This is a genomic window from Pandoraea vervacti (genome assembly GCF_000934605.2).
GTDB classification, from domain to species: domain Bacteria; phylum Pseudomonadota; class Gammaproteobacteria; order Burkholderiales; family Burkholderiaceae; genus Pandoraea; species Pandoraea vervacti.
This window is the reverse complement of the sequence record NZ_CP010897.2, coordinates 747,401-1,670,146: the sequence shown is the minus strand read 5'-3', so window position 1 is coordinate 1,670,146 and position 922,746 is coordinate 747,401. Positions and strand designations below refer to the sequence as shown.

The window sequence follows — 922,746 nt, the reverse complement described above, 5'->3', positions numbered from 1 at the left end:
GCGCTGTTCCATTTCACCGCGTTGTCGATCTGCGAGGAGTTCGCGAGATTGTCGAGGTTGCCCGGGTGATAGGCGTAGAGATTGTGCTGCCAGAAGCCGTTCGAATAGCGAATCGAGACGTCCTGCATGAAGTCCGTCTGATGGCCGATCGACACCGTACCGAGCCGATCGCTCGCCAGCCCGACCCAGGCCTGACGGTTCCACTCCACCCCGCTATTGATCAACGCCCCGGAACTGGTGTTAAAGCCCTGCTCGAGTTGAAACACTGCAGCAAGACCGCCACCGAGGTCTTCACGTCCCTTGAGACCGAAGCGGTCCGGCTGACCGATGCCAGCGTCCATCTTGAACAGCCGTCCGCCGCCTTGATTGCTCACATAAGTCAGGCCGTCGTCGACCGTGCCGTAAATCTGCAACAAATTGCCTGCGGCATGTGCCGCGCCAACGCATGCCAGAAGACAGGCTGCGCCGATACTGCGTCTCTTCACCATCCACTCCTGTTTGCTTCCTGATGCTTTGAGGCTGTGATACGCCCCGTGTCGACATCGTCGCCGTCAACGACGACGTGCCGACTCTCGCATCGATTTTGTCTTACCTATAAAACAATGATTAATAGGTGAGACAATTATGGCGAAGGGGTTTCAGCGAGACAAGCAGAAAATAAGTAAGCGTTTATTGATGTTGCGCAGATGCTAAAGAGAAAGCTGTCGCGCGTGTGCAGAAAAATCCGAGGGAAGGTTCGGCAGAAACCATGGAAAAGCAAAGGGCATATGAGTGGCGTCAACAGCCGGCCCCCTGACGTAGCGACTTAAAGGCAGTGGAGCGGAGTCAGGGGGCTGGGTGTTGATGCTGCCCGGAGGGTTGCGGTGGCGGCGAGGCGCTAGGACCGAAGGGGGTAAGCCGAAACCCGTCCCACATCAGCCGACGACTTCTGCACCGAAAGAGACACACGGGGGGCATATGAGTGGCGTCGACAGCCAGCCCCCTGACGTAGCGACTTAAAGGCAGTGGAGCGGAGTCAGGGGGCTGGCTGTTGATGCTGCCCGGAAGGTGGCGGAGGCGGCGAGGCGCTAGGACCGAAGGGGGTAAGCCGAAACCCGTCCCACATCAGCCGACGACTTCTGCACCGAAAGGGACACACGGGGGCATATGAGTGGCGTCAACAGCCAGCCCCCTGACGTAGCGACTTAAAGGCAGTGGAGCGGAGTCAGGGGGCTGGGTGTTGATGCTGCCCGGAGGGTGGCGGTGGCGGCGAGGCGCTAGGACCGAAGGGGGTAAGTCAAATAAAGGCCAAGTCAGGCCGAAGCCCCAACCCGTTCGGCCCGGTAATTAAGCTTGTGAGACAGCTCGTCGGCAGCCGAGACCACTTTCTCGACGATACCGTTCTCGAGCAGATCGGCTTCCACGCGTGCCTGTGGAATCGTCACGCTGATGACAGCGACGATCTGAGCGCGGTGATTACGCACGGGGGCAGCGATCGTCGAAATGTTTTGCTCGAAGAATGCCTGACTCATGCTGTAACCGCGGGCGATGTCTTCCTGAACCACGCGGTGCAGCGCCTCAACGGTCGTGGGCGTATGTGTCGTATAGGCTTCGAGCTTGCGCTCCGGATAAAGCTGCTTGAGCGAAGGCAACGAGTAATCGCCTAGCAGAATATGACCGACAGCGGTCGCGTGCGCGGGCAGTCGCGTTCCCACCCGTACGGTCCCGAACACCATTTCGCGGCTCGCGGCCTTCGCCACGAACACGGCGTCGCGCTGATCGAGAATCAGAATGTGGCTCGAAAAGCCGGTCGCATCGCGCAGCTTTTCGATGACCGGCGTGCCCAGATCCGTCAGTTCGAGCGAGTTCAGGTACTCGAAGCCGAGGCGCAGGACCGCCACCCCGAGGCGGTAATGACGATCGTCGCCGGCCTTCTCGATGAACCCCTCGGCTTCCAGCGTTTGCAGCAGACGAAACACCGTCGAGCGCGGAATGTCCAGACGTCGCGCCAGATCCGCGCCCGCAAGCACCGGCTCGCGCGCCGAGAACGTCATGAGAATGCGCAGGCCGCGCTCAAGGCCCGGTACCGAGTATTTGTTATCGCTGTCGTTGCTCATGCCGTTTGCGCACAATGGCGCCGACCGGTGTGCGGCGGTGCCGCGCAGCCGATAGACGATATTCATGGAAGGCGCACATTATAGGCTACGGTCCCATCGCACGACCATGACGGAAGACCATGAGGCGACCGGGCCACTTTCTCACCAGACGAGAGCCGGTTGCGCCGCTTCGCTTGATCCGGTTGCGACAGGTTGCGCCCATTCCTGCGCCGTGGTGCCCTATCGGGGCGCAGTCCGGCACTCATCTTGGGCAGACGCATCACCGCCGGGCGTTGATTTTGCGACGTTTTGTGCCCTTTTGCGCATTCTCACGTCCCGATTTCCGCTCACCGCGCATGCACCGCAATGGGGGTAATTCCGAAGCGCGTCGACCCGAGGTTTTTGTCATTATTGCGCCTGCAAGCTTGACAAGCTGGCGCATGTGGAGCGAGACACCCTGGTCTGAGCCGAGAACAACAAACGATCCGGACAGACCAAAAGGCACGTATTCCTTTTCTCCTGACGCTTTTGCGATTGCCTATCCCAATTGCCACTCAGGAGCTGCGCCCACCTGCCAAGTGGGCGTTTTTTTGCTGGTCAAACGCTCCCTTCGCAGTGTGGTTCGACCCGAGCGCGGCGTTCTTCAAAAGAGAACCCGATCTCCTGGCATGCTTGTTGCTTGTATTTCCAGCATCGGGGATCGACGCCGCCTTGGCCGAGTTTTGACGATACGCACGCACCAGATTGCACCGGACGTGCCCGATCGCGAAACCCGGACTCGCCCCCTGCGGCGCCTCCGTTTGTTTTGGGTCGAGGTGTTATGTTTAATGAACTGAGCGACGTTGAATGGCACGCCCTGCGTGATCTGATTTGCGACCGTCCGGTCCGTACGGAACGACGCGGCCGCCCTCAAGTCGAGCAGCGCACGCTGACCAATGCTGTCTTGTGGGTGCTGTTCACTGGCGAGAGCTGGTCCAAGCTGCCCATGCAGTACCCTTCCGTGCCGACCTGCCGTCGCAAACTGAATGAATGGCGCGAATCGGGCATGCTCGATACGATCCTGAAACGCCTGCAACAATCGGGCCGCGATATCAGCGCCTGTGCAGGTCAAATCAGCAAACCGGCCCGCAGCACGCCGTGTGGCGACACCGATCGCCTGCGCGGTGTGTTCTGGACGAATCCGGCGTCGTGGAAGCCGCCGGTCGCTGTGCGCTAAAGCGGCGGGTGTGCTGACCCGCACACCAGCCCGCGCAGTTGCACCGACGCAAGGATTCCCTTCGACAGGAATGCCGCGCAACGCTCGCGGTACCGTCCGGAAGGCATCACGGGGTTAGCCAGATAGCAGTTTGCCGCACGTCTACGCGAGATGTGACCGGGCGGTCCATCTCGCCCATTCGTAGGTTCGTAGGTTCGTAGGATTCGTACGATGCTTGCGATTCGTACCCCTTGCGCGCTACGCAGCCCGGGTCCATCGCTGCATATGCCTCGCGCCGCGCTCGATGTGGCGCGTCAGGAAAGCGCTGCGCTCACCGCTTGCGCAATGGCCAGCGACGCTGTCAGGCCCGGCGACTCGATCCCGAACAGGTTCACGAGTCCCGCCACGCCATGCACCGCAGGCCCGTCGATGCGGAAGTCCGCCGCCGGCTCGCCCGGCCCGCTGATTTTCGGCCGAATGCCCGCATAGCCAGGCTGCAACGCGCCGTCGGCCAACGCCGGCCAATAGCGGCGCACCGCCGCATAAAAACCGTCGCCGTCTGAAGGATTCACCGTGTAGTCGATCTCCTCGACCCACTGCACGTTGGGGCCGAATCGCGCCTGCCCGCCGAGATCGAGCGTCAAATGCACGCCCAGGCCCCCCGGTTCCGGGACCGGATAGATCAGATGGGTGAAGGGCGCACGCTGGGCGCACGAGAAGTAGCTACCCTTCGCGAAATACCGCTGCGGAATGTATTCGGGCGCCAGTCCCTCGAACTTGCGCGCGATATCGACCGCGTAAAGTCCGGCACTATTGATAGCGGTGTCGGCCAGCAACGTCGACGTGACGCCTTCGGTCTCGACATCCAGTTCGATGCCGTTTGCGCCGCCCACACGGGCGCCCGTGACACGTGCGTCGAACGCCAGCATCGCCCCCGCATTCTCGGCGTCGCCCTGCAATGCGAGCATCAGTCCGTGGCTGTCGACGATGCCCGTTGACGGTGAGAGAAGCGCACCAAAGGTGTGCAATTCGGGTTCACGTTGTGCGACCTCGCCAGCGCTCAGCCACTGAAGATCGTCGACACCGCTTGCGTGTGCATTGGCGGCAATGGCTTCGAGTTCGGCGACCTGATGATCGGTGGTCGCCACGATGAGCTTGCCGCACCGACGATGCGCTACGCCATGCGTCTGGCAAAACTCGTACAGCTGATGTTTGCCCTCCACGCATAGCTTCGCCTTGAGCGAGCCGGGCGGATAGTAGATGCCGCCGTGGATAACCTCGCTGTTGCGCGAGCTCGTCCCCGTGCCGATGGCGCGCTCCGACTCCAGAACGATCACCTCGCGCCCGGCCATCGCCATTGCGCGCGCCACAGCCAGTCCCACTACGCCCGCGCCGATGACGACGCAATCGACTTTATCCATCGCTATTCCCTGTTTGCCTGTCGAGAATGCCCGATTCGGATGAGGACGTCCGTCGTCGCCGGTCCTCCTCATGCGAATCGGCTGCGGGCGCAACGCCCGCAGCCTTGCTGCTTCACTTTACCGCTTCACTTCATGGTTGCCGCTTCGGAGCGCGCTGTGAGCGTGCTTACAGCGCGCCCGTCAGTTCCGGCACCACCGTGAACAGATCGCCCACCAAGCCGTAATCCGCCACCGAGAAGATCGGCGCTTCCGGATCCTTGTTGATCGCCACGATCACCTTCGAATCCTTCATGCCTGCCAGATGCTGGATCGCACCCGAAATGCCCACCGCGACATACAACTGCGGCGCCACGATCTTGCCCGTCTGGCCGACCTGATAGTCGTTGGGCACGTAACCGGCATCGACCGCCGCGCGCGATGCACCCAGCGCCGCGCCCAGCTTGTCCGCCAGCGGCTCGAGCACCTTGGTGTAGTTCTCGCCGCTGCCCAGACCGCGACCGCCCGAGACGATGATCTTCGCCGAGGTCAGCTCCGGACGGTCCAGCTTCGTCACCTCGCGGCCAACGAACTGCGACACCCCGGCGTCCGGCGTGGCCGCCACGGTTTGCACCGCAGCGCTGCCGCCCGTGGCCGCTGCCGCGTCGAAGCCCGTCGAGCGCACCGTGATCACCTTGACCTTGTCCGCGCTTTGCACCGTCGCAATCGCGTTGCCCGCATAGATCGGGCGCTCGAACGTGTCGGCGCTCTCGACCTTCGTGATGTCCGAGATCTGCGCGACGTCGAGCAACGCCGCCACGCGCGGCGCGATGTTCTTGCCGTACGCCGTGGCCGGAGCCAGGATGTGCGAGTACGCGCCTGCGAGCGACACCACTTCGTCCGCAATGTTCTCCGCCAGACCGTCGCCGAAGTACGTCGCCTCGGCCAGCAGCACCTGCTTCACACCGGCGATCTGCGCGGCCGCCTCCGCCGCCGCCTTCGCGTTGCTGCCTGCGACCAGCACATGCACGTCCTCGCCGCATTGCAGCGCGGCCGTCACGGTGTTCAGGGTCGCGGCCTTCAGGCTTTGGTTATCGTGTTCTGCAATGACCAGAATGCTCATCTCGTCGTCTCCCCTTAAATGACCTTCGCTTCGCTCTTCAGCTTTTCGACGAGCGTTGCCACGTCCGCCACCTTCACCCCCGCGCTGCGCTTGGGCGGCTCGGCCACTTTGAGCGTCTTCAACCGCGGGCTCACGTCAACGCCCAGATCGGCGGGCTTGACCGTCTCCAGCGGCTTCTTCTTCGCTTTCATGATGTTGGGCAGCGTCACGTAACGCGGCTCGTTCAGACGCAGGTCCGTCGTGATCACCGCCGGCAGCGACAGCGACACCGTCTCCAGTCCGCCATCGACTTCGCGCGTGACCTGCGCGCGGTTGTCCGCCACCGTCACCTTCGAGGCGAACGTCGCCTGCGGCAGCTTCGCCAGCGCCGCGAGCATCTGACCGGTTTGATTCGAATCGTCGTCGATGGCCTGCTTGCCCAGGATCACCAGTTGCGGCTGCTCCTTGTCGACGATCGCCTTGAGCAGCTTAGCCACGGCCAGCGGCTGCAGTTCCTCGCCCGACTCGATGAGGATCGCGCGATCCGCACCGATGGCCAGCGCCGTGCGCAGCGTCTCCTGCGACTGCGACACCCCCGCCGACACGGCGATCACTTCCGTCGCCACGCCCGCTTCCTTCAGCCGAACCGCCTCTTCCACCGCGATTTCGTCGAACGGATTCATCGACATCTTCACGTTCGCAATGTCGACGCCCGTGCCGTCGCTCTTCACGCGAACCTTTACGTTGTAATCCACTACCCGTTTGACCGGTACCAGGATCTTCATGCAGAACTCCCTTGAATCAAAAAACCGGGCGGCGTGCCGTGATGCCGGCGACCGCCGCCCTGGAACATACGAAATTGCCTACGAACCCACTCGCGAACTTACTCTATTTCGCGCCCTTTCGTCTCGGGCAACATGAATGCGGTAATCAAAACCACGAGATAGGCGCCGCCAGCGAACATGCCAATGGCCGTGCCCAGACCGCTCGTCTTGGCCAGATAGCCGACCAGGCTCGGGAACAGCGCGCCGATACCGCGTCCGAAGTTATACGCGAAGCCTTGCCCGTTGGCACGCACCGCCGACGGGAAGAGTTCCGTCAGATAGGCGCCCATGCCACTGAAAATACCCGAGGCCGCGAACCCCAGCGGGAAGCCGAGGATCAGCATCTGATCGTTGCTCAGCTGGATCTGCGTGTAGACGTAGATGCTCACGCCCGAGAGCACGGCGAAAATCAGCAGGTTCGCGCGACGCCCCAGCCGGTCCGTCAGATACGCGCCCGTCAGATAGCCGATGAAAGAACCGAGGATGATCACGAGCAGGTAACCGCCCGTGCCGATCACCGACAGGTGACGCTCCGTTTTCAGGAACGTGGGCAACCACGTCGTCACGGCGTAGTACCCGCCCTGCACGCCCGTACACAGCAGCGCCGAGAGTACGGTCGTCTTGATCAGCGACGGCGAAAAAATTGCCCATGCCGACGTACGCCTGGCCGCCGACTCCTCGCGCTTGCGCGTGCGCTCGAAGAGCTCCGGCTCGGGCACGTTCTTGCGGATGAAGAGCACGAACACCGCAGGGATCACGCCGATCCAGAACAGCACACGCCACGCGTACTCCTCCGGCAGGAACGAAAACGACGCCGTGTAGCACAGCGCCGCCACCGCCCACCCGATGGCCCAGCCGCTTTGCACGGTGCCCACGGCGCGGCCACGATACTCGGTACGCACGATCTCGCCCATGAGCACCGAGCCCACCGCCCATTCACCGCCGAAACCCAGCCCCTGCAACGCACGCAGGACAAAGATCTGCTCGAAGTTCTGCGCAAAACCGATGAGCACGGTGCAGATCGAGAACCAGAGAATCGTCACCTGAAGAATACGCACCCGACCGAAGCGATCGGCCAGCACCCCCGCGAGCCAGCCGCCGATGGCCGAGAACAGCAACGTCACGGTCGCCAGCATGCCCGCCTGTCCCTTGTCGATGCTGAACACGGTAATCAGTGTCGAGATCACAAAGGTGAACACCATGAAGTCGAGCGCATCGAGCGCCCACCCGCCGAACGCGGCAATAAACGTATGCCGCTCGGTCTTGTTCATCTGGCGATACCAATTCATCTTGTCTCCTCCTTGAGCCTCGGACGCTTCTGGGAATCCGTGGGAAAGCAAACGCGCGTCGTGCGCGAACGTCATGCAGATGTCGGCAAATGCTTGATCGGAAAAATGCTTAAACGGTTGTCGGAAAGCCGTACAGACGCGCCGGGTTGTCCACGAGAATGCGACGGCGCGTCTCGGCATCCGGCGCCCACTGCGGCAGCAGGTTGCGCAAGGCGCCGGTATTCGGCATGCGCGTGAGCGACACATGCGGCCAGTCGCTCCCCCACACCATGCGATCGGGCGCGTCTTCGATGAGCGCCTGTGCGAACGGTGTGACGTCGTCGAATGCGGGGAAACGCTCGCTGATGCGATAGGCGCCGGAGAGCTTGACCCAGTACCCGTGATCTCGCACGAGCGAGCGCAACGCGGAAAATCCCGGCGAATGCAGCCCTTGCGCGACGGGGGTATGCCCCATGTGATCGACGATCCCCGGCACCGGCAGCGATGTCATGCGCGGCATCAATTCGGGCAATGCATTCACGTCCATCAGGAACTGCATGTGCCAGCCCAGGTCCTTGATGCGATGCGCGAGCGTTTCCATCGCCGCGAACCCGATGCCGCCGCCGAAGAGCACATTGATGCGCAGACCGCGCACGCCCGCCGCATGCATCGCTTCGAGTTCGGCGTCCGATACCTCCGGCGACACCACGGCAATGCCGCGCAGCCGCTCCGGGTGACGGCGTAGCGTCTCGAGCATGTAGCGGTTGTCGGTGCCATATACGCTGATCTGCACCAGCACGCCGTAAGTCATCCCCGTGGCGTCGAGCATGGCGAGGTACTTGTCTTCGGGCGCAGGCGGCGGCGTGTAGCTGCGCTCGGTCACCATCGGATAGGCGTCGCTCGCGGCAACCACGTGGGCATGGGTGTCGACGGCGCCGAACGGCACCTCGAACGTGGGCGCATCGATCTCCGGCAGCGGCCCAAGGCACAGCGGCGCGCCGGCAGCGGAAGTTGCAGTCATGTCGACTCCTCAGTTAAATCAGTTTCCCGGGATTCATGATGCCGGCCGGATCGAACACGGCCTTGATCTCACGCATCAGGCGCAGTTCCAGCGGTGACTTGTACTTCGCAAAATAGTCGCGCTTGAGTTGTCCGATGCCATGCTCGGCGCTGATGCTGCCGCCGAAACGCGCGACTTCGTCTAGCACTTCGGCCGTGATCGCTTCGCCCTGTTTCGCCATGAAATCCGCCGGCTCGCCGGCAGGACGCGACAGGTTGTAATGCAGATTGCCGTCGCCGAAATGACCGAAGATGAACGCACGCACCTGCGGGCAAACGCGTCGCACACGCGCCTCGGCGCTCGTCATGAACGCCGGGATCGATTCGATCGGCAGCGAGACGTCGTGCTTCAGATGCGGGCCGTCGGCGCGTTGCGCTTCGGAGATTTCCTCGCGCAGCTTCCACATTTCCTCGACTTGCCCGAGCGTGGACGACACCACGGCGTCGGCGCACAGATCGCGCTCGATGGCCGTCTCGATCACGCGCTCGAGCAGTGCCGCCAGCGCCTGCTCGTCCGCCGTGTCGGCCAGCTCGATCAGCACATAGCCTGCATGACGCTCGCCGAACGGCGCACGCACGCCGGGCACGTGCGCCATCACGAGATCCACGCACTCGCCCGTGAAAAACTCGTACGCCTGCATGCGCGGACCGCACTCGGCGAACAGCAATTCATAAAGGTCGAGCGCCTGACGCGGCGACGTCACCGCGGCAATCACCACCTGGCGCACGGGCGTCGGCGCATACAGACGCAGCGCCGCGGCCGTAATGACGCCCAGCGTGCCTTCTGAGCCGATAAGCAACTGCTTGAGGTCGTAACCGGTGTTGTCCTTGCGCAGCGTTCGCAAACCATGAAGGATTTCGCCGTTGGGCAGCACCGCCTCGACCCCGAGCACGAGTTCACGCGTCATGCCATAGCGCACGACGTTCACACCACCGGCGTTCGTCGCCAGATTGCCGCCCAGTTGGCACGAACCTTCCGCCGCAAGACTGAGCGGCAGCAGTCGGTTCGCGTCGCGCGCCGCGCGTTGCAGGTCTTCGAGAATGCACCCGGCTTCGGCGACCAGCGTATTGGCAACGGTGTCCAGACTGCGCACGGCATTCATGCGGTCAAGACTCAGCACTACGTTCTGCTCGGACTTGTCGGGCGTCGCGCCGCCGCACAGGCCCGTGTTGCCACCGCGCGGCACGACCGGCGTGGCCGTGCTCTGGCACAGCGAGAGAATCCTGGCGACGTCTTCGGTCGAGCGCGGACGCACGACAGCCTGCGCGTGGCCGCGATACATGCCGCGCCAGTCGGCGAGCCAGGGGGCGACGTCGTCAGCGGACGTCAATACGCTATCGGCGCCCACGGCATCGATGAGACGTTGAGCAAAAGCGGTGATGGTCATAGGTTCACGCGTCGGGGGATCGGGGGAATTTCGGGCGCAGTTCGGTCGTGGTTCAGTGGCACGTCAATCGACGTTCAGCCGCGGGTCGGCGCAATGGCGCCGGTGATGATGTCGCGCCCGGGCAGCGTCAGCCCGAGCCGCGCCGAGGCACGCAGCAAATGCGAGAGCGATGCCGCCTTCGCGAGCAGCGGATCGCGCGCCTTGATGGCGTTGAAGACCGCCACGTGTTCTTGATGCACCTGCGCGGCGAGGCCTTCATGGCGCAGCGTATTCGTACGCGCCGCCTGTACGACCTGCCGGATTTGCAGGTTCAGGTATTGCAGGAGATCGGCGTAGTAACGGTTGTGCGTGGCGCGGGCAATCGCGGCGTGAAAGGCGGTATCGAACTCGACGCCATTCTCGGGGTGATAGAGGTTCGTCTCCAGCCCCACGAGAATCTCTTCGAGTCGGCGGATGTCCTCGTCGGTATGTCGCACGGCGGCGAGTGCGGCCGCAGTGCTCTCCAGATCGAGCCGCAGTTCGTAGACGCTGGCGAGATCGGCGGCGTCCTGCCCGACCGGCACCTGAAAACCGCTTTGCGGCGTGCGCGCCTTCACCGTGACGCCCGCTCCTTGCCGACTGTCGATCAGCCCCTGCGCGCGCAAACGCTCCGTCACCTCACGAATGACCGCAGGACTCACGCCGTACGTTTCGGCAAGCTGCTTGCCGGTCGGCAACCGGGTGCCGACGGGATAGACACCCTGCCGGATCGCGTCCTGCAACTGCTGCGCGACCTGCTCGGTCAGGGTCTTGGGCTTGGTGGTCATCCTCTCACATCGTCCAATGCTTTTCTGGTTTGCATGTTATCTGAAAACTTTTGATGCACGACACCGCGTTAACCCTTAGCTTGCGTTGCATCCGTCTGGCGCCGTCAGCACGCCGTCAAAAAAAGCGGCGAAAGCGCTCTGGCCTTCACCGCTGTCAGACCTTGCGGGCGCCTGGCCCGCGTCGATCTCAGAAGCCGATCAGGGCTTCGGTCACGTGACCGACGTTCGGCGGCGCCGCGAAGCACTCGCTCACCAGTGCGCGCCATTGCTGGAAGGCATCCGAGTTGCGGAAATGCACGGTGTGGTCTTCCAGCGTTTCCCAGGTCACGACAAGGCTGTAGTGCGTCGGCTGCTCGAGGGACTTGAGCAGACGCATGCCGTGGCAGCCTTTCGAGCCCTTGAACAGAGGCGCAGCCTTTGCAACACCTTGCTCGAACTCGGCCTCTTTGCCGGGCTTCACTTCGATCTGGGCGATTTCAAAAATCATGGTTTTCCTCAGTGATGGGTCGTGGTGAGTGCGCATTGGAGCGTTGCGGGTGCGCATGTCGATGGACGCCCGATTCTATACCGCGGGTTCGCGAGACGCATCGCGCACGGCGCATGCACGAGGATCGATCACGCCGGCCCATCGCAGCACCACAGACGTGCAACGCCCAGCGTCAAACGCCATACCAGCAAACAAAACATCTCGAAAAATCAAAGAACTAACAATATCTGGCATTGCTCTTGCATATCTTCATTTCTCGTCACGTTTGCACCAAAAGAGCACATTCATGCCCAACTCCCATCCCCCCGGCGACGTGCTGTTCCTCTTGCTCGGCGCGATCCTGGTGCTTGCCATGCACGCCGGTTTTGCGTTTCTTGAGCTCGGGACCGTCCGCAAAAAGAATCAGGTCAACGCGCTGGTCAAGATCCTGACGGACTTCGCCGTCTCAGGACTTGCGTATTTCTTCATCGGCTACCCGCTCGCGTACGGCGTCGACTTCTGGTCGAGCGCCACGGTGCTCGCCGAGCACAACGGCTACGCGCTCATCAAGTTCTTCTTCCTGCTGACGTTCGCCGCCGCCATTCCGGCCATCGTGTCCGGCGGCATTGCGGAGCGCGCCAGATTCCACCCCCAGTCTGTTGCGACGTTCTTCCTCGTCGGCGTGATCTACCCGTGCTTCGAAGGCATTGCGTGGAACGGCCATCTCGGCATTCAGGACTGGCTCACTCGCTCGCTCGGTGCGCCGTTCCACGATTTCGCGGGGTCGGTGGTCGTGCACGCCGTGGGCGGATGGATCGGGCTTGCTGCGGTATTGCACCTCGGCGCGCGTCGCGGACGTTACAACGGTCAGGGGCAAGTCTCGGCACATCCGCCGTCGTCGATCCCGTTCCTCGCGCTGGGTGCGTGGATTCTGATCGTCGGCTGGTTCGGCTTTAACGTGATGAGCGCGCAGCGCGTTGGCGGCATTTCGGGACTGGTCGCCGTGAACTCGCTCATGGCGATGGTCGGCGGCACATTGATGGCGATGTGGGTCGGCAAGGACGACCCCGGCTTCATTCACAACGGCCCGCTCGCTGGTCTCGTTGCCGTGTGCGCCGGCTCGGACGTCATGCATCCGCTCGGCGCATTGGTCGTGGGTGCGGTGGCCGGCGGCCTGTTCGTGTGGCTCTTTACCGTGACGCAAAACCGTTTGCGCATCGACGACGTGCTCGGCGTGTGGCCGCTGCATGGGGTATGCGGCATCTGGGGCGGGCTCGCTGCGGGAATCTTCGGGCAAACGTGGCTCGGCGGGATGGGCGGTGTGAGTTTCATCGCCCAGGTCATCGGCACGCTCACGGGCGTGGCCATTGCATTCGTCGGCGGCTACGTCGTGTATGGCGTCATCAAACGGATCACCGGACTACGGCTCGACGACGAGCAGGAGTACTACGGCGCCGACCTCTCGATCCACAAGATCACGGCGACGCCGGAGCGCGAGACGAACTGGTGATCGGCCATCGCGGCCGATCACCGAACCTCTGCCCTTGCCTGCGTCACTGACGACGCGACGCGAGCATCTGCATCTGCCGTCGCTCGGCGCCGCTCAGACTGCGCCAAAGCGTCGGGTCGACCTTGCCGCCGCAAGACACATGACAGTTGGCAGTGCTCGGTATCGGAACCCTGTCGCCGACACCGCACGCCACCTCAAATCCAGGTGGACTCGACCTCGATAGATGGCGTGTCACGGCGCTCGGCGCGGCCGTCCGCCAGCCCGACCGGCATGACGCGCCCGATAGGCACCGACGCTGTGGTGCGCGGCTGCTTTTGCGTCTTCCCTTCCCTCTGCTCTGCGTCGTCCTGCGCCGCCATACAGGGCAATGCACCCACCGCCCGCTCCAGCAGCGCCGCGCTCCAGTGTTGATACAGCAGCAACAGGCGATAGGACGCCCGCACCGGCGTTGTGCTGCCTCCCTCCCAGGCGTCGCCCGTCCATCGCAGGCCCCACGGACTCTCCGCCGGGTGCAGGCTCAGGTAGTTCAGTCCATCGACACTCGATGCATGGCATGGCACATCGAATTCGCCGCAGGCGAGCGCGATCTGACTTGCCGACAAAGGACGGCGGGAAGCGAGTAAGCACTCGCATAAGGTCGGCTGCGAGGCAATCTTCGCAAGCAGCGGTGTATCGCAATGCTGCACGAGTTGTGTCACGCGGGCGACGCGGCCTTGTATCGCCCCCTTGTCTTCGCAGGACACATGCGCCAGCCGTTCGCACAATGCATGCCATCGCTGCGTGAGGCGCGCAGCGTCGCAAGCGAAGGCTTCGTTGCGCGCCCACGTGCCGAGCAGGCTGGTTACCGCGCGACACGAGTCGAGCATCAATCCGGCGACACGCAAAACGCCGCGATAACCGTCAGCCGTCTCCGATGCGCCGGAGAACCACGAAGGCACCCATAGCCCCAGCCGTGCGGGCGGCACCGCCGAATTGGCGAACGTAAACAGCGTGGCGACATCGCGTGCGCGGGTCAGCCTTGCCAGCGTGTTCCGCCATGACGACGCGGGCGCCGCGGATGCCGTCCCAGCCGACGGCAGCAACACGCACGCTTCGAGCAAACGACACCCGGCATCCATTCGCTTGAGAATTTCATCTACCGCGTGGTGGCGAATGAGCGTGGGCGAACCCAACGACTGCGTCAATACGCCCTTGACGCCTTCGAACGCCAGCAGCGACCAGTCCGCCCACGGCACGCCGAACGGGGTGTTGGCCGCGGTCATGCCTCGCACGACACCGGCCGATGCCCAGCCATCCATACCCGTGGGGATATCGGTGGGGACGCCGGTGTGGAGGTCGAGGTGGGGGTCTGGGTGGATTCCGACATCCACTTCCCGCTCACGATAGACGCCCGCTGCGATGACGCCGAGCAACGAGAGGTTGCCCACGAGCGACAGGATGTCGCGTGCAGCACGAAACCCCCAACCACGCTGACCGGTCGCCGCCAGGGTGTCGAGCCAGGCGCTCACGTCGTCACAAAGACGTTCGACGTGCCCTGTCTCGGACGCAGAGGCGATTTCGCCCTGAGTGGGCGCCAACATCGCTTCGACCTGCCGCTGGTTCTGCGCCAGACGCGCGTCGCGTGCATGCGCCAGCGCGAACTCCTTGCGATAGAAGTGCTGGCTGGGCCCGGTCGTCACCCAGAGTCCTGCCCACGCCTTCGCAAACGTCTTCGCCAGTGCCGGATCGGTACGACACAACGTCGTCGCTCCGTTGGCCTGCCTCGTCTCGGCATTCGCCTGAAGTTGCACATTGCGCGCAGCGTTGGCGGCCAAGGTCAGCCTCGTGCCGAAGTCCGCCCGCGCCGCGCGACGGCACGCCGCCGCCTCGCGCGTGCCTGGTGGATCGATCGCCACTTCCGTGCGCTCCTTCATCCCCCAGTCCGGCCCCCGGCCGATTGCACCTGCACACTGTTGGTACCACATCGCATCCTCCCGCCAGAACGTCGCCGGGCCCGCCGGCAAACCGTCGACTATAGGGAGATGACATCGAACGCGCGGCGTCCTTCAGGACGGACACGCGCCCAATCCGCTGTGCGCAGGCATCGACGCGTGTGCGTCTTCCCTCGCCCGCGTCACCCCAGCGAGTGCCCACTTACGCAGCTTGTGCAGACGCTGGCGCGCAATATTGGCCCTGCGGAATCGCGTCCCCTCTCGCCAAGTGCCGATGCGTCGCGGTAGACTTTCGCCACATCTGACGTCTACGGTCGTCTCAGGCGCTCCGGCGAGCGCCCACTTCGCTCAATCGTTATGTCTACCAACACATCTGCTCAACCGCCCGTCGCGACGCCCGCGCTCGCACCGGGCCTCCCGCTCGTCGCCCTGACCCCCGAGGAGATTCCGTTGGGCGGAGCCCTGCCCTGGGCCATCGTCGACCGTAACGGCGAGCCGCTGCTGGCCGCTGGCGACATCGTGCCGACACAGGCGGGACGCGACTGGCTGTTCACCGCATTCGTGCCCCATCGCGTGGCTACGCTCGGTGAGAACGAGACGGCGTTGGCAGACGTCAACGTCGCGACGCAAGCCCCCACTGACTCGGCTCCCCAGACCGCAGGGGGCGCTGCGGCTACGTCGGCGCAGTATGGACTCACAGACCTCAATCTGCGTCCTGGCGACTGGCTGCAAATTCAACTACCGCCCGGCGCGGGTTCGCAGCGCGTGCGCACCCGCGTCATCGGTCATGCACCGAATCAGATGCTGTTTGTCACGGCGCCCAGCGGGCGCGCCGCGCCCCCTACCCTGCAAGCGAGCGAACGGCTCGAACTCTGGACGTTCTCGGGCGAAGACATCTATCACTTCGTCTGCACGGTCGAGCGCGTCGAGCGCCTGCCATTCGATTACGTCGTCCTCTCGGCGCCGGCACAGATCCGTCGCAAGGTGCTGCGTCGCTCCCAGCGCGTGCCCGCCAGGCTCGTGGTCTCGGTGGGCACCGCGGATGCCGGTGCCAGTGCCAACACAACGGCGCCCCCGCGTCATCTGGCCTTGTTGCAGGACATCAGCGCCGAAGGCGTGTCGCTGCTCGCGGACACGCCACTGGGTGCGCCGGGCGAGACCGTGCAGCTGGCCTTCCGTGTGCGCGTGGGCGACATCGACATGCCGATCGACACCGCCGGCACGATTCGCGGCGTGCAGCAAGGCGAGGACGGACATCTGCACGGCATCGAACTATCGGCCCCCGAACCATCGCATTACGTCGCCCTCAAGTGCTATGTCTACGAGCGCCTGCTCGCGCTCGGGAGCGCCTGATGGTCAAGACGACGGCCCCTGACGCCGAACGCCCGCGCACCCTCGCCAGCCAGACACTTTTCCGAGGACTCGATATCGTGGAAGCGGTGGCGGCCGGTATCGATACCGTGCCCGCACTATCCGCACACACGGGCATCACACCGTCGACCACGCACCGCATTGCGTCGGCGCTCGTGCACGCGGGCTACCTGCGCTTCGAGCCGCGTCGCGGCTATCGGCTCGGCAACAAGCTCATCGAACTCGGCTTTCTCGCGTATCGTCAGATTGACCTGCCGCGCGTGGCGCGCCCGACACTGGAGGCGCTCGCCAGCGAAACGCAGGACACCGTGCATCTGGCGATCGCCGACGGCTGGGAAGTGATGTATCTGGATAAGCTCCCCGGTCAACGCGCGATCGAGATCAGCTCGCGCATTGGCGGGCGCAAGCCGATCTGCGTGACGGGCGTGGGCAAAGCCCTGCTGCTCGATCAGGACGAGGCGCAATGGCGCGCGCAGCTTGAGCACTATCAATCGCAGACGACGTCGCATTCCGTCGATGCCGATGCCTGGCTCTCCCGCATGCACGACTACGCGCGCCACGGCTATGCGCTGGATCTGGAGGACGACACGCCGCAGATTCGTTGCGTGGCCGCCCCTATCTATGACGCGAGTCAGCGCATCGTCGCCGCCATCAGCGTGTCGAGCACGACCAAGTACATGAGCCGCGAGCGCATGCAGGAACTCGTGCCGAGCGTGAAACACGCAGCGGCGCAGATCAGCCGTCAACTCGGCTGGTCGGGCAACCTGCGCGGATAAAGAAGCAATAAAAAAAGCCGGCCCGTCTGACGAGGGCCGGCATCGGCACGGAGAGGCCACTTGCTAAATATGACGCTGGGTGACGCCTTGGGTGACATCCGGATGGGCCCGAAGCCCACGGGCGACGCTTCGCACCAGTGCAACGAAGCGACGCCATCGCACAACGTTTTGTCGTGCGTCCTCCTGCCCTTCGATCAGGCTGCGCGACGCTTGAGCAAGTCGAGCGCGACGTCGACGATCATGTCCTCCTGACCGCCCACCATGCGACGCTGGCCCAGTTCGACCAGAATGTCCACGGTCTTCAGTTCGTAGCGCGCGGCCGCTGCTTCCGCATGACGCAGGAAGCTCGAATACACACCTGCATAGCCAAGCGCCAGCGTTTCACGGTCCACACGCACGGCGCGGTCCTGCAACGGGCGCACGATGTCGTCGGCCGCATCCATGAGCGTGTACAGATCGCAGCCGTGGTTCCAGCCCAGACGCGACGCGGCTGCGATGAACACTTCCAGAGGGGCGTTCCCCGCGCCGGCGCCCATGCCGGCCAGACTTGCGTCGATACGATCGCAGCCCTCTTCCACAGCGACGATCGAGTTCGCCACGCCGAGGCTCAGGTTGTGGTGCGCATGCATGCCGGTCAGGGTCTCGGGCTTGAGCACGTCCTTGAATGCACGGAAACGGTCGCGCACATCGTTCATGCCCAGCGCACCGCCGGAATCGACCACGTAGATGCACTCCGCGCCGTACGATTCCATCAGCTTGGCCTGCTCGGCCAGATGCTGCGGCGTGGTCATGTGACTCATCATCAGGAAGCCCACCGTGTCCATGCCGAGTTCGCGGGCATAGGCAATGTGCTGATGGGAGACATCGGCTTCCGTGCAATGCGTGGCAATGCGCACCACGCGCGCACCGGCGTCATAGGCCGCGCGCAGGTCGTGCACCGTGCCGACGCCCGGCAGCAGCAGCGTGGCGACCTTCGCATGGGTGACGGTCTCGGCGACGGCGGCGATCCATTCCAGATCGGTGTGTGCGCCAAAGCCGTAGTTGAAGCTCGAACCGGCAAGGCCGTCGCCGTGCGCCACTTCGATGGAATCGACCTTCGCCTTGTCGAGCGCCGCAGCAATCGCCTTCACGTTGGCGATGCTGTACTGGTGACGAATCGCGTGGCTGCCGTCGCGCAGCGTCACGTCGGAGATATAGAGCTTTTTCTGGGTCATGATGAGGTGTGTCTCCTGTTAGCGCGTGCGACGTTCAGGCCGCGAGCGCCAGGCGGGTGGCGGCGATGCGATCGGCACAGGCCAGCGCGGCGCTGGTCATGATGTCGAGATTGCCCGCGTAGGCCGGCAGGTAGTGCGCGGCGCCTTCCACTTCGAGGAATACCGAGGTCTTCAGACCCGTGAGCTTGCCCAGTCCCGGCACGTTGAGCGGACGCGATGCGTCGAACAGCTCGAACTGCACCTTCTGCTTGAGGCGGTAGCCCGGCACGTACGCGTGCACCTTGTCGACCATCGCCTGAATGCTGGCTTCGATGGCGGCCTGATCGCCCGGCTCGGAGAGCACGAACACCGTGTCGCGCATGATGAGCGGCGGCTCGGCCGGATTGAGCACGATGATCGCCTTGCCACGCGACGCGCCGCCCAGCACTTCAATGGCCTTGGACGTCGTTTCAGTGAATTCGTCGATGTTGGCGCGCGTGCCGGGGCCTGCCGACTTGCTGGAAATCGACGCGACGATTTCCGCGTAATGCACCTTGGCCACTTGCGAAATGGCCGCGACCATCGGAATCGTCGCCTGACCGCCACACGTCACCATGTTGATGTTGCGCGCGTCGAGATGCGCGTCGAGATTGATCGACGGAATCACGTACGGGCCAATGGCCGCTGGCGTCAGATCGATCACCTGCACGCCCCGGGCTTGCAGCAACTCGTTGTGATGCGCATGGGCTTTTGCCGACGTCGCGTCGAAGGCGATGCGGATGTCTTCGAAGCCCGGCATGGCCAGCAAGCCGTCGATGCCGCCGGCCGTCACCGGCACGCCCAGGCGCTGCGCACGCGCCAGACCGTCCGAGGCCGGGTCGATACCGACCATCGCGCCCATTTCCAGATGCTCACTGTTGCGCATCACCTTGATCATCAGGTCGGTGCCAATGTTGCCCGAGCCAATGATCGCCACTTTCTGTTTGCGTCGTTCCGTCACTGTCGTCTCCTGAACGTATCCGTCCACCGGTATGAAGCGCATCGTAATTCCGCCGCATCGACAATGTCAACATGTAAACATTAATCTCATATATTGAGATTATAGAAATCAACGGCTTATCCACATTTTTTGTTCACAAGCCCGTTGATAACTTGCGGAAAAGCATCGCAAGTGCCTGATCCGACAAGGAAGATTTTCCGCGCGCGAAAGTTGGGCCACGTGCTGCAAAACGAGGCGTGGCGCGGGTTTGCAGGGCACTTCGTTATCCACAGAATCTGTTTGCAAGCCGGTGGACAACTCGCGGATAGCTATCGCAAGTGCTTGATCGGAAGGAGAAAAAATATCGAGCGCATTTGCTGCGCCATGATGGCGACCGTCGTCCGTGTCGGTCAGGCGCAGAACTCAACCGAACGCGGCAAAGGCAGGATGTGAACCCAGAAGGGTGTGTTATCCACAGAAAATGTTCACAACCCGGTGAATAACGCGTCGATATCCGCAGTATGTCGTTGACGCCAAAGGACTTCTTTGACGCGCAGCCGCTTCGGTCAATCAGCGCCTGTCCAGAGGGCAGAACCGAGAAATCGTGCTGTTCATCTTCGGGCGCTATACGTTCGGCAATCCAGGCTGATCTCAAGTGGACGTCTCGCCGCAGGCGCGCGTCGCACCGGAGCCAGCGTCGGACACCGGCATGGTGCGCGCGCACCATGCGCCAAAGCCCGCGATATAACAATAGGCGAGCGCCGGCACCAGAAACGACAGCACGATCCCGACCCCATCCGCCAGCGCCCCTTGCAGATAAGGCAGCACCGCGCCCCCGACGATCGCCATGCAGATCAGTCCGCCGCCTTCGCTTACCCGCGCGCCCAGCCCACCCACGGACAACGAGAAAATCGTCGGAAACATGATCGCGTTGCCCAGGCCGCAAGCCAGCAACAGCCACATGGCGAAAGATGCCGGCAGCACCAGCGACACCAGTATCAACATGAGGTTGTAGAGCGCGCAAAGGCTGAGCATTCGCCCGGGCGACACCTTTCGCAGCAGCCACGCGCCGACGAATCGCCCCACCATCGCCCCGCCCCAGTACAGTGCCAGATAACGGCTCGCGTGCGCGTGGTCGGCAATGCCCGTCGGCGTTTGCGTCAGATAGACGATCAGGAAACTTCCGATACTCACTTCCGCGCCGACATAAAGAAATAGCGCCACGATGCCGTAACGCAAGGGACGGTGCGCCAACAGGCTGCGAACGTTGCCGAGCACACCCGGCGGCGATGTGTCGCTCCCGCCCGGCTCCGGCAGCGTCAGACGCCACAGGACAACGCCGCCGAGCAGCAGCACGACGGCGAGCAGCCCGTAGGGAGCGCGCACGGAATCGACCGGGTGCGCGCCACCCGCCGCCACGCCACTCACCTGCGGCGCGAGGATCCAGAGCGCGGCGAGCGGCGGGCCGACGGTCGTGCCCAGCGAGTTGAATGCCTGCACGAGGGTGAGGCGACTGGCTGCCGCCCCTCGCGAGCCGAGCGTCTCGACATAGGCGTTCACTGCGACCTGCAACAATGTGACGCCGCTCGCGAGCACGAAAAGAGCGGCAAGAAAGCACGGGTAGGACACCAGGGCGGCTGCCGGGAAGAACAACGCGCAGCCGAGTCCGGCGAGCCAGAGCGAACTCGCCAGTGCGCGCCGGAAGCCGACCCGGGCGGTGTACTGCCCTGCCGGATACGACACGACGAAGTACGCGGCGAAGAAACTCGACTGAATGAGCGCCGCATCGCGATACGTCAGGTCGAAGGCGGCCTTGAAGTGAGGCACCAGAATGTCGTTGAGCGACGTAATGAGCCCCATCGCGAAAAAAAGCGTCGCCAGCATCGCAAGTACGCGATTCGCAGACGGCGTTGCAACAGGCCGTGGGGAAGACGAAAAAGCGAGGGAAGCGGAAGAAGCCGGAGGACGACGAGAGGACGGAGAGACCGTCTTTGCATCGGAAGAACCAGGGTCACGTGTGCGGTCGACAGGCATGCATGGCTCCAGATAAAGAGACGTATCTGTGAAGTGTAGACCGCACTATCGATGCCGGGATACGAGAGGAATCCGAATTTTGCGTGACATCCTGTGACTCGCCATCGTGTCGGCATCCCTTGAAAAGGGCCCGTTCTCCCTTGATATTCACGGTTTTCGGCTCTTGTCAGCCGATGCCTTTTGATCGACTATCCGCAGCATAGGACATGCCGCAACATTCGGGAAAACATCATGCGGGGTTTCACAACGTTGGGAATGGCGGCGGGTTGGCTCGTCGCAGGCATGCTCGGCTTCGCCGGACACGCTCACGCGCAATCGACGAACGCGGGGCCGTCGCGCGCGCCGGTCGCGGCCTGTAACTGCGCACAGATCGTTGCCGACTGTTCGGCATCGGTGTCGGTGCTGCCTACGCGCGCGCTCGGCGGCGTATTTTCGGCCGATGTCACGATGCAGACCGACGCCCCGTCCTGCGCCAAGATCGATTACCTGCTCGACGACACGCCTTACGTCACGATTCTGCGCGACGGCGCTCAAGGCAGCCAGCGTCTGTACGGCACCCGCCCGCTCACGCGCAACAGTCTTTCGCGCATGTCGTGTCACGTGTGCGCGGCGGCGTTGGCGCCGGTGCCCAATGACGGCCTGCCTGCCGACATGGTGCGCGTGGACGGCGCGCCCGGCACCTTCAGCGTGGCGCCGGCGCCTGCTGCACCCGCCGCACCCGCCGCTGCGACCACCACCTACGCACCGCCTGCGGCTGCGGCACAGAACGCGAGCATCGCCGCGACGGCCGCGCCGAACGCGGATACACCGCTTCCGAGCACCATCGGCGACACGGCCGGGCTCAATGCCGTGAACGCCACAAGTGCGGCCAACGCCCAGTCGCCGGAGGTCGCGCGCGACGTCGCGGCCATCAACGCCCCGGCTCCTGCCGGCGCCACAGTCGTCACGCCGCCCATTCCACCCACGGCACAGATTGCACCGGGGGCCGTCGTGCCGACGAGTGCCCCGAGCGCTTCCCGACTGGTGAATCCGTCGGGACGCTGGCGCGGCATGTGCACGAACGCGCCGCCGTGGTGGGGCTTGTTCGGCAAACCGATGACACGTCTCATGGCGCTCGCGCTCAACGGATCGCAAGTGAGTGGCAGCGTCGACGACGTCGAGCCGAACGTTCACACCACCGTGCAGGGCACGCTCGCGGGCGATCGCCTCCAACTCGCGGGCAGCTATGGCGCCAGACACGACATCACGTTCGGTGCCGACGGCTCGACGCTTACCGACGCCTGGTGCAATAGCGACGGCCGCTGCGAGACCTGCGAAATGCAGCGTTTCTAAGGGTTTTCGGGCGGTGGGCGATCTCGCGGCATGCCACTGCGGCGTCGCGAGAACACATCACCGACGCATAGAATGCGCACAAGAATCGCGCAAAAATCCGCGTCGAAAAATGCGCCCCGGGACGCGCCAGGAATGCGTGCAAAGGCGTCGCGTAATCGCCTCTCGAATTAAGGGACGGAATCGTTGCAGCGACCCGGCGTCATCACGTCGCGTTCGAAACGATTCGAAATACGGCGTGAACGCCGCAGAGCCTTGTGCGGCAAGTGCGCAACATAATGCGCGCACTACTCGCATAAAGCGATTTCTTAGGTAGAATCGTCGGCGCAGCAAGACGTAACATTCGGGTGGCCGTTCTCCGACGGCACTTTCTTATTCTCATCGATTGGATCGATATGGCAACGGCAAAGAAAGCAGCAGCAAAGAAGGCCCCTGTGGCGAAGAAAGCTCCGGCAGCAAAGAAGGCTCCGGCAGCGAAGAAGGCAGCAGCACCGAAGGCAGCCCCGAAGGCTGCTCCGAAGGCAGCCGCCAAGGTCTCGCCGATTAAGGAAGCACTCAACAAGACCCAGCTCGCAGCACACATCGCCGAAACCTCGGCCGTCGCCGTCAAGGACGTCAAGGCTGTGCTCGCCGCGCTCGAAACCACGATCATCAACTCCCTGCACAAGAAGGGCGCCGGCGAATTCACGCTGCATGGCCTGTTCAAGGTCACGTCGCAACAAATCGCTGCCAAGGCAAAGCGTTTCGGCAAGGACCCGTTCACGGGTGAAGAGCGTTGGTTCCCGGCAAAGCCGGCTTCGGTGCGCGTGAAGGTTCGCCCGCTGAAGAAGGTCAAGGACGCCGCTCAGTAACACTCACCGGCGTGCTGCGGTGAGCTTCACGCAGCGCGAACGGTCGGGGTTTCAAAGCCGTACCTGAAGACGGTGCCGATCTTTCGGCACCGTTTTTTTTCGTCCGCACGCGGCTGCTGGTCGCTTGTTGCTCACGACTTGTTGCTCATCGCTCGCCAAGCAGCAACGCGTGACTTCGCGGTCCTCAGCAACGTTTGCGTGCGTCGCTCGCCTTGCGATGCGTTGCCCATCGACTCAGGGTTTCCTCTGGGGGTTTGTGCGGAGTGGACGCCTCCCACACCGGCCGCTACCATCGCTCGGGACATTCCGCGTCACCAGCGCTCACCCAGCGTCGTTGGACCTTTCACGACATGCACGCCACTGACGACGTCTTCGCGAACACAGGAGATTCCGCATGACACGCAAGTCTTCGCGTCACCCGGCTCACGTCGAGTCGTCGTCGAATCACCCCGCCGAACGCTCGATGCCATCAGGTAACGCCAGGGGCCAGTCCCGACGCGATTTCCTCGCCACGCTCGGCGTTGCCGCGATGCCTGCCGGATTCGTCGGCTCATTGGGCGGCACGCTTGGCAGCCTGCTCACGAGCACCGCGTCTCTGTTCGTCACGCCCGCACACGCGCAAACGGTCGCGGACATCAAGAAGAAGGGCACGCTCAATGTCGGCATGCTGATCGACTTTCCGCCGTATGGCACGACCAACGCGCAGGCGCAGCCCGATGGCTATGACGCCGACGTCGCCAGGCTGCTCGCCAGCGATCTGGGTGTGAAGCTCAACCTCGTGCCCGTCACTGGGCCGAACCGTATTCCCTATCTGCTTTCCGGCAAGGTCGACGTGCTCGTCGCGTCGCTTGCGATCACGCCCGAGCGCGCCAAACAGGTGCAATTTTCCAAACCGTATGCGGCCGCGACGATTCTTCTGCTGGGCAAGAAAGGGACTTCCATCAAGTCGGCGGCCGATCTGAAAGGACTTCGCGTGAGCGTCGCGCGTGCGAGCACGCAAGACACCGCCGTCACGAAAACCGCCCCTGAAGGCACCGAAATTCGCCGCTTCGATGACGATGCCGCCGCCATGCAGGCGCTCCTCTCCGGTCAGGTCGATGCCATCGGTTGCTCGGTGACGGTCGCGAACGTCATCAACACACGCGCACCGGGTCAGTTCGAGCCCAAGTTCAACCTGTTGCAACAGGCAATGGGTATTGCGATGCGCCCGAACCAACCCGAACTGCTGGCCAGCGTGAACGACTTCGTCACGCGCAATACCGCCAACGGCGAGTTGAACAAGCGCTATCGCAAGTGGCTTCAGACGGATTTGCCGTCGCTGCAGTAAGCATCGAATCGCCGCGCGAGCCTCTGCGGCGCGCGGCGGGCTTCGCTATCCAGCACCTTCATCGGCCTCCATCATCGGCCACTGCGTTGCCCGGGCTTCCTACGCGATCGTCGCTCGCTTCGCCAACGTCATTCCGCCGGCGGCGGTGCTTCCCGCACTTGCCGCACTTGCCACGCTTCTCCGCGCGCCTGCGCCGCTGCGTGCTTCCTGTCGAATTGCACATTTCGATATAGTTTTTCGACAGTTTCGATATACCAGCCACACGGCGCCAGGCGCGTCGAACCCCTTATCCCACGGTCATTTCCCCTCGACTTTTCGGATCAACGTAAAAATAGTTTTGCTTTCGATGCAATTTAGATATATCGTAAACACGTCTTAACTACATCGATAGGGAGTCGCATCATGCGTGGATCACGTGGCGATTTCATGGGCCGAGGCCCGCTGGACCTCGACAGAATGGATTTTGGCGACGAACGACGCGGAGGGCGTCATGGGCGGCGCGGCGGACATGAAGGGTTCGGAGAAGGTCGGTTCGGACGTGGCGACGAGGGCCCCTCGGAGCGTGCAGAGCGTGGAGAGCGCGGCGGCCGAGGGGGACGGGGTGGTGGTCGACTTTTCAGCCATGGCGGCCTGCGCCTCGTGCTGTTGCATCTGATCGCACAGCAACCGCGCCACGGTTATGAACTCATCAAAGCCATCGAGGAAAGCGTGAACGGAACGTACAGCCCGAGCGCCGGCGTGGTCTATCCCACACTCACGCTGCTCGAAGAAATGGGCTACATCCGTGTGCAGGAAAACACTGGCGACAGCCAGCGCAAGTCGTACGAAATCACCGACGCCGGCCGCGAGTATCTGGCCGAGAACGAGGATGCCGTGACCGAACTGCTGGCACGACTCGCGAGCCGTCGCGAGCGCTCGGAAGACATGCCGCCGCAAGTCATGCGTGCGCTGCATAACTTCAAATACGCGGTGCATTTGCGGCTGGGCGGCGAGCCGCTCACCACCGAACAGGCCAACGCGTTCGCCGCGATTCTCGACGCGGCAGCACAGCAACTGGAGCGACTCTGATGCAAGACAACGCTGCACCGAACGTCACCCCCGATCGCACGCCACAACGCGTACGCCACGAACTTCGCTTGCGTGTGCTGGAAGTGCGCAGCGTCGACGCACTCACGCAGAACATGCTGCGCGTGACCCTTGGCGGCGATGACCTGGAGGGTTTCAACAGTCCCGGCTTCGACGATCACGTCAAACTCTTCTTCCCTAATCCGGAAACCGGCGAGCTGAGCGTGCCGCGTATCGGCCCCGAAGGGATTGCGAAACCAGCGCCGGGCGAAGCCCCGCGACTGATGCGGGACTATACGCCGCGCCGGTTCGACGCCGAGACCAGAACGCTCGTCATCGACTTTGCTATGCACGAATCCGGCCCTGCCACCGCGTGGGCGCGCTCGGCAAAACCGGGTGACAAGCTCGGTGTCGGTGGACCGCGCGGCTCGTTCATCATCCCCATGAACTTCGACGGTTACGTTCTGATCGGTGACGATACGGCGCTGCCCGCCATTTCGCGGCGTCTGGCCGAACTGCCGGCCGGGGCGCTCGTCTTCGTCTTCGCGGAAGTCGATGGCCCGGCGGATCGTCTGCGCTTCGCGAGCGAAGCCGACGTCGTTGTGGAATGGATCTACCGCGAAGGCACCCCGGCCGGACAAAGCACCGCCCTGATCGACGCACTCGAGGTCGCCACTCTGCCCTCCGGCGATCTGCACGCCTGGGTTGCCGCGGAGGCCGGCGTGGCGAAGGCCGTTCGACGTCACCTCATCGAGACGCGCGGACTCAACCCCAAGTGGGTCAAGGCGGCGGCTTACTGGCGTCGTGGCGACGCGGCCGTGCACGAAAATCTGGACGACTGATCTGGACGACTACGCCAGGGGCAGCCCATGTATGCTTTCTGTCCACCCATGAAAGAAGCACGTTTGCACCGTATGGATAAACCGCTGCTGCCCCAAGCGAATCTTTTTGCCGGCTTGCCGCCACGCCCCTATCCGGCGGCCGCCGAGCAGTTCGACACGCTGATTGCGCGCCCGGGCATGCGCGTCGAGCGCATCGTCTCGACGGGACAGGCCTCGCCCTCCGGCTTCTGGTACGACCAACCTCAGCACGAATGGGTCGCGCTGCTGAGCGGCGCGGCCGGGCTGGCCTTCGAGGACACGCCGGGTCAGACGCTTGTCATGCGTCCCGGCGACACCGTCACGATCGACGCGGGCCGACGCCATCGTGTTGCGTGGACCGCGCAGGGCGAAACCACCGTCTGGCTGGCGATTCACTACGACTGACGGGATGTCGCGCGGCACGCCGGTGCGCCCCTTTATCGTCCGAATCACGTCCCGCTTTTTGCCACGCCCGTTGTTCCTTTGGAGAAATTCCCGGCTGTCTTTCGGAATTGCCTGATAGAAATGCCGGGAACAAATTCCGACTATGAAAACGCGCCCGGGGATGTCGAATTTCGGCACCCGGAGGGCGGTTCACCCATAGGGGGTACGACGACATGGAGCAACGCAAACGACACGACGGTTTCGAACGTTGGGCAGCGGGCGCGACGGCGCGTCAAGCCGGACGGGACGATGCCCGCTGGCGCGTTTTTCGCGCGCCGGAGCAAGCCGACTTTCACGGATTCGTCGTCTGGTGTTACACGCAAGGCGTGTTTCTGGGGCAGGAGTTCGATCGGCGCACCGACACCATCACGCACTGTTACGTGCGCAACGGCGCCTGGGCCGTGCAGTTCGATTCCTTCGGAGAGGCCTGCGAGCGCGCCTTCGACATTCACGCGCCCACACTGATCTTGTACGCGCCGGAGCGCAACGGCAGCGTTTTCATTACCAGCACGGAGCAATAAGCGCACGGGCGCGCTGGTCGCACTGGTCGCATCCGTCACATCGGATGCGACAGACAGCGCGACACCGCAGCGTCCGAAAGCGCGGGCACCGGCCGGCGAATACGCCGACCGGTGTTTTTTTACGCGTAATGGCGAATGTCGTCGATTTCGGTCTGGCCGAAGTCGTCACGCTCGGTGAGCGCCAGAATGCGACGGGCGACATCTTCCGGCGACGCGAGCTGGCCACTCGACTTGAGCGCCTGAAACCGCGCCAGCGCCGGGAAACTCTCGACGCTGCTGCTGCGGATCGTCTCCTGCATGCCCGTATCGACCACGCCGGGGGCAAGCGAGACAGCCTGCACGCCGTGCTCGCGATGCTCCGCGTTGACCACGCGCGTATACATATCCAGTGCGGCCTTGGTCGAGCAATAGACCGCCCAGCCCGCATTCGGATTGCGTCCGGCGCCCGACGAGATATTCACGATCTGGCGCTTGGCGGCAAGTCCCTGCGTCGCAGCGAGAAAGCGTGCCGTGAGCAGCATGACGGACGTCACGTTCAGCGCGAAGGCGGCGCCGATGGCCGCCGGGTCCGTCAATGCTGCGGCATTGGCGACCGGGTTGACCGTGCCGGCATTATTGATCAGCAGGTAGCGGGTCGCGCCGCGCGGCAGCGAGGCAAAAATGCGCTCGGCGCTCTGCGCGGCGGCTTGCGTGTCGGCCAGATCGACAGCGACCTGCTCAAGCGTGACGCCCTGTGCGCTGGCGAGCGCGGCAAGCTCGTCGTCCGTGCGGCGCGCCAGCGTCACGAGATGGGTGCCCGGCGTGAGCAATCCGCGCGCGAGCGCTGCGCCGAGGCCACGAGAGGCGCCGGTGAGAATGGCAAGGGTTTGGGACATTGGGAGAAGTGCGGTCGGACAACGCCGCAAAATGGCAAACGGGACCGCCATTATCCGCGCAACACCCGAACCCCGCTATACCGACCAAAAGTCGTTTTTTGGGGTAAAACGCGCGAACCCTGCGGCATCGGGCGGTGGCCCGTGCGCCAAAAACGACGCTGGGCGGCGCGAAAGCGAAATGGTCTATTGCGGAATATAATCGCGAACTCGGAACGCCTATCAACTAGCCTTCAAACAGGGGCAGACGGCGGGGACTTCGGAGCCGTCAGCTCGCAGCGCGGCGCGAGGTTTTCTCGCGCGTCAATGCCCTGAATCACCAAGGTTGTCGCGGTAAAGACAGGTGTTTTAAGTGCACTGCACATTACCGCCTTATGGGTATATATTCCCCCCTCATGGAAACGATACCGAAAGTCATTTCGGCGCCAGTTGCTGCGCCGGCCACTAGCAAAACCGTACGTCCGGCGCCGGCGCGCCCGCGTCAATATGACGCACGCCTCGCCCGTTGGCTCGTTACGCCGCTCGTCAATACGCCGGTCACGCCGAACCACCTCACGACCGTCCGCCTGATCGTCGGACTGGCGTGCACGTGGGCATTCGCGCAGGGCAATTACGCGATGGCCAACCTGGGCGCCATCCTGCTCGTGCTCTCGAACTTCATCGACCATACGGATGGCGAGCTTGCCCGCATCAGCGGCAAGACGAGCCGTATCGGTCACCTGTACGACCTGGCTTCCGACGCCCTCGTGACCGTGCTGCTGTTCGGCGGCATCGGCATGGGCGTTGCCGCTGCCGCGCCCGGTCAATTTCCGCTGCCCGTGCCGTTGTCGGCTTCGACGCTGGGCTGGATCGCCGGTGTCGCCGTCGCGCTGATTTTCTTCCTGCGCATGCGCATCGAGGATCGCGTGGGCAAGGCGGGAACGAAGCAGGCCGCCGTCGGCGGTTTCGAAACGGAAGATGTCCTGTATCTGATGCCGCTTGTCACCCTGTTCGACGGCACGCGCGGGTTCCTGATCGCGGCCGCGATCGGCGCGCCGCTGTTCGCGCTGCTGGTGATCGCGGATTACGTACGCGTGATGCGCCGCCCGCTCCCCACGCTCCCGACGCCTCCCGCGCCCGCCGTCAAGGCCGACGCGGCGGACGCCACGCAGCACGCCAACGCCATCGAGCCGATGGCCCCCGCCGCCTTCGCTGCCGACGCTGAAATCGAACGCGCGCTCGATGCCATCGACGTCGATGGCGTGACGCGCGAATTCAAGTCGCAGGACGCCTTCGTCTATATGGAGAAGTTCCTGCCGGCGTCCGTCACGGCGCAACTGATCGCCGCAGCGCGCGCGGTCACGCCCAACGTGAACCGGAATTATCTGCCCGGGCACAAGCAGGGGGGCAGCGTGAGCCGCCATACGCTCGACGAGCTTGCCCCGTTCGTGGCCGAGTTGTACCGCTCGCCCGCCCTGATGCGATTTCTCGAGCGTCTGGCCGGCGAGAAGCTGCTGCCTTCGCCGCAGGACGACCCGCACGCGTACGCGCTGTATTACTACACGCGCCCGGGCGATCACATCGGCTGGCACTATGACACCTCCTACTACAAGGGGCGCCGCTACACGCTGCTGCTCGGCGTAGTGGATCAATCGAGCTGCAAGCTTGAGTATCGGCTCCACACGCGCAATCCGGGCGTGCCGCAAGTCGATGGCGCCGTGGCCTATCCGCCGGGCGCGCTGGTGTTCTTCGACGGGGACAAACTGCATCATCGGATCACGCCGCTCGGCGACAACGAGGAGCGCATCTCGCTCACGTTCGAGTATGTGACCGACCCGCGCATGGGCGCCTGGCAGCGCTTCATTTCGAATATGAAGGACGCCATCGCCTATTTCGGTTTCCGGCAAGTGTTTCGTCAGGTTCTGGGACGGACGAAACGCTAAATGAACCGGACCGCTATCGTCTCACTCACCCTCGGTTTCGCCCTTTTCGTCGCCCTGCTGATCTGGCAGGGCACGGGCTCGGTGATGTCCACGCTGGCTGTGGCCGGCTGGGGCCTGCTGCCTATCGCCGCCTTCCACCTCGTGCCGCTGGTGCTCGATGCGGCCGCCATTCAGGTCCTGGTGTCGAAGTCATGTACGCTCGGGCGCGCCACGCTCACCCGCTGGGTCGGCGAGTCAGTCAACAGCCTGCTGCCTGCCGGCCAGATCGGCGGGCCGATCGCGATGGTGCGCCAGATGAAGCAGCGCGGCATGGCCGGTCGTGAGGCCGCCGCCGCCATCACTGTGAGCACCACGCTGCAAGCCGTGGCGCAGATCGTCTTTGCGCTGCTCGGTCTGGCCGTGTTCGGCATCGGTGCGTCGCACAGCGCAGGCGACAGCCTGTGGCTGCCGATGCTGCTCGCCACGGCGCTCGTCTCCGTCCTGCTATACGCGTTCTATGTCGCGCAGCGGCGAGGCATTTTCGGCTGGGCGTTTCGCATGCTCTCGAAGATGTCGTCCAAGCGGGACTGGTCGTCGTTGCTCGATCGTGCCGACGCCGTCGATGACATCGTGCAGCGCATGTACGGCCATCGCCGTCAGGTACTGGCCAGCTTCGCGCTGAGTCTCGTGGGCTGGATCGTCGGCACCGCCGAGGTCTGGCTGATCCTGCAATTCATCGGGCATCCGGTGAGCTGGGTCGACGCCCTGCTGCTCGAAAGTCTCGGGCAAGCGATTCGCGGCGCTGCTTTCTTCGTGCCGGGCTCGCTCGGCGTGCAGGAAGGCGGCTATCTGCTGCTCGCCCCGCTCGTGGGTTTGCCGGCCGACGCCGCGCTTGCCCTGTCGCTGGCCAAGCGTACGCGCGAGCTGCTGCTCGGCGTGCCGGGTCTCGTCTATCTGCATTTCTCCGAACGTGGCTGGCGCCGCCAACGCGCCGCGCAACAAAGCGTGTCGCTGCCGACCGCCACGGATACTGCACCGCTCTAAAGAAGGAAATCGACCATGCGGGCCATTATTCTCGCAGCAGGCATGGGCCTGCGTTTGCTCCAGCCCGAAGACCAGCAGTCGCCCAAGTGCCTGTTGAAGTTCGACGGCATGTCGCTGCTCGAGCGCCACCTTCGCATGTTGGCCGCGGCCGGCATCACGGACGTCGTGCTCGCGCTCGGTTTTCATCACGAGCAAGTCAGCCGGGAACTCGACCGTCTTGACTGGACGCCGCGCCCCAAGATCTACCTCAACCCGGAATTCAACCTGGGCAGCGTGCTGACGCTGCATGTCACGGCCGAAGCGATGACCGCCGGGGGCGACGTGCTCGTCATGGACGCCGACGTGCTGTACGACCAGCGCATTTTCAACGCGCTCGTTGCGGGCAAGACCGCGAACCGCCTGCTGATCGACCGCGATTTCGAAGTGGGCGACGAGCCGGTCAAGTTGTGCCTGCGCGATGGCGTGCCCGTCGAGTTGCGCAAACAGGTCATGGTCGGCCTGGAATACGACACCGTAGGGGAATCCGTCGGCTTCTTCCGGTTCAACGAGGCCACGGCCACACGTCTGGCCGAGATCACACGCGATTACGTCGAATCGGGCCGCGCCAAGATGCCGCACGAAGAAGCGGTGCGCGACCTGCTGCTCGAGCGCGGCGCGCAATTCGAAACGGCGGATGTCACGGGTTTCCCGTGGATCGAAATCGACTACCCTGAAGATGTGAAGCGTGCTGCCGAGGAAGTGCTGCCGCAACTTGAACCGCTCACGATGGTGTCCGAATGAACGCTCCCGACGCATTCTCCCTCCCGCCGAGCGCGACACGCGCGGCGCAGCTGCGCGCCATGCTGCGCAGCAACCAGCTCGAATTCCTGATGGAAGCCCACAACGGCATTTCCGCACGCATCGTGCGCGAAGCCGGCTTCAAGGGCATCTGGGCGTCCGGCCTGACCATCTCGGCGCAGTTCGGCGTTCGCGACAACAACGAAGCCAGCTGGACACAGGTCGTCGACAACCTCGAATTCATGGCCGACGCCAGCGATCTGCCGATCCTGCTCGACGGCGACACCGGTTACGGCAACTTCAACAACATGCGACGCCTGGTGCGCAAGCTGGAGCAACGCGGTATTGCCGGCGTGTGTATCGAGGACAAGGTCTTCCCGAAGACGAACAGTTTCATCGGAGGCGAGCGTCAGCCGCTGGCCGACATCGATGAGTTCTGCGGCAAGATCAAGGCGGGCAAGGACTCGCAGGCGGATGACGATTTCTCGATCGTCGCGCGCGTCGAAGCGCTGATCGCCGGGTGGGGCATGGAAGAAGCGCTGCGCCGTGCCGAGGCCTATCGTCAGGCCGGCGCCGACGCAATCCTGATCCACAGCAAGCTCAAGCGTGCCGACGAAATCGTGCAGTTCGCGCGCGAATGGGACAATCGCTGCCCGCTCGTGATCGTGCCGACGAAGTACTACAGCACGCCGACCGACGTGTTCCGCGAAGCCGGCATCAGCCTCGTGATCTGGGCGAACCACCTCCTGCGCGCAGCCACCTCGGCCATGCAGAACGTGGCCGCCGAGATTTATCGCAACGAAACGCTCGTGAACGTCGAAGATCGCATTGCGACCGTCGACGAGATCTTCCGCCTGCAGGACGCGGACGAGTACACCCAGGCCGAAGACCGCTACCTGTCTGCCGCCAACGCGCCGCGCTCGGCCATCGTGCTCGCGGCGAGCCGCGGCAAGAACCTCGAAAGCGTGACGACCGACCGTCCGAAGGTCATGTTGCCGGTCGCCGGCAAACCGCTGCTGCGCTGGCTGGTGGACGGCTTCAAGAAGCAGAATGTGAACGACATCACCGTCGTTGGCGGCTATCGCGCCGACGCCATCGACACGGCCGGCATCACGCTCGCGATCAACGAGCGGCACGCCGAGACGGGTGAGCTGGCCTCGCTCGCTCGCGTGGCCAACGCCTTCACACAAGACACCGTGATTTCATACGGCGACTTGCTGTTCCGCAGCTACATCGTGCGCGATCTGGTCGAGAGCGACGCCGACTTCACCGTTGTGGTCGACTCCACCGCGGCACCAGCGGCCAATGCGGCCAACGCCAGCGTGCGCGACTTTGCGTACTGCTCGTCGGGCGACGATCGCGGCCTGTTCGGCCAGCAAGTGCGGCTCGAGAAGATCAGCGGCGACAGTGCTGACGCCGGACGCGCCCCGAACGGCCGCTGGATCGGCCTGCTGGGCGTACGCGGCGAGGCCGGCCGTGCCCAACTGCAACGTGTTTTCGCCGCCTTGCAGACGCGCGCCGACTTCGACCAGCTTGGCATGCCGGAGCTGATCAACGCGCTGGCGGCCGATGGCGCCAACATCGAAGTGCAGTACGTGCATGGTCACTGGCGCGGTGTGAACGACATGGAAGAGTTCCGCCGTGCGGCGGACTTCGCCCATGGTCAGACGCCGCTGGCCGGTGTTGCTCCGGAGACGCAAGGTGATTGAGGCAGGACAGTTCGTCGAAGCCGCGCGCGAGCACGGCTTCATCTGGTACACCGGCGTGCCGTGCTCGTTTCTCACGCCGTTCATCAACTACGTGCTGCAAGACCCGACCCTGCACTATCTGTCGGCCGCCAACGAGGGCGACGCCGTCGCCATCGCGGCCGGCGTCACGGCAGGCGTTGGCAGTCGCGCACGCGCGGTGACGATGATGCAGAACTCGGGACTCGGCAATGCCGTGAGCCCGCTCACGTCGCTCACGTGGACCTTTCGTCTGCCCCAGTTGCTGATCGTGACGTGGCGCGGCCAGCCGGGCATCACCGATGAGCCGCAACATGCGCTCATGGGACCGATCACCCCGGCGATGCTCGACCTCATGGAAGTGCCGTGGGAGTTGTTCCCGACCGAGCCGGCCGCCATCGGTCCGGCGCTGGCGCGAGCGGTGCGTCACATGGACGAGACCGGTCGCCCCTACGCACTCGTGATGCAAAAAGGCAGCGTGGCGCCGTTCCCGTTGCAACCGGCCGAGCGCCCGACGCGACCGGCGCAGCCCGCGCCGGTATCCCTCATGCGCGGTGTCGCGCCATCGGAGATGCCCACGCGGCGCGACGCCCTTACCCGCGTCATCGCGCATACGCCGCTCGACGGCACCGTGGTGCTGGCCTCCACCGGCTTCTGTGGACGCGAACTCTACGCGCTCGACGACCGCGCCAACCAGCTTTACATGGTGGGCTCGATGGGATGCGTCACGACGCTCGCGCTGGGCCTGGCACTCGCACGTCCCGACCTGCGCGTGGTCGCGCTCGACGGTGACGGCGCTGCGCTCATGCGCATGGGCGCGTTCGCCACCTTGGGCGCTTACGGTCCGTCGAACCTCGTGCACCTGCTGCTCGACAACGCGTCGCATGATTCGACCGGCGCGCAAGCCACGGTTTCACCGACGGTGTCGTTCGCCGGGGTGGCCGCGGCGAGCGGGTATGCCCTTGCGCTCGAAGGCGACACGCTCGATGTCATCGAGCAACTGTTCGACGGCCGCAGCGCCAGCCTGAACGACGGCCCCCGCTTCGCCTGCCTGAGCACGCGTCCAGGCACGCCCGACGGCCTGCCACGTCCGAGCGTCACGCCGGAAGCCGTCAAATCGCGTCTGATGGCCCACATTGCACAACACGCTCAGGCGCAGGCCTGAGCGCCCCCTTTCCCTTTGAACGACATCTGCCGAGGAAGCTTCGCCATGCTGTTATTGAATCCGGGCCCCGTTACGCTGACCGAGCGCGTTCGCAAGAGCCTGCTGCAACCCGATCTCTGCCACCGCGAGCCTGAATTCTTCGACCTGCAAGACGAAGCCCGCGCACGGCTAACCGCCGTCTACGGCCTGGATCCGGCCGTATGGACGCCGGTGCTCATGACCGGTTCGGGCACGGCGGCGGTCGAGAGCATGACCGCCGGCCTCGTGCCGGAGAACGGTCGCCTGCTGATCGTCGAGAACGGCGTGTATGGCGAACGCATCTCGCAGATCGCCAAGCAGTACCGTATCGATCACGACGTCATTCATTTCGAGTGGATGCAAGCGCCCGACCTGGCGCAGATCGTCGCCAAGCTCGACGCGGCGGATGCGGCGGGTAAGCGCCCGTACACCAACGTGGCGATCATCCATCACGAAACCACGACGGGCCGCCTGAACGACCTGACGGGCATTGCCAGCGCCTGCCGCGAACGCGGCATCGACCTGCTGGTCGACGGCGTGAGCAGCTTCGCCGCCGAGGCCATCGATTTCAACGATTCGGGCATCGTGGCGGTCGCCGCGACGGCCAACAAGTGCGTGCACGGCGTGCCGGGCGTATCGTTCGTGCTCGTGCGCAAAGACGCCCTTGCCAAAGCGCACAGCCGCACCTACTACCTCGACATCGCGCGTCTTGCGAAGCTGCAAGCCGAGCGCAACACGCCCTTCACGCCGTCCGTGCAGGCCTACTACGCGCTCGTCGAGGCCCTGCGTGAGCTGGACGACGCCGGCGGCTGGCAAAAGCGTCATGCTCACTACGGCGCACTCGCCGAACAGGCGCGCGCCGGACTGGCTGCGCTGGGCATCGACAGCGTGCTGCCGCCTAACGAATCGTCGGTCGTGCTGCGCGCCTACAAGCTTCCGGCGGGTGTCGACTACCCGCGTCTGCATGACTGGCTCAAGGCCGACGGTTTCGTGATCTACGCCGGCCAGGGCGGTCTGTCGAAGGAACTGTTCCGTATCTCCACGATGGGCAATCTCACCGCCGCCGACATCGATCGCCTGCTGGCCTCCTTCGCCAGACTGGTGAAGTGAGCCTCGGGGACGCACGCCAAGCCATGACCGATTTGCTAGCCAGCCTCTCCTCCCCGACCGAACTGCGCGCACTGTCGCGCACAGAATTGCGACGTGTGGCCGACGAACTGCGCGCCTGCGTGCTCGAGAACGTCTCGCGCACGGGCGGGCATCTGTCGTCGAATCTGGGCACCGTCGAGCTGACGATTGCGCTGCATTACGTCTTCGACACGCCCAACGACCGGATCGTATGGGACGTGGGCCATCAGACCTACCCCCACAAGATTCTGACCGGCCGGCGCGAAGCGATGCCGACGTTGCGTCAGTGGCAAGGGCTTTCCGGCTTCCCGAAGCGCGACGAGTCGCCTTACGACACGTTCGGCACGGCGCATTCGAGCACGTCGATTTCGGCCGCGCTCGGCATGGCGCTGGCCAGCAAGGTCAAGGGCGAGAAGCGTCACGCGATTGCCGTGATCGGCGATGGCGCGATGACGGCAGGCGAAGCATTCGAGGCGCTGAACAACGCGGGCGTCTATGACGATCTGCCGTTCCTCGTTGTGCTCAACGACAACGACATGTCGATTTCGCCGCCCGTGGGCGCGCTCAATCAGTACCTTACGCGCCTGATGTCCGGCCAGTTTTACTCGGCGGGCAAGGAAAGCGTGCGTCAGCTGCTGCGCAATGCGCCCGCGCCGATGCGCGAGCTTGCCCACAAGCTCGAAGAACATGCGAAGGCCATCGTGTCGCCGACCGGCCCGATGTTCGAGGAATTCGGCTTCAATTACCTCGGCCCTATCGACGGTCACGACCTCGACGCCCTTATCCCCGCGCTGGAGAACATCAAGGCGCTCAGAGGCCCGCAATTCCTGCACGTCGTCACGCGCAAAGGTCGCGGCTACAAGCTTGCCGAGGCCGATCCCGTGCTGTATCACGGCCCGGGCAAATTCAACCCGAGCGAAGGCATTCGTCCGGCCGCCCCGGGCACCGTCTCGGCCAAGACTTATACGCAGGTCTTCGGCGAATGGCTGTGTGACGCTGCGGCGGCAGACCCGCGCGTCGTCGGCATTACGCCGGCGATGCGAGAGGGTTCCGGTCTGGTCGAGTTCGAGAAGCGCTTCCCGGATCGTTACTACGATGTCGGCATTGCCGAGCAGCATGCCGTCACTTTCGCCGGCGGATTGGCGACCGAAGGCCTCAGGCCGGTCGTGGCGATTTACTCGACGTTCCTGCAACGCGGCTACGACCAGTTGATACACGACGTGGCCTTGCAGAACCTGCCCGTCGTCTTCGCGATCGACCGCGGCGGTCTGGTTGGTGCGGACGGTGCGACGCACGCGGGCGCCTACGACATGGCTTACTTGCGCTGCGTGCCGAACATGGTGGTCATGGCGCCAGCCGACGAAAACGAGTGCCGTCAGATGTTGGAGACGGCGCTGGGCATCGAGGGGCCGAGCGCCGTGCGCTATCCGCGCGGGACCGGCCCGGGTGTGAAGACCGAGCCCGGCCTTTCCACGCTGCCCGTGGGCCGGGCGCAGACGCGTCGCCAAAGCGCCGCCCCGGCGGGTCGTCGCGTCGCGATTCTGGCATTCGGCTCGATGGTCGCGCTCGCGGAACAGGTCGCGAACGACTTCGACGCCAGCGTGGTCAACATGCGCTTCGTGAAGCCAATCGACGAGACGACGGTGCTCGACATGGCGCGCACGCACGACCTTGTCGTGACGCTGGAAGAAGGCGCCGTGATGGGCGGCGCGGGCACCGCATGCATCGAAGCGCTGAATGCGAACAACGTGCTGGCGCCGGTGCTGCAACTGGGCCTGCCCGACACGTATATCGATCAGGGGACCCCTGCGCAGCAACTCGCCTCCGTGGGCCTCGATGCCCCGGGGATCGCCGCATCGATCCGCCGCGCGCTGGCCGAGCGGCTCGGTGGCAAGGTCGAGGCGGTTTAACGTGTCCTGAGGCGGTCTTCGGGCGGTCCGTCCCCCACCCGCCCGCCATGGGTGCGGCGTCGGACACCGCGCGTCGGGCGCATTACCAGGTGTACTTGACACCCGCGCGCACGGCGAGTTGCCGGTAGTCCTGCTGCCCCCACGATCCCGACACGTTCGCCCATCCGGTCCATCGCTTGCCAAACAAGGCATTGAGCCCCAGTTTCGCCTCGAACCGATCGCGCGGGTACATGGTGCCCAGCGGAAGTGCGTTGAACGAGACCGAACTGTCGGTCGTCGTACGCCACCAATTGAACGTGAAATACGGCTGAAACCGGCGCCCATCGTCACGCACCCAGGTGCGGTGCGTGCGAATGCCGAGTCGCGTCACGAGGCCCGACGAGTTGGCGCCGCCGATTCGCGTGCCGTTGGGCTCAGTGAAATCGTTCTCGTGATAGTCGATGTAAATGATCTGCGCCTGAGGCTCCACGACCCAGTCGTCGCGCAGGGGAATCGCATAGCCCGCTTCGCCCGACACCGCGACGCCGCCGGCGTGATAGCGCGCAGCATCGAGCGTGTCGCCGTCGACCCGATTGTTGAACCACCCGATTTGCGCCCAGGTGTCGACGTACGCGCCAAGTTTGTGTTCGTCGTTCTGGTACCACGTCGCGTAGGCGCCAAGACTCCAGCCCTCCACCTTGCCCTGTGCATGCGCCGGGTTTCCCTGTGCCGTGGCGTTGCTGTTGGCCGTGCCGTAGCTGAGCATGCCACCCACGTGAATCCGGTCGGTCTCGCTGAGCACCGACCAGTCGGCGAACTCGAGACCGCCGTGGAGCAGGAACGCGTTAGTGCGTACATTGAACAGCCCGTTGGCGCTCTGCGAGCGCTCCCACCGCCCGACCATGCGCAACCAGCCGGATTTCGGTTTGTCGGATGCTTCATCGTCCGTGCGCGTCATGTTGAAACCCTGCTCGTTGACGGACTGCGGTTCGCCGAGCCGGTCGTGCAGACTGTGCACGAACATCTGCCCCGCCAGCCGCTGATTGGCCAGATACGCCGCGATTTCCGGCCGGTAGAGCGGCGCGGGATCCGGTTCGCGGTCCGAACGCAGGTACCACACGTTGGTGCCTGAGCCGTCTTCGGCACCACGGAACAGACGATATTCGTACGGGCCCGCCACGACGCGACGGTCCAGGGTAAATGCGCCGCTATCGCTTGCCGATGGCGCCGTGCTCAGGATGTCGACCAGGGCGATGCCGTTTCCCGTCGTCAGCGCGCCATCGCCACCCACGTTGTTCACACGAATTCGTGTCGCACCCCCGTTGCCCGTGGACGCGGCATCGACGACCAGCATGTCCGAATGGCTGTTCGCGCCGCCTTCGTTGAGCACGCTGTTGAGCATCAGACGACCGCCGTTGGAGACATATTGCCCGCCGCCGTAGGTGCCGGCGGTCCGGGCGCCGGAAATCACGAGCACGTTGCCAGCCACGCTGTTGCCGCCACCGCTCACGTCGACGATGCCGCCGTTCGTGAAGGTGCTCACACCCAACAACTGGCCCTGAACGGGACCGCCCGCTGCGGGCATATTGAACTGCTGGCCGAGCGGCAGATACGCCCCAGTCGCGTCGAATGTGGTGACGCCGGTGGCCGGTTGTGCCGCGAGCGACAGGACACCGTTGTTGACGATGGCGTTGCCCGCGCCCGCTCCGAAGTCGTTGGTCGCCACGCGCCAGGTGTCTCTGAGGCCGCCGCCCGTGGTATCGACGTAGTTGCGCAGCACCCACGTGCCGGTGTTGTTGAGCGTCGTCGTTGCGCCGGTGGCCGTGACCAACCCGGTCATCTGCCCGCTGTTGTCGACCGACAGGCGTGTGCCGGCGGTACTTGCGTCGCCACGAATGGCAATGTCGCTCAACGCCCCGATGCTCCCGGCGTTGGCGACCGATTGCGTAGCGCCGCTGACCTGAATCCCGGCGCTCGTTCCCCAACCGGCCGAGATGGCCCCCGCGTTATTGACGCTCACGCTGGCGGTCGTCGTTTGCGCATCGATCCCGGAGGAACCGGTGCCGACGGTGGAAATGGCACCGGCATTGCTCACGGACACCGTGCCGCCGCCCGAGGAATTCGCCCAGATGCCCTGTGCGCCGGATGCCCCTGACGTCTGAATCGGCCCCTCGTTGACGATGAACTGTGCGCCCGTGCCCGTCGTGGTTCGAATGCCCTGTTGCAGATTGCCACGGGCGCGCAGCGTTCCTGTGCTGGTGATGAAAACGTCGCCAAATCCCTGACCGCCGAGATAGGCATTGCTTCCCAGAATCGCCGCACCGCTTCCGTTGACGTCGATCAGCGGGCCTGTGTTCTGAATCACGACGTCGGCCCCCTTGCTCAGCCCCTGGATACCGAAGGATCCTGTGCCGGAGCCATCTCCGCCTCCGGCATCCGAATGCGTGATGATGGTGCCTTGAGAACGAATGGTGACGGTGCCATCCACGGCGCCGGTCGTCGCATAGATGCCGTTGGCGTTCGAGTTGAAAGTCTCGATGCGCGCGCCGGTGTAGGTGATGTCGACGTTGCCCGCCGTCGCGGCGTCGATCCGGATGCCGCCGGCGCCGCTCCCGTGCGCTTCGATGGATCCGCCGTAGTTCACGCTCGTATGCCCGCTTCCCGCGCTCACGATGATCCCGTAGCCGCGCCCCGCCGTGGGACTGCCTCGCACGAGAATGTCGCCATTGCCGGTCACCGAGACCTCGCCGGTGCCCTGCGAGAGCACATTGATGGCCCGGGAGCCCGTGTCGTCGGCGGTCGTGCCCACGGAAATCGCCCCGCGATTGTCGATCGAGACGGCCCCATTGCCTGTCGTGCCGTTGGTGACATAGATGCCGTGCCCGCCGCCGCCGGACGTATCGATGTTTCCCAAGTTGACGATCGTCACACTCCCGCCGGGCGATACGCCGCGAATGCCGAACCCGTTCACACCATTCGTCGTCAGCGAACCGCTGTTTTGTATCGTGACGTCGCCGCTGGTCGTCTCGGCAAACAGGCCGAATGCATTTCGCCCGATCGCCTGAACACGCGCGGCATTGTTGATCTGCGAACTTCCGTTGACCGACCGGGTGTGAACGCCTGCATGGTTGCCCTGCGAGGACGTATCGGTGTTGTCGACCACGAACGTCACGCCGTTGCCCACCTCTGCCAACGCGTTGCCGCTGCCCGTCGCCTTGACCCAGACGCCGTTGCCACCGACAACCGCAATGTTGCCGTTACCGCTGTGTGTGACCTGCGCGTTACCGCCACCACTGGCGTTGATGTCGATGCCGTCATGTTCGTTGCCAAGCACGCGGTTATCGATCGTCAGCGTAGTGCCCTGTGTGACGACAACGGAAGATGAACCGGCCGTTGCGTTGGCAATGGCAACGGCATCCAGTGCGGCGCCGGCGGCCGTGACGGCATTGACGCCGCCGTCGATGACAATGCGTGCGTCTGACGCCGGCGCCGTCCCGCCGGGATTCGTGATTTGCGTGTAAAGGCCGTTTAACGCCGAGGGTGGCGACGTCGATATCGCCGTTCCGGTGACGCTCAACGTTGCATTGGCGCCGACGCCCGTGGCGCGCAAGACATGCCCGGCGGTGGTCGAGAACGAGGTATTGGCTGTCGTGGATAGGCTCGAAGCAACGCCGGTCGCAGGCTGACAGAAATAGCCGGAAGTGTATTGCCCCGCGGGAATCACGCCGCATAACGCAGTCTGCGCATATCCGTCAGGACTGGCGACCAGCAGCGCAGCCGCATTGGTAATGGCAAGCGCAGAGATAGGACTACGAAGCAAGACGTTCGGCACCGTCCGGTGCATCACACGACAGAATCGCATTCGCCCCTCCTTTACCGGCTCACCGAAGCGCGAGCGAGCCGCAAGTTTTCAGGGCGATTATTAATCCAACGTCAAGCAATAAACAACCACTTCCGAAACCATCGAATCACGTAGTAATTTCAATGTTTTTTATAGTTAATCTTTAAACACATTTAACCAGAACATTAAAAATATAGTGATGATTCCTTGAGGGAAGCTACACGCATTGCCGGTGCGGCAGCCTCCTCGTTCAACGCGCGACATGCATCTCACGACACATCCCGGCGACACAGCATTGTGGCGACGATCAGCGTTGTGTCGGCGGCACCGCGCCCGTCTGCCCCGTCTGGCCCTTCGGCTTGCCCATGAGCACCGGCTGGAAGAACACCGCCCCGATGAGCGTGCAGACAAGCGACAGCGCCAACAGCTTGCCCATGCTCGACGTGCCCGGGTGATGCGACAGCCACAGGCTGCCGAATGCAATGCCGGTGGTCGCCGCCGACAGCACGATCGCCTGCGTCAGACCAGAAGCCAGCAACCGGTACTGGCCATGACGCCATGCGATCACGTAGTAAATCTTGAACGCCACGCCCACGCCCAGCAGCAACGGCAGCGCGATGATGTTCGCGAAGTTCAGCGGCAAACCGATCAGCACCGTGACCTCCAGCGTGACGGCCGCGGAGACCAGCAGCGGCACGAGGGTGCGCAGCACGTCCCCGAAATTGCGCAGCGCCAGCCAGAGCAGCAGCGTGATCGACAGCAACGCCCATATCCCCGCCTCGATGAACGCGCGGATGATGGTGTCCGCCGAGCGCAGAATCGAGATCGGGCCACCGACCGCGTCCGGGGTCGTGCGCAGCACGGCCTGCGTGAACTTGCGAAGCATCACGTCGTCGCTCGGATCGGCGCCCTTGGGCACGCGCGGAGAGATGTTCACGAGTGCGCGCCCATCGGCCGCGACCCACTGCGACGCGATGTCCTTGGGCAACGATTCGCGCGTCACAACTTGGGGTTGCAGCGCGTCGCGCAACTGACCGAGCGCCAGCTTCAGCGGTTCGGCAAACGCGCGCTCGGCGCGATCCCGGGTGGCCGAATCGGCTGCCGCGAGTTTGCGCAGCGCAGCCGCCAGACGTTGCGCTGACTTCGCGCCCTCGCCGGGATAATCGAGCGCAGCATCCTCCAACTGGCCCGCCGCCGTTTTCAGCGCGGAGACACGCGTGGCGTCCGGCACGGGCGCCAGCGGCGTCTGCGTGAGCACCGGCAGCAACGACTTCGCAGAAGCGGCAATCATCGCGATCTTGGCCGGCTGGTCAGACGGCAGGAAGGTCGTGAGCGTGACGACACGGCCGATTTCCGGCACGGCGCGCAGCTTCGCAGCTTCGGCGTCCGCCGCCGCCAGATCCGGGGTGAGCAACTGCACATCGTTGACACCTGCCTCAGGCGAGTTCGACAGATCGATGAGCGTTGCCATCGATTCGGTGTGCGGGTCTTTCAGGTGCAACGGGTTGAAATCGAAATGCAGATGCGCCAGAAGCGGCAGCCCGGCAATGACCAACGCCAACGTGCCGTAAAGCAACGGTTTGCGATGCTTCTCGGTGAAGTCGTCCACCGGGCCGAGGCTGCGGAAGCCGGGCGGACTCGCTTCGCCCTTGGGCTTGAAAACGCTGATGAGTGCCGGCAGCAACGTAATCGCCGACGGGAACGCAACACACAAAATCCCCACACCGGCGATCAGCCCCAGCTCCGATACGCCGCGATAATCCGTCGGCAGGAACGAGAAGAAGCTCGCCGCCGTGGCCGCCGCGGCCAGCGACAACGGCATCGCAATCGCCTTGCCCGCGCCAGCGAGCGCACCGCGCAGCACGTCGTCGGTCGACGCCCCGCTCGCATGTTCGAGGCGATGACGCTCCTCGCGATAGCGCACGCCGAACTGAATCCCGAAATCCACTCCGATGCCCACGAACAGCACGGCGAACGCCACGGAAATCATGTTGAGCGCGCCCACCATCATGAGTCCGAGCGCGAAGGTGACGGCCAGGCCCGCGAGCAGGGTGATGAACACCGCGAGAATCATCTTGCCCGAGCGCACTGCCAGCCACAGCACCACGAGCACGGCCAGCAGGGTAATGACGGCGTTCGGTCCGGCGTCCTCGCGCACCGATGCGAATTCCTCGTCCGACAGGGGACGCGGCCCTGTGAGGCGCACCGTCGCGCCGTAACGCTCGGCAAGCTTCAGATCGGCGACGGCGTCACGAATGCGCGTGGCGGCATTGGCGCCCGCCTCCAGTGAGGCGTAATCGAGCACCGGCTGCACCTGCACGTAGCTGCGCGCGACCGTGTCGGGGGCAACCAGCGCACGCCACGACATGCCTGCCGGGCGGTTCGCGAGCACGGCCTCCGAGGTATCGGCCGCATTGTCGAGCAGGCGCGTCATGTCGGAGAGCTTCACCTGCCCCGTGAGCAGAGGCGTCTGCAACGTCACCGACAGCAGGTTCGACAGCCCCGCGAGGCTCGGGTCCTGGGCCAGACGGTTGAGCAGCGGCTTCGCGTCTTCGAGCTTGCCGGTGAGCGACTTCACCTCATCGGTCGAGGCGAACAGCAAGGCGTTATGCGCGAAAAAATCGCCCGCACCGGGACGGCTGACGTTACGGAAAACGTCCGTCTCCGTCTCCAGCTTGCTTGCCAGCGCTGCCGCAGCCTTGTCGGCGAACTCCGCCGAGGGCGCCTGCACGACGGCCAGCGTCAGATCGGTCTTCTGCGGGAAGGCGCGGTCGATCTCGCGTCCGCGCTCGGCCGCCGGGGTATTCAGATCGATCAGGCTCGAGATGTCGGTGTTGATCGCGAAGTGCTTCGCGACGTACACACAACTGGCCACCACGAGCAGCAGCGAAGCGAAGATGACCGGGTACGCGTGCTTCGCCGAAAAACGGACGATGCGCACGACGAGCGAAGTCAGCATGGAGCGATTCCGGAAGAAAGTGGATGTCTCACCGTCGGATCCGACGCGTTTCCTGTCGATCGAGCCATACGGCACGAAAGCGCTGGCGAAAGTGGTAACGAAAGGTTAAACAATCGCGCAAATCAGGAACCAATCGCGGCCGATGACCGTCGATCAGCGCAAGGAAAGCGACAAAAACGATGAAATCGTGAATTTACAAAATCGCAGCAGTATACAGGGGCCGGGTGGGCATCACGTGCACTACACTACGGCCTGCTCCGAATTCAATTGAATAAGACAATCTGGCATGAATAAATTTCTGGTGACGGTTGCCGCCGTGGCACTGAGCGGCATCGGCGGCGCATCGAGCGCCTGGGCACAGGCAAGCGCCAATCCGAACGACATGGTGAAGACGGCCGTCGAGACGGTCGTCAAGGGCGTGAAGGCGGACCCCGCCGCCAAGACGGGCGACGTCAACGCCACCGCGCGCGTCGTCGCGCGCGACTTTCTGCCGTATGCCGACTTCCTGCGCACCACGCGCTACGCCGTCGGCCCGAAAGTCTTCGATGCCGCCACGCCCGAGCAGCAGAAAAAGGTCTTCGACGAGTTCCAGCAACTCCTGGTGAACACCTTCGCATTGCAGCTCTCGCAGGTGCGCGGCAACGACATCTCGTTCAAGTTCGATCCGGCCAAACTCACGGCCAACAGCACCGACGTCGTGGTCGGCGCCACGGTCAGCGGTCCGGGCGACAACCTCTCGGTCGCGTACCGTCTGGCCAAGACCGACAAGGGCTGGAAGATCTACGACATCAACATGATGGGCGAGAACGTGGCCAACGCCTGGCTGATCCAGTTGTATCAGCCCCAATTCAAGGCGCGCATCGCGCAGGGCGGCATCGACAGCCTGATTGCCTACCTGCACGAGAAGAACGCACGTTTCGGCAAATAAAATCAAAGATTTAGCATTTCAGATCGTGCGCCGCCGGGGTGCACTCGGCGCGCGTTCGGCGGCGCGTTACCCTGATCGCGACGGAATCCGCACAGATGGGCGCCAGTTAGCTGCCGTTTCGTCAACATTTTCGCAACAGTTGCCGATGTCTCGCCACAAGGGGTCATCAGCAATATTTGGCGGTGGCGGTTACAATCGCTGCTTGTCAAACGACCGGACGGCGGTCCCCCCGCGGGTGCACGCGATTTGCCATCGAAACTGGCCTTGCGCGCGCCATGAAGTCACCCCCTCGGGATGTGGCGAGCATGGGAGCCCGATAGATACCGCCATCCCGGCCGACCTGAGCCGGAGAGCTGAATGCAAGTCCTACTTGCCCAACCCCGCGGGTTTTGTGCGGGCGTCATACGTGCCATCGAGATCGTGGAACGCGCGCTGGAAAAATACGGCGCTCCGGTCTACGTTCGTCATGAGATCGTCCACAACAAGCATGTGGTCGACTCGCTCAAGGCGAAGGGTGCGCGCTTTATTGCCGAGTTGTCCGAAGCCCCGGCGGGCGCTGTGACCATTTTCAGCGCCCACGGTGTGGCTCGCGTGGTCGAGCAGGAAGCCGAGATTCGCGGGCTGAAGGTACTCAACGCCACCTGCCCGCTCGTGACCAAGGTGCACATTCAGGGCAAAAACTACGTGTCCGCCGGACGTGAAGTCATTCTGATCGGACACGCCGGACACCCTGAAGTCGAGGGCACGATGGGGCAGATCGACGGCCCCGTGCATCTCGTTCAGACCGAAGACGATGTCGACGCCTTGCCGCTCGCCATCGACACGCCGGTCTCCTACGTGACGCAGACGACGCTGTCGGTCGACGAGACTCGCGGTATCATTGCTGCGCTGCAACGTCGCTTTACCAATATCGTCGGCCCGAATACCAAAGACATCTGCTACGCCACGCAGAATCGCCAGACCGCCGTGCGCGAGCTGTGCGAGCGCGTGGACGTACTGCTCGTGGTCGGGGCGACGAACAGCTCGAACTCGAACCGCCTGCGCGAAATCGGCTCCGAAATGGGGCTGCCGAGCTACCTCGTGGCCGATGGCTCCGAGGTAAATCAGGAATGGGTGCGCGGCAAGGCCCGCATCGGCATCACCGCAGGGGCGTCCGCGCCCGAGCGCATGGTCGAAGACGTGATCGAAGCGCTGCGTCGCATCGACACGGTCGAAGTGACTCTCATGGACGGCATCGAGGAAACCATCCAGTTCCGCTTGCCGTCGGAATTGACCAAAGACGAGCCGGTCGCCGCACGCCACGCGGTCGCTGGCTAACGCTATACGAACAGGAGCCGAACTTGGCCATCCCCTTCCTGCAACAGGCGTATGTTGGCGCCTACCTGATGAAGCAACGCCTCAAGGGCGTCAAGCGTTACCCGTTGGTGCTGATGCTCGAACCGCTGTTTCGCTGCAATCTCGCCTGCTCGGGCTGCGGCAAGATCGACTATCCGGATCCCATCCTGAACCAGCGCGTCTCGCTCAAGGACTCGCTCGACGCGGTGGACGAATGCGGCGCACCGGTGGTTTCGATCGCCGGCGGCGAACCGCTGCTTCACAAGGAAATGCCGCAGATCGTCAAGGGCATCATCGAGCGCAAGAAGTTCGTCTATCTCTGCACGAACGCCCTGTTGCTGGAGAAGAAGATCGACGACTACGAGCCCAGCCCGTTCTTCGTGTGGTCGATTCACCTCGACGGCGACCGTGAAATGCACGACGCCGCCGTGTCGCAGGAAGGTGTGTACGACCGCGCCGTGGCCGCCATCAAGCTGGCGAAGTCGCGCGGTTTCCGTGTGAACATCAACTGCACGCTGTTCAACAACGCCGATCCGGAGAAGGTCGCCAAGTTCTTCGATTCGACGAAGGACCTGGGCCTCGACGGCATCACCGTGTCGCCGGGCTACGCCTACGAGCGCGCCCCGGACCAGCAGCACTTCCTGAACCGCTCGAAGACCAAGCAACTGTTCCGCGACATTCTCAAGCGCGGCAACGGCGGCAAAAACTGGACGTTCAGCCAGTCGAGCCTGTTCCTGGACTTCCTCGCCGGCAACCGCTCGTATCACTGCACGCCGTGGGGCAACCCGACGCGTACGGTGTTCGGCTGGCAGCGTCCGTGCTACCTGCTGGGCGAAGGCTATGCCAAGACGTACACGGAACTGATGAACACGACCGACTGGGACAAGTACGGTGTGGGCAACTACGAGAAGTGCGCCGACTGCATGGTGCACAGCGGCTTCGAAGCCACGGCCGTGAACGAAACGATTTCGCATCCGCTGCGTGCACTGGGTGTGGCGATCAAGGGCGTGCGCACCGAAGGCAAGATGGCGGAAGACATCTCGTTCGCCAAGCAGCGTCCGGCCGAGTTCGTGTTCTCGAAGCACGTCGAGATCAAGCTCGACGAGTTGCGCCGGGCCAAGGCGTAAATGCCGTCGCGAGTGCTGGTCACCGGCGCCTCCGGGTTCGTCGGTTCTGCGGTAGCACGTACGGCGCTCGCGCGCGGTCATGAGGTTCGCCTGCTGGTGCGTGGCACCAGTCCACGCGCGAACCTCGCCGACTTGCCCGTCGAAGTCGTGGAAGGCGACATGCGCGACGCGGACTCGATGCAACGCGCGCTCGCCGGCGTGGACGCCCTGCTCCACGTCGCCGCCGACTACCGTCTCTGGGCGAAAGACCCCAACGACATCATGCGGGCCAATATCGACGGCACGCGCACGGTGATGGAAGCCGCGCTGCGTGCGGGCGTCGAGCGCGTGGTCTACACGAGCAGCGTCGCCACGCTGCGCGTGCACGACGCCGTGGGCCCCGTCGACGAAACCTCTCCGAACGACGAAGCCACGACCATTGGCGTGTACAAGCGCAGCAAGGTCGCGGCAGAGCGTCTGGTCGAACGGATGATCGCCAACGACGGCCTGCCCGCCGTGATCGTCAATCCGTCCACGCCCATCGGCCCGCGCGACATCAAGCCCACCCCAACGGGCCGCATCATCGTCGAAGCCGCGCAAGGCAAGATCCCCGCGTTCGTCGATACGGGTCTCAATCTCGTACACGTCGACGACTGCGCGGAAGGTCACTTGCTCGCGCTCGAGCGCGGACGCATCGGTGAGCGCTACATCCTTGGCGGCGACGATGTTCTGCTGCGCGACATGCTGGCCAGCATTGCCGGGATGGTGGGACGCAAGGCGCCCAAGGTCGCGCTGCCTCGCTGGCCGCTTTACCCGCTCGCGATGGCCGCGCAAGGCGTTGCGCGCTTCACCGGCAAGGAGCCGTTCGTGACGGTCGACGGCCTGAAGATGTCGCGCTATCACATGTTCTTCTCTTCGGAGAAGGCCAGGCGCGAGCTGGGCTACACCGCCCGTGCCTATCCCGAAGGTCTGCGCGACGCGCTCACCTGGTTTGGTTCTGCCGGATATCTCTCATGACTGTTTTGGCCTGGATCGCCGCGCTGTCGCTGGCCATCTGGATCTACCTGCTGAGCTCGCAAGGCGGCTTCTGGCGCGCCCGCGAGCGCGACGATCTGGACGAAGATCGCCTGCCTGAACCGGCCGCATGGCCCCCTGTGGCCGTTGTGATCCCCGCACGTAACGAAGCCGAATCGATCGGTCAGGTCGTCGAGTCGCTGTGCCGGCAGGATTACGCCGGACGGCTGCGCATCGTCGTCGTGGACGACCAGAGCAGCGACGGCACGGCAGAACTCGCTCGCGAAGCGGCCGCCCGCGCCGCCGCCGACGGCTTTACGCGTCGTGTGGACGTACTGAGCGGCCAGCCGCTGCCCGGCGGCTGGACCGGCAAGATGTGGGCGGTGCGACAGGGCGTGGCGTTCGCGAGCGACCCGGCGACCAACGATGAGGGCGTCGCGCCCGACTATCTGCTACACACCGATGCGGACATCGCCCACTCGCCCGACAACGTGCGCCGTCTGGTCACACGGGCGACGGGAGATCACCGCGTGCTCGTCTCGCTCATGGCGAAGCTGCGCTGCACGGCATGGTTCGAACGCACGTTGATCCCGGCATTCGTGCTGTTCTTCCAGATGCTCTACCCCTTCTCGTGGGTCAACGATCCGAAGAAGAAGATGGCCGCGGCGGCTGGCGGATGCATGTTGATTCATCGCGCGTCGCTCGAAGCCGGTGGCGGCATCGAAGCGATTCGCGACGAAATCATCGACGACTGCGCGATGGGCCGCCTGCTCAAGAAGCAAGGCCCGATCTGGTTGGGGCTGACCGAGCGCGCGGTGAGCGTTCGCCCTTACGACAATCTCGGCGAGATTCGCAAGATGGTCTCGCGCACGGCGTATGCGCAGTTGCAGTACTCGCCGGTGCTGCTCGCGGGCACGATCGTGTCGCTGCTGCTCACGTTCATCGTGCCGCCGGTCATGACGATCTTCGGGTCGGGCATCGGCCAGTGGCTGGGCTTCTTCGCGTGGGTCGCCATGACGATTTCGTATCTGCCGATGCTGCGCTTCTATCGCCAGCCGTCGAGCTTCGGCCCGCTGTTGCCGCTCGTCGCGGCGCTCTATACCGTCTTCACGTTCGACTCGGCGCTGCAACACTGGCGCGGACGCGGCGGTATGTGGAAAGGCCGCGCACAAGCGCGCGGACAGCAGTCGTCGGACGCCTGATCGCCAACTTGCCTTGCGGTCCGCTCAGATCCCCGCCGCCTTCGCCCCGAACCCTTCGCCGAGCTTGAGCGCCACGACCTGACGACCAAACTTCATCGCCTGCTTCGCACGACCGGCGTCCTGTCCCACACGCAGCAGCGCGGGCAACTGGAACGGATTTCCGACAAGCGAGCGCAATACGCCGAAAATGTCGGTCGAACCGTCGCTGCGCATGCCGGCGAGCGCCGCCGGCGGCAACGAACGCTCTGCCGGATCGATCACGACCCGCGCCACCACGAACGGCAGGCCGTGTGCCTGCGCCACGCGAGCGACGATGTGCGATTCCATGTCCGCTGCCGCCGCGCCGCTCTCACGGAACAACGCCGCCTTGTCCGCGGCACTCACCACGGGGGCCGTCACACCGGCCACATCGGCGCGCAGCGCGCCCGGCATGGCGCGACGCAAGGCTTCTGCCCACGCGATGGACGTCAGAAACGCCCCCCCCTGCTGCGGCATGTCGAGCACCTTATGCGCGATGACCCACTGGCCCGGCTTCACGCCAGGGATCAGGCCGCCCGCCGTGCCGAAACTCACGAGACCGCGCGCCCCGTCGCGCGCAATCGCCGCCTCCAGTGCGTCGCCGAGCGTGTGGTTCTGCGCACAAACGACACGTACGCCATCGCCCCTGGCGATACGCGCCTCGAATGGCATACCGGTCACGACGATGATGGGCTGACTCATGCACTTCCTTTGCAAAATAGCGACAGTGATGCGAGAACGACGCGAGAGCGAAGATGGAGCGTACGACAATGGCCGCGACACGATGACCGGCGCCGGCCCCGAAACGAAACGCCCCGACGATCGACAGGAAAACGGTCGATGCCGGGGCGACGCATGACTGAAACAGGCGACGTACGTCTATCTTACATACCGCACGGCACCGGGCAATCGTTGCGCACCGTCAGATTGCGGTAGCGGGCGAGCGCCCACAGCGGGAAGAACTTGCGATAGCCGTGGTAGCGCAGGTAGAACACGCGCGGGAAGCCCGTGGCCGTGTAAAGTGCCTCGTCCCACAGGCCTTCGTCGTTCTGCGTGTTGAGCAGATAGTCGATACCGCGCTTGACCGCAGGATGGTCAGCCTTGCCCGCCGCCATCAGGCCCAGCAATGCCCACGCGGTCTGCGACGACGTGCTCGGCGCCGCCTCATATCCCTTGTATTCGAGCTTGTAGCTGTCGCCATCCTCCCCCCAACCGCCGTCGGCGTTCTGGATGGAGATGAGCCATTGCGCCGCACGCGCCATGGCCGGATGCTCAGGCAAGATGCCCGCCGCCGCGAGACCGCACATCGCCGACCACGTCCCGTACACGAAATTCATGCCCCAGCGGCCATACCAGCTGCCATCGGCTTCCTGATCGTCGAGAATGTACTTCAACGCCAGATCGGCCGAGGCCTTGCGCTCAGGTGACGGCGGCAGTTGCGCGAGCATCGAGAGGCATCGCGCGGAGACGTCGACGGTGGGCGGATCGAGCAGCGCGCCGTGATCCGAGAACGGAATGCTGTTCAGATAAAGGTGCGTATTTTCCGGCTCGAACGCGCCCCATCCGCCGTTACTGCTCTGCATGCCGATGACCCACTCCGTGCCGCGATCGATCGCATAACGCATCGGGTGTCGGCTCGCGTCGGCGCCATCGACCTTGAGGTTCTCGAACTTCCCGGACAACTTCTCGTAGCGGTCCATCGCCATCGCCACCACCGCCGTGTCGTCCACGTCCGGATAGTGCGGATTGGCGAACTGGAATGCCCACCCGCCCGGGCGCACGTTCGGACGACGCGAAATCCAGTCGCCGCGCACGTCGAGGATCTGCAACGGGATGAGCCATTCCAGCCCCTTGCCCGCCAGTTCGATGGCGCGCTTGTCGCCGGTCTCCAGCAACGCGTGCGCCGAGAGCGCGGTGTCCCACACTGGCGACAGACAGGGTTGGACGTACGTCTCGTGATCGGCCGGGGTCACCAGCTTCTCGACCGACCGGCGCGCGATGGCGCGGCTCGGATGATCTTCGGGATAGCCAAGCACGTCGTACATCATGACGGCATTGGCCATTGCGGGATAAATCGCGCCGAGGCCGTCCTCGCCGTTCAGACGCTCCTCCACGAACTCGACCGCACGCTTGACCGCCTTCTCACGCAGCTTCTTCGGGAAGAAGGGATCGAGTGCGCGCAGCACATGATCGACGCCCGAGAAGAACGTGAACCAGAATCGGCTCTGATGCGGCGCGCGCTTGGGCGGACCGACATCCTTGGGGCTGCCGATGAACAATTCGTCGATGCCCACGCCCTTCGGATTGCGCGCACGCGGACGCTTGGCCTGCAATACGAGCAACGGCACGATCACCGTACGCGCCCAGTAGGAGACCTTCGAGAGATGGAACGGGAACCACTGCGGCAACAGCATGATCTCGACCGGCATCATTGGCACCGCCTTCCACTCCAGTACGCCGTAAAGCGCGAGCAGAATGCGCGTGAAGACGTTCGAATTCTGCGCGCCGCCGCGCGAGAGGATCGCCTCGCGGGCGCGCACCATGTGCGGCGCGTCGAGCGGATCGCCGATCATCTTGAGCGCGAAATACGCCTTCACGCTCGCGCTCATGTCGAACTTGCCGTTGTGGAAAAGCGGCCAGCCACCGTGCTCGCCCTGGATACGACGCAGATACGCCGCCACCTTCGCTTCGAGTTCCGCATCGACCTTCTCGCCGAGATGGTGACGCAGCAGCACGTACTCGGCCGGAATCGTCGCGTCGGCTTCGAGCTCGAAGAGCCAGTGGCCGTCGTCCTGTTGCAGGTCGAGCAACGCAGTGATCGAGCGGTCGATGCCGGTCTCCAGCGTCTGTGTGGCCATTGCCGTACTCACCTTTTGGGCGAGTTCGGTATGCAGCTTGAGGTCCACGGCCGTGGCAGTGGCCGTGCGTCGCGCTTCCTTGTCGGAAGCATCGCGTATCGTATCCATGGCGTTCTTGCCTTCTCAAAGGCGATAGAGCGGCGCGTGGTTCGCGCCGGTTAAACATGTGGAGCAGCCATCACGACGGCATCTGCCGCAGCGTTCACAGCAGGTCGGCCGCCCGATTCCCGCTGCGCAGCGCGCCTTCGATCGTGGCGGGCAGCCCGGTGGCTGTCCAATCTCCTGCGAGCACGAGGTTACGCCAGCGTGTCTTCGCTCCCGGGCGACGCTTGTCCTGCGCGGGCGTCGCCGCAAACGTGGCGCGCTTCTCGCGCACCAGTTGCCACACCGGCATCGGTGTGGCGGGCAGGTTACAGGCCTTCGCGACCTCTTCCCAGATCCGCAGCGCGAGCGATTCGCGCGATTCGTCGAGCAGGTGGTCGGCGCCGCTGATCGTGACCGACAAACGGCCGTCGAACGCGAAAATCCAGTCGCTCACGCCGTTCACCACGCCGATCATCGGCGGACAGCCCGGTGGCGGCGGCACCTGATAGTGTGCGTTGACGATGGCCCGATATTCGTCGGGCGTCGTCAGATCCGGCACCAGCGACGCCGCCACATTCGGCGGCACGGCGAGCACCACGGCGTCATCCGCCGACAGCGCCTCGGGACCGTCGCCGAAATCGATCGCTTCGACACGGCAGCTGTGCGGCGCGTAGTGCAGCGCACGCACACGATGCTGCATCATCACGCGCGCGCCCTTCGCCGCCAGATACGCCAGCGCAGGGGTCACGAACGACACATCCAACCCTTCGCTGGCGATGAGCGGATGGCAAGCCTTGCCGCCCGGCACGAGCGTCTCGCGAATCACCGCCCCGGCCATTTGTGCAGAGCCTTCGGCCGGATCGGCGTTGAGCACCGCAAGGAACAGCGGATGAATCAGCCGCTTGTACAGCACGGGCGGGCAGTTCATCGCCTCGGTCATTGTGGCTTGCGGACCGGCCCGCAGCAACGGCGCGAGCGACAGGTAGTCCGACCACTTCGTGCCCGGCACACGCGCGCCTTTGTCGAAGATCCACCATGGCAGACGCCCTTCCGACAGGCGTACCGTCCAGCGTTCGTCGCTCTCGAGGTCGACGAAGGCGAACTCGGCGCGCCCCGGACCGGTGAGCGTGTGCTCCGAGCCGATGGTGCGCGTGAACTCTCGCATCGTCGAATTGCCCGAGAGCACCAGATGGTTGCCGTTATCGATGACGGCGTTCAGTTGCCGGTCGAAGTACGAGCGGCAGCGTCCGCCCGCCTGGGGGGCCGCTTCGTGCAGGACGACGGCGACGCCGCGCGTGGCGAGCCGGACCGCGGCGGCCAGCCCTGCAAGGCCGGCGCCGATGACGTGAACCGTGCGCGCCATCAGAGAACCATCTGCCGCAGCAGCATCAGCATCAGCCGCCAGCGCGGCACCCGCACGCGCTCGCGCGGCACGGCAAAGCCGCGCGCAATGAGTTTGTCGAGAATCGCCCCGTAGGCCTTGGCCATGACCGCCGGCGCGATGACCACGCGGCGCGGATGACGCGCCATGATCGCGCGTGCCCGGGCGTAATGCTCACGTGCCTGCGCAACGAGCGGCGCGCAGGCGCGATCGAGGTTTGCCGCGACGACCGTCTCCGGCGTCACATTCACGATTCCGGCGTCCGCCAGCGTCTCGCGCGGCAGATACACCCGGTCAATGCCGGCATCTTCGTCGATGTCGCGCAAAATGTTGGTCAACTGGAGCGCACGGCCAAGATGGTGCGACAAATCGATACCGTCCTGCTCGGGCATGCCGAACACCTTGACCGACAGGCGGCCGACGGCGCTCGCGACACGGTCGCAATACAGGTCGAGTGTGGCCAGATCCGGGCCCACGATGGGGCCGCACGCATCCATTTCCATGCCGTCGATGACGGCAATGAAGTCTTCGTGCTTCAGCCCGAACTGCCTGACCACGCGGGCAAGGTTCGCGAGCGTCGGGGCCGGGCGGCCATCGTACAGATCGGCCAGATCGCGCCGCCACACGGCCAGACGGGCCATGCGGTTCGCCGACGTGTCGTCGCCGTCATCGGCGATATCGTCCACGGCACGGCAAAAGGCGTAGATCTCGAACATGCCTTCACGCTGCGCAGGCGGCAGAATGCGCATGGCAGCATAGAAACTGCTGCCCGACGCCACGCGTGCGCGACTCTGCTCAGGCGAAATTTCGATCGGTTCGGCGACGCTCACGAGGCTCCTCGTCGTACAGGGGAACAGGGTGACAATGCAAGAAAGCCAGAAAATTCTGACAAAGGCTGAAGTATACCGGGGATTGACGTGACTTTCCCGACAGGATGCAGGGCGATGACATAGAATCTCGGGGCACTCAGCGCCGCCCCGGGATCGTTTCGCGTCATTCTGCCTGGCGATGCGATATCCGGCGATGCCCTGCAACGTCCCGATATCCGGCATCCGATATTCGAAACGCGGGACCCGGGCGGCATTGTCTTCATTTGCCTCATCCGCTTCATCCGCCTGATGACTTCCGACGCCAAGATCGAGCACTACGAGAACTTCCCGGTTGCCAGTGTCCTGCTGCCGCGCGAGATGCGCGCGCCGGTGGGCGTGATCTACAACTTTGCCCGCACGGCGGACGACATTGCCGACGAAGGCGATGCCACCAACGCCGAGCGTCATGCCGGGCTTGCCGCCTATCAGGCCGAACTGGACAAGATCGCCGCCGGCGTGCCGACCTCGCCCGACAAGCCGCTATTCGCTGCGCTTGCGCGCGTGATCGCCGAGCACGAGCTGTCGGTGCAACCCTTCTCCGACCTGCTGTGCGCCTTCGATCAGGACATCGAGAAAAAGCGCTATGCCACGTTCGAGGAGTTGCGCGACTACACGCGGCGCTCCGCCGACCCGGTCGGTCGCATCATGCTCGGTCTGTTCAAGCTCGACACGCCCGAGAACATTGCCTGCTCCGACGATATCTGCTCGGCGCTGCAACTGATCAATTTCTGGCAGGACGTGGAAGTCGACTGGCGTAAGGCGCGCGTGTATCTGCCGCAAGACGACATGGCGCGCTTCGGCGTGTCCGACGCGGACATCGGCGCGCAAAAGTACGACGACAAGTGGCGCGCACTCATGCGTTACGAAGTCGACTTCGCCCGCAAGATGATGCTGCGCGGCGCGCCGCTCGCCAATCGGGTGCCGGGCCGCTTCGGGCTGGAACTGTGCTGCGTGGTGCACGGCGGCCTGCGTATTCTCGACATGATCGAAGCCGTGGACTACGACGTGTTTCGTCACCGCCCCCAACTGGGCAAGGGCGACGGCGTGCGCGTCTTCCTGCGCGGACTGTGCATGAAGCTTAGCGGCACGCCGCCGAAGGCTTGAGGCGCGCGAGCCCCACGCTTCCCGGCATTCCCGGCATTTCCGCTAGCGCTCAATCACGGCCGGTCACCGCCGGTCCCCCACGTCCCTCGCCGTCGTGGGCGGCCCGGCAGGTGGCGCCGTGACATCGCCGAACGCCCGCCGCCCACCCGACCGCCCGACCGCCTCCCGACAGCTTCCCCACCGCCACGTCCTGGCACCAATTTTTCCCTCACGTCTGGTGCTTTTCGACGCGCCACGCCTGCCTTACTTTGCTGGGGTGATGGCGTGATGCAATGACGTGCGGCGTCTCGCGCTGACGGGTTGACGGCGCGCCTGATCCTGGCTTGATCCGCGCTTGATCCGTACTTCGTCCGTCCTTCACGCCTCGATCCCGCTTCCACCTCGCTTCCATCTCCCTTCAATCTCACTATGGAGCCCCGGCACGTGAACCTGCCGCCCCGTCCGCAACGTCTTGCCCCGAACCGCGCCTCCATGCGCTCGCACGCCGGCCTGCTGTTCACTATCGTCATCGTGGCCTGGGGCGTGAACTGGCCGGTCAGCAAGGCGTTGCTCGCGCACGTCTCGCCGTGGTGGAGCGCCGCCCTGCGCTCGGTCGTCGGCATGGCGACATTGTTCGTGATCTGCGCCCTCACCCGGCGTCTGGTCCTGCCCAAACGAGGCGATTTACCGGTCATCGTCAGCGTGGGGCTGCTGCATATGGCGGTGTTCTCACTGCTCGTTGCGCTCAGCCTGCAATACGTTCAGGCAGGGCGCTCCGCCGTGCTCGCCTACACCACGCCGCTGTGGGTGATGCCTGCCGCCCGGCTGTGGCTCGGTGAAGCCCTCACCCGGCGACGCGTGTTCGGACTGGCGTGCGGACTGCTCGGGCTGGCGGTGATGTTCAACCCGGCGGCGTTCGACTGGCACGACCGCCACGCGGTCTTCGGCAATGCCCTCGTGCTGCTCGCCGCATTCGTGTGGGCCGTCGCCATCGTTCACATGCGAGCCCACCGATGGATCAGCGGTCCATTCGAACTCAGCCCGTGGCAACTGCTGCTCGCCAGCGTCATCCTGTGCACGATCGCGTTCGCCGTCGACGGTGCGCCCCACATCATCGGCTGGGCCGGGTTCGCCGGATTGCTGTCGTATGGCGGCGTCATCGGCGGCGGCATCGCCTACTGGCTCGCGGGCGTCGTCACCCGCCGGTTGCCGGCGGGTGTGACGTCGCTCGGCCTGCTCGGCGTGCCTGTCGTCGGCACGCTGGCCTCGGCGTCGATACTGCGCGAGTCGCTGGGACTGGACGTGTGGATCGCACTCGCGCTCATCGTTGGCGGCATTGCACTGGGCACGGCCCCTCGCACTGCGACGCCATGCCGCAGCGATGAGGCCGCCTGAGCGCGCGCGGGCTTGACCCATCGCAACATCGGTTCCCCGCATGAGTGCGAGACTGCCGTCGCGGTCGGCCTTCGGCCACTGCTTCGCCGCACCTCGGCCACACCTCGGCTGCATACTGGCTGCACGCCCGATGGCAAGCCCGTGTGCGCCGGCACTTCTCGACGAACGGAACTGACATGAACGCGCAATTGACACTGGCGGGCCGCCAACTGGTACCGGTAGTCCAGGGCGGGATGGGCATCGGCATCTCCGCGCACCGGCTCGCGGGCACGGTCGCGAAACATAACGGCATGGGAACGATCGCGAGCATCGACCTGCGCCATCACCATCCCGACCTGCTCGCGCAAGTCGAAGGCACGCGCGACAAGGCCGCGATCGAAGCCGTCAACCTGATCGCGCTGGAGCGCGAAATCCGCGCCGCGAAAGTCATCGCCGACGGCAACGGACTCATCGCCGTGAACGTGATGAAGGCCGTGAGCGCACACGCGGCGCTGGTGCGACAGGCGTGCGAAAGCGGGGCGGACGCCATCGTCATGGGCGCGGGCCTGCCGCTCGATCTGCCGGAACTGACCGCGTCGCATCCCCACGTCGCCCTGATCCCGATCCTCTCGGATGCGCGCGGCGTGAGTCTCGTGTTGCGCAAGTGGATGAAAAAAGGTCGATTGCCGGACGCCATCGTCATCGAGCATCCGGCGCACGCGGGCGGGCATCTGGGCGCCTCGCGCATCGAGGACCTGGGGGATGCGCGATTCTCGTTCGAGCGAGTGCTGGACGAATGCCGCGAGGTATACGCCTCGCTGGGTATCGAATGGACGCGCGTGCCGTTGATCGTGGCGGGCGGCATCCATCGTCACGAGCACGTGCGGCACTGGCTCGACCAAGGCGCGGCGGGCGTGCAACTGGGCACCGCCTTCGCCGTGACCGAAGAATCGGATGCGCATCCCGCGTTCAAGGAAGTGCTCGCCACCGCACGCCCGGAAGACATCGCCGAGTTCACCAGCGTCGCCGGACTTCCCGCGCGCGCGGTGCTCACGCCGTGGCTCAGAAAGTACCTCTCGCGCGAAGCGGCGTTACAGGCAAAGGCCAGGATGCGGCAGTGCCTCGAAGGCTTCGATTGCCTGCAGGCGTGCGGGCTGCGCGACGGCGTCGCGCGCATCGGTCAGTTTTGCATCGACCTCAAGCTCGCGCAGGCCGTGCGCGGCGATGTCGCCCGAGGACTCTTTTTCCGTGGACGCGACCCGCTGCCGTTTGGCGAACGCATTCGCCCCGTGGCGGACCTGATGCGCTACTTGCTCACCGGCGAGTTGCCGGAGGACATGCGCTCGGCAATACGCTTGTCGAAGAATGCGGCGAGCGCCGGATCGTTGACGGTGAGATCGAACTGACGGTCATCGACGGCCTTGAAATAGCCGTCGCACAACTCAGCCTTGGCGGCCGGTGTCGGCTGGTCGTCGATGGTGTTCGCATACACGACGAACTGCCGCTCGACGAGCATGGGAAACTGGCGGGTCAGGAGGTCGTCGAAGCGCTGGCGCGCCTCAGGGTCGGTGTAGACGGCCTTGAGCTCCGCGCGTACGCGCTGCCCCTCGGCCAGATAGTCGCGATGCCGTGCCTGCCACGCCTGCAGCGCACGCGCGCCGTGTGTTCGGGTCGCCTCGTCGTACAGCCCGCATTTCTGCACGAGGCGATCGAGCACCTGCCCGACGCCCTCGGGAGAGGCAATCGCCGCGCCCATCCGTTCGGCGTCGTTCGTGTATTGGGGCGGCTGTGCGAGGGCGGCCACTGCGCTCATGAGCGCCGCAGCGGCGAGTCCGCTGAAAACACAGGTGTGCAGGCGTCGCAATGCCTTGCCAGGTCGCATGGTTGCCGGATCAAGGGAATGGCGGGCTGCTACGGCCTCGCTCTTGGAGATATCGCATCGGCCACGACGTCGATGACAGCATCTTAGCCGAAGTTATCGTCGTGCGATCGGGCCATGATCGTACTGCCGACGGCGCCCGGGTGACCGTCGGATAGGATCGAGCCCTCGCTTATGGCATTTCCGAGTTTTATGCCCGATTCGCTTGTCTGCTCCGTTCCAGTTCTGGCCGAGACATGACGAAGGCGTCCCGGCAAGGACCGCCCCAGCGGCCCCTTTCTTACTGGACGAGAACGCCTCGATGGCGTGTGCGCGACATGTTACCGGCACATATTTCTGCGAAATTTCGTCGTCGAGTCATTTTTTAGTACGATTTCACTATTCCATTAGAAAAATCGGGGCCAGCGGAATGTCATCTCCTATCAAAGTTTTCTGCATCGAGGACGATCCTGATTCGGCCGACCTGATTCGCGAGGATCTGACGGATCGGGGTTATGTCGTGAAAGTGGCGCACGATTTTTCGGCCGCACTGGCAACGCTTGCCGCCTTCATGCCGGACATCATCGTGTGCGACGTGAACGTGCCCGGCATGACGGGCTTCGAGTTTCTGGAGAGCGCCCGCGGCATCATTCAGGGCGAGCGCAAGATTCCGTTCATCTTCCTGACAGGTAACGCCGACAAGGAATCGATCATGCGCGGGCACAGCACCGGCGCCGACGAATACATGCTCAAACCCGTGGACTTCGACGTGCTCCACACGGTGATCCGCAAGTACACCGAGCATGACGAAGCGCCGGAAGGCACGCCACTGCCGTTCGGACTCACCAAGCGCGAGGTGGAAGTGCTGCAATGGTCGGCGCGCGGCAAGACGTCGGCCGAGATTTCGATCATTCTCGATCTGGGTAAGCGCACCGTGGACTTCCACATCGATAACGCCCGCGAAAAGCTGAACGTCGCCACGCGCACGGAAGCTGTGGTTCGCGCCGCCCTGCTCAACATTATTGCGCTCTGAGTGCGTCGCCGCGCCGGGCTTATCTCGCATGTCGAAAGCATCCTCCTCTCCTGCTGCAACGTCCTCCGGTGCGCCGCTCCCGATCCGGGGACGGATGTATCTCCTGCTCGCGCTGTGTCTCGCTGCGATGATCGCCGTCGGTATCGCGGTGCACTATCAGGTCGATTCGGCGCAGCAACGTGCCATCGCCGCCGAGCGCGCGCAGATCGAGAATTTGAGCGTCCTTGAAGAACTCAACGATTACATCTCGGATTTCCGCACGGTCGAGTCCGAAGCGCTTGCGCCGATGTCTCCCGAGGCGTTCGCGGACATTCGTACGGCGGCGGCCGAGTTCGACGAAAAGATCAAGGTCGCCTCGGAGCGTTACCAGAAGGTGCTGGTGCACGACGAATTCCGTCTGGCCTTCTCAAAATTCCAGTCGCAGTGGGCGCAGTACCGCCGGGCGGCAAATCAGGTGTTTCAACTCGCGCAGAGCGGCAAGCTGAACGACGCTGCGAGGTTTTATCGAGGCGAGTCCGGCGCCAAATACGCGCAGGCGAACAGCACGTTCGGCGCCCTGGTGTTTCGTAGCACCGAATCGCTGATCCGGGACGTCGAGGCGAAGAACACCGATGCGCGCAGGCATCTGCTCAAAATCGACGCGCTGATCGCCGCGATGATCGTGGTGACGCTGCTGTGCCTGGTCTATGTGGACGCGGTGATTCTCCGCCCGTTGACGCACCTGATCCGGATGGCCGGAAATGCGGTCGGCGGCAAGGACAAGTTGCGCCTGCCGTGGCTCTCGCGCGGCGACGAGATCGGCACGCTTTCCCGAACGCTGGCGAAGATTCAGGAAAGCACGGCGTCGCTGGTGCGCAACCAGAAGCTTGCCACGGCAAAGAACACGATGTTGCAGCGTGCCTTGGCGAACGAGGAACGTCTGAACAACTTCCAGAAGACGTTCCGTTCGATGGCCACGCATGAGTTTCGCACGCTGCTCAGCGTCATCGACGGTCACGCGCAGCGTCTGCTCAATCCGCGCAACGAAGAGACGGACTCGAGCCCGCGCTATACGAAGATCCGGGAAGCGGTGGCCAAGCTGAACAACCTGATTCAGAACTGGCTGGACGCGGCGCAAAGTGCGTCGCTGGACGATCCGAAGTTCGGCAAACGCACGGAGCTGTCGTTGCTGGCGCTGCTCGAAGACGTGCGCGGCGTCGGCTCGGACATGTTCCCGAACGCGACAATCACCGTGCAGGCTCCGGCAGGCATCGACAGCCGCATGATCGGCGACAGCAACGTGCTGTTCCACGCATTCATCAATCTCGTGAGCAACGCCACGAAGTACACGTTGGCACAGCCTGCCATCGACATGCGTTTGTCGGACAAGGGCGAAGCGTTCGAGGTGACCTTGCGCGACAACGGTACCGGCATCCCTGCCGACGAACTCAAGGATATCTTCCAGATGTCGTTCCGCTCGCGCAGCAACGCGGTGCTGGAAGACGGCTCGGGTGTCGGTCTGGCGGTGGTCTACGCCGCCATCGAATTCCACAAGGGCACGATCGACGTGGCCAGTCAGGTCGGCGTGGGCACAACCTTTACGATTACCCTGCCGAAGGCCCCCGTGGTCGAGGCGGCGACCGCCTGATACATCTGATACGTCTGATACGTCTGATCATCCGATACGGCGGGGGATGCGCCGGCGGCTATCGGTGGAAGTCGCCTGCGGCTTCGGGCTGATAAAGCACCTTCTCGACGCGAATGCGGCGGGTCCGGTGATGAATCCGCCAATCGATCGCATCCCCTTCCCGGTAGCCGAGGATCGCCGAACCGACGTCCGAGAAAACCGATAGCTTATCGGCGCTGCCATCGGCGTCATCCGGATAGACGAGATCCACCTCCATGGCGTCGTCATCCAGCCGCAGCCGGGCTCGTGAGTTCATCGTGACGACGTCGCCATCCACCTGCCGCGAATCCACGACAACGGCGCGCTCGATCTCATGCGCCAGATCGACCGTGTCGGGGCCGGGTTCCAGTGCAACGAGGCGGCGCAGCCGGGTCTGGTCGATTTCGGTGATGTAGATCTCGGACGACGCACCCATGCGCCCCGCTCGCAGACGCTGAAGATATCGCTCAGAGGTCATGGCGAACGACTTCATCGCCGACGTTTCGCGCTCAAGCACGAACCCGCAGCGAAGGAACGTCCCCAGCGAGCGCGCATTCTCCGTGTGGATCCTGGCAATGAGTTTCTCGGCGCGCATGTCGAAGAAGGCGAACTTCATGCCTTCTCGCAGGGCGCTGGCACCGAGCTTGCGGCCCCAGTTATCGCGATTGCCGATGACAAGGACGATCTCGCAGTCCTGTCCCGTCCTGACGAGGCGCACGAACCCGACGGGTTCGTCGTGCCGGTCATAGGCCATGAAGAACCGACCGCCCTGATTGAACACATGGGTGAGAATCGGTAGCTGGACCCGCTGGACGACTTGCTCGATGGACCGGGAAACATGACGCGAATCGCTCAGATAGCGCACGACGCTCTCGTCTTCGAGCCAGTCGATCAAATGGAATGCATTTGCCCGCGTAATCTCGGGGCACAGAGAAATGAAAGGCTCGCTCATCTTCGCCACACTGGGTTGCAAGAATGAAAGCCTTCCATGGCTTCGGCCATGACGGTTCTTTCGAAGGAACGTCGAATTCTAAACCAGCGTTGCCGAAAGGGCTAATATCGTTGGCAAGTCCAACGTGATTTGGCCGCCCGCCCCGCATCGCGCATACGGGCCACCGAACTGGCCGAACCCGTCAAAGCACTACTGACATTTTTTGTCAGGAAAGCAAGCTAAATTGGTCGCCTGTCGATAACTCACCCAAGGATCTCGCCATGCTGACGCTTTTCCACGCCCCCCGCAGCCGCTCCACGCGTGTCGTTGCATTGCTGCACGAGTTGGGCGCACTTGACGAGGTCAAGATCCAGGTCGTCGGTATCGAGCGTATGGACGGCTCCGGCGGTCATGACACTCGCAATCCGCATCCGGAGGGCAAGGTGCCGCTGCTGGTAGACGGCGATGTGCAGGTCTGGGAGTCAGCGGCCATCATCCAGTACCTTGCCGAACGCTTCCCGGCGAACGATCTGGCCCTTGCCCCCGACCATCCAGAGCGCGGCGCCTATCTCAGCTGGTTCGCCTGGTACGCCGGCGTGCTGGAGCCGGTCATCACGGTGGACTTTGCCGGGCTGCAACATCCGCTGCTGGTCCGAACCTTTCGGACCAAAGCGGAGGCCCTTGGCCGACTCCGCGCAGCGCTGACGAACCGCACCTACCTGGTTGGGGAGCGGTTTACGGCTGCCGATCTGCTGTTGCACTCCGCTTTTGCCTGGATGGGCAAGCCGGGGGATCCGGTCATCGATGCCTGGGTCGATCGTTGCATGGCGCGCCCGAGTGCGGCCTTCGCCATCGCGTTCGATAACGAAGCGCTGGCGGCGGCAAGGTAGTGTGATTGCGACATCCGCGCGCTTCCGTCAGTCGTTTCAGGACGTCAGTTCAGGCGAACGTTTCAGCCCGCTGGCGGCGGGGTCACATCCGAGGCGTTCCCCGCGCCACCCAGCGCCTTGTAAAGCGTCATACGGTTGTTCAAACGACTCAGACGGGTCTGTGCATCGGCCGTTTGCGCCGCACGCAACAGTCTGAGTTGTTCCAGCCACGGTTGCACACCAATAGCGCCGGCCTGATAGCGTGAGCGCAGCAGCGTCTCCGCGCGCTGGGCTTGCGTGAGCGACAGGACACGTTGTTCGCTCTCGAGCGTCAATTGCTCACGCGCGGACAACGCATTCTCGACCTCGCTGAGCGCCGTGAAAAGGCTCTTGCGGAAGTTGACCACCGCTTCCTCGTACTGCGTCTGCGACACCTTGATTTGCAACTGCATCGTGTTCCACTGGATGAACGGCAATGCCAGCCCCAGCCCCAGCGAACCGACCGGATTCTGCAACACGCGCTCCAGCGACGCGCTCGTCGTGCCGAGCTGCCCGGTCAGCGTAAAGGTGGGATAGAAACTCGTGCGGGTGATATCGACGTTGGCCAGCGTGCCGCGCAAACGCAACTCCGACGCGCGCAGATCGGGACGGCGCCCCAGCAACGCTGCGGGCAAACCGGCAGGCACATCGGGCAACGCTTGCGTGGGGAGCACCGACGGTTCCGCCGCCGCCTGCTCCGGCGGACGGTCGAACAGAATCGCGAGCGCGTTGCGGTTCTCGGTGCGCTGCTGTACCAGTTGCGTCAGGGTGGCGCGCTGGTCCGCCAGATTTCCCTCCGTTTGCGCGACATCCAGCCCCGACACCGCACCGGCCGCATAACGCGAGCGCACCAGCGCCAGAATGCGCTCGGTGTAGACGATGTTGCTCTGCGTGTTCGCAATCTGCTGGTTCAGGAAACCGATGGTCCAGTAGAGTTGCGCCGTCGTGGCGATCAGGGACAGGCGCGCGGCCTCGCGATCGGCGTCGGTCGCCTCATATTCCCAGCGCGCTGCGTCGCGTTGCGCCGCGAGCTTGCCCCACAAGTCCAGCTCGTAAGACGCCGTCGCCTGCAAGGTGCCCTTGCGCGCCATCGCATGCGTGTCGAGCGTGCGTGACACGGTGCCGGTGCCGCCCACCGTCACCGATGGCGTCAGGTTCGTATCGGCCAATCCGGCCTGCAATTGGGCCCGGTAGACACGAATGCCCGCCGCGGCCAGATCGTTGTTGACGGCCAGGGCGTCGGTGATGAGCGTGTCGAGCACCGGGTCGCCGAAGGCGCGCCAGAACGCGGGCGCGATCGTCGCCACACGGGTCGCACTGGCGGTGTTGCTCGCGCTGGCCGACGCGTCGGACGGCGCACCGGTCATCGGTGCTCCCGCCCATTGCGCGGGCACCGGCACCGCCGGCAGCGGATCGTGACGCACACCGGCGCAGCCCGCCAGCAACGCCGCCGCGCTCGCCAGTGCGAGCGCCGAGCGGCGCAGGCCATGGACCGGCCAGGTCGACGATATCGTCGGCGCCGACAAACCTGACGAATCTGAACAATCCGTCGAGTCCAACGATTCAGACGAATTGCGAGCGGTCGCTGTCATTCTGGTCATCTGGCAATCCCTCAATCACGCGCAAGCGCTTCGACCGGATCGAGCCGCGCGGCATTGCGCGCGGGCATGAAACCGAACACCACGCCGATGAGCGTCGAGCACAGGAACGCCGTGACCACCGACCCCATCGAAAACACCATCTTCCATTTCTCGACGAACAGGGAGAACAGAAAGCTCGCCCCGAAGGACAGCGCGATACCGATGGCGCCGCCCATCAGGCACACCATCACGGCTTCCACCAGAAACTGCTGCATGATGTCGCTCTGACGCGCCCCCACCGCCATGCGAATCCCGATCTCGCGCGTGCGCTCGGTCACCGACACGATCATGATGTTCATCACGCCGATGCCACCCACGACGAGCGAAATCACGGCAATCAGCGAGAGCAGCAGGGTCAGCGACTGGCTCGTCTTCTCCACCGTCTTCACCACGCTGTCCATGTTGTAGGTGAAGAAATCCTTACGCCCGTGACGCTGCGTCATCAGCGTCTCGAGACTCTTCTCCGCGGCCTTGCTCGGCTGGCCGTCGCGCACCCGCACGGTAATGCTGTCGACGTTGCGCTGACCGAACAGCCGCCCGGCTGCCGTCGTGTACGGCACCCAGATGTTCAGGCTCTTGGTCTCGCCGAACGCGCTCTTTTTCTCGACCGTCACGCCGATCACCACGCACGGCAGATTGCCCACGAAAATCACTTCGCCCAGCGGATTCGGGTTCGCCCCGAACAGCTTGCGCCGTGTGTTCTGATCGATGACGGCCACCTGCGCCTGACGCCGCACCTCATCCGCGCCGAAGGCAATGCCCTGTGCGATCTTCAGGCCACGCACCTGGAAGAAGTGCTCGCCCACGCCCGTGACCATCGCGCTCGCGTCCACGTTGCGGTAACGCAGCAGCAGGCTGCGCGCCGTCTCCGGCGTCGCGCTGTCGACATAGATCTGTTCCGAGAGCGCCAGCGCGTCTTCCGGCACGAGCGTCTGAATCGCCGTCGCCCGGTTGTCGCCCCAGTCCTTGCCGGGATAGATGTTGATCGTGTTCGTGCCGATGCTGCCGATCTCGGCAAGCATGTAGCGCTTCGCCCCCTCGCCGATGGCGACGATGGACACGACCGACGTAATGCCGATGATGATGCCGAGCATCGTCAGGAACGTGCGCAGGCGGTGCGAGATCAGCGCGATCCACGCCATGCGGAACGCCTCGGCGAACCGGTCGATGCCGCCCGTCCAGCGGCGCGGGGGGATCGCCCCGCCATGGCTGGCGTTCACCGACGCCGGGTCGCCCGTCCCTGCCGTTGCCGCGCCCGTTGCCGTTGCTGCCGGCGTCGACGCTGTCGCCCCCGCCGACGTCTCGCCCTCGCCCCCTTCCTGCGACGTCTCGTGCGCCGGTGTCAGGTCCGGCGCGATATCGATCGGCGTATTTTCGCGGTCGTCCACGACCTCGCCGTCGCGAATTTCGATGATGCGACGCGCGTGCGCCGCCACCGACTCATCGTGCGTCACGATGATGACGGTGTGGCCCAGCGCGTTGAGTTCCTTGAGGATGCGAATGACTTCCTTGCCGCTGCGCGTGTCGAGTGCACCGGTCGGCTCGTCCGCCAGAATGACCTCGCCCCCGTTCATCAGCGCCCGCGCGATACTCACACGCTGCTGCTGACCGCCGGACAACTGACTGGGACGATGCGCCGTGCGCTCCGCCAGCCCGAGTCGTTCGAGCAGCATGATGGCGCGCGTGCGCCGCGCCGCATGGGGCGTGCCGGTATAGACGGAGGGCATCTCCACGTTGGACGCAGCGTCGAGGTGCGGCAACAGGTGATAGCGCTGGAAGATGAATCCGAAGTGCTCCCGACGCAGTTGGGCCAGCGCATCGGCGTCCAGGTCGTGGGTCTCGCGGCCAAGCACGCGATAGCTACCTTCGCTCGGATGATCGAGGCACCCGAGAATGTTCATCAGCGTCGACTTGCCCGACCCGGACGCCCCCATGATCGCAACGATCTCGCCGCCTTCGATGGTGAGATGCACGTCGCGCAACACGGTGACGTCCCGCTCGCCGGCCGGAAACCGGCGCGTGATGCCCGTGAGTTCGAGCATCGGATGCGCGTTGACGCCCTCGATGCTCGCGACGGCGGGGTCAATGTCCGCCGACGTCTGACCCACTTGTCGGGGCATTCGATGGGAGGCTTGAGTCATGACGCTCGACTTCCTCGGCTGCATTTACCGGGCGGCGCCCGATGACGCGTCGGTCTGCGCCGGTGGCGTATCTCCCGCCTCGCCGATCACGACACGCTCGTGCGCCGAGAGCCCTTCTCGCACTTCGACGCGCACATTGTTGTTCAGGCCGGTGACGATCTGACGCGTCACCGCCCGGCCGTCCTTGGCGTCCTTGTCCAGTACACGCACTTCGTAGCGGTCCGGGCCGATCTTCTTGCCCAGCGCCGCGACCGGCACGCTCAGCGCCTGTTTCGCCGTGCCCAGCAGCACATTGACCTGCGCCGTCATCGAAATGCGCAGACGATGATCGGCATTGGGCACGTCGAACAGCGCGTTGTAGAACACGGCCGTGTTGTTTCGCGTCGCCCCGCCGCCAAGCGTGCTCTGCGTGTCGAGGAAGTTCTGCGGCGCCGGTTCGATCGCGCGCAGCTTGCCGTAGTAGCGCTTGTCGGGGTCGCCGAGGATGGTGAAGTACGCGGTCTGGCCCGGCGAGATGCGAATCACGTCGGCCTCCGAGACCTGCGCCTTCACGGTGATCGTGTCCATATCGGCCAGCTTCAGAATCACCGGCGCCTGTTGCTGTGCAATCACCGTCTGGCCTTCCTGCGTCACGATCGCGACGACCTGCCCGTCGATCGGCGCGACGATGCGCGTGTAGCCGACGTTCGCGCGTGCCGATTCGATGGCCACGCCGGCCTTGCGGATCTGTGCGTCCAGACCGGCAAGTGCGGCGCGCTGCGTGTCGAGCGTGGCTTGCGCCGATTCGAAGTCCTGGCGTGACGTCGCATCGTCGGGCAGCATCTGGCGCTGACGGGCGAAGGCCAGTTCGGCCTGCTTCAATTGCGCTGCGGTCGAGCGCTTTTGCGCCTGGAGGTTCTGTTCGTCGGCCTCCGCCTGACGCAACGCGTTCTGTGCGAGCACCGGATCGATCTGCGCGAGCCACTGGCCCTTCGTCACCTTGTCGCCGAGCTTGACCTTGAGCGACTTCAACTGCCCGCTGACCTGCGCACCCACGTCCACTTGCTGAAACGCCTGTAGCGTGCCGGTGGCGAGCACGGTGTTCTCGAGGTCGCTGCGCTCAACGCTCGCGCTGAGGTACTGAGGTGGCTTCGGGCTCGCGAGACTGCGAAGGCCGAGCGCCACGAGAACGACGAGCACGACGACGCTGGTAATCAGGTAAGGCCTGCGGCGGATGAACTGGATCATGGAACGGGTTTGGCGAGACCTGCAAGATCACAGGAGGTTGAGAGTTTAAGGGGTTTGGGCGGCGTTCGGGGCCGCTTCTGCCCATTTGTCGTTTCTCCGACAGCAGTGTCGCACCGCCAGCGGGTCGCGAGAACTTGCACAAATCACAGTTCTGCGACTGGAAAACGCAGCAAGACGCGGTCAAAAACGCTTGAAGTGGTATATTCGCCCGGCACGGCAAGGGACATCATGAAAACGGAAATCTTCTACGCGCTTTACCTGGTCGCGATCGTCACGGAAGCGATGTCGGGCGCCATCATGGGGATGCAGCGAGGCATGGACCGCTTCGGGTTGGCCTTCGTGGGCATGGTCACGGCGCTGGGCGGCGGCACCGTCCGCGACGTGCTGTTCGGCCACCACCCGCTCGTCTGGATTGCACACCCCGAGTACTTGCTGCTCACGCTGGGCGCGGCCACGCTGGCATCCATCGTCGCGCGCCACGTGCACAAACTGCGCATGACGTTCATCACGGTCGACGCCATCGGCCTGGCCGCGTTCACGATTCTTGGGTGCGATATCGGCATGACCGTGAGCACGAGTCCGGTCATCGTGGTGCTTGCGGGGGTGCTGACGGGCATTGGCGGCGGTATGCTGCGCGATCTGCTGTGCGGACAGGTGCCGCTGGTGCTGCGCCGGGAGATGTATGCGAGCGTGGCCGTCATCGCCGGTGCCATGTATGTCGCGATGCTGCATTTCGGGGTACCGAACGGTGTGGCGACAGGCGTCGGCTTTGTCGTCGGCTTCGTCATCCGAATGCTGGCAGTGTGGTTCGGGTGGCGCTTTCGCACGTTCGAAAACGAAGCCCCGTCCGAGCCGATGCATTGACGCGCTAAGGCGCGTGGCGACGATTCTTACCGCGCGGCCAACGACGACGCCGGCGCCTCAAACGCGCCGAACGTCTCGGCGTCGACCGGCGCGCCGAAGCCATACTTCGCCCGCGGGCGCAGCATGAAGGCCTGGGTGCGTTGTTCCATGACATGCGCGACCCAGCCTGCCGAGCGACCGATGATCCACATCGCGGTCGAGGCGCCGTCGGGCAATCCCAGTGCCCGGGCGAGCGCCACCAGCCCGGTCGCCAGACCGGCGTGGGCGTTCAGTTCGGTGCGCATGCGTTCGAGGAAATCGAGCGTGAGACGCGTGTTCCTGCGCCGATGCTCGTCGATGGTGACGTCGTCGGTCTCACGCATCAATTCGCCCGCGATCTGCATCATCAGGTCGGCCCGTGCATCGCCGCCGGGGTACAACGGGTGATTGAACCCAAGCAGGCTCGCGCCGTACTCGCGCACACGATCGATGCGGGTGTCGAGCGCGTCGTACGGCTCGCAAAACAACAGGGTCTCGATCTTCTCCGTACTCGTGCCCGTCGTGAAGCCGATATGCGACCCGATGGCCGCCGCGACGCAACCGAAGAGATCGGCGTTGGTCGACGCTGCCACACGGGCAGAAAACGTGGCCGGCGCCAATTCGTTGTCCGCCAGCACCACGAGCGCGGCATTCATCGCGCGCAGCCTGGCGTTGGTCACCACGCTTCCTGCCGCGCGCAGCAAATGCGCGGCGATGTTCTCGTTGCGCTCGCGCGCGACGAACCGCTGTTGCGGGCCAAGAAATCCCACGCATCCGACCATGCAATGCAACATCGCCCGGGCCGCCTGCACCGCGGCGCCGTCGGCCAGCTCCCGCGCGCCGCGCCCGTGCATGGCCAGTGCGAACGGCACCATCCCCAGCAAATTGCCGATGTCCGCGCTCGCGACCTGAGCGTCGTAAGTCGAGAGGAAACGCAGCACATCGGTTGGCGTCTCCTGCATCGGCCACTCGGCGATGCTGTCCTGCCAGATGCCGGTCATCAGTAAATGCACGACCGACTCGAACGACGCCCCGCCGCTCGCCAGATCGATGGCCAGCCGGTTGCGATAGCGCGGGCCGTGCGGCGTGATCTGCGTGATGGCCGAGTGCAACACCGGATCGCCGAAACGCATGGTGGATTCGGCGACCGCCCCGGTCGGCGCGCGCCCGCGCTTGCGGGTGGCCAGGCGCTCGACGTCGCGCCGCAGGTACAGGCTCTTGCGGCCATCCTCGTGCGGCCGCGCACGAATCAGTCCCCGGCTCACATAGGCGTAAAGCGTGGCCGGTTTGATGTCGAGCATGGCGAGCACCTCTTCGCGCGTCATCAGGTCGGTTTGCTGCGTCATCGTCTGCCTCATCGGTGTTTTTCAGCGCACTACGACAGTGCCGCAGCACATCTTGCCACATTCATATTGACTTTAAAAATCAATATTGATAAACAAAAAACCGATCAGTAAAGTCGTCTCCGCAAACATCACAAAGACACTGCACCCCGGTTCGGCCGTGGGTCGACAGGTCGCGCCAACGGAGACAACGCATGACACCGGACCTACCCTCGCGAGCGCCTGTACGCATCGACGTTCGAGACGCGCTCCAATCGGCCCCGCTGGGGGCATTCCATTTCCGACTGGCGACGTTGCTCGCATTGATCCTGCTGTTCGACGGCTTCGATCTGTACAACGCCGCTTACATCGTTCACGACGTCACTGCGTTGTGGCGTCTCTCGCCCAGTCAGATCGGCCTGTTGCTGTCCTGCGGGCTGGCAGGCTTTGCCGTCGGATCCGCCGTCTCGGGGCCGTTTAGCGATCGCATCGGACGTCGCCGCGTGCTGCTCGCCGGCATCTGGCTCTCGGGCGTCATGAGTCTGGCCATCGCCCTGTTCGCCCACGATCTGCGCGCCTTCATCGCGCTGCGCTTCGTCATGGGCATTTCACTGGGCCTGCTCATGCCGGTGGCGGTCACCTACATCAACGAAATCGCCCCCAAGCGCAGCGCGAACGTCTTCACCATCGTGTTCTTTTCCTGCGGCTGGATTGGTGGCGCGACGGCGTCCGGCTTCATTGCGGCATGGCTCATCCCGCAATACGGCTGGCAAAGCATGTATTACGTGGGCGCGCTGTCGGTCGTGCTGGCGCTCGCGCTGCAATTCGTGTTGCCGGAGTCGGTCTCGTTTCTCGCGAGCCGCGGACGACAGGACGAAGTGCGTGCCCAGTTGCGCCGTCTATGGCCCGCGCGGGCGAACGAGTTTGCCGACGCGACCTTCACGTCTGCCGACGCCGGCGTGAAGGCCGGTTCGGTCGCCGCCCTCTTCTCGCCCGAATTCCGACGTCAGACGATCTGCCTCTGGTCGATGGGCGCGCTCTCGCTTTTCTCGTCGTACGGTTTGTCGGGCTGGTTGCCCACGATCATGCTCAAGCGCGGCGAGAACCTCTCGACGAGCTTTGCGTACGGCTCGTTGCTGGTCTTCGCCTCGGCGTTCGGCAGCCTGCTCACTGGCGTGGTCGCGGACCGTATCGGCAACCGGCGTCTGGCGATGTCGCTCGCGTGGCTGTGCGGCGCGGCGGCCATCGGGGTGCTGGCAACGATCACCGGGGGCTCGGTGACATTCGTGGGCATCGTGGTCGCAGGCATGTTCGTGATCGGCACGCAGACCGTGCTCAACAACCTCGTGGCCGTGAGCTATCCGACCGAGATTCGGAGCACGGGCGTGGGTCTTTATCTCGGCATCGCCCGTGTGGGCGCCATGTGCGGCCCGGCCATTGCGGGCGTCCTCCAACAGGCCACCGGCGGTGCGGGAACGATGTTCTTCGTCCTGGGCGCCGCCCTCGTCACGGCCGCTGCCCTGGTGTTCCTCGTCGCGCGGCCCGAAAACCTGCCGAAGGCGCCCGCTTTCGGTCACTGAGTCCCGTCGGCTCCCTCCGTCTGGAATTGCTTCGGAACGTTTCATGAACAAACTGACCCTCTCGCTCGCCGTGAACGACTACGATCACGTGCGCGATCTGCTCGACGGGCGCGTCGCGGCGCAAGGCATCGACCTCGTGCCGTCGGTGTTGCCGGTCGAAGAGATCTTCTACCGCACGACGCATTTTCAGGAGTGGGATCTCTCGGAGATGTCGCTCGCGAAGTATGCGTCGCTGCGCTCGCAGGGCGATGACCGTCTGATCGGGCTGCCGGTCTTTCCCTCGCGGGTGTTCCGCCTGTCGTCGCTCTATGTGCGCGCGCACGGCAACGTGTCATCGCCCGCCGCGTTGCGCGGCAAGCGCATCGGCGTTCCCGAGTGGGCGCAGACGGCGTCGGTCTACTCGCGCGGCTGGCTCGCGCACGATCAGGGCGTGGCGCTCTCCGATGTCGAGTGGGTGCAGGCGGGCGTCAATCAGGCGGGACGTCGCGAGAAGGTCGCCGTGCGCATGCCCGAGGGGGTGCGCTACCGCGCGTCGCCGGACAAGTCGCTCACGGCGATGCTGCTCGACGGCGAGATCGACGCGATTCTCAGTGCGCGCCCCCCGGCCCCGCCGCCAGGGCGCGAGCAGGACATCGTGCGACTGTTGCCCGACTTCGAGACGGCCGAGCGCGAGTACTTCGCGCGCACCGGCATTTTCCCGATCATGCATCTGATCGTAATGCGTCGCGAGATCTTCACCGCGAACCGCTGGATCGCCAACCATCTCGTGAAGGCTTTCACACAGGCCAAGGACGCCAGCCTCGCCCGGCTCGACGACATTACCTGTTCGCACTTTCCGTTGCCGTGGATGAGCCAGCGCGCCGCACAGGCAAGGGAAATGTTCGGCAGCGATCCGTGGCCGTACGGCGTCGCGCCCAATCGCGTCACGCTCGACGCTTTCCTGCGCTTTGCCTTCGAGCAAGGCGTCTGCCACCGCGCCATGCAGGCCGACGAACTGTTTCCCCCCGAGGTCGGGGCCGCGGTCCGCGTTTGACGCCGCCTCGACGTTTCAACCTTTTCGACTCCCCGTCGCCAACATCATCATGCAAGCCAACGCCCCCTACACCCCTGCCGCCACCGAACACGACGCGATGACGATCGCGCAGCTGCGCGAAGACCTGGCTGCCGCCAATCACATCCTCGCCAATCACGGCGTGCTCGACGGCTTCGGCCATGTCAGCGTACGCGATCCGCGCAATCCCGCGCACTTCCTCATTGCCCAGTCGATGGCCCCTGAGCTTGTCTCGCCGGACGACATCCTCACGCTGGACTTCGACTGCCAGCCGGTCGATGGCGACACGCGCAAGCGCTATCTGGAAACGTGGATACACAGCGAGATCTATCGGGCCCGCCCCGACGTCAAGGCCATTGTGCATAGCCATTCGCCGTCGGTCATCCCGTTTGCCGCATCGTCCGTGCGGCTGCGCCCGGTGTATCACATGGCGGGCTTTCTCGGCAGCGGCGCGCCGGTGTTCGACATCCGCCACTGCTTCGGTTGTACGGACATGCTCGTGCGTAACAGCGAGCAAGGCAAGGCGCTGGCCGAATCGCTGGGCGACTCGGATGTCGCGCTCATGCGCGGCCACGGTTTCGTGGCGAGCGCACCGTCGCTGCCTGCCGCCGTCTACCGGGCGATCTACACCGAACTGAACGCGGGCATGCAGTCGAAGGCCATCGCGCTCGGCGGTGAAGTGACCTACCTCACCGAAGAGGAAGGCCAGCGCTCCACGCAAACCAATCTCGGTGTCATGGAGCGCCCCTGGACCTTGTGGAAACGTCAGGCGGCAGCATTGCGTGGCGACTGACGGCGCTTGATGGGCGACTGATGGTGACCACGCATGACCGGCGGATGGTAGGTCAGCGTCTGCGCGAGCGCGCGCTACGAACGCTCATCCGCGAAACCAACGATCGGGAGCACATGGGGGTCGAGTGAGCGGCGCGTGAGCCTGCGCGCCGGACACGGGCAACTCACAGCCCGAGCATCAGATCCAGATTCTGAACCGCCGCGCCCGATGCGCCTTTGCCGAGGTTATCGAACACGGCCGCCAGCAGGATCTGACCGTTTTCGTCGTTCGAAAATACGCTCAGTTGCATCAGATTCGTGCCGTTCAGCGCTTCCGGATCGAGCTGTTTGACAACGCCCGGCGCCTGCATCGGCATGACCTTCACGAAGGTCTCGTCGGCATAGTGCGCCGAAAGGCAATCGTGTAGCGCGACGCCATCCACGCCGGGGCTCAGCAAACGGGTCTCCAGGGGAATCGTCAGCACGATCCCTTGCCGATACGCGCCGTACGACGGCACGAACATCGGACGAAACGCGAGTCCCGCGTGCTTCACGATCTCCGGCGGGTGCTTGTGCGCGAGCTCCAGCCCGTAGACGCGAAACTGCGAGCGATTCATTGCCCCCGGCCCCTCGTGCGCCTCGACGCTGGCGCGCCCGCCGCCCGAATAGCCCGATACGGCATTCACGCTGATCGGATAGTCACGCGGAATCAATCCGGCATCGAGCAGCGGGCGCAATAGCGCGATGGCCCCCGTCGGATAACAGCCCGGGTTGGTGACCCGACGGGCCTCGGCCACGCGCGCTGCCTGGCCCTTCACCATCTCGGGAAAGCCGTACACCCAATCGGCATGGGTGCGGTGCGCCGAACTCGCGTCGATCACGCGCACACGGGGATTGACGATGGACGCTGCCGCGTCACGCGCCGCAGCATCCGGCAGGCACAGCATGGCGATATCGCACTCGTTGATGGCCTGCGCGCGCCGCAGCGGATCCTTGCGATGCGCGTCCGGGAGCGTGAGCAGCGCAATGTCGGTGCGCCCACGCAGCTTCTCGTGAATCTGCAAGCCCGTGGTGCCTTGATCGCCATCGATGAAAATCAGCGGAGAAGCCATGTCGAATGCCTCGCGAATCGGTCGTGAACCTTGTGGAAGTGATATCTTCACGCCACGAGCCGAATAAAAAAAGTTGAATTTCATGAAGATGAAATTCAACTTTTCTGAATCAAGGACATTCCATGAGAGAGATCAGTCTCGACCGATTGAAGACCCTTGTCGCCGTGGCCGACAGCGGCTCATTTGCCGACGCGGCGCAGACCCTGCATCTCTCGCCGCCCACCGTCAGCCTTCACATCTCGGATCTGGAAGCGCGCGTGGGCGCCCAGTTGCTCACACGCAAGCGCGGGCATGTGCGGCCCACCTCCGTAGGCGAGGCGCTCGTCGAGCGCGCACGGCGCCTGCTTGCCGACGCGCAGCGCACGCTGGAGGACATCGAACGCCATGCCAAAGGGCTGGCGGGCCGGGTACGGATCGGCGCGTCGACGGGCGCGATTGCGCACATCTTGCCCCAGGCGCTGGAAAGCCTGCGTCTGGATCATCCGGATATCGACGTGCAGGTCGCGATCCTCACGTCGCAGGAGACGTTGAGTCGCCTGCATCGGGGTGCACTGGACCTTGGCCTCGTTGCGCTGCCGCAGCCGCAGGTCAAGGGATTGACGATCAAACAATGGCGTCGCGATCCGGTGATGGCGTTCCTGCCGGCGCATTGGGCAACGCTTAGAAACGTGACGCCCGACTGGCTGGCGGCGCAACCGCTGATTCTGAACGACAGTACGACACGACTGTCGCGGCAGACCGCCGAGTGGTTCGCGGCGGCCGGCCATCACCCGACGCCTCGCATCGAATTGAACTACAACGACGCGATCAAGAGTCTCGTCGCGGCGGGCTACGGCGCCGCCCTGCTGCCTCACGAGGCGACGACGCCGCACAACGACGAGCGCATTGCCATGCGCGCCCTGCGCCCGGCGTTATGGCGTGAACTCGGGATCGCCCATGCAGCCGGGCCGATCGAGCGCTCGACCCGGCACGTGCTCGACGCGCTATGGGGGCTGCGCGTGCGGTAGCGACGCGGGGCCGGGGCGGTGCAGGCAACGTCGCCATCATCGCGCCGGCCCAAAACTCAATTGACAGTGGTGGCCGGATTCCCGCCGAGGTAGGCGTCCTGAACCCGCGGATCGTCGAGCAAGGTCCGCGCGTTGCCATGCAGAACGATGCGGCCTGCCTGGAGGACATAGGCGTCGTGCGCAATCGCAAGCGCCAGATTGGCGTTCTGCTCAACCATGAACACCGTCACGCCGCTTTCGTTGACGGTCTGAATCAATGACAGCACGTGATCGACATAGCGGGGTGAGAGCCCCATCGTCGGCTCGTCCATGCACAGCAGCCGGGGGCGCCCCATCAGGGCACGCGCCATGGCGACCATCTGTTGCTCGCCGCCGGAGAGCGAACCAGCCGAAAACGTCAGGCGCTCCTTCAGGCGAGGAAACAGCGACAGCATGCGTTCGTAGTCGTCCTGAATCGCTGCCTTGCCCCGCCGGGAATACGCGCCCATCAGCAGGTTCTCCCGCACGGTCATCGCGCCGAAGAGCCGTCTGGCTTCGGGGACGGACCCGACCCCGCGACGCACGATCGCGGGCGTCTTCCATCCCGTAATGTCCTCACCGGCAAAGCGCACGGTGCCGCGACGCGGCGCGTGCAGACCCAGAACGATTTTCATCGTCGTCGATTTGCCGCTCGCGTTCCCGCCGAGCAGGCAGACGATCTTGCCTTCGTCAATCGAGAAGCCGAGATCGAAGTGGACCTGCGATGGCCCGTAGTAAGTGTCGATGCCCGACAGTTCCAGCAGACTCATGCAGCCTCCCTCGCCACGTCGCTCCCGACATCTGCACGCGCCGCCGTTGCTGCCCCTTGCGCATAACGCGTGCCGAGGTAAGCCTCGATGACGCGCGGGTCCTGCCGCACTTGCTCGGGTAGGCCTTCGGCGATCTTGTGACCGTCGTCCATGACGATCACCCGGTCGGACAAGGCCATGACCATCTCCAGCTTGTGCTCGATCAACAGGATCGTATGCCCCTCCGACTTCAGTTGCGCGATGAGCGCCTGCATTTGCGCTGTCTCGCTCGGGTTCATCCCTGCGGTGGGCTCGTCGAGCAGCAGAATGCGCGGCTGCGACGCGAGCGCGCGGGCGATCTCGACACGTCGTCGGTTGGCGTACGACAGACTGTGCGTCGGATGATCCACACGAGGTGTCAGACGCTCGCCGAAGCGCGCGATCAGCGCCAACGCCTGCTCACGCATTTGCGCGGCTTCCACGCGAACCGCGCGCGGACGCACGAGCGCCAGCACCAGTTCCGCGACCGGTCCCAGCCAGCGCGCGAACCCCTGCCGCGGAATCACCGCCCGGAGTTTCGTGTGCGCGCCGACAAGCACGTTATCGAGCACCGACAGGTTGGCGAAGACACGCCCATGCTGAAACGTGCGCGCGAGACCTGCACGCGCCACCGCTTCGGGCGCCCAGCCCGTGATGTCCTGTCCGGCAAGCGTCACACGCCCGCCATCCGGGCGATCGGCACCGCTGATTACGTTGAACAAGGTCGTCTTGCCCGCCCCGTTGGGGCCGATCACGCTGACGATTTCGCCCTCGTTCACCTGAAGCGTGAACGGTGCGAGCGCCGTCAGCCCGCCGAAACGGCGCGTCAGGCCGTCGATCTGTAGTAGTGAGGCCATCAGCGGGTTCCCAGCAGACCTTGAGGACGAAAGCGGATCAGCAGCAACAGCGCCAGTCCGTAAATCAGCATGCGGTAGTCCGCCAGCGCGCGGAACCACTCCGGCAGACCGATGAGCACGAGTGCGCCGAGTACGGCGCCGGCGAGATTGCCGAGTCCGCCGAGAATCACCATCGTGATGGCCAGCACGGACACCTGCGACGTGAACGTCTCGTGATTGATGTAGGAAAACACGTGCGCCATGATGGCGCCGCCCATGCCGGCGACCGCCCCGGCAACGCCGAACGCGAGCCCCTTGTAGCGATCGAGCGCAATGCCTTGCGCGCGGGCCGCCACATCGTCGTCGCGCATGGCGCGCCAGGTGCGTCCGAGATGCGAGCCGAGCAATCGCCAGAGCGTGAGCGACAACACCCCCAGAACTGCGAGCGAAATCCAGTACTGGCCGCGAACGTCGAGCACGTCGTAGCCGCCCAGCGACAGCGGCGGAATGCCCGCCACCCCGATAGGACCGCGTGTGAAATTGCCGCCGTTGAGCACGACCAGCGCCACGATTTCGCCAATGCCGAGCGTGGCAATCGAGACGTAATGGCCCCGCAACCGGAAAGCGGGCCACACAAGTAACGCACCGATCACGCCCGTCACGAGACTCGCCACGAGAATGGCCGCGACGACCGGCCATCCGGCGTCGAGCGCCAACAGCGACGAGGCGTACGCGCCAATGGTGAGCAACGCCGCCTGCCCGAGCGATACCTGTCCGGCGGTGCCGGCGACGACCGTGAGCGACAACGCCAGTAAGCCATATAGCCAGGCATTCGTGAGCGTGCGCAGCAAGTAGTCGCCAACGATGGCCCCCGGCGCTAACGGCAGGAGCGCCGCCACGACGAACGCGACCACCCACCAGCGCGCACGAATGACCACCGGGCGGCTTGGTGCGATGAAGGTGCCCGTCAGCGGTTCGGGCGCACGCGACGCCGCGCGCGAGAACAACCCGTTGGGACGCCACACGAGCACGACGATCAGCAACACATAGGCGAACAGATTTCGGTAACTCGACCCGAGCAGGCCCACGCCCCAGCTTTCGATGACACCGAGCAGCAGGCTTCCGGCAATCGCCCCCGGCACGTTGCCGACACCACCGATGACCTGCGCGACCACGCCCTTGAGCGTTGCCTGATAGCTCATCGACGGATCGATGCTGTTGTAGTACATGCCGACGAGCACACCGGCCACGCCGCCCAATGCCCCGGCAATCGCGAACACGGTGCTGTTGACGACGTCGACATCGACGCCCATCTGACGTGCCGCGTCACGATCCTGCGCCGTGGCGCGCACCGCCCAGCCCAGTCGCGTGAACCGCAGAAAACCGAAGAGCACGGCGGCCGTTCCGATGCCGACACCGGCGATCAGCAGATCGAGTGCGCCGATACTGCCGCCGCCGATGGATAGCCGCCAGTCCGGCAATGGATTTGGCAACGCGCGCGGGTCGGCGCCGAAGCCGAGCTGCACACACTGATCGATCACGATAGATACGCCGATGGTGGCTAGCAACGGCGCGATGCGCGGCGCGTTCTGAAGCGGACGCAACGCCAGCCGCTCGATGGCTGCACCCAGCAAGGCGCAGCCGATGGCGACGATGGCGAGGGTTGCCGCGAGCGGCGTGTGCGCGTAAGTGACGGCGACCCATCCGAGAAACGCGCCAACCGAATAGACCGAACCGTGCGCGAAGTTGATCAGATGCGAAACGCCGAAGATCAACGCCAGCCCCACGGCGAGCAGCGCATAGATATTGCCGACGATCAGTCCATTGATCGTGTAGTCGAACCAGGAACCCATGACGTCATCCCGAACGTTGTCACGCGACGGCTTACTTCGCGGCCACCTTGGCCGGGTCGGTCTGCCACACGACGAACTGGCCTTGTTTGACGATCAGATGAACGTTCTTCGCCTGGGCGACCCGGCGCGTTTGCGGATCGAAGGCGACTTTGCCGAAGACCACGCTCGGTGCGTCCTTGATCTGCGCAAAACCCTTGCGGGCGGCCTCACGTGAAGCGCCGTACTCACGCAGCACGGTTGCCGTCACAAGCAGCGCATCGTAGGCGCGGGCGGCGAAGGCGTCCGGTTCCTGCTGATACTTGGCGCGATAGCGGGTCACGAAGCGTTGCACTTCCGGACGCGGATCGTTGGGAAAGAAATTCGAATCCAGGTGAACGCCCTCCGCTGCTGCGCCGCCGAGTTCGAGGAACTTGGGCGAGTACAGGGAACTGGCGCCAACGGTCGGCAGCGTCACGCCGGCCTGCCGGGCCTGACGCACGATCTGCGCGCCGTCGGGGGCATAGGAAATCAGTACAAGGCTGTCCGGTTTGGCGTCGCGCACGCGAACGAGCGTTGAGCGGTAGTCCTTTTCGTCGGGCTGATAGCCTTCGGCCGCCACGACCGTCGCGCCGTACTGCTCGGCGGCCTTCACGAACAGGTCCTTGCTCGTGCGCCCCCAGTCGGTGTTCAGGTAGAGCACGGCCACACGCTTGAGGCCGAGCTGGCGAACGACGAATTCGGCCAGCAGCGGTTGCTCTTCGGCCTGGCTGATCGAGGTACTCCACATGTAGTCGCCGCCCTTCGTGAAGTCCGGATGCGAGTTCGTGAAACCGAACTGAATCAGTTTGCCGCGCTGATAGATCGGCGAGGCCGCCATCGACGCCGGACTGGAGAAGTCACCCAGTTCCACGAGAATGCGCGGGTCGCCCACGAACTTCTGCGCGATGGCGACGGCCTGGCGCGGATCGCTCTGGCTGTCCTGGAAATCCAGACTCAATGGACGCCCCTTGATGCCGCCGTCACCGTTGATGTCGTCGAGCGCGAGGTCGAAACCGCGTTTCCATTGCAGGCCATACTGCGCGTTCTGCCCGGTGACAGGCCCGGACACGCCGACCCATACCGGCTCGCCGGATGCCGGCGCCGCCTGCACCGGACGCAGATGCAGCGCCGCGACCGCCACGGCGAGCGCGGCGCTCAGCGTGAGCAGCTTGCGCGGCAGCCGGCGGGGCAGACGGTGGGAGGCGAAGGGTGAAGCGGACGTCGAAGCCGAGGGTGAAGATACTTGGAAAGAGCCCCGGGAGACGGCCTGCGATGCAGAGGCGAACCACTGCGGGAGTCGGAACGGATTTGCCATGGTGACGGCCTTCACATGCGTGAGAACGTTAGGAACTGAGGGAAAGTTCAGATCCTACGACCGTGGAATGCGTCACCTAAGCAATTGTTTGCGCAAAGCATATTCGCGCGATGCGGGATTGCAATTCGCTTCTGTCGTGCGACACTGCGCAAGCTTCACGCGGTGTCGCAACGACGTTCGATGCGGCCCCCGGCTCCCGGCTCCCGACTCCCTACTCCCTACTCCCTACTCCCTACTCCCTACGCACTGCGCAGCGCCGGGCGTGCGCCCTTGCCGAGCACCACGTTCGCAAGCACGGCCGCGACGATGTTGACCGCCAGCGCAATCAGGCCGGTATACATCGAGTATTTATCGCCGCCCAGCACGAACGTGTGCACGGGCTTGATGCCGTCCGCAAACGCCAGCCAGCTGCCGCAAACGATACCGAACGCCCAGCCCGCGAGCAACGCGCGAGCGCCGAACCAGCCCACGAACAGACCGAACACCAGCGCCGGAAAGGTTTGCAGAATCCAGACACCGCCCAGCAATTGCAGATCGAGGGCGAACTGCGTCGGCAGGAAAAGAATGAACACCAGCGCGCCGAGCTTCACTACCAGCGACACGACCTTGGCGACCTTCGCCTCCCCCTCGTTCGAAATCCCCGGGTTGACGTAAGGCTTCCAGAAGTTGCGCGTGAACAGGTTCGATGCGCCGATGGACATCACGGCGGCCGGCACCAGCGCCCCAATGGCGATGGCGGCGAACGCGAAGCCCGCGAACCAGCTTGGGAACAGGCCATTGAACAGCGCGGGCACGACGTCGTTGTTGGTCTGGACCTTCACGCCGGCGGCGTAAGCCATGAAGCCGAGCAACGCGATCAGGCCGAGCAGCACCGTATAGGCCGGCAGGAATACGGCGTTCTTGCGGATCGTATTGGCGTCGCGAGCGGCGAAGATGCCGGTAAGCGTATGCGGATACATGAACGCCGCCATGGCCGAACCGAGCGCTAGCGTGGCGAACGGCAGATACTGCGCCGGTCCCAGCGTCAGGCCCGTGGCGCCGCCTTTTTTCGCGAAGACATCGCGCGCCGTGTCGAACACGGCGCCATAGCCGCCCAGCTTGGCGGGCACCACGACGACCGCAACCAGCACCACGATGTAGATCATCAGGTCCTTGACGAACGCGATGAGCGCCGGCGCGCGCAGGCCTGCCGAGTACGTGTACAGCGCCAGAATGACGAAGGCGGCGAGCAACGGCAATTCCCCCGTCAGCCCGAGCGCCTTGATCACGACTTCCATTCCGATCAGTTGCAAGGCGATATACGGCATCGTGGCCACCACGCCGGTGATCGCAATCGCGAATTCCAGTGGGCGCGACTGATAACGACCGTACACGACATCGGCGGCCGTCACGTGGCCGGCCTTGTGCGCGGCGTGCCACAGCTTGGGCATGATGAGGAAGACGATCGGGTAGACGAGAATCGTGTACGGCAGTGCAAAGAAGCCGTAAGCGCCAACGGCATACACGAGCGCAGGCACGGCAATCACGGTGTAGGCGGTATAGAAGTCGCCACCGACGAGAAACCAAGTGATCCAGGCGCCGAAGTTGCGCCCGCCCAGTCCCCACTCGTCCAGATGCGCGCCTTTATGCGAAGGTCCCGACATCCAGCGCGATGCCCAGAAACCCATGACGGTCACGAGGACAAAGAAAAACACGAAGACCGCCAACGCGGTCCAGTTGATCCCGGCGCCCATTTACTCGTCCCCTTTCTTCAGACCATCTCGAAACACGATCCAGATCAGTAGCGAGGTCAACGGTACCCACGCGAACTGGTACCAATAAAAGAAAGGAAAGCCCCAGAGTGAAGGCAATTCCCGATTGTAGAACGGCACCCACAACAAGCCGATGAACGGCAGCAATAGCAATAACCGCATTTCAACAGATCTCCTCTTGTTATTCATCCGGCGAAAGCGCATGGCAATCACACGTGAATACACTCTAGCGGAACGATGGAGGATTTGCCGGGGTGCCCGAAAAGCCTGCGAAATCAAGGATCGATGGGGTTTAAGGGGATGTTGCGCTTGCCAAAACGCAAGGCCGAATTCAATTCGCTTTATTCCGGTTTTAATTGGCGAAATCAACGAAATTTATTTTTACATTGCATAGACTTACGCCGCTATGGAGCTTCAATTGAATCGCACATTCCGGGCGTCAAGGAATTTTCATCGTTTATTAATTCGAATGGCGCCGTTGAAAGAATGACATCGAAATAGCCAAAGGAATTTGGGCGTCGGTCTTTTTGCGGTTTGCCCCGGGCTCTGCTGTACGCCACGCAGCCCGGACAAGGTCGGGGCCGCGCACGGCGGCAACGCAGGCGGGTGCGCGGCTCGGGACATCTGCGCCAATCAGGCGCGGCTACGCTGTGTACGACGCCACACGAATTGGGCAATGGCCCCGATCACGAAAATGCCCAGCCACGCCGCGAGCGCCCCCCGGACAAGCGGCGATTGCGGGCCACTGGCCAGTGGATGACTCGTGGGCAATCGCGTGAGCGTCTCATTGATGCCGGGCACCATGAGCAGGAAGAAGCTGAAGGCGAACGCCAACTGCGACAGATAGGGGCGTGCGCGTCCGAGAAACGTCAGGCCCGGAATCACGAGACCGCCCAAGGTCGCAAGCAACGCGAGAATGCCGAGGGCATGGCCGACGTTGAAACCCCCGGTACTCGACAAGCCGAACGATGTCAGCACCGAGATCAGCATTCCGACCAAATACACGCGGCCGGCAGGTGTGCTGCGCTCGATGTTCCGATAGCGAATGAAGCTGTACAACCCGGCAGCAAACGTCACGAGACTGACGACGGTGTGACCCGCGCCCAACGTTGAAATGGGATGAGGCATGGCAAAGGACTCCCTGTGAAGTGGTTGCCCCGTCTCACCATGGCGCTGGCGCATCGCGAGACAGATAGGTGTGGATTCCAAAAACAACCAACTAGTTGGTTGTCTTACAACATCAAAAATAGAGCGCCGTAGCGCCCTTCCTGCTGACTGCGTCGCCGCAACGACCGGATCAGTCGTCTCAGTAAGTTGCACGCAAGCAGCCGATGGCCACCTGCGAAATTGCCTGAAACGCTTCGGCATTCCCCTGTGCGCGCGCCGTGAGCATCGCGCCGTGCACCGTGGACATGAACGTTTGCGCTTCGACCTGCGCGCTGCCGCGCAGCGCGAACTGGCCTTGTGCGGCCCCTGTCTCGAGAACTCGCGCAATCCACCCGGCCAGATCACCGAAATAGCCTCGGACTTCGTCCGCGATTTCCTGCGGGATCATGGGCAGTTCGGCGGCGAGCATCGCGCAGATGCACACCGGCATCGTGCCGTCGCGAATGCAGTCCGACCAGTAATTCGTGTAAGCCGCCAGGCGCGCCGTCGGATCCGGCACGTGGCCGTCGAGTGCGGCAAGCCCCTCCCTCGCCTGCTCGCGATGGCGCCGGACCACCGTCAACACGAGATCCGCCTTGCTCGGGAAATGATGATGAATGCTGGCCTTGCCAATGTTCACACGTGCAGAAAGGTCGGCATAGCTGAACCCGTGGTAACCGCCCGCTGCCAGCAGTTGCTTGGTGTGCTCGGCGATTTCAGTGGCCCGGGGAGACAGCTCGACAGTCATGATCCTGCGCTCGATAGGTTCAGAGGGGCATCGGTCCTGGGGGCGCGCCCAATACCGTGGGGGCCGATCGATGCGTTCAATGCCAGCCAATCTACTAGTTGGTTGGTTCCGTGTCAAGCCATCGGACAAGTGACGATGACGCCAGTCAGCGTCATGGATGCACAAGTGAGAGGCGGCCCCAATTCAGGCAGGATGGGGGCAATGCTGCCCGCCCCCTTTTGCGCTATCAGATTCCTTGGCCGCCGGACACTTCGATGCGCTGCGCGTTGACCCAGCGGTTGTCTTCCGAGAGCAAACTCGAAATCATCGGGCCGACGTCGTCGGCCACGCCGACCCGGCCCAATGCCGTCATCTCGGCGAAAAAACGATTGAACGCTGGCGTGTCGCGCACCGCACCGCCGAAGAAGTCGGTTTCGATGGCCCCCGGCGCCACCACGTTGACGGCAATTTTGCGACGCCCCAGTTCCTTCGCCATATAGACGGTCAGCACCTCGACGGCGCCTTTGACTGCCGCGTACGCGGACCAACCTTCAGCGCTAACTCGGGTGAGGCCAGTCGAGAGGTTGATGATCCGACCACCATCGGCAATCAGCGGCAACAATTGCTGTGTGAGGAAAAACACCCCTTTGAAATGGACGTCGACCAGTTTGTCGAAGGCCGGCACCGTCATCTCGGCAAGTGGCGCGACCTCGCCATGACCGGCATTGTTGACGAGGTGATCGAAGGTGTCGCGTCCCCAAGTGGCGGAAAGCCCGGACTTGAGACGCGCGGCGAAGTCGGCAAACGTGGCGACGTTCCCCACGTCGAGCGGCAACGCAAGCGCCTTGCCGCCCAACGCCTGGATCTCGGCCACGACTGCCTGCGCCTCCGCTTCCCGGCGCTGGTATGTCACGACGACATCGCCGCCGCGTCGGGCAATCGACAGTGCGGTATTACGGCCCAGACCGCGACTGGCACCGGTGACGAGAGAAATCTTGCGCATGGCGAACTCCTTGAGTGATGGAAATGGAGATGCCGATTCTGCGGCGTACCGTCGCCGACACCTTTGCCTGATTCGCTCCGTCCTTGGCCTTTTTCTCCGAAGTTGCGTCACGCGCCGTCGAATCTCGTTACGATGCTGCCTGTGCCATCACGATGAGGCGATGGGGGGCGAGGGACAGGGGGCGAGGGACAGGGGGCGAGGGACAGGAGACATGAACGACACATTGCGCGACGCGGTGCGCAGATACACCGAGACCTATGCAGACCCGGCCGGCGTGGCACGTGCGCCGATTCGCGGGCTGAGCCTCATTCGGGCGACGCGCCCGAGCGGCATCGATTATGCGATCTCCCGACCGGTGGCGTGTCTCGTCCTGCAGGGCGTCAAGCGCGTGTCCATGGGCGCGCAGAATTTTACGTTCAGCGCGGGCGACTCTTTGCTCATTACGTCGGATGTGCCCACGGTCAGCCAGGTGACGCAGGCAAGCGCTACCGAACCGTACCTGTCGCTGATTTTCGATCTCGACCTGGCGACCATCGCGGAACTCGCCATCGAGATGAAGCTCGCGCCAACGCCTCACGACGCGCCGATAGCGAACGAGCCATCCGACGAAGAAGTGGCAGACGCCGCCCTTCGACTGATGCGCCTGATCGAGCGCCCCGCTGCCCTGCCCGTGCTTCAGACACAGGCGCTGCGTGAAATGCACTACTGGCTGCTGGTCGGCAAACATGGGCCGGTGATCCGACAACTCGGCTGGCCCGAGAGCCACGCGCAGCGCATTTCCCGGGCGGTTGCCATGCTTCGCGCAGATTTCGCCCGACCGCTGCCGATGGAGCGTCTGGCCGACGCCGCCGGGATGAGTCTTTCGTCGTTCTACAAGCGGTTTCGTCTGGCGACGTCGCTTTCGCCACTGCAATTCCAAAAGCAGCTACGCCTGATCGAAGCGCGTCGCCTGATGATCTCCGAAGCCATGTCGGCGAGCAGCGCGGCCTTCGCGGTCGGCTATGAGAGCGTTCAGCAATTCACCCGGGAATACCGTCGGATGTTCGGACTGCCGCCCGCGCAGGACGTCGATGCGACGCGCGGCGCCGACGAGCACGCCACATCGGTGTTGACGTCGTGAGGGATGGGGCACGGTCATGGCCATCTCGCGCAGCGCGTGCGCGCCAACTGTCCGGCTCCAATCCAACCAGAATCCTGCCCAAACCCGACCCTAAATGTCACGCAGCCACTGCCGTAGCGTCTCGAGAGAGGACGTTTGCGTGAGCGCCAACATCAGAAAAATTCGCAACTTCTGAGGCGCAAGGTCGCCACCTGCCAGCATGCCGTCTGCACGCAAAAAGGCCTGCTCGGGCACCATGGGGCGCGCCGCACGTGTCGACTGCACCACGACCACCCCGTTGCGCGCGGCTTCTGCCAGTGCGGCCGCCTGTCCACCCGCGGGCCGGCCCGGGGCCAATCCGGCACAAACGATGGCTCGGCACCCTGCATCCACGCAAGCGCGTACGAGCGCGCCATCAGCGCCCGCATATGACAGTACGATGTCCACGCGAGGCATTGCCTGCCCGGTGAGCCGTTCGGCAGTCGGCAGCACGCGCGGCCGCCGCGGCGCTCGCGCAATATGGACCCCGCCATTGGCATCGACCCGACCGAGCGGCCCGAACGGTGGCGCTTCGAAAGCCGACAGATCAAAGCTCGACGCCTTCGTGACATCCCGCGCGTCGTACACCCACCCGTCCATGACGACCAGCACGCCCAGTCCACGCGCCGCCGGGCATTTCGCGACGGCCAGCGCCGCACGCAGGTTGGCAGGGGCGTCGCTGCCCGCGGTGTTGGCCGGACGCTGCGCCCCCGTCAATACGATGGGAATATCCAGATCGAGCGCCAACGACAGAAACCACGCCGTCTCCTCCATCGTGGCCGTGCCATGCGTCACGACGATGCCGTCCAACGCAGGGTGCATGTCGACCGTCTCCCGTACGAGACGAGCCAATGCCATCCAGTCGTCCGCGGAAATTGCAGTGCTTCCGATGGCACGGAAAGGCACTGGCACAAGCTCCACGTTTTCCGAGACGCTGCCAAGGTCGCGCAAGTCCTCCAGCACCTGTGCAATCGGGTGAACGACGCCGCTCTCGCCGTATTCGATCCAATCGAAACGGTGGCGCGCATGCATGGCGAAAGTCCCGCCGGTGCCGATCACGGCCACTCGCTTCAATCGCTCCTGCGGCGCCTGCAAGTCGCGCTCCCGCACTTCCGTTTCGCTCATGCGTCGTCTCCCGCCATTGCCACGAAGACGTCGCCCGCCTCCACCTTGACGGCATAGCATCGCGCCCCGCGCGTGACAGGCGAACACAGCGCGCGCCCATCGCGAACATCGAATGCCCCGGCGTGTAGCGGACACTCGATCTCGTGGCCGTCGATTTCCCCGTCGGACAGCAAGGCATTGCCATGCGTGCAAACGTCGTCGAGCGCGTAGACGTTGCCGTCCACATCGAAAATGCCGATCTTGCGTCCGTGCAGCGTTGCCCCATGGCAAGGGCTGTCGGCGAACAGTTCGGCGCGAGCGCCGACGCGCACCCACTGAATCGCCACCTCGCGCTGCGCGCCGGCCTGTGCGGCAACCGGCGGATTTTCGGTTTCAGTCATGTCTGTCATCCTTTGGTACCAACTGATCGAACGTGCGCGCCAGTGTGCCGGCGACGCCATGTAACGGGGCCATATGCACTTCGTCGAACCGCATGTGTGAGCACAACCACATCCCGGCGGCGTCGCGACGGTATGCCTCTTTGGTCAGTGCACAGAGCAGGACCGCCTCGCCGTTGTCCTCGCGCAGCGCGATCTGCCATAAGCGCCACGTTGCGTTGGCCTGATCGCCGTCCACGCCCACGTCGATGCACGGACTGCCGTAGTAATGCATGGCAAAGCGCCATGGCGAGTTCAGGAACCACTGCCTGAGCGCCTCGCGCCCATGCCGTGAATCACCGAAATCGCCGCCACCGTCCCACACAGCGTCCGCCGTAAAGCATTCCGACTGCGCGCGTGCAATGCTCGCCATCTCGGCGTCGCCGACCCGCGTGTAATCCGGTCGGTACTTGGCGTCCGCAAGCGCGGCGTAGCGCGCTTTGAGGGCCCGGATCGCCTCGATCGATTCGAGCACCGATAGGCGCGCTTCGAGCGTCGTCATACGGACTCCTGTGCCAGTGACTTGAGGCTGACCGACCTGTCGCGAAGCCGTGCGACGTCCAAGGTCGCCTGCGCATCCACCAGCCGCTCCAGATAGCGGCGGTCGCGGCCACAATCGACGAGCGCGCCGCCGGCGAGCCGTCCTTCGCGCAGGAAAAATGTCACTGCGGGTACGTGTGCCTCGCTCTCCCGGATGACCCACTCGTCGCCCGGCGCCGGATGCCCGACAACCTGAATGTTGTGCCCCCATTGATCGGTCCACATCCATGGTGTCTCGACGTAAGGGTCCCGCCGTCCCAGGAGAAATTCGGCGACGGCGCGCGCCTGGTTTTCGGCATTGCGCCAGGTTTCCTGACGGATCGCGGCGCCATATCGGGGATGTGGCGTGAGCGCCACGTCGCCCGCAGCAAGACACCACGGTGCGACGGGACTGCTGCAACGCTCGTCGACGAGCACGCCATCGCGGGTCCCGATACCGCTGTCGAGCAGAAAGTCCACCGAACAGTCGATGCCGACGGCGCACAGCACGACGTCTGCCTGATATTCGGCAGGCTCGCCGGTGGGCATCGTCGTCGCGACGCACCATGGCCATGGCGCGGACGCATCGTGCGAGATCCCCGTTACCTGAACATTCGTGAAGATGCGAACCCCGTTGGCCGCGTGCACCCCGGCGAGCCAGCGGGCGACCGGCGCGGGCAAGCACCGCCCGAGGATCCCGGCGCCGGCTTCGAGCACCGTCACCTTCACCCCCATCGACGCAGCGCTCGCCGCACATTCCATGCCGATGACGCCGGCCCCCACGATCACTGCGCGCCGTGCGCCTTTCAAGGCCTCGCGCAGGCGCTCACTGTCTTCCAGTGTGCGCAGCGTGTGGATACCGGGGGCATCGCCGCCCGGCACGCGCGCTCGGCGGGCACGCCCGCCGGTCGCGACAACCAGACGATCGAACGGCAACGCGGTACCGTCGTCGAGCGTCAATGTGCGGCGCGCCGCATCGAGCCCGCTTGCCCGGGCGCGTACCCGTCGCACGTTGGACGCGGCCCAGAACGTCTGCGGCGCGATCGCCAGGGAGGCCGCATCGGCCTGCCCCAGCAGAAACTCCTTCGACAACGCAGGACGTTCGTACGGATCGCCCGGTTCATCCCCCACCATCGTGATGGCGTGCGGATAGCCGCTCTCGCGCAAATGCTGTGCGACACGGCCACCCGCGTGTCCGGCACCGACGATGACGATGTGCTCTGCCGCCGTCATGACCCCGCTCCCTCGCTCGCGGCATCCACCACGTCGTGACCCGTCGCCCTGAGCGCGGACCGGTTGACGACACGGTACAAGGTTCCGCGCGACGTCTCGCAAGTCCATCGACGCGCCTCGCCCGGCGGGATGATGATGCCCTCTGCTCTCGAGAGTCGATAGCGTTCGTCGGCCGCTTCGATGGTGAACTCGCCATCGACCACCGCCGCCACTTCCTCTCCGGTCGTTCCCGCGTCTCGCCAAAGTTGCTCACCCTGGCGCATGACACGAATCTCGATGTCCAGAGATTCGCCGCTCGCGTGGCTCGCGGGTATGTCGACCGGATTCGGCACGCGCTCGCAATGCGGGTCATCGCGGCGACGGTCGCCAGGGGTCGGGACATGCATGCTCTCGCTCATTTCTCACCCCCACGGCTGGCCAACGGATAGTAGGGGACGGTGTCCTCCGCGCCGTACTCCTTGCGCGGCGGCGTGACCACGTTCAGACGCAGGCTGATGCCCGCCGGCGCGAAGCGATTGCGTCCGTAGTGACGCATGCCCGGAGGAATCAGCAATGCATCGCCCTGATTCATCACGAACGCCGCATCTCCCTCGGCCCCTTCGCCTTCGTATACCGTGCAGCTCCCGCTGACCTGCAATGACGCCTCTTCGCCGTGATCGTGCGACTTCGCCGGCAGATCGGCGCCCGCACGGGCAACGAACTTCACCACCGCGACACTCACCGACTCGCCAAACAGGTGCTTCATGTAAAGGCCATCGTGAACAACTTCCTTGAGGTTGTCGTCAATGGCGAACACGCGACATTTCGGCATGTTGCTAACTCCGTTTGCATTCATCCTGCATTTCTTGCCCGGCTCAAAAGCGCGGCGAGAGCACAAAGTGGTCATCCGCATGAAAGCGTCGCGGGTCAAAACCATCGATAACCGCCTGCTGCCCATAAAACTCCACGGCGGGCGCCACTTCGGCCAGGCTGAGCGTCATGTTCATGAGCGCCCTTGCCGGGGGCGGAAGATTCGCGAGATCGAATTCATCGAGGTACGCAAAAATCGCATCGAGCGACGACAACATGACGTCGACGAAGCTGCGGATTTCCTCCATCGGTGTGGCATGGCGCTTGATGTTGCGTGCAGTCTCGGTATCGAGACTCCATGCGGCGTAGGGCCTCAGATGAGAGAAAGCCTCGGGAAATTCGACCGGACGATGGGCGCCGAGCGCCGAAACATCGATAACTTGTTCTTGCATGGTGGCTATCTCCGGAGTTCAGACGGATTGGGCGGCATTGACCAGACGATCGACCACGTGCGCGCCGTGGCGCACGAGCACCTCGCCGTCCTGCAGCACCATGTGTTGCTTGGCGCCGGTCTGCGCAGCGAGTTGCGTGCGCTCGACGGTACTCATGTCTTCGAGCAACACGTCACGCAGCGCCACTTTCATGTATTCCTGGAAGAAACGGCCTCCGGCCGTCGTCATCTCCGGGTAGTACACGCGCCCTTCGAACAGCGTCTTGTTATGAGCGATGGGCCGGAAGTTGTAGGCCTGACAGTAATTCGGACGCAGCGACAGGTAGAAGTCGGGGAAAACGACGTTGATGTCGAACAACCAATTGGGATGCTTGGTCCAGTTCACGCCTTCGGGCAAGCCGTCGAGCGGAAATTCGTGACGCGCGCTCCCCATGCCGGCGCGTAGCGCAGCCGCCGCGATCGGACGCGACGCCGCAGATTCGGCAAGCGCCTCCTGCGCTGCGGCGCCACCCGAGGTCACGGCCTTCGGGTTCCCGTAGACCGATTTCTGATTGCCTGCCAGCGACAGACGGCGGTGCAGATCGCCGCACACGACGTCGAGCGGTCGCATACTGCCGCCTTCGCTCTTGTCGATAGCGTCGGCAATCGAATTGCCGTGGATGTAGGCCACGTGGTACGCCTCCTGAAAAGCGTCGAGCGCCAGCTTCCAGTTGCAGTTCACCACACTGGTCCACGCAAAACCGCAGGTGAGCTTGTCGAACGGATAACCCTCGACATCGCCATACACGGGGCGCATGAACTCCGCCAGCGTCTGGGCCGGATTCGGGTCCATGTTGACGAAGATGAAGCCCTCCCAGACATCGCAGGACACTTGCGTAAGCCCGTAGTCGGCTTTGTCCAGGTCGAAGAAGCACGCTTCGTCCGGCACGCCGGTGAGCTTGCCGTCGAGGTCATACGCCCAGCCGTGGAACTTGCAGAAGAACTTGCGCGTGTTGCCACACTTCTCGTACACGACCTGATTCAGCCGGTGCGCACAGACGTTGTGCATCGCACGAATCTGTCCGGCCTTGTTGCGCACCACGATGACTTCGGTATCGCATGCCGCCAGTTCCTTGACGAAATAGTCTCCCGCCTTCGGAATCTCCTCCACCCGACCGACCTGAAGCCAGGTCTTCTTGAAGATATGTACCTTCTCGCGCTCGTAGTACTCGGGCGAAACATAGGGCTCGACCGAAACAGGCCCCCGCCCTAACTCCGGATAGCGGTCGGTAAGAAATGCCGCGCTCGGCTCGACTGCAGATTTCATCGCCTTGATCTCCTCAAACGCGGCACGCTGCCGCTGACAAACTAAAATTAAATATCATTATTTTTTGATGGAAATTTGTTGTCAAGGCGTTTTGCCGACGAAGGGCGATTTCTTCGGGAAAACCCCACTGCCATGGGCACTAAGTGAGCTCATGGAGGACCAGGCAGTCCCTTTGGTAGAATATTGAATACAATCCGTCGTTGACTCGAACAACGACTTCAGGAAACCCAGCGCGCCCAGGGCGCGCGATTGCTGACGGGGTACGCATGGCGCAAGTCAAGAAGGCAGAGATGCGCGACGCGATCGAAGCGGCCGCTTTTGATCTGTTCTGCCGCAAAGGCTATACGGCAACGACCATGACCGAGATCGCAAAGGCGTCCGGCATGACAGTAGCCAACCTGTATGTGTATTTCGACTCCAAGTTGCTGATCTATTACGAGATCTACTCGCCGTGGCTCTTGCGCCAACTGACCACGCTTCGCGAAGCTGTCAGAAAATTCCCCACGCCGCGAACGCGCCTGAAGCGCATCATCATCGGGCTATGGGGCGATATTCCAACGGCCGACCAATCGTTTGGCAACGGCATGATCGAGGCGCTCGCCAGCGCACCGAGAGACCTTCACAAGCCGAACGATCTCCTTCGCCGGTGCGAGACCTTTCTCTCGGAGATGATCGCCGAGAGTCTTTCCGGGGAACATGCGCGCATCGCCACCGACACGCTGCTCTCCCACGTGTTGTGGATGGCATACGATGGATTTACGATCAACAGCCGCATTGGCGACACCCGCGACCTCGATGCCATCGCAACGCTGCTCACAGACTTGATTCTGGGTCCGGAGAACGTAAAAACCAGCAAGCCGACCAAGGCCGCAACGGCTCGCGCGCCCCGGCAGCGCGACGCCGCGCAACAACGCAAAACGTCGGCATAAGTCTGCATAGCGCAGACACGCGATCGTCGGCGGCCGCAATCATGCGCGTACGCCGACGAATAGCGCCACCGACTCTCACCCCTACCTCCCCCCTCTGCGAGCCTTCACTCGCCGACACCGCCCCATCCGGTGTCGGCACACGCTCGCCCCAAGACAAGGGTTTACTCCAGCTTCAGATCAATATAATTAAATGCCACTATTTATTGAACGCACGCCAATCGGCGGCATGACCTCTTGCCGAAGCGCGCGTCACTCAATCGTGGAAATGGAGATCCCATATGCATGCCGCCAATGTTCCCGGCGAAGTTCGAACCGGCGCGATCCCTCAGAAAACGACGTTTCTTGTGTTGTTCCTGTGCTGGGCCGCGATCCTGTCGGAGGGTTACGACATCGGCGTGATGGGAACCATCACGCCCGCGCTGCTCGCCGATTCCCGCTGGCAATTGACGCCGCTCGAGCTCGGCCAGATGAGTAGTGCCGCGTTGATCGGCACGCTGTTCGGCGCCTATGTCATCAGCCCTTTGAGTGATCTGGCCGGACGCAAACCCATGCTGATCGGTTGTGTCGCGCTGTTCTCGCTCTCGATGCTCGCCGCCGTCTGGGCGCCCACACCGCTGATTTTCGGCATCGTCCGAGGCATCGGTGGACTGGGTCTTGGCGGCGTCATTTCGGTGGCCGCGGCCCTGACCGTCGAGTATTCGCCGCCGGAAAAGCGCAATCTCAATTTTGCATTGATGTACTCCGGTTATCCGATAGGCGCCCTGGTCTCGGCACTTACCGGCATGGCGTACATGGCCGACTACGGCTGGCATGCCATCGTTGCCATCGGCGCGTTGCCACTATTGTTCATCCCGGCATTGATGCTGTGGTTACCCGAATCGCTGGAGTACCTCGTGCGCAACGGCCAACATGCGCGTGCGAGCGCGCTCGCTTCAAAGCTCGGCATGCAACTCACGGTACAGGCCGCAGCGCCGTCGGACACTCGCGCGTCGTTGCGCGAAATCATGACCGAGGTATTTTCGAAGACCAATGCGTTCGGCACCTGCATGCTATGGGTCGCTCAGTTTGCCGGGGTGATGGTGATTTACGGACTCGGTTCCTGGCTGCCCCAGATCATGCGCAAGAATGGCTACGACCTCGGCTCGAGTCTCGCCTTTTTTGCCGTGTTCAATCTGGCGGCGGCCGTCGGCGGTGTGGTGATCGGCCGCATCGCGGATCGCTTCGGGCCACGCGTGACCATCACGCTCTCGTTCCTGCTTGGCGCCGTCTCCATCACGGCGCTGTCATACAAGAACAGCCTGGCCGTGAACTACGTGCTCGTGGCCTGCGCGGGATTCGGGAGCATTGCTGTCGCGCTCGTGCTGCTCGGCTACATCGCCAACTACTACGCCCCTCATGCACGCGGGTCCGCCACCGGCTGGGCCGTGGGTGTCGGGCGATTCGGCGCGATGACCGGGCCGGTGCTCGGCGGCTACGTCGCCGGGCTGAACGTGGCGCCCACCTGGAATTTCCTCATCTTCTCCATTGCCGCCGCCACGGCCGCAATCGCCGTGTTCCTCGCGCCAACGCCGGCCCACATTGCCGACACGGCAAGACGATGAGCACGGAGGCCACGCGCCAGCGCCGCCGGCCTTCGACAGACAACGTTTGAACGCAGTACATGAGGTGAATTATGAGTTTGGGATTTGGACATCGCGCACGGATCGGACATCTCTACCCTTCCGGAGGGCTATGTGACTTCGAGATCCAGTCGATGGCGCCCGAAGGTGTCCAGTTCGTGACGACGCGGCTTCCCTTCAGGCGCACGGGACTGGAGGACGACAGCGCGCTCGTCGTCGATGTCGAAACGCACGCCGGGTTGTTGGCCGATGCCGCCGTTGACCTGATCGCCATGAATTGCACAGCGGCGAGCATGGCGGTGGGCGCGGCGACGATCAACCAGCGCATCGAAGCGGTCACCGGCATCACGGCGACGACGACCACGGACGCCGTGCTCGATGCCTTGTCTCACGTGGGCGCAAAACGCATCGCGCTGATGACGCCGTATCCCCGGGCCGTCGTCGAGATGGAAATGGCGTTCCTGGGCGCACAGGGGATCGAGGTCGTGGCAGAGCGCGCGTTCGCCTGCACAACCCCTGTCCAGCAGGGCGAGATCGCCCCGGAAGTCTGGCTCGAGCGCGCCTTGCAGCTCGACTTGCAGGGGGCCGACGCGCTGCTCATCAGTTGCGCAGGTATCCAGTTAAGTCCGGTGCTTGGCGAGATCGAGGCACGTCTGGACAGGCCGGTCATCGCCAGCAACGCCGCATTGTTATGGAAATGCCTGCGCGCGCTTGGCCTCGCCGAGCGTCCCACCCGCTACGGGCGACTGCTCGCAGGGGAATTCGATGCGCCCCGCGCACGGTAAACCGACGGCGAGCGTGCTTTCGGACACGTTCGAGATAGAGATCGAGGGCGTCGGCGAGCGATTCCAATGCCATGCGCAGCAAAGTCTGCTACGCGGCATGGAGCGCCTCGGAAAGCGCGGCATCCCAATCGGTTGCCGCAGCGGCGGATGCGGCGTGTGCAAGGTGCGCATCGCCGCCGGCGTCTGTCGGCTGGAGAAAATGAGCCGCGCGTGCGTGAGCGAGCAAGAGGAGCGACAGGGCGTTGTGCTCGCGTGCCGCGCCTATCCGCAAAGCCCCGTGCGCATCACGCTCGACACGACAATGCACCGCTGCGTGACTCGCGCCAGCCAATCTGTCACGGCAGCGACGAACGCCGCTCGTGCGACGACATGCGTCGGCGATGGCGATGATTCACAACAAGACAATCAAGGAGACAAGCAATGGCTTTGACTGGCGTATTGCGCCCCGGACACGTGGCGCTGCGAGTGCTCGACATGCAAGCGGCGCTCACCCATTACACCGAGGTCATCGGATTGATCGAGACGGGGCGTGACGATCAGGGACGCGTATACCTCAAGGCGTGGGACGAGCACGATCATCACAGCGTGATCCTGCGCGAAACGGATCGTGCCGGCATGGACTACATGGGATTTCGCGTCGACTCGGAAGCAACCCTCGAGCGCCTGGCCGGCGAACTCGCGCGTTGCGATCTGGCCCGCGATCTCGAGTGGCGTCCGGCCGGCGAGCTTGCCCATACCGGACGCCGCTTGCGATTCACGATTCCCACGGGTCATTCGATCGAGCTCTTCGCGCACCGTGACAAGCTCGGCTGTGCGACCGGCGACGTCAATCCCGACCCGTGGCCCGACGGGTTGCGCGGTATGGCGCCGGGCCGCTTCGATCATTGTCTGCTCTATGGCGACGATCTGGATGGCACCGTGACCCTGTTTCGCGACGTGCTGGGGTTTGCGCTTTCCGAACAAGTGGTGGCTGGCCCCGAGAACATGATGATCGGCGCTTTCCTGACATGCTCGAACAAGGCGCATGACGTCGCATTCATCCGGCACCCCGAGAAAAACAAGTTCCACCATGCCTCGTTCAGCCTCGACAACTGGGGTGAGGTGCTGCGGGCCGCCGACATCATCTCGAAGCGCGACGTGTCGCTGGACATCGGCCCGACACGACACGGCATATCGCGCGGCGAGACCATCTATTTCTTCGATCCGTCCGGAAACCGGAACGAAGTATTTTCCGGCGGATACATCCACTATCCGGACAAGCCGACGATTACCTGGACGGAATCGGAAATCGGCAAGGCGATCTTCTATCACGATCGCAAACTCAACGAGGCCTTCCTCAACGTGCTCACGTAAGGACATCCCCCTTGAGTGCGCCGGGTGAGCGCACCGTTCTCGTGGCGCCTGTGCCCGTCGCGGCGCCCCGTTACATCGCAGATTTTTTGCCTGACGTCTCACAACGCATTACCAGCAAAAATTGGCATTGAAGATTCGGGGCGCTTATGTAGGGTTCAGCGCGCGCCGGGATGTGAATGCCCACCACCGAGGAGCGATTCCGTGAGCATCATGATGTCCGTTGTCGAGCCACCCGCAGAACGCGCGGGCCCGACATGTTGTGCCTTTCCCGTCGCCGAAAACCGGTGCCGCATCGTGAGTCACGAGCGCGTCAACGATGAATATCGGCATCTCGTCGCCCTGGCGCCCCAGGCAGCCGCGACGGTGCGTCCCGGTCAGTTCTTCCATTTGCGATGCCCGAGTGTCGGCGATGACACGCCGTTCCTGCGTCGCCCGATGAGCCTTTATCGAAGCTGCGCCGACAAGGGCACGATCGAGTTTCTGTACAAGGTCCAGGGCGCCGGTACCCGAGGCCTTGCGTCGCTTTCAATCGGCGACACCCTGGATGCGATGGGCCCGGTAGGCAACGGCTTCTCGTTGCCGCAGAATCTGCGTCACCTGCTGCTGCTCGCGCGCGGTGTCGGGCTCGCCACACTGGCACCGCTCGCGCAGGCCGCCGTCGAGCGCGGCGCGCGAGTGACGGCCATCCTGAGCGCGCGCAACCGCTCGCTCGTCATGTCGGACGCCTATCTGCGCGCCGTGGGGGCAAACGTCATCGTCGTGACGGATGAGGACGGTAACAGCACGCCGGCACACATCGAGGCGATCCTCCGGTCGCAGCACGAGAGCACACCGTTCGACAGGTTCGCGACGTGCGGATCCAACCGTTTGCTCCTGCTGCTGCAAAAACTGGGGGCACAGCTCGGTGTTCGGGGGGAAATCGCGCTGGAACAACATATGGGCTGTGCGCTCGGGGCGTGTTACGCCTGTGTGCGTCCTTTCCGCAAAACGCCGCACAGTGATGAGCTTTCCTATCGCCGGGTGTGTTGGGACGGGCCGGTATTCGATCTTCAGGAGACCGTGACATGGTAGACATGCAGGTCAGCATCGGCGACGTGGTGCTCGCCAATCCCGTGATGCCCGGCTCCGGCACGTTTGCGGAGGGCATGGCCAGCGTCTTCGACCTCAACCGCCTTGGCGCAATCGTCACCAAGACCATTACCGACGATATCCGGGAAGGCAACCCGCCTCCCAGGCTGGCCGAATATCGAGACGCAACGCTCTTCTCCATCGGCATTCCGAGCAAGGGTGTGAGTTACTACCTCGAAGAAACGCTGGCTCACTATCGGGACTACAGCACACCGGTCGTTGCCAGCATTTCCGCCAACACGGTGGAGGGGTTCGGTGCGCTGGCCGCCAAGCTCGCCCGAAGCGGCGTGGTCGCGATCGAAGCCAATGTGTCCTGCCCCAATCTGAAGAAAGACGGCAAGGCGTTCGGCATGGATCCTGACGCGACGTACCAGGTCGTGCGCGCGATGAAGACGGCCGTCGATTTGCCGGTGTGGCCGAAAATGACGCCCAATGCCTGCGATGTCATCGGTGTCGCGCAGGCTGCCGAGGCGGCCGGCGCCGACGCTATCGTCGCGAGCAACGCGCTACTTGCCATGGGCATCGATGTCGAGACGCGGCGCCCGCGTGTCGCCAATCTCATGGGGGGCCTGACGGGGCGCGCCACGAAGCCCGTCATGCTGCGCTTTGCTTACCAATGCGCGAATGCGGTGTCGATTCCGGTGATCGGTTGCGGCGGCATATCGAGCGCCGAGGACGCCATCGAATATCTGCTCGCGGGCGTCTGCGCGGTTCAGGTCGGCACGGCCAACTTCGTCTCGCCCAATGCGATGCCGGACATCATCGACGGCATCGAACAATATTGTCTGCGTCACGGCGTGGCGCGCGTCTCGGATCTCGTTGGCGCCATGATCCCGGCGGCCCCCGTGCCCCTTACCGTAACGCAGTCCGAGTATGCCGAAGCGCCCGTTGCGGGCGCAACGGGCGCATTCGCCGGTTAGATCTGCGGGTGCGCGCACGTACGGGCGCAGTCATTCGACGCGCCCGTCCCGACTCCTTGCCATGCCGAGGCCAGACATGCACTTCTCCTATCTCGTCACTTTCCACCATCCGGATAGCGATGCCCGTATCCGCGTCGAAGATCTCGACTGCGTGCGCACCATCGTGCTCGCCACACGGAACCTGCGGCGAGCCCGGCTGTACACACCCGAATCGGCAACGGACTTCTACACCGACGACGGTCCATCGCCGATATTCGCCTTGCAACTGGACTACGACACAATTGCCGAACTCGAGCAGGCCATCGCGCAGGATGGCCACTTGCAGGCGCTCGCCCGCGCCTCGCTGCCGAGTCTGGCGGGCTGCGATGTCACGCAGCAGGCGATGGCGCGCCGGCCGTTCCCCGTCGACGATCCTTCGTTGCGCACGCGAGATGGGGAACTGCCGTGCAGTTTCCTCGTGCATTACCCTGGGCAGGCCGAGGATTTCGATGCGTGGATCAACTACTACCTGACCCATCATCCGCAGATCATGCAGCACTTCGATGGGGTGCGCGAAATCGAGATCTTCACGCGCGTTGACTGGCTCGACGCCATGCCATGGCGCAGGGTGCATTACATGCAACGGAACAAGCTCGTGTTCGACAGCCCCGAAGCCATTACGGCGGCCATGAACTCGCCGGTGCGCCATGCCATGCGGGCCGATTTCGAAAAATTCCCGCGGTTCTCGGGCAGTAATATTCATCACCCCATGGCGACGCTCACCCTCAGGCCATAACGCCACACCGTGCGTTGGGCGTCGGCGCAACGCGCCCACGACAGCGGTGTCGATGTCAGTGACCCCGCGTTGCACGGCCCAGGCATCCGAGCACGAACAGTGCGACCGTAAAGCTCAGGATAACGACGCACACGCCCGTCCAGCCGAACCACGCCCAGCCGACGCCCGAGAGCATGGCCCCCAGCGCCCCGCCGACGAAAAAGATGCCGACGAAGAGGGCGTTCAGGCGTCCGCGCGCGGCCGGATTGATAAGATTGATCGCACGCCGACCCAGCGTCTGGTCGGCGATTACCCCGGCGTCGAGCGTCGCCGCGCCCGCCACCAGCAGACCGAGTGCCAGCGCCGGATGCGTCCCGGCGGAAAATCCCGCCCACCCCGCGCCGGCGACACCGAGCATGAACACCGCAACGAACATCGCGAGATGGGAGACGAACTGTGTCGTGCGACCTGCGCCACGATCGCCCAGATAACCGGCGAGCGGTGTCACGATCGCACCGGTCGCCCCTGCGAGGGCAAACAGCGCGATGCCCGACGTGCCCAACGAGAACGGGGCTTGTGCGAGCAACAACGCAATTGACGTCCAGAAGGCGCTGAATGCGCCGAGCGCGAGTGCAGCCTGCGCGGCGCGCAGGCGCAGCACCGGTTCGGTACGTATCAGCGTCCAGAGCGAGCGCAGCAGGTCTGGATATCGCGCCCCCGTCTGCGGCGTGTGGTCCGGCAAGCGGAAGAACAGCACCGTCGCGAGCAACGCATCGGCCAACGCCTCGAGACCGTAAAACGCCCGCCATCCGACGGTACCGGCAATCAGGCTGGCCAACGGGCGCGATAGCAGAATGCCAAGCATCAAGCCGCTCATCACGTTGCCGACCGCGCGCCCGCGGTGGCTCTCCGGCGCCATCGACGCGGCCATCGGCACCAGCATCTGGATGACGCTCGACGTCGCGCCGGCCAGCAACACGCATGTCAGGAATACGCCACCGGATTGCGCCAATGCCGCCATCGCGAGAAACGCGGCGCAACAGGTGAGCGTACGGACGATGAGCCGTCGATTCTCGAGCAGATCGCATAGCGGCACGAGCAGTAGCAGACCCGCCGCGTAGCCCAGCTGGGGAAACATCGCAATCAGTCCGGCCAGCGCGTCGGGAAGTCCCAATGCCTGGCGGATCGGACCGGTCAACGGCTGTGGCGCCGAAAGATTCACAACGATGACGCCGACGGCTGCGGCGAAAAAGATCGTCAACGGCGTGGTAAGCACGCGAGGCGCAACGGGTGTCGGCAAGACAGGCGAGGCAGGAGCGCAAGGCGTCGGGGCGACAACGGTATCGCGCGAGCAAGGGGCGGACGGCTGAGTCATGTGGCGTTCCATCAGTTGGCTGAGCATCACCGAAAGGTGACGGTTCGGCAAATTGTAGGAACGCGACCGTTATGCCACAATTGAATTATGTTTATATTGATTATGCGAGTTTGTTTTGAACACTCATGACTTGCAGGCGTTCGTTGCCGTCGTGGAAAGCGAATCGATGGCACAGGCGTCGGAGAAGCTGTTTCTGACCCAGCCTGGGCTCACACGACGAGTGCAAAACCTCGAGAAGATGCTGGGCGTCGCGTTGCTCGATCGGCAAAGCAAGCCGCTCAAGCCGACGCCTGCGGGACGCGAGGTGTACGGGCTGGCTCGCGCAGTGTTGCGTGCGGTCGACGATCTGAAGGCAGTGGCGTCGCCGGATACGGAGCCCGCCGGCGAGTTTCGCATCGGCGTGCCGCCGTTCTTGTCGGAGCTGGCACTGGAACATCCCGTCGATGCGTTGCGCAGCACGTTCCCGAACCTGACACTGCGTGTCACGGCGGGATGGTCTCCCGGGCTGCTCCACAGTCTCGAGCAGGCGAAGGTGGACGCTGCTGTCGTCTTGCTGCCGGAGAGCGTGCCGTTGCCCGACGGTTTGACGTCCACGTTGCTCGGGCACAAACCTTCGGTCGTCGTCGCACCGCGTACGTTTGTGCTGTCCGACACGACTTCGCTTGCCGAACTCGCGACACATCCCTGGGTGCTCAATCAGGACGGCTGCGGCATGCGCTCGGCACTGAGCCGTGCCATGTCGATGGCGGGGCTACCGTTCAACGTGGCCGTCGAAGCCTTCGGGTCCGAGTTGCAACTCTCGCTCGTCGCCCGTGGTCTCGGCGTGGGACTGACGTCACCGGAAATCCTCGCACGAAGCCCGCATGTCGACGCGCTGCAAGTGATCGACGTCCCGGAGTTCCAGGGCGGTCTGAACGTATGGCTCGCGCATGGCATGTTACCGAGCAGGCTCACTCGCCCGGTGGCGCTCGTGCGTGATGCACTCATCGAAAAACTCGCACAGGATGCCGCTTCGGTACCGCCGAAGACAGGCGCGCGCAAGCGGCGAACGAACGCGTGAATTTCGTCAACGCCATCGGAAGAACGGCCCTGGCCAGCGAATGAAACATCGCATCCACCTAGTCCGTCGGGACGATGCGGCAGCGCAGCACGTCTTTACCATCGATGAACGCCTTCACCAGGAGCTCGCCTTGAACACCGACGATTACCGCCAGATTCAGAACCTGCTGTATCGATATGCCCACCTGCTCGACACAGGCCGGTGGGAAGCGCTGGGCGCGCTTTTCGAACACGCGGACGTATACATCGCGGGCGAACTGGCCGCCAGCAAGAACCCTTCTCAACTCACCGCGCTATGGAACAGCTATGTGAGGCGCTACCCTAACGGCACGCCGCGAACGCATCACATCATTACCAACGTCACCATCGAAAACGACGGCGAGGATCGCGCGCGCTCGCACTGCTACGTACTGGTCGTCCAGCAAGGCAGCACCCTGGGGTTGCAGCCCGTCATTGCCGGAGATTATCTGGACAGATTTCAGAGGGTTGAGGGTGTCTGGCGCTTCACGGAGCGCCACATCGGTAACGAACTGTTTGGCAATCTCTCGGAACACCTGCTCCTGCCCATGCAAATGCCTGACGATCGGCTGCCGCAAAGCTGGGATTGAGGACGGACATCGACCTACCCCACAAGCATCGGAAATCGATCCAATGCCAGTGGGGTAGCTGCCGCTCGATCAGGCGAGAAACCCGCCATCCACCGGCAAACAGGCGCCGTTGACATATTGGGACGCCGGACTGCACAGCCATACCATCACGCGAGCGATGTCCTCCGGTGTCGCCGTTCGTCCAAGCGGAATCTTCTCCTCGAGCGCATTGCGCCAGCGTTGGTCCACGAGGATATCGTGCGTCAGCGGCGTATCGACGATGCCAGGGGCAACAGCGTTGCATCGAATTCCTTGCGCACCGTATTCTTTTGCCACTGTCTTGGTCAGTCCCAGCACGCCGTGCTTCGCAGCCGTGTACGCCGCCGTGCGCGGGAAACTGATGTAGCTCTGTAATGAGGCCGTATTGACAATGGCCCCTCCCCCCGTCTCAAGCAACAACGGCAGTTCCGCCTGGAGACAGTAGAAGACGCCGCTCAGATCGATGTCGATCATGCGTCGCCATTGCTCAACAGACACCTCGTGCGTTGGGGGAGGCGTCGGTCCGTCGGCGACACCGGCGTTATTGCATGCGGCGTCCAATCGTCCGTACTGCTTTCGGATATGCCCGACTAATGCGAGGCAAGCCTGCGGGTCCGCCACATCCGTACGAAAAAAACTCGCGTCGGCGCCATTTGAGCGTAAATCCGCCACGACCCGCTCGCCGGCGTCGACCTGCATGTCCGCCACCACGACGGTGGCGCCTTCGTTGGCGAATGCCGCCGAAACCGCCCGTCCAATACCGCTTGCTGCACCCGTTACCAAAACCACCTTTCCAGCGAAGCTGTTGGCATGCGTCACGTCAATCTCCGAATTGAAATCGGCCCCGAAGGGCCGTTGGTTGCGATCGTCCGGATCAGATCAAGTGAGCGATGGTGAACAGCAACGCGCCACCGGCAACGCCGCCGGCAAACGCACACGTCTCAACGTTGGCGTAATGGACCCGCCGCTTGGCCACGAGAGCCGCCCAGCCGCATCCCCCTGCCAGCCCGAGTGTCACCGGCAGACAACACAACATCAACAGCATGACGCGCGGAATCGACTCGACATTGGAAAGGTACAGCCAGATCAGCATTGTGACGCCGCAAACGCCCATGAATGAGAGGCACTTGTACAACCCTGATTTTTCGTCCAGTGGTTCCATCACTCCTCCTTGAGTACCGGCTTGGGGTATTCCCGCCGATTTTTTCGGTGGCCCGCTGAGGCGACGTCTGACTTGTCGCATCGAACAAGCCACCGCGTTCGGCTTGGGGACATTAAAATCCCGCCGCCCCACCCAGCCATCCTCCGAATGGACTAGATGAAGCACGGGGTTTACCCACCCCTTCCGAACCGTACTCAAGGCGTGAAACGGCGTACGGAAACGCCTACAACGACTCCGGCGCGCCGTGTGCTTGCCGTACCGCGCTGGTCGACGACTCGCGCAGCACCATACCCAAGGCAATTGCCAGCGAAAGCACCAGGAATCCGCCGCCAATCCAGACGAACGCACCCTCGATGCCGAACCGACCGCGCAGCGGGGCTACGACCCAGGGATTGAGGAACTGGCCAAAGAAAATCGCACTCAGCAGCAAACCGAGCGCACGCGCGCGCATCTCCTCCGGAATACGCGCAAGGATGATGGTGGCGCAGGCCGCCTCGACGAAACCCGAACCGATCCCCATGAGCGCGCTGGCAGCCCCTATCGATGTCGCCCCCGACAGTTTCGCCATGCCGATGGCGCCGACGCCGAAGCACGCCGCTGTCAGCATCAGCAGTCTGCGCGGACTGATGACGCGGATCAAAAACCCGTAACAGAACGCCGAAATTGCCGCGACAACCGCACTTGCCGCCGCAACGCTGCCCTGGATCTCCGCGCTATGCACGCCGCGCTGATCCAGCAAGAACGGGCCCTGAATGCTGGGCATGAACATGCCGACGGTGAAAATCGCGGCAAGAAGATAAACAGGCCACAAGAGGCGCACCGGTGCAAACAGGTTGTGCTCCCGGCTCACCTGGGAAGCGCGCGGCTTGATGCTGAACAGCGCCAGAATGAAAACCGGAATGCCGCCGAGATAGAGTGCGAACGGCGCCCGCCACCCCCAGGAATCCACCATATGCCCGCCAACGGTCAGAGCGGCAACGGCCATCACGCATGAGCCGGCGACCATGAAGCCGAGCAGCCGCTCGCGCGCCCCACCGGACGGATAGTCGCCCACCAACGAGAGACTGCTGGTTTGTATCGCACCTCCGGCTGCGCCGAGGAGCAGGCGGGACACGATCAGCGCCGTCGGGCTGTCGACAAAGAGACCGGCGCTACCCGCGAGCACAAAGACGGCGAATCCCAGCAGCATGACCGCCCGTCGACCGATTCGCTCCGAAAGAATGCCGGCAAGCGGCGCAGCGAGAATGAGCAGGACCGCCGGGATGGTCATCACCATCTGCGCAAACAGCGCGCCGTCTCCTCCCGCCGCAAAGTGTGTCGCCATCGCCGGCATGGCAGGCGCGGCCGCCATCGGAATCAATACCACCATCGTTGGGCCGGCCACCAGCACCGTACTTTTCAGCACGCCGTTATCCGATTCACTTACGTCCAACGCATTAGCTTGCACCTGAATCCTCCAGAGGAAATGAAAGACGAAATCTCTGCATGAAAAGAGACGCGACCCGGCATGATCGACAGATTCGGGAACCCCCTGGGGAACGGCAGGCGTTTCTCGTCGCGATCCATTCATCGCGATCCATCTATGGAACGCGTGCGCCTGATCGACAAAACTTGGCAGGGAACGAGGCTATCAGCATCGTCCATTTGGATTAACAAGGAGTTTCCCGGTGAGGCGTTCGCTCGCTTCGATTGCGTAGTCTGAACAGACGATGTCATGCGCAACGCCATCGGCAACCATCAATTGTGGCGTTGTCAGTGACGAAACGTCGCTACATTACAAAGCGGGTCGGCAGCGCGGGGGCGAGCTTTCATCGAAGGCGCCCCCCGAAAAACCGGTGCGACCCCAGATGAGAAAAGCGGAGACCCATGACTTCCTATTTCGCGTTCAATGGCGATGCCGACGGACTGTGTGCACTTCAGCAACTTCGCCTCTCGAAACCCGGTGACGCAACGCTGGTCACCGGCGTCAAACGCGACATTCATTTGCTCGAGCGGGTGCCCGCAACGGTCGGGGACTGTGTCTACGCGCTCGACATTTCCATGGCGGCAAACCACGACGCGCTCGTGGCATTGCTGGGTGCGGGGGCGCAGGTTCACTACTTTGATCATCATCTTGCCGGCGATATCCCCGACCACCCCTCCCTACACTCACATATCAATCTCGCACCAAACGTGTGCACGAGCATTCTTGTCAGTGAGCACCTGCGGGATCGCTACCGGTTGTGGGCCATTACCGCCGCGTTCGGCGACGGGCTGCCACACATCGGGGCGTCCATGGCGACCGAAGCCGGACTCTCGGAAGCCACCACCCGCACGCTCGCCTCGTTGGGCGTGAGCCTGAACTACAACGCCTACGGGGAAACGGTGCACGACCTGCACTTCCACCCGGCCGAACTTGCCGAGGCGATGGCCCCCTTCGAAGATCCTCGCGATTTCGCCGAGCACTCCGACGCCTGCGCCAGGCTATTTGCCGGATATGAAGACGACATGGGGCGCGCACGTAGCCTGAGTCCGCTGCGCGCCTGCGATGGGGCGACGATCCTCCTGCTGCCCGCCGAACCCTGGGCTCGCAGGGCGATCGGCGTTCTCGCCAACGAGTTGGTCCAGGCAAATCCCGGTAATGCCTTCGCCCTCCTTTCGCCCAACTCGACAGGCGACTTCACGGTGAGCGTTCGGGTCCCCGAAACCAGAGAAACGGGGGCAGGCGACTTTTGTCAGCGCTTCGAGACGGGCGGCGGACGACGTCTGGCCGGCGGCATCAATCGACTGGCCGAGAACGACATCGACAAATTTGCCGAGCAATTTGAAACGCATTATCGCGTCGGCGCGTGATAGATGATTGCGCGCAATCCCGGTTGCGCGCAAACCCGCAACGTAACGAGCCACAGCGCTGAGAATTTTGCATCTGACAGGCAACGGTTACCGACGTGCCAAAGGGGAGTCGGCATCGGTGGCAACACGGGTTGAATCAGCTTTGGATGCGTGTAGTATCGCTATCGAAGGACAGTCATAACGCCAAGCCAAAGAAGCTCGCAGCGTACGGAGACGTTTCAAATGGGTGCACATAATGAATTGGGCAGCGTCGGTATGCGAGCGCCCGTAAACGGCTGTGCCGCGATGCCGCATGTTCCCGAGTCAGCGCCACTTCCGCGCTCGGCATCCGGTGCAACGTCCTCAGGTTACATGCCCCTCACCCTGGACCAGCTGGACGCTTTGTTGGGCGCCATTTATCAGGGCTGCCTCGAGAAGCTTCCGTGGTCGAGCGCACTCACCGCACTGCGCGACATACTCGATGCGAACTGGGTCACTTTGATTCTGCGTCCCGCATCCGACACATTGAACGCGCTCATCGTCAATGCCGGTCCCGATGGTCCATTCATGGAGAAGGGAAAGTTCGCGACGCATACGGCATTCATGCTCGATCCTTTTAGCGGTTTGCCGCCTGACAAGATCGCCACCGTCGACGAAATCGTCGGCGCGAAGGAATGGCTGAGCAGCGAGTTCTACCGGCAATTCGTAGAGCCGTTCGACATCCGGTACATGATCGGCGCCGATATGGTGACCGCCGACGGTTCAGAATGCCGACTTCGCATTTGTCGCCCGCATGCCAGCAGCCATTTCTCGGAATCCGACAAGAGCATTTGTCAGCGGCTGCTCCCGCATATCAAACGCGCCATCGAACTGCATTCCCGATTGGACCGGATCGAATCGGAACGCACGATGTACGCGACGACCATCGACCGGATGCTGCTGGGCACAGTGGTGTTCGACGAGACGGGCGCCATCATGCGAGTCAACCGTGCGGCGGAAGAAATTCTCCGGCAAAACGACGGGTTGTCGATCGTGGGCGGCCGGCTCGAAGCCAGTTATGCCCCGGAGAACCGACAGCTTCAAAACTTGATTCGCCGCGCACTTGCCGACAATGCCAGCTCCGCATCGGGCATTGGCCAGGCCATCTCGATCGCTCGCCCGTCGGCGCGCGCAAAACTGGGCATTGCCGTTCGCGCCAACCCCTTGAGCGAATGGGCCGAGGGTCGACATCGACCCGCCGTGACGGTTTTCATCCGGGATCCCGAACAGAAGTCGATGGCCTCGCGGGACGTTATTCAGCAACTCTTCGAGCTGACGCCGGCAGAGGCCTCGCTGGCGCTGCTTCTGGCCGACGGGATGACGCTGGATGAAGCGGCCGACCAGTTGGACATCAGAAAGAACACCGCGCGCGCGCATTTGCGCTCGATCTTTGCGAAGACGGGTGTGACACGCCAGACATCACTGGTTCGACTCCTGCTGGGCAGCGTCACGCCACTCGATTAATGCCGGAGCATGTCGGGGCATGGGACAGACAAGACCCGTCAACCGTCACGCCAACGAATACAAAGGGTATCGATTGATCGATACCCTTTGCTTCAGGTCGAACGCAACGCTCAACGGCGGCTTGCCTGGCTTGCCGTGCTCGCCTTGTAGAGGGATTCGGCGTGTGCCTTCAGTCCGCGTGCAATTCCGTCGAAACCGCCCTTCACCCAATCGCCGAACTGGTCCATGATTTTCCCGGCATTCGGGCCGAGAAACTGATCGCTGGTGTGATACGCGCAGCGGCCATCGTCAAGGACTTCGAGAACCTGCTCGCGATAGGCCGCGTCTGCGTTCTCCGGCGTGGGGCGCTGCTCCCACGCGAGAAGCCGCGACGGTTCGAACGCGACGAGATGTTCCAGCACGTGAATGTCGTTGTTCGCATCGGCTGGATTGGCAATGTACAGGTGCACCTCGTCGCCAACCTTCAGGGAGGATTCGACGCGTACCGTGTAAGGATTCCATTCCCGATAGCGCGGCAGGTCAACGAGAATGTCCCAGACAAACGATGCCGGGGCATCGATCTCGACACGTACCGACGTGACTTTATTCTTTGAATCGCCCATTGCAGAGTCTCCCATGCGTCAAGCCGCCATAAATTCGCCACCGTTCGCGTCCAGCCACGCGCCCGTCACTGCATTCGCATAATCGGAAACGAGGAACAGCGCCGCTTTGGCGCAATCGTCGTCCGTTGGAATGCGCCCCAGCGGGATGTTTGCGGCCACCTGCGCCACCTGATCTTCGACGGAAATATGCCGTTCCGCTTCGACCGCGCGCATGTAACCTTCGACCGGGGAACCCCACATCCAGCCCATCGATACCGAGTTGACGCGAATCCCCTTGGGTCCGAGTTCTTTGGCCAGGTACTTCACGGCCACCCCGAGCGCCCCCTTCGAGATCGCGTAACCCGCCTGTCCGACCAGCGGCTTGCGCGTGACCAGCGAATTGATCATCACCATGGCCCCGGACTTCTGTTGACTCATGGGCACCGATGCCTCCAATGCCAGGTTCATCGTCCCGAACACGTTCGTCTCGAAGATGGCATCCCAGCCTTCGGTGCCCGATGATTCGAGCGACCCCATCACGTTGCCCGGGTTGTAGGCGCTGTTGACGAGGCTGTCGATTCTGCCGAAGCGATCCACGGTCTTGCTCACGAGATTCCGGCATTGCTCGCGCTGCGTGATATCGGTCGGAACCTTCAGGATCGCCACGTCGCTACCGGCTTCCCGAATGCGGCGCTCGGCTGCGTCCAGTTTTTCCGCACTACGCGCCGCCAGCACCACCCCGGCGGCACCTTCGCGCGCGGCCTCGATCGCCAGCTTGATGCCGAGACCGGGACCGATGCCTGAAATCACGACCACTTTGTTGTTCAACAACATGTCATATCCTCCTGTTCCTGCGAGACACTTACGGGTTTGCGCCTGCGCTCACCACTTTTCTTGGAAGGATGTAGCGCTGACGGTATTCATCGAAATCGCTCTCCAGTTTCGACCGGGTCAACCCCATTTTTTCGAGCGAATAGTCGTGCGGGGCCCGCTTGTCCCGGCTGCTCTGCCCGATCCATTCGGACATGCTTTTCTCGGCTTCGTCGGTGAGCGTCATCCCGATGAACGGATAAACGGTCCGGGCGACCTCCAGCGGCTTAGCGACCGCATCGAGATACCAGACGTCGAGGAAGCGGTCCGCCGGCAACTTGTCGCGAACCCCGATCGCGTCCCGAAGCCCTTTCGCGAACTTTGCGGACCAAAGCGCCGCCGCCTCACGCGGATCGGCCTGATCGCTATAGACGCGCCAGATCGTGTGCGCAAAGCTGCTCATGGACGGAATCGTCTCGAGCGGGTCCCGATGCGTTTGAATCACCTTCGCGTCGGGGAAGACCTTGAACAGGACGTCCATGGCATGGGTGTGGTGCGGCGCCTTGAGAATCCATCGTTGCGCCGCTTCCCCTCGCCGGCGCTTCTGCCATTGAAGAAACTGAAGCTGTCGCTTGAGGTAGCGGTATGCCGGTGTCTGATCCTGCTTGCCGAGCCATTCCGTATAGGTCGGAATATTGGCGTAGGCGTACATCGCGCTCAGGAACGAATGCTCCATCAGCACGACTTCCTCATCGGGTAGCTCGGCGTCGAGCGGATGCATGGTCAGCAACTCGGGCATCGCTTCGAGCATCATCTTGACCTCGGACTTCGCGAGCGCCACGCGAGGATCTTCCCCTTCCGGAGGCGTCGGTCCCAACGGCGCGGGAAAACGGACCTCCCACCACAGCGGCGTGTAAAAACGTCGATCTCGCGCCAGCACACGGTGCAGCATCGTGGTCCCCGTGCGAGGCAATCCGATAATGAAAACCGGCTGCTTCAGCTCCTCCTGGAGAATTTCCGGATGGCGCTTGAGATGCGACTCCAGCGCAAGACGAGACGCGAGACTCTCGATCAGGCGCTCGGTGAAGATCGCGGCACCGTTTTCCGAGAGCTTTCCTTCCGCATTGATCGAGTGAACGAGTCGCTCGAGCGCAGGCAGGAAGCTCGGGTCTCCAAAGTCATTCAGCCCGTTGCTGCGCTGCACCGCCGCGTCCAGCAGGAAATGAATATCGATAATTGACGACATGGCTCAGGCCTCTTGTTTTTTTAACGTGTTGACCGCAACGACTTCCGTGACCGGATGGACGTGTTCGCTGGCGCCGATCCAGCGAAAGCACATCGTGCCGAGTTCGTGTCCAGCGGTATGGATCCAGTTGGGAACGCCCGGATCGCGCGCTGCGACGACGATCGTCACGCCGCCATCGGCGTCGTACGTCGCAGTCTCTTTGTTCACGCAAACGTTGAAGTATCGGAAGTCGAGCGACTCCATCCAGTAGTTCTGGATGACGAAGTTCCAGTAGTCGCACTCGGGGATGCGCGGCACGCGAATCACGAGGGCTTCGTGCTCACCGAGCTTCCAGTAAGCGTGGTAGTAGAAAATGTTCGGGTCGCCGCCGACCGACTGACACAGCGCCTGGTCGGCAGGGGGAAGCGTATTGACCTTCGCCACATAGCTGTGCGCCCAGTCCCCGAACATGCGGGCGGTGTTTCCGACGAAATTGGCCGCATTGACCAACTGCTTCTCGAACCTGGTCGGGTCAAGCGCCGCCGGACTCGCATGCGTCGGATCGATTCTCGCAATGCTGATGCGTGCGGGGGTCTGCTCACGCCGGCGCGGGAGATATTGCCGGACCAATAGTTGGCTGGTGTCCGCCGTCAGTCGCAGCCAGTTGCCCGGGCGTTCGTGCTTCGAGAGGATGAGCTCGAAGCTCCCGTCCGGCTCGAAGTGCATGTGTTTGGCCTCGATCAGGCCACTCAGCACCAGCTTGCCATTGGTGTCATACCCACCGCGCTTGGTACTGAAGTTGATGTTCTGAATGTCCCCCCGATTCCCGCTCACGCGATACTCGTACTCGCCGCTGATGAGCGCCACCTGGTAAAAGTTGTCGGGGTTATCCGCGCCGATTTTGGCCGTTTCATGCGAAGGCACCATGAACGAGGGAAATTCCGGGCTCCCGGCCTCCACCTGCATCTCCAGGGCGATGCGCGTCAGGCGGCTGAGGTAGCGAAATCCTTCCGCTCGCGTCAACGGATCGTCAGGGGCATCAGCGCGCAATACTTGCTCACCTGCGCGCTTGAGCGCATCACAGAAGTTGTTCCAGACATCGCCGGACAACGCATCAGTTTTCACGAGATGCTCCAAAGCAAACTCCTCTTAGACGCTCACCGCAGGCCTGCGGTGAGCGGAAGTCGGACAAACGCTCGCCCTCGGCTGCGAGCCGGGGCAGTCGCGTTTCACTCGACAAAGGCGACCGACGCCCGTCCGATGCCATCCACCTCGAGATCGAACCGATCTCCGGCCTGAATTGGGATCAGTGGCACGAGCGACCCAGAAAGAATGATCTCGCCCTTGCGAAACGGAATGCCGAACCGTCCAAGGGTATTGGCGAGCCACGCCACGGCTTCGGCAGGATGCCCCTGCACGGCAGCGCCGAATCCCGAGAACGCGGGCTTCCCGTTCACACTCACCCGCATTTGCGCAGCGGCGAGGTCCACTGTCGATGGCGCAACGCGTTCCAGCCCCAGGGTGAAGACCCCGCACGAGGCGTTGTCGGCCACCGTATCCTGGATTCGGATCTTCCAGTCGCGAATGCGCGAGTCGACGATCTCGAAGCAAGCCGCAACGGCGTCAGTCGCGTCGAGGACATCTTCTCGAGTGATGTTCGAGCCCGTGAGGTCTTCTTTCAGGATGAAGGCGATCTCCCCTTCCGCACGGGGTTGAATCAACCCCGACGCACCGAGGCTGATGATTGCGCCGTCGGCATACTGCATGGCATCGGTGAGAAAGCCGAAATCCGGTTGATGGACATCGAGCATCTCTTGCACCGGCTTGCTCGTCACCCCGATCTTCTTCCCGACAATCGTCTCTCCGTCGGCGAGACGACGTTCGAGCAAGTGCAATGAGATGTGATAAGCGTCTTCCACCGAGAGCCCTTGAAATCGGGACGTCAACGGCTCGACCGTGGCGCGAGCGCGCAACGCGGCATAGAGCTCGTCACCGAGGACACGGGTGCGCTCGGACTGCGCAGAGGTTTCAGTCATTTGCGAGAAACTCCAGAGACGTGCGATTAAACAGTTCGCTGTGCTCGACCATGACCCAGTGACCACATTGATTCACGAGAACGAAGCGAGCGTTCGCACACTCGCGCAACACTTTCAGCGCACCGTCGGCAGGACAGAATTTGTCGTTGCTTCCCCAGAAGCCGAGGACCGGGCATTGGATTTCGGACAACCGGTCCGTCAGATCGGGCACGCGCATCGTGGACAGCACGGTTTTCGGCTGCGTGGCGCACACGGGGACTCGCTCCGACAACAACGCTTCGGTGACATGTCGGGGATCGTGGACGAGGATCGACAGAAGGCGTCGCATGCCGTCGCGATCGAGCTTGTCCATCGCGAAGTCATTCATCATTCGCTGAATGCCCTCCATCTCGAAATATCGCTCGCGGGCCTCCAGCCCTCCCGGCCCCATCAACACCAGATGCGTCACGGCATCGGGGCGATCCACGGCATACTTGATGGCGATGGCGCCGCCCAGCGAGTTCCCCACGAGCGCACAACGCCCGATACCGAGCGAGTCGAGCAACGCCTTGAGCGCGTCGACGAAGAAGTCCAGCACGTACTCGGCCTCGGCCGGTTTGGACGACAGACCGTATCCCGGCAAATCAAACACGATGACGCGGTGCCCATGGTCGGCGAATGCCTGATAGTTGCCTTTGAAGTTGCTGTATCCGCTGGCTCCGGGACCACTTCCATGGATGAAAATCACCGGCGATCCACTGCCCACGTCGTAATAGTGGAGGTCAATGCCAGACGGCGTTTTGACGTAACTGCCTCTCGGGATGCTCATGGATAGATTGCGTCGTCGTTAGTGAAACGGCGAATTCAGTCGCCGCGATCCTTGTCGTTTTCCGATGTTCCGCGACGCGCCGCATCCCGTCATCGTCTGGTCGGACTACACGAATTTCGCGATATCCGTGTCACCGAACGCCCCCTCGCCGGCCTCCGCGAGCCGCATCGCCGGTCGTGGCGGTAACGGGGGAGCAATGCCCCAGGTCCGATCCGGTTGGCGAAAGAAGTACAGCCCCACGGTGCCGCCGGAGCGCGATATTTCGATGAGCACAAAGCGAACGCGCCCTGCCGGGGTCCTACCGAATCGCGCCACGTGCACACGCCCCACATCGCCGGGTTGCAGCCAGCGATCAATCAGCTCCCTCAGGTCCGCCCCCCTTGTCGCCATATCCGACCTCGCTCCAGAGATTCGCCCGACGCTTACTACCTTACGACCTTGCATCGCGCATACATGCGCAAGTGTATGAACGCGCGTCGGCCGCGGCGTCGTCTGAGCGGACTACTCGCGTGCCCTGCGTGCCTGGTTAGTCCTATCGGACGATGAGTCGGAAAAGACGCAAACCTAGACTGAACGTCAACGTCAATGCGTCCCGCCACCCACGACGGCGGCTTCGCCGGACATCGACAACAGGAACGACACGTGAGCGCGAAAACAGCCATCGACCCGAAGGCATTCCGGAATGCACTGGGGAGTTTTACGACCGGGGTCACGATCATTACGACGGTCTCCCCCGACGGCGAGCCGGTGGGCATGACAGCGAACAGTTTCAATTCGGTATCGCTCGATCCGCCCATGGTGCTATGGAGCATTGCTCGCTCGGCGCGCAGTCTGGCAGCCTTCGAAGCCAGCGAGTACTGGGCCGTGCATATCCTCTCGGATACGCAGGAGGCGCTCTCCAATCGATTTGCGAAGAGCGGCGAAGACAAGTTCAATGGCCTGTCTGTGCAAGCCGGAACGGGCGGGGTGCCCCTGCTCGATAATTGTTGTGCGCGCTTGCAGTGCAAGACTGCCGTGCGCTACGACGGCGGCGATCACATCATTTTCGTCGGGGAGGTGCTCGCCTTCGAACACACCGACGCCCCGCCGCTCGTTTTTCATGCAGGCAAATACGCGCTGGCGACCCGCAAGCCGCAACCCTTCCGGCTACCGGCAGAGCGCAGCAGTCCGGACAATGTGGCGTTTGGGGAAGACTTCCTCGGCTACCTGCTGGCTCGCGCGCATTTTCAGTTCTATGCGCAAATGCGCGAACACCTCGTGCAAAACGGCATCGACGACACCGAGTACTTCGCACTCACCCTTCTCAGCCTGAAAGGCGGCAGAAGCGTCGAGGAGATCAACCGGCGCTTTTCGTACACCGGCTATCACTTGACGACGGGGATCACGTCGGCGCTGCAGGCGCGCGGCCTGCTGAGCGTTGACGGCGAGGGCACAGCAGCCACATGCGAGCTTACCGACGCCGGACGCAATCTGACGCTACGGCTGATCGCCGCGGCCAAGGCCATTGAGGACGGCATTGTCGAAAAAATCGGTCAGGTCGAGGCCGTTTCCCTGAAACATCTGCTCAAACGCCTGATCTCCGAGACCGATCCCGGGCTCGCGCATCCCTGGGAAAACTGACGGCGAATGCGCTCTGACGTCAGAGCGCAAACCTCACAGGTGCGCCCACACGCCCGCCGGATCACGGCACCTCTCACGCTCGCCCCTCACGTGTCGGCCAGCAACTCGCGCGCGAGCGCCTGCGCGTGCACGCGAAGTTCCGGCACCGCCGTTGCCTCCCAGTACCGCGCCTTGAGAAGCGGTCCCAGATAACGAAGACCGTCGACGGGTGCGAGCGTGTGCCCCAGGCACTGGTAGCGGTCGTCGACTTCGAGCCCCAGGCCGAGCGCATCCGAGCGCAATAAACCATCGCTTCGTAGCTGCGCAAACAGGGGATCGTCGATCGCGCGCAAATCGGATGTCGGTCCCGTGCAGTTCACGACATACTCGACCGAAAGCGCCTCCGGTTCGGCGACGCCTCTGCGTCGGATAGTGACCTGGATCCCTTGTTCGAACGCCTGATAGTCCAGCACCCGCGCCCGAATCAGAGCAATATCGCCTGCGTGCAAAGCACCGTGAAAGTACAGATGCGCTTCGGGAGCGAGCCGATGACGGTGAACGTCCCAGAACGGCTGAACATGACGCAGGAATCGCCGCTTTTCCTTCAGGGAAAGGCACGCCCAAAGGCTCGGCGTGTGCGCACGCAAGGCCCCGAGCACATCGCGCCAGTCGGCTCCCGTTTCGCGGGCATGTCGGATCGTTGCGCGAATTGCCCTGACGTAAGTGCGCACATCGCTGCCCATCGCACGCCTCAGATCGTCACCCGCCTCCGGGGCACGCCCGGGACGAATGCAACGATGGGGCTGGGGCAGCAAGCCCCGCCGGGAAATGGCGTAACACTTCCTGCGACCATCGGCACGCGCCAGCACATTCGCCACGTCGATGGCCGTCAGCCCCGTTCCCAGCAGCAATACCCCCGCGTCGGAGGGAATCGAGTCAAGCGCGCCGGGCGACCACGGATCGCGTATATAGCGCCGACTGTCATAAAACGCCTGATTCGGCACCGGGAAATTGCGTGGCGGGAAATTGCCTACAGCGAGAACCACCTCGTCCGCAAAGACGACACGTGCGCCACCCAGTTGGACGCGCCATCGTGGCGCACCAGCGGCGCTTGCGGTCGGTGTGATGGCGTCGACCTCTGCCTCGATGCGTGTGAGGTAATGCTGCTTGCCCAGCGCAGACTGATCGAGCAGCCACGCCAGATAGCTGCCGTAACGTTCGCGCGAAACGAAAGACTCCGGGCGAACCAGCGGGTCGGTCCGGGCGCAGAATTCGAGAAAGTGCCCCGGGTGATCCGGCAGCGCACTCATATTGCCGGCAGGCACATTCAGAATGTGCTTCGCGCTGCGTGTCCCGTAAGCCACGCCACGCGCCTGCGCCCCTGAGCGGTTGACCAGTACGAGCTGAACGGAACCCGGCGTCGCCATCCTGAGCAAATTCACGGCCAGCGCCGTCCCGCTAAACCCCGCGCCGACGATCACAATGGTCTTCACGGCTGCGTTCCTCTGGCCCTCATTGCTTTGATCAGATGCAACGGAATCGCCCGCCCCACATCGATTCGAGGGCGATCCGGTTCCACCGACGCCAACGGTGTCGTCGCCACGAGGGAGCGCCGACACAACTGCGCCAGATCCTCGTAAAGCGATGTGCCGTCGGTCTTCCAGGCCAACTCCTCATCCGTCAGCGCCCGTACCACGCGAGCGGGCATTCCGGCCACCAGCGTACGTGCTGCCACGTTGGCCCCCTCTTTCACGAGGCTCATGGCCGCGACAATGCTGTGCTCTCCGACGACCGCACCATCCATGACAACGGCATTCATCCCGATCAACGCATTTCGCCCGATTCGGCACGCATGCAGAATCGCCCCGTGGCCAATATGTCCGCCCTCCTCGACGACGGTGTCGGTCTCCGGATAGCCGTGCAGCACACACCCATCCTGCACGTTCGCCCCGTCCTTGATTTCGATACGACCGAAGTCACCGCGCAAACAGGCGGTCGGACCGATGTAGCATCGTCGCCCGATGATCACGTCACCAATCAACACTGCGGACGGATGGACAAATGCGTCGGAGGCCACGACCGGGATCACGCCGTCGAGCGCGTAGACGTTAGCCATAGGAAAAAACGTCCGATCGCTACACGACGTCGACACGCAAGCGCGTGAGCTTTGACGACTGGATCCGCCACTCGCCGTGTACGCGCACATAGGTGTCGTGGTAATGACCGTGTCCGGTCATTCGATGAAACGGCATGGCGAATTCATCGGGCCAACGCAAATGGTCGGTCATGGCCCAAACGGCTGAAGCGGACGTCGGGGAAAGGACATGGATCTCCGGCATGCCACCGAGGTGGACGGTTGTCGCGCCTTCGGTCGCCGCAAGAATGAAGTTTGCGATCTCGGCGGCGCCCTTGACGATGGCGGACTTGTCGGCTTCGCCCCCTGCGGCTTCGCTCATGTCGAGCGTTGCATTCTCGGCAAACAGCGAGGCAAGGCCTTGACGATCCTTCGTGTCCACGTAGCGAAAGTAGCGCGCCTTCAACACGCGAATCGCTTCAATCGCGCATAGCCGATCAAGCGCTGCCACTACATCTGTCTCCGAAGCCCGTTCGTTCATGATGTCTTCACCGGTTTGTCAAAGTCGCCCATCAGACTTTCCTTGATGATGAGCGGATTCAAATACTCTCGCCAATAGGTCACTTTGCCTTGCGCAAATCGCAGAATGCCCAGATAAGCGTTGCTGTAGGGTTTGCCCGTTGGGTGGTACGTGGTATGCGAGGTGTACTCGACGATCAGGGTCGACGGATCCGCCATGTCGTAGTACTGGCTGATCTCGTACGCATAGGGATCGAACGCCTGGGTTCCGGCCTCGATGAATTCGCGGAGTTTCCGATTCCCCACGATTTTGCTGTCCATGTTGGGGATCGGCAGATACGGCCAGTCCTGATACACGTCGTCCGCAAGGTACGACTCAAACTGATCGAATTCCTTGCGGCCCAGGTGCCCGAGCATGGTGGCGAAAATAGCCTTGTTGCTATCGCGCAGACTTGCGCTCGCTTTGTCGTCTGTGGTCATTGTCTGTCCGCCGTTAGATTGCGCGCGCTACGCGATGCCCGTTGCGCACGGCACCTTCGATGTAACCCAACTCGTCGGCATCGCCAACGCAGTGCACTTCGCTGCAGATCGCCTTCATGTGCTCGGTCAGATCCGAACCGCTCGGCTCCGCGCCCAGCGCCATGATCACCGTGTCGGCGCGAATCGTCTGAATCTGTCCGTTGCCGGTTCGATAGGACGCCTTGCCCGGCTTGATCTCGATCAGCTCGCACTCCTTGAGCATCCGAACCCCGAGCTTGCGCAGGGAGTCCATGATCCGCCACCGGCGAACGATCATCAGTTCCTTGCCGAAGGCCGGCCCCGGTTCGATCAGCGTCACTTTCCGATGACGCTCCGCGAGAAACTCCGCGACCTCGACGCCCACGAGGCCACCGCCATAGATCAGGACATGTTCTCCCAGAGGAAGAAACCGCTCGCTGAGCTTGTTGATGACACGATTGTTGTTGAGCAGGCCAATGCGCTTTCCCGTGTTGATCATCAGGCGCCAGCGAAGATTGAGCTTGCGTTTGACCGAGGCGCCAAGCTTGCCTGTGACCATCTCGCGCAGCTCGTCCCCGCTCAGCACATGCGCAAGGTCGTAACCCGGCACCTTCACCGAAGCGCGGCGTGCACCGGTGGCCACCACGATGGCGTCCGGCTTCATGCCGCGAACGAGTTCCGGCGTCACCCGCGTTTGCAGGTGTGTCGGAATCTCCAGTTCGTGCAGTTGTGCTTGCAGATAGTCGATCAGCTTCCCGTTCTCCGGATAGACGATCGAGGAGAAGAATGCGGTCCCTCCGAGACGATCGGATGCCTCGAACAGTTGCACGTCGTGTCCACGCAGCGTCGCGACCCGCGCGACCTCCATGCCTGCCGGCCCACCGCCGATCACCATCACCTTCTTGCGGCTTGCGGCAGGTTCGATACCGGTGCTTTGTTCAAACCCGGTTCGCGCATTGACAGCACATCGCGTGTGCGAACCGAGAAAGATCTGGCTGATGCAGGTGTAGCAATAGATACACGGCCGAATCAGGTCGGGGCGACCGGCCATGAGCTTGTTCGGCAATTCATCGTCCGCCAGGAGCTTGCGGGCCATGGCCAGGAAATCGAACTTCCCTTGCGCGATATAGGCGTCGGCCAACTCCGGCTCCACACGGCCGACCGTGATTACCGGCACGTCGACGTTCGCCTTGATGGCTGCCGCATAGGGGACATATTTGCCGGGTTGCTGGACCGTATGCGCTTCCGTGAAGCTGATGCCCTTGCTGGCGTCCGCATACATCGTGACGTGCACGGCATCGGCGCCGGCCGCGACGCCCAGCTTGGTGGCTGCGATCGCGTCGTCGATCGTAATGCCGTCGTTCTTCAGATGCTCGACGCCATCGATTCGGAACCAAACGGGGTAATCCGGCCCTACCGCGGTGCGGATGCGACGCACGATCTCGACGAGCAATCGGGCGCGGTTCTCGAGCGTGCCGCCCCACCGGTCGGTGCGCTTGTTGCTCGACGGGGACAGGAATGCGGAAAGGATGTAACCGTGACCGGCGTGGATTTCGACCCCATCGATGCCCGCGGCTTTAGCGCGCACCGCCGCTTCGGCGAACGCATCGATCAGCCATTCGATGTCGTCCTCGCTCGCCTCCTGGTACTCAATCTTCACCCCCGGCTGGAAGAACACCTCGAACATGTCCTTGTTTTCCTGCGGCGTGAGATCTACCGGCCAATCGAAGTCTTTTTGCGTCGGTGTCGAAGGCACGAGCAGCGGCATGCCGCGCAGCGGTTCGTTCACCGCGATCGCCCCGGCGTGCTGCAATTGGACAGCGATCTTGCAGCCATGCGCGTGCACCGCCTCGGCGACCTTTGCCAGGCCCGGAATGTATTTGTCGTCGGAGATCGCCACCTGCATCTGATTCCCCGAGCCCCGAGGGTAGGCCACGCCCACGGACCCCATGATGACCATGGCGGCGCCCCCTTTGGCGCGCGCGGCATAGTATTGCGCGAGACGGTCTCCACAAAATCCGTCCGGCTCCGCCAGGTTGGACCCCATCGGCGACATGAAAATGCGGTTCCGGAGCTCCATGCTGCCAATCCGACCGGGCGACAGCAAATGCGAAAACGATTTACTCATACTTGTGTGCATCCCAATTGCGTTATCGTGCGTCGGATTTACGACACCGTCTGGCCACCGTCGATCGAGAAATCAACGCCGGTGACGTATCGCGCCTCATCTGAAGCCAGATACGCAATCGCAGCGGCGATCTCGTGCGGCTCTGCAATCGGAAACAACGGATAGAGCTTTTCCATCATCTTCGCGTCCGCATCTTTCGGGAACTGGATGGTGTGATGGATGTTGGTATTGACGCCCCCCGGGCACACTGCATTGGCACGCACGCCGTTGCCCGCATACTCGACCGCGAGGCAACGCGTAATGGCCACGACCGCGGCTTTGGACGCACAGTACGCGGCGGTGTACGGTTGTCCCTGTTTCGATGAAGCCGAGGCCATATTGACGATGTTGCCTTTCGTCTCGATCAAGTGAGGGATCGCCTCCTGGCAACTGGCAAACACGCCGTCGACGTTGATTGCCATCATGCGTTTGTAATCCGCCTCGGGCATCTCGTGTGTGTGCCATCCGCCGGCGATGCCTGCGATGTTGCAGAGTACGTCGAGGCGTCCGAAATGCGCGGCGGCAGTCTTGACCATTTCGCGCGTGCCGGCCATGTCGGACGCATCGAATACGAAGGTGCCGTATTCCGTTGCGTGTGCCGCCTGAATGGCATCGCCCGCGCGGCGCAGCGCGTCGCCGTTGATATCTGCCAGAAGGAGCTTTCCGCCCTCCTGGGCAATACGTTCAGCCGTCGCATAACCAATGCCCGATCCGGCACCGGTGACGAGCACTACCTTGTCCTTGAAGCGCAGCACGTCTCCTCCTATTTTTTTAATCGATAATCGAATAGCCACCGTCCACCACAAGCGTATGACCGGTGACGAAACTGCTGGCGTCCGAGCAAAGAAACAGAATCGGCGCGGCAATCTCCTCCGGTCTGGCCCAACGCCCCAGCGGCGTTTTGCCGGATACCACCTGTTGCCAGTGCGGATCGTTCGCGTACTCCGCCGTCATTGCCGTCGCAACACTTCCGGCAGCAACGGCATTGACGCGAATACCATCCTTTGCCCAGCCGGCCGCCAGCGTCTTCGTCAGTTGCACCACGCCGGCCTTTGCGGCGCCGTATCCCGGCAAGTGGGGACTGCCGAAGTAAGACATCATCGAAGCAATGTTGACGATCGCCGCGCCGCCCGGCGCCGTACTCTGTTTCAGGCGAGGCCATAAACCCGCGCTGATCTCGTACACGGCGTTCAGGTTGACCTGAACTGCCTGGCCGAACGACGCGTCGGGCATGATCCGGCCGGCATTGTTCACGAGGACATCGACCGCGCCGACACTCTCGACGAATGCCTGAATCGACGCGCTGTCGCCGAGATCCAGTTGCCGGTACTCAAAACCGTCGATCACCTCGCCATAGGCTTGCGCCGTGGCGGAGGTACCGGTCACCAGCACCGACGCGCCAGCGTTCAGTAACGCCCTTGCCGTCGCATTGCCAATGCCGGACGTTCCGCCTGTCACAACCGCTCGCACGTTCTTGAAGTCAAAATTGAGACTTTTGTACATCGCGCTCTCTATCGTTCTTTTGGCTTGCCAATGATGGCAAGCCATCGCCGTTTGCAGGGAGCTCAGGCTACTCCGACGCCCTCGGCCAAACCATAGAGAGTTTTACGCAGTGCTCGCTCGCTCCAGCAACCCACGCGCCTGCAGGAACTGCACGATCTTCTCGGCGGCATCCTCCGGGGCCATCTGCGTGGTGTCCACACGAAGCTCCGGATTCTCCGGCGCCTCATAGGGAGAATCGATACCCGTGAAGTTCTTCAGGTCACCACGTCGGGCTTTCTTGTACAGGCCCTTGGGATCGCGCTGTTCCGCCACGGACAACGGGGTATCGATAAACACCTCGACAAACTCTCCCGGACTCACGAGACTGCGAGCCATCTCGCGTTCGGCCCGGAACGGGGAGATGAACGAAACCAGCGTCAGAAGCCCGGCGTCGACCATGAGGCGGGACACCTCGCCCACGCGGCGGATGTTCTCGACACGATCCGCTTCGGTGAAGCCAAGGTCCTTGTTCAGGCCATGGCGGATATTGTCCCCGTCGAGCAGATAAGTGTGACGACCCAGCGCGTGCAGCTTCTTTTCGACGAGATTGGCGATCGTCGATTTTCCTGCGCCCGAGAGCCCCGTGAACCAGATGACAGCCGGCGTCTGGCCCTTCAACTGCGCGTGGGCGTCCTTGTTGACTTCGATCGCCTGCCAGTGAATGTTTTGTGACCTGCGCAGCGCGAAGTGCAACATGCCCGCACCCACCGTCGCATTGGTGAGCCTGTCGACAATGATGAACCCGCCCATGTCGCGGTTTTCGCGGTACGGATCGAACGCGATGGCCTGATCCAGATGCAGGTTGCACACGCCGATCTCGTTGAGTTCAAGCGTTTTTGCAGCAAGGTGCTCGAGCGTGTTGACGTTGATTTTGTATTTGGGTACGGCGATCGTGACGCCCACCGTGCGCGCACCGATTTTCATCAGATAGGGCCGCCCCGGCAGCATGGCTTCGTCGCTCATCCAGACGACGTTGGCCTCGAACTGATCGGCGACCGGCGCCGGCGACGCACTGACCGTCAGGACATCGCCCCGGCTGATATCGATCTCGTCCTTCAACGTAATCGTCACGGACTGCCCCGCCACCGCCCGTCCAAGGTTGCCGTCGCGGGTGACGATCAGATCGACCGTGCTCTCCCGTCCCGACGGCAGCACCCTCACTCGCGCGCCCGGCTCGATAGCGCCACCCACCACGCGGCCGGAAAAACCACGGAAATCGAGATTGGGTCGGTTGACCCATTGCACGGGCATGCGGAACGGGCCACGTTGCGCCAGATCGTTGTCGACCTCCACCGACTCCAGGAAGTCCATCAGCGTCGGGCCGTGATACCACGGCGTGTGATCGCTGCGCTCGGTGATGTTGTCGCCCTTGAGCGCCGACATCGGAATCGCCAGGAACGTTTCGATGCCGATCTGCTTGCCGAACTCCCGATACTCCGCAACGATTCGGTCGAACACTTCCTGCGAGTAATCCACCATGTCGAGCTTGTTGATCGCCAGCACGACATGCCGGATGCCGATGAGCGAGATCAGATAGCTGTGACGGCGGGTTTGCGTGAGCACGCCCTTGCGCGCGTCGATCATCATGATCGCCACATCGGCCGTGGACGCGCCGGTAATCATGTTGCGCGTGTATTGCTCATGGCCCGGCGTGTCGGCCACGATGAACTTGCGACGATCCGTGGAAAAGAACCGATACGCGACGTCGATGGTGATTCCCTGCTCGCGCTCCGCCGCCAGGCCGTCGACCAAGAGCGCGAAATCGAGGTCGCCACCTTGCGTGCCGACCTTCTTCGAATCGGACTCCAGCGCTGCGAGCTGGTCTTCGAAGAGCATTTTCGACTCGTAGAGCAGTCGGCCGATCAGCGTACTCTTGCCGTCGTCGACGCTGCCGCAGGTAATGAATCGCAAAAGGCTCTTTTGCTGATGCACCTGCAAGTATTTCTCGATGTCTTCTGCAATCAGACCGGATACGTGTGCCATTAGAAATACCCCTCCTGCTTTTTCTTTTCCATCGACCCGCTGGAGTCGTGGTCGATGAGTCGCCCCTGGCGCTCCGATGTCTTCGTGAGCAGCATTTCCTGAATGATCTGCGTCAACGACGTCGCTTCGCTTTCCACGGCACCGGTGAGCGGATAGCAGCCAAGCGTGCGAAAACGAACGCTCTTCATCATCGGCGTCTCGCCCGGGCGCAACGGAAGACGATCGTCGTCGACCATGATCAGCATGCCGTCTCGCTCCACGACCGGACGCTGCGCCGCAAAGTAAAGCGGCACGAGCGGGATGTTTTCGAGATAGATGTACTGCCAGATATCGAGCTCGGTCCAATTCGAGATCGGAAATACGCGCATGCTTTCGCCCTTGCTCTTGCGCGCGTTATACAGTCGCCAGAGTTCCGGACGCTGCATTTTCGGATCCCACCGATGCTGCGCCGTGCGGAAGGAGAAGATCCGCTCCTTTGCCCGCGACTTTTCCTCATCACGGCGAGCGCCGCCGAATGCGGCATCGAAGCCATACTTATCGAGTGCCTGCTTGAGACCCTGCGTCTTCCAGATATCCGTATGAAGCGCCGATCCGTGATCGAACGGATTGATGTTGCGCTCGATCGCCTCCGGGTTCCGGTAAGTCAGCAGTTCAAGCCCGAGCTTTTCCACCATCTGATCGCGAAACTTGTACATGTCGCGAAATTTCCATGTCGTGTCGACATGCAAAAGCTTGAACGGCGGCTTCGAGGGATAGAAGGCTTTCATCGCCAGATGGAGCAGCACCGAACTGTCCTTGCCGATCGAGTAGAGCATGACCGGATTTTCCGATTCGGAGACGGCCTCTCGCATGATGTCGATGCTCTCGGCCTCAAGTCGCTGAAGGTGGGTCAACGAGTAGGTCTGGTCGCCGACGGTCGGCGTAGGTTTCCGCTCTTCGAGCAGGGTTTGACTCTCGATAAGCATTGCATGAGCCTCTGTGCTTAGAAATCGTGATGTGCGTGCGACGCGGCCAGTTGGGCGACGAGAGGTGCACATATCCGCGCCAGTGTCGTGAATCGCGACCGCCGCGGCCGCTACGTAATTTCATTCGCCGACCGCGTACCTCTAAGGTAGAAGACCCTGCATCAGTTCTCATCGTCCGACCGGACTATCGAGCGACAGGGACAAGAAGAATTCGGCGGGATAGGGACAAGACCCGAGGCAGGCGAGTTGAGGCAACACGCGCAAAAAGGCGCATGCCGCGCGCGTCAGTGGCGCGATCCGAGAACGGGGGAAGCGAAAGGAAGACAGGCGGCATGGGTGGCTTCCCGAGGAAGCCCCCCATATCAGACTCAGAAGTAGTAGCGCGACACTGTGTCCGCGACGCACGCAGGGCGCTCACCGCCTTCGATCTCGACCGTGACGCGGATGACCGCATGAACGCCGCCGCCATCGACCGGGGCGACGCTCACGATCTCGCCATGCGCGCGGACTCTCCGGCCGACAGGCACCGGCGCCGGGAAACGGATTTTCTCGCATCCATAGTTCACGCCCATGCGCATGCGCACATCGATGAGGCGAGACAGGAAGTAGCTGCCCGCCAGCGCGAGCGTCAGGTAGCCATGCGCGATGCAGGCCCCGAACGGCCCGGCGCTCGCCCGCTCGGCGTCCACATGAATCCATTGATGATCGCCGGTCGCGTCGGCGAACTGATTGACGCGCGCCTGATCAATCTCGAGCCACTCGGTCGTGCCAAGCGAACTTCCAGCCGCACACAGGAGTGCCTCGGCCGAATTGAAGTGTTTCGCCATCATTTCCTCATGCGCGTTGGCTGCTGGCGGAGATGACTTCCCCGACCAGGTAGGAGGCATAATCGCTTGCAAGGAACACAGCGACGTTCGCCATTTCCCAGACTTCGGCGGGACGTCCGAACGCCTCATTGCCCGCCAATGCCGAGAGCAGCGTCTCGTCGGCCGTCTTCTTGAGGAATTCGTGCATGGCAATACTCGGCGAGATGGCGTTGATGCGAATGCCGTATTCCGCCGCCTCAAGGGCGCTGCACCGCGTGAGCGCCATGACACCGGCTTTCGCAGCCGCGTAGTGCGCCTGCTCCTTTTGCGCGCGCCATCCCAGAACGGACGCATTGTTGACGATGGCCCCACGACGCCGCACTTCCATCTTGCGCAGCATCGCGCGCGTCATACGAAACGTGCCGTTGAGCGAAACGTCGATGACTCGCAGCCATTCCGCGTCCGTCATCTCCGTGATGCGCTTTTGCCCGCCGAGTCCCGCGTTATTGAAAAGAATATCCGTCCCGCCCAGGCGGTCTTCCGCGTCTTCGACCAGCGCCTGCACCTGATCTTCCTGCGTCACGTCGCATACCCGGCTGTAGATTGCATCAAGACCGGTTTCATCCCGTAGCCGGGCCACGGCTTCGCCGAGTCGCCGCTCGTGCACGTCGGAGATAAACAGAGCGCGCACGCCCTCCTCCGCGAACCGCTGCGCTGTCGCATAACCAATTCCGCCACCCGCAGCAGCGGTCACCAGCGCCGATTTGCCGGAAAGCAGGTGATGACCCGATACGTATTGGGGCGTAAGCACGGCATTCATACACGTGTCTCCGTTGTCGGCTTCTGCGGGCGCATTTCCTTGGGCATCCCGAGCGCACGTTCAGCGATGATATTGAGTTGGACTTCGTTGGTCCCGGCTACGATCGTGTCGGAGCGACTGAACAGAAACACCTGCTGCAGTCGTGTCCTGGAGAAATCGTCGATGAAGATGTCGCCCTCCGGTCCCAGCGCGTCGAGCGCGAGTTTGCCGAGATCGCGATGCCAGTTCGACCAGTAGTATTTGATGATGTAGCCCTCGCGCGTGAGGCTGCCATCCTGCCCGCCGGCGAGCGTTCGCAGCGTGTTGTAATGCATGACCTTCAGGCCCATCCACGCATCGGCAATGCGCGCGCGGATCGACGGAATCTTGTCGGTGCCCGCCTCACGCGCAGCCTTGCAAACGAGCTGTAACTGATGCTCGAAGTGCATCTGCATGCCGATCCACGACAGGCCGCGCTCGAAGCCGAGCAGCGCCATCGCGATTTTCCATCCCTCGCCAGGCTCGCCAACGACGTTCTCGGCACTGGTGCGGGCACCATCGAAGAAAACCTCGTTGAATTCGCAGCTTCCGGTGATCTGCCGGATTGGCCGCACTTCCACCCCCGGCTGGTCCAGCGGCACCAGCAGGAAGATGAGTCCCTTGTGTCCTTGCGAGCCCGGTTCGCAGCGAGCGACGACGAATATCCACTGTGACTCGTGCGCCAGAGACGTCCAGACCTTCTGGCCATCGATGACCCACTCGCCCGTCGTCTGGTCGAGACGCGCTCTGGTTTGCACGTTGGCCAGATCGGAACCCGCCCCGGGTTCGGAATACCCCTGGCACCAGTATTCGGTCCCTGCCACGATGCCGGGGAGAAAACGCGCCTTCTGGGACGGCGTGCCGTAGGCGATCAACGTGGGACCCAGCAACGTCTCGCCGAGGTGCCCGATGTGACCCGGACCGCCAGCACGCGCGTACTCTTCATGAAAAATGATCTGCTGCGCCACGGACAACCCACGTCCGCCGTACGCTTGGGGCCACCCGACGCACGTCCACTTCCCTGCCGCCAACTCCTGCTCCCACTCCTTGCGCAGCGCGGGAAAGGCGTCTTCATCGCCAGCACCACCACGGTGGCGCAGGCATTCAAATTTTCCTCTCAGGTGATCGCGCATCCATTGCGCAACCTCCGTGCGAAAAGCTTCGTCTTGTTCGGCGAGATTCATCTGCCCATACTCCTGTTCTTATTGGCAACTCACTGGCCGGGCTGCGTCGAGCAACGAGATGGCGACTTCCTCGCGCAACGTCCCCGGACTTCCGAACCACTGGGACGAGGCCTGCGCGCGCTTGAAATAGAGGTGAGGATCGTATTCCCAGGTGAATCCCACGCCACCGTGCAGTTGAATGGCTTCCTGCGCGCAGAAAAACAGCGCCTCCGATGCGAATGTCTTCGCGCATGCCGCTTCCAGGAGCAGCGACGCCGTGTCGGGTGTCGTGGTCACAAAGCGCGCGGCACCGTATATCGCCGATCGGGTGGCCTCGATCTTCACCATCATTTCGGCACATCGATGCTTGACGGCCTGAAAGCTGTTGATGGGACGACCGAACTGCACGCGCTCGGCGGCATAGGCCAGTGTCATGTCCAGACACTGCTGTGCGGCGCCCAGTTGCTCCGAGGCCAATGCAATGCCTGCCATTGCCCGCACACGCGCCAAGGCATCGTTGAGCGATGTCCCGCGACATATCAGCGACGTCGAATCGACGACGACGCCGTCGAGCGTTACGTGTGCAATGCGCCGGGTGCGATCGAGGTTGGCGTGCTCGCGTGCCGTCAGCCCGTCGGCATTGGCATTGACCGAAAACAATGCAATCTCCCCGTGCAGCCGTGCCACCAGCAGAAGCAGCGCCGCCGTGCTCCCATCGGGCACATGCCGGAAGCCTCCCGACAGTCGGTAGCCTCCCTCCACAGGTTCCGCGACTGCGGTGACGCTGGCAGGGTCCCAATCGACGCCGCGTGCGCCAAAGCCAACGGTGGCCGTCAGCTCGCCCGAGGCGATCTGCGGCAAGAGCCGAGCCTTGGTCTCATGGTCTGCTGCCATCATCAATGTGGTCGCGCCCATGACCACCGTTGCAAAAAACGGCGAGCAGGCGAGGCGTCGCCCCATCTGCTCCAGCAGCAATGTGAGTTCGACAAAGGACAGATCCAGTCCGCCATAGGCCTCGGGGATGTGGGTCCCGGTCCATCCAAGGTCCTGTGACATCGCCGTCCAGAGTGACGCATCGAACCCCGACGCCGATTCCATGGCGGCGCGCACCATTGCCGAGGCGCTTCTGTCGTCGAGAAACTGCGCGGCAGACTCCTGGATCATCAACTGATCGGGTGTCAACGAGAAGTCCTGTGCGCCGATCATGTTCCGTACACCTTTTGCGGCGCGACGCCGCGCGCAATCAACGCATCGACCACCGGTCCCAACTCCTCGGGGAGCCACCGTGCGCCTTTGTCCTGCACCGGCCCGGTGCGCCAGCCGTCCGCGACCGAGATTTTCCCGCCGGACGCCTCGAAAACCCGCCCCGAAACATGTCGTGAAAGCGGGCTTGCGAGCCACACCACCAACGGCGCCACGTTCGCCGGATCCCAGAAATCGAAACTCCCGTCGGCGGGCTTCTTGACGACGTCCGGCATCGCGCCTTCGGTCATCGAGGTTCTTGCCGCCGGCGCAATCGCATTCGACGTAATGCCATATCTGCCCAACTCCGCCGCCTGCACGAGCGTCAGGGCGCAAATTCCCGCCTTTGCCGTTGCATAGTTCGACTGCGCAATGGAGCCCTGCAACCCCGCTCCGGAGCTGGTGTTGATCAGGCGCGCGTCCACCGTGTCGCCTGCCTTGGCTTTATCCCGCCAGTACCGGGCAAGCGTGTTGGCAAGACAAAAATGTCCTCGCAGATGAACCCGTACGACTTCATCCCAATCCTCTTCCGAGAGATTGACGAACATGCGATCTCGCAGATTTCCTGCGTTGTTGACCAGCACGTGCACCTCGCCGAACTGCTCGATCGCCTGCACCACGATGCGACGCGCGCCGTCCAGCGTCGTGATGTCGTCGGCATTGGCCACGGCCTGGCCGCCGAGACGCGTGATTTCGTCCACGACCGCCTGGGCCGCCTCCTGACGAATGTCGTTCACGACGACGCTGGCGCGCTCTGCGGCCAGGGCCAATGCATACGCGCGGCCAAGTCCACCGCCGGCGCCGGTAATAATGACTGTGCGTTGATCACAGATTCCCATTGCTGAAGCTCCTTCAACCGAGTCGTTCGATGATTGTCACGTTGGCCTGACCACCGCCCTCGCACATTGTCTGCATACCGAACCTCCCCCCGGTACGCTCGAGCTCGTGGAGCAGCGTCGTCATCAACTTCGCGCCAGTAGCGCCTAACGGATGCCCCAAGGCGATGGCGCCACCGTTCACATTCGTTTTTTCGTGCGGGAAGCCCGTTTCAATCAGCCAGGCCTGAACCACCGAGGCGAACGCTTCGTTGATTTCCACCAGATCAATGTCCTGGAGGCTCAGATTTGCCTTTTTCAGCGCGGCGGCGGTTGCGGGAATGGGGGCGGTCAAATGCCAGATCGGGTCGTCCGCGAGAACGCTGAGATGATGAACGCGAGCGCGCGGCGTGAGGTTGTACCGCTTGAGCGCCGCCTCGGAGACCACCAGCATCGCGGCGGCGGCGTCGCAGGTCTGACTGGAGACGGCCGCCGTGATTTTCGGGTAGTCCTCGCCGACCGGTGACAACGACGCCATCTTCTCCAGCGTGGTTTCGCGTGGCGTTTCGTCGTGGTTCAAGCCGCCAAAAGGCGTGATTTCGCGATCGAATCGCCCCTCCCTGATCGCCTGAAGCGCCCGACGGTGACTCTCCAGTGCAAACGCTTCCATCGATTCGCGCGAGAGCTTCCATTTGTCCGCAATGATCTGGGCGGCATAGAACTGATTGACCGGTTGGTCGCTAAAGCGAGCGCGCCACCCACGACTTCCGGAAAACGGGTCGGTAAATCCAAGCGGCTCGGCCGCCGTCATTGCATAGGCGATCGGCACCAGGCTCATGTTTTGCACGCCGCCCACGGCGACCACGTCCTGCGTTCCGCTCATGACGGCTTGCGCCGCAAAATGGAGCGCCTGCTGCGAAGACCCGCAAGCGCGATCGATCACGGTCCCCGGCACGTGCGTGGGCAGCCCCGCGGCCAGCCAGGAGGTGCGGCTGATCACCCCCGCATTGGGACCCACCGCGTCGACGCAGCCGAAAATGACGTCGTCATAGTCCTCAGCGGGCACCGAGTTGCGTTCCACGAGTGTCTTGAGCACATGCGCGCCGAGATCCGCCGGGTGAACCGAGGCCAACGATCCACGACGTTTTCCCGTCGGCGTGCGCAATGCGTCGACAATATAGGCTTCTGCCATTGTTTAGTCCGTATGGTTGAATGTGTCGGCCGGGCCGAGCTGCGCATCCGGCGCAAATACGAATGCCCCTACGCGCTGTTTGTGAAAGGCGCGGTCGCCCCACGATGACGTGAGCGCGAGCGCCCGCTTGACGAAAATTTGAAGGTCGAGCTCCCACGTATAGCCCATCGCACCGTGGACCTGAATGCCATGCCGTGCGGCGAGTGCCGCCGTATCCGCAGCCGCGAGCTTGGCGGCCGATACGTAGACGTCGCGATGCGGGTGTTCGGTGGCAAGCGCATAGGCGGCGCGGTACACCACCGGTTTCGCGAACTCCAGCTTCACCGCCACGTCCGCCAGCAGATGCTTGACCGCCTGAAACGATCCGATCGGTTTGCCGAACTGCTTGCGCTCAGCGGTGTAATCGATCGACAGGTCCAGCATTCGTGCTGCCAATCCAAGGAGTTGCCCCGCCGTCGATATCGCGCCGCGATTGACCAGATCACGCAAAATCGGTTGACCTGCCGTCGCATCCGTCAGCCGGGTCTTTGCCGACGGTTGCCAGATCACGTGAAAGAGCCGGCGCGACAGATCCACGCTGGTGTTCGGAATCAGGTCCACGTCCACGCGCGACACGGCGTGAATCTCGCCTTCGTGGGCGAGGAGCATGACATCGGCAAGATGGGCGTCGGCGACCAGAGGATTGACGGGGTAGCCGATAGCCACGCGGGCACTGCCGTCCACCAAGCGAGGAAGCCAATCGCTTTTCGCCGCATTCCCCGCTGGCAGCGCGCCAAGCAGTCCCGCCGCCAGATAGGCAGTGTCAGTCAACGAATCGGGGATCGCGAAGTAACCCAGTTCATGCAAGAGCAACGCCCAATCGACGTCGCCCAGCCCCAATCCGCCGTAGGCGGCGTCGACGGAAAGCCCTGTCAGTCCTTGCGCGGCGAACTTGCTGCGCAGATCCGTCGAGCGTCCGGCGTCCGTCTCCCACAGTGCGCGCAGCAACTCCAGAGAGGCCTCGACCATGAGGAAACTTCGGGTCGCGTCGCGAAATAGCAGTTGATCTTCGGTAAAGGTGAAGTCCATGGTTCTATCCTCACGCACGCGGCATGCCAAGCATGCGCTCGGCGATGATGTTTCTCTGGATTTCGTTGGTCCCGGCGTAGATGGAGCCCGCCTGCGCAAACAGATATCCGTCCAGCCAGTTGCCAACGTCGTGCGCCTGCGGCGACTCGGGCAACAATTCCGCCCGGGATCCCAGAATCTGCATCGCGATCTCGTGCATGCGCAGGTCGAGTTCCGACCAGAAGATCTTGTTGGTGCTCGATTCCGGACCGATATGCCCGCCCTTGCCAAGGCTGCTGGCGGTGCTGTAGGTGGACAGCGCATAGGCTTGCGCATCCATCCATGCCCGGAGTACCGCGTCCCGGATCGACGGATCGGCATCGACGCTCGCCTGATGCTTCAGATAGAGATTCACCAGCGCTTTGGCAGTCGCCTGAAAACGCGCCGGCGAGCGAAGCATGAGACCTCGCTCGAAGCCCGCGGTCGACATCGCCACCTGCCAGCCAGCGCCCTCTTCGCTCAGGCGGTTCTCGACCGGCACGCGAACGTTGTCGAAAAATACCTCGGCAAAACCGGGCAGCCCGTTTAGCTGTCGGATCGGGCGAATCGTGATGCCGGGGCTGTCGAGCGGCACCAACAGGAAGGTCAAACCGTGATGACGCTGCGAATCCGGATCGCTGCGGAACAGGCCAAACAGCCAGTCGGCCCACACCGCACGCGTCGACCAGGTCTTTTGACCGTTGATCACGTAGTGGTCCCCATGGCGAATCGCTTTGGTGCGAATCGCCGCCATGTCCGAGCCCGCCCCCGGTTCCGACCAGCCCTGCGCCCAGATTTCGTCGCCAGACGCCATCCCCGGAAGAAATCGCTGCTTCTGCGCATCGGTGCCGTAATCCATCAGCGTCGGACCGAGGAGGAAAATACCGTTTTGATTGACCCGCATCGGTGCCCCGGCGCGCCAATACTCCTCTTCGAAGATCAACCACTCGATCAGGTCGCACCCTCGCCCGCCCAACTCCCTGGGCCACGTCACCATGCTCCATCGCCCGGAACTGAGCGTCTTCTCCCACTGACGGTGTTGCTCGAATCCTTCGGCGGTGTCGAAGCTCACGAGCGGTGTTTTCGGCACATGAACGCTCAGCCAGTCACGCACTTCCCGGCGAAATTCGCACTGCTCAGCTGTGTAATCAAGTTTCATTCGATCCCCCCAATTCCCCGTTGCGCACGCCTGCCGGTCTAGAACTGCGCGCGGCGCTTTTCAACAAATGCCGCTCGCGTTTCCCCCGAATCCGCCGCGAGATATGCCTCGAGCGTGAACCCCTGCTCCCATCGGTATTTCTTCTCAAGATCACCGTCCTCGACACCGTTCAGCGCCTCTTTGGCCAGACGGACCATGTTCGGGCTCTTCTCCGCAATGCGTCGGGCAATCGCCATCGCGCAATCGCGGAGTTGCTCACGGGGCACCACCTGCCTGATTGCCCCCAGGCGCCATGCCTCCTGCGCATCGATGAAGTCACCCGTGAAGTACATGTGGCGCACCACCTGAACCGGAAAAAGTCGCTGAAGATGTGCTCCGCCGCCCATGGCCCCACGATCGATTTCCGGTACGCCGAAAGTTGCGCACTCGGACGCCACGACGATGTCGGCGGCGCCGGCGACGCCGATGCCGCCGCCAAGGACAAATCCGTGCACAGCGACGATTACGGGGACGGGACTGCGATGCACCGCACGAAACGTCGCGTAGTTGCCCGCATTGACCTTTGCAATGCGCTCCGGGTGTGCCGCAAGCTCTTTGATATCGACGCCCGCGCAAAAGCCGCGGCCATCGGCGCGGATGACCACCACACGTACGTCGTGATTGCCTCCCAGTGCGTCGATCGCCGCCGCGAGTGCGTGCCATCCATCGCTATCCAGCGCGTTGACGGGCGGATGATCGATCACGAGCTCCGCCACGCCGTTGTCCAGACTGAGCGAGAAAGGAGCTTTCTTTTGTACACTCATGCGCACCTCTCGTGCAGATCGCGTTGTTGATGTTCGATAAGTTGGGACAGACGTTGCGTCGCCTGCGCAGCGATCTCTTCGATGACGTCTGCGCATCGCTTGAGCTCGCCGATGCTCGCTGCGACCTGACCGCTCGGCAGCACGCCAAGCTCCGGCTGTCCCGAGACAATGGCCGACTGGATGAGCATCGGCGCGTTGGCCGCCATCAGCGCCTGCGTCAGTGAACCGCCGTTTTGCCGCGCATCGAGCGCCATCGCTCTGAGCGCGCGCAGGGATTGCCAGACGCTCGCGCCGCAGGCACGCTTCCATCGCATCGCACTGCTTGCGCTGAACAGAACGCGTTGCATCCAGCCCGATCGCTCCATGCGAAGCAGCGCCTCGTTCTGGATCAATCGCTGCGGCAACCCGTCGACAACGCTGGTGACCCGGATGCTGCCGGGATCGTTGACCTCGAGGTAGCGCGCGAGGGTCTGGGCCGGGACTGGCGACTCCCGTGTCATCAAAAAGCGCGTGCCCATGGCCACGCCCGCCGCACCGGCGGCCAGCGCCGACGCCAAACCCCGGCCACAGGCGTATCCTCCAGCGGCCACGACCGGAACATCCACCGCATCGAGCAGTGGCAGCAGGATGGTGGTCGGCGTCGCCCCCGTGTGCCCGCCGCCCTCCGCGCCCTGGATCGTGACAATGTCAGCGCCCAGTTCAACCGCTTTGATCGCATGCTTGACGTGCCCGACCGTCGGCATGCAAACGACGCCCGCACGACGCAATTGGTCGATCACCTGCCGGTCCGGCCCACGGCCATAGCTGACCGCCCGGACCTTGTAGCGGATTGCCAGATCGATCACCTGGCGGGCGTTTGGCTGAAACATGTGAAAGTTCAGGCCGAACGGCGCGTCGGTCAGTCGTATGACTTTCTGAATTTCGGCCTCCAGACGCCCGGGCTCGATCGTCGCGCACGCCAGGAAACCGAAACCGCCGGCGTTCGACGTCGCGCCGACCAGATTCGCGTCGGCCACCCACCCCATCGCCGTCTGGACGATGGGATAACGACAGCCGAGCCAATCGCAGACCGGCGTATGCAGCGAGATCGTCATTTCGATTCGGCCACTGCCGGACGTTGCGAGCTGGCCATCGCTTTCGCGTCATACCCGCCCAACTTGTCGCCCGAGACGAGTTCGTTGTGCGCGTGGGCAAAGTGATGCCATCCGAAGGCGGCCTCCATCGCCGTGCGCTTGCCCATCAGATCCTCGGCATGGTTGATGGCCTGCTTGGTCAGCGCGAGCCCCATGCGAGGCATTTTGCCGATGCGCTCGGCGATACTCTGCGCCTCGGCCACCAACTGGTCGCGCGCGACCACGCGATTGACCATCCCCATCTGATAAGCCCGTTGCGCTGGCATGCGTTCGCCAAGGAACAGAAATTCCTTCGCAATGCGCGGGTTCAGCTCGTAAGGGTGCGCGAAATACTCCACGCCGGGGATTCCCATGCGCACAACGGGATCGGCGAAGAACGCGTCGTCGGAGGCCACAATCAGATCGCATACCCAGGCGAGCATCAGACCGCCCGCAATGCAGGCGCCATGCACCACGGCGATCATCGGCTTGGGCAATTCCCGCCAGCGTCGGCACATGCCCAGATAGACTTCCTGCTCGCGAACGTAGAGGAACTCGCCGCCCGGTTTGCCAACGTGGTCGTACCACAGTGATGCGCGCTCGAAACTCTTGTGAATATCGCGCCCCGGGGTGCCGATGTCATGTCCTGCCGAGAAGTGCTTTCCGGCGCCGCGCAACACAATGACCTTGACGTCATCGTCATCCGACGCTCGCCGAAAGGCCGCGTCCAGCGCGTAGGTCATTTCGGAGTTTTGGGCGTTGTGATACTCGGGACGATTCATCGTCACTGTCGCGATACCGTTCGCGACCTCGTACAACACCACATTCTCGATATGCTGTTCGCCCGTCATGGCACTCCCTTCCTCTATGAAATCTGGCCGATGTGCTTATGCACCACGTACGCCAGGGGGATTGTTCTTGATGACCGTTGCGCGCAGGTTGTGCGGATCGAGCCAGCGGATGAGTTCGAGCTGCGCTTGCGTCGGGGCAGCCGTCACCGCGCAGTCGTCTCCAATCTCGAGCTCGAATCCCGTGGCCGCCTGAACCTCGTCGAAGCTCACGCCCGGATGCAGCGAGCGAACGCGGCACGCGCGGTTTTTCCCCTCGAAATCCATGACGCAGAGGTTCGTGACGATGCGCCTCAAGTCGACGAATGCGGCATTTGCGCCCTTCGGCCAGCGCGCCGGCTGGTAGCCGACACCCGACACCATGTCGACTTCGCCCTTCACGAACACGCGCGGACTGTGGTTCGGAACAAAGAACGAGTTGGCGTGGTTGATACTGTTGCCGGGCAGGCCGCGCACGCCCAGCATGGCTGCCTTGGGCCTGGCGTAATCGCCGACGACAGATAGATTGGTCTGGCCATACCTGTCGATCTGGGTCGGCCCGATCATCGCGTGGCGCTTGCCTCCCCACACACACTCGAACACGCGGTCGAACGACATGTAGCCCGAGTAGGCGGGTTTGAAGTCGCCACGCGGCCCGAGCGGGACCGGTGTCTCGACCAGGAAAGTCTCGCTGTCGGTCATGAGCAGCAGCGGCGCGTGCGTCATCTTGGCAAGACTCGCCCCCAATCGGGGCACGACACCAATGCCCGATGCGAGCACTTCGCCGTCGCCGCGCCAGGCTTCCGACGCCGCCACGATCATGAGCTCGGCCAATGAAAAGCCGCTCTCCTGCGACACAACATCCTGTGCAATCTGATTCATTGGATTTCTCGACTAGAAAACGGGCAACGGCAACGTGCGGATGTGTTCTTCCCCGCCCACCTTGCGCAGGTAGTCCGCTTCGGTGCCCGCAATGAACTCGCTCACGTAGTCACGCCAGCCGTCCTCCTCGTTCGCCGACGCGTTGTACCGCTTCAGATGAGAGAGGTCCCATCCATAGTCGGGATTGCTATAGGTGGGGTGAGCGCCGAACGGCGAATGCACCACGCCGGTGACCAGATACCGTTCGAAGTAGTTTTGGCGGGCGGACGCCGCATCCAGGGCGAAGCGCGTCTGCAATCGCTCCGTGCTCACGTAGCACTCGGTCGCCGCGCGCGCAAACAGGTGGTCGAACAACGGATCGGCACTCGTGATGAGCGTATTGCCCAGGCAGTCTGCTTCGTTGACATGCAGCAGCGCTGCGTCGAGCTTCAGCGCCGGCATGGCGACGTACACTTCACCATCGTCATAGGGAGAAGCGATCGTCTTGAGTGCCGGGTTGCGGGCCAGCACGTCCGTCGCCAGTCCACAACGCGTCGGGAGAAACGACATCCGCATGCCGGCCGCGCGCAAGCCCCACTCGAACATCCCCTCGTCATACTCAACGACTTCGATCTCACCGGCCTCGCGCGCTTTCCGGAAGTAGGGTTCGAGGGGAATCGCGTCCATCGTCACGAAGCCGTACACCAGCTTTCTGACCTTGCCGGCCGCGCACAGCATGCCGACCTCCGGCCCGCCGTAGGCCACGATGGTCAGATCCTTGAGGTCCGAGCGAAGTACTTCGCGGATCAGGGCCATGGGCTTGCGCCGCGGCCCCCACCCGCCAATGCCGATCGTCATGCCGCTGCGCAGCCTTGACACCACATCTGCGGCAGTCATTTGTTTGTGCATAGTGAATCCGTCTTAGAAGCTCTAACAAAATGATTTCCTGAGATGGCGCCAGCAGATGATGCAACCAGCCATTTTCAGGAAGGCTTCGTGAATGATTGCGAGGCGCTCGAAGCGGACTCGCAATCGCTTGAAGTTGTGCAGCCACGCGATGGTTCGCTCGACAACCCAACGCGTCTTGCCAAGACCGCTGCCGTGAGGCTCGCCGCGGCGAGCAATCTCGGTGGCGATGCCGACGGCGTGCAGGGGCTTGCGGTACTTGTCGTGGTCGTAGCCGCGATCACCCTGAACGATGTGCGGTTTAGACAAGGGGCGACCGCGCTTGCCTCGAATCGGAGGAATCGCCTCGATCAGTGGCAGCAGTTGGGTAATGTCGTTGCGGTTGGCGCCCGTGAGTATCAGCGACAGTGGAATGCCTTGGGCGTCGGTCAGGACGTGGTGCTTTGAACCTGGTCGCGCGCGATCTGTGGGGTTAGGTCCTGTTTTTGACCCGACCCCACTGCCCGGATAGAAGAGGAATCGACGACTACACGAGACCAGTCGATGCGATCGGCCGCACGGAGCTTGGCCAGAAGTACCTCGTGCAGACGATCCCAGACGCCAGCCTTCTGCCAGGCATGTAGCCGTCGCCAGCAACTCATGCCTGAGCCGCAGCCCATTTCCTGCGGCAGCATTTCCCAAGGGATGCCGGATTGCAGAACGAACAGGATGCCCGTGAGCACGGCACGATCGTCCAGCGGCTTGCGCCCGGGATAGCGGGCGCGCCGAGGCTTCGGTGGCGGCAGCAGTGGCTGGATGATTGCCCACAGTTCGTCGTCGAGTATTGGTTTGGCCATGTCCTTTGCGCAGCGATGACTGCGCAAAGGTTAACAAAAATCACTTTGAGTTAACAGCCCCCGTAAACTCATTTTGTTAGAGATTCTTAGTTGGTATCGCCCGTCGCAAGACCGAGACTCCAGTCATGCCCCCAATGGCTGATGGAAGTGGCCTCGAATACCGAGTGACGCGACCAGTCGACCACCAGCCCTCCGTAGCCGTACTCAAGCGCGAATCCGCCGGGCGTCGCCATGTAGAACGAGGTCACGTCGTCGTTGACGTGTTGGCCCAGGCTGGCCATCACCTTGAATCCGTGGGCCTTGCAGCGATCGAGCGCGCGCCCGACTTCGGTCATCGACGTCACCTCGGCCATCACGTGCACGCAGCCGCTCGGCGGCCTGGGCGACTCGAACAGCGCGAGACTGTGTTGGCGGCCGTTGTTGCAGTGCGTGAAGTAAAGACGCTGAATCGGCGCGTCCGCCGCGGCGCGGTGGTTGTAGATGTCGGAGATGCGAAAGCCCATGACGTCGCGAAAGAACGCCCAGGTCTCGTCAAAGTTCGGCGCCGCAAGTACCGTGTGGCCCATCCCCAGGTCTCCCGTCACGAACGCGGGAACCTTCTGCGGCGAGTCGAAGCGCACGAAATCCGATATCGCGCCCCAGACGATTTCGTGGCGGTTCCCCGACGGATCGTGGAACCACATCATGTTCTGAAAACGGCGGGAAGCCCGCTCCTGGTCGGTCGCCATCGTCACCGGCACACCGGCGCTGCCCAGCGTTTCGCGCGCGGCGTCGAAGGCGTCCTGATCCTTGACCTCCCAACCCGACGCGAAATAGCGGTCCTGGTCGCCGCGCACGATCAGATATCGATACGGGCGGTCGTCAAGCTTCAGATAGACACCGCCCTGCGGCGCATCCGAGGCCATGGCGCCGACGACGCCTTCCCCGAACCGCCGCCAGGCGGTGGGGTCTGCGGCTTCTGCTACGACGTAGGCAAGTGCACGAATATCAATCATCGAAGCTCCCAAGAATGTCCATCGCGTAAGCCTGATTCTCGGGGAATGCCCCCGCCGGAACATCGTCCAATGGGACTACGATCGAACCTCGGCGAGGCACGGCCAACGGCGCTTCACCGGGACCAAGGAAAACGGCCCGACGGCTCGCATCCGAGCCATCGGGCCGCTTTGTTCGCTCTCGGGTCACTGCACGCGAATCCTGTGCGTCGCCACTGAGACCCAACCGGGGTTCGACCGGTCGCCCCTCAAATGCGGTCGAGCTCGCTGACGGCTTCGGGCGGCACGTCGTCACGCTGGCGCCAGCTGCCCTCCTCGCGCCGCCATTCGAATACCTTGCGTTGCTGCTTCTTGACGTCGGCCGCGTCAACGTAGAACTGCGAATACCATTCGCGCAGTTGATAGAGCGGACCATCGCCGTCGCACAGCAGGGGGTTGTCGACCCGTGTTTTGGAATCCCAGATCACCACGTCCTGATGAAACGCATTCTGGGTAAGCGTGATGTAGTTATCCGCAATCGCGTCGTTCTGCTCGTCCGAGAGTTCCGGATTCTTCTCCACGATCACGCCGAAGCGCAGGATGAACCGGTTCTGGTCGATCGGCACGTGGCAGTTCAGCAGAATCGAGTTGAGCGTGTGCCCCGCGACTTTGGCGCTCATTCGGGTGATGTGATACGCAGGGCCAAAGTAGGCGTCGTCGGCAACCAGTTCGCCGTCGGAAAGCGTCTCGTGCCCGCCTCGCGCCATCTGATAGCCGATGTGGCCATCGAACACGTTGGCAAAGTAATCGATCTTCTGGCCGTGGACCGGGCCGAAATGCGCCATATCGGACAGGTTGTCGACCAGCTCGCGTACGTTGGTGTTGATCGTCCATTCCTCGATCTTCCAGCGCGTCCAGCGATCCGAGAAACACGCTTCGATTCGCGGGATGGCGACGAGCGGATCGGGCGGGTTGCCTTCCGGATCGTTCCAGACGAAGAGCAGATGGTTCTGCTCCATGACCGGCCAGCTCTTGATGCGCGCTTTGGGCGGAATCCGCTTCGCGTAAGGTATGTCCTTGCACACGCCGTCGGCGCCCCATTGCCAATGGTGGAATGGGCATGTCACGGTATTGCCTTTGACGCACCCCAGTCCGAGATCCGCGCCCATGTGCGGACAATAGCCATCCAGCACCGCGATGTTTCCGTCTTCCCCGGCGAAGGCCACCAGCTTCGTACCGAATGCGTGGACGGTGTGGGCCTTTCCGTCCTTGTAAGCCTGCGCTAACCCCAGGCAGTGCCAGCCACGGGCATATCGGTCCGGAAGCGGTTCCGCCTTGATCTTCTGGATGGGCAGGGTATTGATAGGCTGAACAGTCGACATCGTTCCAATCTCCCGGAGTCTCGTCCCGATCTGAGCGATCAGAGACCGTATTGTGAGGAGCGCATCGTCGACGCAAAGGAGCGAGTGCGCGCCGACGATGCGCCTGTAGGGGCATTCTCGGCGGGAGATGGCGCCGTCACATCGTCGCTTTGGACTAGACGGCCTCCGGGACGAACGTCAGACGTGGCGAAGGACGCCCCCCTCAGCGCGGAGTGCCGCGCCGTTTGTCGCAGAGGAAAGCGGGGAACACACGTAGGAGATCAGGTTGGCCACTTCGTCGGCCGTTGCCATCCGGTCGATCAGTGATGTGGGACGGGCGGCGCGCACGAAATGCGTTTGCGCAACATCGCGTGCGATGCCGGTGCGTTGCGCATAGTCATCGAAGAATTGCTCGGATCCTTCCACCGCCGTCGGTCCGGGCAGCACCGCATTGACCGTCACGCCGGTGCCTTTGGTCAGTTCGGCAAGTCCGCGCATCAGGGCCAGCTCGCCGGCTTTGCTGACCCCGTAATGCACCATGTCGGGCGGTATGTAGACCCCGGAATCCGAGGCAACGAACACAATGCGCCCCCAGCCGCGGCGCATCATTGCCGGTAGCGCGACACGCGAGAGGCGCACGCCGGCCATGACGTGTGTCGCGAACATGTGGAGCCAGGCCTCGTCCGAGATCGTCTCGAACGGCGCCCAGTCGTAGACTCCCGCGTTATGCACCAGCACATCGACATCGTCGAGTACGGGCAAAATCGACCGGCAGCCCGCTTCGGTCGCTACGTCGCCGACGATGCCGGATACGTCGGTGCTCGGGTACGCCGAGCGCATGGCGTCAACCGCCGACAATACGGATGTCTGCGTACGTCCGTGAAGGATCAGACGCGCCCCGCACTGCGCAAGCTGGCGCGCGCAGGCCGCGCCGATCCCCCGCGTCGAGCCTGTGACCAGCGCGGTCTTCCCGTGCAAATCGATACGCATGCCCGAACCTCCGGATTACGCGTGCTGCGCGGCTTTTTCGACCGACACGGGCCACTCGCGAAGCTCACGCTTGAGCACTTTGCCCGAAGGGTTCGTTGGCAACGACGACACAAAGTCCACATAACGCGGCACTTTGTAGTTCGCCATATTCGCCCGGCACCAGGTAATGAACTGCGCAGCGTCCAACGCTGCGTTGGGCCTCAGGACCACGAAGGCACGCCCCACCTCGCCCATGCGCTCGTCAGGCACGCCGACCACAGCGATCTGCGAGACGGCCGGATGCGCGGCCGCCAGTCTTTCGATCTCGGCGGGATAGCAGTTGAAGCCGCCGACGATGAACATGTCCTTGAGTCGATCCGTGATTTTCAGATATCCCATCTCGTCGATGACGCCAACGTCGCCCGTATGAAGCCAGCCTTGTGCATCGATGGCTTCGCGAGTGGCATCGGGATTATCCAGATATCCCTGCATGACGTTGTAGCCGCGAATCCAGACTTCGCCAGCCACGCCGGCGGGCGCCGCCTCCCCGCGTTCGTCGGCAATACGGAGTTCGACCCCGGGCATGGCCCTGCCGCAGGTATTCGCGACGATCTCCGCCGGGTCGGAGGCTCGCGTCAAGGTCGCAAACCCCGACGACTCGGTCAGCCCATAGCCGGTCAGGACAACCTTGAAGCCCAGTTCGCTGCGCATTCTGTCGATCAACGCCGCCGGAACATTGGTGGATCCGGTGATCGTGGCACGCAGGCTGGACAGATCCGTCGATGCGAGTCTCGGGTCGTTGAGCAGGCTGTGGAATACCGTCGGCGGGCCGGGCAACACCGTGATTTTCTCGCGCTCGATCGCGTCGAAGATGGCTGCCGTGTCGAAAGTGCGATGGGGCAGGATCGTCGCGCCGCGAGTGAGCGCCGCCAGCCAGCCCGCCTTGTACCCCATGGCATGAAAGAACGGATTGACGATCAGATAGCGATCGGTCGGCGCAAGCGCCATGGCGTCGGCCCAGCCATCGATCGCCCTCAGGTTCTGGGCGTGCGTCGTCATCACGCCCTTGGGATGCCCTGTGGTCCCGGAAGTGAACATGATGTCCGAGATAGCCTCGGGCGAGACGCGCAACGCCCGGGCTTCCACCACGTCATCGGTGATGGACCGCCCGCCGATGAGAAAATCGTGCCACGCGATGTCGCCATGCCGGACATCGTGCATGACGACAACCGTCGTCAATGTCGCCGGTCGATACGGGCCCAGAAGGTCGGGATAGTAACTGCCGAGAAACCAGCCAGCGCTCAGCAGAACATTGGCCCCCGTCGTCTCGAGCACATATCCGACTTCCGCGCCCCGCATGCGCGTATTGATCGGAATCAGCGACGCGCCGCAAAAATGGATGCCAAGTGCGCCGATGATCCACTCCGGACCGTTCGGCGCCCAGATGGCGACGCGGTCTCCCGGCTCGACGCCGCGGGAAATTAGCGCCGCCGCGGCACGCAACGCGCGCTGGTAGAGGTCGCGGTATCGCAGACGAACGCCCCCCGCTTCGATCGCGCACTGGTCCCCGTAACGGGCGACGGTCTGTGCGAGCATGCGAGGAATGGTGATGACTGAAGGCAGCATGACGTAACTCACGATAAGCCCGGTGCTCGGGCCAACAGCTACTCTGGAAACCTGACGGCGACCTGGCCGCTCTGCGGGATCGCCTGACAGGCGAGCGTCCAACCTTGCGCCAGATCGTTTTTGTCGAGGACATCGTTGTGCTTCATGCGCACGGCGCCTGCGTCAACGGTGCACATGCATGTCGCACAGGCCCCGGCCCGGCAGGCATACGGTGCATCGACACCACCACGGAGCATGGCGTCGAGCAAGGTCTCCGTCTTGCCGCACGTCAGATGATGGGTTTTGCCGTCGAGCGTGACCTCGAGCGCGACCCCGTCATCCAGCGTGGGAAGGATGTCAGCGCCGCCCAACTCGCTCTCGTCCGGCAATGAGGCGAAACGCTCGACATGGACCTGCCCGGCATCGATCTCCAGCGACTGAAGCGCTTGCACCGCAGCGTCCATAAAGGCCGACGGCCCACAGATGAAGCAGTCCGCATGCCGCCATGCGCGCGCCAGTGCCGCCAGTTGCGCGACCGAGGGGATGCCTTGCACGGTATCGAGCCAATGGACCACTTGCAGCCGGTCCGGATGGGCCGCCGCCAGCGCCTTCAGCGCGTCTTTGAAAATGATCGAACGCTCATCCCGATTGGCATAGACCAGGAGAATCCGGCCGCTTCCGTCGGTCAGCGCCGAGCGCAGGATCGACAAGATAGGCGTGATGCCGCTACCGCCGCCGAGCAGCAGGAAATCGCTGTTCAGATCTTTCGGGCAGAACACACCGGCCGGGGCCTGCACCTCGATCTCGTCGCCCTCTCGCACTGAATCGCAGACCCAGTTGGAACCGACGCCCTGCGCGACACGCTTGACGGTGACCCGCAGCGGTTCGGCGATCGAAGGAGAACTCGCGAGCGAATAGCACCGAGGAATAGGCTTGCCGTCGACGGGAAGCCGCAGCGTCAGGAACTGCCCGGGACGATAGTGGAACGTATCGGCGAGCGCGGGCGGCACGTCGAACACAAGAGATCTCGCGTCGGCCGTCTCTTCAATGACCGAAACGACACGCAACGCATGATATTTGAGGGCGCTCATGACATCGGACTCCGGGTCATGTCAGCCGACGGACGTCAGCATGGCATTGTCGACGCGCAACTCCGCACCACTGATAAAGCGTGACTCGTCCGAGACGAGAAACAAGATCAGATGGGCAACGTCGTGCGGCTCGCAAACGCCCGACTGCGGATTCAGGTCGAAGTTGACGAACTTTTCGTCCACGCCTGCCAGCATCTTTTCCGACATCGCCGTGCGAATGCCGGCGGGATGAATCGAGTTGCAGCGGATGCGATAACCGTGCGCCCGACAGTGCGCAGCCACGTTCCGGGTGAGTGCGCTCACTGCGCCTTTGGACGCCGAATACGCACATAACCCCGTATGCCCCGCAAGCGCTGCGGTCGACGACAGATTCACGATGGATCCGCCGCCGTTGGTCTTCATCTGCGCGATGGCATGCTTGCACCCGAGAAACGTGCCCTCGGCATTGATTCGGGAAACCGTGCGAAAGAGCTCCAGTGAAGTCTCCTCGATGGACTCGCTCCGGCAAATCGCCGCACTGTTGACCAGCGCGTCGAGACGGCCGAAACGCGCCACCACCTTGGAGAGCGCGTCTTGCCAGTCGGCTTCGCTCGACACATCCAGGCGCAAGAAGGTTGCCGATTCACCAATTTGCCGCGCAGCCGATTGGCCCGCGGTTTCGTCAATGTCCGCGAGAACCACTGTCGCGCCTTCCCGGGCCAGCATCGCAGCCGCCTCTTTAGCCACCCCACCGGCTGCCCCGGTCAACAACACCACCTTATTCTGAACACGCCCCATGATCTGCCTTGTCTCCGTACGTTTTCTCGTTACCTGATCGCTGCGCGCCGACGCAATACGTCGACCTTCAGACGACAATCTCGCTGCGATCCGCTCGTCTTCCGCTGACGAACCGTTGACATCACTCGACGACAGCGGCAGAAAAAACCGGCGGGTCGCCGAGCATCGGACGATGCGAAGGCGGCTGCTTGCCGTCGACATCCTTGACATCGTAATCGACAGCAAGCTCCGCCCCGTAAAAGACATTGCCGGAGCGGGTCTTGCGATCTTCCGCGTTGAAAAGCGCGGCGATGACACGGCCCTGAAACTCCGGGGACTCGCCATGTTCGAGCCATGCCCCGTACTTCTCGGGCTCCGCATTGCAAACCGCAAGCGTTCGTTCGGTCTTCACCAGACCGGGCCAGAGCGTCACAACGTGCACTCCATGCGGCGCAAAGTCATACGCCATGTCGAATGACATTTTGTCCGTGGCCGCTTTCGATGCGCCGTACGCCGGGCCGTGCATGTAGCAACGGCCGCCGGCGGACGAGATATTGACGATCAGCCCCCCGCCGCGTGCGATCAGCAGCGGCGCCGCAAAATAGCTGGCCACATAGGTCGAACGCATGCCCACGCCAAACAGGTCCGTCATGCCAAGCGGCTTTTCCCAGAACGGCGCAACATCGGTCAGACCTTCCGGAATGGCAATCGCGCAGTTGACCAGAATGTCGAGTCCGCCATGGGCTTCGTTCACACGCTCGAACAGCCGCCTGACCTCCTCGTCCGACGCATGATCGCAAATGACCGGAATGCCAACGCCACCCGCGGCATTCACCGCGTCTGCCGTTTCATACAACGTTCCCGGCAGCTTCGCGCGACCGGGCTGCGTCGTGCGTCCCGTCACGTAGACGGTGGCGCCCTGCGCCCCCAGACCGATCGCGACACCACGTCCGACACCCCGGCTAGCGCCGGTCACTACACAGACTTTTCCCTTGAGCATCGTAGACTCCGGCAAGATGGTTAGCGGCGATGAAGCCAAAGGTCATTGCGGGCCCCAGGGTCGCGCCTGCCCCGGGGTAGGACGGCCCCGTCACCGAGGCAGAGGTATTGCCTGTGGCGTACAGCCCGGGAATCGGTTCACCGGCTTCGGAAAGCACTCGGGAGAATTCGTCGGTCTGAAGTCCGCCCTTGGTGCCAATGTCGCCGGCGTCCAGACGCAGCGCGTAAAACGGCCCTTGCTCCAGCGGCGCGAGGCACGGATTCGGCTTGACGGAATGGTCGCCATAGAACGTGTCGTAGGCGTTGCTTCCCTTGTGAAAATCGAGATCGACGCCGGTCTTCGCAAAGGCATTGATTCGCTCGACGCTTTGTCGCAATCCATCGGCGTCCACCCCGATCTGCGCGGCCAGCTGCTCGAGTGTCTCCCCCCGGAAGTACACCTTTCCTCGCCATCGCCTGGGGAGCAGAAAGTCCGGCATCAACGACCCCGACACCAGTGGCCCGGCGTTGTACTTGCGACGAAAACGCGCATCGAAGATCATCCAGGCCGGGAGGTTCGCCCCCGTTTTGGCGTGGTCGTCATACATGGCTAACACGAAGTCGAGATAATCCTGCGCCTCGTTGGCAAAACGCCGCCCGAGTCGATTGACCACGAGGCAGCCAGGCAGGGCGCGCTCGGAGAACAGGCCGCGCGGCTTCTCCTCGCCGGGCACCTGAATGGTGGGTGTCCACCACGCATGCTGCATGTTGGCCACGGCGGCGCCGACGTTCATGCCGGCCACAATCCCGTCGCCGGTATTGCAACGCGGCGCGCCGGTCCACTGCGCGAGCGTCGGCTTGGGCAAATAGCGCTCACGCATCGCCTGATTGCTCTCGAATCCTCCTGTGGCGAGGATTACCGCCCGCGTCGCATGCAATTTGACAGTGCGCCCGTTTCGGCGGGCCGTGATGCCTGCCACCCGGTCGCCCTCGAACAGCAACGAGTCCAATGCCGTGTTCAGCCAAAGCGGGATGTTTCGCTCCATGAGCGAGAGCCGCAGCGCCCCGATCAACGCGCTTCCCATGTTCAATCGCCGGTCACGCCGACTACGCAAGCGCCACGGAAAGTCGAGCCAGTATTTGCCGAGTACCGCAATGGCACATTTTCGCCAGCCCGGCGCGCGCGAGAGCAACGTCACCGCCTCGCTCGTGCTCATGGTGACGCGGCCAAAAATGAGCATCGTCGGCGACGTCTCGCGCATTTTCAGGATGTCGTCCCCCAGGCGCCTGCCGTCAAAGGGTTCGGCATCGAGTGAGCGATAGCCAAGCTTGGCGCCGGGAAGCGCCTGGTAATAATCCGCATAGAACGGATTTGCACGATACCTGACGTGCGTTCTCGCCTCCGCGTAACGCAACATTTCGGGCGCGTGCGCCACGTAGGCCCGCAACTTGGTTTCGCTAACCTCACCTTGGGTGGCGGCGCGCAGGTACATCAACGCGTCTTCGGCGCTGTCCTGACCGCCATCGCGCGCGATGTGATCGTTGTTCGGAATCCATACGCCGCCGCCGGACACAGCCGACGTGCCACCGTAGAGGTTCGTCTTCTCGACGATGAGCACGGATTGTCCCAGGTCATGGGCCCGGCATGCCGCGAGCATTGCGCCTGCCCCCGAGCCCACGACGATCACGTCGAACCGATGATGGGGAGAATCGTCGTCGTCCTGCGGCGAGTGATTCGGCGCGCCCGGTCCGTCGTCGAGCAGTCCCCGTTGAAAGAACATTGGCATGGCGGTTTCCGGTCTCAGACGGTGCTGTCCTTGTTTTCCAGCCCGCACAGCACCCCGCCGAAGTTCCGGCCGACCGGGTCGGCATAGTTGGCGACGTGCGCCCGACCGGCGTGAATGTCGAGGAACGTGCGGACGATGGGGTGAGAGGTGTAAATACCCGACCCACCGCAGGACTTCAGCAGCCGGCTCACGTGGTGCGCACAGATCTCCGGCGCCTGCGACGACTGATAGCGATATAGCAGGCGATCCTCGATCGGCGCGGACTCGCCGAGCTCGGCGTGCGTCATCATCTCGTCGAAATTCCGAAACAGCGTCAGCTTGAGCTGATCGACCGCCGAGGCGGCCTCAGCGGCGACCAACTGTGCGGTGGGGTCGTTTGCGGTTGCGCCAAGGAAATTTCGGCTGACCTGCAGCGCCGCAGTGCGACGAAAAGCATTGATCGCCCCCTGCAGGCCACCGATGCATGACGACGACACGGCGCGCGTGAAGACCTGGGCGAACGGCAACCGGAAGAGCGGGCCGCTGTTGATGGAAAGCCCGGGGCGAGCCGCCGGAGAGTCGTCGCGCGTTCGATGCGTGCGATAGGCCGGAACGAAGGCGTCTTCGACGACGATGTCATGACTGCCGGTCCCCTTCAGGCCGAACGTATTCCAATTGTGGATCACGGTGTAGTCGGCTTTCGGCAGCAGGAACGTACGATATTCCGGCGCTGCCCCCTCCTGCTCGGAAGGCACCATCGCGCCGAGGAAAATCCATTCGGCGTGTTCGCAGCCGCTCGAAAAGCTCCAGCGACCGGACAACCGGAAACCTTCCGATACGCGTGTCACCTTGCCGACAGGCATATACGTCGATGCCACGAGGGTCGACGTGTCGCGCGACCAGACCTCTTCCTGCGCCTGCGGGTCGAACAGGGCAAGTTGCCACGGGTGAACGCCCAGCACACCATAGACCCACGCCGTCGACATGCACCCTTCGGCCAGGATCATCTGAATCGAATAAAAGACGCGCGGCGACATCTCGTATCCACCGAAGTGCCGGGGCTGCAATACGCGAAAAAATCCTGCGTCCTTCATTTCCTGAATCGTTTCATCAGGCACCCGCATCTGGCGCTCCGCGGCTTCGGCGCGCTCAAGCAGACGCGGCACCATCTCGCGGGCATTGCGCAGAAGTTCTGCCTCACTGGGAACTGACGCCTTGGGCACCGGCTGGATCGTCATGACTTGTCTCCGTGTTCGCCTATATGTCACTACGGCCTCAATGGCCTGCGCAGTGTTGATCGATCTTTGCATCGGCCTCGTGCGCAGGCATCGTCCAAAAAGACTAACGGCGCGGCCATCCTCGCCTGCCGCGTATGCGCACGATGACTCCCGTGGGCTAGTCCGCTTGGACGATGCCGCGCCGTCCCGTGAATGGATACTGGCCTGCGAACTGCGCCCTCGAACGGGCGCCTGACAGAAACTTCAAGGGGACACCAGGGTGAATACTGAGGCGAATACTCGGGTAGCCGTTGTGACAGGGGCGGCCTCCGGCATTGGGCGTGCGCTGGTTCACGCGCTGGCACTGCGAGGAGACACGGTTGTCGCAGCCGACGTGGACGTGCCAGGGCTGGCCCGGACCATGAAAGACACTCCCGCGTCGGGCGGGCGCGTGGTCAGTGCGCATGTCGACGTTTCCCGTGCGGCCGATGTGGAAAAGCTCGCCGATATCGCTTTTGCGATCGCCGGGCGCGTCGATTTGCTCATCAACAATGCTGGCGTGCTGCGAACGGGCAATTGCTGGACAACCAGCGAAGCCGAATGGCGACGAACGCTGGACGTGAATTTGTGGAGCGTGATTCATGCGGCGCGCGCCTTCGTGCCACGCATGCTCGCGAAGGGGGGCCATATCGTCAATGTCGCGTCGATGGCCGGTCTGACGGCCGGCCCGGAGTTGTCCGCCTATACGGTGTCGAAATTTGGCGTCGTCGCGCACAGTGAGTGTCTCGCCGGTGAACTGGCCGCCATCGATGCGCCGATCAAGGTGTCGGTCGTATGTCCCGGCGCGGTCGACACCGCCATCGCCAACGCGATCCACGAAAGCAACGACAGGCAGGGAAACCTCGCGCAGACAAACGCCGGCCTTCAACAGATCATTCGCAACGGTACGAAGCCCGATGCGTTCGCGTCGGCGCTACTTGCCGACGTCGATGCCGGAAAATTCTGGATCATCCCGCACGCGGAAGTCTTCGCGGCATTCGCACAACGCGCGCGCACCATTCTGCGCGAATCCTCCGATACCGGTCTCTGGGAGCAAGCGACAACATGCCATTGAACCCGCAAGCAGCAAAGATGCTGGAAATTCTCGCGATGATGCCGCCGATCGATTACTCGGCGGACGGCGCCAAAGCACGCGCCGTCATGGCCGCAGCCGCCGCCGCAGGCCCGTCCCCCTTCGGGCCCGGCGATGAGGTGGCCCACATTGAGGACAGGACCATCACGGGTCCCGGTGGCCCCCTGGCTCTGCGCTTGTACTACCCGCGCGCGAACGCATCGAACTTGCCCGTCACCGTCTATTTTCACGGCGGGGGGTTCGTTCTGGGTTGCCCGAAGGAGCATGACAATATCTGCCGAAGCCTGGCCAAAAGGGCCGATACACTCGTGGTATCGGTGGACTACCGCCTCGCCCCGGAGGCAAAATTCCCCGCCCCGATCGACGACGGCTGGGCGGCACTTTGCTGGGTGCGCGACACCGCGAAAACGCTCGGCGCAGACGCCTCGCGAATCGCCGTCGCCGGGGACAGCGCCGGCGGCAATATCGCGGCGGTCGTCGCGCATCGGGCGAGAGACAACGGGTTCACGCTGTGCCACCAATCGCTCATTTACCCTGTCACCGACAGCGCGATGAACACTGCGTCGTATTCGGAAATGGGCACCGGCCACTTCCTCACCACGGAGATGATGCGCTGGTATTGGGAACAGTATCTGCCTCACAAGTCGGCAGGCTCGGATCCGATGGCTTCCCCGCTGCGACAAAAGCGACTGCAACACCTGCCCCCCGCGACGATCGTCACCGCGCAATACGATCCGCTTCGCGACGAAGGCGAGGCGTATGGCCTGGCGCTCATCGAGGCGGGCGTACCCGTTCGTATGCAACGGTGGCCGGGACAGATTCACGGTTTTGCCAGCATGATGGGCATGATCGACGCTGCGGACGAAGCGCTCACGTTCGTGGCAAGCGCGCTACGCGAGAGTTTCGATACGACGTCGCAACGCGCCGCGTGACCGATGGCCGGCACGGTCGACGACCGTGCCGACCGTTCAATGTCACCTTTTACGATATCGACTCGGCGGCTCCCCCGTCCAACCAACGAACGCCCGGCGAAATGCCGCAGCGCCACTAAAGCCGAGGCGACCGGCGATTTCATCGATCGACCAGCTTCCGTTGGTCAGATAGTGCTTCGCACGATCACGCAGGCATTGCTCCCGAATATCCTTGTAGCTCGTACCTTCCGCATGCAGGCGCCTGCGAAGCGTAATGCCGCTGATATTGAGCGCCCGAGCCACCTCCGGAATCCATGGCAGCTCGTCGCCGCTTGCCATTGCGCCCTCGAGCAACGCACGCACATGCTGGGACATCGACGTCGTCGGAGACGGCCCGACGACGAAGCCGAAAGGCAGGTCCGCCAGGAATGACTCGAGTTCGAAGGGTTGTCTGACGGTCTTGCGTTCGAGCAGCGCCGCATCGAACGCAAAGCCCGATGCCGCCGCGCCCACAAACACCGGGGCGCCGAAGACCCCGAGAAACGCGCCGGCATCCTCTCTGTTGGGATGCGTCAGGTAAATCTCGCGCGGCTTTAAGGGCTGCCCGATCAGCCAGCCAAAGAACTGGATAAAACATAGCAGGCCGGTGAGATCCAGGATGCATGCCGCTGACGACGTCTCGCGACGAACCGGACGCATGGTGAACACGACGGCATCATCGCCCTCGCACAGATCCAGACTGGCGGCACGCGGGTGCAGCATCACGCAAAACGCCTTGGCGCACAAAATGGCGTCACGAAGTGTCGAGGCCGTCACCATGCAACGACACATCAGATCGACTTCCTGCTTCGTCATCGGCGGATAGCCGTTATCGCGCGAGACCAACTCGCAAAGCTTGTCCGCCACAGCGCGGTAGAACTTCGGAAACTGACCTTGCGCATCGGGTCCGCTGATGTCGAACGCCCCCAGATCCGAGGATACGCCACGCTTCTCGAGTTCCGAGATCAGATGCTTCTGAAGGGCGGAACGAAGCTGCGTCATCCGGCTCACCTCATTCGCGCCCATGGGTTCTCCTGAACTTGATCGAATCCGCATCTAAATATGATCGCCGACGTATTGGTTTGCATTGCCGGATCGCGATAATTTTAACCTACCCCAAAGCGGGTGATTCAGGGCAAATCACCCTGATATTCCCGGATAAACAATGAATGGAGACAGTGCAGTGAACGTACTTGAACTTAAGGATCACGAATCCCTCCCGATGTTCGCGGTATCGCCTGAACTTGCCGAACGCATTCGCAAGTACAACCTTGAACAGAACATCGAAGACATGCAGACGCTCGGCTTTACCGTCGTCAAGGATGTGGCACAGGACGAATTCATCGCGGGCCTGCGAAGCGCCATCGTTCGGTGCTGCCAGGAGGACAAGGGGCAGTACTTCGGCATCACGAAAAAGGGCATTTCGAGCGACCTCCTGCTCGCGCGAGATCCGCTGATCGCCGAGGCGACGTTGAATCCCAAGATTCTCACCATGATCGAATTCATGTGCGGGCGCGGCGCCCAGATCAGTCAGGTGAGCGGCAGCGTGCGCTTCGCCGGCGCCAATGCCATGCCCCTGCATTGCGATCAGTCCTGGTTGCCCGCGCCCTTCCCCGAACACAACGCGTTGATGACCGCATGCTGGTATTGCGACGACACGACCGACGAAGCCTCCGGCGCCACCAAGGTCGTACCGGGTTCGCACCGCGAACGCCGCCACCCGAATCCCGAGGAGGTCAAGGCCGAAGCCGGCGCTCGACCGCTCGTCGCGCCGCGCGGCTCGGTCGGCATGTGGGACGGTCGCCTCTGGCACGCCAACTACCCGCGCGCCCGCGAAGGCGAACGTGTGTTGCTGCATGCGACCTATTGCCGTCTCGCTTATCGTCCGCTGGAAGATTACGGCCTGGAGTTGCCCCTGTAACTCAGGACAGGCGGACACTGTTAGGTTGATGACACCGCATTACGCCTGAACTCGCGAGGCGAGCGGTATTTCAAGGCTTTGTGCGGGTGGCGCTCATTGTAGTGTTCAAACGCGATTGCCAGACGCGAGAGCGCTGTTGGTGCGTCAGGCTTGTCCATATAGGCGACGTAATCGTGCTTCATGGTCTTCACGAACGATTCGGCCATGCCATTGCTCTGCGGCGAACGGACCGGCGTGGTCAGCGGCTCAAGACCCAGTTCGCGAGCGAAGCTGCGCGTGCGGTAGTCGATGTAGGCCGAGCCGTTGTCCGTCAGCCATTCGATGGGGTGCGCGGCCTGCGTGGTGCCGAAGCGCTGTTCGACGGCGGCCAGCATCACGTCGCGCACCACATCACCGCTATGCCCGCCGGTCGTTGCGGCCCAGCTAATCGCCTCGCGGTCGCAGCAGTCCAACGCAAACGTCACGCGCAGCGGCGTACCATCGTCGCACCGGAACTCGAAGCCATCGGAGCACCAGCGGGTGTTGCTGCGCTCCACGGCAACGCGACCGTCATGCCGCCGCTTGTCTTGCCGCACGCCGGGGCGGCGCAGCAGCAACTGATGCTCCCGCATGACCCGATACACGCGCTTGACGTTGATGCACGGCGCACCGCTCTGCTCCCGACTGCGGCGCAGCAGCGCCCAGACACGCCGGTAGCCATAGGTAGGAAGGTGCGCCACATGGGCCTGAATCTCCTCGACCAGCCCGGCATCGTTGGTCACGCGGGCACGGCGACCATCGCGCCAGTCGGACGAGCGAGCTCGCTTCACCGCCACGGCAGAGCGCGCCACGCCGAGAACTTCGCAGACCGTCTTCATCGGTCGTCCCCCGGCAGCAAGGGCGAGCGCGCAATCAGGTTTTTTGACCGGCCCCATTCCACGGCTTCTTTCAGGATTTCGACCTCCAACGTCTTCTTCCCGAGTAGCCGTTGCAACTCCTTGATTTCCTTGATGGCGGCGGCTAGCTCAGATGCCGGCACAACGGTTTCACCCGCCTTCACCGCCGCCAGACTGCCTTCCTGGTATTGCTTGCGCCAGCCGAACACCTGGTTGGCATTGACGCCGTGCCGACGTGCAACGGCCGACACCGACGCTCCCGGCTCCAATGTTTCCTGCACGATGGCGATTTTTTCCTGCGCCGTGCGCCGACGACGGCGCTCCGGCTCGGTCAGAATTTCGATGCTTTCCACGTAATGACTAGGCTTACTGATAGGCACAAGACTATCCCTTATTTTAAGAGAGTCCTCGTGTCCTCAGATACGTGGGGCCGCTCCACGGCCCCGTGAGCGAGGAACTCATCGCCAAACACGGGCCGGTAATGGCCGATATGCTCGGCCGCAACCATTGGTGGGGCAATCGCAACTGGAATAACGGTGCGGTCGACATGAGCAAGTACATGAACACCGAACGCGATTCCCGTCGCTAACGCGCGATCCATCCTCTTATCCGCTGCGGAAGTGACAATGTCTCGATTTTCCGAACAGGTCGTCATCGTGACCGGGGGCGCGTCCGGCCTCGGTCGCGTTAGTGCAATGCGCTTTGCAAGTGAGGGGGCCAAAGTCGTGGTGGCCGACGTCAGCGTGCGTGAAGGACAACGCACGGCTGACGCCGTCGGCGGCATCTTCGTCGAGACGGACGTCGGCAACCCGGAGGCGGTCAACCGACTGGTCGACACGGCGGTACGTCACCACGGACGCCTCGACGTCATGTTCAATAACGCCGGCGTTCGTGGCCCGGCCGGGCCCATCGAGCACCTCAGCCTTGCGGATTATCACGCGCTGGTTCGCGTCAATCTCGATGGCGTCGTGCATGGTATGCAAGCCGCATTGAAGGTCATGCTGGCGCAGGGTAGCGGTGTCATCGTGAATACGGCGTCCAACGGAGGCATCTCCCCCACCGCCGAGATCGCCGCGTATTGTGCGACGAAGGCGGCGGTCGTCGCCTTGACGAAGGCAAGTGCGATCGAGCTCGCGCCGAAAGGGGTTCGCGTCAATTGCATCTGTCCCGGCGTCATGCTCAGCGGCATGACCGAAGGCCTTTCGGACGAAACGATAAAACTGCTCGACAAACTCCAGCCGATCGGTCGCCCCGGCGACCTGGAGGAGATGGCCGAGGGTGTGTTGTTCCTGGCCTCACCGGGTGCGTCATATGTCGTCGGGCATGCGCTTGTCGTCGACGGCGGCGCGGTCGCGGGAAGGCAATTAGGCATCTGACCCTATCGGGATCGAGCAATGCAAAAGGGGGACGTACCACAAGTACATCCCCCTCAATCGTTGTGCCCTCGTACTGAGACCGCGACGCCTGACTTCAGAAGCGCTGCGATGAAATATTGCCGCCGTCCACGACGATTTCCGCGGCGGTGACGTAACTGGCGTCCTCCGAAAGCAAGAACCGAACCACGCGCGCGACCTCTTCAGGCCGCCCGATTCGCCCGAGCAGGATGCGCTCGCTCCACTTCGCGGCGAGCGCCTCCTGGACTTCGCGTCCTGCACCGCCGGACAGCATCGGCGTATCGATCATGCCGGGCGATACCGTGTTGATACGAATGCCCTCGTTGGCCAGCGAATCTGCAAGCGAGCGGACCAGCGATATCACCCCCCCTTTGGCCGCCGTATAGATGGGGATCAGGCCGTTGCCCAGCGTCGCGTTCATCGAGGCAATGGCCACGACGGCAGAGCCCGGCTGGCTTCGCAGGTCCGGCAGCAATGCCTGCACCAAAAGTGCCAGCGCACGCAGATGGACGTTCAGTCCGTCGTCCCATACCTCCGGCGTCAGTCCTTCGATGCCCGTCGCCTTGACAACCCCCGCCGCGTGCACAAGTCCTCCCAGTGCACCGATGCCTTCCCGGCTGGCACGAATCGCGGGGGCAAGTGCGGCAGGATCGCGCAGGTCGACTTGCACGCCGACCACCGCCACATCAAATGTTTCTCGCAGACGCCGCACGTTTTCCTGCACGGCGGCTTCGTTGATATCCCACAGCGCCACGGGTCTGCCCACGGCCGCGAGTTCGCTTGCCGTCGCCAGTCCGATGCCGGACGCCGCGCCGGTCACAATTACCCCGCTCGTCGGACTCGGGGAACGCATTTCGTTAGGCACGATCTTCACCTCTCGGGTTGAGCGCATCGATACCGACCGGGGCGCCAATCGCTGACGCCCCGGGGCCATCGCCTTCGTAGTTAAGTAGTTAAGTCGTCACGTCGCTACGTCTGTACGACGGTCAACGCCACTCGTAGTCGTCGACTTCGGGCGAGCGTGTCCACTTCCAGTAATCGGAGAGCGCCCATGGGGATGTGTTGACGACCTGGCCTTTGCTGTTCTTGTACCAGTTGTTGACCGACGGATGCGACCAGACCAGCGTACTGAGCTCCTTGGCTAACCGGTCATTGAACTCGCGGTAGACGGCGGGCTTCACATCCATCTGCCGGTACCCGCCCTCGATCAGCGACTTGACGCACGCCACACTGTATCGAACCTGGCACTCCGAGTTGAAGATGATGCTGCCGGCATGCGCGAGGTTGGTGCCGGGCCCATAAAGACAAAACAGATTCGGGAACCCCGGCACGGTGATACCGAGATAGGCCCGCGGCTCGTCGCCCCAGAATTCGTTCAACTTGACGCCCCCGCGACCGACGATCTCCATCGGCCACAGGAACTTGTTCGCATGGAAACCCGTGGCGTACACGATGACGTCGACTGGGTAATGACGGTCGTCTTGCCCGATCACCCCCGTCTCGTCAAATGCCTTCGGGGCTTCCGTGACGAGTTCGACATTCGGTTGCTTGAGCGCACGCAACCAGCTTCCGTTGTCCTGGAGCATTCGCTTGCCGCCCACGGGATACTGCGGAATCACTTTCTTGAGCAACTCGGGATCGTCGCCCACCTGATCGGAGATCCACGCCGTCAGGTGGATGCGCTCCTGGTCGTTGGCCTCGCAGACCGCGCGCTCCGGGTGCGGCCAGGCGGGATCGATACGCCACCGGTTCAACGCAATGCCGCTGCCCGGCCAGAACATCAGGAAGCGATACCAACGGGCGTAGAAAGGAACGTGTTTGAGCATCCACTTTTTGCTCTCACCGACCGTTGCATGGTAGTCCGGGTTGGGGAACATCCAGACGGGCGAGCGTTGAAACACCGTGAGCTCACTCGCGATCTTGGCCAACTCGGGAACGATCTGAAACGCGCTGGCGCCGGTACCGATCACCGCGACCCGCTTGCCCGTGAGATCCAGCCCCTTCGGCCATGCACCGGTATGGACCTGCACGCCCCTGAACGTCTCCTGACCGGGGATCTTCGGCGTCATCGGGCGATTGAGCTGCCCGACGGCGCTTATCACGGCGTTGGCCAGTACCGTGCGGATGGCGCCGCCCGACTCCCTCACGGCGATGCTCCAGATGCCGCTCGCTTCGTCGAACTTTGCCGAGACAACTTCGGTGTTGTAATGAATTTTCTCGGCGAGTCCCTGATCCTGAGCGAATCGCTCGAAATAGGCGGCCAACTCGGGTTGACGCGAGAAATACTCGTTCCAGTCGTGATTCGGGTAAAACGAGTAGGAATAAAAGTGATTCGGGATATCGACCCGGCATCCCGGATACCGGTTTTCGTACCAGGTTCCGCCAACCGAATCGTTTTTCTCGAAAACGGTGAACGAGATTCCGGCTTCCTTCAGGCGCATGGCCGACAGAAGCCCGGACATCCCTGCACCGATCACGACCACGTGATAATCGCGCTTCACCGCATCGGGCACTTCCTTGCGCCAGGCCGGAGCGCGCGAGTCCTTTCCGTCCAGCGCCAGTTCTTCGAGCACCAGCGGCATGTAGTCGGCGGGCACCTCCGTGCCGACGAGAAAATTCATCATTTCTCGCACCACCTCCTCCGACGGCGGCGGCGGCAGTTTGCATCCGTTATCACGAAACGCCTTGAGTACCGTCAGCGCCGTCTTGCGCACCGATGCCTTCTCTTCCTCTGTCAGGCCGCCCTGCACCTCTCCCATCTGCGGCGTCTTCGGGCGAATGCTGCCCCTCAGGAAACTCACGTCGCCGGTGATATGGACGAGCGACATGATCAGGGTGGGAATACTCGCATCCGCGAGCATGCTTTCGATAAAAGCATCGTCCTCGACGATGGGACTCGACGCCGGTTGAAGATGACTGCTCACTCGATTGTCTCCATCAGGATTATGACCGTGCCCATGCGCCCCGAACCGGAGCGCCTGTACGGCTGTTTTTCTGTACACCCCCTCTCCTCATTCTCGGGAGAGGTCCATTCACAGCAACTAGTTTTCGGACGCGCCCAACGCACGACCACGCGAAGCCCGCGCATCGAACCCTCGCCATAGGATGAGCGCGGCGAACCCGACGAGCACCATCCCGACGATCGCGAACGCGCCATGTTCGTCGAACATTGCACGCAGCGGGCTAAGGACCACGGGATTCAGGAATTGTCCGAGAAAGACCGACGCCAGCAGCAGTCCGACACAACGTTGACGAATGCCCGGATGCGAGCGGCTGAGCACGAGCGACATTGTCACGGGCTCAACCAGCCCCGCGCCGATGCCCGTCACGATGCATCCGGCCAGCGCGCCCGGGATGCTGTGAGCGACAGCGAAAATCGCCGCTCCGGCGCCAAGGCAGAATGCTGCCAGGGCCAGCACGCTATTCGCGCTCAAGGCACGCCTGAGCGTGCCGTAAGAGGCCGCAGCACAGGCTGCCGTGAACGAGTATGTCGAAAGCACGGCGCCGATCGTCGTCGCACTCGTTATCCCGTTGGCGCGCAACAGGAACGGCCCCTGAATCCCGGGCATGAACAATCCTATCGTCAGCAGACAGGTCAAACCGAAAATGGGGATCTGTGCCCTGACAGGCATCGTGCCCTCGGCGACCCGGCTATGCACTTGTTTATGGTTATCGATGACGAATATGCTGAGCAACAACACCGGCAAGGCGATCAGGTACAGGACAAATGGACCGCGCCACCCCAACGCGTCGACCAGAAGCCCGCCCAACACCATGCCGACAATCGCGCAAAACGCAGCCCCCGCGCCGGCAAACCCGAGGATTCGCTCCCTTGTGTGGTCGCCGTAATCGCCAGCCATCGAAAAACTGGTCGTCAGAATCACACCCCCCGCGATGCCGAGGATGAGCCGCGACGCAATCAGTCCGCCGGCGTTCGGCGATATCACTGGAAAAATACCTGAAACGAGGAAGAGCAGCAGGGCGATCAAAATAACTTTTCTGCGACCGAACCTCTCCGAGAGCGCGCCCCCCGCCGGGGCGCCCAGCATCACCATGGCCGCAGGCGCCGCCATGACCATCTGGGCGAAAAATGTCCCGTCCGGAACATGTCCGAACGCCGCCGAGAGCGCCGGCAATGCCGGCGTCACCGCCATCGGAATCAACGCGGCTAAGGCTGGGCCGGCGATCACCACGATGGCCTTGCCGATCGCGTTGGCGGGCCTGTGCGGCACCGCGCATCGTTCATCCATGTTTCGCTCCTGCGACGACACCCGGCCTCTGCCGGGATGTCACTGTTATGCGTGATTCACGTTGGCGGCGGACAGGAACGCCGGGCGCTCACCACCGCCATGAACCAGCAGGTCCACACCGCTGATATAAGACGCACCGGCCGACGCCATGAAGACGCACGCGCTGCCGATATCGGCCGGTTGGGCCATGCGCTTGAGCGGAACCGTTTCCGAAACCGCAGCAATCCCCTGTTCATCGCCGTAATGCAGGTGCGATTGCTCGGTTTGCACAAGACCGGGACTGACGCAGACCACGCGAACTTTGGGAGCCCACTCGACGGCGAGCGAACGCGTCAGGCTGAGAATGCCGGCCTTGGCGGCAGCATACGTCGCGCTGCCGGGCCGGGCCGTAGTCGCGCCAATGCTGCCGATGAAGATGATGACGCCGCCGCTTGCCTGCGCCTGCATGATGGCGTTGGCCTTGAGCGCCGCCAGCAACGGTGCGTGAAGATTCAGCTTCAGGATGGCGTCGTGAAATCTTGGCGACCCATCCGCCGCCATCGCGAATGGGGTTCCGCCGGCGTTATTGACGAGCACATCGAGCCGACCGAAGCGCGCTTTGATCGTATCGAATAGCCGATCGACCGCGTCCACGTCGCGCAGATCCGCTTCGATAAACGTTGCGGTGCCGTGCTCGTTCCGAGGCAAGGACGTCGGCGCTTCGCGACCGCAGACGACAACCTCCGCGCCGGACGCCAGAAACTGCTCCGTGATGCCTCGGCCCACGCCCTTCGCGCCGCCCGTCACGAGAACCACCCGCTTTACACCGTCATTTGTCTGCACCTGATCACCCTGTCTCGATTTGCTGTCTTGATTCACTGCTTCAGATCGCTCAGGCGGCCTTCAGCATGTCTTCGACGACCTTCTTGGCGTCGCCGAACACCATCATGGTTTTGTCCATGTAGAAGAGTTCGTTATCCAGGCCGGCATACCCGGACGCCATCGATCGCTTGTTCACGATGACGGTTCGCGCCTTGTAAGCTTCGAGAATCGGCATGCCGGCAATCGGAGAATTCGGGTCCTGCTTCGCAGCCGGGTTGACCACGTCGTTGGCCCCCAGCACGAGCACCACGTCGGTCTGCCCGAATTCGCCGTTGATCTCGTCCATCTCCAGAACACGGTCGTACGGCACTTCCGCTTCGGCCAGCAGCACATTCATATGGCCGGGCATCCGTCCCGCCACGGGGTGGATCGCATACTTCACGTCGATCCCCTTCTCGACCAGTTTGTCGGTCAGCTCCTTGAGCGAGTGCTGGGCGCGAGCCACCGCAAGTCCATATCCCGGAACGATCACGACACTCTCGGCATTGCTGAGCAGGAACGCGGCATCGTCGGCCGAGCCGGCCTTCACCGGCCGTTGCTCCTGCGCCGCGCCGGGCGCAACGCTCGAACTCTCGTTGCCAAAGCCACCGAGAATCACGTTGAAAAACGAACGGTTCATGGCGCGGCACATGATGTACGAGAGGATGGCGCCCGACGATCCCACCAACGAACCGGCAATGATCAGCATGGGGTTGTTCAGCGAAAACCCGATCCCCGCTGCAGCCCATCCCGAATAGGAGTTGAGCATCGACACGACGACCGGCATATCCGCGCCGCCGATGGGAATGATGATGAGCACGCCAAGGGCGAACGCAATGAGCGTCATGGCAATGAACGGCGCCCAGGCCTGGGTGATCACGAAATACACGCCGAAGGCGAGCATCACCACGGCCAGCACCAGATTGATGCCGTGCTGTCCGGCGAACGTGACCGGCGCCCCCTGAAACAGTCGAAACTTGTACTTTCCCGAGAGCTTTCCGAACGCAATGACCGAACCGGAAAATGTGATGGCGCCAACGAACGTCCCGACGAACAACTCGACCCGGTTCCCGTAGGGAATGCTGCCGTCTTGCGTCGCCAGCCCGAACGCGCCTGGCTCAGCGACGACCGCATAGGCAATACTCACCGCAGCAAGCCCGATCAGCGAGTGCATCGCCGCGACGAGTTCGGGCATCTTGGTCATCTCGACTTTAGCGGCGATATACGCGCCAATGCCGCCGCCGATCAGCAGCGCCACAAGCAACAACGCCAGTCCCGATGCGGCGCCGGGGAGTTGCCCACCGGACTTCGACAACACCAGCGCTACGGTCGTGGCAATCGCGACGGCCATGCCCACCATGCCGAAACCGTTCCCGATACGGGCGGTCTTCGGATTTGACAACCCCTTGAGCGCCTGGATGAAACAGACGGACGCGACAAGGTAAAGCAGCGTGACGACGTTCAGACTCATTTATGCCGACTCCTTTTTCGCCACCGTGGCCGGTTGCTTTTTCCTGAACATTTCGAGCATTCGGCGGGTCACCAGGAATCCGCCAAACACATTGACTGCGGCCAGCGCGACAGCCACGAGTCCGAACGCCTGCCCGGTTTTCCCGGAGGTCAGGCCTGCGGCCAGCATGGCGCCGACGATGACGATGGCCGAGATGGCATTCGTCACCGCCATGAGCGGCGTATGGAGCGCCGGCGTGACGTTCCAGACGACGTGGTAGCCGACATAGACGGCAAGAATGAAGATGATCAGATTGATCACGGTGTGGCTGATTACGTCCATTTCCTTTCTCCCGAATGCGAATCAGGCTGCACGAGCCAATGTGCCCTCTCGGCAGAGCAACGTGGCGGCTACGATGTCGTCTCCGAGATCCACGTTGACACCCTCGCCGGTGACGATCAGCTTCAGGAATTCCAAGACGTTGCGCGCGTAAAGCGCCGACGCGTCGTGACTTGCCATTGCTGCCAGATTCGTATGTCCGACGATGACCACGCCGTGACGTGTCACGACGGCGTCAGGCTCGGTCAGCGGACAGTTGCCGCCGCGACGGCCCGTCGCCTTGTCGGCCACGTCTCCTCTGCCTGCGGCCATGTCGACAATGACCGAGCCGGGGCGCATCGCCAGGACCATCGCTTCGGGGACCAGTGTGGGTGCCGCTCGCCCGGGAATCAATGCGGTCGACACGATAATGTCCGCCGTGCGTGCGCGCTCATGCACCAGCGCGCTCTGGCGAGCCAGCCACGTCTGAGGCATCGGCCGGGCATAGCCGCCTACGCCTTTGGCAGCCTCGCGCTCCTCATCGCTCTCATACGCGACGTCAAGGAACTTCGCCCCCAGCGACTCCACTTGCTCCTTGACCGCGGGGCGCACGTCGGAGGCTTCGATCACTGCGCCGAGCCGCTTGGCGGTCGCGATCGCCTGCAGGCCGGCCACGCCCGCGCCGAGAATGAGCACGCGGGCCGCTTTGACGGTGCCTGCCGCCGTCATCAGCATCGGCATAAAGCGCTGATAGTGGTTCGCCGCAACCATGACAGCCTTATAACCGGCGACGTTTGCCTGGGAGCTGAGCACATCGAGACTTTGCGCGCGCGTCGTGCGCGGGGCCAGCTCCAACGCAAAAGCAGTAATTCCGGCGCGCGCCAAAAGGCTGACGCTCTTGTCGTCAAAGGGATTGAGCATGCCGACGAGGACGGCGCCCCGCCGCATGGCGCACACTTCTTCCGCCGTCGGGCTTGCGACTTTGAGCACCACATCGGCTTTGAGCGCTTCGTCCGCCACCCCGAGCACGGCGCCCGCCTCCCCATACGCGGCGTCCGGATAACATGCACGCGCGCCAGCGCCCACCTCGACAACGACCTGGTGGCCCTGTGCAATGAGTTTTTTGACAGTCTCCGGCGTCGCCGCTACGCGCGACTCACATGCCCCGGACTCCATCGGCACTCCAATAATCACCGTTACCTCCCATGAGCCCTGGCAACAGGATCGGCGGGTGCCATCGCACGCACGTTACCGAGGCTGCTGCCTATTCTTCGTGTTTCGAATGTAGCGATAAGGAGGGACTGGCTCATCGTCCAGACAGACTACGCATCCGAAGTCTTTGCGGGCCGCCCCGTGAAAACAAAAAAGCCCCCTCTCGAAAGAGGAGGCGCAAGGGACGACATCGTATGGCGTTTGACTACTGTCCTTTTCGACGCAACGCGTCGGGCGTGAAGTCGGACGGCGACATATCGCCCTGATCGACGACCGGCGCCTTTCGCTGTTGAGCATAGATGGCGTCGACGAGATAGGCGCCCGATTGCAGATCGTGATAGAGCTGCGCGGCCGGCATGATCTTCCCGTTCTTGAACGTGTTGATCCACGGCACCATCGCCACACGCCACAATTGATGATGGTTATCGTATTCGTCAGCCATCAACGGCGCCCAGGTGTCCTCGTCGAGATAGATCACTCGCCGCGCGTATTGATGGCGGTAGCCCTTCTTGAGGGTCACGTCGAGCACCCAGACGCGGTGCAGTTCGTAACGCATGTAGTCCGGGTTCGGCACGCCTTTGGTCTTCAGGAGATCGTCGTACTTGGTCGAAGGCGAGTTGATGATGTAGTTGTTGTACGGAACGTACATCTCCTTCTTGCCGACGATTTTCCAGTCGTATCGCTCGGGCGACCCGTTGAAAAGCTGGTCGTCATCCACCGTACGGAAACCGCCAGGCCCTTGCGGCATATCGAAACCGAACGAGGGGAGCTGACGCACACGTCGCGTTCCCGGGCTGTATTGATAGGCGTCGCGCGGTTGCGTTTCGTAGTTGAAGTAATCGGTCGAGATAATCGCCGTGCCGTTGTCGCGTTCCGGCAACTGCGTTTCGACATAACAATACGAGTTCACGCCGCCGACGGTACTCGCCCGATTTTTCGGATCCGTTCGCGGAGAGAGACACATCATCTTCGTGCGTCCCCAGACGACATTGCCGTTCGGGTAGACCACGGCCTGATCGACCGTCTTGTTCATGGTCCAGGGTCCCCACGGGTTGTTCATATTCCAATAGGCTTCGAGGCCGGACTTCGGAATCGGGAACGGCACGGTGCCCGTCGTCGCATTGATACCTTCGCCGTTATTCACCAGTTCCGAGTTCAGCGCGTTCTTTTTGGCGTTCTCGCAGAACCAGTCGGGATATCCGAAATCCCGGTGCGACGTATAGACAGGCACCTTCATCGTATCCGGATACTTCTTGAGCAGACTCTTCATGCCTTCTGAAAGACGATCCGCATACTGATCCATGTTCTGTGCCGTAATCACGACAATCGGCTTCTCGTGTGCGTACGGATTGGGAAACGGAGAACCGGCCCCCTTGTAGTCGACGCCCGGCGGCACGCCGTTCCACTGACCGCCGAAGGCCGGAATCTGACCGTCCTTGCTGGCCGCCTTTTCTGCGCCGAGACACGTCAGCGAGGTGCCGAGCTTCGCCGCCTCGTCCGCCGAGACCTTGGCCAGCACCGGCTGCGTCACGAGCGCACTACTGAGCGCCAGGGCAGCGCCCGACAATGTCAATCCGAATACTGAGAGTTTCATTCGCTCCTCCTGAAAAACTGTGGGGATTTACTTAGAACGTGTATTTGGCGTGCATCGTGACGTAGCTGCGATCAGCCAGCGGATGGGTACGCGCGTTGACCGAACCCAGGTAAAGATTGACCGCCATACCCAGTTCAAGATTGTTCAGACGCGTGAAGTTGGTCCCGATGCTGAAGATCATGTCGCCCACGCCGTTCAGGCTGCCGAATGCACCGCCAAGCGATGCATTGCCAGCGACGGCGTGCGCAAACGAGATCGGCACGGCCAGATCCCATTGGTCCACCACATTGGGGTACTTCAGCGTCACCAGAAATTCGTAGGCAACGGAGTTCCGGCTGTTGTAGAGGTCCGAGTAACCGGCGCCGCCCATTTGATAGGGATCGACGCTGGTCACGTGCAAATAACCCACTTCAGCCGCCAAATCGACTTCGTTGGCGAGCCAGCTATGCCCGAAGGTTCGGACCATCGAGGCCAGCGCCTGAACCGAGTCGGCGCGTGTCGCCGTTGCGCCGGCAGGCGTGTTGACAAGCACCGGTGCGCCTTGTCGGTACACGACTTCGCCCGAGACCTGCGAATCGCCGACGCGCGTGGAAACGCTCACGCCGGTCAGCTTGATATTGTCGAAATACTTGATCCGATAGCTTGGCGAGGGCGTGTTCTGGAAAACCACGCTCGGGTTCTTGTCGTGATAGTTCAGCCAATAGAACCCGAGGTCGGTGTTCGCCGTGACGAGGTAGTGCATGCCCACGCCACCCTGCCCTGCGTTGCGCGGGCGGATGTCGCTCCCGTTGGGAATCGTCACCCCAGGAGCCGCATAGAGGAATTCCGCGCCGGGCCCGACGATGTCGGACGTCGAAAAATAATCGCCGACCGGAAAGATCTCGTTTTCCTTGTACTTGAACTGGTAGTAGCCCTGAACACTCAGCGCATCGGTCAGTTGAAGCTGCGCGGAAATCTGTGGCACCGGGAGCAGAATGTCTTTCACCTCGGCGCCGGGGACATTGCCCTTGGTGGCATCGGCAGGCCCTTGCGCGGCCGCGACGCCCGAGAAGAACAGGCTTTCCCCCCACGCCACCACCTGATTCCCGAGACGCACGTCCAGCCGTCGGGTATCGCCAAGACTCCAGCCACCGTAAGCGTACGCGTTGAGCAGTCTCACCCGGCGCCCGTCGAAAAAGCTCGCGGCGTCGGTGAAGGAGTCGTGCGGACCGGTCTTGTTGACGGTGCCGGGAGAGTTGTTGCTGTTGCTGCTCCGGTACACCTGATCGTAAAACGCGTCCGCGCTGAAGTTGAAGCCGAAGTCCCGGTGCTTCAGGTTCGACTCGAAGAGCGCCGACAGCCGGTTGTTGACGAGCCCCCACTTCCTGAAGTTTCTGTTGCCGTCGTCGGCATTGATCTGCGCGGGAAGACCGTTGACGCCGATAGGGCCGTTGATGAGCGCGTCGGACTGCCCTGCGATACGCATGCCGAGACCATACGTCGCCGTCACGCGATAGTCGATCGTCGTGTCGTCGGTAATGAAGTACTGTCCTGCATTTGCGATGCCGCTTGCGCCCAGCAGAACACCAACAGCGATGGGCGCCAGACATTTGCGTTTTCCGACGAACGCTTTTCTCTTGCCTGCCTTCATTGCTCCTCCATTCATTGTTCTAAGTTTTTTTCCGCGCCAGCCGTCGACCGCATTGCAAAGCGCGTGCGCAGAATGCGCTACGCACCCCGCTACTCCGTACTTTGGTTGCGTCATTAATTGGGCTCATCGTCCATTGCGACTACGCACAAACCCGCCCGCATTTATTCGTGAACCGATTCGGCTTGCGAATGCCGGGATTTGGGTTGAGCGACGCTTTCATCGTCGGCCGTAAAGCGCATCGGCGCTCTCGACGCAGCGGACGATCGAACCGTTTTCGCGTGGGTGAAACAGGCGCCGAGCGCGGGGAGCAGAAAGACAGCGCCGAGCAAATTGACAAGGAACATGAATGCCAGAAGCACCCCCATATCCGCCTGAAACTTCAGCGACGAGAATGCCCAGGTACCCACACCGCAAGCCATCGTGATGGCGGTAAAGACCGCGGCAGTGCCCCGCTGGCGCATCGCTTCATAGAAGGCATGCTGGAAGTCTTTTCGACCGTGTTCCATTTCATGCTGAACACGTTCGTAGAGATAAATGCCGTAATCGACCCCGACGCCGACACCCAGCGCAATGACCGGCAACGTTGCGACCTTCAGGCCAATGCCGAGCATCGCCATCAACGCATTGCAAAGGATGGAGACGATGGCCAACGGAACGATGATGCAAAGCACCGCTTTCCATGAGCGGAACGTCAGCACGCAAAGCAGGCTGATCGCACCAAAAATCGAGAGCAGCATCGTAACTTCGGCTTCGGTCACCGCTTCATTGGTCGCGGCGATCACCCCCACGTTGCCTGCCGCGAGCTTGAAGGACAGTTGGGGTGTCTGGATGCCCGCCGAGATCCGTTTGATTTCCGAGACGATGTGTTTGAGCGTGGCGCCCTGATGATCCTCGGTGTAGATGAGGATCTGTATCGCCTTGCAGCCGTCGGTGTTCAATCCGCCATCGGGATTCCATCCGTCGGCTCCCTGACTGAGACCGCGACTCGATTTCGGCAATGCCTGCCAGCGCGGATTTCCCTCGTTGTTTGCCGCGATTGCCACCTTCGCCACGTCGGGCACACTGACCACCGATCGCACGCCGTACACGCCGCGCATCTGCATCTCGAACCGGTCGATGGCATGCATGACGGGATAGTGAAGGCAAGCGTCATCCGTATATCCGGAAGTCTCGGCAATCACACTGAGCACATCGACGCCGGTGTAGTAGCTCTTGATGATCCCGGCGTTGTCGAGGTTGTAGCGCGACTGATCTCGCAGCTCGGGCGCACCGCTGCCGATATCGCCAACGGTCAGGTTTCTCGATTCGTAAACACCGACGGCGAGCAACGCCAGGCTAATGACGAAAACCACCATCGCCGCCGGCTGCGATGCCGCCTTCGACATTGCCCACCAAAGGGGGTGCTTCCCGTCCTCGTCAAACGCGCGCGCTTTCCTGGCAGACGCCTCAAGCTTCATATGCGAGAGCACGATCGGCAACAGCATCTTGTTCGTCACAATCATGAGCAACACGCCCAGGCACGCCGTTACGCCAAGCTCACGAACGCTGGGAATATCGATGCGCATGATGACGAGAAAGCCCAGCGCGTTGGTGAGCAACGCAACACTTCCCGGGATGAACAGCGAGGAAAATGCGCCATGTGCCGCGTCAATGGAATTTCGACCGGCCAGAATCTGTTGCTTCCACGCGTTGGTCATTTGCACCGCGTGCGAAACGCCGATAGAAAAGATCAGGAAGGGCACAAGAATGGAGAGCGGATCGATGCCGTATCCGATCAATGGCAGTATGCCCAGCAGCCACACCACGGGTAGCAGCGCGACGAGCAGCGCAAGCAGCGTCATCTTCACCGACCGGCAATACGCGAAAAGCAAGGCGCCCGTGATCAGAAATGCCGCGGCGAAGAACGTCACCACGCCGGCAAGTCCGCTGACGATATCGCCGATCAATGTCGGAAACCCAATGATCTCGACCGAGATGTCCGGCGAACTGAAATGTTGCCGAACCATTTCGAGGCGTTTTGCCACCTCGACATAATCGACCTTCTTGCCGGTCTGCGGATCCGTCTCCTGCAGGTCCGAGCGAATCATCGCGCCTTTCAGGTCGCTTTGTACCAACTGACCGATCTGGCCGGATTTCGCCACATTTCGTCTGACCGTTGCCAACTCGTCCGGCGTGCCACTGAACTTCGACGGTACGACGACGTCGCCATAAAAGCCCTGCTCCGTGACCTCGACGAAACGAACGTTCGGGGTGAAGATCGACGCCACACGCGGACGGTCGACTCCCGGGATGAAGAACACATCGTCGGTGGCGCCACGTAACGCATTCAGGAACTTCGCGTTATAGATGTCGCCTTCACCGTTCCAGCGCAGGTTGACGAGAATTCGGTTCCCCCCCGGAAAGACGTTGGCGTACTTCATGAAGGTCTTCATGTACGGATGATCCAGGGGGATCATCTTGTAGAAGCCCGGATCCAGACTGAGCCTCGATGCGCTGGCGGCCAGAAGCATGGTGACGATGACGAAGATCGTCAGCAGAAGCCGGCGACTGGCGAACAGGCGATCGGCACAGCGCCCGACGAATTTGTAGGATGATGACTGCATCGCTTTTTCCTCAGGGCTGCTTTGCATTCAGGATTGCCTTGTCCACCGCAATCCCTGTCTCGCCGGCCAGCAACAGGCTGCCGTCGTGCATTTCACGAACGTCGGAATAACTTCCTCTTGCGCCGGCGTGAAGCGTCGCGAACGACTGCACGCCCGGATCGGAGAGTGCGATCGCACCTCCCTGTCCGACAAGGACGACGCGGCCGTCGCGCAGTTGCGTGCCGCCGTACAGCGCCGCGTTCAAATGGGTGGGAATTTCCTGCCAGGACAGCATGTCGGCGTCACTGATGTACACGCGCCCGCGCATGCCATAGACCAGCCACTTCCCTTGCGACAGGGCCAGTGCACCGAAGAACGATCCTCCATAGAACTTCGGCACGGTCGTCCAGTGCCGTCCGCCATCGACAGATCGGGCCACCAACCCTTGCTCTCCGGCGATCAGCAGCTTGTCCCCGCGTCCGGCGATCCCATAAAGATGCGCATCTTCCACACCGATCTCGCGTGCGTTCCACGTGCGCCCTGCGTCGCCGGATTCGAGGAATGCGCCAAACGCGCCGACCGCAAACAGCTGGCCGCCCGCCGACGCATAGAGATCGAACAGCGGTTCCGCGCGATCAGACGCCACGTGCACGCGCGTCCAGCTTTTTCCACCGTCCTCCGTCTTCAGAATCGATTGATCCTGCCCCACGGAGAAACCATGGCTTGCGTCGACGAAATGAAGTCGGGTCAATGCCGATTCGACCGATTCGACCGATTCGCCCCCCGGCGAGGTCTTCGCCGGATGCCATGTCCTGCCCTGGTCGGTGCTGACGAGCACCGTCCCGATGTCCCCGGCCGCAGCGGCGCCCGACGCATTGACGTCAATGCCGCTGACCAACAACTTGTCGGACTTGATCTGAGTTGGAGGGAATGCGGGTTCGGGACGCGCCGAAAACGCAACGACAGATGCGACGGCGACAATCGCCGACATCGCGATACCGACAAGCTTGTGCACAGCTCCTCCTTAGGCAACGACGCTGACTGCGAGGCCGCCTCGTGTCTCCGGATGCGCATGTATTGCGCTAATTGTGATGAGGTAACGAATCGCCGGACTCCGGCGATTCCGGAGCGGTGCATTCGATGAGATGGATTGTTGGCGCGATTGAACGGGCAGGCATCGTCCGATGGGACTAGCTGCGATAGATCGGTGCACGGCGAGCGAGAAATGCGTTCACGCCCTCAGCGAAATCAGGCGCTTCGACGCCTCGGACAAACATGTCTTGTTCGGCCGACAATTGTTGCGCAAGCGTGTTGACGGCGCCTTGATGGACGAGCGCCTTTGTCTTTGCCATCGCGCCGGTCGAGCCCCGTGCCAGGCGTTCGACCAACGCGTTCAGTTCGTCGTCCAGTTTGTCCGCGGGCACGACCCAGTTGGCCAGGCCCAAGCGCATTGCAGTGTGCGCATCGACGCGATCGGAGAGCAACGTCAACTCCATCGCGCGTTTGTGTCCCATCGCGCGCGGAAGTGCGTAGGTCGCCCCGCCGTCAGGGCTGGCCCCGATGAGACTGTAGGCGAGCTTGAGGAAGGTGTCGTCCGCGCAAATCGCCAGATCGCACGCGGCCATCAGCCCGACGCCGAATCCGGCGACAGCGCCATGCACACACGCGACAACGGGCTTGCCGGTTTGTTGCAACAGCAAGATGGCGTGATGCGCGTCGTCGATAAGATCGCTGAAGGCCGCTTTGCCATCTTCCGTGGCCAGTTGCAGCAACGCCTGAAACTCGCGCAGATCCCCCCCGGCCATGAAATTCGCACCTGCCCCGCGAATCACGATGACGCGCGCATCGGACGCAGACACAGCACGCTCGACACACTCGCGCAGTCGACGTGCCAACGAACGACTGAGAGCGTTCATCTGTTGCGGGCGATTGAGGGTCAGTGTGACCACGCCGCCGTGTTGCGAGTACAAGACGGGATCCGGCGCAACGGCTGACATGTCACGAGTTTCACGCATCATGGCTGCGCTCAAACCGTACGGCCCCACGCACGTGGGTTCCTCTCGCACTGCGTCCGACCACCGTTATCGATTTTTCCGCACCGGCTTCCGTGTCCTCGCCTTCCCCTGTCAACACGAGTTCATCGCCCGGGAAAATCGGCAGCGCGAGCTTGACGTCGATTGCCGCAATGGTCGACATCGGCGGGCATACGAGAAGGCCAAACCGTTCGACGTAGGCGGTGACGGAGAGAATGTTCAGGAAGATGTCGGGCGACCCTGAGGCACGAGCGTATGCCTGGTCGTGATGAATGGGATGAAAGTCGCGGGTGGCGATCGCCGACGCGACGATGCTGGTCGTCGACACAGGAAGATGCAGCGTGGGGTAGTCCTTCGACACGTTGTCGTCTGACGCACCACCGCGAATATCCGGCATATTCGTCGCTGAAGCCATGGCGTCGGAATGACCGTTGGATGCCCGGGGACAAGCAACGAGCATCGTGAATTCCATTGTGCCGGCGGGCCTCGCGCGCTGATCCGTGAACTGGTAATGCACGGTCACAAAGTGTCCGTCTCCCAGCGCAGTTCGCTTGAGCGCGCTGATCGTGCCGACATGCGAGGAGTATCTGAGTCGGTCGCCTATGCACGGTCGCCGGTAGAAGCGCTGTTGCGAGCGGATCCCCACGGCTTTCGTGAAGCCGTGATTCGCGAGGATGTTCAGCACATCCCAGGCGTCCGTGTCCGATGAACCCGGTGCGTGAACACCGCCATACCCCGGCATCGTCCAGACCTGAAGCATGGCGAGCGGAACGTCTTCGTCGCGTGATGCCGGGTAACCGAACACCTCGCGCCACTGTCGCACCATCGCCGTATTGACCTCGTCCCAAGCGACGATCGGGCCAAACGTCCGGCCGATTCGTTCGGCGCCTGGCACCGGTCTTTCCCCCACGTCATGCATGGTTTCGCCTCAGTCGATTTCGAACAATGCCGCAGCGCCCATGCCACCGCCGATGCACATCGAAACGACCACGTACCGGACACCACGGCGCTTTCCCTCAAGCAGTGCATGGCCGGTCAGTCGGCTCCCCGTCATGCCAAAGGGATGGCCGATGGCGATCGCGCCGCCGTTGACGTTAAGCCGCTCCGAAGGAATTCCCAGTTGGTCGCGGCAATAGATCACCTGGCATGCGAAAGCCTCGTTGAGCTCCCAGAGCCCAATGTCTGCAACGCTCAGACCATGACGTTTCAGAAGCTTCGGGATGGCAAAGACGGGGCCAATGCCCATCTCGTCGGCCCGGCATCCCGCGACCGCAAATCCGCGGTAGGCGCCGAGCGGCTTGAGCCCGCGGCGATTCGCTTCGTCGCGGCTCATCAGCAGGCATGCCGACGCGCCGTCGGAGAGCTGACTTGAATTGCCCGCCGTAATGAATTCGCCTTTGCTGACCCACTCGCCGTCCTTCCACACCGGCTTGAGCAGTGAAAGGGACGCCATCGACGTGTCTGCACGATTACCTTCATCCGCGCCGAGAACCACTCTCGACTTTCCGCTCGGATTGCCTTCCTTGTCGAACAATTGCTTCTCGACGTCGGCAGGGATGATCTCCGGTTCGAACAAACCGTCTCGCTGCGCCGATGCGACGCGCTGCTGACTCGATAGTGCGTATTCGTCCTGCGCCTGACGGGAAATCCCGTAGCGGCTCGCGACGAGTTCAGCCGTTTCGATCATCGGGATATAGGCGGTGGGATCCATCGCCAGCACGGCGGCCGATCGTGCGCGGTAGGCGTTCTTATGCTTGTTCTGCGTGAGCGAAATCGATTCCACGCCACCGGCCACCGCAATATCGAGCTCGCCGCACATGATGCTCTTGGCAACCATCGAGACGGCCATCAGTCCCGAAGAACACATACGATCCACCGACGCTCCCGGAACCGTCTCGGGCAGGCCGGCGGCTCGCGCGACCAGACGACCGAGGTTGTATCCCTGTGTGCCCTGCTGTGCTGCGACCCCAAGGACAACGTCGTCGATAAGTTCGGGCTCCACGCCACTGCGCTCAACGACGGCGCGCGTCACGTGAGCGCCCAGCCATGGGGACTCCGTGTCGTTAAATGCCCCACGGAAGGCCTTTCCGATGGCGGTGCGTGCAGTGGCGACAACGACAGCTTCTCTCATAGCGTTCCTTGCATTCGGCGCTGCAACGACGCAGCAGTTGCCCGAATACTGGAACTGGACGATCCATGCGTCATCGTCCATTGAGACTATCCCCGCGAATGTGTCAAAGATGCCTGCTCCGCCTTAGTCCACAAGGACGATGCTGCACCGCAATGCCCGCCCTAAAGTTCGCTCACCGGGTCTAAGGAGCCCGTTCGTGAACTGGGAGTCGTGGGATGAAAATTTTGGTGCCCGTCAAACGGGTAATTGACCCGAACGTCAAAGCACGCGTCAAACCGGACGGTTCGGGCGTGGACCTCGCCAACGTCAAGATGGCGGTAAACCCTTTCGACGAAATCGCCGTTGAAGCGGCCGTCAGAGCCAAGGAAGCCGGCGTCGCTTCCGAAGTCATCGTGGTGTCGTGCGGTCCGGATCAGGCGCAGGAGACGTTGCGCACCGCCTTGGCCCTGGGGGCCGACCGCGCCATTCTGGTCAGAACCGACGCGGATCTTCAGCCGCTTGCCGTCGCAAAACTACTCAAGCAATTGGTGGACCGGGAAGCGCCGTCCCTTGTCATTTGCGGCAAGCAGGCCATCGACGACGACTCGAATCAAACCGGTCAAATGCTCGCCGCTTTGGCCGACATGCCTCAGGCCACATTCGCATCGGAGATCCGCTTCAGCGACGGCGCGGCGATCGTCAGCCGCGAGGTCGACGGCGGCACCGAAACACTTTGCGTTGAACTGCCCGCTGTTGTGACGACAGACCTTCGTCTGAACGAGCCGCGTTATGTCACCCTGCCGAACATCATGAAGGCGAAGAAGAAGCCGCTGGCGTCGATTACGCCCGACGAGCTTGGCGTGGACGTCACGCCTCGACTCACCATCGTCAGTGTTTCCGAGCCGGCGGCGCGTAGCGCCGGCATCAAGGTCCCTGACGTCGCCGCGTTGCTTCAGAAATTGAAATCGGAAGCCAAAGTCATCCAGGAAATCGGAAAATGACAACACTCGTCATCGCAGAGCATGATCACCAATCGGTAAAGCCCGCAACGCTCAGCGCAATCTCGGCAGCCCAGGCCATCGGCGCGGAAATTCATGTCCTGATCGCGGGCCACGAGACCGCCGCCGTTGCCGAACAGGCCCGTCGCATCGTCGGCGTCAGCAAGGTTCTGGTCGCGGACGCTCAACATCTCTCCGACGGGCTCGCAGAGAATCTGCAGAGCACCGTTCTCGAGATCGCGCATGAGTACACCCACGTGCTGGCTGCGGCAAGCGCGCACGGCAAGAACCTGATGCCGCGTATCGCTGCGCGTCTCGACGTCGCACAGATCAGCGACGTCACCGCAGTGGTGGCGCCCGATACGTTCAAGCGTCCTATCTACGCGGGCAACGCCATCGCTACCGTGAAATCCGCTGACCCGATCAAGGTTCTCACCATTCGCGCGACAGCGTTCGACGTTGCGCACACGGGTGAGAGCGTCGCGGAACTTTCGACGATTTCCGCCGGGACGGCGTGCGCCAAAGTCAAGCTGGTGGGACGCGAAATCGCGCAGCTCACGCGTCCGGAGTTGGCGTCTGCCTCCATCGTGGTTTCGGGCGGACGGGGACTTAACAGCAAGGAAAATTACGAGAACGTCCTCGCGCCGCTGGCCGACAAGCTCAATGCAGCGCTGGGTGCATCTCGCGCCGCAGTGGATTCCGGCTTCGCACCGAACGATTACCAGGTGGGCCAAACCGGCAAGGTGGTCGCGCCGGACCTTTACATCGCGGTCGGTATCTCCGGCGCCATCCAGCATCTGGCCGGCATGAAAGAATCGAAAGTCATCGTCGCCATCAATCAGGACCCCGAAGCACCGATCTTTGGCGTGGCTGACTATGGGCTGGTCGGCGATCTTTTCTCGGCGGTTCCCGAAATGGTGCAAGGACTGGGTGGCTGACCGGGATCGAAATGGATATGTTTGCTGATGAGACAGTGCGCTCGGCACGACGAAAAAGACAACCGTCGATGACTCGCGAAGCGATACTTGACAGCGCGGAATCGCTCTTTGCACTGGAAGGGCGAGCCAAGACGACGCTCGATGACATTGCGAGGAACGCCAACTTGACGCGTGGCGCAATTTACGTGCACTTCCGCAGCAAGGACGACGTTTTCGACGCCATGTTTCGACGCGCATGGGATCCGATTCACGACGCCCTGGACACTTGTGTCGACCGTCGGGATGACACCGTCCTTCGGTCTTTGCGCGACGTTTTGGTGTCTGCATTGCAATCGCTGAGTACCGATGCTCGTCGGCGTCGGATGGCCGAAATCCTGCTCAACAAGAGCGAGTTCATTGGCGACGAAGTCGAAACGGTTGAGCTGGTGCGTGCCAATGCAGAGAAGGCGATTGTGCATATCACGCGCGCCCTGGAGCGCGCCGTGGTTCTGAAGCAACTGGTGGAAACGTTCGACGCGCGGGCGTTTGCACGGCTCATTCACTCCCAGTTCTCCGGCATCGTTTATGACACGCTGCGCCTGCCGAACGTGGCGACGCCTGGTGACGGCATTCATAGCCTGAACACGATATTCACGTTGATCGAGCGCCTTTACTCGAGAGATCCCGTCACTCGAGAGGGCGATCTCACCTCGCCCGCCCCGATCCGGGACAAGCCAGCATTTGGAATCAGGAATATGGACCAACGCGCTACCTCATCCGCAACCGCACCCGCCTACGAAGCGCAACCGACGGCTCCGTCGACTCACGACGCGTCGGCGACGGTACGCCCCCGGCCCTCTCCGGGACGCTCGCCGGTGACGAACTGTTGGGCATGGTCGAACGAGTCCTACGACTGGATGGATTTCCACACGCCATACATGTCGGTGGAGTAAACCCCTTTACAGCCATCTTGCTCATCCGCCGGCGCAGAAAACAAAAAAGCCCTTGAATGATCAAGGGCTTCATTGTGTGCTTGGCGGAGAGGGTGGGATTCGAACCCACGATACGGTATAACCGTATACCGGATTTCGAGTCCGGCGCATTCGACCACTCTGCCACCTCTCCAAGCGTTCTTTCTGCTTTGGTTCGCTGCCTGAGTGGCCTCAAGCAGCGAGAAAGAGATTATAGCCGAATTTCTTTTTTCAGCAACCCCTTTTTCGAAGTTTTTTACTTCGACGTTTGCGCTGCCGGTTCGAGTCGCTCGATGCCGCCCATATACGGGCGCAGCACCTCAGGCACCGTCACCGAACCATCGGCGTTCTGGTAGTTCTCCAGCACCGCGACCAACGCGCGTCCCACCGCCAGCCCCGAGCCATTGAGCGTGTGCACCAGCTCCGGCTTGCCCTGCGCATTGCGATAACGTGCCTGCATCCGACGTGCCTGGAAGCTCTCCATGTTCGAGCACGACGAAATCTCGCGATACGTGTTCTGTGCCGGAATCCAGACTTCCATGTCGTACGTCTTCGCACTGCCGAAACCCATGTCGCCCGTGCAAAGCACCAGCGTGCGGAACGGCAAGCCCAGCTTCTTCAGAATCGTCTCGGCGTGACCGACGAGCGTCTCAAGCGCATCGTAAGACTCCTCCGGACGCACCACGTGCACCAACTCGACCTTGTCGAACTGATGCTGACGAATCATGCCGCGCGTGTCCTTGCCATAGCTGCCCGCCTCCGAGCGGAAGCACGGCGTGTGCGCGACCATCTTCAACGGCAAGGCATCGCCCGGCAGCAACTCGTCACGCACCAGATTCGTCAACGACACTTCCGCCGTCGGAATCAGATAGAAGTTCTCGATGCGCTCACCCTCATCGCCGCCGCCGACCTTGCGCGGCACCTTGAACAGATCGTCCTCGAACTTCGGCAACTGGCCCGTGCCGCGCATCGACGCCGCGTTCACGATGTACGGCACGTACGTCTCCGTGTAGCCGTGCTCGCTCGTGTGCGTGTCGAGCATGAATTGCGCCAGCGCCCGATGCAACCGTGCAATGCCGCCCTTCATTACCGAAAAACGTGCTCCCGCGAGCTTCGCGGCAGCATCGAAATCCAGACCGAGCGCCGCGCCCAGATCGACGTGATCGCGGGGCGTAAAGTCGAATTCACGGGGGGTGCCCCAGCGGCGCACTTCGACGTTCTGCGTCTCGTCCGAGCCGACCGGCACGCTTTCATGCGGAAGATTCGGTACACCCAGCAACAAATCCGACAGCCGTGTCTGAATCTCTTCCAGACGCACCGACGACGCCTTGAGCGTGTCCGCAATACCGCCGACTTCGGCGATCTCGGCAGAGGCGTCCTCGCCCTTGCCCTTCTTCATGCCGACCTGCTTCGACAGCGCATTGCGACGCGCCTGAAGCTCCTCGGTTTGCGTCTGGATCTGCTTGCGCTCCGCTTCGAGCGCGGCAAACGCCGCCACGTCCAGCGAAAAGCCACGCGTCTTGAGTCGCGCGGCAACGCCGTCGAGATCCTTGCGAAGAAGTTGAATGTCGAGCATGGTGGGAAATCTTTGGTGAACGGCCCACGTCAGTGAGCCATGAATTGTGTGTTGGCCGCCGCCGACGCAGTTTCTCGTCGCGCAAAACGGCAATGGCGCGATTTTACCAAACGCGCAGCCCCGTGACGTGATTTGACGCTTATCGAGACTTCGAAGGGGCTTTCGATCGGGCTTTTGAACGGGCTTTCGAACGGGACTCGCCAAGCCGACTGACCGGCGTCTCGCTCAGTACCGTTCAGCACCTTTCAGCCTCTGAGCCAGTCCCCGGGTCAGCACCTGAGTCAGTGTCTCAGGCGGACTCGTCTTCCCCTGTGTCCGCTGGCGGCGTCTTCGTGGCAGCGGATGACGACGACTTGCTCTCGGCGCCCGGCGTCCTGCCCGGCGCATCGCCCGTCTTTCGTCCCTTGGCATCCTTGACGTTCGCCCGACGCCATTCGGCATCGAGCGACTTCAGCCAGTTGAGCTTCTCGCCGATCTTGCCCTCCAGCCCGCGCGGCACCGGACGGTACCAGTTCTGCGCCCGCAGGTCGTCCGGGAAATACGTCTCGCCGGCGGCGTAGGCATCGGGCTCATCGTGCGCATACCGATACTCATGCCCGTAACCGAGTTCTTTCATGAGCTTCGTCGGGGCATTGCGCAGATGAATCGGCACCGCTCGCGTCTTGTCCTTGCCGACGAACGCGCGCGCCTGGTTATACGCGTTGTAGCCCGCATTCGACTTCGGCGCCGACGCGAGATAAAGAATCGCCTGCGCCAGCGCCAGTTCCCCCTCGGGCGTGCCAAGGCGCTCATACGTCTCGGCCGCATCCAGTGCGATACGCGCCGCGCGCGGGTCGGCCAGACCGATGTCCTCCCACGCCATGCGCACGATGCGGCGCGACAGGTAACGCGGGTCGGCGCCGCCGTCGAGCATGCGGCACAACCAGTACAGTGCGCCGTCCGGCGAACTGCCGCGCACCGACTTGTGCAACGCGCTGATCTGGTCGTAAAACGCGTCGCCGCCCTTGTCGAAGCGCCGCAGATTTTCGGCCAGCACGCTGGCGAGCAGCGCCTCGTCGATGATCTCCAGATCCTGCGACATCGCCGCTTGCGCCACGATCTCGACGTTGTTCAACAGCTTGCGGCCATCGCCGTCGGCCGAGTCGATCAGCCCCTGGCGCGCTTCGTCCGTGAAACCGATATCGCCCAACGCGAGCGACGCGCGCGTGACCATCTCGCCGAGTTCTTCGTCATTCAGACTCTTGAGCACGTAGACAGCCGCGCGCGAGAGCAATGCGCCATTGACTTCGAACGACGGGTTCTCCGTCGTCGCGCCAACGAAGATGAAGAGACCGGATTCGACGTGCGGCAGGAAGGCATCCTGCTGGGCCTTGTTGAAGCGATGCACCTCGTCGACGAACACGACCGTCTGCTTGCCCTGCGCGCGCTGGATCTGCGCGGCCTCGACGGCGTCGCGAATGTCCTTGACCCCGGAGAGCACCGCCGATAACGCAATGAAGTACGCCTTGAAGGCGTCCGCCATCAGACGGGCAAGCGTCGTCTTGCCGACGCCCGGCGGCCCCCACAAGATCATCGAATGCGGACGACCGGCCTCGAATGCGACGCGCAAAGGCTTCCCCTTGCCCAGCAAATGACGCTGACCAATCACGTCATCGATGGTATGGGGGCGAAGGCGCTCGGCCAAAGGCACCGAAGCCGACAGTGGGGCGTCGTTTGGCATGTTCTCAAGCAGCGCGGCCGGGGAATCCCCGGCCGCAGTCAGATAATCAGATGTCCCCATTATGCCAGCCCGTCGGCCAACCCGTCGGGGATGCCGGGAATGCCGCCATCACCGCCATCACCGCTATCGCTGGTACCGCCGGTATTGCGCTTCCCGGTAACAACGGGGAATCCGGGGGATCGGGGTGGCGCCAGCTTATCCCTTGATCACGTCGGCGCCCTTAGGCACTGTGAACTTGAAATTGCCCGCCGGCAGCGACGGATTCTTCTGCATATTGCTGAACGTGAGCAAGGTCACGTTGCCGAACGCATCGTAAAGCTCCATCGCAGCCAGATTGCCATCGCGAAAACCGATGCCCACGCGCTGGAACTGCGTGTCCTGCGACTTGGGCTTGAGCTCCACCCAGTCGATGCCGTTCTTCACGCCGGCATCCTTGAGCGAAAAGCTTTTCTCGATGTCGTTGCTGCCGAACAGAATGGCCGCCGGGCTCGCGCCGAGCGAGTCGCCCAGCTTGCGCTCCGTGACCTGGTTCAGATCCTTGTCGTAGACGTAAAGCGTCGTGCCGTCCGCCTGCAACAACTGGTCGTAAGGCTTGGTGTAATGCCAGACGAACTGACCGGGACGCGAGAACTCGAACGTGCCCGAGGCATTGTTCGTCACCTTCATCGCACCGTCCTGCCCCTGTTGCGGCTTCACCTGCTTCTGCTCGAACTCGCCGCGTGCCGACTTCACCTGCGCCGCGAACGCCTTGAGCTGTGCCGTGCCGCTGGCATACACCGGTGCAACCATCGCTGCCAGTGTGACACCCACCGCGCCCACCATGAGCGGCAAACTGCGCTTGAATCCCAGCATGTTCCTTATTCTCCCTCGCGATTCGGCACCAGAATTTCCCGATTGCCGTTGCTCGCCATCGCCGACACGACGCCGGACTGTTCCATCTGTTCGAGCAGACGCGCCGCCCGGTTGTAACCGATGCGCAAATGACGCTGCACCAGCGAGATCGACGCACGCCGCTGCTTGAGCACCACGGCCACCGCCTGATCGTACAGGGGATCGGACTCGCCGCCCCCCTCGCCAGTTCCTGCGCCCGCGCCGTCGATACCGCCGTCTTCGCCGTCGGTCGCGCCGTCCAGGATCCCCTCGACGTAGTTCGCTTCGCCCTGCTCCTTGAGCCGTTCGACCACGCGATGCACTTCGTCATCGGACACGAACGCCCCATGCACACGCAATGGCAGCCCGGTGCCCGGCGGCATGTAAAGCATGTCGCCCATGCCGAGCAACGTCTCGGCGCCCTGCTGGTCCAGAATCGTGCGCGAGTCGATCTTCGACGACACCTGGAACGCCACCCGCGTCGGCACGTTTGCTTTGATGAGGCCCGTAATCACGTCCACCGACGGACGCTGCGTCGCCAGAATCAGGTGAATGCCAGCCGCGCGTGCCTTCTGGGCAATCCGGGCGATCAGCTCTTCGACCTTCTTGCCGACGACCATCATCAGGTCGGCCAGTTCGTCGATCACAACCACGATGTACGGCAACCGCTGCAACGGTTCCGGCTCGTCCGGGGTCAGCGAGAACGGATTCGGAATATGCTCTTCGCGCTTGGCCGCGTCGTCGATCTTGTTGTTGTACCCGGCCAGATTGCGCACGCCGAGTTTGCTCATCAGCTTGTAGCGGCGCTCCATCTCCGCGACCACCCAGTTCAGCGCATGCCCCGCCTGGCGCATATCCGTCACCACCGGACACAACAGATGCTGGATGCCTTCGTACATGCTCATTTCGAGCATCTTCGGATCGATCAGGATCAGGCGCACCTGCTCGGCCGTCGCCTTGTATAGCAGCGACAGGATCATCGCGTTGATCCCCACCGACTTGCCCGAACCGGTGGTACCGGCGACCAGCAAGTGGGGCATCTTGGCCAGATCGGCCACGACCGGCTTGCCGCCGATGTCCTTGCCGAGCGCCAGCGTCAGAAGCGACGACGAACTGTTGTAGACCTCCGAGCCGAGAATCTCCGTCATGCGCACCGTTTGACGACGCGGATTCGGCAACTCCAGCCCCATGTAGTTCTTGCCGGGGATCGTCTCCACCACGCGAATCGACACCAGCGACAGCGAGCGCGCCAGATCCTTCGCCAGATTCACGATCTGGCTGCCCTTCACGCCGGTGGCGGGTTCGATCTCGTAACGTGTGATGACGGGGCCGGGATAGGCGGCCACCACACTCACTTCGACGCCGAAATCCTTGAGCTTCTTCTCGATCAGGCGCGACGTGAATTCCAGCGTCTCCGCCGAGACAGTCTCCTGCGCCACCGGGGCGGCATCGAGCAACGCCAGCGGCGGGAGGATGGAATCGGGCAGATCGGCGAACAGCGGCGCCTGCTTTTCCTTCTCGACCCGTTCGCTCTTGGGGACCACCTTGACCGGCGGCACGATCTGCACCGGTTCATGCACTTCCGCACGCACACGGTTCTGCACGACGGCGCCTTCGCGTGCGATAGCTGCCTCTTCGCCCAGACGACGGTCCTGGCGCGCCTCGCGGCGGCGACGGATCACGGTGCCGGTGTCGAGGATCAGCGCGCCGATCTTCTCAGCGGCCGACAACCAGGAAAAATGGAAAAGGAGCGACAGTCCAAAGGCGAAGATCAGCAACAGCGCCAGCGTGCCGCCGGTAAAGCCGAGCGCGTGCTGGAAGAAGCCGCCGACCGTCTCGCCGATGACACCGCCCGAGCCGCGCGGCAATTGGGCCTTGAGGCGGTAAAGGCGCAGGGATTCGATGCCTGCGCTGGAGAGCAGCACCATCAGGGAGGAGACGATCTCCACCCATCCGCCGCTGGCCAGCCGCTCGCGCAGCGGCGGGGCCTCGCGTCTGGCCGAAATCCGGCGATAGCCCGAGACTACCCGCCGGGCGATAAAGACCACCAGCCAGTAAGCGGACAGGCCGAGCATGAGCAGCAGCATGTCGGCGACCCACGCGCCGACACGCCCTGCCCAGTTGGAGATACGCTCCACGTGCGCCGCATGCGTCCAGCTGGGGTCCAGACGGCTGTAGGAGAACAACGCCATCAACAGGAACACCATCAGCGCAACTTGCGCCATCCAGCGGATTTCATGGAAAAGGTGCGTCACCCGGTTGGGCAACGACGATCCGGCACCAGCAGAGTAGGAAGATTTCGTCGTCATCAAGCCATGCGGTTGGGCGGGCAGACGGGCGGCCTGCCGCGCGGCAAGGCTCCATTGTAAACAACTATTACATTCGTATTTGCACGAAAAGGTGACAAGCAGTAACGCCGCGGCTTTCCGGGCGATGCGCCCCCTCCTGACCTCCACCCGCCACCACCTGTCGCGACCTGATTCCCCCTGGCGCCCCCTGCTGCCCGCTGACGCCCCCTGCCGCCCTGCGTCGCGCAGCTCCCCGGAACGGAAACATCCCAGGGGCTATCGGGGCGATTGCCAAGCTCCATCAACGAAACGACGGCGCCCCCTTATAATGGCGGTTTGCGTCATCTCCCCCCTCGACAGCCCCTTTACGGGCCAACGCAGTGGGCGAGCCGACGCCAGCGCCCATCCCCTTTCCGGTGAGTTCCATGTCTGCTGCCAAGCACGCCAAAGTCCTGATTCTCGGTTCCGGCCCCGCCGGCTATAGCGCCGCCGTGTACGCCGCGCGCGCCAACCTCAACCCCGTGCTGATCACGGGGATCGCCCAGGGCGGTCAGCTGATGACCACCACGGACGTCGAGAACTGGCCCGGCGACCCGACCGGCGTGCAAGGCCCCGAATTGATGGCCCGTATGCAGGCCCACGCCGAGCACTTCAACACCGAGATCATTTTCGATCACATTCATACGGTGCATCTGAACGAGCGTCCGCTGCGTCTGGTCGGCGACTCCGGCGAGTACACGGCCGACGCCCTGATCATCGCCACCGGCGCTTCGGCCCAGTACCTCGGCCTGCCGTCCGAAGAAGCATTCTCCGGCCGTGGCGTGTCGGCCTGCGCCACCTGCGACGGCTTCTTCTATCGCGGCAAGGAAGTGTGCGTGGTCGGCGGCGGCAACACGGCCGTGGAAGAAGCGCTCTATCTCTCGAACATCGCGAGCAAGGTCACCGTGATCCACCGTCGCGACAAGTTCCGCGCCGAGCCGATTCTGATCGACCGTCTGCTGGAAAAAGCCAAGCAAGGCGTGGTCGAGCTGAAGTACGACAGCGTGCTCGACGAAGTGACGGGCGACGACAGCGGCGTGACCGGCGTTCGCATCAAGAACACGAAGACCGGCGCGCACGAAGACATCTCGCTGCACGGCGTGTTCATCGCCATCGGCCACAAGCCGAATACCGACATCTTCGACGGCCAGCTGGAAATGAAGAACGGCTACATCGTCACGCACAGCGGCCTGAACGGTAACGCCACGGCCACCAGCGTGCCGGGCGTGTTCGCCGCCGGCGACGTGCAGGACCATGTCTACCGTCAGGCGATTACCAGCGCCGGCACGGGCTGCATGGCCGCGCTCGACGCCCAGCGTTACCTCGAAAATCTCGACCAGTAAGCGCGCTCGCGTCCTGCGGCGGCGCCCCGGCGGTGTGATCGTCACACGGCCTGGGCGCCGCAGTCATTTGGAACGGGACAGGCTTCGGCATCGCCTGACCCCGCCTGACAGCGCCCGCCGTGCGCGATGATCGGCCATAGGCGTCCATAGGCGTCCATGGGCATCGATAGTCGTCGATGGGCGGCAATATCCCGCTATCATCTGCACTGCCCCTCCACCTTGTTCGCACGACCATGAGCAAGAAGCCACCGAAACTCAGCCTCAGCGATCTGAACGGCTTGCGCGACGCGCTTGCCAGTCAGAGCGCAGCCCGCGAAGCCGAGCGCATTGCCGCCGCGAAGCGCGCCGCCCAGGCCAAGCGCGACGCCAACGTGTTCCGCGACAGCATTGGCGACATTGCGCCGCTCACCCGCAAAGGCTCGGCCAATCGCGTCGAGCATCCGCGCTTCCCGCCGGACCCTGTCGCCCGCCAGACCCAGGAAGACGAAGCGGCCGTGCTGCATGAGTCCCTGTCCGACGAATTCGACCCCGAGGCGCTGCTCGATACGGACGACCGCCTCTCGTACCGTCGGCCCGGCATCAGCCACGATGCCGTGCTCAAGCTGCAACGCGGCGACTGGGTGGTGCAGGCGCAGATCGACCTGCACGGCATGCGTCGCGACGAAGCCCGCGAAGCGCTTTCCGCCTTCCTGCATGACGCGGTCAAGCGCGGCCTGCGCTGCGTTCGCGTCATCCACGGCAAGGGTCTGGGGTCGGTGAACCGCGAGCCGGTGCTCAAGGACAAGGTGCGCGGCTGGCTCGCCCAGAAGAATGAAGTGCTGGCGTGGGCGCAGGCGCAAGGACGCGACGGCGGCGGCGGTGCGCTGGTAGTATTGCTGCAGGCTTCGCAGTCCAGAGCGTCTCGCCCGGGCGACTGACCCCTGCGCCCCGGATGCCGCTACGGGGCGCGCATGGGAGCGATGCCCCACGCCACACCGGAATTTCCGCCACAGATCACGACGTTTTACGAGGGGCCGCGTGACCGTATTCATGCGTAGACGCATGCGTTGGCGCGTGCGGCCCCCTGACAGGATTCGCCGATGATTCACGAGATGAGCGCCCAGCTGCATACGATCCTGGCCATCATGGAGGCCATCGCCGTATTGTCATGCGCCATCTCCGGCTTCGCTGAAGCCCGCAAACAACACCTCGATCCGGTCGGCGCCTTCGTGCTGGCCTTCGCCACCGCCTTTGGCGGCGGCACGTTGCGCGACGTGCTGCTCGACCATCGCCCCTTTTACTGGGTTCAGCATCAGTGGTACTCGGTCATCATCCTGGTGCTGTCGCTGTCCACGTCCGCCGTGCTCAAGCTTGTCTCGCGCGTGGCCACCGAACGCGTGCTGCTCATTACCGACGCCATCGGGCTGGGATTCTTCAGTGCGTCCGGCACGTCGCTGGCGCTACAAACCGACATGTCCGCGTTCATGTCCGTGATGATGGGCGTCATTACCGGCGTGGGCGGCGGCGTGATTCGCGACATTCTCTGCAACGAGGTGCCGCTCGTGTTGCGCGACACGCGCCCCTATGCGGTGTGTGCGTTCATCGGAGGATGGATCTACATTGCACTCACCTACGCCGATCTCGACCCCGTCTACACGCTGTCGATCAGCGCGTTTTCCGTGATCTTCGTACGCCTGATCACCGTGGCGTTCGACGTGCGGCTCAAGTCCTGATTCGGGGCGTCTGCATCCCTCGCCGACAAAACGCCGACAAAACGCCGACAAAACGCCGACAAAACGCCGACAAAACGCCGAAGGGCGACGCCGCTCACGCGGCCGTCGCCCTTCGTTGTTCCAAGGGGGTCCCGGAGCGCCCTTGCAGGCTGCCTCACGGGCCGCCATCACACCGCCTGTTCGCCCTCTTCGCCCGTGCGGATGCGGATCACGCGCTCGACGTCGGTCACGAAGATCTTCCCGTCGCCGATCTTGCCGGTGCGGGCAGCCCCGAGCACCGCGTCGATGACCTGCTCGGCCTGCGCTGCGCTCACCACGACCTCGATCTTGATTTTCGGCAGAAAGTCGACCACGTACTCAGCGCCGCGATACAACTCGGTATGGCCCTTCTGACGGCCGAATCCCTTCACTTCCGTGACGGTCAGGCCGGTCACGCCGACTTCGGCCAGCGCCTCACGAACTTCGTCGAGCTTGAAGGGTTTGATGATGGCAGTTACGCGTTTCATTGTCGCCTCGATATCCTGGTTGGAGTGTTCTGCAATTTCGCCGGGCTATTGTACCGGGCCGGGGCCACGTGCTGATGACGGTCCGCCCCGACATGACTTCAGTGAAATCCCGAACGCTCGGACTCAGGCGTGCGGATCGTCCGGCACGGTGTCCAGATCCGCCAGCCACACCACCGATTCCGAATCGCTCGGCGCCCGCCAGTCGCCGCGCGGCGAGAGCGAGCCGCCCGTGCCGACCTTCGGCGCGTTCGGCACGCACGAGCGCTTGAACTGGCTGGTACGGAAGAACCGGTCCAGGAAGATGCGCAGATTGCGCTTGATCGCCACGAGATCGTAAGCGTTGTGCGCCAGATGCCCTTCGTCCGGCCAACGTCCCTGCGAGGCGTCGTGCCACGCGCTCCACGACAGGAATGCCACCTTGCGCGGCGCATACCCGAAGCGCAACGTGTAGTAGAGGTTGAAGTCCTGCAACTCGTACGGTCCGATGAAATGCTCGGTGCGCTGCTCCGGCGCGCCGTTCGCCTTGCCCGGCACGAGTTCCGGACTGATTTCCGTCTCGAGAATGTCGATCAGCACATTGCGACGCTGACCGACGTCCTTGCCCGGGTCCTTGCCGCCACCCTTTTCCGCCCTTTCCGCCCTTTCCGCCCTTTCCGCCATGCCGCCCTTGCCGGGCCGGGCCGATGCCGCGCCGCCGAGTTGCCCCGTCTCCGCCACCCAGCGCACCAGGTGCATGATGAGCGTCTTGGGCACGCTGGCGTTCACGTTGTAGTGCGACATGTGGTCGCCCACCCCATACGTGCACCAGCCCAGCGCCAGCTCGCTCAGGTCGCCGGTGCCGATCACGATGGCCCCGAGGTGATTGGCCAGACGGAACAGGTGGTTGGTGCGCTCGCCCGCCTGCACGTTCTCGAAGGTGACGTCGTAGACCGCTTCGCCCCTGGCAAACGGATGATCGAGGTCCTTCAGCATCTGCATGCAGCTTGGACGAATGTCGATCTCGCGCGCCGTACATCCGACCGCCTCCATCAACTCGCGCGCCTGACGCAGCGTACGCTCGCTCGTCGCAAACCCCGGCATCGTGTACGCCAGAATATTCGTGCGCGGCAAACCGAGCCGGTCCATGACCTTTGCGCAGACGAGTAGCGCGTGTGTCGAGTCCAGCCCGCCGGACACGCCGATCACGACCTTCTGAAGGTTCGACGACGCCAGCCGCTGCATGAGCGCCTGCACCTGAATGTTGTAGACCTCGTGACAGCGCTCGTCGCGACGTTGCGCGTCGGACGGCACGTACGGGAAGCGTGCGATGGTGCGAGCCAGCGGCAGTTCGACATCGCGCGGCACGCGCACTTCCACCCTGATCGTGCGAAAGCGCTCGACCTCCTGCGCATGCCGACGCACAGACACCCCGAACGTCGTCTGATGCATGCGCTCGCGCGCCAGACGTTCCAGATCGATGTCCGCCACAATCAGATGCGAATCGCTGGCGAAGCGCTCGGACTCCGCCAGCATGTCGCCGTTTTCGTAGATGAGCGCCTGACCGTCCCACGCGAGATCGGTCGTCGACTCGCCCTGGCCGGCGGATGTGTACAGATAGGCAGCCAGACAACGCGCCGACTGCTGAGCGACCAGTTGATGACGATAGGCCGACTTGCCGACGACCACGTTCGACGCTGAAAGATTGACCAGCACGGTCGCGCCGGCGAGCGCAGCGAACGACGACGGGGGCACCGGCACCCAGACATCCTCGCAAATCTCGCAATGAAAGCGCAGCAAGGGCTGATCGGCCGCTTCGAAGATCAACGCACCGAACGGCACGTCGTGCCCCAGCAGCGTCACATGATCGACGCCCGCATCATCGAACGCGTTGAACTGACGCGCTTCGTAGAACTCGCTGTAGTTCGGCAGGTACGTCTTGGGCACCACGCCATGGATGCGTCCGCGCGCGATCACCACCGCGCAGTTGAACAGACGCTGCTGCACGCGCACCGGCATGCCGACAATCAGCGCTGCCCCCAGTTCGCGGCTCGCCGCCACGATCTCGGCCAGCGCGGCGTCGCAGGCGTCCTGCAAGGCGCGTTGCTGGAACAGATCTTCACAGCTATAGGCGGGAATGCCCAGTTCGGGGAAAGCCACGAGCACGGCGCCCTGCGCGTCGGCCTGTCGGGCCAGCGCAATGGTCTGAGCGGCGTTGAAAGCGGGGTCGGCGACGCGGCACTGCGGCACTCCGACGGCCACACGCGCGAAATCGTGATTGTAGAGATTGAGAAATCGGTTGGTCATGTCGGCAGCTACGATGCATCGCCCATGTGCCGTGACACCCCGGGCATGGCAACCGATGCTGGTCCGGCTGTCGCACCCGCGCGGCGGACGGCGGACGTTGGAATCGCCAGTATATTACGCAAGGCCCCGACTTGCCGGGCCGGTGCATTGACTCGCGCGGACTCGCACCGGCGCGCCCGGTTCAGGACGCGCGGCGTTTGAACGGCGTGTGGGCCTCGAGCTCGCCGATATGCTCGTCCATGGCCGACGTCTCGCGCTCGAGAAAGTCCTCGACGGCCTGCGCAAACCGCTCGTCCGCGATCCAGTGGGCGGACCACGTGGGCGTGGGCAGCAGCCCGCGCGACATCTTGTGCACGCCCTGCGCCCCGCCCTCGAAGCTGCGCAGTCCGTTGGCAATGCAGTACTCGATGCCCTGCGCGTAGCACGTCTCGAAGTGCATGCCGGAGACGAAATCGGTCGTTCCCCAATACCGGCCGTACATCGTGTCGCCGCTCACCACGTTGAGCGCGCACGCGAGCGGCGCCCCGTCGCGCTCGGCCATCACGATGAGCAGCGCGTCGGGCATCGTGGCGTGGATCTGCCCGAAGAACTCGCGACTCAGATAGGGCGCGTTCCAATGCTCGCGATAGGTGTTCTCGTAACACCGGTAAAAGAAGTCCAGCGCGGCGGCGTCGATCTGCTCACCGCGCAGCCATCGATACGTCACCCCTGCCTCACGCACGCGACGCCTGTCCTGCCTGAGCTTCTTGCGTTTTTCCTGATTCATCTGCGCAAGGAAGTCGTCGAACGTGGCGAAGCCCGGATTCTCCCAGTGGAACTGCACGCCTTCGCGCAACAGGTAACCCGCCTCGGTCAGCGCGGCGAGGTCGTCGTCGTGCGTGAACAGCACGTGAATGGACGACACCTCCAGTTGCTTCGCGAAGGCAATCGCACCGCGCGCGAGCGCCACGCGATCGGCATGCGTGCGCGCGAGCAGACGCGGCCCGGTCACCGGCGAGAACGGCACGGCGCACAGCAGCTTCGGGTAGTACTCGATGCCATGGCGCGCAAAGGCGTCGGCCCATGCATGGTCGAAGACGTACTCCCCACGGGAGTGCGACTTGACGTAAAGCGGCATGGCGCCCACGAGCAAGTCATCCGCCTGCATGAGCAGATAAGCCGGTTGCCAGCCGGTGCGCCGGGACGCACACCCCGTCTCGTGCATGGCGTGCAGGAACGCGTGCCGCACGAACGGGTTATCGCCCGCGAGCGCGTCCCACGCGTCGACCGGCACGTCTTCAATCGATGGCACTACACGGATGACCACGTCGCTGCTCACTTCTCACCTCGTCTGCAAACCGGCGGCAACGCACGGTGACCCTACGACCGCATGCCCCGTTACTATGTTCGCACCTCGATAATCGAGGTTTTGGCCAGCCAGGCCCGGCATGATTCCCGCCCCCAGTCGTAACCATGATCCGGGGGGTGTTGTCACCGGGTCTGGTGGGTGGCTGGTGATCGCTGATAGGGGTTTGGCACGGATATTCCGACGCCGTCCGTAACGTGGATGCCGAGACTTGCCACCAGGGTTCTTGCAGGCCAATTCACTTTTTGTGCCAACTGCAATGCATAACTTTCCACTTCATGACGCCGTCGATGTCTTCATCGGCGTCGACGTCGGCAAAGGCCACCACCATGCCGTCGCTCTCGATCGCAACGGCCGTCGCCTCTACAACAAGGCCCTGCCTAACGATGAGACCCAACTGCGCGCCCTCATCGATGAGTTGAAAGCCCACGGCCAGCTCCTGTTCGTCGTCGATCAGCCGGCTACCATCGGCGCACTGCCGCTGGCCGTAGCCCGCGACGCCGGTACGCTAGTCGCCTACTTGCCAGGTCTGGCTATGCGTCGCATCGCCGACCTGCACGCAGGCGAAGCCAAGACCGACGCGCGCGACGCCGCCGTCATCGCAGATGCCGCACGCACCATGCCGCATACGCTGCGCTCATTGCGTCTGGCCGATGAGCCGCTCGCCGAGCTCACTATGCTGTGTGGCTTCGACGACGACCTGGCCGCCCAAGCCAACCAAACCAGCAACCGCATTCGCGGCCTGCTCACGCAGATTCATCCCGCGCTTGAGCGCGTGCTCGGACCTCGCCTGGATCATCCCGCCGTGCTCGATCTGCTTGAGCGCTACCCCTCACCCGCAGCACTGGCGGCCGCGGGCCAAAAAACGCTGGCGAATCGCCTGATCAAGCTCGCACCACGCATTGGCAAGAGCTTGGCCGCCGACATCGCGCAGGCGCTTACCGAACAAACCGTAGTCGTGCCGGGTACTCATGCCGCCACGCTGGTGATGCCGCGTCTGGCCCAGCAACTGGCCGCCCTACGCAAGCAACGCGACGAGATCGCCGCCGAGGTCGAGCGCCTGGTGCAAAGCAACCCTCTTTGGCCGGTCCTGAGCAGCATGCCCGGAGTCGGGCTCAGGACCGCAGCGCGACTCCTGACCGAGGTGGCGCACAAGGCCTTTGCCTCGGCCGCCCACCTGGCGGCCTATGCTGGCCTAGCGCCGGTGACCCGGCGCTCTGGCGCCTCGATTCGCGGCGAACACCCCTCTCGACGTGGCAATAAGGTACTCAAACGCGCCCTGTTTCTCTCGGCCTTTGCGGCTTTGCGAGACCCGATCTCAAGGGCTTACTACAGTCGAAAAATCCAGCAGGGCAAGCGCCACAACCAGGCACTTATCGCGCTGGCTCGCCGGCGCTGCGACGTCCTTTTTGCCATGCTACGCGACGGCACTTTTTATCAACCCAAAACGGACCCCAGTGCTTGACGAACTACATAGGGGCACCCCCCTGTACTGCCCGACATTGTCGCCGAACTTGCTCGTGGCTTCAGGCGAACGTTGCATGACAACATAACCTACCAAAAGTAAGTTACCATTGGTAGGTTACTGACTTGTCACGGACCTGACCATGCACGCACTCATCGTCGTCGCTCATCCCGAACGGGATTCCCTGACCCACGCACTTGCTGCGCGCATCGCCGACGGGATAACCGCGTCGTCGGCCCCTGGCGCAGAGCAACCGCGCCACTCGGCCGAGATTGCCGATTTATCAGCGGAAGGCTTCGACCCGCGCTTCACCGCCGACGATCTTGCGGCGTTCCGAAATGCGGGGCCTGTCCCTGCCGACGTGGCCGCGGAGCAAGCGCGGATCGACCGTGCCGACGCGCTGGTCATCGTCTATCCGATCTACTGGTGGTCGTTCCCCGCCTTGCTCAAGGGATGGATCGACCGTGTGTTCACGCAAGGCTGGGCCTACGAAGACGTGGCGCTCGGCAAATCGCTCAAGAAGCTGCAACGTCTGCGCGTGCATCTCGTCGCAAGCGGCGGCGCAGATCAGCGCACCATGGCGCGCCATGGCTACTTCGGCGCGATGAAAACCCAGATCGATCACGGGATTTTCGATTACTGCGGGGCGCAGGTCGTCAGATCCGAGTTGCTTCTTGCCTCGGACAGCGGCTACCCTGAAGCCCATCTCGAAACGGCGCGCGCTTTCGGTCAGAGAGTTTTCGCCCATTCCGACTGAGGCGCTGGCGCGCTTTCGCCTCGACCGAATCAACCGTCTCCAACGTTTCCGAACATGTGTCCTGCCACCGATGACCTCCCGCGCCGCCGCCTGCCCCGTGAAGCACGCACGCGACAGTTGCTCGACGCGGCCTGGGCGCTCATCGGCGAGTCAGGAACCGACGCCCTGACACTTGGGCGCCTGGCGGACGAGGCGGGGGTGACGAAGCCGGTGGTGTATGACCACTTCGGCACACGCGAGGGTCTGCTCACCGCGTTGTACCGGGACTTCGATGAGCGGCAGACGGCGGTGTTCGACGATGCCGTGGCGGCGGCCAGACCGAGTTTGCAGGACAAGGCGCGCGTGATTGCATCGAGCTATGTGACGTGCGTGCTGACACAGGGCCGGGAGATCCCCGGCGTGCTGGCTGCCCTTGGCGGCTCGGCGGAACTCGCGGCGGTGAAGCGGCAGTATCAACACACGTTCATCGCGAAATGTGCCGCAATTCTGGCCCCGTTCTCGGGACCGGCGGGCCTGCCGGCCCCGGCAATGTGGGCCATGCTGGGCGCCGCAGATGCGCTGTCGGATGCGGCCGTCGCCGGCGACATCACGCCGGACGAGGCGCGCGCCGAACTGCAACAGACCATCATCGCAATGGTCAAGCGGCACAAGTCTTAAGCGCCGGGCGCGTGAGCGAATCGGCTGGCCGTTATCGGGTTATCGCGTTATCGGGTTATCGCGCCATCGCGCGGGCAATAAAAAACCCGGCCATCGGCCGGGTTTCTCATGGGCGTCGGGCAGCGACGCCACGGGCAATGCCGCCCGCAGATCGTCGCTCACTTCGTCGCTCACTGCGTCGCTTACTTCTTCGCGTTGGCCACGCCGTCGACGATTTCCTTGTGGGCGGCTTCAATGCCTTCCCAGCCTTCGACCTTGACCCACTTGCCCTTCTCCAGCGCCTTGTACTGCTCGAAGAAGTGCTTGATCTGGTCCTTCAGGTAACCCGGCACGTCGCCGATCGACTTCATGTGCGCCGTCATCGGGCAGATCTTGTCGACCGGCACGACGACCAGCTTGGCGTCAACGCCCGATTCGTCGGTCATGTTGAGCATGCCCAGCGCGCGGCAGCGAACGACCGAGCCGGCCAGCAGCGGGAACGGGGTAACGACCAGCGCGTCGACGGGGTCGCCGTCGCCTGCCAGCGTTTGCGGAATGAAGCCGTAGTTGGCCGGGTAGCGCATGCCCGTGCCGATGAAGCGGTCAACGACCAGCAGGCCCAGATCCTTGTCGGCTTCGTACTTCACCGGGTCGCTTTGCGCCGGGATCTCGATGATGACGTTGAAATCGTTGGGGATGTCCTTGCCGGCAGGCACGTGGTTGAAGCTCATGATGGCATTCCTGTGTATAGAAAATGGCATGCCGCCGCACGACGCTCGCGCCCGCCAACCTGCCGGATGCTGCGCCGCCCGACGGCAATCGGGCGCCGAACATTATAGCGGGTTTGCCTGCTGCCCCGCCCGTGGCAACGGCGCGATACCGGAATGCATATTCATGCAGGGGCATGCAGCGCGCCGAGCGCTAGGCACGAAGCGCCGGCAACCGTGCCAACCGTTGCGGCGTGAGATCGTCCACGCTCGCGCAGCCGAGCAGTTGCATCGTCGTGCGCAGTTCGCCCAGCATCAGTTCCAGCACCCCCGCCACGCCCTGAGCGCCTCGCGCGGCCACGCCGTACAACGGCGCACGTCCGAGCAACACCCCTTTCGCCCCCAGCGCGACGGCCTTGGCCACGTCCGCGCCCCGCCGCACGCCGCCATCGACGAAAACGGACATGGCGGGCGCGCCGTGCCTACCGGCGCCGAGCGCGTCGACGATCATCGGCAACGCCTCGACCGGCGCCAGCGTACTGCCCAACTGTCGGCCGCCATGATTGGAGACGATGATGCCGTCCGCCCCATGAGCCTGCGCCTGGCGCGCGTCGTCGACGCTCAGAATGCCCTTGACCAGCACTTCGCCCGGCCAGTGCCGACGTACCCACGCCAGATCGTCCCAACTCAGCGACAAGTCCATCTGGCGGCTCAACATCGCCGCGTGACGCGCCAGATCCGCCCGCTCGCCCACGCTTCTGGCGATGTTGCGCAACTGCGGCGCGCCGCCCACGAGCATCTGCCAACTCCAGTGCGGATGCCGCATGCAGTCCGCCACGAGACGCGGCGTGAAGCGCAGCGGCAGCCGGAATCCATTGCGCGTGTCGTGGTCTCGCTTGCCATGCACGGGCGTGTCGACCGTGAGCATCAGCGTGCGGAAGCCCGCCTCGCGTGCGCGGCGCATCATGCTCTCGGCAATGCGACGGTCCTGCTGCACGTAGAGCTGAAGCCACAGTTCGCCGTGGGGCACGGCGGCACGCACGTCCTCGAGCAACGACGTGGACGCCGTCGAAAGCACAAACGGCAGCCCGGCATCAGCCGCCGCGCGCGCGAGCAATTCGTCTGCACGCGGCCAGAACAGCCCGTTCAGGCCCGTGGGTCCCACTGCCATCGGTGCGGCGGCGTCGCGGCCCCAGAACGTCGTTTTGCTCGACGTTTGCGAGGTATCCGTCATCACTCGCGGCGCGAATCCCCACTGCCCGAATGCGTCGCGGTTGCGACGCAGCGCATCGCCGTCTTCCGCTCCGCCCTCCAGATAGTCGAACGCCAGCTTCGTCAACCGGCGGCGCGCCGCCAGCCGGTAGTCCTCCACGCAGGAAAACGCGTGCATTGCTCCTCCCTGATCCCGATATTGCCAACCCTTGCCAAGCCGTGCCGACGCTTGTGCCGATGCCGGCCGATGTTCCACGCCTTGCCTTGCCGTGGTCCCCGTGCCGCTCACGACGGCATCAGGGAAAGTTCGCTACTTGCGCATAAACAATTGCATTACAATCAACTTCATTACAATCCGAACATCATCACTCACCTCATGCCGCGCTCCTCCGCCGGATCGTCGCGCGCTCCGCAGAACGCTTTCGCGCAACCTGCCAGCGACACAACGAACGCATCGCCTGAACCGAACACTTCGCGAGCCTCGCGCTCGTCACTCTTTGTCGGCTCGACGGAGAAGACCTTTCAGGTGCTGCACGCCTTCGACGGTCCGGCGCGCTACATGACGCTCGGCGATATCGCCAAAGCCGCCGACCTGGACCGCAGCGCGACCCAGCGACTCGTCCACACGCTCGAAGCGCTGGGCTATCTCTACCGGGTGCCCGAGACACGTACGTACGGCCTCACGACCAAGGTGCTGCAGTTCTCGTACAACTACATCCGCGCGAATGAACTGGTCGACAAGGCCTCGCCCTATCTGCTCGACATCAGCCGCCGCGTCGGCGAGACGACCAACCTTCAGGAGCTCGACGGTCACGAAATCGTGTTCGTCGCGCGCTTTCCCGGCCAGCATCTGGTGAATATCGACATCGTGGTGGGCGCACGCCTGCCCGCCATGTTCACCGCGTCGGGCATTGCCATCCTGTCGCGCCTGCCGGACGCGCGGGTGCGCGAGATCCTCTCGGGCACCGCGCTCGAACCGATGACGCCGTACACGCTCATCGATCAGAAGAAACTGCTCGAACGGATTCAGATCACGGCACGTCGCGGCTATGCCATCGTCGAGAACGAGACGGTGATGGGCGACATCTCGGTCGCCGCGCCGATTACCGATCACGACGGTCATGCGGTGGCCGCCATCAACATCTCGGTGCCGACCTCGCGCTGGACACGCGAGCGTGCGGAAGCCGAACTCGCCCCGCATATTCAGGTGGCCGCGACCTCGATCTCGAAATCGCGACTGTCCACATTCCGGCGATAAGCCGCTCGGCCGCTCCCCAGGTCGGCAGCACTCGGCGCATCGACCGCCAGGCGGTGACGCCGGTCACCGCCCAACTGCCTGACTGTCTCAACGCCCCTCGAAAATCGCGAGCTGACGCTTGAGTTCGTCGCGCAATTCAGCCGACAGCGCGGGCGCCGGCGGCACGAGGGGTGCCAGCATCGCGGGTGCATTCACGCCAATCAGATCCATCACGGACTTCATCGGTCCCGGGTTCGTCTCGGCAAACGCCAGATTCATCAACGGAATCAGCGAACGGTGCAGCGCCAGCGCTTCGGCCGTCTTGCCTTCTGACGCGAGCGAGAAGATGCGTTGCCAGGCGCTCGGCAGCAGCGACGCCGTCACCACGATCCCGCCACGCGCGCCTGCGGCCACATGCAGGGGGAAAAGCGTGTCTTCACCGCTGAGCACGGCAAACGAGTCGTCGACACCGGCCACCGTGCGCAGGAAATGCCACATATCGGTGTTGCACGCCTTCATGCCGATGATGTTGTCGTGGCCCGACAGTTCGTGCAGCACTTCGGGCGCGATCGCGATACGCGTGCGATACGGAATTTCGTAGATGAGGATGGGCAGCGGCGACTCGTCGGCGTAGCGCAGGAAGTAGTCGCGAATCCCCGCTTGCGTCGGATTCGTGTAGTACGGCGTGAGCACCAGCAGGCCGTCGGCACCGGCCGCAGCGAAGTCGCGCCCGGCCTCGATGGCGTCGTGATATCCCGGATCGAGCACGCCGGCGATGACCGGCACATCGCGGCCGTGCGCCTTGACTTCCTGCGCCGTGAGCTCGGCCATGCGCACGCGCTCGGCGCGCGAGAGCGCACCGTATTCGCCGGTGCCGCCAAGCGGCACCACACCGTCGATGCCCTGCGCGAGCAAGTAGCGCATGAGCGCACGTGCGGCGTCGGTGTGAATCGTGTCGTCGGCATTCACCGGCGTGGGGATCGCCGGGAAGATGCCCTTGAGTTGTGCGGAGCGAAGCATGTAATAAACGTCCGTGAATCGTGAGTTCGGTGAAAGCGGATACCGCCTCAGGCGGCGAGGCTGCGCAAGCTACGGCGACGCAGACGCTCGGCCACCCAGATGAGCGCGGCAATGAAAAGGAAGAGGCACGTGGAGACGGCGGCAATCACCGGCGAGATCTGCATCGTGATTTCGTCCCAGAACTGCTTGGGCAACGTGGTCGACAAACCGCCCGACGAGAACAGCGCAATCGTGAGCTCGTCAAAGGACGTGGCGAATGCGAACAGGAACGACGACAGCAGTCCGGCCCCGAGAATCGGGAAGGTCACGCGACGCAGCGTCGCCCAGGGACGCGCACCGAGGCTGTTCGCCGCCAGATCGAGACGCGTGTCGTAGTTGCGCAGCACCGCCATCATCGTGATGACGACGTAGGGCACAGCCACCACCGTGTGCGCAAGCGTGAGCCCCACGCTGGAGCCGACCAGACCGACCTTCGCGAAGAAATAGAACACGCCGACGGCCAGAATCATGCGCGGTACGACAATCGGCGCCAGCACGAAGGCGAGCATCGCCGACTTGCCGCGCATGCCGCCACGAACCAGCAGGAAGGCCGCCGGTGTGCCGATGAGCATCGAGAGCAGGCCCGCCCCGATACCCACGAGCATCGAACGCGTCACGGCCTGCATCCACAACGGCGAATCCCAGATCTGCTGATACCACTGGAGCGAGAAGCCCTTGGGCGGCCAGGCCAGTCCCGAGGCCGAGTCGAACGACATCGGAATCATGAGCAGCGCGGGGGCGGCGAGGAACACCACCAACAGGAAGACGACCACGCGCAGCAGCGGTCCATCCCGCTGCTCGCCCTGATGACGCGGCAGCACGCGCAGCAGCACGTCGGTGGCGCTGCCCAGCGCGCCGAGCACCTTCTCGCCCAGCGTGCGGCTCCAGCCGCCCCGGCGTTTGCCTGTCTTTACGTCGCCCGCACCGCCGGCCATCGTCGACAGGCCGACCATGCGGTCGTAGACGAAGAACACCACCAGCACCACGGCAAGCAGCAGCACCGAAATCGCACCGGCGAAGCCCCAGTTCAGCGCCTGCATCACCTGATCGATGATGAGCTGCGTGATCATGGTCTCGTGACGCCCGCCCAACAGCGTCGGCGTGATAAAGAAGCCGATGGAGGTGACGAATACCATCAGCGCTCCGGCGGCCACGCCCGGCAGCGACAGCGGGAAGTACACGCGCCAGAACACCGTGCCCGGACGCGCCCCCAGAGTCGAGGCCGCACTCGGCAGACGACGGTCGATGTTCTCCATCACGGAGAGCATCGTGAGTACGGCAAGCGGCATGAGCGCATGCACCATGCCGAGCACCACGGCGGGGAAGCTGTAGAGCAGCGAGAGCGGCTGGTCGATCAGCCCCAGATCGAGCAGCGTGCGATTGACGACCCCGTTGCGCCCGAGCAGCACCACCCACGCAAACGTGCGCACGAGGAAGCTCGTCCAGAACGACAGCAGCAGCCAGAACAGCAGACGCTGCTTGCGTGCGCCGGAAAGCGTGGAGAGCCGGTAGGCAATCGGATAGCCCGTGAGCACCGCGAAGAAGGTCGTGTAAAGCGAAACCTTGAGCGTGATGAGCAGCACCTCGACGTAGACCGACGAGGCGAACAGGCGCTGGTATTCGGCGAGCGTGAAGCCGCCTTCGCCGCGAATGCTTAGTAGCAGCAACTGGCCGACCGGGTAGATCAGCATCACCGCCAGCAGGATGACGATGGGCGCGGCCATGAGCAGCGGACGCATGCGCGCACGCCAGTGCAAGCGGCGCGGCGTCGGCGGCACGGGTTGGGAAGACGAGGGACGAACCACGGCAGATGCACTCATGGCTTACCCCGCGATCGCCACGGCGTCGTCCGCGCGCCAGGCGAGGCCCAGCGTCTGACCGATTTCGTAGCGGTTGCCCTGACGGTGCGTGGGGAACGCGGCGACGAGCGACTTGCCGTCTTCAGCGCCATGGCCGCCATTGCCACCGGTCACCGCCGATTGCAGATAAAGCTTCGTCATGCCGCCCGTGACCATGATGTCGGTCAGTTTGGCGGTGATCGTCGCGACGCCCTCGCCCGCAGGCTGGCCGTCGTGAATATGCAGGTTCTGCGGGCGCAACATCAGCTTGACCGGGCGACCACGCTCGACCTGCGGGTCGTAGACCATCGCGAGGGCGCCGTTCGCGGCGTCCACCCCCGGCATCGTCACGCGCACCTGATCGCCGGCGCGTTCGAGCACCGTGGCGTCGAGCAGGTTGGACTCGCCGAGGAAGTCGGCGACGAACACGCTCTTCGGACGGAAGTACAGATCGTCCGGCGTGCCCAGTTGCGCAATCTCTCCGGCGTTCATCAGGCAAATGCGATCGGACATCGTCATCGCCTCTTCCTGATCGTGCGTGACATACACGATGGTGGTGCCGAGCTCCCGGTGGATGCGCTTGATTTCGAGCTGCATGTGATCGCGCAGCTTCTTGTCGAGCGCGCCCAGCGGCTCGTCCATCAGGATGATCGACGGCCGGTAGACCATGCAGCGCGCGAGTGCAATGCGCTGCTGCTGGCCGCCCGAGAGTTCGCGCGGATAACGCTCCGCCACATGCGGCAGATGCACCATTTCCAGCGCGTTCATGACCATCTTGCGAGCCTCGGCGGCATCGGTGCGGCGCATCTGCAACGGGAACGCGATGTTCTCCGCCACGGTCATGTGGGGGAACAGCGCGTAGTTCTGGAACACCATGCCGATGTCGCGCTCGTACGGCGCGCCGTACGTGACATCGGTCCCATTGATACGGATGGCGCCCGCATCGGGCTGCGACAGACCGGCGATGAGCGAGAGCAACGTGGTCTTGCCCGAGCCGCTGGGGCCGAGCAAGGTCAGGAATTCGCCCTGGGCGACATCGAGGTCGGTCGGCGCGAGCGCGACGAAATCGCCGTAACGCTTGGACAGGCCCGAGACTTGAAGATTGGCAACGGTCATGAGATCAGCACCCAAAAAAACGTGAAACGGAACGGCAGGTGAGGATCAGGTCAGGATCCAGCGGTTGAAACGTTCGAGCGCAACGCTCTGGTTCTGCTGCCAGAACTGGGCGTTGATTTGCACGCCGCTCTTGATGTTCTCGGGGAAGGTCGGGCAGTGCTTCGCGACTTCCGGCTTCACGTAGTTGAACGCTTCCGGTTGCGTCATGCCTGCGGGGAAGAACTTGACCAGCTCGGCCTGACGCTTCGGATCGCTCGCGAACTTGATGAATTCGCGGCAAGCGGCAGCATTCGGCGTGCCCTTGAGGATCGACCAGTTGTCCACGCCCCAGATGTTCTGATTCCACACGATCTCCACCGGCACGCCGTTGGCTTGCGCCGACTGCGCGCGCGAGGCCCAGGTGGCAACCAGATCGACTTCGCCCGAGCCGAGCATCTGCTCGACCTGGGCGCCCGTCGTCCACCACACGGCGACCTGCTTGGCGATCTTGTCCAGGCTCTTGAAGGCGCGATCGAAGTCGCACGGATACACCGAACCCGGCGCCACGCCGTCGGCGAGCAGCGCCTGCTCGATGGTGTCGAACGGGTACTTGCGGATCGAGCGGCGGCCCGGGAAGTCCTTCACGTTCCAGAGATCGGCCCAGGATGTCGGCGCCTTGCGGCCCTTGAAGGCATCGGTGCGGTAGGCGAGCACCGTCGAGTAGACGTTGGTGCCCACGCCGAACGGCGACATGTACTGCTTCGGAATCTTGGCGATGGTCGGGTCCGACTCGAGGCCATGACGCTCCAGATACTCCTTGCCGCCCGAGGTCAGCAGCAAGATCGCCGGCTGGCTGATCTTCGCCATGTCCCACGTGTAGCTGCCGGCTTCGACCATGCTCTTGATTTGCGCGGTCGGCTCGGCGTTGGCCTGCACACCGACGACCTCGATGCCCGTCGCCTTGGCGAACGGCTTGTAGTACACGGCGTCGTACGCCTTCGTGTAGATGCCGCCGTCATCGCGCACCACGATGCGCTTGGTGGCGGCGCGCGACGGCGTCCACACGAACGGGAATGCGACGGCAGCCGCCCCGACGATCGCCGTCTTCATGGCCGTGCGACGGCCCGGTTGTGCGAGCGTCGCCGCGTTGTTCTCAGAGGTATCGAGCTGGCCTGCGGAGGTCTTGCGTTTCATCATGGTCTCCGGTCTTGACTGGGAGGGTGGGCGCGGCGACGGACGCGATTTCGGCACAGCCGCCGCGCGCGCAGTTATGGCAAAACAAACAGCAAAAACTTGAAAACGGAATCGTCGTCGATCAGGGAACGAGGCGGCCCGGGTTGAACAACTGGTTCGGATCGAGCGCGGCCTTCACCGTGCGCATCAACGCCAGTTCGGCCGGCGCCTTGTAGCGCTGCATCAACGGCAAGCCGGTCTGACCGACGCCATGCTCGGCACTGAAAGTGCCCGACAAGCGCGCCGCAACGTCGTTGACGCAGGCGCGCATCGCGTCGCCCATGGCCGCGCTGTCGGCGAGCGCCGCCCAGGCGGCGAACGAAAACATCGGGATGAAGTGCACGTTGCCATCGCCCATATGACCGACGATGGCGATATCGAGTCCCGGCACGATCGCATGCACCGCACGCGTGGAAGCTTCGATGAATTCAGGCACGCTCGAGACCGGCACGGCACAGTCGGTCGTCAGGCCGACGGCGGCCTTCTTGTTCGCCTCGCTCACGCTGTGACGCACCTCCCACAGATCGGCGCGCTGCGTTTCGTTCGCGGCAATGACGGCGTCTTCCACCAGCCCCTGCTCGATGGCGGCGCCCAGCGTTTCGGTGAGGACCGCTTCGAGCCCGTCGGCGTCGCGCGTGTCGCCCAGTTCGACAAGCACGTGCCAGTCATGGGCGCCGGTGAGCGGATTACGACGATTCGGCACGTTGGCCAGCACCAGATCGAGCTGGTGGCGGTTCATGATTTCGAAGGCGGACAGACGCGACCCGCAGGCGTTCTGGAACATGCCCAGAATCTGCTGCGCGGCGCCCGGGTCGCGCGGCGCGAACCACGCGAGCGCGTGATGCGTGGGCAACGGATGGAGCTTGAGCGCCGCCGCCGTGATGATGCCGAGGGTGCCTTCCGCCCCGATAAAGAGATGCTTCAGATCGATACCGGTGTTGTCCTTGCGCAAGGCGCGCAGACCGTCCCAGATCGTGCCGTCGGCGAACACCACTTCGAGACCCAGCACGTTCTCCCGGGTGTTGCCGTAGCGCAGCACGCTCGTGCCGCCGGCATTGGTCGAGAGCGTGCCGCCGATCTGGCAGGACCCTTCGGCTCCCAGGCTGACCGGATAGAGACGACCGACGTCGGCCGCTGCGTCCTGAATGGTTTTCAGAATGCACCCGGCTTCGACCACCATCGACCCGTTGGCGGCATCGACCTGACGGATATGGCGCATGCGCGCCAGATTGAGAATGACCGGCGCCGGACCCTGCGTGCGCGGCACCGCGCCGCCACACAGGCTCGTATTACCACCCTGTGGGAGGATCGGCACACCTGCGGCGGTACACAGCTTCACAATCTCGCTGACCTGCTCGGTCGACGACGGCAACACGACACACAGCGCTTCGCCCCGGTAGCGTCCGCGCCAGTCTTCCGTGTAACCGGCGGTGTCGGCCTCGCCCGTGAGCACGGCGTGCGCGCCAAGCGCCTCCTGCAACCGGTTCAACAGCGTGTCGTGCGTGACTGCGTCGTTCATTGCCTGCCTGCTCCTGAATGCTTCGGTTCGACTGCCTCGTTGCGTCCCGGATCGATCGAGCCCCGGATCGGGTTCCAAGATCCTGCTCCGAAGGGTGCAACGAGCGGTATTGCCCAACCAGACGCCCGTCTGGCGATTCGTTGTAATCAAGGATAGGCGAGAAAAAATTGCAATAAAATCTCTTTAATTGCAATGCAATCGTTTTAGGTGTTTATGCGGATGTGACTCATACGACGGTCAACGCTCTCGTCAGTTAAGTGATAATGGCTCCACCCTTCACACGAGGTGCAGTCGACATGCCCGAAGCTACACACTTCATCGGCAATCAGTGGGTCTCACCCGCCCGGCGCGCGGGTCTCTCCGCCACTTCTGCCAACGCTGCGAACACTGTCATTGCCGTCATCGACCCTTCCGACGGTCGCCCCTTCACCGAGATCGCCCGTGGCGACGCAGAGGACATCGATCGTGCCGTGCGCGCGGCGCGCGCCGCCTTCGAGGGCGACTGGGGACACACCGCCGCTGCCGAGCGCGGGCGCATGCTCTACGCCTTTGCCACGATCCTCGCGAAACATCAGGAAGCGCTCGCCCAACTCGAAGCGCGCGACACAGGCAAGCCGCTGAAGCAGGCCCGCGCGGACGCCGCCGCCATCGTGCGATATTTCGAGTTCTACGCCGGGGCAGCCGACAAGCTGCACGGCGAAACGATTCCCTACCAGCAGGGTTTTACCGTCTTCACGGTGCGCGAGCCGCATGGGGTGACCGGTCACATCATTCCGTGGAACTACCCGTTGCAGATTTTCGGGCGCAGCGTGGCCGCTGCACTTGCCACGGGCAACGCCTGCGTGGTCAAGCCCGCCGAGGATGCCTGCCTGTCGCTGCTGCGCGTGGCGGAGCTCTCGCTCGAAGCCGGGCTGCCGCCGGGCGCGCTCAATATCGTGACCGGTTATGGCGCCGAAGCCGGTGCGGCCCTCGCGAAACATCCCGGCATCGATCACATCTCATTTACCGGCTCGCCCGCCACCGGCACCCTCATCACGCAGATGGCGGCCGAAAATCACACGCCAGTCACGCTGGAACTCGGTGGCAAGTCGCCGCAAATCGTCTTCGCCGACGCCGACATGGACGCCGTGCTGCCGGTCGTCGTCAACGCAATCGTGCAGAACGCCGGCCAGACGTGCTCGGCCGGCAGCCGCCTGCTGGTGCAGCGCGACGCCTACGAGTCCGTGCTCGCCCATCTGGCGGAGGCCTTCGCCGGGCTGCGCGTCGGGCCGTCGCATGACGATCTCGACCTGGGCCCGCTCATCAATGCCCGCCAGCAGCAACGCGTATGGGACTTCCTGTCCGAAGCGCAGCACGACGGCATTGCCGTGATGTCGCAAGGCGAAGTCGTTGGCAGCGCCCCGGAAGCCGGGTTCTATCAGGCGCCCACGCTCTTGCGCGACGTGCCCGATACGCATCGCCTCGCTCGCGACGAGGTCTTCGGCCCGGTGCTCGCCGCCATGCCGTTCACGGACGAGGCCGATGCCGTGCGTCTGGCCAACGGCACGCTGTATGGTCTGGCCGCCGGCGTGTGGACGCGCGACGGCGCCAGGCAGATGCGTCTGGCGCGCGACATTCGCGCGGGGCAGGTCTTCATCAACAACTATGGCGCAGGCGGCGGGGTGGAATTGCCGTTCGGCGGCGTGAAGCACTCGGGCCACGGCCGCGAGAAAGGCTTTGAAGCGCTTTACGGTTTCACGACACTCAAGACCGTCGCCATCCGGCACGGTTGATCTGCCGTCGAGGCGCGACTGATCGGCGATTGATCGGCGGCTGAGCGGCGGTTGATTTGCAGCAGCACAGACCTTTGGAGACAAGGCATGCGTTTGCAAGAGAAAGTGGCCATCGTGACAGGCGCCGGATCCGGCTTTGGAGAAGGCATCGCGAAGACCTTCGCGCGAGAAGGCGCTGCGGTCATCGTCAACGACCTGAACCGTGAGGCGGGCGAGCGCGTGGCAGGCGAAATCGTCGAAGCCGGAGGGCGCGCCGCCTTTGTGTATGGCGACGTCTCGCGCGAAGACGATCACGTCACCCTACTCGACGAGGCCGTGACCCGCTTCGGGCAGCTCGACATCGTGGTGAACAATGCGGGCACCACGCACCGCAACAAGCCCTTGCTGGAAGTGACCGAAGCCGAGTTCGACCGGGTCTACGCGGTCAATGTGAAGAGCATCTTCTGGAGCGCGCGCGCGGTCATCCCGTATTTCCAGCAACGCGGCGGCGGGGTGATGATCAATATCGCATCGACGGCGGGCGTGCGCCCGCGCCCCGGCCTCGTCTGGTACAACGGCAGCAAGGGCGCTGTGATCACCGCGAGCAAGGCGATGGCCGCCGAGTTCGGACCCCGGAACATTCGCGTCAACTGCGTCAATCCCGTCATTGGCGACACCGGCCTGACCGCCGAATTCATGGGGGTGCCCAACACGCCCGAGAACCGCGCCAAGTTTCTCGCAGGCATTCCGCTTGGACGCTTCTCCACCGCGCAGGACATCGCGAACGCCTGTCTTTATCTGGCCAGCGACGACGCCGCGTTCATCACCGGCGTATGCCTCGAAGTCGACGGCGGACGCTGCATCTGAGCACTTGCTGTAGGTTTTTCGTCGTCGGTAATACCGTAGTTGTCCCAAACACACCATAACTAGACAACACCACGTCAAACCGGAGGAGATTTCGCATGAACAGCGTTCCGACGCCCCCGTCGTCCCCCACATCCATTGCCGGCGCCCCTTCGGCCGACTTCGAAGCAGCCACCTACCGCAAGGTCGGCTGGCGGCTGATCCCCTTCCTGCTGCTGTGTTACGTGGTCGCCTATCTCGACCGCGTCAACGTCGGCTTCGCCAAGTTGCAGATGGTCGGCGACCTGCAATTTTCCGAGACGGTGTTCGGTCTCGGCGCAGGGATCTTCTTCATCGGGTACTTCCTCTTCGAGGTGCCCAGCAATGTGATCCTGCATCGTGTCGGCGCGCGCGTGTGGATCGCGCGCATCATGATTTCGTGGGGCATCATCTCGGGCGCGACCATGTTCGTGAGCACCCCGTCAATGTTCTACGTCATGCGCTTCCTGCTCGGTGTGGCCGAGGCGGGCTTCTTCCCCGGCATCATTCTCTACATCACCTATTGGTATCCGGCCTCGCGTCGCGGGCGCATGACGGCGTGGTTCATGACCGCGGTTGCCCTCTCCGGCCTGATCGGCGGGCCGATCTCCGGCTGGATCCTGAAGGACATGAGCGGCGTGAACGGCCTGGCCGGCTGGCAATGGATGTTCCTGCTCGAAGCCGTGCCGTCGGTGATCATCGGCATTGCGGTGCTGTTCGTGCTCGATGACAGGATTCGCGACGCCAAATGGCTCAATGAAGACGAAAAATCGCTGCTCGAGCGCAACATCGCCAGCGATGTGCTCACAAAGGAAGACCTGCCGCTGCGACAGGTCTTCGCCAGCGCACGCGTGTGGATGATGAGCCTGATCTACTTCTCGTTCGTGATCGGACTCTACGGGGTCGGTTTCTGGCTGCCGACGATCATCAAGAGCACCGGTGTGACCGATCCGTTGCAGATCGGCCTGCTCACGGCCATCCCCTACTTCTTCGCCGTGATCGCGATGGTGCTCGTGGGACGCCGCTCGGACCTGCGCGGGGAGCGTCGCTGGCATATTGCCATTCCGGCATTCATCGGCGCGATCGGCCTGTTCCTGTCGACGGTGTGGAGCCACAACACGCAACTCGCCATGGTGGCGCTCACGCTCGCCACGATGGGCATCATGATCGTGCTGCCCCTGTTCTGGAGTTTGCCCACGGCGTTTCTCGGCGGCACGGCGGCGGCGGCCGGGATCGCCATGATCAACTCGCTGGGCAATCTCGCGGGCTTCGTCGGGCCGTACCTGATCGGCTTTCTCAAGGACGCGACGCAGAGCACCAACAGCGGGATGTTCCTGCTCACCGTCTTCATGATCCTGGGCGGCTTGCTGACGCTCGCGGTGCCTGCCCGGCTCGTGAATCGCTGAGCGCGTGCATCGTCGGGCGATGCGACACCGGATCGCCTGACGAAACCCTGTCTCGACGCCCGAGACCCCACTGCCACGGGACGGTTGGTCTCGCCGCGAGGGTCGGAGTAACATGCATGCCATGCACGTCAAGCGCGCATGAGGCCGTCCCCGTTCGGGACGGCTTGTTTTTTGGTTCATCGTGGATTGCCGGGGAAAGCTGCGCGGATTTTGAGGAAGAAATATTCCTCGTCACGGTAGCCGTATGCCCGGCGCTTGATGACCTTGATGGTGTTGTTGATGCCTTCAACGACGCTGGTGTTAAGTGGGTGTCGGCAGCGGGCCAGGATGCCGTGCCAATAGCCTTGCAGGCGCTGCGCAAATAGTTTCAGCGCAGCGATACCGCTGTCGTTGGCTTGAGTAATCCACTGCTCCCATGCCTTTTGCGCCCAAGCTGGCTTTCGGTAGAACCACAGTCGCTTGAGTTCGTCTCGTAGCAAATAGACGCACAACAGAGGCTGGTTGGCTTGCAGCAGCTCACTCAGGTGCACGGACTGTTCCGGCCGTAGATTCTTTTGATTGCGTAAGAGCAGCCAGCGGCTTGATTTGAGGACTTTGCGTGCTGGCCGGTCATCTCGGAGTCGGTTGGCCTGATCGACTCGGACCCGGTCGATCACTTCGCGTCCGTATTTGGCAACGACATGGAACAAGTCGTAGACGATTTCGGCTTGCGGGCAGTTCGCCTTGATTTCCAACTCGTAGGCCGTTGTCATATCGATGGCAACAGCCTCGATATGCTCTGCAACGCCCTCGGGAAGCTGGTCAAAGAAGGCTCGGGCAGTTTCACGCGAACGGCCATTCCCAATCCATAGCACCTGCCGACTGAGCGGCTCGACCACCACCGTGGCGTAACGGTGGCCCTTGTGCAGAGCGAATTCGTCCATCGCCAAATATCGAACCTGTGTCCAATCCGGCTCGGCGATGCTTGCTCGCAAACTCGCTTTGTCGATCGCTTTAACGGTATGCCAATCCAAACCGTAGAACGCTGCAACGGCCTGGACATTGGTCGACTTGAGCAGAATTTCACAGGCCTTGGCAAAGCGCGCTGTGACCCGTTGGTAGCGCCCGAGCCAGTCCAATTTCTCCAGCCTCGGGCCACCACAGTGCTCGCACCAAAGCCGACGACGCGGCACATGCAGCACCACTCGATATTCAAACAAGGGAAGATCCCGAACCCGGCGCACCGTCGTCTCGTGGATCTGCGAGCAACGCTTGCCGCATTGCTCGCACAGCATCACTCGGCTTAATGGCTTCAGATACAACGACAGTGTCCGACTGTCCTGCGAAGGCCACTCCACTCGCTCAACTCGGTATCCCGTCCAGCAACCGAGGGCTTCCAGCGCTTTTCGATCTAGCAATTGCTCCTCCGAACACCGTCTCTATTGGCGTCAGATTATCAATTGCCTTGAAAACCTCCACGGTTTTCCACGATGAACCTGTTTTTTGCCCCCTAAAGTCTTGCAGATCCGCATGTCCGCCAACGACTCACGCACGACGCCGGCCGGCGTCTCGCTCACCCCCGCAGAGGTCAAGTCGATCCTCACCGGCCTGCTGCTCATCATGTTTCTCGGCTCGCTCGACCAGACCATCGTCGCGCCCGCACTGCCCACCATTGCGCGAGACCTGGGCAGCTTCGATGCCGTTTCCTGGGTCGTCACCGCCTACCTGCTCTCCTCCACCGCGATCACACCCATTGTCGGCAAACTTTCCGATCTGTTCGGACGCCGCGTCGTCATCGCCGTGAGCGTGGCCGTCTTCCTCGTCGGCTCGGTATTGTGTGCGCTCGCGCCGAGCATGCTGGCGCTGATCGTCGCGCGCGGCGTGCAGGGGCTTGGCGGCGGCGGGCTCATCGCCCTGTCCAACACCGTGATCGCCGACATCGTCTCGCCGCGCGAGCGGGGGCGTTACCAGGGCTACATTTCCGGGATGTTCGCCGTCTCCGGCGTGGCCGGGCCGGTCACCGGCGGCGTATTCGCCCAGTACCTGAACTGGACGCTCATCTTCTGGATCAACCTGCCGCTCGGCCTACTCGCCATTTACCTGAGCGATCGTGCGCTGCGGCGTTTGCCGCGTCGCTCGGGCAAGCCGAGCATCGACTATCTCGGCTCGCTGCTACTCATCGTCGCCACCGTCTGTCTGCTGCTCGCGCTCACCTGGGGTGGGCATCGCTATGCATGGACGTCGCCGCAGATCGGCGGACTCGTGGTCGCCACCCTTGTGATCGGCGCGGTGTTCCTGCGTCATCAGCGCACGGTGCGTGAGCCCTTGCTGCCCGTCGCCCTGCTCGCCAACCCGGTGTTCCGGATGACCTCGACCATGGCCGTGCTCGTGATGATGGTCAACATCAGCATCGGCATCTATGTCCCGCTCTACCTGCAATTGCAGCGCGGCGAGTCCGCCAGCAGTTCGGGACTGATGCTGATTCTGCCGCTGCTGGGGATTGTGGTCGGGGCACTGAGTTCCGGGCACTACATGCGCAAAACGGGGCACTACAAGCGTCCGCCGCAGATCGGCCTGCCCGTGGCATTTGCCGGACTGGCGGTCATCGCCATCGGGGTGGCGTCGCTGCCGCTCGTCGTGATCGGGGTCTGTCTGGCGCTCGTTGGCATTGGGTTCGGCTCCGCCATGCCGGTGATGACGGTGGCCACGCAAAATGCCGTCGCGCCTCGCGACATCGGTATTGCGACCGCGGCGCACGCCTTCTTCCGCGCACTGGGCGGCATGATCGGCGTGGCGATGTTCGGCGCGTTGATCGTCGGCCTGCTCGTCTCGGACGAGGGGAGTGGCGTTCCTCACGAACTCACGGACTTCCTGCGCCCGGGCGGCGCACCGGCGGGCATGGCGGATCACCTTCGGGTGGCCTTCGGAGCGTTTTTCGGCGGGAGCGCGCTGATCGCGGCGCTGGCCATCGTCGCGCTCGCACGATTGCCCGAACTGCCGTTGCGACAGAGTTCGGGCAACGAGGCGACGGCCATCGAGTGATGGCTGCCGGAGGATCGGCGCTGTCGTGATGCGTTCGATGCGTTCGGTGCGTTCGGTGCGCTCGGTGCGCTCGGTGCGCTCGGTGCGCTCGGTGCGTTGGTGCATTCGGTGAGGGCAATGCGCGCGCTGGCGTCTCGCGATTTTTACGATTCGCTCATCCTTGTGCGTTTGCCGCGGTTTTGCCGACTTTCCCCAAACTGCGCAACCGACAGTGACGGCACTGTGACAACTCCTGCAACCTCCCAAGGAGTTCGTCATGAAAGCCGAGCCAATCATGTCGCCGACCACAGCATTGCCAGCGTGCCCGCCTCACGGCGCGCAGGCCGCGCCACAAACCGACCCGCCCTCGCCCGTTGCTGCCATCCCGTCCATCTCCTCGACCATGCGGGGTGATCTCGACCTCGTACGTGCGGCAACGCCAGACACATCGTCGGGCAATGTGCTGAGTCATCTGGCATACCGCTTGTCTTCCATCACCAGGTTGGGCGCCAGGGTCTCTCGCGCGCCCGACGGCGAGATGCAACGCGCGCGAGAACGAGGCGACGCGATCCTCAGATCGCAGGTGCCTAACGCGGCCCTCGACCCCGACGCGAACGGCATCGCCCCGGCGGACGTCATTCGTCACCGTCTTTTGGGATTGGTCGACCTTCCCGATCAAGCGCGCCATGACGCATGGGTTGCCTCGGCGTACCAATCCTGCGACAGCAACGGCGCGATCTCGCCCGACCTGCTCGGTCCATACGTCGACGCCCTTGCCGGGCTGCCCGACGCGCAGCGCGCAAGCGCAGCGAAATTCGCGATCGGCTGTCTCCAGAAGTGGCACCTTGCCAACGGCCAGTCCGCGTGCCTGGGCGACAAGATCGGTACGGTGTTGCGGGGGATGAAAAACGACACAAGCGCAGGCGCTTTTGCTTCGGCACTGCGTGAACACGCCAACCTCTATTTCGAGGGCAAGCAACATCTCGTCGCATGGGGCATCTGCGACGGGGTCGCCCATTTCGCACCGGACGCTGCGGCGCGCATCATCGCCGCGACCACCCTGTGGACGCTCCCTCACCGGCATTTGCGCTACCGGCCGGGTCCGTGGCACAGTGCCCTGAACGCCCTCAAGGACGGGCTGAAGCCTGACGCATTGCCGGGTGCTTCCGAGCTGGTCCCCCACGCGAATGCGATCGTGCATTTGCCGTCGGCGGCGCCGTCGGCGCAGTGGAAGGCGGCCGAGGCATTCGCCGACTACCTGCTCACCGTGGCGAGGTCGGCGGGCGCGTCGCAACCCGCAGATGCGTATTTGCAAAACGTGTTGAGCGCACTGGACGACCTCAACCTTCGAGGATTCGTCACGGCGGCACTCTTCACGCGTTCTCGCGACGCCAGCGACGATATGCACGCACCGGTGCGCACGGCATTCCAGTCGCTGAGGGAACAGTTCAACCCGGCATATGGCCTGTTGTTGGACGATATGCTCAGCCTCGAGAGCAGCCCGCCCTTGTCGATCGAGGGGTAGGCCGTGGCAGGAACGCGAGGTGAAGTGGGGATATGACGTGGCAATGCGGTGCTGCGACGTGAGGCAATGATGTGATGCCGCGATCTGATGCGCCCGGTCTGCAAAGCCCGGACACATGAGGCGAAGTTCCCTACCATCGATCGCGGCAAAGTGCGGACTCCTTTGACCTTTTCGCTACCGGAGTCCGCATTGTTCCCCTCCTCGCGTCACACGCAAACGACTTCACCGGCCAGCACGCCCGCCGCGAGCGCCGGGCCCTCTAGCCCATCAACGACGGCAGCCACCGCCGCGACGGCAACTTCCTCGACTGCCACGACACATTCGAGCACCGAGGATTTCGGGCCGCGCGTGGCGTTCGTCAATGACTTCTGGCAGACGTCGCAAGCCCCGCTCAGTCCGCCCGTCCTGATCCCTGAAGCGGATCCGGCCTCCGCTGACGACGCGCCCCCGACATTGCCGTCGTCGGTCGTCGCGACATCAGCCCTGCACTTCGACTTTTCAGGCGCTTTCACGTTGTTGTCGCCCGCTGGTGCTGGCGCATGTTCGCAAGGCTCGCAAGCGTCTGGCAAGCGCGGCTTCTCGCTGGCATTCGGCGGGGAGGCCCCCGACGTAGCGCGCCGGAAGCGTGCGTCGGCCCTGCATGCCGTGCCGGCGCGCGAACCGACCCCATCGACATCGGAGGTGGCTGCCCCCAGCGCCCCGTCCGTTCCCGACGACGTGCTGCGCAGCGCGTTGCTCACGCTCTGCGATCCTGCGACCCGAGCACCGGGCTGGATCGCCAGACTCGAATCGCGTGCGCTCGATGTCCTTCTCGATAAAGGTCCCTATGCCGATGCGCATCGTCTGCTCGAAGGGTTGCTCCGGCGCCTGGAAGCCGAGCCATCGATGACACACTGGGTCACAGCCTTCGAGCGCGTCATCGCCCTGATGTTGCGATTCGAATCGCGCACGCAGAGCGTCGCCCGTTCGATGCTGCTGACGTGCGACAGGGCGTCGGGCGACGTTGCGCAGGCGTTGGCCCGTGCCTCGACGAAAAGCAGCATCGAGCATCTGATCGGGCATCGGCTCCACGCCATTGCCGATATGCCGGCCGACCGGCGCGCCACGGCCTGGCACGAACTGCTCGCAAGCCTGCGCCGCTTGAGAATCTGCACGAGCACGGAACGTCTCGCATCGCTTGCCCGTTTTATCGGTCTGCTGGCGACGGATGAACAAGTGCCAGCGGCGACGGCGCTCATCGACGCGTCATGCGAATCCGCGGCGCATGAGGGCTGGCGCGAGCTGACGTCGGCGTTGCTCGGCACGGTGCCGTCGCGCGACATGGCGCGAATGGCGCGCGCGATGACACATGCAGGGCGCCGACTGTACGGCGCCGACATGAAGGACATCGTGGAGAGCCTCTCCGGTTGCGTCGACCGGATGCCGGCGCACGACGCGCGCGCGTTGGTCGGACACCTCGTGGACATCGTGATGATGCGCGGCGATTTCGACCACCTCGTGTTCGGCCCGGACGAGTGCGCGCAAATGCTCGATGACCTGCGCTCGACATGCCGACGCCTCGGCTTCGACGATCTGGCCCGCACCCTGGAAGACACGCTCGCCGAGGTCTGCGACGAGTACAAGGCGACGATGATGGACTAACGGGATACGGGGACGTAAACGACGACACCCGCTTGACGCGGGTGTCGTGGGAGTGCGTGAGCGCTTGCGTGCTTATGCCGTGGCACAGGCCCGATAGTGGCGATTGGCCTGCTCCATCTGCCCGAGGCCTTCAAACAACTGGGCCAGCGCCAGGTGCAGGCGTTGTTGCAGGTGACGGTCGTCGGTGTGACGCAGCGCGCCTTCCAGGAAGGTCTGCGCCTTGCCCCACAAACGCTGATGCTGACACAGCTTGCCCAGCGCGTAGAGCAGGTCGGGATCGTTCGGGTGACGCTGTTGCCACGCTTCGGCTTTCTGGATGAGCGGCAGAGCGTCGCCGCCGGCGCAATCGGCATACCGGCGCAGCAAGCGCGCATCCCAGTGCTCGGCGAGCGCGGCTTCGACGATATCCCGAGCTTCGCGCGGACGGTCGAGCGAGATCAGCAATTCGGCGGCGACATCGGCAATGCGCGCCGAGGTCCGTGCGTCGGTCGGCAGTTCGTGCCAGCACTTGAGCAACGCATCGGCGTCGTGACGATGGTCGCGCAGAATGCCTTCGCTGGCGGTCTGCTTGAGCTTCGCGGCCAGCGCGGGATGCAGCGCCTCGCGCTTTTCGAGCATCTTGAGCAGATTGAGCACCTCCGGCCAATGCTTGAGATGCTGGTGCGCACGCAACGCGACAAGCTGCGCCTGCATGCGGCGCGCGCCCTGTGCCCGCATCTCCGTCAGCGCCTCGAGCGCCCCTTCCGCATCGCGCGTGTCGACACGCAACTCCGCCGTCTGCAACAGACGCGCCTCTTCCAGATTGGCCCCTTGCGCCTCGGCGAGCCAGGCATCTCGACGCGCGAACTCGCGCATGCGATGTGCCGCACGCGCGCCGATGATCGCCGCCACGCCACGATTGTCGTCTTGCTCGGCAGCTTCGCGTGCGGCCTTTTCGGCGCGGGTGTAGCGCCCCGCGAAAAGGTTCGCCACGGCGTCGCGCAACGCGATATTCGCGCGCCGGCTGCGCTGGCGGTTGCGATAGGCCGCCACGCGCTCCGGCATCTTGTAGATGTTGCGCAACACGCGAATGATCACGTACAGCGCAACGAACAAGGCCAGCAGCGCCAGCACGAAGAGGTTCAGCGACACGTCCACCCGGTACGGCGGCACCAGCATCACCACCTGCCCGTGATTGAACGTGGCCAGCACGGCGAAGCCGGCCGCCACCGCGAACAGGAGCGTCAACCAGATCAGTCCTCGCATGCCCGGCTCCTTACGGCTTTTCCTTGACGTCCTTGACCTGACCGATGGCGGTCAGGCTGGCGCCAAGGGTCGGCAGTTCGATGGTGCGCGAGCCCGAGTCGACCTGATCGAGCAGCGTTTTGACGGCGGCGATGCGGCGCGACTTGGCGTCGAAATACTTGTCTAGCGCCGCCTGCGCGACTTGCACGTCGCTATGCACTGCCGACGCATTGCGCGCGAGCAACGCCAGACGCGCGTTGAGCAGGCGCAGCTTCAGGTTCGCGCGCAGGAACGCCCCCTGCTCCGGCGCGACGAGCATCACGTCCGGATCGTCCAGTCGGCGCACCTGCACCAGTTGTTTGAGGCTGCCGAGCATTTCCCCGGACAGACGATGCCACGTGGCGCTCCAGCCGGTGTCGCCGGCGCCGCTCGGGCCACTGGCGTCGGCCTTGGGCGCAACACGCTGCTCTTCGGCCTGCAACGGCAGCGTGTCGATCATGGCGATGGCCTGATCCAGCTTGCCGGTGAGTTGCGGCAGATCGGCAGCCGGCACGGCTTTCAGACGATCGATGTCCTTTTTGAGGGCGTCGCGCACCCCAGCGAGTTGGGGCGCACCGGTGCGGGCCAGACGGGCGTCCGCCCCTTCAAGGGCGATCAGCGCGCCGCGCACGTTACCCGTCAACTGCAATTGCTGATTGGCGCTGGTGACGATTTGCTCCGTCTCGGCGAGCACCCACTCGTCGCGATTGTGCGCGAGTTCCTGATAGAGCTGTTCGAGCGCGGCCTGCTGGCTGCGCGAGTCGGACACACGGCCTTCGAGCGCCGTGAGGCGGTTCTGGAGATCGCGCTGATTGTCGAGCGCCTGTGCGGTGCGCACCTGTGCCTGCATGACTTGCGAGTCGCCCGCTTGCTGTCGACGCGCCATTTCCTGCTGCACGCGGTCGAGCTTCTGGTTGAGCGACCAGCCGCCGATGCCGGCCCCGGCCGACACCAGCACGAAGAGCAGCCACGGCAACGCCGCGCCCGAGCCGCGCCGCTTTTGCGGCGGCTCCGGCGGCTGCCACGCGGGCGGAATGCCGGCGGTACCGTATGTCGCACCCCCGGTGGCGCCTGCGCCGGTCGCAGTTGAATTCGCCGTCGGGCCGGTCGACGCCGACGGGTTCTGAGAAGACTCTGGAACGCGATTATCTGTCGTCATGCTTGACTTGAATGGGATCCGCCCATGTTTTGATTGCGGCCAGCAAGTTCTCGTCACCGGGCGCGCATTGCGTAATCCTATCAAACCCCGCGGAGCGCGCGGCATCCGCGATGCGGTGATGCGAAGTAAAGCACTGCGCCGTGAGGATTCTGGCGAGCACTTGCGGCGTGCCCGGGGTATGCACGCCGTCGCGTGTGCCGTAGCGCGCAGCGAGCAATGTCGCGAGATGACGAACCGCCTCGGAACTGGTCAGCACCCATGCGCAACGCTCCGGCGAGGCCAGGCGCGCTTCGAGCGCCGCCCACGCAGCGGTGTCCGGCGTCGGCGCGCGACGCGTGTAGGCGCTCACGATATCCAGATGCGCCCCGCTGGCGCGCAACGTATCGGCCAGCAGTTCGCGACCACCGTCGCCCCGAACCAGCAGCACGCGGCGTCCGGCCAGTGCAGGCAGATCGAGCTGTTCGAGCAGCGCCTCGGAGTCGAAGCGTGCCTGCGGCCCGCCCGGCGGCACGATCACGCGATACGCGGGCGGCGCGACGCCTGCGTCCGCCAGCGCCTGCGCACTGCCCGGACCGACGACGGCCACCGGCAGCGCTGTCGGCCAGCGCGCACCGGCGGCTTGCATGGGGGCATTTTCGTCGCCGGTATGCAAATGCACCAGCCGCGCCAGCGCATAGGCCACGGCATTCGGCGAGACGAACACCGCCATCGCATACGACGGCAACGCACGCAGCGCGTCGTCGAGCGCCGCCAATGCGACAGGATCGGTTTGTGCGGCGATCTCGAGCAAGGGAAATTCGAGCGCGTCGATACCTTCGGCGCTCAGCGCGCGGGCCAGTGCATCGGCCTGCCCGTCCGGGCGCGTGAGGATCGCGCACGGCGCGGCGGGCGCCGCGACCGCGCGCACGCTCGGCACGTGCCCCAGGTCGGCCGACGTCGCACCGGCAGTCCCGCCCGATGGCGACGCCGGTGACACCGGCGACACCGGATCGCCCGACGGACCCGACGAGGGCGACGAGCTTGGCGGCACGGGCGTGCGCGGCGTCAACCGGCGTCCTTCGGCTCGGACGGCGGCACCAGCGCCAGCCCGCCCGCGTCGATCAATTCCTGCGCCACGCGCTGGCCGAGCGCTTCCGCACCGGCCACGTCGCCCGACGCCACCTTGGCAGCGCCTTGCGCGCGCAGTACCGTCGCTCCGTCCGTCGACGCGATGAAAGCGCGCAAGGCAAGCTCACCCTGCGCCGTGAATTCCGCGTAGGCGCCCAACGGCACCTGACAAGAGCCGCCAAGCGCGCGCGACACGGCCCGCTCGGCGCTGACAGCCAGCGTAGTGTTGGCATCGTGCAACGGTGCGAGCCATTGCAGGATTTCGGGACGTCCGGCGCGCACTTCGATACCGAGCGCCCCCTGCCCCGCCGCAGGCAGGCTCGCGTCGGTCGGGATGATGGCGCGAATGCGCTCGCTCAGTCCAAGGCGCTTGAGCCCCGCCGCCGCAAGGATGATGGCGGCAAAGTCGCCGCGATCGAGCTTCCCCAGCCGCGTATCGAGATTGCCGCGCAACGGCGCGACGCGCAGATGCGGGTAGCGGGTGCGCAGGCTCACCTCGCGACGCAGGCTCGACGTGCCGACGACCGCGCCGGCGGGCAGAGCATCCAGGCTGTCGTAGTCATTGCTCACGAAGGCGTCGCACGGGTCTTCCCGCTCGAGCACGGCCGCCAGCGTGAAGCCTTGCGGCAGTTGCATCGGCACGTCTTTGAGGGAGTGGACGGCGAGATCGGCGCGACCGTCCGCCAGCGCCAGTTCGAGTTCCTTGACGAACAGGCCTTTGCCGCCGACCTTGGCGAGCGAGCGATCGAGAATTTGGTCACCGCGAGTGGTCATTCCGAGAATACTGACGTGACACTGCGGATATAATTTGTGCAGCGCGTCACGCACGTGTTCGGCTTGCCACATGGCAAGACGGCTCTCGCGCGACGCGATCACCAGGGTTTCAGGAGCAGCGAAGTTCATTCAGCAACCGCGTGAAGACCAAAAGAAAAAATGGTAACACGCTTGACCGGCCCGAACGGCGGGTCGCGAGAGGAGTGACATGAAGAGCAGCGCAAAGGCAAAAGCCCCGAAAGAGGGCCTGGCCAAGTCGGTCGGCAAGACGTCCCCCGCGAAAGCAGCAGCCGCGGTTTCCTCCCCTGCATCACCGCCGTCGCGCGCCATGCGTCAGTCGCGCCCGGGGACTGCGCTCAATAGCGCGGACAAGTCCTCATCTGCGATCGTGGCGCCGAAGGTCGCCGCATCGAGGGTCGCCGAACCGAAGGTCGCGGGTCTCAAGGCCCGCCGCTCGCGCGAAGACAAGGACGCGCCGCTGCGTGAGGACATCCGCTTCCTCGGCCGTCTGCTTGGCGACGTGCTGCGCGAGCAACAAGGCAGCGACGCCTTCGATCTGGTCGAGACGATTCGTCAGAACGCCGTGCGCTTTCACCGCGAAGGCGATCGCAGCGCCGCCAAAGCGCTGGACAAGCTGCTCAATGGCCTGACCAACGAGCATGCCATTCAGGTCGTGCGGGCCTTTAGCTACTTCTCGCATCTGGCCAACATCGCCGAGGACCGTCACCACAACCGCCGCCGCCGCGTGCATGCGCTCGCAGGCAGCCGCCCGCAGCCTGGCAGCCTGAGCGCCGCCCTGCAAAGCCTGAAGGACGCCGGCCGCGACGATCCCGCCACGCTGCAAGCCTTCTTCGCCAGCGCGCTCATCGTGCCAGTGCTCACCGCCCATCCGACCGAAGTCCAGCGCAAGAGCATTCTCGACGCCGAGCGCGAAATCGCCCGCCTGCTCGAACATCGTGACGATGCCCTGACCGAGCGCGAATCCTCGCGCAACACGGAGTCGATGCGCGCCTACGTCACCACGCTGTGGCAGACACGCATGCTGCGTAGCTCACGTCTGACGGTGGCCGACGAAATCGAAAATGCGCTGTCGTATTACCGCAGCACGTTCCTGTCCGAAATCCCGGCGCTTTACGACGATGTTGCCGCCGAGCTGCACGATGCCGTGCCCAGCGTGCGCGCCGAAGGACTCGGACGTTTCCTGCAAATGGGAAGCTGGATCGGCGGCGATCGCGACGGCAATCCGAACGTCACCGCGCAGACGCTGCAACTGGCGATCACACGTCAGGCCACGGAAATCTTCGCGCACTACCTCGAACAGGTGCATTTGCTGGGCGCCGAGCTATCCGTCTCGCATCTGCTCGCCGGCGCGAGCGACGCCCTGCTCACGCTCGCGCGCCGCTCGCCGGACGACTCGCCGCACCGCACCGACGAGCCCTATCGACGCGCGCTGATCGGCGTGTACGCGCGACTGGCCGCGACCGCGCGCGAATGGGTCGGCCACGTGCCGCATCGCGGTGCGGTGGGCAACGCCAGCGCCTACCTCGACGCCAGCGAGTTCATCTCCGATCTGAATACGGTGGTCGCCTCGCTCATGGCGCATCACGGCGGCGCGCTGATCTCGCAGCGCCTCGGGCCGCTGGTGCGCGCGGCGGAAGTGTTCGGCTTCCATCTCGCGAGCATCGATCTGCGCCAGAGTTCGGACGTTCACGAAGCGGTCATTGCGGAGTTGTTCGCAAAAGCTGGCGTACAGACGAACTACGCCAAGCTCGACGAAAGCGAGAAGCTGGCGCTGCTGCTACGCGAATTGCGCGAGGCGCGTCCGCTCTTCTCCCCGTATCTCGAGTACTCGCAACGCACGCGCGACGAACTCGCCGTGTTTGCCGCAGCCCGCGACATCCGCGCCCGGTTCGGCGCACGTGCGGTGCGCAACTACATCATTTCGCACACGGAAACCGTGAGCGATCTGGTGGAGGTGATGCTGCTGCAAAAGGAGACGGGGCTTTTTCAGGGTGCGCTCGGCCATGGGGCCGATGGCGTCGATGGCGTCGATGGCGTCGATGGCGTCGATGGCGGCGCCAAGCACGTCGAGCCCAAGGTCGGTGCGATGGTCATTCCGTTGTTCGAGACGATCGCCGACTTGCGCAACGCGCCGGTCATCATGCGCGAATTCTTCGATATTCCGGGCATGTCCGGTGTCGTGACGGCGCAAGGCGGCGAGCAGGAAGTCATGCTCGGCTACTCCGACAGCAACAAGGACGGCGGCTTCCTTACCTCTAACTGGGAGCTGTACAAGGCGGAACTCGCATTGGTGCGTCTGTTCGAGGAAAAGGGCATTCGTTTGCGCCTGTTCCACGGGCGCGGCGGCACCGTCGGCCGCGGGGGTGGCCCGACCTATCAGGCCATCCTCTCGCAGCCGCCGGGGACGGTGAACGGCCAGATCCGTCTGACCGAACAAGGCGAAATCATCGCCAGCAAGTTTGCCAATCCGGAAATCGGACGCCGCAATCTGGAGACGATCGTCGCCGCGACGCTCGAAGCGACCCTGCTGCCGAGCCGCAATCAGCCGCCGCGTCTGGCCGCCTATGAGGCGGTCATGCAGCAGCTCTCCGATACGGCGTTCGCGGCCTACCGCGATCTCGTCTATGAGACCCCCGGCTTCACCGATTACTTCTTCTCGGCCACGCCGATTGCGGAAATCGCCGAACTCAACATCGGCTCGCGCCCGGCCTCGCGCAAGTTCTCCGATCCGAAGCATCGCCGCATCGAAGACCTGCGCGCCATCCCGTGGGGCTTCTCATGGGGCCAGTGCCGTCTGCTGCTCACCGGCTGGTACGGCTTCGGCAGTGCCGTGAGCGCGTATCTCGACGGCGACGGCGGCAAGACGAGCGCCGCAGACAAGGCCGGCCGCGACAAGCGTCTCGACACCCTGCGTCAGATGGTCAAGCGCTGGCCGTTCTTTGCCAACCTGCTCTCGAACATGGACATGGTGCTTGCGAAGACGGATCTGGCGGTGGCGTCGCGTTACGCGGAACTGGTGCCGGACGAGAAGCTGCGCAAGCGCGTGTTCAGTCGTATCGTGGCCGAGTGGCAAAGCACGTCGCAAGCGTTGGCGCTGATTACGGGCCATGACGAGCGTCTGGCGGACAACCCGCTGCTCGCCCGCTCGATCAAGAACCGCTTCCCGTATCTCGACCCGCTCAATCACTTGCAGGTCGAGTTGCTGCGCCGGCACCGCGCAGGGGAATCGGACGAGCGTGCACGTCGCGGCATCCACCTGTCCATCAACGGGATTGCAGCGGGCTTGCGCAATACCGGCTGAGCGACCGGCTGCGGGTCTGACCGGCTGACGTAGCGCATGCGGCAGCCCGGTCCCGGCACTGCGCCGCCAAGGGAAGTGACGGGGGAACAGGCGCGTCGCAGGGTGAATTCCCAAGGATCGCCGCATCGATCCTTGGGAATCTCCCCAACGACAGGGGACCGATAGAACGGTATATTTCGACGCATTCGACCCGATGGCTGCCGGGGGGGCCAATCCATCATGCAATCCGACTCGACCGCACGACAGTTACCACGCGCCAAGTCCGCTCAGTCCGCTCCGTTCGCTCAATCAACTCGCTTCACCTCCCATGCTTCATCGGCATGGCAAACCTTTACACGGCGGGCAGCTTTGTTCGTGACTTCTGCCCTTCCAACCCCTTCCATCGTCCCCACGCTTCCCACGCTTCCCTCGCGTCTCACGCATCTCACGCGTCTTGCCCTCCCGACACTTTTCGCCGTTTGCGCGAGCGCCCAGGCCGCCCCGGCGGAAACCGCATTCCCGGAGCAGGACGCAGGGACCACCGTCACGCCTACGCTGGCGGCCGCGCCGCACGGCGTGCGGGGAGTTGCGGTGCGTCTCGTCTCACAGGCGCTGGCCGCTTCGCCCTCGCAAGCAGCGCAACCGGCCAAACCGCGACAGATCGTCGATCCGGTGCTCGATCCGTTGATGAACGGCATCCTCAAGCGTCTGGCCATCAGCGAGGCCGTGGCCCGCAACAAGTACGCGTCCGGCAAGCCGGTGCAGGACACGCCGCGCGAGCAGGCGCTGCTCGACAGCGTGGGCGAGCGCGCACCGCAGTTCGGCCTGACGCCGGCCCAGGCCCGCACCTTCTTCCGGCTTCAGATCGAAGCGGGCAAGCTGGTGCAAACGGCCCTGCTTGCCCGCTGGACCCGCGACGGCCATGCCCCGGGCGAACCGGTCGATCTGGCCACCCGGCTGCGACCGGCGCTCGACAAGCTCGGCACGTCGCTGATGCATGACCTCGGGCGTCTGTGTGCGCTGCCGGACGACCCGTCGCGGCTCGCCCGCATCCATCAGGCGCGCGAGCGCATCGCCAGAACGGCGAAGCTCGAAGCGCTGCAGCGCGCGGCGTTCGACGAGGCGACCTCCGGCCTGTGCCTGTCGGCGCCCCCTCGGGTCTGGACGCTGTCGCTTGTGAATTGAGACGCGACGGGGGCGCGCCCGTGCCGCCCGGGCCTGCGGCCTGCGCCTGTCGTAGCGTGCACGCGGGGGTTGTATAATTGTGGTTTGCCGTGCTTTGCCACGGTTCGCGCCAACGGGCCTGCACGGGCCCCACGACTAGCCACGCTACGACAATGACCTCCCAACTCCACAAGAAAGGCGAAGCCTGGTCGGCACGCTTTTCCGAACCCGTTTCCGATCTCGTCAAGCGCTACACCGCGTCGGTCTTTTTCGACAAGCGACTCGCGCTGTTCGACATCGAGGGCTCGCTCGCTCACGCCGACATGCTGGCCGCGCAAGGCATCATCAGCGCGCAGGATCTGGCTGACATTCAGCGCGGCATGACGCAGATTCGCAGCGAGATCGAGGGCGGACAGTTCGAGTGGCAACTGGATCTCGAGGACGTTCACCTCAACATCGAAGCGCGCCTGACCGCCCTGATCGGCGACGCCGGCAAGCGTCTGCACACTGGCCGTTCGCGCAACGACCAGGTTGCGACCGACATCCGCCTGTGGCTGCGCAGCGAAATCGACACCATTGGCAAGCACCTCGGCGACCTGCGTCGTGCCCTGCTCGATCTGGCCGAACAGCACAGCGCCACGATCCTGCCGGGTTTCACGCATCTGCAGGTTGCGCAGCCGGTGACGTTCGGTCATCACCTGATGGCTTACTTCGAGATGTTCAGCCGCGATGCCGAGCGCATGCTCGACGTGCGCCGCCGCGTGAACCGTCTGCCGCTGGGCGCTGCTGCACTGGCCGGCACGAGCTACCCGATCGACCGTGAGCGCGTGGCCGCGACGCTCGGCTTCGAAGACGTCTGCACGAACTCGCTCGACGCCGTGTCGGATCGCGACTTCGCCATCGAATTCACCGCCGCCGCTGCCCTGGTGATGACGCACGTCTCGCGCTTCTCGGAAGAACTGGTGCTGTGGATGAGCCCGCGTGTGGGCTTCATCGATCTGGCCGACCGTTTCTGCACGGGCAGCTCGATCATGCCGCAGAAGAAGAACCCGGACGTGCCCGAACTGGCTCGCGGCAAGACCGGCCGCGTCAATGGTCACCTGATTGCGTTGCTCACGCTGATGAAGGGCCAGCCGCTCGCGTACAACAAGGACAATCAGGAAGACAAGGAGCCGCTGTTCGATACGGTCGATACCGTGATCGACACGCTGCGTATCTTTGCCGACATGGTGCCGGGCATCAAGGTGCGCGAAGCCAACATGCGCAACGCTGCATTGCAGGGCTTCTCGACGGCCACCGATCTGGCCGACTATCTGGTCAAGAAGGGGCTGCCGTTCCGCGATGCTCACGAGATCGTCGCGCACGCGGTGAAGATCTGTTCGGATCGCGACATCGATCTGGCCGACCTGTCGCTCGCCGAGTTGCAGAAGTTCTCGCCGCTCGTCGGTGAAGACGTCTTCGAATACCTGACGCTCGAAGGCTCGGTCGCCAGCCGCAACCACATTGGCGGCACGGCCCCGGCGCAAGTGCAGCGCGCCATCGCGGCCGCTCGCGCGAAGCTCGCGAAGTAAGCGTCGACGGCTCGACTGCTTTAGCTTCGTCGATAAAAAATGCCACCTTCGGTGGCATTTTTTTTGGCCAGCGTGCCCGACGTCTCAGAACATCGGCAACGACAGGAAGCCTTTGATGACGAGTGCGTTGAGAATGTCGATGAAGAACGCACCGACCATCGGCACGATCAGGAAGGCGATATGCGAGGGGCCGAAGCGCTCGGTCACCGCCTGCATATTGGCAATCGCGGTGGGCGTCGCGCCCAGACCGAAACCGCAATGCCCGGCAGCGAGTACAGCGGCATCGTAATTGCGCCCCATGACGCGAAACGTCACGAAGATGGCGAATGCGGCCATCGCCACGGCCTGCACGACCAGAATCACGACGATCGGCAGGGCAAGCGTCGAGAGATCCCACAAGCGCAGCGCCATGAGGGCCATCGCGAGAAACAGCGAGAGGCTGACGTTGCCCAACACCGAGAGCGAGCGCTCGAACACTTCGTATCCCACGAGCGACAGCACGTTGCGCACCACCACGCCGGTAAACAGCACGCACACGAACGTCGGCAACTCGAAGGCGGTGCCCGACAACGCGCGCGCGAGGATCTCGCCACCGAGCAGACAGATGGCGATCATCGCGACCGTCTCGATCAGCGCCTGGGCGGTGATCAGGCGCACCGTATGCGGCTGTTCGAATCCTTCAGGCGCGGTGTCCTTGGCCGCATCGACACCGGGCGCGCTGCCGCCCGTACGCCCCAGCCGGCTCACCAGATAACGGGCCACCGGCCCGCCGAGCAGGCCACCGAGCACCAGTCCGAAGGTCGCACACGCCATCGCGATTTCGAGCGCCGACTGCACGCCGTAACGCTCGGTGAGCGTTTCGCCCCACGCGGCGCCTGTACCGTGCCCACCGGCCAGCGTGATCGACCCGCCGAGTAGCCCGACGCCCGGCGGCAACCCCATCGCCGTCGCGAGGCTCAACCCAATGGCGTTCTGCATCACCAGCATGGCCGCCACGATCCCCAGAAACAGCACCAGCCGCCTGCCGCCCGCTTTCAGGCTGGCCAGATTCGCCGACAGGCCGATGGTCGCGAAAAACGCCAGCATCAGCGGCGCCTGCAATGCCGTATCGAACTTCAGCTCGATGTCGGCAAATTCGCGCAAGGTCAGCGTGCCGAGCGCGACAAGCAGTCCCGCCGCCACCGGTTCCGGAATGCTGTACGTACGCAACGGACTCAACCATTCGACCAGCTTACGTCCGAGCAACAACACCAACGTGGCGCACACGAGCGTGCCGTACGTACCGAACGCCAACTCTCTGGTGATTTCCATGCCTCTCCCCCGCAACAAAAGTGCGATGAGTGTAGCAACCGTCACCACATGAATTTGCGGGAAAAGTCCCAAACGAGATGAAGTCGAGCCTCCCCACAAAACCTGCGTTTTGCGTTACGTCACATCGAATTGGGGGAATTTGGCGTGCTTTCACTGCGCATTACGCGGCAATTCGGAACCCCCGCGAGTCTACGCGCCACGCGTATGAGCACTCCTTGAAATTCCACCGATCGAAATTCGCGTAGGCGACATTGCGCGGTTCAACGCACATGTCGCACATGCCGCGTACACCGCCATAGCAAAACGGCCTCGTGCTTTCACACGAGGCCGCGTTGTCGGGCATCCGCGCGCGGTGCGCGCGGTTCACTCACCCATTTACTGACGCACGCAATCCACGAAGTACTCGGGGCGCCCGTCCACTTCCTCGACGACCAGACCGTGGATATCGGTATGGAAGCCCGGGAAGCGTTCGTTGAAGTCACGCGCGAAACGCAGATACTCGATGATCGCAGCGTTGAAACGCTCGCCCGGAATGAGCAGCGGAATGCCCGGCGGGTACGGCGTGAGCAACACGCTCGTCACGCGCCCTTCGAGTTCGTCGATGGGCACCCGGTCGATCTGGCGGTGCGCCAGCTTCGCGAAGGCGTCCGTCGGCTTCATGGCCGGTTGCATGTCCGAGAGATACATCTCGGTCGTCACGCGCGCCACGTCGTTCGCCTTGTAGACGCTGTGAATCTGATCGCACAGATCGCGCAGGCCAATGCGTTCATAACGCGGGAACTGCGCCACGAACTCCGGCAGCACGCGCCACAACGGACGGTTGTGATCGTAGTCGTCCTTGAACTGCTGCAACTCGGTCAGCATCGAATTCCATCGGCCCTTGGTGATGCCAATGGTGAACATGATGAAGAACGAATACAGGCCGGTCTTCTCGACGATGATGCCGTGCTCGGCGAGATACTTCGTGACGATGGCCGCCGGGATGCCGCTCTCGCCGAACTCGCCGTCCACGTCGAGCCCCGGCGTGATGATCGTTGCCTTGATCGGGTCGAGCATGTTGAAGCCATCGGCCAGATCGCCAAAGCCGTGCCAGCGTTCGTTCGCACGCAACACCCAGTCTTCGCGCTGAATCGTGCCTTCGTCGCCCAGATGCTCCGGGCCCCAGACCGAGAACCACCAGGAATCGCCATACTCCGCGTCCACCTTGCGCATGGCGCGACGGAAGTCCAGCGCCTCGACGATCGACTCTTCCACCAGCGCCGTGCCGCCCGGCGGCTCCATCATCGCGGCCGCCACGTCGCACGACGCGATGATCGCGTACTGCGGCGAGGTCGACGTATGCATCAGATACGCCTCGTTGAAGCGGTACGTGTCGAACGTGCGCGCGTCCGAATCCTGCACCACGATCTGCGAGGCCTGGGAGATCCCGGCGAGCAGCTTGTGCGTGGAGTGCGTGGCGTAGATCGTGGCTTCCGACGAGCGCGGGCGGCCTTCGCCGATCGCGTGCATGTCGCGATAGAACTCGTGGAACGCGGCGTGCGGGAGCCACGCTTCGTCGAAGTGCAGCGTGTCGATGTTGTTGCCCAGCACGTCCTTGATCATTTCGACGTTGTAGATCACGCCGTCGTACGTGCTCTGCGTAATCGTGAGAATGCGTGGCTTGGCGTTCGGGTCGCGCTCCAGCACTTCGCGGGCGAACGGGTTCGCTTCGATCTTGGCGCGAATGACTTCGGGCTCGAACTCGGACTTCGGGATCGGGCCGATGATGCCGAGATGGTTGCGCGTCGGCGTGAGAAACACCGGCACAGCACCCGTCATGGTGATCGCGTGCAGGATCGACTTGTGGCAGTTGCGATCGACCACGACGATGTCGCCCGGGGCCACGGTCGCATGCCACACGATCTTGTTCGACGTCGAGGTGCCGTTCGTCACGAAAAAGAGATGGTCGGCATTGAAAATGCGCGCGGCATTGCGCTCGGACGCCCCCACCGGACCGTTGTGATCGAGCAACTGCCCCAACTCTTCGACCGCGTTGCAAACGTCGGCACGCAGCATGTTCTCACCGAAGAACTGGTGGAACATCTGCCCCACCGGGCTCTTCAGGAACGCTACGCCCCCCGAGTGCCCCGGGCAGTGCCACGAATACGAACCGTCTGCGGCGTAGTGCGTGAGCGAGCGGAAGAACGGCGGCGGCAACGAGTCGAGGTAGGACTTGGCTTCACGGATGATGTGACGCGCCACGAACTCCGGCGTGTCTTCGAACATGTGAATGAAGCCGTGCAGTTCGCGCAGGATGTCGTTCGGGATGTGACGCGACGTGCGCGTCTCGCCATACAGGAAAATCGGAATGTCCGGATTGCGGCGGCGAACTTCCTGCACGAAGGCCCGCAGGTTGATGATGGCCAGCGCCAGCTCGCCCTCGCCTTCGCCGCCCGCTTCGCTCGAGAACGTGCCGAACTCATCGTCGTCGATGGACAGGATGAAGCTCGACGCGCGGCTTGCCTGCTGCGCGAACGAGGTCAGGTCACCGTAGCTGGTGAGACCGTTGACTTCCATGCCCTCGGCTTCGATAGCCTCCGCCAAAGAGCGAATCCCGGATCCGGAGATGTTTTCGGAGCGGAAGTCCTCGTCGATGATGACGATCGGAAAACGGAATTTCATTGGCGTTCCTTCGACAAAAGAACGAGCCACGGTCCGACATGGCCGTGGCTCTGGGGCATTGCGAAATGTGGGGTGCTCACCGGCGGCGAGTGCGAGCCTGACAGGCTAGGTTTTCGGCAGCGTGACACCACGCTGGCCCTGGTACTTCCCGCCGCGATCCTTGTACGAGGTCTCGCAGACTTCGTCGGATTCGAAAAACAGCACCTGAGCGACGCCTTCGTTGGCGTAGATCTTGGCCGGCAGCGGCGTCGTGTTCGAGAATTCCAGCGTCACGTAGCCCTCCCATTCGGGTTCGAACGGCGTCACGTTCACGATGATGCCGCAGCGGGCATACGTCGACTTGCCCAGACACACGGTGAGTACGCTGCGCGGGATACGGAAGTACTCGACGGTGCGCGCGAGCGCGAACGAGTTCGGCGGAATGATGCACACATCGCTCTCGACGTCGACGAAGGACTTCTCGTCGAAGTTCTTCGGATCGACGATGGTCGAGTTGATGTTGGTGAAGACCTTGAATTCAGGCGCACAGCGAATGTCGTAGCCGTAGCTCGACGTACCGTAGCTGACGATCTTTTGCCCGTCCTGGGAATACCGGATCTGCGACGGCTCGAAGGGCTCGATCATGCCGTGCTCTTCGGCCATACGCCGGATCCATTTGTCGGACTTGATGCTCATGTCTGGGCCTGAATTGGGGTAGTACGTAAAAAGTGGGCGTATTTTACGCGATTGTTGCGGTGCGGTGATGTTTTCACTCGCACCGCCCCGCGCGGGCCCCACGATCCCTGTGCACGGGCCGGCAGCCCCGGTCCTTACGTGTTCTGAACGACGATGGACGGGAACTTGCTGGTCATGTCCTTCTGTCTGGCCGCGATCTTCACCGCGACCTTGCGGGCGATGCCCTTGTACAGCTCGGCCACACGGCCGTCCGGGTCGCCCACCACGCTTGGCATGCCCGCGTCGGCGTGCACGCGAATGCTCATCTCCAGCGGCAGCTTGCCCAGCAGGTCGACGTCGAAATCGTGGCTCATGCGCTCGCCGCCGCCCACGCCGAAGATCGGCTCTTCATGCCCGCAGTTCGAGCAAATGTGCAGGCTCATGTTTTCGATCAGCCCCAGGATCGGCACGCCGACCTTCTCGAACATCTTGAGTCCCTTGCGCGCGTCGAGCAGCGCCAGATCCTGCGGCGTCGTCACGATGACCGCGCCCGTGACCGGCACCTTCTGCGCGAGCGTGAGCTGAATGTCGCCCGTGCCCGGCGGCATGTCGACGATCAGGTAGTCGAGGTCGTGCCAGTTCGTCTGGTTGAGCAGCTGTTCGAGCGCCTGCGTGACCATGGGGCCGCGCCAGACCATGGGATTGTCCGGCTCGATCAGAAAACCGATGGAACTCGCCTGCAGACCATGCCCCTGCATCGGTTCGAGCGTCTTGCCGTCCTTCGATTCGGGTTTGCCGTGAATGCCCAGTAGCGTGGGCAGCGAGGGGCCGTAGATATCGGCATCGAGAATCCCGACATTGGCGCCTTCGGCGGCCAGCGCCAGCGCGAGGTTCACGGCCGTGGTGCTCTTGCCCACGCCGCCCTTGCCGGAGGCCACCGCCACGATGTTCTTGACATTGGGAAGGAGCTTCACCCCGCGTTGAACGGCGTGAGATACGATCTTCTGGCCGATTTCGACGGCCACGCGCTCGACACCGGGCAGCTTGCCGACGGCGTCGGCAATTCGCGTGCGCATCGCTTCGAACTGGCTCTTGGCGGGATAGCCGAATTCGATCTTGATACCGACGTGACCGTGTTCGGCCGCGACTTCCTTGACATACTTCCCGGCGATCAGGTCCAGGCCCGTGTCCGGGTCGACGATGCCACGCAGCACTTCATTGATTTGGGCGACTTCCATGTGGGTCTCTCGCTGTGTCGAGGCGCGCCGGAAATGCCCGGCGTAGCGCTAACAACTTGTAACAACCGTGGCGCACGCTCTCGACTAGCATTCGAGGCGCGCGTGTTATGGGGAACCAGCCGTCGCGGCAATTTGTCCTTGCCTGCGGTTCAAGCTCAGCGCTATTGTAAAAGACGCCGCGCCGTCAGGATCAAAACCCCTGCGGCGCGCGCGTGCTTCGACGAAGTGCTTACGCGTGTTTCATCACAGCTAGCTAATCGATAAGGAGCCTCAAATGAAGAAGAATACTCTGCGCGCCTCCGCGCTCGTACTGGTCGCCGCTGCCATGCTCGCCGGATGCCAGACGCAGCAAGGCACCAACACGGCGGTCGGCACCGGTGTCGGTGCGGCGGTCGGGGCGGGCCTGGGCAACCTCATCGGTGGCAACACCACGGGCACCCTGATCGGTGCAGCGGTCGGCGCAGCCGCCGGCGGCGCCACCGGCTATAACTGGCAGTCGATCAAGAATGCGCTGGGCGGTCATACGGCCGGCACGGGCACCCAGATCTCGGAGCGTCCGGACGGCCAGCTTCAGGTCAACGTGCCGAGCGACGTGACGTTCGATACCAACCAATACGCCATCAAGCCGAATTTCGCGGCGGTGCTCACCGATCTGGCCAATTCGATGAACCAGAATCCGGGCATTACCGCACGTGTCATCGGGCACACGGATAGCACCGGTGGGGACAAGATCAACATTCCCCTGTCGCAAAACCGTGCGAACAGCGTCATCCAGTTCCTGACCAGCCGGGGGGTGGACGCCCGACGTCTGCAAGGTGTCGGCGTCGGTTCGAGCCAGCCGGTTGCCTCGGATGCCACGGCGGAAGGCCGCGCCCAGAACCGTCGCGTGGAAATCCTGCTGCAGGCGCCGCAACAGCAACAGGCGCCGCGCGGCTGATGGCCCCGGCCGGGTTTCCCGTATCACTCGCCTGACCCGTTCGAATGCATGCCCGGCCCGCCGGGCATGCGTTTGTCGGCCTCCCCGCCAAGCGCATGTTGCAACGCAGCATCGAAAGTCGGCACATCGGTTGAACTAATCCCGCACGCGAACGCTCAGACCCTTCGGAAGTGCCTACCGTGGGTGCTTCCATCTCCTCTTTGTTATTGACGTTACGTGTGCCTAGTTATGCCGGAACCTCGTTCCGGCTTTTTTTTTGGCCGCATAGGGAGCGCACCTGGAGCGCACCTGGAGCGCGCGTCGCGCATGCGTCGAAAGACGACAGATTCCCCGGACCCGATGCCCGTTTGGGCGTCGAGCCGCCCCGCCTGCTAGAATCGTCCTTTCCTGCACCCTGCAACTCACCACAGTCAATCCACATGTCCCGCCGCATTCTCGTTACATCCGCACTGCCGTACGCCAATGGCCAGATCCACATCGGTCACCTGGTGGAATACATCCAGACCGACATCTGGGTACGGTTCATGCGAATGCAGGGCCATGAGGTGTATTACGTGGGGGCCGACGACACGCACGGCACGCCGGTCATGCTGCGCGCCGAAAAGGAAGGGCTTACGCCCAAGCAATTGATCGATCGCGTCTGGAAGGAGCACAAGCGCGACTTCGACAGCTTCGGCATCTCGTTCGACAACTACTACTCGACGGATTCCGAAGAAAATCGCGAACTGTCGGAGAACGTTTATCTCGCCCTCAAGGAACAGGGGCTGATCGAAGCGCGCGATATCGAACAGGCGTATGACCCGGTCAAGGAAATGTTCCTGCCGGACCGCTTCATCAAGGGCGAATGCCCGAAGTGCGGCGCCAAGGACCAGTACGGCGACTCCTGCGAAGTCTGCGGCTCGACTTATGCCCCGACCGACCTGCTCAACCCCTACTCGGTCGTCTCGGGCGCCACGCCAATTCGCAAGACCTCGACCCACTACTTCTTCAAGCTCTCGGACAAGCGTTGCGAACAGTTCCTGCGCAAGTGGGTGTCGGGTCTCGCCCAGCCGGAAGCGGCGAACAAAATGAAGGAATGGCTCGGCGAAGACGGCGAATCGACGCTGGCCGACTGGGACATCTCGCGCGATGCACCGTACTTCGGCTTCGAGATTCCGGGCGCGCCGGGCAAGTACTTCTACGTGTGGCTCGACGCACCCGTCGGCTACTACGCCAGCTTCAAGAACCTGTGCGCCAAGCGCGGCCTGAACTTCGACGAATGGGTCAAGCCCGGTTCCACGACTGAGCAGTACCACTTCATCGGGAAGGACATCATGTACTTCCACACGCTGTTCTGGCCGGCGATGCTCGAATTCTCGGGCCATCGCACGCCGACCAACGTGTACGCCCACGGCTTCCTGACCGTGGACGGTCAAAAAATGTCGAAGTCGCGCGGCACGTTCATTACGGCGCAGAGCTTCATCGACACCGGGCTGAATCCGGAATGGCTGCGCTATTACATCGGCGCCAAGCTCGGCAACACGATGGAAGATCTCGACCTGAACCTCGATGACTTCATCGCGCGCGTCAACAGCGATCTGGTCGGCAAGTACGTCAATATCGCCAGCCGTGCCGCCGGTTTCCTCATCAAGCGTTTCGATGGCCGCGTGTCGGCGCACGCCATGCAGGCGCCGCTGCTCAAACAGATCCGCGCCGTGGCACCTCAGATCGCGACTTATTACGAAGGTCGCGAATTCGGCAAGGCGCTGCGCTTGGTCATGGAACAGGCCGACGCCGTCAACGGCTACGTCGACACGGTCAAGCCGTGGGATCTCGCGAAGGACCCGGCGCAGGCGGATGCTCTGCACGACGCGTGCTCTGTGTGTCTGGAAGCGTTCCGCCTGCTCACGCTCTATCTCAAGCCGGTGCTGCCGAGCACAGCGCAAGCCGTGGAACAGTTCCTGAACATTGCCCCGCAAACGTGGCAGGACGTCGAGCGCGCGCTCACCGCCGATACCGCCATCACCGCTTACAAGCACCTGATGACGCGCGTTGAAGGCAAGCAGGTCGAAGCGCTGCTCGCCGCCAATCGCGACTCCTTGCAGGCAAGCGCGCCCCCGGGCGACGCTGCAGCGGCCAGGGCGAAGGGCAAGGACAAGTCGGCCAAGGCGGAAAAGTCCGCTGAGACGGTCGACGACGGCATCATCACCATCGACGACTTCGCCAGGATCGATCTGCGCATTGCGCGCATTGTCGATTGCAAGGCGGTGGAGGGCTCGGACAAGCTGCTGCAACTCACGCTCGACGTGGGCGAAGCGCAAACGCGCAATGTCTTCTCCGGCATCAGGTCAGCCTATCCGCAGCCGGAAGTGCTGGTCGGCAAGTTGACGGTGATGGTCGCCAATCTCGCCCCGCGCAAGATGAAGTTCGGCCTGTCCGAAGGCATGGTGCTCGCCGCGTCGGCTGCCGACGAGAAGGCCGAACCGGGCATTTACATTCTCGAGCCGCACGATGGCGCTAAGCCCGGTATGCGCGTGAAGTGAGTGCCTGAAGTGAATGCATGAGGCAGGTGCGTAGCGTACGGTCGCGCGCCATACGCTGCCTACCCAACACCCCGAGTGCCGGTCTCCCGGACTCGGGGTGTTTTGCATTATGGCGCCCCCTACAACGGTGGCGCGTAGCCCCCGGGTTAGCGCAGGTGATCGACCGGCAATGCCGTGGTGAACTTCACCGTCTCCATCGAGAAGCTGGCGCTGATGTCCTGCAAGTCCGCCACACGAATGAGCTTTTTGTAGAACCGATCGTACGCCGCGATATCCGGTAGATAGACCTTGAGCAGATAGTCGATGTCACCCGCCATGCGGTGGATTTCGACGATTTCGGGCAACTCGCGGGCACCGGCCACGAAACGCACCATCCAGTCTTCACTATGGGTCGCCGCCTTGATGAACACGAAGGCGATCACGCGCAGATCGAGCTGTTGCGGGTCGCAAAGCGTCACCTGCCCGGTGATTACCCCGTTTTCCCGCAAACGCTGCACGCGCCGCCAGCAAGGTGTCGGCGAAAGATGGACCGCCTCCGCAAGCTCGCCCAACGAGCGGGAGGCATCGGTTTGCAGATTTTCGAGGATCGCGAGATCGGTTTTGTCCATGATAGACGTCCGGGAGGAAAATTATTCCAAATCCTACCCGATTCATCAGGATATTTGAAAGCCTTTACCTCGCACTCACCAGTAGACTTCAAAAACATTCTTAAAACAGAGGTCATTATGAAATTTTTCACTCGACACCCTGCCTCTGTCGGCGAAAACTATCTCCAGCACATGGGCTCGGCGTTGTCCTTCGCCTTGCCGCTGCTCGGCGCCTGCCTTGCCTGTCTGGTCCATGCCGTGCTGCCGTTTGCGTTCGAGAAGACCGGCAGCAAGATCATCGTGCGGTTGCATGAACGAATGGTGACGAACCGGCATCGCGAGGCCGCACGGACCGGGCGGACACCGGCACGCTGAGCGCCTCGCCAAACACCGCCTGCGACGTCACGCGTCGGTGACGCGTCGATTGTGTATCGAGTGCGCGTCGATTCGATCAGGGACGCTCCGACGCCGGATCGGGTGACCGGGAGGTCACCGTCACCCGCCCATCCGGCCCGAAGTGAGCGTTGAACATGCCCGGCGAATTCACGCCGTCTTCCAGCCAGCGCCAGCTCCACACCGTCTCCTTCTTGAGACGGTACTCCTCGACACGGGTCGGTTTGCCCAGCAGACGCCGCACGTCGTCCTGCGACATGCCGGGCTGCACCTGCTCGAAATTTTCCGCCGACAGGGCCTGCGTCACGCGTCGCAACGTGCCGTCCGCGCCGATATCGACCATGTACGTCTTCAGGCCACCGGGCGCACGCGGGTATTCCAGCCGACGTGAGCCGTCCGCGTTCTCCCAGACGATCTCCGGCTTGCCCATCTGCTCGCGCACCTGCGCTTCGGTGGTCACACCGGGCTGAAGGTCGCGCAGCAGCATGTCGTCCGGCTTGACGGCGTTAAACGTATCGCGCGCTTTCTCACGCGCCCTGTCGATTTGCTGCTGATCGCAGCCGAACAATCCCAACAGACTCGCAAACAGTCCCATAGCGGCTCCCCAGCGAAGGCCCCGGCGCATGCCATATGCGCCACGTTCCGGATTCGGCGACGTTTCCGTCATTTTCATCGTTCCCTCTCCTTTTCACGTTTGGCGGTATTGCTCACCCGGATCCGGCATGCGCCCGACCAACGCGCCGCCACCGCTTCACCACCGCTTCACCGCCGCTTCATCAACGATCGGCCTGACGTCCACCATCAGTCGAAGCGGCGGTTGAACAACACGTCGAAGCCGGACAGCGAACCGGTACGCAACGCAATCTGCCAGCGACGCGACACCTGCCACGTGATTTTCACGATACTCGCCGCGCTCGTCAGACTCTGCTCGTATCCCAGGGCAAAGTTGTCCGAGATTGCCTTGCCGACCTTCACGACCTGCTGGTCGTCGGGCAGGCCCGAGTCGCTGGTGCCGATGCTGAACTCGTCGATCCCCAGGTCCTTGATGATGCGCTTGCCGCCGGTCGCGCCGAGCAGTGCGGTCGCCGCCCCCGCCATGGCCTGACGCTGGCCGAGACCCGCGCCGTCGGGGCCATGGCCGAACATCAGCCACGAAAGTTTCTCTTCGTCCGACACACTCGGCTCGGACACGAGCGACACGCGCGGTTGACGCACTGTGCCCGTCACGAGCACCCCGGCCGCCACTTCCTGATTGCGACGCATCGCCTGAATGTAGAGATTGGGATTGTCCAGCGGACCGACGAAGTTGATTTCGCCGCGTTCGATTGCCAATTTGCGGTCGAATGCCTCGTACGTGCCTTCCGCCACGGTAATGGTGCCGGTCGCCCGCATGGGGGTGAGCGGATCGCTTTGCACCCGCATGCTGCCGCGCAGAAGCAGGTCGGCGCCCGCACCGACGAAACGGAAATCGCGCCCCAGATTCACCTCGACATTGATGTGCGGCGAGAAGCGGCTCGTCGGTTGCTCGCCGATTCGCGCGGCCTGATCCTTCGGGTCGAGCGGCTTGGTCCGGGCCTGCGCCCCGCCGCGCACGACGATCACATCGTCACTCAGCTTGGGCGCACTCGTCGGGGGCAACGCGAAGCGCGCACGGTCGACGGTGAACTTGCCGTTCAGCGCCATCGCTTCGCCGCTGCCCGTCGCCTTGGCCTCGCCAGTCAGCGACAACTGACGATCGGGCGCTGCGAACAGTTGCAACTTGTCGGCGTTCAGGGTGATGCCGAGCGTCGGCTCCGGCGTGTCGAGACGAATATTGCCCGTCGCACGCGCCGTGCCGCCGCCGCCCCCTGTCACGACGACGTCTCGCAAGACGATTTCGGTCGGAGTGAGATCGATGCGGACCTTGCCGTCCTTCACGCTCACCCCCGTGTCGAACATTTGCACCGAGAGGTCGTCGGCGCTCAGTTGGCCCGTGGGGCGAGGCTTCGCAACCGTGCCTGCCAGCGTCACATTCAGATTTGCCCGACCCTTGAAGTTGAACTGCGCACCGGCAAGGTCTTCGAATTTCGACAGGTTCGGAATCGCGACAGCAATGCGCCCCGTGAGCGGCGCGTCGTCGGGCACGTCAGGGATACCGCCCTGAACGCGCAGGCCGGCTTGCACGTCTGCATCCACGGTTCCGACCAGCGAGGAGACGGCTTTCACCGTCGCGCGGGCGGTCTGCCCGGACAGATCGATGCGCGTACGCAACTCCGAAATGCCCAGCGGCACCCGCGCCCCTACGCCGCCTTTCTCCGCGCTCAGGCCGGGAATGCCCGTGACCGTTACCTTGACGCTATCGTTCACGCCACCGCGACGCAGGGTGACGTCGCCGCTGCGGCGAACGACTTCGACAAAGCCGTCGGCCCGTTGCCCGGCGCTCACGTTCCATTTGCCGTCGAGGATCAGATCGCTCGCGATCGGCGACGGCTCGCCCGTGAACGACTGCACGACACGCAGCACCTGAGCGATGTCCAGGGTGTCGATCGTACCTGCCGTCTTCAGTTGCCCGTCGCCGTAATCGAAGTTCGCGAGCGACAACGCGCCCGCGCCCGTGACGAGCTTCGCCGCCCCCAGGTGCACACGCTCCGCACTCGCCTCTACCTGCCACGGCGAGGCCAGATCGAGCTTCGGCACACCGCGGTTCGCGAGGGTCTGGATCGTACCCTTCCACCCCGGCTTGCCGCGTGCGTTCGTCACGGCGCCTGCGGCATCGAGGTTCATGTCTACCGGCGCCTCACGCAACTTGCCCGTGGCCTTGAGGTGCAGGGTATGTGCGCCGCGCGTGCCGGCCAACGCCAGCGAGAGCTTGTCGAGCCTGGCGATGGCGCTGGTGAAACCTTGACCGTCGAGCGTGACGTTCAGTCGATCGCCCGCCGCACCGGGCAGACCGCCGCTCACGTCCACCTTGCCCGCCAGATGTTCGAGCGTCTGCGCGCCGAAGACCAGCTTGTCGGCCGCGAGCGTGGCCGCCACGGCCGGGCGCTCCATCGTGCCCGACACCTGAGCGTCCAGTTGCAAACGACCGGCGAGGCCGAAGCCCAGTTTGTCGAGTGACGGCGCGTCGACATTGACGGCCATCTTGTCGCCCGGCGCCCCGAAACTGCCGCGCAACAGCACCTTGTTGCCCGCGACAAGCAGGTTCGCATCGCTCGGCAGCAAACGCGTGCCCGCCAGCTTTACGGTGCCCGCGCCGCTCATCGGCAGATCGGCGTAAATGCTGTCGTGCAACGCGAACTTCAGCGCCAGACCGAACTCGGGACGCAACACGCCCTGGGCGTCCAACTGTCCAGTTACGCTAGCTGCGGGGGTCTTCGCACCACGCTTCGGTGGGCCGTAAAGGTCGTACCAGGCAGCGGGATCGAAGCGTGTGAGCTTGATCTGCGCCCGATACGCACCGGTGTCGCCATTCTCCAGAACACCGGTTGCCGCTGCCTTGCCGTTGCCCGCCTCCAGCGATAACGCGTGGATTCGGGTGCCCTTGGCATCCAGGCCGACGTCGGCGAGCACGCGGTGTGCGGCATCACGCCAATCGAGCGCGATGCGTTGTCCGCTGGCGTCGAGCTTGATGTCGAGCGGACCGCCGAGCTTCGTTGCGGGCAGCTTGCCGTATAGCGCACGCAGATCGAGGTTGCGCATCATGAGGGCGAAGCCACCCACGGTGACATCGGCGTCTGCGGTCGTGGGCTTGGTCTCGGTCTCGGCCGTGGTCTTGGTTGAGGTGCCGTCGGCGCTGACCGTTGCGGGCGGCGACGCCGTCGGCGCGCTTGCCGCCGGCGCTGCGCTCGCCGTCGTGCCGTGGGTCCCGGCGCTGACACCGCTCGCACCCGATGCCGCAGCCACCGCAGGCGTGTCCCCAGCCGCAAGCGCTTCGCGGCGCAGTTCGCCGCTGCCGGTCAGCACGGCGCGGCCCGCGAGCTTCAGTTCGATACCGGTCAACGCCTGACGCGTGGCGTCGAGCAACACCTGCGTGCGCAGACTCTCGAGCGGCAAGCGACCTGCATCGATCGCTCCCGCCCCGGCATTGACGACCGACACCGGCCCCAGCACACGGAAGACTTTCGCACCGGGCTCCGGGCGCAAGTCAGCCTGTATCGCCAGGTCCGCTTGCGGCGCACTTGGCGCGAAATCGCGCGGATTGATGTGATCGAACGCGATTTGCGCCCGCGAGAGCGGCACCGCACCGAACGGCGACGCCGCAATGTGCGCGGTGCCGTTGAGCTTCTCGCCGCTCGCCGTCAGATCGACGACGAGCGCGTCGAGCGAGCCGGACAAATCCGCTTTCAATGCGACCGGAATGTCGCCGGCTTTCGCTTGCAGGCCGACATTGCCGCCCAGCGCAAACGGGCGCTCGCCGTTCAACCGAACGTTGGCGACCGCCTCGCCGTACGGCGTACCGAGGTGCTCGATCTGCACCGTATGCTGCGTACCATCGCTTCGCGCATTGACGCGAACGTCCTCCAGCACGAGCGCTGGCGAATGGAGCGTGAGCTTCGCCACACGCACGTCGTTCAGCGTCAGACCGAGCGGCAGATGCAGACGGGTCGGCATCGTCGTGGGCGTGGTCGATGGCGGCGACGGCGCGAAGGCCAGCTCGACCTCGCCTGCGTGCAGTTTGTCGACGGTGAAATGCAGCGGGCGCCAACGCAGCGCCCAGCGACTCTCCAGCCGACTGACGGTGATGCGGGTCGCACCGTCGACATAGCGTACGTCGCCAACGGTGAAGCCATGCAGCACGCTTCCGCTGCGCCACTCGCCGGCGAGCTTGCCGCCCAGCGTGGACACGGCCGTCTGCCAGAGCCAGCGGCTCCCGCGCTCGCTCGACATCGCCCAGAGCAGCGCGCCGAGCGCCAGTATCACCACGAGCACGAGTGTGAGCGCCACGCCGAGCAGGGTGCGGCCCCACCGGCCTCGGCCCGCAGGCGGCGGAGGTGGTGGCGTGCGCTCGTCCCCGGACGGGGGCGACGGCGGGCGGCTGCCGTTGTTGGCGTTGTCAGCGTTCGTGCCGGGCCGCGTCAGGGTCGGTTCGCGTGCGTCGCCGCGCACGTCCCCTGTCATGGCGATGGATGGCGTGGCGTGAGTCAAAGGCATCGTCGTCATCAGAACGCCACCCCCAACGAGATGGCCGGACGGAACCGCTTGTCGTGCACGCCGTAGCCGAGGTCGAGGTTCACCGGGCCGACCGGGCTGCGCCAGCGCACCCCCACGCCCACCCCGTGATACAGCGGTGTGGGGTGACGATAGTCGTCGGTAGCCGTGCCCACATCCCAGAACACGGCCGCGCCCCAATCGCGCGTGAACCAGCGCTGATACTCGAGGCTGGCGGTGCCGAGATATTTCGTGGGGAACGTGGTGCCGTTTTGCTGGCGTCCGATGCTCTGGTACGTATAGCCGCGAATCGATGACGTGCCGCCCGCAAAGAACAGCAGCGACGACGGAATCCGGTTGCTGTTGCCGTTCGTGATCACCGCGCCGATCTCCAGCCGCGCCAGCACGAGGTCGCGCTCGCCGACCGGGAAGTACTGGCGGATACGGCCGTACAGGCGCGCGAAGCTCTGATCGGTCAGCAGCGGCTTGGCCGCAAACCCGATCTGCGTATTGATGATATTGCCCTTGCGCGGAAAGATCAGGTCGTCCACGTCGCGCCGGTTCCATGAAAACGCGGGCACGAGCGCCTTGTTCAGAAAACGCTCGCCGCCGTCGGGGCGCTCATCCGTTCGGTAAAAGTCCAGCGTGTAGGCCCAGTCGTAACGCTCGCGCGACCGGGCGCGCTTGATGCCGACCTGCGTCGAGCGCTGATCGAGACCGTTCAGATACGTGCGATCGAACGAGCCTCGCATGCTGTTGGTATAGGCGCTCGAATCCGGCGGCATGCCGATCTCCGCGTAACCGCCCTGCCGGTACTGCTCCAGGCGCGCCTGCGAATCGAACGTCCACGCTTTGCCGAACAGGTTGTAGTAAGAGTAGCGTCCATTGATGCTCGCGCCGGTGTCGGTCGTGTAACCCACACCGCTTTGCACACGGTGCTCGGGAAATTCGCGCACCTTCACTTCGATGGGCGCGTTTTCCGCCTTCGCCGGATCTTCCGTCACTGAAATGATCACGTTCGAGAAGTACGGCGTGGCCTGAATCTGGCGTTGCAGTTCCTGCAGCCGGTCCGCATCGAACGGCTCCCCCTCGGACAGCGGATTGACGTTGCGGATGATCTGCTCGGGATAGCGGCGCGTGCCGGAGATCACAAGCGCTCCGAGGGTGAATGGCGGGCCGCTTTCGTAGGTGGCCGCAAGCGATGCCCTTTCGTTGTCGGCGTCGACCACCGCGCGCGAGAAGGTCATCTTCGCCGCGTGATAGCGCTTCTGACCGAGTTGAAAGAGCGTGTCGTTCTTGGCCTTGTCCCAGTCGGACTGGCGAAATGGCGCGTCCACCGGCAATTCCCATGCGCTGCGCAACTGCCCGACGCGTTGGGGGTCCTGCTCTGCGACCGGGCCGGTGAACTTCAGATCGACGTCCTTGATATGCGTACGCGGACCGGCGTCGACCTTGATATTGACGTCGCGCTTGCCGTTGATGGTGGCCACGTCGACATGGGTGACCGGAGAGAAGTAACCCTCGGTGGACGTCAGCTCCTGCACCTGCTCGCCGACGGTCGCGATGATGTGCTCGAATTGCGCCTCGCCGATGTCGTCGCGCTCGGCATAGCGCACGGCGTCCAGGTTGTCTTTGAGCAGCTTGGCGATGTCTTTGGGCGCGTCGACGCGCACCCGGTAATCCGCGTGTGCGAAGCCCGTCAGCCCGAGCAGGCCGCAGGTCAGTGCGATCAGCACGACGCGCACTGCGGGTTGGCGGCAAAAAGGGCGGCGCAAGCGGCGCGCGCCGAAGCGACGACTGGCGTCGTGTCCGGATTTGATCTGCGAGACGGTCAAAACCTTCCTTGAAAATATCGCCGCCGGTGGTCCGGCGTGCTGTGAATATTGCGCGAAGCGAGTGCTCGAACGCGCGATGCCCGCCAGCATGGCACAACGGGACAACGCGCGATGCGTATATGAGTCGTATTTGAACATATCCATTCGGGCAGTTCACCGGCGCGGCCTAAAATCCGGGCAATTTGGTCAAAACGCCCAAAACGGGGAATATCGGTGGGTTTGCGGTAGAATCTGCGTCGATTGGCACCGTTGCGACGGTGCCGCTTTTGCCTATTTTTCAAGCAATCGACCATGTACGAGTCCGACATCACCCAATTCATCAAGCAACTCAAGGCCGAAAAGCCGACGCTGGAAGCGGAGCAACGCAAGGGCCGTGCCCTGCTGTGGGACAAGCAGCCGATCGATCTCGACGAACGCAACCGTGCGCAGCAGTCGCGCGTGGCGCAGCAACCGTACGTCTACCAAGGCGAATAATCCGGGCGTTTCCGCACCGAGTGCCGCATTGAACCCGAGTCCCCCTGACGATCCGTCGTTCACGCCCGAGCCGATCCCCGAGATCGTGCCGGCGCCCGAACACGTCGATGCGATGGCGGATGGCGTGGGCGATGGCGATGGCGGCAATCACGGCAACAGTGAGGGTGGCGCGCAGCGCGATGCGTCGGACGGCGTTCCGGGCGACGCAGCGACGCACGCCGCCGCTCAGCCCGCGGCGCATGGATCGGCATCGCGTACAACGCCTGACGGCCCCGCATCGTCGGATGACGCTCACGCGGCGTCCGCTGCCGCCTCGAACGGGCGTGCTGCAAACGCAGGCGGCAGCGCCACGGAACTGCCCGCCCCGCACGACGGGCAGGACTCAACGCCCGACACGGTCGACGGTGTCGCGCGCGCCCGCCTGTATGGCGAGCCGCTCTTTGCCCTGCCGAACGATCTCTACATCCCGCCGGATGCCCTGGAGATCTTCCTCGAAGCCTTCGAAGGCCCGCTCGACTTGTTGCTGTATCTGATCCGCAAGCAGAACTTCAACGTCCTCGACATTCCGATGGCGCAGGTCACGAAGCAGTATCTGCTCTACGTCGAACAGATCCGCCGCACCAATCTCGAACTCGCGTCCGAGTATCTGCTCATGGCCGCGATGCTCATCGAGATCAAGTCGCGCATGCTGCTGCCGGTCAAGAAGGCCGACACCGGCGAGGAAGCCGAGGATCCGCGTGCCGAACTGGTGCGCCGGCTGCTCGAATACGAGCAGATGAAGCTCGCCGCGCAGAAACTCGATACGCTGCCGGTGCTCGGGCGCGATTTCCTGCGCTCGCAGGTCTACATCGAGCAGAGCCTCCAGCCGCGCTTTCCCGATGTTGACGCCGAGGACCTTCGCGCGGCGTGGGCCGAAGTCCTGCGCCGGGCCAAGCTCGTGCAGCATCACAAGATTTCCCGCGAAGAACTGTCGGTGCGCGAGCACATGAGCCAGATTTTGCGCCGCCTGCAAGGTGCGCGATTCATGGAGTTCACCGAACTGTTCGACGTCACGCGCGGCGTGCCGGTGGTCGTGGTCAACTTCATCGCCATGCTCGAGCTCACGCGCGAATCGCTGCTTGAGATCACGCAGGCCGAGCCGTTCGCACCGATCTACGTCCGCCTGACTTACACCCCAAACTGAGCGCCCCATGAAAGTCATTCCCTCGATTCACGAGCTGCGCGATCAATTGCGCGGTCAGAATCGCGTCGCCTTCGTGCCCACGATGGGCAATCTGCACGAAGGCCATCTCTCGCTCATGCGACTGGCGCGCCAGCACGGCGACCCGGTCGTCGCGAGCATCTTCGTGAACCGCCTGCAATTCGGGCCGAACGAGGACTTCGACAAGTATCCGCGTACGATGGCCGACGACGTCGAGAAGCTCACGCGCGAGAACGTCTACGTGCTGTTCGCCCCGGACGAGAAGGAGATGTACCCCGAGCCGCAGGAGTACCGCGTTGAGCCGCCGCACGATCTGGGCGACATCCTCGAAGGGGAATTCCGCCCGGGCTTCTTCAAGGGCGTGTGCACCGTCGTCACCAAGCTGTTCTCGTGTGTGCAACCGCGCGTGGCGGTGTTCGGCAAGAAGGATTATCAGCAGTTGATGATCGTGCGCAGCATGTGTCGTCAGTTTGCGCTGCCGATCGAGATCATTGCCGCGGAGACGGTGCGTGCCGAAGACGGCCTTGCCCTGTCCTCGCGCAATCGCTACCTGTCGGAGGCCGAACGCGCCGAGGCGCCGCAGCTCTACCGCCTGCTCAACGAGATTCGCAACGATGTGAATGCGGGCAAGACGGACTATGCCGCGCTCGAAGCGGCTGCCATGAAGACGCTGATCGAGCGAGGCTGGAAGCCGGATTATGTCTCGATTCGCCAGCGCGCCAATCTGCGTGTGCCTGCGCCCGGCGCGGCGCCGTCAGAGAGTCTGGTGGTGCTTGCCGCCGCCAGGCTGGGTTCGACACGTCTGATCGACAATCTCGAAATCTGAGTGCCGGGCACGCGGCCCCGATCGATCGAAGGCCGCGCGCGACAGGCACCAAGCCGCGCGCAAGTCGGCCCTTTGCCGAATGCGCAAACACTTTTCGTCGCGCCGTGTGCGCGACATCGCAACACTAGAGGCACGCCATGTACCGCACCATGCTCAAGTCGAAGATCCACCGCGCCACCGTTACGCATTGCGAATTGCATTACGAAGGCTCGTGCGCGATCGACGAGAACCTGCTCGAAGCCTCGGGCCTTGTCGAAAATGAGCAAATCGACATCTTCAACGTCAATAACGGCGAACGTTTCACGACCTACGCCATCCGTGGCGAGCGCGGCAGCGGCATGATCTCGCTCAACGGTGCGGCAGCACGTCGCGCGCAACTCGGCGACATCGTGATCATCGTCTCGTACGCGCAGGTCGAGGAAAAGGAAGTGCTCGCCGGCTTCAAGCCCAAGCTGGTGTTCGTCGACGAGAAGAACGTTCAAAAGGGCGAGCGCGATCACGTGCCGCTTCAGGCATGGGAAGAGACCCGCGCCTTCGAAACCGCGGACGCGAAGTAAGAGCGAGGGTCGCAAGGTTCGCCTTGCGCTGCCGCAAACAAGCAAGGGACCCGAACGGGTCCCTTGTTTTTTGGCAAGGCCAGAACCTGGGTCACGTGGGCCGGTGCGGGACGCTCGAACTAACCGCCCTTCGGACCCGACGCCGACTTCGTCACGAACGCCGTAATCCCCTCCCATTGCGGGAGATCGCGTTCCACACGTCCGGGCGCCACATCCCAGAGAGTCAGCCCGTGCGCGGCGAGTTGAACGTAATTCTGGGTGTTGCGCAGCATGCCGAGCACCGGCAGCCCGGCTTCCTCGCAATAGCGCGAGAGCTGATCGGCAGCGCGCGTGCGCGCATCCACGCGCATGCCCACCACACCGATGCGGACCTCCCCCTGCCGCACGGCCTTCTCTTCGCCCAGCTTCTGAAGGAAGTCGCGCGTGGCGAGAATGTCGAATATCGACGGCTGCAACGGCACCAGAATGTGATCCGCGAGCTTGAGGATCGCGTCGAGACGCTTGCCATGCAGGCCGGCCGGTGTGTCCAGAACGGCGTGCGTCGTGCCTTTGGGCGGCCGGGCGACTTCGTTGTGATCGACTTCCCACGTCGCAATCGGGCGCAACGCCGGTGCGCGCAGTCCCAGCCACGCCCGTGACGATTGCTGGCGGTCGGTGTCGCCCAGCATCACGGCATGGCCCTGCGCTGCCAGATAGCCCGCCAGATTCGTCGCCAGCGTGCTTTTGCCCACGCCACCCTTTGGATTCGCCACCACAATCACCGGCATTGCAGACTCCCCGAGGTCGATTTGCCGCTCATCTTACAACGGCTCCATGACGATCCGGATGCACCGGCGGGCACCCGGGCTTCGTCATCGACCTTAGCGCAGACACGCCCACACGCGCGCCAGATCCAGATGCGCGGCAAACGAGTCGGCCAGCCGGTCGAGCGACGCCTCGCGCAGCGCGTTGTAGTCCTGCCGCGCCAGATCGTGGGCGCCGGCCCAGGTCAGCAGCGCATGCAGCGCCTCGGGCGTATCGAACAGGCCGTGCAGATAGGTGCCCATCACCTGATCGTCGTCCGAGCGCGCGCCATCCGCGATTTCGCCCTCCAGCCAGACCGCCGGACGCCCGAGCGCCGCCCCGCGCGTCACGCCCATGTGGATCTCGTACCCATTCACCGGCGCATTTCCAGCCGTGAGGCGCCCCGTCACCACACGCAACTGCTTTTGCGCCTCCATCGTGGTTTCGAGCGCAAGCCAGCCAAGGCCGGGCGTGGTGCCCGCCTCGCCTTCGAGTCCCAACGGATCGTGGATCGCACTGCCCAGCATCTGCAAACCGCCGCAGATGCCCAGCACCTTGCCGCCATAGCGCAAATGCCGGGCAATCGCGGGCTCCCAGCCCTGGGCACGCAGCCATGCCAGATCGGCGCGCACGTGCTTGCTGCCGGGCAGAATCACGAGATCGCACGCTGGCCACGCTTCGCCGGGCCCCACATAGCGGAAGTCGACCTGCGGGTGGGCGCGCAGTGCGTCGAAGTCCGTGTGATTGCTGATGCGCGGCAGCACGGGCACGGCCACTCGCAGGCGCACCGCGTCGCCAGCGCTCGCGTGCCGCTGCGCCGGCAACATGTCCTCGCCATCCAGATGCAGTCCATGCAGATAGGGCAGCACACCGAGCACCGGGATGCCTGTCTTCTCCTCCAGCCATGTCAGCCCGCTGGTCAGCAAGGACGGATCGCCCCGGAATCGGTTGATGATGAAGCCCTTGATGCGCGCGCGTTCGGTGTCCGACAGACACGCCAGGGTGCCGATCATCTGCGCGAACACGCCGCCGCGATCGATGTCCGCGACGAGCAGCACCGGGGCGTCGACCGCTTCCGCGAATCCCATGTTCGCAATGTCGCGCGAGCGCAGATTTACCTCGGCCGGACTGCCCGCGCCTTCGACGAGCACCGCCTCGTAGCCCGTGCGCAGGCGCTCGTAGGCCGCCAGCACTGCCGCCATCGCGCGAGGTTTGTACTGGTGATAGGCGCGCGCATCCAGATCGGCCATGACCTTGCCGCCGATGATGACCTGCACGCCGCGATCGCTGCTCGGCTTGAGCAGCACGGGATTGAAGTCGGTATGGGCGGCCACGCCGGCCGCCTGTGCCTGCAAGGCCTGTGCACGGCCAATCTCGCCGCCATCGGCCGTCACCGCGCTGTTGAGCGCCATGTTCTGCGGCTTGAACGGCGCAACACGCACGCCCTCGCGGTAAAGCAGACGGCACAGGCCGGCCACCACCGTGCTCTTGCCCGCATCGGACGTCGTGCCCTGGATCATCAGGGTGCCGCGATATCGGGGCGCAGCGGCAGGGAATTTGACAGGGATTTCACTCATGACGCGGATTATCGCATCGGTCGCTCGTACAATATCGCCCATGACCGACTTCGTCCCGACCTCCCCCGATCTGACCTTCGTGCTTGGCGGTGCGCGCTCCGGCAAGAGTGCGTTCGCGGAACATCTCGCTGCGCAAAGCGGCCTGCCCGTGACGTATCTCGCCACGGCTGCGGTGAGCGACGAGCCGGAAATGCAAGCGCGCATTGCGCATCATCGGGCCAGCCGTCCCGCGCATTGGGAAACGGTGGAAGTGGGCCGGGATCTCGCCGGCGCGTTGCGAGACGTCGCGCACGACGGGCGCTGCGTGCTCGTGGACTGTTTGCCGCTGTGGCTCGCCGGCTGGCTGTGTCCGCCCGAGGACCATCCCGAGGGCCCCGCGACCGATGCCCAGTGGCAAGGCGTCGTCGATGCGCTCGCCGCCACACTGGCGTCGCGGCCCGGCAAGATCGTCGTCGTCAGCAACGAAATCGGACTCGGCGTGATTCCGATGGGCTCGGTCACGCGGCGGTATGTCGACGAACTCGGACGTCTGAACCAGCGCGTTGCCGCGCTCGCGCCGCACGTGCGCTTTGTGGTCGCCGGCCTGCCGATGGTCGTCAAGGGATAAGCGTCGATGCTCACCGGACTCGCTCCCGAATCACTCTGGCTCGCCGCCTTGATCGGCGTGCTGCTCGACGCGTGGCTCGGTGAACCGCGCCGCTGGCATCCGCTGGTCGGGTTCGGCTACATCGCCAACGGGGTCGAAGCGTGGCTCAACGACCCTGCGGTGCGCGACAAACCGCTCACCGCGATGACGCGCGGGGCGTGGGCCTGGACGATCATGCTCGTGATCCCCGTGCTGATCGCCTGGGCACTGACATTCCTGCCCGGCTGGGGCGGTGTTCTGTGGCAGTCGCTCGCGCTTTACGCCGCGCTCGGCGCGCGCAGTCTGCGTGAACACGTGATGCCGATCGCGCGCGCGTTACGCGACGGCGATCTTGCGCAGGCGCGCGCGCTCACGGGACGCATCGTCTCGCGCGATACCGAAGACGCGAGCGCCTCCGAGCTCGCGCGCGCTGCCGTGGAATCGACGCTCGAGAACGGCAACGACGCCATCTTCGGGGCCCTGTTCTGGTTCGCCATTGCCGGCGCCCCCGGCGTCGTGCTGTTCCGGCTGGCGAACACGCTCGATGCCATGTGGGGATATCGCACCGACAAGTTTCTGTACTTCGGCCGCCCCGCCGCGCGCATCGATGATGTGCTGAACTGGATTCCCGCCCGGCTGACGGCAGCGAGCTATGCGATTTTCGGCGACGTCGCCCGTGCGATTGCGTGTTGGCGAACGCAGGCCGGCGCGTGGTCGAGCCCGAACGCAGGGCCGGTGATGGCGGCCGGCGCCGGCAGCCTCAATGTCCAGTTGGGCGGCCCGGCGCGATACCACGGCGAGTGGGAAGCGCGCCCGCCGCTGGGCTGCGGTACGGAGCCGTCCGCGCAACATATCCGGGCCGCCTGGCGGCTCATCTCGCGCTCCATGTGGATGTGGCTGATTGTGAGCGGCGCGCTGGCGCTGTTCGCCGCCTCGCAGGCCGACACCATGCCCACGACTCTGCTTTGATCGCAATGTCTGCCTCGTCCGCTTCGTCTACTTCATCTACCTCGCGTGACTCACTGGCATCATCGGAAGACGATCTCGCGCCAGCCGCCTGCGGCACGCCCCGCGTTGCGATTCCTTTGGGGGGCGGCGCGCCTGCGCCCTGCGCGCCGCGTCACGGCGGCAATCTCGGCGAGGCCATCCGCCGTTACGCACGCCCGCGGGAGGACTGGCTCGACCTGTCGACCGGCATCAATCCCGTGGGTTACCCCGTGCCGATGCCTCCGCCAAGCGCATGGCGCGACTTGCCGGACGCGTTCGACGCCTTACGCGACGTGGCTGCCCGCTACTACGGCGTGCCGGTCGACACGGTGGTGCCCTGCGCCGGATCGCAGGCGGTCATCCGCGCCATTCCCACATTGCTGCGTCCGGGACGCGTCGCGGTAGCGGCGCTGACCTACAGCGAATACGCGCCGGCCTTCGCGAAGGCCGGGCATACGCTGGTGCCGTGGCTGGGTCCGGAGGTCGAACCGCCCGATGTCGACTATGTCGTGTGGGTCAATCCCGACAATCCGACGACACGGCACGTCGCGCGCCCAACGCTTGAGCACTGGCATGGCCGACTGGCCCGACGCGGCGGAATGCTGATCGTCGATGAAGCGTTCGCGGATGTTTCGCCACGCGAATCCATGACGCCGCACGTCGGCAAGGACGGTCTCGTCGTGCTGCGCTCCGTAGGCAAGTTCTTTGGACTGGCCGGCATCCGGGCAGGATTCGCATTGGCGCCCGAACGGTTCGGTGCACAGTTGGCCGAGCATCTGGGCGCGTGGACGGTCAGCGGTCCGGCACGCTTCGCGGTCCGAACGGCATTGGCCGATACGGCGTGGCAAACCGCCGCACGCGAACGTTTGTTGCGCGACGGTGAACGTTTGTTAGCGCTGTTGCGCACCCATGGGTGGCCAGCGCGGGGCGCCCCGCTCTTCGCGTGGATTCCCCACGTATTAGCGCCTCAGTGGCATGAACGGCTGGCTGCCGAGGGCATATGGACTCGCTTGTTCGACGTGCGCCCTGTCGGCCTGCCCGATGGAGAAACAAGGAGGTTGCCCAGTCTGCGGCTTGGCTTGCCCGGGAGCGAACTGGCGTGGCGGCGATTGGACGCGGCGCTTGCTATCGCTGCGGCATCGTCATATCCGGCAGCGCGGCAAGCCGGAAGGGCGCAGCGGTCCCGATAATCGACGAGGACGTCTCGGATTCCATCCCAAATGCACTTTTCGGGAACCGCTGAATAACGGTGCCGTCCAATTTTCTCGTTATGCTTCTGAACGGGCGCTGACCGCCGGACCGAAGGCTCGGGTTGGGTGCCGTGCATCAGACCTTGTGTCGCTTACGCGGCATTAAAAGACGGGCGTTCCTGCCGTTTTCGTTACAAATTGAAGCATTTCTGCAACAAATGCACACAGTCATCGCCGAAGGGCGCCGCTAGACTGAAGGTTCTTTCGCAAGGGCTTTCCCTAATTAAAAGGACGACCAAATGAAAAAACTGCCGCTGTTGCTCGCCACGCTTCTGACCGCCACCATCGTGACGGTGGGATGCTCCAAGAAGGAAGACCAATCGGCCGCTCCGGCTGCCGACACGACGGCATCGGCCCCTGCGGCCGCTGCTCCGGCCAGCGATGCAGGCGCCACGATGAGCGCCCCGGCATCGGACGCAGGTGCTGCGGCCCCGGCCCCGGCCTCCAACTAACGCAGCGCGGTCGGCGTCAGGCTGACGGGGACTTCGGTCCCCGCAGCCACGCTGCCGACCATGGAATTGCCGACGTAGTGATGCTCCAGTAACGTTGCCATAATGTTCGGCACTGCGTAAAACACCACGCCCCCTGCACTCTCTCGAGTCAGGGGGCGTGGTGTTTTACCGTCTGCTCACTGTGGTCCCGCTGTGAGCCCACTGTCGCCTTACCTGACGACCCTCACGCCGCCGTCGATCACGCCATAGGCTTCCACCTTGCTGCCGCTGGTGCTCGTAGCGCTCGTTCCCGCCCCGCCGTCACTGCTGTTGCCCCCCGGGCCGGCGCATGCACCGAGCAGCGTGACGAGCGCCACGGCCAACACGCCAATCGTTCCAAAGTTTCGTTTCACGACTTCCCCTCCTCGCTCTTCATATGTCCCGTCTATCGGATGAGCGCCGGCGCATCGAACGCCTGCCCTCCGATATCCGATCGCCCTCGACGTGGGTACGACTCGCGCAAACGCGTGCCATCGCTGTCACGTCCTTCGTCACGCATCGTTCGACCGTCATCGTGTAACATCGGTTCGGCGCTTTGTATGCCAAACGCTTGGCGTCATGCCGTCGTCTGCCGGAAATGGCGCATTTGTCCGTATCCACGCGCGTGCGTGCCGAAAGTGCGCTCACGTTGTGAATCGTTCTGAATGTCCGGACGCTTGCGATCCCGGATGCCCGGCACCCCGTCGATACCGCTGACGCCTTCGCGTGTCTGGCATGCGCCCCCCTCTCGGCATCACTCATTTTCGCTTCACCATGCCCGCTCACTTGCGTCGCCGCGTCTTCCTGGTTTTCGCCCTCGCCATACTTGCCTGCGCCGCCTCGCTGGGCGCGTCGCCCGCCTGCGCGGCTGTGACAGTGAAAGACGACACGGGCGCCACCGTCACACTGCCCGCCCCGGCGCAACGTGTCGTGAGCTTGGCGCCCCATGCAACGGAATTGCTCTTTGCCGCCGGCGCGGGCGACAAGGTCGTAGGCGTGGTGAAGTATTCGGATTACCCGCAGGCCGCGCAGCATCTGCCTCGCGTGGGCGACAACAGCGCCCTCGACCTCGAGCGCATTCTCGCGCTCAAGCCCGATGTGCTGGTCGTGTGGATGCACGGCAACTCGCAGCGTCAGATCGAAGCCTTGCGTCAGTTGAAGTTGCCCGTGTTCTATTCGGAGCCAAAGCGCCTGACGGACCTTCCTGCGGCCATCGAAACGCTGGGGACGCTGATGGGTACGCCCGCCCGGGCGCGAGCGTCGGCAGACGCCTTTCGTGCGCGTTACGAAGCACTGCGCCAGCAATATGCGTCGCGCGCCCCGGTCCCCGTCTTCTACCAGGTGTGGACCCAACCGCTCATGACGCTGAACGGCACGCATATGGTGAGCGACGTGATCCGGCTGTGCGGCGGCGTCAACGTGTTCGCCAACGAAACGCCGCTGGTGCCTCGCGTGTCCGTGGAGGCCGTGCTGGCCAAAGCGCCCGAGGCAATGTTTACCGCCACACAGGGCGCCACGACATCGGACAAGCCGCTCGCCACCCTGGACAGTTGGCGCCAATGGCCGCAGTTGCCCGCCGTGGCGCGCGGCAATCTTTTCGGCATCGACGGCGATCTCATCAACCGTCCCAGCCCCCGCATTCTGGATGGCGCACGCGAGATGTGCGAAGACCTCGACCTCGCCCGCTCGCGTCGGGCGACAGCGGCGAAGTGAGCCCTTCGGCAATGCTGCAACGCTGCAACGCTGACGGGGCCCGTCGAGGGCCGACGATTGCCGCTCAGGCGTTCCAGCGAACGAGCCGTGCGCGGCCATCGTCGGCAATGTGGAGATGGCAAAGACGACCGAAGTCGAGCGCCCACGTCAGACACGCCGTCGTCGGCAAACGCAGTGCCGTTGCCGCATGCACACGAATCGGCCCGGCGTGGGCAATGGCGACGTGCAGATCGCCCTGCAACTCGCTCGCCCAGGCGTTCATGCGGACGGCAATGTCGCGGGCGGACTCGCCACCGGGGGGTGAAAAGCCCGAGACGTTGTCCGCCCAGGCGTCGAGATCGTTGCGATCGATCGCATTCCACGGCTGCATCTCCCACGCCCCGAAGTGCATTTCGGACAGACGCGCGTCCTGACGGACCGGTACACCGAGTGAGGCCGCCAGCATGTCTGCGGCACGCCACGCACGTTGCAGCGGACTGCTGTGAATGACGCGAGGGACGCGAGCGTCAAGCAACGTCATGAGTCGGTCCTGCATGGCGGCGACGGCGGCGTCGAACCGTCTCTCATCGACCGGCAGATCCGTACGCCCGTAACAAACCTGCGCATCCACTTCAGGCGGCGGATGGCGCATCAGGATCAGATCCATGCGCACACCGTCAGATACAGCGCAAGTTCGCCAAGTTGCTGCGCGAACCCGAGCGTGTCGCCGGTATAGCCGCCGAGACGTCGGCGCAGATAGCGAATGAGCCCCGCACGCAACGCAACGAGCACCACCGCCGCCGTCACGCCGGCGCGCCAATCCGGCCACACCCACCACGGCGCGCTGCACGCTACGCCGAACATCAGATCGCTCAGGCGCAACCGCTGCGCCACCGGTTTGGCCTTGCCCTGCGCACGAACGTAATCGAGGGCGCGCAGCAAACTGATCGCCATGCAGCGACTCGCGGCGTGTGCGCCCACGAGCACGACAGCGAATCCCCCCCACCCGGCCGACATCTGAATGTCCACGAGCGCCTGCCACTTGATCGCCAGCGCCAGCCATAAGGCGACGGCGCCGTATGTGCCGATGCGCGAGTCATGCATGATCTCAAGCACACGCTCGCGCGCGAAAGCGCCGCCGAATGCGTCGACGGAATCCGCCAGACCATCTTCGTGAAAGGCGCCCGTGAGCAGCACACTCACGCCCAGGCCGAGCGCAATGGCGAGACGCGGCGACCATACGTGCCCCATCGCCACCGTCAGCAACGCGACGAGGACGCCGACGAAGACGCCCACGAGCGGAAAGTAGCGGGTCGCAGCGTTGAGCTGTGCTGGCGAGTAGCCAACCCATTGCGGAATCGGCACACGGGTGAAAAAACCCAGCGCCGTCAGGAAAAGCCACCATTGCCCGTGGAATCCCGCGAACGAGGTCGACGCCGTCGGCTCCATGTCCCGCGGCACGAGATCGCGCGCCTGCGCGGCGGTGTCGGGCGATGGATCCGGCGCGGAAGTCGTCATGCGCCCGTTGCCTCACGCTCGCTGACACCCGCGCCTTCGAAGGTCGCCATTTCACGCAGGAATGCGGCGGCGGCGCCAATCAACGGCATGGCCAGCGCGGCGCCCGTACCCTCGCCCAGGCGCAGCCCCAATTGCAGCATCGGTTCGGCACCGAGCGTGTCGAGCATCGCACGATGTCCGGTTTCGTCGGACGCATGCGCGAATACACAGTAGTCCAGCACCGCAGGCGACACGCGTGAAGCGACCAGCAGCGCCGCCGTGCTGATGAAGCCGTCCACGACGATCACGAGACCCAGCTTTGCCGCCGCCAGATACGCACCGGTCATCATCGCAATCTCGAAGCCACCGAAGGTCGCCAGCGTCTCGAGGGGATCCTCCGTGGCGGGGTGCGCCGCCAGCGCACGCTCGAGAATGGCCGTCTTGCGCGCGAGGCCCGCGTCGTCGACACCCGTGCCGCGCCCCACGCAGGCGGACAGCGGCAACCCCGTCAGACGCTGCATCAGACAGGCGGCGGCCGACGTGTTACCGATGCCCATCTCACCAAAGCCGATCATCCGGGTCCCATGGGAGGCATGCGTCACCACGCGCGCAGCGCCTGCGGTGAGCGCCGTTTCGAGCTGCTCGCGTGACATGGCTGGCGCATCGAGGAAATTCCGCGTGCCACGTGCGACGGGAATGTCGACCAGCAACGCGTGAGACGGGAAGTCGGCCGCCACACCGGCGTTGACGACTTCCATCTCGATACGGTTGGTGCGGCAAAAGACGTTGATGGCGGCGCCGCCTCGCAGGAAGTTGAGCACCATTTGCGCCGTCACCGCCTGCGGATACGGGCTCACACCGGCAGCCACGATACCGTGGTCGCCCGCGAACACGAGCATGGCGGGACGCGTCAGTTCCGGTGTCACGCTCTGCTGAATCCGGCCAACGCGGTGCGCCACGCGCTCGAGCGCGCCGAGGCTGCCGGGCGGCTTCGTCTTGATGTCGATGGCATGCCGCAGCGCGGCGTCCATCGCCGTCGATGGTGAGTGGATGTCGAAGCGTTCTGCCAGCAACGGGGGGAAAGCGGTCATTCGGAAACGTCCTGAAACAGGGGAACGGTGAAACAGTGAAGCGGTGAAGCGCAGCGGGCAACGCCGCGCGACATCGCTGGCCCACGGGGGCGCACACACGAGTGTACGCCTGCCCGCACGCGAGACCGGCATGCCGCAACGATTCGCCTCATGCGCGACGCACCGGCACGAGGGCTTCGTCCTCGCCGTCGCGAATCAGGCGCAGCGGGTAGCCGAATGCCGTGCTGCAATGCTCGGCCGTGAGCACGTCGCGCACCGGACCCGCTCGCCAGCCACCGCTGCCGTCGAGCAACAGGGCATGCGAGGCAAAACGTCGCGCGAGATTCAGGTCGTGGCAGGAGAACATGACGGCGGTCCCTGCGCGCAGTGGTTGGCGCGCGGCACGCCCGGCGAGCCATTCGAGCGCATCGATCTGATGGTGCAGATCGAGATGCGACAAAGGCTCGTCGAGCAGCAGCAACGGCGTGGCCTGCGCAATCACCGCCGCGAGCGAGACCCGCTGACGCTCGCCGCCGGACAGCGTCGTGACGTCGCGCGACGCGAAATCCTCGAGGCCGACCTGTGCCAGAGCGGCACGCGCCATGGCGACATCGTCATCGGACTCCCAGGCGCCCCAACGTCCCTGCGCGAGGTATGGATGACGGCCCGCGAGCACGACCTCCATAGCGGTTGCCCCGAAGGCGTCGCGCGTGTGCTGCGGCATCAGGGCTCTGATGCGGGCGAGCGGTTCGGGACGCCACTGTGCGAGCGCCTTGCCGCCGATCGTCACGCGCCCGCTCGCCGTCATCGCGGCGTCGCGCGGCGGATGCGCCGCCAGCGCGCGCAGGCCCGCGAGCGTATCGAGCAGCGTCGTCTTGCCCGCGCCATTCGGCCCGGCAAGACACCAGCACTCGCCCGGCGCCACGGCCAGGTTCAGACGGTCGACGAGCACGCGCGCTCCCGCACGCAGGGTCAGCGCATGCGTTTGCAGCAAGGGCTCGTCCGTCTGCGCCTGCGTCGATTCGTGCTGTGACTCTCGCCGTGGTTCGTGCTGTGGTTCATTGTGCGACGCATTCACCGGATCACCCTCCGCGACAGCAACCACAGGAAGACGGGCACACCGATCATCGCCGTGATCACGCCCACCGGCAGTTGCGTCGGTGCGATAACGGTGCGCGCGACCAGATCGGCGAGCATCAGCAACGCTCCGCCCCCGAGCGCGGCGGCAGGAAGCAGCATGCGTTGATCGTTGCCGAAGCGCAGGCGCAGGATGTGCGGCACGACCAGACCGACGAAGCCGATACTGCCCGCCGTCGTGACGGCGATCGCCGTTGCGAGCGACGCGGCCAGATAGACGCGCATACGCAAGGGACCGACCGCCACGCCCACGGCTTGCGCGACGGCTTCGCCACGCAGCAGCACGTTCAGGCGATGCGCGACGGGACTCACGATGAGCAGCGTCACGACGAGCGCGATCAGCGGCAGCGAGGCGCGGTCGACGCCATTCAGATCCCCGGTGAGCCAGAACAGCATGCCGCGCAGACTCGCGTCGGGCGCGAGCGTGAGAATCAGCGTCGCGAGCGCGCCGAAACCGGCGGCCATCATCACACCGGTCAGCAACAGCCTGGCGCTGCTGTCCTGCTCGCCGGCGCGCAGGAAACTGCGACGCGACAACCCCATCACGATGGCAATGGCGGCCAGCGCGCCAAGGAAGGCGCTCGTCTGTACCCAGAAAAACGGCAGCATGAGCGCCAGCGAGGCCAGCGCGGCCACGCCCGCGCCGCCGGAGATGCCGAGCACGTAGGGGTCCGCTAGCGGATTGCGTAGCAACGTTTGCATGAGCGTGCCCGCAACGGCCAGCAGGCCGCCGCAGGCGAACGCCGCAAGCGCACGCGGCAGGCGCAGTCGCCAGATCACATCGCCGACGAGGCCGACATCGTGCCCCAGCGCCATCGCCCCGATCTCGCGTAGCGACACCGGAACGCTGCCCAGCATGAGCGATGCGATCAGCACAGCCAGCACGACAGCGGCCAGCCCTGCCCAGATGGTGAGCGCGCGCCGCAACGTCATGCGGCGATGCGTCCTGCCCGGACGCTGTCGAGATTGCCGAGATTGCCGTTAGCGCGCCGCGGCCGGTCAGAACTGCTTCCAGCCGAGCGAGACGTAAATCGCGCGCCCGAGGGTGTTGTAGCCATAAACCGTCTGGTAGTTCTTGTTGAAGACATTATCCAGATGCGCCGAGACGTACCAGGACTTGTCGATGTTGTAGCGGGCCTGGAGATTCACCAGCGTGTAGGCGCCGAGATGCTGACCTCCCGTATCGTAACGCTCGCCGCTGTAGAAGACATCGCCGCCGACGCTGAATTTATCCGTGAGCGTCTGCGTCACGCCGAGCGAACCGTACTGTTTGGCGCGACGCGCGAGTACCTTGTCGGCGTCCAGATCCGTCGGATTTTGTCGCGTGAACGACAAGCGCACGTCCGTGCCGGTCCGCTGGATCTTGCCCAGATACGTCAGTTCCAGCCCTTCGACGCGGGCCTTTGCCACGTTCGCCGCCGTGTACGGAAACACGGTGAGCGACTGGATCAGATTCGTATAGTCGGTGCGGAACAGCGCGAGCTTTGCCAGACCGAAACGCGCGTCATGGAATTGCACGGCGAGTTCCTTCGAGATCGAGCGTTCCGGTTGCAGATTCGGATTGCCGAAGCCCGGAAAGAACAGCTCGTTGAAGGTCGGCGCGCGAAAACCGTCCGAGGCGTTCGCCATCAGCTTCCACTGGTCGGTCAGCCGATAGCCGTAGCCGACCCAGCAGCTGTTGGCGCCCCCGAAGTCCGAATACATGTCGCGGCGCACGCTTGCCTGCACTTCATGCCGGTTCGCGAACACCCCCTCGTAGCCGACGTAAATCGAGTCGAGATGGCGGTTGTTGTGGTCGTAGTTCGTGTTGCTCTCGACCGTTTGCTCCTGACGCGTGTAACCGGCAATCAGCTTGTGATCGGGCATGAACGCGTACTCGTTGGTCCAGTCGATCTGATTGCTCGACGTATGGTAGTTACCGTTGCCCTTGCCGTTCAGATAGTTGTAGTTGTCATCGTCGCCCTGCGTCACGGTGAATCGCGTGTGCCACTTGTCGGTCACATTGCCCTTGGCGTAGGCCGATATCTGGCGCACGCGGGCATCGGTATCGTTCAGGTCGGAAGGCTTGCCGAACGCATTGTCGTAGCTGATGCTGCCATCGCTCTGGAACAGACGCGCGCCCACTTCCCAGGTGTGGCCAAGTTTGCGCGAGAGCGCGGCGCTCACGCTGGTGTTGTCGTCGCCGTTGCGATTCGGGTTGACCTTCGGTGCGAAGCGCGGGTCCTGTGCCGAGATACCGTTGGTGTGAAAGCGCGAGACATCGAGCGAGAAGCGTGTCTTGCCTTCATCGAACGATCCCGCGATGCCCGCGTTCGCTTGGGTGGTGTTATTCGTACCGTAGCCGAGCTCGGCGTAGGCCTTGGGCGGCCCGCCGTCGCCTTTGCGCGTGAATATCTGGATGACGCCGCCCACCGCCTGCGAACCGTACAGTGCGGATACGTTGCCGCGCACGATTTCGATGTGGTCGATTTGCGACACCGGGATCTGCGCGATGTTGGTCGTGCCGGTCGTTGCGGAGTTGACGGGCACGCCGTCGATCAGCACGAGCGACGCATTGGACGCCGCGCCGCGCATGAAAATACTGGCCGACGCGCCGAAGCCCCCGTTCTGGGCGATTTCGACACCGGCCTGCCCACGCAGCAACGAAGGCAGGTCCTGCGCCTGACTTTGCTCGATTTGCGCGCGGGTGATGACCGAGGTGGACGCGAGCGTATCCGCGAGCTTCTGCTCGGTGCGCGAGGCCGTCACGACCGTGGTGTTGAGCGAAGCATCGCTCGCCTGCGCGTGCGCCCCGAGACTGATGGCGAACAGGGTGGCGGCGATCGTCAGGCGATGCACGCCGGGCTTCATGGCCGTATCGAGCGGACCTGGACGCGACGGATACGAGGATGGTGACGCAGGTGACGCGGGAGAAAATGCAGGCGCGTGTGGCGCCATCGCGCGAACGTGGGTGCGCATGATCGGGTGTGACTTCCGTAATTTTCTTATTGCCTTGGCCCGTTCCCCCGCAGGCCGCCGACGAAAGGGGAGCGCCGGTGACACGTCGAAATGCGAACACGATGGGAAGCATCGACACCTGAAAACGACGAGACGCCGCCAGCGGCTTGCGCCACGCGGCATGTGGATCCCCACTCACTTGGGCCGGTATCCGGGCTGGTCATCGTCGCGCCTGACCGGCCTTCCCGTGCACGCGTGGCGCACAGTGGCGATGGGGGTGAGGCGCGTTTTCGGAAACCTTTCGGGTCGAAAGAATGACTTACCGTTGCGGGGGCAGCACAGGTTGGCCAGCCCGTGTGGGGACGCGGCTCCCTGTTTCCCGTTTAACTGCGCATGCCGGGGGGGCGTGCGCGAGCACCGAAGTGCCGCAAGTGTAGGGGCCATTCGAACGAGCGTCAATGCTCGTTCGTCGGGCATTGGCCGCCGATTCCGTTAGAATGTAGGGCAATCAAGAGGACGCAGCCCGATGCTCACCGATCTCGACAATCTCACCGACAAAATGGAACAGTTGGTTGTCATCAGCCAACGCTTTCACCAACACAATCAAGCGCTGCTCGCGGAACTCGACCGTGCGCGCGCAGAATGTGACGAAACCCGCGCCGCCATTGAGCAATTGCGCACCGAACGCGACGCCTTGCGACTGCAACGCGATCAGCTCGCCGCCAAGATCGACGAAGCGCAGGTTCGCCTGAACGCGATCCTTGAAAAGCTCCCGACGCAAAACCCCGCTGAGGGTCAGATGGATCTGCTCGGCACCCCCGGTGGAGAAAACGCATGACGATCAAGCAGCTCGAAGTTAATATTCTCGAACAGTCTTACCGCCTCGCCTGCCCGCCGGAACACGAAGCCGACCTGCTCGCTTCCGTGTCGCGCGTGGACGCGGAAATGAGCAAGGTGCGTGCGCAAAGCAGCGTGCGCGGCACCGACCGGATTGCCGTCATGGCAGCGTTGAGTCTGGCATCCGAATTGCTTGCGCTGGAAAAAAGCATTGCTGCCGGACAAGCATTCCCCGCCGAAGAAATTCAGCGTAGAATGCAAGCCATGGATGAACGACTGAGCGCTGTGATCGATCAGTATCAAAGCTGAATGACCCGGTAGCCGTCCAGTCCAAAAGGTTAGTTTTCCCTGCCTGGTTCGCGAAAGTCATAGATTCCTTGAACCAATGATCTGTTGCAGGTTGCGGAAGTTTGTAGTGCTGGCGTGAGCGTCACTCTGTCTGATGAACCCAAAGCGCTACTAACCGCGACCACCTTGAACCTTCGGTTCAGGATGCCGGCTTAGCGGCTGAGGCGGGGACCCAATACACGGCACTGCGTTCGCGCAGTGCCGTTTTTTTTCGACGAGCATGCAAATGAAAGGCGACCCGAAGGTCGCTTTTTTACCTGCGCAACGGATTCGTCTGAGGGGCCAGACGTATGACCATCAGAACTGCGCTTCGCTCAGGAAAAGCGCCGAATCCGCGCCCTCGGTGATGGTCAGTGCCAGCCCCGGCGCCTGCGTCAGAATGTGATCTGCGTAGAAGCGCGCCGTGCCGATCTTGGCGTCGAAAAACGACGGATCCTGATCGCGCAGCTTTTGCGCCGCGAGCAGCGCTCGCCCCATCTGCCAGCCGCCCAGCACGATACCCGCCAGCTTTAGATACGGCACGCTGCCGGCAAACACCGCGTTGGCATTGTCCTGGGCATTCGCCACCACGTAGTCGACCACGATCGACAGCGCTTCGCGTCCCTTCGCGAGACGATCCGCCACCGACACCGCCACACCGCCCGCGGCCCGCAGTTCGCTTTCCGTCGCCGCGATTTGCTCACACAGCGCGTTGGCGACGGCACCGCGATCGCGCAGCGTCTTGCGCCCGATCAGATCGTTCGCCTGAATCGCCGTCGTTCCTTCATAGATCGGCAGAATGCGCGCGTCGCGATAGTACTGCGCCGCTCCGGTTTCTTCAATGAAACCCATGCCGCCATGCACCTGCACACCGAGACTCGTCACGTCGAGCGACATCTCCGTACTCCAGCCCTTCACGATCGGCACGAGGAACTCGTAGACGGCTTGCGCACGCTTGCGCTCGTCGGCCTCCGGCGCATGATGGGCGATGTCGGCTTGCGCGGCGGCCACATAGGCAAGGGCGCGTGCGCCTTCGGTCAGTGAACGCATCGTCATGAGCATGCGCTTGACGTCGGGGTGATGGATGATGGTCACCGCGTCGCGCGACGAACCATCCACCGGACGGCTTTGCAGACGATCGCGCGCGTAGGCAACGGCATGCTGATACGCACGCTCGGCCACGGCTACCCCCTGCATGCCGACAGCGAAGCGCGCCGCGTTCATCATGATGAACATGTATTCGAGGCCGCGATTTTCCTCGCCGACGAGATACCCCGTCGCACCACCGTTATCGCCGAACTGGAGCACTGCCGTCGGACTCGCCTTAATGCCCAGCTTGTGTTCGATGGATACGCAATGCACGTCGTTACGCGCACCAAGGTTCCCCTCGGCGTCGACGTTGAACTTCGGCACGATAAACAACGAAATGCCCTTCACGCCTGCGGGCGCATCGGGGGTACGGGCGAGCACGAGGTGGACGATGTTCTCCGCCATATCGTGTTCGCCGAACGTGATGAATATCTTCGTGCCGAAGAGGCGATAGGTGCCATCGGCTTCGCGTTCCGCACGCGTGCGCACCATGGCCAGATCGGACCCTGCCTGCGGCTCGGTCAGGTTCATCGTGCCGGTCCACTCGCCCGAGAGCAGCTTCGGCACGTAGAGGGCGCGTTGCGCCTGCGTGCCGGCGGTGAGCAATGCTTCGACGGCGCCGTCCGTCAGCAACGGACACAATGCAAACGAGAGATTCGCTGCGTTGAGCATTTCCGTGCAGGGCGTGGCGACGAGCTTGGGCAGCCCCTGACCGCCGAACTCCTGCGGATGCAGCACTCCCTGCCAGCCCGCCTCGGAGAACTGACGGAAGGCTTCCTTGAAGCCGGGCGTGGTCGTGACGGCACCGTCCTTCCACGTGCTCGGCTGTTGATCGCCGATCACGTTCAGCGGCGCGAGAACTTCCTGATTGAAGCGGGCCGCCTCTTCGAGCACGGCCTGTGCAACGTCGGGCGAGGCATCCTCGTAGCCGGGCAGCGCAGCGATGCGCTTCAGGTCCGCCAGTTCGTTCATGACGAACTGCATGTCCTTGATCGGGGCCTGATAACTCATGTCGTTCCTCCAAGGGGTTCCGATTGCCTTCGGATGGTGGCGAATGCCGGGATTCTTGTTGTTATGTTTTCTTTCGACCGATTCGCATGAAGACGCGCCGCCTCCTCATGCGAATCGGCTGCGGGCCCAACGCCCGCAGCCTTGCTGCTTCACTTTACCGCTTCACTTTACCGCTTCACTTCATGGTTGCCGCTTCGGAGCGCGCGTTGTGCGTGCTTACAGCGCGCCCGTCAGTTCCGGCACCACCGTGAACAGATCGCCCACCAGGCCGTAATCCGCCACCGAGAAGATCGGCGCTTCCGGATCCTTGTTGATCGCCACGATCACCTTCGAATCCTTCATGCCTGCCAGATGCTGGATCGCACCCGAAATGCCCACCGCGACATACAACTGCGGCGCCACGATCTTGCCCGTCTGGCCCACCTGATAGTCGTTGGGCACGTAACCGGCATCGACCGCCGCGCGCGATGCGCCCAGCGCCGCGCCCAGCTTGTCCGCCAGCGGCTCCAGCACCTTGGTGTAGTTCTCGCCGCTGCCCAGACCGCGACCGCCCGAGACGATGATCTTCGCCGAGGTCAGCTCCGGACGGTCCAGCTTCGTCACCTCGCGGCCAACGAACTGCGACACCCCGGCGTCCGGCGTGGTCGCCACGGTTTGCACCGCAGCGCTGCCGCCCGTGGCCGCTGCGGCGTCGAACCCCGTCGAGCGCACCGTGATCACCTTCACCTTATCGGCGCTTTGCACCGTCGCAATCGCGTTGCCCGCATAGATCGGGCGCTCGAACGTGTCGGCGCTCTCGACCTTCGTGATGTCCGAGATCTGCGCGACGTCGAGCAACGCCGCCACGCGCGGCGCGATGTTCTTGCCGTACGCCGTGGCCGGAGCCAGGATGTGCGAGTACGCGCCTGCGAGCGACACCACTTCGTCCGCAATGTTCTCCGCCAGACCGTCGCCGAAGTACGTCGCCTCGGCCAGCAGCACCTGCTTCACACCGGCGATCTGCGCGGCCGCATCCGCCGCCGCTTTCGCGTTGCTGCCTGCGACCAGCACATGCACGTCGTCGCCGCATTGCAGCGCTGCCGTCACGGTGTTCAGGGTCGCGGCCTTCAGGCTTTGGTTATCGTGTTCTGCAATGACCAGAATGCTCATCTCGTCGTCTCCCCTTAAATGACCTTCGCTTCGGTCTTCAGCTTTTCGACGAGCGTTGCCACGTCCGCCACCTTCACCCCCGCGCTGCGCTTGGGCGGCTCGGCCACTTTGAGCGTCTTCAACCGCGGGCTCACGTCAACGCCCAGATCGGCGGGCTTGACCGTCTCCAGCGGCTTCTTCTTCGCTTTCATGATGTTGGGCAGCGTCACGTAACGCGGCTCGTTCAGACGCAGGTCCGTCGTGATCACCGCCGGCAGCGACAGCGACACCGTCTCCAGTCCGCCATCGACTTCGCGCGTGACCTGCGCGCGGTTGTCCGCCACCGTCACCTTCGAGGCGAACGTCGCCTGCGGCAGCTTCGCCAGCGCCGCGAGCATCTGACCGGTTTGATTCGAATCGTCGTCGATGGCCTGCTTGCCCAGGATCACCAGTTGCGGCTGCTCCTTGTCCACGATCGCCTTGAGCAGCTTGGCCACGGCCAGCGGCTGCAGTTCCTCGTCCGACTCGATGAGGATCGCGCGATCCGCACCGATGGCCAGCGCCGTGCGCAGCGTCTCCTGCGACTGCGACACCCCCGCCGACACGGCGATCACTTCCGTCGCCACGCCCGCTTCCTTCAGCCGAACCGCCTCTTCCACCGCGATTTCGTCGAACGGATTCATCGACATCTTCACGTTCGCAATGTCGACGCCCGTGCCGTCGCTCTTCACGCGAACCTTTACGTTGTAATCCACTACCCGTTTGACCGGTACCAGGATCTTCATGAACTCGCTCCAAAGTTACGTTTACGTCAATCCGCTGCCATTATAACCACACGGCAAATGACGCATAAATTGCATATTTGAGGCATTTTGTGGCGAAGTTTCATGAAGCCCTTCTGATTTGCCACAGATGCGCGATCCAGCCCAAAACGGTTTCGGCGCCTACGTGGACAGGCCTGCGGGCCGCCGCGATCATGCCGAACGATCGTGCTATTTTTATGCAAATCGCGATCTACAGCCAGTTTCCTCGTGGTGCGTTTCCTCTAGAGAAAACGCGCCGACGCGCGCACGTCTATGATCGAATAGCGAACCGCAAATTGCAGCGCCGTCACAGAAAAAGCGACCACCGGCTATCGGCGAATGTTGTCGCGGCGTGGTGAAGTCATTACGTCGTCAGGCGAAGACGGCCATCGCACCCGGAGCAGACATGACAACGCATTCCGAATCGAAGCTACGCGCCAGCGACGGTCTCGCCCTCCATGTCCACACGTGGCAGCCGCCGCCGGGGCGCGTGCCACTGCGAGCCGTGGTGGCCATCGTGCACGGCATGGGCGAGCATGGCGGGCGTTACGCGCCACTGGCCGAGCACTTCGCCGCATATGGCATCGCCACCGTGAGCTACGACCTGCGCGGACATGGCCGCTCTGACGGCGCACGCGTCTACGTCAATCGCTTCGACGAGTACCTCAACGACACCGAGATCTTTCTCACCCACGTACGCACCGCGTTCGGGCCGACGCCCCTGTTCCTTCTGGGCCACAGCATGGGCGGCGCGATTGCCGCGCTTTACACGATCACGCGCGCGCCGGCGAACGTTAGCGGACTGATGCTCAGCAGCCCCGCGCTGGGCCCGGGCAAGCCCGTGGCGCCGTGGATGGAAAAGGCCGGACGCTGGGTGTCGCGCTGGTTGCCGAAAGTCCCCGTCTTCAAGATCGATCCCGCCGCCATTGCCCGCGACACGACCGTGGTGGACGCCGCCCGGCGCGACCCGCTCAACGCCTATCGTGGCACCCCGGCACGTACGGCCGCGGAATTGCTCGACGCCATGGCGCGCATCCATGCCAATGCCGACGCCCTGCACCTGCCGCTCTACATCTTCCATGGCACCGCCGACCGACTCACCGCTCCCTGGGCAAGCGAACAGTTTCATGGCAACGCCGGCTCGCAGGACAAGACCCTGCGTCTCTACCCGGGTCATTTTCACGAAACGCTCAACGATCTCGATCGCGAGAAGGTCATCGACGAACTGACACAGTGGCTGGAGCAGCACTTGCCGCAGACCGGCGCCGCGCCGTCGGGCTTCGAGCCCCACCGATTTGCGCCTTCGGCACGACCGGCATTCGGCAGCCATCACAGCGCCTGAACGAGGCCCTTCACGCGGAACCCGCCCCGCGAACAGGGTCTCGCGGCGCGACGCCCCACTGCGCGTTACACTGAAAGCGTGTCGAATTGCGAGGAGCCCCCGGCATGCAAGCGCAGACGAAGTACTCGCCGCAAACCGTTACCGGCATGCATTTCTGGACGCCAACGATCTTCAGCATCAAGACCACTCGCCCGCCCGGCCTGCAATTCACGGCCGGGCAGTTCGTGCGACTCGGCTTGCCGGGCGACGACGGCGAACTGATCTGGCGCGCGTACTCCTTCGTCAACTCGCCTGCAGAAGATACGTTGGAGTTCTATGTAATTACGATCCCGGAGGGGCAACTCACGCCACGACTTGCCACACTCAAGGTCGGCGACGAGCTTTTCGTCGATCACACCGCATACGGCTTTCTCACGCTCGATCGCTTCACCGGCGGCGAGGACCTGTGGCTGCTGGCCACCGGCACCGGACTCGCGCCATTCATTTCGATTTTGCGCGACCCCGCCGTGTGGCAACGCTTCGAGCGCATCTTCGTCGTGCACAGCGTGCGGTGGGAACGCGACCTTGCCTATTACGAAGCGCTCAGGCACTTCTCGCATCCGGACGTCGATCCTGCGCTGGTGCACAAGCTTCGCTTCGCCGTGAGCGTGACGCGCGAGCAAACGCCGGGCGCACTGTACGGACGCATCACGTCGCTACTGTCGTCGGGCGAGCTGGAAAAAGCGATGGGCGCGACGCTCGATCCCGCGACGTCGCGCATCATGGTCTGCGGCAATCCCGACATGATCAAGGAATTGCGCGCCTGGTTCACCGGCAATGGCTATGCGGTGAGCCGCACGGCAACGCCGGGACCGCTGGTGCTCGAAAAGCAGTGGTAGGCGACGTGGGCGGGCGCGGCGGCGCGATGCCTCACCCGGCAGGGTTTGCCCAGTCCGGGGGGCGCTTTTCGATGAACGCCTGCACGCCTTCGAGCGCGCACGCCTGCATCATGTTGCAAGCCATCGTCTGTCCGGCCATCTGATAGGCCGCCTCGATCCCGGTCTCGGCCTGTCGGTAGAACAGCCCCTTGCCCGCGGCGACCGCTGCCGCCGGCTTGGCGAGAATCGCGCGGCACAGTCCGGCCACTTCCGTGTCGACCCGCTCGATCGGCGCCACGCGATTAACGAGCCCGCGCTCGCGGGCGGTTGCCGCATCGATGAACTCCCCTGTGAGCAGCATCTCCATGGCCTGCTTGCGGGTGAGATTGCGCGAGAGCGCAACGCCGGGCGTCGCACAGAACAGACCGACGTTGATGCCGGAGACGGCAAAGCGCGCGGTGGACGCCGCGACCGCGAGATCGCACATTGCCACCAACTGGCAACCCGCCGCGGTGGCGATCCCATGCACTCGCGCGATGACCGGTTGCGGCATGCGCTGCATCGTCAGCATCACGCGCGTGCATTGGTTGAACAACGTACGGTAGTAGTCGAGCGACGGCTCGGCGCGCATCTCCTTGAGATCGTGTCCGGCACAAAACGCCGGCCCTGCGCCTGCAAGCACCACGACACGGGCGCTGTCGTCATGCGAGACGACATCGAGTGCGTCTTGCAGCGCACCCAGCATCGCTTCGGAGAGGGCGTTGAATTGACGCGGACGATTGAGCGTGAGGGTGAGCACACCCGTCAATTCACCTTCGCCGCGCGAGACGAGAACCAGCGGCTCGACGGCCGCCGTCGCTTCCGATGACGTCATGATGTCTCCTGTGCCGCAGCGGTCTTCGGCGCGCGGCATTTCTGATTGGCGATCCGCCCGTCCCTAGCTCATCACTCAATGCCGTACCGTCGAGTACTGTCGGGCACGAGGTGTCACCGCGGCCTCACACGAGACGTCAAACGTCGGCGAGCACCTTCAGATGCGCCACGACACTGCGTCCTAGCGCCGAGAGGTTGTAGCCGCCTTCGAGGCAACTCACGATGCGCCCCTTGGCGTGACGGTCCGCAATGGCCTTCACTTCCTTGGTGATCCAGGCGAAGTCCGCTTCCGTGAGTCCGAGCCCACCGAGATCGTCTTCGCGATGCGCATCGAAACCTGCCGAGAAAAAGATCATCTCGGGACGGAAGGCATTCAGGCGTCCCAGCCAGCCGTACTCGATCGCCTCACGCGCCGCCATGCCGGACGTGCGCGCTTCGAGCGGAATGTTGAGCATGTTCGGGGCCGGATCGTTCGCCCCGGAAAACGGATAAAACGGATGCTGGAAGATGCCGCACATGAGCACGCGCTCGTCGTTGCCGAAGGCCGCTTCCGTGCCGTTGCCGTGATGCACGTCGAAGTCGACGATGGCGACGCGCGAGAGCCCGTGGACTTCGAGCGCGTGCGCGGCCGCAATCGCCACGCTGTTGAACAGACAGAAGCCCATCGCACGCGTGGGCGTGGCGTGGTGCCCCGGCGGGCGCACGCTGCAAAACGCGTTCTCGAGTTCGCCACCGATCACGGCGTCCGTCGCGGCAACGGCAGCGCCGGCGGCTCGCGTGGCGGCACGCCAGGAGTACGGATTGAGCAGCGTATCGGGATCGATCGGGAAATAGCCGGACTCGGGAATATTGTCGCGAACGAAGTCGATGTGGTCCTGCGAATGCACGAGCCGCAGGCTGGCCTCGTCGGCGGCTGGCGCTTCGCGGCGCTCGAGAAGACCGTCGATGCGGCCCGCGATCAGTTGGTCCTCGATGGCTCGCAGCCGCTCGGGGCATTCCGGATGCCACTCGCCCATCTCATGACGGACGCAATCGGGATGTGTATAGAACCCGGTAGCCATTCGTTGTGTCGCCTATCGCTTCGAATCGTTATATTGAGACGGGCGGGGAATGCCCGCCGCGCCGTGGTCTCCACGTCCGGTAGCGGCCGGATGCGGAGCCTGACTCGCATCGCGGCGACATGACTTCGCATACGTTCACATCACTCGCAAATGCGTGCCGATGGCCGGCATCCCCCATGAGCGCTGTCACGGACAGTGCACAGGCCTTAAGGTATCACAGGTGCACTCGGTTATACTGCCAGGCAGTCTCCCAGCAGACCCGTGTCCGCCGGTAAGGGCCAATCTCCCGAAATTCGGGACGGCCGGAACTGGCATGAATGGTTGACGCTCTAGGTAATAGCGCACGTCGAGTGACATGTTGGATCGTCACGCGCGGCAGATGTGCATCGACCCAGGTCGACGAGCGTTTCAACGCGACTAACGTGGTGGTGGTTCCCGAATGGACTGCGCCACATTCGACTTCATACAGGCCTGACAGACAGCATGACTTCACCGGTACGGATGTCCGACGCTTTCCCACCGGCGCAAACGCGCCCCACTCATCGACCGGACCATGGCCGCCATCCCACGATGGCCGCGCACAGTGCCCGCGCCACGTCATCGATCGGGCGCCCCCTCACGACCGGTCGTCGATCGCCGCACCTGAATCCGCTTCGCGCCATCGGCGCATTCGGCATTGCGCTGTGCATCGGTGCGCTCGCCGTGACGAGCGTGGGCGCGCACGCCCAGACGGGCGCCCGGCAAGCCGCGCAGACCGAGTTCGAAGAGGAAGTGATACCGCAACGCTATGCGGCGAATCCGGAAGTCGACGCGTTCATCAATGACATCGTGGCACGCGACGGCTTTAACCGCAGCGAGTTGCAGAAGGTGTTCTCGCGCGTCGTGTTCTCGCAAACGGCAGCGCGACTCGCGGCGCCGCCCGCCACCCCGGGCCAGAAGAACTGGACGAACTACGAAAAGCGGTTCCTCGACAACACGCGCATCAACGGCGGCGTGCGTTTCTGGAATCAGAATGCCGCAGCGCTCGCGCGCGCCGCCAGGGAATATGGCGTGCCGGAGGAGATCATCGTCGCCATCATCGGTGTCGAGACGATCTACGGGCGCAACATGGGCAACTTCCGCACGATCGATGCGCTCACCACCCTCGCGTTCGATTACCCGCCCGCCCGCAACCGCTCGGAGCGCATGGCGCTGTTCCGCAAGGAATTGGAGAACCTGCTGCTTTATGCGCGTGAGCGCGGCGTCGATCCGTTCAGCATCTATGGCTCCTACGCCGGGGCCATCGGCATTCCGCAGTTCATGCCGTCCTCGATTCGCAATTATGCGGTCGATTACAGCGGTGACGGGAAGATCAACCTGACGAGCGATGTGGCCGATGCGATCGGCAGCGTTGCCAACTTTCTCAAGCAGCACGGATGGCAACCGGGTCAGCCCGTGGTCTGGAATATCGCCAATGATCGCGGCAGTCAGGGGCTGGCGGAAGCCGGGGCCGACGGGCAACCCGAACCGCACTGGAAACTCAGCGACTTCATCAAGGCAGGCATGCTGATGAACGAGCCGAGGCTCGATGTCGGCTCGGCGCTCGACACCCCGGTGCTGATCGTCGATCTGCCGACGCCGGGACAAGCCACGCAGTACCGCATGGGCCTCACGAACTTCTATGTGCTCACGCGTTACAACCGCAGTTTCTTCTACGCGATGTCGGTGTACGATCTGGCCGACGCGATCAAGGCTGCAAGGGCGCCCTGACGCCGGGGGACCGATGGGCCCGGCGTGCCCGCGATCCTCGCTGTCATCATGAAAAACGGGACCTCAGGGTCCCGTTTTCGTTGGCGTTGCAGCGCTCGCGATTACGCCGGAAATACGCCCGTCGACAGATACCTGTCGCCACGATCGCAAACGACGAACACGATGGTTGCGTTCTCGACTTCGTGCGCCAGATTCAGCGCAATCTGGCATGCGCCGGCGGCCGAGATGCCGCAGAAAATGCCTTCTTCCGCGGCGAGTCGGCGGGCCATGATTTCCGCGTCGGCCTGAGTCACCGAGACGGTGCGATCGACACGCGCCCGGTCGAAGATCTTCGGCAGATAGGCTTCCGGCCACTTGCGAATGCCGGGAATGCGCGAGCCTTCCGCCGGCTCCGCGCCAATGATCTGGACCGCCTCGCTCTGTTCCTTCAGGTACTGCGACACCCCCATGATCGTGCCCGTGGTGCCCATGGCCGAGACGAAGTGGGTGACACGGCCTTCGGTGTCGCGCCAGATCTCCGGACCGGTGCTCTCGTAATGCGCGAGCGGGTTATCCGGGTTGGCGAATTGATCGAGGATGATGCCGCGTCCATCACGTTGCATCTGCTCGGCGAGGTCACGGGCATATTCCATGCCGCCCTTGACCGGCGTGAGGATGATCTGCGCGCCGTATGCGCCCATGCTCTGACGACGCTCGATGGAGAGGTCTTCCGGCATGATGAGGACCATCTTGTAGCCACGAATGGCCGCTGCCATCGCCAGCGCAATGCCGGTATTGCCGGAGGTCGCCTCGATCAGCGTGTCGCCCGGCTTGATGCGTCCGCGCAACTCCGCGTGCTTGATCATCGACAGCGCCGGACGATCCTTTACCGACCCCGCCGGATTGTTGCCCTCGAGCTTGCCGAGAATCACGTTGTTGCGGCGGCGAATTTCGTCGTCGGGCAAACGCACCAATTGCACCAGCGGCGTGTTGCCGATGGTGTCTTCGATAGTCTTATAGGCCATTGCGCTAAGCTTTTTCGGTCGGGAATCGAAACATTCTAATCCACCGGCCATCCGCGCGCTCAGGCTGCGGTCTGCGGGCCGGGCGACGCATCGGCGCACGCCCGGCGATTTGCCGCTTGTGGGGCGTCAGAGCTTCGGCGCGCTTGCCGCTGCCGGCGCCTTGGCCTTCTTCGATTTGGATGACTTCGACGAGGCGGCATCGGCGGGCGCAGCCGGTGCGGATGCCGTCGCAGGGGCCGCCGCGACCGGTGCGCCGCTCTTGGGAGCGTCGCTCGCCTTGGTGTCCTTCGACTTCCGGGACTTGGACGCCTTGGCGTCAGCCGCGCCCGCCGCTGGGGCTGCCGGTAAGGGCGTCGCAGCCGGTTTCGCCGGAATAGCGGTCGGCCCGGCCGAGGCAGGGGTCGGCGTCGGTGCCGCAGACGGCGTGGGGGTCGGCGTCGTTTGCGTGGCCGTGGCCGGCGCGGGCGCCGATGTCACGGGTGTTGCGGGTGTTGCGGGGGTTGCGGCAGGTGCGGTCGGTGCGGCTTTTGCCGGGTTGGCGGAATTTGCAGCATTGGTTGGCTTGGCCGGCTTGGTCGGCGAAGCCGGTGCTGCTGGCGTTTGAGCCACGGAAGGCGTCGGCTTTTCCGGAACCGGTGCCGGTGTCGGTGCGGGGCTCGCCGCTGGCGTCCTCGTGGAAGCTGCGGGCGTTGCCGGTGCCGCGGCACCGCCCTTCCCGCCGATGGTCATCCCTTCGGCTTGCAGAGACGACACGGACTTGGCGCCGAGCCCCTTGACGCGCTTGGCGACATCGTCGGCGTCCTTGTACGGCCCGTGGGCATTCCGCTCGTCGATGATGGCCTTGGATTTGACCGGCCCGATGCCCTTGAGCGTCTCGAGCTGCGCCTGATCGGCGGTATTGATGTCTACAGCGGCCATGGCCAGACCGCACAGGGCAAAAAAGGTAACAACCGCCAGCAAGAGTTTGCGAAGCATGATCTGTTCCTTGAAAGGTCACTCGGGCCGATACCCTGATACCTTCGATACCGTCGACAGCTTCGATAGCGCCATCGGATATCCCCGATACACCGTTAACGCCTCAGTCTGCCCCAGGATGACATACCGCCGTCCTTATCGTGCGGCGTCTTGCCCCGGCTGTCCTGCGCCCTGCGCATACCCCGTCCCCTTGCCCCGTGCCCAGAAAACAACGCGGGGAGCCGTCTGGCTCCCCGTGTCGTCAGGTATCGATGCCGTGCGAACCTACTGCGCGAGCAGCCACCGCACGTAACGCGAAACGCCTTCGCCCACCGTGAAGAAGGGTTGCGGATACCCACCGGCGGTACGCAGGTGTTCAATGCTCGCCTGCGTGAAGCACTGATACTTGCCGCGAAGCGCGTCCGGGAACGGAATGTACTCGACGATGCCCTGCTTCACCATTTCGTCGAGCGAGAGCGGCGCTTCGCCAGCCTCTTCGCGCAACGTATTGATCACGGCGACGGCAATATCGTTGAACGGCTGCGCGCGCCCCGTGCCGAGGTTGAAGATGCCGCTGCGCTCCGGATGATCGAAGAAATGCAGGTTAACCTTCACGACATCCTCGACCGACACGAAGTCACGGCTTTGCGTACCGGCGGCGTAGCCGTTGTACTCGCCGAAGAGCTTCACACGGCCATTGGCGCGGAATTCGTTGAAGTTATGGAACGCCACCGACGCCATACGGCCCTTGTGCGCCTCGCGCGGCCCGTAGACGTTGAAGTAACGGAAGCCCGCGACCTGACTCGGCAACTTGCCGCCGGCATCGCGCATCGCGCGTCGAACGATCTGGTCGAACAGAAACTTCGAGTAGCCATAGACATTCAGCGGCTTCTCGTACTCACGCGTCTCCACGAACGTCTCCGACGCGCCATAGGTCGCCGCCGACGACGCATAGAGGAACGGCACGGTCTGCGACTGGCACGACTCGAACAACGCGCGCGTGTAGCGGAAGTTGTTCTCCATCATGTAGCGGCCGTCCGTCTCCATCGTGTCGGAGCAGGCGCCCTCATGGAAAATCGCGCGCACGCGACCGAATTCCCGACGCTGGAAACGCGCCACGAAGTCGGTCTTGTCGAGGTAATCGCTGATCTCGCAATCGACGAGATTGCGGAATTTGTCGGCGCGCGTGAGGTTATCGACCGCGACGATGTCGGTCTCTCCGCGCTCATTGAGGGCTTTGACGATGTTGGCGCCGATGAAGCCCGCAGCGCCCGTCACGATGATGGTCATGTCAGGTCGGAAAAGAGTTCGTTGTAGTCGACGGTCGCGGTGCCCAGTTTGCCCACGACGATACTGCCCGCGCGGTTGGCGAGCACGACCGCCTGCGGCAACGGCAGACCGGCCGATAGCGACGCGGCCAGCGTAGCGATCACGGTGTCGCCCGCGCCGGAGACGTCATACACCTCGCGCGCCTGCGCAGGCACGTGCAGTGCGCCGCCCTCCGTGAACAGCGTCATGCCCTCTTCGGAACGCGTGAGCAGCAGCGCTTCGAGTCCCAGCGACTCGCGCAGATTCTGCGCGCGCGAAGTCAGGTCATCCTCCGAGCGCCATACGCCCACGACCTGCTGCAACTCGGCGCGATTCGGCGTGAGGATGGTCGCCCCACGGTAACGCTCGTAATCGCTGCCCTTCGGATCCACCAGCACGGGCTTGCCCGCCGCGCGCGCCGCCTCGATCATGGGCTGCACATGCGTCAGACCGCCCTTGGCGTAGTCCGAGAGCAGCACGACGTCATAGCTCGGGAGCAATTGACGATACTGATCGAGCACAGCGAGCAGCACTTCGCGCGCCGGCTGATTTTCGAAGTCGATGCGCAGCAATTGTTGCTGACGCGACACGATGCGCAGCTTGATGGTGGTAGCCAGATCGGCATCGCGCGTCACGAACGCCGTCACGCCGCTCGCATCGAGCATGTCGACCACGCGCTCGGCCGGTTCGTCCTCGCCGAGCACGCAAAGCAGACCGGCCTGTGCGCCGAGTGACGTCGCGTTGAGCGCCACGTTCGCTGCGCCGCCGAGACGTTCCTCATTGCGCTTGACGTGAACGACCGGCACGGGCGCTTCCGGCGAAATGCGATTGACGTCGCCAAACCAGTAGCGGTCGAGCATCACGTCGCCAACGATCAGCACGCGTGCGTGGCTGAATGCCTCACGGGCCACCTTGGGCACGCCAGGCGCCTGAACCGTGCGGGTGAGCGAAGTTGCCGTCGAAGTCATGCGTCGTTCCCCGAAATTCAAGCGGACTCGCTCAGCCCGCGGCCGATGGCGTGATACTCGATGCCCAGTTCCTGCATGGCTTCCGGCTCGTACAGGTTACGGCCGTCGAAAATCAACGGCAGCGACAACGCGGACTTCACCTTGGCGAAGTCGGGGCTGCGGAAAGCCTTCCATTCGGTGACGATGACCAGAGCGTCTGCGCCGCTCAGCGTGTCGTTCTGCGTTGCACAGAATTCGACGCGGCTGTGCGCCTGCGCATCGTCGGCGAAGTCCAGCGCCACAACACGACGCGCCTCTTCGAGGGCCACGGGATCGTATGCACGCACGCGCGCACCGCGACGCACCAGCTCCGCGATCACGCGGCGGCTCGGCGCTTCGCGCATGTCGTCGGTATTCGGCTTGAACGCCAGCCCCCACAACGCAAACGTCTTGTCCTTGAGATCATCGCCCAGACGCGCGACGATCTTGTCGATCAACACGGTCTTTTGCGTCTCGTTGACGGCTTCCACGGCGTTGAGAATTCGCAGCGGCAAACCGTAGTCTTCGGCGGTGCGCACGAGCGCCTGCACGTCCTTCGGGAAGCAGGAGCCACCATATCCGCAACCGGCGTAGAGGAAGTGGTAACCGATACGCGGATCCGAGCCGATGCCCTGACGTACGTCTTCGATATCGACGCCCACGCGGTCGGCAAGGTTGGCGAGTTCGTTCATGAACGAAATGCGCGTGGCCAGCATGGCATTGGCGGCGTACTTCGTGAATTCCGCCGAGCGAACATCCATGTACAGCGTGCGCTCGTGATTGCGGTTGAACGGCGAGTACAGACGCTTCATCATGGCGCGCGCCTGCTGGCCGTCGGCATCGTCGTCCACACCGATCACGATACGGTCCGGGCGCATGAAGTCGTCCACCGCCGCGCCTTCCTTCAGGAATTCGGGGTTCGAGACCACGGAGAACTTCACGTCTTCGCCGCGCTTGGCGAGTTCCTCGGCCACCGCTGCGCGCACCTTGTCGGCCGTGCCGACGGGGACCGTCGACTTGTCGACGATGACCTTGAAGCTCTTGGCGTAGCGGCCAATGTTGCGAGCGGCGGCGACCACGTATTGCAGGTCTGCCGAGCCGTCTTCGTCGGGAGGCGTGCCCACGGCGATGAATTGCACGTCGCCGTGCGCGACCGAGGCCTCGACGTCCGTCGAGAATTGCAGCCGGCCGGCTTCGCGATTACGTGCGATGACTTCCTGCAGACCCGGTTCGTGGATCGGCACGCCGCCGTTGTTCAGGATCTCGATCTTGCGCGGATCGACGTCGAGGCAGAATACGTCGTTGCCGACGTCTGCGAGACAGGCGCCCGTGACAAGGCCGACGTAGCCGGAACCGATGATGGTGATCTTCATGATTTTGCGATGTTATGAAACTTATGATGCTGCCGGCACGTCGGCACGGCGCGGCGTGTACGTCTCCCAGCCATTACAGCCGGGGCACTGCCAATAGAAAAGCCGGGCGCGGAACCCACACTGGTCGCAAACGTAGCGCGGCAACGATTTGGTCCGCTGCGTAATCAGCTTGCCCATGAGTTGCAGATCGGACTGCATATCGCCGTGCGCGGTCACCGCATTCGCTTCAAGCAAGCGCGCCATGCCCGGTGCGCTCGGCGCGCGATGCATCTGTTCGCGCATCAACTGGAGCGCGGCCTCCGGCCCTTCGAGCGACAACGTCTTCTCGTAGACGATCTCAAGCAGATCGTCCGACGGATTCTTGCGCAGTGCGTCGCGCAACATCGCCAGTCCTTCCGGCGCCCGTCCCAGCGCTTCGTACGCTTTCATCACGCGTTTGGCGGCCAGGCCGAGATACATCGGATTCTGCGCTTCGATCGTGCGCAGCACACGCAGTGCCCCTTCGGCGTCCCCCGCTGCGAGGAGCATATCGCCACGCAGAAGCGGCGCTCGTACATTCGCCGGATTGACGGCGAGTGCGGCGTCCAGCTCGCGCCCGACCGCTTCGACGTCCTTGCGTTGCAGCGCTTCCTGCGCCAGTTCGCAATGGAACTGCGCAATCTCCTTGCGATACGACACGGCAGGGTCGAGATCGCTGAGCATTTCGGCTTCCGCGAGCGCCTTGCGCCATTCCTTCTCGATCTGGTAGATGGTGAGTTTCGCGTGCTGGGCCGCCTTGGCATACGCGCCGGTATGCAACCGGCCAAAGGCGTCTTCTGCACGATCGAGCAACCCGGCCTTCAGGAAGTCGTGGCCGAGTTCATAGAGCGCATGCTCCTGGTCGGCTTGCGGGAGATCGTCGCGCGAGAGCAGATTCTGGTGCACGCGAATGGCGCGCTCCGTCTCGCCGCGACGGCGAAACAGGCTGCCAAGCGCGAAGTGCAGCTCGGTCGTCTCGGGGTCGAGTTTCGCGACCTCGATAAAGGCATCGATTGCCTTGTCCGGCTGCTCGTTGAGCAGGAAATTCAGACCGCGGAAATAGGATGCCGGCAGATTGCGGCTCTCCGAGAGCAGGCTGCGCAAGTCCAGTCGCGCAGCCACCCAGCCACAGCCGAAGATCACGGGGATGGCAAGAAGCCACCAGACCTCGAATTCCATGAATGCGTGTTGTCGTTGAAACAGTCGATGAAGATGGCGAGTGTCGCGCGCCGCGCCGCGTCAGACCGGCGGCAGCATCGGCGGCTGATCGCTCGCCTCGGGGTCGCGCTGGGCGCGCGCAAGGTCGCGGCGCGTACGACGCAGTTCCAGGCGTTGCCGCATCAGGCTGGGTAAGGTGGCAAGTACGCCGATGATGCCGCCGACCACAAAAAACGCCAGGCCAATCATGATGAGCGGCGCCGTCCACGTATGACCCAGGAACAGGTTCAACGTGACCTCGCCAGTGTTGGCGAGCGCAAGGCACAGCAACACCACGAACACGATCAGACGAACGATCCAAACAATCAGCTTCATGCCGAAAGGCTCCTGCGGCAGGATTGCCGTATGTTTTGCAACTTGGGCCGCCCGCACAGGGCATCGAAGCGCCCAACGCACTGGGGCGGCACGTGGGCGTATTGTACCGGATGTACTTCGCGAGGCGTCGTTACTGCAAAGGGCTTCACATTTACGGCGATCCCCCGCACGCGCGATTCACCGCCGATCGCCAGAGACAAAAAAAGCGCCCGAAGGCGCTTTTCTTGCGTAGTAGATCCCAAAGGGCCTTATTGGTCCGACGCCTTGTGATCAACCCGCTCTCGCAATTCCTTGCCGGGCTTGAAGTGCGGCACGAATTTCTCCGGCACCATCACTTTCTCGCCCGACTTCGGATTGCGGCCGACGCGCGGAGGCCGACGGTTGAGCCCGAAGCTGCCGAAACCGCGGATTTCGATTCGATGACCGCGCGCAAGCGCGTCAGCCATCGCGTCGAGAATCGTCTTCACCGCGAAATCGGCATCCTTGAGCACCAACTGGGGAAACCGCGCCGCCAACTGGTTGACCAATTCAGACTTGGTCATAGGCCTTGGACCTTACTGATTCTGGCTGTCCAGCTTGGCCTTGAGCAGGGCACCGAGGTTCGTGGTGCCGCTCGCTGCCGAGCTATCCGACGACATCTTGCTCATCGCTTCCTGTTGTTCGGCCGAATCCTTGGCCTTGATCGACAGGTTGATGTTGCGCGACTTGCGATCGATGTTGACGATCATTGCGTTGACGGCTTCGCCTTCCTTCAGCACGTTACGGGCATCTTCCACACGGTCGTGCGAGATTTCCGAGGCGCGCAGGTAGCCTTCGACGTCATCGCCCAGCGAGACGACAGCACCCTTCGGGTCAACGGCCTTGATGGTGCCGTCAACGATCGAGCCCTTGTCGTGGATCGCCACGAAGGTGTTGAACGGGTCGCCTTCGAGCTGCTTGATACCCAGCGAGATGCGTTCCTTCTCGACGTCGATGCCCAGAACCACGGCTTCGACTTCGTCGCCCTTCTTGTACTTGCGAACAGCTTCTTCGCCGGCTTCGCTCCACGACAGGTCCGAGAGGTGAACCAGGCCGTCGATGCCGCCAGGCAGACCGATGAACACGCCAAAGTCGGTGATCGACTTGATGGCGCCCTTGATCTTGTCGCCCTTCTTGAAGTTGCGCGAGAAGTCATCCCACGGGTTCGGCTTGCACTGCTTCATGCCGAGGCTGATACGACGACGGTCTTCGTCGATCTCGAGCACCATGACTTCGACTTCGTCGCCCAGCTGGACAACCTTGGTCGGCGCAACGTTCTTGTTGGTCCAATCCATTTCCGACACGTGAACCAGACCTTCGATGCCCGATTCCACTTCGACGAACGCGCCGTAGTCGGTGATGTTGGTGACCTTGCCGAACAGGCGGGTGCCTTGGGGGTAACGGCGAGCAATGCCTTCCCACGGATCTTCGCCGAGTTGCTTGACGCCCAGCGAGACACGGCCCTTCTCTTGATCGAACTTGAGGATCTTGGCGGTGACTTCCTGGCCAACCGAGAGAACTTCGCTCGGGTGACGCACGCGACGCCATGCGATGTCGGTGATGTGCAGCAGGCCATCGATGCCGCCGAGGTCGACGAACGCGCCGTAGTCGGTGATGTTCTTGACCACGCCCTTGACGATCGCGCCTTCCTTGAGCGTTTCGAGCAGCTTGGCGCGCTCTTCACCCTGGGTGGCTTCGATCACCGCACGACGCGACAGCACAACGTTGTTGCGCTTGCGATCGAGCTTGATAACCTTGAATTCGAGGGTCTTGCCTTCGTACGGGGTCGTGTCCTTGACCGGACGCGTATCCACCAGCGAACCCGGCAGGAATGCACGGATGCCGTTGACCATCACGGTCAGGCCGCCCTTGACCTTGCCGGTAATCGTACCGGTCACGAGGTCGCCCGATTCGAGGGCCTTTTCCAGTTGCAGCCACGAGGCCAGACGCTTGGCCTTGTCGCGCGACAGCACGGTGTCGCCGTAGCCGTTTTCCAGGGCGTCGATCGCCACGGAAACGAAATCGCCGGCCTGAACTTCGACCTCGCCCTGATCATTCAGGAATTCTTCGATGGGGATGTACGCTTCGGACTTGAGGCCGGCGTTGACGACCACGAAGTTGTGGTCAACCCGAACGACTTCAGCGCTGATGACTTCACCAGCACGCATGTCTTGACGGGAAAGCGACTCTTCGAAAAGCGCCGCGAAAGATTCGTTGGTCGAGGTTTGCAGGTCGGACATAAAAGTGGATTACGCCGCTGACGCTCATCTGCCCGAGGGAGGCTGACGACAACGTGCAACGGTTGGGTTAAAGGTTAAACAAAGCCTTGCCGAATGACTGCATGAAACATCCGGTCAGGCGCCTTGCGGGTACTGCACTTGCGCGAACCATTCGAGCACCTGAGCCACCGCCTGATCGACGTTCAGCCCCGATGTGTCGAGTACCCGCGCACCCTCTGCCGGCCTTAGCGGCGCCTCGGCCCGGGTACGATCCCGTGCATCGCGCGCCTCAAGATCCAGCATGAGACTGTCTATGTTAGCAGAAAATCCTTTTTCTATCAATTGCTTATATCGCCTCTCGGCACGCGCCTGTGGCGTTGCGGTCAAAAACACCTTCAGATCGGCTTCTGGAAAGATCACAGTCCCCATGTCCCGACCGTCTGCGACGAGGCCCGGCGCAGTCTTGAAGCTTCGCTGAAGCGCCACGAGCGCCTGCCGGACCGCCTTGTGCACCGCAATCGCGGAGGCCCGGTTGCCGATGGCTTCGGCACGGATGGCGTCCGTCACGTCCTCGCCCGCCAGCCAGACACGCTGTTCGCGGAAGCGTACGTCCAACGTCTCGGCGAGCACCGACAGCGCGCCGACGTCGTCCGGATCGATGCCGTGGCGAGCGCTGGCCAGCGCGGTCAACCGGTAAAGCGCGCCACTGTCGAGGTAATGGAAACCCAGTTCATCGGCCACACGGTGCGCCACCGTGCCCTTGCCGGATGCTGTCGGGCCGTCCACCGTAATGACCGGAATCGAGTCGTCCACCACCGTCAAATCAGGCATTCCTTCGTCTCTGTCTATCCAACACATTAGAAAATAAATCTTCCCATCCAAATAATAATGATTATCATTTAGATGTAGACGCCACTCGCGTCACCTGAAAATGTAACTGCCATGCAAACCCGCGATTATCCCTTAGTCGGTCCCGAACGGGTGCCGCCCCTCGTCCCGCAAGACCGGTCGCCGCGCCGGGCACATCGCTGGATGGGATTTGCCGGGGTCGGCACCCTCATCGCCGTGGGCTATATGGATCCGGGAAACTGGGCCACGGCCATTGCCGGCGGGGCCCGCTACGGTTACACGCTGCTGAGCGTGGTGCTGCTCTCGAGCGTCATGGCGCTATTGCTGCAATGGTTGGCCGCTCGCGTCGGCCTGGTGACCCGTCGCGATCTCGCACAACTCTCACGTACCCAGTATAGCCGTCGCACTTCATTGGCGTTATGGGGCCTTTGCGAGATCGCCATCATCGCCTGCGACCTCGCCGAGATCATCGGCAGCGCGGTCGCACTGCAACTGCTTTTCGGCCTCTCGTTGCCGGTCGGCGTCGTCCTCGCGGGCGCGCTTGCATTCGCCATGCTGGGACTGCAAGGCTTCGGCCAGCGCCGACTCGAAGGCGCTGTCGCTGCATTGATTCTGCTCACCGCCGGATGTTTCGCGGCGCAACTCGCCCTCGCCAATCCTGACTGGGGCGCCGCCGCCTCGGGGCTGCGTCCGCGCAGCGAAATCGTCGCGCAAGCCGGCATGCTATGGCTCGCGGTGGGCATTCTCGGCGCGACCGTCATGCCCCACAACCTGTATCTGCATTCGGCGCTGCTTCGGATGCGTGGCGAGGCCATGCCGGAGCGCACGCCAGCAGCGATGAAGCGCGCACTGCGGACAACGCAGTGGGACACCACGCTCTCGCTCGGTTTTGCGTTTCTGGTCAATGCGGCCCTGTTGATCCTCGCGGCCGCCGTATTCCATGCCAGCGGAAACACGTCGGTGGAATCGCTGGGCGACGCGCACAAGCTACTCGCGCCCCTGCTCGGCAACCAGTGGGCGGGCATGATGTTCGCGCTCGCCCTGCTCGCCTGCGGCCTGAACTCGACTGTCACAGCCACGCTCGCCGGTCAGGTCACGATGGAGGGTTTCCTCAATCTGCGCATGAAGCCATGGAAGCGCGCCCTCATCACACGCGGGCTCGCACTGATTCCCGCCCTGCTGATCGTCGGTCATGGCGGCGAGGCGCAAACGACGAACCTGCTCATCCTCAGTCAGGTTGTCCTGAGCCTGCAGTTGCCGTTTGCCGTCATTCCGCTGGTTCGTTTTGCAGGCGACGCGACGCTCATGGGGCAATGGCGCGTGCGCGGCGCGTTGCTCGCCGCTGCCTGGCTCATTGCACTCGCCATCGTTGCCCTTAACGGCGTACTGCTCTGGCAGATGATGACGGGGCAAGGCTGACAGGGCGCCGCGAGCGCGATTTACGATGCCACGCGGGCAAACTCCGCGAAGTAGGACGGAAATGTTTTCGCAACACATTTCGGATCGTTGATCGTCACCGGCACGCCCCCCAGACTCACGAGCGAGAAACACATGGCCATGCGGTGATCGTCGTAGGTGTCGATGGACGCGTTCGGCGTCAGCGCTGCGGGCGGCGTCACGCGAAGATAGTCCTCGCCCTCCTCCACGGTCGCACCGACCTTGCGCAGTTCGATCGCCATCGCGGCGAGCCGGTCGGTTTCCTTCACACGCCAACTCGCCACATTGCGAAGCGTCGTCGTGCCATCGGCAAAGAGCGCTGCGACGGCAATCGTCATCGCGGCGTCCGGAATGTGGTTGAAGTCCATGTCCAGTGCACGCAGTTTGCCGGTCGGTGTGTCGATCCCGTTCACTTCGATGGCATCGTCGTGCAGGGTCACGCGCGCGCCCATCGCTGCGAGCGCATCGACGAAACGCACGTCGCCCTGAATGCTGTCGCGGCCCACGCCCTCGACTCGCATCGGACCACCACCGATGGCGCCGGCCGCAAGAAAGTACGACGCTGACGATGCATCGCCTTCGACGCGAATCTCTCCCGGACTGCGGTACTTTGCGCCGTCGGCGCCGGCGGCGGGCAGCGTGAATCGCGACCATCCATCCTGTCGGACATCGATACCGAAGCGACGCAGCAATCGCAGGGTAATGTCGATATACGGCTTCGAAATCAGTTCGCCTTCGACCTCAACGACGATCTCCCCCGTCTCTGACGGCAATAGCGGCAGCGTGAGCAGCAGCGCGGTCAGAAACTGACTCGACACGTCGCCGCGCACGCGAATCGGGGTCGCTGGCGCCGCTACGTTTGCCGGCTTGATGTGAAGCGGGGGATAGCCGGCGTTGCCGAGGTAGTCGATTTGTGCGCCGAGTTGACGCAGGCCGTCGACCAGATCACCGATCGGACGCTCATGCATACGCGCCACGCCCGAGACCTCATAGTCACCATGGCTCAGCGATAGCGCCGCCGTCAACGGGCGGATCGCGGTACCCGCGTTCCCCATGAAAAGCTTCGCCGCCTTCACGGGAAATACCCCGCCACAACCTTCCACGATGAAATCACGCGAGTCGCCGACCTGCGTGCATTTGACGCCGAGCACGGCCAGCGCGTCCAGCATGACCTGCGTGTCGTCCGACGCCAGCAATTCGCGCACGCGCGTCGTGCCGCGCGAAAGCGCCGCGAGCAACAGCACACGGTTCGAGATGCTTTTCGAGCCGGGCAGTCGAAGCGTGCCTTCGGCATGGCCATACGGGCCAAGATCGAGCGTTTCCATTACTTTTCCTGTTGCTTGGCCCAGTCCGTTCGCGCCTGACTGGTGCGAGCGAATACGGCCTCGAGACCGGCGCCGTCCCCGGCATCGATCAATTGACGCAGCGAACCGAGCGTGGCGAGGTAGCCATCGAGTTCGGCGAGCAAGGCGTCTCGATTTGCCACGCAGATGTCGCGCCACATTTCGGGATTGGAGGCCGCGATTCGCGTGAAATCGCGAAACCCTCCCCCGGCAAAACCGAACTTCAACGCGGCGTCCGGCGCATCCAGAATCTGCGCAATCAAGGCGTACGACAACACGTGAGGCAAGTGGCTCACGGACGCGAACACGTGATCATGCTGCGTCGGCGTCATCTCGGAGACCCGCGCACCGGCCGCTTCCCACATCGCCCGCACGCGCGCAACATCGTCGCCGCGATTGCCGGGTTGGGGGCACAGGACGACTCGGCGATCACGATAAAGATCGGCCTTGGCTGCATCGACGCCCGACAACTCCGCACCGGCGATCGGGTGTCCAGGAACAAAACGCCACGCCTCGTCACCGAGCGCGGCGCGAGCGGCAGCAACGGCGTCCGACTTCGTGCTGCCTGCATCGGTCACGATCGTCGTGCCGCCCAGGTGTGGGCGGATCGCGGCGAGCAGCGCGGGCGTTTGCGCCACTGGCGCAGCGAGCAGCACGATGTCCGCGCCGGCAACGGCGTCCGCCATCGACACCGCAGCCCTGTCGATCACACCCAATTCGCAAGCGCGCGCAAGCGACGTCTGTGTGCGCCCCACTCCCACGACTTCCTTCACCGCGCCGGCCGCTTTAAGCGCACGCGCGAGCGATCCGCCGATCAGACCGACGCCACAGATAACGAGTTTGTTCACACGCATGGTGTCCCGCCCGCCGCGCGTCATGCGGAGCGCGGGTAGGACCCGAGCACCTTGCAGTAAGCGGCATTCTGACGAAGCGCTTCGAGCGCCTTGGCGACGTTCGGGTCGTCGCGATGCCCTTCGAAGTCGACGTAGAAATAGTACTCCCAGGCGCCGCTCTTGGCCGGACGCGACTCGAAGCGCGTCATCGACACACCGTTGTTGGCGAGCGGTTCGAGCAATGCGACCACAGCGCCTGCGCGATTCGGCACGGACAGAATCAACGACGTCTGATCGCGACCGCTCGGTGCCGGGTCTTGCGTGCCGACCACGACGAAACGGGTGCGATTGTGCGGATCGTCCTGCACGTGCGCAAACGCAACTTGCAGCCCGTACTGGGTCGCCGCCGCCTCTCCGGCAATGGCCGCAATGGCCGGATCGGCCGCCGCCATGCGTGCGGCTTCGGCATTGCTCGACACCGCCTGACGCTCGATATTCGGGAAGTGAGCCGTAAGCCAGTGCTGGCATTGCGCCAGCGACTGCGCGTGCGAGCAGATGCGCGTCACGCCGTCGAGCGTACCCGCGCGCGACATCAGATTATGGTGAATCGGCAACGCCACTTCGCCGCCGATGGTCAACGGACTTTGCAGCAGCAAATCCAGTGTGCGGGACACCACACCTTCGGTCGAGTTTTCGACGGGCACCACGCCGAAGTCCGCACTGCCTGCCTCAACCGCACGAAACACCTCGTCAAGCGACGGGCATGGCAGGCCCTTCACGCTCTGACCGAAATAAGCCAGCGAAGCCTGCTCGCTGTACGTACCCGCCGGGCCAAGATAGGCCACGGTCATGACCTTTTCCAGCGCGCGACTGGCCGACATGATTTCGCGCCAGATCGACGCCAGATTGTCGCCGTACAATGGGCCGTCGTTGGCTTGTTGCAGCCGGGAAATCACCTGCAACTCACGCTCGGGCCGGAACACCGGCGCGCCGAAACGCTTCTTGACCTCGCCGACTTCAAGGGCAATGGCCGCACGTTGATTGAGCAACTTGAGCAGTTGCGCATCGATTGCATCGATTTTCTCGCGCAACGGGCGCAGCGATGCGTTCAGATCGTCTTCCATGGAGCGTATTGTCTTCTTGCTATGTGACATGATCAGGCAGTTCGCGGCGCGATGTCATCGCAGGATGCAGGGCGTACCCGTCGCGCCGGCCAATCGCCCTCGTCAGCCGTGGCTGCGCTCGAATTCGCGCAGATAGTCGACCAGTGCCTCGACGCCGGCAAGCGGCATTGCGTTATAGATCGAGGCGCGCATACCCCCCACGGACTTGTGGCCCTTGAGTTGCAGCAGGCCGCGCTCGCGAGCGCCGGCCAGGAAAGTTTCGTTCAACGCGTCGTCGTGCAGGAAAAACGGCACGTTCATGCGCGAGCGGCAGTCTGGTGCGACCGCTGTGCGATAGAAGTCGCTGCTGTCGAGAAAGCCGTACAGCAACTCGGCCTTCTGCTTGTTGAGCGCCTCCATCGCGCTCAGCCCTCCCTGGCGCTTGAGCCACTGGAACACCAGCCCCGCAATGTAGATCGCATAGGTTGGCGGCGTGTTGTACATCGAATCGTTGTCCGCCACCGTTTTCCAGTCGAATGCGCTGGGCGTAAACGGCAGCGAGCGCCCGAGCAAATCATCGCGCACAATCACGACCGTCAGCCCCGACGGCCCGATGTTCTTCTGAGCGCCACCATACATCACGCCGAACTTCGACACGTCCATCGGACGCGAAAGGATGTGAGATGAAACGTCGGCCACGAGCGGCACATTCGGCAACCCGGCAGCCGCCAGATCCGGCGTCCAGAAATACTCCACGCCATGAATGGTTTCGTTCGTGCAGATGTGGACGTAGGCCGGGTCGCTCGACAGCTTCCATTCGTCGATCTGCGGCAGCCGCGTGAAATGCTCCGTCTCGGTCGTTGCGGCGATGTTGACGTCGCAATACTTGCGCGCTTCCTTCTGCGACTTGACGGACCACGACCCCGTCACGACATAGTCCGCCGTACGACGCTCACCTGCCGCGGCGCCGCCCAGCAAGTTCATCGGGATAATCGCGTTCTCGGCAAGCGCACCGCCCTGCATGAACAGAATGCGGTAGTTCTCCGGCACGGCCAGCAGCTCGCGCAAGTCGGTCTGCGCCTGCGCCAGAATGCTCATGAACTCGCGACCGCGATGGCTCATTTCCATCACGCCCATGCCGGATCCATGCCAGTCGAGCATTTCCTCGGCCGCCTGACGAAGGACTTCCTCGGGCAATGCCGCCGGACCGGCAGAAAAATTGAAAGCGCGCGTCATATTGGTTTTGCAGCAGTAAAAGTGAAACGCAAGCCGGCGGATATTGACCCGTGCGGCTTGCGTTTCACGTCTTTCGAGGACTCGCGATTGACCGGGCGATCCCGGTTGAGCGGCGGCGGCAAAGACCAACTATACCGCCAGTTCGCCCTGACGTGCGGGCGTTTGGCGTAATTCGGGCATGGGATGGGCACTTCCCGGAAAATTCCGAGCGAAAGCTGCCGCCAGCCCCCATCAATGCAAAATGGCCGTTTGCGATCTCTCGCAAACGGCCATTATCGGTCAATCCCGGTGGGATCGTCCGAAATTTACTTCTTGGCCGGAGCCTTCGGCGCCGACTTGGCAGCCGCAGCGATTTCGGCGTCAGCTTGCTTGCTGGTCGCGTCGATCGATTGCGGCATGTACTTCTGCATCAGACCGCCCACCACTTCCTGGCCAACCTGATCCTGCACCTTGATGTACTTCTGGCCGACCGGGCTCTTGTAGAAAGCGGTCAGACCCTTGATTTCTTCCGTCGTGTAGTTCTTGCCGTAAGCGGCGTACTGAGCCTGGACGGCGTCATTCTTGAATGCGTCGCTCGTGAACACCTTGCCTGCGCCGTCAACCAGCTTCTGCACCGAGTTTTGTTGCAGGGTCGGCACGATCGCTTGCTTCTGAGCATCGCTCAACGTCTTGTTTTCGACCAGTTGGCGTTCGAGCACTTGCGGCGCCAGTTGCTTGGCTTGCTGTTGTGCACCTTCGCCGATCGCCGTCACCAGCCTGTTCGCATCGATGGCGTCCAGCAGCTCCTTGATGGCTGCCTTCTTGTCCGCGTCAAGCGGAGCGCTCTGCTGAGCCATTGCCATTGCCGGTGCTGCGAGCAGCAGCCACATCCACTTCTTGACGTTGCGTTGCATAGTAATAGTCACTCCAAAGTTCGTCGGCTTGCGCCGACGATAAATAGATGCATCCTCGCCTGGGCACTTCACTGCATCGGGCCAGATTTTACTGACTTTTCGGGGCAATGCACCCCTAGATTACATCGAGTTACGCCGGTATTACTCCGTGACATCCGCTTCCGGCGCTTCATCGTCGCCCTGCGCGTCGCCGTTGTCGGCGACTTCCGCGTCGGACTCAACGATGCGCTGCAGACCGGAGAGCGTCGTGCCTTCATCCAGGCTGATCAGCGTCACCCCCTGCGTGGCGCGACCCATTTCGCGGATCTCGGAGACTCGCGTACGAATCAGCACCCCGCCGGTCGTGATCAGCATGATCTCGTCATCCGGCTCGACCAGCGTTGCCGCGACCACACGGCCGTTGCGCTCGCTCGTCTGGATCGCAATCATACCCTTAGTGCCACGGCCGTGGCGGGTATATTCCGTGATCGACGTGCGCTTGCCGTAGCCGTTCAGCGTCGCCGTGAGCACCGACTGCTGCTCGTTCTCGGCCACCAGCAGTGCAATCACCGTCTGACCGTCTTCGAGCTGCATGCCGCGAACGCCCCGCGCCTCGCGACCCATCGGACGCACATCGTTCTCGTCGAAACGCACCGCCTTGCCGGCGTCGGAGAACAGCATGACGTCGTGTGCACCGTCGGTAATGGCAGCACCGATCAGCACGTCGCCGTCATCGAGATTCACGGCGATGATGCCCTTCTTGAGCGGTCGGCTGAAGGCCGCGAGCGGCGTCTTCTTGACCGTGCCCAAGCTCGTTGCCATGAACACGAATCGATCTTCCGTGTACTCCTTGACCGGGAGCACGACGTTGATCTTCTCGCCTTCCTGCAACGGGAACATATTGACGATCGGACGGCCACGCGAGTTCCGCGAACCCTGCGGCACTTCGTAGACCTTGATCCAATAAACACGTCCGCGGTTCGAGAAACACAGGATCGTGTCATGCGTATTCGCGATGAAGAGCGTGTCGATCCAGTCGTCGTCCTTCGTCGCCGCAGCCTGCTTGCCCCGGCCGCCACGCTTCTGCGCACGGTATTCCGAGAGCGGCATCGACTTGATATACCCCGAGTGCGACAACGTCACGACCATGTCCTGCGGCGTGATCAGGTCTTCGGTATCGAGTTCGGTCGCGTTGTGTTCGATGGTCGAGCGGCGGGCGTCGCCGAACTCGGCGCGCACGGCCGTCAACTCTTCGCTGATGATGGCCGTCACGCGCGGCGGGCTTGCCAGGATGTCGAGCAGGTCGGCAATCTGGGCCATCACTTCCTTGTACTCGGAGACGATCTTGTCCTGCTCCAGACCGGTCAGGCGCTGCAGACGCATCTGCAGGATTTCCTGAGCCTGCGTCTCGGACAGGCGGTACAGACCGTCGGCCTGCACGCCGACCGTGAGGTCGAGCCCTTCCGGACGGTAGGCCGCCAGGCCGCCTTGCGTCTCGGTCTCGGCGCGCGCCAGCATCTCGCGCACGACGGACGAATCCCACGACTTTTCCATCAACGCCGCCTTCGCGAGCGGGGGCGTAGGAGCGGCCTTGATGATGGCGATGAAGTCGTCGATGTTAGCGAGCGCTACCGCCAGACCTTCGAGCACGTGACCACGTTCGCGGGCGCGACGCAGTTCATAGATCGTGCGGCGAGTAATCACTTCGCGGCGATGCGCCAGGAAGTGCACCAGCATTTCGCGCAGGTTCAGCAGCTTGGGCTGCCCATCGACCAGCGCAACCATGTTCATGCCAAACGTATCTTGCAGTTGCGTGTGCTTGTAGAGATTGTTCAGGACAACCTCGGGCACTTCGCCGCGCTTGAGTTCGATCACGACACGCATGCCGCTCTTGTCGGACTCGTCGCGAATGTCGGAAATCCCTTCCAGACGCTTTTCGTTGACGAGCTCTGCGATACGTTCAAGCAGTGAGCGCTTGTTAACCTGATAAGGCAATTCGTCGACGATGATCGCCACGCGCTGGCCGCGGTCGATATCCTCGAAGTGCGTCTTGGCGCGCATCACCACACGGCCACGGCCGGTGCGATAGCCTTCGCGCACCCCGGAGATGCCGTAGATGATGCCGGCGGTCGGGAAGTCCGGCGCCGGAATGATCTCGATCAGTTCGTCGACGGTCGCCTCGGGGTTCTTGAGCACATACAGGCACCCTTCGACCACTTCGTTGAGGTTATGCGGCGGAATGTTCGTCGCCATACCGACCGCAATCCCCGACGAACCGTTGAGCAGCAGGTTCGGGATGCGCGCTGGCAGAATCAGCGGTTCCTTTTCGCTGCCGTCGTAGTTCGGACCGAAGTCGACGGTTTCCTTGTCGATGTCCGCGAGCAGTTCGTGACCGATCTTGGCCATACGAACTTCGGTGTATCGCATGGCCGCAGCGTTGTCGCCATCGACCGAACCGAAGTTACCCTGGCCGTCGACCAGCATGTACCGCAGCGAGAACGGCTGCGCCATGCGAACGATGGTGTCGTATACAGAAGCGTCGCCGTGCGGGTGGTACTTACCGATGACGTCACCGACGATACGTGCCGACTTCTTGTAAGCACGGTTCCAGTCGTTGTTCAGCTCGTGCATGGCGAACAACGCGCGGCGGTGAACTGGCTTCAGGCCATCGCGCACATCCGGCAAAGCGCGGCCGACGATCACGCTCATGGCGTAATCGAGGTACGACCGCCGCATTTCTTCTTCGAGCGAAATCGGGAGAGTTTCTTTGGCGAACTGATCCATTATCCGTGTCTATCAAGCCCTAATCGCGATAGGCGGCTGCCGGCGATATGATCTTGCGATTCTAACATGCCCGTCATAGGCATCCGAAACGAGCGTGATGCGATGCACAAGAGATGTCTGGCACGCCAAAACGCCAAACAATGGAAAGAAATGAAACGGTTGGCGAGGGGCCTCAAAAGGTGTTGCGCTCAAACCACAACTGCGCCACGACGGGCCGCAAAGCTAGGGTTTTTCTCGCGACCGTCTGAATCGCTATGGCAAAATGCCGTGGCATAAGTTAGACATTATTCGAAGTGCATGGGCCATGCTTTCGCGCACTTGCCGATGTTATACTTCGAGCGATGTAAGACTTTGGTTCTGTCGTCTAGGCTCGCAGTAAACCTGCGGTAATCTCATTTCGAGAGGAGAAATATGAATAAATTCGCTAAGCTCGCGATCGTTGCAGCTACCGCAGTGATGGCTGCTTCGGCTATGGCCCAAAACTACGTCCAGACCGCTCCGGGCCCGATCGCGGCCTCGAAGCAAGCCGTCAACGACAACTGGGTGAACGGCAGCGGCGAGTGGGTTTGGAAGAACGGCACGGACGAACTGTGCTGGCGCGATGCCTACTGGACCCCGGCGACGGCCAACGCCAAGTGCGACGGCTCGATCATCGCCCAGGCTCCGGCCCCGGCACCGGCACCGGCCCCGGTTTCTCCGGTCTCGCAGAAGGTTACCTACCAAGCTGACGCGCTGTTCGACTTCGACAAGGCCGTTCTGAAGCCGGAAGGCAAGCAGAAGCTGGACGACCTGGCATCCAAGGTTCAGGCGCTGAATCTGGAAGTCGTGGTTGCTACGGGCTACACGGACCGTATCGGTTCGGACAAGTACAACGACCGTCTGTCGCTGCGTCGTGCTCAAGCTGTGAAGGCCTACCTGGTCAGCAAGGGCGTCGAAGCCAACCGCGTGTACACCGAAGGCAAGGGCAAGCGTAACCCGGTTACGACGGGTTGCAACCAGAAGAACCGTGCTCAGCTGATCAAGTGCCTGGCACCGGATCGTCGCGTGGAAGTCGAAGTCGTCGGCACGAACAAGTAATAACGTTCGCCGACTACGAAAAAACCCCGCCTCGGCGGGGTTTTTTTACGTCCGTTTTATGTCCGTTTTATCTCGCTTCACGTCCGCTTCACAGCCGCTTCACACCCGCTTCACACCCGCTTCACGTCCTGCCATATGTCTGTTTGACGTCCATTGCTAGCGGTGCCAAATCGCAACGCCTCGACGGGTCTGGCTGAGCGCGAACCAAGGACGCCCCCCACGGGCGATCCGCCGCACCGTCAGGCTTCGCTCCCGAGCTGGGGATACTGGCGTTTGACCATGAACGACATGAGCGCCTTGACCGGGCGGTCGCGCCACCACGAACCGGTCTCCAGCGGTTTGAACATCATGCGCGTTGCCGCCTCCACCGGCATGTACTGCTTCATGATGTCGCCCGACATTTCGAGAAACGCCTCCCAGGTCATCGTCTCGAACGGCGGCGCGCAGCGCCAGAAGTTATTGAGCGGCTCGAAGGCAAAGGCGATGTCCTCGTCGCGCACCAGTTCGCTACGCGCCACCATCGTGCGCAGCCGGCTGATCACCCCGTGCTGTTCGATCGCGTTGTACCGATCGAACGTCTTGCGAAAATACCGGTAGTGCCCGACCTCTTCGCTGCTCAGCTTATGCATCATCTGCTTGAGTTCCTCGACCGGCATGTACGATTCGAGGCAGCGGTAGATCATGGCGGTCTGCGTCTCCGTCACGCACCGCGATAACGCTTCGAGCGCCAGCGATGGCCGCATGTACTGCACATCGCAGCGGGGCTTGTAGCGGGCCAGAAAGGCATCGTACGCCGGTGTCCAGTCGAACTCCGGCCAGACACGTGCGATATAGTCCCTGGCGAGCCGCCCGTGTTCGACCTCCTCGGGCAGCCAGGTCTCCTGAAGCCACGTGCGCACTTCGTCGTCGTCGCCATACATCTGATTGAGCGTAGAGACGAACTCGGGAACACTGGTCTCGATGAACGACACCGTGGCAAGGGAATAGAAAATGAACGCGTTGCTACGAACAGACGGCTCTGCTGCCATGACTCACTCTCCTATCGGCATAGGCGGTTGAACATGTACATGAAACGTCACGCAAAGGTCACAAAGGCATAGTATAGGAATTGGCCCAATATCGCAGTGCGGCAAACATTCAGCGAGGATTTCAACGCGAATTCATCGCGTTATGGCCGGTCGCACGACGTTCACCGGCCGTTTGCCCGATGCCCGATGCGTCCCCGTCTGACGTCAACCCAACCCTCGAAACCTCATGACGCAACGTTACTGGCTAATGAAGTCCGAACCCGAAGAGGCGAGCATCGACGACCTCGCCAACGCCAAACACCAGACCCTGCCCTGGACCGGTGTGCGCAACTATCAGGCGCGCAATTTCATGCGTGACGACATGCGCGTCGGCGACGGTGTGCTCTTCTACCATTCCAGCTGTGCGGTACCCGGCATCGCCGGACTGGCGAGCGTGGCCTCGACGGCATACCCCGATCCTACGCAGTTCGATCCAAAAAGCCCGTACTTCGATCCCAAATCGACGCCCGACGCGCCGCGCTGGCTACTCGTCGATGTGAAGCTCGATCGCAAGACCCGGCTCGTCCCGCTTACGGAAATGCGCCAGACACCGGCGCTCGAAGGCATGCTGGTACTCGCGCGCGGCAATCGACTTTCAATCACGCCTGTCGCCCCCGAACACTGGAAATACATTAGCAAGCACTTACTTAGAGCCTGACGCGCCGGAAGAATCCGCGGGGAACCAAAATTGTTGCGATAGCGTCTGTATAACGTTGCCGGCTCACGCATAGTGCGTACCCACTAGCGCAGGTCGGCAGCCGGTCAAACGTTCGCCGCAAGATGCGAACTTACATTCGAAAAAGGACAAAACTATGCGCAAGTCTCTCGCCGCAGCGCTGTTGATTGCGACTGCCGCCAACGCCGCCTATGCCCAATCGGGTGACGAGTCGAACCGTCAGGTCTCGGGCGTGCTGGGCCTCGAAGCCCATGCGACGAAGGAGGTCGAGCAGGACACCGTTCACATCACCATGTCGGCGCAGGAGCAAGGTCCGGATGCCGCGACCGTGTCGCGCAACCTCACGCAAAAGGCGAACAAGGCGATGTCCGTCGCCAAGAGCCAGAACGCCGTTGAAGTGCAGACCGGCAACGTCTCGCTCTATCCGACGACCAACCGCGATGGCAAGATCACCGCATGGCGCGGCCGCACCGAGCTGCAAATGAAATCGAAGGATTTCGGCGCCGCATCGCGCCTGGCCAGTCAGATATCGGACCAGATGCAAATGGATGGCGTGTCGTTCTCGCTCTCGCGTGAAGCGCAGGAGAAGACGCAGGCCGAGCTGACCAATCAGGCGATTCAGGCATTTCGCGACCAGGCGCAGAGCAATGTGAAGGCTTTCGGCTACAGCGGATACACGATTCGCCAGGTGCAGGTCGGCACGAACGCCCCTGTCATGCCGCGCCCTTACGCGATGAAGGCGATGGCCATGAGCGCAAGCGCCGATGCCGCGCCGCCGATGCAACTCGAAGGCGGCAAGACGCAAGTGACCGTGACCGTCTCGGGCACCGTGCAGATGAAGTAACGCATGCTGCTCGCCTGACATGTTTCGTCCGCTTCGGACGAAACATGTCAGTGCGCCAACGAAAATGCCGCCCCAAAAAAGGTTCATCGTGGATTGCCGGGGAAAGCTGCGCGGATTTTGAGGAAGAAATATTCCTCGTCACGGTAGCCGTATGCCCGGCGCTTGATGACCTTGATGGTGTTGTTGATGCCTTCAACGACGCTGGTGTTAAGTGGGTGTCGGCAGCGGGCCAGGATGCCGTGCCAATAGCCTTGCAGGCGCTGCGCAAATAGTTTCAGCGCAGCGATACCGCTGTCGTTGGCTTGAGTAATCCACTGCTCCCATGCCTTTTGCGCCCAAGCTGGCTTTCGGTAGAACCACAGTCGCTTGAGTTCGTCTCGTAGCAAATAGACGCACAACAGAGGCTGGTTGGCTTGCAGCAGCTCACTCAGGTGCACGGACTGTTCCGGCCGTAGATTCTTTTGATTGCGTAAGAGCAGCCAGCGGCTTGATTTGAGGACTTTGCGTGCTGGCCGGTCATCTCGGAGTCGGTTGGCCTGATCGACTCGGACCCGGTCGATCACTTCGCGTCCGTATTTGGCAACGACATGGAACAAGTCGTAGACGATTTCGGCTTGCGGGCAGTTCGCCTTGATTTCCAACTCGTAGGCCGTTGTCATATCGATGGCAACAGCCTCGATATGCTCTGCAACGCCCTCGGGAAGCTGGTCAAAGAAGGCTCGGGCAGTTTCACGCGAACGGCCATTCCCAATCCATAGCACCTGCCGACTGAGCGGCTCGACCACCACCGTGGCGTAACGGTGGCCCTTGTGCAGAGCGAATTCGTCCATCGCCAAATATCGAACCTGTGTCCAATCCGGCTCGGCGATGCTTGCTCGCAAACTCGCTTTGTCGATCGCTTTAACGGTATGCCAATCCAAACCGTAGAACGCTGCAACGGCCTGGACATTGGTCGACTTGAGCAGAATTTCACAGGCCTTGGCAAAGCGCGCTGTGACCCGTTGGTAGCGCCCGAGCCAGTCCAATTTCTCCAGCCTCGGGCCACCACAGTGCTCGCACCAAAGCCGACGACGCGGCACATGCAGCACCACTCGATATTCAAACAAGGGAAGATCCCGAACCCGGCGCACCGTCGTCTCGTGGATCTGCGAGCAACGCTTGCCGCATTGCTCGCACAGCATCACTCGGCTTAATGGCTTCAGATACAACGACAGTGTCCGACTGTCCTGCGAAGGCCACTCCACTCGCTCAACTCGGTATCCCGTCCAGCAACCGAGGGCTTCCAGCGCTTTTCGATCTAGCAATTGCTCCTCCGAACACCGTCTCTATTGGCGTCAGATTATCAATTGCCTTGAAAACCTCCACGGTTTTCCACGATGAACCCCAAAAAAGGCGGCATTTTTCATGTCCGGCCCGCGTCTCCCCGATGCCGGACACCTGTGCGGCACATCGTCGCACAGCAGTGCCACGAACCGAACCACGTCATGCACAACGTGTCGCAAGTCCGTCACTTGAACCGGTCGCGCAGCAGATTCTTCTGCACCTTGCCCATCGTATTGCGCGGCAACTCGTTCACGACGTGCACACGTTTGGGCACCTTGAAGTTGGCGATGCGTTGCTTGAGCGCATCGATCACGGCGCGCTCATCGGGCGCCTGCGCACCGTCGCGCGGCACGATCACGGCAACCACCGCCTCTCCGAAGTCCGGATGCGGCACGCCGATCACGGCCGACTCGGCCACCCCGTCCATCTCGTCGATGAAGCCTTCGATTTCCTTCGGGTAGACGTTGTAACCCCCGGAGATGATGAGGTCCTTGGAGCGACCCACGATATGCACGTAGCCGTCTTCATCGATTCGGCCAACGTCGCCGGTTTTGAAGAATCCGTCGTCGGTGAACTCTTCCGCCGTCTTCTCCGGCATGCGCCAATACCCCGCGAACACGTTCGGCCCCTTGACCTGAATGTGTCCGATGTCGCCTTGCGCGCTGGGATGGCCGTCGTCACCGACGATGCGAACGTTCACCTCGGGCAGCGGCACGCCGACCGTGCCCGCGCGGCGCACCGCCGGCGCGTCGCCGTGATACGGATTGGAGACCAGCATGACCGTCTCCGACATGCCATAACGCTCCAGAATCGTGTGTCCCGTACGCTGTCTGAACGCATCGAACGTCTCGCGCAGCAACGGCGCCGAGCCCGAAATGAACAAGCGCACGTGGCGGCACACCTCGCGATCGAGCCCGGCCTCCGCAAGCAGGCGAACGTAATACGTCGGCACCCCCATGAAGACCGTCGCGCGCGGCAACTGATGGAGCACTTCGCGCGCGTCGAACTTCGACAGCCAGATCATCTTGCTGCCCGAGTACAGCGCGGCGTGGCTTGCCACGAACAGTCCGTGGACATGAAAGATCGGCAACGCATGGAGCAACACGTCCCCGCCCTCGCGCTCGCCCCACCCCCAGAACGAATGCAGCACGCGCGCGTTGCTCGCAAGATTGCCGTGCGAGAGCATCGCTCCCTTGCTGCGTCCCGTGGTGCCCGACGTGTAGAGAATCGCCGCCAGATCGTCCGGCGCACGCGGCACCGTCTCGAAGGTATCGCCGAACCATGCCGCGCGCTCGAGCAACGAGCCGGTGCGGTCGTCGCCCAGCGTGTAGACGTGCTTTGCGCCGTTGGTAAAGGCGATCTTCGACACCCAGCCGAAGTTCGACGGACTGCACACCACCACATCGGGCTCGGCGTTCTCGACGAAGTACGCGATCTCGGCTTCGCGATAGGCGGTATTGAGCGGCAGATAGACGAGCCCCGCGCGCAACGTGGCGAGGTACAGCAGCAGTGCCTCGGGCGACTTCTCGACCTGCACGGCAACGCGGGCCCCCGGGCTTAGCGCCAGACTGGCGAGCAGATTCGCAATACGCGCACTCGCGCGCTCGAGATCGTCCCAACTGTAGTAAAGCCCTTCGGGGGTCTCGATGGCGCACGCCGCCTTGTCGGCGGGAAAACGTTCGGCAAAGAGTCGGTAGAGGTTGGCGTCTTGCGTCATAAACAGAACCGGATTCAGAACAATGAAAGCGTCGTCAAGAAATGGTGACGAGGCGCGCTGCGCTCAGCGGCCCCGGAAGTCGGGCGGGCGCTTCTCGAGGAACGCGCTCACGCCTTCGCGGTGATCGTGCGAGTCCCAGTAGGAGAACGCCCTTTGCCATTCGGCCTCGGATAGCGGCGGCACGTTCGCGGCCAGTCGCGCAATGAGCCACTTGTTCAACTGCGCGGCGAGCGGCGCCCCTGCGGCAACGCGCCGGGCGCAAGTGTAGCCTGCTTCCTCCACCCCTTCGTCCTCGACGATGCGGGTAAGCAGCCCCTTCTCCTTCGCCTCCGCTGCGCCGAACACGCGGCCTTCTAGCAGAATTTCCAGGGTGACGGCCCGACCGACGAGCGCCAGCACGCCGCGCAATTCCCCCGGCGCCATCGGGAAACCGAGTTTATTGATCGGCACCCCGAAACGCGCGCCCTGCGCCGCGATGCGAAGATCGCAATGCGCCGCGATCTCGAGCCCGCCGCCGACACACACGCCCTCGATCAATGCCACGCTCGGGTGACGACAGCGCGCGAGCGCCTCCAGCGTCGGTCCGATCACCTCGCCGTGATAGCGGCGCAGCGCGTCGTAACTGTGTCGCTCGGTCGGAAATTCCTCGATATCGGCGCCGGCGGCGAAGTTGCCTTGCGCGCCACGAATGACGATGGCCCGCGCGCGCGAATCGCCGTCGAGCGTCAGCATATGCGTGCGCAGCGCCTGCCACATCGCCACCGAGATGGCATTGAGCTTGCCGGGGTTGGACAGTGTCAGTGTCACCAATCCCTCGTCAAGCAAGCTGTCGTCGCGCAGAACTTCGCTCACACGTGTCTCCATGAGGTTCCTGGCACGCTCACAACAGGCGCGCCACGGCGCGCCCGATGGCAGGCTCGCCGTCGATGAGGCGTTGCAGGTTGGCGTCGAGCTCGTCCGGCGCGTAAAGATAGTTGACCATCATGCCGCATGACTGCCTGACGCCCTTCTTCGAAAGATCGGCGTGCCAGTTGATGCGCTCCACACGCGCCCCATTGCCGAGGTGAAAGCGCGCGACCGGATCACGCGGTTGCCCGCGAACCAGCTCCCGCGCCAGATAGTGCGCCGCGAGCGCCTCGCCCAGCGAACGCTGCAACGTCTGCACGCTCTTGCGCTCGGGCGCTGTCTGCAACCAGGCCAGCACCTGCGCACCGGAGGCCTGCGTGGCCAGCGACGGTTCCTGCGCGAGCCATTTCACCCGCTTGGGACCGAGCACCTGCGCGAGCGCCTGCGCCGTGAGTTGCCTCAACCAGTCGCTGAACCCGGGGATCGGCGAGAGCGTGGCGAAGTTGCGCAGCTTCGGGAAGTCGATCTGCAATTCGTCGATCACGCGCTTGAGCAGGAAGTTGCCGAAGCTCACGCCTCGCAGGCCCGGCTGCGTATTCGAGATGGAATAGAAGATGGCCCACCGCACGCGCCGCAGGTCTTCGAGCGGCGCTTTTTCGTCGAGCAGCGAGTGCACGTCCGCCGCCATATCGGGCACGAACGCCACCTCGACGAAAATCAACGGCTCGCGCGGCATACGCGGGTGGAAGAAGGCATAACAACGACGATCGGAATCGAGCCGGTTACGCAAATCCGCCCACGACGAAATCTCGTGAACGGCTTCGTAGCGCATGAGTTTTTCGAGCAGCGACGCCGGCGAGTCCCAGGTAATGGGATGCAGTTCCAGCAAGCCGACGTCGAACCATGTGGAGAAGAGACTGCCGAGGTCTTCTTCGAGGGCGGCGAGTCCCGGCAGCGCGGCGCGGTGATGCAGCATGTCCGCGCGCCAGCGCACGAGAAACGGCAAGCCATCGGGCAGTGCGTTGAAGCGTTTGAGGAACCGCACGCGCGCACTGCCCAGCGCACCGGCCAATCCGGTCGCGGCACGTCGGGGGGCGTTGGCGTCCTTGCCCTCCTTTCCCTCCGTTCCCGCTTTCGCGTCGCCACCGGCCTCGCCGTCGCTCGCGCAGATGTCGGCGACGACCGTGAGCAGCGCCAACTGCTCTGCGGGCGACGCAGCGCAGTATCGCGTCATGAACTCGCGTGCCGCCTCGTTGGCCGACGAGTCGGTCAGCCGTGCGGACAGGCACTGCGTCAGTTGCCGACGCAACGCGTTCTCGGCACGCGCCGAGAGCGTCGCCGCAACCACCTTGCCGTCCTTCGGCCCGCCGCCCTGCCCGCCCGACTTGCCACCGCGACCGAACCATTGCCCGAGCCGCTCGCCCAGCGACGGCTTCGGCGAAGGCACCGGTGCGCTCACCTCCGCCACAGTGTCGGGCGCGCCGCGCCCGGCGGCGGCAGTGCCGGGTGATGATGACGAACCCGATGACGAACCCGATGACGAACTCATCGACACCGGAGCGGACGTGGCGGACATTGCAGACATGATCGGCTCATCCTTCATGGCTTCCTCTCAAGGCATTGTGACTCGCGCCATCACCCCATCAACTGGTCCGGCAGCCACAGCGACAGGCCGGGCAACAGGCAGATGAGTACGACGGCCACGATCATCAGCACGACAAACGGCATCACGCCCCAGACGATGTCGCGCAACGCGATATCAGGGGCAGTGTTCTTGATCACGAATATGTTGAGACCGACGGGCGGGTGTATCAACCCCAGTTCCATGACGATCGTCATCACGACGCCGAACCACACCAGATCGAATCCCGCCGCGCGCAGCGGCGGCAGAATGATCGGCGCCGTCATGAGAATGATGCTCACCGGCGGCAGGAAGAAGCCCAGCACGACCACCATCAGCAAGATCGCGGCGAGCAGCACCCAGCGCGACAGTTGCAATCCCACGATCCATTGCGCGGCCGACTGGCTGATGTGCAGATAGCTCATCACGTAGGAATAAAGCAGCGACATGCCGATAATGAACATCAACATCGTCGACTCGCGCAACGTGCCGGTCAGAATCGGCGCCAACTGGCGCGGACGCCACATGCGGTAAATCACCGCGATGAGGGCCAAAGCGAGCAATCCTCCGAGCCCGGCCGTCTCCGACGGCGTCGCATAGCCCCCGTAGAGCGCCGCCATCACGCCGATGAGCAGCGTCACGAACGGCAAAACGCGCGGCAGCAATGCCAGCTTTTCGCGGAGCGTGGCAGGCGGCTCGGTCGGGAACGGCGACGGTGTGCCGTGTCTGGCGAGCGCGACCTGCGCACTGGCGTACTCCTTCCGGTAGCGCCAGGCCGCATAGCAGGAAAACAACCCCACCAGCAGCAAGGCTGGCACGATCCCGGCGAGAAAGAGACGCCCCAGCGACTGCTCCGCTGCCACCGCGTAAAGAATCATGGTGATCGACGGCGGCAGCAGAATGCCCAGCGTGCCGCCCGCCGCAATGATGCCGGCGGCAAATCCCGGCGAATAACCGCGCTGACGCATCTCCGGAATTCCCGCGCTGCCGATAGCCGAACACGTCGCCGGACTCGACCCCGCCATCGCCGCGAACAGGCCGCAGGCGAAGACGTTGGCGATGCCCAACCCGCCCGGAATCCGTCGCATCCACGCATGCAGCGCGAGATACAGATCCTGGCCTGCGCGCGACTTGCCGATCGCCGCGCCCTTCAGAATGAAAAGCGGGATCGACAGCAGCGTAATGCTGGCCATCTCCTCGTAGACGTTCTGCGTCACCGTATCGAGCGACGACGCCGGCATGAATCCGAACATGAACGCCACTGCCACCGCACCGAGGGCAAAGGCGATGGGCATGCCCGAGAACATGGCGACCAGCGTGGCGCCCCCATACAGCAATCCGATACCGAGCTCGCTCATGCGTGCCCTCCCGTGCGATCGGGGGTGTGTCCCCCAGCGTCTGCATTCCCCGAATGTCCGGCAACGCCCGCCTTCATCTCGCAAGCCCCGATCGCGACCTGCAGCAACAGTTGCACCGAGAGCAACGTCATGCCGAACGCCATCAGACCGTACGGAATCGAGAGCGGCGGTCCCCACGTCGAGCTGCTCGTCTGGCCGTCGACGTAGGCTTCCCAGAACAGCGTCCACGACTTCCAGGCGAAGAAGCCGCAGAACGCCAGCGTGAAGATGTCGACGACCCAACGCCGCACGCGGTTCACACGGGGCGAGAGCAGCGTCGTAATCGCTTCGATACCGATGTGCCCGCGCAAATGCTGCACGTGCGCGGCCGAGACGAAGGTCGCACCGACCAGCATGAACACGGCGGCCTCGTCCTGCCAGTCGGTCGCGAGCTTGAGCACGTGCCGCGCAAACACGCTGTAGCTCAGCACGAGTGCGGCGCCCACGAGCGCCAGCATGCACACGACCATCAGCAAGCGACTCACAGCCTGCAAGAGCGCGTCGAGCCGCCGCAGCGCACGTGAGCGAGCCGCCACCGGCTCGGCGCTCGCGACGGCGCCACTCATGCAGGCACCTTCTCGGCAAGCGCGAGCAGCTTCGCGCACGTGTCCGACTTGCTCGCGTAGTCCTTCCACGCGGTGCGCCGGGCAATGTCGCGCCACTTCATGACGGTCGCTTCGTCGAGGTCGTACACTTTTGCGCCGGCCTTCGTGTACACGCTGGCGATCTGCGCATCGTCGGCCTTGGCCGCTTCCGTGCCGAACGACTCCAGTTCCGCGCCGACCTGCAAAATGACCTGCTGCTGGTCCTTGGGCAACTTGTCGAAGACCTGCTTCGACATGAGCAGCGGCTCAAGCATGAACCAGTAGGATTTGTTGCGTCCCGTGGTCAAGTGCTTCGACACTTCTTCGAGTCGGAACGACATGAGGCTGGTCGACGAGGTCATGGCCGCATCCATCGCCCCGGTCTGCATTGCCGCGTACAACTCGTTGGACGGCAGCGAAATCACGGCAGCACCGGCCTCCTTGAGCATCATGTCCATCTCGCGGCTGCCGCCGCGCACCTTGAGACCCTTGGCGTCTTCCGGCGCCACGAGCGGTTTCGCCCGACTGGCAACGCCACCGGCCTGCCAGACCCAGCTCACGATGACGATGTTCTTTTCCGCGAGCACATCGGTGAGCACCTTGCCGATCTCCCCGTTACGCCAGGCGGTGCCCTGCGCATAGGACGTCACCAGTCCAGGCATGAGACCGATATTGAGTTCGCGGACTTCGCCGCCCGCGTAGGGCAGTGGATAAAGCGACAGATCGAGCGCGCCGCGCCGCAACGCCGAGAACTGGGCGTTGGTCTTCATGAGCGAGCTACCCGGGTAGACCTGGAATTTCAGCGCACCGTTGGTGCGCTTCTCGACTTCCTGCGCGAATTTGCGACAGAGCCGGTCGCGAAAATCGCCTTCGGTCAGCGTGCCGCCGGGGAATTGATGGGAAATCTTGAGTGGGCCGGATTGCGCGAATGCGCCGCCCCACGGGCTGGCCAGACCACTGGTGACCAACGCCGATGCGGCGCCCAGCATGAGTTGCCGCCGCAGCGGGGAAGGGGTTGTCTCCATGGCGTCTCCTGTCACTTCTGTCAGTGAAGAACCAGCGAAGCCCGGTGCCTGACATCGCCCGTCACGTGCCTCCTGAACCCTGGAGATCGCGCGTCGGGTGCACCACCGGAACGCCGGCACTGCATGTACGGATGACTGCATTGTTTTGATGTTTCGAGTGCGTGAGTTGCCGCTCTCGGAATGAAATCGTATAGTCAATCCATCACGGTGTATACAAATTGACGGACATAAAAATACAATTTTGGTGTTTACCCCGATCTGCAACGCGGGGTTCGCGCGCTACTTTGGCAACATCCCCCTGCGGCCCCGTCTCACGGGATCGAAACCTGACCGAGCGAGAGCGTCATGACCGTAAAACCCAAGCGATCGGAAGCGCTGCGACAGGCGATCGAGGAGCGCATCGCCGTGGGCGAGTACGCGCCGGGTATGCGGCTCGACGAGGTTGAACTGGCGACTGCTTTCGGGGTGTCGCGGACCCCGTTGCGAGAGGCGCTCATTCAGTTGGCGTCATCGGGAGTGATCGAGATCCGGCCGCGCCGCGGCGCAGTCGTCTCGCAGATCGATCCGCAGCGGCTATGCGAGATGTTCGAGGTCATGGCGGAACTGGAATCGATGTGCGGGCGGCTCGCAGCGCGACGCATTACCGACGACGAACTGAAAGCCTTGCGTGAGACCCACGAGGCCAGCCGGGCGGCCGCCGAGGCGCGGGACATCGACACGTATTACGAAGTGAATGCGCATTTCCATGCGCTCATCTATCAGGCCAGTCACAACACCTATCTTCAGGAAACGGCATTGCAACTGCACCGCCGTCTGCGCGTGTACCGGCGCCTGCAACTGCGCGTGCGCGACCGGCCGCATCAGTCGTTCTCGGAACACGACGCCGTGTTTCGCGCCATCGAGGCAGGCGACGCCGACGCAGCATCCGAACACCTGCGCGCCCACGTCACGGTGCAAGGCGAGCGGTTCGCCGACCTGATGGCCTCGTTGCACGCGCTGGCGCGCAAGACCGGATAAACCGGACACCGGCGACGATGTGACGCTGCCACGATGTCGGGTCGCCGGTTCCGTCAGCGCAGCACGCTTGCCGGGTGCACGCCCCGGTCGCCGGGCAGGGGCGCCAGGGTGGCGCGCAGAATCTTTCGGTGCGAAACCCCTCGCGTATTCGGCGCAATGTCATACCTCGTGTGCTCCTCCATCCATTCGTTGATGCACACGGCCGCCTCGATCTTGCCCTCGTCCATGACCGGACTTCCCTCACGGCTGTTGTCGCCGTACCACGCCAGGAACATGTCGTAGAGGCGCGCGCGATAGGTCGGCCCGCCATGTGCCGGGGCGCTCTCGACGACGGACATGACGTCGCAGCCATCGGCGCGTAACGCGTCCATCGCCCACAGCCAGTGTTCCAGTTCGGCGGTGGTTGCCGATCTGTCCGCTTCCAATAGACGTGTCGCCAGCACCTCGGCCAGATGTTCGCCGTTGACCCGACGGCGAACGAGGTCGGTGTCGGTCGAGATCCAGGCGTCACGCGCCGAAATCGCTCGCGCGATGAGGCCTGCACACGGCCCCGGCATTGGGTAGGCCGTGGCGCCGGCCACCGCGACCGGCGTGTACCCGTCGGGCGTCGGGATATCGAGACGGCCCCCGTGCGTCATGAACAATGCCGCCATCGCCTCGCGGCGCCCGGCAAATGCAGCGTGGTGCATGGCGGTTGCGCCAACCCGAAAGTCCCTCGCACACGCGGGCGCTATCGCATCCGCACATGCGAGCGCTTCGTTTGGGTCGGCGCCATGCCGGATCAGCACGTCAAGCACGCAGCGCGGCACCTGCCGGGACAGGGCATAGATGAGCGGCGGCACACCGCCAAACGCCCCCATGTCATCGCCTGCGCCACCTTCGAGCAGTATCGCCAGTGCCGTCGCGACGTTACCCGTTCCCGTCGGACTCAAGTGAGTCCGCCCGCAGAAAAGGTCGAGCAGACCCTGTACGAAGCTGCCCTCGCCATCACTGGTGCGCGGCAACCCGGCGAGCCGGCTTTCCGCGATGGCCTGCCCGATCAACACGGCAACGGCCGCACCGTCTCCGGCGTCGGACTGATACGCGTGCGCATAGTATTTGTCCAGACCGTGCCCGAGGAACAGCAACGCCGACTCGACGTCGATCGTCTCGTCGATGGTCTGAACGAGGAAATCGGAAGACATGAGCGGCGTGTTTCGCAAGTGCGACATCAACACTTGCGCCGTCACTGGCTCGACATCCAGCGATTGCAGATCTTGCGCCGTCCACGCCTGCGGCGGCATTCGCAGCAGGTGCGCAACGTCCGCGGTCCTGCGCGCAATCGATGCCACGTCCTCGGGACGCAGCGTTGTCGGCGCGCAGTTTGGGCGTCGCTCGAACGGATGGGAAAAGCGCGCCGCGATCTGCACCGGCGGGCTCTGGCGCGCATGCGTCAGGTCGCTCGCGAGTCGTGTCATGCGTGCGCCTTCCCCTTCGGCACGCCGCGGCGAAAGTCGCCCCGCTCGCATCGTCGGTCGCATCGTGCAGGATGTCGCTACGGATGCACCGTGCGATGCTCCCGTGAAATCGGGAAGCGCGCCCGGGACATGCGCGGCATCGCCTGCGCCGTGTTGGTTAGCGCGGTCCGGTTGATCCGATCGCCCCGGCCGATCACCGCGGTATTGCGCTACCCGTTCGCTCAGGCCGGCCATCGTGCCGAATCCCTGCCATCTCCCCGTCGGTTCCATGTGAAATCCCGGTGATGTCCAGCGCACCCATCACGCCGTACCGGTTCGCTTCGGCACGTGCGCCCGCGTGCAAAACGCCGACAGCTTATCCACGACACGCACGGGCAGCCTGCAGAAATCGACTCAACGACAACGGGATCATTCCCTGAAAAGACAACGGGCCACCGGAGCATTCTCCGGCGGCCCGCCGACCTTGACAGGACCCTCGATGGCGCATGACCTCGCCAGGGTCGTGTTCGCTGGCGGCTCACCTCATGCTGCCGCCTTATGTCGCCTTATGTCGCCTTATGTCGCCTTATGTCGCCCTATGTCGCCTGATGTCCATTTATGCCGCCGACGTCACATGCCCTCGCCGATACGACCACACGAGCATGATCACGCCCGCCACGATCATCGGCAACGACAGCCATTGCCCCATCGACAGGCCGAACGACAGAAGGCCCAGGAAGGCGTCCGGTTCGCGCGTGAATTCGGCAAGGAAACGGAACAGGCCGTAGCCCACAAGGAACATACCCGAGACCGCGCCCACCGGACGCGCGCGACGCGCGAAGCACCACAGCAGCACGAACAGCGCCACACCTTCGAGGGCAAACTCGAAGAGTTGCGACGGATATCGCGGCAGGCCATGGAACTGCGCGAAGACCATCGCCAATGCGTGATCGGACATCGCCTGCTGGTGGGCAAACACCCACTGCGCGTCTTCGGCAGCGGCTTGCGGGAACAGCATGGCGAAGCGCGAATCGGGCGACGTGACACGCCCCCACAGTTCCCCGTTGATGAAGTTGCCCAGGCGCCCTGCGGCAAGCCCCAGCGGGATCATTGGCGCGATCAGGTCGGTACCTTCGAGCAGGGAGTGACCGCGACGGCGCGTGAACAGCCACATCGCGACGAGCACGCCGAGAAAGCCGCCATGGAACGACATGCCGCCTTCCCACACCTTGAAGATATCGAGCGGATTCGCAAGATAGAACGACAGCTTGTAGAAGACCACATAGCCCAGACGACCGCCAAGAATCACGCCGAGCACACCGTAGAACAGCATGTCGTCGAGATCCTGCGCCTTCCAGCCTTGCGCCGCGATGGACGGTTGGCGCACGCGCAAGCGTCCCACGAGCAGGAAAAGAATGAAGCCGACCAGATACATCAGGCCGTACCAGCGAATCGCGAGCGGGCCGAGGTGAATCGCAACCGGATCGAATTGAGGATGAATCAGCATGGATCAGAAGAATGGAGTCGTGAACAAAAAGTTCCGCCAGAGAGGAGGAGGCCGCCATCGTGCGCACCATCATGTGCGCTGTCGTCATGCGGTTGCCGCCATCGTCCGCCATCGCCCCGGAACGCCTGTGCCGCCGGATAAGACGTAGGCACCGCAAGCGACGGGATGGGCAGCACAATACCACGAGCCCGCGACGATGCGGCACGCAAATGGCCCGTCTTCACGACGGCCTCCTCGCATCGATGCCCTTGCTGCGCTCAGGCAGAGAGCGTTGCCCCTGGCGGCGTATGCGCCACACCTCGTGCCGTCTCGAGAAACCCTTCGAGCACCGGCGTGACCTCCGCCGTACGCCAGAGCAAGCCCGTCTCGATGAGAGCGCTCGTCTCGCGCAGCGCCCGGTACGTCACCCCGGTGCGCCGCAGATGACACAACGACTGCGGCACGAGCGCGACCCCCATGCCGGCCGAGACCAGACTCACGATCGTCTGCATCTGGATCGCTTCCTGGCCCACCCGCGGCGTGAGCCCGAGCGCACCGTAGCATCCCATGATGATGTCGTAGAACGCCGGGGCGACGCGCCTTGGGAAGATGACAAGCGGCTCGTCCGCGAAGTCGGCCAGACTCACTGCGGCGCCGGGCTGTACGTCGACGGCATCGCGTTGCCCGGGCGCTGTCTGCATGGCGTCACCTCGCGCGGCAGGCAGCGCCAGCATCAGCGGCTCCCGAATGATCGGCAGGTAAGACAATTCGTTGGCAAAACGCGCGGGCACCGGCGGAATAAACAGACCGGCGTCGATGCGCCCGTCCATGAGCGCCTCGACCTGCACGTCGCTCGTGGCTTCGAACAGTTGCAGGCGAACGCGCGGGTAACGCTCGCCGAATTCACGCAACAGCGGCGGCAGAATGCCGTAGTCCGCCGTGGAGACGAATCCCAGCGAGAGCGTGCCGACCTCGCCGTGCGCCAGTCCCTGCGCGAGGGCGGGCAGCGCATCGGCGTCCGCGAGAATGCGGCGGACTTCCGGCAATAGTTGCCGCCCTACGGCGGTCAGTTCGACGGAGCGATTGGTGCGCACGAACAAGGGCGCACCGAGCGAGGCCTCCAGCGCCCGAATCTGCTGCGAGAGCGGCGGCTGGGTCATCGAGAGGCGCTGCGCGGCGCGCCCGAAGTGACGTTCCTCGGCCACGGCGACGAAGTAGCGGAACTGACGTAAGTCCATGATATGTTTTTCGACTCAATCCGAGTCAAATAATATATTTGACAAGCATTCAAGGAAAGACGAATCTTGACGTCCGGCCAAATCGAGCCGGGTCCGTCTGCGCAGGGCGCGCTTGTCGCGCCGCGTGGGACGGATCGGCAAATGGCACTCGAAAGTGCCACACGGCCCCGGTTTTCGTTCATCCCACAAGCCAGCGTTTCAGACACGACCATGCCTCAATACCGTTCCCGCACTTCGACCCACGGCCGCAACATGGCCGGCGCCCGCGCCCTGTGGCGCGCCACCGGCATGACCGACGCCGACTTCGGCAAGCCGATCATTGCCGTCGTGAACTCGTTCACGCAATTCGTGCCGGGTCACGTGCACCTGCGCGATCTGGGCGCCATCGTGGCCAAGGAGATCGAAGCGGCCGGCGGCGTGGCCAAGGAATTCAACACGATCGCCGTGGACGACGGCATCGCCATGGGGCACGGCGGCATGCTGTACTCGCTGCCCTCGCGCGAACTGATCGCCGACTCGGTGGAATACATGGTCAATGCGCACTGCGCCGACGCCATGGTCTGCATCTCCAACTGCGACAAGATCACCCCGGGCATGCTCATGGCTGCCATGCGTCTGAACATTCCGGTCGTGTTCGTCTCGGGCGGGCCGATGGAAGCCGGCAAGGTCAAGTCGGGCGATGGACAGGTGATCGCGAAGATCGACCTGATCGACGCCATGATCAAGGCCGCCGATCCGAAGATCAGCGACGCCGAAGTGGCCGAAGTCGAGCGCAGCGCGTGTCCGACGTGCGGTTCGTGCTCGGGCATGTTCACCGCCAACTCGATGAACTGCCTGACCGAAGCCATTGGTCTGGCGCTGCCGGGCAACGGCACCATCGTCGCCACGCACGCCTGGCGTCGCGGCCTGTTCGAACAGGCCGGGCGTCTCGTGGTCGATCTGTGCCGTCGCTACTATCAGGAAGAGGACGCCTCGGTCCTGCCGCGCAACATCGCCACCAAGGCGGCGTTCGAAAACGCCATGGCGCTCGACGTCGCCATGGGCGGCTCGACCAACACCGTGCTGCACCTGCTCGCCGCCGCGCAGGAAGCCGGCGTCGACTTCAAGATGGCCGACATCGACCGCATCTCGCGCAACGTGCCCTGCCTGTGCAAGGCCGCCCCGGCGACCGACAAGTACCACATCGAAGATGTGCACCGCGCCGGCGGCATCATCGGCATTCTGGGCGAACTCGCCCGTGGCGGCCTGCTCGACACGTCGTGCGGCAACGTGCACAGCGGCACGCTCGGTGAGGCCATCGCCAAGTGGGACGTGAAGGACAGCGCCAACGACCGCGCGCAAACCTTCTACAGCGCCGCCCCGGGCGGCGTGCCGACGACCATCGCCTTCAGCCAGTCGTCGACCTACCCGTCGCTCGACCTGAACCGCGAAGTCGGTTGCATCCGCGACAAGGAACACGCCTACACGAAGGACGGCGGTCTGGCCGTGCTGTACGGCAACCTCGCCGAAAAGGGTTGCATCGTGAAGACGGCCGGCGTGGACGAATCGCAGTGGGTCTTCACCGGCCGCGCGCGCGTGTTCGAGAGCCAGGACGATGCCGTCGAAGGCATTCTGGGCGACAAGGTCCAGCCGGGCGACGTGGTCGTGATCCGTTACGAAGGCCCGAAGGGCGGCCCGGGCATGCAGGAAATGCTGTACCCGACGTCGTATCTGAAGTCGAAGGGGCTGGGCAAGACGTGCGCCCTGTTCACGGACGGTCGTTTCTCCGGCGGTTCGTCGGGGCTGGTGATCGGTCACGCTTCGCCCGAAGCGGCCGAAGGCGGCACCATTGGGCTGGTGGAAGACGGCGACGTGATCGAGATCGACATCACCCAGCGCAAGATGCACCTGGCCGTGTCGGACGAAGAACTCGCCCGTCGCCGCGTCGCCATGGAAGCCCGAGGCGACGCGGCATGGCAACCGCTCAACCGTGAGCGCGTGGTATCGCAGGCGCTGCAGGCCTACGCTGCGCTGGCCACCTCGGCCGACCGCGGCGCCGTGCGCGATCTGTCGCAGTTGAAGCTCGGCAAGCGCGGTTGACGCTTCGCTCGCGGTCAACGGTCGTACCGGGAGCGGCGCCTCGCGAAGGGGTCGCTCCCGCGCAGTCGAAAAGCAATGACATGGGGCGGCGCTCCGGATTTTTCGGGGTGCCGCCCGCAAGCCAGCGTGATACAACTTCGCCTGTGTGCGACGCTGCGACAGCCCGTGGCGTGGCCCATCCCCACAAGGAGAGAGACGTCATGGCATTCAACCGTCGTTCGCGCAACGTCACGCAAGGCGTGGCACGCTCGCCCAACCGCTCGATGTACTACGCGCTGGGCTACAAGGAAGAAGACTTCGACAACCCGATGATCGGCGTGGCGAACGGCCATTCGACCATCACCCCGTGCAATGCGGGGCTACAGCGTCTGACCGACGCTGCGGTCGACGCCATCAAGACCCACCAGGCCAATCCACAAACGTTCGGCACCCCCACCATTTCCGACGGCATGTCCATGGGCACCGAGGGCATGAAATACTCGCTCGTCTCGCGCGAGGTGATCGCCGACTGTATCGAGACGGCCGTGCAGGGCCAGTGGATGGACGGCGTGGTCGTCATCGGGGGCTGCGACAAGAACATGCCCGGGGGCATGATTGCGCTCGCGCGTATCAATGTGCCGGGCATCTACGTCTACGGCGGCACCATCAAGCCGGGCAACTGGAAAGGCAAGGACCTCACCATCGTCTCCTCGTTCGAAGCCGTGGGCGAGTTCACCGCCGGGCGCATGACCGAGGCGGACTTCAAGGGCATCGAGAAAAATGCCTGCCCGTCGACCGGCTCCTGCGGCGGCATGTACACGGCCAACACGATGAGTTCGTCGTTCGAGGCGCTGGGCATGTCCCTGCTCTACTCGTCGACGATGGCAAACCCCGATCAGGAGAAAGTCGACTCCGCCGCAGAATCGGCGCGCGTGCTGATCGAAGCCGTGAAGAAAGATCTCAAGCCGCGCGACATCATCACGCGCAAGTCCATCGAGAACGCCGTCGCGCTGATCATGGCCACGGGCGGCTCGACCAACGCCGTGCTGCACTATCTCGCCATTGCGCATGCCGCGGACGTCGAATGGAGCATCGAGGACTTCGAGCGCATTCGTGCGCGCGTGCCGGTCATCTGCGATCTGAAACCGTCGGGCAAATACGTGGCGACGGATCTGCACAAGGCCGGCGGCATTCCGCAAGTGCTCAAGATCCTGCTCGACGCCGGCCTGCTGCACGGCGAGTGCATGACCATCACCGGGCGCACCCTCGCCGAAGCACTCAAGGACGTGCCGTCGGTGCCCCGCGCCGATCAGCAGGTGATCTTTCCCATCGAGAAAGCGCTGTACAAGCAAGGCCATCTCGCCATTCTCAAGGGCAACCTCGCCGAAGACGGCGCGGTGGCGAAGATCACCGGCCTGAAGAACCCGGTGATCACCGGTCCGGCGCGCGTGTTCGACGACGAACAAAGCGCGATGGAGGCCATTCTCAGCGACAAGATTCAGGCAGGCGACATTCTGGTGCTGCGCTATCTCGGCCCGAAGGGCGGCCCCGGCATGCCGGAGATGCTCGCGCCCACCTCGGCGATCATCGGCAAGGGGCTTGGCGAGTCCGTCGGCTTCATTACCGACGGCCGGTTCTCCGGCGGGACGTGGGGCATGGTGGTCGGTCACGTGGCGCCCGAGGCGTTCGTCGGCGGCGCCATCGCGCTGGTTCAGGAAGGCGACTCGATCACCATCGATGCGCACAAGCTGCTGCTGCAACTGAACGTGGCCAACGATGAACTCGCCCGCCGCCGCGCCGCCTGGAAGGCGCCGGCGCCGCGCTACACGCGAGGGGTACTGGCCAAGTACGCCGCCCTTGCGCAACCGGCCAACAGGGGCGGCTCGACGGGTCGAGGACGGGCTGAGATCGGTCGTACAGCCGCGCGGCCGCACGATCAAACGATCAAACGATCACACGACAGTGACCGAACCCAACACGGCACGCGCCGCATCTCCGGCGGGCGTGCCGTTTTTTCATGCGTCGGCATGACGCGGCAGCAAGGCCCGGCGTCGCCGTATAATGGCGCGTCGATGCACCTGCCTGAAGTCGTCGCCTACAGACGTCCGCAGTGCGTCGCGCAGGAATTCCATCAACGGTCGGGGAGTATCGAATGAAGGGATTGGCCGGCGTCCATGCCAGGACGATGCTGAGCGCATGTCTGATGTGTCTGACGTTGACGTCAGGCGCGGTCTTTGCACAATCCGCGCCCGCGTCCGACGTGCCGGACGCACGGGCGATGGAAAAGCTCGCGCGCTCGCGCAACTGCATGACGTGCCACGCCCCCGACCGGACATTGCTCGCGCCGTCGTACCGGGACATCGCGAAGCGCTATGCCGGGCAGCCCGGCGCGGCCGACGAACTGGCGCGCGCCATTACGGACGGCAGCCAGGGCAAATGGGGCAAGATTCCGATGCCCGCGAGCCTGCAACTCGCGCCGGGCGAGGCCAATCGGCTCGCCGAATGGATTCTGGGAATGGCGCGACCCTCGCGCTCCTGAGAAGGCTACCGGCGCCGCACCTCATGCCGTCGCGCCTGATGCTGCCCCCGAAAGGGCATCGCCTCAGCCTCCGTCATCCCTGACTGCGCACCTGCTTCGCGACCTCTTCGATGACCGCCTGACGAATACGGTCGGGCAGTTGGGCCTGCAAGGCATCGGCGACCTGCTTGCCGATCAGTTGCACGAGCCAGGACGTCTGATCGATCAACGCGTCGTGACAACGGCGCTCCACCATCGTCGTGATCTCGTCGGCCAGTTGCAGCGTGAGCCGCGCGCTCACGCGCTCGGCAAAGACTGCGACGTCGGCCGGCACACCGCGCTCGCCCCCATCGGCCGTCGCAGTCTCGTCTGCCAACGCTTCGGGCGGCGCCGCCTCCCCCGTCGCGAGCACTTCGGTCAGCGTGGGAATGCCGGGGTCGTTGCGCTCGGGCTCGTTCGTCACGGTCAACCTCGTTGGTCGTAATTGTTCAGCGTATAGCCACGGTCACGGTAGAAGCGATAACGCTCGCGCGCCCCCGACAAGTCTTCGGGCGAGTCGCCAATGATCTCCACGACCCGTTCGAAGCGCGCAAAGTGCGTCGGCACGCTGCCGGCGAGATTGAGCAGCACCTGATGATGTTGCGCCTCTTCGTCGGGCGCCGCGAGCACGACAGGCGTCTTCGCGGCGAGCGGGTCGCCGGTGAAGCAATGGGGCACGAACTCCAGCGGCGAGAACGTCCACAACGTCTGGTCGAACGCGCGCAGCACGTCGGGCTCGGCCACGACCACGAGCGTCTGGCCGGCCCCGTAGACCTTGCGCGCGAACCGGCACGCATATTCGAGCCGGTTCGCCACATGGGTGTGAAAGTCGACGCGGGTCACCGGGCTTCGCGATCGATCAGGAACTGCGTGAGCAATGGCACCGGACGGCCCGTTGCGCCCTTGGCGGCGCCGCTCTTCCACGCCGTGCCGGCGATGTCCAGGTGCGCCCACTCGTATTTCTCGGTAAAGCGCGCCAGAAAGCATGCCGCCGTCACGCTACCGGCCGGGCGTCCGCCAATGTTCGCCACATCGGCAAAGTTCGACTTGAGCTGTTCCTGATACTCGTCTTCGACCGGCAGACGCCACGCCGTGTCGCCCGTCGTGCGACCGGCCGCCAGCAGTTCGTCGGCCAGTGCATCGCTCTTCGAGAACAGGCCGGAGTTCACGTGGCCGAGCGCGATGATGCAAGCGCCGGTGAGCGTGGCGACGTCGATCACTGCGGCCGGGTGGAAGCGTTCCGCGTACGTGAGCGCGTCGCACAGGATCAGACGGCCTTCGGCATCGGTGTTGAGCACTTCGATCGTCTGGCCGGACATGCTCGTGACCACATCGCCCGGCTTCGTCGCCTGACCGCTCGGCATGTTCTCCGTGGCCGGCACGATCGCGATGACATTGAGCTTGAGGCCCATCTCTGCCACTGCACGGATCGTGCCGAACACCGAACCCGCGCCGCACATGTCGTATTTCATCTCGTCCATGCCCTCGCCCGGCTTGAGCGAGATGCCGCCCGTGTCGAACGTCACACCCTTGCCTACGAGCACGATCGGCGCCTGCTTGGCGCCGCCGCCTTCATATTTGAGGACGATGAACTGCGGCGGCTGTACCGAGCCACGGGCGACCGACAGGAACGACCCCATCTTGAGCGCCTCGATCTGCTTCGGTCCGAGGATTTCCGACTTGAGCTTGAATTCGCGGGCCAGCTTGCGGGCCGTGTCCGCCAGGTAGGTCGGCGTGCATACGTTGCCCGGCAGGTTGCCGAGATCCTTGGTGAGCGCCATGCCGTTGGCAATGGCTTCGCCTTGCTTCGCGGCCAGCTTGGCGGCCTTCAGATCTTCCGGGGAGACAGAGAAGACGACCTTGCGCAGCACCGTGCTGGCGGCGTCGACCTTGCTCTTCATCTGCGTGAAGCGGTAGGTCGCATCGCGCAGGGCCAGCACCGACGCACGCACGGCCCATGCGGGGTCCTGCTTGACGATTTTGGCTTGCGGCAGCGTCCAGAGGGCGTCCGTGGCGCGCGAGGCAAGCACGGCGCGCACGGCGGCACGGGACGCTTCGTTGAATTGCTTCTGCGAGAGCTGGTCTTCGCGCCCGAGACCGACGAACAGCACACGTGCCGGACTCCAGCCGGCGACCTCGTGCAGCATCAGCGTGCTGCCGAGCTTGCCATCGAGTTCGCCACGCTTGACCATGCGTGCGAGCAGGCCCTTGCTCGCCGCATCGAGCGCCTTGGCGAGTCCTGCGAGCGGCTGCTGCTCGAACACCCCCACCACCAGACATTCGGTCTTTGCGTTGGCGAGACCGGCCTGGCCCGCCTTGGTCGAATCGAAGGCTTTTGTGCTAAAGTCCATCGCGCTTTCCTCGGGTAAAATTCGTACGAGCCGCAATTATCCGCTTTTTTCCGCGCTCGCCCAACCGCGAGAGCACCCCAACCGTCATCACATGATTTTTCAGCGTTCCCTGCAGCGCGAGCTGAACTACACCGCCGGGGCCGTCTTCATGGTGCTGATCACCGTCATGCTCACCACCATGATGATCCGCATCCTGGGCTTCGCCGCGTCGGGGAAAGCCGATCCGCGCGACGTGCTCGTGCTCATCGGCCTGGCCGTGATCGGCTACCTCGCCGTCATTCTGATCGTGACGCTTTTCGTCTCGATCCTGTTCGTCCTCACCCGGTGGTACCGCGACTCCGAAATGGTCGTGTGGTTTGCCTCGGGCCTGTCGATCACCGACTTCATCAAGCCGGTGCTGCGCTTTGCCACCCCCTATCTCGCTGTCGTCACGTTCTGCGCCCTGGTCGCGTGGCCGTGGGCGAACCAGCAGATTTCGGCGCTCGAAGCCCGCTTCGCCAAGCGCGACGACGTCTCGATGATCTCTCCCGGCCAGTTCCGCGAGAGCGCAGCGAGCCATCGCGTGTTCTTCGTCGAGACGGTCTCGGGCGACGCCACCCAGGTCCACAACGTCTTCGTCTCCGGCACGGAGAACGGCAAGGTCAACGTCGTCGTCTCGAAAGACGGTCACATCGAGACGGCCAAGGACGGTAACCGTTACATCGTGCTGGAAAAAGGTCGCCGCTACGACGGCGTGCCCGGGCAGCCCGACTACCGTGTGATGGAGTTCGAGCGCTACGGCGTAAAGATCGACAACCCGACGGCCACCGACACCGACAATACGCCGACCAAGGGCGTGCCCACGGCGCGTCTGTTCCGCGAAATCCAGAATCCGATTTTCCGCGGTGAAATCGTCTGGCGCATCGGCCTGCCGCTACTCGCGCTCGCGCTGGTGTTGCTCGCGGTACCGCTGGCCTATCAGAACCCCCGTCACGGACGCACCGTGAACCTTGTGATGGCCGTGCTCATCTACCTCGCCTACACCAACCTGCTGAGCCTGTCGCAGGCTTGGGTGGCCCAGGAGCGTCTGCCGCTTGCCATCGGTATCTGGCTGCTTCACGCGCTCGCCATGGCGATCATCGTGCTGCTTTACGTGCGACGCGTGCGCTTTCGCGGCCTGTTCGGCCGACGTCGCAACAACGGATCCGACGGGATGCGCGCATCGGGAGGGGCTCGCTGATGCGCGTCTACGAGAAATATTTTGCGCGCCAGATCTATCTGGCGTTCCTCTTCGTTCTGCTTGCGTTCGTCGGCCTGTTCGTCTTCTTCGATCTGGTGAGCGAACTCGGCGACGTCGGCCGTGGCGGCTACCGGTTTCAGCATGCGCTGGCCTATGTGTTGCTGTTCGCCCCGCAGCGCATGTATGAAATCATTCCGGTCGCCTCGCTGATTGCCGCGATCTATGTGTGTGCGCAACTGGCCGGTAACTCGGAATTCACGATCTTCCGCGTCTCCGGACTGTCGACGGGTCAGGCGTTGCGCTCGCTGCTCAAGATCGGTCTCCCGGTCGTGCTCATCACCTTCGGGATCGGCGAGTACATTGCGCCGAATGCCGAACAGCTCGCGCAGAAAATCCGCCTCGAAGCGCTGGGCAGTTCAGTCTCGGCTGGCTTTCGTTCCGGCGTTTGGGTCAAGGACACGGTCGATCAGGACGGCCAGCGCGTGACCCGCTTCATTAACGTGGGCACCCTCAATCCGGACAACTCGATCGCCAATGTGCGCATCTACGAGTTCGACGACAAGTTGCGGCTCGACAGTGTGCGTCTGGCCAAGCTGGGACAGTTCGATGCGCCGAATTTCTGGAAGTTGACGGACGTGTCCGAGACGGTCTTCACGGCAACGGCGGACGCGACCACCAGCAGCGATCCGCTGCGTGCGCTCGTGCAGAGCAAACAGGTGCATATCGACTCCGTGCAGATGCGCTCCGAGCTGACGCCGCAAATCCTGTCGGTGCTGATGGTGTCGCCCGACAACATGGCCATCGGCAGCCTGTACCGCTACATCGGCCACCTGAAGGAAAATCAGCAGAACACCGACCGCTACAACCTCGCGCTCTGGCAAAAACTGCTGTATCCGTTCGCCGTGTTCGTGATGATGGCGCTGGCCTTGCCGTTCGCCTACCTGCACGCGCGTGCCGGGGCCATCGGCCTGAAGGTGTTCGGCGGGATCATGCTCGGCATGAGCTTCCAGTTGCTCAACAATCTGTTCTCGCACCTCGGGTTGCTCAACACTTGGCCAGCGTGGTTCACCGCGGCGTTACCGTCGTTGCTCTATCTGGTGCTCGCCATCGGGGCGTTGCGCTGGGTGGACAAGCATTGAGGTCATGTCGATGAGCGGCAAACCCGGCGTCGTTCTCTTCGCCCATGGCTCGCGCGACCCGCGCTGGGCCGAGCCGTTCGAGCGCCTGCGCGACAAGGTGGTCGCGCAGCGCCCCGATGCCATCGTCTGCCTCGCGTTTCTGGAACTGATGACACCCGGTCTGGCCGATGCCGTTGCCGCCCTCGTTTCGCAGGGCTGCGACGACGTGACCGTCGTGCCGGTATTCCTCGGACAGGGCGGACATGTCCGACGCGATCTCCCCGTGCTCGCCGACGCATGCCGCAGCGCGCATCCCGGCATCACGCTGCACCTGAGCGCTGCCGTCGGCGAAGACGACACGGTCCTTCAGGCGCTCGCATCGTACTGCGCCAACGAGGTTGTGCGGGGCTGAAGGCCATTCCGGGCCGCCCGTTCAGCGATCTCGTCTCCATCGCCCCTTCCGCCCCTTCCCTCCCCTCCCCTCCAAGCCCTTTCCCCATCTCCACGCCCAGCGTGATTTGGACACAATCTGCAAGTCGCCACCCCTGCCAGCCACACAGACTTGTGCCTCGCGACCGGCGCGCATTGGCGTTTGATCAGCTCGATCAGCCACGTCGGCCCCGTAACGCTGCACGGTAGTCCCTTTTCCGATGGGGGTCTGGCATGGTGACAAGCGCGACGCAAACGTCCACGACGTGGGAACCGACGTCTCACCTGCGCACTGCGGAGATCGATACGGGGCGGCTCGCCATGCGCGCTGCCGCCGAACACTTCGGCAGCATTGCCACGCACGCCTGCGCGCTTCTCGATGAGTCGCCCGAAGCCGGGCCGGCGCTGGGCCTCATGCTGGCGCTCATTGAAACGGGCGTAGGCGGGCAGGACCTGGAATCGCTCGACGACACGATCATCGCGCGCTTTGCCGAGCGCTTCGACATGGAGCCAAAGCTGGCCGCACCGCTCTTGAGCCTCTTGCCCGCGGCACTCGCTAACCGTTTGCCGTGGCAAAGCGTGCAAGAGGTATGTGACCGGCTTCTGAGCGAGTCCACGTCGAATGACCTGCGGCGCTCGATAGGCCGACTGACCGACGTCGCCCTAAACTCGATGGGATACGGCAGTGCTTGGGGGCGTTACTTTTGCGGCTGGCGTCCATGGCTCATCGAACAATGGAAGGCGTTTCTTCTGCTGGGCAGCGGCGCGTGCCCTTCCGCAGGCGCTCGCCCGGTTCGCCCGGTTCGCTTCCTGCCGGACGGTCACGACGCGCCAGCCCAGGGCCCATCGCTCGACTTCACGCACTGCGGAAAGACCGGGTACCTGCTGGGGCTGCTTTACGGGACAACGCTGGTTCACTCCGGAGCGCCGGAAAGACTTGCGGGGTGGCACCGTACATCACGTCCGGCATTCGACCCCGATCCTGCGTTGCGCGATGACCTCTTGGAGATCGGCTCACTCCCCGTACCCGCCGATTCCCCGGAAGTCACGATCCTCGAACGGCTCACGCAAACCGCCTCCCTGGCATTCGACGAGATCGTCACGGGCGCTGCCGGCGTCCCGGGACGGATGCATGATGCACTGGCGCGTTTACTGTCGTTTTCATCGCTCGGCCTACCCCTTGCGGACGCCGCCTACCTGCCGGCCATCCCGCCGATCGTCATCGCACGGGCAGGCGAGGCGCGCCCCGCGTCCGGCCTGCCCGACATGCGCGCCTCGCCGGAGATGCAAAGTCTGATCGACACGGCGAACGCGTGGCGACATCGTGCGGCAACGCACCGGGAGCTTCACGCGTCGTTTTTGCCCTTGCTGAGTTTCTTCCCGCCCCCCAGCGAGCGCGAACTGCTCGACCGACTCCTCGAGAACGCGACGGAGTTCGCCGATCAGACGCTCTCGCAACTCAGACTGCGGCAGCACAGACCGTTGAACGACGGTCGGCGCACCAAGCTCGTTACCTACTGGACGCTGCCCGAGGCCGCCGGGCAGATCCGCGCCGGGCGTCTGAACATCACCGCACCGGCGCACGGCGACAGTTTCGATGTCTGCACCAGGACCGCCGCCGGTGCAATTTACGAAACACCGACGATCATGGCGGCGGCAAGGTTCGATGAGATCGTCGGCAAATGGCGCATCACGTGCGAGGAACGTGCGACGCGAATGTGGCAAGCGCCACCGGCGCTTATGACCGCGTTGGGCGCCAGCCTCACCGAGGTCCTCAGCAACGCGCTTGCCATCAGCGACCTGACGGTGGCGTACAACAACGGACTGATCTCCAGTAAGGCCTTCTATCTGGGTAACGCCGCGCTCTCGAACCTCTCCTTCTCGAACGATCCCTCAGGCGCGTTATTCGTCGCGCATCGACTCACACTCACGATTGCTGCCGATGGCCGGGATCACGAGGCGACACCCGCGGGCACATGCGTCATTGGCGAGCCGTCCGGCAATGGCGCCACGCTCCTCTATCTTCAGGGCGACACCGCTGCATGGCGTGCCTACGCGTCGCCTCGGGCATTGCTCGACGACATCGAGGGCGACCATCTCGGCGTGCGTACCACGCTGTGTGAACGCCTACCGCTATCGATGCGTCGGCTTGCCGCCAACGGCACATCGACCGCAACCCTCGTGCGTGAAGACAAGCGCCAACCGATCCAGATCGCGTCTCAGGCGACCCTCGCCACCCTGAGCGCCGACGGCACACTGGCGGCGGCGGATCGCGACACGGCGGCGCGCATCGACCAATATCGGGCGTGGCTATCCGGCGCGGGGACCGTCGAAACAGAACAAGGCGTCCATCAATATCGTCAGCGCTGCATGCGCGCCGGCACGACATTGCCGGGACAGCCGATCAGTGTGTCGTTAAGCGACCTTCGCAAGCTCGCGCATGTGGAAACCCTGCGCCTGCGCTTGTCTGCGGCAATCCCGAACGTGCCCGAACTCACTCGCACGCACCTCGTCAGCCGTCTGACACAGGCGGGTCTCGCACCAAGCGATCCCGATCGGATCTACGTGAAGACGGCACGGCGACAGGCCCAGTCGCTCAGCGATCTCGTAATTCGCGAATCGGTGCTCGCACAGGAACTGCAAGACCTGCCGTTGCTCACACAGGACGCGCTCGGCAAGTTCAACTTCGTGCGCGGCAAGCACTCGGCAACCGGTCATGGCGTGCTGCTCAGGGATGTCCTCGACAAGACATCGATGAACGCCTTGCGCCAGCAAATCGACAACGCCCGCACGCAGTTCTGGAACACGTCGCGCGGCAATGTTAGAAAGGTTCTCAAGTCCGAGTTCATCGCGCAGGTCTGGCTCGATCGCGCCCAACGGAAGATGCCCGTGGAGCAGGTCCATATTGCTGCGCGAGTTGCCGGGCCTATCGAATTGGCGCGTCTGAGCACGGAAGAACTGGCGCGCGAAATCGGCTCGCCGGCCGTGGAGCGGGAATGGCTGTGCGTCGGCGGAATGACGACGACGCTCATGCAAGTTTCCGTCGCCGGGCGGCCCGCTTGTCTGTTGATCGCGCCGTTCGCCGAAGGCTTGCGCGTGATCGGCTTCGACAGTCGGGCGCAACTGAGCGACTGGTTCGACGCGCAGATGCGCAACCAAACGACTCGTGCGCGCATCACCTCGACGCTCAGGGACACGCCGCCGAGCGACCCCATGTGGCACGAATCCGCCCGGCTGGACGCGCAGGGGCAACGGGATACCACGCTACCCGATACCTTCACTGCCGTGGCCTCGGCATACGAAATGCGTCAGCACCAGCATCGGTCCGGCGCCGCAGACACGAACGCCTCGCGTCCGTTGCTGGATCTCATGGGCATGTTCTCGAAAGTCGATCTGGCCTTGGGCGTGGCTACGTGGTTCATGCCCTTCGCGCGGCCAATCAGCTTCGTGTACTCCACCGCAGACCTGACGATCGGCACCGCCGGCATGGGCGTCGGCCTGTTGACGAACGATCAGGCCGTATTCCAGCAGAGCTGGCAATCGGTTCTCTCGGCCATCGGTGCGCAAGGGCTTGCGGCGGTGCGGTTCAAGGCATGGCTCTGGGTCACGCGAGACCCTCGCTTCAGGTACTTCGTCTCGGAGGCGCCTCGCGCGCAAGAGCAGTTGATTCTCGGCCTGCACCGGGTCGGCGGGCGATTCTACGCGGGCATCGATTCCGAAACCCGCGCCTATGTGCGGTTGGACCCGGCCACCGGCTTCTTCCGCATGGAGCGACGCGCCCTCGCGGAAAGCGCGAAAGCCGACGCGCCCTTCCTGCGTCTGTCGCCCTCGGGCGAATGGCATGTGGTGACACAGGCCGACCATGCCCCCCCGACATTCGACGATCCCCATGTGGCCTGGCGCATCGACGAGGGGTTCCGGGCGCGCTACGACGCGTTGCGCGACAAGCGCAACCCCGTCTTCGAGCGCGCGCGCAAGGCGGTCACGAGCGTTGCATCGCCGGGAGACGGCATGCCGCTCACCTGGCATTTGCGCCTTCGAAAGCTCGACTTCCTGGATGTGACCATCACGGACCCCGAAACGCTGGGCACCCTCGCGGGGCGCGTCGATTTTCTGCAGAACGGCGCAGACGCCAGCGCCTTGATCGTGCCCAGCCCGCTTGCGGACGACGCGGCGCGACTGGGCGCGGTCTTTCTCGGGATCACCCAGCGCGCGAGAACTTACCTCGCCAACGTGCGAACAGGATTGCTGCGGGGTTGCACGTTGGTCCCGCCGCAGTATCCGGTCGAGGGCATGATCGGCGTCTACAACACACTCGCCCGAGGCGTCACCACCGTATCGGCACGATTCATGTCCGACCTCGGCCAGTTGGGGAGCATGACGATTCGCTACCTGAGTCCACCGTCACTGGCGATGGGCGTACAAACGCTCGATACGCTGTTCGAAGGAGAACAGACCACGCCCCGCGCTTACGAAATGACGGCCGGCGTGCGTACGTTACTGCTCGGCCGACGCTTTCTCACCGTCGGTCCTGCGCAATACTACTTCTTCGACCCGGAGTTCGGCATCGTCGTGCACCACGACTATGCGAGCGTGCTTCACATGCTGCGCTCGCACCTCAATGCCATGTCGCGCGTGTATGCGCTGGTGAGTCAAGGCAGGACCTTGGCGGTCGACACCCGCGAAATCGACATCGTGCGACTGGGTGAAGCCGAGTTGCTGCGCGACCTCAACGAACTCGTACCGGTGCGCGACGCACTCTACCTCTGACTGGCATCGTTGTCGTTCGGGACGAGCAAGACGGGACAAAGCTCGCCTTGCGATCGACGCCCGGTTTCTGGAAGTCCGCCCACCCTCGCCAGACGCAAACTGTGCACAGGGACGCGAAGGGTCATGGCGATGTTTCCATCGGGCGAATGGCGGGCGTCCCCACCGACACGCATGCCTTATCTGAAAAGGGTTCTCATCATGTACATACCTGCGCCCGCCAGTTGGCCAGTCGCCGCTCCGGCATTTGCCACCACGGCTGCAATGCCCCCGGTGGCACACGCCATGTCCCACGCGTTCGAATCGCTGAAAAACATCGATAGCGGTTATTTCGATGGTGCAGCACCCGGATTTTACGGGTGTGCCACTTCTCAAGCGCTCGAAACCAATGAGGAGGAAATACCTCATGTGGCTTACTGGTGCGCGACCGCCAAAATCCACCGTCAGGCGGATGCGCACGCGCTGAACGAACCCGAAGTGTTCGATGAGATTATCGAACACGTGGAGTATCTGTATGGGGCTTCGGCCGACTTCGAAGGCGCATTGAAACGCATGGTACAGGCGATCAATAGCCGGCCCGACGGCCTGAGCGTCAAGGATGTCGCCCTGCCCGCGCTACGCGGAGAGCGACTGCCGCGTCGACCGAGCACGACATCCGCCAGCACGACCAATCCCCCGCCGGTGAGTCGCTCCGTGAGGCAGGCGCCCGACGCCCCCGACAAAATGCCGATGCGGGAAATGCCGGAAATGGAGAGCAACGCGGCGCAAACCGGGTCTGGCACGTTCATTTCCATCGGCAACTTCGCCGGAACGATCGTCAACGTTTTCAACACCGGCCGCGAGCAGCTGGGCAACACCCTGGGCAATGCCTACAACGCGGCAGCCAAGGCGCTCGATACGTTCCGTTGGGCAGGCACGGGGCGCAACGACTGGCGCGGCGTGTCGCCAGACGACCGCGAGCCCCTCGCCGAAAGCCGCGAGTTCCGGTCGTTGCGCGATATCCGATAGATGGGGTTATGCGGCGGCGGGAACCCGCCGCTTTCCTGCCGGGTGCGCGTGATCGGCGTCATGGGCGTGGTGGGCATCCTGTGCGGGCGTCGCGGCGGCCTGCGCAAACGCCTCGCCGACCAGAATCACACTGGGTTGCGAGCCATCGAACCACTGGGCCGCCACGCCGTCGCGCAATTCGCCGAGCGTCATGGCGGTGTGGCGCTCGCGCGGCGTGGTCACCGACTCGACGATAGCCACCGGGGTGGCGGGCGACTTGCCTGCGTCGATCAGCCCGGCAGCGATGGTCGCCGCAGCGTCGCGCCCCATGTAATAGACCAGAGAATCGGCCCGGGCATCGGCCTCGATATCCGGCGAACCGGGCGCACGGCTTTGCGTGACGAACGCCACGCTGCGCGACACGCCGCGCAACGTGAGCGAGCGGCCCAGCGACGCGGCACTGGCGAGCGCCGCCGTGATACCCGGCACCACCTCGACCTCGATACCGGCGGCCTCGAGCGCACGCAACTCCTCGTCCGCGCGACCGAACAGCATCGGGTCACCGCCCTTCAGGCGCACGACCAGCGCGTGCGTGCGCGCATGATCGATCAGTTGCTTGTTGATGAACTGCTGCGCGCTCGAGAGCTTGCCGCAGCGCTTGCCCACGGCAACAAGCTTTGCCTGCGGGCACAATGCGAGCATTTCGGGCTCGACCAGCGCGTCGTGAAGCACCACCTCCGCCTGCGCGAGCAGGCGCGCGCCGCGCACCGTGATCAGATCGGCAGCGCCCGGGCCAGCACCCACGAGATAGACCTTGCCCGGCATGCTCAGGCCGCCAGTGCGCGAATCATGCCGGCGGCGACCGTGTGGTGCGTCGCTTCGTCGATCAGCACGAACGCGCCCGTGGCCGGGTTGGCGTCGTATGTGTCGGCGGCGACCGGCTTCTGAAGGGTCAGTTGCACGCGACCGATATCGTTCATGGCGAGCGTCGTCTTGTCCGTGCCATGCGAGAGCGTGCTCACGTCGAGCACCGTGTCGACGCTACCGACCTTCACGTACACCGTGCTGGTCGCCTGCTTGAGCAGGTACTTGCGCTGGGGCGCGAGCGCATCTTCGTCGAACCAGCACACATCGGCGGCCAGCTTGCGCGATGGCTCCAGTACCGAATCGGCTGCGACGAACGTGTCGCCACGCGAGATGTCCACGTCCTCCGTCAGACGGATCGTGACGCATTGTCCGGCGAACGCTTCTTCGAGCAAGCCGCGCGGACCGACGATTTCCGCAACGCTCGCCGTGCGACCGGCAGGCAGCACGCGCAGCGACTGTCCAACGCGCACCGACCCCGATTCCACGCGGCCCATGTAGCCACGGAAGTCGTCGGCATGCGCACCGTCCTGACGCGCCACCAGTTGCACCGGGAAGCGAAGTTCTCCCCCCGTTTGCGTGACCGGCAGCGATTCGAGCACGTCGAGCAGCGGTTCATCCTGATACCACGGCATACGCTCGCTCGCGTACACGATGTTATCCCCCTTGAGCGCGGAGACCGGCACGAAGCGCACGTCTTGCAGGCCGAGGCGCTGTGCGAGCTCCAGGTAAGCCGCGCGAATATTGTTGAACGCCGTTTCGCTGTAATCGATCAGGTCCATCTTGTTGATCGCGACGATCACGTGCTGCAAACCCAGCAGCTTCACAATGGCGCTGTGGCGCTTGGTCTGCGCGAGCAGTTCGGTGCGGCCGTCCACCTCGGTCACACGCGTGGCGTCGACCAGAATGATGGCGGCATGCGCCGTCGACGCGCCGGTGACCATGTTGCGCGTGTACTGTTCGTGGCCCGGCGTATCGGCAATGATGAACTTGCGACGCGCCGTGGTGAAGTAGCGATAGGCAACGTCGATGGTGATGCCCTGTTCGCGCTCGGCTTCGAGACCGTCGGTGAGCAGCGAGAAATCGATGTCTTCGCCGGCGGTGCGCTTGTGCTTGGCGCGTGCGAGGGCAGACAGCTGGTCGGTCAGCACCGACTTGCTGTCGTACAGCAAACGGCCGATCAGCGTGCTCTTGCCGTCGTCGACGCTGCCTGCCGTGATGAAACGCAGCACGCCGAGGTCTTCCTGATGCGGGGTGAGGCTCATGATCTTTTCAACTCGATTGCGTGGCTCGGGGCGGCGACGTTGCGTCACCCTGCGAGCCGGTGTCTCTGAACGTGGGTCCGATGGCCGCTGCCGTGTGCCGGCGAGCGTCAAATCAGAAGTACCCTTGCTTCTTGCGTTGCTCCATCGCCGCCTCGGACGTCTGGTCGTCCATGCGCGTGGCCCCGCGCTCGGTGATGTCCGTCACCGCCGTCTCGGCAATGATCTCCACCGGGCTCGACGCCACGCTGGCCACCGGGCACGTGCAACTGATGTCGCCCACGGTACGGAAGCGCACCTGCGCCAGTTCGCTCGACTCGCCGTCCTGCTTGGGCGTAAGCGGCGTGACCGGCACGAGCAAGCCGTTGCGACGCACGATTTCCCGCTCGTGCGAGTAATAGATCGACGGCAGATCGAGGTTCTCGCGAGCGATGTACTGCCACACGTCCAGTTCCGTCCAGTTGGAAATCGGGAACACGCGCAGGTGCTCGCCCTTGTGCAGACGGGCGTTGAACAGATGCCACAATTCCGGGCGCTGCGCCTTCGGATCCCACTGACCGAATTCGTCGCGGAACGAGAAGATGCGCTCTTTCGCACGCGCCTTTTCCTCGTCGCGGCGGGCGCCGCCGATCATGGCGTCGTAACCGTATTCGTCGATCGTCTCGAGCAGCGTGACGGCTTGCGCGGCGTTACGCGAATCGTTCTCGCGACGCAGGCGCACCGTGCCGCGGGCAATCGAGTCTTCCACATGCCCCACGACCAGTTCGGCGCCCAGCGCCCTGGCGTGACGGTCGCGGAATTCGATCACTTCCGGGTAGTTATGCCCCGTGTCGATATGCACCAGCGGGAACGGCAGTTGGGTCTTGCGGTTCGGGCCGAGACCGAACGCCTTGAGCGCCAGATGCAGCACCACGACCGAGTCCTTGCCGCCAGAGAACAGCAGCGCGGGCTTGCGGCACTCCGCCACGACCTCACGCAGGATGTACATCGATTCGGCTTCGAGCCAGTCCAGATGATCCATTCGCGAGCCATTGGCCTGCGCGACTTCGTGCATCGCACCCATAATGTTCCCTTCCTTGACGATTCCGAGTTTTTTCGAGATTCGGTCTGCTCCGATGTGCCGCCGCATTCGGTCCGGCGCACACATCGTCTTCCATTCAGTTGCCCTGCGGGCGGTGCTGCGGCGATCAGCTCGACTGCACCGACACCGGGATCTTGCTCAGGTTGCTCGCGTGCAGCCCGCATTCCTTGCTGTCGCGCGACTCCCACCACCAGCGTCCCGCCCGGCTGTCTTCGCCGGGACGAATGGCCCGCGTGCACGGCTCGCAGCCGATGCTCGGATAGCCACGGGCATGCAGCGGGTTGACCGGCACGTCGCGCGCGGTCAGGTAGGCCCAGACCTGCGCTTCCGTCCAGTCGAACAGCGGGTTGTACTTGGCGATGCCGCGCGCGTCGTCCTGCTCCGCGAAGGCGAGCTCGCCACGCGTGATCGACTGCTCGCGACGTTGTCCCGTCAGCCACGCATCGGCATCGGCCAGCGCGCGGCCGAGCGGCTCGACCTTGCGGATCTGACAGCACGCCTTGCGCAGATCGACGCTTTCGTAGAATGCGTTCGCGCCGTGATCGGCAACGTATTGCTCGACGGCGTCGGCCTGCGGTGCGTACTGCACGACGTCGTAGCCATAGCTCGCCTTGATCTTGTCGATCATGCCCACGGTCTCGGCGTGCAGACGTCCGGTATTGAGCGTGAAGACCGTAATCGGCAGTTGCTGGCGCAGGATCACGTGCGTGATCAGCATGTCTTCCGCGGCAAGGCTGCTCGCGAACTTCACGTGACGATGCGACGCGGCAATACGGGCGAGGCGCTCGGCCAGCACGGCTTCCATGTCGTCGAGCAGCGCCATGTCCTGATGCTCGGCATCGGCCACAGTCGACGGCGCGGCGGCCGGGGTGGGTTCCCGGCGGGATTCGTTTCGCATGGCGCGAACTCCTTATCTATGTGTGGCGTCAGCTGACCAGCTTGACTGCCGTGAGCGTCAGCGTCGCCGCCAGCGCCCCGCGCACGATGCGCTCGGGCAAATGACGGGCGAGCTTCGCACCCAGCCAGATCCCGGGCAGGGAGCCGATCAACAGACTGCCGAGCAGTGCCCAGTGCACCGTCTCGAGCCAGATATGGCCCAGCGCGGCAATGGCTGTGAGCGGCACCGCGTAGGCAATATCGGTACCGGCGACTTCCGCCGGTTCCAACTGCGGGTACAGCATCAGGATCAGCGTCGCGCCAACCGCGCCGGCGCCAATCGAGGAAATCGTCACGAGCCCACCGAGGAGCGCCCCCACGACAACGGTGGCAACGGCTTGCGGGCGTCCCGTCAGTTGCCAGTTTGGATGGGCGCGCAGCGTCGCCAGCAGCCGGGCGCGAAACAGCAGCGAGAGCACCGTGAGCAGGACCGAGGCCGCAATCGTCAGCTTGATGACGTGCAGCGCAACCTCGTCGATACCCCCCAGGTGCTTCAGGAAAAGGATGGCGACGAGCGCCGCCGGCACCGCGCCGAGCGCGAGCCGCCGCACGATGTGCCACTTCACGTGACCGTGCGAGCGATGCGCGAGCGTCCCGAAACTCTTCGTGATGGCGGCGAACGCCAGATCGGTGCCCACGGCGACCGGTGCGGCGTAGCCCAGCACGAGTGTGAGCAAAGGCGTCATCAGCGAGCCGCCGCCCACACCGGTCAGGCCGACCAGCAGGCCGACGCCAAGTCCGGAAAGGGGTTCGAGCCACAGCGACATGAATGACGTTCCTGGTAGGTCCTAAATGCCTGTAAGGAATAACGTTATCGAAACAGTGGCCCCCACTGTAATGAAAAGGCTATATACTTCAAACGAATTAAAAATTGTTTGTATATTTTCTAAAGTTATACAAATGAACCTGCACCAGTTCCGCTTCGTGCGCGAGGCCGTCCGCCAGAATTTCAACCTGACGGAGGCCGCCAAGGCACTCTTTACCTCCCAGCCGGGCGTCTCCAAGGCCATCATCGAACTCGAAGAAGAGCTCGGCGTGGACATCTTTGCCCGGCACGGCAAGCGCATCCGCAATCTGACCGAACCCGGGCGGATCATCTTCGAGTCCGTCGAGCGCATATTGATGGAGGTGGAAAGCCTCAAGCGGATCGGCAAGGACTACGCCGCCCAGGATCAGGGCAGCCTGACCATAGCCACGACGCACACGCAGGCGCGCTACTCGCTGCCGCACGCCGTGGCCGAGTTCAAGAAGCGTTATCCGAAGGTGCGCCTGTCGATTCTGCAGGGCAGCCCGACGCAGATCGCCGAGATGGTGCTGCACGATCAGGCGGATCTGGCCATCGCGACGGAAGCCATCGCCGGCTATAAGGATCTGGTGTCGCTGCCTTGCTATCAGTGGCAGCATGTGGCGGTGGTGCCGCCCGATCACCCGCTGCTGCAATTGCCGTCCGTCGGCATCGAGGATCTGGCGAAGTATCCGATGATCACTTACGACCCGCAGTTTGCCGGGCGCGCCAAGATCGATCAGGCGTTTGCGCTGCGCCATATGCAGCCGGACATCGTGCTCGAAGCCATCGACGCCGACGTCATCAAGACGTACGTCGAACTCGGGCTGGGCGTGGGGATTCTGGCGGGCGTGGCGTTCGATCCGGAGCGCGACCGCAATCTCCGGGCCATTCAGGTCGGACATCTCTTCGGCACCAACGTGACACGCGTCGCCCTCAAGCAGGGCGCCTATTTGCGCGGCTACGTTTTCACGATGGTTGAGCTGCTTTCACCGATCCTCACGCGCAAGCTGGTGGAACAGGCCTTGCGCGGCGAGCACGAGAGTTACGAGCTTTGACGGGAGTCGCAGCCGAAGCTGGAGGCGTCTGAGGCGTCGGAGTGGTTTAGACGTCGGTTTCGCGACCCCGGCAGGCCAGGCGTCAAAACGCTTCGTTGATCTGAAAGTAAACGCCGCGCGTCTGACGCCCGAAACCAACGTCGAAGCGCACGTTCACGCGCGGTTTGAATTCAAAGCGGTAGCCAACCCCGCCGTTCGGCAGCCAGTGCGCCGAGGCAAGTTCGCCGGGCCGGTCGGCAATCGCCCCCGCCCCCACCCAGGCGACCACGCCATGTCGGCCGACAATATGCATCCGGTACTCGACTTGCGCCGTGAGCATGTTCCTGTCGCGATACTGGCCCAGAAAATAGCCGCGCATGTGTTTGCCGTCGCCGAATGTCGGCATCATGCTCCACGGCACATCTCCCCAACTGAATTTCCCATAGATGTCGAAGGCCAGCACGTCGCGTTCGCGAAACCTCGTGTAATGGTCATAGGACCATTCGAGCGATTCGAACGACGTGCTGCTGCCGAACGCGCGCCGATAGACGGTGGTCGTGAGCGCTAGCGCCTGACCTTTGTAGGGGTTCGGGATGAAGTCGCGCGTGTCGTAGGAAAAGTTGGCGCTCAGGCCGATGCTGCGCACATACGGACCGATGGGATCGGTGACGAACGCGCTCGCGTCACCCTTGTCGCGGTTGACCGCCGAATCGAAGTGCGCGTCGACGCCAAAGCCCCCATAGGCGCTTGGCCAGAGTCGCCACAGAAACGTCGGCCGTACGAACGCGCTGCGTTTCGTGTACTTCTCCCGGTTGTCGTCGTTGCTCGCACGGTCATAGCCGATGCCCCAGTATTGGGTCGGCATGTTCACGACGGCCCCCGCGATCACGAAGCGAAAACGGTCGTCGGTGAAGAATGTGGTGTTGTCCACGCCAATGCCGAACGCGCCGGTCGTCGTGCCGAAGCCGTGGATCGTCATGGTGGAGAGTTGCGTCGTCGGCAACGCGTCGCGCGTCTTGTATAGACCAACGGCTGCGGCACCGATGCCAAACCCCATCTCCGGGTTGTAGAACGGCCCCGGCATCACGCCCCAGTCCATGCCATGGCTGACGTCCACCTTGTCGGCGGCGCCCAGTTTGGTGAGCAGCCGGTCGATCCAGCCTTGTTGGGCGGCGGGCGCCGTGGCGGCCCTCGCGTCCGTGGTGGCTGTAGCGGCTGCAGGCGCGGCGGACATGGTAGGTGCCGCAGCGGCAGCGCTCGCCTGCGCCTCAGCGCCCTCGCCCGTCGTCGTCTGCGCCATCGACGCGCCACTCCAGACGAGCGCAGCCAGGGACGACGCCACGAGGGCAACGCGCATCGTCCGGCGGGTTTGACGAAGGGGCGACGGTGCGCGCATCAGAATCTCAGGAAGGCCGTGAGAATGACGTCGTTACGGTTGTAGCCGTAACCGAATTCGGCGAGCAGGCCAAAGCGCTTGCTGACCGCCCAGCTCAGCCCCGCGACGCCGCTCCAGCTTCCGGTGACCGACTGGTCGATCTGGTAGTCGAGGCGCTGCGTCTGCCCGCCTGCCGCTTCGATCGGGATATCGAAGTGACCGGTAATGACCGCTTTGGTACGGAACCACGTTGCTCCCACGTACGGCGTGAGGATGCCGGCCGAGCCAAGATGCACGTTCCAACCGATGCGCGGAGAGATGTTCCACGAATGAATGAGCGACTCGGACATGGAGATGTCCGAGACCGTATAGGTCACGGGTAACGAGAAAAAAAGATCGCCGTAGGTGCCGACCAGCGTGAAGCCGCCGCCGTAGGTATGACCGCTGTAGTCCGCATGGGCAGTCGGCAACTTGATCGGGTTGGCGCAATTGGGCGGCGGCCGTCTGCCTGCACAACCGATGTTGAGCCCGAAGAACTGTTCGAGCGCCGTGAGCGAAGAGAAGTTGATATTGATGTCGCCGCCACCACGCACGTTGCCCACGATGGCGTAGACGTTCATGAACGGAAACAGCCATGCGCCCAGTTGAAACTGGTTCGATTCACTGCGAATGCGCGACTGCTCGAATTGCACGAAATCTGCCGAGCGCAGCCCGTTGCCATTCGCGCCGACCATCAGATTGCTGAGCTGGTAGCGTTGCGTGCCGTTGAAGTACGAATAGCCGATGTCATACGGATTGGGCAGTTCGTACCCCCGGTCGATCACGCGCTGCGCAAAGAACGGCAATGCTCGATCCCATTGCTTCGGCGTCGGGGACGTTGGCGATCCGGTCTCCGGCGCAGCGGCCCCGCCGGACGATGCCGACGCGTTGGCCGTGGCGTTGGCCGTGGCCTTGTCGTCGGACGCCCCCGACGATGGCGCGGCGCGCCCCTCGGCAGGTGTGGCGGTCGGCCCGATCACGCCGCGATACCAGCCACGCCGCGTCGTCACGTCCCCGCTGCCGTCCGGCATGGGGGCAACCATGGTAGCCCCCGTCGCCCCGGCGCCCCAGGCGGCGGCATCGCGAGGCGCGCCGCACAGGCCTGCGATCAGGGCCGCTACGAGGCCCCAGTGCGCGCTCCCGCTCGACTGCGATGACCGCTGCCACATCGTCCACATCCGCATGGGCATGCCTTTGTCGGTGAAAACGGTAGAGGCCGGGCGCGATGTCATCAGTGCCATGCGCTGCCGACCTGGATGTAGAAAGCGTTCTCGCCCTTGCTGTGCGCGACGTCCACGCCGACGGCCAGCCCCAGCTTCGCGGCGATCAGATAGCGAAAGCCTGCGCCGACACTGACGACGGCGTCCGCTTCGGAGAAGGACTTCCATTTGCCCCAGGCACGCCCCGCACCACTGAACCCCAGAACGGACCAGCGCGGCGTGACGTTCCAGCGCAATTCGGCTTCCACCATCGCAGCGTTCTGGTCCTGATACCGGCCTTGTTGCACGCCGCGCAGTTTCACGTACGGTTGCGCATAAAAAGGCGTATCGCCTGCCGAGAAGCGACCGTCGAGGCGCAGGCCGAGTACCCACTCGCGCGAGAGCGGCAACCATGTGTAGCCGCGTCCGTTGTACGTCTCGAACGATTGCGAACTGCCCGCCCAGGGGCGCGCCGCCTGAATTTCCAGCTCCAGATAGCTCCCCTTGTTCGGGAAGAACATGTTGTCGCGGCTGTCGTAGTCGATCACGAGCCCGACCTTGCCGATACGACGCTGGGCGTCCGGCACGCCCACCTCCTGCGCAATTTGTCCGGTGAAGTGCGTGTTCGAATCGAAGTAGGTATAGCGCGGGCCAACGAACCAATGCGAATTACCGATGCGAAACAGCACCTGTTGAACGAGCAGCCAGCCGTTGAGTTGATAGGAGCGCGGTGAATTCGACAGTCCGTAGTAGTCCGTCTTCATATTCACTTTGGCGAGCCCGCCGAGATACCGGATCGAATCGCCGCCCCACGTGTGGAAATGCATCAGGCCGGCGCCCCACGTGCCGTTTTCCGTATACATGCCGCCGACTGCCGTAATGTTCGGCGGCGACATCACCCCGGTTTCCTTTGCGTTTCTCGCCGCATCGGCCATCGACTCGGAAAAGAACATCAGCGCCACGCCACCGCCATAACCAATTGCCGGTTCCGTGATGATGGTGGGCACGGGTAACGCGCCGCGATGATTGAGCAGGAAATCGCTGGCATCGAAATCGCCATCCTCCGGCGAATGCCAGGACACTTTGCGTGACGTCGGCGCTGCCGGTTCAATCGGCGCTTCGGACTTTGCGTTCACAACGGCGCGGTCTTGCGGCGCCGCCGTCCCCGCGGCTGCCCCGGTCGCCCCGGTCGCCCCGGTCGTTTGCGCATAGACGGCGCTTACCGGCGCCATGCAGCACAACGCCAGCGTCACCGCCATGCCTTGCCGCGCGGCCCCGCGCGTGGCAGCCCGGCACCAACCGGTCGTGCGATCGAGTGCGTCTCGCCTGACACGTCGCGCCGGTCGCGCCCATTTGCCCGACGTCGTTGCGTCGACGCCCTCCCACGACTGTCTCTGCATTGGCGGCCCGCTCTCCGGAAACGAGAATGAATTCAACGATATTTAAATTCGCATTCACCAACCGCATCCAACGACCAGGTAATTTAAATTATCTTTAAATTACCAATTCATTATTCATTCACAACCAATTACAACAAAACACTAAATCAGCAAACAAGGTTTCGTCAAAATTAATTTGCAATTTATCAAAAGCAGTTGAATTTCGGCACGATGTTCCAGAAATCGGGCATCACGTGCTGACCGAAATGCCCAGGACACCAAGGCAAACGCGGGAGTATTTTTTCCCGCTGGTCTGGCGCAGACGGTGCGGTATGCTTATGCGATTCGACTTAAAGGAGACCCCATGCGCTCACCTCTTCGCGGCATCCGCCTGTCGGGCGTGCTGCTCGCTCTGACGCTGACCGGCGTCGTGACGGCCGCTCGTGCCGATCTGACTGTCGGCATCGATCTGTCCTCGACCGGTCCGGCGGCGGCCATCGGCATCGCCAGCAAGAACGCCATGCAGCTCTGGCCCGACCAGATCGGCGGGCAGAAGGTGCATTACTTGTTTCTGGACGACGCCTCCGATCCCGGCACGGCCGTGAAGAACACGCGCAAGCTCATCAGTGAGAACAAGGTCGACGTGATCGTCGGCCCGAACATTACGCCGAGCGCGCTGGCGATGCTCGACCCGATTTCCGAGGCGGAAACGCCGATGATTACGCTGATCGGTTCTGCCGTGGCTGTCGAGCCGCAGGACGCCAAGCGGCGCTGGGCTTTCAAGATGGCGGCCAACGACTCTGCGATGGCCGACGTGATGACGCGCTACATGGCGAACCATGGCGTGCAGACGGTGGGGTTCATCGGCTTTGCCGACGCTTATGGCGACAGCTGGCTCAAGGAGTTCTCGAAGTTCGCGGCATTGCGCAAGCTGAAGATCGTGGCGCAGGAGCGTTTTAACCGTACGGACACGAGCGTGACCGGGCAGGCGCTCAAGCTGATGGCGGCCAAGCCCGACGCCATTCTTGTGGCCGGTTCCGGCACACCGGCTGCGCTGCCGCAGCGCACGCTTCAGGAGCGCGGTTATACCGGCAAGATTTACCAGACGCATGGCATCGCAACGTACGACTTCGTGCGCGTTGGCGGCAAGGATGTCGAGGGCACGCTCTTCCCCACGCAGCCGGGCGTGGTGGCCAAATCGCTGCCGCAGGGTCATCCGGCGCGCACGGCGGCATTGGCGTTCACGAAGAAGTATGAGGCAAAGTATGGCGCGGACACCGTGACGCAGTTCGCAGCCGACGCTTATGGTGTGTGGGACTTGCTCAACGACGCCGTGCCGCGTGCGGCGAAGATGGCGGCGCCGGGCACCCCTGCATTCCGCGTGGCATTGCGCGACGCGCTCGAATCGACGCGTAACCTGGCCATTCCCAACGGCATCATGAACCTGAGTCCTCAGGATCACGTCGGACTGGACCAACGCGCCGGCGTGATGGGACAGATCAAGAACGGCAAGTTCGTCTACGTCTCCGACTGATCTGCGGCCTCGCTGATTGCCACCGCCGCCTGCGAGTGAACGAAGCACGGGGGCGGTGGCAAAAAGAAGCGAACGCGGCGGGCTTGTGGCCGAGGAAAATTTCGGTCATAATCTCGCCTTCGTCCGGTGAGCCCCAAGGGGATTGTCGAACGACTCACGCTGCGACACCGTTCGGTGCACGCACACCTGCCCAGGTGGTGAAATTGGTAGACGCAGGGGACTCAAAATCCCCCGCCGCAAGGCGTGCCGGTTCGATTCCGGCCCTGGGCACCACAACAGCCTTATCTGGCAAAGTCTCCCCGGTAATTTGGCGTAGTCGCTTGATGCTGGCGCGCCTGCATCACCCATAATATTTCCGTCCAAATACCCGATAGCTGGATGAACTCAGGTCGGAGACCCGTCGTTCGGCGCATCCGCCTGACATTGTCGGTCAAGCACGTTCGCGGCGACTGCCCCGCGTTGAACGCGGTCCTTTGGCAAGCCACGGCGCCTTGCCCTGCACGCAGAACCTGCTCGCGCATCAGCCGCTCGATGCGGTGCAGGCCGCAGCGTAAGCCGAGTGCGAGTACATCGTGCCATACCCGTCTGGCACCATATGTACGGTCACTGCTAAGGAAGCTCTGGCGCACTTGGACACTCAGGACTTCGTCGGTCCGGCGCCGCCGGCATGGCGGGCGAGTCAACCACGAATAGAAGCCGCTTCGCGAAACACCGAGCGCCTCGCACATTATCCCCACCGGCCAGATTTCTCGGTGCTTCGCCATAAAGCCGAACTTCACGCCGACTCCCGCGCGAAGTAGGCCGCCGCTTTTTTTAGCAGGTCGCGCTCTATCTTGAGCTTCGCGCTCTCCTTGCGCAGTCGCTCAATTTCGGCTCGCTCCGACATCATCACGCCGTGCCCAGGGAAAGCACGCTGCGAGGCAGCCTCAGCATCTCGCATCCACTTACGCAAGACATTCTCATGCACGTCGAGCTCGCGCGCCGCCTGCGTGACGGACGCGCCGCGCTCCTTGACCAACTTGACTGACTCGAGCTTGAACTCGCGACTGAACACTCTTCGTGTTCCCAACTGCCATCTCCGGTTTCACCTTCACACTTTAACAAGGTGTCCGCCGGAACGGCAGCAGCCCAAGGTGGCGACTCGTTTCGCAAGGTTTGGCGCTTGATTTGATAACTGTTGATAAACGTGCTAGAGTGACTACTAACCCAGCCAACTCCAATCGGAGGAATACCATGATCAGTGCTGAACTCGGTCGCTCGCTTGAGGACTACATCGCCGAACTGGTGAAGAGGGGCCGTTATGGCTCGAAGAGTGAGGTGTTGCGTGAGGGGGTCCGTCTGATTCAGGACCGTGAGTCACAGCTTGCTGCGCTCGATGCGATGGTTGAGAGGGGCATTTCAGATGCCGCAGCAGGTAAGGGACAACCGGCCGCCGATGTGTTCGACCGCCTTGAGAAGAAGTACCAGGCAAAGGTGGACGACGAGGGATGATCGTTCACTTACTGCCCGAAGCCATCGTAGACCTTGAGACCGTTGGTGATTACATAGCGCTGGACAATCCGCGCCGCGCCGTAACATTCATTCAGGAACTGCGGGACAAGTGTTTGAGCCTCGCAGATATGCCGTACGCTTTCCCCGTCGTGCCGCGCTATGAGCGTTTCGGCATTCGCCATCGCGTCTACGGCAACTACCAAATCTTCTATCGCGTGGTCGAGTCGGACGAGCGCATCGACATCGTCCACATCCTGCACAGCGCACGAAATTACGCGGCGATTCTGTTTCCCTGACGGCATCCGCTGATGGGCTGAGGATGGAAAAGTGGCGCGGCGAATGCCTTCAACATCCCCCTGAACATCCCCCAATAGGCCGCTGAAATTACACCGCGCTGAGCCGCATTCCCGCGTAAATCTGCGCGCGGACGATGACTAGGGCGCTGACGTCCGAGAGCCTGGCCAATCAAGGTTCCGGACCAGATTCCAAACGATGATTTTGGATCAGAGAATCGCCGGGGTGTCGTATTCGCAAGGCGTGCCGGTTCGATTCCGGCCCTGGGCACCACAACAGCCTTATCTGGCAAGACTCACCTGAAAAACTCCCGCGGCAATTTGGCGTAATGCGCGTCATTGCGAATTCGATTCTGCCAAATCCGCACGCGTCGCAGCGGTCGTTTCATGCTTTGCAAATTGCGTCGGCGAAACACCGACCATCCGGGCGAACGCAACGCTGAACGCGCTCGCGGAACGGTAACCGACACGCGCGGCAACGGTCGCGACGTTGAACTCGTTTCGACGCAGCAGGTCTTTTGCGATCGCCATTCGCCACGACGCCAGGTATTCAATCGGCCCCACGCCCACCACGCGGCTGAACCGGTCAAAGAAGGCTGAGCGCGAGAGCGCCGCCGTGCGCGCCAACTGAGCGATCGTCCACGGTGCCTCCGGGCTCGCATGCATCGCACGGATGGCAAGCGCCAGACGCGCATCCGCGAGTCCACCAGCGAGCCCGGGGGCCGCCTGCGTTCGCGACGATCGCAGCGCTTCGATGAAAAGCACCTCGAGCAGACGCGCCAACACAACCTCGCGCGCCGGACGATCCGCCCGCGCTTCATCCCGCATCAGATTCACGAGCGTCGAGAGCCGGCGATCGCCGCGCACGAGCACGCTATCGGGCAGTAGCGATACCAGCATTGCCGCATCCGGCGAGCCAAATGCACAGCGCCCCGCCAGCCATTGCGCATCCGGCGCGGCTGTCGTGTCGCCGAACCGAAAGGTGCCATCGGCCAACGCCGTCGGCGCGAGGTTCGGCATGCCGGTGTCGTCAGGAGGATCCTCGCTGGAGATCGCAAAGTGCGAGGCCTCGGGCACAAGCACAAAATCGTCTGCGTAGAGCGTTTGCGGCGCGCCGCCATTGATGGATACCGACAAGACACCGTCGAGCACAACGCAATAGACCGGCTGCCCCAGCTCGGTGCGCGTCGCCCGCCAGCGCCCAGCGCCGCTCACCACCTTGGAGAACGCGAGGGTCGGTTGAAGCAATGTGACGATCTCGGCCAGGGGATCACTCATGATTGGACGATCTCAAATGAAATGCGGACGCTAGATTGTAGCGAGTCTCGTCGCATCGCCGTATCGTGTAAATACCGCAACGAATACAGGGTTCGACATGAAAACCGTATTGATCACCGGCTGCTCGTCCGGATTTGGACGGGAAACGGCCCGATATTTTCTTGCACGCGATTGGCGCGTCGTCGCCACGATGCGAACCTCGCGCGACGACGTGTTGCCCCCGTCCGATCGGCTTTCCGTCCTGTCGCTTGACGTCAAGGACCCCGAATCGATCCGCTCGGTGGTCGAAGCGGCCGGACCGGTCGATGTGCTCGTGAACAATGCGGGCATCGGCTTTCTCAATGCGCTCGAAGGCACATCGATGGATAACGTGCGCGACATCTTCGAGACCAACACGCTGGGCACGATCGCAATGACGCAGGCCGTGGTGCCCCAATTTCGCGAGCGCAGGCAAGGCGTCATCGTCAACGTCACATCGACCGTCACGTGCCGCCCCTTGCATCTGCTATCCGTCTATACCGCGAGCAAGTCGGCCGTCAACGCGTTCAGTGCATCGCTGGCGCTCGAACTGGAGCCGTTCAATGTACGCGTTCGCGTCGTGCTCCCCGGACGCGCCCCGTCGACGCGATTCGGCGAAAACGCACGAGCCCGCATGAAAGACGGATTCCCGCAAGCTTACGAAGCGCTCGTCGAGCAGGTTTTCTCGCACTGGCAGAAGGAGACGGCCGTGACTCAGGCGTCCGACGTCGCCGAGGCCATATGGCGTGCTGCGACCGACCCTTCGAGTCCATTCAAGATCCCGGCCGGGGAAGATGCCGTGAAAACGTTCAGCGCCGTTGCGAACGGGTGATCTTTTCTCGTGGGTACGTTCCGGGAGCGCGGCATTGTGTTTCGTTGTCTTGCTCTTCTCTGGGAATCTGCCCCATTCGCGACTGCGGCGCATGGGGCTAAAGTCCTCGTCGGGTCGGTCTTCTCGGACCGAACGACTGAGTCCAGCCCCCTCGGGTCACCCGCTGTCTACGGCATCGGGTCCACCTCCCCGTCGTCGACGCAATACGTAAATTCTTAAACGGACTCCCGCAACCCGCCTTATCCCCGCAGACCGGACTGCCCCCGCCCTTTCCCCCCCGCCGCCTTCGAAACGCGCATAGCACATGGATTCGCGCATTCATTCTGTGCGTGCGTCCATTTGTGAAAATCAGCGAAACCTTTCGTCTGCGCGTTTCCCCGTCTTTCGATTCGGACGTTGCTGAACGTCACGTCACTTCACGCCTGACATCATGAATGCACCGCCATGGACCCACATTCATGCACAAACAAGGAGACTTTCCATGAACGACCCGAAGGATGCCCATCGCGCAAAACCCGGCGGCATCGGCAAACGAAAATCGAAGGAAGAGCGAACGCTGAACGTTCCGAAATCGCTGGCAAGACAGGGATATGTGGTCTGGTTTCATGACCACGGGAAGTATCTGGGACTGGCGTGGAATGAGGCTGCCTCGGAAATCGAAAAGGCGCATGTCACGAATGACGATCACGCGATCTACTTCGAGACGTTCGCGCAGGCGGCAGTCGCGTGCGACAAGTTCGTCAGCCCCTGCCGCGTACTGCACTGCCCGGGGCCGGGAAAACCACCGAAGCTGATGGGATAGTCAGATGAGGCGGACCGTCTTTGCGATCGGTCCGCCATGCGTCGTCATTCCCCCCATGGTTACCCGCACATCTCGGAGCGGGTATGGCCGTCGGAGCGCGACGTCAAGCGAGCTTTGCGACGAAGTGTGTTGCCGCGACAAGTGCCGCGCCAACGCTCACCATCGTGCCGATCAGCCGCCAGGTCAGCGCGTGCAGTTCCTTGTGCAACTCCCGGTGCACGGCGGCGAACCCCTGGTGCATTTCAACGCGCACCGCGACAATTTCTCTGGCCAGATCCTCTCGAGTCGCAAGGGTCGGCAGAATTGCCTCGACCTTGGTCATACGCGCTTGCAATCTCCCGTCGCCATGCTTGCGACTCGCAGCACTGGCTCCCGCTTTGAACCGAGCCGCTCGTGAATTAGTTTTCCGGAGTGTTCCCATCTTCATCAACATCTTCTCTCCCGCCTCCACCCTTGCACCGGCAAACCTCAGTGCGTGAAAAATCGATGTGCCGCGCAGGCATCCGGTGAGAACGTCGCGGTAAAACCGGCGGTAATCACGCGTCGGACCCTGAATGCCCTGCACTGCATGACAGCCACTCTATCGCGCGAATCCGCATTGCGGTGCTACGTAGTCCCCGACGTCCTCGCGTCGAGATAAGCCACAATCTCCTGCGCCGTCGCACGCGCGCTTCGCATCACACCGATGAGTGTGGCCGACGCGTATCCCGTCCACTCGCCATACCCGACAAGCCAGAGCCTCGGCTCATCGATCGATCGCGTTCCCGCCACGCGGATTCGCCCATCCGCGTTCACAATCGAGAGCGGCTGCAAGTGGGTCAGGGAGGGCCGAAATCCCGTGCACCAGATGACCGCATCGACGTGCGAGCGTGTGCCGCTCTCCCACACCACGCCGTCCTCGACAAACCGGACAAACGGACGCACCGTGCGCAGCACGCCCCGCTCGCGCGCCGCCAGCACGGACGGCACCATGACGATATGCCCCAACCCGCTGTCGGGATACGGGTCGGGCAAGCCGCGCTGCGCGGCCTGCCACCGCGCCGTGGCCCGCTCGAACAGCACGCGTCCGTCGACATCGTCCGGCAGGTAAGACGGAGGACTCAGCGTGACCCACGTCGCATCGCATAACCGCGATACCTCGGCGTAAATCTGCGCACCGGAGTTTCCACCGCCGACCACCAACACGCGCTGACCCCGCAACGTCTCGGGACCGGCATATTCCGCCGAGTGCATCTGACGCCCGCGAAACACCGCCTGGCCCGGATAAGTCGGCACGTACGGCGAGCGCCATGACCCGGTCGCGCTCACCACGGTTTGTGCCAGCCAATCCCCCCGGTCCGTGCTCACTTTCAGCCCGTCGTCTTGCGCGAACACCCCCGTCACCGTCACGGGACGTTCCACGGGCACTTCATAGCGCGCCTCGTACTCGCGCAGGTACGCAACGGCTTCGTCGCGGGACGGATAATGCGCCTCACCGCCCCGCATCGGCCATCCCGGTAGCGAACTCCACTGCGCGGGAGAGAAGAGTTGCAGCGACGGCCATGCGCGCTGCCACGCGCCGCCCGCCGACGTCTGGTCGTCCAGCACGACGTAATTCACTTTCCAGCGGCGCAGAAAATAGGCGGTCGCCAATGCGGACTGTCCGCCGCCGATGACGAGCGTGTCGATGCGCCGCATGAACGTTTCGGAGGTTTCGGAGGCTTCAGAGACTTCCGACGCTTGGGACGCCTGCTGCGACGCCATTTCGAGCGAACTCATGCGGCGTCCTGTACGTTACGTTCTTCCTTTGCGTCGCGTTCGTCCGGTTCCATCCGCGGCCCGACCTGACGGAAGTAGCGGCCGGGCGACTCGCCAAAGGCGCGGCGAAACATCGCAATGAAATTGCTCGGCGTGGAATACCCCAGCGAATCGGCGATGGCGCCGACAGGCTCCCCGTTGGCCAGTCGCTCGAGCGCACTTACCAGACGCGCCTGCTGTCGCCATTGCGTAAACCCCATCCCTGTCTCCGCAACGAACAGGCGCCGCGCGGTTCGCGACGACACCCCGGCACGCTGCGCCAGCACCTCCAGCGACGTCTGCCCGCCGAGATCGGCAAGCACCGCCCGCGCCACCCGCAACACGCGCGCATCGGTGGGCATGGGCAATCCGAGCGGCTCCGTCGGCGCGAGCGCAATCTCGTCGATCAGCACCTGAGCGAGACGCGCCTCGTCCTCCGTCAGCGCCTCGCGCGACGCCCACGACGCCGCGCGCTTGACGAGCGCCGCCAACAACTCCGAGACCCCCACGACACGAGGCGTCGTCGGCAGCTTCGTCGCAGCGCCCGGCGCGACCAGCACGATCCAGCCGCTGACCACGCCCGACAACGACACGCGATGGGTCACGCCGGGCGGGATCCATCCCGCACGATACGGCGGCAGCACCCATGCGCCGAAGGGCGTATGAACGTGCACCAGTCCCGAATGAACGCAGAACAACTGCCCTCGCACATGGGCGTGCCAATCGAGCTCGCGCGTGCCGATCCTGAACAGGCTGCGTTCATGATCGCTCCCCCCGAACGCCCACACCGGCGGGCCGTCCAGCCGGTCGTTGGGCTTGTAGCGCGCAAACGGCGAATCCTCCAACTTGATCATGGGCACGTCGGTTTTGCGATGCGACAGGCTTAACGGATCGCTACTCATCTCTTTGTCCGATCTGCATTGTTTTATGACCAAACGATGTTATCAGGTCAACACGTGACGCGCAGACAATGAGCGCAGTACCACCCTTGGCCGCCTCGTGCGGCGACTTCAAGATCATGTCTGCCTTGCATGTCAACATCATCGGCGCGGGTCTGGGCGGCCTGTGCCTCGCTCAGGGCCTGCGCCGCGCGGGCATCTCGTTCGATGTCTATGAACGCGACACCGCGCCCGAAGCCCGCTTTCAGGGATACCGTCTTCGCATCGACGCCGACGGCCTCGATGCGCTCGCCCGATGCCTTCCCCCCGGCCAGGTCGAGCGCGTTCGCGAGCGCGCGGCAATCGCGCGCACCGGCGGGCGCTTCGTCACCCCGCAACTCACCGACGCCGACGTCGTTCTGCCGCCGAGCTGGCACGACGCGCATACGGACGAGAGCGTGACCGACCATCGCCGGCGCACCGCGCCGGTGGCCGCACGTCAGACCGCGCAGCCCCCCGACATTCCGGGAGACCTCAGTCTGCACCGCCAGACGCTTCGTGAAATCCTGCTCGACGGCATTCTCGATCACGTCCATTTCGGGAAGTCGTTCTCGCGCACGACCACGACGGCCGACGGCCGCCGCGTGGCGCACTTCGACGATGGCTCCCACAGCGCTCCGGGCCTCGTCGTGGCCGCCGACGGCACGCACTCCCGCGTGCGTGAATATGTGCTGCCGGGCATGACGCCTCGCGACACCGGCGACCTCTGCATCTACGGCCTCACGCCCCTGTCCACGGCGCTGCTCGTGTTGATGGACGCACACGGCGAAGCCACAACGATGGAAGGCAGCACCGTCGTGTTCGCCGATGGCTTCGCCGTCGTCATCGAAGCCATGCTGTTTCGTCGGGCGCACGATGCAAGCGCCTCGCCCCCGGCGGACGGCGCCCCGCACCGAATGCCGCTGTCCCCCGTTGCGGACTACCTCTACTGGGCCTTCATCGGCCCGTCGCAAACGCTGCTGGGCGCCTTCCACCCGGCGGCAGAGGTTGCCGGCATTGCACCGCTCGCGCGCATCGACGCGCTGACCGAAGGATGGCACCCGCACCTCGGCGCGCTGTTCGCACACGCCGTGCCCGAGACCGTCCGCACGATGCCGGTGCGCAGCACCACGAGCCCGCTGCCGTGGCAGGTCGATAACGTCACGGGGCTGGGGGACGCGGTTCACACCATGAGTCCGGCGGGCGGACTGGGAGCCAACAGCGCCTTGCGCGACGCCGCCCGACTCGTCGAGCATCTGCAGCGTGCGGCATCGGGACACACGTCTATCGACCAGGCCATCGCCGCCTATGAGCGCGACATGTGCGAACGCGCAAGAGAGGCCGTTCGCCTGGCGGACGCCGGCGCATCGCTGCTAAGCGCGCGTCGCCAGACGGCCGCCCAGCCGTCGCGCACAATCGACGACGCCATACATCTGTGAACCGGCCGCGCTCCCGTGTTACTTTTACGCCAACGTGACTCAATGTGACCAAGCGCGAGGAGTGACCATGTACACCGTAATGGGTATCACGGGACGCGTCGGCGGCGTCATCGGCCACGACCTGCTGACGGCGGGACTGCCGCTTCGGGCCATCGTTCAGGACCCGGTGAAGTCGAGCCGGTGGGCCACACTCGGCGGTGAAATCGCCGTGGCCGAAAACGGCGACGTCGATGCGCTCACCAATGCGTTTCGCGGCAGCGAAGCCGTGTTCGTCATGCTGCCGCCGAACGCCGACCCCGAGCCGGATTTCTCTCATGCGCGTTACCTGATCGACGCCATCGTGAAAGCGCTGGACGCCACGCGGCCGAAGCGCGTGGTGTGCCTGTCGAGCATCGGCGCGGACAGCGACGTGCCCAGCTTGCTCACGGCGCTGCGCATGTTCGAGACGGCCCTGCTTCCGCTTCACTTGCCGGTCACGTTCCTGCGCCCCGCGTGGCTGATGGAGAACTTCTCATGGGATATCGCGCCCGCGCGCGAGCGCGGTGAGTTCCCGAGTTATCTGGCCCCGGTCGAACGCGCCTTGCCGATGGTGTCGACGAACGACGTTGGCCATTTCGCGGCACGCGCCATGCGGGAAGATTTCGACGATGTCCGGATATGGGAGATCGAGGGTCCCGAGCGCTACTCGCCCGACGACATCGCCGCCGCGCTCGCGCGTGCGCTGGTAAGAGATGTCCGCGCCGAAGCGGTACCCCGCGCAGGCTGGGACCCGTTGTTCCGCGCGCAAGGCATGCGCAATCCCGTGCCGCGCATTCAGATGCTCGATGCGTTCAATGACGGCACGTTCCGGTTCCGCGACGACGGCAGCCACACGTTGCGCGGCGAGGTCACCTTGCTCGAAGCGATTGCCGCACTGGTCCGCGAAACATGACGCGACGCGGCCTGACGCCCGTCAGGTCGTCGAGCAGGCAATCCACCCGCGCTCAACGCGACACGCCGCAAACCGGCGTCTGCACCAGCAGGTCTTTCCACCGAGTCTGCCAGTCGCCATCATGCGCGAGCCCGGTGACCACCACCGTCCGCACGCAATCGCCGCCCACCGCCGCAGCGAAACGTCTGGCGACTGCTGGTGGCACCACCTTGTCCTGCTCGCTGCTGAAGTGAATCTGGGGAATCTGCGCGACCTGGCGTGCCACGTCGACGGGATTGCGTGAGGCGGGCATCGCGGACACATCGTGCAGTCGATTGACGTACTCGACGTCGAGATTGCCGGCCACCGTTCGCAGGGACGCGACGTCATGACGTCGCGCAGCGATCAGCACCGCGATTGCGCCACCGCCTGAAAAGCCGATCAACGCCAGCGACTGCCCCGGCGTGCGCGCCGCCAACTGCGTAATCTCGGCGTCCATCGCGTCGACGATTTCCGGCGCGAAGCGTTTGCCGGTCCAATATGCGATGTCGCAGCGCGGATTGTCTTGCATCGGCGTGAACTGACAAGGCCGGGCGAGGTAGGCCACGTTAGCGGACGGATCCGTCGCGGCCAGTGCGAGCCCCGTGGCCGCCACCGGCGTGGGATCTAGCGACGGCTCCGTGCGCGACACCCATGCCAGTCCGTCGCCTTCGATGTAGATGCGCAGCGGTTTGTCCGCGCGCGTGATGCGCGAGAACACCGTCAGCCGGAAGTCCCCGGCCTTCAGCACTTCGCGTTTGAGCCCGGCCGGCGCCGCCAGCGAATCGGCGTGCGCATTGCGATCCAGGCTCGCACAGCCCGACATCAGCGCGACGATTCCCACGCCGAGAATCCCCGTCACCCGTCGCGTGGCGCGTCGCCCCCGGCAATCACCGCGCATGAGGAGCGCCCCGGGCCACGAACGTCGTCAACTCGTCGGCGACCCGTTCGACGACCGTCGCCCATTGCGAGCGCGCGGGCTGGCGGAAGAGTCGCATGCCCGGATACCACGGCGAATCGTCTCGATCGAGCAGCCAGCGCCAGTCGGGTACAAACGGGAGCAGAACCCACACCGGCCGTCCCAGCGCCCCGGCCAGATGCACCGGCGAGGAGTCCACGGACACCAGCAAATCCGCCAGATGCAGGATGGCTGCGGTGTCTTCGAAATCGCGAATCTCGTCGCTGAGCGACACCATCGTCATGCCTTTGGGCGGTGTGTTCGCCTGCGACGCGGCGGGTCCCTTCTGAATCGACAGGAACGTCGCACCGCTCGCACCCAGCGGTGCGAGCTGATCGAGCGTCATGGAGCGATTGCGATCGTTCACATGTTCGGGCCGCCCCGCCCAGACCAGGGCCACCCACGGCTTCGGCACATCGGCGAGTCGCGCACGCCAATGCGCGACGCGTGCGGGATCGGCGCTCAGGTACGACACGTCGCCCGGCAGGTCGGCGAGCTTGAGCCCCATCGCCATCGGCAGGCTCATCAGCTCGCAATGCTGGTCGAACGACACCGGCAACGTGCCGCGCGCCACAATATCCTCATCGCCCCACATGCGCCGGGCGATGGATAACGTCTCGGGATTCACTTCGAAGATCACGCGTGCCTGACTGCGCTCGCGCGCCCATCGCGCCATGCGCATGAACTGGAACGTGTCGCCGTAGCCCTGCTCGTCATGAATAAGTAGCGTCTGTCCGGGAATTGGCCGGCCGTCCCAGCGCGGACGTTGCACCTTGCGCTCGATGGCCTGGGTATGTTCGAGGCTGTAACGATAGCGATACTCCTGCCATCCCCGCTCGAAGTCTCCCAACAGCAGCAGGGCTTCCGCCAGATCGAAACGATTGGAGAGATCGCCCGGCACCTGCCGAGCGAGCATGGCGAGCACGTCGCGACCCGCTTCGGCCTTGCCTTGTGCGCGCAAGGCCATGGCTAACAAGCGCCACGTCGACATGGGCGCTGCACCACCGGCAACGGCCTCACGCAGCAGCCCCTCGGCCCCCTCGTAATCCTGCACCTCGATGCGTCGGGCGGCCGCCTGGTGAATCGCAGCCAGCGCTTGCGTCGGGCCCGCCTGCGACATGTCGATGCCGGGCGCGACCGGCGGCGGCGTCAAACCCGCGGCGTTTCGTGCCGAGATATCGGCCTCTACGGCGGTGAGTGCGGCCTGCGCGCTGGCGTTTTGCGGCACCTGCTCGATAGCGGCGTGCGCGCTCACGAGCGCCTCGTCCAGACGACCAACGAGCCGAAGAATCGTCGCACGCGCCACGAGCGTCGACGGATGTTGTGCCGCGAACGCCGACATCACTTCGACGACTTGCAAGGCCGATCCCACATTCCCTCGAGAGAGCTCGATATCGGCCAGGTTGCGATAAGCGTCGACAAAATCCGGTGCGAGTTCGATGGCGCGACGGGCTAGCGTCTCGGCCTCGTCGAAACGCCGCAGCGCGCTTAGCATCGACGCCAGATTGCTCAGCGTGTCGACCCGTTGGGCGTCGAGCGCCAGCGCGCGGCGGTAATGCGTTTCGGCCACATCGAAACGCTGCAACAGCCGCGCCGTATTGCCAAGATTGTTTTGCGCATCGACCGAGCCGGGCTGCAACTCGCTTACCCGCATGAGGCACGTCATGCTTTGTTCGAGCTGCCCCGCTTCCTGCAAGGCGATACCGAGATTGTTCCAGCCCGCGGCGAACGCCGGATCGATTTGGACCGCACGTTGCCCTGCATTCACGGCATCCGCCAGACGCCCCGCCTGACGATACATCTCCGCGAGGTCCGACCAGCAGGCCGCGTGCGCGTGCGCCGCCCGACACGTTGTCTCCAGATGTCCGATCGCCATATCGCGCTTGCCATAGGCGTGCGCCATCAGTCCGAGCAAGTAGTGCGCATCCGGGTGATCGGGAGCGACTTCCAGCACGCGCCGGCACAGGCTCTCGGCCTGCGCCGCCTGTCCCGCCTGCCAATGGGCGTTGGCCAGCGTCATGGCCTGTGCGAAGGTCAGCGTCTCGGAGGCTTGCGCCGGTGTGTCGGCGCGCGCGGCCGACGAGGCTGAAGAGGGCGTCGAAGAAGAATGGGTGGAGGACATCGGACGAAGATCGGAGGGGCTCGATAGGTCGTAGGCACCGCGATACTTTCACGGCGGTCACGGCCATGTCAATGGCCGCGACCGCCGACGTTCCTTCCTATTCTCCCCCACGCACTGCGCGCGCCAGACGGCGATCCGACGTACTGCCGCCTTAAGGCATGGCGCCTACGGCCCGAAAACCCTCACTTGCCCGGAATAAACTGATTCGTATAAAGCGACTCCACCGGCTGCGCGGAACGGACGACCTTTTTGTCGACGTATGAGTTCTGCACATGCGACACGATGGCCGGGTCGAACTCGCCCGGGCGCAGACGACTCGGGAACACATACTTCGCGTAGTAGGTCAGCACCTTCGTCACGAAATCGAGCTTGTCGGCATAAGACGGCACCGCGCTCACGTAAGCGTTGGACGCCGCCACCGGATCCGCCTCGATTTCCGTCATGGCTTTCATCGTCGCCCGAACGAATTTGGCGATCGTCTGCGGATCGGAAGCAATCTTCTTGTCCGACGCAATGATTGCCTGCCCCATACCGGGCGTCAGCTGATCGGTCGGCCGGTAATGCACCTTGACGCCTGCCTCCTCCACGCGTGCGCCCCACTCCGGCGTGCCCACCAGTCCATCGGAGCGACCGCTCGCCACGTCCTGCCACACCCCGTTCGGTCCGCCCGCGTAGATCGTCACGTCGCTCTTGCTCAACTTGCCCGCCGCCAGAATGCCAAGCGTGACGTAGTACGACGTGTCCTCATACGACATGACGGACAACGTCTTGCCCTTGAGATCGCTCGCTTGTGCGATGTTGCGATCCGCACGTGTGATGAACTGATGCAGCGGGTGCCCGCCGAGCAATGCCACGCCCTTGACGTTGACGCCGTTGCTGCGCAGCAGGATCGGGGTATCGCCGAGCGCATCGCCGATATCGCCGTTGCCCGCCGCCAATTGCTTGCCGACGGCCGCGCCGCCATGCACGGCGATCCAGCGAATCTTCAACCCCTCCTGAGCGTAGTAGCCCTTGCTCTGCGCAAGCATGAACGGCGCGAAGGCCAATTCGCCCGGCGGCGCCGCCAGCAGGAATGTCACTTCCTTGAGCGGCGCCGTGCCCTGCGCCTGCGCCGACCACGCGCTCAATCCGAGCACGCCGATCACGCCGAACACGCAGGCGTCGCGACACAGCCGCCAGCCGGCTGCCATCCATTCCTTGCCACCCTTCCAAGCCGTCCAATCGTTTCGCTTCATGTTGCGCTTTACGTTCACCTTGTCCTCGCGTTGTTGAAGTTCTGTTTCGGATGAATCCCCGCACTGCCTCACACATCACAGGCGACGCCTCCCCGCTATTTGCCCGCCAGTCGCTCGGCATTCGCCCGTCACTCACATCGGGCAGGCCATGGCCCGCTATGCGTCGCGCTCCTGCTTTCCTTGCGCCTTACCCGCGCCATGCACTGTGAAGAACTTCGCGCCGCGCATCTTCTGGCCGACGGCCTGCTCGTAGGCTTCACGCACGTCATCCGGCTGTCCCGCCTGCCCCAGAAAATCGTGCAGATAGGGCCCGAGCAGCGGATGCGCCGACAACGCCTCGCGTGTAAGCCCAGTGAGCATTTCCTCCCGACACGCGGAGGGCAGAAACACACGCTCGTTTTTCGCGGGATCGGTAATCAGCCCTTTGGGCGTTGCCCCGCCGGCAACGGCTTCCAGTTCCTCGAAGAACCGGCGACGCAGCATCACAACGCCGCGGTCGCTCGCGCCAAGCGTCTCTTTGGTCCTGTCGGTGATCCGCCCCTGACCGACCCACGCCGCGAAGTCCTGATTCGCGACATGCGACGTGATCCAGTCGCCGTTGTCGTCGTAAAGCGGGCCGTACCACGTCGGAATGCGCGACTGGACGTAAGGCTCCTGCTCCTTGGGTACGCGATTGAAGACCCAAAATACCGACAGCGTGTTCTCGTCGTCGATGGGCACGCGCCATTCGAAGTGATGGCCCAGATAAAAGCCGTTCGGCCACAACGTCACGCGCCCGACCGTCCACATCACGTTGTCCTCGGTCTCCGCTGCGCGCAAACGCTTGTAGACGAAGCCATGTTCGAATTCCTCGTACGCAGTCTTCAGATGCGTGGGGACATAACCGGCCTCGGCGTCTTGCTGACGTGCGGTCCAGTTGTTGTGCGTCCATTCGAAATGCACCGGGTCGATCGAGTTTTCCTGGCACTGGAACCAGTTGCAGGGAATCTCGGCCATGACGACCTGCGCAAAGCCATGCTCGTAGCTGAAGGGCTCCCAGTCGGGCAGTTCGGGGGCCGGCAGCGGTCCCATGTAGGCCCACAGCAGGCCGGCCTTCGGGCGCACTTCATAGGCGGTGATGCGTGTCTTCTGACGCAGGCGCGCCGAGGGATCGACGATCTCTTCGAAGGGTTGATGCGTGCAGGCGCCGTCGCGGCCGAACTCCCAGCCGTGGTACGCACAGCGCAACCCGCATTGCTCCACGATGCCGAAGGCCAGATCGGCGTTGCGGTGCGGACAACGCCGCTGCACCAGCCCGTAGTTGCCGGACAGATCCTTGTAGAGCACGAGGTCTTCGCCGAACAGGCGGATCGGGCGCACCGCCTTGTCGTCGAATTCCGAGACGCCGGCAACCGGATGCCAGTAGCGCCGCAAGTAATCGCCCATCGGTGTGCCGGGGCCGACTTCGGTGAGGAGTTTGTTCTTTTCTTGACTGAGCATGATCGGTTCGTCTGGAACTGGGGAATGCGATGATTTTTGATCGCAAGACGCGCGCAAGGAACTACCGCAAAATTCAATTGAGTTGCCGTTCGTCTCAACCGTATGCGTATGCGCACGCGCCGGTTCGATCCCCATGCGGGCGGCAGCCCCCACAAGAACGAGCGAGACGCCATGGATCAACTAAGCGAAGTGCTGGCGGATGTGCACGCCACAGCCGTCGTCACCGGCCATTTCACGCTGCACGCCCCGTGGGCGTTCGATAAGGAAGCCGTACAGGGCATTCCCTTCCGGATCTGCCGCGGGGCGTCGTGCTGGCTGCACGTCGAAGGAGAGGCGCCGGTGCTGGTGCGCGAGGGCGATGTCGTCCTGCTGCCGCACGGCAGTGCGCATCGGATGTCCAGCACACCGGACGTCCCGGCGGTGCCATTCAACGACTTGCTCGCCGAGCGCGGCATCACGCCGCGCTCCGATACGCCGCTCGCCATGGTCGTCGGGGCCGAGGGACCGACGTGCGAGCTGCACACGGCGATCGTGGGTTTCGCGTCAGCGCATCGCCACCCGATCTTTGCGCTCCTTCCCGCAGTGATTCACATTCGACAGGACGACCCGGCTGTGGCCCCGTGGTTGAAAGCGACGTTGCAGAACTTCATCGAAGAGTCGATGGAATGCAAACCCGGCTGGATGATTGCCGCTGCGCGCCTGTCGGACGTGCTGTGTGTCCAGATGGTGCGCGCGCACGTGCTGCAAAACGAACGCGTAGGCGCGCATCGGCTCAAGGGGTTGCTGGACAAGCAAGTGGGCCGCGCGGTGCTCGCGATCCATCGCAACCCGGCCGCCGCCTGGGACGTGCGCCAACTGGCTGAGCTGGCCGGCATGTCCCGCTCGCGTTTCGTCGCGCGCTTCACAGCGCTCGTGGGCACCGCTCCGATGACGCATCTGAGCGGCGTTCGCATGCATCTGGCCGCCGAGGCGCTAACTACGCGTACCCTGCGCGTGGCAGAAGTCGCGGACAAAGTGGGCTACACCTCGGAGAAAGCCTTCTCGCGCGCGTTCAAACGCTGGTGCGGGGACACACCGAGCGCGTTCGGGCAGCGCACCCGCGACCTGCTCGACAGCAGCGTTCACTGACGGCGGGCCGCACGGACCGGCGCAGTGGCGCGGTGGCGGTGGCGACGCCCGGGCCGTCGCGTCATCACATTGTCACGTCGGCGCCGAGCGCGCTCGCCGGCCTTACGCTACACTCGCCGAACGCCCCCCAAAGCGCCTTCAGCTTCTTGAAGGCCATGCCTCCGGCCCATCCCACGACAGGAAAATTTTCATGAGCACCCACATCGAAACCATCGCCGTCAATCGCATCGACGGCACGGCAGCCACGCTCGGCGAGTACGCCGGCAAAGTACGACTGGTCGTGAACGTCGCCTCGAAGTGCGGTCTCACGCCGCAATACGAAGGGCTCGAGCGTCTGTATGAGGACAAGCGCGCTGCCGGGCTCGAAGTGCTGGCGTTCCCCGCGAACAACTTCAAGGGGCAGGAGCCGGGCACGGACGCCGAAATCCTCGACTTCTGCACCACGCAGTACAACGTCACCTTTCCGCTGTTTGCCAAGATTTCCGTACTGGGCGACGATCGTCACCCGCTGTACAGCGCACTCGTCGACGCCAAGCCGGAAGCGACCGGTGAAGGCCCGTTCCGCGAGCGCCTGAAGGGCTTCGGCGTCGAGCGGGACAATCCCGCCGACGTGCTGTGGAATTTCGAGAAGTTCCTGATCGGCCGCAACGGTCAGGTCGTGGGCCGTTTCTCGCCGGACGTGAAGGCCGACGATCCGCGCCTGCTCGCCGCCATCGACGCCGAACTCGCGAAGTAAATACACGACGTCAGTACGCCGCGTGACAGGCAAAAGGGGGCAATGCGCTACGCTCATAACGCATGCCCCCTCGTGCCGCGCCGCTCCCCCCGGAGACGGCGCGCTCGCTACGACGCTTGCGCAGACTCGTGCTGCGACTTTGAATTGCACGGACTCAGCGCTTGGCCGTGTCGGTCATGAACTTGCCGCTCGGCGCTTCTGCCCCCTTCTTCTGACGACGCGTGTTGCCGTCCAGCCCTCCGTCGACCGCCCATTCCGCAAACACCGTCGGCCCCGGCTCGAAGTCGCGCGGCTGCCACTCCGGCGTGAGGATGTCTTCGTCCGCGTAGTACTCGATGAGTGCGCCGCACGGATTCTTGAAGTACCAGAAATACGCCGATGAAATCGGGTGACGGCCCGGCCCCAGTTGCGTTTCCCAGCCGCAGCGGTCGATATGCATGCCGCCGCCGAACACCTCGTGAATGTCGCGTACCGTGAACGCCACATGGTTCAGGCCGCGCTTGCCGTTGGGCAGCGCCAGCAGGAACAGGTCGTGGTGACCGCCGTGCGGCGCGCAGCGCATGAAGGCGCCCCGGTCCGGATAACGATCCGAGAGTTCGAACCCGAGCTTTTCCTCATAGAACGTCTGCGTCGCAGCCAGCGCGTTCGTAAAGAACACGACATGACCGACCTCGATGGGCTGGGCACGCTCGTACACCGGACTCGGGGTGTTCACGCGCTGCGCCGGCAGTCCCCACGGGTTGGTCGGCGCGCCCTGCACGTCCAGCGCGCGTTTGGTCGTGACTTCGACGCGCACCGCCAGGCCGTTCGGATCGATGCAACCCGTCGCGCCGTCCTGGAAGAAGTAGCCCGGCTGCCCTGCCAGGCGGTCGGCAATGGCCGCGACTTCCTCGGCCGTCGTCACGCCCCACGTGACTTCGCGCAGCGTCGGTCCGTCTTCCATGGCAGGCGGCAGCGATGGATCATCGTGACGCACGGCCAGCACGCGGCAACCGTTGAGCGTTTCGAAACGCGCGCCGTTGGCGTCGAGCGCGACTTCGGTCAGGCCCCAGTCGGCGAGAAACCGACGGCAGGTGTCGAGGTCCGTGACCCCGTAAGTGATTTGTTCGATGCCAAGAATCGTCATGACAGTCTCGGGTGTCTCGGGTAATGGGTTCGGGTCGGGCGATCAAAGATCCAGCGTCAGACGGTCGCCTTTGCAACCCGACACACAGATCATCATCACTTTGTTCGACGCACGCTCGGATGCGCTCAGCACCGAGTCGCGATGATCCGGGCAGCCTTCGAGCACGCGTGTCTCGCACGCACCGCACACGCCTTCCATGCAACTGTGTTCGGCGTCGATGCCCGCAGCGATCAGCGTGTCGAGCAACGTCGCACCGGCAGGCACGGCGACCTCCCGGCCCGACTTCGCCAGCGTCACGACATAGCCCTCCGAGGTCGCAGGCGGCGGCGCGTCGGGCGCTGCGGCAAAACGTTCGATGTGAACGTTCGCGATTCCCGCGTCGGCACAAGCCGCTTCGAAGGCGTCGAGCATCACGCCCGGGCCGCAGCAGTACGCATGCGTGCCGGCGGGTTGATCCGCCAGAAACGCCGCGAGCGACGCCGGCTTGTCGTCGTGCTGATCGTCAAAGTGGTAGGTAATGTCGCCACCGAGCGCATTGAGTTCTTCGACGAATGCAGCCTGAGGCGACGTGCGCGCGCAGTACATCAACTTGACGTTGCGTCCCAGCGAACGCAGTCGGCGATACATGCACAGAATCGGCGTGACGCCGATGCCGCCCGCGACCAGCACGGTGTGCTGCGCCGTTTCGTCGAGTTCGAAGTGATTGCGCGGCGCGGAGATGTCCAGCGTCATCCCGACACGGAAGTTGTCGTGAATGAAACGCGAGCCGCCCCGGCTTTTCGGATCGGCCAGAATGCCGAGGACATAGCGATTCGGCTCGCCCGGCGCGTTGACGAGCGAGTAACTGCGCACCAGCCCGCTCGGCAAATGCAGATCGATGTGCGCGCCGGGCGTGAAGTCCGGAAACGGTGCGCTGCCCGCCACAGGCACGAGTTCGATGCTCATGATGCCTGCCGCTTCATAGCGAAGCGTGCGCACCATTGCCGACAGGTTTGACTTGCTCATAACGCCGCTCTCTGATGTTGCTGATTTTCCTGATGTCCGCGCCGCTCACGCCGCGGACAGATCGATGTCGAGACGCGCAAATGCCTCGATCTCCACGCGCAGTTCCGGAAACACCAGACCGCTTACCTGCACGAGCGTGGAGCACGGATACGCACCGCCGTTTGCCGCCACGTCCGCAAAGAATTCGCGGCGTGCACGACCGACTTCGTCCTTGTCGGCAATGTCCGTCACGTACACCACCAGCTTGTAGACGTTGGCGAGGCTACCGCCGCCCGCCTCGACCAGCGCGCGGATCTTGCCCAGCACCACGAGCGTCTGCTCGTAGGTCGTCAGCGGTTTTTGCGCGTCGCGCGTGGCGGGATGCGCGGTCATGCCCGACATCAGGATTTCATTGCCGAAGCGAATGCCGTTGGTCCACGTTGCGGTGCCAAGGTCCGGCACCGCCTGCGCACGGATGCGTTCGGCCTTGATGGGGGATTCGATCTGCATCGCCTGTCCTGTCTCGTGTGTTTGCACGGCTTACGCCTTGCCCTGCTGCATGCGTTCGAGCTCCGCCTTCGCCAGATTCTTCAGATGGCGACGCAGGCGCACGATGCCCATGTCGTGCTGATACAGGTGCTCGTTCTGGTTGGCGTCCGGCTCCATGTCTTCGAGCATCACGCGGTCCTGTTCCAGCACGGCCCAGTGGCGCGCTTCGAGACGGTTGCGATACAGGAAGCGCCACGTGTCGCGCTGCCAGCCGTCGAGCTTGCGGCAGCGCCAGTGGAACACGGCGGCGAGCGTGGGCGAGATCGGCGTGTAGCTGCCCACGATGACGAAGTTGCCGCCAGGACCACCGGTCTTCGGGTACGGGATCTCCAGACGCATCCAGTGCGTGCCGGTGTCCGCCCACTCGGTCCAGTCGAAGTTCACGTCGCGCTGGCCTTCCTTCTCGAAGACGAAGCCACGGTCGGTGTCGCGAATACGGAATGCGGCCGTGTTGTCGCCTTCGGCCATCGAGTGCGACTGCTTGTGCAGGTACGTGCCGTGCATGGGATCCATCACGTTATCGAGCACGTAACGATAGTCGCCCTTCCACTCCGTGTAGCACAGGAACGACGAGAACTCGCCGTCGGCATCGAGCTCCGCCGGCAGCACGAGCGGCGGCGGCGTATCGATGTTCTCGGTCGCGTTGTACAGCCAGACGGCGTCGTTGCGCTCGACGATGTGATACGCCTGCGTCGGACGCGAGCCTTCGAGCTTGCAGCCCGGGCTGCCCGGCACGCGCGTGACCGTGCCGTCGCAGCGCACTTGCACGCCGTGATAGCCGCAGGCGATGCGATCGCCCATCACGATGCCTTTCGACAGCGGCGCGCCACGGTGCGGACAATGGTCGTCGAGCGCGTGCACCTTGTTGTCCTGGTCACGCCAGAACACGAGCTTCTTGCCCAGACGGCGCAGCGAGACAGGCTCACGGCCGATCATGTGCGACGGGCAAATCGGATACCAAAGGTTCTTCAGGCCGCGCTCGAGAATGGCGTCGGCAGTGAGAATGGGCTGTTGCGTTGTCATGGGGGACCTCTCTAACCTCTGTATCGCGTTCGTCGCTCACGCAAGCGGGTGAGCGGCGATCGCGTTAGGTGGTGTTTTACTCTTCGGCCAGCTTGGCGATCTGGGCTTTGTAGACCTCTTCGGTCCACACTTCGCCTTCCTGCGGGCCGGGGCCGGTGCGATTCAGATAGGCGACGAGACCTGCCAGATCGTGCGTGCCGGCCGCGTAGGCGCGCTCGATGGCGTCGCCCAGCAGGCTTTCGTATTGCGTCGGCTCATGGCGACGCGCTTGATGCGGTTCCAGATAACGGTCCATTATTTCCCTCCGTTGCGAACCCGTTCGCGAATGCGCGCGTGCACGGGAACAAAGTCGTAAGTCGGATAGCATTCGGTGCGGAACACGCCCCACGCCGAGCGCTCCAGCTCCACATTCACTACTGGCAGCAGATGCGGCGGCAGTTCCAGCGTGACGATCTGGCCGAAGCCCATCGCCACCGTCCACGACACCACTTTCACGCCGGCGGGCGGGAAGCGCTCCCACCACTCGGCGGCCTTCAGACGCTCCTGAAATTCGTCGAGATTGTTCGACTGATCGTGACGCAGGAACACCGTCAGCAACAGGGTTTCGGGTTGGGCGGCGCCCGGTGTGGTCTCACTCATCACGCCCCCCGCCTTATTGCACGAACTGGTTGGTGAACAGATCGTCCACCTTCGACTTCTCGCGGATGACCTTCTCCTGCGCGTAGAAGTCCTGCAGCTTCGTCACGCGTGCCGGATCGAACGCGCCCAGGCGCTGCTGCCCCGGATACACATTGCGGGCGTAGTACGTGAGAATCTTCTCGATCTCGGCTTCCTTGCCCTTGTACCCCGGCACGGTCGCGCAGTATTCCTTGGCGGCACCTGCCGGATCGCGCATGATTTCCGCCACCGACCTGACCGTGGCACGCACGAACTTGCGGATCATCTCCGGCTTCTCGGCAATGGTCTTGTCGGACGCCAGAATCGCCTGCGCCATGCCCGGGAAGTACTTGTCGGTCGACGTCATGGTGATCTTCACCCCGGCGTCTTCGATGTTCTGCGCCCACTCGGGCGTGCCGACCATCACTTCGGCCTTGCCGGTCGCCACTTGCTGCCACACGCCGGCCGGACCGGCGCCCTGGATACGCGCGTCGTTACGCGTGAGACCGGCCGACGCCAGCAGACCCAGCGTTGCGTAAAAGCCCGTGTCCTGATACGCCAGCACGGTGATCGTCTTGCCCTTCAGATCAGCGGGCGACTTGATGTTCGCGTCATCGCGCACGACAAGCTGGTGCAGCGTGCGACCGCCCAGCAACGCCACCCCCTTGATGGGAATCCCGTTCGGGCGCAGCACGATCGGCGTGTCGCCGAGCCCGCCGCCCAGATCGCCATTGCCCGAGGCAAGCTGCTTGCCCACGTCGGCACCGCCCTGCACCGTCAGCCAACGCACCGACAGGCCTTCGGCAGCGTAGTAGCCCTTCTTCTCGGCCAGCATCAGCGGCGCGAACGCCGGCAGGTTCGCCGGGGCCGGCAGCAGATAGGTGATCTGCTGTTGCGCGGCTGGCTGCGCCATGACCGGCGCCGCCACGCTCGTGAGTCCGGCCACAGCGCACAGGCCAGCCGTCAGGAAGGCGCGACGCGCCAACGATGCACGGAAAATCGACAACATATCTTTGCCTCGCTCAAGTTTCGGATGACCGCGATGCCCCGTGCATCGCGGCTTGCCACATTCGCTTCACATTCGCCCTCACGCCCGCCGCACGCGCGGCAAGGCATGCGCCGGCGTCAGACCTGCCCCGCCCAGGCGAGCGGGCTATCGTTCATGCCCCAGTACAGGCTCTTCTGGTTCGTGTACTCCAGCAGCCCCAGACGTCCCTTCTCGCGCCCCATGCCGCTCTCCTTCCAGCCGCCGAATGGCGTCGAGATCGAGAACTGCTTGTAGGTGTTGATCCAGACGGTGCCGGTCTCCAGCGCACGGCCCATGCGCCAGGCGCGCTTGTAGTCGCGGGTCCAGATCCCGGCTGCGAGTCCATAGACGCTATCGTTGGCCTCGCGCAGCAGATCGTCTTCGTTCTCGAACGGCAGCACGGCAAGCACCGGACCGAAGATTTCCTCCTGCACCATGCGCGCCTGATTCGTCAGGCCTGCGATGATCGTCGGTTGATAGAAGTAGCCCTTCTCGCGACCATCGCCCGCCGGGCGCTCACCGCCGCACAGCAGGCGACCGCCCTCGTCCAGCCCGATGGCGACATAGCGCTCGATGGACTCGCGATGCGCCGACGTCACTAGCGGTCCCATCTGCGTGTCCTCGCGCAGCGGGTCGCCCACCCGCAGTTGCTTCGCGCCCGCAACGAGACGTTCGACGAACGTGTCGAAGATCGCCTTGTGCACGAACAGACGCGAGCCTGCAATGCACGATTCGCCCGACGAACTGAAGATGCCGTACAGCACACCGGCGACGGCGTGGTCGATGTCCGCGTCTTCGAACACGATGGTCGGCGACTTGCCGCCGAGTTCGAGCGAGACCGGCATGAGCTTTTCCGCTGCCAGACGGGCAATGCCGCGACCGACTTCGGTGCCGCCGGTAAATGCCACCTTCTTGACCTTGGGGTGACGCACCAGAATGTCGCCGATCACCGAGCCCTTGCCCGGCAGCACCGAGAGCACGCCGCGCGGCACACCGGCGGCTTCGCAGATGCGACCGAGTTCGAGCGAGGCGAGCGGCGTGACTTCCGCCGGCTTGAGCACCACAGCGTTGCCCGCAGCCAGCGCGGGCGCGAGCTTCTGCGCGTCGGAGGCGATGGGCGAGTTCCACGGCGTGATTGCCGCGATCACACCCAACGGCTCGTGCACGCTCATCGTCAGGTAGTCGCCGCGCGACGGCGTGAGCGTCTGCTCCAGCGTCTCCAGGCACGCGGCGAAATAGCGGAACGTGCCCGCCGCGCTCGCCACGAGGGCGCGCGTCTCGCTGATCGGCTTGCCGTTGTCGCGACGTTGCAGATGCGCGAGCGCTTCGGCGCGCTGCGTAATGCCGTCGGCCACGCGGTGCAGCACGGCCGCGCGCTGATGCGGTTTGAGACCGGCCCAGTCGGCACGACGCCACGCGGCGTCGGCCGCTTCGACAGCCTCGACAGCGTCGTCGGCGCCAGCAGCGGCGATCTCGGCGTTCACGCTCTCGTCCGCCGGGTACAGGCTCTGATAGCGCTTGCCGGTGCCGGCGCGCCATTCGCCGCCGACCAGAATATCGCTCGAAAACCCTTGCAGCAAATCTTGATGGCTCATGAGGCTCTTCCTGCTAGATCACACAGTTCGCGACGCGATTGCGCAACGCGCGAATGGCCGAATACGCGGTCAATGCCGACGTCTTGGGGTTGTCCGGCAACGGCTTGCCGCACATCTCCAGCGACATCTCGCCGAACGCGCCGCGCGCGGCGATGTGGTGCACGTTGCGCGTGGTGGCCGGGTCGGCGATCAGTCGCACGCGTGTTGCGTCGAGTCCGAGGCCCGCAATGGCCACGGTCGCCGCCACGTTGGCGTTTTTGGGGTACAGCCGCGCCGCGTCGCGGGCACTGCCTTCGAAGATCACCGTAGCAGTGGTAAGCGTCGCGAGGTCGCACACCTGCTCGGCGGGCGTGCCCTGCCAGCCCATCGGCGGCTTGCGGCCCGTGTACAGCACTTCGTCGAGGCCGCCTTCGCGGGCGGCGGCAATCGCGTCGATGCCGCCGATCGCGCCCGAGAGCAGCGTGACGGTCGATGCGCCGTCCTTCGCCGCTTGCTCCAGCGCAGCGAGCAACTCGGAATCCGAGAGCGCGCCGATCGACGCCACCGCACAGTCCACGCCCGACTTGAGCAGGGGCACCACGTGGCCCGACAGCGCGCTGTGGCCTGCGCACTCCAGCACGAAGTCCGGACGGCTCGTGAGCGCCTGCGCCGAAGACACCACTTCGGTGCCCGCGCGCACGCTGCTGCGCACCCGCTGCGCAGCGTCTTCCGGCACGATCACGTGGCCGACGCGCAGATACGGATCACTCGCGCATGCCTCGTAGACCTTCGAGCCGATCGCGCCGAAGCCGATCAGCGCGACATCGACGGGACGATGATTCCGTTCATGCATTCGCAGGCTCCCGTACCGGCGGACCGGCGAAATGCGACGCGAAGTTGCCGACCGACAGCATGTCGACTTCAAGCAGCACCGGACCCTCGTGCGCCACGGCGCGGGTCACCGCCCCTTCGGCCTGATCGATGGACGTGATGCGCTCGTGCTTGAGTTGCAAACTTGCGCAGAATGCGGCGAAGTCCGGCTGGTGCAGTTGCACGTAGTGGCGACGCCCGCCGTATTGCGCATCCTGAATATTGCGGATCACGCCGTAGCACTGGTCGTTCATGAGCAGGATCACCACGGGCGCCTTTTCCTGCACAGCCGTGGCGAGTTCGCCAACGTTGACCATCAGGCCACCATCGCCGCACAGTGCAACGGTCTTCTTCGCGTTGCCTGCGAGCGCCGCACCGATGCCCATCTGCATGCCCTGCCCGATGCCGCCCCCCAGCGCGTGCACCCCGGCGCGCGGCGAGAAGATCTTCAGCAGGCGGTTGCCCCACGTGCTGTTCGAGATCGTGACGTCGCGCACCCAGTTGAAGTCGCGCCCCAACGCGCCTTGCAGCGCGGCCACGAGCTGGCGATAGGGGCCGAGTCCTTCGGCCACCTGCTTGACGGCAGCGTCGCGCGCGGCTGCCAGATCGGCGTGGAACGCCGGGTCGACCGACAGACGGCCTTGCAGCTTGTCGGCCAGCGCGTTCAGCACCCGGGCGGCATCGCCCTGAATGAACAGGTCGTTGCGGTAGCCACGGTTGTCGGCCAGACCGTCGGCGTCCACGCGATACAGCGGACGCGGCAGGCCGAGCTTGTACTTGAGCGTTTCGTTGCCGCGCAGGCGCGAGCCGACGACCACGATGGCGTCGCAGGTCTTGTAGAACTTCTCGACGGTCGGATGAATGTTGAACGCGCCCAGCGTTGCGGCATGGTCTTCCGGCACGATGCCGCGACCTTGCACGCTCGTCACCACGCCGAAGCCCATGTCGACCAGACGCTTGACGGCAGCTTCCGCCCCACGTGCGCCGCCGCCCAGCCACAGCAGCGGGCGATGGGCCGATGCCAGCTTGTCGGCCAGCGCCGTCACGCGGGCGTCATCGTGCGTGGGCACCGGAATGTGCGGGGCCGCCAGGTCGGCCGGCCATTCGATTTCGGCGGCCTGAATGTCGATGGGAATCTCGACGCTCACCGGACCGGTCGGCGCAGTCAGTGCCGCACGCACGGCTTCGCGCACGGTCGAGAGTGCCGTGTCGACGCAACGCACACGATACGCCGCCTTCGAGATCGAGTTGAGCATGCTCAGCTGATCCGGCGCTTCGTGGATGTACGCGAGATCGCGATCGAGGAACTCGGTTTCGATCTGGCCCGTGATGTGCAGCACCGGGGTACCGGCCGTGAGGGCTTCGACCATGGCGCCGGCCGCATTGCCCGCAGCCGTGCCCGTGCTCGTGAACGCCACGCCCAGCCCGCCCGAGACGCGCGACAGGCCGTCGGCCATGTTCAGCGCACCGGCCTCGCCGCGCGCGCCGACGTAGCGGATATTGTCGCGACGCGCGATGGCGTCGAGGATCGGCATGTTATGAATCGAGATCACGCCGAATGCGGTCTTCACGCCGCACTGTTCGAGGAACGCCGCGATGACTTCGCCGACGGTGGTTTTGTTAGACATGTCTTGCCAAGCCTCCGGAAACATCGATATGGCTGCCCGTCGTGTAGGACGATTGCGGGCTGGCCAGGAAAAAGATCGCCGCGGCCGCCTCTTCAGGCTTGCCCAGACGTTGCAACTGGATTTGCTTCTTGCGTGCGAGTTCGCCGGTCCATTCCTGCCACGTCTTGCTATCGCCCGCTTCCTGTGCGGCAGCAAAACGACGACGCCACTGGCCCGACTCCACCAGACCGATGAGGATGGAATTGACGCGCACGCCATCGGGCGCAAACTCGCTGGCCATCGAGCGCACGAGGTTCTGGACGCCCGCGCGCGCCGAGGACGTCGCCACCATGTGCGGCTCCGGTTGCAGCGCGAGCAGCGAATTGACGCAGACGATCGCCGCGTCGCCGGTCTCACGAGCGGCCTCGCGCAGCATCGGCAGGCAGGCGCGCGTGGTGCGGATCACGCTGAAGTACTTCAGTTCGAGTTCTTCGCGCCATGCGTCGTCGGTCGTGTCGGCGAACGTCGACACGCGCCCTTGCCCGGCGTTGTTGACGAGCATGTCGAGACGACCGAACTCGCTGCGAATGCGCTCGACCAGCGTGGCGACGTCGCGCTCGTCGAGCACGTTGCATTGCGCGGCGATGAGGCGTGCCTGCGGGTGACGTTCGCGCAGATGGGCTTCGGCTTGCGCCAGACGCTCGGTGTTGCGCCCGCAGATCGCAACGGCGGCGCCGGCGGCCAGCAGGCGCTCGGCGGTGGCAAGCCCGATGCCGGACGTGCCGCCCGTCACCAGTGCTGCGCGTGCGCAAAGGTTGATCGTGATCATTTCAATCCCAGTGACTTCATGTAGGGGGTGGTCTGGCCGTCGGCGCCGGGCCGGTAATTCAGGCGATGCGAGAGCGCATCCGCCGCTTCGCGCACTTGCCCGATCAGACCCGCATCGAGCATCGACGCATCGATGTTCGCGCGCGGAATCGTGACCGTGATCGCGGCGCAGATGCGCCCGGCGTCGTTGCGCACCGGAGCGCTCACGACACTGATGCCACGCTCGAACGACGAGGCCGACACGGCGTAGCCACGCTCGGCGTCCTCGCGCACGCGTTCGAACAATTCGTTGAGCGTTTCCGGCGTTTGCGGCGTGAATTTCTCCAGCGTCTTCTCCGGGTACAGCGCCCGCAGTTCCGCGAGCGTCAAATCGCCCATGAGCACGTGGCCGTGCACAGTGGCGTGTGCCGGCAGGCGCGTGCCGACGTTCACCTTGATCGAGTTGAACACGCCGGCAACGCTCTGCGCCTTGGCGACGAACACGATGTCGCGACCGTCGCGAATCACGATGTGCGAGGTCAGTTGCGTGGCGTCGCGCAGACGCTCGATGATCGGGATACCCAGGTCGGTCAGTTCCAGCGAACTGAGGTATTCGAAGCCCAGACGCAGCACGGCCACGCCCAGACGGAAATTCTTCTCGCTGCCCGCACGCTCCAGAAAACCCATGGCTTCGAGCGTCTGCAACAGACGAAAGACGGTCGTGCGCGGAATGCCCAGACGCTGCGACAACTCCGGCGCGCTGAACACGGGCTCGCGCGGCGAGAACTGCGTCAGGATGCGCAGACCGCGCTCGAGCCCCGGCACCAGGTAGCGCGATTCGGCAGGCGCCGAATCGGCAACGTCGTCGCCTTCGCTCTGCCCGTCCTGGGACAGCAGCGTTTCGTCTTCGATGCGCTCTGCGTCGATACGCACTGCGCGCTTCGGAATCGCCGGCGCCATCTCAACGCTCCCCTGCCGCGACACGGTCGAGCCACGCGCCAAGCGCAGCATTGAGCATGTCCGGCGTTTCGATGTACGACGCATGCCCCGCGCCTTCGATGATTTGCAGCGGCACACCCGCCACTCGGGCAATCGTCTCGCATGCCGCCGGCGGCGTGATGCCGTCCACGGCGCCCACCGCCACCGCGACCGGACCGGCGAGCGCGCTCACGTACTGCGCGAGTTCACCGGCAACGTCGCCGTTCGAGAGCAGATGCGTCGCCTGACGGTAACCGGCGGGCAACACGCGCGCCATGTTCCATTTCACCCACGCACGCGGCAGGTCCGCAGCGTCGGGCGCGACCAGATTGTCGCTGCGCTCGCGCGCCATGCCGTCCGGTCCGAGCTTGTCGAGCATCGCCAGACGGCTGTCGCGCTTCGATGCGCGCGCTTCCGGGTCGGCCTTGCCATACCCATTGGCCGGCGAGCACAGGAAAAGGCCGCGCACGCGTTGCGGCGCGCGGCTGGCAAACTTCGTCGCCATGATCGCGCCAAGCGAATGACCGACCAGGGCAACGCGATCCAGACCCAGAGCGTCGAGCCAGGCTTCGAGCGCATCGGCATAAGCCTCCGCGTGCGGTTCGGCCTCGGCAACGTTGGACGTCTCGCCATAGCCGGGCGCATCCCATGCGTACAGGGCGACGTCAAGGCCCGAGGCATCGAGCTGTGCCACCCACGACGCTGCGCCCGAGCCGATGCCATGCAGCATCACGACCGGGACATGCGCGTCATGCGCGTCATGCGCCTCGCTCGTGATTCCAGCGCAGCGATAGCCCACCGTGCCCACGCGCGTGGCGACGGTACGGTACGGGAAGGCGTCGAGGCGCGCACGCAGCGGCGCGACGACATCGTCGACTGGCACTTCGGACTGAATCGCTTGGGATGACATGGCTTTCCGGCTCTACGGATGGACGGCTTGACGTCTGATTTCGTGAATTCCTGCCGGCGCGGCATGCTGGCATGCCACGCCGGACTTCGGTCCGGCTTACTTCAGGTCGCGCTTGATCTTCGCGAGCGGCGAATCCGGCGGATACGTCGGCGTGACAGGCTTTTGCGAGCCGAGCATCACGCACATCAACGCGTCTTCGTCGCCGATGTTGATTTCGGTGCGGTACACGCCCGGCGGCACCGAGATCAGGTCGCGCTCGCCGAGAATGGCTTCCCACGTCTCACCGTCGCGCTCGCAGATCACCTTCATCTTTCCGCGCATCACGAAGAAGATTTCCTCGACGTCCATGTGGATATGGCTCGGGCCGATGTTGCCGGCGGGAATCACCATCGTGGAGAACGTGAAGTGACCGGCAGGCACTGTGTTGATGTCCTTGGCAACGCCGGTGCCGCCCGTGCCGACGTAGCGCATTTGCGCACGGCGGTATTTCGGGTCGTAGTCGGCCTGGAACTTGAGGGCGTCCCAGTCGTACTTGCGCGTCGAGAAACGGGCGACACGCGTATCCAGCCATTCGGCGAACGTCTGGCCTTCGGCCTGCGTCCAGCTCTCGACGGCCTGCGGTGTCGCGGTGTTTTTAGCTTCGGCTTGCGCCATGGCGTAACTCCTTGAAGGCATGACAAATGAGATGGGAATAGGAGCGGATCGTCAGGGCATGACGAAGCCGCCGTTGACCGGCAGCACCTGACCGGTCACGAAACGGGAAGCGTCGGACAGCAGGAACAGCACCGGGCCGATCACGTCGTCGGGCACCTGTGCGCGCGGCAAGGCGCGTCCTTCCAGGTAATGACGATGACGCTCGGCCGGCACGTAGGCCGTGGCTTCGACCTCGACGAGGCCCGGGGCAATCGCGTTGACGGTGATGCCGTCCGGGCCGAGTTCACGGGCCAGCGAACGCGTCATCGCCATCACGGCGCCTTTGCTCGCCGTGTAGGCGAGCAGGCGCGGCGCGCCCCACAGCGCGGTGTCGGACGCGATGTTCACGACACGGCCCTGCCCGGCAGCGCGCAGAAACGGCAACGCCGCCATCGTCATGAGCCACGTGCCGCGCACGTTGACGTTCATCACGGCGTCCCATGTCTCGAGGCTCAGCTCGGTGGCCATCTTGCCGCCCGAATTGGTGATCGCGCCGTTGTTGACGAGGCCGTCGATGCCGCCCATCTGCGTGCCGGCGGCCTGCGCGGCGGCTTGGACCGATGCCGGGTCCGACAGATCGACACGCACGAACGACACCGCATGGCCGGCGTTGCGCAATTCGGCGGCGAGCGCTTCGCCCGCCTGCGCCGCGATATCGGCAATCGTCACTTGTGCGCCGCGAGCGAGCGCCGCCCGCACGAAGCCTTCGCCGAGGCCGCGGGCGCCGCCGGTGATCAGCAGCTTCTTGCCGTCGAGCGGCGCGAGCGTGCTCGCATCGAGCGGGAGGATGGGCAGTTCGTTCACGATGAATTCCTTCCGACGTCGTATGCTCAGGCGATGTTCATCGAAGCACGCGGCACGTAATGCAGTGCGCGGCGCTCCAGCCAGACCACGGCGGCGTAGGCGGCGATACCGATGGCCGTCAGCCCGGCGATGGCGACGAACACCATCGCGGTATTGCCCTGGCCTTCGCCGTACACGAGCAAATAGCCCAGACCACGGTCGCCGCCGACGAGCTCGCCGACAGTCACACCGATCACGGCGAGCGTCGAGGCGATGCGCAGGCCGGCGAACAGCGCCTGCATGGCCGACGGAAACTCGACGAAGCGGAAGATCTGCCAGCGACGACCGCACAGCGCGCGCACCAGATTGACCATGTCCGGGTCGACCGAGCGCACCGCGCCCAGCACGTTGATCATCACGGGGAAGAACACGATCAGCACCGCGACGAGAATCTTCGGATAGATCGTGTAGCCCATCCACATCACGAACAGCGGCGCGAAGGCGACCTTCGGCGCAATCTGCAACGCGAGGATGTACGGCGAGAGCATGGCTTCGGTCGACGGCGACAAGCCGAGGATCACGCCGATCATCACGCCGAGCGCCGAGCCGATCACGAAACCGGCGACCACTTCGAGCGCAGTCACACCGATGTGCAGCCAGAGATTCTCGACCTCGAACATGCGCGCGCCTTCGACCACGGTCGACGACAACTTCGGCAACACGAACTCGGGCACGCCGAACGCGCTCGGGCCCCACTGCCATACGGCCGCGAAGATCAGCAGCAGCGCAAAGCTGCCGACGGTCAGTTGCGTTTTGGAAAGGGATTTCATAGCGGAGATTCCAGTGTCTTGTGCGTAACTAGCCGTGAGCGGCGATCAGCCGAGATGGTCGTCGCGACCGACCTTGAGCAGTTCCATCAGATGGGCGACGTATTCGTTCATGCCTGCCTGCTTGCGACGCTCGATCGGGTTGTCGCGATGCGGCAGATCGACGGTGATCTCTTCGATGATCGTGCCGGGGCGCTCGCTCATGACGAACACGCGATCCGACAGCGCGATCGCTTCCGCCAGGTCGTGGGTAATCATCAGCGCGGTCTTGCCTTCTGCGGCGAGCATTTGCGCGAGGTCCTGCTGGAGCACCATCTTGGTCTGTGCGTCGAGCGCGGAGAACGGCTCGTCCATGAGCAGGACGTCCGGCTCGATGGCCAGCGTGCGCGCGAGCGCGGCGCGCTGGCGCATGCCGCCCGAGAGCTGGTGCGGATAGTGATTCTCGAAACCCTTCAAATGGCAGCGCGCGAGCAACGCCTTGGCGACCTCGGCGCGCTCGGCCTTGTTGCGCCCGCGAATCTGCATGCCGAGTTCGACGTTCTTCTGAATCGAGCGCCACGGCATGAGCAGATCCTTTTGCAGCATGAACGCGACCTGTTGCGACGGGCCACGCACCGGCTTGCCCGCGAGCGTCACTTGTCCTTCGCTCGGCGCGTACAGCCCCGCGCCCATGTTGAGCAACGTGCTCTTGCCGCAGCCGCTCGGACCGATCAGGGAGACGAACTCACCGGCCTTGATGCCGATGGACACGTTCGTGACGGCCGTCATCTCGCCCTTGCCCTGGCGATTTTTGAACCGACGCGTCACGCCGCGATATTCGATGGCGAACGGCAACGGCGTTGCCGTCGCCTGCGCCTGCCGTGCGTCGGCATAGGCCTCGGCTACGTTTGCGTCCTTCAACTGAATCGACCTGAGCATGGGAAACCACCGAGTTTCTGGATGTTCAACTTGCTTCGGACAACCCGCGACGTCTGTTCACGATCACGGCTTGCCAGCCTGTCTTTCTCTTTCGCGCTTTTCTCGCGTTACGTTTCATTGGTGAAACGTTGATTTACTTATGGATCAATTATAGGGAGTGAAAAGCGGAGTCAAAATTGTTTTTTGCTTAGGGGAAACCCGTATCCAAAGGGTTGTGCGGGCGTTGAGCGGTATGCGACGCGGCTTGAGATCGAGTCCGAAGCCGGATCTGCGAACGAAAGCGAGGACGAAAGCGAGGACGAAAGCGAGGACGAAAGCGAGGACGAAAAAAACGCCGGTGGGCGAATGCCCGACCGGCGCGTCAAGAGAGACCACTGGGTGAAACGGTTGTGGGTCAGAACGAGTGATGCACGCCCGACATGATCACCAGTTGATTTGACGTCGACGACGGGCTGATCGTATTGATCGCCGTGACCGCGCCATTGCCGCTCGCGTGCTGATAAGCGCCGCTCACGTACACCTGCGTGCGCTTGGAGAACGCGTAGACATCGCCGAGGCTGACCTGCGTCCAGCGCTTGCCGGACATGTTGGTCGTGGCGGCGCCGAAGGTGATCGTGTTCGCCACGCTCGTCGCATAGTTCGCGCCAGCGTCGAATGCCTGATAGGTGTCGCTGTAGCCCGGCGACTGGAGCTTCACGCGCGTGTACAGGGCGTGCAGCAGCCACGGCCCAACGCCGTACGACACGCCGGCGCCCATGTTCTCGACGTTCGACGCGGCGTACGTGGCGACGGGCTGCCCCTGGAACGTGGCGCCGCCGAGCACCGCAACGTTCGGCGTGCGGTTGTTCTCGTTCGAGTACACCGCCGACGCCTTGAAGCCGCCGTTCGTGTAGTTCGCCGCCACGCTCCACTTGCGCCCGTTGGCGAAGTTGGCGTTGTTGCCGAACGAGATCATCGCGCCGGCCTTGAAGCCCTTGAAGTCCGGCGTGACGTAGCGCACCGAGTTATCGGTCTGCACGACGGAAGTGTTGGCCAGTTCGTCGAGGTTACCCGGGTGGAACATGTACCAGTTCATGCCCAGGTAGGCGGTGCTGAATGGGCCCAGCCAGTCGAAGTTGAAGCTGGTCATGTGACCGATGGTGACGGTGCCCATCTTGTCCGACTGCAAACCGACCCACGACTGGCGATTGAACATCGCGCCCGCCTTGAGCGTGTTCCCCGTGAGCGTCGAGAAGCCGTTCTCCAGCAGGAAGATCGCGCGATTGCCGCCGCCCAGATCTTCCACGCCGCGCAAGCCCCAGCGATCCGGCTGCGAGCCACCTTGCTGCGCGAGCCAGTTCGCGCTGCCGCCCTGATTGTTCACGAATGCCACGCCGGCATCCATGCTGCCGTACAGCGTCACGTTGCTCTGCGCGTGCGCAGCGACCGGCACGCCCGCGCCCAGCAGCATGGCTGCGGCCAGCGCCGTCATGCCCGGGATCCGCCCCATCGGAAACCGCTTCATCTGTGTACTCCTGTCGTTCGATGATTCGAGAACGATGGATACGTCTCGCGGCGCACGCTTCAATCCGCATTCGTCGGCCAGGCTCGACCAACGACACCCCTGCCCGGCGCCGTCAATGACGTTCCATCTGTGAAACATTGGATTACTTATGAAACCAACTGTGCAGAGCTTAGGCCAGGACACCCGAGACACTCGCAGCGGAGATGCACGAATTGATGGCGGCAAATTGGCGTGCTAACGCGTGCGCGTTGGTCCACTGGTGGACGTGTCAGCTTGGTGCGGCAAGGCACCGAACGTCCTGCCCGCGTTGCCGGAAGTCCCGACGGCTCGACATTTGCGGTGCGGACGACGCAATGTAAGCCGATCAGGATTTACCCGAGGGAGGCTTGCGAACTGCCGAATCAAAAACAATAATATTTGAACATTATGTTCATATTTGAACGTTTTATTTTTTCGATTCATTCCGATTCATCGCCTCTTTCGTCAAAGGATGTCCCCATGCAAGCTCCCCTCATCGGCATTAACGGTGCCGGCATCGGCGGTCTGGCCGCCGCCATCGGTTTGCTGCGCGCCGGATTTCGCGTGCGTGTCTATGAGCAGGCGGCGCAGTTCGCTCGCGTGGGCGCGGACATCAATCTGACGCCGAACGCCGTGCGTGCGCTCGACGGGCTGGGCGTCGGCGATGCGCTTCGCAAGACTGCGGCGCAGCCAAGTCATCGCATCAGCCGCACGTGGGATTCGGGCGAAGAGACCTCGCGTCTCGAAATGGCACAGACCGCGCAGACGAAGTACGGTGCGCCCCAGCTCACCATGCATCGCGCAGACCTGTTGCAGACATTGGAGCAGGCCGTGCCCGCCGAATCGATTGCGCTGGGCAAGAAGCTCGTGTCGTTCGAAGCGCCGGCCGCCGGTCAGACCGGCAGCATCCGACTGGCGTTTGCGGATGGCACCCATGACGAAGTTGACGTGCTCATCGGCGCGGACGGCATCCACTCGGTCGTGCGCACGGGGCTGTTCGGCAAGGAGTCGCCGGAGTTCACCGGCGTGGTGGCGTATCGCGCGGTGGTGCCCGCCGACAAGCTCGAGGGCGTGCCGAACCTGGGCGCCTTTACCAAGTGGTGGGGACCGAATCCGTCGAGCCAGATCGTGACGTTCCCGCTCAATCTCGGTCGCGATATCTTTGTGTTCGCAACAACGCCGCAGGACAGCTGGACGCTCGAATCGTGGACCGCGCCGGGCGATGTCGAAGAGTTGCGCGCCATGTACGCCGACTATCACGCCGAAGCACGGGCGCTGCTTGAAGCGTGCGATAGCGTGCTGAAGTCGGCGCTGTACGTGCGCGATCCGTTGCCGCAGTGGTCACGCGATCGTGTGTCGCTGCTGGGCGACGCCTGCCACCCGATGATGCCGTTCATGGCGCAAGGCGCGGGCATGGCCATCGAGGATGCTGTGGTACTGTCTCGCCACCTGACGCAAGCCGGTCCGGCTGCCAATGCCGCCGCGCTCGCCGATGCCCTCGCCAGGTACGAAGCGGCGCGTCGCGAGCGTACGGCACGCGTGCAGATCGGTTCGCGCGGCAATCAGTGGCTCAAGGAAGGCGGCAACGCCGACTGGGTCTACGAGTACGACGCGTGGCAGGTGCCGCTCGCCGCGTGATCGGGAAAGCGGTGTAGGGGCATGGGGGCGTTGGCGTCACACACTGAATGCCATGAATGCCGCGAATGCCCTGCTCCGGCCCTTCTATTTCAACGAATGGATTCGAACGCATGACCAAAGCAACGCCCGACGCCGCGCCGACCGACGCCACCGACACCACACAAGCGGGTCTCGTGACACCGGTCATGCGAGCGCTCAAGCTGCTGCGCTTCGTGGCAGACGGCGGCTCGACCGCCAACATGAGCGAGGTCGGACGCCGCATCGGCGTGAACCGCGTGACCGTCATGCGTCTGATCGAAACGTTGCAGTTCGAAGGCGTGCTCGAACCCCTGCCGCAGGGGGGCCATCGCCTCGGCCTGGGCTTTCTGAAGCTTGCCGCCAGTGCGCTCGCCAACGAAGACCATCTGGCGACGGCGCGGCGCGTGCTCACGCGCGTGACGAACGAAACCGGCTTGTCGAGCTATCTGACGGTGCTCGATGGCGCGCAGGTCCGTTACCTGTTGTGCGAGACGCCCGCCCTGCCGCTGGTGAGCAACATCCGCGCAGGCAGCCGCGTCACAGCGCATCTCACCGCCCCCGGTCGCTCGTTGCTGGCACATATGAGTCCCGAGCGCCGCCGCGCACTGCTCGGCCCGGAACCGCTGGCGGCCGCAACAGCCCAGAGCGCGCGCACGTATGCGGCGCTCGACGCACAGCTGGCCCGCGACCGCGAAGCCGGATGCGCCTGGAGTCAGGACGGCTTCGAAGCGGGCATCGACGCCTGCGCTGCCGCCGTGCTCGACGCGCATGGCAGACCGCTGGCGGCCATCAGCGTGGCCGGTCCGCGCACCCTGGTCGGCACCGACGCCGCCACGCGCGAGCGCACGTCACGCGTGGTCAAGTCCGGCGCAGCCGATCTTGCCGTGTTGCTGGCCGACGCACCGGCGTTTCTTGCTGCGGCAGAACGCACGTAATACCCGCAAACGCCCATCGCGCGCCGATGACCGCGACAGTCTGTCGCAGCCCTTTTACTTAATATCTTAATTAGAGTCGTCGCTCGACTGGCGTTTCCTGAAAGGTCGCGCCGGAAGCCTTTATTCATGAGGCTTTCGAGGCAGCGCATTCTTCGCAATTCATTGTTGCGCCGCGTGCGGTTACTCCTGCGGCGTGGTCGTCCTACCTTAGAGGCGTAGGCGGTGCCGGACTCGAAAGCGAGCTGGCCGACCACCAAGAAAAAGCAATGACAGGAGAAAAATCATGACCCGCACTCTTTCCCGCCTGATGATCGCCGCAACCCTTGCCGTGGCCGCCGTTCCGGCCGCCTTCGCAGGCACTGGCGGCAACGGTTATCCGAATGAAAACTTCTTCTGGCAATCGAGCGTGTACAGCGAACAGTTGGCAGTGCCGCGCGCTCAGGTGCGTCAGCAACTGATGAACGCGCAAGGCTCGCTCGTGCAGACCGACAGCCAGTATCCGGTCCTGAAGACCTACGGCACCCCGGTTGCCGGGCACGTGCAAGGCTCGACCGTGTTGATGAACTCGACTTATCGAGGCAATTGATCGACACCCGGCGCCCGGTCTTTGCCGGGCGTTGAAGCCTGAAGTGCCCCACACCCCGCATATTTCTGCGGGGTGTTTCTTTTTGGCATCCGGATCCTAACGACTGCTGCAATCGATGCCGTCGACACCATCGATGCCATCACTGAGATCTGCGGCATGTGCATGTCAGACCGCGAAGGCAGCGAGCTTACGCTCACCCAACGGCGTCACGCGCAACGCCCGTGCCTCACGCGTGGGTTCGAGCCATTTGGCGTCGAGGCAAGTCTCGAGCAACGCCGCCCCCAACGCGCCCCCAAGGTGCGGCTTGCGCTCACTCCAGTCGGGACACGTGCAGGCGAAGCGACGGCGACGTGCGCGGGCGGCCGTGAGATCGACACCGAGCGCGCCGAGCCCCCGGTCGCCGGCATCGGTGAGCGCGACCTCGCTGCCGTCGACACGAATCCAGCGACGCGCATGCATTCGCGCGAAGAGTTCGACGGCGATCTCTCCTGCAAGATGGTCGTAGCAGGTGCGCGCGTGGCGCAGCGGCACCGGCGTTGCGCGGCTCACCGGCACCGGGCGCGCACGCAACTCTCGCGTCGCGAGCACGGCGCTGGCAAGCGCCTCGATGGCGGCGGCGGTTTCCGGCGTGGCAATACGAAAATAGCGATGGCGGCCGCGCGATTCCTGCGCGAGCACACCACCGTCGACGAGTCGTGCGAGGTGCCCGCTGGCGCTCGATGGGGAAAGCCCGGCGACCAGCGCCAACTCGCCCGCGGGCCGGGCAGAGCCGTCCATCAATGCCCAAAGCATCGTCATGCGGCCAACGTCGGCCAGAAGTGCGGCGAGCGAACTCACGCCCGGCGTCGGATCGCGTGCGGTGTCCACGGCAGGACTCCTGTGAAGAACATGCAACGCAGTATAGGCCTCGCGATGCGTCCGATACTTCAGCACGCCATGAAACGTGCCGGTCGCCGAACGGCGCATGCTAACGACCATCGACACACGTTTTGAGGCCCTTCATCATGCCGGTCGCCGCTCCCGACTCATTCTCTGCACAGTCCAGTGCCGACGCGCCCCGCCACGCCCTGGATGCGGTCGTGCATCCCGATCCCTATCCGTATTACACGTCGCTCGCCGCGCACCGCCCGTTCGAGTTCGACGCGTCGCTCGGCCTGTGGGTGACGGCGGGCCCGCACGCCGTTGCCGAAGTGCTCCGGCATCCGGCCTGTGGCGTGCGCCCTGCCGGTGCGGTCGTTCCTGCGGCGCTGAGCCACGGACCGGCGGGCGCGTGGTTCGGTGCGCTCGTGCGCATGAACGACGGGGCCGCGCACGCCGCCATGAAGCCGTGGCTCAAGACCCGGCTCGCGGCACTGCCATCGGACCGCGACTCGCTCGCCAAATTGCACGAAGCCACGCAGGCCGCATGCGCCGATGCCTATCTCGCCTGCGGAAAAACGTCCGCCGCGCGTCTGGACGACTTCGTTTTTCGTCAGCCGATGTACGCGCTGGCGGCCTGGCTCGGTGTACCGTCTACCCAATGGACCGAGGTCCATGCAGACGTGCGCGAGCTGGTCGCCGCAATGGCCGAAGCTGCGCGTCCGTCTCCCCGCGAAGACGTGCTCGATGCTGGCCACACCGCGGCCACGGCGATGCGCAGCCGTGCGATTCGCTGGCTCGAAGCAGATGCGGTGCCCGGCACGTGGTTGCAGGAGACAGCCCGCAGCGCAGCGCGCAACGAAAGCGCCGACTTCAGCGCCCTCACGGCAAACATCGTCGGCCTCTTCACACAGACGCACGACGCCTGCGCCGGACTGATCGCCAACAGCGTGAGACGGTTCGCGCGCGGTGCGTCGATGACTGCATCGATGCGTGCGTCGGCGGCTGCCTCGATGGAGCGGTCGATGAGCGCTTCCCCTGCCGATCTTCGCGTCGCCATCAAAACCGTGAGCGACGTCATTCGCTTCGATCCGCCCGTGCAGAACACGCGCCGCTTTTTGCACACGTCGGCAGTCATTCACGGTCGGACGCTGGCCAAAGGGGACGTCATCCTCGTCGTGCTGGCGTCGGCCGTTCGGTCTCCCGACGAAGTGGGCGACATGAACGCGACCGACGACACCGCGTGGACGTTCGGTTTCGGCGCGCACGCGTGCCCGGGACGCACGCCTGCCAGCACGATCGCCGCTATCGGCGTCCACGCGATTCTCGGCGGCGGTGAAGACCTTGCGCCGCTGCGCAATGGCACGGCGTATCACCCACTGCCGAATGCGCGCATCGCCCGGTTTTCCGCGTAGCCACTGGCTTGCCGGGGAAACATCACCGTCAAAACCCACAGTGTTTTGTCTGATGGAACATATATTCCACCAGACAAAACAGAAGCGCCAAATCGAAAACCATGTAAACACAAGGCTTTGCAAGGGGGCGCGCCGCCGTCTCGGGATTTCGGGCAGGATGACGCTTTGCTTCTTTTGCCCGTTTGCCGTGCCTGCCGCGCCCTTAGACGCGCGACGGATGCGCGATCGTCTCTTCGCCGCCCTCATGTCCGACACACTCACCGACGGTATGCCCATGCCCGCAAGGCTGTGGGCCGTTGCCACCGTCATGCTTTCGATCTCGCTCTCGGTGCTCGACAGCGCGATTGCGAATGTCGCGCTGCCCACCATCGCGCGCGATCTGAATGCCAGCCCGGCGACGTCGATCTGGATCGTCAACGCCTATCAGCTCGCCATCACCATTTCGCTGCTGCCGCTCGCCGCGCTTGGCGAGATCGTGAGCTACCGACGCGTCTATACGGTCGGCCTCGCCCTTTTCACGCTCGCGTCGCTCGCGTGCGCGCTCTCCGACTCGCTGATGACGCTGACGCTCGCGCGTGTGGCGCAGGGCTTCGGCGCCGCCGGGATCATGAGTGTGAACACCGCGCTGGTGAAGGCGATCTATCCGTCGCGCTGGCTGGGACGCGGCGTCGCGCTCAATTCGCTCATCGTCGCGGTGTCCTCGGCCGCCGGACCGACGATTGCCGCCGGGATTCTCTCCATCGCCCACTGGCCGTGGCTCTTCGCGATCAACGTGCCGCTGGGCATCGTTGCCTTCGCCATTGCCGTGCGCTCGCTGCCCGACACCACGCGCGCTTCACACCCCTTCGACTGGACGGGGGCCGTGCTCAGTGCGCTGACGTTCGGGTTGCTCATCTCCGGCATCGATGCCTTCGGGCATGGTCAGGACCGTTGGCTCGTGGCCGTCGAACTCGTGGCGGCCGTCGTCATCGGCACGATCTTCGTGCGACGCCAACGTCGCCAGCCAGTGCCGTTGCTGCCCGTCGATCTGCTGCGCATCCCGATTTTCGGACTGTCGATCTGCACCTCGATGGCGTCGTTCTGCGCACAGATGCTGGCCTTCGTCTCACTGCCCTTCTTCCTTCAGGACACGCTCGGCTTCGATCATGTGCAGACCGGTATGCTGATGACGGCGTGGCCGCTCACCATCGTGGTCGTCGCCCCGGTCGCGGGTCGCCTGCTCGAGCATTACAAGCCCGGATTGCTGGGCGCCGTCGGGCTGGCGGCATTTGCCGTCGGTCTGCTCGCCCTGGGCTTGCTTCCCCAACATCCGAGCACGCTGGACATCGTCTGGCGCATGGCGATGTGCGGCTTCGGCTTCGGCCTGTTCCAGTCGCCCAACAATTACGCGATGCTCATGTCTGCGCCGAAGCACCGCAGCGGCGGCGCGAGCGGCATGCTCGGCACGGCGCGCCTGACCGGCCAGACGACGGGCGCCGCGCTCGTGGCGCTGGTATTCAGCGTTGCGCCGGAGGGTTTCGGCACTCGTGCGTCGCTCTACGTGGCGGCGGCGTTCGCGGCAGTTGCTGCCGTGGTCAGCAGCCTTCGTACGTTGCCGTCCGCCCAGCCGGACGCGACGTCGTCTCGCGGATGACCGTGCCCATTGACTACCGGCAAAGGCGACCGCCTTCTTCCGAAACGACCGGGCAATGTCGAGGCCAACGACAAGGCGCGTCGGACGCCCCGTGTGCGTTCATCCGGCCGGCCGTCCGGCCGTGCTACACTGCCGACCTTTTACGGCTCGCCCGCGCAAGCCGCAAATGCCATGAGTTTCTGCGCCATCGATTTCGGCACTTCGAATTCCGCCGTCGCCGTGCAAACCGGCGGCGCCATGCGTCTGGTCGAACTTGAAGCCGGCTACGGCACACTGCCCACGGCCGTGTTTTTCAATGCCGACGAAGGCGGACGCGCGTCATTCGGCCGTCAGGCCGTCGCCGATTACATCGACGGCTACGACGGGCGCCTCATGCGCTCGCTCAAAAGCCTGCTCGGCTCCTCCCTGATCGAAAGCACCACCGACCTCGGCAACGGCTCGGCGATGCGCTATATCGACATCATCGCCACATTCCTGCGTCACCTGCGCACGCATGCCCTGAAGGCCGACGGCGGCGATCTGCGTCAGGTCGTCATGGGCCGTCCGGTGTTCTTCGTCGACGACGACCCGAAAGCGGATGCCGCCGCGCAGCGCTCGCTCGAACAGAGCGCGCGCGACGTCGGTTTCGAGGACGTGCAATTCCAGTTCGAACCCATTGCGGCCGCCTTCGATTACGAGTCGCGGCTCATGCAGGAGCAGCAGGTGCTGGTGGTGGACATCGGCGGCGGCACGTCGGACTTCTCGCTCGTGCGCGTCGGCCCCGAACGTGCGCGCCGCCTGGAGCGCAAGGATGACGTGCTGGCCCACCACGGGGTGCACATCGCGGGGACGGACTTCGATCGCCGCATCGAACTCGCAACGATCCTGCGCGAACTCGGCTACAAGGCGCTCGGGCCGGACGGCAAGGAAGTGCCGAACCGCATTTACTTCGACCTGGCCACCTGGCACCTGATCAACACCGTCTACACACCCAGGCGCGCGGGCGAACTGGCGCTCACCGCGCATCTGTACGCCGATCCGGCGCATCACCGTCGTCTCATGCGCACGGTCGAGCAACGTCTCGGTCATGCACTGGTCGGTCATGCGGAAACGGCCAAGATCGACGTGTCGGCGGGCGGCGAAACGCGCATCGACCTCTCGGTGATCGAGCGCGACCTGAGCATTGCATTCTCGGAGACGGGGCTGGTAGAGGCCGTGAGCGACGAGATCGCGAGCATCACGACGGGTGCGGTGCATACGGCATCGCTCGCGGGCCTGCGAGCCGAAGACGTCGATGCGCTTTACTTCACCGGCGGCTCGACCGGGCTGCGCTGCCTGTCCGGTGCGATGTGCGCCGCGTTCCCGAAGGCGACGCCAGTCTTTGGCGATCGCCTCGCCAGCGTTGCGCTGGGACTTGGGATCCACGCGAAGCGGGTGTTTTCCTGACCCGTGGCATAGCGACGTCAGGCCCCAGGAAAAAAGCGCGCAACCGAAAGGTCAGCGCGCTTTTTTCGTCAGATGACACCGATCAGGCAAGCAGGATCAGCGGCATGCTCAGTCGCCGAAACACTGCTGCCGCCCGGTGAAATCACTGGAATGCGACTTCGTTGAAGCTGCGAAGTTTGCGGCTGTGCAGACGATCCAGACCGTTATCGCGCAACAGCTCCATCGCCTTCACGCCGATCTTCAGATGCTGATCGACACGCTCGCGATAGAAACGGTCGGCCATGCCGGGCAATTTCAGCTCGCCATGCAGCGGCTTGTCGCTCACGCAGAGCAAGGTGCCGTAAGGCACCCGGAACCGAAAGCCGTTTGCGGCAATCGTGGCGCTCTCCATATCGAGGGCAATCGCGCGGCTCTGGCTCATGCGCTGCACCGGCTCGCGGTGATCGCGCAATTCCCAGTTACGGTTATCGACCGTCACCACGGTACCCGTGCGCATCACACGCTTGAGTTCGAAGTCGTCCAGTTGCGTGACGTCCGCCACCGCACGCTCGAGCGCCACCTGCACTTCGGCCAGCGGCGGCACGGGCACCCACAGCGGCAGGTCGTCGTCGAGCACATGGTCCTCGCGCACGTAGCCGTGGGCGAGGCAGTAATCCCCCAATCGCTGAGAATTGCGCAGTCCGGCGCAGTGCCCGAGCATCACCCATGCGTGCGGACGCAGTACGGCGATGTGATCGGTAATGGTCTTGGCGTTGGACGGCCCGACCCCGATATTGACCATTGTGATGCCGGTGTTATCCGGGCGCACGAGGTGATAGGCAGGCATTTGCGGCAGCCGCGAGGGCGACGTCCCCACGGCGGCGCGTGCGGCGAGATTCTGGTTCCAGTGCGTGACGTTGCCCGGCTCCACGAATGCCGTGTACTGGCTGCGGTACTCGCGCAAAGCGGGGTCGTCGGTCGCGCTCATCAGCTCACGCCCCAGCTCGACGAACTCATCGATGTAGAACTGGTAGTTGGTGAACAGCACGTAGTTCTGGAAGTTCTCGGGCGATGTGGCCGTGTAGTGGCGCAGACGGTGCAACGAGTAATCGACACGCGGGGCCGTAAAGAGCGCTAGCGGCAGGATCTCGCCGGGCAGCGGGTCGCGTGTGCCATTGACAATGCTGTCGTCCATCTTGGCAAGGTCGGGCACGTCGAACACGGTGCGCATGGCGCGCAGGTGCGTCTGATCGAGATCGCCCTCGAGATAGACGCCGTCCTGATACGCAAAATGCACGGGAATCGGCTCGTCGGAGACGCCGACTTCGAAGGCCACGCCGTGGTTGTGCGCGAGCCGGCGAAGCTGCTCGATGTAGTAGTTCTCGAACAGATCGGGTCGTGTGACGGTGGTCTGGTAGCTTCCCGGGCCGGACACGAACCCGTACGACAGACGCTTGTCGAGCTGGGTAATGTCCTCGGTGGTGATACGAACGAACGGGTAATGCGCGCTCACGCGGCGCGCCTGATCTTTTTGACGGGAGAATTGCTCGAACGCCGAGCGCAGGTACGCTGTGTTGGCATCGTAAATCGTCTTCAGGTAGGCGACGGCTTCCACCGGATCCGTAATCGATCGGGTGGCATGGACCGGTTCTTGTTCGGACATGCGCAAACCTCTTCTGTCTTTTTCATGATCTCGAGTATGCGCCTATTGTGACACGACTGTACGACAACTGCGGGGCGCCGGAGCGCCCCGTCTGCCTGCCGAATACTTCTGCGACCGCCCGCTGGACTCAGTCTTCGAGCCGCATGCCGACCTTGAGCGTGACTTGCCAGTGAGCGACCTTGCCGTCTTCGATATGACCGCGCGTTTCCGTGATTTCGAACCAGTTCAGATTGCGCAATGTCTTGCTTGCGCGCTCGATGGCGCTCGTGACGGCATCGTCGATGGACTTGGTCGACGAGCCGGTCAGCTCGATTTGCTTGTACACGTGATTCGTCATGTCAGTCTCCGGGGTGGGTTTGGAGACTTCCCATGCTAGGCCCGTCCTACTGAGGCCGCAAGTCGGTGATATCCGACAAGTCGCCGTCGGGTGCGCCGATATAGGAAGCGGGAGGCGACGGCGGCGAGAGCGTGGAAGGGGAAGAGCGCTGAGCGGTCTCGCTCGTGCTTTGCGCACCGTCGAGCGCTTCACGGCGCAGGACCGCCGGGACGACGGTGTCGAGGGGCGTGGGCACGACATTGCTGAGATTGCGCCGCACCTTCTGCAGCAACTGCGTGAGCTGAACCGCTTCGAATGCCGTCAGGCCGTGCAACGCTTCATCGCGCACATCGTCCGACAGTTTGCGAGCGATCTGCAATTGCGCCACCGCCGCGCGCGTGACGAACAGACGCTCGATGCGCGGGTCTCGCGCGTCCAGGCGGCGACGCACCCAGCCGGCCTCCTCCATGCGCTCCAGCATGCGGGCGAGCGTGGGCGGCGGGGTCTCGAGAATGTCCGCAAGCACCGTCTGACTCACGCCTCGATTGACGGACAGATAGGCGAGCAAACGGCATTGGGCGCGCGTCATGGGCAACGTGCGCTGCGCAAACTGCTCGAAGCGGCGCCCGAACAGACGCTGAATGTCTGCTACGAGAAAGCCGAAACGTTGGGCGGAATCGGTCACTTTCATATGCCGCATTATGCTAAACATGTTTAGGGATATCAAGCGACCGAAGATTCGACGTCCGGCACATGCGGCGTCCTGCCTCTCGGGGCGCTCGGCTCGCCCTTGCACCGAATCGCCTGCGCCTGTCCCGGATCCGGCTGTCCGGCTGTGCAGCGAAATACCCCGGCAAGTCAGGCCGCCGCCGGCGTGCCGGAGCCCTGACCGCTGCCGTGACCGAGCCAGTCCAGCGCGCCTTCGCCTGCGGTCTCGGCCCCGGGGCCCGCACGACGGATCGCCACGCCTACGGCCAGTACGTCGATGGCCGCCAGATGCAGAATCCGCGCAATCATCGTGACGTGTGCGCCCATCGTCTCGACATGATCGTTAGGTAAAACGAGCGTCGCCTTGCGTGCGAGCGGCGAATTGCGCGCCGTGAGCGCAATCACTTTCGCGCCGCGCCCGAGCGCAATGTCGACCGCCCGGTTCAGGTCGGTCGAGCGTCCCGACGCGGAGATCGCGACGACCACGTCGTCTTCCCCGAGCAGCCCGGCGGATGCCTGCAACAGATACGGATCCCCATACGCGATGGTCGGCTTGCCGAAGCGGAAGAACTTGTAATGGGCGTCTTGCGCGATCACGCCGGAATTGCCCAGTCCGTAGAACTCGATGCGCCGCGCGCCATCGAGCAACGTCACGGCGGCCTCGACGGTGCGTGCATCGAGATGTTCCCGCATCTGCAGAATCGACGACACGGTGTTGTCGAGCACCTTCGCGCTGAATTCCGCCGCCGTATCGCCGACATGCACCTGTCCGTGACGCACCGGCAGCGTACCGGTCAACGCGCTCGCAAGCTTGAGCTTGAAGTCCGACAGTCCCTGACAGCCGAGCTTGCGGCAAAACCGGATGACCGTGGGCTGGCTGACGCGCGCGAGCCGTGCGATCTCCGCCACCGGCTCGGCGAGCAACGCGCGGGGCTGCTTGAGGGTGAGTTCGGCAACGCGCTGCTCCGCAGGACTCAGGCGGTCGCGCAGACGATGCAGACGATCGATCAACGCGCCCGCGCCGAGCGCATGCGAGCCGAGTTGTTCGGCAAGCATCGCCGACGTTCCGAGGAACGCCGGATGATCGGCGGTAATGACATAGGTGGGGATCTTTTTGAGATACGCCTCGAAGCGCCCTTTCGCCTCGAAGCGCTGACGAAACGGCGAGTCCTCGAACAACTTGCCGAGCTTGGGTATCACGCCACCGCCCAGATAGACGCCCCCCACCGCACCGAGGGATACGGCGACGTTGCCTGCCAGCGTGCCGAGCATCGCGCAGAAACAATCGACGGTCTCGCGCGCGAGCTTGTCGCCCGCTTGCGCCAGTCCGACGATCGCCGGGGTCTCCAGCGCAACGACGCGCGTGCCGTTGCGCTCGGCCAGCGCCTGATAGACCAGCGCCATGCCGGGACCGGCGACGAGGCGCTCGAAAGAGACATGCGCAAAGTGCTTCCACGCGTATCGCAACACGTCGATTTCGCGCTCATCGGCGGGGGCGAACGTGGTGTGTCCGCCTTCGCTGCCCAGTGCAATCCAGCGATCTCCTGCGGGAATCAGGCCGGAGACGCCGACACCGGTGCCCGGCCCCAACAAACCCAACACACCATTCGGGCGCGCCTCACCGCCGCCGACCTGATACTTCTGCGCGGGCGTCAGATAAGGCAACGCCATCGCCAGGGCCGTAAAATCGTTGACGACCAGCAGCGTCTCGAAACGCAGCGCGCGGCGCGTGGCTTCGATGGAGAAATGCCAGTCGCGATTCGTCATGCGAATCTCGTCGCCTTCGATCGGATTGGCGATGGCGATGGCCGCGTGTTGCACCGGTTCCGCGTGATCGGCTTCGTCGAGGTAAGCGCGGATCACTTCGGGCACCCCGGCGTAATCGTCACAGGCGTAGTCACGAATTTCGACGAGATCGCCCGGCGCGATCTCCAGCGCAAACCGGGCGTTGGTGCCGCCAATGTCGGCCAGCAATCGCGGGCCGCTCAGGTGTGGCGGGTTACTCCTCACTCCAGAAGACATCGATCTTGACTCCTTCGAGGTGGATCAGGCGCGAGATGGCGTTGTCCTGCTCGTTGGCCTGCGCCGCTTCGAGCACCGCGCGCTTGGCCGGGCCCTGAATCTGCAGGATGAGCTTGTCGCACGCCGCGAGCGCGGCGAGCGACCACGACACGCGCTGGTATGGCGCGTGCCGGGGCTGCACGAGAACGAACTTGTCGTGGGTCGTGATGGCCTCGCGCCACTGCGGCGCGTCGGCAAAGAGCGACGCCGTGTGACCGTCCTCGCCCATGCCCAGCACGCAGACTTGCGGCACGCCGTGCGTCCACGTGCTGTTGAGCGTGCGCACCTGCAATTCGGCGGACGTCGACGTATCGACAAGCGGCAGCCAGCGCGCCCCAGTGGCGCCGGGCAGCAGTGTCTCGGCAACCAGACGCGCGTTGCTGTCGGCGTGCTCGGCGGGCAACCAGCGGTCGTCGACCAGCGTGATGTCGACGTCACGCCATGCGACCGGCAAGCGGGCGAGCTGCGCCAGGAAGGCTTTGGGACTGGTGCCGCCCGATACCGCCAGCAAGGCGCGGCGTCGAATCGTCAGGACTTCGTCTATGCCGGCCACGACGGCATTGGCCAATGCGTGCGCCTGCGCGTCGCGCGTGGGAAAGGTTCGCCAGTGAATCATGCGTGTCTGCCTCCGTTGCATGGCGGTGGACGGATGCACCGGGCGCGCGTGTGCCGATGCAACGCTGCGTCCCGGCCGTGCTTGTCGGGAACGTTGCGGGGATCGATCAGTTGTCCTCTTCGACCCAGCTTCTGCCGTACTGCGCGAGCAGGGCGCTCGCAGCGGGTGGCCCCCATGTGCCGGCGGCGTAGCGCTTGGGTCCCTTGTGCTGGCGCGACCAGTACGCCTGAACCGGCGCGACCCAGCGCCATGCCTGCTCCTGTTCGTCACGCCGCACGAAGAGCGCAAGGCGACCGTTGATGACGTCGAGCAACAGGCGCTCGTACGCATCCATGCGGTGTCCCTTGAAGAACTGGTCGAACGCGAGATCCAGGTGAACGGATTGCAGTGTCATGCCTTCGCCGGGCTGCTTGGCCAGACAGTACAAACGAATCGACTCGTTCGGTTGCAACCGGATCACCAGGCGATTCACGCCAGGTTGCGCCGTGGCTTCGCCGAGCAACGGATACGGGGTCGCGCGATAGTTGACGACGATCTCCGCCACCCGCTCGCCCAGACGCTTGCCCGTGCGCAGGAAGAACGGCACGCCTGCCCACCGCCAGTTGTCGATGTCGGCCTTGAGCGCGACGAACGTTTCCGTCTGGCTGTCGGACGGCACGCCGGGCTCGTCCGTATAGGCGGGCACGGCCGCCTTGCCGATCGCCCCGCCGCCGTACTGGCCGCGCACCACATTACGCGCGACGCTCTCGTCGTCCAGTTGCCGCAACGAGCGCAACACGCGCATCTTTTCGTCGCGCACGGCGTCGGCATCCATCGACAGCGGCGGCTCCATGGCAACGATCGCGAGCAGTTGCAGCAAGTGGTTCTGCACCATGTCGCGCAGCGCGCCGGTCTGTTCGTAGAACTCGCCGCGGCCTTCGACACCGATCTCCTCGGCAATCGTGATCTGAATGCTGTCGATCAGCTCGCGACGCCACAGCGGCTCGAAGATCGCATTGCCGAAACGAAGTGCGAGCAGGTTCTGCACCGCCTCTTTGCCGAGGTAATGATCGATGCGGTAAATCTGGTCTTCGCGGAAGATCGCGCCTACGGCGTCGTTGATCGCTTCGGATGACGCCAGATCGTGGCCGAGCGGCTTTTCGAGCACGATACGGCTGTTTTCGTTGAGTCTGGCGCTGCGCAGCCCTTCGCAAATGGGAATGAACAGCGACGGACCGGTGGCCAGATAGAAGATGCGCACGCCCGGACGCTTTGCCAGACGCTCGGCCAGCACGCCGAATTCGGCTTCGCGACCGAGATCGAGCGGCATGTAGTCGATGGTCGCGAGAAAGCGCTGCCAGGCGCCCTCGTCCCAGACATCGGGTTTGATGTGCTTGCGCACGTGCTCCTCGCACCACGCGTGATATCCGGCAGCATCCATCGGCTTGCGGGCGATGGCGAGAATGCGGCCAGCGTCCGAGGCGTGTTCCGGGCCCAACTGCCCGGTACGGAATGCGCGGAACAGCGAGGGAAGGACCTTGCGCAACGACAAATCGCCGGTGGCGCCGAACAACACAAAGGTATAGGGTGAAGGCGTGTTCATGAGAAGACGTCCACGTGTCACTGGGAAGGCGCAACTTTGACACTGCATTGTAGTTTAACTACACTGCAAATCAACAAAATCTCGTGCTTTGACTACATCGACGGCGATGCAACCATGACCCAGTTCTCGCACAACGTGTCCCTGCATCCGGTGGTACAACGCGTGACCGAGCGCCTGATCGAGCGCAGCCGGTCGTCCCGTCAGGCATATCTCGAAGGCGTGGCGCGCGCCACACAGGGACAGCCCGGGCGCGAAAAGATCGGCTGCGCCAATCTGGCCCATGCGCTGGCGGCTGCGCCCGCCGACGATCGTCTCAAGATCCGCGCCGAGCGCATTCCCAACATCGGTATCGTCACGGCCTACAACGACATGCTGTCGGCGCACGCGCCGTTTGCCGAATTCCCCGACATCATCAAGTCCGCCGCCCGCGCGCATGGCGCGAGTGCGCAGGTCGCAGGCGGCGTGCCCGCCATGTGCGACGGCGTGACGCAAGGGTATGCGGGCATGGAGCTCTCGCTGTTCTCGCGAGATGTGATTGCAATGGCCTCGGTTGTCGCGCTCTCGCATCAGATGTTCGACGCGGCCATGTTCCTCGGCGTGTGTGACAAGATCGTGCCGGGTCTGGTCATCGCCGCGCAGGCGTTCGGGCATCTGCCCGCCGTATTCAGCCCCGCAGGCCCGATGCCTTCGGGCCTGCCCAACGACGAGAAGTCGCGCATCCGGCAGGAATACGCTGCCGGGCGGGTGACCCGTGCGGCGCTGCTCGACGCCGAACTCTCCGCTTATCACACCGAAGGCACCTGCACCTTTTACGGTACGGCCAACAGCAATCAGATGCTCATGGAATTCATGGGCCTGCACTTGCCGGGGTCGTCGTTCGTCAATCCGCACACCCCGCTGCGTCACGCACTGACGCAGGCCGCCACCGCCCGCGCCGTGGCGCTCGCGAAGTCCGGCATCAACACCTCGCAAATTCTCGACGAGCGGGCCTTCGTCAACGGCGTGGTCGGCCTGCTCGCCACCGGTGGCTCCACCAATCACACGCTGCATCTCGTTGCAATGGCGCACGCGGGCGGCATTCTGCTCGACTGGCAGGACTTCGCCGAACTGTCTGACGTCACGCCGCTGCTCGCACACGTCTACCCGAGCGGCAAGGCCGACGTGAATCAGTTCCACGCAGCAGGTGGCCTGAGCTTCCTCATCCGTGAACTGCTCGACGCGGGATTCCTGCACAACGACGTGACCACCGTCATGGGGCATGGCTTGCGCGCCTACACGCAGGAAGCCTTTCTGCGCGACGACGTACTGTCGTGGCAGGACGCGCCCGCGCAGAGTCTCGACGAGAGCATCGTGCGTCCGGCCTCGCGCCCCTTCGCACCGGAAGGCGGCTTGCGCATGCTGGCCGGCAACCTCGGGCGTGCCGTGATCAAGTCGTCTGCCGTGAAACCCGAACATCAGAAGGTGCGCGCGCCGGCGCGCGTGTTCTCGGACCAGGAATCGGCGCAAGCGGCGTTCAAGGCCGGCGAGCTCACACGCGACGTCGTGGTGGTCGTGCGCTTCCAGGGTCCGCGCGCGAACGGCATGCCTGAACTGCACAAACTCATGCCGATGCTGGGTTTGCTGCAGGACGAAGGCCATCATGTGGCGCTCGTGACCGACGGGCGCATGTCGGGCGCGTCCGGCAAGGTACCCGCAGCCATCCACCTGTCACCGGAAGCGGAACTCGGCGGCATGCTCGCGCGCGTGCAGGATGGCGACATCATCACCATCGACTGCGAGACGAACACGCTGGCCTGCGAAGTCGACGATGCCACGCTCGCCGCGCGAACGCCGGCGCCCGTGCCGCAACGACCCTTCGACCCGTGGCGCAACCTCTTCGCGCTGTTTCGCAACAACGTCGGCGCGGCCCCACACGGCGCGTGCGTGCTGTTCAACGACGCACAGTATCCGAAGCAGGACTGACTTCATCGCATCGATGGCAGGGGCAATGAAGGGCAATGAAGGCGTCGAAATCTTGACGCCTTTTTTACCCGCGCCTCCCTAGACTGGCCTCGTTGTCACTTCCGTCGCCAAACGACACGTTGCCATGCCTGCCATCGCTCAACGCGCCAGCCTCGAACCTCCCGGTGCGAACGCCGCCGCTGCCGCCTTCGCCGATACCGCTGCCCTCCCCTCTGCCTTGCCTGCCTTGCCTGCCTTGCCTGGCGTAACCGCCTTGCCCACCACACGGCAACGCCACCGATTCAACCCGCGCGCGCGCCTCGACGCCACGCTCGACATTACGCTCAGTCGCGCAGCCGTCTCCTCGCTGGCCGTGACGCTGGCGATGAGTCTTCCGCTGCCCTGGCGTGTCGAGACGATTCGGCCGATCCGCCGCGATACGGCCGCCGTGGTGTCGATTGCCTTGCCGCGCGTCGAAGCGTCGCACGCGATGCACGTCGTCATGCAGACGCTGCCCGAAGCCGAATTCGGCGCGCTTCGTCTGCGCCCTGCCGCGTAGGGCGGGCGCATTCGCGGCGCTTCGCGCCAATTCCATAACTCGCTAATTCGCCAACTCGCTGACCGACCTCTGCGACGCACGTCGCGGGATATCGACAGCTACCGCTTCTCCGACAATGAACACTGCCAACTTCGAAGGCGTGTGGGTTCCGCTCGTCACGCCCATGACCGGCGCCAATGGCGCCCAGATCGATCACAACGCCTTTGCCCGTCTGGTCGACTACTATCTCGCGGCCGGCGTGAACGGCCTCGTCGTCGCGGGGACCACGGGCGAAGGCACACTCCTGCACGATGACGAGCGGCGCTGGCTCGTAGAGACAGCCTGCCATCTCGCCCACGGCCACGCCCCCGTGCTCGCCGGTGTGGGCGCCGCAGATACGACCAATGCCGCGCGGCAGATCCGCAGTCTGGACGACTTGCCGCTCGCCGGATATCTCGTACCGCCGCCGTATTACCTTCGCCCATCGCAGGAGGGCATTCTCTGGCACTACCGCACGCTCGCCGCAGGTACGCGCAAGCCGCTCGTGCTCTACAACGTGCCGCTGCGCACCGGCGTCACGCTCGGTGTCGAGACGATTCGCGAACTGGCGTCGCACGAATCGTTCGCCGCGATCAAGGAGTGCGATGCGCATCCCCTCACGCACCTGCCATCGCAAGTGACCATGCGCGTGCTGTGCGGCGACGACATGCAGATCCTGCCCGCGCTGCAAGCGGGCGCAGTCGGCTGCATCTCGGCGGCGGCCCACGTTCGGCCCGACCTGTATCTGAAGCTGGTCCGCTACGTACGCGAAGGCGACATGGAGCATGCGAACACGCTATTCAACGGCATGAAGCCACTGATCCGGCGTCTGTTCGCCGAGCCCAACCCCGTCGCCATCAAAGCGGCCCTCACATCGCTCGGATTGTGCTCGGAGACGGTTCGCCGACCGCTCATGCCGTGCTCGGCCGGGCTTCGCAAGGATATCGACGCGCAACTCGAAGTGACGATGGCGTTCTGAGCGCCACTTTCATGCCGCTGCGCCGACTCCCCCTCATGGCAGGACACTCGTTATGGATGACATCGAACAGCGTCACCGCACCGTCGCCCGTTTGCTGATCAAGCTCTCCGGCACCACACTGGCACGGCTCGCATACGCAACCGGCATCACGGGCAACACGATCTCGCGCTGGGTGCACGGCGACCCGTGCGCGCTCGGCGCGCAAGGACGAGACAAGTTGTTCGCGGCGCTCGGCGCGCACTGCGACGGCGTGAATGTGCACCTCGCGCGCCGCGCCACGGGCGCCGCGCAACCGGTCTTCCAGATCAACGGTCTCGTGCAGGCCGAACGGTTCGCCACCCTCGCCGCGCTGACTTCGACGCAGTTCGTCGCCGCGCGCGAAACGTGTCAGGGTCAGACGCTGGTCAGCCTCATCACGGATATCAGCGCACAGACGACGGCGCTGCTCGTGGGCACGCGCGAAGCGCTCGACGAGCTCTACGCGGAGCTGGGCATCGTCGTCTCGCCCAGACGTCGTATCGAAGCGCATGGGGACGGCCGTGGGGAAGCCCCTTCGGATGCGCGTTTGGAGTGCGGCCTCCGTGGATCGGTGTCGAAGGGGCAATCGATACGACTACACTCGAACTGACCGCGATTCGCGTAGCGACATAAGCAGGTGAAGTGCCGACCCAGTCTCCCCCCGCGGCGCGTCGGCAATCCATTTTTGGCCCCCCGTCAACAATGGAGCGTGTCATGACGACAGATCGCATCAACAAGCGCATGAAGGTCTATGCCACCGAAGGCTGGCAGGACACCGGATACAGGATCGGCGCGCAAAACGCACCGAAAGTGATCTTGCGCGCCGAGGGCGAATGGTGCACGCGCACCGACGACCGCAAGTTCGGGCGGCGCGATGCCAACGGCCGCACGCCGAACTCCGGCGCGACGTATCTGCACAAGGTCTCGGGCGACAAGGCGTATCCGTATCACGGTCACGACGCCCTCATGGGGCAGCTGGTCGGGCGCTTCGGCGAGACCGGCGAGCCCTTCCTCATCGGCAACCAAAAGTCGTTCCGCGTGGACGGCATGCCCAAAGACGTCACGCTCTGGCTATGCTGCAACGACCCCATCGACAGTGCCAGGCGCGATAACGACGGCGCACTTGAGGTCACGCTGGAACTCGACGACGCGCGCGATGTCTTCGCGCCTCGCTCGCAGCATTTCGACCGCCCGTCGGGCCGCTGGGTGGACGACTGATCGCCGCTCGAGCGTTCGTTGAACGTCGCCCCGGGACCGGGGATCGGCAACAAAATGCCAGCGGTGAGCGACTCGCCGCTGGCTTGGCTTTCGCTATTCTCGTGTGACAGTCCCTACGTTACTGCCATCCGAAACGTCGTGCGAATATGCCCTTCATCAACTGGGTAAGCACGGCGTAGGCCAGCAGGATCGCGGCGAGCATCGGGAAATAGGCGAGCGGCAATGCCTGCATCCGGAACGTCTCGGCGAATGGCGACATCGGCAGCATGATGCCGATGAGCATCACCGCGCCCGTCATCAGCAGCAAGGGCCACGCAGCGCGACTCTGGATGAACGGCAGACGGCGCGTGCGGATCAGGTGGACGATGAGCGTCTGCGAGAGCAGCCCCTCCACGAACCAGCCGGACTGGAACAGCGTCTGATGCTCCGCGCTGTTCGCGCCGAAGAGGTGCCACATCGCCACGAACGTCAACACGTCGAAGATCGAGCTGATAGGACCGAAGAACACCATGAAGCGCGACAGGTCCGCAGGGTTCCAGCGCTGCGGATGCGTGAGTTGTTCGCTATCGACGTGATCGAACGGAATCGTCGTCTGCGACAGATCGTAGAGCAGGTTCTGCGTGAGCAACTGCAACGGCAACATCGGCAGGAAGGGCAGGAACGCGCTGGCGATCAGCACCGAGAAGACATTGCCGAAATTCGAGCTGGCCGTCATCTTGATGTACTTGAGCATGTTGGCGAACGTGCGACGCCCCTCGATCACGCCCTGCTCCAGCACCATCAGACTCTTTTCCAGCAGGATCAGGTCGGCCGCTTCCTTGGCAATGTCCACCGCCGTGTCCACGGAGATGCCGATGTCGGCGGCACGCAGCGCCGGGGCGTCGTTGATGCCGTCACCCATGAAGCCCACGACGTGGCCATTTGCACGCAGCATGCGAACGAGGCGTTCCTTGTGTGCCGGGGTGAGCTTCGCGAAGACGTTTGCGCGCTCGACCGTCTGCGCGAGTTCGGCATCGCTCATCGCCTCGATGTCGTCGCCCAGCACGCAGCCGGTCACCGTCAGACCGACTTCGCGGCAGACCTTGGCCGTCACGAGATCGTTGTCCCCGGTCAGCACCTTGACGTGCACGCCCGACGCGGCGAGCGCCGCCAATGCGGGCGACGTCGACTCCTTGGGCGGATCGAGGAAGGCGATGTAGCCCACGAGCACGAGTTCGCTTTCGTCCGCCACGCTGTATCGCTCGCGCACGGGCGGCAGGTGACGCGTGGCGACGGCCACCACGCGCAACCCCTCGGCGTTCAGGTCGGCCGTCACGCGGCGCAGGCGCGCGAGCACGTCGGGCGTGAGCGGCTCGATGTTCGCGCCGTGCTGAACGCGATTGCACGCCGCCATCACCTCTTCCACGGCGCCCTTGCAGATCAGCGCATGGTGATCGCCGTTCTCGCTCACGACCACCGACATGCGGCGACGCTGAAAGTCGAACGGAATTTCGTCGATCTTGCGATAACGATTGACCACGTCCAGGCGCTGGTGCATCTCGGCATGGTCGAGCACGGCCACGTCGAGCAGGTTCTTCAGACCGGTCTGATAGAAGCTGTTGAGGTAGGCGTACTCGAGCACGTACTCGGAGAAATTCCCCCACACGTCGGTGTGACGCTCCAGACAGATCTTGTCCTGCGTGAGCGTGCCCGTCTTGTCGGTGCACAGCACGTCCATCGCGCCGAAGTTCTGGATCGCATCGAGCCGCTTGACGATGACCTTCTTGCGCGAGAGTACGACGGCGCCCTTGGCGAGCGTGGCCGTGACGATCATCGGCAGCATTTCGGGCGTGAGCCCCACGGCAACCGACAAGGCGAAAAGCGACGCTTCGAGCCAGTTGTGCTTCGTGAAACCGTTGATGAGCAGAACGATGGGCGTCATCACGAGCATGAAGCGAATGAGCACCCACGACACGCGATTCACCCCTTGCTGGAAGGAGGTCACCGTGGGCTGCTGCGCCGTCACCCGTTCGGCGAGCGAGCCGAAGAACGTGCGCCCGCCCGTGGTCACCACCACCGCCGTGGCCGAACCACTCACGACGTTCGTCCCCATGAAGGCGAGGTTGTCGTATGCGAGCGGATTGCTCCCACCGCTCTCGCAGGGGTGCGCGAATTTCTCGACGGGCAACGCTTCGCCCGTGAGCGCCGATTGTGAGACGAACAGGTCTTTTGCCGAGAGAATGCGCACGTCGGCCGGAATCATGTCGCCGGCGGCGAGCAGCACGATGTCGCCCGGGACCAGTTCGGCCAACGCGACCTCCCGCCCCATGCGGCCCACCGGCGCGATCTGACGCACCGTGTCCGACTCGGTGGCGGCGTGTGCCGGCGACTCGCGTCGCAACACCGTCGCCGTCGTACTCACCATGGCCTTGAGCTTTTCCGCGGCCTTGTTCGAACGGGCTTCCTGCACAAATCGCAACACCGTGGAAATGATCACCATCGATGCAATGATGATCGTTCCCTCGGTGTCGTCGGTCGCGTAAGACACGGCGGCCAGCGCAGTGAGCAACAGGTTGAACGGGTTGCGGTAGCAGTGAAAGAGATGACGCCACCAGGGCAGCGGCTTTTCATGCTCGACTTCGTTGAGACCGACGTGGGCACGCACCGTGGCGGCTTCGTCATCGGACAGGCCGCTGCGCGTGGTGCGCAGGCGGGCGAGCAAATCCGGCCCGGTGTCGCGGGCCGCCTGAAGCAGACCCGGTGGTGCCTCGTGGCCGTGCGCGGGCGCATCGAGGGTTTCGAGCATGTCGCGGCGACGGAAAAAGCGCAGGCCGAGGCGCGCGCCAAGCACCGCAATCAGTCGCTCGCTGAGCGTGAGAGCTTGTTGCATCGGATACATCCTGAATGGCGGGGGGACGCCGGCGTTGGCGCCGGCGCCCCCGGAATGACGATGAAAACGACGGGGGCGCGGCCTCAGCCGTGCCGGGTCTGCGCGGGGTTGCGCACGAACGCGCGCAGCCACTGCGCGGCACGCCCCACCGCACCGGGACGCGCAGCCATGGCATTGGCCTGTGCGGCGTCGGCATGCGGATCGACGTGATAGTGATGCAGGCACTCGGGCGGCAGCATCAGGGCTTGCGGATTGCCTCCGCGCAGGGTCATGGAGTAACGGAACACGATGAATCTCCCGGCCGCGCGGCATCCGTCCGACGCGGGCGTTGCGATCGCGTTTCCAAGAAAAACCACGCGAACACACGCGCACGACGGGACAGCCCGAGCGGCAGACGTAAAACCAATAAGGGAGCGTGCTACGAAAGACGGACGCTATCGCCAAGGTCCAAAAACGCCTCTCGTCGCGCAGATATTGCGGCGAAAGGGGCAGGACAAACGAACGGTACGTCTGAGGTGCGCGCCAACCCGACGATGCGAGTTAGCGGCTGGGAAGATCCCGGGGGACTAACTCGCGGTGGTGATGTCGACTTCGGTCGACCGGCAACTACCACTAGAACTACTGTCCACGGAAGGACCTCCTGAGAGCTATGACGGCGCGATTCTACCTCCGAGAGCGTCGAAAGAAAAGTGACAATTCAAGGTGTTACAAAATGATGACAGATGGCACTTTCCTCCGCGCGACGGCTCGGCCAGAATCTGTCATCCAATCGTCACAAACCGCCGGCCGGCGGCCGACGGCCCGCTGTCGCGCCGGGACTTCCCCGTGCGCTTACCGGCAGTGTCCCGAACGTCCGGCAGGTATTCGAAAACCCCGGAGTTCATGGATTCACTCAATCGCGCCCTCTTCCTGGCCATCAATGCCTCGCCGACCGTCAGCGAAGGCGAATTGGCCCTCGCCGTCTTTCTGGCCAAATATCTGATCCTGCTGCTGCCGGTCGGACTCGTCACGCTCTGGCTCGCGGGCGGCCGCGACCGTGAGGGCGGCGTTCATGGCCTGCTGGGCATCGGTCTCGTGTTGCTGATCAACTTCGTTATCGGACTGGCGTGGTTCGAACCCCGCCCGTTCGTTGTCGGGCTCGGCACGAATCTGCTGCCGCATGCGCCGACGAGCGCGTTTCCGAGCAACCACGGCGCGATCCTGTTCACGGCCGCGTTCGTCCTCATGGGCACGGCCGCACGCACACCGCGCCTGCTGGGCAAGTTGCTGCTCATTTGTGCGCTGCCGGTGTGTTGGGCGCGCATCTACCTCGGCGTGCATTGGCCGGTCGACATGTTTGGCGCGCTGGTCGTGTCGATCGTGACCGCGCTCATCATGCGCACTGCCAGCGCAAGGGAGACGAGCCGCATCGTCACGGCGATCCTCGAAGGCATTTATCGACGCCTGATGGCGTGGCCGATTGCGCGCGGCTGGTTGCGTCGCTAAGCGCTTAACGCATCAAATTTCCGGGACGGCGCAGGACCGGCACGACTTTGGAACGTTGGAGTGCACGAGCGAAAAGACGAAACGGAAGAAGGCGGAGCGGAAGAAAACAGGAAGGAGGCTTGGGAGACTCGGGAGATCCGAATCTCCCAATGATGCTGCGCAGAGATGAATCAGCGGTGATATTCGCCAGCGGCTTCCGGCTGGTAATCGATGCCGAGCAGTTCGAGCTCGATCAGGTGGCCACCCGGCACCTGCCAATGAATCGACTGGCCGACGCGCAGGCCCAGCAATGCGCTGCCGACCGGCGCCAGCACCGAAATACCGTTTTCGGTGGCGGCAAGATGCTGCGGATACACGAGCGTTACGCGATGCTCCTGATGCGTGGCGAGATCGCGATAGCGCACCACCGAATTCATCGTGGCGACGTCGGCCGGCATTTGCTCCGGATCGACGACGCTCGCACGGGCGAGCTCTGTTTCGAGTGCCTCCACATACGGCAGGGCCGTGCGCGGCGCATTCTCGATGACCGCGTAAAGGCGATCGAGGTCGAGAGACGAGACAGTGATCGGAGGACGTTGCGAGTTGGCGGTGGACATGTCGACGGGCCTTGAATTTCCTTGGCATTGAGTAAAGGTGCCCTCAATCTAACAGAAGCCCCGCGCCGGGAGAAGTCCCTGACTTTGGCGCCATCCGCTAGAATCGACGCATTAAGGTGAATAGGCCGTCGCGCCGCAGAGCTGAACCCATGTCCGAAACCACGACCAATGCCGCACTTTTCGAGCGCGCCCAGCAAACCATTCCCGGCGGTGTGAACTCGCCCGTGCGTGCCTTCCGATCGGTGGGCGGCACACCGCGCTTCATCGCCCGCGCGCAAGGTCCCTACATGTGGGACGCCGAGGGCGTGCGCTACATCGATTACATCGGTTCGTGGGGACCGATGATCGTGGGTCACCTGCATCCGGAAGTCGTCGCTGCCGTGCAGGCGGCCATGTCGCAAGGCTTCAGCTTCGGCGCGCCGACGCAGGCCGAGGTCGTGATGGCCGAGGAAATCTGCCGTCTCGTGCCGTCCATCGAGCAAGTGCGTCTGGTGTCCTCAGGCACGGAAGCGACCATGAGCGCGCTGCGTCTGGCGCGCGGCTTCACGGGCCGCAACAAGATCGTCAAGTTCGAAGGCTGCTATCACGGTCACGCCGACAGCCTGCTGGTCAAGGCCGGCTCGGGCCTGCTCACGTTCGCCGATTCGACGCGCAATGCACCGTCCTCGGCCGGTGTGCCGCAGGAAGTCACCCGCGACACGCTCGTGCTGGAGTACAACAACGTCGATCAGTTGCGTGAACTGTTTGCGGGTCAGGGCAGCGAGATTGCCGCGGTGATTGTCGAGCCGGTTGCCGGGAACATGAACCTCGTGCGCGGCTCGCGCCACTTCCTTCAGACATTGCGCGAGTTGTGCACGGCACACGGCGCCGTGCTGATCTTCGACGAAGTGATGTGCGGATTCCGTGTCGGACTGGGCGGCGCGCAGGCGCTTTACGGCATCACGGCCGACCTCACGTGCCTGGGCAAGGTCATCGGCGGCGGCATGCCTGCCGCGGCCTTCGGCGGACGCCGCGACATCATGTCGCATCTGGCGCCGCTCGGCGGCGTCTATCAGGCCGGCACGCTCTCGGGCAACCCGCTGGCGGTGGCCGCCGGTCTGGCCACGCTCAAGCTGATTCAGGCACCGGGCTTCTATGAAGATCTGGCCAAGCGCACCTCGAAGCTCGTGACCGGACTGGTCGACGCCGCGCAGGCCGCGGGCGTGGCGTTCTCCGGCGACAGCGTCGGCGGCATGTTCGGGCTGTATTTCCGCGCCAGCGTGCCGCAAAGCTTCGCCGAAGTCACGACGTCGGACGTGGCGCGCTTCAACAAGTTTTTCCACGCGATGCTCGATCGGGGCGTCTACCTCGCACCGAGCGCGTTCGAAGCGGGCTTCGTGTCCGCCACGCACGACGACGCGATCATCGATGCGACGCTCGACGCGGCGCGCGACGCCTTTGGGACGATTGCGTAAGTGCCCTGCGGCACCCATCTACCATGGGCTGCGTGGCGCGTGCCACACATTGCGAATTCGTTGAAATTGCCGGAATTGCCGGACCGGTCCGACACCGGCCCGGCCATAACAAGGGGAAACATCATGCAGACGTTGCTGCCGATCAAGCTCCGCCAATCGTTCCTGCGCTGGCTTGCGCTGGGACTGCTCGCGTCGTTGCTGTCCGCCTGCGGATACAACGAAATTCAGGTCAAGGACGAAGCGGTCAAGGCGTCCTGGAGCGAAGTCGTGAACCAGTACCAGCGACGCGCCGACCTGGTGCCGAATCTGGTCAATACCGTGAAGGGCTATGCGTCTCACGAGCAAGCCACGCTCACGGAAGTCATCAATGCGCGCGCCAAGGCGACGAGCATTACGGTCACGCCGGAGACGCTCAACGATCCGGAAGCGTTCAAGCGTTTCCAGCAGGCGCAGGGCGAGCTCTCCGGTGCGCTGTCGCGCTTGATGGCCGTCTCGGAGAACTACCCGAACCTGAAGGCTGACGGGCTGTTCCGGGACCTGCAATCGCAGCTCGAAGGCACGGAAAACCGCATTACGGTGGCACGCAACCGCTACATTCAGGCGGTGCAGGACTACAACGTGTACGTGCGTCAGTTCCCCAACAATCTGACGGCGAAGGTGTTCGGCTACGCCACCAAACCGAATTTCACGGTGGAGAACGAAAAGGCTATCTCCACGGCCCCGGCCGTCAAGTTCTGAGGACCCCGCGATGGCGGCTTTCCTCCAGCCGAAGCGTTTGCTGTGGACCCTGTGGGCGCTTGCGCTGGCGAGTCTGTGCTGGCTGGCGCTGCCGGCCAGCGCCGATGCGCTGGTCGCTGTGCCCGCACTCAGCGCACGCGTGACCGATCTGACCGGCACGCTCACGCCTGAGCAGCGCGGCGCCCTGGAAAACCAGCTCGCGCAGTATGAACAGCAGCGCGGTAGTCAGATCTTCATTCTGATGCTGCCGAGCACGGCGCCCGAGACCATCGATCAGTACAGCATCCGCGTGGCCGACGCATGGAAAGCCGGGCGCAAGGGAATCGATGACGGCGTGATCCTGCTCATCGCGAAGGACAATCCGAACGACCTGCGCAAGATGCGCATCGAAGTCGGTCGCGGCGTACAAGGCTCGCTCACCGACGCCATCTCCGGGCGTATCCTGCGCGATGTCATGGCCCCGTACTTCCGCCAGGGCGACTTCTTCGGCGGACTGGCCGCCGGGGTGGCCGCCGTACAGGCGGCCATGAACAACGAAGCACTGCCCGCACCGAACCTTCCCTCCACGCGCGCGCCGCATTCCGATCTGTCCGATTTCCTGCCGCTGCTCTTTATCGTCTTCATCATTGCGATGGTGGTGCTCATGGAGAGCCGCAGGCGGTTCCGGGGCGCCGGACTCCCGGGCGCGGATCCCAACGACCCTCGCTCGCGGGTGCTCACCGGGCAGCGCGGACGCATCGGCCCCGGTGGCTGGGGCGGCATTGGCGGTGGCATCGGCGGCGGTCTCGGCGGGGGATGGGGACGTAACGACGGGGGCGGCGGCTTCGGCGGCGGTGGTGGTTTCGGCGGCGGTGGTGGTTTCGGCGGCGGTGGCGGCGGTGGATTCGACGGCGGCGGCTCGTCGGGAAATTGGTGAGCACCATGACCACAGCACACGAGAAGGACATCGCGATGCCGCAAAGACAACAAAGGCCACACGACATCTCGCGCTGGTTGCGACACGCCGGCACGTGGCGTGCCCATGCCCGCTGGCTGTTTCCCGAGAACGCCCTCGATACGCTGGAGCGCTCGATCCGGGCGTCCGAGCGCGAACACCGCTGCGAGATCCGTCTGGTGATCGAAGCGGCCATGCCGCTGGCGAACGTCTGGCGTGGGCAAACCTGCCGTCAACGCGCCGTTCAGCTGTTTCATCAACTGGGTGTCGCGCACACGAGCGAGCGCACAGGCATACTGCTGTACATCAACATTGCCGATCACGATATCGAGCTGATCGCCGACAAGGGGGTCAATGCGCTGGTGGCCGCGCGCCGATGGGACGCCGTGGTCGCGCAGATGAGCGCCGGTTTTCGTGACGAACGCTATGTCCAGAGCGTGCTCGACGCGCTGAACACCCTGCGCGGCATTGCGCGCGAATCCCTGCCGGCCCATGCCGGCGCAGCGCCGGACAATGCCCTGACCGACCGGCCGCTGATGCTCTGACGATCCGACGTCTCATGTTTTCCGAACAGGATTTTGCTTACATGCGCCGCGCGCTGGCGCTGGCCGAGCGCGCAATGTTCACCACGACGCCGAACCCTCGCGTCGGCTGTGTGATCGTGCAGGACGGGCGCGTCATCGGCGAAGGCTTCACCCAGCCCGCCGGCCAGGACCACGCCGAAGTGCAGGCGATGAAAGACGCCCGCTCGCGCGGCGAATCGGTGCGTGGCGCGACCGCCTACGTGACGCTGGAGCCGTGCAGCCATTACGGACGCACCCCGCCATGTGCGAAGGGACTCATCGACGCGGGCGTGAAACGCGTGATCGCCGCGATGGAAGATCCGAATCCGCTCGTCGCCGGACGCGGTCTGGGCATGTTGCGCGAGGCTGGAATCGAGGTTCGTTGCGGCTTGCTGGAGAACGAAGCGCGCGAGATGAATATCGGTTTCATCGCCCGCATGACGCGCGGCACGCCGTGGGTGCGCATGAAGGTCGCGGCGAGCCTCGACGGGAAGACCGCACTGCACAACGGTGTGAGCCAGTGGCTCACCGGCCCGGCCGCGCGCGCCGATGGTCATGCGTGGCGCGCGCGGGCCTGCGCAATTCTCACGGGCATCGGCACCGTGCGCGAAGACGATCCTTCGCTCACCGTACGCGAAGTGGAAACGACGCGTCAGCCGCTGCGTATCGTCGTCGACTCGCATCTGGACATCTCGCCGACCGCCAAGGTGCTCGCAGACGGCAACGCGCTGGTGGTCTGCGCCAATGGCGACGCCGCCCGCGCGTCGCGTCTGCGCGACCTAGGCGTGGAAGTGCTCGATCTGCCCAATGCCCACGGCAAGGTCGAACTGCCCGGGCTGATGCGCGCGCTCGGTGAGCGTCAGTTCAACGAAATTCACGTGGAAGCCGGCTACAAGCTCAACGGCTCGATGCTGCGCGAAGGCTGTGTGGACGAAATGCTGGCGTACTTTGCCCCGTCCATCGTCGGCGACGCACAGGGCATGTTCAACCTGCCTGCGCTGACTTCGCTCGACGACACCCTCGCACTTGCGTTCACCGACGTGCGCCTGATCGAAGCGGATCTTCGCGTCATCGCTCGCGTGAAGCGCTGAGATTGCGCGGAGATTGCGACCGCGTGGGAATATTCGCGCCGCGCGATTGCGCCGCCGAGTTGCCGAGTTGCCGAGTTGCCGAGTTGCCGAGCTACTGAGCTATTGAGCGCGACGGGCAAGCCATCGTCAAAACGACAACGGGGGCGCCGCGACTGACGGTGCCCCCGTTGTCGTTGTCCGGACGGCAAACGCTCGCCGTCCGTACGCCGCTCACACGTGGAAGCCCACGCGGCCGAGCGACTCCATTTCGACCGACACGTACTGGCCCGGCTGAATGTATTCGGCCGGCGTGGCGCCACCGGCCATCACGATCCAGCCCGCCTGCAACGGCTCGCCAGCGGCGGCCGACAGACGCGCCGCCGCCACCAGCGAGCGCAGCGGATGCCCCAGCAGCGCCGCCGTCGACCCGACTTGCACGGTGCGGCCGTTGATCGACATCGCCAGCCCGAGATTCGAGAAGTCGACGTGCGGGTCATGCCACGCGCCGATCACAAAACCGCTGGACGATGCGTTGTCGGCAATCACTTCCGGCAGCGTGAACTTGAAGTCCTTGTAACGCGAATCGATGATCTCGATGGCCGGTGCGATCGCCTCGACCGCCGCGAGCGCCTGCGGTCCCGTCACGTTGCCTTCGAGCGGCTTTTTCAGAATGAAGGCGATCTCCGGCTCGACACGCGGATGCACGTAACGCTTGAAATCGATGGACGTCCCCTCCTCGACCTGCATCCCCGAGGTCAGACGGCCCCAGATCACGTCCGAGAGTCCCATCTGAATCATCTTGGCGCGACTCGTGAAGCCCATCTTCACGCCGACTCGGGTCTCGCCACGTTCGGCGCGGCGCGCGAGCGAGGCGGCCTGAATGGCGTAGGCGTCATCGAGCGACAACCGGTTGTCGGTATCGAACTGTTCGACTTCGTGGGCAAAGTGGGCTGCGTCATCCAGCAGCTTGGCGTAATCGTGAATGTGGCTCATCGTGCAGCCTCGCTGGCAGGTTCAAAGACGGCGCGGACCGAGCCCAGGCCGTTGATGCGTGTCTCGAAGATGTCGCCCGGGGTCACGGCGGCCATCGGGCCGAGCGCACCGGAGAGCACCAGATCGCCCGCCTTGAGCGGCGTGCCCACGGCAGCCATGGTGCGGGCAAGCCACACGACGGCGTTGATCGGGCTGCCCAGGCAGGCGGCGCCCGCGCCCACCGACACCGGCTCGCCACGACGCTCCAGCACCATGCCGCACATGCGCACGTCGAACTCGGAGAGTTTTTTCGGCGTATTGCCGAGCACATAAGCGGACGACGATGCGTTATCGGCAATCGTGTCGGTAATGCGAATGTTCCAGTCGGCCACGCGGCTGCCGACGATTTCCAGCGCGGGCAGCGCGTATTCGATGGCGCCAAGCACATCCAGTTGTCCCGGATTATCGACGTTCAGATCGCGGCCGAACACGAAGGCAATCTCGGCTTCGATCTTCGGTTGCGTGAGGATCGACGCCGGAATCGGTTCTCCATCGCCGTAGCCCATGTCGTCGAAAAGCATGCCGAAGTCGGGCTGGTCGACGCCGAGCTGCTTCTGCACGGCAACCGAGGTCAGGCCGATCTTGCAGCCCACGATGCGGCGTCCGGCCGCCAGACGCCGCTCGGTGTTGATGCGCTGAATCGCGTAGGCGTCGTCGATGGTCAGTGGCGCGAACGTCTCGCGCAGCGGGGCGATGAAGCGGTGCGAGCGTTCGGCTTCGAGCAGCGCGTCGGCGGCCTGTTGCAGACGCGCCTGCGTTGCGGCGTCGCGAGGTGTCGTGGTGCTCATCACACGCCTGCCTTGACCGGCGCGGCCGGCTCGTCCTTGGTGCGCTCGCCCACGGCCCAGTGCGCGGCCGGGACCTGCGTGGCGAAAACGCGAATCGATTCGAGCGGTGCGCCGAGGGTCTCGTGCACCGTGCGCGCGACCGCCTTCACACAGGCTTTCACGGTGGCGTCGTCGCGACCTTCCACCAGATTGATATGTACGATCGGCATGTTGGTATCCCCTGAAAAATGCCCAAACGAGTACGAGTGCTGAAATCTTCGTGCGCCCATGATGCGCGCGCAACAAGATACCGTCCAATACCAATTTCCGAGATTCCGATACTATTTCGGTATCAGGCCCGCCATCGGGCAAGGCAACGAATGCCCAGGACGACACATGGATATCAAGCAAATGCGTTACTTCCTCGCCGTTGCGCAGGAAGGCCATTTCGGCCGCGCCGCCGAGCGGCTGAACATGGCGCAGCCCCCGCTCACCCGTCACATCCACGCCCTCGAAGCACAGTTGGGCACGCCGCTGTTTGTGCGCACGCCCAAGGGGACCACGCTCACCGCTGCGGGACATACGCTGCTTGCCGAGGTGCCGAACATCCTGTCGCTCGCGCGCCGGGCCGAGGAGCAGACGAGGCTTGCCGGCCAGGGATACATCGGGCGGCTCGACGTGGGTATTTTCAGTTCGGGCATTCTCAATGTCATTCCGCGCCTGCTGGCGGGCTTTCATACCGAGCGCCCCGAAGTCAAGATCGGCCTGCACAATCTCTCCAAGACGGAACAGATTGCCGCGTTGCGCGAACGACGCATCGCCATCGGTTTTAACCGTCTGATTCCCGACGAACCGGACCTCGTCGTCGACTGGATTCATCGCGAACCGTTTCTCGTCGCGCTCTACGAAGGGCATCCGCTGTGCAAGCGCGCCTCGCTCACGCTCGCCGATCTCGAGAACGAGCGGATGATTCTCTATCCGAACGCGCCGGTGCCGGGCCTTGCCGAGGAAGTGACAGCCGCCTTTCGCGCGGAAGGCGTCACGTTGCGCGTGGAGCAGGAGGTGGAGGACGTGGTGACGTCGATTGCGCTGGTGGCCAGCCGCTTCGGGGTTTGTGTGACCACCGAGTCGGCAGCGAATCTGCGCCTGCCCGGCGTGGTGTATCGCCCGCTGAAATCGAAGCGTCTGCGCTCGATCGAGCTCAATTGCATGTACCGGCGCGACGACGACTCACCGATTCTGGCCGCGTTTCTCGCGTTGATGCGACAGTCGCGCAATCATCGGCACACCTTGCCGATGTAAGCCGCCGCCGTGGGGAACGAACCCGGCGGCTGAATGCAAAACTTCGGAATTGGATTTCAATTCGCGCCGGATTGTATCCAAAATGTCCTGATGCGCGATCTGGCGACGAACATCAACGTGACCCCGATTTGCCGATTTCACGCACGTTCATCGCCGCTTTGATCTGCGTAGTACTACGGAGCATTGCTGTGACGACTCTTATTTTCTTCTTTTGACCCTTTTGAAATCCTTTATCCACGCGGGTTTCGAAGGGGATCAGGATAGCTGTTTCTATTGGGGTGCGTATTACGCTACTATGGCGCATCGTTCGAGCCACCAACGGCAGAATGATCCAATACCGACCAGGTTCAGCAGTCGATCAAGACCACCGCATGCCCGGGTAGTCAAAAAATACAAATCAAGGAGATGTCCACAATGCAGTTCCGTCACAAATCCCTGTTCGTCGCCGCTGCTCTCGCCCTCCTCGGAACGGCCGCCAACGCCGAGACCGTCAAGATCGCCATCGCCGGCCCGTTCAGCGGCTCGGTTGCTCAATACGGCGACATGGTCAAGGCCGGTGCGCTGACCGCGATCGAACAGGTCAACGCCGCCGGCGGCGCCAACGGCAACAAGCTCGAAGCCGTGTTCATGGACGACGCATGCGAGCCGAAGCAGGCTGTCGCCGTCGCCAACAAGATCGTCAGCCAGAAGATCAAGTATGTGATCGGTCACGTGTGCTCGGGCTCGACCATCCCGGCATCGGACATCTACGAAAACGAAGGCGTCGTGATGATCACGCCGTCGGCCACGGCACCGCAGCTGACCGAGGGCAAGAAGCGCCACTTCATCTTCCGTACGATCGGCCGTGACGACCAGCAAGGTCCGGCAGCCGCTCAGTACATCATCAACAAGGTCAAGCCGAAGAAGGTCGCCGTGCTGCACGACAAGCAGTCGTACGGTCAGGGCATCGCCACTTCGGTGAAGAAGGACCTGGACGCCGCCAAGGTGCCGGTCGTGCTGTTCGAAGGTATCAACGCCGGCGACTCGGACTACTCGGCGGTCATCACCAAGCTCAAGTCGCAAGGCGTGGACTTCGTCTACTTCGGCGGCTACCACCCGGAAATGGGTCTGCTGCTGCGTCAGGCGCGTGAGCAAGGCGTGAAGGCCACGTTCATGGGACCGGAAGGCGTGGGCAACAAGGACGTGACGGCCATCGCCGGTCCGGCATCGGAAGGCATGCTCGTGACGCTGCCGGCCGACTTCGCCGCGGACCCGGCCAACGCCAAACTGGTGAAGGCTTTCGCCGACGCCAAGCGTGACCCGAACGGCCCGTTCCAGATGCCGGCTTACACCGGTGTCAAGCTGATCGCCGACAGCATTGCCGGCGCGAAGAGCACGGACTCGGAAAAGGTTGCCAAGTATCTCCACGCCAACACGTTCGACACGCCGATCGGCAAGGTTGCGTATGACGCAGCCGGCGATCTGAAGTCGTTCAAGTTCGTGGTGTTCACGTGGCACAAGGACGCTTCCAAGACCGCCGCCAACTGATTCCCTGACGCTTTACCGGCCAGCGAATCCCCCCCAGCCGCCCGCCGCCCCCGGCGGGCGGCTCGCATTCGCGCTCGGCCCCCGCTAGTCGCGAGGCTTCCCGCATGAACGAATTTTTCCCACAGCTCGCCCAGCAATTGGTCAATGGCCTGACGCTGGGCGCGATCTACGCGTTGATTGCCATCGGCTACACAATGGTCTACGGCATCATCGGCATGATCAACTTTGCCCACGGCGAGATCTACATGATCGGCGCCTATGTCGGGCTTGTCACTCTGACTGCAATCGGAACGGCGGCGGGCTACCCCTTGCCGCTCGTGCTGGGCGCAGCGCTGCTGGTGTCGGTACTGGTCACGGGCCTGTACGGCTTCGCGATCGAGCGGGTGGCGTATCGCCCGCTGCGCGGCGGACCTCGCCTCGGACCGCTGATCTCCGCGATCGGCATGTCCATCTTCCTGCAGAACTACGTGCAGATCGGTCAGGGCGCGCGTGACGTTTCCGTGCCGATGCTGATCTCGGGCGCCATCGACATTCCGATGGGCGACTTCACCGTGACGATTCCCTACGCTCGCATGCTGATCGTGGGGGTGACGGTGGCGCTGATGATTCTGCTCACGCTGTTCATCGCCAACTCGCGCATGGGCCGCGCCTGCCGCGCCTGCGCCGAGGACATGCGCATGGCAAACCTGCTGGGCATCGATACGAATCGCGTGATCTCGTTCACGTTCATTCTCGGCGCCATGCTCGCGGCCGTGGGCGGCGTGCTGATCGGCCTGACCATCGGCAAGCTCAATCCGTACATCGGCTTCATCGCCGGCATCAAGGCCTTTACGGCAGCGGTGCTCGGCGGTATCGGCAGCATTCCCGGCGCCATGCTGGGCGGCGTGCTGCTGGGCCTGGCGGAGACGCTCGCCTCGGGCTACATGCCCTCCGAGTACAAGGACATCGTGGCGTTCTGCCTGCTGGTGCTGGTGCTGCTGTTCCGCCCGACCGGCCTGCTGGGCAAACCCGACGTCGAGAAAGTCTGAGGTCGACCATGACACAACAACTCACCATGAAGTCCGGCGCCGCCAACCGTGCGCCGGCAGGAGAGACGCTCAAGGGTGCGGTCATCGCCGCAATCGTGACGATCATCCTCACGGCCCCCATCCTGGGCCTGCAACTGAAGCTCGATGGCTACAAGGTCGTGCTGGAGCAACATTGGCGTCCGGTCTGGATCGCGACCGCCATCGTGTTCGTCTTCCAGTTGATCAAGCCGTTCCTGCTGCGCACGAAACGCGCGGTAACGTTGCCGACATTGCCCACGATGGGCCGCCGTCAGCAACTCATCGCGATGTGGGTGCTGCTCGCCGTCGGCCTGGTGTGGCCGTTCGTCGGCTCGCGCGGCGCGGTGGACGTTGCCACGCTCGCCCTCATCTACTGCGTGCTCGGCCTCGGCCTGAACATCGTCGTGGGGTTCGCGGGTCTGCTCGATCTGGGTTACGTCGGCTTTTACGCCGTAGGCGGTTATACGTATGCCCTGCTCAACCAGTACTTCGGCCTGACGTTCTGGGAATGCCTGCCGCTCGCTGCGCTCATGTCGGCGACCTTCGGCTTCCTGCTGGGCTTCCCGGTGCTGCGCCTGCGTGGCGACTATCTCGCCATCGTGACGCTGGGCTTCGGTGAAATCATCCGTCTGCTGCTCAACAACCTGACCAGTCTCACCGGCGGCCCCGATGGCGTGTCGGGCATTCCGAAGCCCAGCGTGTTCGGCTTCGAAATGGCGCGTTCGGCCAGTGTGGAAGGCGCGAAAACGTTCCATGATCTGATCGGCCTGCCATACAGCGGCTCGCACATGGTGATTTTCCTCTACCTGCTCGCGTTTGCACTGGTCGGCTTCACGCTGTTCGTGACGAGCCGTCTGATCCGCATGCCGATCGGTCGTGCCTGGGAAGCCCTGCGCGAAGACGAAATCGCTTGCCGCTCGCTCGGCCTGAACCCCACGCGCATCAAGCTCTCCGCGTTCACGCTGGGGGCGTCGTTCGCCGGGCTGGCGGGCGCGTTCTTCGCGGCGCGTCAGGGGCTGGTCACGCCCGAGTCGTTCACGTTCATCGAGTCGGCGCTGATTCTCGCCGTGGTCGTGCTTGGCGGCATGGGCTCGCAGATCGGCGTGATTCTCGCGGCCATTCTGCTCACGATCCTGCCGGAAGTGGCGCGCGACTTCGCCGAGTACCGCATGCTGATCTTCGGTCTGGTGATGGTGCTGATGATGATGTGGCGTCCGCAAGGTCTGCTGCCTGCCACCCGCCCGCATGTGGAGTTGCCGCAATGAGTGCAGAACTGTTGAAACTCTCCGGCCTGCAGATGCGCTTCGGCGGTCTGCTTGCCGTCGACGGCGTCGAGTTCGACGTCCGCAAGAACGAAGTCTTCGCGATCATCGGCCCGAACGGCGCCGGCAAGACGACCGTCTTCAATTGCGTTGGCGGCTTCTATCGCCCGACCGGCGGCTCGATCACCCTCGACGGCGCCGATATCACCGGTCTGCCGAGCCACATGGTCGCGCGGCGCGGTCTGGTGCGTACGTTCCAGAACATCCGTCTCTTCCGTCAGTTGACGGTCGTGGAGAACCTGCTCGTCGCACAGCACATGACCGTGCACACCGGCTTTCTCCAGGGGCTGTTCTCCACGGGCGCATTCCGGCGCGCGGAACGCCAGGCGCTCGAGCGCGCCAAGATGTGGCTCGACCGGCTCGGCCTCACCCCGGTCGCCAACCGGGAAGCGGGCACGCTGTCGTACGGGCATCAACGCCGTCTCGAGATTGCGCGCTGCATGATCACCGAGCCGCGCCTGCTCATGCTCGACGAACCGGCAGCCGGCCTGAATCCGCAGGAGAAGGTCGAGTTGCAGCAACTGGTCGACAAACTGCGCCATGAGTTCGGTATTTCGGTGCTGCTCATCGAACACGACATGAGTCTCGTGATGGGGGTCTCCGACCGGATTCTCGTGATGGAACACGGCAAGCCGATTATGACCGGCAAGCCCGACGAGGTGCGCAACGACCCGCGCGTCATCAAGGCCTACCTCGGGGAGGAATAATGCTCAAGCTGGAACAGATCCATACCCATTACGGGGCCGTCGAGGCGCTTTCCGGCGTGTCGATCGAAGTGAACAAGGGCGAGATCGTCACCCTCATCGGCAGTAACGGCGCGGGCAAGACCACGTTGATGATGACCGTGTGCGGCACGCCGCGCGCGTCGAGCGGTCGTGTGATGTTCGAAGGCAACGACATCACTGCGCGCCCGACGCACGAAATCATGCGCATGGGCCTGGCGATTTCGCCGGAGGGCCGTCGGGTGTTTCCGAGCCTGACCGTCATCGAGAATCTGAAGATGGGCGGCTTCTTCGCGTCCAACGACGACATCGACGCCGGCATGGACCACGTCTTCAAGTTGTTCCCCCGACTGGCACAGCGTGGCAAGCAGCGCGCCGGCACGATGTCCGGCGGCGAGCAGCAGATGCTGGCCATCGGACGCGCCCTGATGAGCCGCCCGCGTTTGCTGCTGCTCGACGAGCCGACGCTCGGTCTCGCACCGCTCGTGATTGCGCAAATCTTCGACATCATCCGCGCCATTCGTGAGGAAGGCGTGACGGTGTTTCTGGTGGAGCAGAATGCCAACAAGGCGCTGCATGTGGCCGATCGAGGCTATGTGCTTGAAACCGGTCGTGTCGTGCTCGCCGATTCGGCCGACAACCTGCTCGCTAACGACGACATCAAGCGCGCTTACCTGGGCGCCTGAGTCGACGCCTGAGTCGACACATGAGTCAGTGCATGAGTGGATGCATGAGCGGCGTGTGATGCGACGCCCCGCCACGCGGCGATGAAAAAAGGGGGACGCGCCTTCGGGCACGTCCCCCTTTTCGTCACACCGACCACGTCGGCCCAACATCACTTCATGAGATCGACCAGTTGATCGAGCGCCTTGCCCCAGCCGTCGTGGAACCCCATCGCTTCATGTTGCGCACGGGTCGCTTCGTTGCCGTGAATCGCAATCGCCGTGTAGCGCGTGCCCTTGCCCTGCGCTTCCATCAGCACCGCTGCGGTGAACTGGAAACCGCCATGCTCGGCCTCGGGTGCGGGCGCCGGGCGATAACCGGGCAGCACCGCGTTCGTCCACACGAGCCGCGCGTTCTCGACCACCTCCAGATAGCAACCGACGTTCGGATACTGTTGCCCCTCCGGCGAGCGCATCACGGTATGAAACCGTCCGCCGGGGCGCAGATCGATCTCGCATTCGACCGTCTGCCACGGCGCTGGCGTGAACCACTTCTTGAGATGTTCCGGTTGCGTCCACGCCGACCAGACACGCTCGCACGGCACATCGACATAGCGCTCAAGCACGAGATCCAGTTTCGGATCGACCGAGAACAGACTGGGTTGGGTGGGTTGATTCGACGGCTTGGCAAGGCTCATGTTCACGTCTCCTTCATCTGCAGCAGATAGTTGTCGAGTTGATCGAGGCGGCGCGTCCATTTGTCGCGCTGCAACTGGAGCCAATCCTGTGCGCCCGCGAGTGTCTGTGTCTCCAACACATACGTACGCACGCGCCCGGTCTTGCGCGAGACGACCAGCCCGCTTTCTTCCAGCACGTTCAGATGCTGCGAGAACGACGGCAGTGCCATGGAAAACGGACGCGCCAGTTCGCTGACCGAGGCCGGTCCCATCGTCAGGCGCTCGACGACCGCCCGACGCGTGGGGTCGGACAACGCCTGGAAGATTCGGTCGAGAGGGATGGATTGGTTAGCCATGTGCCTAACTATAGTTGCCACAATTACTTAGGTCAACACCTTTATATCGATGGATTTCGGTGGTCCGAAGCACGAGATCGGACGCTGGCAGGCATCCGCTTGGCGTAGAATAGAGCCTTTCCAAATTCAGCCCCCGCGTTGCCGCTATGCCGTTGGCCACTACAGAAGAAATCATTGCCGAGCTGAAGGCCGGCCGCATGGTAGTCCTCGTTGACGAGGAAGATCGTGAGAACGAAGGCGACCTGGTCATGGCAGCCGAATTCGCGACCCCCGAAGCCATCAACTTCATGGCGAAATACGGGCGCGGTCTGATCTGCCTCACGCTGACGCAAGCCCGTTGCAAGCAGTTGAATCTGCCGCTCATGACGTACCGCAACGGCACGCAATACGGCACGGCGTTCACGCTGTCGATCGAGGCGGCAGAGGGCGTAACGACGGGCATCTCCGCAGCGGACCGCGCGCATACGGTGCAGACGGCGATCTCGCGCGATGCGCGTCCTGAAGACATCGTCCAGCCGGGTCACGTGTTCCCGATCATGGCGCAGCCCGGCGGTGTGCTGGTGCGCGCCGGTCACACGGAAGCCGGTTGCGACCTCACGGCGATGGCGGGCCTCACGCCTGCGGCCGTCATCTGCGAAATCATGAACGACGACGGCACGATGGCGCGTCTGCCGCAGTTGATGGAATTCGCCGAGCAGCACAACATCAAGATCGGCACGATCGTCGATCTCATTCACTACCGCAGCCGCACCGAGTCGATGATCGAGACGGTGGCGTCGCGCGAGATGCAGACCGCGTGGGGACCGTTCCAGGCAACGTTGTATCGCGACAAGCCGAGCGGCAACCCGCATCTGGCGCTGGTGCGCGGCACGCCCCGCCCGGACGACGAAACGCTGGTGCGTGTGCACGAGCCGCTGTCGGTCATGGATCTGCTCGAGACCGGTGTGTCCACGCATTCGTGGACGCTGGCCGGCGCGATGCAGGCGATCGCCGAGGCCGGCAAGGGCGTGGTCGTGCTGCTGAACTGCGTGGAGACGCCGGAGCATCTGTTCAACCAGTTCGAAGCGCTCGACGAAACCGAGAAGGCTGCACGCGCGAAGCGTCGCCCGGTGGACTTTCGCACGCACGGCGTGGGCGCGCAGATCCTGCGGGAGCTGGGCGTCGGTAAAATGCGGGTGCTGTCGAGTCCGCGTAAGATCCCCAACATGGCGGGGTATGGCCTCGAGGTAACCGGCTTCCAGCCGATGCCCGGCGCCGAAACCGCCTGAGTATCCCCATTACGACGCCCCGCCCCGTACAGGCGGGGCGTCATCTTGCCGAACATCGCCTGTCTCGGGTGTATCGGCATTACGTTGGCCGCACCGCCTGGACGGTACTTTTTTGAGGAAGACCATTATGGAAATCGGACAATACCAGCCGGAACTCGACGGTGAAGGCCTGCGCGTCGGTATCGTGCAAGCCCGCTTCAACGACGCCGTTTGCGCCGCGCTGCGCGAAGCCGCCGTGGCCGAACTCGAACGCCTTGGCGTCGACGGCGAAGACGTATTGCTCGTGACGGTGCCCGGCGCGCTGGAAATTCCGCTGGCATTGCAAAAAATGGCCGAGTGCGGCCAGTTCGACGCGCTCATCGCGCTCGGTGCGGTCATCCGCGGCGAGACGTATCACTTTGAGCTGGTATCGAACGAAAGCGGTGCCGGCATTACGCGCATCGGTCTCGATTTCGGCATCCCCATCGCCAACGCGGTGCTCACGACCGAAAACGACGAACAGGCCGAAGTGCGCGCCGCCGAAAAGGGCCGCGATGCAGCCCGTGTGGCGGTGGAAATGGCCAATCTGCTCGAAGCCATCGATATGCTCAGTGGCGACGACGGATCGGATGAAGACGAAGACGAAGAAGAGGAAGATCGGTAATGAAGAGTGCACGGCGCCGCGCGCGCGAATTTGCGCTGCAAGGAGTGTATCAATGGCTGATTTCGCGCGGCCACGCGAGTGAGATCGATGCTCACCTGCGCTCCACCCCCGGCTATGACAAGGCCGATCAGGTTCTGCTCGAAGCTGTGCTGTACGGCAGCATCCGCGAGGCGGACGCCTTGTCGCAACAACTCCAGCCCTATCTGGATCGGCCGGCAGCCCAGTTGTCGCCCATCGAACATGCCGCACTGATTGCGGGCGCCTACGAACTGATCCACCTTCAGGACGTGCCGTACCGTGTGGTGATCAACGAGGCGGTCGAGGTCGTGAAGACGTTCGGCGGCCCGGACGGTCATCGCTTCGTGAACGGTGTGCTCGACAAGTTCGCCGCAGAAGTGCGTCCGGCCGAAGTTGCCGCGAATCGCAACGGCGGTCGCGGCAAGAACGCCTGAGGTCTCGCCGGCTTCCACCGGCTTCGGCCGATTTACCGATACCCCCGCCCCCCATGGATCGCACGCCCAATCTCGCTCCCGCGCTGACACTCGCGCAACGTGTCGACGATATCGCTCCCTTCCACGTCATGGAATTGGCCAAGCAGGCCGCGCTACGGGAAAAGGCGGGGCACCGGGTCATTCACATGGGGATCGGCGAGCCGGATTTTACGGCGCCCGAGGCGGTCATCGAGGCGGCGGCGAAGGCCATGCGCGATGGTCGGACGCAGTACACCGGCGCGATGGGCATTCCCGCGTTGCGTGAGGCAATTTCCGGCTACTACCGTAGTTTTTACGGCGTGGACGTCGATCCGGCGCGCATCGTCGTGACGGCCGGGGCGTCCGCAGCGCTCGTCCTGGCGTGCGCTGCGCTCGTCGGCGTGGGCGACGAAGTCCTGATGCCGGATCCCTGCTATCCGTGCAACCGTCACTTCGTGTCGACGTTCGATGGCAAGCCCGTGCTGATTCCGTCGGGTCCGGCGGAACGTTTCCAGTTGACCGCGCAGCGCATCGAGGCGCACTGGGGACCGAAAACCAGGGGGGTCTTGCTGGCGTCGCCGTCCAATCCGACGGGAACGTCCATCGAGACGGACGAGTTGTCGCGCATCGTCAAGACGGTGCGCGCGCGTGGCGGCTTCACGCTCGTCGACGAGATCTACCAGGGCCTGTCCTATGACGGCAAGCCAACCACGGCGCTGAGCTTTGGCGACGACGTGCTGGTCGTGAGCAGCTTCTCGAAGTACTTCAACATGACGGGATGGCGTCTGGGCTGGCTGGTGGTGCCCCCATCGATGGTGCCTACGTTCGAGAAACTGGCCCAAAACCTGTTCATCTGTCCGTCGGCCGTCGCACAACATGCGGCAACGGCGTGCTTCCTGCCGCAGACCCTGGCGATTTACGAGGAGCGCAAGGAAGCGTTCCGGCAACGTCGCGATTACGTCGTGCCGGCGCTGGAGCGACTGGGCTTCAAGGTCCCGGTGATGCCGGACGGGGCCTTCTACGTCTACGCCGATTGCACCGGCGTCTCGCATCCGAATGCTGGCGACAGCGACCGGCTCACGCAATCGTTGCTCCAGCAAGCCGACGTCGTACTCGTGCCGGGACTGGATTTCGGCTTTGCCGAACCGCGTCAGTACATTCGTTTGTCGTACGCCACGTCCCTTGCCCAGCTGGAAGAGGCCATGGATCGCATCGGCAAGGTATTCGCAGCGGGCTGAGCCGAACCCGGGAAGCGGCCCCATTGGGCATTTAGGGCATGTTGCGCGTGGCGTCTCACAAAACAAAAACCCATCGAATCGCTTCGATGGGTTTTTTTGTTGGCTGCGCTGACGTCTCTACTATATAGATAGCATCGCGAACCGATGGATGCGCCGGCCGTGGCGCATCGTGCGAGGTCGCAGCCCGTTCAGGCCGCCGTGCTGTCGTCCGCTTCGAGCTTGCCGGCCGAAGCCGCCTTGCCCGTCGAGGTCGATGCTGCCGGCGCAGGCGCCGACTCCGACGTCGTGTCGTCCGACTTGCCCGCAGAAACCGGCTTGGCTATCGGCTTGGTCGAGCTGACGATCACCGGTGCCTGCGGCTCGTTCGGCGAGACCTTGCGTCCCATCGACACGCCGCGCAGGCGATCACGCTCGGCGAGCACCTTGGCGCCGTAGCCGCCGTCACCGGCGCTGGTCGACCCGACATACAGACGCAGACCACCCGCGAGCGACCCGCCGCGTGCGATGCATTCTTTCAGAATCAGTGCACCCACCTTGATATTGGCGAGCGGATGCAGTGCCGCTTCCGGACCGCCGAAGTATTCAAGCTTGTCCTGATGGACCTTCGACATGACCTGCATGAGGCCTTGCGCACCGACCGTGCTCTCCGCATACGGGTTGAAGCCCGATTCGATCGCCATCACGGCGAGCAGCAGCAGCGGATCGAGGCCGACTTCCTTGCCGGTCGAGTAAGCTGCGCGCACGAGGTTGCCCGTGACGTCGCCCGCCACGCGATAGCGACGTGCGAGGTAGTCGGCCACAGCGATCTGCTCACGCGTGTCCAACACCTTGGTGGCACGCGCATCGGCAGCCACACGCTGGTTCGGAATATAAGCGGCCAGCACAGCAGCCGACGGCACGTGTTGCGCAGCTTGCGCCATCATCGTCGCGTTCGACGGGGTACCCTGGGCGACCACACCGCCGTTGGCGCCCTGGCTGGCCGCATTGGCCGAACCGGTGGCTGCCTCGAGCAGCGGACCCACGCGCGATGCCAGATCGGCACGCCACGTCGGTCGAGCCCACAACGCCAGCGTGCCGACCACGGCAACCAGACCCACCGCGCTGGACGCATACAGTCCAGCACGACCGCCGTGCCATGCCAGGCGACGCCAATCGCGGCGAGCCACGGCTACCGTCGCCGCGCCGCGCGCACGCAGCGCACCGAACACGGCCAGTAGCCAGGGTGATAAACCAGACTTCTTCATACTACGTACTCCGGTTACGCCGTCACCACGGGGTGGCCCCGGGGCGTAAGGAAGTAAGCCGGTATGCCCGCCAGGCATCCCGTGAAGCGCTTACTTACGGCATATGGAACGAGGCGGTGCATCGTGTTTGTCATTGACGATGCCGCTACCGCCGCAGCGCGCCGACCTGTTCAGGTCCCCGGCGCTGACGAGCTATCGCTCGCGCTGCTTCCTAAAACACTGGCTTCCCGACCTCGGTGAGAAAACCAGCCACTGAAAATCCACGTCGATGTTGTAGTTGTCGCTAAGCTTGAGCGGGTCGGCCTACCCGTCATCGAAGCCGCCTTTCTGGATTCAACGGGCGGATTGTAGCAGTGATATATAAACCGTCAATACTATGAATTCCAAAAATCATTACCAAAAGTAATTTGTAACAGGTGTTTTGCCGTGACGTTCGGTCGCCTTGGCCGGTAAAATGCCCTGCCTCGCCCCGCGTTTACAAGGGTGTCACTCCGACATTCAACGGATTCAAACGCCCGTTTACTCCGGGCGTATGAATTTCGTAAAATTTTTGGTAACGGTTTGTTTCATGAAATATCTCGATCTTCGTGACTTCACCGCGCAACTGGAGCGATCCGGCCAGCTTCGTCGCGTAGACGTGCCGGTCTCGCCGGTGTTGGAGATGACCGCGCTCGCCGATCGCGTGCTCAAAGCCGGCGGCCCGGCCCTCTGGTTCGAGCGCCCGACCGGCTATGACATGCCGGTGCTCGCCAACTTGTTTGGCACCCCTGAACGTGTGGCGTTGGGTATGGGCGTCGAAGGCGGTGAGAACGCTCTGGGTTCGCTGCGCGACATCGGTCGCCTTCTCTCGACACTCAAGGAGCCCGAACCGCCGCGCGGGCTCAAGGATGCGGGCAAGCTGTTCGGCATGGCCAAAGCCGTGTGGGACATGACGCCGAAGGAGGTCAGCAGTCCTGTATGCCAGGAGATCGTCTGGGAAGGCGACGACGTCGACCTGTCCCGACTGCCAATCCAAACCTGCTGGCCCGGCGACGCCGCCCCGCTCATTACCTGGGGCCTGGTGATTACCAAGGGTCCGCACCGCAAGCGCCAGAATCTGGGCATCTATCGCCAGCAGGTCATCAGCCGCAACGAAGTCATCATGCGCTGGCTCGCCCATCGGGGCGGCGCGCTCGACTTCCGCGAGTTCGCACAGGCGAACCCGGGCAAACCGTTCCCCATTGCCGTCGCACTCGGTGCGGATCCGGCGACCATGCTCGGCGCGGTCACGCCGGTTCCCGACACGCTCTCCGAGTATCAGTTTGCCGGCTTGCTGCGCGGCAGCCGCACCGAACTGGCCAAGTGCGTCACGCCCGGGCTCGAATCGCTGCGCGTGCCGGCGCGTGCCGAAATCGTGCTCGAAGGGTTCATTTACCCGTCCGACCAACCGCCCGTCGTGCCCGACGGCGCGCCGCAGCCGCCCTCGCGCGGCGCCACGGCCGGTTACGCGCACGCCCTCGAAGGGCCATACGGCGATCACACCGGCTATTACAACGAGCAGGAGTGGTTCCCGGTTTTCAAGATCGAGCGCATCACGATGCGGCGCAATGCCGTCTATCACTCGACCTACACGGGCAAACCGCCTGATGAACCGGCCGTGCTCGGCGTCGCGCTGAATGAAGTCTTCGTGCCGCTGCTGCAAAAGCAATTCCCCGAAATCACCGACTTCTATCTGCCGCCGGAAGGATGCAGTTACCGCATGGCCATCGTCCAGATGAAGAAGGCGTATCCGGGCCATGCCAAACGGGTCATGTTCGGCGTGTGGAGCTTTCTGCGCCAGTTCATGTATACGAAGTTCATCGTCGTGGTCGACGAAGACGTCGATATCCGGGACTGGAAGGAAGTCATCTGGGCAATCACCACACGCGTGGATCCGACGCGTGATACCACGCTCGTCGACCAGACGCCCATCGACTATCTCGACTTTGCTTCGCCCAAGGCCGGGCTGGGCTCGAAGATGGGGATCGATGCCACTAACAAATGGCCGGGCGAAACTTCGCGCGAGTGGGGGCGTCCCATCGAAATGACCGCCGACGTCGACGCTCGCATGGCTGCGCTGTACAAGGATCTCGGCCTGTAAAACCAGCCCGCGTTTCCTGCGCCATACCTAACGCCGGTGGCCCCTCGGGCTGCCGGCGTTTGCATTTGCGCGCCCGGGGTGGCGCGTGAGACGACGCGCCACGTTGGCGTACGCTGGCGCCTGGCGCTCAGATGCGCCGCGTCCACATCGGTGTCTGTATTCGCGTCCGTAGTCGCATCCGTATCCTTATTCGCGCACTGTGTCCATTTCCGTCCCCGAGCGGCATGCGCCCGTCAAGGCGCGCCGCCCGGCCCTCGAAAGGAGCTGATCGTGTCGTCATCCCGCCCCACCCGAACGTCGCAGACCTCGCGCCCATCCGGCGCCTCGGCCAAAGCGCATCCGGCGCTGTCCCGTCTGAAAGACCCCGAACTGCTCAGATCCGACGCCTACATCGACGGCGACTGGACGCAGGCCGACTCCCACGCCACCTTCGCCGTCAACGATCCCGCGACCGATGCCGAGATCGCGCAAGTGGCCGACCTCGGCGCCAAGGAGGCCGAACGTGCGCTGGTCGCAGCCGAAGCGGCGCTGCCGGCGTGGCGCGGCAAGACGGGCAAGGAGCGCGCGCGCATCATGCGTCGCTGGTTCGATCTCATCATGCAGGCGCAGGACGATCTCGGCGCCATCATGACCGCCGAGCAAGGCAAGCCGCTCACCGAGGCCAAAGGCGAGGTGGCCTACGGCGCCTCGTTCATCGAGTGGTTTGCCGAAGAAGCCAAGCGTATCGATGGCGACGTTCTGGCCTCGCCCGAAGGCGGCAAGCGGATGCTGGTGCTCAAACAGCCCATCGGCGTATGTGCGTCGATCACGCCATGGAACTTCCCCATTGCGATGATCACCCGCAAGATCGCCCCGGCCATTGCGGCGGGCTGCACCATCGTCGTCAAACCGGCACGCCTCACCCCGCTCTCGGCGCTCGCTCTTGCCGAACTGGCCGACCGTGCCGGTCTGCCTCAGGGGGTGTTCAATGTCGTCACGTCGAAAAACTCGTCCGACGTAGGCAACGTGCTGAGCTCCAGCCCACGCGTGCGCCATCTGTCCTTCACCGGTTCCACGCCCGTGGGCGCCCAACTCATGGCGCAATGTGCGTCGACGATCAAAAAGGTCGCCCTGGAGCTGGGCGGCCTCGCCCCGTTCCTCGTCTTCGACGATGCCGATGTGGACGCCGCCGTCGAGGGATGCATCGCCTCCAAATTCCGTAACGCGGGGCAGACGTGCGTGTGCGCGAACCGCATCTACGCGCAGGACGGCATCTACGACGCCTTCGTCGAAAAGCTCACCGAAGCGGTTGGCAAGCTGCGCGTGGGCAACGGCTTCGAGCCGGGTGTCGCCATCGGCCCGCTGATCGAGGACGCCGCCATCACCAAAGTCGAACGACACGTGCAGGACGCCATCGCCAGGGGCGGTCGTGTGACGGTCGGGGGCAAGGTGCTGCACGGCCGCTTCTTCGAACCCACCGTCGTGGCCGACGCCAGCGCCGACATGCTCGTCGCTCAGGAGGAGACCTTCGGGCCGGTCGCCCCCGTCTTCCGCTTCAAGGACGAAGCCGAGGGCATCCGGCTCGCGAACGCGTCGGACTTCGGCCTGGCGTCCTACTTCTTCGCCCGCGACGTCGGCCGCATCTGGCGCGTGGCCGAAGGCATCGAAGCGGGCATGGTCGGGATCAATACCGGCCTGATCTCGAACGAAGTAGCCCCGTTTGGTGGCGTGAAGCAATCCGGGTTGGGCCGGGAAGGGTCGAAATACGGCATCGACGAGTACCTTGAAATGAAGTATCTGTGCCTGGCCGGGATGTGATTCACATCTGACCCTTTAACAATTTGTAATAGTCCGATTCCCACGGCGCGAACCGCGCCGTGACTGGCTTGCGCCCATATCCGGCTAACGTCGTCGAACCGGCGCCCATCCCGAAAGTGTTACAAAGTCCCACACACGTGGCACGGCTCGGGTAGAATCGCGCTTTTTTCGCGAACGCCCACTCCGACCCCAATTCGGGCACTGCGCGCTCACCCGGCGGTGCGATGTCGGGGTCCTGGGGGTTTGCGAAGTCGATCAACAGAAGTCGCGTTCGTCAGCGCCGCCCCCGCGCCGTCATGTTCGTTGTGACGGCGACCGGCCTGCCGACGTGTCCGCCCTCGCGCAGCGTGCCGCTCCTGCCCCCTCATGGCGTGGCCGCCTGCTCCCCCCGGGCGTGGAGAAGACAAGACATCGAATGGACAACAATCAATCCCTCATGCGCAACATCGGGCCGTTCGCCCTGATGTTGACCGGCCTCGGTTCGATCATCGGCTCCGGGTGGCTTTTCGGCGCCTGGAAAGCCGCCAAGATTGCCGGCCCGGCCGCCCTGTTCGCCTGGCTCATCGGCGCCGTCGTGATTCTCGCCATCGCCCTGACCTACGCCGAACTCGGCGCCATGTTCCCGGAGTCGGGCGGCATGGTGCGTTACTCCCGTTACTCGCACGGCAGTCTGGTCGGCTTCATCGCTGCGTGGGCCAACTGGATCGCGATCGTCTCGGTCATTCCCATCGAGGCCGAAGCGTCGATCCAGTACATGAGCACATGGCCGTACGACTGGGCGAACGCGCTGTTCGTGGACGGCACGCTCACAACAAGCGGATTGGCGTTGTCCGCCCTGCTGGTGATCGTCTACTTCATGCTGAACTACTGGGGCGTGAAGCTTTTCGCGCGCGCCAACACGGCCATCACCCTGTTCAAGTTCGCGATTCCCGCGCTGACCATCGCCGGCCTCATGATCGCGGGCTTTCATCCGGGCAACTTCAATATGGCCGAGCATGGCGGTTTCGCACCGAACGGCATGTCGGCCGTGCTAACCGCTGTTGCCACGTCGGGCATCGTGTTCGCATTCAACGGTTTTCAGAGCCCGGTGAACCTCGCCGGAGAGGCGCGAGATCCGGGCCGCAGCATTCCGTTTGCCGTCGTCGGCTCGATCCTGCTGGCCACCGTCATTTATCTGTTGCTGCAAGTCGCCTACATCGGGGCGCTCTCGCCCGAGCAACTCGCGGGCGGCTGGCACATGGTGAGCTTCAGCTCGCCGTTCGCCGAGCTGGCGATCGCCCTCGGCCTGAACTGGCTGGCCATCGTGCTGTATTTCGACGCGTTCCTGAGCCCGAGCGGCACTGGCACCACTTACATGGCGACCACGAGCCGCATGATCTACGCGATGGAGCGCAACCGCACCCTGCCGGCGATTCTCGGCCGCGTGCATCCGCTGTACGGCGTGCCCCGCCCGGCAATGTGGTTCAACCTCGCGATCTCGTTCGTCTTCATGTTCTTCTTCCGCGGCTGGGACTCGCTGGCCGCCGTGATTTCGGTCGCTACCGTGATTTCCTACCTGACCGGCCCGATCAGCGTCATGGCGCTACGCCACTCGGCGCCGGACATGCACCGCCCGCTGCGTCTGCCCGGCCTGTCGCTGATCGCGCCGTTCGCGTTCGTATGCGCATCGCTGATTCTGTATTGGGCACGCTGGCCGCTGACTGGCGAGATCATCGTGTTGGTCGTCGTGGCGCTGCCCGTCTACTTCTACTATCAGGCAAAGGACAAGTGGCAGGGCTTCGGTCGTGACCTGAAGGCTTCGTGGTGGCTCATCGGCTACCTGCCCTGCATGGCGCTGTGCTCGTACATCGGCAGCAAGGAATTCGGGGGGCTGGGGTTGCTGCCTTACGGCTGGGACATGGGTATCGTGGCCGTGCTGTCGCTCGCGTTCTATCACTGGGGCGTCAAGGCAGGCTGGCGCACGCCGTACCTTTCGGAAGAGCGTGAACAGGACGCCGCCAGCATGGAAGGCATGCCCGCGCTGTCACACTAGGCGCCGGTTCCCGGATGCATGACGCTAAGCCCGCCGATCGGCGGGCTTTTTCGTTGACGAGGACACCTCTCGCCCTAACGATGCGCGCGTCGCCGCTCGATGAACAGGCTGTTGCCAAGCGCACGTTTGGCCATCTTCTTGGCATCGGCGGCCGCAGCCGAGACTTCGACGTGTGAGGGAAAACTCTCCGGCGTGACGGCAACGACGCCAATCGACAGGCTGGTGATGGGATGGAAGATGACCATGCCGCGCCGGTCTTCCGCTTCGAATCCGCCCGCCGCAATCTGATCTGGATGAAAGTATTCCGTCACGGCTTCGCCGAACCGCGTGAGGGCTTCGCGGCAGCGGGTTTCCCAGTCGGGGCTACGAAAGAGAATCAGGAAGTCGTCGCCACCGATGTGCCCGAGAAAATCGCGCTCCGGATTGCGCACCGCCATGAGCACGCGCGCGACCAGTTGAATCAGATCGTCGCCGCGGCGATAGCCGAACACGTCGTTGAACGGTTTGAAGTTGTCCAGATCGACGTAGCAGGCGTGAAACGATTGCCGCTCGCCGATCATGCGATCCATATAGTCGTCGATCGGCACGTTGCCGGGCAGCAGCGTCAGCGGATTGGCGTAACGTGCCGCATCCAGCTGCATGTCGGTGATGTGGCGCATGAGCGCATGACCCTGCGCCACGCCGAAGTACCGCCCCTGATCCGTCACGATGAAGCCCGCCGCAATCTGTCGGCTTGCGCCTTCGGCGATCATCCGGCTCAGATCCTCGACCCGTGCGCCCTTGTCGAAGGTGAGCGGGCGGGGTTCCATCACGGCCGAGCACGGCTTGCGCCCGTAAAGCTCACGCGTGAACGGACGCGCAAACCGCCCGATCAGCGAAGCCCGTCCGATCAGGCCTACGGCGCGCTCGCGCTCGACGACCGGCAACACTTCCAGCGCCGGATCGCTCTCGAAACGTGCCACGACATCCTCGCTGCGCGTGTCGGGCGAGACCGGTGCAACGTACGAGGCAATGCGCTCCAGCGTCACGTTGCCAGCGCCCAGCTGGCTCGGTTGCTGATGCACATAGGCGCGCCGCTCGTTCACGACCTCCTGCACGTTCGCCGTGATCGCGCGCTGCGGCTGCGCTTCGGGTCGCGCAATGAAATACCCCTGGCCGAGGAAGATCCCCAGATCGCGCACCACCTGCAGTTCTTCCGCGTGTTCGATCCCCTCTGCAATCACGCGCGTGCCGCTCGTCTCCGCGATCTGACGCATCGATCGCACGAACTGGAGTTTGACCGTGTCGGTGTCGATACCGTCGACGAAATGCCGGTCGATCTTGACGTAATCGGGGCGCAGTTCCGACCACAGGCGCAGGCTCGCATAGCCCTCCCCCATGTCGTCGAGGGCCACTTCGAAGCCGAGCGCGCGATAGGCCGCGAGCGAAGCACGGGTGCTCGCAAGATCCAGCGTGGGGGCATGTTCCGTGAGTTCGAGGACCACCCGCTCGGGCGGCAGGCGAAACGATTGCAACATCGCAAACGTCTCGTCGAGCCCGAGCGATTCACTCACGCCGCCGCCGGGCTGTGCCCGTGTGACCGGACCGATGTTCAGGAAAAGACGTTCCGGCAGGTCCTGCGCAACGAAGCCGCGCAGCACCGTGCGCCGACAGGCGAGTTCCAGCGGACCCAGCAGGCCGTGACGGCGCGCTGCGGCGAAGAGCGCCATCGGCGAGTGGATCGTCGTGCCGGCCGGCCCGCGCACCAGGCCTTCGTATCCGGCCACCTCCGAGGTGCGGAAGTCGACAATCGGCTGGAAGACGCAGGTCAGGCCAACGCCCTCGCACAGTTCCGCAAGCAACGATGCCTCATCGGGCTCTGCATAAGAGGGCGGGTGCGAGGTCGTGGAAGCAGCCGTCGATGAAGAAGGAAAGCGTTCCTGCGGACGTATCCCGGCAACAGCGGCAGGCGGGAGAGGGTTCAACTCAGACTCCGTAAGTCGGTGCGGTGCGCCGCGCGCATGCAAACAGCCAAGCAGCATTACGTCGTGCGGGCATTTGTCGGGCGCCATCGCGCGCACCGGTGGCAGTGCGCCCCGATGAAGTCTCACCCGTTCCCCGTGCTTCGCGTGCGGTCGCTGCTCTTTGGCCCATATCCGCGTCTTGTGACGGTGCCCGCAGGCACCTTCTTTTACTTGGCACTCAGGCTATCGCCGTTATTTGACAAAACCGTGACAGCGCCGGGATCGCAACAAATGTCGTGCCGCGCGCAAACCCGTAGCCTCGCCGGGGCACCTGTACCGTGCAGGGACAAAAAAAACGGCAACGCCGCTTGGGCGTTGCCGTTTTCCGGAGCCTGCTCACCGCGATACGGCGAGCCGCCTCACAACATCCTCAACCTTACCAGGCCGTGACGACCGAGCCGCCGAACTTCTGTTCGATGAACGCCTTCACTTCCGGGGAGTGGTAAGCCTTGATCAGCTTGGCGACCCACGGCTTGTTCTTGTCCGCCGTGCGAATCACCAGCACATTGGCGTACGGACCATTGGCGTCTTCGATGGCGATCGAATCCTTCTTCGGGTTCAGACCGGCTTCCATGGCGAAGTTGGTATTGATGACTGCCACCGCAACGTCGTCGAGCGAGCGCGGCAGTTGGGCAGCATCCAGCTCCACGAACTTGAGCTTCTTCGGGTTCTCGGCCACATCGATCGGCGTTGCCTTCAGGCCGGCGTCTGCACGCAGCTTGATCAGGCCCTGCTTTTGCAGCAACAGCAGCGCGCGACCGCCGTTGGTCGGGTCGTTCGGCAGCGAGACCTTGTCGCCCGTCTTCAGATCGGCCAGCGACTTGAGCTTCTTCGAGTAGATGCCCATCGGGAAGATCACGGTCTTGGCGATGGATTCGAGCTTGTAGCCGCGATCCTTCACTTGCGCATCGAGATACGGCTGGTGCTGGTAGCTGTTCACGTCCAGATCCCCCGACGACAAGGCGGCGTTCGGCTGCACGTAGTCGCTGAACTCGATGACCTTGATGTTCAGGCCATCCTTGGCGGCGACCTTCTTCACTTCGTCGAAAATCTGGGCGTGCGGGCCGCCCGTCACACCGACCTTCAGGTTGACGGCGTCAGCAGCGGCAGCGGGCGCTGCGAATTGCGTGGCGAAAACCGTGGCGGCGCCGACACCGGCCAGCAGCTTGAAGAGCGTACGACGTTGCATAAATAACCCCGAGTTTGAGTAGCGTGCCGGTGGGCCGGCGAGAAGTACTTTTGCGAATGACGACAGTGATTTGAACTTACTTGTGGCTCAGACGCCGCACCAGCCAGTCGCCGAACGTCTGCACCAGTTGCACGAAAACGATCAGGATCAGCACGACGGTAATCATGACTTCCGGCAGGAAGCGCTGATAACCGTAGCGGATGCCGAGGTCGCCAAGCCCGCCGCCGCCAATGGCGCCAGCCATGGCCGAATAACCGACGAGACTCACGAACGTGATCGTCAGCCCCGCAACGATGCCCGGCAGGGCTTCGGGCAGCAGCACCTTCATGACGATCTGTCCGGTCGTTGCGCCCATCGACTGGGCGGCCTCGATCAGGCCCCGGTCGACTTCACGCAACGCGGTCTCGACCAGGCGCGCCACGAACGGCGCGGCCGCAATGGTCAGCGGCACCACGGCAGCCATCGTACCGATGGATGAGCCCACGATCAGTCGCGTGAACGGAATGACGGCTACCAGCAAAATGATGAACGGCGTGGAGCGCACGGCGTTGACGATGATCCCGACGATCCGGTTGGTCGGCAGGTTCTGCAACACACCGTTGCGATCCGTCAGATACAGCAGCACGCCGAGCGGCACTCCCACAACCGCGCCGATCAGACCGGAGATACCAACCATGATGAGCGTCTCCCAGAACGAGGAGACGAACAGATCGAACATTTCACTCCACATGGCTCAGCTCCTCAACGACGACGCCTGCACTGGCGAGGAACGCCATGGCTTCGGCCACACGGGCCGGGGTGCCGCCCGCCATCACGGCGAGCGATCCGAATGCCTGCCCCTGGATCTCGTCGATCTGGCCGTGCAGGATGTTGAAATCGAGTTCGTAACGGCGAATCGCTTCGGACAGCAACGGCTGGTCGACGCCGGCGCCCGAGAACGCGAGGCGATACAGATGGTCGTGTCCATTGCCAATACGCGACGCCACGCGCTCGCGCACGCCTGCGGGCAATTCCTGCGCAATCACGTCGCCGATCAGGGCGCGCGTCACATCGTGGCGCGGGCGCAGGAACACGTCGATCACGGCGCCCTGTTCGACCACACGGCCCGCATCGAGCACCGCGACCCGGTCGCAGACCTGCTTGATGACTTCCATCTGGTGCGTGATGAGCACGATCGTCAGGCCCAGCTCACGATTGATGCGCTTGAGCAGATCGAGGATCGAGCGCGTCGTCTCGGGATCGAGCGCCGAGGTGGCTTCGTCCGAGAGCAGCACCTGCGGCTCGCTCGCCAGCGCACGGGCGATGCCCACACGCTGCTTCTGACCGCCGGAAATCTGTGACGGGTAACGATCCTTTTGCGCCGTCAGCCCCACGAGTTCGAGCAACGGCAGCACCTTCGCGCGGATCTCGGCGGCCGAGGCGCCCGCGAGTTCGAGCGGAAGCGCTACGTTCTCGTAGACGGTGCGCGAGCTAAGGAGGTTGAAGTGCTGGAAAATCATGCCGATGCGGCGGCGTGCCTGACGCAGTTCGTCCGACGACAGCGCGCTCAGGTCCTGACCGTCGACCCGCACGGAACCGTCACTGGGACGGTTAAGCAGGTTGATGACACGCACGAGCGTGCTTTTGCCGGCGCCGCTTCGGCCGATGATGCCGAAAACTTCGCCGCGCTCGATCGACAGGCTGATATTGGAGAGCGCGTCGATCGGCCCCTTGGGTCCAGCGAAGCGCTGGGTGATGTTCTGGAGTTCGATCATGCAAAAAAATAGCAGCCCCACTGCCAAAACCGCCCGCAGTGCCGCCGCCAAGACTCTATTTAGCGCAAAGGCGACATTCTAGCCCATGCGCCTAAATAGTTGAAAATAATAAAATTTGATCTCTTTATGCCGAATTCCAGAGGTAGTCGGGCGAGGCCGACGATCGGGGGTCAGCGCGCGCGTTCGGTCGCAAATTCGTCGAGCACTTCGATAACCCGGTCGAATTCCAGCGATTTGTCGAAGAAATGCTGCACGCCGAGTTGCTGGCAGCGTTTGCGGTAGGTCGCCAGGGCGTAATTGGTCAGCACGATGGCCATGAGCTTTTCGAGCATGCCCTTGCTGTGCAGATACGACAGCACGTCCATCCCGGAACCACGCCGCAACTGAATATCGACGATCACCGCGTCGAAGGAATCGTTTTCCAGGGTGCGGACCGCGTCGTCGGCCGTCTCCGCCACGCCTGTCACTTCCAGCATCCCGGTAGAACCGAGCGCTTCAGACAGGCTCTCGCGAATCACCGCCGAGTCTTCGATCAGCAGCACCTTCAGGGGCAAACGGGACCCCGTAAGCGTTGCCGCGTTCCCGGTTGACATGACAGCCTCTCTCAACTTATCAAGCCGTTCTTGAGCGCGTACAGCGTAAGATCGGCATTGGTTTTCAAATGCATCTTTTCCAGCACCCGCGCACGGTACGTGCTGACGGTCTTCACCGACAAATGCAGCTCGTCTGCGATCTCGGTGGGGGTGCGCCCCTGCGCGAGCTTGCAAAACACCTGAAACTCGCGCTCCGAGAGCTGCTCGTGCATCGGCTCGTCGACAGGCTTGTCGAGCTTTTGCGCGAGCAGGTCCGCCGTCACTTCACTGACATAGCGATGACCGCGTGCCACCGTGCGGATCGCCCGGATGATTTCCTCGGGCGCAGCGTCCTTCATCAGGTAACCGTCCGCCCCGGCGCGCAGCAAATTCACGGCATATTGCGCCTCCGGGTAAGTGGACAGGAACAGCACCCCCTGCTCCGGTCTGAGCTGCTTGATCACGCGCAGGGTGTCGATGCCGTTCTTGTCAGGCATGGCGATATCCAACAGCACGACATCGAATTCGGTTTCGCGCACGGCACGAATCACTTCGTCTCCGCTCGCCGCCTCCCCAAGCACCTCCATATCCGACTCGTCGGCAATGAATTGCTTGAAGCCGGTACGAACGATGGCGTGGTCGTCGGCAATCAGGATTTTTATTGTCAGTGACATCTAAGCTCCAGAGACTGTCCCCGTCGGCCTGCTGGCCGCGCTTGAGTGATTTCGACGCGCTCAACATGGCTTCACTCCCGATCGAGAAGATCTCGCATGTCGTCGGCATGCTCTTCCTCGACGGCGAGAATCTCTTCGAGCATGCGACGCGTCGTGGTATCCCGGTCGCCTAAATAATGAATCATCTCGCGGTAACTCTCAATCGCAATACGCTCAGCGACGAGGTTTTCGCGAATCATGTCGCGCAAATTGTTACCGGTGACATATTCGGCGTGGCTGCGCGACGACAGGCTGTCCGGCGAAAAATCGGGCTCGCCCCCGAGTTGCACGATCCGCGCCGCAATGCGATCCGCGTGATCCTGCTCCTGGGCGGCGTGCTCGGCGAATTCCGCCGCCACGGGTTCGGCGTGAATGCCCGTCGCCATGAAGTGGTGGCGCTTGTAGCGCAGCACGCAAACCAGTTCGGTGGCGAGCGCGTCATTGAGCATGTGCACGACCGCGTCGCGATCGGCACGGTAATCTTCCGTGACGGCACCGTCGTCGAGGTGCTCACGGGCACGCTCACGCAGGGCGCGAACGTCGATTTCAAAATCCTCTCCGCCGTGCTGGCCGTGACCATTACCGGTCATCGCGTGCTTGGCGTGCTGTTTGGCTTGCTTGGCGGTATGCATTGGCGAATTCTCCTGTAGCGGTTATCGAGGGTTGGCGGGTTGGCAGGGTTGGCGGCACATCGGCGGCGTCCGGGCGCGACTGCAATGCCGGAAATGGCCAGACACGGCAAGGGGCGGCGCGCGCGCCGCCCCGTCTTCCTGACCGTGACTATCGTCGGACCACCCCGAAGAGCAGCGTGACCAGGAAGATCACCAGGAAGATGAAGAACAGGATCTTCGCGATCTCGGCGGCGCCGGCCGCAATTCCTGTAAAGCCGAAAACCGCGGCAATCAGAGCGATCACGAAAAAAACGACGGCGTAGTGAAGCATCGCAACCTCCTCGTATGTGGTCGAATAGCTAGTCGACGATCTTCTTGGCGACGGTCAGGCCAAGCAGCAGGAAGATCACGAACAGCACCAGGAACAGTACGAACAGAATCTTCGCGATCCCGGCGGCACCCGCGGCGATCCCGGTAAAGCCCAACAGGCCGGCCACGATCGAGATCAGCGCAAACAACAAAGCCCACTTCAGCATGGCGTTCTCCTTGGTTAAAGCGACATTTCCCGGAGACTTTCTCTGCTCCCCGACGCCAGTTCGTGAGGCATTGCTCAGCGTCCAAACCTCAGGGTGCTGAGTGCATAGTAGAAAAATGCCGCACACGGGACTGCCCGCGCGGCGCTGGTTTTTGCGTAGGAATTGGCTGACAATTGCTCGAATTGCACAATTTTCGCCGTATTATCAAAGCGCATTTCGCACCGATACCCTGTCCACAGCCGCATCAATGCCACTCAACAAGGCCTGACTTCCCCAATGCCCCGATTGTTCACGTCCTGGTTGCGTCGCAGAAGCTGGATCATCGCCATGATCGCCGCGATCGTGATAACGGTCGGCAGTCTGATCGGGCTCGAATCGGCGCACCGTCGGCTCGCCTCTACCTACGAAGCGGCGCTGCAAAACATGATGGCCGCCAATGAACTCAATGAGATCATTGCGCGCACGTCTACCGTGGTGGCAAGTCAGCGCGGGTATGTGCTCACGAACGATCCCGCCTATCTCGATCCGTATCTGTCGGCCGTGCGGCGCATTCGCGATCTTTCCGCGCTGATCATCCAGCACTATCAGAATGTCCACGACGATCAGGCCACGCACGACTTCGCGCGCATCATGCAGTTGTTCTCGCAGCGAATCACCGCGATGGACACGGCGCGCGCCGCGCTCGCGCAGGGCCAGATGACGCTCGAGGAAGCGCTCTCGCCGTCGAACCTTGGCCTCGGGACGATGGAATCGGTGCAGACCGGCATTACCGATCTCTACAATCGCGAACTAGCCCGCGCGCGCACCGCGCAGGACAACGGCCGCTTCGATCAGGCGATCTCGGCCATCAGCGCCGGCGCGTTGTCGGTGCTCACGATCTTGCTGTTCATTCTGTTGTTCCGCACGCTCGGCAAGCAAATGCGGCAGGAACAACTTGCACGCGACCAGTTGCACGAGCAGCAGGCGCATCTCGACCGGCTGGTGCGCGAACGTACCGAACAGCTCGACGAGTTGGCAACGCACTTGCAGAACGTAAGCGAGGATGAAAAGACACGTCTGTCGCGCGAGCTGCACGACGAACTCGGCGCCATTCTGACTGCCTGCAAGATGGACGTGACGTGGGCGCATCACAAACTGCGCAACGTCGACCCCGTGATCTCCGACAAGCTCGCGCGCGCGCAGCGCAACCTCGACTCCGGCATTCAGACCAAGCGCCGCATCATCGAAAACCTGCGCCCGACCGTGCTGATCAACTTCGGGCTGGTGACGGCCTTGCGCTCGCTTGCCGAGGAAACCGCCGACCAGCAGCACTGGCAACTCGACCTGGATTTGCCCGAAGAGGATTTCGCGCTGCCCGAATCGACCGCCATCGTCCTGTTCCGCGTGGCGCAGGAAGCGCTGACGAATGCGGGCAAGTATGCGCGCGCGACCGCGGTTCGCGTGGCGCTGGCGTGCGACGACCAACGCGTACGGCTCGAAGTCATCGACAACGGCATCGGCCTCACGCCCGATCAGTTCAACAAGCCCAAGACACACGGTTTGTTCGGCATGCGCCAGCGCGTGTCGGCCAAGGGCGGACGCATCGATATCCATTCGCTGCCGCAACGGCTAGGCACCGAAATCCAGGTCGTTCTGCCGCTGTGCAATCCGGCAGACGCGCCGGAGATCGCCTCGGAAGTCACCGAGAGCACTGCGACGTCACAATCCGACGCCGCCGACGCCGCCGATTCGCCCCCGCGCCCGCCGGTCGGAATGCACTGACAGCGCAACCCGACTCCGCCTACACCGCGACGACAACGCGGCTGACAGCGCGAACACTTCGCACTCCCTACCATGGAATCACCTCCCGCCGCCTCACCGGGCGCGGGTCAGAGGACATGAATCCAACCCAACATTGAGGAGTTGCTATGAACTCGGATCTGATCAAGGGCAAGTGGAACCAGCTCAAGGGCGAAGCGAAGAAGCAGTGGGGCAACCTGACCGACGACGATCTGCTCAAGATCGAGGGCAACCGCGACAAGTTCGTCGGTGTGATTCAGGAACGCTACGGCAAGGCCAAGGCCGACGCCGAACGTGAAGTCGATACCTGGAACAACCAGCACAAGCTCTGGTAAGTCTGGTAAGCGCGCCTTTGGCGCAACACCGCTCGCACGCAGGTCCTTGCCCGCCGGGAGGCGGGCACTGCCCTCCCTCCTCGCGCTTGCATTGCGCCTCGGACGCCATCTCTCTCCAAGGAGAAATCAAAATGAAACGACTGATCGCCATCGCTCTGCTCTCGGGCTTCGCACTGGGCCTCGCCGGCTGCAACACCATCCACGGCGCGGGTAAGGACGTCGAGAAGGGAGGCGAAGCCATTCAGGGCGCCGCCGACCGCAACAAGTAACCCGGCGGATTCCTCGAAACACGACGCGCGACGCCCTTGCGTCGCGCCTCATGCTCGCCACAACCCAGCCAAGGAGGACTCTGACATGTCACATCGAATCGCCATGAACGTCCTGACCTGCGCGTGTATCGCGGCCGCAGGCATGCTGAGCGCCACAGCAGCGAGCGCCGCCGACGCCGCCGCCAAGGACCGTTACGAAGCCGCGCAGAAATCTGCCGAGGCCGACTACAAGGCGGCGTCCGCGCGTTGCGACGACATGAAGGACAACGCGAAGAAAATCTGCGTCGAGGACGCAAAGGGCAAAGAGAAGATTGCCAAGGCCAACGCGGAGGCCGATTATAAGCAGACGCCGAAGGCCCGCTATGACGCCGCCATTGCCAAGGCCGACGCCGACTACCGCGTCGCCAAGCTGCGCTGCGACGACAAGAAGGGCAACGACAAGGATGTCTGCGTGAAGGACGCCGACGCGGCCAAGACGAAGGCCTACGGCGACGCCAAGGTCATGCGCACCAGCCGCGAGTCGTCCAAGGATACGGTGGAAGCCCGCAAGGACGCCAACGCCGACGCCAACAAGGCCGAGTACAAGGCAGCAATGGAACGTTGCGACGCCCTGTCGGGCAGCAGCAAGGACAGTTGCGTGGCAGACGCGAAGGCGCGCTTCCAACAGTAAAAGCGCCACCGATTATCGGTATCCGCAGGGATACCGGTACCGGCTCCGCTAACGACAGGCGTGAGCAAACATCTCGCAAGAGAACGTTTTTAGCAGGGAGGAGAAGGCATCCACTGCGTATACGATTCGATGTACGCGACTCGGTGTACGCCGGATGCCGGCAACGGGCGAGTGCCGCACAAGCGGCATTCGCCCGCTGTTTTTCCACCACACGACGCACGCGTCATGTAAATGAATGTAACAAGTGTCGCGCGCCGTCACGCGTCCTGAGGCGTGAAGCGCCCCGGATCATGTCAACCGAAACCAGCGCAAACCGTTGATTCTTCATAGAATAGAGGCCTGATTTACACGTTTGGCGGCCGCTTTTCTACGCCCGAACGTTCCCCACACCGGCCGCCCGCGCATACTTTGCAACAATTGCGACGGGACCGCGTTTCGGAACTTCAGTAAAGTTAAGCTAAGGAATCTGAGGAATCAGGGTGCCGGCGGGCACCGGGCGAGTCGAACGGCATGGTGCCGTCCGGGCGCCGTCATCAGTACGCTGCCAAGTCCGCAGGAGAAATGTCATGAAAACCAAGTTTGCCGCCCTTGCCATCGCCGGGATCGCGCTCGCCGCGGGTGCGATCGGGACGGCGCAGGCACACGTCTCGGTCGGGATCGGTATTGGCGTACCGCTGATCGCACCGGCACCGGTCTATGCGCCAGCGCCGGTCTACGTGGCGCCGCCTCCCCCGGTCTATGTCGCCCCGCCGCCTGTCTATGTGGCGCCCGCCCCTGCCTATTACGGCCCGCCCCCGGTGTATTACGGCCGTCCGTACGGCGGCTACTACGGCCGCGGATACTGGCGTCACGGCCGCTGGTACGGCTATTGATCGACGGCCGGGTTTCCGGTTCTCGCAAGCGCACGGCAAACGCGCCGCCGACCGAAAGGTTGGCGGCGCGTTTGCGTTGATCGTCCCAGGCGGTGAGGGTGTCGCAACTGGCCAAGCCCACCAACACCGGCTCAGCGTGCCACGCGATAAGCGATGCGGAAGCCGCCCCAGTGACGTCCGTTGACATAAATCGGTGCGGAGGCGTCCTTCATCACCACGAACTCCCCGCCCCCCATATCCCGGCGATACGTTTGGAGCAACAGCGGCTTGGTATTGCGCCCGGCCGCCGCGCCGGTACGGTCGTTGAAGAGTCGCCGGTTGCGGCAGTGCGCGGCGTTCCAGACCGGGTCGTTGGTGGGCGCTTGGGAGAACTTTCGGTTGTGCGTGGGCAAGTAGCCGTTTTCGTCGACCGCCGCGCAGAAGGTGATGCGCTCGTTCATGTCGAGCAGCGGTTCCTGGATCGCCGGCAACGTCTCGTCGGTGAAGCGCGTGAAGCGCGCCATCAACTGTTGCGGATTCGATCCCGGAATCGGTTCGTAGCGACGATCGAACAATTCCTGTTCACTGATCTTGCCCTTCGCGAGCGCCGCCTCGAAGCTCTCCCCGACCTGCTTGGCCGCGCGGCGCACCGCGCGAATGAATGGCGTGTCCTCGGTTTCGACATCCGCCTCCGCGATCAGGCCGATCAAATGCTCCGACACCGAGAGCAAGCCGTTGATGCGCTCGCGCGCGCTTTCGACATGATCGGCGGAGTGGGTCACGCCGTCGGCCATCTCATCGACGTGGGCGGCGAGCGTGCTGCACTCGTTTTCGATGGCTTCGCTCGCCTGCGCAATCTGCCCGGCCTGACGGTCGAACGTATCGAGCGCGTTGCCTGCCGTCTCGATCACACTCGCAATCGCACGGGTCCCTTCACGTGCGTCGTTGGCACGCGCGACGTTGGCATTGCTCTCGCGCATGAGGCGCTCGGTGCGCTCGCTCAGCGCGGCGAGCGTGTGCTCGATCTGCTGCGTGGCTTCCGCCGTCTTGCTCGCGAGAAGCTTCACCTCGGTCGCCACGACCGCGAAGCTGCGCCCGGCGACACCCGCACGCGCAGCCTCGATGGCGGCATTGAGCGCAAGTAGATTGGTCTGCCGGGCGATGACGGAAATCCCTTCGGCCACTTTGCCCACGTGATCGAGCGCTTCGCGCAATCCCGAGATCTCGTCGGCCATGCCGGAGACCCCTTCGACCAGCCCGTGAATGGACGCCAGCGACGCGTCTGCGGTGCTGCGCGAGGCCGCGATTTCCGCGCTCGCGCGATCGGCCACATCGCGGGCGTCGCGCGCGGCGCTCGCAATGCGTTGATTACCCTCGCTGGTGTCGGTAGCGGCGCGTCGAAGCTCCTGGAATACCTCGGCCTGACGCTTGATCCGAACCGCGATTTCGTCGACGTTACCTGCGATATCGCACAACTCCACGCCGAGGGTGCCTGCACTGTTGGCCACCTCGCTCATGATGTTGGTCTGCGCGGCTCCCCTTGAGCGCGTGAATAGCCCCATCGTCAGTCTCCTCGCATCTCTGATCTGCTTGTTATGACGAGGGCGGGACGGTCGCCGGAACTGCCAGATACGTAATGCGCCGGGCAGACGTCTGCGCCACACGTTGGCTGTCTTGAGCCTGTGTCGAAAAGTATAACGGGAGAAAAAACGGCGGACTTGAGGGTTTCCTCGCGTGCCCCATCCCCGCCGGGTCCGCTCTCCGGCCTGCGCCGGCGCTCCCGACCTACTGCGCCACTTTTCGACGTTTGTGCAGCCACACTCGCACGCAAGGCTTACGCCGGACTTACTGCGCGGCGCATGGCGTCGGCAAGCGCAATGACAAGCTCGCCCGCGTCGCGGCGGCGCAGCAATGCGACTTCGCTGTCGGCGCCCGCGTCCTCGAGATCGACCCGGCAGACGTCCGGCCCGGCAAGCGCCGCCAGACTCTGCGGCACGAGCGCCACACCGAACCCGGCGGCGACCAGATTGACGAGCGTCGCTTTGCGCGAGGTGGCCGCAGCGGCCCGTGGAAAGAAGCCGTGCTGCTGGCACAGTTGTGCCACGCGGTAGCTCAACCCGCCCCGCTCGCGGTGCGGCAACGATACGAACGGCACCGAGGCCAGCGCGGCCACGCTCACCGAGCCCTCGCCCGCCAGCGTATGCCCCTTCGGTACGAGCAACAACAGGCGCTCTCGCAAGATCGTCTCGCATACGAGCGTCGGTGCGGGACGCAGCACCGGTAATCGCACCAGCCCCACGTCGATGCGCCCCGCCTCGATGTCGTCCTGTTGCTGCTCGGAGGACAGCGTCGAGACATCGACGCTCACGCCGCGATGCGTTTGCAGATGCACGTACAACGCCGCAGGCCATACCCCGGCGAACGGCACCGAACTCGAGTGCGCAAGCCGCACGGTGCCCTGCTCGCCGCGCGCGACGCTGCGCGTGAGCGCCACGGATCCCTCAAGCTCGGTGAGCACGCGCCGCGCCTCGTCGACGAACGTGCGTCCGGCGGGGGTGAGCGTCACACCCTTGGAAGAGCGTTCGAGCAGCACGGCCTGAAGCTCGCGCTCAAGCTCCGAAATCTGACGGCTCAGTGCCGATTGTGCGACGAACAGCCGCTCGGCCGCCGCGCTGAATCCGCCCGCATCGACCACCTCCAGGAAATAACGCAACTGCCGCAGGGACACCATGACCATGCCGTTTCGAGATCGAACATCGCCACATTCTATATTGGCGCCGCACCGGCACGCGGCCCTATGCTGACGGAAACCCCGCGTGCCGAAATCGCGAATCGCCTGCCCATCATCATGTTCTCGACGTTACCCAAATCCCCCCTCGCCGCTGCAGGTATCGCTGCGGTTGTCGCTGTGGTTGTCTCTGTCTCCGACGCCTCTGTCTCCGACGCCTTTGTCACCGCCCTGCCCCCGCCGGGCCACTGGCTGCTCATGAGCGCTGCGCTCGTCGTCGCCTACGTGATTTTCGGCATTGCAGGCTTCGGCACGGCGCTCGTCGCCAGTCCGATCCTCGCCTATGCAATGCCGGTCGCGCAGATTGTGCCGATGCTCGCGCTGCTCGATTTCGGCGCGGCATCCGGCAATGTCATGCGCAATGCCCGTGCGGCCGATATGGGGGAACTAAAGCGGCGGCTGCCCGCCATTCTCGCGGGCAGTCTGGCCGGCGGCGCACTGTTGTTGCACCTGCAACCGGACGTGCTGCTGCGCTCGCTCGCCTGGTTCGTCTGCGGCTATGCCTTGTTTTCGTTGATCGGACCGCGCGCGACGTCGCGTCTTTCGCAAGCGTGGGCGGTACCGTTCGGGGTTCTGGGCGGCATGTTCGGCGCGATGTTCGGCAGCGGCGGTTTCGTCTTCGCCATCTATCTCACCAGCCGCCTGGAGCGTGTCGAAGCCATGCGCGTCACGCAGGCAACGCTGATCGGATTCAGCACGCTGGCGCGCGCCGCGTTGTTCCTGTTCGCGGGGGTCTACGCCAATGCTTCGATGCTCGTCACCGCCTTGTCGCTCGTGCCTGCGATGATCGTCGGCATGTGGCTCGGCAGGCACATCACATTGCGCCTCTCGCGTGCGCAGTTCGTCAAAGCGGTGAACCTCGTCGTACTGGCGGCCGGTGTGGCGTTGCTCATCCGCAGCCACTGAACGTTTGGCGCCAAACGCCGGGAAATTGAGAAGGAAATTAGGAAGAAAAGGGAGAGAAAAATAGAGAGAAAGCGCGGGAAAATCGGGGAAGGAGGTATGCTGACGGCCTTCGTTTCCCGGTCATTTCGCCATGCCATCGACGTCATCCGCGGCATCCCCGACATCCTCGACAGCCCCCACGCCCTCTGCATTGCCCGCCCTGCTTGTCTTCGGCGAAGCGCTGACCGATCTGATACGTGTACCGGACGACGCCGCTGGCCCGGAGCATGCCAGTCGCCATTGGGTGGGCCGCGCGGGCGGGGCGTGCTGGAACGTCGCCCGCGTGAGCGCGGCAATGGGCGTACCGACCGGATATGGCGGCGCCATCAGCACCCACGCCCCGTTCGGTACCGAACTACTCGCCCGCTCGCGTGAGGCGGGCCTTGACGAGCGCTACCTGCAAGCCGTTGATGCACCGCCGCTCGTCGCCGTCGTGCATCGTTCTCACCCACCGGCCTACTTCTTCCTCGGTGCGGGCGCCGCCGATCTGGCGTTCGACCCGGCGGCATTGCCCGCCGGCTGGCAAGACGCAGCGCGTGTCGCTCACTTTGGCTGCATCAGTCTCGTCAGAGAGCCGCTCGCGAGCACGCTGCTAGGCCTGGCAGACCAATTGCACGCCCGCGGCGTACGCATCAGCTTCGATCCCAATCTGCGCAACCTGATGGGGCCCGAGTACGTCGACACGTTTGCCCGCATGGCAAAGCTCGCCACGTGGCTCAAGTTGTCTGTGGACGACCTGCGCGGCCTCTACCCGCAACGCACCGATGCCGATGCGCTCAAGGAGATCCGCCGCATCGCCCCGCAGGCAAGCGTGTTGCTCACGGACGGCGAGCGTGGCATGCAACTGCTCACGCCCGACGGCACGACACTCACGCAACCCGCCTTCAGGGTGGAGGTGGCCGACACCGTCGGCGCGGGAGACGCCGCCATCGGCGGCTGGCTCGCCAGCCTGTCGCGCGAGCCGGACGCATCCACGTCAATGCATTTACGGCGTGCCGCCGCAGCTGCTGCGCTGGCCTGCACCCGCACAGGCGCCTATGCGCCGGCCTGGGAGGCCGTCGAATCACTCATCGCCTCGCCCCCTCAGGCGTAAGCCCAGGCGCACATGCATCGTCTGAGCGCCCCACAAACATCGGAATAATGGCTATGATGACGAACAATCATCACTGCAGCCGATGAATCGAACGATATGACGCCCGATCAATTACTGACTTTCGCCACCGTGGCTGAACTGGGCAACATCAGCCACGCGGCGCAGGCGCTGCATCTGTCGCAGCCCGCCGTCTCGGGACAATTGCGCCTGTTGCAGGAGTCGTTCGGCGAGCCGCTGTACCGTCGCGACGGGCGCGGCATTCGACTGACGGCCGTGGGCGAGCAAGTCGCCGTGTATGCCAACAAGCTGCGTCAGGACTACCGGCAGGCGATGGCGCTGCGCGACAGCCTGCGGGGAATGGAGACCGGCGCGCTGCGCATCGGGGCGAGCACTACGCCGGCGAGCTATTTGCTGCCCTACGTCATCGCGGAATTCCATCAGCGCTATCCGGCTGTGGCGCTGCACATCGTCGACGGCAATACCAGCGAGATCGTGGCGCAACTCGACCGGCTCGACGTGGCGTTCATCGAAGGGGCGGTGCCGCCGGGGCTGGCGCCGGAGATCGCCGTGCGTCCGTGGCGCGACGACGAGATCGTCGCCATCGCCCGCGCCGATCATCCGCTCGCGCAGCAGCCTGAGGGGGCATCGTTACAAGCCATCGCCGGCTATGCGCTGATCATGCGCGAGCCGGGGTCGGGCGTGCGCGCACTGGTAGCGCGTGCATTCTCCGTATCGGGGCTGGAGCCGCGCATCGCGCTCGAACTGGCAGGCGTGGAGAGTATCAAGGAAGCGGTGCGCGCCGGCATGGGCGTGGGTTTCGTCTCGGCGATGTCGATGCGTCACGAAGACGCCGCGCTTGCCACGGTGCGCATCGATCCGCCGCACGGACTCAAGCGCCTGCTCACGGCGCTCGTGCCGCATGCGGACGCCCTGTCCCGGCCCACCGAGCGCTTTCTCGCACAATGCTTCGCCGGGGACGCCGCCGGTCCGGCCGCCATGCGGTGACACGTGACGGCGACCCCATCGTACGCCGCACGGCACTCGTCGCACCGCGAACCGGACCGGCGCGTCAGACCGATCTCCTACGGTCTCATTTGAAATCCCACGCCATCTGTTCCGCCACCGATGTCGACGCCGACGAGCGCACGCACACCTCCAGATAATCGGTGACGGGCGGCGGCGGGGGCGTGCCCTCGGAGAGCAAACGCCGGTTGTCGAATACGTAGTCGAGCGCCGCAAACGCGCCATAGCGACGCAGCGCCTTGGCCATCAGCCGACTGTTGCCATGTCCTATCTGACGCGCCAGCGCCGGTGTCAGACGATCGATCTCCGCTTCGCCGATATGGCGAAAGCGCTCGCCCAGCGGGGCGACGCCGCGCGCTTTGGCCAGCGCCGCCTCGATCTCGCGAATGGTCCTGGCGCTACCCGCCCCGGCCGACACGTGATACAGGTCGTGGCGCAGGTGCGGCAGGAAGGCAAGATCGATCAGCGCATCGGCGCAGTAGTCGACCGGCACCACGTCGAGCCGGTCATCGAGTCCGCAGGTGAATGCGCCCAGCAACTGCACCATCCGGAACATCCAGAAGATGCTGCCGGATGGCTCGCAGCCCAGGCGCGTATGGCCGACCACGATCGACGGGCGGGCGATGACCAGCGGCAAACCGGGCCACTCCCGCCGCAAACGTCGCTCGGCCTCGGCCTTCGACGCCGTATAGGCCACCACCTGATGATCGGACAGCGCAAGTTCGTGCGACTCGTGCACCAGCCCGTGCAGCGAGTCGCCGCATGCCATCGCCGTGCCCACGTGAACGAAACGCTCCAGCACGGGCGAGGCGGCCACCGCACGCGCCAACGCCAGCGTGCCCGTCACGTTGACGGTGTCCAGTTGCGGATGGGCGGAGAAACTCGCAATCGCAGCCGCATGAATCACGTGCGTGACGCGGCGCATGCGCGGGTCGTCGTCGAACGTGAGCGGCTGCGCGAGATCGCCACAGACGATGTTCGCTTCGGTGAGCGCGAGCCGATGCACGGGCGCGACCCGGAAGCGATCCATCGCCGCGCGCACTCGCGCGAGCCCGTCGCTGCTGGTGCGCGCACGCACGAGCAGCAACAATGACGGTCCGAACCCGTCCTTGAGGAGTTGGGCGACGACGGCGCCGCCCACAAAACCGGTACTGCCGGTGACGAGAATTCGCATGGCTTTTGCCTCGCAATGCCAGATGGCACAGCACCACGACGGGCTCAGAACGTGTAGTCGAGCGTCGCGGCGACCTGATAGTTGGTCTTGTTGAAAACGATGGGACTCTTCGACGCGTTGCCGGTGTAGCGCATCACGCCGCCTGCGACCGTCGTGCTCCAGTGCTTGGTGAACTTGTGTGTCCAGTTCGCGGTGAGGCTCACGCCGTACAGACCGCCGCCGGGCGAGTACTGCCCAAAACCCGAGTTCAGGCTCTGGTTGGCCGTCACCCCGAAATACGTCTGCGCGTACTTCCCGCTGGCGAAGTGCGCGGCCGCGCCCACACCCACCGAGTCGGCGGCCGACTTGTAGACGATGCCATCCACCGCAAATCGATAGACGTTGCCGCGATCCCGGTTCGTGAGCGGGATATCGGTCGCCACGCTCACGACCGCGATATCGCCGATGGCATAACCGGCTTGCAGCGTCGTGAACAGCGAGCCCTTGATATCCCCCATGCCACGCAGCTTTTTCGAGCCGGAATCGAGGCCCTTGGGGTCTTCCTTGCGACCGTCGTCGTAGGAGAGTGCAGCGGACAGGAAGAATCCGGCCGGCAGCGTCAGGCGATAGCCGATACCCCCTAGCCCGACGAACACGCCGAACGGCGTTTGCAGCGCGAGGTTCAGCGCGGGTGTCGCGCGGTACTCGTCGCTGCCCATGTAGCGCGGCGAGTAGCCGACGCCGCCGCCAATGGTGAATTCGTAACCGCTTTCCGACGCGTTCGTCGGCAAGCTCTGGTCCTGCTGAATGCCGCTGTAGCGTGCAGGCTCGACAGCACCGGCAGGCGACGCGACGCCGGCCAACAGCAGTCCCGCCGCACCGGCTGCCGCAAGGCGGTGCAAATGGCCAGGCGTGCGAAGGCCTCGTTGAGCGCGAAGGCGACGGATGGGGCTGGCGAGACGGCGTTTCATGGCACTCCTACGAAATCCATTAAATGACGATGATTGGGACATCGCGATCGACGCACGGATCGCGATGTGATCGCATAGTAGGCAAGACGGCGACGGCTGGCTGTTATCCGATTTAGGAGAGTTGTGAACAAATGTTTTCATTTGTTCGCAGGTTTGAAACGCCCGCCCGGCGGGCCTTCAGGGCAGTAAAATGCGCGTCACGGGAGTGCCGCCGGATGGCGCGGCACAGCACAACACGAAAAGGAACAACGGCCATGTACCGTGTCTTGCTGGTCGAGGACGATGCGCGTCTGGCCGCGCTCGTCACCGAATATCTGCACGCTTACCGCTTCGAAGTGATGGTGGTGAGCGACGGTTCGCGCGCCCTGGAGCGCTTTCGCGGCTTCTGCCCGGACATCGTGGTCCTCGATCTGATGCTGCCGGGCATGGACGGCATGGAAATCTGCCGCCAGTTGCGCGCGGTGAGCGCCACGCCGATTCTCATCCTCACGGCGCGCGAGGACACTTACGATCAGGTGGCAGGACTGGAAGTTGGCGCGGACGATTACGTCGTGAAGCCGGTCGAGCCGCGTTTGCTGCTGGCCCGCCTGCGGGCGCTGTTGCGGCGCGCCGCCCCCGTGGCCGACGTGGAAGTCGAGAGCGACGACGGGCTGGCGTTCGGCCAGTTGCGCATCGTGCCGCGCGATCGCATGGTGTTTTGGCGCGGCGCGGCCGTCGAGCTCAAGTCCAACGAATTCAGCCTGCTGTTGATTCTGGCGCGCGGCGCGGGGCGGGTCGTGACACGCGACGAGATTCTTCAGCAGTTGCGCGGCATCGAGTTCGACGGCATCGACCGCACGGTGGACGTGGGCATCTACCGGTTGCGCAAGCGCTTCGAAGACACGGACGGCGAGCCGCAGCGCATCAAGACCGTTTGGGGCCGGGGATATCTGTTCAGTCCGTCGGCCTGGGAGAATTAACGCATGTTTCGCGTGCTTTTGAAGCTGTATGCGCTGGTCGGCGTTTCCGTCGTCGCATCGATTCTGATCATCACCTACACGTTCGGCCATCTGTTTTTCGACACGATGAACCGGTCGGCCCAGATGCAACTGGCCGGCTATGCGTGGCTCATCAATGAAAAACTCTCCACCCTGCCCGAATCGGAATGGCCCAAGTTCGTCGCGGAGTTTGCAGCGAAGACGCCGGACAAGATTGAAATGCGCCCGCTCAAGGACTTTCCGGTCGTGCGCGAGTACCTGCGCCAGGAACTCGAGGCCGGTCTGCCAATCGCGAACGGCACCGATGGCGAGCACTACGCCATGCGCCTGCGCGATTCGCAGTGGGTGCTGACGTCCGAGAACGGCACCGATCTGAGCATGAAGCAGATCAACTACCTCGCGTACTCGGTGGTCGCGTTGCTCATGCTGATCGCGGTGCTCACGTGGGTACGCTGGTACTGGTCCGACCTGAAGTCGCTCAACCGTGCGGCGATCCGCTTCGGCGAAGGCGATTTCAGTTCGCGAGCGAAGGTGTCGCGCTTCTCGAACCTGACGGCGCTCGCGCGCGTATTCAACACGATGGCCGACCGGATCGAGCGTTCCATCAAGGCACAAAAAGACATGATCAATGCGGTGTCGCACGAACTGCGAACGCCGATTGCGCGGCTGGATTTCGGGCTTGAGATCTTGCAGCAACGGCGTGAAGCCGCCGATGCAGACGACCGGATCAACGCCCTGAAGGGCGATATTCGCGAGTTGGACGAACTGGTCACCGAGTTGCTGTCGCTGGCACGTCTTGACCAGATCGCGGCGCCGCCGACGCGTCAGGCGGTGTCGCTGCGTCTGATGTTCGATAGCCTGGCGGCGAACTGCACGGAGGTTCTCGCCACCCGCTCGATCGCGCTCGACATCTCGGCGGAGCCGGGGGCCGATCGCATCGAAGTGGAACCGAAACTGCTCGCTCGCGCGGTGCAGAACCTGTTGAACAATGCGATGCGGCATACGACCCGGCGCATCGTGTGCGGCGCGAAGGTTGGCGAAAACGGTGAGATCACGATTTACGTGGACGACGACGGAGAAGGCGTGCCGGCACCGGAGCGCGCCCGCATTTTCGAGCCGTTCCACCGGCTCGACAGCAGCCGCAATCGCGCGACGGGCGGCTTCGGGCTGGGGCTGGCCATCGTTCGCCGCATCGCGCTGCTCCATGGCGGGCGCGTCGGCGTCGAGACGTCACCGCTGGGCGGCGCGAGATTCACGATAACGTTGCCGGCCGTCGCATCGAGCTAAGGTCACCCCGGCGCTTCACTCAAGGCTTGCGGCCGACACCCCCGTGTCGGCCGTTTTCCTTTGCAAGGTCGCTTTCGAACAGCTTTCGGACAGCTTTCGGATAGCGACACATTGTCATGTTCGCGACATGTTGGCCGCTTACATTGGCGGCTCAATTGAATCCCAAAGAGGACCTTGTCATGAAACCCAACCTCCGCATCGCGGCGGCCGGGTGCTGTCTGGCGTTCGCCAGCAGCCTGCCCACGCCCGCTCTGGCCCAGTCAAACGTTCAGCTCTACGGGCTGATCGACTCGGGCGTCGAATTCCTCACCAATGCCGACAAGAACGCCGCCGGCAATACCGTCAACCTCACGCGCTTCACCTCGGGCAACCTCGCCGGTTCGCGCTGGGGCATCAAGGGTAGCGAAGACCTCGGCGGCGGCAACAAGGCCTTCTTCCTGCTCGAAAACGGCTTCAACCTCGGTAACGGTCAATCGCTTCAGGGCGGCCGGGAGTTCGGTCGGCTGGCCTACGTCGGCCTGTCGAACCAGTCCGTCGGGGCCTTCACCATCGGTCGTCAGGGGGGCGTGTTCCTTGACTGGGTCAGCAAGTTCAACCCGCTCAACAACGCCGTCTACGCCATCAAGATGCAGGACACGGCGTTCTCCGATCGTCTGGACAACAGCTTCCGTTACACCGCCAGACTGGGCGATTTCGAAGGCATGGTGCAGTACTCGAAAGGGTATGACGACGTGAGCTTCGGCGCGGCCAGCACCACACCGGGCGACAACCGCCGTGCGCAGGTCGTCGACGCGGGTATCCGCTACGCCAACGGTCCGCTGTCGTTCGTCATCGCGTACGACCAGAAGAACGGTGGCTCGACGCTGCCGAACGCCGCCATGACCTCGAAGGTCGGCGGCTACGAAGGCAACATGGACCGCCGCATCGCCGCCGCAGTGCAGTACTCGCTGTCAAGCGTCGATCTGTATGTTGGTTATCGCTATCTCAACGCCAAGGCCATCCACTTGTCGGCGCTCAACAAGACACCGGTGGAGGCGTCGAGCTACTACTGGGTCGGCGCCACGTGGCATGCTCTGCCGGCCCTCGATCTGTCGACGACCGCCATGTATCAGGACTTCTACGGCACGAACCGCGATCCGCTGTCGTTCCAGGTCAGCGCCGACTACAACTTCTCCAAGCGTACGGACGTCTACGTCAATCTGGGCTACGTGGTGAACCGCAACGGCTCCGATCTCGGTCTGAACGGTTTCGGCACCAACGTGGTGGCGGGCAAGAACCAGTTCGGCACGATGGCCGGCATCAAGCACACATTCTGATGACGAGCGACACCCGCGCTTTGCAAGGCGGCGCCGCGCCGTCACGCCGGGGCGTGTCCGTGTCGCTGCGCGCGCTGCACCAGACGTTCGGTGCAGCGCGCGTGCTCGACGGCATCGACCTCGATGTGCCGGCCGGCACCACGACCGCCCTGCTTGGGCCCTCCGGCTGTGGCAAAAGCACACTGCTCAAGCTGCTCGCCGGCCTGCTCGCGCCAACGGGCGGCGAAATCCGTTTCGACGACACCGTTGTCGCCAGCGCCACCGAGTGCCACGCCCCCGAGCGGCGCTCGCTCGGCATGGTCTTTCAGGACTACGCGCTGTGGCCGCACATGAGCGTTGCGGCCAACGTGGCCTTCCCGCTGGAAATGCGCGGCGTCAAACGTACCGAGCGCACCGCGCGTGTCGAAGACGCGCTTTCGCTCGTCGGACTTGCCGGACTCGGCGCACGCCGTCCCCAAGCGCTGTCCGGTGGACAGCAGCAACGCGTGGCACTCGCGCGCGCTATCGTCTCGGCGCCGCGCTTGCTGCTGTTCGACGAACCGCTATCCAACCTCGACCGCGATCTGCGCACACGACTGTGCGCCGACATCGGCGCGCTGCTCTGCCGCCTTGGCACCACCGCCGTCTATGTCACGCATGACCGCGACGAAGCTGAAGCGCTGGCCGACCAGATCGTGATCCTCGCCCACGGGCGCGTTGACAAACGTATTACGAGGTAGCCCATAATGCTCCACCGCAAAATTATCGCGACACTCACCATGGCCTTTGCTGCTAGTGTCGGCGCGCAACCTGCGCATGCGCTGACCGTGTATACCGCCGGCCCCGGCAACCTGAGCAAGAAGCTCGCTGCGGGTTTCGAAAAGAAGACCGGCATCAAGGTCGATGTCTTTCAGGCCACGACCGGCAAGGTGATGGCACGTATCGAAGCCGAACAAGCCAATCCGCGTGCTGACGTGCTGATCTCGGCCTCGTGGGACACCGCGCAGGATCTCGAAAAGCGCGGCTGGCTCGCGCCGTTCCAGAGCGCCAATGCCTCGCGCGTTCCGGCACCGTTCAAAACGACGCATTACGTCGCGCAGGGCCTCTCTGCCCTCGGTATCGTCTGGAACGCGCGCTCGGGCACGCCCGAACCCCACGACTGGCGCGACCTGACCCGGCCCGCATATCGCAACCTCGTGACGATGCCCGACCCGGCCCTGTCCGGTGCGTCCGCCGATCTGCTGCTCGGCCTGCAGGCGCGTCTGGGCGACGAAGCGTGGAAGCTCTTCGACGACCTGAAGCACAACGGCATGGTCGTCTCCGGGCCGAATGCGCAGGCGCTCAACCCGGTGCTCCAAGGCGCGAAGGCCGCCGTGTTCGGCGCGGTCGACTACGTCGCCTACGCGGCGGCGGCGCAGGGCGAAGCCGTCAAGGTGATCTTTCCGACCAGCGGCACGGTCATCGCACCGCGCCCGATGATGATTCTCAACACGTCGAAGCAGCAGAACGAGGCGCGTCAGTTCATCGATTACGTGCTCTCCGAAGAGGGTCAGCAGTTGGTCGCACAAGCGTGGCTGATTCCGGCGCGTGAAGACATCGCCATCAAGCGCGCGTCGTTCAAGGACCTGCGTCTGCTGCCGCAAGGCGACGCCCAGTCCTCAGGCGCTTCACGCGCCGAAGTGCTCGCACGGTTTTCCCGGCTCAACGCTGCGCAATCACGGTGAATTCGCTCCGAGGACTCTCCACGGCGAGCGTCGCAGCGCTCGCCGTCGTGGTGGCGCTGCCGGTCGCGTTCGTGCTGTTGCAAGCCGTGTTCCCGCATCTCGCGCAGGGGTCGTTCGCCGAGCCCTTCGCCGCAGTGTGGCCGACGCTGTCGCATGACGACACGCTACCGCTCGTCACGAACACGCTGGGTCTGGGGCTGGCGGTGGCGTTCGGCACCGCGCTGGTAGGCGGTGCGCTCGGTGCGATCCGCGGCCTGTTTCACGTGCCGGGCGCACGGCTCTGGGATCTGTGCTTCCTGCTGCCGTTTCTCGTGCCGCCCTACCTCGCGGCGCTGGGTTGGATGCTGTTGCTGCAAACCGGCGGCTACGCCCAGCAGCTCACCGGAATGGACGCCGGCGCGTTTCTGTTTTCGTTGCCGGGCCTCGTCTTCGTGATGACGCTCAACATCTTCCCCGTCGTCTACTTCGCGGTGTCGCGTGCGCTGGCGACGACCGGCTCGCGGCTCGCAGACGTCGCCCGTATTCACGGGGCCTCGGCATGGCGTGCATTCGCCCGTGTGACGCTGCCGCTTGCGCTGCCCGCGTTTGCAGCGAGTCTGCTGCTGGCCTTCACGATGGCGATCGAAGAGTTCGGCGCGCCTGCCGCACTCGGCGCACGCGCCGGTTTTACCGTCCTCGTGACCGCGATTGAAGGCCGCTTCGCCGATTGGCCGATCGATCTGCCCGGCGCGTCGATACTGTCCGTGGTGCTGGCCGTGCTTGCCCTGCTCGCCTTCGTGTTGCAGCACAGACTCGCGGCGGGCAAGGATTTCGAGACGCAGACGGGCAAGCCCGTCGCTTCGCCGCCGCGTACCCTCGGACCATGGAAAGCGCCCGTCATCGTCGGCTTCGCGGGCGTGGCGCTACTGGCAACGGTCGCGCCCCTATTCTCGATTCTCGCCACGGCATTGTCGGGCACGCTCTCGGGCGGCCTGTCGCTCGCGAACCTGACGACGGCGCATTTCACTGCGTTGCTGGGTCAGGGGGCGGAAGGACTCGAAGCGTTGGTGACGAGCCTGTCGCTGGCGCTGGGCACGTCGCTCGTGACCGGCGTGCTGGGATTTCTGTGCGCGTGGTGCGTCGTGAAGTCCACGATGCGCGCCCGTGTGCTGATCGACGGGCTGTCGCTGCTGCCGCACGCCTTGCCCGGCATTGTCGTCGGCGTGGGGTTGATCCTGGCGTGGAACCTGCCGTTCTGGCCGGTAACGCCCTACAACACGTGGGGCATCCTGCTGCTCTCGTACAGCTGCCTGCTGCTACCGTATCCGGTGCGCTACACGAGCGCGGCATTGCGTCAGATGGCGACATCGCTCGAAGCTGCTGCGCGTGTGCATGGCGCGCCAACGGGCGTGGTGCTTCGACGCATCACGTTACCGCTGGTCATGCCGGCACTCGGCGCGTCGCTGATGATCGTGTTCGCCATCGCCTCACGCGAACTGGTCACGTCGCTGCTGCTCGCGCCGAGCGGTGTGCAGACCGTTTCGATCTTCGTGTGGCGTCAGTTCGAACAGGGGTCCATCGGTCAGGGCATGGCGATGGGCGTAGTGTCGATGGCGGTGAGCGGCACGTTGCTCCTGCTCGCATCGCGCCTGGGCGGCAGGCGCGAGAGCGCTGCCTGAAAGAAAACGGGGCGCCAGCGTCCAACGGTTGGCGCGCCCTCCTTCCCCTCCTTCCCTCCGCCCCTCCGCCCCTCCTTCCCGCCTCCACCGCCCCTGCCTCGCGACACCCGCGCGCACACCTGTCCATTAGTTGTACAGGTGTCAGCGCCCTGTACGGGCGTTGGCGCGTGAAAAATCCCCGCCATCATCGAGATTCTTGTGTCTCGAGACGCTGGCATCGAACTTGCTGATCCCTGTGAGCGACGATGCGAAAGTCGCGCCGCATTCCCCCTCGCACAGGTTGATTTTCATTTCGCCATCACAAGGATGCCTATCGTGGACAAGATCGAACATCTCGAACGTCAGATCAAGGAACATCACGCGACGCTTGCACATCATCCCGTTTTCCACTCCATCGAATCGATGCAGGGCTTGCAGACATTCATGGAATGGCATGTCTTCGCGGTCTGGGATTTCATGTCGCTGGTCAAGCGGCTTCAGGCCGACCTCACCACGATCACATTGCCGTGGATCGCGCCGCGCAACATTCACGCGGCCCGCCTCATCAACGAGATCGTGCTCGGCGAGGAATGCGACGAGACGCCGCAAGGTCCGATGAGCCACTTCGATCTGTATCTTGCCGCGATGCGCGATGTGGGCGCCGACACGCGTCAGATCGAAAAGCTCATCGACCTGCTGGTCGCCGGCCACAGCGTGAGTGCGGCGCTTGCCGCCGTCGAAGCCCCAGCCCCCGTGCTTCGCTTCGTCAATTCCACGTTCGCGACCTGCTACGAAGGCAAGACGCACCAGGTGCTCGGCAACTTCTTCTATGGCCGGGAGAACGTCATCCCCGACATGTTCCGCACGCTGCTCGACGGCTGGCAGATCGATCCGAAGAGCGTGCCGCTGCTCACGTTCTATCTCGAACGTCACATCGAAGTCGACTCCGGCGAACACGGCCCGGCGGCGCGCGCCATGATCGTCGAAGCCGCACACAACGACGAACGCCTGCTCGTCGAAGCGCTGGAAGCCGGGCTGCGCGCCATCGACGAACGCCTGCGTCTGTGGGACGGGCTGCATGAGCACATCGTGGCCACGCAAAAGGAAGCGGTCGCCGCCTGACGCGCACGCGTCGCGCGGGGCGCCGCAACCCGCCAGAGCGGGACGTCACGGCTCAAGCGATGCGCCAGACATCGCCTGCCGGACACCCCGCCGCGCCCCTTTTCGTGTGCCGACCGACACCGGTCGAATGCGCTTCGCCGCCCCCCCATCTTCCGAGGCAACGCCATGTCATTGCAGAGTTACGTCAGTCATGCTGACCAATGGGAACAACGCGCCACGATCCGCTCGCGCCCGCGCCGTATCGTCGAAGACGACGATCTGAACTACTACCCCGTGGAGCGACAACCGTTGTACGCCCATCCCGCGGTGATCGACGCGGGTCGCGAGGTGCAGGACTACATCCTGCTCCAGAGCTTTTACAAGTACATCAACGACGTCATCATCTTCGAGACGGAAATCGTCAACCGCACGGCGCTGGCCATCGCCAAGTCGCGCTTTCCTTTCGAGTTTCCGTTCGCGTGCCGCAGCGACGCCATGTCGGTCGTCATCGACGAGAATTACCACGCGTACGTGGCCATGGACTATCTCGACCAGGTCGAGCGCAGCACCGGCATCGGCCCCATCGAACAGAACCGGGAAATCGAGCTCTCGCGCGCGATTCCGCGCGCGATGGAATACGTGCCGCCGCAATATGCCGCCGGCATGGAGCTGCTGGGCGTCGCCATCTCGGAGAACACCGTGACAGCCGAGGTCGCCGCGTTCTCGCGCGACAACACGCTCAAGCGCTCGGTCAAGGGGGTCATGGCAGACCACCTCGCCGACGAAGGCCGCCACTCGGTCTTCTGGATCAATCTGGTCAAGCTCTACTGGTCTGAAATCGACGAGACGGCGCGCGTGGAACTGGGGCGCGGATTGCCGTTCTTCCTGCGCGAATACCTCACCAACGAGCTTCAGCTCGAGTTCGATCGCCGCCTGATCGGCACGCTCGACCTGCCGGCGGCCACCCGCGAGCAGATCGCAAACGACATGGTCGGCGCCTACCCCATCACGAACCAGCACCCGATGATCGTCAATATTCGCAAATTCCTGAAGATGGCGGGGCTGCTCGATCACGAACCCACTCGCGCGGCTGTCGCGCAGTACCTGTGAGGAACGCGTCATGAGAGCGATTTCCTTCGCCATTGCAGGCGATAACCGTCTCGGGGCACGTCTGTTCGCTGCCCTTCACGACATGGGCCACGATGTCGTTCCACTGACACGCTCGGGCGGACCACTCGCCGAGATGGCGGCCCAACTGGGCGTTGTCGTTCCCGAGGCGGGCGCTGCGCCGGTGTCCGTGGAATGGCGCATCGACTGCGCCGATCGCAACGCGGAGCACGACAGTATTGCGGACGAAATCGCCTGCAACGCCTCGCAGGTGCTGACTTTCCGGGCGCGCTCGCCAGCCTTCCCGCCGCCCGGCGCCACGCTCTCGTGGCAGTGGCCGGGCCCACGCGGCATCGTCGACGTCGCCACCGTCGATTGCACGTTCGACAGCCCGCGTTGCGGCGCCGATCTCGTCGCGCAAATCGATGCCGAAGCCGAAACGATGCTCATCGACATCGTCAGTCAGCTCGGGCGCGACGTCCTCACACCCGAATCGCTCGCCGCACGCCCCATCTCAGCCCTCTCAGCCCTCGCAGCCCATGCTGCGGGCGCGCCGGGCAGCATCGAGCTGGACCTGCATGACCTCTCGGGCTGGCACGCCAGCAACGACACGGCGCGTACGTTTGCGCTGGAGCCGTCGCTGCCGGAAATGGTGTCGCGCCGTGCGCTCGCGACCCCCACGGCCATCGCCTTGCGCGACGCGCACGGCGATGTCGATTACCGAACGTTCGTCGCGGCCTCGATGAAGCTCGCCGACGAACTGGCCGCCTTGCTGCCAAACGTGCTGACCGACGATGGATCGCCCCAGGTGGTTGCGGTGCGACTGCCGAAGTCGCGTCTGCTGTACACGGCCATTCTCGGGGCCATCGGCGCAGGGGCGGCGTATGCACCGCTCGACCCGTCGTTCCCGCCGGAGCGCGTGCGCCAGATCGTGGAGCAGAGTCACGCGGCCTGCCTGATCACCGACGACGATTTCGACGCGAGTGCGCTCGACGGGCTCGATGTCAGGATCATTCGTCTGCGCTCGCTCGATGTGGCGGACATCGCCATCGGTGTGAGCGCGTGGCCGGTGGAGCGCTTTGCCGATCGTGCGAGCCGCTGCGCCATCACGATCTTCACTTCGGGCTCCACAGGGACGCCCAAGGGCGTCATGCTCACGCACCGCAACATCGTGCACTTCTGCCATTGGTATCGTGACTACATCGGCATGGACGCGAGCTCGCGCGCGTTGCAGTTTTGTACGGTGGCGTTCGACGTCTCGCTGCTCGACATCTTCCCGACGTTTCTCGCCGGCGCAGCACTGGTGATCCCGACCGAAGCGCAGCGCCATGCGCTTGACGACCTGAGCGCGCTGATCGAGCGCGAAGCCGTCACTCACGCGTTCCTCCCGCCCGCGCTGCTGGGCGTGATGCCCGACGCGCAATGGCCTGCACTGCGACATCTGCTGACCGGCGGCGACGTGTGTTTTCCGGAGACGATCGCGCGCTGGAGCCAGGGTCGGGCATTCCACAACATCTTCGGGCCAGCCGAATGCACCGTGCTCGTGAGCATCGCGCGTCTGACGGCAGGCGACAGCAACCGGCTGATCGGCCGCCCGATGGCGAACGTGCGCTGCTACGTCCTCACGGAGACCGGCCAACCTGCGCTCACGGGGGAACCGGGCGAATTGTGCGTTGCGGGCGCCGGCGTGGCGGATGGCTACCTGCACCGCCCGGATCTGACCGAGCGCAGTTTCGTCCCGAATCCGTTTGCGCAACGTCAGGGCGAATGGCCACGCGCGCATGACGAAAAACTCTATCGCACGGGCGACATCGTGCAATGGGATGACGAAGGTTGGCTGCACTTCGTCGGGCGGCGCGATGCACAGGTCAAGATTCGCGGGTTCCGCGTCGAACTTGGCGAGATCGAGTCCACCGCGCTGGCCACCGGGTTCTTCGGTCAGTGCGCCTGCGTGGTGGATGAGCGCAAGCGCATTCGCGGTTTCGTTGCCCGGCCATTGACGAACGGTGCGACCGGCGATGCACTGCGCGATCTGCTCGTGGCGCGCTTGCCCGACTACATGGTCCCGTACGAGATCGTGGTGCTCGACGCCCTTCCTGCCACCAACAACGGCAAGATCGACCGGGGCGCCCTTTCGCGCCTTTCGGTCCAGCGTGCCTCGCCTGACGAAGCCAGGGCGTTCGAACCGCTGACCGAGACGGAGACGAACCTGCGGGCGCTGTGGGCACGGTTGCTGGACCTCGAACCGTTCGAGATCGGCAAGGACGACTCGTTCTTCAATCTCGGCGGCCATTCGTTGCTCGTCTCGCGACTGATGCTTGCCGTCAAGAAAGAGTTCGGCGGCAACGCGCCGCTTGCGCGCTTCATGGAGCGGCCAACCATCGCCGCGCTGGCTTCGCTGCTGGCGAACGACGATGTGAACAAAGGCGAGCGAATCCCGCAGCGCGTCTTCGACGACATGGTGCTGCCCGAGGACGTGCGCCCGGTCGACGGCCTGCGTCCGGCGGCAAACGGTGCGCGCGCAGTGCTTCTCACCGGGGCGAACGGCTTTCTTGGCACATTCATCGCCGCCGAGCTGATTGCGCAGACGTCGGCCACCGTGCATTGTCTGGTCCGTGCGGCCACGCAAAAAGAGGGCGAAGCGCGTCTCGCGCAGGCGCTTCAGGCCAACGGGCTGGCAGCGCTTGCCGGTCATCCCCGCCTGAAAGTCGTGCTTGGCGATCTGGCGCAGCCGCGGCTCGGGTTGTCGCCGCAAACATGGCGCGCCCTCGCTCGCGACATCGACGCGATCTACCACAACGGCGCGCATGTCAACCACGTCTACGACTATCCGTACCTCTATGACGCCAATGTCGGCGCGACGCTGGAACTGCTGCGTCTGGCGTGCGAGTTCCGTAACAAGTCGATGCACTTCGTCTCGACGCTATCTGCGGCGAGTGCCGTCGATGCCGACGGACACGTGCTGGAGCAAGGTCCCGCCCGCCATGCGCCCGCCTTCGTGAACAACGGCTACAACGTGACGAAGTGGGTCGCCGAACATCTCGTGTGGGAAGCCGCGGAACGAGGCATCGACGCGACGATCCTGCGACCCGGCAACATCACGGGTGTCGCGGCGACCGGTCTGTGCCAACCGACGCGAAACCGGATCCTGCTCCTGGTCAAGGGATCGCTGCAACTGGGTGCGGCGCCCGCCGGCGACACGGACTTCGATTTCACGCCGGTCGACTTCCTGGCACGTGCCATCGTGCGCTGCACGACCGACCCGCAGCGTGACTTGCGCATTTTCCATCTCCAGAATCCGCAGCCGCTGACGTGGGAAGACTACCTCGGCGCGCTCGCGCAGTGCGGCTACTCGCTCGCGCTCGAAGAGCCCGCCGACTGGCGCAACCGGCTCACGTCGATCGACGAGAGCAACGCGCTGTTCGACGTGGTCGCGTTTTATCTGGACGACAGCCAGGAAGACATCGGCGACATGGCGCGCATCGCGCATCGGCAGACCGCCCATGCGCTGGCGCGTCTCGACCTGCCCTATCCGCGCAAGGATGCCGAACTGCTCGCCCAGCACTTCCGCTATCTCATCGATAGCGGATTCCTGCCCGCGCCAACGGGTGGCGGTACCCCGTGCAACGAGCGCGAGACGGAAGCGGCGATGGATGCGGCGATAGAAGCGGCTTCGGTGGCCTGAGCGCCGAGCGAATCCCGAATCTCCGGCCCCGAATCATGCATTTGCACGACCCTGTAGTTGCGCAGTCATTTTTCCAATGTTGTCCATCGAGGAGTTCATCATGCTGCAAAAAGTCCGCACCGAACTGCAACCCGATACGTTGATCCACAACCTGAATACGACCGTTCACGCCGGGGTCGCCGAGCTCAACGCCTCGGCGCGCGACGTCTGGAACATCGTCGGGCGCTTCGACGGCTACAACCGTTTCGTCACCGGGCTCGAGTACATCCAGATGACCGGCACCGCGACCGGCCCGCGCTCGCTGCGCCACAAGCACTTCACCGGCGGCGATCTCGTCGTCGAGCAACTCAATACGCGCGACGACGACGCAATGACGATGAGCTGGACGCTGATCTACACCACGTTCGACATCGGCAACATGTGGGCGTCGATGGAGGTCGTGCCGCGCGGGGACAAGGCGTGTACCGCCACTTATCGCATCGTGGGCGAAGCGCGCTCGGGCAATCCGAAGGACCAGCCGGCGTTCGACGCGTTCGCCGTCGGTTTTCTGAAAATGGCGATGGACAATCTGCGCAAGATGTTCAACGGCGCCTGAGCACAGCGTCTGCGTCATCGATGACCTCTCGCCCCCGCGTACCGTTGCACACCCAGGCGTGTTGCAGCCGGTTGCAGAAAATCGCTACGCGGGGGCTCTCTTCTTCGCTTCGTCACGGACCGCTCCATGGACAGACATCTCCCGCCCGCCGGTCGCTGGCAACTCGCGGCACGCGCGCAACGCATGCAGCCGTCGGCGCTGCGTGAACTTCTCAAGGTCGCCGAGCGGCCTGACATCATCTCATTCGCAGGCGGGCTTCCGTCGCCCTACGCGCTGCCTGTCGAGCGGCTGCACGCGGCAATGGATCGCATTTTGCGGCGCGACGCCGTCTCGGCGCTGCAATACGGCCCCTCGGAAGGGTATCTGCCACTGCGCGAAGCGATTGCGGCACGCCTGACACGTCAGGGAGCGGCGGTGCACTCTTCGCAGTTGCTGGTCACGACCGGGTCCCAGCAGGCGCTGGATCTGGTCGCGCGCGTACTCGTCGACCCGGGCTCGCGGGTCTTGATCGAGACGCCGACTTATCTGGGCGCCGTGCAGGCTTTGGCACAATACGAACCCACTTTTGAAGAAGTCCCGGCGGACGCCGCAGGCCTCGTGCCCGAGCGCATGTCCGATGCATCAATGCGCTGCGCACGGCTGCTCTACACCCAGCCGAACTTTCAAAATCCCACGGGACGCACGCTCGCCCTCGAGCGCCGCATCGCGCTGGTCTCGAAGGCGGCTCGCAACGGTTTGCTGCTCGTCGAAGACGACCCGTATGGCGAGCTCGTGTACAGCGGCGCCACGCCGCCGTCACTGCTCTCGATGGCCCCGGACAATGTCGTGCATCTCGGCTCGTTCTCGAAGGTGATCGCGCCCGGTCTGCGCGTGGGCTACGTCGTCGCACCGGACGAACTTCTGACCAAGCTGCTGCAAGCGAAGCAGGCGAGCGATCTGCACACGACCGGCATTACCCAACGGCTCGCACACGCCCTGTTGATCGATGGCGAATACGACGCGCACCTCGAAGCGATCCGCCTGCGTTACCGCGCGCAGTGTGCGCTCATGCTCGGGTGCCTCGCCGAACATATGCCCGAAGGCGTGTCATGGACGCGCCCGAGCGGCGGCATGTTCCTCTGGGTGACGTTGCCGGCGGGCATCGACAGCGCGAGTCTTTTCGAAGACGCGCTGGCGCGCGGCGTGGCGTTCATTCCGGGCGCGTCGTTCCACGCCGTGGCGCCACGCTCGAACACGATGCGGCTGACGTTTACCACCGCAACGCCCTCGCAAATCGAAACGGGTATCTCGCGTCTGGCGCAGGCCATCAAGGCGCGGCTCACCCAAGCCGAAGCCTGCGCTATCGTCTCTTAGTCGTCGGTCCGCCGCGCACGCGCCGCCACCGAGGCAGGGGCGGCGCGGTGACCACGAGATCGCCTCCATACCTCACGCACAGGCCTGAAGCGCTGCGTCGGACGGCTCGAACAGTCCGAGGTTCTGTGCCGTCTGCACGAAGCGCGGCACACACGGGTTGCTGCTCTTTGCATTCCATACGAGCGCGACATCGATGTGCGGCGCGTGCAGCAGCGGCACGAACTGCACGTTCTCTGCCCGGGTACTGCGCATCGAACTGTGCACCAACGCCACGCCAAGCCGCTGGCCCACGAGGTTCACGATCGTCTGCTGGAAGTTTGTCTCCAGCCGCACGCGCGGCGCAAAGCCCGCCTGCCGGCAGTGCTCCGTAATCGTGTTGTAGATGAAAGGGGACGCCTCGCGCGGCGAGATGATGAACGCGTCGTCGCGTAACTCGCCAATGGAGATGGCCGTACGCGAGGCGAGCCGGTGAGCGGCGGGCAGCGCCGCCACCAGCGGCTCCCGGAAAATGGTCTCGGTGCATAGCTCGTCGGACGCATCGGACGAATACATGATGCCGACGTCCACCTTTCCGCAGCGCAGTTCGTCGGCCAACTCGGTCGGGATCTTCTCCCTGAGCTTGACTTCGATGCGAGGAAACGCCGCCGCAAAGGCGCGCGTGAGCACCGGCAGCACGCTGCACGCGACAGCGAACATGAAACCGGCGCACAGCATGCCCGAATCGCCGACCTCCGCGGCACGCGCATGCGAGCGCGCCTGGTCGAGTGTCGCGAGCACGGAGCGCGCGTCGCGATAGAAACGCTGCCCGGCCGCCGTGAGCGCCACGCTGCGCTGCGTTCGTTGAAACAGCACGACACCCAACTCCTCCTCGAGCATCGCGATCTGACGCGATAACGGCGGTTGCGAGATATGCAGCAGATTTGCCGCGCGCCCGAAGTGGAGCGTTTCAGCCAGTACTACGAAATAGCGGAGTTGCCTCAGTTCCATGGAGTGATTTCCCCTTGAAAGAACATCGGTTTCTATTCATAGCGAACCGGTATCAGTCATCGCATCATATGGTATTGGAGACCTCTCGCGAATCGAACTATCCTTGGTTTTGCTTTATGGAGCACCCCCCAAGGCATTCGCCATGATGCGAACCTGCGCCGCCAAACGCGGCGCTCGCCAATTCCAATAAAGTCAATGAGAGACGCTATGCACGCCCACGATCCGCTGGACCGTTCAAACGCAAACTTTCAGTCTTCCTTCAGACCATCGCTTGACCGGCTCTGCGGCAACGACCCTTCCATGCTCGCGACCCTCGCCCGCGCGCGCCTGCTCATCGATCGACAGCTTCCCATTCTGATTCTTGGAGAAACCGGCACCGGCAAGGAATACCTCTCGCGGGCATTGCACGACTACAGCGCCCGACGCCACGCCAGCATGGTGTCGGTCAACTGCGGCTCGATCCCCGAAAATCTGATTGAAAGCGAACTGTTCGGCTACCAGCGCGGCGCATTCTCCGGCGCGCTCAATACCGGCATGAAAGGCAAGGTCGTGCAGGCCGACGGCGGCACGCTCTTTCTCGACGAAATCGGCGACATGCCGTTTGCGCAGCAAACGCGCCTGCTGCGTGTGCTCTCCGAGCGGGAAGTCACCCCCATCGGCGCCGCCACGCCTGTGCCCGTCGATCTGCAACTCATTTGTGCAACGCACCAGAATCTCGAATCGCGCGTGCAGTCAGGTGGGTTTCGGGAGGACCTCTACTACCGGATCGCCGTTGGCATCGTGCATCTACCGCCACTACGACTACGACAAGACCGTGCCTGGCTATTGGATTCGATGATCGTCGCCGAGTCGCATGGCAACGCCAGTTTCGAATCGCTCGACAGCGAGACCCGCGAATTGTTGCTGTCCTACGCCTGGCCGGGCAACTTGCGTCAGATGCGCGCTGCCGTGCAGTACGCGTGCGCCGTCAAGAGCGACGACACGATCCGGATTTCCGATCTGCCCGCCAATCTCGTGCAAAGCGCGACGCTCGCAGCTTCCGGTGCGACGTCGGCGACACCTCCCCCCCCTGCCGCCATCCCCGCCACCGGACCGTCAAGCACTTCCGGCAGTATCCAGGTGGCCCCCATCGCCTCGCTGTCGGCCATCGCCAACGGCGAGCGTGAGATCATCATCCGCGTGCTGTCGTCCCGCCGCTGGAACATCTCCGCCGCATCGCGCGAACTCGGCATCTGCCGCACATCGCTCTATCGCAAGCTGCGCGAACTGCATATCCCTCATGTCCGCGATATGGGCAGCGACGTGTTGCTCGGCCCGGATCGCTGAACGAAACCGCGGGCGGCACCCTGCGCCGCCCGTAGCCTTGCTGTTGCCACGACCTTCCTTATGCCGGGTCGGCGAGCAGCGCCATCATGGCCGTCGCCTTGTAGCGCGGTCCCGTCGTCGTGCCGGCAAAGAAGTGCGTATCGAGCGCATTTGCCATCGCGGCATCGATGTGCAGGCTCGCTGCACTGAGGTTCTCTTCCAGACGGCTCACACGGCGGGTGCCCGGAATCGGCACGATGTCGTTCCCGCGTGAGAGCAGCCATGCGAGCGCCAGTTGGGCCGGGGTCACGCCGATTTGTGCGGCATACCCCGCGAGCGTTTTCGCCAGCCTCACATTCGCGTCGAAGTTCTCTCCCTGCAAGCGCGGGTCGGACGTGCGGCGCGAATCGCCCTCCGGAAACTCTTCTGCCCGACGTGCGGTTCCCGTCAGAAACCCCCGGCCAAGCGGAGCGAACGGCACGAAGCCAATCCCCAGCTCGCGCAGGCACGGCAGAATCGACGCTTCGATGTCCCGGTGCCAGAGCGAATACTCGCTTTGCAAGGCGCTCACCGGATGCACCGCGTGCGCGCGCCGAATGGTTCGCTCTCCTGCTTCCGACAGACCGAAGTAGCGCACCTTGCCTGCCTTGACCAGATCACCCACGGCGCCCGCCACGTCTTCGATGGGCACATTGGGATCGACACGGTGTTGATACAGCAGGTCGATGTAGTCCGTACCGAGTCGAGTCAGGCTGGCGTCGACGACTTGCCTGATGTGCTCGGGACGGCTATCGGCCCCGGTCACGGCGCCATGCTCGAAGCGGAAGCCGAACTTGGTGGCGACGATAGCCTTGTCGCGACGGCCTTTGAGGACGCGCCCGAGCAGGCGTTCGTTTTCGAACGGTCCGTACACTTCCGCCGTATCGAAGAAATTGCATCCGAGGGCGAGCGCCCGTTCCAACACGCGAACCGACTCGGCATCGTCGGAAGGACCATAGGCGTAGCTCATGCCCATGCAACCGAGACCAATAGCGGGGACTTCCAGTCCTTGATTGCCTAGTCGGCGGGTTGGCAGCATCGCAAGACTCCTGTGTTGTGGTTGAAGAACCGGTGCCATCAGGCAAAAGCGCACGACATCGGTACGCCATCGTCTCCATGCAAGTTTCGATCCATTTTTTTGCGTAACGTCCCGACGATTCCTTCGACCTCATTTGCCGACCGACGCGACGGCCTTTCAACCCGCATGTCTTCACGATATGCGCGCGCGAACCGATGCCTCCGTGGCGTTGCCTGCCGTGAAAATCATGTGAGCGCCTGGGCATCGACGCATGCTTTGCGGTGAATCATCTGTGCATTCATGCGACACCTGTCGCAGTGTGCGACAGGTGTTCGTTCGGATTGCAAAGCGATGAACTCAACCGGCCTTACCCGCGCCGCACACATTCGTGCCATGGCACCCAAATTGCTTGGAGTCCGTCATTTGTTCTCGCCGATCGCAAGGCGCACGACCCACAATGACGAACAACCGCACGGCCGTTCGCGCCGATGGCGCACTGGATACGAGACCGGGTATTGGGATGGGGATGGGGATGGGGCTATCGCTCGGCGTGGCGCTTTACGGCGCGTCCGGCAGTGTGCTCACGCGCTTTCGGGAATGGGCGACGCATCTCAGCCCCGAAGAACGGCAGCATGCCGACGCCTTTTGCCGACCGTCCGACCGGGAGGATTATGTTGCGGCGCATATCCTGGCGCGCGTTGCCGCTGCTCGGGTGACCGGCAGCGCCGATACGCCTGGCGCCTCTGCACGGACCTACGTGCTGGTGCAACGCTGTGAACGGTGCGGGGGCGCCCACGGCCGCCCCCGCCTGCCCGCCCACCCCGGACTGCATGTCAGCCTCAGCCACACTCGCGGCGTCGTCGCGGCCACCTGCGCCATATCGCCAGTCGGTATCGACGTCGAACACTGGGATGCGGCGCTCGCGGGCGACGCCGACCTGCCCGGACTCAACGAGCGTGAGCGGATGCGTCTGGGCGCGTTCGCCAGCGTGGCGCATACCCATCACGCGCCGTCGCCCCGTGCACTGGCCTGGCTGCGTCTGTGGACGCGCAAGGAGAGTCTGATCAAACTCGGTGGGTTGACGCTGGAAGACATGACCGGCATCGACCTGTCGCGTCTGCCGATGAGCGAAGCGCCCTTGCGCGCATGGCAACGCCGGGTGGCACACGATATGTGGGCGATGACGGACTGGCTCGATCCCGCCTTGCGCGTCACGGGAACCGTGTCGGGAGTGGCGAGTGTGAGCGTCGAACGGATCGAGGCGTAACGCGTCCCCTGACACGCGGGGCGGCACAAGGCGAAACACCCGTGCGCCAGGGCACGGGCGTTTCGCGTAGGCCGAGACCACCGAGGCCGCCGAGATCGCAGAGACCTCGGTCGGCCATCCGGATCAGGCGGCGACGGCGACCGGCGCGGCGGCGATTTCGTCCTCCACCGAACTCAGCATCAAATGCTCGAACGCGCCCAGCGACGCCTTCGCGCCTTCGCCCAGCGCAATCACGATCTGCTTGAACGGCACGGCCGTCACGTCGCCCGCGGCGAACACGCCCGGCACCGACGTCGCGCCCTTCGCATCCACTTCGATCTCCCCATGGCGCGAGAGCGACACCGTGTCCTTGAGCCACTCGGTGTTCGGCACCAGACCGATCTGCACGAACACGCCTTCGAGCGCAATCGTCGATGTCTCGCCCGACGCGCGGTCACGGTACACGAGGCCGTTCACCTTCTGCCCGTCGCCGACGATCTCGGTCGTTTGCGCGTTCATCAGCACGCGCACATTCGGCAGGCTGCGAAGCTTGCGCTGGAGCACTTCGTCCGCACGCAGTTGTGTGCCGTATTCGATCAGCGTGACTTCCTTGACGATGCCCGCCAGATCGATGGCCGCTTCCACGCCGGAATTGCCGCCACCGACGACCGCCACACGTTTTCCCTTGAACAGCGGGCCATCGCAATGCGGGCAGTAGGCCACGCCGCGATTGCGATATTCGCGCTCGCCCGGCGCGCCGATTTCGCGCCAGCGGGCCCCCGTCGCCAGCACCACGGCACGCGCCTTGAGCACCGCACCGCTGGCCAGATGCACCTCGTGGATTTTGCCCGGAATCAGCGCTTCGGCGCGCTGCGTGTCGATCACGTCGACGTCGTAGCTCTTGACGTGCTGCTCCAGCGCCGTCGCGAATTTCGGCCCTTCGGTATGCGTGACCGAAATAAAGTTCTCGATGGCCATCGTGTCGAGCACCTGACCGCCGAAACGCTCGGCAACGACCCCGGTCACAATGCCCTTTCGCGCGGCGTAAATGGCGGCCGCCGCACCGGCAGGCCCGCCGCCCACGATCAGCATGTCGTAGACAGGCTTGTTTTCGAGCGCCTTCGCAGCGCGCGCCGTCGCCCCCGTGTCGAGCTTTGCCAGCAATTCCTTCACGCTCGTGCGGCCTTGCGTGAACGACTCGCCGTTGAGGAATACCGTGGGCACCGCCATCACCTGACGCGCCTCGACCTCGCCCTGGAACAGCGAACCGTCGATAGTCACTTGCTGGATGCGCGGGTTGATGAGCGCCATGACGTTGAGCGCCTGCACGACTTCCGGGCAATTCTGGCAGGACAGCGAAATGTACGTCTCGAAGCGAAAGTCGCCGTCGAGCTCGCGAATCTGCGCAATGGTGTCGTCGTCGAGCTTGAGCGGGTGACCGCCGACCTGCAACAGCGCCAGCACCAGCGACGTGAATTCATGGCCCATGGGCAAACCGGCGAAGCGAATGCGCGGCGCCTCACCGGGCGTGCCGATCGCGAAGGACGGGCGACGCTCGCTGGCATCGTCGCGAAAGACGACGGCGATCTTGTCCGACAGCGGCGCGATCGCTTCGACCAATGCCTTCATCTCGGCGGACTTGGGGCTGTCGTCGAGCCACACGGCGATTTCGATGGGGCGCGTGACTTTCTGAAGATACGTTTGCAACTGGGCTTTGAGGTTCGCGTCCAACATGGCTTTTTTTCCGTCTCGATAGGGTGAGCGAGGTCCACCGCGTCGGCCAATGGCTGGCGCAGGTAAGCGTCGGGAATTCCGGGTGAGGTGCCGGCTGCGCGAGGTTTAGGGGGGCTCGCGCGCCGGCAGGAGACGCCGCCCCGTGACCGGCGCGGCGCTTACAGCTAAACGACTGGGATGGACGGCTTAGATCTTGCCGATCAGGTCAAGCGACGGGCTGAGCGTTTCGGCGCCCGGCGTCCACTTGGCGGGGCAGACTTCGCCCGGGTGGGCGGCGATGTACTGAGCCGCCTGCACCTTGCGCAGCAGTTCCTTGGCGTCGCGACCGATGCCGTTGTCGTGGATTTCGCACAGCTTGATCTCGCCTTCCGGATTGATCACGAACGTGCCGCGCAGCGCCAGGCCTTCTTCTTCGATCAGCACGTCGAAGTTACGCGAGATCGCGAGCGTCGGATCGGCGACCATCGGGTACTGGATCTTGCGGATCGTGTCCGACGTGTCGTGCCAGGCCTTGTGCGTGAAGTGAGTGTCGGTCGACACGCTGTAGATCTCGACGCCCAGCTTCTTGAACGCGTCGTAATGGTCGGCCAGATCCCCCAGCTCGGTCGGGCACACGAAGGTGAAGTCGGCCGGATAGAACACCACCACCGACCACTTGCCCTTCAGGGTTTCGTCGGTCACGGTGATGAAGTCGCCATTTTGGTAAGCGTTGGCTTTGAACGGCTTGATCTGGGTATTGATGATCGGCATGTCGTTGTCTCTCGGACTGGGTGGAAAGTGTTGCCAGTATGCCGAATGCTATCAACAACAAGAAATTGATTATTGAAATCTATGCAATTAAGCCAGACTATCGGTAGCGATAGTCTGGCGAGTGAGGCGTCGCCCGATGCAGACAAGCCCGTGCAGGACACGCGCGCGCCTGCGGCCACTAGGGAAGGTCAGCCCTTGGGATAGCGCACGGCGCGGACTTTGCCGCTGGCGGCGCCGCCGCAATAGAAGGTGTCCTTGCCGTCGAATTCAAGACCGCTGACGACAACGCCGTGCGGCATTTGCACCCGCGTCAGGACGTCCCCGGTCACGGCGTCCACCCGACGAAGTTCGCTCTCGTCGTTTTCCCACGTCCCATGCCAAAGCTCGTCGTTCGCCCACGTCACGCCCGTGACGAAGCGATCGGATTCGATGGTGCGCAGCACGCGGCCGTCGGCCGGATCGATTTGCAGAATGCGGCGATTGCGGTATTGGCCGACCCAGAGGCTGCCTTCGGCCCACGTGAGCCCCGAGTTGCTGCCCTGTTCCGCCGGCGCGGGAATCGAATGCAGCACGCGCCCCGTCGAGGGGTCGATCTTGTCGATGCGCGACGCTGCGATCTGATAGAGATGTTTGCCGTCGAAGGTGGTGCCGGCGTCGCTCGGCGCCTCGATGGTGTGAGCGACTTCACCGTTGGCGGGGTCGAAGGCGACCAGCGCTTCGCCGGTCGCGGCCCAGACCTGGTTGCCATCGAAGGTCACGCCATGAATGCGGTCGAAGCCTGCAAAGGGTCCGTACTCGCCGGTGATGTCGGCTGCACTGACACTTGCGGTGCGAGGGCTGCGTTGCGGTTGGTTCGTCATGCGGGGCTCCTGTCTGCTGTGCTGTTGGCGATGCTGTCGTTTGTCGCGACGCCGGGTTTGGCGTGCAAGTCCACTCTAGCCAAACGCCCATCCGGCCGGGAGTAACAATATCGTCGTGAATTCCGTGAGTGGCGGCGCCATCCAGCGACGCGCACGCGCAAGGCCAACGGCGCGCACGCGGCCCTGCGCTTGCAGATCGCCAAGGGCGCGCTGAACGGTTCGCTGACTCACGCCCAGGGCCACCGCAAGCGCCGAGGTCGACCATGCCGTGCCGTCGGCGAGCAACGCCAGGAGCGATGCGCGCTCACCGTCGATCGGCGGCAGCAGCACGGCAACGTCTCCTGCCTCTGTCGGCCTTAGCGCAAAGCCTCGCGCGGTGGCATCGATCACGGCGATACCTTTGAGGAGCGTGCGCAGGCGTCCGATTTCTACGCGCAGGCGCACGCGATGGGTGTCATCCGGACAACGCAGCCGGAAGGCGTCGGCAATCAGTGTTTCGCGATCCACGTCGCCCGGCCACGCCCGGGCGAGTTGCAAGGCGAGCGTGAACAACACAGGCCGCGTGGCGAGCGGTCGCCAGACATTGCCTATCCCGACGCCGCGACGGCAGGCATCGATGACGAGCGCGCCCGAATGCAGCAGCGCCGCCGCCTCGTCCAGGTTCAGCGCGTGTTGGGCACCGCGCTGCAAACGCCTGGCGGCGGGACGCATCAGGGCATCGCCCATGCGCTCGATTTCGGCGCTAAGCGCAGGCACGCGGGCGGTGCTCGCAGCGCTTCGTGCCTGCGCGAGGGCATATCGCGCGTCGGCGATACGCAGGGTCCGCAGCGCGATCTCGGTGGCGATCAGCGCGTGAACGGCGGCCAGGCGTGCCGGCGCGCCCGGTGCCGACGCCTCGTGAAGCGCTTGCGCCGCGGCGTCGAGCTTGCCCAATAGCAACAACCGTCTCGCGACGATGAGGCGTGCGAGCATCGCATTGGGCAGGTCGGCGTGCGATGCGAGCAGCGCTGCGGCAGATTGCAGCGCGCGCGTGGTGCCGCGCAGATCGCGCATGGCCAGTGCAACCTCGGCGTCCGCCACGACGCACCGTGCGCGCGCCACGGCTTCCTGCGTCCCGAAGCGGCGTGCGGCACGTCGGAGCAAGTCTCTTGCACGTACAAAATCGCCAAGCTGCGCCATCGCGATGCCGCGCAGCGCAAGCGCCGACGGGTCTTCGCGAAGCGCCACCAGACGCAGCGCGCCTAGCGGATCGCCCGCAGCGAGCGCGCGGGCCGAAGCGGCAATGAGAGAGTCCATTGGCGGATATTACCGTGCGGCGCGCTCACGGCTCTGCGCTCGCTGCCCGCTGCCCGCGTCGACAGGAATCACGCGACGCCCCCTAGTAGAATTGCGGTTTTCGCCGGGAATTCAGGAATACATCCATGTCATTTGCTTCGCTTGGCCTGATCGCGCCCCTGCTGCGTAACGTACAGGCGCTCAATTACCAGACACCTACGCCGGTGCAGGCCAAGGCCATTCCTGTCGTGCTCGCGGGCAACGATGTCATGGCCGCGGCGCAGACCGGCACGGGCAAGACAGCGGGCTTTGCGCTGCCGATCCTGCAGCGGCTCGTGCAGCACGGCCCGGCGGTCTCGAGCAACCGGGCGCGCGTGCTGGTGCTGGTACCCACACGGGAACTGGCGGAGCAGGTGCTGCAAAGCTTCGTCGAATATGGCAAAGGCCTCGATCTGCGTTTTCTGGCCGCTTACGGCGGCGTGAGTATCAATCCGCAAATGATGAAGCTGCGCAAAGGCGTTGACGTGCTCGTCGCCACCCCGGGTCGTTTGCTGGATCTGAATCGTCAGAACGCGGTGCAGTTCGATCAGGTGCGCACGCTGGTGCTCGACGAGGCCGACCGCATGCTGGATCTGGGTTTCGCGCGCGAGCTCGATGCGGTGTTTGCGGCGTTGCCGACGCAGCGTCAGACGCTGCTGTTCTCGGCGACGTTCAGCGACGAGATTCGCGCCATGGCCGCGAACCGCCTGCGCGATCCGGTCGACATCAGCGTAAGCGCGCCCAACGCGACGGCAAGCAAGATCAAACAGTGGGTGATTCCGGTCGATAAGCGCAACAAGCCCGATCTGTTCATGCATCTCGTGGCCCGGAACGGGTGGACGCACGCATTGGTGTTCGTCAAGACGCGCAACGGCGTGGAATACCTCGCATCCCTGCTCGACGAAGCGGGTTACGCGATCGACACGATTCACGGCGACAAGCCTCAACCGGCGCGCCTGCGGGCACTGGAGCGATTCAAGGCTGGGGAAGTGCAGATGCTGGTCGCCACCGACGTGGCGGCACGCGGGTTGGACATCGACGATCTGCCGCTCGTCATCAATGTCGATTTGCCCATCGTCGCCCAAGATTACGTGCACCGCATCGGCCGCACCGGTCGCGCGGGCGCGAGCGGCGTGGCGGTCTCCCTCGTCTGCGCCGACGAAGCGCCGCAACTGGCCGCGATCGAAGCGCTGATCCGGCAAACGCTGCCGCGCGAGGAAGAACCCGGATTCGAAGCGGAGCACCGGGTGCCGGAGACGAACGCGGCGGGTCAGATCATCAAGAAACCGAAAAAGCCGAAGAAGCCGAAAGCGCCGATGGCGGGACAGGCAGGTGCAGGCGCCCGACAAGCGCCGGTGAAGCCGTCAACCTCGCCCGGCGGCGGCAATCGGCGCAAGCCGGCGGCGACCGACGCCAAGTCGTCCCGCAGCGGCTTGTTCGGCGCGCCCAAGACGCCCGGCAGCGGCGTAGCGGCGACCCTTCAGGCCGCGAAGAAACCGTCTGGCGGGCGTGGAAAACGGTGATCCCGATTCCAATCGGTGCACAACGGCGTGTGGCCAGCGCTCAGCGCGTGGGCGATTCGCCATCGTCCCGGCATTCTGCACCGGGACAGCGAGTCGGCGCACCGCGCGCACGCGCGGCTTGCCCGGACGACGTGTGCTGACGTCCGAAGCCGATCTGCTCAAAGACACCGCCCCCGATCTCGAAGCCGGTGGCGTAGTGATAGGCGGCAACGGTCGAGCCGAGTGCCACCGACAGCAACAACAACGTTCCCGTACGCCAGCGGCGTCGGACCGTGGAAGCCATGTCTCCTCCCTGTCAGAGGTCGGCCCGCTCGAAACGCAACTGTCACCGGCTCGCGGCAAACAGCGCTACGGTACGGTTACGTCCTGGCGGGCATCGAGTTTCCAGTCACTGCTGAGTCTCGTTTTTTCGCGATTCTGCACGCGAGCCCCCGAATTTGTCACCCCGGCTATCCCTTAGACGACCGAATATATCGTGATGTGATATATTTTTTGGTTTTCAGACCCTTCCCATATCCACTGCTGCCGACTTATGACTGCATCGACACCGCCGGATACCCCGCCTCCATCGGGAACCCAGGACACGCCGACCGCGCCGCTCACCGGCAACGCGCTGACGAAGCGCGATTTCGAGGCGCTATCGGAGTTCCGCTATCGCCTGCGCCGCTTTCTCAACTTCAGTGAGACGGCCGCGCGCGAAGGGGGAATCACGCCGCAACAATACCTGTTGCTGCTGCACGTCAAGGGTATTCCTGGACGGGAATGGGCGTCCATCAGCGAATTGGCGGAGCGGCTTCAGGCCGTGCATCACAGCGTGGTGGCGCTCGTCGCCCGCTGCGAGAAGGCCGGGCTCGTGACCCGGCGTCAGAACGAAAGCGACCGGCGCGTGGTGGAAATCCACCTGTCGCCCACCGGCGAGGCGTGCCTCGCGAACCTCGCCGCACAGCATCGCAACGAACTGAGCACGTTCGCCGACATCTTCCACATTCGTGGTGTTCATCTGTAACTCCGGCACCGTCATGGCAACCGCTTCCCACAACACGCATGCCCCTACGCCCATGGCATTACCCGAGCATGCACGCGATTTCGCGCGCTCGCCGGGACTCCTGCGCCTGATTGCGCTGGCCGCCTTCATCGGGTTGTGCGGCGTTCCCGCAGCGTGGCTCCTGCTCAATCTCATTCAGGGCTTCACCAACCTGTTTTTCTACCAGACGCTCTCGTTCGCGCCACGCTCACCGGCACACCACACCCTCGGCCTTGCGGTCATTGCGCTGCCGGTGATTGGCGGACTGATCGTCGGTGCGATGGCGCGCTTCGGCAGCGACAAGATTCGCGGCCACGGGATTCCCGAAGCCATCGAAGCCATTCTCTTCGGCAAAAGCCGGATGTCGCCGCGCGTTGCGGTACTCAAACCGCTGTCGTCCGGCATCGTGATCGGCAGCGGAGGCCCGTTCGGCGCGGAAGGACCGATCATCATGACGGGCGGCGCCATCGGCTCGCTCATCGCGCAGCACTTCCATCTTAGTGCGGCCGAGCGCAAGACCTTGCTCGTGGCGGGCGCCGCCGCCGGCATGACAGCCGTGTTCGGCACACCGGTCGCCGCCGTGCTGCTCGCCGTCGAGTTGCTGCTCTTCGAATGGCGCCCGCGCAGTCTGCTACCCGTGATCGTGGCCTGCGCGGTCGCGGGTTTCGCGCGCCCGCTGCTGCTCGAAGCCGGCCCCCTCTTCCCGATGACAACGCCGGTCGTTGCGCCGATTGCCGTGCTCTCCTGCCTGATCGCCGGGGTATGCGCCGGTCTGCTCTCGGCCGGCATGTCGCGCGCGCTGTACGCCATCGAAGACGCCTTTCACAAGCTGCCCGTGCACTGGATGTGGTGGCCGGCCATCGGCGGTCTCGCGGTGGGCATCGGCGGATATTTCGAACCGCGCGCGCTGGGCGTCGGCTACGACGTGATCGCGGACCTGCTCGCCGGTCACTTCACGATGCACGCCGCGCTCGCGCTACTGCTCGTCAAGGCGCTCATCTGGGCGATTGCGCTGGGCTCGTGCACGTCGGGCGGCGTGCTTGCGCCGCTGCTCATGATCGGCGCCGGACTCGGCACATTGCTCGCGCCGGTGCTCCCGGGCGGCGACATCACGCTGTGGGCGCTCGTCTGCATGGCCGCCACGCTTGCCGGCGTGCTCGGTGCGCCGCTCACCGCCATCGTCTTTGCGCTGGGCCTCACGCACGACGTGAATGCCCTGCTGCCGCTATTGCTGACATGCGGCGTGTCGTACGGCGTCACGATCTGGATCATGCCGCGCTCGATCATGACGGAGAAGATCGCGCGGCGCGGACGCCACATTCATCGCGAGTACGGTGTCGACCCGCTCGAACGTCTGCATGTCGGCGAGTTGATGACCCGCGAGCCAGAAGCGCTCGATGCGGAACTCCCGATTGACGACGCGGCGCAAACGTCGTTCGGCCCCACGCAGCGGCATCGCGCCTATCCGGTGGTGGACGCCTCGCGCGCGGTGCTCGGCATGGTGGACCGCCAGACACTGACGCAAGCGAAGGCGCAAGGCCTGCGCACGCTCGGCGAGTTGTATGGCGTCAATCCGCCGCTCGTCGCCTTGCCGTCCGAGACGGCGCGCATCGTGTCGGCCCGTCTCGCCGCCCATCATCTGGAACGTCTGCCGGTGGTGAGCGATGCCATGTCGCGCAGGCTCGTCGGCATCATCAGCCGCAGCGATCTCGTCAAGCCCGCCGAGCACTGGCGCGCCGAAGAAGAGGTCCGCGAGCGCATGCTGCACATCGGGCGCAAGCGTCGCTGAGCGCACGCCGACAGGACAGGTGACAATCGGCGCTGGCATCCCCTGTCGGCCCGGTGGCGCGCCTCCCATTGACGCGCGCCACACCCTTGATTCACCATCGGGGACTTCATCCCACCGAATGCGCACCGCTGCGTGCGCGGCTCCCCGATGGCGACGACCCGATCCCCCAAGGCACCCACCCCGGCAGCACTGACAGCCACCGCACCGGACATGCCGGACAAGCACATTCGCATCGGCGTTGGCGGCTGGAATTTCGCCCCCTGGCAAGGCACCTTCTATCCCGAGAAGTGGCCCAAGCGCCGCGAGCTCGAATACGCCAGCCAGCACCTCACCTCCATTGAAATCAACAGCACGTTCTACGGTTCGCAGAAGCCCGAGACTTTCCGCAGTTGGTTCGCGCAAACGCCCGACGACTTCGTGTTTTCGGTCAAGGCCTCACGCTACGCCACGCATCGACGTGTGCTGGGCGAAGCGGGCGACTCCATTGCGCGCTTCTTCGATAGCGGGGTGCTGGAACTCGGCAAGAAACTCGGCCCGGTGAACTGGCAGTTTGCTCCGACGAAGGCCTTCGACGCAGAGGACTTCGAGCATTTCCTGAGCCTGCTGCCGACGGCGGCGGGCGGACAGACGATCCGCCATGCGCTCGAAGTCCGCCATGAGAGCTTTGCCGTGCCCGAGTTCATCGCGCTGGCACGCAAGTACAAGGCGGCGATCGTGCTGGCAGGGGACGCCAGGTTCCCCTGTATTGCCGACGTCACCGCACCGTTCGTGTACGCGCGTCTGATGGGCACGCAGGCGCGCTATAAGCTCGGCTACGCCCCCAAGGAGATGACGCAATGGCTCGCGCGTGCACGCGTCTATGCCGAGGGTGGCGTACCGAAGGATCTCGACACGCTCACTAAAGCGCCGCCCAAAGTCAAACAGCGTGACGTCTTCCTCTATGTCATCAGCGGCTTCAAGGAACGCAATCCGGCCGCCGCGATGGCGATGATCGAAGCGCTGCGCAAGCGCTGACATGCAGCCATAGAAGCGGCCATGAAAAACGCGGCGCACAGGGCGCCGCGTCCGGTTCCGTCATTATGTCGATAGAGGCGGTCGAGGTATTCGCTCCATCGACGCACCGCATGTCAGTGCATCGCGGCCGAGTTGCGCGCGTCGCCGGCGTTCTGTGCCGGAAGGTCGCCGCGGGCGCGCTCCCACGCATTTTTGGCGAGCAACGCGAGCGTCGCAATCACGGCCGGAATCGCCAGCAGCGAGAACGTCGCGGAAAAGCCCAGATGGCGTCGCACGAGTTCCGCCCCGAGCAGCGCGCCCGCGATCCCGCCGAAACGTCCGATACCCAGCATCCAAGCCACGCCGGTCGCACGCCCCTGGGTCGGGTAGAACATGGCGGCAAGCGAGGGCATCGACGACTGCGCGCCGTTCATCGCCGTACCTGCGAGGAAGATCAGCGTGACGAGCATGCCGATGTTGCCGATCGCCTGTCCCACGGCATACACGAGCACGGCGGTGAGCGCATAGCCCAGCGCCACCACCTTCTGGGCGTTGAACTTGTCCATCAGCCAGCCCGAGAGAATCGTGCCGATGCCGCCGCCAAGCGGGAACAGCGCCGTAATCAGGGCCGCGCGTTCGATGGTAAAGCCGGCATCCTTGAACAGGATCGGCATCCAGCTCGTGAGCAGATAGAAGATCACGAGGCCCATGAAGTACGTCACCCAGAGCATCAGCGAACCGAAACCGTACTGCTTCGAGAGCACCACGCCCACCGCCGAGCCGGCGCGTTGCGGCGCTGCCTCGTTCACCGTGAACGTGTCGACGCCGTCGAACGATTCGCCCGCGATGCGCGAGAGAATGCGACGCACACGAGCCACCGGCTTTTGCTTGACGACGAGGAACTTCACCGACTCAGGCAAGCACAGGATCAGCAGCACCGACAGCGCCAGCGGCAACACGCCGCCGAGCACCAGCACGCTGTGCCAGCCGAAGTGCGGGATCAGCCACGAAGCGACGAAACCGCCGACCGACGCGCCGAGCGGGAACCCACAGAACATCGTGTTGACGATCACGGCGCGACGCGCTTGCGGCGCGTACTCCGAGATCAGCGTCACGGCGTTGGGCATGGCGGCGCCCAGCCCGAGGCCTGTCAGAAAACGCAGCACCGTGAGCGTCTGCAAATCCTGGGCGAAGGCGGTGGCGAGGCTTGCGATGCCAAAGAACACGACGGACAGGACCAGCACCGTCTTGCGTCCGATCTTGTCGGCCATCGGACCGGCGAAGATCGCCCCGCCCGCCAGACCGAAGAGCGCAGCGGAGAGCACCGGGCCGAGCGATCCCTTGTCGATGTGCCACTGCGCCACGAGCGAGGGTGCGATGTAGCCGATGGCGGCCGTATCGAAGCCGTCGATGGCCACAATGAAGAAACACAGAATCAGCACCAGCCATTGATAGCCGGAAAACCGCTGTGCGTTGATGTAGGCGGGCACGTCCACCGTGCGCGGATGATTCATGACGCTGTCTCCTCGGGGCGGGGGCCCCGTTATTCATTCCATTATTTTTCTGCCGCTAATGTACGTCCTTCCCCCGCCCGACGAAATGATCTTTCGTCAGGCCATCCATAACGCCTGGTTATGGGCGACGCCACCGGTGGCGGTTATAGCACACCGGCGCACGGGGTCCGAAGTCGTGACGGCGGCGGGCATCCTGCGCTGGAATGCCGAATCAGCCGAGGAGATTCAGACGAGCGGCAAGCCGACGTAGTTTTCCGCCAGCATCAGCGATGCGGCGCGTGAGCTCACCACGTATTCCAGTTCCGCGCGTTGCATTTGCTGCTCGAACGGCGTGGCGTCGTCCAGACGGTGCAGCATGCGCGTCATCCAGTACGAGAAATGCTCCGCGCGCCAGATCCGTTTAAGCGCGGCTTCGGAGTATCCCTGCAACGCGGTTTCACTGTCGCGATGAAAGAAGTCGTCGAGCGCGCGCGACAGACGCCACACGTCGGCCACGGCAAGGTTCATGCCCTTGGCGCCGGTCGGCGGCACGATGTGCGCCGCGTCCCCCGCGAGGAACAGCCGTCCGTATTGCATGGGCGTTGCCACGAAGCTGCGCATCGCCACCACGTTCTTCTGGAAGATCGGCCCCTCCTTCAGACGCCAGCCGTCGTCGCTTTCCGTGCGCGTGTGCAGTTCTTCCCAAATGCGCGCGTCGCTCCATTGCTCGGCGCGCTCGCTCGGGTCGCACTGGAAGTACATGCGCTGCACCGTGGGCGAGCGCGTGCTGATGAGGGCGAAGCCGCGTTCGTGTGCGGCATAGATCAGTTCGTCCGACGAGGGCGGCGCCTCAACGAGCACGCCGAACCAGCCGAACGGGTACACGCGCTGGTATTCCTTGCGCACCGAGGTCGGCATCGCCTGGCGGCACACGCCATGGAAGCCGTCGCAGCCCGCAATGAAGTCACACGTGAGCCGGCGCGTCTGACCGTTCACCGTGAACTGCACGCTCGGCTGGGCGCTGTCGACGTCGTGCACGGAAACGTCCGCCACGTCGAAGAGGATCTCGCCCTGTGCGGCTTCTCGCGCGGCGATCAGATCCTTGATGACTTCATGCTGCGCGTAGACGGTGATCGAGCGCCCCGTGAGCTCCGTGAGCGCGATGCGATGACGCTCGCCGCCAAACGCGAGTTCGACGCCGTGGTGGACCGCGCCTTCGCGACGCATGCGCTCCCCCACGCCGGTCTCATTGAGGATGTCCATGGTGCCCTGCTCCAGCACGCCGGCGCGAATGGTCGATTCGACCGACTCGCGCGAGCGCGATTCGAGCACGATCGATTCGATACCCTTGAGGTGCAGCAAGTGGGAAAGCAGCAGGCCGGCGGGTCCGGCACCGACGATGACGACGGGGTAATGGGTACGCATGAGTTGTCTCCTGTAATGGCGACGCCCAGTCCGGCACACCGGTTCCGGACATCTCGCGACAGAGGGAAAGGCCACCGGGCGGATTGCATTTCTTGGATGCTTCACGCTCGCTGCACCTGTTTAGGACTGCGCGTAAACGAGCATGTCCAAAGTGTTTTTAATGCCTTGTCACGAGGGGCGAATGCGTCATATCTTATGGAGCGCGCGCGTCGCGTTGAATGGATGAATCGACGACTTTCTTGTACTTTTTCGACAACTTCGACCAAGGGAAAACCAGTATGTCAGGCGCGTCATCCCGGCTGCGCGCGGCGCGCGAGACGATCCCGGAATTCTCGTTGTACGGCGAGTTGACCGAAACCGACAGCGCAGACTTCGTCCATATCGAATGGATCGAGACACGCAGCCGTCTCTACGACTGGCATATCGATACGCACCGGCATCTGGGGCTCTTTCAGGTCCTCGCGATTTTCGAAGGCACGGTCGAGGCCAACGTCGACGACGCCACGTGGGAGGTCGAGGGTCCGGCGGTCATCACGGTGCACCCGTCGGCCGTGCACAACTTCCGCTTCTCGCGCGGTGCGCACGGCTTCGTGCTCACCATGGCGCAGAGCGTGCCCTTCGACGCCGCCATCGGGGCCGACGCCGACATGACGTCGCTGCTTCGCAAACCGTGGCTGTTCGCGCTGGCCGACGCGCCGCAAACACGCGACCGCCTCTACACGCTGCTCGGTCTGATCATGGACGAGTTTTCACGCCCGCAACTGGGGCACGCGGAAATGGTCGGCTGGCTCACGCGCAGCGTGCTGCTACTGCTCGCGCGACTGCACGCGCATCACGATTCGGCCACGCGCACGGGCCGCACCGAGCTGGATCTGTTCGCCCGCTTCCGTGCGCTGGTGGAGACGCATTACACCGAAGCGTGGGCCGTCCCGGCGTATGCCGAGCGGCTGCATGTGACGGAGAGCAAACTCAATCGCCTGTGTCGGCGCATCGCGGGAAAATCGGCGTTCGATCTCGTGCAGGACCGACTGATGCTCGAAGCGCGGCGCAAGCTCATTTACATTCCCGCGCCGGTGTCCCATGTCGCATACGAACTGGGGTTTCAGGACCCGGCCTACTTTTGCCGTGTTTTCAAACGGCATGTGGGCGTCACGCCGTCCGCCTTCCGGCGAACGGCGCAACACGCGCATCTGGGCGACGACCCCGTGAAGGGCGACGCCGTCGCGTGGGCAAGCGACGCGGACGCCTGACGTCCTGGTGCACCGAGGCCCATGCGCGCTTCGTGGCACGTCAGCGCGCCACGAAGCAGCATGAAGCACATGAAGCGCTCCGAGGCGCCCCTAAGTATCCCTAAGCGCCATGCAACGTCATGAAACGTTATGACGCCTTCAGGAAACTCAGCAACGCGTCGGTCACCGCGGGCGCGCACTCGATGTTCGACAGGTGCGCGCCGGGCACGATCACCTGCTTCGCGCCCGCAATACGCTCGACGATGGCCGTCGACATGGCGGGCGGCGTCGCCAGATCTCCGGACCCCGTAACGACCAGCGTCGGCGCGGTGATCGCGGCGATCTCGTCGAGCTGATTCATATCGCGCACGGCGGCACACGCGCCCGCGTAGCCTGCCGGGGCGAGCGAGCGGAACATGGCCTTCATGCGCTCGACACCGGCAGCTTCGCGCTCGGCATACGCCGGCGTAAACCAGCGCGACACCACCGCGTCGGTCACGGCGCCCATGCCCTCGGCGAGCACAGTACGGATGCGCGCGTTCCACACATCTTCCGCACCGATGTGCGCCGACGAACAGACGATAGCGAGACGATTCAGGCGCTGCGGCGCATGAATGCCCAGCCACATCCCGGTCATGCCGCCCATCGAGACGCCTGCGAGGCTCGCACGCTCGATATCGAGCGCATCGAGCAGCGCGAGCACGTCGCGGCCGAGCTGGTCGATGACGTACGGTCCGGGCGTCACGGACGATCCGCCGTGACCGCGCGTGTCGTAGCGAATCACACGGAATTCGCGCGAAAGCGCAGGCACTTGCGGCGCCCACATGTCGAGCGTCGTGCCCAGCGAGTTCGACAGCACGAGCGCTGGCGCGCGGTCGTCGCCATCGATGGCCACACGCAGCTGGGCATCGCCCACGTCGATCAGACGTTCTACGGTCATTCGTCTCGTCTCCTCAATCCTGGGCATCGTCTGGCCGGTTCGGTCGGTTCGCCGGCGCGCGTGTCGTCGAGCCGGGATCGGCGGCTTCCATCTCGGCGAAGACCTTTTCGGCGTCGTGAATCGCCTGGTTGGCGGCCGGCAGACCGGCGTACAACGCGGCGTGCATGAACAGTTCCTTCATCTCGTCACGCGTCACGCCGTTGTTGAACGCCGCTCGCACGTGCATGCGGAATTCGTCGCCGCGATTGAGCGCGATCAGCAGCGACAGCGTGATCAGGCTGCGCGTGTGACGGGTGAGACCCGGGCGGGTCCAGATGTCGCCCCACGCGAAGCGTGTGATGAAGTTCTGGAAGTCGTCGTTGAATTCGTTGCGGCGTGTGAGCGTACGGTCGACGTGTGCGTCGCCGAGCACGCTGCGTCGCACCTGCATGCCGTTGTCGTAGCGTTCCTGATCGTTCATTGGGGTGTCCTGCCAGTTGGGGAGGGCGGCACTGCGGCGTCGGCAAGCGCGAGCACACGGCTCACGAACGTGTCGGCAGCGCCAAGGTAGTGTTGGGGGTCCGTCAGACGCGCCAGCGCGTCAGCGGAAAGCCGGCGGGTGATGTCGGTGTCTTCACGCAGAACGTCGAGCAGATGGCGATGCTGCGCCAGCGCGTCGCGGCAACGCGCTTCGACAAGTCGGTGCGCGTCGAGACGCCCCATCGACTCGCCCAGGGCCATCGTCACGGCTTCGGCCATGATGAGGCCGTGCGTCACATCGAGATTCGCACGCATGCGCTCGGTGTCCACGGTCCAGTCCTCGACCAGCGCGCATGCGGTGGCGAGCGCACCGCCGCACAGCATGAGCAGCTCGGGCAATGTCTCCCATTCGGCGTGCCACGTGCCCAGCCCGCGCTCGTGGTCCTGTTGCATGGCGCCGAACAGGGTCGCGACGAGTTGCGGTGTGCGCGCCGCAGCGGCCAGGATCGCTGCGCAGCCGACCGGGTTGCGCTTGTGCGGCATGGTCGACGACCCGCCGCGTCCCGCCCCGGATGCTTCCGCAATCTCGCCCACTTCCGTTTGCGTGAGCAATGCCGTGTCGCGCGCGAACTTGCCGAGCGTGCCGGTGAGCGAGGCCGCCCAACTGCCCACGCGCACGACGCGATCGCGCTGGCCGTGCCACGGTGTGCCGGCCTCCGAGAGTCCAAGGCGACGCGCCAGCGCCGCCGCCACGGTGGGGCCCTTATCGCCGAGCGACGCGAGCGTGCCCGCCGCGCCGCCGAACTGCACGTACAGCACCTGTTCGCGCACGTTGGCGAGATCGGCGCGCGCGCGCAGCAAGGCGTCGAGCGTGCCCGCCAGTTTCAGGCCGAACGTAATCGGCAGCGCATGTTGAAGCCAGGTCCGGCCGATCATCACGGTGGCGCGATGCTCGCGGACTTGCGCGGCAAGTCGACGAATCAGCGTGTCGAGATCGGCGCCGAGGTCGTCGAGCGCGCCGCGAACTTGCAGGATCAGACCGGTGTCGATGGCGTCCTGACTCGTCGCGCCCCAATGGACGAAACGCGCTGCGTCGGCATCGAGCGTCTTCACGCGGGCGGTAAGTTGCTTGACCAGAGGAATGGCGAGATTACCCGCACGGGCGGCGTCGTCGCGCAGAGCGGTCCAGTCGAGTTCGCCAGCGCGTGCAGCAGTGGTAATCGGAGCGACGGCGGCAGCGGGGATCAGACCGGCTTCGGCTTCGGCGGCAGCGAGCGCCACCTCGAAGTCGAGCATGCCCTGGAGCGTGGCGTCGCGAGAAAAACGCGCCGTCACGGCAGCGCCGCGCAGCAAGGAGTCAAGCAGTTCCGTCATCGGAGAATCGATGGTTGGTGCGTTGCAAAAATGCAGATACGGCGACGGGCCACCCGCATTCGCATGCCGGCAGCCCGCAGCCGCGCCAGTTACAGCCTTACATGACCGGTATCAGAGGTCCAGGAATACCGTCTCCTCGTCGCCCTGCATGCGGATGTCGAACCGGTACGTCACGCGCCCGCCATCCACCTCGCGGCGAGCCACCAGCGTGTGGCGACGCTCGGCGGGCACTTGTTGCAGCACGGGGTCGGCCGCATTGGCCGCTGCCTCGTCTTCGAAATAGATACGCGTAAACAGATGATTGAGCAAGCCCCGCATCGTCAGAATGACGTCGATGCGCGGGGCGTCGCCCGGCACGGCCACACCCGGCTTGACCGTCTCGATGACGAAGCGGTTTTCGGCGTCGGTGCCGGTGCCGCAGCGAGCGGCGCCAGCGAAACCGGTGCGCTCGATATCCTCGGCGGTCTCGACATAGCGGCCATTGGCGTCCGCCTGCACGATTTCGATGAGGGCATCGTTGATCGGGTTGCCCGCGCCATCGATCACCTGACCCACCAGGCGGATGCGCTCGCCTTCGGCGCGATCGGACGCGACCACCGGCGTGAATGCACTCTTGAAGTCGTAGAGGTACTGCTCCGGCGACAGGCCATAAGCGAAGTACGGGCCGACGGTCTGCGACGGCGTTTGCTTGTAATCTGACATGGCTCAGGACTCCATCGGCGTTTGGTCGGCACCGCGCAGCACGATGTCGAATTCGTAACCCAGTGCGTACTCCGGCTCGGTAATGTCCATCGAGAAGCGCGCAATCAGGCGCTCACGCGCTTGCGCGGGGGTCGCCTGGAAGATCGGATCGTAAGCGAGGAGCGGATCGCCCGGGAAGTACATCTGCGTGACCAGTCGGGTCGCGAAGTAATGACCGAACACCGAGAAGTGCAGATGCTGCGGACGCCAAGCGTTGTGGTGATTCTTCCACGGGTACGCGCCCGGCTTGATCGTCAGGAATTTGTAGCGACCTTCGGCATCGGTGAGCGCACGGCCCGCCCCGAGGAAGTTCGGGTCGAGCGGCGCGTCATGCTGATCGACCTTGTGAACGTAACGCCCGCAGGCGTTCGCCTGCCAGAGTTCGACGAGCGTGTTCGGTACCGGACGACCGCCTTCGTCGAGCACCCGGCCCGTCACGATCATGCGCTCGCCAAGCGGCTCGCCGTTGCGAACGGCATTGCGCGTGAGGTCGCCGTCGAGCGCGCCGATGATGCCGTTGCCATACACCGGCGAGCGCAGATCCGCGAGGTTCTGCTTCACGGGCACGAGCAATTGTTTGGGGCCGCGCAGCGCCGTGGACTTGTACCCGCTGTCGATGAGCTTGGGATGCGAATCCCAATCGCGCGGGCGCAGGACGGTTGTCGTTTTCGACATGGTCTCACTCCATTTTGTGTTGACTGATCTGGCAGGCGCGATGGCCGGTCGCCAGCTTGTTTTCGACACTATATCCATAATCAACGGATATATTTATTGACATTTTCTTAGGCTTTTCATAACTTCCCGGCATGGAAAGACACCTACTCGACGGACGGATCAAGCTGCGCCATTTGCAGTGCCTGCTGGCGGTCGCCCAGCACGGCAGCCTGCAGCGCGCCGCGGAAGCGCTGTCCATTACGCAGCCGGCCGTGAGCAAGACCATTGCCGAACTCGAAGGCCTGCTGGGCGTGCGACTGTTCGACCGGGGTCGCAACGGCGCGCGTCCCACAGCGCAGGCCGAACTCTTCCTGCGGCATGCCGGGGCGAGCGTGAGCGCACTGCGCCAGGGTATCGACGTGCTCTCGCGGGCCGTCGGGCAGACCGGCGGCGTGATCGAGATCGCCGTGCTGCCAACACTGGCCGCCGCGATGATGCCCGGCGTACTCGAAGCCTTCCGACGCGAATGGCCCGGCATCGTGGTGCAGGTGCATACCGGCGCGAACCAGCAATTGCTCACGCAGTTGAAGTCCGGTCAGGTGGCGCTGGCGCTGGGCCGCATGTCCGATCCGCAGGGCATGGCCGGCCTCACGTTCGAGCATCTGTGCGCCACGCCGTTGTGCGTGGTGGTGCGCCCCGGGCATCCGCTCGTGCAGCAGCGCAGCGTGTCGATGGCCGACATCGCCAACTTCCATGTGGTGTTGCCGCCGCACGGCACGATCCTGCGCCATACGGCGGACAGCTTTCTTCGCGCACATGGCGTGGGCACGCTCGACGACTATTCCGAACTGCTCTCGATGTCGCTCGCGCGCGCCATGACGCTGCGCGACGACGTCGTGTGGATCGCCTCCGAGATCACCGTGCAGGATGACCTTGCCGATGCGGCGCTGTGCGCGCTGCCGTTTGCCACCCAGGGCACCGAAGAATCGATCGGCATTCTGTGGCGCAACGACACGGTCCCCACCCCGCCGGAACAGACGCTCATCAGCGCCATGCGCGAAGCCGCGCGGGTGCGCTACGGCACGCCCGGTCTGCGATGACCCCCATGACCGTGCCGGCCACGATGACAGCCATGACAGCAATCGCAACGCTGCCGGCATCGCGCGTCAGGCCGCTGCCGCTTCGGCCTTCGCCGGCGCCAGTCCCAACATTCGCACCGCGTTGTCCTTGAGCAGCAGCGGTTTGACTTCGTCGCGAAATCCCGCGGTCTCGAAATCCTTCAGCCAGCGATCCGGCGCGATAAGCGGGAAGTCCGATCCGAACAGCATCTTCTCGCGCAACAGCGAGTTGGCATACTGAATCAGCTCCGGCGAGAAATACTTCGGCGACCAGCCCGACAGATCGATGTAGACGTTGGGCTTGTGCAGCGCAATGGACAACGCCTGCGATTGCCACGGCCACGACGGGTGCGCAATCACGATGTTCATATCGGGAAAGTCGGTCGCCACATCGTCCAGATGAATCGGCTCCGAGTACTTCAGGCGCAGACCGCCCCCGCCCGGCATGCCCGAGCCGATGCCCGAATGGCCGCTGTGAAACACCGCCGTGAGCTTGTACTCCGCGATGAGTTCGTACATCGGATACGCCATGCGGTCGTTGGCGAAGAAGCCCTGCATCGTCGGATGGAACTTGAAGCCGCGTACCCCGAACTCCTCCACGAGCCGACGTGCCTCGCGCACCCCCATGCGTCCTTTGTGCGGGTCGATGCTCGCGAACGCGATCATGATGTCGGCGTTTTCCTGCGCAAAGCCTGCAATTTCTTCGTTGGGAATGCGCCGACGTCCAATGTTCGCTTCGCAGTCGACCGTAAACATCACGAAACCGATGTTGCGTTCGCGGTAATGCGCGATGGTCTCGGGAATCGTGGGGCGACGGTTCTGCTTGAGCACCGTGCCGAAATACTTGTCGGCGGCATCGTCGAACGCCTTGCCGAACAGATCGGGCGGCTGGCAGCACGACACCTCGGCATGCACATGGGTATCGATGGCGACGAGTTTGTCGAGATTCATTGTGCCGTCTCCGGATCCTTGATTTGTGCGGCGACGATCGCCATGGCACGACGCGTTTCGGGCAACGCGAACTTGAGCCAGAAGCGCGCCGCGCGTTGCTTGTTGCCGCCCGCCGCGTCGGCCACGGCCGCTTGTGCCCAGAGGCCGGCCATGGACAAACCGTGCACCGTTCGCATCGCCTCGCCCGCAACACACAGGGCGGCGCGCGGCGATGTGCGAGCGAGCGAGATGAGCGACGGCATCAATACCGTCCAGTCATCGAGGCACGCGAGCGCGTCGGCAAACCCACCTAGCGTGTCGAGCGCTTTCGCTTCGTTCATGCGCGCCCTGCCCCACGCCAGCCATTGGCCGAGCGCAGCGCCCTCATCCCTGACGATCTTTCGCATCAAAAGATCGATAGCCTGAATCTCGTTCGTACCTTCGTAGATCATCGGAATGCGCGCATCGCGCACGAACTGCGAGATCCCCGTCTCTTCCACGTAACCGTAGCCCCCGAACACTTGCAAGGCGTCGCTCGCCCCAAGAAACGCCTGCTCCGTGAGCATCGCTTTGACGACAGGGGTGAGCAGCGCCGCCAACGCGTCGGCTTGCGCACGCGCTTCGGCCGTGTCGGCGTGATGCGCTTCATCGATGGCGAGCGCGGCGCGATACAGCAGCAGGCGTGCGCCTTCGAGCGCGACACGCTGGCCTTCGAGCAAACGCCAGACCGCCGGATGCTGTGCGATCGGCGCGTGTGCATCGGCCCCGGGCACGCGCGACTGCACCCGCGCCTGCGCATGACGCACGGCCATCTCGCAGGCGCTTTGCGCCAGCCCCACGGCGGATGCGCCGACATGCAGCCGCGCCGAGTTCATCATGGCGAACATCGCTTCCAGGCCCCGATGCGGCGCGCCGACGAGATAGCCCGTCGCCCCTTCGAAGGCCATCGAGCACGTTGCGCTGCCGCGAATGCCCATCTTGTGTTCGATGCCGGTGCAATACGCTGCGTTGCGTTCGCCGTTGGCGAGCACCTTGGGCACGAGGAAAAGCGATAGACCGCCACTGCCCGCCGGCGCATCGGGGGTGCGCGCCAGCACGAGATGCAGGATGTTTGGCGTGAGATCCTGATCGCCGCCGGAGATGAAAATCTTCTCGCCAGTCACGCGGGCCACGCCGTCTCCCGCGTCGATCCACTCGGCGCGCGTACGAATCTGGCCCAGATCGCTGCCCGCGCCGGGCTCGGTGAGACACATCGTGGCGAGCGATTCCCCGGTGACCAGCGCGCCGAGCCACGCGTCGCGCAGCGTCTGGCTGCCGAAACGATGGAGGCACTCGTACGCTCCGTGAAGAATGCCGGGATACATCGTCCATGCGAGATTCGCACCCGCGCTCAGTTCCTGTACGGCGATCTGCGCCACGACCGGCAGGCCCTGCCCGCCGAGCGACGGATCGCACGGCAGCGACGGCCAGCCGGCGTCTCTGTACTGACGGTAGGCATCGGCGAACCCTGCGGGGGTTCTGACGTTTCCGTCGTGAAACGTGCAGCCTTCACGATCGCCCACGGCATTCAACGGCGCAATCACCTCACGCGAGAACTTCGCCGCTTCGTCGATCACCTGCACCAATGTTGCGGTGTCGAAATCCCGATAGGGGGCGAGGCGCGTCAACGCCTCGCCCACGCCGAGCCGATCCAGCACGAACGCGATATCCTCGGCCGCGCTGCGCAGTTCCGAATGCCCCATGTCAGCGCTTCGCCGCAGCGAGAATCACGCGCGCGTCGCCCGCCTTCGCGGCATGCAGCATGTCGACGATGTCGGCGCGATGGTCCTGCACCGCGCGTTGATTGATCGACCCCTTGTCGGTCACTTCGCCACGATCGAGCGAGGGCGGCGTATCGAGCAGCAGCAGACGTGCCACGGTCGTAGCGCTGCCGCTGGCGTTCGCGTTGAGTTTGGCCAGCAGCGAAGCGAACACGTCGCGCACCGGCGCCGAAGCCAGCACGTCGGCCAGCGGCGCCTCCCTGGGCAGCCCGCTCAGGCGTCGGCAATCCTCGACGCGCGGGAAGATCATCAATCCGATGTCATCGCGATTGATTCCGGTGATAACGGCGTCCTGAACATACGGCGCCCCCTCCGAAATCACGCGGGCACGCAACGGCCCCACGCTCACGAACGTTCCCGAGCTCAGCTTGAAGTCTTCGGTGATACGGCCATCGAACTGGAGCCCCGCTTCGGGGTCGTGCTTGTCGACGAACGTGGCAGCGTCACCCGTGCAGTAATAGCCCTCCTCGTCGAACACCGCCTCCGAAGATTCGTGCCGCCAATATCCGGCCATGACGTTCGGGCCGCGAAAACGCACTTCGAGTTTGCCGCCGACCGGTGCGAGCTTCACCTCGCAGCCGGGCGCAGGCAGGCCGATATACCCTGCGCGCATGACCGGCCCCGTCGTGAACATGCAACTCGGCGACGTCTCCGTCATGCCCAGGCCGGACATGATGCGAATGCGCTCGCCGCAATGCGTTTCCGTCACGCGCTCCAGCCGGTCCCAGGCCGCCTGCGACAGCCCGGCGCCGCCGAAGAAATAGAGGTTCACCTTCGCGAAAAAGCGCTCGCGCAGCACGGCGTCGCTCTCGAGCGCGATGGCGAGGTCTTCCCAGCCCTTCGGCACGTTGAAGTACACCGTGGGCGAAATCTCGCGCAGATTGCGCAGCGTCTCCTCGAACTTCCCGGCAACAGGCTTGCCGTCGTCGATGTAGAGCGTGCCGCCGTTGTACAGCGCGATTCCCACGTTGTGGCTCCCGCCATACGTGTGATTCCATGGCAGCCAGTCGACCAGCACCGGCGGGGTCTCGCCAAACGTCGGGAAAGTTTGCAGCAGCATCTGCTGATTGCTGCACAGCATGCGCTGCGTGGTCGGCACCGCTTTGGGAAGACGTGTCGAGCCCGAGGTGAACAGCACCTTGGCGATCGTGTCGCCGGTCACTTGCGCGTGCGTTGCGTCGATATCGCGCGGCACGGCGTCGACCAGTGCGTCGAATGCCAGCGTGTTGTTATCGCCGTTTTCGGTCACGCGAATCACATCGGCGTCGAGCACGGCGTCCATGGCGCGGGCGTAGGCGTTTGCGTCGCTCGCGTACACGAGGCCCGGGCGCAGCAACCCGAGCGTGTGGCGCAGTTTGCCGTAGTCCGTCGATACGATGGAATAGGCCGGTGAAATCGGCGCAAACGGCACGCCGGCGTACATCGCGCCGAGTGCGAGCTGGAAGTGTTCGAGATCGTTGCCCGACAGGATCGCAATCGGGCGTTGCGCCGACAGGCCACGGTCGCGCAATGCCTGTCCGATGGCGCGCACGCGCAGCAGCATTTGCCCATAGGTAATGCCGATCCACTCGCCATCCTTGCCGCGACGCGCCACCAGCAAGCGCTCAGGGTGCTTCGCCGCGCCCGAGACGAGGCGGTCCGTCAGACGCTCCGGATAATCGCCCAGTGTCTCGCGCGAGCGCAGATACCAGAACTCGCCTTCGCGCAGGATTTCGACACCGGGATTGCCGATGGCGACCTGACGATAGCGATGTCCGGCCATGTTATTGCCTTGGTTCACAAACTGTCTCCTGCTTTGGGCCGTCGCGACGCTCTCTCGGTAGCGCTCGCGCGGCCCCCTCCTCATCCCTTCGGGGATGGGATCAGATCGGGTAATGGCGCGGCGTGGTCTGCACGGTAATCCAGCGCAGTTCGGTGAATTCGCCGATGGACGCCTTGCTGCCGAAACGCCCGTAGCCGCTGGCCTTCACGCCGCCGAACGGCATCTGCGCTTCGTCGTGCACCGTGGGACCGTTGATGTGGCAAATGCCCGATTCGATGCGTTTGGCCAGTTGCAGCGCACGCGACACGTCGCGACTGAAGATCGCCGCCGACAGACCGAACTCGCTGTCGTTTGCGACGCGCACCGCCTCATCGTCGCCGTTCACACGCTGGATCGTGACCACCGGGCCGAACGACTCTTCGCGATACAGTCGCATCGCCGTCGTCACGCCGTCGACGATCGTCGCCTGCATGATGGCGCCCTCGACGCGGCAGCCCAGCGGCAGGCGTGCACCATGCTCGCGAGCGTCCTCGACCAGTGCGGCCACGCGCGACGCTGCCTGCGCGCTCACCATCGCCCCGAGCACACTGTCGGACGAGGTCGGCGATCCGGCGTGCAGCTTGGCGGCTTTGGCGGTCAGCTTTTCGACGAAGGCGTCGGCCACACGTGCATCGACGATCACGCGCTCGGTCGACATGCAGATCTGTCCCTGATTGAAGAACGCGCCGAAGGCAACGCCATCGACAGCCGCATCGAGATCCGCATCGTCGAGTACCAGCACCGGCGCCTTGCCGCCGAGTTCGAGCAGCGCGGGCTTCAGATGTTCGGCCGCGACTCGCGCAATGATGCGCCCGACATGCGTGGAGCCCGTGAAGTTCACGCGACGCACCGCCGGATGCGCGATCAGACGCGCCACGATATCACCGGCGTCCTGCGGCGCGTTGGTGACGACGTTCACCACGCCGTCGCCCAGACCCGCTTCGTGCAGACACGCCCCGATCAGCGCATGCACGCCGGGACATTGCTCCGACGCCTTGAGCACCACCGTGTTGCCGCACGCAAGCGGCATGGCGAGGGCGCGCGTGGCGAGAATCACCGGCGCGTTCCACGGCGCAATGCCGAGCACCACGCCGACCGGCGCGCGCACGGCCATCGCGAGACTGCCGGGCACATCGCTCGGAATCACGCTGCCGTCGATCTGCGTGGTCATCGCCGCCGCTTCGCGCAGCATGTTCGCCGCGAGCATGACGTTAAAGCCATACCAGTTCGCCATTGCCCCGGTTTCTGCGGCGCCGATGGCGATGAACTCCGCCGCACGCGCATCCATGCGCTCGGCCGCCGCGAGCAAACGCTGACGACGCGCCGTCGGCGAGAGCGCCGCCCAGGCGGGAAACGCGGCCTGCGCGGCGTCGACCGCCGCATCGGCGTCGGCCAGCGTGGCAGCCGGCGCACGCGTCGCCACTTCGCCCGTCACCGGGTCGATGCGCTCGAACGTCGCGCCCCCTTGTGCGCCACGCCACTGGCCGCCGATCAGCATCTGCACTTCATGCATTGCGCTACTCCTCACTCATTCGGTCACGGTACGACGGCGCGTATCAGCGCTTGTAGGCTTGCAGGCCCGGCTTGATCGACTTGTCATCGAGGAACTGCTTGAGACCCTGCTCGCGGCCATGCTCCGGATCGCGCAGTTGTGCCTGATCGAGCTTGGCATACAGGTAATCTTCGCACTGCTCCCAGGTAAGTTCGCGCGAACGCTTGAAGCCATGCTTGGCGGCGCGCAGCACCACCGGGTTCTTTTCCAGCAGCTTGGCGGCCAGCGCCAGCGTCGCCTCGCGAAGCTGGGCGAGCGGCACGCTCTGGTTCACGAGCCCCATGTCAGCGGCTTCACGGCCGGTGAACGTATCACCCGTCATGATGTAGTGCAGCGCGCGACGGTGACCAACCGTGTCCGCCATGGCCTTGCTCACCAGGTTGCCCGGCGGAATGCCCCAGTTGATTTCCGACAGACCGAAGACGGCGTCGTCGGCGGCAATTGCCAGATCGCAGGCCACCAGCGGCGAGAAGCCACCGCCGAAGCACCAGCCGTTGACCATGGCGATGGTCGGCTTGCTGTACATGCGCAGACGGCGCCACTGCCAGTCGGACGCGTCACGACGCACGCGCTCCTGCACGATTTCCGGACCGCCGTCGATCTCACGGAAGTACTCCTTCAGGTCCATACCGGCGGTCCATGCCGCGCCCGCACCGGTGAGCACGACGACCCGCGCGTCGGCATCGAGTTCGAGCGCGTCGAGCACCTGATTCATCTCGGTGTTGAGCGTCGGGCTCATGGCGTTGCGCTTTTCCGGACGATTGAAGGTAATCCAGCCAATGCCACCTTCCACCTTCACGTCGATCGTCTTCCAGCGTCCTTCGTATGCATTCATTTTGCGTCATTCCCAAGTGTTCAGGGCAACCTGCCGGCGCGCCGGGAGTGGCGCGCGGCGTTGCCGACAGACACAATTTAATATCAGGTTACCTTACATTGCAAGCGCGACGTTTTCAGGGGAAACCCTGAAGCCGTCGCGCATCTCGCGTCAGAACGTGTGACGCATGCCCAGCATCACGCCTGCCTGACCTTCGCCTGCGGGCGGCGTGGTGCCGCCACCGCCGCCGCTGACCGAGTAGGCGGCACGGGCGCTGTTGAACAGGTAGGCGGCTTGTGCGTAGACAGCCGTGCGCACGGAGAGCGAATACGTGGCGCGCAGCGTCGTCATGGTGCCGCGCGTGTCGTGGTCGCTGTTGATGATGCGATAGACCTCGCCGTCGATCAGCCATGCCGGCGTGACGTTGTACGCGGCGCCGAGGTAGAACAGGTTCGAGTGCGTGTTGACGGCCGACGTCGATACGCGACGGCCCAGCCAGCCGCCACCCACCTTGAAGGCGCCGTACTTGTAGTACGCCCCGAGGGTCGTTCGCGTGTCCTTGTCGCCGCTGCTGGCAAAGGCCGACGTTGCCTGACCGTCGAAGAAGTTGGCCGCCGCGTTGGTACCGCCGCGCTGCTCTTCATACGATGCGGCCACGCCGAAGTTGCTCGCGTCGTACTTGAGCATGACCGACCAGTCGCGGCACTGCACCGACTGGCCCGGCACCTGCCCCGCACAGGTGCCCTGCCCCGGCGAGTTGCCCGTGCCGGCCGAGTCGCGCCCGAACGAGTAGCCCGCGCCGAACGTCAGGCCTTGCCAGCCGACCTGATACGTCACCGAGTTGTCGGTACGCGCATTGGGAATGTAGGCGTCGAACGAACCCATGCCGTAGATGTCCGGGCCGAGCACGTCGGAGCCGAGCAGCGCGTAGTACGTCATCGTGTACTGGCGACCGAACGACAGCGTGCCGTACGGCCCCTTCACGCCCACGAATGCCTGACGGCCGAACAGGCGTCCGCCCTGTCCGAGGTCGCCGCCACGAATGTTGAAGCCGCTCTCCAGCTGGAAGATGGCCGCCAGTCCGCCGCCGAGATCTTCCGAACCACGCAGCCCCCAGCGCGAGGGCAACTCGCCGGTCACGCCGGGCATGCGTACGACGGCGCCGTTCACGCTCGCATGCGAGACGTATTCGATACCGGTGTCGACGATGCCGTACAGCGTGACGTTCGATTGCGCGCCGGCCAGGCCAGGTGCGGCCAGTGCGGCGGTCGTCGCGAGCGCGAGCGGCAGGTGGCGAGAAAGACGAAATGCCATGAGTGTCTCCAGATTATTGATGTCGTTATGTGCTAAGTGACGCGTGTGAAACCAGAAAAAACGCGACGGCGGCAGTGCTATGCCATCCGTCGCGTGCAAGCGAAGCCGACTGTGCCGGTGTCGGAAATGACACCGGCGGTACCGGTGACAGCGCCGGTGACAGCGCTGGTGAAGGCGCCGGTTCAGTCAGCCGCGCGGGGACGACGGATCAGCGTGAGCGCGGCGAGCGCCGCCACGATGGTGACGGGGATGCTCGCACCGATCACCACGGCTGCGCTGCTGCCCACGGCGAGCAGCATGCCGGCGGCCAGCGGCCCGACGACCGAGCCGATGCGCCCGACCGCCACCGCTGCGCCGACGCCGGTGCCACGCATGGCCGTCGGGTAGTAAGCCGCAGCCAGCGCGTAGAGCACCGACTGTCCGCCGATGATGAACATGCCGGCAAAGAACGCGGCGGCGGCCAGCACGCTGAAGCCCTGTGCGGCGGCCAGGCCGATGAGCGAGGCGATCATGCCGAGATACATCCCGCCGATCACGAGCGACATGCGAGCACGATCCATCAGGTAGCCCAGGCACAGCACCCCGACGGCACTGCCGACGTTGAACAGAATTTGCACCCAGCCGATCTCACCGCGCGCCAGCCCTCGCGAGCCCATGAGCGACGGCAGCCAGTTCAGCAGGAAGTACAGCACGATCAGCGTGCAGAAGTACGACAGCCAGAGCTGGACCGTGGACATGCCGCGGCCTTCCGAGAACAGCACGGACGTCATCGGCGCCGGCGTAGCGTTCTGGCCTTGCGAAGTTGCCGCCGCGAAGGCGCGCGACTCCGGCAGGAACCACGCGAGCAACGGCAGCAGCAGCAACGGGCCGACACCGCCCACATAGAAGATGTGACGCCAGTCGGCGTCGCTCACGGCCAGCATGCCGATGGTGGCCGCAATACCGCCACCCAGCGGAATGCCGCAGTACATGATGCTCACCGCCGTGCCGCGCGAGCGCGGGGCGACCGCTTCGGACGACAGCGCAATCAGGTTCGGCATGGCGCCGCCCAGCCCGATGCCCGTGAGCACGCGCACGATCACCAGCATCCAGAAGTCCGACACGAACGCCGTGGCGATCGACAGCAGACCGAAGATCGCCGCCGAGAGCATGAGCACGCGCTTGCGGCCAATGCTGTCGGCAAGACGCCCACCGATCATCGCCCCCGGCAACAGGCCGAACGTGCCTGCCGAGAAGGCGATCCCCATTTGCGCAACGCTCAGCCCGAACTCCTTGGCCATGCCTCGCGCGGCGACGCCGACCGATTGCAGATCGAGGCCTTCGAGCAGTGCCACGGCGAAACACAGCGCCAGCGTGAGTGCGACCGGACTGGTCGCCCCCCGAGCGTTGTCCGCCCCCAACGGCAACGCCTGAACGTTGCCCTCCCGATTCGATTCCATGGTGTCTCCTGTTATCGTCTTTATGAACTTCGGTCGCTACCCTGCGCGCCCGGCAAACGCCGGAAACGACGTGTCAACGCACCCACACAACATCAGGAAACCTGATATTCAACACGAACTTGTGTCGGGCGTGACAACGCTGCGAGAGCGTTGTATCGCTTTCGTCTTACCGGGTCACTGGGATTCGGTCACGCGTTTCTCGTGCACCTGCGCGCAGCAGGCGACGGGGCGCGATCCGGATAGCCGCCGACCGGCATCGAAAGATGCCGAGCGCGGTGACGGACTCCATTTAATATCAAGCAACCTGACAATACAAGCAATCGGAAGGTCGGGACAAACCCGGAGTCAGTCGCGCAGATTGCGCACGAACATCTCGAGATGACGCTGGACGGCAGCGGCGTCCTCGCGCGAGACACCGGCACGCATGCGCGTGTCGATGTCCCTGGCGACGGCCTCGCATTGCGCCAGCACGCGGCGACCTTCATCGGTCAGTTGCAGCAGCACGATACGACCATGGTTCGGATCGGGCTCGCGGGTGATCCACTGGCGCGAGGCCATGACGCTCACGACTTCGTTGGCCGACTGAGGCGTGATGAACGAGCGCTGCGCGAGTTGCGCGTTGGAGAGCTTGCCGCGGGCGTCGAGCACCGAGAGCGCCGTGAACTGGGCCAGCGTGAGACCGAGCGGCGCAAGGGCTTCCGACATATGGCGGCGCAGCAAACGATCGAGACTGGCGATGACGTACGTCACACGCAGCTTCGAGCGACGCGGGCGGGTCTCCGCTAAGGTGTCCGCAGTCCCGGAAGTCCCCGACGTCCCCTGCACTGCCTGATCCGTATCGGCTCCGACTTCCCGTACGACGTCTTCGGACACGGCGGAGGCATTGGCGGAAGCCGCAGCAGCAGACTTCCTTTTCTGGGGAACAACGCTCATGATGGGTTGGCGAGAATGCAGATGTTCGCGTAATGCGGGAAAGTCAGCAGTGTAACGCCGCCGTCGCACGGTGGCGACGGTCTGCCCTCGATTCACCCTAACGATGAGCCGCGCTCGCCGAGAGTGCGCCGCCCCTCTCGCATCGGGCGCCAGGATCCGGCGCCCGGTCGCGCGGCGCCGGTGTCAGCTGGCGAGCTTGCGGAACGTCTCGAGCACGGCGTCGCCCTTGAACGGCTTGACGATCCAGCCCTTCACGCCGGCGGCCTTGCCGCGTTCCTTCATGGCCGGGCTGCTCTCCGTGGTGAGCATCACGACGTTGACGGACGCGTTCGCCAGTTCGCCGCGAATCTTCTCGACCATCGTCAGGCCGTCCATGTTCGGCATGTTCACGTCACTGATGACCAGACGCACGCCGGGGCTGGCCTTGATCTTGGCCAGACCGTCCTTGCCATCGACGGCTGTGTCCACGTCCAGGCCGTTCTTGCGCAGAAAGCCCGCGACTTCGTCGCGCACGGTGCTCGAATCATCGACCACGAGAATCTTCGACATGGTGTTGTCCTTGTGTGTAAGTGAGAGTGTGTTGATGAGCCGGGATCTCAGAACAATTCCAGCGCCCCGGTCTCGACAGGCTCGGCCGCGCCCTGTGCCGCCTCGCGAAATGCCTCGGGCGACCAGTTCAGGCTGAAGACGAAATGCTGATGCAGCGTGACGATCCGGCCATTCACCGGATCGGTCAGGCGGTAGACAAAGCACAACTGCGGATTGTCGGTGCCGAACGTGATGTACTTCTGCTTGTGGTTGATGAGTAGCGGCACCTGCACCTGCGTGCGGTCGACGGCGAGCGGATCGCCCATGTAACGGTTCTTGAACGCGCCCCACACCAGATTCGTCAACTCGCCCAGCATGCCGTTGAGTTCGCGAAAACCCGCCTGCCCTTCGCAGCGGCCTGTGTGTTCGAGCAACTGCATGAACGGCACCTGTTCGGCCTGCATCATCATGTAGCCCCGGCACCAGGCGCTCTCCAGCGGGATCAGGCTGAACACTTCGCCGAAGATGATGCGCTCGCGCACCACGCTGGGCGAGTCGCAGGTGACTTCGATGTCACCGAACAGACCGCGGAATACGCCGTCGGTGATGTCGATCATGCCCCGCACGAGGGCGTCCGGATACTCGTGCTCAACGCTGTCTTCGAGGATCAGGAACTGGCTGACCGACTCGCGGGAGGTGCTTCGGTTCATTGTCGTAATTTTCCTAGGACGTAAGGCGTGCAAGTCTTGTAAGTCTTGTAAAGCGATCGGCGCCGGCGAATATGGCGCGACGCTCAGAACAGTTCGAGTTCGCCACCGCTATCGTGCGCGTCGCTCACCTCGGCATGGAAGTCCAGCGGTGCATGCGCGCATACGCACAGCGTGGCGGCGAGCCGCACCGAGCCATCGAGCGTGATATCCCACGACGCCAGATGATTCGGCCGGAGTTGCATGAGGTGCGGCACGCAGCGCGCGCTCAGCACGTACGGCGTCGACATGCCGAGGTCGGGAAAATAGCCCAGCAATTCCTGATTGATCGCGCCGCAGCACAGGTTGCTGATTTCGAGGAAGGCTTCGCGAAACGATTTGTCGGGATCGTCTCCTACGAAGTACGCCTTCGTCGCGTCGTCCTCGTCGAAATGCAGCACGAGCAGCATGCGAAAGTCGATGCCCGAGATCGTGAGCACGACCACATGAGCGTGGCGCGCGGCCAGATCGACGCCGTTCTCGGGCCGCACGGCGTCGTCCGGCGTGCCCCGAGTTTCCTGAGTGCCCTGAGTGCCTGGAGTGCCGTAGCGCACGCCAAGCGGCGCGATGTCGCAGGGTGCGTCGGCCGAGCGGGCGAGCCGCGTGCGGGCGGCCTTATGGAGAATGCGTTCGAAACTCTCGCGTGCGTGAGCGCTGATCACAACGAAACCTGTCGGCTGAGTGGGGCGTGGGAGGGCCTAGTGGAGACGGGAATGCAACTGCTGCGCCAGCGCTTCAACACTGGACAGCGACGCCGCAATCATCTTGCCGCCTGCCTGGATGTCCTGGAACGTGGCGGTCGTGGTCACATCGTTGCGGTGCAGACTGTCGCGATAGCTCTTCGACAACTCCTCCGAACGTGTCGCGAGCGCACGCACTTCGCTTGCCACGATGCCGAAACCGCGACCGGCAGTGCCCGCGCGCGCGGCTTCGATGGAGGCGTTAAGCGACACGATCAGCACGTGACGCACGATCGACGCCAGTTCGTGGTTCTTCGCGTGCATGTCCTGGTTCTGCGTCATCAACGAAATCATCTGCTCGTGCCACCGCTCGAAGGTCGCGGCAAGACCGCGCAGTCGCGCAGCCTCTCCCGCAATGCGCTGCGCCTCACCCTGCCACATCGCCTTGGCTTCAAGTACCGAGGCCTCCGATTTGAGCGCGACCTGCAAGTCCTGTTCCGCCTGCGTCAACCGTGCCTGCAATGCCGTCATCGCCTCATCGTGGGTCTGCACAAGTGCCTCGTTGCCCGCAACGGCCACGCGTTCGCGCTCCAGCGCCTGCTCAAGCGCTTCGTCATGCGTCTTCGCGAGCGCACGCCAGTGCGCGGTGGCCTGCGCCATGCGCCAGCGATGCGCGACAAACCCGGCGACACCGGCACCGACCACGCCAACGAGCGCGCCGATGAGTAACCATTGAACTGCTTCCATACATCCGTCTCCGAAAGCGGCGCGGCGGCCGCAGACCGCAAGGGTCCGCGCCGCCTCACCCATCGTGCTTGCCTGAGGATTCGTGCGTCAGACCGTCCCGGTTTGCGACTGACCGTCGTGGGGCTGGCTCGCCGTGTCCGGCGCGTTGTCCCGCGCCACATGCGCCTCACCAGCGCCGATACGCGGCACCACGGCGTCCAGTGCGGGCAGATCGATGGCATCGGCCGCCACGCTGTTGAGGTCGAAGCCGTCGACGACGAGGGTGTCGGGCAGGCACACCACCGTCTGAAACTGACGGAACTCCGCGCCCTTGCGCTCGTCCGTGAAGCGCAATTCGATGCGACCGTGCTCGCGACGCACGAAGTCCTGCACCGCGTCCATCCCGACACCCCGACCGGAGACTTCGGTGACTTCCGATGCGGTCGAGAAGCCGGGGCGGAAGATGAACTGCGCGATCTGTTCGTCCGTCACGTAGGTCTCAGGCGTAATCCAGCCGCGCTGCACGGCGATGCTGCGAATGCGATGCAGGGCGAGGCCACGACCGTCGTCGGTGAGCGTGACCTGCAGCATGTTGTGATCGAGGCCGACTTCGATGTCGATGGTGCCGGCCACGGGCTTGCCCTTGGCGCGGCGCTCATCCGCACCTTCCAGACCGTGGTCCATCGAGTTGCGCAGCAAGTGCATGAATACGTCGCGCAGAATGCGCACGGCCGGCGCCCGCAGGCGATAGCCGTTGTCGTCGATGCGCACGACCGGCGCCGGTTTGCCGAGTTCGCTCGCGAGCGACGGCAGCGAATCCAGCACGCCGCCCAAGGCTTCGCCAACGCCCTCGGTACCGAGCAGACGCAGCGTCTGGTGCACGGCGTCGCGCATGGCGACCAGTTGGTGCAGATCGTTCGGGTCGGCCGCCTCCAGCATGCGCAGGCTGGCACGGATGTGCGCGCGATCGACGACCATCGACTGCTCGTCGGCAGCGCGGCCCGGGCCCTTGCGACCGAGACTGATTTCATTGATTTGCGCGTAGGCGTCCACCGCCTGACGCACGCGTTCGAGTTCTCGCATCATGCCGTCCTGATCCCACAGGCGCGCGACATCCGGTTGACGCAGCTCGTGATAGCGCTGCTCCGTCTCGTGCACCACGTTCGTCAGGTATTGCAGGTTGTAAGTGCGCGCATTGCCCTTGATCGTGTGCATGTTGCGGAACAGCTCCGCGATCGCGGCACTGTCGGCTTGCGAGTGCTTGCGGATGATGCGCTCGTTCTCGCGAATGAAGTCCGACGAGCTTTCGATGAAGTGATGGAACTTCTCCTGGCTGACCGCCAGGATCTCGCCGATCATCTCGAGACGCTGCTTTTGCTCGTTGGCTTCGGCGGCGAGTTCGCGCAGCTCGGTCACGTCGCGCACGCACAGCATCAGGCGCAGGATCGTGTCGCTTTCATCCGTGATCGCCGACCACGTCAGGTCCAGTTGCTTGACGCGACCATCGGGCATGCGCTTGCCGATCTCCCCGACCAGCAAATGTTCGTTGAACGCGAAGTTGATGGCGTCCTGTCCGATGCAGGCGTCGATGGCCGCTTCGACCTGCGACAGCGCGTCCAATCCGAGATCGCTGTCGCCGAACACCAGTTCCATGACACCGCGCCCCGCAATGTCCTGCGTCTCGAAGATCGCTTCGAGATAGGCGGAGTATTCGCCGTGCACCTTCGAGCCGTCGACAACGGTCAGAATGCCTTGCTGCATGTTCTGCAACATCGCCTGAATGTCGGCGGTCTTCTGCTTGAGCTGCGCCGAGCGCTCCTGAATCTTCTCGATCATGCCGTTGAAGGCCACGATGGAGTGCCCGATTTCGTCCATGCGGCCGACCGGCACGCGACGCGTGAAGTCCTGACTGTTGGCGATCTCGCTCATCATGGCCTGCATGCGAGAGAGCGGGCGGGTGATCTGGCGGTACAACAGCGCGCCAATGGCCGTGAGCAACACGATTGCCAGACCGGTCACGATGCCGATGGCGGTCGTGGTGGTCGAGAGCGTGTCGTTGAGCGTGATGATCGCCGAGTCTTTCTGCCGGTTCTTTTCGACGCGCAAGGTATTGACCACGCCTTCGAGCTCGTCGCGGTACTGCGCGACCATCGCGAAAAGGAACGCCTGCGCCATCTCGGTCTTGCCGGCCTGCTTGAGTTTGGCGGTGTCGTTGATGGCGTTGAAGTAGTTCTCGACGCTCTCGCGGGCCTGCGTCACCAACCCCTTCTGCGCATCGCTGGCCGCACCGTCGGCCTGACGCGCGAGCGACTGGTCGATCTCGTCACGCAATTTCCCGAGCGTGCCGAGCGCCTGTTCGACGACGGTTTCGTCCGGCGCATACACCAGCGTCATCGTGGCAATCTGCACTGCCTTGACTTGCGACACCAGATCGGCGGATGCGAGCGCGCTGGGCACCACGCCCTCCGTCACCTGACGAACCTTCTGCGCGCTGGCGCGTGTCTGATAGACGGCGTAGCCACCGATGATCGAGAGCGCCACGAACGTCAGGATCACCAATAGCGTAATTCGATGACGGATGGTCATTGCGTCATTTCCCCGGGTCGCACCGGCGCCCGGTGCCACGCGTGAGTTGACGCAGTAGATCGGCCGCCGAATTAGTTTGTAGATTCCTCGTGCGCCGTGATTATTGCGGGTGAAGTGTGACGATTCGATGAATCCACGGAAGCTTCACGCTTCCTCGACGGCTGTATGCCGTGTAGGAATCCAAGATGAGTGAGCGCATACCGACGTGTCGATGCGCGGGGGCCGTCCCACGCTTCGGTCGTCACACCGCCCCATCGGCAGAGCGCCCCAGTCAGCACTAACTTCCGCGCTCATCGGCCAACGCATCGATACGTTGCAGCGACGACACGGCCAATTCGGTGAACTGACGCCACAGTTCCGGCTTGGCGCGTCCGCGCTTGACGATACGATGGAACCCCAGCGTGACTTCGGGGTGAGTGAGCACCTCCCAACGCACGGCGCGATGGCGGCAGGCGGGCATGGCGAACGTCGGCATGATGGCCGTGCCGATGCCCGCCTCCGCCATGCCGATGAGTGTCTCGAAGCGGCGGAACACGGCGCGCGTGTCAATGGGGCGTTCTGCGCGGTCCGCGCCTTCGATACGCGCGAGATGGGTCTCGATCAGTTGCTGGATCGGGTTGTCCGGCGGCAAGCCGATCAGCGTTTCATCGCGCAGCGCGTCCCAGGTTGCGCTTCCTTTCGATGGCTCGCCTGACTTGCGAGGCAGTCGCCTTGGCGCCGCCGTGATTTTCATCAGGCGAAACGATTGCAGCAGCGTACGTTCGATACCGTGCGACGCCTTGGTGAAGAAGCCGAAGCCCATGTCGGCGTCGCCCTGCTCGACGAGCGCGTGCACCTGCGCAATTTCCGCCTCGTGCAACCGGAGATCCACGTCGGGGTGAGCGCTTGCAAACGTGCCGAACCATTCGGGCATGAGATGCGACGACACGAGCGGTGTCGCGGCGATGCGCAGCGTCTTGCGAGAGACCTGTCCGAACGCAGCAATCTGACTCGCCACGGCGTCCAGTTGCCCAACCGCTGCACTGGCGACCGGCAGCAGTGCATGCCCCGCTTCGGTGAGCGTGACGCTGCGCGTCGTGCGGTCGAACAACCGGCTGCCGAGCTGCGTTTCCATCTCTCGCATCATGACCGACAGTCCCGCCTGCGTAATGTGCAGACGCTCGGCTGCCCGCGTGAAATTGCCCAGCGTTGCCACAAGTACGAAAGCCTTCAATTGCCGTAGTGAGAGGTTCATTGCGAGGTCGTCGACGTTTCATAATCAATTCATATCAATTCATATGATAGTCAAAATTCCCTGATGAGCGCCGACGCGCTTTAATGGCAGCCATTCCAGAACCCAAAGCGCATCGCCGCTCAGGAGACACCCCCATGTCCTCATCGATCGATGTGGCTATCGTCGGCGCCGGTATCGGCGGACTGACGCTGGCCCTTAGCCTGCATGAAGCCGGTATTGCCTGCCGCGTCTACGAAGCGGTCCCTGAAATCCGTCCGCTGGGTGTGGGCGTGAACATCCTGCCCCACGCGACGCGCGTGCTCGCTGGCCTCGGTCTGGACGCCGCGCTGCGCGAGGTCGCCGTCACCACGCGCGAGTCGGCGTTCTTCAACCGCTTCGGCCAGTTCGTCTACAGCGAACCCGCAGGGGAATACGCGGGATATGCCTGGCCGCAGTTCTCGATTCATCGCGGCGATCTTCAGGGTGTGCTGCTCGCGGCGGTGCGGGAGCGTCTGGGGCAGGACGCCGTCGTCGAAGGCCACCGTTGCACGGGCTTCCTGCAAGACGACGACGCCGTCGCGATTTCGTTCGAATCGCCCGAGGGCGACACACTGCCGCCGGTCACCGCGCGTCTGCTCGTCGCGGCAGACGGCATTCATTCGGTCGTGCGCAAGCAGTTCTATCCGGCCGAGGGCGCGCCGCGCTATTCGGGCGTAAACATGTGGCGCGGCAGCGTCGTGTTGCCGCCGTTCCTGAGCGGCGCGTCGATGGTGCGTGCCGGGTGGCTGTCCGTCGGGAAGATGGTGATCTATCCGATTCGCGACAATGTCGACGGCCGTGGCAATCAACTGGTGAACTGGGTGGCGGAGATCGAAGCGCCACAGCCAGCACGTCGGGACTGGAACGGGATCGGGCGTCTCGAAGACTTCTTCCCGACCTTCGCCGACTGGCATTTCGACTGGCTGGATGTGGCAGGCATGATCGAAGCCACGCAGACGATTCTCGAATATCCGATGGTCGATCAGGACCCGTTGCCACGCTGGAGTTTCGGACGTGTCACACTGCTCGGCGACGCCGCCCATCCGATGGTGCCGCGTGGCTCGAACGGCGCCGGTCAGGCAATCCTCGACGCCCCATGTCTTGCCGCGCAGCTGCGCGAACACGGCCTGACGCCCGACGCCCTCACCGCTTACGAACGCATCCGCGGCAAGGCGACCGCCGACGTCGTGCTCATGAATCGAACGGCGCCGCCCGACGCGATCTTGCAGACCGTGCATGAACTCAGCGGGGACAAGCCTTTCGCGCACATCGACGACGTCATCAGCGCCGCCGAGCTCGCGCAGATTTCGAACCGCTACAAGCAGGTCGCGGGGCTGAGCCGGTAGCGCGCGCTTGCCTTTGATTTGCCCATTGAAGCAGTCCCACAGAGCCTCGCGCAAGAGGCCGACCCAGGAGACAGTGCCATGCCAAACCCGAGCATCGATCTGCGCACACTCATCGATGAGCGGCCCTTCGGCCGCTATCAGATTTTCGTCACGGCGCTTTGCGCGCTGATCGTGTTCCTCGACGGATTCGACACGCAGGCCATCGGCTACGTCGCGCCGGCCATCGTGCATGCCTTGGGCATCGAGCGCGCCGCGCTCAGCCCGGTGTTCTCGGCGAGCCTCGTCGGTCTCACCCTCGGTGCGCTCATCGGCGGGCCGGTCTCCGACCGCTTCGGACGTCGACCGGTGCTGATCGCGGGCATGCTGATCTTCGGGGCGATGTCGCTGGCCACGGCGCTCGCCACGTCCGTCACATCGTTGCTGGTGCTACGGCTCGCGACCGGCGTGGGGTTGGGCTGCGTGATGCCCAATGCCATCGCGCTGACCGGTGAGTTCGCGCCCGAGCGCGTGCGTTCGACCGCCATTATGGTGATGTTCTGCGGCTTCTCGCTCGGCGCCGCGCTCGGCGGGCTGGCGGCGGCCGGGCTGATTCGCGATTTTGGATGGCAGTCGGTGTTCGTCGTCGGCGGCCTGTTGCCGCTGCTCGCAGCGCTGCTCGCGTGGCGCTGCCTGCCGGAGTCGCCCCGGTTCCTGGTCGTTCAGGCGACACACCCGGCGCGGCTGCGCGCAGTCCTGCAAAAACTCGCGCCCGATCTGCCCCACGACGTGAGCATCGACAGCGGCCTCGACGTCCATGCCAGAGGGCAGGCGGGCGTCGGTGCGCTGTTCGCCGACAAGCGCGCGCGTATCACCTTGCTGCTGTGGGTGATCTTCTTCATGAGCCTGATGGATCTGTATTTCCTGTCGAGCTGGTTGCCGACCGTGATCCACGATGCCGGGATCGCACTCGACACCGCAGCGCTCATCACATCGATGCTGCAGATCGGCGGCACGCTCGGCACCCTCACGCTTGGACGCGTTTTCGACCGCGTGCCGCCGTTCAGGGCGCTCGGCGTCGTCTATCTCGGCGCTGCCGTCTGTATCGTGCTGGTCGGCCTCGCGGGCACGTCGGTGACGGTGCTTGCAGCAACGATCTTCGGGGCGGGGTTCTGTGTGGTCGGGGGCCAGATCGGCGCAAATGCCCTCGCGGCGCGCACTTATCCCACGACGATGCGCGGCACGGGTGTGGGCTGGGCGCTGGGGATCGGGCGCATCGGCTCCATCGTCGGACCGATCGTCGGGGGCGTGCTGCTGGCCCTGCACTGGGACCCGCAGCACCTGTTCATGATCGCCGCCGTGCCCGTGTTCGTCGCGAGCGTGGCGGCCTTTGCGATCAGCGTGGGGGCGCGACGCACCACGCGTCACACCGCCCACGCATCGGGCGAAGCGGTCTGATCAGTACCCGGCAGCGAGGCCGTCGCGACGGCTGTCGCTCGCGGCCACGTAGCCGCGCTCCGGATCGTTGCGATCCAGACGCCAGATGTACTGGCCCGAGCCGAAGTCCATGTACGGATCGTCGATGGACTTCAGCTTGTGGCCGAGCGCGACCAGACCTTCCACCGTCTCTCGATTCATCGTCGACTCGATATCGACGGTGAAGTCGCGATTGACCTTCCACCGCGGCGCATCGCATGCCGCCTGCGGCTGCTGACCGTAGTCGAGCATGCGAACGACCGACTGCAAGTGGCCCTGCGGCTGCATGTCGCCGCCCATCACCCCGAAGCTCATCACGGCCTCGTGCCGACCGTCGACCTTCTGCGTGAGGAATGCCGGAATGATCGTGTGGAACGGGCGCTTGCCGCCCTCGACCACGTTCGCCGACTTCGGATCCATCGAGAAACCGCAGCCGCGGTTTTGCAGCGCGATGCCGTAATCCGGCACCACCACGCCCGAACCGAATCCCATGTAGTTCGACTGGATGAAGCTGACCATCATGCCCTGTTCGTCGGCCGCCGTCAGGTAGATCGTGCCGCCGGACTTCGGCATGCCAAAGTCGAAGTGCGTCGCCTTGTCGGGGTTGATGAGCTTCGCGCGTTCGGTGAGGTAGCCGTCGTCGAGCATCTGCGCGGGCGTGACTTCCATCGAACGCGGGTCGGCCACGTACTTGTAGAGATCGGCGAAGGCGAGCTTCATCGCCTCGATCTGCAAGTGCTGCGAATGCACGCGGTCCACTGCGTGGCTGGAGACGTCGAACTTGTCGAGAATGCCCAGCGCAATCAGCGCGGCAATGCCCTGGCCGTTCGGCGGAATCTCGTGCACGGTATAGCCGCGATAGTCCTTTTCGATGGGCGTGACCCAGTCCGCGCGATAGGCGCGCAGATCATCGGCGGTCATCGCCCCGCCGTGCTCGACGTTCCACGCGGCGATACGCTCGGCGATCTCGCCCTCATAGAACGCGCGCGGACCTTCCTTGGCGAGCAGGCGCAGCGTACGGGCATGCCCCGGCATGCGCATCATCTCGCTGGTGGTCGGTGCGCGGCCGTTCGGCATGAAGGTTTGCGCGTAACCCGGCTGGTCTTTCAGCTCGGGCACGGCCGCCGCCCATTTGCGCGCGACGATGTGCGCCACGGCGTGACCGCGCTCAGCGATCTCGATGGCCGGGGCCATCAGGTCGGCGAACGGCAACTTGCCAAACTTCGCGTGCAGCGCTTCCCAACCGGCGATCACGCCGGGCACGGTGACCGTGTCGAGTCCGCGCATCGGCTGTTTGGCAATGCCGTGCTCCTCGCCGTACTTCTTGCGGAAGTAGTCGACACTCCACGCGCCCGGCGCGGTGCCCGACGCGTTCAGGCCGTGCACCTGCTTGCCGTCCCACACGAGCGCAAAGCAGTCCCCGCCCAGACCGTTGGATACCGGCTCGACGATGGTCATGCACGCGGCGGCGGCAATCGCGGCGTCGACGGCATTGCCGCCCTGCCACAGAATGCGCAGACCGGCTTGCGCCGCGAGCGGATGCGACGTCGACACGATGTTGCGGGCGAACACCGGCAGGCGCGGCGTCGGATAAGGGTTTTGCCAGTTGAATTGCGTCATGGGAGTCGCTGTTGTCCTTTATTTATCGTGGTTGGAATAATGCTGCCGACATGGTGCAAAGCCGTTGGGACCGTCACTGCTCGCGAGGATCCAGTGCATCTCGCAGGCCGTCACCCAGCAGGTTGAAACCGAGTACCGTCAGAAAGATGGCGATACCGGGAAAAATCGACATCCAGGGCGCTTGCTCGACGAAGTCCTTCGCCGTGTTGAGCATCGAGCCCCACGACGGCAGCGGCGGCAGTTGCCCCAATCCGAGAAACGACAGGCTCGCTTCGGCGATGATCGCGGTGGCGACCGTGAGACTCGCCTGCACGATGATCGGCGGCAGCACGTTCGGCAGGATGTAGCGCACGATGATGCGCGCATCCGTCAGACCGATGGCGCGCGCGCCTTCCACGTAGTCTTCCGCTTTGACGGTAAGCGCCTGCGCGCGTGCGAGCCGTACGAAACGCGGCATGGCCGACACGCCGATGGCGATCATCGCGTTCGTGAGGCTCGCGCCGAGAAATGCCGCCATCGCGATGGCAAGAATCAGGAACGGGATGGAGAGCAGCGCATCGGCCAGCCGCGACACAATGGCGTCGACCCAGCGACCGAAGTAGCCTGCAAGCAGGCCCAGCGGTACGCCAACGATCACTGCGATGCCCACCGAGACCACGCCGGCGGCCAGCGATGCACGCGCGCCGTAGATCATGCGCGCGAGAATGTCGCGCCCCAATTCGTCGGTGCCGAACCAGTGCAACGCGCCTGGCGCCTGACGCACCGTCATGAAGCTGGTAGCGATCGGATCGTAGGGGGAAATCCACGGCGCGAGCAGCGCAACGAGCACGGCAAAGGCGACGATGATCGCGCCCACGACAGCCGCCTTGTTACGCGCGAATTTGCGTAACCCCCGGTAGCGCCGCCGCGGCAGGGACTGCGCGCTTCCCACAGTGGGCGCCGGCGCGGCGCCGGAGGGAGTCGATGAGGTCTGAATGGCAGCCATGTTCGAAAGATGTCTCAGGCGCGACGCAGGCGCGGGTTGAGCAGGACGTACAGCACGTCGGCCAGCAGATTGAGCACGATGAAGCTCACGGCGGTGACCAGCACCACGCCCTGCACCACGGCGTAGTCGCGGTTGAACACGGCGTCCACGACCAGCTTGCCGAAGCCGGGAATCGTGAAGACCTGCTCGGTCAGCACCGCGCCGGCGAGCAATTCACCGAAGATCAGCGCCAGCACCGTCACGATCGGAATCAGGGCGTTGCGAAACGCATGCTTGAGCACCACCGTGCCGCGCAGCAGGCCTTTGGCGCGTGCCGTGCGGATGTAATCGGTGCGCAGCACGCCGAGCATGGCGCTGCGCGTGTGCCGCATCAGTTGTGCGCCCAGCGCCGCCCCGAGCACGAAAGCGGGCATCACCATGGTCTTGAAGCTCATCCACAAGTCCTCGCCCGGCGGTACGTAGCCGGACGAGGGCAGCCACTGCCAGCGTACCGAGACGAGGAAGATCAGCAGAATGCCGAGCCAGAAGTTCGGGATCGACATGCCCGAGAGCGCCAGCACGTTCGATCCGTAATCGATCGCACGGCCTCGATTGGCCGCCGACACGATGCCCAGCGGAATGCCGATGCCAATGGCGATCACCAGCCCGAACATGGCCAGTTGCAGCGTGACGGGCAGTTTCTGCGCGATGAGCGACGTCACGGGCTCACCGGTGCGAAGCGAGTTGCCGAGGTCGCCATGCAGCACACTACCGATCCACAGGGCGTACTGGGTGGGTAGCGGCTTGTCGAGGTGATACTTCTCGCGCAGCGCGGCGATCACCTGCGGGTTCTGGTCTTCCCCGGCCATCGCCAGCACGGGATCGCCGGGCAACATCTTCTGAAGCCCGAAGATCATCATCGACACGATGATCAGCGTGGGAATCGCAACCAGCGCGCGATGGGCGACGAGGCGCAGCATGGCGACGCTCTCCTTAGCCCTTGAGGCTCACGCCACGCAGGCGGATGAGGCCGTCCGGATAGGCGACGAAGCCCTGCACCTTCTTCGAGAGCACATACGGCCAGGGCTGCACGTACAGATACAGAATCGGATCGTCCTCGGCGAGGATCTTGTTCGCGGCGTCATACAGCGGCTTGCGCTCGGCGACCGTCGACTTCACACGGGCCTCGCCCAGCAGCTTGTCGACTTCCGCATTGCAATACTGGCCGTAGTTCAGATTGCCCTTGCACGAGACGAACTGGTGCAGGTTGCCGTCCGGATCCACGCGTCCCGACCAGCCGTTATAGAGCACATCGAAGTCGCCGCGATGCGCCGCGTCGAGCGCCGCCGCGTAGTCCATCGGACGCAGCTTGAGCGTAATGCCCGACTCGGCGAGCATGGCCTGCAGCATCTGCGCCATCTGGTTGGAGACGGTGCTGTTGCCGAAGCTCAGCGTGACGTCGACCTTCTCGAAACCGGCCGACTTGAGCAGCGCTTTCGCCTTGGCCACGTCGCGCTTCGTCGTCTTGATCGACGCGTCGTAATACTGCCCCGAGCGCGGCAACGCCTGATTCGCCGGGGTGAAAATGCCGCCGCCGATCACCTGATTGATGGCGTCGCGATCGATCGACAGATCGAACGCCTGCCGCACCCGCTTGTCTCGCAGCGCCTTGTTCGCATTGGCGGCCACGTTGAACGTCAGTCCGTAGTAGCCCAGCCCGTCCATCGAGATGAACGTGAGATTCGCGTCGCGCTTGACCGACTTCACGTCGGACGGGGACAGGCGTTCAAGCATGTCGAGCGAGCCCGAGCGCACGTTGGCGAGGCGCACCGTCGTATCCGGAATCGGCAGATAGATGACCTTCTGGATCGCGAACTTGTCGGCGTCCCAGAAGCCCGGGAATTTTTCGAGCACCACGCGATCGTTCTGCACACGCTGCACGAACTTGTACGGCCCCGAGCAAACCGGATGCGATTGCACGGCGGCGTCGTCCTTGAGCGACTTCGGCGCGAGCATCATGCCCGCGCGATCGGACAGCGTGGCGAGCAGCGCCGAGTCCGGCGTCTTGAGTACGATGTTGACGGTCGCGTCGTCCACGACATCCACGTGATCGATCGACGACAATTCGCTCTTGCGGTTGCTCGCCGGCATGCTGCGTGCGCGATCGAGGTTGGCTTTCACGGCTGCGGCGTTGAAGGGTTCGTCGTCGTGGAACTTCACGCCCTTGCGAAGGCGGAACGTCCAGGTCTTGTTATCCGAACTCACGTTCCAGGCGGTGGCGAGCATCGGCACGAACTTCAGGTCGGTGTCGATATCGACGAGCGAGCTGCACAGCGAGCGCAGCACCATGCGGTCGACCACCTGGGAGCTGCGCGCGGGATCGAGCGAACCGATGTCTTCCTGCAGGCCGATGCGCAGCGTCGATTGCGCCATGGCCGAGGCTGCCCCGGTCGTCAGAGCCGCCGCCAAAACAAGATCGAGCAGAACGTTGCGCATGCGTGGGATCCCTTGTCTGTGTGATGGTGTTGTAAAGGTGTGGTTATGCAGAGGTCGCGCTGGTGTTGCTGATGGTGCCTGCGGTGCTGAGCGTGTCGACGGCAGCGCCGCCGGCCTGCGCCTGACGCGCGCGATACAGCGCGAGTCGCTCACCGAGCTTCTCGCTTGGCGCGGTGGCGCGCGCAGGACTGGCCCCGGCGTTCTGGATGTCCCGCCAGAAGTGGCATGCGATCTGACGTCCGTCCACCAGCACTTCGGTCACCGGCCGTTGCTCGCGGCACGCGTCGCGCGCGTGCGGGCAACGCGGATGAAAACGGCATCCCGGCGGCGGCGCGGTCGGGCTCGGCAACTCGCCACCCAGCGGGGCACGCGCGCGTCGAAGGTGCGGACGGCTCGCCGGAATCGCCTGAAGCAACGCCTGCGTGTACGGATGCAGCGGGTTATCGAAAAGCGCGTCGGCGCTCGCCAACTCCACGATCTCGCCGAGGTACATCACCGCCACGCGGTCGCTCATGTGACGGATCACCGCCAGATCGTGCGCGACCATGATGAGCGTGAGGCCGAAGTCGTGTTTGAGGCGCTCCAGCAGGTTGATGACCTGCGCCTGCACGGAGACGTCGAGCGCGGAGACCGGTTCATCGCCGACGATCACGCGCGGCTCACCGGCCAACGCGCGCGCAATGCCGATGCGCTGACGCTGGCCGCCGGAAAACTCGTGCGGGAACCGCTGCGCGTAATCGGGCTGCAGACCGACGGTGCGCAGCAGCTCCGCCACGCGCTCGTCCTTCGCGCGCCCGCGCGCCAGGCCGTGCAGCGCGATGGGCTCGCCGATCAGTCCGCCGACGGTCATGCTCGGATTGAGCGAGGCAAACGGATCCTGAAAAATGATCTGGAGTTCGCGCCGCAGTCGTCGCATCGCGCCGGCGCCCAGCGTCATGATGTCTTCGCCCTGATAGCGCACTTCACCCTGTGTCGCATCGAGCAGACGCAACAGCAGACGCCCCAGCGTCGACTTGCCGCAGCCGGACTCTCCCACGATGGCGAAGGTCTCGCCCGCCTGCACGGCGAACGACACGCCGTTGACGGCATACACGGTCGGTGCGCGCGAGAAACCGACGCGATGGCCGCCGAAGTGCTTCGTGAGCTCGCGCGCTTCGAGAATCGGGGTGGGCGTGCTCATGCGATCACCGCTTGGCGAACGGGCGATGTCTGCGCTTCCACCGGCGCAAGCCAGCAGGCAACACGGTGCGCGCCGGACAACTTTCTCTGCGGGGGTACCTCCCGGGTGCACCGCGCTTCAGCGAAGGGGCATCGCGGCGCAAAGCGGCAGCCGGCGGGCATGCGCTCGGGCGACGGCACGGCGCCGCGAATCGTCGCAAGCGTGCCTTCGCGCTTGCCGATGGACGGAATCGCCCCCATCAGCCCGATGGTGTACGGGTGCTGCGGGTCGTCGAAGATTTCGCTCACCGTGCCATATTCGACGATCCGCCCGGCGTACATCACGGCAACGTCGTCCGCGACCTCGGCCACCACGCCGAGATCGTGGGTGATGAGCACCACGGCCGTGCCTGTCTCGTGTTGCAACGTCTGAATGAGAGAGAGCACCTGCGCCTGAATGGTGACGTCGAGCGCTGTCGTTGGTTCATCCGCGATGAGCAACGCGGGACGGTTGGCCAGCGCCATCGCAATCATCACGCGCTGACGCATGCCGCCGGACAGCTCATGCGGATAGTTGTCCAGCCGGGTTTGCGGCGCGGGAATGCGAACGCGCTTGAGCATGTCGAGTGCTTCGGCTCGCGCGGCGCGGCGGTCCAGTCCGCGATGACGTCGAATGCCCTCCTCGATCTGGTGACCGACGGTGAAGGACGGATTGAGCGATGTCATCGGCTCCTGAAAGATCATCGCGAGCCGGTTGCCGCGCAGATCGGCGAATTCGCGTTCATCCAGCGCGAGCAGGTCTCGGCCTTCGAACATGGCGCGACCGGCCACGACATTCGCCGGCGGACTGGGCAACAGCCCCATGAGCGAGAGCGACGTCACGCTCTTGCCACATCCCGACTCGCCGACGATGCACAGCGTCTTGCCGGGATGCACGGCGAACGAGACGCCGTCGATCAGGTTCGGTGCGTCGGGCGCCTTCGAGAATTTCAGCGACAGTCCGGTGACGTCGAGCACCGGCCCAGCGTCTGCGGGCATGGTCATGAGCGCGTTGTGTGGGTCGGCAATGCTGCGTCGATTCGCCTCAGGCCGGGCCATCCGGTCATGAGGAATGGGCATGACACGATTATGTCTTCCGCGCACAAAAAATAAATATTAATATTTCTTTTTCACAATTAAATTATTTTTAACTATCCGATGCTCACCTTGCGCATGCTGAAGACCTTCCGGCTGGTCGCGCAAACCGGTTCGTTCGCGGCAGCGGCCGAGCGCGCTGCGCTCACGCAGGCGGCCGTGAGCTTGCAGATGCGCGGCCTGGAAGACGCCGTGGGCCAGCGGCTCTTCGACCGCCGGGCACGCCAGATCACCCTCACGCGGCAGGGGCGCGATCTGTTTCCTCGCGTCGAACAAATCCTGGCGCTCACTGCCGAGCTGACCGCCACGCCCGCCGCCACCATGCAGGGGCCCGTGACCATCGGCGCGGTGGTCTCGGTCATCGGCGCGCTCTCGCTGGTCGTGGCCGAACTGAAGACGGCGCATCCGGGACTCGACGTGCGCCTGACGTCGGCGCGATCGGACGAACTGACCGATCTCGTCGAACAGGGTGAAGTGGATATCGCTGCGGTCGTGGCACGCGCCGACGATGCCCGCGCGGACGGTCTGGTGTGGACGCCGCTCTACACTGAACCGATGGTCATGGTCGTGAACCGCGACATCACCGAGTCCGATCCGCAACGCATTCTCGACAACGCTGCCTTCCTGCGTTTCGACCGTCGCGTTCGCACGGGACTGGTCGTCGAGCAGGCGTTACGCGCAGCGAAACTGAGCGTGACGGAATATCTCGAACTCAACTCCATCGAAACGATCGTGGCGCTCGTACGCAAGAACGTCGGCGTCTGCGTGCTGCCGTTGCTGCACCGTGGCGACTGGCAGTCCGACCCCCTGCTTCGCATCGTGCCGATCGCCGAGCCCCCTTTGCTGCGCACGGTCGGCATGATTCATCGCGAGCACGATTCGCGCACACGCGACATCACCGAGGCCATTGTCGGCATGCTCCACGAGGTATGAGCAAAGCCACAAGTCACAGACGTGACAACGGCGCGAACATTCTCGCGCCGTTGGTGGCATACAACGTCATGCAGAAAATCAGTCTTTCGTTTCGAGCGCCTTGTTGATGCGCAGCGCCAGCAACGTGCAGACCGCCCCGGAAAGCAGATAGCCGCTCACGGCGATCAGCCCGAATTCTGCCGACAATCCGAGCGCGACGAGCGGTGCGAATGCGGCCCCGAACAACCACGCGAAGTCGGTCGTGAGCGCCGCGCCGGTGTAACGGAAGCGTTGCTCGAAATTCGACGTCACCGTGCCTGCGGCCTGCCCGTAAGAGAGGCCGAGCAGGCCGAAGCCGACCAGAATGAAGATGTCCTGCTGGGCCGACCCGCCGCCCATCAGGAACGGCGCGAACAGGGCGAAAACGGCAATGAAGATCGCGAAAAGCCCCAAAGTGGTCCGCCGGCCAATGCGATCGGCAATGCGCCCCGAGATCACCGTGCAGATAATCGCGACCACCGCCCCGCATAGCTGCACGATCAGCACACTATTGAGGTCCTGCGTATTTTGCAGCGAAATCCACGACAGCGGGAACACTGTCACCAGATGGAACAGCGCGTAGCTCGCGAGCGCGGCGAAGGCGCCGAGAAAGATGTTGTAGCCCTGCGAGCGCACCATCTCCCGCGTGCTGATCGGCTCCAGTTGCCCCTCTTCGAGCATGGCCGTGTACTCGTGCGTCACGACCAGCCGCAACCGTGCAAAGAGCGCCACCACGTTCACGGCAAACGCGACATAGAACGGGTAACGCCAGCCCCAGGTCAGAAAGTCGTCCGGGTCGAGACTCCAGTGCAAGAACAGGAACAGGGACGCCGCGATGATGAATCCGATGGGCGCGCCCAATTGCCCCATCATCGAATACCAGCCGCGTCGCTGCGGCGGCGCATTCATCGCAAGCAACGACGGCAGCCCGTCCCACGACCCGCCGAAGCCGATACCCTGCAACAGGCGGAAGAATGCGAGCAGCCAGATCGCACGATCGCCCAACACCCCGTGGCCCGGCAAAAAGGCCATGCCGGCCGTGGCCGTGCCGAGCACGAACAGCGCCGCCGTGAGTTTCACGCTGCGCCCCCAGCGACGCTGCACGTTCATGAACAGCGCCGTGCCGAACGGTCGTGAAATAAACGCGAAGGAGAAGATCGTGAACGAATACAGCAGGCCGTGAAGACCGTCAGCGAATGGGAAGAAAACGTGAGGAAAGACGAGGACGGCGGCAATGCCGAACACGAAGAAATCGAAATACTCGGAGGCGCGTCCGACCACCACGCCGACCGCGATTTCCTCTGGCGCGATGCGGGACTTACTCCCGTGATCGTGCGCCGTCGGCGCGGCGGGTACGCCCGGCGTGGGCGATTGATGAGCACTGCTTGACATTATCGGACCCCCTCGCGGATCGGGATGACGATGACACTCGTGCCAGAAAAGCATCGCAGGTATCGTGAGTCACCGCTATAGGGTTTACCCTAAATTGATGCATCAAGATGCGGGGTCCATGATGGGTACGGTCTAAGGCTACGGTTCCATCGATCGCAGCATGACTTCCCCCAAGTTCCGCCGCGGGGTACTTTTACTCCCCGCCTTCGCGCTGCTGTCTGGCTGCAATACCGTCCTGATGTCGCCTTCGGGGGATCTCGCGGTGAGGCAGCGGGACATCATCATCATTTCCACCGTTCTGATGTTGCTGATCATCGTTCCGGTGATCGTGCTGACATTGCTGTTCGCCTGGCGATACCGGGCATCGAACAAGAACGCCGTCTACACCCCGGAGTGGGATCACTCGACGCTGCTCGAACTGCTGATCTGGGCAGCCCCGCTGCTCATCATCATTGCGCTCGGCGCACTCACGTGGGTCAGCACGCACAAGCTCGACCCCTACCGTCCGCTCGAGCGCATCGACGCCAGACGCGACATACCGCCCGACACGCGCCCGCTCACCGTGCAAGTGGTCGCGATGGACTGGAAGTGGCTGTTCTTTTATCCGGATCAGGGCATTGCGACCGTCAATGAACTGGCCGCGCCCGTGGACAGGCCGATTCGCTTCGAGCTGACCTCGACCACGATGATGAACTCCTTCTTCGTGCCGGCACTCGCCGGTCAGATCTACGCCATGCCGGGCATGGAGACGAAGCTGCACGCGGTCATCAACAAGCCCGGCGTGTACGACGGCTTCTCCGCGAACTACAGTGGCGCGGGCTTCTCGGGCATGCGCTTCAAGTTTCACGGCATGACGGCGGACGAGTTTGACGCTTGGGTCAGGCAGGTGAAAGCGAAAGGCGAAAACCTCTCGCGTGACAAGTACGAGGCGCTCGCAAAACCGAGCGAATGGGTGCCGGTGAAGTATTACGCCGATGTCGCCCCTGACCTTTACGACGCCATCCTGAACCGTTGTGTGCAGTCGGGCCAGACGTGTCTGAAGGACATGATGGCCCAGCCCAACCACTCACACGCCAACCGAGGGCGCTCGCGCGGCACCGACGCCGCCGACGCTGCCGACGCGCTGCTTTCCGACGCCATGTGTACGGCGCAGAACACCGTGCGGTTCGCACTGGATGCGCAACGCGCGCCCGGTTCCGCGCTGGCGCAGTAACGTGCGCAGTGACTTGATGACGTGGTGACGCAATGAGTGGGAAGCCTGGGTGCATGGCGGCATATCGCGCCCGTCTTCCCGACAACGACGCGCCTTGCGCGCGAATGATTCCAGGTTCGAGCTTATGGACATCGTCAAGCTGATCTTCGGTCGCCTCACTTTGGAGGCGATCCCGTACCACGAACCCATCCTCATCGCGACGTTCGCAGGCGTGGCGATCGGCGGCATCGTCGTGCTGGGCGCCATTACCTACTTCAAGTTGTGGGGCTACCTGTGGCGGGAGTGGTTCACGAGTATCGATCACAAGAAGATCGGCATCATGTACGTGATTCTGGGCATCGTCATGCTGCTGCGCGGTTTTGCCGACGCCGCGATGATGCGCATGCAGCAGGCGGTCTCGTTCGGCGACAACATGGGCTACCTGCCGCCGCATCACTACGATCAGATTTTCACGGCGCACGGCGTGATCATGATCTTCTTCGTGGCCATGCCGCTCGTCACCGGTCTCATGAACTTCGTGGTGCCCTTGCAGATCGGCGCGCGCGACGTGGCGTTCCCGTTCCTCAACAACTTCAGCTTCTGGATGACCACGAGCGGCGCGGTGCTCGTGATGATGTCGCTCTTCGTCGGCGAATTCGCGCGCACCGGCTGGCTCGCCTATCCGCCCTTGTCCGGTGTGCTGCAAAGTCCGGACGTCGGCGTCGACTACTACATCTGGGCGTTGCAGATCGCCGGGGTGGGCACCCTGCTCTCGGGGATCAACCTGCTCGTGACCATTGTGAAAATGCGCGCACCGGGCATGACGATGATGCGCATGCCGGTATTCACGTGGACCTCGCTGTGCACCAACGTGCTGATCGTGGCGGCTTTCCCGGTGCTCACCGCCGTGCTGGCGCTGCTCGCACTCGATCGCTACGGCGGCACCAACTTCTTCACGAACGATCTCGGCGGCAACGCCATGATGTACGTGAACCTGATCTGGATCTGGGGCCACCCCGAGGTCTACATTCTCGTGCTGCCGGTGTTCGGAGTGTTCTCGGAAGTCGTCGCAACGTTCTCGGGCAAGCGCCTGTTCGGTTACGCGTCGATGGTCTATGCGACGGTCGTGATCACGGTACTGTCCTATCTCGTGTGGCTGCACCACTTCTTTACGATGGGCTCGGGCGCCAGCGTGAACTCGTTCTTCGGGATCACGACAATGATCATCTCGATACCGACCGGCGCGAAGATATTCAACTGGCTGTTCACGATGTACCGGGGACGAATCCACTTCGAAGTGCCGATGCTCTGGACGGTGGGCTTCATGGTGACCTTCGTGATCGGCGGCATGACCGGCGTGCTGCTCGCGGTGCCGCCCGCAGACTTCTCCCTGCATAACGGCCTGTTCCTGATCGCCCACTTCCACAACGTGATCATCGGCGGGGTCGTGTTCGGCGTATTCGCCGCGATCAGTTACTGGTTCCCGAAGGCGTTCGGCTACAAGCTCGATCCGTTCTGGGGAAAGTGCTCGTTCTGGTTCTGGTTCATCGGTTTTTACGTCGCGTTCATGCCGCTCTATCTGCTCGGCCTGATGGGCGTGACGCGCCGCGTAAGCCACTTCGACGATATGTCCCTGCAGATCTGGTTCCAGGTCGCTGCCGTGGGGGCGCTGCTCATCGCAATCGGCATCGGCTGCTTCATCATCCAGCTGGTCGTGAGTTATCTGCGCCGCGATCAGTTGCGCGACGACACGGGCGACCCGTGGGGCGGCCGCACGCTGGAATGGTCGACGTCCTCGCCGCCGCCGGTCTACAACTTCGCCTTCACGCCGCTCGTTCACGACAACGACGCCTGGTGGCAGATGAAGCAACACGGCTTCAAGCGTCCGATGGACGGTTTCATCCCGATCCACATGCCGAAGAATACCGGCGCGGGCATCATCCTCGCCGGGCTGGCGACGGTCTGCGGCTTCGGGCTCATCTGGCACATGTGGCTGGTGGTGATCGTGGCCTTCGTCGCGCTGCTGGCCGTGGCCATCGGTCATACGTTCAACTATCACCGCGACTATTACATCCCGGCCGATCAGGTCGAACACACGGAGGCAGCGCGCACGCGCCTGCTCGCCCAGCATGTCTGATACGACCGCAACCTTCCCGGCAGGCGGCGCCCCGCTCGGCGGCGGTGCCCACGCCCCGGCCTCCGCACCGCCGCGCGATGGCGAATTGAAGTTCATGATGACGAGCGACTACCACCCCCCGGGTGGCACGTTGCTCGGCTTCTGGATCTATCTGATGAGCGACTGTCTCATCTTCGCCTGTCTGTTTGCGGCGTATGGCGTGCTCGGTCGCAATTACGCCGGCGGTCCCACCGGCGCGGAACTGTTCGAACTGCCGCTCGTGGCCGTGAACACGACATTCCTGCTGCTCTCGTCCATTACGTACGGCTTCGCGATGCTGGAGATGCAGCGGCGTCGCCAGCGCGCCGTCGCCGGGTGGCTCATCGTGACCGGCGTTCTCGGCGCCGCCTTCCTGTCGCTCGAACTGTACGAGTTCGCCACCCTGATTCACGAAGGCGCCGGACCGTGGCGCAGCGCATTCCTGTCGTCGTTCTTCACGCTGGTGGGCACGCACGGGCTGCACGTCACGTTCGGCATCGTCTGGCTGATCACCTTGCTCGTGCAGATCAACAAGCACGGGCTCACCGCGCCGAATCGCCGACGTCTGATGTGTCTGTCGATGTTCTGGCACTTTCTGGACGTCGTGTGGATCGGCGTCTTCACGTTTGTCTATCTGATGGGGGTGTTGCCATGAGCCAGGACATGAGCCAGGACGCGACCCTGCACGACGGGCATGGGCACGGGCACGACCATGATGACGATCATAGCAACGAGGGACCGCACAGCACGCTGCGCGGCTATGCGACGGGCTTCATCCTGTCGGTCATTCTCACGGCCATTCCGTTCTGGTTCGTGATGGGCGGGGTGTTCGAGAAGTCGAGCACGACCGCGATCATGATCCTGTTCCTTGCTGCCGTGCAGATCGTGGTGCACATGATCTACTTCCTGCACATGAACGCGAAATCAGAGGGCGGCTGGAACATGCTGTCGCTGATTTTCACGATCGTGCTGGTGGTAATTACGCTCTCGGGCTCGCTCTGGGTGATGTATCACCTGAACCAGAACATGATGCCGGGTATGATGCAGGATACGAAAAACCTCCCTTGAACGGCATACCCCTTGAGCAGCGATCGACTTCACGAATCGGGGGACGCACAGCGTCCCCCGCGCGCTTCCGGCGCCCCCTCCCCCGCGTCACCTTCCTCCCGCCCATCCGCCCTTCGGCTGGTTATTCTCGGCGTCATCACGCTGGTGCTGGTCAGCGTTTTCGCGTCGCTCGGCACATGGCAGTTGCAGCGCCGCGCGTGGAAGCTGGATCTGATCGAGCGCGTGAATTCACGCGTGCACGCCCCCCCGTCGGCCGCCCCGACCCGCGCGCAGTGGCCGGCGGTTAGCGCCGAGGCCGACGAATATCGGCACGTCTCGCTTACCGGCACGTATCGTTTCGACAAGGACACGCTCGTGCAAGCCGTGACCGATCTGGGGGGCGGCTACTGGGTGCTTACGCCGCTGCGGACTCCGGATGGCAGTGACGTGCTCGTCAATCGCGGCTTCGTGCCACCCGGCTGGAAGGAGTCGGTACCGCCCGCACCCGACGGCGAAGTCACCGTGACGGGGCTGTTGCGCCTGCCGGAGCCCGTCGGAGGCTTTCTGCGCAAGAACGCGCCAGCGGAAAACCTCTGGTACTCGCGCGACGTGTTTGCCATTGCGGCAGCGCGTGGGCTGGCCGAAGCCGACGTGGCCCCGTATTTCGTCGATGCCGACGCCAGCCCTGGGGCGAGCGTCGGTGCAAACGCCATCACCAACGATGCCGAAGCCGTGACGGGCAAGACACAGTCGCAGGATCGCGACTATCCGGTGGGCGGCCTGACTGTCGTGCAATTCCCGAACAACCATATGAGCTATCTGCTCACGTGGTACGCGCTGGCGATCATGTCAGCCGTGGCCGGCTGGTTCGTCATCCGGTTGGAGATGCGCAAGCGCTCGGGCTGACGTCCGTGAGCCAACGCTCGTGACGCGCGTCATGACACCCGCTCAACCGGCCGCCGCCGCAATGGCGTCGGCAATTCGCGTCGCGATATCGGGCAGCCGCCCGTCGTCAAGCGCGGCGTAGCCCAGCACCAGCGCGGGCGCCAACGTCTGCGCCCGCGCGAATTCCCCGAGTCCTTCCACGAATACGCCCTGCTCGCGCAGGGCTGCGACGAGCGCCGCCTCGTCGATCTGCGGCGGCAGCCAGAGCACGAAGTGAAACCCGGCGTGCTCGCCGGTGACGCGACACAATGTGGGCAGTCGTTCGCGTAACCTGTCGAGCAGCAGATTGCGGCGGCGCAAATAGACGCTTCGCGAGGCACGCAAATGCCGCGCGAAGTCGCCGGCATCGATGTAGCTCGCGAGCGCCATTTGTTCGATGAGACTGTTCGCGCGACCGGATGCCGAGCGCTGTGCCGCGATACGCGCGAGCAAGGCCGGGGGCGCCAGCAGATAACCGATGCGCAGCGACGGGAACAGGGACTTGTTGAAGCTGCTGCAATGAATCACACGCGCCTGCGTGTCGATGGCCTTGAGCGCGGGCAACGGCGCGCTGCCGTAGCTGAACTCGCTGTCGTAATCGTCCTCGACGATCCAGACATTGCGTGCGGCTGCCCACGCCAACAGTTGCATTCGCCGGTTGATCGACATCGTGGTGCCCAGCGGCGCCTGATGTGCGGGTGTCACATAGGCGATGCCGGCGCGGCCCCCACCCCGTTGATCGGCGGTGGCCACGACGAAGCCCTCGTCGTCGACCGGCACGCTCACGCACTGCGACAACGGCGCGCGCACCAGCGTCGACAGGTTCTTGTAGCCGGGGTCTTCCAGATAGAACGTGGTGGATGCGTCGGCAAGCACTTCCGTCACGAGATCGATGGCGTGGCGAATGCCGGTGGTCACGACGATTTCGGCCGCCTCGCAGGCAATGCCGCGCGTCATGCGCACGTAGCGGGCAATGCTCTCGCGCAGCGGCAGATAGCCCCGCGGATCGGTATCGGCCAGCATGGCCGGGGTGACCGTGCGCAGCGCGCGATTCATGTGCTTGCGCCATATGGGCAGGGAGAACAGCGCGGCGTCCGGCGAGCGCCCGGTCTTCAGGGCGAGTGACGCCGCGTTCTCCGGCAATGGTTCTGCCGCCGTGCACGCGTGGCGAGCCGAATTCGTGCGCGCCGCAGCGCCCGGCAAGTCCGCGACGACTTCCGTGCCTGCGCCCACGCGGCTCGCGACATAGCCTTCCAGCGTGAGTTGTTCGAACGCCAGCGCAACGATGCCGCGCGATACGCCCCATCGCTCGGCGAGCGTTCGCGTCGAGGGCAAACGGTCGCCGCGTCGCAGCTCGCCGGCCACGATGCGCTCGCGCACGCAACGGTAGACCCACGCCTGACGCGTCTCCTTTTCGTGACGTTCCGAGAGCGGCAATTCGAGCGACTGGCTGAGGTGTCGGCGGCGCATGAGCGGCGAATGGAGGGAGGTGAACGGACAGGTTTTCCGGCGCCATGCCGCGAGTCGGGGCAAAGTGGCCCAATGGAAGACGCGATAAATGGCGCTTCGAATTATACAAGTTTGCCCCTATCCTGATGGCCATGACGTCGGTCCCGCCAGCGGCAACACGGGCCGTCGCCTCTGAAGCCAAAACAAATCATTGGAGAAATTCGATGGAGTTGATGGATCTGGCCCGGCGCGAGGCCGTCGGTGCGAAGTTCAGTGCCGACGCCATGAAGCGGGCACAGGCGCTTACATGGGACGCGACCGAGAAGATCGCAGCCATCATCAAACCCGGCATGCGCGAATCAGAAGCCATTGCCGCAAGCAAGGCACTGCTTGGCACGCTCGGCATGGACCGCATCTGGCACCCGGTGCTGGTTCGCTTCGGCGAGAACACGTTGCGCACCTTCAGCGAACGTAGCGACAACGACCCGGTGCTCGGCGACGACGACATCTACTTCATCGATATCGGTGTGGTCTTCGGCGCGCACGAAGGCGACTGCGGTTTCACGCGCACGACGGGCAGCGATCCCGAGATGCAGCGTTGCGCCGACGACGCGAAGCGTTTGTTCGACATCGTCCAGGACCACTGGCGTCAAGAAAAAGTGACCGGGCAGGCGCTGTACGACTTCGCGAAGACGCAAGCGCAAGCGTTGGGCTGGGTGCTCAACCTCGACATCAAGGGGCACCGCGTCAGCGACTTCCCGCATGCCATTTACAAGGGCGGCAAGCTCGGCGACCTGACCGACACGCCCAGCGGGGGCTTGTGGATTCTCGAGATCCAGATCGCGCACCCGACACGTCCGTTCGGGGCGTTCTACGAGGACCTGCTGGTCTGAAGGCCGTCCGATCGCGATCTTGACGGCGATCCGATGCAGTTGCCCCGCCCAATGCGAAGCGGTGGGCGACGGCAACGTCGCCCATTCGTGGGCTGCATCCACCTCAACACGCAGTTCAATCTCGCTCAACTCTGCGACCCCTGAGGGATTTTTGAGCGATATCGGCGCGCTATCGTCGCCATATCGGCGCGATGTCATCGCATCCCGTTGTCGCGCCGTCGAAAAACAACGTATGCCACGGCGGAGCGATAACGCACGACCGCAGGGCAGAATCCGAACTTTTCCCCGCCTTTCGCTCCCCGATCCCTTCCGTTTCGACGGCAAACCCTAGCCGATATCTGACCCCATATCCGGCAGAAGCACACAGCGCAGAGGGCTTGCGCGCGCTTTTTCCAATTGTCCAGCGCCACGCGAATACGTGTCGTGGCCCGCGCCCCGGACTTTTGGTACATCTTTCCCCAATTACCCGTTATGCGTTACCGTTCGTCTGGTCGACGGATTTTTCCCAAAGTACGACACCGGGCAGTGGAGACATCGCCCCGCCATCGCGCCACTCGCTCAGGCACGAGGAAGCGGGCGAGCTGCCTGTCGTGCATCCGGCGAATGCATGGCTGCAACGCAGGGCCGTGCCGTGGAAGTTACGGCAGTTGAAGTCCCTTTTTATCTCGCTCACGACAAGAACCACAGAAGACGATGAAAAACCCAACCTTCACCAAAGCGCTCCTGGCCTCGGCTCTGAGCTGCGCGTTGTTCAACGCTTACGCGGCATCACAGGCGCCGGTCGGCGCCGAAAACGGCATGGTCGTGACCGCCCAGCATCTCGCGTCGAAAGTCGGCGTCGATGTGCTCAAGGCCGGCGGCAATGCCGTGGACGCGGCCGTTGCCGTGGGGTACGCGCTCGCCGTGGTGTACCCGGCAGCGGGCAACATCGGCGGCGGCGGCTTCATGACGATTCAGCTCGCCGACGGCCGCAAGACCTTCCTCGACTTCCGCGAAAAGGCCCCACTCGCCGCGACGGCCAACATGTACCTCGACAAGGACGGCAACGTCATCAAGGGCGCGTCGACCACCGGCTATCTGGCCGTGGGCGTGCCGGGCAGCGTGTCGGGCATGGAGTACGCGCGCGAAAAGTACGGCACGAAGACACGTCAGCAACTGCTGGCGCCTGCGATCACGCTGGCCGACAAGGGTTTCGTGCTCGATCAGGGCGACGTCGACATGCTGTGGACGTCGACCAAGGACTTCGAGAAGGATCACGCCAACTCGGGCGCCATCTTCCTGAACAAGGGCAAGCCATTCCAGCCGGGCGAGCGCCTCGTGCAGAAGGACCTCGCACGCACGCTCAAGCTGATCAGCGCCAAGGGCACCGACGGCTTCTACAAGGGTGAAGTCGCCGACAAGCTGGTGGCGTCGGTCAAGGCGGGCGGCGGCATCATCACGCAGGCCGACCTCGATCAGTACAAGACGCGCGAGCTGGCGCCGGTCGAATGCGACTACCGCGGCTACCACGTGGTGTCGGCCCCGCCCCCGAGCTCCGGCGGCGTGGTGATCTGCGAGATCATGAACATTCTCGAGGGATACCCGATGAAAGATCTGGGTTACCACTCGGCGCAGGGCGTTCACTACACCATCGAAGCGATGCGTCACGCGTACGTCGACCGCAACAGCTATCTGGGTGATCCCGACTTCGTGAAGAACCCGATCGCGCAGTTGCTCGACAAGAACTACGCCGCGAAAATTCGCGCTGCGATCCAGCCGCAAAAAGCCGGCATCTCGCAAGAGATCAAGCCGGGCGTGCCGCCGCATGAAGGCAGCAACACCACGCATTACTCCATCATCGACAAGGACGGCAACGCCGTGTCGGTCACCTACACGCTCAACGACTGGTTCGGCGCGAAGGTCATGGCCAACGGCACGGGCGTGCTGCTCAACGACGAGATGGACGACTTCACCTCCAAGGTGGGTGTGCCGAACCTGTACGGTCTGATCCAGGGTGAGGCCAACGCCATCGGCCCGGGCCGTCGTCCGCTCTCGTCGATGAGCCCGACCATCGTCACGAAGGATGGCAAGCCGGTGATGGTCGTGGGTACCCCGGGCGGCAGCCGCATCATCACGGCCACGCTGCTCACGATGCTCAACGTGATCGACTACGGCATGAATCTGCAAGAAGCCGTTGATGCGCCGCGTTTCCATCAGCAATGGATGCCGGAGGCGACCAACATCGAGCCGTTCGCACTCAGCCCGGACACGCAGAAGATTCTGGAGAGCTGGGGCCAGAAGTTCGCAGGTCCGCAACCGGCCAACCATATTGCGGCGATTCTCGTGGGCGCGCCGTCGCTGGGTGGCAAGCCGATCGGCAAGAACCGCTTCTATGGCGCAAACGATCCGCGTCGCAATACGGGGCTGGCACTCGGGTATTGAGCCGCATGCCCGATGGACGATCCGCGCCGGCTTTAGGGCCGACGTCGGATCGTCAACGACGAAGGCCGCACATGTGCGGCCTTTTTTCATTCGATCTTGCCGGTATGTCCAGGTATGTCCGGCGCTTTCCGTGCGCGTCAGCGTCGATGATCCACGCGCCGCGCGAGTCGCTCTCCGGCGAACTGCACCAGCGTCACCATCGCGACCAGAATGACGATCACGTTGAACATGACGCTCGTCTCGTAACGCTCGTAGCCGTAGCGCACGGCGAGATCGCCCAATCCGCCCGCGCCCACGGCGCCGGCCATGGCCGAGGCGCCGACCATCGCGATCACGGTCACCGTCGCACCGCCGAGAATCGCGGGCAGCGCTTCGGGCAGCAACACGTGGCGCACGATGTGCCAGTGTCGGCACCCCATCGCCCGCGCCGCTTCGATCAGGCCCGGGTCGATCTCGCGCAGGCCGACCTGCGTCACTCGCGCGAAGAACGGAATCAGATGGACGGCGAGCGGTACGACGGCGGCCCATGTCCCCATCGTCGTGCCGACGATCCAGCGGGTCACCGGCAGCAGCGCCACGAGCAGAATGATGAACGGCACCGCGCGAAACAGGTTCACGACGACCGACAACGCCCGGTTGAATCGCGGACGCGGCGCCAGTCCGCCGGGCGCCGTGATGACGAGGACAACGGCGAGCAGCAAGCCCACCGCGAAAACGATGGCGCATGCGCTCGTGACCATCAACAAGGTCTCGCCGAGCGCGCACAGGTATTTATCGAGCATGGAGGTGTCCTCGGCGTCAGACGGCGTGCGCGTGCTGGCGGCCGATATCTTGCGTGAAACGTCCTTGCCACGCATGTTGCAGCGGGCGCAGCAAGGCGCGTGTCGCATCGGCCAATGGGTTCGCAAAGACTTCGTCGACCGGCCCCAGTTCGGCGATACGTCCCTGATCGAGCACCAACACGCGCTCGCAGGCCTGATGAATCACGCCCATGTCGTGCGTGATGAGCACGACCGTCAGACCAAACTCGCGCTGGACGTCGCCCAGCAGCGTCAGGATGGCGTCCGTCGTCTCGGGGTCGAGTGCCGACGTGGCTTCGTCGCACAGGAGGATCTCAGGGCAATGCACCAGCGCGCGCGCAATACCCACACGCTGTTTCTGTCCGCCGGAGAGCATGGCCGGATAGGCATCGGCCTTGCCCGAGAGCCCCACGAGCGACAGCAGTTCGTTCACGCGTGGCGCGATGTCCTGCCTTGACACGCCGGCGACACGCAGTGGCAGCGCGACATTCTCGAAGACGGTCTTCGCGGACAGCAGGTTGAAGTGCTGGAAGATCATCCCGATGCGTCGACGCAGGCCGACCAGGGCATTCTCGTCGAGCGATGCGACATCGACACCGTCCACCTTGATCTGCCCGGTGCTCGGCAACTCCAGCGCGTTGATCGTGCGCAGCAGCGTGGATTTGCCCGCGCCGCTGCGACCGATGATGCCGAAGCTCTCGCCACGCTGCACCGCGAAGGAGATGTCTTGCAGCGCCGCGCTCGACGCCCCCGGATAGACCTTGCCCAGTGCGTCGAACGTGATGTGGGCCACCTCGCGCGCCGCCGCTGTGGGCAAACGGGTCACGGGCGCAGTGGAGGTGTGTCGTGTCGTCATCGCAGGTTCCTCGCAGGTGACAGGTGGCCTCGCATGCAGAATCGGCAGCGGCATCAGAACGCCGGAATCACCGAACCCTGATATTTCGTCTCGATGAACTTGCGCACTTCGTCCGACTGGTATGCCTTGACCAGCGGCGCGACCCACGCTGCGTTCTTGTCCTTCTCGCGAACCGCAATGATGTTCACGTAAGGATTGTTCTCGCGCTTCTCGACGGCAATGCCGTCACGCGTGGCGATCAGACCCGCCTGATAGGCGAAGCTGTTGACGATGGCCGACGCATCGACATCCGGCAGCGAGCGTGCGAGCACCACGGAGGCGCTTTCGATGAACTGAAGCTTGCGCGGGTTGGCCGTCACGTCGGACAGCGTGGCCGTGCCGGTGTACGGATCGAAGCCGTCACGCAGCTTGATCAGGCCGTGATCGCGCAGGATGACGAGGGCGCGGGTCTGATTGCTCGGATCGTTCGGCAAGCCGATCTTTGCGCCTTCGGGCAGCGATTCGAGCGACTTGTATTTCTTCGAATAGAACGCGATCGGCGAGATGAGCGTGTCACCGACCGAGACGAGCTTGTAGCCACGTTGCTTGATCTGGTCACGAAGGAACGGGATGTGCTGGAACGAATTGGCGTCGAGATCGCCGTTGTTGAGCGCTTCGTTCGGGCTCGCGGTGCCGCTCACCACGATGGGTTCGACGTTCAGGCCGCGCGACTTCGCCACCTTCGTGACCACTTCCCAGATCTCCTCGTCGACGCCGCCGCGCACACCCACCTTGAGCGGCTTGTCCGCCGCATGGGCGCCCATCGTGCCCAGCGAGCCGATGGCAAATGCGAGCGAGAGGCTGCCGAGCAAACGAAACAGATGGCGGCGTTGCATGAATGATTCCCCTTCGTGGTGGTATTGGGTGGCGCCAGATCGGGCGAACGCACAGTCTAGGAAGCCGCGCCCTGCACCGTCCAATAACCAAATGCGCAAAGCTAATCTGCCGCACCGCGCAGAGCATTCATGGGGTGCGCGTTCTGGGCATGTAACTTTTTGTAATACGGATTCGAGAAATTCAGGAACTCCTCGACGTCGCGTCGTCCAACAGGTTTTCCCGTGTGGTGTGTCTGTGTCCGGCGCCTGCATCCTGCGTGGCCGTTATCGCGCCGCGCGGGACGGCAGGGATATGCCGAGGCGCGCCGTCCTTCGTCCACCTCTGTCCCTCCGGAACCGTGTGAAGATGTCCGCCTTGTGGTACCCGCCGCCCAGCCCACTTGACCCAGCCGCCCCACTCGATTCACTCGATCCGCTCAACACGTCGCGTTGCTCGCTAAGCTCGCTGCTAAGTCCGCTTCACCACTCCTGTCTGTCTCGCCTGTACCCCATGTCGTCTCGTGCGATCGCCCTGGCCCGTCTGGTGGTATTCGGCGTCATTCTGCTGATTGCGGGTCTGCCCGTGAGCGACGCGCTCGCGGCCAACGCGCATCCCGCGAGCACGGGCAAACGCCGCCATGACGCCATCAAGAGGAAAAGGCCGGTCGCGAAGCCAGCGAAGGCAGCAAAGGCGCCCCAGCGCAAGGCAATGGCGAGCACGACACGCAAGCGCGACGCGACCCCGTCGGCGAACGCGCGATCGGGGCGCAAGGCCACGAAGGCCGCGCCGGCAACGCCGCAGGTAAGTACGGACGCAAAACCACGGCTGCTCGCACGCTGCGGCTTCACGCCGGCATCGCGCAAACGCTTGTTCTCCAAGGCGGTCTATATCGTCGACGAGAAAACGCACACGCCGCTGTTCGCACGCAACGCGGATCAGGTCAGACCGATCGCGTCGCTCTCCAAACTCATGACGGCTGTCGTGTGGCTCGACAGCGCACCGGCGATGCACGGGCCGCTCACGGTGACGAACGCGGATCGGGACACGTTGAAGTACACCCATTCGCGTCTGCGCGTGGGCTCGACGCTCTCACGCGCCGACATGTTGCACATTTCGCTGATGGCGTCAGAGAATCGCGCCGCTGCCGCAATGAGCCGCGATTATCCGGGCGGACGCCCGGCGTTCATCTCCGCGATGAACGCAAAGGCACGACAGCTGAACATGCCGAACACCCGCTTCGAAAATGCCACGGGCCTGTCCCCGCGCAACGTCTCGACGGCACGCGAGCTGGCCCGCCTGGTGCGAGCGTCGAATCAGTATCCGCTCATTCGCCGCTACTCCATCGATCACCAGCAGCGCGTGCGCACCGGCAAGGGGCAACTGCAGTACGTCAACACGAACCGGTTGGTCCGTTACGGCAAGGTGCACGCGAGCGTTCAGAAAACGGGTTTCATCAACGAGTCGGGGCACAACATGGTGATGCGCGTGATGGTTCACAAACAGCGCCCCGTGATCGTGACGATGCTCGGCAGCGATACCCCCGAAGGCTCTCGTCTGGACGGGGTCCGCATTGCGCATTGGCTATCGTGTTCGCTGCGATAAGCGCGTACGAGGCAAACCCTCGCCGGTGGGCACGGCGGTAATGATCAGGATGCCTGACGAATCCGGTCGAACAACGGCGATGTTTGGCTCGCGGCCGCCAGTTCAGACGCCGCCGCGAGCAACGCCGGACCGAGTTGCGTCATGCGCGCTTCGTCCAGGCGGACCAACGGCCCCGCAATGCTGATCACGCCCAGCGCAGGATAGCCGCGACGCAGAATCGGCGCGGCCATCGCCGTCATGCCGGGCGAGAACACTTCGTTGATCGTAGCGTAGCCGCGAGCGCGCGCGGCCGCCAGAAATGCCAGGACGCCCTGCACCGTCGTGGGGGCATTCGGGCCGTAGTCCTTCGGCTGCCCGAAGCCCTGCCGGCTCACCAGCGCCAGCGCGCGCTCGTCGCTCATCGTCATCATCCACGCGTGGCCCGTGGCCGAACACGACAGGATCGTGTCCATGCCCATGTCGGGGTCGTACTTCAACCCCTTGCTCGCCCCCTGCGCCTTCGCGACCCACGTGATGCGATCGCCGTCGACGATCGCCAGACGCACCAGTTCGCCGGATGTTTCCGCGAGCCGGTCGAGAATCGTCTGCGCCATGTCCACGATGCCGGACGTACTGAGGAAACTCAACCCCAGCCCCACGAGCTTCGTCGTCAGCACGTAATCGCCATGCTCGCGTAACTGACGCACGTAGCCGAAGCCCTTGAGGTCGGTGAGCAAGCGATGGCAGGCACTGCGGGGGATGTCGAGTTCGTCGGCAATGAATGCCAGCGGCGTGCCGCCGACTTGCTGGGCGAGCAATTCCAGAATGGCAAGTGTGCGCTCCATGACGCCGTTCATGCATGTCTCCTCTGCGGTTTGCCGCATTTCATTTTCGCGCTCGATTTCGCACGGTATGTCCCACTGGATGCCGCACGAAATTTCGCGTCGAATTTCACATTATGGCATTAAATTCCAGTCTGGAACGGTGTTCCAACAGGCTCATTACCATCCTGTTTGCCAGCCCGGGATACGCCCGGGCGGTCCTCGCGAGCGCCGGGCTCACGACTGCACGACTGCGGCAGATGCCGATATCCAGTTCGTGAAGCCCCTGCGACGATGAGGCATAACGACAAATCATCGTCAGGAGACAGGCATGACACACGCAACGCCCTCGGTGCCGGACGCATCGATGCAAACGCGAGCGGTGACCGCTGCGACCATCGGCACCGCACTGGAATGGTTCGACTTCACGTTGTATGGCGCATTGGCCGCGACTTTGCTGCCGAAGCTGTTTTTCCCGGCGATGGAACCGACCTCGGCGCTTCTCGCCTCGCTCGCCACGTTCGGCGTGGGGCTCGCCGCGCGACCGCTCGGCGCGATCATCTGCGGCTCGCTGGGCGACAAGTTCGGTCGCCGTAACCTGATGCTCGCAACGGTCTCGGTAATGGGCGTGGCCTCGGTACTGATGGGCCTGTTGCCGACCTATGCGCAAATCGGCATTTGGGCGCCGATTCTGCTCGTGGCATTGCGGATCGTGCAGGGTTTCGCCCTCGGCGGGGAATCGACCGGCGGTCAGTTGATGGCGATCGAGCATGCCAGCCCGGAGCGTCGCGGCAAATACTCAGGGCTGCTCGGCATCTGCTCGCCGGTCAGCCAGATCCTCGCCAACGCGGCGTTGTTCGGATTATCAGCGTCGATGTCGGCGCAGGCGTTCGAGTCCTGGGGCTGGCGCGTGCCATTCCTGCTGAGTTTCCTGCTCGTGATCGTGGGCGTATACATCCGTCTCAAGGTGCACGAGACGCCCGCCTTCGCCGCGATGCAATCGGCCACCCAGGTCGTGAAGGCCAGCAATCCGCTGCGCGACGCCGTGCGACTGCACTACAAACCGCTGATCCGCTGGACGCTCTTCTTCTGCGGACCGGCAGCCCTCTTCTATCTGATCGTGGTGTTCTCGCTGAGCTACATCACCAAGACGCTCGAAGTGCCCAAGCAGACGGCGTTCATGCTGCTCATGGGGGCGAACGTTTTCGCGATCTTCGGGGCGTTGCTCGGCGGCATGCTCAGCGACCGTATCGGTCGCAAGAAGGCGCTTGCCATCGGCTCGTGCGCCACGCTGGCGATCTCGCTCGTCTACTTCTCAGTGCTCGACACCCGCAGTTTCGTGCCGATGCTGTTGATCATGGGGCTCTTCCTCGGCTTCACACAGTATCAGAGCGGCATCCAGCCGGTGGCCTTTGCCGAGGCGTTCCCCACCAACGTGCGTTATTCCGGCTCGGCGCTCGCCTACACCGGCGCCAATCTGCTCACGGGCGGTCCCATGCCGATGGTCGCCGTCTGGCTGCTGTCGATCAGCAACGGCTCGCCGTGGGCCGTCGTGGCGCTGTGCGCAACGCTGAACGTCATCTCGCTCGCCGCCATTCTCATCGGCCCGGAGACGCGCGGCATCGATATGCATCGCACCGATCCGGCGCAGGCGCTGGCGGGCGAGGTATCCGACGCTCCCGCGCTGAACACGTCGCACGGCGTGCGCAACAGTCATTGATCGCTGCCTTTTACTGGAATCGAATTACTCATCATGTCCGACCTTGTCTACGTCCTCAACGGCCCGAACCTCAACATGCTGGGCAAACGCGAGCCGCATCTTTACGGGCATACGACGCTCGCCGAGATCGAGCAAACCGTACGCTCGCTCGCACCGCGTCTCGAGTTGCGGTGCGAATTCCGGCAGACGAACAACGAAGCCACGATGGTCGACTGGCTTCAGGAGGCGTTCGAGGCCGATGCCGGTGTCGTGCTGAACCCGGCAGGCCTGTCGTTCCGCTCGATCCCCGTGCTCGACGCGGCCAAGCTGTTGCAACGACCGCTGATCGAAGTGCACATCACCAACATTCACAAGCGCGAGGAAATCTATCGTCACTCGTTGATCTCGGGCGTCGCGACCGGCGTGATTTGCGGACTCGGTGTGCAGTGTTATCCCCTGGCGCTGCACGCCATGGCGTCGATGCTGGCCTGATGCGTGTTCGACTTGTCTGCGGTGTGAGGGGTGCGCGGGGGATTTTGCAGTCGCAGACGATGCCCGCGCGCTTGGATCTCACTACGCCCGCAAGCGCGAACAGGCGCTCGCGGGCGTGGTGAATTCCAGTGGATATCAACGGATATCGATGGCGTGCAGCACCACGCCACGACGCGCGCCTTGCAGGCGCGACGTTCGTCAGCGCTTGCGCGCGTGCCAGCGCCCCCAGATGGCGGTGGCGAGAAGCAGCAGCGCACCAGCGCCGATCACGGCGTCGAAACCGTGATTGAAGGCCGTGTTGGAGAGTAACGTCAGCGTGTTTGCCATGTCCGGCGCCAGGTGCTCGGCCACGATCTGCGCTTCGTCGAGACTGTCGCGCACGGTGTCCGGCAGCGTGGCGACTTGCGGCACATCCATCGAGCGGCCATAGACGAACGTCAGCAAGCTGCCCATGAAAGTGACGCCCAGCGCGCCACCGAGTTCGTACGACACTTCCTCGACCGAGGCCGCCATACCGGCACGCTCGGGCGGTGCACTTTGCATGATGGTGCTCGATGCGGCCGTCATCGTCGCCCCCACGCCAAGACCGAGAATCACGAGTGCGAGCGCCCACAGCACGAAGTCGGAATCGCGAAAGACGAGATAACCCACCATGCCGGCCGCCGACATCGTCAGCGCAATCGACAGCAGACGGGTACTTCCCATGCGCGGCAGCATCCGTCCGGCAATCGGGCCGGCGACGAACGCGGCCAGCGACAAGGGCATACCGGCCAGCCCGGCTTCGAGCGGCGAGTAACCCATCACCAGTTGCAGGCGCTGGCTGAATACCAGTTGCATGCCGATCAGCGATGCGGCGGCCATGAGCGCGGCAATCACTGCACCGGCGAATACGGGGTTGCGAAATAGCGAGAAGTCGAGCAACGGATGCGCACTGCGCCGCTGCCGCTTCACGAACGCCCATAGGAACACCGCGCCGACCACAACCGCAACGCCGACCGTCATCCAGTCGGGCGACACTTTGCCTGCGCTCTTGATCGCATACGTCACGCCAATGAGACCGACCATGAAGAGCAACGAGCCCAACCAGTCCCACGGTTGCTTTGATGTCGCACCGCTATTCGGAATCAGCCACCCGGCGATGGGCAGTGCGATCAGCACGATGGGCACGTTGATCAGGAAGACGGATCCCCACCAGAAGTGTTCGAGCAATGCACCGCCGACAATCGGGCCGAACGCAGCGCCTCCCGAGGCAACCGACGCCCAGATGCCGATGGCAAACGCTTGCTCGTGCGGATCGGTAAACGTCAGGCGAATCAGCGAGAGCGTTGCCGGCATCATCATGGCCGCCCCTACGCCGAGGAATCCGCGCGCGGCAATCAACACGTTCGCGCTCGGCGCGAAGGCGGCCGCGAGCGACGCCGTACCGAACACGACGAGCCCCGCAAGAAAGAGTTGCTTGTGACCGAGACGGTCGCCGAGCGTGCCCATGCCGAGCAATAGACCGGACACGACAAGCGCGTAGGCGTTGACGATCCACAGCTTGGCGGAGGCCGTCGCTGCCAGATCGTGGGTCAGACGAGGCAGTGCCGTGTACAGCACCGTCATGTCGATCACGATGAGCAGCAGCGCCACGGACACGATCGCCAGCACCAGCCAGCGGCGTGCGCCGTGAGCATGCGGGACCGGATGTGTTGACGTGTGCAGACTGGACATCGGAAAGCTCCTTTCCTTCATGTGCCCAGCGTCGTTTCCATGAATGGCTCACGGACGACTTTGGGCACTCACTTGATTGCTAGGGAAAACCCGCATCATCCATCAATAAACCGAACGAGAAAAGTTGGAACCCATCGTCAAAGTAGATGGATGTGGGGCATTTCTCGCGGACAGCGTCCATGAGACGCGGATGCTGGCGCTTCATCGACTGATAGGGTCAGATTCGAACGGTCGTTCTAGCGCGCGCGTCAAGACTGGCGGTGCACTACGCAGACGCATACAATCTGCGCCACATTCCCATTGGGCGAAAATCCCCCCCATTCGTACATGGCATCTCATCCGACCCGAATTCCCGACGCCGTCTCATTGCCAGAACTGACGGTGCGCGGCATGATCCTCGGCGCGCTGATCACTGTGGTGTTCACCGCCTCCAACGTTTATCTCGGGCTCAAAGTCGGCCTGACGTTTTCGTCCTCCATCCCCGCCGCCGTCATCTCCATGGCGGTGCTGCGCGCACTGCGCGGCGGCAACATCCTCGAGAACAATATGGTGCAGACGCAGGCGTCTGCGGCCGGCACGCTCTCGTCGATCATCTTCGTTTTGCCCGGCTTGCTGATGATCGGGCACTGGCAAGGGTTTCCGTTTGGTTTGACGCTGGCGATCTGCGCGTCCGGCGGCATTCTCGGCGTGCTGTTCACGATTCCGCTGCGTCGCGCGATGGTGGTCGACAGCGAATTGCCGTACCCCGAAGGGGTCGCAGCCGCAGAGATTCTGCGGGTCGGCAGTGAGGGCGACGAAGGAACGCCGTCGGCCGGCACGAAGACGACGTCCGACAATGCGTCGAGCGGGGTACGCGAGATTGCGTTCGGTGGCGTCGTGTCGGCGTTGTTTGCGTTCGCGACGGCGGGTCTCAAGGTGCTCGGCGAGAGCATCACTGCGTGGGTGCCGGCGGGCGCTGCGGTGTTCCGTCTGACGACCGGCTTTTCGATGGCGTTGATCGGTGCCGGCTATCTGATCGGCATCGTGTCGGGGCTTGCGATCCTGCTCGGCGTGGTGCTGACGTGGGGCATTGCCGTACCGGTGCTCACGGCGATTACACCGAATCCCGATGGTGTGGCGATGGCCGCCTTCGCCAATGGCTTGTGGCAGCACAAGGTGCGTTTTATCGGGGCGGGCGTGATTGGTGTGGCTGCGGTGTGGACGCTGATCACCCTGACCAGGCCGATGGTCGATGGCGTGAAGACGTCATTTGCCGCGCTCGGCAAATCTCGCGGTGCACTGGGTAACGGTAAAGGCAACGGCAGCGGGCTCGGACGCACCGAGCAGGATCTGTCGCCGTATTGGGTGATTGGGTTGACGCTGTTGTGCGTGGCTGTCTGGGTCGTGACGTTCGGCGTGTTCCTCGCGGACGCGCCGTTGTCGTTCGGCGGCATTGCGACGCTGGTGATTTGCAGCGTGGTGTTCGCTGTGGTTTTCGGCTTTCTGGTGGCGGCTGCATGCGGTTACATGGCAGGGCTTGTGGGTTCGTCTGCGAGCCCGATTTCCGGCATCGGGATTGTGGCAGTCGTGTTGGTGTCGCTGTTGATTCTCAGCGTCAGTCAGGCGAGCGGGCTGCTCGACACGAGTGAGGGGGGCAAGTTGGCGATTGCGTTGGCGTTGTTCACGACCGCTGCCGTCATCGCGATTGCCACGATCTCGAACGATAACCTTCAGGATCTGAAAACCGGTTGGCTGGTGGGCGCGACGCCGTGGCGTCAGCAGGTTGCGCTGCTTGTCGGGTGCGTCGTCGGCGCCGCGGTGATTCCGCCGGTGCTGAACTTGCTCTACAACGCGTACGGATTTACCGACGCGCTACCGCGAGCGGGTATGGACCCGTCACAGGCATTGTCTGCGCCGCAGGCGATTCTGATGACGGCGATCGCCAAGGGCATCTTCACGCATCAGTTGGACTGGTCGATGCTCGGCATTGGCGCGGTGCTGGGTCTCGCGTTGATCGCCATTGACGCGGTGCTGGCAAAGCGCGGCGGTGTCGCGCGTGTTCCGGTGATCGCGGTGGGTATCGGTATCTATCTGCCGCCGACGATTGGTTCCGTGTTGGTGATCGGTGCGGTTTTGGGATGGATTGCGCAGCGGGTGTTGAAGTCGCGTGCGAAGGCGCAGGGGAAAGAGTACGGGCCGTATGCGGAAGCGGCGGAAAGACGTGGCGTGTTGCTGGCGTCAGGTCTGATTGTCGGTGAGAGCCTGATCGGCGTTGCGATGGCGATGGTCGTCGGTTTCACGGGTTCCGATGCCCCGCTGGCGATCGTCGGCAGCAGCTTCGCCCCGACGTCGGAATGGCTCGCCCTGCTGGTGTTCGCTGGCATCTGCGTCATGATCGTGCGCCGAGTTCTCGCAACCGCACGATAACGGCCCACGCGGGACCTGCCGATGTCACCATCGGCCAGGTTCCCCGTTGTCGGCGTTACTGTGGGGGCGATGTGTGTCCGGCGGGACGCTATCGGCTCACGCCTCTGTACATCATGTTCCCCATCGCAAGGCGGCTAATCCGTAGCCTTCATCATCGGATCTTTGGTGTCTCGTTTCAGAGGTTTCGCTTCTGACATTTCGCTTCTGATGTCTCGCATCTGGCACCGCGCCACGCACTTCGATCGGTAATCAGGACCGTATCGCCTGTACGACATCTGCTATCTGGCGCCCTACGTGTCTTTCCCAACCATCTCGGTTTTCGTGAATCCCGCCAAAAGCATAGGAACCGAAACTCCAAAGGTAGCAGGGCCGGTCTCAGCGACGCAAACCATGCAACTTATGCCCCCGGAGGTCGCATCTCTGCTCAACATGATGACGCGACGCGAACAAAGAATGCGCAGCTCTGAAGATGACTCGCTTCAGACGTACTCGGCACGAGTCGGACTAAGGTGGCGTGAAAGCGTCTGTGGCTACACATCGTTTTGCACAGCAGTTCTTAAGCTGAAGCGCTGCAACGAGCGCCGTATCAGCGTACGTCGACCAGCACCAGTCTCAGCGAATAAGCACACTGAGAACGCTATTTCTCAGCCTGCGAGCTCTCCGCCAGGCTACCGATCGAGTTCAACCACGAGCACCAAACCGGGATTAAGCCAGCACGTGGGCGCTGCTTGAGGAGGTCTTCGCCCGCCCCCAGCATCGCAGGGCTGCGAGCCTGATGGACAACGGACCGGAGTTTGTGGGCACTGCACTGTAGAAAATGGATGGGCGCACAAAAGAATCGTCGTTCCTCAGCCCTCGCGCCAGCGCGAACGGCGGACGTTGCCGACATCACTCGCAGCATCGCCCTGCGTCTGGCGTCTGGCGTCTGGCGTGTGGCGTGTGGCGTGTGGCCTGTGGCCTGTGGCGTCGGGCGTCTGGCGTCTAGAGACGTGATCAGTCCGAGTCTGTCGAGCGGGCAGAGCGGAAGCCTAGAAGTACCGTTACGCTGCGCGTGGACGCGAGATCAACCTTGGCGCAGCTTGCGGCTGCGGTCGCGGATTACGCAAAGAATGCGCGCCCAAAAGCAAAAACCCCTCGCTACCGGGTAGCAAGGGGTTTTTAAGGGGAGCCTGACGATTACCTACTTTCACACGGGTATCCGCACTATCATCGGCGTGGAGTCGTTTCACGGTCCTGTTCGGGATGGGAAGGGGTGGTTCCAACTCGCTATGGTCATCAGGCATAACTTGTATGTTCTGCTGGGAGGGTATCCCAACAAAACCAATTCGGAAGAAGCGTAGTACAACAACTTGTGGGTTGTGAGTGTATCGGCACAGCGATACTCACACCAGGAAAAACACACTGGTTATAGGATCAAGCCTCACGGGCAATTAGTATCAGTTAGCTTAACGCATTACTGCGCTTCCACACCTGACCTATCAACGTCCTGGTCTTGAACGACCCTTAAGGGGAATCGAGTTCCCAGGGAAGTCTCATCTTAAGGCGAGTTTCCCGCTTAGATGCTTTCAGCGGTTATCTCTTCCGAACATAGCTACCCGGCGATGCCACTGGCGTGACAACCGGTACACCAGAGGTTCGTCCACTCCGGTCCTCTCGTACTAGGAGCAGCCCCCTTCAAACTTCCAACGCCCACGGCAGATAGGGACCAAACTGTCTCACGACGTTTTAAACCCAGCTCACGTACCTCTTTAAATGGCGAACAGCCATACCCTTGGGACCGGCTACAGCCCCAGGATGAGATGAGCCGACATCGAGGTGCCAAACACCGCCGTCGATATGAACTCTTGGGCGGTATCAGCCTGTTATCCCCAGAGTACCTTTTATCCGTTGAGCGATGGCCCTTCCATACAGAACCACCGGATCACTATGACCTGCTTTCGCACCTGCTCGACTTGTCAGTCTCGCAGTTAAGCACGCTTTTGCCATTGCACTATCAGCACGATTTCCGACCGTACCTAGCGTACCTTCGTACTCCTCCGTTACACTTTGGGAGGAGACCGCCCCAGTCAAACTGCCTACCATGCACTGTCCCCGATCCGGATTACGGACCTAGGTTAGAACCTCAAACAAGCCAGGGTGGTATTTCAAGGACGGCTCCACAGAAACTAGCGTTCCTGCTTCAAAGCCTCCCACCTATCCTACACAGACCGGTTCAAAGTCCAATGCAAAGCTACAGTAAAGGTTCATGGGGTCTTTCCGTCTAGCCGCGGGTAGATTGCATCATCACAAACACTTCAACTTCGCTGAGTCTCGGGAGGAGACAGTGTGGCCATCGTTACGCCATTCGTGCAGGTCGGAACTTACCCGACAAGGAATTTCGCTACCTTAGGACCGTTATAGTTACGGCCGCCGTTTACCGGGACTTCAATCAAGAGCTTGCACCCCATCATTTAATCTTCCGGCACCGGGCAGGCGTCACACCCTATACGTCCACTTTCGTGTTTGCAGAGTGCTGTGTTTTTATTAAACAGTCGCAGCCACCAGTTTATTGCAACCCCTTCACCCTCCTGGCGCAGGCCAGTCAAGCTACAAGGGCGTACCTTATCCCGAAGTTACGGTACCAATTTGCCGAGTTCCTTCTCCCGAGTTCTCTCAAGCGCCTTAGAATACTCATCTCGCCCACCTGTGTCGGTTTGCGGTACGGTCTCGTATGACTGAAGCTTAGAGGCTTTTCTTGGAACCACTTCCAATTGCTTCGCGAACAAGTTCGCTCGCCCCACAGCCTTGAATTACGCGCCCGGATTTGCCTAAGCGCCTTCTCCACTGCAGGGACCGGGACTTCCAACACCCGGACAACCTTCCGCGATCCGTCCCCCCATCGCATCATACGACGGTGCAGGAATATTAACCTGCTTCCCATCAGCTACGCATCTCTGCCTCGCCTTAGGGGCCGACTCACCCTACGCCGATGAACGTTGCGTAGGAAACCTTGGGCTTACGGCGAGGGGGCCTTTCACCCCCTTTATCGCTACTCATGTCAGCATTCGCACTTCTGATACCTCCAGCATCCTTTACAAGACACCTTCACAGGCTTACAGAACGCTCTCCTACCATGCGAGCAAGCTCGCATCCGCAGCTTCGGTATATTGCTTAGCCCCGTTACATCTTCCGCGCAGGACGACTCGATCAGTGAGCTATTACGCTTTCTTTAAAGGGTGGCTGCTTCTAAGCCAACCTCCTGACTGTTTTAGCCTTCCCACTTCGTTTCCCACTTAGCAATATTTAGGGACCTTAGCTGGCGGTCTGGGTTGTTTCCCTCTTGACACCGGACGTTAGCACCCGATGTCTGTCTCCCGTGATTGCACTCTTCGGTATTCGGAGTTTGCTATGGCGAGGTAATCCGCAATGGACCCCTCAACCATGACAGTGCTCTACCCCCGAAGGTGATACACGAGGCACTACCTAAATAGTTTTCGGAGAGAACCAGCTATTTCCAAGTTTGTTTAGCCTTTCACCCCTATCCACAGCTCATCCCCTAACTTTTCAACGTTAGTGGGTTCGGTCCTCCAGTACGTGTTACCGCACCTTCAACCTGGCCATGGATAGATCACTTGGTTTCGGGTCTACACCCAGCGACTGAACGCCCTATTCGGACTCGCTTTCGCTACGCCTTCCCTATTCGGTTAAGCTTGCCACTGAATGTAAGTCGCTGACCCATTATACAAAAGGTACGCCGTCACCCCTTACGAGGCTCCGACTGTTTGTATGCATGCGGTTTCAGGATCTATTTCACTCCCCTCCCGGGGTTCTTTTCGCCTTTCCCTCACGGTACTGGTTCACTATCGGTCGATTACGAGTATTTAGCCTTGGAGGATGGTCCCCCCATCTTCAGACAGGATTTCACGTGTCCCGCCCTACTTTTCTCAAGCTTAGTTCCACACCAGGGTTTTCTCATACGGGGCTATCACCCACTATGGCCGGACTTTCCATTCCGTTTTGATAACACCGGTGCTAAATCTTGAAGGCTGGTCCCATTTCGCTCGCCACTACTTTGGGAATCTCGGTTGATTTCTTTTCCTGCAGCTACTTAGATGTTTCAGTTCGCCGCGTTCGCTTCGCTAGACCTATGTATTCAGTCTAGGATGACCTAAAAGGCCGGGTTTCCCCATTCGGACATTTGTGGATCAATGCTTATTTGCCAGCTCCCCACAACTTTTCGCAGGCTATCGCGTCCTTCATCGCCTGTAATCGCCAAGGCATCCACCACATGCACTTATTCGCTTGACCCTATAACGAGTGCGTCTCTCGACACATCCTTTATAGGTTGAGTATTAGCGTTGTGCCGTATTCCAAGTCATCTTTCGATCACTTTAAATACTGGTTGATACAATCACAACCCGTACAATTTCCACGCGCCATCTCTAACGCGCTTCCGTTGTACTACTTCTTCTTCCAAATTGTTAAAGAACAAATACTGCATGACATTGCTGTCATTCAAAAGCATTCACATTCAGGGATTTACTTCAGAAGTACCACTGAGATAACTTGCTTTTGACTGACATCGATGTGATCTAAGAAGTGGTGGAGGATGACGGGATCGAACCGACGACCCCCTGCTTGCAAAGCAGGTGCTCTCCCAGCTGAGCTAATCCCCCAAAATCAGCCTGATTCAGCGTTACAAAAAACCTTGCATACCCATGTATGCAGCGGCTCTTTGTGCCTTGCCTCAGCCAGATTTCTTTCTACCGGACGTCAGTGGAAAGAGTTGGTGGGTCTGGAAGGACTTGAACCTTCGACCCCCGCCTTATCAAGACGGTGCTCTAACCACCTGAGCTACAGACCCGACTTAGATCTACGCAGTCAACAACCGATAAGCGTGAACACTCAACTTCCAGTGCATGCTCTAGAAAGGAGGTGATCCAGCCGCAGGTTCCCCTACGGCTACCTTGTTACGACTTCACCCCAGTCATGAATCCTGCCGTGGTAAGCGCCCTCCTTGCGGTTAGGCTACCTACTTCTGGCAAAACCCACTCCCATGGTGTGACGGGCGGTGTGTACAAGACCCGGGAACGTATTCACCGCGACATGCTGATCCGCGATTACTAGCGATTCCAGCTTCACGCAGTCGAGTTGCAGACTGCGATCCGGACTACGATCGGTTTTCTGGGGTTAGCTCCACCTCGCGGTTTGGCAGCCCTCTGTACCGACCATTGTATGACGTGTGAAGCCCTACCCATAAGGGCCATGAGGACTTGACGTCATCCCCACCTTCCTCCGGTTTGTCACCGGCAGTCTCCTTAGAGTGCTCTTGCGTAGCAACTAAGGACAAGGGTTGCGCTCGTTGCGGGACTTAACCCAACATCTCACGACACGAGCTGACGACAGCCATGCAGCACCTGTGTTACGGTTCTCTTTCGAGCACTCCCGCCTCTCAGCAGGATTCCGTACATGTCAAGGGTAGGTAAGGTTTTTCGCGTTGCATCGAATTAATCCACATCATCCACCGCTTGTGCGGGTCCCCGTCAATTCCTTTGAGTTTTAATCTTGCGACCGTACTCCCCAGGCGGTCAACTTCACGCGTTAGCTACGTTACTAAGGAAATGAATCCCCAACAACTAGTTGACATCGTTTAGGGCGTGGACTACCAGGGTATCTAATCCTGTTTGCTCCCCACGCTTTCGTGCATGAGCGTCAGTATTGGCCCAGGGGGCTGCCTTCGCCATCGGTATTCCTCCACATCTCTACGCATTTCACTGCTACACGTGGAATTCTACCCCCCTCTGCCATACTCTAGCCTTGCAGTCACGAATGCAGTTCCCAGGTTGAGCCCGGGGATTTCACATCCGTCTTACAAAACCGCCTGCGCACGCTTTACGCCCAGTAATTCCGATTAACGCTTGCACCCTACGTATTACCGCGGCTGCTGGCACGTAGTTAGCCGGTGCTTATTCTTCCGGTACCGTCATCCCCCCGAGGTATTAACCCAAAGGATTTCTTTCCGGACAAAAGTGCTTTACAACCCGAAGGCCTTCTTCACACACGCGGCATTGCTGGATCAGGCTTTCGCCCATTGTCCAAAATTCCCCACTGCTGCCTCCCGTAGGAGTCTGGGCCGTGTCTCAGTCCCAGTGTGGCTGGTCGTCCTCTCAGACCAGCTACAGATCGTCGCCTTGGTGAGCTTTTACCTCACCAACTAGCTAATCTGATATCGGCCGCTCTTGTAGCGCGAGGCCCGAAGGTCCCCCGCTTTCCTCCTCAGAGCGTATGCGGTATTAATCCGGCTTTCGCCGAGCTATCCCCCACTACAAGGTACGTTCCGATATATTACTCACCCGTTCGCCACTCGCCACCAGGTGCAAGCACCCGTGCTGCCGTTCGACTTGCATGTGTAAGGCATGCCGCCAGCGTTCAATCTGAGCCAGGATCAAACTCTTCAGTTTAAACCTGTTACTGTTTTCGGTTTTTCGCGATAAATCGCTAGAACCGGTCGCTCTCAAAGTATGCTGACAAGTTAATTACTTAACTTACCTATTACTATGTGAGCCTCAATAAATTTAAAGCTTATCTGCCGAAGCAGACGCACCATTCATCGAGTGCCCACACTTATCGGTTGTTTAATTTTTAAAGATCAATCGCATCCGACTTCGCTTCGTCGCTTACTTACCGCGCCGTCGCTTCGTTTTCTGCGTCGCTGCATCAGCAGCAGAGAAGTGAGATTATGTCGCAGCTTCTCGTCGTCGTCAACAGTTTTTTTCGCTTTCTTCGCTCGTCGCCGTAGCGACTCACAAGCTCCAAAACCACTAACCACCGGGCTTTTCAGCCCCTCGCTTCAACTTCGCCGCCGCTTTCGCTGCATCGCTGTCGTTGCGAGAGACGAGATATTAATGACCTTCCTCGAATCGCGCAAGCCCTTTGTGAAACTATTTTGACGGCGGCGCATTTTGCTTGTCGGCGTGCCTCGCGCCCGAAGACGAATAGCGCGAACAGCGGCCCTCTACATATAGAGGGGTGACGCTCGCGGCATCGGCTCCCCTCCCTCTAAGTCTGCACCGACGCTGGCCTGCAAGCGGGCCAAGACGCATCGGTAGCAGAACATTGTGTCGGCCCCGCAGCGGCCAAAAAAATGCCCGTAGCTCGCCCACGGGGTAGGTCCTACGGGCAAACCGTTCTTCCACTATCTACTGGACGTGAAACTGCCGCACAGGGAGGTTCCCAGCTTCAGAGGAATCGCACGAGTTTCAGGGTTCAGGTCACCCCTTGATGCGCCGTGCGGCGACGCTTTAGTTGAGCGTCATCGGTGCCTGCGCGTCTGCGGGCTCGCCGGTGCCGAGCGTATTACCCGACGCCAGAGTGTCGTCCTCTTGCTCTGTGGCGCCGGGTCGTTGCCCAACCGCCTGCTGAGTGACGTTGGTGGTCGGCGCCGGTCGCGCGTCCGGGCCGCTGAAAAAACAATGCGCCATCGGCAATCGATGGCGCATCGAGACATCGCAGACAACGATGACAGCGCGCGGCGCGCTGTCGGCACGGATTCAGGCCGTCTCGCGACGATGTCGCCCGATCCCTCCGTGGTAAAGCGCGGGTGACGTCATGCCGAGTTTGTGCGCCATGATGACGAGATCCGCGAACGAACGCGCTTGCATCTTGCGCATCGCGTTGCCCCGGTGGATCTTGACCGTGACCTCGCTGATGCCGAGTTCGTCGGCAATGTGCTTGTTCATGCGACCGGCCGCGACAAGCGCCATGACTTCGCGCTCGCGTTGCGACAGACGCTGGGCACGCTCGATCACGTCGGTGCTGGCGCGCTCGCGTCCCAGGCGTTGACGGTCGAGCGAGACGGCGGCCCCCACGGCCTCGAGCAGCCCCTCATCGGACAATGGCTTGGCGAGGAAATCGACCGCGCCCGCCTTCATGGCACGCACGCTCGCGGCGACATCCGCCCGGCCCGCGATCAGCACGACCGGGATCGGGTCCAGCATGGCCAGCAGCGTGTCCTGAAGGGTGAGGCCGGCACCGGGCGCACCGAGGTCCACATCGAGCAACAGGCAACCCGGTCCGGCACTGCGCTCGGCAGCGAGAAACGACTCTGCCTGCGCAAAACCCCGGGCGCGCCATCCCGCACCCGCCAGCAATGCGCGAACCCTGTCGTTTTCCGCCGCGTCGTGGTCGACGACGTAGACGGTCGCGATGTCGCAGTCCGGTAGCGCGTTCATGCAAGGGCGATGTATTGATTCAGTGAACTTGAGTATACGTCAGTCATGTGACGTTCAACATCACGAAAAAGAACGGCCGTGCGGGCAAATTTGCCCACGGGCGGACGACATCGCACGCGCCGAACCCGGCCAGTCAAGGGACTGCGGCGCTAATACGAAAAGACGATAGTGGGCACGCGGCGGACGGCATACGCTCATGGATCGCTGTCGGTCGCCATTGGTCGCCATTGGTCGCTATCGGTCGGTCGCTATTTGCCGCGATCCGTCGCGCCAAGACGTGCTTGCACGCGCTCCGTGGCGCCCCTCCATGGCTCGAAAATACCGCCCCGTTCGCCTTCCTCCGGAGTCTCTCATGTCGAATCCCGACCTCATTCTGGTCAACGGCAAGTTCACCACACTCGATCGCGCGAACCCACAGGCCGACGCCGTTGCGTTGACCGACGGCACCTTCAGCGCCGTCGGCACGCGCGACGATGTCATGCGACTCGCCGGGAAGGATACAAAAGTCATTGATTTGAAAGGCCGCCGGGTAATTCCCGGGCTGATCGACAGCCACATGCACATTATCCGTGGCGGCCTGAACTACAACATGGAGCTACGGTGGGACGGCGTACGCTCGCTGGCCGACGCCCTGCGCATGCTCAAGGCACAAGTCGATCGCACACCCGCGCCGCAATGGGTGCGCGTGGTCGGCGGCTTCACCGAACATCAGTTTGCGGAAAAACGGCTGCCGACCATCGACGAATTGAACGCCATCGCCCCCGATACACCGGTGTTCATCCTCCACCTGTACGACCGGGCGATCCTGAACGGCGCAGCGTTGCGCACGGTCGGCTACACCAAGGACACGCCCAACCCGCCGGGCGGCGAGATCGTGCGCGATGCGTCGGGCAACCCGACCGGGCTGCTGCTCGCCAAGCCGAACGCAACGATTCTCTACGCCACACTGGCCAAGGGGCCGAAGCTTCCGCCCGAGTACCAGAAGAACTCGACACGCCACTTCATGCGCGAAGTCAACCGGCTCGGCGTGACAGGGGTGATCGATGCGGGCGGCGGCTTCCAGAACTATCCCGAGGACTACAGCATCATCGAAGCCCTGCACCGCGAGGGGCAGTTGACGGTACGCCTTGCTTACAACCTCTTCACGCAGAAACCCAAGGCCGAGCTGGCCGACTTTAGCCAATGGGTAAAGCAGGTCAGCCCCGGCCAGGGCGACGATCTCTACCGGCATAACGGCGCGGGCGAAATGCTCGTGTACACGGCAGCGGACTTCGAGGACTTTCGCGTCGAGCGTCCCGAGATGCCACCGTCGATGGAAGACGACCTTGAACCCGTGGTGCGGCTGCTCGCACAGAACCGCTGGCCGTGGCGTCTGCATGCGACTTACGACGAAACCATCTCCCGCGCGCTCGACGTCTATGAAAAGGTCGCGAAGGACATTCCGTTCGAGGGCCTGCATTGGTTCTTCGATCACGCCGAGACGATCAGCGAGCGGAACATCGACCGCATCGCCGCGCTGGGCGGCGGCATCGCCGTGCAGCATCGCATGGCCTATCAGGGCGAGTATTTCGTGGAGCGCTACGGCGCGAAGGCGGCCGAAGCCACGCCACCGGTGCGGCGCATGCTGGAGCGCGGCGTCAAGGTCGGGGCGGGCACGGACGCCACACGCGTCGCTTCCTACAATCCGTGGGTGTCGCTCTACTGGCTGGTGACGGGCAAGACGGTGGGCGGCTTGCGCATGGCTGCGCCGGGCAGTCTGCTCGATCGTGACGAAGCGTTGCGCCTCTGGACGGAAGCCAATACGTGGTTCTCCTCCGAAGTCGGGAAAAAAGGACAGATCAAGGTCGGACAGCTCGGCGATCTGGCCGTGCTGTCGGCGGACTACTTCAGCGTGCCGGAGGACGAGATTCAGGACATCACCTCGGTGCTCACGATGCTCGGCGGCAAGGTCGTCTACGGCGATGGGGACTTCGGCAGCCACGCCCCCGCACTGCCGCCCGCCATGCCGGACTGGTCACCCGCACGTCATGGCGTGGGGTATCAACCGCGCCAGCCGCAGGTGCTCAACGTGAGCGTGAGCTGCGCATGCGCGACGTCGTGCGGCGTGCACGGCCATGCGCATACGAAGGCGTGGTCGGCAGGCGTGCCGGCGGCCGACGAGAGCGGTTTCTGGGGCGCGCTTGGCTGCTCGTGCTGGGCGTTCTGACCCTACGGATCGCAGACGCAAACACCGGAGATTTCCATGAAGCTGTATCTCGTATCGCTTGCCGTCGGCGTGCTCGTCGGCATCATCTACGGCGGTCTAGGGGTGCGCTCCCCGGCGCCCCCGGCCGTCGCCCTGATCGGGTTGCTGGGCATGCTCATCGGCGAACAGGTCGTGCCGCCCGTCAAGCGTTTGCTCGCGGGCGAGCCGGTCAACCTGGTGTGGTTCCATCGCGAGTGCGTGCCAAAGATCACCGGCTTGCCGGGACCGGTGGCGAAGGCGTCGGACGCCGACAAGACCGTCGATACTCCCAAAGCCTGAGTCATCGGTATGTCAATCGCGACATGTCGATCGCGGCGTCCACGACCGTTTGCACGGCCGAGGGCGAGGTGCGTCGAATGGATTCAAACGGAGCTCGCGCGGGCGCCCGTTACCCCGCGCGCCTGCAGGAGCGTCCTGATCTCTGCGCGGTCCGCCTCCGGGAACATCTCGATGCCCAGGCGTGACCAGGCAGTGTCCAACGTGTCGACACTGACGTCCAGCGAAACCAGACTCTTCCAGAGCGCCGTGCGCTCGCCTTTGAACGGCACGAGCTTGATCAACTCCACGAACTGAAGCACGATTGCCTGCCTGAGCTGAACACGCACATCGGGCATCTTTTCCTCGACAAACCGCTCGATGAACTGCTTACCGGCGTCCTCGCTCGCCTTGACCGCATCGCACCAGGCAGGTAGTTCCTTCTGGTACGGATTGGGCCTGTTGCGTGCCGTCGCGACCGCATGCTCCGGGCCGCTTGCCGGACTCGGCAAGTCAAGCGGCAGGCTGTAGGACGTCGGCAAGGGCATGGCAGTGTCGAACTCTGCGGCCATGTCCTCCGGCGACCGGATCACCGTACGCGACGAAATCGACGAGGGAAACGCCCCCGCGCCGTCGTCAAGCTTCTCGACAATCGAATCGGACATCGGGGCCTGCCGGGTCGTGCGCATGACCACGATCCCATCGGCATCGACCACCGGCGGCTGAATTTCGATCGAATCGATCGGCGACAGGCTGGCGGCACCCGAACTTGCTTGCGTATTGATCATGATGGCTCTCCATCGGTGAGGGGGAATCCCTACTTTGGCACCGATAGCGCACATCACTTTGCGAGACAGTCAGGTATCTTCGGTTCTTGCGTCACAGCATGGACAACGCGAGCCTTCGCCCAGCGTTCGACGCGGCTCGATACGCAAAAACGTGGCTTGGCAGTGGCTTCGTATAGCGCCATTGCCAAGCCACGAGCAAGGTATTACCCAGCCATTGCCAGTCGCTTGGTTCGCTGTCGCCCCGATCACGATTGGGCGTCGAAGACCTCACGCGCCACGCGGAAGCTATCGATGGCTGCCGGCACACCGGCGTAGATCGCCGCCTGCAGGAAAACCTCCGCGATTTCTTCCTTCGTCACCCCATTGGTCAGCGCCCCGCGCACATGCAGTTTCAGCTCGTGCGGCCGGTTCATCACCGTGAGCATGCCCAGATTCAGCAGGCTGCGCGTACGACGATCGAGCCCCGGGCGATTCCATATCTCGCCCCAGCAGTACTCGGTCACCAACTCCTGCATCGGACGATTGAAGGCGTCCGCCGACGCAATCGACTTGTCCACATACTCGCTGCCCAGCACCTCACGGCGCGTCTTCAGTCCCTTGTCGAACAGTTCCCGGTTCATGAGATGTCCTCCGCTCAGCGTGCCTTGGCCGCCGTGGCGACCCACTGATCCATCTGCGCCTTGTTCGCCGCAATCCACTCGTCCGAGAGCTTCGTGATCAGCGCGGGCGAGCCCCCTTCCTTGCTGATGATGGCTTCCCACTGCGACCACGTCTTGCCCGGGAAGCGAATCTGCTCGATCAGCGCCTTGACGGCCGGGTTCGCGGCGATGAACTGTTTGTTCGCCACCGAACCCCAGTTCCACGACGCCATCGCCATGCGACAGGGATTGGCGCCTCCCGCGCATCCCTCGACATTGTTCACGAGCGCGGAGCCCTTGTTCGGAACGTTGGGCGGCAGCGCGTCCGCCGGCGTGGGCAGCCACACCACGTCCACGCCCGGCACCAGCGCGTTCGTCACCCACGACGGGCTCCACGCGTAGAAGAACGCCGGCTTGCCCTGCCGCACCTTCGTGACCGCTTCGACCATGAGTGCTTCGTACTTGCCGCGCACGGCCTTGATCGTCGGCTTCAGACCGAATTTGTCGAGCTGATAATCGACGACGTCGCCGCAGCTCCAGCCCGGATCGCAACTGATCAGTTCCGCCTTGCCGTCCTTGCCGAAGAGTCCGGCAATCTTCGGATCCTTCATCTGTTCGAGGCTGGTGATGTGGTACTGCTGCGCCGTCTTCTTGTCGATGAGGTAGCCGTTGATCCCGTCGCCCGCAATCAGTCCCGAGCCGACAACCATGGCCTGCGCCGCCACGGCGCGAAATCCCGGTTCGCGCTGCGGGAAATTCACGTCCGTGGCAAGGTCGATGTCGCCCTGCGCAACCGCCTGGAAGAACAGCGTGGTGTTCATCGTGCTGAGTTTGACGTCATAGCCCAGCCCCTTGAACGCTTTCGAGACGATCTGCGCAACGACGTAATTGCCGCCGAAGCTGTCGCTCTGGGCGTAATGAATCGTTTTTCCCGTGCCCGGCAGCGTTTGCGCGTGCAACGCGCCCGCCGCCACCAGCGAAAGCGTGAACGAGGCAACCGCCTTTGCGAATCCTTTCATTGCTGCTCTCCAAGACTTGTTCGATCTTTTCCGATCGTCGAGTTATCGGCCCGTCGGCACAGACCCGATCTGCGCCTGCGGGCACGGGTGCCGGTGCACGACTGGATCGTCGCGCCCGGCGCTACAAGATTTCGGTGCTACGAAAAACGAAACTGCAAAATCGGAGATGCCGATGCTGTCACCCACGCACCACGCACGGACCTCGCACACCTCAGGTCCGATCACAGCGCTTCGCGCGCATCCGCCGCACGCGCCGCAGGCGGTACGTCTCCCGCTACCTGACGCTCCCCGCGAAACAGGCGCGAGATGACGGCGCGAAACGTCTGCTGATCGCGCGGTCGGGTGCGCGCCAGCTTCTGTGTGAACCGGTCGAGCATCATGGCCAGCAAAACGATGGCGATACCGCCGACGGCCGCGCGCCCGACGTCGAGGCGCCCCAACCCCTGCAACACCACGAGTCCCAGGCCTTCCGCACCGATCATGGCGACCACGACCGACATCACCATCGCCGTGAGCACGGTCTGGTTGAGTCCACCGAGAATCGTCGGCACGGCGAGCGGCAACTGCACCTCCCACAGCAACTGGCGCTTGTCCGCACCGAACGCCAGGCCGGCTTCCACGATTTCGTGCTCCACCATGCGAATGCCCAGATTCGTGAAACGGATGAGCGGCGGCATTGCCGCAGTCACCACAGCCACTTCGCCCGGCACATTGCCCACCCCGAAGAGCATGACCACGGGCACCAGATACACGAACGTCGGCGTCGTCTGCATGATGTCGAGCACCGGGCGCACCACGAGCCATACCCGTTCGCTGCGCGCGCTCCAGATGCCGATCGGAATGCCGACGAGCGCACAGAACAGAATCGCCGTCGTGATGAGCGAGAGCGTCGTCATCGCTTCGCTCCACACCCCGAGCATGGCAATGGCCATAAACACCACGGCGCTGAACACGGCTACGCCAAGACTTGCCAGACGCCAGCACAGTACGAACGCAATCACTACCATCACCGGAAACGGCGCGGCATGGAACACGCTGTCGTTGAAGGTGAGCAAGCGTTCGACCGGCCATTTGATCAGCAGGAACAGCGGACGCATATGGAGCGCCATCCACTGCACGCCCTCCTGAATCCATTGATCGAAGGGGAAGATGGCGAGTTGGTCTGCATTAAGCATGATGGTCTCCTGCGCTCGCGGTAGCGCCAATTCGAGCAAGCAACTGCCCCACATCCAGCACGCCGATCAGCTTGCCGTGCTCGTCGGTCACGCCCATCGGCTCGTCGGCGTTAAGACGCGCCGCAACATCGACCAGACGCATATCCGCCGGCACACACGGCAACCGATGGTCCTGTTGCGCCAGCACGGCAGGCACAGGGGCCATCACCGAGCGCGCGTCGAACAAGCGGGCCCGGTCGACGTCCCGTGTGAAAGCCGCCACGTACTCGCTGCCGGGCTCCAGCACGATCTGCTGGGGCGTGCCCTCGCGCACCAGACGCCCGTCGGACATGATCGCGATGCGCGTGCCGAGCTTGAGCGCCTCCTGGAAGTCGTGCGTGATGAACAGGATCGTCTTGTTGAGCGAGTGTTGCAGGCGCAGCAACTCGTCCTGCATTTCCGTGCGGATGAGCGGATCGAGGGCGCTGAAGGCTTCGTCCATGATGAGCACGTCCGCTTCGGTCGCGAGCGCGCGTGCCAGTCCGACACGCTGACGCATGCCGCCGCTCAATTCGTGAGGCATGTGATACGCCCAGCGCGCCAGCCCGACCACACTCAGCACTTCCTCCGCGCGACGACGCCGCTCGCTCGCGGGCATGCCCCGCAGTTTCAGCCCGAACTCCACGTTCTCAATGACACGTCGATTCGGCAGCAACGCGAAGTGCTGGAACACCATCGAGATGCGATTGCGACGCACCTCGCGCAGGCCGCGTTCGTCGAGCGCGCAGATATCCTCGCCGTCGAGCAGAATGCGCCCGGCAGACGGCTCGTTCAGCCGGTTGATGCAGCGTGCGAGCGTCGATTTTCCGGACCCGGACAAGCCCATGATCATGTAGATCGCGCCAGACGGCACCGTGAACGAGACGTCGTCCAGGCCCACGACCTGCCCGAGCGTTTCGAGCACGTCTGACTTGCGTTTGCCCTCGCGCAACATGGCCAGCGCGCGCGCTGGCTTGTCCGCGAAAACCTTGTACAGGTTTTCGATGCTTAGTCGGTCAGTCATGGCCAACCTCCTCAATTTCCGTAGAAGTCAGGTCCCTGGCGGTCTGAGGCGTGAACGCCGCCAGCGGGGAAAAGTCCGTGGGCACCAGAATGCGGTTCTCCGCCGTTTCGATCAATTCGGACAGACGCGGAATGAACGCCTGCCAGCGCTTGTCCTGGGCTAGTCGAGCGCGGCGGCGCGCACGCTCGTCCAGGCTCGGGTACGCCCAGAGATGCGTGACCTGACTCAGCACGCCGATCTCGGTCGTGAAATACCCGACCAGATGCCCGAGAATGGGTTGCTGAATCGCAATCCCCTCGGTCCGGACCAGATTCAGGTACTGACTCATGCAACCGTTGCGAATACGGTAGATGCGCTCTTCGACGATCATGCGGGACTCCCTGTCCGTTGGGGGTCGGCGACATCGTCAGCGAGGAAATCGCGCAACAACCCCGCGACCTGCCCGGCCGCCTCGACCAGAATCGAATGCCGCATGCCCGGCAGAATGGCGAGTTGCGAGCCGACGATGCACTCATGCATAAAGCGCGCCATGCGCGGGTTGGAGCCCTGATCGTCTTCGCCGGTCACGATCAGCGTGGGCATACGGATCTGATCGATGAAGCCGCCGAAGTCGGTCTCCGCCAGCACCCGGTATGCGGACGCATAGCAATCGGGATCGTTCTGCGCGTTGCGCTCGCGCAGGTAGGCGATACGCTCGGGATACCTTGCCTGGAAGTCTTCGGTGAGCCAGCGCGAGAGCGAGGCGTCGTAGTGCGCGCCGCGCTCGCCGCTTTGCAGCGCCGCGAGTCGCGCCAGCACGCGCTCACGCTCGTCTTTGGTGCGCCCCGACACCGTCGCGAGCAGCGCGAGCCGCCGCAAACGCGACGGATGCGACAGCGCGAGTCGCTGGGCGATCAGGCCGCCGAGCGAAAAGCCGGCCAGATCGAACGTCGCAAAACCCACGTGATCGGCCAGCGCCAGCGCATCGGCGACGAAATCGTCGATCTCGTAGCGTCCCTTCACGCGCGACGAGCGGCCGTGACCGCGCAAGTCGAAGGTGAGGATGCGAAAGTCGTCCGCCAGCAAGTCGGCCACGTCGTCCCAGGCTTCCTGGTAAGACCCCACGCCGTGAATGCAGATGAGCGGACGAGTCCCGCGTCCCAGTAGCCGATAGGCCAGCGTGACATCGCCCACTTGCAGCGTCTGCTCGGGGGGCGAATCGGCCGCTACGGCCGCTACGGCAGCCACGGCGGCCCCAGTAGCGTGGGCAGTTTCGGTCATATCGCGCGCACGCATAGGTCAGCGGCCCGCCGATGCGAACGCTGCCGGGCGCACCGCCGACTCGGCCTGCTTAGCCACCGCCCCCGCCGCCCCCGCCGCCGCCGTACTCGCCTGCCCGGTGCGTTGCGCTTCGCGCGCTGCGAAATGCGGCATGACTTCATCGATGAACAGGCGCAGCGTCTTCACTTGCAACTCGAACGGCAGGTTGAACGACAGGCCGAGACAGAACTGATCGACGCCCTGTGCCTCGTAGATTTCGAGCTTGCGCACGATCTCGTCCGGCGTGCCGAACATCAGGTTTTCGCGAATCGCCGCCGGATCGTAATTCGCCCGACCGACGACCGCCTCGTACGGCACGGCTTCCGGGAAGCCATTGTTGACGGTGCCGATGTTTTGCATCAGGTTCTCGAACGTGCGACCGAAGTCCACGCTGTGGCGCACCGCGACTTCCCAGTCCTGCGCCCGGTCGTACACGCAGGTGCGACGCAGCATCATGAAGCGCGGACGCGCACGCTCCGGATGGTCGGCCACCGCCTTGCGGAACTTCTCGCCCAGCACCGCGACTTCGGATACGGGTGCGGCGAGCGGCGTGGACAGAATGTTGGCCCCCACGCCAACCGCCCAGTCGAAGCTCCCCGGGTCCCGCGTGGCCACCCAGATCGGCGGATGCGGTTGTTGCAGCGGCTTGGGCACCGACGTGGCGAGGGGGAATTTCCAGTAGTGCCCGTCATGCGCATAGTCGCCCTCCCACAGCTTCTTCACCGCCGGGACCAGCTCCTTCATGTAAGCCACACCCTCTTGCTGCGGAATGCCCCCGGCCATACGGTCGAACTCATACTGATACGCGCCGCGTGCGATGCCGAACTCCAGGCGCCCGCCCGTGAGGTGATCGCACATGGCCGCCTCGCCGGCCAGTCGAATCGGCGACCAGTAGGGCGCCACGATGGTGGCCGTACCCAAGCGGATCTGTTCGGTGTGCTGCGAGAGCCACGTGAGGGTAATGAACGGGTTCGGCGAGATGGTGCATTCGATCGTGTGGTGCTCGGCGGTCCACAGCGTCTCGAACCCGCCCTCGTCGGCGATGCGCGCGAGGTGCAGCATGTTGCGCACGGCGTCGCTCATCGTGTCCTGCGGCGAGAAACGCTCCATGCTGAGCGAAACGGAGAATTTCATGGGTAGATCTCCCGTGAGTTTTTCGTTGGTGTTGTGGACTCGATCAGCGCAGACGGATCACGAACGGATCCTGCATTGCCCCCGAGTAATCGATCACGACGTTCTTCAGACGCGAGAACTCGCGCATCACCTCGAAGCCGCCGCGACGGCCATAGCCGCTGTGTTTGGTACCGCCATTGGCGGACATGTACGCCGCCGAGCGGTAGGTGTTGATCCAGACGGTCCCCGCCTCCACGTCGCGCGCGAAGCGCATGGCGCGGTCGATGTCGCGGGTCCAGATGCCGGCGGCCAGGCCGTACTCGGTGGCGTTCGCCAGTGCCATGAGTTCGGCCTCGTCGGAAAACGGCATGACGCCGACCACGGGACCAAAGATCTCTTCCTGCATGAAGCGCATTTCGTTACGCGCCTGCGTCATGACGGTCGGCTCGTAATACCAGCCGCCGGCAAGGTCGTCGCGCGCCGGGCGCTGGCCGCCGGCGGCCACGCGCGCGCCTTCCTGAATGCCGGACGCGACGTAACCCTCGACCTTGTCCAGCTGTGCGGCCAGCGCCAGCGGGCCGATGTCGGTGTCTTCGTGCGCCGGGTGCCCCACGCGCACACGACGCGTGCGCTCGACCAGCGCCTCGACGAAACGCTCGTAGACGGACGCCTCGACGAAGCAACGCGAACCCGCCACGCATGTCTGGCCGGCGGCGGCAAACACGCCCGAGACCACGCCGTTCACGGCGCGCTCGATGTCCACGTCGCCGAACACCACGTGCGGCGACTTGCCGCCGAGTTCCATCTGGCACGGCACGAGGTTCTGCGCGGCGTTGCCCGCGATCTTTCGTCCCGTTACCGTGCTGCCGGTGAAGACGTATTTGGCGATGCCGGGGTGACGCGTCAGCGCGTCACCGGTCGTCACGCCGTCGCCCGTCACCACGTTGACGACGCCCGGCGGAATGCCGGCTTCGATCACCAGTTCGGCGAGCGCGAGAGTGGAGGCCGTGGCGTGCTCCGACGGCTTGACCACAATGGTGTTGCCGATCGCAAGACACGGGGCGAGCGTGCCGGTGAGCATCATCAGCGGCGAATTCCACGGAATGATCATGCCAACCACCCCGATCGGTTCACGCGTGTTGAAGTTCAGCGTGTCGAGCTTGTTGACGGGGATGGTGTCGCCTTGCAGCTTGTCCGCCATGCCCGCGAAATACGAATACGAATCGGGAATCGCGCGCATCTGCGCCCGCATTTCCTTGAGCAGCTTGCCGTTGTCGCGGCACTCGATGGCGGCGAGCGCTTCCGCGTTGGCAAGCACCAGTTCACCGAGCTTGCGCACCAGCTTACCGCGCTCGGTCTGCGTCATGCGCCGCCATGCGGGGTTCACGAGCGCCGCCTGCGCCGAGCGCACGGCACGGTCGACGTCGCGCGCGTCGGCTTGCGCGAACTCGTACCAGGCGCGGCCGGTCGTCGGGTCGTAGCTCGGAACGTATTCGTTGCTGTGCGGCGCGGTGAACTGTCCGTCAATAAACAACTGCTGGCGCGAGCCTTCCAGCGTTTGTACCGTCGTATGCATCGATTGACTCCAGGGTCAGACTTGGGAGAGTTGGGTCCACGGCTGCGCGTCGCTCACCATTGCAATGCGCCCGCCGTCGTGGGAATCCATGTAGATGCCGAAATGGCCACCGGCCGTCTCGCGCACGTAGCGGCGCACCATCGAGCGAATCTCGCGTGAGGCGATGTCGTCGTAGGGCAGTTGATCGAACGGGAAGAACCGGAAATTCGGCGGGAGTTCGTCCTGCGAGAGCGGTTGTGCGAGTCGCGCCCGGTACATCAGATAGCCGGGATCGTTCTCTGCGGTGTCGAACACCGAATAGAGGAAGGTGTCGTGCGGCACCAGCGCCAGTTCGCCGCCACCGGCGAGCGGCAGGCGCCCGTTGGCGAGCCGGCGCGGCGCGCTGGGCAGCACCCAGCCCCCCTTGCCGTCCTGCGCGAGCAACAGGCTGCCGTTGGCGTCGATCAGATAGCCGACGATCATGTCGTGCGAGGACAGCCAGCCCGGCGGCAGCGGATCTTTCACCTGCGCGTAGCGGCCGCGGCAGAAGCCAAGGGGCGCCGCCGGACTCGTGCCGAATGCCTGAATCTGACCGATCAGGATGAGGTGATCGCCGGCGTCCACGCGGTTATGGACAGTGCAGTCGAACCACGTCAGACAGTCGGTCAGAACCGGCGCGCCGGTATGGACCACGTCATGCCCGAGGGTCGTGAATTTGTCGGCCGACTTCGATGCAAACAGGTTCGACACTTCGGTCTGACCGTCATGCAGCAGATTGACGGCGAAGTGCGCCGTGCTCTGAAATACCGGATAACTCGCCGCGCTTTTGCCGATGCATACGAGCAACAGGGGCGGATCGAGCGAGACGGACGTGAAGGAGTTGGCGGTCATGCCGCGCGCACGACCCGCTTCGTCGCGCGTCGTGACGACGGTCACGCCCGTCACGAAGGTGCCGAGCGCGCGGCGCAGCGCCACCGGGTCGATCGCGGAAATCGCACTTGCGCCGGCAGCAGGCGTCGGCGTCTGGATCTGTTGGGCGACAGCTTGCATGTCGTTCACCTCGAAACGTCATTACGTTGAGGTCAACGATAGGCGAGGACTTTTTTGTCAGCTTCCGTCGAATCGCAGGAGAAGCAACATCATTTACTCTCGATTGCGCGGGAGGGTTTTCATGGAGGCGCTCGCCGCGCGCCCGCCAGCACGCAGGTGCGACGCGGCAGGCATCGTGGCTTTGGCATTCGCCGCTTCGCCTGACGATGACCGCCCCGATGCGTTGGGGACCGCCCCCTTCGTCAGCGTATGCAGGTGGATCGCCAGCTCCACCGCAAAACGACGCTCGGGGGCCTCCACGTCGATCCCGAACAGTTCCTGGATGCGCGCCAGACGATAGCGCAGCGTCGTGACGTGCAGGCCCATCGCGTCGGCGCACGGCTGACTGCGGCAACCGGAGCGCAGATATTCGGCCAGCGTCTCCAGATAAGGCGATCCCGACTGCCGGTCGTGCTCGACGAGCTTGCCGATCGTGCCGTCCACAAAACCATGGACGTCGGAGGAATCGGCAGCGCCCATGAGCATCGGCAACGGGCCAAGCCCCGGCATGTCGAGCGGACCGCTGCGCCCGAACTTGCGCGCCACGCGGATCATGCGCCAGCAACGCTCCCACTCGCGCGCGAGTGGCTCCAGTCCTTCGCACACGTCGCTCATGACCACGATGGACTCACGACCCAGTGACCTCGCCAGCGCTTCGCTCATGCGCCGGGCAAGACGCGCGAGCATAGCGTCGTCTGCGGCGCCGTCCTGCGGCACGAGACAGACCAGACCGCCGCCGACCGTCACGATATGCATCGGCACGTTCAACTGACGGGCGAGCAATTCGACCGTGCTGTGACTTTCGAGCGACAGATGCCCGGCCGCGCGCCCCGCGTCTGCATTCGTTCGCTGATCGGGATAATCGACGACCATCATGCGCAGCGGCGCGTCGAGCGCCACGCCCAGACGGCGCGCGCGGCTGAGCACGTCGTCCTCGTCTCGCCAGCGGCGCTCCACGATCTCGAAGAACAGTTCGGTGAGCGTGCGCGTCTCGAAGCGAAATCGCACGACGCTACGCATGAGCTGAACGCTCAGCGCGAAGCGCGCACTTTCGAGCAGTAGCTGCTGGAGATCGCTCAGGGCGTCGTCGCCGAACGTGAGTAGCGCGCCGACGAGATCGTCGTCGACCATGAGCGGTTCGATCCACGCGCCAACGGTGGCCTGGGCTGACGGCCTACCAAGCGGTATGTCGAGTCGCGTCTGGCGGTAGCGTTGCAGCGCGTCGCGCACGGTCGCACCGAGTTCTCGCCCCTGTGCGCCCGAGAGCCAGCGCATCCACGCCGCATCGTCCATCGCGGAGGGAACGGGCGAGGCGGATGCGTGCCATTGATTGGCAAGGAAGTCGATGACCAGCACGGGGCGCCCGATCAGATCGCCCAGCGACGACGTCAACTGATCGAGCGAGCCGCCGGCGAGCACGTCGCCCAGCAACGTGCGCTGGGCTTCGAGCGTGCGTTGCAAACGCTCGTGCGCCATGACCTGCGCACGCTGTCGATGCGCGCGCTCGACGGCGATCGCACCGAGATGCACGACCGTCGCCATGAAGGTCAGGTCGTCGTCGCCGACATCGCGCACCTTGCGCGAGGCGACCGTGAGCACCATGGGCCGCCCTTGCGTATCGCGCGACGCCATCGGCAGCACGAGCACGGTGCGATAGCCGCGCTCCTGCGCTTCGCGCCGGTAACCGGGGAATTGCGTGCTTTGCAGTGCGTCGCGAATGTAGACGGGTTCGTTGGTCTGCAAGGCGATGAGCGACGGACTGGTCGCCAGTTCCCAACGGTCCTCGACATGCTGCGGCAGCATGCTCGTCTCGAAACGCGTGATCACGAGCCCGTAGCCGTGCGCGAGATCGATGCTCATGACCGAGCCCAGATCCCATCCCCCTTGCTGCACCGCGCCACGCACGAGATCGCGAAACAGCGCTTCGATGTCTTCGTCGTTGCTGATCTGACTGGCGACATGGCGCAACGCCATGAGCCGTTGGTGATGTTCCGGCATCGCTTGTCTCCTTGCCTGCCAAAAAATCTACACCAAAGCGTCGGAAGAAAAAAAAGATCTTCCGACGTTCCGACGGAAGACCCGCCCCTTTCGGCGCCCTAGCATGGGTCACATCGGCAAGCCACGAACCAGTCGCGAGCGTTTGCCAGCTATTCCCGAAGCGCGCCGAGTCGTCTCGGCGCGCAGCCTTCGACCCCTCTCGCAGTTGTCGCGGCGAGAGACGGCATCGCTATTGCAGCGCAACAGGAGACACCCGTGAAACAAGAGCTTCGCAAGATCGCAACCTTCGTCGAGACCACCTACCGCGAAGGCGGCAAGGCCGCCGAGACGCCCGTCACAACGGTCGTCGTCGCTGCCGTGATTCGCAATCCGTGGGCCGGGCAAGGTTTCGTGGAGAATCTGCGCCCGGAAATCCTTCGTCTTGCGCCGGCGCTCGGCGCGCTCATGACGCAACGTCTGGTCGAACTCATGCCCGGCGAGCGTGTGCAGGCCTATGGCAAAGCCGCTGTCGTGGGCACGAACGGCGAAATCGAACATGCCTCGGCCATCATCCACACCCTGCGCTTCGGCAATCTGTTCCGCAGCGCGGTGAACGGCACGGCGTTCCTGCCGTTCACGAACACGCGCGTCGGCCCGGGCACGCTGGTGTCGGTGCCGATGATTCACAAGTCGGAGACGGGCAAGCGCTCGCACTTCATCACGGCAACGTTCCAGATGACGGACGCCCCCGCCGCCGACGAAATCCTGCTGGCGATCGGCGCGTCCGACGGCGGGCGCGTGCATCCGCGTATCGCCGACCGGTTCCAGGACATGGAAGAGATGGCCAGCGATGCGGCCGGCGCCGCTGCCCCCGCCGTCCCGAATCACTAGGCGAGCGTCACGATGCCGCCCGTCATTGCCTTCCTGAGCCGGATGTCGCCGGACTATCAGCGTCCGTACCTCGACGCGCTGCGCAAGGCGCTGCCCGGCGAGACCATCGCGCCGCTGGCCGAGTTGTCCGCGTTGCAGCGCGAGCAGGTGCGCGTGGCCGTCGTCGCGAACCCGGATCCGGCAGACGTGGCCGCGTTGCCCGGCCTGCTGTGGATCCAGAGTCTGTGGGCGGGCGTGGAATCGCTCGTCGCCGCCCTTGGGCCCGAAAGTCCACCGATCATGCGACTGATCGACCCCGAGATGTCGCGCACCATGGCCGAAGCGGTGCTCGCGTGGACTTACTACCTGCAACGGGACATGCCCCGCTATGCGCGTGCGCAAACGCAACGGGTGTGGGCGCAACACCCCTATCGGAAGCCATCGCGAACGAGTGTCGGATTGCTCGGTCTGGGCGAGCTCGGGCAAGTCGCCGCTGCGCGACTGCGCGACGCCGGGTTCGTCGTGCGCGGGTGGCGCCGCTCGCCGAAAACGCTCGATGGCATCGAAACCCTTTCCGGCGACGACGGGCTGAACGCCCTGCTCGCCGCGAGCGACATCGTCATCAGTCTGATGCCGCTGACGGCGCAAACGAGAGGGATGCTCAATGCCGAGCGTCTCGGTCGCATGAAAGCGGGCGCCTCGCTCATCAATTTCTCGCGCGGCCCGATCGTCGTTACGAGCGCCCTGCTCGACGCGCTCGACGGCAACCACCTCTCACATGCCGTGCTGGACGTTTTCGACGTCGAACCGCTGCCGGTCGATTCGCCCCTGTGGCGTCATCCACAGATCACCGTACTGCCGCACATCTCCGCCCCCACGGATCACGAGACGGCTGCGCAGGTGATCGCCGGGAACCTTCGCGAGTTTCGCGAAACCGGTCGCATTCCGGGCAACGTCGACCTGACGCGGGGCTACTGACCATGCATCGCGACCAGGACATGCCCGTGATGGCGCCGCGCGCTTACCCCAGCGTCGATTTCCATCAGGACGGCGTGCAACACGGCTTTCTGAAGATTGCGCACTCGCACGACACCAGCGCCTGGGGCGCCGTCATGGTGCCGATCACGGTGATCCGGCGTGGCGAGGGTCCCGTCGCCTTGCTGACCGGCGGCAACCTGAACCGCGCTTTCCCGGGGCGCGTCCCCGCTGCATCGCCCCTTTCTGAAGCATTCCGCCATGGTGAAACTCGACCGTTTCGACCTCGCCATCCTTCGCGTGCTGGCCCGCGAAGGTCGCATTACCAAATCGCGTCTGGCCGAGCTGATTCACTTGACCGTCTCCCCCACGTGGGAGCGCGTGCAGCGTCTCGAGGCGGCGGGCGTCATTCGTGGCTATCGTGCCGACATCGACTGGAGCGGCGTGGTTCAGGTCAGTCGCATCGTGGTCGAGATCACGCTGGCGCGTCATACCGCGCATGACATGCAGCGCTTCGAGAGCCGCCTGCGTGAAGCCCCGGAGGTCGTGCAATGCCATGCCACGGGCGGTGGCGTCGACTACATCGTGCATGTGCTCGCGCGCGACATCGATCATTACCAGCGTTTCATCGACGACCTGTTGATGGCCGACTTCGGCATCGAGCGCTACTTCACGTACATCGTCACCAAGGTCGTCAAAGATCAGCGGGACGCGGCGCCCGACTGGGTCGATGCCGACTGATCGCCGCGGACCATAACAAGACACGCCAAACTACGGCTGGCCACGACTGACGCAATCTTTCCCGTCGCGCACTCGTCATTCGAAAGAAAGCGCAAATCCGCCCTCGCCGAACAGAAAAAACACCGGGCCGCCGCCCCCCACAATCTCTGCATGACGAACGACCGCCATGTCAGGAGATTGCCGATGTTGCTCGACCACCCGGTGCTGTTCAAATCGCTTTGCTACATCGACGGACGCTGGACGCATAGCGACGACGCCGCCTCTATGGCCGTCGTCGACCCGTCCGATCAATCGACGCTCGGCCACGTCCCGATGCTCACGCGCGAGCAGATTCGCACGGCGGTCGATGCCGCCGAGCGTGCCTTTTCGACATGGCGCTGGACCTCTGCCGAACAGCGCTGTGCAGCCTTGCTGCGCTGGCACGTCCTGATCCGGCAGCACGCCGACGATCTCGCGACGCTGCTCGCTCGCGAGCAGGGAAAGCCACTGCATGAAGCGCGCGGCGAGATCGCCTACGGCGCGTCGTTCGTCGAGTGGTACGCCCACGAGGCGCGCCGTCTCGACGGGCGCACGATCACGTCTCACATCGATGGCGCGCAGTTGGGGACCGTGCGCGAGCCGGTCGGCGTCGCCGCACTCATCACGCCGTGGAATTTCCCTTGCGCGATGATCACGCGCAAAGCCGCTGCCGCATTGGCCGCCGGTTGCGCCGTCGTGGTAAAGCCTGCACACGAAACACCATTCAGCGCGCTGGCGCTCGCCCAGCTGGCCGACGAAGCCGGACTGCCGCCGGGGCTCTTCAACGTGGTGCTGGGCGAGCCGGACATGGCGATGCGCACGCTCGTCGGCGACCCTCGCGTGCGTGCCGTGAGCTTCACGGGGTCGACGCGCGTGGGGCAATTGGTGGCGCAGGCCGCCGCCGCGAGCGGCATCAAGAAGCTGGCGCTAGAACTCGGCGGCAACGCGCCCTTCATCGTGCTCGACGATGTGGATCTCGACGACGCCGTGCGCATCGCCGTGGCCGCGAAGTTCCAGAGCTCCGGACAGGACTGCTGTGCAGCCAACCGGATCTTCGTCGCACGCGCTCGCTACGGCGCGTTCGTCGATCGCTACACGCAGGCAGTCGCACAATTGCGCGTGGGACCGGCGTTCGCCGACAACGTCGATGTCGGCCCTCTCATGCATCAGGCGGCGTTCGACGCCACGCTCGCTCGTGTGGACGACGCTTGCCGAAAGGGCGCCCAGATTACCGTGGGCGGCGAGCCGCATGCGCTGGGCGGCTGGTTCTACTGCCCGACTGTCGTGGCCGACGCTGCGCCCGGCATGCGCGTCTACGACGAAGAGAACTTCGGTCCGGTGTCCGCCGTGTGCGCGTTCGACTCGCTCGACGAGGTCGTCGCGCGGGCCAATGACACAGAGTACGGCCTCGCGGCTTATGTCTGCGCCCGCCGGGTCGACGAGATCTTTTCCCTCGTGCGACGCCTGGACTTCGCGATGGTGAGCGTGAACGGCGTGAAGTTCACCGGCGCGCCGATCCCGTTCGGCGGCATGAAGGCCTCGGGCCTGGGTCGCGAAGGCGGCAGCGACGGGTTCGAACCGTTTACCGAAACCAAATACTTCTGCCTGGGCAATCTCGGCATTCCCGTGCATCGGGCATGACTGTCCGCGCGTTGGGTGTCCCGATCGCTCAACGCTTTATCGCCACATCGCCATAGCGCTTCGCCTTCCCTTCATCGCCATTAAGGAGACATTCATGACCGCTTCGACCGACCAGCAGTTCGCGCAGGACCGCGCGCACTTCATGCACCCGTCCACACACGCCGCCGACCACGCGAGCGGCGCGCTGCCGGGCAAGATCATCCGTACCGCGCAGGGCATGCGCATCGAAGATCACGAAGGCCGCCGTTATCTCGACGCTTTCGCAGGCCTGTACTGCGTGAATATCGGCTACGGTCGCACGGAAGTGGCCGACGCCATCCACAAGCAGGCGTCCTCGCTTGCCTACTACCACACGTATGTCGGCCACTCGACCGATGCCATCATCGAGTTGTCCCGGCGAATCATCGACTGGTCGCCAGCGGGCATGAAAAAGGTCTACTACGGGCTGTCCGGCTCCGATGCCAACGAAACCCAGATCAAGATCGTCTGGTACTACAACAACGTGCTCGGACGTCCGCAAAAGAAGAAGATCATCTCGCGCGAGCGCGGTTATCACGGCTCCGGTATCGTCACGGGCAGCCTGACCGGGTTGCCAAGCTTCCATCAGCACTTCGACCTGCCGCTCGAGCGCGTGCATCACACGCTTTGCCCGCACTGGTACCGGAAGGCGCCCCCCGGCATGACCGAGCAGGCCTTCGTCGCGCATTGCGTGGAGGCCCTGGAGATGCTCATTGCCCGCGAAGGCGCAGACACGATCGCCGCCTTCATCGGGGAACCGGTCATGGGCACCGGCGGCATCATCGCCCCGCCCGCTGGCTACTGGGACGCGATCCAGGCCGTGCTGCGGCGTCACGACATCCTGCTCATCGCGGACGAAGTCGTGTGTGGTTTCGGCCGTCTCGGCTCGCCGATGGGCTCCCAGCATTACGGCATGACGCCGGACCTCATCACCATCGCCAAGGGACTGACGAGCGCCTATGCGCCGCTGTCCGGCGTCATCGTGAGCGAGCGCGTGTGGGACGTGATCGAGCGCGGTTCGCGCGAATATGGTCCGATGGGGCACGGCTGGACGTACTCCGGACATCCGATCTGCGCGGCAGCGGCACTTGCCAATCTCGACATTCTGGAGCGCGAGCATCTGACCCGAAACGCGGCGGACGTTGGCCAGTACTTCGGCGAGAAGCTGCACGCAGCGTTCGACGCGCATCCGCTCGTGGGCGAGGTGCGCAGTGTCGGCATGCTCGCGGCCATCGAGTTCATGGCCGACGGCGCGGCGCGTGTGCCGTTCGACGCCGCCATGAAGGTCGGTCCGCGCGTGTCGGCCGCCGCGCTCTCGCGCGGCATGATCGCGCGCGCCATGCCGCACGGCGACATTCTCGGCTTCGCCCCGCCGCTCGTCGCCACGCGCGCCGACGTCGACGAGATGGTGAGTATTGCCCGCGCCGCGGTGGACGACGTGGCCGGGCAAGTCCTGCGCTAAAACTCGCCGCGCGTGAGCGGCGCCGCCGGCGTGCGTCCCCACGAGACACAGCACACGGCGCATGCCGTCTCCGTCGGTTCGTAGGATGACCCCGAATTTCGACACGTCTTAAATGAAAGGGCTGACACGATGGCCCGCGCGCGACATGCAACCCACCATGCGCGGCGGGCCACGACGCCATTTCCCAATCGCTCCGACGAGGTGCCGCACATGTCCGACGAATCGCTGATCGAAGCCGATCGCCAATACCTGATCCACCCGGTTGCCGACTACCGCGCGCACGAGGCACAGGGCGCCACGGTGCTCACCAGCGGCAACGGCGCGTGGCTGCACGACGCCAATGGCAACGCGCTGCTCGACGGCTTCGCCGGGCTGTGGTGCGTCAACACCGGATACGGACAGCCGTCGATCGTCAAAGCGGCGACGGAACAGTTGAACCGCCTGCCGTATGCGACAGGCTATTTCGGCTTTGCGTCGGCGCCGGCGATCCTGCTTGCGCAAAAACTGGTCGAATTGACGCCTCCCTCGTTGCAGCACGTCTACTTCACGCTGGGCGGCTCGGACGCGGTCGACGCCGCCGTGCGGTTCATCACGCACTACTTCAACGCCATCGGCAAACCTGAGAAGAAGCATTTCATCGCGCTTGAGCGCGGGTATCACGGCTCCTCCTCCACCGGCGCCGGACTCACCGCACTGCCCGCCTTTCATCGCAACTTCGATCTGCCGCTGCCGACGCAACATCACATCCCGTCGCCCTACCCGTACCGCAGCGCTACGCCCGACGATCCACAGGCGATCATCGCCGCCTCGGTCGCCGCGCTCGAAGCGAAGGTCGGCGAGCTGGGCGCAGCGCACGTCGCGGCGTTCTTCTGCGAACCGGTGCAAGGTTCCGGCGGCGTGATCGTTCCGCCCAAGGGCTGGCTGCGCGCCATGCGCGAGGCCTGCAAGCGGCTCGACATTCTGTTCGTTGCCGACGAGGTCATCACCGGCTTCGGGCGTACCGGACCGATGTTCGCCTGCGAGGCGGAAGACGTCGCCCCCGACCTGATGACCCTCGCCAAGGGGTTGACCGCGGGCTACGCGCCCATGGGCGCCGTGCTGATGTCCGACGCCATTTACCAGGCGATTGCCGACGCAGCGAAGGGTGCGCCGGTCGGGCACGGACAGACGTATTCGGCGCATCCGGTGAGCGCTGCGATCGGACTCGCCTGCCTGAAGCTGTATGACGAGGGCGGTTTGCTGGCCAACGCGCAGGCGCACGCCAAGACGTTTGCCGACGGGCTCGACGCGCTGCTCGATCACCCGTTGGTCGGCGACTCGCGCCATCGCGGTTTGCTCGGCGCGCTCGAACTCGTGGCCGACAAAACGACACGTCAGCGCTTCGATCCGTCGCTCAAACTCCATGAGCGTATCGGCGCAGCAGCGTATCGCAATGGTGTGATCTTTCGCGCGTTCGGCGACAACATTCTCGGGTTTGCACCGGCCTTGTGTTTCAGCGCGGAAGAATTCGCGGAACTGTTTGCCCGGGTGCGTGCGACGCTCGATGACGTCCTCGACGCGGCCGACGTGCGCGCGGCGCTTCGCGGTTGATCTCGGCCCCCCTCCATCCCTTGTCCCTCATCCCTCATTCACCTGGCCCCCTGCACCGGAGATCGCCGTATGTCGCTTTGCCTGTCACGCCCCGACCTGATACGCCATCAGAACCTGATCAACGGCGAATGGACCGATGCCCACGACGCGGGCCGCTATCGCGTGCACAACCCGGCTAACGACGCCGTGCTCGCCGAGGTGCCTGACAGCGCTGCCGTCGACGCGCGTGCCGCGACCGACGCGGCCAGCCGTGCGCTCCCCGCATGGCGCGACAGGCTGCCGCGCGAGCGTGCCGAAGTGCTCAGGCGCTGGCATGCGCTCATCCTCGCGAACGCGGATGATCTCGGCAAGCTCATCTCGCTGGAACAGGGCAAGCCACTTGCCGAAGGGCGTGGCGAAGTGGCGTATGGCGCCTCGTATGTGGACTGGTTCGCGAGCGAGGCGACGCGCGTGTACGGCGACATCATTCCGCAGCAACACCCCGGCAAGCGCATGACGGCAGTCAAGGAGCCCGTCGGCGTGGTCGCAGCCATCACGCCGTGGAACTTCCCGCTTGCGATGATCGCGCGCAAGATCGCGCCGGCGTTGGCCGTCGGGTGCACCGTGGTCGCCAAACCCGCCGAGGACACGCCGCTCACCGCGCTCGCGCTGGCGGCCCTTGCTGTCGAGGCCGGCGTGCCGCCGGGCGTGCTCAACGTGATTACGGCCTCGCGCACTCGAGGCATCGATGCCGTTGCCGACTGGCTCGCCGACGCGCGCGTGCGCAAAGTGACGTTCACCGGATCGACGGCCGTCGGCATGCATCTCGCCCGCGAATCGGCGGGCACGCTCAAGAAACTCTCGCTGGAACTTGGCGGCAATGCCCCGTTCATCGTGTTCGACGACGCGGATCTGGCGTCTGCCGCGACGGGATTGATGGCGTCGAAGTTCCGTAACGGCGGACAGACTTGCGTCTGCCCGAATCGCGTGTACGTGCAGGCAGGAGTGTACGACGCCTTTGCCGAGTTGCTTGCCCGGCGGGTGGCGGCATTGCACGTCGCCCCGGCCAGCGACGCGAACGCGCAGATCGGGCCGATGATCAACCGCCGCGCGGTGGAGAAGATCGAACGTCATGTCGTCGATGCGATGTCGCAGGGTGCGCGCGCGCTGACCGGCGGTGCGCCGCTGCCGTCGCTCGGTGCGCATTACTTCGCGCCGACGGTGCTCACCGAGGTGACCGACAGCATGCTCGTGAGTCAGGAGGAAACGTTCGGGCCGGTCGTGCCGCTGTTTCGCTTCGAGACGGAGGACGACGTCATCCGGCGCGCGAACGACACGCCGTTCGGGTTGGCGGCCTACTTCTACACGCAGGACATGCGACGCGCGCAGCGCGTGGCGCGTCGTCTCGAAGCGGGCGTAATCGGGATGAACGAAGGCGCCGTCTCGAGCGAGGCGGCGCCGTTCGGCGGCGTGAAAGCCTCCGGCTATGGACGGGAAGGTTCGAAGTACGGCCTAGACGATTACCTGTCGATCAAGTACGTCTGCCAGGGCGATCTGGATTGAGCGTCGCCGCTTGGGGTCACGTGCCGATGCCGTACCGGTGAATCAGCTCGGCCACGCGCGCCTTGTCTGCGTCGGGAATACGCTCCATGCCGACGAATGCCCAGAACTCTTCCACTGCGGCGTTGCCCTCGACGCCGTCGGCCAGCACGCAGGCCAACGCGTCCGCCCGGTCACGCGGCGGCAGGATATCGAGGCTCAGCACCAGGGCATCCATCACACGTTGCTTGCGGCTGCCCTTGAAAAACCGTTCGCTGATGTCGGCGATGAATTGCGCCCACGCCTCGGACCCGCTCCCCGCCTTCGCCGCCGCGCGCCATTGACCGATCAGCGCGGGGGTCTGCTTCAGCGGCTCGCGGAAGAAGGCGAAGTCCGCTGCGGGCGCGGGCGCGTCGGAGGCGAACAAACGTCGTGCCGCCAGAATCGGCAAGCGCCGATGGGGCGCTGTCTGGCGTACCGGCTCCCCGATGACCGCCGTTGCGATCGGGCGACTGCCGCCGTGCCGAAGTCTGACCGTCGCGATGTCCGCGCGAAAGCACTCGTGCATACGCGCGTGCCGCGGCTGCGGCGTAGGTGGGGTGAAGGGCGTCGTCGGTACGGCACCGAGCGTCGTCGTGCTCACAGGATGCATGGCTGGCCTCCATCGGGGAAAGAAGCTCGCATCCTGACAGCGCCGCGCCGACTGACTTTGCGATAAGGTCGGGCGGCTACCGCTTCCGACGACGTGCGTGCGCGCCGAACCCGGGCGCGAAGGCGTGTTGCCCCCGAGCGAGCGTCGCGGGATCGCGCGCGCCGGGTTCGTCGTCGGATCGTCAGATAAGCGGCAATGCGCCGGCTATGCGTGTCGTGTTCGCGAAAGATGGCTGGCGAACAGGCACAGCATTTCGTACATCAGCGTGGCGCCTGCGAGCGCGGTATTGCCCCCGACGTCGTAAGGCGGCGATACCTCCACTACGTCTCCGCCCGCCCACGCGATGCCATCGAGCCCGCGCAGCAGCGCCAGCAGCTCGCGCGTGGTGAGCCCGCCAATCTCCGGCGTGCCGGTGCCGGGCGCGTAAACGGGGTCGAGCGCATCGACGTCCAGCGAGAGGTATACCGGCCCGTCGCCAACGACTTCTCTGGCGAATGCGGCCACGGCGGCCGGCCCCATCGTCTCGAACGCTTCGATGAACACCACGCGCATGCCCTGCGCCTGTGAATAGCGCCAGCCCTCGTCGGAGCCCTGCGCACCGCGAATACCGATCTGGATCGAGCGATGCGGATCGATCAGCCCGGCCTCGATGGCTCGCCTGAAGGGCGCGCCGTGCGTGAATTTCGATCCCTTGAACGTATCCCACGTGTCGGTGTGGGCGTCGATGTGTACGAGCCCCACAGGCTTCGTCGGGCGCATCGCCTGCAACACCGGGTAAGTAATCGAGTGGTCGCCTCCGGCAATCAGCGGCAGCTTGCCGGCAGCAAACAACGGCGCGAAGAATTGCCGGATGTCGGCGTGGGCCAATTCGACGTCGTAAAGGTTCGAGAACGGTACGTCGCCCACATCGCCGATCCGGCACACGTCGAACGGGTTGAAGCGAGTCACATGATGAATGGGCCGCGTCATCGTCGACATGTTGCGAATTTCGCGCGGACCGAAGCGTGCCCCCGGGCGCGCCGTCACCCCGCCGTCGTAGGGCACGCCGGCCAGCGCGATGTCGAGCGTGCGCCAATCCTGGACGAATGGCACGCGCATGAACGTGGGAATGCCGGCAAAGCGCGGCAGTTGCATCTGCGATACATCGGTGCCTGACACGATGAATGCACTCCTAAAAGGTCGGCGGCGTGTTGATCCAGAGCACGCGGGTCACGGTCTTGCCCGGATTGCGATAGCTGTGCGGCAAGGTACTCGGGAAGTGGAACGAATCCCCGGCGCTCAACACGTGACATGCGTCGCCGAGCATCAGTTCGAGCGTGCCCTCGATCACGTATCCCAACTCCTCGCCGATGTGAGATATCTGCTCGTCGCTGCTCGTATTGGGCTCGATGACGTGGATATCCCCTTGCAGCAATTGCCCCGGGCCCGGCACCACCACGCGCTCGAGCATGATCGATCCGCGATTGCGTTTGGTCGGAAAGCGGACCACCGGGCGCTGATCGCTGCGATGCACCGGCGACGATGTGAGATCGGGGCCGGAGACCAGCTCGCCAATGTTCGTGTCGAGCGCACCGGCAATGCGGTGCAACGTTGCCAGCGACGGGGTTGCATTGGCGCGCTCCACCTTCGAGAGCAAGCTCTCGGAGCATCCGGCGAGTTCGGCCAGTGCCTTGAGCGTGAGTTGCCGCACGAGACGCGCATGCTTGATGCGCAGCCCCAGCGAATCGTCGGCGCCCGGCGCGCCGGCCGTCTTGCGGCCGGCAGCAGGGGGTGAGGCGGATTGACGTTTAGCCACCGTGATTTATCGAATAGGGATGAAGGGTCGAAGATCGGCGGGAAATCAGGCCAGCACCGTGAACTCGACTTCCACCGGGTTCAGGGCGTTGATCGGAATAATATCTTGCGGGCAAGCCGACATCACCACCACGCAGTCCATTACCGCACGAATGTCCACATAGTCGCCCGCCTTCGATACAGGCGGCAGCCAGTCGATCGAGTAATCCGGCTTGACGGGAATGTTCATCCAAAGATTGAACGGCTGCGGCACTTCGCGTGCGCGCAGGCCAATGGCCTTGAGCGCGAGACGCATGTTGTCGGCGCAGTTGTCGTGATACCCCTCCACACCGAGATTGCGGTAGCGATACAGGTCACACGCGGCGATGAGCGTGTCGTGCACCCCTGGCGACGTGTCCGCAACGAGTTCCGCTATCGGCCGGCGCTGGTTTGTCACGAGCGCATCGCCTGCATGCGGAATCACCTTGTCGAGATAGGCGCGCGTGTGCTCGAACGACAGAAACTCGTTGAGGTGCGCGGCGTTGAAGATCCACGTGTCGCAGACCTGCGTGCCGTGGGGATTCGCGATGCGGATCGTCTGACCTGCGCTGACGCGAACCGCACGGCCGCTGCGGGCGGGAACGGTGTAGGTCTTCCCCAACTCGGGCGTACCGTCAGGGGAGATCGGTTCCGTGAGCGTGGCGTTCTCACCCAGCGCATTGCCATTGTCGGGCGAGTGCGAGTGCGTGTGATCGAGCGGGTGGCTGTGCGACATGGTTGGGTAACTCCTGTTCAGAAGGGATGACTGAGTGTCGTGAGGCAGTGTGCGAGCGCACGGGCGCCCAGCACGAGATGTGCGTCGTCCGTCGCCTCGGCCGGGTTGTGGCTGATACCACCGCGACTGGGAACGAACAACATTGCCGTCGGGCAATGCCGGGCGAGATACATGGCGTCGTGAAAGGCGCCCGACGTCAGGTGTGGCGTGTCGCCAGCGACTGACAGGCACGCCTGTTCGACGTGCTTGATGACATCCGCATGAAAGGCGACCGGCGCGTGCTGGAACAGCGAGCGCATCGATACGCCGTTGCGCGCGACGCACTGCGCGAGCCCTTCGTCGAAACGCATGAGCACCGTCGGATCGGGATGACGAAAATCGACGGAGAACGTGACTTCCGAGGCAATGGTATTGATCGCATTCGGTGTGACCGACCAGCGGCCGAACGTGACACGGGTGTGCTCGCCGCCGAGCGAGAACGCCAGATGCTCCAGTTCGGCCCGCACGGCGCAGGCGAGTGTCATGGCATCTCGCCTTGCGGCCATCGGCGTAGTGCCCGCATGCGCGGCCTGCCCTTCGCAAGTGACGTCGTACCAGCGCACGCCCTGAATTCCATCGACGATGCCCAGCGGCGCGCCCGCCATTTCCAGCAATGGCCCCTGCTCGATATGCAGTTCGACGAAAGCGCGCATCGGCGCGCCCAGCGCGCGCGTCGCAAGCCCCGGCAAGGCGCGGGCATGGGTGTCAATGGCGTGTGCCAGCGGCACGCCCGCCGTGTCGCTGGCAGATAAGTACTGCGTCAGCCGGTCGGGTTCGACGTAGGCGCTCGATCCCATGGCGCCCGGCTGAAAGCGCGTGCCCTCCTCGTTGGTCCACACGACCACCTCCACCGGATAGTGCGTGCGGATGTCGAGCGCGGCGAGCGTTGCCAGGACTTCCAGCCCGGCGAGCACGCCGTAGCAGCCGTCGAGCTTGCCGCCCGTCGGCTGTGTGTCGGCGTGACTGCCCGTAACCACCGGCGGTACATCGTGTAACCCGGGACGGCGAAAGGACAAGTTGGCGCATGCGTCGACATACACCTCGCACCCCAGCGCTTTCGCGCGTGCGACGAGCCAGGTGCGTGCTTCGAGATCCACCGGGCTCAATGCCGGACGATCGACGCCACCGTCGGCACGCGCACCGAACGACGCCAATGTCTCGATGCTGTCGAGCAAACGCGCCGGATCGATATGCGCAGCGACCCGCGCGGCAATCTCGCAGGTGACGTCGTGCGCAATATCGAGGCCGACATCGAGAGCATTCGCGCTTTCGCGATGGTGAGAACCTCTCACGGTCGAACCTCCGCCAGCCGCATGGCGGGCGCCGCCACTGACGCATCGCCCGTCGGCAACGCTTCGCTGCCGGGCAAGCTGCGCTCGAACCATGGCTTGAGGAACTGTTGCAGACGAGGCGAGCGCGACTGGCCGAACAACTGGGCGGGCGGGCCGGACTCTACGACGCGCCCCGCCTCCATGAACACGATACGGTCGGAAATTTTGGCGGCGAAGCTCATTTCGTGCGTGACCATCACCATCGTCATGCCCTCCTGGGCGAGACTGCGAATGACGTTGAGCACCTCTTCGACCAGTTCCGGGTCGAGCGCGGACGTCGGCTCGTCGAGCAACATCACCTCCGGCTCGATCGCCAGCGCCCGCGCGATGCCCACCCGTTGTTGCTGGCCCCCGCTTAGCCGCGACGGGTACACGTCGGCCTTGTGATCCATGCCCACGCGACGCAATGCCTCCATTGCTTTCGCATGCGCGTCGCGCTTGCCGATTTTCTTCGACAGCACCAGGGGGGCCGCAACGTTCTGCGCCACCGTCATGTGCGGCCAGAGATTGAACTGCTGGAACACCATGGCGACAGGCCGCCGGACTTCGGCGATAGCGGTGTCGCTGTCACGATCACGCTCGCTGCGCCCGGCCGAGTGATAACCCAATAGCTGGCCCTTGATCCACACTTCTCCTTCGTCGTAAGCCTCGAGAAAGTTCATGCATCGCAGCAGCGTCGTTTTGCCTGAACCGGAGGGACCGATCAGGGTGACGATCTCGCCGCGCGCGATATCGAGATCGATGCCTTGCAGCACACGTAAGTCGCCATAGGACTTGCCGACGCCGCGTAACGAGAGAATCGGGAGTTGGCTCATGCACGCCTACCGTAGAAAAGAGAGGGAACGCCGAACCCGGCGCGCGATCCACGCCACTGACTGCGTCAGCAACCAGTAACCGGCGATGAGCAGCGCATAGGGCGCCACGTAGGTATAGGTAGAAGACACGATGTCGCTGGCCGTCATCGTCAGTTCGGGCACCGTGATGATGGAAGCGACCGCGCTTTCCTTGATGACGAGAATCCACTGATTGGCCAGCAGCGGCAGCGCAAAGGCGAAGGCTTGCGGGCATTCGATGGCGCGAAACACGGCCCAGCGTCCGATGCCGAAGGCTCGCGCCGCCTCCTGCTGACCTCGCGCGACGCTGCTCCAGCTCGCGCGGAAAATCTCAGCGAAGTAGGCCGTCGCGTAGACGGCCAGCGACACGACGGTTGCCTCGACGGCGTCGAGCGTGACACCGAGCGCCGGCAGGCCGAAGTACACGATCATCAGTTGCGAAAGATACGGCGTGCCGCGAATGAGCCACACGAACAACCGATAGGGCAGTCCAAGCGCGCGCGCAAAGCGCAGGCGCAGCGCGTTGAGCACAAAGCCGCCCGTCATGCCCAGCATCGCCGCCATCGCGCTCACCTCCAGCGTGACGAGCATGGCCGCGAGATAGCGTGGGATGAGCGGCAGCATCGCCGCAATGGCATCATTCACGATCGAGCACTCCCCTTTAGCTGCGGCGCGCCATGCGGCGTGCCCAGGCGGCGCCGGCGACCGATACCAGCGACGTGATGACCAGATAGCCCAGCGCGCCCATCGAATACACCTCCAGCGGACGATAGGTCGCGGACGCCAGCTGCTGGCCCACGCGCGTGAGATCCGTCACCGTAATGACCGACACCACCGCGGACGCCTTCACGACATCGATCACCTCCGAGACGAGCGCAGGCGAGGTCAGCGCAGCGACCTGCGGCACCTCGATGCGCCAGAGCGTCTGCGAGCGCGTGAGATTGAACGTCCGCGCCGCTTCGATCTGCCCGGCAGGAATGGCGCGAAAGCCCGCCCCCAGGATCTGCGACTGATACGCGGCGGTGTTCAGCGCCAGGCCGATCACCGCGGCCATACTGCCCGGCCATGACAAGCCCATCGCGGACGGAATGAAGTAGCACACCAGCAACTGCGCGAGCACCGGCGTGCCGCGCACGATGCTGATGTAGGCGCGCGCAACGCGCGAGGCGACGCGCCCGCCCCCGCTTTCCACGAGATACAGAAACACGCCGCCGAAGAAGCCGAACACTACGGCAAGCGCCGAGATCCACAGCGTGGTCAGCGCGCCATCGAGCATCTGCGGCAAATAGCCGAGACATCGGGCAACGAGATCGGGTGCGAGTGCGGGCGCGTTCATGGTGTCGGACATGGCGAGGGGCGGCGCGTTTGCGGCGTTACATCGTGGGTTCGGGCACAGCGTCTGCCGGCACGTCCATCGTCGAGCCGAACCACTTCTGCTGGAGCTGCTTCATCGTGCCGTCGCGATTGGCGCGGGCGATGCCGTCGCTGAACAGTTTGACCAGCGAGGCACTGTCGGCGTCCTTGCGTCCCACCCAAGCGAAGTAAGTCTTCGGACCGATGGTTTGCGCCAGGATCGTGAATACACCGGGACGCGCCTTCATCAGCGGGCCGAGATTGGCGACCGATTGCGCCACGGCGTCGATACGGCCGACGGCGAGATCGGCATAGGCTTCGTCGAACGCGACATATTGTTTGATCTGCTTGATGCCCGGCCCGCCGTCCGCCTTGAGCTTCTTGTCGAGCGCGACGAGTGCCTGGAGTTGGGCCGAACCGGTTTGCGAGCCGACGGTCTTGCCGTTCAGATCGCCTGGCGCGGCGATGGCCTTGTCGCCCGCGCGCACGAGCACGCCGGTCGTGGCGTCGGCCACCGGGACGGTGAATGCAAAGTGGCTTGCGCGGTCCTTGTTGATGGTGACAGCGGTCACCACGATGTCGAAGCGCTTCGCGTCGAGTCCGGGCAACAGTCCCTGGAACGGCAGATCGAGTTGCTTGACCTTGACATCGGGAAGCGCTTTGAGGACGTACTGCATGAGGTCGGCGTCATAGCCGACGATCTTGCCGTTCTCGACCGACTCGAACGGCGCATACCGCGCTTCCGTGGCAATCGTGATTTCCTTGTTCGCCTTGATCCGCGCGAGCAGATCGGCGGTTTGCGCCCACCCCGAGGTGGCCGTGAGTAGCGCCACCGAGCCGGACAGCGTCGCCACCAGCGTACGAATGAGAGAGAAAGACTTTTGCATGATGCTCCTTGTCAGGCCGATGCTGCCGAAGGTTGGCTTTAAGAAATAAACATGAAACACATTCAAGTCACTTGAATACGTGTCAATTAGCATGAAGCGTGCCAACGCTCGGGACGACAAGTGAAAAGGCCCACCGGCATTGGGGGATGCCCGAAAGGAATGGGGAAAGTCGGGTGCGAGCCGGTACGCTGATGCGTCTCGACCGGGTGCGTGCGTGCACCGCACGCGTGCGCCGCGCACCGAAAGCGAGAACGCCGGGCGGCGCGAAGGCGGAAAGTGAGGAGGAAAAAATTGGAGGTGGAACAAGCGCCGTGGACTGCCGGCGGCAGTCGCAGATGTCGGCGCCCGGTCATGCAGCGTCGTGTTACGGAATGTCGGGGAAACTCACATCTCGTCAACGGCAGTCGTTGCCGTGGGGCGACCGTCTTGCTGCTCCAGCGAGAAACGATTGCGCGTGTCCACGTAGAAGCTCGCACCGAAGCGCCCGACAGGGAAATAGTTTTGCAGGCGCACACGCCATGACTCGGTGTCGATCAGCTCGTCGCGAGCATGCATGCGCTCCACGCGTCCGATAAAGATGTGGCGACTGGGCGTCTCCAGCGTCTCCCACAACGTGCATTCAAACGCGACCGGCGCCTCGGCGATCCGCGGGGGCGCGACGAGGCTGCTCGCCACGGGCGTGAGTCCTGCATGGACAAGCTCGCTCTCGGTCGGTGGGAGGCGCTCGCCGCACGCGTGCATGCGGGCGGCCATGGCCTCGTCCGTCAGGTGCACGACGTACGCCCGGTCTCGCAGGATATTGGCGGCGGTGTCCTTGAGCGAATCGTCATCGAGCCGATTGATCGAGAGCATCAGGATCGGCGGTTCCTCGCCAAGCATGTTGAACATCGAGAACGGCGCCGCGTTGACGGCGCCGCCCTCGTTGATCGTCGTGACAAGCGCGATCGGGCGCGGCACGATCAGACTGGCCATCAGCTTGTATCGCTGATAAGCCGTGATTTGACGAAAGTCGATTTCCATACGATGTCCTCAGGCGCGCTTGCGGCTGGCGCGTTTAACAGGGGGCGGCACCGGTGCGATGTCCTCGCCGGTCGCCACTTCCGGAAGACCGAGCAGCGACGCCAGGCTCTTCTGCCCGCGCATGCGGGTGGTCTCGATGCGACGTTCGAGCTCCTCCAGGTGCGACTGCATCCGGGCAATGGCCCCTTCGGCGTCGCGCTGCTCGATGCACGCCACGATCGCCGTATGCTCGTCGTGTTCGCATGGTGCATAGCCGGGAGGCTCGTACAGTCCGACGATGAGCGAACAACGCGAAATCAGTTCGGTCAGATAACGCAACAGCACGGCGTTGCCGGCAAGCGCCGCCACGCGCAAATGGAAGTCGCTCGCCAGTCGCGCCCACGAGGGCTGATCGAAGCGGTGCATGGCTTCGTGTTCGGCGTCGAGTTGCCGACGCAGCATCGCAAGATCGTCATCGGTCACACGTGTGACGGCCAGCGCCACCAGCGAGCGCTCCAACGCCCGCCGCGCCTCGAAGATCTCACGCGTTTCCTGCGGGGTCGGTTCGGCAATCACGGCCCCTTTGTTCGGCCGGAGCGTCACGATGCCATCGTGGGCCAGCCGCTCCAGCACCCTTCGCACGACCGCGCGCCCGACATCGAACAACTGGCAAAGCTCCGGCTCGGGGAGCTTCGTGCCCGGCGTGAGCCGATGCGCGAGCACGCCATCGACGATCGTGCGATAGATGTGCGTCTCAATGCGCATCTCTGCGCTCTGTTCGTCATCGAACGCGAGCGCCGCGACCGGCGAGTGCAGCGAAAGCAGTCGGGACCCGGTGTCTCGCTCTCGCGCCGAGGACATGGCAGCAGCCTCGGGCAGGGTGGACGCGGTGACGGCACTGGCATCGAGCGCTTGGCGGCGCGCAGGGGGAAGCGGCTTTTCTGATGGCATGGACGGCAAGGTCAACAAGGGGGAAGTTCCGCAATCGGGACATGACGGGCAATGCGGTTTGAGCGTCATGAGTCGCTCAACCCATGACGGCGTCGGGGTTGGCTTCGCTCACCGACGCCACGTGGGCCGCGATGTCGCCCGGCGTCGCCACCCAGATCTCGCCGCGCTGCGCCGCCTGCGCGATGGGTGTGAGCACGCGTCGCAAATGCCGCAGGCGATACGGCTGCCCGACCAGATAGGGATGCAGCGCGATGCCCATCACCAGCGGCTGTGCGCGTGTTGGATGCTCGGCCTGCGCGTACATCTCGTCGAAGTTGTCGGCAATCATGTCGGCGAAGGCCGCGCCATCCATCTGGCGTCCCACGATCATCGGAATGTCGTTCACCTCCTGCGGATACGGCACCGACCACAACGTGCCGTGCGCGGTGCGCATGCGCACGGGCCGGTCGTCATGACACCAGTTCAACGTATACGAGTAGCCGGTGCGCACGAGCAGATCCGGCGTGTGGTGCGTCTCGGAAATCCAGGGCGAGAGCCATCCCGACGGCGTGTAGCCGGTCGTCTCCGTCAGACGCGAACGGCAGTGCGCGAGCAACTCGCGCTCGTGCGCGTATTCGAAGTCGCTCTGCCGGTGCGCGTTGGTGTGGCCATGCCCGATCAGTTCGTCGCCGCGCGCCACGCACGTGTGAACGAGTTCGGGACAGTGATCGAGCAGCGACGTATTGAGCACCACGCCCGCGCGCATCGCCAGATCGCCGAACAGGTCCAGACAGCGCCACGCGCCGACCCGGTTGCCGTATTCGCGCCAACTGTAATTCAGCACGTCCGGTTGTGGCGACACCGGGCCGAGATTCGCGCCCAGCCCCTCACCGAACGCGAAGTGTTCCAGATTGAAGCCAAGATAGACGGCCAGACGCGCGCCGTTGGGCCAGCGATACGTATCGCGCGCGGTGATGGGAAGGTAGTCGAAGCGGTCGTGCGAGCGAAGCGCACCGAAGCGCGTGTCGCCGGTGGCCGGATCGTCGGGTTGCGGAAGCGGAAGAGTCAGGGTCATCGTGTGTCGTCTTGAAACATTCGCGCACCGCGAGAGTGCGGGCGCGTTCCGAGTTGGCGCAAAACGCATCGTCAACGAACGTCATACCCAATCGTTCGCAATTTCAGTGCCAGATCGTCAACACCCTGTCATTCATATCGTGCGACGCGATTCATGCGAAATGTCGACAAGGTGGCATGCCTCTTGCGTACGCCGGGGACATCGCGGGTATTACCCGGACGCCGAACGCTCAGCCGTTCTTTTCGATTCGCTTCCGATGCATCGCTTCGATGCGTCTTCACGGAGATTGCTCATGTCCGCCTCAGCACGTCAGAACGCCGTCTGTGCCGCTATCGCCACACCGGTTGCCGCCCCTTCCCGCCGTCGCTGGCTTCGTGTCGGCGCCGTCGCCCTGGCGGCCGCCACCCTGTGCGTGAGCGCCGCCAGCTATGCGGCGGACACCGTCAAGATCGGACTGGTCACCGCGCTCTCCGGCCAGTCGGCACGCGCAGGCGAAGCTCTCACGCGCGGCATGACCATCGCCATCGACGAGATCAACGCGAGCGGCGGCGTGCTGGGCGGACGCAAGCTCGAACTGGTGCGTCGCGACGACGAAGGCAACCCCGCCAAGGGCGTGCTCGCCGCACGCGAGCTGATCTACAAGGACAAAGTGGCGGTGCTCTTCGGGGGTCTGGACACGCCGGTGTCGATGGCGATCGTGCCCATTGCGAATCAGGAAAAGGTGCCGTTCATGGGGCCGTGGGCCGCAGGCACGCCGATTACCCACAGTGGCGCCAATCCGAACTACGTGTTTCGCGTGTCGGCTGTCGATGAAATCGTCGACGGCGCGATGGTGAGCTATGCACAGCAAACCTTCGGCGCGAAAAAGCTCGGCCTCATCCTCGTCAATAACCCTTGGGGCGAGTCGAACGAGAAGGGCATCGTGGCAGCGCTGGCCGCCAAGGGCATGAAGCCTGCCGCCGTGGAGAAATTCGAAGCGAACGATGTGGACGTCACCCCGCAGCTCGGTCGCCTGAAGGCCGCCGGCGCGGACACGCTGCTGATGGTCGGCAACGTCGGTCCGTCGGCGCAGGTCGTGAAGTCGCTCGACCGTATGGGCTGGAAGGTCCCCATCGTCTCGCACTGGGGACCTGCGGGCGGACGCTTCACCGAGTTGGCTGGCCCGAACGCGAAGACCGTGCATTTCGTGCAGACATACAGCTTCTTCGGAGCGACCTCGCCGGTGAGCACCCGTGTCGTTGCGGCGCTCAAGGCCAGGTATCCCGACATCAAGGGACCGGATGACATCACGCCGGCGGTCGGCGTTGCCAACGCGTACGACGCCATGCGCCTCGCAGCGCTCGCCATCGACCGGGCGGGTTCCACCAACGGCGACGCGATCCGCACGGGCTTCTACAAGATCGATCGTTACGAAGGCCTCATCAAGACGTACGTGAAGCCGTTCAGCGAGCAGCAGCACGACGCACTGTCCGCCCAGGACTATGTGTGGGCGCAGTTCATCGACAACCGAATCGTGCCGGTGGCGGCGGCCGGCGCGAAGGTCGCAGCGAAGTAAATCCGGCGAATCCGTCACACGACCAATGAACGGGCGTCGCGGCGCGGCGTCCCGGAGGATATCTCATGCAATGGATCTCGGCGCTTGTCGCCGGGCTTGGGCTCGGCAGCATGTACGGGCTCATGGCGCTCGGCTTTCATCTCACGTTCGCGGTGAGCGCGACGGTCAATTTCGCGCAGGGCAGCTCGATGATGCTGGGCGCCGTGCTGGCGTACACCTTCGCCCAGACGCTTGGCTGGCCCATGCCGGTGGCGGTCGTCGCGGCGCTCGCGCTTTGCGCCGTCTACGGACTGGTCGTCGAGCGGCTTGCGGTGCAGCCCTTCGTGCGACGCGGATCGAGCGCATGGCTGATGGCGACGGTGGCGCTGGGCATCGTGCTCGACAACCTCGTCATGCTGACGTTCGGCACGGAGCCGCGCAGCCTGCCCTCGGCGCTGGCCCAAAGCTCGCTGCACATCGGTGACGCCGGACTCGGTGTTTATCCGCTGCAACTGTTGATTCCGGTCGTGGGTCTGGCGCTCGCGGCAGTGCTGCATTACGTGCTGCGTCATTCACGTTGGGGGGTGGCCATGCTCGCAGTCGTACAGAACCGCGACGCCGCGCGCCTCATGGGGATTCTCATCCAGCGCACCATTGCAGGCGCTTTTGCGGTCTCGACGTTACTCGCTGGCATTGCCGGCGTGCTGATCGCACCGCTGTTCAATGTGCAGGCGGATATGGGGACGGTTTTCGGGCTCAAGGCATTTGCAGTCGCCATTCTTGGCGGCTTGTCCAGCGCGTGGGGCGTCATGATCGCGGGTCTGCTTTTCGGCGTCGCCGAAGCGATGATCACGGCAACGCTCGGGTCCAGCTACACACAGATCATTACGTTCGGTCTGGTCATCGTGCTGCTGGCGATGCGCCCCGATGGCATGTTCGGTCGCGCGGAGGTGCGCAAGGTATGAGCGATTCTTCTTTGCGGCTGGCACCGCCCCCATCCCCACAACCCTCGGCACGAAGCACACCAGGCGCACGACGCGCCTCCCGTGACGGCCTCGCCCTCGCCGCCTTGCTTGCCGTCGCCCTGCTGGCGGCGGCCGGGGCGGCGTGCGTGGTGAACGGCTACTTCGTTGTGGTGATCGCCGGCGTGGCATTGCTCGCCATCTGCGGCGTGGGACTGAACCTGTTGCTCGGCCTCACGGGGCAGGTATCGTTCGGCCACGTGGGGTTCTACGCCATTGGCGCGTATGCCGTGGCGATTCTGACCACGCAGGCGGGGTGGCCGTTCTGGCCTGCGTGGCTCGCGGGCGGCGTTATCGCCGCGCTTACCGGCGGTCTGCTCGCAATGCCAGCGCTTCGCGTGCGGGGTCCGGGGCTGGCGATGGTGACGATCGCCTTCGGCTTCATCGTCGAGCATGGTGCGGTCGAGTGGCGCGCACTGACCGGCGGTCAGAACGGTCTGATGGGCGTATTGCCGCCGGGCGTGTTCGGTATCGCGGGCAGCGAACGTGTCGTGGCGATCACATCGCTCGCGGTGCTCGCGGTGGCGTTGCTGATCTACGCGCGTGTCTCGCGCGGCGCCTGGGGCGCCGCCATGCGCGCCGTGCGCGACAGCGAAACGGCGGCGGCATCGATCGGCATCAACCCGCTGGTCGTCAAGGCCGTTGCGTTCGCGTTTTCCGCCGCGCTTGCCGGACTGGCGGGCGGATTGTTCGCGCCGTTGCAGGGCATGGTCACGCCGGGCATGTTCTCTTTTCTGCAATCGATCCTGTTCGTGCTCGTCGTAATGATCGGCGGTGCCGGCACGATCGCCGGGCCGCTTGTCGGTGCGGTGATCGTCGGCCTGCTGCCCGAGCTGCTTGCCAGTCTCGAGAATCTGCGTCTGTTGTGTTTCGGTGTGTTGCTGCTGGTCGTGCTGTGGGGGGCGCCCAATGGCGTGATCGGGGTGCTCGGGCAGTGGTGGAAGTCCCGGCAACGTGCCGCGCACGCCGACGCCGACCTCGAAACGACATCGGCGCTGCGCTTGCCGACGCTCGCCCCATCGCAGCGCAAGGCGCTCGCCGCGCACGGGCTCACGATGACGTTCGGCGGCGTGAGCGCCGTGGCCGATCTTTCCTTCGAACTGCCTGCGGCCCAGGTCACGAGCCTGATCGGTCCGAACGGCGCGGGCAAGTCGACCGTGCTCAATATGCTCTCCGGTTTTTACCGGCCGCTGTCCGGCACGCGTTCGCTGGGCGCCGACACTCTCGCCGCAAGGGGCGCCTGCGACAGCGCGCGGCATGGGGTGGCGCGCACGTATCAGACGTCGCAACTTTTCGGCGGCATGAGCGTGCTCGATAACGTGACGCTCGCGTTGAGCGCGGGGCGTCTGGGCGGGCTGCTCGGCACCGCGCGCATGCAGGACAGCGCGCAACGCGACGAAGCGCACGCGCTGCTCAGAGCGTGCGGCTATCACGGCGACGTGGGTCTGATGGCGGCCGATCTGGCGCATGTCGACCGGCGTCTGGTAGAAATCGCACGGGCGTTGGCAACGCGTCCCAGCGTGCTGCTGCTCGACGAACCGGCCGCGGGTCTGTCCACACAGGACAAGGCGCAACTGGGCAGACTGCTGCGCCAGATTGCGCAAAGCGGTGTGGCCGTCGGCCTCGTGGAGCACGACATGTCGCTGGTCATGGGCGTGTCGGACGGCATTGTCGTGATCGACGCGGGTCGCTTCCTTGCAAAAGGCACACCGAACGCGATTCGTCACGACGAGCGCGTGCGGCAAGCCTATCTGGGAGCGTCGACGGCGCATGCCCCGATTGCCGCCGAGCGAGCGACGATAGCGACGATAGCGACGCCCGAGGTGCTGGGTGTCGGCAAGCTGACGGCGGGCTACGGCGCCGCGCCGGTATTGCATGACGTGTCGATTCAGGTCCGTGACGGTGAGCTCGTCGCCCTGCTCGGCGCCAATGGCGCCGGCAAGTCGACCCTCATGCGTGCGCTGGCCGGACTGCATCGTCCGGTGCGAGGCGGTATCACGTTCAACGGACGTGACCTGGCGCGGCTGGATGCGGCGAAGATTGCCGCCTCCGGTGTCGTGCTCGTGCCGGAAGGACGGCAGGTGTTCCCGGAGCTTTCGGTGCTCGATAACCTGCGTCTCGGCGCATTTCCGAGCGGACGTCTGCCCGGTGCGACGCTCGACGCGCGTATCGAACAGATGTTCGTGCGTTATCCCCGTCTTCGCGAGCGGCAGCATCAGCGTGCCGGGCTGCTCTCGGGTGGTGAGCAGCAAATGCTGGCGATTGCGCGGGCCTTGATGTCGTCGCCGCGCGTGCTGTTGCTCGACGAGCCATCCTTGGGTCTGGCGCCGAAGGTCATTGCCGAGTTGTTCGCGTCGCTCGACGCACTGCGCCGCGAATCGCTGTCGATGCTGCTCGTCGATCAGATGGCCGCCATGGCTCTGTCGATTGCCGACCGGGGTTATGTCCTCGAAGAGGGACGTGTGACGGTGAGCGGTTCGGCGAGCGAACTGGCGGGCGATGCGCGACTGGCGGCGGCTTATCTCGGCGGAACGCAGACGACGGGCCCAGCCGAAGCGCACGGAGCGCTCGCATGACGGCGCGCGACGAGGTCAACGGCACGAGCGGCACGAGCGGCATGAGCGTCCTGTCGTCGGCATATGCGAGCGGACGCGCCGGTCTGGTCACGAGTCCGCATACGTTGGCCAGCGCCGCAGGTCGCGACGTATTGCAACAAGGCGGCAATGCCATCGAAGCGGCCATCGCCATCGCGGCGATGCTGTGCGTGACGATGCCGCACTTCACAGGCCTGGGCGGCGATGGCTTCTGGCTGCTGGCCGACGGTGCGTCTGCCGACAACGCGCCGCTCGCTATCTCCGGTATCGGGCAAGCCGCGCGTGAGTTACCGTCGGAACTGCATCGCGGCGACGCCATTCCCGCGCGCGGCCCGGCCTCAGCGCTGACGACGGCGGCCACGGTCGCGGCGTGGGAGGCCGCATATCGAGTGAGTCGCGAGCAATGGGGCGGCAAGTTGTCGTGGTCGTCGCTGCTTGCGCCAGCCATTGCGGCTGCCGAAGATGGGTTTGCGACGGGACGCTCCCAGGACTTCTGGTACACGTATCGCGCCGACGAAATGCGAGACGACGCGACATGGCATGGCTTCGCGCAGACGTTTTTGCCGGGCGGTCGCGCACCGGGTGTCGGCGAGACGTTGCGGCAACCGGCATTGGCGTTGACGCTGCGGAAGCTGGCCGACGCCGGCCCTCGTGAGTTCTACGAAGGCGAGTTGGCAGCGCGCCTGGCCGATGGGTTGCGCTCGGCGGGATCGCCGCTCACGCGGGGCGATCTCGCGGCCACGCGTGTGCGTGTGTCGCCGGCGCTCACGATGCCGTATGCGCACGGTGTCCTGGCGACGCTGCCGCCGCCGACACAAGGGGTGACGACGCTACAAATCATGGGGATACTGGCGCGCCTCGGCCTCAAGGATTGTGTGCATGGCAGCGCCGCCTACTACCACCGGCTGGTCGAAGCGGTGAAGCAGGCGTTCATCGATCGCGATCGATATCTGGCCGATCCTGAATTCGCGGAGGTACCGCTCGACATGCTGTTGTCCGACGCACGGCTTCGTGAGGCGGCGTCGCGCATCGACGGCGATACGGCACTGGAATGGCCGCACCGCTTTCGCGAGGGCGACACGGTGTATTTCGCAGCAACGGATGCCGCTGGTCGCGCGGTGAGCGTGTTGCAGACCATCTACTTCGACTGGGGCAGCGGCGTGATGGCCGGCGATACCGGGGTGCTGTGGCACAACCGCGGCGCGGCCTTTCGGCCAGCGCACAGTGCGCACCCCAATGCCCTGGCGCCGGGCAAGCGTCCGTTTCACACGCTCAACCCGGGCATGTATCTGAAGGACGGTCGTGCGCGACTGCTGTACGGCACGCAGGGCGCAGACGGTCAGCCGCAAACGCTGAGCGCGTTGCTCACGCGTCTGATCGATTACGGGATGTCGCCTCACGAAGCGTTGTCGCATCCGCGCTTCCTTCTCGGGCGAACGTTTTCCGACAGTCGGGACAATCTGAAGCTGGAAAGCGACGTGGGCGATGAGGTGATGACGGCGCTCGAAGCGCTGGGCCACGCTGTCGCACCGCTGCCAAGACATAGCGCCCTCGCGGGCCAGGCAGGCGTCATCGCCATCGCCGACGACGGACTGGCAACCGGCGCCCACGATCCGCGCAGCGACGGCGCGGCGATGGCGGTTTAGGGTGGGACGCCGCCCTGCCCCGTTCAGATTCAGAACCGGTAGTTCACCTTCAGACCGCCCGCCTGTGACGATGCGCCGCCGGTATTGACGAGTGCGTCGTAGGCGAGCGTCAGGTCCAGACGTTTGGCCAGCGTCACGCTCAAGCTCGCGCCGAGCGTCAGAAAGTCGCGCGGCAAGCTCACGCCCGGTGCGACGAAGATCGTGCCGTCCTGTGACGCCACATTGATGGCTCGGCCCGAATCGAGCAGTTCGCGCGCGTATGCCACACGAAACTGAACGCTCATGGGTCGCACTGCATCACCGAACGACTTGTCGAACGTCACGCCGACAAACGGTTGCAGGCTGCGCGAATTGTCCGTGCCAACGCGCAGGTTCTGAGCGCCAGCACCGCTCTCGTCGAAGCCGTTCGCGTGGAAGTAGGCAAAGCGCAGGCCCACGCGCGGCGTCACGCCGAGCCCGCCGAGCATCATCGGCGCACTCGCCTGCGCTGCCGCCGTGAACTCCTGCCCCATATGATCGCCCTCGGCCGTACCGATGCCTGCGAACGAGCGCTTCTGCGACAGAAAATGGAGGCCGTAGCCCAGGGTGGCGGCGACATCGACCGGCCCCATCTCCCGGCTCGCATACGCCGCGAGGCGCAATGTGTCCCGAGTGCCCGAACTGGCCGCGCCCTGATCCGAGAGATCGGCGTGCGAATAGCCTCCGGCCAAACCGAAGGTATTCCGATCGACGGCCTTTTCCGCCCCGGCGAGGAATCCGTATTGATTTTCCTGATAACCGGGTTGACCATTTGAACCGTCCACACGAGCGTGCAGCCCGGTGGCCGTCGCCCAGAGTACCGGAGCGACCGGCGGCGCGTCGCCGGTGGCCACGCCAGTGGTTACCGGGCGTTGCGCGACTCGCTCAAGCACCGCCGTCGACGACGACTGTGCATTGAGCAGCGCAGCGGTGCCCAGTGCCGTGTAGGCGCTCGTGTTCTTCGGGGCAATGACGACCGGCACGGACGGGGTCGATGGCGTGGAGGGACCGGCGGGATTCGAGGGTCCGGCATTGCCGGGGTCGCCGGACGCCGGTGCGTTCAGCGACAGCGTCACGTCGTTGGCGCCATAGGCAACGGACGATTGCAGGCTGCCGAGATTGGCGCCCGCCGCCAATGTGCCGGTGACCGATGAGAACCGACCGCTCACGCCGTTCGTCGCGCTGAGCACCGTGTAACGTGTTGTCTGATAGGTGCCCGGGGCGTACGTGATGGCGAGCGCGCCGTTCAGCGTCGCGCCGCCGGTCACCTTGAGCAGCGACGCCGACGTCGGACTCACCTCGATGGCAAGCGTCGCGTTGGACGCCTGCACATAGTTGCCGGTCACACGCAAGGTGCCGATTGAGCCGCCTGGCGCCACGATGCCGCCGTTGGTCACGCTGCCGAGAATCGTGCCATGCCCGCGCAACGTTCCTTGTGCCGCCACCGACACGTCCCCGCCCAGCGTTGCGCCGTCGTGCGTGGCGTCGCCGACCTCGAGCGTGCCGGCGCCTACGCTCGTCGTCCCCGCGAAAGCCGTGCTGGCGCCGTTGAGCACCAGGGCTCCGCCACCTAGTTTGACGAGAGATCCGCTGCCCAGGATTTCCCCGGCGTAGATACCGTCGCGCGCGGTGTCGACGGTTAGCGTATTCGCGCCGATAAGCAAACGCGTGCCCGTCACGCCACTCAGCCCGGCAATCGATTGCGCGCCCGCAGCGGACATGTCGAACGTTGCGCCGCTGGTCGGCATGAGTATCGTCGTCACCGACGATAGCCGACCGGCGCCGGTCAGCGCCAGCGTCCCCGCGTTGATTGTCGTCGCGCCCGTGTAGATGTTCGCTGCCGAGAGGGTCTGCGTGCCGCCGTTCAGTGTCAGTCCGCCGGATCCGCCGATGACGCCGGAGAACGTGTCCGATGCGTCGGCGTCCGTGATGGTTAACGTGCGTGCGCCGAGCGCGACCGCGCCGCCACCCGCAAGACGCTTCACGGAAGCGCCGTTGGCCGTCGCCGAGATGTCGAGCGTGCCGTCGACGCTCACGCCGCTGGAAGTCGCGACACTGCCGTTGCCAGCGAGCGCCAGTACCCCGCCGCTACCGATCGTGGTTGCACCGGTATAGGTGTTCACCGTCGTCATCGTCAGCGTTCTCGTACCGACGAGCCCCAGCGAGCCGGCCCCGGAAACGACGCCCGTCAGGGTCGTGCTGTTGTTGGACGCGGTGGAGAAAATGACCGCCGAGTTGGCGTCGCCGAGCATGATGTCGTTGTTCAGTACGCCTCTCGCGACGATCGTCGCGCTCGCCCCGGCATCGAAAAGCAGGCTTCCGAGGAGGGTCGCGTTGGAAGTCGAGGGATCCGCCTGAATCAGCACGTTGTTCCGACCGCCAAACTCGATGGCGGCGGCTCTCGTCGTACCGCCGTTGCCCATCCCTCCCATGATGGTCCCGATATTCGAGATGATGTCCGAGCCTCGGGTCACGATGCCTGCCCCGCCCACGTCACCGTCGCCGCCCGCGATCGTTCCGGCATTGATGACGTTGTTGTACATTCCGGCAAGATTGACACCGGCGCCCCCGGTGCCTCCAACGGCCCCCTGCGTGACAGCTGCGCCACTCGAGCCGGCGACGCCTCCCGTGCCGCCTCTGATCACGCCGGTATTGGTGATGGTGGCGCTACCGCGCAGTGCGAGCAGTCCGTCGCCTCCCGAACCGCCGCCACCGCCTAGCTCGCCGGAGCCTCCGGCGCCGCCTGCCCCCCCGGTGATCACGCCGCTATTGGTGATGACGGCCACGTAGCCGGCAGACATCATCCCGCTACCGCCAGCACCGCCGCCACCGCCGTAGCTTGACGCACCGGCGATCGGATCGCCGCCTTTGCCCCCGGCCCCGCCGGTTATCGTGGTGTTGGGTGAGATGTTGATGTCGTTGCCGGTGTAATACACGCCGGTGTTGCCGCCATTCCCGCCGCTGCCGTAGAAGTTTCCGCTCGGTCCGGCGTTGCCAGCGCCGCCGGCGATCGTTTGGCCGTTGAGCGATATGCCGGTGCTCGTGATCGTGAGTGCAGGGCCGCCCGCTGGCGGGCTGGTGGAATCGCCGCCCGCCGCGCCAGCGCCACCGGCGCCGGTCATATTCTAGCCCCCGGCGGTCTGGCCCCCGGCGGTCTGGATTGCCCCGCCTCCCTGACCGTTCCCGGCGCCGCCGGCGCCACCGGTGCGCCCGGACACTGTCGCGCCGGCCCCTCCGGGCATGCCGCAATCACTGATATCGGTCACTGAGCATGCCGCCCACGCGGGGGGGACAACGCCCGCAAGCATCAGGGTGACGGCCGCGCTGCCTGCGGTGCGAACGAATCTCGCGCCGAATGGGTCGGGGGACGATGCGAGAGGTTGACGGGCAAACGAGTCTGCCTCGATAGGCGGTGTGCGCCGGATGGAATTGGCCTTGGCTCGGCTGTTCACGCGCCTGAGTTTGCGTGGAACCATGAGTTTCCTCTCGCATTACGCCGTGCATGGTGATTGGCGACCGAGAACCCTCTGGCCTTCCCCGCAGAACGGCAATCCTTAGGACCCCGGTGCTCCGCGATGTGGCTCGCGTTTCCGTATTGAGCACGGGTATGCGCCATCCAGGACGCATCGGAAACCGAATGTAATACAAAGTAAGGGGTTTCGCCAATGGCCCGGATGTCGGTCTATTTGGGGATCTGAGTGGCGTTGGCGCTGCCGTCTGACTCCGGCTGGCGGATCGGGAATTGCCCGGGTAGTGGTGAGCGTACAAAGCCCCCCGATATGTGGCCAACTTACCGGGCTGAGCCCGAATTATTGGCTCAGCTCAGTGAGCTTGGCCTCCCCCGGCATCAGAGCGCTAGAAGCAGAACAATCCTCACGAGAAAAACACTTACTAAAACAAATACAACGAACAAGACAATGGAAAAAATCTGACCCCGGAGAAATCTCCATTAGATTCATTTACGATATCCTTGTATAACTTAGGATGCCGATGCATTCTGAATGACAAGAATGCGATCGAAATCAAGCCGAGCGCCATCCAGATAATTTTCGCCTGATGAGACATATTGCCGGCTAAATGCTCATCTTCCCACCGAAAAAATCTGCTATAGAAGAGCATAACGAGAGCGAATAGCATAAGAGCATCTACGACGTCGCCAACCATCTTCTTCATTTTGACCTCCGGTCAAGCCCTCGATGCCGATAAGGTGAGGTTGCGCAGGCCAGCACGTCCCAAGGTCATCGGAAGCCGGCGTCCCCGTAGTGCCGCCCACGTTTCCCGCGCCAGTTCATTCGGTGCGACTGAGATTACCGCAATTGCACGAGCTTGGCGCATTGGTCGGCGCCCCGCTTTCAGCGCGGATAGCCGCTTGACTACTAGGGTGTACGGACGAAAACCGGAGCTGGTCATGCCACTACGATAGCAAACTGACACGCCCTTTAAGTTGAACAGGCCGGATAAACTGGTGGCTTCCACCTCACGCAATATCTCGAGTCATGATCGATTCAAGTTCGCTCTGGAACTACCTTCAAATCCCAGTTGCCGCGCTCGCATCCGCCTTGTTCACATCCCATTTTCAGAACAGCGGCCATCGCTACCGAAAACGCTGGGAGATCAAAGCCACCGCCTATCAAGAGCTGATAGACGCACTTTCCGGGATTGAGTTGTATTACGAAGCGCTATCCTCGGCAGCCCGTTACCACACCGAACTGCCCGAAGCCCGAGCGAAAAGTCTTGGCGCGCTTCAAGAGACCGGATACGCAAAGGTGAGACAAGCCGAACTCCGAGGTGAGTATTTATTTCCGCCCGCTGTAGCTGACGTTTTGCACGCCTATTTGCACCGAAAAATCCGCTCATCTGAGTGGGCCGACTATCTCGAAGACGAGTACTACACCGTCATGCGGTGCCGCGTCGACATCGTCCAGATTTCGAGAAGCGACCTGCAAGTTCGCGGTCCGCTTCTCGTTCGGATGTACCGCGCCGTTCGATCCCGAGTGTTCAAACCACGTGTTGTGCTGACGGACTGCTAGTATTTTTGGCGAGTCTGAGACATGCGCTAATAGTTAACGCACAAAGGGCCTCCCAACTGGGAAGCCCTTTGATTGTTCTTGGCGGAGAGAGGGGGATTCGAACCCCCGATAGGCTATTAAAGTGGGGTGGGAGTGGCGGGGAGCCTTGTGCAGCAAGGGGGATGCGGGGCAAGCGTGTTTACTATTCCCGGCATGATGCCATCTCAGTAAGTCATTGAATCTAAAGACCACTGATTCTGCGAATAGCAGGCCAACGGGCAGTCTAGCAGGCTGTTGAAATACCTCCCGCACGTGTCATCCAGCCGGGAGGTGGAGTTGACCCTGTAAAACCGGACACACCATCACACTAAGGTTGCTGAATCCATCGAGCGCCGGAACTCGCGAGGCGAGCGGTATTTCAGCGCGCTATGGGGGTGTTTCTCGTTGTAATGCTCAAATGCAATGGCCAGATTGTGAGCAGCGGTTGCAGCATCCGGCTTTGGCATGAAGGCGACGTAGTCGCGCTTCATCGTTTTCACGAAGCTCTCGGCCATGCCGTTACTTTGCGGACTGCACACGGGCGTGGTCAATGGCTTTAGTCCGATGTTCATCGCAAACCGGCGCGTATCGTCAGCCGTATAGCCCGAACCATTGTCGCTCAGCCACTCGATTTCGGACGGCGTATGCACCTCGTTGCCGAACCGATTTTCCACTGCGGCCAGCATCACGTCGCGCACAATGTCGCCGCTGTGGCCTGCTGTCGTCGCCGCCCAGCTCATCGCTTCTCGGTCGCAGCAATCCAGCGCAAACGTCACACGCAGCGGCTCGCCGTTGTCGCAGCGGAACTCGAAGCCGTCCGAGCACCATCGCTGATTGCTGCGCGCGACGGCCACTTTGCCATCATGTCGACGGTGGGCTCGCGGCGCAATCGGTCGGCGCTGCGTCAGCAGCCCATGCGTTCGCATGACGCGATAAATGCGCTTGGCATTGAACGGCGCCAGTCCAACTGCAACGCGCTCGTTGCGCAACGTGCCCCAAACCCGCCGGTAGCCATAGCTGGGCAAATCGCCGACGACACGGCGGATTTCCTCGACTACAGTTTCGTCGTCGGTCGGCCTTGATTGCCGGCCATCGCGCCACGTCGCCGGACGCGACAGTCGTGCCGATACGTTCGAGCGCGACACGCCGAGAACTTCACAGACCAGTTTCACTGGCCGTCCTCCGGCAGCAAGGGCGAGTGCGCTATCCATTTTTTTGCTCGGCTGTATTCAACTGCTTCCCGGAGAATCTCGTTCTCCATTGTTTTTTTGCCGAGCATCCGTTGCAGCTCGCGAATCTGCTTGAGCGCATCAGCCAACTCCGATGCCGGAACCACTTCTTCGCCAGCCTTGACCGCTGACAGGCTACCGTCCTGGTACAGCTTGCGCCAGTGGAATAGCTGGTTCGGGTTCACGCCGTAATGGCGCGCGACCATTGAAACCGATTTTCCCGGTTCGAAACTCTCGCGAACCATCGACAGTTTCTGCTCCGCCGTCCAGCGACGCCGGCGCTCTGGGCCCGTCAATACTTCCATCACTTCCTGCTTGGTGTTAGTCAAAAACACAGTCTTATGCCTACCCGTTATTGGAAGTGGGTCGCTGTGTCCGGTGTTTCATGGGGCCGCTCCAGGAGGGGTAAACGTTGAAACGAAGAACCGAACAACACCGAGACAGAAACGATGCGCGGAGCGGACAGCTACACCGAGTCGATGTTCACAGTGACGACGCTGGATAACTTTGTGCCAGCGAACCACCCGTTGCGGCCGATTCGGAACTGGCTGAACGACGCGCTCAAGCGCATGGACCCCGTGTTTAGGCGCATGTACGAGAGCGACGCGAAAGGCGGCCGGCCAAGCATCGCACCTGAGAAGCTCATTCGTGCGCTGTTGCTGCAAGTGCTGTATTCAATTCGCAGCGAACGCATGCTGATGGAGCAAATCTCCTACAACATGCTGTTCCGCTGGTTCGTCGGCTTGGCGATGGACGATGCCGTGTGGGACCACTCGACGTTCAGTAAGAACCGCGAGCGCTTGCTGGTTCACGACGTCATCGTCAGTTTGTTTAACGAAACGGTTGAGACTGCGCACGCGCGTGGCCACCTCTCGGGCGAGCATTTCAGCGTGGACGGCACGCTGATTCAGGCTTGGGCGGGACACAAGAGCTTCGTGCGCAAAGACAAATCAGACGACGACACACCGCCTGAGGGCGGCAGTCGCCAGCGCGAGAACTGGCACGGCGAGAAACGCAGCAACGAGACGCATGAATCGAGCACGGACAGCGAGGCGCGCTTGTTTCGCAAGAGTCGCGGCACCGGCGCGGTGCTTTGCTATTTGGGGCATGTGCTGACCGATAACCGGCATGGCCTGGTTGTCAACGCCCAGGTCACGCAGGCGAGCGGCACGGCCGAGCGCGACGCTGCGACCCATATGCTCGCCGATGCGGCGTTTCTTGCCGACAGCCCCATCACCGTTGGCGCTGACAAGAACTACGACACGGCAGGCTTTGTGGCGTCGTGCCGCGAAAATCGTGTCACGCCGCATGTGGCGCAAAACGACGGCCGAGCCGGCGGCTCGGCAATCGACGGGCGCACAACGCGTTGGCCCGGTTACGCCATCAGTCAGCGCAAGCGCAAGTGCATCGAGCAGGTCTTTGGCTGGGGCAAGACGGTAGGCCGAATTCGGCAAGCGATGTATCGCGGCCGCGAGCGAATCGAACAGCTCTTTGTGTTGACGCAGGCGGCCTATAACCTGACTCGCATGCGTACGCTCGCTGCGAAGGCGGCATAGGGGCGCAAATTGGCGAGACGATGGCATTGGGTTCACTCGAATTAGGGACGCGCAGCATTAAATCGTCAAGAACCGAACCGACACATCGCCACATCCGAAGGCCCCGCCGCACATCGGCGAGGGGTATTTCAACAGCCTGCTAGTGCAGGATTTTGGCCGCCAACGAAAGCCGCTCCGCTGTCGCGGCAGGACGCTTGTCTCTAGTCCACAAAGCCGCCCCAGGAGTCAAACGCGTCGCGGCCAGCAGATGCACGTCTTGCGTCATTACGTCCGGTCCGAATACTGTCCGCGCCCGAGCATCTCCGTGGACCAGCATCGCTAGTGCGTGAGACATTCGATGATAGGATTACAAGATGACAGTCAATCTATGAATTTAGTATGGCAAAATATAAATGTGAAAAAACTGGAGATGGCAAATGAGCGTGACGCCACGGGGAATGAGCGTTCAAGAAGCTTACCGGGAATATACTGCCGGTAATTTTCGCGTTAACCGTCAGTATCAGCGAAAATTGGTGTGGACTGTTGAAGAGAAATCAAGACTAATAGATAGCATTCTTCAAGGTTATCCGATACCTTTGATATTACTTGCCACGCAAACTGACGATGATGGAACCAAGATTTTCGAGATCGTTGACGGTATGCAGCGACTAAATGCCGTCTTCTCGTATATCGAAAATCAGTACGAAGTGGCTGGGAAATATTTTGATATCGAGCAATTAGCTCGCGCAAAGCAAGCTGCCGATGAGGGACGCTTTATTGCAAAATCTACGCTTGCAATCAACTTGCTTGATGAGCGAGACTGCGCACGGCTACTAGAGTATACCTTTGCCGTTACTGAATTTCCCGTAGTCGATCCCGCAGCAGTGAATGAAGTTTTCGGTCGCATAAACGCCTACGGACGGCAGTTGAGCGATCAGGAGAAACGCCAAGCAGGGATAATCTCGCCTTTCGCAAATTTCGTTCGAGAAGTCGCGGCCGAGCTCCGTGGCGATGCATCTGCAAGCTATCTCGATCTTGCCGACATGCCGCAGATAAGTGTCGATGTGGCTGGCGATGACGTACTGACGTATGGGATTCGGGCCGAAAATACTTTTTGGTGTAAGCAGAGCATCATCCGGCGAAACCAACTGAGAGAAGCCGAAGACGAGCAGTTCCTTGCAGATCTCGCCATATCGATTCTTGAAGAAAGGCCTTTTGGATTTAGTGGATCTGCACTTGACGAGTACTACAGATCCAACACTGAATCTGCCAGAAATATCAACTCAAAATTGAACAATTATGGCGTCGATTCTCTAAAAAATGCAATTATGAGTACATTCTCCGCTATTCGTGAGACTGTGGAAGAATATGACTCATCTCCGAACGCACTCCGTCGAATTATTCATCCGGACGCCGGATCAAACCCAATCAAAACTGGCTTTTATGCCATCTTTATGGCTTTTTATGAGCTTTGCATAAAAGAAGGAAAAACTCCTTTTGATAGCAAAGCAATCATGAATTCACTTGCAAACTTACAGAGCAAACTTAATGTTGCCGCAGGTCAAATTCGCTCAGGTCCTCGCGTTCAAAATGTTGCAGTGACGAAAGGGCTCATACAAGATTTCTTTGAAGAACGTGACCCTGGATTGGCTCAACAGGGTATTGGTCTCGCAATTCGATTCGAAAATTCGCTACGTCGATCGAAGGTCGAGACTGCCGCGTACGAATGCAAACAAGGACTTTGCAATCTTGACCAGCGGCGGGCCGGAAACAAAGAACTTCTAGACAGACTTGTGGAAACCGCATGTGCGATTGCCAACATCGGACCATTGAGCTCTGGGGCGATCTTTATCGGAGTGGCAGACAATGATTCCGATGCCGATCTAATCCAGAAAATTGACTGCATTGAAGCGCTTAAGGTGGGGGCTCGGCATGTCGTTGGCGTTGAACGAGAGCTTGCACACCTGGGCTTGGACCTGGAGAGTTATAAGAGACGTGTTGTCAATCATTTTTCGACAGCGGGAATCAGCGAGCCTCTGCGATCTGCTGTATTAGGTACCATTGATTGTATTGATTACCGGGGAAAATCCGTTCTCTGCATCTGGATTCCACCTCAACCGTCGGTCTCAGACGTTAATGATGTGGTTTACGCTCGTCATGGGGCATCCACTGAACGAATTTCCGGCTTCAAAGCTGCACAAGCCGTCGCATCACGATTTTCTGACTAGGAGGTCGAAACATTGTCGACGTTCCCCGTCCGGCGTTCATAGCTAGCCTAGTTGCTTTTGCTGGGGCATTTTCGTCCGCTCCCGGGGATCGTCCCATTCTCCCCTCGGCGATCAACGAGATGCGAAGAGTGACCTAAAATGCGACCACGAATGCGTGGTAGGCCTGTCGTCGAATCGCTAAGCTCTACCTTGCCGTGCTCCAAACACGGCCGGGTTTTGCGACCCGAATGATGAACTCTCGGGCACACAGCCGCGATTTTTTGCGGCTTCTGTGTGCGCGTACCATTGCGTTTCCTGCCCCAATGGGCGGGCCTGGATTGGGACGCCTTCGGGCGTGCCGCCTAATCCGAGTCATCAGCGGTTCGCAAACCTAGTCCAGTGCCCGCCCACCCCTGCGCAATGCAGCGGGTGGCGGGAATCTCAGATTGGCTAGTTAGAGGTGCCCCGCATGACGCTTCATCTTCCCGCAGCTTCCTTAGTCCACGCTTCCGTCGACAAACTCAACACGCTCTCCGAACGCATCCTTGCGCTCACGACCTGTACGACCACGGACACCGGTAACGAAATACCTCATCGGTTCCTGCTCGCGATCTTCGAGGAGCTTGGCGAAATGACGGTCGAACTCGTCTGCGAATGTCACAAGTTGAAGGCTGACTTTCTCGACGCTTAATCGTCCTTCAGTGGTTCATCCAACTCTGCCAACGGCATGGCCCCCCGCATGTTTCGGCTGTCTCTACAGCATCGCGTCCTCCTCATGCACGCTCGCTGTTTCAATTTCACGCCAAGCCTTTCGCCATGCGCTTCACCAATCCCCTCCCCGTCGCTTCAATCGGAATTTCCCCATATACGGTGCATTCACGCGCTGCTTTAATAGCCCCACATTCGCGCCACGCTTCCATACGTGGCTCCCGATTGTGTTCAGTACATAGCATCACCACTTCCGGCTACAGACGCTGGAAGTCAATTCGCGCTCAAGGGCGTTTGCTGGGGCATTTATACGAGAGCTCGGCCAAGATCCCATCGCGGGCAGTGTCCATCGTCGTACTGCGGCCATCATCCAAAAAATTCCCTTTCTCACCCAGCAGGTAAGACCGTCGTAACCCAACCTGATCCGTTGGCTCGTTCGTTGACGTTTGTACTTCCGTAAGCAGGTCGTCTTTCAGGACGTCTAGCGTCGGGAGTGTCGGCGCCGTACCCGGAGAGAGGGTTGCGTATGCGTGCCTTGCGGAGTCCGGGCGGTTGCCGCGCGGCTCAGCGCGGCTTGCGTGACCGAGCAGCGGGTATTGCCTCCTGCGTCTGCCATCACCTCATACCTTTGCATTCTGGCCTTCATGCCAAACCTTTCGGTCGTCCACGGCGCGCTATCGCCTGCCGTGTTCGTGAAAGGTTACGGGCAACCGCTAGGAAGCACTGCGAGCGCTCGCCGCCCGCAGGGTCGAGGACGGCGGGCGCACGAAGTGCGCCCATAGACTTGTATCACTAGCATTTAACGATAAGTCCTCGGAATCGCAAGCCAGACAAGGCACGACAGGAACACTTACTCCCCAAGCCATCTACGCAAGGGGACCCCTGATCAACGTGATTGAGGCAAAGCGATGAATGACACGAACGTAATGAACTACTCCCCCTTCCGTCGCGAATGGATCGTCCGTCGACGCGTGTTTGAAGACGGCCAAGTTGAGGCGACAGCGGTTCGATTCGACCGCTACCTGAAAGCGCAAGCCCTTCACCTCATGCCACGCGCAAAACGCGGTGAATCGCCGTCCACGGAGGAGAACAAGCTGATGGCCGCCAAGCGCGCGAAACAGCAAGTTCGGCTGCGCTGCAAAGCCATTGGTGCGGACAGGATGATTACGCTGACGTATCGCGAGAACATGCTGGACAAGGAACGACTCAAACGCGATTTCGACGCGCTACGCCGCCTTTTAGGCCGGATCCAGAACTTCCAGTATGTCGCCGTGGCAGAGCGTCAAAAGCGCGGTGCGTGGCACCTTCACATCGCCGTTAAGGGGCGACAGAACTACCGAGTGCTGCGGACGCTGTGGCTGCACGTCGTCGGCGAAGACAACGGCAATGTAGACGTTCGCAATCCGAATCGCGAAGTGGGTCTGCGCCACAAGATCGCGTCCTACATTGGCAAGTACATCGTCAAGAACTTTGACGAGCATCAGTTGAACGAGAAGCGCTATTGGGCAAGTCGCGGCATCAAGATTCCCGAGCCAGAAACGATCAAGCATTTCCTCGTAGACAGTCCAGCCGAAGCCATCGTCGCTACGTACCACGCAGCAGAGGAGACCGGTGCGACGCTCGACGATCACGCGTTTTACCGGAGTCAGGAGAACGGCTACTTTTGGATGGCGACAAAACAGCGGCCAATCGATTCCGGCAAGGCGTAAGGAGATGCATCGATGCGAAATCTGTCTTTGATGTTTCTCGAGCCCGAGGAAGTCGTCGCGCTCACCGGGCGCCGGATGTACTCCGCTCAGGCGCGCGCACTGCGAATGATGGGTATTGAGCATCGCGTGCGCCCGAATGGCACGATTGTTGTCCTGAGTGAACACGTCACCCTCGCGCTCGGTGCGCAAAGCGTTACAGCTGCGCGTGCCGCCTCCGTTGAACCGGATTGGAGGTCGATGAATGCCAAGAGAGCGTGACGCCCGAAACAAGGGGTTGCCCACGCGGTGGCGGCACATTGGTAACGCATACTACTACCAAGTGCCGCCCGGTCTCGAATCGATGTGGGATGACAAAAAGACATTTCGTCTCGGGTCTTCGCTCACTGAGGCGTATCGAGTGTGGGCCGACCGGCTTGGCGATCTGGAGAACATTCGGACCATGGACAAGCTGTTGGACCGGTATACGCGTGAGGTTCTGCCAACCAAGGCAGTGACGACACAAGCGCAGAACGCATCCGCAGTGAAAGCGCTGAAGCCTGTGTTCGGGCGGATGCCGCTTAACAGCATCAAGCCTCGTCACGTCTATCAGTACATCGATAAGCGCGAGGCGAAGGTCTCCGCGCGCCGCGAGGTCGAAGTGCTATCGCACGCGCTGACGAAGGCTGTCGAGTGGGGATACATCGACCGGCATCCGTTCAAAGGAGAGATTCGGTTGGCAAGCGTTCCGCCGCGAACACGGTATGTCGAAGACTGGGAAGTCCTCGAATGCTTCTCGCTGACGTCAAAACGGAAGGCCGGTAGTGTCCTCGCAGTTCAGGCATACATTCGCGTTAAGGTGCTTACGGGATTGCGTCGTGGCGATCTGCTGCGTCTGCGTCTCGACGATCTGCAAGAAGACGGCATCCATGTCATGCCAGCTAAGACGGCGCACAGCACGCGTAAGCGGCTAATCATCGAATGGACCCCCGCACTACGAGATGCGATAGACGGAGCCAAAGCGGTCAGGCCATCACAAAGGTCGGAGTGGCTGTTTTGCACTCAGCTTGGCGAAAGCTTCCTCAATGAAGATACGGGGAGGGCCGGTTCGTGGGACTCGATGTGGCAAGGATTCATGCGTCGTGTTTTGACTGAAACGAAGGTGGAAACTCGGTTTACCGAGCATGACCTTCGTGCCAAGTGTGCCAGTGACGCAGAAACACTGACGCATGCTCAAACGCTTCTGGCCCATGCTGATAGTCGCCTGACCGCCCGGGTCTATCGCCGCAAACCTGAACGCGTCAAGCCGCTGCGGTAAGGGTGATTTATCACCGGGCAGCCAGTTGCACCCGACTTGACGGGCCATGAACGGCCCGCTCATCGCTATCGCGTGGCGCTCACTTAGACGGGCCAACTTCGAATTTAGTACCGATTGAACTTACTCACATATCGCACAAGGAGCCAGCCCTCACGTGCCTCATCGCTTGACGGATCTCGATACACCGCGTGTACCCAGTCACCAAGTTGTTGATCAACGACTACACGAGTTCCAAAGGGCAGTCGCGAGAGCACTTTAGATTTTTGTTTTGGCGAGGCATGCACTGGAGTTGCCCCTGTAACTCAGGACAGGCGGACACTGTTAGGTTGATGACACCGCATTACGCCTGAACTCGCGAGGCGAGCGGTATTTCAAGGCTTTGTGCGGGTGGCGCTCATTGTAGTGTTCAAACGCGATTGCCAGACGCGAGAGCGCTGTTGGTGCGTCAGGCTTGTCCATATAGGCGACGTAATCGTGCTTCATGGTCTTCACGAACGATTCGGCCATGCCATTGCTCTGCGGCGAACGGACCGGCGTGGTCAGCGGCTCAAGACCCAGTTCGCGAGCGAAGCTGCGCGTGCGGTAGTCGATGTAGGCCGAGCCGTTGTCCGTCAGCCATTCGATGGGGTGCGCGGCCTGCGTGGTGCCGAAGCGCTGTTCGACGGCGGCCAGCATCACGTCTCGCACCACATCACCGCTATGCCCGCCGGTCGTTGCGGCCCAGCTAATCGCCTCGCGGTCGCAGCAGTCCAACGCAAACGTCACGCGCAGCGGCGTACCATCGTCGCACCGGAACTCGAAGCCATCGGAGCACCAGCGGGTGTTGCTGCGCTCCACGGCAACGCGACCGTCATGCCGCCGCTTGTCTTGCCGCACGCCGGGGCGGCGCAGCAGCAACTGATGCTCCCGCATGACCCGATACACGCGCTTGACGTTGATGCACGGCGCACCGCTCTGCTCCCGACTGCGGCGCAGCAGCGCCCAGACACGCCGGTAGCCATAGGTAGGAAGGTGCGCCACATGGGCCTGAATCTCCTCGACCAGCCCGGCATCGTTGGTCACGCGGGCACGGCGACCATCGCGCCAGTCGGACGAGCGAGCTCGCTTGACCGCCACGGCAGAGCGCGCCACGCCGAGAACTTCGCAGACCGTCTTCATCGGTCGTCCCCCGGCAGCAAGGGCGAGCGCGCAATCAGGTTTTTTGACCGGCCCCATTCCACGGCTTCTTTCAGGATTTCGACCTCCAACGTCTTCTTCCCGAGTAGCCGTTGCAACTCCTTGATTTCCTTGATGGCGGCGGCTAGCTCAGATGCCGGTACAACGGTTTCACCCGCCTTCACCGCCGCCAGACTGCCTTCCTGGTATTGCTTGCGCCAGCCGAACACCTGGTTGGCATTGACGCCGTGCCGACGTGCAACGGCCGACACCGACGCTCCCGGCTCCAATGTTTCCTGCACGATGGCGATTTTTTCCTGCGCCGTGCGCCGACGACGGCGCTCCGGCTCGGTCAGAATTTCGATGCTTTCCACGTAATGACTAGGCTTACTGATAGGCACAAGACTATCCCTTATTTTAAGAGAGTCCTCGTGTCCTCAGATACGTGGGGCCGCTCCATGCACACTCAAGTCGGGGGCCGCAATGAAACGCAGCGAATGTCGTTGTTCTTCGGTGAGTTCTGGAGGCGGTGATGCACGCACCAACTTCACTGCCTCTCTGTGAGTGAGGCCAAGCAGCTCCTTCATTTCACCGACATTGGGAATCTGATTCGCGACCCAACTGAGCAAAAGCGCGAAAATCACTCTCCAGACGAAGATGGCGACCGCCAATGTGGGACCGGCAGCATATTGCAACAGAACATCAAGCGTTTCACCAACCGTGCGAGTGCGTGCGATTGCGGCCGACAGCTCGGTGAAATCGGTTGCGACTTGCTCGCCAGCGTCCAGTGCTAATGTTGCTTTGCCACCGCCTTTGACCTGTCTATGAGCGTTAAGTCCGTCTATCGTCTCGTGAATGCGTTTGACGTAGGCGGCATGTTCTGTTCCGAACATTTCAAGCCGAGCGAGCGACCTTGCTCTTTGATGCGCGAAATCTGGATAGGGGGCGGCAAAATTCGAGGGCAGCTTGACTAGCGCGTCCAGCCTCTCCTGAAGTTCCTGAATTGGCGCGATAGCCTTTTCAATCTGCTCCTGCAATGCATTGTTGGGACGCATAAGCTCGTCGAATTTCTTCTGAAGCTCCAGCCAGGGACGCTCAATCTCAGCGATCTGACGGCGAAGCGCGAGAGTTGGCCCCAAAATTTCGCGTGTTCGCTCATGTAGCTCTTTGAATCTCAACATCTCATTCTGAAATTTGTTTTCAAGATCCATCGATTCTTCTCGGTATCACGTTTCGTGGCGGTGCTTAACTGTGCGTCCATGTGAGGACGCTTCGATCACAGCGCTATCGGTTGCATATGCACGTTGCAGGAAATACGTAGCCGGCTCATTGTGAATTGCCTGGAGTGTAGAAGGACGGACCCGATTCGTCGTAGTCGCGTATTGCCCGTCACCTTGACAGCAATTTCGTCTCGGTTCGATGAAGAGGACGGTGATACCAACTAGGCAACGTTGTGACCAGATCGGTCGTCAGGAGAGGCGTGCGAATCCGGCGGCAGAATTTTTCACCGGTGAGCATCTGAATAGTAAACATCCCGCCAATAGTAAACGCACAAAGGGCCTCCCAACTGGGAAGCCCTTTGTTTGTTCTTGGCGGAGAGAGGGGGATTCGAACCCCCGATAGGCTATTAACCTATACACGCTTTCCAGGCGTGCGACTTAAACCACTCATCCATCTCTCCTGAATGGTCGCGCATTATAGCAGGTCGGCGGCAACATCTCACGCCTTTCGTATCATCCGAGGCGAAAATCCGTCTCACGTCCCGTATCACGGGCGTCTGAGATGGTCCACCAGATGGCGGTCGCGCTCGCTCGGGCGGGCGCCCAGCAGGCTGAATGCGATCGCCACCGCAAACCCCACCGGCACCCCAAACGCGCCCGCCGAGATCGGGTCGACGCCCCACCAGCGTGAACCCGCAAAGCCCGTCAGACGGGTGAAGAACGGGTACGTCGTCATGATGTAGTACACACACACCAACAACCCGCTCAGCATCCCGGCCGTCGCGCCCAGACGTGTCGTCCGCTTCCAGAACACCCCCAGCACCAACGCAGGAAACAGGCACGACGCCGCCAGCGAAAACGCCGCCCCCACCAGGAACAAAATGTTCCCCAACTTCAGCGACGTCACATACGACGCAAACATCGCCACACACAACAACAAGATCTTCGACGTCGTCACCCGCTTCTGACTCGATGCATTCCTGTCGACCATGTGGAAATAGACGTCGTGCGACAACGCATTCGCAATCGTCAGCAACAACCCGTCCGCCGTCGACAACACCGCCGCCAATGCCCCCGCCGCCACCAGACCCGATATCACATACGGCAGCCCCGCAATTTCCGGCCCCGCCAGCACAAGCATGTCGGGCTGCATCCAGATTTCGCCCCACTGCACCACGCCATCCCGGTAGACATCGGAGATGTCCAGCTGCACTGGCGTCGCGTGCCGCCATTGCGTCACCCACCCCGGTAAATTCTCGTACCGCGCCCCCACCAGATGCAGCAGCACGTCGTACTTGAGCATCACCGCCAGCGCCGGGGCACTCACATACAGCAACGCAACGAAAAACAACGTCCACCCCACCGAACTGCGCGCGCCTTGCACCGTCGCCGTCGTGCCGTAGCGCGTGAGAATGTGCGGCAAACTCGCCGTGCCGATCATCAGGCACACCATCAACAACAGGAAATTCAGACGCTGCGAACTGCGCGTCGTCTCGTCCTTCGCCGGGAACGGCTCCGTCATCGCACGCGGCGGCTCGCTGCGCTCGACATACTGATTGCGCATCTCCAACCACTGGTTCTGCGCCTCGCCCACGTCGCGCGGGAATGCCTCCAGCTTCGCTTCGAGTACCTTCACGTCGCGCAACGGACCATTGCGGCGCTTCGTATCCAGCAACTGCCGCTCCAACTCCGCGCGCTCGCTGTAAAACGTGTCCGGCAACCCGTCCAGCCGACGCTGCATCTGCTCGGCCTGTTCCCGATAGTAATCCCGCACCTCCTGCTCCGGCACCGAATCCCTGAGCGCCTTCTCCAATACCTCCACCTTCGCCAACGCTTCGCCGTAACTGAATTGCGGAAACCAGCCGTTGCCCGTCTGGTGGCCGATCATCGCGGTGGGCACCAGAAAGGCGGTGATCATGATGATGTACTGCGCGACCTGCGTCCAAGTCACCGCGCGCATGCCGCCAAGGAACGAGCACACGAGAATGCCCGCCAACCCGAAAAAGATGCCGATGGTGAATTCGACACCAATGAAGCGCGACGCGATCAGCCCCACGCCCTGAATCTGCGCCACGAGGTAGACGAACGAACACAGGATCGTTGAAAAGACCCCCAAGGCCCGCACCAGATTGCTGTCGTATCGCGTGCCGAGGAAGTCAGGCACCGTGTATCGCCCCATCTTGCGCAAGTACGGCGCGAGCAGGAACGCCACCAGACAGTACCCGCCCGTCCATCCCATGACGTACGCGAGTCCATCGTAACCGGAGACGTACAGCGATCCCGCCAACCCCATGAACGACGCCGCGCTCATCCAGTCGGCCGCGCACGCCATGCCGTTGAACATCGGCGGCACCCGACGGCCGGCGACGTAGTATTCGGCGGCGTCTGACGTGCGCGAGATCAGGCCAATCACCGCATAGACGGCAATCGTGACGAAAAGAAAGGCGTAACCGATCCACACGCCGGGGCCGTTGACCTTCTCGAGCAGGCCAATCATCAGCACGAACGCGAGGAAGCCCGCCGTGTAATACAGGTAGTAGCGCAGCAGCCTGCGCGTGAAACTCATCGGTAGGTTTGCGCCGAGACGGCGCCTGATGCGGAACGGGAAACCGTCCCCCGCGACGTGACCGGCGCCCGCTCGGGCGCGAGCGTTTCGCCGCTCAGGCCGAGGCTATCGCGACGTGCATCGCGAAGCGCCTGCAATGCCGAGCGATATCGCGCATCGTTGCGCCGCTGCACGAGGGCGTAGATGACGATCAGACCAATGTCGATCAGGATCGCGCCTTGCGCGCCCATATAGAACGGCAACGGCCATCCGGCAAATCGCATCGAGGCCCATTCGCGCGCCCAGAACTGCGGCACGAATGTCACAGCGAATCCGATCACCATCAGCACGACCACCAGCCATAACGTGCGACGCCAATGGTGTGCCGCAATCGCAGCCGCCTCGCCGTGCCAGTCGATGTCAGGCGGCAAGCTGGTGGAATCAACGCTACCGGTCGACATATCGTGTGCCAGACGAGAGGTACGAAGAAGTGAAGGTCGAACGCCCGGTCGTCATGCGCCATGACGCGGCCAACCGGCCATTGGGCGCGAAGCTGAACGACGTGGCGTCAGTGGCGCACGTCCCGCGGCCGTCAACGTGCCAGTCAACGTGCTCCGCCAACGCGAACACGCCGTCAGACGAGTTGTCCGACGGCGTGTCGCCGACATCCGCGAAATCAGCGAGATCACTGAATTCGTCGATGTCGGCGTGGCCCGGCGCACCCGGACGATCGGGCGCGTCGGGCCGCGAGCGAGTTGCCATGGCCGGACGTTAACGGACAGGAATCCCGCGCCGACTGACGCTCACTGCGCCTGCTTGAGTTGATCCAGAATGGCCGGATTCTCGAGCGTGGACGTGTCCTGGGTGATCTCTTCGCCCTTGGCGATCACGCGCAGCAAGCGACGCATGATCTTGCCCGAGCGCGTCTTCGGCAGGTTGTCGCCGAACCGAATGTCCTTTGGCTTGGCGATCGGGCCGATTTCCTTGCCGACCCAATTGCGCAGTTCGAGCGCCAGTTGCTTGGCCTCCTCGCCCGTGGGACGCGAACGCTTGAGCACCACGAACGCAACGATCGCTTCGCCCGTCGTGTCGTCCGGACGCCCCACCACCGCAGCCTCCGCCACGATCGGATTCGCCACCAGCGCCGACTCGATTTCCATCGTGCCCATGCGGTGACCCGAAACGTTCAGCACGTCGTCGATACGACCCATGATGGTGAAGTAACCGGTCTTCGCATCGCGAATCGAACCGTCGCCCGCCAGGTAGATCTTGCCGCCCAGCTCCGACGGGAAGTAGCTCGATTTGTAACGCTCCGGATCGCCCCAGATCGTCCGAATCATCGACGGCCACGGACGCTTGATCACGAGCATCCCGCCCTGCCCGTTCGGCACGTCCTGCCCCGTCTCGTCGACGATGGCGACCGCCACGCCCGGCAGACCCAGCGTGCACGACCCCGGCACCAACGGCGTCGCGCCAGGCAACGGCGTAATCACGTGGCCGCCCGTCTCCGTCTGCCACCACGTGTCGACGATCGGACAACGGCCGCCGCCAACGTTCTCGTAGTACCACATCCACGCTTCCGGATTGATCGGCTCGCCGACCGACCCCAGAATGCGCAGCGACGACAGGTCGTACTGCTTCGGGTGCACTTCCGGCGTCTGCTCGGCCGCCTTGATCAGCGAACGGATCGCCGTGGGGGCGGTGTAGAACACCGTGACCTTGTGACGACCGATCATTTCCCAGAAACGGCCGGCGTTCGGATACGTCGGCACGCCTTCGAACACGACTTGCGTGGCGCCCACGGCCAGCGGGCCGTAAGCAATGTACGTATGGCCGGTGATCCAGCCAATGTCCGCCGTACACCAGAAAACGTCGTCCGGCTTGATGTCGAACGTCCACTGCATCGTGAGCGACGCCCACAGCAGATAGCCGCCCGTGCTGTGCTGCACGCCCTTAGGCTTGCCCGTCGAGCCCGAGGTATAGAGGATGAAGAGCGGATGCTCTGCGCTGACCCACTCCGGCTCGCACTGGTCGGATTGTCCGGCGACGAGGTCCTGCAACACTTCGTCACGGCCAGCCTGCATCGTCACATTGCCACCCGTACGGCGGTAGACGATCACCGACTTCACGTGCTCGCAGCCGCCCATGGCAAGGGCTTCGTCGACAATGGCCTTCAGGGGCAGCGCCTTGCCGCCGCGCATCTGCTCGTCGGCGGTAACGATGGCCACCGCGCCGGCGTCGATCACGCGTTCGTTGAGGGACTTGGCCGAAAAGCCGCCGAACACGACCGAGTGGGTCGCGCCGATGCGCGCGCACGCCTGCATCGCGACCACGCCTTCGATCGACATCGGCATGTAAATGACCACGCGGTCACCCTTTTTCACGCCCTTGGCCTTGAGCGCGTTCGCAAAGCGGTTCACGCGCGCGAGCAGGTCGCGGTAAGTGACCGGGGTCACCGTGCCGTCGTCGGCTTCGAAAAGGATGGCGGGTTTGTCGCCCAGTCCCGCTTCGATCTGACGGTCCAGGCAGTTGTACGACGCATTGATCTGACCGTCTTCGAACCACGTGTAAAACGGGGCGTTGGTCTCGTCGAGGACTTTGGTGAACGGCTTGTGCCAGGCCAGATTCTCACGCGCCTGACGCGCCCAGAATCCCTCGTAATCCTTCTCGGCCTCGGCGCACAGCGCCTCATAGGCGGGCATGCCGGAAATGTTCGCTTTGGCGACCAGCGCCTGCGGCGGCGCGAAAACGCGCTGCTCCTGCAATACCGATTCAATTGCTGCCATGAGTTGTCCCCTCTTATGGATATGCAAATACGATTGCAATCAAGCCTAAACAGATCGCTGACGTCACATTAAGACGAGCGACTTACTAACGCCTTACACTGGTGCACCCGACGGCCGCGTTGTACGTGCGGGACTCACGCAAATCGCGTTGTCGCATTGCAGCAAACCGTGGCGTAATCGCTACAATCCTACGCTCATCACCCCCTTCCTGCCACCCCGGAATCGCCCGGAGCGCCCGTGAATTCGACCTCTACGCCTCAATCGTCCGGTAACAACGCGCTTGACAGCACCCCGCGCACCTCCACCACGGATCGCCTTTTCGCACGATTTCCCAGTTTTGCCCTGGCGCTGGCCATGACCCTGGTCGGCGCCAACGTCGGTATCGGCAAGACCATGGTGGCCGTCATGCCCGTCGCCGCGTTCGCCCTGTGGCGGTTCATGATCGCCATCGTCGCCCTCTCCCCGCGCTACCGGCCGTCCGCCATGCGGCGCGTGACGCGTCGCCAATGGGGGCATCTCTTCGTGCAGACGTTTTTCGGCACTTACCTCTTCACATTACTGATCCTGTTCGGCGTGCGTATGACGACGGCTACCGCCGCCGGCGTGATCACCGCGACGCTGCCCGCCTGTGTCGCCCTGTTGTCGTGGGCCGTGCTGCGCGAACACCCGTCGCGGCGCACGCTCATGAGCATCGGACTCGCGATCGCCGGCGTGGCGCTGCTCAATGTCTCGCGCGGCGATGGACATGGTGCAGGCGCCGGCGCTGCGGCCAACGCCTGGCTCGGCAACGCGCTGGTGCTCGGGGCCGTCGTGTGCGAAGCGATTTACGTGATCGTGTCCAAACGGCTTGCGGCCGAATTGCCCGCCATCGACATCTGCGCCTACACGCATCTGATCGGCGGCGTGCTGATGCTGCCCTTCGGGATCGTGGGGCTGATGGCGGTGGACTACGCGGCGTTGACGCCCGGGCACTGGGCGCTGATCGTCTGGTACGGGCTCGCCGCCAGCGTTTTCTCGTTTTTCCTGTGGATGCGGGGGATCCGCCACGTGAGCGCGCAGCTCGCCGGGGTTTTCACCGCGATGGTGCCGGTCGCCGCGACCGCCTACGGCGTGATCTTTCTCGACGAACGGCTGTCCGTCGCGCAAGGCGGGGCGCTGGCGCTGACCGTGGCCGGCATCGTGCTCGCCGCACTGCCGTTCTCCGGATCGCGAAAGACGCTATTGCCGGCCCGCGACTGAATCGGACACAGGCGCGGGCGCAAGACGTTGTAAAATGCCCGCCATGCCGGATTTCGCGACGCGCTATCCGGCACAAGGAATCCCGTATTCGATTTCACCGAAAAACATGGCTCGCGCCCCCCGTGCGCGGGCCCAAGCCCTCACTTCGTCAAAACCGCCATGTCGACTTCTGGCCGACCGTCACACGCGTCTGAAACGTCTGAAACGTCTGATACGTCAAATTCGCCGACGCGTCACTCGCGCCCCATGCGCCCCCTGCCCCGCGTCATCTTCTTCAGCCGCTGGCTGCAACTGCCGCTCTACCTCGGGCTCATCGCCGCACAGGGCGTCTACGTCTACAAGTTCCTCGTCGAACTCTTCCACCTGATCACCCACGCCGCGACCTTCGACGAGACGCAGATCATGCTCGTCGTGCTCGGCCTGATCGATGTGGTGATGATTTCGAACCTGCTCATCATGGTGATCATCGGCGGTTACGAGACCTTCGTCTCCCGCCTCGGGGTCGAAGGCCACCCCGACGAGCCGGAGTGGCTCGATCACGTGAACGCCGGCGTGCTCAAGGTGAAGCTGTCGATGGCGCTCATCAGCATCTCGTCGATTCACCTGCTCAAGACGTTCATCGATGCGTCCCAGCAGACGCAGCACACCGTCATGTGGCAAGTGATCATTCACTGCGCTTTCCTGCTTTCCGCCGTCGTCATGGCCTACGTCAACAAGATGACGAACGACAGTCACGCACCGGCGTACGCAACCCAGCATCCGTAAGTCATTACAAATACCCGTCCCCACTAAGTCGAGAGCCGTTTCATGTCTACCGTCATTAATGAAGACGACGTCATTCAGAGCGTCGCCGGTGCCCTTCAGTACATCAGCTACTACCATCCGGACGATTACATCCAGGCACTGGGCCGCGCCTACGAGGCCGAGGAAAGCCCGGCCGCCAAGGACGCCATCGCCCAGATCCTGACCAACAGCCGCATGTGCGCCGAAGGCCGCCGTCCGCTGTGCCAGGACACCGGTATTGTCACGGTGTTCGTGAAGGTCGGCATGAACGTGCGCTGGGATGCCAAGCGCAGCCTCACCGACATGATCAACGAAGGTGTGCGTCAGGCTTACATGCACCCGGACAACGTGCTGCGCGCCTCGATCGTGGCGCCGCCGGAAGCCGGTCGCAAGAATACGAAGGACAACACGCCGGCCGTCATCCACTACGAAATCGTGGAAGGCGACAAGGTGGACATCACGGTCGCAGCCAAGGGCGGCGGCTCGGAAAACAAGTCCAAGTTCGTGATGCTCAACCCGTCGGACTCGATCGTCGACTGGGTCGTGAAGACGGTCCCGACGATGGGCGCCGGCTGGTGCCCGCCCGGCATGCTCGGTATCGGTATCGGCGGCACGGCCGAGAAGGCCATGGTCCTCGCCAAGGAATCGCTCATGGACCCGATCGACATCCATGACGTGATCAAGCGCGGTCCGCAGAACTGGAACGAAGAACTGCGCATTGAACTGTTCGAGAAGGTCAATGCCCTGGGCATCGGCGCGCAGGGCCTCGGCGGTCTGGCCACCGTGCTGGACGTCAAGATCCTCGACTACCCGACGCACGCCGCCTCGAAGCCGGTCGCCATGATTCCGAACTGCGCCGCCACGCGTCATGCGCACTTCACGCTGGACGGCTCGGGCCCGTCCTTCCTGGCTGCACCGTCGCTCGACGCCTGGCCGAACGTGCACTGGGCGCCGAACACGGAAACCAGCAAGCGTGTCGATCTGGACAACCTCACGCCGGAAGAAATCACGAGCTGGAAGCCGGGTCAGACGCTGCTGCTCTCGGGCAAGATGCTCACGGGCCGTGACGCCGCACACAAGCGCATTGCCGACATGGTCGCCAAGGGCGAACCGCTGCCGGTCGATTTCAAGGGCCGCGCCATTTACTACGTCGGCCCGGTCGATCCGGTGCGCGACGAAGTCGTCGGCCCGGCAGGCCCGACCACGTCGACCCGCATGGACAAGTTCTCCGACCTGATGCTCGGCAAGCTCGGCCTGTCCGTCATGATCGGCAAGTCGGAACGCGGCCCGGCAGCCATCGAAGCCATCAAGCAGCAGAAGGCCGCTTATCTGATGGCCGTCGGTGGCGCCGCCTATCTGGTGTCGAAGGCGATTCGCGCCGCGCGCGTGCTGGCCTTTGAAGACCTCGGCATGGAAGCGATCTACGAGTTCGACGTCAAGGACATGCCGGTGACGGTGGCGGTGGACTCGACCGGTGTCTCCGTGCACCAGACCGGTCCGAAGGAATGGCAAGCGAAGATCGGCAAGATTCCGGTCGCAGCGCAATAAGTCTTATCGGTACCTGCCTCGCGTTCGCTCAGCTGGTGTACTTGCATGTGTACCCGCTTGTGAGCGCGTTGGCATCCGGTCGACGGTTTTCACGTCGTCGACCCGCAGAAGAAAGCCCGGCATGGTCCGGGCTTTTTTTCGTCCCGCCAAAGCGATCGGATGCTCGCCGATGCGTTGGGCGAAGGGGCGAAGGGGCGAAAAATGTCACGCGATAGAGCGAGAATGGATCGCATTACCATTCGCACCTCGGTTCACGAAAAGCCTTACAGAGCTTGGCTTTCCGAGCTTTTCAGGCTACTCTTCAACCGCTTGCAAACTGCATAAAACAGGGATCCGAAATGAAAGGCGACAAGAAAGTCCTCGAACTCCTCAACGCACAGCTCACCAACGAGCTGACTGCGATCAACCAGTACTTTCTGCACGCCCGCATGTACAACCATTGGGGTCTGACGAAGCTCGGCAAGCATGAGTACGACGAATCCATCGGCGAGATGAAGCACGCCGACAAGCTGATCGAGCGCATCTTCATGCTCGACGGCCTGCCGAACCTGCAAGATCTGCACAAGCTGCTCATCGGTGAGAACACCGAAGAAATTCTTCAGTGCGATCTGAAGCTCGAATACCTCTCGCAGAAGACCTGCAAGGAAGGCGTGGCTCACTGCGAAAGCGTGAAGGACTTCGTCTCCCGCGAGATCTTCAACGAGATCCTGCACGACACCGAAGAGCACATCGACTGGCTGGAAACGCAGATCGAACTCATCGGCAAGGTCGGTCTTCAGAATTACCAGCAGTCGGGCATGGCGTCGTTCGAAGAATAAGCCCGACACCCCGCGAAACCCAGATAAGAAACGCGCATCGTCGCCCCGTCATCCCTCGATATCGGTTTGCGAGCTTTGCGCTAGAATTTCGGGGCCGGCCATTTGCCGGCCCTTTTTCATTTGCCATGCCCTCCAACGCGCCGATTGGCGTCTTCGATTCCGGCCTCGGTGGCCTCTCCGTCTTGCAGGCCGTACGTGCCCTGTTGCCGCACGAGTCGCTGCTGTATGTCGCCGACGCCCGTTACGCCCCCTACGGCGAACGCCCCGACGCATTCCTCGAACAACGCAGCCTCGCCATCGGCCGATGGGTCCGCGAGCATGGCGCGAAGGCGTTTGTCGTCGCCTGTAACACCGCCACAGCCCATGGGGTCGCGGCGTTGCGTGCCGACGGATCGTGGCCCGTGGTCGGTGTCGAGCCCGGCATCAAGCCCGCGGCGGCCGCCTCGCGCAGCGGGGTCATCGGCGTCCTGGCCACGGCGGCGACGCTGCGCAGCGCACGCTTCGCCGATCTGCTCGCACGGCATACCGCACAAGGCCAACGTTTTCTTTGCCAGCCGGGGCATGGGCTGGTCGAATGTATCGAGGCGGGCGACGTCGACTCGTCGAATGTCGTGGCGTTGCTCGATAAGTACATTGCGCCGATGGTGGCGCAGGGCGCCGACACACTCGTGCTGGGTTGCACCCATTACCCATTCCTGATCCCGGCCATCGAGCGTCAGTTCGGCACGGCGCTCACGCTCGTCGACACCGGCGCGGCCATCGCGCGTCAGCTTCAACGCCGACTTGAGGCCGACGATCTGCTGGCGCCCGATGGCCTCACCGGCGGCCTTCAGCTGGTTACGACCGCCAACGCGAATGCCCTTCAGACGATGGCGGACCGTCTGCTCACGAATGTCCCGCGCGTCGCGACGGTCGAAATCCCTGAGGCGGCGGCGTCGATCGACTTGCAGATGCCCGCGAAAGGCGCGGCCGGTCTGGCCTGAGCGCGATACCGGCTCGGGGGCACCTCGAAGGTTGCCCCCAACCTTCCCATCATTCCCGCCTGACATCATTTCCGTATATCCCTGCGCGTGCCATGGGATAGGTCGATGGCGCTTGCAAAAGACGTCAACTTAAATAATAATTATTCTCATTAGTGTTACATTTTGACGTTTTCACCATGATCGTCTGCGTATGTAAATCCGTTTCCGACCGTCAGATCAAGGCTTGCCTCGATGCCGGCGCCACCACGATGGAAGATCTTCAGATCGACCTCGGCGTTGCGCTGTGCTGCGGCAAGTGCGGTCCGTACGTTCAGGAAATGGTGACCGGCGCCACGCCGTGCTGTGGTCGCTCGTGCGGTGGCTGCTGCCAGTCCGCCAGCGTCGAGACGACGACGGAAGTCGTGGTGATGCGTCAGGAACTCGCGCTCGCGGCCTGAGCGTTCGACTTTCCACGGCGAGGCATGTCCTCGCCTTTGTGTTTCCGCTTTGTGTTTCCGAATTTTTGGAATCTCGCCGGCGTGACCGCCCAGCAGGTCACGAGGCAACGGAGCCAGCCAGACGTCATGCGGCGTCACGTGCCAGCCAGCGACTTGTCACCCTGGAGGTGTCGGATGGAACTCCTGATTGGCTTTGTTTCGACGCTGTGTTTGTCGTTTTTCCTGTTTCGAAGGTGAGTTTGCGCACGGTTGCCGATTGACTGTGTTCGCCGACCGCGCCTCCTGGCGCGGTTTTCCTTTGATCGTACGTCCGGCGGTGCCGAACACCGAGGCTTCGCGCCCCCGGCATGCCGGGCACGCCCGGGGCACGATTGGCTGCTCTCACTGCTCTGAGCGTTCATTGCCGCAAATTAGCGTACCCTAGCCGTTATCATGTCGACCGCCGTGTCCCCCGCCGTGCCCGAATCAGGCCTTGCACTCACGCAATTTCGCGATCCGCTGACGTCGCCGCGCGCCATCGCGATTGCCGCAGCCATCGTCGTCGTTCACATTGCCGCTCTGGTCGGTCTGTCGCACCTGCGCAACGAACCTGAAAAGGCGACGATCGAGCCGACGACGTTTACCGCCACGATCATTCCGCTCACGCCCGCCCCGACGCCGCCGCAACCCGCGCCGCCCAAGCCGCAGCCGGAACCGCCCAAGCCAAAGGTCGCCCCCCCGCCGCCGAAGCCGCGCGAGCAACCCAAGAACGCCATCACGCAAAAGGCCGAACCGGTCGCGCCGCCACAGCAAACGACGCCGGAGCCGGTGCAGCAAGCGGCGCCCACGCCGCCGGCACCGCCCGCGCCAGCCCCGGCTCCCGCGCCGTCCGGCCCGATTGAAGGTTTGGCCGTGAAGTGCGACGAGCCGCGCGTGGTCTACCCGACGCAATCGCGCCGCGTCGGCGAAGAAGGCATCGTGACGTTGCGTCTCGTGATCGACACACGGGGCGTTGTCTCGAGCGCCAATGTCGTCAAGTCGAGCGGTTTCCCCCGTCTCGATCAGGCAGCGCGCACCGCCGCACTCGCGATGCGCTGCGCCCCTCCGATGCAAGGTGGCCGCGCGGTCGAAGCCGCGGCGACCAAACCGTTTAACTTCAATCTGAACGATTAACGATCTACCTGGATCTTCCGAGGAACGAAAAATGCAAGAGTATGGTTTGAGCCACGTCTGGTCGCAGGGCGATTTCGTCACCCGCGCCATTGCGATCGTGTTGCTGGTGATGTCGGTGCTGTCCTGGACGGTCATCATCATCAAGGGCACGCAGGTTTTCCGTCTGAGCCGTCTTACGCGCACCGCCGAGCCGGACTTCTGGCACTCGGAGAATTTCTCCGCCGGCCTGCAAAAGCTGGGCGAATCGGGTCAGAACAACCCGTTCCTGGCCCTCGCCCTCGCCGGTCAGGACGCCGCCGAGCACCATCGCCAGAGCCAGCCCCACCTGCACGACAAGATGGACGTGAGCGACTGGATCACGCGCGCGCTGAAGAACTCGGTGGACGACACGGTCTCGCGCCTGCAAAGCGGTCTGGCCATGCTGGCCTCGATCGGCTCGACGTCGCCGTTCGTCGGTCTGTTCGGCACGGTGTGGGGCATCTACCACGCCCTGCTCGCCATTGGCGCATCGGGCCAGACGACTATCGACAAGGTGGCCGGCCCCGTGGGCGAAGCGCTGATCATGACCGCCTTCGGTCTGTTCGTCGCCATTCCCGCCGTGCTGGGCTTTAACGCACTGACCCGCGCCAACAAGGGCATCGTCTCGAAGCTCAACCGCTTCGCGCATAGCCTGCACGGCTATTTCCTGACGGGCGCCAGCGTGCATTCGACGCAGTTCGCCAGCAACGTCACGCCGGTGCGCAAGTCCACGTCGGCCAGCGCCAGCTAAGCCGCCGCGCAAGAGAAGGAGTTTGCTATGGCTATGGGTTCATACAGCAGCGACGACGGTGCCGATGACGCCATGATGAGCGAGATCAACATGACGCCGCTCGTCGACGTCATGCTGGTGCTGCTGATCATCTTCATCGTGACACTGCCGGTGCTCAATCACGCGGTCAAACTCGACCTGCCGCAGGCAAGCAGCCAGCCCGAAGACACCAAGCCTGCCAAGGTCGACCTGTCGATCCAGGCGGACGGCAGCGTCTTCTGGGACAAGCAGCAGATCGACGACGCTACGCTCAAGGCGCGTCTGGCGCAGGCTGCCGAAGCGCAGCCGCAGCCGGAACTGCACTTGTTCGCCGACAAGAGCGTGCGTTACGAAAGCGTCGCCAAGGTACTCTCCGAGGCACAGACGGCGGGCGTGACCAAGCTCGGCTTCGTGACCGAACCGGCCAAGTAAGTCCGGGATATTCGCGAATCGCAGACGCTCAGGCGCGGTGCCGGTCACCGCGCTTTTTTTCGTCTGTGCGATCCCAAAATCTGCTCTTTTTCTCCGTCTTGTCGCCGACTGTTCCAATCCGGTAACAATCCTTCCTGCGTTACGGACTACTCCCGGGGCGGCTCACCCCGATATAGTGGGGACATGACAATGGATGCCACAACGCCACACTTCCCGATTGCGGCGCGCATCCTCACAGGAGATTCCCCCATGAGCACCACCTACGCCCGTCCGGTAGCCCGCGTCTTCACGGCTGCGCAAACGCAGGAAGGCGCCGGCTTTCACGTCAACCGTCCGTTTCCGACGCGCATGATGATGGATTTCGATCCGTTCCTGCTGCTCGACGAAATGGGGCCGATGCAAGTCGCCCCCGGCGACGCCAAGGGCGCGCCCGATCATCCGCATCGCGGCTTCGAGACCGTTACCTATCTGCTGGCCGGGGAGATGGAACACCGTGACTCGCAAGGTCATGCAGGCAAGCTCACCCCGGGCGACGTGCAGTGGATGACGGCGGGCGCCGGCGTCATTCACTCGGAAGAGCCGTCGCACGCGTTTCAGCAGCGTGGCGGCGAGATGCACGGCTTCCAGTTGTGGGTGAATCTGCCGAGTGCCGACAAGATGATGACGCCCCGCTATCAGGAACTGCCGGCAGCCGGTATTCCCACGGCAACGAGCGACGACGGCAAGGTCTGGGTACGGGTGATCGCCGGCGAGGCGTTGGGTACGCGCGCCGCCATCGAGACACGCACGCCGATCCTGTATCAGCACTTCACGTTGGAACCGCAGGCGCTGCTGGATCACCCGGTGCCTGCCGACTTCAACGTGTTCGCTTACGTGATCGACGGCGAAGGCCACTTCGGTCCGGAAGCCACCGCCGCGAAGGCGCATCAGATGGTCGTGTTCGGCACGCAGGGCGAAGGCGTGACGGTGCGTAACGACGGTGACACCCCGCTGTCGTTTCTGCTCATCGGCGGCAGGCCGCTGGGCGAGCCGGTGGCACGTTACGGCCCGTTCGTGATGAACACGGAGAGCGAGATTCGTCAGGCGATCCTCGACTTTCAGGCAGGACGCATGGGGCATATCCCGGCGTCGGTCTCGCGCACCTCTTGAGCCTTGCGCGCATGGCGGGTCCCGGCGTCATGGCGCGGGCCAGCGGTTCGCGTCAATCCCGACGGCCCGGCGAAATTCGGTCACAATGACACTCAGAGTGAGCAGCGCGTGGAGTGGCCCAAATTTCGTCGGGCCGCTTTCATTGAAACCCATCAGACCGTTCGAGACGTAGCGGATAAAGGAGCCACCATGGCCGCAGAAGCGATTGTCACCGCCCATCTGGGCGCCGCGGGATACACCACCCATCTGTCGGACGGCAAGCACGAGTGGATCGCCGACGAGCCCGAAACGCTCGGCGGCGGCGATTTGGGTCCGGCGCCGGCAGCATTGCTGCTCTCGAGCCTCGGGGCATGCACGTCGATCACGTTGCACATGTATGCGCGACGCAAGGAATGGCCGCTCAAGGATGTGAAAGTGACATTGGCGATGAATCCGGACGGCAAGCCGCCCGTCGGTACGACGCAAATTACCCGCAAGATCGAGTTGGCGGGCGACTTGTCCGAGGAACAGCGTCAACGCCTCTTGGAAATCGCGAATGCGTGCCCAATTCACAAGGTGCTGTCGGGCACTGTGGCCATCGAGAGTTCGCTGGTCGAGTAACGCCGGGTGCCGAGCCGGTGCGCCACGCGCGCGCCGGCCGCTTCGACCCGAAGCGATTTACAGCATTTAAGGGGAAATAGTCTTGCAGTACGAACACCTGATCGAGGTCAACGACCTCCTGAACCCGTTAACCCTCGCACTCACGCGCGACCAACTGTGGCGTGGCCTCGTGCTGCGCGCCGAACAGCCGCAGGCGTTCGTGCTGGGACTCGATGAATGCATCATGCACGAGCGCACCGAGACCACGCTCGATCGCGAGCTTCGCTTCGGCCAGACCGTGGTGCTCGACCGCGTCGTCTTCGAAGCGCAGGAGGCCGTACGCTATGAGACGGCGGCAACCGATGCACACGCGGGCGGCACCCTGACGATGCGTATCGAAGAACCGAATCCGACGCACTATTTCGTGCGATTCACGTACAGCACAACGCTGCCGGAGGATGCGGCGACTGCCGACACGCGTTACAGCGAGTTTGTGAAATCGGCCTACCGCGAAGCCGACATCGACACGGTCCGCCGCATTCGCGAACTCGCCGAGCAGGGCGAACTCGGCTGATCCCCCGCGGGCGCTACGTTTGCGCCCGTTGGGTCAGACGACGGCCGGACGAGGAAGACACCGTCCGGCCAATCCAAATTAGCCAGGAACTACCAAACCCAACATCCGATAGTCAAATTCAAATACAAATGGGAATGATTCTCATTTAAGATTCTTCTCACAGTCAGCCACACGGATGAGCGAGATGACCGCAAGCCACACCACTGCCCACGAGACCACGCCCGCCACGGCACCGCGCCGCACGCTTTCGGTGTCGCGTACGCCGGTGGCCAGCCCGGCGGCCGGCAAGCCGGTCAGCCCGCCTAATGGCCGTGTGCTGACGAGCGATCACCTGTTGCAGGGCACGCAGTGCGTGAACATCCTGCACAACGGACAGACTTACCAACTGCGCGCTACGCGCTACGGCAAACTGATCCTGACGAAGTAAGACGGAAAACAGCGGTACAAACGGACATAACGTATTTTGGCGGCGGCGAGACCACGACCTTGCCGCCGCCTTCACCGAGTTTTGTGGGGACCACCTCGCCTAAGAGGTGTTTGGCAGTAGCCAGCGAACGCAACGCGATCCCATGTAGTTACGGCAAGCCCCTCTCTACCTGCGTTGCGCGCCAGCCAAACCGCTTTTTTGTCCGTCCACGCCGGTTTCATTGATGTTCTCCTCGTGGCGCGACCTGCCAAGCCTCAGGTTGTGCCAACCGGCCTGACAAGCCCTTAACCCGTTCGAGAGGACGGGTTTTTCTTTGGGTGCACGCTTTGCGCACAGACAAAAAAAGCATCGCCAATGTTCATTGACGATGCTTTTTCGTTCCCGACGCCCGCCGGGCCACGACGACCCGGCAATACACGAGCCCCGCGTGGGCGGGGTTATGGGCACATCACTGGCGATTACTGACAGGTTATGCGCCAGTAACGGCGGCGATGCCAGCGCGGGCGATCTGCGCATCCTGCGCCGACTTCACCCCCGACACGCCTACTGCGCCGATCACGTTACCGTCGACGATGATGGGCACGCCGCCTTCGAGCATGGCAGTGTTCGGTGCGCTCAGGAATGCGAAGCGCCCACCATTGATCATCTCTTCGAAGGCGCCGCTCTCACGACGGCCGACAGCCGACGTCTGCGCCTTGCCGAGCGACATCATGGCCGTGCTGGGGGCCGCACCATCCATGCGATACAGCGACAGGGCGTGGCCGCCGTCGTCAACAATGGTGATGCACACATTCCAGCCGTTTGCGCTCGCTTCTGCGACGGCGGCCGCGTTGATCTTCTGCACGTCTTCAACGCTCAGGACAGCTTTTGTCTTCATACGTCTCTCTCGTTAGGGTTAGCCATTCAGGGAGCCTGCACCCACGCACTGACGTGGGCAATGACTCCGGAAAATCCTGCTGTGTTCCGCCCGCGATGCACGAAATTCGTGGCGCCCGGCGAACGGCCATCCGCTCAGTGCCCCACGCCGAGCGCCATCCACTCGCGCAACGCCGCACGTGTCATGCGCATGCCTTCGAGGGTTGGCCACCAGCCGGGAACGGTGTCCGGTTCGAGCGTCATGGCATGGCAACACGGTGCGGGTACCACCGTCAGACCGGCCCGCTCGAACTGCTCACGAGCGCGGCGCATATGCCAGGCGCTCGTGACCAGATAGATGCGCGACACGCCGACGTTGCTCAGCATGCGCGCACTGAAAATGGCGTTTTGCGCCGTGTTCAACGATTGTCCTTCGACCCAGCGCACCGGCACGCCGAACTCGTCGGTCGCGACCTGCGCCATGATGGGCGCCTCGGCCGCGCGCCCAGTGGGACTGCCGCCGGAGACCAGCACGGGCAATTGGGCACGACGCGCAAGAAACGCACCGTAGCGCACCCGAGCGAGCGTCGCCTCGCTCAGATCCACAGCATTCTCGCGTCCGAACTCCGGCGAGCCAAAGCTCATGCCGCCCCCCAGAATCACAACGGCCTGCGCCCGCGTTGCGGCGCTGCCGGGCACCGCCAATGAGGTGTCGAACGTCTTCGGATCGACCGCCTTACCGACTTCAAGCGGACGGGAAAGCCACTGGCCGACCCACGGCATCGCCTGCCCCCAAAGCGCAAGCACAGCCACAACCGCCAGCACCCGCCCGATACGAGGACAGCGCCGCCACAGGACGAACGCCAGCCCTGCGAGCACCAGCACATTGGCGGGCGGCAGGAACAGGCTGACGAGGAGATTTCGGGCGAGCCAGTCGAAGGGCATCCGGCGAGTGTACTGGAGTGCACCGCAGAGTGCACCCTTTCTCTATTGCCCTTCTCGTCCGATAGCGAAGAGACCGCACGCCATGGGAATCGCCCGACGGCGCGACGCCAGTGAAAAACGCCCGCGCCGGTGTGGCGCGGGCGCGTGAGCCCGGCACCTACGGGTGCCCCCTGAGTGGACGCGGCGCATGTCTACCTGCCGGAACGGACGACGTCCGCCGCAGACAGCGCCACAGCCGACACGTCACGCGAGCAAGCTACGCAGCATCCATGCGTTTTTCTCGTGCAGTTGCATGCGCTGCGTCAGCAGGTCGGCGGTCGGCTCGTCCGAGGCGGCATCGACGATCGGGAAGATGCCGCGCGCCGTGCGCGTGACCGCCTCCTGACCTTCGACGAGTTGACGAATCATTTCCTCGGCCACAGGCACGCCCTCGGCTTCGGGAATCGACGATAGCTTGGCAAATTCCTTGTAGGTGCCCGGTGCCGGGTAGCCCAGCGCCCGAATGCGCTCGGCGATCTGATCCACGGCCGTCGCGAGTTCGTTGTACTGACCTTCGAACATCAGATGCAGCGTGTTGAACATCGGGCCGGTGACGTTCCAGTGAAAGTTGTGCGTCTTCAGATACAACGTGTACGTGTCGGCCAGAAGGTGACTCAACCCTTGCACGATACGCTTGCGATCCTTGTCGCTGATGCCGATGTTCACGCGCGCCACGGTGGCCGCCGTGGGGGTGACGACGTTGCTTGTCTGACCTGTTGCCTGACGTTGCTTTGCCATGATTGACTCCAATTGCGTTGCTGCCTGGCGACGCCGCGCCGAGGCACACTAAAAAAATGCCGATCGACCGGAAGCGGTGAGCGGCGAACTTTGCGCTCTGCGTGGCTCGCTTTCGCCACGACACCGTGCGACGACGCCCTCCCCCACACCGCCCTCCGTACTTTCCGCAAGACGTTCGTTGCGCCATTCCGGTTACACTTCGCACATTCCGAATGATTCCGCCAACGCGTCCGGGCGCGTCGATTGCATCGATTGCATCGAGTGCATCGATCGCGCCGCCCACTATCCGTCGATGCCCATACGTCCTGCCGGAACGTCGCGCGAGAGCGCCATCACTCATGACACCACGCCGCACGGCCAGCCCGACTTGCCTGCGCTGCCGCGCCAGCTTCTGGTCACACCGGATATCGCTTCGCGTGCGCAGATTGCGGCTTTTGCCTCGCAACTCGCGCAGGCGCTCGCGCGCGGCATACGTCTCGTACAACTTCGTAATCGCTCGCTCGATGCGGACGGTTATCGCGCGTTGGCCGAGAGCGCTCTGGCGCTGACACACGCCGCCGATGCGCAACTCATCCTCAACCCGCCGCATGACGTGGCGGATCGCTGGCTGGGCGCCACCGACGGCACGGTGCCGCAGGCCGACGGCTGGCATCTCACCAGCGCTCGCCTCATGGCATGCGAGACGCGCCCGTCAGGCTGGAAACGCGTGAGCGCCGCCTGTCACGACGCGACACAGCTTGCGCAAGCCACGCGGCTCGGCCTCGACTTCGTCACGCTGTCGCCTGTTCTCGCGACGGCCACGCATCCGGATGCGACACCGCTCGGCTGGCCTGCGTTCACCGCCCTCGCCGCAACGACGCCGCTGCCGGTGTTCGCACTCGGCGGCATGCGCGCCGAGACACTCGCCAGCGCTCGCAACGCGGGCGCTTACGGCGTCGCAGCGATCCGCGCGTTCTGGCCGGCCGCCTGATATTGCGGGTGATGTACGCTTTGCCGACGTCCGACAAAGGGCCTCGGACCCTACTTCGCCAGCGCCTTGCGGGCCGCGATCACGCCCTGCGCGTACGCCGGATCGATCTTCGCGAAGTGTCCGATCTGGCGCTCGGCGACATCGTCCGGCACGCCTTGCATCGACGCCGCGATGTTGCCGAACAGACGCGCTTTCTGACCATCGTCGAACAGTTGGAACAGCGCGCGCGGCTGTGAATAATAGTCGTCATCGTCACGATGATCGAAACGATCGGCGACCGCTCCCACCGCCTGCTGCGGATCGCGATACGCCGGCTGCTCTGCGAACGCACCGTACCGGTTCGGCTCGTAGTTCGGCGCGCCGCCAAGGTTGCCGTCCACGCGCATCGCGCCGTCGCGATGGAAGCTGTGATGGAACGGGCACTTCGGCGCATTGACCGGAATCGCGTTGTGATTCACCCCGAGGCGATAGCGCTGCGTGTCGCCGTAGGAGAACAGACGCCCCTGCAACAGCCGGTCGGGTGAAAAGCCGATACCCGGCACCACATTGCCCGGATTGAACGCCGCCTGCTCCACCTCGGCGAAATAGTTCTCCGGATTCCGGTTGAGTTCCAGCACGCCCACGTCGATCAGCGGGTAATCGCCGTGCGGCCATACCTTCGTAATGTCGAAAGGATTGAAGCGATAGGTCGCGGCATCTGCCTCCGGCATCACCTGCACCTGCATGCGCCAGCGCGGAAAGTTACCGGCCTCGATAGCCTCGAACAGATCGCGCTGATGGCTCTCGCGATCGTCACCCACGAGTTGCGCCGCCTCGGCATTCGTGATGTTCTCGACACCCTGCATCGACTTGAAGTGGAACTTGACCCAGAAGCGCTCGTTGGCCGCGTTGATGAAGCTGAAAGTGTGCGAGCCGAAGCCGTGCTGCTGGCGGTAGTTCTTCGGAATGCCGCGATCGCTCATGAGGATGGTCACCTGATGCAGCGATTCCGGCGAACGCGACCAGAAGTCCCACGCCGCCGTCGGGTTTCGCATGTTGGTCTTCGGATCGCGCTTTTGCGTATGGATGAAGTCCGGGAATTTGAGGGCGTCGCGAATGAAGAACACCGGCGTATTGTTGCCCACCAGATCCCAGTTGCCTTCGTCCGTGTAGAACTTCAGGGCAAAGCCGCGCACATCGCGTTCGGCGTCGGCCGCGCCGCGCTCGCCCGCCACGGTCGAGAATCGCAGGAACACGGGCGTTTCCTTGCCGACGGATTCGAACACACGAGCGCGCGTGTACTTCGTAATGTCGTTCGTGATGGTCAGCTTGCCGAACGCGCCGGAGCCCTTCGCGTGAACGCGACGCTCGGGAATCACTTCACGGTCGAAGTGAGCCAGCTTTTCGATCAGCCAGACGTCCTGCAAGAGTGCCGGGCCGCGCGGGCCAGCCGTCTGCGTGTTCTGGTTGTCGGCGACCGGCGCACCGGCGGCAGTCGTGAGTTTCTTCGTATCGGACATGTGACGCTCTCCTGTTTCCTGATTTCTGATGGCTGCTTTCCGGGCAGGCAATCGTTCCCCGAAACCTTCCCGGCTTCCAGGCTTCCGGGCTTAAGCGCCCATCAGCGCGAAGTCGGCAAGGACTTGTTCCAGCGTGGTCTCGATGTCGTGCAAATAGGCTTTGAGATGGGTCATCGCGGCACCTTCGAATGGGTCGTTCTACGGGGGCGTTCATCGGTGTCCGATGACGCGGACCGCTCGGCGACATCGCCGTCGAACGCGTGACACTAGATTAATTATTTTAATTGAAACGGTCGAATTAATCGTTTTTATATATGCCATAGGCAAAAGCAATACGCCGCGGCACGAGGCAGCGGCGTATGCGTTGGTGTAGGGACTGAAGCGGATGACCCGGTTATCGCGTGATCAGGGGAGATCATGCATCGGGATATCGCGCGAGGCCGAGGGGGCCGATGGGGCAAGCGATGCCGAATATGGCGAAAGCCCCAGGTCGGTCGCGACGGACCGACCTGTTAGCCGATCAGTTGGATGTCGCCGGCAGATCGAGAGGAATAACGCCCGGCAAGTCGCATCTGGCGATCGCCTGTGCCACCGCCTCGATGGCCGGCAGACGGGTGAAGCTCTTGCGCCACGCGAGCACGACACGACGGTCCGGCACCGGCGCCGAGAACGGCACGTAACTCAGCAAGCTGTCCGGGGCCTGCGTCTCGGGTACGGACGTCTTCGGCAACACGGTGATGCCGACGCCGCTGGCGACCATATGACGAATCGTCTCCAGCGACGAGCCTTCGAACGTTTTCTGGATACCGTCGGCATTCTGCGAGAAACGCATCAACTCCGGGCAGACACCGAGCACATGGTCGCGGAAGCAATGGCCGCTGCCGAGCAGCAGCATCGTCTCCTGCTTCAGATCGCCTGCGTCGATATGCTCGCGGCCGGCCCATGGGTGCGAGCGCGGCAGCGCCACGACGAACGGCTCGTCGTAAAGCGGGCGCACCATCAGCCCGCTCTCCGGGAACGGCAGCGCCATGATGGCCGCATCGATTTCGCCTTGCTTGAGCAACTCGATGAGCTTGAGCGTGTAGTTCTCTTGCAGCATCAGCGGCATCTGCGGCGTGGTCTCGATCATTTGCTTGACAAGCGCCGGGAGCAAATACGGTCCGATGGTATAGATCACGCCCAGACGCAGCGGACCTGCGAGCGGATCGCGCCCCTGCTTGGCAATTTCCTTGATGGCGATGGTCTGTTCGAGCACGCGCTGCGCCTGAGCGACGATCTGCTCGCCGAGGGGCGTCACGCTCACTTCGGCAGCACCGCGCTCGAAAATTTGTACGTTCAACTCGTCTTCGAGCTTCTTGATGGCCACCGAGAGCGTCGGCTGGCTGACGAAACAGGCTTCCGCCGCGCGACCGAAATGGCGTTCTCGCGCCACCGCCACGATGTACTTGAGTTCCGTGAGGGTCATGTCGTCCTAACCTGTGTAAATTAATCGAATGACTGCAATCGATAGATTTTGTTTTTTATAGCACAACCGGACGGCAAATGCCCGTTTTCGGACGACGTCCTTGCCGTCATCTTCCCGCCCCGCCGCACCCGCGCGGCGAAGATCATGCAAAGGGTGACGCGCGGGCGCGCTGACCCTCAGGCCTTCAGATAGTCTTCGCGCGCGCCAAGCCAACGCTCAAGATGTGCGGCCACCGCGCCCGGATGCGACTTCAGCAGTGCCTCGGCGGCCGCTTGCGCGCCCGGAATCATCCAGGCGTCTTCATTCAGATCGACGAAGCGCAGCATCGCCGCGCCTGACTGACGCGCCCCGAGAAACTCGCCGGGACCGCGGATTTCCAGATCTCGCCGCGCGATGACAAAGCCGTCGGTCGTCTCACGCATCGTTTGCAAGCGGGCCTTCGCGCCCATCGACAGCGGCGAGGCATACATGAGCAAGCACACGGACTCTGCCGAGCCGCGACCGACGCGACCACGCAACTGATGCAACTGCGCGAGGCCGAAGCGCTCGGCGTGTTCGATCACCATGAGAGACGCATTCGGGACATCCACGCCGACTTCGATCACCGTCGTGGCCACGAGCAGATGGGTATCGCCGCGAGTGAAGTCGTCCATCACGGCCGCCTTCTCGGCGGGCGACAGGCGTCCGTGCACGAGGCCGACGCGCAACTCCGGCAGGGCCGCGACCAGTTGCGCGTGGGTGTCCACAGCCGTTTGCAATTGCAGCGCTTCGCTCTCTTCGATCAGCGGACATACCCAGTACACCTGACGTCCGGCAAGCGCCGCCGCGCGCACCCGATCGATCACCTCGGGGCGGCGTGTGTCGCTGATGAGCTTCGTCACGACGGGACTGCGTCCGGGTGGCAATTCGTCGATGACGGAGACGTCGAGGTCGGCGTAGTACGTCATGGCGAGCGTGCGCGGGATCGGCGTGGCGCTCATCATCAATTGATGCGGCATGGCGTTCGGGCCCATGCCGGCCGTTTGCATCTTGCTGCGTAGCGCGAGTCGCTGCGCCACGCCGAAGCGATGCTGTTCGTCCACCACCGCCATGCCCAGTCGGGCGAACGTGACCGTGTCCTGAATGATGGCGTGCGTGCCAATGACCAGTTGCGCTTCGCCGCTGGCCACGCGCGCCAGCGCTTCGCGCTTTTCCTTCGCCTTCATGCTGCCGGCGAGCCATGCCACCTCGACACCGAGCGGCGTGAGCCACGCCGACAGTTTGCGCAGGTGCTGCTCCGCGAGAATCTCCGTGGGCGCCATGATGGCGGCCTGAAATCCCGCATCGATGGCCTGTGCCGCCGCCAGTGCGGCGATGATCGTCTTGCCGCTGCCGACGTCACCTTGCAGCAGACGCTGCATGGGATGCGCCTCGGCCAGATCGGCACGAATCTCGGCCCACACGCGCTGCTGCGCCCCCGTCAGGCGAAACGGCAGTGCCGCTTCGAAACGTTCGAGCAAACCGCCCGGCACGTGCTCGCCAAGGGCCGGGGCACGCAGACGCCGACGCGCCGCCTGTGCCCGCTTTAGCGAGAGTTGCTGGGCGAGCAATTCCTCGCACTTGATGCGTAGCCACGCCGGGTGCGAGCGCTCCATGAGCGCCGTCTCCGAGACGTTCGGCGGCGGCGCATGAAGCAGACGCACGGCATCGGCCAGCGCCGGGAGCGGATGATCGGGACCGATGGCGTCTTGCAGCAATCCGGGCGGCAGTAATTCGGGCAGCGGCGTGCGATCCATCGCGTTGTGGATCGCCTTGCGCAGGTACGCCTGCGATAAGCCCGCCGCACTCGGATATACCGGCGTGAGCGACGCCGGCAACGGCGCGGCGGCGTCCTGCACCACGCGATACGCGGGGTGCACCATCTCCAGCCCGAAGAACCCGCCACGCACTTCACCGCGCACACGGACACGCGTACCGATGGCGAGCTGCTTTTGCTGACTGCCGTAAAAATTCAGAAAACGCAGCACCAGTTCGTGGCCGTCGTCGGCGATGCGTACCACCCATTGGCGTCTCGGACGGTAAGCGACGTCGCTCGACGTCACCACGCCCTCGACCTGGGCAAGCTCGCTGGGCAGCACTTCGCCGATCTTGCGCAGCGTCGTTTCGTCCTCGTAGCGCATCGGCAAATGCAGGATCAGGTCGATGTCGCGCTTCAGGCCGAGCTTGGCGAGTTTGTCTGCGCTGCCGGCGGCTTTTTTTGCGGCAGGCTTGGCGCCTTTTGCGTCCTTTGCACCCTTTGCTTCCTTCCCGTCTTTCGCCGGCTTTGCGCCTTTGGGCGATTTCGACGTGACCTCGACGGCGTCCGCACTCGCATCTGCGCGCGCCCCCCGGGCGTCGCGCGTCGCGCCGCGCCTGGCGGATTTCGCTGCGGGACGCTCGGCGACCTCGGCCTGCGGGCTTGCGGCGTCGGCAAGATCCACGAGGTCGGCGGAGGCGTCGTCAGGCGCGGTGGCGGGCATTCTGCGTTCGGTCATGCAGTCGCTGAGTCGAGGCTTGGGGAGCGTTTGGACGAACCCAAGTAAAATGTCGGTTGCTACGCATTGTAAACGCTGATGTATACCCTTTCCGATTTCGATTTCGACCTGCCGCCCGAACTGATCGCGCAGACCGCGCTCGCGCAGCGTACTGCCAGTCGTCTGCTGGAGGTCGACGGCAGCGTCACGCCGCCGCACCTGTACGATCGGCACTTCGCCGATCTGCCCGGCCTGCTCGCCCCGGGCGACCTGCTCGTGTTCAACGACACACGCGTCATCAAGGCGCGCCTGTTTGGTCAGAAAGCGAGCGGCGGCAAGATCGAAGTGCTCGTCGAGCGGGTGATCGACGCCCGCACGGCGCTGGCCCAGATCCGCGCGAGCAAGAGCCCGGCGCCCGGCACGGTGCTGCGTCTGGCGGATGCCTTCGAAGTGACGGTTGGCGAACGCGTCGAGCCGTTCTATACGCTGCACTTTCCCGACGACTGCTACACGCTGCTGGAAAAATACGGTCGCCTGCCGCTGCCGCCCTACATCGAGCACGACGCCGACGCCGCCGACGAAACACGCTATCAGACCGTCTACGCCCGCAACCCTGGCGCCGTGGCCGCACCGACGGCCGGTCTGCACTTCGACAATGACCTCTTCGCCCGTCTGGACACCCTCGAGGTCCAACGCGCCACGCTGACGCTGCACGTCGGCGCAGGCACGTTCCAGCCGGTGCGGGTGGACAACATCGGCGAGCACAAGATGCACTCGGAATGGTATGAAATCACGCCGGCGCTCGTCGATGCCATTGCCGCCACGCGCGCACGCGGCGGCCGCGTGATCGCCGTGGGCACGACGTCGATGCGTGCGCTGGAGTCCGGCGCACAGGCCGTGCTGGCCGCCGGCGGCGCCCCCGGCACGCTGCGTGCGGGCAGCGCCGAGACGGACATTTTCATCACGCCGGGCTACCGCTTCCAGGTGGTGGACCGCCTGATTACCAATTTCCATTTGCCCAAATCGACGTTGCTCATGCTCGTCTCCGCGTTCTCGGGCATGGAGACGATCCGTGCTGCCTACCGCCATGCCATTGAACAGCGTTACCGCTTCTTCAGCTACGGCGACGCGATGATCCTCTCGCGCGTCGAAATGCAGGACACGCCGAAAGCGGCCGCGTGAACCCGCCGGCAGGGCGCGCGAGGCACTGAGGCCTTGAATCCGCTGCCGTGCAACCAAGTACAATACCGCCTTGGCCGCGCATGGGGCGCTGGCCACTTTAATGACGTCCCGCGCGGGCGCCGGCTTGTTTTGCCGGTGGTGCCGGGGCGCACGACACATGCTCAAGTTCGAACTCATCACCACCGACGGGCAAGCCCGCCGGGGGCGCGTCACGCTCAACCATGGCGTGGTCGAGACGCCCATCTTCATGCCCGTGGGCACCTACGGCTCGGTCAAGGCGATGTCGCCGGCCGAACTGGTCGAAAACAACGCCCAGATCATTCTCGGCAACACCTTCCACCTGTGGCTGCGCCCCGGACTGGAGACGATCGCCGCGCACGGCGGCCTGCACCGCTTCATGGGCTGGGATCGTCCGATTCTCACGGATTCCGGCGGTTTTCAGGTATTCAGCCTCGGCGATCTGCGCAAGATCAGCGAGGAAGGCGTGAAATTCGCGTCGCCCGTCAATGGCGACCGACTGTTCCTGTCGCCCGAAATCTCGATGCAGATCCAGCGCGTGCTCAACTCGGACATCGTCATGCAGTTCGACGAATGCACGCCGTACGAGATCGATGGCCGTCCTGCCACGGAAGTGGAAGCGGGTCAGTCCATGCGCATGTCGCTGCGCTGGGCCAAGCGCTCCATCGACGAATTCAACCGGCTGGAAAATCCGAACGCCCTGTTCGGCATCGTTCAGGGCGGCATGTACGAGCATTTGCGCGACGAGTCGCTTGCCGGTCTGTCCGAGCTGGATTTCCACGGTTATGCCATTGGCGGGCTGTCGGTCGGCGAGCCGAAGGAAGACATGATGCGCGTGCTCGAGCATGTGGCGCCGCGCCTGCCGGCGAACAAGCCCCACTACCTCATGGGCGTGGGCACACCCGAAGACCTGGTGGCCGGGGTGGCCGCCGGCGTCGACATGTTCGACTGCGTGATGCCGACGCGCAACGCGCGTAACGGCTGGCTCTTCACGCGCTTCGGCGATCTGAAGATTCGCAACGCGTCGCACAAGAGCGATACCCGCCCGCTGGACGAAACTTGCGGCTGTTACACCTGTCGAAACTTCTCGCGCGCCTATCTGCACCACTTGCAGCGAGCCGGGGAGATTCTGGGTGCGCGGCTCAACACCATTCATAACCTGCATTACTATCTCACGCTGATGCAGGAAATCCGGGATGCCATCGAAGCGCACCAGTTCGACGCGTTCGTCGCCAGGTTCAAGGCCGATCGCGCGCGCGGCGTGCAGTGATGTGGCCGGGGCCCGAAGGCGGTTGACTTGGGCGCCGAATCCCCCGGGAACGGGGTCGGGCAGTGGTAAAATGCCGGGCTTGGATGCTGCATCCTCGCACCGAAACACACGCCGCGCGTGTCCGGACGACCGGCACACGCGGCTTTTACACGTCTTACATAAGGAGAACCGAACGTGCTGATTTCCGAAGCCTTCGCTCAGACGGCAGGCGCCGCCAGCCCGACCAGCAACCTGATGAGCTTCCTGCCGCTCGTGCTGATGTTCGTGGTGCTGTACTTCATCATGATCCGTCCGCAGATGAAGCGTCAGAAAGAGACCCGCAACATGCTGGCCGCACTGACCAAGGGCGACGAAGTCGTGACCTCGGGCGGTCTGGCTGGCCGTATCTCGAAGGTCGGCGAGACCTTCGTGACCGTTGAAATCGCAGAAAACGTCGAAATCAACGTGCAGAAGGGCGCAATCACCACGTTGCTGCCGAAGGGCACCATCAAGGCGCTCTGATCCTTCGCACAACCGCATGCGGCCGCCCTTACCGGCGGCCGCAGTGCATGGCGACGCCGGTCCACACGAACCGCGTCGCCGTGCAAGACGGTCTGAAGCACGGTTTGCCACGAGGCATCACCCTAGCCCGCCGCTATGAATCGCTATCCTCTCTGGAAATACATCGTCATTCTGGTGGCTCTTGCCATCGGGGTGCTCTACACGCTGCCGAACCTGTTCGGTGAAACGCCGGCGGTACAGATTTCCAGCGTCAAGGCGACCGTCAAGGTCGATCCCTCGACGCTTTCGCGCGCAGAAGACGCGCTCAAGGCACAGAACATCGCCTACAACGGCGCGGTGTTCGACAGCACGGGCAACAACCCGAGCGTGCGTATCCGCTTTGCCGATACCGACACGCAGTTGCGCGCCAAGGACCTTCTCCAGACGGCACTGAACACCGACGCGACCGATCCGACCTACGTCGTCGCGCTCAACCTGCTCTCGGCCTCGCCGGGCTGGCTCACCTCGATTCACGCGCTGCCGATGTATCTCGGCCTCGATCTGCGTGGCGGTGTGCACTTCCTGCTGCAAGTCGACATGGCCGGCGCCATCACGAAGCGTCTGGACGCGGCGGCCGCCGATGCCCGCACGTTGCTGCGCGACAAGAACATCCGCCACAACGGCGTGACGCGCACGGACAACGGCATCGAAGCGGCCTTCAGCTCGCAGGCGGACGCCGATCGCGCCCGCGGCGCACTCACCGACGGACTGCCTGATCTGTCCTACACCACGCAAGCCGGCCCGAACGGGACGTTCAAGGTCGTGGGCGCCTTTACGGAAGTGGCCCGTCGCTCGGTGCAGGACAACGCCGTCAAGCAGAACATCGTCACGCTGCATAACCGGGTGAACGAACTCGGCGTGGCCGAGCCGGTGATTCAGCAGGAAGGGCCGGACCGTATCGTGGTGCAATTGCCGGGCGTGCAGGACACCGCCAAGGCGAAGGACATCATCGGCCGTACCGCAACGCTCGAAGCCCGTCTGGCCGATCCGGACGCCCCGCGCGTCATCTCGGCGGACACGCCGGTGCCGCCGCAGGACGAACTGTTCCTGCACGGCAATGGCGCGCCCGTCATGCTCAAGCGCCAGGTGATCTTCAGCGGCGACCGCATCACCAGCGCGTCGGCGGGCTTCGACGATCACCAGCAACCTTCGGTCAACATCAAGCTCGACGCGGCCGGCGGCCGTGTGCTGCGCGACGTCTCGCGCGACAACATCGGCAAGCCGATGGCGATCGTGCTGTTCGAGAAGGGCAAGGGCGAGGTGCTGACGGTCGCGAACATCCGCAGCGAACTGGGCCAGAGCTTCCAGATCACCGGCATGGGCTCGGCACAAAACGCGAACGATCTGGCGCTGCTGCTGCGCGCCGGCTCGCTCGCCGCGCCGATGGAAATCATCGAAGAACGCACGATCGGCCCGAGCCTCGGTGCCGATAACGTGCAAAAGGGGGTGGACTCGGTGCTGTACGGCCTGATCGCCATCGCCGTGTTCATGATGATGTACTACATGCTGTTCGGCGTGTTTTCGGTCATCGCGCTGTTGTTCAACCTGCTGCTGCTCGTGGCCGTCCTCTCGATGATGCAGGCCACGCTCACGCTGCCGGGTATCGCCGCTATCGCGCTCACGCTCGGTATGGCCATCGATGCGAACGTGCTGATCAACGAACGTATCCGTGAAGAATTGCGTGCCGGGGCATCGGCGCAAAAGGCAATTTCGCTGGGCTTCGAACATGCATGGGCGACCATTCTCGATTCGAACGTGACCACGCTCATCGCCGGTCTGGCGCTGCTGGCGTTCGGTTCGGGCCCGGTGCGCGCGTTCGCGGTGGTTCACTGCCTGGGTATCCTGACCTCGATGTTCTCCGCCGTGTTCTTCTCGCGCGGTCTGGTCAACCTGTGGTACGGCGGCCGTCGCAAGCTCAAATCGCTGGCGATCGGTCAGGTCTGGCGCCCGGACGGTGCGACGAGCGCACCGGACGCAGGCGAGCAATAACCGCAGGCGCGAGAGGAAACAGTCATGGAATTTTTCCGTATCAAGAAAGACGTGCCGTTTATGCGGCACGCCCTGATCTTCAACGTTATTTCGGCGCTCACGTTCGTAGCGGCGGTGTTCTTCCTGCTCACGCGGGGCCTGCACCTGTCGATCGAGTTCACCGGCGGTACGGTCATGGAAGTGGCCTACTCACAGGCGGCCGATCTCGAGAAGATCCGGGGCGAAGTCGGCAAGCTGGGGTATCGCGACGTGCAGGTGCAGAGCTTCGGCACGTCGCGCGACGTGATGATCCGTCTGCCGATTCAGAACGGTCCGGACGGCAAGCAGGTCACCAGCGCTCAGCAAAGCGACGCCGTGATGACCGCGCTCAAGGCCGACGCACCCGACGTCTCGCTGCGGCGCGTGGAATTCGTCGGTCCGCAGATCGGGCATGAGTTGTTCACCGACGGATTGCTGGCGCTCACCTTCGTGGTCGTGGGCATCATCATCTATCTGTCGTTCCGCTTCGAGTGGAAATTCGCCGTGGCCGGCGTGATCGCCAACTTGCACGACGTGGTGATCATTCTGGGCTTCTTTGCCTACTTCCAGTGGGAGTTCTCGCTGGCGGTGCTCGCAGGGGTGCTGGCGGTGCTGGGCTACTCGGTGAACGAATCGGTCGTTATCTTCGACCGGATTCGCGAGACGTTCCGCAAGATGCGCAAGGCGACGGTGCAGGAAGTCATCGACCATGCCATTACGACGACCATGTCCCGTACCATCATCACCCACGCCAGTACGGAAATGATGGTGCTGTCGATGTTCTTCTTCGGCGGCCAGACGCTGCATTACTTCGCGCTCGCACTGACCGTGGGTATTCTGTTCGGTATCTACTCGTCGGTGTTCGTGGCTGCCGCGCTTGCGATGTGGTTCGGCGTGAAGCGAGAAGACCTCATCAAGCACAGCAACAAGGACGAAGAGGAAGGTGTCGATCGCAACGACCCCAACTTCGGCGCACGCGTTTGATCGTCGCAGATCGCGTCTGAGCGCGTCCGACCGATTCGCTGCGAATCATGAAAAACCGCCGGCGCGTCCGGCGGTTTTTTTTCGCTCTATCGGTCGGATCGGCCCGGTCGTTGCAGGGGCTGCCGAACGGATGAATCCGGCATTGGCGCTGGCATTGGCGTCGGCAGCGAGGGCTCCTGACGGCGCTGCATCTCACTGAACCAGTCCGCGAGCGCGAGCGACGCGCGCGCGTTCGCAGCTTGCCGTCTGAGCCATTCAGGATCGCCGTCTTGCGTGTGCGTGTACGTCACGCCACTGCGCAGATCCAGTGCGCCCGACGTCGAGAACAGATACCGTTGCTGCGCGACGGCGTAACGCCGCACGGCGGGCACGTCACCGAACATCGGCTCGCCGAATCCCACGTAGGGGGTGTCCGAGAGCGCGAGGCGATACAGCGTCGGAAAAATATCGCGATGACCGACAAAGTCGTCGAGCCGCGGGCGCGCGGCGCTCGCATAGGCGGCGGGCACGCGCAGATAGATCGGCACGTGGTATTGCTCGAAAGGCGATAGCGTCGCATTGTCGTCATTGCGCCACTGGGGGGCCTGATGATCGCCGGTCGCGGCCAGAATCGTGCGCGAGCCCATGGGGGAATACTTGAGACGGTCGATGAAATCCCCCAGCGAATCCATCGCATACCGGTAGGCCCGGATACCGCGCTGACGGGCTTCGCGGGCCACTTCGTCGGCGGGAGACGTGCGCCAGCCTTTCGTCAGATCGAACGGCCCCGTTGCGGCGTCGTCAGGCACGAGGTACGGCGAGCGATTGCCCGTCGTCAGCGCAAACACGAACAGGGGCCGGCCCTGTGCATCGGCGTCTTCGAGCATGTCGTGAACATAGCGCCAGAGGTAACCGTCGTAGACGCCGTAGCCGTCTGCATCGGCGTGAGGATATCGGGCGACGATGTCGGCCTGCGTCACGACGTCGTCGAAACCCTGCCGACGCACGATCCGGTCGATGTTGCGCCATGTCCGCGCGCCGCCATACACGAACACGGTTCGATATCCACGCTGGCGAAATGGCAGGGCGACGGCCGATTCGAAGACGACCGGTGACGTGGGGTCCGTGAGCAGCGAGTCCTTACTGCCGCTATCGATCAGCAACTGCTCCAGTGTGCCGAACGTATCGGCACGGGCCGCAACCGCATGGCGAAACCACCATCCGGCTTGCAGATGCCTGCGCATGGCCCCTGCGATGGGAAAGCCGTCGGCGTCGAGCGACAACCCGTACCCGCCCCAGCCTTCGAGTAGCCCGAAGACGACATGCGGCGGTTGCGCGGCGAGCACGTCGTTGACCGGCGTGCGATGCCACGGTGCGCGCAGCAGCATTGCCGTGGCATCGATGGCCGTCGGAGCGCCTCCGGCAGTCGCCTTCGTGGGGTTTATGCCGTCCGTAGCATGCGAGGCGTCGGTGACGTCGGCGCCTTCAGTGCCATCGACCTCCCCGCTGCGCGCCACGTCCAGCGCCTTTGCCAGCGCGGCGGTATCTGCGAAGCCACGCGATCGCAACGCCATCTCGGCGGCACGTTCGGGGCAGCCGTGCGCCTCACCCGTCTCCCGGTACTGTCTGAATGCGAGGACGAGTCGCACGGGCGTGTTGACGAGATGATCGTCGAGCACTGCCGCCCGAGCCACGCCGATGCCCGTGTCGTCCATCAGTCGGGCCGCCGGACGCCCCCAGCCGAGCACCAGCACCGTCGAGACGATGAGCACCTGAACGACCGCGTCGCGCCACGTCGCCTCGCGCTCGGGGACCATCGCAAACCGGAACGTGCACCACGCCTGCGCCGCGCCGAGACACCCGGCGCCCGCCAACGCCATGGCCAGGGAGGTGAAATGTTTCGCGGCCTCCGATACGACTGCTATCGCAGCATCCCTCCCAAAGCCGGACATGACCGCCCCGTCGCCACCTGGCAGGCTGAAGAGTTGCGGGCCAAAGGGCGCACCGAAGTGACGCATGTAGAAGTGCTCTGCGAGCGCCAGCCCGTCCATCACGACGAACCAGGCGATCACCCCCGCCGAAAAGACAGTGCGCGCCATCGGCTTCGGGGCAAATCGTGCGCGCATGAAGGCAAGTGGCAGCATCCACATGGCCATCCCCCAACTCGCGAGCAATACGTCGTAACGCAGTCCGTACCAGAGCCAATGCATCCATTCGCGCCCGCTCGTTTGCGCCCACACCGCCCGGATGTCCATGGGGTCCGGCGAGTACGGCGCGAGCGTCGCCACGCCCAACAGGCGAAGGAGCAGGTTGCCCGTCCACGTGGCGAGCACGAGGGCGGCACTCAGACGCAACAGGCACGGCATGCGGTGCGAGGCGGTGTGAACGTGTACCGATGTCGGGCTGTCGGCGGGCAGAGGGTTCATATGGGCAGGCACACACGGGGCAGGCATCAGGGATGTGAGCCAGCCTGCCAGCGAACGCGCGACGCAAGGTCTGGGCAAGCGCCCATCCTGAACGCGCCCCACGCGAACGTGCAGACGCCATGGGCTTGGGGTAATCTCGCGGGATTCGATATTTACGACATTTCACGCCAATGAAGCCGATCCGCATCTGGGACTTGCCCACCCGTTTGTTCCACTGGTCTTTCGTCGTGCTGGCCGTCGCGGCCTATGTGAGCGCCAAGACCGGCGGCAACGCCATGGTCTACCACTTCTGGTGTGGCTACGCGGTGCTCGCGTTGCTGATCTTCCGGCTGATCTGGGGCGTCGCGGGCCCTCGCTACGCGCGCTTCTCGGCGTTCGTCACCGGCCCGCGTACGCTTCTGCGCTCACTGCGCGGCAACGCAGACGGCGGCGAAGCGTCCGACACCGCAGCCCGCTTCGCCGGACACACGCCGCTGGGAGGTCTGTCAGTCATCGCCATGCTGCTGTTCTTCGGCATTCAGGTCGGGCTTGGACTGTTCTCGAACGACGACATTTTCAATGACGGACCGCTCGTGAAGTTCATCGACAAGGACACAAGCGACATGCTCACTGGCTGGCACCTGCGCAATCAATGGGTGCTGGTGGCGCTCGTGGCGCTGCATGTGCTGGCGATCGTGTACTACCGCGTCGTGCGCAAGAAGGATCTGATCAGACCGATGATTCTGGGCGACAAGACGTTGGCCGCGCCGGTGCGCCCGGCACGTGACGACTGGCGTGTGCGAGTCGGGGCTTTGGTGCTGATCGTGCTGGCCTCGGCGCTCGTGTACCGGCTGGTCAACCTGGCGCCCGCGGTCGCATCGCTGCCCTCGTATTGACGAAGGCGTTCGCCCAATCATGAAAAAGCCGGTCGCGTGAAAACGACCGGCTTTTTTTGACGTCCGCTGCCGCGAGGGCAGCTTACTTCGCGCGGAAGTTGTCGTGGCAGCTCTTGCAGGTCTGCGCCGCTTCGCCGAACGCGGTCTTGATCGACGCGAGATCGCCGCCCTTGGCGACGGTGTTGAGCTTGGCGACGGCCGTTTCCATCTTGTCGGCAGCCTCTTTGAACTTCGCCTTGTCCGAGAAAACTTCCGGCTTGGCCTTGCTCTTGCCATTCGTCTGACCGCCTTCGAACGCGGGCCAAGGCAGCTTGGAGAGCGTGGCGACGAGTTCGGCGTTGCGCGCGACGTCATCCTTGTTGAACGGCGCATCGCCCTTGACTACCGCCCCGATGCGGCCGAAGTGGTTACCCAGCAGGAAAAGTGCTGACTGACGGTATTCGACGGCGTCGTCGGCCTTGGCGAACTGGGCTTGCGCCAGGGCAGGCGCGACGGCGGCGGCGAGTGCGGCAACTGCGAGAGTGAACTTCATCTGTGGGGTTCTCCTTATGGTTTGTGCGGCTATGATACACACCAAGTTGCGTACCCGTATGACAGTATCGGTCCCCGGCTCAGCGCCAGTTCGCACATCGTTATATCCCGAACAGCAATCGGCCATACGACCCGCAAAAGCAGACAAAGCCCCCACAAAAGCCGACGAACCATGCAAAACGGGCCGCAGATGCGGCCCGTCCGGGTATGGCGGATCACAGCGGATGAGCGTCGAGGGCGTGTGTCGTTGTCTTGTCTACGCCCTAATCGCTCACTCTCGCGTCAGCGACCTCAAACACGCTTGGCGAGCGATTCGGCGATACCGACATAGTTCGCCGGCGTCATTTCCAGCAGACGCGCCTTGGCATCTTCCGGAATCGCGAGTTGCTTGATGAACGTTTGCAGCGCTTCGCGGGTAATGCCCTTGCCGCGCGTGAGCTCCTTGAGCTGTTCGTACGGGTTGGGCACACCGAAGCGACGCATGACCGTCTGCACCGGCTCGGCGAGCACTTCCCACGTGTTGTCGAGGTCTTCGTCCAGACGCTGCGGATTCACTTCCAGTTTGCCCAGACCGCGCAGGCACGAGTCGTAGGCAAGCAGGCTGTAGCCAAACGCCACGCCGATGTTGCGCAGCACGGTGGAGTCCGTCAGGTCGCGCTGCCAGCGCGAGACCGGCAGCTTGTCGGCCAGGTGGCGCAGCACGGCGTTGGCCAGACCGAGGTTGCCCTCCGAGTTCTCGAAGTCGATCGGGTTGACCTTGTGCGGCATGGTCGACGAACCGATTTCGCCAGCCTTCGTCTTTTGCTTGAAATAGCCGACCGAGATGTAGCCCCAGATATCGCGGTTCAGGTCGAGCAGGATAGTGTTGGCGCGGGCCACGGCGTCGAACAGCTCGGCCATGTAGTCGTGCGGTTCGATCTGAATGGTGTAGGGATTGAACGTCAGGCCCAGACGCTGCTCGATGACGGCCTTCGAGAACGTCTCCCAGTCGTATTCGGGGTAGGCGGACAGGTGCGCGTTGTAGTTGCCGACGGCGCCGTTCATCTTGGCGAGCAGCTCGACACGGCGAATCCGCTCCAGCGCACGGGCCAGACGCACCGCCACGTTGGCGATTTCCTTGCCAAGCGTGGTCGGCGAGGCCGGTTGGCCGTGCGTGCGCGAGAGCATCGGCTGGGCAGCGTGTTCGCGCGCCAGTTCGCTCAGCTTGGTCACGAGCGATTCGAGCGCCGGCACGAGCACCTCGTCGCGTGCGCCCTTGAGCATCATGCCGTGCGACGTATTGTTGATGTCTTCCGACGTGCACGCGAAGTGAATGAATTCGCTCGCCTTTTCGAGCTCGGCCTGGCCCTGCACCTTCTCCTTGAGCCAGTACTCCACGGCCTTCACGTCGTGGTTGGTGACTTTCTCGATGTCCTTGATGCGCTGGGCATCGGCGTTCGAGAAGTTGGCCGCCAGATTCAGGAGGAATGTCTCCGCCGCGCTCGAGAACGGGGCGATCTCGGCAAAACCCGCCTTGGACAGGGCGATCAGCCAGTGGATTTCGACCTTCACGCGGTTGCGCATGAATGCCGCTTCGGACAGCCACGGACGCAGAGCGTCGGTCTTGCTGGCATAACGGCCGTCGAGCGGGGAGAGCGCGGTCAATGGGGAGAATTCGTCGGACATGGCACTGGGCACCGAAAAAGAAAACCGGGGGAGCCGGCGATGCGCCAACTCGGAAAGGCCAGTATTTTACCATTCCCCGGCTCAGGCCATCCCGCACGTTATACTCTGTGCCGCGCTACAGCGATTTATCAAGGATTCACATGAAGTTGATCGGTGCCCTCGCCAGCCCCTACGTTCGTAAAGTCCGCATCGTGCTGGCTGAGAAAAAGCTCGACTACAAGCTCGAACTGGAGAACGTCTGGGCCGACGACACGCGCATCCAGGAGTCGAACCCGATCGGCAAAGTGCCCTGTCTGGTCATGGAAGACGGCGAAGCCGTGTTCGATTCCCGGGTCATTTGCGAGTACCTCGACACCCTCTCCCCGGTCGGCAAGCTCATCCCGCCCTCGGGTCGCGAACGTGCGGAAGTGCGCTGCTGGGAAGCGCTGGCCGACGGTGTGACGGATGCTGCGGTCCAAATTCGCGTCGAGCGCATGTACCACGACGAAGCGTCGCGCTCGCAGAAGCTCATCGACCGCCAGCTCGGCAAAATTCGCGAAAGCTTGCGGGCGATGGCGCGCGGGCTCGACGAGCGCCAATGGTGCGCAAGCAATCGCCTGACGCTGGCCGACGTCGCGGTCGTCTGCTCGCTCGGTTATCTCGATTTCCGTTATCCCGAGATCGACTGGCGCGATGCGCACCCCAACCTCGCTCGCCATTTCGAGCGCATGTCCACGCGTCCCTCGGTGGCCGATACGGCGCCCACGGACGCCGTGCCCGCGCCTGCGACGCCTGCGGCTCCCGCGACCTCTGCCGGTCCCGCGCTCACCGCGCTCTGATTCCCCCGAACGCGCCACAGCTAGCCGTCGCGCCCGTCCGGACGCAGGCCCACACCGGCCGTGCGCTCCCGCCCCCGCGACGGCATGAGCACCGCAGGCTGGTCGCCCTCGTGGGCGGCGCGCTCTGCGCCGGCCCCCGGGCTATGCGTAATCAGTGTGCCTAGCCCCTGTAGCAGACGCCACGTCCGGGCCACGTCGTCGTCGGTCCGTTCGGGGCCGTCGATCTGCGTCGCGCCAGACGTCTGTCGAGCGGACGCCCGCCCTTCCGGTTTGGCCGAAACCGCTGTTGCCGGAGGCATGTCCGACGCCGGAGCAGATGTCGTCACGGCGCCCGACTCCCCCGCCCCGCGCAGACGGGTGTACCCCGCCAGAACCTTGCGCACGTAGTTGCGCGTCTCGGGGAATGGCGGCACCCGGCGTCCGTAGCGCAGCACCGCGCCCTCTCCGGCGTTATACGCTGCAAGCGCGAGACTGACGTCTCCGTCGAATCGCGAAAGCAACCAGCGCAGGTAGGACGCGCCGGCGCGCAGATTTTCGGCAGGATCTTCGAGACGTCTCACGCCAAAGCGCTGGCCGGTACGCGGCAGAATCTGCATCAATCCGATGGCGCCGCGCTCGGACACGGCTTGCGGGTCGTATCCCGACTCCGTGTCGATAATCGCGTGCAGCAACGCGGCGTCGACCGACGTGGCGCGTGCGGTGCGACGTACCAATGCGTCGTAAGGGAGTTCCGTGGGGACGGGCGGGACCACGCTCTCCCAGTCCGAACGGTCTGCCCGGTCCGCCATGCCCGCCGATGCCGCAGCCGATGCGGGCGGAGCGGGCGGAGTGGGCGGAGTGGGCGGAGCGGATGGCGCGGACAAGACGGTGGCGGCCCGTTCGTCGCTGCCCGAAACATCGACGACGCCGGGCGCAGGGGACGATCTGGCCGATGCGATCGAGATGGGCGCAGCGACTTCCGGCTCGCGCCACGGGGAGACGAGACGCCGTGCCGCCTGCCGTGGGTCGTTGCGTGAGATCGCCATGCCGCGCTCATGATGACGGGTATCAGTCGCGTCCTGCGCGACGCCTGCCGGGACTACAACGGACCGCGCGAGCAGCGAGGACGGCGTGGACGGCGTGGAAAGCGCGGGCGAGGTGGAAGACACGGAAGACACGGAAGGCACCGCGATTTGCGCGTCGGCCACGCGCGGATGATGGGGCAACAGCCCCCGGTCGGCCGCCAGGGTTGGTAACCCGCTCAGCGCGAACGCCCCGCATGCGAGCACACTCAGACGCCAGGCGCGTCGGGAAAATGTCATGGCCGGCGCCCTCATGCTGTGCCCCCATCACGGGATTCCAGGTCTGCCCCGCCCTCGGACGTGGCCTGCACCTCATACGGCAGATCCAGCGCGAGGCGTAGAATCGCCGCCACCGCATCGAACAAATCGGGCGGAATCGGTGCATCGACGGCGACGTCGTCCATCAACCGGCGAGCGACCGGCACGTGCTCGACCACCGGAATCCCCTCGCGCTGTGCGATTCGAATGATGGTCTTTGCACGTTCGTTGCGGCCCTTCTCGATCACCAATGGCACCGCCGTCTCCCCGGCGACGTAACGCAGACAAATCGCCAGCCGCGTGGGGTTGCGCACAACCGCCGTCGAGCGCTTGACGTTGTTCGTCAAACTGCCGCTCTCGATCGTCTCGCGATGAATGTCGCGGCGCTTGTTCTTGATCTCGCGATTGCCCTCGACTTCCTTGGACTCGCGCTTGATCTCGTCGTGAGACATCATCAGTTGCTTGCGCAGCTGATACTTTTGATATGCGAAATCGAGTCCACCGAACACCACGTACGCCACCACGAGCACGGCCATCAGCCAGAACAGCAGTCTGACCGTTAGCGCCAGCCCGCACGACGGGCCACATTGCGGCAGCACCGCCAGCGAGGGCGTGTACTGCCGGATCAGATAGAAGAACACCACGCCGAGCACGGCAACCTTGATCAGCGACTTGCCGAACTCGAAAATCGACTGCATCGAGAACAACTGCTTCGCCTTGGCGACGGGATCGATGCGTTCGTACTTGGGACGAATGACATCCGGCGCCACCAGCGCCCCGACCTGCAACACCATCGCCAACCACGTGGTCACGATCAGCAGCACTGCGAGTCCGCCGGCAAACCGAACGAAAATCAGCAACGACGGCCCGAGCATGCCTTGCACCGCCTCATCGACCGGGTCGCGAAGCACGAGGAGCATGCGCAAGACGAGCGCCTGAAGGGCGTCGTACAACGCCGGGCCTTCGAACATCAGCCAGGCAAGCACCGCACCGAGCTGCATGCACACGGACAGGTCGGCGCTTTTGGCAACGCGCCCCTTCTTGCGTGCGTCTTCGATCTTCTTGGGCGTCGGGGGGAGGTTTTTCTCGCTCATTTCGCTGTTACCTGTCTTACGAAGTCGACTGCGTCATCGCGATCCACGCGCGAAACAGTTCGGGCAGCCGATACCAGTGCGCAAGCGGCACGGCAATGGCGAACGGCAGGCTGGCGACGGTCACGAGCAGCGCCATCGCACTCTTGACCGGCATGGCGAGAAAGAACACGTTGAGCTGCTGGGCCGCACGATTGACGAAGCCCATCGACATGTCGACGAGCACCATCACGACCATCGCAGGCAACGCCACCGCCACGCACATGACCTGCATTGCCTGCCAAAGCGAGAGCAGCCACGCGAGCGACGCGTCGTTCCATCGCCAGGCTCCGCCAACGGGCAACGCAACGTACGAGTCGTAAAGTGCGCCGAGCAGCGCGTGCGCCGCCGGTGTGACGAAAAAAAGCACGCAAAGCATCTGCGTCAATGCGATACCGAAGATCGACGATTGCGCCCCCAATAGAGGGTTGAGCACGCTCGCCATCGACGCGCCACGCATCGTGTCGATCACATACCCGGTCATGTCGATGGCCCAGAACGGTAACGTCGCCACCAGGCCGAGCAGGCCACCGACGAACAACTCGCGAGCCACCAGAAGCGCCCAGCCGCTCCATTGCGTCGGCATCTGCGATGTCGCATGCACCAGCCCGACGATCGGCAGCGCCAGCGCCAGCACCAGCGCATTGCGCAACATTCCCGCACCGAGCATGCCGACCGACAGCACAGGCAGCAGCATCGCAATGCCCAATGGCCGCAACATCGATACCGCCCATGCGAGTCCCCACCCCAACATCTCTGTCCCGAGCGCGGCGTGTGTCGCACCGCCGTGCATGGCTGCCGTGGTCTCCATTCGCATCACCCCATCCGGGCGATCTGCTCGAACGCGTTTCCTGCGTAGTTGAGCAGCACGTGCCCCATCCAGCCGTACGTCGCAGCGAGCGTGACCGATACGGCGATGAGCTTGATAAGGAACTGCACGGTCTGGTCCTGCACTTGCGTGAGCGCCTGCACAAGCGACACCAGCACGCCAACGGCCGAGGCGACGACCACGGTCGGCAGCGACATCAGCAAAGTGAGCCAGAGCATCTCGCTCGTGAGATTGACGACGATGGCTTCGCTCATGGGTTGGCCTCCCCCGTCGTCATGCGTACGACAGCATCAACTGCCGCACCAGTTGCTCCCAGCCGTTCATCATCACGAAGATCAGCAACTTGAACGGCAGTGCGATGGTCATGGGCGAGACCATCATCATCCCCATCGCAAGGAGAATGTTCGAGATCACGAGATCGATCACGACGAAGGGCAAGTACAGCAACAATCCGATCTTGAAGGCCTCGGCCAGCTGACTCAGTGCAAACGCGGGCATGAGCACGAGCAGCGAGTCTGCGCCGAGCCGGTCACGATGGGCCTTCGGCCATGTCTGGCTGCCCAGACCGGCAAAGAAGTCGCGTTGTCTGGCATCGGTGTGACGTGTGAGGAAATGACGGTACGGAGAGAGCACGCTGGCGTCCACATCGGCCACAAAGTTCCGGGACGACAGCGACACCGGACGCTTGCCCAGGTTCTCCTCGATGTCGAAGGCAACGGGCGCCATGATGAAACACGTGAGCACGAGCGATAGGCCGTAGATGGCGATGTTGGGTGGAATTTGCTGCGTGCCAAGGGCGTTGCGCAACAGCGCGAACACCACGGCGAGTTTCAGAAATGCAGTCCCCAACACCACCAGCAACGGCATGATCGAGAGCAGCGATAGCAAGACGACGAGCTGCGCCGGATGATCGAGCAGGGACATATGAACTCCAAGGGACGTCGCCGAATGCCGGGAAAACTCACCGGTCATGGATGACGAGCGCGGATGCAATGGGATGACGCCGGCACTCGGTTGCGGCGATGGCTTCAGTAGCGGACGCGGTGACGGCATCGGCATCGGCCATCGGGTCACGACCCGAAATTGTCTCGGACATGCCGTTCGCGGCGGCCGGCGTCGCGAGCCCGGGATCGACTTGCACTGCGAGGCGCCCATCGCCGAATCGCAGCAAACGCCCGTCTGCCCAATGCGAACCGTCTCGCCAGAGCGCGATGTGCCCCGCAGTCATCGTCTCTTGCCCGGTCGGACTTGGCGACGTCTCGTGCCCTTTGCGCCACGCCATCAGCCAGGGAAGGGGAATTTCCTTCTCGGCAATGACGGCGAGCAACCGGACGCACCGGGCCACATCGCCGTTGCGAACGCCTTCTTCCATGCGCTCGGCCTTTGCCGCCCCGCTTGTCGTCTCCCCTGTCGTCTCCCCTGTCGTTGCCCTCGTTGCTCCCGTTGCTTCGCCCTCTGCCTCGGAGCGGGCGCCATCTCCGGCCACGCCCGTCGCCTTACCCATCGGCTCGATCAAGACCACGCGCCGTTGCACAGGTTGTCCGTCTCGCATCGCGATGGCATATGCGCCGTCGATCAGCCAATATTCGCCCGAGCAGACATCGGCTGCGACGTCGAGCAGCGCCGCGCCGCCGCCCGACAGACTGTCGCACAGCGACGCAGGTAATTCGCTCCACCCGACGGCCATCGCGCAGCGGCGCATCGGATAGCCCTTTGGATCGAGGGGCGTGTCGCACGGCATCGCGTGCTGACATCGCTCTCGCAGCCACGCTGTCGCCCCATCAAGCAACGGCAACGTCAACCGGCGTCCATCTCGACTGAGCATGATGCCCACGCGCCACTGCCTGTCGACATGCGCACGTGAAATCGATACGGCTTTCGGCCACGAAGCACGGGGCATCGTCGTCTCCGACGTGTCACCGTCAGTCGGAGGCGGTCCGCCCGTGGCGAGCGTCAGCGACGCGGCGCTCGCGTGCCATGGCGGTGGTAAATCCTCCCAGGTCGCCACAGGCAAATCCTCTGCGAGCCAGTCGGCCCACTGTTGCGCATCGCACCAGAACCGGATCTGACCGACGACACCCTCGTCAACATGCGCCGTCACCACCAGCCCGTCCCCCCCGGTGAACATCCAGCCGACGCGCACCTCGGTGTCATCCTCGTTGAACACCACACAACCCCGCCCTGCCAGCAGGTCCTCCAGCCAAATGGAGGCCCCCTCCCCCACTGTCTCTTCGTTCTTCTGCGCGCACGCGGGCAACGTCTCAGGGCGCATAACGAGCCTCGACTTCAATGGTGACGGGAAGCCCCAGACGCGATGTCAGCGTCCGGGAAAGCTGTCCCCGATGTGCGAGCAATCGTCGGTACATCGCCAGTTGCACGCATAGCAGACTCACCGTAATACCTTGCAGCCCACGCCGCGCTTCGACGACCAGCGTATCGAGCGCCCCGCCATGCACGATCACGCGCAGCATGCTCCCGCCGTCCCAATTGGCGTTTTGCCTCGCATGCCAGACGCGCAACCATCGCAGCACATCGACGGGTCCGCTCACGCGTGCAGTCGGTTCGCTCATCGAGGGGAAGACGTGCTCGCCGCGCTCGCCGCATTCTCCATACAGTCCGAATCGATGTGACGGCACTTTGCCGCGGTGCGAGGGCCGCGTGGGGTGCGAGGGCAGTCTGTCGGCCGGACTTTCGAACGCGCCGACGCTCAGGCCGCTACGGCGGATGATATTCACGGTGTGTTCCTCCTGATGGAAAGGGTGAGAAAGCGTGTCGACATCGCTCCGACTGTGACGTCAACGCGGATACAGCGTCAGTAATTCGCGTAACTTCTCCTGCTTGCGCGCATTGTTCTGAAGTCGCTCGTGCAGGTCTTGCAGGCTCGCATGGGTTTGTCGTGCATGCGCGACGGCGGCACTGTGACGGGACTTCGCCTCGGCAAGCAAGCGACGTTCGGCGTCAACCGACTGCGACGCACCGGCCGCCTCCCTTGGTCCATAGACGCCTCCTCGCGACAAAGCGTCCTGCCAGGCGCGGCGCTGCACTTCGCACGCACGGTCGCAGGCGCTCACCTGGGCGTCGGCCGCATTCGCTGCGCTTGTCAGCCGCGCCAACGTCGCGCGCAAGCTGGCCTCCCGGCGACGGGCGAGCCGCGCGAGCGAAGCGATGCCCTCGCGGTGCGTCAGTTCGCGAGATGTTCCAGCCATGCGAGGGTGTCGTCGAACGGCGCCACATCGTGCTGCGCCTGACAAAGGAATGCGCGAATCTCCGGGGCGCGGGCGAGCGCGTCGTCCGTGTCCGGATCGTTGCCGGGTTGATACTCGCCGACGCGGACCAGCAATTCGACATCATCCGCGAGCGCCATCGCACGTCGCACACGCGCCGCACATTCGACGTGCCGTGCGCCCGCAACCTGGGACATCACGCGGGAAAGGCTCTTCGGCACATCAATGGCGGGATAATGGTTCGCCTGCGCGAGTCGCCTCGACAACACGATGTGTCCGTCGACAATCGAACGCACTTCATCGGCCAATGGCTCGTCAAGGTTGTCCCCCTCCACAAGCACCGTGTAGAACGCGGTGATGCTGCCTCGCTCGCCCGTTCCGGCGCGCTCCAGAAGTCGTGGCAGACGCGCGTAGAAACTGGGCGGCAGGCCGCTCGTCGTCCCCAGGGGTTCGCCCGCCGCCATGCCGATGTCGCGCACGGCGCGGCCGAACCGGGTCAATGAATCCATGAGCAGCAGCACCTCCTTGCCCTCATCCCGAAACGCTTCGGCGATGGCCGTCGCAGTGTAGGCGGCTTTCATCCGCTCCAACGCCGGGCGGTCGGACGTCGCGACCACGCATACCGTGCGCGCCCGCGCCTGCGGCGTCAGCGCTTGTTCGATGAACTCTCTCACCTCGCGACCGCGCTCGCCGATCAGCGCGACCACGATGACATCCGCGCCCGCGCCCTGACACATCATGGCAAGCAACGTGCTCTTGCCGCCGCCCGCCGCCGCGAAGATGCCAAGGCGTTGGCCGCGACCGCAAGTCAGCATGCCGTCGATGGCACGAATGCCGATCGGCAAACTCCGCGAGATCAGCGCCCGACGCATTGCCGGCGGCGGCTCGGCATCCAGCGATCGCCATGCCATATCCGATCCGCCACCGGGCGGGGCCGCCCCGGCCGATTCGACCCCAGCCGTCAACGGACGCCCCAACCCATCGAGCACTTCACCGACCAGATGCCCGCCAACGGCCACGCGCGACGATGTCCCCATGGCTTGAACAAGCGCCCCATTGGCCACGCCATTCGGTTCCGCGTAGGGCGCGAGCCAGACATGCCGCCCTTCCACGGCGATGACCTCCGCGTCCAGCGACGGCGACATGACACGGCATTGCTCGCCGAGCGCCGCACCTGGCAACCGGGCGCGCATTGCATTCGGTGTGATCTTGTCGATTCGACCATAGAGGATGTCGCGATGTACGCTGCGTCGCCAATCGTCGCAAGCCTTGCGTTGCGCATCGAGCGTACGTCGCAGTCCATTGGCAATTCGCGCGGCATCGGGACGTCGCATGTCAGACCGCTCCCTGCACGTCGATCGTGCCGAGCACACGTACGTGCGGTTCGTCCGCGACTTCCTGAAAGGACAGGACAGGCAAGTCCGCACGGTCCCGCTCCACGAGTTTCCTGACGAAGCGGCGCACGTCCATCGCAGTAAAAAGCACGGCGGGCGAGCCATCATGGGCATTCACTGCGCCGTCGATGGCATTGAGAATGGCGTCGGTTTGCGCAGGATTCAGATCGGCGTACGACCCTGAAGCCGTTTGACGAACGGCCGCGCGCACGGTGTCTTCGATACCGCGGCCCACGTTCCATCCGGTAATGTGCTCCGTGCCCCGACGAAAGCGTCGCGTGATATGGCGGCGCAAACTGAGCCGCACATACTCCGTGAGCATGATCTGATCGCGCTCTCTCGGCGCCCATTCGATCAACGCTTCGAACACGCGACGCAGGTCGCGAATCGACACGCCTTCGGCCACCAGTCGTTGCAGCACCTCCGCCGTTCGGCTGATGGGCAACTGTCGCTGCAACTCCTTGACGAGTTCGCCATAGCGATCTTCCATCGCGTCCATCAGGAATCGCGCCTCCTGCACGCCGAGGAAGTCGGCCGCATGGGCGTCGATGACCAATGACACGCAATGCGCCACGCGATCCGCGCCGTCGATGACGACGCCACCGAGCGACTTACATTCACTTCGTTGCGTGTCGTCGAGCCAGAACAGCGTTTGTCCACCGAAAGGCAACGGCGTTTCGCGCGGCGCCCCCGCCACGAGACTTCGCAAAACGGAGATCGGATGTGCAGCGTCGTAGTGCGCGAGCGCTGCGTCGGGGGCGACATCGAGCGTAAGCACGCTCTCGTGATACAGCGCGATGTCCAGCGTGCCGACCGGCAAGGCGGCATCGACCTGAACCTGCACTTCGGGCATCGGCACGCCGAATTGCTCGAATTTCTGATTGCGCAGGGCATTGACGCGCTCGGAAACTGCCGCGATTCCGCCACACGCATCCATCAATACGACACTGAGTTTTGCCAGCAACGGCTGCGCGCCGGGACGCCCGGCCGTCGACGCTGCGCCGCCCCCAGTTGTGGCGTCGTGCCCACCGTCGCGCTCGCGCGCGAGCCGTTCGACCCACCAGGCCGCGCCGCCGGCCAGTGCGCCAAGCAGAAGGAAGTAATGCACCGGAAATCCCGGAATCAGTCCAAAGAGCACCAGCACGACGGCGGCCAATGTCAGCGACCGCGGCTGCGCCGCCAGTTGATCCGTGAGTTCACGCGCGAGATTGCGACGCTGTTCCCCGGGCACGCGCGTCACGATGATCCCCGCCGTGACGGAAATGAGCAACGCCGGAATTTGCGACACGAGTCCGTCACCGATCGACAGAATGGCGTAGATCGCCGCAGCGTCGCCGGCGCTCATTCCCCGCATGAAGACCCCCACGCCGATACCGCCGAGCAGATTCACCACGATGATGACGAGCCCGGCAATGGCATCGCCCTTCACGAACTTCATCGCGCCGTCCATCGCACCGTAGAACTGACTCTCCTTTTGCACGATTCGACGCAAACGCTTCGCCTCCGCGGCGTCGATGGTGCCGGCGCGCAGATCCCCGTCGATACTCATCTGCTTGCCCGGCATGCCGTCGAGCGAGAATCGCGCGCCGACTTCGGCCACCCGCTCCGAGCCCTTCGTAATCACGATGAAGTTGACGATGGTGATGATCAGAAACACGATCATGCCCACCACGATATTCCCGCCCGCCGCGAAATCACCGAATGTGTAGACAATGTCGCCGGCATCGGCATGCAGCAGGATGAGCCGGCTCGTGCTGATCGTGAGCCCCAGCCGAAACAGCGTCGTCATCAGCAACACGGAAGGGAATGCGGAGAAATCCAGCGGCTCGTTGATGTACAGCGCCACCATCAGCAACAGCAACGACACCCCGAGGTTCAGTGCGATGAGCAAATCCATCACCGACGGGGGCATCGGAATGATGATCATCAGCACGGTGACGAGCAACAATGCCGCGAGGACGATGTCCTGGCGTCCGGCGGCGATGCGCAGCCATGGCAACACGCGTGTCATGCGCGGGACTCCGGAGGCCGTTGCGCGTCGATGCGCTCCAGTACGCGCCGCATGCGAATAAGACACGCATACCACTCTCCAGCCTGGGAGTTGGCACTGGCGGGAGGCGTCGCAATCAGCATTGGTCTGCCCTGCGCCACGCATGCGCGCACCGGAATACCAAGACTCCATTCAGGTGCGCATGTCTGCAACAGCATCGGCAACCAACGCGCCGCCCCCGTCACGCGACGGATCAGCGTGATCGCCAGCGTCACGCCGTATCCGTCGACGTCGGTCATCAGCACACAAGGCGCAAGCGCCACGCGCATGCGAGGCGTGACGCGCTGCGGCGGCAGTGCCAACAATTCGAAGAGATGTTCGAGCTTGCGCTGGGTCTGGGTATCCATCGAGGGTGGTGATGCGAGAGCGCGCAATACGCGGTCGACCGTCGGCGCCAGGCAACTACCCAACAACACCAGGCAACCACTTCGTATTACGCAAGGCGCGGAGCGCGCGAAGAAAACGCCAGCGAAGATGGTCCCGCATTGGCGACGGGGTCGGCTATCCGGCACAGACCTGAAATTTCCCCGGGTTCGGCGTCGTCGCGATGACGCCAGCCCAGCGTCAAACGCTGACTCACACCATCATTCGCAGTCGATGTGCCCATTTCACGATGTCGGCGACGTTGTGAGCATCGAGCTTGCGCATCATGTTCAGCCGATGCGTCTCCACCGTCTTCACACTGATCGACAGCAATGCCGCGATGTCGCGGTTGCGTTGCCCTTCCGCCACGAGCTTGAGCACCTGCCGCTCGCGCAGCGTCAACAATCGCTCGGGCACTTCGACCGCCTGCGGGTCAAGTCTGGCCGGTGCACCTCTCGGGTCGTGCACGATACCGAACACAGCAGGGTCGACGAAGCGTTCTCCGCGCATGACGACGTGCGCCGCGTTGATCAACGTGACGCGCGAACTACTCTTGAGTACGAACGCAGCGGCCCCGGCTTCGAGCGACTGCCGTGCCCGCTCTCCGTCGTCGCTCGCGGAATGCACGATGATTCGCAACTCGGGCCAGCGCTGAACGCATTGCCGGATGACGTCGATGCCGTCCATTCCGGGCAGCCCCAAATCCAGCACGATGAGCGCAGGTCGATGCATCACGCAGGCGCGATACACGTCGAGCCCGTTCTCGACCCTGGCCAGCACACACCATCCGAGTTCGTCTTCTATCAAACGGCACAGCCCATCGGCCAGCAACTCGTGATCCTCCACAACGATGACACCCGTACACCCCGTCATTCGCAGCTCCTCGACAGTTGGTCATTTGCATTCATACGGATTTTTGTTCACTCTCTTTCGACTTCGGGCCAGCCCGGAGAAACTTGTGCCTTCACCTGATCCCGAGCATAGGAAAAAACCGCAAATCTCGGGATTCGCCTGTGACATCAGGTCTGCGCCGGATGGTTCCTGCGACACAGCGCTCGATAATGACGGTCCTTGTTCGCACCGCCGAAGAAGCGGGTGCGGTACGCGCAGCGTCTCATCGCCACGCGTGGTCATCTCGCATCGTCACCTCGCATCGTCATCTCGTGTCATCACCTCGTGTCACCTCACGTCGCTACCCTCCTCGACGTGTCGATCTCCGGGGGTTCACTCGTTCGACTGCGTGGGCGCCGAGGCCCGTTCCTTATTCGTCACTGGTGCGATTGCACCGTCTCCGACAGAAATCTATGCGTTTGCCATTTGCGCTTGCCGCTATCGACTGGATTGCCCCTCGCGACGTTCTTGGTACGCGCACCCTGCTGGACCTCGACGGTCAGGATGGCTGGACTTGCCCGGTCGCTGGCGGGTACTGCGTGGCAACACCGGTCGCACTGCCCGCATGGGGATCCACATCGACGCAACCGCTGCCGGCAGCCCTCTGCGTCGACGCAGAGTGTGCGAACGCGCAGTCAGGCACAACGGCGACCTCTGCCGAGCGGGGTCTGTCGGACGCGACGCCATCGCGCTGGCTCATGCGCATCGCGCTTGCGCTTGCCGGGCAACCTGAGCTCCGGAACGACAGTCTGTGCATCGCCCACGAGACACTCTGGTGGACGCATCGTTTCGACGACGACACGCCCACTGCGCAAGTCGAGGCACAACTTCGCCGTCAGATGCTCGCGTGCGAGATGCTGTCGTCGCAGGGCTTGCGCACGTGCGGCACTCGGGCGGCCTCCTATCCGGCATCGCCTGCTGCGCACGGCGCGCGTGTCAGTCCCGATGACGCTGGCCGCACAGGCAGTACGGCCAGCGCGGCGGCTGGCGCGGCACGTCGATTTCCGTCGCTGTGGCGCGGCTGATCGTGCGGCGCCCGTTGATGCCTTTCCCCCGTTCCGCGCGTACCGTGCTCGCCGCGCGGGGTGCGCTGTCCTCCCCGCCCTTCATCCCGCCCTTCATCCCGCCGCTCTTCCCGCTGTTCACCCCGCTGTTCACCCCACTGTTCTCGCCACTGTTCCGGCTATTCGCCCCCCTTCATACGCGCAGGCCGTGCGGCGGATGGCGCAGAGGCATGCGACGTGTCGTCGTGCCGATCGCGTTGTGCCTGGCGACGGCCCAGATCGTCGCCGCAATGCCCGCCTCGACGCGCCAGTCGCCGGCATCGGTCATTCCTGCGTGGCGCGGGGGGCCATTCGTCTTCCAGAGCGCCGGCACGCCCTTGGCGGAACTATTGCGCGACTTCGGCGCGCACCACGGCATTCCGACTGTCGTTAGCCCTCAGGTGGACGATCGCTTCATCGGCACGCTGCCTGCGGGAGACGCTCAGCAAACGCTCGACGCATTGTCCGAACGTTATCGGCTTTCGTGGTACTTCAACGGCCAGACGCTCAACGTCTATAAGGCCAGCGAGGCGGCGCGACGTGTCATGCCGTTACGGTATGCATCGTCGGGCGACCTGCTCGCCCATCTGCGCGACGCCGGCGTGCTCCATCCGAAACACTGCGTGGCACGGGCGATTCCGGCGACCCACGCGCTGGAAATCGCCGGCGTTCCCGCGTGCCTCGAAACAGTGGCGATGCTCGCCGAATACGTCGAGCGCGATGCCCGCGATCAGCAGGAAAGCGAAGAGACCATCAAGATATTTCCTTTGAAATTCGCCACGGCGGACGACACAAGGTACTTTTATCGCGGTCAGGAAGTGATCGTGCCGGGCGTAGTCAGCGTATTGAAAGACCTGATTCTCGGCGCGGGCCCGCTCGTGGCGACCTCGGCGAGCGCCGGCACTGCGAATCCCGCCATGACCGATTTGCCTGTCGTCAACGCCATGCGAGGCGGCACACCGCGCTTTTCCGCCGATCCCAGGCGTAACGCCGTGATCGTCCGCGAGCGCCGTCGCAATCTGCCCATTTACGGCGATCTCATCGAGCAACTGGACGTTCGTCCACGGCTGGTCGATATCTCGGTCGCCATCATCGACGTGAATGCGAGCGACATCGCCGAGCTCGGCGTGGACATCTCGGGCAGCGCGCGGCTTGGCGGCTTCGGCAGCGTGTCGCTAAACGGCCAGTCGGGCCTGACGAACGAGGGCGATTCCGGCACCTTCACCACGTTGGTCGGCGACACCAACAAGTTCATGCTCAATCTGAGTGCGCTAGAACGCAACTCCAAGGCGCGGGTGCTCTCTCGTCCCTCGATCGTCACGCTGGACAACATGCAGGCGGTGCTCGATCGCAGCGTGACGTTCTACACGAAAGTGTCGGGCGAAAAAGTCGCGAAACTGGAGAGCGTGACGTCGGGCTCGCTGTTGCGGGTCACGCCGCGGCTCGTGCCGAACGACGCAGGCGAACGCGCGGACGGCGCGCGCGAACAAGTCATGCTCACGCTCAATATCGAAGATGGCGGGGAGGTGCGCAGCGACCGCAACGTCCGCAATGAAGTCCCGACGATCCGCAACTCGTCGATTTCCACGCACGCCACGCTTCAGGCCGGGCAATCGCTGCTGCTCGGTGGCTTCGTGCAGGACGCGCAACACGAACACGAGCGCAAGATCCCCCTGCTGGGCGACCTGCCGCTCATTGGACGATTGTTCAGTTCAACGAGCAACCGAAATGACAGTGTCATGCGCCTGTTTCTGATCAAGGCCGAGCCTGCGGCCGCAACCCCGAGCGCCTGACGATGCTGACGCTCACACTCCTGGACGGTCCGCTCGCCGGTCGCCCCGTGCCACTGCCCCGCGGCGAGCTCACCATCGGGACTGCCGAATCCGACATTGCCATGACGCTCGACGACGGAGCGTCGGCGACACTGCATGTCGACAGCGAAGGCGTACGTCTGGCCACCGGGACGCCGGTGTGGGTGAATGGCGCGGCGCTGGCATCCGAAAACACCCCGTCGCTCCCGTTGCATACCGTCATCGATCTGGCGGGTCTCGGTATTTGGCTCAGTGACGGCAGCCTGCCGACGCCGATGCCGCTGCCAAAATGCCCAGTACGCGCAATCCGCCCGATGCAGCCGATGCGGGGAGCGACGTCTGCGACGCCTTCAGATGCGCCCGCGATGGCTGCGCCGCCGGACGAGCGCAAGGCAGGCCGCTCGCCTCTGGCATGGCTCGCGGCGACCGGCCTGTCGCTGCTGATCGCGGGTGCCGGGATCGCCATATGGCGAACCGGCACCGCCAACGTCATCGCCGTGCCACCGACGCCCGACGCACTGAAGGCGTTGGCCGCCCGCATCGCACCGAATATCGAGCTCAGTACGGCCGGAGACGCCGTGCGGCTATCCGGCGGATGCCTTGATGACAACACCCGCGCGCGACTGCGGGCCGAAGCGCGCTGGCTCGGTAAGGCGCTGAGCGACGAAACGTGGTGTCCGGCGAGCGCCGTGCGAACGGCGAGCACGTTACTTCGGCTGCATGGCTTCGGAAGTGCGCAGGTGAGCGTCGCGAAGGACGGTGCGCTGCTCATCGGCGGTCCGTTGATCGCCGATGCAAGATGGCGTGCGGCCTCGGATGCGCTCGATGCCCTGTCGCTACCGCATGGATGGCGCGTTGCCGACGGCACGGCGAACAGCTTCGAGCGTTTGCTCACGACGTTGCGCCATGCCGGCCAGTTGCGCGGCGTCGATATTTCGCGTGATCGCAACGGGTGGCGCCTCACCGGCGTGCTTCCGGCAGGACGGCTAGCGTCGCTCAAGGGCATCGCCGACGCGTGGAATCTGGCAGACAACGCCATGCCGCTGCGCATCGATCCCCTCGCGCCCCCCGTTCCGACGCTTGCCGAAACCGGATTCTCCGCCCCGCTGGTCAGTATCGGCGGATCGCCGGGCGCCCCTCAGATCACCCTCGCGGACGGCACCCGACTCGCGCAGGGCATCCGACTGCCCGGCGGCACGCAGATCGTCGCCATCCATCCCGACGGCGTATCGATCAGCGGGCACGACCGCCTCTTTTACTTGCCACTCACGCCGGAGACATTTCATGACGATTCACCTGACCCAGCTTGAAGACGATCTCTCGGCATCCCCCTGCGCGGTGTCGCGGGACATCGCCGAGAAACTCGACGCCGCCGCCCGAACCCTCGACGGGGTGTTGCGCACCGGCCTCACACCGTCCCAATTCGACAGGGCACAAACGCAAAGGCAGGCGGTGCGGGCTGCCAAAGCGATTCTCGAAAGCATCTCGTTGCGCTACGGCACATCGTACGGAAAGGCACCCAAAGACATCGTCACCGGAAAGAGGCGCGAACGCCGCGACAAGAGCTACGAACACACGAACGATGCAAGTCACGAACATCATCGCAGGCACGAAGAGGAACTCACGCGTGAATGTCCGTACCCCGGCACACGCGTGCCCGGAAGCCACAACGCCGTACACACCTCCAAAGTTCAGGTCGAATGATCGTGGGAACCTTTGCCATCGTCCCCCGGTCGCGTAGCCCACATTCCGCGTCGGGTGCGTCATCGACTCCTTACACTCTTCACGCTTATCATGCCCAGTTACGATCTAGCGCAAACTCTCGTCGAGGCCCTCAAACTGATCGGCTGCGACCCCAGCAAGATCGACGCCGTCGACAATCACTCGCCCATCGAGCTGACGTTCAATGCTTCCCCCAGCATCATTGTCGAAACCCTGGACAATCAGGTGTGCAGCATTCACGCCGTGGTGGCGACCGACGAGGCAGCGCGGCTGCACAGAGCGAACAGCGAACGGCTACTGCAATTTTTGATAGAGCCGGCGGAATGGGCCGTCACCGGACATGTGCAATTGCGAGAGCGGGACAATCGTTTGATCCTCCACGCGCAAGTCAGGGAAGAATCTGCCGCCGAACCGGAACCCTTTGCACAAGCACTCACCGACTTTTACGATCGCATCAAACTCTGCCGCGAACATCTGCGCGCCTGACGTTCACGCACCACTCGCACCGTGCCTGCGGCGCATGGATCATGCGCCCGTCACCCCATCATCCCGTCATGCCGTCGCCTTCCAGCGCAAGCGCCGTGCGCCAGTCGTCCAGCGCGTCTTCCAGCGTCTCACGCTGGGTCTCGTCGCGAAAGCACCCGTCATGCGCCGACTTGACGAGTCTCGTGAGACCCCGCGCGAACGCGTAGCGCACGTCGACCGGCACCATGCCGAGATAGGCCGCGCGTTGCGCAAGCCAATCTGCCCCGACCCAGGGCTGGTCGAGCACCGCCAGCGTCTCCGTCATCATGGTGTCCGTGTCGAACGCTCGTTGCCCGGCGTCGCGCACAGCGAGCGCCGATTGCTCGCACGTCGCTTCCAACGTAAGAAACAACACCACGCGACGCAGATCGTCGACGACGGCGCATAGCCGGTGCGTATCGGCATCCGGCTGCTGCGCGCCCAATTCCAGGCCAAGGGCTTGCATCAGTGCGCGCAATCTCGCCCGGCGTTGCGTAAAGCGTCGGCACTCGTCGAACCATTGGGTGAGCGTGCGTTGCGGCCCGTGCGCCTGACGGAAAAGCGACTTGAGCTGCTGCATCAGCGCCATGCCCGGTGGACGGCCCTCGCCACATTCCAGCGCTGCAAAGGCCTCGAGACCCCACGTGTCGGAGGCGGTCAGTGCGTCGAGCGTGCGCCGCAGTCGGGTCCGCGTGCCGGCATCAAGCCCGCTGTCGGCCAACCAGGCGGCGACGACCAGCGCGGCATGACCGGCCGACATCTGTGTGCCTCGGATGAGCTGTAGCGGATCCGGTACGAAGGGGAGATCGCGCAGTTGGCCGCGCAGCCGCTCAAACTGCGCACCGTTCACGCGCGCGAACCGGTGCATCTGTTGCTCGAACAACGCGCGGGCCCGCTGCTTCTCGTCCCGAACATCTCGCTCGCCCGTGCTTCGGAATCGAACGCCCAGCGCGAAACTGAGGTTCTCCTGCGACTCTGCGAACGCCGCCTCCTCGTTCTGCGCGATAGTGGCTTCGATCAGTGCGAGATGGCCCGGCGCGTGCGCGAACGTCGCGCGCATCGACATGCCGTCGGCTTCGAGCGCTTGCCATTCGTCCGCTGGCACGTGCGCCAACGCCTTGTTCTTCTGAGTCTCCGGAGCACGCGAATTACCCGATGTCGGCAGGCGCTCAACCATAGGCGACCTCCAGACTCGGACTCACTCGCAAACGATCGATGACGGCCGCCAGGTCAGCGTCCAGATCCAGGCAGACGGTGACCCATTCGCTTTCGAGTCGCGCCTGCCGATCGGCAAGCGTCACATCCTCCAGACAGGGCAGCATGATGTCTGCCTGACGTAACGCTTCGGCCACGGCGCATTGGTGCGCGGGCGGCACGCGCAATACGAGCGCACCTTCACGCACCAGTCCCGGCAATGCACGGCCGACGCGGTGCGCAAAGCGTTCGCCGACGGCCAGGTCCTCGACGAAATTCGACAAGGCGCCGGTGAGCGCATCGGCGACCCGGCGCTCCAGCGAACGTACGATTTCACGCTCCATCGATGCCTCGTCCACCAGCCAATCCACCGCCTGCATGACCGCTTGCTCTCGCGCGGCGTCGGCCATTGCCGTCGCTGCCTGCCTCGCACGCGCCCGTTCAGCGTCCTGCCATGCGCTTCGCGCCGCCTCGATGTCGCGCAGCGCCTGCGCCTGCTCGGCCGCGGCCGTTTCGCGCTCAAGGCGAGCCGCTTCCATCCAGCGAGTGCGCAGGCTCGCCTGGTCACGCAACGATGCCAATGCCTCGCTGGAAATCACGGGCCCCGCCGGAGCGGGGCCATCGATGGTTTCCACAGGCGTCAGTGCGTAGTCGATGACATACATAGCATTCTCTCCAACGCCGCGAGCTGCGGCCATATGTCGTCCACGACGGGAACATCCGCCGTTGCCGTCATCGCCGCATTCGCCGGCGGCAACAATTGGCGCACGGCCGCGTGGACCGTCGCCACATCGCCATGGCTGCGAGGGGCGCAAGCGCGCCTCACGGCATCGAGGCACGCCGCGGTGAGCGCCATCGCCGCCGGGCCGATCGCCTCCGGCGCCAGTGCAGCGGTCGAAGGCCAGTCTCGTCGCATCAGCAACAGACGATCGCACTGCCAGGCGTCGAGCCAGCCTGACAATGCGCGACGGTGGACCCCAAGCAAGAGGTAGTCAGGGCAGCCCAGCGTGCGCAGACCGTAGGCCACTGCGACGCGGCGAAGACTCGGCATGAGCCGCAACGCAGCTTGTGCGGCTTCGCTGTCCGGAGGTCGACACTCGGCGTACTGCCCGGGGGTCGGCCACCCCCGCCGTTCGACAAGACGCCGATCGACGCTCGCGCGGCATGCCGGGTACTTGCGGTACACCGCGCGCCATCGCGCCATCCCGAACGCATCCCACCAGGCATCGTCCATGTGCCGGCCGGGCTGCCAGATCAAGCGGGCAAGCGACGCGGCATCGGTCACGACGCCCTCGTTACCCGCTGACGCAGACGGCCTACCCAGACACCGCGCCGACGCCATGCCATGACGCCCGCCAGCCCCGACACGAGGACCGCCATGGCGAACATCGCCCATCCCAGGACCGGACGCCACCCTGCCTTGCTGCCCGCTTCCACCGGCGCGCCTTGCCCCCCCTCGATGGCGGCGCGAGGCAACCGATAGTCCGCGGGCTGCAATACGATGCTGATGCGCTCGGGGGACACGCCCGGCACGCTGTCGTGCACGAGACTCCGAATATCGGTCATGCGTTGCGCCATGTTGACCTCCGGGCTGTATTTAACGAAGACCGCAACGCCGGGCGGCAATGTCGCGCGCCCCGCCGAATCCGTCGGCACCTGCGCAATGGACACCTCCGCGACCATCACGCCGTCAAGCGCCGCCAGCATTCGTTCAAGCCGTTGCTCCTTGAGAAAGATGAGCTTGGCCTGCTCCTGCAATGGCGAACTGACCAGTTGCCCTGGCGGGAAAACGTCTTCGACGGATGCGCGTTTCTGACGCGGCAAGCCATGTTGGCGAAGGACTTCCACGCCACGAACGAAATCGCCGCGCTCGATGCGAACCGTCATGCCGGTGGTGTCGGCACGCTTGTCCGCCTGAAGCCCGGAGACGAGCAGTAACGCGAGCATCTGGTTGGCCTCGGTTTCGCTTAACGCGCGATGCAGCTCCACCTTGCATCCCGCGAGTACCAGCAATAATCCACACGCAATTACGCTGCGCATGCGCACCGCTCCCGACCTTCGGAACACGACGGTGTCCGCGAGACAAAGCGCCTTCGTCATTGCATATGGACCAGCTTGTTCACACCTTGCGTCATTGCCCCCGAGACCTTCGCCACGAACTCCAGTGCAAGCACGCGCTCGGTGATCTCGCGCTGCGCTTCGAGCAGGCGCGTCGGGTCATCGAATAGTCGATCGTCGAGCGTCACGCGCTGTGCGAGATAGTCGGTGTTGGCTGCCAATTTTCCCGCTGCGTTGAGCAAATGATGTTCCGGCAACGACGGCGCACTGCGCAGCGCCTGGTCGAAACGCGCGGCGTCGACTTCCGGATTGCCGTTCGGCAGCGAAGGAAACGCCAGCGTCGGCGCGGTGGCGGCCGGCGTGTGCGCTGTCACTTGAGGCGTGGAAAAGTTCGTCATGGCAAAGGAATGAATGGGGAAGCCGAGGCGAGCGTCTGGGATTCAGGCTCGGCAGAAGAAGAGGAAGAAGGCGAGTGCGACGGCCACGGCGGGGGCGAAGGCCGCGACGCGATCACCCGACGTCGTGACTGACTCGCATCGGTGGCGTCGAGCCAATGCCGCAGCACGTTGGCGGCGGGGTCGTCGGCTTGCCCGCGTGCCGCGAGGTCTGCCAGGCAGTCACGTGCGGCCGAAGTGTCGCCCAGCGCGATGAGCAGTGCGGCGTGAAGGCACAGACGCGCTTCCTGCTGCGCCACGAGTGCGGGAAGCGCGCGCAGAATGACGCGCGCTTCCGTCTCCATACCGTGCTGGGCCCCGGCGAGCGCCAACTCGACAATCTGCTGACGCACCGACGTGTCGAGCCATTGTGTCGTACCGTGTTCGGCGAAGGCTTGAAACGAGTTCTTCATCATGTCCGGGGTATCGCGCATGCCGTGCTTACCGTGCTTACCCGTGTATGGCGCCGCCCTGCGCGAGCGACGCCTGAAACGAGCAACGCCTCCCGGCGTCACCCGGCGGCGCCAGCAGCACAAGGCGCTTGAGCCCCCCTCACGCAATCTTGGCAATGATGCCCATCAACGTATCCTTGATGAGCTTGATCGTTGCGCTGTGCAAGCTCACCGCCGTGGAGAACTGCTGCAACTTGAACTGCAAGTCGAGCATGTCGCGAGGGTCGTTGGTTTTCTCCGTACGAACGGCTTGCGTTGCTTCGTCGGACATGCGCCGCACGCCCTCGCCCATGCCGCGATGAATCTCTTCGACGTTCATGCCACCTCCGCATCGGTCATTGCGCCATGCCCGGCGACCAGATCGGCGCGCATGGCGGCGTAGGCATCGGCGCGCGGCATCGCGACCCGTCGACCACCGCGCTGCGGCGGCGCCCCAAGACGTATCTCCGTCGGTGCACAGTCGAAGCGCTTGCGGAACGTGTCGGTGAAATGCGCGTGATTGGTAAAGCCGCACTCGAGCGCGATATCGAGCACCTTGTGTCGCGTTGACAGCAGCAGATCGCGCGCGAGCCTCAGACGCCGCTCCAGCAACCATTGCTTGGCCGGCATGCCGTAGGTCTGCTGGAAAAGATAGCGAAACTTGCGCAACGGCATGCCGAACTCTTCGGCGAGACGCCCCACCGGCCACGGTCGATGGAAGTTCGCCTCGACGAAGTCGAACAGCGAGTGGCTGCCGGCAATCGTCTGGCGCAACATTGCCGAGAAGTATCGTTGGTCGCGGCAAAGACAGTAGACGTAGAAGAAGCGAAGCATCGCCATGCGGTCGACGTGCTGCAATGTCATTGCCACGTCTACCATCGTGGGTTCGAGCACCAGCGTACGCGCCGCTTGCCGATGAAAGACGCCCAGCGGGCGACGATCGAGCAGATCGACGACATCCGGGTACAGCGCCTGCAAATCGCACGCATGAAAATCATGAGACACCACCGGTCCGGGGGCGTCGATCGTCGCCTCCGAACTGGTCGCGGTCATGCTGCCCGCAGGCAGCGCGTGTACGAGACCGTTCACATTGAGTTTCACGTCGTGGCGGCTGATCAGAAATCGCACCGTACTCATAGGCTCCTCCTCTGACGACAATCCGTCGGCGGGATGACAAAGTCGAAGGCCACACGATAGGCGAGTACGCGCGCGAGCATCATCCGGTGGAGACCTTAATGTCGGTCGCCGCGCCGTGCACTTTTGGCATTTGGGAAGAAAACTGTCGGTAAGCGAAAAAACCCGGTGCCGCATTGCACCGGGTTCGCTTCCAAGCACTGAAGTTGCCACGATGCCGTCTTACCGTTCCAGGCCGCAGGCGGTAAGCGGTAAGCCGCCAGCCGCAAACCGCAATCCGCAATCCCTTACGAGCGCGCGACTTCCATCGGAGAGAAACTGTCGGAACGCGCCATCGGCCAGTACTTCTCGTACAACTGGTAGCGGAACTGGCCACGCAGCAGATCGCCGGGCTCCAGGTACTTGAGCGACTCGGACATGAGGCGAATGTCGTTGGACGACACACGCTTGACGATGTGATGCGCGCGCAGATCCGACGGGTGCGACAAGCCCGCCGCCTGAATCAACTCCTGCAACGCGTGCAACGTCTGCGAATGGAACTGATGCACGCGCTGCGCCTTGTCCGGCACAACCAATGCGCGTTGACGCAACGTGTCCTGTGTGGCAACCCCGGTCGGGCAACGGTCGGTATGGCACTTCTGCGATTGAATGCAGCCAATGGCGAACATGAAGCCGCGCGCCGAGTTGCACCAGTCGGCGCCGATCGCGAGCGTGCGCGCGATATCGAATGCCGTCACGATCTTGCCCGATGCGCCGATGCGAATTTTCTCGCGCAGCCCCGCGCCCACGAGCGTGTTGTGCACGAGCAGCAGCCCCTCCTGCAACGGCGCGCCTACATGGTCGGTGAACTCCAGCGGCGCGGCGCCGGTACCGCCTTCCGAGCCGTCCACCACGATGAAGTCGGGCAGGATGCCGCTCTCGAGCATGGCCTTCACGATGCCAAAAAACTCCCACGGATGGCCGATACACAATTTGAAGCCGGTGGGCTTGCCGCCCGAGAGCGTTCGCAGACGGTCAACGAATTGCAGCAGGCCCAACGGGGTGGAGAACTCGCTGTGACGTGACGGCGAAATGCAGTCCTGCCCCATCGGCACACCGCGCGTCGCGGAGATCTCCGGCGTGATCTTGGCTGCGGGCAGCACACCGCCGTGCCCCGGTTTCGCCCCCTGCGAGAGTTTCACCTCGATCATCTTCACCTGCGGCGTGGTGGCCTGCGCGGCAAACTTCTCGGCACTGAACGTACCGTCGTCATTGCGGCACCCGAAGTAGCCCGACGCCACTTCCCATATCAGATCGCCGCCCTGCTCGCGGTGATGCGGCGAGATCGAACCTTCACCGGTGTCATGGATGAAGTTGCCGAGCTTGGCGCCGCGGTTGAGTGCGCGAATCGCATTGGCGGACAACGCGCCGAAACTCATCGCGGAGATATTGAAGATCGACGCCGAATAAGGCTGCGCACGATCCGCGCCGATCGTAATGCGAAAGTCGTGGTCCTTCAGCACCGTGGGCGCAAGCGAATGCGCAATCCATTCGTAGCCGGTGACCTTGACGTCGAGCTCCGTGCCGAACGGGCGGCTGTCGACATCCCCCTTCGCCCGCTGGTAGACGATGCTGCGCTGGGCACGCGAGAACGGCGTCTCGGACGTATCGTCCTCCACGAAATACTGGCGGATTTCCGGGCGGATGAACTCGAACAGGAATCGGAAATGTCCCCATAGCGGGTAATTGCGCAGCACGGCGTGACGCTGCTGCACGACATCCCAGACACCGAGGACGACCAGGGCTGCGAACGGTATCGGCCAGAGCGGATTCCATCCGTCGACGAGCACCAGCACGAGCGTTGCGACGAGCAACGCCACGGCGATCCAGAGAGCCAGAAATCGGCGCGAAAACATGAAACCTCCTTGGCTTTTGCGGGGGGACACTCGCCGGCGCGCTGCCGGGTGTCCCCCCGGCGAGCGCCGGCGGCTTCAATGCGTATTGAGGATGGTGTGTTTCGAGGCAGCGCCCGATGCGGCGGCTTGCGTTCGCGCTTCGCCTGCGACAGCCGGTGTCGTGGCTGCGATGATGCCGCCGCCCAGACAGACCTCGCCGTCGTAGAGCACGGCCGACTGACCGGGGGTAACGGCCCACTGAGCGTCAGCGAATGACAGCGTCAGTCCGTCATCGCCGGCACGCACCACTTCGCATGCGGCATCCGCCTGCCGATAGCGGGTCTTCGCACCGCAGCGGGTGCCTTCGGCTGGCGGCGCACCGGCGACCCAAGACAGGTCTTCCGCGTCGAGCGTGCTCGAGAGCAGCCATGGATGGTCGTGTCCCTGCACCACATACAGCGTATTGTTCGCCATGTCCTTGCGCGCGACGAACCACGGCTCGCCCGAGCCGTCGCGGCTGCCGCCCAGACCGATGCCCTTGCGCTGGCCCAGCGTGTAAAACGCCAGACCCACGTGTTCGCCGACGACCGCGCCGTCCGGGGTCTTCATCGGCCCCGGTGTGGTCGGCAAGTAGCGATTGAGGAAGTCCCGGAACGGACGCTCGCCAATGAAGCAGATCCCCGTGGAATCCTTCTTCTTCGCGTTCGGCAAGCCGATCTGCGCGGCGATCTCGCGGACCTTCGTCTTCGGCATTTCGCCGAGCGGGAACATCGTGCGCGAGAGCTGCGTCTGGTTCAGCCGGTGCAGGAAGTAGCTTTGGTCCTTCGTGTGATCGAAGGCCTTGAGCAGTTCGAAGCGACCCTCGCGCTCGCGCACGCGGGCGTAGTGGCCGGTGGCGATGGTCTCGCCGCCGAGCGCCACGGCATGGTCGAGGAACGCCTTGAACTTGATCTCGGCGTTGCACAGCACGTCGGGATTGGGGGTGCGGCCAGCCGAATACTCCCGCAGGAACTCCGCGAAAACGCGGTCCTTGTACTCGGCGGCGAAATTCACCGCTTCGACATCGATGCCGATCAGGTCGGCGACCGACACCACGTCGATCCAGTCCTGCCGGGTCGAACAGTATTCGCTATCGTCATCGTCTTCCCAGTTCTTCATGAACAAACCGACGACGTCGTAGCCTTGTTGTTTGAGCAGCCATGCCGTGACCGACGAATCCACGCCGCCCGACATGCCCACCACTACGCGTTTTTGACTCATGTGTTGCCTTGCCCACCGGTCAGCGCCGGATGGGTCTGAAGTATGTCGAGGTCGTAACGCACCCCTCGCAGGTAATCGTCCATGCATCGCTCGAGAATCGGTGAACGGTGCCGCGCCCGCTGCGCGCGCACTTCCTCCGGCGTGAGCCAGAGCGTGCCGACGATGCCCTCGTCGAGCGGTCGCGATGCGTCGAACGCGCCCAGCGTACCGGTAAAGGTGAAACGCAGGTAAGCGATATCGTCCGGCCCCGGGGCGAGATAGATGCCCAGCAGGTGCCGTGGTTCAAACGTATGCGCCGTCTCTTCGAGCACCTCGCGGCGCACCGCGTCGAGAATCGATTCGCCCGGTTCCAGGTGACCGGCCGGTTGGTTGATCAACAGACCGGCACGCTTTTGCTCTTCGACAAACAGAAAACGGCCGTCGCGTTCGACGACCGCTGCAACCGTCACGTTGGGCTTCCAGCGTGCATCCATGGCACTTCCTTGCGTGGCGCGGGTGACGACCTCGGGACGACGTCGCCCCGATGAAAGCGACATTTTACCGTCTGGCGGGGTTTGGCGCTGGAGAGGGCCGCTTTCAAGACCGACCGGCCGGTCGGCCAAATCGTGTCGAATCGAAGCGCCATGACCGCAGGATTCATACAGATTCGTTCATATTGATATGCCAATGCGTGCAATAGGCGCATTTGTAATCTTCGGGTAAGCTTCGAGCACTAGCGAAGTGCAATGTGCAGGTGCAGTACCGCATCACCGGTTTTTGCAGTAGTTCGAATGCAGTGGTTTGTGCAGGACTAATGTCATCAGCGGCGAAACAGGTAGTGCGTCTGCCCCGACAGCGCATGCGCTGCGGCTCCTTGGCCGCTGATGAGATCAGTTCACAAACCCAAGGAGATACGCAATGAGAATCGGCATTCCCGCCGAGACGCTTGCCGGCGAATCCCGTGTCGCGGCTACGCCCGAAACGGTGAAGAAGCTGGTCGCGTCAGGACATCAGGTCGTGATCGGGCGCGGCGCAGGAGACGCTGCGAGCGTACCCGACGCCGCCTTCGAAGCCGCGGGCGCCTCGCTCGGCAGCGCTGCCGATGCACTTGGCGCAGAACTTGTCCTCAAAGTACGCGCCCCGTCTCCCGACGAACTCGCTCAGATCCCGCGTGGCAGCGTAGTGGTCGGCATGCTCAATCCGTTCGATGCCGAAAACAACGCGCGCATGGCGGCGGCCGGGATCATCGGCTTCGCGCTGGAAGCCGCACCGCGCACCACGCGTGCGCAGAGCATGGACGTGCTCTCGTCGCAGGCCAACATCGCCGGCTACAAGGCCGTGATGCTCGCCGCGAACCTCTATCAACGCTTCATGCCGATGCTGATGACCGCCGCCGGTACGGTCAAGGCCGCACGACTGGTCGTGCTCGGTGCGGGCGTGGCCGGCCTTCAGGCCATTGCGACGGCCAAGCGCCTGGGAGCGGTCATCGAAGCCTCCGACGTGCGTCCGGCCGTGCGCGAGCAGATCGAATCGCTGGGCGCGAAGTTCATCGACGTGCCCTTCGAGACCGACGAAGAGCGTGAAATCGCCAAGGGCGTGGGCGGCTATGCGCGCCCCATGCCCGCCGCGTGGCTGGCCCGTCAGGCGCAACTCGTGCACACGCGGCTCACGCAGGCCGACATCGTCATTTCCACCGCACTCATCCCGGGGCGCGCGGCGCCCACACTCATTGCCGAAGACACCGTCAAGGCCATGAAGCCGGGGTCGGTGATCATCGATCTGGCGGCCGGTCGCGGCGCGAACGGCGGCGGCAACTGCCCGCTGTCGGTGGCCGACGAAGTCGTCAAGGTGCACGGCGTGACCATTGCCGGATACACCAACCTGGCGGGCATGGTGGCCGCCGATGCCTCCGCGCTTTATGCCCGTAACGTGCTCGACTTCCTCAAGCTGGTGATCGACAAGGAAGGCAAGCTCGTCATCGATACCAACGACGACATCGTCAGCGCGTGCCTGATGTGCCGCGACGGTCAAGTGCTGCGCGCGGCATAAGGGGGAGGCAGAACCATGGAATTGATCAATCACACGGTGATCAACCTGATCATCTTCGTGCTGGCGGTATATGTCGGCTATCACGTGGTGTGGAACGTCACCCCGGCCTTGCACACGCCGCTCATGGCGGTGACGAACGCCATCTCGGCCATCGTGATCGTGGGGGCGATGCTCGCCGCGGGTCTGACGGAAGGCAACCTCGGCAAGACCATGGGCGTCGTGGCCGTGGCGCTGGCCGCCGTGAACGTGTTCGGGGGCTTCCTCGTCACGCAGCGCATGCTCGAGATGTTCAAGAAGAAAGATAAGCCTGTGAAGTCGGAGCAAAGCGGAGCCTCGTCGAAGGCTAACGCGCCGCATGGCGGCGGGTTAAGCGTAGCGGCCGGAGACAAGGCCATCGAGGGGGACAAGCAATGAGCATGAATCTCGTCACGCTGCTGTATCTGGTCGCGTCGATCTGTTTCATTCAGGCCCTCAAGGGTCTGTCGAACCCGAAGATGGCGCGACGCGGCAATGCATTCGGCATGATCGGCATGGCCATTGCGGCCGTCACCACGATTGCGCTGATCTACGAGTTGCGCCGGCTGATGGGCGGCAATTACTCGGGGCTCGCGCTGATCCTCGCAGGCCTTGTGGTCGGCGGCGGCACCGGCGCCTTCGTCGCGCGCAAGGTCGAGATGACGAAGATGCCGGAACTCGTGGCCGCCATGCACTCGCTCATTGGTCTGGCAGCGGTGTGTATCGCTGTCGCTGCCGTGGCAGAGCCTGCGGCATTCGGTATCGTGCCCGCGGGCGAAACCTTCCTGCCGCCGGGTAACCGCATCGAGCTGTTCATCGGCACGTTCGTCGGCGCGATTACGTTCTCCGGGTCGGTCATCGCGTTCGGCAAGCTCTCGGGCAAGTACAAATTCCGTCTGTTCCAGGGCGCGCCGGTGCAGTTCACCGGCCAGCACACGATCAACCTGCTGCTCGCCATCGCGATGCTCGGCTTCGGCGTCATCTTCTTCCTGTCGCAAAGCTGGCTGCCGTTCATTTTGATGACGGCCATTGCCTTCGTGCTCGGCGTGCTCATCATCATCCCGATCGGCGGCGCGGACATGCCGGTCGTGGTCTCGATGCTGAACTCGTACTCGGGCTGGGCCGCCGCAGGCATCGGCTTCTCGCTGAACAACCCCATGCTGATCATCGCAGGTTCGCTTGTGGGCTCGTCAGGCGCGATCCTGTCGTACATCATGTGCAAGGCCATGAACCGCTCGTTTTTCAACGTGATTCTGGGCGGGTTCGGCGCAACGCCGGGGGCTGCGGCAGCCGGGGGCGAACAACAGCAGCGCCCGGTCAAATCCGGCTCCCCCGATGACGCAGCGTTCCTCATGAGCAACGCCGAATCGCTGGTGATCGTGCCGGGTTACGGTCTGGCCGTGGCGCGTGCGCAGCATGCGCTCAAGGAATTGACCGACAAGCTCTCGGAGAAAGGCGTGAATGTGCGCTACGCCATTCACCCGGTCGCAGGCCGCATGCCGGGTCACATGAACGTGCTGCTCGCCGAAGCCGAAGTGCCATACGACCAGGTGCTGGAGATGGACGAGATCAACGGCGAATTCGGTCAGACGGACGTGGTGCTGGTGTTGGGCGCCAACGACGTGGTGAACCCGGCCGCGAAGAACGATCCGGCGTCGCCGATTGCGGGCATGCCGATTCTCGAGGCCTACAAGGCCAAGACGATCATCGTCAACAAGCGCTCCATGGCCGCGGGTTACGCCGGACTGGATAACGAGCTGTTCTATCTCGACAAGACCATGATGGTCTTCGGCGACGCGAAGAAGGTCGTCGAAGAGATGGTCAAGGCAGTCGATTGACCCTCGCACACGCCTGACGCATTCGCATCAACGCCGTCCCGACGCCGGGGGCGGCAACAACGCGGGGCCGCACGCCATCACCGGGTGCGGCCCCGCGCTACAATGCGCGCTCGATGTTGGCGCGACGACGTCGCCAACGGCCCAGTCAGATTCCCCCAGTCAATCGAGTCCCGCATCATGACGCTAGGCATCGTCGCCGCGCTCCACGAAGAAATTGCCGATCTGCTCGCAGAAATGGCCCCTGGCGCTCACGTTGAGCACATCGGCATGCGGGACTACTACGTGGGCAAACTCCATGGCCATGATTGCGTCATCGTGCTCGCCCGTATCGGCAAGGTGGCGGCCGCGGCAACGACAACGGCGCTGATTCACCGTTTCGACGTGAGGGAACTTGTCTTCACCGGCGTCGCGGGCGGTCTGGCGCATGGCCTCGCGGTGGGCGACGTGGTGATTGCGGACACGCTCACGCAACACGACATGGACGCCAGCCCGCTCTTTCCCCGTTACGAGATTCCGCTGCTCGGGCGTGCGTCGTTCAATGCCGAGTCCGCCCTGCGCGACGCCCTCGCGCAGGCCGCGCGCGACTGGCTCGCCGAAGAACTGCATGAACAGGTGAGCGCCGAATGGCGTGCGCAATGGCAGATGGTCTCGCCGCGCGTGCACGTGGGACAAATCGCGAGCGGCGACCGGTTCGTCTCCAGCGCCAATGAAGTGACGTTGCTGCGCGGCCATCTGCCGCAGGCGCTTGCGGTCGAAATGGAAGGCGCGGCCGTCGCACAGGTGTGTCACGAATACGGTATACCGTTTGCCGTGATGCGCACGCTGTCGGACGCCGCCGACGATACGGCCCACGTCGATTTTCCCCGCTTCCTGCGTGAGGTGGCGAGCCACTATTCGCACGGCATCCTGCGCCGCTTCCTGACCTCGCGCCCCCCACGTCCGGCATCATGCCCGTCTGAACGGGCGTAGCGTCATAGGGTCGCCACACGCGCCGGCCAGCCTTTGCGCGTTTGGAAACTCCGGCGGGCAAACCCGACACCCGGCACCGGGGGCTTTCCGGACAATGTCGCCTCTCACATTGTCCGCAGGAGACATGCCATGAACGTGGACCATCAGCCCATTGCCGGCGCGTCGGCGGGACGTTCGAGCGCGTCGGTGCTCGAACCGGTCTACCGTGCACTCGGTTGGATGGACGTCGTCAACATCAGGGCGCTTAATCCGAAATGCAATCCGACGAAGGCGGCGATGGCCGCCGCCGCCGTGCATCCCGACAGCACGTTCGGGCGCGAGATCGAGACCTACATCGGCAAGACAACGGCGGGCGGGCCGGCCCGCACCGCTGAGCAGGCCATCGCGATCCGGCGTCTGGCGATACTCGAAGATCACGAAGTCACGATCGATGCACTCCGGGACACCGGTCTGCCGACGGACATTGCCGTGGATCTGTTACGACGGCTGATTCCGCGCCCGACAGGATGGACACTGTTCGAGCGTATCGCGAGTACGCCGACGCTGACTCTGTGGGCGCAATCGGTGCTCGCTCGCCAGGAGGCACGTGCGGAAATGGCGGAACGTGCAGGATCAACAGGAATAACAGGAACAATCGGAGCAACGGAAACCACGGAAACGCATGTCGCCGACGACATTCTGACGCTGCGCATTCTGCAGGCGTTCGGTCACGATATCGCCGTGCCATGGTCATTCGACACGACCAACAAGCGGGTGTACTTCTTCAGCGCAGGTGCGGATGCCAGCGGCAGCCTCGGCCGCCTCCTCGACATCGCCACGCTCGATCGTCCCTGGTGTCATGCAACGCGCGAAGCATGCCGCAAGGCCTATCAGGCGCTCGCGTACTGCCATTACGGCGCGGGCAGGCAGATATGGCCGCATTGGGAAGCGACGCACGACATCTGGCAGATCCATCCGGACCCGCGCGACGCAACGGTCGTGGACGATATCGTGAGTCACAACGCCATCACGTGCGATACCGAACGATGGCTGCGCAACGTCACGCTGCTCGGCGCGCTCGATGTCACCGGTCATTCGCCGCTTACCGGCGCCGACGACGAGAGCGACCTGTCCGATCCGGAGAACGTGACGTGCGATCCGCGCCGTCCACGCATCGCCCCGGGCGATTTGCGCGAACGTCTGGCCACCACCGCTGCACACCGACGCGCGGCGCAGCGAGCCGCACTGCCGCCGCCTCCTGAGCCGCCATTGACGCAGGCACGCTCGGCCGCGTCGGCACCTCGTCCGAGTTCCGCACCGCCTGCCACGAACCGCTGACGCGCCACGCGCCTCCTTCACGGCCATCGCGTGCATCGCTACCGTCACGCCCCATGAAAAAAGACCGGCCAGTGGCCGGTCCCCTCATCGCCTGCACGACGCCGGGCGAGGCTTAAGCTTCGTCGCCCTCGGGCTTGCTCTGCGCGTCGCCCGGGCGCTTGCGCACGGAACCGGCAATCAGATCGAAACGGAACAGACGGCATTCCAGCGCGCCGTTGTACAGCGGCGTGCGACGCGATTCGCGCAAGCGCATCTGCCCCGGCAGGCTCATGTCGGCCGTCAGCAGGAAAGCGCTCCAGCCGGTAAAACGTTGCTTGAGCACATCGCCAAACGCACGGAAGAATTCGGCATCGACGCCGTCCGGCTGATTGCGCTGGAAACCGCCGCGATTGCCCTGAACGTCGGGCGAATAGCCATCGTCGGCATCGCGCGGCGCACGGCGCCCGCGCACCTCGATACGCTCGCCGTACGGCGGGTTCGCGACGATGATCCCCGGGCGATCCACCGGCGGCGACATATCGCGCGCATCCACCTGCTTCAGGCCAATATCGCCCACGCCGGCGCGCTCCAGGTTGGCGCGCGACTTGACCAGCATGTCGCCGGAGATGTCGCTGCCGAAAATCGTGTCGGGCACACCGCGCACACGCGCATCGCGCTGGGCATCGCTTGCCTGCACCTTCAGCGACTGCCATGCCGTGATGTCGTAGCCCTTGAGTTTTTCAAAGCCGAAACGACGTCCTGCCCCCGCCGGAATGCCAAGCGCGATTTGCGCGGCTTCGGCGAGGAACGTGCCGCTGCCGCACATCGGGTCATACAGCACCATGTCCGCCGCCGTATCGGTGCGCCAGCCGGCCAGACGCAGAATGCCTGCGGCAAGGTTCTCGCGCAGCGGGGCCGCACCCTTGTCCAGACGCCAGCCGCGCTTGAACAACGGCTCGCCCGAGGTATCGAGATAAATGGTGACGTCGGTCGCCGTCAGGAAAGCGAACACGCGCACGTCCGGTTGCATCGTGTCGATGTTCGGCCGCGCGCCGGTCTTCTCGCGCAGTCGGTCGCACACGGCGTCCTTGATGCGAAGCGTGACGAATTCGAGGCTGCGAACCGGCGCCTTGATACCGGTGACGTCGACACGCAGCGTCTGCTGGTAGCCGAACCAGTCCTCCCAGCGCTGGCGCAGGGCGAATTCGTAAATATCCTGTTCGGTGCGATAGCCCTGCTGCGCCACACGAAGCAGCACACGGCTGGCAATGCGCGAATGCAGGTTGGCCGCCATGCCGGCTGCCCACGGACCGGCGAAATGCACGCCGCCGGGCACCTGTTTGCCGACCGAGATCGGAGCGAGACGCCCCAGTTCCGCGAGTTCGGCGGCAAGCGCCTCTTCCAGTCCGCGAGGACAGGGTGCGAAGAATTCGAAGGAAGCCATGTTGATGCGTACGACCGGCGCGCGAAGCGCCGGCGCAGAAGAAGAAACCGCTATTGTACGCGTGCCGCCCCGGCGGACGTGAGCAGTGCGCCGCCGGGGCAGGCGGCAAGTTTATGCAGCAGGGTCTCGACGATGGCGTCGGGCGACTCGCGGATGTCGATGATCAGCGCGTCGCGCGGCTCTTCCAGTGTGTTGAACTGGCTTTGCAGCAACGCCGGATCGAAGAAATGCCCGGAGCGCGAGGCAAGACGCTCGCCGATCACCTCGGGCGCGCCCTTGAGGTAGACGAACACGACGTCGCCGTCGTGCTCGCCCAGCACATCGCGATAGCGCGCGCGCAAAGCCGAGCACGCGAACACGTGATGACGTCCCGCCACGCGGCGCGCGACGATGGCCTCGCGAATCGCGGCAAGCCAGGGTGCGCGGTCCGCGTCGTTGAGCGCCTCGCCGCGACGCATCTTCTCGATGTTCGCGGGGCTGTGAAACGAATCCGCGTCGGAAAACCCGCAGCCCAGCCGGTCGGCGAGTTTTTGTCCGACCGTGCTCTTGCCGCTGCCCGATACGCCCATTACCACGACGATCATGGCTCGTCTCCTTGTTCCGTGCCGACTCGCGTCGGCGTGTTGCTCTTGCCGTGCGCCCTGCATCCCCGCCTCGCCTCACACCACCGTGGCGAGGCCGAGCGTGAGCAGCAACGCGACCACCGAGATGATCGTCTCGCAAACCGTCCACGTCTTGAAGGTCTGCGGCACGGTCATGTTGAAGTATTCCTTGACCAGCCAGAAGCCGCCGTCGTTCACGTGCGACAGAATCAGCGAGCCCGCGCCCGTAGCCAGCACCATCAGTTCCGGCTTGACGGTCGAGCCGGCCGCCGCCGCGATCGGTGCGACGATGCCGCACGCGGTCGTCATGGCGACCGTGGCCGATCCTGTGGCAATCCGGATCAGCACAGCCACCAGCCACCCCAGCAGCAGCGGCGAGAGGTGAGCGTTGTTCGCCACGTCGACGATCGCCTTCGACACGCCGCTATCCATAAGGATACGCCCGAAACCACCGCCGGCGCCCACGACCAGCGTGATCGTGGCGATCGGTGCGAGACACTCGTTCGTGAACTTGAGAATCTGGTCGCGATTGAAGCCGCGCTGCTTGCCGAACGTGAAGAAGCTCACGAGCGTGGCGATGAGCAACGCCATCACCGAATTGCCGATCAGGCGCAGGAAGTCGTTCGCGAACGTCTTCGGTGCGAAGAACAGATCGGCCCAGCTACCGATGAGCATCAGAATGACCGGCAGCAAAATCGTGAACAGCGTGATGCCGAAGCCCGGGAGCTTGTCCATCGGACGGTCGGCTTCGACGAACTGCGAGAGCAGCGGATTGTCCGGATTGGGCACCACGTGGCGCGCCATGAGCTTGGCGAACAGCGGACCGGCGATGGCCGCCGTCGGAATGCCAACGATCAGCGCGTACATGATCGTGTGCCCGATGTCGGCGTTATAGGCGGTGACCGCCAGCAGCGCGGCCGGGTGCGGCGGAATCAGGCCGTGCACGACCGACAGACCGGCGACCATCGGAATGCCCACGAGCACCATCGAGGTGCCAGTGCGCTTTGCGACGTTGAACGCAATCGGAATCAGCAGCACGAAGCCGACTTCGAAGAAGACCGGCAGACCGACGATGAACGCGATCACGACCATGGCCCAGTGCACGTTCTTCTCGCCGAAGAACCCGATGAGCGTGCGCGCGATACGCTCGGCGCCCCCGGACTCGGCCATCATCTTGCCGAGCATCGTGCCAAGCCCGACCACGAGCGCAATGTGGCCCAGCGTGTTGCCCACGCCGGTCTCGAATGCCTTGACGATACCGCCCATCGGCATGCCCACCGCCAGCCCGAGCACGAGCGAGACGACGATCAGCGTGATGAACGGATTCAGTTTGAAACGCGCGATCATCAGGATCAGCGCGATTACCGCGACAAGCGCGTACACCAGCAGCAAGTTGCCTTGCACCGCGACCATGGGGGTCTCCTCGTTTGGCTAGATGGGCGGTTGCCCGTTGGGCTTGCGCCCGTTTATTGGAATCCTGTTTTCGTTGATGCCGGCATTGCCTCGCCGTTGCGACGTGATACCTGATGCCTGAAGCGTGCTACGTAGGGTCCATTGCGACGGTCGTTCGCCCGATGACTGCGCGCGGCGCACGACCGGTACACTCAGGCGCGTGGCAGCGCGCTCGCCGCGCGGGCCAGACGCGTGATGCCGTCCCAGTCCTTCGCGTCGACCAGCGCCTTGGGGGTCAGCCACGAGCCGCCCACGCACACCACATTCGGCTGCGCCAGATACGACGGCGCCGATTCGGCGCTGATCCCCCCCGTCGGGCAGAAACGCATCTGGCGGAATGGCCCGTACAGCGCCTTGAGCATCGGCACGCCGCCGGACGGTTCGGCCGGGAAGAACTTCACCGTCTCGTAACCGTCGGCGAGTGCCGCGAGAATGTCCGAGGGCGTGACCACGCCCGGCAGCAGCGGCAGGCCGGCCGCCTTGGCCGCCGCGCCCAGCGTCGGCGTGTAGCCGGGCGACACGCCGAAACGCGCGCCGGCCGCCACGGCTTGCGCCATTTCTTCCGGGCGCGTGAGCGTGCCCACCCCCACGATCAGTTCGTCGGACAGCCCCGCCACGTGGCGGATGACGTCCATCGCCGCCGAGGTGCGCAGCGTGATTTCGAGGACTCGCACGCCGCCCGCGAGCAGTGCGCGCGAGACTTGCTCGCCCTGCTCGACGTTATCGAACTGGAGCACCGGAACCACGGGGCCGGCACGAACGATGTCATTGATGTTCATTACGTTTTCCTTGAATGCAGTGACGGATGGCCGAGGGCAGACGGCGAGTCGTCACTCGGTACCGAAGAACACGGAAGCGCCCGCCTCCGCCGCGCCCACGGCCGCCCGCATATGGCCGAAGAGCAGGCGTCCGGTGTCCTCGCCCGAGTCCGGCACCGGCGCGATGTCGCGCTCGGCCCATGCCTGCGGGGACACCTCGGCGTGCAGCATGCCGGCGTTCGCGTCGAGCACGATCAGATCGCCGTCGCGTACGCGGGCGAGCGGGCCACCGCCCGCCGCTTCGGGCGACACGTGGATCACGGCGGGCACCTTGCCCGACGCCCCGGACATCCGGCCATCCGTCACGAGCGCCACGGCGAACCCTTCGTCCTGCAAGACACCGAGCAGCGGGGTGAGGCGATGCAACTCGGGCATGCCGTTGGCGCGCGGCCCCTGGCCGCGCAACACCACGACCACGTCGCGATGCAGCTCACCTGCATCGAACGCGGCCTGGACCGCTTCCTGCGAAACAAATACGCGTGCCGTTGCCGCCACGCGCCGATGTTCCGGCTTGACTGCCGACACCTTGATGACGCCGCGCCCCAGATTGCCATGCATGAGCCGCAGTCCGCCATCGGGGGCGAACGGCTCGGCGTGGCCGCGCAAGACGTCACGATCACCACTGTAGGCGCTACCGGCGCGCCATGCCAGCCCTTCGGGCGAGAGCCACGGCTCCGCGCGATAGCGGGACAGCCCCGGACCCGCCACCGTCTTGACGTTCTCGTGCAGCCACCCGGCGTCGAGCAGTTCACCGATCAGAAAGCCCATGCCCCCCGCCGCGTGGAAATGGTTCACGTCCGCCTTGCCGTTCGGATACACGCGGGCCATGAGCGGCACAATGGCCGAGAGCGCGTCGAAATCGTCCCAGTCGATGATGACGCCCGCCGCGCGGGCCATCGCCACCAGATGCAGCGTATGGTTGGTCGAGCCGCCGGTGGCAAGCAGACCGACAATGCCGTTGACGACGGCGCGTTCGTCGACCACATGGCCGACAGGGGTGTAATCGGGCGTGTGCGCGCCGATGGCCAGCACGCGCGCGAGCGACGCGTCGGTGAGCGCATCGCGCAGCGGGGTATGTGGATGCACGAAGGCCGCGCCCGGCAGGTGCAGGCCCATGATTTCCATGAGCAACTGGTTACTGTTGGCGGTGCCGTAGAACGTGCACGTACCGGCACTGTGATACGCCTGCGATTCGGCTTCGAGCAACGCGTCGCGCCCCACTTTGCCGGTGGCGTACAACTGGCGGATCCTGGCTTTCTCGTCATTCGACAGACCGCTCGCCATCGGGCCGGCCGGCACGAAAATCGTCGGCAGATGGCCGAACTGCAGCGCGCCGATCACGAGACCCGGCACGATCTTGTCGCACACGCCCAGCATGAGCGCCGCGTCGAACATATTGTGCGAGAGCGCCACAGCCGTGCTCATCGCGATGATGTCGCGCGAGAAGAGCGACAGTTCCATGCCCGCATTGCCTTGCGTGACCCCATCGCACATGGCGGGCACGCCGCCCGCGACCTGCGCCGTGGCGCCGAGCTTGCGCGCGGCCTCGCGCAACCGCGCCGGATATTGCTCGTACGGCTGATGCGCCGAGAGCATGTCGTTGTAGGCAGTCACGATGCCAACGTTCGGACGACGCTGCTCTCGCAGCATCAGCTTGTCGTTCGCGGGCATGGCAGCAAAGCCGTGCGCGAGATTGGCGCACGAGAGCGCGCCGCGCTGCGGAAAGCGGCCGGCACTCGCGTCGATGCGGGCCAGATAGGCCGCGCGTGTGTCGCGGCTGCGCGCGGCAATGCGCGCGGTAACGGCCAGTACGGTCGGGTGCAGGGGCTTCGTTTGCTCAGACATCATGCGGAAATGGTCACGCCGGAGACGGGATTGCGGAACACCCGGGTCGGATGCCGTGAAGTGCGATTGGGAGCGGAGTTTAGTAGAAATTCTACATCCCATCAATCGAAAGGCGTCAGCATTCGGGGTTTTACTGAGTCATTTCGGTCACTTACGTGAATTTCTATCGCATAGAGAAACATCAATTCATAATGCGAAATGTCGTATTTATGTAGTTTTTGTACATTCTCGACGTCCTTCGACGCGTGGTGGGCTTGTGCGCGAGCCACTGAGACAGGGCATCCGGGTGCTATAGTGGGCGCCTGACAAGCCGGTCTGGCACGTCCGTCACGCCCTGGCCGCTCATGGGCGACGGCACGTCAGCTCGGCCATACGGGGAATGACGCGTCGCGGTGATCGCTGCACGTCTGCTTTTGTTGGTGCCTGCCTGCCCATGCTTAACCGAATCGAAGCCACGCTGACCCAATTGCGCCCGTCCGAGCGCAAGCTTGCGACCTATGTGCTGGATGCACCGCGCGAAGTCGTCGATCTGTCGATGAACGAACTCGCCGAGCGCGCCAGCGTGAGCCAGCCGACGATTGCCCGCTTCTGCCAGGCGGTCGGATGCAGCGGCTATCGCGAATTCAAGATACGGCTGGCGCAAGGCATTGCACAGGGCGTGCCGTTCGTGCATCGGGACGTGCGCCCGGATGAACCCGTGCCCGGCATCGCCAGCAAGGTGCTCGACCGCACCATCGGCAGCCTCATGCAGGTGCGCAACAATCTCTCGCCCGACAGCATCGGGCAGGCCATCGAACTGCTCGCCGGTGCACGTCGCATCGAGTTCTACGGCGCGGGGGCATCGGGCATCGCCGCACAGGACATGCAGCACAAGTTCTTCCGGCTCGGGGTGCCCGCCGTGGCGTACAACGATCCGCACGTCTACGGCATGTCCGCCGCGCTGCTGCGACCGGCAGACGTCGTCGTCGCCATCTCGAATACCGGGCGTACGCAAGACCTGCTTGAAGCCGCCATGCTCGCGCGCTCCGCCGGGGCGAGTGTGATTGCGATCACGCACAGCAATTCGCCGTTGGCGCGCCAGGCCACGGTGGCCTTGTTTGCGGACGTCGACGAAGACACCGATGTCTACTCGCCGCTCACGTCGCGCCTCGCGCATCTGGCCATCGGCGACGTGCTCGCCGTGGGCATGGCGTTGCGGCTCGGCGACCGGTTGCCGTCGCAACTCGCGCGTGCGAAGGAAGTCATCAATCGGCGGCGCACGTCGAACGACGCGAAGTGATGTGCTGTGATGTGACGTAGGTGCACGGATGAGGAACGAAAAAAGGGCGACGTGCCGTAGCGGCACATCGCCCTTTTGCCATCGCCGCGTCGCGTCGGGACGTGGCTCGACTTACGGGTTCACAACGTTTTGCAGCGGCTTGCCGGTGAGTGCGGCGATCAGGTTATCGGCCGCACACGAGGCCATCGCGTGGCGCGTTTCGTGTGTGGCGGACCCGATGTGGGGCAACGCCACCACTTGCTTCATCTTCAGCAATGGCGAGTCGACCGGAACCGGTTCACGCTCGAATACGTCGAGACCGGCAGCACGCAAATGGCCGGACGCCAGCGCATCGATCAACGCCGCCTCATCGATGACCTTGCCACGCGCCGCGTTGATGAAAATGGCGCCGCGCTTCATCTGTGCGAATTCGGCGGCGCCGATCAGGCGCTCGGTCGCCGGCGACAACGGCACCAGCGTGACGACGAAATCCGCCTGCGCGAGCAACTCGGGCAACGTGCGATATTGCGCGTCATACGCCTTCTCCGCGGCTTCATTGCGCGAGCGGTTGCTGTACAGCACCTTCATGCCGAAGCCCAGCGCCGCGCGACGCGCCACCGCACCGCCAATGCGGCCCATGCCGACGATACCGAGCGTCTTGCCGTGCACGTCGGTGCCGAAATACGCCTCGCCGAGACTGGCCTTCCAGCCACCGGCCTTCACGAGTTCGGCCAGTTCGACCACACGGCGTGCGCTCGAGAGCACCAGTGCGAAAACGGTATCCGCCGTGGTTTCCGTCAGTACATCGGGCGTATTCATCAGCTTGATGCCGCGACGCGTGAGGTCCGGCACGTCGAACTGGTCGTAACCCACCGAGATCGTGGCCCAGGCGCGGAGGTTCGGCGCGCCGTCGAGCAACTCGGGCGTCACGTTCACCCCCACGCCGATGGCGCCCTGCGCGCGACCGAGCGCCGTCGCGAACGCAGCGCGATTCGCGTCGTTCACACCGTCGAATTCGGTGAGCGAAAAGTGCTCGGCCAACCGTGCCCGCACGTCTGGCGGCACGCCCTTGTACAACACAACTTCCGGACGACTCATGCTGTTGACTCCTGGGGGATGCCGCTGCGCGCTTGCGCGTCAAGCGCATAGCTGCGGCCGAAATGCGCTACACCGGTCAGCGCCGGTCACGGCCGAATCAGCCCTTCCTGGCGCTGGCGTCGGCAAAGGCGCGTTCGAGAAAATCGAGGCGGTCCTGCCCCCAATACGGCTCGCCCTCGAAGACGAACCACGGCGCGCCGTACACGCCGGCGCGTGCTGCGCCGTCGGTGTTGGCGTCGTAGGCGGCCTGCACGCTCGTGCCGTTCGACGCCGCAAGCAACGACCTGCCATCGAGCGACAGGCTGTCGGCCACGGCTTGCAGCGTGGCGTCGTCGGCGATGTTGCGTTCGTCCACCCACAGTGCCTTCGAGACGGCGCCGATCAGGTCGAGCGCCTTGTCGGTACCGTGAGCAAGCTGGGTCGCGATGACCAGACGCGCCGCCGGATCGCCGGAGACCGGGAAGAACTTCGGCTCGAGATTGAGCGGCACGTTCAGATACTTCGACCAGCGCGCCAGCTCCACCAGACGATACGCCTGACGCTGCGGCGCTCGCTTGGCCAGCGGCAGGCCGCCCGAACCGCTGAAGATACGCCCGAGATCGATGGGCTTGAGCTGGATCTGCACGTCGTAGCGACGCGCCAGCGCGACGAAGCGCGCATGCCCCAGATACACATACGGCGACTGCGTCGCCAGAAAATACTCGCAGGTCAGACTCACGGCAAACTCCTCTCGCTATCGCAGTTGGCGCTTATGGTTAGCGCTGTTCAAGCATGACGACGTGGTGTGCACAACGCAAAACGACGAAGGCCCGACATGCGGGCCTTCATTCATGGATGCGCTCAGAATGGTTTGACGACGGCAAGGATAACCGCCCCGAGCAGCCCCAGCACGGGGATCTCGTTGAAGTAGCGGTACCACCGGTGCGAGCGGGCATTGCGACCGTTTTCGAACTTGCGCAGCAGACTCCCGCAGGCATGGTGGTAACCGATGAGCAGCACGACGATCAGCAACTTGGCGTGCAGCCAGCCGCCGTGGCGACCGATACCGTAATACAGCCAGAGGATCAGTCCGAAAGCGAGGGCGGGAACGGCGAGAATCGTCATGAAACGATAGAGCTTGCGCGCCATGAGCAGCAGACGTTGCGTTGCGGCCGGATCGCTCTCCATCGCGAGGTTGACGAAAATGCGCGGCAGATAGAACAGGCCGGCAAACCACGAAGCGACGAAAACGATGTGAAGCGCTTTGATCCAGAGCATCGGAGACGGGCGGCCCGCGCGGGGCCGCCGAATATTTTTTGAACAGGAAACAATGTACAACAATCCGCCGTCTCGCGACGCGCAGTCCGTCACCCGCCGGCGCAACGGGCCTGCGGCAAATCGACGCGATCTGGCGCGGGTATGACAGAATACGGGCCATATTGGCTTCTTTGCCCGCATCGGCGCAGCACGCCGGTCATCGGCCCCCGCATGAGAATTCTTGGCATCGACCCCGGCCTGCGCGTCACCGGTTTTGGCGTGCTCGAAAAGCACGGCAACCGTCTGCAATACGTGACGAGCGGCGTCATCCGTACCGGCGACGGCACCCTGCCCGCCCGGTTGCGCATCATCTTCGAGAGCGTGGCGGAACTGGTCGACACATACCGGCCCGATCAGGCCGCCATCGAAAAGGTGTTCGTCAACGTCAACCCGCAATCGACGCTGCTGCTCGGGCAGGCACGCGGCGCGGCGATCACGGCGCTGTCCGTGGGCGGACTGGAAGTCTTCGAATACACCCCGATGCAGCTCAAACAGGCCGTGGTGGGCTACGGGCGCGCCCGCAAGGAACAGGTGCAGGAGATGGTGACGCGTCTGCTCACCCTCACCGGCACGCCGGGCAAGGATGCCTCCGACGCGCTCGGTGTGGCCATCTGCCATGCGCACAGCGGCGACACATATGCCGCGCTAGCCGAAGTCTCCCCGGCGCTCGCGGCCAAGGGGCTGCGCGTCAAACGCGGCCGTCTGGTGGGCTGAGGTCCGCGCGCCCGGCGCCGGCGTTGCCGGGATCCGGCGTGGCGACGCTTTTTCCCGTGCCCTGGCCGCACCTGGCCCGGCAAGCGACGTCCGAAGCGCTACAATGCAGCCATGATCGAAACCGACAAACTCGCCGCCGAACGCATCATTGCGCCGACGCCGGCCTCGCCCAACGAAGAAGCGTTCGAGCGCGCCCTGCGCCCCAAGCTGCTCGACGAATACGTCGGCCAGCGCAAGGTGCGCGAACAGCTCGAAATCTTCATCGAGGCGGCCCGCAAGCGCTCGGAACCGCTCGACCACGTGCTGCTCTTCGGCCCGCCGGGTCTGGGCAAGACGACGCTTGCCCACATCATCGCCCGCGAAATGGGCGTGCATCTGCGGCAGACTTCCGGGCCGGTGCTGGAGCGTCCGGGCGACCTCGCAGCCCTGCTGACCAATCTCGAAGCCAACGACGTGCTGTTCATCGACGAAATCCACCGGCTCTCGCCGGTCGTCGAGGAAATTCTGTATCCCGCGCTCGAGGACTATCAGATCGACATCATGATCGGCGAAGGTCCGGCCGCGCGCAGCGTGAAGCTCGATCTCCAGCCGTTCACGCTCGTGGGGGCGACCACCCGCGCCGGCATGCTCACGAACCCGCTGCGCGATCGCTTCGGGATCGTGGCGCGCCTGGAGTTCTACACGGCCGAAGAGCTCGCGGGTATCGTGCGCCGCTCGGCGGGCCTGCTCGGCGCTGTCATTGCCGACGACGGCGCGTTCGAAATTGCGCGTCGCGCACGCGGCACGCCGCGTATCGCCAACCGCCTGCTGCGCCGCGTGCGTGACTTCGCCGAAGTGAAGGCCGACGGCCGTATCACGGCCGCCGTGGCGGACGCCGCACTCTCGATGCTAGACGTCGACCCTGTCGGCTTCGACGTGATGGACCGCAAGCTCCTCGAAGCGGTGCTGCACAAGTTCGATGGCGGCCCGGTCGGTGTCGACAACCTCGCGGCCGCCATTGGCGAAGAGCGCGATACGATCGAAGACGTGATCGAGCCGTACCTGATCCAGCAAGGCTTCTTGCAGCGCACGCCGCGAGGGCGCGTCGCCACGTTGGCGGCCTACCGTCACTTTGGACTTGCTGCGCCGGGCAGCGCACCGGAAAGCGGTTCGCTCTGGTCGCCGGACGCGACGGGTCAATAGTCGCGCCGCGCTCACGCCCCCGTCCCCTCACGATTTCGCGCACCGTTTCGCGCTCCACCTCTGCCCGATATGGCTTCGCACGACGACCTCCCGACACCGCCCCCGGCAGCGCCCTTGCGGCCCGCCGGGCCGGTCGTGGGGGTGTCGGGACATCTGCGTCACGCCATCGCCATGCGCCTCGTGAGCCTCACCTCGGGCCCCGGCGCCCCGCGACTGAACTACGACACCCCTGACGGCGACCCCGGCCTGTTCGGGCCGGATGCCGCCTGCTGGCACGTGCATGGCGATTTCACTTCCATGATGATCGGGGGTGTGAGCGCGCTGCTGCTGCAATCGCTGCATCCGCTCGCCATGGCCGGTGTCTGGGATCACTCGACGTTCCGGCAGGATGTCATGGGACGCCTGCGCCGCACCGCCACGTTCATTGGCGGCACGACGTTCGGCAACACGGCCGACGCCCAGGCGCTGCTCGAGCGCGTGCGTCGCATCCATCTTCAGGTCAAAGGCACCGCGCCAGACGGACGCGCCTACGCCGCCTACGACCCTGCGTTGCTGACGTGGGTGCACGTGGCGGAAACCTCGAGTTTCCTGCGCAGTTATCTGGTCTACAAGGACCCGACGTTCTCGCGCGCCGATCAGGACCGCTACTACTCGGAAGTCGCACGCATTGCGATCGCGCTGGGCGCGCGCGACGTGCCCACGAGCGTCGCGCAAATCCAGGACTATCTCGAAGCGATGCGTGCGCAGCTCAGCGCGAGCGATCGCACGGCGGAAGTCGTGCGCGTGCTGCGCAATCTGCCCGCACCATTCGCAGGCGCTCGGGTATTCAGTGGACTGTTGTTTCGCGCGGGCATCGATCTGCTGCCCGAGTGGTCGCAGACGATGCTCGGCTTCGAGGATCGCGCGGCGATTCGTCGCCTGACAGTGCGCCCGGCCGTGCGCCACATGGCGCAGATCGCCCGCTGGTCGATGCGCAACAGCGTAGCGCACCGCGCACGACGCCGTGCTTTGGCGACACCTGCGGTCGGGGTGACCGAACCGTCACTGGAACGTTAGCAAGACGTGCTGCGCGGCGCAGGCGGAGACCGTCGTGAGCGCCATGGCTCCGTGAAGCCAGTGAATCCCGTGAATCCCATGAACGTCACGAGCGCCGTGCGAAGACAATGTTCCTCGCCGTTGCCCGCGCGTCTACACAACGCGCGGATCGACGCGATCCCCCACCGCTACGGCGACCGGCTTGTCGTTGCTTTCGTCGCGCACCGCATCATCCAGATGCGCGACATCTCCCCAGCTCAGCACATGCCAACGCTCACCATCGTGCGACAGACGGTTCACGCTCGCATTGAGCAACGGATACGCGCGCGGCTCGGTGAGCGCAAGTCCCGTGGCGAGTCGGTAGCTGCAATCGAGCACGCCCCCGTGCGCGACGAGCGCCACGCGCTGCCCCGCGTAATCGCGAAGGACTTGCGCAATGAACTCGGTGACACGCGCATAGAAGCCGCGCATCGACTCGCCGCCCGGAATCACGAAGTCCGGATCACGGGTCTGCCACTGCGCGTAGTCCTGGGGAAATGCCGCCTGAATCTCGTCCGGCACATGCGTCTCGAACACGCCGTAGTGGCGCTCACGAAGACGCGCCGTGCGCACGAGCGGCAAGCCGCACGCCCGGGCGACAGGCGCCGCCGTCTGGACCGCACGCTGCAAGTCACTGGTCAAGACGTGATCGAACACGCTGCCCTGTGCAGCGACTTCCCGCGCGATGCGCTCGCCCAGCAACATCGCCTGACGCTCTCCTTCGACCGATAGCGGAATATCGGTATGCCCCTGAATCCGCTTGACGCGGTTCCAGTCGGTCTCGCCGTGACGGATCAGGGTCAGCGTGGTGGTCGTGCGAGTCATCGAAGTCGGTGCAATTACGTGAAAGGTAGACAGGAAGCCGAGCGCGTGACGCGTGCGGGAACCGGGACCCGCCGGGCTCAGTCGGGCTCGGTCGGGCTCGGTCGGGCTCAGTGCGCCTTCGGATTGAGCGTGTAGGTGCCGGTCACGGTTGCGCTGCCCAGCACGTGCGACTTGATTGCCGCGAGCACATCGTTACCGTCGAAGCGACCCTCGAGCGGCACGCGTGCGATATCGAGCGCATACACGGTGAAATGGTAGTGGTGGACGATCGAGTCGTTCCAGGGCGGGCACGGGCCGTCATAGCCGTAGTAGTCGCCCTTCATGGACTCGTCGCCGGCGAACCAGGCGGTGTAGTCGTTCACCCCGTGGCGCATGCCGTCGAGCGCGTCCGGCCCGAACTTGCCGCGCGGCGTGACGTGATTGCTGTGGCTGGCGGCCGGAATCTCGCTGACCGATGCCGGCACGTCGACGAGCACCCAGTGGAAGAAATCGACGCGCGGCAGGTCCGCCGGGACTTCGCGGCCTTCCTTGTTGACGTCGTCGCCCTGACTGGGCACGTCGCTGTCGGTACAGATCACGACAAACGAACGCGTACCAGCGGGCACGTCGGACCAGGCGAGGTGGGGATTCTTGTTCTGTGACAGCGCAACGTGCGACTGTGCATCCGGCTTGCCGAACGCGAACTGTGCATCGATCGGGGCGTTGTCGGCAAACGAGTCACTCCAGACTTTCATCAGATTCTCCCAAGCGTTGATTTCAGAACCTGACGACGGTATCACACCGCTGCGAATCGCGTGCACTCACCCCGGCACTTCAGGACGATTCCGAGCGATTTTCGAGATGACAGGCCGGTGCGCGAATGGCATTTGCCGGCGCAACGCGCACTTGAGAGACAGGTGAGCCAGTGAGACGGGCGGCGAGAGACTAACGGACGTCGCGCGCATTCGGGCGACAGCAGGCGGTATCGGGTGACCTCAGGCGGCTCCGGGTTCAGGCGGCTTCAGGGCGCGTCTGCAACCAGAACGTCACCGGCCCGTCGTTGACGAGCGAAACCCGCATGTACGCACCGAATTCGCCGGTTTCCACGATGGGATGGCGCGCCCGCGCTTGCGCGACGAAGTGATCGAACAACCGCTTGCCGTCCGCTGGACTGGCCGCAGGCGTAAAGCTTGGGCGCGTGCCGCTGTTGGTATCGGCGGCCAGCGTGAACTGGGAGACGAGCAGCAAACCGCCCGCCGTGCCGGCGCCGTCGGTCTTGCCGTCGAGGCTCGACACACTGCGGTTCATCTTGCCTGCCTCATCCGGAAACACGCGGTAGGCAAGCAACTTCGCGAGCAGCTTGTCCGCGCTCGCCTCGGTGTCGCCGCGCTCGGCACACACCAGAGCGAGCAGGCCCGGCCCGATCGCGCCCACGGTGCGGCCATCGACCGTCACCGCCGCTTCGAGCACACGCTGAATGAGCGCGATCATCGCCGTTCCTCTGACAACGCCGAGCGCTTACGCGAGCGTGACGCGGGCGAAACGGCGCTTGCCGACTTGCACGACGTAGGTGCCGGCATCGATCTTCGCGCCCTTGTCCGACACGACTTCGCCGTCGATACGCACGCCGCCCTGTTCGATGTTGCGGTTGGCTTCCGACGTCGAGGGCACGAGACCCGCCTGCTTGAGTAGTTGAGCGATGCCCAACGGTGCGCCATCGAGGGAAACTTCCGGAATGTCGTCCGGCACGCCGCCCTTTGCGCGGGCGTTGAAGTCTTCGAGCGCGCGCTCAGCGTCCGCTTGCGAGTGGAAGCGCGCCACGATCTCCTGCCCGAGCAGCACCTTCACGTCGCGCGGATTGCGACCGCCTTCAACATCCTTGCGCAGCTGCGCGATCTCCTCGAGCGTGCGGAACGACAGCAGCTCGTAGTAACGCCACATCAGGTCGTCGGAGATGCTCATCAGCTTGCCGAACATCTCGCTCGGCTTCTCGCTGATGCCGATGTAGTTGTTCTTGGACTTCGACATCTTCTCGACGCCGTCCAGCCCTTCGAGCAGCGGCATCGTCAGAATGCACTGCGGCTCCTGCCCGTATTGCTTCTGCAATTCGCGACCGACCAGCAGATTGAACTTCTGGTCTGTGCCGCCCAACTCCAGATCCGACTCCAGCGCCACGGAATCGTAGCCCTGCATGAGCGGATACAGGAATTCGTGGATGGCGATGGGCACGCCGCCCTGAAAACGCTTCGTGAAGTCCTCGCGCTCGAGCATGCGCGCCATGGTGTAACGCGACGCGAGCTTGATCATGCCGTCGGCGCCCAGCTTCATGGACCATTCGCTGTTGTAGCGGATTTCGGTCTTTTCGCGATCGAGCACCAGCGCGGCCTGTTCGAAATAGGTCCTGGCGTTCGTCTCGATCTGCTCGCGCGTGAGCGGCGGGCGCGTGCTGTTGCGGCCCGACGGGTCGCCGATCAGCGAGGTGAAGTCGCCGATCAGGAAGATGACGGTATGCCCCAGATCCTGCAACTGGCGCATCTTGTTGAGCACCACCGTGTGACCGATGTGAATGTCGGGCGCGGTCGGATCGAGACCCAGTTTGATACGTAGCGGCTTGCCGGTCGCCTCGCTGCGCGCCAGCTTTTGCAGGAACTCCTCTTCGACGAGCAGTTCGTCGCAGCCGCGCTTGGCGATGGCCAGCGCAGCGCGCGCGGCGTCGGTCACTGGGTACTTCTTATCCGAGGTGAGTGCGTGTTCACTTGTCATAACATCATTGTCCAGACTGGATCGGGGTTTTCCCCTTATCCGGTCAGTAAAGGCAAAGACAGCGGCGGGTCTGCTATAATCGCCGCTCAATTCTCGGCTCGGGCCGAAGCGACGCCGGGTTGCCCCGGAAATTCCGGCAGGCAATCTCGAAGCGTGTCGCTCCGCCCGGGCTTTTTCGTAAGTTGCGCAGAATTTTACGTGATGTGGCCAAAACTCCGTGATTTTTTTGCGCGTGAACTGCTGACCCTGATCGATCCCACGCAGCCGAAGCACCGTCGCAGAAAGGTGCAAATCGTGGCAACGGTCGGTTCGGCCCTGACGTTGGGAATGGTGACCGCTTTCGGCGTGGCGCCGATGGTGCCGGATTCGGCACGCAACGGTGCGAGCGTGACTTTACCGCTCACCTTCCCCGACCTGGCCCATCAGATCCAGCAGCTCGACGCGCAATCCCAGACCTTTATCCATCAAGTGGCGCTGCGGCGCGGCGAAACCCTCGGGGACATGCTTTCGCGCCTGTCGATCCAGGACCCTGCCGCCGAGAAGTTCATTCGCGAGAATGCCGTCGCCCGACGTCTGATCGGCGTGCCCGCAGGGCAGGTCGTGCAGGCGGAAACCGACGATGACGGCAAGCTCGTCACGCTCTCCACCGTGCTCTCGAGCGGCAGCGCCGCCGCGCAGCAACTGGTGATCGAGCGTCGCGACGACGGTCGTTTGCGCGCGCGCATGGAACAGTTGGCCAACGACACCGAATGGGCCATGCGCTCCGGTGCGATTGCCGAGAACTTCTTCACGGCGATGGACGATGCGGGCGTGCCCGATGCCGTCGTCGCGCAGATGGTGAACATCTTCTCCGGCGTGATCAACTTCCAGCGCGACGTGCGCCGCGGCGATCGCTTCCGCCTCGTGTACGAAGTGGTCAAGCAACAGGACCGCACGGTTCGCACCGGCCGCGTACTCGCCATCGAATTCATCAATCAGGGCAAGACGCATCAGGCAATCTGGTACGCCGATCCGCAGGGCTCGCCCGAAGGCGCGTACTACGGCTTCGACGGGCGCAACCTGAAGCAGGCGTTCCTTCGCACGCCCGTCGAGTTCTCGCGCATTTCGTCGGCCTTCGGCGGGCGCGAGCATCCGTTCGCGCACAAGTGGAAGAAGCACGAAGGCGTGGATCTGGCAGCGCCTGTCGGCACGCGCGTGTTCGCGGCAGGCGACGGCGTGGTCAAGTTCGTCGGCACGCAGAACGGTTACGGCAATCTGGTCGAAATCGAGCACGCGGGCAATTATCAGACGCGCTACGCCCATCTTTCCGGCTTCGGTCAGGGAATGAAGCCCGGCACGCGGGTTACGCAGGGTCAGGTCATCGGCTTCGTTGGTCAGACGGGGTGGGCCACCGGCCCGCACCTGCACTACGAACTGCGCCTGAACGGCGTGCCGCGCAACCCGTTCTCCACGGATCTGGCAGCCGTCGCACCGCTCTCGGGCAATCGCCTGAAACTGTTCGACATGTACGCCGAGAACCTGCTCAAGCGCATCGATCTGATGCGCACGGTGCAAGTCGCCGAACGCGATTAAGGTATGCTGGAGTCCGCATTGCGCGGGTAACGTGTCGCGTACATCACGTACTAGCGAAACACGTTGACCCCGCGCGGTGCGGGATTTTCGCCCCCGGCTTCCCGTACGATCGCGCTGCGCCCATGACCGACACCCACCCCACTGCGTTCACTGCGCCCACTGAGGTTACGACCGCCTCCGCTCACTACATCGGCCTGATGTCCGGCACTAGTCTGGATGGCGTCGATGGGGTCCTCGTGGCGTCGCCCGACGGCCGCGTGCTTGCCGAAGCCTACCTGCCTTTCCCGAACGATCTGCGCGAGACGCTAATGGCGCTGCAGGCGCCGTCGGACAACGAATTGCATCGGGAAGCGCTGGCGGCCAACGCCCTGGTACGTGTCTATGCGCAATGCGTGGCGCAGTTGCTCGCGGCGGCGGGCCGGCGCGCGTCCGAGGTGATCGCCATCGGCGCCCATGGTCAGACGATCCGCCATCGTCCCGGCGAATTCGACGGTGTCGGTTACACGCGCCAACTCAACGCGCCCGCGCTTTTGGCCGAGTTGACCGGCATCGACGTCGTCGCCGACATTCGCAGTCGCGATGTGGCGGCCGGCGGACAGGGTGCGCCCCTGGTCCCCGCCTACCATCAGGCCGTGTTCTCGGCGGCTGACGAGACACGTGTGGTGTGCAATCTCGGCGGCATCAGCAACATCACGATCCTGCCTGCCGCCAAGCCGGGCTTGCCGGTATCCGGTTTCGACTGCGGGCCCGGCAATGCCCTGCTCGACGGCTGGGCATCTCGCCATCTCGGCAAGGCCTATGACGACGGCGGCGCCTGGGGCGCGAGCGGGCGCGTCAATGAGGCGCTGCTCGCTGCGCTGATCAGCGAGCCCTACTTCAGCCAGACACCGCCCAAAAGCACCGGCCGCGACCTTTTTCACGCGGCATGGCTCGACGCCCACCTGAGCGCTTTCGCAACGGTCTCGGCCGTCGATGTGCAGGCCACGCTCGTCGCGCTGACGGCACAGTGCGTCGCCAACGATGTTCTGCGTTACGCGCCCGATTGCCGGGGCTTTTATGCCTGCGGCGGCGGCACGCGCAACGGTGCGCTCATGCAAGCCATCGCTGCACGCCTCCCCGGCGTGAAGGTGACGACGACCGACGCGCTGGGCGTACCGCCCCATCAGGTGGAAGCCCTGGCCTTCGCGTGGCTTGCCGAGCGGTGCGTGGCGCGCCAGCCGGGCAACCTCCCGTCCGTGACCGGCGCCAGGGGGCCGCGCATTCTGGGCGCGATCTACCCACATTGAGTCTCACCGTCAGCCCCTGACGGTCCCACTTTTGCGTCGGGACAACCCCGCCATGGGTCTCGTCCCGACGTGAGCGGATCACGTCGGAGGTTTCCCCAAAAAACCGCCCGATATCGGCGCTCGCCTTCCCTTGCGTGCCACTCTTGAGACGTCGACGCCGCGCGTCGCGGCGCCCCCCCCCGGAACCCTTCCAAGTGGACAAACATCATGGGCAAAGACGATTCACATCTATTCGAACTACTAAAGGACGGTTATCCGTCAAGAACGAAATTCGAGATTTGCCGTGTCGGCAACGGCCCCCATAGCGGCGACGGCGAAAGCGAGGGCGAATGCAGAGGTGTGCGAACGCTGGTGGCTTTTCGTCGGGCGGAACTCGTCAGCCAGATTACGGGCATGCTGACCAGCGAGCGCAAACTGCATACCTTGCAGGTGAGCGAAGCGTCGCATCTTTACGACCCGGATTTCTCGGGGATGCTGCTGCACTCGTGCTCGCCGTCCACGGTGCTCGATATGAAGCATCTCAAGCTCTTCGCATTGCGCGATATCGAGGCCGGCGAATTTTTGACGATCGACTATGCCTCGACGGAAGAGGTGCTCGCGCGGCAATTCAAATGCCAATGCGGCGCCCCCGGTTGCCGAAAGTGGATTACCGGATTCAGAGAGCTGCCCAATGAAGAAGGCATGGCGTACTTGATGCGCAGTCGCGCCGAAACGCAAGCGTAGTCGGCAAAGCCGCCGGGGACGCCGAATGTTCCGGAAAGAAACCATCGCCCTCATCGGCGACCGCGGCATCTGCGATGAGAAGGACGTCGCGCCCGCCATTCACTACAGCGCCGTCTTCGCAGCATCGTGCGAGCAGGACTTCGTCGAGATGTCGACCCGGGCCCGGCATCCGCAGAATTACACGCGCTATGGCAATCCGGTTCACGAGCGCGTCAAGGCGCTCGTGGCAGCCCTCGAAGGCACAGAGACCGCACTCGTCACCGGCTCCGGCATGGGCGCGATGTGCACGACGCTGCTCGCATTGCTCAGTGCAGGCGATCATGTCATTGCTCAGCGGCGGCACTACATGAGCACGGCCAATCTGCTGGACGGCCTGCTCAGACGATTGGGCGTCGAATCGACACTCGTCGACCAAACCGATCCCTCGGCGTTCGGCCGGGCGATTCGACGAAATACGAAACTCATCGTGCTCGAATCCCCTGCGAACCCGCTGCTTGAATTGACGGATATGGCGCCCATTGCGGCCATGGCGACGTCGCATCGTGTGCTCACCATCGCAGACAACACCTTTGCATCGCCGCTGAATCAGCAGCCTCACGCATTGGGGGTCGACATCGTGATTCATAGCGCCACCAAGTATCTGGGCGGTCATCACGACCTGACCGGCGGCGTCATCTGCACCTGTCACGCGCTCGCGGACCGCATCTGGCATACCCACGTGACGCTCGGATCGGTGCTATCCCCCATGGATGCGTGGCTGCTCTTGCGTGGCATCCGCACCTTTCCCGTGCGAATGGAGCGGGTCAATCGGAATGCGCTGGCCCTTGCCCGCTTTCTATCCCGGCACCCGAACGTGAGCAGTGTCGGGTATCCCGGGCTGCGCTCTCACCCGCAATTCGATCTGGCCTGCCGACAGATGCGAGGATTCGGTGGCGTGCTGACATTCCGCCTGAGAACCGGGCCTGTCGCCGCCAGGCGTCTGGTGGACAAACTGCGGATTTCACAGGTCGCGGGAAGCCTTGGGGGTGTCAATTCGCTCGCGATACACGTCGCGACGATGTGGGGCGGCACCAGAACGCCTCCGTGCGGCGTGGACGATATTCCGGACGACATGGTGCGCTATGCCGTTGGCATCGAGCACGTCGAGGATCTCAAGGCCGACCTGTCGCAGGCGCTGGAGGCAGCCGGATAGCGCCTGAAAGCGCGACGCAAGCGCCATCGAAGCGCCTTTGAAGCGCCTTTGAAGCGCTATTGAAGCACGGCCCGGGACATGAGCCTGTGCATTGCCCCACGCCTTCATCGCAAACATCGCGGGCACAAAAAAACCCCTCGACGAGGGGTTTCTTCGTAGCCCTTGCAACCAGGGCGACAGCGTGGCGCCGTCACCTCGATCGAAGGTCGTCGCTCAGACCGAGAACGAGGAACCGCAGCCACACGTGGTGGTAGCGTTCGGGTTCTTGATCACGAATTGTGCGCCGTTGATGTCTTCCTTGTAGTCGATCTCGGCACCGACGAGGTACTGATAGCTCATCGAGTCGATCAGCAGCGACACGCCGTTCTTGTCGAGCACCGTATCGTCTTCGTTGACGTCTTCATCGAACGTGAAACCATACTGGAAGCCCGAGCAACCGCCACCCTGCACGAAAACGCGCAGTTTCAGGTCGGGATTGCCTTCTTCGTCGATCAATTGCTTGACCTTGTCTGCCGCACTGTCGGTAAAGACCAGGAATGCGGGCATTTCCGTGACGGCGTCCTCAAGCAGTGCGCTCATCGTAAATCTCCATAAATCGGTTTGGTGTCATTCTAGCCCTATTCCTAAATTCGTGCCGATGGCCGAAAAATCAAGGGCTTAGTGACGATAAATACCGTTACGGCAGTACGGGAATATGGGTCAGGCCCATGTTTTCCGGCAGGCCGAACATCAGATTCATACATTGCACGCCCTGGCCCGATGCGCCCTTGACCAGATTGTCCTCGACCACGAGGATCACCAGCGTGTCCTCATTGTTCGGGCGATGGACCGCCATACGCACGTAATTCGACGCACGCACCCAGCGCGTTTCCGGCATCGAGCCGGCCGGCAGGACGTCCACGAACGGCTCACCGGCATAGTACGTTTCGAACAGCGCCTGAAAATCGGTATCGCGGGCTTCGGGCAGAATCGTCGCGTACAACGTCGAATGGATACCGCGAATCGTCGGCAGCAAATGCGGCACGAACGTCAGGCCCACGTCGTAGCCCGCAATCGCCTCGAGACCCTGCTTGATTTCCGGGTGGTGACGATGGCCCTTCACCCCGTACGCCTTGAAGTTGTCGGCCGTCTCCGCGAGGATCAGCGACGTCTCGCCCTTGCGACCTGCGCCGCTGGCGCCGGACTTGGCGTCGGCGATCAGGTGTTTCGGATCGACCAGCTTGCGCCCGCCCGCGAACAGCGGCGCGTAGCCCAACTGCACGGACGTCGGGTAACAGCCTGGCAGGCCGATCACGCGCGCGCTCTTGATCTTCTCCCGATTGATTTCCGGCAGGCCGTAGACGGCTTCTTCGAGGATGTCCGGGCACGCGTGCGGCATGCCGTACCACTTCTCGAACGTCGCCGTGTCCTTCAGACGGAAGTCGGCAGCCAGGTCGATCACGCGCACCCCGGCAGCCAGCAGCTCGCGGGCCTGCGCCATTGCCACGCCGTGCGGCGTCGCGAAGAAAACCACGTCGCAATGGGTGAGACGAGCGTCGTCAGGCGTGCAGAACGCCAGGTCGACACGGCCTCGCAGGTTCGGATACATGTCGGCGACCGGCGTACCCGCTTCCTTGCGCGAGGTGATTGCCGTCAACTTCACTTCCGGATGCTGCGCCAGCAAGCGCAGCAGTTCCACACCGGTATAGCCGGTGCCGCCTACGATACCTACCTTGACCATGTCCTACCCCTTTCAATCGGAACCGCGATTCTATCAAGCTTCGGCGACACTTGTGGGACGGTGACGCACCCGGCGCAACCCGCGCCGCATCGCTTTCACGGCATCCAAAAATGAAAAAAGGCCGCGCGAGGCGGCCTTTTTTGCATCCACCGAAGCGGATACCCACAAGCACTCGTGGCGATTAACGCTTCGAGAACTGCTTGCGACGGCGGGCTTTGTGGAAGCCAACCTTCTTACGTTCGACTTCACGGGCATCGCGCGTGACGAAGCCAGCGTTCGACAGCGTCGGCTTGAGCGTCGCGTCGTAGTCGATCAGTGCGCGGGTGATACCGTGGCGAACCGCACCGGCCTGACCCGTTTCACCGCCGCCCGAAACGTTGACCTTGATGTCGAACGTTTCGCCGTGGTTGGTCAGCTCGAGCGGCTGACGAACGATCATCAGCGACGTTTCACGAGCAAAGTACTCTTTGATCGGCTTGCCATTGACGACGATGTCGCCCTTGCCAGCCTTGATGAACACACGAGCAACAGCGCTCTTGCGACGGCCGGTGCCGTAATTCCAATCGTTTTTGAACATGGCGTGGCCCTTAGATCTCGAGCGACTTCGGTTGCTGCGCTTCGTGCGGATGATTACCGTCGGCGTAAACCTTCAGCTTCTTGATCATCGCATAGCCCAGCGGACCCTTCGGCAGCATGCCCTTAACAGCCTTCTCGAGCGCACGGCCCGGGAAACGCTCTTGCATCTTGCCAAACGTGGTTTCGTAGATACCGCCCGGGTAACCCGTGTGACGGTAGTACTTCTTGTCAGTTTGCTTTGCGCCCGTGACTTTCAGCTTGGCAGCATTGACGATGATGATGTAGTCACCAGTATCAACGTGCGGCGTGAATTCAGGTTTGTGCTTGCCGCGCAGACGGCGTGCCACTTCGCTGGCGACACGGCCGAGGACTTTGTCCGTCGCGTCAATCACAAACCATTCGCGCGTCACCTCTGCCGGCTTAGCGGAAAACGTCTTCATGATCGATCCAAATAAAATGCGTTTGCCCCATTAACACCAACTTCCTGCTTGTCTGCCGGCCGCGTCCTGGTAACTCGGGGTTACATGGCGCAGTCCTGTGCTTGCAGGCTCTCCCTGATGCTTTTTCCGTGGGCATTTCCGGAAAAGCCGTTGATTATACAGAAAAAACGACCCACCGGTAAACAGCGTTTCCGGCAGCACAAAAAAAAACCCGAACCTCAAGGGGTCCGGGTTAAATCCACCAAAGGAGGAGGGTGGAGGAGACACTTGCAGCGTTGCTGTGAAGCACAACAACCAATGACTGAAGTGTAGCAAACGAGATGGTGCAATGCAAGAAAATTTATAGTGCGAAATGCAACACCACATTATGAAATTTCGAAAGAAACCGAAAATTCCTAAAAATCTCATAACAATCAAATACTTAATGAGATTTTGCGAGCAACGAACTGACCTCAACCAGTGCCAAGAATCCGAATTTAGGGTTTATCCCCCTGAAAACTCGATCAAAAAAGCGCCAATATTGCGACGCAGCAACCCCGCCCGCAAATCGCGGATGTCCGGGTTCGCGGCGGCATCGTACGCAGGTTCGAGGAAGCCGCTACAATTTTTGCTTGAATGGGATATCGGGGTTTCAAAATATGGAATGCAAGGTTAGCTGGATGGGCCCGGGCGGCATGTCCTTCGTCGCACAGACGGGAAGCGGGCACATGGTCGCGATGGATGGCGCCCCGGAAGGCGGCGGCAACAACCTGGCGCCGCGTCCGATGGAAATGCTGCTGGTCGGCACTGGCGGCTGCACCGCTTACGACGTCGTGATGATTCTCAAGAAGAGCCGCGCGGACATCAAGGATTGCAGTGTGACGCTCAAGGCCGAGCGCGCCAGCGAAGATCCCAAGGTCTTCACGAAGATCCACTTCCATTTCACCGTCACGGGTCGCAATCTGAACCCGTCCGCCGTGGAGCGCGCCGTCAATCTGTCGCATGACAAGTACTGCTCGGCGTCGATCATGCTCGCCAAGACGGCCGAGCTCACGCACAGCGTCGAGATCGTCGAAGGCTGAACGCGTGGCGCCTTGTCACGGCGACAGAAAGACAAAAGGCTCCCGATGGGAGCCTTTTGCACTTTATTGGGATGCAGAGCCAGCCGATAAGCCGGATTCTGTGAACGCGACTCGCGCCGCGCCTGACAACCATTCCTCTAGGCGACGCATCGCTGCGCCGCTCAAGCTTCCTACCCGCAGGCTCCCGGGGGCCCCGTTGCCGGCACACGCACGAGGCGCATGCCGCTCACCTGCCTATTTGGAATTGCTCCGGGTGGAGGTTACCGTGCCGTGTGCGTTGCCGCACGCCGCGGTGCGCTCTTACCGCACCGTTTCACCCTTACCTGATCCCCCGGCTTGCGCCAGGGGCCATCGGCGGTCTGTTCTCTGTTGCCCTGTTCCGCGTCTCGCGACGGATGGCCGTTAGCCATCACCCTGCCCTGTGGAGTCCGGACTTTCCTCCCCCTCCCCGAAAGGAGGCGGCGATTGTCTGGCCGACTCTGCGGGCCGAAGTGTATCACGGCCCCCTGCCTTGCTGCCTAAGCGCCCTGCCGACCCTACCGCCCACTTGCCGCCCACTTGCCGCCCGCTTACCGCGCACTTACCGCGCACTTACCGCGCGCTTGCCGCGGACTTTTCCCTGCGCCCCGGCCGAAAGACCGATGCATCCCGGTAAAAGGCGGGATCCGCATTCGCCGGCCACCAGCCGGGAATACCCAGCACCGGCAACGGGGCGAAATCACGCGTCGAGAGCGGCGCCGACACCAGCTGCGGCGCAATCCGTTCGTCGAGCCACTGACGGCGGTGCATCGGCGGCGCGTCGAAATAATCATGCGGCACGTCGATGATCCAGGCGTGCGCCGTCACCGATTTGTAAGGCGAGACGAGTTTCTCCAGCAACGCATGGCCGAAGGGCTGGACTTCGCAGGTGCGCCCCCAGTCGGCACGACGCGTGACGAAGAGCGTGTGCCAGTCGAATCCCCGCAAGGCCTCCCCCAGCGACGGCTCGCTGCAAGCGAAAAGGACGGCGTTTTCATCGAACAGGGTGGCCGCGTCGCGCGTGGCGCCGCGGGTGGCCTGCACGCCGTCCGTCGCGATTGCCCTGGCCTGACGTGCATTGAGCGCCGCCTTGGCGCGCGGAAACGTCAGCCAGATCAGCGCATTGAAGAAGTCGTGAAGATTGCGGCGTGTGGGCACCCCGCCCGTTGCCGCGATGAACGCCTCATACGCCGTGGCAACGGGCAGGGTCTCCTGGGCGACGAAGCGCAGCGGTTGCCCCTGGCCGGTCACCACGCGTGCGGCAGCGGCCTGCGTCGACAGGGCAAGCCGCCAGTCGTCGCAGGTCAATGCACTTTGCCCGTGTGCGGCCACGGCCTCGAACCACGGCGCACGCCAGTCGATGTCCGGCAAGCCGGACAGCGCCCGGGCGTTGTGCAACGAAGGCACGGACGATCGGGCGGACGCCATCAACGACATGGATGCATGAACCTCATGGGACATCGGGACATCGGGACATCAGAACTTCAGCGACGTCATCGATTTCGCGGACACCAGGACGCGATGCAACGTCAGCCCTTGAGCTTCCAGCCAATGACTTCCCCTGCGCGCAGCGGCACGACGGTGGCGTCGCCCATCGGCAGTTCGGCCGGCAATTCCCACTCCTCGCGAACCAGCGTGACCTTGTCGGCATTGCGCGGCAGTTCGTAGAAGTCCGGGCCATGGAAGCTCGCGAACGCCTCGAACCTGTCGAGCGCTCCCGCCTTGTCGAACGCCTCGGCATACAACTCTACGGCATGTAGCGCGGTGTAGCAGCCGGCGCAACCGCAGGCCGCTTCCTTCACGCCGCGCGCGTGCGGCGCGCTGTCGGTGCCAAGGAAGAAGCGCGAGTTACCCGACGTGGCAGCCTTCACAAGCGCTTCACGGTGCGTTTCACGCTTGAGGACCGGCAGGCAGTAGTAATGCGGACGGATGCCGCCCGTGAAGATGGCGTTGCGGTTGTACAGCAGGTGATGCGGCGTGATCGTGGCGGCAATGGGACCGGCGGCTTCTGCGACGTACTCGGCGGCGTCCTTCGTGGTGATGTGCTCGAACACGACCTTCAACCCCGGGAAATCGCGACGCAGCGGCGACATCACCTTGTCGATGAACACCTTTTCACGGTCGAAGATATCGATGTCGGCGCTCGTCACTTCCCCGTGCACGAGCAGCGGCATGCCCACTTCCTGCATCGCCTCCAGCGCACCGCGGCACTTGGCCAGATCGGTCACACCGGCGTCCGAGTTCGTGGTGGCGCCAGCCGGATAGAGCTTCACCCCATGGACGAAACCCGAAGCCTTCGCGCGACGGATTTCCTCGGCCGGCGTGTTGTCGGTAAGGTACAGCGTCATGAGCGGCTCGAACGTATTGCCGGCCGGGCGGGCCGCGAGAATGCGCTCGCGATACGCTGCGGCATGCTCGGTCGTGGTAACCGGCGGCTTCAGGTTCGGCATGATGATCGCGCGGCCGAACTGGCGGGCGCTGTCGGGCAGTACGCTCTCGAGCACGGCGCCATCGCGCACGTGCAAGTGCCAGTCATCGGGACGGGTGATAGTCAGTTGGGTGGTCATGGGCGTTTTCCGGGGGCTGGAGGGACGGCTGGCCCATGCGTTCGTGGCTGCGCGGTGCGAATGGGTGACGCATCGACGCGACGGACTGCCTGGGCGGGAATGTACGTGCACAGAGGCCGGTGCTATGCTTCTGTAACCCCATATTGTAACGGTTGCGGCGCTCCGACACGACGTGCGCAGCCAATCATCGATTTGCCCGCCCCATGTGCCAACTGCTCGCAATGAATTGCGCGGAACCGACCGACATCACGTTCTCATTTACCGGTTTTGCGGCGCGTGGGGGCGGCACGGATCACCATGCCGACGGCTGGGGCATTGCCTTTTTCGAGGACAAGGCCTGCCGCCTTTTCATCGATCATCAGGCAGCGGCCAACTCGCCCATCGCCGAACTGGTGAAGAAGTACCCGATCAAGTCCAAGAACGTCATCGCCCATATCCGCAAGGCGACGCAAGGCATCGTCGAGCTGGAGAATTGCCATCCGTTCCAGCGCGAATTGTGGGGACGCCACTGGATCTTTGCTCACAACGGCGATCTGCACGATTACGATCCGTTCCTCTCCGGCGTCTACCAGCCGGTCGGCACGACCGACAGCGAGCGGGCCTTCTGCGACATCATGCAAGGTCTGCGCAAGCGCTTCCCCGGCTCGCAACCGCCGCTGGACGAACTCTTCCATGCCGTCGAAGACATCACGCGCACGATCACCCGTCACGGCGTGTTCAACTTCGTGCTCTCGAACGGTCAGGCACTGGTTGCCCACTGCTCCACCCGACTGCACTTCATCGCTCGCCAGTGGCCGTTCACCAAGGCGCACCTGATCGACGCCGACTGGGAGATCGACTTCGCCAAGTTCACCACGCCGGCCGACCGGGTCGCCGTGATCGCCACGGCTCCGCTCACCGATAACGAAGTCTGGACGACTTTCGAGCCGGGCGAGCTGATCCTGTTCGAGAAAGGCGCGCCGACGCTGCGCACGGTCGTACCGATTCCGGAAGCCGTGCGCCTGCGCAACGCGCAGAACACTGCCTGCCAGTAACGCTGCGACGGCTGGCCGCGGCAGCACTACGGACATCGCCGCCGCAAGCCACAAAAAAAGCGTACCCGAAGGTACGCTTTTTTCATTCCGAGGCCGGTGACGTCGATGACGCCAACGTCGCCAGCACCGATCAGTGCAGGATCTTGGCCAGGAAGTCCTTGGCGCGGTCCGACTTCGGGTTCGCGAAGAACTCGTCCTTCTGATCGTCTTCGACGATAATGCCCTGATCCATGAAGATCACGCGATTGGCCACCTTCTTGGCGAAGCCCATTTCGTGCGTGACCACCATCATGGTCATGCCTTCCTGAGCCAGTTCGACCATCACGTCGAGCACTTCGTTGATCATTTCCGGGTCGAGCGCCGAGGTCGGCTCGTCGAACAACATGGCGATCGGGTCCATGCACAGGGCACGGGCGATCGCCACACGTTGCTGCTGACCGCCCGAGAGCTGCCCCGGGAACTTGTGAGCGTGCGCCTTCAGGCCCACGCGCTCGAGCAGCTTAAGCCCCTTGTCGCGCGCGGCTTCCTTGCTGCGACCGAGCACCTTGACCTGTGCGAGCGTCAGGTTTTCGGTGATCGACAGATGCGGGAACAGCTCGAAGTGCTGGAACACCATGCCCACGCGCGAGCGCAGCTTGGCCAGGTTCGTCTTCGGATCGGCGACCGACGTGCCATCGACGATGATCTCGCCTTGCTGGATCGGCTCCAGACCGTTGACGGTCTTGATGAGCGTGGACTTGCCCGAACCCGACGGGCCGCACACCACCACGACTTCACCCTTCTTGACTTCAGTGGAGCAGTCCGTGAGCACCTGGAACTGGCCGTACCACTTGGAGACGTTTTTCAGGGTAATCATTTCGCCAACCTCTTTTGAAGACGTTTAACCAACATCGAAACCGTGAAGCAGATCACAAAGTAGATCGCTCCGGCAAACACAATCATGGCAGGCAGCGTGCCGTCACGCTGACCGACCGAGTACGCCATACCGAAGAAATCGGACAAGGCGATCGCGTACACGAGCGAGGTATCCTGGAACAGAATGATGCCCTGCGTGAGCAGCAACGGCACCATGTTGCGGAACGCCTGCGGCAGCACCACGAGGCCCATCGCCTGCCAGTACGACATGCCCAGCGCGAAGGCAGCCGACATCTGGCCACGCGACACACTCTGGATACCGGCGCGGATGATTTCCGAATAATACGCCGCTTCGAACAGCGAGAAGGCTACCAGCGCGGAGACCATCCGGATGTCCCACGTCGGCGGCACGTCCAGCAACGAACGCAGCACCTGCGGCACGATCAGGAAGAACCACAGCAGCACCATCAGCAGCGGGATCGAGCGGAACACGTTCACGTAAAGATCCGCGAACCATTTCAGCGGGGCGACACCCGACAGACGCATCATCGCGAGCAACGTGCCCCAGACGATGCCGACGACCACGGCCAGCGCCGTGATCTGCAGCGTGGTGACCATGCCCTTGATGAGCAGCGGCATCGCGTCGATAGCGCCGCCCCATGCGAAGATCTCACCCATTATTTGCCCCCGATGTAGCCCGGCAGGCGGGTCTTGGCTTCGATGAAGCGCATGAGCACCAGCACCGCGATGTTGATGATCATGTAAGCGATCGTCACGACAATGAACGACTCGTAGCTATGGGCCGTGTAATCGATGAGTTGCTTGCCCTGGCCCGTCAGTTCCAGCAAGTTCACGGTCGAGATCACGGCCGAGTTCTTGAAGATGTTGACGAACTCCGAGGTGATCGGCGGGATCACGACACGGAAGGCCACCGGCAGAAGCACGAAACGATACGTCTGCGGGAGCGTCAGCCCCATCGCAAGACCGGCGTTCTTCTGGCCCTTCGGCAACGAATTGATACCGGAGCGCACCTGTTCGCACACACGCGCCGCCGTAAAGAGGCCGAGACCCACCACACCGGTGAGCAACGAGACGTTCGACGGGTTGAGCGAGAACAGCCACTGACGAACCGCTTCGGGCAGGAAGTCGGGAGCGACGTAGTACCAGAAGAACAACTGCACGAGCAGCGGGATGTTCCGGAACAGTTCGACGTAGGCCGCCGCGAATCCGGAAATCCATTTGTTTGGAATGGTACGCATCACGCCAAGCACGGAGCCGACGATAAGCGCGATGATCCAGCCGCCGAGGCCGACTTCAAGCGTGAGCTTGAGGCCCGAGAGCACCCACCCGAAGTAGGTGGTGTTCTCGCCGGTAGCCACCGGCTGGAAGAAAAAACTGAAATCGAGACCGAGAGCCATGATCTCCCCTTTTCTACTTGTCTTGCTTAAAAAGAAGCGGAAGGATTGACTCCTTCCGCTTCAGCATTACGTACTTACGCCTGGCAAACCAATACGCCTGTCGGCTTACTTGGTGCCCTGGACGTCAGCATTGTCGTTCGGCGCTTTCCACAGTGCGGCCATTTCAGCCGACGGCGGGAAGTCCATGTTCGGGTTGCCCGGCAGGACCTTGATCGGCTGCTGGAACCACTTGGCGTAGTCCTTCTGTGCCTGACCCGACTTCTGATAATCCGCAATCGCCTTGTCCACCACCTTCTTGAAGGCCGGATCGTCCTTGCGCATCATGCAGCCATATGCTTCGTACGAGGCTGCCTTGCCAACGATGTTGTACTTCTTGGCATCGCCGAACTTGGCGCGCTCACCGGCGAGAAGTGCATCGTCCATCATGAACGCGACGGCGCGGCCCTGATGCAGCGTGATCGCGGCTTCGCCGTGGTCCTTCGCGCTGACGATGTTCATCCCCAGATTTTCCTTCTGGTTCATCTCGCGCAGCAGACGCTCAGACGTCGTGCCTGCCGTCGTGACGACGTTCTTGCCCTTCAGGTCTGCGAAATCCTTCACGCCCGAGCCTTCCTTCGTCAGCAGGCGCGTGCCGATGATGAAGAACGTGTTCGAGAATGCCGCTTGCTTCTGACGATCGGCGTTGTTCGTGGTCGAACCGCACTCGATGTCGATCGTGCCGTTCTGGACCAGCGGAATACGGTTTTGCGACGTGATCGGAGTCTGCGTCACCTTCAGGTTCGGCAGGTTCAGTTCCTTCTTGACTTCGGCAACGATCGCCTGAGCCACGTCGTTGGCATAGCCCACGACATTGTGTTGGTTGTCATAGAACGAGAACGGAATCGACGATTCGCGGTTTCCCAGCGAAATGACGCCCGTGTCCTTGATCTTCTTGAGAGTACCCGCTTCCTGAGCCTGAGCAGCACCTGCCATCAGGCCAACACAGCACATCGCCAACGCAATTTTTGAGAGGGTCATTCCTTGGTCTCCTTGGCAAAAACCAATGCATTTTAGCACTGCATTTGCCCATTTTTTTATTCTCGAATGTTCGGAACGGACGTCTTTTTTGACGTAACTCGCCCCGAACATTCCTTTTTACGCACTAATGCGTATTACTACTTACCTGCCGGCACTACCGGATCAGGGGTACAGACCGCGCATTTCGCGCGCCTGCAGAATGCGGGTACACGCGACGATGAATGCCGCGGTACGCAAGGAAACCTGATGTTCCTGTGCGACATGCCACACGCCGTCGAACGCCTCGCGCATGATGCGCTCCAGACGGTGATTGATCTCTTCCTCCGTCCAGAAGAAGCTCGAGAAGTCCTGAACCCACTCGAAGTACGACACGGTCACGCCACCGGCGTTGGCCACCACGTCCGGCACGACGAGAATGTTCTTGCTACGCAGGATGTCGTCCGCAGCCGTCGTCGTCGGGCCGTTGGCGCCTTCGACCACGACCTTCGCGCGGATCTTGTCGGCGTTCTTCTCGGTAATCTGGTTTTCCAGCGCTGCCGGGATCAGGAATTCGCAGTCGAGCGACCAGAATTCGTCGTCCTTGATCGCCTCGGCCGCCGGGAAGCCGCCCACGCCGCCGGTCTCGGCCACGTGCTTGAGCAGGTTCGGCACATCGAGACCGTCCGACTTGTAGATCGTGCCGGTGTGATCCTGCACACCCACGACATGGGCACCGGCTTCCGCGAACAGGCGCGCGGCGATACCGCCCACATTGCCGAAGCCCTGCACGATCACGCGCGCGCCGCGCACGTCCATGCCCAGACGGCGGGCCGCTTCGCAGCTCACCACGAACACCCCGCGACCGGTCGCTTCGCGACGGCCCAGCGAGCCACCCAGCGAGATCGGCTTGCCGGTCACCACGCCCGTGGCCGTGGAACCCTCGTTCATCGAGTAGGTGTCCATCATCCACGCCATGATCTGCTCATTGGTGTTGACGTCCGGCGCCGGAATGTCCTTCGTCGGTCCGATGATGATGTTGATTTCGCTGGTGTAGCGGCGCGTGAGACGCTCGAGTTCGCCGCGCGAGAGCTTGCGCGGATCGACACGGATACCGCCCTTGGCGCCGCCGTATGGCACGTTCACCGCAGCGTTCTTGACCGACATCCAGGCCGACAGCGCCATGACTTCGGACAGCGTCACGTCCTGGTGGAAACGCACACCGCCCTTGCCAGGACCGCGCGACGTGTTGTGCTGAACGCGATAGCCCTCGAAGTGGGCGATGGTACCGTTGTCGAGTTCGATCGGGCAGTCGACCACGAGGATACGCTTCGGACGCTTGAGGGTTTCGACCCAGCGCGAGAGCGAACCGAGATAGGGGGTGACGCGATCAACCTGTTGAAGGTAGTTACCCCACGGACCGAGGTGTTCGGCGTCGAGGTAGGAAGGCAAGGCATGTGACGTTTGAGACATCGTTGGAATCTCCGGCTTCAATCTGTACCGCCGGCACACACCGCGCCAGCGACACGAATGGCTCGCACTTTACAAAGAACCGCAAACAACAATCCAATGCCGAATAAACATGCAACTATGCATTTTCCGCATAGTTTTGCACCAGGCCCGCAACGCCTGCCATGCCGGTGAGGCCCTCGGGCATCAGCCCTTCACCTGGTCCCGAACCGCTTGCCAGAACGCTTCGACCACGTCGCGCTTGGTCCGCTCGCGCCGGTTGCTGGCGTCCGTGTAGGCGAGCCGGTCGCGATACAGGCGAATCTCCATATCGAGATGCCACGGCGCAGATACTTTGCCAGACGGCGCCAGATCGATCAGTTCGTCGCGCGCGACCGAGTCGACCACCGCGCTCTCCGGCAGAAACGCCACGCCATGCCCGGCGAGCACCATCGCCTTGAGCGCCTCTGCCATGTCCGTCTCGTAGACCTTGTCCAGATGCGGACGGCTCGCCACGTCGCCCACCAGCAGGTCGGCCATGCGCCCGAGATAGGCGTTCGACGTATAGGCCAGATACGGCACGGGCGCTTCTGGAGTACCGGGCAATTTGAACCGCGCCCGCTTTTGCGGCGTAGGTGCGCTGTAGGGGCTGAAGCGCTCGCTGCCGAGCACGATCATTTCGTAGCGCGCAGCGTCGAGCTGCAACGGCTGACTCGGATGGTAATAGCACATCAGCAAGTCGCAGCCGCCATCGGTAAGCGACATGGCCGCATCGTGCACGTTGAGTGCGCGCAAACGCGTGCGCAACAGGCCCATGCGCTTTTCCAGCAGCTTCAGCCAGCGCGGGAAGAAGGTCATCGAGAGCGTGTGCGGCACGGCGAAATCGATCACCGAGTGGTCCGCGGAGCGTTGTTCGCGCAGCAGCGCGCGCGCTTCCTGCGCCTGCGCGAGCAACGCCAGCGCCTGCTCGTAGAAGACCTCGCCTGCGGGCGTGAGGCGCGTCGGGTAGCTCGACCGATCGATGAGCTCGCTACCGAGCCATGCTTCGAGCGATTGAATGCGACGTGAGAACGCCGGCTGCGTCACATGACGCAATTCCGCCGAGCGGCTGAAACTGTTCGTCTTGGCGAGCGACACGAAGTCTTCAAGCCATTTGATTTCCATGCGGCGCTCCCGCCAAGGCCGGTCGAATGGGGCATGATCGGTGCCGTCAGTCCCTTCGGGGCCATCGGTACCGTCACTACGAAACGGCGATGTGCCCAGGGGCAACATCACCAGCGTCAGCGCGCTAGTCTACGCAATCGTGCGCATGCACGACAGGCCTGCGTCCGTCATTCGCCCGGACCCGTGACGGGGATCCACGACGCGGATTCCCGCCAAAGCGCCCCGCCGATCACGACACTACCGTCGCAAAATGCGAGGCCTCGGCATCGCCTTCTCCGCCGCGACGCTGTTGCTGCAGCGCCCACATCTGCGCATAGAGACCCTCGGCGCGCAGCAGTTGATCGTGCGTGCCTCGCTCGACGATACGCCCCTTGTCGAGCACGATGATCTGCGCCGCGTGCACCACGGTCGACAGGCGGTGCGCAATGACGAGCGTCGTGCGCTCGCGGGCAATGTTGCGCAGCTCCGTCTGAATCGCCTGCTCCGAGCGCGAGTCGAGCGCCGACGTCGCTTCGTCGAAAATCAGAATATGCGGGTTCTTGAGGATGGTGCGCGCAATCGCCACCCGCTGCTTCTCGCCCCCGGAGAGCTTCAAGCCGCGCTCGCCGACCATCGATTCGTAACCGGCGGGCAGGCTTTCGATGAAGTCGTGGATGTGCGCAGCGCGCGCTGCGGCAATCACCTGCTCACGCGAGGCCGACGGATTCCCGTAGGCGATGTTGTAGTAGATCGTGTCGTTGAACAGCACGGTGTCCTGCGGCACGATGCCGATCGCCGCACGCAGCGAGTCCTGCGTGACATCGCGAATGTCCTGCCCGTCGATGGCAATGCGACCGCCTTCCACACCGGGAAAGCCCACGTCGTAGAAGCGGAAAAGCAAGCGCGAGAGCGTCGATTTACCCGAGCCGCTATGCCCCACCACAGCCGTCGTCGTCCCCGCCGCAATGGTGAAATCGACGTCGTGCAAAATCTGGCGCGAGGGCTCGTAGCCGAAGTTCACATGTTCGAAACGCACCGTCCCGCCGCTACACACGAGCGGTTGCGCGCCGGGCGGATCGGCGACTTCGCGATTGACGTCGAGCAATGTGAACATGCGATCCATGTCCGTCATCGCCTGTTTGAGCTCGCGATAGATCACGCCGAGGAAGTTCAGCGGAATGTAGAGCTGCAACATGAACGTATTGACGAGCACGAGGTCGCCGAGCGTCATGCGCCCGCTCATCACGCCCTGCGTGGCGTGCCAGAGAATCAGAATGAGGCCGCTGGCAATGATGGCCTGCTGACCGAAGTTCAGCACGGAGAGCGAGTTCTGCGAACGAATCGCGGCGGCGCGATAGCGTTTCAGGTTCTCGTCGTAGCGCTGGGTCTCGAACGCCTCGTTGCCGAAGTATTTCACCGTCTCGTAGTTGATGAGCGAGTCGATGGCGCGCGCGTTGGCCTTCGAGTCGAGTTCGTTCATCGTGCGGCGAAAATGCGTGCGCCACTGTGTGACCTTCACCGTGAAGACGATATAGAACACGAGGGCGACGAGCGTGACGATGGCGTAGAACGCTTCATAACGCAGCACGAAAAATCCCAGCACCAAACTCACTTCGATGAGGGTCGGCAAAATGCTGTAGAGCGAGTACGAGATCATCGACTGGATGCCTCGGGTGCCCCGCTCGATATCGCGGCTCATCCCGCCCGTCTGCCGCTCCAGGTGAAAGCGCAGCGACAGGGCGTGCAAGTGGCGAAAGACCTTGAGCGCAATCTGGCGCACGGCGCTTTCCGTCACTTTCGAAAACAGGATTTCGCGCAACTCGGTGAAGAGCGACGTCGACAGACGCACCAGGCCGTAGGCGATCACGAGCAAGCCGAGACCGCCCACGACGATCAGGCTCGGATCGTTCGCGGCGCGCGCCGTCGCAGAGAGCGTGGCAACCGGACCGAGCGCATCGACGATGTGCTTCATGATGACCGGCACGCCAAGGTTGGCGACCTTCGCCAGAATCAGACACGAGAGCGCGAGTGCGACGCGGCCCTTGAATTCGAGCAGATAGGGAAACAGCGACTTGATGACCTGCCAGTCGCCGCGCGGCGGTTTGCCGCCGTTGGGCGCGCCGGAGGCCGCCGGCGCAGGCTCGGCCGGAGTGAAACGTCTCATGGTGGGGTGTGGCGGCGTCCGGCTCGGATGAGGGCTTTCCGCTAGAATCGGTAATGACGTATTTTCGCAGAACCCGGCGTCCCATGCTGAACCCTCGGCTGGACCGACGCCGGTCGGCTCTCCCGCGCTACCAAGGATCATCATGAGTACCCCGACCCCGGCCCTCACGGCCCTGCCCGAAGAAAAAGAACTGGCCTTGCGCGTGATGCCGATGCCCGCCGACGCCAACGCTCACGGCGACGTGTTCGGCGGCTGGATCATGTCGCAGGTCGACATCGCGGGCTCGATTCCCGCGGCACAACGCGCCAACGGCCGTGTCGCGACCATTGCCGTGAACTCGTTCCTGTTCAAGGAGCCGGTGTTCGTCGGCGATCTGCTGAGCTTCTACGCGACGATCGTGAAAACGGGCAACACGTCGATCACCGTCTACGTCGAGGCGTACGCTCAGCGCATGCGCCTGACGCACGAGATCGTCAAAGTCACCGAAGCGATGGTGACGTACGTGGCGACCGACGAAGACCGCCGCCCGCGTCCGCTGCCAAAGCTCGACGCCGCCAGCTGAGTCGCAGGGCTTACCGCCCCCCGCAACATCCGGCAACACCTGGCAACGCCTTGCGGCACCTTGCCGCGCAGCGAAAAACGCCGCCGCCTCGGAATCGAGGCGTGCGGCGTTTGTCTTCTCGCGGGTCTCACAGGCAGCGCGCGGCGCCTGCCGGACATTCGGCGCAGCGCTATGGCATTGCGGTTTTGTTGCGGGATGCCTTACGAAAACTGGCTGTAATCCGGTTTTCGCTTTTCGAAGAATGCCGTGAATGCTTCGCGCGCCTCGGGCGAGAGCAGACGTTTCGCAAACTCCACGCCCTCCTCGCCGATACGCGCCTGCACGTCGCGCGCGCCGTCCGCCTTCATGAGCTGCTTGGTCACCCGCAGCGACCCGGCCGGCATCGCGGCCAGTTGTGCGGCGCGCTTCGCGGCATAGTCGAATACCTCTGCGGCCGGCAGAACACGATTGACGAAACCCATCGCCACGGCTTCGTTCACGTCGAACGGCTCGCCGAACAGCAGCTTCTCGGCTGCACGCTGATACCCTGCCACGCGTGGCAACAGCCAGCTCGACGCCGCCTCCGGACACAATGCCAGTTGCGAGAACGGCAGTGAAAATCTCGCCGAATCGGCCGCGTAGACCACGTCGCAGTGCAACAGCAGCGTCGTGCCCACGCCCACCGCATTGCCCGCCACGGCGGCCACGATCGGCTTGCTCGCCTGACTGATGGCGCGCAGGAACTGAAACACCGGCGCGCTCTCGTCCTTCGGCGGGTTCTTGAGGAAGTCTTCGAGATCGTTGCCCGCCGAGAAGGCGTCGGGTTGCCCCTGAATCAGCATCACACGCAACGAGGCGTCGTCCTCCGCCTGTGCGATGCCGTCGGCGAGCGCCTGATACATGTCGGCGGTAATCGCGTTCTTCTTGTGAGCGCGGTTGAACGTCAGCACCTGCACGGCGCCCTGACGCTGTACCAATACGTCTTCCATCGTTTGTGTCTCCTCGCGATCCACTCGTCTGGTCAGCCGTGCGTCATCCCGACGGTAACGGGACCCGCACGGCATCGTCCATCCACATGACAACGCCGGGGGCAGCCACGCATTTGCGAAACCGCGCCCCGGCGTCCTGAGCCGTCGGCACTCGTAGTGTCGGCCCTGCACCGGGCCAACGCCTATCAAAAATCGATCACGGATGCCCGAATGCCGATTGGATCCGGCTTACATGCGCTCGATAATGCCCGCCGCGCCCATCCCCGTGCCCACGCACATCGTTACCATGCCGTACTTCAGATTGTGGCGACGCAGCGCGTGCACCACGGTCGCGGCCCGGATAGCGCCCGTCGCACCCAACGGGTGGCCCAGCGCAATCGCGCCGCCCATCGGGTTCACCTTGCGCGTGTCCAGATCCAGATCCTTGATGACGGCGAGCGCCTGCGCAGCAAACGCTTCGTTCAGTTCGATCCAGTCCATATCCTGCTGGCTCAACCCTGCGGCACGCAGCGCCGCCGGGATCGCCTCCTTCGGACCAATGCCCATGATCTCGGGCGGCACGCCACGCACGGCGAACGAAACAAAGCGGGCGAGCGGCGTGAGGTTGAACTGCTTGAGGATCTTTTCGCTCACCACCAGCAGCGCGCCGGCGCCGTCGGACGTCTGCGAGCTGTTGCCAGCCGTGACCGAGCCCTTGCTGGCGAACACCGGACGCAGTTTGGCCAGCCCTTCGATCGACGTATCCGGACGCGGGCCTTCGTCGAGCGACAGCGTGCGCGTCTTGATCGACACTTCGCCCGTGGCCAGATTCGGGAAGCGCTCGACGATTTCGATCGGCGTGATTTCGTTGGCGAACTCGCCAGCTTGTTGGGCCTTGATGGCTTTCTGATGCGAGGCGAGCGCAAAAGCGTCCTGCGCTTCGCGGGTTACGCCCCACTGCTGCGCGACCTTTTCTGCGGTGAGGCCCATGCCATAGGCAATGCCTACGTTCTCGTCGCGCTCGAAAATCGAGGGCGAGAGCGACGGCGTGTTACCCATCATCGGCACCATGCTCATGCTTTCGATACCGCCCGCAATCATCGCGTCGGCTTCGCCCACGCGAATGCGGTCGGCGGCCATGGCCAGTGCGGTGAGGCCCGAAGCACAGAAACGGTTGACCGTGACACCGCCCACCGTGTTCGGCAGCCCGGAGAGCAGCGCGCCGATGCGCGCGACATTCAGACCTTGCTGGGCTTCGGGAATGGCGCAACCGATGATGGCGTCTTCGATGACCTTCGGATCCAGATCCGGCACCTGCGACAGCGTGCTCTTGAGGATGGTCGCGAGCAGATCGTCCGGACGCGTGTTCTTGTAGCTGCCCTTGGGCGCCTTGCCGATCGGCGCACGGGTGGCGGCAACGATGTAGGCGTCTTGCAATTGTTTGCTCATGTCAGTCTCCGATCGGCTTAGTTGCGCACCGGCTTGCCGGTTTGCAGCATGCCCATGATGCGTTCCTGGGTCTTCGACGTGCCCAGCAGTTCGATGAAGGCGCGACGCTCGAGCGCCAGCAGCCACTCTTCGTTCACGAGGCTGCCCGCTTCCACGTCGCCGCCGCACACGGCTTCGGCAATGCGCGAGGCGATCAGGAAATCGTGCGCGGAGATGAAGTTGCCGTCGCGCATGTTCACCAGCGAGGCCTTGATCGTCGACACGCCCGAGCGGCCCGCCACCGGAATGCCGGCCGGCTTGAGCGGCGGACGATAACCGGCGAGCGACAAGGCACGCGCCTCGTTGCGCGCGACCGACAGCAACTCATGCACGTTGTAGACGATGGTGTCCGACGGCTTCAGATAGCCCATGTCGCGGGCGTCGATGGCCGAGCCGGAGACCTTCGCCATCGCGGCGTTGGTGAACGACTTCGTCACGAACTGAAGATACTGGACGCTACCTGCTGCGGTGGCCGCTTCGGCGGCACGGATCGCCGCTTCCTTCAGACCGCCGCCGCCCGGCACGAGCCCGACGCCGACTTCCACGAGCCCGATGTAGCTCTCGAGCGCCGCCACACGCTTGGCGCTATGCAGCAGTAGTTCGCAGCCGCCGCCCAGCGCAATGCCGGACACGGCGCTGACCACCGGCACTTGCGCGTATTTCACGCGCATCATGCCGTCCTGGAATTTCTTGATGAACGGTTCGATGCCCTTGGCGCCGCCCATCATGAACGCGGGCATGGCCGCTTCCAAATCGGCGCCCGCCGAGAACGGCCCGCCCGGTGCGCCGAGCTTGAGCGAGGTCGGCTGCCACACGACCACGCCGCGATACTGCTGCTCCGCCAGATCGATGGCGCGGGTCAGACCGTCGATGACGTCCGGCCCGATGGTGTTCATCTTCGTCTTGAACGAGACGATGAGGACGTCGTCCTGGCCCGGGGTCTCGTCGACCCACAGACGCACGGCATCGTTCTCTTCGATGGTCTTGCCGAACTTGCGCGGATCGGCGCTGGCGTCGCCCACGAGCGAGGCCGGGAATACCTGACGCTCATAGACCGGCAGCGTGCTGCGCGGCACGAACGTATCCCTGGCCGGGTTGTACGACCCTTGCGCCGTGTGCACACCGCCCGCATCGGCCACCTTGCCGCTCGTGACCCACTTGGGCAGCGGTGCGCTCGACAGCGCCTTGCCCGCGTCGATGTCTTCCTGCACCCACTGGGCAATGTCCTTCCAGCCGGCGGCCTGCCAGTCTTCGAACGGCCCCGTCGTCCAGCCGAAGCCCCAACGGATCGCGAAGTCCACTTCGCGGGCGTTGTCGGCAATCTGCTCCAGATACACGCCGATGTAATGGAACACGTCACGGAACACCGCCCATAGGAACTGAGCCTGCGGGTTGGTCGATTCGCGCAGCAAACGCAGACGCTCGGCCGGCGCCTTCTTCAGAATGCGCACCACCATTTCGTCGGCCTTCTTGCCCGACTCGACGTACTCGCCCGAGCGCGGGTCGAGCACCTTGATGACCTTGCCTTCCTTCTTGTAGAAACCCGCGCCCGTCTTCTGCCCCAGCGCGCCCTTCTCCACCAGCGCCTTGAGCACGGGCGGCGTGGCGTAGGTCGGTGCGAACGGATCGTCCTTCAGGCCGTCCTGCATCGTCTTGATGACGTGCGCCATCGTGTCCAGACCGACCACGTCGGCCGTGCGGAACGTGGCCGACTTGGCGCGACCGAGCTTGCTGCCCGTCAGATCGTCGACAACGTCGAACGGAATGCCGTACTTCTGCGCTTCGGCGAACACCGCCAGAATCGAGAACACGCCAACCCGGTTGGCGATGAAGTTCGGCGTGTCCTTCGCGCGCACGACACCCTTGCCGAGCGTGGACGTGAGGAACGTTTCGAGTTGATCGAGGATGGCCGGCTCGGTCGTCGCGGTCGGGATCAGCTCGACCAGATGCATGTAGCGCGGCGGGTTGAAGAAGTGCACCCCGCAAAAGCGCGACTTCAGATCGGCGTCGAAGCCTTCGGAGAGTTCGGTGATCGACAGGCCGGACGTGTTCGATGCGAAAATCGCATGCTTGGCCAGATGCGGCGCGACCTTCTTGTACAGGTCGTGCTTCCAGTCCATGCGCTCGGCGATCGCTTCGATCACCACGTCGCAGCCGGCGAGCTTCTCGAGGTCGTCTTCGTAGTTTGCCGCTTCGATGTACTGCGCGTCGGCTTTGTCGGCGAACGGCGCAGGACTCAGCTTCTTCAGGCTCTCGATGGCACGCGTGACGATGCCGTTTTTCGGGCCTTCCTTGGCCGGCAGATCGAACAGCACGACGGGCACTTTCGCATTGACGAGGTGCGCAGCGATCTGCGCGCCCATCACGCCGGCGCCGAGCACGGCGACCTTGCGTACGACCAGGGGTTTGTTGGTTTGGCTCACAGTGATCTCCTCCGCTCTCAGAACAGGTCGACGTCGACTTCCATCAGCGTCTTCGCACCGGCACGGGCCATGCGGATTTGCGACGCGGTCTCCGGCAGCAACTTGGCGAAATAGAAGCGCGCCGTGGCGAGCTTCGACGCGTAGAACTTGTCGCCGCTGTCCTGCTTGTCGAGCGCGATGCGCGCCATGCGCGCCCAGAAGTAGGCGAACACGAGGTGACCGACCACGCGCTGGTACGGCACGGATGCGGCGCCCACTTCGTCCGGATTGGCCATCGCCTTCATGCCGATTTCCATCGTCAGCTTCTGGACCTTGTCACCGATGTCCGCGAGCGGGTTGATGAACTCCTGCATCTCTTCCTTCGTGCCTTCGGCCTCGACGAAGTCCTGCACAAGCTTGCCGAACTTCTTGAGCTTCGCGCCCATGTCGCCGAGCACCTTGCGTCCGAGCAGATCGAGCGCCTGAATCGAGTTGGTGCCCTCGTAGATCATGTTGATACGGGCGTCGCGCACGTACTGTTCCATGCCCCACTCGGAGATGAAACCGTGGCCGCCGTAGATCTGCATGGCGTGGTTCGTGCACTCGAAAGCGTTGTCCGTGAGGAACGCCTTGATGATCGGCGTGAGCAGCGCGACCAGATCGGCCGCTTCCTTGCGCTCGGCCTCGTCGCCATGCGACAACTCCTTGTCGATGTGCAGCGCCGTCCAGTACGAGAAAGCGCGACCGCCTTCCACATAGGCCTTTTGCGTGAGCAGCATGCGGCGCACGTCCGGGTGGACGATGATCGGATCGGCCGGCTTGTCCGGTGCCTTCGGCCCCGTGAGCGAGCGCATCTGGAGACGTTCCTTCGCGTACACCAGCGAGTTCTGATATGCGACTTCGGTCAGGCCCATGCCTTGCATGCCAACGCCCTGACGCGCGGCGTTCATCATCACGAACATGGCGTTCAGGCCCTTGTTCGGTTCGCCGACGAGCCAGCCCTTCGCGCCATCGAGATTCATCACGCAGGTGGCATTGCCGTGGATACCCATCTTGTGTTCGATGGAGCCGCACTTGATACCGTTGCGCTCGCCCGGTGCGCCGTTGGCGTCGGGAACGAACTTCGGCACCACGAACAGCGAGATACCCTTGGTCCCCGGGGGGGCGTCCGGCAGGCGGGCCAGCACGAGGTGAACGATGTTGGCGGCCATGTCATGCTCGCCCGCCGAGATGAAGATCTTGGTGCCGGAGATGGCGTAGGAACCGTCGCCGTTGGGCTCGGCCTTCGTGCGCAGCATGCCCAGATCGGTGCCGCAGTGCGGCTCGGTCAGGCACATCGTGCCGGTCCATTCGCCCGACACGATTTTCGGCAGATAGGTGGCCTGTTGTTCGGGAGTGCCGTGCGCGTGCAGACACTCGTAGGCGCCATGCGACAGGCCGGGGTACATCGTCCATGCCTGGTTGGCCGAGTTCAGCATTTCGTACAGCGCGTTGTTCACGACCTGCGGCAGGCCCTGACCACCGAATTCCGGATCGCAGGCCAGTGACGGCCAGCCGGCTTCGACGTATTGCCGATAGGCTTCCTTGAAGCCGGTCGGGGTGGTCACGACACCGTCGCCTTCGTATTTGCAGCCTTCGCGGTCGCCCACCTGATTGAGCGGGAACACCACTTCGCTACAAAACTTGCCGGCTTCTTCCAGCACCTGGTTGATGGTGTCGGCATCGATGTCCGCGTGCTTCGGCATCGCCTTCAATTCGTTTTCCACGCCCAGCAGTTCGTGCATCACGAATTGCATGTCGCGCAGCGGCGCGTTGTACTGTCCCATGACCTACTCCTCCGAACAAATCGAATCGAATCGCGGACGGCTCGCGCCTTACCCGCGCTGATAAGACGAAATCAGTTTTTCCAGTGCCACCCGGGTCACGTCGACGGCGCCAGGCTCCCGCAGGAAGCGCGCATCGTGATGCAGACCGAGTGTCAGGCTGTACATTTCGAAGAGCATCAGACGCGGATCGGTATCCGCACGCAGATGTCCCTCCTCCTTCGCTTGCGTAATGGCGCGCAGCAGGGCCGATCGCCACAGCCGCACACTCCTTACCAAGGCTTCGCGCACCGGACTGGCCGCGCGATCGTCGTACTCGACGGCGCCGCTGATATAGATGCAGCCCGTCGTGACTTCGCGAATACGCTTGTCCATCCAGCGATCCACCAGCGCTCTGAGTCGCGGCAGGCCGCGCGGCGCTTCCATGCTGGGAGCGAACACTTCCTCTTCGAAACGCCGGTGGTACTCCATCAGCACTTCGATCTGCAAATCCTCGCGCGATCCGAAGTGCGCGAAGACGCCGCTTTTGCTCATTTGCATGCGATCGGCCAGCAAGCCGATCGTCAGCCCCTCAAGCCCGTCGCGCCCCGCCAGTTCCAGCGCGGCGTTCAGGATCGCGGCTCGTGTCTGTTCACCCTTTCGCATATGTTCTGCATCGCTTTGGTTATCCGTTCTTCGATGCTAACCAAAAAATCGAACGGCCGTCCTATTATTGGGAAACGCCCATGGGGTAACAAGGAATTTATTAGACCGGAATACCTAATCGGTATTGAGGACGGGCGAGCGCCCAACCTGCATGCAAACGTCGGGGAAACGACGCGAAACCGCCTGAGAAGGACGCGTCAGTCGTACTTGCCGCGGGTGAGCACCTTCATCACGAGACGATAGGCGCGATACGCCGCCCACTGCCGCAAACGCCGCCAGCGCGAGCGCTCGCCATATCGGGCCGGGTCGATCTGACGCGCCTGCGCAAAGGCCGCCCGGATGTGGTCGCGCAGTTCGATGACGACAGGATCGTCGAGCACGACCACGTTCGCCTCGTGATTCAGGAACAGGGATAGCGCGTCGAGATTCGACGACCCGATCGTCGCCCAGACGTCGTCGACCACGGCCACCTTGCCGTGCAGTTGCCGCATGTCGTACTCGCCAATGCGCATCCCCGCGGCGAGCAGCTTCGCGTATAGCCAGGGCACGGCCGTATCGAGCAGACGGAATTCTTTGCGTCCGATGAGCAGATGCACCGCCACGCCGCGCCTGGCCGCCTGCGTGAGCGCCCGTCGCAGCCGACGTCCGGGCACGAAATACGGATTCGCGAGCCAGACTTCGTGACGCGCGCGTCCCAGCGCCATCAGATACGCTTTCTCGACCGCTCGACGATTATGGAGATTGTCACGCGCGACGAAGGCCGCCTGACCGGCATACGGGGCGTGCAAACGCCCACGTCGTCCATGCCGCCGATGACGAAACGGTGTGCCGAGGTAACCGGGTGCAAGACGTTGCCACTGGATGTGAAAGGCCATCACGACCTCGGCAACGACAGGCCCGCGGCATTGCACCGCAAAATCCCAGCGCGGATCGTCCATACGCACGCCACCGCCGCCGTGGTAGTCGTCGATGACGTTGATGCCGCCTACGAACGCCACCTCGTGATCGACGATGGCAATCTTGCGATGCGTGCGGGAAAAGCCGAACTTGCCGAACAGATGCGGGTTGTAGACGCGATGCATCACGCCGCTCTCGTGCCACCCTTCGATGTAGGGCAGACGCCGGCTCGTGCCGACACCGTCCGTGATGACCCGCACCCTGACGCCTCGCTCGGCCGCGCGCCTCAATGCGGCGGATACGTTCTCGCCGGCCTCGTCCGCTTCGAAGATGTACGTCTCGAGCGCCACGTCATGCGTGGCCTTGTCGATGGCGTCGACGAGCGCGGTGAAGTAGTTCTCACCGAGATAGAGCAGCGTGAGCTGGTTGTCGTGTGAAAACGGCAGGTACTTGCTCATCGACGCCGGTTTGGATACCTGATGGATGCCTGATGGATACCTGATGGATACCTGATGAATATCTAGCGAACCCGCAAAGGCAACTGCCGGATGGCATCGCCATTCGAAGGCGAAAAACACCGCGCCGCCGCTTCCTGCCAGGGTAGCCAGACGTGATTGACATGCTCGCGCGGCGAGAGCGTCACGACCGTATTTTCCGGCACGCACAGGCCGAACCAGTGCTCCGTATTGCGCGTGACGCCGGGCGCATAGCGATGTGCCCATCGCGCATAGATGTTGTATTGAATCTGATGATGCCAATCGGTGAGCGACGCTTCGGGCACGGGCGTGCCGTTCGCCACGCGAATCCCGGTCTCTTCGAAAACCTCGCGCGCGGCCGTCTCGACCAGCGGCTCGTCGAGCCGGTCTTTGCTCCCGGTGACCGACTGCCAGAAATTCCCGGCGTCGGCACGCTCGATGAGCAGTACGTCGAGGGCCGGCGTGTAGATCACGACGAGCACGGATTCGGGGATCTTGAAAGGCTTCATGCAGGTGACCGGGTTCATGACGGCAATGACGTCGACAGCAGCAAAGGCAACGATGATGCATTGTATAGGGCATGCGCCACGTTGCGACACATGGATCGCCCACCTCCCGGCGCGCCGCCGGGTCCGGCGCTTCATTCGCCCGCCGAGATCGTCCCGAAAAACAAAACCCCCTCGCCGCACACGGCAGAGGGGGTTTCATCCGGCTTTCGATGTGCGACGCCGGGACCGGCCCCGGCGCGCGCACGTCCGACAGACTTACGCCTTCGGCGCTTCGGCCTGACGCAGACGGATATGCAGGTCGCGCAGTTGACGCTCGTCCACCGGCGACGGCGCTTGCGTGAGCAGATCCTGCGCACGTTGCGTCTTCGGGAAGGCGATCACGTCGCGGATCGAATCGGCGCCGGCCATCATGGTGATGACGCGGTCCAGGCCGAACGCGATACCGCCGTGCGGGGGCGCACCGTATTGCAGCGCGTCGAGCAGGAAGCCGAACTTCGCACGGGCTTCTTCCTCACCCAGCTTGAGCGCACGGAATACCTTGCTCTGCACCTCTTCCTGGAAGATACGGACCGAACCGCCGCCGATTTCCCAGCCGTTGAGCACCATGTCGTAGGCCTTTGCCAGGCACTTGCCCGGATCGGTCTCGAGGTAATCGATGTGCTCGTCCTTCGGGCTCGTGAACGGATGGTGGCAAGCCACCCAGCGGGCATCTTCCTCGTCGTACTCGAACATCGGGAAGTCCACAACCCACAGCGGGCGCCAGCCGGCTTCGAACAGACCATGGGTCTTGCCGAATTCCGAGTGACCGATCTTCAGACGCAGCGCGCCGATACCGTCGTTGACGACCTTGGCCTTGTCCGCACCGAAGAAAATGATGTCGCCGTCTTGCGCGCCGGTGCGCTCGAGGATCGAGGCGATGGCCGCGTCGTGCAGGTTCTTCACGATCGGGCTTTGCAGACCGTCGCGCCCCTTGGCCACTTCATTGACCTTGATCCAGGCCAGGCCCTTCGCGCCATAGATCTTCACGAAGTCCGTGTAAGCATCGATTTCGCTGCGCGAGATCTCCGCACCGCCCGGCACGCGCAGAGCCACCACACGCCCGCCTTCGGTCGTAGCCGGCACCGAGAACACCTTGAAGTCCACGTCGGCCATCACGTCGGTCAGCTCGGTGAATTCGAGCTTCACGCGCAGGTCAGGCTTGTCCGAGCCGAAACGGCGCATGGCTTCGGCGTATTCCATGACCGGCACCTTGGCGTCGAGATCGACGTTGATGGCTTGCTTGAACACGTGACGCACCATGTTCTCGAACAGATCGCGAATTTCCTGCTCCGAGAGGAACGAGGTTTCGCAGTCGATCTGCGTGAATTCCGGCTGGCGGTCGGCGCGCAGGTCTTCGTCGCGGAAGCACTTGGTGATCTGGTAGTAGCGATCGAAGCCTGCCACCATCAGCAACTGCTTGAACAGCTGCGGCGATTGCGGCAGCGCAAAGAACATGCCGGCGTTCACGCGCGAGGGCACCAGGTAGTCGCGTGCGCCTTCCGGGGTGCTCTTCGTGAGCATCGGCGTTTCGATGTCGATGAAGCCTTGCGCGTCGAGATACTTGCGCACTTCCATCGCCACCTTGTAACGCAGGCGCAGGTTGTATTGCATCTGCGGACGACGCAGGTCCAGCACGCGATGCGTGAGGCGCGTGGTTTCCGAGAGGTTTTCGTCGTCGAGCTGGAACGGGGGCGTGACCGACGGGTTGAGCACCTGGAGCTCGTGGCACAGCACTTCGATCTTGCCGCTCGTCAGATTGGCGTTCTCGGTGCCGGCCGGACGGCTGCGCACGAGGCCCGTGATCTGCACGCAGAACTCGTTGCGCAGGCCTTCGGCGGCCTTGAACATCTCTGCACGGTCCGGATCGCACACGACCTGCACCAGACCCTCGCGATCGCGCAGGTCGATGAAGATGACCCCGCCGTGATCACGGCGGCGATTGACCCAGCCACAAAGCTTGACCGTTTGGCCCAGTTGTTGCTCGGTCACCAGACCGCAGTAGGAGGTACGCATGGACATTTTGCTGTTCCGATTTTCAAAAAATGGCGTCGACAGATCCCGGTGGCTCACAGGAGCGGGCCGGGACGTTGCTGGCGCGGGTTGTGGGCGGGCGCCACCACGCCCATCGATACGATGTACTTCAGTGCGGCATCGACCGTCATGTCGAGTTCGATGACGTCGCTCGCCTTCATCATCAGGAAGAAACCTGACGTCGGGTTCGGCGTCGTCGGGACATAGACGCTCACGTACTCGCCCTGCAAGTGATTGACCACATCGCCACCCGGCGCGCCGGTCAGGAAGGCGATGGTCCAGGATTCCCCGTGCGGATAACGCACGAGCAACGCCTTGCGAAATGCGTTGCCGCTGCTCGAGAGCAAGGTGTCGGAGACCTGCTTGACGCTACCGTACAAGGGTCCAACGATGGGAATGCGCGTCAGAATGGCTTCCCACCAGCCGACCAGCTTCTGACCGATGAAATTATGCGCCAGAAGCCCGACCACGAACACGAACGCGAGCGTGACCACCACGCCGAAGCCCGGCACGCGCATGCCGAGCAGGCGCGACGGCTGCCATTCGTCGGGCAGCAGCAACAGGGTCTGATCCATCGTTCCGATGATCAGGCCCAGCACCCAGAGCGTGATGGCCAGGGGCACCAGCACCAGCAGGCCGGTAAGGAAAATCGTCTTCAACGCCGGTTTTTTGACGCTCATGGCAGGACTCGCGAATGTGGGCGGCGACTGGGTCAGCGGGGCAAAACGTGAAAGTGCTACTGAATACTATCGGTTACTGATGACATGTCGGGCATCGAGCCCGGCATGTCGGGTCCTGCAATTCGGTACGGCTCGGTACGGTCCGGTCGATGCGGCAAACCGCCGCCAGATACCGCTCGATACCGCTCGATACCGTTCCATTCCGTGTGGCGTGGGCTCAGTGACAGGCGCAACCGCCGCCGCAGCTCGCAGCGGGGGCGCTCGACGACTCGCTGGCGCCCGATGCCGAAGCGCTCTCACCGGACGCCGCCGGGGCAGACGATGCCGCCGCACCGGACGCCGGTGCGCTCGTGCCACCCGAACCGCCCCGGAAATCGGTCACATACCAGCCCGAACCCTTGAGCTGGAACCCGGCCGCAGTCACCTGCTTGCGAAACGTGTCCTTGCCGCATTCCGGGCACTGGGAGAGCGGGTCATCGCTCATTTTTTGCAGCACATCTTTCGCGAAACCGCATGTTTCGCAACGATAGGCGTAGATAGGCATGATTCTTTCGACGGAAAAAGGCGCGCAAAGCCTTGAATTATAACCGCTTCACAAGGCTTTCGGGATTTGTGCGGTGATATATGGGGTCTGCGTCGTTCAAGATCAAGGCCGACGCCAGCCCCCGCCCGCTTCAGATCGTAGAGACCCGCTGCTCGGGCGGTTGACCGCGTTCGCCGGCCGGTTGCAGCAGCGAGCCGACGACCATCCCCGCAATCGACGCCAGCAAACCGGCGAGTTGCGGCGGCACCAGCGCCTGGGGCGCCCAGGCTTCGCAGGCAATCCACACGATCAGGCCGAGGAACACGGCCAGCGTGCCGCCCAGCGAACTCGAACGCTTCCAGTACAGGCCGAAAGCCAGCGGCACGAAGCAGCACACCAGCGTGACCTTATAGGCGCTCTCGACCATCTGGAAGATCGATGCCTTCGAGTTCAGGGCGTACACAAGCACCAGCGCCGTGAAACACAGCACGACCATACGCATCAGGCGCAGCAGATGCTTGTCGTCGATGCGCCCCTTGAGCATCGGGCGAATGATGTTCTCGGCAAACGTCACCGACGGCGCCAGCAGCGTGGCCGATGCGCAGCTCTTGATGGCCGAGAGCAGCGCCCCGAAGAACATGACCTGCGCGACGATCGGCACGCTGGTGAGCACCAACTGGGGCAGGATCTGCTGCGGATCGGTGCCGATGTACTTCTGCACCATCGACGGCGCGATGAGCAGCGCCGAGTAGGCGAGGAAAATCGGGATGAACGTGAAGAAGAAGTACAGCACCCCGCCCGTGACCGAACCGGAGACGGCAATGTTCTCCGATTTGGACGACATTACGCGCTGGAACACGTCCTGCTGCGGGATCGAACCGAACATCATGGTCACGCCCGCCGCAATGAACGCCAGCACGTCCGCCGGATTCATCTCGGGCAGGAACACGAACTTGCCGGCTTCCGCCGCATGGGCGATCACGGCTTCCGCCCCGCCGGGCACCATGCCCGACACGACTACGGCGATGTACACCAGCCCCACCACGATGATGATCATCTGGATGAAGTCGGTCACGGCCACCGAGATCATGCCGCCAAGCAACGTGTAGGCGAGCACCGAGACCGCGCCGATGATCATGCCCGTAGGCTCCGACATGGCGCCGCCCGACACGGTGTGGAACACGAGACCGAGCGCCTTGATCTGCGCGCCAACCCAGCCGAGGTACGAGATCACGATGGCGATCGACGTCACGACCTCGACGGTGCGGTTGTACTTGAGCTTGTAGAAGTCGCCGATCGTCATGAGGTTCATGCGATACAGCTTGCGGGCGAAGAACATGCCTACGAGAACCAGACACATCGACGAGCCGAACGGGTCGGCCACCACGCCGCGAAGGCCTTCGCCGATGAACGTGGCCGGAATGCCGAGCACCGCTTCCGAGCCGAACCAGGTGGCGAACACGACCGCCACGACCATGCCGTAGGGCAGACGGCGGCCGGCGACAGTGAAATCCTTGGTATTGCGGACCTTGAGGGCGGCCAACAGCCCGATGGCCACCGAAATGACCCAATACAGAATGACAAACCAGATCAGCATAACGCGGCCCCAGCCAAGCCCCAGGGCGGTGGTCGCGGGCCGGGAATCGTCAATGGCGGACGTGATTCGGCCGCATGAAGCCGCCGCGCAAGCCAACGAAACCTAGCCTTGGGCCGCAGCCTTCCGGGCAACAGAAAATCAGGTCGTGCATGACGGGGCTGATGCGATTCAGCGCTCGGGGACGCCCGTTCTTGCCACCTGGCGAAAAATTTTGGGCCGATTATAGCGGCGCAGAAGACGGGCGGGGAAAAAATCACAAATCCACTGAAGATTCGTGGCAAATATCGGGAAATACGCGACGGCTATGCGAACGTTGCGCGCAAATGGCGTCAGCCCCCAGTCGTTGCGTATGTACTGCATCGAGCCTGAACCGACGCCTGAAGGTGCCCCTGAAGGCGCCCCTGAAGGTGCTCCTGAAGGCGCTCCTGAACGTGCTCGTGAAAGCACGCCGCGCCAGCGCGAACTCAGCGACGCCGCCAGACCATCCAGTGCTCGGCGCCGGCGAACACGGGCACGGAATCGTCGACGCGCCGGGCATCCTCGCAGACGAAGTCCGACGCCAGCAGCGCGTCGAGCGCATCCGGGGCGGTGCCGAACGGCGGTCCCTTTTGCGTCTCTTTGAGAAAGAAGAACCCGACCAGACGGCCACCCGACGGCAGGAGCTGCGCCATGCGACGACCGTAGTCCTGCCAGAGGTCGCGCGGCAGCGCGCAGAGAAATGCACGCTCGTAGATCAGGTCGAGCGTGAAAGGCGGTGCGTAGGTGAAGAAATCGGCCTGTTCGACGAGCGAGGCGCGCGGCCCCAACTGCGCTTTGGCCGACGCGACCGCCATCGGCGAGAAATCGATGGCGCGCACCGGCCAGCCTTGCGCATCGAGCCATGCAGCCTCGTACGCCGCGCCGCAGCCGGGGATCAGCGTGGCACGCGGCGCGCCCTCGGCGGCCACGAAAGTGCGCAGGGCGGCGGGCACGCCGGCCGCATCCCATGGCGTGAAGGCCTTGGCGAAGCGTTCGTCCCAGAACGCGGCTTGCGACGAATCGCGATGCGCGAACGACGGCACGGCGGGCGCCCCGCCCTGCCCCGGCGCATCGTCCTCACGCGGTACATGCGGTGCGTGCGGCACGGCTCGATGTCTGCGAAGGTTCACCACTCGCCCCGTTCGAAAAATGCGGATCAGCTATACAGCCACACGAATGCCGTCAGCACGCCAATGGCAATGCCGCCGACAAGGCAAAACGCGCCCGTGAGCAACCGATTGGTGCGGCGCTGCTCGTGCAGCAACGCCAGCAGCAGCGTGTCGTCCTGTGGACGCGCGTGGACGGCTAGCGCCTGATGGATCAGACGCGGCAACTGCGGCATTGTCTTGCTCCATTGCGGCACCTCGGCCTTCAGGCGCTCCAGCCAGCCACGCGGCCCGATCTGCTCGGCCATCCAGCGCTCGAGGAACGGCTTGGCGGTCTTCCACAGATCCAGATCCGGATCGAGCTGTCGCCCCAATCCCTCGATATTAAGCAGCGTTTTCTGCAACAACACGAGTTGCGGCTGAATTTCGACATTGAAGCGGCGCGACGTCTGGAACAGACGCATCAGCACCAGCCCAAGCGAAATTTCCTTGAGGGGACGGTCGAAATACGGCTCGCACACCGCGCGAATCGCCCCTTCGAGTTCCTCCACACGCGTATCGGGCGGCACCCAGCCCGACTCCAGATGCAGCGACGCCACCCGGTGGTAGTCGCGACGGAAGAACGCAAGGAAGTTTTGCGCCAGGTAATTCTTGTCGAACTCGGACAGGGCGCCTACGATGCCGCAATCGAGCGCAATGTAGCGGCCGAACGTGGCGGGGTCGAGGCTGACCAGAATGTTGCCCGGATGCATATCCGCGTGGAAGAAGCCGTCGCGCAGGAACTGCGTGAAGAAGATCTCGACGCCTTCGCGCGCGAGCTTCTTCAGATCCACGCCCGCCTCGCGCAGCACGTCGATCTGGCTGATCGGCACGCCGTACATGCGCTCCATCACGAGCACCGAACTGGAACTGAACTCCCAATAGATCTCGGGCACCATCAGCATGCCGGAGTCGATGAAGTTGCGGCGAAGCTGCGCGGCGTTGGCGGCTTCGCGCATCAGGTCGAGCTCGTCGTGCAGGTACTTGTCGAATTCGGCAACGACTTCGCGCGGCTTGAGTCGCTTGCCGTCCGGCCACAGGCGTTCGACCCAGCCGGCCAGATCGCGCATGAGCGCCAGATCGCTGTCGATGACACCAAGCATGTTCGGGCGCAGCACCTTCACGGCGACGTCCTTGCCCGCATGCTCCCCCTCGCGAATCCTGGCAAAGTGCACCTGCGCAATCGACGCGCTGGCCACCGGAATGCGCTCGAACTCCACAAACACTTCTTCGAGCGGACGCCCCAGCGACTTTTCGATGCTCGCATGCGCCACCTGCGGATCGAACGGCGGCACCTGATCCTGCAAACGCGCGAGTTCCAGCGCGATGTCGGGCGGCATCAGGTCGCGGCGCGTGGAAAGCACCTGCCCGAACTTCACGAAGATCGGCCCGAGCGATTCGAGCGCCAGACGCAGGCGTTCGCCACGCGGCGCCTTCAGGCCGCTGCGCCCGATGGTGAGCACACGCAAGAGCGCCCGCGTGAAGGGATGGGGAATGCTTGAGAGCACCAGTTCGTCGAGACCATACCGGTAACAGACGAAGACAATCTTGATGAGACGCAGAAGACGCATCGGTCAACGGCCTCCGTGAGTGCGAGGTGCCGCAACGGCAGTCCCCGTCTGACGTTCCAGCTTCTCGATGCGCTTTTCCAGCCGCGCGAGGTCATCGCGCAAGGTACCGATATCCGTGCGCATCGCATCGAGTCGCGGTCGCGCCACGAGCATGGGATTCTCTTCAACCAGATAATCGGCCAGCGAACGCGCCAGCGTGCCCCCCGTGCGCCGTGCGCCGGCCACGGCGGCCTTGCCGGTCTCGGTCACGCGGTGCGCGGCAGCGTCGCCAATCACCTTGCTGAGGTCTTCGGCGGCCTCCCAGCGCAGATGCTGGGCAAGATACGACACCGTGTTGGCAAACTCGGCGTCGCCCTCGATCTTGACGTGGCGCATCACGGCGGCTTGTCCGCCACCCGCGAAGTCCGCCAGCGCCGCCGGGGGCACCGAAATACTGACATCGCAGGGGAAATTGGCTTCGGCGGCGGCGAGATAGCCGTCGTCGCCCACGCGCAGGCGCAGGTCGATTGCGGACATGGCCAACCGGGCGGACGCACCGATGTGATGGCGCAGGCGCTCGCGTGCCCACGGTTCGCGGGCGAGCAGATGGTTCACGGTGGCGGCAAAGGCTTTGGCGGCTACGGTCATGAGCTAGGCGGCCGACCGGCGCTGAACACCGGTCGCACCGAAAGACGCCGTCCGGCAACGATCTTCGGACGGCAAAAACAAAAGAGCCCGCGCTTCGGTGCGCGGGCTCTCATTGTAAGGCAGGTTACGGCAAAAACGTCGCCAGCTTAGCTGAGCTGCTGAATCCCGGCGAGCACCCAGCCGCCGTTGCCGGTCACCGGCTTGGTCAGGTTCCACACCTCGTTGAACGGCTCGGCGGCGGCCCCTTCGGTTTCGCGGATCAGGCCCGAGAAGCGAACGCTGGCCATGTACTCGCTGGTCGACTGCTCGATACCAAGGAGTTCGGCGTCAAGCTGCACGACATCCGTACGGTTGGTCGACTTGCCGCGCTCTTCGAGGTCCATCTTGATTTCCGCGAACATCTGCGGCGTGGTGAACTCGTTGATGTCGGCCTGATCGCCCTTGTCCCATGCGGCTTGCAGACGGTTGAAGTACACCTTCGCGCTGCGCAGGAAGCCTTCCGTATCGAAACCGGCCGGCACACCGAACGACTCCGTGGCGGCAGCGCCCGCTGCGGCGCCAGCGGCCACCGGCAGGGCGGATGCGCCAGCCGGATGCGACGGCTGGGCCGGTTGCTGACGCGACTCGTCTTCCCACGACTGACGCAGCGAATTGTTCGAAGCGTCGTTGCCTGCGCCCGCATAGGCCGGCGTCTGCGACTGCGACTTGTTGCCGCGGAAACGGCGAATGATCCACATCACGGCGAAGGCGATCAACGCGATGATGATGACGTTGGCCATCATGCTCGCAAACGCACCGCCCATGCCGAAGTGCGACAGCAGCGCGGCGATACCGAGACCGGCGGCCAGACCGGCGATCGGCCCGAGCCAGCGGTTGGCCGGTTTGGCGGCGGCGGCCGCACCCGCGGCGCCTGCGCCGGCGGCAGCCGGTGCTGCCTGCGTCGGGGCGGCGCCCGGTGCGGCTTGCGCCGGTTGTTGCGGCGTTGCCTGACGTTGCGTCACGGTGTTGGACTGCTTGCCGATGCTCCGGCCGCCGCCAACGCGCTTGGCGTCAGCGTCCGCGATCGTCATGCCGACCGCCACTACGCCGGCCACAACGCCCAACAACAGCTTGTTTTTCAGGAACTGGAACATCGTTCTGGTCTCTCCGTGGAGTTTATAGGTTGCTGTCTATTGACAGACGTCAACCCAAATGGTTCAGCCGCTTTTTACGTACTGAAACCAGATAAGGCGTCGGGCGATTCTGCCACAGCAAAATTAGCTTGTTCTTAGGGATTCCAGACAAAACGCCCCGGCGTGGAAATTTTCCACGGTCCGGGGCGCAGCATCGGGTCTGGCGTGTCAGGTCTGTCGGATGTGTCGTATATGCCAGATGGGCCGGTAAGTGAGCGTGTACTCAGAACTTGCGGCCGATGTGCAGCGCTACGACGCCAGCCGTCAGGTTGTGATACTCGACCCGCTCGAGGCCGACGTCTTCCATCATCGACTTGAGCGTTTCCTGATCGGGGTGCATGCGAATCGACTCGGCCAGATAGCGGTAGCTGTCGGCATCGCCCGCAATGCGCGAGCCGAGCCATGGCAACACTTTGAACGAATAGGCGTCGTACGCCTTTTCCAGCGGCTGCCAGACCTTCGAGAATTCCAGCACCATCACCTTGCCGCCCGGCTTGATCACGCGGCGCATTTCCGCAAGGGCCGCATCCTTGTGCGTCATGTTGCGCAGGCCGAACGCCACGCTCACCACGTCGAAATAGTTCGACGGGAACGGCAGTTTCTCCGCATCGCACAGCAGCGACGGCGTGACGATGCCGTCGTCGAGCAGACGGTCGCGCCCCACGCGCAACATCGATTCGTTGATGTCGGTGTGCCAGACTTCGCCGCTCGGCCCCGCCTGGCGCGCGAACGCCTTCGAGAGATCACCCGTGCCGCCCGCAATGTCGAGCACCTTGAAGCCCGGGCGCACAGCGGCGCGCCCGATCGTGAACGCCTTCCAGATGCGGTGCAGGCCGCCCGACATCAGGTCGTTCATGATGTCGTACTTGCTCGCGACGGAATGGAAGACTTCGGCGACTTTGCCGGCCTTTTCCTTTTCGTCCACGGTTTCATAACCGAAGTGGGTCTGATCACCCATTGCACATCTCCAAAATCATGTAAGCGAGCGCACGCTCAGGCGCGCATCGCCGCAACCTCAATGGTGGTGGCAGCCACCGGCGGACGGCGACGGCATCGGCGTGTCACGATCGACGCCGGCCGCCGCGAGCTTGTCCAGGTACTCCTGCCACAGCGCGTCCTGTCGCACGCACAGCTCGTAGAGGAAGTCCCACGAATAAATGCCGGTGTCGTGTCCATCCGAGAACACGGGACGCACCGCGTAATTGCCGATCGGCTCCAGGCCGTTCAACGTGACATCGCGCTTACCGGTTTGCAGCGTTTCCTGCCCCGGACCGTGACCGCGCACTTCCGCCGAGGGCGAGAGCACACGCAGCAATTCGAACGGCAGGCGGTAGGTCTTGCCGTCTTCGTAACCGAGTTCCAGCACCTTCGAAGCGCGATGCAGCGTCAGGGAAACGGGAATCGGCGTGTCTTTCTCCAGCCCAGCCATGGTCTTGCTCCAGAAAATTCATCGCGTGCCGGGTCATGGCACATTGGATGGCACATTCAGTGACGCCTGCAGCGGCGCATCGTATCGCACATCGGCGGGCAGTATAGCCGCTCAGGCGTGAGCGGTCATGCCGCCCGACGCGTCGTATCGGGCGCCCCATCCATTCACACCGGCCAGTTACCGCGGCCTTTTACCCCGGCCTTTTACCCCGGCCATCCCGGGATTCGCTCCAATTCTGCCACGATGGCCACGCGCAGCGCGGGCATCCACGCCGAGCGTTCGGCGATCACGGCCTGCGGCAATTCGCGTTGCGGGGCGCTCCACACGGAACCGGGGAAGTGGACGTCGTCGCGATAACGCGGAATCACATGCCAATGCACGTGCGGCACCATATTGCCCAAACTCGCCACGTTGACCTTGTGCGGCGACATCACCGTGCGCTGTGCCGTCTCGACGGCGAACACGGCGCGCATCACATGTTCGCGCGCGGTCTCCGGCAGATCGCTCATCTCGGCCACGTGCGTGTGCCAGATCACGCGGGCAAACCCCGGATAACCGGCTTCGTTCGCCAGCACCACCCGCAGCACCGCATCGCGCCACACGACTTCACCGCCGTCACCGGCGCAAAACGGACACTCCATCCTCGCTCTCCCTTGCATTGGCCATTCCCACACCACCGCACATCATCTCGGACGATCGCGCGTTGTCGCAGCGTTGCGCGCGTGACGCACGTCAGTGCTTCCTGCCCTTTCGGCGCTTGCCCGTCGCCGGATCGACCGGCCCGAGCGCGAGCTCCGCAAAATCGATTTCGCTGAGCAATTCGCGCAGCGTCTCGTCGTTGATGCGGTGCGTAATGCGCAGGCGCGACAACTCCACGCGCTCGGCCTGCAACGCTGCCGCTCGCAAACGACGCTCGACTTCCACCTCACGCACCGCGCGCTCGCGCATCTCGTCGGTGGCCGTGGACGCATTGAGCGTGCGGCGATAACGACCCATCACGCGGGCGGCGGCTTCGGCGCACACGGCCGTATCCAGTTCGTCGCCCGACTTCGCAATCACCTTTTGCAACGACTCGACGGCACGAATCGCCGCCTCCGACGCCGCGAGCCTCGCCTCGCCCATCTCGCGATTGCGCGGGTCTTCGACCGGCCAGCGCACGCCGCGCAGCAGTACCGGCAGTCCGAGGCTGCCGCCAATGAGCGAGAGCAGGATCACACCGGCGGCGAGAAAAATCAGCAGATCGCGCCCCGGGAACGGCGCGCCGCCCGGCAGCGCCAACGGCACGGAAAGCGCACCGGCGAGCGTCACCGCACCGCGCACACCGGACAGCGCCGTCACACCGGTGAAGCGAATCCCGGGCTTCATCGTGATTTCTCCGCGACGCATGCCGAGGAAATACATCACACGCCACGCCACCCACACCCAGCAAAAGCGCAGCACGATCAGCACCGCCGAAATGGCGCCAACGTAGAACATCAGCTCGCCCAGATTTACCAGCGTGCCCCAAAGGTGTTCGCTCGGACGCAGCGCCGCGCGCACGATGTCGGGCAATTGCAGGCCGAGCAGCACGAACACGGCGCCATTGAAGACGAATTCGAGCATCGACCACACCCCGTTGCCGAGAATGCGTGTGGCCGTGCGAGAGTTGAGCAGATCCGTGGAGCTGACCGTCATGCCTGCAGCCACCGCCGCGAGAATGCCGGAAAAGCCGAAATGCTCCGCGAGCAGGTAGGCGGCAAACGGCATGAGCAGCAGGAGCAGCACGACGGTCGCGGGCTCTTCGGTCGACGCGTCGAGTACGCGGCGATGGAATTGCGTGAACAGCCAGGTCACCGCCCATCCGGCGAGCAGGCCGCCCAGCGCGATCACGAAGAACGAGAACGTGGCGTTGCCGATGGAGAAGATGCCGGTCGTGGCGGCCACCAAAGCAAACTTGAAGGCCACCAGACCGGAGGCGTCGTTCATCATTGCCTCGCCTTCGAGCACGTGCATGAGCCGTGTAGGCATGCGCATGCGCCCGGTGAGTGCGGAGACGGCGACGGCGTCGGTCGGCGAGAGTACGCCACCGAGTGCGAACGCGACCGCCAGCGGAATCGAGGGAATCATCCAGTGGATGAAGTAGCCCACGCCCAGCACGGTGAAGATCACGAGACCGAGCGCCATGGCGATGATCGGCACCCGCAGGTGCCAGAACTCGCGCTTGGGCATGCGCCAGCCGTCGGCGAAGAGCAGCGGCGGAATGAACAGCAGGAAGAAGATCTCAGGGTCGAGATCGATGTGCAGGCCCGCGCCCGGATAAGCGAGCGCGGCACCCACGGCGATCTGCACGAGCGGCACGGGCAGAAACCGGACGAAGCTGACCAGCACGCCGGTCAGCGCCACCACGAACAGCAGGATCAGTGCTGTGTAGACTACCTCCATGCCACCTCCGTGATCCGTCGGTCAGGCATCGGCCGCGTTGCCCGCCAGGCGCAGCTGGGGCAGAGGGGGCAAAAAAAGCATCAGACGAGCACGCGTTCGATACCGCCGTTGTTCGCATCCTTGACGTAGTCCACCAGCCACTGATCGCCCAGCACGTGCCTGGCGATCTCGACGACGATGTAGTCGGCGGTGACATCCGCGTCCTCGTTGTAGCGCGACAGGCCTTGCAGACACGACGGGCAGCTCGTCAGGATCTTGACATCGTCCACCTTGCCGTCCACCCGCAATTTCGCCGCCCCCTTGCGCATCTCCTCTTCCTTGCGGAAACGGATCTGCGTCGAGATGTCCGGACGCGTGACCGCCAGCGTACCCGATTCGCCACAGCAACGATCGTTCTTCTCGATCTTGTAGCCGTCGTTCTCGCTACCCATCAACTGGTTCACGAGCTTGACCGGGTCCATCGTCTTGATCGGCGTGTGGCACGGGTCGTGATACATGTAGCGCGTACCGTTCACGCCTTCGAGCTTCACGTTCTTCTCGAGCAGATATTCGTGGATGTCCACGATGCGGCAGCCCGGGAAAATCTTCTCGAATTCATAACCGGCGAGCTGATCGTAGCAAGTCCCGCACGACACCACCACGGTCTTGATGTCGAGGTAGTTCAGCGTGTTGGCCATGCGATGGAACAACACGCGGTTGTCCGTCACGATCTTCTCGGCCTTCTCGCCCTGCCCCGACCCGCGTTGCGGATAACCGCAGCACAGGTAGCCCGGCGGCAGCACCGTCTGCACGCCCACGTGCCAGAGCATGGCCTGCGTGGCCAGACCAACCTGCGAGAACAGACGCTCCGAGCCGCAGCCCGGGAAGTAGAACACCGCTTCCGAATCCACGGTGGTGGCCTTCGGGTTGCGAATGATCGGCACCACCTTGTTGTCTTCGATGTCGAGCAGCGCGCGCGCCGTCTTCTTCGGCAGGTTGCCCGGCATCTTCTTGTTGACGAAGTGGATCACTTCCTCGCGCAGCGCAGGCTTGCCGACCGTTGCCGGCGGATGCGCCGTCTGCTTCTTCGCAATCTTCTTGAAAATGTCCGCGCCGAAACGCTGCGCCTTGTAGCCCCAGTCGATCATCACCTTGCGGGTGATGTTGATCGTCTCCGGGTTGGTCGCGTTCAGGAAGAACATGCCGGCAGCCGCGCCCGGGTTGAACTTCTTCTTGCCCATCTTGCGCAGCAGGTTGCGCATGTTCATCGTCACGTCGCCGAAGTCGATCTTGACCGGGCAGGGCGTGGCGCACTTGTGGCAGACCGTGCAGTGATCGGCCACGTCGTTGAACTCGTCCCAGTGCTTGATCGACACGCCACGACGCGTCTGCTCTTCATACAGGAACGCCTCGATGAGCAGCGACGTCGCCAGAATCTTGTTGCGCGGGCTGTAGAGCAGGTTCGCACGCGGCACGTGCGTGGCGCACACCGGCTTGCACTTGCCGCAACGCAGGCAGTCTTTCACGCTGTCGGCAATCGCGCCGATATCCGACTGCTGCATGATGAGCGACTCGTAACCCATCAGCCCGAAGCTGGGCGTGTACGCGTTACGCAGGTCGGCCGGCAGTTCGGGCAGGTTAAGCAGCTTGCCCTTGTTGAAGCGCCCTTCCGGGTCCACGCGCAGCTTGTAGGCGCGGAACTCGCCGATTTCGGCTTCGGTCAGGAATTCCAGCTTGGTGATGCCGATACCGTGCTCACCCGAGATCACGCCATCGAGCGAGCGCGCGATGTCCATGATGCGGGCCACGGCCTTGTGCGCATCCTGGAGCATCTCGTAGTTGTCCGAGTTCACCGGGATGTTCGTGTGCACATTGCCGTCGCCGGCGTGCATGTGCAGGGCGACGAAGACGCGGCCATGCAGCACGCGCTTGTGAATCGCCTGCGCCTCGTCGAGGATCGGCTTGAACTCGCCACCCGTGAAGATCTGGCGCAGCTCCGCGCGGATCTCCTGCTTCCACGAAATGCGCACCGTGCGGTCCTGAAGCAGGTCGATGAGGCGCGTTTCCGGCTGCTTTTGCAGACGCTCGTTGAGCGCGACGTTGATCTCGCGAATGCCGTGACGGTTGAGCAGCGGAATCGCCTCGGCCAGCGGCATTTCGAAGTTGTCGCGCAGGAATTCCCAGCGCGCGCGGACTTCGCGAAGCATCGTCAGCGCCGTTTGCACGCGGTCTTCGAGCAGTTCGGCCGACGGAATCTCGTTGGCGTCGTCCGTCTTGCCGAGCGGCAGGTTGCCCGCCTCGAAGAACGTTTCGAGCGCGTCGACGAGTTGCAGCTTGTTCTTGAGCGAGAGCTCGATATTGATGCGTTCGATGTGATCCGTGTACTCGCCCATGCGATGCAGCGGAATCACCACGTCTTCGTTGATCTTGAAGGCGTTCGTGTGGCGCGCGATCGCGGCAGTCCGCGAGCGATCCAGCCAGAACTTCTTGCGCGCCTCGGCCGACACGGCCACGAAGCCCTCGCCGCTCTTGCCGTTGGCCATGCGGATCACTTCCGAGGTAGCCTGCGCGACCGCGTTGTCGTCGTCGCCGACGATGTCGCCGATCAGCACCATCTTCGGGAACGCATTGCGCTTCGACTTCGTAGCGTAGCCCACGGCGCGCAGATAGCGCTCGTCCAGATGCTCCAGACCGGCGAGAATCGCACCGCCAGCCGCCGTCTGCGCGAACATGTAGTCCTTGATCTCGACGATGCTCGGAATCGCTTCCTTCGCCTGACCGAAGAACTCCAGACACACCGTGCGCGTGTGCGCGGGCATCTTGTGCAGAATCCAGCGCGCGCTCGTGATCAGGCCGTCGCAGCCTTCTTTCTGAATGCCTGGCAGCCCGGCGAGGAACTTGTCCGTGACGTCCTTGCCGAGCCCTTCCTTGCGAAAGCGCTTGCCTTCGATTTCCAGCAGTTCCGTCTTGAGCAATGCGGCGCCCGGCGCCTGATTGCCGTCGTACCACTTCAGTTCGAAGCGGGCGACCGGAATGTCGTGAATCTTGCCCAGGTTGTGATCGAGGCGCGTGACTTCGAGCCAGTTGCCCTGCGGATCGACCATGCGCCACCAGGCGAGGTTATCCAGCGCCGTGCCCCACAGCACGGCCTTCTTGCCGCCCGCGTTCATGGCCACGTTGCCGCCGATGCACGACGCATCGATCGACGTCGGGTCCACGGCGAACACGAGACCGGCTCGCTCGGCGGCTTCGGCCACGCGGCGCGTCACCACACCCGCGCCCGAGAAAATCGTGCCGACGGGCTTGTCCACCCCCGGCAACTGAATGAATTCGACCTCGTCGAGCTGTTCGAGCTTTTCCGTGTTGATGACAGCCGAGAAGGGCGTGAGCGGAATCGCGCCGCCGGTATAACCGGTGCCGCCGCCACGCGGAATCACCGTGAGGCCCAACTCGAAGCAGCCCTTCACCAGCGACGCCATCTCCAGCTCGCTATCCGGTGTGAGCACGACGAACGGGTACTCTACGCGCCAGTCGGTTGCGTCGGTGACGTGCGACACACGCGACAGGCCATCGAACTTGATGTTGTCGCTGGCGGTCGTGCGCCCGAGCACCTTCTTCGCGCGACGGCGCAACTCCGCCATCTTGTCGAACTCGGCAGCGAACTCCGCCACGGCGCGGCGCGCGGCGACTTCCAGCTGCTCGACGCGCGCGGCGCGTTCGCGGCCATGCGCGTCGGCATGCTCGGCCACGTCGGCACGGCGACGTTTGTCGATTTCGTTCAGGCGGTGCTCGAGCGCGTCGATCAGCAGCTTGCGACGCTTCGGGTTGTCGAGCAGGTCGTCTTGCAGATAAGGGTTGCGACGCACCACCCAGATGTCGCCGAGCACTTCGTAAAGCATGCGCGCCGAGCGGCCGGTGCGGCGTTCGGCACGAAGTTCGTCAAGGATCGCCCAGGCGTCCGCGCCGAGCAGGCGCATGACGATTTCGCGGTCCGAGAACGAAGTGTAGTTGTAGGGAATTTCGCGCAGGCGCGGCGGCTGGGCGGCTACGGCATGTTTTGCGTCGTGCGGCTCGAAGGCAGGCAAGGGTGCGTTCATCTTGTCGGGCTCGTCAGTGCGGCGGTGCATCCGCCGTCGGCGTTCGTCTCGCGAGACGCGCCGAAAGTCAAAATCGGGTATGCGCTGAAGATGCCGGCCGCAAGCGCGACAGAGGCGCGCGGGCCGGCAACGGACGATCTGCGGTCAACGAGATCGACGACTGCCGTGCGAGGACGTCGATGACGAATCGTGTCCGGTCATCGAGCAGAAGCACAGAGGGGTGAGGCAGTTGTTGCGCATGCCCAGATCTTTCTTCCGGCTTGGGAAAGTGTTGGTAGGGGAATGTAGGTCGAATTGTACTTCATTGCACCGCAACACGTCGGCGCCGCACCGAAATCCCCCGCAAGGCGCGCGAATCCACTCTTTGCAGGCGATGCACCGCCCTCATCGCTACGTTGATGCCGCCTTCACGACGTGCCCTCGCCCACTGTCATCGCCATCATCCCTGCGACTTCCACCACAATCGTCATGCGCTATATCCGTTTAGATACAACGGCTTGCAACACATTTCCGAACTGAAATTTCCGGGGAATGGGAGTATGTTCTAGCGGTCCCCGCCCCTATCCACCCATCAAGAGGTGCATCCATGGCTTCGTTCCAACTGAACGGCAAACCGGTGAAGGTCGATGTCGACCCCGCCACTCCCCTGCTCTGGACCCTGCGCGACGCCCTGAACATGACCGGCACCAAGTTCGGCTGCGGCATGGCGTTGTGCGGGGCCTGCACCGTCCATATGGACGGCGCGCCCATCCGAAGCTGCGTCACGCCGGTGTCTGCCGTCGAAGGCAAGAAGATCACCACGATCGAGAACGTCGGCGCCGACCCGGTCGGCCGCGCCGTGCAGGACGCCTGGGTCAAGCACGACGTGCCCCAGTGCGGCTACTGTCAGAGCGGGCAGATCATGTCCGCCACCGCCCTGCTGCGCGAGAACAAGACCCCCAACGACGAACAGATCGACGCCGCCATGGCCGGCAACCTCTGCCGTTGCGGCACCTACGCCCGCATTCGTGCGGCCATCAAAGACGCCGCCGCGTCGCTGGCCTGAGACGAGGAGACACCGAAATGCGTGAACTTCGTTTCTCCCAACGTCCCGGCGTGGCCGTGGGCGACTTCGCCGGCGTGAGCCGTCGCGGTTTCCTCAAGACGTCCGCCATCGCAGCCGGCGGCCTGATGCTCGAAATGTCGCTGCCGGGCATGATGCGCACGGCGAGCGCGCAAGGCGCGGCGGCAGCCCCCGTCGTGCCGTCCGCCTTCGTCCATATCGCCCCGGACGACACCGTCACCATTCAGGTCAACCGCCTCGACTTCGGTCAGGGCGTGCAGACCGCGCTGCCAATGCTCGTCGCCGAAGAACTCGATTGCGACTGGGCCAAGGTGCGCGGCGAACTGGCGCCGGCCGGCGAGGCTTACAAGGACCCCATGTTCGGCATCCAGATGACGGGCGGCTCCGGCTCCGTCGCTCACTCGTGGATGCAATATCGTCGCATCGGGGCCTCGGCCCGCGCCATGCTGATTGCGGCGGCCGCGCAGCAATTGAAGGTGCCCGCAGATCAGTTGCGCACGGAAAACGGCGTGGTGGTCGGCCCGAACGGCAAGCGCGCGACATACGGCAGCCTCGCCGCCAAAGCGCAGGCGTTGCCCGTGCCCGCCAATGTCGCGCTCAAGGATCCGTCGACCTTCCGGCTGCTGGGCAAGCCGACGCGCCGCCTGGACGCCAGGGCCAAGTCCACGGGAACGCCGATGTACGGCATGGACTTCAAGCTGCCGAACCTGAAAGTCGCGGTCGTCGCCCGCCCGCCGGTATTCGGCGCCAAAGTGAAGTCGTTCGACGCCAGGGCGGCGAAAGCCATCAAGGGCGTGCGCGATGTCCTGGAGATTCCGGACGACCGGGGCGGCACCGCCGTGGCCGTCATCGCCGACGGCTACTGGCAGGCGAAAACCGGCCGCGAGGCGCTCAAGGCCGAATGGGACACCAGCGGCGTCGAACACGTCGACACGACCGCGCAGCTGGCCAGATTCAAGGAACTGGCCAAGACGCCCGGCATCGTCGCCATCGACACCGACGTCTCCAAACTCAAGGGCGCCCCGAAGACGATCGTCGCCGAGTACAGCTTCCCGTACCTCGCGCATGCGCCGATGGAACCGCTGAACTGCACCGTCCAACTCTCGGACAAGGGCGCAGAAGTCTGGACCGGCACCCAGTTCCAGACCGTCGATCAGGCCGCCATCGCCCGCACGCTCGACCTCAAGCCCGAGCAGGTCAAGCTGCACACCTTGATGGCCGGTGGCGGATTCGGCCGTCGCGCGGTGCCGACCTCGGACTACGGCGTCGAAGCGGCGCAGGTCGCGAAGGCGTGGCGTCGCGCGGGCCATCGCGAGCCGGTCAAGGTGATCTGGAGCCGTGAAGACGACATTCACGGCGGCTACTACCGCCCGATGTACGTGCACCGCGCGGAGATCGGTGTCGACGCCAAGGGCAACGTGCTCGCGTGGAATCACACCATCGTCGGCCAGTCGATTCTCCAGGGCACGCCGTTCGAGAAAATGATGGTCAAGAACGGCATCGACGGCACGAGCGTGGAGGGCGTCTCCGGCACGCCATATGCCGTGCCGTTACGTCTCACGCTGCACAGCCCGCAGGTCAACGTGCCGGTGCTGTGGTGGCGCTCGGTGGGCAACACCCACACGGCGTACGTCATGGAGACGCTGATCGACGAGTTGGCGAAGAACGCCGGCCAGGATCCGGTGGCCTATCGCTATGCGTTGCTGGGCGACAAGCACCCGCGGCATCGCGATGCGCTGGCCCTGGCGGTCGAGCGCTCGGGATACGGCAAGACCAGGCTGCCCGACGGTCAGGCGTGGGGTGTGGCCGTGCACGAGTCGTTCGACTCGGTCGTCGCATACGTCGTCGTGGCGGAGATGCGCAACAATGCGCCGCGACTGGTCAGTGCGGTGGCCGGGGTGCATTGCAACTTCGCTGTGAACCCGTTGACGGTGGCCGCACAGGTCGAGGGCGCGGCGTTGATGGGATTGGGCACGACCTTGCCGGGCGCAGCGATCACGCTGAAGCAAGGCGAGGTGGAGCAGAGCAACTTCCATCAGTACACGGTGGCGCGTCTGACCGACATGCCGGCCATCAGCGTGCATGTCGTGGCCTCGGGCGATGCGCCTACGGGCATGGGCGAACCGGGTCTGCCGCCGCTCGCACCGGCATATGCCAACGCCATCGCCGCCCTGACGGGCAAACGGCTGCGCGCGTTGCCGTTCGACCTGACGACGACGGCCTGAGCCATCGTCGGCGCATCGGTACGTCAGCAAGTCGCATGAGCACGAGGGGGCGAGGGGGCCCGATGCGGCGTGACAAACGTCGGATCGGGCCCCTTTTTCGTCATCCGACGAGCAAGTGTTTGAGCGGCGCGAAAACGCCTTGCCAGAACGACTCCGGCACACGAAGCATGAGGTAGGTGATAGCAATGTAGCGCAGCGTCTTGCCGATGGCGATGTAGACGAGGCAGGCCCGCCATGACAGCCGCAGCCATCCGGCAAGCGTGCACAGCGGATCGCCGACCACCGGTAGCCACGAGAGCAGCAACAGCGGGGGCCCGAAGCGCTTCATCCACCGGCGGTAGCGCTCGTTCATCGGCGCTTTGCCATCGGTGTCGCCCTTTCCACCGGGCAGATCCACCGTCACCGCAACACCACCGTTCGCCAGCGCTGCCCGCGCATGCGCCCGACGACGCGCCTTGAGCCGCACATACGCGCGACGCGCGGCAAATCCCATCCACCAGTCCAGCATGCCGCCCAGCGTGTTGCCCACGCTTGCGACCACGATGGCGGGCCAGAACATATGCGGATTGAGCGCGACGTATCCGAAGAGCGCTGGCTCGGAGCCCATCGGCAGCAACGTGGCAGAGAGAAACGAGACGAGAAAAATGGCAGGCAAGCCAACGCCGGGCAGCGCCAACACGCCCAGCAGCCAGGTGATGAACGACTCCATGCCACTCCGCAAAAAACGAAAAGCGATCCAAGAACGCAAAAAAAGCGCAGCAGGTGCGCCCATCCCAAACCGACCAGCCGGTCGGTCACTGCAACCGGCCCCCTGCCCCCACTCGTTTGGCAGAAACGAAAAGTCTGGCGCATAATGCGTGACCATGACCCGACCCTCGACGCCGCCCGTGGCCATTCTACTGGCAGGCGGACTCGGTACCCGCTTCGACGCGGCGGGGCGCCGGAACAAGCTGCTCGCGCCGCTGCCCGGCGATCCCCTGAACCGACCCGTTGCCCTTGCCAGCGCCCACGCGCTGCTGGCGGCGTTGCCGCGCGTGATCGCGGTCGTGCGCCCGGATTCGGCCGAGTTGGAAAACGTGCTGCTGCAAGCGGGTTGTGAAGTCGTGATGAGCCATGCCACCAAGCGCGGCATGGGGGCCACGCTCTCGGCCGGCATCAACGCCGCCGTGGACGAAGATCCGCCCCCGGGGCTCGAACATCTCGACGGCTGGCTCGTGGCGCTGGCCGACATGCCGTACATCCACCCGAACACCTTGCGCGCGGTCGCGAACGGCCTCACGTCGCCCGAAGCCATCGTCGCACCGAGTTATCAGGGACAACGCGGCCACCCGGTCGCGTTCGGCGCCGCCTACACCTCGCGTCTGGCCGCCCTCGATGGCGACATTGGCGCGCGCGACCTGTTGATTAGCGAGCACATTACGATCGTCGATGTCGACGACGCCGGAATCGTGCGCGACATCGACACCCCAGACGACCTACGCTAGGGCGCGCACTCCCCTTTCCCGTTTCTCCCCGAAAGACCAAGCGCGACCGCCCCGGCGGAAGTGCTGGTCTATCATTGTCCTTTTGTTCCTTGATGTGCCTAACCTGAAGAAGCCTTAAATCATGTCCGACGCAGCTCCCGATTACCTGAAGAAGATCCTGACCGCCAAAGTCTACGACGTCGCCCACGAGAGCGAACTCGAGCAGGCCCGCACGCTCTCGATGCGGCTGCACAATCGAATTTATCTCAAGCGCGAAGACAATCAGACGGTGTTCTCCTTCAAGATTCGGGGCGCTTACAACAAGATGGCGAACCTCAGCGAGGCCGAACGCGAGCGCGGCGTGCTCACGGCGTCTGCGGGCAATCATGCACAGGGCGTCGCCTATTCCGCCGCGCGTCTGGGCTGCAAGGCCGTCATCGTCATGCCGGTGACCACGCCGCAGGTGAAAATCGACGCCGTCAAAACGCATGGCGGTCGCGCCGTCGAAGTCGTGCTGGCGGGCGACTCGTACAGCGACGCTTTCGCCCACGCCATGACGCTGCAAGCCGAGCGCGGCCTGACGTTCGTGCCGCCGTTCGACGACCCGGACGTCATCGCGGGTCAAGGCACGATCGGCATGGAAATTCTGCGTCAGCATCAGGGGCCGCTGCACGCCATCTTCGTGCCGATCGGCGGCGGCGGACTGGCGGCCGGCGTCGCCGCTTACGTCAAGTCGGTACGCCCCGAGATCAAAATCATCGGCGTGCAATCGGTGGACTCGGATGCCATGGCGCAGTCGATCCACGCCGGCGAGCGCATTCTGCTCAACGACGTCGGCCTGTTTGCGGACGGCACCGCCGTCAAGTACGTCGGCGAAGAAACGTTCCGCCTGTGCAGCGAGTATCTCGACGAAGTCGTGCGTGTCGATACCGACCAGCTTTGCGCGGCCATCAAGGATGTTTTCCAGGACACCCGCAGCGTGCTCGAACCGTCGGGCGCACTGTCCGTGGCCGGCGCCAAGCTCTACGCCGAGCGCGAAAAGCTCAAGGGCGAAACGCTCGTGGCGATCACCTCCGGCGCGAACATGAACTTCGATCGCCTGCGATTCGTGGCCGAGCGCGCCGAAGTCGGTGAAGCGCGCGAAGCCGTGTTCGCCGTCACCATTCCGGAAGCGCGAGGCAGCTTCAAGCGCTTTACCGAAGTGGTGGGCAGCCGCAATGTGACCGAGTTCAACTACCGAATTAGCGAGGCGTCCAGCGCCCATATCTTCGTGGGCATCCAGATGCACAACCGCGACGAGGGCGAGCGCATCCGTTCGGGCTTCGAGCGTCATGGCTTCCCCACGCTCGACCTGTCCAACGACGAACTGTCCAAGCAGCATATCCGCTACATGGTGGGCGGACGCTCGGCGCTCGCCAGCCATGAAGTGCTGTATCGCTTCGAGTTTCCGGAACGCCCCGGGGCGCTGATGAAGTTCCTCTCGGCGATGAGCCCGAACTGGAACATCAGCCTGTTCCACTACCGCAATCAAGGCGCGGATTACAGCAACATCCTCGTGGGCATTCAGGTGCCGGACAACGAGAAGGCCGCGTTCCGCGACTTCCTCGCCACGCTCGGCTATCCTTACTGGGACGAAAGCGACAACCCCGTGTACAAGCTGTTCCTCGGGTAAAGCGCCGCGCCCGGTCCACGACATCTCCAAAGGAAATCGCCCTCGCCATGCCCATCACGCTCGAGAACAAACTCGTTGTCGCGATATCCTCGCGCGCGCTGTTCGACTTCGAAGAAGAGAACCGCGTGTACGAGGCCGGCGTGGCGAGTGGCGACGACCAGTCGTACATGCAGTACCAGCTCGACCGGCTCGACAAACCCGCGCCGGCGGGCGTCGCCTTCCCGCTCGTGCAGAAATTGCTCGCCTTCAATGGGGGCAGCGACGGCCATACGGGCGGGGCGAACGACCGGCATCGCGTGGAAGTCGTCGTCCTCTCGCGCAACGATCCCGTGAGCGGCATGCGTGTGTTCCGTTCAGCGCGGCAGGTCGATCTCAAGATCGAGCGCGGCGTGTTCACGCGCGGGCGCGATCCGTTCGGCTACCTCAACGCCCTGGGTGCGCACCTCTTTCTCTCGGCGAACGAGCGCGACGTGCGCAGTGCGCTTGCCGCCGGTTTCCCGGCCGCACGGGTCTATCCGGACTCCGCGAAAAAGGCCGAACTGCATCCCGACGAAATTCGCATTGCCTTCGACGGCGACGCGGTGCTCTTCTCCGACGAGGCCGAGCGGATCTTCCAGCGCAACGGTCTCGACGCCTTTCAGCAACACGAGATCGAGCGCGCCGCAACGCCGCTGCCGCCGGGGCCGTTCAAACCGTTGCTGCTCGCGTTGCATCGTTTGCAGACGCTGGCGGGGCACGAGGTCCCGATCAGGATTCGCACCGCACTCGTGACAGCGCGCTCGGCCCCCGCGCACGAACGCGCGATCCGCACGTTGATGGACTGGAAAATCGACATCGACGAGGCGATGTTCCTGGGCGGGCTGGACAAGGGCGCATTTCTGCGCGAGTTCGAGCCCGATTTCTTCTTCGACGATCAGACACGCCACTGCGAATCGGCCGCCCGGGTCAGCCCGACCGGACACGTCATCAGTGGCATTGCCAATCATGACCACGCCTGAACAATCCACGCTCGGCAAGGAAGTTGCCTACACCGAGCATTACGACCCCTCGCAACTCTTCCCGATTGCCCGTGCCCCCGCGCGAGCGGAGATCGGCGTGCCGGACACGCTGCCGTTCTTCGGCGCCGACATCTGGAACGGCTACGAACTCTCGTGGCTCAATGAAAAGGGCAAACCGCAGATCGCGCTCCTGACGGCCATCGTGCCGGCAGACTCGCCTTTCATCATCGAGTCCAAGTCGTTCAAGCTGTACCTCGGCTCGTTCGCACAAACGAAGCTCGCCAATCTGGATGCCGCGCGCGCGCTCATTCAGCAGGACCTGTCGGAAGCCGCCAGCGCCCCCGTACAGGTCCGGCTCACCGATCCGAGCGGCTTCGGCAAGCTTGCGCTTGACGAACTCGACGGTCTGCTCGTTGACCGGCTGGACGTGGACACTGACATCTACGTGCCGGACGCTTCGCTGCTCACTGCCGCGTTCGACGAGCCGCACGTGGACGAGACACTCGTGTCCAATCTGCTGAAGTCGAACTGTCCGGTCACCGGCCAGCCCGACTGGGGCAGCTTGCAGATTCGCTACGTCGGCCCGCCGATCGATCAGGAAGGCCTGCTCAAGTACGTGATTTCGTACCGCCGTCACACCGGCTTCCACGAGCAATGCGTGGAGGGCATCTTCATGGACATTCTGCGTCAGTGCAAACCGAGCCAACTGGCCGTGTATGCGCGCTACACGCGACGCGGCGGTCTCGACATCAATCCGTTTCGCACCAACTTCACGTTGCCGATGCCGGACAATGCGCGTACCGCGCGTCAGTAAAAGGGAAGACGACGGGTCGCCCGGACCCGTCGGCGCCGTCAGACGAGGTAACCTACCCGCGCCATCATGCGCAGCGCGGCGTTCCTGACGTTCGCGTACTTCGGCTGCGCGGCGCAACGGTGCAGCGTTTCCTTCATCGCGCGACCTGCCGCATCGAATTGCCGCAGTTCGACGAGACATTCGCCGACCCGGTACATCGGCCCGGGCGCCTGCTCGTCCATGAGCGCCGCCGCCATGAAAAGCGGTAGCGCCGCCTTCGGCGCGCCATGACGCTGCATCGACAACGCCAGCGCGACCGCGTAGTCGGCGACCAGCGGGCAGGCCGAGAGCAACGGCGCAAAGCACTCGATGGCCTGCGCAAAGTCGCCCCGCTCGAACGCCCCGTAGCCGCAGCGATAGACGGCGTCGCACTGGCTGGCATCCCACGCCCCCGGCACTGGCATCCCCAGCGCCTCGCGCTGCTTCCCGGCATCGTCGAGCAACCTGAGGGCCGCTTCGATCTCCCTGGCCACGAACGCGGATGACGGCACCGGACCTGGCATCATCTTAACGACGCTCATAGCGGCTCTCATCGCGTCTCTCCTGACGGCGCTCGTGAAGCACGCCTTGTCTCGGCGCGGTGAAGTGAACCCGTGTGCTTATCGTCCCCATTTCCTGCTCTGCCTCGCGCCGTGCCTTCAGGCAAAGGCACACTTGACCGAGACCGAACGTCACCGCGAGCGCCGACAACGTCCCCATGCCACCGCCCAGACCGAAGCCGACCCAGCGGTTGTGTTCGGCGGTCTCGGTGTCGTCGACCTCTGCGGCGGCGTCCAGACAGAGATACGCGCCCCCGGCCAGCCCCACCATGCCGAGGATGGTGACGGCCAGCCCCGTGAGGCCCGTCACGCAACCCGCCTGAGACAGGCGGCTCATGGTCTGCGAGCGCAGACGAACGTCGTCCGGTGTCGCGGGGAAATCGATCGTGATACGCGCATCTTCCGCAGACTCGACTGCCGCCCGGTACACCGGCGCACTCGGTCCCGCGCCGTCGATAGGTCCTTGCCTCATCCTCTGCCTCCATTTGGCCATTCACATCGTCACATTGGGAAGCTGAAGATTGCGCGAGGCCAGACGGTCGCGCCATCGAAGGTAAACCGTGAACTTTGCGAAACGGTGACGTACGTATCGGTCAACACGAGAACACGACGCAACGAGCGCACGTCGAAAAAAAACCGACGGTGACCGTCGGCTTCTTCATGTGCCCTTTGCCTTCCGGCTCGCGACTTATGCCGCAGGCTTCTTGTAGGCAACGCAATCCACTTCGACCTTGCAGTCGATGACCATGCTCGATACGACGCAGGCACGTGCGGGGGGATGATCGCCGAAGTACTCCTTGAACACCTTGTTGAACGACGCGAAGTCGCGCGGGTCGTCGAGCCACACGCCGATGCGCATAACGTGCTCGGTGCCGTAACCGGCTTCCGTCAGGATCGCAATCATGTTCTGAATGGCCTGATGCGACTGGGCGACGATGCCCCCGTCGATCACTTCGCCATCTTTCATCGGGGTCTGGCCCGACACGAACAGGAAGCCGTCGGCCTCGGTTGCGCGTGCGAAGGGCATGCGCTGGCCGCCCGTGCCCTGCCCGCCTTCCACGCCATATCGTTTGATGCTCATCATCACTCCTTTGAACGAATCGTTGTCAACACACCGGCGCAGCGCGCCTGCTCAAAGCGCCGGCTGGGGCGTGCCGCGACGCACGAAGCGTCCGGCGCGCGCATTCTGCGTGGGTGCGCGGTTCTGCCACGACAGCACGCCGTTGACCCACACCGCCGAAATACCGTAGGCGGGTTGCATGGGATCGGTAAAGGTCGCGGCGTCGGCCACGGTGGCCGGATCGAACAGCACCAGATCGGCCCAGTAACCCTCCCGGACAAAGCCCCGTTCGCTCAGACCGAAGCGCTCTGCCGACAGCCCCGTCATCTTGTGCACGGCCTGCGCGAGCGGGAACAGTCCCTGCTCGCGGCTGTAGCGACCCAGCACGCGCGGGAAGGCGCCCCACAAACGCGGATGCGGCAGCGGGTCGTTGGGCAGACCGTCGGAGCCGACGACCGTTGCCGGGTGACGCAAGATGCGTCGTACGTCATCTTCTTCCATGCAGTGATACACGGCCCCCGCCGGTTGCAGACGCTTCGCCGCTTCCATCAGGTCCACGCCCCAGTCGGCCGCGATGGCCGCGAGCAGCTTGCCGCCCTGCTCGGGATGTGGCTGCGACCATGTCACGAGAATGTCGAAGTCGTCGGTGACCTGCTTGAGGTCGAGCGTCGACGAACTTGCCGTGTACGGATAGCAGTCGCAACCGACCGGCTGGAAGCGCTGCGCCTTGTCGAGCGCCTCCAGAATTTCGGTGCTGCGCCCCCAGTTGTCGACGCCCGCGCATTTCAGATGCGAGACGACCACCGGCACGCGCGCGTGGCGACCGATGCGGAAGGCTTCGTCGAGCGCTTCGAGAATCTCGGCAAACTCGGTTCGCAGGTGCGTCGCGTACAAACCGCCGGCTTCTGCGAGCGGTTCGGCCAGCGCCAGCACTTCCTCGGTCGGCGCGGCGTTCGCATTGGCATAGGCAAGCCCCGTCGACAATCCCAGCGCACCGTGCGACAACGCCTCGCGCAACTGGGCGCGCATGCCTTCGATTTCCGCTTCGGTCGCGGCACGGTCGAGGCGGTCCATATGGTTGTTGCGCAAAGCCGTGTGGCCAATGAGCGCCGCGACATTGATGGCGGGCTGCGCTTTTTCGAGCGCATCGACATAAGCCTTGAAGGTCGGATACTGAAACGCGCCGGCCTCACCGAGCAGATTCATCGGGTCGGGCGGGTCGCCCTTGAGCGTGACCGGCGACGCGCTGATGCCGCAGTTGCCGACGACGACCGTCGTCACCCCCTGCGAGAGTTTCGGCGTCATCTCCGGCGCGCGAACGACGTTGGTGTCGTCATGCGTATGCACGTCGATGAAACCGGGGCTCAGCACATTGCCCTCCCCATCGATGTGTTGCGTCGCGTGCCGGCCGGACAGCGTCCCCGCTGGCGCGACCGTGTGGATCCGGCCATCGAGCAGGGCGACGTCGAAACGTTCGTCCGTCATGGGCGCGCCCGAGCCGTCCGCCAGACGAACGTTGGTAATCAGCGTATCCAGGCTATCCAGTGTATCGACCGTGCGATGTTCGAGGCGGTCAGTCATGTCAGTCTCCCAGAGGCTGACGATCGCCGCCGCCCCGATGCGTGTCGAGCACGTATTTGATCCGTCGCAATAGCGCCTGACTCTGCGGCTTGGCGAGCAGTGCCAGCTCTGTAGCCAGCACGTCCATCGCAAGCAGCATCGCGTAGCGCGACGACGACGGTTTGAAAATGAAATCCGTTTCCAGCGCGCGGATCGGCAACACGTCGTCCGCCAGCGCGGCGAGCGGCGAGCCCGTGGCCGTGACGGCCACCACCTGTGCGCCGTATTCCCGGGCGATTTCGCACGCGGACACCAGTTCCGGGGTATGACCGCTCACCGAGAAGGCGATGACGACATCGTCGCGCCCCAGGGTCCCGGCCACCATGCGGGCGAGCACGGCGTCCTGATAGCTCGCCACGGGTCGCCCCAGACGCACGAGCCGGTAACGCGCTTCATCCGCCATGAGCGATGAGCCGCCGCCCATACCGAACGCATAGATCATGCGCGCCGAGAGCAAACGTGTGGCCGCGCGTCGCACCGTCTCCGGCTTGATGAGACCGCGATGCACTTGCAGCGTCGTCTGGATATCGTCGGCGATCCGGTCGATGGATTCGACCGCGCCGTCCTGTGCGTTGGCGGCACTCGCGCCAAGGAACCGCTGCCCCACGACGGCCGCCTGCGCCAGTCGCAGCTTGAGGTCGCGCACGTCGCGGCAGCCCATCGCCTTGGCAAAGCGCGTTACGCTGGCTTCACTCACACCGGCACGCTCGGCAAGCACGTTGATCGACGCCGCCGCCGCCCCCGCAACGTCCTCCAGCACCACCTGAGCGACTTTGCGTTCTGCCTGACTGAGCACGTCGCTGCGTTCGGCAACGCGCGTCACGATATCGAAGGTCTCGGCCATATCTCCGGTCTGCACGGCGTCACGATGCGCCGATTAAGCGATTTCTGGAAGTCTTTCGACGATTTTTGTTACTTTATAACAAATCTGTCAAATGCTGGTAATTAAACGTTATTATAGGCGTCATCTGGCAGTTGTCGGCGCACTGAACCTTGGAGGATTCCCAATGAGTGATACAAACTATCAGCATGGCATGATCGATACCCTCAACAAGGGTCTGGGCGCGCTGGAGGCCCCGCTCGCGCCGTCCGCGACAACGGGTCTGGGCTGGAACCTGCTCAACGAAGACCTTAGCTTGCCCACGGCCGTGCTGTATGAGGACAAGATCCGTCACAACCTGGCGTGGATGCAGCGCTTCGTGCACGAGTACGGCGTGAAACTCGCCCCGCACGGCAAGACGACGATGGCCCCGAAGCTGTTCCGCCGTCAGCTCGACGGCGGCGCGTGGGGCATTACGCTCGCCACGGCGCAGCAGACCTTCGCCGCGTATCACCATGGCGTACGACGCGTGCTCATGGCGAACCAACTCGTCGGCAAGCGCAACATGGCGATGATCGCCGACTTGCTCAAGGACCCCGGTTTCGAGTTCTTCTGTCTGGTGGACTCCGCCGCCGCCGTCGCACATCTGGGCGAGTTCTTCCGCGCACGCGGCCAGACGATCCAGGTGCTCATCGAGTTGGGCGTGACGGGCGGGCGCACCGGTGTGCGCGACGCGGCGCAACAGCAAGCAGTGCTCGATGCGCTCTCGCAATATCAGGACGCCGTCAAGCTGGCCGGCGTGGAAGTCTATGAGGGCGTGCTCAGCACCGAAGCCGACATCCGTGCGTTTCTGCAACGCGCGGTGAGCATGACACGTGAGCTGATCGCAGCGGGGCGCATCGAGCGCTCCCCGGCCGTGCTCTCGGGGGCGGGATCGGCATGGTACGACGTCGTTGCCGACGAATTCGCGCACAAGGAGGTGGGCGCACCGCTCGATGTCGTGCTACGCCCGGGGTGCTACCTGACGCACGACGTGGGCATCTACAAGGCCGCACAGGCGCAGATCGCCACGCGCAATCCGATCGCGAAGCAGATGCGCTCGCAACTCCAGCCCGCGCTGCAATTGTGGGCTTACGTGCAGTCGATCCCGGAACCGGAGCGCGCGATCATTGCGCTGGGCAAGCGCGATGCGGCGTTCGATGCAGGCATGCCGGCGCCGGCGCAGCAGTTTCGTCCCGGTCAGAGCCAACACCCGACGCCAACACCCGAGCACTGGGAAGTCACCGGCATGATGGATCAGCATGCGTACCTGCGCATCGCGCCGGGCGACGACATTCGCGTGGGCGACATGATCGCGTTCGACATTTCGCATCCGTGCCTCACGTTCGACAAGTGGCGTCATTTGCCGGTCGTCGATGGCGATTACAACGTCGTCGAGATCGTACAGACGTTCTTCTGACGCAAGACTACGCCGGATTTCGCGGTGTGCGTTTGCGCGCTGGCGTAGGTGTGGATGTGGGCGCAGGTGCAGGTGCGGGTGCGCCATCGGCGCCGTCACCGCCGGCGGTCTTCCCTTCGGCCGCCTGAGACGCCCCAGCCTTCGCCCTGGAGGCCACCGACTTGAATTGCGCTTCCAGATGCGTCAGCGCGCTCTCCAGCGTGGCGATTTCGTCGGGGGTCATGCCTTCGAGCGTCTCGTCGAAAAACGCCTGACGGCGCGGCGTCGCCTCGTCGTGCACGGCCATGCCGGCCTCGGTCAACGTGACGTTCGTCAGACGGTTATCGTTGGGGTCGGTCGCGCGCGTGAGCCAGCCGAGGGCTTCCATCGATTGCAACTGACGCGTGAGCGAGGCCGGATCGAGTCGGCAATGCTCGGCGAGAAACTTCTGCGAACACGTGCCGCGCTCGGCGAGCGCGAGAATGATCCGCCAGCGTGGCAGCGGGTGTCCGACCTGCGCATCGAAGGCGAGCATCATCGCGCGATACGTCAGGCTGAGTTGCTGGATGACGTTACGTTTGAGCGGTGTGGACATCGTCTCACTCCCCTGCCGGCGGTTGCGGCTTCACGCCACGCGTCAGCCGAATGAGCGGTACGCGTCTGACGAACCACAAGCCGGCGAGCGCCGCCGCAAGCGACACCATCTGCCCATTGTGAATCGCGGCGACCAGCGACGAGCGCGCCGCCTCGATGAAGAGCGCGCCGTTCTGTCCCATATGCGCGAGCGTCATCAGAAAATCGTTCTGGGCCTGAACGTTCACAAGCATCTGCGGATCGGAGAGTTGCGACGTCCAGCGGGCGCCTTCATTCGCCGCGAGGGCGTCCGTGACACGCCCCGTGTAGCTGTGATTCACGAGCGTGCCGACGATGGCGGTGCCGAGCATGCCGCCGATCATGCGCAGCGACTGCATGAGCGCGGTGGCAATGCCCAGGTGCGCGCGTCCGGCCACTTCCTGCGCGAAGACGGTGAGATTCGGCATGACGAAGCCCAGGCCGAGACCGGCAACGAACATGTACGACGCGATCAGCCAGTGCGGCGTGCCGCGATGCGTGGTAATCACGCCCGCGCAGGCCAGCGCGAGCAGCAAGAAGCCTAGATAGAGCATCACGTTCGGCTTGCGCAAGCGGGTGATCAGACGGCCATTCACGATGCTGCCCACGGTGATACACACCACCAGCGGCGTAATCAGCAGCCCGGTCTCGCGCGGTGAAAGCCCGAACCCGCCTTGCAACAGAAGCGGCGCGTAGAAGAGCAATCCGAACATCGAAAACCCGGCGAATACCGACAGCACGAACAGCGGCGCGAGCGATCTGTCGCGAAACATCTCGAAGGGCAGGATCGGATGCGACGTGCGCTTCTCCCACCAGTAAAGGGCGAGCGACGAGACGATGAGCAACACGCCGAGCGTGACGACACCGCGCGAGAGACCGTCCGCCGGCAGCCATTCGACGAGCATCTGCAAGCTGCCCAGCGCGGCCGTGATGAGCAAGGCGCCGAGCCAGTCGATACTGGCCTTGCTGTGCTCTTCGGCGCGCATGTGCGGCAAGTGGCGCGCCACGAACCAGAGACCGAGCAGGCCGACGGGAAGGTTGACGTAAAACACCGAGCGCCAACCGTAGGCTTCCGTGAGGAAACCGCCGAGCGAGGGACCGATGGCGTTAGCGATCCCGAACGCGGAACTCAACAGCACTTGCCAGCGCAAGCGCACATGCGGGTCGGGGAAGAGTTCGGGCACGCACGCGAACGCGGTGCCGACCAGCATGCCGCCGCCGATGCCTTGCAATGCGCGGGCGACAACGAGAAACGGCATGCTATTCGCAGCACCGCAAAGCACGGACGCCGCAGTAAAGACGATGATCGCCGCCATGACGAAGCGTTTGCGGCCGTAGAAATCACCGAGGCGCCCGAAGATGGGGACGGTAATGACAGAGGTGAGGAGATACGACGTCGCGACCCAGGCGTAATACTCGAAGCCTTTCAACTCCGCGACGATCGTCGGCAGCGCCGTGCCGACGACCGTCTGATCGAGGGCCACGAGCATCGTGCAGAAACAAAGGCCGAGCATCGCCACGAGCGACTGCCGGAAAGGCAACACCTGCCCCGCCGAATGGGGGGTACTGGGACTAGGAGCCATTTTTTGGACGGATCAATGTTTGATCAGTCAAACATTTTAGCACGTTAGCTGCGTAGTCTCGGGCGATCGCCCGATACAAGCCCCGTGCGCGAGGGACTCCGCGCCCGCGTCCCACAATCTCGGAACGGCGGGACCGCCGTCATACGCAGGATCGCCCCGGTGTCAGGATTGCCCCTGTGGTTTGACTGAGCGGCGAGCTGTCGATTTTCCCGAGGCGGCGACGACGCTTTTGCGCGCGTGGCGCAAGATGGACTGGTGTTCGTCTTCCGTGAGATCGGCCAACCCGAACCCCCGCAGCAGAAACGCCCCCTCGACCGCGAGCAGCGCCTGGCGCACTTCGCCGACCGGTGCGCGATTCGAACGGAGTGGTTCGAGTAGCGCATCGTAATGGCGTCGCACCGGTTCCAGCATTTCAGGCGCATGTACCAGCGCGGTGACGAGAAATGCCGCCTTTTGCGTGGTGGCGTCATCCTCGCCAAGCGCTTCGTCGATATACGCCAGCGCCCATTCGACCGGGTCCGCTTGCGCGTCGCCCAACCGGCGACGCACCGCGTCCTGAAACCGCGCTATCTCTCGTTCCAATATCGCAAGCACCAAGGCGTCCTTGGTTGCAAAGGTGTATACGAGCCCTCCCTTACTGATTCCCGCACGCTCCGCCACGGCATCGAGCGTGAAATTCCGGCCGCCAGACTCGGAGATGACGGCCTCGGCAGCATTCAGAACCCGCTCTCTGTCAATTTCTTTTCTTCGCGTCACGACACCCTCTTGCTTATCCGACTGATCAGTCGGATAATATTTCCGACTGGGCAGTCAGATTAACGCCGAGATATGCGTGATGCAAGACTGCCGCGTCGCTCACTCCCCCGAGGACTCACGAATGAACACGCACGGCACCGAAACGCGCTTGCCCGCCCTGGCACTGGGTCACTTCGTCATGAAAGTACGAGATATCGACGCAAGCTACGACTTCTATACGGAATTGGGACTGCGCGCATTCGGCGCTTTTCCGGGAATGGCGATCGTCGAGATGCGCGGTGGCACTCATTTGCTGCTGTTCAGGAAGGGCGACGATTCGACCGATACGTTGCTGCCGGGTCAGGTGGGTCAGCGACCGGATTTCGCCAGCGAAAAAATCGATTTGATGATTGCGGGACAGACAAAAGCGGACCTGGAATCCTACAGGGCAAGCCTCATCGTCAAGGGATACTCGCCATCTCCAATCGCGAATGAAGCGCTCTACGGCCACCACTATTTCTCGATGCAGGATCCGGACGGTCACGGCATCACCGTCTACACGAGTCACTGCAGCGATAAGCCCGTCTGACTTCACCTCCGAGCCCGCAACAACGCCACGAAGCCGCCGCCCCCCACGAGTGCCGTCACCACGCCCACAGGCAGGTCTTCCGGCGCGATCATCGTGTGGGCGAGCACGTCGGCCCAGATCAGCAGCACGGCGCCGAGCAACGCGCAGACCGGCAGCAGACGTCCGTGCTCGGCCCCCACGATCCGGCGGCAGGCATGCGGCGTGACGAGGCCGACGAACCCGATGGCGCCGCTCACCGACACCATCGCCCCGGTCACGAGCGCGCCAATGAGAAACACTTCCGCTCGAACGCGCGGCACGTTCACGCCCAGCGTCACCGCGGCGAGATCGCCCGTCATCAACGCGTTCAGCTCACGGCGTCGGCCAATCAGCACAATGCCGCCGATCAGGGCAATCGTCGCCGGCACGACGAGGATGTCCCAGCGCGCGAGGCCGAGACCGCCGAGGGTCCAGAACAACACGGACGACGCCGCGCGCTGATCGCCGAGATACAGCAACAGGTTAGCCGCGGCGAGCATCACGAACGACACCGCGACGCCGGCGAGCAACAGCCGGTCCCGTTCGAGACGCCCCTGCCGGTGCGCGAGCCCGATCACCGCGAGCGTGGCGAACGCGGCCCCGGCGAAGGCGAGCAGCGACACGGTGAACGGCCCGAAGACCGCCCCGAGAAAGAGTGTCGCGAGCACCGCACCGAAGGTCGCCCCCGCGCTCACGCCAAGCAGATGCGGATCGGCGAGCCGATTGGCCGTCACGGCCTGCAACGCGACGCCGACCATCGCGAGCGACGCACCCACGATCGCCGCGAGCAACACGCGCGGCAAACGAATGAGCCACACCACGGCGTCCTGTGATGCCGTCCAGTCGTGCGCGGCCACGCTTTGTCCGGCGCACTGCCCCACGCACGTCAAATGCGCGAGCACGATACGCAGCGTCAACGACGGCGCAATGGCCGTCGGGCCGAAACCGGTCGCAAGCACGATCGACGCGATGAGTGCGAGCGTCAGTGCGCCAATCGCCATATGCCCGCGCACCTGCACAGCCGTCATTTCGGGAACGCCTTCGGATACAGGCCGCGCGCAATCGTCTCTACCGCCTGCGCATTGCGAATGCCGGGGGTCGCTTCGTCGTAGGGCACCACGATGAAGCGTCGGGCGCGAACCGCCTCGACCTTCCGCAACGCCGGCTGATCGAGCAGGAACGCAATCTTCTGTGCCGCCGTGACAGCGCCGTAATCGACGACGACGATCGCCTGCGGGTTGCGCGCCACCACGGTCTCCCAACTCACACGCGTCCAGCTTTGCATGACGTCATCCATGACATTGCGTCCGCCTGCGGCCTCGATCAGTGCCGTCGGCATGGCAAGACGTCCGGCGGTAAAGGGGCTGTCCTCGCCGCTGTCGTAGACGAAGGTGCGCACCGGCGCCGTCTTCGCGCCCACCCGATGTGTCAGCGTCTCGAGTTGCGACCTCATGCGATCGATGATTGCGCTGGCTGCCGGCTCGACGTCGAAGATGCGTCCGAGATTGCGCAGATCGTTGTAGACGTCGTCGAAAGAGGCCGCGCCGCGTGGCATCACATGGCCGCACGATTCGCTCAGTTCGTAGGTGCGGATGCCCATCGGTGCGAGCATCGCAGGCGTGACCGGGCCACCCACATGCATGCCGTAATTCCAGCCCGCGAAGTAAAAGTCGGCCCCCGCCTGCACCAGCACCTCCATCGACGGGTACCGCTGCGCGAGTTCGGGCAACCCGGCGAGTTGCCGACGCAGCGCGGCATTGCCGGTCTTCCATCCACTGATGCCGGTGAAGCCGACCATGCGCGATTTCAAACCGAGCGCGAGCATCATTTCCGTCAGATTGACGTCGTTGCTCACGGCGCGTTGCGGCGCGCGCTCGAACGTCACGGCCCGATTGCAGCTTTGCACGGTGATCGGGTAGCGGACATCGGCCCGCCCGGCATTCGAGACCAGCATGGCGGTCAGGGCCATCGAGCCCATCAGAACATAGCGTTTCATATCGGATGAGCGAGTGTGATTCGGGGACGGTGAGTGACAGGGTGCGCATCGACCAGCGCTTCGACCTGAAACACCTGCGCGAGCCGCTCGACCGTCAGCACCTCGGCCGGCGCGCCCTGCGCCACGATCTCGCCGCGCGCCAGCACATACAGACGGTCGCAGTACGCGGCAGCGAGATTGAGATCGTGAAGCGTCGCGAGCGTCGTCACTTGCAACGAACGAATCAGGCGCATGAATTCGATCTGATGATGCAGGTCGAGAAAACTGGTCGGCTCGTCGAGCATCAATACGTCGGGTTGCTGCGCGAGCGCGCGCGCAAGCAGCACGCGCTGCTTCTCGCCGCCCGAGAGCGTGGCGAACGCACGCGCGCGGGCGTTCGTCATGTCCACATCGCGCAGCGCTTGCTCGACGATGTGCGCGTCATCGGGCGTATCGACGTCGAGCAGGCGCTTGTGCGGCGTTCGTCCCATCCAGACGACCTGTTCAACGCTCAGGCCGAAGTCGTCCGGCAACTCCTGCAAGAGCACCGCGATGTGCTGCGCAGACCAACGCGGCGACGCACGCCAAACGTCGGTGCCGTCGAGCGTGACTGTGCCTGCCTGCGGCTTTGCGTAACGGAATGCACAGCGCAGCAGGCTTGTCTTGCCGCTGCCGTTCGGGCCGATCAGCCCGACGAACTCGCCGCGCGAGACGTCGAGCGAGATCGATTGAAGTAGCGGCGACGCGTTTGGGCCAGCCAGATCGGCGGGCGACCAGCTCAGGCTGGCAATGTCGAGTGCGGCAGGCATCGGCGGGCGGGCCTCAGAACTTCATCGTCGCCACGACCTGCGCCGAGCGCGATGGGCCGAGCAGCCACTCTGTCGGCGATTCCGACGTCACCGCATACGCGCGATTGCCAAGGTTGCGCAGATAGAGCGCGAGATTGATGCGTCGGGTCGCCTGCCACGACGCCGAGGCGTCGAATACCGTGAACGCGGGTATCGGCGCCGTGTTGGCGTTATCGCTGTAGCGACGCCCGACGTAGCGCAATCCCGTGCCGATCACGACGTCGCGCACGGGCGTGTAGGTCAGCCACACGTTGGCGGTCTGCTGCGGAATGTTGTTCGGCACGTTGCCGTTGCGCGACACGGCCACCCCATCCACGCTTTCGTCGAAATTATCGTAACGGGCGCGCAAGAGCGACGCATTCGCCTCGACGGAGAAGCCGTAGCCCAGCGTCAGCGCACCGGACACCTCAACACCGCGAGACGACTGCTGGCCGACTTGTTGCGTCACCGTCGGATGCAACGGATCGGTCGCCAGGAGATGCCGTTTCACGATCTGGTAGACGGCGAGCGTCCAGAAGCCCCGACCGTTCGGCAGTTCCTGCTTGAAGCCCGCCTCCCACTGCTCGCCGGTCGCGAGATCGAACCGGGTCTGCGATTGCGACAGGGTGACCAGCGAGCCGATGCTGTCTGCACCGCGCGTGTACTGACCGTAGACCGACGCCGAGGGACTGAGCTGATACACGAGGCCAAGACGCCAGCCGACGTTCGAGAACGTCTTGCCGAACTCAGATCCTGTGGCCAGTTGCCGACGCGAATAGTCAAGATAGTCGTAACGCACGCCACCCACCGCCGACAGGCGCGGCGTGATGTCGAAACGGTCTTCGGCGAACAACGCCACCTGACGCGTCAGCGTGCGGAATTCGGGCAAGGTCGGATCGGGGCTGGCGAACACGCCCGGGTCGAAAGCATCCGCATTGACGACCGACGTGCCGCCAAACGGTGTGTTGCTGTCGCGCTGAAACGAGATCTGATTGGCCTCGACGCCGATGACGAAGCGGTTCGCGTGTCCCGCGAGGGTACGGTCGATGGTGGCATCGAGCCGGTTGCCGACCTGATGCTCGTGCTGAAGGATCTCGATGTAGTCGCTGCGCGTGACCCGACGCGTGGACGGGTCCATCTCGTACGATTCGCTGTTGCGCCAATGACGGCGGGTGTTCAGGTAGTACAACTGACCGCGGATCGTGATGCCGTCGGCGGCCCGGAAGACGCCGGTCAACCGCGTCGACTGATCGAAGTAGGCGATCAGTGCATCGCCCACGTTGAAGTTCCGGTAACGCAGGGACGTATCGATCGTGCCGTTGTTGAGCGGCACGCCGAAATACGTCGCCGGCATCTGACGTGCGTAGTCGTAGTCGAGCGTGAACGACAGTGTCGGCGACACGTCGAGCTTCACCGCGCCGCCGAACGAAGTCGTATGCGCATCGCCGCGCTCGGCCCAACCGTTGCCGCGGTTGTCGCTCACATAAAAGCGGTACGACAACATGGGGCCGAGTGCGCCGGTGGTGTCGAGCGCGAAGCGTTTCTGGCCATCGGTTCCGAAGCCCGCCTGAATCGTGGTCGCGGACTCGCGCTGCGCTCGCTTCGGCACGACATTCACCACACCGCCGATCGCGCCCTCGCCGTACAGCACCGATGCCGGTCCGCGCAGCACGTCGATGCGCTCGACTTGCCAGGTGTCGAAGGGAAAGGTCATCGTGCCCGCGCCGGGATAGAGGCGCGTGCCGTCGTAGAGCGTCATCACCGACTCCTGACCGGCGAAGCCGCGCACGGCGAGCGCGGTGCCGCCATTGCCCGGCGTGGCCGTGCTGGTGAAGCCGGTGGTGCGCGTCACGGCGTCGTTGACGCTCTGATCGCCGCGCGCTTCGATCTGCCGGGCGCTCAGCGTCTCGACGCTCGCGGGCGTGTCGAGACTGGACAGGTTCAGACGGGAACCGGTGGGCGTCGGCGTGGAGAGTGGCGCGTCGTCGCGCGCGTGTTGCGCATTGACGGTGACCCGCGGCAGGTGGGTGTCGTCGGCAAACGTGACGGCGCTGCCGAACAGCGAGACAACGGTGAGCGCGGCTTTGCCAAGGGCGAAACAACGCCCTGCCGGGACCCTGTCGAGGGTCGTCGAGCATGGATGATGCATGGGTCTCCTGGGGTTTCGCGCCCCAAAAAAAGGTCGATGTGCCCAACGGCCAGGTCTGACTTCCCGTCGCGAGGACGAGTCACAGTGGCGCGACCGCGCTGGATTTGCACCAGCTTCCGGCCGTCGGTAGCGCGCATTCTACGTGTTGTTTCGGTTCATGTCGCTCACGTGGCAGGTGACTACCGCCCTTGAGCGAATCGGCACAGCGATTGATCGTTCGCGCATCGCGTCGCCGCGTTGGCGAGGGTAGACTGCATCGGCCTTCTCCCGGAAACCCCCGACGATGCGACCCGACACTGCGCCCCACCCGCGTGAAAGCCAGCGCGAAATCCATGCACGGCCCGACATCGGGCTGACGGCGCGCGTTATTCAGGGCAACGAACTGCGGATTGCCAGCATCCATCTCGAGCACAATGCCCTCATCGTCGTCGACAAAGGCATCAAGACGGTGACGACGAGCGACGGCGCGCGCGCCCGCGCAACGCCGGGTCAGGCCCTCGTCGTACGTGGTGCGCAGACGGTGGACTTCACGAACGTGCTGGCGTCGGACGGCACGTACGAGGCGCGGTGGCTCGTATTCGACGACGCGCTGTTGTTCGACGAACGCTATCGTCGCGACGCCACGGCAGCCGAACGCGCCACTGCCGGGCGAAAGTCGGCGATCGCGCTCGGGAAGATCGCAAGACAATTTCATGCGTCGTTCGAAGCGGCGTGCGAGGCGCTCTGCCCCATCGACCCGGTACCCGAAGGCGTTGCACGGCTGCGCGCGCTTGAGGTTGCCTACTGGTTGCTCGCGTGTGGCGTCTCGCTGGCGCCTCACGCTGCCCGGACTTCCATCGCGGCCAGGGTCCGCCATCTGATTGCCGCCGACGTCGATGCGTCATGGTCGTCCGCCGTCGTGTCCGGGCGCCTCGCCATGTCCGAGGCCACGCTTCGACGTCGGCTCTGCGCTGAAGGCACGTCGCTCACGGCAGTCCTTGCAGACGTCCGGATGACCACGGCCCTGACCATGCTTCAGGCAACGTCGCGCCCGATCTCGGACGTGGCGATGTGCGTCGGCTACGAATCGCCGTCGCGATTTTCCGTGCGCTTTCGGGAGCGTTTCGGATTCTCCCCCTCCGCCGTACGCGATTCCGGTCGTGACAACCGCGGCGCCTAGCCCTTCAGGAATTCATGCCCATGCTGACCGTACATCACCTCGGCGTCTCCCAATCGGAGCGCATCGTCTGGCTCTGCGAGGAACTTGCCATCCCTTACCAGTTGGTGCGTTATGCGCGCGACCCCGTCACTCGCCTGGCGCCGGAAGCACTCAGGCAGTTGCATCCGCTCGGTGCCGCCCCGGTCATCGAGGATGGCGACACGATGCTTGGCGAATCGGCTGCCATCGTGGAATACCTGCTGACGAAATTCGGCGATGGCCGACTGCAAATCGGACCGGATCACGCCGACTATCCCCACTATCTGTACTGGTTTCACTTCGCCAACGGCAATCTCCAGCCGATCATCCTGCGCTACATGACGCTCGCGCGGGCCGGACTGCCCGTTGACCATCCGGCACTCGCCAGCACCATGGGACGCCTGCAAGTCGCACTCGACACGATGGACAAGCATCTCGTCGCCCGTCCCTATCTTGCTGGCGACGCGTTCACTGCCGCCGACATCATGACCGTGTTCTCACTCACGACCATGGGCGTGTTTCAGCCCATCGACCTGACGCCGTACCCGCACATCCAGGCTTATCTGGCCCGGATTGGCGAGCGTCCCGTCTACCAACGCGCGATGGAGATCTGCGAACCCGGAATGGTGCGGGAACTCTGAAGAAAAACCGCGCAAATGAGCGTTTTGATGCGCGAATTCGTCGAGCATGAGCAGAAAGTCGCCCAATCGGGAAGACCCGCAGTACAATCGCCCCCACTCTGAATTACCTCCACCTTCGCCCCCCCGGCGCGATGCCCGCCGCTTCGACGGCGGCCGGGGGGCGCTGATTCGCGCATCAGGCTATTGAGGAACACGACTTTGGCAACATCGGAACACGACCCGCTCGGCGAGGGCATCGAAGCAGGGGCGTCAGCCCCGTCGGAGCTGCGCCGCTCCCTGTCCGCACGGCACCTGACGATGATCGCCGTGGGCGGCTCGATCGGCACCGGCCTGTTCGTAGCCTCCGGGGCCACCATCGCGCAGGCAGGACCGGGCGGGGCGTTGCTGGGTTATGTGCTGATCGGCCTGATGGTCTACTTCCTGATGACCAGCCTTGGCGAACTGGCCGCGGCCATGCCCGTGTCCGGTTCATTCTCGACGTACGGTGCGCGCTATGTCGACGAAGGCTTCGGCTTCGCGCTGGGCTGGAACTACTGGTACAACTGGGCCGTCACCGTCGCGGTCGACCTCGTCGCAGCACAACTGGTCATGGCGTACTGGTTCCCCCATGTGCCAGGTGTGTACTGGAGCGCCTTGTTCCTTGCCATCACCTTCGGTCTGAATGCCCTGTCGGCGCGGGGCTTCGGCGAAGCGGAGTTCTGGTTTGCGCTGATCAAGGTCGTTGCCGTACTGGCTTTCGTCGCGATGGGCTTGATGATGCTGCTCGGCATCATTCGCGGTGGCGAGGCCGGCGGGGTTGCCAACTGGACGGTTGGCGACGCGCCGTTCGCGGGCGGCTTCGCTGCCCTCATCGGTGTAGCGATGGTCGTCGGCTTCTCGTTTCAGGGTACGGAACTCATCGGCATCGCCGCCGGCGAATCCAAGGACCCGGCGCGCAATCTGCCGCGTGCCGTGCGTCAGGTGTTCTGGCGCATTTTGCTGTTCTACGTCGCCGCGATTCTGGTCATCGGCCTGCTCATCCCGTATACCGATCCGCATCTGTTGCGCAATGACGTCACCGATGTCAGCGTCAGCCCGTTCGCCCTGATCTTCGAGCGGGCGGGACTGCTGGGGGCGGCCTCGGTCATGAATGCCGTCGTGCTGACCTCCGTGTTGTCGGCAGGAAACTCCGGCATGTATGCCGCCACCCGCATGCTCTACAGTCTGGCTCGCGATGGCAAGGCGCCGCGCATGTTCGGCCGGATCTCGCGCAACGGCGTGCCGATGTGCGCGTTGCTTGCGACGGCGGCCGTCGCGGCACTGTGCTTCTTCACCTTCGTGTTCAGCCCGAACGCCGTCTACATCTGGCTGCTCAACACCTCCGGCATGACAGGCTTCATCGCCTGGCTGGGCATCGCGATCAGCCATTACCGGTTCCGCCGTGGTTACGTCAAACAGGGTTACGACCTGGCGAACTTGCCCTATGTCTCGCCGTTTTTCCCGTTCGGCCCCATCTTCGCGTTCGCGCTATGCCTGATCATCACGCTGGGGCAGAACTATCAGGCGTTTCTACAGGACAGGATCGACTGGGGCGGCGTGGTCGCGACGTACATCGGCATTCCGCTGTTCCTGCTGATCTGGGCCGGTTACCGTGTGGTGCGCGGCTCGCACTTCGTCAGGTATCGCGACATGCACTTCCCGAATACGCAGGCGTCCGCCCGCGCAGACGCCCACGGCGGTTCCGAGACTAGTAACGCGCTTCGCTGAGGTCGGCGAGCAGCGTCGGGCCGGTGGGGCGCCAGCCGAGCCGCGCCTGCGTCAGTGCGCTTGACGCAGGCATATCGAACGTGACGAACATCGACATCCATCCGAAATACTCGGCGGCCTCCTGCGGTTCAATCGAGACGACGGGCAGGTTCAGGCCGCGCCCGAGCGTCTCGGCAATGTCCCGGACGCTCACGCCCTCTTCCCCGACCGCGTGATATCGCGCGCCCCGCTGGCCTGCCTCCACCGCGAGACGATAGCAACGCGCCACATCCGAAACGTGCCCGGCCGGCCAGACGTTCTTCCCCTCCCCCACATAGGCGACGACGCCCTTCTCACGCGCCGCGGCGATCAGCGGCGTGACGAGCCCCTGACGGTACGGGTTATGCACCTGCGGCAAGCGCATCGCCGACACGTTCACCCCCGCCTCAAGAAGCGCATTGCCCGCGATCTCCGACGCGATGCGCGGATTCGCGTGCGTGCTGTCGAAGACGTCTTCGCTCGCCGGCAAACCGTTATGCTGGCTGCCCATGCCGGTGCCGGAGGTGATGACCAGCGGACGATCCGTGCCGGCGAGCGCATTGCCAAGCGCGGTGATGACGCGCGCGTCCTTTTCGCAGTTCTCCACGAACCGGGAGAAGTCGTGATCGAACGCGGTATGGATGACGGCGTCCGCCTTGGCCGCGCCGCTGCGCAGCGTGTCGAGGTCTTCGAGTGTGCCGCGATGCACCTCGGCACCGGCCTGGCGCAGCGCCTGCGCCCCTTCGTCGGACCGTGTCATGCCGATGACCTGATGACCGGCACTGAGGAGTTCGGGAACCAGGACCGAGCCGATGAAGCCCGTTGCGCCCGTCAGAAAGATTCGCATGGTGAGATCTCCGTGGTATTCGGCACTCACTATCCGATCATTCGTTATCCCGTTAAAGTAGTGATCTCATCATAGTAAAGCGACTAACAGGATCAGGATCGTCATGTCAGTCAAGACCGCCAAATCGCTCGGCGACTTCTTGAGAAGCCGTCGCACGCGCCTCGACCCTGCCAGCTTCGGTTTTTCCGGACGCCGGCGAACGCCCGGCCTGCGTCGGGAGGAAGTCGCCCAGCGCGCGCATATCAGCCCGACGTGGTACACGTGGCTCGAACAAGGCCGCGGCGGCGCACCATCGGCAGACGTGCTCGATCGTGTGGCCAGCGCTCTGATGCTCACCGACGCGGAGCGCGAGCACCTGTTCATGCTTGGGTTGGGGCGCCCGCCGGAGGTGCGATACCGCGCCGTCGAGACCGTCAACCCCCGTCTGCAACAACTCATCGACTTGCTGGATGCGAGTCCGGCGATTATCCGCACCGCCACGTGGGACATCGTCGCCTGGAATCGTGCGGCTGCCGTCGTACTGACCGATTACGGCAAGCTGCCGCCCGGACAACGCAACATCCTCTACTTTCTCTTCCGGGATTCAGGCACTCGCTCCCGACAGCACGACTGGCAGGCCATCGCCCGTTTCGTCGTTGCGGGATTCCGTGCCGATGTGGCGCGGGCAGGGCTGGCATCCGAGATGGGCGCACTCGTCGACGAGCTTTGCCGCATGAGTCCGGAGTTTGCCGCCCTTTGGCAGGAAAACGATGTGGCGGGTCCGGCCGACGGTGATGGCATCAAGCGTCTTACGCACCCGGAGCTGGGGCCCATCACGCTGGAGTATTCGGCCTTTGCCGTTGACGGCAGACCGGATCTGAGCATGATCGTCTACAACCCGCTCGACGAAGACGTCGCCCGGCGAATTCGGGCGCTCACCGCGCAAACCCGAGTCCTGAGTCCTGAGTCGGCGTAACGCGCTGAAAGCCAGAAATAACAAAGCGGCCTCGAAGGGCCGCTTTGTCATCGTCGAGCGGGTAAATCACGCCCCCGAAATCCGTTACAGCACCTTGTCGAGCGCCTTGGCGAACCGGTCCACCGCCGCGCTCACGTCGTTGAGCTTGTCCAGACCGAACAAGCCAATGCGGAACGTCTTGAAGTCCTCCGGTTCGTCGCAGCGCAGCGGCACGCCTGCGGCGGTCTGCACGCCGACATCGGCAAACTTCTTGCCCGAGCGAATGCCATCGTCGTCGGTGTAGCTGACCACGACGCCGGGGGCTTCGAAGCCTTCCGCTGCCACGCTGCGAAAGCCTTTTTCCTTGAGCAGTGCGCGAATGCGCCGCCCGAGTTCGAGTTGTTCCTCGCGTACCTTCTCGAGGCCGTAGGCTTCGGTTTCCTGGATGACGTCGCGCAGCGTCGCCAGGCTGTCGGTCGGCATGGTGGCGTGATAGGCGAAGCCGCCCTTTTCATAGGCTTCCATGATTTGCAGCCACTGACGAAGGTCGCAGGCGAAGCTGGTGCTGGTGGTCGATTCGATACGCTCGCGAGCGAGCGCACTGAGCATGACCAATGCGCAGCATGGCGATGCACTCCAGCCCTTTTGCGGCGCACTGATCAGAATGTCGACGCCGCAAGCCTGCATGTCGACCCAAACCGTCCCGGAAGCGATGCAGTCGAGCACGAACAGCCCGCCCACGGCATGCACCGCATCGGCGACCGCGCGCAGATAGGCATCGGGCAGCATCATGCCGGAGGCGGTTTCCACGTGCGGCGCGAAGACCAGATCCGGCTTGTTTTGTTTGATCGCGGCGACCACCTCGTCGATCGGCGCAGGCGCAAAGGCGGCCTGCCGCCCCTGCTCGACAGGACGCGCCTTGAGCACGATGGATTCGGACGGAATGCTGCCCATGTCGAAAATCTGCGACCAACGGAAGCTGAACCACCCGTTGCGAATGACCAGGCATTTCCTGCCGGTCGCGAACTGACGCGCCACGGCCTCCATGCCGAACGTCCCGCTACCCGGCACCACGACGACCGATTTGGCGTTGTAGACCTTTTTCAGGCCCTCGGAGATATCGCGCATCACGCCCTGAAAGCGCTGCGACATGTGATTGATGGAGCGGTCCGTATAGACGACGGAATATTCGAGAAGCCCGTCGCGGTCGACGTCGGGGAGCAATCCTGGCATGTCTGCCTCCGATAATAGTGATGTGACGCGTTATGGGACAGATTCTAACGAAATCCCGTTACCCCCGCCCCACCACTTGCCCGCCACCTGCCCGACGCCTTCGACCGGGCGTCTCACGCCCTCCGATCCCGATTTCCGAGTTTCTTCATTTATTCATGATTCCGATCCATCGATCACTTCAGAATTCCCGTTTCGCAGCCGTTGAACAGTTGCTGTAAATCCTTATTACAACGAATGACCATAAATAACGAAGGGGAAATACATGTATCGACTGCGATTCATCGCTGCGCTGGCCCTCGCCTTATTGCTCAGCGCCTGCGGCACGCCGATGCGCGTGAGCATGACGCCGGAGCAGCGTAGCAAAATCACGGAACTCACGGCCCACGTGGTCGTGGTGCAGGACGAAGTCATCGCCGCCGTTCAGCCCTCCAATGCGGCCAGCATTGCGCTCGGGGGCGGCCTGATCGGCGCCATCATCGACAGCAAGGTCACGAACAGCCGGGTCAACGACTCGCAGCAGCTCCTCGGCCCGTTCTACGCTGCCATCGAAGATGTCGACTATCGTAAGGAATTCAACGAATCGATCGCGCAGGGGCTCTCTGGGTATGCGATCAAGGTCGGCAAGATTACAACGACGCCGCGCTCGTTGACCGGCCCCACGCTCGCACGCCTGCGCAACGAACTCCAGCCCGGCCAGGCCTTGCTGATCATCATTCCCCGTTACACCCTCACCATGGACTTCCGCAGTTTCGACTCGGAATCCGTCGTCTCGATCTGGGTGAAGTCCGACGGCTCGAACACGATCACCCCCGCCCAGCGCGGCGTGCTGCATTACCAATCGGCGCTGATCGGCCCGGGCGGCAAGGCATCGCTCGCCCTGTGGGGTGCGCAAAACGGCGCCAAATTCCGCGAAATCATGCGCGAGTCGATTGCCGAAACCGTTCGCATGGTGATGCTCGACATCGAGATCGCCGAGGACACGGCCACGAAGACCGGTCCGGTCAAGACGTTCTCGTACAACACTGGTGCGAGCGTCGATACCGTGCAGGGCACGGTGCTCAAGGCGGGGGACGCCCGCGCGATCGTGTTGGGTGCCGACAAGAAACTCTATTCGCTGCCCAATCCGGGCAGCTCCGCCACCGTGGCGCAGAAGTAATGCCGGGGACAACCATGAAAAAGCACACGACGATTGCCCTCACCCTCACCCTTGCCGTCGCAGCGGCCTTCAGCGCCGGCGCTTTCGCTGCGCCCGCACCCGACACCGGCGCGTCGGCCGCTCCGGCGGTCCCGCCCGGCTATGGCGAGAAAGTCGACATGAAGTACGACGCGCTCGCCACCGAAACGCCCCTTCGCGTCGTTCAGACCGGCACATGCCGCGTACATATCGTGCCGGCCGTGGACGCCCGCCAGAACAAGGAAACGATTGGCGCTTCGGGAAGCGGTGCGTTGCTCGTCGAGGACGTCAGCCCGTGGATGAGCGAAGGTCTCACGCATCTCAGGGACTACGGCTATGTCGTCTCGGAAATTGCCGACGGCGCCCCGGCGCCAGCCGAGGGAGTGACGATCCGGACCAGCGTGACCCGTGCCTTCACCTGGCAGATCGGCCTGAAGCTCTTCAGCATGGTGGCGCTCAAGGCGGAGTTCCTCGACCGTAACGGAGTACTGGAGACGAAGTACTACCGCGCGCACGGAGACAAGACCAACATGTGGGGTGCGAATGCCGAATACGTCACTACCCTGAACTACGGCCTGAACAACATGCTTGCGTTCATCGCCCGTGATCTCCAATCGCTGTGCAAGGGCGAAAAAGTCGAGGAGTACACCTACGCCGGCCCGGACGGCGTGCCGCAAACGAAGTGAGCGTGAGGGGCGGACATTGATCCGCCCATTTTGTGCGTCATGGACACCGACCGGCCACATCCGGTCGGCGTCGTTGACGCATCCACAACGGCTATCGCCCCAGATAACGCACCAGATCGCTGCGGCAAGCCGCGATGGCGTGCTCGCCCGCCTCCGATCCGGCGACCAGTCCCTGCATCAGGAAAAACGTCACATCGGTAATCCCGATGCAGCTCAGGGCGTGCCGCAAATACGGTGTGAGGAAGTCGGGCTGCCGTGCGCTCTCCCCCGTGTGAAAACCGCCCGAACCTACGATGACGACGGTCGGACGGTCCTTGAGCAATCCGACCTTGCCCGCCGGCGTGCTGGCAAACGATCGGCCGATGCGCACCACATAGTCGATCCATAGCTTGAGCGACGCCGGCACCGTGAAGTTGTGCATGGGCGTTGCGATCGCAAGAAACGATGTCGCCTCCAGTTCTTCGATCAGACGCTCCGAGAGCGCGAAATGCGTCGGATCCGGTTCCCGCGACGTAATCGCCGCCGCGTACTCGCGCGTGATCGCCGGTAACGGAAATGTCGCCAGATCGCGAACGATGGTCTCGGTGTCGCCGGAGATTCGGGCATGCTCGTCGAGGCACATCTGCGCCATCCCGAAAGCCCGGCTCGCTGCACCGTGCGGGCTTGCATTCAACAACAACCGCGTCACTGGCCCGCCTCCTCAGTCATGTCGAGCGCTTGCCGGAAATGCATCCCCTTGGCCAGCAAGCCATTGCGGAAGTAGAAGCGTTGCGCAAGCGCCATATGCAGGCCGGTGTCGAGTACGAACTGGGCGCATCCCGCGTCTCGCGCAATCCGCCTTACCTCACCGAGCAGGCACGAGCCCACGCCGCCGCGCTTGTTGTCGGCAGCCACCACAAGGTCGTCGACGTACACGAACGGGCCGTAAATCAGATTGGTCATGCGCCGATAGCCGGCCAGCCCCAGCAATCGCTCGCCATCGAAAGCGCCCAGCAGCCGGTATGCCTCGCCGCGCTGGCGCTGCACCTGTTCGGCAAACGTGTCCGCACTCGTGAGATGCGGGCGAAGTTCCTGCATGACGGGATACGCCGAACGCACTTCGTCCGGCGTATCCAGATGTTTGAAAGTCAGCAACGTGTTCATGGTCTCTCTCCGACGGTAGTCCATCGCCGACTCTAGTTGCGGCGCACCGGGCGGACCAGAGTCAAGAATTGACGGAACGTCAGGGACAAGATGCGCACGCCATTGTCTTCACGCCATGGGCCGGGCATCCCTCACTGCGCCACCCACCCCATGCCCTGTCCCTTGCCCGTGCGCTCGCGCAGCGCGGCCACGAGATAGTCGATGAACGACGCAATGCGCGCCGAGATCGCCGTGTTGCGGTAATACACCGCATTGATCGGCTGGCGCACGTCTTGGGTCTGACGCGGCAGCACCTGCACCAGACGTCCCGATTCGCAGTCGCGCACCGTCATGAACTCGGACAGACAGACAATGCCCGCGCCCTCCAGGGCGAGCTGCCGGAGCGTTTCGCCGCTCGACGACATCACGTCCGGCTCGATTCGGTGGGGCTCGCCGTCGGCGCCGAGAATCGGCCATACATTCAGCGAATCGGGCTGCGTGAAGCCCAGCAACGTGTGCTTGGCCAGATCCTCGACCCGGCGAGGCTGCCCGTGCTTTTGAAGATACGCCGGACTCGCGAACATTCGCACGCGGCTGTTGCCGATCAGGCGACTATGCAGGGTCGAGTCCTTCAGTCGGCCGATCCGGATCGCGACGTCGGTGCGCCGCTCCAGCAAGTCGATGATGCCCTCGTTGCTGTTGAGTTCGAGCTCGACCTCCGGATACCGCTCGCGATAGCCGGGTACCAGCGGCACGATCACATGCAACATGAACGGTGTCGCGGCATCGATACGCAGTCGGCCCGACGGTTTCTCGCGCCGCGTGAGCATCTGCTCCTCCGCGCTTTCCACCGAATCGATGATCGCCCGGGCGTTCTGCAAGAACGCCTTGCCCTCCTCGGTCAGTTCGAGTCGGCGGGTCGTGCGCCGCAGCAGCGTCGTCTTCAGCTTCTCTTCCAGACGCCCCAGCGTGCGGCTCGTCGCCGACACCGTCAGGTCCAGTTGCTGCGCTGCCGCCGTGATCGAACCGGTGTCCACCACGGCGGCAAAAGCTTGCAGTTCGTCGAGCGTGATCTTCATTGTTGATTTCAAATCAAAATAATTTCGTTTATAGGCGACTTTTTCCGCAAAAGTAAAGCGCGCACACTGCTCTTCATCCCGAACATCTCCGACTATTCCGAGACTTCCCCAATGAACCCGTCCGCTTCCCACAACACGACGACGTCGTCGCATACCACGCTCTCGCTGCTGGCGCTGGCCATCGGCGCCTTCAGCATCGGCACCACGGAGTTCTCGCCGATGGGCCTGTTGCCCGTCATCGCCGAGGGCGTCAATGTTTCGATCCCCACAGCAGGCATGCTGATCACGACCTACGCCCTTGGCGTGATGATCGGTGCGCCCATCATGACACTCATCATGTCGCGCTGGTCACGTCGCACGGCGCTCATCGCACTCATGAGCATCTTCACCCTCGGCAACCTGCTCTCGGCGGTCTCGGCCAACTACACCACCTTACTGCTCGCCCGCCTCGTGACGAGCCTCAACCACGGCGCCTTCTTCGGTCTGGGCTCCATCGTTGCGGCGAGCGTCGTGCCGCGTGACAAGCAAGCGAGCGCCGTCGCCACCATGTTCATGGGACTGACGATCGCCAACATCGGCGGCGTACCGGCAGCCACCTGGCTGGGTCAGGCCATCGGCTGGCGTATGTCGTTCGCCGCCACGGCCGGCCTTGGCGTCATCACCATGCTGACGCTGCGCTTTGCGCTTCCGAAGGGAGAAGCCGGCCGCATGCCGGACGTGCGCCGCGAACTGTCGGTACTGACGCGTCCCGTCGTGCTGATGGCGATGGCCACGACGGTGCTCGGCGCGGGCGCCATGTTCACGCTGTACACGTATATCGCACCGACGCTCGAAGCCATTACCGGCGCTTCGCCCAGCTTCGTGACTGTCATGCTCGTGCTCGTCGGTGTCGGCTTCTCGGTCGGCAACATCGCCGGCGGCAAGCTTGCCGATCGCTCCATCAACGCCAGCCTGATCGTCTTTCTGGTACTGCTCGTCGCAGTCATGCTCGCGTTCCCGGTGCTGGCCCGCACCCATCTGGGCACCGCACTGGCCGTCGTCGTGTGGGGCATCGCAACGTTTGCCCTGGTGCCGCCGCTGCAAATGCGCGTGATGCGCGCCGCTTCCGAAGCGCCGGGGCTTGCGTCGTCGGTCAACGTCGGTGCGTTCAACCTCGGCAACGCCGTGGGCGCCGCCGCCGGTGGTGCGGCGATCTCCGCCGGCTACGGCTACACGGCGGTGCCCGTCGTCGGTGCGCTGATCGCCGGTTCGGGCCTGCTGCTGGTGTTGCTCCAGATGGTCCTGCACCGCCCGTCGATGCAAACCGCCAGTCACTGATGCGGCGACGAATATTTGACTCAAATTCAAAAATGATTGACCTGTAGCGGCGTTTATTTCATGAGTCGAAGCCGCCAGAATGATCGTCACAGCAACACGTATTCCTTAATCCATTTCCATCAGGAGCTCACGATGAGCAACATTCCCGCATTCGGTCTTGGTACGTTCCGCCTGCAAGGCCAGGTCGTCATCGACGCGGTGCGCACCGGCCTCGAACTCGGCTACCGCGCCATCGACACCGCACAGATCTACGGCAACGAAGCCGAAGTCGGTCAGGCCATCGCCGAGTCCGGCGTGGCGCGCGAGGATCTGTTCCTCACCACAAAAATCTGGGTCGAGAACTACAGCAAGGACAAGCTCGCCGCAAGCCTCGAAGACAGCCTCCGGAAGCTACGCACCGACTACGTCGACCTCACGCTGATTCACTGGCCCGCGCCCGACAACGGTGTGCCGCTCGCCGAGTTCATGACGGCACTGGCCGACGCCCGCGCCAAGGGCCTCACGCGTCAGATCGGCATCTCGAACTTCAACATCGATCTGACGAAGCAGGCGATGGCGGCAGTCGGCAAGGACGCGATCGCAACCAACCAGATCGAACTAAGCCCATACCTGCAAAACCCCAAGCTCGTCGGCTTCCTTCAGGAGCAGGGCATCCACGTCACGTCGTACATGACGCTCGCGTACGGCAAGGTGCTGGGTGACGCGACGCTCGGTGCGATTGCGCAACGCCATCAGGCGACGCCCGCTCAGGTGGCGCTGGCGTGGGCCATGCAACGGGGCTTCTCCGTCATTCCGTCGTCGACCAAACGCGAGAACCTGGCAAGCAATCTGCTGGCGCAAACGCTGCAACTGACCGAGGAGGACATGGCGCAGATCGCCGCGCTCGATCGCAACGGGCGCGAAGTCAGCCCGGAAGGGCTCGCCGCCAGGTGGGACGACTGATAGGACGACTGATCGTCACCCCACTCACCGACCTACGTCGCGGCCTCCGGGCCGCGACGACAACCGCGAAAACATCATGTCTCAGGACCCTCTGTTTCAACCGTTGCAACTCGGCGCGCTAACGCTGCCGAATCGCATCGTGATGCCGCCGATGACCCGCTCGCGCGCCAGTCAACCGGGCGACGTACCCAATGCGCTGATGGCCGAGTACTATGCCCAGCGCGCCGGCGCCGGACTCATCGTCAGCGAAGGCACCTACATTGCACCGCTGGGCAAGGGCTATGCGTGGACGCCCGGCATCCACGCCCCAGCGCAGGTCGCCGGCTGGCGCACTGTCACCGACGCCGTGCATGCCGCGGGCGGGCACATCTTTGCGCAACTCTGGCACGTGGGCCGGCTGAGCCACACCAGCCTGCTGGGCGGCCGTCAACCCGTGTCGTCGTCACCGATTCAGGCCGACGGCGTGAAAGTTTTCATCGCCGGTGAAGACGGCACGACGCCGGGCTTCGTGCAGGCATCCATGCCGCGTGCGCTGAGCATCAGGGAAATCGGCGAGATCGTCGATCAGTATCGCGCCGCCGCGCGCAACGCCATGGAAGCCCGATTCGACGGCGTGGAGCTGCACGGCGCAAATGGCTACCTCGTGAACCAGTTCATCGATTCGAACGCGAACACGCGCACCGACGCTTACGGTGGCTCGCTGGCGAACCGCTTGCGCTTCCTGCGTGAAGTCACCGAGGCCCTGATCGAAGGCACGGGAAATGCATCGCGCGTCGGCATTCGTCTCGCACCGCTGACCACACTCAACGGCTGTGAGGACGCCGACCCGCAAACGACTTATCTTGCCGCCGCGAAGATGCTCGGCGAGCTCGGTGTCGGCTATCTCCACATCGCCGAAGCGGACTGGGACGATGCGCCCGTCATGCCGGTCGAGTTCAAGCTGAAGTTGCGCGCTGTCTACCCGGGGGTGCTGATCTATGCCGGCGGCTATACGGCCGAGCGCGCGCGAGCGGCCGTCTCCGAAGGCTGGGCCGATATGGTCGGCTTTGGCCGACCGTTCGTCGCCAACCCGGACTTGCCGGAGCGGATTCGGGTCGATGCGCCGCTGGCGCTGCATCATCGCGACACCCTTTTCGGTGGCGACGCGCAGGGTCTCACCGACTACCCGACGATGGCGAGGCAAGCCGCCTGACGTCGGCGCGAAAACGAAAATGCCCGTACGGTTGGGACCGCACGGGCATGCTTTACGACCACGGTGACTGTCAGATCAAGGCTCCGCGATCGTGAACCAGAAGTCGAACTTGTCGACTTTCCTGCGACCTTCGACCCGTTCAGGTGAATGGCTAGGAAGTCGAGGAACATATCCGTCGCCATGTTGCGGATGATGTCGGGCGAGGTCGCGTTCGGCGTCGCGACTTTGTGCACGCCTGCGCGCAACTCCTGCGCGCCGCCCGGATAGAAGTTACGTGCCGGCCCGGACTCGGATCGGTATCCCAGTTGCTCCCATGCCGCGGCTTCGAGATTGCGAGCGACCCCGTGAGGGTCGCCGCAACCAGCGCAATCGCAGCAACAAGCGACTGTCGTTTCATGGATTCCTCCGCACAAACATGAATAAACACTACGGCATCCGGCCTAAAAACTACGGAGGTCGTTCTCAACGCAACGCTGGGGTGATGAAGGCACAACATCGGCTCAACCACACCGCACCGAGAAACTGACTTTACGAATTTATTCAGAGGTGCTATCAATTGAAAAACGTTCGACATTCGAGATCTTCCGAAAGCAGCGACGCAAAAAATGGAATGACGAGTATTCGAATACCTGCGCCGATTATTTAAATAATTCTCATCAGAATATTTCCTACAGGAAAGATGACGGCGACCTGAACCCGGGGGATTTCAAGGAGGCGCGCACAAGCGCGCAGATGCCATGAACGTGAGTCGTGATTCGGTAGTCCACGTCGTCGACGACGACGCCTCGCTGCGTACGGCCCTCTCACGTCTGCTCACCGCATCGGGCTATCAGACGAAGGAATATGCGTCTGCGGGAGAATTTCTCGTCAGCGATCCGGATACGCGCCCCGGTTGCGTGCTGCTGGATCTCGAATTGGGAGGCCCGAGCGGCCTCGACTTGCAGCGTGCGCTGCGTCGGCAGGCTTCGCCGCTACCCGTCGTGTTCATGAGCGGATATGGCGACGTTGCACGGTCCGTCGAAGCGATGAAGGCCGGCGCCGTCGATTTTCTGATCAAGCCGTTCGGTCGCGACGCCGTGGTCGGCGCCATAGAGACCGCGATTGCCGTGGCTCAGGCAAAAGCGCCGCCCCAAGCTGCCGACGTCGAGACGGAATCGCCGCTCACCGGGCGCGAACGCACCGTATTGCAGGGTATCGCCAAAGGGCTGCGCAACAAGCAGATCGCGGCCGAACTCGGCCTGTGCGAGCGCACCGTCAAAACATGTCGTGCGGAGCTCATGCGCAAGTTGAACGCGTCGTCGCTGGCCGAGCTGCTGATCAATGCACAGCGGCACGCCCCGGAAACCACATTGCGAATGTCGTGAGCGAGATGCGGCGGGTTTTCCTCACGGCGCTTGTCGCGCTTCAATGTCTTGCATTGCCGGGTGCTGCCACCGCCCAGACGCGCAACGGCGACACTGCCGCGCAGGATATTCGATCCGTCGATACATCGAGCGCTGCGTCGTCGTATTGGAAAGAGATCTCGATTCTCCTGATCGTGGTCGGCGCGCAAACGATCACCCTGCTCGCCTTGTTCAAACAACGGCGCGAGCGCAAGCAAGCGCAACAGGAAGCGGCAACGCGACGCGCCGACCTCACGCGGGCAGCGCGCATCGCGACGGTGGGCGAACTTAGCGCGTCCATCGCCCACGAAGTCGGGCAGCCGCTGGGCGCCATCCTCAGCAACGTCGATGCCGCCGATCTGATGATGCAAAACGCCGCCGACCATGCGCCGGAGCTCAGAGACATTCTGACGGACATCCGCCGCGACGCCCTGCGGGCCAACGATGTCATCGTGCGTCTGCGTGCCTTGCTGCAAAAGCAGGCGATCACCTTCGTGCCCGTCGATTTCGATGCGGTGCTGGAGCGCGCCACATCGCTCGTGCGACCGGAAGCCCGGCGTCGGGGCATCGTGGTCGACGTCGCGCTCAACACGAACGGCGCACGGGTGCTCGCCGATCAGGTGCAGTTGCAGCAGGTCTTGCTCAATCTGGCGATCAACGCCATGGATGCGATGGAAAATGCGGAGCCGTCGGACCGCTTGCTGTCCATCGAGACGAAGATGTGGGAGCAAGGCGTCGAATTGATCGTGGGCGATCACGGCATCGGCATTCCCCAGAACAATGCCGAGCAATTGTTCGAAGCGTTCTACACGACGAAGGCACGCGGCACGGGACTAGGACTGTCCATCGTGCGTTCCATCGTCGAAGCGCATCGCGGCACTGTCATGGCGCGCAGAAGGCCGTCGAAGGGTACCGAGTTCATACTCTGGTTGCCTACGGCGTTTGCCGTCCCCGGCGACGAACGCTCCGTGCCCGGCGCGACGTAATTCGAAGCCGGTCAGGCCCCGCTCCGGGACTCGCTCGCCCCCCCCATCCGGACTACGATTCAGGAAGCCCTTCGTACCGCGGCGCGAGCCGAATTGCCCGCAAGGGCATCACGGGGTTGCCCGAAATCCCAATGGAAGCGCGTGCATGTTCCGCAGAAGAATGCGGTCATATGGAACCCGCCCGCCGTCCGCGCCCCTCGATGCCACTCATCGCGATCCTCGAAGATGACGACGGGTTTCGCCGTGCCATCGAACGGCTGTTGCGCGTTGCGGGGTATCGCACTTGTGCGTTCGCGAGCCCGGCCGACCCGGACCTCCTGACGAGTGTGGCAATGGCGCGCTGCCTGATTGCGGACGTTCAGCTCCCCGGGACGAGCGGCCCGGCGTTCTACGCGTCGCTGCCGTCGCCGCGTCCTCCGGCGATATTCGTCACGGCTTGCGACACGCCGGCCACACGCGCCACCGTGCGAGCCGCCGGCGCGAAGGAACTGCTTACCAAGCCGTTTCCCGGCAGCGATCTGCTGGCCGCTATCGAGCGAGCCACGCGCGGCGCATCGTAGCCGGTTGCGCCGCCGTGCCGGTCAGACCCGGAAGTCTGCCGCCATGTCCTCGTCGCTGCGCGCGACCAGCTTGCCCGAACGGCAGGCACGGATGAAGGCGTCATAGTCCTTCTCGTTCTGCGTCGCGTAGGCCAGCGCATAGTCGGTCATCGCGTCGGCCAGCCGCTTCCCGTCGCCCGCGTAAGACGAGATTTCGACCGCCAGACCGCCCGACTTCGCATGCGCGCGGGCGAGCGCCCAGCCGCAGATGCGCGCATAGCCCAGCAGGATCGTGTCGCTCATGCGCTCGACGTCGGCCGATATTTTCATGTCGCGCAACTGCCGGAAGTAGAAGTTGCGGCCGTTCGGACCGGTCGTCCAGCCAAGGAACGCATCGCTGGCCGCTTGCAGCAAGCGTTGGCCGGCCACCACTCGCAGCCCCTGATGCGTGACCTTGCCGGTCGGGAAATAGCGCGAGATGACCGATTCGCGCGCCTCCTTGACTTGCAGGAACAGCGGCTTGCCGTGCGCGTCGACGAACAACATGACGAGACAGAATGTCCCCACGCTGCCGACCCCAACCACCTTGAACGCAATGTCCTGAAGCTGGAACTGGTCGATGAGCGCACGCCTGTCGACCGACAACGTGCCTACGTATTCGTCGAAGGCCCGCGCCAGCTTGCCTTTCCATGCGTGCGTGTCCGACCACGCCTGGGCGTTGCCCAGCAGCGAATTCGGCCCTGAGGGGTGAAACAGCGCTGGCGGCGCGTCCTGAATGGTCCATTTGCCATCGACGAGTTTCGCCATCTTTTCCAGCATCGCCTCGTGCGAACGGCCAACGGCCTTTTCCGCCGCCTTGCGAATCAGACGCCGCCCCTCTCCCGTCACCGCGGTTTCCGCCATCCGGTCGAACGTCACGATCTCGTGCCAGAGATCGAGCGCGCTGTAGCCCGCGTACTCCGTCATCCGCTCGCAATATTCGCGCACCGCCGACGCCACGATGTCCTTGATCGTGCCCCGATCCACGCTCATATGCTCGCCCGCAATGGCAAAGCTCGCCGCAAGCCGTTTGAGGTCCCATTCCCACGGGCCGGGCGCGACTTCGTCGAAGTCGTTGAGATCGAAGACGAGTTGCCGCTCCGGTGTGGCGAAGCCGCCGAAGTTCATCAGATGAGCATCGCCGCAGATCGGGAAATGAAACCCCGTCGTGGCGGTTCTCGCCAGATCGTGCGCCTGGAGCACGGCGCTGCCGCGGTAGAACGTGAAGGGCGACACGGCCATCCGCCCGTATCGCAGCGGCACCAGTGCGTCTACCCGGCCCGCGCTGTTTTGACGAAGCAACGTGACGGGATCGCGGTCGACGTTGCCGATATCCGCCTGTGCCGAGCGCGCCACCCGCTCGCGCGCCATCTTGCCTGCGGCCTTGCGCTGTTCCAGAGTCAGATCGCCGGGCATGGGTCACCTCCATAGTTTGCGTGGATCGTTACGCGGTCGCGGCCGCTGCTTTTTGCGCAATATAGCGCTTCGTCAGATCAGCGCCTTGACGACCTTGCCCAGCACGGCCGACAACGGCAACTGCATGGCGGCGACATAGAGCATCGGCACGGCCGCCGGCACGACAATGGCGACGACGCAGAGTTTGCTCAGCGGCATGGAGCGCATGCGTCGAACTGCCTCGTAGATGGCGTGAATGTCCGCGACGGGACCCAGCTCCGGCGCATCGAGAATCTCGGGCTTACCGATCTCGCGGTGCAGGATCCAGCGCTGATGCACCAATCGGTCGTGATGGGCGACGAGGCTGCCGTATTCGAAGATGGCACGGCGCTTGAGCGCGCCGAGCGGCATCGCCAGCGGCAGCAAAGGAATGAGAAACAGGAGGGAGATCAACGCAGCGCTCGCCACCAGCAGCGTCTTCATCTGCAACGCGCTCACGCCGTGATACACCACCTCGTGCGCGAACGACGCCGCCACCACCGCCGACACCGCGAACGCCACCGGGCTGAAGACGAACGCCATGCGCTCGACGAAGCTCAGCCCGCCGACGCGATCCGGGTGCGACGGCACGAGCGCGAGCGGCATCTTGCCCAGTCTCCACAACAGGACGAACAGCAGACAGGCACGCCACAGCCATGCGAGCAACAACACCGTGAACAAGGGACGGATGACGAGGATGAACCACCATCCCCCGAACGTAATGCTGCCGATATCGTCGCCCGGACTGAGCCACGCCATCTCTTCGGCACGTTCGACCATCGCCCCGAACGTCGACCAGGCCATCGTCGCCGCGAACATGACGACCCACGGCAACGTGCGATCACGCAAGCGCGCCACGCTGGCGAGTCTGGCGCGAAAGTCGGGGAGCGTCTCGGGCGTGACGATGCCGCTATCGACGAAATATCGGAACAGCGGCGGTAACAGTTTCTGTGCGACGCCCTCGGCGACGACCATCAGCGGGATGGCGATGAGGCAGCGGGCGTGAATGCCGAAGTGCGCGACGAGCGTGTCGTCGGGATTGCCGTGATGAAAGGCGCGACCGGTGACGAACGCCCAGATCGCCAGCGGCAGCCAACTGATGGCTGCGAAGATCAGCGCACGACGTATGGCGCCCATTCCTGTGTCGGGAATAAGTCGCAGCCGTCGCTGAAGTTGGAAGCCGGGATCCCCTTGTACCAGGGACAGATCGACGCGCTGGGCATCGTCCGAGGTGGACTCCCCCTTGACCATGAAAGTCTCCTTGCCGGGCTAGTGTGCATGCGATCTGGCTCACTAGTGTTGCGCAGGAACGTCAAGGGGGCCATCGGGGTTTCGGGCAATGCGTTGCCCGTCCGGGCATGCGAAAAGCGCGCTGCCCTCAGACCGCGCCGAAGGGGCCAAGTCAGACGCCGCTGCCTGTCTTTGCCCGCGCCGAGACAGGCGTGCGCTGGCCGCGCGTGGCGCGCCAGCAAAGCATCGACCCGGCGCAGACCATGCATGCGCCCCACCAGAATGGCGCGGTGAGCGGCGCGTGCAGCAGCATCGCGGCGAGGGCCGCAGACAGCACGGGGATGAAGTAGGAGGCGCCCACGAGAATCGTCACGTTGCCGTGCAGGATACCCACGTTCCACGCGGCATACCCGAAGCCCATGGCCGCAGCAGCCAGCACAAGATACGTGCCTGAGCGAAGGTCGAGCGACATGGCCCCCCCGCCGTCGGCAACGAACTTGATCCAGAGCGCCACAGCCACGAGCATGAAAAACGGCGTCACACCGTTCTTGCCATCGGCGATTCTCGCGGTCACGGTGCAGTAAGCGGCCCAGAGGATCGCGCCGACGAACGCCAGGCCATAGCTCAGCGGGTTATCGGCGATGTTCCCGAGCATGCCCGGCAGGTCCAACCCCTGATCGCCGCCGAGCACCCAGCAGATGCCAAGCATCGACAGCAGGAAACCCGGCGCCACCAGCCAGTTCGCGCGTTGCTTGTTAAAGACGATGGCGCTCACGAGCGTGAACGTCGGCCAGAGGTAATTGACCATGCCGACTTCGATCGCCTGACGCGAGGAATTCGCATAGCCGATGGACAGCGACAGACACAGCTCGTAGGAAACGAAAAGCAGACCGCCCCACAGCAGGTAACGGCGGGGAAATGTGCTCAATTTCGGAAACCCTACAGTGAGCACGAGGAATACCGAGGCCACCGAATAGATCGCCGCAGCGCCGCCCGTTGCCCCGAGACTGACACTCACGTCGCGAATCAACGCCACGATGGACGCCCAGAGCGCCACCGCGCTCAGACCAATGAGTGTCGCCTTGCTCCTGCTGTTCATGCGGGGTTCCTGCGCCGATGGCAATGAAAGTCGTGAGCGCAGGATTATACGAAACGCATGAAATGCGGTCCCCCGGCCGCGCGCCGGAGCGCAGGCGAAGTCCGAACTGTTCCGGCCGCCACAGCGAGCATCTGTATCTGTCAATGCGCCGATCACAAGCCTAGAATCGCGTCATCGCTCCCCCGGATTCAAGGACTTCTATGCTTCGTGTTCTCGGCAGGCCCTCGTCCATCAACGTGCGCAAGGTGTTGTGGCTTTGTCACGAACTCGGCATCCCGTTCGTGAACGAACCCTGGGGCGACGGCCACGCGTCGCGCCAGCTGGACGACCCGGCGTTCGCCACGCTCAACCCGAATCTGATGGTGCCGGTGCTCGAAGACAACGGCTTCGTGCTGTGGGAGTCGAACAGCATTCTGCGCTACCTCGCCGGCTCGCGTGAGCGCGCCGACCTCTACCCCGTCGCGCCGCGCGAGCGTGCCCGCGTCGATCAATGGATCGACTGGCAGTCCTCCGACCTGAACCCGGCATGGAAGTATGCGTTCCTCTCGCTGGTCCGGCGCGCCCCCGGCTACGAAGACCCGCAAGCGCTCGCCACCAACACCGCGCGCTGGAACGACTTCATGCGCGTGCTAGAACAGCAGTTGCAAGGCACGCAGGCGTTCGTGAGCGGGGAGACGTTCACATTGGCGGACATTCCGGTCGGTCTGTCGGTGCACCGCTGGTTCACCGTACCGATCGAGCGCCCGCAGCTCGAAGCCGTGTCGGCCTACTACGATCGCCTGTCCGAGCGCGAAGGCTTCCGCCTTTACGGACGCAACGGCACACCCTGACGGGCTGCGCGGATGGCCCGGCTTCGACCGGGCATGCCAACGCCCCGACGCCCCGACTACCTTGCAGTCGGCGCCGCGTCCGCCATCGTCTCGCGCATGACCTCGGCCAGAGCCATGACTCCCGCCTCGATATGTTCGAGCCGTATCGACGAAAACCCCAGACGGAACATGTTGCGCGGCGGTGCGTCGCCCATGAAGAACACGTCGCCCGGTTCGATCAGAATCCCACGCGACTTCGCGCGCGCAGCCAGCACATTGGCATTGAGCTGCGGCGGGCCCTGCACCCAGCACGACGCCCCACCCTTGACACGCACGAACGAGACTTCCGGCAGATGGGTGCGCAGCGCCTCGCTCAGCACCTCCGCGCGGTTGGCATAGGTGTCGGCCAGACGCCGCAACAATGCGTCGTGATGCCCCAGCGCCAGAAACATGGAGAACGAGCGCTGAATGAACGCCGACGGATGCCGGATCATCAACCGGCGCAGGGCACGCAGTTCATTGACCAGCGCCGCCGGCGCCACGATGTAACCCAACCGTAATCCCGGCGCGAAAGACTTCGACAGGCTGCCGATATAGATGACCCGGTCGCTGCGATCGAGACTCTTGAGCGCTGGGATCGGAATGTCCGAATAGCTGTTCTCGCTTTCGTAGTCGTCTTCGATGAGCACGAAGTCGTCGGCCTCCGCGCGCCGCAGCAGCGCTTCGCGGTGGGCAAGCGGCATGGTGGTCGTGGTCGGGCATTGATGGGACGGCGTGACGTACACGTAATCGCATTGCGACAGACGATCGTCCACCGGCAATCCATGTTCGTCGACAGGCAAGCCGATCAGCTTCGGGGTGCGAATCGCGAAGATATTGCGGGCGTCCGGATACCCGGGATCTTCCACGCCCACGGTCGTGCGCGCGCCGACGAGCAGGTCCGCGAGCAAATACAGCGCCTGCTGCGCGCCGTTGGTGAGCACGATTTCGTCCGCATCGGCCCACACGCCGCGCCGCGGCAACACGCGCGTGCGAATTTGCTGGATCAGCGTTTCGTCGTCGCGCGCGATCATGTCCGGCGCCCAGTCGCGAATTTCCATGACGGTCAGCGCCTTCTGGCAGCATTCGCGCCAGTCTGCCGTCGGGAACATCGTCGGATCGAACTGCCCGTAGATGAACGGGTACTGGTACTGCTGCCAGTCGATCGGCTTGACGATGTTTCGCTGCGCCGACGGACGCACGACATAACGGCCTTCCCAGTCCGGAGTGGACGGATCCAGCGGCGCAATGGCGCCAGCCGCCTCCGGCTCCGCGCTGGCCGCCGCCTTCGGCACGCCCTGCGACCCGACTCGCGGCGCAAGAATATCGCCGTTCACGAAGTACCCGCGCCGCTCGCGCGCGATCAGATAGCCTTCGTCGACCAATTGCTGGTAAGCCAGCACGACCGTATTGCGCGCCACGCCCAGCCCTTCGGCCAGTTCGCGCGAGGACGGCACCGCCGCACCGCGCATCAGGCGCTCGTCGAGAATCGCCGACACCAGCATCTGGCGAATCTGGCTTTGCAGACTCATGCCCGCGCGCGCCGATACGGAAAACAACTGGTTCCACATCGCCGCAGAAATCCGGCTCGACATCGCGTCCCCTTTTTCTATGTCACTTCCAGAACGTCAATTATTACTCATGAGACGGTGACGTTAATTCCGAATTGGGGTTTATCCGAAGACGGTCGAAAACGGGGCGGATTCGAGTATCCATGCGCCTTGCGAGGCGATTCCGACGTCACTGGACCAGTTGGCATCATCAAATGCGGCCAACTGGCTCTAACGAACAAAATAGTGCGCGGCAATGATGCAGTCACTTGGCGCCGGTTTGTCACACCGCACGCGTCAACCCGAGTGTTCCACCGAAAACTTTCCGATTAGAGGTGAACCATGACTGGACTTCCGAACCGGCTGCGACGGGCGTTCGCTGCCACGGCGCTGGCGGCAGCCGCACTCCCCGCGACGACGCAGGCGCAGCAAAAGGAGGTGACGATCGCTTACCAGCAGATCGTCGACCCGTGGCTGGTCGCCATCGCCGGCGGCGAGTTCGAGAAGGCGACCGGCTACAAGATCCACTGGCGTCAGTTCGAATCCGGGGCGAAGGTCGCGACCGCTCTGGCCTCCGGCGACATCAAGATCGGCGTGCTCGGCTCCAGCCCGATGGCCGCTGCGGTCTCGCAGGGGCTCGATCTGCAACTGTTCTGGATCCTTGACGACATCAACAAGGCCGAAGCGCTGGTCGTTCGCAATGCGTCGAACATCAAGACGCCGGCCGATCTCAAGGGCAAGAAGATCGGCGTGCCGTTCGTCTCGACCACGCACTACCACACGATGTTCGCGCTGCAACAGTGGGGCATCAAACCCACGGAAGTCCAGGTGCTCAACATGCAGCCGAACCAGATCGTGGCCGCATGGGAGCGCGGCGACATCGATGCCGCGTACGTGTGGGACCCGGCGCTTGCGCAGATCAAGCAAAGCGGGCACGTGCTGATCACGTCCGGCGAATTGTCCAAACAAGGCAAGCCGACGTTCGATGGCATTGCGGTCGACCGTCAATGGGGGGAAGCGAACGCCGATTTCATGGCGAAGTTCGTCAAGGCGATCGCCGATGCCGACGCCGCGTACCGAAGCAATCAGGCTGCCTGGACCGCCACTTCGCCTCAGGTCAAGGCCATCGTGAAAATGATCGGCGGCAAGCCGGAAGACGTGCCCGGCGCGCTGTCGCTCTACGCCTATCCGTCGGCACAGCAGCAAGCGTCCGCCGACTGGCTGGGCGGCGGCAAGGACAGCCGCGCCGCGAAGGCCCTCAAGGACACTGCCGATTTTCTGAAAAGCCAGCAGAAAATCAACGCCGTCAAGGCGGACTACACCCCGTATGTCACGTCGCGTTACGTCGACGCCGCACTCAAGTTGAAGTAAGCCGTACCGGGGCCGACGCGCCGCCGATATCGCGGCGCGCCTTCCCCTCCTCGATCGCTGCATCGTCTGGAGAAGGGCTTCATGGAACAACTCATCGTCAACGACGTCAGCGTCGTGTATCCGGGCCGGCGCCCCGGCGAGCAGGTGCAAGCGCTCGCCCACGTCGATCTGAGCATCGCCCCCGGCGATTTCGTCGTGGCGCTCGGCGCCTCGGGGTGCGGCAAGACCACACTGCTGAGTCTGATGGCCGGATTCATTGCGCCGACCTCCGGCGAGTTGCTGCTCGGCGACGCGCCCATCGAAGGCCCCGGCGCCGATCGCGGCGTTGTGTTCCAGAAGCACGCCCTGTTGCCGTGGCTGAGCGTGATGGAAAACACCGAATTCGGCCTGAAGCTGCAAGGCATCCCCAAGACCGAGCGACGCGCGCGTGCAGCGCGCAACCTTGCACTCGTCGGCTTGCAGGACTTTCACCATCACATGATTTACCAGCTCTCGGGCGGCATGCAACAACGTGTCGGGATTGCCCGCGCGCTCACCTGCAATCCGTCGATGCTGCTGATGGACGAGCCGATGGCCGCGCTCGACGCCCTCACCCGCGAGACCATTCAGGAACTGCTGCTCGACGTATGGCGCGAGACACAGAAGATGATCTTCTTCATCACGCACAGCGTGGAGGAGGCCTTGTTCCTCGCGAGCCGCCTGATCGTCATGTCGCCGCGCCCGGGCCGCATCACGCACACCTACGAACTCGACTTCAACAAGCGCTATCTCGAATGCCGCGATGCACGCGCCATCAAGTCGAGCCCCGACTTCATCGCCATGCGCGAAACCGTGCTCAGCATCATCTACGGTGACGAGCGCGCCGGGCAGACGACGTCTGCCAGCGCGGTCGCCGCCTGATCGCGGGAGACGAGCCATCATGATGACCAAACCCGTCGCCAATCCTCACGCCACAGCCACCGCCGTGGGCGGTGCACAGCGTCCCGCCGGCACGCCCAATGCACTGCGCACTGCGCGTCGTCGCGGTTTGCTCGCACGCATGTTTGCCCCGCGTCCGGTCAAGGCGGGCGAATCGTTCGGCGCCCCCGGGCAGGGGCCCAGCCTCGCGATCAGCGTCGTGACCGTCGTCGCCCTGCTGTTGCTGTGGGTGGCGATCACCTCGTCGGGCATGATCAAGCCGCTGTTCCTGCCGGGACCGCGCGCCATCGTCGAGAAGTTCATTCAGGTCTCGACCGAAGGCTTCGCCGGCTCCACGCTGTGGCAACACACCCTCGCCAGCCTGTATCGCGTATTCGGCGCGTTCGCGCTAGCGTGCGTCACGGCGATTCCCGTGGGCATTCTGATGGGGGTGTCGCGCATCGGGCGCGGCGTTTTCGACCCGCCTATCGAGTTCTATCGCCCGTTGCCGCCGCTGGCCTACTTGCCGCTCGTCATCATCTGGTTCGGTATCGGCGAGTTCTCGAAAGTCTTCCTCATCTATCTGGCGATCTTCGCACCGCTGGCCATTGCGGCCCGGGCAGGGGTGCGCTCGGTGTCGATGGAACAGATTCACGCGGCCTATTCGATGGGCGCGTCACCGCGCCAGATCGTCATGCACGTGATCGTCAAATCGGCGCTGCCGGAGATCTTCACCGGCATGCGCATCGGTATCGGTGTGGGCTGGACCACGCTGGTGGCCGCCGAAATGGTGGCGGCATCGAGCGGTCTCGGGTTCATGGTGCTCAACGCGGCGGAGTTCCTCGCGTCGGACATCGTGATCATGGGGATCATCGTGATCGGCTTTTTCGCCTTCGGCTTCGATCTCATCATGCGCTATCTGGAGCGCGTGCTGGTCCCGTGGAAAGGCAAGATCTGATCGTGAAAAAGCGGTTGCGTTGGTCATAGTCGGTCATCAGAAGAAGACGCAGGGCGGCGCCCCCTCATCTCACGTCGCCGCCCCTGACGTCCAAACCATGTATTCAGGAGGTTGTGTGGCAGTTGAGACATTCATCGGCAGTTCCCCCTCGTTGCAGCCCTCGCAGTCATCCCCCGCACCGAATGCCCGCTCACAGGAGGTCGCCATGGCCAACCGTGAACACGGAACGCATCTGCAATCGAGCCTGAAACAACGTCACATGAGCATGATCGCGCTCGGCGGCGTGATCGGCGCCGGACTGTTCGTCGGCAGCGGCGTCGTGGTGCATGCTGCCGGCCCGGCGGCCGTGCTGTCGTTTCTGATCACCGGCGCACTGGTCGTGCTGGTCATGCGCATGCTCGGCGAGATGGCGTGTGCGCTGCCCGCGGTCGGCTCGTTTTACGAATACGCGCGACTCGCGTGGAACGACAAACCGGTCGGCGGCGAGCTGGCCGGTTTTCTGACCGGCTGGATGTATTGGTACTTCTGGGTGATCGTGGTCGCCGTCGAAGCCGTCGCCGGCGCCAACCTGATCCAGTTCTGGCTACCGGACATTCCGGCATGGGCCATCAGTCTGGCGTTGCTCGTGGTGCTCACGCTCACGAATCTGGTCTCCGTGGCGTCGTACGGCGAATTCGAGTTCTGGTTCGCGTCGATCAAAGTGGCGGCCATCGTCGTCTTCCTGTTCCTCGGTGCACTCTTCGTCTTCGGCATGTGGCCGGGGGCCGTGGCAAGCACAGGACACCTGCTCTCGCACGGCGGCTTCATGCCGAACGGCATCGGCCCGGTGATGGCCGGCGCAGTCGCGGCGACCGGGTTCTACTTCGGTGCGGAAATCGTCACGATTGCCGCCGCCGAAGCGGCCGAGCCGCAGCAAGCCGTGGCCAGGGCGACGAACTCGGTCATTGGCCGCGTGCTCTTCTTCTATATCGGCTCGATCCTGCTGGTGGTCATGCTGGTGCCCTGGAATTCGGCCGGGATGGCGACGCCGTACGTCAGCGCGCTCGAAGCGATGCGCATTCCGGCAGCGGCGCACATCATGAACGCCGTGGTGCTCACCGCGGTGCTCTCAGCGCTGAACTCCGGACTGTACGCGTCCTCACGCATGCTCTTCGCACTCACGCGCCGGGGCGATGCGCCTCGCTCGCTCGCGAAACTCAACGCGAGGGGTGTGCCGGTACGCGCAATTCTGGTCGGCACCCTGTTCGGCTACGTGGCGGTGGTGATGTCGTATGTCTCCCCCGACACGGTCTTCGCGTTCCTCGTGAATTCGTATGGCACCGTGGCGATCTTCGTGTACGTGCTCATCGCCTTCTCGCAGCTCAAGCTGCGCAAGCGCCTGGCGCGTGAATCCCCGGGCAAGCTGAAAGTGCGCATGTGGGGATTCCCGTATCTGACATGGGTCGCCATCGTCGGCATGCTGTCGATCGTCGGTGCGATGGCCTTCATTCCCGATCAGCGCACGCCGTTGGCGCTCGGCATCGTGAGCCTCACCGTGCTACTGCTCGCCTTTACCGTGCGTTCGATCTGGCGCAAGCTTCGCTCACCGGATCCCGAGTTCGACATCTGAGGGTGGCGGCGGACGGCGGACGGGGACAAGCGTCCGGCGTCCGCCGCAGACCGCTTTCGCGCTTGCGGCAATCACAGCGTTTTCGCGTTGAGAGACGCCGATCCGGCATTGCCACTGCCACTATCGCGATGCGATTCCAGGGGAACGGCAGCGTAGCGGCTCCGAAATCGGATGGCCGTCAATTCATCCGCCGGGCGCCATGTTCGCCTCGTCGCATTGGCCCGATTCTTCACTGCCTGCTTGTCGAACTTCTCGGCCTCTGCCTTCACTCGGCCATACGTCTTCAGATCGTCGACGTTAGCGAATGCCGCCGCGCTCTTCCAGAGCAATTCGGAGATCGATGTCGCGTCGGTCAGGCTCTGAGGCGCCGTTCTGGCCAGCGCGTGCCACACATGACCGAGCGTTTCCATCACGCGGGGCTGCCCTCTGACGTCAGCCACAGGACGGGCGTCGATGCATCGCTGCGTCAACGCGCACCAGGTTCGCCAACTTTGAAGGTCCGGGCTTCGCGCCGCTTCGCCGACTTCGCTATCGATTTCGCTTCCGATTTCGCTTCCGGTCTCGCTGACGAACTTTTCCGCCACCGATATCCTCCCGCCTTGCCGGGCACGCCCTCCGTCCTCCTCGTTGCACTGCAGGAACCAGCGCCTCGTCTGTGCCGGTGTCAGCGCCCCCTGTCCGTCTCCGAAGCACGATGCCCCCAACGCCATGCGCAGGTCGATGCCCGGAAAGGTCAGAACGATCTGGAGATGCGTGCCCAACGTCGCCCCGTCCAGCATGGCGGCACGCTGCCCCGATGGCATCGCGTTAAGTAGCAGCAAGGCCGAATGGTCGGCAAGCTCGAGCTTGCCGACGCGTTGCAGATAATCACGCCCACCCCCGATGGACGCCACATGGCAAAGCGCTGCGGCGTACAGACGATCCGCCTTACGATTGCCCGCCAGGTGACTCGACACCACATCCAGTGGCCCCATCGATCGAAAGCGCTTCAGGAAATCGGCAAACACCCGGTCGGGCAGGTCGAATCCGCCGAGACACTGCTGGTTGAATTCATTGAGTATCGCCAATCGGCGCGCGCTCGGATTCGTGCTCGGAAACGGCGACGTGTGAAAGTTCGCGTGGGTGGCGCAGAAGATCGGCGGCATTGTCTGGTTCGGTTGCAGGTTGTGTGATCGAGACGGGCGACGGGTGATGTCGCGCCGACATCGTGTTGAAATTGTGTTCGGCGTTTTCAGTACCGCCCGCCGGACCCGACGCACCCGCCCCGCCCAATGCGCCCGATGCGCCCAATGCCGCGAATGCATCGAAAGCTTCGAATCCGCCGATCATGTCCCATGTGAATTGCCCATCGGATCGGCCAGCCAGATCGAGTTCCTCCCGGATTGCCTCCAGTTCAGCGCCGACCTGCTCCACGCGGGCGCGCAGGTTCGCCGTCAATGTCATGGCATCGCTCTGCCGGAGTGTCTCCACGAGTTGCGTGACCTCACGCTCCGCCGCAGCGTTATCGTCTCTTCTGCATGCTTCGACGGCGAGTTCGTAGCACTTCATGGCCTCGGCCCGGCGCTCGGTCCATAGCGCCTTGACACCGTGAACCAGCTTGATGCTTGCCGAGCGGTAACAGTTGCTCTCCAGGTCGTACTCGCCATTCGCTTTGTGATGGCTGGCGAGATCGAGGTACGCCTGCCCGCAACCGCGTCAATCGCTCGCGGCGCAATACGCATCGACGCAGTATTTCATTGCCTCGTGCACGGAAAACGGCTCGGGGTCCCGATACAGATCCCCGGACATTCGACGGACCAACCCTCTCAACGCGTCGCCTAGCGCCGAGTGAATGACCGGGCTGGCATGCAGACTGCCCACGGTCTTGTCGTCGATGCATTTCCTGATGAGCGCGTACCACGCCTTCCATACCGCCATGTCGGAAATCGGCGCCCCGGCGTTTCGCATCTCGGCCGCAAACTTTTCCAGCAACGTCGTGCCGTCCGCCTGCATCTCGATAAGCAGCAGCTTGGCGTCGCTGACCGACAACGCATTGGCGCCATTGCCGAAACAGGACGCCCCGGGGGAGACCCGCAGGTCAAGTGTCGGCAAGGTCATGACGATCATGCATCGATCCCCGATCTCGGCGTTGGCGAGCATGCTTCTCAGGGTGTCGGGTGGCATGGCGCTCAGGAACGACGCGGAATCGTCATCGGCAAGCGGTAGATCGCCGCGCGCATTCAGGTAGTCGCGCCCGAGCCCGGACGATGCAACATGGCAGAGCGCAGCACAGGACAACAATCGCTTCTTGTTGTCCCGACTCAGCGATTGCACCATGGCATCGAGCGGGCCCAGATACCAGAAGTTCTCCATGAACCGCCTGAACTGATGCGACGTGGGACGAAGTCCGTTCTCGAAAATCTCGTTGTACTGCGCCAGCACGGCGACACGCTCGTCGCTCAGGCGCATGCCCGGATAGCCGGTCACCGGGAAGTTCCTGACAGCGGCCTCGATCGAATTTTCCATGGACGGTGACTCGTCGGCAGATGCGATTCAGGCAGTCTGCGCCTCACATGGGACAGGCACCTTTCATTTATCGCCACCGTCGGCCTCGCCTTTTGCCCATCCTTCATGGGAAGCCGACGGCCGTCGCGCGCATGACGGCACAGCGCTGCGACGCCTAGAACATCGCGTCGAGCCTGCGCACCCAATTCGCATACTGCCGATGGAACGCATTGGTCTTCAGTAACGGCCCCCGGGTTTCGGCGAGGCGGCACATATCCGCCGCCAACCGTTGACCCGCTTCGGGCCAGTTGACGTTACCGTACGCCGCATAGAGCCGCTCTCCGGTACGCGAGAGGAAATCGAAGTCGCTCTCGGCGACCAGCTGGTCGAAATGTCCCTGTGCACGCTGCAACCATTCCGTGGCCGCGCGTGCCTCATTCGCTTTTTCGAGACATCGCGCCGCAGTGATGGACTCGTGAACGGCGACGCGGGTCAGCGCCTGCGGGCTGTCGTCTTGCGAATGCATGCCGGGGTCGCTCGCCTGATCGGCATAGTGAGCGGCCAGGGCACAGCGCATTTGCGCGGCATTCCCCCAGTCCTCCTTTCTTTCCAGCAGTCGGGCGCAGCGACTCAGCGCCGATGCAATCTCATTCGCATTTTCCGTCGACTGGGCAGCCGACAAATACACGGTCGCGAGATCCCGGACATCCGACGGTTGCGCGGCGTCGTAAAACGCCGAACATTGGCTCATGCCGGCGAGCAGCGCATACCAGAGCGCATTGCAGGTGGCGTCTCCGACACCCTTGCGCTCGCTGGCCACGCTATCGGCAACGCGCCCGAGCAGCGTTCGGGAAGTGTCATCCTTCGCGAGCAACATGTTGGCCACGGCCTCGTGCGACAGCAGGCCGGGACAATCGAGACATACCGACGTGAGTGGCAGATGGAGTCCGGTGTCGCCGATGCTCATGAGGATCATGCCGTCCTCGCCGAGCGTCGGATTTCCGAGCATGTGAGCGCGAGTGCTTTCGTCGAGTTCCGTTACCAGCAGGACGACATGCTCGTGAAACGAGTGATCGCCGAACGACGACTGCGCATTCCAGAGAAACTCGCGCCCCGCCGGAAACGATGCGACATGACAAATCGCCACGGCGTTGAGGATCTCCCGTTTTGCCCCGGATCGTAAAAAGAGATCGGCGAGCACGTCCCACCACCCCATTCGCGTGAAGTCGGAAAGGAACGTGCGGAACAGTTCGGGAGTGGCGTGCTCCGGTTGATTGGCCAGCGTATTGAACTTGGCCAGCGCATCCGAGCGACGAGAACTCAGATCCTTCTCGGGATAACTCGGAAACGGGAATTGGGCGTGCGTGAGATTCGGCAAGGAGATCGAGTTGAGCGGGTTCATGATCGCGGTGACGTCCATAAGAAATGACCGCTTCAGATTAGCGCCCGCTCGCGCATACGCCCTTTCGAAATTCGGCTAGCCCGGGCTGGGCGATGACTCGATGCACGCCGCCTGCAACAGGTCTCGCAGGCCCGCGATTTCGGTATCCGATAGGACGCCGATGAAAACCATCGACGAGGGTTGCACCGCCATGTCCGGGTGTCGGGTAAAGGCCACCCGCGAACCCACGACATGGACCTCGCTCATGCCGACCGAAGCGAGACTCACAAATCCTTTCGCACGCAGCAGCTTTCCGGGATACCGCGCGAATGCCGCTTTCAGGCGGGCGCGATCCACCTCACCCGCCGAACGCCAGACGAAGCTGCGCAGTCCTGCGGGCAACGTGCGATTCGCGCCCCCGAGCGGCCTCGGACGAAACCATGCGCCTGGCAGCGTCAGCGCATGAACGGGGAACAGAATCGCCGGTGGCACAACGCCCATGTCCGATGTCACGACGATTTGCGTTGCGCCGAGTTCGGCGAGCCGCGTCGTGGTCGCCTGCAAGGCCTCTGGCGAGACGAGATCTGCCTTGGTCATCACCAGTGTGCTTGCCGAGAGGATCTGCTTCGCGGCGATGTCGCCGACGTATCGGTCCGCCAGGGTTTGCGCAATCCCGCTCGCGTCCACCGCCACCACAATGCCATGCAGCCGATATGCCTTGTCCAGGAGTCCGACCTGTGCGATTCGCATCGGATCGGACACGCCGCTTGCCTCGATCACCAGCAAATCCGGGCGCACGTCACGCTCGCCGATCGCGATCAGCGTCTCGACGAGACGCCCGCCGATGGTGCAGCACACGCAACCGTTCTCGAGTCCGATGACGTCGTCGCCGCGCTCTCGAATGAGCGAGGCGTCGACATTGATCGAACCGAAGTCGTTCACGAGCACTGTCACGCGCAGGCCGTTGGCATTGCGCAGCAGCGCGTTGACGATGGTCGTCTTGCCGGCGCCGAGATATCCGCCGAGCACGATCATCGGCACCGGCTGCGGCGCGGCTGCCGACCCGGATGGCGTCCCGGATGTCGTCCCGGCGCTGTCAACCGTCGCTGCGGTCATCATGCGGGCGCGCGAAAGATCTCGCCGCCGAGTACCGTGCCCCATACCGGCATCTGCCGCAGGTCGTCGACGGGCACCTCGTGCGGGTCGACGTCGAGCACGGCGAAGTCGGCATATTTGCCCACTTCGATACTGCCGATCAGATGATCCATGCCCAGCGAGAATGCGGCGCCCAGCGTGATGGCGCGCAGCGCGTCGTCGACCGGCAATCGCAACGACTCGCCCAACACACGCCCTGAAGACGTCTCGCGCTTTGCCGCGCACCATGCGGTAAACAGCGGATTGAGCTGCGTGATGGGAGCGTCGGAGTGCAGCGCGAACGGCAGACCGATCCGGCGTGCGATCTCGGCGGCGTCCATGCGGTTGGCACGATCCGGGCCCATCGTCTGTTCGTAATGCGCGTCGCCCCAGTAGTACACGTGGTTCGCGAAGAAATTCACGCACATGCCGAGTCGCTGCGCCCGTGTGAGCTGCGCAATGTCGGCCATCTGACAATGCTGCAACGTATGACGGTGATCCGACCGGGGATGCGCCTGAAGCAATGTTTCGATGGCATCGAGCACCACCTCCGTCGCCTCATCGCCATTCGTATGGATATGCAACTGCAGCCCGGTCGCGTGAAACGGCATGAACGTCTCGACCAGTTGCGAAGGCGCAATGAGCCACAGTCCGTTCGGCTTGCCGTTGTGATAACCCGGCCAGCGCAGACGCGCGGTGAACCCCTGAATCGATCCGTCGACAATGAATTTGACCGGCCCGTAGTGGAGTTTGTCCGTGTTGCCCTCGCGTGCATCGATGACCCGCTGCGGGCCGCCCTCCGGGCAGCGCTGCGGCGCGAATGCCGGGACAATGCGTATCGGGTATTGCGGATCGGCCGTCGCTTCGTGCAAATTGGCGTTACCTGAGGGCGTCAGGTCGTTCACGAGGTCGGTGGCGGTCGTCACCCCGGCCAGTTGCGCCACGCGTGCGAAATTCCAGATCGCGCGCGGACTCTCGCTTGCGGCGATCGACAAGCCTTCACCGATCACGCGATACACCGGAAACATCGCCGCGAACTCCTGCAACTCGCCGGTCGGTTCGCCATCCGCCCCGATCACGACGCCTTCGACGTCCGTATCGCCATCGATGCCGGCAAGCTCGAGCATCGGCGTGTTGACGTTCATCAGATGGACGCTCGCATGGAGAATCGCAATGGGGCGCGTCATCGACACGGCGTCGATATCGCGCGCGACCAGTGGCGTGCCCTCGAAGAAGATGGGATCGTAACCCCACGCGAGCAGTGGCTTTTGGGCATCGGTCATGCGTTGCTCGGCGTCGCGAAGCCCGGCGAGGACCTCCGTGGGGGTCTTCAACCCCTCCCATAGTCGACCGTCCGGGCCGCGCCGGTCGTAGTAACCGACATAGACGGCGTCCCACATCGCGCCTTCCATCAGATGGCAATGCCCTTCTACCAGACCGGGCATGAGGACTTTGTCGCGCAGTGTTTCGATGGGGGCCGCGTCGGTCCAGCGGCGCATGTCTTCGGGTCCGCCCACGGCGAGAATTCGGCCATCGCACACGGCAACGTGCGTCGCTACCGGCTGCGCCGGGTTCATCGTGACGATCTTGCGGGCAACGTACACGCGAATGTCGTCGCGACCGCCCGAGGGGTTGTCTTTGTCTGTCATCCTGTCCGTCATGGTTATTTCTTGGAGGGGGAAAGCGCACCGACGCCTGCGTCCATGGCGCGCGCGCGGTTACCGCCCAGCAGCCCGTTGAACACCGACATCACCACGACGTTGACGATCAGGCAGATCAGCCCGAGATTCACTCCGCCGAGGTCCGGATTCTTGTAGTAAAGCACGAGCGCCAGCCCCTGACCGGCGAGCACACCGGCAGCGACTGCCGTCGCACGCACGCGCAGGCGAAACACCACGGCAATCACGCCCGGCAGGAACTGCGTCACGCCGTAGTAGGCCATATTGATGAGCGTTAGCATCAGGTTCGGCGTGAGCAACGTCAAAACGATCGAGCCCAGCAGGTACAGCACGATGACCAGCTTCGAGCTGGTTTTCTGGCGATGCTCGGGCATGCCCGAAAGAATGTTGCGCGTGACGATCGGCCCGAGGGCGAGGCAAATGCCGGCGAGCACCAGTAGCCCGGAGAGCGCGGCGCCTGCTGCGACAAGGCCGACGAGCCACGACGGCAGCAGTTGCGTCACGGCAGCAAAGAAGGCTTCGTTCGGTGACGCCAGCGCAATGTTGCGGCTGATCGCGTAATAAGACGCCAGCACCAGGAACGGATACATCAGCATGTACAGCGGCATCGCCACTTGCGTGCGGCGAATCGTGGCTGCGCTTTTCGCCGTAAAGAAGTTCTGCACGCCGAACGGCATCACATACATGCCGAGCGACTGAAACACGATCGTCGTCATGGCGAACGTGAGCTGCTGCGTGCTCATGGCGTTGCTCACGTGCTCGCTTGCCGCCTGGAACACCGGCGTGACGCCCGCCTCCCACGCGACCGCCACGCCGGTGACGACGATGGCGACGACCATCAGCACGTCCTTGAGCACGGCGATATAGGCCGAGGCGCGCACACCGGCAATCGCAATGTAGACGAAGGCCAGCATCGCCGAGAAGCAGATGAGCCACAGCGGCTGAAAATTCCACCCCAACCCCTTGAGCGCCGCCACCAGTCCGGTGAATTGCAACTGCCCCCACGGCAACAGGAAGACGATGGCCGTCACCGCGACGACCAACTCCAGGAAGCGGCTCTGAAAGTGCCCCTTGAACAGATCCGGCAGCGTGATGGCGTTATATCGCTTGCCCGCGTCCCAGATCTTCGGGCCAAGAAAGTAGCCGACGGGATAGGCCAGCAGGATGTAGCCGAGGAACCACACGCCATACGTGGGACCCTTGGCATAAATGCCGCCCGGAAATCCAACCATCGTGCCGATGCTGTAGATCTCGCCGGCCGCAAGAAAGAACACCAGCCACGCGCCGAACTGACGTGACGCAACGAAAAAGTCGTGAACGCTTTGCGGACCACGTCCACCGCGCGCTCGCAGAGCGAGATAGACCGACAACAGAATGAAGCCGGCAAAGATGAGGGTTGCCATCAACGCAATCTCCGGGTTCGCAGGTTTGCGAGGTTGAAGGTATTTGCAGGAGAACGACGGGGGGCGGCGATCAGGCCGGGTCTTCGACGATGTGCCGGTCGAACAGCGTCCAGCACAGCCACAGACAGACGGACGTGAGCACGAACCACAGGAAGATCCAGCCGTAGATGAACGGCACGCCCAGCACATACCGCTCGACGGATGCGGCCCATGGCAACAGACCCACGACACCGAGATACGGCAACCCAAGACCTATCAGCAATCTCAACATGTTCTGTCTCCGCTTCGCGACCCATCGTTCGCTTCGTTTGCTTCGTTCGCACCGGCCACGCCGCCGGATGACGGCCAGTGGCCCGCTGTCTGGCCCAGTATCCCCAGCCAAAATTCGTGCCGTTTAGAGCCACATCGCACAAAAGTGTGGTGCCAGGCAGGGACTTCTGCGTCGCCGAAAACGCTGCTGCGCTGCCGCTTCGCGCTGGCACCATCACAAGTTGGCGGTGGTACTAATCCGGGAAAAATGTTCTTGGCAGTATTGGCTCATTTTCGTCAGGAGCCTAACGTGGGTACGATTGAATCCTTCGCGCTGGATCGTCGCTCCGCATCGCCATACGATCCGCTTTACGATCCGTTAGTCTCATCCGGGCCCGGTCTGGGTATGGACTACGCACCCACTTACTGGGTCGCTACGGCGGGCGAGCCGCCGGAAGACGACGGGCCGCTTGCCGGCGATGCCGACGTCGACGTCGTCATCGTCGGCGCCGGGTTCACCGGACTGTCCACCGCGCTGTTTCTCGCACGTGAGCACGGCATTCGCGCGACCGTGCTCGAAGCCAACCAGACGTGCTGGGGATGCACGAGCCGCAATGGCGGCCAGGGACAGAATGCCAGCGGGCGTCTCTACCGCTCGCAATGGATCGACCGTTGGGGCAAGGAGACGGCGTTGCGTCTGGACGCCGAAATCCGCGAAGGGTTCAACACGTTCAAATCGCTGATCGCCGAGGTGCCCGAGTGCGATCCGCAACCGGGTGGACATCTCTACATCGCGCACCGTGCGCGCAAGATGGAGTTCCTGCGCAACGAAGCGAAGGTCATGCGCGACGTCTTCGGCTACGACACGCGCATCCTCTCGCGTGAGGAAGTGAGCGAGCAATATGTCGACGACCGGGAAAGTTGCGGCGCGCTGCACGAGCCCGACGGCATCGGCGTGCATCCGCTCAAGCTCGCCTTCGGCTATTTGCGCATGGCGCGAGCGCTGGGCGCGCGCGTGCATCCGTCGACACCCGTGCTCGACGTTCAGACGATCAACGGTGTGCATCACGTGCGCACGCCGCGCGGGGTGGTCCGCGCGCGGGCCGTCGCGTTCGCCACCGGCGGCTATACGCGCAACGACGTCACCAAAGCGCTGCGCTCGAAGATCATGCCGATTCTGTCGAATTCGCTTGTCACGCGCGTGCTCACGCCGGACGAGATCGCGGCGACCAACTTCCGCACCCACGAAGTCATCACCGACACGCGCACGCTGCGCTACTACTACCGGCTGCTGCCCGATAACCGCTTGCAGATCGGCAGCCGCAGTTCGATCACCGGCGCAGATGCGCAGAATCCGAAGCATATGGCGGTGCTCGTCGAGGGACTGCATCGCAAGTTTCCCGCGCTCAAAGGCATTCGCATCGATTACTCGTGGTGGGGCTGGGTCGACGTCAGCCACGACATGATGCCGCGCGTAACGCAGCCCGATCCGGGTCAAAGCCTCTTTTATGCCGTGGGATACGGCGGCAATGGCGTGTCGTTCTCCGCGCACGCCGGACGTCGTCTGGCCCAGCGCATCGCCGGTCAACGCGACCCGTCGTGGGATCTGCCCATCTACGACTCGGCGCTGCAATACCCGAACGTGTTCGGCACCGTGCAGTGGGAGGGCTTCGCGCCGTTTCGCCGCATTGGCCAACGCTTTCTCTATCAGCGATATCACGCGCAGGACGAAGCGCGTTGATATCCGTTCACCCTCAACCTCCGGAACTTGTCATGACCCCTCAGAACGACGCCGCTGCCATCGACGCTGCCATCGACTTGCTCACAACTTTCAACGAGGCCTGGAACCGGCACGACATCGACGCTCTCATGGCCTGCATGACCGAGAACTGCGTGTTTCACGCGGTCGCCGGTCCCGACATGCTCGGGCGCACCTTCGAAGGCCGTGACGCGGTACGCGCCGCGTTCCAGTCCGCGTGGGAAAACTTCCCCGACGCCTCATGGACCGAAGGCGTGCATTTCGTGACGGGAAATCGCGGCGTGTCGGAATCGACGTTCCGCGGCACGAAGGCCGACGGCACCCGCATCGAAGCCCGCATGGTCGACGTCTTCACGCTTCGCGACGGGAAGATCGAAGTGAAGAACGCGTTCCGCAAGGACCGCCCGGCGTTCTGATTGCCCCGAAGGCCGCCCGGACGCCTCGCCCCGCCTGCCGGGGCATTTTTTCTGAGCGCAGGCGACATGCCGAACATGGGCTTCAAACGATGTTAATTTGCATTTTTCAATACGAAACGTACCAAATAATAAAAATACCAATTGACCAAGGTCACTGAATCCCCTAGATTTCGATACAAGCAAACTAAATCGGAATTATTTGTTCCGTTTATTTTTCACTGGAGACACCCCATGAATGCCAAAGATCCGGCTTCGGCCACCCAGCAAATGACGGCCTCCGACGCCGGTCCGCAAACGATGACGCCGTCCGAAGCGTTCGTCGAAACGATGGTCGCCAACGGCGTGAGCGAGATGTTCGGCATCATGGGCTCGGCCTTCATGGACGCCATGGACATCTTCGCGCCTGCCGGTATTCGTCTGATTCCGGTGGTGCACGAGCAAGGCGCCGGGCACATGGCCGACGGTTACGCCCGCGTGTCGGGCCGCCATGGTGTCGTGATCGGGCAGAACGGCCCGGGCATCAGCAACTGCGTGACGGCGATTGCCGCCGCTTACTGGGCGCACAGCCCGGTCGTGATCGTCACGCCGGAAGCGGGCACGATGGGCATCGGTCTGGGCGGTTTCCAGGAAGCCAGGCAACTGCCGATGTTCCAGGAGTTCACGAAGTATCAGGGCCACGTGACGCACCCGGCACGCATGGCCGAATTCACCGGCCGTTGCTTCGATCGCGCCATGGCCGAAATGGGCCCCACGCAGCTCAACATTCCGCGTGACTATTTCTACGGTCAGATCAAGGCCGAGATTCCGCGCCCGCAACGTCTGGACCGCGGCGCCGGCGGCGAAGCGCGTCTGAACGAAGCTGCGGAACTGCTCGCGCAGGCCAAATTCCCGGTCATCATTTCGGGCGGCGGCGTGGTCATGGCCGACGCCGTCGAGGCGTGCAAGGCCCTGGCCGAACGCCTCGGGGCGCCGGTCGTCAACAGCTACCTGCACAACGACTCGTTCCCGGCCAATCATCCGCTGTGGTGCGGCCCGCTCGGCTATCAGGGCTCGAAGGCGGCGATGAAACTGCTTGCGCAGGCGGACGTGGTCGTCGCGCTCGGCTCGCGCCTTGGACCGTTCGGCACCTTACCGCAGCACGGTCTGGACTACTGGCCGAAAAACGCCAAGATCATCCAGATCGACGCCGATCACAAGATGCTGGGCCTCGTGAAGAAGATCTCCGTCGGCATCTGCGGCGACGCGAAGGCGGCGGCCATCGCCCTGTCGCAACGTCTGGCCGAGCGCACCCTCGTCTGCGACGCCACGCGCGCTGCCCGCGCCGATCAGATCGCGACCGAGAAGGCCGCGTGGGAGAAAGAACTCGACGAGTGGACCCACGAGCGCGATCCGTACAGCCTCGACATGATCGAAGAGCAGAAGCACGAGAAGACCTTCAATGGCGGTCAGTATCTGCATCCGCGTCAGGTGCTGCGCGAGCTGGAAAAGGCGATGCCGGAAGACGTCATGGTCTCGACCGACATCGGCAACATCAACTCGGTCGCCAACAGCTACCTGCGCTTTAACAAGCCGCGCAGCTTCTTCGCCGCCATGAGCTGGGGCAACTGCGGCTACGCGTTCCCGACGATCATCGGCGCGAAGGTTGCCGCGCCGCACCGTCCCGCCATCTCCTACGCCGGCGACGGCGCATGGGGCATGAGCCTGATGGAAACGCTCACCTGCGTGCGCCATAACATTCCGGTCACGGCCGTGGTCTTCCACAACCGTCAGTGGGGGGCGGAGAAGAAGAACCAGGTGGACTTCTATAACCGCCGTTTCGTCGCCGGTGAACTGGAAAGCCCGAGCTTTGCCAATATCGCACGTGCGATGGGCGCCGAAGGCATCGTGGTCGACCGCCTGGAAGATGTCGGCCCGGCCCTCAAGAAAGCCATCGACCTCCAGATGAATCACGGCAAGACGACCATCATCGAAATCATGTGCACGCGCGAACTGGGCGATCCGTTCCGCCGCGACGCCCTCTCCAAGCCGGTGCGCATGCTCGACAAGTACAAGGACTACGTCTGACGCGGTAGCGGTTCTTCGTGTGACAGCGCTCCCGGCTCTGTGGGTGCCGGGGGCGCTTTTTTTCATTCAGACGACATCATGAAAGCCATCAACCGCATCATCGATACCGCGCGTCGCGCACCGATGCGCATTGTGTTGTGCGAGTCGGACGACGAACGCGTATTGCGCGCCGCCGCACGCGCCACGCAGGAAAAAATGGCGCGTATCGTGCTGGTCGGCGACATCGGCAAAACGCAGCGTGCCGCCGACGCCGCACGCATCGATCTCGCCGGTATGGAACTGATCGATCCGGCAACGTCGGACATGACCGAAGCGTTCTCCCACATCTGGTATGGCATTCGTTCGAAAAAGGGGATGACGCGCGAACAGGCCGCCGACGAAATGCGCACGCCGCTGGGCTTTGCCAACATGATGGTGCGTCTCGGGCACGCGGACGGCTCGGTCGCAGGTGCGGTCCACACGACCGCCGACGTGGTGCGTATGGCGATTCAGATCATCGGTGTGCAACCCTCGTTCAAGCTGGTGTCGAGCTTCTTCCTGATGATGTTGTGCGAGCCGTTCCACACCATGAAGGGCGGGTTGATCTTCTCGGACTGCGCCCTGGTGGTCGATCCGGACGCCGCACAACTCGCGCAGATCGCGATGGCGGCGGCCGATAGCGCCGGCGCCCTGCTCATGGAGCCGCCGCGCGTGGCAATGCTGTCGTTCTCGACGAGCGGCAGCGCGAAGCATGCGGCGGTCGACAAGGTGGTGGAAGCCACCCGCCTCGTCAAGGCAGCCCGGCCGCAACTTGCCATCGATGGCGACGTGCAGCTCGATGCGGCCATCGTCGAAGAGATCGCGCAACGCAAGGTCGTGCATTCGCAAACCGAAGGCCACGCCAACACGCTCATTTTCCCGAGCCTCGACGCCGGGAATATTGGCTACAAGCTGGCGGAACGCATTGGCGGCGCGAAGGCCATCGGCCCGCTGTTGCAAGGGCTGAATCGCCCGGCGAACGATCTCTCGCGCGGCTGCAGCGCGGACGACATCTATTACGTGATCGGCGTGACCTGCGTGCAGGCACAGGCCGCACGCGCCAAGCTGACCGGAGTCTCGCCGCTCGCGATCCGGGCATGACGTGGCAGGCAATTCAGGCGTCGCTGCCATTGATGCTGCTGCTGGGGCTTGCGACGTATTTCCAGACCGTGACAGGCTTTGGGCTGGGCATGATCGTGCTCGGGGGTGCGAGCGCATTCGGCCTTGCCTCCGTCGCGAGCGTCGCCATCCTTGTGAGTCTGGTGACCCTTGTCAACAGCGCGCTCGCGTTGCCGGGCACGTTGCATCTCGTCGACTGGCGGGCCGTGCGGGCGGCAACGCTCGGCATCGTGCCCTCGGTCGTCGTGGGCGTGTTGCTCTTCGATTATCTGAACGGCACGGCGTCCAACGTGCTGCATCTGCTGTTGGGTGCGGTCGTGCTCTACGGCGGCATCGGGTCGGCCATCCGACCCGCACCCAGACCGGAACGATCGGGCGAGACGGGATTCTTCTTCAGCGGTATCTTCGGCGGTTTGCTCAGTGGCATGTTCGGCATCTCCGGGCCACCGCTGATCTTCTATTTCTACCGGCAACCGCTCACGCTCGTGCAGATTCGTTGTGCCCTGATCCTGCTCTTTGCGGTGACGGCGTCGATCCGTACCGCCTACAGCGCCTTCGCGGGACAACTTCCCGCCGCCATGGGGTGGCAGGCCGCGATCGCCCTGCCCGTCGTCACGTTCGCGACGCTGTTCGCCAGACGCCATCCGCCGCCGCTGTCGGCGACCATGACGCGACGCGTCGCTTTTCTCACGCTGATTCTGCTTGGCGCGCATCTCGTGGTCAGCGCCGTGAGGCAGATGATGTGACGCACTGTGCCAGCGCCGAACGCTCAGATGACGCTCATGCAGGGCTGATGCAGCACTTACGCATCCGTGCGACGCCCGCCGCTGCCGATCCAGTCGACGAGCTTCGCGAGCATCGTCATGTCGGGTGAGCTCGTCAGGTCCAGCGCCATCGAGTTGCGGTAATAGGGACTGAGGTCGAGACCCACGCCGAGGCCCATCACTTCCACGTCGCCCCGCGCGTGTTGTTGCGCGACGACTTCGCGAAGATGGTGGTCGAGGTAATACGCGTCGTTGACCTGATTCGTGGCCGCATCCATCGGGCTGCCGTCGGAAATTACGATGAGCAGTCGACGATTCGCGCTGCGCGAGCGCAGCCGCTCGCATGCCCACTCGACGGCCTCGCCGTCCACGCCCTCGCGAAACAAGTCCGCCTTAAACAGCGCCGCGATGTCGGTACGCGCACGTCGCCAGCTCGTCACCGCGTCTTTGAAGATCAGATGCGAGACTTCATTCAGACGCCCGGGAAAGCGCGGCCTGCCGCGCGCGAGCCAGTCGGTGCGGGCGCGCCCGCCGTTCCACGCACCGGTCGTGAATCCGAGGATTTCATTGGTGACACCCGCCGCATCCAGCGCTCGGGAAAGCACGTCGACAATCATCGCCACGGCGTCGATCTGCGCCTTCATCGAACCCGAACAGTCGATGAGAAAGCTCACCATCGATTCGGCGATCAGGGTGTGTTTTTCCAGCCGGAAGAGCCGCCGCTCGGCAGGTGAACTGACGAGTTGCGCAAGACGCCGTCCGTCGATACGCCCTTGCTCCTCGCCAAACGACCAGCCGTCGCGCTGCGGCACCGCCAGCGCCATCTTGAGCGCGCGCGCCAGCCTGGGCACGTTAATCGCCTGCGCGACGATGCGCTCGTCGAGCCGTTCCCGGAATTCGGTGAGCAACGCGCGGCGCACCAGTGTGCCCGCATACCCTTCGCGATCGTAACGATTCGTGAAGACGCGATAGCCTTGCCCGGACGCCGTCAGCACGCGGCTGTCGCCCGAGTGCGCGAGCGTGATGCCATCGTCCTCCTGCTCGTCGAAGTCGAGAAACAGCGAGAAGGCATTGCGCACGCCCTTCTCGTCTTCATCGTCCTTGGCATCGTCGTCGCGGGGTCCCCCCCCTGCCGCGTGAATCAGGCTCGCGATATCGGACGCCAGTTCACGCGCGTAAGCGGCGAACGCCGCCTGATCTGCGCGCGTGCGGCGCATGCCTGCGAGCGCGCCGCCAATGCGCGGCGCAACGGCCATGCGCGTGGCTTCGATCAATCCTTCCGTCTCCTCGATGACGGGATAGCCGCTCAGCCGCGACCAGCTCATCTGTGCAACGGTGTACAGCAGCAGGCCGACATGGCTGTCCGCCACGCCGGTAGCATGCATCGTGCGCGACCACGCTTCGAAGCGCTCGCGCAGGTTGATCGCAACGCCGGGCATGCCGGGCGGGACGAGCGTCTCGCATCGCAACTGCTCCAGCAGTTCGAAGAGCAGGCGCTCGATGGGCGCGTCCGGCTGCACGCTGCGATGCAATTGGGTGTCGCTGTGACGCAATCGCAGTGCCGCGCCGTCCGCCGCACCGCGCAAGGTCGCCAATTGATCGGCGGGCTGCGGCAGCATTTGCAGGTGCGGCGCATGCAGCGGCAACGCCCGCATGTTCCGGCACAGACGCGCGCCGCTGTAGTGCAGCGCGGCGTCGCCGGTCAGCGCCCGCACGGTCGCGGCGCAAAGCGCTTCGCCACGTGCGGCGCGCCGTGCCGCCTCGCGCTCCGAGATCGTCATGACGCATCGGCCAGCAGCGAGCGGCCGCCGTCGGTCGACGGCAACGCCTGACCGAACGCGCGCTGGTAGTACTCGGCCACCACGGCGCGTTCCGCCTCGTCGCATTTGTTCAGGAACGTCAGACGGAACGCGAGTCCCGCATCGCGGAAGATGCCCACGTTCTCCGCCCAGTTGATGACCGTACGCGGCGACATGAGCGTGGACAAGTCCCCCGTGGCGAAGCCCTTGCGCGTGAGTTCGGCCACGCTGAGCATCGATTCGATGAGCGTTCGTCCCGCCTCGTTGTCGAGCGTCGGCACGCGCGCCAGCACAATGCCGGCTTCGTCCTCGCGCGACAGGTAATTGAGCGTCGCGACGACATTCCAGCGATCGATCTGCGCGTGGTTGAGCACCTGCGTGCCGTGATACAGGCCGTTCAGATTGCCCAGGCCGACGGTGTTCGTCGTGGCGAACATGCGAAAGCCGGGGTGCGGGTGAATCACGCGAGTCTGGTCGAGCAGCGTGAACTTCCCATCGCGCTCGAGAATGCGCTGGATGACGAACATCACATCGGGGCGACCCGCGTCGTACTCATCAAAGATCAGCGCGACCGGCCGTTGCAGCGCCCACGGCACGATGCCTTCCTGAAACTCGGTGACCTGATGGCCGTCGCGCACGACGATGGCGTCCTTGCCCACTAGATCGAGACGACTGATGTGGCCATCGAGATTGACGCGCACGCACGGCCAGTTCAGACGCGCAGCGACTTGTTCGATGTGGGTGGATTTGCCGGTGCCGTGCATGCCCTGCACCATCACCCGACGGTTATTCATGAAGCCGGCAAGAATCGCCAGCGTCACATCGGGATTGAAGCGGTAAGCGGTGTCGATCTCGGGCACATGATCGTCGCGCTCGCTGAACGCCGGGACCTGAAGATCGGTCTCGATGCCGAACACGGTGCGGGCATCGACGGTGTGATCCGGTTGTTGGGGTGCGGTCTGCATCACGGCGTCTCCATCCATTTCCAAAACGGTGTCAGCGCATCATAGCGTTAACCATTTTTAGAAACAATTTGTTCCGAATAATTAAAACACTGATTGACGGTGCAGGGCGGCTCGTCTAGATTCGGATGAACTGAAACGCATCGGAAACCTTGCCAATGCCGGTCGACAACCTGTTTGGGTACAATACCGCTGATCCATTTTCCGGAACGGCGCATATGAACGACGCAGCGATTCAGCACGACTCCCCGTCAGACAACAAGGCGGATACCCCGACACTTCGGGCATTCGCGCTGCTGGAGTATCTCGTCGCTGCCGACGCGCCGGTCTCGCTCGCCGATATGGCGCACGACATTCAGATGCCCAAGGCGTCGCTGCACCGCATGCTCGGATCGCTCGAAGCGGGCGGTCTGGTGATTCGCGAACCGGGGCAGAAGAATGCCTATGTGATCGGCCCGCGACTCGCGCAACTGAGTCTGGGCGTGATGATGCAGGCGGGTGCACGCCGCATGCGTCATGCGATTCTCGGCCGTCTCGTGGCCGATCTGGGAGAGACCTGCAACCTCACGATGCTGCATGAAACCGAGGTGCTTTACCTGGACCGCATGGAAGCGCCGTGGCCGCTGCGTCTCGATCTGAAACCCGGCTCGCATGTGCCTGCGCACAGCAGCGCGAGCGGCAAGCTGCTGTTGGCGATGATGCCCCGCGAGCAACGCGCCGCGCTGCTTCGTGCGATGAAGCTCCAGCGCTTTACCCCCAACACGCTGACCGATCCCGAGTTGCTGGAGAGCGAACTCGACCGTATTGCCCACAAGGGCATTGCCGTCGATAACGAGGAATTCGTGCTGGGTATCGCCTGTGTCGCCGCGCCCGTGCTCAAGGAAGACGGCGCCTGTATCGCCGCCGTGGCCGTGCACGCGCCGGTATCGCGCACGTCGCTGTCCAAAGCGATGGAATTCGTGCCGCGACTTCAGGAAGCCGCCAAGGAACTCGCACGGACGTTCTGAGCCGTCAGAGGGCCTTCACCCGTTCGGTTCGCCCCACCGCATCCTCATGTGATTTTTCGGCTTCCGAGCGCTTCGCCAGCGCCGCCTCCTTGCTTGCCCGCTGCCAGTCGAGCAGCGGCGCGAGCGCCGTCGCGGTCTCGCGCAGCGTCGGCACCAGCCCCGTCAACTGCTCCAGCGTGACACGTGCCGTCGGGCCATGTACGGCCAGCACGGCGCGCACGCTAGCATCGTCGGGCGCACGCACGGGCACGCCGACGGCCACCATCCCGCGCACGAACTCTTCATTGTCGATGCCGATGCCTCGCGCCGCGAGCCGGTCCAGTTCCGCTTCGAGCAAGCTCGCGTCGGTAATCGTGCGCGGCGTCATGCGCCTGAGCGAGAGCCGAGAGAGCACCGCCCGGCGCTGCGCCGCCGGCATCTGCGAGAGAAATAGCTTGCCGCTCGCAGTGCAGTGCAGCGGCACGCGCATGCCTGGGTGCATCTGCATGCGCAGCGGTTCGTTCGTCTCCACGCGTTCGATATAAAGGACTTCGTCGCCGTCGAGCGCGGTGAGGTTGACCGTCTCGCCCACGCGATCCACCAATGCACGCAACAAGGAGCGCGCCGCGCGCGTGAAGTTGTTGTTGGCCAGCGTCACGAGCGCGAGCCGCGTCGCGCGCGGTCCCAACGACAAACCGCGTTCTGCGCCGCGCGAATCGGGCACGTGCGCGACGTAGCCACACACCTCCAGCGCTTCGATCAGTCGCATGAGCGTGGCTTTCGGAATCGCCAGACGCGAAGCCAGTTGCGACAGCGTGTAAGGCTGCCCGGCCAAGGCAAGACGCTCGATGACGGCGAGCGCCCGCAGATTCCGCGCCTCGTCGCTCGCGCGCAGATCTGCGTCGTCCAGCGTGCCAGTGTCGCGCGTTGCCTGCATCGCTGCCTCCCCGGGCTCATCGCCCCGAAACCTGTCGCTCAATAAAAGAAACAAAATATACCAATTATTTGACGACGATCAGCCTCGGGATTACCCGTGAGCGTGCCTCACGCGGTCATTGGTCTCATGTCTGCCGTGCGCCACGGCATCGTGTCGCGATGCCTAGTAAAACCCCGCAGATGCAGCGCAGCAATGACCTCGTTCTGAAACCGCAAGCGCGAAATCCGTTTCAATTTTCGGTCGTCGACGTTTTTTCCCTTGGCATTCGCGCATCGCTCGCCGACATTGGATCGAAACAAACCGAAACGAATCGTTTCAACCCATCCCAGCCAATGGCGGTGGGACATCGACTGCAGGAGACAGGCGGTATGGAACACGAGGTCGACTATCTGATCGTCGGCGCAGGCTCGGCAGGATGCGTGCTTGCCAATCGTCTGAGTGCGGACCCCGCGAATCGGGTGCTGCTGCTCGAAGCCGGCGGACACGATAGCAATCCCTGGATTCACGTCCCCGTCGGCTATTTCAAGACCATGCACGACCCGGAACTGGACTGGTGCTATCGCACCGAGCCGGACGCCAACGTGGCGGGCCGCCAGATCGACTGGCCTCGCGGCAAAGTGCTGGGTGGGTCCAGTTCGCTCAACGGTCTGCTCTATGTGCGCGGCCAGCGAGAGGACTACGATCGCTGGGCCGAACTGGGCAATCGTGGCTGGGGCTATGCCGACGTGCTGCCCTACTTCCGCAAATCCGAAGATCAGGAACACGGGGCCAATGCGTATCACGGTGTGGGCGGCCCGCTCAAGGTCTCGGATTTGCGACTGCGCCGGCCCATCGCCGAGCACTTCATCGCTGCCGCCAAAGACATCGGCATTCCCTTTAACGAGGACTACAACGGCGCGACGCAGGAAGGCGTCGGCTACTTCCAGCAGACGGCCTTCAAGGGATTTCGCTGGAGCACGGCCAAGGGCTTTCTCAAACCAGCGCGTCACCGCACCAATCTGATCATCGAGACGCGGGCGCAAACCTGTCGGGTGTTGTTCGAAGGCAAGCGCGCCGTCGGTGTCGAGTATGTGCAAGACGGTCAGCGCAAGAAGGCGCGCGCGCGCGTCGAAGTGATTCTGGCGGCGGGGGCCATCGGCTCGCCGCAACTGCTGCAAAACTCGGGCGTCGGGCCGACGACGGTGCTGGCGAAGGCGGGCGTCGCATTGCGACACGCGCTGCCGGGCGTCGGCCGGAACCTGCAGGATCACCTGCAGGTGCGTCTCGTGTTCAAGACGCGCGAGCGCACGTTGAACGACGAGGTGAACCATCCCTTGCGCAAGGCGCTCATCGGTTTGCAATACGCGCTGTTTCGCACCGGCCCGCTCACGCTCGCTGCGAGTCAGGTCACGATCTTCACGCGCTCGCGCCCGGAACTCTCGCGTCCCGACATCCAGTTCCACATGCAACCGCTCTCGGCCGACAAGCCGGGCAAGGGGGCGCATCGCTTCTCGGCCTTCACGTCGTCCGTGTGCCAGTTGCGCCCGCACAGCCGGGGAAGTGTCGAGATCCGCACGAACGACCCGTTGCAGTATCCGACGATTCACGCGAACTATCTCTCGGACGAGCGCGACCACCGCGTGGTGATCGACGGCATCAAAGTCGCGCGCCGCATCGCGGCAGCGCCCTCGCTCGCGCCGCACATCATCAGCGAATTCGTGCCCGGCGCACAGTACCGGAGCGACGAGGAACTACTTCAGGCAGCGCGACAGTTCAGCCAATCGATCTATCACCCGGCGGGCACCTGCAAGATGGGCGACGACGCCATGGCCGTCGTCGACGATCGCCTGCGCGTGCATGGCCTTGCCGCGCTGCGGGTCGTGGACGCGTCGATCATGCCCGAGCTCGTGTCGGGCAACACGAATGCACCGACCATCATGATTGCCGAGAAGGCGGCCGACATGATTCTCGAAGACAGGAAGCAAGCGTCGGGCATGCAGGAAATCCGCGGCAGCAGGCAGACGCCGACGGAAGCTGTCCTGGCGGTGTAGTCGCATTGCAGTCATCAGCCCCAACCTCATTACAAGCTTCATTACAAGCTTCACCAGATTCGGAGACAACCATGAATGCATCGACCCAGACCGACGCCCGGCAGATGCGCCGTGTCGTCGTCGCCAGCCTCATCGGCGCCACTATCGAGTGGTACGACTTCTTTCTCTACGGGGTGGTGGCCGGCATCGTGTTCAACAAGTTGTATTTCCCCGGCAGCGATCCGCTGGTGTCGACCATGCTGGCGTACGGCACCTTCGCGGTCGGTTTCCTGAGCCGCCCGCTCGGCGGTGTAATCTTCGGGCACTTCGGCGACAAGCTCGGGCGCAAGAGCATGCTCGTCATGACGCTCACCATCATGGGCGTGGCGACGATGCTCATCGGCATGGTGCCCACCTACGCGCAGATCGGTCTATGGGCGCCCGTGTTGTTGCTCGCATTGCGCGTGCTTCAAGGCATCGGTCTGGGCGGCGAGTGGGGCGGCGCGGTGCTCATGGCGTTCGAATATGCGCCGAAGGAGAAACGCGGCTATTACGCCAGCATTCCGCAGGTAGGTCTCGCGCTTGGTCTGTGCCTCGCCTCCGGCGTGGTGGCGCTGCTCTCGTACGTACTCACCAGTGCGCAGTTCCTGGCGTGGGGCTGGCGCGTGGCCTTCTTCCTCTCGGTCGGGCTCGTCGCCATCGGCATGTACATTCGACTCAATGTCATGGAAACGCCGGAGTTCTCGAAGATCAAGAAGGCCGGCGCCGAGATCAAGATTCCGATTGCGGAAGTCCTGACGAAAAGCCCGGGCAACGTGCTGGCGGGCATGGGGGCACGCTTCATCGACGGCGTGTTCTTCAACATCTTCGGCGTGTTCTCCATCGCCTACCTCACGCAAACGCTCAAGCTCTCGCAGACCGAAGCGCTTACCGGCGTGATGGCCGCTGCATTCGTGATGATCTTTACGATTCCGTTCTTCGGCAAGTTGTCCGATCGCATCGGTCGCACGCGCATCTACTTCTGGGGGTCGCTCGCCACGGGGTTGTCTTCCTTCGCCGGCTTCTGGCTGATGAAGGCAAGCGGCGGCAACGTGATGCTCGTGTGGCTGTCCATCGTGATTCCGCTCGGTGTGATCTACGCCTCGGTCTATGGCCCGGAAGCCGCCCTGTTTTCGGAACTGTTCGACGCGAAGGTGCGCTACACCGGCATCTCCTTCGTCTATCAGTTCTCGGGCATCTTCGCGAGCGGCCTGAGCCCGATCATCGCCACGTATCTGTTGCAAAAAAACGGCGGCGAGCCCTGGATGATCTGCATCTACGTGCTCATCGCCGGTCTCGTCAGCGCGCTGTCCGCTGCGTGGATCGGCAGTCGCAAGCGCCGCCAGCACGTCTGGCACGGTGCGGGGGTGACGGAGCATTGAGCCGGTGCCGAGCCTGCGCTAGCGGGGCGCTGCGGCAGGGAAACCGCTGATCGGCGGCACGATCCGGGTCATCGCACGCCGCAGCCATCGCAGCCATCGCAAGGGCGTGTCCGTCATCGGGCACGCCCTTCGCTATTTCGCGCAACGCGTTCGCCATGACCATGGTCAGTACGCCTGAAGGTCATCTCGTGCGATGATGAAGGCACGCGCAAGCCGCCTGCCTCCCACGACAGGCTGACAGGCTTTGCCCCGACTCTCTGGCCCGCGAGATCACAAACACGAATGCAGCGAGATCCGTCGCTTGATACCGCCATTGCCGAAGACGAACCCGACCGTCCGGGTCCGTTGTCGGAAGCTTCCCTGCTGGGCACGCCCTCGACGCCGCCCGGCCCGGCGCCTGCGGATGCCGTTCCCCTGCCGATCAGCGTGTATCCCGCGCTCATGGGCATCTTGCTGGGCTACGGCGTGCTCGTGGTCGGCAACGGCCTGTTCGTCACTGCGGTGCCCTTTCACGCGCTGAAGTACGGCGCCTCGACGTTCACCATCGGCGTGATCCAGTCGTGCTACTACGCGGGCTTCCTGCTCGGCGCGTTCTACAACCGCTCGCTCATCGAACGCATCGGTCAGCATCGCGCGTTCGTGGCCTTCACGGCGCTCGCGGCGCTGTTCGTCATGGGCTTCGCCGTGAGCGAGTCCATGCTCCTGCTGTGCCTGTTTCGGGTCGGTACCGGCCTGGCGCTCATGGGCATGTACACCACCGTGGAGAGCTGGCTCAACGGCTCGGTGCCGAACACCATGCGCGGTCGTGTCTTCGGCTCCTACCTCACCATCAACTATCTGGCCGTCAGTGCCGGGCAGTTCCTGCTCAATATCGGCGAGGCGGGCAGCGAGGGACAGTTGCTGCTCGTGGCGAGCCTGTTCGTCGCGGCGATACTGCCGATCACGCTCATGCAGGGCTGGCCCACGCGCGTGGCCGACGAGCGACTCGTCAAGCAACCGGCGATAAGTCTGTTCGACAGCGTCGCCGAGATGGCGCGCGCAACGCCCATCGCCATTCCCGGGTGCATTCTCGCGGGCTTCCTGTATAGCGCCTTCTACGCGATGATGCCCGTCTATCTCACGCGCATCGGATTTTCCATCGGCAGTCTCTCGACGTTGATGGGCGTGGCGCTGTTCGGCGCGCTGCTCATGCAATGGCCGGTCGGACGTCTCTCGGACCGGATGGATCGGCGTACGGTGTCGCGGCGTCTGGCCGTGGCGTCTGCCGTGTTCTGTGCGCCGTTGATCTTCATTCAGGCGCACTGGCTCGTCTTCGCGCTGATGTTCCTGTTCTCTGCGGTCAATTTCACGCAGTACGGCCTGATCGTCTCGCACGTGAACGATCGCACCGAACCGGAACGGCGTATCGGTGTGAGCGCAACGTTGCTCATTCTCTTCTCGGTCGGCGGGCTGCTCGGGCCGATGATCGCCTCCGTGGTCGTGACCGTGCTCGGTCCGGGCGGTCTGCATGTCTTCAACGTCGTGTGCGCGCTGGCGCTCGCCCGCGTCGCGCGTCGGGCTCAGGTGATCGCGCCCTGATCGGCGTGGGGCGATGGACGGCGGTGGATGGCGGAGGCGAGTGCGACCGGCCCGGCGTCAGTGTCAATATCAGCCCAAACGCCCCATTTTGGTGCGAAGACGGCACGCTCTGGTGCGACGCGTCACAAGACAGGCGGAAATCGGCGGAAAAATCGGGGACAATAGCGCGCGCCTTTGAGCACGCTTCTTGCTCTCCTATTCTGTACATATCCTTGCCGCCGCCGCGCCTGTCACGACCATGACCCTGCTTGATCTCGACGCCCCCGGACTCTTGCCGCCCCGATTGACGGCGACCGACGATGGCCGGCGCATCGTCATTTACGGCGACTTCACGATTTCGAGCGTGTTCCAGCCGGTGTTCTCGGTCTCGCACCGGCGCGCCATCGGTTACCACGCCTCGCTGCGCGCTCACGACCCGCAGGCGCGCCACGTGCCCTCGCACGAAGTCTTCACCATGGCGGCGCGTCATGGCGACATGCTGGAGCTGGGGCGGCTCGCCGAGTCGTTGCATCTGGGGAATTTCCACGAATTCGACAGCCGCGATGCGTGGCTTTTCCTGAATCTGCACCCAGCGGCGCTGATGGACACGGTCTACGGCGACGCGCTCATCGCCACGCTCAAGGCCACCGGCCTGTCGCCGCAACGGGTGGTGCTCGAAGTCCCGGAGCAAGCCGGCGGCGACACGCCACGCTTCGGCGCGATCGTCGGCAGTCTGCGCAAGGCGGGTTTCCTGATCGCGCTGGGCGGCTTCGGTGCGAAGCACTCGAACATCGATCGCGTATGGGATCTGCGCCCGGACATCGTGGTGCTCGATCGCGGCATTCTGGCGCAGGCGACGGAGCAGTCACACCTGGCGCGGGTATTGCCGGGGCTCGTGTCGCTACTGCACGAGTCGGGCCAACTGGTGATGATGGGGGGCCTGACAACCGATCGCGAAGCGCTCATCGCGCTGGAGTGCAACGTCGACTTCGTGCAAGGGCAATACTTCGCGGCGCCGGACTTCGATCCCGTTCCGCCCAAGGTCGCTGCCGAGCGTATGGATGCGCTGTCGTCGGCGTTGCGCACCCAGCTCGTGGAACGCGAACGCGCGCAGCATGCTCGGCTGGCGCCGTATGTCGCGGGCATCGAATCGGCCGCCGCGCGTCTGGCGCAAGGTCAGGACATTCGTCAGGCGACACACGACCTGCTTGCCCTGCCCGACGCGGCACGTTGCTTCCTGCTCGACGCGGCCGGACGCCAGATCGGCGACAACGTCTTGCCGCACAGCCACTCCTCGCAGCGGGCCAAGCGCTTCCGTCCGTTGCTGCATTCCGAAGGCGCGAACTGGGCGCGGCGTCCGTACTTCATCGAAGCCATGCGCGCGCCCGGCGAAGTGCACTTCACGCCGCCCTATCTCTCTATCAACGAAGCGCATCTGTGCGTGACGGCGTCCATCGCCTCGCCCGCCAAACAAGGGCTGCACGTGCTGTGTGTCGACATCAACTGGTAGCGACAACATCGCCACATGTCGACGAGACAAAACGCCCCCGGCGTCTTCCGACGTCCGGGGGCGTTGTCTTTGCGGCGACATTCAGCGCAAGTGCGCACCGATGCATGCACCCACAGGCTTATGCAGCGCGCGGCGCGTGATAGCGTTCGAGCCAGTGCGCGTACGGCGCGGGCAATACCCACGTCGGACGCTTTTCATCGAGATCGCGCGCCGCGAAATACGGCCAATGCGGATTTGCCAGATGCGCGCGACCGACCATCACGAGGTCCAGCTGGCCGTCGGCCACGACACGGTTGGCGACCTGCGGATCATCGATGCCCCACGCCGAAGCCACCGCAATGTCCGCTTCCTGCCGGACGCGCTGCGCGATCGGTGCGAGAAAAGCCGAGCCCCAGGGCACTTTGGCGTCCGGGGTCGAGAAGCCCACGCTCACGCTGAGCAAATCAAGGCCGCCCTCGCGCATCTGGCGCGTCAACGCGATGGACTCGGTGAGCGTCTCTTCGTCGCGACCGTCATATTCGAGAACACCGAAACGTGCCGTGAGCGGCAGGTGTTCGGGCCACACTTCGCGCACGGCGGCGAACGTCTCCAGCAGGAAGCGGCTACGACCGGCGAGATCACCGCCGTAGGCGTCTTCGCGATGGTTGGCATGCAGCGAGAAGAAGCTCTGCGCCAGATAGCCATGCGCGAAGTGCAGCTCCAGCCATTCGAAGCCGGCGGCCAGCGCACGGCGTGCCGCCGCCACGAAATCGGCTTTCACGCGCGCGATGTCGTCGAGCGTCATGGCCTTGGGCACCTTGCCGAGATGACCACCGAACGCCACCGCAGACGGCGAAATCGTCGGCCAGCCTCGCGAATCCGCTTCACCGATGTGGTCGTCGCCCTCCCACGGACGGTTCGCGCTCGCCTTGCGACCGGCATGCCCGATCTGGATGCCGGGCACAGCGCCGTGCGACTTGATGGCCGCCGCAATGCGCGCCATGCCCGTCGCCTGCTCATCGTTCCACAGACCGGTGCATCCCGGCGTGATACGGCCTTCCGGCGAGACGGCGGTCGCCTCGACGATCACCAGGCCGGCGCCACCGCGCGCCAGGCTGGCGTAATGGGCGAGGTGCCAATCGTTGGTCACGCCGTCAACGGCGCTGTACTGGCACATGGGCGGCACCGCGATGCGATTGCGCAGCTTCACGCTTTTCAGTTCAAACGGGGAAAACAGGGCAGACATGAGAATTCTCTTTACGGGGGGTGGGTTTCGACCTTCATCAGTCGACGTCAGGCATGGTAGCCCCACCCAGCTATAATGGAAACCATCTGCAAATTATCGATTCGATAACAGTTCATTATGGTGAATCCCCAGTGGCTCAAGTCCTTCGCCACGCTCGCCGAGCTTGGCAACTTCACGCGCACCGCTGATCGGCTCGGGCTGACGCAGGCCGCCGTGAGCCAGCACATCAAACATCTCGAAGAGGAGTTCGGAACGTTGCTGGTGCGGCGCCCGCGCGCCATTGAACTCACCCCTGCCGGGCAGGCGCTGCTCACCTATTGCGATCAGGTCGAGTGCGCCGCCCGGCATTTGCGCTCCAGCCTGGAAGACGCCAACGAGGAATGCGGCAACATCACGCTCATCACACCGGGCAGCATCGGGCTCTACCTGTGTCCGATCCTGCTGGACATGCAGCAGGCCAATCCGGCGATGGCGGTGCGTCACCGCTTCGCGCCGGACCGAGAGGTGCTGGAAGGCGTGCTGCAGAACCACTTCGAGCTGGGCCTGGTGACCTTGCGTCCCGACGACCCGCGCGTGAGCGCCACGCCGTTCACGCAGGAACCGCTCGAACTTGTCGTGCCTGCCGGAGAAGACGTTCATTCATGGGACGACCTGAAGCGCATCGGCTTCATCGAGCATCCGGATGGCGAGGCGATGTCCACGCGCCTGCTCAGCCGCCGCTTCCCCGGCAACCCGGGTGTGCAAAGCCTGCCGAGCAAGGGCTGCACGAACCAGATCAGCCTGATTCTCGAATACGTGGCCCGTGGCCTGGGATTCACGGTGATACCGCAATACGCGCGACAGGCGTTCCCGTTGCAGGACGCCATCCGCGTGGTGGATTGCGGCCCGCCTGTGGTCGATACGCTCTGGCTGATCCATCGCGCCGAATGGCCGCTCTCGGCACGTGCGCAGCGCGCCGTGGCGTTGCTGCGCGAGCGTGTCGATGCGCCGCGTCCGCGAGCGTTCGGCGGCGAGAAGGTGCGAGAGGGTGCGGTAACGCGCAACCGCGTGACGGCCTGATGGCTTGACGCCTGGACGGACTGATGACGAGGGCAGCGGCCGCCCGCTCCCCCTCTCACCGCCGTGCCCGTTGTTTCGTGCTGGCACGATCTGCGGCGTCGCTGTCATTGCGAACTGACGGCGCCAGCCGGTACGCTGCGGAATTCTCTTTCGCCCGGCCTTAGCGCCACTTGCCACTCGCCGCCCGCCACATCATGCGTTTTCGTTCCTCGCTGCTCGCCGTCCTGCTTGGCCTCTGTCTTGTCGTTCCCCGTATGGCGCTTGCGACGCAAGACGCAGCGACGCAGGCCCGGCGCGAGCTGCTCGACGCCCTTGCGTCGCGCCCACGCCAGCCGGTCGTTGCCGTCATCGCTTCGAACGAGGGTACGGAGACGACCGACTTCCTGGTGCCCTACGCCGTGCTCAGGCGCGCCGGCATCGCGCAGGTGGAAGCCGTGGCAGTCGAGTCCGGCGAGGTCACGTTGATGCCAGCGCTACGCATCGCACCCGACACATCGCTGGCGGACTTCGACGCGCGTCATCCGAACGGGGCCGACATCGTGATCGTGCCGGCGATGCATGTCGACGATGACGCGCGCGTGCTGGCGTGGCTGCGTCGTCAGGCGTCGCAAGGCGCACTGATCGTGGGCATCTGTTCCGGCGCCAAAGTGCTCAGTCACGCCGGATTGCTCCAGCGCAAACGCTTTACCGGCCATTGGTATGACCGGGACGACCTGCGCAAAGCCAATCCCGAGGGGCGTTACGTGCCCGACGTTCGCTACCTGTATGACGACGGCGTTGTCACGACCACCGGTGTGAGCGCCTCGTTACCGGTGGCGATCACGCTTGTGGAGGGCATTGCCGGGACATCGCGCGCTATGGACGTGGCACGCATGTTCGGTGTCACCGACGCGTCGGCACATCACGTCAGCGCCGGATTCCGGCTCGACGCCTCGCGGCGCTGGACGATCGCGCGGCACTGGATGGCCTTCTGGCAACACGAGACCTTCGCCATTCCCGTTCGGGACGGTGTCGACGACGTGTCGCTCGCGCTGGTGTCCGACGCCTGGTCCCGAACGTGGCGCAGTCAGGCCGTGGCAGTCAATGCAGGCGCCGCCTCGGAGCGCGTCACGATGGCCAGCGGATTGCAACTGATCGCGCAAACCGCGCAACAAAGCGGGGCTTCCGCACGCACACTCCCGCTCTCCCCGGACGGCAACGCGATGACCCGCTTCACCGGGGCGCTCGATGCCATCGAGCATCGCTATGGATCGGCAACGCGCGACATCGTCTCGCTGACGATGGAATACGTCGACACATCACGCTAGGGTCGTGCCCTGCGTTTGTGCCGCACGCCGGTATTGCGACATCGGTACCCCGAACGCCTCGCGAAACGCGCGCTGCAAGGCATCGACGCTGCGAAATCCGCTGCGTTGCGCGATGCGCTCCTGCGGCCACGCCGTCTGCCGGAGCAAGGAATTCGCGAACTGCACGCGGGCGCGCGTGACATAGCGAGCGGGCGACACGCCGGTGTCGCGAGAAAAGGCACGGGAGAAATTGCGTGGACTCATGCGAGCGACAGCGGCAAGCGCATCGACGCTGAGATCGGCATCGAGATGACTCTCGATCCATGCGATGGCGTCGCGCACCGGCGACGTCGCGCCCTGTTGCAAGGTCAGCGAACGGCTCACCTGCGACTCCGCTCCACCCCGCAGCAAGAACAACGCGAGATCGCGCGCGATATCCATCGCAAGCGCGCGCCCGAGATCCGCTTCGATCATTCCCAGCGCCATGTCGATGCCGGTGGTGACGCCACCGGAAGTCCAGAGCTTGCCGTCGCGCACGAACACCCGGTCGTGCTGCACGTCGGTCGCGGCGCACATCGACGCGAGCAGATCGCACGCGCGCCAGTGCGTGGTCGACTCACGCGCGTCGAGCAGGCCCGCCGCCATCAGCACGAACGCCCCCGTGCAGACGCTGGCCACACGCCGCACCCGGGGCGCGATGGCGGCGACCCACTGCGCCGCGCCGTCGTCCAGCACGGCACGACGCAACGCGTCTTCTTCGCCGCCGGCCACGATGACGGTATCGATATCGTCGATATGCGTGTCGAACGAGCCGACCAGCGACTTTAGCGGCGTGGTATCGGCAATGGAGAGCCCGGCGCTGGTGCGAACATTGCCCCCGTGCGGCGACGCCACCGTGAGACGGTAAGCGCCCGGCACGGCAAGCGACGCTTTGGCGAAGGTACTGGCAGGGCCGGTGACGTCAATGGCCTCGACGCCCTCGAAAGCCACGATGACGATGTGACGACGGGTGACGCTCGCGTCGAAAGATGGATCACTGAATGACACGCCAATTTCCCTGAGTCGACAAGACAAGGGACGGGCCACGCTGCCCGCCGGGTGGCGAGCATTGTAGCCCTGAGCGGTAATCCGGCGTGAAAGTGCAGGCCCTGCGAGATGCCTTATCGGGCCTTATCGGGCCGCCTGCGTGAACTTGTTGAACGACGTATCGAACAGACCGCGCACATCGAAGCCCTTCGTCAGCGTGCCCGTCTTCACGAAGTCGTCGACGCTCTTTTGCGCTTCGGCGATGGCGCCGTCCGTGAGCGGCTCGTAGCGAATGCGCGACGTGCTGAACCATTGATGCGCGAGCTTCGGATCGACGCGCGACTTCGCCGCCCACACGTCGGCATAACGTTCAATGTGACGCGGGTCCGCCAGCGACCACTCGCGCGCACGCTGATAACGCTGAACGAAGTCGCCCAACAGCTCTCGTTTGCTGTCGATGACCTTCTGTGTCGTCGACAGATAGCTTTGCGCCGCGATCAGTCCACGCGCCGTGACCACGGTCTTGGCCCCAGCCTGACGCAAACGCGTGACGTACGGCTCCCAGGTCGCGGTCGCATCGACCTTGCCCGCCTGAAGCGCCGCTGCCGAATCGACGGACGCCAGATACGAATACTTCACGGAATCGAGCGGCAGACCGGCAGAGGTGAGCGCCGCCTGCACCAGTTGCTGGGACCATCCGCCTCGCGTGACCGCCACCGTCTTGCCCTTCAGGTCGGCAACCGTCTTGATCTGCGTATGCGGCCCCGCGAGCAACACCACACTGTCGGGACTGTCGCGATAGATGCCGATGACCTTGACGGGTGCGCCCTGCGCGGCGAGGAACAGCACCGGACCATCGCCCTGCAGACCGATGTCCAGCGCGCCGGCGTTGACGGCCTCGATCACCGGCGTGCCTGCCGGGAACTGTTTCCATGAGACGGTGTACGGCGCGTCCTGCAATGCGCCGGACGCTTCGAAAAGGCTCTGGGCGTTGTATGCCTGATCGCCCACCACCAGCACCGGCTTGTCCGCCGCCTTGCTGGCGAACGGCAGGATGGCAGCCACGCTGAGCGCCGCCGCCGCCCCACGTCGCAGGCGGGCACGCCAGATCGGCCACTGTTGCCGGGCACGCGAGCGCAGGTCGCGCTTTGCGGCGCGTGCGAGCGTCGCGCGCACCATCGCTGCACGCGAGGGCGGCGAGACGTACAGACCGAACGCAATGGCAGAGGCCGCAATGAATGCGTCGAGCACCGGATCGTCCTGTGCAGCGGCATGGGAGGCAGATGTCGTCATGTCATGTCGCCACGCACGAACGCGGCCGAAAGAGTGGAGGATGTGCCAGTCTAGACACGCGTCGCCGCATCCCCAACCATCGATTGATGCGATCCATAGCGCGCCCTTCACGCGTTTGCTTATGTGCGTTTGCTTATGTGCGTTTGCTTATGTGCGTTTGCTTATGTTGTTTTGCTTATCGAGTTTCGTTGTTTGCCGTGCGACGAATGGCTCGCTTATCGTGATCGTCTACCGAAATCGAACGAGAGCAAGCTCATGAGCCAACCTGCCCGCAAGCTCCGGCTGGGCGCCTACATGTCGGGTTCCGGCGTGCAGGGCGACAGCTGGCGTCATCCCGACACGGACACCGACGCCTATTCGCAATTCGCGCGCTACCGTCACTACGCCCAGGAACTCGAGCGCGGCCTGTTCGACGCGTTGTTCTTCTTCGACAATCTCTTTGTCTCGACGGACCCCATCGCCCTTGCCCACAGCCCCGGCGCGCCGCGCTGGGACCCCGTGGTGCTGCTCGCAGGTCTGGCGGGCGCCACCCGGCACATCGGCCTGGTCGCCTCCGTGAGCACCACCTACAGCGAACCGTACAACGTGGCACGCGCGTTTGCATCGCTCGACCACCTGTCCGGCGGCCGCGCGGGCTGGAATCTGGTCACCTCCACAGGGGGCGGCCAGAACTTCAACCGCGACGACCACGTCGATCATGCGCTGCGCTACGAGCGCGCCAACGAGTTCTACGACGTCGTGACCGGCCTCTGGGACACGCATGCCGACGACGCCTTCGTGCGTAACAAGGCCACGGGCCAATGGGCCGATCCGTCGCGCATCCGCACCCTCGACCATCGGGGCAAGCACTTTCAGGTGCGCGGGCCGTTGAATGCGCCACGCCCCGTTCAGGGCTGGCCGGTGATTGCGCAGGCGGGCTCGAGCGAAGCGGGACGTGAACTCGCCGCACGCGCGGGCGAGCTGCTCTACACGGCTGCGCAGGATATCGAGGAGGCCCGCGCCTTCTATACCGACGTGAAAACACGCGCGCTGAAGTATGGCCGCAAGCCGGAGCACATTTTCATTCTGCCGGGCGTGTCGCCCATCGTCGGGCGCACGCAATCCGAAGCGGAGGACATTTACGACAGCCTGCTCTCGCATCGCGATCCCGCCGTGGCGCTCAATGCACTGACCAACTATGCGAGCCTGGGCATCGACCTGGCGAGCTTGCCCTTCGACGCGAAGGTGCCGCTGCCCGACCATGTCCCGGAGACGAACTCGCACAAGAGCCGTCAGAAGTTGCTGGTGGACTGGATTCGACGAGAACAGCCGACCGTACGGCAGCTCTACACGCGATTTACCGGCGGGGGGCACCGCGTGCTGGTCGGCACGCCGGCATCGATCGCCGACGACTTCCAGCACTGGTTCGAGACGGGCGCGGCAGACGGTTTCAACATCATGTTTCCGAGCGCGCCCGTGGGTATCACGTCGTTCGTGGATCTCGTGGTGCCGGAATTGCAGCGGCGCGGCCTTTTCCGCACGCGGTACGAGGGTCGCACGTTCCGCGAGAATCTTGGCGTGCCGCCGGTGCCCAATCGCTACTTCGACGACCACCCGCCGCGCGACATTGCATCGCCAGCGGGTGCAGCGCCAGGGACGTCGGCCGATCAGCCGGCCGCGACCACTGCCGCAATCGCCTGACCCACTTCGGTCGTGTTCGCGCGCCCGCCCATGTCGCCGGTGCGCGGACCGTCCTTGATTACCTGCGTGATGGCCGCCAGGATCGCATCGTGGGCGTCGCGCGTGCGCGAGTCGCCGCGACCGATGAAATCAAGCATCATCGCGGCGGTCCAGATCATGCCGATCGGGTTGGCGATGTTCTTGCCCGCAATGTCGGGCGCCGAGCCGTGCACCGGTTCGAACAGCGACGGGAACTTGCCTTCCGGGTTCAGATTGCCCGACGGCGCAATGCCGATCGTGCCGGTACATGCCGGGCCGAGGTCGGACAGAATGTCGCCGAACAGATTCGATGCGACGACCACGTCGAAACGATCCGGATTCAGCACGAAACGCGCACACAGAATGTCGATGTGCTGCTTGTCCCACGTAATGTCGGGATATTGGGCGGCCGTCTCGGCAGCCCGCTTGTCCCACCAGGGCATCGAGATCGAGATGCCATTGCTCTTGGTCGCGACCGTCACATGCTTGCGCTGGCGCTGCTGCGCCAGATCGAACGCGAACTTCAGCACGCGCTCCGTGCCGTGGCGGGTGAATACCGACTCCTGCACCACGAACTCACGCTCCGTGCCTTCGAACATCACGCCGCCGACGGACGAATATTCGCCTTCGGTGTTCTCGCGCACGATCATGAAATCGATGTCCCCCGCCTTGCGGTTCGCCAGCGGTGAAGGCACGCCATCGAACAAGCGCGCCGGGCGCAGATTGATGTACTGGTCGAACTCGCGACGGAACTTGAGCAGCGAGCCCCAGAGCGAGATGTGATCGGGCACCGTTTCAGGCCAGCCGACTGCGCCGAAGAGAATGGCGTCCACGCCCGCGAGCTGCTCCTTCCAGTCGTCCGGCATCATCTGACCGTGCGCGGCGTAGTAATCGCAACTTGCCCACTCGATGTGCTGGTACTCGACGGGGATGCCGAAGCGCTTGCTGGCGGCGTCGAGCACGCGCAGGCCTTCGGGCATCACTTCCTTGCCGATGCCATCACCCGGAATTACGGCGATCCTGAACGGACGCTGGGCGCGTTGGGACGATTCGGTCATGGTCTGTCTCCTGAACGTTTGACGAATGTGCGTTAGGTTATTCCATTCCAACGCGGATAAAATCCCCCAATCGGTTAATCCACTATCCACGAATCGTGAATAAACCCCTGCCCGTCAATCCGAATCTCGACGACCTGCGCGTGTTCTGTCAGGTCGCCCGCCGCGCCAGTTTCTCGGCGGCCGCCGAAGCGCTGGGCGTCTCACCGGCCTATGTCAGCAAACGCGTGGGCATGCTCGAAGCGGACCTTGGCACGCGGTTGCTGCACCGCTCGACGCGGCGCGTGGCGATTACCGACGCGGGCGAGCGAGTCTACGCATGGGCCGAGAAGATTCTCGACGACGTGAATCATCTGATGGAGGACGTATCGAGCACCCGGCAGGTGCCGCGCGGCACGCTGCGAGTATCGAGCAGCTTCGGCTTCGGACGTCACGTGGTCGCGCCGGCAATGTCCCGACTGCGCGCGCTGCATCCCCAGTTGAACGTGCGCCTCGATCTGTTCGACCGGATCGTGGACGTCGCGGCCGAAGGCTACGACCTCGACGTGCGTATCGGCGACGACATTGCGCCACATCTGATCGCCCGCAAGCTCGCCGACAACCATCGCGTGTTATGCGCCTCGGCCGCGTATCTGGAGACGCACGGCACGCCGCGTCAGTTGAGCGATCTGGCCGGACACGCCTGCATCGTCATCAAGGAACGGGATCATCCGTTCGGCGTGTGGCGGCTACAGCAGCGCGGCGAATCCGTCTCGCTCAAGGTCACGGGGCCGCTGTCGACGAATCACGGGGAAGTCGCGGTGCAATGGGCGCTCGACGCGCAAGGCATCGTGCTGCGCTCGATGTGGGACGTGGGGGCGCTCATCGCGCGCGGGGAACTGGTGCAGGTGTTGCCGGAGGTCACGCAACCGGCCAATGTGTGGGCGGTGTATCCGTCGCGCGTGGCGTCGTCAGCGAAGGTGCGTGCCTGCGTCGAATTCCTTGCCGGGGAATTTCAGACGCAGGCGTGAAGCAGGGGAAGCGCGCTTACTGAAGGGTAAATGTCGCCTGTTCGACGTGCTGCGAGTCGAGGCCGATCTGGACGTTGAATTCGCCCGGCTCGGCCACGTATTGCAGCTTCGCGTTGTAGAACTTCAGCAAGCCGGCGTCGATGGCGAAGTGCACCGTGCGCGATTCGCCCGGCTTCAGGCTCACCTTCTGGAAGCCCTTCAGTTCCTTGACCGGGCGCACGATCGAAGCGGCCACGTCCTGCAAGTACAACTGCACGACGGTCTCGCCTTCGCGCTTGCCCGTGTTGCGCACCGTGACGCTCGCGTCGAGCTTGCCGCCGGTCGTCATCGACTTCGACGAGAGCTTGACCGGGGACACCTCGAAGGTGGTGTAGCTCAGGCCATAGCCGAAGGCGTACAGCGGCCCCGAGTCTTCCTCGAAGTATTGCGACGTATAGTTCGCAGGCTTGCCCGGCGTAAACGGACGGCCGATGCGCAACTGGTTGTAGTACGTCGGAATCTGACCGATCGAGCGCGGAAACGAGATTGGCAGCCTGCCCGACGGGTTGTAGTCGCCGAACAGCACATCGGCAATCGCATGACCGCCCTCGGTCCCGGCGTACCAGGTCTCGAGCATGGCGTCGGCGTTGACGCTCACCCAGTTCAGGTCCAGCGGGCGGCCGTTCATCAGCACGACCACGAGCGGCTTGCCCGTGGCCTTGAGCGCCTGTAACAACGCAAGCTGGCTGCTCGGGAGCATCAGGCTCGTGCGGCTCGATGCCTCGTGCGACATGCCGCGCGATTCGCCCACGGCCACGATCAGCGTATCGGCATTGCGCGCGACCTGCACGGCCTCGTCGATCATCTGCTGCGGCGTGCGCTTGTCCTGCACGACTTCCGGATTGTCCCAGTCGAGGAAGTTGAGATATTCGACGACGCGCGGATCATCGGTGATGTTCGCGCCACGCGCATAGCTGACCTGGGCGTTCGTGCCGAGCACGTCGCGTACGCCCTGGAGCAGCGACACGGCCTGCGCGTGCTTGCCTGCGGCCGACCAACTGCCCATCATGTCGAGCTTCGAGTCGGCGAGCGGTCCGATCACGGCGACCTTGCCCGCTTTCCTGAGCGGCAGCGTGTCATGCCGATTCTCCAGCAGCACGACCGACTTGCGGGCGACATCGCGCGCCGCATCGCGGTGCATGCGGCTTTCGGCATTCACGTCCTTCGGATCGTTCCCGGCCTGTCCGATGCGGCGATACGGATCGGCAAAGAGGCCCATGTCGTATTTCGCCCCGAGCACTTCGCGCACGGCGTTGTCGATATAACGCATCGGCACGTCGCCCGACTTCACCAGGTCCGGTAACTGCTTGAGGTACTGCTGATCGGCCATGCTCATGTCGACGCCGGCTTCGATGGCGAGCCTGGCGGCCTCGCGGCCGTCCTTCGCCACGCCGTGACGCATCAGTTCCTCGATGGCGCCATGATCGCTGACCGTCACACCCTTGAAACCCCATTCGCCACGCAGCAGGTCTTGCAGCAGCCACTTGTTGGACGTGGCGGGCGTGCCATTGACCGAGTTCAGCGCAATCATCACGCCGCCCGCGCCCGCGTCGATCCCGGCGCGATATGGCGGCAGATAGTCCTGATACATGCGCATCGGGCTCATGTCGACGACGTTGTAGTCACGTCCGCCTTCGACCGCGCCGTACAGCGCGAAGTGCTTCACGAACGCCATCAGGCTGTCGGGGTTGGCGGGCGACGTGCCCTGAAAGCCCTGCACGCTCGCGCGTGCGCTTTGCGAGACCAGATAGGGGTCCTCGCCGAAGCCTTCCGAGGTGCGACCCCAGCGCGGGTCGCGCGAGATGTCCACCATGGGCGCGAAAGTCGCGTCGAGGCCGTCGGCACTCGCTTCGACGGCGGACACGCGCGCCGCCTGACGAACGACCGACATGTCCCAGCTCGACGCCAGGCCGAGGCTGATCGGAAACACGGTACGGTGGCCGTGCACGATATCGTAAGCGAAGAAGATCGGAATCTTCAGGCGGCTTTGTTTGACGGCGGCGTCCTGCAACGGGCGGTTCTCGCTCGGCGTCACCGAGTTGAAAGTGCCGCCGACACGGCCGGCGGCGATTTCCTTGATGAGTTGCGGCTGCGGCATCTCCGCACCGATGCTGATCAGGCGCAACTGGCCGATTTTCTCGTCGAGCGTCATGCGCGCGAGGAGATCGTCGACAAACTTTTGCTTGGCGGACGCCGAAGGCATTGCAATGGGTGCAACGGTTGCAACGGGAACGTCGCGCTTGTCGGCGTTGTCGGAAGCTTGAGCGGCGCTGGCAAAGGCCGGCGCCACTACGAGACTGGCTGCGAGAGCCAGTGCGCGGAGCGTTTGCATGTGATGGCGATCCAATTGAGTGCGACGCACGGCACGCGCAGCAAGGTCCGCGAGTCCGGGCGTCCGGGTCGTCGTATCGGCAGGCATCGCAAGCCGCACCGGGGCGAACTCGCGACACGAAGTGCGATACTTTGCCACAATTGGCGTTATTTGAAAGAATTCCGTGCCTCGATGCGGTAACGCGCTGCCCGAAGTCAGCGCCGAGGCGAACTGCCATTTCACTTCAGGAGCGACTTTTGGTTTTGTTTTCTCAGACCCCGTTCTGGCGCCGCTACGCGTCGCGGCTCGTCGTCGGCGCCGCCCTGGTGGGCGCCGCGCATGCCCATGCGTTCTCCCTCGACGACGTGACCGCCCGCGCCAAAGCGCTTTCCGACAAGCCCTACGCGGCCCCGGTGAGCAACCTCACGCCGGCCTTCGCGAAAATGCAGTTCGGCGACTACATCAAGATCCAGCCGCGCCGCGAAGCGTTCGAATGGAACGATCAGCCCACGGCCTTCAAGCTCGGCTTCTATCATCAGGGCATGCAGTTCAGCACGCCGGTGAAGATCAACGAAATCGTCGGCAGCGGCGCCAGCGCGAAGATCGACGAGATCAAGTACGACAGCAACCGCTTCGACTTCGGCGATCTCAAGCTCGAGCGCAGCGCAACTCACAATCTGGGGTATGCGGGCTTCCGGGTGCTCTATCCCATCAACGAACCGGGCAAGCTCGACGAGATCATGAGCGTGCTGGGCGCGAGCTATTTCCGCGTCATCGGCAAGGGACAGATCTATGGCCTGTCGGCGCGTGGCCTCGCCATCGACACCGGTTTGCCCATCGCCGAAGAATTCCCGGCGTTTCGCGAATTCTGGATCGAGCGTCCCAATGCGGGCGACAAGCATCTCGTCTTCTACGCCCTGCTCGATTCGAAGCGCGCCACCGGCGCCTACCGTTTCGACCTGACGCCAGGCGAGGATTCCGTGCTCAAGGTGCAGGCCCGCGTGTTCATGCGCGACAAGGTGACGAAGCTTGGCATCGCGCCGCTCACGAGCATGTTCCTGTTCGGGCCGAACCAGCAGCGCGACCCTTACAACTTCCGCCCGGCGTTGCATGACTCGAACGGGCTGGCGATTCACGCGGGCAACGGCGAATGGATCTGGCGCCCCCTGAACAATCCGCGCAATCTCGCCATCAGCCAGTTCCAGGTGACGAATCCGCGCGGCTTCGGTCTGCTCCAGCGCGGGCGCGATTTCTCGCAGTACGAAGACCTGAAGGATCGCTACGACCTGCGCCCGAGCGCCTGGGTCGAGCCGCAGGGCGACTGGGGCAAAGGTCACGTTGAACTCGTCGAGATTCCGTCGCCGGACGAAACCAACGACAACATCGGCGCGTTCTGGACGCCTGACCAGTTGCCGCCCAAGGGGCAGCCGTTGCAGGCCGACTACAACATTCGCTGGACGATGAACGAGCGCGGCATCATCGATCGCAATCTGGCGTGGGTGAAGCAGACGCTTCGCACGGCCGGCGAAATCACACAGGCCAACCTGATTCGTCACTTCGACGGCAGCACCGGCCTGATCGTGGACTTTGACGGCGGCCCGCTCGCCACGTTGCCCGCCGCGTCGGTCACGCCGCAGGTCAGCGTCAGCGATAACGCCACCATCATCGAGCAGACGCTGCAACCGAATCCGGCTACACGCGGCATGCGGCTGAACCTGCGGGTCATGGTCAAGGACCCGGCCAAGGTCGTCGAACTGCGTGCAGCGCTCGTCTCGGGGGGCCGTGCGATCAGCGAGACATGGAGCTATCAGCTCCCGCCCTTCTCGGTCGCGAAGCAATAAGTTGCATTAAATTAGTTCGTGCGGCGGCCACCCGCCGCCGCACCTCCCTCCCGCCAGCATCCTCTCTGCCTCGCAATTAAACAGGTACTTACGAGCGATGTTTTCTCATGTAAAACCCTAGCCACCGCAAATTTGCCTTGCAGTCGAACGCCATTTCGCGTTTACTGCATGCACAATATTGCATAAATAGCCACCCGTCGTTCATAGAGGTGGTTGGCGAAGCCCGGCCTTGATGCCGCTTGCGTCGGTCATAAGCAATCCCAGAGAACTCTCCGCGTTTCGACGGAGGGCGGATTCGTTATGGAGACACCGCATGCGACATATCGACGTACATCATCTGGCCGACGAAGCGCGCTTCAACGGCTATCACGGGCGCATTCTGCTTTGGTGCGCACTCATCATCATCTTCGACGGCTACGATCTCGCGGTCGCCGGCATTGCGCTGCCGTCGATCATGAAGGCCATGAACGTCGACGCGACCAGCGCTGGTTTCATGGTCAGCTCTGCCCTCTTCGGCATGATGTTCGGCGCGATCGTGATGGGCATGGTGGCCGACAGCATCGGCCGTCGCAAGGCGATCGCCATTTGTGTGCTGATGTTCTCTCTATTCACCGCGGCAGCCGGTCTCACCCGTGAGCCCGTCAGCTTCTCCGTAACACGCTTTCTCGCAGGCGTGGGCATCGGCGGCGTGATGCCTATCGTCGTCGCACAGATGACCGAGTATTCGCCGCGCCGCCTGCGCGGCACGCTGGTCACGCTGATGTTCTCGGGCTACTCGGTCGGCGGCATGCTCGCCGCGCTGCTCGGCAAGGGACTGATCGAATCCTATGGCTGGCAGTCCGTATTTCTCGCCGCGAGCCTGCCGGCGTTGCTCGTGCCTTTCGCCATGAGAGCGCTGCCGGAATCCATGCCGTTTCTGATTCGCACGGGACGCCTCGACACGCTCAGACAAGTGCTCGGCCGTCTGTCGCCCACGTATGTCGCCCAGCCGTCCGATCAGTTCGGCTTGCCCAATACCGACCGCAAGCAGGCGGCACCGCTCTCGCGTCTGTTTCAGGATGGCCGAGGCTTCAGCACGGTGATGCTTTGGGTCGCGTTCTTCATGTGCCTGTTCATGGTGTACGCGCTCAGTTCGTGGCTCGCGAAGCTCATGGCAAGCGCCGGATACAGCCTCGGATCCGCACTCACGTTCGTACTCGTGCTCAACTTCGGCGCGATGCTCGGCGCCATCGGCGGCGGCTGGCTCGCCGATCGCTTCAACATCAAGTACGTGCTCGTGGGGATGTACGCGCTTGCCGCCGTCTCGATCACGCTGCTCGGCGTGAAGGTGCCGACACCGGTGCTGTTCGTGCTCGTGGGCCTGGCGGGTGCCTCGACCATCGGCACGCAGATCGTGACGTACGCCTACGCGGGTCAGTTCTATCCGATGGCCGCGCGCGGCACGGGCATCGGCTGGGCCTCAGGCGTGGGGCGCAGCGGCGCCATTCTCGCGCCCATCGTGATCGGCGTGCTTGTGAGCATGTCGTTGCCGTTGCAGCAAAACTTTATGGCAATCGCGATTCCTGCCGTCATCGCCGTGATCGCCGTGTTGCTCATCGACCACAAGAAATCGGCATCGGTGCAGCAGCAAGCGGCAGCCCAATCGAGAAACCATTCGGCAGGATTGGCGAACGGCGCGGGAGAACCTGCGTAATCTCGCGCGTCAAGCGCGGTTCGGCGACGAAACGATGCGATTCGCATGACGGCACAGCCGTTTGCCGTCATGCGAGAATTCGCGCCGCAGCGGTCACGGGAACGACTGCGGCTTTCGGTGAAGCGCGCGCCGGTGCAGGGGCACAGCAACAATTGCCCGACGCAAAGCGCGACACGCGAAACATCATTCAACCCGAGCGCCTCAGGCGCCGTTATCCAGATATCCGTCCCAACGGACACTCTGGGGAAGACCAACATGCCGCGTCTCACTTTGCTGAGTTCTTTGGTGCTCGCCGCCGCCGCTGTCGTTCACGTTCCGGCCTTTGCTGCCCCCTCCGACAACGCCAGTGTCGTCCAGCTCTCCACCCGCCAGACGCTTACGGGCGATGTCGTCTTCGGCAGCCAGTCAGCCGCTGTCGCCATGCTTGGCGCCGACGCGCTGCGCGACGCGCATGGCAATGTCGGCGTGAATGCCGCTGCGGGCGCGCTCAATGCGCAATCGAATCAGATCGTGCTCTCCAAGGCAGCGCACATTTCAGTCGATACGCATCAGACGATCCGCAACGCCGCCGCCGTCACGGGCGCCATCAGGGGCGCGATGCATGCATCGCTCGGCGATCGGGCGCTGATGGGGGCATCGGGCAACATCGGCGTGAACGTGGTGGCTGGCGCCGCCAACGTACAAACCAACGCGCTCGCGATTCACTGACCGTCGGCGGGGAAGCGTTTTTGCAGATTGCCAAGCCACCGCGCCACGACGCGTAACTCTGCTTCGGAAAAGTCGTCGTGCAGCAGGTCGTTGAGTTCGGCGAGCACTTCTCTCGCGCGCGCGATGGCCTTGTGACCGGCTGCGCTCACGCGCAGCCGCGTGGCGCGCCCGTCGGTGGCGTCGGCACGCCGGGTGAGCAGCCCGGCGCTCACCATGCGATTGGCCAGTCCCGTCATCGACGACGGCGACAGTTGCAACGCCGCCCCCACTTCGCCCACGAGGGCGTCGTCGTGATGCAGCAGGTAGAAAAGGACACCCGCTTGCGCGGCGCTCACGCCGGCGCTGTCGACCGAGCGCGCGTCGATCCACTGCTGCACGCGCCGTTGGCCGACGTTGAGCAGGAACAGCAAGCGACGATCGGTGGCTTCGGTCGCATCGGTGTTGCCCGGTGTCGTTCCGGGCGTTTTCTTTGAAGCCTTCGCAGCAAGGGACGCTTGGCGTTTCGGCATGCCGTGTGATCAGTCTGAAGGATGGGATGTGGATGGCGCGGCGCCCGCTGCGGCGGTGTACGTCGACACGCTCGCCGTGCGTCCACCGCTCGCGGGATTGCCCGCGCCCGTCGACAACAGCCAGTCGACGGTCTCCGGCCAGAGAAACGCGCCGGAGCGTTGGCGAAAGTATCCCATATGCCCGATCGCGCCGGTGTCCGAACGACTCGCCGGAATTTCGCGTCGTGTCACGCGGGTGTGACGAAACCGGGACACGAGCATGTCGATGCCGATACGCGTGGCCCACGGATCGTCGTCAAATCCCAGCGAAAGAATGGGAATGCGAACTCGGGCGAAGCGTGACTCGGCATCGAGCGTCGGATCGTCGAAGAAATAGTTTGGCAAACGCGTCCAGTCGCTCCATTCGAGCAGCACATCCCTTGGAAGGTCCTCGCCGATGCCCAGACGACTGCCCGGCATGAATCCCGTCACGCGCGCCAGCGGCGGCGCGATCCAGTGCATGAGCAAGGTGATTCTGGCGCGTTCACGGCGATTCGCGACCACGCGCATGGCGCCCGCGTGCGATGCCACCTGAACGGCGGCGCGCAGCAGGTTCGAGCTTTCGCACAACCCGATGGCATGGCCGCCAAAACTGTGGCCGACGGCGTACAACGGCAACGCGGGGTAATGCGTCGATGCCCAGCGGGTAACCCCCTCCACATCCAGATCGGCCCAGTCGCGCATTCTCGCCTTGAAGCCCCGCAACGATGCGGGGCGCGATCCGTCGACGCCTCGATAGCTGTACGTGACGGCGATCAGCCCGCGCTGGGCGACGTATTGCGCGAACGCCATGTACAGCCGCTCAGGCACCGCCGTTGCCGGATGCACGAGCACGAGGCCCTTGGCCGGCAAATCGTCGGGATACCAGACGTGAGCCCCGAGCGGATAACCATCCATGGCGGGAATTTCGACGGAAAGCGACGACATGGCATGACTCCCCGGCGCTCGCCAGCCCGAGGGGTACGGCGCCATTCAATTCAACGCATCGACCCATCGATGTCGACTAGCCGACTCGATGGGATATTTAATTCGCATACGAAGTATATTGGGATTTTTATTTCGTACACGAACTAAATTAGAGGGAGTTTACGACCCACGGACGACGAGTCCGTTGAAGTGACGAAACGTTAGCGCGTCACGACCGGCGGGGGGGGCCGCAGTCCGATCTTACGGATACGCGGAACGGCACAGGTCCAGTACTTCCGCACGAAACCAGCGCTGCGCGGGATCGTGGTCGAGGCGCGGATGCCAGATCGCCGAGATCGTGAACTCGGGCACCGCGACCGGCAGTTCGAACCACTGCACGCCATGCGCGCCCAAAGGGTCCGGCACGAACACATTGCCAAGGCAGGAGCGCGGGATGACAGCCAACAATTCGGAATGGCGTACCAGTTGGATCGCGCTCGAATAGGACGGCACGACGATGGGAAGCTTGCGCTCGACACCTGAAGAGGCCAGCGACACATCGACCGGATTTTCGGCGTCCCCCGAACGGGAGACCATGATGTGATCGCATGCCGCCCAATGCTCGACGCTCAGGCGTCGCTTGCGCAACACGAGATGTCCCTTGGCGCACACGCCGACATAGCGATCGCGAAACAGCACACGGGTGCGCACCTCCGGGGCCGACGCCTTGACGACACCGATCTCCAGATCGATCGTACCGTCCCTGAGAGGTTGCGTGCTCCAGTCCGCCTTCGGAATGAAACGCAACTGAACGCTGGGAGCCAAGCGACGGATCCGCGACAGCAAGGCCGCACCGAGCAGGTCGAGAAAGCCCTCGCCTGCGCGTAACGTGAAGCGTTGTTCGAGCGTGGCGGCGTCGAATCGATATTCGGCTCGGCCCAGCGCCGCCGTGACGTCACGGGTCAGTGCCGGAACACGCTCGCTCAGTGCTTGCGCGTAAGGCGTGAGCACCAGGGAGCGTCCCGCTTGCAGGAGCAACCGATCTCCGGTCGCCACGCGCAGCCGGGCGAGCGTCCGGCTCATGGCCGAGACGCTGACGTTCAGACGTTGCGCCGCGCCGGTCACACTACGTTCGCTAAGCAGGGCGTCCAGCGCCGTCAGAAGATTGAGGTCGATGCGCGACATGTGCGCAGCATAAACGAAATGTGCCACCCATGGCGTCCGGCGCAACTGAGGATTGCACCCGAGGCGTCTGGTGCAAACGCATGGCGGGTCCGACAATTCAAGGACTGAATCGGCAAAACGGAAACCCTCATGGCTCACTTACCCACCGTCCTTCTCATTGGCGCGTCGCGCGGTCTCGGTTACGCGATGGCATCGGAATTCATCGAGAGGGGTTGGAACGTCGTAGGCACCGTACGCGCCGCGAGCGGCAGGACGCTGCTGCATGCATTGGCCGACGCGCATCCCGACCGTGTCGAGATCGAAAACCTCGACATTACCCAGACCGATCAACTCGCGGCGTTGCATGCCCGCCTCAGGCATCGACGCTTCGACATGCTGTTCGTCAATGCCGGCACAACGAATCCCGATCCGACGCAGACCATCGGCGAGGTGTCGACGCAGGATTTCGTGAATCTCATGATCACGAACGCCCTGAGTCCGATGCGGGTTGTCGAGCGATTTTGCGAGCTGGTGTCCGAGACGGGCCTGATCGGCATCATGTCGTCGGGGCAGGGCAGCATCGCCGACAACGAGTCCGGCCAGCGCGAGGTGTATCGCGGCAGCAAAGCCGCACTCAACCAGTTCATGCGCAGCTTTGCTGCGCGTCAGGCACAGACATCGCGCGCGATGGCGCTGATGGCGCCAGGGTGGGTGCGCACCGATCTGGGCGGCCCGCAGGGAAGGCTCTCGATTGAGGAAAGCGTGCCCGGTGTCGTGAACGTGCTGCTCGGCAAAATGGCACGACCGGGACTCGAATATCTCGACTATCGCGGCAGGACGGTCCGATGGTGAGCGTCGCGCGTCGAACGGGCCGAACCCTACCCTCGCACCACACTGCGAAACGCGGCCGACAGCGCGGCCAGCGCATCGTACGCGCGTCCGTCTCTGACGCGCGTGTGCAGCAGGACCGGCAAGCGCGGTATCTCGGGCAGCCCGAGCCTGGCGCCCACATCCACGGCGCCAAACGGCAGCATTCGCGGCGCCAGTGCCGCCACGCCAAGACCGGCCGTCACGGCGGCGGCCACCGACGGCACACCGCCACCGACGAAGACCTCCCGCCACGGTACCGCCGCCGCGTCCAGCAGTCGGCCTGCGAGCACGCGAACCCCGCACGGCTCCGCAAGCGTGGCGATCGGTAGCGGTTCGTCCGCACGATGTTGCCAATGCGGCGCAGCGAACCACCCGAGGGTCTCTTCGGCGAGCAACTCCCCATCGCCGCGTCCGGCATGCAGGCGAACGATCACGGCATCCAGCTCGCGCCGGTCGAAGCTTTGCAGCAGATCGCCCGATGATGCAATCCGCACTTCGATCAGTAATTCCGGATCTTGCGCGTTCATTCTCGCGATCAGCGCGGGAAGCTCAGGCCCGGCAACGTGATCGCTGACACCGAGACTCAGCCGCTGCCGCGCGCCGACGAACGCGCCAAGCGCGCGGTCATGCGCATCGAGCAGTTCGCGCGCACGCTCAAGGAACGTCACGCCGTTGGCGGAAAGCGCCACATATCGGGGCGTTCGCTCGACGAGTCGCAGTCCCACCCTGTCTTCGAGCCGTTTCAACTTCAGGCTGATGGCCGCCTGCGTCGTCTGCATGGCTTCCGCGGCGCGCGTAAAACTGCCGAGCTCGGCAACGCTGACAAACGCTTTGACGGCGTCGAGATCCAGAGGGCGCTCTGACATTTCGGTTGCTTATCTTTGAAATAAACGTCAATAAGCAAACAGCATAGTTAAGATGAAACCAGTCCACAAGAAGGAGATTCCGTCATGCCGCTCGTTCACATCGCATTGCGCGCAGGGAAGCCGGAGAGCTATCGCCAGGCCATCTTCGATGGCGTCTACGACGCCATGCGCGAGACGTTCAATGTGCCGGAAGACGACCAGTTCATGGCGATGACCGAGCATGACGCGGCGAATTTCCGCTACGGCGCGTCGTATCTCGACGTGAGTCGAAGCGACGATCTCGTGTTCATTCAGATCACGGCCAACAACACGCGTACGGTCGACCAAAAGAAAGCGCTGTTCCGACGCATTGCGCAGTTGCTCAGCGAACGCCCCGGCCTGCGCAAGGAAGACGTGTTCGTGAGTCTCGTGGAGGTCGAGAAAGAAAACTGGTCGCTGGGTAACGGGATTGCGCAATACGCCTGATGCACCGCACGCGGCGCCGCATCAGGCACCGCATCAGGCATCTCATGAGGCATCCCACTACTGCGCCATGCCTTGCGTCGTCTTCACCGACTCGGTCCGGAAGGAAGTCCCGCTACCCACGGCGTCGGGCGTGAAGATCATGTCGACGTCGACCATCTTGCCGCAAACGCGAAACGTCCAGGTTTCCTTCCAGACGCCCCGGAAGGTGGCGCCGCCCTCGACGACGTCGTGCGGCGGTTGCTTAGCGCGCATGTCGAACGCCTCCACTTTCCGACACCCCGACTGCCCGGATTTGGCGATCGCCGTGCTCACGGCGACCATCATCGCATCCTGAACCAGCACGGGGCCGCCGCGCGTGTTGCCCGGATAGAACGGTGTCGGCTTCGGATTGCCGCCCTCGGCGTCCGCGACGAAGACCGCGTTGTAGGTCTTCGCGTCGCCGCAGCGCTCCAGTTGGTAGCGCGTAAGCCAGGCGCCCGACTTCGGGTTGCGTCCGCCGTCGGGAATCGTCACCGGTTTGAGCACTACCGCGCCAAGCGGACGGACCTGATACTTCGACTTACAGTCCGTTTGCAGATTGAATCTCTTATCTTCCTCCACGCCGAGTTGGTACATCACCAGCATCGCCCGCTCGGAAAAGACGTACTGCATCGCGGGCTGACTTCTGACCAGTTCTTCGGTCGAACTGACGGTCGTATCGGCGTGGGCCGATGTGACGACGCCGACAAGGCCGGCAATGCACAACGTGGCAGCGGCTGAGATGACTTGAATCATTTTCTGCATCGCTGACTCCCCTTTCGCGTGTGTGTTTTACTTCACGCCCTCCAGACAGCTCGGCGAGAGCGATGTCTTGACTCGCTGTGCGAACGTCGACCATTTGCACGACTTCGCGTCCGGGCCCTCGGTGCAATCGGTCAGAGCCAGCGTTTCTCGTTTGGCAGGCTCGTCGAGCGACAGCGCCGTGAGATGACGCAACTGGTGCATCGACTGATACACGAACTCGACGCGAACGTACGGCTCGCCCGCCGGATTGCGCCACAGCGAGAAGACGAGCGCGCCGTCCGGCGGCGTATTGTCCGGCTGGTCGCTCAGGCGCCAGTCGAGCTTGAGCATGCCCGCGAGATTGGCGATGTTCGTATCGTGGCCGGTGAGTACATAAACGCGATTTCCCACGGGCACGACCGGCCCACGCACCGATGCAGGCGGCGGCGCACCCGCCGTCTCGGCGCGTGAGAGCGCATCGAGTACCGTCGCGAGCAGGGGCGTGCCGTTGGTCGTCGCGAGATAGGGAGTCTTGTTGAGCAGGTCGCGTTGGGCGTTGTGAGCGTCGAGCAGCAACGCCCAGTCCTTTTCGTCACGAATGCGACCCCACGCAACCTGATTGTCCGGCAGGCCTTCCCCGTACTGCAGCAGGAAAACTTCCGATGCCTTGGCAGCGCTGCCCAGCGCGCCACGCAGGGTCACGCCGCTGCCATCGCCCTCCACGCGCAGACGCGTCGGCTCGTCCTCGAGCTTGCAGCCGCCCGGGGCGCCGCAGGCGGGGCTGTGGGCATAGTCGAGCACCTCGCCCACGCGAGCGATCGACGCGGCATAGCGCTTGTTCAACCCGGAGACGCCGTCGGGCGCGAGACGCGCCTCGATGGCGCCACGCGCGGCGCCCGGATCGAGCGGACAGTCGCCGGCGGCGACCGGCTGGAAGACGGCGTCGTATGTGGTGAGATCGGCCTGATGCGACGTGCGCATGTCGCAGCCCGGTGCAATGCCTTGCAGCAAGGCATTGCCCGACTCACGCGTGCGTTGATCGATGTCCGCCCAGCCATACACGGTGCCGGGCGACGGGCACGCATTGTCAGGCAATACGCGGCGTGCGCGCAGCCAGTCCCCGTAATAACGCCCCATGCGCTCGGCCAGCGAGCCGCCGCGTGCGGTCAGATAACCGGCGGGCACAGGCCAGCCCGGCCAGGCGTCAGGGCTCAGTTTGTCCAGCGGGGGATGCGCGTGGGTGGGCGAGCGCACGCCATGCCGGCTGACGATCACGGCAGAGACGAGCGTCCAGTCTGCGGGCATCCCGTCGATGCGCGCCGCCGATTCCGGCGGCTTTGCGGGGCCGGGTTGCGGCGCGCCGGGTGTCGTACAACCGCTTAGCGCGACAATGGCGGCCATCGCCGCAACCGCAGCCATCGTCGCGAAGGACGCCTGCCGCCGCACACCTCGCCGCGCGCCTCGCAGTCCTACCTGTCCACCGGTGGCGGCACGATGACCATTAGTTAGCACTTCGAGAGATCGAACGGGATCACGAGTCTTCACGCGGGGCATGGCGGCAGTCATGGCAGCAGGTCAGAGTGACGGGGACAGCATTGACGCTCATCTTACCGTGCGCACCCGCCATCGCCTAAGCCCGATGGCGAGCGTGGCGGAAATACGTCGCTTCTGCTGCGGCGCCTGCCTGCGGGGCCGGTCGCGTCCGGTCGCGTCTGCTTGCACCAAGCGCTCCCAGCCGTGCCGCTTTGTCCGATCGCGCGCCCCGGGCCGTTAGTCCCCTCGCCCCACCGCGCCGAACCGCCACGACAGACGATGCGCTGCGGCGCGCAAAGCCTGCGAAGGCCCGGCGTCGAACGACGTGTCGAAGCTGCCCGTCGAGCCCATCAGCGCGAGCACCAGTGTCACCTCGCCCGTATGGTCGAACACCGGTACGGAGATCGTGTCGATGCCGGGCACCGGATTGCTCAGCGCGGTATCGAGGCGACGCTCACGAATCGTTGCCAGACGCGTGGCGTAGTCGCTCGCGGGCTTCGCCACTCGCCCCTCCACGCCCAGGCCCGCCATTCGCACCGGCTCCTGCGCGAGCAGACCGTCGAGCACGGCTTCGGGCAGGAATGCCGCGAACGTGCGTCCGATCGCGGTATTCACCAGCGAAAGCACGGTGCCGATGCGCAGGCTGACGTGCTGCGGACGCATGGCTTCTTCCAGACGCACGACCGTCGGCCCCACAGGACCGAGCACGGCCATCGCTGCCGAGAGCCCCGTCGCCCGTGCCAGCGAGAGGATTTCCGGCTCGGCCTCTCCGGTCGGTGAGAGTCGCTGCAACGCCATCAGCCCCAGTTCGAGACTCAGGCCGCCCGCTTCGAAATTGCCGTTCGCGTCGCGCGAGAGCAATCCCGCACGCTGCAAACTGACCAGATGCGGATGCGCTTTTGCCGGCGCCATGCCGGCCTCGCGCGCCAGTGCGTTCAACGGCAACGGGCGACCGGCCGCTACCAGTGCTTCGAGCAGGACACCGGTGCTCTCCAGTGCCTGAATGCCGCGCTGCGGCTTCGCGGTGGTGTCTGCGCTATGGCTGCCCTGCACGCCGACCGCACTTTCCCCGCTTCGGGTTCGCGTCGCGCTCATACCGGTGACTCCGTTTCCCCAGCCGACGCATCGAACTGCGCCGCGATATCGCGCGCCGTTGCGCGCAAGGCGTTGGCCGCCGCGCCCTCCCACGCCACGTCGAGCGCCGCCGTCGGGCCGATGGCCGTGAGGGCCAGACGCAGACGCCCGCTGGCATCCAATACCGGTGCACAGAGACTGCTGACCGACGGACTTGGGGTATTCACGCTGCGCGACATCCCGCGCTCGCGAGTCTCGGCGAGCAATGCGTCGAAGCGCTTTCGCTCGGCCGCCACGCCGGGCATCTGTTCCTGCCATGCCGGCGGCCAGAGATCGGCGGGCGTGAATGCGCAAAACGCGCGACCGGTCGACGTGGTGGTGAGCGACATCACGGAGCCCACGTGCAGATTCACATGCAAGGGGAATGCCGCACGCTCGAAATGCACGACGACAGGTCCCTGCGGTGCATGCGTGGAGATCGCCACGCAAAAGCCGGTCTCGCGGGCGAACGTGACGACACGCGGCACCGCCGCGCGATACGCCGGGTCGTTCTCGAGATGCAACAGGGCAAGACGCAGCGTCATGGGGCCTGGCGCGTAGTCGCCCGACATCGGATCGCGTTTGAGTAACCCAAGCCGCGTGAGGCTCACGAGATACGGATGCGCCTGCGCCGGGGGCAACCCCGCAAGCGTCGCGAGATCGCCAGGCCCCAGCGCTCGGCGCGCCTGCGCCACGGCCTGAAGCACGCGCGCTGCGACATCCACGCTTTGCACACCGCGCGAGGCGCGGCCGGTTTGGCCTCGCTCACCGCTCACGTCGGCCGTGCCATCCATCGGAATTCGGTTCATGCAGTCTGGGGAGACAGGCTCCCTCGGGAAAATGGCCTAGATTTTAAACAAGTCGTCGCGCGAGTTTCCGATCCACCGCCCAATGCGGCAGGGTTAACCCGCAACGCAATCTCGCCTCGATGGCGTTCGTCGCAACATTAGCAAATAACAATCATATTTGTCATTGACAAATATTCTGGGCGTTTCGTAAGATGCCCTCATCGAGCAGCACCCTCCCCGCAGACGAGATAAGAGAGAGACAAGCATGGCCAAAGCATTCGCCTCGCAAGCCGACCTGGAAGCCAAGAAGGTCACGTTCACCCAACTGTCGGAAAACGCCTGGGCTTATACGGCCGAGGGCGACCCGAACTCGGGCGTCATCATCGGCGACGATGGCGTGATGATCGTCGACACGACGGCCACCCCCGCCATGGCGCAGGACCTGATCGCCAAGATCCGCACGATTACCGACAAGCCGATCAAGTATGTCGTGCTCTCGCACTATCACGCCGTGCGCGTGCTCGGCGCCTCGGCTTACTTTGCCGAAGGTGCGCAGCAAGTCATCGCCAGCCGCGGCACGTACGAGATGATCGTCGAGCGCGGCGAAGCCGACATGAAATCCGAAATCGAGCGCTTCCCGCGTCTGTTCGCGGGCGTTGAAACGGTGCCGGGCCTCACGTGGCCGACGCTCGTCTTCGAGAAGGAAATCACGCTGTTCCTCGGCAAGCTCGAAGTGAAGATCGCGCATCTGGGCTCGGGCCACACGAAGGGCGACACGGTGGTGTGGCTGCCGTCGCAAAAGGTGCTCTTCTCGGGCGACCTGGTGGAGTACGACGCTGCCTGCTACACGGGCGACGCACAACTCGCCGAGTGGCCCGCCACGCTCGACGCCCTCGCCGCACTCGGTGCGCAGAAGCTCGTGCCGGGTCGCGGTCCTGCGCTGACCACACCGGACGAAGTCGCCAAGGGCCTCGCGTACACCAAGGATTTCGTGACGACGCTGTTCGAAGCCGGCAAGCAAGCCGTTGAACAGAAGCTCGATCTGAAGGGCGCCATGGCGCTCACGCGCAGCAAGATGGATCCGAAGTTCGGCCACGTCTTCATCTACGAACACTGCCTGCCGTTCGATGTGACACGCGCCTTCGACGAGGCCGCCGGCATCACGCACCCGCGTATCTGGACGGCACAGCGCGACAAGGAAATGTGGGCTGCGCTCCAGGACTGAAGTCCAGGACCAGGGAGGGCGACACGTTAGCAAGACCGTCGGCGCGACCTGAGCACAACGGCTCATCGCGTCGGCAACGCCAAGCACTACCGGGCAGCACCAGGCAAAACCAGAAGTAGAAAAACGTCACCCGCCGCAGCGCATGCGTCGGCGCGGTGTCGACGATGGAGACTTTGCATGAGCAGCATCGATTACCAGCGCCTGACGTTCGATTACCGGCCGTGTGCCGAACAGTCCGGCGACGCGGGCAGTACAACGACACCCGCGACGCATCCGGTCATCGTGGTCGGCGCCGGCCCGATCGGACTGGCCACCGCCATCGACCTCGCGCAGCAAGGCGTGCGCGTCGTCGTGCTCGACGATGACTGCACGCTCTCGAGCGGTTCGCGCGCCATCTGTTTCGCCAAGCGCACGCTCGATATCTTCGACCGTCTGGGCTGCGGCGAGCGCATGGTGGAAAAAGGCGTGCGCTGGAACGTGGGCCGTGTGTTCCTGCGCGATCAGGAGGTCTACAACTTCGACCTGCTGCCGGAAGCCGGGCACCATCGTCCGGCCTTCATCAACCTCCAGCAGTATTACGTCGAAGGCTATTTGTTCGAGCGCGCGCGCGAACTGCCCAACATCGAGATTCGCTGGAAAAACAAGGTCGTCGGCCTCGCGCAACAGGGCACGCCCGGCTCGGCGGACGCGAGCGTCACGCTCACGGTCGAAACCCCGGACGGCGAATACCGCACGAGCGCTCGCTACGTCGTGGCCGCCGACGGCTCACGCAGCCCGATGCGCAAGCTCATCGGCGTCGACAGTCACGGCCGCACCTTCAAGGATCGGTTCCTGATTGCCGACGTGAAGATGACCGCGGACTTTCCGGCTGAGCGCTGGTTCTGGTTCGATCCGCCGTTCCATCCGAATCAGTCGGTGCTGCTCCATCGCCAGCCCGATGATGTCTGGCGCATCGATTTCCAGTTGGGATGGGACGCGGATCCCGTGGCCGAAAAAGCGCCCGAACGCGTCATCCCGCGTGTGCAGGCGCTGCTCGGCCCCGACGCCAGGTTCACGCTGGAATGGGTCAGCGTCTACACGTTCTCGTGCCTGCGCATGGACGACTTCCGTCACGGCCACGTGCTGTTCGCCGGAGACGCCGCGCACGGGGTGTCTCCGTTCGGCGCACGCGGCGCGAACAGCGGCGTGCAGGATGCGGAAAACCTCGCGTGGAAACTCGCGTTGGTATTGGCGGGTCAGGCCCCCGACGCACTGCTTGACACCTACGCTCGCGAACGCGAATACGCCGCCGACGAGAACATTCGCAACTCCACGCGCTCCACCGATTTCATCACGCCGAAGAGTCCGGTCTCACGCGTGTTTCGCGACGCCGTGCTCACGCTCGCCCGCGATCATGCGTTTGCGCGTCAGCTGGTCAACAGCGGACGTCTGTCCGTGCCCGCCGTATTGCACGAGTCGACGTTGAACACGGCGGATACCGCCCCCTTTGCGGGACGCATGACGCCCGGCGCCGCCTGTGTCGACGCCCCGCTCTCGCGTCATGCGCAGGCAGGCTGGCTGCTGCCGCGTCTGGGGGGACGCTTCGTCGCGCTCGTATTCGGCGCACCCTCGTCGCTCGATGCCGCGACGCTCGCCTCGCTCGAAGCGATGGCGAAGGACGCCGTGCCCGTCGTGCCGGTATTCGTCACGCCCGACGCCGAAGCCGCGCTCGATGCCCATGACACCCACAGCGTCTGGCACGACGCCGAGGGGCTGGCCGCACAGCGTTATGACGCCGCGCCCGGCACGGTGTATCTGATTCGCCCGGATCAGCACGTCTGCGCTCGCTGGCGTGCCATCGACGTCAAGGCCATTGCCGCCGCACGCGAACGCGCGTTGGGCCGCACGGCGCCAGAAGTGGCGCCACTGCAATGCGCGGCCTGACGAGGCACGACGCACAAGGCATCGCGCCTCACCGAACCGATTACGCAGCAAGGAGACACTTCATGGCACTCGATACACAGCCGCGTCTGACGCGCCCCGACGACTTCTACGAAGCGCTGATCGACATGCACCGCGATCTCGACGAAGCGCAGAGTCAGGCCGCCAACGCGCAACTGATTCTGCTGCTCGCGAATCAGGTCGGCGATCACGACACGCTGCTCTCGGCGATTCGCCTCGCGCGCGCGGGCGCGCTGGGCAACGCGGCGCACTGATCGCTCGCACATCCCCCCCCCCGATACGCGTCGACACGAAGCCGGCATCGCAATCCGCATCTCCCATGTGAAAAGGGGCTCCCGAACCCGAGCGCCCCTGCTTCGCCATGCTTTGTTTAGGCGACATCGCGAAAATTGCGCGATGTCGTCGACGCCTCACACCACCACCATTTGCGAAATCTTCTGCGCCGCCTGTTGCAGCGGTGCGAGAAATTTCGCTTCCATTTCGGCCGCCGACGTTCGGTTCGCCTGTCCGCTGACGTTCATTGCGGCAATCACCTGGCCGGCGCGATTACGTATCGGCGCGGCAATCGAAATCAGTCCCTCTTCCAACTCCTGGTCGACGAGCGCCCAGCCCTTGGCGCGCACGTCGAGAATGCGCGCACGCAGCGTGTCGAGGTCGGTGATCGTGCGTCCGGTATGCGCGCGCAGATCGGCGCGACGCAATACGGCGTCGAGTTCGGCATCGGGTAGCGCCGAGAGCATCACACGCCCCATCGACGTGCACCATGCCGGCAGGCGGCTGCCGATCGACAGGTTGATCGACATGACCTTGCGCACCGGCACGCGCAACACGTAGACGATGTCGTCGCCATCGAGCACCGACGCCGAACTGCTTTCCTGCACCTGCTGCACCAGCGCCTCCATGAACGGCTCGGCCAGATTCCACAGCGGCATGGACGTCAGATACGAGAAGCCGAGATCGAGAATGCGCGGCGTGAGACGGAACAGCCGCCCCTCGCTGCGCACGTAACCCAACGCTTCGAGCGTGAGCAGAATGCGACGCGCGCCGGCACGCGTCAGCCCGGACGCCTGCGCCACTTCCGAGAGGGTTTGCGCCGGGCGCGCGGCATTGAACGCCTTGACCACGGCCAGCCCGCGCGCAAACGACTGCACATAGGAGTCGCCGGGCTTCTTGTCGGTCGGTTCGGTCGCGTCGTTCGTCACAGGGGTCATGTCAAGGTGTGTTGGCAATATGGCGTGAGCGGCAAGCGTACTGGATTTGCGCCCCCTCTTCTACCGCATAGCTACCGCATAACTATCGTGGAACTACCGCGTGAGGCGCCCCATCCCTCCGACGCTTCTCGGCATATCTTCGGGACGCCCCTCGCTTGACGGCCGACGAGGTAGGGCTTACGCTGTTCTTATAGCGAATATTTGTTCGCTATAAGAACATTGTGAACCAGACGATGCCGCCTGACAAGACGCCATCGCCGGGAGACAGCCCAGCGGGGCGCGGGCACAGCGCCCGGCGGCCCGAGGATTTGATGGAAATGCCCAGGAGGCACGTGTGATCAACAAGATTTACGACTCGCTCGCCAGCGCGGTCGCGGACGTTCACGACGGCGCGACGATCATGATTGGCGGCTTTGGCAACGCCGGCATGCCCTCGGCGCTCATCGATGCCCTGATCGAACAGGGCGCGCGCGATCTGACCATCGTCAACAACAACGCCGGCAACGGCGAGACGGGCCTCGCGGCGCTGCTCAAGGCCGGGCGCGTACGCAAGATCATCTGCTCGTTCCCGCGTCAGACCGACTCTCAGGTGTTCGACGGCCTGTACCGTGCGGGCAAGATCGAGCTGGAACTCGTGCCGCAGGGCAACCTTGCCGAGCGCATTCGCGCCGCGGGCGCCGGCATTGGCGGCTTCTTCACGCCGACCGGCTTCGGCACGCTGCTTGCCGAAGGCAAGGAAACGCGCGTGATCGACGGCAAGTCGTACGTGCTCGAATCCCCCATCCACGCCGACTTCGCGCTCATCAAGGCGCTCAAGGGCGATCGCTGGGGCAACCTCGTGTACCGCAAGACCGCCCGCAATTTCGGCCCGATCATGGCTACGGCGGCGAAGTGCGCGATCGTTCAGGTGGACGAAGTCGTCGAACTCGGCGAGCTCGATCCGGAAGCCGTGGTCACGCCCGGCATCTTCGTTCAACGTGTCGTCGCGGTGCCTGCCGCCGCCGCGCGCGCCTGACCCCCATCTGACCGGAGCAAGACATGAACCGACTGACCCGCGACCAGATGGCCGCCCGCGTCGCCCAGGACATTCCTGATGGCGCCTATGTGAACCTTGGCATCGGCCTGCCGACCGCTGTCGCCAATCACCTGCCCGCCGAGAAGGAGATCATTCTCCAGAGCGAGAACGGTGTCATCGGCATGGGCCCTGCGCCCGCCAAGGGCGAGGAGGACGACGACCTCATCAACGCCGGCAAACAACCTGTCACGCTCAAACCGGGCGGCGCGTTCTTCCACCATGCCGACTCGTTCGCGATGATGCGCGGCGGTCACCTCGACTTCTGCGTGCTGGGCGCGTTCCAGGTCTCGAAGACGGGCGACCTCGCCAACTGGCACACGGGCGCCCCCGATGCGATCCCGGCCGTGGGCGGCGCGATGGACCTCGCCAGCGGTGCGAAGCAGGTGTTCGTGATGATGGAGCACCAGACCAAACAGGGCGAGAGCAAGATCGTCGATCAATGCACGTATCCGCTCACCGGTGTGGGCTGCGTCACGCGCATCTACACGGATCTCGCCGTGATCGACGTGACGCCCGAAGGACTGCGTGTGATCGACATGGTCGAGGGCCTGTCGTTCGACGAACTACAACGCCTGACCGGTGTGACGCTGCTGCCCTCACCGGCCGTTGCCTGACACCACGCTGAACACCTTCGCCGGGACATGCCAGATGTCACCGGCGATTTTTTTGATTTGGTGATGTTGAATTCGACGAGGTACCCAAATGAGTGAAGTCTTTATCTGCGACGCGATCCGTACCCCCATCGGTCGCTACGGCGGCGCACTGTCGTCGGTGCGGGCCGACGATCTCGGCGCCATCCCCCTCAAGGCGCTCATGGCGCGCAACGCCAACGTCGACTGGACGCAAGTCGCCGACGTGATCTACGGCTGCGCGAATCAGGCCGGTGAAGACAACCGCAACGTGGCGCGTATGTCGTCGCTGCTTGCCGGTCTGCCGCAAGATGTGCCGGGCGCGACGATCAACCGTCTGTGCGGCTCGGGCATGGACGCTATCGGCACCGCGGCACGTGCCATCAAGGCAGGCGAAGCCGGTCTGATGATCGCCGGTGGCGTGGAGAGCATGAGCCGCGCCCCGTTCGTAATGGGCAAGGCGACGAGCGCGTTTTCGCGTCAGGCGGAGATCTACGACACGACCATCGGCTGGCGTTTCGTCAATGCGCTGATGAAGGCGCAGTACGGTGTGGATTCGATGCCCGAGACGGGCGAGAACGTGGCGACCGATTTCGGTATCAGCCGCGAAGATCAGGATCGCTTCGCGGTGCGCTCGCAGGAAAAGGCGGCGCGCGCTCAGGCGGACGGCACGCTGGCCGAGGAAATCACGCCGGTGTCGATCGCCCAGAAGAAGGGCGAGGCGATCATCGTGGATCGCGACGAACACCCGCGTGCGACGAACATGGAAGCGCTCGCCAGACTCAAGGGCGTGGTACGCCCTGATGGCACCGTGACCGCCGGTAACGCTTCTGGCGTCAACGACGGCGCCTGCGCTCTGCTGCTGGCAGACGAGGCGAGTGCGGCGCGCTATGGCCTGACGCCGCGTGCCCGCGTGTTGGGCATGGCGACGGCAGGCGTGGCGCCGCGCATCATGGGCATCGGTCCGGCTCCCGCAACGCAAAAACTGCTCGCGCGGCTCGGTATGTCGCTCGATCAGTTCGACGTCATCGAACTCAACGAAGCGTTTGCGAGCCAGGGCCTGGCCGTGTTGCGACAACTTGGCGTGGCCGACGACGATCTGCGCGTCAACCCGAACGGCGGCGCCATTGCACTGGGCCACCCGCTCGGCATGAGCGGCGCACGTCTGGTCACGACGGCGATGTATCAACTGAAGCGAACGGGTGGACGCTTCGCGCTGTGTACGATGTGCATTGGGGTCGGCCAAGGCATCGCTATCGCCATCGAAGCGGTGTAAGACAACTACCCCGCCGAGGTTTCGGGGCCGGGATTGCGTGCAGAACCGGTCAGTCCCGACACGCCGCTCCCGGAATCCCGTGCGCACGATCAGTGCCGCACGGGATTCGTTTGCCCTGGTTTGCGTCTGTCTCCTTCCATCCTTCCAACTGTCCTGCCGTCTTGCTGTCTTGCTGCGCCCGAACGGCTCAGACGGCCTTCGCCACGTCTCGCATCACGGCGTCGAAGAACGTGCCTTGCGCCTGCGCATCGCTGCGCTCGTAAGCGCGATTGATACCGCTGATGACCGCGTGAATCGATGCCGTCGTCAGGTTGGCGTCGATCCCCACCCCGAACGCGCTGCCCACGATCGTGTCACCCGCCATTTCGGCAATTGCGACGGCACGGGCGTCCGCCCCTTGCGTCAGCGCGCGCTCCTCGTAGTGCTGCACGCGAACCGGGGTGCGCATGGCGTTCATCAACGCATCGAGCGGACCGTTACCGGCGCCCGAGACGGTCGTGCGCTGGCCGTGAATGTCCACGGTCACCGCAATGTGCTGACGCCCGTCGCGCTCGGAGAGCGAGTGACCGACATAGGCGAGCGGCGCCGTCGAGGCCACATATTCCTTCTGGAAGAGTTGCCAGATTTGCGACGCGGTGACTTCCGCGCCGGTCTCGTCGGTGTAACGCTGGACGGCCGAGCTGAAATCGACTTGCAGACGACGCGGCATCTGCACGCCGTATGCCTGCTCCAGCAGGTACGCAATGCCGCCCTTGCCCGACTGGCTGTTCACTCGAATGATCGAATCGTACGTGCGGCCGAGATCGCTCGGATCGATGGGGAGATACGGCACCTCCCAGATCGTGTCCGGCTTCTGCGCGGCGAAGCCCTTCTTGATGGCGTCCTGGTGCGAACCGGAGAACGCGGTGAAGACGAGGTCCCCGACATACGGATGACGCGGATGCACCGGCAACTGCGTGCATTCTTCCGACGTGCGGGCGACTTCGTTGATGTTCGAGAAGTCGAGGCCCGGATCCACCCCTTGCGTGTACAGGTTCAGGGCGAGCGTGACGAGGTCGACGTTGCCGGTGCGCTCGCCGTTACCGAAGAGGCAGCCCTCGATACGGTCGGCGCCGGCCATCACGGCCAGTTCGGCGGCGGCAACCGCGGTGCCGCGGTCGTTGTGCGGGTGCACGGAGAGAATCAGCGAATCGCGACGCGCGAGGTTGCGGTGCATCCACTCGATCTGGTCGGCGTAGTAGTTGGGCGTGCCGATTTCGACCGTGGCCGGCAAATTGACGATGCTCTTGCGCTCAGGTGTCGGCTGCCATACGTCGAACACGGCGTCGCACACTTCCTTCGCAAATTCGAGTTCCGTGCCCGTGAACGTTTCCGGGCTGTACTGCAACGTCCATTGCGTTTCCGGCGCGGCGTCGGCACAGCGCTTGATCGTCTTCGCGGCGGACACGGCGAGCGCCTTCACCCCCGGCTGATCGAGATTGAAGACGATGCGGCGGAATTCGGGGGCGGTCGCGTTGTAGAGATGGACGATGGCGCGAGGGACGCCCTTGAGGGCGGCGAAGGTGCGCTCGATGAGGTCGTCGCGTGCCTGCGTGAGCACTTCGATGGTGACGTCATCCGGGATATGCCCGCCTTCGATCAGCTCGCGCACGAAATTGAAGTCGGTGTCGGAGGCCGACGGGAACGCCACTTCGATTTCCTTGAAGCCGATGGCGACGAGCGTCTTGAACATGCGCATCTTGCGCTGCGCGTCCATCGGCTCGAAGAGCGCCTGATTGCCGTCGCGCAAATCGGTGCTCATCCAGATCGGGGCACGCGTGATGGTGCGGCTGGGCCACTGTCGGTCGGGAATGTTGACCGGGGTGAACGGGCGGTACTTCGTAGCAGGGTTCTTCAACATGGCGGTGTCTCGATTGTCAGCAAAAGTGTCAACCGGACGACGCACAGACGCAGATAAGCTACGACCTCCGGTTGGATGAACCGGGGCTCAGGTCGGCGTAACTGGGGAAAATCAGCGGTGCTTCAATGAGGAATTCAGACGATGCACGCGCGCAGCAACGGACCAAGCCCGGTGGAGCGGGCTAGTAGTCGTAGCGAGAGGGAGAATTGCGCGGTGATCATGTGGCACATGAAATCACAGATTTTTGGGCCCTGTCAACCATGATGTGTCGCCTCGAGACGTTTTCTCGATGCCTGCGACCTCCTGCGATCTCCCGCCCCAGGCGCGCATGCCATTACGTTTGCAGCGGCACCGCGGAGGTGCATTTGATCTCGTCGAGACAGACGCTCGACTTCACCGCGCTCACGCCCGGAATGCGCATGAGCGTATCGAGCAGGAAATCCGACAACGCCTTGAGATCGCGCGCCACGACCTTGAGCACGTAATCGATGTCTCCCGTCACGGAGAAACATTCCTGAATCTGCGCCAGTTCCGCGACCAGTCCCTTGAAGTTGGACAGGTCGCGGATATGGCCGCGCTCCATCGTCACATGGACGAAGGCGACGACGCTGAAGCCGAGCCGCTGGGCGTCCAGTCGCGTGTCGTAGCCCTTGATCACCCCCATCTCTTCGAGGCGACGGTGACGCCTGAGCGTCTGCGCGGGCGACAGCTTGATGGCCTCGGCCAGCTCCAGGTTCGAAATTCGCCCGTGGGACTGCAAAATCCCCAGCAAGCGTACGTCAATCCGGTCGATCTCAATGTTTTGCACTTTAATTTCCAGAGAGGCAGTTTTTACGAAATATTAGTGCATAACCTAGGGTTTCCCTAGCACTGTTACGAAATCCTATTTTGTCTCGCCGCCCTTACACTGCCCCTCATGAAATGACGCAAATTAGTGCGAATCGCTTGCAATGAAACAGGTTCCGTCGGTCGGAACGCGCTGTCTTCAATTTCCCGACTCATCGGTTCAGTGAGCACAATTTTGTTTCACCCGCCGGCAAATCCTGCGCGGGCGTGAGAACAACATCCGGGCGGCGCCTGCGTCAAAGCTTGTGTCGAACGTTTGCGTCGAACTTATTTGTCATCCCTACCCATCACTTCACCCAGCCGAGACGATCATGGCCGACCTGTTTGAAAATCCGATGCAACTCATGGGCTTCGAATTCGTGGAATTCGCTTCGCCCACGCCGAACGTCCTCGAACCCATTTTCGAGCAGATGGGCTTCACGCTCGTGGCGCGTCACCGCTCCAAGGACGTGCTGCTGTACCGTCAGGGCGAGGTCAACTTCATCGTGAACCGCGAGCCGAACAGCGAAGCGGCCTACTTCGCCGCCGAGCACGGCCCGAGCGCCTGCGGCATGGCCTTTCGCGTGAAGGACTCGCACAAGGCCTACGCGCGCGCCCTCGAACTCGGTGCACAGCCCGTCGAAATCGAAACCGGTCCGATGGAACTGCGCCTGCCCGCGATCAAGGGCATTGGCGGCGCGCCGCTGTATCTGATCGACCGCTTCGAAGAGGGCAAGTCGATCTATGACATCGACTTCGAATACATCGAAGGCGTCGACCGTCACCCCGTCGGTCACGGCCTGCGCCTGATCGATCACCTGACGCACAACGTCTACCGCGGTCGCATGGCTTACTGGGCCAACTTCTACGAGAAGCTGTTCAACTTCCGCGAAATTCGCTACTTCGACATCTCCGGCGAATACACGGGCCTGACCTCCAAGGCCATGACGGCCCCCGATGGTAAAATCCGCATTCCCCTGAACGAGGAATCGGCCAAGGGCAGCGGCCAGATCGAGGAATTCCTGATGGCCTTCAATGGCGAAGGGATTCAGCACATCGCCTTCCTCACCGACAATCTGATCCAGGTCATCGACAACCTGCAAATGGCAGGCGTCGAACTCATGACCGCGCCGAACGACTTCTACTACCAGGGCCTCGAGACCCGTCTGCCGGGGCACGGTCAGCCGGTGGGCGAACTGAAGTCGCGCGGCATTCTGGTGGACGGGACGACCGAAGGCGGCAAGCCGCGCCTGCTGTTGCAGATCTTCTCCAAGACGTTGCTCGGCCCGGTGTTCTTCGAGTTTATCCAGCGTGAAGGTGACGACGGCTTCGGCGAAGGCAACTTCAAAGCGCTGTTCGAATCGCTGGAGCGCGACCAGATCGAGCGCGGCACGCTCAAGGTCTGAGTCCGGGGGAGACACGATCGTCCGCTCGCACGGGCGATCCCAAAGGACACGGCGACGGCGCCATAAGCGCCGCGCCGTGGCGGCTCAACGGTTCCGGTTCGTTCCCATCGAACGAAAACAGAGAAGCGCGCCGCGTGGCAATGAAGGCAGGGTAAGGAAACAACATGTCCACCAATGCAGCACAAGACGGCTCGCTTCATCGCGGCCTGAAGAATCGTCACATCCAATTGATCGCGCTGGGTGGCGCGATCGGCACCGGCCTGTTTCTGGGCATCGCACAAACCATCAAGACCGCTGGCCCATCCGTTTTGCTGGGCTACGCCATTGCCGGCATCGTCGCGTTCTTCATCATGCGACAGCTTGGTGAAATGGTGGTCGACGAACCCGTCGCCGGCTCCTTCAGCTACTTCGCCAACAAGTATTGCGGTCAGTTTGCCGGGTTCGTTTCCGGTTGGAATTACTGGGTGCTCTACGTGCTCGTCTCGATGGCGGAGCTCTCTGCCGTGGGCATCTACGTGCAGTACTGGTGGCCTGCGATCCCGACGTGGGTCTCGGCGCTTGTGTGCTTCGGGCTGATCAACGCCGTCAATCTGTCCAGCGTGAAGTCGTATGGCGAGATGGAGTTCTGGTTCGCCATCGTCAAGGTCGCCGCCATCGTCGGCATGATCGGATTCGGCGGCTACCTGCTCTTCTCGGGCAACGCCGGGCCCGAAGCCAGCGTCGCCAACCTTTGGCAACACGGCGGTTTCTTCCCGAACGGCGTGTCCGGTCTGGTCATGGCGATGGCCGTCATCATGTTTTCCTTCGGGGGACTGGAGCTGGTCGGCATTACCGCTGCGGAGGCGGACGACCCGTCGCGTACCATTCCGCGCGCGACCAATCAGGTCATCTACCGCATTCTGATTTTCTACGTCGGCGCGCTGGGCGTGCTGCTCTCGCTGTATCCGTGGGAAAAGGTCGTGACCGGCGGCAGCCCGTTCGTGCTGATCTTCCATGAGCTCAACAGCAACTTCGTCGCCCACGTGCTCAACGCCGTGGTACTGACCGCCGCGCTGTCCGTCTACAACAGCTGCGTGTATTGCAACAGCCGCATGCTTTACGGTCTGGCCGGTCAGGGCAACGCGCCGCGTGCGCTGCTCAAGGTCAATTCGCGCGGCATTCCGCTCGCCGCACTTGGCGTCTCGGCCGCGGCCACCGCAGTGTGTGTCGTGATCAACTACTTCATGCCGGGCAAGGCGTTCGAACTGCTGATGGGACTGGTCGTCTCGGCACTGATCATCAACTGGGCGATGATCAGCGTGATTCACCTGGCATTTCGCCGCGCGAAGGCGCGCGCCGGTCAGACCACGCTGTTCAAGAGTCTCGGCTATCCGCTGACCAACTATCTTTGCCTCGCGTTCCTGGCCGGCATTCTGGTCGTTATGTACCTGATTCCGGACCTGCGCATCTCCGTCTACCTGATTCCGGTGTGGCTGGTCGTGCTGGGTGTCGGCTATCGCCTGCGCCAGAAAAACAGCGCCGCCGGGGTTCCGGTGAGCGCAACGCGGTAACGATACGACGCGTATCGACAGCTATCGACAGCTATCGACGGCGGGTGACGCGTCACCCCACGAAGCGCCGGGCGTTCTGCGCCCGGCGTTCACCCCGCAGTGCCGCACTAGCGGTATCATCAGACGTTTACGACGTTGCGGCGGCGGTCCGCGCGAACGGTGTCCGGCGTGCTCGTGTGCTCACTGCGCCGAGCGCACGTCCGACCGATGCGGCCCCACACTGGCGGGCCCCACATTCCACGGCAATGCACCACCGACTTTCTTTTGTTTTTCAGGAACTGCCATGTTCGAACATATCGATGCCTATCCCGGTGACCCGATCCTCTCGCTGAACGAGAATTTCGCGAAGGACCCGCGAACCAACAAGGTCAACCTGAGCATCGGCATCTATTACGACGACGCTGGCCGGTTGCCGGTCATGGACGCGGTGCGCCAGGCCGAAGCCTTGCTGCTCGCCGAGGTGGGTCCGAAGCCGTATCTGCCGATGGCCGGTTTCGCCAACTATCGCGACGCCGTCCAGGGCCTCGTGTTCGGCGAAGACGCTCCCGCACGCAAGAACGGCAGCATCGCCACCGTGCAGACCCTCGGCGGTTCGGGCGCACTCAAGGTCGGCGCGGACTTCATCAAGCGTTACTTCCCCGGTTCGCAGGTGTGGGTGAGCGATCCGACGTGGGACAACCATCGCTTCATTTTCGAGCGTGCCGGGTTCACCGTGAATACGTACCCGTATTACGACGAAGCCACGGGCGGCCTGCAATTCGAAGCGATGGTCGACGCCATCGACAAGTTGCCGGCACGCAGCGTCGTGCTGCTGCACGCCTGCTGCCACAACCCGACCGGTGTCGATCTGAACGATGCGCAGTGGGTGCAGTTGATCGAAGTGCTCAAGAAGCGCGAACTGCTGCCTTTCGTCGACATGGCTTATCAGGGTTTCGGCTCGGGTATCGACGCCGACGCCTTCGTGATCCGCGAACTGGCACGCCAGGGCCTGCCGGCGTTCGTCGCCAACTCGTTCTCGAAGAACTTCTCGCTGTATGGCGAGCGTTGCGGTGGCCTGTCGGTCATCTGCGAGTCGTCGGAAGCGGCCGAGCGCGTGCTGGGCCAGCTCACCAGCGCCGTGCGCTCGAACTACAGCAACCCGCCGACGCATGGCGCGAAGATCGTGGCCAAGGTGCTCAGCACGCCGGCGCTGCGCAAGTCGTGGGAAGACGAACTCACGACGATGTGCCAGCGCATTACCCGCATGCGTGGCGCGATCCATGAAGGTCTGCGCACTCGCGTGCCGGACAACATGCTCTCGCGCTATCTGGAACAGCGCGGCATGTTCACGTACACGGGCCTGACGGCAGCGCAGGTCGACGTGCTGCGCGAAGCGCACGGCGTCTATCTGATTCGCTCGGGCCGTATGTGCGTGGCGGGTCTGAACGAAAGCAACGTCGCCGTCGTGGCCGACAGCATCGCCAAGGTGCTCCAGGGCTGAACAGGCATCGGTACTGCCTGAATGTGCAGACCAGCAAAAGGGACAGGGACGGCATCCGCCGTCCCTTTTTTCATGCGCGCAGGCGAATTACGAAGCCTTGCGCAGAAACTCCAGCAAATCGGCGTTCACCTTGTCCGCCTCCACGGTACACATGCCGTGTGAGCCGCCCGGATAGACCTTCAGTGTGGCGTTCTTGACGATCTTTGCCGTGAGCTTGCCGGAATCGTCGATGGGCACGATCTGATCGTCGTCGCCATGCAGCACGAGCACGGGCACGTCGATCTTCTTCAGATCCTCGGTGTAGTCGACCTCGGAGAACTCCTTCACGCACAGGTACTGCCCAAGGTGCGAACCCCACATGCCCTGCAACCAGAACGCATCGATGACCCCTTGCGACTGTTTGGCGCTGGGGCGGTTGTAGCCGTAGAACGGCACGGCCAGATCCCGGTAGAACTGCGAACGATTGGCTGCCACATTCGCCCGGATTTCGTCGAACACGGCCATCGGCAGGCCGTTCGGATTCTTCTCCGACTTCACCATGACAGGCGGGACCGCCCCGATGAGCACGGCTTGTGCGGCACGCGACGTGCCATGGCGACCGAGGTAGTGCGCAACTTCGCCGCCGCCGGTCGAATGCCCCACAAACGTAGCGTCCTTCAGATCGAGATGCTCGACGAGGGCTGCGAGATCGTCGGCGTACGTATCCATATCGTTGCCGGCGCCCGGCTGGTCCGAGCGGCCATGGCCACGGCGATCATGGGCCACGACACGGAAACCGTGCTGCACCAGGAACAGCATTTGTGCGTCCCAGGCGTCGGCGCACAGCGGCCAACCGTGGGAAAACACGACCGGGCGGCCCTTGCCCCAGTCCTTGTAGAAAATCGAGGTGCCATCCTTCGTCTTGAACGTGCTCATGGTGTCATCCTTGCGCAGTGCGCGATGGGGGCCTAAGAACGGTAGCGAGAGCGTCGCAATATGGCGCCGCCGACGGTCGCTCGTGATCGCTCGTGATCGCTCGTGACCGCTCGTGACCGCTGGGCGTCGCTTACGACGTGACGGCAGGCGGGATGCCACGTCACAACACAACAGACGGCGCGGCGGAATAAAAAATTACGCGCCGCCCGGCGTGAGGAGACTTCGTGCGCCGGGACCTGCCGACGCGAACGAAGGCTTTCAATTTAAGGCGTCGATGAGCGCGGTTGCAAGGTGAGTTTTTTTGACGGGCGCGTGAGCGACATTCATGAAACCTGCCCCATGCCTGTCATGAAAGGGCGCCTGACATTTCAGGCGTCGTTTGCGAGCGCGCGAAAGGCCGGGACTGTCGATGTGTTCGCCAGCACGTGGGCGCACTTGGCGTTATATTGGGCGTCCCGCGGCGCTCGAGCGCCGCTCAACCACCCATGCGTCGATCCCCATGCCTGCTCCGTCCGTCGATTTGTCCCAGTTCCCGATCACACGCAAGTGGCCCGCTGCGCATCCGGAACGTCTGCAACTGTATTCGCTGCCCACGCCCAACGGCGTGAAGGTATCGATCATGCTCGAAGAGATCGGGCTGCCCTACGAAGTTCACCTCGTCAGCTTCCAGACCGACGACCAGTTCTCGCCCGAATTTCTGTCGCTGAATCCGAACAACAAGATTCCCGCGATCCTCGATCCGAACGGCCCCGGCGGCAAGCCGTTGCCGTTGTTCGAATCAGGCGCGATCCTCTGGTATCTCGCCGAGAAGACCGGCAAGCTGCTGCCCCTCGACCCGGCGGCGCGCTACGAAACTCTGCAATGGGTGATGTTCCAGATGGGCGGCGTCGGCCCGATGTTCGGGCAGCTCGGCTTCTTCCACAAGTTCGCCGGCAAGGAGTACGAAGACAAGCGTCCGCGCGAGCGCTATGTCGCGGAATCCAGGCGGCTGCTTGGCGTGCTCGACGCGCATCTGGCCGATCGTCAATGGATCATGGGCGATGCGTACACCATTGCAGATATCGCCACGTTCCCGTGGATTCGCAATCTCGTCGGCTTTTATGAGGCCGGGGACCTGGTCGGCTTCGATCAGTTCAAGCATGTGCAGCGCGCGCTCGCCGCGTTCGTCGCGCGCCCCGCAGTGATTCGCGGGCTGGACATTCCGAAACGTCCGGCCTGACGGGACGCCTTCGCGGCATCGCGAAAACGGGGCTGGCGCACCGCCTGCCGATGCGCCGATCCGAGGTCGCGACGTTGCCCGAGGCGCTCATCCCCGCCGGATGTCGGACCGACGCTCCGGCGGGACATATCAAATGCAGCAAACACAGCGTACACAACGAGCACGCCAGGCGCCGCGGCGACACTGCCGCCGCACGCCGTCGTGACGGCGATGCGCGAACGTTGCGTTGAACATCACGCGGGCAACGCGGGGGCACGCGCCGAGAGGTGCCAGCACGCTGCCGTGAAGCGCACTTCGTCGTCTTTGATGAAGGGGCCGTAAGCCTCGACGAGCGCGTCGGCAATGCTCGCTCGCTGCGCCGGCGTGCGTTGCGCCAAAGCCAGCCCTACCGGGCCAAGGCGTGTGGTGTACTCACGCAAGTCGGCCAGCGCGAATGTGCAGTCGAATTGCACAGGCGTCAGCGACACGTCGGTCCACCCACTCGACGTCAGAATGGCTTCGACACGCGCGCGATCGGCAAAGCCGAACTGGCCCGGGGCACCGGGCACCCGCCGTGCAAGATCGGGAAGTAACGGCTGGGCCGCACGCTCTGCTACCGTCATGAACGGATTCTCCGACGGTCCACGCCACGCGAGCATGTGCAACCGCGCACCCGGTCGCGCCGCACGGCGCAAGTTGGCGAAAGCGGTCACCGGATCGTCGAAGAACATCACGCCGAGACGCGAGACGATGAGATCGAACGGTTCACCGGCGAACGCGTGAGTTTGCACGTCTGCGCAGACAAATTCGACCGCCCGTCGAGCGTGCGCCGCGCGCATACGAGCTTCGGCAATCATCGGCGCGGAGATGTCGGCCCCCGTGAGCGCCCAGTGTCCACCGAGCGCGTCAGACAATGCCAGCGTCGCGCCGCCCGTGCCACACCCCACGTCGAGCAAACGGCCGGAGGGCGCGCCTTGTGCGACATCGCGGGCACGGTCGGTCAGAAACGTGGCGAGCGGCACGAACATCTGGTCGAGCACCGCCCGATTGTCCACCCATGCGGCGCCCGAGCGTCCGTTCCATAGCGCGGACTGGTCCTGATTGGCGATTTCGGTCATCGGCAAACCTCGTATCAAGTAAAGGGAAGTGCGCGCCGAACTCACATCGGTCGATCCCCATGATGTCGGTCGGTGCGTACGGCAACGCGCATGCCGACCAGTTTGCCAATTCAAGTGGACTTTAGGTCAAGCGTTTTTTACGGCAGCCGCGCATCGGAATGCGACCGGATATCCCCTGACCGCGCCAATGACTTCACCCACGGCGCTCCCACGATTGCACCAACGACTGCCCCCCACTGCTGCGCCACTATTGCGCCGAAGCGGGGGCAGGCGCCGGAATTGGTGCCGGAACTGGCGCCGGATTCTGTGGCAAGACCGGCGGCGTCAGTGGCGAGGGCATGACGTTACCGGCGGCAGGCGCAGGTGCTGCGGCACCGGACGGCGCACCACCCGGCCCGTTCCACTCACCGGGCACCCCCGGAATCGTGGCGCCATGCGGCGCGGGGGCGCTGGCCCCCGGTGAATAGTCAGGCTGCGCCAGCACCGCCGAGGCGATCGGCACCGGCAGCGGCGACGGCTCGCTCTCGCTCGCCGCACCAGGCGTAGGCACGGTGGAGGACGCCGGCGCGGGCGTTGCCGGACGTTTCGCGGGTGCCTTCGGCTTCGGCGCGTCAGGCTGCTTCGTGAACAGACCCGTCACCCAATCCGATGCGCGCGTCCATAGATCGCGATACCAGCGGTGATCGTCCGGCGCCTCGAACCTGACGTTCCCGTCGATGACCTTGGCGCGCAATGCACGCGAGAACACGTCGCCGACGATCGGCAACGCGCTGTGCGCGCCCTGCCCCCAATAATCGCTGCGCAGCGTGATGCGACTGTCGTTGAAACCCACCCAGGCCCCCGCCACCAAGTGTGGCTGCATCAGAATGAACCACCCGTCGGTGTTGTTTTGCGTAGTGCCGGTCTTGCCGGCGACGTCGGCGCGAATCCCGAAACGGGTACGAATCGCATTGCCCGTACCCCGATTGATGACACCGCGCATCGTATCGAGCAGCGTGTAATCGTCGCTCTCCGAGAGCGCGCGCTCGGCACGCGCGGGCGAGAATGTCGCCAGCACTTCGCCGTCGCCATTGGTGATTTGCGTGACCATCGTCGGCTCGCGATACTCGCCCCCGTCTGCAATCGTGCCGTACGCCGCGACCATCTCTTTGAGCGAGACGGGGCTCGTACCCAATGCCAACGATGGCACCGCGTCCAGCTTGCTCTCACGCACGCCCATGGCGCGCGCGAGCCCGACAACGCGCGACGGCCCCACGTCCTGCATCAACTGCGCCGTCACGGTATTGCGCGACTGGGCCAGCGCGTCGCTCAGCTTCATTGGCTTGTTGGTGGGCGGCGTATCGTCGCTGGGGCGCCAGATCTCGCCGCCCGCGAGCGGAATTTCGACCGGCTGATCGATGATCGTGTCGTCGGGCTTACGTCCCTTGATGAACGCGGCACCGTAGACGAAAGGCTTGAACGTCGAACCGGGCTGACGACGCGCCTGCTGCACATGATCGAACGGATCCGTCGTGAAGTCGCGACTGCCGACCCACGCGCGAATCTCGCCCGTTCGCGGATCGATGGCGAAAAAACCGGCCTGAAGGCGCGTCTTCGTCGCCCGCAGATTTTGCATGAATGCCTTGTCCGCCAACAGGCGCTTCATGGCGGCTTCCGGTGCTTCCCCGCCCGCAATCGCGCTGCGGTATTCGGCCGATTCGCGCACGAAAGCCTGCACCAGCGCCGTGCTGTCGCGCCAGCCGCCGCGCGCCGACCAGTTGGCGTCGGCAATGCCTTGCAGTTGGTTCGCCTGACGCGTGAGCGCCTGCGTTGCCATCGTCTGCAAACGCGAGTCGATGGTGGTGTGCACCACCAGACCATCGGAATAAATGTTGTAGCCGTTGCGATCCGCCCAGCCGATGAGCCATTTGCGCAATTGCTGCGCGAAGTGCGGCGCGGGCCCCGGCGCCTCCGTCTGCCGCTCGAAATCGATGCGCAGCGGACGCTTTTGCAACGCCGCGAGCTTCGACGCATCGAGGTCGCCGAACTTGACCATCTGCGCGAGCACGGTATTGCGACGTTGCAGCGCACGCTCAGGATTGATCACCGGGTTGTAGTAGCTATTTCCCTTGAGCATGCCCACGAGCGTCGCGGCTTCGACGACGTCCAACTGGTCCGCAGACTTGTCGAAATATGTGCGCGCCGCCATTTCGATGCCGTAGGCGTTATAGAGAAACGGCACGGTGTTCAGATACGTCTCGAGAATCTCGGCCTTGGTATAGAGCGCCTCGATCTTGAGCGCCGTGATGGCTTCCTTTAGCTTGCGGGTGAGCGTGGGCGCACGACCGATATCGTCGGGATACAGATTGCGCGCAAGCTGTTGGGTAATGGTCGAGCCGCCCTGGCGGTCGCCCGAGAACGTCCGCAGTGCCGCGCCTGCCGTACGCTTCAGGTCGATGCCGTGATGCTCGTAAAAGCGGTGGTCTTCCGTCGACACCAGCGCCTTGACGACGTTCGGCGACACATCCTTGAGCGAGACCCATTCGCGATTGGACGGCCGGAACTCCGCGAGCAGTTTGCCGTCGACAGACAGCACTTGCGCAGGTTGATCGACTTTCGCACGCCGGATATCGCGAATGCCCGGCGTGAACGGAATCAGCACGAGCGTGTAGGCGACAAGCAGACACGGGAGCGCGGCAATGGCGATCAATATCCCGCGGCGCGTGGGATGGCGCAGGTGATACCAGACTCGCATGGCGTAGGGCCGCAGCCGTTGCAACAGACGCAGGCCATGCCGGCCCGCCTGCGCGGTGGCATGCAACAGCGAGGAAAACAGCGACGAAAATAGCGACGAAATCGGGCGCTTCACGATGAGGGACAGCGTGGCAAAGTCCGCATCCTACCAAAACCGGGAGGCGTCACGATCGATGTCAGGCGGTGACCGCCCCCGGCCGACGAAGTCCCGTCGACTGTCGACGCCGTCCACCGCTCGGCGATAGAAAAGCGCGTCACGCATTTCTCACCTTCTCACCTTCCCACCTTCCCACCTTCCCACCTTCTCACCTCGACACGCCGCCGCATGTGGGTTCGCGACAGTTTGTCGCAGGCACCGCGCACGATCTCTCGCGCTTGACGCGCATCAAATGCGCTGCTGCGACCTGCTTCTACCATCGGACGTGCTCATTCACGACTTTGGAAAACATCATGAAGCCCGCCTTCGGCGCCGCGGCCATCGCAGCCGCATTGATTACCGGCGCCGCCTTGTGCAGCGCATCCGCCAACGCACAAAACGCCTCGCAAATGTCCGACAACGCGGCGTCCGACACGCCTCAGACAGCCAGGACCTTCGGCTTCATCAAGGACAGCTCACAGGGCATCTACGCCGGGGACATCCTGGCGCGCGTACGTGCCATCGGCATCATGCCGGACTCTCATGCGAGCGGTAATGTGTTGCCCACGCTCGGTGTCACGGTCAACAACGCCATCGTTCCCGAGCTCGATTTCACGTACATGATTCTGGACAACGTGGGCGTCGAGCTGATTCTCGGGATGTCGCGTCATCAACTGACCTCCCGCCTCGGGCATCTGGGCGGCGTGAACGTGCTGCCGCCCACGTTACTGTTGCAATACCACTTCAACCACGCAGGCAAAATCCGTCCGTACGTGGGTGCGGGTATCAACTACACCCGGTTCTGGAACAGCAATCTCAACGCAGGCGGCACGCCCATCGAGATCAAGAACCACAGCGTCGGTCCGGCACTGCAAGCAGGCGTGGACATTCAGATGACGAAAACTCTGTTCTTCAACGTCGACATCAAGAAAATCTGGATGAAGACGGATACCTCGCTGGCCGGCACGGATCTCGGAACCCTGCACATCGATCCCTTGATCGTCGGTGTCGGCGTGGGTATGAAGTTCTGACGGCCAGGTTCTGACAGTCAAGTTCTGACAGCCGGTAGGGAACGCCACGCGCCGCGTGGGCCGTGGCACAGCTTTCCCTCCTTCGAAAAAAGGGCGATGCGTCAAATTGTCGCGTCATCCCGACATGAGAACGCAAAGCATTTACGCCACGCGACGACAGCACCTACAATGCCTGGTTCCCTGAGGAGCGCCATTATCCGAATACGTCATTAGCATATTCGCCAATGATGCGCCGGCCTCAACCTCCCATTACCCGGTCAAGTCATGCGCAAGCTCCGTCAGCATCGCGTCGCCATCGGGATCGCCTTGCTTGCGATCCTGCTGGCCGCGCTTATGCCGGCGATTGCGCAATGGCGGGCTGCCACGCAGCAGGACCCGTTCGCGGTCTACTGCACCGTGCAAGGCGCGCAAGCCGCGCTCGGTGCGAATACCGCCCCGCGTGCGCAGGCATTGCGCGAACCGGCCCATGACGGCCACAGCGGACACGACGACGCGCAGGCGCCCCCCGCGCATGCGCAGCCCGCAGGTCTGCAAAGCAGCCATGGCGGCAGCGATCATTCGCTAGCCTCTGCGGATCATTGGGAGAAGTGCGGTTACTGTGCGCTGTGGGCGCACCAGCCGCTCGTCACCACCGATTTCCATACTCCCCCGCCCGCCTCGCAAGGCGGTATCGACGTCGCTCCCCGGGCGTTGGTGTCTTATTTCCCGCGCGCCCGATTCTCCGACGCCCTGGCGCGCGCGCCGCCGTCTCTTTCCGCCTGATCCCTCGCCCCCCCGGCCTCGATGCCGGGCAGACCCCGTCGAACGCGCCGAGCTTCGCTCGCTTGCGCCGTCTTCGCGCAGGTTGCACGCACACGTGACTGCCTCTTGTGCCACGCGCGGATCCGTCGCGTTCGTCACCTCACGATCGATCAACAAGCGACCGTCGCACGGTCGCGAGAGAGACCTTCATGTCACGTCCCATGACGCAGAAGCCGTTGCAAACGGCCATCGCGCTCGCCCTCGCCTCGCTGGGCGGTACCGCACACGCACTCACTAACGATCCGGCAGCCACCGGCTTGAGCGTTGCCGTCGACGCCACGCATGCAGCAACACACGTTGACCAGCGCGCCAACGCGCATACGAACGAACTGACAGCAAGCACGGCCACACCAGCACCGGCATGGCAACTGGCACAGACCGTCGCCCCCACAGCGGCAGAAAGCAACAGTGCGCCAGCGGCGACCCTGCCGACCACGACGGTCACCGCGCCGGCGGAATCACTGACCTCTCCGAGCGTAGACGAGCAGAAAGCCAACCTCTTCCAGACAGCGGGGTCGGTCGGTTTCGTCGATGCCGACTCGTATCAGAACACTTACGCGTTTAACTTGCGCGACGTGCTCAAGGACAGTCCCGGCGTCTTCGTTCAAAACCGATACGGCCAGGAGCTTCGCCTGTCGATTCGTGGTTCGGGCATTGCACGCGGCTATCACGTGCGCGGTCTGGAAATCTTGCAGGACGGCATTCCGACCAACTCGGCAGACGGTAGCGGCGATTTCTACCAGATCGACCCGATGGGCCTGCGCTCGACTGAAATCTACAAGGGAGGGAACGGCCTGACCTACGGTTCGACCACGCTGGGCGGCGCCTTGAATTTCGTGACGCCCACGGCCTACACGGCGGATGCCCCCAACCAGTTCCGTGTGGAAGGCGGCAGTTTCGGCACCGTACGCGCGAGCGGCCAGATGTCGCGCATCTTCGGCCCACTCGATGCGCTGGCAACCGTCACGCTCAATCGTTCCGACGGTTACCGCGATCACGCCAAGGGCAACTACGCCCAGATCAATGCGAACATCGGCTACAAATTCTCGCCACGCGTTGAAACGCGATTCTTCTTCGGCGCCTACATCGTCGATCAGAAACTGCCCGGTACGCTCTCGCTCTTCGACGCACTCAACAATCCCACGAAAGCCGCAGCCTCGGCCGTCTCGGGCGATCAGGCGCGCAATACGCGCACCGAGCGGCTGGGTAACCTGACGACCATCCGCTTCGATGTCGGCCAACTCGATATTGCGTCGTGGGTCATTCACAAGAGTCTCTATCACCCGATCTTTCAGGTCATCGATCAGGACGGTTGGACCTACGGCGTCGCGCCGCGATACACGGCAAACCTGACACTTGCGGGCATGCGCAATGACCTGATCGTCGGGGCGCGCTTCTTCGGCGGCAATACCAAGGCCGATCAATATGTCAACGTGAACGGCAACCGTGGCGCGCAAACGCTCGACTCCCGCCAGAGCGCGTACAACTACGAAGCGTATTTCGAGAACCGCCTCTTCTTCCTCCCGACACTGGGGTTGATGGTCGGCGCAAAGGCCTATCGCGACGTGCGTCAGTACATCGACTACGGCGGCCTGCCCGGCGACGCCAACTATCGCTCGACGAGCGCGGCTTACTCGGGCGTGAATCCGAAGATCGGTCTCATCTGGGAACCGCGCAAAGACGTGCAGGCGTTCATCGATGTCACGCGCAGTGCCGATGTTCCCGACTTCACCGACCTGTCGCAAACCTTCGGCGCGACGTCCCGCTTCGTGCCGCTCGCGTCGCAGCATGCCTGGACTCTCGAAGTCGGCACCCGTGGCAAGCTCGATCGCGTGGCGTGGGACCTTACGGCTTACCGTTCGCTCGTGCGCGATCAGTTGCTGCAATACACGACGAATCCCAATGTGCCTGCGTCCACTTTCAATGCGAACAAGACGGTGCTGCAAGGTCTTGAAGTTGGCGCTTCGGTCGATTTGTTAAAGAACGTGATAGCAACGGGCGATCGGGTGACGGTCTCGCAGCTCTGGAACTACAGCGACTTCCGCTTCCAGAACGACCCGCAATACGGAAACAATCGTATTGCCGGCGTGCCGACGCACGTTCTGCGCACGACGCTTGGCTATGCGTTGACGAATCGCTTGCAAGTCTCGGCATCGCTCGACTGGGTGCCTACCGGCGCGTGGGTCGACTATGCGAACACGATGCGCGTGCCTGCGTATACGCTCATCGGTTTGCAGGCGTCGTACCAGCTTGAGCGCGGCGTCACGTTTTACGTCGACGCACGTAACCTGACCGACAAGCGCTATGTCTCCGACTTCAGCACGGTGACGGACGCCAGAACCGCAAACACCGCCGTGTTTTACCCCGGTGACGGGCGCAGCATGTTCGCTGGCGTGCGATTTGCGTTCTGATCGCACACACGTCGTTTCTGTGAGGGCAACCGGCGGCGCGCCCCTTTGACACACGTGCGTTGCACGGCGTCGCTCCGGCGCCGCGCATCACGTCATCGGGTCATCGGGTCATCGGGTCATCGGGTCATCGGGTCATCGGGTCATCGGGTCATCGGATCACGGTCACCGCGGCAACGCGCTGCGTCGTATCAAACGATGCGACGCAGCGTGTCGTCGCGACGGAAGTAGTGGTGCCACAGGGCAGCCAGCGCATGCAGCCCAATGACCCAGTAAAACGCGCTTCCCAGCGTTTCGTGGATGTCCTTGATCGACCCGAGCACCTCGTCATCCTTTCCGATGAACTGCGGGAGCGCGATGTCGAGCCCCGGAATCGTCAGCACATGTCCGCCGGCGTTGAGCGTGAGATACCCCAGCACCGGCTGCGCAAAGAGAAATACGTACAGCAGCAAGTGCACGACCGACGAACCGAAACGCACGAGCCATCCCTGACCGGGTAATGCCCCCGGCGCCCCCTTGATCAGTCGCCACAACAAGCGCGGGACGGCCAGAATCAGCACCGCAATGCCAGCCCACTCGTGAATGGTCATGGACAGCGCCCGTGGCGCACTCCCCTTCGGCAGATATCCCTTCGTAATCACGGCCGCATACGCGATCACGACCAGCAAGGCGACGGCCCAGTGGAAAAAGATCGCCGGTGGTGCATAGCGCTCGATCGGCGAGAGCGACGAGCCGAGTGAATGGAACTTGATCGCTTTGGCCATCTCGGGGGACTCCTCTGCTGTTTTGGGTGCCCACATTATCGCGTTCGCGTCCTGTCACGAAAAGGTCGCAAATCGTCACATTTTGTTACTCGATCTTCCTTGCGACATTCGGATTCCTCCTGCTCATCGATTGCACAGCATTGCCGACAATGTGTCTGCGGCGCGAACACATCCGCAATTCCCGACCGATCGTTGAACCTCCTTGGCCGACGCATGCCCGGTCGGCCTTTAAAGCCCCCTTCGCGGGGCTTTCTTTTTCCGCTTCATTTTTTGTCTCGCAGCAAATCCCCTTTCTCTGCCCGGAACCACGCACCGATGCACATCGCTGGAGCCTTCACCGAGCCGTCTCGCTGCGGAGAAACATTCGCAATGCGCATCGGTGAGACAAGCGTATCGCACCACGATGGCGTCGCGGTTGTGAACTATCCGAGAGATTGGCGGTACGAATGCAAAAGCGGATATGTCTGCCCCATGTCTAGGACGAATCCGAAGCAAAAGATAGGACGCCGCCTCGAAGTGTTGCGTGAAGCCCTCACCGCTCTGGTCATCGTTGGACTTGCAGGCAGATAATGGTCATCAAAATCGGTCACAGAAATCCAGGAGGACAGATCATGCGAAAGATTGCTTTCCCTCAGGGCGACACGGTGCCGGTGCTGGGTCAGGGCACGTGGATGATGGGTGAGAAGCCCGAGCGGCGTCGCGAGGAAATCGCTGCGTTGCGGCTCGGCGTGTCGCTGGGCATGACACTGGTCGATACCGCCGAGATGTACGGCGAAGGTGCGACGGAGAGTCTCGTGGGCGAAGCGCTCGACGGCCTGCGAGACGACGTGTTCCTCGTGAGCAAGGTCTATCCGCACAATGCCTCGAAGCGCGGCGTCGTTGCCGCATGCGAACGAAGCCTCTCTCGCTTGCGCACCGACCACATCGACCTGTATCTGCTGCACTGGCGAGGCGATGTCCCGCTCGAGGACACGATTGCGGGTTTCGAAGCCTTGATCGACGCAGGCAAGATTCGTCAGTGGGGCGTGAGCAACTTCGATACGGACGACATGAAGGAACTGTTCGACGCACCCGGTGGCGACGCATGCGCCACCGATCAGGTGCTGTTCAATTTGTCTCGACGCGGTCCCGAATACGATCTGGCGCCGTGGCTTGCTGCGCGCAAACTTCCGATGATGGCTTACTCGCCCATCGAGCAAGGCCGGTTGCCGACAAGCGGCGTTCTGGGTGAGATGGCGCGCAAACGTCATGTTGAGCCATTGCAGATCGCGCTCGCCTGGGTCATGAGCCGACCCGGCGTCATCGCCATTCCGAAGGCCGGGTCCGAGGCGCATGTGCGCGCCAATCGCGCGGCGCACGACATCGAACTGACGTCCGAAGAACTCGCGCTGCTGGACCACCACTTTGAAGCGCCATCACGCAAGCGTCCGCTGGAAATGATTTGAGCGTTGATGCGGCATCGAAAAACGCGCGTGAATGTCGAGGATGCCCGATCGTGAATGCCTGACCCAGCGCCCAGGTACCCCACTGGCAGTACACTACGCGTTTTCGATTTTTCGCAGGACGCGTTCATGAGCGATTCACGTCCCGTCGTCGTTATCGGGGGCGGTTTGGTCGGTGTGTGTACCGCCGCCTATCTTCAGCGTGCCGGGCGCGCCGTTACTCTCGTGGACCGGCAATCGGCGCGACAGGCCGCGTCATTGGGGAACGCCGGGTGCATCAACGGCTCGTCGGTCGTTCCCATCGCCATGCCCGGCGTGCTCTGGCAGGTGCCGGGATGGCTTATGCAACCGGACGGGCCGCTGGTGCTGCGTTGGGGCTATCTTCCGCGCATGGTGCCGTGGCTCATGCGTTTCATTGCCGCGAGCCAGCCCGCACGCGTTGCTGCGCAGGCTCGGGCATTGCGGGCGCTGCTCGGCCCGGCGCTCGATGCTTACCAGCCGCTGCTCGACGATGCCGGGGCGAACGATCTGGTCACGCGCCGCGGTTATCTCATTGCGTATTCGAGTGAGCGCGGCATGGCGGGCGATGAAGGTGGCATGGCGCTGCGTCGGGAGAATGGCGTGCACATCGAGACCCTGGATGCCGGCGCGCTGCGTGAGTTCGAACCCACGCTCTCGCGCGACTTCATCGGCGCGCGGTACATCAGCGAGACGGGGCACACGTCGGACCCGGGCGCACTGCTGGCGCGTCTGACGGCGCAGGTTGTCGCGCGGGGGGGACGTGTCGTCGATGCTGCCGCCACGGCAATCGAGACCAATGGCGCGCAGGCCGTCGCCGTGCATACCGACAAGGGACGCGAAGCCGCCAGCGCCGTCGTTGTCGCCGCAGGCGCCTGGTCCGCACCATTCGTACGGCAGTTGGGCGACAACCTCGTGTTCGATACCGAACGTGGCTACCACGTGGAAATTGCGGCGCCCGACGAGATGCCTTCACGTCCTGTGATGTGGGCCGAAGGCAAGTTGTTCGCCACGCCGATGGATGGCCGGCTTCGCGGCGCGGGCACGGTTGAGCTCGCAGGTCTGCAAGCGCCGCCGAACTGGCGACGTGCCGATCTGCTGATCAGACAATTGCACAAGATGTTTCCGGGCGCGGTGCAAGGGGCCAAGGCCACGCAGTCGGTCGATGGGGCGCGCTGGCAAGGATTCCGACCGAGTACGCCCGACTCGTTGCCCGTGCTCGGCGCCGCGTCGAAAGTGCCGAATGCGTTCTACGCATTCGGGCACGGCCACGTGGGTCTGACGGCCGCCGCATCGACCGGGCGCATTATCGCCGGGCTCGTCAGCGGTGACCGGCCAGCGATCGATCTCTCCCCGTTCTCCATCGGCCGATATCGTTGACGGCATGCGGTGTGGCGTACGCCACGCCTGCACTCGCCGGCATCGACTCGCATGGCGATCGGCAATCGATCGCCATCCCTACCGCCACGCCCACCGCACACCTACCGACAGAACGCCCGTCAACCCCGGCAGACCGCCGCCACGATGTCGCAAGAGCGCAGGCGCAGCGCCGGATCGTAGATGTCGGAGACCAACATCAGTTCGTCGGCCTGCGTGCGCTCGACCAGATCCGACAACCCCGCCTTGACCCGCTCCGGTCCGCCGACCACGGCCACGCCGAGGAACGCTTCCACCGAATGCTGCTCGGCCGGATCCCAGCGTTCGTCCATATCGCTCACCGGCGGTTGCAGCTTCAGGCTTTGCCCGCGCATGAGCGCGAGAATCTTCTGCTGCGACGACGTTGCAAGGAATGCGGCCTCTTCATCGGTCGGCGCCGCGATGACCGGCGCACCCACCATCACGTATGGTTTATCGAGCACAGCCGAAGGACGGAATAGCTCGCGGTAGATGCGAATCGCGTCGAACAGGAAGCGAGGCGCGAAGTGGGACGCAAATGCGTACGGCAGACCGAGATGCGCGGCGAGTTGCGCCGAGTACAGCGATGAGCCCAGCAACCACACTGGAATGTCGCTCCCCGCCCCCGGCGTCGCAACGAGCCGTTGGCCCGGTTGCGCGGGCGCGAGCAATGCCCGCAACTCGGCCACCTGTTCGGGAAAATCGTCGCCATTGCCCAGCCGGTCACGGCGCAACGCACGCATCGTCGCCTGATCGGCCCCTGGCGCGCGGCCAAGCCCGAGGTCGATGCGCCCCGGATACAACGCCGCGAGCGTACCGAATTGCTCGGCAATGACCAGCGGCGGGTGATTCGGCAGCATCACGCCGCCCGAACCGACACGAATGCGCGACGTCTTGTCGGCGATATGCCCGATCAGCAGCGAGGTGGCTGAACTGGCGATGCCGTCCATGTTGTGGTGTTCCGCCAGCCAGAAACGTGTGAAACCGAGCCGTTCGACGTGCTGCGCCAGCTCCGTGGACTGCTTCAGGGCTTCCGCCACCGTGCCACCTGCGCGCACCGGCACCAGATCCAGCATCGAGATGGCGGTTTTCGACAAACTGCTCATTGAGTTCTCCGTTAGCCTGCGCGCGACGGAACCCGGCCTGACGTCTCGAACATCACGCTCACGGGGTGACGCGCACTATGGTCACAAAGTATAGTGACGAAGGGTCAAAATCCCCAGTAGGCACCTTTTAGTTGAATAGTCACCATTTGGTTACCATGAGCAAACGCGAACCCTTCGTCTTCGAGGAAACCTGCGTGCCGCGTCGTGTGCTGGAGCTCTTCAGCGTGAAGTGGACGAGCATGGTGCTCTACGCCCTGCAGTGCGGTACCACGCGCACCGGCGAATTACAGCGCCGTCTGCCCGGCATTTCGAAAAAGATGCTCACCCAGACGCTGCGCGAACTTGAACGCGATGGCCTGATTCACCGTGAGGTCTATGCGGTCGTGCCCCCCAAGGTCGAGTACTCGCTCACCCCGCTGGGCGAGTTGTTCATCGAGCCGATCGAAATGCTGTACCGCTGGGGCAATCAGCACGCCGACGTACTGGCGCAACTCAGCTTGCGTCGCGGCAAACCGTCGCAGGACGGCGTGCCTGGCGGGGATACCGCCACCGATTACGACACAGACTGCGATACAGACGGCGACGCCGCTGCCAACGTCAAGCACGCTGCCTGACGCCCTCCTCGGACCGCCGCATGCCTCCCGACGCCGGCCCATGCGGCGGCTCTCACGCCGCCCAATGCTGCGCGGCATAGCTGTCACCTCCAGACAGCGCATCACACATCCCGCCCGCACCCGGCAACCGACCGCGCCGCGAGGTTGCCCATTTCATGTTTATCTGAGACAGTGGTTATGTTGCAGCGCAAACTGCGTACCTGCTGCCACCGTACTCTCGTCACGAACCCAGCGGCAACGCCGCATCGCCGAGGGACCATGCCACGCTCCCGCCCCACCCAACGCTCGCTCCAAGCGCCACGACCGGCACGTCATGACAGTGCTGCCGACACCGCCAGCACCGCCAGTGCCACAAGCACCAAGCGCGCGTCGTCCAGCGCCCGCACAACCGTTCCCGTCGACCTCGCCTTGCAGGGCGGCGGCGCGCACGGCGCGTTCACCTGGGGTGTTCTCGATCGCCTGCTCGAGGCGATCTCGCACGACACCGACAATGCACCGTTTCACATCGAGGGCATCTCCGGCACGTCTGCCGGGGCCATGAATGCGGCGGTGCTGGCGACCGGCTATGCCCGAGGCGGCCCCGACGCCGCGCGCGGCGCACTCGAACAGTTCTGGCGAGACGTGGCGCACGCCGGACGCTTCAGTCCGTTGCGCCGCACGCCGCTCGACATCGTGCTCGGGCGCTGGTCGCTCGACAATTCGCCCTTCTTCATGTTCTTCGATCTGGCCGCACGCGTCGTGTCGCCCTACGATCTCGCGCCCCTCGAATTCAATCCGCTACGTCGACTGCTCGACGATCACATCGATTTCGACGGCATCGCCAACGCCACCGCACCGAGCGACATCCAGCTGTTTATCACGGCGACGAACGTGCGCACCGGCCGCGGCCGGGTCTTTCGCAACGCCGAGATAACCCCGGATGTCCTGCTCGCCTCCGCCTGTCTGCCCATGCTCTACCGCGCCATCGACATCGATGGCGAACCCTACTGGGACGGCGGCTACGCGGGGAATCCGTCAATCACGCCGCTGGTGCGCGAGACGGTGTCTTGCGACACCATCCTCGTCCAGGTGAATCCGGTCGAGCGGAACGAAGTGCCGCGCTCGGCGCGCGAGATTCTGAACCGCGTCAACGAGGTATCGTTCAACGCCACGCTGCTCAAGGAACTGCGGATGATCGCGGTGTTGCGTCAGGTCGTGGACGCCGGAAGCGAAGAAGGCAAACGCTGGGCGCAGATGCGCATGCACCGGATCGCGAGCGACATGATGACGTCGCTCGGCTACTCGTCGAAGCTCTCGGCCGAATGGGATTTCCTTGTGATGCTGCGTGATGAGGGACGCCGCTGCGCGGATGCCTTCCTGCGCGCGCACGGCGCGGACCTCGGTCGCCGTTCGTCGCTCGATTTCGATCCGTTGCAGGAGGCCCCCTGAATGGAGCTCGCCGGCATTCTGATCGGGCTGGCGCTACTCGTCTGGCTGGCGTATCGCGGGTGGAGCGTGCTGTTGCTCGCCCCGGCGGCAGCCATGCTCGCCGCTGCGCTCTCCGGTGAGCCGATCCTTGCGCACTGGACACAGACGTTCATGCAGAACGCTGCGCGCTTCGTCGCCCAGTTCTTCCCGCTGTTCCTGCTCGGCGCGTTGTTCGGCAAGCTGATGGAAGACAGCGGTGCCGTGCGCGCCATCGCCGCCTTTCTGACCGAGAAGCTGGGTGCACGACGCGCCATGTTTGCCGTAGTCCTCGGCGGGGCCCTCGTGACCTACGGCGGCGTGAGTCTCTTCGTGGCATTTTTCGTGCTCGCCCCCATGGCGCATGCGCTCTTTCGCGAGGCGAACATTCCGGTGCGCCTGATGCCTGCCGCCATCGCCCTGGGGACCTCGACCTTCACGATGTCCGCCATGCCCGGCACCCCCGCCATTCAGAACGCGATTCCGATGCCTTTCTTCGGCACCACGCCGTTTGCCGCGCCCGGCCTTGGCCTGATGGCCTCGGCGATCATGCTGGGCGTGGGGCTTTGGTGGCTGTCGTGGCGCGAGGCACAGGCACGTCGCAGCGGGCATGGTTACGCGGACCAGGAGGTATGGGACAAAGCCGCCGATCCGACGGTCGTGCGCGAGCGCGCCAGCGTCGCGCGCGAATTCGATCCGGCGGAAATCGAGCAGGGCCATCGCCACGATGCCCTTCCCGGCGTCTTCACTGCCGCGCTGCCGTTGCTCGTGGTGATTGCAGGCAACTTCGTGATGAACGTGATCGTCTTCCCGCGACTGGACGCCAGCTTCCTCGCCGAGCCGAGATGGGGCGGCATCACGCTGCAAAGCGTTGCGGGGGTCTGGGGCGTTTGCGTGGCGCTTGCGAGCGCCATTCTGGTGCTCGTGATCCTGCAATGGCGGCGTCTGCCCGCACTTCGCAAAACGATGGATGCCGGCGCCAACGCCTCGGTGCTGCCCATCATGTGTACGGCAAGTCTCGTCGGATACGGCGGCGTCATCGCCGCCCTGCCGGGGTTCGAACTGGTGCGCGACTGGGTGCTGACCATCGACGGCGGACCACTGGTCTCGCTCGCGCTCTCGGCCAATCTGCTCGCCGCCATCACGGGTTCCGCATCGGGTGGACTGACAATTGCCCTCGATGCGCTAGGTCCCGCTTACGTGAGCCTCGCCGCGCAGCATGGCATCGACCCCGCGCTGATGCACCGCGTCGCCGTCATCGCTTCGGGCACGCTCGACAGCCTGCCGCACAACGGCGCGGTCGTCACGTTGCTGGCGGTCTGCGGCAGCACGCACCGGGAGAGCTATCTCGACATCGTCATGACGAGCATCGTGAGCGCGCTGATCGCGCTCGTGGCGGTGATCGTCGTCGGTTCGCTGGTCGGCACGTTCTGACGCCGCTGCGCGACATCGCACGCGCGCTCAAATGAAAACGGGCCGGTGCAATACCGGCCCGCATCGGGTGTGATGTGTCTCTTTCCGGGATCGCAGAGCGCTCAGCGATCCAACAAACGCCCCAGACGCATCATCGTCACGTTCACACCCAGATGACGCATCGACGGCTGCACGATCACGCAGTTGTCGTAAGGCGTGACGATCACGTCGTCGCCGTCGCGCGCGATCTCGGTCCCGGCCTTCTCGATCACTTCAAGGCCCGTGAACGGCTGCGAGAAGCGAAAGTCCATCGATCGCGCCACCACCGGCTGCGTGATCTCGACGAATTTCTGTCGCGCCGGCGTCTGCGTGAGGAACGGCGCCACGTCGGCCTCGGCCACGACACCCGCGTGCAACAGGAAGCGTGCGGCGCTGTCGAGCGCCACATCTCGCGCGCTCTTCGCGAAGTGCTGCCCCGTCTCGATGAGCAACGCGTTCTTCGGGCTGGCCGGATCGCCGAAGCCGCCGTAGTCACGCATGCGGGTGCCGTTGGCATGGCCCTTGTCGATGATGACGTGTTCCGGCGTGCCCAGTTCCGCTGCCAGCGCAATCGCCTTCTCCAGCGGCCCGGTCATCATCAGCGGCGCGGAAGCTTCATGCATCGAGTGGATATCGAGCAGCAGATCCACTGTGTCGATAAACGGACGCATGGCGCGCGCGCGCGTGAGCTCTCGGCTCTGGCGCTCGCCATCGAGCGTCGACGGCGTCCACACGCGGTTCATGTCTTCGTCGAGAAAGCGCGTGGCGTCCGCGTTCTCGGCGCTGAACGCCTCATACGCACCCACGTTGCCGAAACCCAGCGACAGGCGTCCCGACACGGGGCGCAGGCCGGAAGCCAGCAGCGCGTCGACGGCGATGGCGCCGCTCACCTCGTTGCCGTGTGTGAGCGCAAGAATCATGACGTGCTTACCGGGCTTGCCGCTGTCGAACGTATGCAGGTAGTCGATACCCGTGTTGCCTTCGCACCAGCGGGTGATATCGGGAAACGAGACTTCGATGGGGTACGCCGGCAGGGCGGCGCGGATCGCTTCGAGCGTGGTCATGGATAGTGCTCCGCAAGGGTTTGCCGCAAAAAAGGGGACGACGTCGCGCAAGGGGAAGTGCGGACGTCGTCGTTGCAGCGGAAATCAGTGCATCGGATGTCGGGACGGACGTTCGTCAGGCGGGCGTCATGCCTTCGTCGCGCGCGGCGAGCCGTGCGTCATGCCGACGATCTTGCCCGCCCGCACGCGACGCGCGAGCGCGGTGACCGCCGTGATGCTGAGCACGGCCGTCGCCATCACATAGAAGCTCGGTGCGAGCTTGTTCTGCGTGGCATCGATGAGCCAGGTCACGATGAGCGGCGCGAAACCACCGAAGAGCGTGACCGAGAAGTTGTACGACAGGGCCAGGCCGGTGCCACGCGTGCTCGTCGGGAAAATGTCCGCCAGCAGCGCGGGCAGCGGTGCGAGGCTCACGGCGATGAGCAGGCCGACGAGCGCCTGCACCATCAGCAGCGTCTGGAATGTCGGGTAACGGTTGAGCAGTACGAACAGCGGGTACGTCGTCACGCCCACGGCGATGAGCGCCCAGAGCATGACGCGAATGCGACCGAAGCGATCCGACAAATGGCCCACGACAGGTGCAGCGATCATCAGCATCACACCCGTCACCACGGCCCCGATGAACGACGACGTGGCCGGGATGTGCAGTTGCTTGACGGCGTACGTCGGCATGTAGAGCTTGTGGACGTAGTTAAACGCGGTCGCGGCGGCCACGACACCGGCGCCGAGCAGCATGTTGGCGCGATCGCGGCCGAACACTTCGCGAAGCGGGGACTTCTCGCGCTGCTTCTCGCCGAGCTTCTTGAAGTCGGCGGTTTCGTCGATGTTGCGGCGGATGTAGAGACCCACCGGCCCGATGAGCAGGCCCACGGCGAAGGCAATACGCCACCCCCATGCGCTCAGTTGGTCGGCCGTGAGCAACAGGCTCAGCAGTGCCGAGACGCCGGCGGCGAGCACCGTCGCGAGACCTTGCGTGGACATCTGCCAGCTGGCGAAGAAACCGCGCCGCTTGGCATCGGCATGCTCGACCATGAAGGCCGTGGCAGCGCCGAACTCACCGCCCGTCGAGAAGCCTTGCAGCATGCGCGCGACGATGATCATGAGGGGCGAGAGAATGCCGATCTGCTCGTAGGTCGGCGCAAACGCGATCATGGCGGTGCCGACCATCATCAGGCCGATGGACACCGTGAGCGAGGCCTTGCGGCCCGCCCGGTCGGCATAACTGCCGAGGATGATCGAGCCCAGCGGACGCGTGACGAACGAGATGCCGAACGTGCCCACGGAGAGCAGCAACGACGTAGTGGCGTCGTGCGCGGGGAAGAACAATTGACCGATCACGATGGCGAAGTAGCCATAGATCAGCAGATCGTAGAACTCGAGTGCGTTACCGATACTCGCCGCGCAGATCTCGCGCCACGGGTTATGGGGCTTGGTGTTACCGGTCATTCCTGGCTCCTGGAGGCTCGCTGGCGTTGAGAATCGATGTGTTGGACGGTTTGCGCACGCGTCAGGCGCGCACATGGCCGTCTGCCAGTCTCAGGAAGCGGAGTGTAGGCGGCGGAAAATGGCACTTCGTGCCGATTCGGCACGCAAAGGTGCTGATTGAAGCGCAAGGGGCTGCGGCGATGCGGCAACCGCAGCAACGTCAGGCGTGCAGCCTGGCCTATGCACCGTCGACGATTGACGTCGTACCCCGGGGGGGCAATTCGGCGAGGGACGGCGTTGCCACGCCTCGCCGCGATTCAGCGGGCGAAAATCAGCGCGCCGAATCCAGCACTTCGCTGTTTTTCTGAACGTCCTGCGCCTTCGTATAGCTCTCGATCAGCAACTGATAGGCGGGGAAGATCTTCGTGTAAATCTCTGCCCATTGCTGCGCATCTTCACGGTGCCACGTTTTCTGCAACTCGGAGGCCACGGCGGCCGTGTCCATGGGCACCACGCCGGCCTGCACCACGCGCGCCAGGGTAATCTCCTGCGCCATCTTCGAGTACGTGCCGGAGGCGTCGATTACCGCGAACACCTTATAGCCGTCAGCGACGGCCGAAATGGACGGGAACGCCATGCACACGCTGGTGATGGTGCCGGCAATGATCAGCGTTTTGCGGCCCGTCGCCTTCACGGCTGCGACGAATTCGGGGTTGTCCCACGCGTTGATCTCGCCCTTGCGCGCGATGTACTGGGCGTGCGGTGCGTTCTCGTGAATCTCCGGAATCAGCGGGCCATTCGGGCCCTGCGGAACCGAAGCCGTCGTGATGACCGGCAATTTGCACAGCGTTGCCATTTTGGCAAGCGCCGCCGCGCGCTGGCGCAGTTCAGGCATGGGCATGTCGCCCACGGTCTGGAACAAGCCGCTTTGGTGATCGATCAGCAGCATGGCGGTATCGGCGGGATCGATGACAGGGCGCTGGCCGTTGAAGTTGGCGGGTTGGCTCATGATGTGGCTCCTTGGTATGCGAGGTGCGGATGCACCGGAAAAATGTCCGCCGTCTTCGTCTTCGACGGCGGGCGAACGATCAATGGAACGGGAGGCTAATTGGCAGGATTGAGAGGATTGGCGGGACTGGCAGCAGGCGCTGCGAAGCGCCCGCTGTTCAGATCCGCTATCGCCTGAGCGATTTCCTGCTGGCTGTTCATGACGAAGGGCCCGTAACCGACGATGGGTTCATCGATGGGCTCACCGGCCAGCAGAAGCACGACGGCATCGGTATTCGCTTCGATACAGGCACCGCTGCCGACACGGTCCAGCACCACCATCTGGGCCTCCCCCGCCACGGCGCTCGTGTTCACGCGCACCGTGCCGCGCAGCACGATCAATGCCGCGTTCCAGCCCTCCGGAACAGGCAGTTCGGCAACGCCGCCCTGTTTCAGACGCAAATCCCAAACACTCAACGGGGTATACGTGCGGGCCGGGCCGCGCTGGCCGTCGTAGTCACCGGCAATCACCCGCACCGTTCCGGCATCGCGAGGAAGGACACGTACCGGGATATCGCGCTCGGCGATGGCCTGATAGCCCGGGGGCGTCGTCTTGCTACGCGCCGGCAAGTTGACCCATAGCTGCACCATCTCCAGCGGGCCGCCCGATTGCGTGAAGCGCTCCGAATGAAACTCTTCATGCAGGATGCCGCTGCCCGCCGTCATCCACTGCACGTCTCCGGGGCCAATCACGCCACCGTGACCGGTGGAGTCGCGATGCGCGACTTCCCCCTCGTAGACGATGGTCACCGTCTCAAAACCGCGATGCGGATGCATCCCGACCCCGCGCGGCTGACTGGCCGGACCGAAGTGCGTCGGGCCCGCATAGTCCAGCAGCAGGAACGGGCTGAGTTGCTTGCCGTGGCTTTGATACGAGAACATCGAGCGAACGGGAAAACCGTCGCCGACCCAGTGCTGGCGCGGGGCGCTGTACACACCCATCACGTTTTTCATGTGCCTCTCCTAATGCGTTGCGGGCCGGCGATACCGGCGCCATGCGAAGAAGAATAGGAGAATCCCAACGTTGCTTGTAGACTGCGATTTGCGATCTCACAGTCCTATTTTTAGAACGATGGTGGCGCACGCATGCAGGACCTTAACGACCTCTACTACTATGTGCAGGCCATTGACCATGGCGGATTCGCTCCGGCAGGCCGGGCGCTGGGCATGCCGAAATCCAAGCTCAGTCGGCGCATTGCCATGCTCGAGGAGCGCCTCGGCGTACGCCTCATTCACCGCTCGACGCGCCAATTCTCCGTAACGGAGATCGGCCGCACGTACTACGAGCACTGCAAGGCCATGCTGGTGGAGGCCGAAGCCGCGCAGGACGTCATCGACATGAGTCGCGCGGAGCCGCGCGGAACCCTGCGAATCGCCTGTCCGATTGCGTTATTGCAGACACGTGTCGGCACGATGCTGGCTGAGTTCATGGCCAGACATCCTTATGTGACCATCCATCTCGAGGCCACGAACCGTAGAGTGGATGTCGTTGCCGAGGGCGTCGATATGGCGATCCGGGTTCGGCCGCCGCCGCTGCAGGATAGCGATCTCGTTGTCCGCGTGCTGTCCGAGCGCAAACAGTGCCTGATTGCCAGTCCGCTGTTGATCGAACGCCACGGCATGCCAGCCTCGCCTGCGGACCTCGGGGACTGGCCCAGCCTGGGGGTCGGTCAGCCGCAGGCGGACCACGTGTGGAAGCTGTTTGGCCCGGATGGCACCCAGGCCGATATTCATCACCGGCCGCGCTTCGTGACAGGCGACATGATCGCCATTCGCAACGCCGCGATTGCAGGTGTCGGCATTGCACATTTGCCGACCATGATGGTGACCGAGCAGTTGGCGAACGGCTCGCTCGTTCGGCTACTGCCGCAATGGGCGCCCAGGCCTGAAATCCTGCATGCGGTGTTCCCCTCCCGGCGCGGTTTGCTGCCTTCGTTACGCCTGCTGCTCGATCATCTGGCAGCAGCGTTCGCCCAAATGGAGGAGGAGTAAGAATTCATTCGCACGCCAATTGAATGGGCTTGCTCCGCTCGGCGATCTGCGCGTTCAGAATCGTGAGAACGCCGTTGACGACGGCTTCGAAATGCCCCGCTTTGTACTGACTGAACTTGCCGGGCAATATCCATCGTTTGTAGCTGCACGGCAGAATGTAGCCGGATAGATCGGGAACCAGAATCTGTGCGTCGACCGCCGAAATTCGGTACGTCAGATCGACGACCTTGGCTCGATAGCCTTTGGGATTGATGAGGTGCAGCTGGGCCCTGCCATCGTCCGTGGATTTCAGCTGTGCCAGCAGCGCTACCGGGCGTTCCCCCATACTTTCGACAAACACCGGCAACGAGTATCGTGGCGTTACGGCCGCTGGAGGATTGGTCGTGGCGTCAATGATGAGTCGGAATGCCCGCTCCCGTTGTGTCGTGGCGTTGTCCCGTCGGATAACGCGCAGGCGCTGGCGTGCACCGGGCGCGATATCGGCACGCGGCGGGCTCACGCCAACGTCGTTCGTGGGCTTCAGCAGTTCATCGCCGTCGACCTGATCCCACGAAAAAATTTTCGCCGTCACGTGGATAGACTCAGCGCCATGATTGCGAATCCAGATCGATGTACTGGACTCGGAGAGGTCAACCGTCACAGGCTCGATCTGCAAATCGGCGCCATGGACGACATTGCCCAGCAAGCAGGTCACGACAAATACCAGGGCTCGGTATCCGGTCATCAAAACACCACGGTAACCGTCTGCGTCGAGGGCTCCTGACGGTCCTTTGGCACCGGCTGGGACGTTTGCGGCAACGCGGGTTCCGGCTGAGCGTCCGGAGGGAGCACTACGGTCTTATTGACGCCTGGCGAGCACGACACCGATGGCGTGTCCCGCGTGCCGCCCGTGCGAACTTCGCACCGTTCGACCAGTGTCATGGCAACGTGGAACTGGGTGGCTGACGTTCCGGCTTGACTTGAGGACATCAGGCACAGCAGCGCGACGCCCAGCACACCGGACGGAGTGATGGTACGGCGGACATACCGCAAGGCACTGCAACGAGCGCGCGAATGATCCATGTCGAATGCGTTTCTGCGCAACGTGTCGTCACGCTATGAAAATAGGCAATCAATAGTAAAGCGTGGCAATGATGGTGTCGGCGTAAAAGCCGCCGGACGCGTCCGGCTGCGGCGGGACCGCGCCGTACACCGTGACGGTCTGGGAACTGCCCGTGACGTCCGTGGTGCCGGCGACCATGCTAATTGCATCGTTGCCCCAAATATTTGTACGACTTTCATCTATGTATAGTTGATATTTTACGTATCCGCCAGCGCCGGCCATTCGACGCATGATTCCGTCGTAGTGCTGACCATTGTCCAGACCAAGCTTCCAGGTTGTACCCGGCGCACACTGCACGCGGATACTGGAGGTTGCATAGACACCGGTCTGGGGCGGAGGAACGGCGCCGAAATCCAGATCGGTGACGACGATCGTGCAGGAATTCTCGTAAGTCGCGAGCACACCGGACGATCCGTACCCGACACTCCCGCCGCCTATGCCGCCCACGGTGCAATCTTCGGAATTCGGGAAGCCGTTTGTGGCATAGCGATAGCGAATCAGCCCCTGATGGCTTTGTTCCTGGTAGACCTGAACGGCAGGCACCGACTGTCCTGCATACACCCATCCGTAAATGGAGGCATTGGCTGTCACCGGGCTGCCTGGCGGCACTGCAGTGTAGACGCGGTAAACCGGCGTCGTGCCGGGGGCTCCGATAATTTGTGTGCGCGCCGGATCGGCGAACAGGTCATAGTTCAGGAATGCACCGTTGTAATTGCTCATGCGTCGGGTGGGCTGGCCGGCGCTCCAGTCCCCGGGCCCGATGTATATGCAGATTTGATAGTAGTACGTCTGATTTGCGCCGGAGTAGTCCGGCGCACAGGTGTAGGTCAATTGCGACGTCGCCGCTCGCCCGCTGGTGCCGACGGTACCGAAATTCATCCCGAAAGCGCCATTGACATAGCAGCTTTGTGCGACTGCCGGTGCAGCAAGTCCCAATGACAAGCCGATCAGGACCAGTATCGTCAACCACGTTCGAAGGCGCGTCGTCATTTTGTTTGCAGGCATGCCAGTTCTCCGAGATTGATGCGCCCGCGCGCCGGCAAATCGGCAGGCAGACTGACTTCGCACAGGCCGTGCACGACGATACGAGCGCCGACCGGCGGATCCTGCAAGTACAGGCGACCGTCGTAACCGGTCACGGCCATCTGCTCGCCCGGCAGGATGTTGACCTGTGTGCCCGGGGGCACCCATTCGCCGTGACCGTCGCGCAGGGAAAGTTCGACCACCAGAAGCGACTTCATCGGAAAGCGTGCGAGCATGCCGCTACCGGTGGCAGGCACGGCCGCCAGGCGAACACGGTCCACGGTGACATCTGCAGGCAGGACCAGCGGGTCGATGGAGAGGTCGTTGTTCTCCCAGGCGTTGAGAGGGGTCACAAGCAGGAGACCTTTGTCATCCGTAGTACCGACCAGGCGGTTTTCCAGCTTGACCGGCACCCCTTCGATCCCGTCAGTCGACACCATGGCAAAAGCGTCGTCGACCCGTCGCATCGGGAACAGACTGCCCTTCATCAACAAAAGTCCGCCGGTCGCACCGGCATAGGCGGCGGTATTGCTCTCGCCTGCGTTGGTCCAGTACTGCGCTCCCGCGCGCCATTGCCCGTAGCGCGTGAGTTGACTGATTTCTGCGCCGCTCGTCGCGCTGCGCCCCGCGCTTCCCTGCACCCGCCATCCCCATCCGTCGGTGTCGCCCGGTAGCGTACGCATTGCGCCCACGGTCAACGCATCGCCGCTTCGCTGGCTTTGCGCGCTCGCCCAGGCGTGGTGGCGATTGCCTATCGGCACCGACCAGTACACAAACGTTGTCGTGCCGGCGCCGCCACTGACATCCCGGCTGACACTGAGGTTGATGTTGCCGTAGCTGCCCAACGACTGCGCCCAGCTCAACGCGACGTAGCTTGCCTTGGGAGTATCGGGGTAATCCTGCCGGACATAACTGGCACCCAGTTGCCCACGGCCGATGGTGACGCCCAGGAACGCCTGGTCCGTGCGCCGAGGCATCGTGCTCCCCTCCAGGCTCGCCACGTCCCGGAAAGCGCTGTCACGCCGCACGGTGGCAATGTTGGCGCTTAGCCACTGGCCTTGCCACTCGTAGCCAAGGCTGTACTGTCGGCCCTGCATACCGCCATTACGGCTCATTCCGTAAGACAGACTGACGACGCCACCGGTCCGGCCCAGCAGCAGCAAGGTTCCCAGCCCGCCCATCGTCAGGCCGTTTGTCGACTCGGCATGGCCCTCAAGCGTCACATGGTTGTTGAGGCCATACCTCCCGCTGCCGCTCGCCATGACGTTATCGGAATAGGAAAACGAGTTCAGTCCATAGTTTTTTCGTAGCTTGCCCAGGTCGATGGACCAGTCGCTGAGGCCGGACTGCAGCAGCCGGGCGCTGTTGTACAAGGAGAAATTGACGACGCGGCTCTGACCCGTGATATCGGTGATGACCACCTGCGCACTGCCCGCGCCATTGAGCACCGGTGCACTGAGCACCTGAAAGCGTCCGGGGGAAACCGTGCTTTGCGACTCGCGAATCCCGTTGATGAACAGATCTACGGTGGAAGGAACCGTCGTGTCGCCAATGAACGACGCGAGGGGCACCGTGACCCGATACGGCTGCAAATTGAAGTTCCTCGAGATGCGAATCCCGCCGTAGCGCATCGTACGTGTCCACGCAAGCGCACCGCTGTAGGTGTCGCCAAGCGTGATACTGACCATGCGCTCGGGAAAATCCATTTGCCACGACGTGTCGAGTCGCGTGCTCTGGAACCGGTCGCCTGCGAACCGTGCCCCCGTCCACTGCGTGATATTGCTGCTACGGAACACCCCCGGACCCACGCCGAACAATCGGACTTCGCTCCAGCCGGAGAGGCTGCGCGTCTGGCCGTCGTCCTGCGTGTAGAGGTCATAGTTCAGCAGCAGGCCGGGCGCACGCGTTGCAGGATCCAGGCGGGGCGCAGGGGGAGGCTGGTAGCCGACCAGTTGTGCGTCGCCTTCGAGAAGGTCGACTGACGTGCTCAGGTCCAGGCGCTGATCGGCAATATCGTAGTAGGCCCGCAGTCCCGGCAGACTGTCGAGTGCGACAAGGACACGCTCGTCCGGCAGGGCAAGCCCGAGCTCGTGAAGCGTGTGCGCCTCGACATAGAGGCGTCCCTCGCGAAGCACGACAGGTACGATGCGCCCAACGCGCACGCGATTGAGAACGACCTCCAGATACAGCGCTTCGTCCCCCGGCGCCGAAACGGCGACGTCGCCGGGGACCTCGATCGATTCAACTTGCGATTGCGCTGCGTCGACAGGTTTCCCGTGCCCTGCGGCGACCGCGCCAGCGAGGGCGACGCCGATGCTAACGCTGAGCCCCCATCGGCAGCGCCCGGGCTTCCCTATCGTCATTAAATCGCGCCTTGAGGGTCAGGTTTTGAGACGGGGGAAAGGGGACGTTGATCGGCCAGGCCATCTGCTGACCGGGCAGCACGTATCCGACCAGGCCATTGACAAGCGACTGTTGCCCGCCGGATGGGCCCGAGGTGACGAGATCGCTGATGCGGATCGCGTGCGCGCTCGAATTGCTGACCAAAAGTGAGGATTTTCCATCGGGCCCGGCCACCAGTTGGCTTTGCACCTGGCTCAGATCGGTTGGCGGCACTTCACCGGGGGTGCCGGGGGCGCCTGTGCCGGTCTTCGCGGAAGCGGGCTCCACGAAGAGCGGGATGGAGTAGCGCATCAGCACCTTGATGCCCGCGCCGGAAGTGATCTTGCTTGTCGGCAGTTCGTCGACGAACACTCGGTAGCTAAGCTGCTGATTCGAGGGGGCCGGATGCAGCCGCACGAGGCGAACGACGCGGGTCTGCCCCGGGCTCACCTGCAAAATCGCCGGACTCGCGACCAGATCGTCGACCGGATCGAAGCGGTCCTTGCCGCCTTCCTGAGACCACCGGACGATACGCACCTGGGCATCCAGGCTCCGAGTCCCGCTGTTGGATACCTGCAGCGCTTGGGCGTGCTGCGCCGAAGCAAATTCGATGCGCACAGGAGACACCTGAAGCACCGCCGCCGTGGCGCTTCCCACGTGAAAGCACGCCGCCAGCGATAAGAGAGAGATCGCGCGCACCGCAGCAGATCGCGCCAATCGAGCACCGCACGAGGCCACTCGCACCGGATTGTTCATGGTCATTCCCCGATCAGTAGGTCAACGTTGCCGTCACGGTGTCCGAGTAAGCGCCGGACGGCTCGTTTCCGGTAAGGGTCGCCTGCGCGTATACCGTCAGCGAGATTTCATAGGCGGACCCGAGTCCCTGCCCCACGCCGGTCTGCCAGTTTGAACTGTCGTTTCCCCAGATGGGTCCGGTCGGACTGTTACGTCGCAGCGTGTAGGGAATTTTTACGCCGGTACCGTTGACCATCGCCCGGGCGTTCACGTCTGCGTTGGTCGTCCCGCCATCCAGCCCGACGGAGAAGGGCAGGTCTTTCGTGCATTGCACGCGAATGGTGCCCGTCTGCGAGTGAGAGCCCGCGCTGGGAACGTGCGTTCCGAAGTCGACATCCGTGGAGGTGAGCACAAGACATGTGCCCTGGATGTTGATGCGAACCTGGAAAGTGTCGGTGAGCGTTTGCGTTTGGGGCAAGGCGCTCCCCGCGATCACAAAAAGCGCACCTGCCAGGGGGAGCCTGATGAACCGACGTACATCCAGCATACCGACCTCCATGGACGGGACTCAATGCAGTGCAAGTGACGCCATATCATATTTGGACACACGCCCACCTGACAACGTGTGCGTTTAATTCCGTTTGCGTTTGTGGATTATTTGCAATGCGTAATTTTTATTACGCCCCGACGACGAAGTCGCCGATCTGGCCGACGCCGCTTCTGCGCGACCTCACAACACCATGGCGCGCATGATGCGGCCGGTCGCTTCGTCGGCCGGGTAAAACGCTTCGAGTGCGAGTTCGGCAAGCGTGACGTCCACGGGCGTGCCGAAGACGGTCGTCGTACTGAAAAACGACAGCAGCCCGTCGTTCGTTCGCAACTGCATCGGCACGAAGATGCTTGCCGACGGCGGCACCGCCGGGGCCGGGCCGCGCGCGTCCACGGGATAGGCCTTCAGTTCCTCATACAACTCGCCCAGGGTGGCATCGCCGCTGGCGTGAATCTGTTGACGCAGACGGTGCAGCAAATGCTCGCGCCACTCCGGCAGATTGGCAATGCGCGAGGCGAGACCGTCAGGATGCAACGACAGGCGAAGCACATTGACGGCGCCATTCAGCAGCGAAGGATCGACACCTTCGAGCAGCGGCATCACCGCGCGATTGGCGGCGAGCAGCGTCCAATGCCGATCGACGGCCAACGCCGGGTAAGGCTCATGACCGTCGAGCACCCGTTGAACCGCTTCGCGAGCGACGGCCATGTCAGGCGCATCGAATGCGCGTGCCTCGAAGCGAGGCGCGAAGCCGGCTGCCACGAGCAGCGCATTGCGCTCGCGCAGCGGGATGTCCAGCGCCTGTGCGAGATGCAGCAGCATCTCGCGGCTGGGTTGCGCACGACCCGTCTCCACGAAGCTCAAATGGCGGGTCGAAATCTCGGCTTCCAGCGCGAGATCGAGCTGGCTCATGCGCCGGCGCTGGCGCCAGTCGCGTAACAGGGTTCCGATAGCGGGTGTCGTCATGACGCAGATGATAACGGCCCGGCGGTGCGCCGCCATTACCTCGGAGGTAATCGACGGCGCGACGTGCACTCGCGAAGATGACAGCCAGCGAGATCCGATGTCTCGTCATCCTGACCAACGCCGCCAAGCGCGGATTGTCCGGTTCTGTCCCACTTCGATGGAGATCATCATGATGTCATCCCGTCAGTCTTCTCTGGAAACTTCGCGTCACGACTCGCGTCATGCTTCGTCCAACGCATCGTTCCTTGCCCGCGTGCTGCTTGCCGATGCGCTTGTCAGTGGCGCCGTCGGGCTGTTGCAAGTCCTCGCGGCTGCGCCATTGGCGGCGTTGCTGGACCTGCCTGTCGAGGGATTGCGCGGCACGGGCCTTGTCCTGCTCCTCTACGGCGCGGCGCTCGTCTGGCTGGTGCGACGCACATCATTACCCCCGGCGGCCATGTGGACGGCCATTGGCATCAACCTGATCTGGGCGCTCGACTGTGGCGTGTTGCTGGCATCCGACTGGATCTCGCCCAACCGGCTGGGGGAGGTCTTCATCGGTGTGCAGATCGTGACCGTCGTGGTATTCGCCGAGCTGACCTTCATCGGACTGCGCCGCCGTCGCGCAGCGCCTGGCTGAAATGCCTGGCCGAAATGGCGGGCTTTCCGGTGACGACGTGACTTGCTCCGCGCCCTGCGAGTCCCCCCCGGGACTCGCAGACCACGAATAAAATGTCCGGGTATTCATTCGGATCGTCGCGACATGGAACTCAGACAACTGCGGTATTTTCTCAGCGTCGTGGAACACGGCAGCATGGGCAAGGCAGCGCTGGAACTCGGCGTTGTGACCTCGGCGCTGAGTCAGCAGATCAGCCGTCTCGAGAGCGAACTGTCCACGCGTTTGCTGCAACGCACCTCCGGCGGCGTCGTGCCGACCGACGCCGGTCTGGCGTTCTGGCGTCAGGCGCAACTCGCCTTGCGTCATGTCGACGACGCGGCAAACGCCGCACGCTCGGCGCGCCTGTCGGGCCACGTCAGCGTGGGCATGGCGCCGAGTACGGCCAGCGTGATGGGGGTCGCGTTCCTGCAAGCCATGCGCGCGCGATACCCCGAGGTACGACTGCACATGGTCGAGAGTCTCTCCGGGCATCTCGCGTCCATGCTGAGCGCGCGTCAGATCGATCTCGCCGTCCTGTTCCACGAGGCGCCCGCACAGCGCTGGAGCGTGCAGCCGCTGCTCGACGAGCGGCTGTTCCTGATCGGCGCACGCGATCTCGAAGGCATGCCGACAAGCGCCTCCGTCCGCCTGAAAAACCTCAGCGACCTTCCCCTGATTCTCCCCAGCGGCACCCACGGCCTGCGTTCGCTTCTGCTCGCGGCGTTCAGGCGCGCGGGGTACGAACCGAACATCGCCGCCGAAGTCGACGGTCTCGCGCTGCTGATGGACGTCGTGCGTGCCGGCGTTGGCGCGACGATACAGCCCGGCGCGGCGCTCGCCAGACCCGAGAACGCCATTCTGACGAGCGTACCCGTCGCCGAGAAATACGCCATGCGGCCCAACATGCTCGCCAGCGTCTCCGATGACGAACTGTCTCCCGCCGGACTCGCCGCTCGCGTTGTCCTTGCCGACGTCGCCCGTCAGTTGGTCCAGGAACATCGCTGGCCCGGTGCGCAGTTGCGCACGCCGACTTCTTCACAAATCGTGAAGACCCCTTGACGGCTGACGGATAGCGACGAGAGCACGAGACCTTTACGATTTGTCCGAAAGGAGACAAGTCTGATGGTCGATGTGCTCGTAATCGGGGGAGGCAATGCCGCATTGTGCGCCGCGTTGATGGCGCGCGAAGCCGGGGCTTCGGTCCTGCTTCTGGAATCCGCGCCGCGCGAATGGCGTGGCGGCAACTCGCAACACACGCGCAATCTGCGCTGCATGCACGACGCGCCGCAGGACGTGCTCGTCGATACCTATCCGGAAGAGGAATTCTGGCAGGACCTGTTGAAGGTGACGGGCGGCATCACGAATGAATCTCTGGCGCGGTTGACGATCCGTGCATCGTCGTCGTGTCGGCCATGGATGCAAAAACACGGCGTGCGTTTCCAGCCGCCGCTGTCCGGTGCGCTGCACGTGGCGCGCACCAACGCGTTCTTCATGGGCGGCGGCAAGGCCCTCGTCAACGCGTATTACCGCAGCGCCGAAGCGCTCGGCGTCGATATCCGCTATGACACCCCCGTCGATTCCCTGGAACTCGAGGGATCCCGTTTCATTGCGGCGCGCAGCGGCGACCAGCGGTTCGAAGCTCGTGCCTGCGTACTGGCCGCGGGCGGCTTCGAATCCAATCGCGAATGGCTGCGCGATGCATGGGGACAGAACGAGCGCGGCGAATGGCCCGCCGACAACTTCCTGATTCGCGGCACGCGCTTTAACGAGGGCGTGCTCATCAAGCATATGCGCGACGCTGGGGCGGACATGATCGGCGACCCGTCCCAGTCGCACTGCGTTGCCATCGATGCGCGCGCCCCCCTTTACGACGGCGGCATCTGCACGCGCATCGACTGCGTGTCGCTCGGCGTCGTGGTGAATCGCGACGCCGAGCGCTTCTACGACGAAGGCGAGGACTTCTGGCCGAAGCGCTACGCCATCTGGGGACGGCTCGTGGCGCATCAGCCGGGACAAATCGGCTATTCGATCATCGACGCGAAAGCCATCGGCCGCTTTATGCCGCCCGTCTTTCCGGGTGAGAAGGCCGACACCCTGCCCGAACTCGCGCGCAAGCTTGGCCTGCCGCAAGCGCGTTTCATGGAGACCGTCACGCGTTATAACGATGCGTGCCGCGTCGGCACCTTCGATCACACAGCACTGGACGATTGCCACACCGAAGGCCTCACACCGCCCAAGACGCATTGGGCGCGTCGCCTCGACACGCCGCCGTTCTACGGATACGCGCTACGCCCGGGCATCACCTTCACGTATCTCGGGCTCAAGACCAATGAACGCGCACAGGTCCACTTCGGTGGCCGCGCCAGTGACAACCTGTTCGTTGCCGGGGAAATGATGGCCGGCAACGTACTCGGCAAGGGATATACGGCCGGGGTGGGCATGTCGATCGGCACGGCGTTCGGGCGCATTGCCGGGACGCAGGCGGCGCGCGCCGCACGCCAGACAACGGAGGTTTCCAGTGCAGCAGTCTGACCCGCTCGCCGCCGAGCGTTCACACATGGCGTCATCAAGCGATATGAAAAACCCGTCATACGGCAGCGCAGCGCGCGTGATTCCCATCGTGCCGATGAGCGCGAGCGAGACCGAAGTGGCGCGCCAGATGCAGATCTGCAACGCGTGTCGCTATTGCGAAGGCTTCTGCGCAGTGTTCCCGGCCATGACGCGCCGCCTCGAATTCGGCAAGTCGGACGTCAACTATCTGGCGAATCTCTGCCACAACTGCGGCGCCTGCTATCACGCGTGCCAGTACGCACCGCCTCACGAATTCGGCGTGAATGTGCCGAAAGCGATGGCGGAAGTCCGTCTCGAGACCTACACCGAATACGCGTTTCCCGCGTCGTTCGGCGCACTGTACAAGCGCAATGGCCTGACGCTGTCAGTCGCCCTTGCGGCTGGCCTCGTGCTGTTTCTCTGGCTCGGCGTTGCTTTGCAGGGCGGCTTGCCGGTCGATGGCGCACCCGGGAGTTTCTACTCGATTTTCCCGCATAACCTGCTCGCGGCCATGTTCGGCACCGTTTTCCTGTTCTCGCTGCTCGCGCTGGGCGTGGGCGTGAGGCGTTTCTGGCGCGACGTATCTGCCGGAACGGCCAGCGCGAGCACGCCTGCCGTGGCGGAGGCGACCCGAGACGCGCTGACGCTGAAATACCTGGACGGCGGCCATGGCGATGGCTGCAACGAAGCGGACGATGCCTTTACGCTCGCACGGCGCCGCTTCCATCACCTGACGTTCTACGGCTTCATGCTCTGTTTTGCGGCGACCGCCATCGCCACGCTCTATCACTACGCGCTCGGGGTCGAGGCGCCGTATCCCGTGCTAAGCGCGCCGGTTCTGCTCGGCATCCTGGGCGGCATCGGGCTGATCGCGGGACCGGCAGGGCTGCTGTGCCTGAACCTGAAGCGTCCCGCGGCGCGGAGCGATGTCCGTCAGCGCCCGATGGATCGTGGCTTCATTGCGTTGCTGCTCCTGACAAGCGCGTCCGGTCTTGCCTTGCTCGCGTTGCGAACCACCGCGGCGATGCCGTCGCTGCTGGCGATACACCTGGGCATCGTCATGGCGCTGTTCGCCACGCTGCCTTATGGCAAGTTCGCGCACGGCATCTTTCGCTGCGCCGCGCTGCTCAAGTCATCGATCGAAAAACGGCAGCGCAGCACGCTGAGCGTGGGTTCGGATTAGTCGTTACCGAGACGACGCGGGCGGGTCCCCGCCGATGGGAGGCTCGTGTCGTGACCGAACTTCTGCCGGTACGCAGCCGGACTCGTGTGAGCGATGCGTCGGAAGTGCCTGCGCATCGACTCCTCCGATCCGAAGCCCGCCAGTTCGGCAATGCGCGCCATGGGTGCCGACGGTTGCGCTTCGAGCAATTCGCGCGCGACGGCCACCCGCTCATGCGTCAGCCATTCGTAGGGCGCCATGCCGGTAGCTTCCTGAAAATGCCGTTGCAGCGTGCGCGAACTCATCGACGCCTGTTCGGCCAGCGAGCGCAGGGTGTGCGGCAACGCGGGATGTTGGCGCACCCAGTCCATCAGCTTCGCCAGGCGTCCGCTTTCGTCGCGCGGCACCGGCCTCGGCACGAACTGGGCCTGGCCCCCTTCGCGATGCGGCGGCACGACGAGGCGCTGGGCGACCCGGTTTGCCACCGCGCTGCCATAGTCCCGGCGCACCAGATGGAGCAGCATGTCGAGCCCCGCCGCCGATCCTGCGGACGTAATGATCTGGCCGTCGTCGACATAGAGCGTGTCGGACTGCACCTTCACGCTCGGGTAGCGCTGCTGCAGCTTTTGCGCATAACGCCAGTGGGTAGTCACCGTCTTGCCATCGAGCACGCCGGCCGCCGCCAGGACAAACACGCCGGAGCAGATCGAACAAAGCCGTGCGCCGCGCCGATACGCGGCACGAATCTTCTTGAGCAATGCCTCGGGCGGCAACTCGTCCGGGTCGCGCCAACCGGGCACCACGATCGTATCCGCACGGTCCAGCCGCGAGAGCGTGTACGGCGCGGCGACCGTAATGCCGCCCGCCGCACGCAGGGGGCCGGACTCGATGGCGCAAACGTTGAACCGGTACCAGTCCACGCCGAGCTCCGGGCGCTCCAGCGCGAACAACTCGGTCACGCAGCCAAATTCGAAGGTGCAGAGCCGGTCATAGGCCAATGCCGCGACAAGATGATGTTTCATGGCGTGATGTTACCGGATACTGTCATTTGCGACACTTATCCGATTGCCGGTGCAGCGGCAGAATGAGGACTCCCCCGTTAGCTTTATCGGGGGTCCCACTGACACCGAACTTCCTAGCGACCCAAGCCATGCCCCACCTGAACGAAACCAACGCCGTCACCGCCGTCCCCGCCGCTGAGAGCACCGCTGCGCTGGCGCACTTTCGCGCGTCGCTGCAATTCGAAACCGACTGCGCCGACGTTGCCGGCGCGCTTGCCAGCGGATCGCCCGGGTTCGTGTTGCTCGACGTCCGCAGCCCGGCGATGTTTGCACAGGGACATATTCCCGGCGCCGTGAACCTGATGCATGGCAAGATCATCGCGTCGAAGCTCGCGGAATTTCCGGCCGACACACTGTTCGTCACGTACTGCGCAGGGCCGCACTGCAACGGTGCGACACGTGGCGCCATCCGATTGGCGCAATTGGGACGTCCCGTCAAAGTGATGATCGGCGGCATGACCGGCTGGCTCGACGAAGGCTTCGCGCTTGAGAGGCACGATGCCGCGTGACGCCGCGTGACGCCGCGTGATGCTGCGTGATCGCGCAAATGCGGTAAGCTCGGCAGCTCGGCATACTGCTGATTCTCAGCGCCGCCCCTCGGCTGCCCGTCCTGAAACCCGCTACGCGACTTCCCATCATGACGCTCGACCCGACCCTTCTTGCAGCGTTCGCACCGACTGGCGTGCTGCGCGCCTGTATCAACCTCGGCAACCCCATTCTCGCGGGCACCGACGCGCAGTCCCGCCCCGTGGGGCTTTCCGTCGATCTGGCTGGCGCATTGGCAAAGCGCCTGGGCGTCGGTCTGGAGCTGGTGGTGGTCGACGCCGCGGGCAAATCCGTGGAAGCGATCACGAACGAACAGGCGGATGTGGGCTTCTTTGCCATCGACCCGCGCCGCGCGGCGACGATCGGTTTCACCTCGCCCTACCTCCTCATCGAAGGCTTTTACCTCGTGCGCAACGCGTCGCCCGTCACGTCGAACGCCGACGTCGACCGGGCAGGCACGCGGGTCGTCGTCGGCAAGGGCAGCGCGTACGACCTGTTCCTCACGCGCGAGCTCAAGCATGCCGAGATCGTGCGTGCGCCGACTTCGCCCGCCGTGGTCCGAACATTCATCGAGACAGGCTGTGAAGTGGCTGCCGGCGTGAAGCAACAACTGGCGCAGGACGTGGCCAACCTGAGCGGTTACCGATTGCTCGATGAGCGCTTCATGGTGATCCGTCAGGCGATGGGGGTGCCGATCACGCGCGGCGAGGCCGCACTGACCTTCCTGACGACATTCGTGGAAGACATGAAGCGGGAGGGTTTCGTTGAGGACGCAATGCAGCGGCACGGCATCACGGGCGTTAGCGTTGCGCCAGCCCGGGCTTGACCGAGTCGGTCACGTACTTGCCCGGCTACGTATTCGGTATAAAAAATATACTTACTTTTAAAGATGCGCGCGTGCGATGAAAGAGAATCCGCCTGGCTGCACAGGGAGCGCCTGCGTCCCGTGGTCGAAGTGACGACGGAATTCGGTCGTCGGCTCAGGGCGCGAGACGAGGCGCATAACGAGGCGCGAGACGAGACGCGCTGATCGCGCGAGTCGTCGGGATATACCCGAACCGACGACGCCCGCGCACGCGCAAAGCCGCGTCCGGCGGGCATGTGCGAAGCACGCGAGCGGGATGCCGTACGGCATCGATGCAAATTGGGGTAGCGGTCTGCAAATGACTGACTAAAATTCCTAATTGCATACGGTGCAAGCAAACCGCTCAAGACGGTTGGGACTGTCCAGGACCGTTCGTTATACGAAGTTCGGAAAGTGCAGTCAGTGCGTCGTACGAAGGTAAAAATGGGGCCAGCGCAATAGCGTTTCCATTCCTTCACGGGAGGCATGTCCATGACGTGCCTAAGCAAATGGTTGATAGGTGCCTGTGTCGTCACGCTTAGCGGCGTGGCGTTAGCTGCGGGCGCCGACTCGGGTTCATCCGAACAGATGATCATGGCCAATCTCGGGCCATCGCCGCTACCCGTGCGCGTCCCACCCCCACCTGCCCCCGTGTCGGTCGCCGCCGTCCCGCCCGTTCCCGTCACCCTGTATCCGTTCGGTCGGGAGGGCCCGGAGACACTGGAGCGCATCGACAGAATGCCGGTGACGCAGACCGACGCATTTCTCTACACGCGGATCGAAGCTGTCAACAGTGCGGCGCATGGCAACGACCACCGGTCGGCGGACTGGCTCGAATCGACGCCTGCCGCAGACACCGCCGCGGCCAAAACCCAGCAGAGTTACCTGAGCATCGGGCCCAACCGCTCGCCACAGTTATCTCTCGTCCAATGGAACAATTCGGACGACAAGCTCGGCTCCGATCCCAAGCGCGGACTGTCGCTCAAGACGGAGGACTGGACCATTTCCGCGAGCGCCAAAATTCCGATTCTTCGCCAGAAAGATCTCGGCGCAACGGTGTACGTCAAACGCCGGTTCTGAACGTTGCGACAACGCCCATGGCTCACGCTCGTGCGCCGGCCATGGGCTTGCGTGCGGGCGCGCCGGATGCGCGCTATGCCGTCGCCATGTCGTCTTGCACCGTCATTAGATCGTCATTACGCCGTCTGCTTCACGGCCGTCACATCGATCTCCACCAGCCATTCCGGGCGCGCCAGCGCCTGCACCACGATGCCCGTCGACACCGGGAACACGCCCTTGAGCCAGCGTCCCATCACGTTGTACACGGCCTCGCGATAACGCGGGTCGACGATGTACACGGTGACCTTGCAGATGTCCGCGAGCTGACTGCCGCACTCGTCGAGCAGCATCTTCACGTTGGCCATCGCCCTTTCGGTCTGCGCCGTCACGTCGCCGATGCCGACCGACTCGCGCGTATCGAGGTCCTGCCCGATCTGGCCGCGCAGATAGATGGTGTTGCCTGCGATGACCGCCTGGCACAGATCGTTGTCGAGCTTTTGTTCCGGGTAGGTCTCGCGGGTGTTGAACTTGCGGATTCTTGTGTGCGTCATGATGTTCCTGTGGTTCCGATCGTTCCAATGAATTGGCGGGAAGTCGCGCTCAATGCGCAAGGATCTTCGAGAGAAAACGTTTGGCGGCAGGGCTGGCGGCCTCGTTGAAAAATGCGTCGGTCGGGCTGTCTTCGACGATCGCGCCATCCTCCATGAACACCACCCGATGCGCCACGCGCCGCGCGAAGCCCATCTCATGCGTGACGACCATCATCGTCATGCCCTCACGCGCGAGCTCGACCATGACGTCGAGCACTTCGTTGACCATCTCCGGATCGAGCGCCGAGGTCGGTTCGTCGAACAGCATCGCCATGGGGTCCATCGACAATGCACGCGCGATGGCCACACGCTGCTGCTGCCCGCCCGATAGCTGCCCGGGGTACTTGTGCGCGTGCGCGGACAGGCCGACCCGATCCAGCAACGCCCGCGCCTTGGAGCGCGCCGCATCGGCGTCGCGTCCCAGCACGATTTGCTGGGCGAGCGTGAGATTGCGCGTGAGATCGAGATGCGGGAACAGCTCGAAATGCTGGAAGACCATGCCGACCTTGCTGCGCAGTGACGGCAAATCGGTCGACTTCGCAGTGAGCGAGGTGCCCGCCACCACAACGTCGCCTTTCTGAAACGGCTCCAGCGCATTGACCGTCTTGATCAGCGTCGACTTCCCCGAGCCGGACGGCCCGCACACCACCACGATCTCGCCTTTGGCGACGTGCGTGGAGCATTGCTTGAGCACGTGGTGCGCGCCGTACCACTTGTCGACGCCACGGATATCGATGATGGGTTGTGCGGTGCTCATTTATCGAAGTATCCCGCGCGGATCGACGCGCCGATCAGGTTCAGAATGAGGCGTCCCGCGGTCACGCAGGAGATGAGGTTGACATCGTCCTTTTCCGGCTGAATCTCGACGATGTCCATGCCGACGACGCGGCCCTTGCGTACCAGACCGTGAATCAGCTTGCGCGCCTGCACGAAGGTCACGCCGCCCGGCGCCGGTCCCGCGACGGCGGGCATCGTCGACGGATCGAGGCCGTCCGCGTCGATCGTGAGGTAGTAATTGCCGCCGTCGGGAATGCGATCGAGCACGGCGTCCATGCCGATGTCGTGCAGTTCGTACGCGGTCACCAGCTCTGCGCCGTACTCGCGCGCTGCCGCGAGATCGGCCGGACGGCCGCTGCCTTGCGCGCGCAGACCGATCTGGATGATGCGATCGACGTGCGCCATCTCCGAGGCGCGACGGATCGGGCTCGACAGGCCCTCGCGCACCCCATTGACTTCGTCGCGCCAGTCCAGGTGGGCGTCGATATGGACGAGCGTGATCGGCCCCTTCTGATCGAGGCCGCGCAGCACCGGCGTGGTGATGCCGTGATCGCCGCCCAGCACGATCGGCATGGCGCCGCCTGCTGCAATGCGACGCACCGCCGCTTCGGCGCGCGCGTAGTGCTCGCCCGGCTTCGACAGATCGGGAACGATATCGCCGCAATCGACGAAGCGGATGTCCTTGCGGCCTTGCAACAGCGGGCCGTCGATATCGAAGTCGTAGTGCTCGGGGCGACGCACCACGCGGTCGGTCGCCTGACGAATCGCCGAGGGCGCGTTCGTCTGATCGTTACTGAAGTCTGACGCCGCGTACGGCGCGCCATACGGCATGCCGAGCACGGCAATGTCAGCCTTGAGGTTGTCGATGTCGAGATCGAGTTCCGAGTACAGCAGGGTCGGGTGGCCGGTGCGCGGCGCGACGGTGTATGTCGTCATGAGAGTTGTCCTTTTCCTTTGGCGGGGAATGTCGAGAGGGGAGCCACGTCGGGTGTGCGGGTACGTCGCCCGACAACGTTTTCCAGACGTCGCCCAACACCGGCCAGCAAGACGCTGCTGAGCCAGTAGATCAATGCCGTGGCGCCGAGCACTTCGACGTAAGCGAAGGTGTTGGCGGTGAGCAGATTGCTTTGATAGGTCATCTCCGGCAGGCTCATCACCGAGAAGATCGCCGAGTCCTTGAACATCATGATGACGAGGCTGGTCGTTGGCGGAATGAGGAAGCCGAACAGTTGCGGCGCAATGATGTGGCGCTGCGTCTGCCAGTAAGTCATGCCCAGCGAGAGCGCCGCGTGCGTTTGTCCGCGTGCGACGCTGCGCAGCGCCGCGCGCAGGATTTCGCAGAAGTAGCCACCGGTGTAGAACGCCGTACATCCCACGGCTACGGTCATGGCCGATGCACTCACACCGAGCTTCGGCAGTCCGAAGAACGACAGGTAGACGAGGATCAGGTAGGGGATGTTGCGTACCAGTTCGACGTACGCCAGTGCGATGGGACGCAACAGCGTGCGCGACTGCGCCGCGTAAGCCGCCGAAATCCCGATCACGACACCGATCGGTATGCCCACGACGCTCACCAGCGCGGTAATGCGCAGGCCTTCGAGTAGCACGGGAATCGCTTCCCGTACGATGGAAAAATCAATGGCCATGGGGCAGCATCCTGGAGACGCGGCGCTCGCAGACCCGCGAGGCGGCCGAAATGCAGAACAGAAGCACGAAGTACACGGCGGCCGTGATCGCGAAGACCTGCAACGGCAAATCCGTCTGCAAGGTGGCATTGCGCGCGACAGTCGCCAGTTCCGGCACGGCAATGATCGACATCAGCGACGACGCCTTGAGCAGAATCGTGAACTCGCTGGTAAGCGGCGGAATCGCGCGATAGATGACCTGCGGCAGCAGCACGTGACGCCAGACTTGCGGAGCGCGCATGCCCATCGCGTACGCGGCCGCGCGTTGTCCGTAAGAGATCGTGCCGAGCGCACCGCGCAGGATCTCGACGATGTAAGCACTGGTGTTGCATGCGAGCGCCGCCACGCCTGCGGTGATCGGCGAGATCGAGATATCGAACATGGCCGGGACCATGTAGTACGCGATCAGCATGTGGATCAGCGCGGGCGTGCCGCGAATGAGACTGACCCACAACACGACGAACGAGCGCAGGGGTGCGAGCGGCGAGATGCGCGCGAGCAGCAGCACGATCCCGAGCCCCAGACCGATGACGAAGGCGCCTGCGGAGGCAGCGAGCGTGATCACCGTGCCTGACACCACGCCTTCGACGAACGGCTGGAGCACGCCGCGCATTTGTTCCATGCCGGGCCAGTTGAACATGGCGGCCGCCGTCAAATGGCGCCTTGCGGCAGGTAGTTCTCGCGCGGCGTGTCCATCGGGCCGCCGAACCACTTTTGCTGCAATGCGGCGAGCTTGCCGTTGGCGCGGAACTCGTCGAGCGAATCGTTGATGAACTTGCGGATTTCGAGATCGTTCGGATTGGCCACCCAGGCGAGCAGCTTCGGCTGACCGATGGTCCCGGCGATGCGAAACGCGTTGGGTTGATTGCGCATTTGCACCGCGGCAATGTTCGACGGCATCAGCGCCACGTCGATGGTCTTGTTGGCGAGTGCGTTCGAGACATCCGGATACGCCTGGTAAAGACGCGTGCCGGCGTAACCCTTACCCGTCTTCGCCTTGAGTTCCTTTTCGAACTCGTCGGCCACCGGTTGCGACGACGAGCCCATCTGCGTGCCGATGGTCTTGCCTGCGATGTCCATATCGCCCTTGATGGCGGTCTCGTCGGTGCGCACCATCAGCACCGAGCGCACCACGCCGACGGGCTGGCTGAACGCGAAGCGCTTGGCGCGCTCGGGGGTGATGCCCACGCTCGTCGCCACGAAGTCGAACTTGTGGGACATAAGGCCCGGGAGCAACCCCTGGAACGGCAGGTTCATTTGTTCGAGCTTGACGCCGAGTTTCGCGGCCATCAGTTCGAGCACGTCGTGCCCATACCCGACCACTTGTCCGTTTTCGACGAATTCGAACGGTTCGTATGCCGCTTCGGTGCCCACGGTCAGCTTGCCGCGCTTCTTGATGTCGGCAAGCGTGCCGCCTTCGGCAAAGGCCAGCGACGGCACCGCCGGCAGCGCCAGTGCGGCGCTCGAAGCAAGCGTCGCCTTTACAAAGGATCGTCTGGACCAGGTCTTCATAGCTTGCCTCGCGTCATGTGGGTTGGGTGTTCCGACGGGCGCGTCCGGCAGTGACCGGTGTCGTGCGCCTCTGAAACCCAATGTATGCGGGCAAAAAGATCATGAAAAATGTTTTTTTTATTGGTATGGTTTCGAAAAATGAAACCTTTTGTGCACCGCGCATGGCAACGGTTTGTGAGACGTTCAGCGCGAATTCTGGCCTGTGCGATGGGGTGCTGTGAGGCGTGCGAGCTTGCCTTACGGACGATGATGCATCGGGATGCCGACGCTGCTGCATCCGGCGGTGACGGACGCGATTGGGGACGAGGCGATGGCAAATCGGGAGTTCAGCGAGCGAGACCTTCGCTCGTTACGCATTTTTTGCGCGGTGGCGCAGGCGAGTGGCTTTGCGGCGGCCGAGAAGCAGTTGAACATGTCGAAGGCGTCGATCAGCCGACATATCCGCGAGGTCGAGGAAACGCTGGGCACGCGACTGTGCGAGCGTGGCCCGTCCGGCTTCGTGCTCACGCATGCGGGCAAGGTTGCGCTGGAGCTGGCCCGCGACGCGTTGAAGTCACTGGAGCGGATTCGTCCGGAAATCGATGCCGTACGTGGCGTGCTGTCGGGCACGCTGTCGATCGGGATGGTTGAGCACATCCTGTCGGATGTGGGGTGTCATATTTCCGAAGCGTTGGATGCGCTGAAGACACAAGCACCGGACGTGAAGGTCGAACTGACAGTGATGACGTTCAACGAACTCGATCTGGCGTTGCGCGAGCGTCGTGTGCAAATCGCGATACGCGGGATGTACCGGCGTGAGGCCGGGTTTCACTATCAGCCACTGTTTATCGAGCGTCACCAGTTATACGTGGCGAAGCATCGCGTGAAGGAAGCGTCGACGTTGCCGCTGGTCTATCGGACGCAGCCGTTCGTGCATGAAGCGCTCAATACCCTGGGACTGACGCGTGGGCCGACGGCGTCCGGCTTGGAGGCGGTGGCGATGCTGGTGCTCTCCGGGCATTACGTGGGGCTGCTGCCACAGTATTACGCCGCGTCGTTCGCGAAACGTCATGCTGTAGTGAGAGTGCCGTCGGGGCCGGAGTACGAGAACGCGATCAGCGCAATCACGGAAGCGTCACGGCCGAGAACTCGGGCGCTGGATCTGTTTTTGGATTTGTTGGCGCAGGTGCATTCGGGAGCGTGTCCGTGAGCGGCGAATATGGAGAAATCGATTCTCCCTCCGGGTCCGACCGTCAATTCATTGAATCACTGTGCGGCAGAGTCTTCACCCGTGACGCGTCTCTTCGGCCCCGCCGGTTTGCATGCGGTCCGCCAATGCTGCATCGAAACTGACGGTGATTGTTCCGTCAGGGAGAGGTTTCAGTGGTTTTAGTCTTTTCATCTTTCGAATTCTTAATTGCGGTCCGACCGAGCACGGCAATTAGAGTAACTCCCATCGAAATCATAATGAATACGCCCATTGCAAACGGAGTAAGAAATTCTGGCAACGTTGCGATGGTCTTTCTGTATCCAACACCGACCGCCCCCACTATCAAAATACCGAGGTAAATCTAAGAAAATGTTCCGACAAATACCTTCCAAGGACGGAATCGCCCGAGGACTTTGCCGATTACCGTACCAAACAGCCCGCCTATAAGTCCGCAAAAAATTTCAGACATCTTCGAATTTCCTCAGTCCTTTGACTCGCCTGATTTGACGACAGCCTGCGTCGCTTTACCTACCGTCTGCCCCAAAGCAAAGTTCACCCCACGAATCACTACGCTGGGAACAGTTGTGATGTTTGTAATCGAATTAGGGACTCCCGCCCATCCGAACATCGACGTTGCGAACATGTTGCTATACGAAAGCGGCGACAACGCGACCTATTCCTCCACCCTCTTTTTCTTATTCAACAATCCAGTACAGATAAACAGGCAAGAGGCTGCCAAAACTCCGATGGCGATTGAAATCATAATCCCCACGAAGGTTACGTTGTACTGCATGAACTTCAGTGCAGCGACCCTTACACCGCTATTGATTACGTCGGAGGCAAACGTCGAAGCATGGACCGCAAAGACAACAAAAATGAATATTGAAATATATTTGAATTTTTGAGCCCATCTTATAATCGGCATGCCAAATAATCCTCCAAGCATTCCAGACCAAAATCCATCATCCATAATCGTTACCTCTACTTACTTAAGGACTCGCCCTGCCGCGCAGCGCCTTACGATAAGCACGGCCGTACGATCAGACTGGATGTTGCTGCCCGCGTTCTTCGTGCTGTCTTACGACGACGTCGTTTGCTGGTCGACGATCCCCAACTCGGCTCGACCTCCGTCTAACCAAACGCACCCACCCCGCCACTGGCCGCCTCACAATACTGGCATTTATATGCGAACCGTTCCGGAACGTCGAATCAGCGTTGGCGTCGCCGTTGGAATTCGAGAATGGTGCCGACACCCCCACCCGATCGTGCCGAACGACACGCCGAAACTACCGCCCTTCGACTCGTTGTCGCTATGACGGCTAATTCTGTTGATCCAAGTGACAGCGCCAAAGTGTATGTATCAATACGGGGTACCGTAATGGGCCAGCGTCGCCACACTCCCAAATATCGCGCTAACCGCGACCAATCGCACCTAGCGTCGACCGTCACGGCTATCGGCGTGAAACATCATTCGATGCGCCGGCTGATGCCGCCCCCGCCTGACGAGGTCAGATCTATCGCAAACTAAACTTGGCCCTGCTTGTCACGGGCAGTGGAGTTGCCCCTGTAACTCAGGACAGGCGGACACTGTTAGGTTGATGACACCGCATTACGCCTGAACTCGCGAGGCGAGCGGTATTTCAAGGCTTTGTGCGGGTGGCGCTCATTGTAGTGTTCAAACGCGATTGCCAGACGCGAGAGCGCTGTTGGTGCGTCAGGCTTGTCCATATAGGCGACGTAATCGTGCTTCATGGTCTTCACGAACGATTCGGCCATGCCATTGCTCTGCGGCGAACGGACCGGCGTGGTCAGCGGCTCAAGACCCAGTTCGCGAGCGAAGCTGCGCGTGCGGTAGTCGATGTAGGCCGAGCCGTTGTCCGTCAGCCATTCGATGGGGTGCGCGGCCTGCGTGGTGCCGAAGCGCTGTTCGACGGCGGCCAGCATCACGTCTCGCACCACATCACCGCTATGCCCGCCGGTCGTTGCGGCCCAGCTAATCGCCTCGCGGTCGCAGCAGTCCAACGCAAACGTCACGCGCAGCGGCGTACCATCGTCGCACCGGAACTCGAAGCCATCGGAGCACCAGCGGGTGTTGCTGCGCTCCACGGCAACGCGACCGTCATGCCGCCGCTTGTCTTGCCGCACGCCGGGGCGGCGCAGCAGCAACTGATGCTCCCGCATGACCCGATACACGCGCTTGACGTTGATGCACGGCGCACCGCTCTGCTCCCGACTGCGGCGCAGCAGCGCCCAGACACGCCGGTAGCCATAGGTAGGAAGGTGCGCCACATGGGCCTGAATCTCCTCGACCAGCCCGGCATCGTTGGTCACGCGGGCACGGCGACCATCGCGCCAGTCGGACGAGCGAGCTCGCTTGACCGCCACGGCAGAGCGCGCCACGCCGAGAACTTCGCAGACCGTCTTCATCGGTCGTCCCCCGGCAGCAAGGGCGAGCGCGCAATCAGGTTTTTTGACCGGCCCCATTCCACGGCTTCTTTCAGGATTTCGACCTCCAACGTCTTCTTCCCGAGTAGCCGTTGCAACTCCTTGATTTCCTTGATGGCGGCGGCTAGCTCAGATGCCGGTACAACGGTTTCACCCGCCTTCACCGCCGCCAGACTGCCTTCCTGGTATTGCTTGCGCCAGCCGAACACCTGGTTGGCATTGACGCCGTGCCGACGTGCAACGGCCGACACCGACGCTCCCGGCTCCAATGTTTCCTGCACGATGGCGATTTTTTCCTGCGCCGTGCGCCGACGACGGCGCTCCGGCTCGGTCAGAATTTCGATGCTTTCCACGTAATGACTAGGCTTACTGATAGGCACAAGACTATCCCTTATTTTAAGAGAGTCCTCGTGTCCTCAGATACGTGGGGCCGCTCCAGGCAGGTAAATTCGCACTGCTAGAGCCGTAGACCTCTTTTGAATTTTCATAGCCGAGGAATGTCGTTCGGTTCAATTACCAGCCGATGCGCTTGCGATCGTAGATCCAAACTCCGACACCGGAGACGATGGTCGCGAAAGGAACCAGCTTGCACCAGGCATAGATGCGCGACTTTGACGGCCAAAGGTAACCGTCGCAATTGTGCATCCATGCAACAATTGGAAGCCAAATGAGCTCGATGACCAATCCGCAGAGCGAATAGGTAATTAGAAACACAAGCAGATAGCTGATAAAGGCTCTGAGGCTTCGCGAAAGACGTGTGCTCATTTGTTCTTCGGCATTAAGTTGGGACCAGCATTTACTCGGGCGTTAGTCGATTCCGATGCGACTGCACCCGCCGTTGTTCCGGCAACCGAAGGGATTGCACTTGGCGGAACGTACTTCGAAATGCCGAGGTCGATATCGACCCATTCTGCTCTGTACCAAGGGTTCACACGATTGCCTATAGCGCTCTCCACCTTTCCGCCAATGCCGTAGCCTGCGACCGTTCCAGCGGCAGCGCCTGCCATACTCATATTCGGATTGTCACCTTTAATCGCGGAGCCAGCGAGCGCTCCGCCCGTGTTTATCAAGAAACCAGGTAGCAATCCAGTTTCGAAGGTCAGAGCTCCGGTCACGCCAGCCATAGCCGTGTCAATGAGGCTGATTTGCCCGTTCCGGACATTGCGTCAAGTTTTTCTTCTGCTACGGCAGGAGCTAGCCTCTCGTCGCACACAACCATTTTTCGTCAAACAAACAACATCGGTGACAGACTCGGCGCCGCCTCCCGTAGGCATCTAACGTGCACCTTAGAAAAAAAACCTTTTGATTGCCATAGCCCCCAAGATTGCGCACGCTACGGCAACACATACCCAATAAACGGTTCGATCTTTTGAACTCATTTTCTCCCATTGCTCTGGGGTTGGTCCTCCGCCTGCAGCCATAATTACCTCCCTTATTTCAACGGTTCCGTTACCTGAGTGGAATGCCCCCAAGGCTGTACGCCGACGGTGAGCGGACCTAGCGTACCGATGCCAAATTCAATCCCGGTCGCCCCTCCGTACGAATGGGTGATCGCACCACTAACGTTAACCCTAAAAGGTGTTGGAATGGAAATGAACATCTGATTGCCGTCCCCTGCAAGGAAACTGCTAGTTCCTTCGGCGCTGGCAACACCAAAGATCCAGCCAACGGTGGCGCTTAAACCAGGCCGCCAAGAAATTGAAGATGGATTTGTTTGAGCCACGCCTCCTGATAGATAGGTAGATCCATCGTAGAAATTGATGACTCCGGCCACAACCCCAGATAAGGCCCCGGTATTCAATGTTCCGTAGTCGGGCTTAAGACCACGACCACTTGTGCCCAACCCTGCTGAATAGTCCCCCGTATTAAATCCCGGTGAAAACGGCCCGTTACCTTGACTATTCGGCAAATCGGCGTACGAGCGCCCAATACTCTCAGACGACGATACGTTCCAGCTGTACGGCGAACTTCCGCCCCCAGTATTCGTTGCGATCAGGTCGCGCAACGCATCGGGAGGTGGGGATAGCATCGCAGCATTCTGGACAAGATACTTGTTTCCGGACGTATCGATGAAAACACGCATGCCGGTACTGTCGTAAATCTCCTTTGCCTTTGTGTCGCCATTGAGCGGCACTACCATTCCCGTCCACGCGGTCTCACCGTAGGCGCTGTTATTGGCTGAGCGCATAGCATTCTCAATTTGATCTATCGAGATCGGAGATCCGTCTTGGTTGACGATACCTCGCCGTCTCGCGTCCTCCAAGATTCTCTTAGCAAGCACCTTTTCGTCCGGATGCAACTGCCGATTAAACCGATCAACGTTATACCCGGTGAACGCCCCGGAGCTTCCGCCAACCGCGGCCCCCACCGCAGTACCAACGCCCGTCGCAACAATCTGTGCCAACGCCTGATCGATGTCGGCATTTCCCGTCGGACGGGCCTTCTGAATGTTCTCGCTCAGTTCGTTCAGAGTCCCGCCGAGCTTCGACGTCAGTCCTGCGCCTAATGCACCACCAAGCGCATTCCCGCCTCCCAAGCCTGCGATGATCGCGCCACCCGCTGCGTGCATTGCCGCACGGTAGTCACCACCCTCCTTCCAATTGTCGGCTTCCTTCTGATACTGCGCCTTCAACTCCGGATCGGTCGTGGCATCGGCCAGCTTCTGCGCCGCGTCTCGCTTCTTTTCCGCATACGTCCCAATATCCCGCGCCACCGCTTCCCCGGCCGCCGTCGTCGCCGCCATCAGGCGTGACTGATCGTTGAGCAGGTTCTGCAAATCCGGTGTGCGGTTCACCGTTTCGTTCAGGTTCGACGTGTCCCGGTTCAGACTGGCGAGATCCTGCGTCTGGTTCGCACCGTTCGTCAGCGTGATCGTGCCATCGCTCACGCCGCTGCGCGTCACGCCTCGCTCGCTGCCGCTCTCCGACTGCGGCAGCATGGGTGCAATGCCACCCGTGTTCTTGCCCGAACTCGGCCCCGTCGTCCGCTCGGTAGCACCGCCATTGCCGAAAGTGCCCCCACCGCCAAAGCCAAAGCTGTTCGCGCTGTAGTCGGAATGGTTCTGGATGTCGGAGAACGTCAGCGTGCCCGTCGTCAGTTGGTTCTTCGACGAATCTGCCGTACTGGCAATGTATGCGCCCTTCAGATCCGTATTGCCCTTGACGTCAACGTCGAACCCGCCAGTCCCGGCCTGAATGCCCGATTGCTCAACAACACCAGCGTAGTTGCCGCTCGCATTGCCACGCGAATAGCTGAAGCTGCCCGACGCGCCGCCCATGCTCGCGCTGAATCCGCCGCCCATACTCTCCTGATGCGCCGAACTCTCGCTCGTGTCCTGCACGCTGGCGATGTTCAGATCGCCCCCTACACGCGCAATCACCTTGTCCGCATTCACATTGCCGCCGACGATATTCGTATCGCTGCCGCTCACTATCACCGCCGTATTGCTCGCATTGATATGAGAGTTGTTCTGGAACGTCGAATCCGAGTTGGCGTCTCCGTTGGACTTCGAGAACGATGCCGATACACCCCAGCCACTCGTGCCGAACGACACGCCAAAACTACCGCCTTTCGACTCGTTGTCGCTGCGCGTCGACTCCGTGTCCTTGCTGCTGAGGACGTTGACCTGGTTGTTAGCTTGCAGAAGGACATCCTTCGCATCGATGTTCGATCCGATGATGTTGACGTTGCCCTTGCCCGACGCTGCATCCCCTGTAGCGACAAACGCCGTCGTGCCGACCGATCTGATGTTGCTCGACACGTTCTGCGTCGTATCGACGGACGATGTCGATCGGCTGCTCGACGAGCCGAAACTAAGTTCGACTTTGGCTTCCGGTGTTTTGCCTGCTTCGAGCATACTCAGCGCACCTTTGGCCTCGCCGAATGCACCCACCGCGCCACTTGCTGCAGCATACCCACGCAGCGCCGAGACACGCGCATCGCCCCCCGAATCCACCGCTGATTTGACCTGATTGGTGACGTTTTGAATCGCATCGATGACCGGCGACTTCACTGCCAGCGTAAAACCCGAGCTCTTGAACTCATGCGTCTCGTCATGATGCTGCTGGTTGAGCGCCGATTCGATCGTGACATTCTGACCAATGCCGGTAATATCGCCGGCCGCCATGATGTCGCTGCCTCTGACCAGCAGGTCGTTGCCCGCCACAATGCTGACATTGCCGTTCAGGCTGCCCACCATGCTGCCCGTCTGCGTCACGCTGCTGTCGTTGGCCTGGTCACGTTGCTCGTTCTTGCCGTACGAAACGCCCACACCACCCGACGAACCGAAACCAGAACTCTTCTTCTCGTAAAACGAGCTACTCTGGCTCTCGTTCTGTGCCGACTCGATACGCGCGTCTCGTCCCGCCTGCAAGGCGACGTCCTGCGTGCCGACGACCGTTGAACCACTCACGACGAGGTCACGTCCGGCCGACACGCCAACTGCGTTGCCCGACACCGTCGAGCCCACCGCAATCGTCTGATGTGAGCTGGATGACGATGTCTCCTCTGTTTTGGAGAGGAATCCCGAGCTGCTGTCATGCTGCCATTTCTGACTGTCGTGCGTCTGCGTCACCGTGCCGATGTTGACGTCGCCCGTCGCCGCCAATGCGATGGTTCCATTACCCTGCGACGACACAGACGAACCCAGCACCGACAGATTGCCGGTCCCCGACGAGGCTGCGACCGGATTGATCTGATATGCGCCCAGCACGCCACCGACGGCACTCGCCTGGCCTGCCCCGATCAGCACGTGGTTACCTGCGCTGACGCTGGCACCATTGACCGCTTCGTCCAGCGACGATTTGGTGTACTGCAACGAGCCCCCGAAGGAGCGCTCGTCGTGCACGTGCGAGTCTTTGACTGCCGTTACCGTGACATCATTGCCCGCGAGTACCCTCGCATTGCCACCTGCGACAACTGTCGCTCCGCTCAACGTAGTATCACGCCCTGAGACCGTCGTCAGATTGCCGCCAGCGGAGATCGCACTGCCAACGTTCTGCACAATGACGTCGCGACCGCCGTTCTGTCCATCGGTCGTGCCGACAGTCTGCGACTGGCCGACCGTCAACGTATTGGCATTGATGTCGCGCCCTGCCGCGACCACCACAGCGCCATCGCTGGCGATTGCGCCCGCATTGAGGGTAACGTCGCGTGCAGCCACGGCCGCGGCACTGTTCGATCCCGAGATGATGCCGACCGCGCCGATGCCGGTGGCCGACGCCGACGACGTGAAGCTGCCACCGTTGTCCGTTCCCGCCGTCTGGGTGAGCGTCGTCGATTCGTTGATGAGATCGCGCCCTGCCTGCACGACGACGTCCTTGCCGCCGATACGACCGCCGGAGTTGCGAATATCACCCAGCGACGTCAACGACGTCGTGCCGCCACTTCCGATCACACCGAGATTGACGATGGCGTCGCCCAGAATCGTCGTCGCCGTATCGCTGACAATCTGCCCGCTGTTCTGCATATCGCCCGTCGCGGCAAGTGTCACACTGCCCCCGGCCACCAGCGCGCCGGTATTCGTCAGATCGACAGTGTTCGCCTGCGCCAGATACACCTGCGGCACGAGCACCGACTGAACGGAGCCATCAGGAAGGGTGACTTCCTGTGAGACCAGCCAGACCATGTCGGTGGTCAACTGCGTCATTTGCGCGTCCGACAGGGCGACCCCTACGCTGAGGCCGAACTGCTTGCCATATGTCACGCCGTTATTGAGCAGCGCCGTGTATTCGTCGAGATAGCTGGTGTATCCCGCGAGCAGTGTTTTGCCGGTGAGCGCCGTGATCTGGTCGCGGACCAGTTGCGTTTCATAGAAACCATCGCCAACACGCTTTTGCGTTTTCTGCGGATCGAGTCCCAACTCGCCCAGCATGTAATCGCTCGAAATGAACTTTCCGTATTCGGTGAAGCGACGATCCGTCGCAACCAGATAGGTCTGTCCCGGTGCCGTAGGTATTTGGAAAAGCGCGTTACGTGGCAACGTGAGGCCGGGAATGGCCTGCGCTGACGATCCCAGCGTCTGGCGATTTGCCACCGTGCCGGAAAGGTTGCCCAACTGCGGTCCCGTGGCGTTGCCCCCCGTTACGCCGGCGCTACCGACGGTATTGCCGGAACGGTCAACGCTCGACACTGTGATATTGCGCCCGGAGGACTGAACCGACTGGTTGCCGACGGCAATCGCGGGAAGCGATGCAAGTGTCGTTGGCGGCAGCGGCGTCACCGGATAGGCGACCGTCACCTGATCGTCGTCGCCGCCAGACTTCTGGTGCCAGTAGAAGGTCGACGTCTGCGTCTGTGTCACCGTCTCCTGCAAGGTTATGCCGACGTCGTTGACGGACCCGCCTGTCGCGCGACGAATCAGATCGCTTCCCGCCGTCATCGTTGACGACTGATTGTTGATCGCGCCACCGTCAGCATTGATGCGAATGGAGCCCTGGGCCTGGAGCTTCGCTTCGGGAGACGCGCTGATGAGTTCATCGCGCGTTCGCGTCGTCGTGATGACGCGCGTGATTTCGTTGTAGTCCCGCTGATCGATCCCCAGATCGCCACGCGAGATCGCCTGATCCGGACGGATCATCGTATTCGGATCCCAGTCTGGCCAGAACACGATACGGTAGCTGTCCCCGTTATCGACAAGGCTGTTGAAGTACTGAGTCGGGTTCTTGCCGACGTCTCGCGTCTTGGTGGTCGACTCGCATTGGCCATGATCGTCACACGGCCCCTGACCCTGCGTCGTCATGTCCTGATACGACTCTTCGAGGGGTTTCGTCAGACTGAAGGTCTTGGCTGCGAGATCCACATTCGTCACTTGAGACTTCGGGATATCGACGGTCAGCGGTCTCGCAAGCGCTTGCAGCAGGGCCGACGATATCGGCGCTCTGCCTGCGCTCCATTTCCATTCGGGGAACGTCAGGCTCGTGTGCATCAGCGTTTGTTCGCCGCTGGGCAACGCCGCCGTATAGAGACCGAAGCTCTGCGTCGTAGACTGCGGCGTTCCCGGCTGCGTCTCGATGCTAGTGCGCGAGTTGTTGATGACACGAGCCGCAACGTCCAGATTGCCGTCGGCAACGATGTTGGCCGAACGATTGGTCAGCAAGGCCATCTGATTGGCGAGCAGCCCCTGTCCGTCGCGTGTGCCATCCCGAGCAATCTCGATATCCCCGGTGCTGTAGAGCAGTGCGTCGTCGTAGTTGGCGACGGAATTCGACGCATACAATGCGAGTCGTCTTGCCCCCCCTATGACTGCCGACGCGCCGTTGTTCTCGATATCGACGGCATTGACCTGCACGTCGTTGCCCAATACGCCGTAGCCGTTGTAGAAATGGCTCGCCTTGAGGCGTACCGTGTCGCCGCCGATGCTGCCGGCATTGGAGAATAGGCCTGAGGCACTTAACTGTGTCGTGGACGCATTGATCGAGCCATTCGCGTTGTTGACGAACTCTGCGGCGCGAACGTCCAGTGTGCCGGGGGCGCTTAGCACGCCGTCGTTGGTGAAACGTCCCGTCGATGTCAGCGTGAGCGTGCCATCGGCCCGTAAGCGGTTGGCTGAGGTATTCGCGTAGTCGCCCACGGCGGAGAACGTGAGATTGCGGCCGGCGGTCATCTGTCCGGCGCCGCTCATCGCACCGGCGACGCCGATGTCCCGATTCGAACGGATGATGCCGTTACCGTTATCAAGCGATGCGACTTGCAGCGAGACATCGCCAACACTCTCGATCGTTCCACCCGCATTCGCCACGCGTGTAGTCGCACTGGTCACCGTCACCGAATTGCCGCCGAACAACTGCCCTGCAGCGTTGTCGAGCGCACCGGCGATGCCCAGCAAGACGTCGCCGCCACCGACGACTCTCCCACCGGCAACGTTGCTCAGCGTGGCGGCGTCGACCGTCAATTTTCCGTTGCCACCGATCGTTCCCGCGGCGTTCTGCACGTCGCGAACCGCCGTGACGGCCGTCTCGCCGTCGCCCGCGTTGGTCAATTGCCCCGAGGTATTCGCCAAGCTGCCGGCAGCGATCGACAGGGCGTCGTGCGCGCCGTTGGCACTGATGCGTCCTCCGGTGTTCGTCAATATCCCGTCCGCACGGAGCTTGACCGCACCGCCCGATTGCATCGATCCCGCAGTGTTGTCCACATTTGACGCTGCTGAAAGGGTAAGGCCGTTGGTGCCATACACCGCGCCATTGCGATTGACGACGTCAGCGGTCGACGTCAGCCATGTCGCGTTGCCCGCAGTGAGTTCGCCGCCCGTGTTGTCGATGCGAGCCGCATTGATCTTCAGAACGCCGAGGCTGCCGAGCAGGCCCGTCAGATTGGTGACATCGCCGCTCGACAGGACCGTGAGACTGCCTGCGCCGAGGTGGCGGATTTTCCCCTGATCGTTCGTCAGCGCCCCCACGTCCACGGTCAGCTCTCTGGCGTTCGATGCCACCGTTCCAGCAGCGTTATTCAACGTGCCGCCGACGTTGATCGACTGGACCGAATCGCCGTATTGCCGGATCTCTCCGGAGCGATTCGATGCTTCCCCCGACACTGCCAGAGACAAGGTATCGGCATCGATCAGCCCGTGGTCGTTATCGAGCTGCGCCGCCCGGATGGTCGAGGTCGACGCGGAAATCGCGCCTTGACGATTGGTCAATATGGTGTCGACCGTCGCATTGATTTGCTCGCCCGAGAGCGTCCCGTTGGTGTTGTCGAGTCTCCCGGCCGACACATGAAGCTGCGTTCCGGCGACAACTTGCGCTGTATTGGTCATTGTGCCCGCGCGGACGCTCAATTCGCCATTGGCTCCAATGACGCCGCCAGACGCGCCCGAGGCGTTCGCTCCCCCAGCGTTATGCAGGTCGCCAGCGATATCGACGGATGTGCCATCGCCCGAGAGCGACACCACGCGGCCACCGGCGTTATCCAGCGAAGCCCCTTTGACGTCCAGAAGCCCCCCAGACTGAAAAAGCCCGCGCTGGTTGTCGATGCGACCACCTGTCACGTCAAGGCGCGTGCTCGCAACCGATTGCGCATCGGCATTGTCAATCCAGCCCAACGCGGCCAGCGTGATCGTATCGGCCGACAACGCCCCACCGGCATTGAGAATGCCCTGCACTGCCCTCACGCTCAATGCATTCGAAGCCGTTACGATGGCACGTTGAAGATCGATATCGCCCAACTGCGACGTCAGCGAAAGATTGCGGCTCGCATTTGTTCGACTGCCGGACACGTCGAGCGCACCTGCCAAGAAAGACATGTCGCCACGAGCGACGTTACGTCCAGTGGCAGTAATTTTCCCAGACGCAGTCAGCGTAAGGTTTCCCGCGAGCGACGGCTGTCCGTCCGAATCGATGCCCGCCCCCAGCGTTCCGCGGGACGTCACCGCAATAGCCTGCGCCGTGAGGTCGCCCGCAGCACTCAGCACGCCACCGTTGTCCAGCGCACCGCTCGTTCGTACATCGGCGCGCCCGCCCGCGTAGACACTGCCCTGATTGTCGATGCCGGCCTTTGCGTTGACGAGAACATTGCCTGTGGCTTCCGTCTTTCCCGACGTCACCAGCTTTCCTTCTGTGGTCAACGTCAGATCGCCGGCTTGCGCAGCAATCACCCCCTTGTTGGAAACGCCGACGCCATTCTCCGTACCTACCAGGAAGATGCGTTGCGCATACATGCCGCCCAACTGGCCTACGTCGAGGGCCACGTCAGGTGCATTGGCGTCCGCCGTCGTCTTCTGTACGGAGAGGGTTTCGTGATCGACTCGGTTCGTCCCCGTCACCACATTGAGTTGCTTCGCGTGCAACGCGGCATTTACCTGAACCGCACGCGCGATGAGATCGACTTGATCGACATTTGCCGCGTTCAGACCGTCGCCTTGAATGACAAGTCGTCCGCCGTTGACCTGATATCCCGACAGGCTGCCGTCCGCCCCCATGATAGGTGTGCCGGTCGTCAACACGCCGCGCGTGGTGTTGATGAAGCCTCCGCCGTCGACCATGATGCCGGCGCTGTTCGCAACCACGACCTGTGCGGCTTTTCCTGCCACCTCCAGATAGCCACGCAACTGGCTGGGCGAATTGCTATTCACCTGATTCAGAATGACGCGCGCCGCCTGATCCCGCGCGAGGTTGGGGTTGCCGTTGACGTACCCCGCCTGCTGCGTATTCACGATGGTCGATGAGTTGTTCAGTATCACGCCCTGGCGCGGCACATCAAATTGCGAATAGACGTTTTTCGACACCCCGGCCGCCGTAGGTGCGGTGATGTTGATCTGCTGCAACCCATTGGCGGTCTGCACGACATTCGGGGCATTAGCGCCCGGCGCCGCCACGACCTGAGCGTGGACCGACACTGGGGCGATGATCTGGGCGAGCACGAGCGCGCGCACCATGGCACGCTGAAGCCCACCTTCCGCCCAACTTCCCCGGGGCACGCCGTGGGCACGGCGATTGACGTGTGATTTCATCTGACTTTGTACGACTATTTATATTAGGGTCTTTGCCCATCTTTTACTTCTATCGCTACAAATTTCGTAGACCGAATATTACTCAATAATTAAGTATTTGCTTGCATCCACGATCAGTCTTTATAAAATCGACCAAAATCTGTTGAATTATTGAAAATAAATAGTCCAAACTAATTTTTGCGGGGATCATGATAGAGTTCGACGCCTGACTTCGGGCAGTCCGATTCAGGACACGCCTTTCACGCTTGATTTCACTTTTCGACCCGACACTTCAGGTCTGGATCGGCTCGCCCCGTCGCGGCGGCATCACCCTTCGACGTTTCACGATGAATCTCGCTTCGTATCGCTTTGTCACGCCTGTCCGTCGTCTGCTTTTTGTCACCGCATTGACGTCTTCCACGCCGTTTTGTGCGGCCATCGCGCAAACGCCGCCACCGGCAGTGGACGCGGCGGCGACCAATGCTCGCCAACAACAACTGCTTGAGCAGCAGCGCCAGGCACAGGAGCGAGCCGCCGCGGTCAACACACCCTCCGTACGCACTGAAGTTCTCGCCGCCGATGGCTTCCCTGCCCTGCCGGAGGAATCTCCGTGCTTTGCGGTGACATCGTTTTCTCTGGAAGTGCCCGCGGCGCTACCACCGCGAGCGCAGGCTGCGGGAGCATCGACTTTGCCGCTCGACCCGTTCGCCTTTGCGTATGAATGGCTCGATCACTACCGTGGACAATGCCTCGGCCAGCGCGGCATTGCTGCGATCACAGCCGGTCTGACGAGGTTGATCCTGGCGAAAGGTTATGTGACCACACGTGTTCTGATTCCCGAGCAGGACCTGTCGACCGGCACGCTCAGGCTCACGCTGATACCGGGCTTGATCCGCGACATCCGCTTTTCGGATGCATCGCAATACGGCACATGGCGCACTGCTTTCCCTGCAACGCCGGGAGACCTGCTGCAATTGCGCGACCTCGAACAAGGGCTGGAGCAAATGAAGCGCGTGGCAAGCCAGGATGTGACAATGCAGATTGTGCCGGCCGACGCGCCGGGGCAGAGTGACGTCGTCATCGAGGTCAACCGTGCGAAACGCTGGAGCGTCGTCGCATCGGTGGACAACGGCGGCTCGCGCGCCACCGGGAAACTGCAAGGCAGTGTCGCTCTCGGCATCGACAATCCGTTGGGGCTTAACGACATTTTTAACGTCGGCGCAACACATGACCTCGCGTTCGCGGACAAACGTTTCGGCTCGAACGGGTGGAACGCGTTCTATTCGATTCCATGGGGATACTGGACTGCCACGGTTTCGGCCTATGCCAATCGCTATAACCAGCAGATCGCCGGGATCAACGACACATTCACGACACGCGGCCAATCACAGACCCTCGACTTCAAGCTGTCTCGTGTCATACAGCGTAGCCAGAGCAACGTACTCAGTGCACAGATCCGACTAAGCAAACGCTTTGGGAAAAGTTATCTCGAAGACACGGAAATCGATCAGCAGTATCGCAACAACACTTTTGTCGAGTTCGGCTTCGTGGAACGCCACTATGTCGGAGCCGGACAATTCGACGGCAGCCTGACGTATCGGCAGAGCGTCTCCGGACTGGGGGCAGCGTCGGAGAATGCCAACCCCGGCACACCCACCTATCGATTCGGCGTGGCGGTTCTCGATGCGAACCTCTCGCTGCCGCTGGGGCAATTGCCGCTTCGGTACATGACGACCTTTCATGGCCAATACACAAACGATGTTCTTCACTACATCGACGATCTGACCATCGGCAGTCGCTATACGGTTCGGGGCTTCGACGGAGAATCGTCGCTTGCGGCAGAGAAAGGCTTCTATTGGCGAAACGAGTTGCAGTGGGCCTTGGGTGCGTCCGGCACGTCATTATTCGCCGGCGTGGACTACGGCCGAGTGAGTGGGCCTTCCGCGCAGTACTTGGCGGGAACACAGCTTGCCGGAGCCGTCATTGGACTGCGCGCACGCGCGAGGCTCCCTGTCGGGTTTGTCTCCGGGGAAGTCTTTGCAGGCACGCCAATTTACAAGCCTTCGTCGTTCCAGACTGCGCACACCACCGTTGGCTTTTCCCTCACCGCCCAATTCTGAGAGTCCGAAGGGCTAACGACCTGATGGCCCCTAAGCCACCGTCAACCCCAATGTCTCGCCCACTGTCGCAGCGAGGAAATCGGCCAGTGCACGGCGCGGTGCCGACGGCGGAGCGCCCCCCTCCACCAGCGCAATCTCGGCAGGCGGCGGCGGGGGCAAGGCATCGCAAATCCGGTGGTCGCTTAGCAGCACCGTCTCCGGCAACACCGACACGCCCAGACCGGATGACACCGCTGCCTGAATGCCCGCCAGGCTGTGGCTGCCGAACGCCATGCGCCACGGGCGTTGCGCCGCATCCAGACATCGAATCGCGCGCTGGCGGTAAATGCAACCTTGAGGAAATAGCGCGAGCGGCGCCGGCGCATGCGCCAGCGCGTCTGTGTCGGCATTCGCCGCCATCGCCCAGACCAGCGTCTCCGGCCACGCCATCAAGGCATCTCCCTGCCCCGGCTCGCGCTTGACGAGCGCAAGCTCGAGGTCGCCCGCACTTAGCCGCTCGCGCAGGTCGGTGCTCATTCCCGCCACGATGTCCAGCCGGATGTCGCCGTGGGTCTGCACGAACCGCGAGAGCATGTCCGCCATGCGGCGCGCATCGATGTCCTCCGGCAGCCCGACTCGCACCGTCGACACGCGAGCGTCGTTCTCCATCGCGTCGACAGCCTCCATCGAGATTGCCAGAAGCTTGCGCGCGTATTGGGCAAGCAGTTCGCCGTGGCGCGTGGGCGTGACGTTCACCCCGGAGCGGTCTCGCATGAGCAACTGGCGTCCGACGTCGTCCTCCAGCCGCCGGATCTGCTGACTCACGGTCGACTGCGTTCGGTGTACCCGTTGCGCCGCCCGCGTGAAACTGCCTTCGTCGACCACCGCGACCAGTGTCTTGAGCAAGCCGAGATCCATCATGGCGGCACCATATTTGCATGTTCGATAAGTTGATGATTTTAATTTAATTTCCAAATATCTCAGCGAATGACTACGCTGACGACATTCCCACCTCCTTCGAGCGTCGTCATGTCCACTCCGTCCGCTTCACCCAAAGCTTCGCTGAAACACAGCACGCGCGCGCCATGGCTCACTTTCGACTGCTACGGCACCCTCATTCAATGGGACGAAGGCCTGCGCGACGCCGTCACGCGCATCCTGCAAAGCAAGCCCGGTCACAACATCGGTACGGCAGACCTGATTTCGACCTTCGATCGGCACGAGCACGCGCTGGAGCAAACCCCGCCGCATCGCCGCTTCCGTGACGTCGCCGGCGAGGGGCTTCGCCTCGCGTTACAGGACCTCGGGCTGCAAGCCTCGCCGCAAGACATCGAAATGCTGACGGGCAACATCTGCGCGATGCCGCCATTTCCTGAAGTCGTGCCGACGCTCGCAGCTCTGAAGGCGCGCGGCTACCGGCTATGCATCATCTCGAACACGGACGACGACATCATTGCGGGCAACGTCGCGCAACTGGGCGGGCACATCGATCGCGTCATCACGGCGCAGCAAGCCGGGGCGTACAAGCCGAACCGACGCCTGTTCGATTACGCACACGCTCAGCTCGGCGTGACGAAAGACGACGTGGTGCATATCTGCGCCAGCCCCCATCTCGATCACGCCGCCGCGCGCGACATCGGCTTCCGGTGCGTGTGGGTGGATCGCGGCACGGGCCGCCGTCCGTTGCCCGATTACACGCCCGACGCCACCGTCGCCACGCTCGACGCCGTGGTACCGTTATTCGATTCGTTGGGGTGGTAGGGGACTGACTTTGCAGCTTCAGTGCCGCAGCCCGCACGACCGAATGACCCCGCGAACCCGTGAACACGAGGAGACCGACATGGCGCATACGCTATCGTTGAGCACCGACGGCGCATCCCTTCACATCGACAATATCGATCTGGATTCGCCTGCCGTACGCACCGCCCGCGAAGAACTCGCGGCATGCTTCCGGCTCGCTGCGATGCACGGCTTCGAGGAAGGCATCTGCAATCATTTCTCGGCAATGCTGCCGGGCAGCGACCGGTGGTTCCTCGTCAACGCTTTCGGACTGGCGTTCGAAGAAGTCACGGCGTCGAATCTGCTGGTGTGCGACGTCGACGGCCATGTCGTGGCCGGCGACGGTGTGCCCGAAGCCACGGCCTTCTACATCCATGCGCGGCTGCATAAGGCCAACCCGCGCGTGCGCGCCGCCTTTCACACCCACATGCCGTGGGCAACCGCGCTCGCAATGAGCGAGGGCGAACCGCTTGTCTGGGCAGGACAGACCGCCCTCAAGTTCTACGGCCGAACCGTCGTCGATACCGATTACAACGGTCTGGCGCTGGGCAACGAAGAAGGCGATCGCATCGCGGCGGCCATGGGCGACGCCGATATCGTGTTCATGAAGCATCACGGCGTGATGGTCGCAGGACCGAGCATTGCCGAAGCGTGGGATGATCTCTACTATCTCGAACGGGCCTGCGAAGTGCAATGCAAGGCGATGAGCACCGGACGCGAGCTCCGTCCGGTAGCCGAAGCCATCGCCCGACGCACGGCCGCCGACATGCGCGCGGGCGACCCGCACAGCGCCCGCGCTCATCTGGACAGCGCAATGCGCCGTCTGCGGGCCGCCGGGGTGCCGTTCGACTGCTAAGGTCGACGCCGAGACCGCGAAAAGTCGTCTCGGAAGGCGCCCAGCAATCTTGTCGGCGCGGGCATCTCATCCAGTGAGAGCGCCCGCCCAGCAAGGCCGACAGACCGACGGCGGACCGACAATCGCCCCGCGCACTTCGTGAGCGGCTCACAAGCGCACATGCAGCGCTAAGCAAAGCAAAAAGCATCAGTTGGGCTGACCCCGGCACGCTTCTAGAATGGGCAAGTCGTCCATTTTCTGCCGGGAGCTGTCGTGTCCAGTCGTTCTGTTTCGGGTGTGTTTGTCGCCGCCACCACCCTCACCGCCCTCACCGCCCTCACCGCCCTCACCGCCGTAGTCGCGTTTGTGTACCCTACCTCCATCGTTTCCTTCCCACATCAACGCATTGGAGGTCAGGCATGAGCAAGCTCCCCGCACCGGTTCTCGATCACGTCGTCATCAACGTCAAGGGCGAACTCGAAGCGTCCGTCGACACCTACCGTCGGCTGGGCTTCTCGCTGACGGAACGAGGTCATCATTCGCTCGGCACCAGCAACCATCTGGCGATCTTCGGCGAGAACTATCTTGAGCTGCTCGGTTACGAAGCCGGCAAATCGACCGCCCGACCGGACGTCACGCAAGCCCCGCTCGGCCTCACCGGTCTTGTCTTCAAGACACAGGACTCCCTCGGCCTGTTCACCGAATTGCAGGCGCGCGGCATCGGCGTGGAGACGCCCGCCGAGTTTTTCCGTCCGGTACGCCTGCCCGACGGCACCACGCAGGACGCCCGCTTTCGCACCGTGCGACTGGCCAGCGAACTTGTGCGCAATGGCCGCACCTTCTTCTGCCACCACTTCACCCCCGAGCATGTCTGGCGCGACGAATGGCGCGACCATCCGAACGGGGTGACGGACATCGTCGGCTTCGTGATCGCGTCGCCGAATCCGGCCGTTACCGCAGCGCTCTACGACCGTGTCTTCGGCCCCGGCATTCTGAGCGCCACCGGCGACAAGGGTTTCTCGTTCACCGCCGGTCGCGCCCGCGTGCACTTCGTCACGCCGGCAGAAGCCGAGCAGCGCTTCGGCCGTGTCGAGACGACGAACGACGGCAGCGAGCGCAGCGTCGCACTGATTCTGCGCACACGCTCGCTTGCCCAGACGCAAGCCACGCTGCGCGAGAATGGCGTGCCGTGGACCACGCTCGACGACGGCTCGGTACTTGTCGCCGCAGCCGACGGTTTCCACGTCGCGCTTCAGTTCGTGGAAGGGGAAGCGGCATGAGCGGACAACCCACCTGGTGGCAGGCGTTCGGCGTCGACTATGCAGACGCGCGCCAACGCTTTCGCAGTGCCGCCGACCGCGCGGGCGCGAGCCTGACGAGCTACGTTCATCCCGACGCCAAAGCGCCCGACGGCAGCGAACTCAGTGTGGATGTCGCGCGTCTCGGGCCGGCGCACGCCGCGCACCAGTTGCTGGCCATCAGCGGCACGCACGGTCTCGAGGGCGGGGCCGGCTCGGCAGTGCAAACGGCCTGGCTCGCACACGCCGCCGACACGTTGCCGAACGACGTCGCGGTGACCTTCGTGCACGCGATCAACCCTTACGGCTTCGCGCACGCCACGCGTACCACGGAAAACAACGTCGATCTGAATCGCAACTTCATCGACCATGGTTTGCCGCATCCGGTCAATCCGCACTACGCATCGCTGCACGATCACCTGATTCCCGCGCAGTGGACGACCGAAGGGCTCGCGCAAAGCGCCCGCGCCATCGACGCCTTTCGCGCCGAGCATGGCCCGGACGCCCTCTTCAACACGCTCGCCAGCGGTCAGTACACGCACGCCGACGGCCTCATCTATGGCGGGCGTGCGCGCGAATGGTCCAACGTCACGTTGCAGACCATCGTCGAGCGCGAGCTCTCTCAAGCCCAGCGTATCGGCCTCATCGACTGGCATACGGGCATCGGCGAATACGGAGAACCGTTCTTCCTGTGCTTCAACGCCGAAGGCAGCGAGTCGCAGCGCGAAGCCACGCGCTGGTGGGGCGCCGAACGTGTGCTGGACCAACGCCCTCATGGGCTGCAACGCCCCGACTATCAAGGACTGGTATTCCGTGGCGTGGAGCAGTTTGCCAAGGGACGCCCGGTCATCGGAGCGGTCGTGGAGTTCGGCACGCGTGGCTCGAACGCCAGTCAGGCGAACCGGCTCGACCAGTGGCTGCGCTCGCGTGCCAAGGACCACCCCGACGCCGTACGTGATCGCCAACTGCGCGCCGACGTGCTCGACGCGTTCGTGCCCGTCTCGTCCGTGTGGCGCAACAGCGTGCTCGCGCACGGGTTGCAGATCACGGCACAAGCGCTGCAGGGGCTCGCCACGCGCGCATAGGTTCAGGTACGCGCAAGCGTACAGAACGACCTGACTCTTTCCGTTTTTTAACAAGCATCGGCGTCTGCCCGAGGGAGACGCTCATTCTGAAATTGACACTCGAATCGATATGAAAGCCATCGTATTGCGTGAACACGGCGATAACAGCGCCCTGAAATTAGAAACCGACTTTCCCGATCCCGTGGCGGGCGAAGGCGAAGTGGTGCTGCGCGTGCGCGCCTCGTCGCTGAACTATCACGACGTCTTCACGCGCCGCGGCATGCCCGGCATCAAGCTGCCGTTCCCGGTGATCATTGGGCTCGATGTCGCTGGCGAGATCGCGAGCATCGGCCCCGGCGTTCAGGGCTGGTCCGTGGGCGATCGCGTGCTGGTTGACCCGATCAATCGCGTGACCGGCGGTCTCGTGGGCGAAACGACGCACGGGGGGCTGGCCGAACTCTGCCGCGTGCCCGAACATCAGTTGGTGCGCCTGCCCGATGGCGTTTCCTTCGACGACGCTGCGGCGCTGCCCGTCGCCTACGGCACGGCGCTGCGCATGATGCAGCGCATTGGTCAGATCAAGGCTGGCGAGCGCGTGCTGATTCTGGGCGCGAGTGGCGGCGTGGGGGTGTGCGCGGTGCAACTCGCCAAGCTGGCCGGCGCCGAAGTCATCGCCTGCGCCGGTTCGCGCGAAAAGGGCGAACGTCTGCGCGAGCTCGGCGCGGACGACATCATCTATTACACCGAAGAAGACTTCGTCGAGGTGGTGCGCACGCGCTACGGCAAGGCCGCGCGCCGTCGCGGCGCGGCGAACAATGGCGGCGTCGACGTCGTGGTGAACTTCACCGGCGGCGACACCTGGACACGCTCGCTGCGCACGCTGCGTCAGGGCGGGCGAGTGCTGACGTGCGGCGCGACGGCAGGCTTCGATCCGAAGGAGGATCTGCGCTTCATCTGGACGTTCGAATTGCAGATTCGCGGCTCGAACGGCTGGGAGCGAGAAGACCTGCACGAACTGCTCGATCTGGTCGCCAGCGGCAAGCTGCGCGTGCTGGTGGACAAGAAGTGGCCGCTGGAAGACGGCGCAAAGGCGCTCGCGTCGCTGGAGAACCGCCAGATCGTCGGCAAAGTGCTGGTGGGCGCATGAGTACGACGACCCAAACCTCCCAGACGTCTCAGACGACTCAGACGACGCAATCGCCCTCCACGCTGTCTGTGGAGCAGGTGCAGAAGGCGTTCGATCATTCGACGTTCATCGCCTGGCTCGGCATGCGCGTGACGTCGCTCGATCACGACGCACAGGTCATCGAAGTCGACATTCCGTTCCAGGATGCCTTCGAGCGCGGTAAAGGCACGCGCCAATGGCACGGTGGACCACTCGCCGCGATCATCGATACGGTCGGTGACTTCGCCGTCGGCATGCTCGTCGGACGCGGACTGCCGACGGTCAACTTTCGCGTGGACTACCTGCGCCCGGCCATCGACACCGATCTTCACGCGATCGCACGGGTGCGGCGGCTCGGCAAGAGCATCGGGGTCGCCGACGTCGACCTGTTCAATGCGAAGGGTGCGCTCGTCGCCATCGGGCGCGCGAGCTACGCCACGTTGCCGCCCAATTAAGGAAGCCGGGCGGACCGAGCCGTCGGTCGCGCCATCTGCCATCACTGCCTAGCCGATTGAAGGCGCCTCGCGAGATCGCCGGGCGCCGAGTTTTCCGGAGTTCATCATGCGCAAGTCCCGGGGCCTGTCCCGTCGTCAGTTTCTCTATCGCAGCGCCAGCGGCACACTGGCTGCCACCTCCGCCGTGCTCGCGGGCACCGCCGGTTGGCTGGTGTCTCCCACGCGCGCCGTCGCAGCGGACGGCGTACCGCGTCGTGGCGGCACGCTCGTGGCAAGCTGGGGCGGGCTCGAACCGCAGGCGCTCTTCGTGCCGGGCGGCGGCGGCTCCAGTCCGTTCATGACGTCGACCAAGATTCTCGAGCGTCTGCTCAAGATCGACGAGAAGCTCGCGTTCCAGCCGGTGCTGGCCACGGACGTACGCGCCTCCGCCGACTTCAGGACGTACACGGTGTCGCTTCGCAAGAACGTGCTCTGGCACGACGGCAAACCATTCACCGCCGATGACGTGGTCTACAACGTGCAGGAGCACTGGAAGCCGATCGCAGCGGGCGTTGCGCTGAAATCGCTCAAGCGGGTCAGCGCGACCGATGCCCATACCGTCAAGCTCGAATTCTCCAGCCCGGTGCCGGAGTTCTTCTTCAAGTCGATCCTCGCCGGTCAGTATCAGGTGGTCGTGCCGAAGCATCTCTATGCGGGCAAGGACATCATTACGAACCCGCTGAACAACACGCCGATCGGCACGGGGCCGTGGAAATATGGACAGTGGGTGCGAGGCAGCCATGTCGCATACACGCGCAACGAGCAATACTGGAACTCGGCGCAGCCCTACCCAGAAAAGCTCATCATTCGCTGGTGGGGCGACCCCGCGTCGCGCTCGGCCGCGCTGGAGACCGGGGAGTTGCAGGTGGCCTTCTCCAACCCGGTGCCGGCACGCGACATCGACCGGCTCGTGAAGACGGGCAAGATCGCCGTCGACACGAAGGGCTACGAGAACGACGCGTGGACGGTGACCGCAGAATTCAACCAGCGACGCGAGCACGTGAAGCGCCGCGAAGTGCGTCAGGCGATTTTGCACGCCATCGACCGCAAGTTCATCATCGACACGATCTACTTCGGTCGGGGCAAGCCAGCCGTCTCCCCGATCTTCCGCACCAATTCGTTGTTCTTCACCGACGACGTGCCGAAGTATCCGTTCGATCCCGCCAAGGCGAATGCGCTGCTCGACGCCGCCGGCCTGCCGCGCAAGAACGGCTCGCGCTTCTCCGTCAATCTGGTCGCCGCCGCGTGGTTCGAAGAGAACGCCAAGCTCGGTCAGTACCTCAAGCAGGCATTGCAGGACATCGGCATCACCGTGAAGCTCGATTCGCTCGATCGCGCAACTGCACTCAAGCGCATTTACAGCGATTACGACTACGACATCGCCGTCTCGAACTTCACCGCGCCGCTCGAACTCGTGCCGGTCGTGACGCAGTTCTTCACCACGGACGGCATCGTCAAAGGTGCGGCGTTCCGCAATGCCACCGGCTATTCGAATCCGGCGATGGATGCGCTCGTCGACAAGCTGACCGTCGAGACCGACAACGCAAAGCGCCAGAAGCTCGCACACGAGTTCGCACGCCTGGCAGCGACGGACGTGCCACTGGTGCCGCTCGTCGAGATGGAGTCGTTCACGCTCACACGCACCAACGTGCGCAGCGCCACGACGAGCGCCAACGTGCAGGGCGACGCGCTGGCCGACGTCTGGCTCGCGTCGTAAGGAGTCGGCTGTCATGGTGACGCGTCTGCTGCTGCGCCGGGTCCTCCAGGCAGTGCCATTGCTGCTGGGGGTGATCGTCATGAACTTCTGCCTGATCCAGTCGGTGCCCGGCACGTTGCTCGACGTGATGACCGCCGAGCAGCAGGTGACCGACCCCGCGCTGATCGAGCGCTTGCGCGTGACCTACGGCATGGACAAGCCGCTGTGGCAGCAACTACTGCACTACATCAACTCCGTCGTGCATCTCGATCTCGGGTATTCGTACCGCCACAACCTGCCGGTGTTCGACGTCATCATGGCGCACCTGCCGGCCACGCTGGTGCTGATGCTCGCGAGCCTGCTCATTGCCGTCATCGTCGGCGTGAGCGCCGGGGTCATCGCCGCGGTCAACGTCAATACGTGGCGCGACACGCTGGTGTCCGTTGCGGCGGTGGCGTGCTTCGCCGCACCCAGTTTCTGGCTCGGCATCATGCTCATCATTCTGTTCTCGGTGAAGCTCGGCTGGTTCCCGGTCGGCGGCATGACGACCATCGGCATGGATTACGGCACCGGCTTCACGGGGGCATGGCATGCATCGCTCGATGTCCTGCATCACCTCGCGTTGCCCGCCGTCACGCTTGGCCTCTTTTACGCCGCGACGTACGCACGCGTCATGCGCGCCTCGATGCTCGAAGTGGCGCGTCAGGATCACGTGCGAACCGCTCAGGCGAAGGGCCTCACCCGCCGGGCGGTCATCACGCGCCACATGGTGCGCAACGCGATGTTGCCGGTCGTCACGTTGCTCGGCCTGCAACTCGGTACGGTGCTCGGCGGCAGCATCGTCGTCGAGGCCGTATTCAGTTGGCCCGGCATTGGCGGCGTGTTGTTCGACAGCGTAATGAGCCGCAACTACCCGGTCGTGCTCGGACTGCTCGTGCTCAGCTCCGCGCTGGTGATTGTCGCGAACATCGCCGTCGATCTGATTTACACACGGCTCGATCCGCGTATCCGCACGCATGCTTCATAACGCTTGTCATGCGCTTGTAACGCTTTGAAACGCTCCCGCTTCGTCGAAACGAACTGGTTTTTCCTATGACGTCTTCCGCCGATTCCACCCTCGACGCGCTCACCGCGAGCGCCGCCTCCGATTTGCCTCGCGCGCCACGGCGCGGCGCGCGCGCATGGCAGCAATTCGCGCGTCACGGCGGCGCCGTTGCCGGTGCGCTGCTGCTCGCGCTGATCGTGATCGTCGCCCTGTGTGCCGGGTGGTGGTATCCGGGGGATCCGCTGCGAATCGTCGCTGCGCCGGAGATCTGGCCCCTCGAACAGTGGCAATACCCGCTCGGTACTGACGCTCTCGGACGCGACATCGCCGCCATGCTGGCGCACGGCGCACGCGCAACGCTCGCCATCGGTCTGGTGGCGAGTGTCGCCGCTACGCTCATCGGTGTGTCGATCGGCGCGATGGCCGCGTGGTGGGGCGGGTGGATCGACGAAGTCCTCATGCGCGTGACGGAACTGTTCCAGATCGTGCCGAACGTGGTGTTCGTGCTCACCGTCGTGGCCATTCTGGGCCCGCGCATCGAGAACACGGTGATCGCCGTGGCGCTGGTGTCATGGCCCGCCATCGCACGACTGACCCGCGCCGAATGCCTGTCGTTCAAGTCCCGCGAATTCGTGCAGGCCTGCCGCACGGTCGGACTCTCGCCGTGGCGCATCGCCCTGCGCGAAGTCTTGCCGAACGCGCTGCCGCCGGTGCTCGTGATGGGCACGCTGGTCGTTGCCGGGGCGATTCTCTACGAGTCGGTCGTGTCGTTTCTCGGACTGGGCGATCCCAACATCGCGAGCTGGGGGCGTCAGATCGGTGAAGGCCGCACGCTGATCCGCTCGTCCTGGTACCTGTGCGCCGAACCGGGCGTAGCCATCATGCTCGCCGTGCTGGCCCTGAATCTCGTGGGCGACGGCCTGAACGACGCCCTGAATCCGACGTTGCGCAAGCGCTGAGCGCTTGCCCCCGTGCCTGTTTCACGAAACTCCATGTTCCCTCGAATCCTATGACTCACCGCTGGCACAACCTGGGCGACCTCGTCGACCGGTCTCTCGATCTGAACACGACGGCCATCGTCGACCTGCGAGACGAGACGCATCCGCACACTTATACGCATGCCGACATCGATCGCCTGGCAAACGGCGTCGCGACAACCCTGCGCGCGCGCGGACTGCCCGACGGCGCGCACATCGCCATCGCCTCGCTCAACCGAGCGGAGTACCTGATCGCCTACTTCGGCATCATGCGCGCGGGCTACGTGGCGGTGCCGATCAACATCAAGCAGTCGCGCGAGATCCTGGACTACGTGATCGACGACGCCGGCATCTCGCTGGCCTTCGTCGACGGTGCACGCCGTGATGCACTTGCCGCACGCGTGCCCGTCATCGACTTCGACGATGCGGGCCCTGCGGGCTTCGCCACGCAAATCCGGCCGACGGATTTCGACGCCGTGCGTCCCGCCGACGATCGCGTCGCGCAGATGCTCTACACGTCGGGCTCGACGGGTAAGCCCAAGGGCGTGCCGCTCACGCACGCGGGACAACTCTGGGCATTGGGAGCCACCTATGTGCGCCCCGACAATCCGGCAACGGAGCGCTATCTGCTGGCCCAGCCGCTGTTTCACATGAACGGCCTGTTCATGGCCAAGCGCGCGTTCTCGGTAAACGGCACGCTGGTGATCCTGCCGTCGTTCGACGTGGCGTCGTACGTCGACGCGCTGGAGCGCTATCGCATTACCGTGCTGACCGCCGTGCCGACAATGTTCGCGCGTCTGGTCAAAGACCCGCAGACGCTCGCCGGGCGCGACGTGTCGTCGCTCAAGCGGGTCATGCTCGGCTCCGCGCCCATGAGCACGGCGTTGCTCGCCCGCATTCAGGCGGCATTCCCGCAGACCCATATCCATCACGGCTACGGAACCACGGAAGCCGGACCGAGCATTTTTGGTCCCCACCCCGACGGCATTGCGCTGCCGCCGCTGGCGCTCGGCTATCCGCTCTCGCCCGACGCGGTGAAGCTCGTCGACGGTCCCGATGCGAATCAGGGCGTGCTCTGCATGCGCAATCCGGCGGTCATGCGCGGCTATCACCGTCTGCCGGAAAAGTCGGCGCAAGTGCTCGACGACGGCTGGTACTACAGCGGCGACGTGATGCGTCGCGACGCCAATGGCTTCTTCTACTTCGTGGGACGTGCCGACGACATGTTCGTCTGTGCCGGCGAGAACATCTATCCGGTCGAAGTGGAAAAGCTGCTGGAGGCCCATCCGGAAGTGCGGCAGGCAAGCGTTGTGCCGTTAGCCGACGAAGAGCGCGCCGCCGTGCCGGTGGCGTTCGTGGTGCGTCAGCCCGGCAGCACGCTGAGCGTCGACGCCCTCAAGCAACACGCGCTCGCGAACGGTCCGGCGTATCAGCACCCGCGTCGTGTCGCCTTTGTGGCCGAGCTGCCATGGGCCGGAACCAACAAGGTCGACCGGCATGCACTGCTGGAACAGGCGCGTGCGCTCGAAGCCGCGCAGGCGTGGAGCGATCAACGGGTCCATGCGCCCTCGCTTACATCTCTCACCTCTCTCACTTCTTCCACCGGAGCCATCCGATCATGAGTCAGTTCTCCGAATCCCACGATCCGATCCGTCTCGACGGCAAGGTCGCGCTCGTCACTGGCGCGAGTCGCGGCATCGGTCGCGCCATCGCCACAGCGCTCGCCTCGCGCGGCGCAAGCGTCGCCGTGCATTACAACGCTGCGGCCGATGATGCCGAAACGCTCGTTGCACAATTGCGCGCCAGTGGCGCACGCGCCTTTGCCGTGCAGGCCGATCTCTCGTCGCCGGATGGCGCGCGCCTGCTCGTCGAACGCTTCATCCAGGCGCTGGCCGCGCACGATCTGCCGCCGCAGTTCGACATCCTCGTGAACAACGCCGGAGTCGGCCTTCGGGCGCGCATCGACGCCGTGACGCCGGAGGATTTCGACCGCGTGCTGCAAGTGAATCTGAAGTCGCCGTTTTTTGTGATCCAGCATGCGCTCGGGCATCTGAAGTCCGGCGGACGCATCGTCAACGTCTCGTCGATCGGCACGCGCGCGGCCTATCCGGAGATGAGCGTCTATGCGCCGGCGAAAGCCGGACTGGAAGCCCTGACGCTCTCGCTCGCCGCCGACCTCGGTGCACGCGGCATCACCGTCAATGCCGTGCTGCCCGGCGCCACCGCAACCGACCTGAACAAGCGCGCCAGCGATCCCGTCGCCAGCCAGGCGATTGCGCAGACGGTAGCGCTCGGGCGTGTTGGCGAGCCGCGCGACATCGCACAAATCGTGGCGTTTCTCGCCAGCGATGCCGGTCGGTGGATCACCGGTCAGGCCATCGATGCGAGCGGCGGCCAACGCCTCTGAGCTTGCGCGCAGACCGCGCCGAGACCTTTCCTTTTTGTCGCGAACCTTACGGACCGCCATCATGACGACACTTCTGGACGTCGAACATCTCACGCTCGACTTGCCGCCCAATGCGGATCGTCCGCATGCGCTTCACGACGTCTCGTTCTCGCTCGCGCGCGGCGAGATCCTCTGTATGGTCGGGGAAAGCGGCTCGGGCAAATCGATGACCGCCAGTACCCTGCTCGGTCTGCTGCCCCCGGGCGTACGGGTGAGCGGCGGACGCATCGCGTGGGAAGGCGCGGGCAACCTGCTGGCGCTGCCCGAGGCAGAGCGTCGGCGCTGGCGCGGTTCACGCATCGGCATGATCTTTCAGGAGCCGATGACGGCGCTCAATCCGCTGCGCACCATCGGCGATCAGATCGCCGAGGTCTATCGCACGCACACCCGCCTGCCCGGCAGCACGATCCGGGCACGCACCCTGGAATGGCTGGACGCCGTGCAGATCCCGTCGCCCAACGACGCCGCCAAGCGCTACCCGCACGAGTTGTCCGGCGGTCAGCGTCAGCGTGCCATGATCGCCATGGCGCTCGCACTCGAACCCGAGTTGCTGATCGCGGATGAGCCGACCACCGCACTCGACGTCACGACGCAAGCACAGATCCTCACGCTGATCCGCGACTTGCAGCAACGCAAGGGCACGGGCGTGCTCTTCATCACGCACGACTTCGGGGTGGTGGCGGAAATTGCGGATCGCGTGGCGGTCATGCGCCACGGCGAGATCGTCGAACAAGGGACGGCGCAGACGGTCCTGACGCAGCCGTCGCAAGAATACACACGCACACTGATCGCGGCGGTGCCTGCATTGCCTGCATTGCCTGCTTCGTCGCGCACGGGCGCGGCTGTCGCGCCTGCGCTCGCCCCGGTAGTCGCCGAGGTAGTCGCCGAGACCGCACCGCCCGTCCTGCGCATCGAGCAGGTGCACAAGACGTACGCGAAGCACGGCTGGCTCGGCAAGAAGGCGCAGGCGCACAGCGCGGCATTGCGCGACGTCACCCTCGATGTCGGCAACGGCAGAACGTTGGGGATCGTCGGTGAAAGCGGTTCGGGCAAGTCGACGCTCGCGCGCTCGATTCTCCGGTTGATGACGCCCGATGCCGGGCGCATTCTCTACGGCGACACGGACCTCGCCAGCGCCTCGCTCGACGCCGAGGCGCGTCGCAGGGCGCTCGATATTCAGATGGTGTTTCAGGACCCGTTCAGTTCGCTCAATCCGCGCCGGCGCGTGGGCGACATCGTCACGCAAGGGCCGATCGCACGCGGTGAGCCGGCGCGCGAGGCGCATGCGCACGCGCTGGAACTGTTCGAACTCGTCGGCCTGAGTGCGGACGCCCTCGATCGCTTCCCCCACGAGTTCTCCGGCGGACAACGTCAGCGTATCGGCCTTGCCCGAGCGCTGGCGATGCGCCCGAAGGTGCTCGTTGCCGACGAGCCGGTGTCCGCGCTCGACGTCTCCGTGCAGGCGCAAGTGCTGCGCTTGCTCGCGCGGCTCAAGGCCGATCTCGGACTATCGATGATTTTCATCACGCACGACCTGCGCATCGCCGCGCAGTTGTGCGACTCGCTCGCCGTGATGAAGTCAGGCAGCGTGGTCGAGTACGGTGACACGGCGACCCTCTTTCGCGCGCCGTCGCATCCGTACACACGCGCGCTGCTCGACGCGATTCCGGGCCGACGCCGCGAACTTCAGGCGGCCGCCTGATCATTTGCGCAAGTCGGCAATCGAGAGGTAGGGCAGCCAGGTGCCCGAGGCCGACAGGCTCGCGAAGACGTGTTCTTTCGTCTGCTGGAGAAACGTCTCGATGTGTTGCCGGGCAAGCGCTTCCGCGCGCGGCGCGTTGCCCGTGACCAGGGCGCCGATGATGCTTTCGTGATCGTGTTCGATGCGCGGGCGCACGCCCTGGACGCCAAAGCCCAGCGAGACGAGGCGCGCCATGTCGTCCATCAGACCGGCGAGGGTGCGATACAGACGCGCATTGCCGCTGGCTGCGGCAATCGTCAGATGGAACTTGCGGTTGGTGCGCAGAAACCATTCGATCTGATGGTCGATGGGCTTGTCCGCGAACGGCGCTTCGCAGGCTTCGTCGAGCCGCTGCAGCAGTTCGGTGTCGACGTTGCCGCACGCGAGCCGCGCCGCCATCGGCTCGATCTGCGCACGCAACGTGAATATTTCCTCGACGTCCGCCAGCGTAATCGGCGAGATCCGGTACCCCTGGCGCGGAATCGCGCGGGCGAATCCCTCGTGCACCAGTCGCACGAGCGCCACCCGGCAACTCGTGCGGGCAATGCCGTAGCGACGCATCAACTCCGCCTCGCTCACCACGGCGCCCGGCATGATGACGCAGGTCAGCACGTCGTGGCGGATACGTTCATAAGCGTCGTCCCCTCGCGCAAGGGCGACGGCCTCTTCGCTGTCGTGTGACGCGAGCGGCGATGGCGAGGCGTGAGAGGCGTGAGAGGCGGATGAGGATGAAGACGTTGGCGAAGCAGGAGACATGGTTCAGTACCCTTTGTGCGCGTCGTAGACGAACGGCAGCGGTGCGCCACGCGCATGTGCCCCCAGCACATCCGCCACCTGGCGCGCCCTTGCCGCATACGACACGGTCGAAGCGATGTGCGGTGTGACAAGCACCTTCGGATGCCGGCGCAAGGCGTCTTCCGGTGGCAAGGGCTCAAGATCGAAGACGTCGACGACCGCCGAGCGCAACCGGCCGCTATCGAGCGCATCGAGCAGTGCGTGACGGTCGAGATGCACGCCACGTCCGACCTGAATCAGGCTCGCGCCGCTCGGCAATTGCGCAAACAGCTTGCGACCGAGAATGCCGCGCGTCGCCACGGTGTCCGGCAACAGATTGACGAGAATGTCGGTCTCGGCAAGTAGCGCATCGAGTTGGGCTTCACCGGCGAAGACGTTCACGCCCGGGATCGCTTTCGGTGTGCGCGCCCAACCGTTCACGCGAAATCCGTTGGCCTGCAGACGTGCCGCGACGGCACGGCCCAGCTCACCGAGGCCGAGCACACTCACGCGCGTGTCGCGCGCGAGCCGTCCCGTCAGTTCGTTGGCCCAACGGCCGTCGCGCTGCGCGGCCACCAGCGCCGGCATGTCCCGTACGATGGCCAGCGCGGCGAACGTCACGAAGTCGCTCATGCGCTCGCGCGTCTCGTCGGTGACCATGCGCACGATGGGCACGTTCGCCGGCAGCGCCGGATCGGCGAGGATGTGATCGACGCCCGCCGCAGCGCTCAGAATCAGCTTCAGACGTGGATAGTGCGCGAGACGCCCATGATCGGGCTGATAGACCAGCGCGTACTTGACGTTGCGCGGATCGATGAACGGGTCGTCCCAGCCGTAGACGCGCAGGCCCGGGAGCAACCGCGCGAAATGGTGCTGCCATTCGGTCAGCGCGGCAGCGCCGCCCGACTTGATCAATAACGTATCGCCTTGCATGACTTCGGGGGATCGCGCCTCGCGCCATGGCGCAAGGGCTTCAGGATGGAGCGGCATCTCATCGTAGCGGCGACCCCGCGCTGCGCTAAGCATTTGTTAACGAAAAGCTTATGAAGCGATGCCGGAAATGCACCTGGCATCTCGGCATAAGGGACACGCCCCCTCCAACCGCAGACAAATTTGCATGGGGATTCGTCATTTTTCGGAAGTCGCGGCGCCTATCAAAACAGGCAGGGGATTCGCGCAGACGACCGCCCCATGGGCGTCATCACCATGCTGCGTCGCAACAATTCCACCGATTGTTTCTATATTCACAATAATCGATCTGCCACAAGGGCATTGTCTGCCCCCACTGACAACCGCTATAGTTGGCCCGCCCCCGCGACGCGATGGCTCATTTCTTCACATCCGAAGTGCCCGTGAGGTCCATGGGACTGTCAGCGTCATGTTGCAAACGTGGTTATTAATGCGATGCCCCCATCGTCAGTAGAAATGAGAGAGACAGCGACAAACAGCGCCGAAACCGGCAACACGCCCCCCACCCCCGAAGAAGTCCGCAAGCGCGTATTCGCGATTGTGGCGGCGTCCTCGGGGAATCTGGTCGAGTGGTTCGACTTTTACATTTATGCCTTCTGCGCGATCTATTTCGCCCCGGCGTTCTTCCCCAGTTCGGATCCCACGGCGCAGTTGCTCAACACCGCGGGCGTGTTTGCCGCGGGTTTCCTGATGCGCCCTATCGGCGGTTGGATCTTTGGCCGTATCGCCGACCGTAACGGCCGCAAGAACTCGATGGTCATCTCCGTGATGATGATGTGCTTCGGCTCGCTGCTGATTGCTGCGCTGCCGACGTACGCAAGCATCGGAAACTGGGCGCCGGCGCTGCTGCTGTTCGCGCGTCTGCTGCAAGGCCTGTCGGTCGGTGGCGAATACGGCACGACGGCAACGTACATGAGCGAGGTCGCGCTCAAGGGCCGTCGCGGCTTCTTCTCCTCGTTCCAGTACGTGACGCTCATTGGCGGTCAGTTGCTTGCCGTGCTGGTGGTCGTGATTCTTCAGCAATTGCTCAGCGAAGCGGAACTGAAGGCGTGGGGTTGGCGCATTCCGTTCGTGGTCGGGGCGATCACGGCGGTGGTGGCGCTGATGCTGCGTCGTACGCTGCATGAAACGTCGACGGCAGCAAGCCGTAACAACCGCGACGCGGGTTCGATCGCCGGTCTGTTCCGTCATCACAAGGCAGCGTTCTTTACGGTGCTTGGCTACACGGCCGGCGGTTCGCTGATCTTTTACACGTTCACCACCTACATGCAGAAGTATCTGGTGAACACGGCAGGCATGCCGATCAAGACCGCGAGCTACATCATGACGGGCTGCCTGTTCGTCTACATGTGCATGCAGCCGATTTTCGGCATGCTCTCCGACAAGATCGGCCGTCGTAACAACATGCTGCTGTTCGGCGCACTCGGCGCCATCGCCACGGTGCCGATCCTGACAGCGCTCAAGACGGTGCAAAGCCCGACGGCCGCGTTCCTTCTCATCTGTCTGGCACTGGCGATCGTGAGCTTCTACACGTCGATCAGCGGCATCGTGAAGGCGGAAATGTTCCCGATCGAAGTGCGCGCACTGGGGGTGGGCCTGGCCTACGCCGTCGCCAACGCGATCTTCGGCGGCTCGGCCGAATACGTCGCGCTGGGTCTGAAGAAGGCGGGCATGGAGCCGACCTTCTACTGGTACGTCACCGGCATGATGGTGCTCGCGTTCCTCGTGAGCCTGCGCCTGCCGCGTCAGGCGAAGTACCTGCATCACGAACATTGATCGCAACGGGCGGACGCTTGCATCGCGCGACGCGTCTGCCCCGAGCGCAATGGATCGACCGATTACCTCGTGCGCACGCGTCGGCATGCGCGCGACGGCCTGACATCTGCGCTTTCCCCTGCCCTTCCTGCCCTTCCCCCGTTTCCTACCTTTCTTATCCCCGCTCGTCAGACGTCGTCACCGGCGGCCGAGCGCGCACTTTGCCAGATCGCATCGAGCACGTGATGCGGCTGGTGACGCCGCCGGTAAAGCGCGATGTCGAAGCCGATCTGCCAGTCCTTGCCACCGACGATGGCGAGCGTGCCGCGCGACACGTCGTCGGCCACCAGACGTTGCGGCAGCCACGCGATGCCCGCCCCGCGTCTGGCCATCGCGAGAATGGCTTCGTATGAATCGGCCTGATAGACAGGCTTGAGCGTCGGACGATTCGGCATCTCCGCCAGATGACGGGCGAGCACGGCACGCAGTGTCAGCGTGCGGGTGAAGGCGAGCCATGGAATGGGAGACGGGCCCGCGGATAGCCGATACCGGGCGCGCCCCTTGGCATCGAGCGCACTCACCGGCACCAGCACCTCGCGCGCCACGCTCAGCCAGTCGAAACGTTCCTGGTCGATGAGCAAGCGCGTGTGGGCACTGGAGTAGACGATGAGCAGATCGACCTCCCCCGCCGCGAGCCGAAGGATCGCTTCCTCTGCGCCGCCGGTCGACAGCGTTGCGGTAAAGAAGCCGATGCGCGAGACGGTTTCGTCGTACCAGTCCGGGAAGAAGGTGGCGGCCAGTGTGCGGCCGGTCGCGATTTTCAGGTTGTTTTCGAGCGTGGGAGCGGCGTCCTGCAACTGCGTGCGGGCGCTGTGAAGGATGTCGAGTGCGTTCGTGGCCGCGTCGAGAAACACGGTGCCGGCGGCGGTGAGTTCCAGCGGCTTGCTGCGCTCGACGAGTCTCGTGCCGACCCACTCCTCCAATGCGCGAATGCGTCGACCGAATGCCGGATGCGTGACGAAACGGTTTTCCGCCGCCCGCGTAAAGCTGCGCGTGCGTGCCAGTTCGACGAAGTCTTCAAGCCATCGCAGTTGCATACCGTCTCCTAGCGCGCGTTCCGCGCGCCTGTGCGCACGACTGTCGGCCAAGCGACGCGGCTTCGCCTCAGTGCGTCGGTGCGCAAATGGCTCATGACGACGTCGCCAAATGACCGGGGATCAAGCCTTCGAGAGCGACTTGAGCGCGTGCTTGATGCCGTCGGAGACCGTCGTGCCCTCGGGCACCGTCTTGACGGCGGCCAGCGCTTCCTTGTCGGAGTATCCCAAGGCCAGCAGCGCGTTGACGACGTCGCTCTTGTGATCGTGCGGCGCGGCGGCGCCCGCGACCGTGCCGAGTTGCGCGCCGAGCTTTCCCTTGAGCTCGAGCAACAGACGCTCGGCAGTCTTCTTGCCGATACCCGGAATCTTCGTCAGACGTCCCGACTCTTGCAGCGTCACGGCCTGCGCGATGTCGGCAACGCTCATCCCCGAGAGAATGGCCAGCGCCGTGCGCGCGCCGACGCCCGAGATCTTGAGGAGTTCGCGAAAGGTATTGCGCTCGTCCGGCGAACCGAATCCGAAGAGCAGTTGGGCGTCTTCACGCACGATGAACTGCGTGAGCAGCGTGACGCGCTCGCCGACGTTCGGCAGATTGAAGAAGGTGCTCATCGGCACCGAGATTTCATAGCCCACGCCCTGGCAATCGACCAGGATGTGCGGCGGATTCTTTTCCAGCAGCGTGCCGGAGATGCGACCAATCATTGGTGCCCCGAGAGAGTGACTTCGACAGGCGGCAAGTTTAGCAAACCGCCCGATGCGCTTTGGGGTTTGTCGCGCGGCTTTACGCACGTGGCACGGCGGGCATAGGCAACGTCGGATAAACGGCCCCTTCAGGCCAACGCTAAGCCTTTGAAAGGTATGCGATTCCGGGGGAACGAGCGACGTTCGAGTGTCAGCGCCGACGGGGGATCCTTGCGAGACTGTGCGCTCTCTTCAAGTACGGATCTCGACGTGATGAATTTTCAGTCTTGGCAGTCGCGGTTTCTGCAACATTTGGCGCCGCATGCTCGTCCCCCCATCTCATCCACGCAGGAGCGAAAAATGGTCAAGCGTCTGGTGCTGTTCAACCCCAGCGGCAGCGTAAGCAACACGATGCCGATCTATAACCTCGGCTGGTCGCTCGCAGAGAAATATCGCGTGCTGCTGGTCGATGCGGATCCGAAATGCGATCTGACCAGCTTGATTCTGCGGGACGACTTCGATGCGCATTACTCGAACGAGCGCACGCGTCGACACAACCTGAAAGACGGCACCAGCGCAGCCTTCGTCATGGACCCGCTGCTCATCAAGCCGATCGACTGTCCGGCAGCCTCGCGGTCTTCGAATCTTCGCGTGCTGGCCGGTCATCCGAATTTATCCGACTGCGACCTCTATCTGACGCTCGTTCAGGACGCAGGCGACAGACTTCCTTCAATTCAGAACACCCCCGGCGCGTTCAACCGGCTGATCGAATTGAGCGAGCGCAAATACGACATCGACATCACACTCATCAACCTCGCGGCGGGACTCAGTGCCATCAATCAAAATCTCTTCCTGCACAGCGATTACTTCGTGGTGCCGATAACGTTGGATCGATTCTCGTGGTTAGCGCTGAAAAAGATGAAATATACGGTTTCGCGCTGGCTTCAGTGGAAGCGCAATACCTTCCGCGAACTTGAAGACGCTATCTATGCGCTTCGCCCCGGCACGCCGAAGTTCGCCGGGATACTGTTTCATCAAGTAGATAACCGCATCGGACGGACGAAAGCGCCTGCTGGGCACACCATCGATGACATCAAGTCGGTGGTGCTCGATGACTTCTTTCCCCATATTCGCGACCGGGGCATGACCCTTGCACCTGAGCAGTATTCACAAAGGTGTCATACGAACGGATACGTTCTCGAAGAGATTGTGGACTTCAGTGGATTGCTTGCCAAAGCCATCGACGTTGGCGTTGCGCCCCTTGCGCTCACGGATCAGGATCTTGAGGACATCCGACATCATGTCCCGGACGGCATTGCCCGGCGCGACCTTTTGCGATCCCAATTCCAGAATCTGACTGCCGCACTCGACGCTTTAATGGAATATGCATAACGCACTGGTTTCCTTCCGATCCAACATGGACGATGTGGACGCGCTCACCAGCGTGTACGACTACGTTCGCCAAAACATGCCGAGCAACGCCAACGCTGATGATCTGCTGCGTTCGAAAATCGTATGTTCGGTCAGTGCGTTCGACAAGCTTATGCACGACATCATCCACACGGGCATTGTCGAGGCGTATGCAGGCAATCGAGCAACGACGCCAAAGTACCTTGACGAACCGATCCCGCTGAAAATCGTCGCTCGACTGGACAATGCTGGAGAGTCTCCTCGCGATACCGTGTTCGCCAGATCAATTCGCGACAAGCTACGGACATTATCCTTTCAGCACCCGGAAAAGGTCGCCGATGGCCTGAGTTACATCTGGCCCGAGAATCGCAAATGGCAAAGGATCGCCGCTGCGATGGGAGAGGAAGAAAAGGGGGTTCGCGAAATGTTGAAATCCATTGTGCAACGACGTAATGCCATTGCTCATGAAGCGGACCTGCGATCTGACGACGATGTGAAACAACCGATCAGTCGTGAAGGTGCCGTAGAAGCTGCCCGATTTATGAGGCAATTGGGCGAGACGTTCCACAGGCTGATCCGTTGACGCCGCCAAAACCGCCTCGCACGAGGCGGCTCGCCCCCGTCCCAAACCCGCAACCGCTAACGCCGTCACCCTTAGCCTTCATCACCCTCAGCCCTCACCCCTCCCCCTCGATTCCCTCGATGAAGTCCCCGGTCGAGCGGGTCGCCGCAGAGCGCAGGCACTCGAGCGCTTCGGCCACGGCGGCGCGATTGGCACCGTCGTCGCGCCAGTACATCGAGACGCCGCCGAAGCCCGCCAGCCGTAACGGCACAATGCGCAGCGCGCCCAACGCCTGAAGCCGACTCGCCGTGCGATGCGATGCCAGGCCGATCATGTCGCTGTTGTTGAGTAGCGTGAGATTGAGAATGGTGGAATTCGATTCGACCGTGTCGTTCGGCAACGGATACCCGGCCTCGGCCAGCGCCGCTTCCAGCGCGTTGCGAATCGGTGTGCCGCGCGGCCAGACGACCCAGCGGTAACGCTGCATGTCGGCCCAGTTGACCTCCGGGAGCGAAAACACCGGATGCCGCGCACGCGCGACGAAGTGCAATGGCTCCAGATACAGCGCCTCAGCGCGCACATTCCGATCCTGCAACTCCGGCGCCGAACGCCCGACGACGATGTCGATCTCGCTGTGCGCCAGCTGGTTCATCAACCGGTCCATCGTGTTTTCGACCACCCGCGCCTGAACACGCGGCATCCGCTGCAAGAGCAGCAGCACAGCCAGCGGCACCGTATCCGCCGAAGACGCCCCCGACGTGCCGATCGCCACCAGTC

Annotated in this window: 801 protein-coding genes, 6 tRNA genes, 3 rRNA genes, 2 other RNA genes, 8 pseudogenes and 2 riboswitches (2 of these 822 only partly in view); of the genes and pseudogenes, 339 read left to right on the top strand and 481 right to left on the bottom strand. The window is 63.6% G+C overall.

Translation table 11 applies throughout. The features are described 5' to 3' along the window. Positions 1-485: the beginning of a porin gene (locus UC34_RS07520; protein WP_167370644.1), read on the bottom strand. The gene continues 598 nt to the left of window position 1, outside the view; 485 of the gene's 1,083 nt are visible here — the first part of the coding sequence; it begins with the start codon at positions 483-485; the stop codon falls past the left edge of the window. A gap of 807 nt (positions 486-1,292) precedes the next feature. Next, a complete protein-coding gene (locus tag UC34_RS07515) occupies positions 1,293-2,096 on the bottom strand; it encodes an IclR family transcriptional regulator (RefSeq protein ID WP_044457878.1) in 804 nt (267 codons plus the stop codon). A gap of 799 nt (positions 2,097-2,895) precedes the next feature. On the opposite strand from UC34_RS07515, the gene UC34_RS07510 reads away from it, so the two are divergent. After that, positions 2,896-3,291: a transposase gene (locus UC34_RS07510; protein ID WP_039399697.1), complete on the top strand. Its 396-nt coding sequence runs from the start codon at positions 2,896-2,898 to the stop codon at positions 3,289-3,291. Between the two features lie 293 nt (positions 3,292-3,584). Here the strand turns inward: UC34_RS07510 and UC34_RS07505 are convergent, their stop codons facing one another. The 8 genes from UC34_RS07505 to UC34_RS07470 all read right to left on the bottom strand — a co-directional run bounded on the left by UC34_RS07505 (position 3,585) and on the right by UC34_RS07470 (position 11,601). Further along, positions 3,585-4,691 carry an NAD(P)/FAD-dependent oxidoreductase gene (locus UC34_RS07505; protein ID WP_044455042.1) on the bottom strand — a complete coding sequence of 369 codons (1,107 nt, stop codon included), beginning with the start codon at positions 4,689-4,691 and terminating at the stop codon, positions 3,585-3,587. 166 nt (positions 4,692-4,857) lie between these two features. Further along, the gene (locus UC34_RS07500) at positions 4,858-5,790 is read right to left on the bottom strand and encodes an electron transfer flavoprotein subunit alpha/FixB family protein (RefSeq protein WP_044455041.1); all 933 of its coding nucleotides are present in this window, start codon (positions 5,788-5,790) and stop codon (positions 4,858-4,860) included. Between the two features lie 14 nt (positions 5,791-5,804). Next, entirely contained in the window at positions 5,805-6,554 is a 750-nt protein-coding gene (locus tag UC34_RS07495) for an electron transfer flavoprotein subunit beta/FixA family protein (protein WP_044455040.1), read from the bottom strand. 98 nt (positions 6,555-6,652) lie between these two features. Further along, complete coding sequence (locus UC34_RS07490; RefSeq protein ID WP_044455039.1) at positions 6,653-7,882, bottom strand: MFS transporter; 1,230 nt, start codon at positions 7,880-7,882, stop codon at positions 6,653-6,655. Positions 7,883-7,991: 109 nt separating this feature from the next. Further along, positions 7,992-8,882 carry an amidohydrolase family protein gene (locus tag UC34_RS07485; protein WP_044455038.1) on the bottom strand — a complete coding sequence of 297 codons (891 nt, stop codon included), beginning with the start codon at positions 8,880-8,882 and terminating at the stop codon, positions 7,992-7,994. A 13-nt stretch (positions 8,883-8,895) separates the two neighbouring features. Continuing rightward, entirely contained in the window at positions 8,896-10,308 is a 1,413-nt protein-coding gene (locus tag UC34_RS07480) for an FAD-binding oxidoreductase (protein WP_044455037.1), read from the bottom strand. 74 nt (positions 10,309-10,382) lie between these two features. Continuing rightward, a complete protein-coding gene (locus UC34_RS07475) occupies positions 10,383-11,114 on the bottom strand; it encodes a FadR/GntR family transcriptional regulator (RefSeq protein WP_044455036.1) in 732 nt (243 codons plus the stop codon). Between the two features lie 187 nt (positions 11,115-11,301). Then, positions 11,302-11,601 carry an antibiotic biosynthesis monooxygenase family protein gene (locus UC34_RS07470; protein WP_044455035.1) on the bottom strand — a complete coding sequence of 100 codons (300 nt, stop codon included), beginning with the start codon at positions 11,599-11,601 and terminating at the stop codon, positions 11,302-11,304. 286 nt (positions 11,602-11,887) lie between these two features. Between UC34_RS07470 and UC34_RS07465 the strand changes: the two genes are divergently transcribed. Next, on the top strand, positions 11,888-13,090 hold the full coding sequence (locus UC34_RS07465; RefSeq protein ID WP_044457877.1) for an ammonium transporter: 1,203 nt from the start codon (positions 11,888-11,890) through the stop codon (positions 13,088-13,090). A 194-nt stretch (positions 13,091-13,284) separates the two neighbouring features. Here the strand turns inward: UC34_RS07465 and UC34_RS07460 are convergent, their stop codons facing one another. Continuing rightward, positions 13,285-15,003, bottom strand: a complete 1,719-nt coding sequence (locus tag UC34_RS07460) for a hypothetical protein (protein ID WP_044455034.1) — start codon at positions 15,001-15,003, stop codon at positions 13,285-13,287. Positions 15,004-15,378: 375 nt separating this feature from the next. Between UC34_RS07460 and UC34_RS07455 the strand changes: the two genes are divergently transcribed. Then, a complete protein-coding gene (locus UC34_RS07455) occupies positions 15,379-16,374 on the top strand; it encodes a flagellar brake protein (protein WP_084070430.1) in 996 nt (331 codons plus the stop codon). Continuing rightward, positions 16,374-17,168 (top strand): IclR family transcriptional regulator, encoded by a 795-nt coding sequence (locus UC34_RS07450; protein WP_044455033.1) that lies wholly within the window; start codon positions 16,374-16,376, stop codon positions 17,166-17,168. Before UC34_RS07455 ends, UC34_RS07450 begins: the two co-directional genes overlap by 1 nt. A 194-nt stretch (positions 17,169-17,362) precedes the next feature. Here UC34_RS07450 and dmpG read toward each other — a convergent pair whose 3' ends face one another. From dmpG to UC34_RS07430, 3 genes are all read right to left on the bottom strand, one after another. Further along, positions 17,363-18,382 carry a 4-hydroxy-2-oxovalerate aldolase gene (gene dmpG / locus UC34_RS07445; protein WP_044455032.1) on the bottom strand — a complete coding sequence of 340 codons (1,020 nt, stop codon included), beginning with the start codon at positions 18,380-18,382 and terminating at the stop codon, positions 17,363-17,365. A 34-nt stretch (positions 18,383-18,416) separates the two neighbouring features. After that, positions 18,417-19,403, bottom strand: a complete 987-nt coding sequence (locus tag UC34_RS07440; RefSeq protein ID WP_174556764.1) for an acetaldehyde dehydrogenase (acetylating) — start codon at positions 19,401-19,403, stop codon at positions 18,417-18,419. 588 nt (positions 19,404-19,991) lie between these two features. Continuing rightward, positions 19,992-21,224, bottom strand: a complete 1,233-nt coding sequence (locus UC34_RS07430) for a sugar MFS transporter (protein WP_044455030.1) — start codon at positions 21,222-21,224, stop codon at positions 19,992-19,994. 381 nt (positions 21,225-21,605) lie between these two features. Between UC34_RS07430 and UC34_RS07425 the strand changes: the two genes are divergently transcribed. The 3 genes from UC34_RS07425 (at position 21,606) to UC34_RS07415 (ending at position 24,881) form a co-directional block, all read left to right on the top strand. After that, positions 21,606-22,706 carry a hypothetical protein gene (locus UC34_RS07425; RefSeq protein WP_157123068.1) on the top strand — a complete coding sequence of 367 codons (1,101 nt, stop codon included), beginning with the start codon at positions 21,606-21,608 and terminating at the stop codon, positions 22,704-22,706. Between the two features lie 392 nt (positions 22,707-23,098). Further along, complete coding sequence (locus tag UC34_RS07420; protein ID WP_044455028.1) at positions 23,099-23,554, top strand: HU family DNA-binding protein; 456 nt, start codon at positions 23,099-23,101, stop codon at positions 23,552-23,554. A gap of 529 nt (positions 23,555-24,083) precedes the next feature. Beyond that, positions 24,084-24,881 (top strand): transporter substrate-binding domain-containing protein, encoded by a 798-nt coding sequence (locus tag UC34_RS07415; RefSeq protein ID WP_044457874.1) that lies wholly within the window; start codon positions 24,084-24,086, stop codon positions 24,879-24,881. A gap of 411 nt (positions 24,882-25,292) precedes the next feature. Here UC34_RS07415 and UC34_RS25790 read toward each other — a convergent pair whose 3' ends face one another. Beyond that, positions 25,293-25,505: a hypothetical protein gene (locus tag UC34_RS25790; RefSeq protein ID WP_237165266.1), complete on the bottom strand. Its 213-nt coding sequence runs from the start codon at positions 25,503-25,505 to the stop codon at positions 25,293-25,295. 15 nt (positions 25,506-25,520) lie between these two features. On the opposite strand from UC34_RS25790, the gene UC34_RS25785 reads away from it, so the two are divergent. The 4 genes from UC34_RS25785 (at position 25,521) to UC34_RS07395 (ending at position 27,771) form a co-directional block, all read left to right on the top strand. Then, the gene (locus UC34_RS25785; RefSeq protein WP_237165265.1) at positions 25,521-25,949 is read left to right on the top strand and encodes a PadR family transcriptional regulator; all 429 of its coding nucleotides are present in this window, start codon (positions 25,521-25,523) and stop codon (positions 25,947-25,949) included. Then, complete coding sequence (locus tag UC34_RS07405; protein ID WP_044455025.1) at positions 25,949-26,788, top strand: siderophore-interacting protein; 840 nt, start codon at positions 25,949-25,951, stop codon at positions 26,786-26,788. Before UC34_RS25785 ends, UC34_RS07405 begins: the two co-directional genes overlap by 1 nt. Before the next feature lie 72 nt (positions 26,789-26,860). After that, complete coding sequence (locus UC34_RS07400) at positions 26,861-27,211, top strand: cupin domain-containing protein (protein WP_044455023.1); 351 nt, start codon at positions 26,861-26,863, stop codon at positions 27,209-27,211. A 212-nt stretch (positions 27,212-27,423) separates the two neighbouring features. Then, positions 27,424-27,771 carry a hypothetical protein gene (locus UC34_RS07395; protein WP_044455021.1) on the top strand — a complete coding sequence of 116 codons (348 nt, stop codon included), beginning with the start codon at positions 27,424-27,426 and terminating at the stop codon, positions 27,769-27,771. A gap of 119 nt (positions 27,772-27,890) precedes the next feature. Here the strand turns inward: UC34_RS07395 and UC34_RS07390 are convergent, their stop codons facing one another. Next, positions 27,891-28,646: an SDR family oxidoreductase gene (locus UC34_RS07390; protein WP_044455019.1), complete on the bottom strand. Its 756-nt coding sequence runs from the start codon at positions 28,644-28,646 to the stop codon at positions 27,891-27,893. A 413-nt stretch (positions 28,647-29,059) separates the two neighbouring features. Here UC34_RS07390 and UC34_RS26115 point away from each other — a divergent pair. From UC34_RS26115 to dxs, 8 genes and pseudogenes are all read left to right on the top strand, one after another. Beyond that, positions 29,060-29,749, top strand: a pseudogene (locus tag UC34_RS26115) (CDP-alcohol phosphatidyltransferase family protein); the annotation flags it as partial. Between the two features lie 66 nt (positions 29,750-29,815). Next, positions 29,816-30,565 carry a HalD/BesD family halogenase gene (locus UC34_RS07380; RefSeq protein WP_044457873.1) on the top strand — a complete coding sequence of 250 codons (750 nt, stop codon included), beginning with the start codon at positions 29,816-29,818 and terminating at the stop codon, positions 30,563-30,565. Further along, positions 30,566-31,588, top strand: a complete 1,023-nt coding sequence (locus UC34_RS07375) for a flippase-like domain-containing protein (protein ID WP_044455017.1) — start codon at positions 30,566-30,568, stop codon at positions 31,586-31,588. 15 nt (positions 31,589-31,603) lie between these two features. Further along, on the top strand, positions 31,604-32,368 hold the full coding sequence (locus tag UC34_RS07370) for a phosphocholine cytidylyltransferase family protein (RefSeq protein WP_044455015.1): 765 nt from the start codon (positions 31,604-31,606) through the stop codon (positions 32,366-32,368). After that, positions 32,365-34,074 carry a phosphoenolpyruvate mutase gene (gene aepX / locus UC34_RS07365; protein WP_044455013.1) on the top strand — a complete coding sequence of 570 codons (1,710 nt, stop codon included), beginning with the start codon at positions 32,365-32,367 and terminating at the stop codon, positions 34,072-34,074. Before UC34_RS07370 ends, aepX begins: the two co-directional genes overlap by 4 nt. After that, on the top strand, positions 34,067-35,254 hold the full coding sequence (gene aepY / locus UC34_RS07360) for a phosphonopyruvate decarboxylase (protein ID WP_044455011.1): 1,188 nt from the start codon (positions 34,067-34,069) through the stop codon (positions 35,252-35,254). The genes aepX and aepY overlap by 8 nt, the downstream gene beginning before the upstream one ends. A 45-nt stretch (positions 35,255-35,299) precedes the next feature. Continuing rightward, positions 35,300-36,382: a 2-aminoethylphosphonate aminotransferase gene (locus UC34_RS07355; RefSeq protein WP_044455009.1), complete on the top strand. Its 1,083-nt coding sequence runs from the start codon at positions 35,300-35,302 to the stop codon at positions 36,380-36,382. 23 nt (positions 36,383-36,405) lie between these two features. Then, positions 36,406-38,310 carry a 1-deoxy-D-xylulose-5-phosphate synthase gene (gene dxs / locus UC34_RS07350; RefSeq protein WP_044455007.1) on the top strand — a complete coding sequence of 635 codons (1,905 nt, stop codon included), beginning with the start codon at positions 36,406-36,408 and terminating at the stop codon, positions 38,308-38,310. 82 nt (positions 38,311-38,392) lie between these two features. On the opposite strand, the gene UC34_RS07345 is transcribed toward dxs, so the two are convergent. Together UC34_RS07345 and hpnN are read right to left on the bottom strand one after the other, a co-directional pair. After that, complete coding sequence (locus UC34_RS07345; protein WP_052810933.1) at positions 38,393-42,151, bottom strand: autotransporter outer membrane beta-barrel domain-containing protein; 3,759 nt, start codon at positions 42,149-42,151, stop codon at positions 38,393-38,395. 286 nt (positions 42,152-42,437) lie between these two features. Continuing rightward, a complete protein-coding gene (gene hpnN / locus UC34_RS07340; RefSeq protein ID WP_044455005.1) occupies positions 42,438-45,089 on the bottom strand; it encodes a hopanoid transporter HpnN in 2,652 nt (883 codons plus the stop codon). Between the two features lie 286 nt (positions 45,090-45,375). On the opposite strand from hpnN, the gene UC34_RS07335 reads away from it, so the two are divergent. The 5 genes from UC34_RS07335 to UC34_RS07315 all read left to right on the top strand — a co-directional run bounded on the left by UC34_RS07335 (position 45,376) and on the right by UC34_RS07315 (position 50,674). After that, positions 45,376-46,017, top strand: a complete 642-nt coding sequence (locus tag UC34_RS07335; RefSeq protein WP_044455003.1) for an MlaC/ttg2D family ABC transporter substrate-binding protein — start codon at positions 45,376-45,378, stop codon at positions 46,015-46,017. A 357-nt stretch (positions 46,018-46,374) separates the two neighbouring features. Continuing rightward, a complete protein-coding gene (ispH, locus tag UC34_RS07330) occupies positions 46,375-47,334 on the top strand; it encodes a 4-hydroxy-3-methylbut-2-enyl diphosphate reductase (protein ID WP_044455001.1) in 960 nt (319 codons plus the stop codon). A gap of 23 nt (positions 47,335-47,357) precedes the next feature. After that, a complete protein-coding gene (hpnH, locus tag UC34_RS07325; protein WP_044454999.1) occupies positions 47,358-48,479 on the top strand; it encodes an adenosyl-hopene transferase HpnH in 1,122 nt (373 codons plus the stop codon). Further along, positions 48,480-49,475 carry a hopanoid-associated sugar epimerase gene (gene hpnA, locus UC34_RS07320; protein ID WP_044454997.1) on the top strand — a complete coding sequence of 332 codons (996 nt, stop codon included), beginning with the start codon at positions 48,480-48,482 and terminating at the stop codon, positions 49,473-49,475. Beyond that, complete coding sequence (locus UC34_RS07315; protein ID WP_044454995.1) at positions 49,472-50,674, top strand: glycosyltransferase; 1,203 nt, start codon at positions 49,472-49,474, stop codon at positions 50,672-50,674. The genes hpnA and UC34_RS07315 overlap by 4 nt, the downstream gene beginning before the upstream one ends. Before the next feature lie 24 nt (positions 50,675-50,698). Here the strand turns inward: UC34_RS07315 and UC34_RS07310 are convergent, their stop codons facing one another. The 4 genes from UC34_RS07310 to hpnD form a co-directional block, all read right to left on the bottom strand. After that, positions 50,699-51,394, bottom strand: coding sequence for a phosphorylase (locus tag UC34_RS07310; protein WP_044454993.1), 696 nt, complete (start codon positions 51,392-51,394; stop codon positions 50,699-50,701). Positions 51,395-51,576: 182 nt separating this feature from the next. Continuing rightward, positions 51,577-53,550: a squalene--hopene cyclase gene (gene shc, locus UC34_RS07305; RefSeq protein ID WP_044457871.1), complete on the bottom strand. Its 1,974-nt coding sequence runs from the start codon at positions 53,548-53,550 to the stop codon at positions 51,577-51,579. A 202-nt stretch (positions 53,551-53,752) separates the two neighbouring features. Continuing rightward, positions 53,753-54,997, bottom strand: coding sequence for a hydroxysqualene dehydroxylase HpnE (gene hpnE, locus UC34_RS07300; RefSeq protein WP_044454991.1), 1,245 nt, complete (start codon positions 54,995-54,997; stop codon positions 53,753-53,755). Beyond that, positions 54,997-55,845 (bottom strand): presqualene diphosphate synthase HpnD, encoded by an 849-nt coding sequence (gene hpnD / locus UC34_RS07295; protein ID WP_084070427.1) that lies wholly within the window; start codon positions 55,843-55,845, stop codon positions 54,997-54,999. The genes hpnE and hpnD overlap by 1 nt, the downstream gene beginning before the upstream one ends. A 288-nt stretch (positions 55,846-56,133) precedes the next feature. On the opposite strand from hpnD, the gene hpnC reads away from it, so the two are divergent. The 3 genes from hpnC to UC34_RS07280 all read left to right on the top strand — a co-directional run bounded on the left by hpnC (position 56,134) and on the right by UC34_RS07280 (position 59,747). Then, positions 56,134-56,988, top strand: a complete 855-nt coding sequence (hpnC, locus tag UC34_RS07290; RefSeq protein WP_044454989.1) for a squalene synthase HpnC — start codon at positions 56,134-56,136, stop codon at positions 56,986-56,988. A gap of 423 nt (positions 56,989-57,411) precedes the next feature. Beyond that, complete coding sequence (locus UC34_RS07285) at positions 57,412-58,362, top strand: DMT family transporter (RefSeq protein WP_237165264.1); 951 nt, start codon at positions 57,412-57,414, stop codon at positions 58,360-58,362. A 176-nt stretch (positions 58,363-58,538) separates the two neighbouring features. Then, a complete protein-coding gene (locus UC34_RS07280; protein ID WP_044454987.1) occupies positions 58,539-59,747 on the top strand; it encodes an NAD(P)H-dependent flavin oxidoreductase in 1,209 nt (402 codons plus the stop codon). Here the strand turns inward: UC34_RS07280 and UC34_RS07275 are convergent. Next, positions 59,648-60,223 carry a hypothetical protein gene (locus UC34_RS07275; protein ID WP_044454985.1) on the bottom strand — a complete coding sequence of 192 codons (576 nt, stop codon included), beginning with the start codon at positions 60,221-60,223 and terminating at the stop codon, positions 59,648-59,650. The genes UC34_RS07280 and UC34_RS07275 overlap by 100 nt on opposite strands. A gap of 406 nt (positions 60,224-60,629) precedes the next feature. Between UC34_RS07275 and UC34_RS07270 the strand changes: the two genes are divergently transcribed. Together UC34_RS07270 and UC34_RS07265 are read left to right on the top strand one after the other, a co-directional pair. Beyond that, entirely contained in the window at positions 60,630-61,232 is a 603-nt protein-coding gene (locus UC34_RS07270; RefSeq protein WP_044454983.1) for a response regulator transcription factor, read from the top strand. Between the two features lie 28 nt (positions 61,233-61,260). Next, positions 61,261-62,859, top strand: coding sequence for a sensor histidine kinase (locus tag UC34_RS07265; RefSeq protein ID WP_084070425.1), 1,599 nt, complete (start codon positions 61,261-61,263; stop codon positions 62,857-62,859). 58 nt (positions 62,860-62,917) lie between these two features. Here UC34_RS07265 and UC34_RS07260 read toward each other — a convergent pair whose 3' ends face one another. Beyond that, entirely contained in the window at positions 62,918-63,829 is a 912-nt protein-coding gene (locus UC34_RS07260; RefSeq protein ID WP_044454979.1) for a bifunctional GNAT family N-acetyltransferase/nucleoside diphosphate kinase regulator, read from the bottom strand. Positions 63,830-64,089: 260 nt separating this feature from the next. Between UC34_RS07260 and UC34_RS07255 the strand changes: the two genes are divergently transcribed. Further along, positions 64,090-64,698, top strand: coding sequence for a glutathione S-transferase family protein (locus UC34_RS07255; protein ID WP_044454977.1), 609 nt, complete (start codon positions 64,090-64,092; stop codon positions 64,696-64,698). Positions 64,699-64,760: 62 nt separating this feature from the next. Here the strand turns inward: UC34_RS07255 and UC34_RS07250 are convergent, their stop codons facing one another. From UC34_RS07250 to macA, 3 genes are all read right to left on the bottom strand, one after another. After that, positions 64,761-66,242 (bottom strand): efflux transporter outer membrane subunit, encoded by a 1,482-nt coding sequence (locus tag UC34_RS07250; protein ID WP_418303923.1) that lies wholly within the window; start codon positions 66,240-66,242, stop codon positions 64,761-64,763. Between the two features lie 86 nt (positions 66,243-66,328). Further along, positions 66,329-68,398 carry a MacB family efflux pump subunit gene (locus UC34_RS07245; RefSeq protein WP_044457867.1) on the bottom strand — a complete coding sequence of 690 codons (2,070 nt, stop codon included), beginning with the start codon at positions 68,396-68,398 and terminating at the stop codon, positions 66,329-66,331. A gap of 123 nt (positions 68,399-68,521) precedes the next feature. After that, on the bottom strand, positions 68,522-69,724 hold the full coding sequence (gene macA / locus UC34_RS07240; RefSeq protein WP_044454976.1) for a macrolide transporter subunit MacA: 1,203 nt from the start codon (positions 69,722-69,724) through the stop codon (positions 68,522-68,524). Positions 69,725-69,952: 228 nt separating this feature from the next. Between macA and UC34_RS07235 the strand changes: the two genes are divergently transcribed. Further along, the gene (locus UC34_RS07235; RefSeq protein ID WP_044454975.1) at positions 69,953-70,588 is read left to right on the top strand and encodes a trimeric intracellular cation channel family protein; all 636 of its coding nucleotides are present in this window, start codon (positions 69,953-69,955) and stop codon (positions 70,586-70,588) included. 26 nt (positions 70,589-70,614) lie between these two features. Here UC34_RS07235 and UC34_RS07230 read toward each other — a convergent pair whose 3' ends face one another. Continuing rightward, positions 70,615-71,952, bottom strand: coding sequence for a citrate synthase (locus UC34_RS07230; RefSeq protein ID WP_237165263.1), 1,338 nt, complete (start codon positions 71,950-71,952; stop codon positions 70,615-70,617). A gap of 191 nt (positions 71,953-72,143) precedes the next feature. Between UC34_RS07230 and UC34_RS07225 the strand changes: the two genes are divergently transcribed. The 3 genes from UC34_RS07225 to UC34_RS07215 are packed head-to-tail and all read left to right on the top strand — an operon-like array spanning position 72,144 to position 75,352. Next, positions 72,144-73,508: an MFS transporter gene (locus UC34_RS07225; RefSeq protein ID WP_044454973.1), complete on the top strand. Its 1,365-nt coding sequence runs from the start codon at positions 72,144-72,146 to the stop codon at positions 73,506-73,508. Positions 73,509-73,551: 43 nt separating this feature from the next. Then, the gene (locus UC34_RS07220; RefSeq protein WP_044454971.1) at positions 73,552-74,541 is read left to right on the top strand and encodes a substrate-binding domain-containing protein; all 990 of its coding nucleotides are present in this window, start codon (positions 73,552-73,554) and stop codon (positions 74,539-74,541) included. A 49-nt stretch (positions 74,542-74,590) separates the two neighbouring features. Continuing rightward, a complete protein-coding gene (locus UC34_RS07215) occupies positions 74,591-75,352 on the top strand; it encodes a class II aldolase/adducin family protein (RefSeq protein ID WP_044454970.1) in 762 nt (253 codons plus the stop codon). Between the two features lie 163 nt (positions 75,353-75,515). Here UC34_RS07215 and argC (UC34_RS07210) read toward each other — a convergent pair whose 3' ends face one another. Beyond that, positions 75,516-76,442, bottom strand: a complete 927-nt coding sequence (argC, locus tag UC34_RS07210) for an N-acetyl-gamma-glutamyl-phosphate reductase (RefSeq protein WP_044457865.1) — start codon at positions 76,440-76,442, stop codon at positions 75,516-75,518. A gap of 122 nt (positions 76,443-76,564) precedes the next feature. Here argC (UC34_RS07210) and UC34_RS07205 point away from each other — a divergent pair, with 122 nt between their 5' ends. After that, positions 76,565-77,449, top strand: a complete 885-nt coding sequence (locus tag UC34_RS07205) for a LysR family transcriptional regulator (RefSeq protein WP_044454969.1) — start codon at positions 76,565-76,567, stop codon at positions 77,447-77,449. A gap of 56 nt (positions 77,450-77,505) precedes the next feature. Here the strand turns inward: UC34_RS07205 and UC34_RS07200 are convergent, their stop codons facing one another. The 9 genes from UC34_RS07200 to UC34_RS07160 all read right to left on the bottom strand — a co-directional run bounded on the left by UC34_RS07200 (position 77,506) and on the right by UC34_RS07160 (position 86,904). Continuing rightward, on the bottom strand, positions 77,506-78,237 hold the full coding sequence (locus tag UC34_RS07200) for an ABC transporter ATP-binding protein (protein ID WP_044454968.1): 732 nt from the start codon (positions 78,235-78,237) through the stop codon (positions 77,506-77,508). After that, positions 78,234-79,112, bottom strand: coding sequence for an ABC transporter ATP-binding protein (locus UC34_RS07195; RefSeq protein ID WP_044454967.1), 879 nt, complete (start codon positions 79,110-79,112; stop codon positions 78,234-78,236). The genes UC34_RS07200 and UC34_RS07195 overlap by 4 nt, the downstream gene beginning before the upstream one ends. Continuing rightward, positions 79,112-80,944 (bottom strand): ABC transporter permease, encoded by a 1,833-nt coding sequence (locus UC34_RS07190; protein ID WP_044454965.1) that lies wholly within the window; start codon positions 80,942-80,944, stop codon positions 79,112-79,114. Before UC34_RS07190 ends, UC34_RS07195 begins: the two co-directional genes overlap by 1 nt. Positions 80,945-80,975: 31 nt before the next feature. Further along, positions 80,976-82,277, bottom strand: a complete 1,302-nt coding sequence (locus tag UC34_RS07185) for an ABC transporter substrate-binding protein (protein ID WP_084070422.1) — start codon at positions 82,275-82,277, stop codon at positions 80,976-80,978. Between the two features lie 239 nt (positions 82,278-82,516). Then, complete coding sequence (mctP, locus tag UC34_RS07180) at positions 82,517-84,010, bottom strand: monocarboxylate uptake permease MctP (protein WP_044454964.1); 1,494 nt, start codon at positions 84,008-84,010, stop codon at positions 82,517-82,519. Further along, entirely contained in the window at positions 84,011-84,190 is a 180-nt protein-coding gene (locus tag UC34_RS07175) for a DUF3311 domain-containing protein (protein ID WP_044454963.1), read from the bottom strand. Positions 84,191-84,661: 471 nt separating this feature from the next. Further along, complete coding sequence (locus UC34_RS07170; protein ID WP_044454962.1) at positions 84,662-85,156, bottom strand: hypothetical protein; 495 nt, start codon at positions 85,154-85,156, stop codon at positions 84,662-84,664. A gap of 178 nt (positions 85,157-85,334) precedes the next feature. Beyond that, on the bottom strand, positions 85,335-85,922 hold the full coding sequence (locus tag UC34_RS07165) for a TetR/AcrR family transcriptional regulator (RefSeq protein ID WP_044454961.1): 588 nt from the start codon (positions 85,920-85,922) through the stop codon (positions 85,335-85,337). Between the two features lie 226 nt (positions 85,923-86,148). Continuing rightward, positions 86,149-86,904 carry an SDR family NAD(P)-dependent oxidoreductase gene (locus UC34_RS07160; RefSeq protein ID WP_044454960.1) on the bottom strand — a complete coding sequence of 252 codons (756 nt, stop codon included), beginning with the start codon at positions 86,902-86,904 and terminating at the stop codon, positions 86,149-86,151. Positions 86,905-87,115: 211 nt separating this feature from the next. On the opposite strand from UC34_RS07160, the gene UC34_RS07155 reads away from it, so the two are divergent. Continuing rightward, positions 87,116-88,024 (top strand): AraC family transcriptional regulator, encoded by a 909-nt coding sequence (locus UC34_RS07155; RefSeq protein ID WP_044454959.1) that lies wholly within the window; start codon positions 87,116-87,118, stop codon positions 88,022-88,024. Between the two features lie 90 nt (positions 88,025-88,114). Here UC34_RS07155 and UC34_RS07150 read toward each other — a convergent pair whose 3' ends face one another. Genes UC34_RS07150 through UC34_RS07115 form a run of 8 tightly spaced genes read right to left on the bottom strand, consistent with a single transcriptional unit; the run spans position 88,115 to position 93,881 of the window. After that, a complete protein-coding gene (locus UC34_RS07150; RefSeq protein WP_044454958.1) occupies positions 88,115-89,167 on the bottom strand; it encodes an asparaginase in 1,053 nt (350 codons plus the stop codon). Further along, positions 89,164-89,547 carry a non-heme iron oxygenase ferredoxin subunit gene (locus UC34_RS07145; protein WP_052810932.1) on the bottom strand — a complete coding sequence of 128 codons (384 nt, stop codon included), beginning with the start codon at positions 89,545-89,547 and terminating at the stop codon, positions 89,164-89,166. The genes UC34_RS07150 and UC34_RS07145 overlap by 4 nt, the downstream gene beginning before the upstream one ends. Then, entirely contained in the window at positions 89,540-90,085 is a 546-nt protein-coding gene (locus UC34_RS07140; protein WP_044454957.1) for a nuclear transport factor 2 family protein, read from the bottom strand. Before UC34_RS07140 ends, UC34_RS07145 begins: the two co-directional genes overlap by 8 nt. Next, positions 90,082-91,335, bottom strand: a complete 1,254-nt coding sequence (locus tag UC34_RS07135; protein WP_044454955.1) for an NAD(P)/FAD-dependent oxidoreductase — start codon at positions 91,333-91,335, stop codon at positions 90,082-90,084. Before UC34_RS07135 ends, UC34_RS07140 begins: the two co-directional genes overlap by 4 nt. Beyond that, a complete protein-coding gene (locus UC34_RS07130; RefSeq protein WP_237165262.1) occupies positions 91,332-91,721 on the bottom strand; it encodes a hypothetical protein in 390 nt (129 codons plus the stop codon). Before UC34_RS07130 ends, UC34_RS07135 begins: the two co-directional genes overlap by 4 nt. Positions 91,722-91,729: 8 nt before the next feature. Then, positions 91,730-92,146 (bottom strand): cupin domain-containing protein, encoded by a 417-nt coding sequence (locus UC34_RS07125; protein WP_044454953.1) that lies wholly within the window; start codon positions 92,144-92,146, stop codon positions 91,730-91,732. 43 nt (positions 92,147-92,189) lie between these two features. Beyond that, entirely contained in the window at positions 92,190-92,576 is a 387-nt protein-coding gene (locus UC34_RS07120; RefSeq protein WP_044454952.1) for a hypothetical protein, read from the bottom strand. A gap of 18 nt (positions 92,577-92,594) precedes the next feature. After that, positions 92,595-93,881, bottom strand: coding sequence for an SRPBCC family protein (locus UC34_RS07115; RefSeq protein ID WP_044454951.1), 1,287 nt, complete (start codon positions 93,879-93,881; stop codon positions 92,595-92,597). A gap of 266 nt (positions 93,882-94,147) precedes the next feature. On the opposite strand from UC34_RS07115, the gene UC34_RS07110 reads away from it, so the two are divergent. From UC34_RS07110 to UC34_RS07075, 8 genes are all read left to right on the top strand, one after another. Then, a complete protein-coding gene (locus UC34_RS07110; RefSeq protein ID WP_044454950.1) occupies positions 94,148-94,810 on the top strand; it encodes a TetR/AcrR family transcriptional regulator in 663 nt (220 codons plus the stop codon). Between the two features lie 278 nt (positions 94,811-95,088). Continuing rightward, positions 95,089-96,411, top strand: coding sequence for an MFS transporter (locus UC34_RS07105; RefSeq protein WP_044454948.1), 1,323 nt, complete (start codon positions 95,089-95,091; stop codon positions 96,409-96,411). Between the two features lie 71 nt (positions 96,412-96,482). Further along, positions 96,483-97,214, top strand: coding sequence for a maleate cis-trans isomerase family protein (locus UC34_RS07100; RefSeq protein WP_044454946.1), 732 nt, complete (start codon positions 96,483-96,485; stop codon positions 97,212-97,214). After that, positions 97,195-97,644, top strand: coding sequence for a 2Fe-2S iron-sulfur cluster-binding protein (locus tag UC34_RS07095; protein WP_044454944.1), 450 nt, complete (start codon positions 97,195-97,197; stop codon positions 97,642-97,644). The genes UC34_RS07100 and UC34_RS07095 overlap by 20 nt, the downstream gene beginning before the upstream one ends. Beyond that, the gene (locus UC34_RS07090) at positions 97,635-98,567 is read left to right on the top strand and encodes a catechol 2,3-dioxygenase (RefSeq protein ID WP_044454942.1); all 933 of its coding nucleotides are present in this window, start codon (positions 97,635-97,637) and stop codon (positions 98,565-98,567) included. The genes UC34_RS07095 and UC34_RS07090 overlap by 10 nt, the downstream gene beginning before the upstream one ends. Before the next feature lie 294 nt (positions 98,568-98,861). Next, positions 98,862-99,638, top strand: a complete 777-nt coding sequence (locus UC34_RS07085) for a dihydroorotate dehydrogenase electron transfer subunit (RefSeq protein WP_237165261.1) — start codon at positions 98,862-98,864, stop codon at positions 99,636-99,638. Continuing rightward, a complete protein-coding gene (locus UC34_RS07080; protein ID WP_084070420.1) occupies positions 99,632-100,615 on the top strand; it encodes a dihydroorotate dehydrogenase in 984 nt (327 codons plus the stop codon). Before UC34_RS07085 ends, UC34_RS07080 begins: the two co-directional genes overlap by 7 nt. Positions 100,616-100,691: 76 nt before the next feature. Continuing rightward, positions 100,692-101,390, top strand: a complete 699-nt coding sequence (locus tag UC34_RS07075; RefSeq protein WP_044454940.1) for an EthD family reductase — start codon at positions 100,692-100,694, stop codon at positions 101,388-101,390. A gap of 55 nt (positions 101,391-101,445) precedes the next feature. On the opposite strand, the gene UC34_RS07070 is transcribed toward UC34_RS07075, so the two are convergent. Further along, entirely contained in the window at positions 101,446-102,744 is a 1,299-nt protein-coding gene (locus tag UC34_RS07070; protein ID WP_052811278.1) for an MFS transporter, read from the bottom strand. 115 nt (positions 102,745-102,859) lie between these two features. On the opposite strand from UC34_RS07070, the gene UC34_RS07065 reads away from it, so the two are divergent. Beyond that, positions 102,860-103,804 carry a LysR family transcriptional regulator gene (locus UC34_RS07065; RefSeq protein WP_044454937.1) on the top strand — a complete coding sequence of 315 codons (945 nt, stop codon included), beginning with the start codon at positions 102,860-102,862 and terminating at the stop codon, positions 103,802-103,804. 130 nt (positions 103,805-103,934) lie between these two features. Next, the gene (locus UC34_RS25610) at positions 103,935-104,411 is read left to right on the top strand and encodes a nuclear transport factor 2 family protein (protein ID WP_044457859.1); all 477 of its coding nucleotides are present in this window, start codon (positions 103,935-103,937) and stop codon (positions 104,409-104,411) included. A 69-nt stretch (positions 104,412-104,480) separates the two neighbouring features. Here UC34_RS25610 and UC34_RS07055 read toward each other — a convergent pair whose 3' ends face one another. The 3 genes from UC34_RS07055 to UC34_RS07045 all read right to left on the bottom strand — a co-directional run bounded on the left by UC34_RS07055 (position 104,481) and on the right by UC34_RS07045 (position 106,996). Next, the gene (locus tag UC34_RS07055; RefSeq protein ID WP_044454936.1) at positions 104,481-105,248 is read right to left on the bottom strand and encodes an SDR family NAD(P)-dependent oxidoreductase; all 768 of its coding nucleotides are present in this window, start codon (positions 105,246-105,248) and stop codon (positions 104,481-104,483) included. 55 nt (positions 105,249-105,303) lie between these two features. Further along, a complete protein-coding gene (locus tag UC34_RS07050) occupies positions 105,304-105,591 on the bottom strand; it encodes a hypothetical protein (RefSeq protein WP_157123066.1) in 288 nt (95 codons plus the stop codon). Positions 105,592-105,814: 223 nt separating this feature from the next. Next, positions 105,815-106,996, bottom strand: coding sequence for an MFS transporter (locus tag UC34_RS07045; protein ID WP_044454931.1), 1,182 nt, complete (start codon positions 106,994-106,996; stop codon positions 105,815-105,817). 461 nt (positions 106,997-107,457) lie between these two features. On the opposite strand from UC34_RS07045, the gene UC34_RS07040 reads away from it, so the two are divergent. Then, positions 107,458-108,423, top strand: coding sequence for a hypothetical protein (locus UC34_RS07040; protein ID WP_044454929.1), 966 nt, complete (start codon positions 107,458-107,460; stop codon positions 108,421-108,423). Between the two features lie 351 nt (positions 108,424-108,774). Further along, positions 108,775-109,905, top strand: a complete 1,131-nt coding sequence (locus UC34_RS07035) for a helix-turn-helix transcriptional regulator (RefSeq protein ID WP_044454927.1) — start codon at positions 108,775-108,777, stop codon at positions 109,903-109,905. Positions 109,906-110,015: 110 nt separating this feature from the next. Here UC34_RS07035 and UC34_RS07030 read toward each other — a convergent pair whose 3' ends face one another. The 6 genes from UC34_RS07030 to UC34_RS07005 form a co-directional block, all read right to left on the bottom strand. Next, complete coding sequence (locus tag UC34_RS07030) at positions 110,016-110,507, bottom strand: SRPBCC domain-containing protein (RefSeq protein WP_044454925.1); 492 nt, start codon at positions 110,505-110,507, stop codon at positions 110,016-110,018. Positions 110,508-110,525: 18 nt separating this feature from the next. Beyond that, complete coding sequence (locus UC34_RS07025) at positions 110,526-111,320, bottom strand: SDR family oxidoreductase (protein ID WP_044454923.1); 795 nt, start codon at positions 111,318-111,320, stop codon at positions 110,526-110,528. 28 nt (positions 111,321-111,348) lie between these two features. Beyond that, positions 111,349-112,542 (bottom strand): sulfotransferase family protein, encoded by a 1,194-nt coding sequence (locus UC34_RS07020; RefSeq protein ID WP_044454921.1) that lies wholly within the window; start codon positions 112,540-112,542, stop codon positions 111,349-111,351. Positions 112,543-112,545: 3 nt separating this feature from the next. Continuing rightward, positions 112,546-113,646 carry a DUF1214 domain-containing protein gene (locus UC34_RS07015; RefSeq protein ID WP_237165259.1) on the bottom strand — a complete coding sequence of 367 codons (1,101 nt, stop codon included), beginning with the start codon at positions 113,644-113,646 and terminating at the stop codon, positions 112,546-112,548. 104 nt (positions 113,647-113,750) lie between these two features. Beyond that, positions 113,751-114,557 (bottom strand): fumarylacetoacetate hydrolase family protein, encoded by an 807-nt coding sequence (locus UC34_RS07010; protein ID WP_044454917.1) that lies wholly within the window; start codon positions 114,555-114,557, stop codon positions 113,751-113,753. Further along, entirely contained in the window at positions 114,550-115,365 is an 816-nt protein-coding gene (locus UC34_RS07005) for an alpha/beta fold hydrolase (RefSeq protein WP_044454915.1), read from the bottom strand. The genes UC34_RS07010 and UC34_RS07005 overlap by 8 nt, the downstream gene beginning before the upstream one ends. 642 nt (positions 115,366-116,007) lie before the next feature. On the opposite strand from UC34_RS07005, the gene UC34_RS06995 reads away from it, so the two are divergent. Then, the gene (locus tag UC34_RS06995; protein WP_044457858.1) at positions 116,008-116,985 is read left to right on the top strand and encodes a flavin reductase; all 978 of its coding nucleotides are present in this window, start codon (positions 116,008-116,010) and stop codon (positions 116,983-116,985) included. A gap of 86 nt (positions 116,986-117,071) precedes the next feature. Here UC34_RS06995 and UC34_RS06990 read toward each other — a convergent pair whose 3' ends face one another. The 32 genes from UC34_RS06990 to UC34_RS06835 all read right to left on the bottom strand — a co-directional run bounded on the left by UC34_RS06990 (position 117,072) and on the right by UC34_RS06835 (position 151,165). Further along, positions 117,072-118,457 carry an FAD/NAD(P)-binding protein gene (locus tag UC34_RS06990; protein ID WP_044454911.1) on the bottom strand — a complete coding sequence of 462 codons (1,386 nt, stop codon included), beginning with the start codon at positions 118,455-118,457 and terminating at the stop codon, positions 117,072-117,074. Next, positions 118,454-119,080, bottom strand: a complete 627-nt coding sequence (locus tag UC34_RS06985; protein ID WP_044454909.1) for a hypothetical protein — start codon at positions 119,078-119,080, stop codon at positions 118,454-118,456. Before UC34_RS06985 ends, UC34_RS06990 begins: the two co-directional genes overlap by 4 nt. Positions 119,081-119,099: 19 nt before the next feature. After that, on the bottom strand, positions 119,100-119,579 hold the full coding sequence (locus UC34_RS06980) for a nuclear transport factor 2 family protein (protein ID WP_084070416.1): 480 nt from the start codon (positions 119,577-119,579) through the stop codon (positions 119,100-119,102). Continuing rightward, positions 119,576-120,037, bottom strand: coding sequence for a nuclear transport factor 2 family protein (locus UC34_RS06975; protein WP_044454905.1), 462 nt, complete (start codon positions 120,035-120,037; stop codon positions 119,576-119,578). Before UC34_RS06975 ends, UC34_RS06980 begins: the two co-directional genes overlap by 4 nt. 13 nt (positions 120,038-120,050) lie before the next feature. Beyond that, positions 120,051-122,135 (bottom strand): oxidoreductase, encoded by a 2,085-nt coding sequence (locus UC34_RS06970; RefSeq protein ID WP_218919566.1) that lies wholly within the window; start codon positions 122,133-122,135, stop codon positions 120,051-120,053. Positions 122,136-122,221: 86 nt separating this feature from the next. Beyond that, on the bottom strand, positions 122,222-123,028 hold the full coding sequence (locus UC34_RS06965; RefSeq protein ID WP_218919565.1) for an SDR family NAD(P)-dependent oxidoreductase: 807 nt from the start codon (positions 123,026-123,028) through the stop codon (positions 122,222-122,224). Beyond that, the gene (locus UC34_RS06960; protein ID WP_044454899.1) at positions 122,994-123,725 is read right to left on the bottom strand and encodes an SDR family NAD(P)-dependent oxidoreductase; all 732 of its coding nucleotides are present in this window, start codon (positions 123,723-123,725) and stop codon (positions 122,994-122,996) included. Before UC34_RS06960 ends, UC34_RS06965 begins: the two co-directional genes overlap by 35 nt. Positions 123,726-123,827: 102 nt before the next feature. Next, positions 123,828-125,747: a sulfate adenylyltransferase subunit CysN gene (gene cysN, locus UC34_RS06955; protein ID WP_044454897.1), complete on the bottom strand. Its 1,920-nt coding sequence runs from the start codon at positions 125,745-125,747 to the stop codon at positions 123,828-123,830. Next, positions 125,747-126,712, bottom strand: coding sequence for a sulfate adenylyltransferase subunit CysD (gene cysD, locus UC34_RS06950; RefSeq protein ID WP_084070413.1), 966 nt, complete (start codon positions 126,710-126,712; stop codon positions 125,747-125,749). Before cysD (UC34_RS06950) ends, cysN begins: the two co-directional genes overlap by 1 nt. Positions 126,713-127,080: 368 nt before the next feature. Then, a complete protein-coding gene (locus UC34_RS06945; RefSeq protein ID WP_044454896.1) occupies positions 127,081-127,539 on the bottom strand; it encodes a MaoC family dehydratase in 459 nt (152 codons plus the stop codon). A 7-nt stretch (positions 127,540-127,546) separates the two neighbouring features. After that, positions 127,547-128,338: an SDR family oxidoreductase gene (locus tag UC34_RS06940; RefSeq protein WP_044454894.1), complete on the bottom strand. Its 792-nt coding sequence runs from the start codon at positions 128,336-128,338 to the stop codon at positions 127,547-127,549. Then, positions 128,335-129,540, bottom strand: coding sequence for an acyl-CoA dehydrogenase family protein (locus UC34_RS06935; RefSeq protein ID WP_044454892.1), 1,206 nt, complete (start codon positions 129,538-129,540; stop codon positions 128,335-128,337). Before UC34_RS06935 ends, UC34_RS06940 begins: the two co-directional genes overlap by 4 nt. 18 nt (positions 129,541-129,558) lie before the next feature. Continuing rightward, positions 129,559-130,725, bottom strand: coding sequence for an acyl-CoA dehydrogenase family protein (locus tag UC34_RS06930; protein ID WP_044454890.1), 1,167 nt, complete (start codon positions 130,723-130,725; stop codon positions 129,559-129,561). Beyond that, on the bottom strand, positions 130,722-131,600 hold the full coding sequence (locus tag UC34_RS06925; protein WP_044454888.1) for an SDR family oxidoreductase: 879 nt from the start codon (positions 131,598-131,600) through the stop codon (positions 130,722-130,724). The genes UC34_RS06930 and UC34_RS06925 overlap by 4 nt, the downstream gene beginning before the upstream one ends. A 13-nt stretch (positions 131,601-131,613) precedes the next feature. Further along, positions 131,614-132,768, bottom strand: a complete 1,155-nt coding sequence (locus UC34_RS06920) for an acetyl-CoA C-acetyltransferase (protein ID WP_044454886.1) — start codon at positions 132,766-132,768, stop codon at positions 131,614-131,616. Positions 132,769-132,771: 3 nt separating this feature from the next. Beyond that, positions 132,772-133,836, bottom strand: a complete 1,065-nt coding sequence (locus UC34_RS06915) for an acyl-CoA dehydrogenase family protein (protein WP_044454884.1) — start codon at positions 133,834-133,836, stop codon at positions 132,772-132,774. Between the two features lie 10 nt (positions 133,837-133,846). Beyond that, positions 133,847-135,013, bottom strand: coding sequence for an acyl-CoA dehydrogenase (locus UC34_RS06910; protein WP_044454881.1), 1,167 nt, complete (start codon positions 135,011-135,013; stop codon positions 133,847-133,849). Between the two features lie 38 nt (positions 135,014-135,051). Further along, positions 135,052-135,816 carry an enoyl-CoA hydratase family protein gene (locus UC34_RS06905; RefSeq protein ID WP_044454879.1) on the bottom strand — a complete coding sequence of 255 codons (765 nt, stop codon included), beginning with the start codon at positions 135,814-135,816 and terminating at the stop codon, positions 135,052-135,054. After that, positions 135,813-136,910 (bottom strand): NAD(P)H-dependent flavin oxidoreductase, encoded by a 1,098-nt coding sequence (locus tag UC34_RS06900; RefSeq protein ID WP_044454876.1) that lies wholly within the window; start codon positions 136,908-136,910, stop codon positions 135,813-135,815. Before UC34_RS06900 ends, UC34_RS06905 begins: the two co-directional genes overlap by 4 nt. Beyond that, the gene (locus tag UC34_RS06895) at positions 136,907-137,779 is read right to left on the bottom strand and encodes an enoyl-CoA hydratase (RefSeq protein ID WP_044454875.1); all 873 of its coding nucleotides are present in this window, start codon (positions 137,777-137,779) and stop codon (positions 136,907-136,909) included. Before UC34_RS06895 ends, UC34_RS06900 begins: the two co-directional genes overlap by 4 nt. A gap of 36 nt (positions 137,780-137,815) precedes the next feature. Continuing rightward, positions 137,816-138,637, bottom strand: a complete 822-nt coding sequence (locus UC34_RS06890) for a CoA-transferase subunit beta (protein WP_174556763.1) — start codon at positions 138,635-138,637, stop codon at positions 137,816-137,818. Positions 138,638-138,649: 12 nt separating this feature from the next. Continuing rightward, the gene (locus UC34_RS06885; RefSeq protein ID WP_237165258.1) at positions 138,650-139,513 is read right to left on the bottom strand and encodes a CoA transferase subunit A; all 864 of its coding nucleotides are present in this window, start codon (positions 139,511-139,513) and stop codon (positions 138,650-138,652) included. 33 nt (positions 139,514-139,546) lie between these two features. Further along, positions 139,547-140,358, bottom strand: a protein-coding gene (locus tag UC34_RS06880; protein ID WP_157122994.1) for an IS5 family transposase whose coding sequence is annotated in 2 segments (ribosomal slippage) — positions 139,547-140,010 and positions 140,010-140,358 — 813 coding nt in all. Because the reading frame shifts where the segments join, the coding sequence is not laid out codon by codon here. A gap of 86 nt (positions 140,359-140,444) precedes the next feature. Then, positions 140,445-141,353, bottom strand: coding sequence for a VOC family protein (locus UC34_RS06875; RefSeq protein ID WP_044454871.1), 909 nt, complete (start codon positions 141,351-141,353; stop codon positions 140,445-140,447). Between the two features lie 245 nt (positions 141,354-141,598). Beyond that, the gene (locus UC34_RS06870) at positions 141,599-142,711 is read right to left on the bottom strand and encodes a Rieske 2Fe-2S domain-containing protein (protein WP_218919564.1); all 1,113 of its coding nucleotides are present in this window, start codon (positions 142,709-142,711) and stop codon (positions 141,599-141,601) included. Positions 142,712-142,888: 177 nt separating this feature from the next. After that, positions 142,889-143,680: an SDR family NAD(P)-dependent oxidoreductase gene (locus UC34_RS06865; protein ID WP_044454869.1), complete on the bottom strand. Its 792-nt coding sequence runs from the start codon at positions 143,678-143,680 to the stop codon at positions 142,889-142,891. A gap of 15 nt (positions 143,681-143,695) precedes the next feature. Next, a complete protein-coding gene (locus tag UC34_RS06860) occupies positions 143,696-145,387 on the bottom strand; it encodes a FadD3 family acyl-CoA ligase (RefSeq protein ID WP_269466321.1) in 1,692 nt (563 codons plus the stop codon). Next, positions 145,324-146,355: a ferredoxin--NADP reductase gene (locus tag UC34_RS06855; RefSeq protein ID WP_044454865.1), complete on the bottom strand. Its 1,032-nt coding sequence runs from the start codon at positions 146,353-146,355 to the stop codon at positions 145,324-145,326. Before UC34_RS06855 ends, UC34_RS06860 begins: the two co-directional genes overlap by 64 nt. Positions 146,356-146,376: 21 nt before the next feature. Beyond that, entirely contained in the window at positions 146,377-147,135 is a 759-nt protein-coding gene (locus UC34_RS06850) for an SDR family oxidoreductase (RefSeq protein WP_418303935.1), read from the bottom strand. A gap of 118 nt (positions 147,136-147,253) precedes the next feature. Then, on the bottom strand, positions 147,254-148,111 hold the full coding sequence (locus tag UC34_RS06845) for an SDR family NAD(P)-dependent oxidoreductase (protein WP_044454861.1): 858 nt from the start codon (positions 148,109-148,111) through the stop codon (positions 147,254-147,256). Next, positions 148,074-149,876, bottom strand: coding sequence for an FAD-binding protein (locus tag UC34_RS06840; RefSeq protein ID WP_218919563.1), 1,803 nt, complete (start codon positions 149,874-149,876; stop codon positions 148,074-148,076). The genes UC34_RS06845 and UC34_RS06840 overlap by 38 nt, the downstream gene beginning before the upstream one ends. A 14-nt stretch (positions 149,877-149,890) precedes the next feature. Then, positions 149,891-151,165 (bottom strand): acyl-CoA dehydrogenase family protein, encoded by a 1,275-nt coding sequence (locus UC34_RS06835; RefSeq protein WP_237165257.1) that lies wholly within the window; start codon positions 151,163-151,165, stop codon positions 149,891-149,893. 187 nt (positions 151,166-151,352) lie between these two features. On the opposite strand from UC34_RS06835, the gene UC34_RS06830 reads away from it, so the two are divergent. Together UC34_RS06830 and UC34_RS06825 are read left to right on the top strand one after the other, a co-directional pair. Next, positions 151,353-152,186 (top strand): SDR family NAD(P)-dependent oxidoreductase, encoded by an 834-nt coding sequence (locus UC34_RS06830; RefSeq protein WP_044454857.1) that lies wholly within the window; start codon positions 151,353-151,355, stop codon positions 152,184-152,186. Beyond that, entirely contained in the window at positions 152,177-153,136 is a 960-nt protein-coding gene (locus tag UC34_RS06825) for an alpha/beta hydrolase (protein ID WP_044454855.1), read from the top strand. Before UC34_RS06830 ends, UC34_RS06825 begins: the two co-directional genes overlap by 10 nt. Before the next feature lie 42 nt (positions 153,137-153,178). On the opposite strand, the gene UC34_RS06820 is transcribed toward UC34_RS06825, so the two are convergent. Further along, the gene (locus tag UC34_RS06820; RefSeq protein ID WP_044457853.1) at positions 153,179-154,156 is read right to left on the bottom strand and encodes a helix-turn-helix domain-containing protein; all 978 of its coding nucleotides are present in this window, start codon (positions 154,154-154,156) and stop codon (positions 153,179-153,181) included. Positions 154,157-154,337: 181 nt separating this feature from the next. Here UC34_RS06820 and UC34_RS06815 point away from each other — a divergent pair, with 181 nt between their 5' ends. Next, positions 154,338-155,075, top strand: coding sequence for a phytanoyl-CoA dioxygenase family protein (locus UC34_RS06815; protein WP_167370643.1), 738 nt, complete (start codon positions 154,338-154,340; stop codon positions 155,073-155,075). A 20-nt stretch (positions 155,076-155,095) separates the two neighbouring features. On the opposite strand, the gene UC34_RS06810 is transcribed toward UC34_RS06815, so the two are convergent. Beyond that, a protein-coding gene (locus UC34_RS06810; RefSeq protein WP_167370682.1) for an IS3 family transposase occupies positions 155,096-156,294 on the bottom strand; the annotation gives its coding sequence in 2 pieces (ribosomal slippage) (positions 155,096-155,979 and positions 155,979-156,294; 1,200 coding nt in all). Between the two features lie 101 nt (positions 156,295-156,395). On the opposite strand from UC34_RS06810, the gene UC34_RS25340 reads away from it, so the two are divergent. Beyond that, positions 156,396-156,539: a hypothetical protein gene (locus UC34_RS25340; RefSeq protein WP_157123064.1), complete on the top strand. Its 144-nt coding sequence runs from the start codon at positions 156,396-156,398 to the stop codon at positions 156,537-156,539. Between the two features lie 37 nt (positions 156,540-156,576). Continuing rightward, positions 156,577-157,326 (top strand): SDR family NAD(P)-dependent oxidoreductase, encoded by a 750-nt coding sequence (locus UC34_RS06800; RefSeq protein WP_044454851.1) that lies wholly within the window; start codon positions 156,577-156,579, stop codon positions 157,324-157,326. Positions 157,327-157,420: 94 nt separating this feature from the next. Here the strand turns inward: UC34_RS06800 and UC34_RS06795 are convergent, their stop codons facing one another. From UC34_RS06795 to UC34_RS06730, 14 genes are all read right to left on the bottom strand, one after another. Then, positions 157,421-158,197, bottom strand: a complete 777-nt coding sequence (locus UC34_RS06795) for an SDR family NAD(P)-dependent oxidoreductase (protein WP_044454849.1) — start codon at positions 158,195-158,197, stop codon at positions 157,421-157,423. Positions 158,198-158,330: 133 nt separating this feature from the next. After that, positions 158,331-160,268, bottom strand: coding sequence for a flavin-containing monooxygenase (locus UC34_RS06790; RefSeq protein ID WP_218919561.1), 1,938 nt, complete (start codon positions 160,266-160,268; stop codon positions 158,331-158,333). A 117-nt stretch (positions 160,269-160,385) separates the two neighbouring features. Further along, positions 160,386-161,594 carry an MFS transporter gene (locus UC34_RS06785; protein WP_044454847.1) on the bottom strand — a complete coding sequence of 403 codons (1,209 nt, stop codon included), beginning with the start codon at positions 161,592-161,594 and terminating at the stop codon, positions 160,386-160,388. A 45-nt stretch (positions 161,595-161,639) separates the two neighbouring features. After that, a complete protein-coding gene (locus tag UC34_RS06780) occupies positions 161,640-162,416 on the bottom strand; it encodes an SDR family oxidoreductase (protein WP_044454846.1) in 777 nt (258 codons plus the stop codon). A 49-nt stretch (positions 162,417-162,465) separates the two neighbouring features. Next, positions 162,466-163,905, bottom strand: coding sequence for an NAD(P)(+) transhydrogenase (Re/Si-specific) subunit beta (locus UC34_RS06775; RefSeq protein ID WP_044454845.1), 1,440 nt, complete (start codon positions 163,903-163,905; stop codon positions 162,466-162,468). Beyond that, a complete protein-coding gene (locus tag UC34_RS06770) occupies positions 163,906-164,226 on the bottom strand; it encodes an NAD(P) transhydrogenase subunit alpha part 2 (RefSeq protein ID WP_044454844.1) in 321 nt (106 codons plus the stop codon). Between the two features lie 21 nt (positions 164,227-164,247). Further along, entirely contained in the window at positions 164,248-165,396 is a 1,149-nt protein-coding gene (locus UC34_RS06765; protein ID WP_044454843.1) for an NAD(P) transhydrogenase subunit alpha, read from the bottom strand. A 223-nt stretch (positions 165,397-165,619) separates the two neighbouring features. Beyond that, positions 165,620-167,008 (bottom strand): DUF1329 domain-containing protein, encoded by a 1,389-nt coding sequence (locus UC34_RS06760; RefSeq protein ID WP_044454842.1) that lies wholly within the window; start codon positions 167,006-167,008, stop codon positions 165,620-165,622. A 31-nt stretch (positions 167,009-167,039) separates the two neighbouring features. Next, the gene (locus tag UC34_RS06755; protein WP_044454841.1) at positions 167,040-168,638 is read right to left on the bottom strand and encodes a DUF1302 domain-containing protein; all 1,599 of its coding nucleotides are present in this window, start codon (positions 168,636-168,638) and stop codon (positions 167,040-167,042) included. Positions 168,639-168,799: 161 nt separating this feature from the next. After that, positions 168,800-171,241: an efflux RND transporter permease subunit gene (locus UC34_RS06750; RefSeq protein ID WP_052810928.1), complete on the bottom strand. Its 2,442-nt coding sequence runs from the start codon at positions 171,239-171,241 to the stop codon at positions 168,800-168,802. Between the two features lie 10 nt (positions 171,242-171,251). After that, positions 171,252-172,235 (bottom strand): WD40/YVTN/BNR-like repeat-containing protein, encoded by a 984-nt coding sequence (locus UC34_RS06745; protein ID WP_044454840.1) that lies wholly within the window; start codon positions 172,233-172,235, stop codon positions 171,252-171,254. Positions 172,236-172,410: 175 nt separating this feature from the next. Further along, positions 172,411-173,190: an enoyl-CoA hydratase/isomerase family protein gene (locus UC34_RS06740; protein WP_167370642.1), complete on the bottom strand. Its 780-nt coding sequence runs from the start codon at positions 173,188-173,190 to the stop codon at positions 172,411-172,413. Between the two features lie 37 nt (positions 173,191-173,227). Then, complete coding sequence (locus UC34_RS25145) at positions 173,228-174,148, bottom strand: hotdog family protein (protein ID WP_167370641.1); 921 nt, start codon at positions 174,146-174,148, stop codon at positions 173,228-173,230. Between the two features lie 33 nt (positions 174,149-174,181). Next, on the bottom strand, positions 174,182-175,384 hold the full coding sequence (locus UC34_RS06730) for an acetyl-CoA C-acyltransferase (RefSeq protein ID WP_044454838.1): 1,203 nt from the start codon (positions 175,382-175,384) through the stop codon (positions 174,182-174,184). A 215-nt stretch (positions 175,385-175,599) separates the two neighbouring features. Between UC34_RS06730 and UC34_RS06725 the strand changes: the two genes are divergently transcribed. The 4 genes and pseudogenes from UC34_RS06725 (at position 175,600) to UC34_RS06715 (ending at position 178,231) form a co-directional block, all read left to right on the top strand. Next, a complete protein-coding gene (locus UC34_RS06725; protein WP_044454837.1) occupies positions 175,600-176,364 on the top strand; it encodes an electron transfer flavoprotein subunit beta/FixA family protein in 765 nt (254 codons plus the stop codon). Next, positions 176,361-176,820 (top strand): annotated as a pseudogene (locus UC34_RS26160) (electron transfer flavoprotein subunit alpha/FixB family protein); the annotation flags it as partial. The gene UC34_RS06725 and the pseudogene UC34_RS26160, both read left to right, overlap by 4 nt. Before the next feature lie 74 nt (positions 176,821-176,894). Further along, positions 176,895-177,299 (top strand): annotated as a pseudogene (locus UC34_RS26155) (electron transfer flavoprotein subunit alpha/FixB family protein); the annotation flags it as partial. 11 nt (positions 177,300-177,310) lie between these two features. Then, complete coding sequence (locus UC34_RS06715) at positions 177,311-178,231, top strand: TetR family transcriptional regulator (RefSeq protein ID WP_084070406.1); 921 nt, start codon at positions 177,311-177,313, stop codon at positions 178,229-178,231. An 81-nt stretch (positions 178,232-178,312) separates the two neighbouring features. Here the strand turns inward: UC34_RS06715 and UC34_RS06710 are convergent. The 5 genes from UC34_RS06710 to UC34_RS06690 all read right to left on the bottom strand — a co-directional run bounded on the left by UC34_RS06710 (position 178,313) and on the right by UC34_RS06690 (position 184,724). Beyond that, positions 178,313-178,403 (bottom strand) — tRNA-Ser (locus UC34_RS06710). Between the two features lie 102 nt (positions 178,404-178,505). Continuing rightward, the gene (gene serS, locus UC34_RS06705; RefSeq protein ID WP_044454835.1) at positions 178,506-179,825 is read right to left on the bottom strand and encodes a serine--tRNA ligase; all 1,320 of its coding nucleotides are present in this window, start codon (positions 179,823-179,825) and stop codon (positions 178,506-178,508) included. Positions 179,826-180,114: 289 nt separating this feature from the next. After that, positions 180,115-181,545 carry a replication-associated recombination protein A gene (locus tag UC34_RS06700; RefSeq protein WP_052810925.1) on the bottom strand — a complete coding sequence of 477 codons (1,431 nt, stop codon included), beginning with the start codon at positions 181,543-181,545 and terminating at the stop codon, positions 180,115-180,117. A gap of 195 nt (positions 181,546-181,740) precedes the next feature. Beyond that, the gene (gene lolA, locus UC34_RS06695; RefSeq protein WP_044454834.1) at positions 181,741-182,397 is read right to left on the bottom strand and encodes an outer membrane lipoprotein chaperone LolA; all 657 of its coding nucleotides are present in this window, start codon (positions 182,395-182,397) and stop codon (positions 181,741-181,743) included. A gap of 5 nt (positions 182,398-182,402) precedes the next feature. Further along, positions 182,403-184,724, bottom strand: coding sequence for a DNA translocase FtsK (locus tag UC34_RS06690; RefSeq protein WP_044454833.1), 2,322 nt, complete (start codon positions 184,722-184,724; stop codon positions 182,403-182,405). 404 nt (positions 184,725-185,128) lie between these two features. Here UC34_RS06690 and trxB point away from each other — a divergent pair, with 404 nt between their 5' ends. The 3 genes from trxB (at position 185,129) to UC34_RS06675 (ending at position 187,797) form a co-directional block, all read left to right on the top strand. Then, positions 185,129-186,085 carry a thioredoxin-disulfide reductase gene (gene trxB, locus UC34_RS06685; RefSeq protein WP_044454832.1) on the top strand — a complete coding sequence of 319 codons (957 nt, stop codon included), beginning with the start codon at positions 185,129-185,131 and terminating at the stop codon, positions 186,083-186,085. A gap of 233 nt (positions 186,086-186,318) precedes the next feature. Continuing rightward, positions 186,319-187,002, top strand: a complete 684-nt coding sequence (locus UC34_RS06680; RefSeq protein ID WP_052810924.1) for a Smr/MutS family protein — start codon at positions 186,319-186,321, stop codon at positions 187,000-187,002. Between the two features lie 174 nt (positions 187,003-187,176). Beyond that, a complete protein-coding gene (locus UC34_RS06675; RefSeq protein ID WP_044457846.1) occupies positions 187,177-187,797 on the top strand; it encodes a trimeric intracellular cation channel family protein in 621 nt (206 codons plus the stop codon). A 167-nt stretch (positions 187,798-187,964) separates the two neighbouring features. Here UC34_RS06675 and UC34_RS06670 read toward each other — a convergent pair whose 3' ends face one another. From UC34_RS06670 to UC34_RS06660, 3 genes are all read right to left on the bottom strand, one after another. Continuing rightward, positions 187,965-188,303, bottom strand: a complete 339-nt coding sequence (locus UC34_RS06670; protein ID WP_010805431.1) for a P-II family nitrogen regulator — start codon at positions 188,301-188,303, stop codon at positions 187,965-187,967. A 123-nt stretch (positions 188,304-188,426) separates the two neighbouring features. Beyond that, positions 188,427-190,586, bottom strand: a complete 2,160-nt coding sequence (locus tag UC34_RS06665) for an NAD(+) synthase (RefSeq protein WP_044454831.1) — start codon at positions 190,584-190,586, stop codon at positions 188,427-188,429. A 181-nt stretch (positions 190,587-190,767) separates the two neighbouring features. Next, entirely contained in the window at positions 190,768-191,904 is a 1,137-nt protein-coding gene (locus UC34_RS06660; RefSeq protein ID WP_044454830.1) for a GNAT family N-acetyltransferase, read from the bottom strand. Positions 191,905-192,132: 228 nt separating this feature from the next. On the opposite strand from UC34_RS06660, the pseudogene UC34_RS06655 reads away from it, so the two are divergent. From UC34_RS06655 to UC34_RS06645, 3 genes and pseudogenes are all read left to right on the top strand, one after another. Then, positions 192,133-193,396: pseudogene (locus UC34_RS06655) on the top strand (IS110 family RNA-guided transposase). 142 nt (positions 193,397-193,538) lie between these two features. Next, complete coding sequence (locus tag UC34_RS06650; protein ID WP_044454829.1) at positions 193,539-194,153, top strand: NAD(P)H-dependent oxidoreductase; 615 nt, start codon at positions 193,539-193,541, stop codon at positions 194,151-194,153. Between the two features lie 54 nt (positions 194,154-194,207). Then, the gene (locus UC34_RS06645) at positions 194,208-194,810 is read left to right on the top strand and encodes a TetR/AcrR family transcriptional regulator (RefSeq protein ID WP_044454828.1); all 603 of its coding nucleotides are present in this window, start codon (positions 194,208-194,210) and stop codon (positions 194,808-194,810) included. A gap of 182 nt (positions 194,811-194,992) precedes the next feature. Here UC34_RS06645 and ppa read toward each other — a convergent pair whose 3' ends face one another. After that, a complete protein-coding gene (gene ppa, locus UC34_RS06640; RefSeq protein WP_044454827.1) occupies positions 194,993-195,520 on the bottom strand; it encodes an inorganic diphosphatase in 528 nt (175 codons plus the stop codon). A gap of 190 nt (positions 195,521-195,710) precedes the next feature. Further along, the gene (locus UC34_RS06635) at positions 195,711-196,886 is read right to left on the bottom strand and encodes an alpha-hydroxy acid oxidase (RefSeq protein WP_044454825.1); all 1,176 of its coding nucleotides are present in this window, start codon (positions 196,884-196,886) and stop codon (positions 195,711-195,713) included. A 198-nt stretch (positions 196,887-197,084) separates the two neighbouring features. Here UC34_RS06635 and UC34_RS06630 point away from each other — a divergent pair, with 198 nt between their 5' ends. After that, positions 197,085-197,966 (top strand): IclR family transcriptional regulator, encoded by an 882-nt coding sequence (locus UC34_RS06630; protein ID WP_044457845.1) that lies wholly within the window; start codon positions 197,085-197,087, stop codon positions 197,964-197,966. A gap of 87 nt (positions 197,967-198,053) precedes the next feature. Here the strand turns inward: UC34_RS06630 and UC34_RS06625 are convergent, their stop codons facing one another. The 5 genes from UC34_RS06625 to UC34_RS06605 all read right to left on the bottom strand — a co-directional run bounded on the left by UC34_RS06625 (position 198,054) and on the right by UC34_RS06605 (position 204,689). Beyond that, complete coding sequence (locus UC34_RS06625) at positions 198,054-198,965, bottom strand: dihydrodipicolinate synthase family protein (RefSeq protein ID WP_044454824.1); 912 nt, start codon at positions 198,963-198,965, stop codon at positions 198,054-198,056. A gap of 47 nt (positions 198,966-199,012) precedes the next feature. Then, a complete protein-coding gene (locus UC34_RS06620) occupies positions 199,013-200,728 on the bottom strand; it encodes an ABC transporter permease subunit (protein WP_174556783.1) in 1,716 nt (571 codons plus the stop codon). Positions 200,729-200,827: 99 nt separating this feature from the next. Continuing rightward, on the bottom strand, positions 200,828-201,958 hold the full coding sequence (locus UC34_RS06615; protein WP_044454822.1) for an ABC transporter ATP-binding protein: 1,131 nt from the start codon (positions 201,956-201,958) through the stop codon (positions 200,828-200,830). A 45-nt stretch (positions 201,959-202,003) separates the two neighbouring features. Next, entirely contained in the window at positions 202,004-203,047 is a 1,044-nt protein-coding gene (locus tag UC34_RS06610; protein WP_044457844.1) for an ABC transporter substrate-binding protein, read from the bottom strand. A gap of 205 nt (positions 203,048-203,252) precedes the next feature. Next, positions 203,253-204,689: an FAD-binding oxidoreductase gene (locus tag UC34_RS06605; protein WP_044454820.1), complete on the bottom strand. Its 1,437-nt coding sequence runs from the start codon at positions 204,687-204,689 to the stop codon at positions 203,253-203,255. A 296-nt stretch (positions 204,690-204,985) separates the two neighbouring features. On the opposite strand from UC34_RS06605, the gene UC34_RS06600 reads away from it, so the two are divergent. From UC34_RS06600 to UC34_RS06590, 3 genes are all read left to right on the top strand, one after another. Next, positions 204,986-206,461, top strand: a complete 1,476-nt coding sequence (locus tag UC34_RS06600; RefSeq protein ID WP_044454818.1) for an aldehyde dehydrogenase family protein — start codon at positions 204,986-204,988, stop codon at positions 206,459-206,461. 87 nt (positions 206,462-206,548) lie between these two features. Further along, positions 206,549-207,307: an SDR family oxidoreductase gene (locus UC34_RS06595; RefSeq protein ID WP_044454816.1), complete on the top strand. Its 759-nt coding sequence runs from the start codon at positions 206,549-206,551 to the stop codon at positions 207,305-207,307. 95 nt (positions 207,308-207,402) lie between these two features. Further along, a complete protein-coding gene (locus UC34_RS06590) occupies positions 207,403-208,728 on the top strand; it encodes an MFS transporter (protein WP_044454811.1) in 1,326 nt (441 codons plus the stop codon). Positions 208,729-208,904: 176 nt separating this feature from the next. On the opposite strand, the gene UC34_RS06585 is transcribed toward UC34_RS06590, so the two are convergent. Then, positions 208,905-210,125 (bottom strand): ISL3 family transposase, encoded by a 1,221-nt coding sequence (locus UC34_RS06585; RefSeq protein ID WP_044453341.1) that lies wholly within the window; start codon positions 210,123-210,125, stop codon positions 208,905-208,907. Positions 210,126-210,237: 112 nt separating this feature from the next. Between UC34_RS06585 and UC34_RS06580 the strand changes: the two genes are divergently transcribed. The 3 genes from UC34_RS06580 to UC34_RS06570 all read left to right on the top strand — a co-directional run bounded on the left by UC34_RS06580 (position 210,238) and on the right by UC34_RS06570 (position 214,894). Further along, complete coding sequence (locus UC34_RS06580; protein WP_044454809.1) at positions 210,238-211,749, top strand: MDR family MFS transporter; 1,512 nt, start codon at positions 210,238-210,240, stop codon at positions 211,747-211,749. A 256-nt stretch (positions 211,750-212,005) separates the two neighbouring features. Beyond that, positions 212,006-213,253 (top strand): hypothetical protein, encoded by a 1,248-nt coding sequence (locus UC34_RS06575; protein ID WP_044454808.1) that lies wholly within the window; start codon positions 212,006-212,008, stop codon positions 213,251-213,253. A gap of 348 nt (positions 213,254-213,601) precedes the next feature. Next, positions 213,602-214,894, top strand: coding sequence for a hypothetical protein (locus UC34_RS06570; protein ID WP_044454807.1), 1,293 nt, complete (start codon positions 213,602-213,604; stop codon positions 214,892-214,894). Between the two features lie 72 nt (positions 214,895-214,966). Here the strand turns inward: UC34_RS06570 and UC34_RS06565 are convergent, their stop codons facing one another. Genes UC34_RS06565 through hemC form a run of 4 tightly spaced genes read right to left on the bottom strand, consistent with a single transcriptional unit; the run spans position 214,967 to position 219,326 of the window. Next, entirely contained in the window at positions 214,967-216,139 is a 1,173-nt protein-coding gene (locus tag UC34_RS06565; protein ID WP_044454797.1) for a heme biosynthesis HemY N-terminal domain-containing protein, read from the bottom strand. Between the two features lie 10 nt (positions 216,140-216,149). Next, complete coding sequence (locus UC34_RS25140; RefSeq protein ID WP_052810923.1) at positions 216,150-217,316, bottom strand: uroporphyrinogen-III C-methyltransferase; 1,167 nt, start codon at positions 217,314-217,316, stop codon at positions 216,150-216,152. Beyond that, positions 217,303-218,364: a uroporphyrinogen-III synthase gene (locus UC34_RS25135; protein WP_052810922.1), complete on the bottom strand. Its 1,062-nt coding sequence runs from the start codon at positions 218,362-218,364 to the stop codon at positions 217,303-217,305. Before UC34_RS25135 ends, UC34_RS25140 begins: the two co-directional genes overlap by 14 nt. Continuing rightward, positions 218,361-219,326, bottom strand: a complete 966-nt coding sequence (gene hemC / locus UC34_RS06555) for a hydroxymethylbilane synthase (RefSeq protein WP_044454795.1) — start codon at positions 219,324-219,326, stop codon at positions 218,361-218,363. The genes UC34_RS25135 and hemC overlap by 4 nt, the downstream gene beginning before the upstream one ends. 79 nt (positions 219,327-219,405) lie before the next feature. Here hemC and ppc point away from each other — a divergent pair, with 79 nt between their 5' ends. The 3 genes from ppc (at position 219,406) to argH (ending at position 225,233) form a co-directional block, all read left to right on the top strand. Next, complete coding sequence (gene ppc, locus UC34_RS06550; RefSeq protein ID WP_044454794.1) at positions 219,406-222,519, top strand: phosphoenolpyruvate carboxylase; 3,114 nt, start codon at positions 219,406-219,408, stop codon at positions 222,517-222,519. Positions 222,520-222,873: 354 nt separating this feature from the next. After that, positions 222,874-223,683: a gamma subclass chorismate mutase AroQ gene (gene aroQ / locus UC34_RS25130; RefSeq protein WP_167370639.1), complete on the top strand. Its 810-nt coding sequence runs from the start codon at positions 222,874-222,876 to the stop codon at positions 223,681-223,683. 152 nt (positions 223,684-223,835) lie between these two features. Then, entirely contained in the window at positions 223,836-225,233 is a 1,398-nt protein-coding gene (gene argH / locus UC34_RS06540; protein ID WP_044454790.1) for an argininosuccinate lyase, read from the top strand. An 84-nt stretch (positions 225,234-225,317) separates the two neighbouring features. Here argH and gltS read toward each other — a convergent pair whose 3' ends face one another. The 4 genes from gltS to apbC form a co-directional block, all read right to left on the bottom strand. Beyond that, positions 225,318-226,544 carry a sodium/glutamate symporter gene (gene gltS / locus UC34_RS06535; RefSeq protein WP_044454788.1) on the bottom strand — a complete coding sequence of 409 codons (1,227 nt, stop codon included), beginning with the start codon at positions 226,542-226,544 and terminating at the stop codon, positions 225,318-225,320. 375 nt (positions 226,545-226,919) lie between these two features. Then, positions 226,920-229,205 (bottom strand): arginine/lysine/ornithine decarboxylase, encoded by a 2,286-nt coding sequence (locus UC34_RS06530; protein WP_044454786.1) that lies wholly within the window; start codon positions 229,203-229,205, stop codon positions 226,920-226,922. A 105-nt stretch (positions 229,206-229,310) separates the two neighbouring features. Then, positions 229,311-229,880, bottom strand: a complete 570-nt coding sequence (dcd, locus tag UC34_RS06525; RefSeq protein WP_039373928.1) for a dCTP deaminase — start codon at positions 229,878-229,880, stop codon at positions 229,311-229,313. 134 nt (positions 229,881-230,014) lie between these two features. Continuing rightward, positions 230,015-231,097 (bottom strand): iron-sulfur cluster carrier protein ApbC, encoded by a 1,083-nt coding sequence (gene apbC, locus UC34_RS06520; protein ID WP_044454783.1) that lies wholly within the window; start codon positions 231,095-231,097, stop codon positions 230,015-230,017. 274 nt (positions 231,098-231,371) lie between these two features. Here apbC and UC34_RS06515 point away from each other — a divergent pair, with 274 nt between their 5' ends. Beyond that, complete coding sequence (locus UC34_RS06515) at positions 231,372-232,034, top strand: YiaD family glycine zipper/OmpA-like lipoprotein (RefSeq protein WP_044454781.1); 663 nt, start codon at positions 231,372-231,374, stop codon at positions 232,032-232,034. A 419-nt stretch (positions 232,035-232,453) separates the two neighbouring features. Further along, positions 232,454-234,556 carry a methionine--tRNA ligase gene (metG, locus tag UC34_RS06510; protein WP_044454779.1) on the top strand — a complete coding sequence of 701 codons (2,103 nt, stop codon included), beginning with the start codon at positions 232,454-232,456 and terminating at the stop codon, positions 234,554-234,556. A gap of 146 nt (positions 234,557-234,702) precedes the next feature. Here metG and UC34_RS06505 read toward each other — a convergent pair whose 3' ends face one another. Next, positions 234,703-235,164, bottom strand: a complete 462-nt coding sequence (locus UC34_RS06505; protein ID WP_044454777.1) for an Lrp/AsnC family transcriptional regulator — start codon at positions 235,162-235,164, stop codon at positions 234,703-234,705. Positions 235,165-235,218: 54 nt separating this feature from the next. Between UC34_RS06505 and UC34_RS06500 the strand changes: the two genes are divergently transcribed. Next, the gene (locus UC34_RS06500; RefSeq protein ID WP_237165256.1) at positions 235,219-235,518 is read left to right on the top strand and encodes a DUF6356 family protein; all 300 of its coding nucleotides are present in this window, start codon (positions 235,219-235,221) and stop codon (positions 235,516-235,518) included. A 76-nt stretch (positions 235,519-235,594) separates the two neighbouring features. Here UC34_RS06500 and bamE read toward each other — a convergent pair whose 3' ends face one another. From bamE to UC34_RS06485, 3 genes are all read right to left on the bottom strand, one after another. Further along, positions 235,595-236,131 (bottom strand): outer membrane protein assembly factor BamE domain-containing protein, encoded by a 537-nt coding sequence (bamE, locus tag UC34_RS06495; RefSeq protein WP_044457842.1) that lies wholly within the window; start codon positions 236,129-236,131, stop codon positions 235,595-235,597. A 206-nt stretch (positions 236,132-236,337) separates the two neighbouring features. After that, on the bottom strand, positions 236,338-240,675 hold the full coding sequence (locus UC34_RS06490) for a translocation/assembly module TamB domain-containing protein (RefSeq protein WP_084070399.1): 4,338 nt from the start codon (positions 240,673-240,675) through the stop codon (positions 236,338-236,340). Next, positions 240,675-242,399, bottom strand: a complete 1,725-nt coding sequence (locus UC34_RS06485) for an autotransporter assembly complex protein TamA (protein ID WP_237165255.1) — start codon at positions 242,397-242,399, stop codon at positions 240,675-240,677. Before UC34_RS06485 ends, UC34_RS06490 begins: the two co-directional genes overlap by 1 nt. Before the next feature lie 390 nt (positions 242,400-242,789). Between UC34_RS06485 and UC34_RS06480 the strand changes: the two genes are divergently transcribed. The 4 genes from UC34_RS06480 (at position 242,790) to panD (ending at position 245,556) form a co-directional block, all read left to right on the top strand. Beyond that, positions 242,790-242,972 carry a DUF3460 family protein gene (locus UC34_RS06480; RefSeq protein ID WP_044454773.1) on the top strand — a complete coding sequence of 61 codons (183 nt, stop codon included), beginning with the start codon at positions 242,790-242,792 and terminating at the stop codon, positions 242,970-242,972. A 355-nt stretch (positions 242,973-243,327) separates the two neighbouring features. Next, complete coding sequence (locus tag UC34_RS06475; protein WP_044457839.1) at positions 243,328-244,155, top strand: segregation and condensation protein A; 828 nt, start codon at positions 243,328-243,330, stop codon at positions 244,153-244,155. Positions 244,156-244,162: 7 nt separating this feature from the next. Further along, positions 244,163-244,999, top strand: coding sequence for a pantoate--beta-alanine ligase (gene panC / locus UC34_RS06470; RefSeq protein WP_044454771.1), 837 nt, complete (start codon positions 244,163-244,165; stop codon positions 244,997-244,999). 137 nt (positions 245,000-245,136) lie between these two features. Beyond that, positions 245,137-245,556 (top strand): aspartate 1-decarboxylase, encoded by a 420-nt coding sequence (gene panD / locus UC34_RS06465; protein ID WP_044454769.1) that lies wholly within the window; start codon positions 245,137-245,139, stop codon positions 245,554-245,556. A gap of 119 nt (positions 245,557-245,675) precedes the next feature. Here the strand turns inward: panD and UC34_RS06460 are convergent, their stop codons facing one another. Continuing rightward, on the bottom strand, positions 245,676-246,323 hold the full coding sequence (locus UC34_RS06460; protein ID WP_044454767.1) for a ParA family protein: 648 nt from the start codon (positions 246,321-246,323) through the stop codon (positions 245,676-245,678). Between the two features lie 93 nt (positions 246,324-246,416). Next, complete coding sequence (locus UC34_RS06455) at positions 246,417-247,916, bottom strand: cobyric acid synthase (protein WP_044457838.1); 1,500 nt, start codon at positions 247,914-247,916, stop codon at positions 246,417-246,419. Positions 247,917-247,956: 40 nt separating this feature from the next. Here UC34_RS06455 and cobU point away from each other — a divergent pair, with 40 nt between their 5' ends. The 4 genes from cobU to UC34_RS06435 all read left to right on the top strand — a co-directional run bounded on the left by cobU (position 247,957) and on the right by UC34_RS06435 (position 251,230). Further along, entirely contained in the window at positions 247,957-248,523 is a 567-nt protein-coding gene (gene cobU / locus UC34_RS06450; RefSeq protein ID WP_044454765.1) for a bifunctional adenosylcobinamide kinase/adenosylcobinamide-phosphate guanylyltransferase, read from the top strand. 6 nt (positions 248,524-248,529) lie between these two features. Next, positions 248,530-249,510 carry an adenosylcobinamide-phosphate synthase CbiB gene (gene cbiB, locus UC34_RS06445; RefSeq protein WP_044454763.1) on the top strand — a complete coding sequence of 327 codons (981 nt, stop codon included), beginning with the start codon at positions 248,530-248,532 and terminating at the stop codon, positions 249,508-249,510. Between the two features lie 5 nt (positions 249,511-249,515). Continuing rightward, on the top strand, positions 249,516-250,718 hold the full coding sequence (gene cobD / locus UC34_RS06440; protein ID WP_084070398.1) for a threonine-phosphate decarboxylase CobD: 1,203 nt from the start codon (positions 249,516-249,518) through the stop codon (positions 250,716-250,718). A 299-nt stretch (positions 250,719-251,017) separates the two neighbouring features. After that, positions 251,018-251,230 (top strand): hypothetical protein, encoded by a 213-nt coding sequence (locus UC34_RS06435; protein ID WP_044454760.1) that lies wholly within the window; start codon positions 251,018-251,020, stop codon positions 251,228-251,230. Between the two features lie 209 nt (positions 251,231-251,439). On the opposite strand, the gene UC34_RS06430 is transcribed toward UC34_RS06435, so the two are convergent. Beyond that, a complete protein-coding gene (locus UC34_RS06430; protein WP_044454758.1) occupies positions 251,440-251,622 on the bottom strand; it encodes a hypothetical protein in 183 nt (60 codons plus the stop codon). Positions 251,623-252,022: 400 nt separating this feature from the next. On the opposite strand from UC34_RS06430, the gene UC34_RS06425 reads away from it, so the two are divergent. After that, entirely contained in the window at positions 252,023-252,961 is a 939-nt protein-coding gene (locus UC34_RS06425; RefSeq protein ID WP_084070980.1) for a cobalamin-binding protein, read from the top strand. A 64-nt stretch (positions 252,962-253,025) separates the two neighbouring features. Here the strand turns inward: UC34_RS06425 and UC34_RS06420 are convergent, their stop codons facing one another. From UC34_RS06420 to UC34_RS06395, 6 genes are all read right to left on the bottom strand, one after another. Next, a complete protein-coding gene (locus tag UC34_RS06420; protein ID WP_044454756.1) occupies positions 253,026-253,607 on the bottom strand; it encodes a histidine phosphatase family protein in 582 nt (193 codons plus the stop codon). Next, on the bottom strand, positions 253,598-254,389 hold the full coding sequence (locus UC34_RS06415) for an adenosylcobinamide-GDP ribazoletransferase (RefSeq protein WP_044457836.1): 792 nt from the start codon (positions 254,387-254,389) through the stop codon (positions 253,598-253,600). Before UC34_RS06415 ends, UC34_RS06420 begins: the two co-directional genes overlap by 10 nt. A gap of 65 nt (positions 254,390-254,454) precedes the next feature. Then, the gene (gene cobT, locus UC34_RS06410) at positions 254,455-255,528 is read right to left on the bottom strand and encodes a nicotinate-nucleotide--dimethylbenzimidazole phosphoribosyltransferase (protein WP_044454754.1); all 1,074 of its coding nucleotides are present in this window, start codon (positions 255,526-255,528) and stop codon (positions 254,455-254,457) included. A gap of 148 nt (positions 255,529-255,676) precedes the next feature. Beyond that, complete coding sequence (locus UC34_RS06405; RefSeq protein ID WP_044457835.1) at positions 255,677-256,501, bottom strand: ABC transporter ATP-binding protein; 825 nt, start codon at positions 256,499-256,501, stop codon at positions 255,677-255,679. Between the two features lie 80 nt (positions 256,502-256,581). Then, positions 256,582-257,577: a FecCD family ABC transporter permease gene (locus tag UC34_RS06400; RefSeq protein ID WP_044454752.1), complete on the bottom strand. Its 996-nt coding sequence runs from the start codon at positions 257,575-257,577 to the stop codon at positions 256,582-256,584. A gap of 66 nt (positions 257,578-257,643) precedes the next feature. Then, the gene (locus UC34_RS06395; protein WP_084070395.1) at positions 257,644-259,494 is read right to left on the bottom strand and encodes a TonB-dependent receptor plug domain-containing protein; all 1,851 of its coding nucleotides are present in this window, start codon (positions 259,492-259,494) and stop codon (positions 257,644-257,646) included. A 272-nt stretch (positions 259,495-259,766) separates the two neighbouring features. Continuing rightward, a riboswitch (cobalamin riboswitch) is annotated at positions 259,767-260,018 on the bottom strand. A gap of 89 nt (positions 260,019-260,107) precedes the next feature. On the opposite strand from UC34_RS06395, the gene UC34_RS06390 reads away from it, so the two are divergent. From UC34_RS06390 to ssrS, 3 genes are all read left to right on the top strand, one after another. Then, complete coding sequence (locus UC34_RS06390) at positions 260,108-260,419, top strand: hypothetical protein (protein ID WP_044454750.1); 312 nt, start codon at positions 260,108-260,110, stop codon at positions 260,417-260,419. Beyond that, positions 260,416-260,727: a cell division protein ZapA gene (locus UC34_RS06385; RefSeq protein WP_044454749.1), complete on the top strand. Its 312-nt coding sequence runs from the start codon at positions 260,416-260,418 to the stop codon at positions 260,725-260,727. The genes UC34_RS06390 and UC34_RS06385 overlap by 4 nt, the downstream gene beginning before the upstream one ends. A gap of 33 nt (positions 260,728-260,760) precedes the next feature. Next, positions 260,761-260,941: non-coding RNA, 6S RNA (ssrS, locus tag UC34_RS06380), on the top strand. Positions 260,942-261,063: 122 nt separating this feature from the next. On the opposite strand, the gene UC34_RS06375 is transcribed toward ssrS, so the two are convergent. From UC34_RS06375 to UC34_RS06365, 3 genes are all read right to left on the bottom strand, one after another. Beyond that, positions 261,064-262,845, bottom strand: coding sequence for an acyl-CoA dehydrogenase (locus UC34_RS06375; RefSeq protein ID WP_044454747.1), 1,782 nt, complete (start codon positions 262,843-262,845; stop codon positions 261,064-261,066). Between the two features lie 216 nt (positions 262,846-263,061). Beyond that, positions 263,062-263,994 carry an electron transfer flavoprotein subunit alpha/FixB family protein gene (locus UC34_RS06370; RefSeq protein ID WP_044454745.1) on the bottom strand — a complete coding sequence of 311 codons (933 nt, stop codon included), beginning with the start codon at positions 263,992-263,994 and terminating at the stop codon, positions 263,062-263,064. Between the two features lie 14 nt (positions 263,995-264,008). Beyond that, on the bottom strand, positions 264,009-264,758 hold the full coding sequence (locus UC34_RS06365; protein WP_044454743.1) for an electron transfer flavoprotein subunit beta/FixA family protein: 750 nt from the start codon (positions 264,756-264,758) through the stop codon (positions 264,009-264,011). A gap of 424 nt (positions 264,759-265,182) precedes the next feature. Here UC34_RS06365 and UC34_RS06360 point away from each other — a divergent pair, with 424 nt between their 5' ends. Further along, positions 265,183-266,118, top strand: a complete 936-nt coding sequence (locus tag UC34_RS06360) for an alpha/beta hydrolase (RefSeq protein ID WP_063389821.1) — start codon at positions 265,183-265,185, stop codon at positions 266,116-266,118. Positions 266,119-266,222: 104 nt separating this feature from the next. After that, the gene (locus UC34_RS06355; RefSeq protein ID WP_044454741.1) at positions 266,223-266,996 is read left to right on the top strand and encodes a ferredoxin--NADP reductase; all 774 of its coding nucleotides are present in this window, start codon (positions 266,223-266,225) and stop codon (positions 266,994-266,996) included. 31 nt (positions 266,997-267,027) lie between these two features. Here the strand turns inward: UC34_RS06355 and UC34_RS06350 are convergent, their stop codons facing one another. Together UC34_RS06350 and UC34_RS06345 are read right to left on the bottom strand one after the other, a co-directional pair. Beyond that, positions 267,028-267,849: an enoyl-CoA hydratase gene (locus UC34_RS06350; protein ID WP_044454739.1), complete on the bottom strand. Its 822-nt coding sequence runs from the start codon at positions 267,847-267,849 to the stop codon at positions 267,028-267,030. Positions 267,850-267,985: 136 nt separating this feature from the next. After that, positions 267,986-268,909, bottom strand: coding sequence for a histone deacetylase family protein (locus UC34_RS06345; protein ID WP_044454737.1), 924 nt, complete (start codon positions 268,907-268,909; stop codon positions 267,986-267,988). A gap of 483 nt (positions 268,910-269,392) precedes the next feature. On the opposite strand from UC34_RS06345, the gene mltB reads away from it, so the two are divergent. Next, positions 269,393-270,658, top strand: a complete 1,266-nt coding sequence (mltB, locus tag UC34_RS06340; protein ID WP_237165253.1) for a lytic murein transglycosylase B — start codon at positions 269,393-269,395, stop codon at positions 270,656-270,658. A 101-nt stretch (positions 270,659-270,759) separates the two neighbouring features. On the opposite strand, the gene cysM is transcribed toward mltB, so the two are convergent. The 10 genes from cysM to cmk all read right to left on the bottom strand — a co-directional run bounded on the left by cysM (position 270,760) and on the right by cmk (position 280,902). Beyond that, the gene (gene cysM / locus UC34_RS06335) at positions 270,760-271,662 is read right to left on the bottom strand and encodes a cysteine synthase CysM (RefSeq protein WP_044454735.1); all 903 of its coding nucleotides are present in this window, start codon (positions 271,660-271,662) and stop codon (positions 270,760-270,762) included. A 126-nt stretch (positions 271,663-271,788) separates the two neighbouring features. Further along, positions 271,789-272,637: a ComEA family DNA-binding protein gene (locus UC34_RS06330; protein ID WP_044454733.1), complete on the bottom strand. Its 849-nt coding sequence runs from the start codon at positions 272,635-272,637 to the stop codon at positions 271,789-271,791. 264 nt (positions 272,638-272,901) lie between these two features. Continuing rightward, positions 272,902-273,906: an ADP-glyceromanno-heptose 6-epimerase gene (gene rfaD, locus UC34_RS06325; RefSeq protein ID WP_044454731.1), complete on the bottom strand. Its 1,005-nt coding sequence runs from the start codon at positions 273,904-273,906 to the stop codon at positions 272,902-272,904. After that, positions 273,903-274,892 (bottom strand): D-glycero-beta-D-manno-heptose-7-phosphate kinase, encoded by a 990-nt coding sequence (rfaE1, locus tag UC34_RS06320; RefSeq protein ID WP_052810919.1) that lies wholly within the window; start codon positions 274,890-274,892, stop codon positions 273,903-273,905. Before rfaE1 ends, rfaD begins: the two co-directional genes overlap by 4 nt. A 17-nt stretch (positions 274,893-274,909) precedes the next feature. Then, complete coding sequence (locus tag UC34_RS06315; RefSeq protein ID WP_044454729.1) at positions 274,910-276,283, bottom strand: UDP-glucose dehydrogenase family protein; 1,374 nt, start codon at positions 276,281-276,283, stop codon at positions 274,910-274,912. Positions 276,284-276,304: 21 nt separating this feature from the next. Then, positions 276,305-277,480, bottom strand: a complete 1,176-nt coding sequence (gene lapB / locus UC34_RS06310; protein WP_044454727.1) for a lipopolysaccharide assembly protein LapB — start codon at positions 277,478-277,480, stop codon at positions 276,305-276,307. Between the two features lie 60 nt (positions 277,481-277,540). Continuing rightward, a complete protein-coding gene (locus tag UC34_RS06305) occupies positions 277,541-277,834 on the bottom strand; it encodes a LapA family protein (protein ID WP_044454725.1) in 294 nt (97 codons plus the stop codon). A 248-nt stretch (positions 277,835-278,082) separates the two neighbouring features. Next, positions 278,083-278,376 carry an integration host factor subunit beta gene (locus UC34_RS06300; RefSeq protein WP_017232087.1) on the bottom strand — a complete coding sequence of 98 codons (294 nt, stop codon included), beginning with the start codon at positions 278,374-278,376 and terminating at the stop codon, positions 278,083-278,085. A 12-nt stretch (positions 278,377-278,388) separates the two neighbouring features. Then, complete coding sequence (gene rpsA / locus UC34_RS06295; protein ID WP_044454718.1) at positions 278,389-280,092, bottom strand: 30S ribosomal protein S1; 1,704 nt, start codon at positions 280,090-280,092, stop codon at positions 278,389-278,391. Positions 280,093-280,206: 114 nt separating this feature from the next. Further along, complete coding sequence (cmk, locus tag UC34_RS06290) at positions 280,207-280,902, bottom strand: (d)CMP kinase (RefSeq protein ID WP_218919560.1); 696 nt, start codon at positions 280,900-280,902, stop codon at positions 280,207-280,209. Positions 280,903-281,013: 111 nt separating this feature from the next. Between cmk and UC34_RS06285 the strand changes: the two genes are divergently transcribed. After that, a complete protein-coding gene (locus UC34_RS06285; protein ID WP_052810918.1) occupies positions 281,014-282,339 on the top strand; it encodes an Nramp family divalent metal transporter in 1,326 nt (441 codons plus the stop codon). 20 nt (positions 282,340-282,359) lie between these two features. On the opposite strand, the gene aroA is transcribed toward UC34_RS06285, so the two are convergent. The 6 genes from aroA to gyrA all read right to left on the bottom strand — a co-directional run bounded on the left by aroA (position 282,360) and on the right by gyrA (position 290,528). Next, positions 282,360-283,682 carry a 3-phosphoshikimate 1-carboxyvinyltransferase gene (gene aroA, locus UC34_RS06280; RefSeq protein WP_044454714.1) on the bottom strand — a complete coding sequence of 441 codons (1,323 nt, stop codon included), beginning with the start codon at positions 283,680-283,682 and terminating at the stop codon, positions 282,360-282,362. Beyond that, positions 283,682-284,554: a prephenate dehydrogenase gene (locus UC34_RS06275; RefSeq protein WP_044457829.1), complete on the bottom strand. Its 873-nt coding sequence runs from the start codon at positions 284,552-284,554 to the stop codon at positions 283,682-283,684. Before UC34_RS06275 ends, aroA begins: the two co-directional genes overlap by 1 nt. A gap of 20 nt (positions 284,555-284,574) precedes the next feature. Next, complete coding sequence (pheA, locus tag UC34_RS06270; protein ID WP_044454712.1) at positions 284,575-285,657, bottom strand: prephenate dehydratase; 1,083 nt, start codon at positions 285,655-285,657, stop codon at positions 284,575-284,577. Positions 285,658-285,759: 102 nt separating this feature from the next. Beyond that, positions 285,760-286,872, bottom strand: coding sequence for a 3-phosphoserine/phosphohydroxythreonine transaminase (gene serC, locus UC34_RS06265; RefSeq protein WP_044454710.1), 1,113 nt, complete (start codon positions 286,870-286,872; stop codon positions 285,760-285,762). Between the two features lie 305 nt (positions 286,873-287,177). Next, complete coding sequence (locus UC34_RS06260) at positions 287,178-287,765, bottom strand: DUF2059 domain-containing protein (RefSeq protein WP_044454708.1); 588 nt, start codon at positions 287,763-287,765, stop codon at positions 287,178-287,180. A gap of 141 nt (positions 287,766-287,906) precedes the next feature. Continuing rightward, entirely contained in the window at positions 287,907-290,528 is a 2,622-nt protein-coding gene (gyrA, locus tag UC34_RS06255) for a DNA gyrase subunit A (RefSeq protein WP_044454706.1), read from the bottom strand. Positions 290,529-290,939: 411 nt separating this feature from the next. Between gyrA and ompA the strand changes: the two genes are divergently transcribed. After that, positions 290,940-291,605 (top strand): outer membrane protein OmpA, encoded by a 666-nt coding sequence (gene ompA, locus UC34_RS06250; protein WP_044454704.1) that lies wholly within the window; start codon positions 290,940-290,942, stop codon positions 291,603-291,605. Positions 291,606-291,844: 239 nt separating this feature from the next. Here the strand turns inward: ompA and UC34_RS06245 are convergent, their stop codons facing one another. After that, entirely contained in the window at positions 291,845-292,633 is a 789-nt protein-coding gene (locus UC34_RS06245; protein ID WP_052810917.1) for a hypothetical protein, read from the bottom strand. A gap of 226 nt (positions 292,634-292,859) precedes the next feature. Between UC34_RS06245 and UC34_RS06240 the strand changes: the two genes are divergently transcribed. Together UC34_RS06240 and UC34_RS06235 are read left to right on the top strand one after the other, a co-directional pair. Beyond that, on the top strand, positions 292,860-293,330 hold the full coding sequence (locus UC34_RS06240) for an EVE domain-containing protein (RefSeq protein WP_044454703.1): 471 nt from the start codon (positions 292,860-292,862) through the stop codon (positions 293,328-293,330). 154 nt (positions 293,331-293,484) lie between these two features. Continuing rightward, positions 293,485-294,192: an SIMPL domain-containing protein gene (locus tag UC34_RS06235; protein WP_044454701.1), complete on the top strand. Its 708-nt coding sequence runs from the start codon at positions 293,485-293,487 to the stop codon at positions 294,190-294,192. Between the two features lie 83 nt (positions 294,193-294,275). On the opposite strand, the gene UC34_RS06230 is transcribed toward UC34_RS06235, so the two are convergent. From UC34_RS06230 to dctP, 7 genes are all read right to left on the bottom strand, one after another. After that, positions 294,276-295,496 (bottom strand): ISL3 family transposase, encoded by a 1,221-nt coding sequence (locus tag UC34_RS06230; protein ID WP_044453341.1) that lies wholly within the window; start codon positions 295,494-295,496, stop codon positions 294,276-294,278. Between the two features lie 203 nt (positions 295,497-295,699). Beyond that, complete coding sequence (locus UC34_RS06225) at positions 295,700-297,232, bottom strand: malonate--CoA ligase (RefSeq protein ID WP_044454699.1); 1,533 nt, start codon at positions 297,230-297,232, stop codon at positions 295,700-295,702. A 63-nt stretch (positions 297,233-297,295) separates the two neighbouring features. Continuing rightward, the gene (locus UC34_RS06220; protein ID WP_084070393.1) at positions 297,296-298,096 is read right to left on the bottom strand and encodes an enoyl-CoA hydratase/isomerase family protein; all 801 of its coding nucleotides are present in this window, start codon (positions 298,094-298,096) and stop codon (positions 297,296-297,298) included. A 16-nt stretch (positions 298,097-298,112) separates the two neighbouring features. Next, a complete protein-coding gene (locus UC34_RS06215) occupies positions 298,113-299,663 on the bottom strand; it encodes a malonyl-CoA decarboxylase domain-containing protein (RefSeq protein ID WP_237165252.1) in 1,551 nt (516 codons plus the stop codon). A 50-nt stretch (positions 299,664-299,713) separates the two neighbouring features. Further along, entirely contained in the window at positions 299,714-301,057 is a 1,344-nt protein-coding gene (locus tag UC34_RS06210; protein ID WP_044454697.1) for a TRAP transporter large permease, read from the bottom strand. After that, positions 301,054-301,662 (bottom strand): TRAP transporter small permease, encoded by a 609-nt coding sequence (locus UC34_RS06205; RefSeq protein WP_044454695.1) that lies wholly within the window; start codon positions 301,660-301,662, stop codon positions 301,054-301,056. Before UC34_RS06205 ends, UC34_RS06210 begins: the two co-directional genes overlap by 4 nt. Continuing rightward, positions 301,659-302,705 (bottom strand): TRAP transporter substrate-binding protein DctP, encoded by a 1,047-nt coding sequence (gene dctP / locus UC34_RS06200; protein WP_044454693.1) that lies wholly within the window; start codon positions 302,703-302,705, stop codon positions 301,659-301,661. Before dctP ends, UC34_RS06205 begins: the two co-directional genes overlap by 4 nt. Before the next feature lie 345 nt (positions 302,706-303,050). Between dctP and UC34_RS06195 the strand changes: the two genes are divergently transcribed. Continuing rightward, positions 303,051-303,722: a GntR family transcriptional regulator gene (locus UC34_RS06195; RefSeq protein WP_044454691.1), complete on the top strand. Its 672-nt coding sequence runs from the start codon at positions 303,051-303,053 to the stop codon at positions 303,720-303,722. A gap of 53 nt (positions 303,723-303,775) precedes the next feature. On the opposite strand, the gene UC34_RS06190 is transcribed toward UC34_RS06195, so the two are convergent. The 3 genes from UC34_RS06190 to UC34_RS06180 form a co-directional block, all read right to left on the bottom strand. Continuing rightward, on the bottom strand, positions 303,776-305,179 hold the full coding sequence (locus UC34_RS06190) for an ion transporter (protein WP_157123054.1): 1,404 nt from the start codon (positions 305,177-305,179) through the stop codon (positions 303,776-303,778). Between the two features lie 595 nt (positions 305,180-305,774). Further along, the gene (gene lgt / locus UC34_RS06185) at positions 305,775-306,665 is read right to left on the bottom strand and encodes a prolipoprotein diacylglyceryl transferase (RefSeq protein WP_044454687.1); all 891 of its coding nucleotides are present in this window, start codon (positions 306,663-306,665) and stop codon (positions 305,775-305,777) included. Between the two features lie 257 nt (positions 306,666-306,922). Continuing rightward, positions 306,923-307,882: a LysR family transcriptional regulator gene (locus UC34_RS06180; RefSeq protein WP_044454686.1), complete on the bottom strand. Its 960-nt coding sequence runs from the start codon at positions 307,880-307,882 to the stop codon at positions 306,923-306,925. Between the two features lie 210 nt (positions 307,883-308,092). Here UC34_RS06180 and ilvD (UC34_RS06175) point away from each other — a divergent pair, with 210 nt between their 5' ends. The 3 genes and pseudogenes from ilvD (UC34_RS06175) to UC34_RS06165 all read left to right on the top strand — a co-directional run bounded on the left by ilvD (UC34_RS06175) (position 308,093) and on the right by UC34_RS06165 (position 312,479). Continuing rightward, the gene (gene ilvD / locus UC34_RS06175) at positions 308,093-309,961 is read left to right on the top strand and encodes a dihydroxy-acid dehydratase (protein ID WP_044457825.1); all 1,869 of its coding nucleotides are present in this window, start codon (positions 308,093-308,095) and stop codon (positions 309,959-309,961) included. 200 nt (positions 309,962-310,161) lie between these two features. Further along, positions 310,162-311,832, top strand: a pseudogene (gene ilvD, locus UC34_RS06170) (dihydroxy-acid dehydratase); the annotation flags it as partial. A 260-nt stretch (positions 311,833-312,092) separates the two neighbouring features. After that, complete coding sequence (locus tag UC34_RS06165; protein ID WP_237165251.1) at positions 312,093-312,479, top strand: c-type cytochrome; 387 nt, start codon at positions 312,093-312,095, stop codon at positions 312,477-312,479. A gap of 73 nt (positions 312,480-312,552) precedes the next feature. Here UC34_RS06165 and UC34_RS06160 read toward each other — a convergent pair whose 3' ends face one another. Genes UC34_RS06160 through UC34_RS06150 form a run of 3 tightly spaced genes read right to left on the bottom strand, consistent with a single transcriptional unit; the run spans position 312,553 to position 314,848 of the window. Then, positions 312,553-312,921 carry a DUF2486 family protein gene (locus tag UC34_RS06160; RefSeq protein ID WP_052810916.1) on the bottom strand — a complete coding sequence of 123 codons (369 nt, stop codon included), beginning with the start codon at positions 312,919-312,921 and terminating at the stop codon, positions 312,553-312,555. Between the two features lie 2 nt (positions 312,922-312,923). After that, positions 312,924-313,340 carry a DNA polymerase III subunit chi gene (locus tag UC34_RS06155; RefSeq protein WP_044454684.1) on the bottom strand — a complete coding sequence of 139 codons (417 nt, stop codon included), beginning with the start codon at positions 313,338-313,340 and terminating at the stop codon, positions 312,924-312,926. Further along, positions 313,337-314,848: a leucyl aminopeptidase gene (locus tag UC34_RS06150; protein ID WP_044454682.1), complete on the bottom strand. Its 1,512-nt coding sequence runs from the start codon at positions 314,846-314,848 to the stop codon at positions 313,337-313,339. Before UC34_RS06150 ends, UC34_RS06155 begins: the two co-directional genes overlap by 4 nt. A gap of 91 nt (positions 314,849-314,939) precedes the next feature. Here UC34_RS06150 and lptF point away from each other — a divergent pair, with 91 nt between their 5' ends. The 5 genes from lptF (at position 314,940) to UC34_RS06125 (ending at position 323,389) form a co-directional block, all read left to right on the top strand. Next, on the top strand, positions 314,940-316,067 hold the full coding sequence (gene lptF / locus UC34_RS06145; RefSeq protein ID WP_044454680.1) for an LPS export ABC transporter permease LptF: 1,128 nt from the start codon (positions 314,940-314,942) through the stop codon (positions 316,065-316,067). Next, complete coding sequence (gene lptG, locus UC34_RS06140; RefSeq protein ID WP_044454678.1) at positions 316,067-317,206, top strand: LPS export ABC transporter permease LptG; 1,140 nt, start codon at positions 316,067-316,069, stop codon at positions 317,204-317,206. The genes lptF and lptG overlap by 1 nt, the downstream gene beginning before the upstream one ends. Before the next feature lie 10 nt (positions 317,207-317,216). After that, complete coding sequence (locus tag UC34_RS06135) at positions 317,217-317,597, top strand: sirohydrochlorin chelatase (RefSeq protein WP_044457822.1); 381 nt, start codon at positions 317,217-317,219, stop codon at positions 317,595-317,597. 251 nt (positions 317,598-317,848) lie between these two features. Next, positions 317,849-322,384: a dermonecrotic toxin domain-containing protein gene (locus tag UC34_RS06130; protein WP_044454676.1), complete on the top strand. Its 4,536-nt coding sequence runs from the start codon at positions 317,849-317,851 to the stop codon at positions 322,382-322,384. Between the two features lie 171 nt (positions 322,385-322,555). Further along, on the top strand, positions 322,556-323,389 hold the full coding sequence (locus UC34_RS06125; RefSeq protein ID WP_157123053.1) for a hypothetical protein: 834 nt from the start codon (positions 322,556-322,558) through the stop codon (positions 323,387-323,389). Positions 323,390-323,395: 6 nt separating this feature from the next. Here UC34_RS06125 and cobA read toward each other — a convergent pair whose 3' ends face one another. The 5 genes from cobA to UC34_RS06100 form a co-directional block, all read right to left on the bottom strand. Next, positions 323,396-324,193, bottom strand: coding sequence for a uroporphyrinogen-III C-methyltransferase (gene cobA, locus UC34_RS06120; RefSeq protein WP_084070390.1), 798 nt, complete (start codon positions 324,191-324,193; stop codon positions 323,396-323,398). Between the two features lie 2 nt (positions 324,194-324,195). Continuing rightward, on the bottom strand, positions 324,196-325,497 hold the full coding sequence (locus UC34_RS06115) for a sulfate adenylyltransferase subunit 1 (RefSeq protein WP_044454673.1): 1,302 nt from the start codon (positions 325,495-325,497) through the stop codon (positions 324,196-324,198). 112 nt (positions 325,498-325,609) lie between these two features. Beyond that, positions 325,610-326,557, bottom strand: coding sequence for a sulfate adenylyltransferase subunit CysD (gene cysD, locus UC34_RS06110; protein ID WP_044454670.1), 948 nt, complete (start codon positions 326,555-326,557; stop codon positions 325,610-325,612). 124 nt (positions 326,558-326,681) lie between these two features. Beyond that, positions 326,682-327,398 carry a phosphoadenylyl-sulfate reductase gene (locus UC34_RS06105; protein ID WP_044457820.1) on the bottom strand — a complete coding sequence of 239 codons (717 nt, stop codon included), beginning with the start codon at positions 327,396-327,398 and terminating at the stop codon, positions 326,682-326,684. A gap of 103 nt (positions 327,399-327,501) precedes the next feature. Continuing rightward, positions 327,502-328,278, bottom strand: a complete 777-nt coding sequence (locus tag UC34_RS06100) for a sulfite exporter TauE/SafE family protein (protein ID WP_044454668.1) — start codon at positions 328,276-328,278, stop codon at positions 327,502-327,504. Between the two features lie 133 nt (positions 328,279-328,411). Between UC34_RS06100 and UC34_RS06095 the strand changes: the two genes are divergently transcribed. Next, positions 328,412-329,353 (top strand): CysB family HTH-type transcriptional regulator, encoded by a 942-nt coding sequence (locus tag UC34_RS06095; protein ID WP_044454666.1) that lies wholly within the window; start codon positions 328,412-328,414, stop codon positions 329,351-329,353. Positions 329,354-329,435: 82 nt separating this feature from the next. Here UC34_RS06095 and UC34_RS06090 read toward each other — a convergent pair whose 3' ends face one another. The 3 genes from UC34_RS06090 to UC34_RS06080 are packed head-to-tail and all read right to left on the bottom strand — an operon-like array spanning position 329,436 to position 333,345. Beyond that, complete coding sequence (locus UC34_RS06090) at positions 329,436-330,689, bottom strand: BamA/TamA family outer membrane protein (RefSeq protein ID WP_174556762.1); 1,254 nt, start codon at positions 330,687-330,689, stop codon at positions 329,436-329,438. Between the two features lie 38 nt (positions 330,690-330,727). Further along, positions 330,728-331,987, bottom strand: a complete 1,260-nt coding sequence (locus UC34_RS25775; RefSeq protein WP_237165250.1) for a hypothetical protein — start codon at positions 331,985-331,987, stop codon at positions 330,728-330,730. Further along, positions 331,978-333,345: a BamA/TamA family outer membrane protein gene (locus UC34_RS06080; protein WP_052810915.1), complete on the bottom strand. Its 1,368-nt coding sequence runs from the start codon at positions 333,343-333,345 to the stop codon at positions 331,978-331,980. Before UC34_RS06080 ends, UC34_RS25775 begins: the two co-directional genes overlap by 10 nt. A gap of 343 nt (positions 333,346-333,688) precedes the next feature. On the opposite strand from UC34_RS06080, the gene UC34_RS06075 reads away from it, so the two are divergent. Both UC34_RS06075 and UC34_RS06070 read left to right on the top strand, forming a co-directional pair. Further along, positions 333,689-334,858 carry an ABC transporter substrate-binding protein gene (locus tag UC34_RS06075; protein ID WP_174556761.1) on the top strand — a complete coding sequence of 390 codons (1,170 nt, stop codon included), beginning with the start codon at positions 333,689-333,691 and terminating at the stop codon, positions 334,856-334,858. 188 nt (positions 334,859-335,046) lie between these two features. Then, positions 335,047-335,131: transfer RNA gene (locus tag UC34_RS06070), tRNA-Leu, on the top strand. 129 nt (positions 335,132-335,260) lie between these two features. On the opposite strand, the pseudogene UC34_RS25770 reads toward UC34_RS06070, so the two are convergent. Beyond that, positions 335,261-335,927, bottom strand: a pseudogene (locus UC34_RS25770) (IS3 family transposase); the annotation flags it as partial. Between the two features lie 164 nt (positions 335,928-336,091). On the opposite strand from UC34_RS25770, the gene UC34_RS06055 reads away from it, so the two are divergent. The 3 genes from UC34_RS06055 to UC34_RS25335 all read left to right on the top strand — a co-directional run bounded on the left by UC34_RS06055 (position 336,092) and on the right by UC34_RS25335 (position 336,916). Then, positions 336,092-336,349 carry a type II toxin-antitoxin system ParD family antitoxin gene (locus UC34_RS06055; RefSeq protein WP_044454662.1) on the top strand — a complete coding sequence of 86 codons (258 nt, stop codon included), beginning with the start codon at positions 336,092-336,094 and terminating at the stop codon, positions 336,347-336,349. Further along, on the top strand, positions 336,346-336,645 hold the full coding sequence (locus tag UC34_RS06050) for a type II toxin-antitoxin system RelE/ParE family toxin (RefSeq protein WP_044454661.1): 300 nt from the start codon (positions 336,346-336,348) through the stop codon (positions 336,643-336,645). Before UC34_RS06055 ends, UC34_RS06050 begins: the two co-directional genes overlap by 4 nt. 159 nt (positions 336,646-336,804) lie before the next feature. Next, positions 336,805-336,916: transfer RNA gene (locus tag UC34_RS25335), tRNA-OTHER, on the top strand. Between the two features lie 62 nt (positions 336,917-336,978). Here UC34_RS25335 and UC34_RS06045 read toward each other — a convergent pair. Continuing rightward, positions 336,979-337,920 (bottom strand): helix-turn-helix transcriptional regulator, encoded by a 942-nt coding sequence (locus UC34_RS06045; RefSeq protein WP_044454659.1) that lies wholly within the window; start codon positions 337,918-337,920, stop codon positions 336,979-336,981. A gap of 97 nt (positions 337,921-338,017) precedes the next feature. Here UC34_RS06045 and UC34_RS06040 point away from each other — a divergent pair, with 97 nt between their 5' ends. After that, the gene (locus tag UC34_RS06040; RefSeq protein ID WP_044454657.1) at positions 338,018-338,770 is read left to right on the top strand and encodes an SDR family oxidoreductase; all 753 of its coding nucleotides are present in this window, start codon (positions 338,018-338,020) and stop codon (positions 338,768-338,770) included. 481 nt (positions 338,771-339,251) lie between these two features. Next, positions 339,252-339,572, top strand: coding sequence for a hypothetical protein (locus UC34_RS06035; RefSeq protein ID WP_044454655.1), 321 nt, complete (start codon positions 339,252-339,254; stop codon positions 339,570-339,572). A 103-nt stretch (positions 339,573-339,675) separates the two neighbouring features. Here the strand turns inward: UC34_RS06035 and UC34_RS06030 are convergent, their stop codons facing one another. From UC34_RS06030 to UC34_RS06020, 3 genes are all read right to left on the bottom strand, one after another. Then, the gene (locus tag UC34_RS06030; protein WP_044454654.1) at positions 339,676-339,894 is read right to left on the bottom strand and encodes a hypothetical protein; all 219 of its coding nucleotides are present in this window, start codon (positions 339,892-339,894) and stop codon (positions 339,676-339,678) included. Positions 339,895-340,178: 284 nt separating this feature from the next. Continuing rightward, positions 340,179-341,249, bottom strand: a complete 1,071-nt coding sequence (locus UC34_RS06025; protein ID WP_044457815.1) for an ArsO family NAD(P)H-dependent flavin-containing monooxygenase — start codon at positions 341,247-341,249, stop codon at positions 340,179-340,181. Positions 341,250-341,326: 77 nt separating this feature from the next. Next, positions 341,327-342,250: an AraC family transcriptional regulator gene (locus UC34_RS06020; protein WP_335645758.1), complete on the bottom strand. Its 924-nt coding sequence runs from the start codon at positions 342,248-342,250 to the stop codon at positions 341,327-341,329. Between the two features lie 116 nt (positions 342,251-342,366). Here UC34_RS06020 and UC34_RS06015 point away from each other — a divergent pair, with 116 nt between their 5' ends. Both UC34_RS06015 and UC34_RS06010 read left to right on the top strand, forming a co-directional pair. Further along, positions 342,367-343,704: an FAD-dependent oxidoreductase gene (locus UC34_RS06015; protein WP_044457813.1), complete on the top strand. Its 1,338-nt coding sequence runs from the start codon at positions 342,367-342,369 to the stop codon at positions 343,702-343,704. Between the two features lie 67 nt (positions 343,705-343,771). Continuing rightward, positions 343,772-344,635, top strand: a complete 864-nt coding sequence (locus UC34_RS06010) for an NAD(P)H-binding protein (protein WP_044454652.1) — start codon at positions 343,772-343,774, stop codon at positions 344,633-344,635. Positions 344,636-344,687: 52 nt separating this feature from the next. Here the strand turns inward: UC34_RS06010 and UC34_RS06005 are convergent, their stop codons facing one another. The 5 genes and pseudogenes from UC34_RS06005 to UC34_RS05990 all read right to left on the bottom strand — a co-directional run bounded on the left by UC34_RS06005 (position 344,688) and on the right by UC34_RS05990 (position 350,447). Continuing rightward, positions 344,688-345,479, bottom strand: a complete 792-nt coding sequence (locus UC34_RS06005) for an alpha/beta fold hydrolase (protein ID WP_418303934.1) — start codon at positions 345,477-345,479, stop codon at positions 344,688-344,690. A 64-nt stretch (positions 345,480-345,543) separates the two neighbouring features. After that, on the bottom strand, positions 345,544-346,731 hold the full coding sequence (locus UC34_RS26110; RefSeq protein WP_052811269.1) for a glycosyltransferase family 9 protein: 1,188 nt from the start codon (positions 346,729-346,731) through the stop codon (positions 345,544-345,546). 285 nt (positions 346,732-347,016) lie between these two features. Further along, positions 347,017-347,631: pseudogene (locus UC34_RS26105) on the bottom strand (tetratricopeptide repeat protein); the annotation flags it as partial. Positions 347,632-347,915: 284 nt separating this feature from the next. After that, on the bottom strand, positions 347,916-348,968 hold the full coding sequence (locus UC34_RS05995; protein WP_157123051.1) for an ABC transporter substrate-binding protein: 1,053 nt from the start codon (positions 348,966-348,968) through the stop codon (positions 347,916-347,918). Between the two features lie 156 nt (positions 348,969-349,124). Beyond that, on the bottom strand, positions 349,125-350,447 hold the full coding sequence (locus UC34_RS05990; protein ID WP_044454648.1) for an aromatic ring-hydroxylating dioxygenase subunit alpha: 1,323 nt from the start codon (positions 350,445-350,447) through the stop codon (positions 349,125-349,127). A 171-nt stretch (positions 350,448-350,618) separates the two neighbouring features. Between UC34_RS05990 and UC34_RS05985 the strand changes: the two genes are divergently transcribed. Both UC34_RS05985 and UC34_RS05980 read left to right on the top strand, forming a co-directional pair. Continuing rightward, the gene (locus UC34_RS05985; RefSeq protein ID WP_044457810.1) at positions 350,619-351,575 is read left to right on the top strand and encodes an AraC family transcriptional regulator; all 957 of its coding nucleotides are present in this window, start codon (positions 350,619-350,621) and stop codon (positions 351,573-351,575) included. Positions 351,576-351,765: 190 nt separating this feature from the next. Beyond that, the gene (locus UC34_RS05980) at positions 351,766-352,311 is read left to right on the top strand and encodes a glutathione peroxidase (RefSeq protein WP_044454646.1); all 546 of its coding nucleotides are present in this window, start codon (positions 351,766-351,768) and stop codon (positions 352,309-352,311) included. A 154-nt stretch (positions 352,312-352,465) separates the two neighbouring features. Here the strand turns inward: UC34_RS05980 and UC34_RS05975 are convergent, their stop codons facing one another. The 18 genes from UC34_RS05975 to UC34_RS05890 form a co-directional block, all read right to left on the bottom strand. Beyond that, complete coding sequence (locus UC34_RS05975; RefSeq protein ID WP_044454644.1) at positions 352,466-353,437, bottom strand: VOC family protein; 972 nt, start codon at positions 353,435-353,437, stop codon at positions 352,466-352,468. Between the two features lie 42 nt (positions 353,438-353,479). Continuing rightward, positions 353,480-354,442 (bottom strand): PDR/VanB family oxidoreductase, encoded by a 963-nt coding sequence (locus tag UC34_RS05970; RefSeq protein ID WP_044454642.1) that lies wholly within the window; start codon positions 354,440-354,442, stop codon positions 353,480-353,482. 45 nt (positions 354,443-354,487) lie between these two features. Further along, positions 354,488-354,931 carry a RidA family protein gene (locus UC34_RS05965; protein ID WP_044454640.1) on the bottom strand — a complete coding sequence of 148 codons (444 nt, stop codon included), beginning with the start codon at positions 354,929-354,931 and terminating at the stop codon, positions 354,488-354,490. Positions 354,932-354,961: 30 nt separating this feature from the next. Continuing rightward, on the bottom strand, positions 354,962-355,993 hold the full coding sequence (locus UC34_RS05960) for an aromatic ring-hydroxylating oxygenase subunit alpha (RefSeq protein ID WP_044454638.1): 1,032 nt from the start codon (positions 355,991-355,993) through the stop codon (positions 354,962-354,964). Positions 355,994-356,069: 76 nt separating this feature from the next. Next, on the bottom strand, positions 356,070-356,288 hold the full coding sequence (locus UC34_RS05955) for a recombinase-like helix-turn-helix domain-containing protein (RefSeq protein ID WP_044454636.1): 219 nt from the start codon (positions 356,286-356,288) through the stop codon (positions 356,070-356,072). Continuing rightward, positions 356,288-356,632 carry a hypothetical protein gene (locus UC34_RS05950; RefSeq protein ID WP_044454635.1) on the bottom strand — a complete coding sequence of 115 codons (345 nt, stop codon included), beginning with the start codon at positions 356,630-356,632 and terminating at the stop codon, positions 356,288-356,290. Before UC34_RS05950 ends, UC34_RS05955 begins: the two co-directional genes overlap by 1 nt. A gap of 13 nt (positions 356,633-356,645) precedes the next feature. Beyond that, on the bottom strand, positions 356,646-357,659 hold the full coding sequence (locus tag UC34_RS05945; RefSeq protein ID WP_052810913.1) for an ABC transporter substrate-binding protein: 1,014 nt from the start codon (positions 357,657-357,659) through the stop codon (positions 356,646-356,648). 116 nt (positions 357,660-357,775) lie between these two features. Next, a complete protein-coding gene (locus UC34_RS05940) occupies positions 357,776-359,272 on the bottom strand; it encodes an aldehyde dehydrogenase (RefSeq protein ID WP_044454633.1) in 1,497 nt (498 codons plus the stop codon). Between the two features lie 13 nt (positions 359,273-359,285). Continuing rightward, a complete protein-coding gene (locus UC34_RS05935; RefSeq protein ID WP_044454631.1) occupies positions 359,286-360,104 on the bottom strand; it encodes an aspartate dehydrogenase in 819 nt (272 codons plus the stop codon). Continuing rightward, positions 360,097-361,749, bottom strand: coding sequence for a thiamine pyrophosphate-binding protein (locus UC34_RS05930; protein ID WP_044454629.1), 1,653 nt, complete (start codon positions 361,747-361,749; stop codon positions 360,097-360,099). The genes UC34_RS05935 and UC34_RS05930 overlap by 8 nt, the downstream gene beginning before the upstream one ends. Next, positions 361,742-362,557, bottom strand: a complete 816-nt coding sequence (locus tag UC34_RS05925) for an SDR family oxidoreductase (RefSeq protein ID WP_044454627.1) — start codon at positions 362,555-362,557, stop codon at positions 361,742-361,744. The genes UC34_RS05930 and UC34_RS05925 overlap by 8 nt, the downstream gene beginning before the upstream one ends. Next, complete coding sequence (locus UC34_RS05920) at positions 362,554-363,495, bottom strand: IclR family transcriptional regulator (RefSeq protein ID WP_084070976.1); 942 nt, start codon at positions 363,493-363,495, stop codon at positions 362,554-362,556. Before UC34_RS05920 ends, UC34_RS05925 begins: the two co-directional genes overlap by 4 nt. A 1-nt stretch (position 363,496) precedes the next feature. Further along, complete coding sequence (locus UC34_RS05915) at positions 363,497-364,423, bottom strand: alpha/beta fold hydrolase (protein WP_084070386.1); 927 nt, start codon at positions 364,421-364,423, stop codon at positions 363,497-363,499. Positions 364,424-364,519: 96 nt separating this feature from the next. Next, a complete protein-coding gene (locus UC34_RS05910; RefSeq protein ID WP_044454625.1) occupies positions 364,520-365,077 on the bottom strand; it encodes a cupin domain-containing protein in 558 nt (185 codons plus the stop codon). Positions 365,078-365,128: 51 nt separating this feature from the next. Next, entirely contained in the window at positions 365,129-365,920 is a 792-nt protein-coding gene (locus UC34_RS05905) for an SDR family oxidoreductase (protein ID WP_084070385.1), read from the bottom strand. Positions 365,921-365,946: 26 nt separating this feature from the next. After that, positions 365,947-366,729 (bottom strand): ABC transporter permease, encoded by a 783-nt coding sequence (locus UC34_RS05900; protein ID WP_044454623.1) that lies wholly within the window; start codon positions 366,727-366,729, stop codon positions 365,947-365,949. Between the two features lie 45 nt (positions 366,730-366,774). Continuing rightward, a complete protein-coding gene (locus UC34_RS05895; protein WP_150626100.1) occupies positions 366,775-367,644 on the bottom strand; it encodes an ABC transporter ATP-binding protein in 870 nt (289 codons plus the stop codon). Positions 367,645-368,038: 394 nt separating this feature from the next. Then, entirely contained in the window at positions 368,039-369,115 is a 1,077-nt protein-coding gene (locus tag UC34_RS05890) for a porin (protein WP_044457804.1), read from the bottom strand. Positions 369,116-369,646: 531 nt separating this feature from the next. Here UC34_RS05890 and UC34_RS05885 point away from each other — a divergent pair. From UC34_RS05885 to UC34_RS05875, 3 genes are all read left to right on the top strand, one after another. Continuing rightward, the gene (locus UC34_RS05885) at positions 369,647-370,804 is read left to right on the top strand and encodes an FAD-dependent monooxygenase (protein WP_044454621.1); all 1,158 of its coding nucleotides are present in this window, start codon (positions 369,647-369,649) and stop codon (positions 370,802-370,804) included. 110 nt (positions 370,805-370,914) lie between these two features. Then, on the top strand, positions 370,915-371,757 hold the full coding sequence (locus UC34_RS05880) for an IclR family transcriptional regulator (RefSeq protein WP_044454619.1): 843 nt from the start codon (positions 370,915-370,917) through the stop codon (positions 371,755-371,757). A 283-nt stretch (positions 371,758-372,040) separates the two neighbouring features. Then, complete coding sequence (locus tag UC34_RS05875; protein ID WP_157123047.1) at positions 372,041-372,343, top strand: DUF4148 domain-containing protein; 303 nt, start codon at positions 372,041-372,043, stop codon at positions 372,341-372,343. Between the two features lie 165 nt (positions 372,344-372,508). Here the strand turns inward: UC34_RS05875 and UC34_RS05870 are convergent, their stop codons facing one another. Continuing rightward, the gene (locus UC34_RS05870; RefSeq protein WP_044457803.1) at positions 372,509-373,141 is read right to left on the bottom strand and encodes an ArsR/SmtB family transcription factor; all 633 of its coding nucleotides are present in this window, start codon (positions 373,139-373,141) and stop codon (positions 372,509-372,511) included. A gap of 281 nt (positions 373,142-373,422) precedes the next feature. Here UC34_RS05870 and UC34_RS05865 point away from each other — a divergent pair, with 281 nt between their 5' ends. From UC34_RS05865 to UC34_RS05855, 3 genes are all read left to right on the top strand, one after another. Then, positions 373,423-374,616, top strand: a complete 1,194-nt coding sequence (locus UC34_RS05865) for a cytochrome P450 (protein WP_167370637.1) — start codon at positions 373,423-373,425, stop codon at positions 374,614-374,616. Positions 374,617-374,833: 217 nt separating this feature from the next. Next, positions 374,834-376,249: an MFS transporter gene (locus UC34_RS05860; RefSeq protein ID WP_218919558.1), complete on the top strand. Its 1,416-nt coding sequence runs from the start codon at positions 374,834-374,836 to the stop codon at positions 376,247-376,249. Between the two features lie 171 nt (positions 376,250-376,420). Then, positions 376,421-377,674, top strand: coding sequence for an Hsp70 family protein (locus tag UC34_RS05855; protein WP_044457800.1), 1,254 nt, complete (start codon positions 376,421-376,423; stop codon positions 377,672-377,674). 142 nt (positions 377,675-377,816) lie between these two features. On the opposite strand, the gene UC34_RS05850 is transcribed toward UC34_RS05855, so the two are convergent. From UC34_RS05850 to zwf, 6 genes are all read right to left on the bottom strand, one after another. After that, positions 377,817-379,316 (bottom strand): AMP nucleosidase, encoded by a 1,500-nt coding sequence (locus tag UC34_RS05850; protein WP_044454615.1) that lies wholly within the window; start codon positions 379,314-379,316, stop codon positions 377,817-377,819. 127 nt (positions 379,317-379,443) lie between these two features. Further along, a complete protein-coding gene (locus tag UC34_RS05845; RefSeq protein ID WP_044454613.1) occupies positions 379,444-379,653 on the bottom strand; it encodes a dodecin in 210 nt (69 codons plus the stop codon). A gap of 46 nt (positions 379,654-379,699) precedes the next feature. After that, positions 379,700-380,323 (bottom strand): MarR family winged helix-turn-helix transcriptional regulator, encoded by a 624-nt coding sequence (locus UC34_RS05840; protein ID WP_052810911.1) that lies wholly within the window; start codon positions 380,321-380,323, stop codon positions 379,700-379,702. Positions 380,324-380,490: 167 nt separating this feature from the next. Further along, complete coding sequence (locus UC34_RS05835; protein WP_044454611.1) at positions 380,491-382,362, bottom strand: bifunctional transcriptional regulator/glucokinase; 1,872 nt, start codon at positions 382,360-382,362, stop codon at positions 380,491-380,493. After that, positions 382,340-383,017: a 6-phosphogluconolactonase gene (gene pgl / locus UC34_RS05830; protein WP_044457798.1), complete on the bottom strand. Its 678-nt coding sequence runs from the start codon at positions 383,015-383,017 to the stop codon at positions 382,340-382,342. Before pgl ends, UC34_RS05835 begins: the two co-directional genes overlap by 23 nt. 106 nt (positions 383,018-383,123) lie before the next feature. Next, entirely contained in the window at positions 383,124-384,599 is a 1,476-nt protein-coding gene (gene zwf / locus UC34_RS05825) for a glucose-6-phosphate dehydrogenase (RefSeq protein WP_044454609.1), read from the bottom strand. Positions 384,600-384,713: 114 nt separating this feature from the next. On the opposite strand from zwf, the gene edd (UC34_RS05820) reads away from it, so the two are divergent. From edd (UC34_RS05820) to UC34_RS05800, 5 genes are all read left to right on the top strand, one after another. After that, on the top strand, positions 384,714-386,561 hold the full coding sequence (gene edd, locus UC34_RS05820; protein ID WP_174556760.1) for a phosphogluconate dehydratase: 1,848 nt from the start codon (positions 384,714-384,716) through the stop codon (positions 386,559-386,561). Between the two features lie 124 nt (positions 386,562-386,685). Then, a complete protein-coding gene (locus UC34_RS05815; RefSeq protein WP_044454607.1) occupies positions 386,686-387,099 on the top strand; it encodes a hypothetical protein in 414 nt (137 codons plus the stop codon). Positions 387,100-387,214: 115 nt separating this feature from the next. Then, positions 387,215-388,096: a 4-hydroxy-tetrahydrodipicolinate synthase gene (gene dapA, locus UC34_RS05810; RefSeq protein ID WP_044454605.1), complete on the top strand. Its 882-nt coding sequence runs from the start codon at positions 387,215-387,217 to the stop codon at positions 388,094-388,096. A gap of 52 nt (positions 388,097-388,148) precedes the next feature. After that, positions 388,149-388,724: a hypothetical protein gene (locus UC34_RS05805; protein WP_044454603.1), complete on the top strand. Its 576-nt coding sequence runs from the start codon at positions 388,149-388,151 to the stop codon at positions 388,722-388,724. A gap of 104 nt (positions 388,725-388,828) precedes the next feature. Further along, the gene (locus UC34_RS05800) at positions 388,829-389,332 is read left to right on the top strand and encodes a hypothetical protein (protein ID WP_072617442.1); all 504 of its coding nucleotides are present in this window, start codon (positions 388,829-388,831) and stop codon (positions 389,330-389,332) included. A gap of 118 nt (positions 389,333-389,450) precedes the next feature. Here UC34_RS05800 and mgtA read toward each other — a convergent pair whose 3' ends face one another. Next, on the bottom strand, positions 389,451-392,201 hold the full coding sequence (mgtA, locus tag UC34_RS05795) for a magnesium-translocating P-type ATPase (RefSeq protein ID WP_084070975.1): 2,751 nt from the start codon (positions 392,199-392,201) through the stop codon (positions 389,451-389,453). An 83-nt stretch (positions 392,202-392,284) separates the two neighbouring features. Continuing rightward, positions 392,285-392,488 carry a hypothetical protein gene (locus UC34_RS05790; RefSeq protein ID WP_157123045.1) on the bottom strand — a complete coding sequence of 68 codons (204 nt, stop codon included), beginning with the start codon at positions 392,486-392,488 and terminating at the stop codon, positions 392,285-392,287. Between the two features lie 595 nt (positions 392,489-393,083). Here UC34_RS05790 and UC34_RS05785 point away from each other — a divergent pair. Then, positions 393,084-393,686, top strand: a complete 603-nt coding sequence (locus UC34_RS05785; RefSeq protein ID WP_044454598.1) for a phosphatase PAP2 family protein — start codon at positions 393,084-393,086, stop codon at positions 393,684-393,686. Positions 393,687-393,856: 170 nt separating this feature from the next. Here UC34_RS05785 and rnk read toward each other — a convergent pair whose 3' ends face one another. Then, a complete protein-coding gene (rnk, locus tag UC34_RS05780) occupies positions 393,857-394,282 on the bottom strand; it encodes a nucleoside diphosphate kinase regulator (protein WP_044454596.1) in 426 nt (141 codons plus the stop codon). Between the two features lie 149 nt (positions 394,283-394,431). On the opposite strand from rnk, the gene hemL reads away from it, so the two are divergent. From hemL to ribD, 5 genes are all read left to right on the top strand, one after another. Next, complete coding sequence (hemL, locus tag UC34_RS05775; protein ID WP_044454594.1) at positions 394,432-395,736, top strand: glutamate-1-semialdehyde 2,1-aminomutase; 1,305 nt, start codon at positions 394,432-394,434, stop codon at positions 395,734-395,736. Positions 395,737-395,859: 123 nt separating this feature from the next. Then, on the top strand, positions 395,860-396,474 hold the full coding sequence (locus UC34_RS05770) for a LemA family protein (RefSeq protein ID WP_044454592.1): 615 nt from the start codon (positions 395,860-395,862) through the stop codon (positions 396,472-396,474). A gap of 10 nt (positions 396,475-396,484) precedes the next feature. Next, the gene (locus UC34_RS05765; RefSeq protein WP_044454590.1) at positions 396,485-397,390 is read left to right on the top strand and encodes a TPM domain-containing protein; all 906 of its coding nucleotides are present in this window, start codon (positions 396,485-396,487) and stop codon (positions 397,388-397,390) included. A 5-nt stretch (positions 397,391-397,395) separates the two neighbouring features. Beyond that, positions 397,396-397,953, top strand: a complete 558-nt coding sequence (locus UC34_RS05760) for a TPM domain-containing protein (RefSeq protein WP_052810910.1) — start codon at positions 397,396-397,398, stop codon at positions 397,951-397,953. A 14-nt stretch (positions 397,954-397,967) separates the two neighbouring features. Beyond that, a complete protein-coding gene (gene ribD, locus UC34_RS05755; protein ID WP_044454589.1) occupies positions 397,968-399,062 on the top strand; it encodes a bifunctional diaminohydroxyphosphoribosylaminopyrimidine deaminase/5-amino-6-(5-phosphoribosylamino)uracil reductase RibD in 1,095 nt (364 codons plus the stop codon). A 210-nt stretch (positions 399,063-399,272) separates the two neighbouring features. Here the strand turns inward: ribD and UC34_RS05750 are convergent, their stop codons facing one another. Genes UC34_RS05750 through UC34_RS05740 form a run of 3 tightly spaced genes read right to left on the bottom strand, consistent with a single transcriptional unit; the run spans position 399,273 to position 401,070 of the window. Next, a complete protein-coding gene (locus tag UC34_RS05750; RefSeq protein WP_044454586.1) occupies positions 399,273-400,034 on the bottom strand; it encodes a 2-keto-4-pentenoate hydratase in 762 nt (253 codons plus the stop codon). Continuing rightward, on the bottom strand, positions 400,031-400,861 hold the full coding sequence (locus UC34_RS05745; RefSeq protein ID WP_044454584.1) for a 2-keto-4-pentenoate hydratase: 831 nt from the start codon (positions 400,859-400,861) through the stop codon (positions 400,031-400,033). Before UC34_RS05745 ends, UC34_RS05750 begins: the two co-directional genes overlap by 4 nt. Next, on the bottom strand, positions 400,861-401,070 hold the full coding sequence (locus tag UC34_RS05740; RefSeq protein ID WP_044454582.1) for a tautomerase family protein: 210 nt from the start codon (positions 401,068-401,070) through the stop codon (positions 400,861-400,863). Before UC34_RS05740 ends, UC34_RS05745 begins: the two co-directional genes overlap by 1 nt. A gap of 166 nt (positions 401,071-401,236) precedes the next feature. On the opposite strand from UC34_RS05740, the gene UC34_RS05735 reads away from it, so the two are divergent. The 6 genes from UC34_RS05735 to UC34_RS05710 all read left to right on the top strand — a co-directional run bounded on the left by UC34_RS05735 (position 401,237) and on the right by UC34_RS05710 (position 407,445). Then, on the top strand, positions 401,237-402,142 hold the full coding sequence (locus tag UC34_RS05735) for a LysR family transcriptional regulator (RefSeq protein ID WP_044454580.1): 906 nt from the start codon (positions 401,237-401,239) through the stop codon (positions 402,140-402,142). Positions 402,143-402,556: 414 nt separating this feature from the next. After that, complete coding sequence (locus tag UC34_RS05730) at positions 402,557-403,669, top strand: branched-chain amino acid ABC transporter substrate-binding protein (RefSeq protein ID WP_157123043.1); 1,113 nt, start codon at positions 402,557-402,559, stop codon at positions 403,667-403,669. A gap of 104 nt (positions 403,670-403,773) precedes the next feature. Continuing rightward, the gene (gene livH / locus UC34_RS05725; protein ID WP_044454576.1) at positions 403,774-404,697 is read left to right on the top strand and encodes a high-affinity branched-chain amino acid ABC transporter permease LivH; all 924 of its coding nucleotides are present in this window, start codon (positions 403,774-403,776) and stop codon (positions 404,695-404,697) included. Between the two features lie 8 nt (positions 404,698-404,705). Then, positions 404,706-405,980: a high-affinity branched-chain amino acid ABC transporter permease LivM gene (locus UC34_RS05720; protein ID WP_044454574.1), complete on the top strand. Its 1,275-nt coding sequence runs from the start codon at positions 404,706-404,708 to the stop codon at positions 405,978-405,980. Beyond that, on the top strand, positions 405,977-406,744 hold the full coding sequence (livG, locus tag UC34_RS05715; RefSeq protein WP_044454572.1) for a high-affinity branched-chain amino acid ABC transporter ATP-binding protein LivG: 768 nt from the start codon (positions 405,977-405,979) through the stop codon (positions 406,742-406,744). Before UC34_RS05720 ends, livG begins: the two co-directional genes overlap by 4 nt. Beyond that, positions 406,744-407,445 carry an ABC transporter ATP-binding protein gene (locus tag UC34_RS05710; RefSeq protein ID WP_044454570.1) on the top strand — a complete coding sequence of 234 codons (702 nt, stop codon included), beginning with the start codon at positions 406,744-406,746 and terminating at the stop codon, positions 407,443-407,445. The genes livG and UC34_RS05710 overlap by 1 nt, the downstream gene beginning before the upstream one ends. Positions 407,446-407,594: 149 nt before the next feature. Here UC34_RS05710 and UC34_RS05705 read toward each other — a convergent pair whose 3' ends face one another. Then, entirely contained in the window at positions 407,595-408,119 is a 525-nt protein-coding gene (locus tag UC34_RS05705; protein ID WP_044454568.1) for an SRPBCC family protein, read from the bottom strand. 2 nt (positions 408,120-408,121) lie between these two features. Beyond that, the gene (locus UC34_RS05700; protein ID WP_044454566.1) at positions 408,122-408,454 is read right to left on the bottom strand and encodes an ArsR/SmtB family transcription factor; all 333 of its coding nucleotides are present in this window, start codon (positions 408,452-408,454) and stop codon (positions 408,122-408,124) included. Between the two features lie 146 nt (positions 408,455-408,600). Here UC34_RS05700 and ribBA point away from each other — a divergent pair, with 146 nt between their 5' ends. The 4 genes from ribBA (at position 408,601) to UC34_RS05680 (ending at position 412,073) form a co-directional block, all read left to right on the top strand. Beyond that, entirely contained in the window at positions 408,601-409,722 is a 1,122-nt protein-coding gene (gene ribBA, locus UC34_RS05695; protein WP_044454564.1) for a bifunctional 3,4-dihydroxy-2-butanone-4-phosphate synthase/GTP cyclohydrolase II, read from the top strand. A 127-nt stretch (positions 409,723-409,849) separates the two neighbouring features. Continuing rightward, a complete protein-coding gene (gene ribH, locus UC34_RS05690) occupies positions 409,850-410,365 on the top strand; it encodes a 6,7-dimethyl-8-ribityllumazine synthase (protein WP_044454562.1) in 516 nt (171 codons plus the stop codon). Next, positions 410,365-410,817 carry a transcription antitermination factor NusB gene (nusB, locus tag UC34_RS05685; RefSeq protein WP_044454556.1) on the top strand — a complete coding sequence of 151 codons (453 nt, stop codon included), beginning with the start codon at positions 410,365-410,367 and terminating at the stop codon, positions 410,815-410,817. The genes ribH and nusB overlap by 1 nt, the downstream gene beginning before the upstream one ends. A 53-nt stretch (positions 410,818-410,870) precedes the next feature. Continuing rightward, positions 410,871-412,073: a pyridoxal phosphate-dependent aminotransferase gene (locus UC34_RS05680; RefSeq protein WP_044454554.1), complete on the top strand. Its 1,203-nt coding sequence runs from the start codon at positions 410,871-410,873 to the stop codon at positions 412,071-412,073. Positions 412,074-412,261: 188 nt separating this feature from the next. On the opposite strand, the gene UC34_RS05675 is transcribed toward UC34_RS05680, so the two are convergent. Next, positions 412,262-413,317, bottom strand: a complete 1,056-nt coding sequence (locus tag UC34_RS05675) for a lytic transglycosylase domain-containing protein (protein WP_052810909.1) — start codon at positions 413,315-413,317, stop codon at positions 412,262-412,264. A 568-nt stretch (positions 413,318-413,885) separates the two neighbouring features. On the opposite strand from UC34_RS05675, the gene UC34_RS05670 reads away from it, so the two are divergent. The 3 genes from UC34_RS05670 to UC34_RS05655 all read left to right on the top strand — a co-directional run bounded on the left by UC34_RS05670 (position 413,886) and on the right by UC34_RS05655 (position 419,265). Then, positions 413,886-415,436, top strand: a complete 1,551-nt coding sequence (locus tag UC34_RS05670; RefSeq protein WP_044454552.1) for a UbiD family decarboxylase — start codon at positions 413,886-413,888, stop codon at positions 415,434-415,436. A gap of 345 nt (positions 415,437-415,781) precedes the next feature. Further along, positions 415,782-417,233: an NAD-dependent succinate-semialdehyde dehydrogenase gene (locus UC34_RS05665; protein ID WP_044457793.1), complete on the top strand. Its 1,452-nt coding sequence runs from the start codon at positions 415,782-415,784 to the stop codon at positions 417,231-417,233. 415 nt (positions 417,234-417,648) lie between these two features. Continuing rightward, positions 417,649-419,265, top strand: coding sequence for an APC family permease (locus UC34_RS05655; protein ID WP_044454547.1), 1,617 nt, complete (start codon positions 417,649-417,651; stop codon positions 419,263-419,265). A 74-nt stretch (positions 419,266-419,339) separates the two neighbouring features. Here UC34_RS05655 and UC34_RS05650 read toward each other — a convergent pair whose 3' ends face one another. The 9 genes from UC34_RS05650 to UC34_RS05610 all read right to left on the bottom strand — a co-directional run bounded on the left by UC34_RS05650 (position 419,340) and on the right by UC34_RS05610 (position 426,643). After that, positions 419,340-421,106: an EAL domain-containing protein gene (locus UC34_RS05650; protein WP_237165248.1), complete on the bottom strand. Its 1,767-nt coding sequence runs from the start codon at positions 421,104-421,106 to the stop codon at positions 419,340-419,342. A gap of 538 nt (positions 421,107-421,644) precedes the next feature. Then, positions 421,645-422,457, bottom strand: a complete 813-nt coding sequence (locus tag UC34_RS05645) for a MetQ/NlpA family ABC transporter substrate-binding protein (RefSeq protein ID WP_044454545.1) — start codon at positions 422,455-422,457, stop codon at positions 421,645-421,647. A gap of 76 nt (positions 422,458-422,533) precedes the next feature. Continuing rightward, positions 422,534-423,187, bottom strand: coding sequence for a methionine ABC transporter permease (locus tag UC34_RS05640; protein WP_010804449.1), 654 nt, complete (start codon positions 423,185-423,187; stop codon positions 422,534-422,536). Further along, the gene (locus UC34_RS05635) at positions 423,177-424,211 is read right to left on the bottom strand and encodes a methionine ABC transporter ATP-binding protein (protein ID WP_044454543.1); all 1,035 of its coding nucleotides are present in this window, start codon (positions 424,209-424,211) and stop codon (positions 423,177-423,179) included. The genes UC34_RS05640 and UC34_RS05635 overlap by 11 nt, the downstream gene beginning before the upstream one ends. Positions 424,212-424,381: 170 nt before the next feature. Continuing rightward, complete coding sequence (locus UC34_RS05630) at positions 424,382-424,804, bottom strand: response regulator (protein ID WP_044454541.1); 423 nt, start codon at positions 424,802-424,804, stop codon at positions 424,382-424,384. Between the two features lie 11 nt (positions 424,805-424,815). Beyond that, positions 424,816-425,457: a response regulator gene (locus tag UC34_RS05625; RefSeq protein ID WP_039400349.1), complete on the bottom strand. Its 642-nt coding sequence runs from the start codon at positions 425,455-425,457 to the stop codon at positions 424,816-424,818. 71 nt (positions 425,458-425,528) lie between these two features. After that, positions 425,529-426,086 (bottom strand): ferritin-like domain-containing protein, encoded by a 558-nt coding sequence (locus UC34_RS05620; protein ID WP_044457791.1) that lies wholly within the window; start codon positions 426,084-426,086, stop codon positions 425,529-425,531. Positions 426,087-426,276: 190 nt separating this feature from the next. Continuing rightward, on the bottom strand, positions 426,277-426,438 hold the full coding sequence (locus UC34_RS05615) for a DUF1328 domain-containing protein (protein WP_039374862.1): 162 nt from the start codon (positions 426,436-426,438) through the stop codon (positions 426,277-426,279). Between the two features lie 28 nt (positions 426,439-426,466). Then, positions 426,467-426,643: a DUF1328 family protein gene (locus UC34_RS05610; protein WP_042114863.1), complete on the bottom strand. Its 177-nt coding sequence runs from the start codon at positions 426,641-426,643 to the stop codon at positions 426,467-426,469. A 276-nt stretch (positions 426,644-426,919) separates the two neighbouring features. Here UC34_RS05610 and UC34_RS05605 point away from each other — a divergent pair, with 276 nt between their 5' ends. The 5 genes from UC34_RS05605 to UC34_RS05585 all read left to right on the top strand — a co-directional run bounded on the left by UC34_RS05605 (position 426,920) and on the right by UC34_RS05585 (position 430,568). Beyond that, positions 426,920-428,404, top strand: coding sequence for a sensor histidine kinase (locus UC34_RS05605; protein WP_052810908.1), 1,485 nt, complete (start codon positions 426,920-426,922; stop codon positions 428,402-428,404). A 146-nt stretch (positions 428,405-428,550) separates the two neighbouring features. Further along, positions 428,551-428,757: a CsbD family protein gene (locus UC34_RS05600; protein ID WP_039374866.1), complete on the top strand. Its 207-nt coding sequence runs from the start codon at positions 428,551-428,553 to the stop codon at positions 428,755-428,757. A gap of 131 nt (positions 428,758-428,888) precedes the next feature. Beyond that, complete coding sequence (locus UC34_RS05595; protein WP_039374867.1) at positions 428,889-429,026, top strand: entericidin A/B family lipoprotein; 138 nt, start codon at positions 428,889-428,891, stop codon at positions 429,024-429,026. An 85-nt stretch (positions 429,027-429,111) separates the two neighbouring features. Next, positions 429,112-429,696 carry a hypothetical protein gene (locus UC34_RS05590; RefSeq protein ID WP_052810907.1) on the top strand — a complete coding sequence of 195 codons (585 nt, stop codon included), beginning with the start codon at positions 429,112-429,114 and terminating at the stop codon, positions 429,694-429,696. Positions 429,697-430,262: 566 nt separating this feature from the next. Continuing rightward, the gene (locus UC34_RS05585; protein ID WP_084070380.1) at positions 430,263-430,568 is read left to right on the top strand and encodes a hypothetical protein; all 306 of its coding nucleotides are present in this window, start codon (positions 430,263-430,265) and stop codon (positions 430,566-430,568) included. Between the two features lie 131 nt (positions 430,569-430,699). Here UC34_RS05585 and UC34_RS05580 read toward each other — a convergent pair whose 3' ends face one another. Together UC34_RS05580 and UC34_RS05575 are read right to left on the bottom strand one after the other, a co-directional pair. Then, positions 430,700-432,109, bottom strand: a complete 1,410-nt coding sequence (locus UC34_RS05580) for a methyl-accepting chemotaxis protein (protein WP_044454531.1) — start codon at positions 432,107-432,109, stop codon at positions 430,700-430,702. Positions 432,110-432,381: 272 nt separating this feature from the next. Next, the gene (locus UC34_RS05575) at positions 432,382-433,284 is read right to left on the bottom strand and encodes a LysR family transcriptional regulator (protein ID WP_237165247.1); all 903 of its coding nucleotides are present in this window, start codon (positions 433,282-433,284) and stop codon (positions 432,382-432,384) included. Positions 433,285-433,344: 60 nt separating this feature from the next. Here UC34_RS05575 and UC34_RS05570 point away from each other — a divergent pair, with 60 nt between their 5' ends. The 3 genes from UC34_RS05570 to UC34_RS05560 all read left to right on the top strand — a co-directional run bounded on the left by UC34_RS05570 (position 433,345) and on the right by UC34_RS05560 (position 436,378). Further along, entirely contained in the window at positions 433,345-434,241 is an 897-nt protein-coding gene (locus UC34_RS05570) for a sulfite exporter TauE/SafE family protein (protein WP_237165246.1), read from the top strand. Positions 434,242-434,431: 190 nt separating this feature from the next. Then, complete coding sequence (locus tag UC34_RS05565) at positions 434,432-435,373, top strand: carbohydrate kinase family protein (protein WP_237165245.1); 942 nt, start codon at positions 434,432-434,434, stop codon at positions 435,371-435,373. A gap of 96 nt (positions 435,374-435,469) precedes the next feature. Continuing rightward, positions 435,470-436,378, top strand: coding sequence for a LysR family transcriptional regulator (locus tag UC34_RS05560; protein ID WP_044454527.1), 909 nt, complete (start codon positions 435,470-435,472; stop codon positions 436,376-436,378). 85 nt (positions 436,379-436,463) lie between these two features. On the opposite strand, the gene UC34_RS05555 is transcribed toward UC34_RS05560, so the two are convergent. Together UC34_RS05555 and UC34_RS05550 are read right to left on the bottom strand one after the other, a co-directional pair. Beyond that, entirely contained in the window at positions 436,464-437,570 is a 1,107-nt protein-coding gene (locus UC34_RS05555; RefSeq protein ID WP_044454525.1) for an SDR family oxidoreductase, read from the bottom strand. Between the two features lie 44 nt (positions 437,571-437,614). Continuing rightward, positions 437,615-438,520, bottom strand: a complete 906-nt coding sequence (locus UC34_RS05550; protein ID WP_052810906.1) for a MipA/OmpV family protein — start codon at positions 438,518-438,520, stop codon at positions 437,615-437,617. Positions 438,521-438,774: 254 nt separating this feature from the next. Here UC34_RS05550 and UC34_RS05545 point away from each other — a divergent pair, with 254 nt between their 5' ends. The 6 genes from UC34_RS05545 to UC34_RS05520 all read left to right on the top strand — a co-directional run bounded on the left by UC34_RS05545 (position 438,775) and on the right by UC34_RS05520 (position 445,461). Beyond that, positions 438,775-439,479 (top strand): response regulator, encoded by a 705-nt coding sequence (locus UC34_RS05545; protein WP_044454523.1) that lies wholly within the window; start codon positions 438,775-438,777, stop codon positions 439,477-439,479. 3 nt (positions 439,480-439,482) lie between these two features. Beyond that, the gene (locus UC34_RS05540) at positions 439,483-440,784 is read left to right on the top strand and encodes an ATP-binding protein (protein WP_044454521.1); all 1,302 of its coding nucleotides are present in this window, start codon (positions 439,483-439,485) and stop codon (positions 440,782-440,784) included. Positions 440,785-440,963: 179 nt separating this feature from the next. After that, the gene (locus UC34_RS05535) at positions 440,964-442,100 is read left to right on the top strand and encodes a porin (protein ID WP_044454519.1); all 1,137 of its coding nucleotides are present in this window, start codon (positions 440,964-440,966) and stop codon (positions 442,098-442,100) included. Beyond that, positions 442,100-442,819, top strand: coding sequence for an ABC transporter ATP-binding protein (locus tag UC34_RS05530; RefSeq protein WP_044454517.1), 720 nt, complete (start codon positions 442,100-442,102; stop codon positions 442,817-442,819). The genes UC34_RS05535 and UC34_RS05530 overlap by 1 nt, the downstream gene beginning before the upstream one ends. A gap of 39 nt (positions 442,820-442,858) precedes the next feature. Continuing rightward, a complete protein-coding gene (locus UC34_RS05525) occupies positions 442,859-443,803 on the top strand; it encodes an ABC transporter substrate-binding protein (protein WP_237165244.1) in 945 nt (314 codons plus the stop codon). Further along, positions 443,800-445,461: an ABC transporter permease gene (locus UC34_RS05520; protein WP_044454513.1), complete on the top strand. Its 1,662-nt coding sequence runs from the start codon at positions 443,800-443,802 to the stop codon at positions 445,459-445,461. Before UC34_RS05525 ends, UC34_RS05520 begins: the two co-directional genes overlap by 4 nt. 141 nt (positions 445,462-445,602) lie before the next feature. On the opposite strand, the gene UC34_RS25330 is transcribed toward UC34_RS05520, so the two are convergent. Beyond that, positions 445,603-445,752, bottom strand: a complete 150-nt coding sequence (locus tag UC34_RS25330; RefSeq protein WP_157123040.1) for a hypothetical protein — start codon at positions 445,750-445,752, stop codon at positions 445,603-445,605. Between the two features lie 24 nt (positions 445,753-445,776). Between UC34_RS25330 and UC34_RS05515 the strand changes: the two genes are divergently transcribed. The 5 genes from UC34_RS05515 (at position 445,777) to UC34_RS05495 (ending at position 453,281) form a co-directional block, all read left to right on the top strand. Then, positions 445,777-446,562 carry a DUF3050 domain-containing protein gene (locus UC34_RS05515; protein WP_044457785.1) on the top strand — a complete coding sequence of 262 codons (786 nt, stop codon included), beginning with the start codon at positions 445,777-445,779 and terminating at the stop codon, positions 446,560-446,562. Positions 446,563-446,727: 165 nt separating this feature from the next. After that, on the top strand, positions 446,728-447,651 hold the full coding sequence (locus UC34_RS05510) for a diiron oxygenase (RefSeq protein ID WP_044454511.1): 924 nt from the start codon (positions 446,728-446,730) through the stop codon (positions 447,649-447,651). Between the two features lie 10 nt (positions 447,652-447,661). Then, a complete protein-coding gene (locus UC34_RS05505) occupies positions 447,662-451,333 on the top strand; it encodes an amino acid adenylation domain-containing protein (RefSeq protein ID WP_052810905.1) in 3,672 nt (1,223 codons plus the stop codon). A 100-nt stretch (positions 451,334-451,433) separates the two neighbouring features. After that, entirely contained in the window at positions 451,434-451,928 is a 495-nt protein-coding gene (locus UC34_RS05500; RefSeq protein WP_044457783.1) for an SRPBCC family protein, read from the top strand. A 126-nt stretch (positions 451,929-452,054) separates the two neighbouring features. Beyond that, positions 452,055-453,281, top strand: coding sequence for an aminotransferase-like domain-containing protein (locus tag UC34_RS05495; protein WP_044454509.1), 1,227 nt, complete (start codon positions 452,055-452,057; stop codon positions 453,279-453,281). A gap of 72 nt (positions 453,282-453,353) precedes the next feature. Here UC34_RS05495 and UC34_RS05490 read toward each other — a convergent pair whose 3' ends face one another. Next, positions 453,354-454,268, bottom strand: a complete 915-nt coding sequence (locus UC34_RS05490) for a LysR family transcriptional regulator (RefSeq protein ID WP_044454507.1) — start codon at positions 454,266-454,268, stop codon at positions 453,354-453,356. Between the two features lie 300 nt (positions 454,269-454,568). Between UC34_RS05490 and UC34_RS05485 the strand changes: the two genes are divergently transcribed. Then, on the top strand, positions 454,569-455,594 hold the full coding sequence (locus UC34_RS05485) for a sigma-54-dependent Fis family transcriptional regulator (protein ID WP_237165242.1): 1,026 nt from the start codon (positions 454,569-454,571) through the stop codon (positions 455,592-455,594). 58 nt (positions 455,595-455,652) lie between these two features. Here UC34_RS05485 and UC34_RS05480 read toward each other — a convergent pair whose 3' ends face one another. Continuing rightward, positions 455,653-456,651 (bottom strand): aldo/keto reductase, encoded by a 999-nt coding sequence (locus tag UC34_RS05480; protein WP_044454503.1) that lies wholly within the window; start codon positions 456,649-456,651, stop codon positions 455,653-455,655. A 436-nt stretch (positions 456,652-457,087) separates the two neighbouring features. Between UC34_RS05480 and UC34_RS05475 the strand changes: the two genes are divergently transcribed. Next, a complete protein-coding gene (locus UC34_RS05475) occupies positions 457,088-457,897 on the top strand; it encodes a 4'-phosphopantetheinyl transferase family protein (protein WP_157123038.1) in 810 nt (269 codons plus the stop codon). A gap of 123 nt (positions 457,898-458,020) precedes the next feature. On the opposite strand, the gene ahpF is transcribed toward UC34_RS05475, so the two are convergent. The 4 genes from ahpF to UC34_RS05455 all read right to left on the bottom strand — a co-directional run bounded on the left by ahpF (position 458,021) and on the right by UC34_RS05455 (position 462,516). Then, complete coding sequence (gene ahpF / locus UC34_RS05470) at positions 458,021-459,610, bottom strand: alkyl hydroperoxide reductase subunit F (RefSeq protein ID WP_044454501.1); 1,590 nt, start codon at positions 459,608-459,610, stop codon at positions 458,021-458,023. 186 nt (positions 459,611-459,796) lie between these two features. Further along, entirely contained in the window at positions 459,797-460,360 is a 564-nt protein-coding gene (gene ahpC, locus UC34_RS05465; protein ID WP_044454499.1) for an alkyl hydroperoxide reductase subunit C, read from the bottom strand. 188 nt (positions 460,361-460,548) lie between these two features. Next, entirely contained in the window at positions 460,549-461,220 is a 672-nt protein-coding gene (locus UC34_RS05460) for a Vgb family protein (RefSeq protein ID WP_044454497.1), read from the bottom strand. Positions 461,221-461,295: 75 nt separating this feature from the next. After that, positions 461,296-462,516 carry an HTH domain-containing protein gene (locus UC34_RS05455; protein WP_044454496.1) on the bottom strand — a complete coding sequence of 407 codons (1,221 nt, stop codon included), beginning with the start codon at positions 462,514-462,516 and terminating at the stop codon, positions 461,296-461,298. A 125-nt stretch (positions 462,517-462,641) separates the two neighbouring features. Here UC34_RS05455 and UC34_RS05450 point away from each other — a divergent pair, with 125 nt between their 5' ends. Beyond that, positions 462,642-464,057: a DEAD/DEAH box helicase gene (locus UC34_RS05450; protein ID WP_044454494.1), complete on the top strand. Its 1,416-nt coding sequence runs from the start codon at positions 462,642-462,644 to the stop codon at positions 464,055-464,057. Between the two features lie 40 nt (positions 464,058-464,097). Here UC34_RS05450 and UC34_RS05445 read toward each other — a convergent pair whose 3' ends face one another. Next, on the bottom strand, positions 464,098-464,340 hold the full coding sequence (locus UC34_RS05445; protein WP_044454492.1) for a hypothetical protein: 243 nt from the start codon (positions 464,338-464,340) through the stop codon (positions 464,098-464,100). Between the two features lie 249 nt (positions 464,341-464,589). On the opposite strand from UC34_RS05445, the gene UC34_RS05440 reads away from it, so the two are divergent. The 3 genes from UC34_RS05440 (at position 464,590) to UC34_RS05430 (ending at position 467,884) form a co-directional block, all read left to right on the top strand. Continuing rightward, positions 464,590-465,063, top strand: a complete 474-nt coding sequence (locus tag UC34_RS05440; RefSeq protein ID WP_084070377.1) for a MarR family winged helix-turn-helix transcriptional regulator — start codon at positions 464,590-464,592, stop codon at positions 465,061-465,063. Positions 465,064-465,115: 52 nt separating this feature from the next. After that, positions 465,116-466,870 (top strand): chloride channel protein, encoded by a 1,755-nt coding sequence (locus UC34_RS05435; protein WP_044454490.1) that lies wholly within the window; start codon positions 465,116-465,118, stop codon positions 466,868-466,870. A 147-nt stretch (positions 466,871-467,017) separates the two neighbouring features. Further along, complete coding sequence (locus UC34_RS05430) at positions 467,018-467,884, top strand: DUF72 domain-containing protein (protein ID WP_084070376.1); 867 nt, start codon at positions 467,018-467,020, stop codon at positions 467,882-467,884. A gap of 113 nt (positions 467,885-467,997) precedes the next feature. On the opposite strand, the gene UC34_RS05425 is transcribed toward UC34_RS05430, so the two are convergent. Then, the gene (locus UC34_RS05425) at positions 467,998-469,377 is read right to left on the bottom strand and encodes an MFS transporter (RefSeq protein ID WP_044454485.1); all 1,380 of its coding nucleotides are present in this window, start codon (positions 469,375-469,377) and stop codon (positions 467,998-468,000) included. Between UC34_RS05425 and UC34_RS25715 the strand changes: the two genes are divergently transcribed. Then, positions 469,376-469,627: a hypothetical protein gene (locus tag UC34_RS25715; protein WP_218919557.1), complete on the top strand. Its 252-nt coding sequence runs from the start codon at positions 469,376-469,378 to the stop codon at positions 469,625-469,627. The genes UC34_RS05425 and UC34_RS25715 overlap by 2 nt on opposite strands. Here the strand turns inward: UC34_RS25715 and pobA are convergent. After that, positions 469,603-470,781 carry a 4-hydroxybenzoate 3-monooxygenase gene (gene pobA / locus UC34_RS05420; protein ID WP_044454484.1) on the bottom strand — a complete coding sequence of 393 codons (1,179 nt, stop codon included), beginning with the start codon at positions 470,779-470,781 and terminating at the stop codon, positions 469,603-469,605. The two genes, UC34_RS25715 and pobA, sit on opposite strands and share 25 nt — an antisense overlap. Positions 470,782-471,059: 278 nt before the next feature. On the opposite strand from pobA, the gene UC34_RS05415 reads away from it, so the two are divergent. Then, complete coding sequence (locus UC34_RS05415) at positions 471,060-472,031, top strand: helix-turn-helix domain-containing protein (RefSeq protein ID WP_044457780.1); 972 nt, start codon at positions 471,060-471,062, stop codon at positions 472,029-472,031. A 127-nt stretch (positions 472,032-472,158) separates the two neighbouring features. On the opposite strand, the gene pcaD is transcribed toward UC34_RS05415, so the two are convergent. The 5 genes from pcaD to pcaH all read right to left on the bottom strand — a co-directional run bounded on the left by pcaD (position 472,159) and on the right by pcaH (position 476,199). Beyond that, positions 472,159-472,950: a 3-oxoadipate enol-lactonase gene (gene pcaD / locus UC34_RS05410; RefSeq protein ID WP_044454482.1), complete on the bottom strand. Its 792-nt coding sequence runs from the start codon at positions 472,948-472,950 to the stop codon at positions 472,159-472,161. Between the two features lie 13 nt (positions 472,951-472,963). After that, positions 472,964-473,410 carry a 4-carboxymuconolactone decarboxylase gene (gene pcaC, locus UC34_RS05405; RefSeq protein ID WP_044454480.1) on the bottom strand — a complete coding sequence of 149 codons (447 nt, stop codon included), beginning with the start codon at positions 473,408-473,410 and terminating at the stop codon, positions 472,964-472,966. Further along, the gene (locus UC34_RS05400) at positions 473,407-474,783 is read right to left on the bottom strand and encodes a 3-carboxy-cis,cis-muconate cycloisomerase (protein WP_044454477.1); all 1,377 of its coding nucleotides are present in this window, start codon (positions 474,781-474,783) and stop codon (positions 473,407-473,409) included. Before UC34_RS05400 ends, pcaC begins: the two co-directional genes overlap by 4 nt. A 111-nt stretch (positions 474,784-474,894) precedes the next feature. Continuing rightward, the gene (gene pcaG, locus UC34_RS05395) at positions 474,895-475,485 is read right to left on the bottom strand and encodes a protocatechuate 3,4-dioxygenase subunit alpha (RefSeq protein WP_044454475.1); all 591 of its coding nucleotides are present in this window, start codon (positions 475,483-475,485) and stop codon (positions 474,895-474,897) included. Between the two features lie 3 nt (positions 475,486-475,488). Further along, positions 475,489-476,199 (bottom strand): protocatechuate 3,4-dioxygenase subunit beta, encoded by a 711-nt coding sequence (gene pcaH, locus UC34_RS05390; RefSeq protein WP_044454473.1) that lies wholly within the window; start codon positions 476,197-476,199, stop codon positions 475,489-475,491. A gap of 131 nt (positions 476,200-476,330) precedes the next feature. On the opposite strand from pcaH, the gene pcaQ reads away from it, so the two are divergent. Further along, entirely contained in the window at positions 476,331-477,278 is a 948-nt protein-coding gene (gene pcaQ / locus UC34_RS05385) for a pca operon transcription factor PcaQ (protein WP_044454472.1), read from the top strand. Between the two features lie 66 nt (positions 477,279-477,344). On the opposite strand, the gene UC34_RS05380 is transcribed toward pcaQ, so the two are convergent. The 14 genes from UC34_RS05380 to UC34_RS05315 all read right to left on the bottom strand — a co-directional run bounded on the left by UC34_RS05380 (position 477,345) and on the right by UC34_RS05315 (position 494,399). Next, positions 477,345-478,247 carry an amidohydrolase family protein gene (locus UC34_RS05380; RefSeq protein ID WP_044454471.1) on the bottom strand — a complete coding sequence of 301 codons (903 nt, stop codon included), beginning with the start codon at positions 478,245-478,247 and terminating at the stop codon, positions 477,345-477,347. After that, positions 478,244-479,968 carry an acyl-CoA dehydrogenase family protein gene (locus tag UC34_RS05375; RefSeq protein ID WP_044454470.1) on the bottom strand — a complete coding sequence of 575 codons (1,725 nt, stop codon included), beginning with the start codon at positions 479,966-479,968 and terminating at the stop codon, positions 478,244-478,246. The genes UC34_RS05380 and UC34_RS05375 overlap by 4 nt, the downstream gene beginning before the upstream one ends. Position 479,969: 1 nt before the next feature. Next, positions 479,970-481,808 (bottom strand): feruloyl-CoA synthase, encoded by a 1,839-nt coding sequence (locus tag UC34_RS05370; protein ID WP_044457779.1) that lies wholly within the window; start codon positions 481,806-481,808, stop codon positions 479,970-479,972. Positions 481,809-481,908: 100 nt separating this feature from the next. Continuing rightward, entirely contained in the window at positions 481,909-483,360 is a 1,452-nt protein-coding gene (locus tag UC34_RS05365; protein ID WP_044454469.1) for an aldehyde dehydrogenase, read from the bottom strand. A gap of 43 nt (positions 483,361-483,403) precedes the next feature. After that, complete coding sequence (locus UC34_RS05360; protein WP_044454467.1) at positions 483,404-484,234, bottom strand: p-hydroxycinnamoyl CoA hydratase/lyase; 831 nt, start codon at positions 484,232-484,234, stop codon at positions 483,404-483,406. A 150-nt stretch (positions 484,235-484,384) separates the two neighbouring features. After that, positions 484,385-485,527 (bottom strand): porin, encoded by a 1,143-nt coding sequence (locus UC34_RS05355; RefSeq protein ID WP_044454465.1) that lies wholly within the window; start codon positions 485,525-485,527, stop codon positions 484,385-484,387. Between the two features lie 182 nt (positions 485,528-485,709). After that, positions 485,710-486,966, bottom strand: a complete 1,257-nt coding sequence (gene mhpT, locus UC34_RS05350; protein WP_237165241.1) for a 3-(3-hydroxy-phenyl)propionate transporter MhpT — start codon at positions 486,964-486,966, stop codon at positions 485,710-485,712. A gap of 345 nt (positions 486,967-487,311) precedes the next feature. Then, on the bottom strand, positions 487,312-487,899 hold the full coding sequence (locus UC34_RS05345) for a MarR family winged helix-turn-helix transcriptional regulator (RefSeq protein ID WP_084070374.1): 588 nt from the start codon (positions 487,897-487,899) through the stop codon (positions 487,312-487,314). Between the two features lie 183 nt (positions 487,900-488,082). Continuing rightward, positions 488,083-488,448, bottom strand: coding sequence for a response regulator (locus tag UC34_RS05340; protein ID WP_039400475.1), 366 nt, complete (start codon positions 488,446-488,448; stop codon positions 488,083-488,085). 47 nt (positions 488,449-488,495) lie between these two features. Beyond that, the gene (locus UC34_RS05335) at positions 488,496-489,137 is read right to left on the bottom strand and encodes a chemotaxis protein CheX (protein WP_052810903.1); all 642 of its coding nucleotides are present in this window, start codon (positions 489,135-489,137) and stop codon (positions 488,496-488,498) included. Between the two features lie 83 nt (positions 489,138-489,220). Then, positions 489,221-489,835 (bottom strand): hypothetical protein, encoded by a 615-nt coding sequence (locus tag UC34_RS05330; RefSeq protein ID WP_044454463.1) that lies wholly within the window; start codon positions 489,833-489,835, stop codon positions 489,221-489,223. A 36-nt stretch (positions 489,836-489,871) separates the two neighbouring features. Then, positions 489,872-490,600, bottom strand: coding sequence for a methyl-accepting chemotaxis protein (locus tag UC34_RS05325; RefSeq protein ID WP_072617440.1), 729 nt, complete (start codon positions 490,598-490,600; stop codon positions 489,872-489,874). An 87-nt stretch (positions 490,601-490,687) separates the two neighbouring features. Next, positions 490,688-493,165 (bottom strand): MCP four helix bundle domain-containing protein, encoded by a 2,478-nt coding sequence (locus tag UC34_RS05320; RefSeq protein ID WP_237165240.1) that lies wholly within the window; start codon positions 493,163-493,165, stop codon positions 490,688-490,690. Between the two features lie 277 nt (positions 493,166-493,442). Continuing rightward, entirely contained in the window at positions 493,443-494,399 is a 957-nt protein-coding gene (locus UC34_RS05315) for a LysR family transcriptional regulator (protein ID WP_044454462.1), read from the bottom strand. 134 nt (positions 494,400-494,533) lie between these two features. On the opposite strand from UC34_RS05315, the gene UC34_RS05310 reads away from it, so the two are divergent. Continuing rightward, positions 494,534-495,763 carry a flavin-dependent oxidoreductase gene (locus UC34_RS05310; protein WP_044454461.1) on the top strand — a complete coding sequence of 410 codons (1,230 nt, stop codon included), beginning with the start codon at positions 494,534-494,536 and terminating at the stop codon, positions 495,761-495,763. A gap of 78 nt (positions 495,764-495,841) precedes the next feature. After that, the gene (locus UC34_RS05305) at positions 495,842-497,197 is read left to right on the top strand and encodes an MFS transporter (RefSeq protein ID WP_044454460.1); all 1,356 of its coding nucleotides are present in this window, start codon (positions 495,842-495,844) and stop codon (positions 497,195-497,197) included. Here UC34_RS05305 and UC34_RS05300 read toward each other — a convergent pair whose 3' ends face one another. The 6 genes from UC34_RS05300 to UC34_RS05275 form a co-directional block, all read right to left on the bottom strand. Beyond that, positions 497,198-498,835, bottom strand: coding sequence for a gamma-glutamyltransferase family protein (locus UC34_RS05300; protein WP_044454459.1), 1,638 nt, complete (start codon positions 498,833-498,835; stop codon positions 497,198-497,200). It abuts the gene before it with no gap. A 73-nt stretch (positions 498,836-498,908) separates the two neighbouring features. Next, complete coding sequence (locus UC34_RS05295; RefSeq protein ID WP_218919556.1) at positions 498,909-499,820, bottom strand: ABC transporter permease; 912 nt, start codon at positions 499,818-499,820, stop codon at positions 498,909-498,911. A gap of 14 nt (positions 499,821-499,834) precedes the next feature. Continuing rightward, the gene (locus UC34_RS05290) at positions 499,835-500,779 is read right to left on the bottom strand and encodes an ABC transporter permease (protein WP_044454458.1); all 945 of its coding nucleotides are present in this window, start codon (positions 500,777-500,779) and stop codon (positions 499,835-499,837) included. Positions 500,780-500,792: 13 nt separating this feature from the next. Further along, the gene (locus UC34_RS05285) at positions 500,793-502,295 is read right to left on the bottom strand and encodes an ABC transporter substrate-binding protein (protein ID WP_044454457.1); all 1,503 of its coding nucleotides are present in this window, start codon (positions 502,293-502,295) and stop codon (positions 500,793-500,795) included. Between the two features lie 43 nt (positions 502,296-502,338). Next, positions 502,339-503,475 carry an ABC transporter ATP-binding protein gene (locus tag UC34_RS05280; protein WP_044454456.1) on the bottom strand — a complete coding sequence of 379 codons (1,137 nt, stop codon included), beginning with the start codon at positions 503,473-503,475 and terminating at the stop codon, positions 502,339-502,341. Beyond that, on the bottom strand, positions 503,472-504,497 hold the full coding sequence (locus tag UC34_RS05275; protein WP_044457772.1) for an ABC transporter ATP-binding protein: 1,026 nt from the start codon (positions 504,495-504,497) through the stop codon (positions 503,472-503,474). The genes UC34_RS05280 and UC34_RS05275 overlap by 4 nt, the downstream gene beginning before the upstream one ends. Before the next feature lie 153 nt (positions 504,498-504,650). On the opposite strand from UC34_RS05275, the gene UC34_RS05270 reads away from it, so the two are divergent. Continuing rightward, entirely contained in the window at positions 504,651-505,520 is an 870-nt protein-coding gene (locus UC34_RS05270) for a LysR substrate-binding domain-containing protein (RefSeq protein WP_044454455.1), read from the top strand. A 78-nt stretch (positions 505,521-505,598) separates the two neighbouring features. Here UC34_RS05270 and UC34_RS05265 read toward each other — a convergent pair whose 3' ends face one another. Further along, positions 505,599-506,930: an MFS transporter gene (locus UC34_RS05265; protein ID WP_044454454.1), complete on the bottom strand. Its 1,332-nt coding sequence runs from the start codon at positions 506,928-506,930 to the stop codon at positions 505,599-505,601. 160 nt (positions 506,931-507,090) lie between these two features. Between UC34_RS05265 and cyoA the strand changes: the two genes are divergently transcribed. The 5 genes from cyoA (at position 507,091) to UC34_RS05240 (ending at position 512,230) form a co-directional block, all read left to right on the top strand. Next, positions 507,091-508,143: a ubiquinol oxidase subunit II gene (gene cyoA / locus UC34_RS05260; protein ID WP_044454453.1), complete on the top strand. Its 1,053-nt coding sequence runs from the start codon at positions 507,091-507,093 to the stop codon at positions 508,141-508,143. A gap of 124 nt (positions 508,144-508,267) precedes the next feature. Then, positions 508,268-510,259 carry a cytochrome o ubiquinol oxidase subunit I gene (cyoB, locus tag UC34_RS05255; protein WP_044454452.1) on the top strand — a complete coding sequence of 664 codons (1,992 nt, stop codon included), beginning with the start codon at positions 508,268-508,270 and terminating at the stop codon, positions 510,257-510,259. Beyond that, entirely contained in the window at positions 510,252-510,932 is a 681-nt protein-coding gene (gene cyoC, locus UC34_RS05250; protein ID WP_044454451.1) for a cytochrome o ubiquinol oxidase subunit III, read from the top strand. The genes cyoB and cyoC overlap by 8 nt, the downstream gene beginning before the upstream one ends. An 8-nt stretch (positions 510,933-510,940) precedes the next feature. After that, positions 510,941-511,345: a cytochrome o ubiquinol oxidase subunit IV gene (gene cyoD / locus UC34_RS05245; protein ID WP_044454450.1), complete on the top strand. Its 405-nt coding sequence runs from the start codon at positions 510,941-510,943 to the stop codon at positions 511,343-511,345. 12 nt (positions 511,346-511,357) lie between these two features. Next, positions 511,358-512,230, top strand: coding sequence for an SURF1 family protein (locus UC34_RS05240; protein ID WP_418303922.1), 873 nt, complete (start codon positions 511,358-511,360; stop codon positions 512,228-512,230). A gap of 42 nt (positions 512,231-512,272) precedes the next feature. Here UC34_RS05240 and pdxR (UC34_RS05235) read toward each other — a convergent pair whose 3' ends face one another. Next, positions 512,273-513,718 carry a MocR-like pyridoxine biosynthesis transcription factor PdxR gene (gene pdxR, locus UC34_RS05235; protein ID WP_044454449.1) on the bottom strand — a complete coding sequence of 482 codons (1,446 nt, stop codon included), beginning with the start codon at positions 513,716-513,718 and terminating at the stop codon, positions 512,273-512,275. Between the two features lie 203 nt (positions 513,719-513,921). Between pdxR (UC34_RS05235) and UC34_RS05230 the strand changes: the two genes are divergently transcribed. Beyond that, on the top strand, positions 513,922-514,590 hold the full coding sequence (locus UC34_RS05230; RefSeq protein ID WP_157123036.1) for a M24 family metallopeptidase: 669 nt from the start codon (positions 513,922-513,924) through the stop codon (positions 514,588-514,590). 693 nt (positions 514,591-515,283) lie between these two features. Further along, the gene (gene ggt, locus UC34_RS05225; protein WP_044454448.1) at positions 515,284-517,011 is read left to right on the top strand and encodes a gamma-glutamyltransferase; all 1,728 of its coding nucleotides are present in this window, start codon (positions 515,284-515,286) and stop codon (positions 517,009-517,011) included. A gap of 137 nt (positions 517,012-517,148) precedes the next feature. Here ggt and UC34_RS05220 read toward each other — a convergent pair whose 3' ends face one another. The 3 genes and pseudogenes from UC34_RS05220 to UC34_RS05210 all read right to left on the bottom strand — a co-directional run bounded on the left by UC34_RS05220 (position 517,149) and on the right by UC34_RS05210 (position 519,542). Continuing rightward, positions 517,149-517,793 carry a methionine ABC transporter permease gene (locus UC34_RS05220; RefSeq protein ID WP_044454447.1) on the bottom strand — a complete coding sequence of 215 codons (645 nt, stop codon included), beginning with the start codon at positions 517,791-517,793 and terminating at the stop codon, positions 517,149-517,151. 73 nt (positions 517,794-517,866) lie between these two features. Further along, positions 517,867-518,667: pseudogene (locus tag UC34_RS05215) on the bottom strand (methionine ABC transporter ATP-binding protein); the annotation flags it as partial. A 53-nt stretch (positions 518,668-518,720) separates the two neighbouring features. Next, positions 518,721-519,542, bottom strand: coding sequence for a MetQ/NlpA family ABC transporter substrate-binding protein (locus tag UC34_RS05210; protein WP_044454446.1), 822 nt, complete (start codon positions 519,540-519,542; stop codon positions 518,721-518,723). A gap of 490 nt (positions 519,543-520,032) precedes the next feature. On the opposite strand from UC34_RS05210, the gene UC34_RS05205 reads away from it, so the two are divergent. Beyond that, positions 520,033-521,124, top strand: a complete 1,092-nt coding sequence (locus tag UC34_RS05205) for a serine hydrolase (RefSeq protein ID WP_044454445.1) — start codon at positions 520,033-520,035, stop codon at positions 521,122-521,124. Positions 521,125-521,168: 44 nt separating this feature from the next. Here UC34_RS05205 and UC34_RS05200 read toward each other — a convergent pair whose 3' ends face one another. Continuing rightward, the gene (locus UC34_RS05200; RefSeq protein WP_044454444.1) at positions 521,169-521,960 is read right to left on the bottom strand and encodes an IclR family transcriptional regulator; all 792 of its coding nucleotides are present in this window, start codon (positions 521,958-521,960) and stop codon (positions 521,169-521,171) included. Between the two features lie 295 nt (positions 521,961-522,255). Between UC34_RS05200 and UC34_RS05195 the strand changes: the two genes are divergently transcribed. Further along, on the top strand, positions 522,256-523,644 hold the full coding sequence (locus UC34_RS05195) for an MFS transporter (protein WP_044454443.1): 1,389 nt from the start codon (positions 522,256-522,258) through the stop codon (positions 523,642-523,644). A 33-nt stretch (positions 523,645-523,677) separates the two neighbouring features. After that, positions 523,678-524,115, top strand: coding sequence for a type II 3-dehydroquinate dehydratase (locus UC34_RS05190; protein ID WP_044454442.1), 438 nt, complete (start codon positions 523,678-523,680; stop codon positions 524,113-524,115). A gap of 198 nt (positions 524,116-524,313) precedes the next feature. On the opposite strand, the gene UC34_RS05185 is transcribed toward UC34_RS05190, so the two are convergent. After that, a complete protein-coding gene (locus tag UC34_RS05185; protein ID WP_044454441.1) occupies positions 524,314-525,828 on the bottom strand; it encodes an MFS transporter in 1,515 nt (504 codons plus the stop codon). A gap of 327 nt (positions 525,829-526,155) precedes the next feature. Between UC34_RS05185 and UC34_RS05180 the strand changes: the two genes are divergently transcribed. Continuing rightward, on the top strand, positions 526,156-528,234 hold the full coding sequence (locus tag UC34_RS05180) for an OPT family oligopeptide transporter (protein WP_044454440.1): 2,079 nt from the start codon (positions 526,156-526,158) through the stop codon (positions 528,232-528,234). A gap of 1,167 nt (positions 528,235-529,401) precedes the next feature. Here UC34_RS05180 and rrf read toward each other — a convergent pair. From rrf to UC34_RS05145, 6 genes are all read right to left on the bottom strand, one after another. Continuing rightward, positions 529,402-529,514: ribosomal RNA gene (gene rrf, locus UC34_RS05175) — 5S ribosomal RNA — on the bottom strand. A 129-nt stretch (positions 529,515-529,643) separates the two neighbouring features. Then, positions 529,644-532,521, bottom strand: a 23S ribosomal RNA gene (locus UC34_RS05170). 292 nt (positions 532,522-532,813) lie between these two features. Next, a tRNA-Ala gene (locus UC34_RS05165) sits at positions 532,814-532,889 on the bottom strand. Between the two features lie 111 nt (positions 532,890-533,000). Further along, positions 533,001-533,077, bottom strand: a tRNA-Ile gene (locus tag UC34_RS05160). A gap of 64 nt (positions 533,078-533,141) precedes the next feature. Beyond that, positions 533,142-534,674 (bottom strand): 16S ribosomal RNA (locus tag UC34_RS05155). The 16S, 23S and 5S rRNA genes sit together here with 2 tRNA genes alongside, the layout of an rRNA operon. A gap of 1,089 nt (positions 534,675-535,763) precedes the next feature. Further along, complete coding sequence (locus tag UC34_RS05145; RefSeq protein WP_044454436.1) at positions 535,764-536,444, bottom strand: response regulator transcription factor; 681 nt, start codon at positions 536,442-536,444, stop codon at positions 535,764-535,766. A gap of 352 nt (positions 536,445-536,796) precedes the next feature. Between UC34_RS05145 and UC34_RS05140 the strand changes: the two genes are divergently transcribed. Both UC34_RS05140 and UC34_RS05135 read left to right on the top strand, forming a co-directional pair. Then, complete coding sequence (locus tag UC34_RS05140) at positions 536,797-538,650, top strand: amidohydrolase (RefSeq protein ID WP_157123034.1); 1,854 nt, start codon at positions 536,797-536,799, stop codon at positions 538,648-538,650. A 36-nt stretch (positions 538,651-538,686) separates the two neighbouring features. Beyond that, on the top strand, positions 538,687-538,968 hold the full coding sequence (locus UC34_RS05135; RefSeq protein ID WP_044454431.1) for a XapX domain-containing protein: 282 nt from the start codon (positions 538,687-538,689) through the stop codon (positions 538,966-538,968). 83 nt (positions 538,969-539,051) lie between these two features. Here the strand turns inward: UC34_RS05135 and UC34_RS05130 are convergent, their stop codons facing one another. From UC34_RS05130 to UC34_RS05080, 11 genes are all read right to left on the bottom strand, one after another. Further along, entirely contained in the window at positions 539,052-539,732 is a 681-nt protein-coding gene (locus UC34_RS05130) for a hypothetical protein (RefSeq protein WP_044454429.1), read from the bottom strand. Positions 539,733-539,977: 245 nt separating this feature from the next. Then, the gene (locus tag UC34_RS05125; protein WP_044454427.1) at positions 539,978-540,352 is read right to left on the bottom strand and encodes a carboxymuconolactone decarboxylase family protein; all 375 of its coding nucleotides are present in this window, start codon (positions 540,350-540,352) and stop codon (positions 539,978-539,980) included. A gap of 14 nt (positions 540,353-540,366) precedes the next feature. Beyond that, positions 540,367-541,389: a glycine betaine/L-proline ABC transporter substrate-binding protein ProX gene (gene proX / locus UC34_RS05120; protein WP_044454425.1), complete on the bottom strand. Its 1,023-nt coding sequence runs from the start codon at positions 541,387-541,389 to the stop codon at positions 540,367-540,369. A 221-nt stretch (positions 541,390-541,610) separates the two neighbouring features. Beyond that, complete coding sequence (locus UC34_RS05115) at positions 541,611-542,564, bottom strand: ABC transporter permease (protein ID WP_044454423.1); 954 nt, start codon at positions 542,562-542,564, stop codon at positions 541,611-541,613. Next, positions 542,557-543,606, bottom strand: a complete 1,050-nt coding sequence (locus UC34_RS05110) for a quaternary amine ABC transporter ATP-binding protein (RefSeq protein WP_044454421.1) — start codon at positions 543,604-543,606, stop codon at positions 542,557-542,559. The genes UC34_RS05115 and UC34_RS05110 overlap by 8 nt, the downstream gene beginning before the upstream one ends. Next, a complete protein-coding gene (locus UC34_RS05105; RefSeq protein WP_044454419.1) occupies positions 543,599-543,976 on the bottom strand; it encodes an NIPSNAP family protein in 378 nt (125 codons plus the stop codon). The genes UC34_RS05110 and UC34_RS05105 overlap by 8 nt, the downstream gene beginning before the upstream one ends. Next, entirely contained in the window at positions 543,973-544,866 is an 894-nt protein-coding gene (locus UC34_RS05100) for an alpha/beta fold hydrolase (RefSeq protein ID WP_084070971.1), read from the bottom strand. The genes UC34_RS05105 and UC34_RS05100 overlap by 4 nt, the downstream gene beginning before the upstream one ends. A gap of 18 nt (positions 544,867-544,884) precedes the next feature. Next, a complete protein-coding gene (locus UC34_RS05095) occupies positions 544,885-546,039 on the bottom strand; it encodes an LLM class flavin-dependent oxidoreductase (protein WP_084070373.1) in 1,155 nt (384 codons plus the stop codon). A gap of 43 nt (positions 546,040-546,082) precedes the next feature. Then, positions 546,083-547,594 carry an aldehyde dehydrogenase gene (locus tag UC34_RS05090; RefSeq protein WP_044454417.1) on the bottom strand — a complete coding sequence of 504 codons (1,512 nt, stop codon included), beginning with the start codon at positions 547,592-547,594 and terminating at the stop codon, positions 546,083-546,085. A gap of 15 nt (positions 547,595-547,609) precedes the next feature. Next, a complete protein-coding gene (locus UC34_RS05085; RefSeq protein WP_044454415.1) occupies positions 547,610-548,623 on the bottom strand; it encodes a flavin reductase in 1,014 nt (337 codons plus the stop codon). 93 nt (positions 548,624-548,716) lie between these two features. Continuing rightward, complete coding sequence (locus UC34_RS05080) at positions 548,717-550,660, bottom strand: helix-turn-helix domain-containing protein (protein ID WP_084070371.1); 1,944 nt, start codon at positions 550,658-550,660, stop codon at positions 548,717-548,719. A gap of 255 nt (positions 550,661-550,915) precedes the next feature. Here UC34_RS05080 and UC34_RS05075 point away from each other — a divergent pair, with 255 nt between their 5' ends. From UC34_RS05075 to UC34_RS05040, 7 genes are all read left to right on the top strand, one after another. Beyond that, a complete protein-coding gene (locus UC34_RS05075; protein ID WP_044454413.1) occupies positions 550,916-551,530 on the top strand; it encodes an amino acid synthesis family protein in 615 nt (204 codons plus the stop codon). Between the two features lie 12 nt (positions 551,531-551,542). Further along, the gene (locus UC34_RS05070) at positions 551,543-552,487 is read left to right on the top strand and encodes a 2-hydroxyacid dehydrogenase (RefSeq protein ID WP_044454412.1); all 945 of its coding nucleotides are present in this window, start codon (positions 551,543-551,545) and stop codon (positions 552,485-552,487) included. A gap of 258 nt (positions 552,488-552,745) precedes the next feature. After that, complete coding sequence (locus UC34_RS05060; protein ID WP_044454408.1) at positions 552,746-553,225, top strand: Lrp/AsnC family transcriptional regulator; 480 nt, start codon at positions 552,746-552,748, stop codon at positions 553,223-553,225. Positions 553,226-553,408: 183 nt separating this feature from the next. Continuing rightward, on the top strand, positions 553,409-554,884 hold the full coding sequence (locus UC34_RS05055; RefSeq protein ID WP_044454407.1) for an NAD-dependent succinate-semialdehyde dehydrogenase: 1,476 nt from the start codon (positions 553,409-553,411) through the stop codon (positions 554,882-554,884). A gap of 94 nt (positions 554,885-554,978) precedes the next feature. Then, entirely contained in the window at positions 554,979-556,364 is a 1,386-nt protein-coding gene (locus UC34_RS05050; protein WP_044454405.1) for an aspartate aminotransferase family protein, read from the top strand. Positions 556,365-556,574: 210 nt separating this feature from the next. Further along, positions 556,575-557,954: an aspartate aminotransferase family protein gene (locus tag UC34_RS05045; RefSeq protein WP_044457765.1), complete on the top strand. Its 1,380-nt coding sequence runs from the start codon at positions 556,575-556,577 to the stop codon at positions 557,952-557,954. 69 nt (positions 557,955-558,023) lie between these two features. Next, positions 558,024-559,496, top strand: a complete 1,473-nt coding sequence (locus UC34_RS05040) for an NAD-dependent succinate-semialdehyde dehydrogenase (RefSeq protein ID WP_044454403.1) — start codon at positions 558,024-558,026, stop codon at positions 559,494-559,496. 16 nt (positions 559,497-559,512) lie between these two features. Here the strand turns inward: UC34_RS05040 and UC34_RS25320 are convergent, their stop codons facing one another. The 12 genes from UC34_RS25320 to UC34_RS04980 form a co-directional block, all read right to left on the bottom strand. Beyond that, positions 559,513-559,899 (bottom strand): hypothetical protein, encoded by a 387-nt coding sequence (locus tag UC34_RS25320; protein WP_157123032.1) that lies wholly within the window; start codon positions 559,897-559,899, stop codon positions 559,513-559,515. A 429-nt stretch (positions 559,900-560,328) separates the two neighbouring features. Next, the gene (gene speB, locus UC34_RS05030) at positions 560,329-561,282 is read right to left on the bottom strand and encodes an agmatinase (protein WP_084070370.1); all 954 of its coding nucleotides are present in this window, start codon (positions 561,280-561,282) and stop codon (positions 560,329-560,331) included. 13 nt (positions 561,283-561,295) lie between these two features. After that, positions 561,296-561,919: a cupin domain-containing protein gene (locus UC34_RS05025; RefSeq protein WP_084070368.1), complete on the bottom strand. Its 624-nt coding sequence runs from the start codon at positions 561,917-561,919 to the stop codon at positions 561,296-561,298. Positions 561,920-561,964: 45 nt separating this feature from the next. After that, on the bottom strand, positions 561,965-562,672 hold the full coding sequence (locus tag UC34_RS05020) for a DUF1989 domain-containing protein (RefSeq protein WP_044454397.1): 708 nt from the start codon (positions 562,670-562,672) through the stop codon (positions 561,965-561,967). A gap of 17 nt (positions 562,673-562,689) precedes the next feature. Further along, a complete protein-coding gene (locus tag UC34_RS05015) occupies positions 562,690-563,949 on the bottom strand; it encodes a M20 family metallo-hydrolase (protein ID WP_044457763.1) in 1,260 nt (419 codons plus the stop codon). Positions 563,950-563,999: 50 nt separating this feature from the next. Beyond that, positions 564,000-564,857 carry an amino acid ABC transporter ATP-binding protein gene (locus UC34_RS05010; protein WP_044454396.1) on the bottom strand — a complete coding sequence of 286 codons (858 nt, stop codon included), beginning with the start codon at positions 564,855-564,857 and terminating at the stop codon, positions 564,000-564,002. 6 nt (positions 564,858-564,863) lie between these two features. After that, positions 564,864-565,520, bottom strand: coding sequence for an amino acid ABC transporter permease (locus UC34_RS05005; RefSeq protein WP_237165239.1), 657 nt, complete (start codon positions 565,518-565,520; stop codon positions 564,864-564,866). A 16-nt stretch (positions 565,521-565,536) separates the two neighbouring features. Next, entirely contained in the window at positions 565,537-566,223 is a 687-nt protein-coding gene (locus tag UC34_RS05000; RefSeq protein WP_237165238.1) for an amino acid ABC transporter permease, read from the bottom strand. Between the two features lie 25 nt (positions 566,224-566,248). Further along, positions 566,249-567,115: a transporter substrate-binding domain-containing protein gene (locus UC34_RS04995; protein ID WP_044454394.1), complete on the bottom strand. Its 867-nt coding sequence runs from the start codon at positions 567,113-567,115 to the stop codon at positions 566,249-566,251. Between the two features lie 384 nt (positions 567,116-567,499). Next, positions 567,500-568,135, bottom strand: coding sequence for a flavin reductase family protein (locus UC34_RS04990; protein ID WP_044454392.1), 636 nt, complete (start codon positions 568,133-568,135; stop codon positions 567,500-567,502). A 9-nt stretch (positions 568,136-568,144) separates the two neighbouring features. Continuing rightward, the gene (locus UC34_RS04985) at positions 568,145-568,879 is read right to left on the bottom strand and encodes a GntR family transcriptional regulator (protein ID WP_044457760.1); all 735 of its coding nucleotides are present in this window, start codon (positions 568,877-568,879) and stop codon (positions 568,145-568,147) included. A gap of 262 nt (positions 568,880-569,141) precedes the next feature. Beyond that, entirely contained in the window at positions 569,142-570,119 is a 978-nt protein-coding gene (locus tag UC34_RS04980) for a polysaccharide deacetylase family protein (RefSeq protein WP_044454390.1), read from the bottom strand. A 292-nt stretch (positions 570,120-570,411) separates the two neighbouring features. On the opposite strand from UC34_RS04980, the gene UC34_RS04975 reads away from it, so the two are divergent. The 4 genes from UC34_RS04975 (at position 570,412) to UC34_RS04960 (ending at position 576,915) form a co-directional block, all read left to right on the top strand. Next, entirely contained in the window at positions 570,412-571,674 is a 1,263-nt protein-coding gene (locus UC34_RS04975) for an ABC transporter substrate-binding protein (protein WP_084070365.1), read from the top strand. 65 nt (positions 571,675-571,739) lie between these two features. Beyond that, a complete protein-coding gene (locus tag UC34_RS04970; RefSeq protein WP_044454388.1) occupies positions 571,740-572,618 on the top strand; it encodes a branched-chain amino acid ABC transporter permease in 879 nt (292 codons plus the stop codon). Beyond that, on the top strand, positions 572,615-575,251 hold the full coding sequence (locus UC34_RS04965; protein WP_084070364.1) for a branched-chain amino acid ABC transporter ATP-binding protein/permease: 2,637 nt from the start codon (positions 572,615-572,617) through the stop codon (positions 575,249-575,251). The genes UC34_RS04970 and UC34_RS04965 overlap by 4 nt, the downstream gene beginning before the upstream one ends. Next, positions 575,248-576,915 (top strand): gamma-glutamyltransferase family protein, encoded by a 1,668-nt coding sequence (locus tag UC34_RS04960; RefSeq protein WP_044454384.1) that lies wholly within the window; start codon positions 575,248-575,250, stop codon positions 576,913-576,915. The genes UC34_RS04965 and UC34_RS04960 overlap by 4 nt, the downstream gene beginning before the upstream one ends. 29 nt (positions 576,916-576,944) lie before the next feature. Here the strand turns inward: UC34_RS04960 and UC34_RS04955 are convergent, their stop codons facing one another. Next, entirely contained in the window at positions 576,945-580,055 is a 3,111-nt protein-coding gene (locus UC34_RS04955; RefSeq protein WP_052810902.1) for an autotransporter outer membrane beta-barrel domain-containing protein, read from the bottom strand. Positions 580,056-581,429: 1,374 nt separating this feature from the next. Here UC34_RS04955 and UC34_RS04940 point away from each other — a divergent pair. Further along, the gene (locus UC34_RS04940) at positions 581,430-581,963 is read left to right on the top strand and encodes a hypothetical protein (RefSeq protein WP_044454378.1); all 534 of its coding nucleotides are present in this window, start codon (positions 581,430-581,432) and stop codon (positions 581,961-581,963) included. A gap of 341 nt (positions 581,964-582,304) precedes the next feature. Here the strand turns inward: UC34_RS04940 and UC34_RS04935 are convergent. After that, a protein-coding gene (locus tag UC34_RS04935) for an IS3 family transposase (protein WP_157123312.1) occupies positions 582,305-583,515 on the bottom strand; the annotation gives its coding sequence in 2 pieces (ribosomal slippage) (positions 582,305-583,200 and positions 583,200-583,515; 1,212 coding nt in all). Positions 583,516-583,659: 144 nt separating this feature from the next. On the opposite strand from UC34_RS04935, the gene UC34_RS04925 reads away from it, so the two are divergent. The 6 genes from UC34_RS04925 to UC34_RS04900 all read left to right on the top strand — a co-directional run bounded on the left by UC34_RS04925 (position 583,660) and on the right by UC34_RS04900 (position 590,663). Continuing rightward, a complete protein-coding gene (locus UC34_RS04925; RefSeq protein ID WP_044454374.1) occupies positions 583,660-584,766 on the top strand; it encodes an IS5 family transposase in 1,107 nt (368 codons plus the stop codon). Positions 584,767-585,182: 416 nt separating this feature from the next. After that, positions 585,183-586,973: a DUF262 domain-containing protein gene (locus UC34_RS04920; protein ID WP_072617438.1), complete on the top strand. Its 1,791-nt coding sequence runs from the start codon at positions 585,183-585,185 to the stop codon at positions 586,971-586,973. A gap of 448 nt (positions 586,974-587,421) precedes the next feature. Beyond that, positions 587,422-587,643, top strand: coding sequence for a hypothetical protein (locus UC34_RS04915; protein ID WP_044454370.1), 222 nt, complete (start codon positions 587,422-587,424; stop codon positions 587,641-587,643). Between the two features lie 943 nt (positions 587,644-588,586). Next, the gene (locus UC34_RS04910) at positions 588,587-589,369 is read left to right on the top strand and encodes a rolling circle replication-associated protein (protein ID WP_237165237.1); all 783 of its coding nucleotides are present in this window, start codon (positions 588,587-588,589) and stop codon (positions 589,367-589,369) included. 12 nt (positions 589,370-589,381) lie between these two features. After that, a complete protein-coding gene (locus UC34_RS04905) occupies positions 589,382-589,627 on the top strand; it encodes a DUF4224 domain-containing protein (RefSeq protein ID WP_052810901.1) in 246 nt (81 codons plus the stop codon). A 181-nt stretch (positions 589,628-589,808) separates the two neighbouring features. After that, positions 589,809-590,663 (top strand): tyrosine-type recombinase/integrase, encoded by an 855-nt coding sequence (locus UC34_RS04900; RefSeq protein ID WP_237165236.1) that lies wholly within the window; start codon positions 589,809-589,811, stop codon positions 590,661-590,663. Positions 590,664-590,767: 104 nt separating this feature from the next. On the opposite strand, the gene UC34_RS26150 is transcribed toward UC34_RS04900, so the two are convergent. The 7 genes from UC34_RS26150 to acs form a co-directional block, all read right to left on the bottom strand. Continuing rightward, positions 590,768-590,917, bottom strand: a complete 150-nt coding sequence (locus UC34_RS26150) for a hypothetical protein (RefSeq protein WP_418303933.1) — start codon at positions 590,915-590,917, stop codon at positions 590,768-590,770. Positions 590,918-590,984: 67 nt separating this feature from the next. Then, a protein-coding gene (locus tag UC34_RS04890; protein WP_167370682.1) for an IS3 family transposase occupies positions 590,985-592,183 on the bottom strand; the annotation gives its coding sequence in 2 pieces (ribosomal slippage) (positions 590,985-591,868 and positions 591,868-592,183; 1,200 coding nt in all). A 72-nt stretch (positions 592,184-592,255) separates the two neighbouring features. Next, positions 592,256-593,029, bottom strand: coding sequence for a hypothetical protein (locus UC34_RS04880; protein WP_044454366.1), 774 nt, complete (start codon positions 593,027-593,029; stop codon positions 592,256-592,258). 379 nt (positions 593,030-593,408) lie between these two features. After that, positions 593,409-593,499 (bottom strand) — tRNA-Ser (locus tag UC34_RS04875). An 86-nt stretch (positions 593,500-593,585) separates the two neighbouring features. Beyond that, the gene (locus UC34_RS04870; protein ID WP_044454364.1) at positions 593,586-595,604 is read right to left on the bottom strand and encodes a sodium:solute symporter family protein; all 2,019 of its coding nucleotides are present in this window, start codon (positions 595,602-595,604) and stop codon (positions 593,586-593,588) included. Then, complete coding sequence (locus UC34_RS04865; RefSeq protein ID WP_052810900.1) at positions 595,601-596,044, bottom strand: DUF4212 domain-containing protein; 444 nt, start codon at positions 596,042-596,044, stop codon at positions 595,601-595,603. Before UC34_RS04865 ends, UC34_RS04870 begins: the two co-directional genes overlap by 4 nt. Before the next feature lie 342 nt (positions 596,045-596,386). Further along, a complete protein-coding gene (acs, locus tag UC34_RS04855) occupies positions 596,387-598,369 on the bottom strand; it encodes an acetate--CoA ligase (RefSeq protein WP_044454360.1) in 1,983 nt (660 codons plus the stop codon). A 354-nt stretch (positions 598,370-598,723) separates the two neighbouring features. Here acs and UC34_RS04850 point away from each other — a divergent pair, with 354 nt between their 5' ends. From UC34_RS04850 to hemP, 13 genes are all read left to right on the top strand, one after another. Beyond that, a complete protein-coding gene (locus UC34_RS04850; RefSeq protein ID WP_044454358.1) occupies positions 598,724-599,608 on the top strand; it encodes a DMT family transporter in 885 nt (294 codons plus the stop codon). A 246-nt stretch (positions 599,609-599,854) separates the two neighbouring features. After that, positions 599,855-600,373, top strand: coding sequence for a TIGR00645 family protein (locus UC34_RS04845; RefSeq protein WP_044454356.1), 519 nt, complete (start codon positions 599,855-599,857; stop codon positions 600,371-600,373). A gap of 42 nt (positions 600,374-600,415) precedes the next feature. Further along, positions 600,416-601,939, top strand: a complete 1,524-nt coding sequence (locus UC34_RS04840) for a fumarate hydratase (RefSeq protein ID WP_044454355.1) — start codon at positions 600,416-600,418, stop codon at positions 601,937-601,939. A 338-nt stretch (positions 601,940-602,277) separates the two neighbouring features. Next, entirely contained in the window at positions 602,278-602,757 is a 480-nt protein-coding gene (bfr, locus tag UC34_RS04835) for a bacterioferritin (protein ID WP_044454353.1), read from the top strand. Positions 602,758-602,882: 125 nt separating this feature from the next. Beyond that, positions 602,883-603,740, top strand: a complete 858-nt coding sequence (gene murI / locus UC34_RS04830) for a glutamate racemase (protein ID WP_044454351.1) — start codon at positions 602,883-602,885, stop codon at positions 603,738-603,740. Positions 603,741-603,916: 176 nt separating this feature from the next. Then, positions 603,917-604,177: a (2Fe-2S)-binding protein gene (locus tag UC34_RS04825; protein ID WP_044454350.1), complete on the top strand. Its 261-nt coding sequence runs from the start codon at positions 603,917-603,919 to the stop codon at positions 604,175-604,177. A 432-nt stretch (positions 604,178-604,609) separates the two neighbouring features. Next, positions 604,610-605,329 (top strand): energy transducer TonB, encoded by a 720-nt coding sequence (locus tag UC34_RS04820; RefSeq protein ID WP_052810899.1) that lies wholly within the window; start codon positions 604,610-604,612, stop codon positions 605,327-605,329. 31 nt (positions 605,330-605,360) lie between these two features. Next, on the top strand, positions 605,361-606,098 hold the full coding sequence (locus UC34_RS04815; protein ID WP_044454348.1) for a MotA/TolQ/ExbB proton channel family protein: 738 nt from the start codon (positions 605,361-605,363) through the stop codon (positions 606,096-606,098). A gap of 27 nt (positions 606,099-606,125) precedes the next feature. Next, the gene (locus UC34_RS04810) at positions 606,126-606,548 is read left to right on the top strand and encodes an ExbD/TolR family protein (protein WP_044454346.1); all 423 of its coding nucleotides are present in this window, start codon (positions 606,126-606,128) and stop codon (positions 606,546-606,548) included. Positions 606,549-606,797: 249 nt separating this feature from the next. Beyond that, the gene (locus tag UC34_RS04805; RefSeq protein ID WP_044454344.1) at positions 606,798-607,697 is read left to right on the top strand and encodes a pirin family protein; all 900 of its coding nucleotides are present in this window, start codon (positions 606,798-606,800) and stop codon (positions 607,695-607,697) included. 189 nt (positions 607,698-607,886) lie between these two features. Then, positions 607,887-608,297 (top strand): OsmC family protein, encoded by a 411-nt coding sequence (locus UC34_RS04800; RefSeq protein ID WP_044454343.1) that lies wholly within the window; start codon positions 607,887-607,889, stop codon positions 608,295-608,297. Between the two features lie 82 nt (positions 608,298-608,379). Beyond that, positions 608,380-608,850, top strand: a complete 471-nt coding sequence (locus UC34_RS04795; RefSeq protein WP_044454341.1) for an SRPBCC family protein — start codon at positions 608,380-608,382, stop codon at positions 608,848-608,850. A gap of 175 nt (positions 608,851-609,025) precedes the next feature. Continuing rightward, a complete protein-coding gene (gene hemP / locus UC34_RS04790) occupies positions 609,026-609,277 on the top strand; it encodes a hemin uptake protein HemP (protein WP_044454339.1) in 252 nt (83 codons plus the stop codon). A 469-nt stretch (positions 609,278-609,746) separates the two neighbouring features. On the opposite strand, the gene UC34_RS04785 is transcribed toward hemP, so the two are convergent. The 3 genes from UC34_RS04785 to UC34_RS04775 all read right to left on the bottom strand — a co-directional run bounded on the left by UC34_RS04785 (position 609,747) and on the right by UC34_RS04775 (position 611,854). After that, positions 609,747-610,154: a GlcG/HbpS family heme-binding protein gene (locus UC34_RS04785; protein WP_044454337.1), complete on the bottom strand. Its 408-nt coding sequence runs from the start codon at positions 610,152-610,154 to the stop codon at positions 609,747-609,749. 134 nt (positions 610,155-610,288) lie between these two features. Beyond that, complete coding sequence (locus UC34_RS04780; RefSeq protein ID WP_044454335.1) at positions 610,289-611,077, bottom strand: YdcF family protein; 789 nt, start codon at positions 611,075-611,077, stop codon at positions 610,289-610,291. 243 nt (positions 611,078-611,320) lie between these two features. Further along, positions 611,321-611,854 carry a Dps family protein gene (locus tag UC34_RS04775; protein ID WP_237165235.1) on the bottom strand — a complete coding sequence of 178 codons (534 nt, stop codon included), beginning with the start codon at positions 611,852-611,854 and terminating at the stop codon, positions 611,321-611,323. 292 nt (positions 611,855-612,146) lie between these two features. Here UC34_RS04775 and UC34_RS04770 point away from each other — a divergent pair, with 292 nt between their 5' ends. After that, a complete protein-coding gene (locus UC34_RS04770) occupies positions 612,147-612,824 on the top strand; it encodes a thiamine phosphate synthase (RefSeq protein WP_084070968.1) in 678 nt (225 codons plus the stop codon). A 50-nt stretch (positions 612,825-612,874) separates the two neighbouring features. On the opposite strand, the gene UC34_RS04765 is transcribed toward UC34_RS04770, so the two are convergent. From UC34_RS04765 to recG, 3 genes are all read right to left on the bottom strand, one after another. Further along, a complete protein-coding gene (locus UC34_RS04765; RefSeq protein ID WP_044454333.1) occupies positions 612,875-614,323 on the bottom strand; it encodes a catalase in 1,449 nt (482 codons plus the stop codon). A 520-nt stretch (positions 614,324-614,843) separates the two neighbouring features. Next, positions 614,844-615,788 (bottom strand): LysR substrate-binding domain-containing protein, encoded by a 945-nt coding sequence (locus UC34_RS04760; RefSeq protein WP_044454331.1) that lies wholly within the window; start codon positions 615,786-615,788, stop codon positions 614,844-614,846. A 176-nt stretch (positions 615,789-615,964) separates the two neighbouring features. Beyond that, positions 615,965-618,301 carry an ATP-dependent DNA helicase RecG gene (recG, locus tag UC34_RS04755; protein WP_157123029.1) on the bottom strand — a complete coding sequence of 779 codons (2,337 nt, stop codon included), beginning with the start codon at positions 618,299-618,301 and terminating at the stop codon, positions 615,965-615,967. A gap of 78 nt (positions 618,302-618,379) precedes the next feature. Here recG and queA point away from each other — a divergent pair, with 78 nt between their 5' ends. The 5 genes from queA (at position 618,380) to secF (ending at position 624,281) form a co-directional block, all read left to right on the top strand. Then, positions 618,380-619,462 (top strand): tRNA preQ1(34) S-adenosylmethionine ribosyltransferase-isomerase QueA, encoded by a 1,083-nt coding sequence (queA, locus tag UC34_RS04750; protein WP_044454327.1) that lies wholly within the window; start codon positions 618,380-618,382, stop codon positions 619,460-619,462. 157 nt (positions 619,463-619,619) lie between these two features. Then, on the top strand, positions 619,620-620,750 hold the full coding sequence (gene tgt / locus UC34_RS04745) for a tRNA guanosine(34) transglycosylase Tgt (RefSeq protein ID WP_044454325.1): 1,131 nt from the start codon (positions 619,620-619,622) through the stop codon (positions 620,748-620,750). Between the two features lie 234 nt (positions 620,751-620,984). After that, on the top strand, positions 620,985-621,251 hold the full coding sequence (yajC, locus tag UC34_RS04740) for a preprotein translocase subunit YajC (RefSeq protein ID WP_237165309.1): 267 nt from the start codon (positions 620,985-620,987) through the stop codon (positions 621,249-621,251). Between the two features lie 135 nt (positions 621,252-621,386). Next, positions 621,387-623,279, top strand: coding sequence for a protein translocase subunit SecD (secD, locus tag UC34_RS04735; RefSeq protein ID WP_044454322.1), 1,893 nt, complete (start codon positions 621,387-621,389; stop codon positions 623,277-623,279). 24 nt (positions 623,280-623,303) lie between these two features. Then, the gene (gene secF, locus UC34_RS04730) at positions 623,304-624,281 is read left to right on the top strand and encodes a protein translocase subunit SecF (protein ID WP_044454320.1); all 978 of its coding nucleotides are present in this window, start codon (positions 623,304-623,306) and stop codon (positions 624,279-624,281) included. 86 nt (positions 624,282-624,367) lie between these two features. Here secF and UC34_RS04725 read toward each other — a convergent pair whose 3' ends face one another. Beyond that, entirely contained in the window at positions 624,368-626,686 is a 2,319-nt protein-coding gene (locus tag UC34_RS04725; RefSeq protein ID WP_167370635.1) for an LTA synthase family protein, read from the bottom strand. A 170-nt stretch (positions 626,687-626,856) separates the two neighbouring features. Between UC34_RS04725 and UC34_RS04720 the strand changes: the two genes are divergently transcribed. Then, entirely contained in the window at positions 626,857-627,561 is a 705-nt protein-coding gene (locus UC34_RS04720; RefSeq protein WP_044454316.1) for a cytochrome b/b6 domain-containing protein, read from the top strand. Between the two features lie 82 nt (positions 627,562-627,643). Here the strand turns inward: UC34_RS04720 and UC34_RS04715 are convergent, their stop codons facing one another. Then, on the bottom strand, positions 627,644-628,093 hold the full coding sequence (locus UC34_RS04715; protein ID WP_044454315.1) for a c-type cytochrome: 450 nt from the start codon (positions 628,091-628,093) through the stop codon (positions 627,644-627,646). Between the two features lie 290 nt (positions 628,094-628,383). Beyond that, positions 628,384-629,757 (bottom strand): adenylosuccinate lyase, encoded by a 1,374-nt coding sequence (gene purB, locus UC34_RS04710; RefSeq protein WP_044454313.1) that lies wholly within the window; start codon positions 629,755-629,757, stop codon positions 628,384-628,386. Between the two features lie 140 nt (positions 629,758-629,897). On the opposite strand from purB, the gene UC34_RS04705 reads away from it, so the two are divergent. Then, complete coding sequence (locus tag UC34_RS04705) at positions 629,898-630,575, top strand: glutathione S-transferase family protein (protein ID WP_237165234.1); 678 nt, start codon at positions 629,898-629,900, stop codon at positions 630,573-630,575. A gap of 20 nt (positions 630,576-630,595) precedes the next feature. Here the strand turns inward: UC34_RS04705 and UC34_RS25310 are convergent, their stop codons facing one another. The 12 genes from UC34_RS25310 to UC34_RS04640 form a co-directional block, all read right to left on the bottom strand. After that, complete coding sequence (locus UC34_RS25310) at positions 630,596-631,876, bottom strand: lytic transglycosylase domain-containing protein (RefSeq protein ID WP_084070359.1); 1,281 nt, start codon at positions 631,874-631,876, stop codon at positions 630,596-630,598. Positions 631,877-631,887: 11 nt separating this feature from the next. Continuing rightward, a complete protein-coding gene (locus UC34_RS04690; RefSeq protein WP_044454310.1) occupies positions 631,888-632,988 on the bottom strand; it encodes an EscU/YscU/HrcU family type III secretion system export apparatus switch protein in 1,101 nt (366 codons plus the stop codon). Positions 632,989-633,004: 16 nt separating this feature from the next. Next, entirely contained in the window at positions 633,005-633,835 is an 831-nt protein-coding gene (sctT, locus tag UC34_RS04685; RefSeq protein ID WP_237165233.1) for a type III secretion system export apparatus subunit SctT, read from the bottom strand. A 5-nt stretch (positions 633,836-633,840) separates the two neighbouring features. Beyond that, positions 633,841-634,107: a type III secretion system export apparatus subunit SctS gene (gene sctS, locus UC34_RS04680; RefSeq protein WP_044454308.1), complete on the bottom strand. Its 267-nt coding sequence runs from the start codon at positions 634,105-634,107 to the stop codon at positions 633,841-633,843. A 19-nt stretch (positions 634,108-634,126) separates the two neighbouring features. Beyond that, a complete protein-coding gene (sctR, locus tag UC34_RS04675) occupies positions 634,127-634,777 on the bottom strand; it encodes a type III secretion system export apparatus subunit SctR (RefSeq protein WP_044454306.1) in 651 nt (216 codons plus the stop codon). A 37-nt stretch (positions 634,778-634,814) separates the two neighbouring features. After that, positions 634,815-636,125 carry a hypothetical protein gene (locus UC34_RS04670; protein ID WP_044454304.1) on the bottom strand — a complete coding sequence of 437 codons (1,311 nt, stop codon included), beginning with the start codon at positions 636,123-636,125 and terminating at the stop codon, positions 634,815-634,817. After that, on the bottom strand, positions 636,115-636,588 hold the full coding sequence (locus UC34_RS04665; RefSeq protein ID WP_044454302.1) for a hypothetical protein: 474 nt from the start codon (positions 636,586-636,588) through the stop codon (positions 636,115-636,117). The genes UC34_RS04670 and UC34_RS04665 overlap by 11 nt, the downstream gene beginning before the upstream one ends. A 60-nt stretch (positions 636,589-636,648) precedes the next feature. Beyond that, complete coding sequence (locus tag UC34_RS04660; protein ID WP_044454300.1) at positions 636,649-637,059, bottom strand: hypothetical protein; 411 nt, start codon at positions 637,057-637,059, stop codon at positions 636,649-636,651. Then, complete coding sequence (locus tag UC34_RS04655; protein ID WP_044454298.1) at positions 637,035-638,411, bottom strand: FliI/YscN family ATPase; 1,377 nt, start codon at positions 638,409-638,411, stop codon at positions 637,035-637,037. Before UC34_RS04655 ends, UC34_RS04660 begins: the two co-directional genes overlap by 25 nt. Position 638,412: 1 nt before the next feature. Continuing rightward, on the bottom strand, positions 638,413-640,482 hold the full coding sequence (gene sctV / locus UC34_RS04650; RefSeq protein ID WP_044454296.1) for a type III secretion system export apparatus subunit SctV: 2,070 nt from the start codon (positions 640,480-640,482) through the stop codon (positions 638,413-638,415). Continuing rightward, on the bottom strand, positions 640,479-640,868 hold the full coding sequence (locus tag UC34_RS04645) for a hypothetical protein (RefSeq protein WP_044454294.1): 390 nt from the start codon (positions 640,866-640,868) through the stop codon (positions 640,479-640,481). Before UC34_RS04645 ends, sctV begins: the two co-directional genes overlap by 4 nt. Positions 640,869-641,097: 229 nt before the next feature. Next, a complete protein-coding gene (locus UC34_RS04640; RefSeq protein ID WP_044454292.1) occupies positions 641,098-641,757 on the bottom strand; it encodes a two component system response regulator in 660 nt (219 codons plus the stop codon). 431 nt (positions 641,758-642,188) lie between these two features. Between UC34_RS04640 and UC34_RS04635 the strand changes: the two genes are divergently transcribed. From UC34_RS04635 to UC34_RS04615, 5 genes are all read left to right on the top strand, one after another. Then, the gene (locus tag UC34_RS04635) at positions 642,189-642,800 is read left to right on the top strand and encodes a hypothetical protein (RefSeq protein ID WP_044454290.1); all 612 of its coding nucleotides are present in this window, start codon (positions 642,189-642,191) and stop codon (positions 642,798-642,800) included. Positions 642,801-642,817: 17 nt separating this feature from the next. Beyond that, the gene (locus UC34_RS04630; RefSeq protein ID WP_218919555.1) at positions 642,818-644,611 is read left to right on the top strand and encodes an EscC/YscC/HrcC family type III secretion system outer membrane ring protein; all 1,794 of its coding nucleotides are present in this window, start codon (positions 642,818-642,820) and stop codon (positions 644,609-644,611) included. 2 nt (positions 644,612-644,613) lie between these two features. Further along, a complete protein-coding gene (gene sctD / locus UC34_RS04625; RefSeq protein ID WP_044454288.1) occupies positions 644,614-645,939 on the top strand; it encodes a type III secretion system inner membrane ring subunit SctD in 1,326 nt (441 codons plus the stop codon). Next, positions 645,914-646,333, top strand: a complete 420-nt coding sequence (locus tag UC34_RS04620) for an EscE/YscE/SsaE family type III secretion system needle protein co-chaperone (protein WP_044454286.1) — start codon at positions 645,914-645,916, stop codon at positions 646,331-646,333. Before sctD ends, UC34_RS04620 begins: the two co-directional genes overlap by 26 nt. 90 nt (positions 646,334-646,423) lie before the next feature. Further along, positions 646,424-646,837, top strand: coding sequence for an InvB/SpaK family type III secretion system chaperone (locus tag UC34_RS04615; protein ID WP_044454284.1), 414 nt, complete (start codon positions 646,424-646,426; stop codon positions 646,835-646,837). 58 nt (positions 646,838-646,895) lie between these two features. Here the strand turns inward: UC34_RS04615 and UC34_RS04610 are convergent, their stop codons facing one another. From UC34_RS04610 to UC34_RS04560, 11 genes are all read right to left on the bottom strand, one after another. Next, positions 646,896-648,032, bottom strand: coding sequence for a TyeA family type III secretion system gatekeeper subunit (locus tag UC34_RS04610; RefSeq protein ID WP_044454282.1), 1,137 nt, complete (start codon positions 648,030-648,032; stop codon positions 646,896-646,898). After that, a complete protein-coding gene (locus UC34_RS04605; protein WP_052810896.1) occupies positions 648,025-648,714 on the bottom strand; it encodes a hypothetical protein in 690 nt (229 codons plus the stop codon). The genes UC34_RS04610 and UC34_RS04605 overlap by 8 nt, the downstream gene beginning before the upstream one ends. Beyond that, on the bottom strand, positions 648,690-649,334 hold the full coding sequence (locus UC34_RS04600) for a type III secretion system domain-containing protein (RefSeq protein WP_052810895.1): 645 nt from the start codon (positions 649,332-649,334) through the stop codon (positions 648,690-648,692). Before UC34_RS04600 ends, UC34_RS04605 begins: the two co-directional genes overlap by 25 nt. Next, on the bottom strand, positions 649,331-650,089 hold the full coding sequence (gene sctJ / locus UC34_RS04595; protein WP_044457744.1) for a type III secretion system inner membrane ring lipoprotein SctJ: 759 nt from the start codon (positions 650,087-650,089) through the stop codon (positions 649,331-649,333). Before sctJ ends, UC34_RS04600 begins: the two co-directional genes overlap by 4 nt. A gap of 56 nt (positions 650,090-650,145) precedes the next feature. Then, positions 650,146-650,505, bottom strand: coding sequence for a type III secretion system inner rod subunit SctI (gene sctI, locus UC34_RS04590; RefSeq protein WP_044454280.1), 360 nt, complete (start codon positions 650,503-650,505; stop codon positions 650,146-650,148). After that, positions 650,502-650,975 (bottom strand): DUF1039 domain-containing protein, encoded by a 474-nt coding sequence (locus UC34_RS04585; RefSeq protein ID WP_052810893.1) that lies wholly within the window; start codon positions 650,973-650,975, stop codon positions 650,502-650,504. The genes sctI and UC34_RS04585 overlap by 4 nt, the downstream gene beginning before the upstream one ends. 118 nt (positions 650,976-651,093) lie before the next feature. After that, complete coding sequence (gene sctF, locus UC34_RS04580; protein WP_044454278.1) at positions 651,094-651,312, bottom strand: type III secretion system needle filament subunit SctF; 219 nt, start codon at positions 651,310-651,312, stop codon at positions 651,094-651,096. Beyond that, positions 651,309-652,109, bottom strand: a complete 801-nt coding sequence (locus UC34_RS04575; protein WP_052810892.1) for a helix-turn-helix transcriptional regulator — start codon at positions 652,107-652,109, stop codon at positions 651,309-651,311. The genes sctF and UC34_RS04575 overlap by 4 nt, the downstream gene beginning before the upstream one ends. Positions 652,110-652,393: 284 nt before the next feature. Beyond that, complete coding sequence (locus UC34_RS04570; protein ID WP_044454276.1) at positions 652,394-654,001, bottom strand: FMN-binding glutamate synthase family protein; 1,608 nt, start codon at positions 653,999-654,001, stop codon at positions 652,394-652,396. A gap of 75 nt (positions 654,002-654,076) precedes the next feature. Then, on the bottom strand, positions 654,077-655,240 hold the full coding sequence (mnmA, locus tag UC34_RS04565; protein WP_044454274.1) for a tRNA 2-thiouridine(34) synthase MnmA: 1,164 nt from the start codon (positions 655,238-655,240) through the stop codon (positions 654,077-654,079). Then, positions 655,237-655,713: an NUDIX hydrolase gene (locus tag UC34_RS04560; RefSeq protein WP_044454272.1), complete on the bottom strand. Its 477-nt coding sequence runs from the start codon at positions 655,711-655,713 to the stop codon at positions 655,237-655,239. The genes mnmA and UC34_RS04560 overlap by 4 nt, the downstream gene beginning before the upstream one ends. A gap of 424 nt (positions 655,714-656,137) precedes the next feature. On the opposite strand from UC34_RS04560, the gene UC34_RS04555 reads away from it, so the two are divergent. From UC34_RS04555 to UC34_RS04535, 5 genes are all read left to right on the top strand, one after another. Continuing rightward, positions 656,138-657,268, top strand: a complete 1,131-nt coding sequence (locus UC34_RS04555; RefSeq protein ID WP_044454270.1) for a Re/Si-specific NAD(P)(+) transhydrogenase subunit alpha — start codon at positions 656,138-656,140, stop codon at positions 657,266-657,268. Between the two features lie 15 nt (positions 657,269-657,283). Continuing rightward, positions 657,284-657,682 carry an NAD(P) transhydrogenase subunit alpha part 2 gene (locus UC34_RS04550; protein WP_044454265.1) on the top strand — a complete coding sequence of 133 codons (399 nt, stop codon included), beginning with the start codon at positions 657,284-657,286 and terminating at the stop codon, positions 657,680-657,682. Continuing rightward, the gene (locus UC34_RS04545) at positions 657,679-659,121 is read left to right on the top strand and encodes an NAD(P)(+) transhydrogenase (Re/Si-specific) subunit beta (RefSeq protein WP_044454263.1); all 1,443 of its coding nucleotides are present in this window, start codon (positions 657,679-657,681) and stop codon (positions 659,119-659,121) included. Before UC34_RS04550 ends, UC34_RS04545 begins: the two co-directional genes overlap by 4 nt. A gap of 177 nt (positions 659,122-659,298) precedes the next feature. Then, complete coding sequence (locus UC34_RS04540; protein ID WP_044454261.1) at positions 659,299-660,090, top strand: 5'-methylthioadenosine/adenosylhomocysteine nucleosidase; 792 nt, start codon at positions 659,299-659,301, stop codon at positions 660,088-660,090. A gap of 129 nt (positions 660,091-660,219) precedes the next feature. After that, positions 660,220-661,407, top strand: coding sequence for a hypothetical protein (locus tag UC34_RS04535; RefSeq protein WP_044454259.1), 1,188 nt, complete (start codon positions 660,220-660,222; stop codon positions 661,405-661,407). 112 nt (positions 661,408-661,519) lie between these two features. Here the strand turns inward: UC34_RS04535 and UC34_RS04530 are convergent, their stop codons facing one another. From UC34_RS04530 to edd (UC34_RS04510), 5 genes are all read right to left on the bottom strand, one after another. Continuing rightward, positions 661,520-662,830, bottom strand: a complete 1,311-nt coding sequence (locus tag UC34_RS04530; protein ID WP_044454257.1) for a THUMP domain-containing class I SAM-dependent RNA methyltransferase — start codon at positions 662,828-662,830, stop codon at positions 661,520-661,522. Positions 662,831-662,880: 50 nt separating this feature from the next. After that, complete coding sequence (locus tag UC34_RS04525; RefSeq protein ID WP_044454255.1) at positions 662,881-663,414, bottom strand: gluconokinase; 534 nt, start codon at positions 663,412-663,414, stop codon at positions 662,881-662,883. Positions 663,415-663,489: 75 nt separating this feature from the next. Continuing rightward, complete coding sequence (locus tag UC34_RS04520; protein WP_044454253.1) at positions 663,490-664,845, bottom strand: GntP family permease; 1,356 nt, start codon at positions 664,843-664,845, stop codon at positions 663,490-663,492. Between the two features lie 191 nt (positions 664,846-665,036). Next, on the bottom strand, positions 665,037-665,663 hold the full coding sequence (eda, locus tag UC34_RS04515; protein WP_044454251.1) for a bifunctional 4-hydroxy-2-oxoglutarate aldolase/2-dehydro-3-deoxy-phosphogluconate aldolase: 627 nt from the start codon (positions 665,661-665,663) through the stop codon (positions 665,037-665,039). A 51-nt stretch (positions 665,664-665,714) separates the two neighbouring features. Further along, on the bottom strand, positions 665,715-667,547 hold the full coding sequence (gene edd / locus UC34_RS04510; RefSeq protein WP_044457741.1) for a phosphogluconate dehydratase: 1,833 nt from the start codon (positions 667,545-667,547) through the stop codon (positions 665,715-665,717). A gap of 433 nt (positions 667,548-667,980) precedes the next feature. Here edd (UC34_RS04510) and UC34_RS04505 point away from each other — a divergent pair, with 433 nt between their 5' ends. Continuing rightward, a complete protein-coding gene (locus UC34_RS04505; RefSeq protein WP_044457740.1) occupies positions 667,981-668,826 on the top strand; it encodes a MurR/RpiR family transcriptional regulator in 846 nt (281 codons plus the stop codon). A gap of 111 nt (positions 668,827-668,937) precedes the next feature. Here UC34_RS04505 and UC34_RS04500 read toward each other — a convergent pair whose 3' ends face one another. From UC34_RS04500 to UC34_RS04490, 3 genes are all read right to left on the bottom strand, one after another. Then, positions 668,938-669,903 (bottom strand): NAD(P)-dependent oxidoreductase, encoded by a 966-nt coding sequence (locus UC34_RS04500; RefSeq protein ID WP_044454249.1) that lies wholly within the window; start codon positions 669,901-669,903, stop codon positions 668,938-668,940. Positions 669,904-670,000: 97 nt separating this feature from the next. Then, the gene (locus tag UC34_RS04495; protein ID WP_044454247.1) at positions 670,001-670,621 is read right to left on the bottom strand and encodes a 2-hydroxychromene-2-carboxylate isomerase; all 621 of its coding nucleotides are present in this window, start codon (positions 670,619-670,621) and stop codon (positions 670,001-670,003) included. A 122-nt stretch (positions 670,622-670,743) separates the two neighbouring features. Then, on the bottom strand, positions 670,744-671,160 hold the full coding sequence (locus UC34_RS04490) for a CopD family protein (RefSeq protein WP_044454245.1): 417 nt from the start codon (positions 671,158-671,160) through the stop codon (positions 670,744-670,746). A gap of 210 nt (positions 671,161-671,370) precedes the next feature. On the opposite strand from UC34_RS04490, the gene ruvC reads away from it, so the two are divergent. From ruvC to UC34_RS04475, 3 genes are all read left to right on the top strand, one after another. Next, on the top strand, positions 671,371-671,913 hold the full coding sequence (gene ruvC, locus UC34_RS04485; protein ID WP_044454243.1) for a crossover junction endodeoxyribonuclease RuvC: 543 nt from the start codon (positions 671,371-671,373) through the stop codon (positions 671,911-671,913). 111 nt (positions 671,914-672,024) lie between these two features. Continuing rightward, positions 672,025-673,095 carry a Holliday junction branch migration DNA helicase RuvB gene (ruvB, locus tag UC34_RS04480; protein ID WP_044454242.1) on the top strand — a complete coding sequence of 357 codons (1,071 nt, stop codon included), beginning with the start codon at positions 672,025-672,027 and terminating at the stop codon, positions 673,093-673,095. 69 nt (positions 673,096-673,164) lie between these two features. Then, entirely contained in the window at positions 673,165-674,151 is a 987-nt protein-coding gene (locus tag UC34_RS04475; protein ID WP_063389819.1) for an oxygenase MpaB family protein, read from the top strand. A 132-nt stretch (positions 674,152-674,283) separates the two neighbouring features. Here UC34_RS04475 and UC34_RS04470 read toward each other — a convergent pair whose 3' ends face one another. The 4 genes from UC34_RS04470 to tyrS form a co-directional block, all read right to left on the bottom strand. Beyond that, positions 674,284-674,994 (bottom strand): histidine phosphatase family protein, encoded by a 711-nt coding sequence (locus tag UC34_RS04470; RefSeq protein ID WP_044454240.1) that lies wholly within the window; start codon positions 674,992-674,994, stop codon positions 674,284-674,286. A 107-nt stretch (positions 674,995-675,101) separates the two neighbouring features. Then, a complete protein-coding gene (locus UC34_RS04465) occupies positions 675,102-675,728 on the bottom strand; it encodes a YbhB/YbcL family Raf kinase inhibitor-like protein (RefSeq protein ID WP_044454238.1) in 627 nt (208 codons plus the stop codon). A 256-nt stretch (positions 675,729-675,984) separates the two neighbouring features. Beyond that, a complete protein-coding gene (gene dtd / locus UC34_RS04460; RefSeq protein WP_044454236.1) occupies positions 675,985-676,464 on the bottom strand; it encodes a D-aminoacyl-tRNA deacylase in 480 nt (159 codons plus the stop codon). Between the two features lie 27 nt (positions 676,465-676,491). Next, the gene (gene tyrS, locus UC34_RS04455; RefSeq protein WP_044454234.1) at positions 676,492-677,736 is read right to left on the bottom strand and encodes a tyrosine--tRNA ligase; all 1,245 of its coding nucleotides are present in this window, start codon (positions 677,734-677,736) and stop codon (positions 676,492-676,494) included. A 201-nt stretch (positions 677,737-677,937) separates the two neighbouring features. On the opposite strand from tyrS, the gene UC34_RS04450 reads away from it, so the two are divergent. The 4 genes from UC34_RS04450 (at position 677,938) to UC34_RS04435 (ending at position 682,509) form a co-directional block, all read left to right on the top strand. Continuing rightward, complete coding sequence (locus tag UC34_RS04450) at positions 677,938-679,308, top strand: M23 family metallopeptidase (protein WP_044457738.1); 1,371 nt, start codon at positions 677,938-677,940, stop codon at positions 679,306-679,308. 122 nt (positions 679,309-679,430) lie between these two features. Continuing rightward, positions 679,431-680,594, top strand: a complete 1,164-nt coding sequence (locus UC34_RS04445; protein ID WP_044454232.1) for an anhydro-N-acetylmuramic acid kinase — start codon at positions 679,431-679,433, stop codon at positions 680,592-680,594. Between the two features lie 207 nt (positions 680,595-680,801). Continuing rightward, entirely contained in the window at positions 680,802-681,317 is a 516-nt protein-coding gene (locus UC34_RS04440) for an SET domain-containing protein-lysine N-methyltransferase (RefSeq protein WP_044454231.1), read from the top strand. A 25-nt stretch (positions 681,318-681,342) separates the two neighbouring features. Next, complete coding sequence (locus UC34_RS04435; protein ID WP_044454230.1) at positions 681,343-682,509, top strand: trans-sulfuration enzyme family protein; 1,167 nt, start codon at positions 681,343-681,345, stop codon at positions 682,507-682,509. Between the two features lie 213 nt (positions 682,510-682,722). Here the strand turns inward: UC34_RS04435 and erpA are convergent, their stop codons facing one another. From erpA to rplM, 4 genes are all read right to left on the bottom strand, one after another. Further along, positions 682,723-683,088, bottom strand: a complete 366-nt coding sequence (gene erpA / locus UC34_RS04430; RefSeq protein ID WP_044454229.1) for an iron-sulfur cluster insertion protein ErpA — start codon at positions 683,086-683,088, stop codon at positions 682,723-682,725. A 97-nt stretch (positions 683,089-683,185) separates the two neighbouring features. After that, a complete protein-coding gene (gene argC, locus UC34_RS04425; RefSeq protein ID WP_044454228.1) occupies positions 683,186-684,229 on the bottom strand; it encodes an N-acetyl-gamma-glutamyl-phosphate reductase in 1,044 nt (347 codons plus the stop codon). A gap of 181 nt (positions 684,230-684,410) precedes the next feature. Further along, positions 684,411-684,806, bottom strand: coding sequence for a 30S ribosomal protein S9 (gene rpsI / locus UC34_RS04420; RefSeq protein ID WP_044454227.1), 396 nt, complete (start codon positions 684,804-684,806; stop codon positions 684,411-684,413). Positions 684,807-684,816: 10 nt separating this feature from the next. After that, complete coding sequence (gene rplM, locus UC34_RS04415) at positions 684,817-685,245, bottom strand: 50S ribosomal protein L13 (RefSeq protein ID WP_010805091.1); 429 nt, start codon at positions 685,243-685,245, stop codon at positions 684,817-684,819. A 638-nt stretch (positions 685,246-685,883) separates the two neighbouring features. On the opposite strand from rplM, the gene UC34_RS04410 reads away from it, so the two are divergent. Beyond that, positions 685,884-686,306 (top strand): OsmC family protein, encoded by a 423-nt coding sequence (locus UC34_RS04410; protein ID WP_044454225.1) that lies wholly within the window; start codon positions 685,884-685,886, stop codon positions 686,304-686,306. 71 nt (positions 686,307-686,377) lie between these two features. Here UC34_RS04410 and rnpB read toward each other — a convergent pair. From rnpB to pyrC, 3 genes are all read right to left on the bottom strand, one after another. Beyond that, positions 686,378-686,787: RNase P RNA component class A (gene rnpB / locus UC34_RS04405), an RNA gene on the bottom strand. 110 nt (positions 686,788-686,897) lie between these two features. Beyond that, positions 686,898-687,731, bottom strand: a complete 834-nt coding sequence (locus UC34_RS04400; RefSeq protein ID WP_237165232.1) for a DUF3025 domain-containing protein — start codon at positions 687,729-687,731, stop codon at positions 686,898-686,900. A gap of 122 nt (positions 687,732-687,853) precedes the next feature. Continuing rightward, complete coding sequence (pyrC, locus tag UC34_RS04395) at positions 687,854-688,891, bottom strand: dihydroorotase (RefSeq protein WP_044454221.1); 1,038 nt, start codon at positions 688,889-688,891, stop codon at positions 687,854-687,856. A gap of 203 nt (positions 688,892-689,094) precedes the next feature. On the opposite strand from pyrC, the gene UC34_RS04390 reads away from it, so the two are divergent. Continuing rightward, complete coding sequence (locus UC34_RS04390) at positions 689,095-689,925, top strand: class II glutamine amidotransferase (RefSeq protein WP_044454219.1); 831 nt, start codon at positions 689,095-689,097, stop codon at positions 689,923-689,925. Between the two features lie 130 nt (positions 689,926-690,055). Here the strand turns inward: UC34_RS04390 and UC34_RS04385 are convergent, their stop codons facing one another. From UC34_RS04385 to UC34_RS04355, 7 genes are all read right to left on the bottom strand, one after another. Then, entirely contained in the window at positions 690,056-690,781 is a 726-nt protein-coding gene (locus tag UC34_RS04385) for an amino acid ABC transporter ATP-binding protein (protein ID WP_039396149.1), read from the bottom strand. Beyond that, positions 690,778-691,458 (bottom strand): glutamate/aspartate ABC transporter permease GltK, encoded by a 681-nt coding sequence (gene gltK / locus UC34_RS04380; protein WP_044454217.1) that lies wholly within the window; start codon positions 691,456-691,458, stop codon positions 690,778-690,780. The genes UC34_RS04385 and gltK overlap by 4 nt, the downstream gene beginning before the upstream one ends. Further along, the gene (locus tag UC34_RS04375) at positions 691,458-692,198 is read right to left on the bottom strand and encodes an amino acid ABC transporter permease (protein ID WP_044454215.1); all 741 of its coding nucleotides are present in this window, start codon (positions 692,196-692,198) and stop codon (positions 691,458-691,460) included. The genes gltK and UC34_RS04375 overlap by 1 nt, the downstream gene beginning before the upstream one ends. Before the next feature lie 105 nt (positions 692,199-692,303). Beyond that, the gene (locus UC34_RS04370; RefSeq protein ID WP_044454213.1) at positions 692,304-693,215 is read right to left on the bottom strand and encodes a glutamate/aspartate ABC transporter substrate-binding protein; all 912 of its coding nucleotides are present in this window, start codon (positions 693,213-693,215) and stop codon (positions 692,304-692,306) included. Positions 693,216-693,377: 162 nt separating this feature from the next. Further along, the gene (locus tag UC34_RS04365; protein WP_044454211.1) at positions 693,378-694,664 is read right to left on the bottom strand and encodes a Glu/Leu/Phe/Val family dehydrogenase; all 1,287 of its coding nucleotides are present in this window, start codon (positions 694,662-694,664) and stop codon (positions 693,378-693,380) included. Positions 694,665-694,847: 183 nt separating this feature from the next. Continuing rightward, positions 694,848-695,804: a LysR family transcriptional regulator gene (locus UC34_RS04360; RefSeq protein WP_044454209.1), complete on the bottom strand. Its 957-nt coding sequence runs from the start codon at positions 695,802-695,804 to the stop codon at positions 694,848-694,850. A 229-nt stretch (positions 695,805-696,033) separates the two neighbouring features. Next, positions 696,034-697,947, bottom strand: coding sequence for an ABCB family ABC transporter ATP-binding protein/permease (locus tag UC34_RS04355; RefSeq protein ID WP_044454207.1), 1,914 nt, complete (start codon positions 697,945-697,947; stop codon positions 696,034-696,036). A 142-nt stretch (positions 697,948-698,089) separates the two neighbouring features. On the opposite strand from UC34_RS04355, the gene UC34_RS04350 reads away from it, so the two are divergent. Next, positions 698,090-698,509, top strand: coding sequence for an acyl-CoA thioesterase (locus UC34_RS04350; protein ID WP_044454205.1), 420 nt, complete (start codon positions 698,090-698,092; stop codon positions 698,507-698,509). A 200-nt stretch (positions 698,510-698,709) separates the two neighbouring features. Here the strand turns inward: UC34_RS04350 and UC34_RS04345 are convergent, their stop codons facing one another. From UC34_RS04345 to UC34_RS04250, 20 genes are all read right to left on the bottom strand, one after another. Then, positions 698,710-699,477, bottom strand: a complete 768-nt coding sequence (locus tag UC34_RS04345) for an enoyl-CoA hydratase (RefSeq protein WP_044454203.1) — start codon at positions 699,475-699,477, stop codon at positions 698,710-698,712. A gap of 228 nt (positions 699,478-699,705) precedes the next feature. Continuing rightward, positions 699,706-700,905 carry an acetyl-CoA C-acyltransferase gene (locus tag UC34_RS04340; protein ID WP_044454201.1) on the bottom strand — a complete coding sequence of 400 codons (1,200 nt, stop codon included), beginning with the start codon at positions 700,903-700,905 and terminating at the stop codon, positions 699,706-699,708. 17 nt (positions 700,906-700,922) lie between these two features. Further along, a complete protein-coding gene (locus UC34_RS04335) occupies positions 700,923-703,307 on the bottom strand; it encodes a 3-hydroxyacyl-CoA dehydrogenase/enoyl-CoA hydratase family protein (RefSeq protein WP_044457737.1) in 2,385 nt (794 codons plus the stop codon). A 77-nt stretch (positions 703,308-703,384) separates the two neighbouring features. Further along, a complete protein-coding gene (locus UC34_RS04330; protein ID WP_044454199.1) occupies positions 703,385-705,172 on the bottom strand; it encodes an acyl-CoA dehydrogenase C-terminal domain-containing protein in 1,788 nt (595 codons plus the stop codon). A gap of 48 nt (positions 705,173-705,220) precedes the next feature. Then, entirely contained in the window at positions 705,221-705,814 is a 594-nt protein-coding gene (locus UC34_RS04325) for a TetR/AcrR family transcriptional regulator (protein WP_044454197.1), read from the bottom strand. 197 nt (positions 705,815-706,011) lie between these two features. Continuing rightward, entirely contained in the window at positions 706,012-707,169 is a 1,158-nt protein-coding gene (gene clsB, locus UC34_RS04320) for a cardiolipin synthase ClsB (protein ID WP_044454195.1), read from the bottom strand. Positions 707,170-707,231: 62 nt separating this feature from the next. After that, on the bottom strand, positions 707,232-707,696 hold the full coding sequence (gene nudB / locus UC34_RS04315) for a dihydroneopterin triphosphate diphosphatase (protein WP_044457736.1): 465 nt from the start codon (positions 707,694-707,696) through the stop codon (positions 707,232-707,234). A 255-nt stretch (positions 707,697-707,951) separates the two neighbouring features. Further along, a complete protein-coding gene (gene aspS / locus UC34_RS04310; protein WP_044454193.1) occupies positions 707,952-709,754 on the bottom strand; it encodes an aspartate--tRNA ligase in 1,803 nt (600 codons plus the stop codon). A 47-nt stretch (positions 709,755-709,801) separates the two neighbouring features. Further along, positions 709,802-710,446: a DUF502 domain-containing protein gene (locus UC34_RS04305; RefSeq protein ID WP_044454192.1), complete on the bottom strand. Its 645-nt coding sequence runs from the start codon at positions 710,444-710,446 to the stop codon at positions 709,802-709,804. Positions 710,447-710,663: 217 nt separating this feature from the next. After that, entirely contained in the window at positions 710,664-710,990 is a 327-nt protein-coding gene (locus UC34_RS04300; RefSeq protein WP_044454190.1) for an FmdB family zinc ribbon protein, read from the bottom strand. 130 nt (positions 710,991-711,120) lie between these two features. Beyond that, positions 711,121-712,566: a high affinity choline transporter 1 gene (locus tag UC34_RS04295; RefSeq protein ID WP_044454188.1), complete on the bottom strand. Its 1,446-nt coding sequence runs from the start codon at positions 712,564-712,566 to the stop codon at positions 711,121-711,123. 464 nt (positions 712,567-713,030) lie between these two features. Continuing rightward, a complete protein-coding gene (locus UC34_RS04290; protein WP_084070967.1) occupies positions 713,031-713,690 on the bottom strand; it encodes a methyltransferase domain-containing protein in 660 nt (219 codons plus the stop codon). Between the two features lie 50 nt (positions 713,691-713,740). Further along, on the bottom strand, positions 713,741-715,300 hold the full coding sequence (ubiB, locus tag UC34_RS04285; RefSeq protein ID WP_044454186.1) for a ubiquinone biosynthesis regulatory protein kinase UbiB: 1,560 nt from the start codon (positions 715,298-715,300) through the stop codon (positions 713,741-713,743). A 3-nt stretch (positions 715,301-715,303) separates the two neighbouring features. Further along, a complete protein-coding gene (locus UC34_RS04280) occupies positions 715,304-715,927 on the bottom strand; it encodes a ubiquinone biosynthesis accessory factor UbiJ (protein ID WP_044454184.1) in 624 nt (207 codons plus the stop codon). Positions 715,928-716,073: 146 nt separating this feature from the next. Continuing rightward, positions 716,074-717,060, bottom strand: a complete 987-nt coding sequence (locus tag UC34_RS04275) for a Tim44 domain-containing protein (protein ID WP_044454182.1) — start codon at positions 717,058-717,060, stop codon at positions 716,074-716,076. Between the two features lie 262 nt (positions 717,061-717,322). Then, the gene (gene ubiE / locus UC34_RS04270) at positions 717,323-718,057 is read right to left on the bottom strand and encodes a bifunctional demethylmenaquinone methyltransferase/2-methoxy-6-polyprenyl-1,4-benzoquinol methylase UbiE (RefSeq protein WP_044454181.1); all 735 of its coding nucleotides are present in this window, start codon (positions 718,055-718,057) and stop codon (positions 717,323-717,325) included. A gap of 57 nt (positions 718,058-718,114) precedes the next feature. Further along, positions 718,115-718,528 (bottom strand): gamma-butyrobetaine hydroxylase family protein, encoded by a 414-nt coding sequence (locus UC34_RS04265; RefSeq protein WP_044454179.1) that lies wholly within the window; start codon positions 718,526-718,528, stop codon positions 718,115-718,117. 203 nt (positions 718,529-718,731) lie between these two features. Next, positions 718,732-719,169, bottom strand: a complete 438-nt coding sequence (locus UC34_RS04260) for an HIT family protein (RefSeq protein ID WP_044454177.1) — start codon at positions 719,167-719,169, stop codon at positions 718,732-718,734. Positions 719,170-719,260: 91 nt separating this feature from the next. Next, positions 719,261-720,949, bottom strand: a complete 1,689-nt coding sequence (locus UC34_RS04255; protein WP_044454175.1) for a Na+/H+ antiporter — start codon at positions 720,947-720,949, stop codon at positions 719,261-719,263. A gap of 80 nt (positions 720,950-721,029) precedes the next feature. Further along, positions 721,030-725,025, bottom strand: coding sequence for a DUF3683 domain-containing protein (locus UC34_RS04250; RefSeq protein WP_044457734.1), 3,996 nt, complete (start codon positions 725,023-725,025; stop codon positions 721,030-721,032). 586 nt (positions 725,026-725,611) lie between these two features. On the opposite strand from UC34_RS04250, the gene UC34_RS04245 reads away from it, so the two are divergent. Together UC34_RS04245 and UC34_RS04240 are read left to right on the top strand one after the other, a co-directional pair. After that, a complete protein-coding gene (locus UC34_RS04245) occupies positions 725,612-726,070 on the top strand; it encodes a (2Fe-2S)-binding protein (protein ID WP_044454174.1) in 459 nt (152 codons plus the stop codon). Positions 726,071-726,087: 17 nt separating this feature from the next. Continuing rightward, positions 726,088-728,313: a xanthine dehydrogenase family protein molybdopterin-binding subunit gene (locus UC34_RS04240; RefSeq protein WP_044454173.1), complete on the top strand. Its 2,226-nt coding sequence runs from the start codon at positions 726,088-726,090 to the stop codon at positions 728,311-728,313. Positions 728,314-728,413: 100 nt separating this feature from the next. Here the strand turns inward: UC34_RS04240 and UC34_RS04235 are convergent, their stop codons facing one another. Beyond that, complete coding sequence (locus UC34_RS04235; protein ID WP_044454172.1) at positions 728,414-729,022, bottom strand: YqaA family protein; 609 nt, start codon at positions 729,020-729,022, stop codon at positions 728,414-728,416. Between the two features lie 154 nt (positions 729,023-729,176). On the opposite strand from UC34_RS04235, the gene UC34_RS04230 reads away from it, so the two are divergent. From UC34_RS04230 to queF, 4 genes are all read left to right on the top strand, one after another. Further along, positions 729,177-729,797, top strand: a complete 621-nt coding sequence (locus UC34_RS04230; protein WP_044454171.1) for a nucleotidyltransferase family protein — start codon at positions 729,177-729,179, stop codon at positions 729,795-729,797. 121 nt (positions 729,798-729,918) lie between these two features. Continuing rightward, complete coding sequence (ilvA, locus tag UC34_RS04225; RefSeq protein WP_044454169.1) at positions 729,919-731,448, top strand: threonine ammonia-lyase, biosynthetic; 1,530 nt, start codon at positions 729,919-729,921, stop codon at positions 731,446-731,448. A 47-nt stretch (positions 731,449-731,495) separates the two neighbouring features. Further along, positions 731,496-732,446 (top strand): 5'-nucleotidase, encoded by a 951-nt coding sequence (locus UC34_RS04220; protein WP_044454167.1) that lies wholly within the window; start codon positions 731,496-731,498, stop codon positions 732,444-732,446. Next, positions 732,433-733,260 carry an NADPH-dependent 7-cyano-7-deazaguanine reductase QueF gene (gene queF / locus UC34_RS04215; RefSeq protein WP_044454165.1) on the top strand — a complete coding sequence of 276 codons (828 nt, stop codon included), beginning with the start codon at positions 732,433-732,435 and terminating at the stop codon, positions 733,258-733,260. The genes UC34_RS04220 and queF overlap by 14 nt, the downstream gene beginning before the upstream one ends. Before the next feature lie 38 nt (positions 733,261-733,298). Here the strand turns inward: queF and UC34_RS04210 are convergent, their stop codons facing one another. From UC34_RS04210 to UC34_RS04190, 5 genes are all read right to left on the bottom strand, one after another. After that, entirely contained in the window at positions 733,299-733,820 is a 522-nt protein-coding gene (locus UC34_RS04210; protein ID WP_157123023.1) for a hypothetical protein, read from the bottom strand. Next, the gene (locus UC34_RS04205) at positions 733,807-734,310 is read right to left on the bottom strand and encodes a hypothetical protein (protein ID WP_157123021.1); all 504 of its coding nucleotides are present in this window, start codon (positions 734,308-734,310) and stop codon (positions 733,807-733,809) included. The genes UC34_RS04210 and UC34_RS04205 overlap by 14 nt, the downstream gene beginning before the upstream one ends. A 216-nt stretch (positions 734,311-734,526) precedes the next feature. Next, on the bottom strand, positions 734,527-734,913 hold the full coding sequence (locus UC34_RS04200) for a RidA family protein (RefSeq protein WP_044457733.1): 387 nt from the start codon (positions 734,911-734,913) through the stop codon (positions 734,527-734,529). Between the two features lie 57 nt (positions 734,914-734,970). Continuing rightward, a complete protein-coding gene (locus UC34_RS04195; protein WP_044454159.1) occupies positions 734,971-736,479 on the bottom strand; it encodes an N-acyl-D-amino-acid deacylase family protein in 1,509 nt (502 codons plus the stop codon). A 1-nt stretch (position 736,480) separates the two neighbouring features. After that, positions 736,481-737,362, bottom strand: coding sequence for a MurR/RpiR family transcriptional regulator (locus tag UC34_RS04190; RefSeq protein WP_044454157.1), 882 nt, complete (start codon positions 737,360-737,362; stop codon positions 736,481-736,483). Positions 737,363-737,525: 163 nt separating this feature from the next. Between UC34_RS04190 and UC34_RS04185 the strand changes: the two genes are divergently transcribed. Then, positions 737,526-738,797: an amino acid deaminase gene (locus UC34_RS04185; RefSeq protein ID WP_044454156.1), complete on the top strand. Its 1,272-nt coding sequence runs from the start codon at positions 737,526-737,528 to the stop codon at positions 738,795-738,797. Positions 738,798-738,804: 7 nt separating this feature from the next. Here the strand turns inward: UC34_RS04185 and UC34_RS04180 are convergent, their stop codons facing one another. The 3 genes from UC34_RS04180 to UC34_RS04170 form a co-directional block, all read right to left on the bottom strand. Further along, positions 738,805-739,371 carry a MarR family winged helix-turn-helix transcriptional regulator gene (locus tag UC34_RS04180; RefSeq protein WP_063389818.1) on the bottom strand — a complete coding sequence of 189 codons (567 nt, stop codon included), beginning with the start codon at positions 739,369-739,371 and terminating at the stop codon, positions 738,805-738,807. Between the two features lie 4 nt (positions 739,372-739,375). Beyond that, positions 739,376-740,971 (bottom strand): DHA2 family efflux MFS transporter permease subunit, encoded by a 1,596-nt coding sequence (locus tag UC34_RS04175; protein ID WP_044454154.1) that lies wholly within the window; start codon positions 740,969-740,971, stop codon positions 739,376-739,378. 162 nt (positions 740,972-741,133) lie between these two features. Then, positions 741,134-741,631 carry a TetR/AcrR family transcriptional regulator gene (locus tag UC34_RS04170; protein ID WP_237165231.1) on the bottom strand — a complete coding sequence of 166 codons (498 nt, stop codon included), beginning with the start codon at positions 741,629-741,631 and terminating at the stop codon, positions 741,134-741,136. Positions 741,632-741,848: 217 nt separating this feature from the next. Between UC34_RS04170 and UC34_RS04165 the strand changes: the two genes are divergently transcribed. Further along, a complete protein-coding gene (locus tag UC34_RS04165; protein ID WP_044454150.1) occupies positions 741,849-742,295 on the top strand; it encodes a VOC family protein in 447 nt (148 codons plus the stop codon). A 2-nt stretch (positions 742,296-742,297) separates the two neighbouring features. On the opposite strand, the gene UC34_RS04160 is transcribed toward UC34_RS04165, so the two are convergent. The 4 genes from UC34_RS04160 to UC34_RS04145 all read right to left on the bottom strand — a co-directional run bounded on the left by UC34_RS04160 (position 742,298) and on the right by UC34_RS04145 (position 747,264). Then, complete coding sequence (locus UC34_RS04160) at positions 742,298-743,341, bottom strand: FecCD family ABC transporter permease (protein WP_044454149.1); 1,044 nt, start codon at positions 743,339-743,341, stop codon at positions 742,298-742,300. Then, entirely contained in the window at positions 743,338-744,291 is a 954-nt protein-coding gene (locus UC34_RS04155) for an ABC transporter substrate-binding protein (RefSeq protein WP_052811253.1), read from the bottom strand. Before UC34_RS04155 ends, UC34_RS04160 begins: the two co-directional genes overlap by 4 nt. A gap of 14 nt (positions 744,292-744,305) precedes the next feature. Then, on the bottom strand, positions 744,306-745,097 hold the full coding sequence (locus UC34_RS04150; RefSeq protein ID WP_044454146.1) for an ABC transporter ATP-binding protein: 792 nt from the start codon (positions 745,095-745,097) through the stop codon (positions 744,306-744,308). A gap of 13 nt (positions 745,098-745,110) precedes the next feature. Further along, positions 745,111-747,264, bottom strand: a complete 2,154-nt coding sequence (locus tag UC34_RS04145; protein ID WP_084070353.1) for a TonB-dependent receptor — start codon at positions 747,262-747,264, stop codon at positions 745,111-745,113. After that, positions 747,262-747,409, bottom strand: a riboswitch (adenosylcobalamin (AdoCbl) riboswitch). It overlaps the preceding gene by 3 nt. Positions 747,410-747,547: 138 nt before the next feature. Between UC34_RS04145 and UC34_RS04140 the strand changes: the two genes are divergently transcribed. The 3 genes from UC34_RS04140 to UC34_RS04130 all read left to right on the top strand — a co-directional run bounded on the left by UC34_RS04140 (position 747,548) and on the right by UC34_RS04130 (position 750,828). Further along, entirely contained in the window at positions 747,548-748,423 is an 876-nt protein-coding gene (locus UC34_RS04140; RefSeq protein WP_044454145.1) for a helix-turn-helix transcriptional regulator, read from the top strand. Between the two features lie 20 nt (positions 748,424-748,443). Further along, positions 748,444-749,082 carry a glutathione S-transferase family protein gene (locus UC34_RS04135; RefSeq protein WP_044454144.1) on the top strand — a complete coding sequence of 213 codons (639 nt, stop codon included), beginning with the start codon at positions 748,444-748,446 and terminating at the stop codon, positions 749,080-749,082. A gap of 198 nt (positions 749,083-749,280) precedes the next feature. Then, positions 749,281-750,828, top strand: coding sequence for an amino acid permease (locus UC34_RS04130; protein ID WP_044454143.1), 1,548 nt, complete (start codon positions 749,281-749,283; stop codon positions 750,826-750,828). Here the strand turns inward: UC34_RS04130 and UC34_RS04125 are convergent. Next, the gene (locus tag UC34_RS04125; RefSeq protein ID WP_044454142.1) at positions 750,809-751,693 is read right to left on the bottom strand and encodes an SDR family oxidoreductase; all 885 of its coding nucleotides are present in this window, start codon (positions 751,691-751,693) and stop codon (positions 750,809-750,811) included. The two genes, UC34_RS04130 and UC34_RS04125, sit on opposite strands and share 20 nt — an antisense overlap. 103 nt (positions 751,694-751,796) lie before the next feature. On the opposite strand from UC34_RS04125, the gene UC34_RS04120 reads away from it, so the two are divergent. Continuing rightward, positions 751,797-752,648 carry a helix-turn-helix transcriptional regulator gene (locus tag UC34_RS04120; RefSeq protein WP_044454141.1) on the top strand — a complete coding sequence of 284 codons (852 nt, stop codon included), beginning with the start codon at positions 751,797-751,799 and terminating at the stop codon, positions 752,646-752,648. An 84-nt stretch (positions 752,649-752,732) separates the two neighbouring features. On the opposite strand, the gene UC34_RS04115 is transcribed toward UC34_RS04120, so the two are convergent. Next, positions 752,733-753,860: an aminotransferase class V-fold PLP-dependent enzyme gene (locus tag UC34_RS04115; RefSeq protein WP_044454139.1), complete on the bottom strand. Its 1,128-nt coding sequence runs from the start codon at positions 753,858-753,860 to the stop codon at positions 752,733-752,735. Positions 753,861-754,122: 262 nt separating this feature from the next. Here UC34_RS04115 and UC34_RS04110 point away from each other — a divergent pair, with 262 nt between their 5' ends. Next, positions 754,123-755,016: a hypothetical protein gene (locus UC34_RS04110; protein WP_044454137.1), complete on the top strand. Its 894-nt coding sequence runs from the start codon at positions 754,123-754,125 to the stop codon at positions 755,014-755,016. 14 nt (positions 755,017-755,030) lie between these two features. Next, positions 755,031-755,720, top strand: a complete 690-nt coding sequence (locus UC34_RS04105; protein ID WP_072617434.1) for a hypothetical protein — start codon at positions 755,031-755,033, stop codon at positions 755,718-755,720. Positions 755,721-755,811: 91 nt separating this feature from the next. On the opposite strand, the gene UC34_RS04100 is transcribed toward UC34_RS04105, so the two are convergent. The 3 genes from UC34_RS04100 to UC34_RS04090 form a co-directional block, all read right to left on the bottom strand. After that, entirely contained in the window at positions 755,812-756,408 is a 597-nt protein-coding gene (locus UC34_RS04100; protein ID WP_072617433.1) for an FMN-dependent NADH-azoreductase, read from the bottom strand. Then, positions 756,405-756,863, bottom strand: a complete 459-nt coding sequence (locus UC34_RS04095) for a GNAT family N-acetyltransferase (protein WP_044454133.1) — start codon at positions 756,861-756,863, stop codon at positions 756,405-756,407. Before UC34_RS04095 ends, UC34_RS04100 begins: the two co-directional genes overlap by 4 nt. Positions 756,864-756,994: 131 nt before the next feature. After that, positions 756,995-757,921: a LysR family transcriptional regulator gene (locus UC34_RS04090; protein WP_044454130.1), complete on the bottom strand. Its 927-nt coding sequence runs from the start codon at positions 757,919-757,921 to the stop codon at positions 756,995-756,997. A gap of 111 nt (positions 757,922-758,032) precedes the next feature. Here UC34_RS04090 and UC34_RS04085 point away from each other — a divergent pair, with 111 nt between their 5' ends. The 3 genes from UC34_RS04085 to UC34_RS04075 all read left to right on the top strand — a co-directional run bounded on the left by UC34_RS04085 (position 758,033) and on the right by UC34_RS04075 (position 761,372). Continuing rightward, a complete protein-coding gene (locus tag UC34_RS04085; protein WP_044454129.1) occupies positions 758,033-759,238 on the top strand; it encodes an MFS transporter in 1,206 nt (401 codons plus the stop codon). A gap of 132 nt (positions 759,239-759,370) precedes the next feature. Continuing rightward, complete coding sequence (dkgB, locus tag UC34_RS04080; RefSeq protein ID WP_044454127.1) at positions 759,371-760,180, top strand: 2,5-didehydrogluconate reductase DkgB; 810 nt, start codon at positions 759,371-759,373, stop codon at positions 760,178-760,180. 76 nt (positions 760,181-760,256) lie between these two features. Then, positions 760,257-761,372, top strand: coding sequence for an alkene reductase (locus UC34_RS04075; RefSeq protein WP_044454125.1), 1,116 nt, complete (start codon positions 760,257-760,259; stop codon positions 761,370-761,372). Here UC34_RS04075 and UC34_RS25120 read toward each other — a convergent pair. Continuing rightward, the gene (locus tag UC34_RS25120) at positions 761,342-761,785 is read right to left on the bottom strand and encodes an alkyl sulfatase C-terminal domain-containing protein (protein ID WP_084070351.1); all 444 of its coding nucleotides are present in this window, start codon (positions 761,783-761,785) and stop codon (positions 761,342-761,344) included. The genes UC34_RS04075 and UC34_RS25120 overlap by 31 nt on opposite strands. A 324-nt stretch (positions 761,786-762,109) precedes the next feature. Here UC34_RS25120 and UC34_RS04065 point away from each other — a divergent pair, with 324 nt between their 5' ends. The 3 genes from UC34_RS04065 (at position 762,110) to UC34_RS04055 (ending at position 764,300) form a co-directional block, all read left to right on the top strand. After that, the gene (locus UC34_RS04065) at positions 762,110-762,736 is read left to right on the top strand and encodes a response regulator transcription factor (protein ID WP_044454123.1); all 627 of its coding nucleotides are present in this window, start codon (positions 762,110-762,112) and stop codon (positions 762,734-762,736) included. Positions 762,737-762,741: 5 nt separating this feature from the next. Continuing rightward, a complete protein-coding gene (locus UC34_RS04060; protein ID WP_052810891.1) occupies positions 762,742-763,740 on the top strand; it encodes a sensor histidine kinase in 999 nt (332 codons plus the stop codon). Between the two features lie 170 nt (positions 763,741-763,910). Then, entirely contained in the window at positions 763,911-764,300 is a 390-nt protein-coding gene (locus UC34_RS04055; RefSeq protein ID WP_063389871.1) for a response regulator, read from the top strand. Positions 764,301-764,321: 21 nt separating this feature from the next. Here UC34_RS04055 and UC34_RS04050 read toward each other — a convergent pair whose 3' ends face one another. The 3 genes from UC34_RS04050 to yddG form a co-directional block, all read right to left on the bottom strand. Beyond that, positions 764,322-765,734: a DUF2252 domain-containing protein gene (locus UC34_RS04050; RefSeq protein WP_044454122.1), complete on the bottom strand. Its 1,413-nt coding sequence runs from the start codon at positions 765,732-765,734 to the stop codon at positions 764,322-764,324. A 72-nt stretch (positions 765,735-765,806) separates the two neighbouring features. Beyond that, positions 765,807-767,003, bottom strand: coding sequence for a hypothetical protein (locus UC34_RS04045; protein WP_044454120.1), 1,197 nt, complete (start codon positions 767,001-767,003; stop codon positions 765,807-765,809). 151 nt (positions 767,004-767,154) lie between these two features. Continuing rightward, positions 767,155-768,081 carry an aromatic amino acid DMT transporter YddG gene (gene yddG, locus UC34_RS04040; protein WP_044454118.1) on the bottom strand — a complete coding sequence of 309 codons (927 nt, stop codon included), beginning with the start codon at positions 768,079-768,081 and terminating at the stop codon, positions 767,155-767,157. A 200-nt stretch (positions 768,082-768,281) separates the two neighbouring features. Between yddG and UC34_RS04035 the strand changes: the two genes are divergently transcribed. Beyond that, positions 768,282-768,911: a glutathione S-transferase family protein gene (locus UC34_RS04035; RefSeq protein WP_044454115.1), complete on the top strand. Its 630-nt coding sequence runs from the start codon at positions 768,282-768,284 to the stop codon at positions 768,909-768,911. Between the two features lie 56 nt (positions 768,912-768,967). Here UC34_RS04035 and pdxR (UC34_RS04030) read toward each other — a convergent pair whose 3' ends face one another. Next, positions 768,968-770,524, bottom strand: coding sequence for a MocR-like pyridoxine biosynthesis transcription factor PdxR (pdxR, locus tag UC34_RS04030; protein WP_044454113.1), 1,557 nt, complete (start codon positions 770,522-770,524; stop codon positions 768,968-768,970). A 297-nt stretch (positions 770,525-770,821) separates the two neighbouring features. Here pdxR (UC34_RS04030) and tauA point away from each other — a divergent pair, with 297 nt between their 5' ends. The 4 genes from tauA to UC34_RS04010 all read left to right on the top strand — a co-directional run bounded on the left by tauA (position 770,822) and on the right by UC34_RS04010 (position 775,314). Continuing rightward, positions 770,822-771,850, top strand: a complete 1,029-nt coding sequence (tauA, locus tag UC34_RS04025) for a taurine ABC transporter substrate-binding protein (protein ID WP_157123019.1) — start codon at positions 770,822-770,824, stop codon at positions 771,848-771,850. An 81-nt stretch (positions 771,851-771,931) separates the two neighbouring features. Then, a complete protein-coding gene (locus UC34_RS04020; RefSeq protein ID WP_044454111.1) occupies positions 771,932-772,750 on the top strand; it encodes a taurine ABC transporter ATP-binding protein in 819 nt (272 codons plus the stop codon). A gap of 139 nt (positions 772,751-772,889) precedes the next feature. Next, positions 772,890-773,705 (top strand): ABC transporter permease subunit, encoded by an 816-nt coding sequence (locus tag UC34_RS04015; protein ID WP_157123308.1) that lies wholly within the window; start codon positions 772,890-772,892, stop codon positions 773,703-773,705. 205 nt (positions 773,706-773,910) lie between these two features. After that, on the top strand, positions 773,911-775,314 hold the full coding sequence (locus UC34_RS04010; protein WP_044454109.1) for an amino acid permease: 1,404 nt from the start codon (positions 773,911-773,913) through the stop codon (positions 775,312-775,314). Positions 775,315-775,385: 71 nt separating this feature from the next. Here UC34_RS04010 and UC34_RS04005 read toward each other — a convergent pair whose 3' ends face one another. From UC34_RS04005 to UC34_RS03970, 8 genes are all read right to left on the bottom strand, one after another. Continuing rightward, on the bottom strand, positions 775,386-776,381 hold the full coding sequence (locus UC34_RS04005) for a hypothetical protein (RefSeq protein WP_044454107.1): 996 nt from the start codon (positions 776,379-776,381) through the stop codon (positions 775,386-775,388). Continuing rightward, positions 776,365-776,751 (bottom strand): hypothetical protein, encoded by a 387-nt coding sequence (locus UC34_RS04000; RefSeq protein ID WP_157123017.1) that lies wholly within the window; start codon positions 776,749-776,751, stop codon positions 776,365-776,367. Before UC34_RS04000 ends, UC34_RS04005 begins: the two co-directional genes overlap by 17 nt. A gap of 258 nt (positions 776,752-777,009) precedes the next feature. Then, positions 777,010-777,819: a hypothetical protein gene (locus UC34_RS03995; protein WP_052810890.1), complete on the bottom strand. Its 810-nt coding sequence runs from the start codon at positions 777,817-777,819 to the stop codon at positions 777,010-777,012. A gap of 154 nt (positions 777,820-777,973) precedes the next feature. Beyond that, a complete protein-coding gene (locus UC34_RS03990; protein ID WP_157123015.1) occupies positions 777,974-779,200 on the bottom strand; it encodes a hypothetical protein in 1,227 nt (408 codons plus the stop codon). 75 nt (positions 779,201-779,275) lie between these two features. After that, on the bottom strand, positions 779,276-780,298 hold the full coding sequence (locus UC34_RS03985; RefSeq protein WP_237165230.1) for a CobW family GTP-binding protein: 1,023 nt from the start codon (positions 780,296-780,298) through the stop codon (positions 779,276-779,278). Next, positions 780,295-781,962 carry an amidohydrolase gene (locus tag UC34_RS03980; RefSeq protein ID WP_044457724.1) on the bottom strand — a complete coding sequence of 556 codons (1,668 nt, stop codon included), beginning with the start codon at positions 781,960-781,962 and terminating at the stop codon, positions 780,295-780,297. The genes UC34_RS03985 and UC34_RS03980 overlap by 4 nt, the downstream gene beginning before the upstream one ends. Positions 781,963-781,976: 14 nt before the next feature. Further along, on the bottom strand, positions 781,977-783,395 hold the full coding sequence (locus UC34_RS03975) for a sodium:solute symporter family protein (protein ID WP_044454102.1): 1,419 nt from the start codon (positions 783,393-783,395) through the stop codon (positions 781,977-781,979). 70 nt (positions 783,396-783,465) lie between these two features. Further along, on the bottom strand, positions 783,466-783,666 hold the full coding sequence (locus UC34_RS03970; protein ID WP_039395941.1) for a DUF3311 domain-containing protein: 201 nt from the start codon (positions 783,664-783,666) through the stop codon (positions 783,466-783,468). Positions 783,667-783,954: 288 nt separating this feature from the next. On the opposite strand from UC34_RS03970, the gene UC34_RS03965 reads away from it, so the two are divergent. The 5 genes from UC34_RS03965 to UC34_RS03945 all read left to right on the top strand — a co-directional run bounded on the left by UC34_RS03965 (position 783,955) and on the right by UC34_RS03945 (position 789,766). Next, positions 783,955-785,385: an NAD(P)/FAD-dependent oxidoreductase gene (locus tag UC34_RS03965; RefSeq protein WP_044454101.1), complete on the top strand. Its 1,431-nt coding sequence runs from the start codon at positions 783,955-783,957 to the stop codon at positions 785,383-785,385. A gap of 32 nt (positions 785,386-785,417) precedes the next feature. Continuing rightward, entirely contained in the window at positions 785,418-785,819 is a 402-nt protein-coding gene (locus tag UC34_RS03960; protein ID WP_044454100.1) for a nuclear transport factor 2 family protein, read from the top strand. Positions 785,820-786,050: 231 nt separating this feature from the next. Then, positions 786,051-787,883 carry a sulfoacetaldehyde acetyltransferase gene (gene xsc, locus UC34_RS03955; protein ID WP_418303921.1) on the top strand — a complete coding sequence of 611 codons (1,833 nt, stop codon included), beginning with the start codon at positions 786,051-786,053 and terminating at the stop codon, positions 787,881-787,883. A 78-nt stretch (positions 787,884-787,961) separates the two neighbouring features. Continuing rightward, positions 787,962-789,002: a phosphate acetyltransferase gene (gene pta, locus UC34_RS03950; protein WP_044454099.1), complete on the top strand. Its 1,041-nt coding sequence runs from the start codon at positions 787,962-787,964 to the stop codon at positions 789,000-789,002. Continuing rightward, complete coding sequence (locus tag UC34_RS03945) at positions 788,999-789,766, top strand: TSUP family transporter (RefSeq protein WP_044454098.1); 768 nt, start codon at positions 788,999-789,001, stop codon at positions 789,764-789,766. The genes pta and UC34_RS03945 overlap by 4 nt, the downstream gene beginning before the upstream one ends. A gap of 56 nt (positions 789,767-789,822) precedes the next feature. Here UC34_RS03945 and UC34_RS03940 read toward each other — a convergent pair whose 3' ends face one another. After that, positions 789,823-791,565 carry a cobaltochelatase CobT-related protein gene (locus UC34_RS03940; protein WP_044454097.1) on the bottom strand — a complete coding sequence of 581 codons (1,743 nt, stop codon included), beginning with the start codon at positions 791,563-791,565 and terminating at the stop codon, positions 789,823-789,825. After that, positions 791,562-792,548 (bottom strand): AAA family ATPase, encoded by a 987-nt coding sequence (locus UC34_RS03935; protein WP_044454096.1) that lies wholly within the window; start codon positions 792,546-792,548, stop codon positions 791,562-791,564. The genes UC34_RS03940 and UC34_RS03935 overlap by 4 nt, the downstream gene beginning before the upstream one ends. 215 nt (positions 792,549-792,763) lie before the next feature. Between UC34_RS03935 and UC34_RS03930 the strand changes: the two genes are divergently transcribed. Continuing rightward, entirely contained in the window at positions 792,764-793,552 is a 789-nt protein-coding gene (locus UC34_RS03930) for an IclR family transcriptional regulator (protein ID WP_044457722.1), read from the top strand. A gap of 4 nt (positions 793,553-793,556) precedes the next feature. On the opposite strand, the gene UC34_RS03925 is transcribed toward UC34_RS03930, so the two are convergent. Beyond that, positions 793,557-794,468, bottom strand: coding sequence for an IclR family transcriptional regulator (locus UC34_RS03925; RefSeq protein WP_044454095.1), 912 nt, complete (start codon positions 794,466-794,468; stop codon positions 793,557-793,559). 368 nt (positions 794,469-794,836) lie between these two features. On the opposite strand from UC34_RS03925, the gene UC34_RS03920 reads away from it, so the two are divergent. The 4 genes from UC34_RS03920 (at position 794,837) to UC34_RS03905 (ending at position 800,965) form a co-directional block, all read left to right on the top strand. Then, a complete protein-coding gene (locus tag UC34_RS03920; RefSeq protein ID WP_044457721.1) occupies positions 794,837-796,498 on the top strand; it encodes a GMC family oxidoreductase in 1,662 nt (553 codons plus the stop codon). 71 nt (positions 796,499-796,569) lie between these two features. After that, positions 796,570-797,898 (top strand): MFS transporter, encoded by a 1,329-nt coding sequence (locus tag UC34_RS03915; protein ID WP_044454094.1) that lies wholly within the window; start codon positions 796,570-796,572, stop codon positions 797,896-797,898. Between the two features lie 282 nt (positions 797,899-798,180). Further along, a complete protein-coding gene (locus tag UC34_RS03910) occupies positions 798,181-799,476 on the top strand; it encodes an MFS transporter (RefSeq protein ID WP_044454093.1) in 1,296 nt (431 codons plus the stop codon). 238 nt (positions 799,477-799,714) lie between these two features. Further along, on the top strand, positions 799,715-800,965 hold the full coding sequence (locus tag UC34_RS03905; protein ID WP_044454092.1) for a sensor domain-containing phosphodiesterase: 1,251 nt from the start codon (positions 799,715-799,717) through the stop codon (positions 800,963-800,965). A 118-nt stretch (positions 800,966-801,083) separates the two neighbouring features. Here the strand turns inward: UC34_RS03905 and UC34_RS03900 are convergent, their stop codons facing one another. After that, the gene (locus tag UC34_RS03900; RefSeq protein WP_044454091.1) at positions 801,084-802,190 is read right to left on the bottom strand and encodes an NADH:flavin oxidoreductase/NADH oxidase; all 1,107 of its coding nucleotides are present in this window, start codon (positions 802,188-802,190) and stop codon (positions 801,084-801,086) included. Positions 802,191-802,307: 117 nt separating this feature from the next. On the opposite strand from UC34_RS03900, the gene UC34_RS03895 reads away from it, so the two are divergent. Both UC34_RS03895 and UC34_RS03890 read left to right on the top strand, forming a co-directional pair. After that, positions 802,308-803,249 (top strand): LysR family transcriptional regulator, encoded by a 942-nt coding sequence (locus UC34_RS03895; RefSeq protein ID WP_044454090.1) that lies wholly within the window; start codon positions 802,308-802,310, stop codon positions 803,247-803,249. A 194-nt stretch (positions 803,250-803,443) separates the two neighbouring features. Continuing rightward, complete coding sequence (locus UC34_RS03890; RefSeq protein ID WP_044457720.1) at positions 803,444-804,556, top strand: DJ-1/PfpI family protein; 1,113 nt, start codon at positions 803,444-803,446, stop codon at positions 804,554-804,556. Here the strand turns inward: UC34_RS03890 and UC34_RS03885 are convergent. Then, on the bottom strand, positions 804,548-805,582 hold the full coding sequence (locus UC34_RS03885; RefSeq protein ID WP_044454089.1) for a GlxA family transcriptional regulator: 1,035 nt from the start codon (positions 805,580-805,582) through the stop codon (positions 804,548-804,550). The two genes, UC34_RS03890 and UC34_RS03885, sit on opposite strands and share 9 nt — an antisense overlap. Before the next feature lie 123 nt (positions 805,583-805,705). Beyond that, the gene (locus UC34_RS03880; protein ID WP_052810888.1) at positions 805,706-806,854 is read right to left on the bottom strand and encodes an ABC transporter substrate-binding protein; all 1,149 of its coding nucleotides are present in this window, start codon (positions 806,852-806,854) and stop codon (positions 805,706-805,708) included. Positions 806,855-807,109: 255 nt separating this feature from the next. Here UC34_RS03880 and UC34_RS03875 point away from each other — a divergent pair, with 255 nt between their 5' ends. Next, positions 807,110-808,534: an LLM class flavin-dependent oxidoreductase gene (locus UC34_RS03875; protein WP_044457718.1), complete on the top strand. Its 1,425-nt coding sequence runs from the start codon at positions 807,110-807,112 to the stop codon at positions 808,532-808,534. On the opposite strand, the gene UC34_RS03870 is transcribed toward UC34_RS03875, so the two are convergent. Continuing rightward, the gene (locus UC34_RS03870; protein WP_044454088.1) at positions 808,501-809,610 is read right to left on the bottom strand and encodes a tartrate dehydrogenase; all 1,110 of its coding nucleotides are present in this window, start codon (positions 809,608-809,610) and stop codon (positions 808,501-808,503) included. The genes UC34_RS03875 and UC34_RS03870 overlap by 34 nt on opposite strands. A gap of 107 nt (positions 809,611-809,717) precedes the next feature. On the opposite strand from UC34_RS03870, the gene UC34_RS03865 reads away from it, so the two are divergent. Beyond that, complete coding sequence (locus UC34_RS03865; protein ID WP_157123306.1) at positions 809,718-810,617, top strand: LysR family transcriptional regulator; 900 nt, start codon at positions 809,718-809,720, stop codon at positions 810,615-810,617. Between the two features lie 16 nt (positions 810,618-810,633). On the opposite strand, the gene bglX is transcribed toward UC34_RS03865, so the two are convergent. Next, complete coding sequence (gene bglX / locus UC34_RS03860; RefSeq protein WP_044457717.1) at positions 810,634-812,988, bottom strand: beta-glucosidase BglX; 2,355 nt, start codon at positions 812,986-812,988, stop codon at positions 810,634-810,636. Positions 812,989-813,230: 242 nt separating this feature from the next. Here bglX and UC34_RS03855 point away from each other — a divergent pair, with 242 nt between their 5' ends. The 3 genes from UC34_RS03855 to UC34_RS03845 all read left to right on the top strand — a co-directional run bounded on the left by UC34_RS03855 (position 813,231) and on the right by UC34_RS03845 (position 817,209). Then, positions 813,231-814,808, top strand: coding sequence for a glucan biosynthesis protein G (locus UC34_RS03855; protein WP_044457716.1), 1,578 nt, complete (start codon positions 813,231-813,233; stop codon positions 814,806-814,808). Between the two features lie 313 nt (positions 814,809-815,121). Continuing rightward, positions 815,122-816,501, top strand: coding sequence for an MFS transporter (locus tag UC34_RS03850; RefSeq protein ID WP_044454086.1), 1,380 nt, complete (start codon positions 815,122-815,124; stop codon positions 816,499-816,501). A 255-nt stretch (positions 816,502-816,756) separates the two neighbouring features. Continuing rightward, complete coding sequence (locus UC34_RS03845) at positions 816,757-817,209, top strand: hypothetical protein (RefSeq protein WP_157123013.1); 453 nt, start codon at positions 816,757-816,759, stop codon at positions 817,207-817,209. Here UC34_RS03845 and UC34_RS03840 read toward each other — a convergent pair. The 3 genes from UC34_RS03840 to UC34_RS03830 form a co-directional block, all read right to left on the bottom strand. Beyond that, the gene (locus UC34_RS03840; protein ID WP_237165306.1) at positions 817,203-817,610 is read right to left on the bottom strand and encodes a MarR family winged helix-turn-helix transcriptional regulator; all 408 of its coding nucleotides are present in this window, start codon (positions 817,608-817,610) and stop codon (positions 817,203-817,205) included. The two genes, UC34_RS03845 and UC34_RS03840, sit on opposite strands and share 7 nt — an antisense overlap. A gap of 117 nt (positions 817,611-817,727) precedes the next feature. After that, positions 817,728-818,684 (bottom strand): alpha/beta hydrolase family protein, encoded by a 957-nt coding sequence (locus UC34_RS03835; protein ID WP_063389817.1) that lies wholly within the window; start codon positions 818,682-818,684, stop codon positions 817,728-817,730. 240 nt (positions 818,685-818,924) lie between these two features. After that, positions 818,925-819,848 carry a LysR family transcriptional regulator gene (locus tag UC34_RS03830; protein WP_044454085.1) on the bottom strand — a complete coding sequence of 308 codons (924 nt, stop codon included), beginning with the start codon at positions 819,846-819,848 and terminating at the stop codon, positions 818,925-818,927. Positions 819,849-819,977: 129 nt separating this feature from the next. Here UC34_RS03830 and UC34_RS03825 point away from each other — a divergent pair, with 129 nt between their 5' ends. Further along, on the top strand, positions 819,978-820,679 hold the full coding sequence (locus UC34_RS03825) for an SDR family NAD(P)-dependent oxidoreductase (RefSeq protein WP_044454084.1): 702 nt from the start codon (positions 819,978-819,980) through the stop codon (positions 820,677-820,679). Between the two features lie 26 nt (positions 820,680-820,705). Here UC34_RS03825 and UC34_RS03820 read toward each other — a convergent pair whose 3' ends face one another. Then, a complete protein-coding gene (locus tag UC34_RS03820; protein WP_044454083.1) occupies positions 820,706-821,563 on the bottom strand; it encodes a LysR family transcriptional regulator in 858 nt (285 codons plus the stop codon). 84 nt (positions 821,564-821,647) lie between these two features. Here UC34_RS03820 and UC34_RS03815 point away from each other — a divergent pair, with 84 nt between their 5' ends. Further along, positions 821,648-822,028 (top strand): tautomerase family protein, encoded by a 381-nt coding sequence (locus tag UC34_RS03815; protein WP_044454082.1) that lies wholly within the window; start codon positions 821,648-821,650, stop codon positions 822,026-822,028. Positions 822,029-822,085: 57 nt separating this feature from the next. On the opposite strand, the gene UC34_RS03810 is transcribed toward UC34_RS03815, so the two are convergent. The 4 genes from UC34_RS03810 to UC34_RS03795 form a co-directional block, all read right to left on the bottom strand. Next, positions 822,086-822,811, bottom strand: coding sequence for a hypothetical protein (locus tag UC34_RS03810; protein ID WP_044454081.1), 726 nt, complete (start codon positions 822,809-822,811; stop codon positions 822,086-822,088). 27 nt (positions 822,812-822,838) lie between these two features. Beyond that, entirely contained in the window at positions 822,839-824,209 is a 1,371-nt protein-coding gene (locus UC34_RS03805) for a histidine-type phosphatase (protein ID WP_052810886.1), read from the bottom strand. A gap of 351 nt (positions 824,210-824,560) precedes the next feature. Then, positions 824,561-825,418 (bottom strand): IclR family transcriptional regulator, encoded by an 858-nt coding sequence (locus tag UC34_RS03800; protein ID WP_044454080.1) that lies wholly within the window; start codon positions 825,416-825,418, stop codon positions 824,561-824,563. Then, on the bottom strand, positions 825,415-826,245 hold the full coding sequence (locus UC34_RS03795; RefSeq protein ID WP_044454079.1) for an IclR family transcriptional regulator: 831 nt from the start codon (positions 826,243-826,245) through the stop codon (positions 825,415-825,417). Before UC34_RS03795 ends, UC34_RS03800 begins: the two co-directional genes overlap by 4 nt. Before the next feature lie 244 nt (positions 826,246-826,489). Between UC34_RS03795 and UC34_RS03790 the strand changes: the two genes are divergently transcribed. The 3 genes from UC34_RS03790 to UC34_RS03780 all read left to right on the top strand — a co-directional run bounded on the left by UC34_RS03790 (position 826,490) and on the right by UC34_RS03780 (position 829,644). Further along, positions 826,490-827,449, top strand: coding sequence for an MBL fold metallo-hydrolase (locus UC34_RS03790; protein ID WP_044454078.1), 960 nt, complete (start codon positions 826,490-826,492; stop codon positions 827,447-827,449). Between the two features lie 177 nt (positions 827,450-827,626). After that, on the top strand, positions 827,627-829,372 hold the full coding sequence (locus tag UC34_RS03785) for an FAD-dependent oxidoreductase (protein ID WP_044454077.1): 1,746 nt from the start codon (positions 827,627-827,629) through the stop codon (positions 829,370-829,372). A gap of 62 nt (positions 829,373-829,434) precedes the next feature. Next, positions 829,435-829,644, top strand: a complete 210-nt coding sequence (locus tag UC34_RS03780) for a DUF2783 domain-containing protein (protein ID WP_044454076.1) — start codon at positions 829,435-829,437, stop codon at positions 829,642-829,644. A 156-nt stretch (positions 829,645-829,800) separates the two neighbouring features. Here UC34_RS03780 and UC34_RS03775 read toward each other — a convergent pair whose 3' ends face one another. After that, the gene (locus UC34_RS03775; RefSeq protein WP_044454075.1) at positions 829,801-830,601 is read right to left on the bottom strand and encodes an IclR family transcriptional regulator; all 801 of its coding nucleotides are present in this window, start codon (positions 830,599-830,601) and stop codon (positions 829,801-829,803) included. A 334-nt stretch (positions 830,602-830,935) separates the two neighbouring features. Between UC34_RS03775 and UC34_RS03770 the strand changes: the two genes are divergently transcribed. The 3 genes from UC34_RS03770 to pcaF all read left to right on the top strand — a co-directional run bounded on the left by UC34_RS03770 (position 830,936) and on the right by pcaF (position 833,581). Continuing rightward, positions 830,936-831,616 (top strand): 3-oxoacid CoA-transferase subunit A, encoded by a 681-nt coding sequence (locus tag UC34_RS03770; protein WP_044454072.1) that lies wholly within the window; start codon positions 830,936-830,938, stop codon positions 831,614-831,616. Between the two features lie 23 nt (positions 831,617-831,639). Next, positions 831,640-832,290 carry a 3-oxoacid CoA-transferase subunit B gene (locus tag UC34_RS03765; RefSeq protein WP_044454070.1) on the top strand — a complete coding sequence of 217 codons (651 nt, stop codon included), beginning with the start codon at positions 831,640-831,642 and terminating at the stop codon, positions 832,288-832,290. 88 nt (positions 832,291-832,378) lie between these two features. Then, entirely contained in the window at positions 832,379-833,581 is a 1,203-nt protein-coding gene (gene pcaF, locus UC34_RS03760) for a 3-oxoadipyl-CoA thiolase (protein WP_044454068.1), read from the top strand. Between the two features lie 187 nt (positions 833,582-833,768). On the opposite strand, the gene leuA is transcribed toward pcaF, so the two are convergent. Both leuA and UC34_RS03750 read right to left on the bottom strand, forming a co-directional pair. Continuing rightward, positions 833,769-835,481 carry a 2-isopropylmalate synthase gene (leuA, locus tag UC34_RS03755; RefSeq protein WP_044454066.1) on the bottom strand — a complete coding sequence of 571 codons (1,713 nt, stop codon included), beginning with the start codon at positions 835,479-835,481 and terminating at the stop codon, positions 833,769-833,771. Positions 835,482-835,815: 334 nt separating this feature from the next. Further along, positions 835,816-836,289, bottom strand: a complete 474-nt coding sequence (locus UC34_RS03750; RefSeq protein ID WP_044454064.1) for an Lrp/AsnC family transcriptional regulator — start codon at positions 836,287-836,289, stop codon at positions 835,816-835,818. A 349-nt stretch (positions 836,290-836,638) separates the two neighbouring features. Here UC34_RS03750 and hppD point away from each other — a divergent pair, with 349 nt between their 5' ends. The 3 genes from hppD (at position 836,639) to UC34_RS03735 (ending at position 840,742) form a co-directional block, all read left to right on the top strand. Beyond that, positions 836,639-837,712: a 4-hydroxyphenylpyruvate dioxygenase gene (hppD, locus tag UC34_RS03745; RefSeq protein ID WP_044454062.1), complete on the top strand. Its 1,074-nt coding sequence runs from the start codon at positions 836,639-836,641 to the stop codon at positions 837,710-837,712. 164 nt (positions 837,713-837,876) lie between these two features. After that, complete coding sequence (locus tag UC34_RS03740; protein ID WP_044454060.1) at positions 837,877-839,262, top strand: amino acid permease; 1,386 nt, start codon at positions 837,877-837,879, stop codon at positions 839,260-839,262. A 283-nt stretch (positions 839,263-839,545) separates the two neighbouring features. After that, positions 839,546-840,742: an amino acid aminotransferase gene (locus UC34_RS03735; RefSeq protein WP_044454058.1), complete on the top strand. Its 1,197-nt coding sequence runs from the start codon at positions 839,546-839,548 to the stop codon at positions 840,740-840,742. 87 nt (positions 840,743-840,829) lie between these two features. Here the strand turns inward: UC34_RS03735 and UC34_RS03730 are convergent, their stop codons facing one another. Next, positions 840,830-841,657 (bottom strand): alpha/beta fold hydrolase, encoded by an 828-nt coding sequence (locus UC34_RS03730; RefSeq protein WP_044454057.1) that lies wholly within the window; start codon positions 841,655-841,657, stop codon positions 840,830-840,832. A 499-nt stretch (positions 841,658-842,156) separates the two neighbouring features. Between UC34_RS03730 and UC34_RS03725 the strand changes: the two genes are divergently transcribed. Beyond that, positions 842,157-842,876 (top strand): glutathione S-transferase N-terminal domain-containing protein, encoded by a 720-nt coding sequence (locus UC34_RS03725; protein ID WP_044454055.1) that lies wholly within the window; start codon positions 842,157-842,159, stop codon positions 842,874-842,876. Between the two features lie 233 nt (positions 842,877-843,109). On the opposite strand, the gene UC34_RS03720 is transcribed toward UC34_RS03725, so the two are convergent. Continuing rightward, on the bottom strand, positions 843,110-843,973 hold the full coding sequence (locus UC34_RS03720; protein WP_084070345.1) for a class I SAM-dependent methyltransferase: 864 nt from the start codon (positions 843,971-843,973) through the stop codon (positions 843,110-843,112). A 247-nt stretch (positions 843,974-844,220) separates the two neighbouring features. Continuing rightward, a complete protein-coding gene (locus tag UC34_RS03715; protein ID WP_084070964.1) occupies positions 844,221-846,707 on the bottom strand; it encodes a penicillin-binding protein 1A in 2,487 nt (828 codons plus the stop codon). Between the two features lie 449 nt (positions 846,708-847,156). Between UC34_RS03715 and UC34_RS03710 the strand changes: the two genes are divergently transcribed. The 3 genes from UC34_RS03710 (at position 847,157) to UC34_RS03700 (ending at position 851,085) form a co-directional block, all read left to right on the top strand. Next, positions 847,157-847,873 carry an OmpW/AlkL family protein gene (locus tag UC34_RS03710; protein WP_084070962.1) on the top strand — a complete coding sequence of 239 codons (717 nt, stop codon included), beginning with the start codon at positions 847,157-847,159 and terminating at the stop codon, positions 847,871-847,873. Positions 847,874-848,137: 264 nt separating this feature from the next. After that, positions 848,138-848,635 (top strand): DUF2946 family protein, encoded by a 498-nt coding sequence (locus tag UC34_RS03705; RefSeq protein WP_044454052.1) that lies wholly within the window; start codon positions 848,138-848,140, stop codon positions 848,633-848,635. Between the two features lie 188 nt (positions 848,636-848,823). Then, on the top strand, positions 848,824-851,085 hold the full coding sequence (locus tag UC34_RS03700) for a TonB-dependent receptor domain-containing protein (RefSeq protein WP_237165229.1): 2,262 nt from the start codon (positions 848,824-848,826) through the stop codon (positions 851,083-851,085). A 188-nt stretch (positions 851,086-851,273) separates the two neighbouring features. Here UC34_RS03700 and UC34_RS03695 read toward each other — a convergent pair whose 3' ends face one another. After that, positions 851,274-851,846 carry a cytochrome b gene (locus tag UC34_RS03695; RefSeq protein ID WP_044454050.1) on the bottom strand — a complete coding sequence of 191 codons (573 nt, stop codon included), beginning with the start codon at positions 851,844-851,846 and terminating at the stop codon, positions 851,274-851,276. Between the two features lie 611 nt (positions 851,847-852,457). Here UC34_RS03695 and UC34_RS03690 point away from each other — a divergent pair. Next, positions 852,458-853,291 carry an aldo/keto reductase gene (locus UC34_RS03690; protein WP_044454047.1) on the top strand — a complete coding sequence of 278 codons (834 nt, stop codon included), beginning with the start codon at positions 852,458-852,460 and terminating at the stop codon, positions 853,289-853,291. Positions 853,292-853,417: 126 nt separating this feature from the next. Beyond that, entirely contained in the window at positions 853,418-854,686 is a 1,269-nt protein-coding gene (locus UC34_RS03685; RefSeq protein WP_044454045.1) for an NAD(P)/FAD-dependent oxidoreductase, read from the top strand. 119 nt (positions 854,687-854,805) lie between these two features. Here the strand turns inward: UC34_RS03685 and UC34_RS03680 are convergent, their stop codons facing one another. Then, positions 854,806-855,807 (bottom strand): LLM class flavin-dependent oxidoreductase, encoded by a 1,002-nt coding sequence (locus UC34_RS03680; RefSeq protein WP_044454043.1) that lies wholly within the window; start codon positions 855,805-855,807, stop codon positions 854,806-854,808. A gap of 155 nt (positions 855,808-855,962) precedes the next feature. Here UC34_RS03680 and UC34_RS03675 point away from each other — a divergent pair, with 155 nt between their 5' ends. From UC34_RS03675 to UC34_RS25300, 3 genes are all read left to right on the top strand, one after another. Continuing rightward, positions 855,963-856,421, top strand: a complete 459-nt coding sequence (locus UC34_RS03675; RefSeq protein ID WP_237165228.1) for a winged helix-turn-helix transcriptional regulator — start codon at positions 855,963-855,965, stop codon at positions 856,419-856,421. A gap of 408 nt (positions 856,422-856,829) precedes the next feature. Next, the gene (locus tag UC34_RS25305) at positions 856,830-857,849 is read left to right on the top strand and encodes a patatin-like phospholipase family protein (RefSeq protein ID WP_044457707.1); all 1,020 of its coding nucleotides are present in this window, start codon (positions 856,830-856,832) and stop codon (positions 857,847-857,849) included. Further along, on the top strand, positions 857,850-859,298 hold the full coding sequence (locus tag UC34_RS25300) for a GntP family permease (protein ID WP_044454041.1): 1,449 nt from the start codon (positions 857,850-857,852) through the stop codon (positions 859,296-859,298). A 101-nt stretch (positions 859,299-859,399) separates the two neighbouring features. On the opposite strand, the gene UC34_RS03660 is transcribed toward UC34_RS25300, so the two are convergent. From UC34_RS03660 to UC34_RS03645, 4 genes are all read right to left on the bottom strand, one after another. After that, complete coding sequence (locus UC34_RS03660) at positions 859,400-860,380, bottom strand: M14 family metallopeptidase (RefSeq protein ID WP_044454039.1); 981 nt, start codon at positions 860,378-860,380, stop codon at positions 859,400-859,402. Between the two features lie 126 nt (positions 860,381-860,506). Next, on the bottom strand, positions 860,507-861,826 hold the full coding sequence (locus UC34_RS03655; RefSeq protein ID WP_044454037.1) for an MFS transporter: 1,320 nt from the start codon (positions 861,824-861,826) through the stop codon (positions 860,507-860,509). A gap of 310 nt (positions 861,827-862,136) precedes the next feature. Continuing rightward, a complete protein-coding gene (locus UC34_RS03650; RefSeq protein WP_044454035.1) occupies positions 862,137-862,814 on the bottom strand; it encodes a hydrolase in 678 nt (225 codons plus the stop codon). Positions 862,815-862,909: 95 nt separating this feature from the next. Continuing rightward, the gene (locus UC34_RS03645) at positions 862,910-863,806 is read right to left on the bottom strand and encodes a pirin family protein (protein WP_044454033.1); all 897 of its coding nucleotides are present in this window, start codon (positions 863,804-863,806) and stop codon (positions 862,910-862,912) included. Positions 863,807-863,938: 132 nt separating this feature from the next. Here UC34_RS03645 and UC34_RS03640 point away from each other — a divergent pair, with 132 nt between their 5' ends. Then, entirely contained in the window at positions 863,939-864,844 is a 906-nt protein-coding gene (locus UC34_RS03640) for a LysR family transcriptional regulator (protein WP_044454031.1), read from the top strand. Between the two features lie 4 nt (positions 864,845-864,848). On the opposite strand, the gene UC34_RS03635 is transcribed toward UC34_RS03640, so the two are convergent. The 6 genes from UC34_RS03635 to UC34_RS03610 form a co-directional block, all read right to left on the bottom strand. Beyond that, complete coding sequence (locus UC34_RS03635) at positions 864,849-865,538, bottom strand: fimbrial biogenesis chaperone (RefSeq protein ID WP_167370632.1); 690 nt, start codon at positions 865,536-865,538, stop codon at positions 864,849-864,851. Positions 865,539-865,955: 417 nt separating this feature from the next. Further along, positions 865,956-866,951, bottom strand: a complete 996-nt coding sequence (locus UC34_RS03630; protein ID WP_044454027.1) for a Csu type fimbrial protein — start codon at positions 866,949-866,951, stop codon at positions 865,956-865,958. Beyond that, positions 866,933-869,332, bottom strand: coding sequence for a fimbria/pilus outer membrane usher protein (locus UC34_RS03625; protein ID WP_084070340.1), 2,400 nt, complete (start codon positions 869,330-869,332; stop codon positions 866,933-866,935). The genes UC34_RS03630 and UC34_RS03625 overlap by 19 nt, the downstream gene beginning before the upstream one ends. Next, positions 869,286-870,107: a fimbrial biogenesis chaperone gene (locus UC34_RS03620; RefSeq protein ID WP_157123007.1), complete on the bottom strand. Its 822-nt coding sequence runs from the start codon at positions 870,105-870,107 to the stop codon at positions 869,286-869,288. The genes UC34_RS03625 and UC34_RS03620 overlap by 47 nt, the downstream gene beginning before the upstream one ends. Positions 870,108-870,120: 13 nt before the next feature. Next, positions 870,121-870,564: a Csu type fimbrial protein gene (locus UC34_RS03615; protein WP_237165227.1), complete on the bottom strand. Its 444-nt coding sequence runs from the start codon at positions 870,562-870,564 to the stop codon at positions 870,121-870,123. A gap of 252 nt (positions 870,565-870,816) precedes the next feature. Next, entirely contained in the window at positions 870,817-871,602 is a 786-nt protein-coding gene (locus UC34_RS03610) for a helix-turn-helix domain-containing protein (protein ID WP_084070961.1), read from the bottom strand. 169 nt (positions 871,603-871,771) lie between these two features. Here UC34_RS03610 and UC34_RS03605 point away from each other — a divergent pair, with 169 nt between their 5' ends. The 4 genes from UC34_RS03605 to tcuB all read left to right on the top strand — a co-directional run bounded on the left by UC34_RS03605 (position 871,772) and on the right by tcuB (position 875,972). Beyond that, positions 871,772-872,221, top strand: coding sequence for a hypothetical protein (locus UC34_RS03605; RefSeq protein WP_218919554.1), 450 nt, complete (start codon positions 871,772-871,774; stop codon positions 872,219-872,221). A gap of 123 nt (positions 872,222-872,344) precedes the next feature. Beyond that, on the top strand, positions 872,345-873,298 hold the full coding sequence (locus tag UC34_RS03600; RefSeq protein ID WP_044454023.1) for a LysR family transcriptional regulator: 954 nt from the start codon (positions 872,345-872,347) through the stop codon (positions 873,296-873,298). 63 nt (positions 873,299-873,361) lie between these two features. Beyond that, a complete protein-coding gene (tcuA, locus tag UC34_RS03595; RefSeq protein WP_044454021.1) occupies positions 873,362-874,771 on the top strand; it encodes an FAD-dependent tricarballylate dehydrogenase TcuA in 1,410 nt (469 codons plus the stop codon). Continuing rightward, positions 874,758-875,972, top strand: coding sequence for a tricarballylate utilization 4Fe-4S protein TcuB (gene tcuB / locus UC34_RS03590; protein ID WP_044454019.1), 1,215 nt, complete (start codon positions 874,758-874,760; stop codon positions 875,970-875,972). The genes tcuA and tcuB overlap by 14 nt, the downstream gene beginning before the upstream one ends. Here the strand turns inward: tcuB and ftrA are convergent. Next, the gene (gene ftrA / locus UC34_RS03585; protein ID WP_044454017.1) at positions 875,969-876,973 is read right to left on the bottom strand and encodes a transcriptional regulator FtrA; all 1,005 of its coding nucleotides are present in this window, start codon (positions 876,971-876,973) and stop codon (positions 875,969-875,971) included. The genes tcuB and ftrA overlap by 4 nt on opposite strands. 128 nt (positions 876,974-877,101) lie before the next feature. Here ftrA and UC34_RS03580 point away from each other — a divergent pair, with 128 nt between their 5' ends. The 3 genes from UC34_RS03580 to UC34_RS25295 all read left to right on the top strand — a co-directional run bounded on the left by UC34_RS03580 (position 877,102) and on the right by UC34_RS25295 (position 879,482). After that, on the top strand, positions 877,102-877,521 hold the full coding sequence (locus UC34_RS03580; protein WP_044454015.1) for a rhodanese-like domain-containing protein: 420 nt from the start codon (positions 877,102-877,104) through the stop codon (positions 877,519-877,521). 128 nt (positions 877,522-877,649) lie between these two features. Next, on the top strand, positions 877,650-878,384 hold the full coding sequence (locus UC34_RS03575; RefSeq protein WP_044454013.1) for an ABC transporter substrate-binding protein: 735 nt from the start codon (positions 877,650-877,652) through the stop codon (positions 878,382-878,384). Between the two features lie 510 nt (positions 878,385-878,894). Next, positions 878,895-879,482, top strand: coding sequence for a hypothetical protein (locus UC34_RS25295; RefSeq protein ID WP_157123004.1), 588 nt, complete (start codon positions 878,895-878,897; stop codon positions 879,480-879,482). Positions 879,483-879,598: 116 nt separating this feature from the next. Here UC34_RS25295 and UC34_RS03565 read toward each other — a convergent pair whose 3' ends face one another. Genes UC34_RS03565 through UC34_RS03540 form a run of 6 tightly spaced genes read right to left on the bottom strand, consistent with a single transcriptional unit; the run spans position 879,599 to position 884,025 of the window. Then, positions 879,599-880,012, bottom strand: coding sequence for a RidA family protein (locus UC34_RS03565; RefSeq protein WP_063389816.1), 414 nt, complete (start codon positions 880,010-880,012; stop codon positions 879,599-879,601). 49 nt (positions 880,013-880,061) lie between these two features. Continuing rightward, on the bottom strand, positions 880,062-880,790 hold the full coding sequence (locus UC34_RS03560; RefSeq protein ID WP_044457701.1) for an amino acid ABC transporter ATP-binding protein: 729 nt from the start codon (positions 880,788-880,790) through the stop codon (positions 880,062-880,064). A gap of 14 nt (positions 880,791-880,804) precedes the next feature. Beyond that, on the bottom strand, positions 880,805-881,764 hold the full coding sequence (locus UC34_RS03555) for an agmatinase (protein ID WP_044454009.1): 960 nt from the start codon (positions 881,762-881,764) through the stop codon (positions 880,805-880,807). Beyond that, on the bottom strand, positions 881,761-882,474 hold the full coding sequence (locus UC34_RS03550; RefSeq protein ID WP_044454007.1) for an amino acid ABC transporter permease: 714 nt from the start codon (positions 882,472-882,474) through the stop codon (positions 881,761-881,763). Before UC34_RS03550 ends, UC34_RS03555 begins: the two co-directional genes overlap by 4 nt. Continuing rightward, on the bottom strand, positions 882,464-883,153 hold the full coding sequence (locus UC34_RS03545) for an amino acid ABC transporter permease (RefSeq protein WP_044457700.1): 690 nt from the start codon (positions 883,151-883,153) through the stop codon (positions 882,464-882,466). The genes UC34_RS03550 and UC34_RS03545 overlap by 11 nt, the downstream gene beginning before the upstream one ends. Before the next feature lie 11 nt (positions 883,154-883,164). Further along, positions 883,165-884,025 (bottom strand): transporter substrate-binding domain-containing protein, encoded by an 861-nt coding sequence (locus tag UC34_RS03540; RefSeq protein WP_044454005.1) that lies wholly within the window; start codon positions 884,023-884,025, stop codon positions 883,165-883,167. Positions 884,026-884,335: 310 nt separating this feature from the next. On the opposite strand from UC34_RS03540, the gene UC34_RS03535 reads away from it, so the two are divergent. Both UC34_RS03535 and UC34_RS25290 read left to right on the top strand, forming a co-directional pair. Further along, complete coding sequence (locus tag UC34_RS03535) at positions 884,336-885,214, top strand: LysR family transcriptional regulator (RefSeq protein ID WP_044457699.1); 879 nt, start codon at positions 884,336-884,338, stop codon at positions 885,212-885,214. Positions 885,215-885,627: 413 nt separating this feature from the next. Then, a complete protein-coding gene (locus UC34_RS25290) occupies positions 885,628-886,119 on the top strand; it encodes a hypothetical protein (protein ID WP_157123002.1) in 492 nt (163 codons plus the stop codon). 685 nt (positions 886,120-886,804) lie between these two features. Here UC34_RS25290 and UC34_RS03525 read toward each other — a convergent pair. The 4 genes from UC34_RS03525 to UC34_RS03510 all read right to left on the bottom strand — a co-directional run bounded on the left by UC34_RS03525 (position 886,805) and on the right by UC34_RS03510 (position 898,103). Continuing rightward, a protein-coding gene (locus UC34_RS03525; RefSeq protein WP_167370682.1) for an IS3 family transposase occupies positions 886,805-888,003 on the bottom strand; the annotation gives its coding sequence in 2 pieces (ribosomal slippage) (positions 886,805-887,688 and positions 887,688-888,003; 1,200 coding nt in all). A 169-nt stretch (positions 888,004-888,172) separates the two neighbouring features. Further along, a complete protein-coding gene (locus UC34_RS03515; protein ID WP_044454001.1) occupies positions 888,173-888,424 on the bottom strand; it encodes a hypothetical protein in 252 nt (83 codons plus the stop codon). Further along, positions 888,421-888,783 (bottom strand): hypothetical protein, encoded by a 363-nt coding sequence (locus UC34_RS25285; RefSeq protein ID WP_157122998.1) that lies wholly within the window; start codon positions 888,781-888,783, stop codon positions 888,421-888,423. The genes UC34_RS03515 and UC34_RS25285 overlap by 4 nt, the downstream gene beginning before the upstream one ends. 308 nt (positions 888,784-889,091) lie before the next feature. Beyond that, positions 889,092-898,103 carry a two-partner secretion domain-containing protein gene (locus tag UC34_RS03510; RefSeq protein ID WP_084070338.1) on the bottom strand — a complete coding sequence of 3,004 codons (9,012 nt, stop codon included), beginning with the start codon at positions 898,101-898,103 and terminating at the stop codon, positions 889,092-889,094. Between the two features lie 326 nt (positions 898,104-898,429). On the opposite strand from UC34_RS03510, the gene UC34_RS03505 reads away from it, so the two are divergent. Continuing rightward, positions 898,430-900,202 (top strand): ShlB/FhaC/HecB family hemolysin secretion/activation protein, encoded by a 1,773-nt coding sequence (locus UC34_RS03505; protein ID WP_084070959.1) that lies wholly within the window; start codon positions 898,430-898,432, stop codon positions 900,200-900,202. A gap of 30 nt (positions 900,203-900,232) precedes the next feature. On the opposite strand, the gene UC34_RS03500 is transcribed toward UC34_RS03505, so the two are convergent. After that, complete coding sequence (locus tag UC34_RS03500; RefSeq protein WP_044454000.1) at positions 900,233-901,102, bottom strand: LysR family transcriptional regulator; 870 nt, start codon at positions 901,100-901,102, stop codon at positions 900,233-900,235. Between the two features lie 108 nt (positions 901,103-901,210). Between UC34_RS03500 and UC34_RS03495 the strand changes: the two genes are divergently transcribed. The 12 genes from UC34_RS03495 (at position 901,211) to UC34_RS03440 (ending at position 914,682) form a co-directional block, all read left to right on the top strand. Next, on the top strand, positions 901,211-901,942 hold the full coding sequence (locus UC34_RS03495; RefSeq protein WP_044453998.1) for a haloacid dehalogenase type II: 732 nt from the start codon (positions 901,211-901,213) through the stop codon (positions 901,940-901,942). A 79-nt stretch (positions 901,943-902,021) separates the two neighbouring features. Next, the gene (locus tag UC34_RS03490; RefSeq protein ID WP_044453995.1) at positions 902,022-902,816 is read left to right on the top strand and encodes an aldolase; all 795 of its coding nucleotides are present in this window, start codon (positions 902,022-902,024) and stop codon (positions 902,814-902,816) included. Between the two features lie 398 nt (positions 902,817-903,214). Beyond that, positions 903,215-904,075 carry a VOC family protein gene (locus tag UC34_RS03485; RefSeq protein ID WP_044453993.1) on the top strand — a complete coding sequence of 287 codons (861 nt, stop codon included), beginning with the start codon at positions 903,215-903,217 and terminating at the stop codon, positions 904,073-904,075. Continuing rightward, on the top strand, positions 904,072-905,178 hold the full coding sequence (locus UC34_RS03480) for a M14 family metallopeptidase (RefSeq protein WP_044453991.1): 1,107 nt from the start codon (positions 904,072-904,074) through the stop codon (positions 905,176-905,178). The genes UC34_RS03485 and UC34_RS03480 overlap by 4 nt, the downstream gene beginning before the upstream one ends. A 109-nt stretch (positions 905,179-905,287) precedes the next feature. Further along, on the top strand, positions 905,288-906,304 hold the full coding sequence (locus UC34_RS03475) for a quinone oxidoreductase family protein (RefSeq protein WP_044453989.1): 1,017 nt from the start codon (positions 905,288-905,290) through the stop codon (positions 906,302-906,304). Further along, positions 906,301-906,777, top strand: coding sequence for a PaaI family thioesterase (locus UC34_RS03470; protein ID WP_084070337.1), 477 nt, complete (start codon positions 906,301-906,303; stop codon positions 906,775-906,777). Before UC34_RS03475 ends, UC34_RS03470 begins: the two co-directional genes overlap by 4 nt. Positions 906,778-906,883: 106 nt before the next feature. Beyond that, on the top strand, positions 906,884-908,533 hold the full coding sequence (locus UC34_RS03465) for an ABC transporter substrate-binding protein (RefSeq protein ID WP_044453987.1): 1,650 nt from the start codon (positions 906,884-906,886) through the stop codon (positions 908,531-908,533). A 13-nt stretch (positions 908,534-908,546) separates the two neighbouring features. Further along, the gene (locus UC34_RS03460) at positions 908,547-909,539 is read left to right on the top strand and encodes an ABC transporter permease (protein ID WP_044453985.1); all 993 of its coding nucleotides are present in this window, start codon (positions 908,547-908,549) and stop codon (positions 909,537-909,539) included. Between the two features lie 65 nt (positions 909,540-909,604). After that, entirely contained in the window at positions 909,605-910,516 is a 912-nt protein-coding gene (locus tag UC34_RS03455; RefSeq protein WP_084070335.1) for an ABC transporter permease, read from the top strand. 50 nt (positions 910,517-910,566) lie between these two features. After that, the gene (locus UC34_RS03450) at positions 910,567-912,156 is read left to right on the top strand and encodes a class I adenylate-forming enzyme family protein (protein ID WP_084070334.1); all 1,590 of its coding nucleotides are present in this window, start codon (positions 910,567-910,569) and stop codon (positions 912,154-912,156) included. Next, positions 912,153-912,941: an SDR family oxidoreductase gene (locus UC34_RS03445; RefSeq protein WP_044453983.1), complete on the top strand. Its 789-nt coding sequence runs from the start codon at positions 912,153-912,155 to the stop codon at positions 912,939-912,941. The genes UC34_RS03450 and UC34_RS03445 overlap by 4 nt, the downstream gene beginning before the upstream one ends. Before the next feature lie 61 nt (positions 912,942-913,002). Beyond that, the gene (locus UC34_RS03440) at positions 913,003-914,682 is read left to right on the top strand and encodes an ABC transporter ATP-binding protein (RefSeq protein ID WP_044453981.1); all 1,680 of its coding nucleotides are present in this window, start codon (positions 913,003-913,005) and stop codon (positions 914,680-914,682) included. Here UC34_RS03440 and UC34_RS03435 read toward each other — a convergent pair whose 3' ends face one another. Further along, complete coding sequence (locus UC34_RS03435) at positions 914,683-915,477, bottom strand: GntR family transcriptional regulator (protein ID WP_044453979.1); 795 nt, start codon at positions 915,475-915,477, stop codon at positions 914,683-914,685. Positions 915,478-915,480: 3 nt separating this feature from the next. Further along, positions 915,481-916,485 carry a 2-hydroxyacid dehydrogenase gene (locus tag UC34_RS03430; protein WP_237165226.1) on the bottom strand — a complete coding sequence of 335 codons (1,005 nt, stop codon included), beginning with the start codon at positions 916,483-916,485 and terminating at the stop codon, positions 915,481-915,483. Positions 916,486-916,920: 435 nt separating this feature from the next. Here UC34_RS03430 and UC34_RS03425 point away from each other — a divergent pair, with 435 nt between their 5' ends. Then, positions 916,921-918,240, top strand: coding sequence for an MFS family transporter (locus tag UC34_RS03425; RefSeq protein WP_044453975.1), 1,320 nt, complete (start codon positions 916,921-916,923; stop codon positions 918,238-918,240). 167 nt (positions 918,241-918,407) lie between these two features. Here the strand turns inward: UC34_RS03425 and UC34_RS03420 are convergent, their stop codons facing one another. Next, positions 918,408-919,316, bottom strand: a complete 909-nt coding sequence (locus tag UC34_RS03420; RefSeq protein WP_044453973.1) for a LysR family transcriptional regulator — start codon at positions 919,314-919,316, stop codon at positions 918,408-918,410. Between the two features lie 120 nt (positions 919,317-919,436). Beyond that, complete coding sequence (ruvA, locus tag UC34_RS03415; RefSeq protein WP_044453971.1) at positions 919,437-920,018, bottom strand: Holliday junction branch migration protein RuvA; 582 nt, start codon at positions 920,016-920,018, stop codon at positions 919,437-919,439. 339 nt (positions 920,019-920,357) lie between these two features. Between ruvA and UC34_RS03410 the strand changes: the two genes are divergently transcribed. Further along, positions 920,358-921,389 (top strand): ParA family protein, encoded by a 1,032-nt coding sequence (locus UC34_RS03410; protein WP_044453969.1) that lies wholly within the window; start codon positions 920,358-920,360, stop codon positions 921,387-921,389. Positions 921,390-921,414: 25 nt separating this feature from the next. Further along, positions 921,415-921,990, top strand: coding sequence for a HEPN domain-containing protein (locus UC34_RS03405; protein WP_052810882.1), 576 nt, complete (start codon positions 921,415-921,417; stop codon positions 921,988-921,990). A 94-nt stretch (positions 921,991-922,084) separates the two neighbouring features. On the opposite strand, the gene UC34_RS03400 is transcribed toward UC34_RS03405, so the two are convergent. Continuing rightward, positions 922,085-922,746: the 3' portion of a LysR family transcriptional regulator gene (locus UC34_RS03400; RefSeq protein ID WP_044453967.1), read on the bottom strand. 289 nt of this gene lie beyond the right edge of the window; only the last 662 of its 951 coding nucleotides appear in the window; its start codon lies off the right edge, out of view — the gene reads right to left on this strand; it ends in the stop codon at positions 922,085-922,087.

What these genes read in the sequence shown, in the direction of transcription:
- UC34_RS07400 (WP_044455023.1), top strand. Translation starts at nt 26,861, where the DNA reads ATGGATAAACCGCTGCTGCCCCAAGCGAATCTTTTTGCCGGCTTGCCG.
- hpnC (WP_044454989.1), top strand. Translation starts at nt 56,134, where the DNA reads ATGACTTCCGACGCCAAGATCGAGCACTACGAGAACTTCCCGGTTGCC.
- UC34_RS07255 (WP_044454977.1), top strand. Translation starts at nt 64,090, where the DNA reads ATGCTGACGCTTTTCCACGCCCCCCGCAGCCGCTCCACGCGTGTCGTT.
- UC34_RS06360 (WP_063389821.1), top strand. Translation starts at nt 265,183, where the DNA reads ATGACAACGCATTCCGAATCGAAGCTACGCGCCAGCGACGGTCTCGCC.
- UC34_RS05875 (WP_157123047.1), top strand. Translation starts at nt 372,041, where the DNA reads ATGACCCGCACTCTTTCCCGCCTGATGATCGCCGCAACCCTTGCCGTG.
- UC34_RS03785 (WP_044454077.1), top strand. Translation starts at nt 827,627, where the DNA reads ATGAGCAGCATCGATTACCAGCGCCTGACGTTCGATTACCGGCCGTGT.
- UC34_RS05950 (WP_044454635.1), bottom strand. Translation starts at nt 356,632, where the DNA reads ATGAGTGAGACCACACCGGGCGCCGCCCAACCCGAAACCCTGTTGCTG.
- UC34_RS05880 (WP_044454619.1), top strand. Translation starts at nt 370,915, where the DNA reads ATGACCAAAGCAACGCCCGACGCCGCGCCGACCGACGCCACCGACACC.
- UC34_RS07405 (WP_044455025.1), top strand. Translation starts at nt 25,949, where the DNA reads ATGCAAGACAACGCTGCACCGAACGTCACCCCCGATCGCACGCCACAA.
- UC34_RS03740 (WP_044454060.1), top strand. Translation starts at nt 837,877, where the DNA reads ATGTCCACCAATGCAGCACAAGACGGCTCGCTTCATCGCGGCCTGAAG.
- UC34_RS07010 (WP_044454917.1), bottom strand. Translation starts at nt 114,557, where the DNA reads ATGACTGAAACCTCTGCGCAGTCCGAGCGCACCCGTGTCCTCGGTGAC.
- UC34_RS06885 (WP_237165258.1), bottom strand. Translation starts at nt 139,513, where the DNA reads ATGACTGCCGCAGATGTGGTGTCAAGGCTGCGCAGCGGCATGACGATC.
- UC34_RS06890 (WP_174556763.1), bottom strand. Translation starts at nt 138,637, where the DNA reads ATGAATCAGATTGCACAGGATGTTGTGTCGCAGGAGAGCGGCTTTTCA.
- UC34_RS07245 (WP_044457867.1), bottom strand. Translation starts at nt 68,398, where the DNA reads ATGCTCGAACTCACGGGCATCACGCGCCGGTTTCCGGCCGGCGAGCGG.
- UC34_RS07270 (WP_044454983.1), top strand. Translation starts at nt 60,630, where the DNA reads ATGTCATCTCCTATCAAAGTTTTCTGCATCGAGGACGATCCTGATTCG.
- serS (WP_044454835.1), bottom strand. Translation starts at nt 179,825, where the DNA reads ATGCTCGACATTCAACTTCTTCGCAAGGATCTCGACGGCGTTGCCGCG.
- UC34_RS06040 (WP_044454657.1), top strand. Translation starts at nt 338,018, where the DNA reads ATGAAAACCGTATTGATCACCGGCTGCTCGTCCGGATTTGGACGGGAA.
- UC34_RS04840 (WP_044454355.1), top strand. Translation starts at nt 600,416, where the DNA reads ATGTCTACCGTCATTAATGAAGACGACGTCATTCAGAGCGTCGCCGGT.
- UC34_RS06240 (WP_044454703.1), top strand. Translation starts at nt 292,860, where the DNA reads ATGACGCAACGTTACTGGCTAATGAAGTCCGAACCCGAAGAGGCGAGC.
- UC34_RS03470 (WP_084070337.1), top strand. Translation starts at nt 906,301, where the DNA reads ATGAGTACGACGACCCAAACCTCCCAGACGTCTCAGACGACTCAGACG.
- pdxR (WP_044454449.1), bottom strand. Translation starts at nt 513,718, where the DNA reads ATGCGCCGCCGACACCTCAGCCAGTCGCTCGAATTGCCGCTCTCGGAA.
- panD (WP_044454769.1), top strand. Translation starts at nt 245,137, where the DNA reads ATGTACCGCACCATGCTCAAGTCGAAGATCCACCGCGCCACCGTTACG.
- pcaD (WP_044454482.1), bottom strand. Translation starts at nt 472,950, where the DNA reads ATGACCGTAGAACGTCTGATCGACGTGGGCGATGCCCAGCTGCGTGTG.
- UC34_RS07150 (WP_044454958.1), bottom strand. Translation starts at nt 89,167, where the DNA reads ATGAGCGAAACGGAAGTGCGGGAGCGCGACTTGCAGGCGCCGCAGGAG.
- UC34_RS04570 (WP_044454276.1), bottom strand. Translation starts at nt 654,001, where the DNA reads ATGTTTTCGCGCCGATTTCTGGCTCTCTGGATCGCCGTGGCGTTGCTC.
- UC34_RS25715 (WP_218919557.1), top strand. Translation starts at nt 469,376, where the DNA reads ATGACGCTGTCTCCTCGGGGCGGGGGCCCCGTTATTCATTCCATTATT.
- UC34_RS05295 (WP_218919556.1), bottom strand. Translation starts at nt 499,820, where the DNA reads ATGGCTGCCATTCAGACCTCATCGACTCCCTCCGGCGCCGCGCCGGCG.
- UC34_RS05550 (WP_052810906.1), bottom strand. Translation starts at nt 438,520, where the DNA reads ATGAAACGCCGTCTCGCCAGCCCCATCCGTCGCCTTCGCGCTCAACGA.
- UC34_RS04305 (WP_044454192.1), bottom strand. Translation starts at nt 710,446, where the DNA reads ATGAGCGTCAAAAAACCGGCGTTGAAGACGATTTTCCTTACCGGCCTG.
- UC34_RS06105 (WP_044457820.1), bottom strand. Translation starts at nt 327,398, where the DNA reads ATGGCGCTGCTCGACGACATGGAAGCCGTGCTGGCCGAGCGCCTCGCC.
- dcd (WP_039373928.1), bottom strand. Translation starts at nt 229,880, where the DNA reads ATGAGCATCAAGTCCGACAAATGGATCCGGCGTATGGCCGAAGAGCAC.
- UC34_RS04535 (WP_044454259.1), top strand. Translation starts at nt 660,220, where the DNA reads ATGAACGTGGACCATCAGCCCATTGCCGGCGCGTCGGCGGGACGTTCG.
- UC34_RS07175 (WP_044454963.1), bottom strand. Translation starts at nt 84,190, where the DNA reads ATGCGGTTATTGCTATTGCTGCCGTTCATCGGCTTGTTGTGGGTGCCG.
- UC34_RS03915 (WP_044454094.1), top strand. Translation starts at nt 796,570, where the DNA reads ATGAATGCATCGACCCAGACCGACGCCCGGCAGATGCGCCGTGTCGTC.
- UC34_RS04955 (WP_052810902.1), bottom strand. Translation starts at nt 580,055, where the DNA reads ATGACCGGCGCCGGTGGCGCTGGCGCGGCGGGCGGCGATTCCACCAGC.
- UC34_RS05930 (WP_044454629.1), bottom strand. Translation starts at nt 361,749, where the DNA reads ATGTCTAACAAAACCACCGTCGGCGAAGTCATCGCGGCGTTCCTCGAA.
- UC34_RS05265 (WP_044454454.1), bottom strand. Translation starts at nt 506,930, where the DNA reads ATGTCAAGCAGTGCTCATCAATCGCCCACGCCGGGCGTACCCGCCGCG.
- UC34_RS04205 (WP_157123021.1), bottom strand. Translation starts at nt 734,310, where the DNA reads ATGAGGCAAGGACCTATCGACGGCGCGGGACCGAGTGCGCCGGTGTAC.
- UC34_RS05675 (WP_052810909.1), bottom strand. Translation starts at nt 413,317, where the DNA reads ATGAAGAAGTCTGGTTTATCACCCTGGCTACTGGCCGTGTTCGGTGCG.
- UC34_RS04175 (WP_044454154.1), bottom strand. Translation starts at nt 740,971, where the DNA reads ATGGCTCCTAGTCCCAGTACCCCCCATTCGGCGGGGCAGGTGTTGCCT.
- dxs (WP_044455007.1), top strand. Translation starts at nt 36,406, where the DNA reads ATGACCGATTTGCTAGCCAGCCTCTCCTCCCCGACCGAACTGCGCGCA.
- UC34_RS04550 (WP_044454265.1), top strand. Translation starts at nt 657,284, where the DNA reads ATGGAATTGATCAATCACACGGTGATCAACCTGATCATCTTCGTGCTG.
- UC34_RS04705 (WP_237165234.1), top strand. Translation starts at nt 629,898, where the DNA reads ATGAAGTTGATCGGTGCCCTCGCCAGCCCCTACGTTCGTAAAGTCCGC.
- UC34_RS04620 (WP_044454286.1), top strand. Translation starts at nt 645,914, where the DNA reads ATGACGATTCACCTGACCCAGCTTGAAGACGATCTCTCGGCATCCCCC.
- UC34_RS03710 (WP_084070962.1), top strand. Translation starts at nt 847,157, where the DNA reads ATGAAGCCCGCCTTCGGCGCCGCGGCCATCGCAGCCGCATTGATTACC.
- UC34_RS04980 (WP_044454390.1), bottom strand. Translation starts at nt 570,119, where the DNA reads ATGACCCTGACTCTTCCGCTTCCGCAACCCGACGATCCGGCCACCGGC.
- UC34_RS07490 (WP_044455039.1), bottom strand. Translation starts at nt 7,882, where the DNA reads ATGAATTGGTATCGCCAGATGAACAAGACCGAGCGGCATACGTTTATT.
- UC34_RS03895 (WP_044454090.1), top strand. Translation starts at nt 802,308, where the DNA reads ATGGTGAATCCCCAGTGGCTCAAGTCCTTCGCCACGCTCGCCGAGCTT.
- UC34_RS03675 (WP_237165228.1), top strand. Translation starts at nt 855,963, where the DNA reads ATGAGCAAACGCGAACCCTTCGTCTTCGAGGAAACCTGCGTGCCGCGT.
- UC34_RS06650 (WP_044454829.1), top strand. Translation starts at nt 193,539, where the DNA reads ATGCACGCACTCATCGTCGTCGCTCATCCCGAACGGGATTCCCTGACC.
- UC34_RS07170 (WP_044454962.1), bottom strand. Translation starts at nt 85,156, where the DNA reads ATGCCTCATCCCATTTCAACGTTGGGCGCGGGTCACACCGTCGTCAGT.
- UC34_RS04880 (WP_044454366.1), bottom strand. Translation starts at nt 593,029, where the DNA reads ATGGATCTTGAAAACAAATTTCAGAATGAGATGTTGAGATTCAAAGAG.
- UC34_RS05325 (WP_072617440.1), bottom strand. Translation starts at nt 490,600, where the DNA reads ATGGAAGCAGTTCAATGGTTACTCATCGGCGCGCTCGTTGGCGTGGTC.
- UC34_RS04325 (WP_044454197.1), bottom strand. Translation starts at nt 705,814, where the DNA reads ATGCGAAAGGGTGAACAGACACGAGCCGCGATCCTGAACGCCGCGCTG.
- UC34_RS03545 (WP_044457700.1), bottom strand. Translation starts at nt 883,153, where the DNA reads ATGTTCAACTGGCCCGGCATGGAACAAATGCGCGGCGTGCTCCAGCCG.
- UC34_RS03825 (WP_044454084.1), top strand. Translation starts at nt 819,978, where the DNA reads ATGGCTCACTTACCCACCGTCCTTCTCATTGGCGCGTCGCGCGGTCTC.
- UC34_RS05130 (WP_044454429.1), bottom strand. Translation starts at nt 539,732, where the DNA reads ATGATCAATACGCAAGCAAGTTCGGGTGCCGCCAGCCTGTCGCCGATC.
- UC34_RS06600 (WP_044454818.1), top strand. Translation starts at nt 204,986, where the DNA reads ATGCCCGAAGCTACACACTTCATCGGCAATCAGTGGGTCTCACCCGCC.
- UC34_RS05000 (WP_237165238.1), bottom strand. Translation starts at nt 566,223, where the DNA reads ATGTCCGACACCATGAACGCGCCCGCACTCGCACCCGATCTCGTTGCC.
- UC34_RS04545 (WP_044454263.1), top strand. Translation starts at nt 657,679, where the DNA reads ATGAGCATGAATCTCGTCACGCTGCTGTATCTGGTCGCGTCGATCTGT.
- argC (WP_044457865.1), bottom strand. Translation starts at nt 76,442, where the DNA reads ATGGCTTCTCCGCTGATTTTCATCGATGGCGATCAAGGCACCACGGGC.
- cysD (WP_084070413.1), bottom strand. Translation starts at nt 126,712, where the DNA reads ATGCTTATCGAGAGTCAAACCCTGCTCGAAGAGCGGAAACCTACGCCG.
- UC34_RS04505 (WP_044457740.1), top strand. Translation starts at nt 667,981, where the DNA reads ATGCTTAACCGAATCGAAGCCACGCTGACCCAATTGCGCCCGTCCGAG.
- UC34_RS03890 (WP_044457720.1), top strand. Translation starts at nt 803,444, where the DNA reads ATGCGTTTTCGTTCCTCGCTGCTCGCCGTCCTGCTTGGCCTCTGTCTT.
- UC34_RS04295 (WP_044454188.1), bottom strand. Translation starts at nt 712,566, where the DNA reads ATGCTGATCTGGTTTGTCATTCTGTATTGGGTCATTTCGGTGGCCATC.
- UC34_RS05125 (WP_044454427.1), bottom strand. Translation starts at nt 540,352, where the DNA reads ATGAACCGGGAACTGTTCGACAAGGGACTGAAGACGCGCCGTGAGGTG.
- UC34_RS05590 (WP_052810907.1), top strand. Translation starts at nt 429,112, where the DNA reads ATGTCACATCGAATCGCCATGAACGTCCTGACCTGCGCGTGTATCGCG.
- UC34_RS05185 (WP_044454441.1), bottom strand. Translation starts at nt 525,828, where the DNA reads ATGTCCAGTCTGCACACGTCAACACATCCGGTCCCGCATGCTCACGGC.
- UC34_RS04445 (WP_044454232.1), top strand. Translation starts at nt 679,431, where the DNA reads ATGACCGACACCCACCCCACTGCGTTCACTGCGCCCACTGAGGTTACG.
- UC34_RS07140 (WP_044454957.1), bottom strand. Translation starts at nt 90,085, where the DNA reads ATGACGACGCTCGAAGCGCGCCTATCGGTGCTCGAATCGATCGAGGCG.
- nusB (WP_044454556.1), top strand. Translation starts at nt 410,365, where the DNA reads ATGAAGAGTGCACGGCGCCGCGCGCGCGAATTTGCGCTGCAAGGAGTG.
- UC34_RS07510 (WP_039399697.1), top strand. Translation starts at nt 2,896, where the DNA reads ATGTTTAATGAACTGAGCGACGTTGAATGGCACGCCCTGCGTGATCTG.
- UC34_RS04965 (WP_084070364.1), top strand. Translation starts at nt 572,615, where the DNA reads ATGAGCGATTCTTCTTTGCGGCTGGCACCGCCCCCATCCCCACAACCC.
- UC34_RS05570 (WP_237165246.1), top strand. Translation starts at nt 433,345, where the DNA reads ATGCTGACGGAAACCCCGCGTGCCGAAATCGCGAATCGCCTGCCCATC.
- sctF (WP_044454278.1), bottom strand. Translation starts at nt 651,312, where the DNA reads ATGAACGTCGAAGAGATTCATCGCGGCATGGGCGAGGGCGTGCGGCGC.
- UC34_RS03480 (WP_044453991.1), top strand. Translation starts at nt 904,072, where the DNA reads ATGAGCGGACAACCCACCTGGTGGCAGGCGTTCGGCGTCGACTATGCA.
- UC34_RS03425 (WP_044453975.1), top strand. Translation starts at nt 916,921, where the DNA reads ATGAGAGAGACAGCGACAAACAGCGCCGAAACCGGCAACACGCCCCCC.
- UC34_RS06425 (WP_084070980.1), top strand. Translation starts at nt 252,023, where the DNA reads ATGCCCGCTCACTTGCGTCGCCGCGTCTTCCTGGTTTTCGCCCTCGCC.
- UC34_RS06755 (WP_044454841.1), bottom strand. Translation starts at nt 168,638, where the DNA reads ATGAAGGCAGGCAAGAGAAAAGCGTTCGTCGGAAAACGCAAATGTCTG.
- UC34_RS03680 (WP_044454043.1), bottom strand. Translation starts at nt 855,807, where the DNA reads ATGAGCAGTTTGTCGAAAACCGCCATCTCGATGCTGGATCTGGTGCCG.
- trxB (WP_044454832.1), top strand. Translation starts at nt 185,129, where the DNA reads ATGTCTGCTGCCAAGCACGCCAAAGTCCTGATTCTCGGTTCCGGCCCC.
- UC34_RS03705 (WP_044454052.1), top strand. Translation starts at nt 848,138, where the DNA reads ATGCGCAAGCTCCGTCAGCATCGCGTCGCCATCGGGATCGCCTTGCTT.
- UC34_RS04975 (WP_084070365.1), top strand. Translation starts at nt 570,412, where the DNA reads ATGTCCGCCTCAGCACGTCAGAACGCCGTCTGTGCCGCTATCGCCACA.
- UC34_RS06420 (WP_044454756.1), bottom strand. Translation starts at nt 253,607, where the DNA reads ATGGATCTGATCCTGATGCGCCATCCGCCGCCTGAAGTGGATGCGCAG.
- gyrA (WP_044454706.1), bottom strand. Translation starts at nt 290,528, where the DNA reads ATGGATCAGTTCGCCAAAGAAACTCTCCCGATTTCGCTCGAAGAAGAA.
- UC34_RS05210 (WP_044454446.1), bottom strand. Translation starts at nt 519,542, where the DNA reads ATGCAACGCCGCCATCTGTTTCGTTTGCTCGGCAGCCTCTCGCTCGCA.
- UC34_RS06190 (WP_157123054.1), bottom strand. Translation starts at nt 305,179, where the DNA reads ATGACACGACTCGCGAGCGACCTGACGCATGCGCGCCAGAGCCCGCCG.
- UC34_RS04820 (WP_052810899.1), top strand. Translation starts at nt 604,610, where the DNA reads ATGTCGACCGCCGTGTCCCCCGCCGTGCCCGAATCAGGCCTTGCACTC.
- sctV (WP_044454296.1), bottom strand. Translation starts at nt 640,482, where the DNA reads ATGACACGCGTGTTGCCATGGCTGCGCATCGCCGCCGGACGCCAGGAC.
- UC34_RS06925 (WP_044454888.1), bottom strand. Translation starts at nt 131,600, where the DNA reads ATGGGAATCTGTGATCAACGCACAGTCATTATTACCGGCGCCGGCGGT.
- UC34_RS04765 (WP_044454333.1), bottom strand. Translation starts at nt 614,323, where the DNA reads ATGTCCGATACGAAGAAACTCACGACTGCCGCCGGTGCGCCGGTCGCC.
- UC34_RS05910 (WP_044454625.1), bottom strand. Translation starts at nt 365,077, where the DNA reads ATGGCGCAAGCCGAAGCTAAAAACACCGCGACACCGCAGGCCGTCGAG.
- UC34_RS05940 (WP_044454633.1), bottom strand. Translation starts at nt 359,272, where the DNA reads ATGAGCCATCAAGATTTGCTGCAAGGGTTTTCGAGCGATATTCTGGTC.
- UC34_RS05925 (WP_044454627.1), bottom strand. Translation starts at nt 362,557, where the DNA reads ATGATCACGATCAACCTTTGCGCACGCGCAGCACTGGTGACGGGCGGC.
- UC34_RS03800 (WP_044454080.1), bottom strand. Translation starts at nt 825,418, where the DNA reads ATGAGCGCGACGCGAACCCGAAGCGGGGAAAGTGCGGTCGGCGTGCAG.
- UC34_RS07275 (WP_044454985.1), bottom strand. Translation starts at nt 60,223, where the DNA reads ATGCGACCTGGCAAGGCATTGCGACGCCTGCACACCTGTGTTTTCAGC.
- argH (WP_044454790.1), top strand. Translation starts at nt 223,836, where the DNA reads ATGACCTCCCAACTCCACAAGAAAGGCGAAGCCTGGTCGGCACGCTTT.
- UC34_RS05945 (WP_052810913.1), bottom strand. Translation starts at nt 357,659, where the DNA reads ATGTTGTCGATTTTCCGTGCATCGTTGGCGCGTCGCGCCTTCCTGACG.
- UC34_RS03685 (WP_044454045.1), top strand. Translation starts at nt 853,418, where the DNA reads ATGAGCGATTCACGTCCCGTCGTCGTTATCGGGGGCGGTTTGGTCGGT.
- UC34_RS04925 (WP_044454374.1), top strand. Translation starts at nt 583,660, where the DNA reads ATGCGCGGAGCGGACAGCTACACCGAGTCGATGTTCACAGTGACGACG.
- UC34_RS06920 (WP_044454886.1), bottom strand. Translation starts at nt 132,768, where the DNA reads ATGGCAGAAGCCTATATTGTCGACGCATTGCGCACGCCGACGGGAAAA.
- UC34_RS07495 (WP_044455040.1), bottom strand. Translation starts at nt 6,554, where the DNA reads ATGAAGATCCTGGTACCGGTCAAACGGGTAGTGGATTACAACGTAAAG.
- UC34_RS04770 (WP_084070968.1), top strand. Translation starts at nt 612,147, where the DNA reads ATGCCCATACGTCCTGCCGGAACGTCGCGCGAGAGCGCCATCACTCAT.
- UC34_RS06035 (WP_044454655.1), top strand. Translation starts at nt 339,252, where the DNA reads ATGAACGACCCGAAGGATGCCCATCGCGCAAAACCCGGCGGCATCGGC.
- UC34_RS25310 (WP_084070359.1), bottom strand. Translation starts at nt 631,876, where the DNA reads ATGACATTTTCCCGACGCGCCTGGCGTCTGAGTGTGCTCGCATGCGGG.
- UC34_RS07315 (WP_044454995.1), top strand. Translation starts at nt 49,472, where the DNA reads ATGACTGTTTTGGCCTGGATCGCCGCGCTGTCGCTGGCCATCTGGATC.
- UC34_RS04440 (WP_044454231.1), top strand. Translation starts at nt 680,802, where the DNA reads ATGGGCAAAGACGATTCACATCTATTCGAACTACTAAAGGACGGTTAT.
- UC34_RS06385 (WP_044454749.1), top strand. Translation starts at nt 260,416, where the DNA reads ATGACGATCAAGCAGCTCGAAGTTAATATTCTCGAACAGTCTTACCGC.
- UC34_RS07420 (WP_044455028.1), top strand. Translation starts at nt 23,099, where the DNA reads ATGGCAACGGCAAAGAAAGCAGCAGCAAAGAAGGCCCCTGTGGCGAAG.
- UC34_RS07450 (WP_044455033.1), top strand. Translation starts at nt 16,374, where the DNA reads ATGGTCAAGACGACGGCCCCTGACGCCGAACGCCCGCGCACCCTCGCC.
- aepX (WP_044455013.1), top strand. Translation starts at nt 32,365, where the DNA reads ATGAACGCTCCCGACGCATTCTCCCTCCCGCCGAGCGCGACACGCGCG.
- UC34_RS05355 (WP_044454465.1), bottom strand. Translation starts at nt 485,527, where the DNA reads ATGGCATTTCGTCTTTCTCGCCACCTGCCGCTCGCGCTCGCGACGACC.
- UC34_RS03405 (WP_052810882.1), top strand. Translation starts at nt 921,415, where the DNA reads ATGGACGATGTGGACGCGCTCACCAGCGTGTACGACTACGTTCGCCAA.
- UC34_RS03505 (WP_084070959.1), top strand. Translation starts at nt 898,430, where the DNA reads ATGAATCTCGCTTCGTATCGCTTTGTCACGCCTGTCCGTCGTCTGCTT.
- UC34_RS07155 (WP_044454959.1), top strand. Translation starts at nt 87,116, where the DNA reads ATGAACGACACATTGCGCGACGCGGTGCGCAGATACACCGAGACCTAT.
- UC34_RS06460 (WP_044454767.1), bottom strand. Translation starts at nt 246,323, where the DNA reads ATGCCGGTGATTGTGGTGGCGAATCCAAAGGGTGGCGTGGGCAAAAGC.
- UC34_RS06530 (WP_044454786.1), bottom strand. Translation starts at nt 229,205, where the DNA reads ATGAAATTCCGTTTTCCGATCGTCATCATCGACGAGGACTTCCGCTCC.
- UC34_RS04110 (WP_044454137.1), top strand. Translation starts at nt 754,123, where the DNA reads ATGTATCGACTGCGATTCATCGCTGCGCTGGCCCTCGCCTTATTGCTC.
- UC34_RS06305 (WP_044454725.1), bottom strand. Translation starts at nt 277,834, where the DNA reads ATGAAGCTGATTGTTTGGATCGTTCGTCTGATCGTGTTCGTGGTGTTG.
- UC34_RS03715 (WP_084070964.1), bottom strand. Translation starts at nt 846,707, where the DNA reads ATGCGAGTCTGGTATCACCTGCGCCATCCCACGCGCCGCGGGATATTG.
- UC34_RS05965 (WP_044454640.1), bottom strand. Translation starts at nt 354,931, where the DNA reads ATGCAGATCGAATCCCCCATCAAGGCCGAACGCATCCGTGCGCAGGCG.
- ribH (WP_044454562.1), top strand. Translation starts at nt 409,850, where the DNA reads ATGGAAATCGGACAATACCAGCCGGAACTCGACGGTGAAGGCCTGCGC.
- UC34_RS03485 (WP_044453993.1), top strand. Translation starts at nt 903,215, where the DNA reads ATGAGCAAGCTCCCCGCACCGGTTCTCGATCACGTCGTCATCAACGTC.
- UC34_RS04050 (WP_044454122.1), bottom strand. Translation starts at nt 765,734, where the DNA reads ATGCCCGGCGATCTGACTCTGGAACAGCGCAAGGCCGCAGGCAAGATG.
- UC34_RS05740 (WP_044454582.1), bottom strand. Translation starts at nt 401,070, where the DNA reads ATGCCGATCGTACATATCAATCTGGTGGAAGGTCGCGACGACGCCACC.
- UC34_RS04220 (WP_044454167.1), top strand. Translation starts at nt 731,496, where the DNA reads ATGCCCATCACGCTCGAGAACAAACTCGTTGTCGCGATATCCTCGCGC.
- UC34_RS05275 (WP_044457772.1), bottom strand. Translation starts at nt 504,497, where the DNA reads ATGACCATGCCCGCAGACGCTGGGCCGGTGCTCGACGTCACCGGACTG.
- UC34_RS04985 (WP_044457760.1), bottom strand. Translation starts at nt 568,879, where the DNA reads ATGCGCATTGAGACGCACATCTATCGCACGATCGTCGATGGCGTGCTC.
- UC34_RS05455 (WP_044454496.1), bottom strand. Translation starts at nt 462,516, where the DNA reads ATGGACTCTCTCATTGCCGCTTCGGCCCGCGCGCTCGCTGCGGGCGAT.
- UC34_RS04010 (WP_044454109.1), top strand. Translation starts at nt 773,911, where the DNA reads ATGGCCAACCGTGAACACGGAACGCATCTGCAATCGAGCCTGAAACAA.
- tcuA (WP_044454021.1), top strand. Translation starts at nt 873,362, where the DNA reads ATGGTCGATGTGCTCGTAATCGGGGGAGGCAATGCCGCATTGTGCGCC.
- UC34_RS04250 (WP_044457734.1), bottom strand. Translation starts at nt 725,025, where the DNA reads ATGAACGCACCCTTGCCTGCCTTCGAGCCGCACGACGCAAAACATGCC.
- UC34_RS06870 (WP_218919564.1), bottom strand. Translation starts at nt 142,711, where the DNA reads ATGTCGACTGTTCAGCCTATCAATACCCTGCCCATCCAGAAGATCAAG.
- UC34_RS03850 (WP_044454086.1), top strand. Translation starts at nt 815,122, where the DNA reads ATGCGACATATCGACGTACATCATCTGGCCGACGAAGCGCGCTTCAAC.
- UC34_RS04235 (WP_044454172.1), bottom strand. Translation starts at nt 729,022, where the DNA reads ATGGAGTCGTTCATCACCTGGCTGCTGGGCGTGTTGGCGCTGCCCGGC.
- UC34_RS05485 (WP_237165242.1), top strand. Translation starts at nt 454,569, where the DNA reads ATGCTCGCGACCCTCGCCCGCGCGCGCCTGCTCATCGATCGACAGCTT.
- UC34_RS04095 (WP_044454133.1), bottom strand. Translation starts at nt 756,863, where the DNA reads ATGAACACGTTGCTGACTTTCAAACATCTGGATACGCCGGACGAAGTG.
- UC34_RS05055 (WP_044454407.1), top strand. Translation starts at nt 553,409, where the DNA reads ATGTTGCTCGACCACCCGGTGCTGTTCAAATCGCTTTGCTACATCGAC.
- UC34_RS05080 (WP_084070371.1), bottom strand. Translation starts at nt 550,660, where the DNA reads ATGCCGGAACATCACCAACGGCTCATGGCGTTGCGCCATGTCGCCAGT.
- UC34_RS06010 (WP_044454652.1), top strand. Translation starts at nt 343,772, where the DNA reads ATGTACACCGTAATGGGTATCACGGGACGCGTCGGCGGCGTCATCGGC.
- UC34_RS07380 (WP_044457873.1), top strand. Translation starts at nt 29,816, where the DNA reads ATGGCCCCCGCCGCCTTCGCTGCCGACGCTGAAATCGAACGCGCGCTC.
- macA (WP_044454976.1), bottom strand. Translation starts at nt 69,724, where the DNA reads ATGATCCAGTTCATCCGCCGCAGGCCTTACCTGATTACCAGCGTCGTC.
- UC34_RS05285 (WP_044454457.1), bottom strand. Translation starts at nt 502,295, where the DNA reads ATGCGCAACGTTCTGCTCGATCTTGTTTTGGCGGCGGCTCTGACGACC.
- UC34_RS04970 (WP_044454388.1), top strand. Translation starts at nt 571,740, where the DNA reads ATGCAATGGATCTCGGCGCTTGTCGCCGGGCTTGGGCTCGGCAGCATG.
- UC34_RS03970 (WP_039395941.1), bottom strand. Translation starts at nt 783,666, where the DNA reads ATGTTGAGATTGCTGATAGGTCTTGGGTTGCCGTATCTCGGTGTCGTG.
- UC34_RS25295 (WP_157123004.1), top strand. Translation starts at nt 878,895, where the DNA reads ATGACGTGCCTAAGCAAATGGTTGATAGGTGCCTGTGTCGTCACGCTT.
- UC34_RS04060 (WP_052810891.1), top strand. Translation starts at nt 762,742, where the DNA reads ATGCGGCGGGTTTTCCTCACGGCGCTTGTCGCGCTTCAATGTCTTGCA.
- UC34_RS04530 (WP_044454257.1), bottom strand. Translation starts at nt 662,830, where the DNA reads ATGGCTTCCTTCGAATTCTTCGCACCCTGTCCTCGCGGACTGGAAGAG.
- UC34_RS04850 (WP_044454358.1), top strand. Translation starts at nt 598,724, where the DNA reads ATGACCCTGGTCGGCGCCAACGTCGGTATCGGCAAGACCATGGTGGCC.
- UC34_RS05500 (WP_044457783.1), top strand. Translation starts at nt 451,434, where the DNA reads ATGCTGCAAAAAGTCCGCACCGAACTGCAACCCGATACGTTGATCCAC.
- UC34_RS04265 (WP_044454179.1), bottom strand. Translation starts at nt 718,528, where the DNA reads ATGGCTGGGCTGGAGAAAGACACGCCGATTCCCGTTTCCCTGACGCTG.
- UC34_RS05280 (WP_044454456.1), bottom strand. Translation starts at nt 503,475, where the DNA reads ATGAGCACGCCCACCCCGATTCTCGAAGCGCGCGAGCTCACGAAGCAC.
- UC34_RS05600 (WP_039374866.1), top strand. Translation starts at nt 428,551, where the DNA reads ATGAACTCGGATCTGATCAAGGGCAAGTGGAACCAGCTCAAGGGCGAA.
- UC34_RS04585 (WP_052810893.1), bottom strand. Translation starts at nt 650,975, where the DNA reads ATGCGCGATACCCCGGACATGATGAAGAACTCGTTTCAAGCCTTCGCC.
- rpsI (WP_044454227.1), bottom strand. Translation starts at nt 684,806, where the DNA reads ATGTTCAAAAACGATTGGAATTACGGCACCGGCCGTCGCAAGAGCGCT.
- UC34_RS05475 (WP_157123038.1), top strand. Translation starts at nt 457,088, where the DNA reads ATGACGAACAACCGCACGGCCGTTCGCGCCGATGGCGCACTGGATACG.
- UC34_RS03540 (WP_044454005.1), bottom strand. Translation starts at nt 884,025, where the DNA reads ATGAAGACCTGGTCCAGACGATCCTTTGTAAAGGCGACGCTTGCTTCG.
- hpnN (WP_044455005.1), bottom strand. Translation starts at nt 45,089, where the DNA reads ATGCTGACTTCGCTCGTCGTGCGCATCGTCCGTTTTTCGGCGAAGCAC.
- cysN (WP_044454897.1), bottom strand. Translation starts at nt 125,747, where the DNA reads ATGGCACACGTATCCGGTCTGATTGCAGAAGACATCGAGAAATACTTG.
- UC34_RS04260 (WP_044454177.1), bottom strand. Translation starts at nt 719,169, where the DNA reads ATGGAGTGTCCGTTTTGCGCCGGTGACGGCGGTGAAGTCGTGTGGCGC.
- UC34_RS04230 (WP_044454171.1), top strand. Translation starts at nt 729,177, where the DNA reads ATGACCCGACCCTCGACGCCGCCCGTGGCCATTCTACTGGCAGGCGGA.
- ilvD (WP_044457825.1), top strand. Translation starts at nt 308,093, where the DNA reads ATGCCTCAATACCGTTCCCGCACTTCGACCCACGGCCGCAACATGGCC.
- UC34_RS06045 (WP_044454659.1), bottom strand. Translation starts at nt 337,920, where the DNA reads ATGAGTGATCCCCTGGCCGAGATCGTCACATTGCTTCAACCGACCCTC.
- UC34_RS04490 (WP_044454245.1), bottom strand. Translation starts at nt 671,160, where the DNA reads ATGCTCTGGATCAAAGCGCTTCACATCGTTTTCGTCGCTTCGTGGTTT.
- UC34_RS05770 (WP_044454592.1), top strand. Translation starts at nt 395,860, where the DNA reads ATGCAGACGTTGCTGCCGATCAAGCTCCGCCAATCGTTCCTGCGCTGG.
- UC34_RS05745 (WP_044454584.1), bottom strand. Translation starts at nt 400,861, where the DNA reads ATGAGCACCACGACACCTCGCGACGCCGCAACGCAGGCGCGTCTGCAA.
- UC34_RS05670 (WP_044454552.1), top strand. Translation starts at nt 413,886, where the DNA reads ATGAAATATCTCGATCTTCGTGACTTCACCGCGCAACTGGAGCGATCC.
- dkgB (WP_044454127.1), top strand. Translation starts at nt 759,371, where the DNA reads ATGAGCAACATTCCCGCATTCGGTCTTGGTACGTTCCGCCTGCAAGGC.
- edd (WP_174556760.1), top strand. Translation starts at nt 384,714, where the DNA reads ATGACCCAGTTCTCGCACAACGTGTCCCTGCATCCGGTGGTACAACGC.
- UC34_RS03775 (WP_044454075.1), bottom strand. Translation starts at nt 830,601, where the DNA reads ATGACCCCTGTGACGAACGACGCGACCGAACCGACCGACAAGAAGCCC.
- UC34_RS05835 (WP_044454611.1), bottom strand. Translation starts at nt 382,362, where the DNA reads ATGTCTTCTGGAGTGAGGAGTAACCCGCCACACCTGAGCGGCCCGCGA.
- UC34_RS06730 (WP_044454838.1), bottom strand. Translation starts at nt 175,384, where the DNA reads ATGAGAGAAGCTGTCGTTGTCGCCACTGCACGCACCGCCATCGGAAAG.
- UC34_RS06895 (WP_044454875.1), bottom strand. Translation starts at nt 137,779, where the DNA reads ATGACGGGCGAACAGCATATCGAGAATGTGGTGTTGTACGAGGTCGCG.
- UC34_RS03650 (WP_044454035.1), bottom strand. Translation starts at nt 862,814, where the DNA reads ATGAGCCAACCCGCCAACTTCAACGGCCAGCGCCCTGTCATCGATCCC.
- UC34_RS06300 (WP_017232087.1), bottom strand. Translation starts at nt 278,376, where the DNA reads ATGACCAAGTCTGAATTGGTCAACCAGTTGGCGGCGCGGTTTCCCCAG.
- UC34_RS06970 (WP_218919566.1), bottom strand. Translation starts at nt 122,135, where the DNA reads ATGGAGCTCCGGAACCGCATTTTCATGTCGCCGATGGGGTCCAACCTG.
- UC34_RS05975 (WP_044454644.1), bottom strand. Translation starts at nt 353,437, where the DNA reads ATGACGATTCTTGGCATCGAACAAATCACTTACGGGGTCACGGACCTC.
- UC34_RS05900 (WP_044454623.1), bottom strand. Translation starts at nt 366,729, where the DNA reads ATGAAATCCCTTTCCAAAACGCAACTGACCGTCGGCAGCTTTGCGCTG.
- UC34_RS04165 (WP_044454150.1), top strand. Translation starts at nt 741,849, where the DNA reads ATGAACACGCACGGCACCGAAACGCGCTTGCCCGCCCTGGCACTGGGT.
- UC34_RS04915 (WP_044454370.1), top strand. Translation starts at nt 587,422, where the DNA reads ATGACGCTTCATCTTCCCGCAGCTTCCTTAGTCCACGCTTCCGTCGAC.
- UC34_RS06275 (WP_044457829.1), bottom strand. Translation starts at nt 284,554, where the DNA reads ATGCGTGTGAACAAACTCGTTATCTGTGGCGTCGGTCTGATCGGCGGA.
- UC34_RS06915 (WP_044454884.1), bottom strand. Translation starts at nt 133,836, where the DNA reads ATGGACTTCACCTTTACCGAAGATCAACTGCTATTTCGCGACGCGACC.
- lapB (WP_044454727.1), bottom strand. Translation starts at nt 277,480, where the DNA reads ATGGAATTCGAGGTCTGGTGGCTTCTTGCCATCCCCGTGATCTTCGGC.
- UC34_RS04020 (WP_044454111.1), top strand. Translation starts at nt 771,932, where the DNA reads ATGGAACAACTCATCGTCAACGACGTCAGCGTCGTGTATCCGGGCCGG.
- ompA (WP_044454704.1), top strand. Translation starts at nt 290,940, where the DNA reads ATGAATAAATTCGCTAAGCTCGCGATCGTTGCAGCTACCGCAGTGATG.
- UC34_RS05480 (WP_044454503.1), bottom strand. Translation starts at nt 456,651, where the DNA reads ATGCTGCCAACCCGCCGACTAGGCAATCAAGGACTGGAAGTCCCCGCT.
- UC34_RS06315 (WP_044454729.1), bottom strand. Translation starts at nt 276,283, where the DNA reads ATGAAGATCACCATCATCGGTTCCGGCTACGTCGGCCTTGTCACGGGC.
- UC34_RS06015 (WP_044457813.1), top strand. Translation starts at nt 342,367, where the DNA reads ATGTCTGCCTTGCATGTCAACATCATCGGCGCGGGTCTGGGCGGCCTG.
- lgt (WP_044454687.1), bottom strand. Translation starts at nt 306,665, where the DNA reads ATGCTGATTCATCCTCAATTCGATCCGGTTGCGATTCACCTCGGCCCG.
- pcaG (WP_044454475.1), bottom strand. Translation starts at nt 475,485, where the DNA reads ATGTCAGATTACAAGCAAACGCCGTCGCAGACCGTCGGCCCGTACTTC.
- UC34_RS06610 (WP_044457844.1), bottom strand. Translation starts at nt 203,047, where the DNA reads ATGAAGACGGCGATCGTCGGGGCGGCTGCCGTCGCATTCCCGTTCGTG.
- UC34_RS25140 (WP_052810923.1), bottom strand. Translation starts at nt 217,316, where the DNA reads ATGACGACAGATAATCGCGTTCCAGAGTCTTCTCAGAACCCGTCGGCG.
- UC34_RS05205 (WP_044454445.1), top strand. Translation starts at nt 520,033, where the DNA reads ATGTCGTCTCGTGCGATCGCCCTGGCCCGTCTGGTGGTATTCGGCGTC.
- UC34_RS07355 (WP_044455009.1), top strand. Translation starts at nt 35,300, where the DNA reads ATGCTGTTATTGAATCCGGGCCCCGTTACGCTGACCGAGCGCGTTCGC.
- UC34_RS06835 (WP_237165257.1), bottom strand. Translation starts at nt 151,165, where the DNA reads ATGCAAAGATCGATCAACACTGCGCAGGCCATTGAGGCCGTAGTGACA.
- UC34_RS04525 (WP_044454255.1), bottom strand. Translation starts at nt 663,414, where the DNA reads ATGATCGTCGTGGTAATGGGCGTATCGGGCAGCGGCAAGAGCACGGTC.
- UC34_RS06390 (WP_044454750.1), top strand. Translation starts at nt 260,108, where the DNA reads ATGCTCACCGATCTCGACAATCTCACCGACAAAATGGAACAGTTGGTT.
- UC34_RS04470 (WP_044454240.1), bottom strand. Translation starts at nt 674,994, where the DNA reads ATGACTCGCACGACCACCACGCTGACCCTGATCCGTCACGGCGAGACC.
- UC34_RS04725 (WP_167370635.1), bottom strand. Translation starts at nt 626,686, where the DNA reads ATGAACCCTCTGCCCGCCGACAGCCCGACATCGGTACACGTTCACACC.
- UC34_RS03460 (WP_044453985.1), top strand. Translation starts at nt 908,547, where the DNA reads ATGGTGACGCGTCTGCTGCTGCGCCGGGTCCTCCAGGCAGTGCCATTG.
- UC34_RS03550 (WP_044454007.1), bottom strand. Translation starts at nt 882,474, where the DNA reads ATGGCCATTGATTTTTCCATCGTACGGGAAGCGATTCCCGTGCTACTC.
- sctD (WP_044454288.1), top strand. Translation starts at nt 644,614, where the DNA reads ATGCTGACGCTCACACTCCTGGACGGTCCGCTCGCCGGTCGCCCCGTG.
- UC34_RS25775 (WP_237165250.1), bottom strand. Translation starts at nt 331,987, where the DNA reads ATGGCACTGATGACATCGCGCCCGGCCTCTACCGTTTTCACCGACAAA.
- UC34_RS04350 (WP_044454205.1), top strand. Translation starts at nt 698,090, where the DNA reads ATGAGTACCCCGACCCCGGCCCTCACGGCCCTGCCCGAAGAAAAAGAA.
- UC34_RS05920 (WP_084070976.1), bottom strand. Translation starts at nt 363,495, where the DNA reads ATGGCGCCGGCGATTCCGAAGCGCGCAGTGCGTATCGACGCAGAGCGC.
- UC34_RS04815 (WP_044454348.1), top strand. Translation starts at nt 605,361, where the DNA reads ATGCAAGAGTATGGTTTGAGCCACGTCTGGTCGCAGGGCGATTTCGTC.
- lolA (WP_044454834.1), bottom strand. Translation starts at nt 182,397, where the DNA reads ATGCTGGGATTCAAGCGCAGTTTGCCGCTCATGGTGGGCGCGGTGGGT.
- UC34_RS07020 (WP_044454921.1), bottom strand. Translation starts at nt 112,542, where the DNA reads ATGTCGTCAATTATCGATATTCATTTCCTGCTGGACGCGGCGGTGCAG.
- UC34_RS04370 (WP_044454213.1), bottom strand. Translation starts at nt 693,215, where the DNA reads ATGACCCTCTCAAAAATTGCGTTGGCGATGTGCTGTGTTGGCCTGATG.
- UC34_RS04300 (WP_044454190.1), bottom strand. Translation starts at nt 710,990, where the DNA reads ATGCCTATCTACGCCTATCGTTGCGAAACATGCGGTTTCGCGAAAGAT.
- UC34_RS07395 (WP_044455021.1), top strand. Translation starts at nt 27,424, where the DNA reads ATGGAGCAACGCAAACGACACGACGGTTTCGAACGTTGGGCAGCGGGC.
- UC34_RS07265 (WP_084070425.1), top strand. Translation starts at nt 61,261, where the DNA reads ATGTCGAAAGCATCCTCCTCTCCTGCTGCAACGTCCTCCGGTGCGCCG.
- UC34_RS06025 (WP_044457815.1), bottom strand. Translation starts at nt 341,249, where the DNA reads ATGCGGCGCATCGACACGCTCGTCATCGGCGGCGGACAGTCCGCATTG.
- UC34_RS06700 (WP_052810925.1), bottom strand. Translation starts at nt 181,545, where the DNA reads ATGCCAAACGACGCCCCACTGTCGGCTTCGGTGCCTTTGGCCGAGCGC.
- yajC (WP_237165309.1), top strand. Translation starts at nt 620,985, where the DNA reads ATGAGCTTCCTGCCGCTCGTGCTGATGTTCGTGGTGCTGTACTTCATC.
- UC34_RS25790 (WP_237165266.1), bottom strand. Translation starts at nt 25,505, where the DNA reads ATGGCTGAAAAGTCGACCACCACCCCGTCCCCCTCGGCCGCCGCGCTC.
- tauA (WP_157123019.1), top strand. Translation starts at nt 770,822, where the DNA reads ATGACTGGACTTCCGAACCGGCTGCGACGGGCGTTCGCTGCCACGGCG.
- UC34_RS04335 (WP_044457737.1), bottom strand. Translation starts at nt 703,307, where the DNA reads ATGGGCGCGCAGATCGCTGCGCACCTCGTCAATGCGAAAGTGCCCGTC.
- mltB (WP_237165253.1), top strand. Translation starts at nt 269,393, where the DNA reads ATGACTTCACCGGTACGGATGTCCGACGCTTTCCCACCGGCGCAAACG.
- UC34_RS05785 (WP_044454598.1), top strand. Translation starts at nt 393,084, where the DNA reads ATGGATTCACTCAATCGCGCCCTCTTCCTGGCCATCAATGCCTCGCCG.
- UC34_RS06855 (WP_044454865.1), bottom strand. Translation starts at nt 146,355, where the DNA reads ATGAGCGCCCTCAAATATCATGCGTTGCGTGTCGTTTCGGTCATTGAA.
- UC34_RS07220 (WP_044454971.1), top strand. Translation starts at nt 73,552, where the DNA reads ATGAACAAACTGACCCTCTCGCTCGCCGTGAACGACTACGATCACGTG.
- UC34_RS05135 (WP_044454431.1), top strand. Translation starts at nt 538,687, where the DNA reads ATGAAGCTGTATCTCGTATCGCTTGCCGTCGGCGTGCTCGTCGGCATC.
- UC34_RS07075 (WP_044454940.1), top strand. Translation starts at nt 100,692, where the DNA reads ATGCACTTCTCCTATCTCGTCACTTTCCACCATCCGGATAGCGATGCC.
- UC34_RS06050 (WP_044454661.1), top strand. Translation starts at nt 336,346, where the DNA reads ATGATCGTTCACTTACTGCCCGAAGCCATCGTAGACCTTGAGACCGTT.
- pcaF (WP_044454068.1), top strand. Translation starts at nt 832,379, where the DNA reads ATGAGTGAAGTCTTTATCTGCGACGCGATCCGTACCCCCATCGGTCGC.
- UC34_RS06080 (WP_052810915.1), bottom strand. Translation starts at nt 333,345, where the DNA reads ATGCAGAGACAGTCGTGGGAGGGCGTCGACGCAACGACGTCGGGCAAA.
- erpA (WP_044454229.1), bottom strand. Translation starts at nt 683,088, where the DNA reads ATGAGCGCACTGCTTGAGGACGCCGTCACGGAAATGCCCGCATTCCTG.
- UC34_RS03605 (WP_218919554.1), top strand. Translation starts at nt 871,772, where the DNA reads ATGATGTCATCCCGTCAGTCTTCTCTGGAAACTTCGCGTCACGACTCG.
- queA (WP_044454327.1), top strand. Translation starts at nt 618,380, where the DNA reads ATGTATACCCTTTCCGATTTCGATTTCGACCTGCCGCCCGAACTGATC.
- clsB (WP_044454195.1), bottom strand. Translation starts at nt 707,169, where the DNA reads ATGAGCAAGTACCTGCCGTTTTCACACGACAACCAGCTCACGCTGCTC.
- panC (WP_044454771.1), top strand. Translation starts at nt 244,163, where the DNA reads ATGAAAGTCATTCCCTCGATTCACGAGCTGCGCGATCAATTGCGCGGT.
- UC34_RS05960 (WP_044454638.1), bottom strand. Translation starts at nt 355,993, where the DNA reads ATGACAACGCAACAGCCCATTCTCACTGCCGACGCCATTCTCGAGCGC.
- UC34_RS06615 (WP_044454822.1), bottom strand. Translation starts at nt 201,958, where the DNA reads ATGACCGTTGCCAATCTTCAAGTCTCGGGCCTGTCCAAGCGTTACGGC.
- UC34_RS05045 (WP_044457765.1), top strand. Translation starts at nt 556,575, where the DNA reads ATGTCCGACGAATCGCTGATCGAAGCCGATCGCCAATACCTGATCCAC.
- UC34_RS07100 (WP_044454946.1), top strand. Translation starts at nt 96,483, where the DNA reads ATGAGTTTGGGATTTGGACATCGCGCACGGATCGGACATCTCTACCCT.
- UC34_RS04635 (WP_044454290.1), top strand. Translation starts at nt 642,189, where the DNA reads ATGCGTTTGCCATTTGCGCTTGCCGCTATCGACTGGATTGCCCCTCGC.
- rplM (WP_010805091.1), bottom strand. Translation starts at nt 685,245, where the DNA reads ATGAAGACGTTTTCCGCTAAGCCGGCAGAGGTGACGCGCGAATGGTTT.
- UC34_RS03765 (WP_044454070.1), top strand. Translation starts at nt 831,640, where the DNA reads ATGAACCGACTGACCCGCGACCAGATGGCCGCCCGCGTCGCCCAGGAC.
- UC34_RS04845 (WP_044454356.1), top strand. Translation starts at nt 599,855, where the DNA reads ATGCGCCCCCTGCCCCGCGTCATCTTCTTCAGCCGCTGGCTGCAACTG.
- UC34_RS03495 (WP_044453998.1), top strand. Translation starts at nt 901,211, where the DNA reads ATGTCCACTCCGTCCGCTTCACCCAAAGCTTCGCTGAAACACAGCACG.
- UC34_RS06635 (WP_044454825.1), bottom strand. Translation starts at nt 196,886, where the DNA reads ATGCACGCGTTTTCCTGCGTGGAGGACTACCGGCTGGCGGCGCGCCGC.
- UC34_RS07185 (WP_084070422.1), bottom strand. Translation starts at nt 82,277, where the DNA reads ATGGCAAATCCGTTCCGACTCCCGCAGTGGTTCGCCTCTGCATCGCAG.
- xsc (WP_418303921.1), top strand. Translation starts at nt 786,051, where the DNA reads ATGAATGCCAAAGATCCGGCTTCGGCCACCCAGCAAATGACGGCCTCC.
- UC34_RS05890 (WP_044457804.1), bottom strand. Translation starts at nt 369,115, where the DNA reads ATGACGGCGCTGGCCGCAGCCATGCTGCTGGGCGCGGGCGTGCCGGTC.
- UC34_RS07500 (WP_044455041.1), bottom strand. Translation starts at nt 5,790, where the DNA reads ATGAGCATTCTGGTCATTGCAGAACACGATAACCAAAGCCTGAAGGCC.
- UC34_RS06865 (WP_044454869.1), bottom strand. Translation starts at nt 143,680, where the DNA reads ATGCGTATCGATTTGCACGGGAAGACCGCGCTGGTCACAGGCTCGACG.
- ahpC (WP_044454499.1), bottom strand. Translation starts at nt 460,360, where the DNA reads ATGCCGATCATCAATACCCAGATCAAGCCGTTCAAAGCCAACGCTTAC.
- UC34_RS05720 (WP_044454574.1), top strand. Translation starts at nt 404,706, where the DNA reads ATGACACAACAACTCACCATGAAGTCCGGCGCCGCCAACCGTGCGCCG.
- UC34_RS05935 (WP_044454631.1), bottom strand. Translation starts at nt 360,104, where the DNA reads ATGCATGAACGGAATCATCGTCCCGTCGATGTCGCGCTGATCGGCTTC.
- cmk (WP_218919560.1), bottom strand. Translation starts at nt 280,902, where the DNA reads ATGCCTGATTTGACGGTGGTGGACGACTCGATTCCGGTCATTACGGTG.
- UC34_RS03435 (WP_044453979.1), bottom strand. Translation starts at nt 915,477, where the DNA reads ATGTCTCCTGCTTCGCCAACGTCTTCATCCTCATCCGCCTCTCACGCC.
- UC34_RS05505 (WP_052810905.1), top strand. Translation starts at nt 447,662, where the DNA reads ATGAGAGCGATTTCCTTCGCCATTGCAGGCGATAACCGTCTCGGGGCA.
- UC34_RS05440 (WP_084070377.1), top strand. Translation starts at nt 464,590, where the DNA reads ATGACTGCATCGACACCGCCGGATACCCCGCCTCCATCGGGAACCCAG.
- UC34_RS04330 (WP_044454199.1), bottom strand. Translation starts at nt 705,172, where the DNA reads ATGGGACAGTACAACGCGCCGCTGCGCGACATGCAATTCGTGATGCAC.
- UC34_RS03440 (WP_044453981.1), top strand. Translation starts at nt 913,003, where the DNA reads ATGACGACACTTCTGGACGTCGAACATCTCACGCTCGACTTGCCGCCC.
- UC34_RS07095 (WP_044454944.1), top strand. Translation starts at nt 97,195, where the DNA reads ATGCGCCCCGCGCACGGTAAACCGACGGCGAGCGTGCTTTCGGACACG.
- UC34_RS06975 (WP_044454905.1), bottom strand. Translation starts at nt 120,037, where the DNA reads ATGACCACAGACGACAAAGCGAGCGCAAGTCTGCGCGATAGCAACAAG.
- UC34_RS05360 (WP_044454467.1), bottom strand. Translation starts at nt 484,234, where the DNA reads ATGAATGCATACGAAGGACGCTGGAAGACGATCGACGTGAAGGTGGAA.
- ilvA (WP_044454169.1), top strand. Translation starts at nt 729,919, where the DNA reads ATGTCCGACGCAGCTCCCGATTACCTGAAGAAGATCCTGACCGCCAAA.
- UC34_RS03445 (WP_044453983.1), top strand. Translation starts at nt 912,153, where the DNA reads ATGAGTCAGTTCTCCGAATCCCACGATCCGATCCGTCTCGACGGCAAG.
- UC34_RS05560 (WP_044454527.1), top strand. Translation starts at nt 435,470, where the DNA reads ATGACGCCCGATCAATTACTGACTTTCGCCACCGTGGCTGAACTGGGC.
- UC34_RS05305 (WP_044454460.1), top strand. Translation starts at nt 495,842, where the DNA reads ATGCCAAACCCGAGCATCGATCTGCGCACACTCATCGATGAGCGGCCC.
- UC34_RS04210 (WP_157123023.1), bottom strand. Translation starts at nt 733,820, where the DNA reads ATGAGCGTCGTTAAGATGATGCCAGGTCCGGTGCCGTCATCCGCGTTC.
- UC34_RS05370 (WP_044457779.1), bottom strand. Translation starts at nt 481,808, where the DNA reads ATGGCCGGACATCGCTATCGTCAGGTCGCCATCGGCAATCCCGGTGTC.
- cbiB (WP_044454763.1), top strand. Translation starts at nt 248,530, where the DNA reads ATGCTCACCGGACTCGCTCCCGAATCACTCTGGCTCGCCGCCTTGATC.
- UC34_RS03990 (WP_157123015.1), bottom strand. Translation starts at nt 779,200, where the DNA reads ATGAACCCGCTCAACTCGATCTCCTTGCCGAATCTCACGCACGCCCAA.
- UC34_RS04045 (WP_044454120.1), bottom strand. Translation starts at nt 767,003, where the DNA reads ATGGTCAAGGGGGAGTCCACCTCGGACGATGCCCAGCGCGTCGATCTG.
- UC34_RS06220 (WP_084070393.1), bottom strand. Translation starts at nt 298,096, where the DNA reads ATGGAGACACGTGTGAGCGAAGTTCTGCGCGACGACAGCTTGCTTGAC.
- UC34_RS07515 (WP_044457878.1), bottom strand. Translation starts at nt 2,096, where the DNA reads ATGAGCAACGACAGCGATAACAAATACTCGGTACCGGGCCTTGAGCGC.
- UC34_RS05400 (WP_044454477.1), bottom strand. Translation starts at nt 474,783, where the DNA reads ATGACGGAACTGCTTGACTCCTTGCTGCGCGGCGCTGCCGTGACGGCG.
- UC34_RS06785 (WP_044454847.1), bottom strand. Translation starts at nt 161,594, where the DNA reads ATGGATGAACGATGCGCGGTGCCGCACAGGCCCGCCAACGCGATCGGC.
- UC34_RS05315 (WP_044454462.1), bottom strand. Translation starts at nt 494,399, where the DNA reads ATGAACCTCTCACTACGGCAATTGAAGGCTTTCGTACTTGTGGCAACG.
- UC34_RS05545 (WP_044454523.1), top strand. Translation starts at nt 438,775, where the DNA reads ATGTACCGTGTCTTGCTGGTCGAGGACGATGCGCGTCTGGCCGCGCTC.
- UC34_RS25330 (WP_157123040.1), bottom strand. Translation starts at nt 445,752, where the DNA reads ATGAAAATCAACCTGTGCGAGGGGGAATGCGGCGCGACTTTCGCATCG.
- UC34_RS03700 (WP_237165229.1), top strand. Translation starts at nt 848,824, where the DNA reads ATGTCACGTCCCATGACGCAGAAGCCGTTGCAAACGGCCATCGCGCTC.
- secF (WP_044454320.1), top strand. Translation starts at nt 623,304, where the DNA reads ATGGAATTTTTCCGTATCAAGAAAGACGTGCCGTTTATGCGGCACGCC.
- UC34_RS04645 (WP_044454294.1), bottom strand. Translation starts at nt 640,868, where the DNA reads ATGGATACCCAGACCCAGCGCAAGCTCGAACATCTCTTCGAATTGTTG.
- leuA (WP_044454066.1), bottom strand. Translation starts at nt 835,481, where the DNA reads ATGTTGAAGAACCCTGCTACGAAGTACCGCCCGTTCACCCCGGTCAAC.
- UC34_RS03575 (WP_044454013.1), top strand. Translation starts at nt 877,650, where the DNA reads ATGACGCTCGACCCGACCCTTCTTGCAGCGTTCGCACCGACTGGCGTG.
- UC34_RS05605 (WP_052810908.1), top strand. Translation starts at nt 426,920, where the DNA reads ATGCCCCGATTGTTCACGTCCTGGTTGCGTCGCAGAAGCTGGATCATC.
- aroA (WP_044454714.1), bottom strand. Translation starts at nt 283,682, where the DNA reads ATGGAAACGCTCGATCTTGGCCCGTATGGCCATGCCGAAGGCACGCTT.
- UC34_RS04610 (WP_044454282.1), bottom strand. Translation starts at nt 648,032, where the DNA reads ATGGTTGAGCGCCTGCCGACATCGGGTAATTCGCGTGCTCCGGAGACT.
- UC34_RS07480 (WP_044455037.1), bottom strand. Translation starts at nt 10,308, where the DNA reads ATGACCATCACCGCTTTTGCTCAACGTCTCATCGATGCCGTGGGCGCC.
- UC34_RS03580 (WP_044454015.1), top strand. Translation starts at nt 877,102, where the DNA reads ATGCCCCACCTGAACGAAACCAACGCCGTCACCGCCGTCCCCGCCGCT.
- UC34_RS07200 (WP_044454968.1), bottom strand. Translation starts at nt 78,237, where the DNA reads ATGAGTCTGCTGGAACTGTCGGGCATCGACACTTACTACGGGCCATCG.
- UC34_RS04905 (WP_052810901.1), top strand. Translation starts at nt 589,382, where the DNA reads ATGCGAAATCTGTCTTTGATGTTTCTCGAGCCCGAGGAAGTCGTCGCG.
- UC34_RS03620 (WP_157123007.1), bottom strand. Translation starts at nt 870,107, where the DNA reads ATGAACAATCCGGTGCGAGTGGCCTCGTGCGGTGCTCGATTGGCGCGA.
- UC34_RS06205 (WP_044454695.1), bottom strand. Translation starts at nt 301,662, where the DNA reads ATGAGTGGCGCCGTCGCGAGCGCCGAGCCGGTGGCGGCTCGCTCACGT.
- UC34_RS06245 (WP_052810917.1), bottom strand. Translation starts at nt 292,633, where the DNA reads ATGGCAGCAGAGCCGTCTGTTCGTAGCAACGCGTTCATTTTCTATTCC.
- UC34_RS04075 (WP_044454125.1), top strand. Translation starts at nt 760,257, where the DNA reads ATGTCTCAGGACCCTCTGTTTCAACCGTTGCAACTCGGCGCGCTAACG.
- UC34_RS04960 (WP_044454384.1), top strand. Translation starts at nt 575,248, where the DNA reads ATGACGGCGCGCGACGAGGTCAACGGCACGAGCGGCACGAGCGGCATG.
- UC34_RS05195 (WP_044454443.1), top strand. Translation starts at nt 522,256, where the DNA reads ATGACACACGCAACGCCCTCGGTGCCGGACGCATCGATGCAAACGCGA.
- UC34_RS05535 (WP_044454519.1), top strand. Translation starts at nt 440,964, where the DNA reads ATGAAACCCAACCTCCGCATCGCGGCGGCCGGGTGCTGTCTGGCGTTC.
- bamE (WP_044457842.1), bottom strand. Translation starts at nt 236,131, where the DNA reads ATGGGACTGTTTGCGAGTCTGTTGGGATTGTTCGGCTGCGATCAGCAG.
- UC34_RS06590 (WP_044454811.1), top strand. Translation starts at nt 207,403, where the DNA reads ATGAACAGCGTTCCGACGCCCCCGTCGTCCCCCACATCCATTGCCGGC.
- UC34_RS07390 (WP_044455019.1), bottom strand. Translation starts at nt 28,646, where the DNA reads ATGTCCCAAACCCTTGCCATTCTCACCGGCGCCTCTCGTGGCCTCGGC.
- UC34_RS06800 (WP_044454851.1), top strand. Translation starts at nt 156,577, where the DNA reads ATGTCTCGATTTTCCGAACAGGTCGTCATCGTGACCGGGGGCGCGTCC.
- UC34_RS07040 (WP_044454929.1), top strand. Translation starts at nt 107,458, where the DNA reads ATGACTTCCTATTTCGCGTTCAATGGCGATGCCGACGGACTGTGTGCA.
- UC34_RS04245 (WP_044454174.1), top strand. Translation starts at nt 725,612, where the DNA reads ATGGCTTCGTTCCAACTGAACGGCAAACCGGTGAAGGTCGATGTCGAC.
- UC34_RS04345 (WP_044454203.1), bottom strand. Translation starts at nt 699,477, where the DNA reads ATGGAAGACGTATTGGTACAGCGTCAGGGCGCCGTGCAGGTGCTGACG.
- UC34_RS04185 (WP_044454156.1), top strand. Translation starts at nt 737,526, where the DNA reads ATGAGTGATACAAACTATCAGCATGGCATGATCGATACCCTCAACAAG.
- UC34_RS03805 (WP_052810886.1), bottom strand. Translation starts at nt 824,209, where the DNA reads ATGGCTGCGGTTGCGGCGATGGCCGCCATTGTCGCGCTAAGCGGTTGT.
- UC34_RS06365 (WP_044454743.1), bottom strand. Translation starts at nt 264,758, where the DNA reads ATGAAGATCCTGGTACCGGTCAAACGGGTAGTGGATTACAACGTAAAG.
- UC34_RS04475 (WP_063389819.1), top strand. Translation starts at nt 673,165, where the DNA reads ATGGCTTCGCACGACGACCTCCCGACACCGCCCCCGGCAGCGCCCTTG.
- UC34_RS04135 (WP_044454144.1), top strand. Translation starts at nt 748,444, where the DNA reads ATGCTGACCGTACATCACCTCGGCGTCTCCCAATCGGAGCGCATCGTC.
- UC34_RS05300 (WP_044454459.1), bottom strand. Translation starts at nt 498,835, where the DNA reads ATGACGCAATTCAACTGGCAAAACCCTTATCCGACGCCGCGCCTGCCG.
- UC34_RS04775 (WP_237165235.1), bottom strand. Translation starts at nt 611,854, where the DNA reads ATGGCAAAGCAACGTCAGGCAACAGGTCAGACAAGCAACGTCGTCACC.
- UC34_RS03630 (WP_044454027.1), bottom strand. Translation starts at nt 866,951, where the DNA reads ATGCCTGCAAACAAAATGACGACGCGCCTTCGAACGTGGTTGACGATA.
- UC34_RS06370 (WP_044454745.1), bottom strand. Translation starts at nt 263,994, where the DNA reads ATGAGCATTCTGGTCATTGCAGAACACGATAACCAAAGCCTGAAGGCC.
- UC34_RS03690 (WP_044454047.1), top strand. Translation starts at nt 852,458, where the DNA reads ATGCGAAAGATTGCTTTCCCTCAGGGCGACACGGTGCCGGTGCTGGGT.
- UC34_RS07090 (WP_044454942.1), top strand. Translation starts at nt 97,635, where the DNA reads ATGGCTTTGACTGGCGTATTGCGCCCCGGACACGTGGCGCTGCGAGTG.
- rnk (WP_044454596.1), bottom strand. Translation starts at nt 394,282, where the DNA reads ATGTCCACCGCCAACTCGCAACGTCCTCCGATCACTGTCTCGTCTCTC.
- UC34_RS06605 (WP_044454820.1), bottom strand. Translation starts at nt 204,689, where the DNA reads ATGAACGACGCAGTCACGCACGACACGCTGTTGAACCGGTTGCAGGAG.
- pyrC (WP_044454221.1), bottom strand. Translation starts at nt 688,891, where the DNA reads ATGACCACCCAACTGACTATCACCCGTCCCGATGACTGGCACTTGCAC.
- UC34_RS05625 (WP_039400349.1), bottom strand. Translation starts at nt 425,457, where the DNA reads ATGTCACTGACAATAAAAATCCTGATTGCCGACGACCACGCCATCGTT.
- UC34_RS07345 (WP_052810933.1), bottom strand. Translation starts at nt 42,151, where the DNA reads ATGCGATTCTGTCGTGTGATGCACCGGACGGTGCCGAACGTCTTGCTT.
- UC34_RS04275 (WP_044454182.1), bottom strand. Translation starts at nt 717,060, where the DNA reads ATGTTCCAGTTCCTGAAAAACAAGCTGTTGTTGGGCGTTGTGGCCGGC.
- UC34_RS07370 (WP_044455015.1), top strand. Translation starts at nt 31,604, where the DNA reads ATGCGGGCCATTATTCTCGCAGCAGGCATGGGCCTGCGTTTGCTCCAG.
- sctT (WP_237165233.1), bottom strand. Translation starts at nt 633,835, where the DNA reads ATGGAGACCACGGCAGCCATGCACGGCGGTGCGACACACGCCGCGCTC.
- UC34_RS05345 (WP_084070374.1), bottom strand. Translation starts at nt 487,899, where the DNA reads ATGAGCGTTGTTCCCCAGAAAAGGAAGTCTGCTGCTGCGGCTTCCGCC.
- UC34_RS07145 (WP_052810932.1), bottom strand. Translation starts at nt 89,547, where the DNA reads ATGACTGAAACCGAAAATCCGCCGGTTGCCGCACAGGCCGGCGCGCAG.
- UC34_RS06620 (WP_174556783.1), bottom strand. Translation starts at nt 200,728, where the DNA reads ATGGCCGCGCCCATCGTCATCCTGCTGGCGGTGATGCTGATCTACCCG.
- UC34_RS05530 (WP_044454517.1), top strand. Translation starts at nt 442,100, where the DNA reads ATGACGAGCGACACCCGCGCTTTGCAAGGCGGCGCCGCGCCGTCACGC.
- UC34_RS05765 (WP_044454590.1), top strand. Translation starts at nt 396,485, where the DNA reads ATGGCGGCTTTCCTCCAGCCGAAGCGTTTGCTGTGGACCCTGTGGGCG.
- UC34_RS06235 (WP_044454701.1), top strand. Translation starts at nt 293,485, where the DNA reads ATGCGCAAGTCTCTCGCCGCAGCGCTGTTGATTGCGACTGCCGCCAAC.
- gltK (WP_044454217.1), bottom strand. Translation starts at nt 691,458, where the DNA reads ATGGGTGAGATCTTCGCATGGGGCGGCGCTATCGACGCGATGCCGCTG.
- rfaD (WP_044454731.1), bottom strand. Translation starts at nt 273,906, where the DNA reads ATGACCATCATCGTGACGGGCGCTGCGGGCTTCATCGGCGCCAACATC.
- UC34_RS05750 (WP_044454586.1), bottom strand. Translation starts at nt 400,034, where the DNA reads ATGAGCCACATTCACGATTACGCCAAGCTGCTGGATGACGCAGCCCAC.
- UC34_RS03820 (WP_044454083.1), bottom strand. Translation starts at nt 821,563, where the DNA reads ATGTCAGAGCGCCCTCTGGATCTCGACGCCGTCAAAGCGTTTGTCAGC.
- UC34_RS07005 (WP_044454915.1), bottom strand. Translation starts at nt 115,365, where the DNA reads ATGAGCATCCCGAGAGGCAGTTACGTCAAAACGCCGTCTGGCATTGAC.
- proX (WP_044454425.1), bottom strand. Translation starts at nt 541,389, where the DNA reads ATGAAAGGATTCGCAAAGGCGGTTGCCTCGTTCACGCTTTCGCTGGTG.
- UC34_RS03910 (WP_044454093.1), top strand. Translation starts at nt 798,181, where the DNA reads ATGCAGCGAGATCCGTCGCTTGATACCGCCATTGCCGAAGACGAACCC.
- cyoB (WP_044454452.1), top strand. Translation starts at nt 508,268, where the DNA reads ATGGACATCGTCAAGCTGATCTTCGGTCGCCTCACTTTGGAGGCGATC.
- UC34_RS03940 (WP_044454097.1), bottom strand. Translation starts at nt 791,565, where the DNA reads ATGACGATCTCGGAGCGCGAGGCGGCACGGCGCGCCGCACGTGGCGAA.
- UC34_RS06770 (WP_044454844.1), bottom strand. Translation starts at nt 164,226, where the DNA reads ATGGACGTAATCAGCCACACCGTGATCAATCTGATCATCTTCATTCTT.
- UC34_RS04090 (WP_044454130.1), bottom strand. Translation starts at nt 757,921, where the DNA reads ATGAAGATCACGCTCGACGAACTGCAAGCTTTTGCCGCCGTGGTGGAC.
- dapA (WP_044454605.1), top strand. Translation starts at nt 387,215, where the DNA reads ATGAACACTGCCAACTTCGAAGGCGTGTGGGTTCCGCTCGTCACGCCC.
- UC34_RS06150 (WP_044454682.1), bottom strand. Translation starts at nt 314,848, where the DNA reads ATGGACTTTAGCACAAAAGCCTTCGATTCGACCAAGGCGGGCCAGGCC.
- UC34_RS04990 (WP_044454392.1), bottom strand. Translation starts at nt 568,135, where the DNA reads ATGGAAATCGACTTTCGTCAAATCACGGCTTATCAGCGATACAAGCTG.
- UC34_RS05290 (WP_044454458.1), bottom strand. Translation starts at nt 500,779, where the DNA reads ATGCTGCGCCTCGTCGCCCATCGCGCGCTGGTTGCGATTCCCACGCTG.
- UC34_RS03490 (WP_044453995.1), top strand. Translation starts at nt 902,022, where the DNA reads ATGGCGCATACGCTATCGTTGAGCACCGACGGCGCATCCCTTCACATC.
- UC34_RS05435 (WP_044454490.1), top strand. Translation starts at nt 465,116, where the DNA reads ATGGCATTACCCGAGCATGCACGCGATTTCGCGCGCTCGCCGGGACTC.
- hpnE (WP_044454991.1), bottom strand. Translation starts at nt 54,997, where the DNA reads ATGGCGCGCACGGTTCACGTCATCGGCGCCGGCCTTGCAGGGCTGGCC.
- UC34_RS06795 (WP_044454849.1), bottom strand. Translation starts at nt 158,197, where the DNA reads ATGCGTTCCCCGAGTCCGACGAGCGGGGTAATTGTGACCGGCGCGGCG.
- UC34_RS03475 (WP_044453989.1), top strand. Translation starts at nt 905,288, where the DNA reads ATGAAAGCCATCGTATTGCGTGAACACGGCGATAACAGCGCCCTGAAA.
- UC34_RS06125 (WP_157123053.1), top strand. Translation starts at nt 322,556, where the DNA reads ATGCCTTATCTGAAAAGGGTTCTCATCATGTACATACCTGCGCCCGCC.
- ribD (WP_044454589.1), top strand. Translation starts at nt 397,968, where the DNA reads ATGTTTTCCGAACAGGATTTTGCTTACATGCGCCGCGCGCTGGCGCTG.
- UC34_RS07215 (WP_044454970.1), top strand. Translation starts at nt 74,591, where the DNA reads ATGCAAGCCAACGCCCCCTACACCCCTGCCGCCACCGAACACGACGCG.
- UC34_RS05645 (WP_044454545.1), bottom strand. Translation starts at nt 422,457, where the DNA reads ATGCAACGTCGTACGCTCTTCAAGCTGCTGGCCGGTGTCGGCGCCGCC.
- ftrA (WP_044454017.1), bottom strand. Translation starts at nt 876,973, where the DNA reads ATGAAACATCATCTTGTCGCGGCATTGGCCTATGACCGGCTCTGCACC.
- mnmA (WP_044454274.1), bottom strand. Translation starts at nt 655,240, where the DNA reads ATGAGTCAAAAACGCGTAGTGGTGGGCATGTCGGGCGGCGTGGATTCG.
- UC34_RS07505 (WP_044455042.1), bottom strand. Translation starts at nt 4,691, where the DNA reads ATGGATAAAGTCGATTGCGTCGTCATCGGCGCGGGCGTAGTGGGACTG.
- UC34_RS03660 (WP_044454039.1), bottom strand. Translation starts at nt 860,380, where the DNA reads ATGACCACGCTCGAAGCGATCCGCGCCGCCCTGCCGGCGTACCCCATC.
- UC34_RS05460 (WP_044454497.1), bottom strand. Translation starts at nt 461,220, where the DNA reads ATGACGAACCAACCGCAACGCAGCCCTCGCACCGCAAGTGTCAGTGCA.
- UC34_RS05060 (WP_044454408.1), top strand. Translation starts at nt 552,746, where the DNA reads ATGGTGAAACTCGACCGTTTCGACCTCGCCATCCTTCGCGTGCTGGCC.
- UC34_RS04920 (WP_072617438.1), top strand. Translation starts at nt 585,183, where the DNA reads ATGAGCGTGACGCCACGGGGAATGAGCGTTCAAGAAGCTTACCGGGAA.
- UC34_RS05425 (WP_044454485.1), bottom strand. Translation starts at nt 469,377, where the DNA reads ATGAATCATCCGCGCACGGTGGACGTGCCCGCCTACATCAACGCACAG.
- UC34_RS07485 (WP_044455038.1), bottom strand. Translation starts at nt 8,882, where the DNA reads ATGACTGCAACTTCCGCTGCCGGCGCGCCGCTGTGCCTTGGGCCGCTG.
- UC34_RS07120 (WP_044454952.1), bottom strand. Translation starts at nt 92,576, where the DNA reads ATGCAAGAACAAGTTATCGATGTTTCGGCGCTCGGCGCCCATCGTCCG.
- UC34_RS03450 (WP_084070334.1), top strand. Translation starts at nt 910,567, where the DNA reads ATGACTCACCGCTGGCACAACCTGGGCGACCTCGTCGACCGGTCTCTC.
- UC34_RS05220 (WP_044454447.1), bottom strand. Translation starts at nt 517,793, where the DNA reads ATGCTCGATAAATACCTGTGCGCGCTCGGCGAGACCTTGTTGATGGTC.
- ribBA (WP_044454564.1), top strand. Translation starts at nt 408,601, where the DNA reads ATGCCGTTGGCCACTACAGAAGAAATCATTGCCGAGCTGAAGGCCGGC.
- UC34_RS06505 (WP_044454777.1), bottom strand. Translation starts at nt 235,164, where the DNA reads ATGGACAAAACCGATCTCGCGATCCTCGAAAATCTGCAAACCGATGCC.
- lptG (WP_044454678.1), top strand. Translation starts at nt 316,067, where the DNA reads ATGCGCGTCTACGAGAAATATTTTGCGCGCCAGATCTATCTGGCGTTC.
- UC34_RS05190 (WP_044454442.1), top strand. Translation starts at nt 523,678, where the DNA reads ATGTCCGACCTTGTCTACGTCCTCAACGGCCCGAACCTCAACATGCTG.
- gltS (WP_044454788.1), bottom strand. Translation starts at nt 226,544, where the DNA reads ATGGAAATCACCAGAGAGTTGGCGTTCGGTACGTACGGCACGCTCGTG.
- UC34_RS06580 (WP_044454809.1), top strand. Translation starts at nt 210,238, where the DNA reads ATGTCCGCCAACGACTCACGCACGACGCCGGCCGGCGTCTCGCTCACC.
- UC34_RS05380 (WP_044454471.1), bottom strand. Translation starts at nt 478,247, where the DNA reads ATGAATCTCGACAAACTCGTCGCCATCGATACCCATGTGCATGCCGAG.
- UC34_RS06905 (WP_044454879.1), bottom strand. Translation starts at nt 135,816, where the DNA reads ATGAGTGTACAAAAGAAAGCTCCTTTCTCGCTCAGTCTGGACAACGGC.
- UC34_RS03410 (WP_044453969.1), top strand. Translation starts at nt 920,358, where the DNA reads ATGGTCAAGCGTCTGGTGCTGTTCAACCCCAGCGGCAGCGTAAGCAAC.
- serC (WP_044454710.1), bottom strand. Translation starts at nt 286,872, where the DNA reads ATGACGCGCGCTTTCAATTTTTCTGCCGGTCCGGCGGCATTGCCCGAG.
- queF (WP_044454165.1), top strand. Translation starts at nt 732,433, where the DNA reads ATGACCACGCCTGAACAATCCACGCTCGGCAAGGAAGTTGCCTACACC.
- ruvA (WP_044453971.1), bottom strand. Translation starts at nt 920,018, where the DNA reads ATGATTGGTCGCATCTCCGGCACGCTGCTGGAAAAGAATCCGCCGCAC.
- UC34_RS04715 (WP_044454315.1), bottom strand. Translation starts at nt 628,093, where the DNA reads ATGAAGTTCACTCTCGCAGTTGCCGCACTCGCCGCCGCCGTCGCGCCT.
- UC34_RS05495 (WP_044454509.1), top strand. Translation starts at nt 452,055, where the DNA reads ATGGACAGACATCTCCCGCCCGCCGGTCGCTGGCAACTCGCGGCACGC.
- UC34_RS06180 (WP_044454686.1), bottom strand. Translation starts at nt 307,882, where the DNA reads ATGGACTTACGTCAGTTCCGCTACTTCGTCGCCGTGGCCGAGGAACGT.
- UC34_RS05575 (WP_237165247.1), bottom strand. Translation starts at nt 433,284, where the DNA reads ATGGTCATGGTGTCCCTGCGGCAGTTGCGTTATTTCCTGGAGGTGGTC.
- UC34_RS05525 (WP_237165244.1), top strand. Translation starts at nt 442,859, where the DNA reads ATGGCCTTTGCTGCTAGTGTCGGCGCGCAACCTGCGCATGCGCTGACC.
- UC34_RS05180 (WP_044454440.1), top strand. Translation starts at nt 526,156, where the DNA reads ATGGCATCTCATCCGACCCGAATTCCCGACGCCGTCTCATTGCCAGAA.
- UC34_RS07030 (WP_044454925.1), bottom strand. Translation starts at nt 110,507, where the DNA reads ATGGGCGATTCAAAGAATAAAGTCACGTCGGTACGTGTCGAGATCGAT.
- eda (WP_044454251.1), bottom strand. Translation starts at nt 665,663, where the DNA reads ATGAACATCAATGACATCGTTCGTGCCGGCCCCGTGGTTCCGGTGCTC.
- UC34_RS04255 (WP_044454175.1), bottom strand. Translation starts at nt 720,949, where the DNA reads ATGGAGGTAGTCTACACAGCACTGATCCTGCTGTTCGTGGTGGCGCTG.
- UC34_RS06960 (WP_044454899.1), bottom strand. Translation starts at nt 123,725, where the DNA reads ATGTACAAAAGTCTCAATTTTGACTTCAAGAACGTGCGAGCGGTTGTG.
- UC34_RS05335 (WP_052810903.1), bottom strand. Translation starts at nt 489,137, where the DNA reads ATGAACCGAAGCACCTCCCGCGAGTCGGTCAGCCAGTTCCTGATCCTC.
- cyoC (WP_044454451.1), top strand. Translation starts at nt 510,252, where the DNA reads ATGTCTGATACGACCGCAACCTTCCCGGCAGGCGGCGCCCCGCTCGGC.
- rpsA (WP_044454718.1), bottom strand. Translation starts at nt 280,092, where the DNA reads ATGTCCGACCTGCAAACCTCGACCAACGAATCTTTCGCGGCGCTTTTC.
- UC34_RS05105 (WP_044454419.1), bottom strand. Translation starts at nt 543,976, where the DNA reads ATGATCGTCGAAGAGCGCATCTACCGTATTCGCAACGGTTGCATGAGT.
- acs (WP_044454360.1), bottom strand. Translation starts at nt 598,369, where the DNA reads ATGGCAGCAATTGAATCGGTATTGCAGGAGCAGCGCGTTTTCGCGCCG.
- UC34_RS03905 (WP_044454092.1), top strand. Translation starts at nt 799,715, where the DNA reads ATGACCCTGCTTGATCTCGACGCCCCCGGACTCTTGCCGCCCCGATTG.
- UC34_RS06480 (WP_044454773.1), top strand. Translation starts at nt 242,790, where the DNA reads ATGTACGAGTCCGACATCACCCAATTCATCAAGCAACTCAAGGCCGAA.
- UC34_RS05735 (WP_044454580.1), top strand. Translation starts at nt 401,237, where the DNA reads ATGGATATCAAGCAAATGCGTTACTTCCTCGCCGTTGCGCAGGAAGGC.
- UC34_RS05555 (WP_044454525.1), bottom strand. Translation starts at nt 437,570, where the DNA reads ATGCGAATTCTCGTCACCGGCAGTACCGGTTTTGTGGGCGGCGCCGTC.
- UC34_RS06095 (WP_044454666.1), top strand. Translation starts at nt 328,412, where the DNA reads ATGAACCTGCACCAGTTCCGCTTCGTGCGCGAGGCCGTCCGCCAGAAT.
- pdxR (WP_044454113.1), bottom strand. Translation starts at nt 770,524, where the DNA reads ATGTCGAGCCGGATTTCTGCGGCGATGTGGAACCAGTTGTTTTCCGTA.
- UC34_RS04365 (WP_044454211.1), bottom strand. Translation starts at nt 694,664, where the DNA reads ATGTCTCAAACGTCACATGCCTTGCCTTCCTACCTCGACGCCGAACAC.
- UC34_RS04385 (WP_039396149.1), bottom strand. Translation starts at nt 690,781, where the DNA reads ATGATTACCCTGAAAAACGTCTCCAAGTGGTACGGCCAGTTCCAGGTG.
- UC34_RS05730 (WP_157123043.1), top strand. Translation starts at nt 402,557, where the DNA reads ATGCAGTTCCGTCACAAATCCCTGTTCGTCGCCGCTGCTCTCGCCCTC.
- UC34_RS07025 (WP_044454923.1), bottom strand. Translation starts at nt 111,320, where the DNA reads ATGTTGTTGAACAACAAAGTGGTCGTGATTTCAGGCATCGGTCCCGGT.
- sctR (WP_044454306.1), bottom strand. Translation starts at nt 634,777, where the DNA reads ATGTCCCTGCTCGATCATCCGGCGCAGCTCGTCGTCTTGCTATCGCTG.
- UC34_RS03600 (WP_044454023.1), top strand. Translation starts at nt 872,345, where the DNA reads ATGGAACTCAGACAACTGCGGTATTTTCTCAGCGTCGTGGAACACGGC.
- UC34_RS03900 (WP_044454091.1), bottom strand. Translation starts at nt 802,190, where the DNA reads ATGTCTGCCCTGTTTTCCCCGTTTGAACTGAAAAGCGTGAAGCTGCGC.
- UC34_RS04900 (WP_237165236.1), top strand. Translation starts at nt 589,809, where the DNA reads ATGGACAAGCTGTTGGACCGGTATACGCGTGAGGTTCTGCCAACCAAG.
- hemL (WP_044454594.1), top strand. Translation starts at nt 394,432, where the DNA reads ATGTCCGAAACCACGACCAATGCCGCACTTTTCGAGCGCGCCCAGCAA.
- UC34_RS07115 (WP_044454951.1), bottom strand. Translation starts at nt 93,881, where the DNA reads ATGAAATCTGCAGTCGAGCCGAGCGCGGCATTTCTTACCGACCGCTAT.
- UC34_RS07415 (WP_044457874.1), top strand. Translation starts at nt 24,084, where the DNA reads ATGCCTGCCGGATTCGTCGGCTCATTGGGCGGCACGCTTGGCAGCCTG.
- hemP (WP_044454339.1), top strand. Translation starts at nt 609,026, where the DNA reads ATGAGCGAGATGACCGCAAGCCACACCACTGCCCACGAGACCACGCCC.
- UC34_RS05710 (WP_044454570.1), top strand. Translation starts at nt 406,744, where the DNA reads ATGCTCAAGCTGGAACAGATCCATACCCATTACGGGGCCGTCGAGGCG.
- UC34_RS07475 (WP_044455036.1), bottom strand. Translation starts at nt 11,114, where the DNA reads ATGACCACCAAGCCCAAGACCCTGACCGAGCAGGTCGCGCAGCAGTTG.
- UC34_RS06680 (WP_052810924.1), top strand. Translation starts at nt 186,319, where the DNA reads ATGAGCAAGAAGCCACCGAAACTCAGCCTCAGCGATCTGAACGGCTTG.
- UC34_RS03935 (WP_044454096.1), bottom strand. Translation starts at nt 792,548, where the DNA reads ATGCAGACCGCACCCCAACAACCGGATCACACCGTCGATGCCCGCACC.
- UC34_RS05630 (WP_044454541.1), bottom strand. Translation starts at nt 424,804, where the DNA reads ATGTCAACCGGGAACGCGGCAACGCTTACGGGGTCCCGTTTGCCCCTG.
- UC34_RS05040 (WP_044454403.1), top strand. Translation starts at nt 558,024, where the DNA reads ATGTCGCTTTGCCTGTCACGCCCCGACCTGATACGCCATCAGAACCTG.
- UC34_RS06715 (WP_084070406.1), top strand. Translation starts at nt 177,311, where the DNA reads ATGGATATGTTTGCTGATGAGACAGTGCGCTCGGCACGACGAAAAAGA.
- UC34_RS06840 (WP_218919563.1), bottom strand. Translation starts at nt 149,876, where the DNA reads ATGCCAATGTTCTTTCAACGGGGACTGCTCGACGACGGACCGGGCGCG.
- UC34_RS04125 (WP_044454142.1), bottom strand. Translation starts at nt 751,693, where the DNA reads ATGCGAATCTTTCTGACGGGCGCAACGGGCTTCATCGGCTCGGTCCTG.
- murI (WP_044454351.1), top strand. Translation starts at nt 602,883, where the DNA reads ATGCCCTCCAACGCGCCGATTGGCGTCTTCGATTCCGGCCTCGGTGGC.
- UC34_RS05090 (WP_044454417.1), bottom strand. Translation starts at nt 547,594, where the DNA reads ATGCATACGACGGTACAAACGCTGGAAGGCTCGCGCCAGCAGTTGTTT.
- UC34_RS03725 (WP_044454055.1), top strand. Translation starts at nt 842,157, where the DNA reads ATGCCTGCTCCGTCCGTCGATTTGTCCCAGTTCCCGATCACACGCAAG.
- tyrS (WP_044454234.1), bottom strand. Translation starts at nt 677,736, where the DNA reads ATGACAAGTGAACACGCACTCACCTCGGATAAGAAGTACCCAGTGACC.
- UC34_RS05230 (WP_157123036.1), top strand. Translation starts at nt 513,922, where the DNA reads ATGGAGTTGATGGATCTGGCCCGGCGCGAGGCCGTCGGTGCGAAGTTC.
- UC34_RS03920 (WP_044457721.1), top strand. Translation starts at nt 794,837, where the DNA reads ATGGAACACGAGGTCGACTATCTGATCGTCGGCGCAGGCTCGGCAGGA.
- bglX (WP_044457717.1), bottom strand. Translation starts at nt 812,988, where the DNA reads ATGCAAACGCTCCGCGCACTGGCTCTCGCAGCCAGTCTCGTAGTGGCG.
- UC34_RS05490 (WP_044454507.1), bottom strand. Translation starts at nt 454,268, where the DNA reads ATGGAACTGAGGCAACTCCGCTATTTCGTAGTACTGGCTGAAACGCTC.
- UC34_RS05700 (WP_044454566.1), bottom strand. Translation starts at nt 408,454, where the DNA reads ATGGCTAACCAATCCATCCCTCTCGACCGAATCTTCCAGGCGTTGTCC.
- cysM (WP_044454735.1), bottom strand. Translation starts at nt 271,662, where the DNA reads ATGGCCTATAAGACTATCGAAGACACCATCGGCAACACGCCGCTGGTG.
- UC34_RS05995 (WP_157123051.1), bottom strand. Translation starts at nt 348,968, where the DNA reads ATGAAGCGAAACGATTGGACGGCTTGGAAGGGTGGCAAGGAATGGATG.
- UC34_RS06725 (WP_044454837.1), top strand. Translation starts at nt 175,600, where the DNA reads ATGAAAATTTTGGTGCCCGTCAAACGGGTAATTGACCCGAACGTCAAA.
- ruvB (WP_044454242.1), top strand. Translation starts at nt 672,025, where the DNA reads ATGATCGAAACCGACAAACTCGCCGCCGAACGCATCATTGCGCCGACG.
- UC34_RS03655 (WP_044454037.1), bottom strand. Translation starts at nt 861,826, where the DNA reads ATGACCGGTAACACCAAGCCCCATAACCCGTGGCGCGAGATCTGCGCG.
- UC34_RS06935 (WP_044454892.1), bottom strand. Translation starts at nt 129,540, where the DNA reads ATGAATCTCGCCGAACAAGACGAAGCTTTTCGCACGGAGGTTGCGCAA.
- UC34_RS06845 (WP_044454861.1), bottom strand. Translation starts at nt 148,111, where the DNA reads ATGCTCAAGGGAAAAGTCTGTGTAGTGACCGGCGCTAGCCGGGGTGTC.
- UC34_RS07205 (WP_044454969.1), top strand. Translation starts at nt 76,565, where the DNA reads ATGAGAGAGATCAGTCTCGACCGATTGAAGACCCTTGTCGCCGTGGCC.
- UC34_RS06350 (WP_044454739.1), bottom strand. Translation starts at nt 267,849, where the DNA reads ATGACGTCATCGGAAGCGACGGCGGCCGTCGAGCCGCTGGTTCTCGTC.
- UC34_RS07080 (WP_084070420.1), top strand. Translation starts at nt 99,632, where the DNA reads ATGGTAGACATGCAGGTCAGCATCGGCGACGTGGTGCTCGCCAATCCC.
- UC34_RS06090 (WP_174556762.1), bottom strand. Translation starts at nt 330,689, where the DNA reads ATGCGCGTTGCCCTCGTGGCGTCGTCCCTGGCTGCGCTCGTCTGGAGT.
- UC34_RS07130 (WP_237165262.1), bottom strand. Translation starts at nt 91,721, where the DNA reads ATGCATGTCCCGACCCCTGGCGACCGTCGCCGCGATGACCCGCATTGC.
- UC34_RS06900 (WP_044454876.1), bottom strand. Translation starts at nt 136,910, where the DNA reads ATGACGATCTCGCTGCATACGCCGGTCTGCGATTGGCTCGGCTGTCGT.
- ispH (WP_044455001.1), top strand. Translation starts at nt 46,375, where the DNA reads ATGCAAGTCCTACTTGCCCAACCCCGCGGGTTTTGTGCGGGCGTCATA.
- UC34_RS07195 (WP_044454967.1), bottom strand. Translation starts at nt 79,112, where the DNA reads ATGGCCTCACTACTACAGATCGACGGCCTGACGCGCCGTTTCGGCGGG.
- hpnA (WP_044454997.1), top strand. Translation starts at nt 48,480, where the DNA reads ATGCCGTCGCGAGTGCTGGTCACCGGCGCCTCCGGGTTCGTCGGTTCT.
- UC34_RS07310 (WP_044454993.1), bottom strand. Translation starts at nt 51,394, where the DNA reads ATGAGTCAGCCCATCATCGTCGTGACCGGTATGCCATTCGAGGCGCGT.
- UC34_RS04340 (WP_044454201.1), bottom strand. Translation starts at nt 700,905, where the DNA reads ATGAGCAAACAATTGCAAGACGCCTACATCGTTGCCGCCACCCGTGCG.
- UC34_RS05050 (WP_044454405.1), top strand. Translation starts at nt 554,979, where the DNA reads ATGACCGCTTCGACCGACCAGCAGTTCGCGCAGGACCGCGCGCACTTC.
- UC34_RS03730 (WP_044454057.1), bottom strand. Translation starts at nt 841,657, where the DNA reads ATGAGCACGTTCAAGACGAAGGATGGCACCTCGATTTTCTACAAGGAC.
- UC34_RS06455 (WP_044457838.1), bottom strand. Translation starts at nt 247,916, where the DNA reads ATGAGTGAAATCCCTGTCAAATTCCCTGCCGCTGCGCCCCGATATCGC.
- UC34_RS04520 (WP_044454253.1), bottom strand. Translation starts at nt 664,845, where the DNA reads ATGGTCGCGGTGCAAGGCAACTTGCTGCTGGTGTACGCGCTTGTCGCG.
- UC34_RS06630 (WP_044457845.1), top strand. Translation starts at nt 197,085, where the DNA reads ATGCCGCGCTCCTCCGCCGGATCGTCGCGCGCTCCGCAGAACGCTTTC.
- UC34_RS05200 (WP_044454444.1), bottom strand. Translation starts at nt 521,960, where the DNA reads ATGAACGGCGTCATGGAGCGCACACTTGCCATTCTGGAATTGCTCGCC.
- UC34_RS06415 (WP_044457836.1), bottom strand. Translation starts at nt 254,389, where the DNA reads ATGGAGCCGACGGCGTCGACCTCGTTCGCGGGATTCCACGGGCAATGG.
- UC34_RS03845 (WP_157123013.1), top strand. Translation starts at nt 816,757, where the DNA reads ATGCCGCGTCTCACTTTGCTGAGTTCTTTGGTGCTCGCCGCCGCCGCT.
- ubiB (WP_044454186.1), bottom strand. Translation starts at nt 715,300, where the DNA reads ATGCGTCTTCTGCGTCTCATCAAGATTGTCTTCGTCTGTTACCGGTAT.
- UC34_RS04655 (WP_044454298.1), bottom strand. Translation starts at nt 638,411, where the DNA reads ATGCGACGTCCCGATGCCGCGCGAATTGCCAATGGACTGCGACGTACG.
- UC34_RS06750 (WP_052810928.1), bottom strand. Translation starts at nt 171,241, where the DNA reads ATGCAGTCATCATCCTACAAATTCGTCGGGCGCTGTGCCGATCGCCTG.
- UC34_RS06260 (WP_044454708.1), bottom strand. Translation starts at nt 287,765, where the DNA reads ATGCAACGCAACGTCAAGAAGTGGATGTGGCTGCTGCTCGCAGCACCG.
- UC34_RS07460 (WP_044455034.1), bottom strand. Translation starts at nt 15,003, where the DNA reads ATGAAGGAGCGCACGGAAGTGGCGATCGATCCACCAGGCACGCGCGAG.
- UC34_RS03645 (WP_044454033.1), bottom strand. Translation starts at nt 863,806, where the DNA reads ATGAAAAACGTGATGGGTGTGTACAGCGCCCCGCGCCAGCACTGGGTC.
- UC34_RS03795 (WP_044454079.1), bottom strand. Translation starts at nt 826,245, where the DNA reads ATGAACCGAATTCCGATGGATGGCACGGCCGACGTGAGCGGTGAGCGA.
- UC34_RS04140 (WP_044454145.1), top strand. Translation starts at nt 747,548, where the DNA reads ATGCGACCCGACACTGCGCCCCACCCGCGTGAAAGCCAGCGCGAAATC.
- UC34_RS06675 (WP_044457846.1), top strand. Translation starts at nt 187,177, where the DNA reads ATGAGCGCCCAGCTGCATACGATCCTGGCCATCATGGAGGCCATCGCC.
- UC34_RS05980 (WP_044454646.1), top strand. Translation starts at nt 351,766, where the DNA reads ATGAGCACCCACATCGAAACCATCGCCGTCAATCGCATCGACGGCACG.
- UC34_RS04785 (WP_044454337.1), bottom strand. Translation starts at nt 610,154, where the DNA reads ATGAAGACAAAAGCTGTCCTGAGCGTTGAAGACGTGCAGAAGATCAAC.
- pheA (WP_044454712.1), bottom strand. Translation starts at nt 285,657, where the DNA reads ATGGAAGACGATCTGAACGCATCGCTGCGCCCGTTGCGCGAGAAAATC.
- UC34_RS06135 (WP_044457822.1), top strand. Translation starts at nt 317,217, where the DNA reads ATGAGCGGCAAACCCGGCGTCGTTCTCTTCGCCCATGGCTCGCGCGAC.
- UC34_RS06665 (WP_044454831.1), bottom strand. Translation starts at nt 190,586, where the DNA reads ATGACCAACCGATTTCTCAATCTCTACAATCACGATTTCGCGCGTGTG.
- UC34_RS07455 (WP_084070430.1), top strand. Translation starts at nt 15,379, where the DNA reads ATGTCTACCAACACATCTGCTCAACCGCCCGTCGCGACGCCCGCGCTC.
- UC34_RS04690 (WP_044454310.1), bottom strand. Translation starts at nt 632,988, where the DNA reads ATGAGCGAGAAAAACCTCCCCCCGACGCCCAAGAAGATCGAAGACGCA.
- UC34_RS03565 (WP_063389816.1), bottom strand. Translation starts at nt 880,012, where the DNA reads ATGACGCACACAAGAATCCGCAAGTTCAACACCCGCGAGACCTACCCG.
- UC34_RS04500 (WP_044454249.1), bottom strand. Translation starts at nt 669,903, where the DNA reads ATGAGTCGTCCGGAAGTTGTGTTGTACAAGGGCGTGCCGCCAGACGTG.
- UC34_RS04435 (WP_044454230.1), top strand. Translation starts at nt 681,343, where the DNA reads ATGTTCCGGAAAGAAACCATCGCCCTCATCGGCGACCGCGGCATCTGC.
- UC34_RS07225 (WP_044454973.1), top strand. Translation starts at nt 72,144, where the DNA reads ATGACACCGGACCTACCCTCGCGAGCGCCTGTACGCATCGACGTTCGA.
- UC34_RS03455 (WP_084070335.1), top strand. Translation starts at nt 909,605, where the DNA reads ATGACGTCTTCCGCCGATTCCACCCTCGACGCGCTCACCGCGAGCGCC.
- UC34_RS03610 (WP_084070961.1), bottom strand. Translation starts at nt 871,602, where the DNA reads ATGACGACACCCGCTATCGGAACCCTGTTACGCGACTGGCGCCAGCGC.
- UC34_RS06075 (WP_174556761.1), top strand. Translation starts at nt 333,689, where the DNA reads ATGCGCTCACCTCTTCGCGGCATCCGCCTGTCGGGCGTGCTGCTCGCT.
- metG (WP_044454779.1), top strand. Translation starts at nt 232,454, where the DNA reads ATGTCCCGCCGCATTCTCGTTACATCCGCACTGCCGTACGCCAATGGC.
- ggt (WP_044454448.1), top strand. Translation starts at nt 515,284, where the DNA reads ATGAAAAACCCAACCTTCACCAAAGCGCTCCTGGCCTCGGCTCTGAGC.
- UC34_RS07440 (WP_174556764.1), bottom strand. Translation starts at nt 19,403, where the DNA reads ATGCGCTTCATACCGGTGGACGGATACGTTCAGGAGACGACAGTGACG.
- UC34_RS07190 (WP_044454965.1), bottom strand. Translation starts at nt 80,944, where the DNA reads ATGGGTTCCTGGTTCGACTACACGATCAATGGACTGATCGTCGGCAAT.
- UC34_RS07050 (WP_157123066.1), bottom strand. Translation starts at nt 105,591, where the DNA reads ATGGAACCACTGGACGAAAAATCAGGGTTGTACAAGTGCCTCTCATTC.
- UC34_RS04180 (WP_063389818.1), bottom strand. Translation starts at nt 739,371, where the DNA reads ATGTCCACACCGCTCAAACGTAACGTCATCCAGCAACTCAGCCTGACG.
- UC34_RS06215 (WP_237165252.1), bottom strand. Translation starts at nt 299,663, where the DNA reads ATGTCTGCAATGTCCGCCACGTCCGCTCCGGTGTCGATGAGTTCGTCA.
- UC34_RS04410 (WP_044454225.1), top strand. Translation starts at nt 685,884, where the DNA reads ATGGAATGCAAGGTTAGCTGGATGGGCCCGGGCGGCATGTCCTTCGTC.
- UC34_RS05450 (WP_044454494.1), top strand. Translation starts at nt 462,642, where the DNA reads ATGTCATTTGCTTCGCTTGGCCTGATCGCGCCCCTGCTGCGTAACGTA.
- UC34_RS04615 (WP_044454284.1), top strand. Translation starts at nt 646,424, where the DNA reads ATGCCCAGTTACGATCTAGCGCAAACTCTCGTCGAGGCCCTCAAACTG.
- UC34_RS05540 (WP_044454521.1), top strand. Translation starts at nt 439,483, where the DNA reads ATGTTTCGCGTGCTTTTGAAGCTGTATGCGCTGGTCGGCGTTTCCGTC.
- UC34_RS07135 (WP_044454955.1), bottom strand. Translation starts at nt 91,335, where the DNA reads ATGACGGCGGCAGAGCACATCGTCATCGTCGGTGCCGGACACGCGGGT.
- lptF (WP_044454680.1), top strand. Translation starts at nt 314,940, where the DNA reads ATGATTTTTCAGCGTTCCCTGCAGCGCGAGCTGAACTACACCGCCGGG.
- UC34_RS03960 (WP_044454100.1), top strand. Translation starts at nt 785,418, where the DNA reads ATGACCCCTCAGAACGACGCCGCTGCCATCGACGCTGCCATCGACTTG.
- UC34_RS03510 (WP_084070338.1), bottom strand. Translation starts at nt 898,103, where the DNA reads ATGAAATCACACGTCAATCGCCGTGCCCACGGCGTGCCCCGGGGAAGT.
- UC34_RS06645 (WP_044454828.1), top strand. Translation starts at nt 194,208, where the DNA reads ATGTGTCCTGCCACCGATGACCTCCCGCGCCGCCGCCTGCCCCGTGAA.
- UC34_RS06980 (WP_084070416.1), bottom strand. Translation starts at nt 119,579, where the DNA reads ATGAACGAACGGGCTTCGGAGACAGATGTAGTGGCAGCGCTTGATCGG.
- UC34_RS06490 (WP_084070399.1), bottom strand. Translation starts at nt 240,675, where the DNA reads ATGACGACGATGCCTTTGACTCACGCCACGCCATCCATCGCCATGACA.
- UC34_RS04055 (WP_063389871.1), top strand. Translation starts at nt 763,911, where the DNA reads ATGGAACCCGCCCGCCGTCCGCGCCCCTCGATGCCACTCATCGCGATC.
- UC34_RS05855 (WP_044457800.1), top strand. Translation starts at nt 376,421, where the DNA reads ATGAGTTTCTGCGCCATCGATTTCGGCACTTCGAATTCCGCCGTCGCC.
- UC34_RS06130 (WP_044454676.1), top strand. Translation starts at nt 317,849, where the DNA reads ATGGTGACAAGCGCGACGCAAACGTCCACGACGTGGGAACCGACGTCT.
- UC34_RS05085 (WP_044454415.1), bottom strand. Translation starts at nt 548,623, where the DNA reads ATGCAAGCTGTCGCCCAACAGATCCAGACGCCGACGCCTGCTGCCGGC.
- purB (WP_044454313.1), bottom strand. Translation starts at nt 629,757, where the DNA reads ATGTCCGACGAATTCTCCCCATTGACCGCGCTCTCCCCGCTCGACGGC.
- pcaH (WP_044454473.1), bottom strand. Translation starts at nt 476,199, where the DNA reads ATGTCGAAAACGACAACCGTCCTGCGCCCGCGCGATTGGGATTCGCAT.
- UC34_RS05990 (WP_044454648.1), bottom strand. Translation starts at nt 350,447, where the DNA reads ATGCTCAGTCAAGAAAAGAACAAACTCCTCACCGAAGTCGGCCCCGGC.
- ppa (WP_044454827.1), bottom strand. Translation starts at nt 195,520, where the DNA reads ATGAGCTTCAACCACGTGCCTGCCGGCAAGGACATCCCCAACGATTTC.
- UC34_RS05375 (WP_044454470.1), bottom strand. Translation starts at nt 479,968, where the DNA reads ATGGGGCATTCGGAACTGCGCAGCGCGGCCGAGGATATCGCGTTCGTG.
- UC34_RS03535 (WP_044457699.1), top strand. Translation starts at nt 884,336, where the DNA reads ATGGCAAATCGGGAGTTCAGCGAGCGAGACCTTCGCTCGTTACGCATT.
- UC34_RS03980 (WP_044457724.1), bottom strand. Translation starts at nt 781,962, where the DNA reads ATGACAGACAAAGACAACCCCTCGGGCGGTCGCGACGACATTCGCGTG.
- UC34_RS06030 (WP_044454654.1), bottom strand. Translation starts at nt 339,894, where the DNA reads ATGACCAAGGTCGAGGCAATTCTGCCGACCCTTGCGACTCGAGAGGAT.
- UC34_RS06775 (WP_044454845.1), bottom strand. Translation starts at nt 163,905, where the DNA reads ATGAGTCTGAACGTCGTCACGCTGCTTTACCTTGTCGCGTCCGTCTGT.
- UC34_RS05010 (WP_044454396.1), bottom strand. Translation starts at nt 564,857, where the DNA reads ATGAGCCAACTCCCGATTCTCTCGTTACGCGGCGTCGGCAAGTCCTAT.
- UC34_RS05815 (WP_044454607.1), top strand. Translation starts at nt 386,686, where the DNA reads ATGCCTGCCATCGCTCAACGCGCCAGCCTCGAACCTCCCGGTGCGAAC.
- UC34_RS05615 (WP_039374862.1), bottom strand. Translation starts at nt 426,438, where the DNA reads ATGCTTCACTACGCCGTCGTTTTTTTCGTGATCGCTCTGATTGCCGCG.
- UC34_RS05340 (WP_039400475.1), bottom strand. Translation starts at nt 488,448, where the DNA reads ATGTCGAAGATTCTCGTGGTCGATGATTCGAGCACCGTGCGCGACGAA.
- UC34_RS03810 (WP_044454081.1), bottom strand. Translation starts at nt 822,811, where the DNA reads ATGCAGAAAATGATTCAAGTCATCTCAGCCGCTGCCACGTTGTGCATT.
- UC34_RS04720 (WP_044454316.1), top strand. Translation starts at nt 626,857, where the DNA reads ATGAAGCCGATCCGCATCTGGGACTTGCCCACCCGTTTGTTCCACTGG.
- UC34_RS07035 (WP_044454927.1), top strand. Translation starts at nt 108,775, where the DNA reads ATGCCCCTCACCCTGGACCAGCTGGACGCTTTGTTGGGCGCCATTTAT.
- argC (WP_044454228.1), bottom strand. Translation starts at nt 684,229, where the DNA reads ATGGTCAAGGTAGGTATCGTAGGCGGCACCGGCTATACCGGTGTGGAA.
- UC34_RS04865 (WP_052810900.1), bottom strand. Translation starts at nt 596,044, where the DNA reads ATGTCGACCGGTAGCGTTGATTCCACCAGCTTGCCGCCTGACATCGAC.
- UC34_RS03870 (WP_044454088.1), bottom strand. Translation starts at nt 809,610, where the DNA reads ATGACCGAATCGTCCCAACGCGCCCAGCGTCCGTTCAGGATCGCCGTA.
- apbC (WP_044454783.1), bottom strand. Translation starts at nt 231,097, where the DNA reads ATGGAAGTCGCCCAAATCAATGAAGTGCTGCGTGGCATCGTCGACCCG.
- UC34_RS04280 (WP_044454184.1), bottom strand. Translation starts at nt 715,927, where the DNA reads ATGACCGTAGCCGCCAAAGCCTTTGCCGCCACCGTGAACCATCTGCTC.
- cyoD (WP_044454450.1), top strand. Translation starts at nt 510,941, where the DNA reads ATGAGCCAGGACGCGACCCTGCACGACGGGCATGGGCACGGGCACGAC.
- UC34_RS04910 (WP_237165237.1), top strand. Translation starts at nt 588,587, where the DNA reads ATGAACTACTCCCCCTTCCGTCGCGAATGGATCGTCCGTCGACGCGTG.
- UC34_RS06985 (WP_044454909.1), bottom strand. Translation starts at nt 119,080, where the DNA reads ATGGCTAACGTCTACGCGCTCGACGGCGTGATCCCGGTCGTGGCCTCC.
- UC34_RS04940 (WP_044454378.1), top strand. Translation starts at nt 581,430, where the DNA reads ATGATCGATTCAAGTTCGCTCTGGAACTACCTTCAAATCCCAGTTGCC.
- UC34_RS06945 (WP_044454896.1), bottom strand. Translation starts at nt 127,539, where the DNA reads ATGGCGAAACACTTCAATTCGGCCGAGGCACTCCTGTGTGCGGCTGGA.
- UC34_RS05430 (WP_084070376.1), top strand. Translation starts at nt 467,018, where the DNA reads ATGGCGACGACCCGATCCCCCAAGGCACCCACCCCGGCAGCACTGACA.
- UC34_RS06375 (WP_044454747.1), bottom strand. Translation starts at nt 262,845, where the DNA reads ATGAGTTATCAGGCCCCGATCAAGGACATGCAGTTCGTCATGAACGAA.
- cysD (WP_044454670.1), bottom strand. Translation starts at nt 326,557, where the DNA reads ATGGGTGCGATGCACGAAGTCGCGCAGGCCAATGGCTCGCGAATGGAT.
- cobD (WP_084070398.1), top strand. Translation starts at nt 249,516, where the DNA reads ATGTCTGCCTCGTCCGCTTCGTCTACTTCATCTACCTCGCGTGACTCA.
- UC34_RS07230 (WP_237165263.1), bottom strand. Translation starts at nt 71,952, where the DNA reads ATGACGCAGCAAACCGACCTGATGACGCGCGAAGAGGTGCTCGCCATG.
- UC34_RS06690 (WP_044454833.1), bottom strand. Translation starts at nt 184,724, where the DNA reads ATGACGACGAAATCTTCCTACTCTGCTGGTGCCGGATCGTCGTTGCCC.
- UC34_RS06005 (WP_418303934.1), bottom strand. Translation starts at nt 345,479, where the DNA reads ATGTCGGGCTGTGCGAGCCTGGATCGCAATGCGCACGCCGATTCGCTG.
- UC34_RS05955 (WP_044454636.1), bottom strand. Translation starts at nt 356,288, where the DNA reads ATGGACCGTTATCTGGAACCGCATCAAGCGCGTCGCCATGAGCCGACG.
- UC34_RS03815 (WP_044454082.1), top strand. Translation starts at nt 821,648, where the DNA reads ATGCCGCTCGTTCACATCGCATTGCGCGCAGGGAAGCCGGAGAGCTAT.
- UC34_RS04065 (WP_044454123.1), top strand. Translation starts at nt 762,110, where the DNA reads ATGAACGTGAGTCGTGATTCGGTAGTCCACGTCGTCGACGACGACGCC.
- UC34_RS04115 (WP_044454139.1), bottom strand. Translation starts at nt 753,860, where the DNA reads ATGCCAGGATTGCTCCCCGACGTCGACCGCGACGGGCTTCTCGAATAT.
- UC34_RS04105 (WP_072617434.1), top strand. Translation starts at nt 755,031, where the DNA reads ATGAAAAAGCACACGACGATTGCCCTCACCCTCACCCTTGCCGTCGCA.
- UC34_RS05580 (WP_044454531.1), bottom strand. Translation starts at nt 432,109, where the DNA reads ATGGGGCTATTCACGCGCTCAAGGGGAGCCGCGCAGACCAACATCATG.
- UC34_RS03420 (WP_044453973.1), bottom strand. Translation starts at nt 919,316, where the DNA reads ATGCAACTGCGATGGCTTGAAGACTTCGTCGAACTGGCACGCACGCGC.
- UC34_RS07260 (WP_044454979.1), bottom strand. Translation starts at nt 63,829, where the DNA reads ATGAGCGAGCCTTTCATTTCTCTGTGCCCCGAGATTACGCGGGCAAAT.
- UC34_RS06575 (WP_044454808.1), top strand. Translation starts at nt 212,006, where the DNA reads ATGAAAGCCGAGCCAATCATGTCGCCGACCACAGCATTGCCAGCGTGC.
- UC34_RS06115 (WP_044454673.1), bottom strand. Translation starts at nt 325,497, where the DNA reads ATGAGCCTCACCCCGCATCAGGAAGACCTCGGCGTGCTGCGTTTCATC.
- UC34_RS03975 (WP_044454102.1), bottom strand. Translation starts at nt 783,395, where the DNA reads ATGGCAACCCTCATCTTTGCCGGCTTCATTCTGTTGTCGGTCTATCTC.
- UC34_RS06395 (WP_084070395.1), bottom strand. Translation starts at nt 259,494, where the DNA reads ATGAAGCCCGGCGTGCATCGCCTGACGATCGCCGCCACCCTGTTCGCC.
- UC34_RS06875 (WP_044454871.1), bottom strand. Translation starts at nt 141,353, where the DNA reads ATGATTGATATTCGTGCACTTGCCTACGTCGTAGCAGAAGCCGCAGAC.
- UC34_RS05115 (WP_044454423.1), bottom strand. Translation starts at nt 542,564, where the DNA reads ATGCTTAATGCAGACCAACTCGCCATCTTCCCCTTCGATCAATGGATT.
- ruvC (WP_044454243.1), top strand. Translation starts at nt 671,371, where the DNA reads ATGAGAATTCTTGGCATCGACCCCGGCCTGCGCGTCACCGGTTTTGGC.
- UC34_RS03880 (WP_052810888.1), bottom strand. Translation starts at nt 806,854, where the DNA reads ATGACGACATCTGCCTCCCATGCCGCTGCACAGGACGATCCGGTGCTC.
- recG (WP_157123029.1), bottom strand. Translation starts at nt 618,301, where the DNA reads ATGACCGAACGCAGAATGCCCGCCACCGCGCCTGACGACGCCTCCGCC.
- UC34_RS06760 (WP_044454842.1), bottom strand. Translation starts at nt 167,008, where the DNA reads ATGAAACTCTCAGTATTCGGATTGACATTGTCGGGCGCTGCCCTGGCG.
- UC34_RS06825 (WP_044454855.1), top strand. Translation starts at nt 152,177, where the DNA reads ATGCCATTGAACCCGCAAGCAGCAAAGATGCTGGAAATTCTCGCGATG.
- UC34_RS03430 (WP_237165226.1), bottom strand. Translation starts at nt 916,485, where the DNA reads ATGCCGCTCCATCCTGAAGCCCTTGCGCCATGGCGCGAGGCGCGATCC.
- UC34_RS04465 (WP_044454238.1), bottom strand. Translation starts at nt 675,728, where the DNA reads ATGAAAGTCTGGAGTGACTCGTTTGCCGACAACGCCCCGATCGATGCA.
- UC34_RS06020 (WP_335645758.1), bottom strand. Translation starts at nt 342,250, where the DNA reads ATGAGTAGCGATCCGTTAAGCCTGTCGCATCGCAAAACCGACGTGCCC.
- sctS (WP_044454308.1), bottom strand. Translation starts at nt 634,107, where the DNA reads ATGAGCGAAGCCATCGTCGTCAATCTCACGAGCGAGATGCTCTGGCTC.
- UC34_RS07335 (WP_044455003.1), top strand. Translation starts at nt 45,376, where the DNA reads ATGAATAAATTTCTGGTGACGGTTGCCGCCGTGGCACTGAGCGGCATC.
- UC34_RS04780 (WP_044454335.1), bottom strand. Translation starts at nt 611,077, where the DNA reads ATGCCCTTCGACTGGCTCGCCCGAAATCTCCTCGTCAGCCTGTTCCTG.
- UC34_RS05310 (WP_044454461.1), top strand. Translation starts at nt 494,534, where the DNA reads ATGTCCTCATCGATCGATGTGGCTATCGTCGGCGCCGGTATCGGCGGA.
- aspS (WP_044454193.1), bottom strand. Translation starts at nt 709,754, where the DNA reads ATGTCCATGCGTACCTCCTACTGCGGTCTGGTGACCGAGCAACAACTG.
- UC34_RS06055 (WP_044454662.1), top strand. Translation starts at nt 336,092, where the DNA reads ATGATCAGTGCTGAACTCGGTCGCTCGCTTGAGGACTACATCGCCGAA.
- yddG (WP_044454118.1), bottom strand. Translation starts at nt 768,081, where the DNA reads ATGAACAGCAGGAGCAAGGCGACACTCATTGGTCTGAGCGCGGTGGCG.
- UC34_RS05705 (WP_044454568.1), bottom strand. Translation starts at nt 408,119, where the DNA reads ATGAGCCTTGCCAAGCCGTCGAATCAACCCACCCAACCCAGTCTGTTC.
- mctP (WP_044454964.1), bottom strand. Translation starts at nt 84,010, where the DNA reads ATGGGCGCCGGGATCAACTGGACCGCGTTGGCGGTCTTCGTGTTTTTC.
- shc (WP_044457871.1), bottom strand. Translation starts at nt 53,550, where the DNA reads ATGGCCACACAGACGCTGGAGACCGGCATCGACCGCTCGATCACTGCG.
- UC34_RS03640 (WP_044454031.1), top strand. Translation starts at nt 863,939, where the DNA reads ATGCAGGACCTTAACGACCTCTACTACTATGTGCAGGCCATTGACCAT.
- zwf (WP_044454609.1), bottom strand. Translation starts at nt 384,599, where the DNA reads ATGAACACGCCTTCACCCTATACCTTTGTGTTGTTCGGCGCCACCGGC.
- UC34_RS04995 (WP_044454394.1), bottom strand. Translation starts at nt 567,115, where the DNA reads ATGCAAAAGTCTTTCTCTCTCATTCGTACGCTGGTGGCGACGCTGTCC.
- UC34_RS03625 (WP_084070340.1), bottom strand. Translation starts at nt 869,332, where the DNA reads ATGACGATAGGGAAGCCCGGGCGCTGCCGATGGGGGCTCAGCGTTAGC.
- UC34_RS06355 (WP_044454741.1), top strand. Translation starts at nt 266,223, where the DNA reads ATGCAAGCGCAGACGAAGTACTCGCCGCAAACCGTTACCGGCATGCAT.
- UC34_RS03515 (WP_044454001.1), bottom strand. Translation starts at nt 888,424, where the DNA reads ATGAGCACACGTCTTTCGCGAAGCCTCAGAGCCTTTATCAGCTATCTG.
- UC34_RS07125 (WP_044454953.1), bottom strand. Translation starts at nt 92,146, where the DNA reads ATGCCGAAATGTCGCGTGTTCGCCATTGACGACAACCTCAAGGAAGTT.
- UC34_RS07425 (WP_157123068.1), top strand. Translation starts at nt 21,606, where the DNA reads ATGCGGGGTTTCACAACGTTGGGAATGGCGGCGGGTTGGCTCGTCGCA.
- UC34_RS05635 (WP_044454543.1), bottom strand. Translation starts at nt 424,211, where the DNA reads ATGATCGAACTCCAGAACATCACCCAGCGCTTCGCTGGACCCAAGGGG.
- UC34_RS04120 (WP_044454141.1), top strand. Translation starts at nt 751,797, where the DNA reads ATGTCAGTCAAGACCGCCAAATCGCTCGGCGACTTCTTGAGAAGCCGT.
- dctP (WP_044454693.1), bottom strand. Translation starts at nt 302,705, where the DNA reads ATGGAGACAACCCCTTCCCCGCTGCGGCGGCAACTCATGCTGGGCGCC.
- dtd (WP_044454236.1), bottom strand. Translation starts at nt 676,464, where the DNA reads ATGATCGCGCTCATTCAGCGTGTGCTCGAAGCGGCGGTGACGGTCGAT.
- UC34_RS07160 (WP_044454960.1), bottom strand. Translation starts at nt 86,904, where the DNA reads ATGCGCAAGATTTCTCTCGTCACCGGTGCCAGTCGCGGTCTGGGCCGT.
- secD (WP_044454322.1), top strand. Translation starts at nt 621,387, where the DNA reads ATGAATCGCTATCCTCTCTGGAAATACATCGTCATTCTGGTGGCTCTT.
- UC34_RS05415 (WP_044457780.1), top strand. Translation starts at nt 471,060, where the DNA reads ATGTCAGGCGCGTCATCCCGGCTGCGCGCGGCGCGCGAGACGATCCCG.
- sctJ (WP_044457744.1), bottom strand. Translation starts at nt 650,089, where the DNA reads ATGCGCAGCGTAATTGCGTGTGGATTATTGCTGGTACTCGCGGGATGC.
- UC34_RS03835 (WP_063389817.1), bottom strand. Translation starts at nt 818,684, where the DNA reads ATGTCGTCGCTTTCCGTCGAAATTCCCGCCATGGATGGTTATCCGCTC.
- UC34_RS06435 (WP_044454760.1), top strand. Translation starts at nt 251,018, where the DNA reads ATGAAAAAACTGCCGCTGTTGCTCGCCACGCTTCTGACCGCCACCATC.
- UC34_RS06940 (WP_044454894.1), bottom strand. Translation starts at nt 128,338, where the DNA reads ATGAATGCCGTGCTTACGCCCCAATACGTATCGGGTCATCACCTGCTT.
- UC34_RS04805 (WP_044454344.1), top strand. Translation starts at nt 606,798, where the DNA reads ATGAGCACCACCTACGCCCGTCCGGTAGCCCGCGTCTTCACGGCTGCG.
- UC34_RS26110 (WP_052811269.1), bottom strand. Translation starts at nt 346,731, where the DNA reads ATGTCGCAGGCGGGCCCGACGCAAGCGCTGGCTGCGATTCACCAGGCG.
- nudB (WP_044457736.1), bottom strand. Translation starts at nt 707,696, where the DNA reads ATGAAGCCTTTCAAGATCCCCGAATCCGTGCTCGTCGTGATCTACACG.
- UC34_RS04150 (WP_044454146.1), bottom strand. Translation starts at nt 745,097, where the DNA reads ATGCCTGCCGCACTCGACATTGCCAGCCTGAGCTGGTCGCCCGCCGAT.
- pta (WP_044454099.1), top strand. Translation starts at nt 787,962, where the DNA reads ATGAAAGCCATCAACCGCATCATCGATACCGCGCGTCGCGCACCGATG.
- UC34_RS03695 (WP_044454050.1), bottom strand. Translation starts at nt 851,846, where the DNA reads ATGGCCAAAGCGATCAAGTTCCATTCACTCGGCTCGTCGCTCTCGCCG.
- UC34_RS07470 (WP_044455035.1), bottom strand. Translation starts at nt 11,601, where the DNA reads ATGATTTTTGAAATCGCCCAGATCGAAGTGAAGCCCGGCAAAGAGGCC.
- UC34_RS06345 (WP_044454737.1), bottom strand. Translation starts at nt 268,909, where the DNA reads ATGGCTACCGGGTTCTATACACATCCCGATTGCGTCCGTCATGAGATG.
- UC34_RS07165 (WP_044454961.1), bottom strand. Translation starts at nt 85,922, where the DNA reads ATGACTGTCGAGCTGTCTCCCCGGGCCACTGAAATCGCCGAGCACACC.
- UC34_RS05680 (WP_044454554.1), top strand. Translation starts at nt 410,871, where the DNA reads ATGGATCGCACGCCCAATCTCGCTCCCGCGCTGACACTCGCGCAACGT.
- UC34_RS03945 (WP_044454098.1), top strand. Translation starts at nt 788,999, where the DNA reads ATGACGTGGCAGGCAATTCAGGCGTCGCTGCCATTGATGCTGCTGCTG.
- UC34_RS04355 (WP_044454207.1), bottom strand. Translation starts at nt 697,947, where the DNA reads ATGAGACGTTTCACTCCGGCCGAGCCTGCGCCGGCGGCCTCCGGCGCG.
- cobU (WP_044454765.1), top strand. Translation starts at nt 247,957, where the DNA reads ATGACCGACTTCGTCCCGACCTCCCCCGATCTGACCTTCGTGCTTGGC.
- UC34_RS06330 (WP_044454733.1), bottom strand. Translation starts at nt 272,637, where the DNA reads ATGCTTCGCAAACTCTTGCTGGCGGTTGTTACCTTTTTTGCCCTGTGC.
- UC34_RS05595 (WP_039374867.1), top strand. Translation starts at nt 428,889, where the DNA reads ATGAAACGACTGATCGCCATCGCTCTGCTCTCGGGCTTCGCACTGGGC.
- UC34_RS04640 (WP_044454292.1), bottom strand. Translation starts at nt 641,757, where the DNA reads ATGACGGGGTGTACGGGTGTCATCGTTGTGGAGGATCACGAGTTGCTG.
- UC34_RS07465 (WP_044457877.1), top strand. Translation starts at nt 11,888, where the DNA reads ATGCCCAACTCCCATCCCCCCGGCGACGTGCTGTTCCTCTTGCTCGGC.
- UC34_RS03500 (WP_044454000.1), bottom strand. Translation starts at nt 901,102, where the DNA reads ATGATGGATCTCGGCTTGCTCAAGACACTGGTCGCGGTGGTCGACGAA.
- UC34_RS05365 (WP_044454469.1), bottom strand. Translation starts at nt 483,360, where the DNA reads ATGCATGAAGTGCAGATGCTGATCGGCGGCCAGTGGCGTGGCGCACAA.
- UC34_RS05610 (WP_042114863.1), bottom strand. Translation starts at nt 426,643, where the DNA reads ATGCTGAAGTGGGCTTTGTTGTTTGCGCTGATCTCGATCGTGGCCGGC.
- UC34_RS06820 (WP_044457853.1), bottom strand. Translation starts at nt 154,156, where the DNA reads ATGACGCAGCTTCGTTCCGCCCTTCAGAAGCATCTGATCTCGGAACTC.
- UC34_RS05885 (WP_044454621.1), top strand. Translation starts at nt 369,647, where the DNA reads ATGCAAGCTCCCCTCATCGGCATTAACGGTGCCGGCATCGGCGGTCTG.
- UC34_RS05510 (WP_044454511.1), top strand. Translation starts at nt 446,728, where the DNA reads ATGTCATTGCAGAGTTACGTCAGTCATGCTGACCAATGGGAACAACGC.
- UC34_RS05620 (WP_044457791.1), bottom strand. Translation starts at nt 426,086, where the DNA reads ATGACCGGTAATGGTCACGGCCAGCACGGCGGAGAGGATTTTGAAATC.
- UC34_RS06930 (WP_044454890.1), bottom strand. Translation starts at nt 130,725, where the DNA reads ATGATCGGCGCACAGGACTTCTCGTTGACACCCGATCAGTTGATGATC.
- UC34_RS04085 (WP_044454129.1), top strand. Translation starts at nt 758,033, where the DNA reads ATGAACCCGTCCGCTTCCCACAACACGACGACGTCGTCGCATACCACG.
- edd (WP_044457741.1), bottom strand. Translation starts at nt 667,547, where the DNA reads ATGTCTGAGCAAACGAAGCCCCTGCACCCGACCGTACTGGCCGTTACC.
- UC34_RS03930 (WP_044457722.1), top strand. Translation starts at nt 792,764, where the DNA reads ATGAACGACGCAGCGATTCAGCACGACTCCCCGTCAGACAACAAGGCG.
- UC34_RS05070 (WP_044454412.1), top strand. Translation starts at nt 551,543, where the DNA reads ATGCCGCCCGTCATTGCCTTCCTGAGCCGGATGTCGCCGGACTATCAG.
- UC34_RS06195 (WP_044454691.1), top strand. Translation starts at nt 303,051, where the DNA reads ATGACCGTAAAACCCAAGCGATCGGAAGCGCTGCGACAGGCGATCGAG.
- UC34_RS06670 (WP_010805431.1), bottom strand. Translation starts at nt 188,303, where the DNA reads ATGAAACGCGTAACTGCCATCATCAAACCCTTCAAGCTCGACGAAGTT.
- UC34_RS06910 (WP_044454881.1), bottom strand. Translation starts at nt 135,013, where the DNA reads ATGAAACTTGATTACACAGCTGAGCAGTGCGAATTTCGCCGGGAAGTG.
- cobT (WP_044454754.1), bottom strand. Translation starts at nt 255,528, where the DNA reads ATGACCGCTTTCCCCCCGTTGCTGGCAGAACGCTTCGACATCCACTCA.
- UC34_RS03555 (WP_044454009.1), bottom strand. Translation starts at nt 881,764, where the DNA reads ATGACGACATACACCGTCGCGCCGCGCACCGGCCACCCGACCCTGCTG.
- UC34_RS03735 (WP_044454058.1), top strand. Translation starts at nt 839,546, where the DNA reads ATGTTCGAACATATCGATGCCTATCCCGGTGACCCGATCCTCTCGCTG.
- UC34_RS04760 (WP_044454331.1), bottom strand. Translation starts at nt 615,788, where the DNA reads ATGACCCTCACGGAACTCAAGTACATCGTGGCGGTGGCGCGAGAACGC.
- UC34_RS03790 (WP_044454078.1), top strand. Translation starts at nt 826,490, where the DNA reads ATGGCCAAAGCATTCGCCTCGCAAGCCGACCTGGAAGCCAAGAAGGTC.
- UC34_RS04630 (WP_218919555.1), top strand. Translation starts at nt 642,818, where the DNA reads ATGCCTTTCCCCCGTTCCGCGCGTACCGTGCTCGCCGCGCGGGGTGCG.
- UC34_RS04810 (WP_044454346.1), top strand. Translation starts at nt 606,126, where the DNA reads ATGGCTATGGGTTCATACAGCAGCGACGACGGTGCCGATGACGCCATG.
- UC34_RS06285 (WP_052810918.1), top strand. Translation starts at nt 281,014, where the DNA reads ATGCAAACCCGCGATTATCCCTTAGTCGGTCCCGAACGGGTGCCGCCC.
- UC34_RS05760 (WP_052810910.1), top strand. Translation starts at nt 397,396, where the DNA reads ATGACCACAGCACACGAGAAGGACATCGCGATGCCGCAAAGACAACAA.
- UC34_RS04870 (WP_044454364.1), bottom strand. Translation starts at nt 595,604, where the DNA reads ATGAGTTTCACGCGCAGGCTGCTGCGCTACTACCTGTATTACACGGCG.
- UC34_RS06515 (WP_044454781.1), top strand. Translation starts at nt 231,372, where the DNA reads ATGAAGAAGAATACTCTGCGCGCCTCCGCGCTCGTACTGGTCGCCGCT.
- UC34_RS04160 (WP_044454149.1), bottom strand. Translation starts at nt 743,341, where the DNA reads ATGACGGCTGTGCAGGTGCGCGGGCATATGGCGATTGGCGCACTGACG.
- UC34_RS05970 (WP_044454642.1), bottom strand. Translation starts at nt 354,442, where the DNA reads ATGAGCAAGTCAAACCTGTCGGCAATGGTGCGCACGCTTCGCTATGAA.
- UC34_RS05805 (WP_044454603.1), top strand. Translation starts at nt 388,149, where the DNA reads ATGGATGACATCGAACAGCGTCACCGCACCGTCGCCCGTTTGCTGATC.
- UC34_RS25300 (WP_044454041.1), top strand. Translation starts at nt 857,850, where the DNA reads ATGGAGCTCGCCGGCATTCTGATCGGGCTGGCGCTACTCGTCTGGCTG.
- UC34_RS03780 (WP_044454076.1), top strand. Translation starts at nt 829,435, where the DNA reads ATGGCACTCGATACACAGCCGCGTCTGACGCGCCCCGACGACTTCTAC.
- UC34_RS04240 (WP_044454173.1), top strand. Translation starts at nt 726,088, where the DNA reads ATGCGTGAACTTCGTTTCTCCCAACGTCCCGGCGTGGCCGTGGGCGAC.
- UC34_RS05860 (WP_218919558.1), top strand. Translation starts at nt 374,834, where the DNA reads ATGCGCGATCGTCTCTTCGCCGCCCTCATGTCCGACACACTCACCGAC.
- pcaC (WP_044454480.1), bottom strand. Translation starts at nt 473,410, where the DNA reads ATGAACGATCAGGAACGCTACGACAACGGCATGCAGGTGCGACGCAGC.
- UC34_RS04575 (WP_052810892.1), bottom strand. Translation starts at nt 652,109, where the DNA reads ATGAGTACGGTGCGATTTCTGATCAGCCGCCACGACGTGAAACTCAAT.
- tgt (WP_044454325.1), top strand. Translation starts at nt 619,620, where the DNA reads ATGCTCAAGTTCGAACTCATCACCACCGACGGGCAAGCCCGCCGGGGG.
- UC34_RS05585 (WP_084070380.1), top strand. Translation starts at nt 430,263, where the DNA reads ATGAAAACCAAGTTTGCCGCCCTTGCCATCGCCGGGATCGCGCTCGCC.
- ppc (WP_044454794.1), top strand. Translation starts at nt 219,406, where the DNA reads ATGAAGAGCAGCGCAAAGGCAAAAGCCCCGAAAGAGGGCCTGGCCAAG.
- UC34_RS03875 (WP_044457718.1), top strand. Translation starts at nt 807,110, where the DNA reads ATGAGCCAACCTGCCCGCAAGCTCCGGCTGGGCGCCTACATGTCGGGT.
- pgl (WP_044457798.1), bottom strand. Translation starts at nt 383,017, where the DNA reads ATGATTCACTGGCGAACCTTTCCCACGCGCGACGCGCAGGCGCACGCA.
- UC34_RS05655 (WP_044454547.1), top strand. Translation starts at nt 417,649, where the DNA reads ATGGACAACAATCAATCCCTCATGCGCAACATCGGGCCGTTCGCCCTG.
- UC34_RS05870 (WP_044457803.1), bottom strand. Translation starts at nt 373,141, where the DNA reads ATGACGATGCTTTGGGCATTGATGGACGGCTCTGCCCGGCCCGCGGGC.
- UC34_RS04670 (WP_044454304.1), bottom strand. Translation starts at nt 636,125, where the DNA reads ATGCGCCCTGAGACGTTGCCCGCGTGCGCGCAGAAGAACGAAGAGACA.
- bfr (WP_044454353.1), top strand. Translation starts at nt 602,278, where the DNA reads ATGAAAGGCGACAAGAAAGTCCTCGAACTCCTCAACGCACAGCTCACC.
- UC34_RS03985 (WP_237165230.1), bottom strand. Translation starts at nt 780,298, where the DNA reads ATGATGACCGCAGCGACGGTTGACAGCGCCGGGACGACATCCGGGACG.
- UC34_RS03925 (WP_044454095.1), bottom strand. Translation starts at nt 794,468, where the DNA reads ATGCAGGCAACGCGCGACACTGGCACGCTGGACGACGCAGATCTGCGC.
- UC34_RS06210 (WP_044454697.1), bottom strand. Translation starts at nt 301,057, where the DNA reads ATGAGCGAGCTCGGTATCGGATTGCTGTATGGGGGCGCCACGCTGGTC.
- UC34_RS05145 (WP_044454436.1), bottom strand. Translation starts at nt 536,444, where the DNA reads ATGAACGCGCTACCGGACTGCGACATCGCGACCGTCTACGTCGTCGAC.
- UC34_RS05640 (WP_010804449.1), bottom strand. Translation starts at nt 423,187, where the DNA reads ATGTGGAGTGAAATGTTCGATCTGTTCGTCTCCTCGTTCTGGGAGACG.
- UC34_RS05445 (WP_044454492.1), bottom strand. Translation starts at nt 464,340, where the DNA reads ATGGCTTCCACGGTCCGACGCCGCTGGCGTACGGGAACGTTGTTGTTG.
- UC34_RS05915 (WP_084070386.1), bottom strand. Translation starts at nt 364,423, where the DNA reads ATGTCATCCCAAGCGATTCAGTCCGAAGTGCCAGTCGACGATGTCGTC.
- UC34_RS04360 (WP_044454209.1), bottom strand. Translation starts at nt 695,804, where the DNA reads ATGGAAATCAAATGGCTTGAAGACTTCGTGTCGCTCGCCAAGACGAAC.
- mhpT (WP_237165241.1), bottom strand. Translation starts at nt 486,966, where the DNA reads ATGGAATCGAATCGGGAGGGCAACGTTCAGGCGTTGCCGTTGGGGGCG.
- UC34_RS06225 (WP_044454699.1), bottom strand. Translation starts at nt 297,232, where the DNA reads ATGACGCAAGACGCCAACCTCTACCGACTCTTTGCCGAACGTTTTCCC.
- UC34_RS03995 (WP_052810890.1), bottom strand. Translation starts at nt 777,819, where the DNA reads ATGGAAAATTCGATCGAGGCCGCTGTCAGGAACTTCCCGGTGACCGGC.
- livH (WP_044454576.1), top strand. Translation starts at nt 403,774, where the DNA reads ATGAACGAATTTTTCCCACAGCTCGCCCAGCAATTGGTCAATGGCCTG.
- UC34_RS04800 (WP_044454343.1), top strand. Translation starts at nt 607,887, where the DNA reads ATGGCCGCAGAAGCGATTGTCACCGCCCATCTGGGCGCCGCGGGATAC.
- UC34_RS03720 (WP_084070345.1), bottom strand. Translation starts at nt 843,973, where the DNA reads ATGACCGAAATCGCCAATCAGGACCAGTCCGCGCTATGGAACGGACGC.
- ubiE (WP_044454181.1), bottom strand. Translation starts at nt 718,057, where the DNA reads ATGGGTGATCAGACCCACTTCGGTTATGAAACCGTGGACGAAAAGGAA.
- UC34_RS07280 (WP_044454987.1), top strand. Translation starts at nt 58,539, where the DNA reads ATGAACGCGCAATTGACACTGGCGGGCCGCCAACTGGTACCGGTAGTC.
- UC34_RS04560 (WP_044454272.1), bottom strand. Translation starts at nt 655,713, where the DNA reads ATGGATGCACGCTGGAAGCCCAACGTGACGGTTGCAGCGGTCGTCGAA.
- UC34_RS04660 (WP_044454300.1), bottom strand. Translation starts at nt 637,059, where the DNA reads ATGGCTGGAACATCTCGCGAACTGACGCACCGCGAGGGCATCGCTTCG.
- UC34_RS07070 (WP_052811278.1), bottom strand. Translation starts at nt 102,744, where the DNA reads ATGACTCAGCCGTCCGCCCCTTGCTCGCGCGATACCGTTGTCGCCCCG.
- UC34_RS05140 (WP_157123034.1), top strand. Translation starts at nt 536,797, where the DNA reads ATGTCGAATCCCGACCTCATTCTGGTCAACGGCAAGTTCACCACACTC.
- UC34_RS05100 (WP_084070971.1), bottom strand. Translation starts at nt 544,866, where the DNA reads ATGACCGAAACTGCCCACGCTACTGGGGCCGCCGTGGCTGCCGTAGCG.
- UC34_RS06565 (WP_044454797.1), bottom strand. Translation starts at nt 216,139, where the DNA reads ATGCGAGGACTGATCTGGTTGACGCTCCTGTTCGCGGTGGCGGCCGGC.
- UC34_RS07235 (WP_044454975.1), top strand. Translation starts at nt 69,953, where the DNA reads ATGAAAACGGAAATCTTCTACGCGCTTTACCTGGTCGCGATCGTCACG.
- UC34_RS03830 (WP_044454085.1), bottom strand. Translation starts at nt 819,848, where the DNA reads ATGTCGCGCATCGACCTCAATCTTCTGACGGCGCTGGACGCCCTGCTT.
- UC34_RS04035 (WP_044454115.1), top strand. Translation starts at nt 768,282, where the DNA reads ATGCTTCGTGTTCTCGGCAGGCCCTCGTCCATCAACGTGCGCAAGGTG.
- UC34_RS05320 (WP_237165240.1), bottom strand. Translation starts at nt 493,165, where the DNA reads ATGACCATCCGTCATCGAATTACGCTATTGGTGATCCTGACGTTCGTG.
- UC34_RS05840 (WP_052810911.1), bottom strand. Translation starts at nt 380,323, where the DNA reads ATGAAAGTGACCGATTCCGCCCAACGTTTCGGCTTTCTCGTAGCAGAC.
- cyoA (WP_044454453.1), top strand. Translation starts at nt 507,091, where the DNA reads ATGACTTCCCCCAAGTTCCGCCGCGGGGTACTTTTACTCCCCGCCTTC.
- UC34_RS03465 (WP_044453987.1), top strand. Translation starts at nt 906,884, where the DNA reads ATGCGCAAGTCCCGGGGCCTGTCCCGTCGTCAGTTTCTCTATCGCAGC.
- UC34_RS07375 (WP_044455017.1), top strand. Translation starts at nt 30,566, where the DNA reads ATGAACCGGACCGCTATCGTCTCACTCACCCTCGGTTTCGCCCTTTTC.
- UC34_RS04390 (WP_044454219.1), top strand. Translation starts at nt 689,095, where the DNA reads ATGTGCCAACTGCTCGCAATGAATTGCGCGGAACCGACCGACATCACG.
- UC34_RS05095 (WP_084070373.1), bottom strand. Translation starts at nt 546,039, where the DNA reads ATGAAATTCTCCGTTTCGCTCAGCATGGAGCGTTTCTCGCCGCAGGAC.
- UC34_RS06100 (WP_044454668.1), bottom strand. Translation starts at nt 328,278, where the DNA reads ATGTCGCTGTGGCTCGAACCCCTTTCCGGACTTGGCGTCGGCCTGCTG.
- UC34_RS04155 (WP_052811253.1), bottom strand. Translation starts at nt 744,291, where the DNA reads ATGGGCTCGATGGCCCTGACCGCCATGCTGGTCTCGAATGCCGGGCGG.
- pobA (WP_044454484.1), bottom strand. Translation starts at nt 470,781, where the DNA reads ATGCGTACCCATTACCCCGTCGTCATCGTCGGTGCCGGACCCGCCGGC.
- UC34_RS25285 (WP_157122998.1), bottom strand. Translation starts at nt 888,783, where the DNA reads ATGGCTGGCGTGACCGGAGCTCTGACCTTCGAAACTGGATTGCTACCT.
- UC34_RS04605 (WP_052810896.1), bottom strand. Translation starts at nt 648,714, where the DNA reads ATGTATGTCATCGACTACGCACTGACGCCTGTGGAAACCATCGATGGC.
- livG (WP_044454572.1), top strand. Translation starts at nt 405,977, where the DNA reads ATGAGTGCAGAACTGTTGAAACTCTCCGGCCTGCAGATGCGCTTCGGC.
- UC34_RS05845 (WP_044454613.1), bottom strand. Translation starts at nt 379,653, where the DNA reads ATGACGAATCACGTGTACAAGCAAATCGAGCTGACCGGCTCGTCGACC.
- UC34_RS05110 (WP_044454421.1), bottom strand. Translation starts at nt 543,606, where the DNA reads ATGACTGACCGACTAAGCATCGAAAACCTGTACAAGGTTTTCGCGGAC.
- UC34_RS06165 (WP_237165251.1), top strand. Translation starts at nt 312,093, where the DNA reads ATGAAGGGATTGGCCGGCGTCCATGCCAGGACGATGCTGAGCGCATGT.
- mgtA (WP_084070975.1), bottom strand. Translation starts at nt 392,201, where the DNA reads ATGCAACAAGCTCTCACGCTCAGCGAGCGACTGATTGCGGTGCTTGGC.
- UC34_RS04825 (WP_044454350.1), top strand. Translation starts at nt 603,917, where the DNA reads ATGATCGTCTGCGTATGTAAATCCGTTTCCGACCGTCAGATCAAGGCT.
- UC34_RS06595 (WP_044454816.1), top strand. Translation starts at nt 206,549, where the DNA reads ATGCGTTTGCAAGAGAAAGTGGCCATCGTGACAGGCGCCGGATCCGGC.
- UC34_RS05895 (WP_150626100.1), bottom strand. Translation starts at nt 367,644, where the DNA reads ATGCTCAGGTCGATTCAGTTGAAGGACGCAAACGTAGCCGAGGCCTAT.
- UC34_RS04190 (WP_044454157.1), bottom strand. Translation starts at nt 737,362, where the DNA reads ATGGCCGAGACCTTCGATATCGTGACGCGCGTTGCCGAACGCAGCGAC.
- UC34_RS04450 (WP_044457738.1), top strand. Translation starts at nt 677,938, where the DNA reads ATGTGGCCAAAACTCCGTGATTTTTTTGCGCGTGAACTGCTGACCCTG.
- UC34_RS05850 (WP_044454615.1), bottom strand. Translation starts at nt 379,316, where the DNA reads ATGTCCGAACAAGAACCGGTCCATGCCACCCGATCGATTACGGATCCG.
- UC34_RS07110 (WP_044454950.1), top strand. Translation starts at nt 94,148, where the DNA reads ATGGCGCAAGTCAAGAAGGCAGAGATGCGCGACGCGATCGAAGCGGCC.
- UC34_RS04195 (WP_044454159.1), bottom strand. Translation starts at nt 736,479, where the DNA reads ATGACTGACCGCCTCGAACATCGCACGGTCGATACACTGGATAGCCTG.
- cobA (WP_084070390.1), bottom strand. Translation starts at nt 324,193, where the DNA reads ATGCCGGGCAAGGTCTATCTCGTGGGTGCTGGCCCGGGCGCTGCCGAT.
- sctI (WP_044454280.1), bottom strand. Translation starts at nt 650,505, where the DNA reads ATGACGAACTTTTCCACGCCTCAAGTGACAGCGCACACGCCGGCCGCC.
- UC34_RS05270 (WP_044454455.1), top strand. Translation starts at nt 504,651, where the DNA reads ATGCTCACCTTGCGCATGCTGAAGACCTTCCGGCTGGTCGCGCAAACC.
- pcaQ (WP_044454472.1), top strand. Translation starts at nt 476,331, where the DNA reads ATGGAAAGACACCTACTCGACGGACGGATCAAGCTGCGCCATTTGCAG.
- UC34_RS04015 (WP_157123308.1), top strand. Translation starts at nt 772,890, where the DNA reads ATGTTTGCCCCGCGTCCGGTCAAGGCGGGCGAATCGTTCGGCGCCCCC.
- ahpF (WP_044454501.1), bottom strand. Translation starts at nt 459,610, where the DNA reads ATGTTGGACGCGAACCTCAAAGCCCAGTTGCAAACGTATCTTCAGAAA.
- UC34_RS04375 (WP_044454215.1), bottom strand. Translation starts at nt 692,198, where the DNA reads ATGGCTCTCGGTCTCGATTTCAGTTTTTTCTTCCAGCCGGTGGCTACC.
- UC34_RS05020 (WP_044454397.1), bottom strand. Translation starts at nt 562,672, where the DNA reads ATGTCGCACAGCCACCCGCTCGATCACACGCACTCGCACTCGCCCGAC.
- dmpG (WP_044455032.1), bottom strand. Translation starts at nt 18,382, where the DNA reads ATGACCCAGAAAAAGCTCTATATCTCCGACGTGACGCTGCGCGACGGC.
- UC34_RS04555 (WP_044454270.1), top strand. Translation starts at nt 656,138, where the DNA reads ATGAGAATCGGCATTCCCGCCGAGACGCTTGCCGGCGAATCCCGTGTC.
- UC34_RS06625 (WP_044454824.1), bottom strand. Translation starts at nt 198,965, where the DNA reads ATGCTTCGCTCCGCACAACTCAAGGGCATCTTCCCGGCGATCCCCACG.
- rfaE1 (WP_052810919.1), bottom strand. Translation starts at nt 274,892, where the DNA reads ATGACTTCGACGGCAACTTCGCTCACCCGCACGGTTCAGGCGCCTGGC.
- hppD (WP_044454062.1), top strand. Translation starts at nt 836,639, where the DNA reads ATGGCCGACCTGTTTGAAAATCCGATGCAACTCATGGGCTTCGAATTC.
- UC34_RS04145 (WP_084070353.1), bottom strand. Translation starts at nt 747,264, where the DNA reads ATGCATCATCCATGCTCGACGACCCTCGACAGGGTCCCGGCAGGGCGT.
- UC34_RS05800 (WP_072617442.1), top strand. Translation starts at nt 388,829, where the DNA reads ATGACGACAGATCGCATCAACAAGCGCATGAAGGTCTATGCCACCGAA.
- UC34_RS06400 (WP_044454752.1), bottom strand. Translation starts at nt 257,577, where the DNA reads ATGACGTTGCGGCGCGCGCTCACCATCTGGGCAGGGCTGGCCGCTGTC.
- UC34_RS05985 (WP_044457810.1), top strand. Translation starts at nt 350,619, where the DNA reads ATGGATCAACTAAGCGAAGTGCTGGCGGATGTGCACGCCACAGCCGTC.
- UC34_RS04540 (WP_044454261.1), top strand. Translation starts at nt 659,299, where the DNA reads ATGACGCTAGGCATCGTCGCCGCGCTCCACGAAGAAATTGCCGATCTG.
- UC34_RS07105 (WP_044454948.1), top strand. Translation starts at nt 95,089, where the DNA reads ATGCATGCCGCCAATGTTCCCGGCGAAGTTCGAACCGGCGCGATCCCT.
- UC34_RS07430 (WP_044455030.1), bottom strand. Translation starts at nt 21,224, where the DNA reads ATGCTGGCGACGCTTTTTTTCGCGATGGGGCTCATTACGTCGCTCAAC.
- hemC (WP_044454795.1), bottom strand. Translation starts at nt 219,326, where the DNA reads ATGAACTTCGCTGCTCCTGAAACCCTGGTGATCGCGTCGCGCGAGAGC.